This is a genomic window from Cuneatibacter sp. NSJ-177, assembly GCF_022867805.1.
Taxonomy (GTDB): domain Bacteria; phylum Bacillota; class Clostridia; order Lachnospirales; family Lachnospiraceae; genus Pseudolachnospira.
Genome location: NZ_JALIFO010000001.1, coordinates 173,014 through 874,991, shown reverse-complemented (window position 1 = coordinate 874,991; position 701,978 = coordinate 173,014). Strand labels below are relative to the sequence as shown.

Sequence of the window (701,978 nt, the reverse complement as noted above, 5' to 3'; positions counted from 1 at the left end):
TTTGAGGGTGTCTCCTTTGAACAATGATTTTTATTAACCGGCAAGTTAACAATCATTATTCTATGGGAGTCACTCTTTTTTTGCAAACCTGTCATTTGTTACTTAACAGGAATGCTCCTTATGTATCAAAACTGTTGAATTGGAATTTATCATAATGAATTAAGGATATTATAGGTTTAAGTAGTAGCAAGACTTTAATAAAGCAGAAAAGCCTCAATTGAATTTCTATACCAGATTAGTTACTGTGTATAACCTCCATATAAACGTCCTCTTCCATCATTTGTTCTTTAGATTTTTTATCCAGATATAGCAGATAACCACTCCGATTAAGGCTATCCCTCCCGTGGTTATATATGGTAATTCAATATTGCTTTCATACAGATACCCAGTTAATAAAGGAGCAATAACTTTGCTAAGATTTCCGGCGGTACTGGCAAATCCCATCAGTGTTCCTTTATGCTGATTGTCAGTTTTTGAAAGGGTTGCGTTTAATGTGGGTACTGTAATAGCAGAAGATACCGCAAATAAGCCAAAAACCACCAACACACTAACAAACCCAGTTGTCAATACCATGGCAAACGCTACTAAGGCTTTGCAAAACATACCTATCAGTATTAGTCGCTTCTCACCAATTTTTTTTGCTAAAGGACCAGTCAAAAAGCCTTGTACTACAATCAAAATACCTGCTAGAGCCATCCAAATAACACCAACTTGCTTAGTGGAAAATCCAAACTTATCTACGACATACAGCCCCGTAATTCCTTGCAAGCCTGTTTGACAGAAATTCACGACGAAAATAAGTATCAAAACCATTCCTGCTGAGCCAAAAATTATACTTTTCAGGTCTGAAAAATCAAAGGGTTTTCTTTTTTCCGTCTGTCCTGAACGCTCAATTGACTCTGGCAAAAGTGTTAGAATTAGCAGAAAGGCAATAAATGAAATGCCAGCCCCTGTAAAAAATGGGAGCGCAAGCGAATAGCCTGCAAGAATGCCTCCCAATAATGGTCCCATCATTACGCCAACGCTCATTGAAGCTCCAAGTTGACTCATATTCTTGCTTCTTTCTTCCTCCGAGCTGGAATCTCCAACATATGCCAAAGATGCAACGGACGTAGCAGATGACAATATACCCGATAAACTGCGAGCTATAAATAGTGTCCAAAAGGATGAAGCCAAACCGAACAGGAACAAACTGATGGAATATCCTATAATACCAATGCTGATAATCGGCTTTCTACCAATTCGGTCAGACAGTGCACCCCAAAAAGGTGCGCATACTGTTTGTGCCAGAGCATATACGGCAGTGAGCCATCCAAGCTCACGACCGCCAGCACCTAGATTTTCCATGTAAAATGGCATGACCGGAAGAATTAAGCTATATCCTAACGCAATCACCAAAGTAGCAAGCTTTAAAGCGAAAATAGGCTTTTTATTCATCAATCGTCACCGTCCCCTCCGAGCCGTCCACCGTTATCATTTGTCCATTCTTAATACTTCTCGTGGCTGTGTGTGTCGCCATGACAGCGGGGATACCATATTCACGGGCAACAATGCTTGAATGGCTAAGAGGGCCGCCAATGTCTGTTACAATCGCACTTGCGGAGGCAAACAACTGCGTCCATGCAGGAGTTGTGGTAACGGCGATCAGGATACTTCCCGGCTGGAATTTCTCAAAATCTGCCGGGCTGTTCAGTACACAGGCTGGAGCCGTAACAACGCCTGTGCTGGTTCCTATGCCCGTCAATACAATTTTCCCATCTTTCTGTATTTGAGTTGCATGTGATACGGCTTTTTTGTTTTTTTTCGGCAACTGGGAAGGCGACACATAACCTCGGAATGTATCATGCTCCGCTTGTCGAGCAGGGATTGCCTCACTCAGATTAGATAGGGGTATATTTTTATCAAGCTGTGTTATGAGCGTTTCCAATTCTGTTTTTGTGAGCCAGTAAATATCGTCCAGATGTGAAATAGCTCCGCCAGTTAAGAGACGTTCAGAAATTTCTTGTAACATGCGGCGAATCAGTGGGTGCCCCATCCCCATCAAATAAATAGCGTTTTCACGCATGGGGGCAGTATTTTGTGCCCAATGGAGCAGCTTCAAAAACAGCTTTTTACGGTGACCGCCTATCTGTTGCAAAATCTCGTTTTCGGCTTGTTTCCTGCGCTTTTCAAATGCGATTTGGCGCGAATACGGATTTTCCCCTTTTTCCTCCAAAAATGCTTTTATGGATTCAAAGGTTGGCGTAAGTATCTCCTGTGGTGTGGCATATGCAAAATCAAATTCATAAGCAGTACAGCCAAACTCTTTGAAATAGGCATTAATTCGGCTTTTCCACTCTATCCACACCTCCTGCGAAACTTCCGCAGGCAAAATGGAGGACTTGAAATCTTCTGCTATCTTTGTTGCAGGATTGCTTTTCAGATAGAAGCCTAAAGTGTTATTTTGCTTTGCCCATTCCGAAAGATCCCACAGGTTCTTTTCCGATTGCAGCGCAATCGTATCAAACCCAAGCAAGAGAACGGAAGTGTCTGTTATACCAGCACGGCGGGCCGCTCCCTGAAAAAATTTTGTAAATAATGTTTCGCTGATAGAAGCGGCTGGCAATGTAAGCTGAATCCTCGTGAAATAAATACACGCTCCATAAAACACAGTCTGAATCCCCTCCATTATTTGATGAGCATTCAGCATATGCATGGGCTTTTCTTCCCATTGTTTAATCACATCCTCAAATTCTTTTCGTGCTGTTTCCCAGCGTGCAACACTGTTCGTGAGCGCACGGCGTAAAGATCGGGGTGAAAGGGATTTGACAGCAATCAAAAAAGGCTTTGAATTAGCGGAAAGATAAACATATCCGTTAATTATCGTATATGCTCCGTTTTCTGGCAGTAACTTTTTCGCACTTTTACCAAACATATCTATCCATAAAAGCGCCGAAGCGCGGTTGACTATTTCAAGTCCAAGTGTGGCGAATAAGGGCGTAACAGGATTTGGCAAGTGTTCCGCCAGACTGCCTTTTGTATATATAACATCCTTTTCCGGTAACGTCCATTCTGGCGGCAGGACAGTAATGGGGCGGGCCTGAACAATATACAACTTATCTTTTTCCAGTGCCCACTCTACATCCATAGGCATTTCATAATACTTCTCAATTTTTTTCCCAAGCTGTGTCAATCGCATAACTTGATTGCGAGTAAGAGCATGTTTTTTCCTCAACTGTTCAGGAGTTGGGATTTCTTCTGTTCCATCTGAGGTGCGGACTGTCATAATCTCTTTGTTTGCTGCTTCATACGATACAATTCGTTCAGCATTTTTATCTACAACGATTGTATCAGGGGTGACTAAGCTAGAAACCACCGATTCGCCAAGTCCCCACGCGGCGTTAACAATCATTTCGCTACGTCTGCCATTGATAGGGTTTAGCGTAAACATAACGCCGGACGCATCGGAAAACACAAGCTTTTGTACTACAACAGCAAGTGCAACAATTTCCTGCTTTATACCATTCTTCACGCGGTAAGCAATAGCGCGAGCTGTCCATAGGGAAACCCAGCACCTCTTTACAGCGTCAAGAACTTCATTCTCACCTTGTATGTTAAGATAGGTTTCCTGCTGGCCTGCAAAAGAAGCGTCGGGCAAATCCTCGGCGGTTGCGGAGGAACGGACAGCCACTGCTATATTTCCCAATTCGGCATATGCGGTTTTAATTGCATCTGATACTTCCTGCGGCATTTCTCCATTATGGAAAAGCATCCCTATCTGCGTAGATACATTTTCAAGCTGGCTGGTATTGTTAGAGTCAATACCGTCCAGCAACTTATTAATATGAGGCTGAATATGGTTCTTTTCAACAAAAATCTTGTATGAAGTAGTCGTAACATGAAAGCCCTCCGGCACAGGGATACCCGCTGTCAAAAGTTTTGATAAAGACATACCTTTTCCACCGACCATTTCAAGGGTTGCCTGTTTATGCAACAAGGGTAGAGTATAATAAATCATAATAATTCACCTCCATCTTTCATAATTCCGTGTAGAAATATATCCATTGTTTCATCAAGCATTTTCTCCGGACTGGCTGATGGTCGGGATGTGTAAATGATTGATATAATGGAGTTAATTAACAAACGCGCCACTAAATCGGCATCCGTCTTACGGAAGACGCCTGATTCCACTCCATTTTCAATTACAGATTTTATAATATCCTGATATGTGTAACGCGCAGTTTTCAGCCGCTTTCGATAATCTTCTTCTAAATAGTCAGATTCTGTATTTAACCACATCAGCACCGTTCGATACTGCTTTGGTACTCCAAGATGATTCAGCATGATTTTTCTAAGACACTGTTCCGGCGAGGATTCATCGGCAATAATCCTATGAACCTTTTTAATTGTTTCTTCTATTTCTTTCTCAACTGCATATACAACAATCTCGTCTTTCGTTTTGAAAAAATCATACAGACTGGACTTTCCCATGTTTGCTAAAATCGCAATTTCCCTCATTGATGTTTTTTGGAATCCATTTTTCTCTATGAGCTGCAAAGCAACACTGATTATTTCTTCTCGGCGCTCTTCTTGTTGTTCTGGTGTAAGCATAATTCCTTTTGGCATATTATGATACCTCCTCATAGCGACCATCGGTCGTTTCTTGTTCGACCTTCATTATATAGCGACCGATGGTCGCTTGTCAAGTCTAATTTTCAACTGAAAAAATTGGTAAAATGACTTTGGCTACTAAAGCCAAGCTGATAGGTGATATCTAATAAAGCTTCGCCAGCTTTCAGCAGCTTTTTTGCTTCTGTCATTTTAATGTATTCTATATAACGATAGGGGGATATCCCTTTTTCCCTCGTAAACATACGTATAAAATGGTACTTGCTAAAACCTGTAAAGGAATTCAAATCGGCTAAAGAACTAATTGTTTATAATTACACCATCCTGTACGGTAATCACGCGGCCGCTGCTTTTTGCCGCTTCCGGTGAATGCGTTACCATAATGATCGTCTGGCCGATGGTCTGATTGATCTCACACAACAGATTCATAATCTCTGCTCCGGTCTCGCTGTCCAGGTTTCCCGTGGGTTCATCTGCGAAGAGGATCTCAGGATTGGCAATCAGGGCGCGGGCGATGGCCACACGCTGCTGCTGGCCACCGGACAGTTCACGGGGCGTATGCTTACGACGTTCTGACAGACCGACAATCTCCAAAATCGGATACAACTGCTTTTATAGACAGGTCACCTTGTCACAATCACATGCGCAGCGCTAAACCGCATAATCGTTCTTGTACTCATCGACTTTCCAATGGCAGTAAACTTTCTAAATTGATTGCCAATTCCAATCTTTTATTTTTTCCATGGGATCTCTTCAATCAATATCACTCCACTGTAATTCGACTGCAGCGTACCGTAACACGATCTGCTCCGCCCACCGTACAGGTAAACAGCGTCAGGTCATACTCGCTTTCCATCATAGGCAATACATCCGCAGGTCCAAGTATCTCAATTACGGCTACTTCATAAACTGTTTGAATGTCCTCCATGTCCGTGAAAACCACCAGGCTGCCAATGTTCAGTGTTTTGAGCGTTCCGAAATGCCGGGTATAATTGTGGCCCGCAATGACCAGATCATCGGATTTGGCAGAACCGGAATACCGGCAGGGTGCAATCCGCATCCTGGTGTAATCCCACTCGGACATGACCGGCAGCTCCAACCCCAGCTCCGGGATGGAGAGATACCCGATATATCCATAACCGTCGATCATCTTTATCGTCATTTCCGTATCGTAAGGATCGGGCAGAGAATCTGGTTCTGCAGATATATCCGGCTCCTGTTCCAAAACATCCTGCAGTTGGAAGAGTATTTTATCCGCTGCGTTCCCTGCGGTATTGTCCTCCCAGCGGTTATAGAGAAAAAGAGACAGCGCTGCACAAACCAGCACTGCCCCTAAGATCATCAATCCTGTCCCCAGCTTAGCCCTCATAACCCGTGCTCCTTTTTCGGAACCGCAATGCCCAGCCGAAAGAGAACAGAAGCAGACCCGCAATCACCAGCACCGGAATTGGCCAGTTGAGCTGTCCCGTCTGCGGCAGAGATGGATCTGGCTTGCCAGGCGTCACCGGCTTTGCCGGCTCCTTTTCCAACTCCACTTTGGGGCTTGCGTCCACGTTGTACACATAGCTTCCGTTCTCCATATATGGGAGGCTCACCAGAAATGACTCCGCTTTATTGTAACCCTCCGCAGCCTTATTTTGCACAATCAGATACAGGCCAGGCGAAACGTTCTGGAAAGATACCTTTCCGTCACTGCCGATATCCTGTGTAATTCCCGGTAGCTTTTGCTTTTCTGCATACTGTGTCAGTGTGTCCGGCAGCTCCGCCGAGGAAAGATCCGAAAGAGCCACGCCGCTCCCGGCGAAGTCGGAGTTCAGGACAAAATCATAGTTTCCGTCCTCCTCATGAACATCGCCCACCCGATAAAGGGTCAGCATTCCGCCGGACACGGCTTTGCCTTGGTATTTCATCGTGATCGAAATCGACCCTTCTTTGGTCAAGTCTGGTACATCGTGTGCAAAAGCAGTCACATTGAGTGTGCAAAGCAGGACAGCTACAATAAAAAGAGCCGTTACATATTTTTTGGGCTTCATAGGTCACTTCCTCCTCATTTCCTGTGCCGTCCTTTTACCAAAAGAACCACGAAAAGGATCAGCAAGATTGGTATGGCAATCATGGGTGCAATCAAGAACGGCTCGATTTGCAGCGCGTCTATGGTGACATTGGTTCCCGCGCTCTTCGCGTTTTCCACCCGGTGGCCCCTCACCAGAAGGCGGTGGGTATTGATGCCATAAGGAGTACAGGTCAGCAGCGTACAATAATCCATGCCATCTGTTATGGTCAGGTCATCCACTTCCTCCGGCAATACAATGCGAATCTGATCCACCTCGTAGGTCAAAAGGCGGTTGAGAATCTTGATCGTATAGGTATCGCCCTCCTGCAGCTGATCCAAGTTGGAAAACAGCTTGGCGCTGGGCAGGCCTCGGTGGGCGGACAGCACTGCGTGGGTTCCCTCTCCACCCACAGGGAAGGAAGTACCCCGTAGATGGCCGGCCGCTACATTCAGAATCTCCTCCGACGTCCCATGGTAGATAGGCAGCTCCACATTGATCCGTTCAATGGTAATGTACCCGATGACCCCATCCCCATTGATATTCAAAATATCTTCATATCCACTCAGTTTATCGTAACCGGTCAGAGGGTTGGCCAGCGACCGAAGCCCGGCATTATAGGCGTCTGCTGATGCAAACTCGTTATCATAGTCTTTTTCACTCATTGCTGCAATGGCTTCTTCATAATCCAGAATGGCCTTGGTCTGTACCCGGCTGTTCCACCAGTTGCTGACCGTTGGGTATAACAGCACGGAGAGGCCCACGAAGAATATCAGTATTAAAATAATCGTTGAAAAATGTTTCTTCATGAGACTCCCCCTGCGGTTATCATTTTGCCCCCTTGGGGCAGGAGGCCGAACCTCCCACCCGCGAGGAATCGTGCAAAAAATTATCGTTTACTTTATTCCATGATTAATCCTTTTCTGCGGACAATCTCTTCTTTGTCACCAGCAGGATTGCTGCGCCGATTACCAGGATGCCGCCAATCACATAGAAGATGGTGGTGCCGATACCGCCCGTGGATGGCAGCACAGTGCCGGTATTGTTCTCAATTTCAAGCTGCGCAATACCGGGAGCAACGATGTTTGCGCCAGTAGCGGTCCATGTACACTCCGTCTCACCCGTTTCTGGGGCTGTCCATGTAATAGTAACCGAAATCGGCTCCGCCAGCAGATTATAGCCATCGGGGGCTTTCATCTCAGTGATGGTATATGTGCCTGCAGCCAGACCGTCGAAGCGCAGGACGCCGTCTTCGCCGACCGTTCCGGTGGCATTTACTGCCTCAGTGATCGTCTTGATTGTGGTGGTCGTGCTCTTCGCATATTTTGTACTGGTACTCTCGTATTTATCGGCGTTGTAGCCGTCCGCATTTTCATCTGTCACAGGAACCTGGATGGTATAAGAACCATCCTTTAACTTCCAATACTCGCCGTTTGCATCCTCAGTGAACACATCGGTTTCCACCAGGACCTTATTCAGCTTCTCTCAGCGCCGATCAGGCGGTTACCATTGGGATCGACCTTGATCAGTTCGATGCCGGTTACATAAGTATAGGTCGTAGACGTGGGAGTCTCGCCTGTCGCATCGCCGGGCTTGGGCTTATCCGGGTTATCCGGCTCGCCGTCTTATGTAATAGGCCAGCGCTACACAAAACGCTGGCCTTATATCACTTTCTTGAGTAAAAAGGACGCCGATTTTTCAGCGTCCTCTGATATAGTATTCTATTGTTACATTCCCATTATCGGCTTGTTCGGCTCCTGTACGAGACTGACTGCCAAATCAAAAGCCGGAACAAGGATCAGATTGTATCTCGCCTTTATATAGTGCTTGTAAAAGGCTCTTTGCAGATCCGACAGAAATGGCGTGGAATCTATGAATTCACTAATTACTTCCATATCAATCCGGCGAACAATCCGTTTGACTGCCTCACTGCAGCTTTCATATTCCGCATTCATTAGGAAGTCACGGTAGTTAATTTTTCTGTCGTTCTGCTTTATAGCAGAGGTCGGATACAGATAAACTCTCGAATGCAGCGCATCCTCGTTTGACAGCACTTCATTCATGACCTTCTCATCCGCCTGCGGCAAAAGACAGCTTCCGCAATCGTAGATGGGTGCTATACTTGATTCTCCCGTTTTTTCATCAAACAGGAATCCCCAATTTCCGTTATGACGGTCAAAGTTTCCTAGTAAGGCATCTACAACAAATACATCCCAAAAGTGCCGTTCCAACACCTCCGGTGAAACGTACTGCTGCTTTCCAATCGTATCAAGTATATCTTCAAGCTCTGTTCCCGTACCATTTGAATCTGATTCCAGAATCGTATTCTTAATGGAACAGAAATCAAAAAATCTCTTTCCGTCTGCTGTAAAGTCCTTACAGGCGCAGACAATCTTCTCCTTGCCGCCAACCTTAAAGGTGCCAAGCATGGTTTCATGCGCCTTTACGCCGATCAGATTGAAGATACTGCTTGCGATATGCTCGCTGAAACAGCTATTGGTATAGGAAAGCCCGGTGGGCTTATTCTTGCCAGAGGGTGGGAATTTCAGCATATACAGTGTGCCGTCATATTCTACGGCAATCTTCTTTCCGTTTGCTCCGTTGTATGCTCTGCCGGGTACCACCCGACAGTTTGTAAAATTAATTTTTTCAGTCATCCGTCATCATTTCCTTAAAGATATTTTGCTCTCAGATAATCGGCATGTTCCTTTGTAATCACGCCGTCGTTAATCTCAGCAATATTGATACTGCCATAGAGTTCTCCCCACAGGCAGTCGAGCAGCGGAGATTTGTTTTTCAACCCGTCCTTGTATGCGTCCAGATCATGCTGCAGATATCCGGGCAGCCCGTATTCATAAGAGCGTTCCTTTTCCGCCTGATGGATTCCTTCGGAAGTCAGAAGCTCCATCGATACACCAAGCGCCTTTGCCAGCTTATACACCGTTTCTGCGGAGCATTTTTCAAGCTTTGTCTTACCGCTGCATATATCGTTGAGCGTAGCGTGAGGGATCCCCGCATCTACGGCTAATCGGTATTTTGTCATGTTTCGCTTTTTCAGCAAACTCTCGATCATCATTCCTGTCACATCCTCTCTGCTATTATTATATCGGTATGCCGAAATAATGTCAAGAGGACTACATGAAACTTAACCCAAAACCCGTATTTATCTCGCTCCCCTTGCTACGCTGTGGGTAAGGTTCATCAACGATAAACCATAAGAAATCAATAGAAATGCGACTCAGGTCAGAGCATTCTCGGCCTAGAGAGAACAAGAAAAGTCGGGTGCAGCTTTGCAAGTCTGTATCCGACTCCTTCTATCATGGCATACTCAAAGGGAATCTATTATAAAGTCCGTGACGAAATCAGTGCAAATATTCCTCCAGACAGACATCCAAATCATATATTTCTTTCGCCGCCTCTTTCCCTACATAACGATAATGCCACGGCTCATAAATGATTCCGGTAATATTGCTTTTGTCATTTGGGTAGCGCAGGATGAAGCCATTTCTCCAACTATTTTCCATTAACCATTTCTGTACGGCGGTCTTTTCCTGATCTTCGTCAAGAATCTGATTTTCAATATCCACAATGTCCACAGCAAGTCCCAGCTGATGTTCACTGGTACCGGGAACTGCAACAACTTTCCCGGCCTCGGTTCTGGCATTCTCTTCAGAATAGCCCTGGACAATCAATCTGTTGTGTTGGTTGTTAAACAACCTCTGTTGTGTTTCCTGAGAGCGGTAGTCGGAACAAATTACAGGCTGAAGGTCAGCCGCTCTGCAATCATCCATCATATCCTGCAAATCAGGGTAACAACGCTCATCCACGGAAAGTCCGTTTTGCAGCTGTGTTAAAGTTATCTCATAGCCTTCTGGCAGGGGATTCCAAGGATTAACTAAAAGCAAGTTCCAATCAGATGGAACATCCAGGCTATCACTGATTGACTGATTGAGCGTTGCCACAATTATTGCAAGAAGGCTGGCCACAAGAAGGACTGCTATACCAAAAACAGCCCGTGCGTTCCTTCTGTGCTTTCTTCGATGTCTTATACAGGGAACGGTATATCAGCTTTCATGATAATGGCAAAAACTGCCCCTGCTCCTATCATACCTGCTGTTTCCTTAATAGATCTGCGCAAAGCAATCACGCCAATCACCAGCATTAAAAGCTCAAGTTCCGAACTGATATCTACATAAAACATTTAGTAGCTTGATACCATTCCCGCAAAAAAGGCAAAAACATTGATGTCAGCCAAATTATGCAGATCCACCGCACGGTCAATCAGATGTAATAACGCCGGGAGGTTTGCCTGCCGGTAATCCAAATATTTTGAAAAGGCCCCCATAAAAACTTCTTCAATGTTTGCTCCTCCTTCTCAAAGAAAGTTCCGCACATTTCAAACCATCTTATTCTGCAGAGAGCGTCATGCAAATCAACGGCCATGTGTCCTCTTGCGGATGCGTCGATAATTCACGCACTTTGCAATAAATTGATTTATTTTGCATGATTTCATCTGTGGTAAGGCATAGTGTCTTTTTCTTCTCAACGAGCTCTTTCATATTTACGGTGCCAATCCAAGTATCTTTTTGAAACGGTAATGTCAGCATATGCGCTTCCGAAAAGTAATCTATCAGACGTACAAACTGACTTTTTGATTCTTCTTGCCACAGCGCAACGCATTCTTGATAATCTGCTATGCTGTCAATCTGGGATAGCCCCGGAATGATATACTGCTGCATATCATTTGCAATGATGGCTTGAATCTCCTCATAAGGGGTATCCATCGGCTTGTAGTTTTTATAACCGTCAATGACATAACCCCGTATATCACGGAGCGGGTGTAACCTGCCTTGATGCGGCAAAAAGCAAGCTTCCGTAAAAGATTTGAAAAAAGTAACATCTTGCAGTTGTTCATCTGAAAGGTCAGGCGTATCTACTACGATATTCAGCCAAAAGGAAAACCCGGTAGCTTTGCTGTTAAATTGGGAGCTTTGAATATTTACGGCGATTGTGCAGGCTTCCTTATGAATGGAAAAAGCCTGTGTTCCCCGAAGGCTGTGAAAACCTGCTTCTTTGAGCGCCGGTTTGATAACTTGTTGAATTACTTTATTTTTCTTTTCTCGTGAAGTCATATTCTTGTACCGCTCTTTCTGTCAGTTCTTTATTGCTATCTTTGCTGTTCCTGTACCTATGCGCCGTGATGATCGTATAGCTATAAGCGCTGACCGTAATGATACACCCGTCAACCGCTATATACCAGTTCTTTCCTTTTCTCGATATGGATGCTTCAACAGAAGATATCCTATTTCTGCACCACTCAACAACCCGTAAGCATCTGAATGGCAGAAGCGGCTTGCTCATAATCGGTACAGACTTGAGCTATTAAAACATCCAAGTTTTCCGGCCGCTCCCCCGCCCGGAACGCTTCCGGATAATCCTCCGATGATAGCTTTTCTAACAAGAGACGGTAGGTTCCATCGCTTAAAAACTTCTTTAAAAATCGCCTTACCATATCTTCACTGAATAGCCGGGCCAATACTTCTTCATAATCTCCGCCCAGCTTTACATAACATTCCTTCAGACTCATAAATACCTCCGTATCCTACTAATGTTTCTTTTTTACAAGTTCTGTGATCACCGCTTCCAGGTTCTTCATGTCAATCGGCTTCGCCACATGGGCGTCCATTCCGGCATCCATTGCTTCCTTGACATCCTCTGCAAACGCATTGGCCGTCATTGCAACTATCGGAATCACCTTTCCACGGGTATGGCTGCCGGCACGGATGGCTCTGGCCGCATCATAGCCATCCATGACAGGCATCTGGATATCGGTCAAAATCAAATCATACTGACCCGGTTCGGATTTCTCGAATGCTTCCACCAGTTCCTGGCCGTTGCTGACAAGATCACACGTTACGTTGTTCATATTCAGCAGTTCCAGCAATATCTCTGCGTTCAGCTCATTATCTTCAGCAGCAAGTATTGTTATGCCTGCCAGTATATGATCCGAATCCTCTGACCCCGGCAATTTTTGCTCCTTTGCCTGAACCGTTACAATGGCCTGCTTAAAACTGGTCAGGAAAAACGGTTTTGCCAGGAATCCATCAATGCCCGCCGCAAGAGCTTCTTCCTCAATCTCATCCCATTCGTATGCCGTAAGAAGGAGGATTGGAATATGTTCCGGCAGCATGGCCCTGATTTTTCTTGCCGTTTGGATACCGTCCATACCGGGCATTTTCCAATCCAGGAGCACAAGGTCAAACCGGATCCCCTCCTGATGAGCTTCTCCAATCTGCCGGATAGCATTATCCCCGCCGAGCGCATACCGGACAGACACCCCAGTGTCTTCCATGACACGAATTACATTTATGCAGATGCTTTCATCATCATCCACCACCATCACACGGGTAATCCCGTGGTTTTCCCAAAACTTTTCATCCACATTCTGTTCCTGAATGCGCAGCTCCAAATCAACAGTAAAAATACTTCCTTCGCCCTGCCTGCTCTTCACATCAATGGTTCCGCCCATCAGCTCCACCAGATTTTTTGTAATAGGCATCCCAAGTCCGGTTCCCTGGATTTGGTTTGTCACACTGTTGATTTCACGGGCAAAGGGTTCAAAAATAACATGTAAGAACTCTTCCGACATGCCAATGCCGTTATCCTGAACCTCAAACCGCAGCCGGACAAAATCTTTTGTTTTTTGAGGAAGCTGGGTGACGGTTAGTTGGATTCTGCCGCCGACTGGGGTATATTTGACCGCATTGGACAGGATATTGATCAGCACCTGGTTGATTCGCATCCTGTCGCCGATTAAATGCTCCATTGTTACATCTGCCAGAAAAAGCTCAAATTCCTGCTGCTTTGCTTTTGTCTGCGGCCGGATCATGGTCCCCAGCTCGTCTATGAGTTCTGCCAGATTGATCTCCGTGACATTCAACGTGGTTTTCCCACTCTCAATCTTGCTCATATCCAGCACATCATTGATCAGCCCCAGAAGGTACTGGCTGGACGCCGTAATCTTTCGCGTATATTCTTTTACCCGCTCCGGGTCGCCGGCATCGTGATTCAACAATACGGTAAGCCCCACGATTGCATTCATTGGCGTCCGGATATCGTGACTGATATTATTTAGGAACGTGCTCTTGGCCTTATTGGCAGCATTCGCCGCGTTCAATGCCGTTTCCAGCGCAAACTTGTTCTGCCGTTCCTTGGTTCTGTCTGACAGCACAACGATAAATTTGTCTGATTGACCTTCACCCACCCGATATACTGTTTCGTAAAACCACCGTTTTTCACCTGTATTCCGATGAGTCCGCTCACTTTCCATAATGATAGCCTGACCCGGTTTCATCAAAGCCAAATCCGAATAGGAAATGGTTTTTTCCTCAGTGTATGTGGCCTTTCCTAAAGATTCAAGACTCGCTGCCACCGCATCCGGAGAAATACCGAGCACACGGTTTACATTGGGCGTCACATACTCTACTACATAAGACTCGCTGTTTAACATCAAAAACACGTCGTCTATATATTCCGAAAGAATGCTGAATAACTGTTCACGGTATTGGATATCCTGTTCTTTCTTTTCAATGCGCTTTCGGCTCTGTCGTTCAAAAAGCAGGAATATAAGACCAATAAGAAACACGATAAAAACCGCAAAAATAAATATCTGGGATGACTGCAGGATGTAGTCGGTATATTCCATGATGACGCTGCTTGGGATCACGGAAATGATATACCAGCCATCCATGACTTTTATCGGAGAAAAAGTGACAATGTTCTCTGCTCCATTGAAGGAAAATTGGATGACACCAGAATGACCATTTGCCAAACTTTCCTTGAAAGTCCGAAGATTTTCCTCATCATTTTCTTCCGCGATCACATCAAAGAGATTAGAAAATGTTCGGTTACTGTTTTTATGGTATGGACGGATCAAAACATCCCCATCCTGATTGGTGATATAGGAAAAACCGCTTTCATTATAAAAGGATATGGAGAATTCCTTTGAAAGCGCAGAAACCCTCTCTCCCTTTTGCATTAACCCGTGGGCTCCGTCGGCAAACAAAAAACATTCATAAACTCCCATGGTATTTTGTCCATCGTAGAGATTCAGATAGTTTTCTCTGATGCCCTTACCGGAAAAGGTACGATAGAATTCCAGTTCCTCCATACTCAGCAAACGCCGCTCATCAAGACGGTTAGAGTAGAAAATTCCCTTATCCAGATCAACAACGGTATAATTGGATGTTTCGCCGCCCAGCAGGTTCAGATTATTTAATATTTTGCCGTCTTCATGCGATTCGATTTCCGACATCTTATTTGCTAAACTATGTACCCGATCCTGTTCAATTGTAATATACGTCTCAAATGCGTGGCCGCCCTGACTTGTAATCTCCAGAGTTTGTTCCGCATTCTGCATCCACAGGGAAGTCTTGACGCTTTTTATATAAGAATAACAGCCTAAAAGAATGCTGCTAAGAATGATTACGACCAGACAATTTACCCCGATTCGTTTTATTCTCATTTCGATCTCCTCCAGGAACTACTGTGCCAAAAGTTGATTCAATAAGGCAACAGCCTCATCTGAAGACATGCCATTTAACATCTGCTTTGTTATTTCAGACAGGGAATTGTCCAACGGCAGACTCAGCCTATAATCAGAACCAATCACAATCCGGCCGCTTTCTAAACACTCAGAAGCGGGAAGAATTGTTTGTTCAGTGGGCACTCTGTCATCTTTCAGCGGTGTATAGGAGTTTTGGCTATCGCAGTATTCCCAGATTGAATCCGGTTGGGTAATACATTCAACAAGCTCCATGACCTCCTCTATGTGTTCACTGCCGGCATTAACGCTGATGCAGGTGTTCGCCTCAATTACAAGCACACTGCCATCATCCAGTATGGGAAAAGGATGTACGCCATAGGAAAAGCCTGGCTCCATATCGGCTACTCTGGAAGTCGCCCAGTTCCCGGTAATCATAAATGGCCGGTCACCGCCAGCAAACAATCTAAGGTCATCAGAAGCCTGGTTTGTCGCTGAAACCTCCTCGCAGTCGATCCATTTACGGTCAATCATTTCCTCAACCATCTCAATTCCCGGACGCAGTGTATTTACCAGTTCTGCCGGGGCATGATTGAATGCTTCGATTGCCGCAGCGGAATCCTTCTGATAAACCGAGTATAGCGATTCACCGACAATCAGGTTTCTGAGGGAAGCATAGTTATTTGCAACAATAGGTGTGATCCCCTTACCCGCAAAATACTGACACACCTCCATGAACTCTGACCATTTTTCCGGAACTTTTTGCCCATGTTTCTCCAGCAAATCGTAATTGATATACAATCCATAAGCAGAGATACACGTCGGCAGGAAATAGGCTGATCCGTCTTCCCTGATAAACTGCTCTTTTATCATGTTCTGATACTTTTCAATCGTAGGCAGCCCAGATAAATCCGCCAGCTTTCCCTGTTCCGCCAATTCGATCTCCCGGTCATGATCCACCATAAATACATCGTCAAGTCCATTGGCCTGTACCCTTCTTTCAAAGGCATTCCAGTAGTCTATCCCTTTCACGCCTTCGTAGGTCACGATAACTTCAGGGTTCTGCTCCATATACCGGTTCAATATGCTTTCAATGGCTGTCAGATTATGTGCATCTGCTTTATATCCATAAACAGAAAGAAATATATGCTCCTGTTCCGCAAGCGGTTCGTTTTCAATGAGCATGATTTCATTGGAACGATGACTGCAGCCCGACATCAATGTTAATACAAAAAAAGTGGATAGTATAATTTTATACAGCTTCATGTGCTTGTCCTTTCTTTCAATCGTGCAAGGAAATCTCCACCTCGATAGCAGCATTACAGTCCCGATTCAGGTTAGCAGCACATTCTTCCGGTGTCGTATTGCCTGCCAATAACTTATGGATATGGGGCCAACACACACTGCGAACGGAATTATCCTGTCCTTGCCAGTTGGGACTGGAATTCATAAAGTCGATGACGTTATCGACATTTTCAGAAAACTGGCGCAGCATGACGATCTCATCGGCATATTTTTCAGCCACCCGCTTACTCTCGGGTATGTTTCCTGCCGAAATATCCATCAGTTCTTCGTCTTCGTAAATGTATTTCAAGAAATCCTTTGCCACCTGAATCTTCATTTCATCCCCATACACACAATGACTGCAAGAGAAAAAACGGCCAGCAATCTCCACCACATCTTACCATGTGTCATTTTGCCAAGCATCATCTTCATAAATCACCTCACATTTAACTCATCGCCGCCTAATCGAATAACCAAGTCCGTTTTTCTTACGCTGTTTTTTATTGCGGAGACAATTTGCTTCAGTGCCAGATCCCCAACCGGATGGCCGTATGTATCATTAACAGCCTTGAAATCATCCATATCCAGCATTGCTACTGCAGAAACATGACACATGTCACGTAGCTGCTCCTCATAGTAGCGCCGATTATAAGCCCCAGTCAGGATATCCTCATAAAGTCTACGGTTATGAGCTGTAATATACTTAATCACGTCCTCTTTTCCATGTCCGCCAAGCAATGTTTCCTCGGTAATCTTATCAATGAGCTCAAGTGAGTATGGACTACCGTCAACCTCCACATAAGTCGCCCGAACATGATAGATACACTTATCTATAAACTTTAATTTAGTCAGGCTTCCTTTGCTTGACATATCGGATAGAAAACGAAAATGCTGCTGCTCGTAGGACCGTTGGTGCAGCATATGTTCGGAGTCGCCCAGGCCATAGCGGTTTAGCTGTTCCGCAATATGGCTGGTTTCTTTTATTGTGTTCTCAACCTCAAATGTATCTTTGGACTTCAGCACCTGTTCAAGCGTGTTTCCAATGTCCCGCAAACATTCCAACAGCAAAGGATGGAACGCTCCGCATTGTCCGTCAAAAATCATTTTTATTGCTGTGTCATGGGAATACGCCGACTTGTAACACCGTTCACTGGTGAGTGCATCATAAACATCCGCCAAAGCGACCACCTGCGCTGAGAGCGGAATCGCATCCCCCTTCAGTCCATCCGGATAGCCGCTGCCATCATAGCGCTCATGGTGCCACCGGCAGATTTCATATGCTGTTTTCAGCAAAGGCTCGTTCCGGTCGATGGGCAGGTCCATAAGTATCTCTGCACCTGCCATAGAATGGCCCTTCATAATCTGGAATTCCTCTGCTGTAAGGCGGCCAGGCTTATTGAGAATCTCCTCGGGAATGGCGATCTTGCCGATATCGTGCAGTGCTGAAGCCATACTGACCAGAGAAATATCTTCATTTGTGATTTTATTGTTGCCGATTTTCAACCTGTACTGCCGCATCAGAAGGTCTGTAATGATATTGATATGTAAAACATGAAGGCCACTTTCTCCATTGCGGAATTCCACGATATGAGACAGAATGGAGAGCATCAGCCGATTATCCTTCTCTTTTTTACTAATCTGTTGGGTAATGATCTCCATTAACTGCCGCTGCTTTGCGAAAGATAAAATTACATTGGCTACACGACGGCGTACTATTATCGTGTTATATGGTCGGGCAATATAGTCCGTCGCTCCAAGATCATACGCACGTTCTATAAATTTGGGCGCAGTTTCACTGGAAATCATGATGACCGGAATTACATCAATCCAATGAAACTGGTTCATATGTTTCAATACATCCAGCCCATTCACATGCGGCATCTGAACATCCAATAGGATAAGAGAAAGTTCAGTTACGTGTTCACGCAATATTTCAACGGCCTGCGCTCCATCCTCTGCTTCCAAGATCTCATATTCGTTTCCAAGCATAGAGCCCAGCATCTCTCGATTCAATTCAGAATCGTCTACAATTAAAACCTTCAATTTGGGGCCGACTTTCAACATACCATCACTCCAGTGAATTTATTAATCTTATTATCTTTCTCAGTACCATTCTGCTAACCTTTGCAAATAGGTTATAGGAAAATTTTACGGCCTATTCGGCCGCACTATTCTTTTCTAATTTGACAATGGTTTGTTTTTTATTTTATCATTATGTCCTGTCATACACAAGAAGAAATACTTGTAATAACTCAACTACATACCCCTCTGTTTTAAGTTCCATTGCCACTCTTCGGAATTATGTAGTATAATATAAACAATATGTGTTTGAGCTTGAGAAAGGGCATTTATATTATGAAACGACAGGAAACTCGTTTTTCTTATGTATATGAAGATTTAAAAAAACGTATTGCTTCAGGGCAATTCCAGCCCGACAGCAAACTCCCCTCTTCCAGAAATCTATGTGAAGAATACAATGTGGGAATTGCGACCATTACGCGGGTATTAGATACCCTAAAGGCGGAAAAACTGATCGACATCCGGATCCGGCAGGCTCCCGTAGTTCTTCCCAACAGTCTGGCAGGCCCTGGAATATCTACGATGTTAGCGCAGCGGGATTCTATCTTACAGGTGTATGAAACATATGGACGGTTATTGCCCTATCTGCTTGTATTCGCTGCGCATAAATGTTCAATTGAGTCCATGCCCCACTATCGGCAGGCTCAAAGAGCGGTGCAGCAGGGTATCTGTTCTGAGAGTTGGAAGGCTCTGATTGCACTGACGAGGGATATTTTAGGCGCCACCCACAACCCTCTGTTATGTGATCTGCACACAGCCTTTGAACTTCAGGGGAATTTTGCGTACTTTTTAGAAAAATGTAGTTTTTCCCAGGATATCATGGGCCAGAGGCCGGCTTTTGATCCCCAATCCATCATTGATGTATTATCAGAACGCGATCCAGTTGAACAGTATCATCATTTAAAAGCACTTTACCAAGACATGTCCGCCATTATTAAGGGAATTTTCACCCAGATGTCAGACAGCGTTACCCAGGCGCCTGCCCAGGTGCCGGTTTCATTTGAATGGAATCCCCTCAGAGGGAAGGATTACTACTATACCCGCATTGTCCGCGATTTGACGCGAAAGATAGGAACAAGCGTCTATTCGTCCGGAACTTATTTACCTTATGAAGCTGAGCTGGCCAAGCAGTATGGCGTGTCTGCCTATACAGTCAGAAAGGCATTAACTTTGTTGGAACGCAGAGGCTACACAAAAACCTTAAACGGCAAAGGTACGATGGTTCTGACTCCCGACCAGCTTAACACCGAACAGGCGCTTCTGGATATTACTACGAAGCGGGACGCCCTAACATATCTCTATTCGCTGCAGCTCATGGTACTGCTGTCCTACCCAGTCGCAGCCTACACTGCACCTCATTTTAGCGAGGATGACCTGAAAGCATTGGCTGCCCAGAACAAGAAGCCAGGAATAGCGCTCGCAAATCTGTTTCAGATGATTTTTAAACGACTGACCTTAGTACCGTTGCAAACCATTTGGCAGGAAACCAGCCAAGTCACAGAATGGGGTTTCTATTTCGCATTTTACCCGCAGGGAGCCGATGCAATCGGACAGCTTAATAAAATCACCCGTAAAGCATATCACTGTCTGCGTTCAGGAAACAACGCTGAGTTTGCCGAGTGTCTAGCCGACTCTTACCGTCTGATTTTAACTTCTGTCCAGGCATATATGGTTGAGAAACACCATTTTACCGAGGCTTTATCTGTACAGGTCCCTGACAGAGATTCCTTAAAATAAGTGACAATCAGTTGGGATGTGGAAAATAAACACACACATTCCAACTATTTTTCTGACGGTGTTTGCCGTTCTGCCTGTCAGATTGTCGCTGAGCGGAATAAATCTTAATCATCTCGATGTTTGCTCAACCAATTCATAGCACATATCGTGAGTATCGAACTCCCAAGGGACAATATATCTTCATTAAACACAACGCCTTGATTATGCATGGGTTTACCATACGCTTCATTTTCCTGGTTGGTACCGGCGCCTAATAATAAATAGGCAATGGGCACCTGATAGCTAAAGGAAGCAAAGTCCTCGCTGCCCATACCTCCCTGAGGCAATATCCTGACTTGCTGAGGGGCAATGAATTGCTTAATGTAATCGCAAAACTCATAGATCATCTCATCGTTGTTTATCAGAGGCGGCGCACTGGATAATTCCGTTACAACTGCCCTTCCTCTGAAGGATTGGGCACACAGTTTTGAAATTTCTTGAATTCTTTCAAAAATTCTATCCCCTGTTTCTTTGTTTTTGTAACGGATTGTTCCCTCTAAAACGACTTTTTCAGGAATAATATTGGGAGTTTGTCCACCGGCAAATTTACCAATCGTTAATACACAAGGGTCTTGCGCCGCCACTTCTCTCGCTGCAATTTCCTGTAACGACAGGTAAATATGTGCCGCAATATTAATTGGGTCAACCCCATTTTCAGGCATCGCTCCGTGACAGCCCACGCCTCTTACTTCAATGCGAAACAAAGTGCAGCCAGCCATGAAATGGCCAAGACCACACAGCACCATATTGCTCGGCGTACCAGAGTTTACATGAAGCGCCATGGCTGCATCTACCTTTGGATTTTCCAAAACACCTCCCTGAATCACAGCCTTCGCCCCGGTAAAACCTTCTTCATCCTCCTGAAATAATAATTTTACTTTTCCTTGAAGCCGGTTTTGATACTTTTTAAGCAATTTTGCAGCACCTAACAGCATGGCGGTATGCATATCATGACCACAGCCATGCATAGCACCGTTTACACTTTTAAATTCTAAATCAGTTTCTTCCTTAATGGCTAAGCCGTCCATATCTGCTCTAAGCAGCATAGTTTTACCAGGGAGTTCGCCGCTGATTGTTGCCACAATTGAGCTATTGGCAATGTCCTGGGGTTTATATCCATACGCAATTAGCTTCTCTTTCACAAATGCTTTGGTATATTGCAGCTGTATCCCAACCTCAGCATTTTGATGTATTTCTCTTCTGATTTTTACCAACTCTGGCTGTAATAATTTTGCTTGCTGATAGATTTCATTCATAGCAATTCCTTTCCATTATATTATTCTCCCAGCTCTTCTCCATATTAATAGCCTTACATGCCTTTTATCTTCCTGACGGTGTTTGCCGTTCGGATTGTCAGTTTGCCGCTGATATTCGCACTTGCCGTCTCCCTCCACCAGTTTGTCTTTTGATAATCCTTTCGGCTGAAAGACCAGAATACCGCTTCCTTATAATCCTGAATCTTTTCCAACCCCTCCCTGGGTTCTCCGATCTCGTCCCGCACTTCAGCAAATGTAGCTGGAGGCATAATAAAAATCAGATTATCATAGATTTCCTTATTTTCATCACCCCACCAGTCAGGCGCGTGTTGCAAAATATCTTCGAGATCCTCTTTTGATATGACGAAAATCGGAATATCCAGACCAAACCACTTTTTTATCGTTGTTTCAATCCGGTCTGTAAGGCTCCCTATATTCTCTTCATCACTTGAAAAAATCACATTGCCGCTGTTCAGATAGGTCTTAACCGCTCCGAACTCAAGCTCCTCAAAAGCTTTCTTTAGTTCAGTCATCGGAACTTTATTTTTTCCACTTATATTGACACCGCGCAAAAGCGCAATATATCTCGTTGCATCCTCCATACAAATCTTCATTTCGCCTTATTCTGATATGCTTTCAAGGACAGAACAATCATGCTTGTGCCCTTATTCCTTAACTCATATTAACTGCTGAAGTTTTTCTTGTATGTTGTCCGTTCCCTTTATGCCTATCATGGGAATAGATATGTTTTCTCGCAAAAGCTGGCAAAATATTTTATCTATAAACAATCCCATACCATTGATTTCTGCATCATTGTCCGATGTTGTTTCGACACCACAATTTGGAGAACGATTTGCCCCAATAATACCGATAACTTCAAATCCATATTTCTTATATTCCATGATATGTTGCACTACATAATCAGCCAGTCTTGTTAGTTTCAAATTCGAGTCGTCATTTTGCATTGCTGAACGTATGCGTGTATTCTCTACCACTACCGGGCTATCAGCTCCATGAATATTTCCCCTATCAAGTCCTAAACAGCAAAACTCCGGACAGGGCATTTGGACAATACCAATATCTGCATTTAAGAAAAAATCAATAACATCTTTATTTGCTGCCGGATAAATCGCCGTTCCATCTGAAATGGAATTTTGATTTAAAAAGCAATGTGCAACAAAAACAACCTTTTTACTTCTTCCATCATTGAACATAGTATATACTCTCACAAATTCACAAATTTTAATTATTACCCCAAAAATCAGTGTATGATTGTTCCAATCACTTTTACCAATTTCCACTGTGGAACTGTAACGTCATCGCCCTAATTCTCATTCATTGAAATAATCTTGTCTTTCTTTCCTAGTCATTGGTGTTATCAATCGCTTTCAAATTTTTTGCCTTCTCCTGCGCTGTATTGCCTAATTTTTCATAGGCACAGATGCCATCTTTCCAATTTTTCAGGTTGCGAAGTCTTGCTCCGTGATCACCATGCTCTGGATCATCAAACAGGTCTCTGAGCTTTTGGCAGGGCATATCTGAGCATTCCCCACAATGTTCAAGCCCCTTTTCTATGCAGCATATCGCTTTATCGCACTTACCCCAAAACATAATCCCTCTATTGGCTTTGCAGCCCTTACACCCGATTTTATCTTTCCATTCACACACGCCGCAATATGTACCGCAAAAGGCTATCATTTTTTTATTTATCATCGAGACTCCCCTTTACTATTTATCTATTAGCATTTCCAAATCTCTGCACTCCTGTCAAACTGATTCGTCATTTCTTACTTTTCGATTGAAATAAACGGAGGAAAGGTATCGGAGCTGTCGTTACGCCGCATAGTTTTTGAGTCCACATCAAAACACTTGCCGTTGTATTCATAGTGTAGCTTATTAGCTTTAACATAAAAACGATGTTCCGATTGAAATGCAACGGGCTTAAAATTCCCTTCTTGTATCGGCTGATCCCGATACAAGACCTGATCTTCCGATAACTTCAGCACATCATTTTCAAGACGCACATCATAAATTCCACTTACGATAGCCTCTGCTGCCACATTTTTCTCTGAAGCTGAAATGAAACGAAAACAGCCAGTCAAACTATTCGTGCTTTTTCGCTCCGCCAGTTCAAATCGGAACAGGGATACGCCACTGAAATCTTTTCGCAATTTTTCCCGTTCTCCATCCTTTCCCATGAGCCATATCTTCTCATTAGATACAATAAACATATCCAACTGAAATCCGCTCTGAGAATATTTTAGATTAGAGAAAGATATTTGATCTGAGTAAGCGCCCTGTAACGCACCATTTTCAAGTTCGTAAACTAATTCCTTTGTAAACAGCGTTTTGCCATCCACATTCGCTTCAATGAAGTTGATGATTTTTTTCATTAGCACCCGACCATCCTTTCAATTTGAAATACACCTTTTCCATCAAGAACGCATAAAGGCAACTTAAAATTTTCAAGCCCCACAACTTCTGACTTTCTTTCCCGCTCAGCTATACAGCAGATTTTCTAAATCCTCACCAACCGCTATGAGATGCCCGTCCAGCTCTCTGTTGTGTTACTTACCGACAAACCTATATTTGTTAATTTACGCCAATTATTATTCGGCACTCTGTACTACGAATTTTACACTCCCTTTTGCGTTTTCTCCTATTACAGTTACTGTATATGTTCCGCTTTCTTCTACATCAAAATCATATTCTACCGAAAAGAAAATGCCTTCACTTTCAGCGATAGGTTCCTCGTCATCTTTCTGAATTTTATATGATAAATGACCATCCTCAACCACAATTTCTGCATGAATAATATCTCCGGCTTCAACAACCAAATCTTGAGTGTCGGTAGTATTAAATGCTGTATATTCCATAATTAGTTGAGTGTCGTTTCCTGTTCTGCTTCCATCAAAGTCTGATGAGCAAGCAGACAATGATATAATAAGTAACATAGCACTAAAAAAAGTTGTGATCTTTTTCATTATTGCATCTCCTAACTCCTGATCACCCTTCGTTCAACAATTTTTGCAATTTTTCCACAAACTGTCCGATATGCAAACCATCTACAAAAGAATGATGTGCCTGCACAGAAATTGGAATCAAAAGCTTTCCATCTTTCTCATAATATTTTCCCCAATCAAAAAGCGGTGTTGCATTATCTTTTTTACCCGAGTTAGTGTGGGAAATATGCGTATATGTTACCCACGGCATGGGAGAACATTGAAACACATCATTTCCTAAAGGTCCCGTAAAATACTCTTTCTGTTCATTTGCCACTTTTGTTGCCAGTTCACAATATTCTTTCAGATCATCTATCATAGGTACATTGACTACCTTGAACAATTCTGTTTCCTGATTAAGATATGTAAATGCAGTATCTATCTTTTCAAACAAAACAATCTGTCCGTCAACAAACCGATAACGAAACGCCTCTATTTCATTTGCACATTTGCAAACAGCATGTACCATTGCCAATGTAAAAGAAAGTCCTCGCTCCTTTACCATGCGCCTAAATCTTGTAATATCTGCTTCAAAGGTTACGCAAAATGCTGGTTCAACACTGTCTCTAAAAATCATACAGTGCATTGCCCTATCCCATGTTTTTTCATCAATTACTTTATATTTATTTGCCATAGATACATTTTCCTCCAACTTCTGATTTTATTTCACATTCAGCTGTTCAGCAGCCTTTCTAAATCCCCGATGGGAACATTCATTCTTTCCGATACTTCCTCCATCGTCATGCCGGTATCCAAAAAACGTCTGCCCACCATTTTCATATCCTCGCCAACCTCTATGAGATGCCCATCCAGATCTCTGTTGTGTTACTTACCGACAAACCTGAATTTTGTTATTTCTAAACCCGGTTATTCTTTTAGATTTTTCAGAGCTTCCGGGTTATTCAGGATAATTGTTCCAACAGTTTTACATTCTTCTATATCGGAGCAGTCACCACATGTTGCAACGCCCTTCTTCAGCGCACACTTACGAATACCACACAGACTGTCACAAAATACCGTTTTACTCCCCTCAACGCGGCAGCCCTGGCAGTTAATATGTTCAGGGAGAATAGGGGCATTATTTAACTCTGCCCATAATTTTGCAGTTTTTTCACGCAATGTTTGATCATTGTTGATTGTTGCAATGTATGCGTCACATTTTTCGCAGTTCAGTCCGCAATATGCAATCATATCTTTCATAGCCTCAGTCACCTCTATATCTTCAAATGGATTCTCGGATTAAATTCGTTTCGCTATCTCCAAAGCGATATAAAATTTGTCCAAATTATGATTGGCGTCATTAAATCTTTCCATCTCGTACTTATCTTCCGATAACACATCCCCCGTCACCAGAAAATCATATAAATCAAAACCGTAGAAATCACAAACAGACTGCACTCCTGCCAGTTCCATGTCTACCGCGATGCAGCCTTCCTCTTGCCTCTTAGCAACCTGCCCTGCTGTTTCACGCAAAAACGCATCTGTAGTCCATACCCGTCCTTTCACATATGGGAAGTGCAGCTCATCAAAAATAGCAGCGAGCTTTTCGTGATTTTTCATCTTGATGTAATCAGTTGGCGGTGCATAATGATAGGAAATTCCTTCGTCTCTGTAGGCTTCTGTCGGAATAACGAATCTCCCCTGCGTCTTTTCTTTATCGAGACTTCCCGCCGAGCCAAACATGATAAACTTCTCAGCACCAGTCAGCCAGTTTGACTCGATACAGTACTCAGAGGTTCCGGTAGAACCGATTGCAGATAAATAAAAAGCAATTTCCTTTCCTTCAGAGCTGAATTTATAAATCGGAACAGCCCCGTTCGGTGCATTGATTTCTGCGATCTTTGTGCAAATATATGTGGTGAGAACAGTCTCGTAAATCTCTTTGGAAAAAATGATAATGCAGATATCGAGTATCTTTTTTCTCTCCCCATAAAAATCCTTCAGCGTGAATATAGGCTCAGTTTTGTTGTCAAATGAATCCGTAATCATAATCTTAATCCTCTCCGATTCAATAGTGGCTACGTACCCGTCTTACATTTTCTTTTCATAACTTACAATTTTCTCTGTTCTATAAACTGGGATTTATCAGTCAAACTTTTCAATGTTTATCGTAGCAATCGCTGATTGATTAGGTTCTCCTGTTTTTAAGTCTTGTGGGGCAGGGACTAACATCATAAATCCGTCTTTTCCATATCGTTTTTCATAGCCCTGTGCATATTCTTCCTCAACGGAAATATGCTGTACCTGTCCGATAATCATGGAAGTAATACCTGCACCGCTTAAATCTTGTGTTCTTTTTAAAGTACACTCTATGTTTACAAATGCCTCCTGTATCATTGGTGCATGAATGGTCTTGGCATTTACAAGAGAAAAATTTCCTACTGAAAATTCATCAGCTTCATAGTCATTATGGTTAATTGTATCTATCAGCTTATCGTAATAACTTATTGGAAGAAAATTGATACAAAAGCATTTTTCTCTTTGGATATTTGCATAGGTATGGGTATGCTGATAGAGGTTTCCCATAACCGCAAAGAAAGCCGTTTTATCACCATGAAAGCAACTCCATGCGTGGAAGCAGACATTCGGCTTTCCGTTTTCTTTCCATGTGGTAATTGCAAATAAAACCGTAGGAATTGCCGCCGTTGTTTCTAAATGGGAAAACAGTTCAAATTCCTCTGGATATGAGGGCTTGAAATACTGCGGAAACACTTTCCCTATTTCTATTTTCATTAAGAACCTCCTCCGAAAATGATAATTTATCTTTGTATTTATTGTCTTCTACAAACAGGGATTTTCCAGCCCTACAAGCTGGAATTTATATTTCATACAGACTTAATCAAATGGTGTTCAAAAAAAGTTTCAAAAGTATTTGTAGCACCACCATGTTCCACGATTTTTCCATCTATAATTTTATCAATATCCACCCCTGTAATTTCCAAAACCTTATTTGTGGGTGTTATTCCGAGAAATTCTCCATTATGAGTGCCTTTCATAATAAATTCTGAAATAACATAATCATCCACTTCATATTGACGGATAATTTTCATAGTGTAATCAGGATACGTTTTTTTCAATGCTAATAGGTGTTCTTTCATTCCGTCTATTCCTATGAACATTTCTTTTTCTCCAATCCTTTGAACGCAGTCCTCCGATATATATTTAGAAATTTCATCAAGTAAATTATCCGAAATAATAACTTCATAGAAATATTTTGCAATATCCTTATTTTTCATGCGAAACCTCCGTAAATTCCAATTTGTTTATATGCCCGCTGCAAATTAACTATTCAGAAGTTTTGTTAAGTCCTCAATGGATACGTCCATTTTCGCAGATACTTCTTCCATAGTCATTCCAGAAGCAAGGAACCGCTTTACTACCATCTGCATATCCTCTCCAACCTCTATGAGATGTTCGTCCAGATCGTAGAACCGGATCACACGCTGTCCCCAACTATGCTCAATGACTTCTCCCAAATATTCGATGTCCGAGTATGCTTTCAGCTTATTCAGGAAACCGTCAAAATCCTGTTCCTCAAAAACAATCTCCGCATTGTTGGATTTCTTCAATACCTTTTCTTTGGGTATACTTACAAGCCAGTCAAAATCCTGCTGTAATGCCAGACCGCAGGTAAAAGCGATATTCTTTCCGTAATCCTGATAGACCTCTAGCCCGAACAGTTCCTCATAAAACTTTCTTGCGGCGCTGATATCCGCTACCGATATAACTGTACATACATACTTCATATAAATGCTCCTTTCAAGCCTCTTTCGCTGTTCTTTAGTTCTGATAAAGCCTTTTGTATAGCACACAACTAAATGAAATTATACTGCTTCCTTCTCTTTATAACCATACTGCCCAATCTCCATAGTCAAATGTACCGCTGCCGTGATGTAATTTACCATCTTCTCGTAACTGCCTGAACGCATTTCTCATTCTGCTTAAAATCTCCGGCTGAATATCCAAACTATGATGCGCAGGAAAAACCTTTTTGACTGGAAGCTCCGAAATCTTTTCAAGAGAAGCAAGGTATGCGTCCGGGTCTGTTGACGGATAATAGGCAAATAAAGTGTCCTTGTAAACCAAGTCTCCGGTAAACAGATAACCTCTGTCTGATTCCCAGAAACACATATGCCCCGGAGCATGGCCCGGAGTATGCAATACCTGTATATTCCGTCCACCTAATTCTATGTTCTCTCCATCCTCCAGTACCTTTGTTGGCGTCCCTTGGAAAAACTCATAAGTGCCTGTATCGTAACCGTCTGGTAAATCGCAGCGGTCTGCCACCATCTCTCTGATTGTTTCTATTGTCAGCGGAAACTCACCGTTCAGCCAGCTCAATTCTTCCGCATGGGCATAAAAGTCCGGAAAATACTTATGGCCGCCAATATGATCCCAATGAATATGGGTGGCAACGGCCGTAACAGGCTTATTTGTCAGCTTCATTACTTCATCAATAATATTGCAGATTCCCAGACCCGTATCAATCAATAAACTGCGACTGGAGCCATTTAACAGATAGCAATGCGTCTCCTCCCAATGCCGGTATTCGCTGATAATATATGTACCTTCATCAATCTGATCAATCGTGAACCACTTTTCCATTTGCAAGCATACCTCCATAATTAATATCTGATTCCCTTTGCAGAACATCACTTATTTTTCTGCAAAGGGGCGTTTATTACTTTCATTTATCTATATTCTCTATCCTTTTCAATACTTTATTAAATGATTGCAGTATTGAAGTCCTCACTTTTTCTTTCGCAACTTCAACTCAATATTGTTCTTTGCTGCCGCTTCCTGAAGCAGTCCTGCGGCAAAAGCGCTTTTCTCCTTGAGCGTCAGTGTATCCAAATCAGCTCTGTTCTCAATTTGCCTGAGTACCGCCTGCAGCTCTCGCAGGTCCAAAAGAGATACTGCTGTACAAAACAGTGTCTTTTTGCGCCCGTCATTAAAATCGGACAGGAGAATGTCCAGTATTTTTGTCTTTTCCACCTGCTCCGCATTATAAGCTTCTATTCCCAACTGCCGGGCCCTCTCCATATCAGATTTCCGGCCCTGGTGTGTCATAAAGGAATCAAAGTCATCCATATGCTCGTATTTTGGACAAGGGTATTCATCGCACTGAAAGCAGTATTCCACACCGTTATGCTCCATGCTGCATCTTGCAATTTTACAGGACTGATTTCCCTCGCCGCCCCCGCAGCCTGGGCAATATTTATTTAAAAACATGGGGCAAAGCCCGCAGTTCAAGCCACAAAGGGAAAACAATTGATTTTTTCGGTTAAAACCTTTCATGTTACCTCCTAACTAGCTTGTCCCCAGCCATTCCAGCTAATGTATGCTGTACATGATGCTTCTCCTAACAAGCTGACAAACTGGAATTTATAGAAACACTACTTTATCAACCTGCCTTAGTTTGTTTATAAAGTAAACCACCTTTGACAAGTAATAGCAAAAATGCTACTACTATTGCATATGGTTCTCTCGCCATCGCCAAAAACAAAACAGCAAAAACACTGAACCCAACGGACAATGAATTAACTACCTTTTTGCCCTTTTCAAATTTGAAATAGACCATTAGTATTTTTACAAATCCAACGATTGTTAAGCCGATAAACAATGCCCAATAGATTGTAATAATCAAAACATCATTATCTACATAATCAAAGAGATTTACTGCATAGATATATCCATTGACCGGTTTTGGATACAGCGGTAGAAAAATAAGCATCAAAGAAAATAAGTCAACAAACCCCAATAATAAATCGCATATAGTATTGAGATTGGATTTATTTTCTTTTTCTGCAATTGTAATCAACTGTTCTCCTGATAACAGATCATCAATAGACACTGCAAAAAATCTTGATATTTCTTTCAATGAATCTATGCTTGGATATCCTCTTCTTGATTCCCATTTTGAAATAGCAGTTCTGGAAACAAACAATGCCTCTGCCAGTTCTTCTTGTGTCAATCCCCGGCTCTTTCTTAATTCCTGAAGTTTTTCACTGAACCAGTCCAATTCCTGCAAAAATCAGACATACAACAATTGGCACAAGCCCCATCCAGTCGGTAATCGTATAAAGCGTCATATGAACACCTGTCAAACGATGAAACCAGCAGTTGAATGTTGCAAATCCAATATTGGTTCCATTCTGCCCAAGAGGCTGCACATCAACAATCTGAATCAAAGCTGTCCATATTACAAATGTTGCAAGGAGTATCACTCCAAATAATAAATTCTTTTTCCCGTTCTTTTTCATTATTCTACGTCCTTTCAAAAGTTAATCTGTCTTTTCGACAATTTAACGTTATCAAAAAACGTAAAATAACAACAGAATCTCTCTGTCACATGTATGATACGATTCGTATCATTCCTTCAAATACTTGTTTTCCTGATTCATCAGCCCTACAATTTCAAGTTTGTCAGTTCTCTTATCAATCTAACTCAGCCCGGCTGATCAAGCCTAAAGTTAGGGGTTTATCCTCACAGGCTTCCTTAAATCATACTTCCAAAATCCGCCACTCATAAAAATCGCAGCAGTCAAATATCTTGCACACATTAAAAGCGCGGCAATGAGACAAAATATGGAACCGATACCTTTAATATTCAACCGCTTTACCTCCGTAATTTTGATTTTTTATTCTGGCACAGAGAGCAAGTAATCTTTTAACTCTCCTACCGTTTCAAATATATAATCGGCATTGATGCTTTTCAATTCTTCTGCCTTTGCAGTTGTTCCCCACAAAGCAGACAAGCATATGACCCCGGCTTTTCGGCCTCTGACACATCTGAAACCGCATCCCCTATATACACACATTGTGCAGGAAGCAAATCATATTTCTTTAGTAGCAGCCTCAATGACTGCGCCTTAATATTTTCATTTTCGCTGCCCGTCAGGATTTCATCAAAATCATGTTCCATCCCAAACTCATTCAAAGTAATCCGGCAGCTTCTTTCGCCCTTTCCCGTTATCAATGCAAGGATAAATCCTTTTGCCCGCAGAGCGGCAATCAAATCCGGGATGCCTTCATAGGGTTCGGAGCATTCATAGTGCTTTCCGCTCTCCGGGGTCCAGTCTGGTGTCAGGCGTTCTGCCAGTTCCACGGCATGCGTTGCCGTATAAATCTGCACATTGGAAGCAATCATGACGTTATTTCCGATTTTTATCTGATTGCAGTCGATAAAAGAGCAGTTCATATTGATCGACACATTGCTGCCGGTAATAATATTACACCCATAATCACACAGGAATGGCCCCCCTACCGACACGTTTGTTCCAATCCCACCGAGCAGCTTATGTAAAATCCCTTTCTTCTCTTCTTTCTGGTTATAGGTCAGTTTGTTATAAATGTCAAGCTCCTGTTCGGTCTTCTCTTAATGGCTAATAGCCGCATAAAATCTGCAAACAAAGATGTGTCAACCGGCTCAAACATCAGCCATTTTCCATCGTGATAGGTTTTTGAGTCATCGTAGACCTTCTGGACGCTTTCCGAATACTCACTTCGGACGGCTTCAAATTTCATCCGCTCATCCTTTCCCAGTATTACCATAAAGCCAACACAGTTCTCCCTTGCGTATAGGGCGCAGAGTGTTTTTCCGCCTCTGCGGTATTTATATTCGTAGGTCCATGCCTTGCCGCCGCTGTTCCAAATGCAGTCCATATCGTACTTTTCATCAATCGCAGCGCATAGCTTTTGCCACACGTCATATAAAGACTGTCCGATTAAAGCGGTCATATCGTCCATATTTGGTATTTTATCAAGCATATCCAGTTCTCCTTCTTCTTTGTATCTCTTTTAATAATTCAGTAAACCCGCTCTTAGGGTTTTGCTTATATAATAATCCTTAAAAGTTTTATTCTATCATAGTTTTGCCTACAGCTCCACTCTTACTATACACGACTATATCCAAGATTTATCCTTTTTTTGTCCAAGTTTAATCCTATCGGAATTTCACGCAATTCTTTCTGGAGGTCGATCCCGGTATGGAAGCACTGCAATCAGTTTCAAATCCCCATTTTTTTCTGCAACTCTAAAACGATCTCTGCAAAATACTGATCCACGCCATCTGCAAAACCAGACAGGATTACAGGAAAGCCGTCCTTCACTGCTTTTTTTATTTCCTGATGCTGAGCTTTCTTTATGCTGCCAATCTCTTTATCAGGCATATCCCTATGCCCAGTAATACAACATGTCTTTCCTTTCATTGTATCTCCCGTTTGATAGTTATATTTTTTCATCTCACCTAATTATAATAAATTTGTTTTTCAGGTCAACGCAAACACCCCTTTTATCTTTGCGAATAAAGCATATGTGTGAGGTGTAATCTATTAGAGAATGATAGGTGAAGGCAATGTATGAAGATTTCGTCCCGGAACGGCTGGCAAAACTACGATTACAAAAGTGTGTATCTGCACGTGACATGTCATTGTCATTGGGACAGGCAAACAATTACATCAATAACATCGAAAACAAAAAGTCCCTTCCGGCCATGCAATCCTTCTTCTTCATTTGCGAATATTTGGGCGTAACGCCGCAGGAATTCTTCGATGAAGGAAATCCTTATCCGGAGGCTCTGTAGGAATTTATCGAAGAGGGAAAGAAACTGGATCCCAAGTCGACGGCTTATCTCCTCGGCATTATGAAGGAACTGAACAGCAAGAAGTAAAGCGGCCACGCCGGTTGGCTGTTTTATTTTTTATTATCCCTTATTCAATCCTAAATTTTTTCTCGAATTGTCCTTTATTTATCCTTTTATCACCTGCCAGCTCCATTTTATCATTTTTCATATAGAATCACGTTTTCGGCATTGCAATAATGTGTTTTCACTATCCTCTTTGTAAAGGATATAGTAAATGCCGTTCCTCATTTTCTTTTAATAAACAAACTTGAGGTTTTACCATCTACTATGTTATATTAAAATATGAGATGATACCATGGAAAGGAGACTTGTGTGTATGCTTAGTCCTATCGTTATTGGTGCGTAAGCAAGGCTATCGCAACCATTAAATTTGAATACGTGTTGCAGATGGTCTTTGCTGTTCCTGTACAACAATTATTTAGGAGCGCAAAAATGAGCTATAAGAAAGCAACACACGTTCTGCCACAAGATTTACTGCTAAAAGTTCAAGAGTATGTTGACGGGGAATTTCTTTATATTCCCAGAGCAGAAAATAACAAAAAGGGCTGGGGAGAAACAACCTCAACCCGTCAAGAACTACAAGAAAGAAACAGACATATTTATGCAGATTATCTTGCCGGGATAGATATGGAAACTTTAGCAAAAAAATATTATCTATCTTTGAAAAGTATTCAACGGATTATTGGGCAGTCAAGGAATAATGATTAGAGAAAGGCTGATATGGTTTATGGACCGTATCAGCCTTTCTCTTATATTCTTTTCATAAAAGAACATTAGGTTGGGTTTGAAATGATGGGATGATACAATTTATCTACCAAAGCAAAGGAGGTCTATTATGAAAAGGAATTGTGAAATTCCACCTCATTCTTTAATGAACTAAACAAAGATGGAGGTGTGATATGAAAAAAATTTTATGGGAGATACAATATCTTTCTTTGCCTCTAGTATCAAAGCACTGCAAAAAATGTGGCAAAAAGTCAAGATTTTCCTGCTTTGAAAAATTTCGCGTCAATGCCAGACGGAGATCTTTAGATATTTGGCTTATATATAATTGCTTAAATTGTGATACTTCATGGAACGCAAAAGTATATTCCCATATTTCTCCCCAATCATTGAATTTGCTACAATTAGAGGGCTTTCAAAATAATAGCCGTTCACTTGTAGAAAAGTATGCAATGGATATGGATTTTCTTTACAGAAACGGCGTTGATGAAGTCGATATCCCTCAATATTCAATTATTGGAGAAGTCTTTCTACCCAGCGAAGATGTGGAACTTGAAATAGAAAGCAAATTCCTATTTCCAGTAAAAGTGTCCGCAATAATAAGGGAAAAGTTGCATTTATCACAAGCTGAATATTTACGCTTAATTGATAACGGGAATTTAAAAAGTATTCCAGAACAAGACTTAAAAAAATGCAAATTAAAAAGAGGGGTCACACTTGTTTTTCGGTCATAAAGCAACTATCTATCAAGTATGACTGAAAAAACAGGTATTACCCCGCAGCGATACTTTAACGAATGGAATTTACGCTCATCGCTTCACCAGAAGCTTCCCGTCATGATGGAAAATAATGATATCGCCTATTTCAAGTTTGGAGAAAATCCGAGTTCCAACGATATAACTGTCTTTTTCAACGTCGGTTCCATGGACCCTGTCGGCACATAACCCAACAAAAATACTGCCTTAAATAAAATCAGCGTAATGGCCATAATAAGAAATGGCAACAGCCATATCCAGAATTTGATCCATTGCTTTCCTGTCCCGCATTGCTCTCATCTTGCTATTAATATATTCTATTTTAAAAATAACTATTGACTTTTTCTTTGCAAGCTACCGGGCGGATTCGGGACTTTCACCCGTTAGAAACGTGCGCCGCAAGGCGCACCAGGAAAAATAGCTGCCGCAGGATTTCTGCGGCAGCTATTTTTCCATTCCGTACGTTATTTTTCTTCCTGTACTTCAATCTTCCGGATCTCTTTTGTCCGGATTTCCTTGCAGATCGCGTCGATGAATTCCGAAAGATCTTTCTGGCCTTCGTCTCCCAGATAACGGCTTCGCACCGCCACCTTCCCTTCGGCTTCTTCCTTCTCGCCAACGACCAGCATATAGGGAATCTTTGCGAGTCTCGCCTCCCGGATCTTGTAGCCGATCTTCTCCGATTTTTCATCCACGGCGCAGAGAACGCCGTTTTTCTTTAACTCTTTCTCCACCGATTTGGCATAGTCCAGATATTTGTCAGAGATCGGAAGGATACGCACCTGTTCCGGGCACAGCCAGGTCGGGAACATCCCGGCATATTTCTCAATCAGCCAGGCCAAAGTTCTCTCATAGCAGCCGATGGAGGTTCTGTGGATAATATACGGACGGACCTTCTCCCCATTGGGATCGATATAATACATATCAAACTGTTCGGCAAGCAGGGCGTCCCACTGGATCGTAATCATGGTATCTTCCTTCCCATATACGTTTCGGGCGTTGATATCCACTTTCGGACCATAGAAGGCAGCTTCTCCGATGTCCTCCACAAAAGGAACCTCCAGCTCGGTAAGAATACTCCGGATATGCTCCTCGGTCTGATTCCAGACTTCCGCATCCCCGATATACTTTTCCCGGTTCTCCGGATCCCACTTGGACAGGTGATAGGTCACGTCGTCCTGGAGTCCCAGCGTAGTCAGGCACTGCTTCGCCAAGGCCAGGCAACCTTTAAACTCTTCCACCATCTGATCCGGCCGGACAATCAGATGTCCCTCCGAGATCGTAAACTGGCGCACGCGGGTCAGGCCGTGCATCTCGCCGGAATCTTCGTTCCGGAACAGGGTGGAAGTCTCGCTGTAGCGCAGAGGCAGATCGCGGTAGGATCTTTGTTTTGCTTTGTACACGTAATACTGGAACGGGCAGGTCATCGGGCGGAGGGCAAATACTTCCTTGGACGTTTCCTCATCCCCCAGTACAAACATGCCGTCCTTGTAGTGATCCCAATGGCCGGAAATCTTATAGAGATCGCTCTTTGCCATCAGCGGGGTCTTCGTGCGGATATAGCCCCAGTTGTTGTCTTCCTCGTCCTCGATCCATCTTTGGAGGGTCTGAATGATCTTCGCGCCCTTGGGCATCAAAAGCGGAAGGCCCTGGCCGATCACATCCACGGTGGTAAAAAGCTCCATCTCCCGGCCCAGCTTATTGTGGTCGCGCTTCTTGATATCCTCCAGATACACTAAATATTCGTTCAGCTCCTCTTTGGTGGCAAAGGCGCTGCCATAAATTCTCTGGAGCATGGCTTTATTGGAATCACCTCTCCAATAAGCGCCCGACGAGGAGGTCAGCTTAAACGCTTTGATCCCCTTTGTGTTCATCAGATGCGGGCCTGCGCAGAGATCCACAAAGTCCCCCTGGTCGTAAAAAGAGATCTCGGCATCCTCCGGAAGGTCACGGATCAGCTCTACCTTGTAGGGTTCCCCATTCTCCTCCATCATGCGGATTGCTTCCTCTCTCGGAAGCGTGAAGCGCTCCAGTTTGGCCCCCTTTTTGATGATTTTCTTCATCTCTTTCTCAATCGCATCCAAATCTTCCCTGGAAAAGGGCTCAGCTTCGAAATCATAATAATACCCATTGTCAATCGCTGGGCCGATGGCCAGCTTGGCATTGGGGTACAGCCTTTTGACTGCCTCCGCCAGGACATGGGAACAGGTGTGCCGCACGACCCGAAGGCCCTCCGGATCCTTTGCGGTCAGGATGTTCAATGCGCAGTCCTGATCAATGACAGTCCGCAGATCCACTACTTTGCCGTCGATCTCTCCGGCGCACGCTGCTCTTGCCAGTCCTTCGCTGATATCAAAGGCGATATCAATCACGGATTTGCTCTCTGCGTATTCCTTAACGCTTCCATCTTTTAGTGTGATTTTCATTTTCTTCCTCCTGAATCTATTACAAAGAGTATCTCTTTGCAGAACGCTCCGCGCAATGCCTGCCGCGAAGCGATGGCTTCTCCGCTTCTCCCTATGCCGATCTACTTTTGCCTGCAATCTTTTTTATTTTAGTACATTTTGTTCTTTCTTACAAGGGTTTTCTTTTCCTGTCCTCTGGTTCAGACTGGAATCTTTTATTGCGATCCCGGCAGGAGGCACTGTGACCTGCAAGAGGAATCAAACTGCTGTGCAGCGTTGTCGGAGGGGGAGGCTTGAGGCCTTTGGCCTCTCGCTTTGTGGCTGCCGCCACATATTTTCAGAACGATACGCCCGGCTCGCAGCTATAAAAAAATCAAGCTGCTGCAAGATTTTTCTACAGTTTGCCGACGATAGGCGAACCTTACCTTCGTAGAAATTCTTCTTGCAACAGCCTGATCCAGATCTCTTCCTAAACGCTATCCTGCGATGACTTTTCTTGGATGCCTGCTAAATAAAAGCGAAATCAATCCTGTTCTGTTCTCTTCCTCTTTGTATTGACAGGGAATCCAGCAGAAAAACGGTCTTCCTTCCCGTCTACTTCGATTCGTTTACCATATAAAACAACGTAATGTCTACTGAATACATCGACATGTTTTCTACAAAAATACGATAGCTCCCGTTTTCCGTCACATCAAACGTATGAGAGATCTGACCGCTTCCCGTCAGAAAGCGAACTTCCCCGCTCGGTGTAAGAATCCCGTAACGAATTTCCGCATTGGATGGGCTCGCAGATACGGATACTGTGATGGTATTTCCTTTCTCCACAAAAAAAGGAGAGGTTTGCATCCTTGTTTTAGCCGCCAAGGTAACTTCCATCATATTCGAAAAACTTGAAACAGCCTGTACGGGATCCCTTGACGGATCTGCTGTACCGCTGGACGCCAGGACTGTAACCGATCCTGCCAGAAGTAACACCAGGCTAAGTCTAAACGCCCAAATCCGACTCATATACCGCTTCATTTGTTTTCCCTCCTTGTTCTAGTCCGCACCCGGCAAATGATTCGCTGCGTGCTACATCATCTTGTTACGTCTCAGCAATAAACGCGTTTATCTGATCACAATGTACCACTTTCCCTGCACTTTTCAACAGCATATCTCTATTCAAAGGAAAAGAACGTCTAAATGAAGGGCTCTCAGTTTTTAACAACCAATCCATCTCCGATTCCTTTAGCCAACGCGAAATGCCTCAAAGCCAGGATAAACTCCGCTTTCTCCCAGCTCCTCCTCAATGCGGAGCAGTTGGTTGTACTTTGCAGTCCGTTCACTGCGGCTCGGCGCGCCGGTTTTGATCTGACCGGTATTCAGCGCCACCGCCAGATCTGCGATCGTAGTGTCCTCGGTCTCCCCGGACCGGTGGGATGTGACCGCCGTATAACCGGACCGGTGAGCCATCTGGATAGCCTCTAATGTCTCTGAGATGGAACCGATCTGATTCAGCTTGATCAAAATGGAGTTCCCACAGCCCTGGCGAATGCCCTTCTCTAAACGGGCCGTGTTGGTCACAAAGAGATCGTCTCCGACCAGCTGGATCCTTCCACCCAGTTCCTTCGTCATCTTTTGCCAGCCGTCCCAGTCTTCCTCGTCCAGCCCGTCTTCCAGGGAACGGATCGGATACTTCTCACAGAGATTCTGCCAATGGGCAATCAAGCCTTCCGAAGAGAACACAAGCCCGCTCTTCGGCAGGAGATATTCGCCGGTCTTTCCGCTCTTCCACTCGCTGGCAGCTGCATCCATTGCCAAGACAAAATCTCGTCCCGGCTCGTACCCTGCGCGCAAAATCGCCTCCAAAATCAACTGAATCGCCTCTTCATCACTGGCAAGGTTGGGTGCGAAACCGCCTTCATCGCCGACTGCCGTCGAAAGACCTCTGGATTTCAAAAGGGCCGCCAGGGAATGAAACACTTCCGCGCACCATCGGAGCCCCTCATGAAAATGTGCTGCTCCGGCCGGCATAATCATAAATTCCTGCACGTCCACATTATTCGCGGCATGCGCGCCGCCGTTTAAAATATTCATCATCGGAACGGGAAGCCGGTTCCCATTCACACCGCCCAGAAAGCGGTAAAGCGGCAAATGAAGCGAAGCCGCCGCCGCTCTGGCGGAAGCAATGGATACCGCCAGGATCGCATTGGCGCCCAGCCTTGATTTATCCTTTGTCCCATCCGCCGCCAACATCGCACGGTCAATCCCAAAAAGATCCGAGGCATCTCTGCCGGCGAGCGCGTCCCGGATCTCCGTGCGCACGTGCTCCACCGCCTTTTTAACCCCTTTCCCGCCGTATCTTTTTGGATCTCCGTCCCGAAGTTCTAATGCCTCAAACTGCCCCGTAGAAGCCCCGCTCGGAGCCGCACCTCTTCCAATCGTCCCATCCGCCAAAATCACATCCGCTTCCACCGTAGGATTCCCTCTGGAATCCAAGATCTCACGTGCCGTAATCGTTCGAATTATCTGATCCGTCATATCTCATACCGTCCTTTCAACCATTCCAGCCAAACTCCCTCTCCACGACCGCCATCATCCCTTCCCAAACCATCCTATCAGAACTCCCGTCAATACACAAGGGATCCCCAATAGAACATTTCTCATCTCATGTTACTATTACGGCCCCGTAAAATACGGTTCCGTGAACAGTAACACGCTGCGCGATGCACAGAAACAATAAAAAAGCATCGTTTCGCGCCCTTTGACTCGGGATTGCAGCTGTGAATGGTAACCACAGATTAATTCCCGCGCCAATCTTCCCCAGCTCCCACAGAAGCGTGCCCAAGAGGGGGGAGTGCAGAGGGGGGCCGTGCGAATTTACCAGGATTGCGGAGCAATCGTGGGGCCTGCCCGGCAGTGGCATCGAAGATTTGCCATAGGCAAATCCACGAATGATAACATTAAGACTCTGAGCTCGGCCCCCCTTTGCTGCCCTCAAGCAATTCCAGCACCTGCCGCACATTCTTCTTCCCAAAAGAAATCTGATCCCCATTGATCACCAGGCAGGGCACGCTCATCACTTGATATTTTTCCTTTAAATCCGGGAAATGATTCAGATCATATACTTCCGCCGAGACCAGCGGGTTTTCCGCCGCAATCCTTTGGGCAGCCGTCACAAGCTCCGGACACATCGTGCAGGACAAGGAAACCAAAATCTGCATGTGTACCGGCCTGCTGATCCGGTCAATCGCCTCCTTTGCCTCTGCCTCCAGAGCCTGTCCAGGCCCCGCCGCATTGTATAAGCCCAGCACAAAAGAAGTAAACTCATGGCCTCCCGGTACGCCGTGAAAGGCAATGCCGGTCTCGGTTCCGTCCGGCAACAGGACCCTGACAAGAGGACGGTTTGAGTCCTCAGCGCCGCTTTTCGACATTCGGATCGTCAGCCGGTCTGTCATAGACGCCAACGTTTCCATATAGAGCTTTAATTCTTCCGATACCGGGCGATCATCCAAGGAGAGCTCCAAAATCAGAGGCCGCGCCATTTTCCCGAATACGGCGTTCAGCTGCGTCTTCATATCCTCGCTGAAAAGCCCGCCGGGCTCTTCCTTCCGAACCTTCTGCCCAGCCGGAGCTTCCTTTTGGGGGATTCGTTTCGGGATAACCGGGATGATCCCGGTTTTTTTCTGCATGACGGCGGCATACCGCTCCAGCTCTGTGGCAGCCGTAGCCCCATCGCCGACCGCAGTGACCACCTGGCGCAGTTCCTTTACGCAGACATCTCCGGCGGCAAATAGTCCCGGAATGCTGGTGCGCTGGGAAGAATCCACCATCACATATCCCTGATCATTGCACACGGAAAACTCCCGAACCAGCCCTGTCTCAGGCTCATACCCGGCAAAGACAAATACGCCGAAGGTCTCTCCCTCCGGGGGCCGGTATTCCGTAACCTGGCCGGTCAGGTTGTTTCGGTAGCGCAAGGCCTGAAGAACAGAATCCCCGGCGACTTCCTCCACCACCGTATTGGGCAATACCGTAATTTTCTCATGCGACTTGGCGGCCTCCGCCGCGGTGGGCGCACAGGAAAAATCATCCTTCCGGATCAAAATCGTCACATGGCGGGCATATTTTGTCAAAAACACGCTTTCTTCCGCTGCCGCAAAGCCGCCGCCGATTACAAAAACATCTTTGCCGGTAAAGAACTCTCCGTCACAGGTTGCGCAATAGGCAACGCCGTGCCCTTGAAATTCTGCTTCACCCTGAAATCCGACTTTTCTGGGATGAGCGCCGGTGGCCAGAAGCACGCCGAAGCACCGAAGCTCTCCCCGACTGGTGTGTACGATTTTCACATCCCCGTCCAGTTCCAGCCGCGTTGCTTCCGCCAGCAGAAATTCCGCGCCAAAGCTCTCCGCCTGACGCCGCATCGTCTCGGTCAGCTCCACCCCGCTCACCTTTTTCACCCCTGGGTAATTGACTACCTCGGAGGTGATGGTAATTTGACCGCCAAACTGTTCTTTTTCCAACACCAATACCCGATAGCAGGCTCTTGCCAGATAGAGCGCGGCGGCGAGGCCCGCAGGGCCTCCGCCTACCACGACAACATCATAAAAATGTTCCATGTTCTGTTCTCTCATGGATTACAGCTGACCCACCAGGTCCAGGCTGGGTTTCAGAGTCTCCGCGCCGGGCTGCCATTTGGCCGGGCAGACCTCATCCCCGTGGGCAGCGACAAACTGGCTGGCCTGCACCCGGCGGAACAGCTCGTCCGCGTTCCGGCCTACATTACCTGCGGTCACCTCATAGGCCACGATCTTTCCTTCCGGATTGACGATAAAGCTGCCGCGCTCGGCCAGACCGTCCGCCTCGATATAGACTTCAAAATCTTTCGCCAGGGCGTGAGTCGGGTCCGCCAGCATCGGATACTGGATTTTTTGAATCCGCTCCGAAGCGTCGTGCCAGGCTTTGTGAACAAAATGAGTATCGCAGGAAACCGCATAGATTTCACAGCCGGCCGCTTTGAACTTGTCATACTGATTGGCCAGGTCCTCCAGCTCCGTCGGGCACACAAAGGTAAAATCCGCGGGATAGAAGAAGAAAACACTCCACTTTCCTAAAATATCTGCTTTGGTCACGGTATGAAAATCGTTGTTCTGAAACGCCTGTACGGAAAAATCTGCAATTTCTTTTTGAATCATAGACATAAATATATTTCTCCTTTACTTGAATTGGTATTATATGCAGTTTGTTTGCCAAATATTGGTTAGTCTTAGCTAACCTCATGGGCAGTATACCGGAAGGAAACAATCTTGTCAAGGAGGAAAACATTGGTTATGAAAATCGTAAAAGAAGGTTTATTTTTTCATAACATGAATTTCACAAATTACTTTCATACTAGCAGTCAGGGAATGAAAGGATACCATATATGAAAATTTTTAAAAAACTGCTGCTTTTGGTCATTTTCTTCACTGTAATTCTCGGAGGAGCTTTCTTTTATGCCTTTGAAATAGAACCATACCGGATTCGTATAAACGAATATCAGTTGAATGAAAAGCAGGCGGGAAGGAAGGAATTCAAGATTGTGCAAATATCAGATCTGCATATCAAAGAGGATTTTACCGCCCAAAATTTGGACAAAGTGGTGAAAAAAATCAATGAGCTCCATCCGGATATTGTCCTTTTCACCGGCGATTTATATGATCATTATGCCCAATATCATGACGACGAAAATATCATCGCAGAACTGAAAAAGATCGAGGCGAAGTACGATAAAATCGCAATTTGGGGGAATCGGGATTATGGAGGAGGGGCTGCCCGGCAGTACAAAAGCATCCTGGATCAGTCTGGGTTTACCCTGCTAAAAAACGAGCATCGCACCGTGACGCTGGATAATGGGAAGCAAATCGCGTTTACCGGCTTGGATGATTCCATGCTGGGAAAACCAAAGCTCCCTGATCCCAAGAAAATCGGCCATTCGGATTTTCAGATCCTATTGACACATGAGCCGGATGCGGCAGAAGAATATCTTCAAGAGAAACATGATATTGTTTTCAGCGGTCACAGCCACGGCGGACAGATTAACATTCCATTTTTACCTGCTATCAACCGGCGGGCAGTGGCAATGACTTCCCTGTCTACAAAATACAGCGGCGGTATGTACCCTTTGAATGGACACCAAAAACTATATGTAAACACCGGGATCGGAACCACCCATATCTCAGCCCGTTTTGGCGTCGTGCCTGAAATCGCCCTTTTTCGCATCTATCTGTGACCAAAAGACGAAGAACCCGCTGAATCCTCGCTGATATCTCCTCTGAGCAAAGCCGTCTCTGGAACGGGAAAGTCTCTTTTGTTTGCATCGCCTCGGTGATTCTCGCCATTGTCCAGTTTGTATTCAGCTATAAACTCTCGAAATTACCGGCAGGCGACAGTTCTCAGCCAAACTGATTCCGATTTGTGTCCGAAAAGAAGGGCAAGATATAGAAGCGGCACAAAAATAAACTCAAAAAGCAAAAAAATTCTTGACACCCCAAAAAGATAATGCTATGATATAGAAAAATTTCAAACATCCAAACCGTTGATGCGGAGATAAAGACAGGGATGCGCGCACAGAGAGTCCGGGATGCTGAGAGCCGGGCCGAAATGCAATCTGTCAAATGGACCGCTGAGGGCGTAGGGAAAGGCGCAAGCCGAGTATTCTGCGACGTAAGGCATACGTCAGTTGCCGGAGATATGTTGGTATCTCGCTAAGGGCACGGCCCAGGCCGTGAATCAAGGTGGCACCGCGGGAAATGGACCCGTCCTTGACAGAATGATTTTTTCTGTCGAGGGCGGGTTTTTTTGGTTCTCTCCCTGGCAGGGAAGGAGGACAGCATGAATGTAACGTTGGAACAGGTAAAAAAAATCGCTTCCACCGGAGATTACCGAAGAATCCCGGTCTGCCGGGAGCTCTACGCTGACCGCTTCACACCGATCGAGGTGATGCGTACCCTGCGGGCAGCCAGCCGCCACTGCTACCTTTTGGAGAGCGCGGAGCAAAACGAAAAATGGGGGAGATACTCCTTTTTAGGCTACTCTCCGCTTTTGGAACTGACCTGCACTGATGGCCGGCTCTGCATCCGGAAAGGCCGGGAGGAGGAAGAAAAAACAGAGGAAATTCGGACCACTTCCCATCCCAGAGAAGCCATCCGGGAGATCTTGGAAGAATACAAAAGCCCCCGTCTGGAAGGGCTTCCCCCCTTCACCGGCGGCCTGGTCGGATATTTTTCTTACGAATACATCCAGTACGCAGAGCCTGGGCTGAAGGCCGGAATGCCCGCAGCATCCGACTTCCGGGACGTGGATTTAATGCTTTTCGACAAGGTTCTGGTCTTTGACCACTACCGGCAAAAGCTGCTCCTCGTCGCAGGAGTCAGCACCGACGATCTGGAAAACTCCTACCGCCGGGCCGAGGAGGAACTTTCCGAGATGGAGCGGCTCCTAAACAGCGGGGCGAAAGCTGCTTTCCGGCCCCTCCAGATGAAGGAGGACTTAAAAACTTACTTTTCCGAGGAAGCTTACTGCTCCATGGTGGATCGGGCAAAACAGTATATCCGGGAAGGCGATATCTTCCAGGTGGTGCTCTCCAATCCGATGGAGGCGGCGGCCGAGGGAAGCCTGTTCGATACCTACCGCGTCCTGCGGACCGCCAACCCGTCGCCGTATATGTTCTACTTTTCCAGCGACGACATCGAAGTGGCGGGAGCTTCCCCGGAGACGCTGGTCAAACTCCAGGACGGCGTTCTTCACACCTTCCCGCTGGCCGGTACCCGCCCCCGCGGAGAGACACCGGAAGCGGACCGGGCTCTGGAAGCGGAACTGCTCCAGGATGAAAAGGAGCTGGCGGAACACAACATGCTGGTGGATCTGGGCCGGAATGATCTCGGAAAGATCAGCCGCCTCAGCAGTGTGGCAGTTGAAAAATACTGTTCGGTGGAACGGTTCTCCCACGTGATGCACTTAGGCTCCACGGTACGTGGAATCCTTGCGGACGGCAGAGACGGAACCGACGCGGTGGATGCCATTTTACCGGCCGGAACCCTCTCCGGCGCGCCAAAATTCCGGGCCTGCGAGATCATCGAGAAACTGGAAGGCCGGCGGCGCGGCATCTACGGCGGGGCCATCGGCTATCTGGATTTCACCGGAAATATGGACACCTGCATCTCCATCCGGCTGGCCTATAAGAAAAACGGGAAAGTCTGTGTCCAGTCCGGCGCAGGCATCGTGGCCGACAGCGTTCCGGAAAAAGAATTTCAGGAATGCCGCAACAAGGCCATGGCCGTGATAAAAGCCCTAAAGGAAGCGGAAGGAGGACGGATATGATTTTATTTCTCGACAATTACGACAGTTTTGTCTATAACCTGTACCAACTGATCGGAAACGAATACCCGGACATCGAAGTGGTCCGGAACGATGCGCTGACCCTGGAGGAGATCGAGGCAAAGAAACCGGCTGCGCTGGTGATCTCCCCCGGCCCCGGAAGACCCGATCAGGCAGGCATCTGCCTATCCGCGATCCGCCGTTTCGCGGGGCGCATTCCAATATTCGGCGTCTGCCTCGGCGAACAGTCGATCTGTGAAGCATTCGGCGCGCGGATCACCTACGCCAAATGCCTGATGCACGGGAAATCTTCCCTGGTCTACGCAGAACCGGACAGTGTTCTCTTCCGCGGCCTCCCCCAGCCGTTTCCAGCGGCCCGTTACCACTCGCTGGCCGTGGATCCGGGAACCATGCCGGAAAATCTCCGGGTTACGGCGCGGGCCGATGACGGCGAGATCATGGCCGTGGAAAACAAGGAATTAAACATTTATGGCGTGCAGTTCCACCCGGAGTCGGTTCTGACACCGGACGGAGCCGCCATCATTCGAAATTTTTTGAACAGAATTCAGGAGGGAAGCAATGATTAAGGAAGCAATCTTAAAATTGGCGAACAAAGAAAACCTGACCTATTCCGAGGCCGAGCAGGTCATGAATGAAATCATGGAGGGCAAGGCCAGCGACGTCCAGATGTCAGCCTATCTCACGGCTTTGTCTCTGAAAGGCGAAACCATCGACGAGATCACGGCCTCCGCGGCCGGGATGCGGGCTCACTGTATTAAACTGCTCCACGACATGGATGTGCTGGAAATCGTGGGAACCGGCGGGGACGGCGCCAATTCTTTTAATATCTCCACCACCTCCGCTGTAGTGATCGCCGCAGGCGGCGTGCCGGTGGCCAAACATGGAAACCGGGCTGCCTCCTCCAAGTGCGGGGCCGCCGATGTACTGGAAGCTCTGGGCGTCACGATCACCCTCCCTCCGGAAAAAAGCGCCCATCTCTTAAAACACAGCGGCATCTGTTTCCTGTTCGCCCAGAACTATCACATTGCCATGAAATACGTGGCGCCGATCCGCCGGGAACTGGGAATCCGCACCGTCTTTAATATCCTGGGGCCGCTTTCCAACCCGGCGGGGGCCAACATGGAACTGATGGGCGTCTATGAGGAAGCCCTGGTGGAACCTCTGGCCCAGGTCATGGCGAAACTTGGCGTGGTCCGCGGCATGGTGGTCTACGGGCAGGATAAGCTGGACGAAATCTCCATGAGCGCCCCGACCAAAGTCTGTGAGATTAAAGACGGATGGTTCCAGTCTTACACGATCACCCCGGAACAGTTCGGATACGCCCGCTGCGCGAAGGAGGAACTGACGGGCGGCACGCCGGAGGAAAATGCAGCCATCACCCGATCCATTCTAAACGGAACAGAACGGGGCCCGAAGCGCTGCGCGGTCTGCCTGAACGCAGGAGCGGCGCTCTATATTACCGGAAAAGCAGGGACCATAGAGGAAGGCGTCCGGATGGCAGAAGGCTTGATCGACTCCGGCGCCGCGAAAGAAAAACTGGATGAATTTATCAGGGAGAGCAAAAAAGAATGAATATCTTAGAAGAGATTGCGGCTAAATCCAGGGAGAGGGTTCAGGAAGAGAAAAAAAGAATTTCCCTGACCGAGCTCCGCCGGGAAGCCGAGAAAAAGCAAAGCGCCTCTCCCCTGTCCTTCCGTCTGACCGAGGTTTTAAAAAAACCAGGGCTGCACATGATCTGTGAGGTAAAAAAAGCGTCCCCTTCCAAAGGCGTGATCGACCCGGATTTCCCCTACCTTGAGATCGCGAAGGAATACGAGGCCGCCGGGGCCGCCGCCATCTCCTGCCTGACCGAACCGTACTGGTTCCAGGGGCGGGATGAATATCTGAGGGAAATTGCGGAAACGGTTTCCCTTCCGGTGCTGCGGAAAGATTTTACCGTGGATGAATTCATGATTTACCAGGCAAGGCTGCTGGGAGCCTCCGCCGTGCTTTTGATCTGTGCGATTCTGGATGACGGAGAGCTTCGGGCCTACCGGGAACTGGCCGGAGAATTGGGGCTTTCCGCCCTGGTGGAAGCCCACGATGAACGGGAAGTAGAGCGCGCCCTCAAAGCGGGCGCTCCCATCGTCGGCGTCAATAACCGGAACCTCAAAACCTTTAAAGTGGACCTTGCCACCAGCTTCCGGCTCAGGAGTCTGGTGCCGCCGGAAATTCCCTTTGTCTCCGAGAGTGGAATCCGGACTCCCGAAGAGACCGCCCGGCTGCGGGCGGCAGGCGTAAACGGAGTGCTGATCGGAGAAACGTTGATGAGGTCGCCGGACAAAAAAGCCGCTCTGTCCAGACTGCAAGGAGAAATCACGATTGATGACGAAAATTAAAATCTGCGGGCTGAAGCGCCCGGAAGACATTGATTTTGTAAATGAGGCCAGGCCGGATTACGTAGGTTTCATCCTAGAAGTGCCGTTCAGCCGGCGCAGCATCTCCCTCGCCGAAGCCAAAGCACTGAAAAAAAGGCTCCGGCCGGGGATCATACCGGTGGGCGTCTTCGTGGACGCGCCGCTACCCGTGATCGCGGAGGCGGTGGGGGAAGGAATCATCGAGATGGTTCAGCTTCACGGAAGGGAATCGGATCCGGATATCCTCCGGCTGCGCTCCCGCCTTTCCGTTCCGATCCTAAAGGCATACCGGATCACCGGGCCGGAGGATGTAACAAGGGCGGTTCAAAGTCCGGCGGATTACCTGCTCTTCGACCACGGAAACGGAGGGACCGGGACCGCCTTCGACTGGTCGCTGGTAAAAGATAAAACCAGCCGCCCTTTCTTCCTGGCCGGAGGCTTGCGGCCGGAAACCATCCCGGAGGCGATCCAAAAGATCCATCCCTGGGCCGTGGATCTTTCCAGCGGAGTGGAAACCGAAGGAAAAAAAGATAGACAAAAAATCTTGGCGGCAGTAGCCGCAGTGAGGAGTTGCAACATATGACAAATGGACGTTTTGGCATCCACGGAGGACAATATATGCCGGAAACCTTAATGAATGCCGTAATAGAATTAGAGGAAGCTTATCACCGGTATCAGAACGACCCGGATTTCAATCAGGAATTAAACACTCTCCTAGCGGAATATGCCGGCCGCCCGTCCCGCCTGTATTTTGCCAGACGGATGACCGAAGACCTGGGAGGAGCCAAAATTTATTTGAAGCGGGAAGACCTGAACCATACCGGAGCCCATAAGATCAACAACGTGCTGGGCCAAGTACTTTTGGCGAAGCGAATGGGAAAAACCCGTGTGATCGCGGAGACCGGCGCAGGCCAGCACGGGGTGGCCACCGCCACCGCCGCTGCGCTGATGGGGATGGAATGCGAAGTATTTATGGGGGAGGAGGACACCAAGCGCCAGGCCTTAAACGTCTACCGGATGCGCCTGCTGGGCGCCAAAGTCCATCCGGTCAGCTCCGGCACCGGAACCTTAAAAGACGCGGTCTCAGAGACCATGCGGGAGTGGACCAACCGGATCAGCGACACCCACTATGTGCTCGGTTCCTGCATGGGGCCTCACCCCTTCCCGACCATTGTCCGGGATTTCCAGGCGGTGATCGGCAAAGAGATCAAAGAACAACTTCTGGAAAAAGAAGGAAAACTGCCGGATGCGGTTCTGGCCTGCGTCGGAGGCGGCTCCAACGCCATCGGAGCCTTTTATGACTTTATCCCGGATTCTTCTGTCCGGCTGATCGGCTGTGAAGCCGCCGGGCGCGGCGTAGACACCTTTGAGACGGCGGCCACCATCGCCACCGGCCGCCTGGGAATCTTCCACGGTATGAAATCCTACTTCTGCCAGGATGAGTACGGGCAGATCGCCCCGGTGTATTCCATCTCAGCCGGTCTGGATTATCCGGGCATCGGCCCGGAACACGCCCATCTCCACGACACCGGCAGGGCCGAGTATGTGGCGGTCACCGATGACGAAGCCGTCGGCGCCTTTGAATATCTGGCAAGGATGGAAGGCATTATTCCGGCGATTGAGAGCGCCCACGCGGTCGCCTACGCCAAAACACTTGCTCCGGCGATGGGGAAGGATCAGATTATCGTGATCAATCTTTCCGGGCGCGGAGACAAGGACTGCGCGGCAATCGCCAGGTACAGAGGGGAGGATCTTCATGAATAAAATACAACAGGCATTTGCAAACGGAAAGGCATTTATCCCATTTCTCACCTGCGGCGACCCTTCGCTTGCAGTCACCGAAGAGCTGGTCTGCGCCATGGAACAGGCCGGGGCTGACCTGATTGAGCTCGGTATTCCTTTTTCCGATCCCACGGCCGAAGGGCCGGTGATCCAGGCGGCAAACCTCCGGGCTCTCTCCGGCGGCGTGACCACGGATCAGATTTTCGACATGGTGCGTCGCATCCGGACCCGCTCCCAGATCCCCATGGTCTTTATGACTTACGCCAATGTGGTATTCTCCTACGGCACAGAGCGCTTCCTTCAAACCGCGGCGGAGATCGGGATGGACGGCCTGATCCTTCCGGATGTCCCTTTTGAAGAAAGAACCGAGTTTGACGGAGTCTGCCGGAAATACGGGCTTTCCCTGATTTCCATGATCGCGCCGACCTCGAAAGAAAGGATCTCACAAATCGCGGCAAAGGCGGACGGCTTTGTCTACTGTGTCTCCTCCCTCGGCGTGACCGGGATGCGCTCCGAGATCACGACGGACATCGGCTCCATGGTGCGTTTGGTGAAGGAGACGAAAGATATCCCCTGCGCGGTCGGATTCGGAATCGCAACGCCGGAGCAGGCCAGGCGGATGGCGTCCTGTTCCGACGGGGCCATCGTGGGGAGCGCCATTGTCCGTCTCTGCGGCCAGTACGGGGACGGCTGTGTGCCCTATGTGGCGGAGTATGTAAAAGAAATGAAACAGGCGGTCCTAGACACCTGACCGCCTCCGGCTATCTTCCGTTTCACCGGCAGCGGCGGGTTTACAGAAGACGGCCTATGTGTTATCAACCGTGTGAAATGAAGACAAATGGGGATATCGCTGAATAACGTTTTCAGGACAGCCCCATTTGTTCGCTATTATTCCGGATTAAATCACCTTTATCAGCTCGTCGACCAATACTTTTACATCCAGCGGTTTTACCAGATAACCGGTCGTCCACGACCAAGACCTGGAACCCTTTTAAGAGATTCTGCCGCTTTCTCTCCCACTCCCGTTCTTCATCATCGGATACCAGCTGAAACGGAATTGTCACCGTAAACCGGCTGCCCTCGTGCTTCTTGCTTTCCACCTGAATCCTGCCGCCCATCAGCTGCACCAGGTTGTAGACAATGGACAGTCCGAGGCCGCTTCCCACATTGTTCCGCGCGTTCCCCGGCGCTTCCTGCTCAAAGGGCTGGAAAATCCGGTCCATAAACTCGTCCGACATGCCGATTCCCGTATCCCACACCGTAAACTGCAGATAGGCAAAACCATTGGTCCGTTTTTCTTCTTTGATGTCAATACAGATTTTCCCTCCGGAGGGGGTAAACTTCAAAGAATTGGACAGCAAATTCATCAGAATCTGTTTCATCCGCAGGGAGTCCCCAATGTAACAGCTCTCCATCGGTTCCTGATAACGCATCTCATAGAGGATCTCTTTCTCCAATGTCTGGGGATAAATAATCTGGTTGACTTCCTCCGCAAAATGATTCAGCTGAAACAGTTCATGGGCAATCTCCATCTTGTCCGTCTCAATCTCGGACATGTCCAGAATATCATTGATGAGAGACAGCAGATACTGGGAGGACATGTCGATCTTCTGGAAACAGTCTCTGACCACTTTGTTGTCTTCCATCTTTAATTGGCCGATTGTGCTCATGCCGATAATTGCGTTCATGGGAGTCCGGATGTCGTGGCTCATGCGGGAAAGGAAATCGGATTTTGCCTGATTGGCCGCTTTCGCCGAGGTCAGGGCATCCCGGAGAAGCTGTTCCTGCCTTGCCTGCTCCTGCCTCTGGGCGTCCAGAACTTTGACCAGATGGATTGCCAAAACCTCCTCGCTGAAAGGGTTTTCCACATAGATCAAATGCCAGGCAATCCAATGGTAGACCCCGTCCGCCCCTTGTTCCTGGAGTTCCATATAAATCTCCCGCTCTCCCTCGGCAAAGCGCCGCAGAATCTCTTCGCGGCAAAACGTCGCACGAAAATCTTCCTGATAAGAAAGATACACGTTGGGAAGACAAGCAGAGACCAGATCGGAATAGACCCCTTCGGCTGGAAAAGAAAAGACCTCTTGCTCATTGAAGAAACAGTTATACATATCTTTCGACAGGTTAATGCTCATGATCAACGGGTACGCCGTATAAATCGCTGTCCGCAGGGCCCGGTTTTCTAAAATTCGCTCCTGTTCCTGGGCCTTTTCCAGACGCATCTGCTCTGTGATATCCGTGAACACTGCCTGGATTACTTCCTGGCCGTTGCTGTCGGCAATTCGTCCCATCCCCACATTGATCCAGGCCTCCTGGCCGTTTTTCTTCGTGCAATGGCGGTGATAAGACGCCGGCGCTTCGTTCAATTTCAGCTGCTCGATCACATCGAGGATCCAGCCTTGATCCTGGGGTTCTACCATTTGCAGAGGACTTTCGACCTCCGTTCGGTATTCTGCCTCCGAGGTATAGCCGTAAGATTTCCAGGCTGTGGGATTCGCGGACAGGAGCCGGTGGGTGGAATCCGTTGAAAATTGGACGATCCCGCAGGGAACCGTACGGTAAAGCTGCTCCAAAAATCGGGCTTGATGCTCATACTCCTGATTTTTTTCAAGCAGCGCAGCTTTCAGCTTCTGAAATTCCGCACGGCCGGATTCAACGGGAAACAGCTCGTCGTCCTTGATCTCTGCAAAGGGCACGGAATTGTGGATATGTACGGTTTCCAGTTCATCCCCCTTTTCCCGGAAAATGAAAGTGACCCGCTGCTGGGTGTTCAGGTATGTTCCGGTCTCCGGCTTGCTCCGCAGGCGGCTGACCCCTTCGCACAGATAGCTGCCTCCGCCAAGGTCGATTGTATGATACTGCTCCTCGGACATATCGCAGGCGATCATGCCGTCTTTCCCCATCCGGAACTGGGCCGCCACCTGCTCTTTTCCTTCCGCCTTTTGCTTTTCCCCGCCGCCCAGCCATATGATATCATCCGCAAACGTAGAGATCATAAATTCCATATCCGAGTCGCAGAAATAAGTTTTCAATATTTTTTGCGCCAGTGATTCGATTTCTTCTCTTGTCTTTTTTCCCAAGACAACGCCTCCTTCGCTGCAAATTTCCTATAGCAGCGTGTATTGGTACAGCTTTGCATAAAGCCCATTGTGTTCTAGCAGCGCTTCGTGGGATCCTCTCTCCTCAATTCCCTTGTCTGTCAAAACCAGAATTTCATCCGCATTCTTAATCGTGGACAGGCGGTGGGCGACCACGAGGGTCGTACGCCCCTGGCTCAGTTCCTCCAACGACTCTTGAATCTGCATTTCCGTCATATTGTCCAGGGCGGAAGTGGCCTCGTCGAGAATCAGGATCGGCGGATTTTTTAAGAACGCTCTGGCAATGGAAAGCCGCTGTTTCTGACCTCCGGAAAGACGGACGCCCCGCTCGCCCACCTGGGTGTCGTATCCCTCTTCCAGAGTCAGGATATAATCATGAATCCGCGCCTTCTTGGCCGCATCAATGATCTGTTCCTCCGTGGCATCCAGGTCGCCATAAGCAATATTTTCCCGGATGGTCCCGTCAAAAATAAAGACATCTTGAGCAACCATGCCGATATTTTTCCTAAGAGAGAAACGGGAAATATTCCGGATATCCCGCCCGTCGATGGCGATGGATCCGGACTGAATCTCATAGAAACGCGGAATCAGATGACATACCGTGGTCTTTCCTCCGCCGGACGGCCCGACAAAAGCAACCATCTTTCCTGGTTCCAGATGGAACGAAAGGTCATGGATGACATCCTTGTGGTCCTCCGAAGCGTCCGAATTCTCATAGCGGAAGGTCACATGATCAAAATCGATCTCACCGTAAAGCGTATCCACCTCTTCTGCTTCCGGACTCTCCGCCTCCGGCTCCTGAGCCAAGATCTCTTCATACCGCTGGAAGCCGGTGATCCCGTTTTGAAGCTGCTCGAAAATATTGACCAGCTTTTGAATCGGTTTCAGGAACATGGAAATATACAGCAGGTAGGCGGCAAATTCTCCGGTGTTGATCCAGCCTTTAAAGAAAAACAGTCCCCCGGCAAAGAGCACCAGAAGATACAGAAAATCCATCATAAAACCCATGCCGGAAAAGAATACGCCCATGGACCGGTAGGCGCGGCCCCGCGCAACTTTGAACCGCTGGTTTGCTCTCACAAATTTGTTGGTCTCATGGGCATCCGCCGTGTAGGAACGGGACACGCGGATTCCGGCGATGGCCGTCTCGATGTTGGCGTTGATCTCCGCCATCTCGACTCTGGTCTCCCGGAAGGCATCCTTCATCATATGCCGCGTTTTCTGGGCAAAGAACACGATAAAAGGAAGGACCGCAAAAACAATCAAGGTCAAAGGCACGTTGATCGTACACAGCATCACAAACGCCCCGGCCAGCTGGATCACCGAGATGAACAGATCTTCCGGCCCGTGGTGCGCCAGCTCGGAAATATCCATCAGGTCATTGATCATCCGCGACATGATGGTTCCGGTCTTATTCTCATCAAAAAAGGCGAAGGGCAGCTTTTGCAGGTGGCGGAACATCTTCTCCCGCATATCTCCCTGGATCCGCACGCCGACAATATGCCCCCAATACTGGACAATGTAGGTCAGTACCGCTTTAAAGAGATAAATCCCCAGAAGAACAGCAGCCCAAACCAGGAGCAGACGCATGTTCTGGTTTGGGACGTAGTCGTTGATGATATCTTTGGCAATCAAAGGGTAAAACAAGTCGCAGACCGCCGCGAGAAAAGCGCATACCATATCAAAGGTAAACAGCTTCCAGTGCGGCCTGTAGTAGGCGGCAAATCGCTTCAACATTTGAACACTCTCCTATGATTCACTTTTTGCACGATGCCAAAGTCAAACAGTGCGGAGAAATCCGTGGCATCATGGGGCAAAACACCTTTTTGAATACAACATCTTTGAAATTCTGCAGGCGTCCCTCAGCGGTTCGCCAGCTCCGCCGTGATATCCTGCCAGGTCACCTGTTTTTCCGCCATCAGCACCATGGCATGGTAAAGGAAATCCGAAATCTCGTATTTGATTTCCTCCGGATTGGGATTTTTGGCCGCTATCACAATCTCTGTGGCCTCCTCGCCGATCTTTTTGCAAATCTTATCGATCCCCTTGTCGAAAAGATAATTGGTGTAGGATCCTTCCTTTGGATGGCGTTTCCGGTCCAGGATCACCTGATAGACATCTTCAAAAACTTTATAGGGATTAGCCTCCTCGTATTCATCGGTCAAAATCGGCTGATAAAAGCAGCTCGTATGGCCGGTGTGACAGGCTGCCCCGATCTGAGCCACCTTCGCTAAGATCGTATCCTGATCACAGTCCAGGGTCAGCGATTTTACATACTGATAATGGCCGGAGGTCGCGCCTTTTTCCCAGATTTCCTTCCGGCTGCGGCTCCAGTAAGTCATCCGGCCGGTGGAAACCGTGCGGTTATAGGCTTCTTCATTCATATAGGCCACCATCAGGACCTGATCCGTCCGGTAATCCTGCACTACAACCGGCACCAGACCGTCCGGTCCCAGCTTGAAATCCTGCCAGGAAAAGGCGGGAACCGGATCGTTCAGCGCTTCCGGGTCCTCCAGCACCTTGTCTTCTCCAAAGCGGGCCGCGGTCTCTGCTCTTAGCTTTTCCTGTTCCGGCAAAAGAATTACCTTCTTCGCCCCTGCATACAGAAATTTCTTGACATCTTCCAGCGTTTTGATATTCCCCCTGGCAAAAAAGGGAACCGGAATCTCCCTGGTCAGGTGGATCAGCTTGTCAATGTTGGCGTCGTGGGCCGCATCGTCCGCAGAGTCGTCGACAGCGACGATGGCCTGGGCGTCCCGGAAATCCTCCACCCGGATTTCCTCGGACAAAATCAACGTTTTCAGATTCATTACCGGTCTCCTTCCAGACGGGCCACTGCTTCCGCCAGATCAATCTTCTTTTCATACAATGCTTTGCCGAGGATCGCGCCGTGGATTCCGGCCTCCTGGATCGCATCTAAATCCGCCATCCCCGCGACGCCTCCGGAAGCGATGATATCCATGGTTGTCCCATCGGACAGCGCCTTTGTCATGGATACGTTGGGCCCCTGCATCATACCGTCCTTTAAGATATCCGTATAGACCACAGTGCGCACACCATATTCTTCCATCTTCTTGCACAGGTCCATCGCGGTGATCTCGCTGACGCTCTCCCAGCCCCTGGTGGCTACCCGGCCGTCTTTTGCGTCGATTCCCACCACAATATGCTCCGCCCCGAAGACCTTCACCGCCTCCCGGACGAACTCCGGCTCCTCGACCGCCTTGGTGCCGATGATTACCCGGAAAACGCCGAGTTTCCGCAATGCCTCAATATTATCCATACTGCGGACCCCGCCGCCAAGCTGGACCGGGATGTGCACCCGGCCGACGATCTCCCGGATCGCCGCTTCGTTGACCAGCCGGCCGGCCAGCGCTCCGTCCAGATCCACCAGGTGTAGGAAACGTGCCCCTTTGCTTTCCCAGAGCGCCGCCATCTCCGCCGGAGAATCCGAGTATACATTCACTTCGTCAAAAAGGCCCTGGCGCAGACGGACGCACTGGCCGTTTTTCATATCAATCGCAGGATACAGCCGCATGTTATAACATTCCTTTCGTTGACAATACATCCGTGATTCGGGGATCCAGTCCGGTCGCCTCATCCAGCGCCCGCGCAAAGGCCTTGAAGAACGCTTCGATGATATGGTGCGTGTTGGCCCCGTGAATCTGCTTCATGTGAAGGTTCATGCCGGACGCGTAGGAAACGGCATAAAAAAATTCCCGGACCATCTCGGTCTCAAATTCCCCGACCCGCTCCGCCGGAAGTTCGGCGTCAAAGACAAAATAAGGCCGTCCGCCGAGATCCAGCGCCGTCAGAACCAAAGTCTCGTCCATGGGAAGAAACATGGAGCCGTAGCGGCGGATTCCTTTTTTATCCCCCACCGCTTCCGCGATGGCCGTGCCCAGCACAATTCCCGTGTCCTCCACCGTATGGTGGGTGTCCACCCGCAGATCCCCCTTGATGTGAACCGTCAGGTCAAAAAATCCATGGCGGGCAAAACTGTCCAGCATATGGTCAAAAAAACCGATGCCGGTCTCCGAACGACACACTCCGGTTCCGTCCAGGTTCAGGGTCATCTGTATCTGTGTTTCCTTGGTATTGCGGCTAATCGCGGCTTTGCGCATGGCTCTCTTCCTTTCTTCATCCGCCGGGTCCGTCATTGGAGATAGGACTTTTTATCCTTCTCCGTAATCTGAGGACACTTTTCATACAAAAATTTTAAAAAAGCCTCCAGACTGCCGGTGCGGAATCCTTTCTTTTCCAGCAGAATTCCCTGCTGAATCGCTCCCTGCTTGCCCACCGCCACCACCATCAAGTCCTTGGTCTCCAGGGTGCCGGTGACATCTTTATAATCCACAGTGATCGTGTTCCGGTTGGTGTTCCGCTCAAAATGATCGTCGTAAAAGGTGGCGAACATGCGGGGAACCCCTTTATAATTCTTTTTTAGATTGTCATAACTCTTTTTGGCGCCGGAAAGATATCCCCGGTAAAAAACCAAAATGACCAGCGCCACGGCCAGCACCGCCAGGGCGGCGCCGAGAGCAGTCATCCGATAGAGAAACAGGCAGAGCCCCGCCAATACCAGATCCACCAGTGCAAAGATCCCGATGCCGATCCGGTATTTTTTACGGTAAACCTTGTAGGAAGCCTCCGCGTACTGTAGATTCAGTTCTTCGGTTAAAATAATCTCGTTTTTAAATAATTCCTGCATGACAGCCTATTTCCCTTCTTTTGTATCCTCAAACCTTACTTTAATCGAATTTGCATGGGCTGTCAACTGTTCTGCCTTGGCAAATTCCTGAATATCTTCAGAAATTGCCTGCAGCGCTTCTCTGGAATAGGAAATCAGGCTGGATTTCTTGATAAAATCGTCCACACCCAGCGGAGAGAAAAATTTAGCGGTGCCATTGGTCGGAAGCACATGATTCGGTCCGGCAAAATAATCCCCGAGGGGTTCGGAGCTGTATTCGCCGAGGAAAATCGCCCCGGCGTTCTCAATCCGGGTCATCACCGCAAAGGGATCTCTGGTCATGATTTCCAAATGCTCGGAGGCAATCTCATTGACTGCATCCACTGCATCGTCCCAGTTGTCCGCCAGAAGAATATAGCCGAACTGATCCAGTGATTTTTCAATGATCTCCCGGCGGCTCAGTGTTTTTAAAAATTTCTCCACTTCGGCGGAAACCTGCTCTGCCAGCTTTCTGGAAGTGGTCACGAGAATCGCAGACGCCATCTCGTCGTGCTCCGCCTGGGACAGGAGATCCGCCGCCGCATAGCGGGGATTGGCTGTTTCATCGGCCAGCACCAGGATCTCGCTGGGGCCGGCGATGGAATCCAGGCCCACATAGCCGAATACCGCCCGCTTCGCGAGAGCGACATAAATGTTTCCGGGGCCGGTAATCTTGCTGACCTTCGGGATCGAAGCCGTGCCGTAGGCCAAAGCGCCGATCGCCTGAGCGCCGCCCACTTTATAGATTTCGGTCACGCCTCCCTCGCGGGCCGCCGCCAGCACCTTCGGATTGACCTTCCCGTCTCTTCCCGGAGGCGTCACCATGGCAATCCGCTTCACGCCGGCCACCTTTGCCGGAATCAGGTTCATCAAGACCGAGGAAGGATAAGCGGCCTTTCCGCCCGGCACATAGACGCCCACGCTGGATAAAGGCGTAATCTTCTGACCTAAAAGCACGCCGTCCGCTTTTGTCTCAATCCAACTATTTCTCACCTGCCGCTGATGGTAATCGCGGATATTCTCCGCAGCGCGGCGCAGGATCCGCAGGAAGTTTTCATCCACCAAGCGATAGGCTTCCTCGATCTCCTCTTCGGAGACGCGAATGGTATCTTCCGTCAGCTTCACATGGTCAAACTGCTCCGTGTAAGAAAACAGAGCTTCGTCGCCCTTCTCCCGGACTGCCGTGAGGATCTCGTTCACCGCCTCCATATAAGAGCCATAGCTCGTTGTACTCCGCTTTAACAGATTCGTCAGAATTCCTTTTTTCGTCTCCTCATTTAATGAAACAATTCTCATGCCAGCACTCCTTTCAAAGACTGAATGATCTGGGTAATCCTCTCGTTCTCCATCTTCATACTGACTTGATTGACCACCACTTTCGCGGAGAGATCGCAGATCTCTTCCAGAACTTCCAGCCCGTTTTCTTTCAGGGTAGTTCCCGTCTCCACGATATCCACGATCACTTCGGACAGGCCGACGATCGGAGCCAGCTCCACGGAGCCGTTCAGTTTGATGATCTCCACGGTCTGGTGCTTCCGGTTGTAGAAATAATCCTTGGCGATCACCGGATATTTGGTGGCGACCCGGATCAGCTGGTGATGCTTTAAAAGCTCCGCTGCCCCGGCAGGCCCGGCCACGCACATCCGGCACTTGCCGATCCCCAGATCCAGGACTTCATAGAGCTTTCTGCCTTCTTCCAAAATCGTATCTCTGCCGACGATTCCGATATCCGCCGCCCCATATTCCACATAAGTCGGCACATCGGATGCTTTCGCCAGGAAAAATTTCAGCTTTAATTCCTCGTTGGTAAAAATCAGTTTTCTGGTGTCCGGCTCTTCCATCTCTTCGCAGGTGATACCGACTTCTTTCAGCAGATCCATGGCCTTTTTCGCCAGACGCCCTTTCGCCAGGGCAAAAGTAATATATTTCATCGATTTCCCCTCCGGATTTCCCCTGGAACCGGCACAGACGTGGTCTCCCCGGTTCTGGTCTGAATCACTGTAATCGCCTCCGACTTTCCGGTCAAAAGTAAAATGCTTCCGATCCGATGCTCCGCGGCATACTCCATATATTCTCCGGCCAAAGACCGTTTTTCCGTCAAGGACACCTTGCGGCCGTTCTTCCGGTACAGTCCGCCTAACGCAATGGCCAAAGAAAGCTCGGAGGGCTCATAGAGAATCATCGTCTCATCCCAGGGAAGCTCCTCTTGGATCTTCTGCCGCTGGATCGCGGACATCAGGGTATCGACGGAAATCCCAAAGCCCACGGAAGGGGCGTCCTTTCCAAACTGCACCATCAGATTGTCATAGCGGCCACCGGTCACGATATAGTCGCCTGTGCCGTAGGTATAGCCCTGAAAGATAATCCCGGTATAATACTGATAGTTTCCAAGCATCCCCAGGTCAAAGGTAATATAATCATTGACTTCATACGCGGTCAAAAGCTCATAAAGCTGCTCCAGGCGGTCCACAGCCGCCAGGGCGACGGGGTTTTTCGTCAATGTCCTTGCTTTTTCAAATACCTGATCCGCGGATCCAAAGAGCTGCGGCAGCGCCAGAAACGCGCGGGTCAGATCCTCCGGAAGACTTTCCGCTTTCAGCCGCTCCTCCACGCCGAAAAAGTTCTTATTTCCAATCAGATCCCGCAGGACCTCGATGACCTCTTCCTGCAAACCGGCCTCCTGGAGCAGTCCGTTAAAAAAATCCACCTGACCGATCTCAACCTGAAATTCCGAAAGCCCCGCGCTTTTCATGCAGTCCACCGCCAGTGCGATCACCTCGGCGTCGGCCGCCAGAGAATCATCCCCGATCAGCTCGATCCCGGCTTGGGTGGTCTCCTTTAATCTTCCCTGATAGCTGGAGTTATTGATAAAAGTATTTCCCTCATAGCAAAACCGGACCGGCAGGCTCTCCGCGCCATAATACTTGGCGGCGCAGCGGGCGATGGACGGGGTAAAATCCGGCCGCAGAACCAAAGTCTCCCCATTCCGGTCAATCATTTTATACATATCCCTGGAAGATACGCTGCCGCGCTCCGCGTTAAATATATCAAAATATTCAAAAGACGGCGTCTGGATCCCACGGTAGCCGTAACGGCTGAACGTATCCTTTATCCGCCTGCGCAGGGCATCCTTGCGGGCAAATTCATCGTTATAGTAATCTTTGACCCCTTCGGGGGTATGAAGCAGCTGGACCATTTGCTTTTCCTTCCTCGTTCACTTTACTGTGCTAATTCGGTAGCACGATGAATTATACAAAAAAACGCCGAAAATGTCAATCTCTTTCCAGCAAATCTTTTTGAAGCGGTTCCAGAAAATGGACCAGGCCGTTTTTTCCGGATATCCGATAGCTTTTGTCGATCTCCCCGTAGGTAAAGCTCTTCCTGCCGCCGTCCTCCGCCCGCTTCCAAAAGCGCTCGGCATCCGCCAAAGGTAGGTAGTAAATCTCATCCCTCTGGGTCAGATGCAGAATAAAAAAGGCGATTCCCTGCTGGCGCTCAAATTCCCGCATAAACAAAAGCTGATGCTCATGGATATTGGCCAGGGGAATCGTATCCTCCTGGCACTCCTTTGCGTCAAAGCAGACCGGCACCCCCTGGACCACCCCGATATAGTCCACGGTGCTCTTCTGATCAAAATAAGCGAGGGTAATATGGCGGCTTTCCTGATCAATCCGGATCGGTTTGATCGGGGTCGGAATCTTCTGGATCAGCGCCAGATGGCTTTCCCGGTATTTTTCGATCGTGAGATTGATCATCTCCTCCAAGGTGGAGCCGCGAAGCCCCCTGCTTCCCCAAGTTCCCATACGTTACTCTCCTCTTTTTCTGCGTCGGCTTTGAGCCGGGGCTCCCGCCGCCTAGGTGATCTCATCCCCGCCGGCCCATCCGGCGTCTTATTTAGGCTCCGCCAGTCCCAGCGCTCTCAGGCAGCGCAGAAAATCTTCCGGCAGCGGAGCGCAGAGCGTCTGGCGGGAAAGCTCCGGCAGTTCCGGCAATTCTTTCGGGAACGTAAGCTGGAAGGCATGCAGCATCTGACGCTTCGGCTCCACGGGCAGATTGCGGGACATGCCGCCATACTTCCGGTCCCCCAACACCGGGTGGCCGACGGAGGCCAGATGAGCCCGGATCTGATGGGTTTTTCCCGTGATCAGATGGACTTTCAGCAGGGTAGCCCCGTTCCCCTCGTCCAAAGGCTCGTAAGCAGTCACGATCCGGGCCGCCCCTTCCGGCATCGCCGCGCTTCCGGTCTCCCTTTGGCTTGCTTTTCTGATTCTCACCGTATTGGTCTTCTCATCCTTGATCAGATAACCTTCCACCCGCTCGGCCCGGATCCCCGTCCCCTGTACCAGAGCCAGATAATATTTTTCCAGCCGGCGGGAACGAAAAAGCTCTGACAAAGCCTGAAGGCCCGTCAGAGTCTTTCCCGCGGCCACAAGTCCGCTGGTATTCCGGTCCAGCCGGTTGCAGACGCCGGGACGGAAGCGCGTCAGTTCCTCTTCTGTGATCTGACCGCTTTGCAGCAGGTAGGAGATCAAATGCTCGCACAGGGAAATATCCTCCGGCGCCGCTTTCTGGGACAGCATGCCGGCCGGTTTGTTCACAAATAAAACCTGTGCGTCCTCATACACCAGATCCAGCTCAGTCTTGGTCCGTCTGACCGAATTCTCCCCCTGGAATTTCCGGATCGTCTCTTCGGCGAGGAACAGGCGGAGGCAGTCCCCCTCCGAAAGGCGCTCCGAACCGTCCGCCTTCTTTCCGTTCAGTGTAATATTTTTTTTGCGGAGCATTTTGTGGAGGAAGCCGCTCCCGGCCTCCCTCAGATATTTTCCGAGGAATTTGTCCAGACGCTGTCCGGCCTCTCTCCCGCTGATTTTGATTTCCTGCATCGTTCTCCTCTACATCGACGTGGAGATAACCGCTTCCTTCGCCAGGTCGATTCGCTTCTTCTCCGATTCGTCGCCCGCCATCTCCACCTTGTCAATGCGCTCCAAAAATTCATCCCAGTTGGAATACAGTTTCATCCTCATCGGGATCCCCCGGCGCTTTAACACGTCGTTGACCGGAATCTCCGCATCCTCCGACCGGAACCGCTTTCCACAGACGGAAGAAAAAGCTACTACGCCGTTTTTATAGACGACGGCAAACTCCACCGGCATCCTCCGTCCCTTTTCATCCACCAGAATCAAATCGGAAAGAAGCATATCCTGGTTTTCAAAATTTCCCAGCAGCTCGTATTTTTCCTTCGGCGCTGTGTGAAACTTGGCAAAGGCCGCAAAGGCCACGAAAAAATTGGCGGTGGGAATCACCATCAGCATAGCGGGAATCATCAGCCAGTTTTTCTTAGAGCCCCAAATCAGAACACCTAATATTAAGAGCAGCAGCACGATTGCGCCGCAGATTACAGCTTTTAACAGCTGGCTCTTCCGATGGGCGTCAATGTAGCCATAGCGGCCTCTTGCTTCGTTTTCCATCCTTATTCCTTTCCTTTTAGCCTAAGTATTTTAAAACCGCGGTCTGCTTTTTCATATCAGGAGTCAGATCCAGCGTGTTGGTCTCATACCGCACCACATCCGAGCGGAATTTCAGAAAATCCTCCAAAGTTCCGATCACCGGAAAACCATATTCCTCGGTGCGATAGTGCATGGGAATCACAACGGCAGGGTTCAGCTCCTCCAGCATTGCCTCAATCCCATCGGGCTCCATCGTGTAAAAGCCGCCCACCGGGACCATCACCACATCCAGGCGACCTAGGGTTTCTTTCTGCTTTTCATTGAGGGGGCAGCCGATATCTCCAAAGTGGGCGATCCGAAGCTCCCCGTTGTCAAATACGTGGATCATGTTCATACCGCGCTTTGCCCCGCCCTCATCGTCGTGGGGGCAGGCCACCATGGTAATCTGAAACGGGTTCTCTTTATCCGTCTCCTCGTAAGTGATCGCATCCACATAGCCATGGTCGTCATGATTATGACTGCAGATAATCCGGTTCGCCGTATCTCTCAGATCGGCCAGCCCCGGCACCTTCCCATCCTTATAAGGATCCACAACGATGGAAAATCCATCCTGCTCCAGTTTAAAACAAGAATGTCCTCTCCAGGTCAGCGTGACTGTTTTGCTCATCTCAATCCCTCCATGTTCTTTAGAATTTCACTGTAATCGGTGATGGAATCATCGGCCAGACGCCGTTTTTCCTCCTCCATATGGGCAGACCAGGAATCATAGATCGCACAGACCCACATGCCCGCGTTTTTCCCTGCCTGTATCCCGGCAGGCACGTCCTCGATCACCAGACACTGCTTCGGGTCGGCGTTCAAATCCTCTGCCACCTTTAAATAGATGTCCGGCGACGGCTTCCCGGCGGCCACCTCGCAGCCGGTCCGCACAGAGCTAAAATAATTCTCCAGCCGCTGTCCTTCGATCACGGCCTGCACCAGTTCTCTGGAATTACTCGTAGCGATTCCCATCGGGATTCCTCTTTGGGAAAGCTCGTCCAGAAACTCCCTTGCGTACGGTTTCATCGGCACCTGATAGCGGTATTTTTCATAAGCCATCCGGTTCCATTCCGCTTTTATTTCATCCAGGGATTCCGGAAGCTGGAACGTCTCTTTAAAATAGACCGCCGTCTCGGAAAAACTCATTCCTTCAATCTCTTTTTGCAGGTTATCCGGCAGCGAGACGCCGTAGCGGCCCAGGTATTCGATATCAATGTCTTTCCACATCCACATCGAGTCCACCAGGGTCCCGTCCAAATCAAACAGGACAGCCTGGATTTCTTTCATCGGTATGTTCATTGCCACCTCCATCCGGGGTGATATTTATTCTTCAAAGTATCTTTGCTGCGCTTGGCCCAGCCTAGGGGAAATCCATCTACCAAAACCAGAGTCCACCCATCTTCCCCCGAAGAGGGAACCCCTTCGCAGGCGACGGTCTCTCCCTTCAGATAGCGGATGACCCTCCCGTCCGATCCGGAAAAGTCCACCCGGTTGGAAAAGTCCTCCTTTTGAAGCGCCAGGGCCAGGGCCGGCGAAGGCGTAAACCTTCCGTTCTTCCGGCTTCCTAAAAACAGGCCGGTGCGCAGATAACGGATCCCGGCTCTTTTTTGGGCGCCTTCCGGAAGCAGATAAAGCGAATCCTTTTCCTCTGAGACCGGCTTGTCCTGCCATGCGCTCCCGAAGAGAGGAGCAAAGTCGGGGGCCGCCTCCGCAAAGGTCCTGCCGGACCTCTGTTTCCCGGTCCAATCCTGCGTTTCTTCCACAGCCTTTCCCCTGTTACCGCCTCCCTCTTTTTGAAGCAGCGCCAGAAAATGGCCTTCCCCGCGGGCGCGCTGGGGCCAGATCCGGCCGGTGCCGGGGAGGAACCCCTCCGAAAAACCGCGGTTTCCCGGCAATGGCAAGACGGTCAGTTCCGGAAACGTCCGGAGCAGCCACGCTACGTTATCTTCATCCTCTTCGCGGGAAAAAGTACAGGTGGAATAGAGAAGCATCCCGCCTGGTCTTAACATGGATACGGCGGAAGTCAGGATTTCTCTCTGTACCGGCTGGTAATAAGAGGGACCTTTCTGCACCCAGTCTTTCACCATCGCGGATTCCCGGCGGAACATCCCCTCTCCGGAGCAGGGAGCGTCCACTAAAATCTTATCGAAATAGGATGGAAAACTCTGCGCCAGTTTTTCCGGGGTCTCGGCCGTCACGTAGCTGTTTTCTATTCCGAACAGTTCCAGATTTTTCACCATGGCCTGCGCCCGCGAGGCGCTGATATCATTGGCGAACAGCACGCCCGTACCCGCAAGACGCGCGCCCAGATGGGTGGCTTTCCCCCCCGGCGCCCCGCAGAGATCCAAAACCCGGTCCCCCGGCTCCACCGGAAGCATCGCCCCCGGCGACATTGCGCTGGCCTCCTGCAAATAGTAGAGCCCCGCGAAATAATAGGGATGTTTCGCAGGCGTCACCTGGGCGGAGTCTTTCGTTTTTCCGCCGGAAAAATAGAAGCCTTCCGGCGCCCACGGCACCGATTCCTCCAAAAAAGGCATCCTCGCCTTTAACTCCTCCGGCGAGATCTTTCGTGTATTGGTTCTGAGAGCGGTGACCCGCGCTTTAGAGAAGGAATCCAGATACTCCGGATATTCCTCCCCCAGCAGCTCCTGCATCCGCACGAGATATTCTTTCGGCAATTCCATGTTACAGCTCCTGCACTCCCTGCCGGGCCGCCACCAGATCCAACTGGCGGTTGAACTCTTCCAGCTCCTCCAGCGTGCCGTTTTGATACAGGTCAAAAAATTCATTCTGTATATTCAGCATGGCGTCCCGGTTTTCAAATTTATAAAGGTTTTGTATATTATTCTTGATCTCGGATACGATCCGGGCCTTGTTGAAAAACAGATCCTGTGCCATCACGATATCTTCCCGGATCATCGACATTTCTTTATCCAGATTGATTACCGCCTGGGCGGCGGCCAGCAGCCGTTCGCCGATATGCTCCGGTACGTTCCCGCTGTATTTATACTTGAGGCTGTGCTCAATCGTCGCCCAAAAGTTCATCGCCATCGTCCGGATCTGAATCTCCACCGGAACCAGTTTGGGGCCGTGGATGGTTGTGACTTCATACCGGACCACCATGTGATAACTCTGATATCCGCTGGGCTTGCTGTGATGGACGTAATCGTTTTCCTCCATCACCTCCATATCCGGACGGTCCCGGATGATATTCACCACCTTATCAATGTCCTCGACAAACTGGCAGATCAGCCGGACCCCCGCGATGTCCGTGATCTTTTCCTCCACGTTCTCCAGGTCAATGCCTTTTCGCTTTGCTTTATCCAAAATGCTGGAGACCGTTTTCACCCGGCAGATGACCTGCTCGATCGGAGAATACCGCCCCGCCGCCTTGTTCTGTTTGATAATATAATTGAACTTGATTCTCAGCTCATCCACCGCCAGCTCGTAGGGGGATAAAATTTCTCTCCACTTTTGAATTTCCATACCAATCCGCTCCTTTATGCTTCCCAACCCTCAAAGACCCGCGCCTATCCGGGCAAACTGCGCCCTGCGGGTCCTCCGATCTCACGTAAGTTATGAAATCTTCTCCAGCATTCCGACCAGGAACTTCCAGATCCGCTCGGCGGAAGGAAGGCTCAGCCGTTCTTTGGTGGAATGGATATCCATCAGGTCCGGACCGAATGCAATGATATCCAGTTCCGGGATTTTTTCGCTGAAAATACCACATTCCAGCCCTGCGTGGATGCCCTCCAGAACCAATTCTTTTCCTGTCTGCTCCCGGTATACCTGAGCCGCCAGCTGCTGCAGCCGGGAATCCGCCTGAAACGGCCATCCCGGATATTCCCCGTGAAACGATGCGGTGGCCCCATATGCTTTTGCCATCCCGGCAATCTCTTTCTCTAAAGCTTCCCGGTCTGCGGTCTTCGCGCTGCGCGGCGCCATCACAAAATGAACGCCGTCCTCTTTGGTGGAGATCACGCCGAGGTTGGTGGACACCTCCACCATGTCCGGAATCTCCTCGTTGTACTGCAGCGGGCCGTCCGGAAGGGAGGTCACCAGCTTTAACAGGCGGTCGGAGTCCTCTCGTTTCATAACCGGAAACTCCGACTCCGGAAGCGGCTCCCACTCCAAAGTCAGATGAGGATCGGTCTTCGCCCATGCCGTCTGGAGCTGAATTTTTTTCGTCTCCAAATATCCATTTTCTTCAAAATCCGGCGCAACGGCCAGCACAGCCGCAGCAGAGGCCGGAATCGCGTTGTCCGCCGCTCCTCCCCGGATCTCGGACAGCTGAAAGCTCCCCGGCATCTCCTCCAATACCCCCGCCAGCAGACGGATGGCATTCCCGCGGCCCCGGTCGATCTCCGTGCCGGAATGCCCGCCGGTCAGACCGGTCAGCTCCACCCGAAATCCCGGACTCATTTTTTTCTCCCTGCTTGAGGGATAAAGCACTTCCGCCCGGCATCCTCCGGCGCAGCTGCCCACCACATGGCCTTCCTCCTCGGAATCCATATTCAGCATATAGCGGCCGGTGATATCCCCCATATCCAGCGCCGACGCGCCGATCATGCCGATCTCCTCGTCGGTGGTAAAAACACACTCCAAGCGGGGATGGGACAATTCCTCAGAATCCAGCACAGCCAAAGCCATGGCCACGGCGATTCCGTCGTCCCCTCCCAGACTGGTGCCTTCCGCATACAGATAGTCTCCGTCGGTTTTTAAATGCAGGGCGTCTTTTGCAAAGTCAAAATCCAGATCTGGTTCCTTCACCGCCACCATATCCAGATGTCCCTGCAAAATAACTCCCGGATCTTTTTCCCGTCCGGACGTGGCTTCCTTCCAGATCACAACATTATTGGCCGCATCCTGACGGACCGCAAAGCCTTTTTCTTTTGCAAAGCCGACGCAGTAATCACTGATTGCCTTCGTATTTCCGGAACCGTGGGGAATCCGGCACAGATCTTTAAAAAACTCTAAATACGTTTTGCCCATGTTTCTTCCTTTCTTGTTTCAATCCACGCCCCATCCTTATATGGAGCGCGGAGGATTCTCAATCTCTCTTAGCACACCTTTGGCGTTACGCTTGCTTTCCGCATCATTCCCCCTCCCGAACCATTGCTTTTTTGCTTCCGCGGGAAATGCGAGGGTCTATTTGTCCCCTCTCTCGGATATATTGTACTCGAAAACATTCTTTATTTATTCATAAAAGGGAATCTTATGAAACGTCTTTTTTCGATTTTGTTTCTTGGGCTGTTTTTTCTCGGCCTGCTGTGCTTTCCGGCTCTTTCGATCTCCGGCGCATCATCGGGGATTCTGCTTTGGTTTCAGAAAGTTCTGCCGGTCCTGCTCCCCTTTGTACTGGCGTCCCGCCTGATGGCGGAGAGCAGACTGATGAACCGTTTTTCTCCAAAAACCTGTGGAATTGTGATGGGTTTCTTGTGCGGTTATCCCATGGGCGCAATCTGGGCTGCCTCTTTGGTAAAAAGCGGACGGATTTCCGTCTCGGAAGGACAAAAGATGGTAATCTTCTGTAATCAGCCAAGCCCCATGTTTCTGACCGGCTACATAGGAATTCAATGTCTGGGAATCTCGCAGGGACTGCCTCTCCTGTTCTGTGCTCTCGCACCGTCCCTTTTGGCCGCGCTCCTGGCACTCTCCCGGTCGGACGCCGCAAATTACAGAAAAGAACCCATGATTCCGCTTTCCCTGGAAAGCTTTGAGCGGTGTTTTCTGGACAGTTGTGAGACATTGGTCAAAATTGGAGGCTATATCTTGCTGTTCTCCATTCTGGCCTCCTGGATTACCCTGCTTCCGCTGCCCGGCCTTCTGCGGGCAGTCCTGCTTGGAATCTGTGAAATGACGACCGGAACCGGCGTTCTCGGCGGGATGCAGCTTCCCGTCAAACTGGCGGCGCCGCTCTGCTTTGGTTTGGCCACCTTCGGCGGTCTTTCCTGCATCGGGCAGACCGGAGGATGTCTCAAAGGAAGCGGCATCAAGCTGGCGCCCTATGCAGCCGGACGCGCCGTCCTCGGCCTCCTCACCGGACTACTCTGCTATTGCTGTCTTCAATGGCTTTAAAATGGGAAACTTTACGGAAAAAAGGCCTGCTTCCCCGCCCAATCTCTCGTAGGGCGCAGAACGACAGGCTCTTCGGACACGTTCTTATGTAATCAGGCTTCCTCCTCTTCGTTGTTCAGGGCAATATCGATCTCCGGACCGGAGGATTTTGTCCCGCCCGCAGGAAGACTGGGCGCCAGCTCCTTGCGGTTGGATACCACCACATCATAACTGGCCTGCAGTTGGTTCATAAAAGACTGGAAACGGGACTGGCTGTTTTCCAGCGCATGGGACAGAATCGACTCCAGCTGCTCCAGCTGGCTGTCCGTGTACTGAACGGAACCGTCGCGGATGCTGTTTGCCTCAATCACCGCATCATCCAAAATTTTCTGTGCCTGTGCCTGTGCCTGCTGCACAATCTCTTCCGCCTGTGCGTAAGCCTGCTGCATGATCTCATGTTCGTTCACCAGCTCGGCGGTCTGACGGGAAGCTTCCGCGAGAATCGCATCTGCATGGGACTGGGCGTCGGCCAGAATCGCATCCTTGTTGGCGATAATTTTCTGATATTTCTTGATCTCTTCCGGAGTGCGCAGGCGAAGCTCCACCAGCATCTCGTCAATGACATCTTTTTCTACCACAATTCTTTTGCTATTGGAAAATGCCTGGGACTTACAGCTGTCCAGATACATTTCAATCTCACCGATCATTTGTTCAATTCTGCTCATTTTCGGTTATCCTCCATCAATTTTTCTTTTACCAACGGCAGGATCGCTGCCGGCACAAACATTTCAATATTTCCGTCAAAGTAAGCGACTTCTTTTACAATACTAGAGCTTAGATACGCGTAGCGCAAATCGGTAGTCAAAAAAATCGTATCAATCTCCGGACACATGGCCCGGTTGGTCTGCGCCATCTGAAGTTCATATTCAAAATCCGTCACTGCCCGCAAGCCCCGGACCAGCACGTGAGCGCCTTTCGCGCGGGCGAATTCCACCGATAGCCCCTCAAAGGAAGATACCTCGACATTACATAGATGGCTGGTCACGCTCTGTATCATTTTAACACGTTCTTCCGCGGAAAACAACGCCTTTTTGTTCTTGTTGTGCAAAACGGCCACGATCAATTTATCAAACATTTTGGAGGAACGCTCGATGATATCCAGGTGTCCCAGCGTGACCGGATCAAAACTTCCAGGATAAATTCCTATTTTTTCTCTCACATTATACATGGTACGATCCTTCTCGTCTTTTTAAGAAGACGTGCTTATTCGTTTTGTAATTTTTCTCCCGGACAACGGCAAAGCCGAGTTCTCCGGCAAAGGAAAAATCAGCATCTTCCGTTTCCTCCGCCACGATGAGCGTCCCCTCGTCCGCCAGGCAGGATTTGCCGAGAGCGGCCAGCACCTTCTGCTCCCAGCCTTTCCCATAGGGAGGATCCAAAAAGATTACATGAAACGCCTTTTTCTCCTTTTCAAGCCTGGTCAGAGCCGCCAGCACATCCGATTCCAGCAGGCGGGCCTGGTCGGAAAGCTGGGTAAACGCCAGGTTTTGACGGATACAGGCGGCCGCTCTCCGGTTATTTTCCACAAAAACAGCCTCTGCGGCGCCGCGGCTCAGCGCTTCGATGCCGATCCCGCCGCTGCCGGAAAACAAATCCAAAAAACGGCAGCCAGGGATGTCGGGCTGTAAAATATTAAACAGAGTTTCTTTAATCCGATCGGTCGTCGGCCTGGTATCGGTGCCGGGCACTGTCACCAGATTCAGCCGCCGGGCCGTACCTGCAATCACTCGCATAGAGCTTGCTCCTTATCATTCATTTTCGATCTGCTTGTTCCGAAACGGTGCAAATCGTTGTATTCTAATTAAACCCGTAAAAATGACGGGTGGTCTTGTAAGCGGCGATGGAAATTTTCCTTCCGGTGGAGCCGGGAAGGTTCATGGTCTGCCCCATAATGCCGCGGCGGATTTTCCGGTATAAGAGAAGGTCTTTCGACTTCAAGTATTCCCAAAGCTCCTCCTTCTTCGCCAGATTTTCCGGCGTGCCGGAACAGATCAAAAAGACGGAAGACACCGTCATCATAATTTCCAGATAACTCTTCATATAATTCCGCAGCTTTTTATCCGGCAGTTTTCTCAAAGGATAGGAATCAATGATCTCCTTTGTCACCCGGATCTGCTGGTCGATCCGCTTGATCATATTGGCCTCATTGACCGACTGGTCGGCGCGGCCGATAAAATAGCGGTAAAAGATCACATCCATATAGTACAAAGTTTTCACATAAGGAAGCGGTACATATACAAACAGATTGTCTACATAAAAGGTATGCTCCGGCAGTTTCAGCCCGCAGTCTTTCAAAACGCGGGTCCGGTAGATGACGGAGTGCATCAAGATATACTGTCCCTTATGGAGGAACCGCACCTTGTCCCAGGTAAAGATCTCATTTTGAGGGAACGCGCGGCGGTAACTCATCACCTTTTTCCGGCGGACGCCTACTTTATCGTAAATGTAATTGCTGATCAGCATATCCACGGATTTCCCGTCCATGACCAGATTTTCCAAGGTATCCAATATCTTTTGATACGCGTCCGGGTTCACGCTGTCATCGCTGTCCACAACTTTAAAATAAATCCCGGTTGCCTCCTCAAGGCCGGTATTCACAGCGCCGCCATGCCCCTTGTTCTCCTGATGGATCACGCGGACAACGGAAGGATATTTTTTAGCGTATTCCTCAGCGATTTCAGCAGTTCCATCGGTGGAACCGTCATTTACAATCAAAATCTCCACGAGGTCCCCACCTGGCAGAAGGCTGTCCACACATTTATTCAGATACGCTTCTGAATTATAACAAGGGATCGTAATCGTCAATAGTTTCATCTCGTCTGCTCTTGCATTCCTTTCCTATTACAGTGATCTTGAAACTTAAGCCAAGCTTCTTTCTTCAAATATTCAGGCTATAGCAAAGCCGCCTATTTAGTGTATCATAGGCCGGAAAAGCCGTCAATAAAATTGCCCGGACTTAAAAAAAATTTCAGAATCACAAGTGCAAAAAACAGCCTCTCCGTCCTCATGGGAGGGTGGAGAGGCTGTTTCTCTTCATTTTACGAATGCGCTGTGATTAGCGGCCGGATTTACCGGACATCTGTTTCTCCTGCGCCTCGATCATCTTCTTAACCATATAGCCGCCAACGCTGCCGTTCTGGTAAGAAGTCAGGTTTCCGTTGTAACCGTTGGTCAGCGGTACACCAAGCTCATCGGCTACTTCCATTTTAAAACGGTCCAGAGCTTCCTTTGCTTCGGGAACTTCCAGTCTTCCAGTAGAATTGTTAGACATAGTATACACCTCCATAATTCATCGTTTTGCCGCTGTCATTTCCGCGGCTGTGTTTGTAAGGTACATTCCTATTATGTTCTTTTCAAGAAGAAATACACTGGAAATTCTTTTCAATTTTCCGGTAAAACCTGGAAGCTCATTTTTCCTATTGCAGAATGGATTTTACGTTTCTTTTTATGCTTCGAGATCCACGCAGCGTCTCCCCTCGCAGTTGGCGCGGACAATTTTTGCAATTTTTTGATGCTCCGGGTGATCGCGGTACACGGCCAGATCTTTCTCTTCTTCCATCTCACAGTACAGGGCCAGATCACAGTTGCTGCTCCCCAAAGGAGGCATGCCCACCGAGACGTTTAAGAGTCCGGGAATCTTCCCCACCAGTGTCGGGAACGCCGCCGCCAGCGTCTCGCGGATTTCTGCTCTTTTTTCTTCCGGAATTTCCTCTTTAAAATTCCAGGACACAATATGACGAACCATGTTGCTTACCTCCCTAATGCTTTTTCCTCAGTTTATCACTCAAATAAGTTCCGGTCAAGCTGATCACCTGCTTTCTGAGCAAGAAAAGACAAAGTAAATTAGGAATCGCCAAAAGCTCATTGCAGATATCCGCAATCCGCCAGATGTCCGCAAGCTCTCCCAGGCAGCCGACCACCGTCATGCCAAAAAACAATGCCAGATAAATTCCTTTCCCTTTTTCCCCGCAGAGATAGGATACACACTCCAGTCCAAAAAAACTCCAGCCAATCAGTGTGGACAAGGCGAAAAAGAAAATGCTGACAGCCAATATGCTTTTTCCCCAGCCGCCGAACACCGTGGAGAAAGCCGAAAGGGTCATGGCCGCGCCGTCCGCCCCGCCGTTCCAGACACCGGAAACCAAGAGCACCAGGCCGGTCACGGTACACATGACGATGGTGTCCAAAAACACCTCCAAAATCCCCCACATGCCCTGCTCCACCGGATCTTTCACCGTAGACTGGGCATGGGCAATCACCGAGCTTCCCAGACCGGCTTCATTGGAGAACACGCCGCGGGCGATTCCCACCGTCATCGCCCGCCAGGAAAAGGCATCCGACAAAACCAGATGAAGCGCGTCTCCTAACTGATCATGAAAATGCCAGATGATCAAAAACGCCCCGCCCATGTAAAACAACGACATGATCGGAACCAATACGCCGGTGATCGCTCCGATCCGCTTTCCGCCGCCTTTGCAGCAAAACCAGATCAGAAGCGCGAGAAACGGCGCGGTCACCATCGGGGAAATGTTCCAGGTCCCCTCCAATGCCTGCGCGATCGAATTGGCCTGCGCCATATTACCCATGCCAAAGGATACCAGGATACAGAGAAATGCGTAAATCAGGCCCATCGGCCGACTGGAAAGCCCCCGTTCAATGGTCACCATCGTGCCTCCGAGAAAGCTTCCGTCCGGTTTCTTCTTCCGATAGACGTGTCCCAGCACTTTTTCAGCAAAAGCAGTCATCATGCCGAAAAAGGCAGAAATCCACATCCAAAACAAAGTTCCCGGTCCCCCCGCCGCCAGGGCTGTGGCGACACCTACGATATTCCCGGTTCCTATGGTCGCGGCCAGAGAGGTGCATAAAGCCTGCCAGGGACTCATCGCGCCGTCCTTGCCGTTTCCTTCCTTCTTTTTGAAACAAGTGCCTAAGGTTTTCCGCATCCAGAGGGGAAAATGAAAAAGCTGAAATCCACCGGTCACCCAGGTAAAATAAAGCCCGGCGGCCAAAATCAAAAGCAGCATAAAAAAACTCCCGCGTACAGGTTCTCTTTACCCTATGCACGCAGGAGTCCTCTTCATTCGTTCTTTCTGGTTTTTGTCCTTAACTTTGGACGATATGGCTTTCCACCCCGTCGGCGGCAGTAAAGCGCCCCTTCAGGTTTTCCGTGTAATAAAGCGTTCCGTCGCCCAAGATCCAGACAACGCCGGTCTCCGGATTTTGCTTCCAGGCTTCTATGGAAGATTCCAGCCCCATGACAAAATAGGCTGTGGACAGGGCGTCCGCCTGAAAACCGCTCTTCGATACGATCGTCACGGACTCCAGTCCGTTGTCCACCGGATACCCGGTCTCGCTGTCGATAATATGATGATACCGTTTCCCGTCCTTCTCGAAATACCGCTGATAGGTGCCGGAGGTCACCACCGCCTCATCTTCCGCAGTCAAGTATCCGGCAAGCTCCTCGCTGAAAGGTTTCTGGATCCCGACTTTCCAAGGGTTGCCATCCTGTTTTTTCCCGTGGGCATAGATATTTCCGCCCAGTTTCAGAAGCGCCGAGGAGATATTCTCTTTTTTCAGGATCTCCACGCACCGGTCCGTCAGATACCCTTTTCCCACAGCTCCCATATCGAGAGCCATGCCGGTGGCAATCTCCACCTGATTCTGATTCAGACGGATTTCTTTCCAGTCAATTTTCTTCATCAGATCCTTCAAGATCTCACCGTTGGGAACGTGGTAATCGCCGGTGGAAAAACCCCATGCCTGGATTACCGGATAGAGTGCGACGTTCAAGGCTCCGTCCGTCTCTTCCGCCACGGTCAGACAACGGGAAATCACATCCGACAGTTCCTCGCTGGCTTCAAACACCGTGCCGTCCGAAGCATTCAGACGGTAGAGTTCGCTGCCGGGGTCCGTCGCCGACAGCAAAAGGTTAACGCGATCCACTTCTTCCCGGAACAAATCCCCCACTTTGCTGTCAGCGGTGTCATAATATTGAAATGTCAGAATCGTATCCATCGCGTAGACCGTAGTCTCCTGATAATCCTTCCCCAGAGAACAGCCGGAGGCTGCCGTCACCAGCGTCAGGCACAGGAGCCAGACCACGAGGCCCCGCCGCTTCTTTTGTCTTTCCATATTGTCCCTTCTTGCAGGCGGTCCGCCGCCGGATCAGCCTAAATCCAATTTTAAATCGTTTTCCTTAATCCATCCGTTCTTTCGCAGCGGCAGGGCAAACAGCCAAGTTAAAACCGCCGGCAGCACGAATGAAATCAGCAGCAATCCAGCCCACTCCATGGCTCCCGGAACAATCGCTTGTTCTCCGAGGGCCAAAGCCTGGTCCGAAGGATTGGTCCAGCCGGTGATGATCCCGATCTGACTGACCAGCCCGCAGGTTCCCGTACCTGCCGACACCGGCGTTCCGTTCATCTTCAAACGAAACACACAGGTTGCCAGAGGCCCCGTCACCGCGGAGGCCAGCGTGGGCGGAATCCAGATCTTCCAATTTTTCAAGATATTCGGGATCTGAAGCATCGAAGTGCCAAGCCCTTGGGCAGCCAGTCCGCCCAGCCCGTTTTCCCGATAGCTCATCACGGCAAAGCCGACCATCTGAGCACAGCAGCCGGCCACCGCCGCGCCGCCTGCCAGACCCACCAGCCCAAAAGTCGCACAGATGGCCGCGGAACTGATCGGAAGGGTCAAAGCCATCCCCACCAGCACGGAGACAATGATCCCCATAAAGAACGGCTGTAATTCCGTGGCCCATACAATCGCGGATCCCACGGCGCTGGCGCCTTTCCCGATGGCAGGCGCGACCAACATCGCTGCGGCAACGCCAACCACGATGGTCACAAACGGTGTCACCAGAATATCGATCTTCGTCTCCTTCGACACCATCTTGCCGACCTCCGTGGCAATGATCGTAATGATCAATACCGCCAGCGGTCCGCCTGCCCCGCCGAGATCATTGGTGGCCTGTCCTACCGCCACCAGGGAAAACAGCACCAATGGCGGCGCCTGCAGCGCGTTCCCGATGGCTACAGCCATCGCCGCGCCGGTCACGGAAACGGCAAATCCGCCGATCGCAACCAGCTTTACCGCTAAGTAATCCAGTGCGCCGACGGAAGAAGCCGCTGCCAGATCAATCGTGGAATCCCCGATGTTCTGGCCGATGGTCTTGATGATGGTCCCAATCAGCAAAGAGGCAAATAGCCCAAAGGCCATTGCCCCTAATGCGTCAATGCCATATCGTTTTGCTGAAAATACAATGTTTTTCCGTCTCAGAAAGGCAGAAAACCCCTTCTGATTTTCCTGATTCTCCATAATTTTGCACCCGCTTCCTGTTTACTCTCACGAAGACAACGAACCAAAACCAAGCAGGCTTGGTCTTGGCAACTGCCCGTGGGGTCAAATGCCATAAAAGCATTTGGTCTTTCGAGCGAGCGCGACGGCTCACCCGAAATAATACAGTCCGTCAAAATAGTCCTGGGCAGATTCGGATTTGCCGTCCACCAGGATTTGACCGAACTCCCCTTGCGGAACCTGAAGCCAGCCGATTTCCCCGGTCTCGATGTCCTGCAGGCAGACCCACTGCTGGTTGTCCGTCCCTAGGACCACCAGCCGGCTGCCGGCTTTCACCGTCATGGTATAAGCCACCCCTGCCTTACTGCCGGACAGAGTGATGGCTTTTCGGGCTGTCACTTCATTTCCCATTGGGTAGAAATCCCTGGCGATTTCGACGAGAACGCCGTTTTCCAGGGTGAAGTCCTTCTCCAAATAAAAACTCTGAAAGACTTCGCTGCTTCCGATCGCCGTCACCAACCGTCCTTGCGGATGCACGCGGTAGGAGGATACCTCCCCGTTCAGCACCCCGGCTGGCTCCAGCTCGTCCTGCTGGTACACATATACATGAGAATAATCATCCGCATTGGAATTCCGGTCTTCCAGTAAAATCTGAAGAGAGCTTCCGTCAATACTCATCGCATAGATTTTTCCGGTCAGCTTATCTCCGCTGCCTTCAATTTCCGCATCCCCGATTTTCAGGTCAAAGCTCTTTCCATCCGGATCTGTGACCTGATAGTTTATCGTCTCCACGGTTCCATTTCCATCCAAATCGTATTCACAGGGTACGATGATCTCTTTGATTAAACCGGTATAAACCGGGTCCTTGGGCTCCGCCTCCGTCGTCTGCACAACTGCGGACGAGGAAGCGCTGGGATCTTCTTCCGTTCTGGCCTCCGTACTGGGGATCTCCATCGTGGCAGGTTCTTCCACCGCCTGCCCTTTGCTGCCGCAGCCGATCAGAAGTAACATTGCCATGACAAGAATATAACTCCATCCCATCTTTCGCATCCGAAATTCCAACCTTTCTGAATTCGATATCAACATCATAGCAATCGGAATAGGATATTCACGGAAGAAAATCTTAGTGATTTCTTAATTTTGCAGATTGATGCCGCGTTCTCTCGCTTTCCGCATCAAGAAAATGCAACATGCACAGCTAAGGGAATTATACAAGGAAAGAGGCGTTTCGTCAAGCGCTCCCGGATCAAGGAATGATCGCCCCGGACGTAGCCCAGCCAAACAATCCCGGCAAAAGAGCCACGATTACGGCGACGAGGACCAACAGGCCGCTGAGCGGGATCACCTTCTTTCCCAGCTGTCCGATGGTGCATCCGGCAATCGGGCTCATCACGAACAAACACAACCCGCAAAGCGGGGAGCAGAGACCGACCGCCTGGCAGATAATGATGGCGACGCAGCAGGTGTAAGGATCCATGCCATAGGATACCAGCACAGGATAAACCAAGGGCACAATAATCGACATTGCCCCGCCCGCGTCCATAAAAGCGCCCAGGATCAGCATGAACGCCAAAATCAGCAAAATCAAAACACTTCCGGAAATTCCGGAGGAAAGGAACGTTTCCGCCAGCTTCGCCGGAATTTCCAGCGCAGACATGGCCGCGGAAAACACGCTGGCAACCGCCAGAACAAAACAGAGCGGCGCCGCGTTGACGATACACTGCCGGAACATCGGCAGCACCTCCTGGGGCCGGATGGTTTTATAGATGAAAATACTGACGAAAATGGAATAGACCAGAGAAAGCACAGCCGCCTGCGCCGTGTCTGCAATCCCGGAGAAAATGCTCCCTAAAATTAAAATCGGAGTCAGCAGCGCCCAGATGCTTTCCTTCAGCAGGGAGCCGAACTTTCTCTGACGCAGTTCATTCACGGTCTGATTGATCACCGCCTGATTTCCGTTTCCATGTTTCAGGCAGTGAAGGTAGGCGTAAGCGATCAGGAGAATCCCGGCAGCCACGCCGGCAACGGCTGCAATCTTGTAAAGGGCGACCAGATCCATCCCTCCGGTCAACGCGGAGACGCCGGTCAGAGGGACGCTGGGCGGTATAACCATTCCCAGGCAGCCGGCGGAAACCAGAATGGAGGCGCTGAAAATCTTGTCATAGCCCATGGCTACCAATACCGGATAGCACATGCTTCCCACAGCAGCCGTCGTCGCCGGGCCGGAACCGGATATCGCCCCGTAAAACATACAGGTCACAATGGAAACAATCGGCATGAATCCTTTTTTCTTGCCAAAGAAATAGGAGAAGGTGTCGAAGATTTTCTCCGTCAGCTTGCCTCTCGCCATAAACTCTCCGGCCACCATGAACAAAACGATCGTCAGTCCGGTATTGTTGGCGACCGCGCCGGTGACCGTTTTTTCTGCAATAGCCAAAAATTCCAGAGGCGCCCCGCTTCCCATCAGCAAAGGAATCATAAATGCAGACAGGAGGATCGCGCCTGCGATCGGCAGGCCAGCAATCAGCATAAAACCAAAGAAAACAATCAGAAAAATCGGGATCATCTGTCACTCTCCCCCTTTCTTTCCAATCGTTTCCGGACAAACTCCAGCGCCCCCAAAAAATAGCCAAGCACCGGCGCCGCATAGATGACGGCCAGAGGAATCGCAGCCGCTGCATTCTGTTGGCCGCCGGCGACAGCGCGCACGGTCAGCCGGAAGCTATAATAGCACAAAGCAGCCATCAGAATAAACAGGATCAGCTGGCAGAGGATGTTAATCGCCTTCCGCAGCCCTTCCGGATATTTGGCCACAAGTATATCAACCTTTAAGAATGCGCCTTTTTTGACCGCAGGGGCCAGCCCAAGGAATACAGTCCATCCATAGGCATAAAAGGAAAGCTGCCTGGTGACTTCCACCAGGCCGGGGGCAAAAAACTGGAACAGGAAGGTTCCGAGCGTAAGCACGGAGGCAATGAGAATCATGATCATCATCAAATTGGTTTCCATTCCGTTCAGAAAATCTTTCTTCTGATTCATCTTAGGATCTCCTTTCTTCATCCGCGAGGCAAAGCCTGTCGAAACCGGCCGCAGCGCAGAACGGGGATTAGTATAGTGAGATAACAAGATGTTTGTCAAGTTTGATTTTTACAGAAAAGATATGATTAAAAGAAGTGTTTATAAAATTAACATCTCTTTCATTTCATTCATGGGGAATCGGATCAAATGTGATTGCCCTATCCTATTAGTTCATACTATTTTAAAATGTCTGTCTTGAGCTATTGGCATTTCAGCCTTTTTATTTTCCGCTCTAAAAGATAGAAAAAAAATATAGTTTATGGTATGATTTATAACAATAGGTAAAATCCGGCAAATGAAGAACCAAATATCAGAAGCGCCTGTCTAAGGAGGAAATCGAGATGGAGCGATATCGTTTTGCACAGTTCGACGTAGACTCAGTGGAATTGAAGTGTCTGCTCATCAGCCGCGGACTGAAAATCGACCAAGATGTTTATAAAAAATTGGGGAGGGATTACCGAATCTATCCCAATGCTTTAACCTGCAACTGTTTGAAACTTCCGGATGAAACCATTGTCATGGCGACCGATTTGGGGTTTCATTTAAGCACGCTGTCTTCTATGTTTTCCTGGGATAATCTGAAGCTGTTCAAATATATGAACGACATGACGACAGATTTCCGGATTTCTCTGGAAGGCGAAGATCCGATTCTTTTTTATCAGAAAGAACAAGTGTGTCCTGTGCATTTTTTGCCGGGAACCAAATTTTATCAGCAGAAAACGTCTTCCGGCATGCCTTTTTCCGGGAATGCAGTGCTCCAGGGCTGCGACTGGGTTGCCTTTCAATGCCTCTGGCCCTGTGAATATGCGATAGCTGGGAAATCTTGTCAGTATTGTTTTTCCGGAGGGCAATACGAAGCCCTGGCCCAAAAGAAGAAAAAAATGCCGTTTATCCCATCTCCCGAGGATGTGGCGGAAGTAGTGAAATATGCGATAGAAAACGACGGAGTAGACAGTATCCAGGTAACCGGCGGTTCTACCTTCCAGGCAAAGGCGGAAGAAGAACATATTACCCGCTATCTAACTGCCTTGGATAACCAAGTTGGGAGACAAAACATCAAAGGAGAAATTCTCCTCTATATTACGCCTCCGGATAAACAGGATGTAATCGACCGATATTTTGCATTGGGAGCCGACCGGATCGCATGCAGTCTAGAGGTCTGGGACGATCAGCGTGCTACCGTTATTACTCCTGGCAAACGGGAATTCACAACAAAGCAAAGGCATTTGGATGCCCTTACCTATATCGCAGAAAAATATGGACCAGGCAAAGCCTTTTCCAATTTTATTATTGGACTGGAACCTTTGGATACCCTCCGGGAAGGCGCGACTTACCTGGCTGAGAGAGGAATCATTCCAAGTGCGTCCATCTGGATGCCCTTTGGGAAACCGGTTATGGGTTCTATGAAAACGCCGGATGTGGATTACTATCGGGCAGTCAAAGAAATGTTTGCAGAACTTTACATCAAATATGATCTGAAACCGGCCGGAAAATGTGGTCTGAACGTATGTGTCGAACGGGATATCCGGCTTTGGGCGGAGGCCCGCTGAATATCATTGGAAAGAAACAAAAAACCGGCGCATCCGCGCCGGTTTTTTATGGAGCTGAGGGGAATCGAACCCCTGTCCGAAGGCCCTTCCACTTAGACTTCTCCCATCACAGCCACCGCTTTTTCATTCCCTCCAGAAAGCGCCCGGCAGCAGGCTCTTCCCTTTAGTAGCTTCATCAATACTTATTTCCCGGCAAAGCTTAGGGGAAACAGTGCCTCACAGTTCATGATGCCGGTGATTCCGGATGTGAGCAACCGAAGTCCGACAGCAGCACTTAGGCTGCGTACGCTAACTGATCGTCTGCGTTTATATTTAGGTTTTCCGTTTTGATACGCGGTCACGGTCCGCGGATGGCTATCTGAGCTTCTAAACCCCCGTCGAAACCAGTACAACCCCTGGTTTTTAACGAAAAGTTAGTAGTCTGCTATATTATATAGAAAAAAAACTATTTTGTCAAGTGCCCGTGATCCGGTTCCGCTTCCATCCCCGCCAGGACCTTGCAGATATGGGCCGCAAAATGCGACGCCCTCTCTTCGATTCCCGGAATCTCGCGGATACTGCCCGGCTCATTGGCTGTCTCCAGCACGGCAAACCGGGGAGGCAGGAGGAAGGCCTTGTTCATATTCAGGCCGCTGATCAGCTGGCTGGCCACGATATCCCCGCCGCTGTACCCGGATACCACAATCCCGAACATATACTTTTCATAAAAAGGTTTTTTTCGGAACAGCGAAGTCAGGCGGTTGATAAAAGCCGCGATATTTGCGCTGACCGCATCATTGTAATTGGGACAGAGCAAAAGAAGGCCGCTGCATTCCTGAATGGCCGGGTAAACCTCCTCCACCATGGATCCGCCGTAATAACAGCTGCCTTTCTCACTGAAGTGCATGCACATCTTATAAGGGCAGCCCGTGCAGTCAAAGATCTTTCCGTTCCTCAGCGAAATCTCCTTCACCTCAACTCCGGCAAGCCCCGGCTTTACCATCTCCCAAAAGGTCCAGGTATTGGACGTATGAAAATGGCTGGCGTGGAGCACCAAAAGGTTCGGCTTGTCATACCGGGGAGCCCGGTATGAACAGATATTCTCCGCCAGCTCCTTCACAGCCAAACGATAGGCCTCCGTCCAGTCCACCCCCCGGTTCCTGGCCTGAATCCGAAAATTCTGCAGGGATCCGGTGGCCTCCACCAAGGATTTACCAGGAAAAGCGCAGCCCGCTTGATTGGCTGCAAAGACCAGATCCCTGGCCGTGCTTTTTGTATAGATTTCATGCACGCCGTCCACGATCACTCCGCCCACCGCGCCTTCAAACAGCTGGGGGCATAGGCGAATTTTGGCAAGCATCCTGGTGTATTCGAGATTCATGCCCGCCTCATCCAAGGAGATCACAAACAAAAGGCGGGAACCGGTAATCTGTTCCAGCTCTTCCGCCCGAAACCGCCAGGTATAATTGCCGTCCGGCCGCAGCGCGCGCCGCAATATATCCCGCAGGCGGGGAGATACGGCTTCCGGCCGCTCCGCCGGACAGATAATTTCGATCCGGTTCATAGGCAGTTCATCTCCTTTAAATTCCGATAAGCCGTCATAAGCCGGTCAAACAACGGCTCCGGTAAAAACGGATTTTCCACCAGAATTCCCTTCTCAGTCAGCCGGTTCCTGGAACCGAAGAATACCCCGCCGAAAGAGGTGGAGCTGAATTGCGCCCGCCCCTCCACAGCCGCCAGAATCGAAAGCGCTCCGGATGAAAGCGCCGGGGCCAGATAAGGCTTATAGCCCAATTTCCGCACTTCCAAATTGGCGGATACCGCAAGAGACGTCAGCTCTTTTGAAAGGGTATCATCATAAGAGGAAAGACTGTTGGCGACGACCAGATCCTCTCCATGAGGACCAAAAATGGCGCCCTCCGTCAAATACGAGGAAAAACGGGGATCGCGCTCTGCAAAATAAGCGGCGCGCGCATTCATGACGCCGAGACCAAAGCCTTTGACCTGCTCCGCCGCCAGCCCTGCCGCGGCAGCCGTCCGGCACAGCGGATCCACCGGGTCGGAAACCACGGCAAACAGCCCGGAAAATCCGCTGTCCGCCGCCTCGCCTGCGATTTCCCGCATCAACCCAGCATTGGCCTGGTACTGGGCCATCCGCACGTCCCCTACATCCGCTCCCACCGGAGGCACGCCGAGGGAAGCGCAGAACAAAAAGACATCACAATCAAACAATTCCGTTCTTTGCAACACACGAACCGGAGGGAAACGGCGGCTGCCGTCCCCCTCCCGGACCTGATTCATCTCGATCTCCCAGCGGGCTGCCATCGGATCCCGGATATCATAGATGCCGATTTCAGACAGCGAATCCCCGCCCAACAATTTCAGCCCCATCAAAAGCGTTCCCCCCACATCTCCCAGGGCAAACAGATGGAGGCGTTTTTTCTTTTTTTCCATAAACCGGAAGTATTCCGGGCCGCCGATTTGAAAGAAATCTTCGCCGCAGCCGGGACGGAACAGATCGCTCAACCGTTTCATACTTTTTCCTCCCAGGTGATATTTCTCAGACGCACAAGCTGCCGGATATCGTTTTCCACATAACTGGACGCCGGTAGATTTCCGTCATAGTACACATGCTTTCCCTTATCCGGGCAGGTCGGGGAGAGAATGGCCTCGCTGAGACGGTTTAGCGTCAGGTTCCGGCCGAATTCCTGCTGATATTCTTCCTCCAGCACCCGCAGAATATCCCTGGCATTTTCCAGGCACACGAGGGACAGGCGGTATGCCGCTTCCCGGGAATCCCTCATCAAAAAGATGGGCGCCACATAGGGGAGGATCAGATTCACTGAAGGCAGAAGACCCGACGGATTGCTGCTGCTCCCCGCAACACTATCGCCGCCGATGAACGGATACATCGTCGACTCCACCAGCCAGGAATGCACATTGGGAATAAAATACACACTGTCTGCATTCAGTCCGTTGGCCTGCGCCAAGTCCCGGCCCCGCGCGGTCAAAATTCCGACCAAAATCCGGTCAATATGCAGATCCGCTTTTCGCAGCAAGGGCACCAGCTCCCGGAGACGGTATCCTTTATGGAGCAGATCGTCCACCAGAATGATATCGCGGCGGAAGGAACGGATCGTCTTAATCTGCGTCTGAAGCGACGAATAATTCGGATATTCCTGGATCGTAAAGCCATCCATGTTTTCATGGAAGACACGCTCGGTATAAAGAGCCTTTGTCACCGTATTCGGCGCCACGGAGTTGCGGAACATCTTACCGAAAGGGACGCACATTTTGTCCCCCAGCTGCGGAGGAATCGCCGGCACATTGGGGACCCCGTTGGCGTCGGTGATTTTATCAATCATCCGATGATACATAACACGGGAATCGAAAGACAGCACCAGATGGCCCGGCCGGAATTCCGTCAGGGCTTCCTGCATCCGGCGATGAGCGCGGAACACCACCTCCATCACGTTGGGATTCCGCTGGAACGGATCCTTTAACACGGTCTCAATATTATCGGTCAGAGTGGTCGGCGCATAGAGCGCGGCCGCCATAACCAGATCGTTTCCCATATGCTCCATCCGGCGGAAGCCCTGCCTTTTTAAAAGCTCCTCCGTCCGGCTATCCTTTCCTCCGGTTCCGTGGTAAATACAATACGTATATTCTTCGGACAAGGCGTACGCCAACGCTTCTGTCAAAATCCACTGACTCAAAAGGGACGTCCGCTTCTCCACCAGGGAATGAATTTCCGTAATCAGGACCAGTTTTCCGCTGGCAAATTCCCGGATTTTGGTGGCCAAAGCCAGATCTCCGAATTCATCCATGATTTCCCGAAGCAAGATCGGCCGCAGACGGCAGAATGCCAAGGGCTCATGGCCTCCTGCGTCATCCCAGAGAACCACCGCCATCTCGTTCGGGTGCCGTTTATCCGATCTTCGCCTCGGACGCCCTCCGTTTAACTTACGATCCAAGTCAATGGTCAGCCGGTGGATGACCTCGCAGCGCAAATCCTGGGAACGGATCACCGGTTTATCCTGGGGTTCTCTCAGGTACAAACTGTTCTCATAAATATAACTTTGGACCACCGGATCGATCAGCTGGGAGATATCCCGGTTCTGGTCAATGCTCTCCCGGATTCTGGTGGAACTGATATCTTCCAGATAAACCGGCAGGGACAGCTGCTGCACGCCCCCCAGAATCTCCGGATATTCGATCCGCTGCTGCTCGTCCCCCATATTCCTGCGGAACACAATGTGAGGAAACTGGTGAATCGAAAACTCACTTGGCGGTTTCTTATAGGCAGAAGCATTGGATACCACATCGCTTCCGACCACAATGGACAAATTCTTCCCCGGAAACAGCTCCCGAAGCAGTTTCAAATCCTCTTCATTGGCGATATTAATTGGAATGTCATCCGGGAATAAAAACACCCCGTTGTCGTCCGCCACTGACATTGCCGCAATCTTCCGGCAGACCAGTTTCGGCTGCGTCTTTTTCGACCAGGAGAATTCATCAATCGCAAGGTATACTTCATATCCCAGATCCCGGATTTCCTGCACGATTCCCTTATGGCTCAAAGAGAAAGGATCAAAGGTGCCTGGGAAAAAAGCCACCTTTTCATTCTCCGCCATATGAAAACTTCCATATCGAAACAGGTAGTCGGAAAGGAAACGGTAAATCTGATTGAGCGCAGCCGCATGAATTAAAAAGCTCAGAAGATTTTCCGGCTGGTCCTTTACAATATGTAGGGCCTTTTTGGCTAGGAAGCGGAACACCTGGCTTTTTTCATCCACACTCAAAAGCGGGGAGCCGAACAGATATTCTCCCAGGACATAAACCGCTTCCTGAGCAACCCGCTCATGGTAGTTGGCCATGCCCTTAAGCAGTAGCCCTAAGATCCGTCCCAGGCGGTTTTGATAGACTCGCTTCGTCTCATGGAACCGTTCCCGGTAAGCCGGGTAATTCTGAACCAGATGCCCCAAGGTATCCAATGCCGCGCAGGCCACCTGTTCATTGTTCTGAATCACCATCTGCTCCAGGGCCAAAATTTGTTCTTCCACCTCCTCCGGCTGGAGTCTTAAAATCAGCTCCGCCAGATACGCCGGAATATCCTTCGAAAACTGGCTGCCCCCGTTTTCCAGTCCCTGGAACAGCTCCACCGTGACTTCATTGCACTGGTCTCTGGAAATATAAGCAGACATTTCCACCAGCGCGCGGCCGGCGCTGTGCCTCACATCGTCGCAGTCGCTGACCATCAGCAGGTTTCCCAGATGGGTCGTGGAATGCAGCGGCTGATTGTTTCGGCCTTTCTGAATCAGATAGAGCAGAAACTCAATGTTGACTTCTTTGCAGATCCAAGGCGTCGCCGTCTTCAGGTTTTCCAAAAAGGTCTCAGAAATCACCCCTTTTCGGAACGAAAACTCCTCCAAGATGGTTAACTCCGCCCGCTCCAGGCCTAAAAGCTTACCAATCTGATACCGCAGATACTGGATACTGACCACGGAGCGCGCCGGCACACGCCGGAACAGACGCTCACAGCAGCCGCGGACCGAGGGGCGCACCTGCTCCCGGTTCAGGCAAAAATAAGCCAGCCGGAGTACCGCCACCTGAATCTCCGTACTCTTTCGCTCTGCAAAATGCTCCACGAAGGCAAACACAATTCGGAAATCTTCCTCTCCGCACAGAGAGAAAGGCAGCTTCTGAACGGCGTTGATCATCGTAAACGCCGTAAAATCGTCCCGTTCAAAATCGCGGTATGCCTCCAACACGATTTCCAAATAGGCCCGCCTCCGGCTCGGCTTAGCCGCGCGCAGCGCCACCTCCACCAAATCTTCCATCCGGTGCATCATCCAGCGCCGGTGCTGTTCGGTCAGCTTATGATCCGGCACCAGCACAATGTTGAAATATTTCCGGAACAGCTCCAGACTGGAGCTCTCCTGAAGGAAAGCGCGCCAGCCGTCCGGGATTTCTTTTCGGTACTCGGTATCATAGGCAATGATCAGCTGCCCCATCAGCCTTGCCGCCTGGGAGCGGATGTCCCCCTCCCGGTGCATCAAAAGCTCGTAGAGAAGCGAGATGATTAAAAGTTTTTGTTTTGGATTGGTGTAGGTATAATATTCCTGGAATATATTCAGATAAGAACGGATGTTCTTCCAATCTTTCTCGCTTCGGGCCACTTCCAGGATATTGGCAAAGGTCTTCTCCACATTCAACACGTGCATCAGGCGGATGTTGTGGGCGATCGCCTCCCATTTATAGGCCTGGACAATCTGCTCGCCGTACAAAAGGGCCGTATCCGTCTGGGGAAGCCGCTTTTCCGCCGTCCGGTCCAGATCCGTGCACACGCCAAGAGATCTCATATACTCTTCAAAATCGGCAAGCTTATCATAAACACGGCGGTAGCGCTCCCGTTTAGCTTCATCCACATTATCCAGCTTATTCAGGATAATGTCAAAAGAATCCGCCAGGGAATAAAATACGATTTGTTCTTTTCCGTTTTCGCGGATGCTCTTCACGCGGAAATCCGCATAAATCAAAACCAGCGATTCCACGGACAGATTTTCCAGCTCCAGGTCCCAGGTGGAGTGATTGGCGGCAATATGCCCGATCACCGGCATCTGATACATTTTGAAAAACAGATCCGTATAATAGTAGTGAAGATAGGGCACGCGGCTGTTTTCCTTCTCCTTACAGCCAAATTTCCCGATATCATGTCCGATGGCCGCCGCCGAAATCAAAGGCAGATCAATCTCAATGCCAAGCGCGGATAATTGCCTGGCCACGTGCATGGCTGTATAATGAACGCCTGCGATATGTCCCAATGTCTGGAACGGCGTCACCTCCGCTCCAATTCGCATGAATTCAAAGAGCCATGTCTTCCGGCAGACTTCCAAAAAGGTCCGGTGTTCGATGGGATTGTCCGTGGTTGCCAGCTCATTTTTTTCCACTTTATGAAAATGGAGAATCGGAGAAAAGCCGCGGGAAACCGGCTCATCCTCCAGAAAAATCCGTAAAACCTCCAGATAAAACCGGGCTGCCGGCATCTGGCTGGCTTTTAAAACTTCTGGAAAATTATCCGGATAAAGCAGGTGCTTTCCGTGAAGATAAAGCAGCGGAAGCCAGCCGCCCGGCGGCTCCGGAGCCAGAATCTCCATTCCCTCCCGGCATAACGCCAGGATCGAGGCGCAGGAATATTGCGGCATCTCCGCCAAATTTCGAATCTCCTGGCGGACATGCGACGACCGCAGCAATTTCAGCATCTCCGTGCGGCTCAGACCAAATAAATGCAAAAGCTCCTCTTCCGTTAGCTTCTGTTCCAGTGCTTCCTGGATTTTCCGAATCCAATTCCGGTTCATCCGACGTCCCCTTTCTTTTTGCCCCTTCCGGCGCAGCCAGCTATTGATCAGACAAATCCGCCAAATAGAAGCTGAATTCGGCAGATTGCCCGATGGGTATAGTATACCAGGAATCCTCCCATCTTTACAAGTGAAAAAAACAGCCCATAAAGTTTCGGAAACAAGGGCAAGCCCGCCTCATAGGATACAATATAAAAATTAAAAACCCTGGAGGTTTCATACAATGAGTGATTTAACAGCGACGAACTGTGGTGGCGGATGCAATTCTGGTTGTGGTCTTGGCGGGAGCAACGTAATCTTTTTGATCCTTCTGCTTTGCTGCTGCGGCGGCGGCTGGGGAAATTCTGGCGATGGCTGCGGTAACAACGGCGGCTGTGGCTGCGACAGCATCCTTTGGATCCTGCTGATTATGTGCTGCTGCGGCGGCGGATTCTAAGAATCGCTTGTATTTTAGCCGACAAATATTGAAAAGAGGAGGACGCCAATCGGCGTCCTCTTTTTTCCTTTGCGCGGAGGAATTATCTGTCGAATAAAAAACCACGGGATTCTTTATTTGGAATCCCGTGGCCGTAATCGTCTTTTGCGCTGCTTTGCAGCTATTTTTCACCTTCTATGCGGCTGATTTCCCTCCCGGAACCGGTTGCCGCCCGCCGGGGCAGGTTTTTGCTCGGCCTGTTTTTTCCGGCGCAGGCACTCTTCTTCCACTTCGTATACGGCATTGCCGTCAATCATCAATTTTGTTCTCATGATACTTCCCTCCTAACGTTTGATACGGGCTCCTCCTTCACGGCAAATAGGAAACGAAACACTGCCGGCCGGCTGTGTTTCGTTTCATCATAAAGTATACAGGCGGTTTTCCTAAAATCCGTCTTCCCTATCAGTATATGGGAATCTTCCCGGTAGGTCCTTGCATATATTGGAAACAAAAGCGTAAGAGGTGAAGGACAATGAGTGATAATGATAACAATAATAATTGGCAGAACGACCCATCCCTGAAAAATATCAGCGCCGACAAAATGCAGTATCTGATGAAAATGATGTCGGAAGCAAACGGCAAGGACAAGAATTCCATGATGCCGTTTTTGATGGGGCTTTCTTCCTCGTCCGAACAAAGTGGAATGGACTTCAGCGACAGCGAGACCGACATGATTCTTCAGGTGCTGTCCCAGAAAATGTCACCGGAGGAAAAGTCGAAAATTGATATGATCCGGAACATTTCCCGCATGATTGCCATGAAGAACAAACCTAAAAAGTGATCTCGTTTTTCCGGCGCAGAAGCTTTGCCCCGTGTACGATGGCAAAACTGCCTGCAATCGCTCCGAAAAGAATCGTGGCAATTCCCATGACAAGATTAAAAATACCTGCGGATTTCATGGACTGATAAACTTTTTCCATCAACAACCTCCTATTTATTCTATGGCTGAAAGCCACCTGTTTCCGGAAATGCCTGCGCAGACCGGCGCTTGCCGCAGCCATGCGCACATTTCCGGAGACGCTCTTCTTCGGGCATACTCGGACAAAAGTCCGGTGCGTCCGCTACTCTGCGGTTTTTACCCCTCCAAAAAGGAGCGGCATCATTTTCTTCGTATTCTCCTCCAAGGAATAGCTTCCGTCTGAAATACAATAATCGTAGATCAGAGCCCGCTCCGCCAGCACATAAAGCCGGGTGACTTCATAGTAAGGCAGATCCCGCGTAATCTGTCCGCGCCTCTGTCCCTCATCCACCAGCTGGTTCACGATCCGATAATAATACCGGTTCTGATCCACCAGATGCTTGTCTCCCTTTTTTACTACCTGAGAAGCATACATGGACGCCAAAAGATCCATCGGGATTTCTTTTTCCACCATCCGGTGAACCTGAATACACAAATATAAAAGTTTCTCATAGCTGTTCATCTCCGGATCCAGGGTCTGAATCAGCTCTTCATATTTTGCATCAAAAATGGAAGACAAAGCGCTCAGGAGTTCGTCTTTCCCGCTGTAATAATGATAAAAACTCCCCTTAGAAGTTCCGGACTCTGAGATAATTTCATCGATCGTCGTGTTCTCATAGCCTTTTTCATGAAACAGCTTCCAGGCAATTCGAGCAATCTTATTCTTGGTGCTCTCTTTCTTAACCATGCTGCAATACCCCTTTTTTCAACTATCTCTAATATAGCATCGAAAAGTTGGGAAGTAAAGTGGATTTTTTCTTACAGTCCACAGAACCGCACTTTTTGCAGGCCTGTAAAATGCTAACAGTTTTTATAAGTTTTTACAGGAATTTACTTGAAATTTCCGGCAAGTTATCGTAGAATAGAATTAATACTAGAACGCAGTCTATTCGTAAAGGAGGCGGGGGTTTGAAAAAGCCTTATGTTTTCAACATTCAAAAATATTCGATCCACGACGGCCCCGGTATCCGCACCACTTTCTTCTTTAAAGGATGCCCTCTATCCTGCCAGTGGTGCCACAATCCGGAAAGTCAGCGCCATGAGGTCGAGCTGATGTATTACCACGAACGCTGCGTGGACTGCGGCGCCTGCGTAAAAGCATGTCCCAACGGAGCGAATCTCCTGGTGGACGGACACGTCAGTATGAACCGGGTGCTCTGTAAAGCCTGCGGAAACTGTGTAGATGAATGTACTATGAACGCCAGAGAACTGGTGGGCAAATACTATACCGTGGATGAGCTGGTCAAAGAAGCCGAAAAAGACCAGATGTTTTACGAAGAATCCGGCGGCGGCATCACGCTCTCCGGCGGTGAAGTCATGGTTCAAAATATGGACTACATAGAGGAATTTTGCCGCAAGCTTCACCGCAAGGGTTACAGCATCGATATCGACACCTGCGGGTTCGCGCCTTATGAAAATTTCGCCCGGATCCTCCCTTACGTGGATACGTTTCTCTACGACATCAAACTGATGGATCCGGAAAAGCATAAGACCTATATCGGCGTGAACAACCGTCTGATTTTAGATAACCTGATCGCTCTGAATCAGGCGGGGGCCAAAATTAACATCCGTATTCCCCTGGTCCGGGGAGTCAATTCCTCCGAGGAATTCATCCGGCAGACCATTGACTTTTTGAGAGAAAACCAGATCCGGACCCTTGGATTCAATCTTCTCCCCTATCACAACACGGGGAAAAGCAAATATGAAAATTTAGACCGCTCTTACGCCGACGAACAGCTCAAAGTGCCGCCGCAGGAGCAGCTGGAACACTTTAAACAGATGTTTCTCGACAACGGATTTCAAAATATAAAAATAGGAGGTTAAGACAATGGAAGAACGTGGAATGAATGAACGTATTCGCAAACTGCGCAGACAGAGCTTGGACGCGGTAGCCCATCTGGATATGGAGCGCGCCCGCCTGATGACCGAGGCTTATAAGATGTATGAAGGTTCGGTTTCGGTTCCGGAGATGCGGGCTCTGGCGCTGAAGCATTATTTCAGCAACAAAACACTCTGCATCAATGAAGGCGAACTGATCGTCGGTGAGAAAGGCGACTCCCCGCAGGGATCCCCTTCCTTCCCGGAACTGTGCTGTCATACCTTACAGGATCTGCACGTGATGAACGACCGGGAGCTGATCAGCTTCAAAGTGTCGGAAGATGACTTAAAGTACCAGGAAGATGTGATCATCCCCTACTGGGAGAAACGCTCGATCCGGAATAAGATCCTGGAGAACATGACTCCGGAGTGGAAAGCCGCCTATGAGGCCGGTATCTTTACGGAATTCATGGAGCAGCGCGGACCGGGTCATACGGTCGGATCCATCAAGATATACCAGAAGGGTTACCTGGACTATCAGAATGACATCAAAGAAGCGCTGGCGAATCTGGACTTTTTCAACGATAAAGAAGCGCTGGATAAAAAGGCCGAGCTGAATGCCATGAGCATCTGCTGCGACGCCATCATGATCCTTGGGAAACGTTATGCCGCGTATGCCAGAGAGCTGGCGGAAAGGACCGACGATCCGCAGTGGAAGCAGGATCTGCTCCTGATCGCCCGCAACTGCGACGTCGTGCCCGCCCACAAACCGGAAACCTTCCATCAGGCTCTCCAGATGTACTGGTTCACCCACCTGGGCGTTACCAGCGAGCTGAATCCTTGGGATGCCTACAGCCCCGGACGTCTGGATCAGCACGTGTACCCCTTCTACAAAGCGGACGTGGATGCCGGGCAGCTGGATGACGCCAAGGCGCTGGAACTTCTGGAATGCCTGTGGGTAAAATTCAACAACCAGCCTGCGCCGCCGAAGGTGGGAATCACCTTAAAGGAAAGCAGCACCTATACGGACTTTGCCAACATCAACACCGGCGGCATCACCCCGGACGGCCAGGACGGCGTCAACGATGTCAGCTATCTGATCCTGGACTGCATGGATGAGATGCGGCTGCTTCAGCCCAGCTCCAACGTACAGATCAGCCGCAAGACGCCGCAGAAATTCCTGAAGCGCGCCTGTGAGATCTCCCGCAAGGGATGGGGCCAGCCGGCCTTCTACAACACCGACGCCATCGTACAGGAGCTGCTGAACGCCGGTAAGAGCCTGGAGGATGCGAGACGCGGCGGGACCAGCGGCTGTGTGGAAACCGGCGCTTTTGGAAATGAAGCTTATATCCTGACCGGATACTTTAACCTGCCGAAGATCTTTGAGCTTACGCTCTTCGACGGCAAGGATATGATGACCGGAAAGCAGCTTGGCCCGCACACCGGCGACGCTCGGAACTTCCAGTCCTACGAGGAGCTTTGGGAAGCGTATCAGAAGCAGGTGAAATATTTCCTCGACATCAAGCTGATGGGAAGCAATATCATCGAAAAGATTTATGCGGAATATATGCCCGCGCCGTTCCTGTCCATCATCACCAACGACTGTATTAAAAAGGGCAAGGATTACAACGCCGGCGGAGCCCGCTACAATACCAACTATCTGCAGGGCGTTGGCATCGGAACCATCACCGACTGCTTGGCCGCTGTCAAATACAATGTATTTGAGCAAAAGAAATTTACCATGGAAGAACTGCTCCACGCGCTGGAGACCAACTTTGCCGAAGATAGCCGTATCCTGAACCTGGTCCGCAACAAAACGCCGAAATACGGCAACGACGACGACTATGCGGACAGCATCATGAGAGACATCTTCGAGTTCTACCGCTCCAACGTAACCGGACGTCCCAACATGAAGGGCGGCACTTACCGCATCAACATGCTGCCGACCACCTGTCACGTATATTTCGGGGATGTGATGATTGCCAGCGCCAACGGCCGTCTGGCCCATAAGCCGGTTTCCGAAGGCATCTCCCCGGAAAAGGGCGCGGATGTAAAAGGCCCGACCGCTGTGGTCAAGTCCTGTTCGAAGATGGATCATCTGCAGACCGGCGGCACGCTGCTGAACCAGAAGTTTACGCCTGCTGTGGTTGCCGGTGAAGACGGCCTGAACCAGATGGCAAATCTGGTCCGCACCTACTTCAACATGGATGGTCATCACATTCAGTTCAACGTCATCGACCGCGAGACGCTGATTCAGGCGCAAAATCACCCGGAAGATTACAAAGATCTAATCGTCCGCGTGGCCGGTTACAGCGATCACTTCCGCAACCTGAGCAAAGCGCTGCAGGATGAAATCATCGAGAGGACCGAACAATCCTTTCACTAAACCAGACAGTGGAAGTCCTATCCCCTTTCAAGAAGAAGCCAGCCTAGAACATCCGGCTGGCTTCTTTCTTTTATTCTTTGATTCCTTATGCTTCGTATTCCGTTCTAGTCTGGCCAAAGCCTTCCTCCACACTGTTTCTATGCCGTTGAACCGCCATTGTCACGCAGAACAGGGCCGCAGCAAATCCGAGCTGAATCCCCAGCGCCTGCCAGACCGGCCCCAGCTCGCCGGCGGAAAAACCGGTCAGTGAGCAAATCTCTCCCACAGCGAAGGTGTACCAGTAGGTCGGCGTAAACCGGGCAACCCTTATCATGCCCTCCCCAAACAGTTCCAGAGGAACGAACACGCCTCCCAGGAAGCAAAGTCCCAGGGAAAGGAAATTGGCCGCTGCATTTTGAATATTCGGTGAATGGAGGAAGCAGCTGGCCAGCACGGCGATCCCGGCCGACGTGATGGTAAAGGTCAAACTGTTTGCCGCCAAGAGCAATATCTGGCGAAGGTCCGTCCCGGAAAGCGTATGCCCCCAAAGAATCAATCCAAACACCGTCAAAAGGAGCCAGGCCAGCACGCTGATAGCAATTCCATAAAGGATCGTCTGAGCCGACACTTTTTCCGGCGGCATCGGGCTGCACATATTCCGAAGGCGGATATAGGGACGGTGAAACACCATCAGTACGGTGGAAATTCCAAGCAGTACCAGGACAATCAAAATGTATCCCTGCATCTGGCAATAAAGCTGGTAGTACACCGGAACCGGAGGCGTCTCGTTTTCAGAAAAGAGCTCTGCCTTCGCCGTTACCGCCAGGCTTTCCGCTGTCTTTTGGATCAGCTGATCCTCCGGAAGCTCCGGCTCCGCAGTATGAATCATGCGGATCTGATTCCAATATTGATTGACCAGGCTGTCCAGATAATATCCCTTTGCCGAGTCCGGAAACGTGGTCTTCTGCAGCGGGACCGGATTTTCTCCGAACAGAGATGCGGTAAAACCTTCCGGTATCACGGCAATATAGTTGCTGGCCTGAAAGAAAACTGCATCCTGGAGCGCCTGCTCCTCATCCGGAAGAGGAAACTCCGTCCCATACCCTTCCAAATATTCGCGGAAACCGTTGATCAGAGGGCTTTCCCCATCTCGGTTAATCAGTGTGAATTCCGGTTTTTGAGCCGAAAAATCCGTGGAATAATTCTCCACTGAAAAGGTCGTCATTAAAACCACAAGCACAAGAAATATGATCAGGTAAACCAGAAACGACGCCTTCCGCCGCTTCATGATCCGGATACAGGAATTAAATACTTTCATAGCGCTGCCTCCTCAGGAAAAATGCCGTCCCGGCAAACAAGATTACGGTGATCAGTACCAGAACTCCCATATCGATCAAGTATGGAATGAGAGAATCGTAGCAGTAGAGAGCCCGGAAGGCGTCAGAAATCCGGGCCGCTGGATTGATCCAGGAAATTACCGGGACCTTCTGCGCGATTATATAGTTAATCCCGGATACCATCAGCCCTGCCAGGAAACAACAGGTCAACGTAGCTGCCACCACTACCGCCGTCTTCGCCGCTTCTTTCAGCCGGGCCGATACACCCACCAAAGAGCCAAAGGCAATGCCCGTCAGGCTTCCGATGAAACAAGTGAGTAAAACCAGTCCGAGACGGTCTCCGAAATTCACTCGGAGCACACAGAGAATATAGAAAATCGCCACCGCCATTCCCATCATGTGAACCGTCAGCCCCCCTAAAAGATCAACGAACACCATCCGGAATTTTTTCACCGGAGCCAGGGAACGGCGCGCTCCCAGAGGAGAAAGGTTGGCTTGAATCGAATAAATGCTTTCCAGGCCCTGGAATCCTCCGTAGAGACAGACCATTGCCAGCAGCGCGAAGTAATATCCCAGAGTGTCTGTGGGAGGGTTTTCGGTCAAGGACGCCTCTTTGGTCAAAACCTTTGTCGAAAGGAACTCGGAGAGAAGCTCCATATTTCCGGGGTTTTGTTCCAACAGTTGGTAGATTGCGGCCTCGGTCTGACAGTAACGGTCGAGTACCCCTTTTAAGATGGAGGCATTCCAACTGTTTTCCTTTGCCAAAAGCTTCGGTGAACCATTCTCCAGATAGATGACCGCCTCTGCTTTTTCTTCCCGAAGAAGTGATTTCCCCTCTTCCAAAGTGTCCACCATCTCCGCCAGGAGCAGCTGAGAATCGCCCTCTTCGGACAGGCTTCCGATCACCTGAGAAAAAATCTGGTTCTTCTGGTATTCGGAGTCCGCCACAATCCCCACCGGAATCTGGCTCCACTGCTCCGCGCTGTCCAGTTTCGAAAAGGCAAAATAGAACAAGGTGGCTAAAAGGATCGGAAAAATCCAGGTCCATATCAGCATTTCTTTGCTGCGCAGGCTGCTGAGCACCCGCTTCCTGTAAATTGATCCGAACATAGTCAATCCCTCAATTCTTTCCCGGTAATTTCCAAAAACACATCGTTCAGTGTCGGCGGTTCGGAGAAAACGCGTCCAACCGGAATTCTATTCTGGCGCAGCAAGTCTAAAACCGCCATCAGCGCGCTCCCTTCTCCCTCTCCTCTCGCCACAAGATGTTCTCCGTCAAAATTAACGTGGAGGATTCCCGGCAGCTTACGGATTTCTTCCAGCTGCTCCTCTGCCAGTTCCGGAACCTCCAAGGTCAGCTTCTCTCCGCTGCGGATCATGGCTTTCAGTTCTTCCTTGGTACCGGTGGCCAGTTCCCGCCCTTTATCCATAATCATGATTCTGGTGCAGAGCTGTTCTACTTCTTCCATGTAATGGGAAGTATAGATGACCGTAGCTCCCTGGCGGTTCAGCTCCCGGATCCCTTCCAGAATCCGGTTCCGGCTCTGGGGGTCCACTGCCACCGTCGGCTCATCCAGAAAAATCAGCTCCGGCCGGTGGGCGATGCCGCAGGCGATATTCAGCCTCCTCAGCAAGCCGCCGGACAGTTTTCGCGGCAAAAATTTCCGGTAATCCGTCAGCTCCACAAACTGGAGCGCTTCTTCCACCAGTTTCTTTCTCTCCGCCTTCTCGGATACATAAAGGCTGCAAAAATAGTCAATGTTTTCCTGAACCGTCAGCTCGTTAAATACTGCTACTTCCTGCGGCACCACTCCGATCCGTTTCTTCAAATCAAAGCTGCGCGGGCTCATTGGTTTTCCGAAAAGAGAAATATCCCCTTTATCATACGTCAAAAGAGAAAGCATACAATGGATCGCCGTTGTCTTCCCACTTCCGTTGGGCCCCAGCAGGCCGAATATTTCCCCGTCCTGAACCTCCAGAGAAAAGTGGTCCAGCGCGATCAGTTCCCCATACCTCTTCACCAGATTGTTCACCTGAATCATTGTTTTTCCCTCATTTCTTACTTGATACATTCATTTTACCAGCCGTCTTCCTCTGCCGCCAGTGGCGTCTGTCACGAATTCTCCATGACAAATGTCACAAAATCGGATTACCGGTAAAAAAGGCTTCCCTTCTCCCTTCTGGGTATGATAAACTATAACCTGAAGAGTAGGTTTGGAAAAGGAGGATCAGGCATGGAACGGTTGACGGATAAAGGAATTCTTTTGGTTTTTAGCCTGTTTCTGCTCCCGCATATCCCTGTCTCGGCGCATTTCATCGCCGGATTCCTATTTCTCATCGCAGCAGGTTCCCTGGAAGATATTCTTCCGGAAAATTTCGCCTCGGTCCTTTGCCTTGCGCTAAGCCTTTTGTTCTGCCTGGATCCGCTTTGGCTGTATTTTCTTCCAGTCATCATTTATTGCTGCCTGGGGCGGCGCCTTGTCCTGTTCCGTTTTTTATGGGTGCTTCCTTTCTGCTATGCCCTTCTTACGGGCATCTCCTTCTCCACTGTTTTCCTCATTCTGCTTTCCCTTTTTGCCATCCTGCTGGATCACAGGACAAAAAAATCCGAAGAACTCCGGATCCATTTTCATCAGATCCAGGACTTGACGAAGGAGAACGAATTACAATTAGAGAAAAAAAACAGAGAACTGCTGGAAAAGCAGGACTATGAAGTCCGGCTGGCAACTCTCAGCGAGAGGAACCGCATTGCCAGAGAAATCCACGATAATGTCGGCCATCTTCTGACCCGTGCGCTGCTCCAAGTGGGAGCGCTGGAGGTTGTATATAAAAAAGAACCGGAGCTGACCGGCCAGCTGTCCGCCGTGAAGGCGACCCTCTCCGACGCCATGGACAATATCCGCCAGAGCGTCCACGGGCTTCACGAGGAAGCCTTTGATCTGAAAACCCAGATTGAAACCTTGATCCGGGAGTTTCCTTTCTGTCCCGTGACCCTAGAATACAGCGCCGGTCAGATTCCCAAAGATATTCAGTATTGCCTGACCGCCATTGTAAAAGAGGCCCTGTCCAATACCGCGCGGCACAGCAAAGCGACGGCCGCCTCCATCCGCCTGCTGGAACATCCCGGCTTCTATCAGTTGATCATTCAGGACAACGGTTCCGGATCCACTTCCACCGGCACACAGGGAATCGGCCTGACCAATATGAAAGAACGCGTGGAATTGCTGCACGGAGTATTCCGGATGGAAGCACAACACGGCTTCCGTCTTTTTATCTCGATACCGAAAAATAGGAGGGATTATGAAAATAATCATCATTGACGACGACCCTTTTGTCTGCGCCTCCCTGAAAACCATCCTGCAGGCCGATCCGGAGATCTCTGTGACAGCCACCGGCACCAGCGGCGAAGAGGCGGTAAAACTGTACCGGGAGGATCCGCCGGACATCCTCCTGATGGACATTCAGATGAAAGGCATCACCGGGCTGGAGGCCGGAGAACAGATTTTAAGAGAAGATCCCCAGGCCAAACTGCTGTTTCTGACCACGTTTTCCGATGACGAATACATCCGGAAAGCCCTGCAGTTGGGCGCGAAGGGATATCTGATCAAACAGGATATCGAGGCGATCGCCCCGGCTCTCAAGGCCGTGGAATCCGGGCAAAATGTGTTCGGCACGGAAATCGTAACCAAACTCCCCTCCCTGATCGCCGGAAAGCCAGAGTTTCCGGAAGGAAACTGGGAACTCGGACCCAGAGAGCGGGAAATCATCGGCTTGGTGGCGGAAGGAAAAAACAACCGGGAAATTGCCGATGCGCTTTTTTTGAGCGAAGGTACGGTCCGGAATTACCTGAGCGCCCTCCTCGACAAACTGGAATTGAGAAATCGAACCGAGCTCGCCATCTTTTATTATCAGCATTTAAAATAGCCTGCTTCTCTTAAAAGTTCCCCCGCAGGCGCGAAAAAGACAGGGTATCCGGGAGCCTCGGCTCTCCGTCTATCCTGTCTTTTTCGATTCGTCTGCTCTGCTTCCGCCTGATCTTTGGTCACAAAACAGAATTATTTCTGCACAATATTTACAATTCTGCCCGGCACATAGATTTCTTTTACGATCGTCCCGGTCAGTTTGGCGGCCACCGCCTCTTTGCCGGCTGCAATCGCCTGCTCCTTGGAAGCGTCCGCCGGGATCATCACGACCGCTCTGGTCTTTCCATTGATCTGAACCGCGATCTCCACCTCATCTTCCTTCATCATCTCTTCATCACAGACCGGCCAGCCGTTCTTCTGATGGAAGACGCTGTCCGTATGGCCCAGCTGCTGCCAGAGCTCCTCAGCGATATGAGGCGCAAACGGCGACAGCATGATGACGGCGGTCTCCATGGTCTCCTTGTCGATGCCGCCTTCTTTTTTCGCCAGGTCGATCATCTTGTTGTTGTATTCCATGAAACCGCTGACCACCGTGTTCAGGCTGAAGTTCTCCAGACGGGTCGTGATATCGTAGACCATCTTATGACGAAGTCTCACCATCTCCTTGGTCGCCGCGGTATTCTTGTCCTTATTGTCCATTACCAGATTCCAGAACCGGGTGATAAAACGGTACACGCCGTCGATCCCTCTCTCGTCCCACTCGGAATCCAGATCCGGCGGTCCGACAAAGAGCTCGTAGAGCCGCAGGGAATCGCAACCATAATCCCGCACCAAATCGTCGGGGGAGACCACATTTCCCTTGGATTTACTCATCTTGATTCCGTTTTTGCCGGTGATCATGCCCTGATTAAAGAGCTTGTGGAAAGGCTCGTCAAAGCCCACCACGCCGATATCATACAGGAACTTGGTGTAGAACCGGGAGTACAGCAGATGAAGAACCGCATGCTCTACGCCGCCGATATACATATCCACCGGAAGCATCTCATCTGCGATTTTCCGGTCCACCAGAGCGTCCTTGTTCTTATTGTCTACATAGCGGAGGAAATACCAGGAAGAACCGGCCCACTGGGGCATGGTGTTGGTTTCCCTCTTGGCCGGAGCCCCGCACACCGGACAGGTGGTGTTCACCCAGTCCTCGATGGCCGCCAAAGGCGACTCTCCGGTACCGGTGGGCTGATAGGATTCCACATCCGGAAGGAGCAGAGGAAGCTGGTCTTCCGGAACCGGAACCGCGCCGCAATGCGGGCAGTGTACGATCGGAATCGGTTCGCCCCAATAGCGCTGGCGGCTGAACACCCAGTCACGCAGCTTATAATTCACAGTTTTCTTTCCGATGCCGCGCTCCTCCATAATCAGAGGGGCCTCTTTTTTCAGCTCCTCGGAATTTCTTCCATTCCACTCGCCGGAGTTGATCATGATGCCGGCCTCGGTGTAGGCCTCGGTCAGATCCGGGTTCTCTTTTCCGTCCTTGGCAATCACCTGGATGATCGGGATATCAAATTTCTTGGCAAACTCAAAGTCACGGTCGTCGTGAGCTGGTACGCACATGATGGCGCCGGTGCCGTAGTCGGCCAGAACATAATCGGACAGCCAGATCGGAACCTTCGCCCCGTTCAGAGGATTGATGGCATAGCTGCCGGTGAACACACCGGTTTTCTCCTTATCCTGGAGACGGTCCACAGAAGATTTATGGGACGCATCAAAAATATACTTTTTAACATCTTCCGCCTGTTCCGGCGTGGCCAAAGACTCCGCCAGCGCATGTTCCGGAGCCAGCACCATGAAGGTAGCGCCATACAGGGTATCCGGGCGTGTCGTGTACACACGGATCTTATCCTCGCGGCCGTCCACAGCGAAATCGATCTCTGCGCCGTAGGATTTTCCGATCCAGTCGGTCTGCATCTTCTTTACTTTTTCCGGCCAGTCCAGCTTGTCCAGATCATTTAACAGGCGATCCGCGTAGGCCGTAATTTTCAGCATCCACTGTTTCAGGTTCATCTTGGTCACCGGAGATCCACAGCGCTCGCAGACGCCGCCGACCACCTCTTCATTGGCCAGTCCGGTCTTGCAGGACGGACACCAGTTGATCGGCATTTCCTTCTCATAGGCCAGGCCGGCTTTGAACATCTTTACGAAAATCCATTGGGTCCACTTATAGAAATCAGGATCCGTCGTGTTGACTTCCCTGTCCCAATCGTAGAGCGCGGCGATCTCATTGATCTGGCGCTTGATGTTTTTGATGTTTTCCGCCGTGGATTTCGCCGGGTGAACACCCATCTTGATCGCATAGTTTTCCGCCGGCAGGCCGAAAGCGTCCCAGCCCATCGGATGGATGATATAATGGCCCTGGAGCAGCTTATAACGGCTCCAGACATCGCTGATCACATATCCTCTCCAGTGGCCTACATGAAGGCCGCTGCCGGAGGGATACGGAAACATGTCCAGGCAGTAATATTTCGGCTTTTTGCCGTCATTAACGTTGACCGGATGTTCTTCCCAGTTTTTTCTCCACTTTTTCTCTATTTCCCTATGATTATAAGGTACTGCCATTGCTTTTTCCTCCTGTTACGATTCGAATATATTAATTTGATCCCAGACCGTTTCGTCCACCAGGATCTCGGATTCCGTTTGCCATTGCTTCATCAGCCCGTCAAAGCTGTCGTCGGCTTTCTGCAGCCGGATTTCTTCTTTCCGCGCCTCTCTGCCCTCTGCATCGTCGTCGCTGACACAGTAGACCCCGTAAAGAGTGAAGCCTTCGGCGTCTTCATGGACCAGCACATCCCCGGTCTTCATGGCCAGCACCTTCGATGCAATCTCATCAGAGTCTTCGAACTGTCCCACTGAGATCGTATCATCGATCACCGTGGTTCCCAGTTCCTTCACCGCTTCGGCGGCATCCTCGCCGGATTGGATTTTGGAAAGAACGGCTTTTGCCTTTTCTTTTGCCTCCTCCATCGTCGGGAGATCATCTCCGCCGGTCGCCGCGCCTTTCGTGGACAGGGCGAAAATCTGATAGGAAACGGTGCGGGATTCTTCGTCGCTGACTTCACAGGTGAAGGTGTCCGTCACCTTTCCATAAATCTGATTGCTCAGCGTGTTATAGCGGAGGAAGTCCACCAGATGCTCTTTGGTCAAGCCAAACGAGGCAATCTTTTCCGGATCGATCGACTGCATCAGCTGATCTGCCTGGGTCTGGATGGCCGTCTCATCCGCCTCGCTGAGAGCTACGCCGTACTCTTCTGCATGGGCGCTGACTACTATCCCACTGATCAAGAAATCCTTGCAGCTTTCCTGGAGGTCTTCCGCATAGGTAATCTCTTTTCCCGGAACCGTCTGATACCATTCGCTTTGGTTCATCTCCTGGCCATTGTTATAGCTTGAAAAATAGTATTCGTAAGTACTCTTTGTCTGATCAACGTAATAGCTGGCGACACTGAACGGAATTTCTTTTCCATCGACCGTGATCACGGCCTTTCCTCCGTCCGCATTGAGTTCCGCCGCTGTGGTGGGCGCCGCCGTGGATGCGGCTTCCGTCCCGGCCGCATCCGTCTGCGCTGCTATCGTGGTACCGGCTGCCGTCTCTGTGCTCTCTGCCTGCGTCTGTGAGGAATCGCCGCAAGCTACAGTGCCGACAGCCATAAGCAGGACGAGCCCCAGGGCGCCTAATTTTTTCCCTAATGCTCTCATATTTTTCTCCTTTACATTACTGGACAACGTCGTTAGTATAGCACGATTTTTCGGCGCTATCAAGTCCATTCCCGGAAAAAAGTCCCGAAATTCGCGGGTTTTCGGCCCATTATTAGCATCCTTAACGAAACAACAAAGTCCTGGAACCTTTCGCCTGTTCCAGGACTTTATTGTTTCTTCTTTTTTTTGCTGTTTTCCGCTGTGTTTTATCCCTTTGCTACCAGCTCAATCGCTTTCTGCGGACAATTTGGCGCGCAAATCGTACAGCCCCAGCACTTCTCCATGTCGTGTGTGATCTTACCGTTTTCATCTTTGCAGAAAGCGGCAAAATTACAGATCTTCAGACATTCACCGCAGTTGTCGCATTTCTCCGGATGAAAAACAATATCATACTTCGACCGGGGATAAATGCCCTTGGTATCCATTGCCTTTCCCATCTGAATCGGATAGCAGGCATAGCTGTCACAGTTGCAGATGGCCACGTCTTCGCCGCTCTGCATCAGTCCCTTTTCGTTGCATTCCTTTAAAAGGGCCTTGGCTTCTTCCGCCGAGATCTTCGTTCCATGCCCGCGGTCCAAGGTGGAGTTCGGTCCACAGTAAAAATGCAGACATACATTCTGAGGGCGGTTGTGATAATACATCATTGTCTTACAGTTGCAAGGGTAGCGGCAGATTGCCTCCTGGTGCCGGTCGACAAAGGCATACGCCTCCTCCAAAGTGATGAAGTCGCTGTTGTGCAGCGGGCGCTCCTCCCCTCTTTTTTTGGCCTCGATGATCTCCCGATTCACCTCCATGTAAACCCCTAGATCCCAGTCATTCAGGCGTTTTTTCGTCTCCCGCGGAAGTTTTCCATAGGCGTAATATTCAAACATCGCATAGAATGGATAGCGGCTATAAAAATCTGAAATCTGATAGGATCTCTCCCCTTCCGGAGGCTGCTCTTTTCCGGCCAAAAAAGCCCCTACTCCTTCATTTTCTCCCAGCACTTTGTCGATAATGGAACGATGATAACATTCCCAAATGAAATCCGGCGCTCCAGCAGCCAGTTTCTTTTCCTCCACCATCGCTTCCAGCTCGGACTGGGGCCAGCTCTTCTTGCCCATGGCAAGGATCATCTCCCATTCCACTTCCTGCACCATCAAGGGTGCAACATCATAAAACTCTTCCGGGACACCAAAAATCTGCATTGCTTGAATCAAACGTTCCTGTTCCATAAGCCATCTCCTTCACTAGGGTAATTTTACAGGGATTTGCGTGAGGCCTTATCAAATGCCATAAATATATTTTCCCTATATTCTTATATACAGCATATTGCGTGCCAGTTGGAATGGGGCTGCCTGCAAGGGAATTCCAGCAAAATCTGCCCATCATCCGCAACTAAATTTTGCCATAAGCCATACTATTTTGCACCAGTTTAGCGATACAGGATCCTACTTCCATCCCTGTGCAAAGGATATCGAAAATAAAAGCGCAGAAGACGCCTGAATCCAACAGACAGTCTTTCTGCGCTTTTTATGATCCCGCAGCTGCTCAAGCCGCAGGTGGTCCATTCCTTTTTATCTTCCGCGGAGCAATCAATCAAGCGTGCGGATCATGCCGCTGTTATTCGGCATCCTTTGCCGCCGCACGGGCTGCAATCTCCTTCTCCTGGATCTCCGACGGAGCCTGCTCATAGCGGCTGAACTCGTAGGCATAGTTTCCGATACCGCCGGTCATCGAGCGAAGGTCCGTATTGTATCCGAACAGCTCGGACATCGGAACGTCGGCTTCGATAATCTGGTTTCCGCTGTGATCCGGATTCATGCCCAGCACGCGGCCGCGGCGCTTGTTCAGGTCACCCATGACGTCGCCGGTAAACTTATCCGGAACCTTCACCTTCAGGGATGCGATCGGCTCCAAAAGGACTGGCTTGGAGGCCGGATCCGCAAACGCGTTCTTTACCGCCAGAATGGTTGCCAGCTTAAAGGCCATCTCGGAAGAATCCACCGGATGGTAGGAGCCAAACACCAGCGTGGCTTTCAGGCCCACGATCGGATATCCGGCCAGCGGTCCCTTGGGAACCATCTCCTGGATTCCTTTTTCCACCGCGGGGAAATAGTTTCTCGGCACAACGCCGCCGACAATCTTCTCCTCAAACACGTAAGGCTTCTCCAGATCTCCGGACGGCTCGAATTCGATCGTAACATCACCGTACTGGCCATGTCCGCCGGACTGCTTCTTATGCTTGCCCTGAACCTTCACCTTGCCGCGGATGGTCTCGCGGAACGCCATCTTCGGTTTCACCAGCTCGATCTCCACTTTATAACGGTTGAAGAGCTTGCTGACTACAATATCCAGCTGCTGATCGCCGATGCCGTATAAGAGCAGCTGACGGTTTTCCTTGTCATTGACATGCTTTAAGGTGAGATCTTCCTCCATCAGTTTCGACAGAGCCCCGGCCACCTTATCTTCATCGCCTTTATTTTTCGCCACATAAGCCATGTAGGTAAAAGGCACGGAGATATCCGGGCGCTCATACTCGATGGGCGTCTCCTTGGTGGCAAGGGTATCGCCGGTCTCGGTGACGGCCAGCTTCGCGATCGCGCCGATGTCGCCGGAGTGCAGTTCCTTCACCTCGATGGCTTCCTTGCCGCGCAGCACATAGAGACGGGAAATCTTCTCGTCGGCATCCCGGCTGACATTGTACACGGTGCTGTCGGCTTTCAACATGCCGGAGCACACTTTAATTAAGGAATATTTTCCAATAAACGGATCCACGATGGTCTTAAAGACCTTGGCCGAGAAGGGCTTTTCTTCGTTATAATCCGCGGTAAAGCCATCGCCGGTCTTTGTATTCACGCCGCTGACAAAGTTCTCACTGGGTCCGGGGCAGTACATTTCCAGAATCTCCAGAAGCATCAGACAGCCGTTGCCGTTGATGCCGGTTCCGGCCAGGACAGGAACCATATCACCGCTGCGGACATGCTGATGCAGCGCCTGACGGATCTCATCGTATGTAAACTCTTCGCCGGAGAAATAACGGTCCATATATTCTTCATTGGTCTCCGCCACGGCTTCCATCAGGGCTTCCCGTACTTTTTCCAGGTTCTCCATGGAGTAATCCGGGATCTCGCACTCGGTGTACTGGCTCTTCTCCGTAAACCGGCGGCCCTTCATGTTCACGACGTTGACAAAGCCCACAAATTTTTCATTCTCACGAATCGGAAGGTGGAACGGAGCGATCCGGCTTCCGTAAAGTACCTGCAGATGGGCGACCACATTTTTATAGCTGGCGTTGTCATCGTCCATGTTGGTGACAAAGATGACGCGGGGCAGATTGTATTTATTGCAGAGCTCCCAGGCTTTCTGGGTGCCGACTTCCACGCCGGACTTGGCATTGACCACGATGACGGCGGCCCCGGCCACGCTCATCGCTTCCTCCACCTCTCCGACAAAATCAAAATATCCGGGAGTATCCAGGAAATTAAACTTGATTCCGTTGTATTCGATGGGAACTACGCTGGTGCTGATCGAAAACTGACGCTTGATTTCCTCTTTATCGAAATCGCTGATGGTGTTGCCATCGGAGATTTTACCCATGCGGTTGGTGACGCCGGTGATATAAGCCATTGCTTCTACCATCGTCGTCTTTCCACAGCCGCCGTGGCCAAGCACAGCTACATTACGGATTTGTTTCGTCTGATAAACATTCATATATAGCTCCTCCTTATTCGTATTCGATGGTTCGGAATACCCTTTTTGTATTTTACTAAAAATAGAAGGAAATTTCAATAAGATTTCAAAAATATTCTTGGCAAATTAAGAAAAAAAAGTGTTGACCCTCGCACATTAACGTGTTAAAATCATACTCGGTATACTAGACCGCGTTCTTGCCCGCAAGAAAAACGGTTTTACAGGTTTTGTCCGGTCCAGTATTCAGGCAGGTATAGATTGTGAGGTCATGAAATGATATATAACATAAAAAAAGGACTCCACGGGGAAATCACGGTCCCCGGTGACAAATCCATTTCCCACCGCGGCGTCATGCTGGGCGCAATTGCCAGCGGCACCACGGAGATCAATAACTTCCTTCGCGGGGCAGACTGCCTCTCCACGATTGCCTGTTTCAGCAAGATGGGCGTGGAGATCGAGGGAACCCATGACCGGATTCTGGTACACGGGAACGGCCTCCGCGGTTTAAAGACTCCGAGGCAGATTTTGGACTGCGGAAACAGCGGCACCACGACCCGGCTGATCTCCGGCATCCTCTCGGCTCAGAACTTTACTTCCACCATGGTAGGCGACTCTTCCCTGAAATCCCGTCCGATGCGCCGGATTATCAAGCCGCTCTCCCAGATGGGCGCAAACATTACGTCTGTTCTTGGAAACGACTGCGTCCCTCTCCGGATCTCCGGCTGTCAGCTGACAGGCATTCACTACGCCTCGCCGGTGGCCTCGGCCCAGGTAAAATCTTCGATTCTGCTGGCCGGCCTGTACGCCGACGGCGAAACCTCCGTGACAGAGCCCGCTCTTTCCAGAAACCATACGGAACTGATGCTCAGCGCTTTCGGCGCCAAAGTGTCTTCCTCCGGAACCACAGCTTCGGTCCAGGGCGTGAAAGAGCTGTACGGCCAGAAAATCGACGTCCCCGGCGACATCTCCTCCGCCGCCTATTTCCTGGCGGCCGCGCTGATTGTTCCGGGCTCCGAGGTGGTTCTGCGCAACGTAGGAATCAACCACACGCGGGACGGTATGCTGACGGTATGCAAGCAGATGGGCGCGAACCTGACCTATGAAAACTTAAAGATCAGCGGGGAACCCTGCGCCGATATCGTGGTGCGCCATTCCGAGCTGCAGGGTGTCACAATCGAAGGGGAAATCATTCCGAGGCTGATCGACGAACTGCCCATGATCGCGGTGCTGGCCTGCTTTGCCAAAGGCACCACGGTAATCCGCGACGCCGCTGAATTGAAAGTAAAAGAGTCCAACCGAATCCGCGTGATCGTCGATAACCTGTCCGCGATGGGCGCGGATATCGAGGAGACCGACGACGGAATGATCATCCGCGGCGGAAAACCGCTCCACGGGGCGGTCATCGACAGCCACAACGACCACCGGATCGCCATGAGCTTTTCCATCGCGGCGCTGAACTGTGAAGGGGAGACCACGATTACGAGAAAAGACTGTGTCAATATCTCCTACCCCCGGTTCTACATAGATTTGAAAAAACTGATTCGGGATTAAACGATAAATAAATTTCCTTTCGAAGAAAAAACCGGAAACCGCCCTCTGGTAGGCTTCCGGTTTTTTGTTGCGCGCCTGACTTCCTAAAAACATGTTACAGGAAGTCCTCTACCGCCCTTGCCGTTTCAGCTCCAAAAGTTCCGGATCGGTCAGTTTCCGGTATTCTCCCGGTTTCAGTTCCGGATCCAGGGTTAACGTTCCCATGGAAAGGCGTTTCAAAAAAAGAACGCGGCGGCCGACCGCCTGGAACATCCGTTTGACCTGATGAAATTTCCCTTCGGTAATGGTCAGCCATACTTTCGAGAGTTCCCTGCCGCTCTCCTCGATCACAAGACGGGCCGGAAGGGTTCGCTTCTCCTCGCCGATATCCAGTCCCTCGGCAAAAAGCCGGACATCCATCTGGGTCACCGGCCCGTCCACCTCGGCGTAGTAAGTCTTATCCACATGGCGCCCGGGCGCCAACAGGCGATTGGCCAGGATCCCATCGTTGGTGATCAAAAGGAGGCCCTCCGTGTCCTTGTCCAGGCGGCCAACCGGAAATAAATCCCTCCGCTGTCTCTCCTCAATCAATTCCACCACGGTCTTGTCCCTGGAATCCGTCACCGCAGAGACCACGCCGGCCGGCTTATTCAACATATAATATTCATATTCCGCATAGAAAACCGGGCGGCCCATGCACTGCACTTGATCTTCATCGACATCGATTTTCTGCTCCGCCCCTTTGGCCGGCTCTCCGTTCACCGTGACCTGCTTTTTTCGCACCAGCTGACGCACCTGGCTGCGGGTGCCGTACCCAGCGTCCGCCAAAAGCTTATCCAAACGAATCTGTCCCAAACGCTATTCCTCCTCTGAGTTCTCCGTCATCTCCCGGTATCGGGCAAATAGATAGGAAAGCCGTTCCTGATCTTCAGAAAATTCTTCCCCGTACAGATGATCCACCGCGAGATCCAGCCTGCGGTGGGCCAGCAAAAATTCCTCCGGCATTGTGTCCCTGGCATAAAGCCGGACGCCGTCGGCTTCTCTTCTTTGCTCCTGAATCAAAAGCAGCTCCTCCGCGGCTTTTTCCACAGCGGCGGCGGCCGGTCCTTCCAGCTCTGGGAAAGGGAAATTATTGTAGACAATCGACGCCGAATACCGGTAATCGCTTTTCAGCCTTCCCGCCACGCCGCGCACCCAGGCCATATGCAGGGCGGAATTCAGCACGCCGAATAAGACCGACGATGCCTCCGGCACAATCAAAACCGCATCGCTGGCAATGGCTGAGGCCGGCAGATATCCCATCGGAATGTAAGGCCTCCCCTGGGACGACACCCTGGGAACCAGAATATAGCGCCCTTCCTCCGGCTGCCGGATTTCGCCGAATAAGGACGGTGTTTCCGCAAGCTTTCTGGTGGCCCCCCGCTGGCTGACGCCGCGGAACCGGCGGACCGCTTCCACCCGTTTCCGGATTTCGGAAACTGCCTCATACTCTTCCGGCTCCACTCCTTTGAGCCAAAGGCAATACCGCTCCTGATTTTCGATATACTCGACGGAACCGTAAAAGCGGCGCACCCATTTTGCCGCCTCCGGGCAAGAGGTAAGCAGCTCCGACACCTCTTCCGGCTCCAAAAGCAAATGTCCCCCATCGTTGGCCATACTGCCGAAGGCCATGGCCGGCACCGGCGCCAGAGGCTTTCTTCTTTTTTTCAAAAACACATCCGGCGCAGGAGCCAGATAGGCGTTGATGTGGGCCGCCACCTGCCTTTTTGATCCGTCGTACAAATATTTTCTCGTCCGATTTCCTGCTGCGGAAAATCCCAATATAATACAGTGCACCTTCGCCTGGCCCTTGGCCTCATTGTTCCACACGAAGGTCTTCCAGGCAAAGTCGATTTCCATCTCGAATTGATAGGTCAGGATATTCCACAAAAGCCCCGCCTGTTCCCCCTGGCAGATACTGTTGGTGGAGACAAAGGCGGCCCGAACTTTTGTCCCAGCCATAAACCCGGCGGCTTTCCGATACCATGCAGTGACATAATCCATATTTCCGGCTGCTTTGGAACCGGAGAATACCTGCCGCATATCCTGTTTTTGTTCCCGGTTCATGAGACGGGCGCCGACAAAAGGCGGATTGCCGATGATATACAGGTTTTCTTTGTCTGGAACCACCGACTCCCAATCGATGGAGAGGGCGTTGCCCTGGACAATGACGGCCGACTGGACCAGAGGGATCCGGGCGTAATACATGCCGAAAAAATCAGCGGCTTCCAGATTCATCTGATGATCTGTCAGCCACAGGCCGACCCGCGCGATCTGAGCCTGGAACGGCTCGTATTCGATTCCATAAAACTGACTGACCTCAACCCTGCAATAATATCCGACGTCCAACACCCTCTGAGAGGTATCGTAGAGTTCCCGAATCACCGCCAGCTCCAGTTTTCGAATCTCCCGGTACGTGAGAATCAAAAAATTCCCGCAGCCGCAGGCCGGGTCGAAAAATTTCAGCCTGGTCAGCTTCTCATGGAATTCCTGCATCCGCTTCCGATGTCCCCGGCAGGCCTCCCATTCCTCCCAGAGCTCGTCCAAGAACAGTGGGCGGATCAGCTTTTCAATATTTTCCTCCGAGGTGTAATAGGTTCCCCACTCCCGCCGTTTTTCCTGGTTCATAATCTCCTGAAACATTGCGCCGAAAATCGCCGGAGAAATCCCTCTCCAGTTCACCGCGCGGCAGCTATCGAGAAGCACATAAAACTCCGCGTCAAATGGCAGGACCGGAAGCGCTCCGGCGAACAAATGCCCATCCACATAGGGGAATGCAAGCACTTCCTCCGGCAGAGCCTCCCTCTCCTTTCGCGGTGTATCCAAGGCCAGAAAAAGAGTTGCCAGGCGCTCCGAAAGATTGGCCCCGTCCGGCTCAGACGCTTCCACATAGACATAAAACTCCCCTTCGGGAAAAATCCCGGCATCGCTGGCAAACAGGCAAAACAGCAACCGCACCAGATAGATTTCCAGGTCGTGCTCCCGATATCCGTAAAACGAAAGCCGTTCCAGCAAAGCCGTCATCTTTCTCATCGCAGCCAGATTGATGTCCATTTTTTTCGCTTTCGTATGTTCCATCCTAATTTCCTTTCGGCCGCCCGCTTTTCGCCCGCGGCATCCCCTTTTATTGTAACGAATCCTAGAAAAAATGTAAAGCGCCGCCCGCCGCAAGGGTAAAAACAATTAAAACCGCCAGAAAAGCCAAATTCCATAGAGTAAAAACCAGCAGATATTTTTTCTTATCCGCCGCGGTAAAGGCTCCGTATATTTTATAGGAAATCAGGCTTGCCATGGACGCGATCAACGTCCCCAGGCCCCCCAGATTGGTTCCCGCCACCAATGCCGTCCCTCGCTCTGTAAAAGGGGCTAGCAGGGCCGCGGCCGGGACATTGCTGAGGACCTGGCTGGCAAGGATTCCCGAAAGGAGTTCCCGCCCTTCTATGAACCGGCTGAGAAAATCAGAAATTGCCGGGATCCTGGCCAGATTCCCAACGAAAAGAAAAAAGAATACAAACGTCAGCAGCAGGGAGTAGTCCACCCGGAGCAGCAGCTTCCGGTCAATCAACAATACCAGCGCCAAAACCCCCAAGAATGCCGCCCAGTCCGGGATCACCCGAAACACGGCAAAAAGGCTCACCAGAAAGCCTACGGCAAAGAGAGCCGCTCTTCCTTTGTGAACCGTAATCGCTCCGCCTTCTGTGATTTCCAGCCGTTCCTTCGGTACCAGGCGGGATACCAAAAGCAGCAGGATTAACGAGACCGCGGTAACCGGCAAAGTGACGCGAAAGAAATCCCCCGCCTGCATCTCATAGTAAGCATACAAAAACAGATTCTGCGGATTCCCCACCGGCGTCAGCATACTGCCGAGATTGGCTCCAATGGTCTGAAACACCACGGTCCAGATCAAAAGTTCCGTATGATTCGCCACCGAGAGCGTCAGCACGGCAAACGGAACAAAGGTCAGCAGCGCGACATCATTGGTCACCAGCATGGAGGAAAAAAAGCAAAGGAGCACCAACAGCCGGCAGAGGCTCCTGGTGTCGCCCGCAGTCTCCACCGCTTTCCGGGACAGCCACTCCAAGACTCCGGCCTCCCGGAATCCCGCCACCACCGCCATCAGGCAGAACAGCAAAATCAACACCGAACGGTTCCCATATCCCAGATAGGCTTCGTCCGGCGGAACAAACAACATCGAAAGAAGAGCTGCCCCGGCTGCAATCACCAGAACGCTCTCCCTTTTCAGCCAGCTTTTCATCCCTCTTCTTCCTTTTTATCAAAAAATATCAGCCCGAACCAGGTCACAGTACCGGCGCCGAAGGAAAACTCCATCCCACATTGCTCCGCCAGCAGAGGAACCACAATTCCAAAACTCTCAATGCAGGGCAGCATCCGTTCTGGATACCGGCAGGGAGCCGGGTAAGCGCAGATTGGACAGACGTCGCAGGATTCGGAGGACAGAGTCAAACACTCGCCATAAACCCTCTCGAATCCGGCGCGCACCTGACGAACCACGTCTTCATGGCCGCTGCGGGTAGCCAGCAGCGCTTCCATATTTTCCGTGTCGACCCCCTCCGCCACCGTAGAAAAGACAAAAGCACGGCGGTAGTAAAGCGCTTTCATCCGGCACGCTTCCCACTCTCCAACCGCAGGCGGACAGGACCAGCTCTTATGATAGCGGGGGCATTCCTTCCGGCAGATTTCCCGCACCCGGCCCGAAAACGGAACCTGGTCCGCCGGCAAAAATTCATACTGACAAAGAGGAAGGGCGCGAAGACCTTCCTCTAACTCATCCTGCCTGTTCATTCCGCGGCATTCTCCAAAATGAATGCTGCGATATCGTCAATCACCGCCTGCTCCACATGGCCCGGCACATCGTACTCGCTGACGTCGGTCTTCCCGTTTGTCTTCATAAACAGATGGTTCAAATCTTCATACGTCTGAAACTGTGCGTTCTCATGTCCGTCGAGCGCCTCCTTCCAGGCGGCAAAGTCCGTGTCAGGCTTCACCTGGAAATCAGCCGTCCCCTGCAAAAACAGCATCGGGATCTTTAATTCTTTGACAATCGATACCGTATCAATCTGATTCAAGCTGGCCCAATAACAAGTGGGGAGGCCGATCAGATTCGTCTGGTCCGTCAGATCGGAGACCGACTTCGCCTGCTCCACCATTTGCTTTAGCTGGGCTAAACTTGCCTGTTTTTGAAGCTCATTGACATCCGCCATCTGATCCAGCGCGTCCACGTTCTGATCATAGACGACATCCGCCAAATTGCGGGGGGTTCCCGCAAGAGAAATCAATCCGATTAACTGAGGATTATCCTGGGCAATTTTGGGAGCCAGCATTCCACCGAGACTGTGACCGATCAAATAGATCCGGCTTCCGTCCACCGAATCCAATCCGGCTGCCATCTGAATCGCTGTCGCCGCGTCGTCCAGCACCTCGTCGGAGATGGTTAACGCTCCGGGAGCCTGTCCTGGGAATTGATAGTAGCGTTTATTGTACCGGATCGAAGCAATTCCCTTCTCCGCCAGGCCGAAGGCCAGATCCTGGAACGGCTTGTTCCCTTTGATGGACTCGTTGTAGTCGCTCTGTCCGGAACCCTGCACCAGGATCACCACCGGAGGCTTCTCTACGCCGGCCGGCAGAGTCAGCACTCCGCTCAGCTGGTATTCGGTTCCATTGCTGGTAAACGGGATCTGGATCTCCTGTTCCTTCAGCGTCTCATTTTCCGTAAGCTCCGGAGGGATAGCAAAGAGATCCGTCCAGACGCTTTTTACTTTTCCCTCCTCGTCATAGCTAAATGACAGGCGGATGCCGCTATCCTCACACTGGAGAATACAGTGATAGATCTTGTCGCTCTCTTCCGCTTCCGTTTTATAATAATCCTGGAACTGACCGGCGGAAACCGTCATCTGTTCCCAGCCCGCGCGGAAATTCTCTTCGCTGAGGGTATCCTTCAGCTCATCATTGAATTCTGCCACTACACCGGCAAAATCGCCGGATACCACTTTCATGGCCAGTGTTTTGCTTTTTTCCTCCAAGGATTCCGCCTCAGCCGGAGCATCCGCGGACGCTGCGGGAGCAGTGGTGGCTTCCGCTTCTGTCTGAACCGCAGATCCTTCTGTCTGTGCCGCCGTGGTATCTGTACCGCGGTCCCCGCAGGCCGTCAAAAATACAGAGGCTGCAAGAACGACGGGCGCTATCTTCCATGCTTTCATCATCTCAATCCCTTCCACCGCTTTCACTGCGGTTCCTAATTCCTTTTAAACGTTCTTCCTATTTTTTCCTCCGGCCGGTTATTATGAATCACCACTTGAATCCGGGATGGAGGGTTCGTAGTGATCGGTGTGCATTTTGATTCGTTCTGTTTCTACACCGTCGACTTTTACGATTTTCCAGAGGGCTACGTCCAGCTCAGGGGAATTTCCCCCCTCGTAGGACTTCTCGTATAATTTCTCAACCTCAAAATCGATGGAACGATTCTCTGGCCGGGTTTCTTTACCGAAAATAATAAAAGATACCTTCGATCCATCCGCATTTCCCCAAATATAAATCGGTGTTTCCTGATTGTTGGTAAAGCAGAGATCCTTATATCCGTCTGCGATGGCGGCATCCTTTCCAGGGGTCAAATAGGATACCACCATGGAATGTGGATATCTCTCGTCAATCTGCAATTCTGCCCGAAGCAGCGCATTGTAAAGCGTCGAGGACGTCTGACAAATTCCGCCTCCAATCGCATCGACCACTTGGCCGTTTTCATACTGGCTTCCCGTTCGGTATCCGTTTTCCGCTGTTCTCGGTTTCATCAAATCACTGACGGATACGGACTCACCCGGTAAAACAATCACCCCGTTTATATTATTTGCGGAAACTTCTACATTGATATCCCGGTCTTTCCGCTTTCCCGTGTCATTGTAAGTACTGAAGGCTGAACCAATGTCCGTTTCAATCTGCTGCAAAAGCTCCGTCGAATATTTGGGCTGCGCCACCTCGATCACTGCGTCGACAGCAATGTTTCCATAAGACTCCTTTACCGCTTCCCGGATCACATCCTTGGTTGCTTCCTGATTCGTGGCAAGTCCTGTCTGACTTTCCGATACAACCAGCTTTCCGGTGAAATCAATATCCGCATTCACAGGTGCCACATCCTTCTGGGAAGCCATATCTTCCACAAAAGCAGCCAGCGTCTCCTCATTCAGTCCTTTGATCGGTTCCATCCGCAGCGTTCCCAGTTCCAAATCTTTCTGATCCCGGTACTGGCGGAGCGGACCGCCTAATTGTCCCAGCCGTACCGCCCGTTTTAACAGCTCGTCCAAATCCCAGCTAAACCCCAGATCATTGGGGGTGGTCTTAAATTCCTGATCCTGCCAGCGGACCGTCAGCTCAATGCTGCCGCAGTCATTTTTATAGTTTTCCAACATCTGCCTGGCTTCCGCCACGGTTTTTTCACCAATATACAATTCATCCACGTAGATTCCGCCGGCCAATACCTGCGACTCATCCAGCCCGGTCTCCGGGATCCCGTTCTTTACTCTTTCTTCCTGACGCGATTTCCACTGCTTCCATTCCTCGGTCGGTTCTCCGATTTCCTCAGAGGAACAGGACGCAAGAAAAAGCGCCGCTAAAAAGCAGAAAGAAAGCACGATCCACCTGTTTCGTTTCCTCATTCTAACCGCCCTTTCATTGAAAGGTTTTCTCTTTATGCTATCTGTTTGCTAAAAAATAATTATACCCTAAGGAATGAGCCGCCGCAAGCAGTATTTTGTTAAGGTTTTCTGAATCTTTTGACTGGATGTTGTGGATCAAAAAAAGGGAACGTCTAAATCTTGTTATCCTTAGACGTCCCCCTCTTTTCTTTTATTCCGGCAGCATCCAGAGCACCATGCCCGCCCCTCCGGCCGGACCGGGCCGTTTTTCAAAACCAAGTTTCTGGTAAAAGCCTTCTTTTCCGGAGGCGGCCATCAGATTAATCATCCGCGTCTCCTCCTTTGATGTGTTTTCCCGGTAATAGTCCAGAATCCGCTGCATTAAGCTGCGCCCGATTCCGAGCCCCTGATATTCCGGATCCACCATCACATCCACGATCAGCACCATATACCCCTGATCGCTGAGGGTTCTCGCTGTTCCCACCGGCCGGTCTCCGTCCCAGACGGAAAGCAGCAGATCCGAATGCTCAAAACCACGTTTTGCCTGTTCGGGATCAATGGCCGTCCACCCGAACGCCAGGCGCATGGCATTGTAGGCTTCCACCGGGACCGGCACCTGGGTTTTGTAAATCAGTTGATCCAATCTTGGTCTCCTTCCCGTTCCCTGTGACACTCTTCTTTCCTATATTAATATTAGAGGAAAGCTATTCTGCGGATTTTTTACACCTCTTTTGCCATGATCTCCAGCGCTTCTTCCGCCATGCGGATGCAGTAGCGGATATCTTCCTCGGTGTGGGCCGGGCAGACACACAGACGGCTGTTGTGCAGGATCCCCCTCTCCTTCATCAGTCCCATAAAGCGGCCGTGCTTCTTGAAATCGGCGTTGGCCAGCGCATCCTTGTGGTTGATGATCTTTTCCTTTTCGGTGAATACCGGGAACAATGCACCCGGAACGCCCTGGAGGATCATCGGCACACCGGCCTTTTTCGCAGCGTTGAGAAGGCCTTCCCTCAGCATGTCGGTATAGCGGCGGATAACGCGGAATGCCTCTCCATCATTGGCATAGAGCTGACGGATCGTCTCCAGGATCGCAGCGGCAGCCAGCGGGTGGCCGTTATAAGTTCCGACGCCCAGCACTCTGGTATCGGAGATCACATCCATGATCTCTTTCTTTCCAGTATACAGGGCCACCGGGAAGCCGCCGCCAACTGCTTTCGCAAAGGTGCTCATATCCGGCACCACGCCGTAATACTCGGCGGCGCCGCCGGGAGCCACGCGGAAACCGGTCAAAGTCTCGTCAAAAATCAGCACGACATGATATTTGGTGCAGAGTTCCCGGACACCTTCCATGTAGCCCGGCTCACCCACGCATCCGTTCATATTTAAAGCGGAAGGCTCCATCACTACGCAGGCAATTTCGTCCCCGTGTTTCCGGAACAGCTCCCCCATCCCTTCCAGATCATTGAATTCGATCAGGAAACAGTCGTCCAGGGCATGGGCCGCCCGGCCTTCCGTATAGCACATATCGCTGTAATAATCTTTCGGGTCCACCGCGTCGCTGGCAATCGGGTCCGACTCGTCTTTCGTCATGCCGCCCAGCACATAATCCAAACCGCCGTTATACTGGCCTTTGAACTTTACATACATATTTTTCCCGGTGTAGGCTCTCGCAACACGGACCGCATTGAAGACAGCGTCCGCGCCGGATACGGCAAAACGGACCAGCTCCGCCGCAGGCATAATCTCCTGAATCTTCTCCGCCGCCTCGATCTGAATCATACTATCACCGTTGGTGTAGAGAAGATCGACTTCTCGTTTCAGAGCCTCCTTATATTCCTGATTGCTGTGACCCAAAATCGCCGGTCCGGCGGAAAGGGAAAAGTCATAGTACAGATTTCCGTCATAGTCTGTGATATGGCAGCCTTCGGCGCTCTTTACAAAGATCGGAGCGCTGTGCTTTTCCTTTTTGAAATTGGACAGCACGCCGCCGGCAATGCACTTGTAAGCACGCTCAAAGATTTCGTTATTTTTGGTGTGGTCATACATAACAGTTTCCTCCTCTTATTTTCCTGCTGCGTTCAGCATCAGATTCATCATATCTTCCCCGATCTGATCTTTAATCATATCATAAACCGACTGGGTGGCATCCTTCAGGGAGGCCAGCGTCTCGTCGGAAAGGGTCACCACTTCCACGCCCTGTCCTTTCAGGAATTCCAGCTGTTCCGAATTCTGCTTGTCGGAAAGATCTCTTGTGTATTCCGTTGCAGCCTGGCCAGCTTCTTCTACGACCTTCTGAAGATCTTCCGGAAGCTCTCCGTAGATGTCGCCGCTCATCAGGCAGACGCAGGCATGGGGCAGATGGTTGGTCAGAATCACGTATTTTTGCTGCTCATAGAATTTGGAGGAGACCAGGACTTCAATGGGGTTCTCCTGGGCATCGATGGTCTTTTGCTGGAGGCCGATATAAACCTCGCCGAACGCCATGGGGGTCGGGTTCGCACCGTAGGCCTGCCAGATTGCGATGTGATTGGAATTCTTCATGGTACGGATTTTGATTCCACTCATATCTTCCAGTTTCTCCACCTTGATGTTGGAGCTCATCACTCGGAATCCGGAATCGGCTATACCGAGCAGTTTAAATCCGCCGTTTGTATAAATCTCATTGAGCTTCGTGACAAATTCTTCGTTGTCAAAGAGCGCGCGGAACTGGGTGATATCGGTGAATAGGTTTGGCAGGTCGAACATGGCAAGCTCCGGCATAAAATTCACCTGGGGCGCCGTGGTGCTGAGAACGACGGCCAGAGACCCGTCCGCACAGCTCTGGAGGGCTTCGTCGTCTCCTCCCAGCGTTCCGTTGGTATATACGGTTGCCGCGATTCTGCCGCCGCTGCGGGATTCCAGTTCTTCTTTCAGCTTCTGGGCATATTTCGAGATCGTCTCATCGTCACTGGCATCCACGGAGATGTTGAAATTGTACTCCGCGTCCGCCGAAGGGGCCTGACTGCCGCTTCCGGCGGATTCCGCCGCAGTAGTAGCGCTTCCTGCCGCCGCAGTGGTGGTTCCGGAAGAACCGCTTCCGCAGGCCGTAAGAGAAACCGCCATGGTCACCGCCATCATTGCTGCCATCATGTTTCTAAGCTTCTTCATATCTTATCCTCCTTTTTTGCCATTTTGGCTGAGTTATAATAAACAAGTGCTTAACGCAGGTACAAAGGTCACTACCATAAGCGCAACCAGGAAGAACAGCAGGAATGGAACGGCTTTCTTCGCGATTTCCAAAACCTCTACGCCTGTGACCGAACTGGCGATGAAAAGATTGGTGCCGATCGGAGGAGTGACAAATCCGATTGCCAGGTTCACCACAACAATGATGCCGAAATGTACGCCGTTGACGCCCAGCGCCGTCACGATCGGGGCCAGGATCGGGGCCACAATCACGATGGCAGGCGTGGTGTCCATCACCATTCCGAGGAACAGCAGGAAAATGTTGATGGCCAGCAGCACCGTAATCTTCGATCCAAAAGTATCTCCGATCCAAAGTCCCAGGCTCTGGGGAACCTGGAGCAGGGCCAAAACTCTGGCAAAGGCGGATGCGGTGGCCAGGATAAACAGCGCAGGCAGACAGTAGGAAACGCTTTCTTTTAAGACCGGCAGGATATCCCGGATGCTCATGGTGCGGTAGACGAAAAGGCTGACAACCAGAGCGTAAAATACGGAGATAACGGCTGCTTCCGTCGGGGTCGCCAGACCGCCGTAAATCGATCCAAGAATGATGACCGGGGTCAGCAGGGCCCAAAAGCTCTGCATGAAGACTTTTCCCAAACCTTTTGAACGAATCTTTTCTACGGTTTCACTGATCTTTTCCGTATCCTCCCCGTGTTTCCGGCAGTAATAATAAGTGTAGACCATCAGGCAGACGGCAATCAGGATACCGGGCAGGATGCCTCCGATAAACATGTCGCCGACCGACTCGCCCGCTACGGTCGCATATACGATCATCGGAATGCTGGGAGGAATGATAACGCCCAGCCCGCCGGCGACCGCGACCAATGCGGTACAGAATGTCTTATCGTAATTGAGAGCCACCAGAATCGGGATCGTCATACTTCCCACGGCGGCTACAGTTGCCGTGGCAGAACCGGACAGGGCGCCGAAGAACAGACACGTAATAATTACCGCGCAGGGCAGGCCTGCTCTTTTTTTGCCGATGAAGTAGGAAATAAAATCGAACAGCTTTTTGGAAATTTCACCTTTCGACATGATCGTGCCGGAAAGGATGAACATCGGAATCGCCAGATACGGAACGCTTTCCAGTCCGGAGATAATGGCCCGGAGCAGATAGACCGGATTGGCGGAGAAAGTAGAATCCGCAAGTCCCGGAATCACCGATACAATTCCCATGGAAGTGGCGATCGGGATCGAGATAGCGATCAGAACAATAAACAGAACAAGAATAAAAATTGACATCCCTTTTCCCTCCTATTTCTCGTCTTCTTCGGCGGTTCCATGCGTTCCCTTGACATTAAAATAAATGTTTTGGGCGCTGCGGATCACTGCCAGGCCGAATGCGATCAACGGTGCAATCTGGATCAGATACATGGGCAGATGAAGCGCGGCGCTGACCTGTCCGCTCTTCAACGCTTTTCCCAGCAGCTGCCAGGCCGGGATGCACAAAAAGCCATAGAATACAATGGAAATAACATCTTCCAGAATGTGAAAAATGCTTCTGACTTTAACAGGGAACAAGTTGATGATCATCTCCACTTTGATCGAAGAATTTTTGCGGATACAATAGCTGAGGCTGATCATACCCATCCAAATCAGCATATACACGCATATTTCTTCCGGCCAGGAGAGAGACGAATTGAATATGTATCTGGCGCAGACCTGCATCCCCATGAAAATCGCAATCAACACCATGATCACCATCGCGATCTTCTCTTCCAGCCCTTCATCCAATGCCTTCAGAAACGCTTTCCATCCCTTTTTCTTCACTTTTTAGGACCTCCTTTTCTCTGCTTTTTTTCTGTTTTCCGCCAAGTTACAAGGATTTCGGATATTGATGTGGGGTTTGATTATATTTTGTCAACCATCCGGTATCCATTTTGTTTTCTCTCAATTACCGGTTAACGGTAATTTACCACATGTATACATGTTTGTCAATAGAATTTTTTAATCTTGTTGTTCTCTTTTTGCGCGGCATAATTGGAAATTTTTTTCGCACATTTCATTTTACTATTTTTAGCAATTATAGAATTGCGCTTATAATTATTAAGTTTTTATCATTTTAATCACTATGAAGCTATATGTATCGCTAAAAACATTACTTTTAAAAAGATATATACATCTTATCTTTTCAAAGAAAAAAGCACCCTTTCGAGTGCTCCGTTCTTCCGCCCTTTTGCCGTCTAAAATTCAATATGCACATCCAAGATCTGCGTCACTTTTTCCAGATTCTGTTCCCGGATCCCCTGGATAATCTCCAAATGCTCCTCCATGCTCTTCTCCACGTTCTGGAATGCTTTCACCGACATATATTGGTACCGTTTCAGGTTCATACAGATGGCGTCCATTGCGGTCTTGACAAAGCGGTTATGGCTTTTCATGATAATCAGGTCATGAAGCATCCAATCCGCATCTGCATATTCATCAACTGTCACGTTCCCCCCATGCCTGACCCTCTCATAAAGGGCCCGGAAACAGGTTTCCAAATGGGCGGTCTCCTCCTCCGAAAAATGAAAAATCGCCGTCTTGACCGCCAAAATTTCCAAGGCTTTTCTCACCTCATATGCGTCGGCGATCTCCTCTGAAGATATTTCGGTTACAAAGGTTCCAACTCCGTCTTTTACCTCCACCAGTCCTTCGCTTTCCAGGCGTCGGATTGCCTCCCGGATTGGAGTCCGGCTCATCTGGAATACCGTGGTCAGATAATTCTCGCCGATCATCTCCCCTGGTTTCAGCCGGTTGCTCATGATTCCCTGTTTTAATTCCTCATAGGCAATCTCCATACGGCTCTTCTTTTTTATCTTAGCCGGGTCCGTTCCCTTCACCCGGCGCTTCTGTGCTTCCGCCATTCCATTTCCTCCCTACGATACTTGTCCTTCAAAAAGTTTGTTTTTTATCATATCATTCTTCCCGGACAGTGGCAAGACTATTGGCTAAATTTTTCACTATCTTTTGTATACAGGCGGTGAAACTTATTCGCCCCTTCCCCATCGCCTGCCGTGAAATACGCCATGCCCTGACCCGTCTATGAAAGTGGTTCTATTTACTTTTTTCCAACTCTATGCTATTATTTTATCGAAAACTTTTTATAAAAACCAAAAGATAAAGGCACTTTTCAGCGTTAGCTTATAAAATAAAACGGCCGAAAACGAAGAAAATACCAAAGAAGTTTTCAAACGGAATGATGTCCCTCTGATTCTTTTGAAAAACAACAAACAAAAAGGAGATCTTCATTATGCTTCAAGGAAAGCAACAGCCGCCATTGTCTGCTCGTGTATTTTTTCCTTCAGACCGCCAAAGAGAAATTTTTCAAACTGCCACGCGGCTGTTTTTAACCCAAGGATATAAAAAAACCACAGTCCGCAAAATAGCCCAGACCATGGACATTGCTCCCAGTATGGTTATCTATTATTTTGGGAATAAGCAGAATATCGCGCTTACGTTTTTGCAGACAAAGATGCAGCAGCTGATCGACGAGGTTCATCCTCTTGTCAACATTTCAGAAAATCCTGAAGTTTTCTGCTGCACAGCCGTCCGCCTGTTTCAAACCGTTATGGCGTCCCCCAATTTCTACCATTTTTATCATGAAATGATCGAAGAAAAATTATTTCATAAATTTTTCTTTACCGCCGACGGGGAAGTCAACTCCACTACCCTGATCATGAACAAATATAAAATTGATTTGTCTCCTCTGCAGGCGAATATTTATTCTCACTATATCATGCCCAGTATTGAAATGGCCCTTTGGATTGCAGTCGGGCAAGAAGCCCCCAGCGAAGAAATCCTGGATCTTTCTTTTCGCGCTTTCATGGGACTTCTCCGCATTCCGGCAGATGAAGTGGATATCTATTGCGAGACCGGCAAGACGCTTGTAAAACAGATTTTGGAAAAGCGGCCGGATTTCCTGGCTATCCCCTGAAAGAAACAGAAGCAAGAAAGAATTTTCTATAAACAGACATGTTGCTTACGTAGACATTACATGAATGAAAAACCGCGCTGTAAAACTGCTGCAGCGCGGCAAGAGAGAAGAAAACACATTCGGATCTATGCTCCATAACCAAGGATCAGCTTTGGAAGCCAAAGAGACAGTTCAGGAACAAAAGATACCAACAAAATAATAGGAATCCAAATGATAAGAATGATCGAGAAGGTGGACGGCATCATCTTTGTCACCGACACTTTCCCCAGGCGCGAGGCCATATAGAGCAGGGGCGCACAGGGAGGCGTGACGCATCCCATCCCAAAATTCACAGCCAGCATACAGGCAAACTGAATGGGGTCCACTCCCACACTTTGAACAATTTTCAGCATGATCGGCCCGCACAAGAGCATTGCTGAACAATCATCCATCAAGAGCCCCAAAAACACCATAAACAGGTCTACAAGTAAAATCACCACTACGCGGTTGCTGGTCAGCGTATTCAGCAGATGGATCAGCACGCCGGACAAATCCTCCACTAAATAAATCCTGCTCAGCATGGAAACAGTAAAAACCATCAAAGTACATACGCCCGCACTGATCCCCGTTTTTGCAAAAACATTTCCCACATCCCGGATTTTCAGTTTCCGGTAAACCCAGATCCCCACCGGCAGCGCATAGAGAACAGAGACCGCCGCCGCCTCGCTTGTCGTCATAATCCCGCTGTAAATTCCGCCCAAAACAATAATCGGGAAAAGAAGCGCCGGAAATGATTTTTTACTTACCCCTAAAGCCTTCTTTGCCGATAATTTGGGCGCAAGCTGAATGCTTGGGAGATTTCTGCATTGATAGCACATCCAGGCGCTGAACGCTACGATTAAAATAACCCCCGGTACCACCGTTGATAAAAAGCAGGCAAGAACGGACTGCCCGGTCAGCCAGGCATACAAGAGCATCGTCCCGCTGGGAGGAATGAAACAGCCAAGCATACTGCATGACGCCAGCAGGGAACTGGACAATTCCTCCGGATATCCGGCTTCTTTCATTCTCGGCAGCAAAATAGAGCCGATGACTGTTTCCGCTGCAAAAGCGCTTCCGGAAATAGCGCCGAAGATTGCGCAAGTTACCGTCATCACGATTCCCAGCCCGCCTTTAATCCGCCCAAAAATCATATTGACGAAATTGATCAGGTGTTCTCCGATACCGCCCCGTTCAATGACACCGCCTGCAATAATAAACATGGTAAAGGCCACAAAGGTAACGCCGTTCAGCATGGAATAACTATACGGGAATAAATAATCAATCGTATATCCGCCTGCCACAATCAGAAAAAGGGTTGTGCCAAAAAAAACCAACGCTACCGGCAAACCGATCATCAAAAGCACAAATAACATGATGAAAGAAACTATCACATACCAAGACAATGTCATTGTTCCGCCTCCTTCTCTTTCGTCCCTCTATCCCGCCGGTCCGTTACCAGATGATATATGTAGAAGCAATAGTGAAGGGTGGTATAAACCATCATCATAAACCCGCTGTAGCAAACGGCGGCATACCCAATCAGATAAGGCAGATGATGAACCTCCGTATACATAGGAATCTTCACGCCTCTCTGAATCATGCAGACAGAACAATAAAAGAAAGCGACATACAACAATAATTCTAGCGTATTCCGCACGAAAGTATTTGCCGCCAAAAGCCTTTTGTTTTGAAATAGAACATCAAAAACATCCGCATTCAAATGACTTTTTTCAAATGCCCCTACGCCGGCGCCCATGAAAAACAGCCAGATCATGCAAAAGTACAAGTACTCATTCAGACCGTTTAAATCCACTTTCAGAATATACCGCGCGATTACAGTCGTACACATCATGACAAACATCCCAAAACCGGCAAGTGCGACCAGCACCCGGTTTAATGTAATAAAATAGCGAAAAAAACGCAGCCGGGGATTTGTCATTATAAAATTTTTATCATCCATTCCAGCCTCCTGATTCAGCACTTCCCATCCTTTGTCCCTTTCCGCGCAACCCTACATAGGCAGCTGGTACGGCTCAAAGGCGGAAAGTACCTTTGAGCCGTACCTTCTTTTTATTTCAGTTGATATGCCTCAACGATTTCCTGATAGAAAGCATCCCCATAGTCATCCGCCAAGGTATCCCAATGACTGCGGCACAGCTCGGCCAATTCCTGCAGTTGTGCGTCTTCCGGCACCACTACCGTAACGCCGGCCGCTTTCAACTTTTTATAAGCTTCTTCCGTTGCATTTTGATATTCTTGTACGCTCTGCTCCAGCATACCTCCTCCGTATTTCTGGAAAGCCGCCTGCTGTTCATCGGTTAATTTATCCCAAAATACATTGCTGACCACTATGCTGTTGACCGAAGCAAACAACCCAATCTCATAATAAGCATCTATCACATCACTGAATTGCGTGCTGGCAGTTAGAGCCGTCGCTCCCACAAAGCCATCAATCACTCCTGTTTGAACAGAAGAATACACTTCCGACCAAGATACACTGGTAGGAATATAGCCTAAATCAGTCAAAAATGCTCGCAGCCGCATATCACTAGTCGCCCGAATCTGGAGCTTATCTCCCCCGCCAAGTCCGATCGGGTTGGAAGGTGTTTTTCCCTTTAGAGCAAGTCCGCACATACCGCTTAAATCAAATCCCAAAAAAGTAAGCTTTTCTTCTTCACAGAGCTGTACTGTCGTCCGATAGGCAAAACCTTCCTCCCGAAAAGCAGTCAAAGCATCCTCCGCAGATACGCACAGATAAGGAATAATCGTCACAGCTGCCAATGGATGAATCACCGGGCTCAGGCCACCGTAAATCATTTCAACGGTACCTTCCATGCACTCTGCATTTACGTCCGTAAAGTCTCCCAGAGAACCGTTCGCGTAAATTTCAAATTCAAAAGCATCCCCGCACGCCTCATTTACTTTTTCAGTAAACTGAAGGCAGCGCTGATAATCTAAAGATTCCGTGCTTTCCGTCATGGAAATCTTCACTGGTATTTTTCCTCCAGCCGCCGTCTCTTCCTGTTTTCCATCTGTTCCGGAAGGACCTGGCTTGTCCGCTCCCGCTCCTCCCCCGCAGCCAGACGCAGACAAAACAATAACAGCAACACCAAGAAATGCGGTCAGCTTCTTCCAATTTTTTTTCATACGCCTCTTCTCCTTTACTTTTTCCAGCTATAACCCAAAAGCCACATCATATGCTAAACGGGTTGCCTCTGCAATGGTTGCCGGACGATAGCAGTCGCCAATCCTGAAAAAATACTTCGCGTGTTCCCGAAGAGCTTCCGCTTCCTCCCTTTTGGGAACCATTCCCACCGCCAACAGGATCGTATCTGCCTGATAAACCTCCTCTCTTCCGTCCTTTCCCCTTACCCAGACGCCTTCCTCTGTGATTCGATCGCAGCTGCTATTAAGCACAGCTTTCGGGGCTCCCGGCTGTTCAAATTTGCGATTGACAGCGGTGTAATGCAGATAGGGCGCCCCGAAACACAGGGAATCCCGCATCTCGATTACAGTAACGTCATGCCCCAATTCCTGTAGATGGAGCGCCTCCTCCGCGCCGATCGGGCCTCCTCCAATAATGACCACCCGGTGTCCCAGCTTTGTCTGACGCATCCGGTCCACCGTCACAACCCGTGGATCCTGGATTCCCGGAATCGGAAGAATCATGGGCGAAGCGCCAATCGCGGCAATCACCACATCCGCCCCAATCTCATCAATAAGTTCAGGTGTAACCGAAGTATGGAAACGTACTTCGATCGGACGCTCCGCCACCCGCCGTTTCAATACGTCCAAATAAGTTCGGTAATCCTCCTTAAAAGACGGGCCGATAATTGTATTTAACCGTCCGCCCAAGTCCGCTTTCTCTTCGCAAAGGATGACTTGATGTCCCCGGTCACAGGCTGTAATTGCCGCCTGCATCCCTCCTGGGCCGCCGCCGGCCACCAGAACTTTTTTCCGCGGCCCCGCCGGATGAAGGTTCTTCTGCCATTCCCGGCCAACTTCCGGATTTACTGTACAGCGAAGAACATGCGCATGAAAAGGCGTATAATGCGCCGGATCATAAGCGCACGGGAGGCAGTAGTTACAGCGCAGACATGGCGTGATATCCTCTTCTCTTCCTTCGTATGCCTTCTCCACCCATTTCGGATCGGCAATGAATCCCCGGCCAACCGCAATCACATCCGCTTGCTCTTCTGCGATAATCTGCTCCATCTGCTGCAGATGATCCAGACGCCCCACAACCGCCACCGGCACATGAACCGCCCGCTTCACCGCCGCGGCCAGTTCTAAATTACACCCGCGCGGGGCAAATGCGCTGGGAAAAAGCGTCCCGCAGGTGGGATCCCAAAAAGTCGAAGAAGACACATGGATCAAGTCGACCTGATCCTCAAGCATCTTTGCCAGTTCAATCGCTTCATCCAAAGCGAATCCGCCCTCCATATGTTCATCCCCGCACATGCGGTATTCCAGTCCCAATTTTGGACAACGTTTCCGAACAGCTTCCACCACCATGCAGGCAAAACGGGCCCGATTTTCAAAAGATCCGCCGAACCGGTCCTTGCGGTGATTCAAAGCCGGAGACAAAAACTGATTAATTAACCAACCGTGAGTCCCATGGATTTGAACCATATCATGACCGGCATACTGCGCCATCTCGGCAGCCCGCGCAAAGCAATCTACGATTTCCTCGATCATGTCCTCGCTCATTTCCGTCGTTCGGATTCCATAAGGATTCATGATCTCACTGGGAGCGTAAATTTTACCGTTCCAGGTATGTTTTTCATCCGTCCAGCATCCAAAATGACAAATGGAAATTGACGATAAAGCGCCATAACGGTGAACGGATTCCGAGTCCTGGATCATGTCAAACAGCATCGCTGCATCGTCGAAATCCGGACCATCTCCGCCGCCTCCCCCCTCCTTTTTTACCGTAATCCCTTCGTGAACGACCAAACCTGCTCCGGATGCAGCCTTTCCCTCATAATAGATCTGATTCTGCATGGATTTTTCTGCGGCAGCAGGATTAGGAATCGCGGTAGGAGCCACTTCAATTCGATTTTTCATGATAAGGTGCCTGCCGATCCGAAGTGGACGGAACAGGTACGGATATTTATCGTGCATATGGCATACACTCCTCTCTGTCTGTTCTGAACCTAAGCGTCCCAAAGCTCCTGCAGTTGCTCTGCGCTTAGATCAAACATATATCGAACATGTTCGAATTCCATTTTTATATTAGCATTGCTTTTGTATGTTGTCAATATATTTCTCTTCATTGAATTGTTTTTCTTACTTCGCTCTCTCTACAGCCATGTTTAAATATATATATCTAATTAATTTCATTCAAAAAAACGGATAAGTACAAAAGAACTGTGTTTCAGTAACGTCATACCTGCTTTTTTCTGGCGTGAAAAAAGCGGTCAATCGCAATGACGAACCGCTTGATCCATACTTCTTATGTTGATTTTTAATGGCTATTCAAAAACAACACCCGCTCTCCTGATCGAGAAATGGGTGTTGTTTTATTTATAATCCTTTCAGGCAGGAAGCCTAAACTTATCTTACCTCTTCCGGCAGCGTCTCAATGACAACCGCCGTTCCATTCACAGAGACTCCTATCATATTTGCGGCAAAGGTCGCAATTTGATAGCTGACGCCAATAATTGCATTCGCACCTGTCTGGGCCGCCTGCCTTCTCATTTCCATCTGCGCCTCTAACTTTACCATTCGCATCTTTTCTTCAAACATCCCGGAGCGCTTCCCAAACGTGTCCGAAACAGAGGCAGCAAATTCACTGACAAAACCCGTACCGAGAACGGCTTCCCCTCCCACCAGTCCGCAATATTTGCGGATGCGGTACCCGTCCACCTGGAAGCCTGTGGTACAGATCATATTGGCTTCTGCTTCTTTGTGCTTTTGTTCTAACTCTTTTCGTTCTGCCTCTTCCTGCGCCAGGCGCTCCCGCTCTTCTTTATCTAGATAAGGACGAAAATAAGCGGAAAGCTCCGGATCAAGAGAGATATTCTTGATCGATTCAAAATATTCTACGACGGAAGGATCCGGATTCGTCCCCGCCTCGTTTGCAGACTGGAGAATCCCCAAGTTCATATTACAGATATGGCAGATTTTTATATCTTTTTTTCCAAGCTTTAGCCAGGTTGCCCCAACATATCGGTTGATCTCTTTCTGACAAATCGAACAGCGCTCCATGTTATCCTCCCCTTCTGCTCCTCGCAAAAATGCTCCTGCAAGCAGGGCATTTTTACTCGTCCCTCTTCCGCCTACGGCCGGAAGCCTTCTGCTCCTCGCAAAAATGCTCCTGCAAGCAGGGCATTTTTACTCGTCCCAGTTATGGTATACGTTTTGTACGTCGTCGTCTTCGTCCAGGAGGTCTAGGATCCGGCCCATCATTTTAATGTCGGTCTCGTCGGAGAGCTCTACCCAGGTCTGGGGCAGCATGGTGACTTCGGCTTCCACCATCGGGACGCCGGCCTGCTCCAGGGCCTCGCGCACAGCGCTGAAATCATCCGGGGCAGTCAGCACTTCGTAGCTGTCCTCCTCCTCCGAGAGATCCTCGGCGCCAGCGTCCAAAGCCGTCATCATCAGCTCGTCAAAGTCCATGCCGCACTCTTCCTTGTCGATGATGATCTGGCCTTTCTGATCAAACATAAAGGAGACACAGCCCTGGGTCCCCACGTTTCCGCCGCCTTTGGTGAAGGCATTGCGGACATTGGACGCGGTCCGGTTCTTGTTGTCCGTCAGCGCTTCTACGATAATGGCCGTGCCGTTGGGGCCGTATCCTTCGTATGTAACCGATACATAATTGACATTTCCCATATCCCCGGAAGCCTTTTTGATGCTGCGGTCAATGGTATCGTTCGGCATGTTGTTCGCCTTCGCCTTGGCGATTACATCGCGGAGCTTGCTGTTGTTGTCGGGGTCCGCGCCGCCCTCTTTTACGGCGACGGCGATTTCACGGCCGATCCGGGTAAATACTTTGCCCTTAGCCGCATCGTTCTTTTCCTTTTTATGCTTAATGTTTGCAAATTTCGAATGTCCAGACATGGATTCTCCTTCCGGCCCTTGGGCCCTGTTGTGTTTTTAGTTCCGCCGGACATGCAGTCAGACAGTCTTCCTCCCCGGAAGGGAGAAACACTGTCTGACTGCCGATGTTTCGGCAATAATTGAAGTTATTTTATCATGAAATACCGTACATTTCAAGCCCTGACTGTGGATTATGTATCCAGCTCCAGGCTGACCAGCAGGGCGTGATCCACTTTATCCAGGTAATCGGAATCCAGATGACAAACCTTTTCGCGCAGCCGCGTCTTATCCACTGTCCGCAGCTGTTCCAAAAGGACCACGGAATCCCGTACCATATTGCAGTTATAAGCATTTAGCTCTACGTGGGTTGGCAGCTTCGCCTTATTCATCTTTGAGGTAATGGCAGCACAGATCACCGTCGGGCTGTGCTTGTTTCCCGTGTCGTTCTGAATGATCAGAACCGGCCGGACGCCGCCCTGTTCGGAACCGACGACCGGACGCAGGTCCGCATAGAAAACATCTCCTCGTCGAATAATCACATTGTTCACACTCCATGTTCCAAATTCCCATCTCCTCACGGATGGATTAACTGTAGTATTTCCAATGTATCCCACGTTTATTCAATTTTTTTATTTCGCTCCGATTCGGCAAAGTTTCTGCTGTGAAACCGGGAGAATGCGACTTTACTTTAGATAAATCCGAGGAATCCGGCGCTCCAATCCGCAGACAAACTCATAGTTGAACCGCCCGCAAAGTTCCGACAGATCCTCAACGAAAATTTTCTCCCCGCCGTCGGAGCCGATCAAAGTGACCTCATCGCCCTCCGACGCTTCCGGAATCTCCGTCACATCCACCATGAATTGGTCCATACAGATCCGCCCAAGAATCGGTGCCTTCTTTCCGCGGATCAGCACAAACCCTTTGTCTGACAGCATACGCGGATACCCGTCGCCGTATCCGACCGGAACCGTGGCGACCCGCCGTTTTTCATCCAGGACTCGGATATGATTATAGCTGATTCCCTCCCCGGCTTCCACTTCTTTGACATAGACGACCTGACTTTTCAGCTCCAGCGCCGGCTCCAGCAGGACCTCCCGTCCCACTTCCCCGGAAGGATAAAGCCCATACATGGCAATGCCGACCCGGACCATATCCATGGCAGTCTCCGGCAAATCCAGGGACGCCGCGCTGTTGGCACAGTGATGGATCGGAATCGGGGACGCCCCCTCCTCCACCCGGCGGATAAAATCCTGGAACCCTTCGTACTGCCGCCTGGTATATTCTTTTTCCATCTCATCGGCCCTGGCAAAGTGGGTGAAAATCCCTTCCACCAGAGCACCATTCAGCGTCCGGATCCGGCGCACCGTCTCCACCGCATCCTCGGTCAGAGGGAATCCAATCCGGTGCATACCGGTATCCACCTTGATGTGAATCATGGCAGGTTTCCCTAAACGTCTCCCCAGTTCCGCCAACTCGACGGCATCCTTTTCTTTAAAAACAGTAAACCGGATTTCGTTTTGAATCAGTTCTTCATAATCTTCCGGCCACGCATATCCCAGGATTAAAACCGGCGCCTTCACGCCAGCCGCCCGCAGATCCAGCGCCTCCTTCACCGTAGCTACGGCGAAAAAATCCGCATAAGCATCTAAAAAAGACGCCACCGCCACCGCTCCGTGGCCGTAACCATCCGCCTTTACAACCGCGCAGACTTTCGTCTGCTCCGGCAGGCGTTTCCGAATTCGCTCCAGGTTTCCCTGTATTTTTTTCAAATCAACCCTGGCAGCCACCCGTTCACAATATCTCATCGTATCCTCCGTGCAATATCTCCAGCCATCACGGCTCTTTCTCCGAATTGTTCCGCCGCAGCGTCTCCGGCCAGGCTGTGCATCAGCACACCGTAGGCAGCCGCCTCAAACGGCTTCATTCCTCCGGCCAGCAGCCCTCCGATCACGCCGGACAGGACGTCCCCGCTGCCCCCGGTCGCCATGCCGGAATTTCCGCAGGTATTGACGTACAGCCGCTTTCTTCCGTCCGCCACCAACGTACGGGCATCTTTTAACACCAGCACCGCTCCGGTTTTCTCGGCAAAGGAACGGGCCGTCTCCGGCAGGTCCACGGTCATATGGGAAATCGGAACTCCGGTCAGACGGGACATCTCTCCCAGATGGGGCGTCAGAATCGTGTCCTCTCCCAATGCCTCAAACATCTCGCGATGTCCGGAAATGGTGTTCAGCGCATCCGCGTCCAAAACAACCGGCGACCTCCGGTATTGCAGCACATAGCGCAGGATGCTGGTCGTGCGGTCGTTTTGGCCGAGCCCTGGGCCGATCACAATAGCCCCAGCCCATTCGCACGCCTCTTTCAGCAGATCCAAAGGCAGCTCTCCTCCCCCATAGGTGGTAAGAATCGCCTCCGGCAGGGAGGTCTGCAAGACCACCCGGTTCTCCTCCGGTGTCATCACGCGAACCAGGCCTGCTCCGCTCCGGTAGGCCGCCGTTCCGCTTAAAACCGCCGCCCCGGCCATGTTTTTCGTCCCCGCGATAACCAGGACCTTGCCAAAAGTTCCCTTGTTAGAATAGGGCGGCCTTTCCGGCAGGGAGGCCAGATCGCCTTCGTCCATGGTGAACGCTTTCGGGGCTGCAAACGCGCGGCTCATCTTGGGAATCCCAATATCCCGGACCACGGTCTGGCCGCAGTAGTCTTTTCCCGGATATAGCGCCATGCCCAGCTTTTCACACTGGAAAGTGACCGTCAGATCAGCTTTCACCGCACAGCCCAGCACCGCCCCGGTATCGGCTGAGATTCCGCTGGGGATATCGACCGACACCACGGTGGCCCCGGACTGATTGATGGCCGCGATCGCCTCTTCATACGGTCCGGAAACCAGCCGGGAGAGGCCGGTTCCAAACAGAGCGTCCACCACGACAGGGATCCGGTTACTTTTAATATATTCCGCAGTCAGCGGCTCGTGCACCGACGGGATCTTCAAATTCTTACAAATTTTCGCCTGGATTCGCCATTCTTCTGTGGCTTTCAACTGATTGCCGACCACGGCAACGCGGACCCGGTGCCCTTCTTCCGCCAACAGCCTTGCCATGGCCAGGCCGTCCGCTCCGTTGTTGCCGGTTCCGCATACAATAAGAATCGAGGGTTGCCCTTCCAGGCACCCTCGCATCTCACTGACAGCTGCTGCTGCCGCATGCTCCATTAATACAGTTGACGGAATCCCGACGGTTTCGATGGAATAACGGTCCATTCCCTTCATTTCCAAACCATCTGTCAAAAAACGCATGATATCCTCCGAACTGACATCTTATTTCTTCTTCGAATTTAAACGATAGGAAAGCTGCATCAGACTCTCGGACAGATGCACATTTTCCACATAGGCATCGTCCGGCAGGTTCAGATCCACATGGGCGAAATTCCAGATTGCGCGGACGCCGTAGCTATAGAGATCCTGCGCCACCTGCACGGCATGTTCCTTGGGGATCGCGAGAGTTACAATGGCGATATCGTTTTCCTTCAGGAAATTTTCTAAAACTCCCATGGACATGATTTTGATATCACGCACCTTTTTTCCGACCAGCTCCGGGTTCGCGTCAAAGATGCCTTTGATCACAAAACCCTTTGTCTCAAAATTAGAATAACCGGCCAGAGCTTTTCCAAGGTTGCCCCCGCCGATGATAATCATATTGTGAATCTTGTCTAAACCCAGGATCTTGCCGATCTCTGTTTTCAGATACTCCACGTTATAGCCGTAGCCCTGCTGGCCGAAACCGCCGAAATTGTTCAAATCCTGACGGATCTGAGAGGCGGTCACTCCCATCCTCTTGCTGAGTTCGTCGGAAGAAATTCTCTCCACGTTCTCACCCTCAAGATCCGATAAATAGCGATAATATCTGGGCAGCCGCTTAATCACCGCGGCTGAAATTTGTTTTTGCTGCAAAAGGAGACACCTTCCTTTCTCTCTATGGGGTTAATTATAAATGTTGGGAAAACCATTGTCAATGCCGTTCTATAGCAAACCCGGCTGAAAGGCTCGGTGATACGCCTATTTCCGGCATTTTCTCACTGCATTTTCCAATCTTTTGAGCATCTGTCTGACATTTTCTTCCGGGCACGCCAAGACAATCCGAACAAAACCTTCCCCCGCTTTTCCAAAGACGTAGCCTTGGTTGAAAAACAGGTTTTCTTCCTCCATGGCTGCTTCCAGCTCTTTCCCGGAAAGTCCCAGCTCCCGGCAGTCCAGCCATGCCATATAAGTTCCATCCATCCGGTATGCCCGAATCTCCGGCAGCCGGTCTTCGAGGAACGCTTCCAATATTCTTCGGTTACGGTCCACCAGCTCCAACAGCTCGTCCAGCCAGCCCTCGCACTGATCATAGGCAGCCTGGCAGGCCACATAAGAGAGCGCGCCGCGCATATCCTCTTCACACTGATCCACCGTTAGGGCAAACCGCTTTCTGAGTTCCGGATTTGTGATCAGGATATTCGAAATCTGGAGTCCGGCCAGGTTAAAAGTTTTGCTGGGGGAGGTGCAGGTGATGGTCCGCGCCGCCGCTTCCTCCGAAAGGGTGGCGAAAACTGTGTGGGAATGGCCGGGCAGAATCAGATCCGAATGAATCTCGTCGGACACAATCGGAAACGAAAAAGCGCGGCAGGCATCATAGACCTGCTCCAAAACCTCACGCTCCCACACAACGCCTCCAGGGTTGTGCGGGTTGCAAAAAATCATCAGTTTGACGCGAGGATCCGCCGCTTTCCTTCTCAAATCCTCGAAATCAATTTCATAGTGATCTCCCAGATCTTTCAAAGGACATTCGATCACTTCCCTTTGATTCTGGCGGACCACCCGATAGAACGGCGGATAAACCGGCGTGAAAATCAAAACGCCGTCCCCTGGCTCTGTAAAGGTTCTGACACAGTGCCAGAGCGCGTTCACCACTCCCGGAGTCGTGACAATCGTGTCTGTTCCCACACTCCAGCCATGTCTTTTTTTCATCCAGCCCACCACGGACCGGCGGTATTCTTCGGTCTCGGCGGGATAGCCGAGATTGTAAGTATCTAAAAACTCCTTGATGGCATCCACCACCTCCGGAGGATTTTTCAAGTCCATATCCGCTACGGAAAAAGGAATGACGCCGTTCGGAAGCTCACTGCATTTTTCTTTCATCCTCTTCCATTTCAAGGAACCAACCTGAGCCCGGTTCACAGCAGTCGTAAAATCATAAGACATTTCGTCACCTCATCTCGTCTTTTTCACATACTTGTTTTTATTTTAACAGAAATGGCCGGAAAACGCAAATAAAATTTAACAATCTTAGCTGAATCCTTACGTTTCCCCGGCGAAAACCCTTGCAGGCCGAACGCCTTTATATTATACTGGTACAGGGATTTCCAACTCTTTCGGGAATCTTTTACAACGGAGGGACTAAAAAATGGTACTATCCTGCAACAATCTTTCCAAAGCATTTTTAGACGAACCGCTGTTCTCCGGCGGAAGCTTTCGGATTGAAGAAAAAGAAAAAGCGGCGATTGTCGGCATCAACGGAGCCGGAAAATCGACCTTATTAAAAATATTGATCGGGGAGCTGACCCCGGATACCGGGGAAGTGATTCTGGCCAAGGGAAAAACCATCGGCTACCTGGCCCAACACCAAGATTTATCCACAGACCGGACCATCTTTGAAGAAGTTCTGCAGGCCAAACAAGATGTCTTGGCGCTGGAACAGGAAATCCGCAGGCTGGAGACTGAGATGAAGGCCGCAACGGGTGAAGAGCTTTCCTCGATGATGGAGACCTATGCCCGACTGAATCATGAATTTGAACAAAAAGACGGCTACGCCTGCCAGAGTGAAATCACCGGGATCTTAAAGGGCCTGGGCTTTGCGGAAGATGAATTCCAGAAAAAATATGCCGCGCTTTCCGGCGGCCAGAAGACTCGTGTCGCCCTCGGCCGCCTGCTTTTGGAGAAGCCTGATCTTCTCCTCCTCGACGAGCCCACCAACCATCTGGACATTCACTCCGTCACCTGGCTGGAAAATTATCTGCGCGGATATGGGGGAAGTGTGATTTTGGTTGCCCACGACCGCTATTTTCTGGACCGCATCGTCACCAAGGTGATCGAGGTGGAAGGTGGTAAAGTCACCACGTTCAGCGGAAATTACAGTGCTTACGCAGAAAAGAAGAAAATGCTGAGGGATGCGGCGCTCCGCCAGTACCTGAATCAGCAGCAGGAAATCAAGCATCAGGAAGCTGTCATCGCGAAACTGCGCTCCTTTAACCGGGAAAAATCCATCAAGCGGGCGGAAAGCCGTGAGAAACTTTTGGCAAAGACGGAACGATTGGAAAAGCCGGCGGAACTGAAAGATTCCATGTTCTTCACCCTGGAACCCAATGAGATGAGCGGAAATGACGTGCTGACCGTGCGGAACTTGTCCAAAACCTACGGCAGCCATACGCTTTTTCATGAGGTGGATCTCGATATCAAGCGAGGCGAGCGAATCGCAGTGATCGGCGCCAACGGAACCGGAAAGACCACTTTATTAAAGATCATCAACGGCCTGGTAAAACCGGACACCGGCAGCTGTCTTCTCGGCTCCCGCGTTGCCATCGGCTATTATGATCAGGAACAGCAGCTTTTAACCGAGGAAAACACGCTATTTGAGGAGATCCAAAATGCCTACCCCAACCTGAACAATACGACGATCCGGAATACCCTGGCTGCCTTTTTGTTCACCGGGGACGATGTGTTCAAACGGGTTTCCGAACTCTCCGGCGGAGAGCGGGGCCGGATGGCTCTGGCAAAACTGATTCTCTCTCCCTGCAATTTCCTGATCCTCGACGAGCCGACCAACCACCTGGACATGACCTCCAAGGAGATTTTAGAGCAGGCACTCTCCCATTACATGGGAACGATCCTCTACGTCTCCCACGACCGGTACTTCGTCAATCAGACTGCTACCCGGATCCTGGAACTGACCGGGGAAACCTTCATCAACTATCTGGGCAATTATGATTATTATCTGGAAAAAAAGGAGGAGCTGACAGCCCTCTACACCGCTCCCACAGTGGCGGAGCCCGCTAAGGCGGCTACAGAAACCGCAGGCGCGGACTGGAAGGCCCAGAAAGAAGAACAGGCCAGGGAGCGGAAGCGCCGGAATGACATGAAAAAGATCGAAGAAAAAATCGATTCCCTGGAAAAACGGTCCGCTGAGATCGACGAACTCCTGACCCACGAAGATGTCTATACCAATGTGTCTGAATGTCTCAAGTTAAACCGGGAGCAGGAAGAACTGAAACAGACCATGGATCAACTGTTTGAAGAATGGGAAGCTTTGGAGAGCCAATGACGGCTCTCCTTTTTTCTGTCCTGAAATCGGTTCGTCGCGTGATTTGATGCGGCGGATTTCAGCAAGTTTCCAACCATTTTCCTGTTTCACTTGGCTGGATAAAATCTGATCTGACGGTTATCTGCCAATTTTGCTAGTCTGCATGGGAAGCATTTTTCCCTGTTTTGCCTGCCTGGATAAAATTGTTTTCCCGATTGACACCTTTTCTTTTTGGGGGTATAATTCCATTATTGTTCTATTTCGAACTATTATTAATAAGGAGGTTTCCAATGCCAAATCATTTTTGGGACAGCGTCTCCCTTTCCAAACGGCTGTATGCCAAATGGATGACCCCTCTTTCCAAGCAATATCAGCTCACCCGAATGGAGCTAGATATCCTGCTCTTTCTCGCCAACAATCCGGGTTACGACACGGCCGCCGACATAATCCATACCCGTCAGCTGACCAAGTCCCATGTATCTTCCTCCGTCGACCGGTTGGTCAGTCTGGGCTATCTGGAACGGACTTATCAGCCGGGAAACAGCAAGCTGATCCATCTGTCGATCCTGCCTGCGGCGGCTCCCTTGGTCGAGGCCGGAAGGTTTGCCCAGCAACAGTTTTACCAGGCCCTTTTCCGTGGATTTACTCCGGAGGAACGAAAAAGTTTGGAATATCTCTCAAAGAAGATTGGGGAGAACCTGCGCGACGCTTTGGAAGGCGCGCAATAAAAGAAGGAGGTTATTTTCGTGCTTTACAAACTGTTTATCTGCTTTGTCGCCGGCATCGGAGCCGGACTAGGAACCGGTTTTGCCGGTATGAGCGCCGCTGCCGTGATCAGTCCGATGCTGATTACCTTTCTGGGCGTTCCCGCCTATGAGGCTGTCGGCATCGCTCTTGCCAGCGACGTTCTAGCCAGCGCGGTCAGCGCCTATACCTACGGAAAAAACAAGAATCTGGACATCAAAAACGGCCTTGTGATGATGGCTTTTGTCCTCTGCTTTACCCTGGTCGGAAGCTGGGCCGCCAGTCTTCTCCCCAACAGCACCATGGGAGGCTTCTCCACTTTCATGACACTGCTCCTCGGCATCAAATTTATTGTCCGCCCGGTCATGACCACAAAGGAAAACATGGCAACGGTCAGCAGAAAAAAACGGATCCTTCAATCCATGATCTGCGGCGTCGTTATCGGCCTGATCTGCGGTTTTGTCGGAGCCGGAGGCGGAATGATGATGCTCTTGATCCTGACCAGCGTGCTGGGCTATGAGCTGAAAACCGCGGTTGGAACCAGTGTATTTATCATGACCTTCACCGCCTTAACCGGCGCGGTCAGCCACTTCACCATCGGCAGCGCTCCGGATCCCTGGTGCCTGGTCTTCTGCGTTCTCTCCACCCTGCTCTGGGCGCGGATCGCAGCCAAATTTGCCAATAAAGCCAGCGCCATCATATTAAACCGCGCCACCGGCGTGGTCCTGACAATCCTCGGCGCGGCGATTCTGGCGGTGAACTACCTGTAAGTTTCTTTTCGTACGCGAAATAAAAGAGGCTGCCGCAAAAATAGTTTTTTCATACCAGATATCGGCTTTTGTATCCCAAGCGGTATATCTGGTAGAAAATTTCTATTTTGCGACAGCCTCTTATGCTTTTTACTATATTTTAGATACTCCTCCTTCTCCCCCTCGTTTTTCTTCCAGCCCCCAGATCCGGCGGTCTTTGCGGAAAATCAGGCAAGTAAACATGCCGAGGAATCCGAGAAGCAAGAACAGCAAGGCCGCCCCGGAGCCTTTTCCCGTTCCGAACAGCGCCGTCAGAATCCTGCCGGGACGCTGATTTGCCATAAATGGTTCGAACACTTGGTCCACCAGAATCCCGCCGAGAAAGTAACCCACCGGGATCGTGAAAAATTGCAGCGTGTTCCGGGCCGCGTACACTCTCCCCTGCATGGATACCGGAATGTAACTGCGGAACAATACGTCCATGTTGGCGTTCATAACCGGGATATTGATCCATCCGAGGATCGCGCCCAGGCACCAGACCGGGACGCTCCTTCCAAAGGCCAGGATAAAATTCTCCGTGCTCATGGAAATCAGCAGCGTATTGCAGATCACCCGCACCCGGCTTTTGGGCGCCGGAAGGGCCGAAGCGATCAGGCTTCCGGTCAGCATGGCAAGGCCAGTCACCGTGTTGACGATACCCAGCGCCGTCTCCCCTCCTCCGTCCCGTGAGAGCAGCATGGCGGGGAAAGCCGCATTGTAAATCGAGGCAGTCAGGTTGATGGCCGCCAGAAACAAGATCAGATCCAGAACACCGCGGTGCTCCCGCAGGTAGCGCAGGCCGCCCTTGGCGGATGTCCAGATACTCTCCTCCGGCGCACCCCCTTTGGGAGCTTCCGGTATTTTCACCAAAAACAACAGGGATAAAAAGGCGGCGGCAAAGGTGAACAGGTCAAAATAAATTACTGCCTGGATGCTCGTAAAGGACAGCAGCGCCGTAGCTAAAACCGGCGTCAGGATGCTGACCAACGAGTTGGAGAAGGACCGGAGTCCGCTGACTTTCTGATAATGCTTCTTCGGCGTCAGCAAGCTGATGGTCACATCGGCAGCCGGCTGCTGAATGGTATTCATCAGCCCGTTCAAAGCATTCAGGCAGTACAAATGCCAGATTTCCAGCCTCCCGGCCGAAAGCAGAATCAAGATGGCCACGGTGCAGAGCGCCGCCACGCTGTCGCTGATTAGCATCATCCATTTTTTGTTCCACCGGTCGGTAAACGCACCGGCGAAAATGCTCATCACCACATAAGGCGCATAGGAGCAGACCGATAAAAGCGCGGTGGTCAGCGCCGATCCTTTCTCCTGGTAAGACCAGATCACCAGCGCAAAATTCGTCATGGAACTGCCCAGGGAAGAAAATGCCTGGGTCGCCCACAGGATCAAAAAGTTTTTCAGTTCTTGAATGGTTTTGTAAAAATGGTTCATTGAGACTTTGCTCCTTTTCTATGTTTGATCGACTCAAGCAAAAAAAGCAAAGTCCGCCGGGCGAATTCTTATCCCGTTTTCTCACTCCATGCAGATTCGCCCGAATCAGACCTTGCATGGAGCAGAAACAATGCAGAGCTTCATCTCAATATCCCTTCTATCAAATCTAACTTTTCCATCGGTTCTTACGCTGCGACCTCTGAAAAAACTTCCTTCGTTCCTTACTCTTCGACCTCTGGAAACCCTTCCATGAATTCTAACTCTTCAACTTCTGGAAACCCTTCTATCATTTCTCTTTCAGATATTCTTCCACCACATCCAACGTTTCCTGGATCTCCGCGTCTCCGTGGGCCATGGAGACAAACATGGCCTCAAACTGGGAGGGCGCTACGTAGATACCATGGTCGTACATGTGATTGGCGTAGTCCGAAAAAGCCTTGGTGTCGGAACGCTTCGCGGAAGCGTAGTCGATGACGGCATCCGGGGTGAAGAACACGCAGCCAAGGGACCCCACCGTATTGAGAACAGCCGGGATCTCATACTCTTTCAAAAGACGTCCGATTCCGCCAAACAGACGGGCCGCCCTCGCATTCAATTCCTGGTACCATTCCGGATGGTCCTTCAGCAAAGTCAGCTGGGTAAACCCTGCCGCCATGGCCACCGGGTTTCCGGACAGGGTCCCTGCCTGATAAACCGCTCCTACCGGTGAAACCACGCTCATAACATCCCGCCGTCCGCCGTAAGCACCCACCGGCATTCCGGCTCCGATGATCTTTCCAAAGGTGGTCAGATCCGGGCGGACACCGAAATATCCCTGGGCTCCATCCGCCTTTAGACGGAACCCGGTGATCACCTCGTCAAAGATCAAGAGACTTCCGTTTTCATCGCAGAGCGCTCTGAGCCCGGAAAGGAAGCCCTCCTCCGGCAGAACAACGCCCATATTAGCGCCGACCGGCTCCACGATCACAGCCGCGATCTGGCCGTCCCAGCGCTCGAACAGTTCTTTCACGCTTTCCAGGTTATTGTAATCTGCGGTCAGCGTGTCCCTGGTGCACCCGTCCGGAACTCCGCTGCTGTCGGGAACCCCCGCCGTCATGACGCCGGAGCCGGCCTTCACCAAGAGGCCGTCGCTGTGGCCGTGGTAACAGCCGTTGAATTTCACAATTTTGTCTCGGCCCGTAAAGCCTCTGGCGGCCCGAATCGCGCTCATCACGGCCTCAGTGCCGGAATTTACCATCCGCACCATCTCGATGGAAGGCACCATCTCACAGATCAGTTTTGCCATCCGCACTTCCATCTCCGTGGCGGCCCCATAGCTTAAGCCGCGGGAAGCCGCTTCCACTACGCTCTCCCGGATCGCCGGGTGATTGTGCCCCAGGATCATCGGGCCCCAGGAACAGACGTAATCAATGTATTCCTGCCCGTCCTCATCCGTCATCCTGGCGCCGTCCGCCGAACGGATGAACCGCGGAACGCTCCCGATGGACTGGAACGCGCGGACCGGGCTGTTCACGCCGCCGGGTATGTATTTTTGAGCCTCCTGAAACAGGCTCTCCGAACGCTTCGTACTCATCCGATTCTCCCTTCCTTCATGCACTGGGCCAGCTCTTTGGCAAAATAGGTCAGATAGATATCCGCCCCGGCCCGATAAGTGCTGACCGCAATCTCGCACATCATGGCGGTCTCATCAATAAAGCCCATCTGGGCCGCCGCCTTCACCATGCTGTACTCGCCGCTGACATTGTAGGCCGCAATCGGAACATGGACCTTATCTTTTAAATCGTGGATCACATCGCCGAAGGCCATGGCAGGCTTTACCATGATGATGTCCGCTCCCTCTTCGATGTCCGTGAGCGCTTCCTTGACGCCCTCGCGGCGGTTGTGGAAATCCATCTGATAAGATTTCCGGTCGCCGAAGGCAGGGGCCGAATCCGCCGCCTCCCGGAACGGACCGTAGAAGGCGGACGCATATTTCACGGCATAGGACATGATCGGTACGTTCTGATAACCGTTCTGATCCAAAAGGGCCCGGATCGCCGCGACGCGGCCGTCCATCATATCGGACGGGGCCACCATATCTGCTCCGGCCTGCACCTGAGACAGGGCGATCTTCGCCAGATAGCCGAGAGTCGTGTCATTGTCCACGTCCTGGCCGTGCAGAATTCCGCAGTGGCCGTGGGAAGTATATTCACACATACACACGTCGCCGATCAGGTACATTTCCGGGAAACGCTCCTTGATGGCCCGGAAGCCTTTCTGGACAATGCCGTCCTCGGCGTAAGCGCCGCTGCCCACCTCATCCTTGTGATCGGGGATCCCGAACAGCATCACCTTATCCACACCGGCGTTCAGCATGTCCTCCATCTTATATAGCAGACGGTCCACCGTATAGCGGTACTGGCCGGCCATGGAGGATATCTCTTCTTCTTTCCCCTCTCCCTCCATCACGAAGACCGGATAAATCAGAGACGACGGATCCATGCGCGTCTCTCTCACCATCTTCCGCAGGCTCTCGCCGTAGCGCAGCCTTCTGGGTCTTTTTATCATTTCCATCTTTGTATCCTTCTTTCTATTTGATTCCTGATTGCCTGCCAATCGTTTGTGGATCATATTTCAATCATTTTCGAATCGTTATCCTGCTATCCCTTCCCTGCCAGAGACCTACTCTTCGTTTTCTTCACTCATTTCTGTGCTCCGGCTTCGGTGTACCCGTCTGGTCAATTCCACAAGGCTCTCGATGGAAGCCTCCTCGGAGGTCACAGTCTTCATCCCCAGCGCCTCGGCCTGGGCTCTGGTTTTTTCTCCGATACAAAGCGCCTGCACCCCGGAAAAGTCCACGCCGGAAGCCACGGCGGCAAAGCCGCGCACCGTGGACGCGCTGGTAAAGATCACCAGCGTATCCGGATCCTTTTCCAGTTCTTCCTTGATATCGAGAATCACGGGTTTTTCGTAATGTGTCTCATAGACCGGCAGATCCTTCACGGTCAAATCCGACCTCTTTGACAATTCTTCTAAAATTTCCGGACTTCCCTTCGCCGCACGGGGAAGCAGAATCGCCGCATGTTCCTCGCAGGTTTCCGCCAGGAGACGGCCCAGCATTGCCCCGTCATATACCTTCGGCACCAGATCCGGAAACAGGCCGCGCGCCTTACATTCCCTGGCCGTGCCGCTGCCGATGGCAGCCAGCTTTTTCCCTGCTAATATCCGGATATCCTGCCCCTTATCCCTCATCCGATCAAAGAAAATCCGAACCCCCGCGGGGCTGGTAAAGGCCAGCCAGGTATACTCGTCAAGATGTTCCATGACCTCGTCCAAAGCCGGATTTTCTGCAATCGGGCTAGTCGAAATGGCCGGGATTTCCAAAACCTCTGCGCCCTCGTCTCTCAGCCTTCTGGAAAGCTCTGAAGCACTCTCCCTGGGCCGCGTGACAATCACACGGCAGCCGAACAGCGGCCGCTTCTCCGCCCAGGCAAAGGATTCGCTGTAGCGGCAGACTCCGCCGACCACGATGATCGCCGGAGTGCCGATGGATGCGCGTCCCGCTTCCTCCGGCAGGGAATTTAAGTCCGCCACCACCCGCCGCTGTCCGGAGGTGGTTCCCTTTTCCAGGATCGCAGCCGGAGTATCCCCCGGCATGCCCGCGGCAAGCAGCCCCTCGCAGATCTCACGAAGGGCAGACACTCCCATCAGGAATACCAGCGTTCCTTTCAGACGAACCAGCGCTTCAAAATCCAGGGAAAGCGGCTCGCCTTTTTTCTTATGTCCCGTGATGATATGCACCGATGAACACTCATTCCGGTGGGTCACTGGAATTCCATTGTAAGCCGGCACGGAAATCGCCGAGGTGACACCTGGCACCACCTCAAAAGGGATCTGATTTGCGGCAAGCAGCTCCAACTCCTCGCCGCCCCGGCCGAACAGGAACGGATCCCCCCCTTTCAGGCGGACCACCCGTTTCCCTTCTTTCGCCTTTTTCAGCAATATCTGATTGATCTCCTCCTGGGAGCGGATGTGATGGCTGGCGCGCTTTCCCACATTGATCCGTTCGGCAGACAGCGGCGCCAGGGCAAGAATCTCCGCCCCCACCAGCGCGTCGTAGACCAGAACCTCAGCGCTTTCTAAAACCGCCTTTCCCTTTAGGGTAAGCAGTCCCAAATCCGACGGTCCGGCGCCGACCAGCCAGACTTTTCCTTCTTTTCCCATCCGTTTCTCCTCCTGTACCATACCTTTTTCTGACCGATGATGATGCTGCAGAAATAGGTTTTTATATCTTCCCTTTTAACTGAATTGCCAGCGTCTCTCCCAGCTTCTCGCACTCCTCCGGCGCTCCGGTGATTTCTCCGGTCACAAAATCTGCCTTTTCCTCGCTGTAATAGAGGCCCTTTAGCCGCAGCGCACCGTCCTCGATCCTGGCGTGGGCCGCAATCGGAGAGCTGCACCCTCCGTCAAGCGTCCTCACGAAACTCCGCTCCGCCTGGGCCGCCCAGGCCGCTTCCGGATCAAAAAATCCGTCCAGATAGGAATAGTCTTCCCCGGCTCTTCCCTGAACCGCTAAAATCCCCTGCCCGGCAGCCGGAATCATTTCCTCCACGGAAAAATAACGGGAAATCCGCTCGGAAAGCCCCAGGCGCTTTAGCCCGGCAGCCGCCAGAATCAAAGCCCCGTATTCCCCCGCATCCAGCTTGCCAAGGCGGGTAATCACATTTCCTCTCACCGTGCGAAATGTCACTTCCGGATACAGCTTCTTTAACTGCACCATCCGCCGCCTGCTGGAGCAGCCCACGGGCAGAGTGCAGTCCCACTCCGTGCAGCCCTCCGGCAAAACCAGCACATCCCTCGGATCCTCCCTCCGGGAAAAGCCGAGAAGAGGCAGATTTTCCGGCACCTCCATGGGCATATCTTTTAAACTATGTACCGACAAGTCGCTGCGGCCATCCATGAGCGCCCGGTCCAATTCCTTGACGAAAAGTCCCTTTCCTCCGATCTGATCCAGCCTTCGGTCTAGAATCTTATCGCCGGTTGTCTTCATGGTCATGAGCTTCACCGGGCGCTCCGGCAGCTCTTTTCTTAGATATTCCACCACCAGCTCCGATTGGATCACCGCCAGACGGCTCTCCCTGCTTCCCACCCGTATTGGTTTCATCTGCTTTCTCAGCGCCGCCGCTGTCTCCTTTACTAGTCTATGATCGCTCCCATCCCCGGCCAGACCGAGCACCAGATCCTCCGTCTCCACAAGGGCAGGGAAAAAAAAGTCACAAAGCTCCTGGTTTGAAGCCACATTCACGGGGATCGATAAGGACTTTGCTTCCCGGCAAACCGCTTCGTTCACCTCAGCATCCCGGACCGCGGCCAAAACCAGAAAAAAACCGGCCAGGCCGCCGGGCTGATAGAGCCCCTTCTTCCAAGTGATCCGGCCGGAAACAGCCAGGTCCATCAGTTCCGGGGAAAGCTCCGGGGACCAGACCGTCACCACCGGACCAAATCCAAGGAGGCTTTTCACCCGGCGGGCCGCCACGTTTCCGCCCCCGACCACCAGAATGTGTTTTCCTTCCAGAGAAATAAAAATCGGAAACCGTTTTTTATTCATGATAAACCTTCTCCCACACCGAGAGACATTGGCGCAGCAGATCTCCGCCGCCCTCATCCCGCAGCGCAAATAAAAGCCTCCGGATCACTTTGGCGGCCGCCTCCTCGGTTCCCGCCTCCAACACCGAGCGCTCCTCGGTGGAAAGCGCCAATTTTTTCACGGTTTTTCCCATCCGCCAGACCAAATCCTCCGCCGAGGCCTGACCGACCTTCTGCACCTTTGGGATCACATCCCGGCATTCATACCAGTTGACAAACTCTTCCTGCTGCTCTTTCAGCAGACCCTCAGCCATCGCCAGCTGGTCCTGCAATTTTTTCGACTGGGGACAGACCGGGAAATGATCAATGTCATATAAGGTCACATGGGGCAGATCTTGAACCTCCGGTTCCACATCCCGCGGGACCGCCAGATCAATCAAGATCATATCGCCTTCCAGGGCAAGCGCCGCCATATCCTCATATTTGATTGTGGTGTTCGGGCTGCTGGTGGCACTGACCACCAGATCGCAGGCGGGAAGGAGCGCCATTCGCTCTCCGTAATTGATCCGCTTGCAGCCCTGTGGAATCTCCACGATTCCGCTGCGGTACTGGCGGACCGTCACGGTCACATCCGCGCCCTCTTCCACCAGAGCCAAGGCGGAGCGCTTTCCCATCTCGCCGTTTCCGATGACCATGCAGGTCTTCCCGGAAAAATCATAGCCTTTTTGCTTTAAAAATCCAATGGCGTGTTCGATGGCCGACGTGTTGGCCGTGGACATCTGCAAATTGGACTTTACTTTTTTTCCGACGGTCAAGGCCATCCGGAACAGCACTTCCAGAACTTGATCTGTGCTCTCCGCCTCCCTGGCCTGATTCCAGGCTTCCCGGACCTGGGTCAAAATCTGATCCTCCCCTAGGATCATGGATTTCAGTCCGCTGGTCAGACGAAACAGATGGGAAACCGCCTCCACCCCCGAACGGCTGACCAGATATCTGCGGTAACTTTCCCAGTCCAGTCCTTTGAGCTCGCAGAGCCATTGTTCCAGGGGAGCTCCCCAATCCTCCGGCCCGTCGATCCAAAGCTCTGTCCGGTTGCAGGTGGAGAGAACGACGCAGCCGTTCACGCCCTCCCGGCCCAACAGCTCCCTTAAAGCCTCGGCCTGTGCTTTCTTGGTAAATGAAAATTTCTCCCGTATTGGAATCGGAGCCAGCCCATGGTCGATTCCCGCCATTTGTATACTCATCTCTGGTTCACTCCCGCCCGGCTTTGATCCATCTGATAGAGAATCGCGTTGCAGATGGCGGCCGCCACATTGCTGCCGCCCTTCCGGCCGCGGGCCACGATGGCCGGCACCCCGGTTTCCAGAATCAGTTCTTTGGAGGCCACCACATTGACAAAGCCCACCGGCACGCCGATAATCAGCTCCGGCCGCAGGTTCTTTTCCTTTATCAGCTCATAGAGCCGGATCAGGGCCGTCGGCGCATTGCCGATGGCAAAAATCAAGGGCTTCCCCAAAGCAGCCGCCTTCTCCATGCTGGCCACGGCTCTCGTGGTATGGTTCTCCTTTGCCGCCTTCGCCACATCCTCATCGGACATAAAACAGTGGACTTCCCCGCCAAAAGAGGCCAGCACCTTTTTGTTGATCCCGGATTTTGCCATCTGGGTATCGCTTACAATATCCGCACCTTTCCGGATCGCTTCCATCGCACGCTCCACCGGATGATTCGAAAAGGTCAGCGTATCTGCGTAATCAAAATCCGCCGTCGTGTGAATCACCCGTTTCACCACCGGCTCTTCCAGGGGAGGAAACGTCCTCCCGTTCAATTCACTCGTTATGATTTCAAAGCTCCGGCGCTCGATCTCCATCGGAAGCACCTGTTCCAGCTCAATCTTCATCGTCCGTTCCTTCCTCCAAAATCCGATAAACCACGTCCATATCCAGATGGCGGCGCAGGGTATCCGCCAGGATATCGTACTGGGTTTCCTTGTACTCCTGATAATCCATCTGCGGCGCCGCATCAAAATCCAATCCCTTTTTCGCCGCCAGTCCCCGGACTACGGCGTGTGCAATCTCCTGCCGGTCAAAAAAGCCATGGACATAAGTGCCGTAGACGCCTTCTTCCTGGGCGCCGCCGTCCGTCTTGCGCTCCCCGGTCACCGCGTCAATCAGCTCGGTCATCGGATGCCGTTCTTCTGAAAAGGTGCTGACCCCCATGTGTATCTCATAGCCTTCCACCGAAAGGCCGGACAAGCCGGACAAAGGTCCCGGCATCTCGCCGGTCCTTCCGCTGACCCGCGTTCTGGTTTTCTCCCCGGCAAATACGGTATCCATCGGCAAGAGGCCGATGCCGCGGAGCTCGCCGCCTTCCTCAACCCCCAGCGGGTCGGACAGCGACCGGCCCAGCATCTGGAATCCTCCGCAGATACCAAATATCACCGTTCCTGCCTGATGCGCTTTCAAAATGGCTGCTTCCAGCCCGTTTTGGCGAAGCCAGAGCAGATCTCTCATGGTGTTCTTTGTGCCGGGCAGCAAAATCATATCCGGGTTTTTTAGTTCATCCACACTCTTTACATAGCGGACCGAGACGCCGGACAGGCTCTCCAAAATATTAAAATCCGTAAAGTTTGCAATTCTCGGAAGCCGGATCACCGCAATATCCACGGCCTCCACCGCCCCGTTTCCAACCAGGCGCTCCGACAAACTGTCCTCGTCTTCCACATCGATCTGCATATAAGGGATGACGCCGACCACCGGGATTCCCGTCCGCTCTTCCAGCATCCGGATGCCCGGATCCAGGATCGTCTTGTCTCCGCGGAATTTATTGATGATCAGTCCTTTGATCCTGGCCTGCTCGTCGGGCTCCAAAAGCGATACGGTTCCTACCAACTGGGCGAACACGCCGCCGCGATCGATATCCCCTGCCAAAAGCACCGGGGCTTTCGCCAGCTTCGCCATGCCCATATTGACCAGGTCGTCCGCCTTCAGGTTGATCTCCGCCGGGCTCCCGGCCCCTTCCAACACTATAATATCATATTCCGACGCCAATGTCTCATACGCTTTTTTAATATCCGGGATCAGCTTTTTCTTATAGGTAAAATAGTCGCGGGCGCTCATGTTGCCCAGGACCTCCCCGTTTACGATCACCTGGGACCCCATATCGTTGGTGGGTTTTAACAGAATCGGGTTCATGTACACATGGGGGCGGATTCCGGCCGCCTCCGCCTGCATCACCTGAGCCCGCCCCATCTCTAAACCCTCCTCGGTGATAAAAGAATTCAAAGCCATATTCTGGGATTTAAAAGGGGCCACCTTGTACCCGTCCTGATGGAAAATCCGGCAAAGCCCGGCTGCCAGCAAACTTTTTCCTGCATTGGACATGGTCCCCTGAATCATAATCGACTTAGACATGTGCGCTCGCTCCTTTCTTTTGCCGCCTCACGGCTCCATCCTCTCCCGGAACACCTGCAGCAGACGCAGGTTCTCCTCCCGGGAACGCACCGCAATGCGGTAATAGCCTGGACGCAGTCCCCGGTAATTGCTGCAATCCCGGATCAAAATGCCTTTCCTTTTACTAAACTCCACCAGATCCTCCGGTCCCTCAAAGAAGATAAAATTCGCTTTGGAACCATAGATCCGAAAGCCTAGAGCCGAAAGCCCCTGCTTTAAAAACCGCCGTTCCTCCCGGAGCAAAGCCTGAAACCGGCGCACATACCCGGTTTCCTTTAACGCTGCAATCCCTGCCATCTGAGCCGGAACCGACACATTCCAGGGCTGCATCACCTGCTTCATCTGCGCCAGAAAATCCGCATCGCTGCACAGGCCGTAACCGAGCCGAAGCCCTGCCATGGCATAAAGTTTAGTGAACGCTTTCAGGATAAAAAGTCCGGGATGATCCCCCAGCATCGCCTTGGCCGAAGCACGTTCTTCCTCGTCGACGAAGTCCAGAAAACACTCGTCCACAACGCAGAACGCACCGGCCGCCTCACACTGCGCCAGAAGCTTTCGCAAAAAGGAACCGGATGCCGTCTGTCCCGTGGGATTGTGGGGATTACAGAAAAAGACCAGGTCGATCCCCGGCTCGATTTGCGAGAGTGTCTCCTCCTGGGGGCGAAAGTCCTCCTCCCTGCGCAAAGGCAGGAAGGTGATCTCACAGCCCACAGTCCGCAACGCCTGCTCATACTCATAAAACCCCGGCGACCAAAGCAGGGCTTTCTTCGGCTTTTTTGCCAGCGCCAGGCCGAAAATCAAATCCGCCGCTCCATTGCCGCAGAGGACGGATTCCGCCGGGACCCCTTCGGAAAGGCTGATCGCCTCCCGAAGCTTTCGGCAGAAAGGATCCGGATAATGCTCCGAGGCGTCCACGCCGGCCTTTGCCGCCTGCCGCACCGCCTCCGGCATCCCAAGAAAATTTAGGTTGGCGGAAAAGTCCAGTTCCACCTCATTGCCGTAAATATCGCCTCCATGGACGTGCATGGCGTTCCTCCTAAAGTTCTAAAATAAATATAACAATCCTCTGACCGCTGCCACCGCTGCCATCGCCAGACAGGACGTAGCGATCATCAGCCGGTTCGCCCTGGGGATATCCGCGGTCAAGATCGTCCGGTCCGGATCCCCAATGGTCTTTTTCTTGTGCAGGACGCCAAAATAGTAGGCGTCCCCGGCCAGTTCCACCCCCAGGGCCCCGGCCATCACCGCTTCGGTCTGGGCTGAATTCGGGCTTGCGTGGTTCAAACGGTCCCGCTTGTAGATGCGCCATGCGTTTGAACCGTCAAGACCGGTCAAATAGCAGGCGGCCGTCATCAAGAACGCGGCAAGCCTTGCCGGAATATAATTCAACACGTCGTCCAGCCGCGCCGCCGCCCGGCCGAAAAACAGATATTTTTCATTCTGATAACCCACCATGGAATCCATCGTATTGACTGCTTTGTAAAAAAATCCGGCCAGTGCGCCGCCGCAGGCCATGAACAAAAGCGGCGCGATCACCCCGTCGGAGGTATTCTCCGCCACCGTCTCCACCGTGGCTTTTACCACGCCTTCCTCAGACAAGTTTTCCGTATCCCTCCCCACAATCATGGAAACCGCCTTCCGGCCCGCCGGCAGCCCCTTTCGTTTCAGGGCTTCGTAGACCTTCATGCTCTCATCCCTCAGCGAACGGGCCGCCAAAAGCTGATAACAAAACAGGGCTTCCACCGCGATACCGAGGACCGTGTGAACCCGGTAGGCGATCCAAAGCAGAAAAGCAGGCGGGATCAGCGTGTAGACAATCACACCCAAAACCAAAAAAATCCCCCCGGCCATCTCCCCTTGCTGGGTCTTCGGAAACGCTCTCCGCAAAATCCGTTCCCACCTGGTAATCAGCCACCCGATCCCCCGCACCGGATGCCACAAAAAATGGGGATCCCCGAAAAGCAGGTCCAGGAAAAAGCCCAAAAGCAGGGCGATGCCTGCCGTTTCCATTCTCGTCATTCCAAACTCCCGTCATTTCATCCTATTTTTATGATGCCGCGGATTCTTTGCACCTTGTGCCCCGGCATCATTTGATCTTTTGTGCCAGACCGCAGGCCACCCGGTAAACGTCCTTCGCCTGTCCGGCCAGCCGGCAGGACAGCCGGCCTGCCGTTTCCCGGAATTTCCGGTCGAAAGCGTCCATCGGAACCAGGCCGCAGCCGATCTCCTCGGTCACCACGACCAGCTCCTGATTCTCTTTGATCATCCGCTCCACCGCTGCTTCCGCATCCGCTCCTTCGACGAGCAGACGCCGGATCATGGCAGGAAAATGGGAAAGAATATCCACCTGCCGCCAATCCTCGGCCGCTCCGTTTTCCCCTTTCCAGATCACCGGGGAAGATTTTCCCGCCAGAGTCCGGGCAAAATCCAGTTTGCCCTGATAAGCGCCGCCGGTCACCAACTGCATCAAACCGCCTCCTTCCCGCCTCTCATCCGCGATTTGCTTTTCGCTTCCTTTCCACCAAACCGGGACGCCATGGACGGACTCCACCACCAGGTCCGCCTTCTCAGCCAGCCAGGCGCCAGCTCCTGCCATCACCTTTAAATAAGTCTCCGTCTCTCCCTCGTAGCGAAGGCCGTCCCCGAACACGTCGTTGGAGACCACGATCAGGGAATCCGCCTGCTCCGCCAAATGGGACAGTCCGGCAAGGACCGCCGCAAGCGGCTCCTTCCGGCGTCCCTCCGGCAAAAACATCTCGTTGGCCGTCAGGTTGGAGAGGCATTCCAGCAGGACGGTGGCGCGGTCTGGCAGCTTCCAGTCTTCGAGGCGGACATACCGTTCCTCGGTCTGAAATCCTTTTCCGCTCCGAAGCCTCCGGTGGCGTAAAATTCTATTTTTACTTTCCGCATCCCCTGCCGCCATGGTGGCCAGGTAAATCAGGGGGCCGCGGCAGAGCCGGACCGCCAGGTTTTCCGCAAACGCCGACTTTCCGCTGCCGCTTCCCCCGTAAATGATTCCAATCATTTCCTCGTTCCCTCCGGCGAACTGGAACCTCTCATCAAGAAAGAGGCTGATAAGCTTCGATCTCAATCTGATCAAAGGTGCTCATCTCGTCATAGACAGCAAGGGCCATATCCAGAATCGGGAACAGGGCCACCGCCCCGGTCCCCTCGCCGAGACACATATTGCAGGTCAGGAAAGCGCTGACCCCCAGGGCGTCCAAAATCATCTGGCCCGCCGGTTCATTGGACACATGGGAGGCAATCAAATATTCCTGTACGCCGGGACAGAGCCGGACCGCCGTCAGGGCCGCCACACCGGAGATGAATCCATCGATCACCACCGGGATCCTCTCCGCCGCACAGCCGAGGAAGACCCCGGTCAGCCCTGCAATATCGAAACCGCCCACCTTGGCCAAGACATCGATGGGATCCGACGGGTCCGGCCGGTGAAGGGCGATCCCATCCTTAATCACTTGAATCTTCTTCTCCAGGCCGGCGCTGGTCAGTCCTGCGCCCTTTCCTGTCACAGTTTCCGGCGCTGCGTCAAGAAACACCGATGCGATGGCGCTGCTGGTGGTCGTATTCCCGATCCCCATCTCCCCGGTGGCTAAAATCCGGTAGCCCTGCGCCTTCAATTCTTTTACCTTCCCAATACCAGCCTCGACGGCCGCCACGGCGGCTTCTCTTGTCATGGCCGGTTCCTTGGTAAAGTTTTTCGTGCCGTAAGCTGTCTTACAGCGCTCCACCCGCGTATCCTTTACCATCCCGGTATCCATCGGAAAAAGCTCCGCCCCCGCCGATTTTGCCATGATGGCAACGCTGGTCTTGCCGTCCAGGAAATTTTCTGCGACAATGGCCGTGACCTCCTGGCCGGTCTGTGTCACGCCTTCTTCCACGATGCCATTGTCTGCGCAGCAGATCACCACGCCTTTTTTATCCAGGCTGACCTGATGGGTGCCGCAGATCCCAGCGATCTGCACGATCCCGTCTTCCAGCTTCCCCAAACTCCGCAGGGGCTTTGCAATGCTGTCCCAGCGCATCCGGCACTGATCCTCGGACCGTTTGTCTCTCGGTCCGATTTTACTGATGGTCTCTTCGATAAGCATATTCGCTTCCTCTTTTCAAAAAGTGATAGACTGCCTCTGGGTTGGAGTAATAATAAAAATGAGGGAATCCGGCCGCCAAGTTTTCTCCCCCCTGCACGCACTCCCAGACAGCATGCCGCACCGGCTTTTCCGCTGTAAACGCATCCCCGCAGTCAGTGCTGTCGAAATAGTGGAATTCATGGCCTTTCAGCTTGGTCCCCGCCGGACCGAACACGGTCTCCCGCCGGGAAGTCAGCTCCACATACCCGAACCGGCTGAGATGTCCGGTGTGGTAGCCTTTTCCCGGAAGGAATCCTACCATCTCATGGGGAAACCTTCTCATATCCTCCAACTCATTCTGGAGATATAAAAAACCGCCGCACTCCGCCGCGCATGGCATTCCGCCCTCCAATGCCCTTCCGATCTGCTCCCGCATAGCCGTATTTTGCTCCAGCCGGGTAGCAAAAAGTTCCGGATAGCCACCGCCGAGGATCAAGCCGTCCAGTTTTTCCGGGAGCGCCGCATCTTTCAGGGGCGAAAATTCCACCAGCTCCGCTCCCATCTTCCGGAGAAGCTCTAAATTGTCTTCATAATAAAAGCAAAAGGCCGCATCCCTGGCAACGCCGATACGAACCGGTTCCTCCAGTCTCGGAAGCTCCGGCTCCGAGGCAGAAAGCTCCGGTGCCTGTTCCGCAAGGGAAATCAGGGCCTCAAAATCCAGACTCTTTTCCAGAATCTTGGCCAGCCCCGAAAGCTTTTCCTGAAGCCCCTCCACCTCATCCGGCGTCACCAGGCCCAGATGGCGGCTTTCAATGGCATAATCTTTCAGATTCGGCACGTATCCCAGAACCGGAACGCCGCACTCTGCCTCCACGACCGCCTTTAATTCTTCATAAATTTTAGGGGAAACCTGATTGAAAATCACGCCCCGGATTCCGGAATCCGGCCGAAAGGAGGTGAAGCCTTTCACCAGGGCCGCCAGGGACAAACTCATCCCTTTTCCGTTTACAATCAGCACCACCGGCGTGCCGGTCACACGGGCCAGCTCATAGGAGGATGCGCCGGGCGTTGTCCCGCCGACTCCGTCGTAATAGCCCATGACCCCTTCCAAGACGGCGATATCCGCGTCCCGGCTGTTCTCGGCCAGGAGATACCGGGTCAGCTTTTCCCCGGTAAAAAAAGTGTCCAGATTCCGGGAACGTGCCCCGATCACTCTCGTATGAAACATCGGGTCAATGTAATCCGGTCCGCATTTAAACGAAGAGACCGTATATCCCCGGTCCATAAGGGCCCGCAGGATTCCACAGGTCAATAACGTCTTTCCGCTCCCGCTGGAAGCGGCTCCAAAAAGGACTCTGGGAAGCTTCAATTTTAATCCCCCTTTCCGGTAAAAGAAAAAATCGTCACCGGGTTCGCCCCGGTCATCAAATGATAAGCCCCAAGTGACCTGGCTTTAGCCACAGCCACCTGCGCCACATCCAAATCGTCCACCGGATGATTTTTCAGCCAGGCCGTCATCTCTGCCGCAGTCTCCAAGGTCACGGCGTTTAAAACCACCCGCACGCCGGGGTTCTTTTCCAACAAAAGATCCAGGATCTCCGCCAGGTTTCCGGAGCTTCCTCCGATAAATGCGTGGGTCGGGGACGGCAATTCCCGCAGAGCTTCCGGTGCGGTTCCGGCCACCGGAACCAGATTCCAGACGCCAAGCCGCCTTTTGTTTTCTTCCAACAAAGCCAGCGCCTCTTCCTTTTTCTCCACCGCATAGACCATGCCCTCCGCCGCCTGGCGGGCCATCTCTGCGGCCACGGATCCGGTGCCGGCGCCCACATCATAGGCCACCGCCCGCTTCGTCAGGCGCAATTTGGATAGAGAGATCTCCCGGATTTCTTCCTTGGTCATCGGCGCGTTCCCCCGAAGGAATGCTTCATCCGGCAGGCCGTGGGTCACCACAAAGGCCTCCGCCTCCGGGTTTTCGATCAGCATCACCTGCAACCCCTTCCAGTCCCCCGCCGCGATCTCCGCCGGGCTTCCGGAGACAATCCGCTCTTCGGGATAGGAAAGCTCCTGCCCCACGGTCACCCGAACGTGGGAAAGGCCAAACTCCAGCAATGTCCGGCAGATGTCCGCGGCGCTGCACTCCGTTCCGCCCGCCAAAGTGAACACGCGGAAATGTTCCCGCACCGCCGCAGGCAGGTTCGCCGTCCGTCCGTGGAGGCTGAGAAGCTTCACATCCTCCCAGGGAATTCCAAGTTTCGCGCAGAAAGAAACCGGCGAGGAGATGCCGGGAATCAGGCGGATCTTCCAGTCAGGGAGCTGTTCCAACAGTTTTTTCGCCCCGCTGTAAAAGCCCACGTCGCCGGACATGCCGACCGCAAGCCGTTTCCACTCCGGGTGAGCCTTGGCGCAGGCCTTAATGGCATCCGCCCGGTAAGCCTTTTCCATGGGTTTTCCAAAATAAGAAAGCGATTCCAAAAGCCGTCCGGCTCCGAAAATCACATCCGCTTCCCGGAAAGCCGATTCCGCCTCCCCGGTCAGGGAACCCGGACCGCCCATGCCGGTGCCGGCAATCGTAAGAACCGGAGGGTGATCCTCCGCCGGAGCCGTTTCTTTTTCTTCCCGGCAGGCGTCCGCAGAAATCCCCAGCATCCTTTCTACTTCTTCCAGGGAATACCCGCTTTCCTTTTTCGGCCGCCGCACCAAAATGACCTTTGCCCCGGCCGCCTTGGCCGCCCGGAGCTTTTCCGGAAAACCGCCGGCTTTCCCGGATTCTTTTGTCACCATGTATGTTGCCTGAACCTGCTTCAGCAGGGCAATGTTCAGCTCCTCGCTAAAGGGGCCCTGCATGGCAATCAAATTTCTCCCCTCAAAACCCAGCCTCCGGCATTCTGCCACGGCCTCCTCGGTGGAGAGCACCCGCGCAAACAACCGTTCCCGGTAACCCGTCAGCGCCGTATATTTGGAAAGCTCTTTGCTTCCCGTGGTGACGAGCACATTTCCCTCGGTTTCTTCCAGAAACCGCACCGCCTCCTCCACAGAATCCACCGGAATGCAGTCCGGATCCGCGGCCTCCTCCGCCCGGAGCAGACGCAGATAAGGCAGGCCGCACGCCTCGCAGGCTGCCTGGATATTTTCCGAAACCACCGCCGCGTAAGGGTGGGTGGCATCCACCACCTGAGAAAATTCCTCCTGGCGCATCAAAGCTTCCATCTCCGCTTCGGTCAGACGGCCCGCCATTTTCCGGACAAACTCTCCTTCCGGCAAAAGGGTTTCCCCGTATTCCGTCGCCACACAGACACAGGCGGGAATTTTTTCCTGTTCCATCCGTTCCGAAAGCCGCCGTCCCTCGCTGGTTCCCGCGAACAGCAGTATTTTTTTCATAAGCGGTATCCTCTCGGCGTCACCATCCGGCCGCCGACCACCTTGGTCTGGGAATTTCCGATAAACACGGTCGTAAACATATCCACCGAGGTGGTTTTGAGCTGTTCCAGGGTAAGAACCGTCTGTTCCTCCCCGTCACGGCCGATATTCTTTACGATGCCGCAGACCGTACTTCCCGGCCGGCTGCGCAGAATCAGGCTGCAGGCGCGCTCCAAGTAGTCGTGTCTTTTTTTGCTGGACGGATTATAAAGACAGATCACAAAATCTGCCTCCGCCGCGGCCAACAGACGTTTTTCAATCTTTTCCCAGGGCGTCAGCAGATCGCTGAGGCTGATCACGGCAAAATCATGGATCAGCGGCGCTCCGAGCACCGAAGCGCCCCCGATGGCCGCGGTCACGCCGGAGATCAGCTCCACCGGAATCTCCGGATACTGCTCGCCGATCTCCAATATCAGGCCGCTCATCCCGTAAACCCCGGCGTCCCCGCTGCAAATCATCGCTACTGTTTTTCCTTTCGCCGCCTCGGCAAACGCCAGCTCGCAGCGGTCCACTTCCTTGGTCATCGGGGTTGTCAGAAATTCCTTATCGGAAAAATGCTCCCGGACCAAATCGACATAGACCGTGTAGCCCACGATGGTATCGCAGGTTTTCAGCGCCTCCGCTGCGCGGATTGTCATCTCTTCATACCGGCCGGGCCCGATCCCGACCACGATCACTTTACCCAAAATAAATCCTCCTGTTTTCTTCCGCCACCGCGACGGTCACGCCGTCCGACGCCTGCTTTCTCACCAAAAGCCGTCCATGCGATGCTTTTACTGCCGCCCGTTCACAGACGTTGTCTACGCCGGTGGTCTGCTTGACAAACGGGGAAGCGGTAAAGGCGCCTTCCACCGCCAACAGTTCCTCCGCCGTGAAATAGCGGACCGGCCAGCCCTGCTCTTTGCAGTAGGCGGCCAGGCCCTCCTCCTCTTTCTTGATATCAATCGTCGCCGCGCAGCGAACCGCTTCCGGGGCCAAATTCTGCTCCCGAAGGACTTGCTCTGCAAAAGCAGCGATGGCCGCCTTGCTTTTTCCTCTCCGGCAGCCGATCCCGATCACCAGGGAGCGGGATAAAAAGACCGGCCTCTTTGACCGCCGGACGCCCACCTCGATTTGAAGCCTTGCTGCTTCCCCTCCAGATAGTTCCTCCGGCACCGTCCCGTCCACAGGATAGGGGCAGGAAAAACCGATCTTCTCCCCAGCCAGAACCGCAGCCGAGATTTCCTTCGCATAAACCAGAGAAGGGAGAAGCAAACCGTTTGCCTTGGCCCAGACATCCACGGAGAATTTGCCCTGGACATCGGTGGCCGTCGTGATCACCGCCTGGCCTCCCAAGATCTCCGCCACTTCCCTGGCCAGCGCATTTCCGCCGCCTAGATGACCCGATAGGAGGGATATCGCAAACTCGCCCTTTTCATCGGCAACCACCACGGCGGGGTCCTTGGTCTTTGTCCGGACAAACGGCGCAATCAGGCGCACGGCAATCCCGCAGGCCCCGATGAAAATCAGGCCGGAGCAGTCCTGGAACCGCAGGCCGCACCACTCGGAAAGCCCCTTGTCCCAAACCGAACACTCCGGAAATTCCCCAGCCCACTTGGGCAGGCACCAGTTCTCCGCCTGATATCCCCGCTGATTCAGTTCCCCGGCCAGCCGTTCTGCCAGCCGCCCTCCGGAACACGTAAAGCTGATGACCGCGCATTTCATGGCTGCACCTCCGATCAGGGTTGGCTGGCCTTCCGGAACTCCGTGGTGAAGGCAGGATTATAAAGCTCCGACCTCTGGTAGCCGCTCTGCGCCACCACGTCGCCGATCACCATCAGGGCCGTCTTTGTGATTTGGTTTTCCTTGGCCGCCTCGGCCAAAGTGGCCACCGTACAGCGCACGGTCTTCTCATCCTCCCAGGTCGCCTTGTAGACGATGGCAGCCGGCGTCTCCGGCTCATAGCCACCGGCAATCAGCTCCTGGCTCAGCTCCTCCAAAAGGCCGGTGCTCAAAAAGACCACCATCGTCGCCCGGTGCGCGGCAAAAGAGGCAATGCTCTCCCGCTCCGGCACCGGCGTCCTTCCGGCCATCCTGGTGATGATCACGCTCTGGGAAATTCCAGGCAGCGTGTACTCCATCTCTAAAGCCGCCGCGGCGCCGCAAAAGGAGCTGACGCCAGGGCAGACTTCATAGGCAATCTTTTTTTGATCCAGCAGATCCATCTGCTCCCGGATCGCTCCATAAAGGCAGGGATCGCCGGTGTGAAGGCGGACCGTCTTCTTACCCTCGGCTTCCGCCTGCTCCATCACGGAAAACACCTCTTCCAAAGTCATCTTCGCGCTGTTATAGATCTCGCATCCGTCTTTCGTTTCCTTCAGCAATTCCTGGTTCACCAGAGAACCGGCGTAAATCACCACATCGGCCTCCCAAAGCAGTCTTTGGCCCCGCACCGTGATCAAGTCCGGCGCGCCGGAACCTGCTCCGACAAATGAAATCATGATTGTCCTCCTTCCGGTTCCTTCACAATAATCAGGGAGTAATACCCGGCGTCTTCCGGTATCTCATCCGCGCTGCGGTAAATTCTCTCCTCAGCCATCCCGCAGTTTTCAATCATAGAAACGGAAGACGGCAGCTGTTGTAACTGTTGCTTTACCTGGCCCATCTTTTTCCCGGCCTTCATCAAGACCCTTGTCCCCGGCAATTTCAGCGCTTCTTCCACCGGGTAGGAGGAAGGGATCACGTGGAGCAGATCCGCCTTCTCCACCAGTCCCATGTTCATCCGCGCCGCCACCGCGCAAAAGGAAGGAATTCCGCTGACAATCTCCGTCGGGAAACCGTCCGCCCCGACCAGACGGTGGATATAAAGATAGGTAGAATAGACCGTCGGATCTCCCAGCGTCAAAAATGCCACGTTCTTCCCCTGGTTTAACTCCTGCTCCACCATCTGAGCGCCCAGGCGGTGGCTTGCCTGAAGTTTTTCTTTGTCTTTCGTCATCGGCATGTCAACGGCAAGCACATCCTTTTTTTCCAGCTCCGGATACGCCTTTTTTACGATCTGATAAGCAACGCTTTCTTCCTTCTGCCTGGCCGGTACAGCGATTACCTCCGCCTCCCGGATCAAGCGCAGCGCCTTTATGGTCAGCAGTTCCGGATCCCCCGGCCCCACGCCGATTCCGTACAAGGTTCCTCTCATTCCTGTCCTCCTTTGCTTCTTTTCTTCTGATTTTTCAGTATGTCCCAAAGCCGGTCCGCGGAAGGCGAACGACCCAGCTCCCCGCGGCGGCTGGAAAATAAAATCGCTCCAATCTCCAGCCTGTCGTACGCCCGGTGCCTCAGGTAAAATTCGACTTTTTCCACAACAGTCTCCATCACTGTGTCCAACACTCCGGCCTCCGCCAGGATATCCAGCGCATCCTCGGTGGTGACGCTTGCCATCACTCGCTTTAGGAGGGACGTGTCCGCCCCTGCCAAAGCTCCGTGGGCCGCCAGAATCTCCAACCGGCTGTCCGCCTCGCGGGAATGGGTGTTCATGATCCCCCCGGCCACTTTAATAAACTTACCAATATGGCCGACGAATAAAATCCCCCTTACGCCCAGCTCCACCGCAATGTCCACGGTCCGTCCCACATAATTGCTGCACTTAACCGCTTCTTCCAGGTTCAGCTCGCCGCTCTCACGGATAAAATCCATACCGTAATTGCCCGGCGCGATCAGGAGATACTCCCGTCCTTCCGCGGCTCTCATCCGCATCTCCGCCTCGATGGTGGCAACCAGAGCTTCCTCGCTCATCGGCTCCACAATGCCGCTGGTGCCGAGAACCGAGATCCCTCCTTCAATGCCCAAACGGGGATTAAAGGTTTTCTCCGCCAGCCGCATCCCGTCCGGGATGGCGATCACCACCCGAAGGCCGTTTTCGTATTCCAAGTCCTCTCGAACCGATTCCACTGCCTCCCGAATCATCTGGCGCGGCACCCGGTTGATGGCTGCATTCCCCACCGGCTGGTCTAATCCCGGTTTGGTTACGCGTCCAACCCCCACTCCCCCATCGATTTCGATCTCATTCCCACCAATTTTCTCCACATATGCGTATATCAACACTCCGTCGGTGACGTCCGGGTCATCTCCGGCATATTTTTTCACCGCACAGATAGCCCGCCCATCCTCACAGGTGCTTTCCTCCACCGGGAGATTCAGCCGGATTCCTTTTGGGGTCAAAATTGAGACCGACGGCACCGGCCGTCCGGTAAGCAAAAGCTGCGCGGCTGCGCAGGCGGCTGCGGCTGCGCAGGTACCGGTGGTGTAGCCAAAAGCCATGCGTTTGTTGTTTTTAATAGCGACGTACTCTTCAATTCCTGTTTTCATTTGATCCTCTTTCTGTCCCGAAAGAATAGAGTTGTAGGAACGGACAGAAAAAGCCCTCTTTCTCCGCGCAGAAGAAAGGGGGCAACACTTCCTTTTCCGATTCCAGGGCCGCGTAGAATGGTCAAGCACAGGTTTCAGGCAGGTCTTCTGACTCAAAGCTCTCCCTCCGCCGCCTTCCCGGCAAACCGGTGGCCTATGACGGAAGCACTTTTTACAGCGACGGGCTCGTACAGGAATTTCACCTGTTTCCCTTTTCACAGCCAACTGTGGCTGCACCTGAATCCCACAAATTATCTCGCCTCGAATCGTGGCGAATCTCAGATTAGTTTATCATTTTCTAAAGGGGCTGTCAATAAAAGCTGTCCGCTGCGATAACATATATTCGGAATTACCGATGATCCCGTTAAAAATAGATTTTTCCAAAAAAATCCGTCATGAATCCTTCTCCCGGATTCATGACGGATTTCTAATTCCTATACTCGATATAATTTCCCCTGCCGCTCCGCATCCGTAAGCAGTTCTTTCAGACGGCGGTTGCAGGATCCGATCTCCGCTCCGGCATCCACTACCCGGCGGCACCTCTGAATCAGATTCACTGCCTTTTCATAGGCGTCGTCCCCGATTTCACAAAACGGCTTCTCCGCCACCACCTCCGAAGCCAGGAGCCTGGCCAGCTGATAATCAATATCATTGGTGTACAAAATCCCGGCTCCAAAGGGAATGTCTTCTTTCTGGAGCCTCCGATAAACCGGGATCCCTTTTCCGCAGGAAGAAATCACAAATACCTCCGGCTCTCCCTGAGGCCTTGGAAGCTCGATGCTCCCGAAACAAGGGTCAAAATAACCGTTGTCAATCCCGTACAGCTCCCGAATTGTTTCCTCCTGAAAGATTTCCTCCGGAACTCCGTACTGAAAAATCCGGTCTCCTTTGACACAGAGCACCTTGTCCGCCAGCTTCTCCGCCAAATCGATCTCATGGAGTGAGAGAATCACCGTAATCTGCTTCTCTTTGGCCATTTTCCTTAAGATAGACAAAAGTTCCAGCTTATAGCGGACGTCCAGAAAGGAAGTGGGCTCGTCCAACACGATGGTGTCCGGCTCCTGGCAGATCGCTCTGGCAAGCAGGATCCGCTGCCGCTGTCCATCGCTGATTGCGTTGAATTCCCGGCTTTCCAGCTCCTTTGCATGAACGGCCTCCATGGCTTCGTCCACCTTCACCTCGTCCTCCCTGGACAAAATTCCAAGCTTCCCCGTATAGGGATAACGGCCTGTCGCCACGACGTCCCGGCAGGTCATTAGCTCCGGCTTCATCTGCTCCGTCAGCACCACCGCCACCTGCGTGGACAGACTCCGGTAAGACAGCTCCGATAATTTCTGGTCATTGATGGATACATTTCCATCGATCATGGCCAAATGCCTGGTGATGGTCTTTAAGATCGTAGATTTCCCCGCCCCGTTCGGGCCGATCAGCGCCACAATCTCCCCCTTCTCGATGGACAGGGAGATATCCTCGATAAGGGGGCGTCCCCGATATCCGACCGCCAGGTGATCCAACTGAAAATAACTTCCCGCCATGGCTATCTGCCCCCCTTCTGCCTCAGCATCATGAAAATCACGATGGGCGCTCCAAAGATAGAGGTAACCGTACTGATGTTTAATTCCATGGGCGCAAAGGCCATCCTGGCAATCAGATCACATACCATGCAAAAGACCGCGCCTCCCAGAAAGGTCGCGGGAATCACCACCAGCGGCCTGGCCGTATTAAGGCTCCTCTTAATCAGGAAGGGCACCGCGATGCCCACAAAAGAAATCGGTCCGGCAAAGGCCGTGACGCAGGCCGACAGAATGCTGGAGAGCAGAATCAAAGCGATGCGGAACCGTTTAATGTTGACGCCCATGCTTTGGGCATATGCTTCTCCCAACTGGTACGCGCCAATGGGTTTTGACATGAGAATGGTGAGAAACAGCGTAATTCCCACGATCATCACCGATACCGATACATTGCTCCAGCTCATCCCGGAAAAACTGCCCAGGGACCAGCCATGAAGGTTCACGATGTCCGAATCCTCCGCAAAGGTGACAATAAAATCCGTCACGGCAGAGCAGATGTAGCCGATCATAATCCCGGCCACCAAGAGGGTCGCCATGTGCTTGATCCGCTTGGACACCAGAAGAATAAAACCAATGGAAATCAGCGAACCGATAAACGCGGCGAAAATCAAGGCATAGGAGGACACGGAGCTGCTTATTTTCAGGAAGTAAATCATCGTCAGCGCCACAACCATCTTTGCTCCGGAGGAGATTCCCAGAACAAAAGGACCTGCGATGGGATTTCCAAAAAAGGTCTGCAGGAGAAAACCGGACAGAGACAAAGCGCCTCCCAAAATAGCCGCCATGAAAATACGGGGCAGCCGGATCTTCCAAATGATATTGGACTCTACCCCTTCCTCAGCGCCGCCAAAGAGGATTTTCAAAATTTGCCCGACCGAAATCTGGACATTACCCGTATTGACGTTCCAGACAACAATGATACAAAAGGCGGCGGTCAGAATCGCAAAAACTGCTGCGTACCGGCTCCTCCTCCGGATCCTGTCTCTGGGAAGCTCCGGCCTTGCTTCTATGGAGTTTTCTTCTCTCATTCCTCTTCCCCTGTCACTGAATCTTATGAATAAAAGTCATCTGGCTTTCGTCACCGTCCGTCAGCATCAGATGGATGTCACGGATCAAATTTCCCACGGTGCCGGTGGCCTGATAGAGGGATTTTCCCGTGCTCCAGACATTTCCCTCCTTCACGGCCTTAAAATCGGAAAACAGCTCGCTTTTTGCCAGGAGTTCCTCTACGGTCGTGATGGGGGTGTCGATACTGGCATTGTAAATCAGGTAATCCGCGTTCACCGCCGTCGCATAAAACTCTTCCATGGTCAGAGGCACCGAAGCGCTTCCGCCCTCCACCTCCGCCAAATCGGCGAAGCTATAGCGGCCTCCCGCCAACTCAATCATCTTGGGAATATAATCGTCCGCCTTTCTCACCACCACAGATCCATCCGTGCTGACATAGAAATAAACGACTGTTTTCTCCGTGTTGGGAAAATCTTTCAGCTCCCCGATCACTTTGGCCTGTTCTGCAAAGAAAGCATTTGCTTCTTCTTCCTTATCCACGAGTACGCTGTAAAGCTTAATCCACTCCGTCCGCCCCAATGGATGGGTTTCATAGCTGGAACGATCGATGAAAACCGGAATGTCCAGCATCTCGATCATCTCCTGAACCTTGGGGGCATGGAGGATCATCGTAGATTCAATGGCAAGATTGCAGCCTTCGTCCACCAACATCTCATAATCGGGTTCACTGTACTTACCGGCAAACTGAATCCGTCCTTCCTCCATGGCCGTCACTGCATGGTCGATGTACCAGCCGGACGCCGCCGTTCCCGTCATCTTGATCGAATCCAGCGCATCCATGGCGTCAAAAAGGGCCATGGCGGAGGTAGCTGCCAGGTAGATATGATCCAAAGGCTGCTGCAATACAATGATGTCCTCATCCAGGGAATCCGGCACCGGCTGATTTTCCGGAACCACCAGATATCTGGCGCTGTTATGGACATCGATCAGTCCATAGCCGCCTTCATAATAATAGACGTTAAATTCCTTTGCATACAGCAGTTCCATGGACGATTCATAGGTAAGGCCGGCTATTTCCGGTGCGCCGCCGCTCTCGGCCGCCCCTGTTTTTTCAGCCGCCGTTGTCCCGGCCGCTGTTGTCGGTTCTTTCTGGGTTTCGGCTGTTGTCTCCGCCGCAGAAGCCGCCTGCGTCTCTTGAGCCGGCGTTTCTTCTGTTTCGTTTCCCGCTTTCTGGCCGCAGCCCCCCAAAAGGAGGACTGCAGCCAACAAAAGCGCTGTAATCTGGCTTAACTTTTTTCTCATGATCTGTTCTCCTGCTGCGCGGCTTCTTTCACAGCCGTCTCATAGAGCTGGTCGGTTTTTTCTTCACAGCCGAAAAGCACGCCGTAAACCTTAATCCACTCCAGTTTTCCAAGATCGGTCTTTTCATCGGCAGAGCGGTCAAGAATTACCGGAATCCCGAACATGGCCAGATTCCCGGTCTGCTCCTCGAAACGCTCGGTCTGCTCTTCTACCGTGAGTTTTTCTACTCCGGCCGCAGCTCCAGCTTCCCCGGCATTCTGCTTTGCAGCCGCCTCCGGACTCATTTTGCTGTCCTTTGAATCCGCTGTCCCTGCCGTTTCCTGTCCGTCCTCTGCTCCCGCCTCTTCCTCTCTTGGAAGCAGGCCGGCAGGAAGAATCGCCAGATTGACTTCTTTTTTGATCAAGGCCTTGTAATCCGGCTGATCGAAAAGCCCGCCAAAAATAACCTCTGCTTCTTGCTCTCCATCCTTTGCCGTCATTTTTTCTGCGATGGAATCAATCGTACAATCCTGCTGCTCGCAGCCAACTGCCACAAGATTGTCCAGGATACCCAAAGTTTCCATCGTTTTCAGAATGTCATCGGAAGCGGCATAGGTCTTATCCACCGGCATCCTTACGACGATCATATCCTGTTCCAGGCCAACCGGTATCTCCGTATTCTCCGGGACAAGAAGGTATTTTACGACATTTCCTTTGTAAAGCTCCGCGGCAATCTCGTTTTCATTGGGAACAAGCTCCTCGCCGTCCTCGGCAGCCGCCGCCCCGGCATCCGTCTTCGCCTTTTCCTTGGCGGCGTCTTTTGCGGTATCCGCCTGTTCGCCCGCTTTCCCCGCCAGTTTTGCCGGATCCCTTGCCGTATCCTTCGTCATATCGATCTCCAGAAGGACAATATCCTGGTCATAGTGGTAGATCTTGAAATACTCTGCGTAGTCCAGCTTTGTCTCAGACTGGTATTCCAGCCCGATGATGTTGGGAGCCGTTTCATCCAGCTTTTCATTGCTGTTTTCCCCTGCTGCCTGTCCGTTTTCCGCTGCCGCCAGATAAATGAAAATCGTATACTCGATCTCATGGCTTGCGGTCATCTTCGAGGTCATGCCAAGGATTCTGTTGTTTTTGTTCAAGGCGACCGGGATAACAACGGTGGACGTCCCGCCGCCCTTGCTGGTATAGTAGGTGTTGCCGTTGGCCTTCACATACTCGTAGGAATCGCTGCTGAATACGAGAGTGGCGTAGGCCTGGCCGTTCTTTACAGTGATCTTATTGCAGGAGATCCTTACTCTTCCCGTGCCGCCGGACCAGGAAAACTTATCCGGTTTATAGACGCCGTCCGCCAGGGTAGTCGCGCTGTCCACACGTCCGGTGGAGCCGCTGGTATCGGATTCATACTTTGACTCATTGTCCGCTTTCCCGTCATTGTCGGGAATCACGTCCGTCTGATTATTATCGTTCTCGTTATCCTTGCCGTCATCCGGATTCACCGGAGGAACCGGCTGCTCTCCTCCGCCCTCGACATCGCCGATTTTCTGCATAGTCTCGGACCGGAAGGTCAAAGTTCTGTCGTACCATCTGTCATTCTTGATCGAATGGGCCGCCACCGGAATTTCCTGATCCAGCACCGCCACCGGAATGGTATAGGTATATTTGCCGCCGGCATCCTTCACAAAAGGAGCGAAGGCGGATTTGTCTGCGTTGGCCGCATCCTTTGCGGTTCCCACATACAGGTAGTCGTAACCGGTCCCGCTCAGGGTAAGCACAGCGCTCATCGTTCCGTTCTTTACGGTCAGCACGCAGTTCACCACCCGGAACATGGCAGCGCTGGAATCCACCTCGATAGTATAGATTCCGTTTGCAATGACCGGCTCAACTGGTTCCATTCCCTCAGACCGGAAGGTCAGCGTTCTGTCGTACCATTTGTCATTTTTGATCGAGTGGGCCGCCACTGGAATTTCCTTGTCCAGGGACTCTACGGGAATCGTATAGGTGTATTTCCCCTCGGTATCCTTTACAAAAGGAGCCCAGGCGGATTTGTCCGCCTTCGCCGCAGCTTCCGCGGTTCCCACATACAGGTAGTCGTAACCGGTCCCGCTTAAAGTAAGCACCGCGCTCATCTTTCCATTCTTTACGGTCAGCACGCAGTTCACCACCCGGAACATCGAAGCGCTGGAATCCACGGTCACCTTATAACTTCCGTCCGCCGGAACAGTGGGATCCGTGGGATCCGGATCAGGCGCCGGCAGGTCTCCCGTTTTCTCCAGAATCCCGTTGATATAGAAACTGCCCGACTTTTCTGCCCAAGTATTGGTCTTTTCAATATGTACCACATAGCTGACTTCTTTTCCCAGATCCGAGGCCGGAATGGTAAAAGTAAAGCTTTTATAGGTATCACCGATATCGGTTCTGGGAACCGCATTTACTGCCTTGGCATTCTTCAAGGAATCCGCATCGCCGGCCTGGCCGATGTAAAGCTTGTCATAATCCTTCGCCTGAGTCACCATAGTTACCGTGGCCGTGCCGCCGTCGATCGTGACACTGCTCCCCCGCTCAAAGCTCAAGCTGATATAGCTGGAAACCGGATAGGCGGATCCGTACAATTCATAAGTGCCGCCCGCCGTTGTATTTGCCTTCCCTTCCAGGTTCGGCACATTAATGAACAGGTCTCTGGCATATTGGAACCATCCGCTGGTGTTTCCGGGCGTCACAGGAATATTCATTCCCTGCTTTTCCGCCGGGACGCGGAAGGTAAAGGTAGTCCTGTCGGCTTGGTCATCGTAAGAGCCGGTGCAGGTCGCCGTCTTATTGGCATCGGCCTGAAGGCCTTGATACAATTTGGTCCATTTGTTTCCTTTTACCTGTAGGGTAAGGATTACCGCATCTCCTTTTAACACTGCCTTGGAAGAAACGATTGTAAAATTATTGTAGGCAGCGCCGGTGCCGCCTGCGATCGCCTGGATACTGTCCGTTTCGGTCGGAAGATCCTTGACTTCATCCGGGATATAAATCCAAAGCTGCTGATTCGTATACCAATCCTTCGCATTGTCCTCCGGATATCCCAGGCAAACCGGAAGCACTTTTCCCTTATCGGAAATGGGCAGGCGGAAGGTAAAGGTCCAGCCGCCGGAGGCCAGTTGGGTCCCCGCGATCACCGGAGTCTTGGAGGCATCGTCCTTATAGCCCAAATAGAGTTTATCAAAGGATGTATTCGTCGTAGAAATCGTAATTTCCAGCTCGTCTCCTTCAGCCATCACAGTGGATTCGCCGATCTTAAACATTGCAAACTCGGCCCCATTGTCCTTTACAACTTTGACTGCGCTTCCCGTCACCACAGGGGCGGACGTCTCTCTGACTGTGGCCGCTGTGGAGGTGGCTGTAGTGCCGGCTCCGCCGGTGATCACACAGCGGTACTGCCCGGCCAAATCCGCCGCCATGACAAAGCGGTACTCGGAAGTCTTTGCACTGTCGCCGGTGCAGTCCGTCCATGCGGTTCCGTCGGCACTGTACTGCCACTGGTAGGATAGCGCGGTTCCCCCATCATCGGTTGCCACTACGGAGAGAACTACCTCCGCGCCCGCGTTTGTCACAATCTCCTTCTCCGGCTGGGTGGTGATGGTGATCTCCGCAGGCTTTGTAAAGTCGCTTAATGCAGGAATTTTAAGTGCCAGAGAACTGCTGGTGCTCCATGTTCCCTTGGAGGCGCTCCTTGGCACAAAATGCACCTCTCCGCCTGAAGCACTGAAAGGAACGGTAAAATGGAATTTCTGAAGATTCTTATCCGCATCCACTTCCCCTAAAACAATAGGCTCTTTGGGGTTATCGTCCTTTTTTCCGATATAGATGGCATCATAGGAGAAATTACCGCTGGACGCCGGGCTCACCCAGATCGTAACTTCAATCCCATCGCCCCTGATCACAGCCTTAGACGCTGCAATCTTGAACATGGTATATACTTGTCCTGGCTTTTTTGCATCATCGCTGCCATATATGGCTGTAATCCCATCATCGGCCAAAAAGCCTTCCTGCTCGCTGACCGTGCTTACCTTCACCGCATTGGTAACCGCCTCAGCCCCCATGCCGTCTCTCACCACACAGCGATACTGGCCGGACAAGTCCGCCGCCATAACAAAGCTGTACGCTGCCGAATTTGCGCTGCCGTCCGCACAGCCGGCCCAGCTGCTTCCGTCGGAGCTGTACTGCCACTGATATGTCAGCCCATCTCCCTCGGCTTCCACGGAAAGGCTCACGGTTTCCCCGGCTTTTTTGCTGACCGCCTCCGGCTGTTTGGTGATTACCAGAACCCTGGGAATACTCATCCACAGATAATTTTCCGACCAAGCCTCCGTATCCGAGCGCCCCACTGCAACAGGGATCCAGCTGTTCGCCGAAGAAAGCGGAACCCTGATGGTAAATTCGCAGGTACTTCCAGTATTATTTCCGGTAAAGTAGCCGGATTTATCCTCGTCGGACTGATATCCCAGATAGAGCCGGTCAAATGTCTTTTTGGCTCCGGTCTTAAAGGAGATTTCAATCACATCTCCGTTTACGGTGCAGACCGCATCGGTAATGGGGAACATTCCATACGAACCACCGTCATTTTTCACTACCGTCACGCCGCCAATCGCCGCCGTCGGTTTCACCGGCTGTTCGCCCTCTGCTGCCAGCAATACGGCCTCTTCGACGGCCTGAACCACATCAGAAGCCTGTTCCCCCGAAACAACCTCACCTGCGGGCGCTTTTCCCGTCTGCGCAGCAGCCGTGGTCTCGGTGTTTTCCGGCGCAGCCTGCGTCTCTGCTGCGCTGCTCTCCTCCGTATTTGCCGCCGTACTGCTTTCCTCCGGAACGGAAACATCGGAGTTTTCTTTTGTCTCAGCGTTCGCTTCCGAAGAGACGGCTGCGGAGTTCTCCGCCTCGCTCTCTTTTCTGGCCTCGGTGCTTTCGGCGGCGCTGCTCTCTTTCGCCGGTTCTTTCTTTTCTTCCGAAGCCGCGCTGCTTTCCTCCTTCACCGGTTCCTTCTTTTCTTCCGAAGCCGCGCTGCTTTCCTTCACCGGTTCCTTCTTCTCTTCCGGAGCCGCGCTGCTCTCCTTGGCCGGCTCTTTCTTTTCATCCAGAGTGTTGCCGTTCTCTTCCGTATGATCCGGCTCTGCCGCATATATCTTGACATTTGGCAGCGGAGAAACCAGCAACGAGAGAACCAGCAGCAAAGCAATCATTTTCATGCTTTTGTGTTTCATCTACCTAATCTCCTTTCTGCTAAAATACTCCTGGCGTCAGGAATTTCCTTGCTCCATCGCTTTCCGCATTCCATGGCTGCATTGTTCCATTTCCAGGCCGCCCGACTTGATCGGACGTCCTCACCCTCCTAATCCAGATCTCCATCCCTCCTGTCTTTGTACTCTTGGTACAATCCCGGCCCTGGGAGGCGGCCTTTTACCTGTCAGTAATCCATCGCTGTGAATTTTGTCCAAAGCGAGTATGGCTGTCAATGATCTCTACAGCTTTGCCGGTCAGCTTATTCTTCGGCGCCGCCTCATCCAGGGCTTTTCCGGCAAATAAAAAAGCCTGCCCTTTCCGAAGTGCAGACACCAAAAATAAACTCATCTCTGGATGAATCTCACGCTTTCTCCGGAAGCAATTCACCAACATTTTCAGCAGGTTTCCTGACTTACAGATCATCGTTCCCCCGCGCCTTCTCAATACCTTCCGGTACAATGGCTGTCTGCGGTTTCGCTCCCTGTTTACAGTGGCCGGACCGTCCGGGATTTGCACCCGGTTCCCTTTTACCCCTGTGTCTCATGGCACAGGGCACTGAAAATCCCTTATTTAATTTATTGATTATAACAGATTGTCTAATCTTTTGCAAGCAGACTTCGCGTTTCTCTGAAAAGTACCGTTCTAAAAATGGCGTCAGCTGCGCAGTCCCAACTTGTGAAAAAGCATCGCTGCCTATTTACAATCCGCTTATTCACCGGTATAATAAGGAAGATTATTATTCATAAGAAATGAAAAAAGAGAAAGAAAGGATGCTTCCGATGAGTGAATATACGTTAAGTGAAATACGCCCGACCAATAAAAGAGATGTGAGAAAGATGGACGCTCTGCTGGAGAAGGAGGGCATCCAGAGAGACAAAAACCTGGATTACAGCATCGGCCTGTTCGATGACGATTACAACCTGGTTGCCACCGGCTCCTGCTTTAAAAACACGCTGCGCTGCATGGCCGTGGACTCCAATCATCAGGGCGAAGGACTGCTGAACCAGGTGGTAACCCACCTGATGGATCATCAATACAGCCGCGGGAATGTGGAGTTGTTCCTCTATACCAAATGTGATTCGGCCAAATTTTTCAATGATTTAGGCTTTTATGAGATCGCCAGGGTGGATGGAAAAGTCGTCTTCATGGAAAACCGCCGCACCGGCTTTTCCGGATACCTGGAAGAGCTGAAAAAAACCGCGGTTCCCGGAGAAAAGATCGCGGTGGTGGTCATGAACGCCAACCCGTTTACGCTGGGCCACCAGTATCTCCTGGAAAAAGCCTCGGCAGAAAACGACGCGGTCCACGTATTTGTGGTCTCGGAGGACGTCTCCCTGGTTCCCTTTGACGTACGGTTTGAGCTGGTAAAGGCAGGCTCCTCCCATTTAAAAAATCTGATCTACCACCCCACCGGAAGCTATATCATCTCAAACGCCACGTTCCCTTCCTATTTCTTAAAGGATGAGGATCTGGTCATCCAGTCCCATGCCAAGCTGGATATCAATGTCTTTAAGAAAATCGCCGCAGCCCTCGGCGTGAACCGCCGCTATGTCGGTGAGGAGCCGTTCAGCCAGGTGACTGGAATATACAACCGGATTATGAAGGAAGAACTGGACGCCTGCGGAGTGGAATGCGTGATCGTTCCCCGGAAAACCGACGGAACCGAACCGATCAGCGCCTCAAAAGTACGCAAAGCGATTAAAGAGGGCCGTCTGGAAGAGATCCGCGATGTGGTTCCGGCCGCCACCTATGAGTTTTTCACTTCGGAGCGGGCGCTCCCGGTTATCGAGACTATCCGGAATGCCAAGGAAGTCATCCACTATTAAAAAGGTTTTGTGCCGCCTGGTTCTGAGTTCTCTCGGAGCCGGGTGGTTTTTATTTTTCTGCTTGACAGGGGAATGGATCGGTGCTACTATGATGATATCAAATTGATATCATCTTACAACAAAAGGGGGTTCTCTTATGAACACAAACAGCAAGGAAATACAGGAAAAAGAATTACATCCCATGAGCGGTTACCTGGCCCTTCTGATCGAACTGATTCTTGTTGCCGCCGACGTACTCTCCATTATCTTCGGCGTCCGCATGATCAACGACGGAAACTATGTGGCCGGTGGTCTTTTGATCGCAGCTTTCTGCCTGCTTCTTCTCATCGCCTGCATTTTCCTCGGCGGTCTGAAAGCGCTACAGCCCAATGAAGCCCTGGTGCTGTCCCTGTTCGGTAACTATCACGGAACCATCAAGAAATCGGGATTCTACTTCGTCAATCCTTTCTGTATCGGAGTAAACCCGGCGGCCAAAACCTCCCTGTCCCAGATTTCCCAGCCGTCGACCGGGCAGATCGCCGTCCGTTCCGGGGAAGCCACCAGCAAAAAGATTTCAACAAAGATCATGACTCTGAACAACAATAAGCAAAAAGTCAACGACAGCCTGGGCAATCCGGTGGAAGTCGGCGCAGTCGTGATCTGGAAGGTGGTTAATCCCACCAAGGCTGTGTTCAATGTGAACAATTACAAATCCTATCTCTCGATCCAGTGTGACTCCACCATCCGGAATACAGCCAGAAAATACCCTTACGATATCGCCGATGAGGAGAATCTGGGAGATGAAAAGACGCTTCGCGGGAGCAGCCAGGAAATCGCTGATCAGATGAAGATCGAATTACAGGATCGTGTGAAGGACGCCGGACTGGAAGTTATGGAGGTTCGGATCACTCATCTGGCCTACGCGCCGGAGATCGCCGCAGCCATGCTGCAGCGCCAGCAGGCCGTAGCTGTGATCGCGGCCCGTCAGAAGATCGTGGAAGGCGCGGTCGGCATGGTGGAGATGGCTCTTGATAAACTGAGCGAAAACAATGTGGTGGAATTGGATGATGAGCGAAAAGCCGCAATGGTCAGCAACTTGCTGGTAGTTCTCTGCGGAAACAAAGATGCGCAGCCCATCGTCAACAGCGGCTCGCTGTATTGATGCCCCCCTGATTGCGCAAGGATCCTGAAAGGAGGGCCGATATGGCGGATAAAGCTGACAAGGAAAAAACAAAAAAACAAGTTCCTCTCCGGCTCTCCGCCAAGCTGTACCAGGAGCTGGCCGCCTGGGCGGAGGACGACTTCCGCTCCATCAACGGACAGATTGAATACCTGCTGACAGAATGTGTGAAGAAAAGGAAGAAAAAACAGGACGAGGGATCGTGAGACTTTTCTCATGATGGATTCAAAAAAGAGCGCGAAGGTTCGCGCTCTTTTGCTTTACCATGAATGACTTCTGTTTCACCGTCTGCGTCATCCCCTGTCCGCTGCCGGCCAAGGACTTTATACCGACGGTTCCGGAGGATTGTACCACTGATTCCCGGAATGACCAGGGTATGGCCCGTAGATATCCCGAAGCAGATTTCCGTTCTTATCTATGTCAAGATAAAATGTAGAACCATCCACCGCACAAACTTCCATCGTCCCTAAATCCGTTTTCTGGATCTCCGCAATCTCAGGCCCGTCATAAATCAAATAGTTCTCGTAATACCAGCGGGCCACATCTTCTCTGCCCATTTCCTCCAAACCATCTGGCTTCTTTAAATCGTTCCGGCTGATCGGTGACCAATCTTCCCGCTCGGACCACACGATCCCCATACTGCCAATACTGTTTGTCGAAACAGGAACCGGTGCGCTTGCTTCCAGGGAACCGTGTCCATAATTCACCCAATAAAAGGCCATCGGCTCTTCATAATTCCAAACATTCGGCAAAGTTTCCTCCCGCTTCGATAAATCCACGCTCCGTATTCCCGTACCACTGTCCGTTTTTCTTATTTATCTACCATTTTCACACTACTTTCCCTTCCCGGCGATATCTTTTTTCTTTGCTTCTGTCAATAAAATATACTCTTAAATTTTTATGCACGTTCCCCATTTTATGTTATACTAGAGGCGTTACCGGATTCAAACCAGAAAAAGGGGGCTCTTTCATACTGGAAATCGAAATCAAGGCGGCTTAAAAAAAATCACAAAAGACACTGTCATCGGCGCGCTCCACGCAGCGGGATTCGAAGAGGGGAGGCTCAAACGGGAGTCGGACCTCTACTTCAATGGGAATATCCTCGAAGAATTAAGGATCCCCAAGGAAAACCTTCTGCAGGAATCCTACCTGGAAATACTGATGAATAAAAAACAGGGGAGCGATCCGGAATAAGAGTTCTCCTTGTTTCCATCTTCCGAAAGAGCTCTTCGCACAGGAAAACGAATGCGCTGTTCCTTCCATCGAACGCAGCCAGAAATCGTGAGCCTTTTCTGTCGCTACAAATCAGGATGCCGCTCCCATTTTCCGGCCTATACCTGCATATATCCTCATAAACTTATTGCAATCTGCCATTTTATGCAGTAAAGTAAAACTATAAAGAAGGAGTGATTCGAATGACGGCAGTAATGTCCAGAAGAGAAACAAATAAATTAAAATGCCGGGAGAGAATCTTGAATGCCTCTCGCCGGCTGTTCAGTGAAAATGGATATGACAATACAATGATCGACGAGATCGCCGATATGGCTGAGGTCTCAAAGGCCACAGTCTACAACTATTTTCCCAACAAAGAAAGTCTTCTGCTGGGAATTACCGAAGAGGAACTGGAAAACATCTGTCACCTGATCTCCCATGACTGGGAGGACGCAAAAAACAGCGGTGACAAAATATACCGTGTGCTGGAACAATTCATCCTGGACTCCCTCCCCAATATTGATCTGTCTCGCCGGATCAGTTACCTAAATTCCTGCGAAAAAAGCCCCCTCTATGCAGCTCGGATCACCATGACGGATATGATTCGGAATCTTGTCCTAAAAGCACAAGAGGAAGAGGTATTCCGAAAGGATCTCGATGCTGAAATCATTGTCGATGTCCTGATGGGCATCCTGCTGACCGCACAGTTCCAATGGCAGCGCATTGAAACCTATTCGCCGGAATTTCTCGCAAATAAACTGGACCAGCTGTTGAAAATCATGCTTGCTGGTATTTACACAGAGACCCCTTGAGAAGAGGATGGCTTACAGGCGTCTTTCTTGAACTGCTTTAACAAGTTCCGGCAATCGGAAACCACCGAAGGACTGAGCTTGCCGCCTCTTCCATAAAACTCTTTTTCCAGCTCGGAAGCCGCTTCCCACAGACATTTCGCGTCTTCTTTTTCTTTCGTCACAGCCAGACGGCGCAGATACGAAGGCCCGCTCTCGCCGGCTCCTCGCGGCATTCCGGCCTGTTTCCCCCATCGCTCAGCGAAGGTCAAAATTCCTGCGGGCGTATTCCGGTTTCTCCAATATTTCAGCAGAAAACAAAATTCCGACCACTTCCCGCGAATCCATCCCCAGGGCTTTTTCTTCGACTTTGTCCGGAGAGCAATGCTACCGGCAGCATCCTGGGAAAAACCGTTCAAACGTTTTCCTTTTAGCTGACGCATCAGCCAAAAAAAAGCAACGGCAAGAAGCACCACGGCAAGGATAAGAATCAGCGTTCCCCCGCCCCCGGCCGTTTCTTCCACGGTTTCCATTGCCGCTCCCGCCTCCGGTTCGGGCAAAATCATCCCGCCATTTGCCGCAGGGAAAAGGGATGCCAGCCAAAGAAGGAACGAATTCAGCCCATGTCCAAGCCAGACAAGAACTGCCCAGATCCCATCGGCAGCGCTCCTCACCAGGAAAACGATTCCCGAAGACACTGTTTTCAAATGACTTCCCATCCAGAATGCCAAAGCGGCCGCTCCGGCTAGAATCAATCCAAGCGCAGCGACTCCTTTCCCCTTCTTTCCCTCCAGCCTCTCCATTCCGGGCGTACGAATCCGGGACGAAATCAGCGCCAGTAAAAGGCCCGCCGCCGAGGCTCCGCCAAAAGCTAATAACCCTTCGATGCCGTTTAGACTGCCGGTCTTATTCAACACCATCAGGATTGCCAGGCATGCTACCAATCCGTCCAGATAAGATACCAGCTGATTTTGCCTGGGTTCCCCCATCGGCATTGACGCGCCGTGAACAAAGGACCCGGCCAAAAGGCCGCCCAGAAGAATCCTGACGCCAAAGGATTCCTGGCTCATCACCAATATATTCTGACCAAATATCACAAAACCAACTGTCAGAACCCCGTCGATCAAAAGCACCAGGTTCACCGGCGCCTTTTTTTGCACGAAAAGGAAATTGAGAAAAAATGCAGCGGCCAGGACGGCAAACCAGGGAAGCAGATACAAATGGATTTCGTCTGTCTGGCGCAGAGCATAGATAGCCAGCACGCTTCCCATCAAGGTGATGTCCGCCAAAAGCATCGCCAACTGTACTCCGATTTTTTGCTTGCGGTTCATCCTCTCTCCCTCCGCAGTTTTTTTTCTTCCCAGATCCGATAGTCCGTTCCCGGACGCTCTCCCTCTCTGGTTTTGACCAGAAGCCGGATATGGGTATCCTCCAACCGCTCCAAAGTGGAACGGCAAGAAAGCGCCCCCGGTGTCTCAGCCACGACGTACAGCTTTCCAAACCGATGATCCGCAGCAAAAACCGCCTCCTCCGGCAAAAAGCTCTGCTCCCCTTCATATTCCAAGGACGCCAGTTCCCTCAGAAGTTCCGGCACCATATTGTCCAGAGACTCCGGGAAAAGGACCTTCCCCTCGGCATTTCCGATTGCCGGGATCACCAGACTGCAAAACACTTGTTTTTCTGCAAGGGCAACCATGCAGGACGCCGCCAAACTGAGCATGTCTTCCATGACCTCTTCGTGAAATTCCTTTAAGACGGCCTTCTTCTCTCCGTTTTCCTCCACCATCTCCCGGCGGACAAAGGATTCCAGATCCAACAAAAAACAGGCGTTTCTCGGCTGAACCGTCTCGTACACATTGACCACAAGTTCCGACTGTCTGGCCAGAATTCTCCAGTTAATTCTCTTTCCTGCGTCTCCGGGCAGATAACCACGGCTGCTTTTTAAAAGAGTCACGTCCTCCTGGCTTCCCCAAGTCCCCTTCTGCAATTCCGAATATTCCTGTAAAAAGCCTGATGTCTCCACCGGGTCAACTTTTGGGTAAACCACAAAGAAAATTCCTGTAGTAAGCTGCTCCCTTCGGTTTTCCACGGAAAGGCCAAACCCGTCTCCGGAAGTCAATTCCACCTCCGCCAGGCGGTAGATCCCCCGTTTCTGTGCCTGCATCCGGCACCTCCAGCGAAGCGTCTGCCGGGGCATCAACCAGGTAAACTTTCTCTTAAATCCGCCTTCCAGGCTCACACATTTTCGCTTTGGCTCCGGCAGCGTAAGGTCCAGCCAAATGACGGGCAGCCATTTTTCATTGGCGGCGGCCAGCACAAATTCGATTTCCTCGCCGGGAAATCCGTTCAGGCTTTTCCCTTCGATGGAAATTTCCAGATGTTTTAGGGAGCCTTTACCCCAGGCCAGTGATACGGCGGCCAGCAAAAAGACCAGCAACAAAAATGCCGGCAGCCCTCCCATCTGATAATAACTGGTAATCACAACCAGGGCCAGCAGAAAGAGGAGGGCTCCGCGGCTGACAAAATTACTCCCGAATTCCTTCTGCTTTTCCATCAAACCACGCTTCCTTCGCCGGCGGCACCGGAGTGTCCCGGATGATCTCCTGTAAAATTTCTTCGGGCGTCCTCCCGCTGTAGCGCGCCTCGCCGGTCAGCACAACCCGGTGAGACAGCACCGGCAGCATCAATTTTTGGACGTCTTCCGGTGTTACATAGTCTCGGCCGTCCATTGCTGCGCAGGCTTTGCTTCCCTGAAACAAAGACCGGGAAGCCCGCGGACTCGCGCCGGTTTTTAACTGTCCGTGCTCCCTGGTTCGATGCACCAGTTCGACGATATAAGCTTTCACCTCTTCATTCAGATAGACCCCGCGGATTTCTTCCCGCAAATCCTGCAAAAGCTGCGGAGATGCCGCCGCGCTTACCTTTTGATAAGGCGTCTCATCCCCCAATTCCGAGAGCATCTGCACCTCTTCCTCCCGGCTCGGATACCCCATGGACAGTTTCATAAAAAACCGGTCCATCTGGGCTGCCGGAAGCGGGAAGGTACTCTCCTTCTCCACAGGATTCTGGGTAGCCATGACAAAGAACGGGTCAGGCTGGGGATAGGTTTCCCCATCGATGGTGATCTGGCGCTCTTCCATAGCTTCCAGCAGCGCCGACTGGGTCCGGGGAATGGCCCGGTTGATCTCGTCTGCCAAAAGCAGGTTGGTGTGAATCGGACCGACTTTCCGTTCAAAATCGCCGGTTTTCTGATTAAACACCGTCATACCCAAGACATCCGAGGGAAGCAGATCCGGCGTAAACTGAATCCGTTTGTATTCGCAGCCAAGGGCCAGCGCCAAAGTCCGGACCAGGGTGGTCTTTCCGCTCCCGGGAAGATCGTCTAAAAGTACGTGGCCGCCGGATAACACGGCCGTAACCACCAGATCCACGATTTCCTGTTTTCCCACAATAATTTTCCCAATCTCTTCGCGTAAAGACCGGGCGCATTCTGCTGTCTTCATCTGTTCTACTCCATTCTCTTACCAAACATCTCCTGCCGGAAATCCGGCTAAAAATCATATTAAGGTAGTATATCACACTTTATTGGAAAGAAAAAGAGCCGCACAAATGGAGTTTTTGTGAAATTTAAACGTCCAGTGTAATCCCTATGTTACCCCTTCCTCCGTTTACGGACAATCCTTTCTGAAAAGAAATCCGCCACTGATTCGTCTCACTGGGGATCACGTTATTCTCTTTTATCTGCAAGGGGCAGTCATGGCCCGGAATCACCAGATCCGATTGGGAGCGGATTTTGAAGATGGTATCCTTGCTGACAGCCGGGTCATAGGTCATGACCACCTCTCCGCTTCGCAGCTCTTCCCGGTTTTTAATGGCATCCCCGGTCACAGCAACCCGGCTTTGCCCGGAGCCGAAACAATAGGTTAGTCCCCCCGGCGTATGCCCTGGCGAAAGGACTGCCCGGATGCCGGGAACCGGTTCAGCCCCATCTTCCTCGATCAAGCGTACCCGGCACTCGCCCAAGGCCCGAATCACAGGCTTTTGAACATAGATATCCTCCTGTTCCCAGGCATACTCCCATTCCGTCCGGCTGCAGACATAAGCGGCCTGCGGGAACAAGTCAAAATTCGCACAATGGTCGAAATGAAGATGCGTGAAAAGGACAAAATCAATTTGCTCCGGCCGAATCCCTTTCCTTGACAGTGCGGACAAAAGCAAACCTCTGGCGCCGAACCCCGCCGTATCCACCAGGACCCTTGTCCCGCCGCATTCGATCAAAACAACGGTGCTGATTCCCAGTGAAATCCGGTCGGACGTTCCTGGAAAGCCCGTCAGCAAGATTTCATAAGATACTTCCATTTTTCCCTCCCGGTTCCATTCCGAAACGCTTATTCAAAGTCCAGTTCCAGTGCGCCATTCTCATCAAATGGGATCTCACGCGCCTCCCCTAAAATCTTTACCCCGGCACGCTCTGCCTCGTCCGCCATATTTTCTGAAATATAAAGAGTTTTCATGTTTTTTGTATTTTGAATCAAGGCCAGGCGGACATCTTTAAAATCCATGATATTACAGGTTTTCACCGCCGCCCGTGCCACCATCTCGTCGGTATTAAGAATCATCGGAATCTTTACCGTCAGAACCGTTGTGGAAGTCAGTGCGTTGGGATAGGTCTGATCCAGCTTGATTTTTTCATAACACCTCTGGGAAATAAAATCTGCCATTCCGACTCCGTTGGCATTGCCCTTGGTCTTCTCCGTCAGATCCAGGATTCCGATCTTCGTGATCTCCGTCTCATTATGAAAATATGGGTTGTTAAAACGGCCCGTCACATTGGAGTCCATACCGGTTCCGCTGATATCCTTCCCGATTTCTCGGATCAGCAAAGCATCCGCCTGCCGAAAAAACAGTTTCGGCAGCTGACTATTGGCAAACGCCAGCAGCTCCCTTTCCTTCTCAACGATTTCCTCCGGGTTCAGCGCAGCGATTTTCGTCAAGCGGCCATAGCCATTTTCAATCAAACCGATCCCAAACAGAATGGGTTTTCTCCTTAAAACTTCCTTGCCCACCTCCTGGATGATCCGCGGCATCTCCCGAAATCCGGTCTTATGGTAATTCTGAGCCCCCTTTTGTTTTCCGAGGCCAATGGCCATCATCTTTAAAAGCCCGCTCTCATAGGGACCTTTAAAAGAAGTGTGGGCTTTTATCCGATTCACCAGAACCACGCCGTCGGCCTGGTTTGCGTAATGGTCAAAATATACCGGCCTGCCGTCGGCGATCGTCCCGATCAAATCCACTTCCATAGAAGAAAGAATCGGCGCTCCCATGGATTCTTCCGTGATATTCAAGGTTCGCAGGTAGTTCAGCTGTCCCTCTGCGGTAGCCCCGCCATGACTGCCCATGGCAGGTACGAGGAAGGGTTTGGCCCCTTTTTGTTTCACCAAATCCACCACACAGCGCAGCACGATATCGATTCGGTCAATCGCCCGGCTCCCGGCCGTCACAGCGATTCTCTGCCCTTCCTGTATCCCCTGAAATCCGCTCAGCTGCTCCAGCTGGCCCCGGATACAGGCCGGCAGATCCTCGATCTCGGACCGATCGAATTCCTGCTCCGCCTTTAAGATTTTCGGCAGCGGAACCGGCCGCAATGTATCTTCAATAAACCCCATCGTATCCTCCTTTTAGGCCATCATCTGCGGCAGCAGCAGAACGATTCCCGGAAAAATTACAATCACCGCCAGAACCAGCAGCGCAAACAAGAGATAATACCAGAGATGCCGGCAAACCACATCGGAGAGTTTCCTCTTTTCCAGCCCTGCTGCTACAAACAGGTTGATGCCGACCGGCGGAGTCGCCATTCCGATTCCCAAATTGACGATCATCATCACTCCGAAAGCAATGGTATTGATCCCCAGAGTGTTGGCCGCCGGAAGCAAAATCGGCGTCAGGATCAAAATCGCAGGGATTGTTTCCATAAATGTACCTACCGCCAGAAGCAGCAGATTGACCAAAATCAGGAAAATCCACTTGTTGCCGCCGGCCAGATTCAAAATCCCATTGGCCACGGTGGCCGGAATGTTTTCCCTGGTCAGGACCCAGCCAAAAGCCGTCGCGGTGGCCACGATCAAAAGGATGCTGCCGGCCTGGACAATGGAATCGCGGAAAATCACCCCTAATTTTCTCCATTCCAATTCCTTATAGACGAAAATGCCGATGGCCAAGCCGTAATAGCAGGCTACGACAGCCGCCTCGGTCGCCGTAAAAATCCCTCCGTAGATTCCGCCTAAAATGATGACCGGCATAATCAACGCCCACACGGCATTTTTCAAGGCCACCAATACTTTTTTGATCTGGAACGGTTCTCCTTTCGGCAAATGCTTTCTTCCGTACAGAAAAGCATAGCAGGACATCGCTAACGTAAGCAAGATTCCCGGCAAAAAACCTGCCATAAATAGATCCCCGATATTGGCGCTGGCCGAAACGCCGTACATCACCATCGGGATACTGGGCGGGATCACGATGCCGAGAAAGCCGGCCGCTGAAATCGTAGCCAGTGCAAACTGCATGGAATATCCGGCCTCCAGCATGGCGGGCACGAGGATGGACCCCATCGCAGCCACAGTGGCCGGGGAGGATCCTGAGATCGCTCCGAAAAGAGCACAGGCGAAAAATGTGACGATGGCCAGTCCGCCCGGCAGCCAGCCCACAACAGAATTGGCCAGGTCAACCAGACGTTTGGAAACTCCTCCCTTGGCAAAAATGCTGCCTGCCAACATAAAAAAGGGAACCGCCATAATGGAAAAAGAGTTGACAGAGCCAAACATTTTCTGAGCTACGACATTTAAGGATATATCAGAAAAGAAATACAGCGGCAGGGCGGCCGTCAAGCCCAAAGTCAAAGAAATCGGCACGCCGATCAATAGCAGGACGACAAACAGAGAAAACATAAATACAATCATGACTCTTCCTCCTCTCCCCTGTTCCCCAGGAAAAATTTTCGGATAAACATTTCCACAGCCTGCAATGCAGCAAGCGCCATTCCCACCAGCATCCCGGCATAGGGGATATACATGGGAATCCTGAGACTAGGAGCCAGCTGGCCTTTTTGAATCATGGAGCCAAAAACCTGGGCCGTCAGATAGGTCAGCAGCAGATAGCCGAAAACCGTGACCAGCCCGCCCAAAGCATCCACCAGCTTTCCGGCCATTCCCGGCAGCCGGTCCACAAAAAAGTCGACACGGATATGCTCGTTTTTCACTACGCCGATCGCAACCGCGAAAAACACCGCATAAATCATCAGATACCGGCTTAGCTCCTCGCCGTAAGGGTTCGGAATTTTTAAAATAAACCGGCAGATGATCCCATACATGACGATCAGGCACATTCCTGCAAAAGCAGCCACCGCCACCACACTCTCCACGGAAATGACAATCCGGTCAAAACGATTCAATCCTTGTTCTATTCTTTTCTTTTTATCAGACAAAGTCCTTCGTTCCTCCTTTCCCTTCCTGTATTCCTCCGGACATCACGCAGCTTATGCTCCCGCCCGGCAGGCGCAGCCGGAATAATCGATCCGGCTCCCGTCGATCCGGGCACATTCTCCGGCATTTTTCCAGAGAGGAAGCCGTGTCCGCAGCGGCACGGCTTCCTCATCTCAAAGCATTTCACGCCGCAAGAAGCGTCCGTCCATGCCTGTGCTTCTTATTGCACGGCCCGAATTGCGTCGACGACTTCCTGGGGAATCAAGCTGGGAACGAATTGGCGGTAGACCTCATCCAGAAGCTTTTCATCTCTCCACACGCTCAAATCCACATCCGAAATTTCACCGCCTTCATCCTGAATAGCCTGATGATAGGTTTCTTCCAGTTCATTAAAGAGTCCGCGCTCATAGGCCTGCGCTTCCTTGCAGCATTCGTCTACAATCTTTTGCAGATCTTCCGGCAAAGATTGATAGAGCTCCAGGTTCATCAGCAGGATCGAAGGGATATAGATGCAGTTTACCATGGATACATGGTTGGCTTCACTGTGAAACTTGCTTGTATAGATTGTCACAATGGGGTTGGTGACCGCATCGATGGTTCCGTTTTGCAGGGAAGTAAACACTTCCGTCAGGGACATCGTAATCGGGTTGGCTCCCAAAGCGGTAAAATACGAATTGTAAATCGCATTTTCCATAATCCGGATGTTCATTCCTTTCAGATCCTCCGGCGTTTTCACCTCCCGCTTGCTGTTGGCAAGCTCCATAAAACCGCACTCCCACATATTTACAGCATAAATACCGGTGTCCTCTTTTACCTGATTCAAAAGCTGCTGTCCGATCTCTCCGTCCTCAACCGCGTAGACATGAGCCGTATCCCGGAACAGATAAGGGAGATCATAGACGAGAAGCGCATCGGTAAAATTGGCCAGGGGGGCCGTCGCCGTGCAGAGAAAATCCAGGGTTCCCATCTGGACCTGTTCAATCATCTCGGTCTCCCCGCCCAGCGATCCCGCCGGATAAACATCCAACTGAATCCTGCCGTTTGATTTTTCTTTCAGCAATTCTCCCAGTTTTGTCAATCCCATGCTGTATGGATGATCCGCCGCCAGCACAGACCCGGCCTTCCAGACATACTCCGCCTCCGTTTGATCTCCCGCTTCTGCCTGAGAGCTGGTCTGCGCGCCTCCTGACGCCGCCGTGTTCGTCTCCGAATTTCCGCTCCCACAAGCGGTAAGCCCGCAAATCAGGGCAAAACTTAAAATTCCTGCCATTACTTTCTTCACTTTATTTCCTCCTCGCATTTTTTAGAAAAGCCAAAGTGCTCCCTCATCCGCTCCACTCACTCGCTCCCGGTAAGCTTTCAGCATCCCTTTTACCTGTTTGTCCGGTCTTTCGAATTGTTTCCTCCTTTCCTCCAGCTCATACTCCGGAACACACAGTTCGATTTTGTGGCGGTTCAGATCAATCTCAATCATATCTCCGTCTCGGACCAGGGCAATCGGCCCGCCTTCCCATGCTTCCGGGGCCACATGGCCGACACAGGGACCGCGGGAAGCGCCGGAATACCGTCCATCCGTCACCATGGCCACCGAAGTATGCAGCCCCATTCCCACCAACATGGCGGCCGGAATCGACATCTCGCGCATCCCCGGTCCGCCTTTCGGGCCCTCATAGCGGATCACCAGCACGGAGCCTGGCTTTACCTTTTTGTTCAGCATATAGTCTCGAACCTCTTCCTCAGATTCAAAGACAACAGCCGGACCTTTGTGGTAAAACATCGCCGGGTCGACGCCGGTTTTTTTCACTACGGATCCCTGGGGCGCCAGATTCCCAAACAAGATAGAAAAACAGCCGTTTTCCTCATAGGGATGATCCAAATCCCGGATCACCTCCCTGTCTATCTTTTGGGGAACCTCCAAAAGCACCTCGCGAAGCGTTGACTGCTGATATCCCATCGGCATCCCCAAATCCAGGAACTCCCGGATCGTAGACAGAACGGCCCGAACCCCTCCGGCCCTGTGATAGTCCTGCATATGGTACGGGGATGACGGCTTAAATTTAGCGATGACCGGAACCTCCGACTGGAGCTTTTCAAAATCATCGAGACCAAGGGATACCCCCAATGTCCTTGCCACTGCAATCATGTGCAGCACCGCGTTGGTGGATCCGCCGGTGGCTGAAATATATCGTATCCCATTGGCGATCGACGTTTCATTAAAATACTGCTTAAAATTCTTCCCCCGCTTGGTCAGAGAGACGATCCGTTCCCCGACGTCGCGGCTCTGCCAAATTTTTTCAGCCGCGCAGAACAGCATGGTTGCGGATCCAAAAGGGGCCAGCCCCAATGCTTCCAGCATGGTGCCCATTGTATTGGCCGTTCCATACATGGAACAGGTTCCGCTGGAAAAACACATATGGGAAATCCAATCGTCCATGGTTCCATCTGTAATTTTTCCCGACGCCTTTTTTCCGATCGCCTCTTTCAGATCGCAGGTAACGAAGGTATTTCCATCCCCGTCCTGATAAGGAAGCATGGCTCCTGCCGTTAAAAACAGTGACGGCTTATCCAGTTCACAAGCTGCCATCAGCATACCCGGTACGATCTTATCACAGGAACAAAGAAAAACCAGTCCGTCAAAGCCGTGGGCCCGTGCCATCCCTTCAATGGCCGCGGCAATCAAATCTCTCTGCGGCAGGACACAGTGCATTCCCTCCCCCTGTGCCATTCCATCGCAGGGAGCTGGGACGCTGAATTCAGCCGGAGTCCCTCCGGCCGCCCACACGCCTTCTTTGACAGCCTTACTGATATCCGCAAATGGTTTATGTCCTGGGTTTACTTCATTGTAAGAATTTACAATCCCTATGACCGGCTTTTCGATATCACCCTTTCGATAGCCGACGGAAGCCATCAGCCCGGTATAATAGGCCTCGGTGACTTCGTTGCAATCCCCCCGCATTCCCATTTCTTCTCCTCCTCTTTTCCAGTTCTTTCCTTTAAAGAACAAAGCAAGATGCTTGTCTTTTTCGCTTATTTGTATTATAATTCTCTCCATATCATTTTTATATTTCATATTTTAGTGCACTTTCAGAACAATGTAAAACAGTTATTTATGGATTGACATACAAGTATTTATTTGTGCAAAACCAGAAAGAAGGTCACCATGAACACCAGTCAAAAGATGTTTCTCCTTGCCGTTGAAGAAATGAGCTTTACCAAAGCGGCCAAACGGGCTTATATCACTCAGCAGGCTCTCAGTGATCATATCCGCAAGCTGGAGCAGGAGTATCAGGCCTCCCTTTTTGAACGGAAGCCGCATCTGGCGCTGACCCCGGCCGGCTTGGCGCTCCACAAAAATCTCCTTGAAATCCAGCTTTTGGAAAACAACATACGAACAGAGATCCAAGATATTTCCGGGGGAATCCGCGGGGATCTGAAATTAGGAATCAATAGCTCCCGCGCCCAAAATATGCTGCCGGATATTTTCTCCGACTATCACCGGCAGTTTCCCCATGTCACCTGTTCCATCTACTCCGACGATACCGATGCCTTAAGCCGCCTCCTGGCCAAGGGGAACCTGGATTTATTCATCGGAGTCAATGCCACCACCAATCAGGAATTCCACGCCATCCCCATCACCAACGACCGGGTTTTTTTGATTATTTCGAAAGGGCTGATCCGAAAGCTGGGACTGGATCTGTCGGAAAAAGAAATTTATTACCGGAAAAATGGGGTTCCCGCCGGTGTGCTGGGAAAACTTCCCGTCGTACAAAATTATTCCATCAGCACCCTCAATCAGATGATTGAAACTTATGCAGATTTTCATGGCATCCGGCTCAATCCGATCCTGCGCGTCAGCAACTACAGCACCCAGCTTGGTCTTTGCAGCCTCCAGCAGGCCGCCGCTTTTTTCCCCTCGTTCATGATTCCAGATGTTCTACGGTACAATGCCGCATCCGCCCCGGAAGAATCCCTGTGCATTTTTTCACTGGAAGGGTTAACCGAAACGCTGCGGATCAACTGCATCTACCGGAAAAATGCTTATCTTCCCTTTTATATGACCCGTTTCATCGAACTTTTCCGGGAACATTCTTGCCGTTATCAGCAGCAGGTCTCCGACGCGCTTCCTGAGTTGTACAGTCAGGGGCTGATCTGACCTACCGCCGTCTTATTCGTTCGGAGTAAAAACGTAAATTTAAAACAACTGATATCATGTGAATAAATAACCAAACCAGAAATGTGTCATTCCTTAATCGCCGTTGGCTCCGTTTAGTTTCGCAAATTCAAAAAAGAGGCTCCTCTTATCAACAGCAGCTCTCAATTCGAGTCCTGCCTGTCAATAAAAGAAGCCTCTTTCCTTCGCGGAAATCGATCTTTTTCTCTTACGATTTTTTCTTAGACATCATCTTATAGACCTGCGCCAGCAGAATCCCAATCACCGCCAGCACCATGCTTGCGATAAAAGCGGGCTGGTAGCTTCCGGACTTCTGGTACATCAGATTCATGCTCATCGGGCCGAACAGGCCTGCTAAGGCAAAGCCAATAAACATGATTCCATAGTTCACACTGTTATGTTTCTGTCCGAAACGGTCGGCCGTAAATCCGGGATAGATCCCCATCAAAGAACCAAAACAAAAACCGACGAAGGAAATCCCTCCGTAAAACAGCGCCACATTTCCATTGCTGAGCAAAAGCATGGCCAGTCCGGCGACCGCAATCAAGAAGGCGATCTCCAAGGTACGAATTCTCCCGATCTTGTCGGAGAGCCAGCCGGATACCACACGGCCCGCCACATTGAATAGAGCCAGAACGGAAACCACGATCGCAGCCGCCTCTGCGGTCATTCCGACCATCTGCTGCGCCATGTTGGAGGCCTGGGAGATCAGCATCAAACCGGAGAAAGCGCCGCAGACCAAAATCGCCAGCATGACATAAAAGACCGGCGTGTGGAGCATGCCGCTCCAATTTTTTTCGTTGGAGGGGTTGCTCTTTGTGACTGCGGGAGGGGTCCAGCCTGCCGGAACAAAATTCGGAGGGCAGGGGGTGATAAAAAAGCTGCCCACACAGAGCACCAGGACAAAAATAGCCCCCAGGATTTTAAAGGCCGCCGTCACACCGAGACTTTGGATCATACTGTTGGCAATCGGGGGGACAATGACGGAGCTGAGCCCGTAAGTTGCCGTCATGATTCCACCGATCATTCCTCTGCGGTCCGGAAACCATTTCACCGCGTTGCTGACGGAGCAGCCGTAGATCATTCCCATCGCAAGGCCGCTGCACACGCCGAAACCGGCGATCAGCATCGGTGTGTTGACGGCGAAACCAGACAGCAGGAATCCGCCGCCAAACAGGAGACCACCCAGGAAAAGGACCCATTTCGGACCCAGTTTATCGTTGATAAAGCCGCCCGAAATCATGGTAATCGGGCCGACAGAATTTGCTACGGTAAATACGATCGCCAGACTCCCGGCAGTCAGAGCCAGACCAGTTCTCTGGTTTAGATACTCTGCCATCGGGGAGGAAAAAACGCTCCAGGTGTAGAGAGATCCGGCGCAGATATTCATCAAGCCGCTGATGATGACCATGAGCCAGCGCTTTTTGGTCAGCTCCTCGGCTGTTGCTTCCTTGTTCATTTTTGCATATCCTCTTCTTTCTTTTATAACATTTGTGCATGAAATGGCAAGTAAAAATACAGCCAACTACGATCCTCCCAAAGGTGTTTGGCTGTATTTCTACTCTTTCCATAAGTTTAGCAGGCTTCTTGCTTTGGTCGTTCCTAGGCGCCGCGTGGCCTGGGCGCCTTGAGTGCTGCTTCGCCTGGGCGCCTGGCTGTTCTTCTCCGCCGGGCTCTCATGGGGCGGCAAAGCCGCCCCATGCGTGTGGCTGTCGCCACATAGCGAAACAGCCGTGAGCTCCCCTGGGAGAGCAAGCTTTCCCTGACTGTTCTTCTCCGCCGGCCCTACCTAGGAAGGCAAGCTTTCCCTGGCTGTTCTTCTCCGCCGGGCTCTCATGGGGCGGCAAAGCCGCCCCATGCGTGTGGCTGTCGCCACATAGCGAAACAGCCGTAACCTCCCCCAGGTGAGCAAGCTCCCCTGGGGGAGGTTACAACTGTTTCGCTGCCCGGCTCGTAGCTATCCTCAGATGTGGTTTGCTACTTCGAAGGCATCCCAGATTGCGTACATGATATTTGCGACTTTCTTTGCATCGCCGAGCTGGTAGATTTCGGGTACTTCGAATTCCAGTTCCTGATACAGAGAATTGTTCTCGCGGTAGCCGACGGACAGGATCACGCCGTCGCAGGGGATCTTTTTCTCTTCGCCGTCTACGGTGGCGGACAGGTAACCGTCCTTGTAGCCGGTTACGCGGGCGCCGCAGACAACCTCGATTCCGTGGAAGGGAATTAGGCGCTCCAGCATCTCGCTATTGGCGTGGCAGAGCGGGCCGTTCAGGGCAAGGATCTTCGGCAGCGCCTCTACGATCGTAACCTTTTTGCCCTTCTGAGCCAGCCACAGAGCGGTCTCACAGCCAACCAGGCCGCCGCCGACCACGACCATGGTGTCGCCGGCTTCCTTGGCACCGGTCAGGACATCCGCTGCGGAATATACCTTCTCATCGTCGCCCAGAGGGAACATCTTCGGAGTCGAACCGGTCGCACATACAACAGCATCGTATCCGCCGGCCAATACCATCTCTTTGGTAACCTTTGTATTATAATGAACCGGAACCTCCAGCAGCTCCAGCTGGCGCTTAAACCATTTCGCCAGAGCAATGTCGTCCTCCTTAAAGTCCGGAGCACCGCCGGGGATCAGGTTGCCGCCCAGATGATCGGTGGCTTCGAACACTTCCGGCTTGTGGCCGCGAGTCGCCAGTACGCGAGCAGCCTCACATCCGGCCACGCCGCCGCCGATTACCATCACCTTTTTCGCCTTCAAAATCGGCGTATAGGCCATGAAACGCTCTCTCGCAGCCTGCGGGTTAACGGCACAGTTGATCATGGAATATTCCTGAATCCGGCCCATGCAGCCTTCCTGGCAGGAAATGCAGGGACGGATTTCATCCATGCGGCCGGAGCGCAGCTTATTGCAGTAATCCGGATCCGCCAGCAGCGGACGGCCCATGCTGATCATATCGCAGGTTCCGTTCTCAATGGCTTCCAGAGCCATGTCTGGATCGTCCATACGGCCGGCGCAGATAACCGGAACGTCCACGTTCTCTTTCATCAGCTTGCAGTAAGGACGGTACAGGCCTTTCTCCTGGTACATCGGCGGATGACTCCACCACCACGCGTCGTAGCTTCCCACGTCGGTGTCCAGAGCGTCGTAGCCATAGGCAACCAGAAGCTTGGCAGCCTCCACGCCTTCCTCCAGGTCACGGCCCTTCTCTTCGAACTCTTCGCCCGGCAGGCCGCCGACGCGCAGCTCCTTGATGAAGCTCTTCGGGCTGTAACGAAGCGTCACGACAAAGTCCTTGCCGCAGCGCTCTTTGATCTCTTCTACGATTTCTTTTGCGAAACGGAGGCGGTTTTCCAGACTTCCGCCGTACTCATCGGTTCTCTGATTGAACAGGGCAATTGCGAACTGGTCGATCAGATAGCCCTCATGTACCGCGTGGATCTGCACGCCGTCGAAGCCGGCGCGCTTCGCATTGTATGCACCTTCGCCGAATTTCTTTACGATGGAACGGATCTCTTCCGTGGTCAGAGCGCGGCAGGTTTTATCCAGCCAGCGGTGCTGAATCGGGGACGGAGCAACCGGCGGGAACTCTCCCAGGTTGGTGGGGATCGTCACACGGCCAAAGCCGCCGGACATCTGTAAAAACACTTTGGCATTGTAAGCATGGATTCTCTCGGTCATTTCGCGGGCGGTCCGGACAAAATGAACCGGATTGTGGGTGGAACAAGGACAGTTGGGCATGCCGTGCTCCTCGATCTCATTCTCCACAAACGTCACACCAGTGATGATCAGACCGGTGCCGCCTTTGGCGCGCTCCGTATAGTAATCAATTCCGCGCTGATTAAAACCACCGTCCGCATCCGCCAGACCCAGCGGGCCCATCGGTGCCATAGCAAAACGGTTTTTAATCGTCACGTTGCCGATTTTCACGGGCGTGAACAATTTTGCGTACTTCATATGCTGCCTCCTTCGCATAGATGAATTCTGATGATTTTACTATATCACCATCATACAAACATGTCAATATTTACATGATTCTTTTTCCCAAAATCCAAGAGAATTCTTATGCCTTTTCCGGCTATCCGCCGCAGATGAAAACAGATTGTCACGCAGCCAGCAACTTCTTTTAAAACTCCAGAGCCGGGTAAGTATAATGCTTTTCATAAACGGATCCGATCCGCAGCACCCCCAGATCATCTCCGCGGCGGCCCATGATCATCAGTCCCACCGGCAGTTTGTTCTTCGTCAGCCCCACCGGCAGGGAAAGCGCAGGAGCACCGGTCATATCCGCCAGACGGGTGTGGTAGGTGCACATGGGTTTTCCCGGTTCTATCTGCCCTCTTGTCACAATGTTCCAAGGCGGCGTCAGCCCCCGGTCAAACGCTTCGATCGGACAGGTGGGGGCAACCACCGCATCCACCTCCTGCAAAGCCTTCTCCCACTCTTCCATGATCACATCCCGTTCTCGCAAAGACTGAATGTACTGTACCGCTGTGAAAGCTCCACCCTGATCCAGCCGGGCCGCGACGCCTGCCTGATATTTTTCCTTCATGGCCGGATACCGGTCCCGGTGCAGGTAGGCCGCTTCACTGAACATGATGCAGGTGGACGCGTCGGTGACCAGATCAATAGCAGGAATGGTAATCTCACGGATTTCCGCTCCAAGTTCCTTCAGCCGGTCAATCGCCTCGCGCGTCACCCGCTCCACCTCATAGTCGGTCTTATCAAAAAAGAAATTGGCCGGGACGCCGATCACCTTTCCTTTCAGGTCTTCGGCGCCGGCAAGCCCCTCGTAGAAATGGGTTGGCTCCCCCGCAACGGCATACGGGCAAGGGTCCAGGGGATCGGTGCCCGTAATCGCGTCCATGGTGATCGCGGCATCCGCCACGCTGCGGCACAAAGGTCCCGGATGATCCAGATTAAAGCTGAGGGCAATGATCCCGTAGAGGCTGGCCAGACCCACGCTGGGCTTAAATCCAACGGTTCCGCACATCGCCGCCGGAATGCGAATCGATCCGCCGGTATCCGTTCCCATGGCCACGTAAGCCATTCCCGTGGCCGCAGCCACGCCGGAGCCGCCGGAAGAACCTCCCGGGATCTTCGCCGGATTCCAAGGATTTTTTGTGGGGCCAAAGCAGGTTTCTTCCGTGGTCGGACCAAAGGCAAATTCATGGGTATTGGTTTTTCCCATCAGGATTGCCCCGGCGTCTTTCAGGCGTTTCGTGATGGTGGCATCGTATTCGGGAACGAAATTTCTCAACACCTCGGAACTGCCGGTGGTCGGGATGCCCTCCGTATAATACAGATCCTTCAGGGCAATCGGAATTCCGTGAAGCTTCCCCCGATAACACCCGCTTTTAATCTCTTCCTCCGCCTTCCTGGCAGATATTCTGGCTTCCTCGGCCGCCAGATAGACATAGGCGTTTAATTCCGGATTCAATGCTTCAATGCGCTTCAGGCAGGCTTCCACCAGTTCTACCGGCGAAACCGCTCCTTTTTCCACCATGGATGAAATCTGCTCCATGGTCATCATGGTAAGATCCGACATGATTCATGACTCCTCTCTTCAATTTCTCGCTGCAATTCAATCAGCGGGCAACGAAGCACCATCGGAATCGTTCCCACCTTGCTTAACGATCAAACACATACCGATGCTTTCCTAAAGATAGGACACGGTCACAGCGCCGGATCATTTGCCGAAACTGCGGGCAAGCTTATCCCGGCCACTGTTACCGTAAAACATTTCCTACAGGATCTTCTTCCCCTCATTTGTACTAGGGAGGGGATACCGTGTCTCGGCATCCCCTCCCTAGCAAACGCTTCTTTTCTATTCCTCCGATTTCTTATCGATATCATAGATACGGATATCCACTCCCCGCTCGTTCCCATACCCCTCGGCCCGGAAATGCGCGCCGTGCAGGTAGTCTTTCAGGACTTCGCTGTCCGTCATAAAAGTCGGCAGGGCCTCGAAGGGACGCGGGGTGTGGTTTCGCTCGAAATAGCCGTTGTTATCCACGAAAAGATGGCAGGCCTTCCCTGTGTAATCCGTTCCCTCGAACAGATACCGGGCGCACATATGGCGGATTCCAGCCGCATTCGTCACCTGGATATCAGCTGCTCCCGGCAAAATCCGGCCGCTAAACAAATCAGAATCCACTGTCCCGCCGAAAGGGATGATCGTCACCTTCCCGTTCTCGCACACCATGGTAGAAATCTGGTTTCGGTCAATCGTAATCTTAAATTCCATAATCATCGTATCATTCATAATCTTTTCCTTTCTTTGCCAGGACCGCCGTCTCGCCACGTCCCGGATTTACCTCTTTGACTTGTTCCTATTATTCGTATGCGCGAACCACATCTGCCATCACCTTGTCCAGGTGCTTTTCCATGGCGCTCCGGGCGCGCTCTTGATCCCGTTTTAGGATTGCGGCGACGATATTTTCGTGCTCCTTTATCTGATAATTCTCATCCGGCCCCGCCGCCTTGGTGAACTTGACATACGCATCGTTCTGGGTCAGCACCAAGTTTAAAATCTGGTAGATCGTCTGATTGCCCGAATACTCCGCAATGGCCAGATGCAGGTGAAGATCCTCCCGGTTTCCCGTCCCCCCATGCTTCACCACATAAATATTTTCTAGCAGCAAGGTATCCAGCACTTTCATCTGCGCTTCGGTAATATTCCGGCAGGTATCCTGAATCGCAGAACACTCCAGAAGCTTCCTGACCTCCAGGATCTCCAAAAGGCGCTCCTTTGAGATCTCCTCGGTCAGCAAAATCAGATTCCTGGCGCTTTCCAGCTGGCTGTTCCGCCGTTGATAATCCGCTAAAAACTGCGCTCCCTTTGCCGTCAGGCGGCGGCCTTTATTGCTGACTTTTTCAATCAGCCCGGCGGACTCCAGGCCGGATAGGATGCGGCCCATACTCCCCTGAGGAATTTGGAGCTCTTGACTTAGGTAGATCGCCCCGGCTGGAATGCTCAGATCCCCGATTGTCTTTAGGACCTCCATCTCCCTGTCTTTTTCCATCATGTACTTATCTCCAATTATCAGTCACAAATTAGTATCACAATATCACACAAAGGCTAAAAATTCAAGAGGATGCCGCAATTTCAGCTGAACTCGCCCTTTCCCGCCCCCTAAGTCAACACATTTCACCGTGGTACCTATTGACAGTGTTTGGATGGGATGCTATGATTGATCTGTCACTAATCTTTACTGATCAGTCATACATATGAAATAATTAATGCAATTTTTATCCAGCCAAAACAGCGCAAGCACACGAACCACTCACCCCCGGCAAATTCCGCTGAGGAAGACAAGGAAAGGAGCCGCTATGCTGTATCTAAACGACAGTCAAATGCGAAAAGCCGTAAAATATGAGGAAATGCTGGACGCCATCGAAGAAGCCTTTCTTCAGCATCATTCCGGCCATTACTATATGCCGGACCGCTATACTGCGGAATCCGAAAACAGACGCATGCTCTATATGCCCTGCTTTGTCAAAGACGTCATCGGCACAAAGATGCTGGCTGAGTTTCCGGAGAATCCCTCCAAGGGGCTGCCTTATCTCAGCGGCCTGATGATTTTAAACGATAGGGACACAGGCGCCCCGCTGGCCATCATGGACGGCAGCACCCTGACCGCGCTGCGGACCGGGGCCGTCGGCGGCGTGGCGATCCGGCATCTATCCGATCCGGACAGCCATAGCGCCGGCCTGATCGGCTGCGGTGTCCAGGGGCTCCACCAATTGGCCTACGCGTCCCAGGTCCGCCCGATCCGTTCCTGTTACCTCTATGACGCCTACCGGAATGACTATGGAGATTTCATTGAAAAACTGCGCCGGATGACCGCCCCCAAAGAGCTTTTAATCAAAGTTTGCGCCAACAGCCGTGAGGTGGCAGAAAAAAGTGATATATTGATCACGGCTACCCAGTCTGCCACGCCGGTATTTCCGGAAGACCCATCCTTATTCCGCAAAAAATGCGTCGTTGCCATCGGTTCCTGGCTCCCGGACCACAAGGAGATCCCGGACGCAATCTGGCAGACGACCCAGTCCGTGCTGACCGATCTCCCCTTCGCCTGTGAAGAAAGCGGAGATTTATGCCAGCCGCTTCAAACCGGCCTGCTCCGCCGGGAAAATGTGCGCTATATGGGGGACTATCTCCATGAAAAAAAGTCCGGTCAGGCCCAGCCTCTCGGAGAAACCCGGTTTTACAAATCGGTGGGCATGGGAATTTTTGATGTGATGGCTGCACGGCTGATCTGGAAGAAGGCCTTAGAGAGGCGCTGCGGGCAAATTTTAGCCGAATAACGCTTCCATCCCCACATGGCCGACTCTTCCAGAATCGTATATTTTAAACCGATACCGACGAAAAAACCGGAGCAGAGCGCATTCCGCCCTGCTCCGGTTTTTCCCTTCTTTCCATTCCTTCTGCTCCGTTCCAAACCGTCCGATCGAAACCCGCGAAAGGAACATCAGCGCGTCATCATCTCCCACCCATCCGAAGGAAAACCGACTGCGCAGAAATCCTTCTCCTCAAAAGCGTTCCCATGGCAGAACATGACCATGTCCGATCCCGGCATCCAAGGTGCGGATTCCGTCTTCTCCGGGTCGTAACTGTCGATCAGGTTAATCATCTTTCCAATATAATCCCGGCCCAAAGGCTCGTACCAATGACTTCCATAAATGTCTATGAAATCATAATTTTGATCCGTGCGCACCAAGGCCGCCCGATACGCGCTGAGAGGCAGGCCGCCCAACATCAGCACCCGCTTCAAGATGGCGTCCCCGCTGAATAAGAACCGGGTCCGCCGGTCTAAAAGCGCCATGGACCCCTTGCTGTGTCCCTCAATCCGAAGGACTTCCACCTCACGTCCTCCCAGATCGATGACCTGCTCATCTTTCCAGAAGGAAAAATGGTAATCCCCTTCGTCAATGACATCCTGGCACCGGGCCAACTCCCCGCTCTGAGGGAAATAAACCGGCTCCTCCGAGTCCACCTCCCCTTCCAGCACATAGACCGTATCGAACTGGCTGTTTCCCCCGGAGTGATCCGGATGGACATGGGAATTCACCGCGATCAAAGGCTTTTGGCAAAGCGATTCGGCGTAGCCGCGCAGATCCACGTTTCCATACCCGGTATCCTGCAAAAGCGCCGTTTCCTCCCCCACAATCAGATAAGAAATCACATATCCCCAGCCCGGCAGCCGGCCGGGCCCAGGCAGATAGCCTGGACACTGGATCGCATAGGTATCCGGGGCGATCTCCCAATGTTTACACGATAATGCCATTGCTTCTTCCTCCCTTTATTTTCCCGTGCGCAAAAATTCTTTCCGGAAAGTAACCCGGTCGTTTTCCGGAATTTCCATCATCCCGATTCGCTCCCCCAGCTCCATGGTGAGAGGATTTTCCTTGGTATAAGGCGTCCATTCCGGCAGATCCGGGCCGCAGGGCTTTCCGGTGCGGGCGAATCCGGCCCAATAGGAATTGCAGGCATGGGCCAACTCATAGTCCTCCCCGGTCCAGGGCCTCCAGCCCCGCATAAAGGTCTGGAACACGTACCATAGATCCGCCGCGTGGAAGGCGCCCTTTTCATCACCGGGGAGCTTGCGGTCCAGACAGTAGAGATAGACCGGCCCGTTTTTCTGCTCTTCCAGAGTCTCGGCCCAAGCGAGAGCTGCCGCCTGTACTTCCTCCCGGAAGTTTTCCTGGATAAATTCGGAAAAATGCTCCGGTTCCGGGCAAAGGGCCAGATATTCCTTGGCTTTCTCCGCCCCGTACTCTTCCTCCATCTGCCTGGCAAACGCGTCGTAGCCCGGCGCCACTGCAATTCCCTCTTTTTCCGTGTATCCCATCAGGCAGGGAATCTTCCGATAATTCCCGGTGCGGGCCGCCTCATCCAAAGACAGCGGGAGCACATACCCGTCCTGCACCGGCGTCCGGGTCAGCCCATGGCCAGGCATGGATTTCATCCATCGCTCCAGCACCTCCTGCCAGGAAAGCGCTCTGGCCTCCTCGATGCTTGATACGCCAAGCAAAGATAAATCCGTCCGCGCCTCGGCCTCGGCTAAGGTCGGGAAACGCATATCCGCACAGGGCGTGATCCCGCCTCCGCTCTGCATGATCGCTTTCGCCGCCAGCCCCTCGGTGAGAGGCGACGAAAGCAATGCCTGCACACACATCGCGCCTGCCGACTGCCCGGCAATCGTAATGTTCTCCGGGTCTCCTCCGAAGGAGGCAATATTCCGTTTCACCCACTGCAGAGCAAAAATCTGGTCCAGCAGGCCATAGTTGCCGGATACGCCGTGCTCTGACTCTGCCGAAAGCTCCGGATGGACCATCCAGCCAAAAATATTCAGGCGATAATTGATCGTAACCAAGATCACGCCTTTTCTCGCAAAATGCTCCCCGTCAAAATGGGCGGAATGGCCGTAACCGGTCATGAAAGCCCCGCCGTGAACCCAAAAGATCACCGGCAGCTTTTCCTCTTTTTCCTGAGCGGGCGTCCAGACATTCAGATACAGGCAGTCCTCGCTCATCTCCTCCTCATACGGATAAAATTCCTTCTCAAAAAAAGAGCCTTTTCCCACACCCAGCTGAGGGCATTTGGCAGACGCCCGCGCACAGTCCCTGACTCCGTTCCAATCCGCCGCAGGCTGCGGCGCGCGCCAGCGCAGATCTCCGACCGGCGGCGCGGCATAGGGAATGCCATAAAAAGCCGTGATGCTGGGCCACCCGCAGGGGATTCCCCGCACCTTTCCATTTTCCACTGTTGTCTCTCTCATTCGGTTCCTCCCAAAGTCTAAATTTGTTGATTACCTCCGGCAAATGTTTCCCGGCACGATGAGGCAGGTCTTGCGATTGCTTCGCAATCCTGGTAAAATTGCAGATTTCTTTTTAGCATAGCATGACCTTCTCCTCCCGTCAAATTTCTCCAGGGAAAAGACAATCGCCGCCGCCCCTCACGGGAACGGCGGCGATGATTCCTTCTTACTATGTTCAGTATGAAATCCGATTACTGTGCAGCTTTTGCAGCCGCTACATAGGAATCCACAAAAGCGGGATCGATCGACTCTTTCATCATATCGATTACAACCTGAGTTGCAGCCGGATACAGCGCTTTAATCTCGTCGGAAACCGGAGTAACCTCAATGCTGAAATCCTTCTCGCAGATCTCTTTCATTCTGGCGTCGTCGGCTTCCGTACCGGATACCTGGTAATCCTGTACATAAGCAATGAACTGATTCAGGGCCTGTTTCTGTCCGTCGCTCAGGCCTTCATACTTGGCCTGGTTCATGACATAGGTGCTGACAAACGGAATGTGATTGGTTTCAACGATATATTTCTGTACCTCGTTCAGTTTCGCGCCAACGATAGAAGCCCAAGGATTCTCCTGTGCATCCATCATCCCCTGCTGCAGGGCAATGTACAGCTCGCCAAAAGCCAGAGGGGTCGGGTTGGTGCCCAGCTCTTTCCAGAAAGCCATGTGGTACTTGTTCTCCTGGGTCCGAATGTTCAGTCCCTGCAGATCAGCAGCCGTGGTGACCGGCTTGTTGGAGGAGAGAATTCGGAAATCCGGAGCAAAAATCGTCAGCAGATGCAGTCCCGCTTTGTTGTAGTAGGTCTCAAACTGATCCTGGAAATCCGCCAGAACCGTGTTGCAGCTTGCCACATCGGGGAACAGTCCGGCGATATCCAGAACCGCCAGCTCCGGAATCAGGCCGACCTGGCTGGTCGGAGCGCCGACAAAAATATCTACACTTCCCATCTGAGCGCCTTCGATCAGCTCAACGTCACCGCCAAGCTGGCCGCTGGGATAAAAATTGATGACAAAGTTGCCGTCGGTCCACTTCTTAATCTCTTCCAGCCCGGAGCTGATGGCGTCTCCCATCACCGTGCCATCCACCGTACCGGAGCAGCCCAGAGACAGTTCGATCGGCTCGCACTCGATCTTTTCTACCAAATCCAGATTTCCTCCTGCGCTTGCAGCCGTCGTAGCCGCTCCCGCTGTGGTGGAATCCGTTGCGGTCGTCGCATCCGCAGCCGTCGTGGCCTCTGCTGCCGCAGTGGTAGCCGGAGCCGCCGTCGTGGCCGCTGCGGTCGTGCTGGCATTTCCGCCTCCGCAGGCCGTCATGGACAAGGCCAGTGCCGCGCATAAGCCGGCCGAAACTAATTTTTTCATCTTCATATCATTTTTCCTCCTTTTATCGATATCCGGATGACCGGATATTTTCTAGTGATAGGCAGAACAACTTATACTAGGCACAGGCTGATTGCCGGGATAAATGTAATCAGCAGCAGTGCGACAATGAAACAACAGATAAATGGCAAGGCCTTCTTCCCCAACTGAACCACCGGCACATTGACCAAAGGCGCCGCCACAAACAAGTTCATGCCAAAAGGCGGGGTTACAAATCCAATTGCCAAGTTGGTCACCATCACGATTCCCAAATGTACCGCATCGATTCCAAAGGTCTTTGCCACCGGAAGCAGAATCGGAGCGATGATAACAACTGCGGCGCCTACGTCCATGAACATGCCCAGAATCAGCAGCAGTACGTTGATGACCAGGAACAGGCTGGTGGAACTGGTCATGGTGTTGGAGATCAGAGACTGAATCGCTTCCGGAGCCTTCAGCAAGATCAGAATCCGGCTGAAGCCCTGAGCCAGGGCGATCAAGAAGCAGATCGGGGCATAGGAAGCAATCGCGTCTTTAAAAAGCTTCGGGATATCTTTGATTTTGATCGTCTTATAGAAGAAAATGCAGACGATCAGCGCGTAAAACACGGATACGCAGGCAGCTTCCGTCGGAGTGACGAAACCGCCGTAAATTCCGCCTAAAATAATTACCGGCGTCAGGACCGCCCAAAATCCATCCTTGAAAACATTCAGGAAACCACGTTTTTTCAGTCCGTCATAGTTTTCTGCGATTCTCGCCTTGTCTTCGCCCTTGCGTTTGCAGTAAATCCAGCAGTAAAACATGATTGTTAAGGCAATCAGGCAGCCAGGAAGAATTCCTGCAATAAACATGTCTCCCACCGAAGTGTTGGTGAACAGTCCGTACATAATAAAAGGAATACTGGGCGGGATAATAACCCCCAGTCCGCCTGCGGTCGCAACAATCGCAGCGGAAAAGACCTTATCATATCCCAGGTTCACCAGAATCGGAATACACATTGCGCCGACGGCCGCCGCCGTAGCCGGGCCGGATCCGGAAATTGCGCCGTAGAACAGGCAGGTAACCACCACTGCGCAGGGAATTCCGGCGGTTTTCTTTCCGGCAAAGATAGCAAAAATATCAAACAGCTTTTTGGAGATTCCGCCGCGGGTCATCAGCGCCCCCGACAGCATAAACAAAGGGATCGCCAGAATCGGCGTGGTGTTCAGGCCTCCTACCATGGCTTGAATGATGTAATTCATCCCGCCGGGGAAGCTGCTGTCCATCAGTTGGGGAATCACCGTGGCGGTTCCCATCGCAACGCCCATCGGCAGCGCCAGGACCATGGCGACCAAAAAGACTCCAAATACAACACCTAACATGTCTTCTCTTCCTCCTTTTTCTCTTTATGGACAAAAAAGAAGCGATACAGATCCTGAATCTGACGGATCACTCCCAATGCCGAGCCCACAAACACCGAGCCGTACAAAAGCCACATCGGCATCTCCATCGCCGGGCTTACCATTCCGCCTTTTTTCGAATTCATCATGGCTAAATAGGCGTAATATGTAAGGTAAGAAAAGAATACTAAGGTGACTGCGCGTCCAGCCAAATCAACAATGGTGCGGACAGCCTTGGGAAAGAGCTCCATCAGGATATCCACCTTCAGCATTTTTCCTCTCCGGATACAGTATCCAATGGAGAAAAATCCCGAAAACACAAAACAGAACCGACAGAATTCTTCCGGCCAGGACATGGATGCACCGAAACAATACCGCATAACAATCTGCGCCATCATGGCCAGTGACATCAGAATGAGAAAGATCATCAGGATCGTCTCTTCCAAATCTTCATCCAGCCATTTCCAAAATTTTTTCACTTTTGGAAATCCTCCTCTCTACTAGTCCGGCGGCCTAGGCTCCGCCGGTTTTCCGGCAAGTGTTTCCCTGCCGCTCACGCAGAAAATAGTAACAAAAAAAAGTCCGCGCGTATACGGACTTTTTCTCGGAAATGTTACATATTTCCAGGATCTCCGAAGATTTGTTATCCTTCCGGAAATTTGTTCACGCCTCTCTACAGGCTGTCCCTGTACTGCCCCGGCGTCTGATTGGTGCACTTTTTGAATACTCGGATAAAGTTCTGGATCGAGTTAAAGCCGCAGCGGAACCCGATTTCCTTGATCGTTAGCTTCGTCGCATGGAGAAGCTGTCTGGCCTTCTCCACGCGGAATGAGGCCAGATACGAGGTGAACTTCTCATGGGTGACGGCGTTGAACAGTTCGCTCAGATAGGAGGCGCTGATTCCGATGTGATCTCCGATCTCATTGAGGGAGAGGCTGCTGTCCATATAGTGATCCGCGATATACTCCTTGGCCTGGTCGATATATTTGTACTGGTTCTTCCTGCTGTAATTAAATATCATCCGCAGAAGCCGCCGTTCCTCCCCCTCCACATAGCTTTGAATCTCCTTTGGCCCGGTCACAGCCGCCAAAGCGCTGTGCCGCTCACTTAAAACCTTCTGATCCTCCTCGCTTAAAGGGTAGGCGATACACCGCTCCAAAAGCTCATCCAAATATAATTCCACAGCCATCTTATAATTTTCCGGTTCTGGATTCTGCCCGCCGATCTCCGCTAAAATCCGGTCCGCAAGAGACTCCGCTTCCGGCAACTCCCCGTTTTCCGCCAAGCTCACAACATTTTTCACCCGCTCCCGGAAATATTCCCGGTCAATCACCTGGCTTTCCTCTATGTTCTCTTCTTCCGGAATCTCACTCGGCAGTGTTGCCTTCAAATATTGCTGATACTGAATTTTCTCCACGGCTTCCTGATAGGAATAGCGGATGTCCAAAATGTTCTGGTAAATGTTGCCGCGCTCGCAGAGCAGGCCAAAGGGCAGGACCTCCACATTGGTCTGAAGAATCTTCTGCGCCTCGGCAAATTTCCGCTTTACGGAGACAATCGGATGCTGCTCCTCAAAGCAGAAAATCAGGGCTACGGTCAGCTTCTCGGTACGCACATCATAGACCCGGCAGACATCGTCGGAAAGGCGGCTTGCCAGATTCCGGATCGCCAGCAGGTAGAGGTTGACTTCGGTATCGTCGATTTCCCGCTCTTTCGGCTCCTCAATCTGACAGACCAGGACAAAGCTGCGGCTGTAAAGCGAAAAAGGTGTCCCCACGCCCTCCAGGATTTCCACCACCCGCTTTTCCGAAAGATGCTTTCCCACCAGCAGATTTTTCAGCATGGCTTCCAGCACCTCCGGGGCGATAGACGACATCATCTGCTGCAGATGGCGGAATTTGCCATGGCATGGGAATACACGTCTTCCAGAAAATCCGCTTCATTCACCTGGGGCCGTCCTTTTTTCTCTTCCGGATGGCTGACCAGGTGCATCAGGCGGTTGATCGGCCGGTAGATGGTCCGGCTGATATACCAGGCAAATCCGATCCCCACCACAAGGGAAATTAAAAAGATCGGGAAATAGGAAAGCACGACCTGCTGGAACGAAATACTCAGGCCTGCGCTGTCGATCGGAAGCAGATAGTTCCAGCCATTGTAATTGGAAACATAGCGGTAATAGCCGGAAACCTGCGTCGCCATTTGATCGTCTGCATTCTCATAGGTTAAAAACAGGTCCGGATCCGACCAGGGGATGGATTCGTCCCCGTTCTGGACAAAGGCCCTGGTATAAGTATTGTCATAGACCAGGATCGCCGATTCTCCGTTCTCAAACAGCCGGTCGCTCAGGGCCTCTTTGTCCAGCTCATAGACCAGTGTGCCGATATGGCTTGCGATATCCAGATCCTGAATCAAAAACAGCCGGTCGGCATAATTCATCAGCTCGGTCCGAGTCCGGGTCTCATTGGTCTGCATCGAATGACTCGTCTCAAAATACTTGTCCAGGATATACCAATCCTCAAATTCATCCGCTGATTCAATGGAATAGATATTCTGATAGATTTTCTTGGAAATCGGAGAATAGAAGAACACTTTTTTAATCAGGCCGTTTCCGTCGGCACAGCTCTTCAGCTGGCGGATCAGCCGGTAATCCCGTTCCTGAACGACCATCAGCGGGTTGATCATATAATCGACAAAATCACTGCTCCACAAGACCTGCGTCATCTCCTGCGCCAGCACTTCCACGGTCAGATCCATGGATTCCGAAGCCTGGTGAAGCATATTCAGGCTGGCCGTCCCCAGCTGCTCCCGGTGGTGTTTCACCATCGTCCAATTCATCACAGCGTAAAACAAGACGATCATCCCAACCGAAAACAGCAGGACCCCGAAAAATGTCTTCGAAAAAATCGTATTCCTCCGAAAGATCGAAGTCCTTTTCGCCTTTCTCTCTGCCATCTCGCTCTCCTGCTTTCTCTTCCGGTGAAATTAATAAATCCCTTTCATCGTCTGGGTCCTCTGCTTCAACTCCTCTTCAATCTCCGCATAGGGTTCGATCCGGCTCAAAATCCGCCCCACCAGCTCATAGATATCTTCAATATACTGGTTCAGTTTCAGTTCCTCATCCCCGATCTGAAACACCACTGGACAAACCGCCCGCACCGCATTTAGGCTCAGGCTGGCTTTCTTAAACCGGTTCCAGGCGTATTTCTTTTCCGATTTCCCAACGCCGACCACCAGGGCGTCGTCGGTGACGATATAATAGGTTCCATCCGCGTACTTCTTATAAAAATAAGTAACGCCCTTGTAGACCAGCACGCCGAACAGGATAAACAAAATGACCATCGGCAGGCCCACAAACTGAGGAAAAGTCGCCTCAAATAAATACCGGTAGATAAAATAAAACACAAATACCACAATCAAACAGGCTACAATAGCCAGGTTCTTCATTTTCATCAAACGTTTTCCCGGCTTAAATTTTCGGTTCATATGGATATCTCCCTTCAAGATCTTCTTTTAGTTTACTTCATTCGCCTTTTTCTGTCAATCCGCTATCCATATTCTTCATACACTTTGACATATAAACGAAAAGAAGTTATAATTAAAAGTAATAAAAAACATCTGCCTTCCGTAAATCCATCTTCCACCGCAGATGTTTTTCAGAAGGAGAATGTATGCGAACATTGAAATATGCCATGCTGGGCCTGATCAAGCGGGGACCGATCAGTGGATACGACATCTCACGCGAGTTCAGCGACAATGCGCTGGCCAGTTTCTGGCATGCCCGCCACAGCCAGATTTACCCGGAACTAAAACGCCTTCTTGAAGAAGGCCTGATCACCTATGAAACCGTCATTCAGGGAGAGAAACTGGAAAAAAAGGTCTATTCCCTGACCCCTCTCGGTGAAGCGGATTTTAAGAGCTGGCTGCGGTCCGACGAGCCGCTGGACCCCACCCCCAAAGACGTGTTCCGGCTCCGGACCTACTATTCGGAATCCCTGACTTCTTCCGAGTACCTCCGCCTTCTGGACAGCCAGATCAGACAGCATACAGCCCGTCTGGAGGCGTTAAAAGAGACCGGCCGGCACTTTCCGGAAACGCCGCCTTTCGGGACCCCGGAGCACGGAGATTATCTGGTTTTACAGGGGGCTTTGATGCGGGAGGGCGCGTATCTGAATTGGCTTGCGCTCTGCCGTGACGCCTTTGCGGGAAAGGAGGATCCCACCCATGAATAACCGGGAATATGAATACGTCTCCGCCATTTCCAAAGCAGGCACCCTCTCCAAAGCAGCGGTAGAACTGGGAATCTCCCAGCCCGCCCTGACCCGTTTCCTGCAAAAGGAAGAAGCCGAGATCGGCACCAAGCTGTTCCAGAAGATCGGAAACCGCCTGGTTCTTACCTATGCCGGAGAATGTTATATGGAACATGCGGAACAGATTCTGTCCATTCAGAAAAAAATGATGACGACCATCCACGACATCGCCCAGATGGACATGGGACGCATCCGCATCGGCGTGCCCAGCATCCGCTGCCCTTATACGATTTTTTCCGTGATCCCGGAATACAAGAAAAAATTTCCATCTATTGATATTGCGCTCCATGAGAATGGAAGCAATCAGCTGGAAGAAGCTCTGAAAAACCTTTCCTTAGACGTGATCGCGGTGAATATCACGAAGCAAAAGGATGATTTTCTCTATAACAAGATCACCAATGAGGAATACGTGCTGGCGGTTCCCGCCGGCCATCCGCTCTGCCAGGAAGCCCGGCAGGATCCGGATCGGAAATACCCGGTCATCTCCCCGTCTCAGATGGAGGGCCTGGGATTTATCATGCTGGAACGGGGGCATCGTATCCGCCAATTTGCCGATACGCTTCTTGATTCCAACCATGTCCGCTGGGATCTTTCCATGAAAGCCAGAACCCTGGAGACAGCCCTTGCCTCGGTATCCTGCGGTCTTGGCTGCACCTTTTCCCCGGAAGTCCCGCTGCGCTACATACGGGGAGGGAAAAACATCCGATACCTCTCCTTAGAAGCGCCGGACACGCAGTACGAGTTTTGTCTTCTGACCAGAAAAGGAGCGTATCTTCCCCCTTATATGAAGGCGTTTATCCAGATTTTCTGCGATAATTATGAACAGATGACCGACATGAATCTTTATGAATAATCGGCTCCGATGACACTTAACGAAGCCGATCCGATAAACTTAGCAGAGTCGTATAGAAAGGAAACGGTCAATGAAGCACTACACCACAATCCCACACTCCCATGCGCCTTTGGATACGTCGGGAATCCGGAATCAAAAAAAAGCCATCCCCTTTCCCACTGGGGATGGCCGCACTCTGCCGATGGACCTCTACTACCCGGAATCCGTCGCCCACCCTCTCCCGCTGATCTTAAGTGTCAGCGGAGGCGGCTGGTATTTTACCGGTCTCAGCAGCCATCATCTCGGAAATTCTCTCTCTGCCGCCGTCTCGCGGGGCTATGCTTACGCCAGCATCGGCTGCACCAGCAGCGGAGAGGAGAAATTCCCACGCCAGATCTTTGAGGTAAAGGCTGCAATCCGCTTTCTGAGACAGAACGCGGAAGAACTCCGGCTTGATCCGGAGCGTTTTGGGCTCTGGAGCAATTCCTCCGGCGGACACCTTTCCCTTATGGCCGCCTTGACCTGGAAGCATCCATTTTTTGACGCTCCCCAGCCGGAATACCCGGATATCTCCAGCCGGATCCAAGCGGTAGCTGCCAACTATCCGCCGACCCGGCTGGGAATCTCCGGTCCCCAATTTCGGGAACTGGCCCTTTCGCCGGATTACGACACGGAGGGGCCCCACTGCATGGAGACCATTTTTCTCGGTAAGGATCCGTCCAAAGACCCGGAACTGGCCCGTTTTGCCTCCCCTTATTATTACATTACGCCGGAGGCCCCGCCCTTGTTTTTACAGCACGGCACAAAGGATACCGTCGTACCCGTCACCCAGAGCTATGAATTTGCAGATGCGTATCGCCGAATCGCCGGACCCGGCCGGATTCAAACCAACTTTCCGGAAGGATTTGTGCACAGTGATCCTCATTTGAAGTCGGAGGATAACTGCCGGCAGGTGCTGGATTTTTTTGATGCTCATCTGTAATTCCGATTTCAGTACAAGCGCCGGTCTGTGGATCCTCTCCACAGACCGGCGTCTGTTTTGTATGCCAAACTTACAGCATGCCAAACTCTCTCTGGAAGGACAGCACCAGGCCGTCCCGGATCCACTGGGTCATCGGGGCGTCGTTCACCCCGTCGAAGCCATGGCCGACGCGGGGCATCAGGTAAAGCTCCACCGGTACGGCGTCGTTCATCAGCTTATCCGCATACTCCAGACCAAAATCCCGAAGCGGATCATACTCTCCTAAGATCAATGCGGTAGGCGGCAGGTTGGAAAAATCCACCGCCATATTCGGCACGGCATAGTAGGAGGGAATCGTCCCGTCAAAGCCGCCCAGATATTTCTCAAAGGCAAAGGACAGATTATCTCCGCTGAGCACCGGCGCACCGTAGCGCATCTGCTCGGCCGAACGGCTGGGCCCAAGGCCCACCGCCGGCACATTCAGAGCGTTTAATGTGATCTTCGGACCGCCGTGATCCCGGATATAGAAGGCCAGGCCAGCGCAGAGATTTCCTCCGGCGCTGGTGCCGAACAGTCCCATCCGGTCCTTGTCGCCGCCGAGTTCTTCCGCGTTCTCATACATCCAGTTCCACACGGTCAGGCAGTCCATCAGCGCCGCCGGGAAAACGTTCTGCGGGGACAGGCGGTAGTTCAAGGCTACCACGATGGCCGGAATATTCATCGCCAGATGGGTGCAGCGGTTGCCGTCCATCAGGTAATCTCCGCCCATAAAGCCGCCGCCGTGAACATCCATAATCATCGGGGTGCCGGCCGGAGCGGCTTCCGGCTTAAAGATCCGGATTTCAATGTCCGGCGCGCCCTCTGGTCCCGGAATGGTCCGGTCAATCAGAGTCAGCCCTTCCGGTTTGTCATACCGGCGCAGGACTTCCTGCGCCTTTTTCATGTCCGCACTGGCCAAAATTTCATAATGTGGGTGCAGATTTAACTTCATTTTCTCTCCCCCAATTTTTATTTCGCCAGAGCGGCTTCCAGTTTATCCATCAGTTCGTCGCCGACCGATTCACGGATCATATCGTAAGCAGGCTTTGCCTCTTCTCTCATCTTCACCAGATCTGCTTCCGGCAGATCGATGATTTCCAGTCCGGCGTCCTTCATGGTCTGGATTGCAGCTTCATTGGCTTCCTTCGCTACGTTGAACTGATAGTCGTCAATCTCATTGGCACAGATGTCCTCGATCAGCGCCTGGTAATCCGCCGGCAGGCTGTTCCAGAAATCCAGATTCATGTACATACCGCCCCACATTACCACATGGTTGGTGTTAACGATGTATTTCTGCTGCTCATACAGCTTAGAGGAAACGATGGTGTCGTAGGTGTTCTCCTCGGCTTCCACCAGGCCCTGCTGCAGGGCAATGTAGAGCTCGGAGAAAGCGATCGGAGTCGGGCTGCAGCCCCATGCCTGCCAGTAAGCGATCGGAACCGGGTTCTCCAGTGTACGGATCTTCAGGCCTTTCAGGTCATCATAAGAGCGGATCTCTTTGTTGGAGCTGGTGACACGGAAGCCGACCGGTACAAAGGACAGAACCTTCATGCCAAGGGCTTCATAACGCTTCTCGGTCTCCTGGCGCATCTCGGTTCCGCGGCCAAAAAGCTCCATAGCAGCAGCCTCGTCGGCTACCATGTTGGGGGCGTCGAAGTAGGACAAAGACATATCCACCAAGCCGCCGGAGGTTCCGCTGTTCATCTGGATCGTACCGTCACGCAGCGCCTGATCGTTCTCCGGAACGGTTCCCAGCTCGCCGTTGGGATGCACTTCTACGGTGATGTTGCCGTTGCTGCGCTCTTCCACCAGCTCTTTAAATTTCAGTGCGGTCTGATGTCCGTTGGAGCTCTCCGGCGCATTGTGGGACCAGATGATCGTCACCTTGTCGGTGCTGGTGATCTCCACGTTTCCTGCGCCGGCTGCCTCAGAACCGGCTGCCGTGGTCGCACCTTCCGCCGCTGTGGTGCCGTCAGCCGCCGTGGTGGCAGCCGCAGTCGTCCCTGCCGCCGTGGTTCCGGCAGCCGCAGTCGTGGTATCCCCCGAACTTCCGCAGCTCACCATGGAAAAAGCCATGCCAAATGCCAAAAACATTGCAGCCATACGTTTTGTTTTCATACTTTCTTCTCCTTTTCTTATCTATGTTATCCGGCGGAATAATCCGCCGGAATCACGCGTTTACAGCAATACCAGCGAAATCGCCGGAATGAAGGTGATCAGCAGCAGGGCGATCAGGAAAAATCCAATGAACGGAAGCGCATGTTTCCCGACCGTCCATGAGGACTCTCCGACCAAAGGCGCCGCCACAAACAAGTTGATGCCAATGGGAGGGCTGACCAGGCCAACCGCCAGGTTCGTCACCAGGATTACGCCGAACTGGACGCCGTTGATCCCCATGCTCTCCGCGGTCTGAAGAAGAATCGGGCCCAGAATCGCGATGGCCGACGCCGTATCCATAAACATTCCCAGCAGCAGCAAGACCAGGTTCAGCACGATTAGGAAGGCGTACTTCGTTGAGAAGGTAGTGGTGATAAAATCGGAAATCAGTTCCGGAGCTTTTAAAAGTACCAGCACCCGGCCAAATGCGATGGCGAAAGCAATCAGAAGGCAGATCGGCGCATAACTCTTCACCGCATCCTTCATATATGTAATCACATCGCGCAGACGCATGGTCTTGTAGATCCAGACGCTGACGATAATCGCATAGAACACCGACACGCAGGCCGCCTCCGTAGGGGTCACGGCTCCGCTGTAAATGCCGCCCAGGATGATGACCGGGGTCAGCAGCGCCCAAAAGCCTTCTTTCAGGACATTGAACATTCCCTTGTCTTTCAGCGCTTTATGATTGGCCGCGATTCTCTCCTTGTCCTCCCCATTCCGCTTGCAGTAAATCCAGCAGTAGAACATCAGGCAGAAGGCAATCAGAAATCCAGGGACAATACCGGCGATAAAGAGCTCGCCGACCGATACGCCGGTGGTCACGCCGTACATGATGAACGGGATACTCGGCGGGATGATGACGCCCAGTCCTCCGGCGGTCGCAACGATAGCCGCCGCGAATTTCTTATCATACCCCAATTCAATCAAAACCGGGATGCACATGGCGCCGACAGCCGCCACGGTGGCTGGGCCGGAACCGGAGATCGCCCCATAAAACAGGCAGGTGATGACAACGGCACAGGGCATTCCGGCCGTTACCTTGCCGATGAACATGGCGAAAATGTCAAATAGCTTCTTGGAAATTCCGCCTTTTGCCATGATCGCGCCGGAAAGCATAAAGAGCGGGATCGCCAAAATCGGTGTGGAGTCCAGCCCGGACACAACGGCGCGGAGCAGGAACTTCATGTTTCCGGCAAAGGCCGGCAGAACCAAAGACGGCAGAATCGTCGGGATCATGATCGCCCCGGCAATCGGGATTCCCAGGAAAAGCAGTACAACAAATACGGCAAATACGGTTCCTAACATACTTCTGCGTCCTCCTTCTTCCCTTTCTGCATTAACTCTTTCGTGTACAGGATGACATCCTGAATCCCGCGGAGCACGCCCAGCCCCAGGCCGATCGGAATCGCCAGGTACACGTACTGCATGGGAAGCTGCATCGCGCTGCTCAGAGTCGTCGTCGTGCGAATCAGCTCAATGGAGCTGTAGGCCATGTATCCGTACATCGTGATCATCAGCACACGGCTCAGATACTCTACCACGATCTGCAGAGCCTTCGGCAAAAAGTTCACCACCAGGTCCACCCGGATTCCGACACGCCGCCGCAGGCAGTATCCTGCGCTGATCATACCGGAATAGACAAAGCAGTACCGGCAAAGCTCTTCCACCCACGAAAGCGGGGAACTGAACAGATAGCGCATGATGATCTGCAGCATCATGGTGACAGAAATTATTCCGAGCAGAACCAATAGGATCACTTCTTCCAGATTGTAATCCAGCCAGGAAATCACTTTCTTCATTGTTTTCTCCCTTCCTCATTATATAACTAGTTATTATCATTACATACTTTTATTATAATTATTAATCATTTTTTGTCAATCACTTTATGCTCATTTTTTATTTTCTTTTTTATCTTCATGATTCTTGGTTATTCATTGATAAAAGCAAGTGATAGACTTGCGAATTTTTTGCTGACAGAAGAGAGAAATAACAAATTCACCGAAGGATAGACTGCCATCGGGCACAAAAAACCGGAAGACGCTCCCCAAAGTCAGAGCGGTCTCCCGGTTTCTTTCCTGCCATCTTTGGTCCGGAAGGGAAACGGCCTTTCAACCGCTCCCGCCTCCGGAATCACTTACTTAAATTGTACAGCTCAATGCACTCGTTGATATCCGCCGCCATATCTGCTGTAGCCTGATCCGCCGTATATTCCGGCTCATTAACCACCTTTGCCATATAATCCATGACAATCTGATGGAAATCGCTGAACATTGGCAAAATCGCATTGTAAACATCCTCCCCAGTTGCCATCTGCGCCGCCATGGCATCCTTTGCCGTGGGGAACTTCTCTTCCACGAACTTCTGATATTCCGCTGTGTCCGCGCCCTGCTGATTGATGGGCAGATAACCGGTGGCCATCGCAAACGCAGCCGTATTTTCCGGCTCCATCATCGTTTTCATGAATTCCCAGCTTCCGCGGTCCTTGTTCTCGTCCCCATTGTTGGCGATAAATAAGACTCCGCCGCCGGTGCACTGGCCTTTATTTTCCACGCCCTTTGAGATGGTCGGGGCCACATGGAAACCAAAGTCCAGGTTCCACTGAGCCAGCTCGCCGATGGCGTTCAGACCGGAGCAGGTGGCCATCATAATCGCGGCGTCCCCGTTTACAAACATCTGGCGGGTGTCGGCCGCATCCAGATCATAGGGGGCCAACTGGTTCTTGGAAGAAAGATTCTTAATAAACTGAAAATACTTTGCCGTCGCCGTAGCGGCCGGTTCCTCGTCCAGCAGACATTTGGTCGGACATCCGTCTTTTCCATTGTTATTGTCTACATAGTCGATTCCTTCCGCCGTCAGAGGGAACGTGTAGTAGATCGAATTTTGGACCAGCACGAACGGATACTGGACTCCGGCGTCCGCCAATTTCTGGCAGGCTGCCTCGATCTCTTCATAACTGTTCAGGGAAGCCGGGTCCACTCCCGCTTTTTGAAGGACTTCATTATTATAGAAGAAACCAACGACCGTGTTCCCCAGGGGCAGGCACTGCCAGTTTCCTTCCGTATCCGTATAAGATGCCTTCAGATTGTTAAATATCCCTGACATATCATAGGAATCTTCCTCCGCATATTTGGCAATCGGCGTATAGTAATCCGGATTGTCAAAGAATAGAGCAGCGGATTCCGTGGAGACCATCACCATATCCGGCCGGGATCCTGCCGAGGATGCCTGGAATTTCGCCAGAGTCTCCGCGTAAGAGCCGGAATAGGTTACATTCACCTTGTATTCCGACTGGGAAGCGTTGAACTCGTCCGCCATTTTTTGAATAGCTTCCCCTCCGCTTCCGGTCCAAACGCTCCACATATTCAGTTCTGTGGTTCCGGAGGAGGGTTTTCCTGTTTCCGTCTGAGGGGCCGCCGTAGTCCCCGCAGGCGCATCCGTGGCATTGGCCGCTGCTGTGGTGGAGGCCGGGCTTCCTCCGCAGCCGGTCAAGACAAGGGCTGCCGTCAAAATTGCTGCCGCCTTGGTCCAGATCTTTTTTCTCATACTTTTTCCTCACTTTCTTATTTTATTTAGATGGGAACCGGTACGGCCCCCTCTTATCCTTTTACTGCGCCGGAGGTCATTCCTTTGATCAAATAATCCTGGCCAATAATAAATGCGGCGATCGGGATTATAATGCTGATCATGGCCCCGGCCAACACATGGCCGTACTCCACGTTTTCCGTTCCGACCAGCATAGCCATCCCAATCTGGATCGTCTGCATATCCGTATTCTGAGCGATCAGCATAGGCCAAAAGTACATATTATAGGCGGAAATAAACAGGAAAATCGCCAGAGAGGCAATGGTCGGTATCGTCAAAGGCATGGCAATTTTAAACAAAAACCGCATGTCTCCGCAGCCGTCCACCAGGGACGCTTCCTTTAATTCCTTTGGAATCTGCATATAACTCTGGCGCATCATAAAGATGGAAGTTCCCCCTAAAAGACTGGTCGCGCACAGCCCGATGTAGGTATTGATCAAATTCCAGTTCTGAATCGTCAGGTAATTGGCGATCACCGTGACCTCAGCCGGTATCATCATGGCGACCAGGATCAGTTGAAACAGCAACTTACTGCCCCGAAATTTAAAAAAGGAAAAGGCGTAGGCAGCAAAGCTTGAAAAAAGCACCTGAACCAGGATAATAATCGCGCACACGATGAACGAATTGCTTAAGAACCGGAAGATCGGAATATAGTCCAATATAAAGCGGTAATTATCCAGAGTCAGATTGTCTAAAATCGTTTGCAGGGCCGGCAAATTATTTAAATATTCGGATGGTACAAAGCTGAACACAAAGCCGATCAGCAACGGGGAAATAAAGAAAAGGCCCAGAAGGAATTTAAACAAGAAACCGGCTCTCTCCTTCCATTTCCGTTTGGGCGCCGCTGCCGTTACTATATGGGAATTCTTCTCGATTTTCATTGATAATGCACCATCCTTTTCTCACAGAGAAGCTGTATTCTGGTGACCACAAAAATGATTGCACACAGTACAAGGGAGTATACACAGGCTGTCTCAAACCGTCCGCGCAAAAAAGCGTTGGAATATATCGCGTAAACCAAGATGTTGGTGGAGTCGTTCGGCCCTTTTTGCGTCAGGAGCTTAATGATGGCAAATGCCTTAAAAGAATTTACAATGTTTAAAAATATCACAAAGAAAACTTGGGGGGACGCCAGGGGAAGGATGACATGGATAATTCGGCGGATGGATCCGGCCCCGTCCAGCCGGGCGCATTCCAGCAATTCATCCGGTACATTTCTGAATCCCACTAAAAGAAAAATAAAGCTGGTTCCAACCCCGGACCATATCGTGACGGCCGCGCATGCCGCCAAAGCGGTCGCTTCCGTTGACAGCCAGGCGATGTCCGTTCCGAGGATTTGATTGAGAATACCGTACTTTGACAATATGTAAGAAGCCAAAGCAGAAACCGGCACCGAAGCAACGGCAATGGGGAGGGAGTACATGGTCTGATAAATCCGGCTTCCTTTCTGAGGTTTAATGCAGAGCAGCGCCAGCACCATAGCCAGAGAAAAAGTCCCTACTCCTACCATCAAGGCAAATTTAACCGTAGATAGAATCGATTTGGAAAAACCGCTGGTGGTCATTACCCGTTCATAATTCCTCAGTCCGACAAAGGTCGCCGGGTTCCCCAGGGGGTCAGTAACAAAAAAAGACAAAAAAATGCTTCTCAAAAAAGGGTAAAAAGTAAAGGTGGTAAATAGCAGTACCATCGGCAGCAACAGCAGATAGGGCAGCGGTTTTCTTTTTCGAATTTGATTCATATGACACTTCCTTTCCACACATTTTTTGTTTTATTCAGGCGGTTCCGCTCCGCCGGCGGTTTTCTGTCTTTCCGCCTCATCCGTCCAGAATCGCCTGGATCCACACGGGATTGAAACGCTGCATTCTTCATTCGGTTCCTCCCTTTGTCTAAAAATTCATCTTTCTTTTCATCGCTTCTCTTATTACGGCTAGTATAGCACGTAGTGTTGGTTTTTGCAACAATATTATGACCGTTTTCTTGTTAATTATCGAATTATCCCTTATTTTTTTCCTCATATATCAATTTGGCAAGCACTTCAGCCCACATTAATGTTGGATTGTGCACACAAACGGTCATTTATTTTTTATTTAGTTGATTTTCCATTGACACCTCTGGCCCTATCGCACTATAATTCAGGAAACGCGCCTTTGTTTCCTATGTTTTTGTCTGCTGAGAGGAGGTCCCATGAAAACACAAGTCTATTTTGTCCGCCATTGTGAATCCGAAGGCAACGCCTGCCGCCGGAATCATGCACAGTTTGACGGAATCGTCACAAGAAAAGGGATATTGCAGTCGGAAGTTCTGGCCGACCGTTTTCAATCGATAGCCGTTACCGCTGTCTACAGCAGCGATTCCTACCGCGCCAGAATGACAGCTGCGCCGCTGGCCCGCAGGAAGGGACTTCCCGTCCAGCTCCGCATGCTCCTGCGGGAGTACACCATCGGCACCTGGGAAGGCTACAGCCTGGGAACGATTGCCTGCCGGTATCCGGACCTCTGGAAAATCTGGACGGCCACCCCTTGGACACATCAAATCCCCGGCGCGGACCCTTTCCCCACTGTCGCCGAAAGGGGCATAGAGATCCTGCGAAGAATGGCCCACGAAAACCAGGGAGGAGTCGTGGTTGCGGTCACCCATTCCTGTCTCCTGACCTGTATGCTGACCACCCTGCTCGGTCAGGATATCAGCTATTATGAAAGAATCAAAAGCGGCGACAACACCGCCGTCACCTTGGTGGAGGTGGAGGATTCCGGCACCTGGAACGTTGTTTTCATCAACGATAGTTCCCATCTTCCCCCCAACCTACGGAGAACTCAATACACCGGCAGGAGTGCAGACACAAATCTCGCCTTCTCTCTCGCAGATCCCCAAGCCGAATCCGGTAAGATAAAGGCCTGGCTGTCTCGTCTGAAGGAAGAAAACGCTCTTTCCGCCCAGAATCCGGCGTTTTTATCCTCAGCTGAAACCATCGAGCCATACCAGATCCTATTCGCCCGCCTTTTAAACCGCGTCTGCGGGATGCTGGTCCTGAAGGAAGACCCATACCGCCCAGACTGTGGGATCGTGGCCGCTCTCGCCTTGGAGGAGGAATTAAAACCCCAAGGGTATTTTTTGCAGGAGCTGGGGGAAGCGATTGACTTCTTCCGCCGCCGCGGGAAACGTTTTCTCCGCCTCCGTGAGCCGGCCTGCCCGTTTCAAAGGGAGCTATTGACACGTTTTTGTTTTGAGCCGGAGGATAACGGCTATTACCGCCTCGCCATCACGGTGCCTGGAACGGAAGGCCCGGTGTACTGACGGATTATGTCAGGAACAAATTCCGAGTAATATCCTCCTGCATTCGAATTTCTATTTTTGCGACCTTCACATTTCCCCTTATCCAAATTTGGTATTTTGCAATAATTATTGACATATTCCCACACCAGAATTATAATTACGATAATTCTATTGTCTCAGCTTCCAGGATTGCGAAAAAATATCAAGGAGGGCACCTACCTATGAAGGAGAAACTGCTCGTTTACTCGATGGACGCGCTAGTCCATGAAGATCTGGAATATCTGCGCACCAAGCCAAATTTTTCCCGTCTCATGGCAGATTGTGCGGAAGTGGAACATATCCGCACGGTCTACCCCAGTCTGACTTATCCGGCTCATGTGTCCATTGCCACCGGCTGCCGTCCCGGAAAACACGGCATTATCTCGAATACGTCCTTTCAAACTGTTAACGACGGAAAAGTAAACTGGCTGCTGTCCTCCGATCTGATTCAGGCCGAAGACATCTATGCCGCTGCCAAACGGGCGGGGTGCACCACCGCTTCTGTTTACTGGCCGGTCATGGGGAACAACCCCAATATTGACTATCTGATCAACGAATATTTTTTTCCGGATCCCGGCGAATCCATCCTGGACGGCTTTGCCCGTCAAGGAGCCAGTGAAGATGCTTTAAAGGCAGTGAAGGACAATCTGGACCGTTTTCCCGTCCATCATACCAAAGAAATTTTATCGAAAGATACCACCTTTGACGATTTCATCAATGGATGTGCCTGCTCGATGATCCGCCGCTATCAGCCGGATTTACTGCTGATCCATAACTGTTACATGGATACCACCCGGCACCGTTACGGGCTCTTCACCGAGCACAATTCGCTTTGCCTGGACTATCTGGATGAATGGCTGGGCGAACTGACGGCGGCCATGGAAGACGCCGGTATCTATGAGACGACCAACTTTGTGCTTCTCAGCGACCATGGCCAGTTGGATTTTGTAAGACGGATCAAACCAAATGTTCTACTTTGCCGCGGCGGATTTATCGACCGGAACGCCGACGGCACCGTCCGGTCCTGGCGCGCCTTTGCCCAGTCCAATGGAATGTCTTTCTCCGTCTATCTCAAAGACCCTAAGGACGCGGAACTTCACCGTCAGGTATTTGAATATCTGAATAAGCTGGCTGACGACGGCGTATGGGGATTTGAACAGATCCAAACCGCGGAGGAGGTAAAGGGACGATACGGTTTGTACGGCCCGTTCTCCTTCCTGGCGGAGACCGACGGATACAGCGCTTTTGCTGATTCCTGGGAGGAACCGGTTTTAAATCCGATTGATTTGACGGATTACCGGCTGGGAAAGGCTACCCACGGCTATCAACCGGAAAAAGGCCCGCAGCCCGTATTTTTAGGCAGGGGTCCCGCCTTCCGGGCCGGCGCCCGTCTGGAACGGGGTGAGATCATTGACGAAGCCCCTACCTTTGCTAAAATTCTGGGAGCTGAGTTGCCCGACGCGGAGGGGACCTGCATGTCCGAACTGTTGAGATAAAAGAAAAGACCGGCGCGCCCGCTCATAAGGGCTGCCGGTCTTTTGCCGTACTCCTATGCCGCCAAAGAAAACGCAGGACATACGGTATGCTTCTCCTCTCAAAATTCCTCCATCAGCCAGATTTCCGGACAGGCTTTCAGCCGGGAAAACATCTCCCCATGGCTGAGCCCTCTCTCTGCCTTCACCAGGCAAGTCATCCCGATCGCCCCTGCCTCCCCGGTATTCATGATCTCAAAATCCAGAATAACCATCTCATGCTGCCTGACATAGCACATAAATTTTGCCATACTTTCCACATCTTCCAGGACTAAATAAATCTGCATCCGTTTGCTGTGACGCATAAACCAATCCTGATACACCCCGATTGCCGTCATTGTAAAAAAACTGAATATACACAGGCTGATCCCGCCAAAATAAAATCCAATGCCAAGGGCCAGCCCAATGCAGGTCGACACCCAAAGCCCAGCCGCCGTTGTAATTCCCCGAATGCGATGCTGCCCCGTCAAAAGGATGGTTCCCGCTCCCAGAAAGCCGATCCCGCTGATCACCTGCGCCCCCATTCGGCCCGTATCCGTTGAATAGGGCAGGTTCTGGTTAATAAACTGGCTGGTCATCATCACCATGGCGGAAGCCATGCAGACCAGGATATAGGTGCGGACTCCGGCTCCGCGTCGCTTCCGCAAACGCTCAAATCCCAGCAGCGCTCCACAGGAAAGAGAAAGGGTCAGCCGAAACAGGACCGTCAATCCGTTCAGCTCCAGCATTTCCTCCCCCGCCAATATCAATCCTTCCATTTCCACTCTTCCTTCATCCAATTAATCACAGTTTACGCTGCACAAAACTGGTCCAAGCTCCTGGTTGGTAAAAGGAAAAAAGGTTTTGGGCAGCCGGCGGAACATAAGCTTATCCAGATTCACGGCTGCCGCGCCGGCTGTATCCGCTTCATAGATTCCGGCCGCCATCCCCTCATAGGAAGCCCGGTAGGATGTGCAGGCTTTGACCACGACCAGCTGGTATTCCCCCGGTTCGATTCCAAAATGGCGGTAGAGCTGGGGATCTCCTGGCGCAGCGATTGCCTGGCAGACCACCAGATCCACTGCTCCCACGGATAGCACTGCCGTGGTTCCCACGTTGCATAACATTCCTTTTCCGGCCGGGCCCTCCCGGTGGAAGCGTCCGTCATGAAGGGAACGGACCACAGCGGTGACCGTGGCGGAAAGCCCCCTTTTTCCGGAGACCGAGCCGCCGACTACGAATTCTTTCTCTGCTCCGACTCCTGCCCGAAACGCGTCCTCCACCAAAGCCGGATCATTCAAGTAAAAAGCAGTTTTCAAATTCCCGCCCTCCGCCAGGATCTCCCGCAAAACAACAGCGCTGTCTCCGCAGGCTCCGGCATTGGTGGAATCAGAAGAATCCACCAATATCACTGGCTTCCCGCTCTGATTTTTTTGTGCGATCCGGCAGATTTCGGACACAGACAGCAAAGAGGAACGGAAGCTGTGACGGATCTCCCACAACTGCTCCGCCAAACAACGCGCGCATTCTTCCGCCTCCTTCGGTTCTTCTCCAATCGTTAAAATCGCAGAGCCGCCGCAGGATACATCCAGCCAGGGCTGCATTTGAAAAATCGAATAGTCCGTGATCCTTCCCTGGTTCACCATCCAGTCTCCCTTTTCCATCAGCTCCGCAAAACTGCCGCGCAGCGTCGTATAGCTGCTGGCCGGAACGATCATCGGAAGTTCCGAGCGCACCATCGCCAGCTTTTTTCCCTGGATAGCCTGAATTCCCAGCCTGGCAGCGCGATACCCGGTTTCATAAAAATCCACATGGGGGTATGTGTGATAGCCGCAGATAAAGTCCGCGCTTTTCCACATCAGCTCCGTCACATTCGCGTGCAGGTCACAGGAAGCCGCGATTACCGCGCGCTCTCCCGCTTTCTCCCGAATGCGGGAAAGGATTTCCCCGCATCCATCTTCCCACTCCACGGTCTGAGTCGCTCCGTGAAGGGATAAGAACACCCCGTCCACCGGCATTTCCTTATCCAGCACCGCCAATGTCTTATCCAGGAAGACCTTCACAACCTCCTGATCCACAATCCCGCCGCTGTCCCCGTTCATCGAGACAGCAGGCACATAGGTTCCGCCTGCCTCCTCAACCGCCTGAAACATGCCGTTAACCGCGCAGGGCTCTCCTTTCAACGCCTCTTCCATCTGCTTTCCTTCATAGATCCCGCAGCGGAAAAAATCTTCCCACTTCTCCGTCACCGGGTTAAAAGAATTGGATTCCTGCCGGAACTCACCGATTATAATCTTCATTTCTAACACACAACCTTCCTCTAATTTTCACTTTTTCTCCGGAGATCGGATGCAATCGCGGATTCACACTTGCGCCCCGCGTTTTTTTCCATTATACTGAACTTACCGCACAAAAATATTATCCGGAGGCCTCTGTTCATGCTTGCGAAAGAACGCCAAAATCAAATACTGGAATATTTAAAACAAAATAAAATCATCAGTATCACCGAGATCGTCAAGCGTTTCGATGTTTCCCACGAAACCGCGCGCCGGGATCTGGAATATTTGAAAGACCAAAATCTGGTGAAACGAATCCACGGAGGCGCTGTCTTTGAAGAAAACTCCTCTGCCGATTCCATTGCCTACACAGACCAGGGCACACTGGGCTATGTAGAACGGGCCGCGATCGGCCAGGCCGCCGCCGAGCTGGTGAGCACCGGGGATTCCGTCCTTTTAGGAATGGGCTCAACTGTGCTGGAGGTTGCTAAAAATTTAAAGCAAAAATCGAATATCACCGTGATCACCAACGCCATTCCCATCATCATGGAGCTGATCCGGACTGAGGTGGATGTCCATATCCTGGGCGGCCGCCTTAATCATGATGAACTGAATATCACCGGTTACACCGTCCGCGACACGCTGAGCAAATACTATGTAGATAAAGCGTTCATCAGCGCAGGAGGGATTACCTTCCAGAACGGCATCTCCGACTACAGCAGCGATGATGCCGAATTCATCCGAATGATTACGGAACGGGCGAAAACCGTCATTTTGGTGGCCCAGAGCAATAAATTCGGAGTCAATGCCTTTGCCTCGGAGTGCAGCCTAAAGGATATTGATATTGTCGTCTCCGACAAGAATCTGTCTGAAGAGTACGTCCGTGGAATCCAGGAATTGGGGATTTCCCTGATCCTTGCTGACCTTCCGGAAAACCTGGACACTCCGTAAGGGCATCCGCCTTTCATCCGCCGCTCTGTGAAAGCAGCTTTTCAGGAATTCACATTTCGAAAAAGCTTCTCCAGATACTGGAAAAGTTCCAGATATCGGCCGCAAAGCTCTTGATAGAAAGCCTTGCGGCTGGTTCTTGGAACGTATTCCCGTTCAATTTCCACCTGACGTCCGCATTCCCGGAAATCCTCGTAATATCCAAGTCCCACCCAAGCGCAGAAAGCAGCCCCCACCGCCCCGGTATGCCGGTGGCTTTCCGGCACCTGGACCGGAATCCCCAGGATATCGGCAAGCATCTGCATCCAATGATTTCCGCCGGCCCCTCCGCCGGTGATCCGAAGAGTTGTGACCGGCTCTCCGGAGGCTTTTTCGCACTCCAACTTTCGCCACTGCATATTGCAGCAGATGCCCTCCATCATTGCATGGACGAAATCTGCCCGGCCATGGACTGCGGAGGCGTTGATAAATCCCGCCCTGGCAAACTCCGAGAACGGCGGCAGTTCTCCATTCAGCCAGGGAAGGGCAAAGAGCCCCTGAGAACCGGGGGGCACCTTCTGCAGCTCACTTTCCAGCAGAGGATAAATCTCCTTTCCCTTTTGTTCCCATTCCTGGGGATAAAAAAGTCCGATCGTCCAGTCCAAAGAAATTCCCACAGTCTGCATGGTGTTTAAAAGGATTTCCCGTCCGGGGAGCAGGGCGGAGCGTGCCATCACGTGTTCGGTTTTTCCCGGCGCCGACACCACTCCCAGCCACCCGGAAGTGCCAAAATAGGCGTGGCTTTCACCCGGTTCCGCACATCCGATTCCCATGGCAATCGCCGGGATATCTCCGCACCCGGCAAATACCGGTGTTCCGGCTTTCAGCCCGGTCTCCTCCGCCGCGGTGTTCGTAACCTGTCCAACCACCGATTCAACGGGCACAATCGGAGGAATTTTCTCTCTGTCCAATCCGGCAGCTTCCAGGATTTCTTGATAATGTTTCCTCATAGAAGGATCTTCCGAGTCGGCAAAATGGTTGGTTGCGTCCACCGCAAAATTTCCCGTCAGCTTCCACTTGATGAATGAATTCACCTCCAGGATCCGGTCTGCCTGCTCATAGAACTCCGTTTCATTCTCTTTCAGCCACATCAGCTTCGCCCAATAGGATTGGGCAGAAAATTCCCGGGTTTTCATTTTCCGATTCAAAATTTCCGCCTGTTTTCCTGCTCTGGCGTCCAGCCAGGTGATGCAGGGATACAGGATTTGTCCTTCGCGTCCGATCAGAATAATCCCTTTCCACTGGGAGCAGCAGACAATACCGGCAGCTGAAAGAACTGCATCGGTATTTTGAGCCAACACGGCTTTTGTCGCCTCACATACCGCCCGCCAATAATGCTCTGGCCTTTGTTCCGCCCATCCCGTCTTCCTTGTCTGCAATGGATATTGCCGCACGGATGTGCAAAGAACCCTTCCCTTCCGGTCGATGACCGCCGCTTTGACACCGCTTGTTCCGAAATCATACGAAATAACCACTTCCTGCTCCAAATCTCTCCCTCCTCTCTTACTTGAAGACGATCTATTTACTTCTTTCATTTGTTTATGGAATTATATCATAGTTTTTTTGATATCGCAACATGATTTTGACTGTTTTTGTTGTTTTATATGTGATTATACACATTTTCAAAATAGTTTTTTGAGGTTTTTCGCTGTTTTTCCTATACTCTATTTTATATTATTTTATTTTTCCTAATCGCTGGTTTTATTTTTTTGATGTGCTTATTCTCAATCAATGTGGATGCCAATATTTCTGTTTTTCTTTGCACTACGCACTTCTATTTGGTGGTTTTTTGTGTTGTTATCTTGTTTTTATTAATATTTTACCACATATTATTGACATAACTCCACATTAATTATATAATGCTTGCAACAAATCTCACACAGGAAGGAGTTTTTGTTATGAGCATCCCAAAACTTTTCAGCCCCGGCCCCGTCATGGTCCGCAGCAATGTCAGAAATGCCCTGCTTCACTACGATATCTGCCATCGGAGCAGTGAATTCGAGGAACTGTTTACCGATACGCAAAAGAAGATCAATTTTTTGATGGGCGCGGACCAGAACTATTTCAGCATGGTGATCTCCGGATCCGGCACATCGGCCAATGAGACCGTACTTTCCTCTTTGTTTCAGGAAAAAGATCAAGTTCTTTTAATCCGGAACGGAGTATTTGGCGAACGGCTTTTAGAAATTATCGACAAGTACCAAATACCGAAAGCGGAAGTTGCCTTCCCCTGGGGAACTTATCCGGACCTGGCGGTGATTGAAGAAGCCATCTCCACCCATCCGGAGGCCAGAGTGGTCGCAATGGTCTATCATGAAACCAGCACCGGAATGATCAATCCGGTTCCAGAAGTAGGAAAACTATGCCGGAAATACGGGCGGCTTTTCTTTGTGGATGCGGTATCCGCCGCCGGCGGCGAAACAATCGACATGGCGGAAAACCACATCGCCGTCGCCACCTCTGTGGGGGGGAAATGTCTGGGAGCATTTCCAGGTTCCGCCTATATCTGCGCTAGAAAAACCATCTTGGAAACTCTGACTCCCGATCAGTGTAAGAATGTGTACCTCAACCTTTACAAACACTACAAAGCTGCCAGGGATTCCTGTCAGACGCCCAACACTCCCAACGTCAACTTGATCTGGCCCTTAAATCAGGCGCTCACCAACCTGTTGGAAGAAGGTCTGGAAAACCGTATTGCCCGCTACCAGCGTTGCTCTGCGATTATTCGGGATGGCTTCCGGCAGATGGGACTGCGGATGTTGCTGGAAGACCATCAGTCCAATACGGTTACTTCCGTCTTCCTGCCGGATCACGTACCTGCTCCAGAATTTTTGAGAAAAATGGAGATGCGGGATTACATATTTTATCTGGGAAAAGGCCCTTATGCCAGTCAAAATATGATTCAAGTCGCCAATATGGGAGAAATCTATGAGCAGGACTGCTACAACATGTTGGACGTATTCTCCGCCTGCCTAAAAACGTTTTCAGCCGGTTGACGGAAAAGCCGTCTTCCCCTTCCTGACAAATAGCCAGACATAAAAGGCGGCGCGGATGCTTTTTCAGCATCCGCGCCGCCTTTTATGTCTTTCCCCTGCCCCAAATCTGGAAGCAGGATAAAACAAGCCCTTATTTTTTTTATTCAATCTCCTGGCCGGAGTTTGCTTCAATCGCCTTTACGACATCGCTGTAATCCACCCAGCGGTTGTAATCTCCCGTGTATACCTCTTTCCCCGCCGAATCCTTGACGATAATCGTATCCGGAAAGCAAGAAATAAATGCCTCCAATTCAAACGTCAGCTTTTGATTTGCAGCCCAATCCTTGAATTCAAAAAAAGTCATGTCTCCTCCTATCGGCTCTGCCAGCGGGCAGAGATATCTTTTCCCACGCGGATGATCTCCGCTTCTTTCTCTTCCAATTGATTTTCAAAGCGGGCAGTAGCGCCGGACATAGAAATCGTCGCCGCCAATTTTCCGTTTTTGTCTATGATCGGGGCGGCCAGGCCGCAAAGCCCTTCCTCCCGCTCTCCCATGCTGAGAGCATAGCCCATCTCACGCACGCCTTCAAAGATCTCCTCGTCAAATTCCAGGCCGTTCAAAACCTTTTTCCGGTCTTCCGGCTCCATATAGGACAGAATCACCTTTCCGGCCGCGCCGCGGAGCACATCGTGACGGCTTCCTACTTTCACCACCTGCCGCAGTTCTCTGGTCGAATCCACCGATTCGATACAAAGCTTGGAATTTCCATCCGGGACAAAGAGATGAATATCTTCATTCCATTTTTCATTCAAGGCAGTCATAAACGGATAAGAAATCTTTTTCAGCCCATCATAGGACTCGCTGGGAATCATATCCGCCAGCCAGCCGATCTTGCTTCCCAAATGATACTTTTTCGTCTGCGGATTCTTAACGATAAAATCATGTTCCTGCAGCGCGCATAAGATCCGGAGAACAGTACTGGAGGAAAGGCCGGTCCGTTCCGCAATCTCCAACAAGATCATTTCTTTTTTATGCAAAAAACATTCCAATATATTGAGCGCCCGTTCCACAGAACGGGTTGGTGAATTCTGTTTTTCCATTGGCTTCCCCCCTTATTCTTTAACGCTCCCTTATATTGACGGAATCCGACTTTTGACGTACAATAGCAAATAGGACTTCCCGGAGGTGAGCATTGAATCTACAACAACTTTACTATTTTCGGGCCATTGCCCAAAACGAGAATTATTCCCGTGCTGCAGAGCAGCTTTTGGTCTCCCAATCCAGCCTCAGCCACGCGATGGCAGAATTGGAACTGGATTTAAAAGTACCGTTGTTCTATAAAATCGGCCGAAATATCCGTCTGACGGAATACGGCCGTTGCTTTCTTGCTTATGTGGAACGTGCCATCAATGAGCTGGAAAATGGCCGAAGCGCACTGGAACTGATGGCCAACCCGGAACAAGGAACCATCCGCCTGACCTTTGTCAATTCGCTCAGCAACCACTTCATACCGGATCTGATTCAAAAATATTACCGGGATCCAGTCAACCGGTCGGTCCATTTCTCCCTTTCCGAACATCACACCTTTGACGGAATCCACCTTCTTCTCCAGAAAGAATGCGATATCGGATTTGGAACCAAGACCGATCATCCGGATCTGGACTACTATCCGGTCTACCAGGAGCGCCTGGTAGCCGCCGTCAGCAGCAGCCATCCTTGGGCCAGCCGGAGCCATATCTCCTTAAAAGAGCTTAACGGCCAGGATTTTATTGCCTACAATCCCAAGTGCGGCACCCGTCTTTCCATTGACCAGCTGTTTCAGAAAGGACACGTCCACCCGAAAATCGTATTGGACGCCCCGATCACCGACAGTATGGTCGCAAGCTTTACGGAAAGCAGCATGGCGGTCTCAATTCTTCCCCGTACCTATGGCATAGACAAATTCAATATCCATATGATGGAACTGGACGATATTGACTCCACCATCCGGACTGTCTACATGTATTGGTACCGGAAAACGCCTCTTCTCCCGGCCGCAGGTAAATTCCGGGATTTTGTCATGGAATCCATTCCGTCCTTGGTATGACGGTTCAGACCGGCAGAAATCGCCGGTATTTGATTGGAAAACGACCCCCGTAGAAATGATGCGGGGGTCATTTTCATTGATTACTTACTAAACTTTAAATGATTAGTTCATCTCTGCAACGATTGCATTGATGGTCTCGGTCATCTTTTCTACCGGAGCCTTCTCCACGCCGGCCCACAGTTCGATCTGACGAGCGCCCTGATGGATCACCATGCCCAGGCCGTTGATGATCTTGCAGCCCTGTGCCTCAGCATCCAGCAGGAACTGGGTCTTCAGCGGATTATAGGTTGCGTCGAAGCAGATCTGGTTGGGCTTGATGTTCTCTTTTTCGATAACGGTCTCGCCCTCATGGCCTCTCATGCCAAGGCCGGACAGGTTCATCAGAACGTCACAGGTCTGAGCAGCTTTCACAACTTCATCATGGTTCGCCTGACGGATCGCAACAGCAACCTCACGGCCGAATTTCTCGTTCAAATCTTTTGCCAGAACTTCACACTTCTCGGAACGAGAGCAGATGTACATCTTCTTTGCGCCCATATGTGCCATCGTGAAGCAAACAGACTTTCCGGTGCCGCCTGCGCCCCATACGAAGAAAGTGGTCTTCTCAAAATCTACGCCTTCCAGCTGCAGGGACTTGGTCGCGCCGTAGCCATCGGTGTTGTAGCCTTTCAGCTTGCCGTCCGCGCTGCGGACTACCGTGTTGATGGTACCCATCTTCTCAGCCAGAGAATCCATCTCATCCATGAACTGAACTGCAAATTCCTTGTTGGGCTTCGTCACGGCAAAACCGGCAAAGCTGTTGTCTTTCTTGATATTGGCAATGTTGTTGCCGATCAGATTGTTGTCGCACTCCAGCGGGAAGTAATGAGCGTCAAAGCCCATCGCCTCGTAAGCTTCATTCTGCATGCGAGGGGAGAAGGACTGTCCCAGAGGAGTACCCAGAAGAGCAATCAATTTCGTATTAGCCATCGTTAACCTCTTTCTACCATACCAATGGTGATGTATTTATTTTCTGCGGACAGCCTATTTTTCGCGGCTGCCCGTCAGATCATCGATTCCAGCGGCTCTTCTATCTTCGGACCGCTTTTTACTGTCCCTTCGGGAGTTCCAGGCGGAGATCCTTGGAGGCGCCGGCCTTCAGGATATAGCTGTCGGTGTCATGCTGCAGCATCTCTACGACTCTGCGGCTGATCGCCATACACTGATCCAGATCAATTCCCGTATTCACGCCCATCTGATCCAGCGCGTGAACCACGTCCTCGGTCGCAACATTGCCCGTGGCATTGGGAACAAAGTTGCAGCCGCCCACACCTGCGAAGGATGCGTCGAACTGGTAGAAGCCCGCCTGCATACCGGCAATGATGTTGGAGATTGCCAGGCCTCTGGTGTTGTGGAAATGCAGCCACCAATCCGTCTCCGGATAGCACTTCTTCATCTCCGTGCACATATCATAGACCTGAGTCGGATACGCCATACCGGAGGCGTCGGACAGGGAGATCTCTTTGATTCCTACGTTCATGTAGGCTTCTACGATCTCTTTGACATCTTCGATCGGCACGCCGTTGTAATCCCACGGGGAGCCAAACGCCATGGAGATGGATCCGGAAATACCGATGCCGTTGGCTTCCGCCTTCTCCACACACTCTTTAAATTTCGCAACGCTCTCCGCCGGCGTGCAGTTCAGGTTGGCCAGATTATGGCCTTTGCTGGCGGATACGTTCAGTTTTACTTTCTTACAGCCGCAGGCAATCGCACGGTCTACACCTCTGGCATTGGGGATCAGGGCGCGCAGTTCTACGTCCGCCGGTACGCCCTCGGCAATGATCGCTTTGAACACCTCGTCGGTGTTGGCCATCTGAGGGACCTTGACCGGATGAACAAAGGAACCGACCTCAATCACCTTGAAGCCGGCGGCAAACATCTTTTTCAGCAGCTCTACCTTGTTCTCTACAGAAAGAACAAAGGACTCTTTGACCGGCTTGCCGCTCTTGCTGAGCTTCGGCTGTCCGTTCTCGTCAACCGCATTCTTATATACGAAATTTCCGGCTTTGTCCCGCATCGGAACGCCGTTTTCATCGAAGGCAATTGCTTTCTCGTTCTGCAAGCCGTCTCTCATGCCGACTTCACAGATTCTTACATTTTTCACAAGATCTAATGCCATATGTTTCTGTCTCCATTTTTATATTATCCCCCCTGCCGGAGCCCCGAAGGACTCGGAAAGGGGGGATGATTTCACAAGATCAATCCGCCTGAGAACGAACAACCTCAGCGGCCTTGCCGCCCATCTCGTCAGCGAATTTCAGACGTCCGTTGCACACATCTACGGTATCCTTCTTCGTGTAGATATCATTGATGTTCCACACGCCAGGAGTCGGTACTGCGATGTTCTCCATCGGCACGTCGATCAGATAAGGCTCGTTGCACTCCAGGGCTTCCTTCAGAACCTCAGCAAACTCGTCCGCACTTGCGATCTTCTTCGCCTTGATCCCGTAGCCACGGGCAATCGCTGCCCAATCCGGGCTGTAGGACTCCCAAGACTGACGGAAGCTTCCCTCTGCGTCAGCCGGGCGGATCTTGAATTCCGTTCCCAGATGCTGCGGGCAGCTCTCCTTCTCATTGGTGTAATGCAGTCCTTCCAGGCCAGCGATGGTTCCGAATGCGCTGTTATTCATGACGATCCAGATCACCGGGATTCCCTGCTCTTTCGCCGTAGCGATTACGCAAGGGTTGGCAGCGCCGAATCCGCCGTCGCCGGTCAGCGTCAGTACCACGCGCTCCGGAGCAGCCAGCTTCGCGCCCAGGATTGCGCCTGCGCCGAATCCCATGGTCGCAAGTCCCGAAGGATGGTTGATCGCGCCCGGTACGGTAATGTCATACTGCTGAGCAACTCCGTTCTTGTTCCAGCCCACATCGGTGAAGATCAGGGCGTCTTCCGGTACCAGCGCCTTCACGTCTCTCAGGATTCGCTGAGGCGTCATCGGGAAACGGCCGTCGTCGCAGATCGCCTGATTCTCTTTCTTAAAGTTCGCCTTGAAGTCCGCAATCTCTTTGCGCAGCTCCGGATGGCTGATTCCTTCCGGCTTCAGCTCCTTCGCCGCTTCCAGAATCTGAGCCAGGGCATGCTTCAGATCTGCCACAGCACCGATCATTACCGGATAGTTCCGTCCGATCTCGGTGGGGTCGATGTCGATCTGCATGAACTTGGTGATGCTCTGGTTAAAGGTTACTCCCTTGTACCAGGAAGAGCTGTCGGCTTCTGCCATGCGGCTTCCCAGGATCAGGATCCGGTCTGCCTTTGTGGTCTTCTCATGGGTCAGCTCAAAGCCCCAGAATCCGGTCTGGCCCAGCATCAGCGGATGGTTGTCCGGAATACAGCTCTGGCCCATCAGGGTACGGGAAACCGGGATATCCAGGAATTCCACCAGGGCAGCCAGCTCATCGGATGCCTGCGCCAGCAGTACGCCGCCGCCTGCATGGATGACAGGATTCTTCGCCTCGATCAGCTCCTTGGCAATCGCTTTTGCGGTAGCCGGATCCAGAGCGGGCTTGATGGTCTCGTGAGAGTCCATGTATGTGCGCTCCCAGCAGTCGGTCTCGATTTCGCGGGAGAACATATCCATCGGCACGGAGATCAGAACCGGGCCCGGACGGCCGGACTCTGCCAGACGGAACGCCTTATCCATGATTTCCGGGAAGGCTTCCGGACGGTCCACTCTCCAAGCTCTCTTTACGAAAGGCTTGTAGATGTCGTACTGGGATCCGTCGCAGTGCATGTTGACTTCCTGGTGCGGATGCTTGCCGTAGTAGTAGCTCGGCACATCGCCGGCGATGACTACCATGGGAATGGAGTCAAAAGCGGCGTTGGCAACGCCGGTGGTGGCGTTGGTCAGGCCCGGCCCCAGGTGGCAGATCATCACGCCGGCCTTATGGGCAACACGGGCATAGCCGTCGGCTGCGGTGGCTGCGATCTGCTCGTGGCGGACGCTGATGTATCTCAGGTTCTTCGCGCGGCTGAAAGCATCCAGCATAGCGATGACCGTATGTCCGCAAAGACCGAAGACATAATCGACGCCTCTGCGCTCCAAATAATCAACGAGCTGGTCAGAAACTAACTTTTTCATGTGAACTCCTTTGGTTATTTTTTATTTATTGAAATTTGAAAAAACCTTTATGGTACCCTAGCAGGGAAGAAAATCCCCCCTGCTAGGTTTCAGAACTATTATTATTTCACAGCATCATTGGAGTTGTAAGCGGAGTACTGAACTTTCTCCAGCTCCGGATCGTAGAATTCGCCGAACAGCTCCTCATCGGTCTGCCAGTCGGGGGTGTCATACTCCCAAGATACCCAAGTCATGTTCATGTAGTGATGCAGATGTACGTTCTCGGACGTAGCGTTTCCGCCCCAAGTACCGCAGCCGATCGAAGAAGTCATCGGCATGCCGTTGTTCATGGAACCGGAGTTTGCCTTAGACTGAGGCTGACGAACCATGATACGGCCTACGCGGGCAACGGAAGCCAGTCTGTCGATGTGGCTCTCGTCGAAGGTGAAGATACCAACGGAGTGGCCCTTGCCGCCTACTTCGTGGATCGCCATGATCGCGTCGATCGCGTTCTGGAACTCGCCGCAGTATTTGTGAACAGCCAGTACGGTGGACAGTTTCTCACGGCACCAGATTCCCTCTTCGCCCTTGGTGAAAACACCGGTTCCGTGGGAAGCAATCAGGAAGCGGGTGGTCTCCGGTACGGAGAAGCCAGCGGCCTTTGCCATATCCAGAGCGGACAGAGCAACCGTGTCGGACAGTCTGTGAATGTCCTCATCCCACATAGCGTTTCTCATGGCCTTCTGCTCTTCTTCGGTCATCAGGTAACCGCCAACGGACTGCAGCTCTTTCAGAGCCTCGTCCCAAATGCTCTCATGGATCACAACGTTGCCGTCTGCGGAACAGCCGGAACCGAAATCGGAAGTCTTGGAACGCATGGTGTTGTCAGCTGCATGATGCAGATCCTTGATCGCAGTCTCGTCCCAGATCATGGTGGCATTGCCGGCGCCTACGCCGTATGCCGGAGTACCGGAAGTATAAGAACGGCGAACAACGCCCTGGCCGCCGGTAGCGATAACCAGATCACACTTGGACATCAGAGCTTCGGACATCTGACGGTTGATCTTAACGATGGTCTTGCCATCCTCACCCAGACCGCCGCCGAGGCACTGTACCAGATCCTTAGGAGCGCCTACGCGGGCCAGGCCCTCACGCATCAGCTCACAGGTCTTGTAGCTGGTTCCAGCCGTACGGGGATGGGGGGAGAAGATGATGGCGTTTCTCGCCTTGATCGCATAAATGGCATTGCCGGCCGGGGTCAGATCCGGATTGGTAGCCGGGATAACGCAGGCGATAATGCCAACGGGTTTTGCATAGATTTTGATCTTTCTCTCAGGCATCTCTTTTACGCAGCCAACGGATTTCTCTCTCAGGCAATCGCGCAGGATACCACGGATTTTAAATCTCTTATTCTCACGGCTGATCGGATCGCCGAAACGGCTCTCTTTGATGCCAAGTTCAACCAGCTCATGGAAGGTTTTGGAGTTTGCCACCTTCTGGGCTACGGAACGGATCGTTCTGTCAATGTCTTCCTGACTCCATTTCTCGAATTCCAGCTGAGCTTTGTCAGCTCTTGCGAAGCAGGCTTCGATGTCGTCGATCTGCTCCTGGGTCAGTCCTTTGGATTCATAGACTGCCTTCATGTCAACCATTCTGCTCATGTTTCTTCCTCCTTGAATATAAGCTCAAATCGCTTCTTCAGGATTTCACAGCGTGGAATCCTGATTCCGTTCATTGAAATTATACTACTTTACAATCCGTTCGTCAATATGTTTTTAAAAAAGTATGCACAAAGCGCGCACCCGCGCCGGAGTACGGCTGCGTCAGCAGCCATGTTCCTTGGCGCGGAGTGCGCCGCCTCAGCAGAGCAAATAAGTCTATTAGTCGATGCCGTGAGCAGCAAAGTAAGCCTTTGCGCTGTTCAGGCACTGTTTGTAATGCTCAAGCGCACCGTAAACTTCGACTCTCTTGTTATGAGGAAGCTCGATGGAGCAGACAGCCGAATCCGGAATTCTCTTCACGATGCCAGCGATATCGACGCAGCCTTCTCCGATGTACAGTCTAGCGTCTCTTCCGGTATGGATCAGAGCTTCATTGTCATCCATCGCCGGGCGGGGAGCCGGGCCGTCGCACAGGTGGATGAAGTTGAACCAATCGCGGGGGCAATCGTCCAGCTCAGCCATGGATACGCGGGAACGGTCAAAATGCAGAGTATCTACCAGCAGACCGATGTTGTCGGCTTTGGTGTAGTTGATAAACTCTTTCGCCGTCTTCAGATCCGGGCAGGCAGACCAGGTAACGAACTCAAAGTTGCAGGTGATGCCGTAAGGCTTGGTCATCTCGCAGAGTTTCGCCAGAGTCTCTTTCGCATACTCGGTCTTCTGAGTCCAGCAGCTGGTGATCAGATGATGGCAGTCGTGCTTCTGAGCAAACTCAAAGGCAGGTTTCCACTTGTCCATATCTACTTCGTCGGTCAGACGGAACAGCTCGATATCGCTGAGCTTCATGCCGGTTTCGGCCATTGCCACATCGAATTCCTTGTACATCTCAGGATTCAGGTCTACGGCATAGTTCGGCTCACCGGGGGTTCCCAGAAGAACCGGGCGGATGCTGACGAAATCAAAGCCTGCGGCGGCAGCCATGTAAACCATATCCTGCGGCGGAACCTTCAGGGCGCTCAGATGTGCGATGGAAAATTTTCTTTTCATTGTAAACTCCTCCTTGAATTTTGTTTTTCACAATGAGACTTTCACAGTGTGGAATCACCCACTGCATGGATTATTATACTATACTAACAACGATTTTCCAAGAGGAAATGCGAGGATAATTCATTCTTTTTTTTCATTGAACCTATTTATTCTTTTCAACGATAAAATTTCTGTTAAAATTGTCGCTCATTCAATTTCACCTCGTGGAATAGGATTTTAACACGAAACTGTATTGCATCTTTTTCGGACAACGATTATAATATAGAAAACGGAAAAGGAGGTGCTTAAGATGAAGATGATTATGGCAATTGTCCATAACGAAGATGCGCCTGAATTGGTGGAGGAATTAAACCGGCAGAAGTTTTTCGTCACAAAGATGGCATCCACCGGCGGATTTTTAAAGAAGGGAAATACAACGCTCTTAACCGGTGTCGAGGACCATTTGGTCGAGAAAGTCTGCGAGATCATCAAACAATTTTCCGGACGCCGCCGCCAGCTGGTCTTTGCCACTACGCCGTCAGCCGGAAGTCTCTGCTCCGGCGTCACTTCTTCCGTCCCGGTGGACATGGAAGTGGGCGGGGCCACGATCTTTGTGCTTTCCGTAGAAGAATTCCAAAAGTTTTAGTCCTTTTACAGGCCGCGGGGATGTCTGCCGCAGTCTAAAGGATCTGACAAAAATCTCATGTTTTAATAGCAGCAAAAAAGCCGTCCATAACGGGCGGCTTTTTTTGCTGCTATTTTTGTACGGCGCCCCTTTTTCGGGCCTCATACGGAGCGTCTATTTTTTCTTCTTCCAGGCTCTTCTCTTCTTTGCCTCAGCCAACTCCACTTCCAGTTTATCCAGGCTCTCCCGGTAAACCGGCTGCTCCGTCTCGGAGTCAATACAGATGATATTCTTGAATTCCGCTGTCTGGGGCGGGATCCCCTTCTTTTGCAGGGAACGCTCGACCCACCGTTTTACCATCATGTAAATCACGGCGAAGACCGGAACGCCGAACAGCATCCCCACGAAGCCAAAGAGGCCGCCGCCGACTAAGATCGCGCAGATTACCCAAAAACTGCCGAGACCTGTGGACTCGCCGAGAATTTTTGGCCCCAGGATATTTCCGTCGAACTGCTGCAAAATCAGGATGAAGATCAGGAAAATCAGGCATTTCACCGGATCAATCAGCAGGATCAAGAATGCGCTGGGAATCGCCCCGATAAAAGGACCGAAAAACGGGATGACATTGGTGACGCCCACAATCACGCTGACCAGTTCCTTGTAGGGCATGTTCAGCACGGTCAGGCAGATAAAACAGATCGCGCCGATGATCGCCGAGTCCAGAATCTTTCCGCTGATAAAACCGCTGAAAATCCGGTTTGCATCTTGGAGGTCACGCAGAACCGCGTTCACATTTTTCACAGAAAAAATACTGTAAAGAATTTTCTTTACCTGTGCCCCAAACTTTTCCTTGCTCATCAGGACATAGACGGCCACGATCAGGCCGATGATCATGTTCAGGATTTCCTTCAAGACACTGTAGATTCCGCTGGAAATACTGATCACAATATTGCTGATATCGCCGAGCGCCTCTCCGCTCAGCCATGTCGTCGCATAGTCGGAAATCGAATTAAACAGATTCAGCGCAATGGTCTCCGCCTCGGACCCGTTGGGGAAAGTGCTGGTGATCAGCTCCTGGCCGCGGGACAAGTAGGTGGAGAGGTTGCGGGCCAGCATTTCCACGCTGTCGTAGATTTTCGGAAGCACCATCCAAAGCAGCACCACGACGATCAAAATCACCAGCAGCAAGCTGGCTGCCACGCCCAACGCCCTCGCCATACTGCGGGCTTTTTTATCCTTCTCCGGGAACACTTTGTGTCCCCAGATCAAAAACCATCGTTTTTCAAAAAAGCCCAGCATCGGATTCATTAAATATGCAAAAATCAAGCCGTAGATCACCGGCTTTAATACGCCGATCAGCATGGCTAAAAATGCCTTCATCGACTGCAGCTGGGACAGAATCAGATAGAATATCACGCTGGCGGCAATCACCAAAAATGCAGTGATGCCCCAGTGGATATATTTTTTGTCAAGTCGGAATTTCATACTTCCATAGTCCTTCCTTTACTCCGCCGCCGTGGAGGCGCTTACGGTGCCGTTATCCTCACTTTTGGTGGTTTCCGAATCCGTCTCATCCGCATCCAGCTGGTCCATCGCTTTCTTCACGTCGTCTTTAAAGCTCTGCCAGGCATCTTCATGCTCCACATAATAAAGGGGGCAGGCTTTTCCAGTGACATCGTAATGCCGGATCACATCACTTTGCGGATCCAGATGATAGCGGTTGCACAGATAAGCAGTCAGCTTCACCACTGAGGCATAGGTTTTATCATTAAACTGCCCGGTCTCATCCGGATGGCAGCATTCAATCGAGAGAGTATCGTCGTTCCTGTTGTTGGAGGCATAGGCCACCTCATCCACCGGCACACAGGCAAGAACCTCCCCTTCCAGTCCCACGATAAAGTTGCTGCTGGCATAGGTATCGCCGTTGTCCTTTAAATTTTCAAAATAATTACGGTTATTTTCCGCTGTGGTTCCCGGATTCGCCACATAGTGAATCACGATTCCTTTCACGCCCCCCGGAAGCTTCTGGCCCGGACGGGAATAGGGATTTACGGTCAGATACTCTTCCTTCACATAATCGGGAAGACCATAGGGAGAATTCTGCTTTCCGCCGCCAAACAGGCGGATGACGCCCCTCACCCCGAAAAAAACTCCCACTCCCAGCAATACCACAACGAGAACAGCGATGGCCCGGTAAGTCCAGACTTTGATCAGTTTTTTTCTTCGTTTCTGCCTGCGAAGCTGTGCGGTGCGTGCTCTTGATCCGCCGCTTTGCTCCGCCCCTTTTTCTCTCTTCTCCGCCATTTTGCGTTTCCCCCTTCGTACTCCCACCTATCTTATCATAGATTCCTCAAAAAGAAGCTTAAAATTTTCTTACGAAACTCCTTAAGAAAAATAGAGTTTCCCTGATTAATCTCCGAACCGGCGGTTGTTCCCAATGACGTTATTTCACTCAGTGCGGAAGCGCAGCCGGAAAAATGACTGCGATCAGCACCACCAGGATGCCCAAAGCAATCCGGTAATATCCAAAAATCTTAAAGCTGTAGCGCTTGATGAAATCCATCAGGAAACGAATCACAAACAGGGAAACGACAAACGCGACGATCATGCCCACGAGAAGCGTAATCACCTCGGCTCCGGTATAGTTAAGGCCGTATTTCAAAAGCTTTACGCCGCTGGCACCGAACATCACCGGGATTGCCAGGAAAAAGCTGTATTCTGCCGATACGGTGCGGGACACGCCGAGCAGCATAGCTCCAAGAATCGTAGAGCCAGAGCGGGAGGTGCCGGGAACCAGAGCCAGGACCTGGATCATACCGATCGACAGGGCGGTGATCCAGCTCATGTCCCGAAAGCTCCGGATCTGGGGTTTTTGATGGCGGTTACGGTTTTCGATCAGGATAAAGGCAACGCCGTACAGAATCAGCGCTCCCGCCACAACCGGCCATTTATAAAAATGCTCGTCAAAGAAATCATTGAGCAGCAGTCCGATGATGCCGGCCGGGATACAGCCGATGATCACTTTGACCCAGATATCCCAGATATCCGATTTCTGCTGCGGAGAATGGCACCGGCAGAATGGATTCAGCCGTTTAAAAAACACGACGCAGACCGCCAAAATCGCACCGAGCTGTATCACGACACGGAACATTTCCAAAAACTCCGGCGTCACGTCAAGAGGCCAGAAGCTCTCGAACAGGATCAGATGGCCGGTGCTGCTGACCGGCAGCCATTCCGTAATTCCTTCCACGATACCATAAAAGATTACCTTGATCAATTCCAAAAAATCCATACCATTCCCCTTTAAATGTTTTCAATCTGCCAATCCACCGGCTCCACCCCGTGAGCCTCCAAAAACGCATTGGTCTGACTGAAAGGCCTGCTTCCAAAGAACCCCCGGTCAGCCGACAGAGGGCTCGGATGAGGCGCTTTCAGGATCAGATGCTTCGGGTTGTTCAGCATCCCGGCCTTCATCTGGGCCGGGCGTCCCCAAAGGATAAACACGATGGGACGGTCTTCCTCATTGACCGCCCGGATCGCTGCGTCGGTAAATTCCTCCCAGCCGATTCCCCTGTGGGAATTGGCGCGGTGCGCCTGAACGGTCAGCACCGTGTTTAGAAGCAGGACTCCCTGCTTTGCCCATTTTACCAGATATCCGTTGTTCGGGATATAGCAGCCCAGATCATCGTGCAGCTCCCGGTAAATATTGACGAGGGACGGAGGAATCTCCACTTCCGGTTTCACTGAAAAACACAGCCCATGGGCCTGCCCCACGTTGTGATAAGGATCCTGCCCCAAAATCACGACCTTTACCTTTGAGAGCGGCGTCAGCTCAAAGGCGTTGAAAATATCGTCCGGGGACGGGAATACCTCACGGGTATTATATTCCTGCTTGATGGTCTGATATAACTTCGCATAATATGGCTTTCTAAATTCAACTGACAACGGCTTCAGCCAATCATTCGTAATCGCACCCATTTTCTCGTGCCCCTTTCCGTCACTTACCGGCGGACCGGAATCCCCCGTCCCGCCAGATAATTCTTCAGTTCTTTGATTTCCAATTCCTTATAGTGAAACAGCGATGCCGCCAGCGCCGCATCCGCCTTTCCTACGGTCAGTGCGTCATAAAAATGCTCCATGGTTCCGGCGCCGCCGGAGGCGATCACCGGCACAGGCACGGCAGCCGCCACGGCAGCGGTCAGCTCATTGTCGTAGCCGGCTTTTGTCCCGTCGCAGTCCATGCTGGTCAAAAGGATCTCCCCCGCTCCTAACGATACCGCCTTCGCGGCCCATTCCACCGCGTCGAGCCCCACGTCAAGGCGGCCTCCGTTTTTATAGACGCTCCACCCTCCGTCCGGCCTTCTCTTCGCGTCAATCGCCACGACCACGCACTGGCTGCCGTATTTATCGGCCGCCTCCGAGATCAGCTCCGGGCGGTTGATCGCCGACGAATTGATCGAGATCTTATCCGCGCCTTCCCGCAGCAGGACTTTAAAGTCCTCCACCGTGCGGATTCCTCCGCCCACGGTAAAGGGAATAAACACGTTCTCCGCCACGCGCCGGACCATGTCCACCACGGTTTTTCTGGCGTCCGAGGACGCCGTGATGTCCAAAAACACCAATTCGTCGGCCCCGGCCGCGTCGTAGGCCGCCGCAATCTCCACCGGATCTCCGGCGTCCCTCAGGTTGACAAAATTAACGCCCTTCACCACGCGCCCTTCATGGACGTCGAGGCAGGGAATGATTCTTTTCGTAAACATGGCTTTCCTCACTGACCCAGCCCGGCAAAATTCTTTAAGATCGCCAGACCGGCCGCACTGCTTTTTTCAGGATGGAACTGACAGCCGAACACATTGCCCCGTTCCACGGATGCGTGGATGGAAACGCCGTATTCTGCAGTGGCCGCCACGATCTCCTCCTGTCTCGCCTTCAGGTAATAGGAGTGGACAAAATAAACGTAAGGATGCTCGGGAAGTCCGGCAAATAACTTGGCTCCCGGCTTCACATCAAGGGAATTCCAGCCCATATGGGGAATCTTCAAGCCCTCGCAGGGAGGAATCTTCAAAATTTCACCGGGCAGGATGGATAGCCCCTCCACTCCCACACTCTCCTCGCTGCGTTCAAACAATAACTGCATCCCCAGGCAGATCCCCAAAAGAGGTGTCCCCTGCGCCGCCGTCTGCCGCAAGATATCCGGAAGGCCGTAGCGGTGTAAATGCTCCATCGCGTCCCCAAATGCGCCGACGCCGGGCAAAATCACCTTGTCGGCGGAGAGGATCACGTCTTTCTCTCTTGTCACCGCCGTCTCTTCTCCAAGAGACAGCAGCGCTTTTTCCACACTTTTTAAATTTCCCGCATCATAATCAATGATCGCTATCATCGGTATCTCCTTCCGCCGTCCAGCCCCTGGCACAGGCAACCGCTCGTTTCCATCCTGCGAGCCGCTTCTTCCGGCACGGCTCCTCCATCTGGGGTTCAAACGTGCAATCCACCGCCCAGTTGGCCCGTATTTCATCCGTGTCCTTCCAGTAGCCGACCGTCAAACCCGCCAGATAGGCCGCGCCCAGCGCCGTGGTCTCGATACAGCGCGGCCGCACCACCGCCGTATCCAAGATATCCGCCTGAAACTGCATCAGAAAGCGGTTGGCGCTGGCTCCTCCGTCCACCTGCAGGCTCCGAAGCGAGATCCCGGCATCCTTTTCCATGGCGGCCAGAACGTCCCCGGTCTGATAGGCAATGGATTCCAGCGTGGCCCGCACCAGATGATTCCGGTTAAAGCCTCTCGTAATTCCCACCACCACGCCGCGGGCGTAAGGATCCCAGTACGGCGCGCCGAGACCGGTAAAGGCAGGCACCACGTAGGCTCCAGCCGTGTCCCCTACCGCTTCCGCAAACTCCTCCGACTGGGCGGATTCCCGGAAGAGCTGGAGTTCGTCCCTCAGCCACTGGACTGAAGCCCCGCCGACAAACACGCTGCCTTCCAATGCGTACTCGACTTCCTCGCCCGCACTGGCGGCAATGGTTGTGATCAATCCATTTTTAGACTGCACCGGCCTCCGGCCGGTGTTCATCAAAAGAAAGCATCCGGTCCCATAAGTATTTTTTCCTTCGCCCGGCGAAAAGCAGCACTGGCCGAACAAGGCCGCCTGCTGATCTCCCGCCACGCCGGCGATGGGAATTCTGCCGCCCAGCACCGTGGGGTCCGTCACGCCGAAATGGCTGCCGGAGGGCCGCACTTCGGGCAGCATGGACGCCGGAATATCAAACCACTCCAACAGCTCCCGGTCCCAGGCAAGCTTCCGGATATCATAGAGCATGGTCCGGGAGGCGTTGGTCCGGTCCGTCGCATGAACCGCTCCTCCGGTCAGCTTAAAAATCAGCCAGGAATCCACGGTTCCAAACAATAAGCGGCCTTCGTCCGCCTTCTTTCTGGCTCCCGGCACATGATCCAGGATCCACCTGATTTTGGAGGCGGAAAAATAGGCGTCGGGGATCAGTCCGGTGCGCTCCGGCACCAGCTTTGCCAGGGAGGTCTTCCGGAACTCATCGATGGCTTCCGCGGTCCGGCGGCACTGCCAGACAATCGCGTTGGACACCGGCTCCCCGGTCTCCCGGTCCCAGACGATCGTGGTCTCCCGCTGATTGGTGATGCCGATGGCCGCGATCGCCGAAGGCCCCACTCCCAATTTTCCCATGGCCTCGCTGGCCACGCCGACCTGAGAAGCCCAGATCTCCATGGGATCGTGCTCCACCCAGCCGGGCTTCGGATAGATTTGGCGGAATTCCCGCGCCGCCACGCTTTTCATATTTCCCTTTCGGTCAAAAAGGATACAGCGGGAGCTAGTCGTCCCCTGATCCAATGCCATGATGTATTGTTCCATCGTCTTTCAGCCCTCTCCGAAATATTTCTGATAGGTGGTATAAAAATTGCCGCCCACGTCCTGTGCGTCCCCGGAGATGCGGACCTTTTCCCAGAGCGCCTCGTTGAACGCGGCCGGGGATCTGGTCAGAAAGCTCTTCATCTCCGCCTCAAACACCTCCCGGCGCTTTTCCTGCTCCAGTTCTTCCTTGTGGGCTGCAGTCGCCTCCTTGTCATAGGAGGAAATGCACTTGACAATCCGCCATCCTCCCTCCGACTCCAAAAGTCCGCTGACCTCGCCGCTGCTCAGGGAAAATATGGCTTTCGCTTCCGCCTCCCCCAGTTCCCCCCGGCGCACGGACCGTTCCATCTGTGAAGCTTCATTCTTTTGCCCGGCCAATTTGGCAAAGTCTTTGCTTTCTTTGGCCTCTCCGGCAAGGGTTTCCGCTGCGGCCCTCTTTTCCGATTTTTCTTCCTCCGACAACCCTTCGGAGGACAAGAAAATCTGCTGAATCTGCATCACTCTGGCCTCATCCTCGCTGACTTCCACATCGGAAGTTTTTAAGACTGTCTCATAACAGCGGTTTGCCAGAATATATCGCCGGAAAGCATCTTCCGCCGCTTCTTTCGTGATGCCGGTTACCTTGCGGTCTTCCTCGCTGAGGCTGGAAAAATAATCTTCGGCGGCCTCCGTGATCTTCGTGAGCTCTTCTTCCGTCAAATCGAGATGCCGTTCTTCCGCCATCTGCGATGCGGCGAAGAGGCGCCCCATATAATCCTTCAGCCGCGCCAGCGCATAGGTCTCGAAATCTCCGCCCTCCAGCGCCACATTCCAGATGTCCGCTCCAAAAGACTCCTGATACAGGCTCTTTTGGCTTGTCACAAAAATCATTGCTTCCGAGAGAGGGCAGGTCTCCTCCCCCACGCACAATAGCTCGTCCGAACTCAGACCGGAAATCTGAAAGCCTCCCAGAGAAATCCCACTTTTGCTGCACCCGGAGGCTATAAGGCAACAAAGCAGAGCCGCAAGGAGAAAGCCGCCGATTCGTTTTACTGCCATGCCGCTTCCCCCTTCGTCTCTGCCAATGTTTTCAAAATTTCCAGTACGCCGTCCTCTTTCATCGGCTTCGTCACATAGGCGGCAACTTCTTTCACTTCATCTCTGGCGCTGCCTACCGCGTAACTGTACGCCGCCTGGCGCAGCATCGAAATATCATTCAGCTGGTCGCCGAACACCATGGTCTCCTCCGGGGAAATCCCAAGGCTTTCCTGGAGCAGCCGGATTGCGCTTCCTTTTTGGACTTCCGGGTCGGAGAAATCCACCCATTCCGGGCCGGATACGACTCCGTTCAGTTTTCCCTTCCAGGGTTCCACCAGATCAATACCCGGATGTCTCGTCCCCGGTTCATGGAAAATAGACAGCTTGACCGCCTCCGAGCAGACCGCGGACAAATCGGGGATTTCCTCGATCGTGAAGCGGTACTCCTCCCGGAGCCAGCGGAGAAATTCCTCATCGGCCCCCGCCCTGCAGTAGGTCGCCCGGCTTGTCGCAATCAAAAGCTCGCATTCCGGCAGCGTCTCGCACTGCCGCAGCAGAGGAAGAAGGTAGTCCTGCCGCATCGGGGTGGCAAACAAAAGGCGGGAAGCCGTACTCAGCACCGCCCCGTTGTTGCTGATAAAAAAGATTCTATTTTTGACAGGCGCAAACAGCCGGTGCAGGCTGTCTTCCTGCCGGCCGCTGGCCACCGCAAACTGGATCCCCAGCTGCCTCAGCTCTTCAATCACCGTAAAATAATCGGGATTGATCCGGCTGGTCCCATCCGGAACCAGCGTCCCGTCCACATCGCTCGCAACTAACCGAATCATACCATCCATTCCAAAAAGGCTTTTACATTGGCCTCCGCATCTCCGCCAAATACCGCGGAACCGGCCACCAGCACGTTTGCTCCTGCGGCCATCACCGAAGGCCCGTTGGCAAGTCCGACCCCGCCGTCCACCTCAATATCAGCCGAAAGGTTTTTCTCTGTCAGGAAACGGCGCAGCTCTTTGATCTTCTCTGTCACATAAGGGATATATTTCTGTCCCCCAAAACCAGGGTTCACCGACATCAGCAAAATCATATCTGTCTTTTCCGCTACCCACTCCACAGCGTTTAAAGGAGTCGCCGGATTCAAGGCCACACCGGCGCGGACGCCGAGATCGCGGATTTTCTGCAATGTCCGGTCCAGATGGCGGCACGCCTCTGCGTGAACCGTCAAAATATCCGCCCCGGCCTCAACGAAGTCTTCCAGATACCGATCCGGGTCCTCAATCATCAGATGCACGTCGAACACCAGCTTACTCTGCTTTCTGAGGCTTGCAATCACCGGCATTCCAAAGGAGATGCTGGGCACAAAAGCGCCGTCCATCACATCCAGGTGCAGATATTTCGCGCCGGCTCTCTCCACCTTTGCCGCCTCCTCCGCCAGGCGGGAGAAATCCGCCGCCAACAAAGAAGGGGATAGAATCTTTTCCATTTGGTATCTCCTTTTACCATTTTTTCCGATCCTTCAGATCCTGGTAGATCTGGAGGTAGTTTTCATACCGCTCGCGGCTGATTTTTCCATCTTCCACCGCACGCTTTACCCCGCAGTCCCGCTCCCCGACATGGACACAGTCCGGGAACCGGCAGTCCTCTGCGGGTGAGAGGAATTCCGGGAAAAACTGCTTTAACTCGCCGCATTCAATCCCTTCCACATTCATGGAGGTGAATCCGGGAGTATCCAGCAGGTAGGTGTTCTCTTCCAGGTAAAATAATTCCGTATGCCTGGTGGTATGACGGCCGCGCTGGATTTTCTCACTGACCGCGCCTGTCTCCATCCCGGCATCCGGGTTTAAAAAATTCATCAGCGACGATTTTCCGACCCCGGAAGGGCCCGCCAGGGCCGTCGTCTTGCCGCGCAAAAGCGTTCTCACAGCATCGACACCCTCCGCTTGTTTCACGCTGAGAAAATGAATGGAGTAGCCGGTATTCCGGTACACGGACCGATAGACCCGCGCGTCCTCCTCATCTCCGAGATCCGTCTTGTTAAAACAGAGCACCACCGGAATATCTTGCTGTTCCATCGCAATCAGGAAACGATCCAGCAAGTTAAAATTCGGCGCAGGCGCCTTTACGGCAAAAACCAGCATCGCCTGATCAATGTTGGCGACCGCCGGCCGGATCAGTTCATTTTTCCGCGGGAAGATGGAGACAATGCTCCCTTCCCCGGCGGTTTCATCCAACACATCGAATTCCACGTCGTCGCCGACCAGAGGCTTAATCTTTTTATTTCGGAAAATTCCTTTTGCCTTGCATTCATAGATCCGGCTGCGGCCGTCGTGGACGTAATAAAAGCCCGCAATGCCTTTGATAATCTTTCCCTGCATGGCTACGCCGCCGGTTCTCCGCCTGCGTTGGGATCCGGTTCCGGATTCGGTTCAGGCTCCGGCTGCTGGTCTCCGCCTCCGTTACCGCCGCCATTGTTTTCTTCCGTGGTGGTCGGCTGGGTCGGCTCCGGACCGTCGCTGACAATGACCACAATCGTTGTCCCCTTCTTCACGGAATCTCCCGGCGAGGTTTCCTGACCAATCACAGTGCCCTTGGGATTGTCATCGTCGTATTCGTAGCGCGGGTCAATCTGCAGTCCCAGATCATTGAGCGCCACTTTTGCTTCCTTCAGCGTACCCCAGCGCACATCCGGAACGGTAACCGACATGCTGCCTCTGCTGATCGTAATGTTGATCGTGGTGCCTTCCTCCACGGTGGAATTCGCATCGACGCTCTGGCTCATCACCAGGCCCTTCTCCACATCATCGCTGTACTCCTTTTCGATGGAGCCGAGGATCAGTTTTTTCTCCTCCAACGCAGCTCTGGCCGATTCTTCTGACATCTTGTACAGATTCGGAACTTCCACTGGGCGGGATGCCGGGCCTTTGCTGATAATCAGTGTAATCTCCGCTTCTTTATCCACGGAGCTGCCTGCGGCCGGGCTTGTGCCGATCACCATGTTCTCCGCGATGGTATCATGGTTTTGTTCCTGCACCGTATTGGCCACATTCGTAAATCCGGCGGAACGCAGGGCGCGTCTTGCCTCCTGCTCTGTCTTCCCTTCCAGATCTGTCGGAATCACCAGCTTATTGCTGCCGGTGCTGACTTTCACCGTGACAGTGGTGGAACGGTCCACAATCTCGCCTTCCTTATAATCCTGTTCCACGATCTGATCCTTTGCAAACTCTTCGGAAGAGACATATTCCGAAACCCGGATCGTCAGGTTCAAATTCTTTTCCTTGATCTCTTTCTCCGCTTCCTCCACGGTCTTTCCTACAAAACTGACCATGGTCACCTTGGTGGAATCAGAGCTTTCTGTCGTCGTATTATCCGAACCAAAGTCAAACACGCCGCAGGCCCGCAGGCCGATGGCGGCCACAATGATTACAATCAGAACGGCGACGCCGATCATAATATAGGTAACGATCTTTTCAAAATGGGAATCGCTCTCGTCATCCTCGTCGAACTCGTCGTCGTAGTCCTCATCGTCATAATCCTCGTCGTCATAGTCGCCGCCTTCGTCCTCGACGCCCATCTGGTACGCCTTCTCCGCACGCCGTTCTTCCTCCACATCCGCACGGCCCGCGCCCTTCTTAATCTGCTCGATATCGGAATCCCGGAATACCATAGTCGGGGAATCGTTGGTTAAAGGCGCCATCTTTACGAAATCGCCGTTGGGCATGGAGAGGCATTTTTTCAGATCCTCGATCAGCTCTGTCGCCGATGCGTAGCGGCGTTCCGGCTTTTTCTGCGTACATTTTAGTATGATTTTTTCCAGACTGACCGGAATCAGAGGTTCATATTCTCTCGGAGGAACCATCTCCCCCTGAATATGAAGAAGAGCTACGGCGACCGTCGAGTCCCCCTCAAAAGGCACCCGCCCGGTCAGCATCTCGTATAGAGTAATTCCCAGGGAATAGATATCACTCCGCTCGTCGCAATAGCCGCCTCTGGCCTGCTCCGGAGAAATGTAATGGACGCTCCCCATGGTGTTGGAGCTGATCGTCTGGGAGGAGGCGGCCCGTGCGATTCCGAAATCCGTCACTTTTACCTTGCCCTCCCGCGAGATCATGATATTCTGCGGTTTGATATCCCGATGAATGATGTGCTCCCGATGAGCGGCTTCCAGGCCTCTGGCCACCTGCATGGTCACCTCGATGGATTCCCGGATCTCCAGTTTCTTTTTCCGCTCAATGTATTTTTTCAGCGTGATGCCGTCGATCAGCTCCATCACAATATAATGGATGCCGTTTTCCTCTCCCACATCGTAAATGTTTACTATGTTCGGATGGGACAGACAGGCCGCCGACTGGGCCTCCATCCGGAACTTCGCCACAAAGCTCTGATCGCTGGCGAACTCCGGCTTCAGCACTTTGATTGCGACAAAACGGTTCAGCTTATGACACTTAGCTTTGTAGACATCCGACATGCCTCCAGAGCCAATCTTGCTGATGATTTCATATCGGTTGCCTAAAAACATACCTATTCTTAGCATATATTCACCTCATCTAGTTCCGGTTCCACCAAAATCACCGAAATATTATCCCTTCCGCCATTTCTTTTGCCTTCCTCCATTAATTCCTTCCCCAGTTCTTCTAATGGATCCGGCATGGAAAGGATTCTCTCTATCTCCTCGTCCTCCACCATGTTCGTCAATCCGTCCGAACAAAGCAGAATCCGCTCTCCGGGTTTTAAATCGATTTCAAAGAAATCGGCCGTCGCCGTGTCGTCGATTCCCACGGCCCTTGTGATGATATTTTTCTTTTCCCAATAGCTTTCGCTGCCGCGCGCCATCTTCCCGTCGGCAACCATCTCCTCAACCCAGGAATGATCTCTGGTGACCTGGCGCAGGTTAATCCCGTCTTCCAACAGATATAGACGGCTGTCGCCGATATTGGCGACAAACATGGTCGCCCCGTCAATGGTAGCGGCGACCAGGGTGGTCCCCATTTCCCAAAATTTCGGATTTCTGGAGGCTTCTTCTCTGAGGCCGTAGTTTGCCTCCTGAATCGCTTCATTCAGCGCAGAAACCGGGTTTTCTTTTTTGCTGCTTCGGATCGTCCGGACGATCTGTTCCACAACGTAGCGGGAAGCAAACTCCCCGCCGCGATGGCCGCCCATCCCGTCCGCAACCATGAATAAATTTTCCAAAGGGCCCACCGGCTCGCCGGAAGCAAACACATAGTCTTCATTTTCCCTCCGGACCAAACCGATATCGGTCCCGGCAAAAACATTCATCTCATTCAGCCTCCTTCCGCACCTCTCCCCGCTGAATTCTGCGGCGCAGCTGACCACAGGCGCTGTCGATGTCCGCGCCCAGTCTCCTTCTAATAGTAACATTTATTCCGCTTTTTTCAAGTTCTTTTTTGAAGCGGTCCACGTCGGGCGCCATGGTTTCCCGGTATTCTCTCTCTTTGATCGGGTTCACCGGGATCAGATTGACATGGCAATTTTTCCCTTTCAGCAGGCCGGTCAGCTCTCTGGCATGTTCCGGCCGGTCATTGACGCCCCGCACCAGGCTATACTCATAGCTCATCCGGCGTCCCGTCTGTTCAAAGTAGAAATCGCAGGCTTTTAGGGTTTCTGCAATCGTATACCGGTTGGCAATGGGCATCATCGTCCTTCGGAGGGCATCGTTTGGCGCATGAAGAGACAGCGCCAATGTAATCGCAAACTTCTCCCCGGCCAATTCCCGGATTTCCGGAACCAGACCGCAGGTGGAAACCGTGATATTCCGCTGGCTGATTCCTCCGCCGTTCTCGTCCGAAACCAGATGAAGGAAACGAATCAGGTTCTCCTTGTTGTCCAGGGGCTCTCCGCTTCCCATCACCACCACATGGGAGACCCGTTCCCCGGCGTCCCTTTCGATCGCGTCAATCTGTTCCAGCATCTCCCCCGCCGTGAGATTTCTCGCCAGCCCGTCCAGGGTGGAAGCACAAAACCGGCAGCCCATCCGGCAGCCGGCCTGGGAAGAAATACAGACACTGATTCCATGCCGGTATTTCATGTACACGCTCTCTATAATATTCCCGTCCGAAAGAAGAAATGCGTATTTTCTTGTCCCATCCAACTTTGAGATCTGCCGGTCCGCGATCTGAAAGGCAGAAAGCTCGCAGGTTTCGGCAAGCCGTCTTCGCAAATCTTCCGACAGGTTGGTCATCTGCTGAAACTCCGTCGCTTTTTTCTGGTGGATCCATGAATAAAGCTGTCCGGCGCGAAAGGGCTTTTCCCCCATCTCTCCGAATAACGTTTTTATTTCTGGAAGTTCCATGGACTTTAGATCAATTTTTTTCATTGGTCTTTCCTTTTACATTTTGAGATAAAGAAACCGTCGCAGGGATGTGTACCAGGCAAAAGCTGGATGTACCCAGCCTTCCTGCTCTCGTCCTCCGGCCCCTGGGGCAATACGTCCGTCAAAGGAACCGGTTCCAGAGGAAACGTTTCCAAAAGCCAACGGAAGTTATCGATATTTTCTTCCGCATCCACAGTACAGGTGCTGTAAACCAAAGTTCCACCGGGTTTCAGATACCGAACGGCCGCCGATAGAATTTCCCGCTGCAAAGCGGAAAGGCTATGTATGGATTCCGGCGTCACCCGGTATTTGATCTCCGGCTTATGGCCGATGGTCCCCAGGCCGGAGCATGGAAGGTCCGCCATCACCAAGTCAAAGGATGCCTCCCATTCCGGCCGGAATACCCTGGCGTCGGAAACCTGGACGCTCAGGTTCAATAAGCCGCAGCGGCGGAGGTTCTCCTCGATCATTGCCGTCTTTTTCTCAGTCAGATCGCAGGCTATCACCTCTCCGGTTCCCCGAAGTAAATCGGCCAAATGCAGGCTCTTTCCTCCCGGTGCGGCGCAGAGATCCAAGATTCGGCTTCCCGGCTTGGGGGCCGCCGCCTCACCGGCGAGAATGGAGCTGACATCCTGAACCTGAATCCAGCCTTTCTGAAAAGCGGTCAGTCCGTCGATTCTCTCAAACTCCGTCAGAAAGCAGCCGGGCAGCCCAAACGGAAGCGGTTCCAAGGCAGCCTTCTGTCCCGTTAAACTCTGTATGATCTCGTCTTTGGTCGCAAGGGAAAGATTCCAGCGGACAGACAGCTTTGCCGGCTGAAGAAACGCTTCCATCATCGCTTTGGTTTTTTCCGTCCCCCAAGTCTTCTGCCACCGCTCCATCAGCCATGCCGGAGTGGAGTACCGGAGCGCCAGATCTCCTTCCGGCAGAGACGGATCCCGCGCCACTGCCCGGAGCACGCCGTTGACAAAACCTTTTAAACCATGAAAATGATGTTTCTCCGCCAGCTTTACCGCTTCATTGCAGGCGGCGGAGGCGGGGACCTTTTCCATAAACAGAATCTGATACGCGCCCGTGCGGAGAATCGTCCGGATCCATGGCTTCATTTTATTGACCGGGGTTTTCGATACCCGGTTCAGTTTCGCATCCAGAAGCAGCAAATTTTCCACGGTTCCATGCACTAGACACTGGATAAAGTGCCGGTCCCTGCCCGGCATTTCCGGATGCCGGTTTAATGTCTCCCGCAGCACGACGTGGCTTTGGCCGCCCTGTTCCAGGACGGCAGACACGATCGAACACGCAATCTCTCTTGTATTTTCCATATCAGTCCCGGTTCCTGCTTCTTGCGATCAAAAGGAGACGGAGCAGCTGCAAAAGGCTGGCGGCTACGCTGGCCACGTAGGTCATGGCCGCGGCGGACAGCACCTTTTTCGTCTGAGCAGCCTCGTCTTGATAGAGAATCCCGGATTCCGTCAAAAGCCGCAACCCCCGGCTGGACGCATTGAACTCCACCGGCAGAGTCACAAGCTGAAACAAAACCACCGCACAAAAGAGAATAATACCGGCTTTGATAAAAATCATCCCGCTGTTTCTGCTGATTAACAGCCCAATCAAAACCAATGGCCAGCTCAAAGTCGCCCCCAGATTCGCCACCGGAACCAGCGCGCCTCGGATCTTTAACGGCGCATATCCCTGGGCGTCCTGAATGGCATGACCGCACTCATGGGCGGCCACGCCGACCGCCGCCACGCTGGAAGAGCCAAAGGTCGCGTCCGACAGGCGGAGCACCTTGCTCCTGGGATCGTAATGGTCGGTCAGATTTCCTGCCACCCGCTCTACGCTGACATCATAAATCCCCTGATATTGAAGAATTCGCCTGGCCGCCTCGGCGCCGGTCATCCCGGACGTGCTTCGGACGCCGGCATAGCGGGAATACGTCCGGTTCACCCTTGCGGATGCCGCCATGCTGATCAATGCCGCAATCACGACTAATATATAGGTCGGATCCCACCAATAAAACATTCTGTCCTCCTATTCCAGCCGCATGCCGGACTTGACCGGATATCCGCGCAGATAGGCATCCGCGCTCATCCGTTTTTTGCCTTCCGGCTGCAGCTCTCGAATCATCAAAATTCCATCCCCGGTCATCACGCCGATTCCGTCCTTTTGAACCTTCACCACCTGTCCGGGATCCCCGGTCTCTCCGGCGGGCTCCACCTGGGCGGACCAAATTTTCAACATCTTGCCCCCCAGAAAAGTATACGCGCTGGGCCATGGATTCAGTCCCCGGACCAAACGTTCCAATTCTTCGGCAGGTCTGGTCCAGTCCATCTTCCCCATGGACTTTTTCAGCATCCCGGCATAACAGGTCTCACCTTCCTGGGGAATCCGTTCTAACGTCCCTTCCTCCAGCCTGCGGAGCGTTTCCAACAGCAGCGGCGCTCCCGCCGCGCTTAGTTTATCGTGGAGGCTGCCGCCGGTTTCCTCGTCGGTGACCGGCACAACCGTTTTTAAAAGCATATCCCCTGTATCCAATCCCTCGTCCATAAACATGGTGGTGACGCCGGTTTCCTTTTGTCCATCCAAAATCACCTGCTGGATCGGGGCGGCGCCCCGGTACATGGGAAGCAGGGAGGCATGAACATTGATGCAGCCCTTTTCCGGCACCGCCAAAACTTCCTTCGTCAGAATCTGCCCGAAGGCCACCACCACCATCACCTCCGGGCGGTAGGCGATGAGCTCTTCGATAAAGGCGGGCTCCCGCACTTTTTTCGGCTGGAGCACCGGGATCTGATATTCCAGAGCCTTTTCCTTTACCGGCGTATACTGATATTCTTTCCCCCGGCCCTTTGGTTTATCCGGCTGAGTCACCACAGCTACAACCTCATGGCCGGCCTCGATCATCGCCGTCAGCACCGGAACGCTGAATTCCGGCGTTCCCATAAATATAACACGCATAAAAGCCTCCTTTATGGAAGAAAAAATCAAATCACTTCTTGTATCGTCCGAATGTCTGACGGCATTATACCGCATCAAAAGGATTTTATCTATATTTTTCATAGAAAGTTAATAAAATCCAACACGTTTCCGCCGAAGTCCGTCCTGCCAGACATTTTATGCAAACGCCCATGTTCCGAAAGATCCGGCTCCTAATCCATTTTCTCATTTTCCGGCTTGGTCTTTCTCCAAAAAAACGGTTCGAAGGATCGTTTCAGAGAGCGCACGGTTTTATTCGGAAATCCCGCTGGAACGCGTACGGTATCTTCCTCGGAAGTTCCGATGGTCACCAGTATTTTCGCCCCGGTCTCTTCCTGCAAATATTCCCTCATATGGGAAATAGACGCATTCTGGCTGTAGATCCGAAGGAAGACGGCGTCCGGAAATTCCTCCTGCCTGCTATAAGATAATTTCAGTTGATCCGCATAACCGGCCTGCTCCAGCAGTGCGGCGAGAGCATCCATCTTTTTCTTATCCGCAATCACCAGGAAATAGACGGCCGACGCATCTTCCGGCACCTCCATGCGCACATAGTTCCGGTACGGCGAAGTCCGCATGGTCTGATAGACCGTCTCCGCCTCCGGGCATGAAAAGTCCTGATAGTAGATGACCAGCATATCTTCCATCACTACATTGGTAAAATGGTGATATTCATGCCGGTTTAAAAAATCTCCCAGGTCTTTGGTCATGGCCGGTGAAATCACATAAGAATACAGAAACGTCTTGCTTCGGATGTCGTAGAGCACGGCCCCGTCCATGGCGATAACCGGGAGACTGAGACGGATTTCCCGGAGCGGAGGCATCAAGGTCGCAGGCGTTTGGGTTGTAGACACCGTTACTCTTGCCCCGTAATCCAGCATTTTATTCAGTTCCACTTTCCCGTAGGGAGTCAGCTGCCCGTCTTCCCCCAGAAGCGCCTGTTCTAATTGCAGCACAAACAGCGTTTCCTTTTGATACTTCCTCGGAATGTGCGCGGAATTTACCAGGAGACCCACGCCCAAACCTATCGCCGTATCCAAGGCGCGGTTCCAGACAAACAGATACGGATTGGAATCCGTCAGATGGGTGATGGTAACGCTCAGGAAAACCACGCAGGAATAATAGGCGGCTTCTGTCTTTCCGATCAAGACCGTGGTATAGATGATCGGGATAATCATGACGGAGGCGACGAAATAACCCATCAATTCCCCGTGAATCGGCCAGACTTTCAGTTCAAACAGCAAAATCACCATGCCGAACACGGCCCCAATCAGGGTGCCAAGAAGGCGGCGCGCTCCCATAACCTTACTATTTCCAATATCCGGCTGAATACACCAAAGACCGGCCAGCACCACGTAAAAAGGCGTGCTCTGCTCCCCGCGAAGCCAGCAAAACAAAAAACAAAGGAATACGCACACGGCGGATTTTACCATCCGCAGTCCGACCGGCGGAAGGTTATGCCAATTTTTCTTGATCTGTTTCATTCCGTCACTCTCATTTCTATTTCCCGATACAAGAAGCCCCGTATAATATCGCGAAAAAGTATCAAAAAGAATAAAGAAAACCGCTGCTTCACGCAAGTTTCCCCTTGTTTGGCAGCGGTTTTATGCTTATTCATACCGGATCGGGCAAAGCCCGTCCCCACAAAGCGATCGAAGTACGGTATGCCCGTTTAGGGGCTGAACCTCACTTCCCGTCAGGCTTGTCTTATACTAAGGCAACCGTCTCTCTGGCAATCATCAGTTCCTCGTTGGTCGGAACGATGGCTACCGTTACCTTGGAATCCGGAGTGGAGATCACCAGGTTCTTGCCTCTCTGCTTATTCGCCTCGGCATCCAGGGTGATTCCCAGATATCCCAGGTAGCCGACAATCTTCTCACGCTCGCCGACGCCGTTCTCGCCGATTCCGCCGGTGAAAGCGATCGCGTCCACGCCGTTCATCGCAGCTGCGTAAGAACCGATATATTTCGCCACACGATAGCAGAACGCGTCCACCGCGTTGGCAGCCAGCTCATTTCCGCTTGCTGCGGCGTCGTCCAGATCCCGGAAATCGCTGGACAGGCCCTTGGTCATGCCGTACACACCGGATTTTTTGTTCAGCATGGTCAGCATCTCAAAGATATCCTTGCCTTCTTTTCTCGCAATATACTCTAGGACAGCCGGATCCAGATCGCCGGAACGGGTGCCCATGATCAGGCCTTCCAGCGGGGTCAGGCCCATGCTGGTGTCCACGCACTCGCCGTTCTTTACGGCGCTGATGGAGGAACCGTTGCCCAGGTGGGCCACGATGACCTTGGAGTTATCCTTATCAAGGCCCAGGAACTTGACAGCCTCTTTGGAGACAAAGCTGTGGGAAGTGCCGTGGAAGCCGTATTTGCGGATATGGTACTTCTCATAATATTCATAAGGGATGCCGTACATATAGGCCTTGGCCGGCATCGTCTGATGGAATGCGGTGTCAAAGACGGCTACATTGGGCTTTCCGGGCATCAGCTCCATGCAGGCGCGGATTCCCATCAAGTTCGCCGGGTTGTGGAGCGGCCCCAGGTCGCAGCACTCGTCGATGATCTGAAGCGCTTCGTCGTCGATCTTTACGGAATGGGTCAGCTTGTGGCCGCCGTGCAGCACACGGTGTCCGATGGCATCCACCTCTTCCAGGCTCTTCAGTACGCCGGATTTCGGATTGACCAGGATGTCCAGAACCATCTGGATGGCCTGGGTATGAGCCGGCATCGCCGCCTCGACGGTCTCTTTCTCTCCGCCGGCAGGCTGGTAAACCAGACGTCCGTCAATTCCGATTCTTTCGCAGAGTCCCTTGGCAAGAACTGCTTCCGTCTCGGAGTCAATCAGCTGGTATTTCAGGGAAGAGCTTCCGCAGTTAATAACCAATACTTTCATTTTATACCCTCCTGAGGTTGTTCATACATATTCTGTTCTATTTTAGTACGAAGTTTTCATTCTGTAAAGCCCTTTTTGCCTCTTTTTCCAGCCGCTCCCGTTTTGAGAACACGCAGCCGCAGTAATCCTGGCGGTACATGTTGTATTTTTCCGAAAGCTCCACGGAACGCCGGTAGCCGTCCTTCTTTTTAAAGTCAGAGACTAGATATTTCACCCCGTACTCTTTTGCCAGCAGCATTCCGATCTCATTGAGCTTCGCTGCATTCTTCATCGGACTGACGGAAAGAGTGGTCGTGAAATAGTCAAATCCGCCTTCCGCCGCTTTTAGCGCCGTCTCCCTCAGCCGCTGCCGGTAACAGCGAAAGCAGCGCTCTCCGCCTTCCGGCTCCTGCTCCCATCCCTTCGCCATCTCGTAAAATTCCTCCGGCGCGTATCTTCCTTCCAGGAAAGACACCGGATATTTTGCCGGCATCTCGGCCAGCAGGCGTTTTTGTTCCTCCACCCGCTTTTGATACTCTGCTTCCGGCGCAATGCCCGGATTAAAATAAAAGACGGTCACCCGAAAATCTTCGGTCAGCCGTTCCAGCACGGAACTGCTGCAAGGCCCACAGCAGCTGTGGAGCAGCAATGCCGGGGCCTCGCCATGTTCCCGATGGAAACGGATGATTTGTTCCATTTCCTTCTGAAAATTCATAATTCCTTTTCCCATTTATCACAGAGATCTTCGACATCCTTCGTAAAGCGTTTGATCTCCTTGTTCGGACGCTCACGCCACTTGGAGATCAGCCCGGTCAGGCGGCGGCCCGCAGCAGCAAGATTTCCGAAAAAGCCTTCCGTCCGCATTCCGTCTCCGGAGGGTTTGCTTTCCTTGGGAATCAGGACGCCTTCCGTCTCCTTGACGCACTCGCCGGCTGCCAGATCGTAGATCGTGCCGCTGTAAGGCGCTACGGCACGGAAACCGTTTTCCTTCTCCAGGCACTCCGCAAAGCTCTTGCAGGACTCATCTTCCCCGTGGTTGACAAAGACAAGAGAAGGTTTTTTCTCAAAGCTGTTGATCCATTTCAACAGCCCTTCCTTGTCCGCATGTCCGCTGATGCCGGCCAGAGTGTCGATCTGGGCGCTGACCCCGATCTCCTCTCCGAACAGCTTTACCTGCTTGGTCCCTTCATAGATGGAGCGGCCCAAGGTGCCCACTGCCTGATATCCGACAAAGAGGATCGTAGATTCCTTCCGCCACAAGTTATGTTTCAGATGGTGGCGGATCCGGCCGGCTTCACACATGCCGCTGGCCGAGAGAATCACCTTCGGGCTCATATCAAAATTGATTGCTTTTGATTCATCGCTGGTCACCGAGATTTCCAGGCCAGGGAAGAACAGAGGGTTTTTCCCTGCGTCCAGGAGGGCCCGCATGTTGTCGTCAAAATAATTCCGGTCGCTCTGGACGAAAACGCTGGTCGCTTCATTGGCCAAAGGACTGTCGACATAGACTTTAAATCCATCGTGGCCGCGGACCAGGCCGTCTTCCTTGATCTGGCGGATAAAGTACAAGATCTCCTGGGTCCTGCCCACGGCAAAGGAAGGGATCACCACGTTGCCGCCCCGATCTAAGGTCCGCTGAATCACGTCCGCCAGCTGCCGGACATAATCCTGCTCTTCCTCATGCTTTTCGTGGTAGCGGTTCCCGTAGGTGGACTCGATCATCACGTAGTCCGCCTCCAGCGTCGGCTGGGGATCCCGCAGAATCGGCCGGTCATGATTTCCGATGTCGCCGCTGAATACCATCTTTTTCTCGACATCGCCTTCCCTCATCCACACTTCAATACTGCCGGAACCCAGCAGATGACCGACATCGGTAAAAGCAATATCCACGCCGTCCAATACCTGAATCCTTTCCCCGTAAGGCACCGGGCGCAGCTTACGGATCACGCCTTCGGCGTCCGCCATCGTATATAAAGGCTCATACCCGCTCTTTCCTGCGCGCTGCGCCTTCCGGTTCTGCCACTCCGCTTCAAATTCCTGGATGTGGGCGCTGTCGCGAAGCATGATATTGCAGAGATTGCAGGTGGCCTCGGTCGCATACACACTTCCTCGGAATCCATATTTATACAGCCAGGGCAGCTTGCCGGAATGATCGATATGGGCATGGGTCAAAAGAACGCATTCGATCTCCGAAGGCGGCACAGGAATATCCTCGTTGACAAAGACATTGACACCCTGCTCCATCCCGCAGTCCACAAGAAGTTTGTGCCCGTTCACCTCCAAATAAGTGCAGCTTCCGGTTACCTCGTGGGTTGCCCCAAGAAATGTGATTTTCATAAGCCTGCTTTCCTTTCTGTAGCATAATCATCCGGGGCTTTCAGGCCCTGATCCGCCTGTCTGAGAGCATCCCTCCCAGCGATCCCGGATGGATATAGCATACCACTGTTTTCTGAATATTTCCAGCAAAATCTTCCGTTTACATTTGCCTTTTCTTCCGTTATACTAAAGATGCACGAAAACACCCACAGAGAAAGGAAAAGAAATGCTGGGACTTCAAATCGCCGATATCAAAGATTTTACCAATAAATTGTTCCGTCAGGAGGTTTTCGACCAATTTCTTGTGCCGGAAGCCGCTTTTATCACCACATTTTCCATCGCCATTGACGGGAACTCCGTCTCGGAGGAAGGAAAGCCGGTCTGCTCGACCTGGGGACAGCTGCGCCCGCTGGCCTTTCAGATCGTGAAGGGGCAGACCCTGCCCAAAGGTTTTAAGATTGTCCTCCGGCTCAGCGAAGAGAATACGAATAAGACGCTTGCCTCTTGCGGGCTTTCCTATGCAGCCGAGGATGTGGCCGGGCTGTTTCTGAATATCCACTATGAAAACGGAGAGATCCGCTGCACCACCGGCGCGTCTTTGACGGTGTTCTCTCTGGACCGCTCCCTGGAAAAAGAATGGGACGGAGTCATCCGCCGATTCCTCCGCCACCATCAGATTCTCTTTGAAGAGACTTAAAATTCAAACCAAAACTCTACGCCGTCTTCCTTATTCTCCACTCCGCAGCGGCCTTTATGGGCGTTGACGATTGCCTTGACGATCGAAAGCCCAATGCCGCTGCCGCCGTATTTCCGCGTTCTCGCCTTATCCACCTTATAAAACTTTTCCCACAGATGCGGCAGGTCTTCCTCCGGAATCGGGTTTCCCGTATTAAATACAGAAATCCGGACTAAGCCGTTTTGGGATTCGGCTTTCACCTGAATTTTTCCGGGGTTCGATACATAGTGATAGGCGTTGCTCAGATAGTTTTGCAGCACCTCCTCCAACATAAACTCGTCGGCCCTCACCCAAAGCTCCTCCGGAGCGGAAAGCGTCACCTCGCAGTCATGGTCTTTTCCCAGGACCGAGGTGGCCTGCATCACGCCGCGGATCACTTCCACAAGGTTGAAATCCTCCAGGGTCAGCTTCATCCCGCCGGATTCAATCTCTCCCAGGTTCAGCAGACGTTTGACGATGTGATTCATCTTTTTCGCCTCGTCAATGATCACGTCACAGTAAAAGTCCCGGCTCTCCGGGTCGTCGTTCACGTCGTCCTTTAATCCTTCGGAATAGCCCTGAATCAGAGCAATCGGCGTTTTCAGCTCATGGGAGACATTTGAGATAAACTCCCGGCGGCGCTCGTCGATCCGGTCCTTTTCCTCAATGTCCTTTTCCAGCTGCCCATTCGCTTTTTTCAGCTCTTCGATGGTGTACTGCAGCTTTTCGGACATGTGGTTCATGCTGTCCCCCAAAATCCCGATCTCGTCCTTCTTTCCTCCCGGATATCGGACGCTGAAATCCAGCTCCGCCATCTGCTCCGACAGGGCCGCCAGCTTCAAAATCGGCTTGGTCAAATTCCGCGTGACAAAATACATTAGAATAGCTCCGGCGATCACGGCCAATGCACCGACGCCGGCCAGGAATTTATTAGACAGAGTAACGCTCTCCCGGATACTTTCCAGCGGCGTTGACAGAATGTAATCTGCGTCCTCGTACATGCCGATGCAGTCGATCTGGTTGCTCCCCAACTGGCTGTCATAGGCCTTATAAATCACATAATTATCGCCCCGCGTATAAATATCGGAGATGACCGGCCCGCCCTTTCCTCTGAGGTAGCTGTCCAGACGCAGGCTAAAGCCCTGCTGCTCCAGGCTGCTGGCATACTGCACCTGGCCGAGTCCGCTGAATCCCGATGTCTCCTGGATTACCAGGACCGCAATGTTGTTGATCCGGCTGAGCCGGTCCAACTGCTGTTTTTGGTCATCCGAATACCCGTTATCCACATACGTCTCCACGGCTTGGCGCATGGATTGAATCTGGTCCTGCTTTTCATTGATGACATAGGTTTCCAGATAGCGGTTATTAATAAAGCAGATTGCTGCGATCACGCCGGTGACCACAGCAACCAAAATCATCGTAAATTTAAAGCGAATGGAAAATTTCATTGATCTACCTCGAATTTATATCCCATTCCCCAGACCGTCTTGATATAATCGCCTTTCTCTTCCATCTTGCTGCGAAGCTTTTTCACATGGGTGTCAATGGTGCGGGCGTCGCCGAAATAATTGTAATTCCAGACATTATTTAATATGGTCTCTCTTGAGAGCGCGATGCCTTGATTTTCCACAAAATAAGTCAGAAGCTCGAACTCCTTAAAACTGAGATCCAGGTTTTTCCCATTGACGCTGACCGTGTGGGCGGCCTTATTGATCTGAATCCCGCCGACATCCAGCACATCGCCCTGATCGCCGACAGTCCGCCGCAGCAGCGCTTCCACCCGCGCCACCAGAATCTTCGGGCTGAAAGGCTTTGTGATATACTCGTCCACGCCAAGCTCAAAGCCCCGCAGTTCGTCCCGCTCCTCCGCCTTGGCCGTCAGCAAAATGACCGGGACTTTGGAATATTTGCGGATCGTCTCCAAAACCTCCCAGCCGTTCATCTTCGGCATCATGACGTCGAGAATCACCAAATCGATTTTTTTGTCCGCAAAAAAGACGTCGATGGCCTCCTCTCCGTCGCCGGCCTCCAATACCTGAAAATCCTTTTTGACGAGGAAATCCCTGACCAGCTTCCGCATCCGCTCCTCATCGTCCACCATCAATACTTTCCGTCGTTCCATATCCGTCACACCTCCAAAGGTTATTGATCCGTCTTCTCAAAGATCTGCCGGCCCCGGATCATTTTCCATATTCTGAAATCGTGATTTTCTCAATGATCAGATCGTTCAAAGGCTTGGCATTCTCATCGGTCGCCACGGACTCAGCCTGGTGCAGCACGTCCAGCCCTTCGTACACCTGGCCGAACACCGTGTGCTGCCGGAAAAGCCAGTATGCTCCGCCGTATTCTTCAAAATTCTTTTTTGCAGTCTCTGTCATCGAGCCAAAATCCAGATCTTTATCATATCGAAGCTGATAGGCCTCCTCCACCTGTTTCAAGGTGCCGTCATCGACCTTCTCCGAAGTGGTCGTCAGAAAGAACTGACTGCCATTCGTATTGCTCCCTCGGTTCGCCATACAAAGTGACCCTGCTAACGGAAATAAATCGTCGGAGAACTCGTCCTCAAAATCCGAGCCAAAATAGCTTTCCCCGCCGCTGCCGGTCCCGGTGGGATCTCCGCCCTGGATCATAAAATCAGCGATCACCCGATGGAACGTCAATCCGTCGTAATAGCCCTTTTCCGCCAGGCCGATGAAATTCTCCACCGCTTTCGGAGCCTGGTCCGGAAACAGGCGGATCTTGATGTCTCCCATATCCTGGATCGTGATAGTTGCAACCGGATCGCCCTCCTCTGGCCCGCTCATCTGATCAAAATTCCCGTTTTTCTTGCCGCAGCCGGCGGCCGCCAAAAGAAGCATCAGCCCGAAAAGCACTGCTACCGCTTTTTTCATTTTCAAATCCCCCTGTTATAATCTCTGTTTATTTTAGCAGGTATACCATAAAAATGCCAGAGATTTCACATAAAGTTCATACAGCCGGCAGCGTCTGTCCGGTCCGCTTCTTTTTGGCTGCCATTTGTTACAAAAACCCCGAAATTTGATCTTGTACTTTTTTTAATTTTATGATAGAATATTTCAGGTTGGCAGTCCGACGCGCCGGGAGCGATATCGAAGTGGTCATAACGAGCCGCACTCGAAATGCGGTTGTCCTTTTTGGGCACGTGGGTTCGAATCCCACTCGCTCCGTGAAAAAAAGTCATCAGCTTTTGCTGATGGCTTTTTTTATCTCAAAAATAACCCCGTCGGCAAGGTCAAACGATTTCCCGCACCCACTTTTTTCCCAACAGCCTCCAGACGCACCAGATGCACTTTAAAATATTGTCGGACATTAAGCAGAAATAAATCCAAAACGGCGGCAGATGCCAGACAAGGCCTGCCATCGCTCCCAGAGGGATGGAAAACACCCAAAGGAACAGGATATCCGCAGCCATCAGGAACTTGGTGTCCCCGCCGCCCCGCAGCACGCCTTTGGTCATTACAGTGTTCGGGCATCGGAATAAAACAATGATCCCGATGGCGGCCATCAAGGAATATGCGATCTCCTTCGTGTGGTCCGCCACCTCGTACATGTTGATGACCAGAGGGCTGGTGGCCAGGATCAAAAGGCAGGCAAAGACGCCCAGCACGGTGCTGATCCCAAGGAAGGTGACGCCCTGCTGGTACGCCTTTTCCTTCTGCCCTGCTCCCACCGTATTGCCGGTGATGCTGGCCGAAGCCGAGGCCACGGCAAAAACAAAGACTGTGCTGAGCTGTACCGTCACATTGGTCATTGCGCTGGCCGCTACAAACTCGGCGCTGATGTGTCCCATCACCACGGAGAGCGCATTGTTCCCCAATCCCAGCAGCATATCGCTGATCACCACCGGTCCGCTGTACCGGAGAAACGGAGAGAGCATCTCCCCGCAGGGCCGGAATAGTTCCCGGAGCCGGTAGCCGATCTGCCGGTCCGCCAGCACGGCATAGCCGAAAATGATCGCACACTCAAACACCCGTGCAATCAGCGTGCCGAGAGCAGCCCCGGCGATCTCCATCCGCGGCGCTCCCAGATTTCCAAAAATAAAGACCCAGTTAAAAAAGATATTGATAAAAAAGGAGCACACCGAACTGATCATGGGAATCCGGACGTTCCGCACGCTCCGGAGCACCTGGGTCATGGTCAGGGAAAGCCCCTGGACAAAAAAGGTGTAGCGCATGATGGAGAAATATTTTTCCCCGTATGCAATCACCGCTTCCTGAGAGGTGTAGATTCCCATAATCTGCCTGGGAAACAGACAGACCGCCGTGGTAAAGGCGCAGGCGGCCAAAAGGCACAGCCGCAGCATCAGCGTGACGACCTTTTTCAGGGCAGGCAGATCCTTTTTCCCCCAGCATTGGGCGGTTAGAACCGCTGCGCCGCAGCCAATCCCCATACAAAGGATCTGAAACAGGTTGATGAACTGATTGGCCAGGGACGACGCGGAGAGCTGCATCTCTCCAAACTTTCCCAGCATGATCGTATCCATCAGGTTGATCCCCATGGTGATCATGCTCTGGGCCGCCACCGGCAGGACCAGCCGCAGCACCTGCCGGTAGAAGGATTTTTCACGTACCCAAATCTGCATCATTCCCCACCTTTCAGACGGTGGCCTTAACGCCCAGCTCACAGAGCAGTGCGCGGAGACGTTCCACGTCCTCCTGGGCCGGCGGCTCGCAGATAAACGCAGCGTTTTCCCGCTCCAACTGTTCTTTCTTTCCTTCCCCCAGTTTATGGTAGGGAAGCAAATTGACCTCCTGACAGGTTGGAAGCTTCTCTTTGATAAAGGCCGCCATCTGCCTCATATTCTCCTCGGTATCATTGAATCCTGGGATCAGAGGGACCCTGACAATCACCGGAATGTTTTTCTCTCCGGAAAGCCGGGCCAGGTTTTCCAGAATTCTCTCATTTCCGGCTCCGGTGCCCTCTTTGTGCTTTTCGGAATCCATATGTTTGACGTCGTAGAGAGCCAGATCCGTATAGTCCAGGATTTGATCAAGCTCCTCCCAGCTTCCATAGCCGCAGGTCTCAATAGCGGTGTGAAGTCCGTTTTCTTTACAGAGTTTTAAAACCGCGGCCACAAAATCCGGCTGCGCCAAAATTTCTCCGCCGGTCATCGTCACTCCCCCGCCGGAGGTGTCGTAAAAAAGTTTATCCTGGATCACTTTTTCCAGCACATCCTGGGCGGTCATCGGCTCCCCGGTGATCTCCCTTGCCTCCGCCGGGCAGACGGAGACGCAGGCGCCGCAGCCATTGCAGCGAGTCCGGTCCGTGATCACCTTTCCCTCCTCCAAGCGGATCGCCTGCCTGGGGCAGCGGGGTACGCAGGCGCCGCAGCCCACGCAGGGCTCCAGGCGGTACATCAGCTGGGGCTTCACGCTCTGAGATTCCGGATTCTGGCACCAGCGGCACCGAAGCGGACACCCCTTCACAAAGACGTTGGTCCGGATCCCCGGACCGTCGTGGATCGAATAGTGCTGAATATCAAAAACAATCCCTTCTTTTTCCTCTGTTTTCATCATCTGCCTCCTCTTTCACACTGGCGGAAACTGCCAGCACCTCACTCATTCAACCACCCAAAGGGAGGGCTGCCATCCGCATTTCCTGCGGCGGACAGCTCTTTGCCGGTAAACGGCTTACTGTCCGCTGCAGGAAAGCCGCTTGTGGAAGCTCTCCCTTTTTCCGGCCGGGCTCTTTCCCGGCTCCTACAGATCGTGGCAGGTACGGTTGATCACTTCATTTTGAATTCCGTCGGTCAGACGGGTAAAATAAGCGCTGTATCCCGCTACCCGGACCACCAGCTCCGGATGTTCTTCCGGATGTTCCTTGGCGTCCAGCATTTCTTCTTTGTTTACCACATTGAACTGGACATGCTTGCCGCCGTGGGTCAGATAAGTCTTCACCACACTCGCCAGTTTTTCCAGATCCGACTCGGTCTTTAAAGCCGTCGGGTGGAATTTCATATTCATCAAAGTCCCCTGATACGCGTCCTGATTCACCTTCATGGCGCTTTGGAACACGGCCAGCGGGCCGGACAAATCCTGTCCGTGATCCGGCGACAGGGATGCGTCGGCCAGGATCTCTCCTCCCTTTCTCCCGTCCGCCGTGGCTCCGGTCACCGCGCCGCCGGGCTGGTGGGCGGAAATCGAAATCGCATTGGGCCTCAGGGTTCCGCCGTAAGCGCAGGGCAGGCTCAGGCAAACGCTTGCGTAGTAGGAATAGACGTCGGCCACAATAGAATCCACATAGTCGATGTTATTGCCATACTTCGGCGCATCCTGGAAGTCTTTGCGCATTTCCGGAAATCCTTCCCAGTCGGCGTCCAGAGCAGTGAGCAGCTGGGCCATGGTGTATTTTTTCTCCTCATAGACCAACTTTTTGATGGCGGCCAGGGCGTTTCCGGTGTTGACACCGCCAACTGCGCCGAGAACCGCTGCGTTTTCCATCTCAAAGGTTCGGTTGAACATATCCTTGCCGGTTTTGACGCCATCTTTCATCAGGGAGGATCGGAACACATCCGGGAACAGCTCCCGCTCGGCGATCAGCTCCACATTGATGCGCTCATTGGCCATGCCCATCAGATACGCCATCTGACGGTAGACAGCCGCCTTGAACTCCTCAAAGGACTCCATCTTGGTCACGTCGCCGGTCTCAATTCCCACCGTCTCCTTGGTAAAACGGCAGTAGCCGTTGTGCATGCAGATGTCCATGGCCTGGGGGATGATGAAGAAGACCGCCACCTGGGTCCTCGTCGTGGCCTGCACGTTTCCGTCCACGCAGCCGGTGGCGCAGTAATCTCTGGCCTGTTCCACCGAAAGCCCGCCGCCGGTGAAGAAATTCATGTAGCTGTTATCCCCGATAAAGGCAGGCAGTCCCAGCCCCGTCTTCACAACCTCCAACGCTTTCACCAGGAATTCCTTCGGAGAATTCTCGTGGACACGGACCGTCAGCGTATAGTGGGGCAGGTGGGTATCCTTGGCCGCCTCCAAAAGTAGGTAGCTCAGCTCATTGGTGGCGTCGCTGCCGTCGGGCTTCTGGCCGCCGATGGTCCAGTTGTACCACTTTGCCATACCGGCGTTTTTGGCCCGGTTGGCTTTGCCGGAAACCCGATTGATCTTCATGACCTTACAGCGCATGACCTCCAAAAGCTCCAGCACCTGATCATCGGTGATCCGTTTTTCTTCTTTATCCTTCTTATAATAAGGATACATAAACTGGTCGAACCGTCCGCCGGTGGCCGTTGGGGAAGGGCACATCATCAGGAAGGTAAACCAGTAGGACTGCATGGCCTCGCGGAAAGTCTCCGCCGGTTCATAGGGCACTTTCCGGCAGATCCGGGCCATCTCCAAAAGCTCAGCTTTCCGCTGCGGACGGCTTTCTCCAGCAGCCATTTCCTCGGCCAGGTCCGCATACCGGTTGGCAAAACGCACCCAGGCTTCGTAGACGATGATCACGCCTTCCCAGAAATACCGTTTTTCCAGGCTGTCCGCCGCATCGTAGCGCAGGTCAGAAAGACACTGCTTCGCCTCGGCAATGATGCCCTTGGCTCCGTCTCTCAAGACTCTGGCAAAGTCCACGGCAACCAGGGAAAAACCAGGCCCCAGGCCATAGCCAGACATAGCGAATCCGCCGCCCGATCCGCCGCTCTTATCCTTCCACGGAGGCAGGATACAGCCGGATTTCATGAACGGCCACAGGCGGTCGTTCTCGCCCAGGCTCTTTCCCATGGTCTCCACCAGGTTGTGGTTCAGGGAGTTGCCGGCGAAACGATCGTTTAGCCGGTACAGTTCCTCTTCATCCTCCGGGCTGATCGTATAGATTTCACTTTTCAAGGATTCCACTTCATCCTTGGTCCAGACGCCGTATTCATACTGCATTTCCAGTCCGAAGGGCTTGCTGGCTCCGGAACCGCAGAGTAGGTCGTCTTCCTCGATAAAAATGGTGATATTGTCCAGAATATGGGCGTGGAGTTTTGCCCGCCGCAGCAGCATCGGGTCCCCGCCGGTGGAATCCAAAGACTCGTTGGCCAGGCGGAACACCTCCACACAGAGCGGATATTTGTTGATTTTCAGACTGTCCTTCATGCGTTTGACACGTTCGTTCATTCTTCTTTTCTGCACCGGAACCCGATGCCGTTCCTCCTCTTAAAAATTTTATAAAGATCATTCCGATTTCGTCAGGACTGCCAAAAATTGCTGGATATGCCCTGATACCTTGTGAGCGCCTTCTCCGGCTGCTCGCTAAGGAAATTTTATATGTTTTCTCTCAATATATCAATAGGTTTTAGGTAATCTGAAAATTCCTGGGATCAATGCACAGGAACGCCCTGCCATGGTGTGCAATCCTGACAAAGTTTTTTCAAAATAGTTTCGGATTTTGGATTTTGACACTTCTGACCGGTCCATTCTCCCGCCGGTATGAGCTGCCGTGATATCAATACTTGCGCACCGATTGAAAATCCGTTAGAATAGAAGACAGTTTATCTACGAGTTACGATTGATAGAAAGCAGGACATCATGACCGATCTCACTTATCTGCGGGGGCAGCTCTCCCGCGATCTGATTCAAGAACAGTTTTATCAAACGGCCGCAGACAGTTCCGGCCTGTTTCCTCTTCCGCAAGTATCCGAAACCTGGAAGGCCAACCGGATCTATCTGGGGGAAGCTTCGGAGGCCGCAGAGCTGCTGAAAGCAAATCCTCCGGGCTGCCCGGTTGTCCTCCTGCTCTCCGGCTCCGGACCGATTTCAGATCCGGAATGCTCCTCTGTCAGCTATCTTTTATCCCGTCTGCCGCTGCGGGATCTTCAAACTCGCTGCCAGGAAATTTTCTCCCAATACCATTCCTGGACCATGCTCTGGGCTTCCCTCGCCTCCGGCGGAAGCAATCCGGTGGAGGTTCTGGAACGTTTCTCCGAGCATACCCACTCCCATCTGTTTCTCCTGAACGACCGCTACCAGGTCATCTGCGGCAGCAGGAAGATATATTTTCCCGACCCGGCTGCAGAGCTTTTCCTAAAAAAACATGCGGTTAACAGGGAGCAGCAAAAGGATCTGGGCCTTCCCCCTCTCTTCACGGAGGAGGCAAAAGAAGGCGTCCTCTCCGGGGTTTCCTATTCTCTGCGCCCCCTGCCCGTGCGTCCGGGAAAAGCGTCCCTCTGGCTTTGGTGTTCTGCGGCGGACTGCCTGGATCAGAGAGCGCTGACAGACCTGCTGATTCTGTCCCTGAGGCCGGCTGCGGACCTTTCCGGCCAGCCTTCCGCCTGCACCCGCTTCCTCTCTCAGATCATGGAACAGGATTTCATCGACAATACGAAAATGGAGCAACTAATCAAAGATCTGCCCCATCCTTTGGAAAACTTTTTATCCTGCCTGGTAATCCGGTTTTCAGAGAAAGCTTTCCTGCCCTACTCTTATCTTCAATTTCAGTTGGAAGAGATTTTCCCTCATACCAATATGGGGGTTTTCCGCGGGGACATTGTCCTGTTTTATTCCCAGCCGGTCCGGCCTGCGGAAAAACTCAATTTTTCTTATGAGAAGCTGAACGCGCTTCTCGCTGAGTTTTCTGCCTGCGCCGCAGTCAGCAACGCGACCCGGCACAAGACTTATCTAAGAACCGAATACCTGATGGCCTGTGACACGCTGCGTCTCGCAGCCGCCCTGAAACCGGAGCGGAATCCGTCCCGGATCTTTCATCAGGAAGAGTACGGTATTTTCGGGATTATCGACCTGTGCGCCAAGCAATTTATCCAGACTCACCGTCACGAAGATATCGTCTATCTGGTCCACCCGGCCATCATCCGCCTCTGCCGTTATGACCTTCAGCATCATTCCAACCTCCGGGAAGTGATGTTTTATTACCTGATCTCCGACCGGAGCCTGAACAAAACCGCCCAAAAGATGTACATGCACCGGAACACCGTACTGAACAAGGTCAACAAGATCCTGGAGATCATCGAAATTCCGCTGGACGACGGTTATCTGCAGCACCGGCTGATCCTCTCCTGTCTGATTCTACAGTATTATGAAAAGGTGATGGGACGAAACATCCGCCTGTGATCTGCACACGGAGCATACGAAAAAAAGCCGGACTCCCCCGCGGAGCCCGGCCTTTCATTTCCAGCTGGCTGTTCTATCCTAATAATTCTCACTGATCCCGTACTTCTTCATCTTCCGCCACAAACTGGACTTGCTGATTCCCAGCTTATCCGCCGCGCCCTGACGCCGTCCGTGGGCCTGGTTCAGCGCTTTGATGATCCGCTCCCGCTCCGTGTCGTCCGGGAGGAAGATCATCGGCTCACCGTCATTTTCCTCCTGCTCCCTCTGTTCTGCTTCTTTCGGCTTTTCGACTTCCATCAGATATGTATCCTCAATCAGCTTCCGGAGATATCCGCCCTCCACCTCGCTTTTATTGGCAATGATCACCAGTTGTTCGCAGAAATTGCGGAGCTGGCGGGCATTTCCTTTCCAGGGAAACCACAGCAGCACCCGTTTCGCCTCATCGGACAGCACCAGGTTCTTTTTGTAGCGTTCCCCAAACCGCTTGAGAAAACTCTCCGCCAAAATCAGCACGTCCTGCCCCCGTTCCCGCATAGGCGGAATCCGAAGCGTCAGCACATTCAGGCGGTAATACAAATCTTCCCGAAACTTTCCCTCTTCTACCCGTTTTAAGAGGTTTTTATTGGACGCTGCGATCACGCGGATATCTACCGGGCGGATCGTATCGTCGCCGATCCGGCTGACCGCCCGCTCCTCCAGCACCCGGAGCAGACGGGTCTGACCGTAGAGATCCATCTCCGAAATCTCGTCCAAAAACAGCGTGCCTCCATCCGCCACTTCAATCAGTCCCTTTTTCCCTTTTCGCGACGCGCCGGTAAACGCGCCGTCCACATAACCGAACAGTTCGCTTTCCAGCAGATTCAAAGGGATTGCGCCGCAGTTGATCGCCACAAAAGGCTTGTTTTTTCGCAGGCTCTCATTGTGGATGCCCTGGGCGAAATATTCCTTTCCGGTGCCGGTCTCTCCCATCAAAAGGATATTGGCATTGTACTTGGCGAAATGCAGGGCCCGCCGCTTCATTTCCCGGATCTCCTCCGATTCTCCGAGGATATCTTCCAGATGGTATTTCGCGGTATGCCCTTTGCTGTATAGTTCATCCTTGGCGTGGGCCTCCATCTTTTCCAGTTGGCCCAGCTCGCTGATATGGATCAGCAGGCTGTCGACATTCTTATCTTTCTTCACCTTTGTGATGTTGACCACACAATTTTTATTGTTCAAGGTAACAATCTGGCCATAGACATCGCTGCCGCCGCTTAATACCTGATCCAAGAGGTCGGAAGACATTTCAGGAAAGACTTCCGTCAAATACCGGCCGCGGATTTCCCCTGTGCTTTCCAGCAGAAGATTTTCCACCGCCTTATTGTATACCGTGATGGCTCCGTCGGCGGCCAGCATCAAAATCGCCTCAAAGGAATGGTCCATCATCAGTTTCAGCTCTCTGGTCCGGTTTTTTAGCTGCACCTGAAACTGCGCCATACGGACCGCCATCTCAAAGCCTTCTTTTAAGCTGGCGTAAGAAATAATATTCGGCTCGTAAAAACCGAGCATTCCGCTTTTTTTCACGGCAGGCACATACATTTCCCCGCAGACAATGACTTCGTACCCTTCGGCCTTCAGATTCCGGAAAAATTCTTCCAGATCATCATTTTGAGGGATGATGGTATTGTGAATGTCCCAGCCGAAAATATGGGTCAGCACCTCCCGGTCCTGGGGAATCGGATAGTGGGAGGCCAAGCCGATTTTTAAGGGCTGAGACGCCCGCTCTCCCAGCCGCCTCTTTAAAGCCAGCAAAATTTTCAGATTCTCCCAACTGGAATGATAAATCGGAAAAACCGGGATTTCCAGGCTCATCCGTTCTAACTTCCGGTAATCCCGGCCGTGGGCAATGATCGCGTCCATGTAGTTATTTTCCGCCCACCGGGTAATCACCGCAAAATCCTCCTCCCCATAACCGGTGGAGTTTACCGGGTAGAGGTCGACATCCAGCTCTTTTGCAATGGTTCTGGCGTATTTTTCATTGTTGGAATCCTGAAATACGTACATGCAGCGAATCATATACCGCTCTCCTCTTCGACGTTTTCTCCCATTTTACCCGAAACCGCCATTCAGGGCAACTAAATTCGAATGGTAATTCTCCTGCGGGAGTAAGTACAAGACCCTCTGCTATTTTTGGCTTCGTTCAAAAAACGCAAAAATATCGGAAAGCCCTGACACCCAGGCGTCGGAATGCGCGCCGCCTCCGATGGTCTGAAACGCAATCGGGATGCCCGCTTCTTTCATCTTCCGGCAAAGCCGCCGCATCCCGGAAAATCCACAGCCGTCCTCCGTGCCGGCCAGAAACAAAACCGGTGTTTCCTTCAACTTTTCCCAGGGAAAAAAGCGAAGATCCGGCATCGTCCCGGATGGCGCCAGCGCATGAAAAAGTTCTGGATATTTCGTGCCCAGATAAAAAGTTCCCATTCCTCCCATGGAATTCCCCATCAAAAAAATTTGCTCTGGATGAATCGGATACCGCTGCTTTAACAGCTCCAGCAAAAATAAAAGTCCCTTCTCTCCCCACGCCTTTCTCTCCTGCTCTTCCTCCGTAAAATGGAGCGGGTTCTCCGGGCAGGTTCCATCGATCTGCTCCTCGGCAAGACAGCTTGGCGGGGCCAGACAGCCATAGGTACTGTCAAAGGTTACGCCGTCCGGACAGAGTAAATACATCCCATGACGTTCCGCCATCTCCTGCAGGCGCCCCTTTGCCAGATCGCTCATGGAATTGGCTCCGCCCCTTCCTCCGTGCAGGCAGATCACAAGGGGCAAGGCGCCCCCTTCCTCTGCAGCCGTCGGAATATAGAACCGGTAGGGAAACCATTTTTTCAGGCCCTCCAGCCAATACGTAAAATAGAAATCCCCAAATTCTTTTCCTTTCCGCTGTAAACGGATTCTGGCAAGAAGGCGTTCCCACTCCGCTTCCGGCGTCACTTTCGCCGTCCGCTCCCATTCTTTCCCCTGTCCCGCCCCTTCCAGGGAGATCCACAGCAGATCCCCTTGCCTCGCAAAAGAAGCCCCGGGCAAAAATCCGGCCAGCTTCTCCAGCGGCCCATACAAAATTCCATCCCGAAGCAAGGTAAAACAAGCGTTTCCCTCGGATCTCATTTTCTCCACATGGGAAAGCATCCGGGTCCAATCGTTCCGGCTGATCCAGTGTTCCCCCTGATCCTCAAAGATTTCGTACTGAAGTTCACAGGCAAATTCATTTAAATAAGCGACGCAGGATCCCGGTACAAAAAACAAATGTTTGGGATTAAAATAAAACATCCCGCCTTCCAGCAGCATGAAATTCCCCCTTCCGCCATTTTTTAGGGGCCCTGGATTGCCAAGGCCCCTGAATCTTCCTTATTTGAAAGACAAATCTTTCGCTTGGAAATTGGTCTGGTTCCAAACCTGGAAACCAACCAGATCATTGTTATAAGCATAAAGATCCGCCGTCTGAACCATCATGTAGGCCGGAACATCTTCGGTCACGATCGCAACCAGCTGGTCGATCTGCTCCGCCCTGACTTTCTCATCCGGTTCCACAACCGCTTTTTTCACCAGCGTATTGAACTCGGCGTTCTGGAAACAGGAACGGTTGATGCCATCCTCTGCAAAGAAGGCGTTGCAGATATCGAGGATCTGGCAGCTCGGCGCGGTCAGCGTAACAAAGGAAATATCCCAGCCGCCCGCTTCATCGTCGATAGCGTTGTTATAAACTGCGCTCTCATAGGACGTAATTTCCGCCGTGATGCCAAGCTGGCTCAGATAAGCCTGGATGATCTCCGCCATCGTGTTCTGGAGAGGATCATCCGAAACAATGATGCTCAGAGGCTTTGCGGCATCGTATCCGGAAGCTGCCAGCAATTCTTTTGCTTTCTCTAAGTTCTGGGTATAGTAGTCATTCGCTGCCCATGCCTCGTTGTAGTCCAGCATCTTTTCGTTGCAGAAAGATTTGGCGATGGAGCCGAAGTTGGAGTATGCGCCGGTCAGAATTCCGTTCGCATCGATGGCATAAGCAATCGCCTGGCGGAGTTCCTTGCTGTTGCAGGCTGAATGCTCAGAACAGTTGAAATAGATACTGGAGGTACGGAAGGTGTCGTTCACCAGCACCGAGTAATCCGAGCTCTCGTTCAAGCGGTCATAATCGGCCATTCCCAGATCCAAAACCAGGTCTACGCCGCCGGTCTCCAACTCGATGGAACGCTGAGAAGACTCGGTGATCACCTTAAACACCACGTCCTTGATCTTTACGTCGCCGCCCCACCAATTTTCATTGGCGGTCAGTTTCACGCTGGATCCGGTCGTCCACTCGACAAATTTGTAAGGGCCGGTGCCGATGGGCTCGCTGGCCAGGCCGTCGCCGCTGGCATTGTAGGATTCTTCGTCTACCATATAAACCCCGCAGAAGCCGGAGAAGAAGAAGGCATCCGGGGAGGTAAGCGCTACCTCAACCGTGTGGTCGTCGATGATCTTGGTGTTCTCGAAATCAACAAATTCCACGTATTTCTTGGACATCACGGTTCCGTCCTTGCAGAGATTCATGGAAAAAAGCATATCGGAGGCGGTGAAATCATTTCCGTTGGAGAACTTCACTCCCTCTTTCAGGTGGAACACCCAATGGGTCGAATCCTTCTGTTCCCAGGACTCTGCCAGAATCGGGGTCACTTCGTAGTTGTAACCGTATTCATAAAGTCTCTCATAGATCTGCCCTTTGATCCGGACCGGGTTCGTGCCATTGTTGCCGAACGGGGTCAGATCGCCGGGATCGGAGCTGATCTCCACATACAGAGCGCGGTCACTGTTTTCCCCGCTCCCGCTTGCTTCGCTGCCTCCCGCGGCTGCCGTGCTGCCAGCCGCCGTGCCGCTGCCCCCTGCCGCTGCCGTCGTGGTGTTTCCGCCTCCGCCGCAGGCGGTCATGCTAAGCGCCATCACTCCGGCCAAAACCATTGCTATTGACTTTTTCATATTGTCTCCTCCTTGTGGATTTTACTATCATTCAGTTCCCTGACCTTTTGGCAGGAAACAAAGTGACCGGGATTGATCTCCTCCAAAGCCTGAGGCTTGCGGCAGGCTTCCGTCGCATGGATGCAGCGGGCGGCAAACCGGCAGCCGGGTTTCGGGTCGATCGGGGAGGTAATCTCCCCCTTCAGCAGAATTCTCTGTTTCTTGTTATGGACATCCGGGATCGGAATCGCGGATAAAAGTGCCTTTGTGTAAGGGTGGAGCGGATTTTCAAACAATTCCTCCGAAGGCGCTTTCTCCACCAGCTGGCCCAGATACATCACGCAGATTTCATCGGAAATGTGCTTGACGACCGAGAGGTCATGGGTAATAAAAATATAGGTTAAACCTCTCTCTTCCTGCAAATCCTGCATCAGGTTCAAAATCTGTGCCTGGATCGACACGTCGAGGGCGGAGACCGGCTCGTCACAGACAATAAAGCTGGGATTCAGCGCCAGAGCGCGGGCGATTCCGATTCTCTGCCTCCTTCCGCCGTCCAGCTCATGGGGGTAGGCGTTGGTCAGCCGCTCCGCCAGTCCCACCGTGTCCATCAGCTTTTTGACCTCTTCGTCCATCTGATCTTTGGACATGCCGCCCTTTAAGATCAGAGGCTCCTTGATGATTTCACTGACCGACATTCTGGGGTTTAAAGAAGAGAAGGGATCCTGGAAGATAATCTGCATTTCCTCCCGGAGTTCCCGCAGTTTTTGTTTGTTTACATGGGTGATGTCCTCTCCTTGAAAGAAAATCTTTCCGCCGGTGCTGTCCAGCAGATGAAGGATCGTGCGGCCCAAGGTAGATTTCCCGCAGCCGGATTCCCCGACCACGCCGAGGGTGGTTCCCTTTTCGATCTTGAAACTGACATCATCGACCGCATGGAGGGTGCCTCTCCCGGTCTTGAAATATTTTTTTAGGTTTTGTACTTCCAAAAACGCAGACATTACTTTTCTCCCCCTTCCTTCCGGCATCGAACCAGATGACCGTTCCCCAGGTCGTGAAGCGGAATCGCCTGACAGCGGCATCCCTCGTCGGCATACTTGCACCGGGGAGAGAACTTGCAGCCTTCCGGCAGATTGGTCGGATCCGGCACCATTCCGGTGATCGGATGCAGCCTCTTTTCATGGCTCTTTAAGCTGGGCAGGGAGCCGAACAATCCTTTGGTGTAGGGATGGGTGGCCCGGTCAAAAATGTCCTCCGCCAGTCCGATTTCCACGATCTCTCCCGCATAGATGACAGCTACCTTATCGCACATTTCGGCCACGATTCCCAAATCATGGGTGATCATCAGCACAGATGTATTCAGTTTTTCTTTCAGGTTGGCCATCATTTCCAAAACCTGCGCCTGAATCGTCACGTCCAGGGCAGTGGTCGGCTCATCGGCCAACAGCAGTTCCGGATTACAGGCCAGAGCCATCGCAATCACGACGCGCTGCTTCATCCCGCCGGAGAACTGATGCGGGTATTCTTTGCAGCGTTCTCCGGGAATGCCCACCAATTCCAGCATATCGACGGCTCTTTTTTCCGACTCCGCCTTGGACATCTTTTCATGGAGCAGGATCGCTTCCGCAATCTGATCTCCCACCGTAAAAATCGGGTTCAAAGCAGTCATCGGGTCCTGAAAGATCATGGAGATTCTCTTTCCCCGGACCTTCCGCATTTCTTTTTCCGGCAGGGAAAGCAGGTCCTGCCCCTCAAATGTGATGGAACCGTTCCGAACCTTTGCTGGAGGATCCGGGAGAATTCCCAAAATCGCCTTGGCAATCGTCGTCTTTCCGGCCCCGGTCTCTCCGACCAGTCCCAGCGTCTCACCCTTGTTAATGTCAAAGGATACTCCGTTCACCGCATGTACCACGGAGCCGTCGGTGGTAAATTCCACCACCAGGTCCCGAACGGAAACGAGATTATCCGTCTGTTTTGTCTCACTCATCGCCATTCCCCTCCTATCAGTTTTTCAATCTGGGATCCAGGGCATCCCGGAGGCCGTCGCCCAGCATATTCAGCGAAAGCACCGTGATCATGATCGTAATTCCGGGGAACATGACCAGATGAGGATAATCCCGGATATAGCTGCGCCCTGCGGATAGCATGGCTCCCCACTCGGAAAGCGGAGGCTGTGCGCCAAGACCGATAAAGCTCAAAGAAGCGGCGGTCAGAATCGCACCGGCCACGCCCATGGTCATCTGTACGATCATCGGGGAAAGTGCATTGGGCAGAATATGTTTGGCAATGATCCGCGGGTCTTTTGCATTGATCGCAACGGCGGCCTCCACATATTCCATTCCCCGGATGCTTAAGAACTGCGCCCTTGTCATTCGGGCGTAGATGGGAACCGTGCCGATCCCGATGGCGACAATCGCGTTGTTCATCCCGGCGCCCAGGGTTGCGGCGATGGCGATGGACATCAGCATGGCCGGTACGGACTGGAAGACATCCAGAAAACGCATCAGAATGTTATCCACCTTTCCTCCGTAATAACCGGCGATGGCTCCCAGGGTGATGCCGATCACCGAAGCCATCAGCACAGAGAGAAAGCCGATTTTCAGGGACTGGCGGGAACCGTAAACCAGACGGCTGAATATATCGCGCCCCAGATTATCCGTTCCCATCCAGTGATCCGAGGACGGGGAGGAAAACATGTGGGCCAGGTCCTGTTCCTCATATCCGTAAGGAGCAATCAGGGGAGCAAACAGCGCCATCAGCAAAATCAGACAGACAATGATCAGTCCGGCCATGGCCATTTTATTCTTTTTCAGCCGGGACAAGGTGCTGAGAAACCGGCTTTCTTTTTTCTTTTTCTTCTTTATTTCCGCACTCATGACTATGCCTCCTTTGCCACTTTCTTCTTTTTCTGATACTGCGACCGAATTCTGGGATCCGCAAACGCAAATACAATGTCCACCAACAGCATCACAAGGCCAAAGCAGATGGCAACCACCAGGACGCTTCCCTGCACCACCGGATAGTCCCGGTTTTTAATGGCCGATACCATGTAAGTGCCAAGCCCCGGAACGGAAAAGATACTTTCCGCCACGATGGCTCCGCCCAACTGAATGCCCAGCATATTTCCGACCTGGGTAATGATGGGGATCAGCGCATTCCTGAGAGCGTGCTTATATGTGACTAAAAATTCCGTCTGCCCCTTCGCCCTTGCCGTGGTGATATAATCCTGCCGGATCACTTCCAGCATACTGGAGCGGGTCTGACGGGCAATGCCCGCCGCGCCGCCGATGGCGATAGACACGCACGGCATGATATAGCATTTCCAGCTGTCCAGTCCGGTGGCCGGCAGCAATTTCAAGTGCAGGCTCAGCACGATTACCATCATCAGGGCAAACCAGAAGCTTGGCATCGATACTCCAAAGAGGGCAAGGAACATCGAGCCGTTATCCTTCCAGGTGTTCTGATTCACCGCGGCCATCACGCCGAGCGGCAGACCGATGATTACCGCAAGCACCACGCTGATCGCTGCGATCTTGAAGGTATTAGGGAACCGGGCGGCGATTTCGTCGGCAATACTGTTATTGTAGATATAGGAAGTTCCCAGATCACCGTCGACGAAGACCTGTTTCAGGTAGGTGCCGAAGCGTTCCAGGTAAGAACCGTTTAACCCCAGCTCTTCTCTTTTTTCCTGGATTTCCTGCTCGGTGGCGTCCGCCCCAAGGATGATCTGAGCCGGGTCGCCCGGTGTAAAATACATCAGGGTAAACACAAACCAAGTGACGCCTAGAATGACCGGAATCATCATCAGCAGCCGTTTAACGATGTAACGTGACATAGACTTGCTCCTCCTCACTGGATTTTCATTTTCTTAGAAGCCTGTACTTGATAAAGTAGCAAGTTAGGTGCCAAGTTTTCTCTTTTTTGATGGATCTTGTCGATAGGTATCAAAATTCAGTTGAAAGGCAAAGGGCATATCCAGACGCTCTCAGCGGCATCTGTCCATGAAAAACGGGGAATCCGGACCTTCTGGTTCTCCGTCACAAAGGCCGCCGCCGGATTTTGGGAACAAAAAAAGCTCCCGTTTCTGAAGTTATTTCAGAAAAAGAAGCATTTCGTTTCCGACAGCTGAAATTCATGCCGTCTTTCTTTTTTCTGTTGGTTTGGCCGCCGGATGGGTCAGCGCCCATCCAAATTCCAACCGCCATTTTGCAATCTTTCTTTCACAAAATTGCAATCTTTTTCAGCTCCTAACATCTTTCATTCACCCTTGTTATCCATTTTCCCTTGCGATAGCCTCGCCCTTTGCTCTGTATTCTTCTCCCTACTCAATAGTCTGGCCGGATCAAGCTATAAATAGTCCTCAAACCACTTTTTCGTCATATCCCATCCGGCCGCACCGCCTATGGCGCCTTGACCCAGCAGCTTTTTTGGCCTGCTGCCGTACACCATTCTATACCGGATCTTGAAGCAACTGCTCCGCCAGGCATTTCATCACGCGGTGACAGCGGAGAATGTCCTCACAGGCCACCGATTCGTCCGGCTTGTGGGCCAGCCCCAGATCTCCCGGACCGTAAGACATACAGTTTGAATTCCCCAGCATTCCGGCAATCACGGCCGTGTCGGTATATCCGGGAAAAACACCGGTCACCGGCTCTATTCCCACCGCCTTTCGGCAGGCTTTGCGAAGCGCGTGCAGCAAGGGCGAGTCCTCATTCCTCTCCACATAGGGCCGGTCTCCGGTCACTTGATAGCTGCCGGAAACTCCGGGCACCGCCGATTCCGCCGCCGCGATTCCCCGGCGTAAAATTTCCTCCGCCTGTTTGGAACCGGTGGGCGGCGACAGCCGCATGTCGATGGATACCCGGCAAAAATCCGGCACCACATAGGGCTGATGCCCGCCCTCAATCCTGCCGAAAGTAACTGTAGAGCCTCCCAGCTCCGAATGCACCGGCAGATGCTCCATCTCCCGGCCAATCATGTGAATTGCCTCCGCAATCCCCCGGATCGCATCGGCCCCTGTTTCCGGCCGGCTGGCGTGGGCGGTGACTCCCCGTACCGAAAGCTCTGACCAGAACCGGCCTTTATGCGCCATTTGAATTTCACCTCCGGTGGGTTCCAAATCCAGCACCCAGCTGTCCGAATCCACCCATCCGGCCTGAACCGCAGCTTCCACGCCGCGCATCTGATCCTCTTCATCCACAGTGGCGATCAGGCGCAGCGGACGGCTCAGCCGTTTTCTCAAAACCGCGATTTCCGCAAACGCTGCCATGGCGCAGGCAAGTCCGGCCTTCATGTCACAGGCCCCGCGGCCGTAAATCCTGCCGTCCGCAAGTTCCGCCGAAAGGGGCGGCATCCGCCACCCCTCCCCGATTGGAACCGTATCCATATGACAGATCCAGATCATCGCCGGCCCGGAGCTCTCGCCGGGAAGCTCCACCATTCGGTTCCGGCGGCCCGGCAATACCTCCGACGCCGCCGAAAGAATTCCAATCCGGGAAAACCATTGATCAAAAAATTCTCCCAGGGCTTCCTCATAAGTTCCGGGATCCGTGCTCTCGATTTGCACCAGCTCCCTGGTCAGGGATATCACATCGATCATTCACTGCTCCTATCTTCCAAAATAATCGTCCAGGCCGTCTGCAATTCCGATAGCGGCCTGGCGCTGAAACTCTTCCGTGCCCATCCGTTCGTCCTCGTCCGGATTGCTCATATACCCCATCTCAATGATGGTGTTTGGCACCTCGCACCAATTGGTGCCGGTCATCGTGTCGGTCTCCCAGACACCGGTATTTTTGCGCCCGGTCGCCTCACAGTGGCCGTTTAAAACCGCCTTGGTCAGCTTCAGGCACTTCTTATAGATGTCGCCGCAGTAAGGATTGTCAGCTGACTGGCAGATGCCAAGAGCCCCTTTGACGGAACTTTTTTCCGAGCTGTTGCAGTGAATCCGGACCATGGCGTCGGCTCCGGCCTCATTGGCGATCTGCGCGCGGTCCACATTGCTCAGCTTCACATCGTTGGTTTCCCTGGTCATGATAACACTGTAGCCGCGGGAAAGCAGCTCGTCCCGCAGAAGAAGGGCCACCTTCAAGTTGATCTTATATTCCTCGTTTCCTGTGGACACGCCTTCTGTGCCGCTGGCCACCTTTGCTTTCATCGTGGAGGAGCCGGGGCCGTTGGGCTCCTTATCCGTCATCTGCTTGCTCTGGTGTCCGGCATCGATTACCACCAGGATATCGCCGCCTTCGTGATAAATTCCGGTTCCGGACTGATTCTCGCTGACCTTCGGTTTTTCCGTGGTCAAATATTTTGCGGACACAAAACCTTCCTCGCCATTTAAGACAACGCGGCTCCATTCCTCGCTGGTGCCGGTCCGTTTCAGGGAAACGTTTTTGGACAACACCTCTTTTATTTCCGAGTCAAGGGAAGGGGCGGTCCGCAGGTTCACCCGGTCCGTCACATAGACGGTTTCATCCACATCCTGGAACACGACCGGCGCAGCCGTGGTCTCCGGAGGGGTAGTCTCTGCCGGTGTGGTCTCCGCCGCCGTGGTTTCCGTCTGTGCCGTCGTCTCTGCGGCTGTTGTCTCACCGGATGGCTCTGATGTGGTTACCGGCTGGGTTGCCGCACCTGCGCCGGAAATTGTGCCGCCGGCTTCCGTCTCCGTCTGCTTCGTACTGTCCGCCGTTTTTGTCCCAGCGCTGTCCGCGTTCCCGCATCCCACCGCCGCCAGCAAAAGGATGCCGGTCAGCAGAACTGCCAATTTCTTTTTCATACTCGTGTCCCCCAATTCCTCCCGTCCATTGCGATGAACGATTTCGTAACCGAATGAAATCTTTGTTTCCTATCCGTTGTACCATGCGCTCATTATAACAAAATTCCCAGAAAGATACCAGGACAGAACCCGGAATATTTTCTTAATTTCAGCTGACATTCCATGAATCGAAATACTGGCAGATGAGCCAATTCGCTTTCACGCGAGAAAAACACGCAAAACCTCTCCCATATCTTTTTACATACGTTTGGTATGAAAGTTGTTGACACCCGGCCCTGTGTGCTTTATAATAATTACATTCGCACAGAATGTATTGGGAGGATCCATGGGATGGCCAGGAACAAATATCCGGAAGTAACCGTTGACAAAATATTAGAAGTATCGGAACGCTTATTTCTTGAAAAAGGATATGACAATACCACAATTCAAAATATAGTCGATGAATTAGGGGGATTAACGAAAGGCGCTGTCTATCACCATTTTAAGTCAAAAGAAGAAATTATGGACGCTTTGAGTGCAAAGATGTTTTCGAATCATAATCCTTTTGAAGCGGTAAAAAAGCGTACTGATCTAAATGGGCTGCAAAAAATGAAAATGGCCATTCTGTTAAATCAATCGGATGAAAAACAAGTGGAATTATCAAAGCAAGCGATTCCGCTCTTAAAAAACCCCCATGTTCTGGCAAGAATGATGGAAGAGAACCGCCGTATTCTCTATCCGTATTGGCTGGAGCTGATTGAAGAAGGCCAGAGGGATGGTTCGATTCATACCGAATATGCAAAAGAATTATCGGAGTTTCTCATTGTTATCGATTTGTTGTTTATCCCCTCCATTTTTCCCGGCAGCTTCGAGGAAATCCAGCGCCGGTATCTGTTTGTCTCTGAAATATTAGAGAAAATGGGATTGCCCCTCTATGATGATGAGTTAGCCGCTATGATAAAGAGTTTGCCTTATTTTTCAAAAGAGGACGAAAAATAAATTGCCTGTTTTTTAGGCAATTTTATATTTGTCATATACATTCATTCGGTAGGTATGAAAAATAAAAGGAGGTATCATTGTGCCAAAACAACATGTATCCATTTCAGTAACAGAGCTAAAGAAAAGTTACAAGAACAAAGAAGTTTTGAAAAATGTCAGTTTTTCTGTCCCTGGCGGAACCATCTATGCCCTTCTCGGTACCAATGGCGCGGGAAAAACAACGATTGTCAAAATCCTATCCACCTTGCTAAAACCAGATGGAGGGAGTGCTTCCATTCACGGGTTTGATGTGGTGTCCCAAGAACGAGAGGTGCGAAAGCTCATTAGTTTGACTGGACAGTTTACGGCAGTCGATGATGTCTTGACCGGCAGAGAAAATTTACATCTGATCGGACAGTTAATCCGCCTGCCGGACGTCAAAAGAAAAACCGGCGAATGGTTATCGTTTTTTGATTTAGAGGATGCGGCCGACCGAAAAGTTTCAACTTATTCCGGCGGTATGCGGCGCAGGCTGGATATCGCCATGAGCCTTATGGTTCATCCCCAAGTGCTTTTTCTCGACGAACCCACAACAGGACTTGACCCACAGAATCGGATTGCGATGTGGGATTTCGTAAAGAATTTAGCAAAGAACGGGACTACCGTGTTTCTCACCACCCAATATTTAGAAGAGGCTGAATCTCTTGCCGACAACGTTGGCATCCTTCACAAAGGCGAGATACTGGCGGAGGGCACGCCTCAATATCTAAAAGAGATCCTGCCGAAACGAGGGGCCCGGCTCCATTTCCAAAACGAGGAAAATGCAGCCAAGGCTATGGAACTTTTATCTGAACACGGGATTCTTGTGGATGGCATGGAGCCCAACCTGCCCTCTCTGGAAGATGTTTTTTTAACTTTAATTGATGGAAATGAGGAGGACAATCGACATGTATGAGAGAAAAACAAATATCATTTTTGACTCATGGGTTATGTTCAAGCGCTGCCTATTCATTTCGCTGCGAAACCCAGAAGCGTTATTGGTAGCGACAATCGTACCGTTTTTATTAATGTTCTTGTTTGGAACTGTATTTGGGAATATAGCAAATGTCGGAGATATGAATTACATTGATTTTATTGTACCGGGTATTATCTTGCAAAGCCTTGGTCAGTCCTCACAATATTCGGCAATGAATATGACAACCGATATGACAAAAGGGATCCTAGACCGCTTTCGTACTCTGTCTATCTCAAAAACGGCTGTCCTGATCGGCCATACAGGCGCAGGAGTGGTAAGAAATTCGATTTCAACCCTTATCATTATCGGCACAGCCTTTCTTCTTGGCTTCCGGCCCCAGGGCAATTTTCGTGATTGGCTGCTTGTCATTGGGCTTCTTACTATAGTGAACATTGCAATCTCATTGCTTGCCGTCATGTGCGGGTTACTCTCAAAAACGGTAGAAGGGTCCAGCGGACTTATGCTTCCACTTTTTATTTTACCCTTTGTCAGTTCGGGATTTGTTCCGGTTGATTCTATGGATCGCGGGCTTAAATTGTTTGCGGAAATACAGCCCATGACGCCAATCATTGACAGTTTTAGGGCCTTGACCCTTGGCTTGCCTTTCGGTGACAGCCTTTGGACAGCACTCATTTGGTGCGTGGGGATCATCATAGCCGCATTTACTCTTTCAATCCAGATTTATCAGCGAAGAATATCATAACAGGTTATTTCTCATAAAAACAAAAAGCTGCTGCAGAGCCTCCTAAAAGCCCTGCTGCAGCCTTTTCCCTTTCCTTTTAATCCCTGCTTTTTATGATGGTTCCGCCGCCCAGCACAAGATCTCCGTCGTAAAAGACGATGGCCTGTCCCGGCGTCACGGCGCGCACCGGCTCGTCAAAAAGACATTCGGCCAGATCTTCTCCCAGCATCCGTACCGTGGCCCACGCACCCTTATGGCTGTATCGAATCTTTGCCCAAACCCGGCGTGGCTCTGAAAATCCAGGCTCCGCCATATAGGACAGTTCCCGGCAGAAGACCGTTCGGGAAAATACCTGGTCCCCGGTGCCGAGAACCACCTCATTGGTCTCCGACCGGATTTCCCTCACAAACATGGGGATACCAAATGCGATTCCAAGACCCTTTCTCTGCCCTACCGTATAATGAACGATCCCTTTGTGGCGTCCCAGCTTTTCCCCCTCCAGATTGACAAAATCTCCCTCCGGAGGAAGGCTTCCCCGCAGCCGGCCGATAAACGCAGCATAATCCTGATCAGGAATAAAGCAGATCTCCTGGCTGTCCGGCTTATGGGCCACCGGAAGGCCTGCCTGCTCCGCCATCTCCCGAACCCGGTCCTTGGAGTAGGCGCCCAGCGGCATCCTGGTCCTGGCCAGCTGATCCTGAGTCAAACGGTAGAGCGCATAAGTCTGGTCTTTGGCCGCGTTCACCGCCCGCTCCAGCGCATATCTTCCGTTGGGCAGCCGGAGGATTCTGGCATAGTGGCCCGTAGCGACCAGACCGGCGCCCAGCTCTTCCGCCTTTTCCAGCAGCGCTTCCCATTTGACCTTCCGGTTACAGACCACGCATGGATTCGGCGTCCGTCCGGACTCGTATTCTCTCATGAATGTTTCGATCACATTTTCCCGAAACTCTTTCCGGAAATCAACTGTATAATGGGGGATTCCCAGCACGTCCGCCACTCGTCCGGCGTCGGAAACGGCAGAAAGGCCACAGGTGCCCTCCTCGCCTGTGGCTTCTCCGTCCCAAGTCTCCATCGTCACACCGATGACGTCATAGCCCTGCTCTTTTAAAAGCCATGCCGCCACGGAGGAATCCACGCCCCCGGACATGCCGATTACAATCTTTTCACGCTCTGCCAAATCAATATTCCTCTTCTTCCTCGTGTTCGCTGATATCGTTGACCGGCTTTTCGAGTCCTGGAATTTCGATCTGATGCTTCTCAGCGTAATCCCAGAGCGCCGCATGGATCGCTTCTTCCGCCAGTAAAGAACAGTGCACCTTAACCGGCGGCAGGCCGTCCAATGCCTCCATCACGGCTTTGTTGGTCACTTGGAGCGCTTCAAAGATGGTCTTTCCCTTGACCAGTTCCGTGGCCATGCTGCTGGTCGCCACCGCGGCCCCGCAGCCAAAGGTTTTAAATTTCACATCCTGGATAATCTGATTTTCATCGACATCCAGATAGATTCTCATAATATCGCCGCATTTGGCATTGCCAACCGTTCCTACGCCGCTGGGATTTTCCAGCTCGCCCACATTCCGCGGGTTCTGGAAATGGTCCATCACCTTTTCACTGTACATTTTGCTTCCTCCGTTTTATTTCTTCCTCATAAAATCCTCATAGAGCGGCGACATTTCTCTCAGCCGTCCTACGATTCCCTTCAACTTTTCAATCACGAAATCAATTTCTTCCTTTGTATTTTCCTCGCCGAGTGTCAGACGAAGAGATCCGTGGGCAATCTCGTGGGGCAGCCCGATGGCCATCAGTACATGGGAAGGATCCAGGGATCCGGTGGTACATGCCGACCCGCTGGAAGCGCAGATTCCTTCCATGTCCAACATGATCAGCAGAGACTCGCCCTCCACAAACTGAAAACTAAAATTCACATTGCCGGGCAGGCGTTTTCTGCGGTCTCCGTTCAGCCGGGTGAACGGAATCTCCTGAAGAACCCGGTCGATCAGATAGTCCCTTAAAGCAGTCACATTCCGCTCCGTCTCTTCCCTCTGCGCCATGGCGGATTCCACCGCTTTGCCCAGACCAACAATGCCCGGAACATTCTCGGTGCCAGCCCGGCGCTTCCGCTCCTGGGCGCCGCCGTGAATAAAGGAACGGATTTTTACGCCCTTTCGGATATACAGAAAACCGATTCCCTTAGGGCCGCCCAGCTTATGGCCGCTGGCGCTCAGCATGTCGATATGGTATTCGTCGACGTTGATGGCAAGGTGCGCGAAAGCCTGCACGGCGTCTGTATGAAACAGGATCTTCTTTTCCTTTGCAATCTCTCCGATCTCCTTGACCGGCTGAACCGTCCCGATCTCATTGTTGGCAAACATAATGCTGATCAGAATGGTGTCCGGACGGATCGCTTTTCTCACTGCTTCCGGGGATACCAAGCCCTTTTCATCCACGTCCAGATAAGTCACGGCATACCCCTGTTTTTCCAGCCATTCGCAGGTATGGAGAATCGCATGGTGCTCGATTTTCGACGTGATGATGTGGCCGCCTTTGGCGCCGTATGCTTCCGCAGCCGCTTTTAACGCCCAGTTGTCGGACTCGCTTCCTCCGGCCGTAAAATAAATCTCCTCCGGCTTTGCGCCCAAAGCATTCGCCACGGTCTCCCGTGCACTGTCGATCGCCTTCTTGCTCTCCGTCCCAATTCCATAGATGGAAGAAGCATTTCCGTATTTTTCGGAGAAATAGGGAAGCATGGCTTCCAGGGCTTCCGGCCTCGTGGCGGTTGTCGCCGCATGATCCAAATAAATGACTGAGTTCATTGTTTTCTCATCCTTTCTGACGGCACCGGCTCTGGCAGCCTTGCCGTTTCTTTATTCTATGCCCAGACAATCTTTGCTTTGATTTTTCAGTGTCTCCAGGGAAATTCCGTCCACCGCGGATTCAATGCTGTCGCCAATGATCTTCCATACGCCTTTGGCCACGCATACGGTCTCATTCCCGCAGCTCTCTCCTTCGCCGATCCCCGGACATTCCACCGGGTAGAGGCTCCCCTCCAGGGCCCTCAGGATGTCCCCCACGGAGATCTCCGACGCCGGCCGCGCCAGCCGGTAGCCCCCGGTGGCTCCCCGCACGCTCTCCACCAGACCGGCCCGCTTCAACCGGCTGATCAGCTGCTCCAGATATCCGTCGGAAACGCCTTGCCGCTCTGCGATGCTGTGAATGGACACCGGGCCGTCTTCACTGTAAACGGCCAAATCTACAATTGCCCGCAGGCCATATCGTCCCTTCGTCGTAATTTTCATCGTTTCCTCCTGACGAATTTCTTTTTGGTAAATTCCAACTCTTTTAATTCCCACTAATTTACTATGTTTTATGGTTACAGGATAACACTTCTAATCTTCTCTGTCAAGCCATAAATTATAATAATTTTCTTTCCAGGCGGTATCTATGAAACGGCAGGCACATCCTATTATTACAGGCACTTTGATCCTGACGGCCACCGGGTTTTTATCCCGCATTTTGGGCTTTTTTTACCGTATCTATCTCTCCAACCTGATCGGCGCCGAGGGAATGGGCATTTACCAGCTGATCGCTCCGGTCACCGGCGTCTGCTTTGCCCTTTGCTGCGGGCCCATCCAGACCGCCATCTCCCGCTTTGTAGCCCAATCTCTCGCCACCGGTCATCTCAAAGACGGACGGAGCCAATTCTCCGCCGGTCTGTATTTGTCCGAGGCCATCGCGGTTTTACTGGCGGGACTGATTTATGTCAAAGCGGATTTCCTGGCAGCCGCACTTCTCGGAGAGCCCCGAACCGCTGATTTGCTTCGTCTGCTGGCGCTTTCCCTTCCTATCACCGCCGCCCACTCCGCAATCAACGGATATTATTACGGCAAAAAAAAGACCGAGGTTCCCTCCTTAAGCCAGCTGGCGGAACAGCTGGTGCGGGTCGGCGTCGTCTGCCTGATCGCAAATTATTATCTGGCTCAGGGGAAGGAGCTGACCGTCACCATCGCCGCCCTGGGTCTGATCGTCGGGGAAATGGCGTCCCTCCTGGTATCTTTTTTAGCAATCCGAGTGACGTTCTTCCATGAAGATCTGCTCTTTGAAGATCTTTCGGCCACCGCCTCCCTGCACAAATCGGGAGCGCTCCGAAACATTCTGCTGCTGGCAACACCTCTTGCCGCCAACCGGCTGATTCTCGGCGTACTTCAAAGCATCGAGGCCATTCAAATTCCAAACCGGCTGCAGATGAGCGGTCTAACTTCCGCCGACGCCCTCAGTGTATACGGGGTGCTGACCGGAATGTCTTTGCCCTTTATCCTATTTCCCTCGGCTTTGACCAACTCGGTATCGGTCATGCTGCTGCCTTCGGTGGCAGAAGCGCAGTCCGTCAGCGATACCGATAAAATCAGTCGTACCACAGAGCTTTCCATCGGTTACAGTGTTTATCTTGGAATCCTCTGCACCGGAATTTTCGTAGCCTGGGGCGGCGAGATGGGTTCTCTTTTGTTTCAAAACTCCGACGCCGGCACCTACATCACAATCCTTGGATGGCTCTGCCCCTTCCTCTATCTGGCCACCACGGCCGGCAGTATCTTAAATGGGATGGGAAAAACCGCAGCGACCTTTGTGCAGAACCTGGCCGGGCTTTCGATCCGCCTGGCGTTTGTGTTCCTTTTGATTCCCCGCTACGGAATTCTGGCCTATCTCTGGGGCATGCTGGCCTCCCAGCTTCTGGTGGCCGGTCTGCACACCTTCACCCTGTATCGGATGATCCCTTTTTCCTTCTCGGCATTTTACCGGGTCCTGCGCCCCATGGCCGCCATTGCGATTGCCGTCCGAATCACCAAACATATGCTGCCCCTAAGCGGATTGCCCGGATTGGTGGCAGGCTGTCTTTTAATCTGTGTCTTCTACCTGCTGTTTTTGCTGGCAACCAAGTGGGCGAAATAAAGGCGTCATGTGGTTCAAAACTATGGCAAGAACAAAAAAATAAGGACATTCCTATCAATGCCCTTATCTTCGTATGGAATGGTAGAAACGGAACGTTCCTAACCGGTGTCTCAAAATCTCACCACAACAAACTGAAACCTAGCTGTTCCAAGGCGTCCCATAAAGATCATAAGGCGTCGTCTGATACACATAGTAGTTCAGCCAATTTGTATAAAGCGTATTCGCATGGATCCGCCAGGTCAGCGACGGCCTGTTTTCGGGATTTCCTTCCGGATAATAGTTTTCCGGCACTTCCGGATTTAAACCGGCTGCCATATCCCGGCGGTATTCTTTATCCAGCGTCATCCGGTCATACTCCGGATGGCCCATGATGAAAATTTGATTCCCCGCCTTATTCTGGATCAGATAAGCGCCGGCCTCGTAGGATTTTGCCAGGATTACCAGATCTTTCTCTTTCTGAATCTCCTCCAGCGGCACCGTGGTATTTCTGGAATGGGGCACTTTGAAGAAATCATCGAAACCGCGGGTCAGAGGCATCTCTCTGGTCAAAATATGGTGTTTGTAGATACCGGAGAGCTTCTGCGTCAGCAGGACCTTGTCCAGCCCGTAATGGTAGTAAAGCCCGGCCTGGGCTCCCCAACAGACATGGATCGTCGAGGTCACATGGCTTTTGCTCCACTCCATAATGGAGCAGAGCTCTCCCCAATAATCCACCTGTTCAAAAGGAATCATCTCCACCGGAGCGCCGGTGATAATCATTCCGTCAAACTTCTTGTCCTTGACATCGTCAAAGACAACATAGAATTTATTGAGGTGAACCGACGACGTATTTTTGGACTGATGGCTGGACGTGTGCATCAGTGTGATGTCCACCTGCAGAGGCGTATTGGACAAGGCGCGGAACAGCTGCGTCTCCGTGTCCTGTTTGATCGGCATCAGGTTCAGGATTAAAATCTGAAGAGGACGGATATCCTGGGACATCGCGCGGGATTCGTCCATGACAAATATATTTTCCTGTTCCAGCTCCCCTCTGGCCGGCAGATCATTCTGTATTTTAATCGGCATGCAGTTCCTCCTTCGTCCTCAGCGCCACGATCTCCCCGGCTCTTTTATAAATGGACTTTGCCGGCACAACGCCGCGCACCATAGAAAGCGGGTAGACTCTGGCCCCCCGTCCAATCACTGATCCGGGATTCAGTACGGAATTACAGCCGATATCTGCCCAGTCGCCAAGCATTGCGCCCATCTTTCTGAGGCCGGTTGCGAATTCTTCGCCGTCGCCGTGGATCACAACATTGGCTTTGTCCGCCTTGATATTGGAAGTGATGGAACCAGCCCCCAGATGAGCGTGATAGCCTAAAATCGAATCCCCGACATAGTTATAGTGGGGTACCTGCACCTCGTCAAACAGGATCACATTTTTCAGTTCGGTGGAATTTCCAACCACAGCCCCAGCGCCAATCAGAGCGCTGCCGCGGACAAATGCGCAATGGCGGACCTGAGCGCCTTTCCCGACAATGACCGCATCCCCCAGATAAGCGGTAGGCGCTACCTCAGCATCCTTTGCCACCCACACATGCTCGGAAATCTCCGTATATTCTTCCTTGGGAAGCTGCGGACCGAGTTCCAGAATAAATGCTTTAATCTTGCCGAGCGCCTCGTGGGGGTATTCGGTCTTCTCCAACAACGGTTTTGCCAACGTGTGGCTCAAATCAAATAAATCCTTCGTCTTATCCATATGAAATCCTTCCTTCACCGAAAAACGGGCGGAGTTAGAAGGCTCCGCCCGCACCGGCTTTTGCTATCAGAACTTTTTTCATCTTACCGCATTTTTTTAAAGAATGCAAGTAAGAATAGAAGCATTCAGTCTCCGCCCCACACGGGACAAAAGAAACGAAAATTCAGTCGGACAAAGAAACGCTTTTCCCTTCTGCTTTCCCGTTGATCACATAATATGCGGCATTTTCTTCGGGTTTGATGTATAGCTGAACGGTGCGGATATTGGAAACTCGGTGTCCCTCCGCAGCATATGCCTGCTTCACCTTATCCATCACATCCTGCACGACGATTTCCGTGCCTCCGTACTGTACAAAAATCTCCTGCTCTGCCCCGGCTGTCTGTTTCTTTCCCCGATTCGGCGTCTTTTTATCCGGCCTCTTATCCTCAATCGCTTTGATGGTACCGTCTTTTGTCCCAATCGCTTTCGCCCTGGACGCCTTGGTTCCGATGGCTTTCGGCTCCGTCTTTTTCGTCTCAATCGCCTCCGGACGGGAAGCGTTTTCCGCCTCTTTCGCTATTTCCTTTTCTTTTGCCATTGCGAATCCTCCTTTTCCGAATCAGCTATCTTTTTTTATTATACTCCGTAACCATTTCCTTGACAAGAGGTTCAGCCTTACGGATCCCGTTTTATACCAGGAAACAGAGCGGGATGCCCCCTCTCCCGGCACTTTATCCTAATTTTATGATCGCGCGCTGCTTTTCATAACTTGCAAGCTTATCCATTTACACCGCCGCTTGCCGGGACTTTCACATTTAATGAGAAAAGGCGGGAAAACCGTCCCGCCACAATTCTCCGTCTAAGATTCACTTTTCGCAGCAGCCGGCGTCTTTTTCTTGTAGAAATCTTCCACCTCCTGGTAAGCCCCGAAAATTTGGGAGCTCCGGTTGGTCTGCAGCACCGCCGCCGTCCGCCTTTGGATGAAGTCCTCCAGCTTTTTCATGTATTCATCCCCGGTAATCGTCCCCTCGGCCACCAGGTTCAGCCCCTTTTCCCAACTGGCCGTCAGCTCCGGGTTCAGGAGAGAACGAATAGAACAATTCACCGTATCGAACACCACCTCGCCGAGAAGCGTCGGCGTGATGATCTGTGTTTTTTTTGCCAGAGACAGATATTTGATCGTCACTAATTTTTTTAATATCTCGGCCCGTGTCGCCGAGGTTCCAATCCCACTGCTTTTGATCTGTGCGCGCAGCTCCTCGTCCTCGATCAGCTGGCCCGCGTTTTCCATGGCCAAAATCATGGAACCCGACGTATACCGCTTGGGCGGGGAGGTTTCCCCTTCTTTTACGGACAGCTCCTCCACCGGGAAAACGGCTCCCTTTTTCAGCTCGGAAAGAATTCGGAGAAATTCCGGATCATTTTTGACATCGGTTTCTTCCTCCGCGCCCTCCTTGCCATCCTCGCTTTCTTTGTCTTCCTTTTTCTTTGCGCTGTAGACGCCGGTCACCTTCATGTAACCTTCATCGGTCAAAACCCGGAAGCCCGCAAAGAAATGCTCGTCCTTCCGCACAAGCTCCAGCTTATATTTCAGATAAACTGCAGGCGGGAAAAAAATGCTTAAAAAACGCCGCACCACCATCTCATAGACCTTAACGGCCGTCGGAGCCAGCTTGCCCAGCCCCCCGATTCCCTGTCCGGTCGGGATGATGGCATAGTGATCCGTGATCTGTTTATCGTTGGTGTAGCGGGATTTCCCGATCCCTTTATGAAGCCCTTGATCCAATATTTCCCCGGCAAATCCACGGACGCCGGGAATTGCTTTCAAGCCGGCAATATTTTTCCCGATTTCCTTGGCGATCGCCGTCGACAGCACCCTGGCATCCGTACGGGGATAGGTCACCAATTTTTTCTCATAAAGCTCCTGGACAATTTTCAAAGTCTCATCCGGGCTCAGTTTCAGGGCTTTGGAGCAAACATTTTGCAGTTCGGCCAGGTTAAACAGCAGCGGCGGATTTTTCTTTTCCGTCTTCTTTTCGATCTTTTGGAGCACCATGGTTATCGGCTCCGGCAAGGAAAGTTCCCCAATCAGCTGCTCCGCCCGCTCCCGCTCTTTAAACCCATTGTCTTTATAAAGGTAGGGCATCTGAAAATGCCTGCTGCCCTCCACTGCCTTCCACTCCGCGTCAAAGGAATGACCCTCGGCATCCAGCTTGGCCAGCACCCGGTAAAAGGGGGTTTTTACGAAATTGCGGATCTCGCGCTCCCGGCGCACCACCATCCCCAGAACGCAGGTCATCACCCGGCCCACGGAAAGCACGGTCCGGTCCTTTTTCATAAAGCTGGAGATCGTATTGCCGTATTTCACCGTCAGCAGCCGGGAGAAATTGATTCCCATCAGGTAATCTTCCTTGGCCCGCAGGTAGGCGGAGGAGGCCAGATTATCGTATTCCGAAAGGTCTTTGGCTTCCCGGATTCCGCGGAGGATCTCCTCCTCGGTCTGAGAATCAATCCAAACTCTTTTGCGCGCTTTTCCTTTGACCCCTGCCATCTGTTCCACCAGGCGGTAGATGTATTCCCCTTCCCGCCCCGAATCGGTACAGACATAGATCGTGTCGATGTCTTTTCGGTTCAGAAGTTTTTTAACAATCTGAAACTGCTTGTTGACCGAGCCGATCACCTCATACTTAAATTCCTCAGGCAAAAAAGGCAGAGTTTCCAGACTCCACCTTTTCAGCTTCGGGTCGTAGGCGTCGGGATAGCTCATGGTGATCAGGTGGCCGACACACCAGGTGACGACCGCCTCCTCACTCTCCAGATATCCGTCTCCGCGGACCATATTCAATTTCAGTGCCTTGGCAAACTCCTGCGCAACGCTGGGTTTTTCGGCAATGTATAACTTTTTTGTCATTTTTTCGTGATATATCCCTGTGCCTTTAAGAGTTCCGCAATCAGAACTGCTCCGCCGGCCGCTCCGCGCAGCGTATTGTGGGACAGGCCGACAAACTTGTAATCATAGACAATATCCTCGCGCAGACGTCCTGCAAATACGGCCATGCCGCCCTCAACATCCCGGTCCAGTCTCGGCTGCGGGCGGTCGCAATCTTCAAAATAGTGGATAAACTGCTTCGGCGCGCTGGGCAGGTTCAGCTCCTGGGGCAGCCCCTTAAAGTTGGCCCAGCGATCTAAAATCTCCTCAATAGCAGGCTTTTTCTCAAAGGACATGAAAACCGCCGCCGTGTGACCATTGCTGACCGGCACACGCAGACACTGGGAAGTGATGATCGGGGACTCTGCCTTCACGATCGCGCCGTTCTCAATTTTGCCCCAGAGACGCAGAGGCTCCTGCTCGCTCTTTGCCTCCTCGCCGCCGATATACGGAATCACATTATCCAGGATCTCCGGCCAATCCTCAAAGGTCTTTCCTGCGCCGGAAATTGCCTGGTAGGTCGTCGCTACCACGACCTTCGGAACAAATTCCATCAAAGCATGCAGCATCGGGGTATAGCTCTGGATCGAGCAGTTGGGTTTTACAACGATAAAACCTTTTTCCGTTCCCAGGCGCTTTTTCTGGTAAGGGATCACGTCCAAATGTCCAGGGTTGATTTCCGGCACCACCATCGGAACGTCCGGAGTCCAGCGATGGGCGCTGTTGTTGGAAACGACCGGAGTCTCCGTTTTGGCGTATGCTTCTTCGATGGCGCGGATCTCGTCTTTCGTCATGTCTACGGCGCTGAAGACCATATCCACCTCGGATGCGACGGCCTCCACCTCGTTGACATTTCTCACAACCATCTTTTTGACTTTCTCAGGCATCGGAAGATCCAGCTTCCAACGGCCGCCGATGGCCTCCTCGTAGGTCTTTCCCGCCGAACGGGGGCTGGCCGCCAGCGATACGATCTCAAACCAAGGATGGTCCGCCAGCAGCGTGATGAAACGCTGTCCTACCATCCCGGTTGCACCTAAAATGCCGACTCTCAGTTTCTCACTCATGGTATCCACCTCATATTATCCGGAAAATTTTTCTCTATGCTACCACATTCCGACAGAAAAAGCAAGTGAACCGCTGCGATTTCCGTCTCTTTCCTCGTACTTTCTTCGTATAAGAATCAAGCATTCCCATATATCTTTCCCTTCCCATGGCAAAGCGTTCTAGATCGAAAACGCAGGCCTCCTCTCATCACTCCAGACTTCACCGGATCTGCTTTCCTAATGCTGAACTTCATCCGACCTGCATATCAATGCAGAACTTGATTCCGCTGTTTTCCCTGTTTTCGTTCCCGGCGGCGGCTCGATCCGAAGAATACCGGCGCCCAATGCGCGGGCCTCTTCCTCCTGATGCGTGGCGACGATCAACAGACGTCCATTTCGATGGCGAAGCACAAAACTTATCACCTGCTCCTTCGTCTTTTCATCCAGACCGGTAAACGGCTCATCCATCAGCAGAACCTCTGCATGCGCCGCCATAGCCCGCGCCACCGCGATCCGGCGGCGCATCCCGCCGGAAAGCTCTCTCACCGGCTGACTCAGACTGTCTGCCGGAAGAATTTCCCGCAGCAGTTCTTCCGCTTCTCTTCTCTCGCAGACCAGCTGCAAATTCTTCACCGCTGAAATCCCCTCGCAGAGCCGATTCTCCTGGAAAACAACGCCGAACCGGGCGCCGGGTGGCAGAAGAATCCGCCCGCAATCCGGTTTTTCCAGCCCGCAGATCAAACGCAGCAGCGTTGTCTTTCCAACACCGGAAGGTCCCATCAGGCACCAGCAGCCATCCGAAAACTCAGCGGAAAACTCTTGCAAAACGGTTTTTCCGTCAAATGCTTTTGTCACACGCTCCACTTGTATCATCGACATTCTCCTGTGCTATAAGCCCTTTCCGCTCTTTCTTCGTTTTCCGCCATCCGGAACAGACCCGCCTTCCCGCAAGAGAATTCTGCCCAGCGCCAGCAAAAGCTTTTCGCAGAAATAGCTCAATGCCAAAACAACCGCCGTCCAGGCAAATAAATCCGCCGTTTCCAAATATATCTTCGCGTTGTAAAGCTGTTCTCCAATCGAAAACGCCGGCACTCCGATTACTTCCGCCGCCACGCCTGCTTTCCAGCTCATCCCCACCGCTAACCGGCAGGCATTCAGGAAAAACGGCGCCGCCGCCGGGCGGTACAGATACCAAAACCGTTTCATTCCCCGAATACGGAATATATCTGCCATTTCTAAAAGCTGCGGATCCACGCTTTTTAGTCCTGTCTGGGTATTTAAGGCGATTACCGGCAGGGCCACCACAAAGACGATCAGCACGGAAAGCCGGGAGGATCCCATCCAAATCAAAGCCAGAATCACAAACGAAGCCACCGGCACGGTTTTCATCAGTGAAATCACCGGTGACAGGAGTTCCCCCAAAAAAGAAAAACGATAGGAAAGGCCCCCGATCAGTATCCCAAAAGCCAGCGCAAGGCAAAAACCGCTGCCGATTTTTCCCAAGGAAACGCCGATCGTTTTCCAAAATGCAGCCGTGGGAACCAAACGGGAAAGTGCTTCCGCCACCTCCACCGGCCCGGAAAAAACCAGGGAATTATCCATGAAAAAGCTGACTGCCTGCCAGACAGCCAGCCAAAAAAACAGGATAAAAATTTTTTTCAGGCCTTTCCTCATCCGCTTTCCTTTCTATCCGATCCCATGCCGCCCCTGAGGGGAAAATCCCCCTCAGGATCCTAACCGCCTGCCATTTCCGAGACAAGTGGATACTTAGCGGAGGCCGGTCAGATACATTTCTGTGCTGGGCACCTCTCCGCCTACCGAAGCGGGGTTTTGCTCATAGAGCGCCTGGAGATAGCCTGCCAGCGCCTGAATCATATCTTTTCCATCCAAATAGGTAATCCCGCACTTCGGGATGGCTTTCTCCGCGATCGGAGCCTTTGCCACAATTCCCAGATCAGCAATCATCTGGGCCGCCTCCGCAGGATGTTCATTGGTGTAGGCAGCCGATTTCTCATGCTCTTCCATAAAACGGATCACTACGTCGGAGTGCTCCTCCAAAAATTCATTGCGCACAATCGTAACGCCCGTGACAAGAGAACTCGGCGTCTCGCTGTCCTTCTGCGCCGCCGTCCATTCCTCGCCCAAGTCCAGGACCACCTTCAAGTTTTCATTTTGCGAGCAGGCTACCGTCACAAAAGGCTGAGGCAGCAGGCCGATGGCGGATGTATCCTGGGCCAGTACGGAAACCACCTCGGTGGCTTCGGATTTATACTCCAGCGTGACATCCTCGGCGCTGAGCCCATTGGCTTTCAAGAGATACTGGAGCACATAATCCGGAGTCGTTCCTTTGCCGGTCAGGTAAACGGTCTTGCCCTTCAGATCCGAGACCGACTGAATCGAATCGCCGCTTGCCACCACATACAGGACGCTCAGGGTGTTCACATCAATCACGGAAATATTGGTGGTCTTATTGTAGAGAATTGCCGCCACATTGGCCGGAACCAGCGCGATGTCCAATTCTTTATTGGCGATCGCGGCAGTTAAGGCATCCGCTGCGTTCTCCATCTGAAAATACATATCCGGATTGTTCTGCATCATGGAAACCAGGCCCATGGAGGTCGGTCCCTTCAAAGAACCGATGCGCACCACCGCATCTTCCGGCGCAATGGTTTCCGCCGCTGTCGCCGCTTCCGTGGGTGCAGCGGTCGTAGCTGCCGCCGTGGTTTCCGCCGCCGTCGTAGGCGCTGCCGTTGCCGCCGCAGTCGTGGGCTCCGCCGTTGTGGCCGCTGTGGTTCCTTCCTTGCTCGTGCCACAGCCGGCCAAAAGGCCCGCAGCCATGGTCAACGCCAGGCAAAATGCCGTCACTTTTTTCATCTCGTATCCTCCTTCAATCACTTTGCCGGAATCAGACCTTGTCCAATCCGGCGCTGCTTCCTCCGTGAGTTTCCTGATTCTCTTTTGCGGACTGGGAACTGGAATAGATGGTTTTCGTCTGCACGCCGGGCAGCATCCCCAGCTTGCCGGATAAGGCGCTGATCACCGGTCCCGGCGCTTCCACCGCTACGCTGATGATCGAAATTCCCTTCTCCCGGTGAGGAATCCCCATTCTGCCCAGAATATACTCTCCATACTGATGCAGAACCTCATTGATCCTTGCCGCGGACGACAAATCCTCTACCATAATCCCGACCAGCGCGATCCTCTTTTCCATCTTTCTTCCCTCCCCCTGCCCTCTCACAAAAGAAAAAGCCGCTGTCCGGGGAAAACCCGGCGCTCCAAAAGGAGACAGCCAGGCCCATGTCCGAAACAACGGCCTCTGTCATTCTGCTTTTGTTCCCGCCTTTTCTCTCAGGACGAACCTTCGAGGGTCAGTACGCTCAATGTCCGGCCGCATTCCGCCAGCCAGTGACAAAAGTATAACAAACATTCCCCCGAATTGCAAGTCTTTAAGAAAATTTCCGTTCCAGGATCCCGATGATCTTGTACAGAAGAGCAGAACCAATGCAGAGAATTACGATGGATAGAATTACATAATCCATCTTGAACACCTGGGAACCGTAGATAATCAGATATCCCAGTCCTGCGCGGGCTGCCAGGAATTCACCGATGATTACGCCCACCAGGCAGAGCCCGATATTGACTTTCATGGTGCTGACTAAAAGCGGCACGGAGTTTGGAATCATTACTTTCGTCATCACATCCCGGCTGGTTCCGCCCAGGGATAAGATTAATTTTATCTTGTCTTCGTCCACTTCTTTGAATCCGGTCAACAGTGTGATAATGGATCCAAATACGGCAATGGAAATGGCAGCGACAATGATGGTCTTCATATTGTTGCCAAGCCAGACGATCAGCACCGGGGCCAGCGCCGACTTCGGCAAACTGTTCAGCATGACCAAATAGGGTTCTAAGATCTCGGCCGCCAGCGTACATTTCCATAAAACCATGGCGATCAGCAGGCTTAAAACCGTCACCAGCAAAAAACTGACCAAGGTTTCCGCCAGTGTAATACCAATGTGCAGAAAGATACTCCCATCCCCTGCCATGGTCACAAAGGTTGAAACGAGACGGCTGGGGCTGCTGAAAATAAAGTCATTCAGCCACCCCAGACGCACCGTTCCCTCCCAGAGTACGAGAAACAAAATCAAAATCATCCACCGGCCAGTCCGGATGTTTCTTTTGTGGCGGGCGGCATCGCTCAAAAACTGCTGCTGAGCAGCAGATAATTTATCCATGCTCCCGTACCTCCTTCCAAATCTGCTGAAAATACGAAGAAAATTCCGGCGCATTCCGGCGCTCCAGTGGAGATAGACGGCTTCCGTCTGCCTCCGCCGAGAACGAAATCGGCAGAATTTTCTTGATTCGGGCCGGCCGGTGCGACAGGATAATCACCCGGCTTCCTAAGCTGATGGCCTCCGACAGGTCATGGGTGACCAGCAGCGCCGTCTTTCCTTCTCTCCGGATAATAGATCCGATATCATCTCCGACCTCCAGCCTCGTCTGGTAATCCAGCGCCGAGAAGGGCTCATCCAGAAGCAAAAGTTCCGGCTCCATCGCCAGCGTCCGAATCAGGGCCGCCCTCTGCCGCATGCCGCCGGAAAGCGAGGACGGGTAAGAATCTGCAAAATCGGCCAGACCATAGGTGGCCAGCATTGTTCTCACCCGCTCCTCATTCTTTTCGTTCAGCTGATGCGCCATTTCCAGCCCCAGCACGGTATTGCGGTAGACCGTCCGCCATTCCAGCAAATGATCTTTCTGTAGCATATATCCAATTCGTGCGCCATTTATCAAAATCTCTCCCTGTTCCGGCTTGAGCAGACCGCAGATCAGGGAGAGCAGCGTCGATTTTCCACACCCGGAGGGGCCGACAATCGCGACAAATTCTCCGGGCTGTATGGAAAAGCTGATGTTTTGGAGCGTTTCCGTTTCGCCGCCCAAGCTATGGTAAGAATACCCAACCCGGCGCAGCTCTAATACGGGTTCCATACAATTCCTCCTTATCACGAGTATAATCCAGTGTATGCTGCGAAAAAAAAGAGGTCACGGAATCAGACAGGCAAGGCGATGTTTTCTTTTTCAAAAATATGGACGATTGGGGCCAGGATTTGTCAACCACTTTTTTCTTAAAAAGTGGTTGACAAATCCTGGGGAATCATGTAATATGATTGTCGTGACCAAAATCCGAAATAAGATTTTGGATAGGCTTCCTTGGCTCAGCTGGTAGAGCGACGCATTCGTAATGCGTAGGTCGCCGGTTCGAATCCGGCAGGAAGCTGATAGCCCGAAAATCGCGCGTATACGTTGGTTTTCGGGTTTTTTGTTGCATAAAATTAGCCCCCAGAAACGGGGGCATTTTAGGCGTTTGGTGTTTATTGAAAATTGTTTCAAGTTTTCCGTCCATGTAAATGATTGGCAGAAGGTCATTTTCTCTCACGCGCGGAGCCAGTTCCTTTGTCCGGTATGTAGCCGGTCGGGAAGCCACCAGGATTTCCGGTTTTATTTAACCGGGGGGCTGTTCTCCTGACTTTCATGCTTCCCTCACGCTTCATAGCACTTTCTGCTTTCAAAATTACGATATCGCAAGGGCAGGCCCGGCAGTATTGGCGCACGCCGGGCGGCCCCATTGGCAGTACAACCTTGACATTTCTTAACATATCAGTGCAGACAAAAATATCTGGGTAGCCCTGTCTACATGATTTTATGATCGAATCAGGCCTCTTTCTTTTCCATTTGAGAGGCAATAGCTCTTAACCCCCTTAAATGCCCTACATCGTACAAACACAGGATGCACCCGATCAAACTGACTTTCTCCCATTCAGCGTCTGTCACTCTCTTATAATCCTGCGAATCTGCTGCCCTGCGGAATAGCTCCGTTATCTCATAGAGCTGCTCTAAACGAGCCTTGCTTAATTTCCCGGCACTTTGCATAAGTTGTTGAAATAATTCAGCTTTCTTCATACGGTCGCCTTCCGCTTTCTTTCAATCGCCAGACGACACAGTTCATTTGCGTATGTAGCGGCCCATTCTGACAGCCCTAATCGCTTTGTCTCCTCAATCCAAGCTATTTGCAGTTCCCTGATCTCCATTACTGTCAGCTGTTCCATTTCTCGCATTGCTTCAAGTGCTACGGCGGTCAGCCCGCCGCTTACCTGATCCGGAGTTTCGACCTCCTGATTCCTGTTCTCAACCATGCTTTCCAACCTCCTTTATTCCATTTCTGCCAGGATCCCGCAGGCTGCACTTGCCAATTCTCCCACCCGAAAAATATAATCGTGGGCAATATCGCATTGCACCCGCGCCCGATCATGGAACTTTAAAATGGCCGCCTCGTCCGTGATATTGAAATAGTCCTCCACCAATGACAGGATGGGGATCCAGGCCCGCTCCTGCATGTTCTGAAGCTCTGCGATAATGTCCCGCAGTTTATTTACTTTATCCATGCGGTTCTCCTTTACAAGAGGGCAGCCGACATGGTATAATCAAACTGCCCTTTAAACTACAGGTTTGTGGGTATTTGCCCCTACCAGAGCGGCCACTTTGGTAAGGGCTCTTTTATTACACTACTGTAAACCGCCTGCTGCTGGCCTGCCGGGCATATTGGTTGTAAAGTGTCTCATGCTCAGCCTTGAAAGCCTTACTGTCAAACTTGTTCGAAATGATGGTTTTCCACCTGACCACAAAGGAGCCGGCCTTTACTTCCTCCTGCCCTTTGGCCTCCATGTCCTTCTTGATCTCTTCTTTCAGGGCTTCGGCCTGTTCTTCAAGAGCTGCCATCTGTTCCTCGATTGCTTTCAGCTTCTTCACTCTGTTTTCCAGTGCTCTTTCTCCCATCAGGATACCTCCTTTTTTGCAACCCTCCCAGTATCTTCCTGGCTATGACTGACCTACCCTTGAGCGTTTCACAGGTATATGGCTGGGAGTATCGGGCGCTTTCGGCCTGGGACGCTTTTACGTCTTTTCCCGGTTGCTCTTCCTTTGATGATTCTATTATAAACGATTATGTTTAAATTGTCAATAGCTTTGTTTAAATATTTCTATTTATTTTAAAAAGGTTTAGATTGACTTTTTAAACGTTATCATTTATAATTATATACAAAGAAGGAGGTGATTGCTTCATGGCAGTCTCAGAACAAATTAAAATTTTATGTGTAAAACTGGGGATAAGTGTTTCTGAATTGGCACGCCTAAATGGTGCAAGCCCGCAGGCATTTAGCCAAAAGATGAAAAGGGAAGGCTTCACACCTGGTGAATTAAAAAAAATTGCCGCTGCTGCAAATTGCCACTATGAAGGCGCTTTTATTCTGCCTAACGGTGAAAAAGTAATTGATTAATAGACAGCGCTCCAAAATTGGAAAACAAGTTCCGCTCAAAATTGAGCGAAAGTCCAAAAGCACCATGACAATATAATAGACTTACCAGGGGAGTCGTTGGGGCGATATGCCCGGCCGCCGGATTTTATAGAAGGGGGTTGGGGCTTATGGTTACATATACAGACCTATTCACTTTCGTGATTATGCTGTGTGCCATTATTACTCTTGTGAAACGCAAAAAGTAGCGCCCTCGTCCTGGTAAGATAAGGCGCTACTTTTAAGCCGAAGATTACCGGCGGCTAGGTGTACTCTAGCTAACGGCTCTCTCGTTAAGTCTATTATATCCCATCCTCCTGCCATCGTCAAGAAAAGCAGGAGGATTTTTTGCGCCTTCTATGTAGTATTCTGTTGTTATGGGTCGGATTTGCAAGACGATCCCGCCCTATTAAATTAGAGCATCCGGGAATGGATTTTCCGGCGGGCTGAATTTTCAGCCGTCCGATTCGTCATGAAGGACGAGACGCATTTTTTGCATTACTGTGAAAACACAGCGTTCCGGTTTGGCAAGCGGATGGATCCTTGTTTCAGGGAGTACCTCTAGGTACACCCCTTCTTTGGTTGACAAGGTCTTCCCAACTTATTGGGAAAAAGCAGTAGCAAAACATCCTCCTTTTGAGTTTTCGTCATTTATGTCGAAAACCTCACTTTGTACCTTACGCGCTCCCTCAATCTGAACCCATACTTTCAGGTACAGGTTGGAATAATCCTGCTTTCCCTAACGTCGCGTTCTGCTTACTTCGTCCGAAATACGGACAAAGCACATGGAGTCACGCTTCGTTACTCCATCCCCTGCCCCGATGATTTGCCGGATCAGGCTGAGCGCACTTTTGCTCTCACCCCTTTTCCATGTACGCCATTCGGCAGGAGGACACCGGCCCAATCCATCAATACCTGATCCGGGAATATTTTGTTTACAGATGGGGGCGGTCGGTGTGGGGAGTTTTCCCCCGTCCTGGCTGTACATGCCGGGGGGGATCGCTCCCCGCTTTATAATCGCCCTTGATTTACCCGGTTTCATCCTCAGACGATACTTTATACCTCTTCGGCTTTTAAATGGAAAATTACCCGTTTTTATCCCGTATGCAATCGGCGTTCAAGAGATTTCTTTTCAGTTGTTCCGCTTGTTTCGCTTTCTGTTCCTCTGTATAGCTCCTGCCTGGAATAATCTTCACCCAGCTTACCGGAATATGAGCGCAAATACTCCCGTCCCTGCTCTCTGCCACGATCTGACATTTCCTTGGATGATCATTCGCCAGCTTCCGGACTCTGCTTATCGTTCTTTTCTGAGACAGACTGACCGCAGCCCGTTCCTGATCCCGAATCCATTCGATTACATTTTCTGCGTAACCTTCATAATCCGGCAATGTCAGCTCGCCGGCGTCGCATCCGATAGCATCTGCAATCACCTCAACCACTTCCATGTCTGTATATTGATTCTTCAATATCCATGAAAACGCCTTTGCTGTCATTCCGGCCATATGGGCCACATCGGAGTTCTTTAGATGCTTTTCCTTTGCTATTTCGTTATATCTGCCTGTATTAAATCTCATGTATGTACCATCCTTTCTGTCAAGCTCTCGCGGTTCAAGCATTTTCCAGCGGGCAGGAGGACGCCGGTTCCCTCGTTCAAACCAGGAAATAAAGCGGTGCCCGATGCTATGAGTTTGTTTTAAATTTTGGATTCGTTGGTTTTGTAACCTTTAATTCGTTTGTTTTGTTTGGTATTCGTTTCGTTTTGTAAAAATGAAAAAGCCTTGTGTTTCCTCGTACTTCCCTCGTACTTTCTTAGGCTTGTACTATGTAAAAAGCGGCCATTTCTTACTTCGTAGCGTTACGCAACGTTCACTCTAAACGTTGCAACCGTTCGCTTCTCCGCTATTTTATAGGGGGAGGGGCTCACGCACGACCCGCGAGTAAAATGTAACACCACTCCCCGGTCTCCATAAAGCCTCTAATCCCCTTCGAATAGGGGGGCCTACACCCCCTTACGCGTGACCAGTCAGTAACAGAAATGAGCCCTCCTCGGTCCCAAGCCGGATTCCCGAACAGCTATGACCGGGGGAGGGTAAAAGAACCAACATTCTCCATCATGACTGGTCTATTTGTCCTCCTGCCTCTTGACACTGAATCCATTCCTTTTTTGGATGTCCGATATGTAAGAATGATCCACCTTTTTAGGGGCTCTGAAATCTCTAAATAGGTGTCAGCATTCATCCCATGCCATGATCTGTTCCACCGAGTCCCGAACAACCTTTATACTCTTTTCCAAAGATTCCAACCGGCTATATAAGGTTTACTTCCACCTGGCAATCTACGGAGGGTTCCGGCGAGGAGAAATGGCTGCTCTGACCTGGGAAGACATTAACTTTTCAGCAAAAACCGTCCACATAAATAAAACCGCCACCGTGACCAAGCAAGGGGTTATCATAAAGGAGCCTAAAACTGCTACATCCAATCGAACGGTTTCTATCCCAGATTCCGTTGTTAAATTGCTACGGCAGCATCGAAAAGAGCAAATCCAATACCGCCTATCCCTGGGCGACAAGTGGGAAGGAGACGGAAATTATCTATTTACACAATGGAATGGTAAAATGATGTGTCCGGACAGCCCTTACCAGAAATTCAAGAGTGTTATTACCATGCACAACGAAAAAATTATGAATGATGATAAATTGTCTCCAAAGCAGAAAACGACTCTCCTGCTCCCGGATATTCCGTTGCACGGGCTTCGCCACACCTCGGCCACCCTTCTTCTCAGCGAGAAAATGGACCCGGTCACGGTCGCAAGCCGTCTTGGACACGCAAAAGCCTCCACAACTCTGGACATTTATGCTCACGCGTTGGAAAAGAACGATAAGGCGGCAAGCGATACTTTGGATCACCTTCTGACCAGGAAACAAGCTCAATAATTTGGTGTTTATTTGGTGTTTAAAGGTAGAAATAAACACCAAGAAAAGGGCCGATTTAGGAAAAGGCAATACCGAAGGAACCACGTAAAAACGTGGGTTCCTAGCATATCAGAGCAAAGTAGAAAAAGCGTCAGGTGCTATTCGTAATGCGTAGGTCGCCGGTTCGAATCCGGCAGGAAGCTGATCGCCAGAAAACACGGAAATTCGTGGGTTCTGGCTTTTTTATTTTTCTCGCTTTGAGGGCCAATCTTAGTGCGTTTTGGAGCATTTGACTAACATTTGACTAACATAGTTGTCTGACAATTCGTTGTTAATTCAATAGTTACGTTTTCCGTCTACTCAAGAAAAAGAACGGAATGCAATCTTATTGGTTCTTAGCCGCATCTTGAGAATCGGGCGGCCGGCCTCGTCCGTGGTATTTTGTTGTCAACGTGCCGAATCTTCCGTTTTGAAAACGACCGCTAAAAATGACGGCCATTTAAAAGGTATACATGCAGCCGCATACCAAAATCAAAAGAAACAATCCCAATCTTTATCATACACTAATTACATAAACATCGGATACTAGAGGGTAACATATGAACAATAACAGCAGGGGCTTTATCTCTCGGCTGGGTGGGGTCATGCGCGTTGACAACGCCCTGGTGGAAGATGTCTTCGTTCAGAACAGGACCAACGGTTTCATTCTGATCTCCTATTCTGTTTCCGGATCCAATCAAATGACCTTTATCGAGGAGTTAAGGTTGAATATCAACAGAGATACGGTTGTACTGAATGCGGCCGGCATTCCCATGTGTTTCTGCGATATTCGAAAGGGAATGTGGGTCGACGCCGTCTTTTCTTCCGCAATGACCCGGAGTATTCCGCCTCAATCCAACGCACTTTTGATCCGTGCGCGGAGAGAAGTTCATCCCCCGATGAACGTCACCACCGGAAGGATCGCATTCGTTGACACGAGACAAAACACCCTTACAATCGGCAATCCCAACGACATCAACAGTCAGACCCGATTTATCTTAACCGATTCGACTGTAATCAGCGGCCGGAACGGGAATCCTGTGAGCCTTCGCTCTCTTCGTCCCGGACAGAGAGTTCGGGTGACCCACGCCAATTTCCAGACAGCCAGTATTCCCCCGCAGACAACCGCGTTTCATATCCAGGTTTTATAGCAAACGCCGGCGGACCCGCCGCGCCCTTCCTCCTGCCTGCGAGAATAAAAACGTACCGCTTGCCGCCAGACAAAACAATACTTTCCGTGACAAAAATATGCTGTGAAGGTTCCGGCTGCCAGACCTTCACAGCATATTTCTATTTCGTATCCCGTTTTTCTTTCCCCTGAGGCCCCCTCTCCGCTTTTTCCCTCCAGCCGTAACTTCATTGCGGTCCGTGTGTGTTTCGCTCAACGCTGGATGAAAAAATAATAGTCAACAGTTTCCTGCATGATTGACATACAGGGATTCCCCAGTTTACTTCTCACATCCATAATAATTTTTTTCAAGCAGGCGAAAAACTGATCCTTATCATCCGATTCCACAGGGTTTCGAACCGTAGAAATCACATGTGCCGTATTTTCCAAATTACAGCCTCTCGTCTTACCGCATACCATTGTCTTTACTTCAATCAGCGCCGTCACATAGATTTTGCTATTTTTATACTGCTGATTCGCCGCTTCCTCCCATAAATGTAACAGGTAATCGTCTGTGTAGTAATCTGTGTCTACCCCGAAAAATGTAATGGCATATCTCTCTGTCTTCATAAAATTCGTCATAGTCCTTTTTGATATCATATGCGGTGCTGATCGTAAGGTTTCCGGCTTATCCGCGGCTGCCTCGCCGCAATTTCCCCCTTCACGTTCCGATCCTTACAAGCCATGGAGCAAAATTTTCTGGGTCTACACGGAAGACTTCCTACTCTTCCGCTTCCTTTACCGCTTGCAAAAGCATGTCCACGATCTCATCCCCATAGTCCGCGCGGACCGTATCGTATACAGACTGGCACATATTTTTCATCTCATCCAGCACAGACCGGTCCAGGTCAATAAACTGTATGCCGGTTTCCGCCATCAGCTCTTTTCTTCCCTCCTGCCGCTCATCACAAACGGCCCTGGCATACTGAACGGCTTCGACTCCCAGTTCATCCATCAAATTCTGATCGTCTGCGCTCAGGGAATCATATATCGCTTTGTTCATCAGGAAGACCATGGAAGAAGGAAGATGATTGGTCATCACCATGTATTTTTGCTGTTCATAGACTTTGTTGGCATAGACAACCTCCACCCCATTTTCCTGGGCGTCTATGGTCCCTTGCTGCAAGCCAATGTAGACCTCCGACATGGCCATGGGAGTTGGGTTTGCGCCCAAGGCTTTCCAGATGGATACATGAAATGCGTTGTCCATCACACGGATTTTCAGCCCCTTTAGATCATCCACTGTCTGAATTTCCACATTGCTGGTCGTCTGGCGCATTCCCTGATCGTAAAATCCCAGAAGGTGCAGACCGTTTTCCTCATAGCATCCAGCGAAATAGGAATACACATTCTCATCATCCATCGTCTTCCGGAACACTTCCACATCAGAATACAGGAACGGAAGATCAATGGCCGTCACCTTGTCGATAAAATTCGACGTTGTGCTGACCGCGCTGTTATAAAAGGTAATATCACCGTTCTGACAGGACTCGCAGCATTCAATATCGCTTCCCATGGAACCGCTGAAATGCAGCTGCAGCGTCATTCGTCCCCCCGTCCGTTCCTCCAATTGTTCTGCAAAATGCTTGATCATCAGTCCCTGTACCGTATCTTCCGCACAATCGGCTGCATAGATAAAATGGTAGGATTCCTGAGCGGCCCCTCCTTCGGACCCTCCGCCCGTCTGCCCGCTGCCACTGCTTACGTCGGCCGTTCCGGGGGATACCGTTTCTCCGCAGGAAGCCAAGGTAACAAGCAAAATAAGCACTAATAAAAACGTTCTTCTCTTTTTCATATATTTCTCCTTTTCAAAGCAAACACAGGCTTAATTGAGGGAAAATCACAATCAGGATCAAGGCAATCAGGAATAAGACGAGAAAGGGGATCGCATGCTTTGCGATTTCCACCACGGACATCCCGGTCAAACCGCTGGCCACAAAGAGATTGATTCCCACCGGCGGAGTGACAAAGCCCACCGCTAGGTTCACCACCAAAATGATGCCGAAATGGACCAGGTCCACTCCGATTGCCTCCATAATCGGGACAAAGATCGGCGTCAAAATTAAAATTGCGGGAGCCGCATCCATCACCATCCCAACCAGGAGCAAGAACAGATTAATAATCAGGACGATCACCCATTTGCTGTGGAAGGTCTGTGTAATCCAGCCGCTGAAAATCTGAGGAACATTCATCAGCGCGATCACGCGCCCAAATGCAGTGGCCGCCGCTAAAACAAACAGAATCGGCCCGATGGAGCGAAGCGCTTCCATAAAAAGTTTCGGGATATCCCGAACCGGGATCGTCCGATAGAGAAATACGCCTACAAACAGTGCATAAAACACGGAGATGGTGGCTGCCTCTGTCGGAGAGGCGATCCCTCCATAAATACTCCCAAGAATGATCACCGGTGTCAAAAGGGCCCAAAAGCTTTCCCGAAACACCTTCCAAAACCCTTTTTTTCTCAGCCCTTCCACCGCCGCATAGATCCGATCTTTGTCCTCCCCATTTTTCCGGCAATAATATACGCAGTAAACCATCAGGCATCCGGCAATCACAAAGCCCGGCACAATTCCCGCCAGAAACAAATCGCTGACCGAGGTGCCCGCTGCGGAACAGTACAGGACAAAGGGGATGCTGGGCGGGATAATGCAGCCCAGCCCTCCGGCGACGGCAATGACAGAGACGGTGAATCCTTTTTCATAACCCAGATTCAGCATAACCGGTATCGTCATACTTCCGACCGCCGCCACCGTAGCCGGGGAAGAACCGGAGATCGCGCCGTAAAAAAGACAGGTGACAATTACGATACAGGGAACGCCCGCCGTCAATTTTCCGGCAAAATAGGTAAAGACATCAAACAGTTTTTTTGAGATTTCTCCTCTTGCCATGATGACGCCGGAGAGCATGAACATGGGAATGGCCAGCATCGGAAAACTGTTCACGCCACTGATCATAGACCGAAGAATCACAGCGCTTCCCGCTGAAAATCCAGAATCTAAAACCCCCGGCAGAGCGGCGGTTATGGCCATGGACATGGATATGGGAAGCGCCAGCAGCAACAGCGCAAAAAATACGAGAAACAATACAATGGGCGGCATATTCGTTACCTCCTATCTTTTTAGATCCTGGGATTTTTTGATCGCTGTTATTGTTCGGATCAATTCTTCCGCCGATCGCACCAGTCCGAAAACAAACCCGACCACCGTCGCCCCCTGTACCCAGGCCATACTGATATGGGTGGCCGAACTTTTCTGTCCGCTGTCAATCGCCGACCAGGTGTAATCCCAGGCCTTTGGTATCATGTAGGCAAAAAACGCCATAGAAATCAGCAGGACCAGAACCTTTATCACCGCCTGTAACTTTACAGGCAGAATTCCTACCAACTGTTCGATGCGAAGAGAAATTTGTTTTTCCGTACAGTAGCCGATACTTAAAAACGTGGTCCAGACAAAGAGGAACCGCGTAATTTCCTCGGTCCAGGACAGTGAATTGTTGAATACATACCGGCAAACCACCTGGATTCCCATGATCAGCACCATTGCCATCAATAAAACCATCATCAACTTTTCTTCCAAATTCCGATCCAGCCATTTTAAAATTTTCATCTGCGTTCCTCCTAATATTGAAGGCCCCCGTTGATGTCCAGCACTTCCCCCGTTGTCCAGGCGGATTCATCACTGGCCAAAAAAGCAATGGCATTGGCAATCTCGCAGACTTCTCCGATCCGCCCCAGGGGAATCCCGGCATTGAGACGGGCCCTGGTCTCAGGGGACTGAGACTCTGCCATTTTCCCCCGAAGCGGCCCCGGCGCAATGCTGTTCACTGTAATGTTCCAAGCGCCCAATTCCTCCGCCAAAGCCATCGTCAGCCCTACGACCCCTGCCTTCGAGGCCGCGTAATTGACGGCCACGCCGGGGCGGCCCTTTCTTCCGCCTAAGGACGAAATCAAAACGATTCTCCCGTATCGCTGTGTCTTCATCACAGGCACCATGGCTTTTACACAGTGAAAAGTTCCCGTCAAATTGATATCTAAGACATTCTGCCAATCTTCTTCCGCCATCTCTTCCACCGGGCTGTGTTTCAAAATCCCCGCCGTGGTCACCAGCACATCCACCCGGTCAAACTCTTCCTTTGCCAGTTCAGCCACCCGGCGGCAGTCCTCGATCCTCCGGACATCGCAGAGCACGGTCCGCATCCGGGAAAGCTCCGCCCCTTTATGTCTCAGCGCTGCGGCGCAGAAATCTAAAACTTCCCTGGAATAGTCGGCCAGCACCAGATTGGCCCCCTCCTCCAGGAAACGTTCCGCCGCCGCAAGCCCCATATCCCCGCCGCCGGTCAAAACCACTGTTTTTCCTTCAAAACGATTCATTCTTTTCATCTTCTCACCTCCTCAGGTCCCGGCAAAGTAGCTTTTTGCCGTCTCCAGACATCGCCTGGCATATTCGTAGGCGCCCAGTTCATCCAGCCTCTGTTTGTTCGGAATTTCCAGCGCGATCACTGCATCCTCTCTGATATGGCTTACCACGCTCCGGATCGGGGCAGCCCCTTCCCCGGCATACAGGCGTTCCTGGCGTCCGGTTCTTGCCAGCTCTTCTTTCGTGTCCGGCAGCTCCGGCCCAATATCGCACACATGGATGAAATCAAACCACTGCATTGGACATTCCTGCAAATCCGCAAGAGTCACCTGCGACCGGTGCCAATGAAGCGTATCCACCAGGATTCTGGCATTGTCCCGGTTTACCGCCGTCAAAAGCGCTCTTGCCTCCTTTAATCCGGCCACTTCCGCCCAAGTCACAAACTCCAGATTTACCGTGAGATGATAGGCGGCCGCCAAATCGCAGAGTCTTCCAAATTTTTCCGTATAAACACCGGTATCCGGCGTCCAGACGCTGCACACGACTCCTTTTATATTCAGCCGCGCGGCCGCCTCCAGATCCGCCTCGTAGGCTGAGATCTCCGTATTGTCCCGGATAGCAATCAGATCAATATCATGAATTGGAATCCCGGTCTCCTCCATCGCCTGTTTCGTCAGGGAAAACAAGTGTGGATCATGGCCCAGATCATAAAACATTTCACCGGCCACGCCCTGTGCAATTGCACGAATACTCACCATATCATATCCAAGCTGATAAGCATTATAAATCATTTCCGGCGGTCTCCATTGCGGCACCGTATGTTGTGCCAAAGAGTAGTATCTTTTCATCTTTTCTCCTTTCATTTCCGTTCCTTTTATGCGTATATTCTAACAGCATTCACTCCCAGAAACCACTGTGCTTTTCTCATCCTACTATGAGAAATCCTCATTCTTCGAACCGTATCTACCATACCGCTGCCGGAGTCACACAAGAGGTTGTTAGACTTTCCGGCTTTCCTGTGATATAATGTGCGCGAAGCAAATTTTTGGTTATCTTACATCTGATAAAATTGCCGGAAGGAGTCATCGATTGAACCTGCAGCAGCTCTACTATTTTGAGGCGATTGCCCGTCTGAAAAACTATACGAAAGCAGCCGAAGAACTTTCCACAACCCAATCCTGCTTAAGTCATTCAATCGCGGATCTGGAGAAAGAGCTCTCTCTTTCACTCTTTTCCCGCAAGGGAAGAAACATTGAGATCACGGAATTCGGCCTCTCTTTTTTAAAGCATACGAAAAAAATCCTGGGAGAGCTGGAACAGATGAAGCAGGAACAGCAGCAGTTTTTAGCTCCTTACGCGGACCTGTTAAGGATCTCTTTTACCGCAAATATGAGCCATGACTACATTCCAAACATCATCCGCTCCTTCCAAAAAGAAAAAGGCGGCACGGCAATCCGTTTCTTGTTTTCCGAGATGCTGGCTACGAAAAAAGCCATTGAAGATTTAAAGAAAGATGCGCTGGACATTGCCTTTGGAGCCAAAATCGAAAGTCCCGACATCAACTATTTTCATATCTTCGACGAGGAACTCTTTTTGATCGTCTCCAAGGAAAGCACATATGCCGGACAAACCTGTTTCCGCCTGGAGGACATAAAAAAAGAGACCCTTGTCACTTATAATTATAATTGCGGCACCCGCCATTTCATCGACAAGCTGCTGCGCAGCCATCAGGTAGCGCCCGCCGGATTCTTGGAAGTGGAAACGGAAAAGATGATTGCCAGCGCCGTATCCTCCGGGCTCGGAATCGCTTTGATCCCCAAAATTTCAGAGCTGCAGCAGTTTCACGTAGCTCTGCTCCCTCTGGAACGTCTCGTGGTCAAACGGCCCCTTTATATGATGTGGAAAGCCGAGGACTACCCCCGGCCTGCCGTAAAAAACTTCCTCTCATTTGTAAAGCGCTCTACCTGAAAGGGAATGTCCTTTTGTTTCATCGCATATCCGCCATTTTCTTAGCATAGCAAACAGGAAAAGGGAATTATTAGGAAAATCTTAATGATTTTTGAGTAAAAAGGTTAAAATAATGAAACCGATTTTTGATACGATAGAATCGTCCGGAGCCGCCGCAGGCTCCGCGCGCCGATGTCCTGAATTCAGAAAACCAAGGAGGCTCACCCAATGAGCGAAAAAATACTGATCGTTGACGATGAACCGGAAATCGCTGATCTGGTTGCCCTGTACTTGAAAAATGAAAACTTTACGGTTTATGTGTTTTATACTGCCCGTGAGGCTCTAGAATGTATTGAGAACGAGAAGCTGGATATGGCGATTCTTGATATCATGCTCCCGGAGGTCAACGGGTTTCAGCTTTGCCGGAAGATCCGGGAGAAATACACTTACCCGGTCATTATGCTGACCGCCAAAGGGGAGGAGATCGACAAGATCACCGGTCTGACCCTGGGCGCGGACGATTACATCACGAAACCCTTCCGGCCGTTGGAGCTGGTGGCGCGGGTAAAAGCCCAGCTCCGCCGGTACAAACGATACAACATCAGCGCCGAACCGGAAGAAGATGTCCTGACCGTATCCGGCTTGACCTTGAATATAAAAACCCATGAGTGCACCTTGGATGAAAAGCCGCTGGCCCTGACCCCCACCGAATTCTCTATCCTTCGGATACTCTGCCAGCAAAAAGGGAGCGTCGTCAGCGCGGAAGAGCTCTTTCATCAAATATGGGGAGACGAATATTTCAACAAAAACAACAACACGATTACCGTCCATATCCGGCATCTAAGAGAAAAGATGGAGGATTCTTTTGAGGATCCCAAGTACATCAAGACGGTCTGGGGGTGTGGGTATAAAATTGAAAACTAGTGTAAAGTCGGCCGTCCGCCTGACCTTTCTCTGTCTGTGCGGAATTGTCTTTTGCTATTTCATCTATATTTTTGTGGACAATGCCTGGAACGGTGTGTTTGTCGATTGGTTTACCCACACCTTTGTCGCCACCTATGATCAGACCGATCCCAACACGGGTAAATTAATGCTGGTCCAGGAAATACGCTGGTCCTATTTAAAGACTTTCCTGAAAGATATCTTTTTCGCCGGTACGATTTTTCTGATTCTCCTGGTGTATCTGATTAGCCGGCTTCACGCCCGCAAACAGGTCCGCCACACCATCTCACGAACCAGTTCCATGATCCATTCCTATATGGACCATGACATTGATTCCGCAGAAATCTTTCCCGCCGGCTATGCCGAGGTTGCCAATCAGATGGTACAGCTAAAAACAGAAATGCAGCGCCACGAGCAGGTGATGCGGGAAGAAAACAGCAGGAAAAATGATCTGATCACCTATCTTGCCCACGATTTGAAGACGCCGCTGACTTCCATCATCGGCTATCTGAGCCTTCTGGACGAGGCCCCGGATATGCCTCCGGAACAAAAGGCAAAGTACGTTCACATTACCTTGGACAAGGCCATCCGTCTGGAAAAGCTGATCAACGAATTTTTTGAGATCACCCGGTACAACCTACAGCAAATTCTTCTGGAAAAAGAAACCATCGACCTTTCCTACATGCTGATTCAGATGACCGACGAGTTCTATCCGATCCTAAACGCCCACGGCAACACGGCGGAACTTCATGTGGAAGAAAACCTGATGCTTTACGGCGATTCGGAAAAGTTAGCACGGGTGTTCAACAATATTTTGAAAAATGCGGTCGCCTACAGCTATCCGGGAACGCCGGTCGAGGTCTGGGCCAAGAGCATCGGCGAGCAGGCCGTAATCTCCTTCTGCAACAAAGGAAAAACCATTCCGCAGCAAAAACTGGACTCACTTTTTGAAAAGTTTTTCCGTCTGGACGACGCCCGAACCACAAATACCGGAGGTGCTGGCCTGGGACTTTCCATCGCCAAAGAAATCATCACGTTACACGGCGGTACGATCACAGCAGAGAGTGAAAATGAACTGACCGCCTTCCGGGTTTCGCTGCCGCTGCGCTGATCTGTGAAGTGTTTTCCGCCAGCCGCAGCGAAAAGAAAACAACAATCTTCCCTTAACCTTTTCTTAGGAAAATCAACACGGAGTATTAAAACAGTTCACACCCATGTCTCCTACAATAAAGAGGAAACAAGGGTGTGTTTTTGTTTCCTCAAAGACACCTGGGAAATAAAAAACGCTCTGCTATGAAATGAAAATCCCAAGGAGGAAAATCCCATGAATCTACAGACGAACGCTCCCCAGGCCCAAAAGGCACGCAGAAAAATCGCCGTTCTATTCGGCGGGCGTTCTTCCGAATATGATGTCTCTCTTCAATCCGCCCACGCAGTACTCAATCAAATTGACCCTGCCAAATATGAACCGGTCCCGGTGGGAATCACCAGGGAGGGCCGTTGGTTCCTCTTCACCGGTGAGCTGGACCGGCTGCTCTCCGATACCTGGCAGACGGAATCCTGCTGCCGACCCTGCTGTCTCTCGCCGGACCGCACGCTCCACGGCCTGATTGTATGGGAAGATGAAAAAATCCGCACGCTCTCCCTGGACGCGGCCTTTCCGGTTCTTCACGGAAAAAACGGGGAGGACGGCACGGTGCAGGGCGTTTTGGAGCTGGCCGGGATACCGATCATCGGCTGTGGCACTCTGGGCTCCGCACTCTGCATGGATAAGGATATGGCTCATCGGGCTGCTGCTGCCGCCGGAGTCCGCGTTCCCGCCTCTTTCCTCGTAAAAATGCCCCAAAAAAAAGAAGAATTACAAAGGGAAGCAGAAAAGCTTGGCTATCCGCTTTTCGTAAAGCCGGTCCGCTCCGGATCTTCCTTCGGCATCACCAAAGTATCTTCCCCGGACGGTCTGGAAACTGCTGTTCAAAACGCGCTGCTCCAAGACTCCCAGGCGCTTCTGGAAGAAGCGATTGCAGGCTTTGAAGTGGGCTGCGCCGTCATGGGCGACGCCGAACTGACCGTGGGAGAGATCGACGAAATCGAACTTTCCGAAGGCTTCTTCGACTACACTGAGAAATACACCCTACAAACTTCGCGGATTCATGTTCCCGCCCGGATCGCTCCTGTGAAAGCGGAAGAAATCAAAGAGACGGCAAAAAAATTATACCAGGCTCTCGGCTGCCGTATTTTTGCGAGAGTGGACCTGTTTTTAACGCCGGATGGGTCGCTGGTATTCAACGAAATCAATACGATTCCGGGCTTCACCGCCCACAGCCGTTTTCCGAAAATGATGGAGGCAGCCGGTCTGCCGTTCCATGAACTCGTTGAAAAACTACTGGAAATGGGGGGAGAACATGAGAACTGTTGAAATCGGGCCGGAGGCCCTTGGCCGCGGCAGCTTAATCTTAGTCACTCCGGAGCATCCGCTCACCTCAGAACCGAAACCGGAGGAACTGGTTTTGGCGGCAGCCGGGAATTCAGAGATTCAAATGAACCAGACCGCAGCCGCTCTTTTTGGCCACCTGCTCCGCCGGGTTCAGAGCGGAAACCGGATTCTGGCGGCAAGCGGTTACCGGACCTTCGAAGAGCAGAAAAGAATTTGGGAAGAAACCTTGGAAAAAGACGGATTGGAGTTCACAAAAAAATATGTGGCGAAGCCTGGTCACAGTGAACATCAGACCGGGCTTGCCGTGGACCTGGCGGAAAATCAGGGGGAAATCGACCCGGTCTGCCCCGCCTTTCCCCGCTCCGGCATCTGCCAGAAATTCCGGCGGCTTGCCCCGCTTTTCGGCTATATCGAGCGTTATCTCCCAGGGAAAGAGACAGTCACCGGGATCGGCGCCGAACCCTGGCACTTCCGCTACGTAGGATTCCCTCACTCCGTTCTGATCACTGAAAAAAACATGGTTTTGGAAGAATATATGGAATACCTGCGGGAAAAAACCAGGAACGGACATCCGCTGGTCTTCCCCAACGGACGCCAGCAGATTGAGATTTTCTATATCGAGCCGGAACAGGACGGCTACGCCCATGCAAAGTTGCCAGAAAACGCGCCGTACCTGGTCTCAGGCACTAACACCGGAGGGTTGGTTGTCAGCTTGTGGAGAAACAGCCATGACCAGTAGACAAAATTTTGCCGGTATCGATGGATTCCGCATGGCAGCGGCTTTTCTGGTCGTCGCCATCCACACGGCGCCCTTTGCACGGTGGAACATCACGGCGGATTTTCTTTTTTCCTATTGCCTTGCCAGGATCGCCGTACCTTTTTTTCTGATGACCACCGGTTATTTCATCCTGGCCCCCTATGCGAAAGAAGTTTTACGTGCTCCAGGCAAAGGGAATTTCAACCGGCTGCACCGATATCTGCGCCGGATCCTGCTTTTATACGGCGCGGCCATCCTGCTTTATCTTCCTGTGCGTCTATACGCCGGCAGTCTTCCCGCCGGCCCCTGGGCAATCCTAAAAGATCTGATCTTTGACGGAACGTTCTATCATCTTTGGTATTTACCCGCACTGATCACCGGCTGTCTTCTGGTCTGTTTTCTGGTAAAAAAACTGGGAATGCACAGAACCGGAATCTGCGTCTTTCTCCTCTACCTGACCGGACTTTTGGGAGACAGCTATTACGGGCTTTCCGAGATGGTTCCGCCGCTTCAAATGTTTTTCCGGGGCGTCTTCTTTATCAGCACATACACCAGAAACGGGGTTTTTTATGTGCCTATTTTTCTCTATTTAGGTATGAAACAGGCCGGACGCGCTCCCCGTGCCAAGGTAGGGCAAACCGTTCCCGCCCTCCTCACCTTCTTGATCTTGATGCTGGCCGAAGGTTTCTTAACCTACCGGTTTGATCTGCAACACCATAACAGCATGTATCTGTTCCTGATTCCCTGCTCCGTCTACCTTTTTGAACTTTTGCGGTCCGTTCCCGGCCATGCCCCGAAAAGTTTCCGCAACGCGTCCCTTTGGATTTATCTGATCCATCCGCTGGTCATCGTTGTCGTAAGGGGGATTGCAAAGGCAACCGGCACCACCGCTTTTTTCGTCACCAACAACTTCATCCACTTTTTGACTGTCAGCGCTGTCTCCGCTCTGACCGCCCTGCCGGTCCTCTGGATTCTCAATAGAAAGGACCTGATCCATGTATTCCAAAAACCGCGCCTGGATTGAGCTGAATTTAGACCATCTGAATGAAAACCTCGCGCAGCTGCAGGCCATCCTGCCCGGCGGCTGCAAATTGATGCCCGCAGTCAAGGCCAACGCCTACGGCCACGGCGCTGTTCCGATCTCCCTGGCCCTCCAGCGGCAAAAGATTTCCCACTTCTGCGTTGCCTCCGCCGAAGAAGGAATTCAGCTCCGGGAGGCCGGGATCCTGGGAGAAATCTTGATCCTCGGCTACACCTACCCGGAACAATTTTCCGATCTCTTCCGCTACCGTCTGACCCAGACCGTGGTGGATGCTGCCTATGCCAGGGAGCTGAGCCGTTTTGGGAAAGAGCTTTTGGTCCATGTTGGAATCGACACCGGAATGCACCGGCTGGGGGAACGTTCCGAGAACCTCGGCGCCATCCTTTCCCTCTGGGATCTGCCGAACCTTAAGATAACGGGCCTGTTTTCCCATCTGTGCGTATCCGATAGCGCCAAAAAGAAAGATATCCGCTTCACCCGGCTGCAAATTCAACGATTTCAAGAAGTGGCCGGGCAGATCCGCCGCCGTACAAAGAACGCCTTAGCCTGTCATCTGGCAGGCAGCTACGGCATTTTAAATTATCCGGACCTCTCCTTTGACCTGGCCCGGCCCGGCATCGCCCTCTATGGGGCGCTGAGCTGTCAGAAAGATCGTACGTTGGCCCCCTTTCATCCCAAACCGGTTCTCTCCCTCAAATCCCGGATCGAAAGCCTGAAACCGCTCCATCCAGGCGAGTCCGCCGGATATGGCCTTGCCTACACAGCGGAGGAAGAAATCACATTGGCCGCCGTTTCCATCGGATACGCAGATGGGATCCCCCGGAACCTTTCAGGAAAGGGCCTTGCCCTGATCCGCGGAAAAAAAGTTCCGGTGGCCGGGCGGATTTGTATGGATCAGCTTCTGTTGGATGTTTCCGAGGTCCCTGAGGCGGCTCCGGGGGATGAAGTGGTCCTGATCGGAAACTCCGGAGCAGAGACCCTCACCGCTGAACAGATGGCTCTGGAGGCCGGCACCATCTCCAATGAAATTCTGAGCCGCCTCGGTGAGCGGCTGCCCAGGATCATCACCGCAGGATCACCGCCTGCCCTCTGCCGAAACCAGACCAGTTTTCATATCCTTGCCGGTTCCTACCCGGTTCCCTCCCGTGAGCGTTGTCATAATTGTCCCAGAGCTTGAATAGAATATACAAAAAATCCCAGGGGAGGAAAGTTCATGGGTAAAAAAACAAAGATCATGGTATTTCGTCTGAAGGAAATCATTTATACGGTTATCTTCGTAGCACTCGGTATTCTCTTAATATTCCTTTTGGTACATATGTTTTCACCGAGCAAGGACGATTCACCGGCAAACAGCGGCACTTACACGCCCGGCGTTTACACCAGCGCTTTAACGGTCGGCAGCCAGACAGTCGACGTTGAGGTAACCGTAGACGCGGATCATATCAACGCGATCCGTCTCGTTAATCTCAACGAGAGCGTGACCACAATGTATCCGCTGATGCAGCCCGCCATCGAAGATCTGGCGGACCAGATCCTGGCAAACCAGAGTACGGATCACGTCGTATTTCCGGACAGCCAAAAATATACCTCTTCCGCTCTGTTACAAGCCATCAACAGCGCGCTGGATAAGGCGAAATGAAAACGCTCTACCGAAAAAAGACCGCCATTTCCGGCAATTTTCTTTGCCGGACGGCGGTCCTTTACCTTTGATTGTTGAAACATTTTCCTTGTTTTTCAGATTGGATCCAGCGAAATCTCTCCGACCCGTTTCCGCAGTTTCCAAACGGAATGAGGCGCCACGGAGAGCTCTTCTATTCCCATCCGGAGAAAGTCTTCCGTCAGTCCGGTATCGGCGGCGAGATCACCACAGATCCCAACCCAAATCCCTTGGTTTGCTGCACTCCTTGCCGTCATCTGAATCATGCGTAAAACCGCGGGCAGTCCGGCCGGAACCAGATCCTGAACCAGAGAATTCTGACGGTCGGCGGCCAAGGTATACTGGGTCAGGTCGTTGGTTCCGATGCTGAAAAAATCCACCATCTCCGCCAGCCGGTCGCCAAGAAGGACAGCCGACGGCGTCTCGATCATAATTCCCTGCTCCACTTCCCCCGTCAGCACATGTTCCGTATCCAGCTCCTTTTTCACCTGTGTGGTGAACGCCAGCACCTGTCCCAGCTCCTCCGGAGAAGTGATCATCGGGTACAGGATTGAAATCTTCCCATAGGCGGCGGCACGCAAAATGGCGCGCAGCTGAGTCCGGAAAATCTCCGGATGACACAGGGAAAAACGGATCCCCCGGCACCCCAGCGCAGGATTTTCCTCCGGTTCCATGGAAAAATAGTCTGGCTGCTTGTCCGCCCCGATGTCTACAGTCCGAATGATCACGCGCTTTCCAGCCATCCGTTCCGCCGCGCTCTTGTATACGGCAAACTGAGCTTCCTCGGACGGCCAATCAGACGCTTCTAAATAAAGAAATTCACTCCGGAACAGGCCGATGCCGTCCGCGTCCAAAACCACAGTCAGATCCAAATCGTCCAGTCCGCTGATATTGGCGCAGATCCGGACCTGCCGTCCGTCTTTGGTCTCGCTTTTCTTACCGAACCAAGCCGCCAATTCCTCTTCCTTCCGGCTGAGCTCGGCCTTACGAAGCGCCAGTTCCTCCAACACTTCCGGATCCGGGTCCAGATAGAGAAGGCCGCGTTCTCCATCCACGGCGGCGGAAAGGCCCTCCCAATTTTCATCCAGCTCCATCTCGACTCCCACCAGGGCAGGAAGATTTCGGCTCCTAGCCAAAATTGCCGTGTGGGAATGAACCGATCCTCCGGATGTGACCACCCCCAGAAGACTTCGTTTCTCCATCTGGATGGTCTCGCTGGGAGTCAAATCCTGAGCCAGCAGGATACAGGGGCCTTCCGGAAGGCATTGGCAGTCTTCCCCTTTTAAAATCCTCACCACACGGCCGGCCACATCCCGAATATCCGCCGCGCGGGCTTTCCAGTAAGAATCCTCCAGAGACTCCAGTTGTTCCGCCAGCTGTTCTCCGGCAAAATATGCTGCATATTCAGCGTTGACGCTTTCTTTTTGCAGAACTTCCTTGACCGCATCGGAAAAGCCAGGATCCTCCGCCATCATTCGATGGGCCTCGAAAACCAATGCGTCCGCCTCGCCCACTTCCCGCGCCGCCTTTTCTTCCAAAATAACAAGTTCCCGGACCGCAGTCCGGCAGGCTTCCTGAAACCTGCGCCACTCCTGCTCCGGATCCCTGCCTTTCGTGGCTTCAACCGGAAGGGACTTCTTCCAAAGATGTATTTTTCCCATGGCAATGCCGCCGCACACACTGTTTCCCCGGCAGATAATCATTGTATTTTCTCCTCTATGCCTTCTTTTTTCCGGTTCAAGACCGGACGGGCCGGCACGCCGGGCCGTATTTCCTTCTCATTATAAAATCTCCGCTGGAAAATGTAAAGTTCCGGAAATTATTTGGAATAAAACAGGCAAAATATGTTACACTGAAGTGGAATTTACCCGGAATGTAATTCCCTTGCGGAGGTTTGATATGGAATATTACGGAACATTAGGTCCTTCCTGCCAGGACCCCGAAACACTAAAGAAAATGCTGGCGGCCGGTATGACCGGATTACGTTTAAATCTGTCCCATGGCTCCCTTCCCGGCCAGGCTTCTCTTCTCGCCGCTTGGCATAAGGCGCAGGAAGAGGCCGGGGTACAGGGGGAACTGCTGATCGATCTGGAAGGGCCGGAGCTGCGGACCGGCGTGATCCCCCGGCCCTTCCCCTTAATCGAAGGTTCCAATGTTCTCCTGGGGCCGGGCGGAATTCCGGTTCCGGACTTCCTGCCGTCCCTGCTGAGCCCTGATCAAGAGCTGCTCTTGGACGATGGCAAGCTTCTTCTTAAAGTCACTCAGACTGGTGATTCCTCCGTCTCCTGCCTGGTTATACGAGGCGGCATCCTCCGCTCCCGCAAAAGCCTGGCGTTAAAAAATCCGGCCGCATGCGAAATCCATCTCCCGGCCCTTACGGAGAACGACAGAAAAAATCTGGCCGCAGCTTCCAAATTCGGAGTCACCGGCGTCATGCTCCCTTTTGTCCGCGGGCAGGCGGATCTTTTGGAACTGAAACGCGCCTTGGCCGATGCCGGCGCTTCCGGCGTCCGGATCTTTGCCAAACTGGAAAACCAGGAGGGCCTCCAACATCTCAAAGAACTTTTTTCTGATTCCGATATGATCGTGATTGCCCGCGGCGACCTCGGCAACTGCCTTCCGCTCTGGGAACTTCCCCGCGCCCAGAAGGAAACCTCCGCCTGCTGCCAAAAATCCGGCGTTCCCTTCCTAGTGGTCACCCAGATGCTGGATTCCATGCAGAACCGTCCCGTGCCCACCCGCGCCGAAGTGCTGGACATCTTCAACGCAGTCCTCGACGGAGCCTCGGCCCTGATGCTGACCGGGGAGACCGCTGTAGGCCGGTATCCGGCTGAGGCGATGGAATACCTGGTCCGCACGGCGGAGGAAGCGCTTCGATATCAAAGGGATTGAACCAGAACGCTCCCGCTTCTCCCTTTCTTCACCAGGACCTTTTTTTCGATCTGCTCCTGGAGGCTTTCCACATGGGAGATTACTCCAATCAGACGTTCTCCCTCCGTCAATTCCTGAAGAATCCGCAGGGCGGCCTCCAGAGCGTTCCGGTCCAAAGAGCCAAAGCCTTCATCGATGAACAAGGTTTCCAGACGGATCCCGCCCGACATCTCCTGAATAACGTCTGAGAGTCCCAGGGCCAGGGACAAGGAAGCCTGAAAGGACTCCCCGCCGGATAGCGTCTTTACATCCCGCTCCTTTCCGGTATAATAATCCCGCACCAAAAGATCCAGGCCGGACTGTGCGTTCCCTGCCTGAACCTCACTGCGCCGGAGGGCGAACCGACCCCCGGTCATCCGATCCAGCCTCCGGTTTGCCGCCTGCAGGATCCAGTCGAAGTATTCTGCCTGCAGATATCTCTCAAAAGTCAGTCTCTGTTTTCCCCTTAGCTGGCCGTTGGCTGTATCCGATAGTTCCCGGCGCAAAGCAAAGGCGGTTTTTGCATTCTCATATTTCTCCCAGGTCTCCCGGATGCTTCTGGCTGCCTGTCGGTTCACTTCCCGCCTGCTGTATAGGACCTTCTCCTTTTGCTCCCACTCATAAAATTGTCTCTTCAAATGCTCCGGCGGAACGACTTCCACCGAAGTAGATGATGCCGTCTGCTGGAAGGCCGTCTCGGCCTCCTGAAGCTCCCGCTCTTTTTCTTTCACTCGCTTTTGGGTTTCTTCCCTCCGGACGGAAACCGTTTTCCAGTCTGTCCCCGCCTGCTCTGCTTCCTGTTCGGCAAGACGCAAAGCGTGCTCCACAGAGGAAATTTTTCGGGACAAATCCAGAATCTGATCGTTTAGAACTACCGGATCCGCATAAGGCAGGCGTGCTTTCTTCTCCGCAAGTTCAGCCCGATTCCGTTCCAGGATTCCTTTTAATTCTTCCCTGCGTTTTTCCCGAAACCGCTGCGCCTCTTCTTCCTTCTCTCTTTGTTTTATCCATGTCTGTTCCGTCCCGGAAAGCTCTCCGGCCGCCTCTTTTTCCAACGCAATCCCCAGGCGCTCCGCATTTGTACGGTGAAGCTCTTCCCGGTACCGGTCCTGCTCTGCGAGATGCCCCAGTTCCTCCGCCTGCTTTCTCAACGCTTCTTCTCTTTGCCGGCCATTCTCCACTTCTTCTTCCGTAGGAGCCGACTCCCCTTTCCCGGCGGGAGCGGGATGTTCTTTTGATCCGCAGACCGGGCAGGGCTCGCCGTCATGCAGGCTTTCGGCCAGAATCCCGGCCTGATGGCTGAGAAAAAGGCGATAGCGCTTCTCCTGCCTGCGCCGTTCATCCTCCCAGGCGCGAAGAGCGCTTTTCAATTTCTGCTCGTCCAGCTTCCGTTTCCTGCCAGCTAGTTCCCACAAAGCCCGGTAACACACTTCGATCCTTGCTTTTCCCGCCTGCCATTCGAGAGCCAGTCTCTCAGCCTCCTGCTCTCTTTTTTGAAGCTCCGCCGCCTTTTCCTGAACTTCCCGGAAAAGGGGAAGAGATGCTTCCAACAGTTTTTTTTGCCCTTCCCAATCCACGGCTTTTTTCTGATTTTCTCTGGCCTTCCCAAGTCTTGCATCCGCCGTTTTTTTCCGCTCGCCCGCTTCTTTTTCCGCTGACTCAACCTTTGCCAGCGCTTCCCGGCTGCCATAAAGTGCTGCGCGCCTCTTCTCCATCTGGCCTCTGGCCGCTTCTCTTTTATCCAAAACCAAAAGCTGCTCCCGGCAGATTTCTTTCTGTTTCTTGCAGTTCTCCTCTGCCATTTTATCCGCCGCTTCCAGCTCATCCAGCCCTTTTAGGAGCTCCGGGACCTGGTGCAGATGCTTCTCTTCTTTCCGCTCGCAGATTTCCTGTTGCAGCGTACCTTCTCCCGGACACAAGATCCCGCTTTTGTACTGGAACAAGCTCTTCTCCAGCTCCTCACAACGTTTTTGAGCCTCAGACGCCTCCTGTTTCAGCCGTTCCTGAAAGCTCAGATACTTCCCGGTTCCAAACAATTTCCTTAAAATCTCGCTCCGCTCTTTACTGTCGGCGGTCAGCAGCTTTCGGAAGTCACCCTGGGCGATCATACCAATCTGGGTAAACTGTTCTCTGGAAAGCCCCAGCAGCTCTTCTATTTTCTCATCTACGGAACGGATCGCCGTAATTGCGGTTCCATCCGGGAGTGTCAGACTGGCTGACGCCGCTTTTTTTGTCTCCCCGGTCCCTCTGGCTTTCGGCCGCCAATACTCCGGGCTGCGCTCCACCGTATATTCTTCCTCCCGGCATAAAAAACAAAGGCGGACAAACGTCTCCCGATCCGCCGCCGCAAAATCGCTGCGAAGCATCCGGGGTTCCCGGTTCCCGCCGCTGGTCACCCCGTAAAGGGCGTAGACCAAGCCGTCAAAAATCGTACTTTTCCCCGCTCCGGTATCCCCAGCGATCAAAACCAACCCCTTCTCACCAAAAGAGGTCCAGTCCAAAGTGGCCTCTCCGGCATAAGGTCCAAAAGCACTCATTGTCAAACGCAGCGGCTTCATCGGCACTCCTCCTCCAACAAACGGCGGATCAACTCCCGTTTTTCTCCGTCGAGCGGCAGATTTTGCTGCCATTCATAGAATTCTGCAAACAATTCCTCCGGCGGTTTCCGGCTCTCCGCCGACGGCTGCTTTAAGATCCCGCCGCCCTTTGTCCGCCGGTTTTCAAAATCCAGACGCAGCAGATTGGGATAAACGCTCCGCATCCGCCCCACCGCATCCACCAATTCCTCATCGTCGGTCAGCACGGCCCGGATGTAATCCTCCGCCGGGGCCCCGTCCACCACTTCCGGGGACGTCAGCGCATCGATCGGCCCCCTGATCTCCCGCATCTCGTGGAGAGGCGTCAGGGGCAGGTGCGTAAGGTGAAGATTCCCCTTCTCCCGCAGTTCCACCACGGTCAGCCCCTTATTCTGCCGTACCTCAGAAAACGAGTACTTGAGCGGAGAGCCGCCATAACGAACCGCTTCCCGCCCGGCTGCCTGAGGCCCGTGGAGATGTCCCAACGCCACATAGTCAAACCGGTCGAACACCGTATAGGGAATGGATTCCTGGCCTCCCACGGAAATGGATTCGGAATCCGAACGCTCCGGCTCTCCGCTCCCGATCACCAGTTGATGGGCCACCAGGACATTTCTCTCGGAAGGATCGATCTCCTCACGGGAGAGAACCGTCCGCACCGCCTCCTCATAGGTCCGGATTTCCTTCTCCGGCGCATACGGGCGCACCGACGCCGGACGGAGAAAAGGCATCAGCCAGACATTGACCCGCCCCAGATCGTCCCAAAGCTCCACCCGCGGAAGCTTTCCCTGATACGTTCCCTCCAGATAAATTTTCTTATCCCGGAAAATCCGGCCGCCAAAGGCAATCCGCTCCGGGGAATCATGGTTCCCGGCAATGGCCAAAACCGGGAGGTTCCTCTCTGCCAGTCCGGTCAAAAAATCGTCGAACAGCTCCACCGCTTCGGCGGACGGCACGGCACGGTCATAGAGGTCTCCGGCTAAAATCACCGCGTCCACTTCCCTCTCGTCCGCCAAAGAAAGCACCTGTAAAAGCACATGGCGCTGTTCTTTCAGCATAGGCATATCATGCACGGATTTTCCAATATGCAAATCCGCCAAATGAAAAAACTTCATCCACGCTCCTTTCGTCTGTCTGCTGCATTTCCCAATCTGCGCTGGTTTTATATGGGCCCGCGTCCCTATCGCGTCCCTATCCAAACGACCTGCGGCGTCCCTCCTGAGACGCCGCAGATTTTTTGTTTGATAGGAAATTCTTTTTTATTGTTATGGTTTGCTTTGCTTTTTGACGGCGTCTAATCTTTCCTGGAGCGCCTCGTCGCCCTCCTCGATCCAGACGTCCTCTTCCTCCCCGTTGATTCCCAGGACCTCCCGGAGGGGCATATTGTCGTCGCTGTATTTCCAGCGGCTTACATAGCGGTAAATTTCCTCGAACTCGATCTCTCCGTCCAGATACCGCTGTTTAAAATTCGTTTCCTCACCCATCTTGATTCCTCCGGTTTTTACAAGCCGTTTACGATTCTCTCCGGCCTCTTCCTCTTTGCTATCCGCTCTATGTTCTCCCATACCATTTGATGGGCCCTCGTGAAGGTTCCGCCGGTGATGCCTCCGATATGCGGGGACAAAAGCACTCGACCCGGACAATCCTCCGGAAGGGAGGCAATCGGATTGTCCGCCGTGACAGGCTCCGGATACAGCGTATCCAATCCGGCCCCGGCGACGGCCCCGTTCATCAACGCGTCTCTCAGCGCCTCGTGATCCATCAGCTCCCCGCGGGATGTGTTGATCAGGTAGGCGCCTGGCCGCATCTTCTCCAGGAACCCGGCGTCCACCATTTTTTCCGTCTCCGGCGTCACCGGCACATGCAGGCTGACGATATCACATTCAGAAATCACACTCTCCCGGCTCGCCCACATCACTCTGCATTTCCTTTCCGTATCCGGATCAGCCCGGTGAGTGCTGTGATAAAGCACCCGGCAGCCAAAGGCAGAAAGGAGGCGCGCCGTGGCCTGCCCGGTGGCCCCAAAACCGATCAGGCCCACCCGGCAGTCCGACAACTCCCGGATACCTTCCACCATTGCCCTCTCCTTCACTGCAATCTGTTTTCCCTCCCGGACGGCCCGGTCGCCGGGGACTACGTTTCGAAGAAGGCCCAGCATCAGCAAAACCGCCTGCTCCGCCACCGCTCCCGCATTGACGCCCCGGCAGTTGCAGACAAAAATCCCTCTTTCCCTCGCCGCCTCCAGGTCAATGGCATGATAAGCCACGCCCTCCGAGTGGATCATCTTCAGCCGCGGCATCCGTTCAATCAGGCTGCGGCTGACCGGCGCGATGGCGTCCGCTAAAATAAAATCTGCATCCGCGCCTGCCCTGAGAAGTTCCACTTCCGTGGCGTCCCGCGGACAAACGATCATCTTTACCTTATCCGTGATCGGATTTTCCGGAAGGTACCTTCTAGCTCTTTTCTCATCTCCAATTACCAAAAGTTTCATCTTCATCACTCCCCCCTTTCCCGCCGCCGGATTGTTACCCGGCTGCATTCCTATTCCTGCAAAGATTCCACTTCATCCAGCCAGATCCTGCTGCACGCATCGCTTGGCATCCGCCAATCTCCCCGCGGCGACAGTCCCACGGCTCCGACCTTCGGACCGTCCGGCAGGCAGGAGCGCTTGAACTGCTGTGAGAAAAAACGACGGTAAAAATTCTTGATCCATTTCAGGATTACCGCATCCTCGTAGTCTCCGGCAAAAGCCGCTTTTGCCAGGCGATAGATTTTTTCCGGAGAAAATCCATAGCGAAGCACATAGTAAAGGAAGAAATCATGGAGTTCATAAGGTCCTACCAAGTCCTCAGTCTTCTGGGAAATCTGTCCCTCCTCCGGCGGCAACAGCTCCGGGCTGACCGGTGTGTCCAGCACATCCATCAGAGCATCCCTCAACGCCGGATCCCCGCAGGTTTCCGCCGAATAACGCACCAGATGGCGCACCAGGGTTTTCGGCACGCCTGCATTTACCCCGTACATGGACATGTGGTCTCCATTATAGGTGGCCCATCCCAGCGCCAATTCCGAAAGATCTCCGGTTCCCACGACCAGTCCGCCCAGCTGATTGGCCACGTCCATCAAAACCTGGGTCCGCTCTCTGGCCTGTGCATTTTCATATGTCACATCATGAACGCTTTCCTCCTGCCCAATATCCTGAAAATGGGACCGGACGCTGTCTCTGATCGGGATCTCCCGCAGCTCGGCTCCCACAGCCTTTGACATGACGCAGGCATTCTGGTAGGTGCGGTCCGTTGTCCCAAAACAGGGCATGGTAATCGCCAGAATCCCATCCCGCGGAAGATCCAGGCTGTCGAAGGCTCTGGCCGTCACCAAAAGCGCCAGGGTAGAGTCCAGACCGCCGGAGATACCGATCACTGCATGACGGCAGCGGGTGTGCTCCAGCCTCTTTTTCAAACCCATGGCCTGGATAGACAGAATCTCTTCAAAACGCTCCGCCTGCTCCTCCCCGCGGGCCGGGACAAACGGGGCCTTGGAAATCTTCGGCAAGGATGTCTCCTCCAGGTCCAGGGAAAAATCGATCCACTCATAGCCTTCCTGATCCATCGGTCCAAACGAAGTATTTCTGCGGCGCTCCCCCGCAAGTTTCTCTACATCCAAAGTTCCATATGTGATGCTATTCCGAAAACGTTTCGCCTCCGCCAGGAGAGTTCCGTTTTCTGCGATCATATTCTGTCCGCTGAAAACCAGATCCGTCGTAGATTCTCCCTGTCCGCTGGTTGCATAGACATAACCGCACATCAGGCGGGCTGACTGTCCTACCACCAGACTCCGGCGGTAAGCGCTCTTTCCCACCACCTCATTGCTGGCGGATCCGTTGATGATCACGGTTGCTCCGGCCAGAGCGTGATGGATGCTGGGCGGCTGCGGAGCCCACAAATCTTCACATACCTCAGCCCCTACCACCAGGGCCTTTAGGGTGTCGCACTGAAACAGGACGTCCGTTCCAAAAGGAACCAGATAGACATTTCCATCCAGGTCCGCAAATTCCACATCCACGCATTGTCTGTTTCCAGGCGTAAAGTGGCGGTGTTCGTAAAATTCCCCGTAATTCGGCAGATGGATTTTGGGAATTACGCCCAAAAGCTCCCCGCGGCTAAATGCTGCCATCACATTGTAGAGCTTCCCATTTTCCGGCCAGATCGTTCCCACAAAAACGAGGGCGTCCACGTCTCTGCTGGCATCCACCAGGATTCTCAGCTGCTCCCCGGTTTCCGTAAGCAGTTTGTCCTGCAAAAACAAATCGCCGCAAGTATAGCTGGGAAGAACCAGCTCCGGAAACACTTGAATCTTCGCTCCCTTCGCCGCCGCTTTTGTCATTTGCTCCACAATCTGCTCCCGGTTGAATACCGGATCAGCCACCCGGATTTCCGGAGTAACCGCAGCTACTTTGATAAAACCATTCTGCATGGATTTTTCCTTACCTTTCCAGTCAAAGTTTCGTACCGCAATCCCTTATGCGTCCTTCAAAAAAGCCGCATAGCCTTTCTTTGCCTCATAGATATCCGCCTTGCTGCCGATTTCCCAAGGAGCGTGCATGTTCAAAACAGCCACACCGCTGTCGATTACTTCCATCCCATAGTTTGCCGTGATGTACGCGATGGTTCCTCCGCCGCCCTGATCGACTTTTCCCAGCTCCGCCGTCTGAAAGGATACCTGATTGTCGTCCATGATCCGGCGGACCAACGCCATATACTCGGCGGAAGCATCATTGGAGCCGGATTTTCCGCGGGAACCAGTATATTTGTTAAACACAAGACCACGTCCCAGGTAGGCAGTATTCTTCTTTTCAAATACGGAAGAGTAATTGGGATCATAGGCCGCGCTGACATCGGAGGAAAGCATCCGGGAACGGGCCAGGGCGCGGCGAAGTCCCAGATCCGAATATTGGCCGGCCAGGCTCATGATCTCCGCCACGGTATTTTCAAAGAACCGGGACTGCATTCCAGTAGCGCCCACACTCCCGATCTCTTCCTTATCCACCAGCAGGCAGACCGCTGTCTTCTTGCACTCCGCCGTCTCCAACATGGCTGCCAGAGACGTATAGGCGCAGATCCGGTCGTCCTGTCCGTAGCCCATGATCATGCTGCGGTCCAGGCCGAAATCTCTGGCCGGCCCTGCCGGAACCACTTCAATCTCAGCCGACAGAAAATCTTCTTCCTCAATCCCATATTTCTCTTTGAGAATGGCAAGAATCGCTTTTTTGACCGGCTCCTTTTCCTTCTTCTCCGCCTCGTCTTCTTTCACCGGACGGCTTCCCACCAGCACATTCAAGTCTTCGCCTTCAATAACCACTCTGGCTTTTTTCTCCAGCTGATCGCCGGAAAGGTGAATCAGCAGGTCGCTGATGCCAACCACCGGATCCTGGGAATCTTCCCCAATCACTACGTCCACCACGGATCCGTCTTTTCTCGCCACAACCCCATGCAGAGCCATCGGGAGGGCGACCCACTGATATTTCTTCACACCGCCGTAGTAATGGGTATCGAATAGGGCCTGTTCCGTGTCCTCATACAGAGGATTTTGTTTTAAGTCCAGCCTGGGGGAATCGATATGGGCGCCCAGGATATTCATCCCGTTTTCCATGGGTTCGCTGCCGATCCGGAACAGCGCGAGGGTTTTACCCATACAGTCCGCATAAATCCGGGATCCGGCGGTAAGCTTTTCCCCGGAAGCGATCAGATCCTCCAGCTTTCGGTATCCGGCCGCCTCGGCCAGCTCCACGGCTTTCTTTACGCATTCCCGCTCCGTCTTGGCCTCAGAGATAAATTTCCGGTAATCCTCGCCAAGCTCCATCAGCTCTTTTTCTTCCGGCCCGCTGTATTTCAGCCACGCATTCTCTCTCTCCATATTCTATCCCTTTCTTTATTTTTTATTTCGCTCCTCCAAAGAAAAAGCCGCTGCAAAATCTCCAGACTTTGCAGCAGCCCATCCACTCCAGCTTTATACTCTGGACAGATATTCTCCGGTTCTCGTATCGATCTTAATCACATCGTCCTGGTTCACAAACAGCGGAACATAGACGGTGGCGCCGGTCTCCACTACCGCAGGCTTGGTGGCGCCGGTGGCCGTATCCCCCTTAAATCCAGGCTCGGTATCTGTCACCTTCAATTCCACAAACAGGGGCGGCTCAATGGAAAATACCGCTCCCTTGTGGGAACAGATCTTCACCATCTCATTTTCCTTCACGAACTTCAAAGCATCGCCGATCTGCTCCTGACCCAGAGCAATCTGCTCATAGGTGTTCACGTCCATGAAGTGGTACAGATCGCCATCGGAATACAGGTACTGCATATCCACGCGGTCGATCCGGGCTTCCTCGCATTTTTCTGTGGGGCGGAAGGTTTTTTCCACCACACCGCCGTTTACAATATTTTTCAGCTTCGTGCGGACAAAGGCGGCGCCTTTGCCGGGCTTTACATGCTGAAACTCAACGATCTGATAGATATTGCCCTCGTATTCGATGGTAATACCATTTCTGAAATCACCTGCTGAAACCATTGGTTAATTTCCTCCTTGGAATTTCAAATTCATAAATTCATTATGCTAAAAATCTATCCGTCTTATTGTATAATAAAACAGATGACTTTTCAACTATTTTTTTCCTGCCGCTGGTAGAAATGCAGAACAATCCGTTCCAACTTCCGCTTCATCACGATCTGGATCTCCTCTTTCGGATGGATGGGATGGACAAGGATCGTATAAAGTCCGGTCCGGTTCGCCCCGTAAATATCGGTAAATAATTGATCCCCGACAAAAAGGGTATTATTCCGGCTGGTGCCGATGCGCGTCATGGCGGCTTCATAACCGCGGACGGACGGCTTATGGGCATCGCATAAAAACTCCGACTTCACCGCCTCGGCAAACGGTTTCACCCGCGGCTCATGGTTATTGGAAATCAGACAGGTGCGAAATCCAAGGCCCCGGAGCTTTTCAAACAGGACGGCTGCCTCCGGCGTGGCCGGGGCTCCATGGGGCACCAACGTATTGTCAATGTCAAACAAAATACCGCGGTAGCCCTTTGCAGCCAACGCCGCATAGTCAATCTGGTAAGCCGATTCCTGCCGCTCTTTGGGATAAAATTTATAAAACATCAGTTTTTCTTCTTCGCGACTTTCTCGATCTCCCGCAAGAAAGTGTCCACGTCCTTAAATTCTTTATAGACAGAGGCAAAACGAACATACGCCACATCGTCCAACCGGCGCAAATGCTCCATGACAATCTCGCCCACCTCGCTGCTGGGGATCTCTTTTTCTTCCCTTCCCATGATCTCATTTTCGATCTCATCGATCATGGCGCTGACCGTATCCACGGAAATCGGGCGCTTATGGCAGGCACGCATGACGCCGTCTTCCAGCTTGGCACGATCATAGGGTTCCCTTCTGTCGCCTTTTTTAATGATCATCAGGGGGATCGTCTCCACTTTTTCATAAGTGGTAAAGCGTTTGCCGCAGACCTCGCACTGACGGCGCCGACGAATCGAGTTGTCGGCCGGCCGGGAATCGATGACTTTGGTATCCTCTGCGTTGCAAAACGGACACTTCATTGAGATGTCCTCCTTTTTAGGATTTGTCAATTTGCCTCCGGCAGCTCCTTTTACTGCTGCCGGCCAGCCCCATGATTGCTTCGCAATCCTGGTAACAGGCTTCTTTACCTTTTAGGCTTTTCCTTCCAAAAGGAAATACTGGTTTTCCTTCCTTGCGGCAAGTCTCTTGGTAAACCCTTCCGCAAATGCCAGATATTCCGGGGTGTCAGGATTCTTGGCCCCAATCGGGCATTTCTTGATGCAGCGGAAGCAGGCGATACATTTTTCACCGTCAATCTTCGCCGGATCCTCCGGATCAATGGCCCCTTCCGGACATTCCCGCACGCAGACGCCGCACTTGATGCAGGCATCGGTGGTCTGCGGCCGGAATTTTCCGCCCTGGCCGCCTTCCTTATAGGGATAATTCCCCGGAACTTGAATCCCGCTCCAAGTGTCCTGATTCAGCAAAGCCTTCACTTTCTCAGCGAAAGCCTGATCCTCCTCTATGTCCTGTTCATTCGGACGGCCGACCTGAATCTGTCCATATGTATGCTGTCCGATCAGGGCCGCGGCGGCAACCGGAACAAATCCCAAGGCTTCCGCCAAATCCTTTAACTCCAGCAGCGCGTCGTCATAATCCCGGTTCCCATAAGTTACCGTCACGATACAGGGCGTTTTATGACCGGTAAACTGTTGAAAACGCTTCACCACCCCGTGATAAAGACGTCCCCCATAAACCGGCGCTCCGAACACAATCAATTCATCCTTGGCGAAGGAAATCCGGTCCGGCATTTTTCCGTCAACCGTCACATCAATCTCCTCCGCATTTTCATCCAATGCCTTTGCAATCGCGGCCGCTCCGGACCGGGCGGTGCCAGTAGGAGAAAAATAGATAGCTCGTACAACACTTGGTTTCATAAAAACGCCTCCTTACGAAATAAATTCCGTTTCTGTATATAAAAGGAAATCTTCCACTCGTTCGCCTCTATTATACGCGTAATTCCCAGAAATTTCAAGAACCGGATATAGGAAGTCCGCAAACTTCCAGCCAAACCAGCAAGGCCGCCTGCAAAAGAAAAAGAACAGGAAACCCGATCTGGAATTTTTTCTGTTTTGTCTTGTGATGGAAGAATGTCATACCGGCCAGCCCTCCGAAGCTTCCGCCTAGCAGGGCAAACAAAAATAAGGTCCGCTCCGGAATCCGCCACCGGCGGTTTTTCGCCTTACGCTTGTCCAATCCCATCGCGGCAAAGGCGATCAGATTCATGGCAAGAAGCCAGATGGCAAGCAGCTGCTTCAGCATTGCTTCGCCTCCCAAATCACCAAAAGCGTCCCCTTTCTCACACTGACCCGGCCGGGAATCCCGATCAGTTCATTGCTGACGCCCAGCGGATTCTCCTTTACCATCCGGTAATTTTCCAGCGGATACTTGAGTCCCTCCTCCGTCACCCCCTCAGCTACGTCACCGAGACAGAACACGGAAAGGTAGCCGGTCCTGGCAGCGGGAAAACGGATCTCCCCGTTTTGAATCACCCAGATCCGGCAGCCAAAGCCGACTAGCTCCGCCTGGAGTCCCTGTCCGGCCATTTCTGCCATCATCTGAATATTGGCAATCGTATGGGAAACACGTCCTCCGGTTCCTCCGTAAATCTTAAATTCCCGGTAACCGCGCCGGACGCCCTCCTCCACTGCCGCCATCATATCCGTATTGTCCTTCTCCGACTTTAGCACCGTAACTTCCGGAATCCCCGGCCGGTACCCCAGAGAGTCAAAATCCCCAATGGCAAAATCTACCCGGATCCCACGGTCCCGAAGATGGCGGAACCCGCCGTCCCCGGCGATCACCAAATCCTCCGGTCCCGGAATGATTGTCCCGTCGCCAAAATCCCCGGCTCCGACAATATAACAAATCCCCATCACTGCTCCTCCTGACACAAGCCTTCCGGCGGTTATATCCATATCGTTGTTACCCATTATACAAAAAGGAAGGCCTCTGCACAAGAGGCCTTCCTCAAATTTGTCATTAGTTCGGCATCCGAATATCCCGCACGTCCCGGACCACGCTGTGGCGGATCGGCTTCCATTCGATCTTCTTCACCAAAGCCACCACCGAGATCGGCAGGTAGGTGTACATGAAGATCGGGAAGGTAAACAGGTACAGGATTTTTTTATAGCCCTTACAGTGAATATTCTTCCACTCGGTAATCACCGTCAGACCACCCATGGCAACCAGCATGAAGTAGGACTGCACCACATAGTACAGAACACGCTGGATCAGCGGCTGCATCTCCCGGAGCGTATAGACATCCGCGGTCAGCCCCATCAGGATCATTACAAGCCCCAACGGCAGCAAAACTGCGCTGACCAGCATACCGGGCGCCAAGGTCATCAACATATCATAGGCAGAAAAACTGCCGCGGGTCACTTTTCCGGTCAGGCGTTTTCCATAATGGAAAAACACTTGGTAAAAGCCCTTGGACCAGCGCAGCCGCTGATTCCAGGAATCTTTGAAGGTTACCGGCTGCTCGTCGTAGAGAACCGCTTTCCTGTTGTAGCCGATGATCTCGCCCTTCAAAATTGTATCCGTGGAAAATTCGATATCCTCAGTAAGCAGATGATGAATCCAGCCTCCGTTCTCCCGGAAAATCTCCGTATTCACCAGGAAACCGGTTCCGGAGACGAAGCAGCTGGTCCCCAGAGTCATGCGCGCCTGGTTCAAGTAACGAGCTTCCCGCAGGAACCAAAGGGCGTAACCTGCAGAAATCCAGTTGGAATCATAATTCTTGGAATTCCGGTAGCTGGTGATCACCCGGTAACCGGAATCAAACGTATTGTTCATGTGCGCAATGTAGTTCTCGTCCAGTACGTTGTCCGCGTCGAAAACAAAATAGCCGTCGCAGTGTTCCAACGTGTAGTCTCTGTCGATGTTGCGGAGCAGTTCATTCAGCGCATAGCCTTTGCCGACCAGTTCCTGGTTGAACCTCTCGTAGACCACAGCCCCCGCTTCCCGCGCCACCTGTGCCGTGTTGTCGGTGCAGTTGTCTGCCACGACATAGATGTCGACCAAATCCTGCGGATAATTTTGCTGGCGGATGCTGTGAATCAGCTGTCCGATCACCAGCTCCTCATTCCGTGCAGAAATCAGAACACCAAAATGGTGCTTCTTCTCCGCCATCCTCTCTTTGGGCTTTTTCAGCAGCGAAACCACTATGTACGCCATCTGATAAAAGTAAAACGCGAAAAAAGCCCAGCCCAGCAATTCAATTGCTTTTTCCAAAACGCTAACCATAACATATCCCCCTTTAATTCTAACTTATGATAGCAGTGGGAAATTAAGATTAGCCTCTCTATTTCCTTAAGAATTTATGAAGTAAATGTTACAATTATTTCAAAAATAATTTCAGGCAATCCCGACAACAATCGAGGCTGTTTTCCTTTATTTCACTTCCACTAATTTTACGGCATAACGATAGACGGCTCCGGCATCGTCCGAAGTAAATTCATTCTTCTCACAGTGGAACAGATAGGTGCCGTATACCCTCTGATCATCCGCAAAGGTCGTCAGAACCTGAAGGCCGCCGTCCGACTCCTCAAAACGTTCCACATGAACCCATCCATCCCCCATATCCGACAAAGGCACCTGGTAGATCCCCGTGGAAGCGTCATAGGCAAATCCGCTCTTTCCCGCAATCTCCGGGAGTTCCCCGCTGCCGCCAAAGCATGCGGAATAAATCTGACGGAGCGCAGCTTCCGGAATCTGTACGCTTCCCGCCTCCTCATAGCTGACTCCGGGGAGCAGATACCCATAATTGACGGTCGCCAAATAGAGCACGCCGCTGACAAAATCCAGGTTTTCCGGATCATAGCTGCTTCCTTCGTCCTCCATCAGTTTCCGGATGATGCTGTCAAAAGCCGGAGTCATCTGCTCCAAAAGATCCGACGGATCGTCCTGCTCTCTGGCACCGTCCCAGACGCCAGTATCCGTGTGGAACAAGCTCTCCTTCCCGTCCAGATCCACCAGGCGGACGGTGTGAGCCGCACTCTCCTCAAAGCTCCAGGAAATTATATTTTTCATGAAGTCAAACCGCTCATCGCTGCAAACATTTTCACTGCCGGAGGCCTGCTCTCCCCAAGGCAGGTACGGGCCTCCCACCGCAGGTTCGTAAGAGATCGGTTCCCTGGCCTCGGAGCCGCCGAAATATTGCAACCCCTGCCCATCATCGCTGCCGTTTTCCAGTGCAGGGTTCAGGTAATAGTAGGAATCCCCCAGCCTTGCCGCAAGGCACCAGCGGATCTCTTCCGACCCGCCTCCGTTCTTCAACAAAAACGCGTCCACCCCCAGCTCGTTCAGAGCAAACTGGCAGCCCTGCGTGTAGGACAGACTGGTCCCCTCTCCGCTTTCCAAGGCCATTAGCAGCGGAATTCCGTCCGGCTGTTCCGCCTGATTCCAGGCGGAGGCCGGGGCAAAGCGCGACGCGTAGTAACGGTATACCGCCATCGCTGTCTCCCATTCATTGGCGCTGTCCGGCAAAGTTTCCTTACACTTTTTCAAATCCTCCTGCAAGCGGGCCAGATAAGCATCCTGCGTTTCTTTTTCATACGCATAGGACAACACAAAAGTTCCGTTCTCCACGCGGATATCCTGAAGCAAGGCTCCATAAGGGCTGACCTGAATCCAGGCGGCCATAAAATCGTTCTTTGCCTGATCCGCAGATGCCGGTACGCTCTCCGCCTGTCCCTGAATGCCTTCTGTCAGCGCACGATATGCTTCCTCATCCTCTCCGAGAAACTCTTGGAATTTCTTGCCGCCCCCGTTTTGCCCGAAGAGACTGCTGGTTTCCGCTGCCGTACTCTCCCCTGCCGATCCCTCGGAAGCCTGTCCTCCGCTCTGACAGCCGGTCAGCGCCAGAATCAAAATCAGGCAGATCATCCCCCATAAATGCTTTTTCATACTCGCACCATCCTCTCTTTTTTACTTTTCCCCGCTGTTTTACCTTCGGCAATCATTCCTGCCGCCGGCCCCCCTTGCTTCCCCTGTAATCCCTTGGAATTCGAATCGATAACGTTTCTATTATAGTATAGGAAGTCCCTTTCGACAATGGAATAATGTCTTAAGATTTCGACATGTCATTTCTAAACTTTATGTAAAATGCCTATAATTTGAATTAAATATTATATAATGTCATTGACAAATTTCATCTTCGTGCTATAATTGCTTTCAGAACAAAACATAGAAAACAATACCTAGATGCCCAAAGAAAAGGGCAAGATAGGAAGAAAGGAGGAGGTGCCATGAAAAAAAGTGTTTACAGCCTGGTGCTGATGGACGATGTGGTAGACGCCATCGACGCCATGGCCTGCCGGCGCGGGACCAGCCGTTCCAATTTGATCAATCAGATTCTGGCCGAGCACGTTTCCCTGGCGACACCGGAAAAACGGATGAAGGACATCTTCGCCTCTCTGGAAGAGCTGATGGACGAGACCTTTCAAATTCAGTCCCAGCCCACCTACAGTATGCTGTCCATCCGCAGTCCGCTCCGCTATAAATATAAACCAACGATCCGTTACGGACTGGAGCTGTACCCGTCTCCCAAGGAGTCTCTGGGAAAGCTGAAAGTTTCTTTCCGGACCCAGAATGCTCAGCTGATCCAATCGCTGAATGCTTTTTTTCAGATTTGGGTTGCGTTGGAGACCCACTATCTGGACCGCTATTTTCCGAAAGGGATCCTCTGCGAGCTGTCGGAAGGCCGGTTTATCCGGGAACTGATGCGGCCGCCCGGAGGCGAAGAGCTCACCAGCGAAGACCTGGGAAACTCCATCGCTTCCTATATTCAAATGCTGGATGCGATGATAAAAACCTATTTTGCAGGCCTGGACGATCCGAATACTGCCGCCGTCCAGGTGGAAAACTTATACCGGCAGTATTTGCAGGATAAATTCATTGTGATCTAAGGAGGTGTGACTATGAATCCTGAAAAATTTACTCAAAAATCCCTGGAAGCCATCCAGGAAGCACAAAGCGTTGCCATTCGGAATCAGAACGGATCCATTGAGCAGGCCCACCTGATGTCGGCGCTGCTGACCCAGGAAGGCGGTCTGATTCCCCAGATCTTCACAAAAATGACCGTTGACCCGCGGGAACTGCTCTCCCGCACCGATCAGCTGATTGCCCGGTACCCGAAAGTATCCGGCGACGCCAGCCAATATCTCTCCCAGGCGCTGAACCGCGCTCTGGTGGAGGCGGAAACCCAGGCCAAGAAAATGCAGGACGAATACGTATCCGTGGAACATTTGGTCCTGGCTCTTTTGGAAATTTCGGATCCGGACATGAAAGAGATTTTCCGCACCTTTAACATCAGCAAAAAGGAATACATGAACGCGGTGAAATCCATCCGCGGGAATGCCAAGGTGACCAATCAGAATCCCGAAGACACTTACAATGTGCTGGATAAATACGGCCAGGATCTGACCGAACTTGCCAGAAACAGCAAATTAGACCCGGTCATCGGGCGGGACAGCGAGATCCGGAACGTAATCCGGATTCTCTCCCGAAAAACGAAAAACAACCCGGTGCTGATCGGCGAACCCGGCGTCGGCAAAACCGCCATCGCCGAAGGCCTGGCGCTCCGGATTGTAGCAGGCGACGTGCCGGACAATCTGAAAGAGCGGAAAATTTTCTCCCTGGACATGGGCGCTTTGGTGGCCGGAGCGAAGTACCGCGGCGAATTCGAAGAACGTCTGAAAGCAGTGCTGGAAGAAATCAAGAAGAGCGAAGGGGAAATCATCCTCTTCATCGACGAGCTCCACACCATCGTCGGCGCCGGTAAGACCGACGGCGCCATGGACGCCGGAAACCTGCTAAAGCCCATGCTGGCCAGAGGCGAGCTCCACTGCATCGGAGCCACGACGCTGAATGAGTACCGGCAATATATTGAAAAAGACGCGGCTTTGGAGCGGCGGTTCCAGCCAGTGATGGTGGATGAACCGACGGTGGAGGATACGATTTCGATTCTCCGCGGCTTAAAAGAGCGCTACGAGGTATTTCACGGCGTGAAGATCCATGATCAGGCCCTGATCGCCGCGGCTATCCTCTCCAACCGCTATATCTCCGACCGTTTCCTGCCGGATAAGGCCATCGACTTGGTAGATGAAGCCTGCGCGATGATCCGGACGGAGATGGATTCCATGCCTACGGAACTGGATGAGATTTCCCGGAAAATCATGCAGCATGAGATCGAGGAAGCCGCCCTGAAAAAGGAGACGGATAAGATTTCCCAGGAACATCTGCGTGAAGTTCAAAAAGAACTGGCCGAAATGAGGGAATCCTTCCATGGAATGAAGGCTAAATGGGAAAATGAAAAACAGGCCATCTCCAAAGTGCAGCGGCTCCGCGAGGAGATCGACGCCACCAATATCCAGATTGAACAGGCGGAGCGCAATTATGACCTAAATAAGGCCGCTGAACTGAAATACGGACGCCTGCCGTCCCTGCGCGCAGAACTTGCCGCCGAGGAGGAGAATGCGGAGAAGAACAAAAATACAGAGAATACGCTGCTCCGCGATAAGGTAACCGAAGAAGAAATTGCCCGGATCGTAGCCCGCTGGACCGGCATCCCGGTCTCCAAACTGATGGAGGGCGAGCGGGAAAAACTGCTGGGTCTGGAAGGGATCCTGCATCAGCGGGTGATCGGCCAGGACGAGGCCGTGGAGAAAGTCTCCGAGGCCATCCTCCGCTCCCGCGCAGGCATCCAAGACCCGAACCGCCCCATCGGCTCCTTCCTGTTCCTCGGTCCCACCGGCGTCGGCAAGACAGAGCTGGCCAAGGCGCTGGCACAAGCGTTGTTTGACGATGAAAAGAACATGATCCGGATCGATATGAGTGAATACATGGAGAAGTTCAGCGTCAGCCGCCTGATCGGAGCGCCGCCCGGATATGTGGGCTATGAGGAAGGCGGCCAGCTGACCGAGGCAGTGAGAAGAAAGCCTTATGCCGTCATCCTTCTGGACGAGGTGGAGAAGGCTCACCCGGATGTGTTCAATATCCTGCTTCAGGTGCTGGACGACGGACGGATCACCGATTCTCAGGGACGTACCGTGGACTTTAAAAACACGATCATCATCCTGACTTCGAACCTTGGCTCCAACTATCTGCTGGAAGGGATTCAACCCGACGGCACGATCCGCCAAGATTCCATGGATGCAGTCGACGCCTTGCTGAAACAGCACTTCCGCCCGGAATTTTTAAACCGGCTGGATGAGATTGTCTGCTACAAGCCGCTGCAAAAACATGAGATCTACCAGATTGTGAATCTGATGCTGGAAAATCTAAAAGAACGGTTGAAAGACAAGGAGCTGTCCATCCATGTGACCCAGGCTGCCAAGGATTATATCATCGATCAAAGCTACGATCCTTCTTACGGCGCCAGACCGTTGAAGCGGTTCTTGCAGAGGAAGGTGGAGACTCTGGTCGCCAAGAGAATCATCGCCGGGGATGTGACGCCCGGCCAGGTCCTGAATGTGGACTATACCGGAGGCGAGCTGAAAATCACCAATTAAGCCCTGCCTGACCGGTACAAAGAAACTAGTTACTAGGGAATGCCCCCGGATTTTCCGGGGGTATTTTTTAAAAGGAAATCTCCGGCTGGTATCCTGATTCAGGAGATCATTACAATTCTTTCCATTGAGTCCAGCCACATATTTCCCGCCTATTCCGGGCATACTTTTTTCCAAACCTTTGGAAAGGAGTATGCCTTTTGAAATCGTCAGAAACCGCCCGTCCGGCCTTGCCGGACCTTTCTTTTCCCGGCCAAAGGCCGGAGCTCTTTTCCACGCTGCGCCCGCTCTTTTTGTCATTGGAGGCTTTGCTCTATCTTATCATTGCCGGATTCAGCCTCCGCTATGTCTCCGACCGCTCCCTGGGTCATCTGCCGGAAGCCCTCTCTTTCCTGCGGTACGCCTCGATCCTTTTCTGCTTTTCCTATGCAATGACGGCCAGAGTTCCGGCCAAGTCCGCGTCAGGCTCTCCGGAGCAAAGCAGAAACTTCCCCCTCGCCCAGGCTCTTTTTTTTACGGTCTGCGCCGATTATTTTCTGGTATTCAGCAACCGTTATCTGCCCGGTATCCTGTTCTTTCTCCTTGTGCAAAACATGTACCGCCGTTTCCTCCGCGCCCCTTTCCCCTTCTGGTTTTGCTGCGGCTCGGCGGCCATGGGGATTTTGCTGCTGTTCTCCCGCTTATACCGTTTTCCTTTTGATTCCGTCAGCGCTTTCTCCGCCTTTTATGCAGGCTGTCTCCTCGCCAACCTGGCTTTTTCTCTAAAAAAAGGGCCAGGCTGGTTTTCCCTGAGCCTGACCCTACTGCTTTTTTGTGATTTTCACGTGGCTTTAGGCCATCTGTCCGATTACCTCGCCTCTCCCTTTCCCGGCTGGCTTGCCGGGTGGGTCGGCGCCACACCGTTCTTGATCTGGGGATTTTATCTGCCTGCCCAGGTGATCCTGGCTGCCCATGCGGATGCTCAGCTAAGGTAAGTTCCCTTGGGCTGAACGACTTTCGGACGGTAGCCCTCCTTCTCCAGCATCTCCACAAGCTCCTGCTTATGTTCCGGTCCTTCCGCCTCCAGCGTGATCCGAAGCTCCACCAGATCGTTCCGGTTGATGCTGAAGAACTGGTTGTGATCCAATCGGATGACATTGGCATTCTTCTTGGCAATCAGCGAAGCTACATTTACCAGCTGGCCCGGCTTATCCGGCAGCAGCACCGATACCGTAAAGATCCGCGAGCGGGCAAACAGGCCGTGCTGAACCACCGAGGACATGGTGATCACGTCCATATTCCCGCCGCTGATGATGGACACCACCTTCTTGTTCTGCACGCCCATATGACGCAGGGCAGCAATGGTCAAAAGGCCGGAGTTCTCCGCCACCATCTTATGGTTTTCCATCAGATCCAGGAAAGCCACAATCAGCTCTTCGTCCTTGATCGTGATGATGTCGTCGACATTCTCCTGGATGTACGGAAACAGCATGTCTCCCGGCGTTTTGACCGCCGTACCGTCGGCGATGGTCTTGGCCGAGGGCAGCGTCACAATATGTCCCGCTTCCAGGGAAGCCTTCATGCAGGCGGCTCCCTCCGGCTCCACGCCGATGATCTTGATTTTGGGATTCAGCATCTTGGCCAGAACCGAAACGCCGGTGCAAAGTCCGCCGCCGCCGATCGGCACCAGGATATAGTCCACCGTAGGAAGTTCCTTGATGATCTCCATGGCAATGGTTCCCTGACCGGTCGCCACATCCAGATCATTAAACGGATGGATCATCGTATACCCATTTTCCTCCGCCAGCGCGTAGGCGTGCTCGCAGGACTCATCGTACACGTCCCCGTAAAGCTCCACTTCGGCGCCGTAGCTGCGGGTGCGGTTCACCTTCATCAGCGGAGTCACGGTGGGCATGACAATCGTAGCCTTGGCTCCAAAAATCTGGGCCGCATAGGCCACGCCCTGGGCATGGTTGCCGGCCGAAGCCGTAATCAGCCCTTTTTCCCTGGCCTCCGGGCTCAGGGTGCTGATCTTATAGTACGCGCCGCGGACCTTGTAAGCGCCGGTGTACTGCATATTTTCCGGCTTTAAAAACACCCGGTTACCGGTCTGCTTCGAAAAATACTCACTGTAGACCAGCTTGGTCTCTGTGGTAACCTTTTTTACAACTTCCGATGCTTCTTCAAATTTCTCCAGTGTCAGCATTTCAATCTCCTATTCTTCTCCAAACAATGCCTCGACAAAGGCATTGGCGTCAAACTTCTGCAAGTCTTCGATCGTCTCTCCGATGCCGATATATTTGACCGGGATTCCCAGCTCCGACTGGATGGCCACGGCGATGCCGCCCTTGGCAGTGCCGTCCATCTTGGTCAGAATGATGCCGTTCACATCGGCGGCGGCCATGAATTCCCTGGCCTGGGCCAACGCGTTCTGGCCGGTGGTGCCGTCCAGCACCACCAGGGTCTCTTTATAGGCGTCGGAGAACTCCTTGTCCAATATCCGGTTAATTTTCTTCAGCTCTTCCATCAGATTTTTCTTATTGTGCAGCCGGCCTGCCGTATCGCAGATCAAAATGTCGGCTTTTCTCGCCTTGGCCGCCGCCACTGCATCGAACACCACCGCCGCCGGGTCGGAACCCTCTTTCTGGGCGATGATCTCCACACCGGCCCGGTGGGCCCACTCGGTCAACTGCTCGATGGCTCCCGCCCGGAACGTGTCCGCTGCGGCCAGGATCACCCGTTTACCGCTCTGCTTCATCTGGCTAGCCAATTTTCCAATGGAGGTCGTCTTTCCGACTCCGTTTACGCCTACCACCAGGACGACCGATTTTTGGTGTTCGAACTCATACGCGTTCTCCCCCACGTCCATCTGCTGCTTAATGGTGTCAATCAAAAGCTGCTTACAGGCGGCAGGCTCTTTAATTCGCTGCTCCTTGACCTGCTCCTTTAAACGCTCGATGATTGCGGCCGTCGTGCGGACACCCAGATCCCCCATAATCAAGATCTCTTCCAGCTCTTCATAAAAGTCATCGTCGATGGCGGAAAATCCGCTGAAAATCGACTCGAAGCCGGAGGCAATGCTGTGACGCGTTTTGGACAGGCCCTCTTTTAACCGGGCAAACAGCCCCTTCTTTTTCTGCTCACACATACGTCTCTGATTCTCCTAAATTTTCCTCTGCTATTTAATAATCAGGAAGCCAGGCTCGGATCCGTCAAATCCACGGACACCAAAGCGCTGACGCCTTTTTCCTGCATCGTAACCCCATACAGCCGGTCCGCCATCTCCATGGTGCCCCTGCGGTGGGTGATCACGATAAACTGGGTGTGCTCCTTCAATTTATTCAGATAATCTGCATACCGGGCCACATTGGGCTCGTCCAGAGCCGCCTCGATCTCATCCAGCAGGCAGAACGGCGAAGGTTTCAAATTCTGAATCGCAAAGAGCAGGGCAATGGCGGTGAGCGCCTTCTCTCCGCCCGACAGCTGCATCATGTTTTGCAGCTTTTTGCCCGGCGGCTGAGCGTTGATCACAATTCCCGCCTCCAGCACGTCTGCAGCCTCCAAAAGCTCCAGGGTTCCCTTTCCGCCGCCGAAGAGTTCTTCGAACACAATCTGAAACTCCTTCTGGATCAGGGTAAATTTTTCTTCAAACTGGGACCGCATGGACGTATCCAGCTCCGCGATAATCTTTTGCAGGCTGGCCTCCGCCTCCACCAAATCCCCGTGCTGAACCTTCAAAAATTCGTAGCGCTCTGAGACCTCTTTGTAATCCTCGATGGCATTGACATTCACCGGGCCCAGCTCGCGGATTTCCGTCTTTCTCTTGCTGATGTTCCGGCGAACTTCCATCAGAGGCCCCAGCTCTTCCGGCCTCTCTGCCTCTGCTTCCGAGGGAGTCATCTCGTATTCGGTCCACAGGTACTCAACCTGCTTTTCCAGGTGTTCTTCCAGGCGTTCTTTTTGGTTTTGCAGCCGGAAGGCCTCTTTATCCAGCGAGCTGATCCGGCCATTGATCTCCTCTCTGGCGTCGAAAAACTTTTTCTGTTCCGCGCTGTCCGCTTCCTTCGTCTTCGTCTGCTCTGTCAGAATTTCAGTCAACTGCCGCATGGACTCCTCGATCTCTCGGATCCGGTCTCTGGTCTGTAAAATCTCCTCTTCCTTGGCTTTCACGGTATCGCCGCCCTGGCTTCCGGAGATAAGGTCTGCCCTCTCCGCCTTTAACCGCTCGATCTCCCGGTTCACACGCAGGATATTTTCCAGCAGGAAGGAGTCTTTTTGGGAGAGATTGGAAAATTCCACTTTGGCCGCTTCCAGGATCTTTGCCGCCTCTTCTCTCTGGAGTTTTTCTTTTTCCAGCTTCTTTTCCAGGCGCTCAATCTCTTTTTCACAGGTTTTGCTTTGGGCTTCCAGGTTTTCGGCGGCCTGTATCATCTCCGCCTCTTCCCGCTCGATCTCAGCGATCCGCTCCTGCACCCTGCGGGAATCTTCTTCGCGGCTGTGACAGCCATTTTGAATGCCACTCAGCGCTTCCTTTTCCTGGTTTACCCCCAGATAGAGGGTATTCTCCTGGATTTTCTTTTTCTGAATCCCATCTTGAAGTTCCTCCAGCCGTTTTCTCGACTGTTTCAATGCCTGTTCGGTATGGGCCGCTTCGTCTTTTACCTCGTCGTATCGCTTTAGGATTTTTTGAATTTGCTGTTCCAGCTCTTCCATCTCCCGGCGTCTGCCCAAAAGATTGCTGGAATTTTTAAACGAACCGCCGGTCAGGGACCCGCCGGGACTCAAATATTCCCCGTCCAAGGTCACAATCGACAGGCTGTGCCGGAATTTCCGGGCAATCGCCAAAGCGTGGTCGATGGTATCCGCCACCAGCACCCGCCCCAGCAGATACGCGGCGATCCCTTCGTATGCCGGATCCACCTGGACCAGTTTGCTCGCGACTCCCAAAGCCCCCGGCTCTTTCAGCGCCTCCGGCCTTGGAAAACCGTCCCGTCCGCTGACGCTGGAAATCGGGAGAAAGGTCGCCCGGCCCAGCTTATTCTTCTTCAAATATTCGACTAATTGTTTCGCCGTCGACTCGGTGTCAGTGACGATATTCTGGATTCTGCCTCCTAAAGCCGTCTCCATCGCCACTTCATATTTCTTCTCCACATGGAGAAGGTCCGCGACCACGCCCACGATTCCGGGCATCTGGCTCTTTTTCTCCATCACGCGCCGGATACTGCTGCCGTAGCCCTCGTAGCGCTCCGTAATATTGACCAAGGAATCCAAACGGGATTTACCGGCGTGATAATTCTGCTGGCATTCATTCAATATCCCATTTTTTTCCCGTATCTCTTTTTCTTTTTCCGAGCAAAAAGCTTCCAGCTCCTGCTGCTCACATCGAAGCTCCGCCAGCTCCCCCCGAACGGTTTCAAGCTGCCCGTTGAGCTTCTCAATCTGCAGCTTTTTGGCCTCTTCCTCCGTCTTAGCTGTCAGGAGATATTGGTGCAATTCACTCCGCATCAGTCTGGCCTGCTCCAGCTGTGTGATGAATTTCTGGCGGTTTGCGCCGATCTCGGCTTTTTGATTAAGCCCGGCAATGATCTGCTGCTTCTTTGCCTCCATGTCGAACTCGACCGCGCGGATGGCATCCTCTGCATCCCTAACCTTGCTCTCCAGCCGTCCCAGCCGGTCGTCCGCCTGATCCAACTGCCGGTTCAGATCGCCCTTTTCCGAGACAAAACGATCTTTCTCACTGGTTCTGGTCCCGATTTCCTCGTCGATGGAGGCGACCCGTTCCTGCAAATGCTCTTCCTGCATCCGGGCTGTGCGGATCTGTTCCTCCAAAACCCGGATCCGCCCTTCCAGATTTTCCTTTTGCACTTTGCCCTCGCCCAGCTCCGTGCGCCGGGCTTCCATCTCTTTTTCCAGAGCTTCGTTTTTCTCGGTCAGATCCTCATAACGCTCACGCAGAGCCTCGGCCTCCTTCCGGCACTGTTCCAGGTCAGAGCCCACCACCGCCAAATTTTGCTCTGCTGTGGCAAGCTTTCCTTTCCATTCGGTGGATTCCATGAAAAAGGCGCCGATCTCATAAGCTTTCAGCTCTTCCTTAAGTTTTAAATACTGTCTTGCCTTTTCCGATTGCCGGGCCAGAGGGCCCACCTGTTTTTCCAGTTCGCTTAAAATATCGCTGACCCGGACCAGGTTCTGGCGCTCATCTTCCAGCTTCTTTTGGGCAATGGCTTTCCGCTTTTTATACTTGACGATCCCGGCGGCTTCATCAAAAAGCTCCCGCCGGTCCTCCGGCTTTCCGCTTAAGATCCGGTCGATCTGCCCCTGCCCGATGATAGAATACCCTTCCTTGCCAACGCCGGTGTCATAAAATAATTCATTCACATCCCGCAGACGGCAGTTATTTCCATTGATCAGGTATTCGCTCTCCCCGGAACGGTAAACCCTGCGGGCAATCGTCACCTCATCATAATCGATGGCCAGCATATGATCCGAATTCTCAATCGTCAAAGCCACATAAGCGTATCCCTGGGGCTTCCGGTTCTCCGTGCCGGAGAAAATGATGTCCTGCATATTGGAGCCCCGGAGCTGTTTGGCGCTCTGCTCACCGAGCACCCAGCGTACCGCGTCCGCCACATTGCTTTTCCCGCTGCCGTTGGGGCCGACGATGCCCATAATTCCAGGGGAAAATTCCAGGACAATTTTATTGGCAAAGGACTTGAATCCTTGTGCTTCGATCTTCTTTAAGTACATAAATCCACTCCTATTGTCCCAGTCTCAGAATCGCTTCATAGGCTGCCGCCTGCTCCGACAGTTTTTTATTCCGGCCGGTGCCGGTGCCGGCCTCTTCCCCGCCGATGCGGACGCAGGAAGTAAACACTTTGCTGTGGTCCGGCCCTTCCTCCTTCAGCAGTTCATAGGAGAGATCTCCCAAGTCCCGGCTCTGTACAAACTCCTGTAAGATAGTCTTGCTATCAAAAAAGAGTTTTTTGTGCTCGATGTCGTTTAAGATCAGGCGGACAACGAACTCTTTCGCATTAGCAAAACCACCATCTAAATAGATCGCTCCGATTACGGCTTCCAGTGCGTCCGAGAGCAGCGAGGCCTTCTCTCTCCCGCCGGTGCGGTCTTCTCCGCGCCCGATTAAAAGCTCCTGTCCCAGGGAAAGTTCTTCCGCACAGTCCGCCAAAGTCGGCTCGCAGACAATGCTGGCGCGCAGCTTGGTCAGTTCCCCTTCCGGGAAGTCCGGATATTTCTCAAAGAGAAACTGACTGGAAGAAAGTTCCAGAACGGCATCCCCTAAAAATTCCAGCCTTTCGTTGCATTCCAGACGGCTCATATGATGTTCATTGACATAGGAGCTGTGAATCAAAGCCTGCCGCAGCAGGGACTTGTCCTGAAACACATATCCCATTCTCTGTTCCAAATCTTCCATATGACACTTCCTTTCTGATTTTAAATCTCCGCTCTGCAAACCTTACCGGCAGGCGGGGCTTCCGATTAAATCCGCCGCGCCCAGCCGAGTATAGCGAATCAGCACCCCAAGGGTGCCGATTCACTTATATCCCCTGATTTCGCAGAGCCGCTTACGAGAACAGCCGCCTGCTTTCACAGGCGGCCGCCTTATCCGCTTGTTCTTTCCGGCATCAGCCGTTCACTTTCCGGATTTCTTCCAGTGCGTCGCCCACCGTCTTGATGTTCTCCGCCACTTCGTCCGGGATCTCAACGCCCAGCTCATCTTCCAACTGCATGATGATTTCCACGCGGTCCAGAGAATCGGCACCCAAATCATCTTCAAAGGACTTCTCCAGAGTAATCAGCTCCGGCTCGATCTTCAGTACGCTGGCAATGATCTCTTGAATTTTTTCGAATTCCATCTCGCCACCTCCTTACATTCTCTTTTTTTAAGCGGTCTTTTCCACTCCGCCTTTCCTTTTGGTCCGGCCAGATCGGTTGCCGCTGCCTATATAGGAAGCTTCGCATTTAAGCTCCGCCTGATGTCTTCCCTCTTATTTCCCTGCGGGTCTTCTCATAATATTGACTCAAATTTTTCTGTTATACGCTGTTCTTTAAAGGCAATGCACTGTAAGATAGAATTGCAGATTTCCTTTGCTTTGGAACTTCCGTGGGTCTTTACCACCAGGCCGTTCAGCCCCAAAAGCGGTGCTCCGCCGTATTCGCTGGCGTCCAGCTTTTTCAAGGTTTTCTTCAGCGCCGGTTTTACCAGCAGCGCTCCCAGCTTGGAACGGAAACTGCTCATCATGCTTTCTTTGATCATCCCAACCAAGGCCCCGGCTGTGCCCTCGTAAAGCTTCAGGATTACATTTCCGGTAAACGCTTCACAGACAATAACATCCGCATAGCCATTCGGGATCTCCCGCGCCTCAACGCTGCCGATAAAATTGATATCCTGGCATTCTTTTAAAAGCGGGTAAGTCTCCTTGACCAGCGCATTTCCCTTTTCTTCCTCCACCCCCACATTGACGATGGCCACACGGGGAGCTTTCAAGCCCATCACATGCTCCATATAGAGGGAACCCATCCGGGCAAACTGGATCAAATGACTGCTGCGGGCGTCCACATTGGCGCCGCTGTCAATCAAGAGGGAGACCCCTTTTGTGGTTGGAATCAAGGTTGCGATGGGCGTCCGGTCAATCCCGCGGATCCGGCCGACCACCAGCTGGCCGCCCACCAGGACTGCGCCGGTGCTGCCCGCAGAGACAAAAGCGTCCGCCTTCCCCTCCCGCACCAGCTTTTCCCCGACTACAATGGAGGAATCTTTTTTCCGGCGGATCGCATGGACCGGAGGTTCTCCGGTTTCAATCACTTCTGTGGCGTTTACCACGGTTAGACGTTCCTTGTCATAAGAATACGCCGCCAGTTCCTTTTTTACCACTTCTTCCTGCCCAACCAGAAAAACCTGGATCTTTTCGCTTTTATTTAATGCTTCCACCGCGCCTTTGACGATTTCTCCCGGCGCATTGTCACCGCCCATGGCATCCACGGCGACTCTTGTTCTTTCTTCCATCTGTCACTCCTAACCGGGACACGGTCCGTCTCCCAATTCTTCTATAAACTATACTAGATTCATGGACAGAAATCAATGGGTTTCTTCTAAGAATTCCCGCTTTTTCTTTTTCCTGCTTTCATTGACGGATAGGGATTCTCCTTTTATAATAGGATTGTCCCAGATCATTTGGAAACAGTTTCCATTCTTCAAAAAGGGTGGGACTTCTGGTATAAAAGAGAGGAGTAATCCATGAAACTCATTCCTTTTGGCGCCAGCGGACTGTCGGTCCCCGCCATTGCGGCCGGCTGTATGCGGATCAACGCAGTAACCAAAAAAGAAGCCGGCCGGCTGATTCACACCGCACTCGATGCCGGAGTCAATTTTTTCGACCATGCGGCGGTCTACGGAAAAGAAGCCGGCGAATGCGAGTCCATTTTCGGCAGCTTACTAACCCCTTCTCTGCGAGAGCAGATGATCTTGCAGACCAAGTGCGGCATCCACAAAAATACCGGCGTCTATGACTTTTCCAAGGAGCATATTCTAAAAAGCGCGGAGGACAGTTTACGGCGCCTTCACACCGACTATCTGGATGTGCTGCTTCTCCACCGCCCGGACGCTTTGATGGAGCCGGAAGAAATCGCCGAGGCCTTTGACCGTCTGCACCGGAGCGGCAAAGTACGCTTTTTCGGCGTATCCAATCAAAATACCATGCAGATGGCTCTCCTGGAAAAATACCTGCGCCAGCCCTTAATCACCAACCAGCTCCAGGTCAGCATTGCCCATCCGGCAATCATCGCCCAAGGCATGAATGTCAACACGATGAAGCCCTATGCGCCGGACCGGGACGGCGGCGTTCTAAATTACTGCCGTCTGAAAGATATCACGATTCAGGCCTGGTCCCCCTTCCAATACGGCTTCTTCGGCGGCGTCTTTTTCGACCGGGAGCGCTTCCCCAAGCTCAATGAAGCCATTGACCGGATCGCCGAAACACACCATACCTCCAACACGGCGGTAGCCACAGCCTGGATTCTCCGGCACCCGGCGCAGATGCAGGTGATCTCCGGTACGATGAAGCCGGAACGCTTTTTGGCTATGTGCCAGGCGACGGACTTTGTTTTAAGCCGGGAAGAATGGTATGAGCTCTATTATCTCGGCGCAGAAATTTACGAGGCGTCTCAGCCGCCCCGGCCATAGGCTGCGCAAAACAAAAAACTCCTGGAGAAAACACGGCATTTTTTGATCCGCCTTTCTCTCCGGGAGTTTTCTTTTATCTTTTCTCTTCCCGAATTTTTAATATCACTCTGGTGATAAAGCATTTTTTCTCGAAGTCAAAGCAAAACTGGGCTACGCCTCCGCACTGTTTCGCCGCATGCTCCACGCTTTTTAATCCATTTCCCCCTTCCTGCCGGGAGGACTGAAAAGCTCCGGCCGGTTGAAAACCACTCCGCTCCCGCCCGTCCGGAGCAGTCCATACCTTCTGGCAGCTGTTTTCCAGCAGCAGACCAACCTGATTTTTTACGAGGCCCATCTTGAGAGAAATATATTTAGATCCTTCCACTTTCCGGCAGGCTATGATAGCATTTTCGAGACAATTACCTAAAACCACGGTCATGTCCGCCAAATCCACCGGGCATTGGTCCAGCTTTACTCGGATCTCACAGTGGATTCCTTCTCCCCTTGCAATTCCCACATAATACTGCAGCAGCGCATTGACCGCCGCATCCTGGCAGAACACTTCCCGTTCCTCCCACTCGCTCTCGACTCCCCGCTCTCGGAGATACTGTTTGGCCTCCTCCACCCGTCCATCGGTCAAAAGCTGCTCCAGCAATCGTCTCTCATGACGAATATCGTGGCGGATCCGCTTCATCGACGCGATATCCTCTTTAATATTCTGATACTGGATCGCCTGAATTTGAATCTGACTCCGGTAGTCGCTCCTCTCTTTGATCCGCCTGACTTCCCGAAATAAAATCCAGTAAGCGGCGCCCAGACAAAAATTCACGACAATCAACGCCAACGCACAGAAATAATATTCTCTGCGGCTGAATTCTTCCTGAAAGAAGCCGGTCTGAACCGTGATCTGCACCAAATAAAAATAATAAACTCCCGTCAGAAGAACAATCAAAGAAAACCCGCTGTGCAGCTCTTTGGGCCCGATTGCTTTGAGATAGGGAAACACATACACCCGGACCAGATAATAAGCTCCGGGTGACAAAATAAGGGCAACCAAGAAATATAAAAGGACAATGCCCTTCCGGTAATAAACGCCGCCGCTGTGCAGCCAGACTCCCGGCAGCAAAACCCTGGAAAAATTGACAGATAAAAATGACAGAGAATAGAAATACAGGGCGAAACAGTAGACGAGAAGCTTCCTCAAGAGAGGCCCCCGGATTACTAAACTCTGAAACAGCAAACAAGACGCGGCAAAACAGACCATATAAGAAATGGCCACAATCGAGGTTTCCGAGGACTGGGATCCGATTTCTTGTCCGATCCAGGCTACCCCTGCGGCAGCGGCTCCAACCAAAGCAGAAAGAATACACCAAGCCACCCCTTTGGGGATACGATATTCTTCACGGGAATAGGGAAAGAAGCAGAGGAAAACCCCAGGCATCATCTGAAGCAGAAAACCCAAACAATCCCAAAGCCAAATTTTCATTTTCCTGCTCCTTTTTCCTCAATCTGATTAAAAACATAATCCTGATACCGGCGTACGATTTCTCCCCGCATCCCGCGGCTCAACAGGACTTTTCGTCCATCCTCCAGCAAGCAGAAACTGGTCTGCATATCTTTAATATAATCCATATTCACGACCAGTCCCCTGGAAATGGTCAAAAACCGTTCATCTAGCTCCGGAGTCAGCGCCGACAAGGGACTAGAGGCATAAAGCATTCCGTTCCGGGTAATCAGATCTGTCTTATTATGCCGGCTTTGAAGATAGCAGAGGATCGAAAGATCCACCCGCATCTCCTGTCTTCCGGATTTAAAATGCAGATACTTCCGCTTTTGTTTTTGCCTCAAGCGGCAAGCCACCTCCCGAAGCTGGCCAGCCTCAACCGGCTTCATCAGATAATGCACGGCTCTCAGTGAAAATGCTTCCACGGCAAATTCCCGGCTCATCGTGACAAACACAATCTCCGCGTCCGGATCGATCTTTTTGATTTCTTCAGCTGCCTCAATCCCAAGCATCCCCGGAAGATAGACATCAAAAAAATACAGATCAAAACGTTCCCCGTTTTCTGCCGCCTGAATCACAGCCTCCCCCTCTCCAAAGCAGGCCGTTATACTTTCTTCTCCCCATACTTCCCGTATTCCCGAAAGAATGATCTTCCGCTCCAGATCGTCATCTTCACAGACGGCTATCCGCATTCCCCTTATCCTCCTGTAAACAAAAATGCACAGCAGAAGAAGGTGTAGTGTACTACACCCTGTCCCGCTGCGCAGTATCTCCCGGCTCTTTACCGGAAACAATCGCATCTGTTCCCCTGATGAAATAGCTTTCGGCATCCCCCCGCCGGAAAATCTCTGCTCTTTTTTTCGGCTTAAGCCCTGTCACGCGGGCGGCTCCGGTTTTCTGCGCCCTCAGAAAAATCCATTCCGCCTTCCCCCTCAATATACCACAAAAAACAGGAAAGGGGATTCGCCTTTCAGCCCGTCTGGATACCGCTCAGCCGTTTTTCTTATTCCACTGCCGGTCGATTCCTCCAAAATTGTCCTGCCACGAAATATCGATCCCATCCGCTCCTGCGTTTACAGGAAGAATACTGTAGCCGGAATCGCTCAGATCGTCTGGATTCCAATGGTCCAGCAGGACATACCATTTTCCTCCCTGCGAAAAGGTACAGGCCGCCTGTCCGCCAAAGGTCTTCCTCCGGCCTTCTCCGCGGCAGGGATTGTCCGTCAGCCGCCACCTGCCCCAGATGGATTCCGCTTCTGCGCAGAGCATCGGATTGGGATCCCAGCCCGTGCATCCGGAAGTAAGCAAATAATAGCGGCCTCCCTCCTTGATCACGGCCGGAGCCTCCCGGTACTGGCCGCAGAGGATGCTCTTTTCCCTTCCGGTAAAGCCAGTATAAGAATGATCCAACTCGGAAATCAGCAGCGTGCTGTTCCCATCGGAGCTGGAAATCAGATAGGCCAAGCCTCCCTCATCGGCAAATACCGTCATGTCCCTGCTCTCCCGCATCCCGCCCGGACGGACGCTTCCCAGATAGCGAAACGGCCCCGTAGGTGAGTCGGAATCCGCCACCCCCAGCCGGGCGTAGGAGTAGTCCGCGCTGTCCAGATGAAACCACAGCACAAACCGTTCTGTTTTGGGATTCCACAGAACACTGGGGCGCTCTCCCACCCGGTCCGGCCCCAGCTCATGGCCGGGCTTTGATACCGCGGAAAGAATCCGGCCTTCGTTTTTCCATTCCAGCAAATTCCGGGAAGAATAGCAGGAAAATCCCAGAAAATCAACGCGGCCGTCTCTGGTCTTTGTCCCTTTATCCTCCCCGTACCAGTAGAAAATCCCCTTATGAAAAAGGATACAGCCTCCATGAGCCTGTATCCTTTTTCCATCCTGGTCCAGCCAGCAGGTTCCGTTCTTCACGAGCGGTAACCGTCCGGATTTAAGGACTGCCATCTCCAGGAGTCTTCGCACATTTCTTCAATCCCGCGCTGCGCAACCCACCCCAGCTCTTTCTTCGCCTTGGAAGGATCCGCATAACAGGTGGCAATATCGCCGGCCCGGCGGGGTTTGATCTCGTAGGGAACCGTTCTTCCGCAGGCCTTCTCATAAGCTTTTACTACCTGGAGCACGCTGTAGCCATTACCGGTTCCCAGGTTATAAATGCTGACCCCTTCCCGGTCTTTTAGCTTTTTAATAGCCTTCACATGTCCCAGCGCCAAGTCCACCACGTGGATATAGTCCCGCACACCGGTTCCGTCCGGAGTGTCATAGTCATTTCCGAATACGCCGAGGCAGGAAAGCTTCCCCACTGCGACCTGAGCAATGTAAGGCACCAGATTGTTCGGAATCCCCTTCGGGTCCTCGCCGATCTTCCCGCTCTTATGCGCACCGATCGGATTAAAGTAGCGGAGCAAAATCACATTCCACTCCGGATCTGCCCGGTGCAGGTCGGTAAGGATCTGCTCCAGCATTCCTTTGGTCTGGCCATAGGGATTGGTGATCTCGCCCTTGGGGCATTCCTCTGTGATCGGCACAAAGGCAGGATTGCCGTATACCGTTGCCGAAGAGCTGAAAACAATATCCTTGACACCGTGATTTCTCATGACGTCGCAGAGAATCAGCGTGCCGGTCAGATTGTTGTAATAATACTCCAACGGCTTTTCAACGGATTCACCGACTGCCTTGAGCCCTGCGAAATGTATAACCGCATCGATCTTTTCCGCATCAAAAATCCGGTTCAACGCCTCTCGGTCCAGCAGGTCGTTCTCGTAGAAAGTCAGCTTTTTCCCGGTAATCTCTTCGACCCGGTCAATCGCTTTTTTGCTGGAATTGCACAGATTATCGACGACAACCACTTCATAACCTTCGTTCAACAGTTCTACACAAGTGTGGCTTCCGATATAACCGGCGCCGCCCGTTACTAAAATCGCCATGGGTATCTCCTCCTTATTGCTTGCTGCACCGTGCGACAATGGCCTCCATCTCCTGCCATTTTTCTTCCATGTCGGCCACCAGCTTCAACTGAGTCCGGCAGCGGTCCAGATTGTGATTTTCACGGTGTATTTTAAAATATGAATCTCCCAGCAGATAATCGGTCAGGAACCGCATGCCGCATTCCAGAGTCATCAGTTTCGCCCCGGTCGCCAGCATGGAAATCTCCGCCTCCGTCAGGCTGCCGCCGCAGCCCGCAAGGAAACCGCGGACATAGACTTCAAACAGTTCCAGATCACAGGACACCTTAGAAAGATCCGTCTCATCTTCGGCCGCTGTGCTGGCCCCGAAGCGGATGGAATCTCCAAAATCATTGAGCACAAGACCCGGCATCACCGTGTCCAGATCAATGACGCAGATGCCTTTCCCGGTCGCATTATCGATCAGGATATTGTTCAGCTTTGTGTCATTGTGCGTTACCCGCAGGGGCAGCTCCCCTCTCGCCAGCTTGTCGCAGAGGATATGGGTTTCCGCTTCTCTCGCCTCGATAAACCGGATTTCCGGCTCCGCGGACTGGGCTCTGGAGAGAGGATCCAATTTGACGGCTTCCTGGAATTTTGCATACCGGTCCACGGTATTGTGGAAGTTCGGGATGGTCTCATGCAGGATCTGAGCCGGAAAATCTGAAAGCAGCCGCTGAAAGTTGCCGAAGGAAACAGCGCTTTGATAAAAATCATCCTGTTTTTCCACCCGGTCAAAGCTGGTCGTCCCCTCCACAAACAGATAAATTCTCCAATAAGATCCGTCCTGGCTCTTGTAATAGCTTTTTCCGTCTCTGGCTGGCACAATATTCAGCGTCTCCCGCTCCGGATCCCCGCCTTTTTCTATGATTTTTTTCCGCAGAAACGAAGTCACGTTAACAATGTTCTCCATCAGACCCACCGGGTTCGTGAAGATGCTGTCGTTCATCCGCTGTAAGATATAGCGGCGGGTTCCGCCGGACTGCCGCATCACAAGACGGTAGGTATCATTGATGTGTCCGCTTCCATAAGGATAAACGTCCTCCACCGTCCCGTCAAGTAAAAAATTCCCAATCACCTGCAATAACGTTTCTTTTTGATCTATCATCGTTGCTCCCACAGCTTTTCCGGGTACAGCCCTTTTTCTTTCAGCGCGCGGATGGCACGCACCACCGTTTCTTTATCCTCCCGGTAGGTTACCCCATACCAACGGTCGTAGGAGTGCAGAACCTCCACGGAAGCTTTCCCCTCCTTCAGCAGCGCCTCCACGGCAGAGGGAAGAAAATATTCACATTTCAGAGGATTTTTCTCCAGATTCTCCGAGAGAAACTTCGGAAATCCTTCCTCCAAAGCCGCAAAAATCCTGGGTGTGAACCCCCAAAGGTTCATGGACACGGTGCTTCCCGCCGGGATCGGAATCCAGGTCGCCCCGCCGTCTTCTGTGTAGGCCGCGCCATTTTCCTTCTTTTCAATCTGCGTTCTCTCATGGATTTCGACCAGGCGGCCGGAGGCATCTGTCACACAGACGCCCCTTGCCACATGCCCGTAATCGGTCAGCGTATTTTCCAGGACATAGCCGACCATCGCGAAACGGTCCTCCTCGGATGAATTCTCCAAAAATTGATAGATCGTCCGGAATGCGCCGGCTCCATAAAAGTCGTCTGCATTGATCAGAGCAAACGGTCCGTCCACCAATTCCTTGCAGCTCAGCACGGCCTGCCCGGTCCCCCAAGGCTTTTTCCGCCCTTCCGGAACGAAAAATCCTTCCGGCAAGTCCGTGAGGTCCTGATAGGCATATACCGCCTCCACCTGTTTGCCGATCCGGTTCCCGATTACTTCCATAAAATCAGCTTCGTTTTCCTTTTTGATGATAAACACAACTTTTTCAAAGCCGGCGCGAACCGCATCATAGATGGAATAATCAATGATCAGGTTTCCATGCTCATCCATCGGATCAATCTGTTTCAGACCACCATACCGGCTGCCCATTCCGGCCGCCATAATCACAAGCACTGGCTTTTTCATGTCCTTATCCTTTCACACCGCCGCCGGTAACTCCGGCGATAATCTTATCCGACAGGAAGATATAGAGCAGAAAGGTCGGCAGGAATACGATGACAACCCCGGCAAACAGTCCGCCGTAATTTCCAGTGGTCTGCATCGCCTGCACCAACTGCATCAAGCCTACGCCGACCGGCGTCAGATCCTCGCTGCTGGCGAAAATCAACGCCATAAAGAATTCATTCCACACGGCCAGGAAGTTAAAGATCGTAACCGTGATCAGAGCCGGCTGGACCAGAGGGAACATGATCTTCCAGAAGGTCTTCATCGGCGAGCAGCCGTCGATGGCGGCAGCCTCCTCATAGGCCTTGGAGAGTGTGGAGAAAAAGCCCAGCAGGTACGTGGTCGTGAACGGGACGTTGATACAGATATAAAGGAAAATCAACAGCCCCCGGCCGGAAATCTGGTACGTACTCGTCAGAGCAAAAATCGGCATGATGATCATGATCGCAGGAACGCTCATCGCCACCACAAAACCGGTCTTGATCAGCCGGTTGCAGATAAACTTGAACCGGGACAGGACATAGGCGGCCGGAGCGGAGATCGCGATGATCAGCACACAGGACACGATCGCATAAAGAAGGGAGTTCATAAAGAACTTGGATACATTGTAGGATCCCCAGGCCAGCGCATAGTTCTCGAAATGGAAACCAGACTGGAACTGTAACACAGCGCCCTGGCTGATCTCCTTAGAGGTAGAGAGGCTGGCAGCTAAAATCCATCCGACCATCACGACCGTAAAAACGATCCAGATCAGCAGGACGAGATAACCTGGAAGCAGCTTAATCTCTTTTTTCAGGTTGAACGGCTCACGGTATTTCTTTGCTTTTGCTTTTGCCATATCGCCACCCCCTTAATATTCGATGTCTTCATCTTTAATCAGCTTATTAAAGACGAAGTAGATGATCACCACGCAGAGACACAAGGTAACGCCCACCGCGGCGCCCTGTCCGGCATCCCGGTGTACCACGCCCTTGGTTCCGAATACGATATCGTACAGGTAAACCACCGGTGCAATGGTGGTTGCCTCGGTATCCACCGGTGAGAACATCTTTGACCACACAAAGAAAGTAATCGTATTTACGCTCCAAAACGTGATGTTGGTCTTAAACACGCTCTTTAAAAGAGGCATGGTGATGTGGGTAAACTGCTGTAATTTTCCGGCGCCGTCGATCGTGGCCGCCTCATAGATGTCCTTGGGAATCCGTTCGATTCCACTCAGGAAAATCAGCATGTAATATCCTACCGCGCCAAACATGAAGGCGATCAGCATCGACCAGAACTTCATATTACTTCCGAGCCAGTTCACCTTATCCAAGCCCAGACCGTCCAGCACCGTATTCAGGAGACCATACTTCTTGCTGAAAATGTAGTAGATCCACATCGTGGCCAGAGCGACCGCGCTGATGACGTTCGGCAGATAGATCGCCGCGCGGAAAAAGTTTTTGAACCGGATGCCGCTGGTTAGAATAACGGCAAAAAGAAGCGACAATGCCAAAACAACCGCGCCGCCCACCAGCCAGATCTTCAGCATGTTCAGCATCGAGGTCTGCCAGGAACTGCTGTTAAACATCGTAATGTAATTGTTAAATCCGTAAAAAGTCCATTCCGACGTGGAGGCGGTCACGCTCTCCACCTGGAAAAAGCTCATGATCAGGGTCCGCAGCACCGGATATAAGAACACGGCCACAAAGGTAAACACCGCCGGAGCCAGGAAACAGACGATCATAGTCTTGTTTTTCTTCATCCTCATCCCTCCTAAAGAAGAGTGCACATCCATAGCGGAGCCCTCTTTGCCCGATCCGAATCCCGTCAAAACTTCGTATCGGGCAAAGAGGCAGTGGCACCGCATACACGGTGCCACCACGTTACGGTCTACTTTGTTTTATTTTTCTTATTGGTAGAGAGCATCCATGGCTTCCAGGAACTCATCCGCCGTCTCATACTCGCCTTCGAACAGCTTCTGCAGGGTGGTCTTACGGCCAGCCTTTACATCGCTGTTTACATTCAGGCCCATGTTCCACTCATATACATCCGTCAGGGTAGAAAAGGCATTCTGGCAAGCTTTCAGCATTTCCGGATAGTTGGTATTGGTCGTATCGGCCGGAAGAACCTGGCAGTCGTCAGAGAATTTCTGATCCCACTCACCCTTTACCAGCATCATGATGAAATCGAAAGCTTCCTGTCCGTTCTCGGAGTAAGCCGGAATCGCAAAGGCCTGGCCGCCGATGTTGGCAACCGTGTTGGGATCCTTGCCGCCGTCTACGGACGGATAGTTGAACATCCCCCAGTCAAGGGTCGTGCCGGTATTGTTGGCGATTTCAGCCGGAAGCCAGGAAGCGTTGACGCACATCGCCACGTTCTCGGTCAGGCCCATCTCATTTTCGCTGGCCGGATAAGCGCCAGGGGCGTTCTCTTCCAGATAACCTTTTTCTACCAGAGTCAGCATATCCTCGGTGGCCTTCTTCGCTTCTGCGCTCTGCGCCCAGCCGCCGTTCTTGCTCAGCTCTTTTACGGCATCCTCGCCCATATAGCGGGCCAGATGATAGCCGTACAGATACTCTACATATGCGTCGTCCAGAGCAAGGGGCTCGATGCCGGCATCTTTCAGTTTCTGGCAGGCATCCAGGAACTCAGCCCAAGTCTGCGGTTCGCTGGTGATTCCTGCTTTTTCAAACAGAGCTTTGTTATAAAATACGCCGGAGGTGTAAGGCTGATATACGATACCCTTCAGAGATCCGGCCCAGCCGCGGATGGCGGCAGGCAGAGCGGCAACTACCGTCTCCTCATAGTTAGCTGCTTTTGCCATCTCTTCCAGATCCATGCAGAGGCTTGCATACTGCTCGCCGACGCGCTGGAAATCTTCATCAAAAAGGTCGATCTGGGTGTTGGCTTCCAGAGCTGTCTGAATGACCTTGTTAATGTCGCGGCCCTTCCACTCGATCTGGATCTTGTTTCCGGTCTTCGCTTCATAAGCAGCAGCCGCTTCCTGGATCACTTTGGCCTGGGGTTCGGTGGAACTCCACATGGACCAGTAAATCAAGGTCTTTCCGCCTTCGGAAGTGCCGACGGTCGTAGCCGCATCCGTGCCTGCTGCCGCAGCCGTGGTAGCTTCCGCCGTCGTCTTCTCGGCGTCCGTGGCCGCTGCCGTTGTCGTCGGGTCGGAACTGCTTCCGCAGCTTGCCATCATCGTGGCAACCATAACTGCGCTCAGAGCTACGCCCATCCATTTTTTCATTTTCATGATGTTTTCCTCCCATCTGAATTATGGGGATTTTTCCCCTTTGTTTGCGGCTTTCCTTCCCTACTGAAAGCCACTCCCATTGAGACTATTATAGTATGGTCCTCTCAAAAAATCTTTATCCAATTTCCTCTCGTTTTTGCACGATCAGGTTGAATTGTTTGCAGTTTTTTTTGGCACATTATTTTTTTGCTGTTTTTTGGTAATCCTATTCTGTTGTTCTTCGGCTATTTTTATTGGTCTATTCTCATTTTAATTTAATATCATCTTATAATATCTGATTTTTCCACTTCACGCAACCGCTTTCCGACTATAGCAAAACTACGTTTTTTCACTATCCGCCTCTTTTTTTGCACAATCTCTTTTTCTTCTTTTGTTTTTTGTCCGATTGATTTATAATATAAACACGATTAGCCATGAAACATTCCGATGCAGCGTTCAAAAGAGCCTTTGAGCTTAGCATAGTCGTTTGAAAGGCGGTGAAATTCTATGGAGTTTCAAAATGTCACCCTAAAAACCGATATCTCTGTGGACCGGATCTACTCGATCCACTATTTTGAATATACCAGCGACTTTTCTTTCCCCGGTGAATCCCATGACTTTTGGGAATTTCTCTATGTGGATAAAGGCGAGGTCGATGTGGTGGCCGGAGAACATCACCTGTCTCTCGGCCGCGGTGAAATCATTTTTCACAAACCCAACGAGTTTCACAGCGTTCGTGCAAACGGAAGAACCGCCCCGAATCTGGTTGTGATCTCGTTCGAATGCGTTTCTCCCTATATGGGCTTTTTCTGCAACAGGGTCTTCCCCATTGATGAAATTGAACATCACCTGATGTCTCAGATCATCAAAGAAGCTACCAGCTGCTTTGTCCCGCCGCTGAATGACCCTTATAAGAATACATTGGTGAGACGGGAAGGCGCTCCATTTGGAAGCGAACAGTTGATCAAGCTCCATCTGGAAAATATGCTGATCAATATGATTCGCCGATGCAGCGCCCAGAAGCCGAACCGCGCCCCTGTCAACAAGTCCATCAAGCAAAAAAGCGACGAAATTCTGTTTCAAAATATATTAAACTATCTGGAAGGCCATCTCTATATGCAGCTGACCATTGAAAAGATCTGCAAAGACAACCTGGTCGGCCGCTCCCAGCTCCAAAAACTCTTCCGGGAAAAGACAGGCTGCGGAATCATCGACTATTTTTCCCGTCTGAAAATCGAGGCGGCCAAACAGATGATCCGGGAAAACCATCTGAATTTCACACAGATCTCCGACAGCCTCGGTTTTTCATCCATTCACTATTTTTCCCGGCAATTTAAGAAGATCTCCGGTATGACCCCCTCGGAGTATTCTTCCTCAATCAAATATCTATCTCAGAAGGAATAGGAAGAAAAGGAGCCTGAACATGAAAAAGCAGCCCAATATTATATTTTATTTTTCCGATCAGCAACGTTTTGACACCGCCGGATGCTACGGCCAAAAACTTCCGGTCACCCCTCGCCTTGACGAGCTGGCTGAAGAAGGCGCGCTGTTTACCAATGCGTTTACCTGTCAGCCGGTCTGCGGTCCCGCCCGCGCCTGCCTCCAAACCGGACAATACGCCGCGCAGCTTGGATGCTATCGGAATGCCATCGCGCTGCCGCAGAATGTAAAAAATCTTGCCACCTGTTTAAAAGAAGCCGGTTACGAAACCGGTTACGTCGGAAAATGGCACCTGGCCTCCACTTTGGGAAACTCCCACGAAATGCTGGAGCCGGAAGCCGATTTTGAAGCCAGAGCAATCCCGGAAGACCGGCGGGGCGGCTATACCGACTACTGGGTTGCCGCCGACGTGCTGGAAGCCACATCCCATGGATACGGCGGCCGGCTGTTCGACGCCCAAAACCGGGAAGTTCTCTTCGACGGCTATCGGACCGACGCGGTGACGGATCATGCGCTGGACTTTTTGAGATCCCGAAGCGGAGAAAAGCCATTTTTCCTCTTTCTCTCCCATCTGGAGCCCCACCATCAAAATGATCACGACCGATTTGAAGGACCCGAAGGCTGCCGCCAGAAGTTTGCCGGTTTTGAAGCGCCGAAGGATCTGGAAAACGCCCCCGGCGACTGGAACGCCAACTGGAGGGAACAGTACCCGGACTACCTGGGCTGCTGCCGGAAAATCGACGAAAACCTGGGCAGACTGATTGATGCGCTGAAGGAAACCGGACACGATGAGGACACGGTGGTGATCTTCACCAGCGACCATGGTTCTCATTTCCGGACCCGCTGTATGGAATACAAGCGTTCCTGCCATGAAGACAGCATACACGTTCCGCTTGTCATCTGGAACGGCCCCTTTGAAAAAGGACGGCGCTATGAGGATCTGGTAAGCCTGATCGATCTGCCGCCGACGATCCTTTCGATTGCCGGGGCGGCCATCCCGGAGACCATGCAGGGACGGCCGCTGACAGACCTCTTGGCAGAAGGCGCCTCATGGCAACAGGAGGTGTTTCTTCAAATCAGCGAAAGTCAGGTCGGCCGGGCGATCCGCACGGACCGGTACAAGTATTCGGTGCGGGCTTACGATAAAAATCCCTGGCTGGATTCCGGCAGCGGCGTTTACCACGAAGAATATCTCTATGATCTGGAATCCGATCCCTATGAATGCAGTAATCTGGTGCGGGATCCCGCGTATGAGAAGGTCAAAAAAGAATTGAGGGAACGTCTGATCCTCCGGATGACGGCGGCCGGGGAAAACGCTCCGGAAATTCTACCCGCTCTTCCCCCTTCCACCGTGGATTTGGGGTTAAATGGAACGCTGGGAGACTTTTTTTCCAACGAGAGGAGCCGGGATCTGGCGGAAAAACATTTTGGAGAATGGAAAAAAGATCCGCGCTTTCCCCAATGGCGCCGGCTGACTTTAAATGAGCTCTTGGCTCAGAATCCAAAGGAAATGCAAAAAAACCGGATCCAGGCCTTTTTGCAGGACTGGATCCGGCGGAATCTGGGGGAGATTTAATAAATATTTGCCGCCTTTTGGACTAGGCTCTCCATCAATGCCTGCATCTTCCGGATGGGTAAACCGGCTTAAAAACTGGAATAGCCCGGCACCGAACCTTTCAAGTCCATCAGTCCGCGGTGCTTGTAAAACTGCCAGGCCGATATCCCAGTAAGACACATCCTGGGCCGAAGCCCAAAGATCGGAAAAGCCCCTTAACGCCGTAGAGCAAACCGGGTGGATCAACGTTCCATCTTCCCCATAGCTTGCGGCCAGCTCGGTAGGATCAATATAGCTTCCGTCCTGCTTAAAGCTTTCTGATCTTTTTTCTAGTTCCGCTGCCGTCTTGTCTTCACTTTACCGCATTGGCAGCCAAGGTTTTCTCTTTGCTGCGCAACAGCCTGCACGTTCCCATAAATCTTCAATTTGCTGCCCCGCTCTCCGTCTCATAGGGCCAATCTACGATTCCTCCGAAATCATAAATGTGCCGGTATCCCAGACTCGCCAGTTTGTCCGAGGCCTGTTTGCTGCGGACTCCGGTACGGCAGTGGATTAACAAAACGGCGTCGAGATCGGGCAGCGCTTCCGGTTGCCCCTCTTTGATCGACTCATTGGGGACCAGAATCGCTCCGGGGATATGCTTCTGTTCATACTCTTCTGCGGTCCGGACGTCTACGACGGTCACGCCGCCTTCCTCCATCATCTTCTTCGCTTCATCCGCGGTGATCTTGTGGCAGGGATCTTCCTTTGCATTTGCGTACCCTAAGGGGCAGACCCTGTGCATCCTTAGCGGAGCGTTTATTGTTTCATAGGGAATTCCAAAGGAATTTCCTATGAAACAATAAAACGGCGTCTCTGTCAAAGAGACGCCGCCATGTTCTTCCCGCCGAAAAATCCGCCGGATATGGGTTCGAATTCAAGATTAAAAGTTTAAAGGCTGAGCCCCCGTTTCCCTGATTTGTTTCCACAAAATCTCGGCGGCGTCCAGCTTCACGATTTCTGTTTTTCCGTCGCCGTCGGTTACGGCCGTGACCTGGGGCTCATTGGAATTATTCACCACCGCGTATTTCCCGGCGGCCGGATAGGCGTGTACTTCGCATTTCATGTTATCCGCGCTCCAAAGAGAATACCGGTCTTCTTTTGCCGCCGCATAAAAGAGGCTGCGCATCAAAAGACGTGTGTTCTCGCAGCTGTAGGGAAGGCCCGCAAGATAAACGCCGCGGCCTTTTCCGTAAGAATGAGCGGCCACATGCACTTCTCCGTTGGAATATTCTACGATCTCCGTGTCTTCCCCCAAAGCATAGACGTTTTTCATGCTCTCGCCAAAATCAAAACCAGAAGTCCGGTCTTCGGTCAGGAAATGACGGTCCAGCTGCTTGGTAAAATACTTATCCGTCGATAACGTAAAGCCCTGTTCTTTATCCACGCCGAACACATCGGCCAGCTGGAAGAAACGTCCGCCCTTCTGGTACGCCGTCGGCTCTCCGATTCCAACCAGCCCGCCTCCCTGGTAAACCCAGCGGCGGATTTCCGTCACCAATTTCTCGTCATTCCACTCTTCCCCTCCGGAAAAAGCGGTTCCTGCGTCGCCTGCATTGATGATCACGTCCACATCGGACGGAACGCCGTGTTCCCGCACATCGTCAAAACTCAGAAAGGCAACATCCACACTGGCGCCGCTCAAAGCCTCCAGGATTCCCAGATAGGAATAAATCTGCTTATACCAAAGCGCATGGGCTACCATATAAGTCTGCCAGGACCGCAATTTCCCCCAGGAATTCAGAATCGCCACTTTCAGTCCGCTGTAAGGGGTGATCCCGTGGATCGTATCATAAATATCCCGGAACTCATCTGCAATTTTTTCGATGCAGTCCACAAAAGAGGGGAATTGATAGGCCAAACTCAGATAGCCGCCGTATCCGATTCGGTCCACCGGCTTCCGGAGGATCGCACGCCTGGCGCAGATCCAGTTTTCCACCGCCTCCACGCAGGGATCGTTTCCTTCATAAAAGGTATCCGGGAAGAAATAAGGAAGGAACCGGCCTTCCGTATATTTGACGCCAGGAATATCCGCGATCAGCCGAAGCGTGGCGCCGCCTCCAACGCTGCCCACCACTGCGTCCAGGCCGATTTCCGAAAAATAAGGGCCGTAAGGTTCGGTGCCGATCCAGTTGTCGCCGAGGAACATCATCGCCTCCCGGCCGGCCGCATGGACCAGTTCCACCAGTTCTTTCGCCTTGCCCGCCACAAAACGCTGAATGAAATCCATATAGTCACGGTAAGCCTTGGTCGGCACACGGAACGTGGAATTGTAATAGCCGTTATCTACGATATCCTCCGGGCGCAGCGCATAGCCGTATTCCGTCTCAAAGTCCTCCAACGCTTTTACAGATACTGTAGCGCCGTAGCCAAACCAATCCACGAATTTTTCTTTGGCTTCCTGATTAAACACCAGGGTAAAATGGTAAAAGAACGTGGTAAAACGAACCACATCCGTAGAAGGGTTTTCCTTCAGCCACTGAACCAGATACTCCTTGGCAAACTCCCAGGAAGCCGGCTGGCGCACATCGAAAGGAATTTCATGGGGTTTATCCCCCCAATTATTCGTAATATGGTTATACATCTGAGTCGGATCCCAGATGGCATAGACCAGGAAAGAGACCGTATATTCATGGAAGGGGACCGCATGATCCACAATCACACGGCTGGCTTTTTGATCCAGACTCCACTGACCGGCAGGCACCACTTGGCCGGTCGTGCGGTCAATGACCTCCCACCACCGTTTCGCATCATGGTGATAATCCGGCACCACCTGCTGGAGATAGTAACCGTCCATAAAATCAATGGAAAGGGACTCCGACACGGCTGTGTTTCGTTTCGACATCAGATAAAGCTGCTGGCACTCATCCATGTGTTCTTCCGCAAACTCATTATGGCCCCTCGCGACAAAATAAGTGGTATAGATCTTCGCATCCAGGGATTTGACCTCGTCATCCAGCTTGGTCCCGTCGCTGTCGCGCAGTGCGTCGGCTCCCCACCGCTTTAGCATCTCTTTGGTCTGCTCCAGGAAATTGGATTCGCTGGGCAGGGTTAAACGGCCTTTCGTCTTTGACATGCCGCGTCCTCCTTACTTTTTATTTGCACATTTGGTTCTCTGGTGTATCCGATTGTTGTACCCATCAAAAAAGCCGAATTCTAATTTTATTTGTTTTTTCAGGGCTTCTTTGATGCAAGTATATAAAAAAAACAGGCGGAACGCAAGGGCACAATCCGCATTTTTTTTATACTATTGCTTCAAATTCTGCCTGCGCTCCATCCCGATCCGGGCCTCGCACGGATATGCCAAAACCTGCTGCTCGTTTTCACAGGTTTTGGTCCAATGTAAAAATGTTTTATGGCAGACGCCCAGACGTTCGGCCGCCTTGCGCGCCGACAGTTCCCCATAAGCCCAGAGCTGCAGTACTTCCTCGTATTCCGGAGGCTTTTCCTTGGGTCGCCTGCCAAACCGAACGCCTCTGGCCTTGGCGGCAGCGATCCCTTCGGCCTGCCGCTGCCGGATGAACTCCCGCTCGGTCTGAGCCACATAAGATAAAAGCTGTAAAACAATATCAGAAATCAGTGAACCGGTCAGATCCTTCCCCTTTCTAGTATCCAGCAAGGGCATATCCAGCACCACGATATCCGCCTGCCTCTCCTTTGTTATTTTTCTCCATTGATCCAAAATTTCTTCGTAATCTCTTCCGAGCCGGTCAATACTTTTCACGGCCAGAACGTCACCCTGCTTTAATTTTTTTAAAAGGCGCTGATAAACCGGACGATTAAAATCCTTCCCCGACTGTTTCTCCACCAAAATCTGTTCCCTGGGAATCCCATACTCCAAAAGTGCGATCACCTGCCGGTCTTCCCTCTGATCCCGCGTGGATACTCTTACATAGCCGTATATCTTGCCATTCATACAATCCCCCTATGTTCCTCGTCTCATTCGCATGTTTCCCCCTATTTTCTCATGTATTTCTTTTTATTACCATTTTCTTTTTGTATTTAAAAAGTCTGCACCTTTTGCAAGTTTTTTATCCTATATCAATAATTCAATCTTCCATTCCATGATTTTTACTAATATTTTAATTTTACTGATTATATCGTAATTTCTTCTAATTACCAAGAATCAACGAAACGATTGTTTTTTGCCGGAAAACCGGACTGCCGTAATCCCGGCACAGTGGAAAGTATCGCATGAATCCGGATCAAAAACCAGACAGAGCCGGCGGATTACCTTTTCCGCCGGCTCTGTCTGGTTTTTGATTCTAAGTTTTCTCTCCTGCCCTCCGGATCCTGCCCGATTCCGTTCTTCCTAAAAGCGGCCGTCAATCATTCCAATCCATTGCCTCTTTTGGCATGGCTGCTTCATAACACCCCAGTTTATGGAAATTGTACCATTCCATAATCTTCTCTTCGGGCGCGGCCTTTAACGCCAGCAATTCTTCTTTGGCAAATTCCAGGGAGGCCGTGCCGCTTTGCCGGCTCCCGGATGAAGATCCATGATGAGGCAGTCTCGTTTTATCGTTTCAATTCTCAAATACTAACTTTTCTATTTTACAGGCGCTTCCACAATCTTCCCCGCCGCCGCGCAGGCCGCAGCCGTCATCGGCGACGCCAGGAAGATTTCCACTTTGGAGGTTCCCATCCGGCCCAGGAAGTTCCGGTTGTTGGTGGCCACCACCCGTTCCCCGTCGGAGAGAATTCCGCCGGTCCGGCCGCAGCAAAGCCCGCACCCCGGATGGGTGATAACAGCGCCGGACTCCGCCAATGCGGCAAGCGTCCCATTCGCAAGCGCCTCCCGATAAATCTTCCGGCTGGCTGGGGTCACAATCAGCTTCACGAAAGGAGCCACCCGTTTTCCCTTCAGCACCGATGCGGCGGCCATCAGATCTTCCAGACGCCCATTGGTGCAGGATCCGATGAAAACCTGATCGACCGGCGTGCCTTCCCACTCCTTGACCGGGTGGATATTGTCCACCTGGGACGGGCAGGCCAGCACCGGCACAAGTTCTTCCGCCCGGTAAGAAATCCGGCGGACATAAACTGCATCCGGATCCCCGACAAGGCTCGTCTCCTTCTCCGTCAGCTCGATCCCACAGTATTCTGCGGTCTTTGCATCCGGCGTGAAGAGCGCGCACTTCGCCCCGCCCTCAATGGCCATGTTCGCCATGGTCATCCGGCTTGCCACGGACATACGTTCCACTGTGCTTCCGGCGAACTCCAGAGCCTGATAGGTGGCTCCGTCAGCCCGCAGGTCGCCGATCAGCCGAAGAATCACATCCTTGGAGGTCACATTCTCCGGCAGTTCTCCTTCGATCTCCACCCGGATCGTCTGAGGCACTTTGACCCAGAGCGTCCCGGTCCCTAAGATACTTGCCATCTCCGTATAGCCGATGCCCGTGGAAAATGCTCCGACGCAGCCGTAAGTGGTCGTGTGGCTGTCGGTGCCGAACACCACATTTCCCGGTTTCACATACCCAGCCTCGGTCATCAGCTGATGGCAGATGCCGTCGGAGCGGTGCACGTGGGTCATCCCGTATTTTTCAGCGAAGGCGTCGCCGATGCGAAAATGTCTGGTGTCGTCCACCTGGCTCGCCGGAACCAGATGATCGTAGATCAGCACCACCTTGTCCGGATCCCAGAGTTTAGAAAACCCCATTTCCTCAAATTTTTCCGCCACAAAGGGGATGAAAATATCATGGATCATCACCCGGTCCACATTCGCCGTCACGATCTCCCCGGCCGATACGTCCCGGCCGATATTTCTCCCCAGAATTTTTTCAATGATTGTTTTTCCCATAAGTCCCTCCTACTCCAGACCGTTCCGTTTCCGCATGGCCGCAACCAGTCCGCCGGCTTCCAGGATATCCAGGAGATTCTGCGGAAGAGACGCCACCGGGAACGATTTCCCATTTCCGGAAACCGATTTTCCCGGCTCCACCAAGATCCGGTCTCCCTCCTGCACCGCTTCCTGAATTCCATCGTTCTCGATCAGGAGAAGGCCGTTGTTGATGGCGTTCCGGAAGAATATCCGGGCAAAGGACTTTGCGATCACACAGCGGATTCCCAGCGCCTTGATGATCTCCGGCGCCTGTTCTCTGGATGAGCCGCAGCCAAAGTTTTTCCCTGCCACAATCACATCGCCGGGCTTTATCTGTCCGGCCAGCTCCGGGCGCAGCGGAGAAAACGCATAGGGTTTCATATCGTCAATGGTCTTTAACGCCAGGTACTCCGTGGGGATAATGATATCCGTGTCGATATCATTTCCCAGTACCCATGCCCTGGCTTCAAATGCTTCCGTCATTTTCTTCCTCCCATCTTACTACAGCCGGTCCGCCGTCGTGATCTCTCCGGCAATCGCCGAGGCCGTCACCGTGGCAGCTGACGCCAGATACACCTGACCATTGGGATGTCCGGCGCGGCCCTTAAAATTCCTGGTGCCTGTGCTGATCAGAACTTCCCCGTCCCCGATCACGCCCTGGCAGCTTCCCCAGCAGACGCTGCAGTTTGCATTCATCACAATCGCCCCGGCTTCCACAAAGACATCGATCAGGCCTTCCTTCATGGCGGCCAGATAGACCTCATTGCTGGCGGGCACCACCAGGAAGCGCACATGCGGGTGCACCTTTTTCCTCTTCAGGAGCTCTGCGCCAACCCGCAGGTCTTCCAAACGGCCGTTGTTGCAGGATCCGAGGAATGCCTCGTCGATCTTTACGCCCAGAGACTCCGCGGCCGGAACCACATTGTCCACGAAATGAGGCTTTGCCACGATTGGCTCAATGGTTGCAAGATCAATGGTATATTCTTTCGCAAACACTGCGTCCGGGTCGCTGGTAAAGACTGCCTTCGGCTCCCGGCCCCGCTCTTTCAGATAAGCCATAGCCACTTCGTCCACTTCCATCAGCGCGGTCTTGGCCCCCGCCTCCACGCAGAGATTGCAGATGGCGATCCGGTCGCCTATGGTCAGATTCTTTAAGCCGTCGCCGGCAAACTCCATGGCCTTATAATTGGCCCCGTTGGCGCCGATTTTTCCGATGATGGTCAGGATCAGGTCCCTGGCGTAGACGCCTTCTTTTAACTTTCCGGTCAAAGTAAAGCGCAGGGTTTCCGGCACAAGCAGCCAAGATTTTCCGGTCACCATCGCGTAGAGATAATCCGTGCACCCGACGCCGGTGCCAAAGGCTCCCAGCGCCCCATACGCGCAGGTGTGGCTGTCCGCGCCGAAAATCAGCTCGCCGGGACGGACATAGTGCTCCATCATGATCTGGTGACAGACGCCTTTGCCCTCCCAGAAATCAATCTCATGCTCTCTGGCAAAGTCCCGCATCTTCTTGTGGGAGGCCGCGGTCTTCACACTGTCCGCCGGGATATTGTGATCCACGATCCAGATCAGTTTTTTCACGTCGGCGATCCGCGGATTTTTCAGCTTTTGATTGTACATGTCAATGGTCAAATGGGTGGTGCCGTCGTTGCTCATCAGCCGGTCCAGCTCCACGGTATGAATATCGCCTGCCTTGACCTCCTTCACCCCAGCCGCAGCCGCGATGATTTTTTCCGCCATTGTCATTCCCATGTTTACGCCTCCTCTCGGTTCAGGGAGGCAATCAGGCCGCCCTCGTCCAGAATCTGCTGCATCTTCTCCGGCAGCTTGGTGCAGGAAAAAGTCTTTCCGTTTGCCGTCACCGTGCCGTCTTTCATGGACAGCGTCATCTCCTGGCCGTCCTCCACCGCGTCGTAGAGTTCCTTACATACGATGACCGGCAGTCCGATGTTGATGGAATTGCGGTAAAAAATACGGGCGAAAGACTTTGCCACCACAGCCGTGACGCCGAGGGCTTTCAGTACGCTTGGCGCCTGCTCCCTGGAAGAACCGCAGCCGAAATTCTCCCCGGCTACCACAAAGTCGCCGGGCCTTACCTTCTCCGGGAACTCCGGGTCCAGAGATTCAAAGGTGTGCCCCTTCATTTCCTCGATCGTCGGAAACAGCAGATACTGGGAGGCAATGATCTGGTCCGTGTCCACATCGTTATGAAACCGGAATATTTTTCCCATACTTCTTCTCCTTTTCATGGGTTTTGTCGATTCGTTAGCTAAAGGATACCATACCCCTTGCCAAAAGAATGTATCATATGTTACAATTAAACAAAAAATGAAAAAAAGAAAGGATTTTCAATGGCTGACCAAGATTTCTTAAGCCTGCCCGCAGGATTCTTAAGCTGGGCCGAATCCCTTCCCCTTTTCCGCACCTGCGCGCCCCAGGAATTGATCTACCAGGAAGGGCAGCCCGCCCGCCAGTTTTATTATTTGAAAGATGGAAAAGTCCGGATTTTCGTCACCTCCGGGGAGGGGGAAGAAAAAAACCTGACCGTATACCGGAAAAATGCGATTTTCGGGGAGGCCGCCTTTTTTGACGGCTCCCCGCGGATGACCTCGGCGCAGGCGCTGGAAGTCTCCCATATTGTACCGATCACAAAAAAAGCCGTGCTGACCTGCTTTAGAGAGCAGCCAGATTTGGCCCTTTCCATGATTTCGTCTCTGTCCCGGACGGTCCGGATGCTCTCCGATCAGATCAACCAGATTGCCTTTCTGCCGTCGGAAAAGAGAATTGCTCATTTTTTGCAGCAGGAAGCGGATGAGAATGGGCTTGTCTCCTATACCCACGAACAGATCGCTTCCTCGGTCGGAGCCAGCAGAGTCACAGTCAGCCGGACCTTGGCCCAGTGGAAAAAGACGGGATGGATCGAAACGGAATACGGAAAAATCCGGATTCTGCGGCCGGAAAGCTTATTCGGCATCCAATGACGCCGCCGGTCTTTGAGGACATGCCAGAGATATCCATTGCCCGGCAAAACAGGCGCCAAATTCACAAAAGAAAATCAAAGGGGAAAAGGCGGCGCAGCAATCGCCGCACCGCCTCCTGGAATCGTTAAAAAGGATCTGACCCCTTTTTGGACTCTATGTTCGATTAATAATTCTCCGCTTTCAGCTGGAAATAAGCCTGCGGATGCGCACATACCGGACAAACCTCCGGAGCTTTCTTTCCGATCACGATGTGGCCGCAGTTGCCGCACTGCCATACCATGTCCCCGTCGCGGGAGAATACCAGGCCGTTTTGTACGTTGGAGAGCAGTTTACGATAACGGTCCTCGTGCTCCTTCTCGATCTTAGCCACGCCTTCAAACAAATCCGCAATATGATCAAAGCCTTCTGCACGGGCTTCCTTCGCAAATTTATCATACATGTCGGTCCACTCGTAGTTCTCGCCTTCCGCAGCTGCTTCCAGATTCTTATCGGTGCTGTCGATGCCGCCGTTCAGCAGCTTAAACCACAGCTCTGCGTGCTCTTTCTCATTGGCTGCCGTCTCCTCAAAAATCTTGGAGATCTGAACGTAACCGTCCTTTTTCGCCTTCGAGGCAAAGAAAGTATATTTGTTTCTCGCCATCGACTCGCCAGCAAATGCCTCCCACAGGTTCTTCTCCGTCTTGCTTCCTTTTAAATCCGCCATTCTTTTTCTCCTTTTCTATGTATTGTTTTTCTGATAATCGGAATCATTACTATTATTATAGCAACATTCCAGGATTTGTCAAGCTCCATTTTCCCGCTGTCTAAAACTTTTTTGTCTCCCAATAAAAAAGAAGATTCCACCCGCCGGTATCGACCAGGCATATTTCACCAAGAGAAAAGGGCGCGGCCAAACCGACTCCTCCGGGGCAAAATTCCCTGTTCAGGCAAGGAACCCTCCCCTCGGATCAGCCGATTCAAGCTGCGCCCCGATCTTTACTTTTCTTGTTTCACCTCATCGATTGCCTTTCCGATATCGGACCGGCAGTACTTGTCAGTGAAATCCACCCACTTCGCCGCCTCATAGGCATTGGCGCGGGCCTTGTGCAAATCTTCTCCCAGCGCGGTCACACCCAGCACACGGCCGCCGTTTGTGACCAGCCTGCCGTTTTCGTTCTCTTTGGTGCCGGCATGGAATACATAGTAGCCGTCTTTGCCGTCAAAATTCTCCAAGCCCTGGATCTCATAGCCCTTGGCATAGTGCTCCGGATAGCCGCCGGATGCCAAAACCACACAGACACAGGCGTTGTCCGCAAATTTCAGATCTACCTGATCCAGCCTGCCGTCGATACAGGCCTCGAACACGTCCACAATATCGTTCTCCATCCGAGGCAACACTACCTGGGCCTCCGGATCGCCGAAGCGGGCGTTGTATTCCAATACCTTCGGGCCTTTCTCCGTCAGCATCAGGCCAAAGAAAATCACGCCGGTGAACGGACGGCCTTCCGCCGCCATCGCGTCCACGGTGGGCTGATAGATATATTTCTTGCAGAATTCATCCACTTCCGCCGTATAAAAGGGGCTCGGAGAGAAGGTTCCCATTCCGCCGGTGTTCAGGCCTTGATCGCCGTCCTTTGCCCGCTTGTGATCCTGGGCCGAAGTCATCGGACGGATCGTCTTGCCGTCGCAAAAGCTCAGGACCGAAACCTCCCGGCCGGTCATGAACTCTTCCACCACCAGGCGGTTTCCGGCGGACCCAAACTGCTTGTCCAGCATGATCGTCTTCACGCCTGCCATGGCCTCTTCCTTATTCATGCAGATCAGCACGCCTTTTCCAAGCGCCAGCCCGTCGGCTTTCAGCACGATCGGATATTCGGAGGTTTCCAGGTATTTCACAGCTTCCTCCGGCGAGTCAAAGGTCTCGTAGCCTGCGGTCGGAATCTGGTATTTCTTCATCAGATCCTTGGAAAATGCCTTGGATCCCTCTAGGATCGCTGCGTTTTTCCGGGGGCCGAACACCCGGAGCCCGCGGGCTTCAAACACATCCACAAGGCCGCCGACCAGCGGATTGTCCATGCCGACGACGGTCAGATCAATCTTCTTTTCCTCGGCAAAATCCGCCAGCTTTTCAAATTCCATGGCGCCTACCGGCACACACTCAGCAATCTGTCCGATGCCGCCGTTTCCCGGCGCGCAGTAAATTTTCTCCACCTTTTTGCTCTGGGAAATCTTCCAGACCAGGGCATGTTCCCGGCCGCCGCTTCCCACCACCAATACTTTCATCGTCTGTTCTTCTCCTTATTTCTCCGGATTCGCAAGCTTCTGGATCGTCGCAGGCAGAATGACCCACTCCGCCTCCTCCATCACGCGGCGCTGTAAGGTCTCCGGCGTATCGCCTTCTTTTACCTCGACCGCCTTCTGCATCAAAATCGGACCGGTATCCGTGCCTTCGTCCACAAAGTGAACCGTGGCGCCGGTGAGCTTCACGCCCCGCGCAAGAGCCGCCTCGTGCACTTTTAATCCGTAATATCCGGTGCCGCAAAACGCAGGGATCAGCGACGGGTGCACGTTGATGATCCGGTTAGGATAGCGCTTCACCATCTTCTCCGGGATCACCACCAAAAATCCTGCCAGCACGATCAGATCCAGGTGATATTCTTCCAAGGCGGCCAGCAGCGCGTCGTTAAAAGCTTCCCGGCTGGAAAAATCCTTGGGGGAAATCGCCTGCGCCGGGATCCCGTGTTTTCTCGCCCGTTCCAGCGCATAGGCGTTCGGATTATTGCTGATCACCACTTCCAGGGACGCATTTGTAATCTTTCCCGCCTCCAGGCTGTCCAGGATCGCCTGTAAATTGGTCCCGCCTCCGGAGACCAGGACGCCGAATTTTAGCATAATTCTACGCCTTTCTCCCCGGCGGCCAGCTCGCCGATCTCATAGACGGTCTCTCCCGCCGATTCCAGAGCCTTTTTCGCCGTCTCCACGTCCTCTTTCCGGACGCCGAGAACCATGCCGATTCCCATGTTAAACGTATTGTACATGATCTTTTCGCTGATGCCGCCGTTGTCCTGAAGCATCGGGAAAATCGGAGGCACCGGATAGCTGTCCTTCTTTACCACGGCGCGCACGCCTTCCGGAAGCATCCGCGGAATATTTTCATAGAAACCACCGCCGGTGATATGGCTGCATCCCTGGATCGTGACACCCGCATCCCTAACCGCCTTCAGCGCTTTCACATAAATCTTAGTCGGAGCCAGAAGCACATTTCCCAGGGTATCTCCGAGGGAATCATAATACCGGTTCAGGTTTTCCTCGTTCATCAAAAAGACCTTGCGCACCAGGGAAAAACCGTTGCTGTGAACGCCGGAGGACGCCAGGCCCAACAGCACGTCGCCGGGCTTTAAAGTCTCGCCGGTGATCAGATTTTTCTTGTCCACGATGCCCACGGCAAATCCGGCCAAATCGTACTCATCCACCGGATAAAAGCCGGGCATCTCTGCGGTCTCTCCTCCGACCAGGGCGGCTCCTGCCTGGCGGCAGCCTTCCGCTACGCCTTTAACAATCGTTGCAATTTTCTCCGGTTCATTTTTGCCGCAGGCAATATAATCCAGGAAAAACAGCGGTTCGCCGCCGGCGCATGCCACGTCGTTGACACACATGGCCACACAGTCGATCCCAATTGTATCGTGGCGGTCCATCAAAAAAGCCAGTTTCAGCTTGGTCCCGACGCCGTCAGTGCCAGAGAGCAGGATCGGCTCCTCCATGTCTTTAAATGCACTGGCATTGAAAGCGCCGGAAAATCCTCCCAGGCCCCCCATCACTTCCGGGCGCATGGTCTTTTTCACATGCTCCTTCATCAGCTCCACCGAACGGTATCCGGCCTCAATATCTACGCCGGCTCTCTTGTAATCCATCGCCATCTTTCCTTCCCCCTACATTTCCTCTAAATATTTTTTATAACCAACAGTTTCCAGTTTTTCAGCCTTTGTCTCCACCATGTCCTTCAGCCCTTTGCTGTAGGCCTCCACCTTCTCCGACAGCGCCGTATCGGAAACCGCCAGAACCTTCGCGGCCAAGAGCCCGGCATTCAAAGCGCCGTTGATGGCTACGGTGGCCACCGGGATGCCCGGCGGCATCTGGACGATGGAATACAGGGAATCCACCCCGCCCAAAGCCTTGGTCTGCACCGGCACGCCGATCACCGGCAGTACGGTCTGGGATGCCACCATTCCCGGCAGATGGGCGGCTCCGCCGGCTCCGGCAATGATGACGCGGATGCCGCGGCCTGCCGCGCTTTTCGCATATTCGGTCAGACGGTCCGGAGTCCGGTGCGCCGATACGATGGTCAGCTCATAGGGGACGCCCAGTTGATCCAGCATCTCCGCCGCCTTTGCCATAACGGGAAGATCCGAATCGCTTCCCATAATAATTCCTACCACTGGATTTTGCATTGCTCTACTCCTCTCCTGCGCAGCGAAACCACAGCGCGTCGTGGGCACCGCGGACTTCGGCAAGCGCTTCCTCTATGGTTTCTCCGGTCGCGGTGATGTGGCCCATCTTCCGGCCCACCTTGACCGTTTCTTTTCCGTAAATATGAATCTTCGCGTTGGGGAACCGGTACGCCCCGGCAAGGCCCTCCAAATTCGCCGGGCCCGTCTTATCCCCGATCAGGTTCTTCATCGCCACCGGCCGGATCAGGCCGGGATTGCCAAGAGGCATCCCCAAAATCGCCCGGACGTGCTGCTCATACTGGGAAGTATAGCAGCCTTCGATGGTATAATGCCCTGAATTGTGGGGGCGAGGCGCCAGTTCGTTGACCAGGATATGTCCTTCCCTGGTCACGAACAGCTCGATGCAGAGCATGCCGCAGGCTTTGAATGCCTGTAGGCAGGCTTTCGCCACCTCCATGGCCTCCTGTCTGCTGGCTTCGCTGATCTTCGCGGGCACCGTGGTTTCATCTAAGATGCTGTTCTTGTGGACATTTTCCGCCACCGGAAAGACGCTCATCTCGCCGTTCTCGCTGCCGCAAATCAGAATGGAAACCTCCTTTTCAAAATCGATGCACTCCTCCACCATCAAAGGAAGTTTTCCGGCCCCAAGAGCCTCGTAAGCGCGGGCTGCGTCGTCATGGTCCGCAATCACCGCGTTCCCCTTCCCATCGTACCCGCCGGTGCAGGTCTTTAAAATCATCGGATAGGTGAATTTGCTCTCCGCCCGGTAAATATCCTCCAAATTTTCAATCGGGAGGAATTCCGGAACCGGAATCCCGTGTTTCGCCAGCCACTGTTTCTGCACCAATTTATTTTGAATATGGAACAGTGTCTCCGAACTGGGATACACTTTATGCCCTTGCTCCTCCAAAAGCTGCAAGGCTTTTACGCTGATGTGCTCAAATTCATAGGTGACGACGTCCACGCCCTCAGCCAGCCGCAGAATCGCATCCACATCGTCGAAATCCGCCACAATATGTTCGTCGGCGATGCTGTGGGCCGGGCAGCGCTCGGTGGGATCCAGGATGGAAAACCAGGTGTCCAGACGTTTCCCGTCCAGAATCATCATCTTTCCCAGCTGTCCGCCGCCGATAATTCCTATTTTCTTCATGTGTTTTTAACCTCCGAGTCCGGATAGATATAGTAAAATGGTAATGACCAGCAGCGTTCCATTGGTAAAAACACCTGCCAGCCAGGAAATTTTCCCTTCGATTCTCACGACAAAGTGCCCGTAGAGCGTGACAGAAAGGCCAATCAAGGCCAATATAAACGAGAAAATTCCGACCAGTGCCGCCACTATGCCGGAAGTCCCGTTGCTTGCGATCGCACGCCACAGGCAAAAGCCAAGCGCCGCAAGACCGACGGCGAAGATGGTCAGCGCCGTCTGCATATAGGTCAGGGAGCGCAGCCGCTCCTTTAAGGTTTTCCTCTTTTTTCTGCGCCCTCTTCGTTTATTTCGCTCCGTATTTCTCATAATACTCGTCGATCGCCGCCTTTATTTTTTCGTCGATGATTATCTTTCCCTTATAGGGGCGGTTGTATAGATGCTCCACCACCTCAGCCATGGTCACAATCGCCACCGTTTCCATCTGATACTGTTCCCGGATCTCGGCAAGCGCGCTCTTTTCCCCCTTGCCCCGCTCCATGCGGTCCACAGATACCACCAGGCCCTGCACCTTCACGTCACCCTGCGCTTTTAATACCGGCATGGTCTCCGCGATGGAGGTTCCCGCCGTGGTCACATCCTCAATGATCACGATCCGGTCTCCGTCTCCGATCGGGCTCCCCAGAAGAATCCCCTTATCCCCGTGATCCTTCACTTCTTTCCGGTTCGAGCAATAGCGGATATCCGCGCCGGCAGATTCGCTCAGAGCAATCGTGGTTGCCACAGTCAAGGGAATCCCCTTATAGGCCGGGCCGAACAGTACGTCAAAATCCGTGCCGAATTTAGCCTCGATGGCTTTCGCGTAATACTGGCCCAGCTTCCTTAACTGCGCCCCGGTGCGGTAAAAGCCGGTGTTTACAAAAAACGGAGTCTGCCTGCCGCTTTTCGTGACGAAATCGCCGAATTTCAACACCTGGCAGTCTACCATAAATTCAATAAATTCCTGTTTATATTGTTCCATCTTTCCGCCTCCGTATAGATGGGCCTGTCCCGTCCCCGGCCCTTCTGATTCCTTTCCCAATCTCCTGTCCTCATCTTCTGCGCTGCGATTTTTCATTTTTGTTTCTTCCGATCTTTCCTTTAACGGCGTTTTTTCAGTATCACCACTCGACCCGCATGATTCATCGCCTCTCCGGTTTTCTTATTAAGCGTTCTTCCGATATCACCATTAAACCCGCATGATATCATCGCCTCTCCGGTTCCTTCCTCAAGCGTTCTTTCGGTGGCACCGCTAAATCTGCAGCCGCCAGGATGCGTCTCCTGACAAAAATCAGGGCAGAATGATACAATCTTTATAATTTTACCATACCTGACAGAGATTTTCAATCCGGGAATTTGCCAGGAAATCAAAGCTTTTCCTTGGCTTCCCACTGTTTCCTTGTCATGGCCCGCCGGCAGTTTCCGCTTTTTTCCGATTTAAAATGCTTTAAAATCATATCGGTAGGGAACCGGCATTTTTACCGAGTGAAGGTTTTCATACAACTCCTGCCACAGCTGTGCGATGGAGTCCTCCCCTTCCCGGATATCTTCCACGATCAGTCCCCCGTTTTCCTCCAACAATTCATAGGCTTTTTTCTCTTTTCCCAGCCGGTGGAGCGCAGAAATGTAATAAAATTTCAGTTTTCCCGTCTGCTGCCAAACCCTCCCCAAGGATTCATAAATGCCGCAGACTTCCTCATAGGCCTCACACAAAAACAAGATCTTTAGGCCTTCTTTCATGTAGCTTCCGTCATTTTTCTGCATTTCGATCCCGCGGGCAATCCACTGCGCCGCATCCTTTTTCCGCCCGCGGACAAGGCCGGTACAGGCCAAGCCGTGGCAGGCCCAGGCATTCGCCTCCAACTCGAAGGATTTTTTATAATAGCCCTCCGCTTTTTCGTAATCCTCCAGGGCAAAGCAAGCGGTCCCGGCCTGATAGAAGGCATACCAATTCTCACGATTCTGCTTTTTCAATGTCTCTGTCAAAAAGCCTATATTTTCTTCATCGATGAGAAATTCATCCGGGGCGTATTGGGGATCCGGCTTGTGAAGGGTCCCTTCTTGAAAAAAGCTCTGCCATTTCTTTATTGCTTCATCGGCCAGCACAAATTCCAAGTGCCCGGACCATTTTCCGCGCGGTGCCAGCGCGCCGTAGCCGCTCCCCGGCATCACAAGTTCCGCCTTTTTCTTCGCTGGGCCAGAGGTTCTTTTCAGCGTTTCCTCCATCGCTTCTTCCCAGTGATTTTCAACAAGGAAATTGGTCAGTTCTCCGGCTCTCTCCGAGTGGGAACCCCGGAAACGCTCTCCGGACATCGGAACCGGACCGTATTTTTCCATCCACTCCCATGCGGTATGAGGCGCCATCGGCAGGCAGCCATACTGGGTTTTCCCCAGTCCGGCCTGAATTTCCACATACCTTCCCGCCCGGTCCGTCAAAAACTCCTGCCAATGGTTGGAAGCCTGGCCATTTCCCCAGGAAAATAACTTTCTGCTCCTCAGCCTTTTGGTGGATACCTGCAAAAGCCCATAACCCTCGCGATCCAGATTGGCAATGAATTTTGGCATTTCCTCCGGAATATCAAAGAAATAGTCGACGGATCTCGGGATTTTTTTATAATCCGTAATGTCAATTCCGTTCACAACGGGAAGATCCACTTTAAAGACCGCTCCATCCGCAAAAGTAAAGGCTTGACCGGCGGGAACGACAATCTTTCCGCCTTCATATTCGGGCACCGCCATGTTGCTCCACCAGTACATGGGGATCACCTCGCTGCTTTCGTTGACAATCCTCATTCTGCAATTTAAAAACCGGTCGTCCTCCTCCAGCCAGAAATCCATCTGATACGGGACTTTGCGAACCCGTTCGTACTCATACATCCGAAGAACCGGCGTGTGATTCTCCAACTCCGTCACCGCCGTATACAAAGGGGAAACGGTATAGGGATTATGCCCGATGATCCCCACATTCCATTCCACACCCCCGCTGAACCAGGCATTTCGTATCGCCAGGTTTCCAAACTGGAGCACATCGTTTGTATAAAGAAGATTTTTTCCTGTGGTTTTGTCCCAAAGCTCCCACAATCTTCCGCCGTACTCCGGAAGAAAAACCGCTTTCAAAAAATCATTTTCCAGGATTGCTGTTTGGATCTCTTTTTCTTTCCGCTCTCTGGTATAGCCATTATACTGCCGGTAGGGATAGGCATTTTTTCTGCGCCCATATCCTTCATAAATCTCGTCCCCTTCCTCCAAACGAAATTCCAAATGATTTTGTAAAATATGCTCTCCCAGCAGATCCGGCACAGAGGACTGGGGGCCTAAATCCGCCGCCCATATTTTCATCCGATCCCATCTCAATTCCGGCTTCATCTCTTCCCTCCTATTTTGAAATAGCCTTCCTCCTGGAAAACCATACGAAAAAAATTTCCTATCATACAAGAAAGAAGGAGACCGCTATTATGGATCAGCCATCTCCTTTTATTTTTCATTTTCTTTATTTACCGGAGGCGGATATCGGAGATCTGCTCCATCCCATACCGCTCCATGTACTCCTCGATCCCCCGGACAATGTCCAGGGTTGCCGACGGATTGTGGAAATTCGCGGTTCCCACAGCCACGGCGCTGGCGCCTGCCAGCAAAAACTCAATGGCGTCCTCCGCGGTCAATATCCCGCCCATTCCGATCACCGGCACCTTAACGGCATGGGAGACCTGGTAGACCATCCGCACCGCCACTGGCTTGACCGCCGGGCCCGACAGACCTCCGGTCTGATTGGCCAGGGCAAAAGTTCTGCGGTGAATATCGATCTTCATGCCGGTCAGTGTGTTGATCAGAGAAACCACGTCGGCGCCCCCGGCCTCCGCCGCCCGCGCCGTCTCGGTGATATCCGTCACGTTGGGACTCAGCTTCATGATCACCGGCTGCCTTGCCTTTTTCTTTACCGCCTTCGTGATCTCCTCCACGGAGCAGGGGTTTTGGCCAAAGGCAATCCCGCCCTCCTTGACGTTGGGGCAGGAAATATTGATTTCCAGCATGTCCACCGGCTCATCCGAAAGGCGCTCCACCACTTCCAGATACTCTTCGGTGGTCTTGCCGCAGACGTTGACGATAATCTTCGTGTCAAATTGTTTCAAGAAAGGAATATCTCTCTTGCAGAACGTCTCAATGCCGGGATTTTGGAGGCCAATGGCGTTTAACATGCCTCCCGTCACTTCGGCGATCCGCGGCGTGGGATTTCCGGGCCACGGAACATTGGCAACGCCCTTGGTCACCACCGCGCCCAACCGGTTCAGATCCACAAATTCACTGTATTCCACGCCGGAGCCAAAGGTCCCGGACGCGGTCATAACCGGATTTTTCAACTGGACTCCGGCCAGATTTACGCCTAGATTCATAACTCCACCTCCCGGGCGTTGAACACAGGGCCTTCCTTGCAGACCCGTTTGTTCTTCACCTGACTGTGCTCGTCTACTCCCGCCGATTGGCAGACGCAGGCTAAGCACGCGCCGATTCCGCAGGCCATCTTCTCTTCCATGGAAATCCACGCCTCCATGCCGGTCTCCCCGGCATAAGCTTTCAGGGCCCGCAGCATCGGGGTCGGTCCGCAGGCGTAGAGCACGTCGGCTTTGACACTGTTTTCCCGGATCGCATCCAGCACGGTCCCCTTGGTCCCTTTGCTGCCGTCCTCGGTGGCAAGGAGCAGAGGACCCGCATTCCGAAGCTCCTCCTCCAGATACGTCTCGTCCCGGTAGCCCATCACAAGGACTTTTTCCCCCGGCAGAGTCCGCGCCAGCTCAAGCATCGGAGGGACGCCGATGCCGCCGCCCACGATCAGAGCTTTGCCCTCCTGAATCGGGAACCCATTTCCCAGGGGTCCCAACAGATCCACCGAATCACCGGCTGCCAGATGGGAAAATTCTTCCGTTCCCTTCCCGGCAATCCGGTACACCAACCGCAGTCTTTTGTTCTCTCGGTCGATCTCACACAGGCTGATGGGCCGCGGCAAAAGTCTGGTCCCATCCTTACAGTAAACGGAGACAAACTGGCCCGGAGCCGCCTCTTTTGCAATCTCCTTGGTCTGTAACCAAAGGCTCATAATACCGGCGCCGATCCTCTCTTGGGAGAGGACCACAGCCGTTTCTTTTTTCTTTCCCATCTCTTCTCCCCGGCGGTTACCGTATGGTTTTCAGATCTGCAATCATATCAAGCACGGCCTGACGTGACGCGTCTCCAAAGTGTTCCGCACCGAATTTCACATATTTTTCCTGCTTGTATGCAGCGATGATTCCCCGCGAGGAATTGACGATGGCGCCGAGGCCGTCCTCATTAAAATACGGGGCCAGGTCCGCCGCCTTGCCTCCCTGGGCTCCGTAGCCAGGCACCAAAATGCAGGCTTTGGGCATCACCTTCCGCAGGACCTTTCCCATCTCCGGGTAGGTCGCGCCGACCACGGCTCCCACATAGCTGTAGCCGTCGCCCAGAACTTCCTCGCCCCACTTGGCCACCTGCTCTCCCACCCACTCATAGAGAGGGCGGCCGTCGATCAGGCGGTCCTGGAACTCCCCGCTGGAAGGGTTGGAGGTTTTCACGAGGACAAAAATCCCCTTCTTCTCCTTCTTGCACACGTCCAAAAAGGGACGGATTCCATCGGATCCCAGATACGGGTTGACCGTGGCAAAATCCTCGTCGAAGACGGAAAGGCTCGCGCTCCCCACCTGGGCTTGTCCCAGATGAGCGATGGCATAGGCCTCGGAGGTGGAGCCGATATCGCCGCGCTTCACGTCGCCGATCACCACCAGCCCTTTTTGCTTACAATAGTCCACGGTTTTTTTATAAACCATCATGCCCGGCAGGCCGAACTGCTCATACATGGCAACCTGGGGCTTGACCGCCGGGATTAAATCATAGACGGCATCCACAATCCCCTTATTAAATTCCCAGACCGCTTCGGCGGCCCCTTCCAGGGTTTCGCCCAAATCGGAAAACGCCTTTTTTTGTAAATGTTCCGGAATGTATTTTAACATCGGATCCAGACCCACCACCACCGGCGCGTCCAGTTTTCTGATTTTCTCGTTTAAAACGTTGATCATTGCTCTTCCTCCGCAGCGTATACAATTTTCCCGTCCACGATGGTGTAAAGGACTTTTCCTTTGACCTTCCGCCCGTGGAACGGCGTATTCTTTGCCTTTGAGGCAAATTTATTTTTATCGATGACATACTCGGCGTTCGGATCCAGGATCGTGATGTCTGCGATCCGCCCCTCCGCCAGCATCCCGGTCTCAAGCCCCAGGATTTGAGCCGGATGAAAGCTCATCTTTTCCGCCATCTCCATCGGGGTCAGAATTCCCGGTTCCACCAGCTCGGTGATGGTTAAAGCCACAGCAGTCTCCGAACCGACGATTCCGTTGGGAGCCTGCGGAAATGGTCTTGCCTTTTCCTCAGCGCTGTGGGGCGCGTGGTCCGTGGAAATCGCATCCAACACTCCGTTCTTCAGAGCGGTCCGGAGGGCTTCCACATCTTTCTTTTCCCGCAGCGGCGGCGCCATCTTATAGTTGGTGTCCCCTTCCGGGATATCTTCGTAGGTCAAGGTAAAATGATGAGGGCAGACCTCGGCGGTCAATGCCACCCCTTGCTTTTTCGCCTCCCCGGCCATCCAGACACTGGCCGCCGTCGAACAGTGGCACAGGTGCAGGCGGGCGCCGGTCTCCTTTGCCAAAAGGATATCCCTGGCCGTGATCAGGTCCTCGGACGCATGACTGACGCCGCTGACCCGGCGGGCCTCCGCAGGGGTACCCTCCTGCATTACACTTTCTTTTAAAAGATCCATATCCTCACAGTGATCCATCACCACCGCTCCGATGGCCGCGGCCTGCTGCAGGCCTTTGCGGTAAACCGCCGCATCCATGACAGTCTTCCCGTCCTCGCTGAACGCCACGGCTCCGGCCGCCTTCATCGCTGCCATGTCGGTCACTTCTTTCCCCAAGAGCCCCTTGGTTACGGAGCCGATGGGTAAAATTTTCACCGGCGATTCTTTCTTCGCTTTTTCCAAAAGAAAAGAAACCATTTCCGGACTGTCGATCACCGGGTTGGTGTTCGCCATCGGGCAGACAGCGGTAAATCCACCTCTGGCAGCCGCCCTTGCCCCCGTCGCTATGGTCTCCTTGTATTCAAAGCCTGGCTCCCGAAAATGCACGTGAAGGTCAATCAGCCCCGGCATCACATAACAGCCCTTGGCATCAATGACCCGATCCGCCGGATCCGTACAGCCGGCGGCGATTTTCGTTACCCGGTCTTCTTCAATCAAAATATTGTAGATCCCGTCTCTCTTCGTGGACGGGTCCAAAACCCTTCCGTTATCAATCCGAATCCGCATTCGCATTCCTCCCATAATCTGTTTTATTTTAGCATATCCGAAGTGGGCTTTCAATAGCTGGTTGCGTGGAAAAATGAAATTCCTAACATGAAATTTCCGCCGCCGATTTTTCAACGATTCCGTTTTCTCTTTCCTTGCGAATCTTTCATATTTTGCTATAATTTACTTGGAAGCACTCCTCTCTCTATTTCCGTTATTTTGCTCTTTTACGGACGTGACAATACCCTCAAGCAGGTCTTTTCCTTGTCCAACTTGAGGGCATCCTATCCACTTGTGGCTCACTCGTTTTCCTGGCTGAAAAGGTTTTGAGGCCTTCCTTTCAACCAAAAATCACTATACACGCATCAGAACGGAGGAACCATGGATCATCGGCTAAAATATTTTCTGCTGGCGGCAGAAGAAATGAACATGCGCAAGGCGGCGGAGAAAGCGTTTATTTCCCCTCAGGGAATGAGCGCCGCCATAAAATCCCTGGAAAGGCAATACGACACCGTTTTGTTTATCAGATCCCCGAAACTGATCTTGACTCCCCAGGGGGAGGCCCTGAAAAACGCCGTACGGCAGATCAAGACCATCGAAGATAACGTTGCCGCCATTCTAAGCGAAAACAACCTCGATTTCTGCGAAAAAATCACACTGGGCATTCTGGAATCGCGGTATGAGATCGCAATTCCAGACATTGCCTCTGCCTTTCTAAAACAATATCCCCATGTGAAGCTGGACATGGTCAGCGGGTACAGCCGGGATTTGGAATACCAGACCGAAAAGCAGCAGATGGATTTATTTATTGGGCCTGACGGCCGGTATCCTCCTAATCTGACTTCCATTCCTCTGCTGGATGAAAAATTTGCTCTCCTGATCACCCAAAACATGCTCGAAAAATATTTCGATGGAATCACGAAAGCAGAAATTGATACCATGAAAAAAGGGATTGAACTCAAAGATTTCGCCCATGTGCCGCTGATTCAGTATCCGAATTACACAAAGTTCTATCACGCGATCGCCCGCTATGAGGAAGAAAATAGGTTCCACAGGTGGAGGACACCGTGTTTTCTGTTCCGAAATTACGGAAGAATACATGGACTGGCTCTGTGAGTCAGCAGAAATGCAGCGATAATTTCTGCTGACTCAAAATGAGAACACCGCATCGGCCCCTGATTTTTGGGACCAATGCGGTGTGTTTTTATTTTGCTGCGGATTCTTATTTCCGCATTCTCTTTTAACTCTCTCGTCCGCCCTTATAATGCACATGGAGCAGCTCATGGGTGCGGTTCTTCAAAAGATCCCCGTACAGATTCACCATCAGCGGGTTTTCATCGCTGCGCTTGATCTGGGCCGTCTTGTCATTCTTGTACAGGCCCTCGGCGCGCATCCGTTTTTCTCTCTTCCGGCTGAACGGCTGACCGGCACCGGAGACGCAGCCGCCGGGACAGGCCATGACTTCCACGAAGTCAAAATGCTCCTCGCCGCTCTCGATCTTCTCAATCAAGACTTCCGCGTTGCCAAGGCCGCTGACCACGCCGATGCGCAGCATCCGGCCATTGACGTCCACCTCGCAGATTTTCACGCCGTCCATGCCGCGGAAGCCCATGAACTCGATATCCTTCAGGGCTTTGGGGCTCTTATCCGCCACGACGCGGCGGACCGCCGCTTCCGTGACGCCGCCGGTGGCTCCGAAGATCTCGCCCGCTCCGGAATGGAGGCCGAAAGGCATGTCGCTGGACTCGCCTTCGATCCGGTCAAAGAGAATTCCGATCTCCTTGATCATATTGATCACTTCCAAGGTGGTCAGGACGTAATCCACATCCGGCACGCCGTTTCGCTTGAATTCTTCCCGCGACACTTCATATTTCTTGGCCGTGCAGGGCATGATCGCGACGGAAACCGTCTCCTTCTTTTCTTTTCTGTCGTGTTCTTTATAGTATGTCTTCAACACAGCGCCGAACATTTCCATCGGTGACTTGCAGGTGGAGACATACTTCATCAGTTCCGGATGCTTGGTCTCAGCATAGCGCACCCAGGCCGGGCAGCAGGATGTAAACAGCGGATATTTACTGTCGCCTTCTTCCAGCTTCTCCACCAGCTCGGCCGCTTCCTCCATGATGGTCAAATCCGCTCCCACCGAAGTGTCAAAGACCTGGTCAAAGCCAAGACGCCGCAGGGCCGCCACCGTTTTTCCAAGCATATTTTCACCAGGCTCAAAGCCAAACTCCTCGCCGATGGCCACGCGGACCGCCGGGGCAATCTGGGCAATCACCCGCTTATTCGGATCATATAATGCCTTCCACACCGCGGCCTGATCGCTCTTTACCGTGATGGCGCCGGTCGGACAGACCGCCGCGCACTGGCCGCAGTTCACACAGTCGGTATCCGCGATGTCACGGCAGAACGCCGTGGATATCTCCATCCGGGATCCCCTGTGGGCAAAATCGATGGCGCCCACATTCTGGATCTCGTTGCACATGCGCACGCAGTCGCCGCAGAGAATACATTTTCCCGAATCCCGCACAATGGACTTGGACGAATTGTCCACCACCTGGTGAGGGTTATTGTTGGGGAAGCGCACCTCGTTCAGGCCGAACCGGTGGGCCAGCATCTGAAGGCGGCAATGGCCGTTTTTCTCGCAAACCGTGCAGTCCCGGCAGTGGGCCGCCAGCAGCAGCTCCAGAATCATTTTGCGGTGCTTGTGCAGCTTCGGCGTGTTGGTCTTAATCACTGCCTTATGTTTCGGCGGTGTGGAGCAGGCCGCAATGATGCCTCCCCACTGATCCTCCACCACGCACATCCGGCAGGCGCCGTACACGGACAGGTCAGAATAATAGCAGAAGGTCGGCAGAATGATCCCGGCTTTCAGGATCACGGCCAGCATCGTTTTTTCATCCGTAAACTCGACGCGGTAACCGTCGATGATCATATATTTCTTTTCTTCCATCGTTTCCATCCTTTCCGGCTCAGCCTAATTTCACCGCACCAAACTTACAGCCGTCCATGCAGGCGCCGCACTTGATGCACTTATCCTGGTCGATGACATAAGGCTTCTTGATTTCGCCGCTGATGGCATTCACCGGGCACTGTCTCGCGCACTTGCTGCATCCCTTGCAGAGATCCGGATCGATCTGATAGGAAAGCAGAGCCTTACACTGGCCCGCTGGACATTTCTTATCCACCACATGGGCAATGTACTCGTCGCGGAAATATTTCAGCGTGCTGAGCACCGGGTTCGGCGCGGTCTTTCCCAGCCCACACAGAGCAGTTTGGGAAATCGTATCGGCCAGTTCTTCCAAAAGCTCCAGGTCTTCCATGGTGCCTCTGCCTTCGACGATCTTATTTAAGATCTCCAACATCCGCTTGGTGCCTTCCCGGCAGGGAATGCACTTGCCGCAGGACTCATTCTGGGTAAAATTCATGAAGAACCGGGCTACCTCGACCATGCAGCTCTTATCGTTCATGACCACCAGGCCGCCGCTTCCGATCATGGCTCCCACCTTGCTCAGGGAGTCAAAATCCAGGTGCATGTCCAGATGGTCTTCTTTATCGGTAAAGCACAGACAGCCGCCGGACGGACCGCCGATCTGAACCGCCTTGAACTCTCCTCCTTTGACGCCGCCGCCGATGTCAAAAATCACTTCGCGGAGCGTGGTCCCCATCGGTACCTCGATCAAACCGGTATTATTTACGTTTCCGGTCAGAGCGAACGCCTTGGTTCCATGGTTGTTCTCCGGCCCGATGGTCCGGTACCAATCCGCACCCTTGACGATAATGGTGGGGACATTGCAGTAGGTCTCCACGTTGTTCAGGACTGTCGGCTTATCAAACAGGCCCTTTTCCACGGTGCGGGGCGGTTTGACTCTGGGCATTCCGCGGTTTCCTTCGATGGAAGCCGTCAGCGCGCTGCCCTCGCCGCAGACAAAAGCGCCTGCGCCCTGGCTGATATGTAATTGAAAATCAAAACCGGAGCCGAGAATATTATTGCCAAGAATGCCGTACTTTTCGGCCTGACGAATCGCTTCTTGCAGACGGGATACCGCCAGAGGGTACTCGGCGCGGACATAAATATAGCCTTCGTGGGCGTTTGTGGCAACGGCGGCCACCATCATTCCTTCGATTACGCGGTGGGGATCGCCTTCCATCATACTGCGGTCCATAAACGCGCCGGGGTCGCCCTCGTCGCCGTTGCACACCACATATTTCACCGGCTCTTTCTGAGCCAGCACCTGCGCCCACTTCCGCCCGGTCGGAAATCCTCCGCCGCCGCGTCCGCGGAGACAGGACTTGCTGATCTCATCCACGATCTCTTCCGGCTTCATATCAAACAGCGCCTTGGTCAGGGCCATATAACCGCCGGTGGCAATGTATTCCTTGATGGATTCGGCGTTGATATGGCCGCAGTGCTCCAAAGCCAGCCGGGTCTGCTGCTTATAAAAAGGAATATCCTCCTGCTTCTCATAGGCGTTTCCTTCCATATCCCGGTACACCAGCCGGTCGATGACCTCATCCCCGATGATACTTTTTTCCAGGATTTCCTCGCAGTCCTCCACTTTCACATGAATATAGAGCCAGCCCATGGGTTCAATCCGAAGCAGGGGCCCCATCTCACAAAAACCGTGACAGCCGCTGCGCTTTAGCCCGATGGTCTCGTGGGGTTCTTCTTCCAGAATCAGGGAGCAGGGAATATTCCGCTCCGCCATCAGATCTTTTAACCGCGCATAAATTTCCAGGGAGCCGCCGGCCACGCAGCCGGTCCCACCGCAGATCAAAATCTGCTTTTTCTGGCTGGCCAAAGATTCCTGGTATGCCAGCCGCGCCAACTCCAGTTCCTGACGGGATTTAAACTTCATGAGCAGCTTCCTCCTTCAGTTCGGCCAAAAGCTTCCGCGCTTTCTCCGGAGTCATGGCCGGATGTACCTTATCGTTTACCGTACAGACCGGCGCCAGGCCGCAGGCTCCCAGGCAGGACACCGTCTCCAAAGTGAACATCATGTCCTCGGTGGTCGGCTTCTCCGCCGAAACTCCGAGCTGAGCGCGAAACTCCTCCAGAATCGGGATCGACTTGCGCACATGACACGCCGTACCGTCACAAACCTTAATCACATATTTTCCCTTCGGTTCCAGAGAAAAATTCTCATAAAAAGTGGCCACTCCATAGATCTTTGCCTCGCTCAGCTTTAGCTTTTTTGCGATGTAGCTGAGCATTTCCTCCGGCAGATAGCGATACTCCCGCTGAATCGCCTGCATAACGGCGATCACGGAAGCCGGATCATAGTTGTGGTCTTTTAAAATCGCATCCAGCTTCTTTTGTTCCTCTTTCTGCACCGAATATCCTCCTCCCAAATTCTATTCCCCTTAAGCTCCTGTCCTTTTGAACCTGCCAGGACAGGAAATCAGCAAAAACGGCAGAAAAAAAGTTCGTCTTTCATTTTCTGCAATGAAGCACAAACATCGATTCCCCTTATTACATGAGTATGTTTAGTTTACCACAGGTTTGTGAAAAGAGCAACGATATTTTTGTGCTATCAGAATATCAACCTCCGCCGGTTCATTCGCCTGCCATTGATTTTCATGAAATATAATTGACACACCTGGCGATTCATTTTAAAATAAGAAGAAATGGAACTTGCAGCGAAATGATTGGCAATGGTCTGGCAGATTACGAAGGAGGGCACTTTTGGAAGATCAGGTACGTGTGATAGACCGGGTTTTTGATATTTTAGAACAACTGGCGCAGGCAGATTCCCCGATGACTCTGGCTGAGCTCTGCAAGGCAACCGAGATGAGTAAATCTACGGTCCACCGTCTGCTCTCCTCCATGTGCGCCAGACAGTACGTAGAAAAACGTTCCGACAATACCTATGCCATCGGCTACAAACTGGTGGAGACGGTCAGCACCCACATCAACGGCTTGGAGCTCTTGACCGAATCCAAACCCTTTCTCAGCCAAATCTCCCATGAGCTGGAGCTTACGACTCACTTAGGCATTCTGGATCACCATGATGTCATTTACATCGAGAAGATGGATCTCTATCCCAATACCCGGCTTTACACCCAGGTCGGTTACCGTTCCCCCGCCTACTGCTCTTCCATCGGCAAATGCCTTCTGGCCTGCCTTTCCGGCGACGAACTGGAGGAAGCGCTTTACCGATGCGAATTCCAGAAATTCACCCCCAACACCATCACCGATCTGCGGGAGCTGAAACGGGTTCTCCGGGTCGTCCGCAAGCAGGGATGGGCCATGGACAATGAGGAGTATCAGTTGGGCCACCGCTGCGTCGGCGCACCGATCTTCGACTACCGCGGAACCGCCGTGGCTGCGGTCAGCGCCAGCGGCTCCATCGAGATGCTCTCCGACGACCGGCTGGACCTGGTGATCTCCCAGGTTCGGAAAGCGGCGCAGGATATTTCCAGACGGATGGGTTATGTCGAATAAATCACTCCCAAGAAAATGCGGCTCAAAAGACGCTCATTAAAAGGACGGCCAGCGCCTCGCTGACCGTCCTTTTTGAGATCCGGTTTACGCCAGAATATTCTTCAATACAATCGTCTTGGTTCTCGTCACCTCGTCAAACGTGGACATCACGCCTTCGGTGCCGATTCCCGAATATTTATAGCCGCCGAACGGCATCTCAAAGCTGCGGAAGAAGCTGGCGCCGTTGATCACCGTGCCGCCGCATTCGAGAGCATTGCAAACCCGAAGAGCCGTCTTCATATTCTCCGTGAACACGCAGCCGCAGAGGCCGAACTTGGAGCTGTTGGCAATCTCGATGGCCTCTTCTTCGGTCTCAAAGGTGATGATCGGAACCACCGGCCCAAAAATTTCCATATCCGTCGCCACATCCGCGCTCTTTGGCACGCCGGTGATAACCGTAGGCTCAATAAATGCGCCGTTCCGTTTGCCGCCGAGGATTACTTTACCGCCCTGTTTTACGGTCAAAGCGATCTGCTCCTCCACTGTCTTCGCTGCTTTCTCGCTGATCAGACAGCCGATCTGGGTGGCCTCATCCGAAGGCATGCCCTGCTTCAACTGTTTGATCCGGGCTACCGCTTTCTCAGTGAATTCCTCCGCCCGGCTCTGATGGATCAGAAAACGCTTGGAAGCGCAGCAGACCTGCCCGGTATTGTACATCCGGCCCCAGATCAACTCTTCCACCGCCAGATCCACATCCCCGTCTTCCAGGACGATGAACGCATCATTTCCGCCCAGCTCCAAGGCGATGTGGGCCAGATGATCCGCCGCCGTCTTCGCCGTCTCGATGCCGACTTCGGTGGAGCCGGTCAAGGTGATGGCGTGCACGTCCGGGTTGCCGCAAAGCCAGCCGCCCACCGTGGAGCCGCGGCCTGTGATGATCTCGATTGCGCCGTCGGTGACCCCGGCTTTCACCAGCATCGCCGTCAGCTTGCAGAGGGTCAGCGGATTGTCGGTCGAAGGCTTCACAATCGCAGCGTTTCCGGCAAGCAGGGTCGGAGCAATCTTCTGATCAAAGAGGTCACAGGGAAAGTTAAAGGGAATCACACAGGCGATCACGCCGATGGGCTCACGTTTCACGATCTGAACCGTATTGGCCTGGCCGGGCTCTAATCCGGCCGGGATGGTCTCTCCATAGAGGTGTTTCGCCCTCTCGCAGAACGCTTTGAAAGCAATCGGAATATTGCCGATCTCCGCGCGCGCTTCCACGATGGGTTTCCCAGTCTCTGCGCTCAAGGTCTGGGCCAGATCTTCCTTGCCGGCCTCCACCAGCTCTAAGAACCGGTACATAATATCCACTTTCTCGCTGACCGGGACCTTTGCCCAGATCTTTTGAGCCTTTTTCGCCTCTTCCACCGCCAAATCCACGTCCGCCTTGGCCGCAGCGGGGACGGTGTCGATCACCTGTCCGGTAGCCGGGTTTGTTACATCAATGGTTTTCTGATCCGAAGCTTCTACTGCTTTTCCGCCGATTATCATTTTCATGGTCATACACTCCTTTGCAAATTCGATCTGGTGTCCATAGGCCTTGCCGTTTGGCAGGGCCTATAGCAGTTACGTCAATGGCTTTTATTTCTCCAACCCGGTAAAGGACAGCATCAGTCCGCCGCAGGTGTTGTTGCCGTCGGCTTCAAAGCCATATTCGCCGAAGGTAAACTCCGCCAAAAACGGCACAGAGCCCGCCTCTTTTTTCAGCTGCTCCGCGACCTCGCCGATCCGGCCGTCGATCCCGGCTCTCCGGCCGCCGCAGTGAACCAGGAAGTAGGCCGCAGGCTCCTGCATCTGCGCTTTCACCTCGCGAAGCGTTTCTCCTGTGGAGTCGATCAGCTCATCCACGGTGGCTTCCATCCGGACCACTGCGGTTCCGGCCGCCAGATTATTTCCGATGGCCATGGAGCCGTCGTCGTTTCCGTTCATCGGGTGACGGATCGCCACCAGATCGCCCAGGCGGTCTTTCACACCCAGAGGGGACGTCACGCTGGCAGCCAAAAGGTTCGCTCCTTTCAGCTCAGCCGCCGGGATTCCTCTCCAGCCTGCATATTTCTCCAGAGCCGGTTCTCCGTCGATCTCAACCAGGGTCCGGTTTCCGTCGATCTTGGTGATAATGCCCATGTCCGTTGTCTCCCGGTAAGCTCCGGTGTATTTGTTTACCATCGGTTTCTTCGTGTAGAAGAAGGCCACCACCACGCCGTCGGCAAACACGCCGCGGTCCGTGTAAAGCTTCCACTCGCCGGAGATGGAGTTGTCCGCCGCGCTGCCGCCGAAGAAAGGAACCCGGCCGATCACTTTGGTGATGCCTTTCAGATAGAATTCCTCTTCCGCCGGGGATGCGGCCATGTAGAAGAAGTCCGGAGGCGTCGTCTTTCCCGCCTGCTCCATGGCTTTCTTCGCCACCGCGATTCCATCTTCCACCGCACAATGATTCTTTTCCATCGCCGCCACGCCGACTGCCATCTCCGGATCGGCCAATGTCATCATGCCGAGGAAATGGTCTCCGCCGCCGACATAACCGTCTTCTGTGATCACACCGGTATAGGAGGTATTTCCGATCACGGGCACGCCGGGCAGCTCTTCCGCAATTCCCGCCAGCATTGCATCCAAATCATAGGCACAGCTTCCATAGGCAAGCGCGACTTTCACGCCGGACAATCCTTCTTTTGCTTTCTTAGCCGCTTCCATACCTGCCGTCTTCGCACAAGAGTTTGTGCTTGTTCCCGTTTTTGCCTGTAACATGATATCTCCTCCTTAATTTTTGTTGCGAATTCATATCGTCTTCCTATATCTAATTATAGTTTCCCTATCGCAAATCACAACCGGCGCATCCCATAAAGCGGAATGGGCGTTCCGTTAGACGGAACGCCCATTCTTCATCAGCTTTTCTTCGGCGGTCTTCCCAGCCAGAATACAAAAATTGCAATCAAGGCCAAAAATCCAATTACAATGCTGCCGCAGCCGCCATTTCTCTTTTTCATCTGCATACCATCCTTTCCATAAATTCTGCCGGAATCTCATTTTCACTTTGTCCCGGCAACAGAAACCAGTTCCATCCTGCCGTCCGCCCCATGTTTCGCCCATGAAACACGCCTCGCCCGAACGCTAGCTCCGCACGATTCTGTCATAAACCCGCGCGGTCAAGCTGTAAATTCCAATATAAAACACGGCAAATACCAGGAATGACCCCAGCGTACATAAGACCAACAGCGTCTGATTCGCCAGTCCGATCGCAAGCAAAATCCGTTTGACCGCGGGAAATGCGAAAGCAATATGGATTCCGGCTGTCAAAAGAGGCAGGAAAAACACGGTTAAAATCTGACTGTGTATGGTCCGTTTTACCTCCCGGCGGCTGAGCCCCACCTTCTGCATGATCTCAAACCGTTCTTTATCCTCGTATCCTTCGGACACCTGTTTATAATAAATAATCAAAACCGTGGCCAAAAGGAACAGGGTGCCAAGGAAGATCCCCAGGAAAAACAGACCTCCGTATAAGCTGAGATAATTGATCCGGTTCTGTTCTCTGATATCCGTGTATCCGGAAAATCCCTGATCCTTCAAGGCTTTCGATACATTTTCTCCGGCCTGAAGCTTTTCTTCCGACGTCCCGTCTATATCAACTCCGTGGCAAATGCGGATCTCGGAAGTATATTCCGTGCCGGAAGCTTGTTGCTCCTCATAGAGGGAATCCATGGTTTCCCGGTCCGAAATCACCACGAAAAGGCTCTTGAAAATACCTCCGCCGTCCCCATCGCTTGGAAGCACCTCCTCCCGCTTTTCGCGAACCTGAAACTCTCTGGAAAGCAGCTTCAGCGTATCCGGGGCGTATCTGCCGTTTCCGGTGTACAAGATCACCTCATTCTCCCCCAGGGAAACCGTATCTCCAGTCAACTCTTTTAAGCTGTCCGGAGTGATAAAATACAAATTCCATACATCATCCAGGGTATCATCCTGATCCAAATCAAGACTCGCTTCATTCTCCTTGATTCTTGCCCCCATGCTCAGATAATCGTAATGAAACTCATTGGACTTACTCCGCCCCAGCTTCGCCAGTTCCCGGTCTATGGTGGCTTCTACCGCGTCCCAATCGTTATTATTTTTCTCATAGGCGTTGAGCATGATATCACGGGGGTAACGCCGCTCCACATTATCCTCGATGCCGATAAAAAGACTGACCGTCGAGGAGATCATCACCAGCACAGCTGTGGAAAGAATGCAGATATTGGCAAGGCCCACGGCGTTCTGTTTCATCCGGTACATCATGCCGGAGACGGAGATAAAATGCTGGGTTTTGTAATAATACGTTTTCTTCTTCCGCAGCCCTTTCAGCACGGCAATGCTCCCCGATGTAAAGAGACAATAGGTCCCGATCATAACCAGGATGACAGCCACAAAAAACAGCATAATCATTGTCATCGGATTTTCCGTGGTCACAGCGATCCAATAGCCGCCGCCCAGGCTTAAAAGCCCCAAGATGGTGACCAGAAACCTGGCCTTCGGCTCCCGCTCTCCGACCCGGCCGCCCCTCAGCAGCTCCACCGGCTTCGACAGATGAATCTGCCGCAGGTTGCTGAGCAGCGTACAGGTATAAATCACCGCAAACAGAATTGCCGTGTTTCTGACCGAAGGCAGCGAGACCGGAAAGCCGAAGGTCGCCTGAAGGCTTAAAATTCGCAGCATACCGAGAAACACCAGCTTGCTGAACAACAGGCCGCCCACAATTCCAAGGGTAATGGCCGCAGCAGCGATCATCAAAGTCTCATAGGTCAGCACTTTAAAAATATGCCGCTTTTCCATGCCCAGGATGTTGTAGAGGCCCAACTCCTTTTTTCTCCGCTTAATCAAAAAACTGTTGGTATAGAACAGGAAGATGAAGGCGAAAAATCCCACCACCACGGTTCCGGTTTGCAGGATCCAGTTCATCTGGGCCCCGCCCTTCATGTTCATGAAATCCTCGTTTTTTGACAGCGAACAAATGATATAGTACATCATCACCGAGGCAATGCCGGTCAGGAGATACGGCACGTAAGTCTGGGCGTTTTTCCGGATGTTGGATAGGGCCAGCTTGAAATAAAAGCCTCTACGCATCCCGCTCACCGCCTGTCGCCATCATAGTCAAGGCATCGGAAATTTTCTGATACATGGCCTCGGCAGTCTGACCGCCCCGGTAGATCTGATGGAACACCTCCCCGTCTTTGATGAACAGCACGCGTTTTGCATGGCTGGCCGCTTTGGTGCTGTGGGTGACCATCAAGATCGTCTGGCCTTCCTCATTGATCTGGCCGAAGAGGCGCAGCAGGCTGTCGGAGGCCCGCGAGTCCAGAGCGCCGGTGGGCTCGTCGGCCAGCACCAGCTGCGGCTCCGTGATCAGCGCCCGCGCCACTGCGGTCCGCTGTTTCTGCCCGCCGGAGACTTCATAAGGGTATTTCTCCAAAATCTCCTCGATCCCCAGCTTCTTTGCAATGGGCGCCAAGCGTTTTGCCATCTCCGGATAGGATTTGCCGGAGAGGACTAAGGGGAGAAAAATATTGTCCTTGATGGAGAAGGTATCCAGCAGATTAAAATCCTGGAAAACAAATCCCAGGTTATCGCGCCGGAACGCGGAGATCTCCGCCTCCTTCAAAGAGACAATGCTCCTTCCGTTTAAGAGCACTTCTCCGCTGGTCGGTTTGTCGAGGGAAGCAAGGATATTTAACAGGGTCGTCTTACCGGAACCGGATTCCCCCATGATCGCCACATATTCTCCCCGCTCCACGGAGAAAGAAACATTGGAAAGAGCCTGCACGCGAGTGCCGCCAAAACGAGTCGTGTAAACTTTCTTCAAATTATTGACTTCTAACATCGCCATGAAAATGACCTCCTTTTGTTCCTCTACAGTGTATCAAAAAGGGGAAATGGCTGCCATGGATTCGGCTTACATTTCCCCGGTGCAATCTTACAATCCGGTAAGGATCCTGTTATTTTGATAAAAGCCGCTAGTCCGGCCGTTTATTCTACTTCCAGTTCGGCGGATGCGAGGCCGATTTTCACCCGCGTCCCCTTCCCCGGCTCGGATTCAATCACAATGGTATGGGACAATTTTGTCAGAATCCTCCGGCTGAGATAAAGGCCGATTCCTGTGGATTTCTTATCCGTGCGGCCATTGTAGCCGGTAAAGCCTTTCTCGAAAATCCGGGGGAGATCTTCCGCCGCGATTCCAATGCCGGTATCCTCGATGACCAAAGTCTGTTCCGGCTCCAGATAGATGGAAATGGTTCCTTTCGGCGTGTATTTTAAGGCATTGGAAAGAACTTGTTCCACGACAAAAAGCAGCCATTTTTCATCGGTCAGCACCATGGTTTCGACGCCTGTGTATGCCAGAGCCACTTTTCTCCGGACAAACTGGGCCGCAAACTTCCGCACCGCCTGACGCACAATGGCATCTAACGGCTGCCATCTGACGACCAGATCGCTGCTCTCGCTGTCCAGGCGAAGATAAGACAGCACCATCTCCACATACTGCTCAATGGAAAACAGCTCGCTGGAAAGTTCGCCGTACTCTTTCCCGTCCTCCTCGGAAAGCAAGAGGCGCATCGCTGAGATCGGCGTTTTAATCTGGTGCGCCCACATCGTATAGTATTCCAGCATATCGCTTTTTGATTTATCCGCCTCGGAAATCAGACGAATTTTATCTTCGTGGTCGATGGACAGAAGCGCCTGGTAGTCTGCTTCCAACAGATCCCCAGGTTCCGGCAAGTCGGTAAGTCCCAGGGTAATCCGATGCCGCAGCTCCACGAGAAACTGATGCGTTTTCCAATAGTGAAGATAATCCACGCCAAAAATCAGCACTCCGGCCACCAGGCAGAGCAAAGAGGCGTAGAACACCGCCTCCACCGGCAGCTGGTAGAGCGACAGCACGACGCTGAAAATCAAGGCAAATAAAAGGAAGGCAAGAAAACCAACCCGGTGTCTTCTGACATAGCTGGCGATTGGAGCGCCGCTCTCCTTTCGTTTCCTGTTCATTCGATCAAATACCCCATTCCTTTTTTCGTCACGATGAAATCCGTCAGCCCGGCGGCTTCCAGCTTCCGGCGCAGCCGGGTAATATTGACCGTCAGCGTGTTCTCATCCACATAGCTGTCGGTCTCCCACAGCCTGGTCATCAGCTTGTCCCGGCTGACTGTCCGCCCCTTGTTTTCCAAGAGCATCTGCAAAATTTTAAAATCATTTCTGGTCAGGGCTATGGTCTCGCCCTGATAGGTCAGCGTCGCATCGTTCAGATTCAGAATCGCGCCTCTGTGTTCCAGAAGATTGGAAGGCGTGCCGAAATCGTATGCCCGCCGCAAAAGCGCCTGGACTTTCGCGGTCAAAACCTCCCGATCAAAAGGCTTCGCCAGGAAATCATCGCCGCCCATGTTGACGGCCATGACCAGATTCATATTGTCCGAGGCAGAGGAGAGAAACAAAATGGGAACCTGGGATATCTTCCGGATCTCCGTACACCAGTGATAGCCGTTAAAAAACGGGAGCATGATATCCAGAATCACCAGATGAGGGGCATAGGCGGCAAACTCGGAGAGCACATTTTGAAAATCCGCCGCCGTCCGGCACTCAAATCCCCAGGATGACAGCTGTTTTTGGATCGCGGAGGCAATGACTTCGTCGTCCTCCACCAAAAAAATCTTGTACATATCGGCCTCCTTTTTTCTGGCTTTCAGTGTAACATAGGAAGGAAGCGGTTTCAAGAGGACGAATATTTCTTTTGCCCTGCGCTTTCTTAGGGGAGCGTTTTTTCGATCGGTAATTCCGGAGGAATTTTCCACTGAAAAAACGGCGGTATGGAAGTTTCCACACCGCCGCGCCGCTTAGTTTTAGTCCAAACCGGCTTTTTTCAGATACTCTTTTGTTGTCTGAAGAACCCTTCTTTCGTGTTCAAAAATCCCCCATTCCCGCGCGTGTTTCGTGTTTGGCAGTTCCAGGGAAAGCACGGTGTCCTCCCGCATCCTTCGGATCATCCCCGCCGCGTCCACTCCATTTTCCGGGTCCGTCAGGTAAAACCGGTCTTCCCTGCCGTAATAAATCAGGTTTTCCAGATCCGTGCGGTCCGGGATTTCCACCGGTCCGCCGCAGACGTGGGCAAAATCAAACCATTCCTTGGGGCATTCTTCCAACTCTTTTAAGGACACCCGCGACCGGTGGGCATGGAGCGTATCGATCATCAGACCGGCATTGGGCCGGTTGACCAACTCCAGAACTTCTCTCGCCTGTTTTAAATTCCAGATTGTGGCCCAGGTTACGAATTCCAACCCGACCCGAAGCCCATACTGTGCCGCCAGATCGCAGACCTGGGCAAACTGTTCCAGATACCGCTCCCGGTCTTCGGTCCAGATACTGCTGATCACGGCTTTTGCCCCCAGATCAGCCGCCGCCTCAAAGGAGGCTTCAAAGGAGGGGACATCCGAGTGGTCGTGAATCTTCGCCAGCTCAATGTCATGGATTCCCACGCCGGTTTCCTCCATGGACTGCCTGGTCAGCCGGAGGAGCTCCGGATGCCTGGTAAAGTCATAATCGAACTCCGCTTCCACTCCCATCGGCAAAATCCGGATACTGACATAGTCGTAGCCAATGGCTTTGGCACAGTAGATCATCTCCGCCGGAGTCCAAGACAGACACCCCAGATGGGCCATTGAATATTTTCTCGCCATCGTTTTACTCTCCTTTCAACTCCACCAAACGTCCGGATTCCGCCGACTCATACGCCGCATAGAGCACCCGCATGGTCTGATAAGCCACTTCAAAATTACAAAACGGCTCCCGGTCTTCCGTAATCGCTTCCGCAAAATCCTGTATCTCTCCCAGATATCCCCGGATGACATCGTCAGCAATCCAGGACGGATTCCATCCCAGTTTGGAAGGACACATCTCGGACAAGGAGACGTCTTCCAACCCGGCTTCGTCGAGGAAATAGCTGTCCAGGATCCGGCCCGGAGAAATCTTGCAGAGATATGCGGCGTCATGGCAATAGATTTCTGCATAGCCTCTGGTACCCGCCATATATAAGTCCGAAGCCATCGCCACGGCTTTGGTCCCGTCCGCAAAAGTTACGGTCACATTGGCGAAGTCCTCCACATCGTCCGGCTTCGCCTTTAAATATATCCGCTCCTCCGGATTCAGGGAAGGAAGCACCTGTCCCATATCCGCCTGCACGCTTTTTACCGCAAATTTCTCTCCTCTTGCTTTGGCCTCCGTCATCTTCAAAACCAGCATGCTGGAAAGAGGATGGCAGCCCGCCCGGATCAAGGCGCCGCCGCCGATCTGGCTCCATTTTCCGGCTTCCTGGGAGATGGAGCCTTTTAGACTCTCCTCCCCTTTCATAAATAGAATCCGGCTTTTTTTGTGGGAAATCAGCTCCGCCGCTTTCTGAATGGCAGCGGCATAGACATAGTTTTCCGCATAACAGAACTTCTTTTCCGACCGTTTTAAAACGGAGCGGATCCTTTCCATCTCCCTTTGGACGTGACGGGCCATATCCCGTTTGGACACGTTCTTTCCGATGGGCTCCGGATCCCCCGGATTTCCGAAATATCCGTTCAGCGGCTTTTCACAGATCACATGTTTTCCCGCTTCCAGAGCTTTTACGATCATGCCGGTGTGGAGGAAGGGGGGCGTGCAGATGTCGATCACATCGATCTCCGGATCCCCCAGGACCGTTTCAAAATCCGCCTCCACCTTCTCATAGCCGTACCTCGCCTGAAAGGCGCTGGCCTTTGGAAGATCGATATCCACCACGGTTTTCAGCCGTACCTGGATCCCGCCGACCTTCCGGTACGCCTCACTGTGGAGCCGTCCGGCATAGCCGGTTCCGATCACCGCCACGCAGAGTTCCTTTTGTTTCATCACAGCCTCCCGATTTTTTAAATATACAGCCCACCGTTGATATCAAACACTTCCCCCGTGGCGTAGGAGGCTTCATCTGAGGCCAGAAACAAAATAGCGTAGGCAATCTGGTCCATATCCCCCAATTCGCCGAGAGGAATCCCCTCCTCCAGCTTTTCCTGCTGTTCCTTAGTCATGGAATAAAACATCTTTCCCTTCAGCGGGCCGGGCGCCACGGCGTTGACCGTGATGGACCAGGGCGCCAGTTCCTTCGCCAGCGCCTGGGTCAGGCCAACCACTCCGGCCTTGGAGGCGGAATAGTTGCAGCCGCAGCCGGGACGGCCGGTTCTCCCTCCAATCGATGCGATATTGACGATCCGCCCGTATCTCTGCGCCTTCATATAGGGAACCGCATTCTTGCAGGTATGGAAATAGCCGGTCAAATTTACGCGCAGCACCGCGTTCCAATCCTCATAGCTCATCTCCGTGATGGGATGGTGCCGGATAATGCCGGCGATGTTGACCAAGATATCGATCCGTCCCATGACCTCCTCTGCGGTCTGAAACGCTTTTTCTATCTGCTCCGGCGACGTCACATCCGCCGGATATAGATGAATCCGTCCGGCATACTCCGGCTCGCTCTCCTTAAACTCTCTTAACGCCGTTTCATTGAAATCAATCAGAAACAGGTCGGCCCCTTCCTCCAAAAAGATCCGGTTCGCCGCCTGGGCCATATCCGACGCCCCGCCGACGATCACCGCTTTTTTTCCGGGTAAACGTAATGCCATCAAAAACCCTCCTATCTATGTTCCTACTGAATCTCCTGCATGGTAGTGTTAAAAGCCGATGAGATTTCCTCGCCCAATTCATCCTGCATGCTCTTCCAGATCGGCTCGCCGGTCTCGCGCATGGCTTTCAGGACATCACCGCTTAGCTCGCAGACCTCGCAGCCGTTCTGGCTGATCAGCGTATTCAAAGCGGAATCGTTGATCTCATCATAATGAGCCATATTGTCTGCAGCGATCTCATCCAAAATATTGATGACCAGATTTTGATAATCCGCCGGCATGGAATCGAAAAACGCTTTGTTCATCATGAAGGTGGAGATAAACGGAACATGGTTTGTCGTCACCACATACTTTTGCACTTCGCCCAGATTGTTGTTCACGACTGTGTCGAGGGGATTTTCCTCCGCGTCCATCAGCCCCTGCTGGAGAGCGAGATACAGCTCGGAGAAAGCCAAAGGCGTGGCATTGCAGCCAAGATCGTTCCAGAATTTCATCTGATACTGGTCGTCCGTGGTCCGGATATTGATTCCTTTGAAATCCTCCATGGTTTCAATCTTTTTGCTGCTGGTCATGGTTCGGAATGCCGTGGGGGAAATCCCAATGCAGACCAGGCCATTGTCCTGAAACACCTGATCCAGCGCACCACGGAACGCAGTCCCCCTTAAGAGCAGTTCGTAACATTTGTCCGCGCTCTCAAAGTACATCGGCATGCTAAGGATTCCCACTTCCGGTATGTAGCTGACATAAGAACCTGTGGCCATCCAGCTCATCTGAATGGTTCCCTGCTGGGTGCTGGTGTAATTTTCGGCGTCGCTTCCCAGCTGGCCGTTGGGGTAGACCTGACAGGTGATTTTGCCGTTGGAGCGCGCTTCCACCTCCTTGGCAAAAGCGGCGCAGTTTTTGCCTCCCAGCTGGGTTTCCGACGTCCCGTGTCCCAGGATGATCTGGAAAGAGGGGGCGTCCGCCGCCTCAAAGGCCGCGCTGTCCACCGGGAGCGCTTCGGCACCGGATGAAGCCGCGCCGCCGGACGGAGCCGTAGTCTTTTCGGCTGCTGTGGTTTCCGCCTTGGTTGACCCGGCTTCCGCCGCCTCCGTGGTTACCGGGGCCGCCGCCGTGCTCCCCGATGCCGCTGTTGTCTCGGTGTTTCCGCCGCAGCCGGTCAGACCGGCCATCATCAAAACCGCCATTCCCCATGCCAAAAATCTTTTGCTCTTCATATTTTCCTCCTTATTATGAAAGCTTGTCCTCCGCCTTGTTCAGGCGATGTCATTCCTCTTAAAACCTACAAAAACATCAGACTCAATGCCGGAATATAAGTGATCAGCAACAGCGCCGCCAAAAATGTGATGATGAAAGGAATCACCCGTTTTCCCAAGGTCAGCACCGGCACGTCGATCAACCGGCTGGCCACGAACAGATTGACGCCGAAGGGCGGAGTGATAAATCCAACCGCCAGATCCACCACCATGATGACGCCAAGGTGAATCTCGTTGATCCCCAGGGCCTTTGCCACCGGCAGCAGCATCGGTCCCAGAATCATGATTGCCGGCGCGCAGTCCATGAACATCCCCAGTACCAAAAGGATCAAGACCAGCACCAGAAGGAACAGATACCGGTTGTTGAAATGGGCCGTGATAAACTGGGAAATCGTGTTCGGAAGCTGCAGCAGCGTCAAAACTCTCCCCAACACGGTGGCCAGCGTCAGCATCAGGCACAGCGGCGCATAAGAGCGGATCGACTCCGTCAAAATCGGCCACAAATCCCGGATCCGGATCGTCCGATAGATAAAAAAAGCAACGATCAGGGAGTAAAATACGGAAATGCAGGCCGCTTCCGTCGGCGTCACGGCGCCGGAGTAAATTCCTCCCAGGATAATGACCGGGGTCAGCAACGCCCAAAAACTTTCCAGAAACACCTTGCCGAATCCTCTGGCCCGGAGTCCCCCCACATATGCGTTGATGGCATTTTTATCTTCTCCGTGCCGCGTACAGTAAAAAATGGCGTATCCGCACAGGCACAAGGCAATCAGAATTCCCGGAAGAATACCGCCCAGGAACAGATTTCCAACGGAGGCCCCGGTGGCAATGCCGAAAAGAATGAAAGGAATACTCGGCGGGATAATCACTCCCAACCCTCCGGCGGTGCCGATGATCGCGCCGCAGAAAACCCGGTCGTATCCCATTTTCAGCAAAACCGGAATCCCCATGGTTCCCACCGCCGCGCAGGTGGCGGGTCCGGAACCAGAAATCGCTCCGTAAAACAGGCAGGTGATAATCACCGTGCAGGGAAGCCCAGCCCGCATTTTCCCGAACAGGTAGGCAAATACGTTAAACAGTTTCTCCGAGATTCCGCCCCTTGCCATCACAATACCGGAAAGCATGAAAAGGGGCACGGCAATGATCGGCGTGCTGTCGGCGCCACCGATGATTCCCCGCACAATGAAGGCCGTGTCCGCAGCAAAACTGCTGCTGATCCACCCCGGTATTAAGGTGGCCAAAAGCATGGTCAATGCAATCGGAACACTCATCACCAGGCCAACCAGAAAAACCAACAATAACGCAGTCAGCATATCGTCTTCCCCTTTCTAACTCCGCGGACCACCTGCTCCAGATAGCGGACCGCGCCGAGCGCAAATCCGATTCCCAGAACCAGGTATAATATCCAGACCGGCATCTTCATGGCAGGCGATAGCTGCCCGGACGCACGAAGCGCCGCCATGGAAAGGAATGTATGGTAAGCCATATACCCGTGCAGCAGCATCATCAAGATCCGGATCCCCATCTCCACCACCATTTTTCCTTTTTCCGGGAGCATCCCCATGACAATCTCCACTTTTAACGCATTATCCTTCTGCACGACATAGCCAAGGCTAAAACACGTCGTGGCCACCCACAGATACCGGCAGCACTCCTCCGGCCAGGGCATGGATGCCTTAAAAAGATACCGCATGATCACCTGTGCCATCATAATGCAGGCAATCAGTACCAAGAGCACCGCCATGCAGCATTCTTCCAGATTTCGGTCCAGCCACCGAATCACCTTCATCCTCTCTCCTCCTTTTCTCTCATTTCGATTGGATGTCCCCATAGTAGCATCCAAAAATGCGCGAAACAATAACACGAAAAGGCAACATATTTTACATTTTTGTTATCGTTTTCACCTCAGAAGCAAAAAAGAAAAAGGACCGCCCGAAGACAGTCCTCTTTCCATTTCAAGAAGGATGATAATACAATATATGCAAAATCACACGCGGATTATCCCAAAACAAATTCCGGCGATCAGGCAGACTCCGCTGATGGCCCAGACCCACAGGAAGGAGTGTTTGATATGGTCCTGGATCTCCACTTCGGCCAGCCCGCAGCCGAGAAATGTGGCGGGGACCACTGGGCTGATAAAGGTGGCGCAGTTGCGGCAGACCACCATGGCAATGCCCATCTCCATGGCGGACAGGCCATATTTGGCGCCGACGCCGATCATAATCGGCAGAACTCCATAGAAATAGGAATCCGTACAGAATACCAGCGCCAGAGGCACGGACAAAATTCCAATCACCACGGCCAGATGCGGCCCTAAAAATTCCGGCAGAATATTGACCAGTGCGGTGGCCATCGAATCCATCATTCCGCTCTCCTCCAGAATACCGAGAAGTACGCCTGCGGTTAACAAGGTGGAGGCCATCATGATGGCGGCCCCGGAGTGGGATTTAATAATCTTGCTCTGCACCTTTTCCCCCGGATAGTTCACAAGAAGAGCAATCGCCACGCCGATCATAAACACGTAATAGGAAGGAACATCAACAAAGGTCAGGATTAAGATCACAGCCAGTGTTAAAACAATATTAAACCAAAACAGCTTCGGACGGGCCAATTCATTGACTTTCTTTTCTTCTGCCATATGCTCCGCCGCCAGTGCGCCGTCTAACCCGGCTCCCCGTTTCAGCTCGATTCTGCCAAGAATAAACGCTACCGCAAACGCCAGCACAATACCGACGACCTGCATTGGGATCAGCTCTTTCCACAGCAGCGTCGCATCCACCTCAATGACGCTGGCCGTCCGCATGGTCGGTCCGCCCCAGGGCAGCAGGTTCATCACGCCCATGGCGGCCACACAGATGGTAAGCAAAGTCGTATTGCGGATATTCATCCGCTTATAAATCGGCAGCATCGCAGGAATCGTGATCAGAAACGTCGAAGCGCCCGAACCGTCCAGATGGCCGATCATTGCAATCAGCGCAGTCAGCATTGTAATTGCAATCACACTATTTCCCGCCTTCTTCACCAGAGCGTCGATGATCCGGTCAAACATGCCCGTATCACTCATGATTCCAAAAAATAAGATCGAGAAAATAAACAGACAGGCGGTGCTGGCCGTATCGGCGACGCCGCTTTTAATAAATCCGCCGATTTCCTCCACTGAAAAACCAGCTAAAAAAGCCGTCACCGTCGGCACCGCGATAAAAGCGATTGCGGGTACCGTCTTTGCCTTTAAAAGCAGAACGATAATCAGAGCCATCGTCAAAAAACCTAAGATTGCCAATGTCATGGTCTTTCCCTCCTGGTTTTCGGCAAGGCTCCTGTTAAACCGCGGCGCCTATGCCGTTTTTTCTGTCCATACCGGCAGGTAGATCACAAATTTTGTGCCTGTTCCCACCGTACTTTCCACACAAATATGGCCTCCATGGGCTTCCACCATCCGGTGAACCACCGCCAGTCCGAGGCCGGTTCCCTCTCCGGCTTTTTTGGTCGTAAAAAAGGGAACAAAAATCTGTTCCAGGACCTCCGGCTCCATTCCGCAGCCGTTATCCTGAATCGTCAAGCGATAAAATAACTGTTTTTCTTTTCCTTTAAAGAAAGGATCCTTTTTCTTTTCCGGCCGCAGAACCTCGCTTTCCACCACTAGCGCCGCGTCCTCCCGGCCCTGCATCGCGTAAAATGCGTTGGTGCAGAGATTCAAGATAATCTGCTGCAGCTGAGTCGGATTTCCCTGGATTCGGTACTCGGAACCGGCCAGGGAGCACTGAAGCTTCACTTTCCTTTTCTGTCCGGAGAGAGCCAGGTTCAACGCATTTTGAATCACCGGCGTCACAGCGATGTTCCGGAAGGTTTTCTCCGAATTTTTTCCGCTGAACCGGGAAATCTGATCGATGATTTCCTTTGCTTTCACCGCCGAATCATAGATTTCCTGAAGTTCTTCCCGGCGTTCTCCCTCTCCGTCCTCTTCGTCTGCCAAAAGCAGCGCAGAATAGCCCATGATGGGAGTGAGCAGGTTATTGAATTCATGGGCAATCCCACCGGTCATCGTGCCGATCAGCTCCAGCCTTTGTTTGTGGGCCAGAATCTCCTCCCGGCGGCGCAATTCTTCCAGCTGTTCATTGAGCTGGCGAAGGCGATCGTTTTCTCGCTGCATCCGGCTCCGGCTTCTCAGTGAAAGCATCAAGCTGAAAAAGAGCAGCAACAGCAAAGCTCCGAATCCGCCGATCACCAGCAGCATCTTCACCGCGCCCTCATGGATCGGAACGGCCAGTTCCTCGTAGTCGATGACCGCGCTGACGATCAGGAAATCATCTCCCGCCAAGGCAGGTGTGAAAGCGGAAATTTTCTTCACGCGGTGCGGCTCCTCCTCGGCCCACCAGTAAGAATGATAGACCTGCACGCCGGTCTCCCCGCTTTTTTGCCTGGCCACCAGTTCCTTTAGTTCGCTGAAATCATAGTCCGGATGTTCTGCCTGCCGGTCGGCAATCACATTCTGACCGATCTGTTCTTCTAAAGAGTGCATCAAGATGACGCCATCCGAGTCTTTTACCATCACATAGCCCTTTTCCCCCATCTTAATGTAGGCGGCTGTCTTCTGGTAAAGTTCCGACAGACTGAGATAAAACACCAGCCTTCCGCCGGACGGATTTTCTCTGGTCAGACGAAGATAATAGGCACGGCTGCCGTCGGCAACCACTTCCATCCGCGCAGATGTCCCTGTCTTGGTCAGCGTTTTTTGGTAGGTGACGTCCGTTTCCGGAAGGATAGCGTCCGCTTCCCCGTCCGCCAGGTACGCTGCGCCGGATAAAAGCGGCTGTTTTGCGGTTTGTTCCGCCCAAAGAATGGCTTCCGCCATCTCCTTGTCCCCACGGTCCGCCCTCTTTGCCGCTTCCTGAAACGCCTCCGTTCTTATCAGAGCTTCCATCTCCTGCTGGTATTCTCTGATCAAAACTTCCAGGCTGTTGGAAACATTCTCTGCGATCATACTCAGCTGTTTTTCCTGATTCTGAAGGAGATTTTCCTGATAGTTGGAGAGAACTCCGTATACCGACACCCCGAACAGGGCAGCTGTCAGCAGGACCGCTGCAAACAAAAGACGGATGTTCCGGGAAAAAGGTATCTTACTTTCGCTCCCCTTTTCTTCTCCGATTCGCTTCACCTTCTTACTGTTTGGCTTACTTGTTTTTCCTGATGCTTCCATCCTATCAGCTCCTCCTTAAATGACTCTAAACGCACCTTAAAATTTGTTAAGAATCGACGTTTTCTTTTCCCGTACGACAGCAGAATTTCCGCCGCTGCCTCTTTTCTGCCGGGCTCGTCCGCACAAAAAGCAATTGTCGGAACACCCATTTTACGATATAATCAGTGTATCAAATTCCCGGAAAGGAATCCACCTGATTATGGCGTGCGAAACGGTATTGATCGTAGATGATGACCCAGTGATCCAACGGCTTCTCGGCAAAGTGCTGACCAGCAATCAACTAAAATCCGAGGCAGTTTCCAGCGGAGAGGAAGCGCTTTTTGCCCTGCGCCGCAGGACCTATGATCTCATTCTTCTTGACATCACCATGGGAGGAATGGACGGGTTTCAGTTTTTGGAGAAGATCCGCCGGTCCCGCAATCTGACACCGGTCATTATCGTCAGCGGAAAAAATGAAGACTATGACACGCTCTACGGTCTGGAGCTGGGGGCGGACGACTACATCACAAAGCCCTTTAATCCAGTGGTGCTGGGCGCCAAGGTGAAAGCCATGATCCGCCGGAACGAAATTCTTCAAAGCCAGTCCGGAACCTTGATCGAGGCAGGTCCCTTCTCCTTTGACCGGACCACGCTCCGTGCAAAAAAAGAAGGACAGGAAATCCTCCTGTCCTCTAAAGAGACGCTGTTATTTTCTTTTTTTCTGGAGCACATCGGCCAAGTGTTCTCCAAAGAGCAGCTTTACCGGCAGATCTGGGGGGACTGGGGCGTGGATGAAAATACCGTCATGGTCCACATCAACCACCTGCGGGGAAAAATCGAAGAAAATCCCAAAGACCCCCGCCACATCCTGACTGTGCGGGGGCTGGGGTATAAATTTGTAGTATGACCCTCTTATTTTCTTCGAAAACGCCGCCGGATTTCCTGCTCGCCCTCCCAAAGAACCGCCAGCATGGCGTCCTTTTGCGGATAGGAATCAAGCATAAGGAAAAGCTCTGTCTCCGTTCCTTTTCCATGGGGCACCTGCCAGGCGCCTGCGTCGCTGCCCAGGGCCAGCTTTGCCTTCCGGTCAATCGCCTGCCGGATCCGTTCTTTGTGGATCGCTCCGATCTCTTCTAAAACGCCATCGTCGTACCGGCCGCAGCCGAGCATATTGAGACATGGCGACAGCGTCGGCACCCACACCGTATCGGACTCCGCCAATGCGCACACGCATTCCTCGTCCATAAAAGCACCGTGTTCCAGGGAATCCACACCTGCCTCGATGGCGTCCATTGCGTTTTTCGCGCCGTTGGTGTGGGCCATGACCGCAAAACCTTCCTCATGGGCCACCCAGATCATCTCCCGAATCGTCTCCCGGTCCAGCCCTTCCTCCGATAATACCCCGACCTGGGAAAAATCAATCAATCCGCTGACCATGATTTTTATAAAATCACTTTTCTTTTCCTTGGCGAGGCAGATGAGATTCCGATATTCCTCCATGGTCTCAAAACCGTAACCTACAATCCCTCCGTAATGTCCCTTCTTGTGGATGGCAAACAGAGGCGTCCGGTATTCGATTCCATACTCCGGCGCCAGGTCCCTGGCCCTCTCCGAGACATGGTAGGAATCGCCGCCTTCCCGAAGGAAGGTTATACCCCTGCTTTGGTACTCGGAAAAGCATCTGCGGATCACCTCTTCCTGCACGGCGTCCCGATGCCGGTCCACCGCCCTCCGGTAATTTTCTCCATCCATGATCACATGGATATGACAGTCCCCCAGCATGTTTGATCTCCCTCCCCGACTAAAAGCAGGGTCATCCGCCCCGCCTAATTCTCCTTTGGTCTTAATAGCGAATCTATTTGCGGATCATCTGATAAAATCTTATTTTCTCAAAGCAGCTACATCCGCCAGCAGTGCTTCGACCGCCTCTTCTTTGGTCGCCCAGCTCGTACAGAACCGCACGGCCGTGTGCTCCGAATCCACCGCTTCCCAGCGGGAAAAGCAATATTTCTCTGACAGGGCCTCCACCTCGGCATTGGACAGGATCGGGAACTGCTGATTGGTCCGGGATTCGCATAAAAAGGAATACCCCTGTTTTTGAAATCCATCCCGGATCCGCTCCGCCATCCGGACTGCATGCCGGGCGATCGCAAGATACCTCCCGCCGGTAAAGAGGGTATCAAACTGGAGTCCCAATAGGCGCCCCTTCGCCAGCATACCGCCCTGCTGCTTGATCTCATAGCGGAAATCCTTCTGAAGCCCCGGATCACTGATTACAACGGCTTCCCCAAACAAAGCCCCCACCTTGGTGCCTCCGATATAAAATACGTCGCAGAGCCGGGCCAGCTCCGGAAAGCCAATTTCATTTCCCTCTGCCGCCATGCCGTAGCCCAGCCGGGCTCCGTCCAAAAACAGCGAAAGCCCCCATTCCCGGCAGGCATCCCGTATCTCGGTCAGCTCCTTCAGGGAATACAGCGTTCCGGTCTCCGTCGGGTGGGACAGATAGACCATGCCCGGCTGCACCGTGTGCTCCCGGTCCGGATCCGCATAATGGGCGCGGCAGGTCTCCTGCACCTGATCCGCCGTCAGTTTTCCATCCCTGCCGGGCAGCGCCAGCACTTTATGGCCGGCCGCCTCGACGGCTCCGGTTTCATGGACATTGATGTGTCCGGTGGAGGCGGAAATCACACCCTGATACGGCCGCAGCGCCGCCCGGATCACCGTGACATTGGCCTGGGTGCCGCCGACCAGAAAATGGACATCCACGTCCTCCCTCTCACAGGCCGCCTGAATTTTCTTCCGTGCGCTTTCGCAGTAAAGATCCGTTCCATACCCCGGCGTCTGCTCTTCGTTGGTCTCCAAAAGGCGCTCTAAGATCGCTGGATGGGCTCCTTCCGTATAATCACATTCAAATCTCCACATCTTTTCTTCCTCTCTTCTCTCCTGGTATATTTCTTTCCCTATTTCTTCGCACGTATCTTTTCTATACTGCGTGCTCCCGAAATCCTAAAAACATTCGAAATCAGTGTTCACAGATTTTTCAAACTTTTTTCAAGAAATACCCACAAGATCCTGGTATGCTTGTCTCAGTTGGAAAACATTCCTTCCGTTTTCCTGCGATGTGGAAAGGATGGTCCTCACACGAGACTCCCCTTCGCTCTCTTGCCATCCTTTCCTTCGTCTTTGATAGGGCGCCCCCCAAGGCGCCCTATATTTTATTGTTCCATGGAATCTTCCAGCATCCCAATCCCCTTTTGCAGCAGCTCTTCGTCCAGGGCGCCTTCCGCGTAGGCCTCCAGGGTGCCGTCTGCCCGGACAAAAATAGTCATCGGAATCGAGTTGATATAGTAGGTGTAAGCCGCTTCCTGCCAGATATCATAGTAGACCGGGAAGCTGTATCCTTGCTCCTCAATAAACTTGGTCGCCTTCTCCACGGTTTCCCGGCTTCCATCCGTCAGGTTCACCATCAAAAAGCCAATGGAATCGCCTTTCTCCTCGTACAATTTCTGGAATTCCGGCATTTCGCTTTTACACGGGCCACACCAGCTGGCCCAAAAATTCACGACCATTGGCTTGCCCGCCGCCTTCAGAAGGTCGTAAAACGTGTACTCATTCCCATCTGCGTCGGCAAGCTTAAAATCCATGGCCATACTGTCGTTGTTATCCGCCTCCCCGGAGGATGTCCCCGCCGCACTTGTCTCATTGGCAGACGAGGCAGACTGCTGCGTTTGGGCAGTGCTCTCCTCCGTCTGAGCAGGCGGCTGGCTCTCCGAAGAGGCCGCCGGCCCGGAATCTGCGGTGGAATCACCGGTCTCAGAAGCGCCCGTTTCTCCGCCTCCCACCGTCACTAACTGATCCTGGGGACGATATTCCCCGGACAACTTTTGATAAAGAAAGAAACAGCCGCCGAGGAACACGGCAAAAGCGATAACCCCGATCACCCATTTTTTCAATAGAACCTCCTTAAAAGCTCAGCAGGGACAGCAGCCGGTCCATCCATCCCAGACACATAAAGATACCAACCAATACCAAAAGCGCCCCCGATATCTTCGTGATGATATCGTAATGCCGTTTAATCCAGCCGAAAGCCGTCTTCAAGCGGTCGATCAAAATCGCGCTGGCCACAAAAGGAATCCCCAGTCCCAGGGTATAGAGCACCAGCATAAGGACGCCTTTCCCGACGGATCCCTGCTGGGAAGCCAGCATCAACGCCGACCCCAGGAACGCGCCTACGCAGGGAGTCCAGCCAATCGAGAACACAATCCCAAATAAAAAGGAAGAAAGCAGGCTGTGGCCCTTTTGCTTCATTTCCATCTGGCGGCTCTGATTCAAAATACCAATCCGAAAAACGCCGAGAAAGTTCAATCCAAAAACCACCACCACCAGGCCGGTCACCAGATTCACCCAAGTTTTATACCGGATCAGGAAACTCCCGACCGTCCCGGCAAAGGCGCCAAGCGCCACAAAAATCACCCCAAAGCCGCAAACAAAAGCCAGCGAGTTCCGCAATGTCCGGAACAGCTTCCCCTCTTCGCCGCTCTCCCCGGCAAAATAAGAGATGTACACCGGCAGCAAAGGCAGCAGACAAGGGGAGATAAACGTGATAATTCCTTCTAAAAAAGAGATTAAATACTGCATGTTTTCCTTTCTTTTCCATTACTATCTTCCTAATTAATAGGACGAATTTTTAAATAGAGAGAAAAAACCGTTGTGACAACCGGTTTTCCGGCCTTTCACAGCGGTTTTTCCTTTCCGGTGGATTTAATCTACCGTGCAAAATTCCATTTTGTTCAGCAAATCCTCACAGCCTTCCCCGTAAATCTTCAGGTTCAGCTTCCGTTCAATCCCTAAGCCAATCACACCTAGCAGAGACTTCGCATCTACCATACGATTTCCGCACTGAATATCCATATGGTTTGGATACCGTTCCGCACAGCTGACAAACTCCTCTGCATCTGCCACACTGCGAAACATAATCTTTGCAGTCTGCATTTTCGCATTCCTCCTATGTAATGGAACCCCAATAGCTATGCTAATTAGGATAATCACTCGTCCCCGTTTTGTCAACCACCAATTCCCATATTTTCATATTTTTTAAGAATATCTTCGGTTTTTCGATCGTTATCTTTACGATCCCGGCGGCGTCCGGCAGGCTGCGCCGGGTACCGCCGGATAAACCATCAGAAAATATCCTTGATCAGAGGTTCAAATTCTCCCATTCCGTCACCGGCGCGGCACAGGCTCCGTTCTGGCAGAGATAGTAGACCTCTCCCTGTTCCGGCACCGGGTAGGATGCTGTAAAGGGCGCCGCCAGCGCCAATCGCCCGGCATTTTCCGCTGTTTTCAGCAGAGTAGTTAAACCGGCGGCAAAAGATTCTCGCCGGTAAGCTTCCAAAGGCTCCGGCAGTCCAAAGGAAGACGCGCAAACCAGTTCCCGCGAAGGGGCCAGCGCCAGCCCAAGGACCCAAAGAGCAAAACCATGTCCGGCCGGTGACTGAGAAACTGCCCCGGCCAGAAAACGAAGCTGCCGGCCGGCCGCCTCCTGATACTTGTTTTCCCCAGTATATTTCGCCAGCCGCACCCACACCGCTCCGGCCACGGAATTGCCGGAAGGGATCGCTCCGTCATAGGTTTCTTTTAGTCTTGCAATCAGTGTTTCCGCATCGGAAGCCGTTTTGTAATAACCTCCATTTTCCTGGTCTTCAAACCAGTCCTCCATCTGAACGGCGCGATACGTTGCCTGCAGCAGGTAAATCGGATCAAACGTCGCATCGTAGAGTTCCAGCAGAGCGAAAGCCAGCACAGCATAGTCGTCCAGCTGTCCCATATGAGCCGCTTCCCCATCCTTCCAGCGCAGTGACAGGCGGCCGTCCATTCCAATCATATTTGCTTCCACGAAATCCCAGCACCGCAGGGCGGCATCCAGGTAACGGTCCTCCCGTAAAACCCGCCCGGCTCTGGCCAGAGCCGCCATGGCCCAGCCATTCCAAGCGAGCAGAATCTTGTCGTCCCTGTGAAGGCTGGTTCTGCTCCGCCGGTAATCGTACAGCCGTTTCAGGCTGGGATCCTCCGCCGAAAAAGGCTCTTCCTTCGAGACTATCCGGTTCGGAATGTTTTTGCCCTCAAAGTTGCCGTCTTCCGTGATGTCATAGCGGCTGCAAAAACGTTCCCCTGCCTCCCGGCCGAGAACTTGGAGGATCTCCTCCCGCGTCCACAGGTAGTATTTGCCCTCTATCCCTTCACTGTCCGCATCCTGTCCCGAATAAAAACCGCCCCTGGGATCCTGCAGCTCACGCAGCATATAATTCAGCGTGCGCCTAGCCACCTCCGCATAAAAATCCCGGCCGGTAGCCTGGTAAGCATCCAGGTATGCCAAAGCAAGCAACGCATTGTCATAGAGCATTTTTTCAAAGTGGGGCGCAAGCCACTTTGGATCCGTGGAATATCGGGAAAAACCGCCTCCGATCTGGTCGCAGATTCCGCCCTCCGCCATGGCCGAAAGGGTGCGCTCCACCATCTGCCGGGCCTCTGGAGTGTGTTCTATAAAGGAATACTGGAGAAGAAACATCAGATTGTGAGGAACCGGAAATTTGGGCGCTGCCCCAAAACCGCCCCACGTTTCATCAAACTGACGAGTATAAGTCTGATACGCCTGCCGCAGCAGCTCCCGGTCCGGCTCGGATGAAGGGGCCGGCGGCACCTCGGCCACCACCGCGGCAATCTTATCTCCGGTCTCCAGCAAGGAATCCCGTTCCGTCTTCCAGAGCTCCGATGCCCGTTCCAGCAGTTGGATCAGCCCAGGCCGGCCAAACCGGTCATTCTTCGGAAAATACGTCCCGGCGAAAAATGGTTTTTGCTCCGGCGTCATCAGCACGGTCAGAGGCCAGCCGCCGGAGCCGGTCATCATCTGACAGGCCTCCATATAAACTGCGTCGACATCCGGCCGCTCTTCCCGGTCCACTTTGATGCAGACGAATTCCCGGTTTAAAAGCTCCGCCACCTCCGTGTCCTCAAAAGACTCATGGGCCATCACATGGCACCAATGACAGGTAGAGTAACCGATACTGAGAAAGACCGGCTTGTCCTCCCGCAGGGCCCGGTCAAAAGCTTCCTTTCCCCAAGGATACCAGTCCACCGGATTTTCCCTGTGCTGGATCAGATAGGGGGATTTTTCTTTTTCCAAATGATTCATACGCATCTCCTGACATTCTGCCTTTGCTTCTTTCTCATTAGGCTTCCCCAAGTGCGCGAAAGCTAGTCGTCAAAAAGCCCCGAACTCCACTTGTGCTTCCTGAACCGGGAGTTTTAATTCTGATAAAACAAAAAAATCCAAAACCACCTATTTACGTGGTATTTGGACTTTTTAAAAGCGCGAGACGGGATTCGAACCCGCGGCCCCCACCTTGGCAAGGTGGTGCTCCACCCCTGAGCCACTCGCGCATGATATTGTCTCACCGGACAGATGCTATAATACTATAAATCCAACGTTTTGTCAACTAGAATTTTTTATCTTTCAGGAACAATTTAATCCCCATATAAAACGGACCTATTTCCCTCTTTCCCGGCTGCGGCCTCTTTCACAAGGCCTGCTCTTACCCCTAGTTTTCACACCGCTCCTCTTCTCCTTGAATCGGAGCGGTGTCTGATTCTTTTTGCTCCTGGACTGCTATTACAGCAATGTCACGCCCGCCTTTTTGCACATCTCAATGGTCTTCGGATCCCAGAGCGAGGACTGAACTTCCCCGATATGGGCCTTCCCCAACAGCAGCATGCAGAGTCGGGACTGGCCGATTCCGCCGCCCATGGTAAGGGGAAGCTTTCCTTCCAGCAAAAGCTTGTGAAACGGCAATTCTCTCCGGTTATCGCAGTGGGCCAAGGTCAGCTGGCGGTCCAGTGTTTCCGGATTGACGCGGATCCCCATGGAGGAAATCTCCAGCACAATATCCAGCACCGGATGATAAAACAGCAGATCCCCGTTCAGATGCCAGTCATCGTAGTCAGGCGCCCGCCCGCCGTGGGGCTCCCCGGAAGCCAGCTTGTCGCCGATTCCAATCAAAAATACGGTGCCGTATTCCTTCCCAACCCGGTATTCTCTCTCATCCGGCGTACAATCCGGAAAACGATCCTCCAGCTCCTGGGTAGTCAGAAAAGTCACTTCCCGCTGCAGCACCGTGTCAATCTGGCGGAACCGCACCTTCAAAGAATCCAGCGTATGACAGATACAGGTCACGATGGCCTGCACCGTTTCCTTTAAATACTCTACATTTCTTTCTTCCTCGGTGATTACCTTTTCCCAATCCCACTGATCCACATAGAGAGAATGGATATTATCCAGCTCTTCGTCCTGGCGGATTGCATTCATATCTGTATACAAACCCTTTCCTGGGAAAAAGTCATAGCGGTAAAGCGCCATGCGCTTCCACTTGGCCAAAGAGTGCACCACCTGTGCCTCCACACTGGTAGCCGGGGCGCAGAAGCTGACCGGCCGTTCGATGCCGTTCAGGTCGTCATTCAGGCCGCTCTTGGCGTCCACAAACAGCGGCGCGGACACTCGTTTCAGTCGAACCGCCTGCTCCAGGGCTGCCGGAAAGTCGTGCTTGATAAGACCAATGGCGGACTGGGTCTCATAGAGGTTTAACTTCGACTGGTAATTCTCTGGAATGAACGATTTCATAAACTCCTCCTCTTAGAAATGAAACGATTTTGCGCAGCCTGCGCCATTTTGTTCCATAATGCAATAGTGTAGCACAGAATCTGCGGGAATACAACTTTTGTCCTCCAATTTTTACCGCTCCCCATCGCCTAAAATGATCTCTACCGCTCCGCCCTCCGTCGTCTCAGCCGCAGGATCCATAGTACCAGCAGCCAAATGCCGATTCCAAACGCAGCTCCCATGGAATCGATCCCTACATCCCTCCACTGCCCGGCGCGCCCCGGTACAAAGAGCTGGTGAAATTCATCGGAACAAGCGTACAAAAAGCAGATGGCGCCAGCCCCGGCCACAGACCACCGCAGCCTTCCGGCGACTTGACGCATCCAGCCAAAGCTGGTGATTCCCAATAAAAAGTAAACTGTGAAATGCCCCCATTTCCGCAGCGGCAGCAGATCCAATACCGGCGTCTCCTCCAGTACCCACCGGACCGGCTTTAATTTCATCAAACATTCCATCACGCCATTGCTGACCTGGCTGGATTGCTCTCCGGGTTGAGTGGAGAAACAAAAGATGACGGCCATGACGGCAAACATTGCCGCCAGCCAAATAAATTGACTTTTCCTCTTTTTTCGTGTCACGTGCAATTACCCCATTCTTACTGATCGAAATTTGTCCGATTCTTGTATTCTCACTTTTTTCTCAAGATTTTCAAGTATAATCATAACACCTTCCTCCAACTCCGACAATAGCTATTGTTTCCGCTTCCATACAGTCTCTTTTTGTCGCCGAACGTCTATTCCGTCCCAACACTTTGAAAATCCCCTACAATTGCCATAGTTACATTAGGAGGAAAGAAATGGAAAATATCAAGCGCCTTTTAAGGGAAGCGAAGATCTCGCAAAGTTACAAAGGTTACCAGTATTTACTCCATGCAATCCGGCTGGTGGCAGAGAATGAAACTCGCCTTTGCCGCATGAGAGAGGAAGTGTATCAGAAAATTGCCGAGATGTTCCATGACAATTACAGGAATGTGGAAAAAGACATCCGCACCATCCGAGACAAATTTTGGAACAGCCAAGGACAACTCTTTCTGGAAAAGATCACCGGAAGCAAAATTGACGACAAGCCCTACCCCAGGGAGCTAATCGAATATTTTGTGGACTATTTGAAGGATCAGGACCAGTCCACGGGCGAACCGCCAATGCCACAAAAATAAATTCCCGCCGCCCCAGTGCACAGCCATCCGGCTACAGGGATGAAAGGAGCGTTGGACTAAAAAAGAGAGAAAAAATGAGAGTCGAATGCAGACGAGCAAGTCTTTTTTTGTATCCGGCTTTTTTCGTGCGCACATCTGCAGCTCCCTCACACACCTTTCCCCCCTTGCCGGCCGGCTGACGAGGGAGAAAGAAAACCCCACAACATCTGAATGATTCCATCCAGACGGAGCCAATCAGAGGAGAATCGCCTTCCCGATTCCAGTGTCTTTTCAGAAAAGCATTGCATTCTTTAAAGCATTATAATATGATGAGACTATAAAAACATATCCCATTTTGTCCTGCTGCAGATTGATGATGTGAGGAGGCCGTCTATGGAAAAACAGGAAATTCAGAACCGATTCAAGTACAGAGAGTCCGGAAAAATCATGACCGGGATACTTGGTGCTCTGATCTACTCTCTCGGCATGAATTTTTTTATTGTGCCGACCGGACTGTACAGCGGCGGCGTTATGGGCATCGCACAGCTGATCCGGACCTTTCTCGTCTCCGGCCTGGGCTTCCACTTCGGAGCCCTGGATATCGCCGGTATCATTTATTACGCTCTGAACATTCCGTTGATCCTATTTGCTTTCAAGATTATGGAGCGGGAATTTGTGATCCGGACACTGATCACGATCACGACGGTTTCCGTTGCGCTTTCGCTGATTCGGGTACCCATGCAGCCGATCCTGGAAGAGGACATCGCCAACTGCCTGATCGGCGGTATCACCTGCGGATTCGGCATCGGCACTTATCTGCGGGCCGGCAGCTGCGGCGGTGGCTTAGAAATCGTCGGCGTGTACCTGATGCGTAAAATGAAAGATTTCAGCGTGGGAAAGATGAATATGCTGGTGAATCTGGTTATTTACGCAATCTGCCTGGTCATTTTTACTCCGGCGGTGGCGATTTACTCCATCATCTATTCCTTCTTCTCCTCCTTCACGATTGATAAAGTCCACTCTCAGAATATCCGGGTGGAGGCGATTATCATTTCCAAGACCAACAACAAACTGATTGAAGAAAACATCATGAAAAAACTCCACCGCGGCATCACCTACTGGAATGCCCAGGGAGGCTACACCGGAGAAGAGGTGGACGTGCTGTACACGGTGTTGACAAAGTATGAAATCGATACCTTGAAACGGATTGTGTATGAGGCGAATCCCAAGGCGTTTATGGTGATTAAGGAAGGGCTGTCGGTGGATGGAAATTTTGTGAAGCGGGTGTAGCACAGGCAAAGTGATCCATCTGTTGAATCCAGTTTATTCTATGATTTTAAGCAAGGAAGGAGCTGTCCATGAGAGAAAAGTCCATCCTTACCTGTATGGAAAACGAAGAAAAAATTCGTTTCCGTCAGGTAGAAAAAATTGATTACCGGGACGATAAAGGGCAATACGTTTATGACGAAGCGACCGATTGCATTATTGAGCTGAAATTGCCCCGGCGGATTGCCAGAATACCGGAAAAGGTGTATGATCTGGTTCATCTAAAGGTATTGGATATCAGTTTGGCCAAAGTCCAGCAGCTCTCGCCGAAAATCGCCCGTCTCTCCTCATTAGACCATATTAATATGTACAATACGCTGATTACCTCCCTGCCCAGGGAAATCGGCACGTTAAAAAAACTCCGAAATATCAATTTGGCAGAGTCGCCTTTAAAAGCATTGCCGGAAGAAATCTGCGAATTGGAAAGATTGGAAAAGCTCACCTTATGGGGGACAAAAATTCGGGAGCTGCCGGAACAGATCGGGAAATTAAAGGCTCTGAAATGCCTGGACCTCCAGGACTGCCGGTTAAAAACACTGCCCCAGAGCATTCTGGATTTAACGATTGATTTTAATCAGGATGAAAACGACCACTATGGAATCCGGATCATCCATCTATGCTTGGATGACAAAAAGATGGAGCAGGCCATCCGCGGCGGAAAACAAGGATTGGAACAATATTTTCACAGCGATGATTACCTCCGCTCCACCTATGACTATGAAGTCAAATTAATTCTTCTGGGGAATGGAGCCGTCGGAAAAACCTGTCTGTTAAATGCCCTGCTTGATAATTTCTTTGACGTTGAGCAGAGCAAAACCGAAGGAATTGACATTGTGGACTGGATGGCGGAAAAAGAGGGCCAAAAAATATGTTTCCACATTTGGGATTTTGGCGGGCAGGAAATCTACCACACGCTTTATCCCCTCTTTATGACCAAAAATGCCATGTACCTCATTGTTTTGAACGGCAGAAGCGACGAAAAACCGGACGACTGGCTGCAATTCATTGAGACCTTTGCCCCGGAAGGGAAAGTTATCCTTGTCGTCAACCGGATCGATGAGAACCCCAAGGCAGACATTGACCGGAAATACTATCTCAATAAGTATAAAAATATCGTTTCCATTATACGCTGCTCCTGCAAACTTTCCGACCATCCTGAAGGCAACATCGATCTTCTAAAAAGAGAAGTCATCCGCTCCGCCTTGGATGAAGCGTATCGGGTCAAGGAAACCCCGTCCTGGCAAAATGTATTGCAGGCCATTCAGAGAGCCAACAAAGATTATTTGACTTTTGATGAATTTTCCGAGGTGTGCGATTCCTGCGGCATCCTGGAACAGGAAGATATCTTAGAGACCCTGGACTGGCTGAATTCCTTAGGAGTCATTGTTTCCTACAAGGGGGCTCCCTATGTCGTGCTGAATCCGGAATGGATCACGGACTCGTTAAATTTCATCTTCCGGTCGGCGACGCAAAGCAGTTATGACCGAAATGATTTTTACCGGGAAATGTATCGGTTTAACAAAGCGTACAACATCAGCAAGTGCGAATTCTTGATCCAGCTGCTGTGCAAATTCAAATTATGCTACACACAAGATAATCGCATCTTTTTTCCTGGTCTCATCACAGAGTATGCGGACCTGAGGGCGGAGCAGGAACGGAATTGGTATAAAATAGCCTGGAGCTACTCCTTCTCTCCTATTTTGATTATGCAGCGGATCCTTGCGGTCTACAGCAAGTTCTTAGTCGATCCTTGTGTAAAGAAAAATTTGATTCATTTTCAGCTAAAAGGCGTTGATGTGGTTGTCTATTCCGTGGACCGGAATATCGTCGTGGGGATAGACAGCGGCCAGATCCCAGAAAGGCGGGACATTGTCAGCATTTTGGGACAGACCATGGATGACATCCACAAAGAACTGAATATTTCAGAAAGCACTTATACGAAAATGATGGTTTTTACCGATGGAAAAAAGGAGGTCTATTACAAAGTCAAAAATCTTGGGAATTTAAAAGAGATGGGGATCGATATCCTGGCAGTCCCTGAACTGATGCAGACCTATGATGTCAATCAGCTGCTCCTTGATTTTCCTGAAAATTTATCCCAGGGGGATAATCTGACGATGGTTTTGAACCGTGAATTGAAGCTTATCATTGACCGGTTGGAGGAGATAGAAAAAAAGGATGATGCGTATAGCGAACAGGTACGGGAATTGGTGCTGGCGCTGGAAGCTTCGATTGAACATCCGACTCCGACGAATAAAAAGAAAGCGCTGAAATTGCTCCAGGCGCTGCCGAAGGTTGTTTTTTCTTTGGTGGGGAAAAGCGCGGATATTGTTACGCTGCTGGGGTTATTGTAGGGAGGAAAGGCGGGGACTTGGGACGATACTTCGAAGAGATTGCGTGAACGCCTCTGCCAATCCGGTTCTTCTATGATTTTCTTGGCTGTATCTAAAACCCTCCATACTGAGTATTTTTTCATACATCAGTATGGAGGGTTTTCCTATCTATCAGCTGATCTCAAGTAAAATCTTTACGTCCGCTGCCGATTAACCGACAAAGCCTCCGTCCACCGAAAGCACCGCGCCAGTGATATAAGCTCCCATATCGCTGGCCAGGAACAAAAAAGCATTGGCAATGTCTTCCGGCTTGCCCAGGCGCTGCAGGGGAATTCCGGCGGCCATCTGGTTAATCAAACTCTGATCCAGAGCGGCTACCATATCGGTCTCGATGATACCGGGCGCCACTGCGTTCACACGGATGCCGTCTTTGCCCAGTTCACGGGCCAGGGATTTCGTCAAACCGTTGACGGCGAATTTACTGGTCGGATAGGCGCTTCCGCTGCGCTGAGCATACAGGCTTACCATAGAACTGGTATTCAAAATCACGCCCTGTTTTTTTGCCCTCATCAGAGGCGCCACCGCCTTGGACATATTGAAAACGGATGTCAGATTGATCGTCATCACATCATTGAACTGCTCGCTGTCGTAATTATAGATCGAGCAGTTGTCGCTGACGCCTGCATTGTTGATCAGAACGTCGATTTCTCCGAACTCCTGCGCAATGCCGTTTACCGTCTGCGTAATATCCTCTAAATTGGATAAATCCGGATGGTACCCTTTCACCGGAAATTCCGGGTTAATCTTCTTTAATTCCTCCAGCGCATGGTCAACGGTTTCCTGTCTGGATCCAAACAGAGCCACCTTCGCTCCCTGCTCCAAGAATGCCTTTACGGTCTCGAAGCCGATTCCTCTGGTTCCGCCGGTCACCACCACCACTTTTCCCACTAAGGAAGAAAATACATTTTTCATCTGCCAACACTCCTTTTCCTGCTTGTCTGCACGTTACAAAAATAACATACCTATGTTATAAAGATAACATAATCTGCCAGTTTTGTACAGCAATATTTTTTTCCTGGTCCATTATTCACATAAAACTTATTGAAATACAAAAACAGCGCCACGTTTTGCGCGGCACTGAGAAAACAAAAAAGCGCGAGACGGGATTCGAACCCGCGGCCCCCACCTTGGCAAGGTGGTGCTCCACCCCTGAGCCACTCGCGCATCGCCTGTTTTACAGGCACGTGTTTTATCATACACGATAAAACGCTTCTTGTCAACTGCTTTTTAGAATTTTTCCAATTTTATCCTTGTACATAGATAAGACCGGCCGCGGCAGATACACATCTATTTGATCAGACGGGAAATTTGGCGGAACACATCCGTACCAGCGCGCTCTGTCAGCTCAAATAGGCAGGCTTCCACCGTCGTCAGCCGGGCGCCTTCTTCTTCCATTCGGCGAAGCGCGATCTCCCGGTCAAAGGGATTTCGGGAGTCCAGGCAGTCAGCCACTACAACCGGCTGATAGCCTGCCTCCTTCAAATCCAGAACGGTCTGGAGCACGCAGATATGCGTCTCAATGCCAAACACCAAAACGTTTACCCTCTCTGGGTCAGACTTTAACTGTTCTCTCATACCGGTCTCACCGAGACAGCTAAAAGATATTTTCTCCAGATAGCTCTCGGTGCCGGCCGCAGCCAGAAGGCGTCTGTCCGTCATCCCCAGCCCTTTTGTGTACTGCTGGCTGACAACTACCGGCACTTCCAGCAGCCGAAGTCCTTTCAGCAAGATCTCTGTCCGTTCCATCAGATGCTCCGGCCGGCTCATCACCGGCAGCAGCCGTTCCTGAATGTCAACCATCCACGCTTGCGTGTTCCTTGGCTTTATCCTCATTCTGCATATTCCTCTTTCTCCTGCTCAGCAGACCGCCGATCCGTCCGGATTCCTTTGCGGACAGCACCCGCCAGCCGCCGGACAGGACTTTGTCGTAGACGCCGATCTCCGCTGCGATTTCCAGCTTTAATTCTTCTTCCGGCGTTAAATTTTCAAGGTCAATTGGTTTTTCTTTCTTTTTACCCATAATAGAGGCTCCTTCCTTTTTCCAGAGTATTGACGGAAGGCCCCTCCCTTATACAATATCAGAATTAATATTCCGGATCGCTGGGAATGATGATCGCAGCGAGGACGTAGGCCACAATTCCGGCGCCCGTACAACCAAAGATCACCCAGACCAGACGAAGGATCGTGGGATCCACATTAAAATACTCTCCCAGTCCCCCGCAAATACCTGCTATCATCATATTTTTTCTTGAGCGGTACAGCCTTTTCGTATCCATAACAACCTCCTTATTTCCTCATTGATCGATTCGGGCGTATCCGCCCGAATCCGTTCCCACTGCAGTCAATGCCGCCAACAGATATCTCCTGTTTCCTCACTCCAAGAAAGACACTTCCACTTTACCCACTCCACAGTGTACGTTCAGCTTCGCATTTGTTTCATTCGTATTATGATTCAATCCCTTATAATGACGATCTCCGATCGTAACTTCGCCGACATTGCAGGTGACATCCGGACGAAAATCCGCCTCGGTTCCCCAAAGGCCCAGTTCCACCTCGCCGACTCCGCAGGAAATATTCACTTGATCCGCTTTTGCCTCGTCGATGGAAACACGGCCTGCTCCGCAGGTAACCGACAATTGTCCGGCGTTTACAGATTCTGCTTCCAGCTCCCCGGCGCCCACGGATAAGGAAAGCTCGGATAATTCTATGTTTTCCGGAATCGTCAGCTCAATCTCCCCGGCGGAGTGGAACAGATCCCAAAACCCATTGTCCTCCTCACCCTGACCGATATGCCAGGTTCCATCCACAATTTCGTTTCGGAAATCGTTATACAGTCCCTCCCCATAAATCGAAAAAGTCTCTCCTCTTTTGATTTTCAGCTGACCTGCACCCATATCCACGACCACCCGCTCAATGGTTTCCCCCGGATACTCCGCTTCCACTACAGTGCCGGTGCCGTGAAAAATTCCCCAGCGACCTCTGTGCCACTCGCCGTTCGCCGCTGCAATTCCAAAAGCGATTCCTCCGCCGATGATACCGACGGCAAACAGGATGACGCCGGCGATGACAAGTCTTTTCACACCCTTTCTCATATCGTCTTTTCCCCTCCTTTGTTACGTCCCCGAAAGATCGTATGAATACCTCCGGCAATCCCGCGGACTATGGCTGGAACCGCCGTCCCGTAAAACCAGATGGAGAATCCCAGCATCAGAAGTCCCAGACCGGTCATAGCCAAGCCGGCAAAGCATCCGAGCACGCCCCGAAGCGGAGAATAGAAAAATCCGATAATCCCGGCGATAAACGCCACCACGCCGCCGAACAGCAGTGCTAAAGTCAGCACGCCGGCTGAGACGAGCAATCCCAGCAGAACGCCGCCGAGTCCAAGCAGCAGCCCCAAGAGCCCTCCGCCAAGACCAAGAATCACAGGCGCAGCCATCAAGCACAAGATCAGGATCAAAACCACGACCCAAGGAGACGTGTTCCGGCGTTCCTCACTGTGTGTCCGTCTCTCCCGCTCCGGTTCGTAGGGTTCGCTCCGCCGCTTTGCCCTCTCTTTCCGGAATGCTTGCTCAAAATCTCTTCCGGACCGTTTTGGCCGCTCGCCCACCGGATAGGCCGGTCCGTTATACCGCGGGTCGCCATACCCGTTTTCACTGAATTCCCCCTGATCCGTCCCGCTCAGACCGGCTTTGATCATCGCCGCCACCCTGGCCGGACTCCCCAGTTCATTCAGCACGGACGCTTCTTCCTCCGGTCCGGCGTCCTCCAGGTAATCCCGAAAATATTGGAGGGCTTCCTCCTTCTCTTCCTCGTCCACGTCCTGGAGCATATATTCCAGCTCCCTCAGGAAATCCTCCTTCATCATCTCGTTACCTCCGCAAATATTTTCGATATCTTGCTTGAATAAGATATCCATTCGCTGATATAGAGCCGCAGCTGGGCTTCTCCCTGCGGCGTCACCTTGTAGTACCTCCGATTCCGTCCTCCATACTCCATGTCGAACACCTCCAGTAAATCGTCTTTTTGCAGACGCCTCAACACCGGGTAGAGTGTAGACTCGGACACGTCCAATACTTTCCGGACATCCTGGGTAATCTTGTACCCGTAAGTTCCCTCCGGTTCGCGGGAAACCGCTGCCAGCACGATCGCGTCCAGCAGGGCTGCTCCTGTATTAAATACCATGCCATCATCTCCTGTAGAGCTACTATATTATACTTTTGTATAATATCTCGTTACATGCAATATTATATGTCGTATAATATTATTTGTCAAGCACTGATCTCTTAAGAAAATCAAAAGATTCTCCAAAGAGGTTACTGGTTTTTGGTTCCTGCCCACGACTTAGCAAGAACCCTCTGGTTCCACGGTCGCCTGCATGCAAAAAGGGGCTATCGCAAAATGGGGATTTTCTACAAGATATCCGGCTTAGCTGTGAAACAAAACGGACATCTGATAGAAAAACCAAATTTGCGACAACCCCCGATCGTTTTCAAAAAACAACCGTTATTTTATTTTTCCGATCGAGCTGAAACGCTCATAGGCGTCAGCCACCGCATTGATCACCGCGCTGCGGAATCCTTTGTCTTCCAATGTCTTGACCCCGATCATAGCAGGGCCTGCCGGCGAACAGACATCGTCTTTCAAGCCTTCCAGGTGCTTATCGCTGGAAAGCAGCAGCTGAACCGTGCCGAGAATTCCTTCCAGGGCATATCTTCTCGCCTGGGGCCGCAGCAGCCCGTTGTAAACGCCGCCGTCCGCCAGGGAATTGGCAAACATAGCGATGAAAGCCGGCGAAGTGGAGGTAAGAACCGTCCCGGCGACAAACTGGGACGGAGGCAGACTGTCGAAGCCGCCGGATTCCCGGAGAATATATTTGAATTCTTCCAGCTGCTCCTTCGTGTAGCTGTCGTCCTGCATGATCAGAGTAAACCCTTTTCCAATCAGGCAGGCCGTGTTCGGCAGGATCCGGATAATCGGGACCTGTTTTCCCTGAAGCCCCAATGCTTCCACATAGACAGCGCTATCGACTCCGGCCACGATCGTCACGATAATTTTCTTCTCTCCCGCATCCAGGCACTCTTGAAACGTGGATTTGATTTCTTCAAGAACCCCGCTTAAAAACTGAGGCTTGACGCAGAACACCAGATATTCCGCCGACTGTACCGTGGCCTTGTTCCCCTCGACAAAATGGCAGCCAAGCTGGTCTGCCAGGGCCTTTGCCTTCTCCTGAACAAAGTCCGTCACCACGACTTCCTTCGGATCGATCCCCCGGCAGGCCGCCGTTGCCAGCGCCGTTCCCATGGTGCCGCTGCCGATAAATGCAATCTTCTTCATATCTTTCCTCCTTTTCCTTGCCACTTCAGGCTCGTCTTCTGCAATCCAGAGTTCCGCCGGCGGTAACCGGATCTAATAACAGTCCTATCTTCATAAACCTGCGCCGGTTACATAAATTTTCACTATTTATATATTCATTGTAAACGTGGCGCCGGAACAAGTCAAATGATTTCCTCAAGTACGTAAAACCTGTATAGCAAAAGAAGCAGGACAAATGCTCTGTCCTGCTTCCTCTCGGAACTTTCATGATTCTACTCCGCCTGGGACTCTTCCGGCGCGCCGGTCTCTCCCTGCGTCTCATCCTGCGCTCCGTCTTCTTCCGGAGCCTGCGTCTCCTGCGTTCCCGCGCTGCCGGGCATCAAGGATATCGTAATGTTCTCCACCGAGACATCGGTCTTTCTCTTCACAATATCTTCCACCTGGGCTCTCTCGGCATCGCTGAGCTGAGTTTTTCCGATCACCACGTCCACCGATCCGTCCGTGATGCTGACCACCGAGTTCTCAAACCCTTTGGTCTTCAGCAATGTCTCCGCTGCGTTCTCCTTCTCGGCGATCGTAGTCATCGAAACCATGGTATCGATGGCATCCTGCTTCTGCTCGGAAGAAATATTCTCGTTGTTGACGATTTCCAGCAGAGCCTCTTTGTTCTTCGCGCGAGTCTGTTCCTTGTTCAGCGTCACTTCGGAGATAAATTCCACGACATTGCCTCCGCTGGTGAATACCGCTTCTCCCGGTTCCGACTGAGACCCTTCGGCTGCGTTTGTCTCTCCGCTCGCCGTGGTCTCATCGGAGGACGCCCCGACGGCCTGGTTTTCCTTCATGATGTCCTCCTCGGAAATATCCGTGAGGCCTGCCATGTTGGCCGACGCCGGCTCCTCCTTACTTATGTAATTCAGGTACCCGGCTACCGCTATCATGACGGCCAGCAGAGTGAGGACAATTTGGTTCTTTTTGAATACCCGTTTCACTGCATACGCTCCTTTCGCTCATGAACCCCTTTTTAATACTCTAATCTTATGTACCTCAAGCGGAAATAATGCTTGCACCGCTTCGGTGATTTCAGTTTTTACCGTTGCTTTTTCCGCTCCCTCCGCCAAGACCAGCACTCCTTCGACTTCCGGCACCCGTTCCTGCACCACATATGGACTGCCTGAGCCGCCGCTGCCGCCGGAAAGCAAGGTGTCGGAATTATAGGTGTGCTCATTCTGGCTCCGGACTCCGCCGTTGCTGTCCGTCTCCTCCACCTGTTTATCCGTGCGGGAGGTGTTCTCCTGCAGTACTTTTTCGCCTCCGTCTTTCAAGGTGATCATCACTTGTACATCACCGGCCCCATCCACTTGGGACAGGATGGTTTTAAGGCGCTGTTCCAGTTGTTCTTCATAAGAGCGGTTCGTTGTACTCTCCCCGGAAGGCGACGTTGCCGTCTCCGGTTTTTCCTCCTTGCCGGAGGGCCAGGATATCACCACCAGCAGGAGCCCGGCGGCCAGGAGAATGGCTAATTTTTCAATACGCCCCCATTCTTTGAAGGGCTTCCCCGGCTTTTTATTCTTCCAAATTTCCCTTAGATTCACATCGGATCCTCCTTTCCTTCCTATTGCCTGTCTCTTTCAGGCATCCAGGTACACTCCGGCAGTGTATCCTTTCTTTTGCCCGTCTTTCGGGCATCCAGACACACTCCGGCAGTTTTCCGCCCTATTCCCGCAGGCTCAGCGTGATCTTCTCCGGCTCTATACCGAGAATCCCCCCTAGTTCCTCGGTCAGTCCGGCCAGTTCCGGTTCCACCTCCTTTTTTCCCTCCCCAATCACAACCGGTTCCACCCGGATCCCTCCCTCCTCTTCCTGCCCTTCTTGCCGGAGCACTGCTGTCAAGGAATAGATCTCGCCAAAATTCTCCGCCTCAGGATCCAGGCACAGCTCCGCGGAAAAAGAAGCCAGGCGATACCCCTCTTGTTCCACCATTTCCTCCACCCTGCTTTCCAAGATAGCCTCGTATTCGCCGGATAAGCCCTGCTCTCTGGCCGCCTCCGCCTGGGCCATCACGTCTTCCATCTCATCGGAGGACTGGATCTGCGAAAAGGAATCCATCGCATCCAGGAGGCGCTGCTCCAGACCGCCTGCCGACAACAAGGGCGACAGAATCAAAAGCACCAGAATCAGCCCGGAGAAAAAGCGCAGATACTTTCGGTATCTCTTGTGCGGCAGGATTTGAAATAATAGCTCGCTGAAAATCAGGTAAACCGCCAGATTTTTTACCCATCCCAATAGTTCTGTCATCGCTACCCCGCATAATAATTGGCATTGGAGGCCGCGCACACGATCGCAACGGTCACCACAAAAAGAATCAACGTGTACAGCACCAGTTTTAACAACAGTTTCGTTCCGCTTGCCACCGCGCCGATGCAGGCTACAATCCGCTTATCCGCCGCCGGCTGAACGACGGCGGCCGCCCCTTGATACATAATTGCAACGATCCCCAGCTTTAGAATGGGAACCAGGCAGAGAAGGAGCAGGAAGATCAGCGCCGCGGTCCCGATCCCGTTTTTGATCAGAGCTCCGCTTCCCAGCAGAACCTGTCCCACCGCCTCCGCTCCGTTTCCGATCCAGGGAATCGCGGACACTGCCTTCCGCACCGCCGACGACTTCACCGAGTCCACCAACGGCAGCACCAGTCCCTGCACCAGATTCAACCCTAAAATCAGGCCCAGCAGCGATTTCATTCCCCACTCCACAACCACCTTCATCAAGTCGGTCAGTTTGGATAAAAAATCCTCCCGCGACAGAGAATTGACCAGAAGCAGAGTGACATAGATCTCAATGATGGGAATCAGGAACTTTAGAAACAGCCACTGTACCCCGCCGATCGCAAGAAGGGTCAGCTGATAAAAGCCAAGGGACGTTACGGTTCCGCCTGAGTAAGCGACCGCCATGAAAAAAACCGGAACCAAGAGGGACAAAAAGCCCAGAAGAACCTGCAAGACACGGGTGCAGATCGCAATGCTGGTGCCAAAGGCCGTAAAGAGCAAGGCCGCCAGCAGCAGATAACTGACATAAAACCCGGTCTCACCCACGGAGTTCTCCGAAAAAGCCTCGGCAAAATAAGTGAGAAGCGCTCCGAACAGCGCAATCAGGATCGCCTGGCGTACTGCATTTTTGTTGGCGGTAAGCTCGGAAAAAGCAGCCTGCTTTGCCAATGTCACCATCTGTGACAGCGCCCCGGAGAAATCCCCGCCGAGCACCGAATCCAGCATGTCTCGAAAACTACCGGATTCCGCTCCCATTTCCTGTTCCAGATATTCCTCGATCTGGGACAAATCATAGTCCTCCGCCTCGGTTCCCGCCCCGAAGACTGGTTCCGGTACCAAAAGCAGAGCCAACAGAACAAAAACACCAGCCATGAACCGTCTCATAGGCATCTCCTCAAGATAAGAACGTGTCCAGCACATCGAGAAGTGCCAGCAGAATCGGCATGCTGATCGCCAGCACAGTCAGCTTTCCGAAGATTTCGATCTGCGTCGCCACTGCCTGGTAACCGGCGTCCCGGCAAATATTTCCGGCGAATTCGGCTACATAAGTCACGCCGATAATTTTCAGCAGCGTTGCCACATAGATTTCGTTCATGGTTAGATAGTCCCGGATCCGCTCGATCAATTCTAAAATTCCGCTGACCTTGCCCAGGCAGTAAAAAAAGATTAAAAGTGTTCCGGCCAGGGAGAGCAGCAGGCTGTACTCCGGCTTTACCGCCTTCAAAGGAATGGCGGCCAGCACAATCAGGAGGCCCATCAAAGCCACTGTCACGATTTCCAAAGCGATCCCTCCTCATAGAGCGAACAGATCCCGTATCGTCTGAAACAGATCATAGATATAAGGAATCAGCCAATAAAGCACCAGGAGGAGCCCTGCCATGCTGGTGAGGAACGCATGCTCCTCGCGCCCGCTGTGCTTGAGCACCTGGCATAAAACCGAAACCAGGATGCCCACCGCGGCAATCTTAAAAATCAAATTGATATCCATATCTTCTCCCTTTTTCGATTTTCATTTCTGTGAAACTCAGCTTTACCAGAGAATCAGAGCCATCGCCACGCCTGCGCAGATCCCTAAACACCGAAAAATCCTTCGCTTCGCCGGCAATTCCTCGCGAAGATTGTCCATCCTCCTCTTCCACCGCTCCTCAAAATGTTCCAGGGTATTCAGCTGCATGGTCAAATCCAGGTAGCCAAGTTCTTTTCCCAGAGCAGAAAGCTCCTTCCGGTCTTCCCCGGCCAGTCCGCAGTTCTCCGGAAGCCCGTCCACTGCCTCGGCCCAGAGCTCCTGCATTCTTGACCCCGACATTCGTTCCAGCCGGACGGACAGATCCCGGAGAAATTCCTTCCAAGGAGAAGCCACGCGGTCCGCAACCTGGCAGAACGCCTGAGGAAAGGGAATGTAAGAACAGCGAAGCTCTCCCCGCAGCAGCTGAAGCATCTGCTCCACCTGTTCCATCGCAGCGATACGCTCCGACAGATCCTTTCCGGCAGCAAGACCGATCAGGGTGCTGGAGAGGAGAATCAGGATCAGCCCGATCACCTTCATCGATATCCCTCCCCCAGACGCCGTCCGCTTTCGTCCATGACCTTCCAGGCGACACGGCCCTCTGCTTCAGCGGAAAGAATTAAATAACGCTCAAAAATCCCCTCTCCGACCAGATGGCACAGGACCGGCTTTTTCTTTAAGTCTTCCAGTGAACTGCCGTGCACGGTGGCAAGGATGCCGCAGCCACAGTGAAGGCTGTATGAGAGAGCCTCCAAATCCTCCTGGCTTCCCACCTCGTCCACCGCAATGATCCGCGGCGACATGGTTCGCAGGAGCATCAAAATTCCCGCTGCTTTCGGACAGCCGTCCAGCACGTCGGTATGGCGTCCCAGATCATTCTGGGGCACTCCGCTGGAACAGGCGCCTAATTCCGACCGCTCGTCCACCACTCCCACAGTCTGAGGCGGATGCTCTCCTCCGTCCGATACCTGCCGAATAATGTCCCGCAGCAGGGTTGTCTTGCCCAGCCGCGGCGGAGAGACGATCAGCGTATGGCAGAACCTGTCCCGCTTCCAGAGAAACGGCAGCACTCCGTCTGCACACCCCGGCACCTGATGGGCCAGGCGGATATTCAAAAAAGATATGTACTTAAGCCCTCGGATGTCTCCGCCCTGGACCACTGCCTTTCCCGCCAATCCCACCCGGTGACCTCCGGGTATGGTGATAAACCCCTGACGGAGCTCCTCCTCGAAAGCATAAAGCGAATAGTGGCTGACAAACTCCAGAGTTTCCCGAATGTCCGCCGCCGTCACTGCATAAGCCTCCCGCCAGTTCCCGGAGATACGGCCCGAAGGCGTCAGATATTCTTCGCCCCGCCCCCGGCAAATGCACAAGGGCTGTCCGACCCGCAGCCGGATTTCTTCAAAAAACAAAAAATCCGCGGCGCTCCTCTCCAGGATGCTGCGGATTTTTCTGGAAAAAATACAGATCAATTCCTCTTTTTTCATAATCCCGCGCTCCCTTACCCTCAATATATGAGAGGGAGCACAAAATATTCCATTGTTACCATTCACGGCCCCGTAAAATGCACGGTGCCATGAACGGTAACACGCTACGCGATGCACAGAAACGATAAAAAACATCGTTTCGCGCCCTCTGACTCAGGATTTTCGTGCGAAATACGCACGAAAACACCTCGCGGAATTGTGGCTGTGAATGGTAACATTCCATTCACTTGCCGGCCTGTCCAAAGGATTCCCGGCAGGCAAAAGGAAGTTCAGACCGGAGAGACAACTCCCGGTCGCGAAACAGCGCGCTGACCGCCGTTTCATAAGCGGGAAGCCGTTCTGCTTTCCGGATCGCTTTTTGGTATTTTGCGCTGTCTTCAAACAGCGTCCCCAGATAAAACCAGAGTTCTTTCATCTTAAACAATACATTTCTATCGCCGGAAAGCTGCGCCCGGTATTCAGAAAGGATCCTGTCATGAAACTGCCGCAGCACCTGCTTATTTAGCCTTTCGTGTCCGGTCAATTCTTCCACCAGGCCGGGATTTGCCAGAAGGCCGCGGCCAAACATTATGGTCTGTATTTCCGGAAATGCCTCCCGGAAACGCTCCACATCCGGCGCCTGAAAAAGATCGCCATTGTAGCAGATCGGATTCCGGCTTTCCTCCGCCGACTCCCGAAACGCTTCCCAGTGCACTGGTTTTCGATAGAAATCTTTCTGTACCCGCGGATGCAGGATCAGCTCTTCCAGGGGAAAGCGGTTAAAAATCTTCAAAATCCGAGAAAATTCTCCTGGATCCTCCATGCCAAGCCTGGTTTTGATTGAGATTTTAAGGTCCGCCTTCGAAAAAATTTGATCCAAAAATTCCTCCAGCTTTTCTGGAGAGCCCAGGAAACCAGCGCCTTTTCCCTTGGAGACCACAGTGGCGGAGGGACAGCCAAGATTCAGGTTCACCTCCCGGTAGCCCTGTCCGAAAAGCTCCCCGGCCGCCCAGAGAAAATCTTCCGACTGGTTGGTCAGGATCTGCGGAACAAGCCGAACCGACTGATTATGCTCCGGAAGAATATCTTCCCATTCCCTTGTGTGGAATTTCCTTGTCTGATTCGGAGATAAAAAAGGGGTAAAATACTTATCAATATGCGGAAAAAAAGAATGATGGGCATTCCGGTATCGATAGCCGGTAATTCCCTCCATCGGAGCAAAATAGTATTTCATTCTCTCTTTCCCTCATGAAGCCCCAAGTCGGCTCGCGCCTTCGCCAACCGGATTCGGAATTCCTCGTAAAAGTCCTCCTCTTCTCCGTAAGGGGCCACATAAAACCGGTTCAAGAGTTCCAGATTCCACTGCCGGATCTTTTCATCCTCCCGGCACTGCTCTACTTTTTGCTCCATGTCTTTTAAAAAGCAATGCCAGTCTAAGACAAATGTTTCATAGTTTTTATAGTCCGGGATATCCAGCCATTTCTTTACTTTGACTTTTGCCCGGTCCTGTTTTTTACATTCATGCACCTGCAAAAAATAGCGGAAAGACCGGCCTTCATAATACCTGCCCAGAGGAAACAGGCGGCAAAAACCCGGCCGGAACGGATGGATCCCGCACCGTCCTGCTTCGGTCAAATACACGCACTGCTCCTGTTCCCCCGCCATTTTTAAATTCGGCTGGATCAGTCCGTCCACCACGTGAAGCTCCACGGCGTCCGCCAGCAGCTCCTCAAAACTTTTCTTTAAATGAGTCGAAAGCCGAAACAAGTCAAGAGGATCCAGCAAGATGGAATCTCCCATGCCATGGCAGCAAGCCGAACACCCCTCACAGTCCCGGCAGTCTGCCTTTACCAAATCATTCGGCCCGTACAGCCTTCCGTCCGATATTTCTTTCAGGCTTACCGCCCGTTTCATCTGATTCGTCCTCCTATCGCGGGCTTTGTGACTCAGCCCATATTTTCGTTTCTCATTGCCAACGCCTGATTCCGCGATCTTCTTTGGAATGAAAAAACAACCGGCTCTCACACGCGGTTGTTTTTCCAAGAACCCTGCCCACTATAGCACACGAAAAAAATCCTGTCAATTATTCCCGGCGCGGATTCTCGTGTTTTCCTTTGGGAATTCAATTTTACTTATTTTCCGCTTTTTCTTTCCCAAGCGTTATCCAAATAACTTCCCATCCGCCTCAAAACTGGCGCGGGCATCGGTGAAATCCAAAAGGATTTTTCCTTTGCGGATCAACTGATAATGCACCCGGCAAGCCAGGTTTTCCCGGATCATCCGCTTCATCGCCCCCTCCACCGGCGCATGGAGCGCTTGCGCCTTATCTTCCAGCAGCTCCGCCGTAAACAAGGTGTCTTTCTGACGAAGAATCAGTTTCTTTGCGTCGGCATAGATCACCTTTGCACCGAGATACGAACCCAGGCGATATTCCTTCCCTTTGATCCAAATCACGCCGATACATCCAAGGAAAGAAAATCTTCCGGCCGGTATCTTGGCGGCAGACGCCATAACCGAAACGTGTTTGTCATTATACTGGGTCCACAGATAGGCTTCCGGAAAAGAACAGCCCCGGTCCCCTTCGATATATCCGGTTCCATCCCGGAAAATATATTCCTTCCCGTTGAGCGACAGCCTTCCGTCCACCCGGTGAGTCAGACTATAGACCCGATGCTTGCACTGCATACCGGGGAGGAACTGAAACGGCCCCATAATATCGGATTTTAGAGGCGTCAGCGGCCCATAATTCAGCTTTCCCTCCAGCCAAACTCCTTTTTCCCGGACCTGCATTCTGCATCCGCGCTCAGAAAACTCCGCTCCGCCGAGTTCTGCATGGAAATGCCTTTTTCCTCCGGCAAACTCCGCCTCCGGAAAGCAAAGCCGAAAAGAATTCTCTTCCGTTATAATTTGGAGGGACGCCGATTTGCTCCCATCCTCTTCCTGATGATAAGATGGAATCATTGCAATGGAACGTTCCTCATTTTGATGTTTCAAATACCAGCCTTCAAAATATGGCTGATTCCCGTTATTCCCCAAAATACCAGACATAAAAACCCCTTTCCGGCAAAAATGTTTCCCTGATCCAGTATTTCCAATTTTCCCTGGAATATCCCGGATACAAACAAAATACATGGCCGGAAACCAGGCATTTATCCGTTCTCTGCGGCGGGCTCAGCCGTCCGGCAGCTTTTCTTCTTTTCCAACTCCTTTTTTCTTCCCTTTCTCTGACAATAGGGAGGAAATCTCCGATTCGCCTCATGATGGGCAATACACTCCGCACATTTCCCGTGCCTGATACAATCCTTTTTCCTACAGCTGCAAGCTTCCCCCGGAATTTCACTCATCGCACAGTCCCCCTTTTCTGGCATGAGCCCGCCGGTGGCGAACCGCCCAGTCTGCTTTTCCTCTCGCTCTATCCCTGTAATCCTCCTGCCTGGCGTTCCATGTTTTCAATTACAATATCATGGATGTCTCCGAGAGAAGCCCCGTATTCCAAAACCTTCCACGGCGTGTTGGTATGAAAATGAATCTTGATCAATTCTTCATCTCCCACCACCAACAGACAGTCTCCTTCGATGTTCCCGGTGATATATTCCTGGACTTGATCCTCTGAAAGTCCTTCCCCTTCGATCAACAGCTGCGTGTCAAACTTAAATTCCAGCATTCTTGCCTCCTTTTCTTGTCTGCACCCGTCAGACATCCCTTCTCTTACCCGGTTCTCCCTTTTTCCCAGCTCCGGCCATCCCCTCACCTAGCCAAGAGACTCTCAATCAGCCGGGATGCTTCCGCCCTCGTGAGATTTTCCAGATCACAACCTTCTTCCCGTTTCTTTTCCTTGATCAGCCGCGCCAGTAATTTTCGCTGTTTTTCCGTCGCGGGAAGGCTCTTTTTCGCCGTACAGCAAAGCTCTGCGGGCAAAAAGACCTGGGGCTCTTTTTCCTCGAAATAATGAGCCAAGGTCTGATACAATTTCGCTGTGGCCAGCGCATCGTGATAGGCGCGGTGGGCAGCCGAATTCTGAATCTGATAATGCTCGCAGAGAACCCCAAGGCTTCGGGAAGGCAGTTCCTTATGAACCACCCTTGCAATTTTCAGCGTATCAATTCCCGATTTTTCAAAAGAATACCCTAACGTATCCGCGTTTACTTTGATAAAACTATAATCGAACAGAATATTGTGGCCGATCAGCACGTCCTCCTCACAGAACGATAAAAATTCTGGAATCACCTGCTCCCGGCTTCTGGCCGAGGCCACCATATCGTTGTCAATTCCGGTCAATCCGGTAATGAAAGCTGGAATGGGACGCTGAGGTTTAATAAATTCCATAAACCGCTCTTGTACCCGTCCGTCCCGCACCTTCAGAGCCCCGATCTCAATCACTTCGTCTTCCGCCGGGCTGAGGCCGGTGGTCTCGATATCAAACGCTATATAGGATCGCAGCATTGCTCCGCAACCAGTTCCTTTCTCTTAATGGTATATTACAGTCCGGCAAAGAACAACTCGTAAAAATCATCCTCGCCCGCAAGCAGCGGCGAATTTTCCCCTCCGCCGTTGGTGCTTCTTCTTATCTCCGCATAAAACTCTTCGCCTGCCTCAACCAATTCCATCTCATAAATCGGAACGCCAAGTTCTCGGCAGGCCCGGCAAAATGCCTCCAGAGGATCGCGCTCGTTCCTTGTTTCCAGGAGGATCTTCCGGATTTTTTCATCCTTTCTGGCCCTTTTTTGCAGCTCCTCCAACCGCTCCGCAACACTCATGGTTTTTTATCATCCTTTCTTTTCGCAGATTGTTCCTGTTCCAGGACAGTTTTCATTCTCCGTATGAGGAAACCCTACACCCCAGTTTCCCTTGGGATCACGCCGGATCAGACGGCCGAAATCTTCGGCCGGCATGGGCCGCTCAAATACAAATCCCTGCACAACATCGCAGCCCCACTGCCTCAGAGAATCCACCTGTTCCGTGTCCTCCACGCCTTCCGCTACAACACGGATATTCAACAATTTCGCCATATGGATCACGTTTTCCACAATGATACGCGCCTTCTCATCTGCGGCCCCTCTTTCGAAGAAAAGGATGTCCAGCTTTAAAACCTGAATCGGCAAGTCTTTCAAAGTATTTAAAGATGAATACCCGGAACCAAAATCATCCAAAGAACAGATAAAACCTTCTTTTCCCAAATCCGCAATCCGCTCGCGGAGCAGTTCATTGTCCTCGATGGCAAGGCTCTCGGTAAATTCCAGTTCCAGCATTTCATCCGGAATCTGATACGCCTTCTTCACTCCGGCATAGTATTCGACAAAATCTTCCTGGAAAATGCCAAGCCTGGAAACATTGACCGCAATCCGGATCGTTCTTCCGCCTGCGGCAAGATATTCTTTCAGCCAGGCGCAGACCTGCCGGAACATATACCGGTCCAAAGGAATAATAAAACCATTCTTCTCAAACAGTGGGATGAAATCCCCTGGGCTGATGATCCCTTTTTCCGGATCCACCCAGCGAACCAACGCCTCGCCGCCGGTGATCCGATTGTTCTCCTGAATAGCCACCTTCGGCTGGATATATACCTGAAAATATCCGGCATCCAATGCCTGCTGCATCTGGGCCTCAATCTCGTTCTCATGGAATAGTTGTTTTCGGATTCCGTCGGAGTAGAAGGCATATTTGATATTTTTCTCCTGCTTGATGGATTTCTGTGCCATTCTCGCCCGGTTATACATTTCATTTACGGTTCGCTTTTCCTCCGGACTCTCCACACAGTAAAATCCCATGCTCCACACCAGACGAAATGCCTTGTGATCCACCAGCATGCTGCTTTCCAGCCGGTCCGTCAGTTCCTCGTACCAGCGAAGCAGGCCGGCCCTGTCCTCGTAATACCGGATTCCGACAAAATGATCGGAAGTTTCCCGGCAGAAAAGCTCCTTTTCCGCAGATAGTTCCCGGATCAGAACCGCCAGTTTTTTCAGCAGCTCATCCCCCTCCTCATACCCAAACGTTTCATTGAAGATCTTAAAGTTATCGATATCCCCATACCAAAATGCAAATTTACGGAATTCCGATTGATCCAGCGATGTTTTCACATCCAGGGAAAATTTCACAAAATTGTCGCTTCCCAGGAGCGGATCCCGATATGCCAAATCCTCCAACTGCTGTTTGTTTTTGATCTGCATCCGGCTCATACCGTAGACGAGAAACGCGAAAATGGCAAATGCCGAGACGATGAGAAGCACGGTTCCCAGGATCGAATAATAATCTCCGTTTACCTGGTTCTCCTGAACGATCCCCAGCAAATACCAGTCGTCCAATTCCAAGGGAAGGTAGTAGCCCCAAGTTTTATTTCCATTTTCCTCAAATTCAAAAAACCGTTCTCCGCTCTCCGACAGATCGGCCGCAATTTCGCCCAGTTCCTGATCCGAAAAACTGCCGATCTCCCGGATATTTGTCACTTCCGGAGAGTGTTCCGAGCGAATAATATACCTCCCGCTGCTGTTGATGATATTGGAATACCCGCCCCTGCTGAACATTGCGGTGTCCAGCACGCTCCGGATCCGGTCCGTATGGTCAGCCGCGGCAAGAACCCCAACCGTCTCCCCGCGAATGATGACCGGGACTCCGTAATAATTGATATATTTTTCGCTGTAAGGGTCGCTGACCGTATCGGACAGAGCGTTCATGCCTTCCATTGCTTTCTGATAAAAATGTTCTTCTGAAAAATCCAGGCCCTGATGGATGGTTCCGTCCATATCCACCATGTCACCACTGCCGCCGGCATCGATAAACCCCATCCGGAAAAACGAGTTTCTGTTATTGATCTCCCGAATCACCGGCAGAAGATGCTCCAGATCTGTAACTTCCATCTGACCAATGGTCAGCGCCACACCGTCCAGCGTCTCCATATTGCTCTGAATCAAACTTGTTATCGTCTTCGCCATACTGCCCGTGGCTTCCTCAAAATAGCTGATATTCTTTTTCTTGTTGTCCGCCATCATATAGATCGTAAAGCAAACCCCTGCGATTAAAAAGAACAGACAGATAACCGTGACAACGCGATAGTAAAACTTCAGCTTTTTCTTCTCCATTGTATGCTCCTAAAAAGTATTGGTAAAACAAACCTGCAGCTGGACCCGCGGCCTCCCTCCCCGACTCCAGCCTGTCTCTGATTGTATCACAAATAACCGGTATAGAAAAGATAATCTTAGTCAATTAGAATCCTTCATCTGCCCCTGCTCATTTGTGGTAGGGCTCGCCCTTCATAATTCGGTATCCTCTATAGATTTGTTCCATCAAAATCACCCGCATCAACTGATGGGGAAATGTCATGGCGGAGAAGCTGAGACGAAAATCCGCCCGCCTGAAGACTGCCTCGGATAATCCCAGGGAACCTCCGATCACAAACTGGATATGGCTCACTCCGGATATGCCAAGCTGCTCGATTTTTCGTGAAAAGTCTTCGGAAGTCAGCGCTTTTCCGTCAATCGCCAAAGCAATGACAAAGGCATCCGGACGCAGTTTTTGAAGCAGGCGCTCCCCCTCCACTGCTTTAATCCGATTTTTTTCCGTTTCGCTGCTGTGATCCGGAGTCTTCTCGTCGGCCACCTCCCGAATTTCCAACTGACAATAGCGGCCAAGACGCTTTCCGTACTCGTCTATGGCCGCTGCATAAAACCGTTCTTTTATTTTTCCCACACAGACAATATCGATCTTCATGAGATCCATTCTAACACATTTTTCAAAAATTTTATAGATTGGAAATAGAGATTTTAACCCCACTATATTGAGTTTCCCTTACGCGTGAAGTATAATATATCTACATTAAGTTTCACAAAGGAGTATTATATGCCGTACTGGGAAGTATTGGGACGGACTGCGGTTACCCAGGGTACACAGGAAACTGCGGACAGGATAACCCAATTCCTAACCTACTCTGGAGTAGACGCCACCATTTCCTTTGATGAGGAGCGCTCTGTCTATATCGTATCCGTTCCACAGGAGCAAGCAGATCTCGCTGAAAAATTAATAAAGAACTTTGAGGAAATAAAGCAGGCCCCGGAGAGAGAGGCCGAATCCGCGCCGCCGGAAAGTTTTCTGAGCCGGTCCCCGGTTTTTGTCCGGGCAGAAGAACGCTTCAAGAATACGACCAACTCTGCCTATACGTTTTTAACGGCAGGTTCCTTTGTTTTTTTATTGGCTTTAATCCGATGTATCATGGTATTTCTGAAATACCGGCAGGACTCGGCGGAGGCCTGCCTGCTGGATTTGGGAATGGGAACCGTCTTTATGAGCTTTGGAGTTTACACCCTGCATAAAGCCAATGAAATCCGTGATAAAATCAAAGAAGAAAATGTTTTCCTGACTGAAGCCATCGAATGGTTCGTCAGCACCTATTCCGCGATGCAGCTGGACGAAACGATTCAGGCGGCCGCCGATGAAAACACCTGGCTTCCCTTTGAGGAGCGCTATTTTCTCCGCAGAAGCCTGATTCACTGCTATATCCTGAGGGAGTATGACAAGATTGATCCTTCTTGCGCCGATTATCTGACCGATGAAATTTATGTCAGTATCTTTGAGAAGCCAAAGCTGGGCCAGAAAGAGGATCTGGGAAAAGAAGCGCCCGTTCCTCCCCGCTCCTTGCTTCGCAGCCGGAAAATGGCAAAGTCCTGACGCCGACAAAGATTCCGTTCCATGTGAAAACCAAAGCCGGACCCTCTCAATAGGAAGGTCCGGTTTTTTGCACCGTCAGGAAGACAGACGGCCTTTGATATCGACTATCACATACTCTGCGGCGCCTTCGGTTTTAATTGGATAGCCCCACCCTGCAATCCCGGTAGAAACAATCACCTGATACGCTCCGATTGCCTTCTGCCCTGCATTCATCTCATTGATCCCCAACAGCTCATTGACCACGCCCAGCGGCCAAATCTGCCCGCCGTGGGTGTGACCGGACAGCTGAAGGTCAATGCCCAGGGAGGCGTTTTGTTTCAGCTCCACGGGCTGGTGGTCGGCCAGGAGAAGGAAACGTTCGGAGTCCAGGCCCGCCGTCAGCTCCTCTCCGCTTTTTCGTGTTCTCACCGAGGCATCCTCGCGGCCGATCAGTATCAAGTCCTCTCCGATCGGAACAGCCTCATCCGCCAGAATATGGATTCCGCCTGCCTCAATTGCTTCGGCCAGCTGATCTTCCGTATAATTCGGCTGCTGCCGGTAGCGGGATCGGTCGTGATTTCCGTATACATAGTAAATGCCGTATTTGCTGCCGGTGGTACCGATGATCCGGAAGGCCTCCTGCATCTGTTCGAGCGTGGTATTCTCATCCACCAGATCTCCGCCCAGCACAACCAAATCCGGATCTGTCTTTGTGATTTTCCCGCAGACCTCCTGTAGCTTTTCCCCATTTATGCTGGTTCCAAAGTGCAAATCCGTAATCAGTGCGACCCGGTAATTCCCCACATTTTTTTGTGTCTCAACCGTATAGCCTGTCTCCACGATGTTGGTCATATGAAAATATCCATAGGCGATCAGCAACAGGGTCGCAAAAACAGGAATGAGGCCGCTGCGATAGATTGATTCCCCTTTCCCCTTTGCTTTGATGCGTTTCCGGGTCAGGCGATAAATCAGATCCAAAATAAGGGAAACACCGGCCAGATAGAGCACAACGATCGCGCCGATCCCCCACAAATTCAACGCCAGAACGGCCAGGCCCATGGCGCCGAGCGCCGCTATCCCTTTTGCCAGCCGTTCCGGCTTACATCCCCAAAACAGGAGCGAGCGCCGCAGGTAATGGTAGAGGTAGATTCCAAGAGGGACAATTACGCAGAAAGGAAACAAGATTTGAATGATTCGCCAGATATTCATCGGTACCTCCTAAACTTTCCGGCGCTGGTCGGAAAAGGATCCTTCCTCAAATTCCAATACAACAAAGAAAGCATATTTCAGCCAGCGATCCGCCGGTATTTTCCGCATGCTGCGCCGCAATAGCCCGATGTACAACTGAAACATCTGTCTCGGAACTCTGCTTTTTTGGTCATACAGCCGCTCCAGCAGCTCCTGAGCCTCTTCCGTAACCTCCGGACTCTTCCAGGCTGTATCTTCTCCGGCTCCGGGAAGCTTTACCTGATCCAGCTCGTTTGCCAAAAACCAAGCCGGATAGGGAAGAGACTGGCAGGAAAGCCTCCCCGTCCCCCTACTCAAAGGCAACGGGGATGACCTCTAAATTCCCCTTCGGTCCGATCTCGATCTGCGTTGCCCCTCTTTGCTGCGTCTGCTGTTCGATTCCGGGATAAGCCACATAATCGATGGATTTTCCGTATACCAGCCGGATTCCTTGATATTCCACCTGATAGTCATTCAGATGATCGTGGCCGCAGAACATGGCCATCGTGCTCCCCAGCCGCACCGCCCGGTCAAACAAACCGGAGTTGACCCTGGAACTGGCCACCGGCTCCCTCCAGTCTCCGGACAGATAACCGGCCCCTCCGGTCGTAAGCTCCTCCCAGGCCGTCTGATATTCTGGAACAGGAATATGAAAAAACAAGAGGGTCCGGGCATCTTCACCGTAGGTTTCCCGCAGCCGCTGAACCTGGTTTTCATACCAATCCACCTGGTCTTCCCGGATATAATCGTAGCCGGCGTTTTGTCCGTCCGCGTTCCAAATCTCATTGTGGGAATCCAGGACGATCAGTCCCACGGACAGGGACCCGTCTAAATTTTCCACTTGGAACACCTCATTGGAATATCCCGTGATTTTTTGGCTCCCTCCGCTCATCCGCAGCGTCCGGCACCGGGACAGCATCTCTGTGATCTCACTCTCCTCATACCGGTCCAGAAAGCTGTGGTCATGATTTCCAAACGCCCAGGTCCAGGGAATCCCGATTGCATCCATCATCTGAAACAGGACATCCAGCGCTCTCCGGTCATTGTCCGGATCTGAACTTCCGGTGCCGAAAACCAGATCTCCCGTCATCACAATAAAATCCGGTTTGGACCTTGCAACCAGATCGGTAACCGTAAGCACTGCCTTCCGGTCCTTCTCCCAATTCTCCTCCGAGCCGGTCAAGTGTACATCCGTGATTTGCAGAATCCGGAATGTGCTACCGCTCTTTTTGCGGATCAAAAAACTCCCGTCCGATTGACGTTTTAGGTTCAGGTTTTGATGGGAAACCGGCTCCAGCCCGGCAACCGCTTCGTAAACCTGCACATAGCCTTTTGAGCCAGGTGCGGACAGCGGCGCGGCATAAAGCGCTCCCTTTAAGGCCCTTCTGTCCTGTTTTTCATCCGGACAACACATACAAAAAACCGGATTTTGATCTGCCCAGGCAAAAAGGCCGATCCCGGCAATCAAGCACATGAGGATCCCCGCAAATAATTTGTGCAACCAATTTTGTTTCAAACTTTAGACCTCCTTTGATGGCAGTGTGCATCCCCCTCTCCGCTGCCATACTCCATTACCCTACCATCTGGAGCGAACTCTAAGTCAACCCGTCTGGTCTAAAGTTTTCCTGAATAATTTATAAAGCAAGAATAAAATCTAAGCCCCAAGTCCCATCACAAGGATCAAGGCCACGACAATCACGCCGCTGATCACAAAAGAACAGGACGTCACAAAACTGGCCAGCCCGACGTCTCCTCCCACCTGTTCCGTATAAACCGCGGCCATACTGGGAACCGGCGCAAACGCGCAGACCGTCAGAATCTGTCTGGCCGGAAGGTCAAAGGGAAGCACAAAATAAAAAAGCAGGGCCATCACCGTTCCGCAGGCATACCGCTTTGCCAGCACCGAAACCGCCGTCTTCCGGTACGCCTCGTCAAACCGGATCTCAAACATCATGCCGATCATAAACATGGAAAGAAAACCATTGGCCGCGCCTGTGGGCTGCGTTACGGTTGCCACCCACTCCGGGATCGGGACCTGGGACACAGCCAGCAAAATCATGACGAGGTAGGTGACCAAGGGCGTCGAATGAGCCAGTTTAGAGAGGATTCCTTTGATCCCCATCTTCTTGCCGTCCAGTTTCAGTACACCGGCGCCGAACACATAGGTGCCGCCGGTGCACATCATTGAATTTCCCACGTCAAAAAGCGACTGGAGCGCCACGCCGGTGCCCCCGATAAACTGCTGAGTGAAAGGCAGCATAAAATTGCCCAGATTAAAGCCGGAGGCGCAGAGCATATCCAACATCCGCTCTTTCTTTCCCTGCTTCCGGCTGAGACCCAGGGCAAGCAAAGCCATGACCCAGTTGGCAAAAAAGCCGGTGAAGGTCAGGCTCAGCAAGGCCAGATCCATCTGGAACCCATAAAAAGACTGGATGACCGCGCAGGGCAGTGTGATGTTCATGATAATTCTTACCACAACCCGATAATCCTCCGGGCCGAAAAAGCGCCCGCGTTTCAGAAAATATCCAAGCAAAAGCGGGAGCAAAAGAGAAAACAGACGGAAGGTAACATTAGCCATGGACACGTTCCTGCTTCCGTTTCATCCAAGGCAGACTGACTGCCGCCAGCGGAACGGACAATGCTGAGATGACGGCAAAAACCAGATACGCCGTCTGATAGCTGCTGGCCGAGGCGATATTGCCAACCATCACAGGTCCGATTGTCATACCGATGCCGTAAAGGGCCTGGAACAATCCCATAGCTGTGGATTGATTCTCCTGAGGCACATACCGGATCGCCAGAGCAGCCAGCACGGAAAACAGCAGCAGATTCCCAATACCGCAGATCACCTGAGCCACAAACAGCACCCAGATATTGGGCGCATAGGCCTCCATCACACAGGCTGCGGCCATGCAGGCAAATCCCAGCATCACCGATTTGGTGGTTCCGATTTTTTTCACTAAGATTCGTCCGACCCAACCGGCGGCAATGACTTGAATGACGGTAAACAGGGAGGTGTTGATCCCAATCTGGAGTTTTGTCGCTCCTAGGTTTTCCGCAATTGTTGAGGTAAAGGAAAATACGGTTCCGTGGAGCACCATCTGCATCAAAATTGCAAAAAAGGAAGGAAGCAGCACGGCCGGATTTTTAAATACACCGACAATATGGGAGATCTGCATGGGTTCCCGGCGGATCGGAATGGTTTTCAGGCCCACGGCAAAGGCAATCGCCACCAGGCCGGTTAGGAAACTCATAATCAAAGGCACCCGGTATCCCCAGAAATTAGCCGTGATCGTCCCCAGCACAAAGGCCAGCAGCTTGCCGCCGTTGTTAAACGCGGAGATATTGGCCATAGCCTGAACCCCCTCTTCCGCCTGGTAATAGGCCGAGTACAGCACCGTAAATGAAATCCACGTGGAGGCCGCAATACCGGCTAAAAACCGGCAGAACATAACGAACCACATGCTCTCGGCAAAAATCAGGCCAAAGGAGGACACGGTTGTAAACACCGTCCCCATCACGACAACCGCTTTATATTTTCCGGAAACGTCCGTAAAAATGCCAAGGGGAATCCGCACGATCATCTGGGTAAACCCATAGGTGCCGACCATGATTCCGATCGCCGTCACGGAGAACCCCAGCATATTGAGATACGGGGTAAAATACGGGACATGGCAGTATTCCGAAGCCCAGAAAAACACGATTACAATACTCAACAGTTGTCTTGATTTCTTCATTTTTTTTTTCTTCTCTCACAAATTTTTTAGCAATCAGCCGGTTATCCCGGTCAATCCTGTTTTATCGTAGCATGGCAAAACTCATTCGTCCAATGTTCTTTCCACATGAAACGCAGCTCTTTCTCCCATAATTATAACAACAGCAAAAGCAGCGGAATCGTGATCACACTGAGCAGCGTCGAAGAAAAAATCACTTTGACGGCCATCGGAGTATTGGAGTGGTACTGCTCGGCAAAAATCAGACATAAGGAAGGCGCAGGCATCGCAAACAAAAGCATTGTCACGCCGCAGACCACCTGGTTATCCCGCCAGGGCAAAAGTTTCAGGCCGGCAAAGACCAAGAGCGGCACCACCACCAGGCGCACCACAGATACGGAAAGCGCGTCTTTATCCTGAAAGAGAGAGACAAAGCTTCCCGCGGCCATATTTAAGCCGATCACAAACATGGATAGCGGCGTGGTCATCTGCCCAAGAGAACGGACCACGGCCGCGACCGGCTCCGGCATGGCGATCCGGCCCACAAAGAAAACCAGTCCCAGCAGGATCGCCACATTGATCGGCGTAAACAGCATCTTTTTCCACGGGATCTTTCTCTCATCTGCGGAACTCAGGCAAATCATCCGGACGCCGATGCTGAAATTCAAAATCGTGAAGGCCAGGTTCAAAATCGAGGCCAGAAACAAGCCATCGTTGCCCCATACGGCCTGGGCCACCGGGAATCCCATGAAACTGGCATTGGTAAACGTGGCGGCAAAAAGCCAGACTCCTTTTTTCTGCTTCGGCACCCGGAACAGCTTTGCCAGCAGATACGCCAGTCCGATCGACAGAAACAAAAAACCAAAGCCAAGACATAGAATCAGAATGGAATTCTCCAAAAGCGCCAGATCAAATTCCCGCAGCATGGAAGCAAATATACTGGCCGGAAGGGTTACGGAAATCAGAAGACTGGATAACTCCGAGGAAAGCTTCTCCGAGACCACACCGAATTTGCCTGCTGCAAATCCCACTCCGATCATGGCAAAGATTTCTACGATATTGACTACGACCACCGAATAGTCCATCTTTCTCCTCTCACAAAAGCAGCAGCATCAGCGGGATCGTCACGATACAAAGCAGGCTGGACAGGAAAATTTCTTTCCCCGCCATCTCGCTGTTTCCTCCGTAGGTCTCTGCCAAAATCAGCACCACCGACGGGGCCGGCATGGCCAGAATCACCAGCACAACGCCGGGAATTAGACTGCCTTCCCCAAAAGGAATCAGGCGCATCAAAAGCCAGGCCACAAATGGCATGCCGATGAGCCGCAGAAAAGTTGAAGTGAAAGCGTCCTTTCCCCGGAACAGATCGCTGGTCTTCCCTTTCGCCAAGCTCAGGCCGATCAAAAACATGGAAAGGGGAGTCGTCACGCCGCCAAAATAATTGACCACTGCCATCACTGGGGAAGGGATCGAAATCTGAGTCAGGAAAAAGAAAAGTCCCAATACAATGCTGATATTGATATTGCTGACCAGAATCTTCTTCCACTGGATCCCGCCCTTTTGCTGGGAATCCAGGCAAACCATCTTCACCCCCAGGCTAAAGACCAGGACGTTGAAGGACAGGTTCATGATACAGGCTAAAAATAAGCCTTCCTCACCAAACAGGGCCAGCACAATGGGAAAACCCATAAATCCAGTGTTGGAAAAAGTGGAGCCCAGCATCCAGATTCCCCGGTTCCCCTCCGCCACGCGGAAGGGTTTGACCAACAAGTAGGAAAGCAGGGCGCTAAGCAAGAAAAAGAAAAAGCCCAGTCCCAGGATAATCCCTGCGTCTTTTAACAAACTTGGCTCATAGCTTCGAATGAACGAGGCAAAGATCGTGGCTGGAAGGGTGATTTTCATCAGAAGGCTGGATAAATCCTTGGACGCCTCCTGGGAGATTACCCGGCACCGCCCTGCCACATAGCCCACCGCGATCAGTGCAAATAATATCAATAAGTTGGTCCAAACAACCCCATAGTCCATTCCCATTCTCCTCTCAAATTCCGGCCTGAAACAGTTACCGGCTCCCTCTCCTGCCGGTGCGGTTTCTACTCTGAATTGCCGCCGGATTTCCATCTTGCCGGTGCGGTTTCTATTTTTTGAATTGCCTCCGGCCAATCGCCCTATTGGATCTTTAGGCTGGCTTCCAGAAACTTTCTCGTCACCGACCGGCCGCTCATCAGCATCTCCTGGGGGGTTCCGGCGAACAGCAGATCTCCGCCGTCCATGCCGCCTCCCGGCCCCAGCTCCACAATATAGTCAGAGTCCTTCATCACATCCAGACTATGCTCGATCAAATACAGTGTATTTCCCTGATCTACCATCCGGTTAAACAAGATCATCAGCTTCCGCACATCATCCAGGTGCAGGCCGTCGGTCGGCTCATCCAGCACAAAGACCGCACTTTTCCGGTAAAGCTGACTGGCAAGTTTCACACGCTGAAGCTCTCCTCCGGATAGCGTGGTCATCGCCTGATTCAGATGCAGGTAACCGAGGCCGACTTGCTCCAGGGAAATGAGCTGCGGCAGAAAATCTTCGCCGGCAAAAAACTCGATGGCCTCCTCCACGGTCAAATCCATGACTTCCGCGATGTTTTTCCCCTGGTAACGATACCCCAGTATCTCCTTGGCATACCGGGTTCCATGGCAGACATCGCAGACCGTCTCGATGGAATCCATAAAGGACATGTCGGAGACAATCACGCCTTTGCCACCGCAGGCCGGGCAGGCGCCTTTGGAATTGAAGGAAAACAAGGTATTGCTGACGCCGTTTGCTTTGGCAAACAGCTTCCGGATCGAATCGGAGATATCCAGGTAGGTGGCCGGTGTGGAGCGCAGGTTAATCCCGATATTTTTCTGTCCGATGAAGATGACCTCTTCTCCGCAGTGGGAACAGAAATACTCCATCAAAGAACTCTTCCCGGAACCAGCGACCCCGGCGATTACGGTCAGCACGCCTTTCGGCAGATCCACCGTCAAATTCCGCAGGTTATGCAGGTCCGCCTGCTCCAGGTGATAGAATCCCTTGGGCCCACGTACCTGGGTTTTCAGTGCTCCGCAGTGATGCAGCATCCGCCCGGTGATGGTCCCGGAGGATTTCAATCCTTCGTAGTCCCCCTCGTACATAATCTGTCCGCCGTGACTTCCGGCCATGGGCCCCATATCCACGATGTGGTCCGCCATGGCGATAATCTCCCGGTGATGCTCCACAATCAGCACAGTATTTCCATGGTCCCGGAGGCGGCGCAGGGAAACCTTTAGCCGGTCGATATCCTGGGGATGCAGCCCGACGCTGGGCTCGTCCAGCACATAGACCATATCCGTCAAAGCCGAATTGATGTACTTGGCAATCTTGATCCGCTGGGCCTCACCGCCGGAAAGCGTTCCGGTTCCGCGGCTTAAGGAAAGATAACCAAGACCGATATTCTGCAGCGCGCCCAAACGCTTCAAGAGCTCCCGTCGGATGTCCTGGGCCAAAGGAGCGTCAATGTTCCGGATAAACTCGATGGCGTCCGGGATCGCCATATCGACCACTTCCGCTATATTTTTGCCGTGAATCTTACAGCTCCTCACCCGGTCATTCACTCGGGATCCGCCGCACTCCGGGCAGACAAAGGTGGACACCATGGTATCCAATACTTTCTGCTGGCGTTTTCCCTCCTTGGTTGTGATGATGCTTCGATACATTCTGGGATAAAGGCCTTCAAATTTGGCCGATTTTGGCCAGTTGGACGGAGGGTTTTTCAGCCGGATCTGAGGAGAATGAAGGAATAAATCCAATTCCTCTTTGCTGTAATCCTTAATCTTTTTGTTCAGATCAAACAGCCCGCTATAGGCGTAACGCTTCCAGCGCCAGGCCCCGGTGGTAAAGGTCGGGAAATGAATGACATCCTCATCGTTCAGGCACTTGTCAAAGTCCACCAGCTTATGAATGTCCAGATCCGTCACCATACCCAGGCCATCGCAACGCGGACACTTTCCGGCCGGATGATTAAAGGAAAAGCTGTCGGAATACCCGACAAAAGGCTCTCCGATCCGGGAAAACAGCAGCCTCAGCAGAGAATAAATGTCCGTATAAGTCCCGACGGTGGACCGGGTGTTGGCCGCCGGCTTTTTCTGGTCGATCACAATCGTCACCGGAAGATTTTCAATGCGCTCCACCTCCGGACGCCCATATTTCGGCAGATACTGCTGCACAAAGCTTGGAAAAGTCTCGTTCAATTCCCGGCGGGACTCGGCGGCGATCGTATCCAGACAGAGCGACGATTTTCCCGAACCGGAAACGCCGGTAAATACAGTGATTTGTTTTTTCGGGATTTTCAGAGACACATTTTTCAGATTGTTCTCGGAAGCTCCGAAAATCCGAATATATTCAGGCATGGCTTCTACCTCCTGCATCTATAATTCCGGAAAATAGCATACCACATTTCCATTCAATCCGCAATGAAACGCAGAATCAACCGAAAAAAAGCCAAAAAGAATTGCCATTTTGGGGACCTGAACTCCAGAGAAAGTGCTCCCCTGGAAGGCCCCTTGCCCATACCGGGCCAAAATGGCAATTCTTTGCTTAATTTCTAACTATCATCAATTTATTTTGCAGTCATTTTACCAGGGAACCGAAGGCATCAATCCGCCTGGGAGCGAACAACCTCAGCGGCCTTGCCGCCCATCTCGTCAGCGAATTTCAGACGTCCGTTGCACACATCTACGGTCTCCTTCTTCGTGTAGATATCGTTGATGTTCCACACGCCAGGAGTCGGTACTGCGATGTTCTCCATCGGCACGTCGATCAGATAAGGCTCGTTGCACTCCAGGGCTTCCTTCAGAACCTCGGCAAACTCGTCCGCACTTGCGATCTTCTTCGCCTTGATCCCGTAACCACGGGCAATCGCTGCCCAATCCGGGCTGTAGGACTCCCAAGACTGACGGAAGCTTCCCTCTGCGTCAGCCGGGCGGATCTTGAATTCCGTTCCCAGATGCTGCGGGCAGCTCTCCTTCTCATTGGTGTAATGCAGTCCTTCCAGGCCAGCGATGGTTCCGAATGCGCTGTTGTTCATGACGATCCAGATCACCGGGATTCCCTGCTCTTTCGCCGTAGCGATTACGCAAGGGTTGGCAGCGCCGAATCCGCCGTCGCCGGTCAGCGTCAGTACCACGCGCTCCGGAGCAGCCAGCTTCGCGCCCAGGATTGCGCCTGCGCCGAATCCCATGGTCGCAAGTCCCGAAGGATGGTTGATCGCGCCCGGTACGGTAATGTCATACTGCTGAGCAACTCCGTTCTTGTTCCAGCCCACATCGGTGAAGATCAGGGCGTCTTCCGGTACCAGCGCCTTCACGTCTCTCAGGATTCGCTGAGGCGTCATCGGGAAACGGCCGTCGTCGCAGATCGCCTGATTCTCTTTCTTAAAGTTCGCCTTGAAGTCCGCAATCTCTTTGCGCAGCTCCGGATGGCTGATTCCTTCCGGCTTCAGCTCCTTCGCCGCTTCCAGAATCTGAGCCAGGGCATGCTTCAGATCTGCCACAGCACCGATCATTACCGGATAGTTCCGTCCGATCTCGGTGGGGTCGATGTCGATCTGCATGAACTTGGTGATGCTCTGGTTAAAGGTTACTCCCTTGTACCAGGAAGAGCTGTCGGCTTCTGCCATGCGGCTTCCCAGGATCAGGATCCGGTCTGCCTTTGTGGTCTTCTCATGGGTCAGCTCAAAGCCCCAGAATCCGGTCTGGCCCAGCATCAGCGGATGGTTGTCCGGAATACAGCTCTGGCCCATCAGGGTACGGGAAACCGGGATATCCAGGAATTCCACCAGGGCAGCCAGCTCATCGGATGCCTGCGCCAGCAGTACGCCGCCGCCTGCATGGATGACAGGATTCTTCGCCTCGATCAGCTCCTTGGCAATCGCTTTTGCGGTAGCCGGATCCAGAGCGGGCTTGATGGTCTCGTGAGAGTCCATGTATGTGCGCTCCCAGCAGTCGGTCTCGATTTCGCGGGAGAACATATCCATCGGCACGGAGATCAGAACCGGGCCCGGACGGCCGGACTCTGCCAGACGGAACGCCTTATCCATGATTTCCGGGAAGGCTTCCGGACGGTCCACTCTCCAAGCTCTCTTTACGAAAGGCTTGTAGATGTCGTACTGGGATCCGTCGCAGTGCATGTTGACTTCCTGGTGCGGATGCTTGCCGTAGTAGTAGCTCGGCACATCGCCGGCGATGACTACCATGGGAATGGAGTCAAAAGCGGCGTTGGCAACGCCGGTGGTGGCGTTGGTCAGGCCCGGCCCCAGGTGGCAGATCATCACGCCGGCCTTATGGGCAACACGGGCATAGCCGTCGGCTGCGGTGGCTGCGATCTGCTCGTGGCGGACGCTGATGTATCTCAGGTTCTTCGCGCGGCTGAAAGCATCCAGCATAGCGATGACCGTATGTCCGCAAAGACCGAAGACATAATCGACGCCTCTGCGCTCCAAATAATCAACGAGCTGGTCAGAAACTAACTTTTTCATAGAGAAGTTTTCCTCCTTGCAAGATAAAGTTTACTTGTTTGATTTCGTATCTTATTTGTAACACATTTTTTCCGGCGAATCTAATGCTATCTTTTCAAAAAAATCAGCGATTCTGTCATAGGATGCGCATTCTTCAACTATTTTTGCTGTATTTTTCATAGATAGCGGCTTTTCGAACCATACCGCCTCTTTTCTGCGCGGTTCCATTCCCCAGGGCTTTCCTATCGGTTGATTATTTCGGCAAAAAGCTTTATACTAAAGAATAAATGGGAAACGGAGGTGCTGCTTTGAATTTACAGCAATTATACTATTTTAAAACCATCGCCGAGCTGGAGCACTATACAAAAGCTTCGGAGCAGCTGAATGTCTCCCAGTCCCGCCTGAGCCATGCGATCAACGACCTGGAAAAGGAATTGCAGGTGACGCTGTTTGTCCACAGAGGCCGCAATGTAAAGCTGACCCGCTGCGGCGCTTTTCTGTTGGAGCACGTAACCCAGTCGCTGGACAGTCTGGACCGGGGCTTAGAAAAGCTGGCGGATTTCGTAAATCCGGAAACGGGAAACATCGCCTTAAGCTACCTGGGATCTCTCTCCAAGTTTGTGACCTTTGTCATCTCCCGCTTTTTTGAGGAGACCGGCAAAGTGCAGCTTCATTTTCAGTTTGACCAGACCGTGACGCAGAATATTGAAGCCAGTCTGATGGAAGGGAATACGGATATTGCCTTTACGACTCCCTTTGACAACAAAGAGATCGAATCCGTGCTGATCGGAAGCCACAAAACCATGCTGATCGTCTCCCAGGATCATCCGCTGGCGGCGCAGGATTCCGTGGACCTGACGACTTTGGCCGGGGAAACTTTTGTCACCTACAGTCCCCAATGCCAAATCCGCAACCATGTCAATGAGATTTTCCGCACGGTGGGGATCTCCCCGAAGATCTCCTTCGAGGCCTTATATGATTCCATTGTCCTGGGCCTGGTCTCCGCCAATCTCGGCGTTGCCCTGGTGTCGGAAGCGGTGGACGTCACCAACTGCCACATCAAGGCTCTGACCATTGAAAATGAAATTCCAAACCGGGATATCCATATGGCCTGGGTCAAGGACCGCTATATGACTCCCGCGGTCAAAAGCTTCCGGGATTTTGTTGTGGAAAAAGGGATGCTGCTGGATGAATATAAGAAATGCTAGTCCTGGTTCCCATGACCGGGAATCAGAAAAAACTCAGACAAAGAAAAGCTGCTCTGAGATGGCTCAACCATCCGCGGAGCAGCTTCTTCTTATCTAATTAACTAATCACCTTCACCGGACACTTCTCTGCGCATTTCCCGCAGTTGGTGCACTTCTCCGGATCAATCGAGGCCAGGTTGTTGGTAACCGTGACCGCGCCGAATTCGCAGTTTTTCTGGCAGATGCCGCAGCCAATACAGCCGGCCGCGCAGACCGCCTTCACAGCCTTGCCTTTTTCCCGGTTGCTGCACTGCACCAGATGCTCCGCCTTGGCTGGAACCAGAACAATCAAGTTCTTCGGGCAGACTGCCGTACAAGCACCGCAGGCCACACATTTTTCCTTGTCAACGACCGCCACGCCGTTCACCACGTGGATCGCATCGTATTTACAGGCATTCACGCAGGAGCCAAAGCCCATGCAGCCAAAGTTACAAGCTTTATCCGTGCTGCCGGGAATCATCGAAGCCTTCTGACAGTCCTGAATCCCGAAATACTGGGACTTCATCTCGGTCTTATCACAGGTTCCCGCACAGCGGACAAACGCCACCTTCCGGTCTCCCACTTCCACCGAAACACCGAGGATTTCGCCGATCGCCTTGGCGTTCTCCGCACCGGCCGGTGCGCAGACGTTCGGAGCCGCGGTTCCGGCCACCATAGCCTCCGCACAGGCGTCGCATCCGGCAAAACCGCAGCCGCCGCAGTTACTTCCGGCCAGGTGCTCCCGTACCTGTTCCACCCGCTCATCCGTCTCCACAGCAAACTTTTTGCCGGCCACTCCCAGGAGCAGACCGATCAACAGGCCGACGCCGCCCACGACAGCGACTGCCAATAGAATCATACTCGCATCCATGTTCGTCTCCTCCTTCTTAAATCACGCCGGCAAATCCGCAGAAGGCGATGGCCATCAGACCGGCCGTAACCAGAACGATGGGCTGCCCGCGGAAGGAGCTGGTAATATCGTTGTTTTCAATTCTCTCCCGGATCCCTGCCATCAGGACAATGGCGATACAAAATCCGGCCGAAGTGCCGAGTCCGTTGACAATGGAAAATACCATCATCTTGCCGCCGGTGTAGTCGGCATACTTCTGCACGTTCAGCAGCGCCACGCCGAGCACGGCGCAGTTGGTCGTGATCAGGGGCAGATAGATGCCGAGGGCATTGTACAGAGATTTCATCATTTTCTTCAGGATCATTTCCACCAGCTGAACCAGGGCCGCGATGACCAAAATGAACACGATTGTATTCAGATAGGTCAGATGGGCCGGTTCCAGAATCAGCAGATAGATCGCGCTGCAGACCGCCGATGCGATCGTGATAACAAATATAACGGCTGCGCCCATGCCTGCCGCCGTCTCCACTCTGCGGGAAACGCCGAGGAACGGACAAAGTCCCAGGAACTGGCTGAGGATAACATTGTTGACCAGAGCCGCTCCTACGAGCAGTAAAATCAATTCACCAATCATCTTCTCTTATCCTCCTATTCCTCAGTCTTCTTGATCGAGGCTGCTTTCGCCGCCTTAGCTGCTTCTGCCTTTGCCGCCTTCTCGGCAGCCTTCTTCGCTTCCTGCTCCGCCTTCGCCTTCTCGATGATCTCTTTGTTGCTGACAAAAAGACTTCCGGCGCACTTGGCGCAGTTGCCGCCGCAGGCAATCGTATCGCACCCCTGCTCCGTATTGGTTGCGCTGGGCGCTTTAAATTTGTTCTGCAGCGCCGTCAGGACCGCCAGGACAAAGAATGCACCGGGCGCCATGATAAAGATGGCCGCCGGGGTATAACCAGGGATCTTGGTCAGCACTTCAACGCCGAACAGAGTGCCTGCGCCCAGGAACTCACGGACCAGGCCAATGATGGTGATGGCGCCGGTAAAGCCGAGGCCCATGCCAATGCCGTCAAAGAAGGAAATCACCGGACCGTTCTTGCTGGCAAATGCCTCTGCACGGCCAAAGATGATGCAGTTTACAACGATCAGGGGAATATAGATCCCAAGTGCCTCATAGACATCCGGCACAAATGCCTGCAAAAGCAAATCTACGACCGTTACAAAAGAAGCAATAATCACAATAAACGCGGGAATACGCACCTTATCCGGGATAATATTCCGCAGCAGTCCGATAAACAGATTGGACATCATCAGAACCGCCGTCGTCGAAAGGCCCATGCCGATCCCGTTGATGGCGGAAGTCGTTACCGCCAGGGTCGGGCACATGCCCAGCATCAGGACGAAGGTGGGATTTTCTTTGATGAGTCCGTTGGTTAACGCAGATAAATATTTTTTCATCTTATCCTCCCTCCTTACTTTCCTACGCCGATGCACTCATAGGCGAAATACAGGCCCGCATTGACAGCGCCGGTCACCGCCTTGGTGGTGATCGTCGCGGAGCTGATCGCGTTGATTTCATCGTCGCCGGCATCGCCGGTTTTTACATAGGTCAGTTCCTCGGACTTCTTTCCGGCGAACTGGCCTTTGAAGGTATCCTTCGCACAGTTGGCGCCCAGGCCGGCCGTCTCGCTGTTGGAGATAATCTCCAGGCCGGTGACGGTGCCGTCGGTGCCAATCCCCAGGGACATATTGATATCGCCGCCATAGCCGTTGGCTGTGGTGATGTCGAGGGCATAGGCGATTACATTGCCGGAAGCATCCTTGGCAGGTCTGGCATCGTTGATCTCAATGCCCTCAAAGCCTTTGTCCTTCAAAGCCTGGGAGCTCTGCTCCACGATGGCCTTCAGGTCCGCATCCTCCGGGATGGAGGCGGCTTCCTGGCAGACTTTTTTATAAGCCGTTTCCTTTTTCAGCTGATTCTGTTCCGCAATCCGATCCTTGGTGATCTCATTGACGATCCCCAAAAGGGCGCTCAGAACCACAGCGATGACAAACAGGATCATGGCATTTTTCAGAATCTTATCCGATTTCATTTATTTACCCTCCCTTCCAAAAGCCTTGGGAAGCGTAACTTTTTCAATCAGCGGCACCAAAATGTTGCCGATGATGATGGCAAAGGAAACGCCCTCCGCCATATTGCCGAAGGTACGGAAGATACCGGTCAGCAGGCCCAAAAGAACAGCAAAAAGGATACGCCCCTTCGGAGTGATCGGGCTGGTCACATAGTCGGTCGCCATAAAGAATGCGCCGAGCATCAGACCGCCGCCGCAGATCTCGCAGGCAAGGTAAGTCAGATCAAAGCCATGGCCGCCGAACAGCAGCATGAAGACGGCAAAGGTTCCGATGTAGATAACCGGAATATCCCAGGTGATCACCTTGCGGACGATCAGAAACAGGCCGCCGATCAAAATTAAGGCCGCCGAAGTCTCTCCGATCACACCGGGGGTGAATCCAAAGAACATGTCTGCCAGATTCGTGGTCTCACCGGCTTTTAACGCCGCCAGAGGCGTCGCTGAAGACACGCCGTCCACGGCAAAATTATTCATCAGACCGGCGAAGGCCAGGATCAGGAAACACCGGGCGCCCAGCGCCGGGTTCATGAAGTTCTGGCCGATTCCGCCGTAGAGCTGCTTCACAATGATAATTGCGAAGGCTCCGCCGATGATCGGAAGCCAGATCGGAACTGTGGGGGGCAGGTTAAGGCCCAGCAGCAAACCAGTCAAAACCGCACTGTAGTCCCGCACGGTCAAATCCTTTTTCATTGCTTTTTCCCATATGTATTCGGAAGCAACGCAGGTGGCCACGCTGACCAGAACAATCACTCCCGCATACCATCCAAAATGATAAATACCGAAGGCGGTGGCCGGAATCAGGGCCAGGATCACGTCCAGCATCAGATTGCTGGTGGTATCCTTGCTTACCGCATGGGGATTGGTCGATACATGAAATAACTGACTCACGCCTTCTCACCTCCTTCTTTCTTCACGTCGGCCTTTGCTTTCGCCTCGGCCTCCGCTTTCGCAGCCTGAGCGGCTGCCTGGGCTTTTCTTCTGGCGTCCTGTACGGCGCGGCGGCTCTGCTTGAAGGCCTGAGTCAGGCGCAGTTTCGCCGGGCACACATAGGTGCAGGCCCCGCACTCGAAGCACTCCATGCCGTTCAGTTTGGCAAAGGTGTCAATATCGCCGCGGGTCGAACATTCATACAGTTTCTGAGGCACCAGACGGCTGGGGCAGGCGGCGACGCAGCGGCCGCAGCGGATGCAGTGGGTGCTCTCATACTGGGAAACCGGATCTTTCTCCATGCAAAGAAGCGCAGAAGAAATCTTGGTCACCGGGACATCCAAACTGGTCTGAGCCTGGCCCATCATCGGTCCGCCCGAAATCACCTTTTCCGGCTGGCATTTGAAGCCATCCACATATTCAAGAAGTTCGCTGTAGAGTGTGCCCGTTTTGACAATCACATTTCTGGGTTTGTTGACCGCATCGCCGGTAACGGTTACAACACGGCGCATCAGTGGGGTAGATTCACAGACGGCGCGATAGATCGCAATCACAGTGTCACAGTTGTCCACAATACATCCGGCGTCAGCCGGCAGCATGGAAGAATTGATCTTGCGGCCGGTGCACGCATAGATCAGCTGGCGCTCAGAGCCCTGAGGGTACTTGGTCTGAAGGACCTGTACTTCAATCTTTGGTTCATCCTTTACCTTTTCTTGAAGTAACTTGATGGCGTCCGGCTTATTGTCCTCCACGGCGATCACGCCTTTTGCATTTGGGAATAAGCTGACAATCACGTTCAGTCCGCCGATCAGACGGTCCGGCTCCTCCAGCATCATCCGGTAATCGGACGTCAGGTAAGGTTCGCATTCCGCACAGTTGGCAATGATAAAGTCTATGGCATTGTCATCCTTGGGAGTGATCTTAACGTGGGTCGGGAATCCTGCGCCGCCCATGCCGACCACACCGGCATCCTTCACAGCGGCTCGAATCTCTTCCTTTGACATTTTGGTGTAGTCCCTTTTCTCTCCGACGCCGGGAGCTGGGGTATACTGCCCGTCGTTTTCGATCACAATGGATTCCACCATGGCGCTGCTGGGCGTGAGCCGGGGCTCAATCGCCTTCACCGTGCCGGATACTGAGCTGCAGATGTGAGCGGATATAAAGCCAGAAGCCTCTCCGATCCTCTGCCCCATCAAAACCTTGTCGCCGACTGCGACGACCGGACGTGACGGAGCGCCCAGATGCTGCTGTGCCATCGGGAACACAAGATCACCCTTTGGCATAACAGTCAAGGTCGGCAGATCCTTCGACAAATCTTTCCCGTCATAAGGATGAACGCCGCCTTTAAATGTTCCTGTTCCAGTACTCATCTTCTACTCCTTTCTTCCTGTCCCCCCTCCTCCAACCATATATGGGGACAGTATTTCATATATCTTAATTATAATAATACAGTTTTTTCGTTTTTACAAGTATTGTTTTAAAATTGTCAAACGTTGTCGATTACCCAGATTTTGGCTTATTCTCGTGGTTTTTTGTGCTTGATTTTAGATGGGTAATTATAAATGTCGCACAATTTAGAGGTGAGGTGGGGTGGCAAGGGGGAATTGGGTGAGGGTGGAAGAATTTGAGGGGTGATTTAGTTTATGTGGGAAGATAAAAGATAATCCTATAAGATGAGACAAAGTGAGCCCGTATAAGAAATTTTGCAGTTTTCTGGCTCACTTTACTATTTCTATTTTTTTCCATGCGGTTTTCAAAGGAACGATTTCTACCATTATCTGATCTTAAATCCAGAGATCCAAGGGCTGCTGTCTCTCATTGTACTTTTTTTATCATGCTTTCTTTTACTGAAAATATAAGGAATCTCGGCCCTTTTTGATGTAAAATTAAATCACCACAATCAAATCTTACTAAACAAAAATGGAAGAGATCCCCTATGCCTAATTTTACTGTAAATACTTACATTTTGAAACGGAAAATTTTTTCTTTTTCTAATAAGATTTCCAAACTTCTCCCTAAACCTGATCGTAACTTTGTCGCTGATATCATTTACGGCATGCTCGCTTCCGGAAGCTGCCTGCTGACTGATGTTGTCGATCAACTCCATGAACCTTCCAATAAAATCAATGTTGTTGACCCGCTGTCCAGATATCTCAAAAAGGGTACCCCTAACCAGATTGTGGCATCTTACCTTCGCGAAGTGAAGAAATGGGTACCGAAAGATCCTCATCCATATTGATGACAGCGATGTTGTAAAGCCGGACAGTTATAAATTCTAGACCCTCGGTTTCGTTCGGAACGGCTCCGAAAGCTCCCCTTCAAAGAGCGTTTACAAAATCGGTAAATTCATTCACCTTCCAGGCGATGGGGCGGGGCGCTGCCCTGTTTGGAAAGGCAACAGTTGCCATGGATCAGGGGGTATGATGACAATAAGATGTTCCTGAAGATGGATGATCTTGGTCAGTACTATGTCATCCATCTCAACTCCAACCGCAAACTCCTGCGTCACAACAAATGGACCACCGCCACCGAAATGTGTAACCGAAGAAAAGGCAAGATCAAAACAAATTTACCTTGTGCTGGTTTACGGCATTACGGATTTTCCAATGATGCTTACCACCAATTAAGAAACCATTTCCAAAGAAGATGTGGTCAAAGTGGCAAAGATCTACTTTGACCGCTGGAAAATCGAGGAGTATTTCCGTTCTAAAAAGCAGTCATTCCAGTTTGAAAGCTTTCAGGTGAGAGAACTCAAAACAATCGACGCCTTGAATTTTCATATCACCTTATGCCTGGCCTTCCTGGCTATGATTTCCATGAAACCGGAAACAAAAGCCTTAAAGGTTGCAATTATAGAATCAGCAGCTCCAATAAAAGAAAAAGTTTTCTTCTGCTATTACTGGCTGGCCAACGGCATCCGAGGTATATTTTCGTATGCAAAAGAAGGCGTCAGGCTATGGCTTCGGACAAAACGCCCGTCATACCGTCAACTTTGCCTTAAGCTGGTCGTTTAGATAATAGAAGAAATACGTCTCCCAAAGTCCGGTTCCGATGGGGCTTATTTAAGTGTCTCTAATCGTAGATACCATCCATCATAGATTTCAAAAATCAGACGGATTGGGACTTTGGGAAGATTTATTTATTTTGAAATTATATTTTACGGAAACTCAAGGAATTCCTTGCTGTCGTCAGAGCGTCAAGCCGAAGCCTATCTGTAGAATTTTCAATCTCTGCCAAATTGGTCTCGTGTATAAACTTTTTCTTTCACATCGTCCAAATCCGCCGCATGATATCTGTTCGCAATAATCACTTGTGACCTTCTCTTAAACTCCGCGAGATCATTCACGACCTCACTGCCGAAGAATTTTACACCATCTTTCAGCGTTGGTTCATATACAATCACAGTTACACCTTTCGCTTTTATCCTTTTCATCACGCCCTGAATCGAACTCTGCCGAAAATTGTCGGAATTGGACTTCATCGTCAATCGATACATGCCGATGACAACCGCTCTCTCCTTACTCTCATTCCATCTCTCACTGCTCTCGTAGAAGCCTGCCATCTTGAGTACCTGGTCAGCAATGAAGTCTTTCCTCGTCCTGTTGCTCTCCACGATAGCTTCAATTAAATTCTCCGGCACATCTGCGTAGTTAGCTAATAATTGCTTGGTATCCTTGGGCAGGCAGTATCCACCATAGCCAAACGAAGGATTGTTGTAGTGCGTTCCAATACGCGGGTCAAGACACACACCTTCTATGATTTTTCCTGTGTTCAGCCCTTTCAACTCAGCATAGGTATCCAGTTCGTTGAAGTAGGAAACGCGCAGGGCGAGGTATGTGTTAGCAAACAATTTGACCGCCTCCGCCTCAGTAAAGCCCATGAAGAGGGTATCGATGTTTTTTTTAATTGCCCCCTCCTGCAGCAGCTTCGCAAAGGTATGAGCGGCATCAGTCAGCTTTTCGTCGTTTTCGTCTGTACCCACAATAATTCTGCTCGGGAACAAATTATCGTAAAGTGCCTTGCTCTCCCGCAGAAATTCGGGACTAAAAAGGATATTCTGCGTATTATACTTTTTGCGAACCGACTTAGTGTAGCCTACGGGAACAGTGGACTTGACTGCCATAATCGCGTTTGGGTTTACTTTCAGCACAAGTTCGATTACCGCTTCAACCGCCGACGTATCAAAGAAATTCTTTTTGCCGTCGTAGTTGGTGGGTGCGGCAATTACAACGAAATCCGCGTTTTTGTAGGCTGATTCGCCGTCCAGAGTGGCAGTTAGGTCAAGCTCCTTTTCGGCGAGATACTTCTCTATGTAATCGTCCCATATGGGCGATTTTCTATTATTGATCATCTTCACCTTTTCGGGATCGATGTCCACCGCGGTGACAGTATGGTGCTGTGCCAATAACGTGGCGATGGACAAGCCCACATAGCCGGTTCCTGCTACGGCGATTTTCAGGCCTTTAAAATTTCTCATACATATTTCTTCCTCTCGGTAATCATTTGATTTTAACTCTCAACTGATAATCTCGCTATACAAATCCCTCGTATAGATCTTATCCTTGGTGTCATACAGCGCTGCGTCAGAACTGTTTGCGACAATTACGTCGCTTTTCTTCTTAAACTCATCTAGATCGTTTACTACCGCGGAGTTAAAGAACATGTTGCTGCCCTCCAACGTTAGCTGGTAGATGATGACCGGGATGTCCTTGGGCAGACAATAGCATACGTAAATCATTTTCCAATTAACACTTTCAATTTTGTATTGCCGATCAGCTTCCCAAAACCAAACAGGATAGCTATAGTAAAAAGCAGAATCGGGACCTTGGCGATGAAACCTCCAACTCCAATTAAGTCCAAGCCCTTCGTCACAGCTAGAATTACAAGCTGATTCAAACACAGATACACAATGGAATTCTTTCCTATGTTCTTTAACCATCTACCTATAACCGGCACAAATCTGTTCAAGAACTGCTCCAAATACCTTGACAGATTCCACCCAGCCACTGTTGCCCCCAAAGCATTAATCCAAAATGGAAGATACCAACCATAGTTTCCAGTTCTCATATTAATCTTTGGACTGACCATGATAAGAATTGTAAAAATCACTCCCATCATCAACGACGGCCAAATTTTAAGATTCAACACCTTCTTTGCTTTTGTTTTTCGAATCATCCTTGCAATGTGGAAGACGCCAATCCCAACAAATGCGGCATCAAGTGCCCATGGAAGCCTAAAGGGGAAGATTATCGTTGCCAACATTCCGATCACAGTTAAAACCACAACTGCTATATGCAGTTTCCAGCTACATTCCAGAATTCTGTTAAGCACGATATAGATAGCCTCAATAAAGAAGATAGCTGTTAAAAACCACATCGCACCAGGGATGGGTGAAATCCCAAAAGTTCCGCTCTCAATCGGAATCTTGTAAGTGTTCTCTGTCAAGATATGTAACAGTGTCTGAGCATTGCGGTACTCTGGTATATAAATCAGAAGAATCAGCCATTGGACAATCTCAAAAAAGAGATATGGCACGAGCAGACTATTTACCTTTTTCTTAATCTGTACTCCGACAGAAACACCTTCTCGGCTCCTATAAAACCATCCTGAAACAAAGAAAAACATAGGCATATGGAAGGCATGAATCCACTTATCAAAATGGTTCCCATACTTGATATGCCCCATGATCATTAAAATAATGCCAAAAGAACGGAATAAATCAATATATTCTACCCTTCTTTCCTTGCCTGCCAATGGATTGCCAGCCATGGTATCTCCCTTGTTATCACATTATTTGTGGATTTTTTGTTATTTTCCGCGCTATCTTTCACTTATTTAAATTGGTATTTAATATGCAGCATCTTCAATCCTTCGTTCACCAAGACAGGATTTTTGCGAATTTTTATCATGTATAGGCAAGCGAGAAATACATATACAACTACCCCGCAAAACACCTGTACCCCCATTGTAATCAAAACATTTTCACACACGTAGGATAAATTTTCCACCACCAAAAACATGATAGCTCCGATGATGCAAAAGCTGATGCCATTAATCAGGTAATTGTTGATGTCTATATCCTTTCGGCACCAGAAAAACTGAATGAAACAAACAACAAATTCCGCTGCTAGTGTGCCGATTATAGCCCCTACCCCATTCATGCGAGGTATGAGCAGAGTATTAAGAATCAGATTCACAACTGCCCCAGCAGTCAGAGAAACTACATATATCTTATCGCGGCCAGTAGGTATAATAAACTGTGTCCGCAAAGCACCGGCCCACGCTTTCACAATAATCACCGGACTCAAAATAAGAATAAAATAACCGCACCGTGTGAATGCGCTGCCATAAAACCATGGAGCGAATACATCAGCGACGCCAGCCAGTCCGAAGCCCATCGCTGCAGCCATAAACATTGCGAAAAGCATCACATTGTCCATCAGATAACGTATTTTTTCTGTCTTCCCTTCTGACGCATACAGGTTAGACATTTTCGGCATAATTACATTGTCAAGCGCAAGAATCAACGTTGTAGGAATGGTGACGATTCGTTCTGCATAAGTATAGAATGCGACTTCTTCATCTTCGCTGAACCATCCAAGCATTAGCTTATCCATAATGTTGTAAAGGCTGATTGCAATCACTGGCCAGAACAGAACAAGATTTGGCTTTATATGACGTTTCATACCAGCCCATGTAGGTTTCACAAAATCTATATGTCTTTTAATAAACGGCCAAATAACCAAGCCTGATAGAACATAACTGAAAGAAAGAATAAATGTATAAAGCCATAAGTCATCACGGCTTTTAACTAAGGTGAAAACAGAAACCGCAGTCAATATCCTTACACTCATACTTCGTATTGTTGTAAGTTTGAATTTTTCCATGCCAAAACAACACCAGTTCACATCTATCAACCCAGACATGACATAGAATGCCTGCATAATATAGATAAGCCGATTCTCTGATGCAAACTGAATGCAGTAGATCCCGTATGAAATGGTTACGATAACTGCCGTTAGAATTTGGAATGAATAAATCTCCCAAAAAGTCTTACTAGCTTTTGCCCTGTCATCTCGAACTCTTGCAATCGCACGGTTGCCATAGTTGTTTACGCCAAGCATAGTAAAAAGAAGAAAATAATGTGCTAATGCTTGAGATTTCGAATAAATACCTAAACTCTTTGCTCCAAGAACGCGTGTAACATATGGGGCTGTTATCAAAGGTAAAATCAAGGTTAGTATCTGATAGCACATGCTATACAGAAAATTTTTTTTCAATCCAGTCTCTTTTACCAATCTATCACCTTTCTTCTCTTTTAGACCAGGCCTAATCTCAACGCTTATTATCTCCCAAAGTTTCCTTTGCCTCCACAAAAGCGAAAAACAATATGATAAAAGCATTGACATAGCGATGAGCAGTAAAAAACGACCGGGCGAAAGAAAGGAGAAGACCGATTGCTACCAGCAGATAAAATGCTTGTGTTCTCCTATTCGGGTTGTTTATCACTTTTTTATAACAGGACTGGCAAAAATACCCATACATAAATGACTCAACTATGATGCCAATAATACCAAAGTCCATATACATATAATAAAAAGCTGTAACGAATGAGTTGACATATCCTCCGCGTCCGCCAAAGCCTCCGCCTACAAAGTAATAATCATTATTGGCGGATATTAAATTGGAGGCATTTGTCAAACCGGCTGGCCATGGAATATGTGTTAGTTTTCTGAAGATGAAGAACGGAGTTTTTACAAAACCATGAAGCAAGGTCCATCCATGTGTAAAAGTAGATGGGTCATGACTGTGAAGCCTTGTATCAAACAATGGGAAAGCAAGCGAAATATATCTATATATTTCATAGGCTAACGGTCTTTCGTCCCCCTTTCTTAAGATGGTCATGTATCCGACGATAATGATTCCGCCAACAGCGATTAAAACAAACAGAAATCGAGGTATTTTGTTGAAATAGTGCTTAAATCGACTCGACAGTGATTTATTCATTACGATATAGACCCCGAACAACAGCGCAACGTCAATCAAAAACGAACGAGCTCCTGAAACAAATATAAATGAGACTTGCAGTACCACTAATTCTATTAATAAAATATATTTTTTAATGCTTTTTTTGTAAGTAGTAACGATAGGAATCAATGCTACTGAAGCAAATACAGCCGCTTCTACAATAAAATTTTCTATTACGAACACCAGATTGCTACTTACAATCACACCGGCTTCTACATCATTGTAATTGTTTCTTATGACATCCATTGAACCTCCTCTCATCAAGAGAGAAATTGAAATGGATGCTAGATATGCTGTAAAGATCACAACCAGTGTATAAAAAGCAATTAAAAAGCCAAAATTTAAATCATAATCATTTGCCGTATTAATACCAGCAATTTTCCTAGATTTAAACTTGAACCTGTTTCGGATCATTGCCCCCAAACAAAAGAATACAACCCCAATAAACGCCAAGGAGTATGCGTAAGAAGATGTTTCCTTTAGATCATATAAACACAATCCAGACAGAAACATAGCAATAGCCCACACGCCGCTAAATAAAAAAACCGGATTATAAACATTTCTCTCATGTTTATATGAAAAAACACATATTATAATTAAAAGGAACAAATATATATAATGCATAAGGGGGATTCTCCTTTTTAATCATCCTTCTCGGCTTGTGAGCAATTATTAATATCTATTTATCTCATTGCTCGAACATAGATTTTTGATCGAGTATCGTTTTCAAAGCCATATTTACGCAATTAGAGATTGTCTCAAATGATGAGTTATCTTCAAGTGTATCATTCAAACAGACCAACTTATATCTTTTTGCTAATATCGATTTTTTAGCTTTTTCCGCATCTTTAACATTCCGAAGCTGAAAGCAATATCCATCATTGACTTTTCTTGGATAGAACTGATTTGTAGCATATTGCCAATATGTAAAAATCCAATGATTCACATCGATTACTTCGCGGAATCTATGGGAGGAAGCCAATGTACAAAGCTGCGCTTCTTCATTCCACACTGTTTGGTATGTACTTTTCAAATATGAGTATGGTAAATGATTTGGTTTAAATCCACAAAACTTAGGATACGACATTAAAAACATAGATCTGATAACAGACCGTCCATATTTTGTAGAAATCCAGTTGGATCGTTTCTGTCTTACCGTTTTCTTCAGGTCAAAATGACTATTTATCACAGCAGTGTCCACCACTGGAGCTAAATGCAATGCAATACAACCAGACACTTTCAATTGATTTGGGACGAGAATTGCTGTATCACAAGGCTTCCCATCTTTAAAAAAATCCTCTGGTTCGACAGGATTTGTTATGAACATATCGTCATTAAAATACACAAAGTGTTCGGCCAATTCCGGTATTCTATGAAAATTCATATCAATACAACGACTACTGAATGTTGGTAACCAATCAGCAGGAATATAATCTTTATGTTTTACAATATTTACTTTTGGATGATTCGTATTTAACCATTCAGGCACATGACCACAAGTAACAACATGTACTTTTCTTACCCAAGGAGCATATTTTTCAACCCCTCTAAAAAAATACTGAAGGTTATTCCACTCTCTATATCTATTTGGATTAACATCCGCCATTTCTCCAGGAATAAACTTATTTTTTTCAGCCTGCCATTCAACATCATTTGGATTCAAATATGTCAGGACAAAATCTATTTCTTCGTTCATACTATTTACCTCAGAATATAGAAATGATATGAATAGTGATTCCACAAATAATCTTTCTAAATCTGTTTAATCCCTTATATTCAATTCCCAGTTTACCAAATGCTCATATCCTTGCTCCTCAGCGCCTTCTGGGATTTTCATATAGTCGTCATAGAGATTTGAAAGGTAGGTCTCATAACCCACTGGAACCGGAAAAGTTCTCCCTTCAAAATATAGGAATACTGGCTTGTCCATTAGTTCTTTCTGGATTGTCTCTCGTTCCCCATAATGTGCTGCCATGATAGCACCGACGTATTTTGAATTATCGAAGTCATACTTACTTGCGTTTTTATTCATCCATTTGAAGAAAATTCTTGAATCCATGTGTTTAGTAATTAAATGCACAGCCTTTTTTATGAATTGATTGCCTTCTCCATAAAAACGTGTCTTTATACAAGAGTTTCCAAGTGCACATATCATCTTTGAGTATTTGTAATGGATCTTGCGCTGCATTGCATTATTCGGCAAGCCATCAATCGGTAGAATATCAATAAATACACCTATATCTTTCACGTTTATCAGTTTGTTCTTTAAAACCGTGTTTTTATCCCAAACTTTAGCATGTTTTGTTTTCCAATTCTGGTCACACGTTAATGCACCGATTTCATATCGCTCTGGATGCTTCTGTGCAAACAATGTTATAAATTTTTCATAGTCCTTTCGCGGCATCATTATATCAGCATCATCATCCCAAGGAATAAACCCTTGGTGACGAACTGCGCCTAAGCATGTCCCGCCAGAGAGAAAATATGTGATATCATTTTCTTTGCAGAATTCATCAATTACGCACATAATCTCAAAAACAATTTTCTGTATTTTCTTCACGGTAGCTCTATTGGTTTCCAGATCACCCATTTACTTCTTCCCCTGTCCATAATATGCGTTTGGACCATGTTTTCTCATATAATGCTTATCACAAACATATTGTGCCATTGAAGCCTGCGGATTTAACAGTAATGTTTTTATTGCCATTTCAGATATAGCTTCCATCACTACTGCGTGATAGACTGAAACTGCAGCATCCTTTCCCCAACTGAACGGACCGTGGTTTTTCACGATAATACCGGGAACTGCCAACGGGTCAATTCCACGTTCTTTGATGCACTCCACGATACTCTTGCCAGTGTTTGACTCGTATGCTTCTTCTACCTCTCCTTTTGACAATTCTCTCGTACATGGAATTGCCCCATAGAAATAATCTGCGTGAGTTGTTCCAAGGGCCGGAATGTCAAGTCCCGCCTGAGCAAATGCAACGGCGTTAATTGAATGCGTGTGTGTGATGCCTCCGATAGATGGAAATGCCCTATAAAGTTCAAGATGGGTCTTGGTGTCAGAAGAAGGATTCCAACTGCCTTCTATCGTCTCACCACTCTCCAAATCTACCACAACCATATCCTCTGGCTCCATACCATCGTAATCCACTCCGGATGGCTTAATTACTATAAGCCCTTTCTCGCGGTTAATCCCACTGACATTGCCCCATGTATAGATTACAACACCACGCCTGACCAATTCCAGATTTGCTCTACAGACCTGTTCCTTTAACTCTTTCAGCATCTATTCACCCTCTTTCGATTATTTCTTTTAAAATCTCAACTGTGTGAGAAAAGCCACGTTCAGCATTGAATAGTCCCTTCCAGCCTAGACTCAAAAGTTCCGTACTGTTGAGTGACGAATTGCTCATAGGATTAAATCCTTTTCTCTCTGCTTCCGTCGGAAATTCCATTTTCAGCTCTACACCTGCAGATCTCGCCAATATTTCTGCCACTCCACGAATATTGATAATTGAATCCGGGTTTGAGATGTTATAGGCATGTACATTCTCCCCCTTCAACAACACTTTCAGAATTGCAGATGCACTGTCCAAGCAATAACAGTAGCTCCGAATTTGGGAACCGTCGCTCTTCATAACGATGTCCTCGCCATGGGCAACTGAATACGCCCATGCGGAAGATACTCGATTATCAGATTCTACCGCAGTTGGACCGTAGATATGTCCTGGACGAATAATGACCGACTCAACTCCGTACTCATCCGCATAGGATGAGCAAAGTGTTTCAGCAGCACGTTTACCAACGGAATAAGAGCTGCGTGAATTCAAAAGATCGATATAGCCGTACTCATCTGTTTTAAACGGTTGATCACCTTCTTTCCTCCCGTAAACCTCTGAACTAGAGATATAGAGGACACGCTTTGTTCCCTTCTCCTTCGCATAATCCAGCAGATATTTCATACCGACAAAGTTGCCTAGCATAGTTTCCACAGGCTCTTTTACGATCTTGTTGGGAGAGGCGTTGCTGGCTCCGTGAATGATATAGTCACAAGAGAGGTTCCATGCGTTCTTTGTCGATAAAGCATCATAGGGAACAAAGATAAACCAATCTTCTTTGTAATATGGAGAGAAACGCTCTGCTATCTTCTTCTCATTTCTTCCGGCTGCCAGTATGGTGATTTTTTCTCTATGGGTTTCATTCCATCGAATCAAGACATCAACGACCGCGGAGCAGATCAGCCCTGTACAGCCTGTAATCAATACATTTTTGCTGGTGAGGGTTTCTAGCTCCGGCAGCGTATCTTTTGTCTCATCCAGATCCGATATCCAAAGGTTGCTATCGTATATGCTCATCGTCTTAGTCTTTCAGCCAATCAGATCTCTTTGCTACCAAAAGAGCTTTGAAAATATCAATGTCTTCCACCGTCGTTAATTTGATATTCTTCTCAGAGCCAGCAGAGAAATACACCTGTTCCCCCATCTCAATCTTAAGTGTACAGGAAGCAATAGAGTTCGTGATACCAGCTTCAAGTGCTCTTCTATGAAGGTCGCAGATATCCCCCATGCGGAAAGCTTGCGGCGTCTGTGTCCTCTTAAGACGATCCCTTGGATAAGAGCCAACAGACATTACTCCATCTTCCGTTTGCATCATAGCTTCTGCACAAGGAATTACTGTAATAGCATTACCGAACTCTCTCGCAACCCGAATATTGTCCGAAATGATCTCTGCGCTCACCATCGGACGGATTGCATCATGGATCAGGACAATATCCTCTGGTGCGTAGTGTTTTTCCAATTCATATACTCCGTTACGGATAGAATCCTGACCATTTTTTCCTCCCGGAACAACGTACTGGAGCTTCGTGATATTAAACTGCTTCGCATATGCCCAAAGCACCTGTTCCCAGCCCTCAATACATACAACCGCAATCGCATCAATTTCCGGATGCTTTTCAAACACTTCAAGCGTATACACAATAACAGGCCGTTCGTTTACTGTAAGAAACTGTTTCGGGATATCCTGATGCATGCGGTTGCCAGAACCACCAGCTATTAACAATCCTATATTTGCCATAAATACATCCTTTCTTGCTAATTACTAAACTCTTCCGAGTCTTTTAAGTAATAAACTGTTCCACTAAAGCCTATAGTGAGGATAAAGTTCCTTGTGAGCTTTCATCCAATCTGCAAGCTCCGAAACCATCTGCTCATAGTTTGGTATTTGATAATCAAACTCAAACCGTGTGCGCTTCAGCGACTTATCTGTAGCCATCTTGTCCACCGGAATAACCTCAATCTCACTTTTTCTCATATATTTGTTAAATAGTTTAAGAAGATTACACTTCGAAATCCAAGCGTCCGGCACGGCGTTGTACAGGCCGTGAGCCTTTTCTTTCATAGAGGTCTCCATCATCTTCGCAAGTTGAAGCGTGGTCTGCCCGGTCCAGATAGCTCCTGTATACCCCGATACACTTCCACTCTGCTGCATAAACCAATTCAGCAGGCCAATGCCTGATGCCTTCATGTCTGGGCCGACAATAGACTGCCGAAGAGTCAAATTTTTATCGTCATCAATCTCTCCCAGCGCCTTAGAGCGGTCATAGAAGGTGGCGCCGTCCCTCAGATCGTCCTCTGTATACTGCCCTCGTTTTCCAGAAAACACGCAGTCCGTGCTCATGTGTATCACCTGCGTCTTGGTGCCTTCTGTGATCTGGGCCAGATAATGCGGGAAATAGCCGTTTAAATAGGCAGCTTTGGCTTTATTATTCTCTGCGAATTGATTGAGAAGCCCAATACAGTTTATGATGCTATCGAATTGATTGACGCCAACAAGTTCTTTGATAAAACCGGCATCCATTGCATCACCGGCAACGGAGTCCACCAGAATCGATTTCGTCCTTGCGAAGCCTAGGACATCATGGCCTTGTTCCTTAAGATAAAGGCTGATCAAGTGGCCAGCCATGCCGTTACAGCCCAGAACTAATATCTTCATTTTTCAACCTGCTTTAGCTCATTTTGGATGTACTCAGTACCCATGATTTTTGTCACTGTCTCCTCAACGGTAAGCCGATGGGTATTGCTGCTCGTATATTCTTCATCAGCCTGGGATTTGACATTGCCGTTCACTAGGAATTTATCATAGTTTAAATCGCGGCTATCCGCGCTGATACGGAAATACTGTCCCAAGTCCTCAGACCGCAACATTTCTTCTCTAGTCACCAGAGTTTCAAACAACTTCTCACCGTGACGAGGTCCAATAACTCTCGTGCCGGTATCTCCGAAAACTTTCTGAACGGCCTGTGCCAGTACACCGATTGTACTTGCATCAGCCTTCTGAACAAATAAATCTCCTGGATTTGCATGCTGAAAAGCAAACATGACAAGCGCAACAGCCTCATCCAGATTCATAAGGAAACGGGTCATGTTAGGATCCGTGATTGTAATCTCTCTACCGCTTTTTATCTGCTGTACAAACAGAGGGATAACGGAACCACGGCTGCACATGACGTTTCCGTATCTTGTACAGGAAAGAATTGTTCTGTGTTCCGCCGCATAACGAGCTTTCGAATAGATGACTCTCTCTGCCATCGCCTTGCTGATTCCCATAGCATTGATAGGATAAGCCGCTTTATCCGTAGAAAGAAGAACAACGGACTTCACATGATTTGCAACTGCAGACTGCACCACATTGTTGGTGCCTTCCACATTTGTCTTATATGCCTCCATTGGAAAAAATTCACAAGATGGGACTTCCTTCAGCGCAGCAGCATGGAACACATAATCCACTCCTTGCATAGCATCAGTCAAGGAATCTCGATCCCGGACATTCCCAATATAAAACTTGACTTTGTCATAGGATTCCGGGTATACGGCCTGAATCTCATGCCGCATATCATCCTGCTTCTTTTCGTCCCTTGAAAAAATACGAATTTCACCAATATCTGTATTTAGGAAATGATGCAGTACAGTATTTCCAAAAGACCCGGTTCCTCCAGTAATCAAAAGTATGCCATTGTCAAACATCTGATTGTATTTCTCCTTCCAGTATCTCCGTGGAGCATCTGAATGCGCTTTGTATTGATGCTTCCATGTCAAAATATTTAAACTCTGCCAGCCTTCCAACATAGTAGAAGTGATCAATGGCATCTGATTTCTCTTTGTACTTTGTAATGATGCTATTACTTGCATCATTTAACACTGGATATGCCGGAACATTAAAATGCTCCAAATTCTTATTGTACTCCCCGGGGAATTCAGATACATTAGCTACAAAACCATCCTTTTTTTGTTCCAATAGCTCGACCATGTCCGTGGTACGAACCTTATCAAAGTTCATCGGGAATGTTGTTACTGCACTGGGTGCTTCCCGTTTCCCATTGTACACATCAAGCTCAAAGTGTAGCGCACGATACGGCAATTCTCCGAATTCATAAGAAAACAGTTCGTCAAGCGGTGCCGTGTAGACAACAATGCCATCATATGGCTTGTCTTCAACCCTGATTCGCTTATCTACAATACTGATTACACTGGCTGCTTTGGTGCTAAGCATGATATCAATATTGGGCGAATTAACAATCCTCATAAACAGATCCCTGTATCCTTTTAAGGGTATCAATTCATATTTCTTCTTACAGTTTTTATTGTTATAGGACACCCTAATAGGCAGTCTTCCAGGAATAGACGGATCCAAATCTTCTGGTTTCGATCCCCACATTTTGGCATTATACCCTACAAAAATCTTGTTATATAGTTCGTCAGCCAGTTTTCTGATCTCCAAGTCATTTGAGTTCCGCAGTGTCAGAATATGTACTTCACTTCCCTCTCCATAGAGAGAAATCAACTTTTCTTGAAGCATCTTGGATTTCTTTTCCCCATACAAAGCATCAAGAGAATAGAAATTAACAGGAATGGATACAAACTTTCCATCTATGTAAGCATGGACGTAATTCGTGACCGGAACCAACTCGCAAAAGCGCTTTAAGTAGTCTAACACCTGCTCATCGTTTAACATGAAAACATGCGGCCCGTATTTATGAATACAAATGCCGTTTTCATCCGAATAATCAGCCATCATGCCGCAGATCTCATCCTTCGCTTCAATAATCAGGACTTTTTTACCCTTATCAGCGAGTTCCCTTGCAACAACCGCGCCGGAGAAACCGCAACCCACGACGATGACATCATAGTGATTAAAATCCGTCTTACCTTTATCCAAGTACATAGCGTTTACCCTCTTCAAAATCCATTTGAACCCTCTTGCAGAATACAATTGGGGAATATTCATTGTCGTAGTTATAGGTTACCGTCTCGCGTTTTTTGATAAATTCCAGGTCAATTGATTCCAAGTTTTCCTTCTTAAATATGTGGATAAACCTCGGGTCGTAGAACGGCATATGCTCTATGGTGTAGTTGTTTGTCAACAGTTTTTTCTTGAAACATAGAGCCTCGACTGTTCTCAGCGTCATACCCGTATACCGGTCTCCAACCACTTCTAGAATGCAGTTGGTATGCAAATTTTCATCCATGATCGTAGCGTAACTTAACCACTCATTGTAATGAATCCCTTCCGGCACCTTCTTATCCTTATCTTTTGTATTCTGAACATAAATGTGAGCGTTGACGGAATGATCCAACATATACCGGCCCAGATCATTCAGCAGATCCACCCGGTCATTTGCATTGCCGGCAAAGAAAAGATCGGACTGTATTTCAGGCGCATCTTCCGGATTAATTTCAGAATAGATATCCGGCTGGAATAAGAATTTATAATCCCCAGCATCCTTCTCGCTGAATGAATAAATCAGATCCATATGCTGAAGGTGATTCTTTAACAGCTTCTCTCTCAGATACATAGCATTGTTAATCATCAATACGAGTGTTACATTGGAGTGGCGTTTTTTATATTCAGCAACGTATTTTACGTCGTATCTAGCAAGAGCTATATCCGTAAAAATGATGAAATAATGGTCACCTGGATGAATTGCCACCTTATTGAGTGAATACTTTTTTTTCCATATTCTTTTACACGGCAGAGGAATACAGTTATTGACAGTAAAGCTCGCATGCGCGTGACAAAGTGTATCTGAAACCGCATTATTAGACACAAAGGGTGCTTCCAGATAAACCGCATTTTCCATTTTTTTCAGGTCATTCCATCTGACAGCACCATAATCGCTGCCTTGACCCACAACAACAAATCTCTCCATTCTCATGCCCTTCCTATCTTTTTAATCCGGCTTTTTATAACCGGAACAATCAATGGGACAACCAGTCCCATGGAAGTATATAAAATCCCCCAGAAGTACGAACTTTCAACAATCGGATGCCTTGAAAGCATTGAGATTGGCAAGTTCTCACATTTGATCCAAATGAAAGAAACCAGACGAAAAGCAAGAAGGTGAAGGCAAAGGATAGGTATCGTATTTCTTCCTAAATAACGAAATATCCGAAGTCCAGGTTTCAAGCCTTTCAGCAAAGATGCAAGCTGAAATGTAAAACAAATCCCAGCCGTGCTTGCTACCAGAAAAAATAGTGGATTCACAATTTCATTCCGACTCATCCGCAAGGTTTGGCCATTCCACATGAGAAGCCCTATCATAATGAGCAAACTCGGAATAATAAGCCAGTGACGGGAAAGATTTCTCTTCTTCATCTTGTATCCGGCATACATAAACGGAACTAAGGAGCAAGCATTATCCGCATTCCCAGGAAGGCTAATCCCTTTATAGAAGAAGAAACACCCCATAGAAAATATCAAAGCCACCAGCACACGTTCAACAACACGCTGGCGTTTCAACGTGCCCTCAAAAAATGATGAAGTCCACAACACTATATACAGTAGACATCTGCCGATAAAGATTGCTGTCAGGAACCACATTGCGGATTCTAACGGTTCAGTCTTTAGAAAACCTATATGCTTTATGATGGCGACACCAAATTGCTTCAACGAATAATAATCAAGATCGTACAGTTTAATACACACAAATGTGTTATGAAGTAATACAAAAAATGTACCGTAGAACAGACTTGGTAACCACAACGTTTTCAAGCATTTAATGACAAATTTTACAATGGATCGGAACGACCTGTCATTGAACCTGAATACAAGCCCCGAAACAAAGAAGAACAGCGGAATATGAAATAAATTCACTAATTTACTAATTTCACCGCTAAAACCATGCCCGGCGACAACAAACAGTATTCCGAAACCTTTTACAATATCCCAGACATCATTCCGTTTCCCTGCGCTCATCTGTTCCACCCAATACAAACATTCTGTCCGATCTTTCTTTTTTCCAAGAAATCTTTAAATCTACCTATGACCTAGGCCCCCACACATACGGAGTTGTCAGGGACGTTTAAGATCAATCATTTCATTCTGCTTTCCAACTATTTTGACCTCGTTATATTTCATCATGAAGATACCGTCATCATAGACCTCCACACTCTTTTTGTTTGCCACACCGTTTAGATTGTTCCGGATCAGCTTCATGTGGTCGCATCCGGATTCATAGGCGTGTGGGTAACCTCCGCCAAATCGAGGGTTGACTTCAGAAACATAGTAGGAACCATTGATATCAAAGATATCTATGTCTATCTGTCCCCTATATCCCGCTTCCAGTACAAACTTTTCTATAAGGGTGAAAAGGACTGGATCTTTGAAGCTGACTGCCTTATCTGTCTCTCCTGCACGCATCTTAATCTTTTTCTTTGTAAAGATAGATACAACTTCGCCTGTTATCATATCGATGTAGACGTCCGCACCGATTTCCTGTCCATCGAGGAATTCCTGAATCATTAGATTATCCGAATGTGCAAACAGTAAGTCTACTGTTTCCATGTCTTCTACTTTGCTGATTGCGGTGGATGCACTTCCACATACCGGCTTGACAAAGACGGGAAAACTAATAACACCGTTGTTCACATCTTCTGCAAATCTAGCTTTGTCTGTATAGCTTTTCGCCGCGTTATACCCATGCGTAGTCAGCCACTCAAACATCTGCATCTTGTTCAGGCTCATCTCGCAGAGTTTATAAGAAGAGCCGATCACGGCAACTCCCAGCTTCTCAAAATCCTCCTTATGTTCCGCCAACAGGCTGAGTTCCGGGTCAATCAGGCTCAAAACTCCCGTGATTTTCTCCTTCTTGCAGATATCAAAAATCACATCTATATATCCGTCATCCGTCATCCGGGGAACAATATAATGCCTGTCAGCTTCATACAGCGCTGGAGCAAGATCGCTACAGTCAGTTGCAATTACATTTCCTTTCTCTTCTAATTCTCTACGGAAATACTGAACAATTTTGTTTCTTGTCCCGCAACTAAGTATCAAAATATTTACCATACTCTAAATCCACCTTTTCAAAATCGCCTAAAATCGCCCGCTCAAAACATTTTCTCCACAAAAACCCTGTTCATCAGCGGTTCACCCTTTATGAAATGAGCCAAATTGATAATTACATCATCAAGATGAGGTAGCGCACCTTCAACATATCCGGCGCGGTGAGGAGACAGCACGACCTGATCTAACTCTTCAAACTTGTTATGGGTGGAGGGCCAACTCTGCGATTCCCCGCGTTTTGGAGCGTTCCACCATACATCACTGGCAAAACCGGCAAGGCGGCCGTTTACCAATGCTTCATAGACAGAATCTTCATCTACTACAGAGGCTCTGGATATGTTAATCAGATAGGAATCCGGTCGCATCTGTGCAAGAAAGTTCTCATCGATCATTCCTTTTGTGAAATCCGTCAAAGGCAGCGCGTTGATGACGACAGTTGCTTTAGATACAGCCTCCATCATATTCTTACTGCTATAGCTTACCTCTCCTTCGGAATATGTCTTTGTATGTTCTGTGACAGCTAATATCTTTGCTCCAAAGGCAGAAAGCAGCTTTCCCGTGCGTCTTCCGATATTGCCGTAGCCAAGAATACAGACCGTCTGTTTCGAAATCATGCGGGAGGATAAATCAAGCGGCTTTTTATCTCTGTTCCAGTTACCATTGCGCATTTTTCTGTCGTGATAAGAAGCCTTTTTCAATAAATCCGCCAGCAGCGTCACACAAAGCTCTGCCACTACCGCAGCATTGGAGTGTGAATTACATACAGGCACGTTTGAGTCTTCCATTGCTGCAAAATCAAATGTATCCATCCCCGTCCACGGCACTTGAATTAACCTAAGATTTTTACCTCTTTCAAGAAGGCTCCTTGTGACAAACGGTCCAAGAAGGACATCCGCTTCTTCTATGACTGTCAATAGACCTGCTTCATCATAGGTCGGAGGAACAACCAGTTCAAAAGAATTGCCGACGAGTTCTTTCAATCCATCTTTTATATATATTTGATCAACAGGCAGAAGACTGCGAGTCATCAGAATTTTTGTCTTTTCCATGCCTCAAACCACCTTACGTATTCTTTTCTACAAAATCCTTTATCAACCCAACTGCTTTTTCAAGTGTCGCCATAGGAACCGCAAGAGAGAATCGTACATGGTCATCCCAATCATAGCCAAACGCCAGGCCTGGCGTAGTTGCAATGCCAGTTTCCTGCAATAATTTCACACAAAATGTATTTGAATCCATTCCAGTGGCGGATATATCCACGAAGTAGAAGAATCCTGCCTTCGGTTTGGTCCCCTTAAATATTTTTATGTCCTGCACAGCTTTATCGAAGTACGTCACTCTATCTTCCAGTGCCTTCACATAAGAAACCAAATGCTCTGGCACATGATCATAGATAGAGCAGGCACCCTTTTGGATAAATGTGCAGGTGTTCGTATTGACGTGCTGCTGGATTTTATTCATTTTCACAATAAGCGATTTCGGCCCTACAGCATATCCCAGCCGCCAGCCAGTCATCGCATGGGATTTGCTGTAGCCGTTTGTGAATACTAACCTGTCTTTTATTTCGGCATATTTTGCAAAACTCGTGAACACATTTCCACTGAAAGTCAGTTTTTCATACACTTCATCCGCAATAAGATATGTATCATTTTCTAGACAGAGCCTAATTATCATTTCCACTTCATCTTTGGAAAACACCATACCTGTAGGATTATGCGGGCTGTTCACCAGGATTGCTTTTGTGTTTTTATTAAAAGCAGCTTTCAATGTGTCCGTATTGAGTGTATAATCCTTATTCAGTGGAACACTCACAATTTCCGCAGTCGGCTCTGCCAGCTTAATCATGGAAGGATAGCTTACATAATAAGGAGTTATATTGATCACTTCATCAAAAGGCTCAAGAATTGCTGCCAGAGCGTCATAAACTGCAGGTTTAATCCCAGGAAGAACAATAACTTCGGATGCATCATAGCTGACACCATAGTCAGCAGTCGCCCTTTCCGCTATTTTCTTACGCAGTTCGGGAAGCCCCTGTGTTGCTGAGTAATGAGTATGCCCACCCTTCAAAGCGGCAATGGTCGCATCTATTACATAGTCCGGGGTAGTAAAATCCGGCTCCCCAAGTCCGAGGGAAATAATTTCTCTTCCTTGTGCTTTCATTTCGCCTACTGCCTGCGCAAATTTATATGTTAAGGATTCTCCTATTTCTTTTGAAAAGTGCATAACTTTACTCCCTTCTTAAAAGGATGTCGCATCAGGAACTTATTTTTACAACTGTTTTTGTTCCAACTGCTGTCTTCTGTGATCATCAAATCTTCCTGCCGTTATTTCGCTTCCAACCTGAACACCAGATCCGTGAAATACTCTTCCTATTGTCTTGAATATTATTTTGACATCCAGGGCGAAAGAGCACATCCTTATGTATTCAAGATCATATTCAAACTTATCTTCCCACGCTATCGCATTGCGGCCGTTTATCTGTGCCAAACCAGTAAGCCCTGGACGAATGTCATGTCTGTGATGCTCATGTTCTGTATAATATGGAAGGTAGTTCATCAAGAGAGGCCTGGGCCCCACTACTGACATATCTCCTTTTAGGATATTGATCAGTTCCGGGAGCTCATCCAGCGACGTGGAACGTAATTTCTTTCCAAAGCTTGTAAGTCTTACGTCGTCCGGCAGCAGATTTCCTTCCGAGTCTGTTTCGTCGGTCATGGATCGGAACTTATAAAGTTGAAAGGTTTTCTCATTCTTTCCCGGTCTATCTTGCTTAAATAAAACCGGCGAACCAAGCCTGATTCTTACCAGAAGAGCAGTAATCAACATCACGGGCGACAACACAACCATTGCTGCTAGAGCACAGCAAAAGTCAATTACTCGTTTCAAACAAGCAGTATATATACTTTTTCTAAGCTTTATCACATCACATACATTCGTACCCACTAGCAGCAACCTCACAATTTAATTAAAGCACCCTCTGACGATCTCGATCACCATATCCTGCTGCTCAATACTCATTTTGTTATCAGAAGGCAGGCACAACCCTCTGTGGAAAATATCCATTCCGATATCGAATGCTTTACCGTCACATTCCCTGGTGACAAATCCATTCATCCGATACATTGGTTGCATATGCATTGGCTTCCAGATCGGACGCCCCTCGGCGTTATATTTTTCAATCGTCTCCAAGATTTCTGTCGGGCAAGACTTGCCATGCTCTGCCACATACAACGCCTCCTGTTCTCCCCGAACCTGCTTGCACATTGCATCAGAGTCAATGAGCAGACAAGACAGCCAGAAGTTTGGCACAGAATTTTCGCTATCATATGGATTCATCGATATCGGCAAGCCCTTGAAACCTTCCTTGTATCGCTCATAAATTGCTTCCTTTTGACTTATATGTTCTTCCAGATGCGGGATCTGTCCGCGTACAATGCCGGCAATCACATTGCTCATTCTGTAGTTGTAGCCCAGTTCCTTGTGCTGATACCAGGGCGCGTTCTCACGGCTCTGGGTTGACCACTTTCTCACTTTATTTGCAACCTCAATATCGTCGGTAAGGAGCATGCCACCGCTCGAACCAGTTACGATTTTGTTGCCATTAAAGGAGATACATCCCACATTTCCAAAACGACCCGTCTGCTTCCCCTTATAGGTAGCTCCGAAACTTTCCGCCGCGTCTTCTACGATAAACGCGCTGTGCCTGTCAGCGATTGCTCTGATTTCATCAAGCTTTCCAGGAGTACCGTAGAGATGAGCTATCACGATTACTTTCACTTCGGGATAAAGCTCAAACGCTTTTTCCAGCGCAACCGGATCCATATTCCATGTCTCATACTCTGTATCAATGAAGACAGGCACGCCGCCCTCATACACAACAGGATTCACCGTCGCATCAAACGTCATATCCGAACAAAAAACCCTGTGTCCGGCCAGTGCTCCTTTACCGATCTCTGCGCCACCGTAAATCTGCTCCCCCGCTATCTTCATAGCAAGATGAAGCGCCGCAGTTCCTGCGGAAAGAGCCACGGCATATTTAATTCCTGTTTTTGCCTCGATCTCCTCCTCGCAGCAGTTGATGTTTTTTCCAACCGTACTGAGCCAATTCGTATCAAAAGCTTCAAGCATATATTGACGGCTTTCCGCCGTCTGCGTAGGGCTTGAAAGCCAGATTCTAACTTCACTTGGCTCAATACTATGATTTTCAGGAATGAACATATTCTTTATCTCCTCTGCTGTATCGCTAATTATTTCTTCCACATTCCTTTATTTCCAGCATTTCTACGCCAGCTTCCCTGCATTTTCATTTCCGGCATCCTGATACGTCGGCACCAAACTCCGTATCAAAGACCTTATTTCCTCCGAATTCCGATTACAAGCTTCCTTCAATCCCGCCAATCTCTGGAAGAACAGCTCTTCATCCTCAATCTCAATCGGCTTTCCGATCCGGATCATCTCATTCTCCGTCGCCTGCAGGCCTTCTTCTTCCATCAGCATCTCTTCATAAAGCTTTTCCCCAGGCCGCAGTCCTGTATAAACAACCGGGATATCCACATCCGGAACCAGTCCCGACAGCTTAATCAGATTTCTGGCCAAGTCATCGATTCTCACCGGTTCTCCCATATCCAGCACGAAGATCTCCCCGCCCTTGGCATACGCTCCGGCCTGCAGCACCAAAGACACCGCCTCCGGTATTGTCATAAAATACCGGATAATATCCTTATGGGTCACCGTCACCGGTCCGCCTTCTGCAATCTGTCTGCGGAACAGCGGGATCACACTCCCATTGCTTCCCAGCACATTTCCGAACCGAACCGCCACAAATTCTGTCTCCGAGGTCTTGTTCATCGTCTGAATGATCATCTCGCAGAGACGCTTGGAAGCGCCCATGATATTAGTCGGATTCACTGCCTTATCCGTAGAAATCAGCACAAACCGCTTCGCTCCATAACGGCTTGCCATCAGAGCGGTCTGGTAGGTCCCAAACACATTGTTCTTGATGGCCTCATTGGGGCTGTCCTCCATCAAGGGCACATGTTTATGCGCCGCCGCATGGTACACAATATCCGGGCGGTAATTCCGGAACAAATCATCCATTCGGCCGAGGTCCCGGACGGATCCGATCAAAACTTCCAGACCCAACTCCGGATGCCGCCTTTTTAATTCCTGCTGGATATCATAGGCATTGTTCTCATAGATATCAAAAATGATCAGTTTTTTCGGATGATGGGTTGCCAGCTGGCGGCATAATTCGCTCCCGATGGAGCCTCCGCCTCCGGTCACCAGCACCACTTGATCCTGCACATAATCCATAATTTCATCCAGCTTCACCTGCACCGGCTCGCGCCCCAGCAGTTCCTCCACCGACACGTCCCGAAGCTGCCGCACACTGACTTCTCCGTTTACCAGCTGATACATTCCCGGCAGGCTCTGGATCTCGCAGCTGGTCTCCTTGCAGATGTTCAGGATCTCCTTTTTCTGATGAGCCGTTGCCTGTGGAATCGCCAGGAGAATTTTCTGGATCTTGTACTTCTCTACCATGGCCGGAATATCCTTCCGGCTTCCCACAATCGGAATACCTTCCATAAAACGGCCGACCTTGTTGGGGTTGTCATCGATGGCACAGCAAACATTCATCTTCAAGTGTTCGCTGGAAATAATCTCCCTCGTCAGCATCCTGCCTGCCGATCCGGCGCCGACAATCATCGTATTTAATCCCTGTCCGCTGCCCGGAGTCCGCCTGGTTCTGACCAAACGAAAAAGGCGGTAAGAAAATCGGACGCCCGCCAACAGCGCGAACTCCAACATGCCGCCAACAACATAATAGGATACCGGCATCCGACGGAAAAACACACAGGTTCCCGCTACATGCAGGATCAGAGAACCCAGCGAAGCAAAAAACACCAGCTCCAGCTCATGAAAGCTGACATAACGCCAGATACTCCGATACAGCTTCAATGAAAGCAGCAACAGCAGCGTACAGGCCGTATGAATCGGTATGTATTGTATCCATGTATATAAGTATTCTTTCGGTATTGCGGTATAGTGTAAATCAAACCGCAGCCACAACGCTGTCCCGTAGGCCAGATTCATGGCGGTAACATCGTACAGCACCAACAGCAGCGCAATCTTCACCCAGTGCTGCAGTTTCCATTTCCCTTCTCTCTTTTGCTCGCCCAAAACTCTCCCCCTCTTTCGTTTTTCCGAGGGTATCTCCGGGCACATATGCCCTTTTGGTTATACCCCCCCCCAAGTTTTTTGACTATTATTTCATTTGCGGAGAGGATTCTATTTTTTATTTGAATTTCCATAATATTTTCCGTAGTATTTTCCATAATACTTTCCATAGTAACTGTTCTTTTTCATCGGTATCTTGTTCAATATGATCCCCAGAAGATGACAATTACTATTTTGCAGCTGACTGGTAATCGCCTGGACCAGCTTCCGGCTCGTCTGATTTGCTGCAACAACCAATACGATCCCGTCACATTCCTGGGCTGCTACCACACTGTCGATCACACTTCCCAGCGGCGGCGTGTCAACAATCACATAGTCGTAAATCTCACGGACACCTTTGATCAAGTGTTTAAAATATTTATTTCCCAGTAATTCCGAAGGATTCGGTGCCACCGGCCCCGCCAAAATCAAGTGCATTTGCGGGAAATTCGTCGTACAGACAATCTCTGCGAACGGGCATTGCCCTGAAAGGTAATGGGTCAGCCCTTTGGTGCCTTTTTCCATCTGAATCCGGCCTACCAGCACGGATTTTCTCAAGTCTGCATCGATCAGCAGCACTTTTTTTCCACTCTCAGCCAAGGCCGTCGCTAAATTCAACGAAACCGTAGACTTTCCTTCATCTGGCAGGCTGCTGGTAACGGCAATCACTTTATAGTCGGAACCGCACAACTGCAAATTAGTCCGCAGGGCTTTGTAGGATTCCTTCGCGCGGAAATCGCTCTCGGACAGAGACGATTGAATTTTTACACTGTTCATGATCTCTTTCCGCCTTTCTTCTTTATCTTTCTCTTCTTTCCTTTTTCCCCTTCCGAAAGCGGAATTGTCCCCAATATGCTGAGTTCCAGATATCGTTCCACATCTTCCGGAGTATGAATGCTGTCGTCCAGCAAGTACCGGAAAATTACAATAGCAGCTGCCAGCACAAATCCAACTAAACAGCCAATCACTAAGTTCTTCTTATAACTTGGCCCAGCCGTCCGGTCCGGATAGTTCGCCGCCTCTACCGTATTGACTTCCTCAATCCCCATGACTTCTTTGATGTGCTTGGCCGCTGAATCCCGGACTTGATCCGCCATCATCTGCGCTACCTGGGGGGAAGTGCTGGTCACTGTAATCACCAAGATCCTGGTGTCCGTCTGAGACGAGACCTTTATCATATTCACAGCTTCTTCATAGGTTTTATTCAACCCTAACGTCTCAATGGTCTCCTCAATCACCGGCCGGCTTGTCACGAGGACCGAGTAATCCTTCGTCAACTGTGTCCCGGTTTGAAGGTCGGAATAGGTCAACGCTTTATCATCCTGCCGGTTCATCACATAAACTTTTGTCGTAGACTCATAGGTTGGAGTGATCAGTCCCGCCGTTATTCCAATGGCGGCAGCCCCTCCCAAGACTGTCAGCAGCACCAACAGCCAGGCTTTGGACCAAAGCAGACGCAGCAGCTCCAGCAAGTCTATTGTTACTTCCTCTTCGTTCTCTCTCATCTTCGTTTCCTTTTTATCAGTTGATTTTCTATCACAGACCGGGGATTTTCCACACACAGCTGGTATGCGGTTTCCTCTCCGATTTTTTTTCGGATATAATCATAAGCCGGACTTAGCTGGGGCGGTCTCTTCCGAAGGTCATGGCTGTCGGTCGCCACAAAATCCACGAAGCCATCCTGAATCATTTCCCGCAGCATCTTTTTTACTGCTCTCCCCTGCTTTCCCAAAATTGCTCCGACATTTGACTGAATCAATACGCCCCCCTGTGCGAGACCTTCCAGCCGGTCCGGCTCCTCCTTCAGACAGTCATATCGTTCCCAGTGGGCTAAAATCACCTGGTATCCTGCCAGGCAAAGCGTTTGAAGCCCTTGACGCATATATTCATAAGGAGCGTCCGGATGGAACTCTACCAAAAGATAACGGCTCTTCGCCAGTGTCCGAATTTTCCCTTTCGCCAGCAATTCCGCCGTCTCATCGCGATAAAATATCTCGTTACCCGGATAGATTTGAAAGGTGCTGTCGATCCTTTTGGCAAGCCTCTGCACCTTTTGAAACACCCATTCTGTCTGCTCCGGCGATACAGCCCACCGCTCCGGCCGGTAATGCGGAGTGGCGATAATGGCCCGTATCCCATCCTCATAGGCCATTTCCAACATTTTTCGGGTCTCCCGGATATTCTCAGCGCCATCGTCCAGGCCAAACATAATGTGATTGTGGATATCAAGAAAAACAAGATCTTTTTTTCGTGATTGCATGGCCTACTCCGTCAAATCTGTTTTCGGCATATTTTTCTGATAATCCACAATATCAGAGAGCTCACAGTCAAGAATTTCGCATAATTGATTCAGTGTATGCGTGGACACGCTGCTGTTCTTCCGGAGCCGGTCCAACTGGCCGGAACTGATTCGATATTCTTTTATCAAACGATATTGAGAAATATTTCGTTTTTTCAAAGTCTCCCAAAGTCTGTCATATACTATCATTTCAACCCTTCTATAAGACCGGAGAATCAAAGTAGACGTTATTCCCCAGCCTGGAGCCGGTTTCTAACTCCTACCACTTGCAATATTAAATCAGTTATGTTATACTTTTCTGGATATTAAGGATTGCTTTTTTCAGAAATGTAGAGAGACAATTCCCTGAAATGAAATAGATTTCTTTGGAGAATAACGTCTACTTTTCTCCCCTCCCCTTTGCTTTTCTCAACATAAAAAAGAAGCCCCTTGTTTCCAAGGAGCTCCCCTCAAACTATCTTATTTTCTCAAACACCGATCTTACTTCCCAGCCACAACCTTGGTTCCGGCCTTTCCTTCCAATGCTTCCAGCGCCTGATCCAGAGAGGTGATTACCGCAGTCCGTCCTTCTTTTGATTTGACAAACTCCACCGCCGCCTGTACTTTCGGCAGCATGCTTCCCGGCGCAAATTCCTCATCGTCCATATATTTTTCTGCTTCAGCCACCGTCATTTCCGGCAGATCCTGCTGGTCCGGCTGGCGGAAGTGAATGGAGACTTTCTCCACTTCGGTCAGAATCATCAGCACGTCGGCTCCGATGGACTGGGCTACCAGGCCTGCCGCCAGATCCTTATCAATCACAGCAGCTACGCCTTCCAGGTTTCCGTCCGGCTGTTTCACTACCGGCACGCCGCCTCCTCCGCAGAGAATCACGATCGTGGAATCCCACAGACGTTTCAGGGTTTCAAACTCCACGATTTCTTTTGGCTTCGGGGAAGGGACGACCCGGCGGTATCCGCGTCCGGCGTCTTCTTTCATCACATAGCCGTTTTCCCGCTCCAGTTTCTCCGCCTCTTCTTTGGTGTAGAAAATGCCGATTGGTTTGGTCGGATTTTCAAATGCGTTGTCTTTTTCATCAACCACAACCTGGGTCACCAGGGAAACCACCGGGATATCGCCCCGCCCTTCCCGGTTCAGAGCCGCTTTCATGGCCTGCTGAATATGATAGCCGATATAGCCCTGGCTCATGGCGCCGCAGACGTCAAAGGGCATTCGAGGCGTTACGTTGTGTGCCGTCTCGGAAGCCAAAAGAATCCGGCCAACCTGGGGGCCGTTTCCGTGTACGATAGCAATCTCATAGCCTGCCGCACTGATTTTCGCCAGCTTTTCCGCTGTCTTTTTGACTACGCTCAGCTGATTTTCCGCCGTGGAAGGTTTTCCTTTTTCCTCCAAAGCATTGCCGCCCAGCGCGATTACAACCTTTTTATTCTCCATAAAAAATTCCTCCTGGAAATCTCGTCTCTTTCTAAGAGGATTCCCAGGAGGAAAACAACCTATTCGCTATTCCAGGTTCAGATGTTTGTTCAGCACCAAATGGCAGACAAAATATCCGCCTGCAATGATTGCCAAGGATAAGATTAGGCCATAAATCAACTGAATCGTGCCATATTCATCTGTAAATCGCATCAAAATCGCAGAAAACAACGACCCAATTACGCTTTCAACCACTTTATACCCTAAATAAATTAAGACAGCAGCCAAAATCCGCATTTTCGAAAACAGCTGTCCTGCGCAGATACAAGCATACAAGGTAAGAACTGATTGAAACGGCGACAAAATCAACAGGATAACCGTAAAAATGAAGGTAGACAGAGGAACCTTCCGCATCACGTCCCAGAAAAGTCCGGAAACCAAGCGGCGCAGCTCCTGCGGCAGCGCTGTCCCCAAAACCGTCAGACATAAAGCCATAACCAACGAGGTCAGCGCGATCCAAAATGCTCCGATCAAAACCTTGGACACCAAAAGTTCCCAGGGCTTAACCGGAAGTGTGTTGGTTAAATATCCTTCGTCGGAAAACATATTTTTATAGAACCGGCGGATAATCTGGACATAGGTAAAAAGCTGCACCCCGATCGCAACAATAATGAATCCCACATAGAGGAGTAGCCGCATCAGCCAGGTAAAACTTTCCACTGTTTTTGGCATCCCGATTTCGATCCCCGTCAGTTTAACCACAATCGTGTAACCCACCAAGATCACATAGCTGAGAATTAGATACAGCCATGTGGCCTTAAAGTCATATTTCCAAAGCTTTCCTAGCATCGAAACACCTCCCGGAACAAGGCGTCGATGGATTTCCCGGCTCTGCTGCGAATGGATTCCGCATCGCCCGCCTCCACGATCCTCCCATATTTCAAAAAAATCACATCATCCAATACCTGTTCAATATCCGCGATCAGATGAGTGGAAATCAGCACCGTCGCATCGGAATCAAAATTCGTAATAATGGTCCGGAGAATATAATCCCTGGCCGCCGGGTCCACACCGCCGATCGGCTCATCCAAAATATAAAGAGAGGCTCTCCGGCTCATCACCAAAATCAGTTGAACCTTCTCCTTGGTCCCCTTGGACATGGTTTTAAGACTCTGTGCCGGATCAATATTCAGATGTTCCAACATGACGGATGCGCGTTCCCGGTCAAAATCCTCGTAAAAGTCTTCAAAATAGGACAAAATCTCTTCCACTCTCATATGCAGCGGAATGTAGGTGTGCTCCGGCAGATAGGAAACCATTTTCTTTGTCTCCACACCCACAGGATAACCGCCGATCCACAATTCCCCCTCTGTCGGCGTCAGCAGCCCCGTTGCGATTTTTATCAGCGTAGTTTTCCCGCTTCCATTGGGCCCCAGCAGCCCTACGATCCGGCCTCTGGGAATTTGCAGGTTGATACCGCCGAGGGCCACCTTCTGCTCGTACCGCTTGGTCAGATTCCGGCATTCCAATATCGGTATCATCCGTCTTCCTCCTCTCTGATCCGCTTTACCATATCCAGCACTTCCTCCGGCGAATAGCCAAGGGGCTCTATTTTTTGCAAGAATTCCCCAATATACTGCTCTGCCAGCTGCCTCCGATACGAGTCCAGCAGACCGGAATTTCGGGTGACAAAACGCCCGCTGGTTCTCTGCGTATTGACTACCCCGGTTGTTTCCAGCTCGGCCAACGCCCGCTGCATCGTATTGGGATTTACAGCGGCCTCGGCGGCCAATTCCCTCACCGAAGGCAGCTTCTCCCCCGGCCCGTAAACGCCGGTCACGACCCGCAGCTCGATCTCTTCGATCAGTTGAAGATAGATCGGCCTGTCCGCAGTCAAATTCCATGCCATCCGCGCCACTTCCTCCCTTTTAATGTATTATTATTCTAATACAATTATATTATCGAGATCCTTCGGATTTGTCAAGGATTTCATGGCGAATGAAAATAAAATAACAATGGGCTTCTGCAAAAGGAATCCTTTCACAAAAGTCTGGTCTCCCACTTCTTTACTGAAACCGACTTTTGTATAAAAGAGTCCTTTTACAGCAGCCCTCAAACTATTGCTCTTCCCTTCTTACACCGATAACGAAATCAGTCCCCCCAGTAAGCCCATAAGCTTCCCTGTCTCGCAAAAATGCACTTTGCCTCCCTCCAAATCTTACACCACATGGACTGGATTTCCGGCCAAAAACGCCTGCACATTTTCAATGACAATCCGCAGCAGTTTCTGTCTTGCCTCCTCCGCCGCCCAGGCGATATGAGGGGTGATCAGGAGATTCGGCGCTCCCCAGAGTGGGTTATCCTTCCGCATCGGTTCCGCGGAGATCACATCACAGGCAGCTTTCGCCACTTTCCCGGAACAAAGGGCTTCTCTCAGATCCTTCTCCACAACCAGGGGGCCTCTCGATACATTGAGAATCCAGACCCCGTCCTTCATCTTTTCGATGCTGTCCCGGCAGATAATCCCGGACGTCGCCTCGGTCAGGGGACAGTGGAGGGAGATCACATCCGCCTGTTCCAAAAGTTCCTCCCATGACACAAAGCGAATCCCATCCCCATCCGAAGCCGGATGAGGCGTCGTTACCAGAACGTTCATGCCAAATGCCTGCGCCAGGGCCGCCACTTTTTTTCCAATCTTCCCATAGCCCAAAATTCCCAATGTCTTTCCTATTAACAAGGTCATGTCTGATTTCCAATAACAAAAATCTTTTGAGGCAATCCAGTCGCCCTGCCGGACGCTGCCGGCATGGAGCCCTACCTGGTGGCAAAGCTCCAGTAAAAGTGCCATGGTAAACTGGCTCACCGACTCGGTGCTGTAATCCGGGGCATTTGTCACCACAATTCCTTGGCGGCGGGCCGCGTTCAAGTCCACCACATTATACCCAGTGGCCGTGACCCCGATATAGCGGATGGAGGGGCAATCAGCAAGAATCGCCTCATCCAGAACCACCTTGTTGGTCAGGACAAGTTCCGCCTTGCCGATCCGTTCCCGGACCAGTTCCGGAGCCGTCCTGTCGTAGAAACGAAAAGTGCCGAGATTTTTCAGCTCCTCCCAATTCAGATCCCGCATGGTATAACCGTCCAGTACGACAATCTCCATCCCTTTCTCCCCCTCATACAAACAGCTTTCCTACCACTCCCCAAATCCCCTGTACCAGCAGAATAAAGATCAGAACCGGCAGGATCCAGGTAAAATAAAATCGCAGCCAAGCCGGCACCTTCACTCCGTCGCCGGTATTTGCTTCCGCCAGATAGTTTTTAAAGCCCCAGCCGAACCGGTTGACGCAGAACATCAGGTAAACCAGGGAGCCGCCGGGCAAAAGCAGATTGCTGACGATAAAATCCTCCAGATCCAACACGCCCGTTCCGGCCCCCAACGGCTGGAATCCGGCCCAGACATTAAAGCCCAGGACGCAAGGCATGGAAGCCAATGCAATCACGAACACATTGATCAGAGCCGCTTTCTTTCTGGACCAGTGCCACTGATCCATGCAGCAGCTCATAATATTCTCGAACACGGCGATGATCGTAGAGAACGCCGCAAATGTCATGAACAGGAAGAACAGCGCGCCCCAGAGACGGCCGCCCTCCATCTGATTGAATACGTTGGGCAGCGTGATGAAGATCAGAGACGGCCCGCTGTCTGGGCTGACCCCATAGGTAAAGCAGGCCGGAAAAATGATCAGGCCGGCCACGATCGCAACGAAAGTATCCAGAGCTGCGATATTGATGGATTCTCCCAGCAGGCTCTTTTTCTTCCCCAGATAACTGCCGAAAATCGCCATGGCACCGATACCAAGACTCAACGTGAAAAAGGATTGGTTCATGGCCGCGCTGATCGTGTTCCAGACACCGGCCTCCCTCAGACGGTCCAGATTCGGAAGCAGATAAAACTTCAGCCCTTCCGCACCGCCGGGCAGCAGAATGCTGTGGACGGCTAAGACCAAGATCAAAGCCAGCAGCGCCAGCATCATCCACTTTGTGATCCGCTCCACGCCCTTTTGCAGGCCCAGGGAACAAATGCCGAATCCCAGAAGTACGATCACAAGCATCCAGAACGCCATATTTCCGGGCTTACTAAGCATCTCTCCAAACGCAGTCTCTACTCCGCTCCCATCCAGCTTTTCAATTCCGCCGGCCACATAGCGGTAAAAATAATACAGCATCCATCCCGCTACGGTCGTATAAAACATCATCAGCACATAGTTGCCGAACATGGCAATATAGCCGTGAATATGCCATTTCTGCCCTGGCTTTTCCAGCACCTTATAGGCTTTCACCGCACTCTGACGGCTGGCCCGGCCAACGGAAAATTCCATAGTCAAAACCGGAACGCCGACGGCAATCAGGAAAAACAGGTAGAACAGCACAAAAAAACCGCCGCCGTGGTTGCCGACCACAAACGGGAAGCGCCAGACGTTTCCGATACCAATTGCACATCCGGCGGAAATCAGAATGAACCCCAGCCGTGACTTAAAATTCTCTCTTTCCATCGCAAGATCCCTCTCCTTTTGCAGTTCTCTCTGCATTTAAGGAAATTATAACCGACATGCTTGAAAAAGACAAGTAGATTTCCGCGCCTTAACTCCATGGTTCTGAACATAGGAAAAAGGAACAGGAACTAAAAAAAAACGCCACGCCTGTGGGACAGGCGCTGCGCGCGGCCTATTTCCATCATCACCGAAGGAAATAGGCCGCATAGGGGTCTTCTGCAAATCCCGGCAGGCTATAGAGAACCAGGACGTCCGTAAAGTTCTTTTCTTTTCGATATTGAGACAGCGGAAGATTGAGATACCGAAAGTCCACCAGATCTGTTTCCTCAAAATCTCCGGCCGCCAGGGTGGCAAAGCAATGGGCGAAGGAATCTTTGACGATCAGAAGGCGGCGGCCGTTTCCCCGGTCCGTCCGGATTTCTGTCAGGGCATGATTTCCGTCCAGGTAGACAGAGTAGGAATCTTTCTGAGAAAGCCACTGCTCGGAAAAAAGCTGATCGGAAATCTCTTTCCGGTCATAGGTCACGTGATAAACCGGATCTTCCAGACGGCGGTACGCTTTTAGCTCATCTTTCCGGCTGGCCCACAGAACTTTTGAATACAGGGTCCCAAGAAAGTCCTCTTTGAGCACGGAAGTCTGCCACACTTCCTGGTCCTGCTCCTTCAGGCCGATGGACCGCGCCCATTCCTGATAAACCGCAAAGGCTCCTTCCATGGTCCAGTGGTGGTCCGTCCGATAATAAATCTGCTGTTCCTTAGCCGCCGTCAAGATGTCTCCGGTATTGAGAAATACCGGGTCCTCCTCCGATAGCTGTGACAAGAAACCAAGCTGATCGTACTCCTGAGCAAAGGCGGGAAGTTTCTCTGTGAGTACAGCGGAAGCAGAAGGAACTAAGATTACCCTCACATGATCTTCTCCCAACACACTTTTCTGATCTTCCACAAAACTTTTCAAATACTCCAGGTTCTGTTCCAGGCGGCTCTCCTCGATGGAGGAAGGAGTATGGGCCTCCATCAGATATCCGTCCGCCGCCAGATAAACCCCGTTTACTTCTTTCTTTTGCAGCGCGCGCTCGATCCCTGTTTTTCCCTGAATCCAGAGGGATCGAAACGGGATCTGATCCGCCAGGTAGGATTCATAGTCCTCGCCGTAAGTTCCGGAAAAGAGGCTGGCAAGCGACAGTCTGGGCCGCTGCGCCAGCTTCCTGTTTTCGTCTGCGGAGAGTTCCTGATCTGGTTTGCAAAGGCTCGCCGCCGTAAGAACGGACAAGAGCAAAACAAATAGGATACTCAGCCATTTTTCTCTCACCGGGCTCTCTCCTTCCTTTTCCCGCCCGGAGAGCTTCGGCAAAGAATCTTCTTTCTTCTTATTTCCCATATCCAACCAGCCTCTTTCTAAAATCGGAAATACAAAAATGGATTATAAGTCGCATCCACCAGGTACGCCAGCGAAAGCAGAAAAATCACGATCAAAAACAAAACCGGCAGAATCGCCCGCTTTCCGGCCAGCCGCTCTCCCCATTGTTTGGGAACATGGGTACAGCCGATCCCCCAAATCAAAAACAGCAGCCACCATCCGGACAGAAGATACCAGGTCTCCGTATTCCAAATCAGTCCTCCTGCGCCAAACATGGCCCCCAGATAAGCCATTCCTTCCGTCAGGTCCGGAAAGCCAAAGAGCACCCATCCAATCAAAATCAAAAAGAAGGTGAGTAGACGCCGGACAGCAGACGGCAGTCTTCCGAATCCTTTTTGGAAAACAAATTTTTCCAAAAGAAGCAGTACGCCGAAATAAAGCCCCCAGAGAACAAAATTCCAGGCCGCCCCGTGCCAAAGCCCGGTGAGAAGCCATACCAGCAAAATGTTCCGGACCTGTTTTGCCTCCCCTTTCCGGCTCCCTCCAAGGGGAATGTATAAATACTCCCGAAACCAGGTGCCGAGAGAAATGTGCCAGCGCCGCCAAAACTCCGTAATGCTTCCGGACTCATAAGGATAGCGGAAATTTTCCGGAAAATGAAAGCCGAACATCCGTCCAAGCCCGATCGCCATATCCGAATATCCAGAAAAATCAAAATAGATTTGAAAGGCAAAGGCCAAAATCCCCATCCACGCCGTAACCACAGGCAATCCCGCCGCACCAAATCCTGCGATCTGCTCATACAAACTCCCCGCCGGATTGGCCAGAAGAACCTTTTTCCCCAGGCCGGTCACGAACCGCAGCGCACCCGCGCCAAAATCCTCATAATCAAAACGGCGTGCCGCAAGCTCCCCGGCAATCGTCTGATACCGCACAATCGGACCGGCGATCAACTGGGGGAACAGCGCCACATAGGTCCCAAAGTCCAACATGCTTTTCTGGCTCTCCGCCTGACCTCGATAAATATCAATCGTATAGGACATGGTCTGGAACGTGTAGAAAGAAATCCCGATGGGAAGCGGCAGGGAAAGGAGCGGAATCTTTTGCCCGGTTATGTGATTCCATACCTCGATTAAAAAGTCAGCGTATTTAAAAAATCCCAAAAGAAGCAGATTGACCACAACGGATGAAATCACCGCCAACCGAGCGGCCCGCGCGCGGCCTTCGTTTCGGTATTGCTCCACCAGGCGGCCATGAATATAGTCTACCGCCGTGGAAAAGAGCATCAACAGCACATAAACAGGCTCTCCCCAGGCATAAAAAATTAAGCTTGCCAGAAATAACACCGCATTTCTGGCAGGCTTAGGACAAATTCCATATACCAAGAGCACCAACGGAAGGAACCGAAGGAGAAACACCATACTGCTGAATACCATCGCCCCGCGCCTCCCGCACGCTATTTCAGGACAGACTCAATCGCTTCCGCCGCCGGTGTGTTGTCCTCCGTCAGCATCAGGAAAAACACATAATCTCCGTAGGTCACCACCTGGCTGGCCGATACAATCCCTTCATTCATTGGATACTGGAGACTTTCTTTCTGGAGATAAGTCTGGTAGCCTTTCAGGGATTCCGCCAGCTTCTCCGCCTCGCCGCTCTTTGCTTTAAAACCGGCAAAGGTATCCACATGGGCGCTGATCATCGGCACCTCGGCAAAATACGCGCCATCCACCAAAGTCATATCGACTCCCCAGGAATCTGCCAACATTTGTTCTTCCAATGCCATATTCGGAAGATAGTTCTCGCCGTATGCCTCTTTCACCGCCGCATAGACCTGTTTCAGCGTATCATCCGCGTACTCCGTGGCGGAGGCTGCCGTCTCCAGGGAACCGCCCGTCACCTCGGTCTCGCCGGACGAGTCGGCATCCACCGTCGTGGTTTCCGGCGCAGCTGTAGTTGCCGCCGCGGTGGTATCCGCCGCCGTACTCTCCTTGGACGCCGCTGTCTCCGGCGTACCGCTCCCGCACCCGATCAAAGCCGCAGCCATCACTCCGGCAAGCAGAACTCCAAATCTTCGTCTCATATCCATTTCCTCATGCTTTCAAATATTCTTTCAACGCTTCCATCCGCCGGAAAGCCACTCGGCGTCCCGCTGTATAAAGATCCTCCAGCTTTTCCGTATCTTTTTCTATCCGAGAGACCGAAACCGGCACCTCCGGGCGGATCACAAAACATTTCCCTTCCCGCTCCAGCCCGGAAATTTCTTCCTGGACCCGATTATAGTTTTCCTCCATTTGGCAAAGCGCATTCACCAAATTAGGGTATTTTTTATAATAGCGCTGATATACCGCCTCCATGGCCCGGCTCGGTTCCTTTCGGTAACCTTCTTGGCGGGTCAGAACCAGAACCAGTTTTTCGTAGCCTTCCTCCATGGCTTTTCGGAAAGGAACCGGATTGCAGATCCCTCCGTCCAGGCATTCGAAGCCGTCCACATTCACCATCGGCGCCAAAAGCGGCATACTGCTGCTGGCCCTCGCCGCCAGCAGGATATCCTGGCTCAAGCCTTTCTCGTGATAAAGGGCCTCGCCGGTATTGCAATCGGTGGAGACCGCCACAAAACGCTTGTCCGATTCCTCAAAAGTTTTCCACGCAAAGGGGATCAGTTCCTCCGAAAGCTCCCCGAATAAGAAATCAAAATTAAAAATACTGTGGGTCTTAACCAGGCTCTTCATCCCCAGATACCGGCTGTCGTTGACATAGTCAATATTGATCCGCGCAGTCCGAAACGGCTGACGGGAAATATAATTCAAGCCGCTCAACGCCCCCGCCGATACTCCGATTACGTAGGGAAAATCGAGCTCTGCTTCCATAAACACATCCAAGACTCCGGCCGTAAACAGACAGCGCAGAGATCCTCCTTCCAGCACCAAGGCTGCTTGTTCCATTTCATTCCTCCTTTTTTTCCACCACATCAAAAATCGAGTGGGACATCATAAAATAAAAGCCCTCCGCCGCATCTTCCGCGGAAAACATCTCGTCTCCCTCCAAAATCCAGGTTTTCAGGACGATCACCACACCGATCGCATAATACTTCGCCACAACTTCCTTCCGAAGAATGCGGACGTCCTTCCTGGTTTTTAAATGGGCTTGCTCCAGGCGTTTTTCCAGCATCTGATAAAGATGATGCTCCATAATGCTCTCAAAAGAGTTTTGTCCCGTCACCTGAAACGCCTTCCTGTAAAACGCCTTTTCATTCTCCATCAATACAAAAAGAAGCTTGAGCGCCTCCCTTTCCATCTGGTGCTCCAGCATTTCCTCTACCTTATTCAGAATATCGTCGCAGACAATCCACTCCAACAGCTCATATTTGTCCTGGAAATAATTATAGAAGGTAGGACGGATCACACCGGCCTTATCCGTAATCATTCGGATGGTGATCTTCTCGAAAGGATGAGAGACCATTAGTTCCTTCAAACCGCAGCCCAGGAGAGCCTTTGTCATCTCTTTCTTTTGTTCCATGGCACACCCTTTATGAGGAGGCGGCCGCCGGTTCACCCGGCTGCCCCCTCCAAAATTTCAGATGTTTTATCATACCATAAAAGGGATCATTCTTCCAGCATCTTAACGAAATTTTAATCTTCATTCTCATATTTGTAATTCTGATACCCCGGCATCTGTCTCGGATGCTCCTCCCAGAGTTTTTCAGCGCAAACCTTCCACTCGTTGGCGTACTCCCGGCATTTTCCGCACAAGTGCTCCACACTTTCCGGGGATTGTAAATCCGTGGAGTGAGCGACGGTCTTCGTTACCATCTCCTGCAAAAGCTCCGGATTTTCCAACATCGGACAAGGACGCAGATGGTTATCATTGAACGGCTGCCCATCCCGGTAAGCCATGAACAGAGGCTGCTTTAGAGCATCCAGCAGAGAGACATCGTGGATATTGGCGCTGCTGTAATGGATGAACACACAAGGTTCCATATCGCCGTTGGCATTGATGTGGCAGTAGTTTCGGCCTCCGGCGATGCAGCCGCCGACAAACTCGCCGTCGTTTTGGAAATCCATGGCAAAAATCGGCTTTCCGCCTTCGTTGCCGCGGATCTCACGGACCCGGTGATACATGTACTCTCTCTGTTCCCTTGTCGGCATCAGCTCCACTGCCGCTTCATTTCCTACCGGCATGTAATGAAAATACCAAGTGAACCGGCAGCCCTTTTCAATGATCAGATCCAGGAACTCATCGCTGGTGACCGTTTCCAGATTATAGCGGGTGTAGCAGATGGAGGTTCCGAAAATCTGTCCGTGCGCCTTCAAAAGATCCATCGCCGCCAGCACTTTCTCAAAAATCCCTTCGCCGCGGCGGGAGTCATTGGCATCCTCAAAGCCTTCCAAAGACAGGCTCAAGGACAGGTTGCCGACCCGTTTCATCTCCTGGCAGAACGCCTCATCCACCAAAGTGCCGTTCGTAAAGGCATGAAACGCGCAGTCATTGTGCTTTTCACAGAGGCGTATGATATCGGCTTTCCGCACCAGAGGCTCTCCTCCGGTATACATATAGAAATAGATGCCTAATTCCTTTCCCTGAGTAATGATCGAGTCCAAATCTTCAAAGCTCAAATTCAGCTTGTGCCCATATTCTGCGGCCCAGCACCCGGTACAGTGCAGATTGCAGGCGCTGGTGGGATCCAAAAGGATCAGCCATGGTATATTGCAGCGGTGCTCCCGGCGTTTTTGGCGAATCATTTTTGTTCCGTGAAACGCTGCCTCAAATCCCAGATCCAGCGCCGTCATCTTGATGACATGAGGATCCAGTTCCTCTAACAGACGATGGAAATACTTGGTCCATTTAGCGTCATGATCCTGGATTAAAGCGCGGGCCCCATCGTAGCTTTCCTTCTGATAAACATCTCCCATAAAGTTTTCAGAAAGATCCACCAATTTCAGCAGCGCCTTATCCCTGTTCTCCGGATCTTTATTCATATACTGCAACGTTTTGTCAATGGCAAATCCAAATGCCGCTCTTTCTGCTTTGTGTGATAGCTCTCCCATCGTTTTTCCTCCTATATTAAGTAATTTATGGAGGCTTCCAGCCCGGCTATTACCAATAAAACCCCGCCGATCAGGTAAGCCTTATTCTTTTGTTCCACGCCGAGACGATAGCCGATCCATGCGCCCAGCACACCGGTGACGATGGTTCCGACTGCCAGCGCCAATGCCTCTTTCCAGAGTGCCGTATCCATGACCGCCAAGCCGATACCGGCAAACAGTGCGTCAAGACTGGTCAAGACTGCCAAGAGGCAAAGCGCCTTCCAGTCCGTCGTACTCTCCCGCCGTTCATCAAAAGGCTCCCTCCTCCAAGCCTTCATCAGCATATAAAACCCAAGCAAAACAAAAATCACCACAGACAATACAGCGCCGATCTGCTGAATCCGGAATGTTTTCCGGGACACCCACGGCAGCAGGCGGATCAGGCTTCCGGCCAACAAGGCCAGCACCTGCCATAAAGTAAATAAAATGGCGACGCAGAAAATCTTCGGCTTCTCCCACCGGGCGATCACCGCACCTTTGCAGATCATTGCCGCACACACGTCCAGGGACAGCCCTAAGGACACCAGCAGGATTTCCCATTCATTCATACCCCTGCAGCACCTCCATTGATTTATTGTGATAATTATAGTAAAATATGGGAGATATTGTAATATTCAGAGATTTAAAATGTGTTGCATAAAATGCGACATTTTTTTACATCTGTATTAATCTTTTTTCGTTTGGACAAAAATACGTCTAATGCCCATTGACCAAACAGGAAAAGCAAGATTTCAGCTGCCCACTCATTCCATTAATCAATCGTGGATGGGAAAAAAATAACGCATGGCACCTGAGCGAAATTACGATCTTTCCGCTTAGATGCCATGCGCTTTTCTCTTTTTATCCATTCCTTGTAAAAAGAAATCCTTATTTTCTTACTTCACTTTTCCCGAAACGAATTTTATTCAGCTCTGGAACCGGCTCAAAAATGCCTGGGTCCGCTCGTTCTTCGGATTAGAGATCACATCCGCCGGACACCCTTCCTCCACGATCACACCGCCGTCCATAAAGATCACATGATCCGCCACATCCCGCGCAAAGGCCATCTCGTGGGTTACGATCACCATGGTCATATGTTCCGCAGCCAGGCTTTTGATCACTTTTAGAATCTCGCCGGTTAGCTCCGGGTCCAGGGCCGAGGTCGGCTCGTCAAAAAACAGAATCTGCGGTTTCATCGCCAGCGCGCGTGCGATGGAAACCCGCTGCTGCTGGCCGCCGGAAAGCTGGTGGGGGTAGGCGTCCGCCCGGTCATAAAGCCCCATTTTTTTCAGCAGTTCAAAGGCTTCGTTCCGAACTTCTTCCTTATTCCGTTTCTGCACATGCACCGGAGCATCCATAATATTTTTCAGCACCGAATAATGGGGAAACAGATTGAAGTTCTGAAACACCAGCCCAAAGTACTGCTGAATTTCCCGAAGCTCCTGGGGAGACGCATATCTCGCTTTTCCCTCTTCGTCGCGGACCGCGTATTGTCCCAGATAGATCAGATCTCCGCCGTCCATGGTTTCCAGCATCGTCGCACAGCGGAGCAAAGTGGATTTTCCTGAACCGGATGGCCCGATAATCGAAACCACCTGCCCCTGTTTTACAGAGAGGGAGATATCCTTCAGCACTTCCACCCCGTCAAATTGTTTTTTGCAGTGATTGATTTCCAATATCTTCATAAAAGCCTCCTAGTGGTAATAATCCAACTTCTTTTCCAGTTTGCCCATAAGAAAATCGACAAGCAAGTTGAAGATAAAATAGAATACGCCTGCCACGAACAGAGCGGTCATAGACTTGGATGCCGCTGCGATCTCCTTGGCCGCGGTAAACATCTCAGAATAGGCGATTGCAAAAGCCAGAGAAGTATCCTTGACCAACGTAATCACCTCATTGGTGATGGAAGGAAGGATCCGCTTGATCACCTGGGGAAGCACGATTTTGAAGAAGGTCTGGTTTTTATTATAGCCGAGCACTTTTGCCGCCTCATACTGCCCGACGGGCATGGACTGGATGCCGGACCGGTAGATCTCCGCAAAATAGGCCGCATAATTCAGGACAAAGCCAATGATCACCGCAAAGAACCGCCAACTTGTGCTGAGCTTCCAGCCGAACAGATAAAATGGGCCAAAGTAGACCACGAAAAGCTGCAGCATCAGAGGCGTCCCCCGCATCACCGCTATGTAAAGCCGGGTAAAATTCCGCAAAAGCGGATTTTTCGCCATGCGGCCAAATGCCACGATCATTCCGAGCGGCAGGGAAAACAGCAGGGTCCAGAAAAAGATCCCGCAGGTCTTGATCATCCCTTCTCCCAATTGTGACAGCATCATTGCCATTTCCTATCTCCTCCTTCAAACAAAATGTGCGCCTCGCGCACACTCGCGCCGGAGCGCGGCTGCGTCAACAGCCATTTTCCTCAGCGAGGCCTCCCAAGGGGCGGCCTCAAGGGAATCCACGCCGGACATCCCTGCCGGCACAAATAGGGCGCACCGAGGTGCGTCCTATCTCTGTGTCGTCTTTTCTATTTTTCAGCCAAATCAGTCTTTCAGCATATCGGCGACATCATATTTCTCCGCCAATTTCTGGATCGTGCCGTCCGCCTTCAGGGCGTCGAGATCCTTCTGCACGGTGTCGCGCAGCTCGGTATTTCCCTTCAGGAAACCGACCGCGTATTCTTCCTTGGCCAAAATCTCGTCCAGATAACGGAACTTGCCTTCGTCGGCCGCCATGTGATTCTTCGCCACACCAATGTCAACGGCGATCGCGTCGATGGCGCCGGCTTCCAGATCCATGAACGCAGTATTATAGTCCGCATACTGCTGCATGGAATCGAAGCTGTCCGCCAGCTCTTTTGCCTTTTCCGGATTTTGGAGCGCTTTCAGCGCCGAGGAATCCTTTTGCACGCCGACCACTTTTCCTGCCAGGTCTTTTTGCGCCTGGACCTCGGAGTCGGCCAGAACCACGATCACCTGGCTGTTGTCAATGTAAGGATCGCTCCAGGTGTAAGCATCTTCCAGCCCCGTCATGGTAAACCCGTTCCAGATACAATCGATCGTGCCGGAGGAAAGCTCCATATCCTTCGCATCCCAGCTGATCGGTGTCTTCACCAGCTCCCAGCCTTCCAAATCGCAGACCGCCTGAGCCAGCTCCAGATCAAAACCGGTATACTCGCCGGTGGCCGGATCCTTATAGCCGTACGGCGGAAATTCCGCATCGAATCCCACCGTAAAGGTTTTCTTGTCACCGGCGGCCGCCGTGGTCTCTGCGTCCGTGGAGGCAGCCGCCGTTTCCGCCGCTGTGGTCCCCGCCTCGGCAGCAGCTGTGGTTCCCGCCTCCGTCGCTCCTGCTGTCGTGGTGCTGTCGCCGCTGCCGCAGGCGGACAGCATGGAAGCCGCCATCAAAGCCGCCATACCCCAAGCCAAAACGTTCTTCTTCATAACAAAATCCTCCCTAAAACAATCCTCTTTTTCCGAAAAAGCCCTTCGGCAATTCCGTACGCTAGCAGTCTACCATATTAGCACGATAAAGTAAAGAGAAAAAAGGAAAAAATAAAAGGCAATCAAAACGCCTTCATACGCAGCCTTGATTGCCCCTTATCCCTATCCTTTCCCTGCAAAACGATCCGGATCCATCTGTCAGAACCTCACCAAGTGGGAGAGTTCCGACAGATGGCATCCTTCATGGAGACTGCAGGCCCGGATCAAGAAATTCAGCTTATCAATCCGTTCCCCGGATTTCGGACAGCCGTTTTTGATAAAATCCACCTGCAGCCCCACGGCCAAGTCCATCACCACATCGGAGATTACGCCGCCGGACCGGCCGGAGGGAACTGCGAAGAGTCCTTGTTTTCTCGCATAGCGGTACGCTTCCATGGCCTCGCTGATGGTTCCCACCTGATTCGGCTTTAAAATAAAACCATCCAGAGAATTCTCCCGGACCGCCCGTTCCAGCCGCTTCCGGTTGGTGACGATAAAATCGTCCCCGATCAAATTCGTCCTTTGGATCTTTTGATGGGCCAGCCGGTACCCGTCCCAATCATTTTCATCCAGCATATCCTCCACGAAAAGAAACGGAAATTTCTCCGTCAGGCCTTTCATGTAGTCGATCATCTCTTCACTGGAACGCTGTTTTCCGTTCAGATAGTAGGTCTGACTCGCGGCATCGTACATTTCGCTGGAGGCGCAGTCCAAGGCAAACGCCACCTTATCGTGATAGCCACAGCCGTCAATCGCCTTCTGCATGATGGAAAGAACGACTTCCGGATCCTCCGAAGGCGCGATCCAGCCGTAGGAGCCCCCGACTCCCGGCTCCGTGCCAAGATAATCCTCCAGAACGGTTCCCAGCTTTTTGAACACCTCCACTCCGATCTCCACCGCCTCCTCGATGGTTTCCGCCCGGTACGGCACCACGATAAATTCATTAAATGCCTGGGTCAGGTGGGGATAACGTCCGCCGTTGATCACATTAAACGAAGGCACCGGCACGGTCCGGATCTTTCCGCCTGCGATATATTCATAGAGGGGGACGCCCCTGGAGGCCGCAGCCGCCCGGTAACAGGCAATGGATACGCTGTAGATCGCATTTCCCCCCAGCCGTTCTTTATTCTCCGTGCCGTCCAGCTCAATCATCCGGCGATCAATCGCCTCCTGATCCATCACATCCATCCCGATCAGAGCCGGCCCAATCTGGTGAATTACATGGTCCACCGCCTTGTGAACGCTGAGCCCGCCGTATTCGTTCGGATCGTGATCCCGAAGCACAAACGCCTCGTACATTCCCACCGAGCTGCCGGTAGGCGCACACCCCCGGCCGACAACGCCCTCCGCAGTGGTAACGTCCACCTCCACCAAAGGACGGCATTTGCAGTCGATGATCTGCCGGGCCGTCACGGATTGTATTCTCGTATCTGCCATCGTTTCTTCCCCCATTCCCTCTATTTCTTCTCCGGAACATACATAATATTTAAATCGCACAGGTTGGTGCCGGTGTTCCCGGTCCGGACCACATCCCCGATTGCGGACAGCGCCTCATAGCTGGCATGGCCCCGCAGCGCCTGATAGGCATCCACGCCGGATTGTCTTGCCCGCCGGAAGCTTTCCGAGTCGGTCAGCCCGCCGGCCGCCGGGGAGGTTCCGTCCGTCCCCTCCGAATCCATGGACAGCATGGCCGCTCCCGGAACCTTCTCCGCCAGGAGGGCAAAGCTTAACATCATCTCCTGGGATGGCCCGCCGTGTCCGGTAATCGTGCTATTATCGGTGATTTTCGTCGTCACCTCGCCGGAACTTAAAATCACACAGGGCGGTTTGACCGGGTTGCCAAAGGTCTGGATCTCCCTGGCGATCGAGGCAAAGACGGTGCCTGCATCCCGGCTCTCCCCCTCTAAAAAGGAAGTCAAAATCATCGCAGGAATTCCCAGCTCCTCCGCCGCCTCCTTTGCATAAATACAGGAATCCGGCACGGTGTTTAAAAGGAAATAGGTGTTCTTAGGGAAAGCCTTGGGCGTCTCCTCCTCCGGTCCCGCCGACATCAGATAATCCACTACCCGGCGGGGAAGGCGGTCCTCCACATCATAATCCCGGATCACCCTCCGGCAGTCCTCCAGTGTGGTGAGATCCGGTCCGATGGGCGTGCTGTCATAGCGAGGGTAAGGGATCCCGATCTCCCCTGTGGCCGGGCGGCCCACGGCATCGCTGATGCCAAATCCGATCAGCTCTGCTCCCCGGTCTCCAATGCGTTTTGCAAGCATACCTCCGTTCATCTGGGAGATATGCCGCCTTACTGCATTGACCTCAAAAATCCCTGCGCCGGATTTCAGCATTACATCGGTGGTATCGATTTCATCCTGAAGCGTCAGTCCTTCCCGCGGACAGCTCATCAGCGCAGAGCTTCCCCCGCTCATCACACAGAGAAACAAGTCCTCCGGACCGGCCTGATCCACCAATTTTAAAATCTCGCGGCAGGCCCGAAGCCCCTCCTCGTTGGGCAAGGGGTGGCCTCCCACAATGACCTCGGTTTTCTGAAACCGGTCCGTCTCCTCCGCAATTTTCACAATCGCAATCCCGCGGGTCAGACGGTCTCCCAGAATCTCATCCAGGGCTCTCGCCATATGATTGCAGGCCTTTCCGGCTCCCAACAGGTAGATATTCCGTTTCTCCGATAAATCCCAGCTTTTTGTTCCAATTTGGAGGATCTCGCCGTTCAGCCTTGTAATGCTTTTGATTCTCTCATAAGAGTCCAACCTTCGAAGTGTCCGCTCCGCTATCTCCAACACGATTCTCCGGGACTCCTGCGCCCCATGGGAAAGAAGCTCCGGCTTATTTTTAATGACATTCCTTGGCTGATTCGTTTTACAGTTCGTTTTACCTTTCTCTTCCATCCTGCCCTCCTTGCCTATCACACCGGATGATCGCGGATCGCATCGATCTCATCCCAGAAATCCGATCCCAGGAAATATTTTTCCGGCGCGGGAATTTTCCCTCCGGCCGCGAGGATTTCCAGCCCTGCCTTTACTTTCTGCGGTGTGGCCGGCAGCTCATAGATACGGACGCCGGTGGCGTTGTAGATCGCATTGATCACCGCCACATGCCCGCTGGACTGGTAGGCCTCCGAGGCTCCGGAGGACCCCCAAGGACCGTGATCCCTCGGATTTTCCAGATGGATGACCCGGATCTCATCGGGGATATCTTTGATATAAGGAACTCCGGCCCCGGCGATATTCCGGTGCTTCACCACGTCATCGTAATTTTCGCTGAGGGCAAAGCCAATACAGTGGGAAATCCCTCCGTAAGCCTGGCCGTTCAGAGCGTCGATATTTCCGACCGTCCCGACATCATCCACGCAGGTATAGCGGAGCACGGTTGTCTTTCCGGTCGCCGTATCCACCGCCGCCTCAGCCAAAAACAGCGCGTAGCTGTAGGCGGGCGTCGGATTGCCGATCCCTTTATTGGCATCAATGTAACAGAGCTTTCGGGCCGATGTATTTTCATAGGTTCCCCGGTATCGGGTGGGAATCCCCTCCGCCTTCATCTCCTCATACGTACGCCAGGTTCCGTCGGGCTTTTTCATGGCATTCATCAAATGCTTTGCCGCGAGGATCGACGCATTTCCATTCATATAATGAGACCGGGAGCTGGCGGAAAGGCCGCTGTCCGGGCAGAGTTTTGTGTCGCTTTGCACCAGCCGGATCTGATCCGGGGTTACGCCCAAGGGTTTTAACGCTTCCAGCGTCACCATCAGGGAACCGATATCCCCGCCCTGTCCTAAATCCTGCCAGGTGTCGTACTTGGTGATGGTTCCATCTGGGTTCAGTTCCAGATCCACGCTGCACTCATCGGACGGCCCCTCAGTGACGTTGTAGCCGCCCCAGGCCAAACCGACGCCCCGGCGCACCTGCGGCGTATCGGCCGCTTTGGCCTCCTTCACCGCCTGCTCATAATAGGGCCGCATCGTATCCATGATCTGCTCCATCGGGTACTCATAGTAGGGATAGCTGTTGATATTAAGGTCGCCGGGCCTTGCAATGTTCCGGTATCGGAACTCAAAAGGATCGATCCCTGCTTTCTCCGCCAGCATATCCATAATGGCCTCCGACGCTGTATAAACCTGAGGCGACCCGAATCCCCGGTAGGCCGTCCCAAAGGCGTGGTTCGTGTTGGCCACCCTGGCAAGCCCCGCCACATGGGGAACCTGGTACGGAAACATCATAAAACGGGCCAGCCGGTCAATCACTGCATCTCCGACTTCGGAGAAAGCGCCGTGGTCCAGGCCGGAGTCAAATTCCAGCCCCGTGATCTTTCCGTTTTCATCACAGCCCAGACGGCAGTTGGTATAGGCAGGGCTGCGCTTTCCGCTGAAATGCTGATGTTCCTCATAGGCCATAGAAAGCGCCACCGGCAGGCCGGTCGCCATGACCGCCACCGCCGCCAAGGCAAAGGAACCGGCCGAGGTGGACCAGCCGAAGCTGGCTCCGCTGGGATTCATCACAACCCGGATCTGGTCTTTTTCCAGTCCGATGGCCTGATAAATCCGGCCCTTGGTGGATTCCACTCCCTGGGATTTGCAGTGGATCGTCATCCGCCCGTCTTCGTCCCAGTAGGCCTGCACCGTATCGCCCTCAATGGAAAGATGGGGCTCCCGGCTGGAATAAAAACTCCCCTCTGCTTGGTAGGCGGAAGCGTCGATGATCTCATCCACGTTCTCCGCTCCCTTTAAAACCGGCTGGCGGACAAAGAGATTGTCGCAGTCCTCATGGATCCGCATGGCACCCGGCATGACCGCATCCAGGTAATTCAGATATTCGGGAAGCTTTTCGATCTCTACTCTCACTTTTTTCGACGCCTCCCTGGCGTGATCCTTGGTATCCGCGACCACCATCGCCACCACGTCTCCGTAGCGGTAAATCTTGTCCTCGCACAGCAGCACATGGTTGGCCTTCGTCAAGGTGCTTCTCTTATTCCGGCGGCCCAGGGCCATTCGGTTCGTGCCCTTGACATCCTTGTAAGTAACCACCTTTACGACGCCCGGCATGGATTCCGCCTCGGAGACATCCAGCTTTAAAATCCGGGCGTGGTGGGCGACCCTCGGCTGCACCAAAACCGCATGGAGGGTATTCTCCGGCATTTTCATTTCCAGATCGTCGCCGTAATCCGCCAGGCCGCAGACTTTAGCCAAGGCGGTCGGCCGTTCCAGAGGTTTTCCGTAATATTCTTTATCCTGGGGAAGCGAATACCGGATCTGTTCCACCGTACACTCTCCCCGCATGACCTTTGCCGCCGCCATCACCGCGTCCACGATCTGCTTATATCCGGTGCAGCGGCAGACGTTTCTCGTCTTCTGGAACCAGTCCCGCACCTCTTCCCGGCTGGGATCCGGATTTTTCTTTAGCAGCGCATAGGCGGAGACGATGAAACCAGGGCTGCAAAATCCGCACTGAACCGCCCCGCAGGCGATCCAGGCCGCCTGCAGCGGATGGGGATGCTGCGGCGTGCCGATTCCCTCGATGGTGGTGACTTCACTGTATTCTTCCACCTGTGTTATTTTTTTCGTGCAGGACCGCACTACTTTCCCATTCAGGATCACCGAACAGGATCCGCAGACACCTGTTCCGCAGCCAACTTTGACCCCGGTCAGGCCAATGCGGCGCAGCATGTCGGACAGGCGGTCTTTTTCCGGATCGCAGATCAACATCCGGTTCACACCGTTGATGTTCAGTGTCATTTTCCGCAGCTTCATGTTCTTCCTCCCTCTCTACTCCCGGCGCACGCGCTTTTGCGATCCCACCGCCCTTAATTTGGCGATGATATCCTCTCCCGGCTTCGCGCTCTCAAATACCGCCGTGTACTCGTCTTCGATCCGGACCATGTCTTCCAGCTGATACAACACGTCATCCAAGATTTCCCGTGGAATCACCACAATGCCGTCTTCATCTCCAAACAGGATATCACCGGGACAGATGCGTACCCCATGAAGCAGAATCGGCTGGCCCGCCGTCATCACATCGCCGGCGTAATGGCTGATGTAGCTGCTGCTTCCCTTGCAGAATACGGGAAAATCCTCCATGGTCTGCAAAGAACCGATGTCCCTCATATTCCCGTCGGTAATCAATCCGGCGGCGCCGCAATGGCGGACATACCGGCAGACCACGTCGCCGCCGTAGATGTAATCCGGAAGCCCTTCCATCACCAAAACGCCGCCTGTCTCACACTGCTGCACCACCTCGTAAAAGGGCAACGGCTGTTCCCCCGGCCGGCCAGTCTTCCGGTAAGACAGCGGGTAGGCCGGGCCTACGATCTTATCGCCTGGGCGGAGCGCAGACAGGCCGTCCACCGAATAATTCTTCATTCCGAACCGCTTGGATAAGGTATCCGCCACGTCCGCAGTCCCGCACCGGCGGATTTGCTCCATTTTCTCTTTCCAACTTTTCTCCATCGCTGCTCCCTCATACATAGATTCCCCTGGGGTGAATTTTCTTGTCTTATTCCTGCTTTTACGGGAAGCACCCGCAGCCAAGGCGTCTCTGCCGGCGCTTCCCGCCAAAATTGCTTCGCTTTATTTTTTCTCCAACACGTTTTTATTGACCAGGCTGTAGCTTCCCTGGCCGCTCAAAGCAGCCATCAAAGATTCCGCCCCCATCTTCGCCAAGTTCGCCATCCCACATTTAGAACAGCCGGCGATGTGGGCCGTGCAGATACAGTTTTCCTGGGCAAACAAAGGGCTTTCTACCGCTGGTTCCGTCTCATAGACGTCCACGGCGGCAGCGGCGATTTCTCCCTGCTTTAGGGCGGCGGCCAGGTCGGCTTCCGCTGTGATCGGACCGCGCCCGATATTCAGGAAAAAGGCGGTATTCTTCATCAGACGGAATTCTTTCTCCGCAAACATGTGCTTTGTCTCCAGGGTCAGAGGCATATGAACCGTCACCACATCGGCCCAGGGCAGAGCTTCCGGCAAATGTTCAAATTTCTGGATTCCAATTTCCTCCATGGCTTCCGCCGGAACATAAGGGTCATAGGCTCCCACGTTCATATCAAGCCCCCGCAGTTTGCGCGCCACGGTTTTTCCAATGTTGCCGAGGCCGACGATCAAAACATTTTTACCCGCCAGTTCAATCATGGGAAAAGACTTCCGGTCTGCGGAGATCCATTTGCCCGCCTTGGTGTTTGCGTTTTCGCGGATCAAATCCCGGCCCAAAGCCAGAATCAGCGCAACTGTGTGCTCGGAGACCGCGACCACCGGCCCCATCGGCAGGTTCACAACCTGCACGCCGCACTCGGTCGCAGCCGCCACGTCGATATTATCCACACCGGCTCCGTTCTCTACGATCACTTTTAACGTCGGGCAGCTTTCGATAACCTTCCGGGTTATTTTCTCCACCCGGACGTAAATTCCGGCTATCTCGTGCTCATGGATCATAGAAATCAAAGCGTCCTCCGATATTCCTGGTTCCGGCGCGACGGTCACCTCACAGCCGTTTTCCTCCAAAGTCCGCTTGGCCGTCGGATCCAAAGTCGGATTGGTCAGCATTACCTTCATTCCCATTTTCATTACCTCTCTTCCTCTTCTTCCGGCCGCAGGCGGGCTTTCCGGATATCCACATCGTTCAGCAGTTCCGCCAGATTCTCTCCCCGCTGGAAAATCCCATCCACCTCGGATTCCACCTGTACCACGTATTCCACTTGATGGATCACTTCATCCAGCCGTTCTTTGGGGATGACCAAAATCCCATCGGAATCCCCGATTAAGATATCGCCGGGGCAGATCACAGTGCCGCAGACCTTCACCGGTACGTCCAAAGCCGTGATCTTCGTTCCGTGGCGCCAGAGATAATTGGAAGCGCCCTCGCAGCAGGTGCACATCGGCAGCCCGTCGATGCCTTCACTGTCTCGGATCTTCCCCTCGATGATCCAGGCTGCCAAGCCCGCGTGCTCTGCATATTTGGCAAACATATCCCCGGTCACGATCCGCCCGGAAGCTCCGGCAGTCACCAGCACATCCCCGGCTTCACACTGATCGATGGAGTCAAACCGGGAATAGGATTTCACCTCCCGCTCCGGCCGCTCCATAAAAGCGGTATGCGCCGCCCCGGCAAACTTTCGGCTCTGGCCGAACGCTTTCAGGGAGTCAATGGAATAGTGATCGATCCCCAGCTTCAAAAAAGCATCCACAATACAACCGGTTTCCACACGTTTCAGATACTCGATTTTTTCTTTCAGCGTCTTCATTTCTTCTCCTTTTCCCAACGGAATAAAACGGATGAACGGACACGGAAGTGTTCCGCCCTCTGGAAATTATTTCTCGTACTCAATGCCTACCTCGTCAAAATATTTGGCCGCTCCGGGGTGAACCGGGATGCACGCTCCGATATTCGCGTTCTCTTTGCAGAATTCCGGTGCGATCGCATGGATCGTTTTCAGCTCTTCGGTGTGCTCGCAGACATATTTCACATAATCGTAGACAAAATCTTCACTGAGATCGGTGCGGCCGCAGACTGCCATGTAACTGCCGTAAGTGCCGGTATCCTGATCCACGCCTTCATAGGTTCCGGACGGAATCGTGATCGCCGAATAGTAGGGGTATTTCTCATGTATCGCGGAGACCGCTTCCTCGGAAAGTCCAACCAGTTTGATTCCCTTGGTAACGGCCAGCTCGCTGATCGGAGCGCCCGGAAGGCCGTAGATCATGAATCCGGCATCCAGCGTTTCATCGGAAAGGCCGGTGGAAACGTCTCCGGCAGACAGTTCCTTGATGTTGACATCCTCCAGGGACATGCCGTAGGCTTCCAGTGCAATTTTGAAATCCGGATCCACATTGCCCATGGTGACGCCGACCGTCTTTCCCTTGATATCCTCAAAACTCTGGATATCGGAATCCTCCGGGACAATCAGATGGCAGGCCAGGGGATAGCCGCCCATGATAAAGTTAAAGGTTTCCGGTGTCACATCCGAATACACTTCCTGGCCGTGATAGCCCATGTACTCCGCATAGGTGGTCAGGATTCCCATGTTCCAGTCGCCGCCTGCCATCATGCGGACCGTCTCCGCCGAACCGTCGGAAATTTCCGCCGACATGTTGTAATTCTCGAACGCATTGGAGATCAGGCTGCCGATGCCGGTGAAAATGACATAATTGTTGGACGTAGTGGCGCTGGTCTCCATCCGGACCGTGATGTTTTCCGTGGTGGACGGCGTCAGCTTCCCTTCCGGCGCCGCTGCGGCAGCGGTGGTTCCGCCGTCTGCTGCCGCGGTGGTCCCGGCGGCAGGATCGGAACATCCGGAAAGCGCGGACAGAGACAGGATAGCTGCCATGGCGAGTGCGATCATTTTTTTCATTTTTTTTCCTCCATTCGTTTTCTTGATTTCGTGCCCATTCGCGTCTGCGGACGAACACAGGTATTCTACGAAGCTTTGCTCTCCTTCGGCCAAGCGAAGACCTTTTTCGTGAAAGCAAAGCCTAACATAGCCGTCTCAGGCTAACCCTGCATTACAAGTTTCCGAACTGAATCTTTCTTTTAATCACGCGTCCTGTACATCCGCCTTTTTCACCTTGTCCTTCGCCCCATGGATTAAGATCAAGGCAGCGGCCACGCCGATTCCGATCACATCCGTGATCAGGTTCGGATCGATCAAGAGCAATGCCGCCGCGCAGAGCACCACGGTCTCGATGCGGCTGATCTCCCAGCGGACCAGATAGCGTTCCATCGCGCCTGCCAGGCAGTACACACCGGCAAAGGCGGTGATCAGCGCCCGGACGATATTGAGAAAAGAGCCGTCCAGCATCAGAGCCGGGTTGTAGATGAACATAAACGGCAGAATAAAACCAGAAATCGCAAGCTTAAATGCTTTAATTCCACATTTTCCCGGATTGCACTTGGCAATGCCGGCCGCTGCGTAAGCCGCCAGAGCGACCGGCGGAGTCACGCTGGAAATACAGCCAAAGTAGAAAATGAACAGGTGGGCGGCCAGAAGAGAAACATTCATCTTCACAAGCGCCGGCGCAATCAGGATTGAGAGAACCAGATAGCAGCCATTGGTGGGCATTCCCATGCCCATAATCAGCGAGCAGACCATGGTCAGCGCCAGCAGTAAAAACAGCTTGCCTCCGGCCACATCGATCAGAATCGTGGAAAGCCGGACGCCGATGCCTGTTCCCATAACGACGCCGATGATCACGCCGACGATAGCGCAGGCCACGGCTACGGTGATGCAGCCGTTGACGGAATTGTTGACGATCTCCTTGAACTTTTCAAAGTTGATCCTAGTCTCCTTGCGGAAGCAGGAAAGAACAACAGCCAGCACGATGGAGTAGAAACCGGTTCTGGTGATCGTCCATTTCCAAACGCCCAGGGCAACAACTAAAAATACCAAAGGCAGGATCAGGTAGGCGCGTTTCAGCACGTTTTTTTTATCCGGCAGGGTATCCTTGGCCACGCCCTTGATCCCATGCTTTTTTGCGTAAAAGTGTACTTGGAGCAAGGCGGCCAGATAAAAGAGCACCGAAGGGATAAAGGCGGCCTTCACGATCGTAAAATAGGAAACTCCAATCATCTCCGCCATGATGAACGCTCCGGAACCCATGATCGGCGGCATGATCTGTCCCCCGGTGGAGGCGGTGGCTTCCACGGCCCCGGCAAATTCCGGATCAAAGCCCACTTTTTTCATCATCGGGATGGTAAAAGTGCCGGTGCCCACCACATTGGCAATGGCACTGCCGCTGATGGATCCGAAAAATCCGCTGGCAATCACTGAAACCTTGGCGGGCCCGCCGGTGAATTTTCCGAACGCCATGGAGGCCAGCTGGATCATAAAGTCTCCCACGCCGGTGGCCTCAAAGATGGCTCCGAGTATCACGAACAGGGCCACGTTCTGTGCCGACGCATAAAGGGCTGTGCCAAAGACGCCCTCACTGCCAAGAAAAATAACATTTGTAAAACTTTTCAGCGTCATGCCCGTGTGTTTTAAAAAACCAGGCATCCACGGTCCTACAAAGGAGAAAACGATGAAGCAGCACACCACGATGGCCAGGGAGGCTGCCACGCGGCGCTTTGTCGCCACCAGCAGCCCCAGGATACAGAGGATTCCAAAGATGATATCCGTCTGATAAATAATTCCTCTCCGGTAAGTCAGAGCGCTCCAAATCTGAAAAACATACAGAATACTGACAGCCCCCAGGATGAGCAAAATCACATTCCAGGCTTTTTTAACCGCGCCCTGCTTCGGAATCATAAAGTCCTTCATATAGAGCAGAACCACCATGAACAACAGATGGACCGCCTTCTGCCCGACCCCGGATACGACGCCGAAGTAGGCGGTATACAGGTGGAACACAATAAACGCGACGGAGATCAGGAAAATCAATTTGTCCCAAATTTTGCTGAAAGAAGAAAACTCGGTCCCTTCTTCCCTGACGCTCCACATACCGGCTAACTTTTCTTTCATAAGAGAAAACTCCTTCCCATCACCCTTTGTGATCCATCTTCTTGATTTCCCGGCGGTTTACGATCTCCGTCAGAAAACCCAGCTCGCTTGTGTCGAAAAAAGAATACTTCACCCGCGGGTCAAACTCGTTCGTCACCTCCCGGACCAGCTTCACTCCTTTCTCCAAAAATCCGCTCCGCGTCTTTTCGTAGTCCGCCGTGTCGAAACACAGATGATGCAGGCCGTCCCCACCGTTTTCCTTCAGGAATTCGCTCCATAGGTTCCCCTCCTCCGTCGGGGACAGCAGCTCGATCTGGGCGTCAATATCGGGAAAATAGAGATGTGCTACCCGTACCCCTGTGTTGAATTCCACGATCTCGTCCGACTCGGCCCCCATCAGTTTCCGGTACCGCTCTACCGTCTGTTCCAGGTCCTTTACAACGATCCCCACCTGTGTAAAAACGAATTCCCCCGGTCGATTGGTTGTCACGTAATTCATTTCCTACCTCCTCTTTTCGCTTCCCGTCTGTGTTATGTATTATATTTTTTATTTAGCATATCATGCTACATATTGGTTGTCAATATTTTTAAAGCAAGAAAAAAGCGAATAATTCTTATGAATTACACGCTTTTTTCTTGCTTATTTAAGAGACATTGTTTTTGTATTCGCCATTTTTATTTTTTTCAGTACAGAATGTATTGCTTTATACTTCCAAATAAAATCCCTGACTCAGGAACTCTTCCGTCTCTTCCAGCACTCCTTTCGCCTCCTCATAGTTCTCCACCGCCACAGCAGCTGCAAAATAGTTGATCAGGCAGAGGGGCGCCGCGTAAGAATTCTTAAAGGAGGAACCGCGCACGCTGCAAGGAAACACGATTTCTCCGGCAGAATCCAGATTCCGGGAATTCTGGCTGGTCACCCGGATGATCTTCACCTGCCTTTTTTTCAGCCAAGCGATCATATTGGCCGTGCTTTTGGAATACCGGGGGAACAGGAACGCGATGCAGACGTCCTTTGGCCCGGCGCTGATCAGCTCCTCCGGATACAACATTCCCACCGATTGAACCAGACGCACGTTTTTCCGGATCTGCCCCAGACGGGACGCCGTATAGTGGGCCAGGGCAAAGGATCCCCGCAGGCCGATGATATAAACATGTTCCGCCCCGATCATGCGGCCGACGGCATCCTGCAAATCCGCCATATCCAAATATTTCAAGGTCTCCTCTATATTTGTGATATCATTTTGAAAAGATTCCCGCAGCAGCTCGTCCTGGGGCATGCGGGACATGGATTCGTTCAGCCGTTCCGGCAGACGGATCTTGTTTTTCAGATTGGACTGGATATCCTTTTGCATCTCGGAATAGCCGTTGTACCCCAGACTTCTGGCAAAACGAATGATGGTGGTGGTGCTCACCTTGATCCGGGCCGCCAGATCTTCCAATGTGTCGAATGCGATCAGGTTTAAATTCTCCATCACAAAATTTGCCACCGTCTTCTGGGAATACGTAAAGTTATCGTATTCTTCGGAAATTCTGCTCAATATATTCTTCATCATCGATTCCTCCCAAATTGAACTCGCTGCGTTTTTTCTCAATCCTCATTTTCTTTTCTCCCAGCCGTCTCGGACGAAGCCCAATCATCCGCCCGATGATCAACACCCGGCCCCTCCTGGCGTTTCCCGTTCCAAATCTCCTCCCGCGCAATTTCCATCCGATGGGCATAGGCGTTTTCCAAACGGTAACCGGAGCCTTCCGGCCGGTATTCCACCCAGTATGTCATCCTTCCGACCATGGCATAGCCACTGAAGTTCCCATTTTCCATCCGTAAGCGCCGCCCGGTTCTCTCGCAGAAAAGGACCGCAGATTCTGCCTCCTCTTCGATCAGATGCTCCCGCCCCAGCTTTTTTCGAACCTCCGGAGAACAGATGAGAGCGCCCAGCCTCGCGGAGGGAATCGTTTTCTCCCCCCATTCCAGAAGGGCCATGCGTTTGAGCTTTCTCCGGTTTTCCCTGCGCTCATTGATATCTGGCGCAGGGCGGCTCTCGTTTCCCAGATCCCAGAGCACGTCCAAAATATGGACCACTGGTTTTCCTGCTTCCGCGAAGGTATCCCGGCAATTCACACAATAGGTCACATAGGGCTGGCTGGCCTGGGTGATCCGTTCCTTCACGGCCTTTTGCAGATAATCCGGATTGGCAAAGGACACATGGCCGCCCCATCCGCAGCATTTTGCATTCTCCCGCTCATAAAGGAGCGGCTGCAAAGAATAACCGGCTGCAACGGTCAAATCCCGGACCGCCTGCTGGAGCTTTGCTTCCCGCCGGCTGCTACAAGAGTCGAAAACAGAGACCGTCCGGCCGTCCCCGGACCGCTTCGGGCTGCAATTTTGTTCCAGCAGGAACGGATATAAATAGTCACAGGTAATATCCGGCAGGTACTCCCGAAATATCTTCCGGCAGGTCGGACAAGCCAATATCACCACCGGTTTTCCCAGATCCATCCACGTTTTTTTGATCGCCAAAAAGACCTCCTCCTGCTTTTCCTGTTCCCCGGCCCAGACCGCAGGCGCTCCGCAGCAGGAAAGCAGCAAAGCCGTTCCCGGCTCCCGTTCCCGAAGGAACCGGTAAGATTCCGTCACATACCGCGGATCGGAGGCCCCCAGCTGACAGCCTGGGAAAAACAGATACCGGCAGGGCTCTTCGGAACGAGGACGCAGAAGAAGGGAAGCCTCGCTGCTCTGTGAAAACGCCAGATCCCTCAGCCAAAAATCATGATACACCCAGGGCAGACTGCCGTTTTTCTGCATGGCCCTCCGGCTCTCCAACAAGAAATGCTCCAAATCGATTTCTTCCGGACAGACCTCGCGGCAAAAGCCGCATTGATTGCAGGTGCCGATCAGCCGCTTCGCCAAGGTTCCGTTTCCATCGAGGCTCGCCGGATGGATCGTGTAGCACACTTCATCCTGAATGACTTGGGGATATTTCCGGTAATAATTCATCAGGTCGCAATGCTTCTGACAGGCGTCGCAGCGGCAGCCCAGACAGCGCCCTGCCTCCCTGGCCGCCTCCCGATCGTCGTATGCGCCCTCCTCGGAAGCAGCCTCGACCGCCGGCGCGTCTTGCAGCAGCCGGGTATCCAGCGCCACCCTTGTCTCCGACGGCGGCCGTCTCCGGTCCATTCTCCCGGTTTTCAGATAGTGCTCCGCCAACTGGGAGGCGGCCAGTCCGTCCGCCAAAGCTTCCGCCAGGCTCCCCCCCATCAGGGAACCGCCTAAAAACACACCTTCCCGGCTTGTGGCCAAGGTCTCCCGCTCCACGTCCCCCAGCAGGCCGAAGGCCTCGCCTCCCGCCCCGGTCGCCAGATAGGTCACGTCGTATCCCGGCGGATTCGGCTCTGTAATCTCATGATTCAGGCAAAGATCATACGGCGCGTAGCAAAACTGCCGCCGGATCTCCTCTAAAAAAAGATCTGGATCAAGCCGTTCCCATAGTTCTCCCCCAATGCGGCTGCTTTTTTCAAAAACCGTAACGGGATACCCCTTTTCCGCCATCCGTAGCGCGAAGGCCAGACCGCTGATTCCCGCCCCGATCACCGCCACGTTCTGCTGTTTTTTGGGCAAGTGATAGCGGGCCGGTTCCGGCAGGCCGGAATACGCAAGACATGCCTGCTCCAGGCGTTTCATTTCCACCGCCCCGCCGAAATCCTTCCGCGCGCAAAAATTCCGGCAGTTCTCCTCGCAGATGGCGCAGGCAATCCGCGGGAACCCGACGGCATTCCGATAAATCTGATAGGCTGCCCGAAAACGTCCTTTGCTTATTCTCTCACAAAACGCACGCCCATCCAAATGAAACGGGCAGGCCGCCGTACAGAATGCCTCTTCCTGCTCCAGACAGTTCTCGATGTGCTCCAACATTTCCATATAAGTCACCGGTTTCTTCTGATTTGCTTCATTATACGTGAAAATAGAATAGAAATCAAGATTTATCCAGATTTTTTGTATTTTTTAATACATCCGTATTTTTTAATAACTTTTTCTAGACTTGAAGTTTGGAATTCTTTGCGAATGGATGAAAATTGGTGGATGCTTCCTCTATCTCCAAATGAAACTAGGCGGCAGAAGCTAAGTTTCCTTGCTTTCCGCCGCCTATCGGTTCCTCTATCTGAGATCTGTGAAACAAAGATTTTTTACAGCCCCAATTCCTCTCCCACCAAAATCACCTTGATCCGCCCCGGCGCCTTACTGTAGCGTGTGGTTAAGAATTGGCAGCAGATGGTGTCCGGCATCTTGCAGTTGGCGCAGGTGCCCGTCTTTTTGCAGGGGGTGTTGATGGGAAAACGCTGGGCGTTGCTGGTGGCCGCGATACTGCGGGCACGGGAAAGGGCGTCCGCCTCGGTTTTCACCACCTTGTTGATTCCCACCACCATCAGCACGTTCTCCGGCCCATAGGCGATAGCCGCCACCCGGTTGGCGTAGCCGTCGATATTCACGAGAATACCGTCCTCACTGACTGCGTTGCTGCTGGCGAGGAAATAATCGCAGAAAAAGGCCTCGCGCATCATTTTCGTTCTCTCCTCCGGGGTGTTCACCGAATCCCGGTCAAAGATCTTCATCGATTCCTTGGATTTCAGCGCGCCTACCAGTCCGATCTCCTGGATGGACATGGAACCGCCCCAGCTGATCGAACTGCCGTCCGGGATCAAAGAAAGCGCTTGTTTTAAGGCCTCTTCTTTGGTCTCCGCGTACCAGGCTTCCATGTTTCTCGACTTCAAGGCTTCGACGACTTTAGCCCCCAACAGACGGTTCCTTACTTTTCGACATTCTTGCATACCATTTGCCTCCTTTTTCTGATTTTGTTTTCGGATCCATTCCACAATGATATCATAACTTTCCGGCCGGTGCGGGAAGGTGCAATTCGTACAATCCTTGATTCGATTTCCGTTCTTCTCAAAATACGCAGGATTGCCGGGGCAATGCTCCCGCAGGTAAAAAGGACAGTAACAAAACAGGCAGTTCAACTCCTCGATCCCTTTGTGGCAGGGATAATACTGGCACTCCCGGTTGGCAAAAAAGCGGCTGGAATTTTCCATCTGCACCCCTCCTATATCCATCTGTGCCCCCTGAAACGGCGGCGCAAGGCTTTCCCCATCCCCTCCGCGCAGGATGACGGTTTATCGGTGACTTTTCCGCTGCATTTTATAAATACAGGCGGTCAAAACTTTCCTTCCGGTACCGATCGAGACGGTCCGCCAGCGGACGGTGCTCCGGAAGGGTAAACTCCGGATCACTCCGCAGGATCTCCTCCGCCGTGTCGGAGGCCGCCTGCAGAATCCGGCTGTCTGTAAAAATATCCCCTAAGGAGAACTCCAGATTGCCGCTCTGGCGCACGCCGAACACATCGCCGGGGCCGCGCAGCTTCAAATCCTCCGAAGCGATCCGAAAACCATCGTTGGAATCCTTTAAGATTTTCAGCCGGGCGTTGTTCTCCCCGTCCCCGGACCCGTCCACAAAAATACAGTAAGACTGATGGCTTCCCCGGCCGACGCGGCCGCGGAGCTGGTGAAGCTGGGCCAGCCCAAACCGCTCGGCATTTTCCACCATCATCACCGTTGCGTTCGGCACGTTCACCCCCACCTCGATCACAGTGGTGGACACTAAAATTTGGATTTCTTTTCGCAGAAACTGTTCCATCCGCTCGTTTTTTTCTTTCGGCCTCATCTTTCCATGAAGATACTCCACACGGATGGACGGCGGCAGGGCGGCCCGCAGCCTCTCCGTATAATCAATCACGTTCTCCGCGTCCAGTCCCTCGCTCTCTTCCACCATCGGACAAATCACATAGGCCTGACGTCCCTCCTCGATTTCTTTTTGCAGAAAACGGTACGCTTTCGGCCGGTAAGAGACGTCCACAACACAGTTTTTGATGGGAAGGCGGCTTTTCGGAAGCTCGTCCACCACTGAGATATCCAGATCTCCGTAGAGAATGATCGCCAGCGTCCTTGGAATCGGCGTCGCGCTCATCACCAGGATATGGGGCGTGCTCCCTTTCTGAGAGAAAGATTCCCGCTGGCGTACGCCGAACCGGTGCTGCTCATCGGTAATCACCAGGGCCAGATTATCGTAGATCACCTTTTCCTGGATCAGGGCGTGGGTTCCGATGATCAGATCCGCTTCGCGGGCCGCAATTTTCTCGTAAGCCTTCCGCTTTTCGGAGGCGGTCATGGAACCGGTCAGCAGCACCGGACGGCAGGGAATCCCATGGTTTTCATAAATCTCGGTAAAGCTCTCCATATGCTGCCTTGCCAAAACTTCCGTCGGAGCCATCAGCGCTCCCTGATAGCCGTTCTCAGCCGCATCCGTCAAGGCCAGCAGGGCAAGGATCGTCTTTCCGGATCCCACATCGCCCTGAATCAGCCGGTTCATCAAGTTTTTCCCTCTGAGATCTCCGCGGATCTCCCCAAACACCCTTTTCTGCGCACCGGTCAGCTCATAGGGAAGCTGCTTTAAAATGGTATCCGACCAGGACGTCTTCTCAAAAGAAAACGGATTCGGCTTCTCCTCTTTTTTTTCTTTCAGCCGGCGGATGGCTAAGATAAAAAGGAAAAACTCGTCAAACACCAGGCGTTCCCTGGCAAATAAAAGTTCCTCCCTATCCGGCGGAAAATGAATAGTACGAATGGCATAGTTCCACTCTGCCAGCCCGTACCGGCCGCGGACTTCGGAGGGCAGAAACTCTTTCTCCAAATCTGCCTCATCCAGTACCTGGGCCACCGCTTTTCCGATCACTTTTCCGGAAAGGCCGCTGACCGTGCCGTAGACCGGGCGCAGCGTATTCTGCATCTGCTCGTAGTCTTCCGGCTTATAAATCTGAGGCTGCTCCAGGGTCAGGCCAAACCGGTTTCGGACCAAACGTCCCCGCAGCACCCAATGTTCCCCTTTGTGCAGCGTATTTTTCAGATAAGGCTGGTGGAACCAGACCGCTTTCACCCTCCCGCTCCCGTCCCCAACGGTCACGGATAAAGTGGCAAGCCGGCCGAAACGGCTGGCCTGGGGCAGCGTCATCAAAGTTCCCCGGATCGTGACAATCTTTCCTTCCTCCGCTTCTCCGATCGGAGTCGCCGGCGCAAAAGCGTCATACCGGGCCGGATAATGGCGCAGCAAATCCCCCACCGTCTCGATTCCCAGATGACGGAAAGCCTCCGCCGTCTTCGGACCAATCCCCTTACACTTACTGACAGGATCCGACTCCCGCATGATCTCACCTCACAACACAGTATGTTATAGTAAAACCGGGAAATCTGTCGCCAGATTTCCCGGATACTTTTGCCTGACTCAAAAATGCAGCTGTGAATCATAACTGCCGGATTCCCTCCCCGCTTTTCGCGGCTTACTCCACCGACGCTACATAGTAGTAAATCGGCTGGCCGCCGTAATGGACCTCCACATCACAGTCCGGATAGGAGGATTCCACCTTCTCCTGCATCAGCGCCGCGCGTTCTTCGCTGATATCCGCACCGTAATAAATGCTGATCAGCTCCGTGTCGCCGTCCACCATCGAATCGAGCATCTCGCGGGCAACTTCGTCGATCTCACTTCCGACAGCCAAGAGGGCGGAATGATCCCCGATTCCCATGATATCGCCCTCGTGGATCTCTTTTCCGTCCAGCGTGGTATTTCTCACCGCATAGGTGACCTGTCCGGTTTTAACGTTTCCCATCTCTTCCGCCATTGTGGAGGCGTTCTCCTCATCGGAACGGGAAGGGGAATAGTTGATAATCGCCGTGATTCCCTGGGGGATTGTCTTGGACGGTACCACCAGCACCTTTTTATCTTCCACCAGATGAGACGCCTGCTCGGCGGCCAAAATGATGTTTTTATTGTTCGGGAAAATAAAGATCGTGTCCGCATTGACCTTGTCGATGGCTTTCAGCATGTCATCCGTGCTGGGATTCATGGTCTGGCCGCCCTCGATGATCTCGTCTACGTTGAGCTCGCGGAAAATCTCATTCAGGCCGTCTCCGATCGAAACGGCAATAAAGCCCACCGCTTTGCGCGGCTGTTCGGCCTTCTTTGCCTTCTCTTCCTGGGCAATCCGGGAAGCCTCACGGATCAGCTTTTCTTCATGTTCTTCCCGCATATTGTCAACCTTCATACGGGACAGGCTGCCGTAGGTGAGCCCCTTCTCAAAGGCCAGCCCCGGATGGTTCGTGTGCACATGAATCTTTACAATCTCATCATCGGAGACCAGTACGATGGAGTCGCCGATGGACTCCAGGTAGGACTTCAGATCATGTTCATCCGCCTCGCTGTACTCCTTCTCCAGGTTGATGATGAATTCGGTGCAATATCCAAAGGTGATCTCTCCCAGATCCTCGCTGGAAGCGATCTCCCTGGGCCGCTCTGCCGCCGGAGCCTCGTTTTCCGCTGGAATCTCAATCTCCTTGCCGAGATAGCCGTCCAGAGCGCCTTTTAAAACCTGCATCAGTCCCTGACCGCCGGAATCCACGACGCCCGCCTGCTTTAAGACAGGGAGCAGTTCCGGGGTGTAGGCCAGAACCTTATCCCCATATGCGATCAGTTCCCGCAGATACGCTTCCATCTCCATGTCGGTATCCGCCAGCTCCATGGCTTTCTCGGCGATTCCCTTTGCAACCGTGAGAATCGTTCCTTCCTTCGGCTTCATAACCGCCTTGTAGGCCGTCTCCGTCGCTCTCTGGGCCGCTCTGGCCACCGCCGCTTTATCCAGCTCGTCAACCGTGCCGAGTTCCTTGGAAAAGCCGCGGAAAAGCTGAGACAGGATCACGCCGGAGTTTCCTCTGGCTCCCCGCAGGGAACCGGATGAAATGGCTTTCGCCAGAGTTCCCATGGTCACATCCGAAAGTCTTTGTACTTCTTTGACCGCCGACAAGATCGTCAAGGTCATATTCGTCCCGGTATCTCCGTCCGGAACCGGAAAAACGTTTAAGTCATTGATCCATTCTTTATTGACTTCCAGATTTTTAGCACCTGCCAAAAACATGCTGCGAAGCAGCTTGGCATCGATTGTATTCATAGACACAACAGTTTCCTCCTCAAACGGGTCAGTCGATCACCCGTACTCCTTCTACATAGATATTCACCCGCTCCACCGGAACACCGGTGAATTCCTCCACCTTATACTTCACGGTTTCGATCAGGTTGTCTGATACGGCGGAGATGCTGACTCCATAAGAAACAATCACGTGAAAATCAATGCAGATGCGATTCTCGTCGATGGTGACATTGATTCCGTTGGAAAGGCTCTCTTTGCGAAGGAGCTTGACCAAGCCGTCTTTCATATTTATAGAAGCCATACCGACAATACCGAAACACTCTACTGCGATGGTTCCAGCATATTTGGCAATGACATCGGTATCAATGAGGATTTCGCCCATCGGATTATTAATCCTGCATTTCATAGATATCCCTCCTAAGTTTTACTGATCCTACGCCTGCATGAAATTCGATTCCTGCCATGCAGTATCTCCGCACACGGAGAGTAATTATATTATACCGTTTTTATTTTAAAAAGCAAACACAATTTTTACAAACACAAGTTTTTTCAAAATCTGCTTGCAATTTTCTCGATCTTCTGCTATTATATTACATGTTCTGGGTCTGATGGGTTTCGTCTGACCTATTGTGGATGGCAAGGAGGTGCAGTTATGGCAAAGTGTGCGATTTGTGGTAAAAGTGCTCATTTCGGAAATGCGGTGAGCCATTCCCATAGACGTTCAAACAAGATGTGGAAGGCGAATGTAAAATCGGTTAAGGTGAAAGTTGGCGAAGCCAACAAGAAAATGTACGTTTGTACGTCCTGCCTGAAATCCGGTTTAGTGGAAAGAGCATAATTGTTTTGAGGGTTGATTTGTTAAAAACAGCATGGTTTAGGCCATGTTGTTTTTTCTTTTTATATCTTTCTTTTTCCACTTGACAAATCTCTGGTTATCTTCTAAAATGAACATTGTTCATATTAAAAAGGAGAACGCGGATGAATACGAAAGTGACTTCCAGGGAGGCGATTCTTGCCGAATGCCGCAAGCTCGTCATGGAACAGGGGATCTCCGCCCTGAATATCCGTTCCGTGGCCCATGCCTGCGGGGTAGCCGTCGGATCCATTTACAATTATTTTCCCTCGAAAACCGACCTGATCGGCGCCGCCGTTGAGGATGTTTGGCGGGATATTTTTCACTTGTCCGGAAAAGACCTGGCTTTTCAGTCCTTTTCCGACTGTCTGCTCTGGCTGTTTCACCGGATTCGGGCAGGCTGCGACAAGTATCCCGGATTTTTCACCTTCCACTCCATGAGTTTTGCGGCCGGCGAAAAAGAAGCCGGACGTCAGCGGATGGAAAAATACTTTGGGCACATAAAAAAATGCCTTCGTGACGTTCTGGAGGCGGATCCCAAAGTGCGCCCGGACGCATTTGGCAAAGATTTTTCGCCGGATATTTTGGTCGAGTTTGTCTTTACCCTTTTTACCTCCATGATCCTCCAGAACCAGGATCAGTGCAAACCTTTGCTGGAAATGGTAAGCCGGTGTATCTATCAGGATGCCCATCCGGTTCCTTGATTTTCCCACCAAGCCGAGTGGGAAAATTTTATCCCTCAAAATGAACAACGTTCACATTATAAGAAAGAGAGGTTTTCATCCATGCAGGCAATTGCAGAAACACTATTCGATGCCGTCTATCTCGTCACCGTCATTACGCTGGGCGTTCTGATGATCACAAGGAGCCATGGCCGCAGGCAGTACCTCTTATTCGGCATCATGGCCGTCACCCTCGGCGCCGGAGACGCCTTTCATCTGGTGCCGCGGGCCGTCGCCCTGTGCACCACAGGTCTGGAAAACTACACGGCCGCCTTGGGAATCGGAAAGTTTATCACTTCCATCACCATGACGGTTTTCTACATCCTGCTTTATTATGTCTGGCGTCTCCGCTATCAAATCAAAGGCCGTACTGCCCTGACGGTTTCCGTATTCGTCCTGGCGATCCTGCGGGTCCTTCTGTGCCTGTTTCCGCAAAACGGCTGGACCAGTGCGGACGCTCCGCTGAGTTGGGGCATTTACCGCAATATCCCTTTTGCCCTTCTGGGCCTGCTGATCATCGTCCTTTTTTATCAGGAGGCAAAAAAGCATGGAGACAGAGCCTTCCGTTTTATGTGGCTGACCATTGTTCTCAGCTTCGCGTTCTATATTCCGGTGGTATTGTTCGCCGACACGATTCCGGCGATCGGAATGCTGATGATACCGAAAACCTGCGCCTACGTCTGGACCGTTGCCATTGGATTTTGCGACATGCGCGGGAAAAAGGAAGCCGACTAACCCGCAAGTAGATGTAGGATTGAAATCCAGAAAACGAAAAACGCGCCGGAAATGCTTCTTATCAAAAAGCATATCCGGCGCATCTGATCTACAGAATTAATTGCAGAACAAATTATATCCGACCAGGATCAAGGTTGCAATGATGCAGAGCACCGAAAAGCGCTCCGGCAGCAGCAGCATCAATGCCATACCAACCCCCGTACAGAACAAAATCAAACCGATGACCCGCTTCATGCCACTCCCCTTCCGGCCCGTCTTCTAATCTTTTTCCTTATATCCTATGGCTGAAAGGAGGTCTGTATACCAAAAAGTCGGAAAACAACACGTTCCCTCCGCATCACACACTGTGCCGGGCGTGGGTACTCTACCGGTCTTCGTGAAAAAACGATCTATTTTATTACTATTATTTTTCTTCCTTCACGACATCTTCCACCGCTTGTTCCATCTCCGGATCCAGGACCACCGAGCCGTCATTCTTCTTAAAACGGTCGATCAGGTCCGGGGCCATGTCGAGAATCTTGGTCACGGTATCCTGGTTCTTAATGTTGACCAGGCGGGTCATACCGTTTTGGATCACCAGCACGGCGCTGGGCGACATCTTGGCCGCCATGCCGCCACCGCCACTGTTCTTTTTCCGCTCTTCATTCAGAGCCGCTCCGGCGCCGACTCCGAAGGAGATATCCACCAACGGAAGAATGATCGTATCCTTGATCTGTACGGCGTCGCCGACCACCGTTTTTGCCGTTGCAAAACCATCCAAGCCTTTAAGCAGGGATTCCACCACCGTGCTGAAGTTGTTATCTGCCATCTTTCTTCCTCCTATTCAACAATCCTCGTACCGTCTTATTTCGATAGATTTTAAATCCTATTATAAGCAAAGTCAGAATTCTTATTCTTCCCCGCAAATAAAGCCTTCCTTCCAGAACCACTTCCTCAAACTCTCCGACCACGCGAATATGGTCGCCGTAAAAGGGATACAGCATATAGACCAGAGCCAGAACCGTTCCGGTTGCGGCCGGATCCTCCAAACCGATCCGGGCCTCGATCTCAAACCGGCCCGGAAGAATGTGGTGAATCACCGCAAATACCTGCTCCTTTAAAAATGCAAACATCTTCCGGTTATCCGGATCCTGAATGAAGTCAAGCCCATCTTCCAGCTTGTCCCTCCAGCCGGAACCGTCTGCCCCGGCGTCCTTTGGCTCCTTTTTCTTTTTCCGGCCAAAACGCTTTTGTTTCCGCTTCTTTTTTTCTGCTTTCTCTGTCTGAGGCTTGTCCTCTTTCCGGAATTCGGTTTCCCTGTCGGGCTGTGCGGCCTGCCCCGAAGAATCGGTTTCCTTTGCCTGTGTATCCGTCTCACCAGACAGATCCCCGTCCTGCGTCCGTCCGCCGGGGATCTGCGTCTCCTGCTCCCCGCTCCCCCGAATCACCGGGCCATCCGGGATGCGCTCCCCGATCGTTTTCTTTTCACCGGGGGGCTCTCCGATTTCCAGAGCTTTCTTTTCTTTTTTCCGCTCTTTTTCTCTGGTACGCCGCTCCTTCTCCGCCCGCTTCTTTTGCTTTTGTTCGTTCTTCCTGCGCGATTCTTCCGTCTCCGGCAGCCGGAACACCGGAATCCCTAAAATTTTCAGCCAGACCGACATCTCCCCATTCCGGTAGAGTCCTCTGACGCTGATAAAGCGTAGCAGCCAGGAAAACCGGCCCTTCACCTCTAAATCTTTGAGGCTGGTGCACTTTGCCTCCAGCTCATATCGGAATGGGGCAAAGATCAGGGCAAGCGCCGTCAGCAAAAGCAGTCCCAGAAGAATAAGAATCAGGATACCGACGATTTTTAAGAGGGTCAACAGCAAACTAAGCATCTTCACCCTCCTTTTTTCTCAATCTGGCTGCCAAATAGGATCTTATATCCGCCGTCCCGGTCGCCTGATACGCATCGTCCGTGATCCGCATCAAAACCGTCAAGGCTTCGTCATATCCCTTTGCCAGCCCGATTACCGTCAATTCCTGATTTCGATAGTACGGCTGCATTAAATAATGGGAAGCAAGGATGTCCAGCTGGTTTATGGGGTTTGTGGGCAGCATCAGAACATAGACATTCCACAGCAGCTTCCCCTGCTCAATGCCTTCCTGAATCCGTTTTTGATTCTTCTGCGCGCCTTCCCCAACATATAGCTGATCCATCCAACTTATCATTTATTCGCTCTTTTCTTTCTCCTTTTTCAAACACTCCAACGCAAGATCCAACGCCGTCTCCACTGCCTGACGCCGGATGGACTCCCGATTTCCGGAAAACAGGCATTTTTTCACAGTCACCTGGCCCTGGATAAAACAGCCCAGATACACGAGGCCCACCGGTTTCTCTTTCGTCCCTCCGTCCGGACCTGCAATCCCGGTGGAAGAAAGCCCCACCTCGGCTCCGGCCGAAGCAGCCGCTCCGCGGGCCATCTCCTCCGCTGTCTCCCGGCTGACCGCGCCGTGAACGCTTAACGTAGCGCCGCGCACGCCGAGCAGCCGTTCCTTCGCCTCATTGGAATAAGTGATCAGCCCTTGGTCCAAAACCGCGGAAGCGCCGGAGACGTTGACAATGGTTGCCGCAATCAGGCCGCCGGTGCAGGATTCCGCTGTTGTGATGTGGAGTTTCTGATCCTTTAAAAGCTCCACCAGACATTCTTCTCTACATTTCATCTAATTGACCATCCTTTAGCACATGCCGGTTTTTATAAATATAATCCACCAGAGAAAGTATCGTCAAAATCAGCGATCCCCATACGAGAATCTGCTCAATCACATACCACACCGGATTGTCAAAATGGAGGATCAAGGCGATGGTCATAAACATTTGGCAGACCGTCTTAAACTTTCCCCAGATGCTGGCCGCGATGACCACGCCGTTATCCGAGGCGATCAGGCGGAAACCGCTGATGACGAACTCACGGGAAATCAGGATTACCACCATCCAGGCCGGAAGCAGCCCCCGCTCCACCATGCAGATGGCCGCCGCGCCCACCAGAAGTTTGTCGGCAAGAGGGTCCATAAATTTGCCGAAATTTGTGATCAGATGATTCTTTCTCGCCAGATATCCGTCGAGAAAATCGGTAAAGCTTGCAAAACAGAAAAGGAACAGTGCGATATAATCTCCCACCCTTCCGATGTCCACCAGCAGGAACACCACCATAAACGGAATCAGAATGACGCGCAGCGTCGTCAGTTTATTCGGCAGATTCATCACACAGTTCCCCCATTAAATCATATTCCAAAGCAGAGGTCACCCTTGCCATGGCAAAATCACCGGTCAAAAGCTCCTGCCCTGTGCGGATAAAAATATAGCCGTCCACCCCAGGGGCGTCCCGGTAGGTTCTCCCCACATAGGCGTCCTCATCAGCCACTTTTCCTTCGATCATCACCAGAAGTTCTCTCCCGACCAGATCGGAAGACCGTTCCATGGAAATATCCTGCTGCAGCTCCATCAGCTCATCCCGTCTCGCCTTTTTCACCTCATCGGGAATCTGGTCCGGCATCCCGGCCGCCGGGGTGTCTTCCTCCTGAGAGTAAGCAAATACGCCGAGCCGGTCAAACTCCATCTGATCTACGAACTCCAAAAGACACTGATGGTCCTCCTCGGTCTCGCCGGGAAATCCGCTGATCAGCGTGGTTCGGAGCGCAATATCCGGGATTTCTCTCCGCAGCTTTTCAATCATCTCCACAAGATGCTCCCGCGTGGTCCGCCGTCCCATCCGTTTTAAAATCGAATCGCTGGCATGCTGGATCGGAATGTCCAGGTAAGAACAGACTTTTTCCTCGTCCCGGATCACCTCGATCAACTCGTCGGTGATTTCCTCCGGATAGCAGTATTGGATCCGGATCCAGGCCAGAGCCGGGATCTTCGCCAACCGGCGCAGCAGCTCCGGCAGCATTTTTTTCCCATACAGGTCCACGCCATAAAGGGTGGTCTCCTGGGCAACCAAAATCAGTTCCCGGACGCCCCCTGCGCAGAACTCTTCCGCTTCTTTTACCAGCTGTTCCATCGGAACGCTGCGGTAACGGCCGCGCACCTTTGGGATAATGCAGTAGGTGCAGTGTTTGTCGCACCCTTCCGCAATCTTTAAAAAGGCGTAGTGCCCGCCGGTCGTCACAATCCGGGAGGCCGTCCGCTCCGGCAGGGCGTCAGGATCCGCAAAGGTCTGACTCGGCGCCTTTTGTTCCAGCACCGACTCGACCACCTCTACAATATGATCATAAGCGGTCGTGCCGACGACCGCATCCACCTCCGGCATCTCAGAGAGAACCTCGTCCCGGTACCGCTCGGCCAGACAGCCGGTGACGATCAGAGCGCGGCAGACTCCGGTTTCCTTCTGCTTTGCCATTTCCAGGATCGTCTCGATACTTTCCTCCTTGGCGTCGCCGATGAAGCAGCAAGAATTGACGACGATCACTTCCGCCTCCTGCTCGTCGCCGGTCAGCTCATAGCCCTTTTTTGCCAGCAGCCCCAGCATGACTTCCGTGTCCACCAGGTTCTTGTCACAGCCAAGGGAGACAAACAGAATTTTCATTCTTCCGTTTCCGGAGCAAATTCTTCCAGCTCCAGATCCTCTCCTTCCAGATCTTCATCCCAGTCATCGGAAAACTCGTCGCCCTCGGCGGTAATCTGAATCGCCCCGGTCCGTAACTCTTCCACAGCGATGGAAAGGGCCTTCTTCTGCTCCCCGTTCACCATGGTGCGGTCCGCCGCCACCAGCTGTCTCGCCCGCTTCGCGGTTCCCAGCACAATCGAATAACGGCTCTGTACGATGGGATCTTCCCCTTCCGGGACATCTTTATTGACGGCCTCCATAAGCTCCAAATAAGACGGATGTAACATAATCAATCATTCTCCTTTTTTTCTAACAGCTTTTGAATATCCTTCTGCAGGGCCTGTGCAACCTCAAGGTTTTTTTCCTTATAGCCGCCAGCCAGTTCCGGATGATGGATGACCTGATGGAGCTGTTCCACGCAGGCGTCCAGGTTTTCATTGACTAAGATGCAATCGTATTGTTCGATATAGGCGGCTTCCTCCGCGGATCTTGCCATCCTTTTTCTGATTTTCTCCATGGTTTCGGTGCCCCGGCTTACCAGACGGCGGTACAATACTTCGGCCGAAGGCGGCACCAGAAAAATCATCAAGGCCTCCGGGCATTTTTTCTTAACCTGAAACGCACCCTGGATTTCAATATCAAGCAGGACGTGGCGTCCTTCTTCCCGTTGTTTTTTTACCGGGTCCGCCGGTGTCCCATAATGGCTTCCGGTATAGCCGGCGTATTCCAAAAGACGGCACTCATCGATCAGGCGCTGAAATTCTTCTTCGTTGAGAAACAGATATTCCCGGCCGTGAACCTCGCCTTCCCGCGGACTCCTCGTCGTGGCGGATACGGAAAAAAAGTATTCGTCATAGCGTCTCATCAGTTCTTTGATGACCGTTCCTTTCCCGACGCCGGAAAACCCGGAAATGATCACCAATGTTCCTTGTTCCTTCATTTGTCTTTCCCTTCGCAGCGGCTGGCAATGGTCTCCGGCAGCAGGGCCGACAGCACGAGAAGCCCGCTGTCCGTCACGATAACCCCCTTGGTTTTCCGCCCCTGGGTGGCGTCCACCGCAGTGCCCGCATCCTTGGCCGCCTGCACCAGCCGTTTGATCGGAGCGGAATCCGGGCTGACCACCGAGACGATTTTGTCCACATTCATCACATTGCCATAACCGATATTGATCAGCTTATTCAATATTCTGCACCTGCTCCCGAATCTTTTCGATCTCCGTCTTCAACTCAATCGCCACTGCGGAAACCTCCTGATTGTTGCATTTGGAGAGGATCGTGTTGGCTTCCCGGTTCATCTCCTGGGCCAGGAAATCCAGCTTCCGCCCCACGCTTTCCCCAGTCTTATCTTCCAGCGCCTTCCGCATGCTGACGATATGGCTCCTCAGCCTTACGGTCTCCTCGTCGACACAGGTCTTGTCGGCAAAGACGGCAGCCTCCGTCATCAGCCTATTTTCATCAATCGCCGTATTCTCCAACAGTTCTCTGATTTTCGTCTCCAGCCGAATCCGGTACTCTTCGGTGATCTCCGGCGAGCGCTGTTCTACAAAAGAGACCAGCTCCTCCATCCCGCTCAGCTTTCCTAAGAGATCCTGCCGCAGGGCCTCCCCTTCCCGGAGACGCTGCTCCACAAATTGGGTTCCGGCCGTCCGAAGCGCTTCTTCCAGCAGCTTCCAGAGCTGCTCCTCATCCTCCTCGGCCTGTTCCATCGTCAGAATTTCCGGAAACCGGGCTAAATCGGACACCTTCACATTATTTTCAATTAAAAATTCTTCGCTCATCTGCCGGAAATATTCCATGTATTCCTTGGCCAGATGATGGTTGTATTTCAGGTTCACCTGCTCTTCGGTGAAATCCTCATAGGAAATAAAAACATCCAGCTTTCCGCGGCCGGCGTAATCCTTTAACAGGGTGCGCACACGGGATTCCAGCGCGTAGAATTTCTTCGGCAGTTTGATGTTCATATCCAGGTACCGGTGGTTGACTGCCTTCATCTCCACCAGCATCTTGTGCTTCTCATCGGAGAGTTCTGCTCTCCCGAAGCCGGTCATGCTCTTTACCATGATTCCGAATCCTTTCCTGAGATCGCAAAGCCTGCGTCCTTTGCCCAAACCCAATCAGACTACGGAATCATTTGACTTTGCATACATAGTCAATTATAATCCATATGAACAATGAAGTCAAACATTTCCAACCGAAAGAGGGTAGAATATGGCACTGGATGGTATTACAATCGCAGGCATGGCATCGGAGATGCGCGGAAAGCTGATTGGCGGACGGATCACGAAAATCGCCCAGCCGGAAGCCGACGAACTGATGCTGACAATCAAAAATCAAAAGGAACAGCTCCGGCTCTTGCTCTCGGCGAGCGCCAGCCTGCCGCTGATCTACTTCACCGATAAAAACAAACCGAACCCCGCCACGGCCCCCGGCTTCTGCATGCTGCTGAGAAAGCACATCGGCGGCGGAAAAATCCTCTCCGTCACCCAGCCCGGCCTGGAACGAATCTTAAAGATCGAAGTGGAGCATCTGGACGAGCTGGGGGACGTCTGCCGGAAATATCTGATCATCGAGCTGATGGGAAAGCACAGCAACATCATTTTCACCGACAGCGGGGATAAGATCCTGGACAGCATCAAGCATATTTCCCTGAACATCAGCTCCGTACGGGAGGTTTTGCCGGGGCGGCCTTATTTTATCCCGGAAACCCAGCACAAGCTGGATCCCCTCTCCATCACCGAGGCAGAGTTCTACGAAAAAATCTGCGCCCTTCCCCAGCCGGCGGGCAAAGCGCTCTATACGGGTCTCACCGGCATCAGCCCGCTGATCGCCGAGGAGATCTGTTTCCGCGCCGGTTTGGACTCCGGACAGCCCATGCAGGCTTACGGGGAGCTGGAGAGGCTTCATCTCTACAAAACGTTCTGCCACCTGATTGAGGATGTGAAAGAGGAACGCTTCACCCCCAACATCCTCTACCGCGGGGACGAGCCCCTGGAATTTGCCGCGCTCTCGCTGAAACTGTATCCGGATGCCCAAGAAAAAGACTTTCCGTCCATGAGCCAGGTACTGGAAACCTACTATGCGGAAAAGAGCACGGTCACCCGGATCCGCCAGAAATCCTCGGAGCTCCGCCGGATCGTCCAGACAGCCCTGGAGCGGAATTACAAAAAATATGATTTACAGCAAAAGCAGCAAAAAGATACGGAAAAGAGAGAGAAATACCGGGTTTACGGGGAACTGATCCAGACCTACGGCTATGAGCTCTCCGGCGGAGAAAAGTCCCTGACCGCGCCTAACTATTACGACGATAACAAAGAACTCGCCATCCCGCTGGATCCCACCCTCTCTGCCCAGGAGAACGCCCAGAAATATTTCGAACGCTACAACAAGCTAAAGAGGACCTACGAAGCGCTGATCGACCTGTTAGCCGAGACCAAGGCGGAGATCGACCACTTGGAATCCATCCGCACGGCTCTTGCCATCGCCCTCCAGGAGGAGGATCTGGTGGAGATCAAGCGGGAACTCCAGGATTCCGGCTACATCAAAAAACATGCCGGGGACAAGAAAAAAGTGAAGATCACCAGCCGTCCTTTTCACTATCTTTCCTCCGACGGGTTCCACATCTATGTAGGAAAGAATAATTTCCAGAATGAGGAGCTGACCTTCCAGTTTGCAAACGGCGGAGACTGGTGGTTTCACGCCAAAGGAATTCCCGGCTCCCATGTGATCGTAAAGACCGAGGGAAAAGAGCTGCCGGACCGGGTCTATGAGGAAGCCGGCCAGCTGGCCGCGTATTATTCCAGCGCAAGGGACGCGGATAAAGTGGAGGTGGACTATATCCAGAAGAAACAGGTGAAAAAGCCTGCGGCCGGAAAGCCCGGCTTTGTGATCTACCACACCAACTATTCCCTGATGGCGGTCCCCACGTTAAAAGGGCTGACGCCGGTGGAATAGCCCGAAAGGGCAGGCCCTACAGTTTATATTCGATTTGCAGGGTCTGCCCCGTCACCACAACCCGCTCAATTACCTGGTCCACGACGGCTCTTTTTTCCATCGGAGTCATCACATGCCAGACTTCTTTCAGGCTGGAGATCCGGTCTAAGGTCTTTTTTCGTCGTTTCGACAGAGCCTTCCGGTTTTTCTCCAGCTCCAGTTTTTCCCGGATCGCCGCCGTCTCCTTTTTCTGCTCGGCCACGGTTTCCCGAAGCGCCTCGTCTTCCCCTTCACTGTACAGGGAATACAGGCGTTTTAATTTTTTCTCCGCCCGCAGGAGCTGCTGTTCCAGCAGTTCCAGTACGCCTCTTTCCGCCTCCGAGCCGGGATCCAGCGTTTTTTCTGCGCTGAATCGAAACAGATCCTCGGCCACAGCGTCTTCCACCTCGTCGGCCCAGACATATTCCTGCGTGCAGTCCGGATCCCGGATCAGATACGGTTTGCTCCCCTGACGGGAATAGCAGACCAGCTTATGGCCTTTCTTTCCCCATTTCTGGTAGCGCATCTTTGCCCCGCAGCGCCCGCAGTAGACCAGCCCGGTCAGCAAATTCACTTCGCTGTGAAGATTTTTTCCCGACCGCTCCTCCATGGCAAGCATGGTCTCCTCGTAGACTTCCCGGCTGATCAGCGGTTCATGCCGCCCCGGATATTCTTCCCCTTGGTACACGATAACTCCGATGTTGGTCTTACGCTTTAAGATCTGAATCACCAGCCGGTCATATTTAAGCCCCATCATATCCGCAATATTCTGCGGTGAATACCCTTCCAGATACAGCCGGTACATCTCCCGCACCCGGTCTGCGTCGGCGTTCGGGACCAGAATTCCCTGGGCTTCGTCGTAGTCGTACCCGAAAGGAATTTTGCCTCCGCCCATCCAGTAACCGGCCCGCACTCTCTCCCGCATCCCCATGCGGGTCCTCTCCCGGATGTTCTCCCGCTCCAACTGGGCAAAGGCCGACAGAATCCCCAGCATCAGCCGCCCCATCGGCGTCCCGGTATCCATGCTTTCATTTAATGAGACAAACGCCACTTGGTGGGGATTCAGCACATCCTCGATCAGATAGAGCGTATCTTTTTGACTTCGGGACAGGCGGTCTAACTTATAGACCACCACATGGCTGAGCCGTCCGCTTTCCGCATCCTCAATCATGCGCTGCATTTCCGGACGGTTTAGATTGCTGCCGGTGAACCCGCCGTCGATATAATATTCATAATTAGAAATCTGCTTGGAAATACAGTAGGCTGTCAGCGCTTCTTTCTGCGCGTCGATGGAATAGCCTTCCTCCCGCTGGGCGTCAGTAGATACCCGGATATAGATCGCGGCTTTCTTTCGCTGCTCCATCCTGCTCCGCCTCCTGATTTACCCGCATCATCACCCGCTGAAGCAGCCGGTCGATCTGGGGGTTCTCCGTCAGAGACACTTGACGCATCCGCTCTTCGGGAAGAGGTTCACCCTCCCGCGTTCTGGACGTTACAATCATAATCCGCCTCCTGTTCGTACCTGGAGTATGGACAAATTCGGGGGAAGATATACGGCGGGTTACCCTTTGATATGATACTCCTGCAAAAGAAAAATGGAGCTGCTGCAAGAGTTTTTCTTTTGCAGCAGCTCTGTCCCTTTACTTTCTGATCACATATCCGTCTTTTCTCGTCTTCGGCTCAGGCAGCTCCTGATCCGGATAGCCCAGCGCACAGGCTCCGACGCCTCGGAAGTTCTCCGGCAGGCCCCACTCGGCGAGGAGTGCTTTGCCCTCCGGGCTGTCGAACATCTCCAATTCCCGGTTGATCCAGCAGGACCCCAGCCCAGCGGCATAGGCAGCATTCATCAAGTTAGCCAGCACACAGCTGCAATCCTGAATAAAGTTCGGGTGCGTCCCGTCGGCCAAAACCAAAATAATCGTCGGCGCGCCGTAATACGGATCTGAATTGCTTCCCGCCACCTTCCGGTTCATCTCGGAGATCTTCTGTCTTAACGCAGGATCCTGGACCACCACCATCACCGGGTCCTGGCGTCCCATGGCCGTGGGCGCGTAGGTTCCCGCCTCCAGCACCGCGTTCAGCAGTTCTTCGGAGACCTGCTCCGGCTTATACTTCCGGATGCTCCGTCTCGCTTTCAATGCCTCCAAAACGTCTTTTTTCATGACAGCTTCGCCTCCTTACTTTTTTCTTTGCCCAACAGATAGGTGATAAACTGGGTTGCGGTCCGGCCTGACATCCCGCCGTGCTGCAGCTCCCAGATATTTGCCTCATGGAACAGCTCCTCCTCGCTGAGCGAAAGGTCGCTCCGGGCCGCCAGGGTCTTTACGATGTGCTGGAACTGTTTCTTATCCGGCATCCCGTAATAGATCGTCACGCCGAACCGGTAAGCCAGGGAAAGCTTCTCTTGCACCGTATCCGAACTGTGCAGCTCATCATCCGCCTCCCGCTTGTCGGTAAAGCGTTCCCGGATCAGGTGGCGCCGGTTGGAGGTGGCATAGATCAGGACATTTTCCGGCCGCCGCTCCAAGCCGCCTTCGATCACCGCCTTCAAATACTTATATTCAACCTCAAAATCTTCAAAGGACAGATCGTCCATATAGATGATAAACTTGTAATTCCGATTTTTAATCTGAGCGATCACCGAAGTCAGATCCTGGAACTGATGTTTGTAGATTTCAATCATTCTCAGCCCTTGATCATAATACTCGTTCAGAATCGCTTTGATGCTGGAAGATTTCCCCGTTCCGGCGTCGCCGAACAGCAGGCAATTGTTGGCCTTTTTGCCCGCAACAAAAGCTTCGGTGTTCTCGATCAGCCTTTTCTTCTGTAATTCGTAGCCTACCAGATCAGAAAGGCGCACATGTTCCGTCTTGGTGATCGGCAGGATATGTGCCTGACCGCCCTCCACATGCTCTACTTTAAACGCTTTGTGAAGACCATACTTGCCGACGCCAAATTCTTTGTAGAACTGGGTCACACAGTCCAGGAACTCATCCGGGCTCTTCGTGTTCGCCAGATGAATGCTGAGCTCTTCGATCCGGTCCCGGATCCTGGCGTTAAATACCTTGCTGATACCGGTGGCGCTGCGGTAATTTTTCAGCACCCCGAACTCCTGCGTGCCGAGCTCCCGGTCCAATTCCGCTAAATCATAGGCAAACAATGCCTGGAAAATCCGGAAATCATGGAGCGCCAGCGTATTGATGCTCCCTTCCACTTTTCCCCGGATCTCGCAGGTGGTGCTGAACGCGTTCTCATGGTTGGCCAGAATGTAGGCGAGGAAATTGTGCCAGACATTTCCCTCAAACCCATGGGTGTTGGCCATCTCCACCAGGCCGTTCAGCGTTGGATAAAGATTGTCCGTGCTGCCGCCGTCCATCAGCTCCCGCATCCCGTCAAAAATATCCTGATGCTCAAAATCCCGATATAAAATCATTTCCTTGGCAATTCTTGATTCCCCTAACAATTTCCTAAAATCCGGCATGACACCGTCTCCTCCTTTAATCCTTTCACTGCATTCTGCACGCCGGAATCCTTCAGGTTTCCTTCCACATCCACAAAGAAACGGTACTCCCAGCTCCGTCCCGGAATCGGACGGGATTCAATCTGCGTCAGGTTTAGGCCGTTGTAGGCAAAATGAGACAAAAGCCGGTACAGCGTGCCAGTCTCATGACGGCATTCCAGGCACAGGCAAAGCTTATCCGCGGTTTCCAGATAAATCTTCTGTTTGGTCACAATCACAAAGCGGGTTGTGTTGGTTTTATTGTGGTTGATGGACGGCGCCAACACTTTCAGGCCGTACAATTCTGCCGCCGTCTCGCTGGCCACGGCCGCCGCACCTTTCTCCCCCTTCTCCGCAACCATCTTGGCGCTGGCCGCCGTATTGCCTTCCGGCACCTGCTGCCATTCCGGGTGCTTCCCCAGATACTGGCTGCACTGCTGCAGCGCCTGGGGATGAGAATGAACCTGCCGGATATCCGATAGCTCTGCTTCCGGAAGCCCCAGCAGGCAGTGGGAGATCGAAAGGCTCATCTCCGCCACCACGCAGATGTCATAGTTCATCAGAAGATCAAAGACATCCGTCACCGCTCCGGCCGAAGAATTCTCAATGGGAAGCACGCCGTAGTCCGCCTTCCCTTCCTCCACGGCCTTCATGACCAGCGCATGGTTCGGGCAGGAAAATTTCTCTGCTTCCGGCCCGAAAAACTGCATCGTGGCTTCATAGCCATAAGCCCCTTCCACTCCGGCGTAGGCGACGCTCTTTCCTTCCACCGACAGTTCCCGCACCATAGAAAACCCGGTAGGTTCCTCTTTCCCGTTCTCCACAAGGAGCTGATATTGGCGTTTCCTGCTGATCGCCATCATATGGGAGAGAACCTCCTGCATCCCTTGGCTGTCAAATTCTCCCTGCAAAAGTGTTCCGATCCGCTCGATTTTTTGCTGCTCCCTAACCGGATCAAAGACCGCCTTCCCGGTTTCTATTTTAAATTCCGCCACATCCTGGCACAATTTCATCCGCCGCTCAAATAGCTGCGCAATCTTTTGATCGATCTCATCAATTTCATCTCGAATTTTCAGTAAATCCACGGCATTCCTCTCCTGTCACAAACATTGGTTTGTTTAGTATATCACAGGGAAAAAGCCGTGTCTATACCAGAATCTGGCACATTTTCATGGCCTTCAGGGCATTTTCATGGCTTTCCGGCGTGACCCCAGCGCAGCAGGAGGCATCCACCCGAATCGGAACCTCCGGCAGCGCGGCTTTTAATAACAGCGCATTGGAAATCACGCAGATATCCGTGCAGAGTCCGACCAGCTCAATCTCCTCGTACTGCCCTTTTCCGGCCAGATGCGCCAGGGAAATGCTGCCGAATGCCGGCTTTTCCAGTTTCACACAGCCTTCCGCCAGCGGCCGGAGTTCCGGAACCAGCCGCCATCCTTCGGTGCCGCGGATGCAGTGGGGAACCGGAAGGTTTTTCCCCTCCTGCGTCTCCATATAGTCCTCTCCATGGGTGTCCAGAGTAAAGATCACCTCCGCTCCCTCCCTTTTTGCCGCTTCGATTTTTTCTTTGACCTTGCCAACGATTCCGCAGGCTTCCGGCGTTCCCAGCGCTCCATTCACAAAATCCACCTGCATATCTACAACGACCAATAATTTTTTCATGGCTGCATCCTTTCCCCTATTCGGCCTTTCTTTGTTTTCCGGTATTTTCCTTGTATTTCAGCGTGCGCAAAGGGGACCGCACGGGCTTTTCGCTCCGGGTTCGGTCCCCCTAATCCTCTTACAGCATATCCCGCAAAACCGGATCCAAAATATCGATCATATGGTCCACATCCTGTTCCGTAATGATCAGCGGCGGTACAAAACGCAGGATATTGCTTCCCGCATTGATCAAAATCAAACCGCGTTTCTGGGATTCCACAATGATCTCCCCTACCGGAACGGAAAACTCCAGGCCATGAATCAGGCCGACTCCGCGGTGGGCCGTGATCTTCTCATACTTTTCAGCCAGCTCTGTCAATTTCTGGCCCAGGTAAGCTCCGACCTTCCGGACATTTTCCAGAATATTCATGGACTGGTAGAGGTCCAGGACCTTGCTGGCAGCGGCTCCTACCAGGGGATTCCCTCCGTAAGTGGTTCCGTGATCCCCCGGTTTCAGGGCGGAAGCCTTCTCATTGCAGAGGAACGCGCCGACCGGCACCCCACAGCCAAGGGCTTTGGCCACAGTCATCACATCCGGCAGAACGCCGTAGTGCTGGCAGGCGAACATGGTACCGGTCCGGCCCATGCCGCACTGGATTTCATCAAAAATCAGAATAATATCCTTCTCATCGCAGAGCGCGCGCAGTCCCTTTAAGAACTCCTCCGTGGCAGGGTAAATGCCGCCTTCGCCCTGGACCGGCTCCACAATAATGGCGCAGGTCTTCTCGCTGACCTGGGCCTTCACGCTTTCCAGGTCATTGAAATCCGCAAAACGGATCCCGGAGATCAAAGGTTTAAACGGATCCTGATAATGGGCGTTTCCGGTCACGGACAGGGCGCCCAGGCTGCGGCCATGGAACGAATGATTCATGGCGATGATCTCATGGCCGTTATACCCGTCCCGGTCATAGGCATAGCGCAAAGCCGTTTTCAGCGCGCCTTCCACTGCTTCCGTTCCGCTGTTGGCAAAGAACACCTTCGGCATACCGGATGCCTCTGACAGTTTCCTCGCTGCCTCCACGGTGGGTTCATTGTAAAAATAATTGGAGCTGTGGATCAGCCGGTCCACCTGGCTCTTGACGGCGTCATTGTATTCTTTATTATTGTAGCCAAGGGCAAACACCGCAATTCCCGCGCAGAAATCCAGATATTTGTTGCCTTCATTGTCGTATAAATATACACCGTCTCCGTGATCCAGCACCAGCGGATAGCGATTGTAGGTGTGGAGCAAATATTTTTCCCCTTGCTCCATAATTTCTTGTTTATTCATCTATTTCGTCTCCTCATCATTGATAATCACAGTGCCGATTCCTTGATTCGTAAAAAATTCCAGCAGCAGGCTGTGGGGCAGCCGTCCGTCCAAAATATGGACTCTGGCCACGCCGTCGCGCAATGCCGCGATACAGTTCTGGAGCTTCGGGATCATACCTCCGCTGGCCCCGCCGCTGGCGATAAATTCCTCCGCCTCGTGGACCTGCATGGAGTGTATAAAAGAGGTCTTATCGGAAAAATCCCGGTACACGCCCTCGGTGTCGGTCAAAAACGCCAGTTTGTTTGCATGCAGGGCCGAGGCCACGGCGCAGGCGGCATCATCGGCGTTGATATTGTAAGAATCATAATGATCATCGTATCCGATGGGGCAGATGATTGGAAGGAAATCCTTCTCCAAAAGATCCATGAGAATCTTCGGATTTACCTCAGTGATTTCTCCGACAAACCCGATGTCCTCGCCGCCGGAATAGCGCTTTTTCACTTTCAAAAGTCCTCCGTCCTTGCCGCTGATGCCCACTGCGTGGACGCCGAGGGACTCGACTTTCTGGACCAGGCCCTTATTGACGCGGTTCAACACCATCTCCGCAATCTCCATGGTCGCATCGTCGGTGACCCGCAGGCCGTTGACAAAACGGGGCTCCATGCCGGAGCGCTTCACCCACTTGCTGATATCCTTGCCGCCGCCGTGGACGATAACCGGCTTAAATCCGACCAGTTTCAGGAGAACGACGTCCTTGATCACATCCTCTTTTAAATGGTCGTCCAGCATAGCGCTGCCGCCGTACTTAACCACAACGATTTTGCGGTTAAATTTCTGGATATACGGAAGCGCTTCGACCAGCACCTCCGCCTTGTGCATAATGGATTGATCCATGCTTTCCTCCTTAACTGCGGTAATCCGCATTGATCGTCACATATTCGTGGGTCAAATCGCAGCCCCAGGCCGTCGCGCAGGCCTCCCCCGCCTTCAAATCAGCGATTGCCGTCACCGCAGGCTCCGACAGAATCTTTGTCGCAGTCTCCTCGCTGTAATCCGTGGCGGTTCCGTTTGCTACGATCTGCAGCTTTCCGGCAGCGCTCTCAAAATACAAGTCCACGGTTTCCGGGTCAAACGTCGCTCCGGAATACCCCATTGCGCAGAGAATCCGGCCCCAGTTGGCGTCGTGGCCGTAGATGGCCGCTTTGGTCAGATTCGAGGTGGCCACCGACTTGCTGAGAATCTTTGCCTGCTCTTTCGTCCCGGCGTGGATCACCTTGACTTCGAAAAGGGCGGTCGCGCCTTCCCCGTCGCCTGCTATCTTTTTGCAGAGTTCTTCCATCACAAAATGGAACGCCTCATAAAATGCCTGATATTCCTCCCCTTCCGCCGCAATCTCCGGGCAGCCGGAAGCGCCGTTTGCCAGCACCAAAACCGTATCGTTGGTGGAAGTATCCCCATCCACGGAAATCATATTAAAGGTATCTTCCACATCCGTGCTCAGCGCCTTTTGCAGCATTTCCTTCGTGATCGCCGCGTCGGTGGTCAGGAAGCAGAGCATGGTACACATGTCAGGATGAATCATGCCGGATCCCTTGCACATACCCGCAACGGTCACTGTTTTCCCCCCGATTACCGTCTGCACCGCCACTTCTTTCGGAACCGTATCGGTGGTCATGATGGCCTCTGCGGCCAGATGAGCAGCCTCGCGGCTGTCCGCCAATTTTCCTTTAAGAATTCCGATCCCCGGCAGCAGCTTGTCCATCGGAAGCTGCGGGCCGATCACGCCGGTAGAGGCTACCAGCACGCCTTCCGCCGCGATGTCAAACACCTTCGCCGTTTCTTCCGCGGTCTCGGCGCAGCGCTTCATGCCCTCTTCTCCGGTACAGGCGTTGGCAATGCCGCTGTTGACAATCACTGCCTGGCATTTCTTCTTGCTGTCCACCACTTTTTTATCCCATTTCACCGGGGCTGCTTTCACCAAATTTCTGGTAAACACTCCTGCTGCTTCACAGGGGATCTCGCTGTATATGACAGCCATATCCTTTTTTTCCTTCTTGATACCGGCCGGCACGCCGGCGGCATAAAATCCCTTTGGGGCGGTCACTCCGCCGTCGATTTGATTCATCCCACTTCTTCTCCTTTTATTTATGAAGCATTTTCCGTTCTTTGCTCTTTCCGCAAGACAGCTTTACGGGAACATCGGAAGCTGAGTCAGCCCCAGGTTCTCCGGCAGGCCGAACATCAGGTTCATGTTCTGGACCGCCTGGCCGGCGGCTCCCTTCACCACATTGTCCAGGGCTCCCATGGCGACGATGCGCTTGGTACGGCCGTCCAGCTGGAAGCCGATATCGACAAAATTGCTGCCTTCCACCCAACGGGTCTCGGCGCAGGCTCCGGGGCCCAGCAGACGGATAAAATATTCCTGCCCATAATATTTCTCATAGGCGGCCTGAATGTCCTCATTGGTCACATCCCCGGTCAGATTGGCGTAAGCAGTCACCAGAATTCCCCGGTTCATCGGAACCAGATGGGGCGTAAAGTTCAGAAGCACCGGTTTTCCGCAGGCATAGCTTAACTGCTCCTCAATCTCCGGCGTGTGGCGATGGATAGTCACCCCATAGGCCTTGATATTCTCATTGACTTCACAGTATAGATTCGCAACTTTAGCTCCGCGCCCGGCTCCGGACGTGCCGGACTTCGCGTCGATGATGATCGTGTTCGGGTCCGCCAGCCCCTCTTTGACCAGAGGATACAAGGTCAAAATGGAACAAGTGGTGTAGCACCCAGGATTCGCCAGGAGACGGGTGTTTTTGATCTGTTCCCGATTAATCTCACAGAGCCCGTAAACAGCTTCCGGCAGATACTGGGGGCTCTTGTGCTCCAATTTATACCATTTTTCATAAACCGCCACGTCCTTCAGACGAAAATCTGCGCTGAGGTCGATGATCTTGGTCTGAGACAGAATCTTATCGTTCATCATCGAGGCGCAAAACCCCTGAGGGGTCGCCGTGAAAATCACATCGGCCTCTGCGGCCAGCTCCTCCATGTTATCGTCCAGACATTTCTCGTCTACGATTCGGAACATGTTTCTATAAATAGAAGAAAACCGTTCTCCAATATAACTCCGGGAACCGCACCAGCAGACTTCCGTCTCCGGATGCTGCGTCAGCAGACGCACCAGCTCGGCTCCCGCATAACCCGTCGAACCGATAATTCCTGCTTTTATCATCTCATATCCTACCTTCCTTTTGCATATCCATAATAAATATGCGGTCATTATACATCTTTTTAAATTTTTATGCAAGTTTTTTTATAAAAATACTTGCAAAATTTTCCGGGCTGGTGTATACTTTCGGCAGACATCAAAGAGAAGCGAATTTCTGCATATTTATAAATAGCGGAAAATAGGAAAGGAAGGTCCCTCAACATGAAAGACAAAGTTATTTTAGCGTATTCCGGCGGTCTCGACACCACTGCCATCATTCCGTGGCTGAAAGAAAATTACGACTACGACGTCGTCTGCTGCTGCATCGACGTAGGCCAGGGCAATGAACTGGACGGCCTGGAGGAGCGCGCGAAGCTCTCCGGCGCTTCCAAGCTTTACATATTGGATGTAATCGATGAGTTCTGCGACGACTATGTGGTTCCCTGCGTCCAGGCCAATGCGGTTTATGAGAACAAATACCTGTTGGGTACCTCGATGGCCCGTCCGCTGATCGCCAAGAAGCTGGTAGAGATCGCCCGCAAAGAGGACGCGGTTGCCATCTGCCACGGCGCTACCGGAAAAGGCAACGACCAGGTTCGTTTCGAACTGGGCATCAAGGCCTTGGCCCCGGATCTGAAAATCATTGCTCCCTGGCGCTGCAATGAAACCTGGAATATGCAGTCCCGTGAGGACGAAATCGCCTACTGCGAAGCCCACGGTATTCACCTTCCTTTCTCCGCTGACAACAGCTACAGCCGCGACCGCAACCTGTGGCACATCAGCCATGAGGGCCTGGAACTGGAGGACCCGGCCAATGAGCCCAACTATGATCACCTGCTGGTGCTGGGCGTAACGCCGGAAAAAGCGCCGGAAGAAGGCGAGTACGTGACGATGACCTTTGAAAAGGGCGTACCCACCAGTCTGAACGGCCAGGAGATGAAGGTTTCCGAGATCATCACCAAGCTAAACGAACTGGGCGGCAAACACGGCATCGGCATTGTCGATATCGTGGAAAACCGTGTGGTGGGAATGAAATCCCGCGGCGTCTATGAGACCCCCGGCGGAACGATTCTGATGGAAGCTCATCAGCAGCTGGAAGAGCTGGTTTTGGACCGCGCCACCTACGAAGTGAAAAAGGATCTGGGCAACAAGTTTGCACAGGTGGTCTACGAGGGCAAGTGGTTCACTCCTCTGCGCGAGGCCCTGCAGGCTTTCATCGAAAAAACCCAGGAAGATGTGACCGGCGAGGTTAAATTCAAACTGTACAAAGGAAATATTATCAAGGCCGGCACCAAGGCTCCTTTCTCTTTGTACAGCGAAACCCTGGCTTCCTTCACCACCGGCGAGCTCTATGACCACCACGACGCCGAAGGCTTCATCAACCTGTTCGGCCTGCCGCTCAAGGTGCGCGCGATGAAGAAGGCGGAGCTGGAACAGAAATAATTCGTTTTTGATAAAATAACTTGCTTTCCATCATATTGATCCAACCAAAAGCCGCACAGCAATTTACCCTGTGCGGCTTTTGGTTATCTTTTTGGCCCCTCGCGAAGCCATCGAAATTGATTTGAGGTAACCTGGAATTTTTTCACCTGCTCTTGAAATAGTATAACACGATTTCATCCTTCGTTCAATCCAGTTCCCTTTTTCTTCACTTTTCTCCGCATGTCCTCACTTTTCTTCACTTTTTTTCTTTCTCCGCCGGAAAAGAATCGCTGTCAATATCATTCCGGCGGATGCTCCCGCTGTGGCTGGAAGAAGCATGGAATGAGCCTGCTCCGGCTGGTAGGAAGCCCTTACGGTGTAGCTGAGAAGAGATCCCGCCTCCCTTTCCACCTCCGCCTCATAGAGCGCCACGACAACATTTCCCAACACGTCGTCCAAAGGCACTTCCCCGGCATAATAGACCTGGTAGGAGGCGACATAGCGGGAGCCGGAAAGATTGATATCCCGCACTGGTATTCCGTCCCGGAGGTAGGCCGGTCCCGCCCAGTTCATGGTCTCAATCCGGTAAAGATTCGGGTCCAGCCCCAGCACATGCAGGACCTCCGTCTCATGTCCGGATAACCCCGGCTCCTCTCCTCCCAGCGTCACCACCTCATCTCCCAGCCGATACTCCAAAGCATCGACCGGTTCCGCGGTCAAAATGGTCTGAAAATCATCTTGCCACTGCCATTGTTCCTCGGTCCGGACAAGAGGAAGGGTTACTGTTCTTCTCTCCCCGGTATCCACGTCCTCGATCTCAAATTCGGCGCTTTCGGGGATCTCCGGCTTCGTGGTTCTCTCCGAATAGGTAACCCAGCCCTCGGCTTTTTGCGTACGCCCGGAAATCCTGGAATTTTCTGTCCTGGTCTCCGTCAAATGATAGGACATCCCATCTTTCCATATGGTTTCTTCCGGCGCCCACTCCTCCCCCGGCAAAAGCAAGTCCGAGGTCCGTATTTCCATCCTCTTCTCCGTCTCCTTGACGGGAGTCCCTTCCGACGTCTCAATCTCGGTACGGATCAACTGGTAACGTGTCCCTTCTACCTCCCGGAAGGTCGGAAATACATACCGATCCGCAGCCGATAAGCTTTGGCATTCCACCGTATCCACCCAAACCGGTTCATCTGCCTCTCCATAAATGGGGAGAGGAAGGGCAGCGAGTCCCGCCGCCAAACCCAATGTCAGGACTTTCCATTTACTTCCCCTCATGTTTCCTCCTTCTCTTGATCCTCCAGACAGTCCCCAAAAACATGCCGGCAAGGGCAGCCAAACCAATCCAGGGCGCAAGAGAAACCGAATCTCCGGTTTTCACATTTCGGGATTCCTTTCCATTTTCATAGTTTCCCGTAATGGTCCCGCGGGCCCGGTTTTTCATGACCACCTTCTGCCATTCCCCGGTTTCCTCTAAAGTAAAAGAAATGTCCTCCGCCAGCGAGTATCCGTCGGGCGCTTTTGATTCGTGAAGGACATAGTTCCCCGGTTCGAGGAATTCTAAAATAGCCGGTCTGTCGCCGCTGACCCACTCGTACAAAACCTGGCCATTCTCCTCCAGCAGCTGAAGGCTGGCTCCGGGCAGAAAGGACCCATCTGCTTCCTGAATCTTGCTGATTTCCAGTTTGGTGTAGTCATTGGGGAGTTCGACTTGCTGCAGCTCGCCGGTGTCCCTCACCGAAAAAGCCAGGTCTGCCGCTCTCAGGTATCCTGCCGGAGCAAATACCTCGACCAAAAGATAGGTTCCGGCGGGCAGACGGGTAAACTGCTCCGGAGACTCCCCGCTCTCCCACTCCCGGACCACTTCTCCCTGGGAATCCACAAGCTGCAAAACCGCGCCGGGCAGATATTTCCCGGTCAGCCGGTCCAGCTTACTGACCTCTACCTTTGTAAAGTCATTGCCAAGCTCCAATTTCTGCACGTCCCCGGTCTCTTCCACGGTAAAAGGTAGGTCGTCCGCCTTCACATAGCCGGCCGGGGCGGAGATTTCTCTGAGGATATACGTTCCTACCGGCAGACGGTCGAACCGCTTCGGGCCGTCTCCGCTCGTCCACTCATATAGAATATTTCCGGAATGGTCCAGGATCTGCATTTCCGCTCCCGTAAGATAATTTCCGGTCTCCTGGTCCAGCTTATCCACCTCAACCTTTGTCGAATCCTCCTGCAAATTGATTTCCTGCGCCTCCTCCGCCTCTTCCACACGGAAGTTCAAATCTTCCGCCCGGACATACCCCTGCCCTTTTGGAGCCTCGATCTCCCTCAGGATGTAATCTCCGGCCGGTATGCCATGGATTCGATGCGGCTCTTCCTCGGTGACCCATTCGTCGATCACCTTTCCCTGGGCATCTAAAACTTGAAGGCGCGCTCCGGAAACCGGCCCCTGGGTAATCAGATCGGTTTTTAATATATCCACCTTCAAAGCAGGATCGGACACCTGAACCGAGATGATCGGATCCCCGGCCTCATCCAGCTCAGCCTCGGAATGGGAAACGGCAAACTCCACTTCTGTATCGTTGATTCGGTAACCGGGCGGTGCTTTTATCTCAGTCACCGTATAGGTCCCAGATACATTCATCAGCGGCGTAGTGACCGTCCCGGTTTCATCGGTGACAAAGGTATCGATGAAACGGTCTCCTACCTTTTGTTTCACCAGGGCTCCATCCTGATCCCGGATTTGGAACGCCGCGCCGGCAAGGGGCACCACTTCCCCTGTATCCTGGTCAGTCTTAATGATTTTAATATAGGCTTGAAAAGGGGTGTCGTTGAGAATGATAGAAATGGGTTCCGACGGCCTGTGCTCCCGGACCTCCACCAGGAAATCCCGTACCGGGGCGTGTTCCGGCGGCACTTTGGTCTCCCTGACCAGATAGACGCCGTAGGGAAGCTCTTTTGTCACGGCAGTCCCCTCGGAGTTGGTTGCGGCAATGTCAAACGTCCGGGCCTTTTCCCATCCTTCCGCATCCGCTTCCCGCTTTAGCTTAAACGTAAACTCTGCCCCGGCCAAAGGGGAAACCTCCCCGGCTGTTCCGTCGCTGGATATTTTTAAAAGACGGACCCGGCTTTTTTTGACTGCTTCTTTTACCGTCAATTCCCGGAGTATCAGCGGTTTCGTCTGGTCTTCGCTGGACAACTCGACTTCATACTCAGCGCTGCTGTACTGATAGCCTTCCGGACTTTCTATTTCTTTCACAAAATAAGAACCCGGATAGAGGTCTGTAAATTCCGCGCCTCCGTGTTCAATCGTGCCCGTCTTTACCAGTTCCCCCGCTTGATAAAGAAGCCCCGCGCGGTCCGGACGGGGAATATCGGCTCTGGCGTACAATCCATAGACCGCGCCCTCCAAGGTCGCATCCCCCTGGGGCGTGCCGCCGGTCTCTTCGTCCACCTTTTTCAGACGGATGCTTCCTTTGACCGGCATGTTTTCCAGAGAGTAGGAAAAACTCTGGCCGTCGCGGGTCAGGACAAATTCCTGTGTCCATCCGCTGTTTACATAACCGTCCGGAGCCTTCTCCTCCCGGATCTGGAATTTCCCCTGATTCAAAGACGTATAAGCCAGATTTTCCGCGCGATAGACGCCGTTTCCCTGATCCAAAAGAGTTCCAGCCGGAACATAGGCGTGCCCATTCCACTCCTCGACAGAAAAGACGGCTCCTTTGATCTGATTTCCGGATTCTGCGTCCGTTTTAACCACTTGAACCGATGCGCGCCAGGGCGCGTTGGTCACGGTGTAGGCAAATGTCTGACCGTCCTTTGTCAAAGTCAGCTCCTGCTTCCAGCCACTGTTTACATGCCCGGCGGGCGCGGCCACCTCCACGATCCGGTATTTTCCTTGATTCGCCGGTCGGTAAAAAATTTCTCCTGTAGAGTAGATTCCGCCGCTTTGCTCCTCCAATCGGGAGTGAAAGACATATTTGCCGCCATCCCACTCTTCCAGATCAAACGCCGCGCCGGATAAAGGAGTGTTCTCCTCAGAACACTTTGTCACGGAAACACGGCCGGACCACTCCGCATTTGCCGCGGTGATATATGGGATTTGTTCCAGAGAACCGTATGTCAAGGAAACCGGGTAGACAGTGGAATTTAGAACCGTTCCCTTGGGAGCGGTCTTTTCCTTTAAATAGTAGGTCCCCTCCTTCCCGGAGAATACGGCGCTTCCTTTTCCGTCTGCTCCTGTGGTCACTTCGGCCACCCGGCTGCTGCATCCAGAGTCAGAGTACACCCCGTATACAGCGCCGGCATAAGATTTCCCGGACTGTACTCCCACTTTGTATACGCCTACGGCAAGCTCGCCCGGCACAGGCTGAAATGTCGAGAAATCATAGGTAAACATATCCTGATTTGCAGCATTTCCGGAGCTATAGGCGGCGATCTCCACCGTATAGCTCTGGTCCATTCCGGCTTCCAGAAAATCTTCCGCCATCTGATAAGTATTGTCCGCCCAGGTCTGATTCTCACTTCCCCATGAGATGTAAGTGCGTCGGACACAGTCCGCGCATTCCAGAGAGGTCAGACCTTTCACAGCCGCCCAGACCCAGATCTGCATCAAGAGATATTGGCCGCTATCCGCCGTCATATTTTCCAGGCCGGGGGCTCCCCATTCTTTATCCCCATAGATACAGTTCTCCAGATAAAGGGAAAACATCAGGCCCTGCCGGATTACCTCCCGCTGATCATCCGGTATTTTCTCTCCAAGATCCATCTTTTCATAAATCGAGCCGGAGGGACTGTGCTTTCCATAGTCCATGCAAAAAGCCAGCTCTCCGTCCAGGGTCATCAGGTAAAGCGGACCATGGACCGAATCGTAGATATCCATCTCAAATTGCTGAAACTGCCCGCTTCGCTTGGCGTGGAGAACGCAGCTGTCCGCAAAGGCATTTGCCGGTTCCGGGATGGTAAATAAGCCAAGGATCAGAAGGCAGGCCAAAAAGCATGCCATCCGCTTCTTCCATATATTCATAAACTCCTCCTTCTGCTTTAATATCCAAGCGCCGTCAAAACTTCGTTCATGTCACGGTAGCCCTCCGCATAGAAGGCCTCCAGTTCGTCTACCGTCAGATCCCGGAATACGGTTCCTGCAAAGAATTGATCCACACTCCATTCTTCCAGGGAGGGATCCCTGCTCATCATAAGGATGTTGTCCAGCGTCTCATTTTGGAAGAAAACGCCCACCGTATCCTCCAGTCCAGGATTCGTGTAGAGCCCCTGCTGAACGCCATTTTCATACCAGGAAACCGCCATTTCCTCCGGCAAGGAATCAGGTTCCTCTTTTGCGTAAACCAAGGTCCCAAACAGTAAAATTCCCGCCATACCTGCCAACACTGCTTTTCCGTAAATTCTCATTGTTTTTCCTTTCTGTTCGTTCCCCTTGCTTGATCAGTTTCCCAGAACCAAAACCCAATAGGAGCCCCGCTCCGTCACATATTTCGCACAGCCCATGGTCCGGTACCCCTTGGCCGTCAGATTTTCCAAATGCTCGGAACTGTTGACCCAGCCCTGAAATATTTTCTCTGCACCGGCCGACTTACTGGAACTGTAGGCCAGGTTTTCCCCGCCTTGATGCCCTTCGTGGCTGTAATTCCGGCTGATCTCCTCTGCACGGCGAAGAGCCAGCGCCTCCATCTGATCCGAGGATGCAAACGGGGGAAGCCCCTTGTTCTCCCTCAATTGGTTAACCAGAGTTCTCATCTCCGGGACGGATTCCGGCTGAAAAATTCTCACATTGGGAAGATCGCCGCCAGACCGGCTCCGGGATCCGGCGCTAACGCCGTATTTTTGGCATAGCCGTCTAAATTCTTCACTCCCGGCAAAGGAGCCGATCAATTCGGCCGGCGTCATCCGTCCAGATCTCACGGCCTCAATCCAATCTCTTTTTCCTTCCGGATCCGAATTTCGCCCTAGCAGCGCCCGGTAGAGCAGCTCCACATAATCGTCCAAATCCGTTTTCCGCCTCCGAAATTCTTCGCTCAGGAAAAATCCTTCGGCGGCCTCCGATCCGGTCCCTCCTTGTTCCAGCAAAAAAGAAGTCCAATTGTTCAAGCCTTCGGCTTCCCCGTCTCTTCGAAGCACCAATCGGTACATGCGCTGGACAAATGCCGTTACCTCTCTGTTTTGATCGCGGATTTCCGGCGACGTGTAAGAACCTGGGTCTACTCTGTATCGGGAACAAAGACTCCTGAATTCCTGAGAGTTTGTAAAACCGCTCAGCACCAAATGGCGGCTGCTCCCGGCTTCCATACAGTCCAGCCAAAATTCTTTTCCCCCGCGGTCCGGCTCACGGCCCAGCACGGCGCGGTACAAGTCATCCACGTATTGCCCATCCTCCTGGTCCATATCCTGATACTCTCTAGACAAAAAGAAACCGGCCGCCACATCCGCTCCCGCAGCTTCCCCGGACTCCAAACGGGCCTGCCAAAAAAACAAACCTCCGGCATCCGCTTCCCGTCCCAGACAAGTCCGGTACAGCCGGGACACAAACGCCGCCGTATCCTCCCCAGGCGGCTCTGCTTCCGGCCGCAAAAAGCATTGCGCCGCATTTCTGATTTCCGGCGGTCTTGGGATCAAAAAAGCCATTCCTTCGACTGGCGCGGCAAAGACCAAACAAAACGCTGCCAGGGCCAGTCCCCCGGCAATTTCAAACCATCGTTTCATCATAATACCTACCTTTCCTTTTTATCGGTTCTGTACTGACCCATAGATCGGGCGCTTACATGTAAACCACGAAGATTCGCCGGCGGAAGGCAAAAGGCCCCGCGCGGTGGTACATGGAATAACCATTTCTATTCCTGCGGGTATTTGACACTCCGGACGCCAAGCATTCGAATGATAAGAAATTCCGTTGGGATTGCCGCTCTCAACGATGAGGCGGGCATCACTATATGGACGGAGGGAATTTTGATTTCAAAGACATATTCCGAGATGATTGCAGATTAGACAGAGAGGGCTTTATCGGAAGTAAAAAATGTGATGGATTGTGCTCCAGATGAATATTGGAATAGAGAATTAGGAACGGCTTTTCTGCACGATAAAAAGAGGTAGAAGCCAAAAATGGAATATACTGAATGTAGCCAGAACCGACTAGAAAAACCTCAAGAAATAAGATAAGAAGCAATCGTCTTTTATTGAAACTAAAAGTGTTTTTGTGGAAATTATTATACCACCTACAATCGGTTTTGTCCACTGTTTTTTATAAGATTCATTTCAAAAAGCGCGAACCGCTCATTCATCGGTTCGCGCCCTCTCTCCCAGGGATGTTCCCTATGAAATTTTCTGCTTTGCTCCATCCAAGCCGGGGGCTGTCCCAGAAATGGTCCCTTTTGCAGAACATCAACATTTGTATCACTGCCAAACGGGATATCTTGCAAAAAAATTCAATTTCCAACAGCCTTTCATTTTTTGTGCCGGTCCAATAGAAGAAACACAAGCTGCAAAAAAGCCCAGGCCAAGAATGCTGAAAATCCTCCCGCTATGATCACGACATAGGGTTCTGCATTCGGTCCTGAATTTCTCCATATCTGGATCAGAAAAACGGCAATCACGATAATCGAAGTTAAGATTTTCTTCTTCATCCTCAATCCCTCCCTATTGCCATGCCGCCCGCAGAAACGCTGCAACCAGGCATCACTTCTTCATATGCTTCCCGGTCCGCCCATTTTTCACCATCAAGATTTCCGCCATGATCGAGACGGCGATCTCCTCCGGCGTCTCCCCACCGATATCCAGTCCAATCGGGCTGTAGACTGTCTCCAGTTCCTCCTCGGAAACGCCTTCGCCTTTCAGCCGGTCGTACACTCCCTGTACTTTTTTCCGGCTCCCGATCATTCCCACGTAAGCGCTGTTTTTTTTCAAAACCGCTTTTAAAGCCTCCGCATCATGGTGGTGCCCGAAGGTCACGATCACATAGAAGGCGCCATCCGGCAGATCCATACCGTCAAGATCCTTCTCAAAATCTTTCACCGGCACGAACACATCCGCAAGCTCCACTTTATCCCGAATCAGCTCCGGATCCCGGTTGTCCAGCAGCATGGTCCGGAAACCAATGGTCTTGGCCACGGGAAGCAGCGCGCCGCCTACATGCCCGGCGCCGCAGATCACCAAAAGCGGCTTGGCGGAAAAACTCTCGATCCAGACTGTCATATGTCCGCCGCAAGTCATTCCCGTCTCCGACGCCTCAGAGGTAAGATCATAGGTGCGCAGCGCATTCTTTCCGGTTTTCAAATAATCCGCCGCATCTTTTGCCGCCATCCGCTCTATGGCACCGCCGCCGACCGTGCCCTCGGTACTGCCGTCCTCATAGACCAGCATCTTCCCGCTGCTGCGGGGCGTCGAGCCGTCGGATTCCACAATCGTCACCACCGCATAACTCTTGCCGTTTTCCAGCGCCTCCATCTGCTTTTTCAGCAACATCTTTTCTTCCATTTTTACTCCTTCCTCAAGCCTTCCCCATCAGCCAGGCGCTTCCCTGGGGGACAATCTCTACATCGCCGTAGATCCCGGAAAGTTTTCCCCGGATCTCCTCTTCCGTGGCTCCCTGCATATGAATTTCCCCGCAAATCCTGCCGTCCCTCAACAACACCAGGCGGTCGCAGTAATTCATCGCAAAATTGGGATCGTGAAGCGTGATCAGTCCGGCCTTCTTTTCCTCATGGACCGTGTCCCGGATTTTCCCAAGAACCATATGGCGGTTGCAGAAGTCCAGGGCGCTGTCCGGCTCGTCCATCAGGAGCACCGGCGTGTCCTGCATCAATGTACGGGCCAAGATCACCAGCTGCTTTTGCCCCTGGCTTAAAATAGAGAATTCCTTATCCTTCCACTGAATTAGTCCCAGTTTTTCCAGAATCTGTACAGCCTGGGCCCTCTGTCCGGCCCCCGGAGACTCAAACAGATGCAGATAAGGATTGCACCCCATCAGCACCACCTCTAGCACCGTGATCCCATCGATCTCACTGCTGACCTGAGGGATAAAAGACATTTTCTTCGCCCTTTGATACTCATGGAGCCGCAGGCAATCTTCCTCCAGAATCCGGCACTCCCCGGAAATATGGGGGAGAAGCCCGCAGACCCCCCGCAGCAGCGTGGTTTTACCAGAACCATTTAAGCCAAGGAGAGCACAGAATTCTCCCTCCGCCAGCTCCAAATCCACTCCGTGCACCGTCTCTTTTTTTCCATGGGAGACCGAGAAATTTTTTAACTTTAACAGAGGTTTCACTGCCCGCCTCCTTTCTGCCGGCACATCAGGTAAAATAAAAACGGCACCGCCAAAAATGTGGTTAGAATACTGATTGGGATCTCGACGCTGCCCAGACTCCTCGCCAGGCAGTCCGCCGGAAGCAGAATCGCACCGCCGATCAATCCGGATAAAATCGTCAGAACCGCGCCGCCTTTTTTGATCATCAGCTTGGCAATATGGGGCACCACCAGGCCGATAAATGCGATCAGTCCTGTCACGCTGACCACGGAAGCCACCAGCAGGGTCGAAAGCAGCAGAACCGCCAGCCGCACCGGCCGGATCCGCACGCCCAGCATCCGGCACTCGTCCTCGCTCAACGCCATGAGCCCGATTTGCCTCCGCATTAAAAACAGTCCGATTAAGGAAATCAAAAATAAGGGAGCGACCACCAAAAGCTTCGAGCGGGTCACCTGGGCCAGGCTTCCCATGGTCCAAAATTCCATGGCCGCCAGCTCGTTCTGCGGATCGGCAAAAAATTTCAGGATCATGATAAATGCCTTTGACACCGAGGACATCACGATCCCCGCCAATACATAGGTGGAGGTCCGGCTCAGCCCGGTCAGCCTTACCAAAAGCATGACCAGAAGCACCACCACAATACCGCCTGCAAAAGCACCCACAGCCAAAGCCGCGGCTGATCCGCCCAAAAACAGAATCGCTGCGGCCGCCCCCAGATTGGCGCCTGCCGTCACACCGATGATATCCGGGGACGCCAGGGGATTTTTAAAGATGATCTGATAAATACTTCCGGCCACCCCCATCGCAATCCCGGCCATCAAGGCCAGGATTGTCCGGGGCAGGCGTAACGTATAGAATACGTTGTAGGCCATGGTGTCTTCCATTCCGCCGCGGAAAATACCCCAGATCTCAGAAAGAGAAATGGGGTATTGGCCTACGCAGATTGACACCAGAAACAGTACCGCAATCAATATCCCGGTTCCTGCAATCGCTATGTTCGGTGACAATCCCTTCCGCTGTTTCATCTTTTACTTTCCAATCAATTTTTCCGCGTCTATGGTAACTCCGTAAAACGTCTGATAAAACTCCGCCGCATCTCCTCGCATGGTTTCCATGGAATACAGATCCTCATGCAGAACCGCCATCATCCACAGATTGCCGAGAATTCCGGAAGGAACCGGAGAATCCCATTCTTCCAGCTCGGTTGGCATGTGATAAACCGCCTCATTTTTCACAGCCGTCACGCCGGCCAACTGCTCATCCTTTAAGATATCCTCCGCCATGTATTTCGCCGCACAGGGAATCACGATCACATCAGGATTCATCGCCAGGATTTGTTCGTAGGAGACCTCAACCCAATAATCGCCTTCCACATCCTTCGCCGCATTCACGCCTCCAGCAGTGTCGATCAGCGTCGCCTGGTACATGGCGGCCGGCGCAGTCGTCAGATAATCGGAGTTTCCGGCCATATAGACCACCGGCTTCTGGTCATCGGTTAAATTCGCAGTCAAACCTTTGATTTCATCCAGCTTCTGATTGTAATAGTTCTCCAAGGCAACGGCGTTTTCCTCTTTGCCGCAGGCCTTCGCAATCAGATGGAGCATCTCCACCAATTCCTCATGGCTCTCCGGGTTCACCTCGATCACCTGGATGCCAAGGCCCGTCAGTGTGTCCGCATTGCTCCAAAGCTTTTTCGGAAGCAGGATCAAATCAGGATTCAGAGCCGCCGCTGCCTCCAGATTGAATTCTTTCAAGGAGCCCACGGAGTTCAGCTCCATCAGCTCCGGCGCCGCCAGGGAGTACATCGGACGCTTGTCGGCGTTGTCCTCAACGCCGACCAGGTGGTCCGTCAGCCCCAGGGCAATCATCGCGTAAGAAGTGATATAATAGCAACTCACCACCGATTCCGCCGGCTTTTCCAGAGTAACCTGCCGTCCGCCCTGGTCGGTAAAAGAAATTGCTCCCTGTGCAGCCGTCGTGGCCGCCGCCGTTGTTTCAGGCGCTGCCGTGGTCTCAGCTGCTGTGGTCTCTGCCTTTGTGGCCGGTGCGGCCGTTGTCGCCGCTGCTGTCGTCGAACCTGTCCCGCTTCCGCAAGCAGTCAGCGAAAGCACCATGGCAATAGACAGCAAAACACTCATCCATCTTTTCATATTTATCCCCTTTTTCAGAATATGGCTGTTCAGCCTGCCAATATGAGTCGTTTATTATTCTATCATCAATATAATACATTGTCAAGAATACCAGACGTCTTCTGCTTTCTGATTCAAAAGACAAGAAAATCATCGCACAATCCTTAAAAATGAATTTCTTTTCCCCCTCCCTGTTTCCAGGCCACACTTACCAGTCCATATAGGAGCAGCGCCCCCAGCACCATTCCCAGCAGATACACCGCAATCCCTGCCGGCATCCCCCATGCCTGCTCCAAAGAGGAAATCACCGGCTGCGTGGACGGATAGTAGGGGGAAATATAAAACATATTGATTTCGCCCTTACCATGAAGCAGGATATTGAAGACTGTGGCAAGAATTACGGAGATTCCCCAGACCGGCAGGGCGCAGAGAAATTGGCGCGGAGACCGCTCTGGCACAGCAGTCCGGTGGAATCCGGCAAGACATCCAAGAAACACAAGAAAAATATGCCAGAGAAAGCCGTGCCAAGTCCAAAAGAGATACGGATGAAGCAGATCATTCGGTACGGCTAACGCCGCCAGCCCGCCCAACAAGTTAAAGCTCATCAAAAAGGTTAAGAAAGCTTCCCTCGCCGGTCCTCTCCTCAAAAAAGGGATCACCGGGCAAAAATAAAGCGGCAGGCTGCAAAGCTGAAAAGGAAAATACCACCAGGCATAGCCCTGGTGGTATACGACTTCATATAGAAAACACTGCTTTAAGATTTCAGCGGCGGCCAAAAGAAAGCCGATCCCGCCGGTCAGGCGCAAAAATGCCGTTTCCGAAAGACGGCGCAGCCGCCAGGCCGCAGTCACGGCCAGACAGACGCCAATCCCGGCTGCCAACAGATGAAACGCTCCATACACTTCCGGCTGCTCCATCGGAGCCGCCAGCCATTCCCATCCTGTCCCCATCTCCGCCTCCTGACTGTCACATTGCAGAGAGAATCTATGATGCAGAAAAAGTTACGATTTCTTGCGCATGGCGTCGCGCTTGCGCTGGGTCGGATCCAAAATCCGCTTCCGGATGCGCAGGCTCTTCGGCGTCACCTCCAACAGCTCGTCGGTGTCGATGAATTCCATGCACTGCTCCAGGCTCATGATTCGAGGCGGCGACAGTTTTAAAGCATCGTCGGAGCCCGACGCACGGGTATTGGTCAGCTGTTTCTTCTTGCAGACATTGACCTCGATGTCATCGGTCTTGGCGTTCTGCCCAACCACCATGCCCGCGTATACCCGGTCGCCGGGATTGACAAACAAAATCCCGCGGCCCTGGGCGTTGAACAAGCCGTAAGTGATGGCCTCTCCGGTCTCGAAAGCAACCAGGGAACCCTGGGTCCGGTACTGAATGTCGCCCTTGTAAGTGTCATAGCCGTCGAACAGCTGGTTCAAAATTCCGTTCCCCTTCGTGTCGGTCAAAAACTCATCCCGGTAGCCGATCAGACCGCGGGAAGGAATAGAAAACTCCAGCCGTGTCGTGCCGGTGCCGGACGGGGACATATTGATCAATTCGCCCTTACGGCCGCTCAGTTTCTCGATGACCGTGCCGGAAAACTCATCGGGAACATCGATATAGACCCGTTCCATGGGCTCCAGCTTGTGTCCGTTTTCATCTTCCTTGTATAATACCTCGGCTTTGCTGACCGCAAACTCATAGCCTTCCCGGCGCATATTCTCGATCAGAACAGACAAATGCAGCTCCCCGCGGCCGGAAATCTTAAAGCAGTCCGGACTGTCGGTCTCCTCGACCCGCAGGCTGACGTCGGTGTTCAATTCCCGGAACAAACGCTCCCGCAGATGGCGGGAAGTCACATACTTGCCCTCCTGCCCGGCAAAAGGGCTGTCGTTTACCATCACGTTCATCGCCAAGGTCGGTTCGGAAATCTTTTGAAACGGAATCGGCTGCGGGTTGTCCGGGGAACAGAGCGTATCGCCGATATGGATATCCGAGATGCCGGAGATCGCTACAATCGCGCCGATATTTGCTTCCTCCACCGCTACCTTTTCCAGGCCTTCAAACTCGTAAAGCTTGCTGACCTTTACTTTTTTGAACTTCTCCTTGTCGTGGGCGTTGACCAAAACGACTTCCTGATTCACCCGCAGCTTCCCGTTGTCCACTTTGCCGACGCCGATACGGCCCACATACTCGTTGTAATCAATCGTACTGATCAGAACCTGCGTATCCGCATCCGGATCTCCCTCCGGAGCCGGGATCGCTTCCATGATCGTCTCAAAAAGAGGGATCATGCTGACTTTCTCATCGTCCAGATCCCGGACCGCCCAGCCTGCCTTGGCGGAGGCGTAGACAAAGGGGCAGTCCAGCTGCCGGTCGCTGGCATCCAGCTCCATCAAAAGCTCCAGCACCTCATCCACCACCTCGTCGGGGCGTGCTTCCGGCCGGTCGACTTTATTGATACAGACGATCACATCTAAATCCAGCTCCAAAGCCTTTTTCAGCACAAACTTGGTCTGCGGCATAGGGCCTTCAAACGCGTCCACCACCAGCACAACGCCGTTCACCATCTTCAGTACGCGTTCCACCTCGCCGCCGAAGTCCGCATGGCCGGGCGTATCGATGATATTAATTTTCGTATCCTTATAATAAACTGCGGTATTTTTGGACAGGATCGTGATACCGCGCTCACGCTCGATATCGTTGGAGTCCATGACGCGCTCCACAACTTCCTGATTGGCACGGAACACGCCGCTTTGCTTCAACAGCCCATCCACCAGCGTGGTCTTGCCGTGGTCAACATGGGCGATGATGGCAATATTCCGAATGTCTTCTCTCTTCATCTTCATTTTCTATTGTTCTCCTTCAATCATATGCACATCCATCTGGGGATATGGGATGTGAATGCCGGCTTCGTCAAACGCCAGCTTAACCTGTTCCGTGGCCTCCCACTTCGCCGGTAGGTAATCCCCCGACGAAGACCAAATCCAGCCCGAAAGCTGTACCGCGCTGTCCCCCAACTGATCGACAAAGACGTTTACCGCAGAATCCGGGAGCCTGGTGGAAACCTGCTCCAGCACCTTTGTCATAACCTCTTTGGCCTTTTTCAAATCATCGTCATAGGATATGCCCACCGATACTTCCACCCGTCGTTTGCCCTGGGTGCTGTAATTGGTCAGGCTTGTATTGGCCAATGTTCCATTCGGGATCACCACGGTCTTCTCATCCGGGGTGACAAGGGTCGTGTAGCAGATACTGATGCTTTTGACCGTCCCGCAATTTTTCTTGGCGTCCTCTTCGATATAATCTCCGATTTTAAACGGCTTGGTGAGCAGAATCAAAACGCCGCCGGCGAAATTGCTGAGGCTGCCCTGGAAAGCCAATCCAATGGAAAGTCCTGCGGATCCAATGATCGCCACCAGGGACGCGGCTTCATAGCCGGCAAAATTGAGCATCGTAGAGATCAGCACCATATACAGGACTACCTGAGAAACATGGTAGGCCATAACCTGGATTGTTTTTTCCAGGCGGCTGCGCTCCATGGCTCTTTTTATCACACGAAGCAGCATATGGATGATGCGTTTTCCCACGAAGTAAATCAGAATCAGTCCCAGGATCTTCCATCCCAGGGAAATCAATTTCGGGGTGATGGTATCCAGCCAACTGACGATCTTGCTGACTTCTCCCGTTGCTTCCGGCATTTGGAACCTCTCTTTCTTCCGTCGGGCACGAACCTGATTCAAAACTTTTTGATTATAGCATCTTTTCCACTGTATGGCAACCCCCGGCGCTGTGGATATTCGCGGTTTTCTTCTGTTTTTCCCGATCTGTTTTTTCTCCGCACATCTCTGTTGGATTTTTTCCCGATTCATGTTATACTAAACATGTTTTGCATGAAAGGATTAGGAGAGAATATCATGAAAGAACTGTGGAAATTATTCCTGACGTTCGCCCGCATCGGCGGCTTGACCTTTGGCGGCGGTTATGCGATGCTTCCGATGCTTCAAAAAGAGGTCGTGGAAAAATACGGCTGGGCCACGGAGGAAGAGCTGATGGATTACTACGCCATCGGACAGTGCACCCCTGGAATCATCGCGATCAACACCGCCACCTTCATCGGCTATAAAAGGAAAAAATTAGCCGGCGCCATTTTCGCCACCTATGGGGTTGTCTTCCCTTCTCTGATCATCATCACCATTATCGCTGCCTTTATCAGTAACTTTTCCGATCTGGCCATTGTACAAAATGCCTTTTCCGGGATTCAGGTCTGCGTCTGCGTCCTGATTTTGAATGCCGTACTGCGCTTGATGAAAAAATCAGTCATCGATCTCCCGACCGCTCTGATTTTTGCCGCTGTAGCGCTTCTTTCCGTGTTCTCCGGGCTCTCCCCGATTTTCTTTGTTCTCGGAGCCGGGGCTGTGGGAGTCATTTTGAAAAGCCTGGGAGGAAAAAGCAAATGATGATCTATCTTCAATTATTTTATGAGTTTTTCAAAATCGGTCTTTTTGCCATCGGCGGCGGCCTGGCGACGCTTCCCTTTTTACAGGATTTTGCCGACCGCACCGGTCTGATCACCCGCGGCGACATCGCCAATATGATCGCCATCTCAGAGTCGACGCCGGGTCCGATCGGGATCAATTCCGCCACCTATTTTGGCTACCAGCTGGGAGGTGTCTTTGGAGGCATCACAGCGGTCGTCGGATTGGTTACGCCTTCCATCATCATTATTGTGCTGATCAGCAAAATCTTATCAAAATTCAAGGGTAACCGGTATGTGGATTCCGTTTTTTACGGCCTTCGCCCTGCCTCCACCGGTTTGATCGCTGCCGCAGGTTTTGGAGTTGCGGAAATCGCCCTGATCGGAATCGATGCGTTTCGGGCCAGCGGCCTTTGGATGGATCTGTTCCGCTTGAAGCATCTGATTCTGGCTGTCTTTTTGTTTGTCCTGATCAAAAAAACCAACCGTCATCCGGTGGTTTACATTGCCCTTTCCGCTGTTGTCGGAATCGTCTTTCATTTTGCCGGTGTTTAAATCCGGGCTTATCGAAAAAAATCAAAAGAGAAAGGATTATTTTTCATGCCTATTGGAATCCTAATTAACTGTGGAGGAGTTTTTCTCGGCGGCGTTCTTGGCGCGCTGCTGGGAGACAAAATACCGGAACGTGTCCGGAAAAATCTGCCTATTTTCTTTGGAACAGGTTCCTTTATTATGGGAGTCGTCAGCATCAATAAAATCGATGCGATGCCGCCGGTCATTTTAGCCGTTATTTTGGGGACTGCCTTTGGCCAGCTGATATATCTGGATGAAAAGATTACCCATTTTGCTTCCCTCCTGCGAAAACCTGCCGAAAAACTATTCACCCTAAAGGACAATACGATGACTGAGGATGAATTTCTCTCGGAATTTGTCACCATGATTGTTCTTTTCTGCGCCAGCGGAACGGGAATATTCGGCTCGATACAATCCGGCATGACCGGGGATCACTCGATTTTGATCTCAAAGGCTGTGCTGGATACGTTTACCGCCATCATCTTTGCCACAAGGCTGGGACTGCCGATTGCGGCGATTGCCATCCCACAGGCTGTCATCATGCTGATTCTATTTTTCAGCGCCCAGTTTATCTATCCGCTGACCACGCCGGAGATGCTCGCAGATTTTTCCGCCTGCGGCGGCGCGCTGGTTTTAATCACCGGATTTAAAATATTTAAACTGCTGGACGTATCCCTGGCAAATATCCTGCCGGCGATGATTCTTGTGATGCCGCTGTCCTGGCTTTGGAGTTACTTTCCGCTGTGATGGAACGCAGCAAAGATGGGCGCTGAATCCCCTGCCGGCATAGGCAGCCGCCTGAGGGGAGAAAGGACATCGATGGAAATGGAGACCCAATCCACAAAGAAAAGAATGGGGCTGGTTCCCCGCCTCATTTTCGCGATTCTGACCGGAATTCTAATTGGAAGCTTTCTGCCGGAATGGTTCTGCCGCTTGGCCGTCACCGCTTCCGGACTGTTCGGAACTTTCTTAAAGTTTGTGATCCCTCTGATGATCCTGGCCTTTGTCACCATGGGAATCGCGGACCTCAGCCAGGGGGCCGGAAAACTTTTAGGACTGACCGCCGGGATCTCCTATGCGTCAACGCTGATCGCAGGCTCCGCCTCTTTTTTGGCTGCGGATATTCTATTCCCCTATTTGATCCATGGATCCGCGATCAAACAGGTTCAACCATCCTCCGGCGCTTCCCTGGAATCTTATCTCAGCCTCTCGGTGGAACCGGTTCTCGATACCTTAGCCGCCGTGCTTCTCGCTTTTATCCTTGGGCTCAGTCTTTCCTCCCTGCGCGGAAAAGGGGGCGGGAACACCCTTTATGGGGTGATGGACGATTTTTCCCATGTCATCAGCCAGGTGCTCCACTCCGTCATTGTGCCATTGCTTCCGCTCTATATCTGCGGCACTTTTGTGGAAATGACCTTTTCCGGAAAAACCTTCGCTGTTCTCGGCGTTCTCTGGAAAGTGTTTCTGGTCGTACTGGCCCTGCATCTCATCTATCTCATCCTGCTCTTTTCCGCCGCCGGATCCATCGGGCGGAAAAATCCGTTCACTTTGCTGAAAAATCAGATCCCCGGTTACATGACGGCGCTGGGAACCCAATCCTCCGCCGCCACGATTCCGGTCAACCTGGAATGTGCCGAAAAGGACGGAATCTCGGAAGAAATCCGAAATTTTGTGGTTCCTCTCTGCGCCAATATCCACATGGCCGGTTCCATGATCACCATCACAAGCTGCGCGGTAGCCGTCACATTCCTGAATGAAATCCCTCTTTCCTACAGCGCTGTCATCGGTTTTATCGCAACGCTGGGAATCGCAATGGTGGCTTCCCCCGGCGCTCCGGGAGGATCGATCATGACGGCCCTTCCGTTCCTGCCGATGGTAGGCCTGGGATCCGAGAGCCTATCAGCTTTGATGATCGCGCTCTATATCACCCAGGACTCTTTCGGAACGGCCTGCAACGTATCCGGAGACAATGCCATCGGCGTGATCGTCGATAGGATTTACCGAAGATGGATCAAACCGTCCGGCTGCCGGACGGAGGAATAGGCCGGCCGGTCTTCTGCAAAATCTCCTCTACCCCCGGCAGAGCCGGAATCGCGCCTTTTTTCTCTGTAGTCAGACCTCCCGCCGCATTGGCGAAAGCCACCAGTTCCTCCATCTTTTCCGGCGGCAAATCACCGATTTCTTCCGCCCTCATTCCCCGCAGCAGCCAGTGCATGGCTCCTAAGAACGCATCGCCTGCCCCGGTGGTATCCATGGTCGTAACCGGCCATGCCGGGACCAAACCGGATCCGGCATGGTTGCGGTAGAAAGCGCCTTTCTCTCCCAGGGATACCAAGACCAATGACGCCCCCTGCTCCAGCAGCCGCTCAGAGCCAAGCTGCCGGTCGCTGGTTCCGGTCACTAATATCAGCTCTTCCTCCGAAACCTTCACCAAGTCTGCCAGGGAAATCCCCTTTTGAATCTGCGCCTTCGCATCTTCCCGGCTTTCCCAGAGAAACGGCCGGTAGTTTGGGTCAAAACTGATCAGCTTCCCCTGTTCCTTTGCATAAGACGCGGTCTTCAAGGTCGCGGAACGGGCCGGTTCGCCGGTCAGGGATACGGAGCCAAAGTGAAAAATCCGGCATAAGTCGATCCATTCCCGCTTCACGTCCTCAAAAGTCAGCAGCAGATCCGCCCCCGGTTTCCGGTAGAAGGTGAAGGTCCGCTCCCCTGCCTGACTTAGCTGCACGAAAGCCAGAGTGGTCGGGATTTTGCTGTCTGTCACAAGGCCTTCCACATCCACTCCATTTTCCAGGAGCGTCCGGCGCAGCAAATCTCCGAAAGCATCCCTTCCCACCTTGCCGATCACGGCGGTCTTGCCTCCCAGTTTGGCGTTCATGGCCAGCACATTGGCCGGAGCGCCTCCCGGATTACAGGAAAACAGGGCCGCCCCCTGATCGTTTTTTCCTTCCGGTGTAAAATCAATCAGCACTTCTCCCAGCGCCACAACATCCCACATATGGATCCCTCCTCCTGGATCAAAGGGGCGGCCGTCCCTTTATCCTACGGCTGACGGCTTCTCCGATACGCCAGCAGCAAGTCCACCATCCGGCCGTAACTTTTGGTGCCGTCTTCCTGGCTGTTGGCTTTCAGATATGTATTGTTCATCTGGGTGGCCGCCTCCGCCACCGGTCCCTCAAACTGCTGCCAAAACCAGTTATTGTAAGCCAAATCTTTCTCTGCTTTCTCGCTGAGCCCAGACCGGATCTCCCGGTACGCCTCGGCGTCCGCACCGGCCAGCGCATTCCCGGCATATACAAATGCCGTCAGATTTCCGCTGTACCGAAACTCTGGGACGTCGGAAAAGATACACGCCAGATAGGAAATAAAATTGGCCTCGTCCTCCCGCATAAAGCCTTTTAAGTGGGAAAGCTCATGGCAGAGCGTGTGCGGAAGATTGTAGCCTGGAATATCCCGGTTGTAATTGGCTTCCAGCGTAAACGGGGAATAGATTCCGGTTACCTGCTGGTAGGACAAAATATCGGAGACGCAGATGGGCTTCGGATAATAGCCGCTCAAAAACGGGTAGCTCTCTCCCAGCCGGCGCATTGCCTCCACCGCTTCCCCGCGCAGGCCGCCGTCAACCTGGCAAAGTCCTTCCTCATTTCGATGGATCCCTTCGGCATCCTGATTCACAGCCTCCGCCAGTTCCCGGCAGAGAGCTTTCAGCTCCTCCGCCGTGGATTTTTCCACGGGCAGGCCCGCCAATTCCCCAAAGGTCTTTCTCTGATAATTGATTCCCCCGCCCAGCGTGAAGACAAGGAGCAAGATCCCGCCTGTCAAAAGAAACTTTTTCAGCGCGGAAAGCATAACCTCACCGGCGTCTCTTTTTCCCTTTGCCAACCGGACGATCCCCCGCGCCAGCCAATACAAAACCAGCAGGATTCCGCCGTAGAGCAAAAATTCAACAGCGGAAAACGGCAGCGGTGAAAGCAGCCTTCCGATTGTATTCACCCAGACCGGATAAATTGCGGAGGCATACCACTCGGCAAAACCTCCGAAAGACCGGGCCGCCAAGTTGAAAAGCAAAGCGGCCGCGAGGAGGATCCCGATGGCCAGCCACTGTTTTTTCCGCTTCATCTCTTATTGCTCCGAAAAGCACTCTTTCGCCAGTTCCCGGAAGGCGGGCAGAGAATTCTGAATGGTCTCGTAAGAGACGCAGTAAGCCAGACGCACATAGCCGGGGCAGGCAAAGGAACTGCCCGGCACCATCAAAATGTGATGCCTCTTCGCCATCTCACAGAATTTCGTCTCGTCCTCAAAGGGAGATTTGACAAATAAGTAAAATGCGCCCTGGGGTTTGGTGCAGCTGAATCCGCATTCGGTCAAGCCAAGATAGAGGGCGTTCCGGTTCCGGTCATAATATTCCACATCCACGGACTCGTCGACGCAGCGCGCAATCACCAACTGCATCAGGGACGGCGCGTTGACGGCCCCGCTGACACGGGTGGCGATGGCGGCCGCCTGAATCACATTATCCGCATCTTCCAGTTCGTCCGGGATGACCAGGTAGCCGATGCGCTCCCCCGGCAGGGACAGGGATTTGCTGAAAGAATACCCAACAATCGTATTGGCATAGTATTTGGTCACGTAGGGCACCACAGCCCCGTCATAAGCCAGCTCCCGGTATGGTTCGTCGGAGATCAAAAAGATCACGGTGCCGTATTCTTTTTCTTTTTTCTCCAGAATCGCAGCCAGCCTTTTTATGGTGTTTTCCGAATAAATCACGCCGGTCGGGTTATGGGGGGTATTGATAATCACGGCTTTCGTTCTGGGCGTGATCTTCTCCTCCAGCTCAGCCAGATTCGGCTGGAACGTGGCGGTGTCCGGGGAAACCACCACCAGCTTCCCGTCGTAATTTCCCACATAAGCGCCGTACTCCACAAAGTAGGGCGCAAAAGTGATCACCTCATCCCCAGGATTCAGCAGCGTTTTCAGCGCCACGTTGAGGCCGCTGGCCGCGCCGACGGTCATCAGGATATTTTTTTCCTGAAACCGGGTGCCAAACCGGCGGTTCAGGGAATCCGCAATCGCTTTCCGGACTTGGGGAAAGCCTGCATTGTTCATATAACCGTGTACGAAGACCGAATCTTCCTCGTTCAGAATGTCAAAAATCGCCTGTTTCACCGCCTTGGGCGCAGGTACATTGGGATTTCCCAAGCTAAAATCAAAGACCTGATCCTCGCCGTAAATGGCTTTCAGTTTTGCCCCTTCCTCAAACATTGCACGGATTGCGGAATTATTGGCGACAAGCGGCTTCATTTTTTCAGAAATCATGGTTTTTCCTCCTAATCACTTGCTTTTCTTCGGTTGTTCTGGAAGAAATCTTGGTTTTCAGTATACCATATTCTCTGAAAAACATCTATCCTTTCCGGTAAGAAAATCTGCCGAATTCCACTTGCCGGAAACCATTTTGCCGACGTGGGAAGATCAATGCAGCCCCTGTCCATTGGGCCACACCCATCCCAAAATCCCCTGTGCGCCCCGATATTCCTCATAGTCGCAGCGGGACAGATTTCCTTTGCAATAGATTGAGGCAAATTCTTCCACCGTTGAAATCGTTGCGCAGCCGCCGCCGACATTGTGGGCGATCTTTCCGTCTCCGATATAAATTCCAATGTGGCCGTAAGCAAGGCCGGAGCTGTTCGTCGAGCCGCTCCCGACAACTGCGGCTCCCACCGGGATACAACTGAGATCCGATGAACCGGAGCCTTTCCATTTTGCCCAGTAATCAATCGCATTGCCGCCGGGATAGCCGAGTCCCGCGGCCTGGTACACGCCGGAAACCCATGCTGCGCATTTGCCGTGGCTCGCCGCCACGGTTCCCTTGTTATTTCTGGCGATATCCGCAACTTTACTCTGCTGTTCCTCTGTATCCGGGATCAGATTTCCCCTGGCGATCCCATACTCTTCACAAAGCCTTCCATATTCCGCTGAACCAATAAAACCGTTCAGAACACCGGCGCGGCTTTTACCTGCCTGCAGCAGGTTCACCCAGGTGTTCAGCCCGCCTTGATCAGGCTCCCGGCCCAGGCATGTTCGATAGCAAATCGTAACAAAATCCGTATCGGAAAGATTTTTGTCTAAAAATTCCCGGCTGAAAAAGAATCCCTGAATCAGCTCTCCGCCGCCGATTTTATGGGCGAGAAGTCTCTCCGTCCAGAAACGGAGGCCGTCCCGGTCAAAAGAGCGGCCCAGCGCCACCGTGTACATCCGGCTGACAAAGGCAGTGACGTTCCCATTCTGATCTTCAATTTTGTCCGAGCGGTATTCCCCCCGCAGGATCTGATACGTATTACAGATTTCTTGAAATTCCCTGGAATTGGCAAAACCGGCAAAAACGCCGTTCCTGCTGACTCCGCAGGAAAGCAGGCGCGTCCAGGCAGCTTTTCCCCCAGCGTCGGAAGCGCGGTTCAGCATGGTCTGATACAGCATTTCAACGAAGTCCCCGTCCCCCATGCTCTTTCGCTGATACTCGTCGCTGAAAACGAATCCGGCGGCCACATCCGCTCCGGTGCTCTGGCCGCCAAGGAGCAGCTCCGTCCAGCTCCGAAGCCCACTAACATCCGGGCTGCGCCCTAAAACTTTCTCATACAGGCGGATGACATAGGCCTGGACCATCGCCTCCGGAGAATCGCTTCCCTGGAACAAGAGGATGTCCTGCACCGCTTCTGTTTCCGGCGATACCGGGTCCATTTCAAAAATTTCGGTCTCCGCCGGAACGGCAGGGCTTGTCTCCTCTTCTTCCGGCCCGGCAGTTTCGGATCCCATGTTTGATGTTTCCGGTTTTGAACCGGCTTCTTCGGATTCCGTACCGTCGGCTTCCGGTTCCGGACTTTCCAGCTTGGCCTCCGGCACTGTGGACCGTTCCGGATCTTGGGAAGATTCCAGCGCTTTTAGCTGTTCCGAGTCCAAACCGGCTCCTTTGATCTCCACACGTTCCGACTCTATTTCTGGCCATTCGTTCCCCGCCGCCGACACAGTGACAGGGCTGGACATAGACAACACCAGCGTCAGACAAAAAAGCCAAATCCATATTTTACTCGTTTTCCTCATGACTTCTCCTTCTATATGGTTAAAATATTCAAGCCAAAGCCCTGGTTCATTTCCAAGATAAGCCTTGACCCAATCCGCTAGGATTTCCCTTCCTACGTCTTGCCAATAAAAATATGCTTTGCTCTGTTTGGGCAAAAATAGCTGCTCTGCTTTGTGACGCAGCCGTTTTTCATTATACCTCATTTTATTTCAACTGCAACGTTTAATTTTGCCAAAATTAGACTTCCATATACCTTTTTACGAACATCGGCCTTCTTTCCTTATGTCACCTCCGGAACCTCTGTCTTTTTTTCCGCATAATCTATCATAATATCACCCGCCTACAAGGAATTAATATATGAATAACCGACGTTTCCCTCAAAACTCCTTCCGCGGCCAAAATTTTCCTTCCAGGCAGCAGCCGGCGAGACAACGGCAGCTTCCGGCTCAGGAAAACCGCGCCGCAGCCTGCACGGAGTCAGGCGACATGCTGACCACAGATACCGGCGCTCCCATCTACGACACTGCCAATTCCGAGACAATCGGTCCGGATGGCCCGACCCTGCTTCAGGACGTAAACTTGATTGAAAAATTATCCCATTTTAACCGGGAGCGCATTCCTGAACGGGCCGTCCACGCCAAAGGCGCCGGCGCATTCGGATATCTTCAGCCCTATCAATCCATGGCTGCCTACACCAAGGCTGCTTTTCTGCGGGATCCCAGCTGTAAGACCAAAGTCCTTGTGCGCTTTTCCACGGTCATCGGTTCCCGCGGTTCTGCCGATACCGTCCGTGACCCCAGAGGTTTTGCCGTAAAATTTTATACGGAAGAAGGAAACTATGATGTCGCTGGCCTGAATCTGCCGGTCTTTTTTATCCGCGACGCCATCAAATTCCCGGACTTTATCCACTCGCAGAAGCCGTCCCCGATCACCAATCTCCCTGATCCGGAACGAATTTGGGACTTCTTCTCCCTCTCCCCAGAAAGCCTGCATCAGATCACCTGGCTTTACAGCGACCGCGGCATCGTCAAAGATTTCCGAAAGATGGACGGATTCGGCGTCCATACATTTATCTGGAAAAATGCCCAAGGGAAACGCTGTTATGTCAAATACCATTTTCTGGGCCAGGAAGATCGAGAAGTGATTGACCGCCAGGAAGGCGCGCGCCTGGCTGGGCTGGATCCGGACATTGCCGTAAGGAATCTTAGTCAGTCCATCGCCGCCGGAAAGCCGCTGAAATTTGAATTCTGCGTTCAGATCATGGATCCTCAGGAAGCAGAAGACCTCCCCTTTGATCCCCTGGACGCCACAAAGCTCTGGCCGGAAGATCAATTTCCTCTGAAAAAGGTGGGAATGCTGGTCTTGGACCGAAACCCGGAAAACTATTTCGCTGAAATCGAGCAAGCTGCCTTTAATCCGGGAAATCTGGTCCCCGGCATCGAATTTTCAGCCGACAAACTGCTTTTAGGCCGCTCTTTTGCCTACGCAGACGCTCAGCGCTACCGAATCGGCACAAATTTCCTCCAGCTTCCGGTCAATCGCCCGGTGGTCTCGGTCAACAATAATCAGCAGGACGGCAGTATGGCTTTTCGCTACTCCACCAGCAACATCAATTACAAGCCCAACAGTCTCGCCGGCAATATGCCGCGGGAAGCCGCGCCTCCCAGAGCGCCGGGCATTTTCTATTCCGGAAACATAACCCGGTCGCCGATTCCGAAAACGGATGACTTTGCTCAGCCGCGAGCACGTTATGAAACATTGACAGAAGATGAAAAAAATCGGATGGCCGACGCCATCGGCTACGAACTTGCCCAATGCAACAAAGGGATTCAAAGCCGCCAGATGGCCCTGTTCGACCAGGTTTCCCCGGACATGGCCAATCGAATCCGCCATCAGATTATGTTGTTTGAGACGGAACAAAGGCAGTGACAGGTCCGGTGGATGTCTGGAAAATTCTATGGGAGAAGGGGAGCTCTTGCCAGAGAATGCAAAATGATTTATACTGATAAAAGCGAAAAAAATACGGAGGAATATCCCATGAGAATTGCAGTCCCCTACGAAAACGGCATGGTGGTTCCTGCTTTTGAGCAGGCCACCATGTTCAAGCTTTACGATACCGAAAACGATCAGGTCGTGAAAGAACTGACCATGGCGGCCGGAGGCTCCGGCGCCGAAATCCTGACTGACTTTCTTGCGGCCGCCAATGTAAAGATGCTGCTGTGCGGCGCGGTGGCGGGAAAAACCATCGCTCTCCTCGACGAAAAGGGAATTATGTTCCAGTGGGGCGTTTTAGGGAAAGCCGACGAGAAAGTGCAGGAATTCTTGCAGGACCAGCTGGCGGCCAAACGTTTTCCCAGCTGCGGCAGCCAGGGCGGCTGCTGTGGAGACGGAGATTCCGAATGCAGCTGCGGCGACGGATGCAGCGGATGCGATGAAGTGTACTAATCAGTCAAAAACGGATCTCGCGGAAAGGCAGAACACAAAAATCACCAAGCTGCTCTCCCATTACCGAGAACATTTCGGAGCCGGTGATCCCGGCGTCTTTGCTGCGCCGGGACGAACGGAAATCGGCGGCAATCACACCGATCATCAAAACGGAATGGTCTTGGCCGCGGCCATCGACCGGGAAACTCTGGCCGCTGCCGCGGTTCGGGAAGACGGACAGGTCGCCATCTTTTCCGAAGGCTACGGTGAAATCACTTTTCCGGTGTCCGGCCTTGACGTACACCCGGAAGAAACCGGCACCACCGCCGCATTGATCCGCGGCACAGCCCGGTCCCTCCGGGATCGAGGGATCCCGGTAGGAGGATTCTCTGCTTACTTGACCAGCGAGGTGCCCGCTGGAAGCGGGCTTTCCTCCTCCGCTTCGTTTGAAGTGGCCATCGGAGCCGTCATCAATGGGCTTTTCGGCGGCGGACGGCTTCCCTACTCGGAACTTGCCAAAGCTGCCCAGGAGGCGGAAAACCGGTTCTTCGGCAAACCCAGCGGCCTGATGGATCAGATGGCCTGCGCGGCCGGCGGCCTGATTCAAATCGATTTTAAAAACCCAAACCAACCTTTGGTTCGGGAGATCCCAGCCGAATGGAACAAAGCCGGCTGGAATCTATGCGTAGTCAATACTTATGGGTCTCATGCGGACCTGACTGCCGATTATGCTGAAATCCCCATGGACATGAAGGCGGTTGCCTCCTGCTATGGAAAAACAGTTCTTCGGGAGGTTCCGGAAGAACTGTTTTATTCCGATCTTCCTGCTCTTCGAAAACGCCTGGGCGACCGCCCGGTCCTTCGGGCCCTGCACTTCTTTGAGGAGGAGCGCAGGGTTCTTTTGGAGGCAGATGCGTTGATTCGGGAAGATTTTGAAGAATTTCTCGATCTCGTCCGGGAATCCGGACTTTCTTCCTTCCAGTTTTTGCAGAACGTGACCGTCCGGAGAGATCCGCAGAATCAAAGTCTCGCCGTGGCTCTCGCGGAAAGCAGCCGCGTACTTGGCAAAAAAGGCGCCTGCCGGGTCCATGGCGGCGGCTTTGCCGGAACCATCCAGGCGTTTGTTCCGGATGAGCGGCTGGATTTGTATCAAAAAGAAATGAATCGGATTTTTGGGGAGGATGCCTGTCAGATCTTACAGGTTCTGCCCTGTGGAGAGAGGCGGATTCTTTGAAACAGAATCCGCCCCTCTCCACAGGAATATAAAATTTAGCATACCACATGTTTTCTATGGTCTCGTGCCCGGATGTTTCCAGGAAGAATTCGAAAAATCGCTTAGGTATCTGCCTGCTTTCCTTTTAACTTTGGCCAAACCGTCAGCATCATCGTTGTAAAAGTAGCCGTCCCGCCGATCACGTCGGAGATTGGCTCCGCCAGAAAGATCCCCGTAGTCCCCAATCCCAATCTCGGCAAAATCAAGATCAAAGGAATCACGAGAATCACCTTCCGGAACAAGGAAAAGAACGAGGCCTGTTTCGCCATGCCAAGAGAGAGGAATGTATTCTGTCCGGTGGTCTGCAGCGCCATGAAAAGCTGCATGGAGAAGAACAGGCGAACCGCGCTTTCTCCGGTCTCGATCAAATCCGGATCCCCGTTAAAAATATGTAGAATCGGGCCAGGAATCGCCAGGAGAACCAGCCAGACCACCAGCGTGTACAGGACTGCAAACTTTCCTAAAAACCGAATGCTCTCACGGGTCCTGTCATATAGCTTTGCTCCATAATTGTAGGCAATCACCGGCTGGGCTCCGTTGGTCACGCCGTGAAGCGCCATCAAAATCACTTCCCGGATCGAGGTAATCACAGTCATAACCGCCACATAAATATCTCCGCCGTACATTTGCAGCGAAGAATTATACATGATCTGAACGGCGCTGTTGGTCATAGACATGATAAAGGGAGATAAGCCCAAACCTAAAATTGATTTGACAATCCAGCCAGACAGGCGAAGGCAGCGCCGTTCCAGACGGATTGTCACCTTCTTTCCAGTCAGGAAATGCAGCACCCACACGGCTGAGATGAATTGGGACAAAATCGTGGCCAGGGCAGCACCCTTTACCCCCATTCCGAAGCCAAAAATCAAAATCGGGTCCAAAATAATATTGGTCACCGCGCCGATCATCACGGTCAGCATCCCGGTGGCGGCAAAGCCCTGGCCGTTGATAAAAGGATTCAGCCCCGTTGCCAGCATGGAAAACACGGTCCCAAACAAGTAGATCGTCAGGTAATCGTCGGCAAAAGGGAAGGTATCATCGCTAGCGCCGAACAGGTAGAGCACCGGCCGTTTGAAAGCCAACGCCAGCACGGTCAGCAGGGCCGCCAAGATCAGCAGCATCGTGCAGGCATTTCCCATGATGGACCTGGCCCGCTCCTCATTTCCCTTGCCCCTTTCCATGGAAAAAAGCGGCGCGCCGCCCATGCCGCACATGTTCGTAAACGCTGTGATCACGGTAATAATCGGAAAGGCCACCCCGACGCCGGTCAGCGCCAATTTTCCCACGCCTTCCATATGACCGATATAAATCCGGTCCACGATGCTGTACAATACGTTGATGATCTGCGCGACCATCAGAGGAACCGCCAGCCGTACAATGGTTCTCGGAACGCTTCCCTGAGAAAAATCCCCTTTTTGCTGAGACATCCAAACCACTTCCTTTTCTCACATGATAAAAGAAGTGTAGCACGAAAAAAAGGAAATGCCAAGTGCGGCGGAGGAATCCTTCCGGGGCGCTTGGCATTTTTTCTGAAACCTTTGAGCTTTTTCTTACAGCAGTCCCCGCTCTTCACAGAACGCCATAATGTCTCTCACATACTCTTCCCGGAACCGGTTGGGCAGGTCCACGTGGTCCACGCCCTGATAGATGATCAGCTTGGAATTCTCAACCGCGCGCAGGGACCGCACCATCAAATCCGGACTGCTGATGTTGTCCTCGGATCCGCCCAGCATCAGCATCGGCACATGAATTGTCTTTAAAATTTCAATTAATTCCTCCTCGGTCTTGCACTTGGGGAACGGCTTTCTCGGATTCAGGATGGCTGCCGCTTCCGGCATCTCCTTCCAAAATTGAATCATCTGCTCTTTGGCAGCCCTAGCGGCTTCCCCGATCACCGGATCCTTTTCCACCGAGGTAAAATATTTCGCGCAGTAGGTTCCCTGTTTCTCCGCATAGGGTTCCCAGGTCTCCCGGCTCTTTGCCGCGTTGATCGTCTCCATCCGGGCTCCGCCTGTAGCCTGGCCGTCCTTCTTGTGAGGTCCGCAGCCGCTGGCAAAGAAGCCGCGGAGACGGTCCGCATGGTTCATGCACAGATGCCAGCCAATCCCGGCGCCGTGAGAATGGCCGGTATAGAAAAACCGATCCATTCCCATGGCATCGGCAAAGTCGCAGACATCCTGGGCCCAGACATCGTACCAGTCATCCCCTAGATCTTCTGTTACCAGTGTCGAGGGCGCATACCCCCGGATCCGGATGATATATCCGTGAAACCCTTGCTCTTCCGCCAGTGTCTTCACATAACTGAGATGACTGTTGATAAACTGCTGGGCCTGGATCACATAGCGATCCCCCTCCCCATACTCTTCATAATACAATTCTACATTTTTTAATTTCAGTATCGGCATGTATGTATTCCTCCTCTTTGTTTTCCTGCGGACGCAATTCCTCCATCCGTCCGCTCTCTTTCTTTTTCCGGCTGCTTCGCTTACCGAGGAAGCCGGTTCTAATCCCCATCCCGCACGCCTTCAATGGGTGTGTCAGGATATTTCCACGGCTTCATCGGAATCCGTTTTCTCATATGAGACATTTTTTCCATATTAGCCTCAACCGAAAGGCTGAGACGCCGCCCGTGAAACCGGCAATAAAACGTGTGGTAATCCATCCAATCCGTAGCCCTTACCTGAAACACGAAACAGAAATCGGAAGCCCAGCCTCCGCTGACCAAATACAAAGGTTTCTCGATTCCAAAAATCTGATTCAGCCGGTCATTTTCTTTCGGCATCGGCGGGAAACTCGGATTCTCCGCCCACTCTCCATTCAGGCCGCAGGCCACTGCATAATGACGGTCCCCATCCTCCAGATCAATCTGCGGCGCTCCGTCGCGGAGGGAGACGGAAAGCGAGGTCAGATTCCATGGATTTTCTGCCAGGCGGTATGTCCTCCCGTAATAATCGTCCAGAAACGAAGGACAGGATAAAAGCTCCGGCGCGCAGGACCAATCCTCCAGGTAGCCGCTCAGCTGTTTTGCCTGCTGCTTGGTCCGAGCCGTCTCCTCCACAGGGCCGTTCTGGATTTTCGGAAACAGTGTATTCCAGAAAATCGTCGGAATCAGACCGCTGTCCTCCTCAATGGCATTGCAGACAACCGCCAGCTGCTTTTCAGGGAAAATAAAACCGAACTGGCTCCTTCCCCCGTCCAGGCGGAATCCTTCTCTGGAATTTCTCCAGACCTGATACCCATACCCGGCCATCTGATCCGTGTGCATAAAAGAGATCGAGGGGCAGCGTCCGGACATAACCTGTCGAGCTCCCGCCGCCTGCATCAACGCACGGTCCAGGAGTTGTACGCCGTTCCAGGATCCTTCCTGGAGGTAAAAGAGGGCCAGCTTGGCAAATCCTTCCGCCGTACACACGGTTCGGGACCCCTCCAGCTCTCCTTTTTCAGTCTTTTCCACCGTGCAGTAAATTTCCAGCGGATCCAGAAAACGCGGTTTTAAATAGTCAATGTAATTGTGACCCGAAACTTTCTGAACAATCATGCCCAGGATATGGGGAACCCCATTGTTGTAAAGAAAATAGGTGCCGGGCTCATAATCCAACGGCTGCTCTAAAAAAGCCCGGACACTGTTTTTGCCGCTGATCACGGGGCGGAAGGTATCCTTCCCGTGACCGGTGGTCATGGTCATCAAATGCCACACCGTCAATGCCTGAATCCGGTCCGTCACCACCTCCGGCAGATCTTCCGGAAACAGCTCCGTCAGACGGGTGTCCAAGGAAACCAACCCTTCCTGCACAGCAAACAACACTGCCAGGCCGGTCAGCGCTTTTGCCGCCGAGTAGATCCGCCGGGGCGTATCCGGCCGGTAAGGTTTCCGGTTGGCTCCGATCAGTTGATACCCATCCCGAAAGATATACAGACTTTGGATATCCACCGACCGACGCTCCAGCTCTTTTAAAAATTTCAGCACCGCCTGGCTCGGAACTCCCATGGAATCCGGCGAAGCCGCGCGGAACGCACCGTTTTGATAAGGCACATCATTCAAAATCATTTCACTCCTTTAATCACTTCGGGCGGACATCGGTCAATCTTGACGGTTCGCCCTTTTTATCCTTTCATCATAGAAAATCCGCCGAAGGCAGCCACCAGAACCAATACCACACTAAAGATACCGGCCAGGACCGTCTGCTGCTTCAAAAGCTTTTTCCGGATGGCTTCATCGCTGCACCCGGTCAGCGCAGCGGCTCCCCCCTGGGAAAAGGGGCTGATGCTGCTGGCGGTCAGCCCCATCTGGGTCGCGCAGTAGATTGCTGCGGTGGACGCGCCGGAAGCTGCCGACAGTACTGAAAGCAGCGGAAGCATCATCGGCACGATCACTGCGCCGGACACGAAAAAGCTCAGCACGCACATGATCAGCACGATTCCCGGAATGATCAGATTCGCCGGGATTGTATTCTGCAAAAGCTCCGACATATAGTCCACGATTCCCATGGATTTGGCCAGCGCCATGTACATTCCCGTAAAGGACAGCATCAGCAGTGTATCCCAGGGAACTCTCTGCTTCAGCACGTCTTCATAGGGTGCCGTCTTCCAGAGGATATTGAGGATAATGCCAATGGTCGCCAGGAACTGAAAACTGCAGTTGGCGCTGATCCATCCGGTCACCGGGTTGGGACAAATGAGCTGCACAGCCGCCGGGACCACGATCATGGCGATAATTCCCAGGACAATGGCCAGCGTCTTTTTCTGTTTCTCGTCAAAGGGTTCTGGCTTCGCAACCTGGATCGCTTTTTGGCTGACCTTGTAGCCACGCAGCACAAAAAACATGACCAGATACAAAATCGTGTAGAAAACCGCCCGGAATACAAAGAAATCCACCACATACCCGGATGAAACCGAGGCGTCGAAGTAAATTTCCAGTTGTCCGACATTGGTGGCGTAGCCGGAGGTCCAGGGCATGCTTCCGCCCACCATGGAAGCGGTCCAGACAGCCACAGGCACCAGTAAGGGAGAGATTCCCGCCTGGATCGCCAAACTGAAACAGATCGCCGACATAAAAAACGGAGCTGCTCCGCCTGCGCCAAGGCCAGCCACCACCGCCGTGACCAGGAAGAACAAAAGCCCCAGCAGCCAGCCGGCATTCCGGCAAGTGTAAATCAAGTGTTCCGCCACCTTCTTCAGCGTTCCGTTTCCGCCTGCAAAGCCAAACAAAAAAGTAGCGATCAGGAAGTTGAAAAACAGGGCGACGGGAAACAGGGAGACCACGCCGCCGGCGCTTAGGCCCCCGGCCGTTGTTCCCAATAAAAAGGCAAATCCCAGGGCCACAAGGCCGATATTGATTTTCAGCTTGGTGCCAAGGATCAATGCCAATAAAATAAATCCAAAAAACAATAGGGTATTGACCATGTCAAGACTCCTTCCGTTCCAGCATGCGGTAAAGCGTTGCCCGGCTGACGCCCAGCAGCTCCGCCGCCCGCTTTTTGTTATTCCCTGCTAAGGCCAGCGCCTCCTCAAGGGTATAGGGATTCTTTTCGTCCTTTTTCGGATTCGCCGGACAAAGTCCCTGATTCTCCTCGACGTAGGCTTCCACCACGTCCGCGTCGATCTTCGCCGTATCACTGATCACGGTTACCCGGCGCACCATGTTTTGAAGCTCCCGGATATTTCCGGGCCAGGAGTACCGCAGCATCGCGGTTTTAGCCGCTTCGGTGAAATAGTAGTTCCGGCTGTTGCGCAGCGACGCGTCGGAGAGGAATTCTTCAGCCAAAAGGACAATGTCTTCTTTCCGCTGACGGAGCGGCGGAATACGGAGCCCCAGTACATTGATCCGGAAATACAGGTCGCCGCGGAATGTCCCATCCCGGACCATGGCGATCAAATTTCGGTTTGTGGCTGCGATCACTCGGATATCCACAGGAATCGGATTTTCTCCGCCGATCCGCCGGATGCTGTGTTCCTGCAGCACCCGGAGCAGCTTCCCCTGCAGCGAGAGGGAAATCTCCCCAATCTCATCAAGAAAGATGGTGCCCGTGTGGGCATACTCGAAGAGACCTCTTTTTCCCTCCCGGTCCGCGCCGGTGAAAGCGCCTTTTACATAGCCGAACAGCTCGCTTTCCAGGATGCTCTCCGGAAGGGAGGCGCAGTTGATCGCGACAAACGGTCCGTCCTTCCGGTTGCTGGCCCGATGGATACCCTGGGCGAAAAGCTCTTTACCGACTCCGGTTTCTCCGAGGATCAGCACGGTTTCCTCCACCTTGGAATACTTCAGCGCCAGTTTTAAAACCTGTGTCATACCGGAACTCCGGCCATGGATCTGATCCAGCGAATACTCCGCCTGATTGGCCTTGCTGGTCAGCTTCCTGCGGATGCTGGCTTCTGCGCCCAGAACCATGTTAACGTCCTGGAACGTCACGTTCACCCCCTGCAGCTCTTCGTCCCGAAACATCGGCTCCGCATGATACAGGAATACTTTTTCCTCAATCTTGGCAATCTGGTTCAGATAGGCCCTGCGGTTCGCAATTGAGTCGATCACCCGCGTAAACTGAGGGCACACATCCTCCATGGAGAAGGAGACGGCAGTCAACTGGCTGACACCGAGATATTCGGCTGCCAACCGGTTCATCATCACAATATTGCCAAAGCTGTCCACGGTAATGGAAGCGTATACCGAAGACTCCGCCATCGGGGCCACGCCCTCCGATACCGCGTCCTCCTTTTCCAAATAGGCCTTTGCCATCTGAACCGCCTTGGCAATCTCCTCATCCCTCGGTTTTACCAGCACCGTGCGGATACCGCATTTTTTCGCCAGCGGCACCTGGTAATACCCGCCGACCAGGACATCCACGTCCTTTAAGTTTTTAAAAATCTCTGGCAGCTGCTCCGGCATCACCGTGGGAATGTCCACCAGATCCACAGAAAGCAGGCGGCGGATGCGAAATACATCTTTTAATACCTTCCGAAATCCGACGATTGCGATCCGTTTTCCAATCTCCGCGGCCTGGAGCAGCCCTTCCAGCACGTCATCCGCCAGAAGATCCACCATAATCACCGGCACATCCACGTTCTGCCGGATAATCTTTGCGAAGAGGCCAAAGGCGATCAGCACTTTAGCCCCCTGCTCTACCTGGCTTTTCGCCACCTCCGGCAGTTCCTCCAAGCCAGAAAAAATCACACGGCAGCCTGCCTTCATCTGCCGAACCACATTTTGTGCCTTTTCCGCTCCCAGCAGGTCCGATGCAATAATGGTAATCTCTTTCTGTTCCATACTTCCTCCCCAATGGTCTGATCCGTTCAGAACTGCGCTTCTTTTCGCCGCTCCTCATTTCGTCACAAAGATCATACCAAAATTCATCGGCATTTATTCGAGAAAGACTCGCTTTTATGCAGTCTTTTTCTCTTTTGCTTCCAATTTACCTAAATACCAGGCCGCCACTACCGTCGCCAAAACAACCGGAACCATGAATGCGGCAAAACCCATGCGGTATCCGAACGTAGAAACCATAAAACCGCCGGCTGCGGATGCAATCGCGGAACCAATATCCATTCCCAGATAGTTGGTGGAGTTTCCTGCCGCTTTCCGGTCCTCCGGGACTGTCCGCATAGAAATCGCCATCAAAACCGGGCTGATTCCGTTTTGTCCGAATCCAATCAAAATACCGGCCACACAGAACATAGCCAAATTCTGCGCCAGCGCCAGGGACAGCAAACCAAGTGCAAAGGAAATACCGGCGGGGATCAGAGTAATCTTAGCCCCTTTCTTATCTAAAAGACTTCCCAGGAACGGTCTGGCCACCCATCCGGTAAAGGAAGCAAAGGTGGCGAACAAGCCGATATTGGCAAGGCCCAGCTCCTCCAGGGCGAAAGCTGCCATAAAAACTGTGATCCCGCTCCGAGTACCCTGATAGGCAACATTGATCAGCATCGGCATCACTGCTTCCTTGGCAAACAAGTTGTTCAGTTTGATTCCGCTGAACATGGAGCCGCCTTTTCGCTCCGGCGTCTTCGTCGGGGCCGTCAGGCAGACCAACGCCAGGCCGACCGCAGCCACACCCGTAAAGATCAGGAACATGGTGTGATATCCAAAACGGCTCGCCAGCTCAAAGGCGATCGGCTGAGATATGGCCGAAGCGATCATTTGGGAAACCATAAAGAATCCCAGGGCCGTGCCGTAATCCTCACGGGACACATATTCGCTCAAGGTAACAGCGGTTACGGTGGAAATGAAGGTCCAGGCAATTCCGTGAATAATCTTTGCCGGTACGGCCCAGGCCGTGTTGGTCATGCTTTGGGCGTACATAAAGATCGCCACGGTAAACAAGGCTACGGCAGCCAGGTAGATTTTCTTCTTGTTTCCGCGGTCAACAATGGGGGCGGAGAACGGCCGGATGATAAAAGCCGCCCAGCCCATGACGCTGGAAATCAGACCAATGACTGTCATGTCCAGACCAACCACCTTCCACCCGGCGCTGGTTGTTGCCTGCGTCATGGAATGTGCCACACAGATAATCGTGTAGGCAATGAACAGCATGATGAAATTTCTGTTTGCGATTTCAAAGAACTTGCTCTTTTTGGGTGCCGCTTTCGTTGTCGCTTCACTCATGTTTTTCTTTCCTCCTATTATGTATTGCGATTTGGAATTCCAATGATATAATGTAGCAAATTCTGTGCCAAAAAACAAAAAATCCGTTTTCCCGCGAATAAACGCGAAAAAACGGATTGCTTGTCCCATTAATCATGTATCATTGTCTGTTTCAAGACTGTCGCGAGACACCTGAGACAGCGCCATCTTCCTCTGCATTTGCGGAATCCCCGTCTCTGTCAGCCTTTCAAAAACTTCCGGGCGAGGCAGCAGACAAAGCCGACGATACATAATGGCAGGATTGTGCCATAGGAGGACGAGATAGTGGAAAGAAAACTCTGCACTCCATTGAGTAAGCTCCCCCCATCCGGTAGCAGCGAGCCAAGACCAGCACATAGGCTCAGCGCGCCGAAGCAGAGGAACGCAAAGCCACCGCGCCCGGTGTCATAATAGCGAACCCGCTCGCCGTCCGCCATTTTCCGGCGAGACAAAGTCCAGAAGACGGACAAAATCCCGAACCCAACCAGTACACAGGCCGCTCCCAGATAAACCGCCAGTCCTACGTTTCGCTCCTCCATCAGATTTTTGATGCTGCCCAATTCCCGGTAGCCGGAAAAGAATTCCGCGGCCAGATTGGCCGTCACAAAAATGATAAACAGAGCGGAGCAATAGCGCAGAACTGAGGCAACGATTCTGCCGGCCCGGCTCATCCTGCGGCCGCTCTCACGAACTACAACCTTTCTTGTCTTTTTTACGCTTTTTGACCTACTGGCAGTTTTCCGTGCTGCCGGCGCGGTTTGCCCCCGCCTTACTGAACGGGGGGACGGCTCGTAATCATCGTCCGGATCATCCTCCCACTCCAGCTTTTGTTTGCATTTACTGACAAATCTTTGGAAAGGATTTTGCTTTTCCTCATAATCATCGTCCCAATCCGCTTCTGAACGCCGGGTCCGCCTCCCTTCTAAGTAGGAATCGTACTGGATCCCTTCGCTGTCTTCCCATCCATAGGGCTCTTCCGCTCCGCTCTCGGCATCATATTCTTTTCCCCAACTGGATATGGGTTCCGGATCCTGATCCGATTCCCAGTCTGGTTTCCACTCCCAATTTGGATCAAAATAAGGTTCCGGCTGCTCCTCTCGCTTTTGTCTTGTCTCTCGTTCCATGGCATCCATTCCAATTGCCTCCTATTCATATCCCAAACAAATGCACTACGGCCGGCTGCGCAAGGGCAAGGCCCCTGCCGTCCTGAATCAACGTAATGCCATTCCGGCGATTCCTATATTTCTCAATACGAAGGCCATTGTAGCATGAGCCGTCCTTAAATTTCAACGGGGTTCATAAATCGTAAGAAAATCGTCAAAAAAAATTTTGTCTCCGTGTATAAACAAAAAAACATGGGTGATACTATAATCAGACCAAAGAAAAAGATAAATACTTATCCTCCCCTTTTAGCGTGCGGGGAACCATGAGAAGCGCAGTATTCCGTGGTTCTCCGCATTTTTTTCTAAAATGAAATTTCTGTTTGTCCCTGTTGACCACAATACTTAACAAATGGAAAGATAACCTTCATAAATTTTAATAATACGTCCGATAAATATTGCCGACAAAACGGTTCCGATTCCAATTCCATAAAAATCGGCATGATTTATGAGACAAACAATTGCACTGAGCGCTACAAGAGAGAGATCAAATATATTTTTCACAGTAGAAAAGGGCAGATCAAAAACTTCAGAAATTGTATTGACAATTCCATCGGTCGGAGTTAGAACGAAGTCTGTCTTTACACATAAAAAAACCCCCATTGCAGTAACAAACATGGTAACAATAAAAAAAGCACTGCGATAAAAAAGGGAAATATGAAGTTCAGGTATCCAAAAATCATACACATCTGTTAGGAAACCAAATGCAAAGGACAGAGGGATTTCCAGTATATAAGTTAGCGTTATCTTTCTGGACAACATACACTGTACCAGCACAAAAACCAGATAGCAGATGATGGAAGCCGTACCTAAAGAAATCTGATAAATTTCAGAAATAGCATACATCAGAGAGCTGAAAGCTGCCACTCCTATGGAATAGCGAATATTCAATACTACCGCTATGGCGATCAAGTTTAGCCCTAGTACATAATAAAGAATTCTTTTTGACACACCAGTCACTCTCCCTGTACATGGTTTAAATTCTTCAATCCAAGATCAATTAACGCCTGAAATTGCTTTTTTTCTTCCGAATTCATTCCGTTTAAAAGTGCATTCCCCGTATTCGTACCGTTTTCAAGCATATTATTATAGATCGACTGAGCTTTTTCAGTAAGAAATATCTGCTTGTACCTTTGATTGTTTCTGGAAATAGATACGACCAGAAGCCCTTTTTCTGCCATCCGCTGTACAAGGCCTTGGGCTGTCTGATGAGTAATATGAAAAAAGCTCTTTAAATCAACGATAGATTTTCCTGGATTTTCGGCAAAATAAAGAAGCGTATCTGCCTGGGCCGTTGTTAATCCCAATTCCCGAATGTCAGCGTCACGATTTTTTGTAATAAGATTTGCCAACTCCCGAATTTTCCGGATAAGTAAATATTCTATATCCATTCTTAAATCTCCTTCTTCCCTCAAATATACAGCATGCTGTATATTGTACTCTCATAAGGAGGAATTGTCAATATTTTTGAAGACTATTTTTATCCAAAAGAGGCTGCCGCAATACAAAGCGTTCCATCGGAGTTAGAGATTGCTGAATACCAGCAAACCATCACCCGTTGAAAAGTCTCCTTTTGCAGCAGCCCTATTCTCGAACCACCCGTTATTTCCGTCTACAATTCCACAATAACTGCCCAGTGACCTGCCTTGGGCAAGAACTGATCCAGCAGCTTTTTCGTCTGAAATTTGATATCTCTTACTGTCTTATCTCCTCTGGTGTTTCTTTACCGCATACTTAACCTACTCCATTGCTTCCATGAACGCCTAAAAACAGCGGTTCTGGTCTGTCCTCTACAGACTGGAGCCGCTGCTTTTTCGACGCCTTTTTCTTCATAATGAAATTTTGCTCCGCAGTGTTCAAAGTACGGCATTTACCTCTCCCCTTTTTCATATAACCTGGTTCTCAAAATTTCGATGTAATTATCAAATTCCAGATACGGTTCCTTTTCCCACATGAAGCCGTTTCTCAACAGATCGGACTGATAAAAAAACGGAGCCCTTCAGCTCCGCCCTTTCATTTCCAGCCTATTAAAATCTGTACTCAAGAAATAAATTCTTTGAACAAAACGACGAACAGCAGGCTGGACAGAAATACCGCGATCCAGGTGCAGCCGCCAAGCGCAATGGGCTTCATCCCCTTACTAAACAGATCTTTAAATTTGATCTTAAATCCAACGCCCCCCAAGGCTACCGACACAAAAAATTTATTTCCATGTTTGAAGAAAGCAGCCGCACCCGGAATTTTGTCAAAGATTCCCAACGTATTGATCAAGGCCATGATCAAGAACGCAAGAATAAACCAAGGGAATACGCTCAAAATTGTGCCGCCGATACTGGTCTTCTCTCCCACTTCCGCATTTGCCGCCTTGCGGATCGCCGATACAGTAAAAATGACAGCTAAAAGCAAAATCAAGGTAGTCCGCACCAATTTAACCGTAATTCCCAAGCTGAATTCTCCCACCTCCGGGTGGCGGGCCATATATGTGGCCTGGGACGCCACCACGCTTGACGTGTCGTTGATCGCAGCGCCGGCCAGATACCCAAATTGCTGGGCGTTTAATCCCACCCACTCAGCCAGATAAGGGTAGAGCAGGGCAGCCAGCACATCAAACAGAAAAATCGCCGTCATCGCGTAGGCGATCTCCTCCTCCTTTGCCTTGATAATCGAAGAAAGCGTCGCAATGGCGGAACCACCGCAGATACTGGTCCCTCCGCCGACCAAGGTACAAATATTTGAATTCAGCCGCATTAGTTTCCGGCCGACCAGGAATGCCACGCCAAAAGAGATCCCAATATTAAAAAGCAACATCGGAAGAGCCTTTGTAGCAGACAGGATTGCCATATAGTTCAGCGTCGCTCCGACCAGGACAATGCCCAGATTCAGATACTTCTTTGCCGCAAACGTAGTTCCACCTTTAAATTCCTCATCCAGACTGGGGAGAACGTTCACAAGCAGCATCCCGATAAAAAGGCCGATCATCGGTCCTCCAATGATACTTTGGAGTCCCCCCAGCCAAGTCGAGACAATCCCAATCCCCAAACACAGCGTGATTGCTCCGTACTTACGCAAAGAAAATCTTTTCTTTTTTCTGAAATCCAGAAACCAAGCATATCCGTAGGCAACCACGATACAAGCCAGGATCACCATCCATTTTTCATAATTCATCCCTATTTCCCTCCTCGATCTGTCACAATACTGCTGTCACTGACAAAAATAGCATAGCACCGAATTCGGTATAAATAAAGATGTATTTTCCAAAGTTTTTGATAGGTAAATCCCTATATGTAAAAAAGACAAATAAAAAGAGACGCAATGCTGCTGAATTTTCTCCCAGCTGCCATGGCGCCTCTGATTTTCGTTCACCAATCCATTTTATTTTTTAACGGGAAACGTTTTGTTCTGTTTCCGGCCGGTTCTCACAAACGCATTCATCCGCAAAACAGTTCGCCTCCACCATCTGCAGAATCCGTCCCAGATTTTCCCAGTCCTCCGGGGAGATCCCTGCCGATATTTTGGCGGCAAATTCATCATGAATACCGTCCAATACGGCAAGGAACGCCTGGCCTTCCTCGGTCAGATAGAGCTGATACTGCCGGCGGTTTTCCGGCGCAGTTCTTCGGTAAATATGACCAATCTCCTCCAGACGCCGGGCATCCCGTGCCACGCTGGTTTTATCCAGAGAAAAATAGCAGGCGATTTCTTCTTGGCTCACCCCCGGCTGGCGGCGTATATGAAGCACAATCAGGTGCATCACCCCTACATAGCCGTAAGGGGCAAGCGCGCGCTTCATCTGCTTGACCCGCTGCCGGTTGATACGCAGCAAGCTGGACAAAATCGGATCCGCCATCTCACTCACCTCCTATCGCAGTCGTAAGAGGGGGCTGTCCCTCCTCACATCCCGCCGCCGTCCGCTGAACCATCCGCATCACCCGGCGCATAATCGGAATCGCTAAAACCAAGGAAAGAACATCCGCCACTGCCTGAACGGAAGCCACGCCGGTCGCGCCCCCAATCCAGGCCAAAGGCATGACAATAGGCAGGAAACAACTGCCTTGACGGGAGGTGGAAAGCAGCAGCGCGCCCTTCACATCCCCCAAACCGGCGCAGAACATGTTGACCACCGCCACCCAGCCATGAACCGGAAGCGCCAGACACTGGAGCCGGATACAGAGCGCCCCAATGCTTTGCACGGCCGGATCCGTCTCTGAAAACAAGTGGATGACAGGGTGGGCAAAGACCCCCAGGATTACCCCCATAATAGCTGCCCCGACCAATGCCATCCTGGAAGAGAATCGGTAACTTTCCAAGACCCGGTCGTACCGCTTGGCTCCCCAGTTGAACCCAGCCACCGGCTGGAACCCTGCGCCAAACCCCAGGATAATACCAAAAGGAAACATCATAATCTTATTGGAAATCCCAATCCCCGCCAGCACTGAATCGGAAATATTGCCTGCGATATTGTTCAGCACAATACCGGACACCACCGCCAGGCCAGACCGGAACATGGAAGAAGACCCCACGCTGATGATCTGGTACAGGTTTTCCCGATTCGCCTGAAAACGGGAAAGAGAAATCCGCAGAATACTCCGGTGAGTCAGATAAGGGAAAAACAGGATCGAAAAGCTGACCAACTTGGAAATCGCCGTCGCCATGGAAGCGCCCGCCACGCCCAGGTTCAGCCCAAAAATAAAAATTGGATCCAAAATGCAGTTTAAGATTCCGCCGAATCCCATGCCAATCATGGACAAGACGGCGCTTCCCTCTGCCCGCAGACACTGATTCATGACAAAACTGGCTGCCATAAAAGGCGCCACCAAAACCACATAGGTAGCGTACTGGATGGAATACTGCTCGCATGTATCCGTCGCCCCCAACAGCCGCACCATCGGCTGCATACAAGTCAGCCCCAAAACCATTACCACTGCGCCAAACATGATTGCCAAGAAAAAAGCAGTGGACAGAACCCGGCTGGCCTGCTTCTCTTTCCTGGCCCCCAGCAGACGGGCAATAAAGCTGTTGGCGCCCACCGCCAGCATGGATCCTGCCATCATGATGATTTGATCCAGAGAAGCATTGACACTGACCGCAGCCGTGGCATTGGTGCCCAGGGAACTGACAAAATAAGTATCCGCCAAGTTATAAATCGAAGTAATCAAAAAAGACACGATGGTTGGAACCGCCATCTTTGGAATAATCTTAGAGATAGGCTCTGTCATCATCATGCTTTTTCTTTTTTCCTGTTGGTTTTGGTCTGTGTCCGACATCGGAATGCGCCTCCTCAGTAAAAACTCCAATAGTATCAGATAAAACAGTTGCATATACAACAATCTCATCTGATACTATTGTATCCCTTTTCCCGGATTTGTCAAGCCTATTGACAGACGTCAAAATTCGCTGCATAAAAAGCTGCCAGCAACACTAAGGCTGCTGGCCGGGAAAACTTTATATTTTTTCACTGTCCTCTTGACGGGTAGCGGTTCAAAAGATATTTTCACCGCCCTTTAGAACACTTTTTGGAATTATTTTTCCATTCTTTATTGTGTTTATCCCCTATGTTCTGGGCTGATTCCGCAAACTTCCGCCAAAGTATCCGTACTGATTTTAAGAGCCTTCCGGCGCATCCGGACTCGCCTCCCAATCGCTTTTCTGAGATTCGCATCTTTCGTCATTTTCCTTGGCCTGTCCTTTCCCTCCCCTGATGAGCAGTACCCTACATTTTCTTTCCAGGCCGGTTCACATTCCGTCGGAAATAAGGTATAATGTCATCAGACATGATACCGGCCCGAAGCGGAGCGATCGCATGTCGGAGACATGATACCGGCCTGGAATGAAACGAATACTCAAAGGAGTTCACTTATGGAAGCCTACACTGGATTTGCCGAAGTCTACGATCTGTTTATGAACAATGTCCCCTACCAGGAATGGGCGGACTACCTGTCTTCCCTTTTCCAGAAATATGGCGTACCTTGCGGACTGATGCTGGAGCTGGGCTGCGGAACCGGCACAATGACAGAACGGATGGCAGAAAAAGGCTACGAGATGATCGGGGTCGATAACTCAGAGGATATGCTTTCCGAAGCGCTGGAAAAGAAAATGGAATCCGGGCATGACATCTTATACCTTTGCCAGGATATGCGGGAGTTTGAATTGTACGGTACGGTTGCCGCCGTATACAGTGTCTGTGATTCGCTTAATTATCTGACCGAATACGAAGATCTGGTCCGTGTCTTTGGTCTCGTGAACAATTACCTGGATCCTGAAGGAATTTTTATTTTTGATTTCAATACCCCTTCCGAATATCGTAATCCACTTCGCCAGGCGCCAATCGTAGAAACGCAGGATGGAGATACGATGATCTGGGAAAATTTTTTCGATGAGGAGACCAAACTAAACGAACACCGGCTTACTTTTTTTCTCCAGGAAGAAGAGGAACGTTATACTAAAATTGAGGAAATCCACCGCCAAAAAGCTTGGGAGCCCCGGCAGATTAAAAAGGCCCTCGACGAAGCCGGGCTGACATTCCTAGCCGCCTATGAGGCGTTTACTGAAAAAGAGCCGTTGGAAGACTCCGCCCGCGTTTATTTTATTGCCCGTGAGAAAGGAAAACATACCGAAAGATAGTTTGCTTCACCACCTGTTTGCAAACAATTTTCTTTCATCCGGCCAAGTAGTTCACAACCCTTTGGGAATCGTGTATAATAAGAATTTGGGAACAGGTGAAAAATCCCATATTCCAACTCTGTCTGCCGGAGAATCGGTTTTAGATTTTCTGTGCTTTACGCCTCTGCGGGAATTTCGGATGGCGTGACGATGCTTCGGGCAGACTGTTTCAATAAGGAGAAAAAAATGAACGACTATATGATTCGAGCCATAGCGGCAGACGGCCAGATCCGCGCCTTTGCCGCCACCACAAAAGATCTGGTGGAGGAAGCCAGAAAACGACACGACACAAGCCCTGTCATCACGGCAGCGTTGGGACGCCTTTTGACTGCCGGCGTGATGATGGGCAACATGATGAAGGGGGAAAAGGATACCATCACCCTGAAAGTGGAGGGCAATGGCCCGGTCAAAGCCCTGACTGTCATAGCCGATACCAAGGGAAATGTAAAAGGGTTTGCCCATGTTCCCCAGGTAATCCTCCATGCCAATGAGAAAGGAAAACTGGACGTGGCGGGCGCCATCGGAATCGGCGTGCTCACCGTCATCAAAGATCTGGGGCTGAAAGAACCCTACGTGGGAACCTCCATGCTGACCACCAGTGAAATTGCAGAAGATCTGACCTATTATTTCGCCACTTCCGAACAAGTCCCCTCCTCGGTCGCCCTTGGCGTGCTGATGGAAAAAAACAACACGGTCAAGCAGGCCGGAGGATTTATCCTGCAACTGATGCCGGGAGTGGACGATGAGACAATCACCAAGCTGGAACAGAAAATCAGTTCCCTCACTTCCATTACCTCCATGCTTGACCAAGGCATGACACCGGAACAAATTTTAGAATACGTCATCGGGGATTTTGGTCTGGAAATCCTTAACCGGACGCCGGTTCGCTTTCACTGCAACTGCAGCAAAGAGAAGGTTCGCGGCGCCATTGTCAGTCTAGGACGTGAGGATTTGAAGGAACTGGCGTCGGAGGGGGAAGCCGTGGAGGCCCACTGCGATTTCTGCAACACCAGCTATTGGTTTCAGCCGGAAGAATTAGAAGAGATCCTGGCTCAGAACGAGAAAAAAAAGGAGAATTAACATGATCCGCTACGACCATTTTAACTTTAATGTGCTGGATCTGGACCGGAGCCTGAAATTCTATGAAGAAGCCTTGAATCTCCGCCCGGTTCGCGAGAAAAAAGCCGAAGACGGCTCCTTTATTCTTTCCTATCTAGGGGATGGGGAAACCGGATTTTTGCTGGAACTGACCTGGCTAAAAGATCGGAAAGAACCTTACAATCTGGGTGAGGAAGAATTCCATCTAGCCATGAAGACAGACGAATATGAGACATGGCATAAGAAGCATCAAGAAATGGGATGTATTGCCTTTGAAAATCCAGAGATGGGAATTTATTTTATCACGGATCCGGATGGCTACTGGATTGAAATTGTACCGGTGCGCGACTAAATAGGAATAAGAGTCCCAGGAAGAGCGCCGTTTCTACCCTCGCTGCAAATTTTAAAAACACCCCGGTTCCCATGCCGGGGTTGTTTTGTATGGCCACCGCTCCCTTTACCATCAAACGGGCAGCAAAACGCTTTCGAATTTTCTCAAGTTAATTGCCTTCCGACCTGAAGAATACGGAACATACGGAGCGCGGCGTCCCGATACAGCTCTTCCGCCCGCTCCAAGGCTTCATTTAAAGGCATCGGACCGTCGACGGCCGTCATCATAGAAGTAACGCCATAGCCGTAAAGTTTATCCGCCCCGGCGCCTAGGCCGCCGGACAGCACCAAAACCGGAATTCCCTTCTTTTGACAGCGCAGGCCCACGCCGCTGATTACTTTTCCAAAAGCGGACTGCCAGTCGGTTCTCCCCTCTCCGGTGACGACCACGGACACTCCCTCTAACCGCTCGTCAAAATGGATCAAATCCAGCACGGTTTCAATTCCGGACTTCAACTCAGCTCGAAGGAACAGGAAAAGCGCCGCCCCTAACCCGCCGGCCGCCCCGGTTCCAGGAATCTGATTGACATCTACGCCAAAAGTTCGCTCCAAAACTCTTCGGTAATTTTCCATCCCGGCCTCCAGACGGTTTAGCATATCCGGCGTACCTCCCTTTTGTTTCCCAAAAGTCCGTGTGGCTCCGTCCGGTCCGGTCAAAGGATTTGTCACATCACACATTACGGTGAATTTTGCCTGAAAAATAAGAGGATGGAGGCCGGACCGATCGATCGCGCTTACCCGCTCCAGATCGGCGCCGCATCCTTCCAGCTCATTGCCCAACTGATCCAGGAAACGAACTCCCAGGGCGCGCAGACAGCCCATGCCGCCGTCATTGGTCGCGCTGCCTCCGATCGCAACGACGATTTCCTGGCAGCCGTCTTCCAAAGCGGCAAGTATCAGCTCGCCGGTCCCATACGTGGATGCTTGTATGGGATTTCTCTCCTCCTCTTTCAGCAGGGGAAGTCCGGAAGCCGCCGCCATTTCCAGTACAGCCTTGTTCTCTCCGATCCGTCCGAAATAGGCAGATACCGGATTCCCCAACGGGCCCCTTACCTCGCGCCAGACCCGCTCCCCCTTTAGCGCTGCGATCACCGCATCCGTTGTGCCTTCGCCACCGTCGGCCACCTCCACGCTTTCCCACCGGCATTCCGGAAAAACCTTCCCAGCGGCTTCCCCCAGCAGTTCTGCCGTCCGAGCCGATGAAATGGTTCCCTTAAAAGAATCCGATGCAAATAAAAATTTCATATCTCTCCCCTATTTTTTAGCCACAAACACCGTAGAGACGGCGGTGGCCAGAATCCGCGCTTCATTTTCCCCCTGCCAAAGTTCTGCCGACACATGAGCCACGGTCCGGCCTAAGCCGGACAGCCGGACACGAACATGAACCGGCACCGAAAGTCTCACCGGCCGAATATAGGAAATCTGTAGGTTGACCGTCGGGGAATCCCCGATTCCGGCAAATCCCCGCACTGCCGTGCACATAGCATTATCCATGACCGCTGCGATGATTCCGCCGTGCATACTGCCCGCAGGATTTTTCATCCAGGGTTCGCTGAGATAATCCAGAACAATGATTTTGGAAGCAAAATCCAGCCGGGCGAACCGAGGGTTGAGCCGGGCCACCAATCCTTCGGGGGCCAGTTCAATGGCGTCCTGGATAGCTTCCTTTAAATTGGATTCCAATTCTTCTGCATTTTTTGCGTAAGGATACATGATTTCCCTTCCTGTGCAGCTTTTTTTGAATGCTTTCGCTGCTCCGCTGAGTTCCGTATTTTTTATTGCGCGCCTGCGCCGTTTCATAAAAAGGCGAAATTCTTTCACTCTTTCTTATTTTTTATGATAACCCAATGAAGAAAGAAATGCAAGTCATAGAGCCTTTCTCCCTCATTCCAGGATCCTCTCAGGCGTTCCGCTCCTATCCGAATCACGAATACGATTCAATAATAATTTGAAAGCGAACTATTCGATAAACAACTGCCGTACATCCTTTCTTGATTTTCTATGCTTTTCCCTAAAATCAGAAAACCATGTTAAAAAAACATAGGCTTACCATGTGTTCAGATTTGTGATAAGATAAAAGAAATCATCAACAGGCTGAAAAAAGACAAGAATATGGTATCACATCCATATTGTGAAATTAAGGTATAGGACAGCTATATGAATCTCCGTGATTCTCTAAATGCCATTAATGCACATCGATCTATCTGAATTGATATTACAAGAAGGGAGCAAATAGGATGGAATTACTTGAATTGATGAAACATCGTCACAGTATCCGCAAATATACGGATGAAAGAATCCGTACGGACAATCTGGAAAAAATTCTTCAGGCAGGCATGTTGTCGGCTACCGGAAGAAACAAACGGCCCTGGGAGTTTATTGTAGTCCGTGAGAAATCTATGCTGACGCAGTTGGCAAACTCCAAAACAGCCGGGGCACAAATGCTGTCAAAAGCAGATACCGCTATCGTGGTAATTGCAGACCCGGAAAAGACAGATACATGGATCGAGGATTGCTCCATTGCGATGGCCAATATGCACCTGATGGCGCACAGCCTTGGCATTGGAAGCTGCTGGGTGCAGGGACGGCTTCGTGAAGCAAAGGATGGAAGCTCTGCGGAAGATTATCTGCGTTCGCTTCTCCACTATCCCGAAAAATATAAATTGCTGGCGACACTTTCTTTAGGAATGCCGAACGAGCAAAAAACGCCTGCGGATTTGGAAACACTTCCGGCAGAAAAGATCCATTGGGAACAGTATTAGAGTTAGATCCGTCATGCTGATTATTTGTTTCCACTCGATCAAATATTTTTGCCAAAGCGGAACACAGCTACGTTCAGGCTTCCCAGCCGTTTTTTATGGACCGGCGGAGGAACGAACAGTCATCGATTATACCGTCGTCCGCCGCCAAGATCCCGTCAAAAGTCTGTGTGTATTTTCTCATTCCAAGATAGGGACACTCCCTTGCCGTCCTTTTTTGCCCCTGCGGCGGACTTATTTCCCATCTCGATAGGAACAACAGTAATCCGCCACTTCTTTAATTATCAGTTTATACTTTGAATTGGCAGGCACGACAAAGGAGTCGCCCTCTCCATAGGTGGTATAGCCCTCTTCTCCAGGCAAACAGATATCCATGGATCCGGCCAACACCTCCATCAGCTCTTCGGCCTCGGTGCCAAATTCATACTCTCCCGGCAAGAAAATTCCAAGTGTCTTCCTCTCTCCGTTCTCTGTATAAAGGGTACGGCTAGTAACCTTTCCGTCAAAATAGATGTTTGCCTTTTTGATGATGGTTGCATTTTTAAATTCCATAGAAATCTCCTCCCAAGTTTATTTTGGTTTAAGTATAAGGCAAGATCTTTTATATATCAATATTTTTTCAAAGGTATCCGTCCCTCTTTCGTTTCTATCCTAATTTTCTATCCTGTTTTTATGATTTGCCGTTATCCGCCATATAACTTTTCATATGGTTAGAAATATTTTCTCATCCGCTTTCCCCATCCCGCCTCGCACTAGGCCATATCAACCGCCCTAGCCGATTCTGTCTTTTCAAAATAAAGCTTATTTCTATTGCCTCATAAATTTCCTCTTGCATTTTCTAATTAAATATGCTATATTTCCTTTTGCTTGTATTAGCAAGCGACTCTGGAGAGTCTCCCTTGGGGGAGCGCCGAAGGTGTACGGCAGGATCATCCTGTTAATCTCTCAGGCAAAAGGACAGGGCATATAACAAAACAACAGATTGGTTTTTCCGTCTGTTGAATGCGATGTTCTACTCTTTGGAGGGCTGAAAGTGAAAACGTTCAGCTCTTATTTTTATATTGCAAAAATATAAAACAAAGGAGAAGAAAAACCATGATGGACACAATCTTGAAACTCGTAAACAATGCCAATGATTTTCTTTGGAGCTTTCTGCTCATCCTGATTCTCTGCGGAACCGGCATCTACTACACGATCCGGCTGAAATTCGTCCAAGTCCGTAAATTCAAAGAAGGCTTCCGCCATGTTTTTGGAAGCATCCGGCTGAAAGGAGAAAAAAAAGGGAAAGGGGAAATGACCCCGTTCCAGTCGATCGCCACTGCAATCGCCGCCCAGGTCGGCACCGGAAATCTAGCCGGCGCAGCCACGGCCCTGCTGGGTGGAGGCCCCGGCGCCATTTTCTGGATGTGGCTGTCCGCTTTCTTCGGCATGGCCACCATCTATGCGGAGGCAACACTGGCTCAAAATTATAAGACAACCGACGCTGACGGCCAGGTAACCGGCGGACCGGTTTATTACATAAAAGCGGCCTTTCACGGGAAATTCGGAAAAGTGCTGGCCGCATTGTTTGCTGTATTCATTGTCTTGGCCCTTGGATTCATGGGCAATATGGTTCAGAGCAATTCCATCGGAGCCGCCTTTCAGGAAGTCTTTCAGGCTCGGAATCTCCCGGTTCCTTCCGTTGCGATCGGCCTGCTATTAGCCGCTGTGGCTGCCTTCATCTTTATCGGCGGGACTTCCAGACTGGCTGCAGTCGTGGAAAAAATTGTGCCGGTCATGGCGTTGGTCTATATCATCGGCAGCCTGATCTTGATCTTTATGAATATCACGGCAGTTCCCCACGCAATCCGTATGATCTTCGTCGGAGCTTTCCAGCCGAAAGCAGTGCTGGGCGCAGGAGCCGGTATCGCGGTCAAGGAAGCAATCCGCTTCGGCGTGGCCCGCGGCCTTTTCTCCAATGAAGCCGGCATGGGCTCCACCCCTCACGCACACGCAAGAGCTGCCGCCAAGACCCCCCACGAGCAGGGAATAGCAGCGATGATCAGTGTCTTCATCGACACGTTTATTATCCTGAATCTGACCGTCTTCTCTGTTCTGACCACCGGAGTCCTGGACAGCGGAAAAGACGGCGTCGCCCTGACCCAGGCGGCCTTCACCACTTCCTTCGGAAGTTTCGGCGATATCTTTGTTGCAATCTGCCTGTTGTTTTTTGCCTTTTCCACGATTCTCAGCTGGCACTTTTTCGGTGAAATTAACTTCCGTTATCTGTTTGGAGCCAAGGCCGCCAAGATCTATTCCCTGCTGGTCGTTGTCTTCATCGTCGTCGGCTCCTGCCTGAAAGTGGAACTGGTCTGGTCCCTATCCGACTTTTTCAACGGACTGATGGTCATTCCAAACGCCCTGGCGCTGTTAGCGTTAAGCCCAGTGGTCGTGGGAATCTGTAAAAAGTACGGCGGAAAATCCCGTTAAACACATCGGAAACCAACTGGCTATCCGCGCAATATGGAAAGAATAAATAACCGTATCCAAGTAACAAAAACCAAATAACCGGTTACGAGAATGCGTTAAAATGGTAAAACAAAAACGTGACGGCGAATCACCACTGCCGTCACGTTTCTAAGAGAAACGGCCATTTTTAAGCATTCTCTTTTTCATTCTCCCTCCAATTTGCCAACCACTCTTTCTTTCAATATCACGAGCTTTCCTCCTATCTTTTCCAACCTCGCTCTTCCTACACATGAAGAAAACAATGATTATGGCTGTTCTGGCAGCTGCTCTCGGCTGTCTTCTTCCGTCGGTTTGATCAGCGACAAATCCACCCTTTTTTCGGCAAATTGGCACACTAAAACATCAAATTCATGGACAATTCAATCCAAACTTATCAAATAAACCCATTGATAACATTTCCCTTCAAATTTAGGCTATTTCTTTTTTGTATCTAATTACTGATATCCCATTTCTTCTACGATTTTCACTATTTCATCACGATCTTGTTCTAGACATCTTCCGTAAACTACAGTGTTATCTCTAAATGCCACCATATTATATATACCTCTTATGTTCATTTCAAAAATTTTACCACCTTGCTTTAGCTCTCTTTCATACTTCGCTCTCTCTTTTGATTCAAGATTCTGATTAAAATCATAGGATATCCTATTGTAGACACCATCTGTTGTTTCGCTATCACTATATTCGTAAAACTCAATCTTACTATCCCCCTTTTCTCCTGAAGCTACATACATTAACTTATCTTCGTCAAAAAACCAATAAGATGTTGGCATATCTACAGTATTAAATCCTCTTTGCTCTAATAATTCCCTAGCTTCTAAATGATCCATTAGTTTCTCTGTTAATACATATGATTGCTGCAACCTTTCTCCTGTAATTACCGGCCATATAGCTCTTGCTGCAAATGCCAAAAACAAAAGAACTATGATAGCTTTTAAAACAAGGCCCCTACCCTTACGTTTTTTTGAAAAATCTACATTAACTTTTTCATCATCAGATAAATCTTCCACGCTAAATTCTTCTTGAATCATACTTTCATCTTCTACGTACTCATCAGTTCTAATGCCGTTAGCATCGTTGATTCTCTTTTTAAGAATATATATTTCGTAGTTGTAAAGGTGTTTTTCGTATTGAAATTTTCTAGTTTTGCTTTCTTTATCTGTGAATAGAAAATAATCTCGATAAAATGTTGTTCCACCTGCTTTATATCTACCAGTTCTTATCCTTTTGGTTATCTCTTTGCAACTTACTATATCTGTATACTTGTAGTATTTTTTATTAAAAGGGCCCGTTTGAAAACGAAAACCTTCACGATCTATTTTTACATCGAGATATTTGTATCTAACAAACAGAATAGCTATCGCAAAGATACATGCTATTATCCCCATATATCTTAATATCAGCGGTTCTTGGATAATAGGCAATCTCCCTACAAAAAATTCAAGTATAAATATAATAAATAAAATAACTGTAGCACCTACAATATATGATATACCATAATTCTTACCCGTTATTTCATAGTAATCAAGTTCACCTTCTTCATTGTAGATTTTATTTCTACCATCAACTTGATTTTTAAAAAACTCAATAGCTTGATAGTCATTTGTATAAAAAGGGATTTTTATAGCCTTTCCAGTATCTAGTTTAAATGTGCAATAATATTCTCCACGGCTTGAGCTAATCCACACTCCTCGTATACTTGAAAAACTATAAGTGTTACCTCTACCTAACCTTGTTTGATAATATATTTCATTGTTACCGACTAATACCTTAAATGCAAATGCTCTATATATGGCTATGAGCATTACTACCATTGCTAAAAAGTCTATAAAACCAGCGAATATAAATGCTAAATTGTTAGATTTATATAACCATAGGGTCAATGCTGTTAACGGCACTACAATAACGAAAGACAAAAATATACCTATTTTCCCATTGCCAAGTTTATATATCCATTCTTTATTTTTATATTCATTCATAATTATATTCCTCTCCCCATTTTGACTTACCTACTATGATGTTTCACTCATATCTTTTTGTCTCTTAAATTCAAATCTTGTACTTCAAAATAGAAACTACCGCAACAATCATACAAATTCATATTAGGAACTCATAATTTTACAGGTGTTTATATACCTCATAGGGTTTTAATAAAATTCTATGAAAGCCTTGAAAATAAAGGATTTATCGCAATGTGTCCGCCTTATCCCTTTATATGATTTCACACAAGTTTACTCTTTCCCTGACTGATTATAAGGGCAAATTCAAGGGAAAGAAAATCTGATAACAAGAATAAACATAAATGTGGCAATCGGAGAACTGTGACATATGTACGAATATATTATAACGGAGGATTTTTTAATGGACAAGTATATTTATGATGAACACAACGGCCTTTGGTATGAACTGCAAGGAGATTATTATATACCTTGCCTTACTTTACCAGCCAAAAAAGAAAACAAGCCTATCGGCTTATGGGGACAGCGACATAAACGCTATTTACAGGAATATAAAAGAGCGGTTTACACCACGCTGCTCACAAGCGGCAAGTTGAATCCTTATCTTGCCGATGTCGATAAACAGGCGGAGGGACGCTTTGAAAGACTTGTGGAACAGATGAAGCAGTCACAGGGCATAACAGAACAGTTAAAGTCGGAAAACGCCTTAGAATGGGTACGGAGAATGAATAACATACGGGCGTACGCAAAGGAAACTGTAGAAAAGAAAATTATCTTTGCATAAGTAATCGAGTAGGAGAAATTTCTCTTTACAGAGAAATTTCGACCTCTCACAGAGACCGTTTCAAGTTTTATTTAAACTGAAAAAACTGATATAAGATATATCATTAGTTACATTGGGCAGAGCCGATTTTTAAGGTTCTGCCCTTGCTTTGGGATACTCCCCCGTTTCTGACTTTTCGGAGCCCTAACTCAGGTGTTCCGCCAATATTTTAATTCCCATGCCGATTAGAATCAGTCCTCCAGTCAGCTCCGCCCGGCTCTTGTAACGGGCTCCAAAAGCATTTCCGATCTTGATTCCAAGAGCCGACAGACAAAAAGTCACGCAGCCGATAAAAAGCACAGCAGGCAAGATCTCCACCTGCAAAAAAGCAAAGGTCATGCCTACAGCCAGAGCATCGATGCTGGTCGCAACCGCCAGAGGCAGCATGTCTTTGGCGCAGAAGGAAGGATCTCCTTTCTCCCCCTCTTCTCTGGACTCCCGGATCATATTGATCCCAATCACTCCCAGCAAAATAAAAGCAATCCAGTGGTCTAAATTCTGAATCTGCGTCTCAAATTGAACTCCCAATATGTACCCCAGAAACGGCATGACGGCCTGAAATCCGCCAAAGTAAAGACCAGCCAGCACCGGGCATTTCCAACCAACCGCCGGTACGGACAGTCCTTTGCAGACAGACACCGCAAAGGCATCCATCGACAGCCCTACCGCAATCAAAAACAACGTCATGATACTCATAAAAATCTCCCCTGTTTAGGGTATATGCAGAAGGGAAAAAGAAAAAGACCAATCCGCGCAAATTGCGGAGAAGTCTTCTTTCTATGCTCTTTCGCCGCTGGAATCACCGGCAAAAATCTCAAATTTAACCCGGTCTAAGCTCAGAGACCTTTTCCTTTTAGTTCTTGTTCATCCGGTTTTCTTCTTTACCGCGGATACTGCCCCTTTCGGAACGCATCCACCATCGTGCCGGTCAGACTGAACAACCCCTTCGGCTCCGGCACCTTTTCCCTGGAAAACCAGCACGCCTCGGCCAGTTCACTCTCATCCAACGTGATCTCCGGGCTGCCGTCCAAGTCCGCATAAAAACCCATTAAAAGAGAGTCGGAAAAGGACCAGGGCTGGCTGGTATAATACCGCAGATTTTTCACCTTCAGACCGACTTCCTCCATGACTTCCCGGCGCACGGTGTCTTCAACTGTTTCCCCGATCTCCGTGAATCCGGCAATCAGCGCATAGTTCCCATGGGGCCGTCCGGCATAGCGGGACATCAAAAGACGGTCGCCGTCGGTCACCGCCACAATCACCGCCGGGGAAATCTTCGGATATACAACGCTTCCGCAGGAATCGCAGCAGAACGCACGCTCTTCTTCGCTGGGCCGCATGGGCTTTCCGCACTTCCCGCAGAACTTATGATCGCTAATCCAGCGGTACAGCTGGCTCGCCGTGATACCGGCATAACCCAGCCACTCCGGCTTCCCGTACCGAAACCGATCCACAGGAGCCATCTGGTATCCGGAAAGTTCCGGCATTTTTTCCAAAGGCAGCAGATAATAGGCAGTCTCGTCAATCGCAAACAGATAGATTAAAAATCCACGGCGTTCCGGGCTGCCTTCACAGATCTCTCCCACTGTAGGAAAGGAAATCAGGTCTCCCTCCCGGAGTAAAACCTGATTTCCCTCAAAATACAATACTGCATCGGTATTTACCGGTTCCCGCCGGCTGGCAAACGCGTTGTCATACCGGCGGGGCGCTATTTCCTGAATCATACATTAATCTCCGCTGTCACTCCCAGCAAATCCTCATTTTCCTTTAAAACAGGGCGGATTACCTCCGCCAAGAATTCCTCCGTCTGTTCCTTGGCGCGGCCCGTATAACGGGACGGATCCATGGAAGCCTTTAAATCCTCCAGGCTCAGATTAAACGCCGGATCGGCTGCAATCAGCTCCAGCAGATTATTTTCGCCTCCATTCACCTTTACATTCTTCCCGGCCTCCATAGACAGGGTACGGATACGCTCATGGAGCTCCTGACGGTCTCCTCCGGCCTTCACCGCATCCATCATAATATTCTCAGTGGCCATAAAAGGCAATTCGGACATCAGCCTCTTTTCAATGACCTTCGGATACACGACCAGCCCGTCCACCACGTTCAGATACAAATCCAAAATTCCATCAATGGCTAAGAACGATTCCGGTACGCTCAGACGTTTGTTGGCCGAGTCATCCAGCGTCCGCTCGAACCACTGGGTAGAAGACACCAGCATCGGATTCATCAGCGCAGACATCACATAGTTGGACAGGGACGCGATCCGCTCGCTGCGCATCGGATTCCTTTTATAAGCCATGGCCGAGGAGCCGATCTGGCTCTTCTCAAAAGGCTCTTCAATTTCTTTTAGATGCTGGAGCAGGCGGATATCATTGGAAAATTTATGGGCGCTCTGGGCAATGCCCGCCAGCACTGACAGCACCCGGCTGTCGTTTTTCCGGGAATACGTCTGTCCGGATACCGGATAGCAGCCAGAAAATCCCATCTTCTCCGCAATCTTCTGATCCAGAGCCCGGCACTTGGCATGATCTCCCTCAAAAAGCTCCAAAAAACTGGCCTGGGTGCCGGTGGTTCCCTTGGAGCCGAGCAGGCGCAGGGAATCCTGGACAAAGCACAGATCGTCATAATCCAGCTTCAAATCCATCAGCCAGAGGGTGGCGCGCTTTCCGACCGTGGTCGGCTGTGCCGGCTGGAAGTGGGTGAAACCAAGGGTCGGCATCGCCTTGTATTCCTCGGCAAAGTCCGCCAGCTTCTGCATCACATTGACCAGCTTTTTCTTCACCAGGGCAAGCGCGTCGGCCATCAGAATCATATCCGTGTTGTCGCCGACATAGCAGGACGTGGCGCCCAGATGGATAATGCCCTTGGCTTTCGGACACTGTACTCCGTAGGCGTATACATGGGACATGACGTCGTGGCGGACTTCCTTCTCCCGCGCTTTCGCCACTTCATAATTGATCTCGTCCTTGTGGGCCTTCAGCTCCTCGATCTGCTCCTCGCTGATCGGCAGGCCCAGCTCTTTTTCCGTCTCGGCCAGGGCGATCCAAAGGCGTCTCCAGGTGCGGAACTTCTTGTCCGGGGAGAAAATATACTGCATCTCCTTGCTGGCATAACGCTCCGACAAGGGGCTTTGATATCTGTCCGTCATCCCTTTACTCCAATCCGATTCTCTTAAATACTTCGTGATATGCGCCTTCTACATTGCCAAGGTCTCTGCGGAAACGATCCTTGTCCAGCTTCTCGTGGGTCTTGCTGTCCCAGAACCGGCAGGTATCCGGGGAAATCTCATCCGCGAGGATGATCTCACCGTGGAAACGCCCGAACTCCACCTTAAAATCAATCAAGTCAATTCCGCACTCGGCAAAATACCCTTTCATCACCTCATTGATTTTGAAAGCCAGCTCGGTGATGCGGTCAATCTCTTCCTTGGTGGCAAGGCCCAAAGCCAGGGCATAATAGTCATTGATAAAGGGATCGCCCAGCTCATCGTTTTTGTAGCTGAATTCCAGGGTCGGGCTGAGCAGTTTCCGGCCTTCTTCAATTCCCAGCTTTTTGGAAAAACTGCCGGCGGCCACATTCCGGACGATCACCTCAAGAGGAACGATTTCCACTTTTTTCACAGCGGTCTCCCGTTCGCTCAGCTCTTCCACATAGTGGGTCGGAACGCCGGCTTTCTCCAGGATCTGGAACATATGATTACTCATCCGGTTGTTGATCACGCCTTTTCCGACAATGCTGCCTTTTTTCAGTCCGTTAAAAGCGGTGGCATCATCCTTGTAGTCCACGATTAAAACGTCTTCTGCATCCGTTGTAAAAACTTTTTTTGCCTTTCCTTCATAAAGCTGCTCACATTTGTTCATTTTTATTCTCCTTGGTCCTTTCGGTTTGTTTCCATAAAACCATTTTATTCTTACGCGATTATAATATAGGAAGCGCATAAAATCAAGTAAATTGCACATATTAACGGCAGAAACGCAGATTTTCTTCTGCGGGGAATCCAGGAAAAGGAGAATGCAAAATGAAAGACGAAAAAAAGATTTTTCTATTTCTCGCCTGCTGCCTTCTGGTCGTAGCACTGACCGGCTGCAGCAGAGACGATAAGACCACCACGAACACCGGGACGTCCGCAGCCGTAACCACCGAGGCGGCTACCAGCTCTTCCGTGGAGACTTCTTCCGCTACCGACCAGACGAATGGAAGCGTAGCGACCCCTACCACGGTTCCAGGCGGCAGCGAGAGCAGCAGCGGTGAACTGGGCAGCTTAGCTGACGATGTGAAGGATGGCTTGGAGGATGCTGGAACGGATTTAGGCCTGAGCGCCTCCCCGGAGAACAGTTCCACCAACAAAGCGCAGTAAAGGAAGAAAAAAGATGCCGCCGTCCAAATCGAAAAACGAACGGACGACGGCATTTTTCTTATTTCATAGGAAATTCCTTTTGAATTTCCTATGAAACAAAAAACGCTCCGCTATGGATCGCCATGCGGCGGAAAGGTAGATGGCAGCGTTGCTGCCCCGCCGCAGGCGGAGCATTTCGCTCTGCGAAATGCTTTGTTCCAACTTCCAATTTCTCAGCCAATTCCCCCATAAAAAATCCCCAAAACATATACCGCCAAGGTGATCCCGACGAATACATACTTCGTCAGCGGCTCGAACCACCGTCCCAGAGGCTTTTTTCTGCCAAGCTCCACCTGTGCTCTCGCATACCCCTTCGGGCAGACCCAGTAGAACATAATCGCGGCCAACAGCGCGCCCAGAGGAATGATATAGATCGAAACTACATCCATCCAGACATTCACCGCATCGGCGCTTTCGATAAAAAGTCCGACCAGGGCAGCCACCGCAGCCACACAGAGCACGGCCTTCCGGCGGGACAGATGGAATTCCTTTTGCAGCGCTTCGATCGGAGTCTCAAACAGGTTCATCAAAGAGGTAATCGCTGCAAAGAGCACGGCCAGGAAAAAAATTACCGAGAACAAACTCCCCAGCGGCATTTTTTGGAACACCACCGGCAGGGTAATGAACATCAGAGGCGGCCCTGCCGCCACGTCCAGGCCAAAAGCGAATACAGCCGGAATCACCACGACGCCGGCCAAAAGCGCCGCGCAGGTATCAAAGATCGCCACATTGCGTGCACAGCCAACCACATCTACATCCTTTTTTAAATAACTGCCGTAGACGATAGTCCCGGATCCAGCCAGCGACAGGGAGAAAAAAGCCTGGCCCAAGGCAAATACCCAAGTTCGTACGTCGGCCAGCGCGCTCCAGTCTGGCACGAACAAATAACGGTAGCCATTCCCAGCACCATCCAAGGTAAAAACCCTTACCATCAAAATCAAAAACAGTACAAAAAATGCCGGCATCATCCATTTATTCATCTTCTCGATCCCGCGGGATACGCCGAAGGCCATAATCAAAAAGGTGATCGCCAGCCCCAGCATATGCCAGCCTACGCTCCCGAACCGGGTCGCCAAATTCCCAAAATAGCCTCCCATGTCCGTCACGGAAAGAAGGCTTCCGGTAACGGAGCTGAATAAGTACTTTAAAAACCATCCCACCACCACAGAATAGCCGATAGCTATGCCCAGGGAGCCGATAACCGGAATCATCCCGATCCATTTCCCCCCACGCTTTCCACGCATCCGCATTGCCGCTTCAAAAGCCCCGGACGGGCCAGTTTTCACCGAACGGCCGAAAGCCATCTCCCCCAACACACCGGAAAAGCCCAGCAGCGCGACAAAAATAAAATATGGGATCAGAAACGCTGCTCCTCCAAAAGCGCCAGTACGATACGGAAACATCCAAATATTTCCCATCCCCACCGCAGATCCGATGCAGGCCACAATAAAACCAAATCGGGTCCGAAACTCATCCCTTCGGCTCTCCTCTGTCTTCTTCATTCTCTTCTCCTTTCAGCCCAACCGTCTATATCAATCCATAATGGCGCAGCCCTCTGGCAACCCCATCTTCCCAAAGGGGCGACGTCACATATTCCGCCGCCTGTTTAGCTTCCTCCATCCCGTCACCCATGGCCACCGAATGGGCCGCGTACTCCAGCATATCCAGATCATTGGTGCTGTCGCCGAACGCATAGGTGTCCTCTCTTGCAATCGAAAGGGCCCCGCAGATCTCCTCGATTCCGGAGGCTTTGCTGTACCCCTTTGGGACAATTTCCAAAAGTCCCCGCCGCCGGTAAATAATCCGGAATCGGGGGGACAGAGCTTTTTCTAGTTCTTTTATTTTCCCCTCCACATGGTCCACGCAGAATTTACTGATCTCCAGCCGGTCTTCATTTCCCCGAACCGGCAGCAACCGGTCTCCCATCTCCCTCTTCAGACGTGCTGGGAACGGGTCTCCATCCGGGAAAGATTCCTCGTCCAAATAGCTCTCATACCGTCCTTCCAGCACATAGGCCACATCCATCTTTCGCAGCAGATCACAAACCTGCTGAGCCGCCCTAATCGGGATCCGATGGTAATACATTACCTCCCCGCGGTATTCTCCATAGGTTCCGCACCCAGCTAAGATTCCGTCAAAACCCAAAGGCATCAGCTCCCGATCCGGGATAAAGGACCGAGTCCGGCCACTGCAGATAAAAAACAGATGGCCGTTTTCCTTTAGCCTTTTCAGCGCTTTTTTCACACTCTGCGGGATTCGCTGCTCCCGGTCCCACAAAGTTCCGTCTATATCAAAAAAGATTGCTTTCGGCATCGTCCGTTCCTCTCCCCCCCTTATCCGGCTGATCTGTGAATAGCTTCTCCTTCCGCTCGATCATCTCGCTGATCTTCTCCATATATAGATTTACGTCCTTTACATTGTCGGAGCGCTCGATCCGGCCATCTGGATAAATCCGCTTGGAAACCGGTCCCGCCCCAAGGGCCACAATGTTCTGCTTTTCCTCCATGATCAGGATGTTATAAATCCCAGCCTTTTCCGCCGCGGCAAAACCGACGTTTTCCAAATTCCCGGCCATATTCTTCTGCCGGTAGAGATAATAAGGATAAAGGCCCATCCGCTTGGCTCCGGCCGCAGCAGCAGCCATCATCGCCTCCGACTCCTCCTGTGTGCCGCCGGCCACCACCGTGCCCTCTGCCTCCATTTTCAGCCGGGAAGCCCGCTTGACGGCAAGCGAATGGACAGTCAAACTATCCGGGCGCAGCGCTTCAATCCGGCGCACCGTATATTCCACATCCTCCGGCGTCTCCTCAGGAAGCCCCAGGATGATATCCATGTTGATGTTGTCGAACCCAATTTCCCGCGCCAGGAAAAACGCCTCCTCGATCGCCTCCACGGTATGGCGCCGGCCGATCCGCCGGAGCGTCTCCTGCCGCATAGTCTGAGGATTGATGGAAATCCGGGTCACCGGATAGCTTTTCAGCACTTCCAGTTTCCGCCTGGTGATACTGTCCGGACGTCCGCCTTCCACGGTGAACTCCTGCAAATCGCAAAAATCAAAGCTTTCACAGATTTTTTTCAATAACCGGTCCAGCAGCTCCGGGGGCAGGGAGGTCGGCGTCCCCCCTCCAATATAGATGGTATTCAGTTTTTTCTTTCGGAACCGCTCCGCTGTCCAATCGATCTCCCGGAATAAGGCGTCCAGATATTCCCCCATCCGGGGTTCCCACTTCGTCATCGGATAGGAGGTAAAGGAACAATACAGGCAGGTGGTCGGGCAAAATGGAATTCCGATGTAAAGGCTGTAGCCCTCCTCATAATCAATATTCTTTAAAATCTCCTTCTCTCGAAACGCAATCTCCACGGCCAGGGAGGATTTCTCCTCGCCGGCCAGGTACTCGTCCCGCAAAAAGGCACGGATTTCCTCCGCCGTCAAACCTTCCTCCAGTTTTCCCATGGCAATCTTGGTAGGCCGAATCCCGGTCAAAGTCCCCCATGGCAATGTTTTCCCGGTGCGCGCGGAAAGTTCCCGGTAAAGCCGCCGCTTGAGACGGTTTTTCCTCTCCGTCTTTTCTCCGTCTCCCGCATCCGGGATCAAAATCATAAGCTCCGGTTTTTCCACCGGGTTCTTTACCAGCTCCTCCCCCGGATAAAACGCCATCAAAAGCCCCCGGATATCATATTCAAACTCATCGTTATCCACATAAAACCCAATCATTCCTCTTTTCCTCCCTGAAGTAAACGTCTTATCAAGCGGGACTCTCTATTTCTGTCATGCAGTAAAACAGAAATTTTTCCTGCATGACAGAAATAGAGAGATGAATCTGGAAAGCCAGAAAAAGGAGGCGTCTCCACACCTCCTTCTCTCACCGCTTTTCTTTGTGCGTCCCGCTCCCGATCCGCCGCAGATTTTACATGGCTACCGCCGGATTATACTTTTTCTCATGTCCGATGGTCGTCACGTCCATATGTCCCGGATATACGTCCACATCGTCCGGAAGCACCAGCAGCTTTTCTTTCAAAGATTTCAGAATCGCCGAATAGCTTCCGGTGTCCAGATCCGTCCTGCCGTAAGACTCACAAAACAGCGTGTCGCCGCTGATCAGCACTTTTTCGTCCTCGAAATAGTAACAGCAGCTTCCAGCCGTATGCCCCGGCGTATGCAGAACCTGAATCCGGAATCCGGCCAGCGTCATCTCCTGATGATCCGAAAGCAGCACATCCGGCTTCACGGAAATCGACTCCGCCCAGGCCTGGGACCGGTTCATCCAAGGATCCTCCATCAGCTTCGCTTCCTCACTGTAAGCATAGACCGGCACATCCACGGATTTTCTTAAATCCGGAATCGCATAGATGTGGTCAAAATGCCCGTGGGTCAGTAAAATCCCCTTCAGATGATAATCCCTCATCCGGCACTGCTCCAGGATATAGTCCGCATTGTCCGCCGGATCCACCAAAAGCGTCTCCCGCGTCTCCTTATTGACAATAAAATACACATTGGTGCCGATGGTCCCCAGCACCCGATACTGAATTTCCATTTTGTCGCTCATCCGATTGCCCTCTGTATATCCACAACCCCTTCGATCTGACGTAACCGTGCCATCATATGGTTGATCTCCTGCACGCCGGCCGTCTCAAAACTGATATTAAAGGTCGCGGTTCCCTGCTTATTCGTCCGGGAATTCAACGATGTTATGGTGATCTCTTCCTCCGCCATCACGCGGGATATATCTGCCAAGAGACCAATCCGGTCCTTGGCATAAAGAGCCAGCTCCGCCATGTAGCGCTCCCCAGCGGCGCCCTCCGGCACCTGCCACTCGGCGTCGATCAGACGGGTTCTCTCCACCTCCGGCAGGTTCAAGATATTCACACAGTCGGTCCGGTGGATCGAGACGCCCCGGCCTCTGGTCACAAAGCCCACGATCTCGTCGCCGGGAATCGGGTTGCAGCACTTGGAGAAATGAACCGCCAGATCGTTCAGCCCTTCCACCACAATGCCGCTGCGGGTCCGTTTCACAACCGGCTTTTTATTATCGGCCACCGCCTGCATGACTTCCTCGTCGGTGATCTGTAAACGCTCCACCTTCCGCTTCTCATCGAGAAGCTTATTGATGACCTGGCCTTCTTTTAAGCCGCCGTGTCCCACGGCCGCCACCACGGAGTCCCAGTCGCGGAAGCCGTACTTGCGCATGACTTTCTCCACGTAATCCGTCTGCAGCAGTTCGGTGTAGACCAGCCCGCGGCTCTTACAATATTTCTCTAGCATATCTTTGCCCCGGAGCAGGTTGTCTTCCTTATTCTGCTCCCGGAACCATTGATTGATCTTATTTCTGGCCTGGGTGCTCTTGACCAGTTTCAGCCAGTCCCGGCTCGGCCCCTTGGAATTTTGGGAGGTGATGATCTCGATCCGGTCGCCGTTTTGAATCACATAGTCGATGGTGACCAGCTTGCCGTTTGCCCGCGCGCCTACCATCCGGTTTCCGACCGCGCTGTGAATGCTGTAGGCGAAGTCGATGGGAGTTGAGCCCTTGGGCAGTGTCTTTACGTCACCCCCCGGCGTGAAGCAGTATACATTTTCCGTAAACAGGCTCAGGCCGCTCTTGATCGTGCTCAAAAACTCGTCGTTGTCCGACATTTCCTTCTGCCATTCCAGGATCTGCCGCAGCCAGCTGAGCTTTTCTTCCTCGCTGGACAGACCGCTCTGGCCGCCCTCTTTGTATTTCCAATGGGCCGCGATTCCGTATTCCGCGATCCGGTGCATCTCATAGGTCCGGATCTGAATCTCAAAAGGAGTTCCAGATTTGCCGATCAGGGTCGTGTGCAGAGACTGGTACATATTCGGCTTCGGCATGGCGATATAGTCCTTGAACCGCCCCGGCACCGGCGTATACATCTCATGGATGATTCCCAGGACAGCGTAACAGTCCTGGACCGTCTCCACCAGCACGCGGACCGCAAATAGATCGTAGATCTCATCCAGGGTTTTCTGCTGCACCAGCATTTTTTTGTAAATGCTGAAATGATGTTTCACCCGTCCGTACACATCGGCCTTGATTCCCGCGTTGGCCAGGTGTTCCTTGACTTCCTCGACGATGCTCTTAATATAATCTTCGCGGGTTTCCTTTCGCTTGTCGATATCCTCGACCAGCTTCTTGTATTTCTCCGGTTCCAGATAGCTGAGAGCCAGATTATCCAGTTCGATTTTCAGCTTGGAAATTCCCAGGCGGCTGGCAAGAGGCGCGTAGATATCCAGGGTCTCACGGGATTTTTCTTTTTGCTTCTCCGGCTTCATGTATTGAAGCGTCCGCATATTATGGGTCCGGTCCGCCAGCTTGATGATGATTACGCGGATATCCTTCGCCATCGCGAGAAACATTTTCCGCAGGTTCTCCGCCTGCATCTCCACCTTGTCCCCATCCCAGGACAGCCGGGTCAGCTTGGTGACGCCGTCCACCAAAAGCGCCACGTCCTCACCAAACTGCTCTTTGATCTCATCCAAGGTGATTGAGGTGTCCTCCACCACATCGTGAAGCATCCCGGCAATGATGGTCTCTTTGTCCATCTCCAGCTCCGCCAGGATGATCGCCACGCAGAGCGGATGGACGATATAAGGCTCGCCGGATTTTCGCTTCTGCTCCTTGTGAGCCTCCTTTGCCACTTGGTACGCCTTTTCAATCTGAGAAATGTCATCCGAAGGATGGTATTCCCGTATCGTCGCAATCAGCCGCTGGTATAGCTGTTCCGGGCTCAACTGCTCCTTCAACGGCTCCGTCAGCTTATTGCAATCCGTCACCTTTGGGCTATGCAGTTTTTCTTCCGTTCTTTTTTCTTCTGCCATAAGCTTCCGCACTCTTCCTTCTTTTTCCTGTCACGATGCCTTTGATTAAAATCGAATCAGTCCGCGGCTGATCGCCACATACTCCTCCGGAAGGCTTTTCTCCATCGCCAGGGCGTCCTCGATGTCATAGTCGATGAATTCCCCATGCTGATAGGCAATGATGCGCTCGCTCTTTCCTTCCTTCAGCAGATGGGCCGCTTTGGCTCCCATAATGGAAGCATAGACCCGGTCTTTGCAGGACGGCATCCCGCCCCGCTGCATGTGTCCCAAAATCGTAGCCCTGGTCTCGATCCCGGTGGCCGCCTCAATCCGTGCCGCCATACTGACCGAATGGCCGATCCCTTCCGCATTAATAATAATATGATGCCTTTTTCCTTTTTTTCTATGCTCAATAATTTTATCGATGATTCTCTGTTCGTCGTGATCGTAGTATTCCGGCAGCAGAATTTCTTCCGCGCCGCTGGCGATCCCGCACCATAGGGCAATGTAACCGGCGTGCCGCCCCATGACCTCCACGATGCTGACCCGCTCGTGGGAAGTCGAAGTATCGCGGATTTTGTCGATCGCATCGATCGCCGTGTTGATCGCCGTATCGAATCCGATCGTGTAATCCGTGCAGGCGATATCCAGATCAATGGTCCCTGGAATGCCGATGGTATTGATCCCCAGCCTTGCCAGGCTCCGGGCCCCCCGGAAAGATCCGTCGCCGCCGATCACCACAAGGCCGTCGATCTCATGTTTCCGGCAGATCTCGGCTGCCTGTCTCTGTACGCTCTCTTCCATAAATGCCTTGCAGCGGGCCGTATAGAGAATCGTGCCTCCACGATTGATAATGTCTGCCACACTGAATGAATCCATCTCCTTGATCTCTTCATCCAGCAGGCCGGCAAAGCCCCGCATAATCCCCTTAACCCGGATTCCTTCGGTGATTGAGGTGCGCACCACGGCCCGAACCGCCGCATTCATTCCAGGGGCGTCGCCCCCGCTGGTCAGCACTCCAATCGTTTTGATTTTCTTTGCCATCGCCGTCCCGCCTTTCCATCCATTCGATCGTTCTGCGATCCCTTTTACGGATCATTTCTCCCGTTCTTCAACCAAATATTGGAGAAATGCCCAGATGGATATTATTTTACCGGATTTTCATTACTTCTTCAAGGCTTTTTTCCACCAGCTTCACATTTTCCCGCCCAAAGAAGGTTTCGATGCGGTAAAGTTCATCTTCGGTGTAGGGCTCCGCCAAGGTAGGACGGGCCCGTTTTACCGAACGGGTTGACTCTAAAAATACGGTAACGCCCTTGCCTCCGACCAGGTTTAGCAGGCGTCCCCGTCCCTGCCGGAATGCTTCCTCATCCGGGAATTTCACCCAGAGCTCGCTGGGCCACGGGTCAAAAGGAATCACCCGCTCGCAGACCAGCTTTCCCTTTACCTCGTCGCTCATGGAGACCCGGCCGCGGATAAAGACACGCGCCTCCGGGATCAGCCGCTCCCGGTTATTCTCATAGTCCTTCGGGAAAATAATCACTTCCAAAGAACCGGTCAAATCTTCCAGGCTGATAAACGCCATGGTTTGATTGTTCCGGGTCGTCTTTAAGGTTTTCCCTGTGATCAGGCCGCCGATCACCTTGATCTGACCGTCGTCGACCTGCGCCTTTCCGGTCTCCGGATCGATCACAAAATCTGCCGCCGAGGCCGTAATATTCTTTTTCCAACGCTCCGCCACATCCTCCAGCGGGTGTCCGCTGATATACACCCCAAGTACCTCCTTCTCAAAGGCCAAAACTTCCTGCTTGGTAAACTCCGGAACATCCGGCATCTGCACCTCGAACTCCTGCCGGTCCTCCTCACCCATCAAATCGAACAGAGAAATCTGACCGCTAACGCTATCCTTTTTCTCCCGGCTTTTTTGATCCATCAGATCCGCATAGATCATCATTTTCTGCCGCCGGTTTCCGGGCAGGCAGTCCAGCGCGCCGGACTTGATAAAGTTTTCAATGGTTCTCTTGTTCAACTCCTTATTGGTCAGCCGGTCGATAAAATCTTTCAGGGTAGTAAACGGACCGGCCAGCTCCCGCTCCGCCACGATAGCCTCAATCACGCTGCGTCCCAAGCTTTTGATCGCGGAAAGCCCATAGCGGATATTCTTGTCCGTGACGGAAAATTCCCACTCGCCTTCGTTGATATCCGGAGGCAAAATCTTTATGCCCATCTGGCGGCAGGTCTCAATGTATTCCGACACCTTGGTTACGTTATCGATGACCGAAGTCATCAGGGCCGCCATAAACTCCACCGGATAATAATATTTCAGGTAGGCGGTCTGGTAGGACACCACCGCGTAGGCGGCGGCGTGGGACTTATTGAAAGCATATTTTGCAAAGTCGGTCATTTCGTCAAATATCTGATTGGCAACGTCCGCCTCGATCCCGCGGGAGACGCAGCCCGGAACGCCCTCGTCCGGATTCCCGTAGACAAAGTTCTGGCGCTCCTTTTTCATGACCTCTTCTTTCTTCTTGCTCATGGCCCGGCGCACCAGGTCACTGCGGCCGAGCGTGTATCCGCCCAGATCCCGCACGATCTGCATCACCTGCTCCTGATAGACGATGCAGCCGTAAGTAGGCTTTAATATGTGCTCCAACTCCGGGCAGTGATACCGGATTGCCCGCGGATTGGATTTTCCTTTGATGTACAGCGGAATGAAATCCATTGGGCCCGGACGGTACAGGGAAATCCCAGCAATCATGTCCTCCAGATTCTCCGGTTTCAGCTCCTTCATAAAGCTTTTCATGCCGCCGCTTTCCAGCTGGAACACGCCCTCGTTCTTGCCGGTGCAGATGGCGGAGAACACTTTCTTATCATCATAGTCGATCCGGTCCACATCCAGATGGAAGCCCCGGCTCTTCTCCAGAAGGCGCACCGCGTTCTGAATCACCGTCAGAGTCCGCAGTCCCAGAAAGTCCATCTTGAGAAGCCCCAGCTCTTCCAGCGTCGTCATCGTAAACTGAGTCGTCAGCTGTCCGTCGGACGCCCTGGAGAGCGGCACATACTCCACGACCGGAAGCTGGCTGATCACCACGCCCGCCGCGTGCATCGACGTGTGTCTGGGCAGTCCTTCTAGACGGAGGGACATGTCGATCAGCTTGTGGACCCGCTCGTCCTCCTGGTAGATTTTCCGCAGGTCCGAACTTTTTTTCATCGCCAGTTCGATGGTAATATTCAGCTCCTGCGGCACCATCTTCGCCACCTGGTCGCAGAGCGCATAAGGGAGGTCCATGACCCGCCCCACATCCCGGATTACGCCGCGGGCCGCCATCGTACCAAAAGTCACGATCTGGACCACGCGGTCCTTCCCGTATTTTTCAATGACATAGTCAATCACTTCCTGCCGGCGTTCAAAGCAGAAGTCCACGTCAATATCCGGCATGCTGACCCGCTCCGGATTCAAGAACCGCTCAAACAGCAGATTGTAGCGGATCGGATCTATATTCGTGATGCCGAGACAATAAGAAACCACGCTCCCAGCCGCCGACCCACGTCCCGGCCCGACGGCAATGCCGTGCTCCCTGGCAAAGTGGATGAAATCCCAGACAATCAGGAAATAATCCACATAGCCCATCTTCCGGATGACTCCCAGCTCATAATCCAGCCGTTCCTTCAGCTCTCCGGTGTCGTTGGGATACCGCTCCATCAGGCCGTCCAGGCAGAGCTTGTTCAGATACTCCCAGGAATCATATCCTTCCGGAACTTCGAATTTCGGCAGCTTAGTCACGCCGAATTCAATCTCCACATTACACCGCTCCGCGATTTTATGAGTGTTGTCAATGGCCTGGGCCGCGTAAGGAAACAAAGCACGCATCTCTTCCTCGGACTTGCAGTAATACTGGCCGCCCTCATAGCGCATCCGGTTCTCGTCGCTGACCTTTTTCCCGGTCTGAATGCAGAGCAGGATGTCGTGGGGCTCCGCGTCCTCGGCGTAAATATAGTGGATATCATTGGTGGCGACCAGAGGAATCGAAAGCTCCTCGCTCATCCGAAGCAAACCGGCATTTACGGTCTGCTGAGACGGAATCCCATGGTCTTGCAGCTCCAGGAAATAATTCCCCTTGCCAAAAACCGTCTCATATCGCTTGGCCGCCGCCACAGCTTCCTCGTAAAATCCCCGTTCCAGATTTCTCGCCACCTCGCCGGCCAGACAGGCGCTGAGCGCAATGATTCCTTCATGGTACTGTTCCAGAATCTCCATATCTACCCGCGGCCGGTAGTAATAGCCGTCGATAAATCCCATGGACACCAGCTTCATCAGGTTGTTATAGCCGGTGTTGTTCTCCGCCAAAAGCACCAGGTGGTAATATTTTTGCTCATTGTCTCCGACCTCCCGGTCCAGCCTGGACCCCGGAGCTACGTAGACTTCACAGCCTAGAATCGGCTTGATGCCGGCCGCCTTGGCTGCTCTATAAAAGTCAATCACGCCGTACATGACCCCATGGTCAGTGATCGCCATGCTGTCCATGCCGAGCTCCTTGGCACGGCCGACCAGCTCCTTGATTTTACAGGAACCGTCCAGCAGACTGTATTCCGTATGTACGTGCAGGTGAGTAAAAGCCATACTATTTCCTCCTGTTGCCTCCCTCTTTCCGGCGAACGGTCTCCGCCAGGGAACAAATCTTATCTGTCAAACAGACGATCGCCGCCTCCCTGCTTTTCGGCAGGCTCCGGATCGTCAGCGGCCACATATGGTTTTGGATAATGTCTTCCTCCAATGGGCTCAGTTGATAATGCCGCCTTGCATTTTGAAGGGCCACCCCCGGATGGCGAAAGCCATGGAGCCGGGGACGGCCGCTCTTTTTCTCATGCCAATCATATAGGTAGAGATCGTGCAGAATTGCGCCCCGCACCAGGCGCTCCCAGTCTACGGAAAGATGCAGGCGGGCGGCCAGAAAGTAACTGGCATAGGCCACCCGGATGCAGTGGTCGTAGGTCGTGGTTGCGCCATGCTGGCGGTAAGCGCGCATTTCCTGGACCGGGGCAGAGTGTCGGAGTTCCCGGACACAGGAAACAAAGTGCCGCATTTCCTGATCTGAAAGTTTCATGTGGGCCCTCCCAGGGGTAATTTAATAATATTTTTTTATTCTTCTATCCTTAATTTTTGCATCTATCTTATATTTTTCTTCTCTTCACGCGGGAGCCCGTGGGACCCTGGTAACGAGGGGGACCCAGCTCAGAGTTGCGATGCCCAATTTTGTAGATTTGCCTCCGGCAAATCTTTTATGCCACTGCCCGGCGGGCCCCACGATTGCTTCGCAATCCTGGTAAATTCGCAGGGCCCCCCTCGCGCTCCCCCTCTCTTGGGCACGCTCCAGCAAGCACACTGCCCTCTCCCGCCTTTAGCGTCTCGACGGGTGGCATGGACGCAGTGCCCGTCAGCACGCTCCACGGGCACACTGCCCTGTTCTGCCTTTGACACGCTCTGCGGGCGCATGAATAAAATACCTTCTAGCGCGGAGCGAAAGCGTGCCCAAGGAGGGGGGAGTGTGAGGGGGGGAACTGCGGACATCGCAACTCTGAGCTGGTCCCCCCCTCACCTCTGGAAAAGTTCCTCCACCTTCCGCTTCACCGCATCTCCCACCTCCCTGGTGGTCGCGGTTCCGCCAAGTTCAGGGGAGAGGCAGGCTCCTTCTACGAGGACGTCCTCGATGGCTTCCAGAAGTAATTTTCCATATTGTTCGTAGCCGAAGAAATCCAGCATCTGACTGGCCGACCAGATGGTGGCCATGGGATTGGCTTTACCGGTTCCGGCGATATCAGGGGCGGAACCGTGAATGGGCTCAAACATGGAGGGGAAGGTTCGTTCCGGGTTCAGGTTGGCTCCTGCGGCCAGGCCCATGCCTCCGGCGATGGCGGCTCCCAGATCGGTCAGAATATCGCCGAAAAGATTGGAAGTCACAACCACCTGGAAACGGCCGGGATCCCGGACAAAATGGCAGGCGGCGGCATCCACCAGATACTCATGGGTTTCCACCTCCGGGTACTCTTCGCTGATTTCATGGAAAATCTGATCCCAGAAAACCATGGAATAATTCAGTGCATTTCCTTTGCTGACGCTGGTCACGGAACGGCCTTCTTTTTTTGCCAGCTCAAAGGCATACCGCATGATCCGCTCGCATCCCTTCCTGGTGAACACGCCGGTCTGGCGCACGGTCTCTTCCGGTGTTCCCTTGTGGAGCCATGATCCCTCTCCCGCATACTCGCCCTCGCTGTTTTCCCGGATCACGACCATGTCGATGTCCTCTCGTTTTATACCGGCCAGCGGGCAGGGCGCGCCCTTTAGCAGTTTCACCGGGCGGACGTTCACATACTCGTCAAAGCCCTTCCGGATGACTAAAAGAAGATCGCGGAGCGAAATGTGATCCGGAACGCCGGGATATCCGACCGCGCCGAGAAAAATCGCGTCGTAGTGACGCAGCAGCTCCAGACCATTTTCCGGCATCATCCGGCCTTCTTTCAGATAATATTCACACCCCCACGGGAAGTAAGTGAATTCCAGTGAAAATCCGCCGTCCAACTTCGCGACGGTCTTTAGTATCTTGACGCCCTCCGCCAATACATCCGGCCCAATCCCGTCTCCGGCAATCACTGCAATTTTATAATCTTTCATGTTCGATCCTCCTCGTGGTTCTCGATTGAAAACGTTTATTATGCGGACCGCGCTGGACGCATTCCCCGCAGGCGGTTTCGCATCTCCGCACAGTGCCATTTTATTACGTTTTAGCAATAAAAGCAATGGGTTTTCACAAGGAGTTGGGCCGAATCGTTTTCTGTTTTCTTTTCCTTTCAGTCATGCTATACTAAACCTACTTAGTCCCCCGAAAACAAGCCATAGGCAAAAAACAGGTCCCGCTCAAATTTTCATTTAGGAACGAAGGCCTTCCCATCAAAAGCAAACGGAGGAATTCAATGAAGTCTTTTCTATTTGCCGCACCGAAGACAGACAGCAAGGGCCAAAAAAAGAGCCGCCACAAATGGATCTGGCTGCTTGCCGTCCTTTTTCTCCTGGCCGGATGTCAAAGCTCAACCGGTCAGGAAAAGGAAGCCGCCCGCTCCGACGGCACGCCGCAAACTGCATCTAAGAACGGATCCGATCCCGATGAGAGCGGCAAAGCGGCATCCACCGAAACCAATCCAGCCGCAGCCGAATCTCCGGCGCAGAACGGGCCGTCGTCAGGAACTTCGTCCGGGGGTACTTCCGGTACGGAAAGCCTTCCCGCTATCCTGCATACCGTACAGGAACCGGAGGCCGCCTCCCTCCTAAACCCCAAAGGAGAAACCTTAAAAGAGCGAATCCTTCCGCCGGCCGGTTATACTCGAATCCCGGTGGAAGAAGGCTCTTTCGGAGAATTTGTGCGCAATTATCCCCTGCTTCCGGACGGTTCTCCGGTTCTTCTCTACGACGGCGGCGAAAAGTCCAACCAAAGCGCAAAAATTGCGGTCTTTGATATGTCCGTCATTTCCTCGGCTGATCTCCAGCAGTGCGCCGATTCCGTTATGCGGATTTACGCCGAATACTTTCGAAGCGCCGGTCAGCCGGAGCGGATCCAATTTCATTTTGTGGACGGCTTTCTCTTCGATTACCCGACTTACCGGGACGGCGGCCGCATCAAAATGAAAAACGACGAGGCCAGCTGGAAACACACCGCCGGGTACGATGATTCCGACGAGGCCTTCGAAAACTACCTGTATTTGCTGTTTGCCTATTCCAGCACGCTTTCCATGGAAGACGAATCCTCTCCCGTCGAAGCGGACGACATCCAAATCGGAGATCTCTTCATCAAAGGTGGCAGCCCCGGCCACGTCATGATGATAGCCGACGTATGCGAGAATGCGGACGGCAGCAAGGCCTTTCTCCTGGCCCAAGGCTACATGCCCGCCCAGCAGTTCCACCTTGTAAAAAATCCCGCTTTCGAGGAGGATCCCTGGTATTACACAGATGAAATCACCTACCCCTTTCAAACCCCCGAATATACATTTCCGGAAGGGTCCCTGAAACGCCCTGGTTATTTAGAAAACTAACGCCCATCCCCCTTCCCGTTCATTTTTACATTTGACAGTACGGTAAAATCCTGCTATACTATTTCAGGAAACTTCAAAGAGGCTGCCACGGATTGCCAAGTTTGAAAAAGCAGAAGCATTCCGCCGCAGCTTCTTTTTGTTGCCTTTTCCCTTATAAAATCCGCTCATTGTAAGTGAATTCCCACCTTTTTATGAAGCGACGAAGGAGCGAAATAAAACATATCTGCGGAACACAGCGAAGCAGATATGTTTGTCCAAACGCAGCGCAGCGGAGTTCGGAATTCCCGTCCATTTTTATGAAGCGACGAAGGAGCGAAATAAAAATAGATTCAGCAACATTCAAATATAAAGGAGTCATATGGAAACAACAAAATTTGAAGATTTAGAACTTACCTCTGAAATCCTAAGGGCCGTCAAGTACATGGGATTTGAGGAAACCACCCCCATCCAGGCCAAAGCCATCCCCGCCATGAGAAGCGGCATTGACATCATCGGCCAGGCCCAGACCGGCACCGGAAAAACCGCCGCCTTCGGCATTCCTCTGTTGGAAAAAATCGATATAAAAAACAAACGGCCTCAGGCCATCGTCCTCTGCCCCACCAGAGAACTTGCCATTCAGGTCGCAGAAGAAATCCGAAATCTGGCCCGCTACCTGCATGGAATCAAAATCCTTCCGATCTACGGCGGCCAGGAAATCTCCACGCAGATCCGCTCCTTAAAAAGCGGAACCCAGATCATCATCGGAACTCCGGGTCGGGTGATGGACCACATGCGCAGAAAAACCCTTAAAATGGACGATATCCATACAGTTGTGCTGGATGAAGCCGATGAGATGCTGAACATGGGCTTCCGCGAAGATATCGAGACCATCCTCACCGACGTCCCTGAAGAACGCCAGACCGTACTGTTCTCCGCCACCATGCCCCAGGCGATTCTGGACATCACAAAAAAATTCCAGAAGAATTCTCAATTGGTCAAGGTAACGAAAAAAGAACTGACGGTTCCCAATATCGAACAGTTCTACTATGAAGTCCCCCCTAAAAAGAAGGAGGAGGTCCTCTCCCGCCTGCTGGATATCTATACGCCCAAGCTGTCCGTCGTGTTTTGCAACACCAAGAAACAGGTGGACCTCCTGGTAAACGGCCTGCTGGGCCGCGGTTATTTTGCAGCCGGCCTCCACGGCGATTTAAAGCAGGATCAAAGAGACCGGGTGATGCAGGGCTTCCGCTCCGGAAAGACGGATATTCTGGTGGCGACCGATGTGGCCGCCCGCGGAATTGACGTGGAGGAGGTGGAGGCAGTCTTCAACTACGACCTTCCCCAGGACGAAGAGTATTATGTACACCGGATCGGCCGGACCGGACGGGCCGGACGAATCGGCCGTTCCTTCTCTTTTGTCTCCGGAAAAGAAGTTTATAAGCTGAAAGAAATCCAAAAGTATTGCAAGACAAAAATATACGCCCAGAAAATCCCTTCTCTGGACGACGTAGCCAATACCAAGATGGACAACATTTTAAATCAGGTCGATCAGATCATCGAGAGCGAAGATTTGACCAGCCTGCTGCAGACCGTTGAAAATAAGATCAATGACTCTGATTATACTGCTCTGGACATGGCCGCAGCTCTGCTGAAGCTTTTAGGTGGCCAGAGAGAGACCGAGGCGGAAACCTTTGACTTCGGGGATACCGGCGCGACGGAAGCAGGAATGATCCGGCTTTTTATCAACATCGGGAAAAAAGACCGGGCGCGGCCCGGAGATATTGTCGGCGCGCTCGCCGGGGAAAGTGGAATTCCCGGAAAGGTGGTCGGAGCCATCAATATGTATGACAAATACACCTTTGTGGAGGTTCCGAGGGAATACGCCCAGGATGTGCTGAACGCGATGAACCACACGAAAATCAAAGGAAAATCCGTGGCAGTGGAACCTGCAAATCAGAAATAACAAGGCCTGAATCAATCGAGGCGGCTTGGTCTGTAACAAAAAAGATCCTCATCCGGTGCCGTTTTGGACCGGATGAGGATCTTTTTTTCGCTTTCTCCAATTACTCTTTCAGCATCGCGTCGGTCACCGGGTGCATCCAGAGAATCTGCAGGGTCTTGTTTCCATCATTGACATGGCGGTGGTATTCCCCCTCCCGGTAATAAAGGATGTCCCCTTCCACAAAAGAACCGGCCAGATCGCCTTTCTCGTCAAAGGAACTGCCGCTCCCGGAGATCACATAGCAGACCTCCTCGGCGCCTTCATGGTTGTGGAGAGAACTCCCCTCCCCCGGCTCAAACAAGGTAATTCCCATAGATATATGCTCCGCATCCGTGAGATCCGCGTCCACGCAGCGGTAGACTTTCCTCATCTGTCCCAGAAACTGACCGTACCAACGTGGCTCTCCATCCCGGAACGGCTTAATATGCTCCATTGATCCGTCCTCCCTATCCGATAATCCATCATATTTCTTCCATTTTATCATAAAATTCCCCCTAGTAAAGAGTGAATCAACATTTTCAGGGAAATAGGTAAGATGGGATCTCAGACTATTCCGGGACACAGCTAAAGAAAATCTGGCCCTGCGGTTGTCTTACTGAACCGAATTTAACGTGTTCTTAAATGCTGTTGCCATCTCTTCGCCGACTGCGGTATAAATCTGCTCCCAAACCGGTTCCGCCAGCTTCTTCATTTCCTCCCTGACGCTGGCATCCAGTTCGATCACCTGCATTCCGTACTCGCTCTTGCAGGTCTCCAGCTGCTCGTTCTCCGAAGCCTCTCTTCCGTCGAACGTGCTCTTGGCAATCTCCGCCAAGACGGATTTCAGGAGCTGCTGATACTCCGCGGGCATTGAATCATAAAACGCTTTGTTCATGATAAAGCAAGACGGGAACAAAACATGATCCGTGCGGATCACATAATCCTGCACCTCTGCAATCTTGTTGGAAAGGATATTGTCAATGGGGTTCTCCTGTGCATCCATCAACCCCTGCTGCAAGGCAATGTAAGTTTCACCCCAGGCCAGAGGGGTCGGGTTGCAGCCGACGGCCGACCAGAACGCCATGTGATACTGATTGTCCATGGTGCGGAGATTCAGTCCTTTAAAATCCTCCACGCTGTGGATTTCCCGGTTGGAGGTCATGGTGCGGTAAGTGTACGGGAAAATATTCAAAAGTTCCACGTTCGCCTTGTTGTAGGCGGCGTCCAGAGCTGTCCTCAGCTCGGTGCCGGACTCCAGCGCCTTCCAGGCAATATCCAGGCTGTCAAAAACCATCGGCTGGTCCAAAATCGCAATTTCCGGCACAAAACCAACGTGAGGGGCGTTTGTCTGCCAGCAGATCTGAATGTTGCCCTGCTGGGTGCTCTCAAACAGTTCCCGGTCTGTCCCCAGCTGCCCGTTCGGATAAACCTGTACAGTGATCTTTCCCTGGGAGCGCTCTTCCACCAGCTCCTTGAACTCTTTGCAGTCCAGATCGCCTCTCTGTCCCTCCGCCGTGGCATGAGCCAGCACAATCGTAAATGTTGGGGCGTCCGCCTGGCTGAAAATCTCCGCCGAAGCGCCTGCCGCTGTGGTTGCCGCCGCAGCTGTTGTCTCCGTGTTCGCTCCGGCAGCCGTCGTAGCAGCCGGGGCCGCCGTGGTACCCGCCGCTGCCGTCGTAGAATCTCCGCCGTCTCCGCAGCTGGCCATGGAAAGTGCCAGCACGACCGCCAGAACCATGGATCCCAATTTCTTTGCCCTCATATTTTTTTCCTCCTTCATTCTTATGCGAAGCGCCTTACGCGTTCTTCCGCTCTGCTAATACTGCAATCCTCCGTTGATATCCAGCACCTCCCCGGTAGTCCAGCCGGATTCGTCGCTGGCAAGAAAAGCAATCGCCGCCGCAATTTCATCCACTTCCCCCAGACGGGGAATCCGGGTTCCGCTCTGGAGGCGCTCGATGTTTTCTTTGGTCATGGAGCTGAACATCTTCCCTTTCAGCGGTCCCGGAGCCACGGAATTCACCGTGATATTCCAGGGTCCCAGCTCATAGCCTAAAAGCATTGTCATCCCGACAACCCCAGCTTTGGAAGCCGCGTAGTTGACGCCGACCCCCGGACGCCCGGTGCGCCCCCCAAGGGAGGAAACCAGGACAATCCTACCGTAGCCTTGCTCCTTCATCCCAGGAACCACTGCCTTAACCGAGTGAAACATCCCGGTCAGATTGATATCTATGACGTCTTTCCAGTCCTGCTCCGGCATCTCATCAATCGGATGGTGCCGGATGATCCCCGCCGTGGCCACCAGGCCGTCGATGCGTCCAAACGCCGCTCTCCCAAAATCCGCTGCTTTCCGGCAGGCATCCATATCCCGGACATCTGCGCCCTTGGCCACGACCCGGTCTCCATAGCCCAATTCTTTTAATTCCTCCAGAAACGGAATCATGCACTCATCGTTGTAATCGGTTAAAACCAGTTTGGCACCCTCGGACAGCAGGCGCTTCGCCGTCACGCCGGCCATATCACCGGCCCCTCCGGTAATCATGATAACTTTATCCGTAAAACGATCCATTTTTCTATCCTTCTTTCCAAAAACATTTGGTTCATCCTCCCCGGCGGGAGAAATTTAGAGCAGTGCCAAACTCAGTGCAGGAACAAAAGTAATCACCAGCAGGGCCACGACAAACCAACCGATAAAAGGAATCACCTTTTTCCCCAGCTTCATTACCGGCTCGTCAATCAGTTTGCTGGCCACAAACAGATTAACCCCAAAAGGCGGTGTGATAAACCCAATCGCCAGGTTCACCACCATCACGATTCCAAGATGAATTTCGTCGATTCCCATGGCCTTTGAAACCGGAAGGAGCATCGGCGCCAGAATCATAATCGCCGGAGCACAGTCCATAAACATTCCCATGATCAGCAGGATGATATCCAGCAGGATCAAAAATGCGATCTTCGAGCTAACCGTCGAAGTGATGAAGTTGGACAGCTGCATCGGAACCTGCAGCAGGGTCAGCACCCGTCCCAGAACCGTAGCCAATGCCAGCATCAGACAGAGCGGCGCATAGGATTTAATCGCTTCCTGCATCAGTCCCCACAGATCCTTAAGGCGAATGGTCCGGTAGATAAAAAGCGCCACAATAATCGAGTAAAATACGGAGATGCAGGCGGCTTCCGTCGGAGTGACCACGCCGCTGTAGATCCCGCCCAGGATGATGACCGGAGTCAGCAAAGCCCAGAAACTATCCAGAAGCACGCGGCCAAAGCCCTTCCTTCTGAGATCATCCACCATCTCATTGATTTTATCCTTGTCCTCTCCATGCTTGGTGCAGTAAAAGACGGCGTAGCCCATCAGGCAGAAAGCAATGATGAATCCGGGGATAATTCCAGCGATAAACAAATTTCCAATGGAAGCGCCGGTTGCCAGCCCGTAGATAATAAAAGGAATGCTGGGAGGGATAATCACGCCCAGTCCGCCGGCTGTGCCGCAGAGAGCGCCGCAGAAAGTTTTGTCGTATCCCATTTTCAGCAGAACCGGAATCGCCATGGTGCCGACAGCCGCGCAGGTAGCCGGACCGGAGCCGGAAATCGCCCCGTAAAACAGGCAGGTGATAATCACGGTACAGGGAAGGCCCGCCTTTAATTTCCCAAAAAGGAAGGCAAATACATTGAACAACTTCTCGGAGATTCCTCCCCGCGCCATAATCACGCCGGAAAGCATAAAAAGCGGCACGGCCAGAATCGGGGTGCTGTCCGCCCCTCCGATGATACTCCGGAGCACAAACTGGATATTTGCGGCAAAGTGCGGATCAATCAGCCCCGGCATAATCGTGGAGAGCAGCATGGCCAAAGCGATCGGCACACTGATCAGCAGTCCGACAATCAATACAACTAATACAGAAACCGTCATACCGAATCCCCCTCTTTCTTTTGTCTCAGATCTTCCGCCGTCTGTTCCACCGCACGGATTGTGGCCAGAACAAAACCAACCATCAAAGCCAGATACAAAATCCAAAGCGGCATCTGCATCGCTGTTGATTTCTGCCCGGATTCAACGACCCCTTTCAAGACTCCGACTGATTCCACGGCCAGGAACCCATAGGACAAAATTCCGATGCAGTCGATCAAGAGATTCACGATCTTTTTTCCGATGCCGGGAAGCAGGTCCAACAATACTTCCACCCGGAGAGCGCACTTTTTCTTCGTGCAGTAGCCGATGCTCAGGCAGGTTGTGACGATCCAGCAGTACCGGCAGGCTTCCTCCGGCCAGGACATGGACGAAGAAAATACATAACGCATAATGACCTGGAGCATCATTATGACAGAGATCCCAATCAGAAGCAGCACCATCAGAAAATCTTCCAGATTGTCATCCAGCCACTTGATACACTTCATTCTTTTCCCTCCTCTGTTTTTCTCTTATTGTGTCTTCATTATAACGGAGGGCCTTTTTATAAACAAATATTATTATTTCTGCAAATCAATTAAAAAAATAGATGGATTTTGGTTGCGGCTGTCGCTTTTGGAAGAGAAAAGGGAGATTTTTACGTTAAAGTTAAAAAGATAACAGAAGAGAAAATGGAATCGATAAAAAATTAAAATCATTTTTTACCAATCCCATCAAAACATTGTATGAGTATAGGAAAACGATTAAAGAAACACATGGGAAATCACATAGTCCCGGAACCGTTCCGCCACCGGGGAGAGAAACGCCTTCTTTTTCCAGATCATGTACATATTTCTCTTGACGTCGGCCCCGTCAATCTCCAACGCCTTCACGTTATAGTAGGGGGCGCTGTACATCTGGGGCACTATGGAAACGCCCAGATTCCCCGCCACAATGCTGGTAATCATCACGCCGTCCACCACTTCACAGGCAATATTCGGAGTAATTTTCCCCTGTTCAAACAGCTCGTCTATGTATTTCCGGGAACCGCTGCCCGTCTCAAAGGCCACAAATTTTTCTGCCGCAATCTCCCGCAGGGAAATTCGGTTCCGCAGGGAAAACGGATGAAAGTGAGACACAATCGCCACCAGCTTGTCTTTATAAATCTTTCGGAATTCCAGGGCAGTGTCCTCCTGGTACGGCCCAAAGGCCAGGTCGCACCGGCCGTCCCGAAACGCTTCCTTGGCGTCCCCGCCGGAGTTCCGGCGAAATTCAAATTTAATCCCGCTGTTTTCCGGCTCCTCAATAAAGCCACTGACCAATTGAGACACAAAGTCGGTGTTCACCGCTCCCATATAAGCCAGTGTCACTTTTCCGCTGTCCGGCCGAAGCATTTCCTCCACCTGGCTCTTTCCCAATTCAATCTCATTGAGCGCGGCCGTGATATGCTCCAGAAAAACTTTTCCATATTTTGTCAGCCGGACATTTCGCCCTTCTTTCTCGAAAAGCGGCGCCTGAATTTCCTTTTCAATCTCCGAAATCGAATAGCTCAGGCAAGGCTGCGAGATCATCAATTCCTCCGCAGCCCTGGTAAAATGCTCTTTTTCCGCGACCACCTTAAAATAATACAGTTGTTGTAAGTTCATATTTCCTTCCATCGAACGTTTCCCAGTTTTACAAAGAAGTATAAATACTTTTTGGGTTCCGGTCAATCCCTTTTCCCCGCCTTCCTCTACAAAGAATTACCCGTTCCTGGAAATTTCATGTTATAATGTCGTTGAGCAGAATATACAAAAAACAGAATGCCACGCTGGAATCAAAGATTTTCTCCAAAGTGCAACCATCTTACTCCAGCGTCATCAAAAGAGGGCACACATGATACGTCTAACAAAACCAATCAAACGAACCGAAGCCGATGGGGATAAGATTCAGGAAATCGTCAGCCTCGCCCAGATCGGAAATTCGGAAAATTGGAAGTTTTCCCTGCACCGGCACAAAGATTTCTGCGAACTGATCTTTATTGTCAGCGGCAGAGGGGAATACACGGTAAACGAAAAAGAGTATCAGGTCCAATCAGGGGATCTCGTTCTCGTCAATCAGGGCGCCGGCCATATGCAGACCAGCAGCCCCGACGCCCCCTTGATTGCGTGGAATCTTTCCCTGCGGGTCTCCGCGCGGGGAGATCTACCAGAAAATCATCTGATTTTAGACCAGGCTCCGGCCGTAGTGTTCACCGGGCAGCATCGGGATACCATAAAACAGTGCTGCGAAGAGATCTTCCGGGAAATGTCCGAAAAGCAGGAGGGATATTGCCGGATGGCCCTGATCTGGGCGGAGCGCTATCTCCTTCTGGCCGAACGCCTGCTTCCCCAGACGCTCCTGCCTGAGAACCCCGAAGGCGGACTGGCATGGAGGGTAAAGGCTTATCTGGATGAAAATTTCAATCAAATCGTCACGTTGGACACGCTGGAAGAAATCTTTCACGTCAATAAATACCATATTGCCCATGAGCTGAAACGGGTTTATCAGATTTCTCCCATCCGCTACGCCATTGACCGCAGGCTAGGGGAGGCGCAAAATCTGCTCTGCTGTACCAAACAACCAGTCACCGAAATCGCAAAAGAGGTCGGCTACGATAATGTCCACTATTTTAACCGTCTCTTTCAAAAACGATTTGGGATGACTCCGACGGAGTTTCGCCGCCAATATATCAACATGGAATAGCCGCGCCAGCAAGATAATTCAAAAGCACCGCAAGATAGTGCCATTTTTTTCAAGGATCCTCAGGGTTTTCCAGTAAAGACCGCAAGATTGTCCAGAGCTTCCGCAAGGATGCCGAAAGAATTTTCCGCCTCCCTTTGCTATAATCAATACAATCAATATCAACCGTGCCTGCTGGGAAAAGGAACCGGCGCGGAAGAAACGAATCAGGAGGATCCCGAAAATGAAACCAGTCACCATCGGAACAGTCGGAAGCGGTTACGCCGCAGCCCTTCACGGAAACGGCTATCAGAAAATCAGCCGGATTCCTGTTCGGCTCAAAACAGTATGCGATATCGTGGAGGAGAAAGCAAAAGAAGTCCAGGAGGCTTATCACTATGAAGGCATCTGCACGGATTTTGAGACGCTTTTGGCGGATCCGGAGATCGATGTGATCGATATTGTCACGCCGCCTTTTTTGCACATGGAGATGATTGAAAAGGCATTGAAAGCCGGAAAGCATGTAATCAGTGAAAAGCCGCTGACCGGCTATTTTGGGAAGCCCGGCGACCCGGCCCCCATCGGTGATCATGTACCGAAACGTGTGATGTATCAGCACGTCCTCGGCGAGATGGACCGGCTGCGAACCGTGGTGGAAAAAAGCGACGCCAAATTCTTCTATGCAGAGAACTTCGTCTATGCGACGCCGGTTCAGCGGGCAGTGGAAATTCTCCGGCGGAAAAAAAGCAAAATTCTTTTTCTGAAAGGCGAAACCAGCCTCAAAGGCTCCAGTTCCCCAGTGGCCGGCCAGTGGAACAAGACCGGCGGCGGCACCCTGATCCGCTGCGGCACTCATCCCTTAACCGGCATCCTTTATCTAAAACAGGTGGAAGCCCAGGCCAGAGGAGAAATCATCACGGTAAAAAGCGTGACTGCTGACGCAGGCAACGCAACCGGCTGTCTGACGGAGCAGGAACACCGGCACATCAAAGCGTATCCGCAAGATGTGGAGGACTTCGCCAATGTCACACTGACCTTCTCCGACGGCACCAAAGCCGTGATCCTCTCCACCGACACTGTTCTGGGAGGAACCAAAGACTATATTGAGGTCTACTGTAACGATGCAGTGATGAACTGCAACATTACGCCGACCGATTTGATGAATACCTATCTGCCGGACGAGGAAGACCTTGAGGACTGGGAGCTTTCGGAGATGCTTCCCTCAAAACTCGGCTGGAACAAAGCGTTTGTCTCCCAGGAGATGATCCGCGGTTACACCGGGGAACTCCAGGACTTCGTCGAAGCCATCGCCTGTGGCCGGAAGGCAGTGTCCGGTTTTTCCCTAGCTTATGAGAGCATGAAGGTTCTCTACGCCGCTTATGTGTCCGCGGAGGAGGGAAGACGGTTCGATCTGTAAATGCACTGCGGGATTGTCCGCGGTTTGATTGACAATCCCGCCGGAATTTTATATGATAATGAAGATTACGAAAAGAGGAGGCGGCAGATAGATGGAAATCATCAAACCCTTTTCCGACGGTCTTCCCACATGGCTGGGAAACAGTATGGGATTAAAAAGAAAATCCTATAAGTGCATCAACCACCAGATGCTGATCCAATCCAACAGTTTTTATGTAGGAATCACCGTCTTCAATCCCGGCGAAGGCTGCATCGTCCACAACCACCTGGGCGCTGAGGAGGTGGCCTATATCATCTCCGGCGGCGGCAAGGTTTACGATGCCAGCGACCGTCTGATCGCTGATCTGGAAACCGGCGACGTAATCTTCTATCACTCCGGGGAATACCACCGGAACTTTAACGACAGAGAGGAGCCGCTGGTCATGCTGTTTGCACTTGCCCCCCACGGGGAACTGCCGAACGGCTGAAAAACCAGTTGCCTTATTTTAAAATTGAACCTAAAAAATTGTAAAATCCAGCGCTTTCACCCTTGACGAATTCCTCGGTTTCTCCTATGATATCAGAAGAGAAATAATTTTGTGCTTTCCGAAATCCAAAGCATTTCTGAAAGCACTTTTTCATTCCGGAAGAACCCCTGTGAATTCTTCCAGAATAGAACGCTCCGCAAAAGACCGCACGCAAATGCAGGTGAAGCTTGCCGCAAAACCGGCATATGCCGCGCAGAATCTCGCGAAGCGAGATTCTTATGATTGAGAGGACAGACAGATGAAGCAAATTGGATTTGACAACGAAAAGTACCTGAAAACCCAGTCCAAGCTGATCCGTGAACGAATCGAGAAATTCGGCGGCAAGCTGTACCTGGAGTTCGGCGGGAAGCTGTTTGACGACTACCACGCATCGCGGGTCCTGCCCGGATTTGAGCCGGACAGCAAAATCCGGATGCTGCTTCAGCTGAAGGAACAAGCTGAAATTGTAATCGTAATCAACGCGGGAGATATTGAAAAAAATAAAATCCGCGGAGATCTGGGCATCACCTACGATTTGGACGTGCTCCGGCTGATCGACGCTTTCCGCGGCAACGGTCTCTATGTGGGCAGCGTTGTCCTAACCTGCTACGCAGGCCAGGCGGCGGCCGACGTGTTCCAAACCAAGCTGGAAACCTTGGGAATCCGCGTGTACCGCCATTATCCGATTGAAGGCTACCCCTCCGATATTCCAAAAATCGTCAGCGATGAGGGCTACGGGAAAAATGATTATATCGAGACCAGCCGTTCTCTCGTCGTCATCACGGCCCCCGGTCCCGGCAGCGGCAAAATGGCGACCTGCCTGTCCCAGCTCTACCACGAACACAAGCGGGGAATCAAAGCCGGCTATGCCAAATTTGAGACCTTTCCGATCTGGAATCTGCCGTTAAAGCATCCGGTCAACCTCGCCTACGAGGCGGCGACCGCAGATCTCAACGACGTCAATATGCTGGACCCCTTCCATCTGGAAGCTTACCGCGAGACCGCGGTCAACTATAACCGGGACGTGGAAATCTTCCCTGTCCTGAACGCTATGTTTACCCGGATCTACGGGTATTCGCCCTATAAATCACCGACCGATATGGGCGTCAATGTGGCCGGAAGCTGTATCTTCGACGACACCGTGGTTCAAAGAGCGGCCAAAGATGAAATCATCCGGCGGTACTATGAGGCCCTCTGTGAGAGAAGGATGGGCACCGGCACCGATGAGACCGTCTACAAGATCGAACTTTTAAAGCAGCAGGCAGGCGTCACGGAAGCGGACCGTCCGGTCATTGCCGCGGCTCTGGCCAAGGAAGATCTGACCGGGGCTCCTGCCATGGCCCTGGAGCTGCCGGACGGAGAAATCGTCACCGGCAAGACCTCCTCTCTGCTGGGACCGGCTTCCGCCATGCTCTTAAACGCTCTGAAAAAGTTGGGAAATATCAACGACGAAGCACTGCTGATGTCGCCGGAGGTCATCGAACCGATTCAAGATTTGAAAATTCATCATCTGGGGAACCACAACCCGCGCCTGCACACCGATGAGGTGCTGATCGCCCTCTCCATCTGCGCCGCCTCAGATCCCCAGGCAAAAAAAGCGATTGAACAGCTCCAGAACCTCCGGGACTGCGAGGCTCACTCCACGGTAATTCTGTCCCAGGTGGACAAGAACACCTTCCGGAAACTGGGCATCCGCCTAACCTGCGAGCCCAAGCATCAGACGAAAAAGCTGTATCACAAATAGTCCGCAGATCCAGAAATTAAAAGCACCTGCCGTCAGACCGGATGTTCCCGGTGCGGCAGGTGTTTTTCTGTGTTCCAGCCCTCTTTTTATACAGGGTGATAAAAAGCTTCCGCTGCGCTCCGCAAGGATCAAAGCGGTGGGGTCGCGCTCCCGCCTGAACTTACGGGGACTGTAAAACAGCGCCGACAGCCACGCTTCCGCCGCGCACAATCTCCGCGCGTCCGGGAAAATTCTTTTTTAAAAGGCAGATCAAGCCATCGTTGCCTTCCTCTGTCTGAAGGCTTTCCAGCAAAACCGTTTGAAAATCATAATCCAAAATTTTCACCGGGTAAACCTGGGCGATCCGAAAAAGGTCCCGGATCTCGTTCTCCGAACAGGAATGGATTTTCACAAACATCAGCTCCTTCCGGTGCACCGGCTCCTCGGTCAGATCCAGCACTTTGATCACCTCAACCGCCCGGTTCAGCTGTTTTTTCACCTGTTCAAAAGTCCGGTCGTCGCTGGTCAGGCTGATGGTCATCCGGGAAATGGTCTCATCCTCCGTCGGGCCGACGGTCAAACTGTTTAAATTATAGGCTTTTCCGGCGAACAGCCCAGAGATCCGAGCCAAGACCCCCACTTCATTTTCCACAAAAAGGCAGACCCATCTCTTCTTCATCTCTCTCCCTCCTCTGAGCCTAAAATCATTTGATCCAGACATTTCCCCGGCGGCACAATCGGCAGGACATTTTCTTCCCTTTGAATCACAAATTCCAGAACCGTGGGAACCATTTTTTCCTCTCTTGCCCTCCGGAGCGCCGGCTCCACCTCCTCCATGCGGGTCACCCGGATCGCTTTTGCCCCATAGCTTTCCGCCAGCCGGATAAAATCCGGGAGGTATGGAGGACACTTTTTCCCTGGGGCATCGCAGACCGGCGGACAGCTTTTCCGGCGGCGCATACAGGTCCCGGAATAATGCCGGTCATAAAACATTTCCTGCCACTGGCGCACATTGCCCAGATATCCGTTGTTAAAAATGCACACAATAACCGGCAGCTCATACAACACGGCGGTGGCAAGCTCCTGGATATTCATCTGAACCCCGCCGTCCCCGCAGACCGCGATCACATCCTTCTTTGGATTTCCAAGCTTTGCTCCGATCGCTGCCGGAAGGCCGTACCCCATGGTCCCCAGCCCGCCGGAAGTAAGCATCTGCTTCTCCTCCCCCAGATCCAAAAACTGAGCGGCCCACATCTGGTTTTGTCCCACATCTGTGGTGATCACCGCCCGGTCAAAAACCTGATTGATTTTCTCCAGGATTGCCTGGGGGTTGATCTCCGGATTCTTCACGGACACCGGGTATTCCTCCCGGAGCTGCCGGAGGCGTCCCGCCCACTCTTCTACCGGCAGCGGCTCCGCCTGATCAAGCAAAGCTTCGATTGCGTTCTTCGCGTCTGCAACGATTGGGACGTCCACCGCGATATTCCGGGAGATGGAGGCCGGATCCACATCGATATGGACAATGGACGCATTCGGGGCAAACGTCCCTGCCCTCCCGGTGATCCGGTCGTTGAACCGCGTGCCGATGGAGAACAGAACATCGCAGTTGCTGACCGCCTGATTGGCCGCATAGCTTCCGTGAATGCCGAGGTTTCCGATATAGAGGGGATGTCCGGTGGGAATCGTTCCTTTTCCCATGATGGTGGTGACAACGGGAACCCCGGTCTTTTCCGAAAGCCTCGTCATCTCCCTTCCGGCGTGGGCGATTAAGACCCCGCCCCCCACCAGAAAAAGAGGCCGTTTGGCTCCTCTCAAAAGCTCCAGAGCCTTTTTCACCTGCCCAGGGTGAACGGCAAGATTCGGTTTGTAGCCGCGGATCCGGACCTGATCCGGATACCCGTCATCCCCCCGCGCCTGCTGGATATCCTTGGGCAGATCGACCACCACCACGCCCGGCCGGCCGGTCCGCGCAAGGGTGAACGCCTTTTTGATAATCGGTCCCAGATCCTCCCTTTTCCGGACCGTCACCGCATATTTGCAGATGCTTCTGGTGATTCCCACAATATCCACCTCCTGAAAGGCATCGTTTCCGATCAGGGAAGTCGGTACCTGCCCTGTAAAACACACCAGAGGGACGCTGTCATAATTTGCCGTTGCAATGCCCGTCACCAGGTTGGTGGCTCCGGGGCCGCTGGTCACCAGGCAGACGCCAACCTTGCCGGTGGACCGCGCATAGCCGTCCGCTGCGTGGATCAGTCCCTGTTCGTGCCGGGGCAAAACCACATTCAGTCCCTGGACACCGTATAAGGCATGAAATAAATCAATCGCCTGACCGCCCGGATAGGCGAATAAGGTATCCACTCCCTCCGCCAACAACGCTTTTACCAATAATTCCGATCCTAACATCTCCATCTTCCCCTCTCTTGAATGCGTGTGCTTGCTTGCATATCATTGATTTTTTTCCGGTACAGCCAAAAAGCCGTACCGGAACACTTAATCCTGCAAAATCCCGTGAAGAAAAACCTTGGCGCTCTCCCGGATATACTCCTCCTGCCCGACGCCGGTCAGCCGCTCTCCAAACGAAGCCTTCAAAAACGTATATCCGAAGGTAGCGGAAAAAAAGGTCATTGCCAGCGGCTCCCAGTCACGGTGAGGGAGCTTTCCTTTCTCCTCCATCTGATTTAGGTAGTCCGTCAGAGAGCGGAGAAATGCCTGGGGCACCTTCATAATCATGGACACCGTCTCCTCATAAAGCTGCGGAGCTCGGAGTCCGATGGACAGATTGACAAAATCCGGCGTGATCCTCCGCATATATTCCCGCATGAACATCGGAAGATCCGCTTCCAGATCCCATTCCACTTTTTGGAAGATATCCGGCGTAACATTGCCGCGCCACTTTTCCTGCTCCATCCCGTGGAGCACGATATCCTTTTTATTCTGAAATTTCCGGAACAGCGTGCATTCATTGACTCCAGCCAGCCGGGCGATATCCTTTGTAGTTGTGGCGACATATCCTTTGTCCCGGACCATGGCCATCGTGGCGTCAATGATTTTCTGGCTGGTCTCGTCCATGTCTCTCCTCCGTTTGCAAGTGATTACTTGCATCCATTTTACCGAACACGGTAGGTTCTGTCAAGTTCTTTCTTCCCCGCCCGATGGGTTTCCCCGTCAGGTAATCCGGTAATTCTTCCACTTCCCGCTCCGATACCGGAACACCACCAGCAGGCAGGCGATGATCCACGCCGGAGGCATGCTGACATAGATGCAGCGGAAGCTGACGGCGGTCCCGGCCAGCAGATAGGACAGGGCCAGGCGGACACCCAGATTGACAAAACCGGAGGCCGCCGGGATCTTCACGTCCCCGGCCCCCTGCAAAAAGCCGCAGGTAATATTCGAGATGGTGCTGACCCAGATAAACAGCATCAGAAGATCCAGATGTTCCTTGCCACGCCGCATGGACTCTCCGGCAATATTGAACATGCCCAAAAGATTTTGGTCCAGCAAAATGACGAGGGCCGCAATCATTACACTGATCAGAACTCCCATCCGGACCGTGGCGCGGTATCCGTTTTTCACCCGCTCCAACTTTTTCGCCCCAATATTCTGGCCGATAAAGCTGGCAATCGCCACGTTAAAGCTGTTGGCCGGAATATGGGCAATCTGCTCGATCCGCTGCATGGCCGCGTACCCTTCGATACTTGCCGACCCGAAGGAATTGACCAGACGCTGGAGGACGATAAAGCCCAGAGCGCTGATCATCGACTGGAAAATAATCGGCACGCTGAGCCGGCTAATCAAAAGGGCCCTCGGCTTCCAGGCATAGAGATACTTCCGGCTTGGAACCAGATCGGGGTACAGTTTATACAGATAAATCAGGCTGGCGATCGCAGAACCTGCCTGGGCGATCACAGTGGCAACCGCAGCCCCCGCCACTCCCCAGTGGAATACAATGACAAAGAGGCAGTCCAGCGCTACATTTAAGATCGAGGAAATCAGCAGAAAAATCAAAGCCCCTTTGGAATCCCCGTGAGCCCGCAGAATCCCGTATGTCACATTGTATAGAAGCTGAAAGATGATTCCGCTGCTGTAAATCAGATAATAAGTCAGGCTGTCCCCGCGCATTTCTTCCGGAGTCTGAAGAAACCCGAAGATCAGCGGCTTTGCGATCAAAAAGCAGGCCAAGGTGATGGCCAGGCTCAGCCCGATCGCCACCAGAAAGACCGAGGCGATCACTTCGCGGATCTCCTTCTCCTTCTTTGCCCCAAAATACTGGGACACTGCAATGCTGGTCCCGGAGCCGAGCCCGGTGCAAAATGTCACCAAAAGCCAGGTCATGGAGCTGGTCAGCCCAATCGCCCCCAAAGCAGTGGCGCTGACAAAGTTGCCCACGATCACACTGTCGACAAAGTTATAAAGGACTTGCAGCAGACTGGCACCCATCATTGGAAGGGAGAAGACCAGAACCGTCTTCCATTCCTGCCCGACCGTCATATCTTTTTTCATCCGAATCTCCCCTTAACACATCTTTCTCGCTACGAAAGGCTTCCGCCTCCATCGTAACTCATACCGGAAAGGTTTGTGATATGGAAGGCTTTCCCGACTGCGCTCAAACATGCTTCCCGCAGTGTCTCGGAAAGAGTGGGATGAGGATAAATCACATCCGTCACCTCTTCCACCTTCATACGGCGGGTTACGGCCAGCGCCGCCTCGCCGATCAGCGTGGAGGCTTCCTGTCCCACCATATGAATTCCCAGGATTTCCTGATTTTCCTGGTTAATCACTACTTTGACAAAACCGTAGGATCCGTCGATAAACGCTTTTCCATTGGCGCTGAACGGAAAACGGCCGACTGCGACCGGATAACCGGCCAAAACAGCCTCCTTTTCACTGTACCCCATCACCGCCACTTCTGGCAGAGAAAAGATACAGTGGGGAATTTCATGCCTGGTCAGCTTCAGTTTCTTCGGCTTTCCCGTCATCAACTGCTCCGCCAGCAGTTCCCCCTGGCGGGAGGCCGCATGGGCCAGCATGTGATCCCCGATGACATCGCCGATCGCATAAATCCCCTTGGCGGCAGTCTCCAGGTTTTCATTCACGATCAAAAATCCATCCTTGATTCCGGCGCCGGTGCGCTGCAAATCAAGCCCTTCCGTATTTCCCTGCCTGCCGGCGGCCAAAAGAACCATCTCCGCCAAAGCTTCCTCCAGGTGGCCGTTCTCATCGCGGATCAGCACACGGCAGCGCTTTGCGCTCCCGGACACCTTCTCGATCCGGGACGAAAGATAAATCTTGACCCCCTGTTTTTCCAATTCCCTCCGGAGGTAATTGACAACCTCCTCGTCCATACCCGGCAGAAGGGTGTTTTCCCTCTCCACCAACGTGACATTGACGCCAAAGGTATTGTAGATGGCCGCGATTTCTACTCCGACCGCGCCGCCCCCGACAATGATAATCCGTCCGGGCAGCCTCTCCATATTCAAAATTTCTTCCGCCGCCATTACCGTCGGGTTCCCCTCCACCGGAAACGGCGCCGCCTTCGAGCGGGATCCGGTGGCAACGATAAAAGCGTCCGCCTCAAGGATCCGCTGCTCCGTCTCCCCAGATATCCTCACATGTCCGGAGTCCAAAAAAGAAGCGTTCCCCCGCACCAGCTCCACATTCCCCGATTTGAGGAGGTAATGAACGCTGTCCGCCAGCACATGCACCAGCATCTCCTTCCTCCGAAGGATCGCCGGGACATCATAGGAAACTCTCCCGACATGAACGCCGAAGGTAGCGGCGTTCTGCGCCCATTCCACCATCTGGCGGCTCCGGTACAGGGTCTTGGTCGGGATACATCCTTTTTGCAGACAGGTGCCGCCAATGCCGCCCTTTTCGATCAGGGTTACCTTTGCACCGTATCTGGCGGCGCTTAAGGCTGCGATATAGCCGCCCGGCCCTGCGCCGATAATTCCGATTCTCATTTTCTCCGCATCAAGCTTCGATTCACCCATCAGCAAATCTCTCCCTCACTACAGGGGCTGCCTCATGCTTCCCCCTATTATAACACAGGAAGGGGCAGTTGCAGAAGACCTTTTTGCAACAACCCCCTCCCAGGCTCATTCCGATCTCTCCCAAAGATCATTTCAAACGGAACGGATCCGCTGCATCCGCTCTTATTTCAGCGCTTCCAGCTTTTTGATGTACTCTTCCGGGAACTGGAATTCTTTTGCTCCGGCCAACATATGTCCGATATAAGCCTCGCTCGGCTTGGAATCGCCGGTCGGATGCTTGATCGAATGGGAAACTGTCGCATAAGGCTTGCCGTTGCTTCCCATCACAGCACGGTATTCTCTCGTATAGCGGCCTTCCGCAATATTCACCAGCTGATCCAGATTCAACAGATCCTCTTCCGCCACTTTCCAGACCGTGCCATAAAGCAGCTCGCCCGGAGCCTTGGTCAGACAGCAGCCGCCGCCGAAGGGATTTCCCTTATCGTCCTCATAGGACACAAAGCGTACTTTGTGATCTTCGCAGGTCGCCGTGGTGATAAATTCGGCGTCCGGCATAAATTTCTTCACCAGTGCGGAGTCCAGCCATTCACAGTAAATAAACAGATAATTTAAACGTGCCATCGTATTCTCCTCCTATCTCTCAGCCGCGGATTTTCCAGGTCTTCCCGGATTCGGGTTCGGGCGGTCCATTCTAGGGCCATCCGGCGCATCCGTGTAGGTTTCCAGGTACTTTTTCATGTATTCATAGCCGAATTCCTGCTCATTCAGACCAGCCACGCAGTTATCCCAGTAAAAGTACGGAGCCTTCATCGGCTGTCCGGGATCGCTGAGGGTGTAGGTCCAGCAGTTGTAGTAGGTTCCATCCTCGCCGCGCACCGTAAGTGCCGGGCAGCAGAAATCGTCGAACTGCTCTCCATAATACTTGGCAGGCACTTCACAAATGATTCCTTCGCAGACTTCGCCCCAGGAGTCCACATCGTTGTCCAGATGGCACCAGCCGCGGTCGCCGCGTTTGCTGGCATCCATCCATTTCACGCTGTAATTGGTTGCGTAGCCCTTCTGAATGATCTTCGCTTCAGGCCAATACCGGTGCAGCTCGTCGGAATTCATCCACGTACACCATCCAAAGTAGTAGGTTGTTTCTTGCATCTGCGTTTCCTCCTTTTTTAATACAAAGTCAAAGTTACTAATCTTCTTTGTGATTTATCACTCTGAATTTTTGTTACTTTTATGATATCGCTTTGTTGTTAGTTTTTTATAACGGACTTTTGTCCGTTTTGTGAAATTACAACTGGGTGCACCCAGCGCCCTTTTTTCACTCGGTTCAGACAGAGAAGTCCTTTCACCACCTGATCCATCGCCATGCCCAGCCAAACTCCGGTCAGTCCCATCGAGAGCGGGAAAGCCAGGACCGGCGCCACCGGTATGCGGATCAGCCACATTCCAATCAGGCTGACGTATGTGGGATACCGGACATCTCCGGCCCCGCGCAGAACGCCCGACGACACCAGGTAAGCGCAGAGGAACGGTTCCGACACGGCTACGATCCGCAGCATCTTTGCCGCCAGGCGCGCCGTCTCCTCGCTGTCGGTAAACAGCCCGGAGAGCAGTCCGGCTCCGGCAAAGATAGCCGCCGCGGTCAGGCAGGAAAATAAAAATCCAACCGCCACCGCCACCTTCCCATAGGAAAGCGCGCTTTCCTCCTCCTCCGCCCCCACCGACTGGCCGACCAACGCCGTCGCCGCATAGGAAATCCCGTGGGCAGGAAGGTAACAAAGGGATTCGGCGGTCACGCTGATCTGGTTGGCCGCAAGGGAAACGGTCCCCAATCCGGCCACCACCCGCGTCATTACCAGCTGGCCGCTGCTCATGGCCAGCCGTTCCAGCGCCAGAGGAAGTCCCAGATGGACTGCCTCCCGCACCACGGTTTTATTGGGCCGGAATGATTCGTTCCCATGGACCGCATAACCGTCTTTCTGGAAAAACAGGCCGCCGGCCAGGATCAGGCAGGACGCTGCCAGGGAAATTCCCGTGGCAAGCGAAGCTCCTGTCACTCCCAGCCCCGCGCCGGGAATCACGATGGTTCTTCCCAGGAACACGGCAGACCGGGTTTCAAATATGAAAAAGAAATTCAGGATCACATTCATCAAGTTGGCGCCTACATTGACCCAGAGCGGGAATTTGGTATTCCCCATGCACCGGTGGATGGCAGAAAAAACTGCCGTCCCCACCACAAAAATCTGGGAAAGCATATAGACTCTCAAGTAGCCGCAGGCATCCGGCAGGATTTCCTCCGCGCCCCCGAGGAGGGATGGAATCACGGAAGAAAGCGAGGTTCCCACCACGGTAAAGACACCGCCCACAGCCAGCACACCCGTCACAGCCTGACGAATCACCAGCCGGGTCCTTTCCTTGTCTTTGGCGCCTACCCCATAGGCCGCCTGAACCGAGTATCCGGTGGATACCCCCATCACCAGGCCGTTGATGACCCAGGTGACCGGAATATTGATCGCAACCGCCGCCGTCGCCTGATATCCCAGACTTCCCACCATAGCCGTGTCCACGTAATTCACCGCAGTCAGCAAAAGCTGCTCTAAGATCGCCGGCCAGGCCAGGAGACACAAGGTGATAAAATAAGAATCCTTTTTCTCGGCCTTCTTCATTATTGATACAGCACACAGGCCACGCAGTGGCCGTCCCCCTGATCCACCAGGGGAACATTGCGTTCCCGGCATTCTTTTTTCGCATGGGGACAGCGGACGGAGAACCGGCAGCCGGGCTTCGGGTTGATGGGACTCGACACCTCGCCCTTGATCACCTTTTTCAGCTTATCCTCTTCCTTTAAGCTCGGAAGCGGGATCGCATCCAAAAGCGCCTGTGTATAGGGATGTTTCGGATTCCGGAACAGTTCTTTCGACGTTGCTTTTTCCACGCACTGTCCCAGATACATCACGGCAATATCGTCGCTGATATGTTTCACCACGCTGAGATCGTGAGTGATGAACATATAGGTCAGTTTTCTCTCTTCCTGCAAATCCATCATCAGGTTCAAAATCTGTGCCTGAATCGAGACGTCCAGAGCGGATACCGGCTCGTCGCACACGATAAACTCCGGATCCGTGGCCAGCGCTCTGGCCACGCCGATTCTCTGGCGGCGTCCTCCGTCCAGCTCGTGGGGATAGGTGTTGACAAACCGCTCGGCCAGGCCGACCGTTTTCATCAGCTCGTTCACCTTGTTGTTGATTTCGTTTTTATCCGTCAGCGTCCGGCAGACCTTGATCGGTTCGGCAATAATTTCACTGACGGTCATCCGGGGATTCAGGGAGGCGTAGGGATCCTGAAAGATGATCTGCATCCTCTTTCGCATCTCTTTCATCTGATGCTTGTTAAATTTCAGCAGGTCCTCTCCGCCGTAAATCACCTCGCCGGAAGTCGCCTCGGTCAGCCGGAGAATCGTGCGCCCCAGAGTGGATTTCCCGCAGCCGGATTCGCCGACCACCCCCAGGGTACGCCCCTGTTTGATCAGGAAGCTGACGTCGTCCACTGCATGGAGAGCGCCTTTCGGCGTGCGGAAATATTTTTTCAGATTCTTCACCTGAATCAACGGTACACTTCCAGTCGGGCTCATGCTTCTGCCTCCTTTCCCGCACCAAAACGGTTGCAGCGGATCATATGGGTGCCAACCACGTATTCTTCCGGTTCTTCTTCCCGGCACCGATCCATGCAGTATTTACACCGGTCCGCAAACGCACAGCCGGGAATCTTTTTCGTGGGGTCCGGCATCATACCTGGGATCGGGCTGAGGCGGTTTGTCTCCTTGGTCAGATCCGGGATCGAGCCGAACAGGCCCACCGTATACGGATGATGATTCTCCCCCTCAAAGATATCTTTGATCGCTCCGATCTCGATGATCCGTCCGGCGTACATGATTGCCACCCGGTCGCAGGTCTGGGCCACGACGCCCAGATCATGGGTGATCAATATCATCGCCGTGTTCAGTTTTTCCTTCAATTCTTTCATCATTTCCAGAACCTGCGCCTGAATCGTCACATCTAACGCCGTGGTCGGCTCGTCGGCCAGGAGAAGGCGCGGTTCACAGGCAAGGCCGATGGCGATCACCACACGCTGTTTCATCCCGCCGGAGAACTGGTGCGGAAAGTCACTCTTCCGGTCCTTGCTGATGCCGACCAGCTTCAGGATCTCATCCACCCGCTTATCAATATGGGCCCGGTTGGTATCCTTGCTGTGAAGCTCCAAAACCTCGGCGATCTGATCGCCGATCCGGATCACCGGGTTCAGGCTGGTCATTGGATCCTGAAAGATCATGGAGATGTCCGCGCCGCGGATCCGGCGCATCTCCGGCTCGGATGCCTTGGTCAGCTCTTTGCCGTCCAGCTTGATGCTGCCCTTGGTAATCTCTCCCACCTTGGAGGGCAAAAGTTTCAAAATACTGAGGGCGGTGGTGGTTTTCCCCGCTCCGGTCTCGCCGACCAGCCCTAGGGTCTCGCCTTTATTCATGCTCAAGGACAAGCCGTTCACCGCATAAACCTCCGCCTCGTCGGTCCGATATCTCACATGGAGGTCTTCGATCTCCAACAATTTCTCACTCATTTTATTCCCCCCTTAGTTCTTCAACTTCGGATCCAGCGCGTCCCGAAGGCCATCGCCGATCAGGTTCATGGCGATAACCGAAACCAGAATCGCAATACCGGGAATCGTACACAGGTAAGGATAGTACCGCATCTGGCTCTTATTCTCGGAAAGGATCGTGCCCCACTCCGGCTGTGGAGTCGGTACGCCCAACCCGATAAAGCTCAGGGAGGAAATGGCCAAGATCGTCATCGCCATGGTAATCGTTGCCTGGACAATGATCGGCCCCATTACGTTGGGAAGCACATGGCGGTAAATGATCCGGCCGTCGCCGGTGCCGCAGGCTCTGGCCGCCTCTATGTATTCCTCCTGTTTCAGGGAAAGCACGGAGGAGCGGACAATCCGGACAAATTTCGGCACCGTGGAAGCACTCATGGCGATCAGCAGGTTGAATGCTCCCTGTCCCAGCGCGGCCACGATACAGATTGCCATCAAAATCTGGGGAATCGCCAGCAGCACGTCCATCAACCGCATCACAATATTATCCAGCTTTCCTCCGACATAGCCGCAGACCGCGCCAATCAGCGCTCCGAAAATCAGGGAGATGATGATGGATCCGACGCCGAGGGCCAGGGAATACCGGGCGCCCCAGATGATGCGGGCAAACATGTCGCGGCCGTACTCATCGGTTCCAAACCAGTGCGCACCGCTCATCGGAGCCAGACGCTCCATCAGATTCTGTTCCACCACCTTCTCGTAAGGAACAATCAAGGGAGCACAGATTGCGACCAGAATCAATACCACCAGCAAAATCAATCCGGCCACAGCCAGTTTGTTCTTTTTATAGCGGAACCAGATGGCTTTGATCTGGCTTCTCTTTTTTACCGTATCGGTTGAAGCGGTTTTTGCTGCCATCTTTATTCCTCCTCTCCTTTGATCTTCTTCGGCGTGACATACTGAGAGCGAAGACGGGGGTCAATGTAGGCATAAAGGACATCCACCAACAGGTTCACCACACCGATACAGGTCGCTACGAACAGGATGGATCCCATGACCAAAGGGACGTCCCGGCTCTTCACCGCATTGACCAGCAGATAGCCGACGCCGTAGATTCCAAAGACGGTTTCCGTGACCAGAGCGCCGCCCATCAGCAGGCCGAAGTTCAGGCCGACCAGAGTGACGACCGGCAGCAGTGCATTCCGCAGCGCGTGTTTCATGACGACCCGCTTCTCCGTGGCTCCCTTGGCGCGGGCGGTCCTAATATAATCGGAACGGATCACTTCCAGCATGGTGGAGCGTGTGGTGCGGACCAGGGAGGCCATCATGCTGGCCATGCAGGTCACCGCCGGCAGCACCCAGTGTTTCCAGGTTCCCATCCCGTCGGTCGGGAAGGTGGCGGGAAACCATTTGAGGTCCAGGGCGAACTTCTGCAATAGCATCAGGCCCAGCCAGAACAGCGGCATGGAGGTTAGAATCAGCATCGCCGCCGTGCTGAGATTATCCCAGATGCTGTACTGCTTCACCGCCGATATGATACCGATGGGGAGCCCCAAAAGCAACATCAAGCCCACCGAGAGCACCGCCATCATCAGCGTCTTTGGAATCGTCCGGGCCAGCTCTGCGCTGACCGGCGTATTGTAATTCCAGGACTGGCCCAGGTCGCCGGTGAGGACTCCTTTGATATAATTGAAGTATCTGGTTAGGAATGGATCATTCAGTCCCAATTCTTCCCGTTTGGCTTCATATGCCTGGGCGTCCGCGCCGTTTCCGAGGATATTCATAACCGGGTCGCCCGGCGTGAAGGACAGAATGGCAAAAACGATGAAGGAAATTCCGAACACAATCGGAATCAGAATCAGAAGTCTTTTGACAATGTATTTTAGCATTCTTCCACCTATCTTTCTTCAATCGAATCGGTTTTGTAAGCTGGTTTCAGTGAAAAGCACACCGTCCAAATTCCAGGGGAGTCATCCGGACGGTGTGCCTTCTAAGCTTACAAACTACCTGGCCTTATTCTTCCCAAGTCCATTCACTGATGTTCCAGGCAAATACAGGGCTGGCTTCCACGTTCTTCAGATTCTTGTTCGCTGCAATGATCGCCGCATAGTTGCACAGAGGAATCATGAAAACTTCATCGTGGAAAATCTGCTGCGCCTTGGAATAGATCTCAGATCTCTTTGTCAGATCGGTCTCTCCGCGGCCCTGATCCAGCAGCGAATCCAGTTCCGGAATGCTGATGTTTACGTAATTTCTCTTCTGATTGGTGTAGTACAGAGGGTACAAAGCCTGATCCGCATCGGGAACATAAATGCAGAGATTCATCACGCCCAGGGAGAAATCATGGGCCGCAACGTCGGACCAGTAGGTATCTACTTCCGTCACAGTGACCTGGATGCCGATCTTTGCCAGCTGAGCCTGGATCACCGTACTCGGTTTTTTGTATGTATTAGAACTGGTGGTCTTCATCTCGATGGAGAAACCATCCGGATATCCGGCTTCCGCCAGCAGGGCTTTCGCCTTCTCCAGATCCATCTCATAATCCGCCGGGGGCGCGGCATATCCGACAGCCGACTCCGGAATCGGGGAATGAAGCACTTGGCCGACGCCGTCGGTGGTGGCGATGGCGATCTCTTCCTTGTTCAGAGCATAGGCGATTGCCTGGCGCACCTTCGGGTTCTGCAGGTGCTCGTCGGCTTCGTTTAACATCAGCCAAATCAGATAAGGGGTATCGGCGTTCTCATACCAAACCAGATCTTCATTGTTCTCAATGGCCATCTTGTCGCTCGAAGGGGCGTGGGACAGAGCGTCAATCTCGCCGGCTTCCAGCGCCACCAAAGCGGCGTTGGCATCACTCATAATCTTTACGGTAACTTTGTCGAAAGCAGGTTTGCCTTCAAAATACTTCTCATTGGCGGCCATCGTGTAGCTCTCGCCGCTGACCTTCTCCACAAACTGGAAGGGGCCGGTGCCGTTGGGCTCGATGTCACCGTACACATCGCGGCTCTGGGCGTTGCCGCTGCTGTCCCACTTGTCTCCCATTTTCTCCAGGACGTAGGACTTGTCGAGAATCCCCATCAGAGTAAAGGAAAGGGATTCCAGAGCAGCCGCGTAGACATCGGTGTAGTGCATGATAACCGTGGTGTCTCCTTTGGCTTCCGCATGATCAAAGAAGACCAGATAATCCTTGGTGTAGGTCTCGTTCTTGTGCCATTCGTTCATGGTCCAAACGACATCCTCAGCCGTCAGTTTATCTCCGTTGTGGAAATAGACGTCATCTCTCAGCTCAAAGGTGTAGGTCAGCTTATCATCCGACACGGTCCAGCTTTTCGCCAGCTCCGGCTCCAGTTCGCCGGTAGTATAGTTCTTTTTCAGCAGACGGTTGTAAAACTGGTTGTTCATGATAATGGTTCCCTGATCGTTCTCGCCGCCGGGCCAGATACTGGTGATGCCTCTGGTGATGCCGACGACCAGATCCGTCTTCCCGCTTGCTGTCTGGCCTCCTGAGGTTTCTCCCGAAGTTGCTCCTCCCCCGCCGCCGGTGGCAGCCGCCGTTGCATTCGTTTCACCGCCTCCGCAGCCGGCCATCGAAAGCACCATCACCGCAGCGAGCAGCATGCTCATGAGTTTCCTGCATTTCTTCATAATGTGTCCCCTTTCTGAAGATTATTTTGAGTGTTCCTCCCCTGTTTGATAAAAATAGCAAGTGAATCCCAAGTAATTTGACAAGAACGCAGTCTAAACTGTCTTCCAGCTTTGTTTTCCTTTTCCTTATATCTGAAATTCTAGTACATTGTTTTCATAAATTTATTGCGGAGTTTTGACAGAGTTGTGAATTTTGTCTATTCCTGTTTTTATCTATTTTTATCCGAATAATCTAAGGAATCTCAACAATTATAGACATGAAAAAGAAGGCAAGCGATACTTGCCGTTGAAAAGAAATTTTTATAGGGGGAATTCGTGGAAAGAGCCGCCTTATTCTGGGCGGTTTTCTCCGAATTCCCACCTTTTAAGGTTCACAACTCCTTCTCGGTCCCCTCATGCAGAACGCAGGCCACATGATGTCCGGGCGCCACTTCCTTTAAGGGAATGGCTTCGCCGGCGCAGCGGCCGGAAGCATAGGGACATCGCGCCGCAAAACGGCAGCCCGGCTTGGGATCGATCGGGCTTGTCACCTCTCCCTCGATGATGGTCCGATCTTTATTTCGGTTTTTCAGGCTGGCCACCGGGATCGCATCCAACAGTGCTTTGGTGTAGGGATGCAGCGGATGCTCAAAAAGTTCATCCGACGGCGCCCGCTCCACGCACTGTCCCAGATACATCACCGCGATTTCATTGCTGATATGCTTCACCACGCTGAGATCATGGGTGATAAACATATAAGTGTATCCATGCTCCTCCTGCAAATCCATCAGAAGATTTAAAATCTGGGCTTGAATCGAAACATCCAGGGCGGATACCGGCTCGTCACAGACAATAAATTCCGGATTCAGAGCCAGCGCGCGGGCCACTCCGATTCTCTGGCGGCGGCCCCCGTCCAACTCGTGGGGGTAGGCGTTGATCATCCGTTTTGCCAGGCCCACCGTAGCCATTAATTTTTCCACTCTTTCGTTGACTTCGGACCGGGGAATCTTCGGCTCATTGACGAGGATCGGATCCGCGATGATTTCACTGACGCTCATCCTCGGATTAAGGGACGCATAGGGATCCTGAAAAATCATCTGCATCTTTTTCCGCATCTGCTGCCGCTCCGGCTCCTTCGGGTCCAAGATATTTTTTCCGTGAAACAGCACCTCGCCGGAGGTGGCCGGGATCAAATTCAGGATGGTCCGGCCCAACGTGGATTTGCCGCAGCCGGATTCCCCGACGACCCCCAAAGTGCTTCCTTTTGCGATGGTCAGATCCACATCGTCGACGGCGTGGAGGTTGCCGCGGGCGGTCTGGAAGTATTTTTTCAAGCTCTTGGCCTCGATTAGAATTTCTCTCATTTGCCTGCCTCCTCTCCGCCTTTCGCATCCTGATACAGATGGCATTTGATCATATGGCTTCCCTGCCGTACTTCATTCGGTTTCTGCTGCTTACAGATATCTTTGGCCTTCGGACAGCGGGGCCAGAAAGGGCATCCGGGCGGAAGATCCGCCGGATTCGGCATCATTCCGTTGATCGGGGACAGGCGGCGGGTCTTTTTGCTCATATCCGGGATGGAGCCAAACAGTCCGACCGTGTAGGGATGATGTTCCGTCCCTTCAAAGATCTCTTCCACAGCTCCGCTCTCCACGATCTCCCCCGCATACATAATCGCAACGCTGTCGCAGTTCTCGGCCACCACGCCCAGATCATGGGTAATCAAAATCATGGCCGTGTTCAATTTGTTCTTCAGCTCCCGCATCATATTCAGCACCTGAGCCTGGATCGTCACGTCGAGAGCCGTGGTCGGCTCGTCGGCGAGGAGCAGCTTCGGCTCACAGGCCAGGGCAATCGCGATCACAACCCGCTGCTTCATGCCGCCGGAGAGCTGATGGGGATAATCTTCCTTCCTCTCCAGACTGATTCCCACCAGTTTCAAAAGGGTGTCCACCCGCTCGATGACTTCCTTTTTCCCCAGATCCTTGCGGTGGATTTTCAGCACTTCCTCGATCTGCTTTCCGATCTTGATGGTGCTGTTCAGGCTGGTCATTGGATCCTGGAAGATCATGGATATCTTATCTCCGCGAATCTTCCGCATTTCTTTCTCGGACACTTTTGTAAGATCCATCCCGTCCAATAAAATGCTTCCCTTATCGATGGAGCCGAATTTAAACGGCAACAGCCGCAGAATGCTGAGCGCCGTCGTTGTCTTTCCGGCGCCGGTCTCGCCGACCAGCCCCAAAGTCTCTCCTTTTTTCACGGAAAGGTTCAGGCCGTTGACCGCATAGACCGTCTCATCAGCGGTATGATAGGACACATGCAAATCCTGTATTGTTAAAAACTCTTCCATGTTCGGCATTCTCCTTTCCTAATTCTTCAGCTTCGGATCCAGAGCGTCCCGCAGGCCGTCGCCGATCAGATTCATTGCAATAACCGAAAGCAGGATGGCAATACCGGGAATCGTACAGAGATACGGATACAGCCGCATATTCGTCTTGTTCTCGGAAAGAATGGTTCCCCACTCCGGCGTCGGAGCCGGAATACCAAGCCCGATAAAACTCAGTGAGGAAATCGTCAGGACTGCCTGGGCCATCGAAAGGCTGGCCTGCACAATCAAGGGCCCCAGGGAATTGGGCCAGATCTGTTTCATGATCAGTCTCCGGTCGCGGGAACCGTAGGAACGGGCCGCCTCCACATACTCTTCTTCCCGGATTCCCATAATGATGGAGCGGACCACACGGGAGAACGTCGGGATCTGGGAGATACTCATGGCAATCAAAAGCTTGGTGGTACCGGCGCCCAGAGCCGCCACGATCGTGATAGCCATCAAAGTTCCGGGGATCGCCATGATCACATCGATGATCCGCATGATCACGGAATCAATTTTTCCGCCGTAAAAACCGGCGATGGAACCGATCACGGAGCCGATGGTCAGGGAAATCAGAATGGCTCCGATCCCGATGCTGAGGGAATACCGGGCCCCCCAGACCACGCGGGCAAACATATCCCGCCCGTAGGCGTCGGTGCCGAACCAGTGCTCTGCTCCGGGTTTGATAAACCTCTGGGTCAGATCCTGCTTGATCACCTGCTCATAGTCCGCAATAAAAGGCGCGCAGACCGCAAGGATCAACAAAATGCAGAGCAGAATCAAGCCTGCCACAGCCATTTTATTTCTTCGGAAGCGAAGCCACACAGAATAGATCTGGCTGCGTTTTTTATACTTATTTTTCGACGCCTTCTCCTTCATGCCGCCTTTGCCTCCCTTCTCTTTTTCATTTTCACATATTGAGATTTCAAACGGGGGTTGATGTACACATACAGGACGTCCACGGCCAGATTCACCAGGCCGATGGTGGTCGCGATGAAGATGATGCAGCCCATGGCCATCGGCGCGTCCTTGGTGCGGACCGATGTGATCAGCAGATTCCCAACGCCGGATACGCTGAACACCTGCTCTGTGATGACGGCTCCGCCCATCAAAACATTAAAGTTAATGCCGACCAAAGTCACCACCGGCATCAGCGCATTCCTCAGAGCGTGATAGGCGATGACCCGGAATTCCGTAGCCCCTTTGGCGCGGGCGGTGCGTATGCAGTCGGACCGGATCACTTCCAGCATGTTGGAGCGGGTAGTCCGAACCAGGGAAGCGGTCAGGTTGGCGGCGCACATAAAGACCGGGAGGACCCAATGTTTCCAGGTCACGACACCTGTGGCCGGCATCGATGCCGGCAGCCATCCCAGCTCCAGAGAAAACTTCAGCATCATCATCAGAGCCAGCCAGAACGTGGGGATGGAAGTCAATAGCAGGGCGATAAACAGCATCAGATTATCCAGGATGCTGTACTGTTTGACCGCCGAGATAATGCCCATGGGAATGCCCAAAATCAGCATGACCAGCACCGACATGGCAGCCAGCTTCAGTGTATTCGGCACACGGGTCGAAAGCTCCTGGGTCACGGCCGTGCCGTAACGCCAGCTGGTGCCGAAATCGCCGTGGAGAATGTCGCCCAGGTAGCGGACATAGCGGACCAGAAACGGGTCATCCAGCCTCCACTCGGCCCGCACCGCCTCCAGAGACTCCTCCGTGGCATTGAAGCCCAGCAAAAGTTTCGCCGGATCACCGGGCGTATAGTTTAGAATAGCAAAGACGATCAGCGTGATTCCCAGAATGATTGGAATCATGATCAAAAGTCGTTTCCCGATATATTTCAGCATAGCAATCCTCCTAGCGCGGGTGAAAAAAGGCCGCAGAGAAGTCCCTAAGATGTCCTTAACCGTATACCGGTTCCTCTCTGCGGCCGCGGAATCCGGAATGCCAGCGCACACCGGGAATCCCGCCTATTCGTTCTTATCCCCCACCGGGCGCAGTCCGTTCAAACAGAGCACCTGTATGATGGAATTCCCCAGAGGGTATGTACTACCAAGACCATTCGTAAATTTTCCAATCCACATAAGGACTGGCTTTTACGTTCTTCAGTGCCGCACTGCCGGCGCCGGTCACGACAAAGGAGTAAACCGGGACAACCAGGCATTCTTTTTCCAGAATAATCTGTACGATCTGAGAGTAAAGCTCCTCGCGCTTTGTGGAATCGGTCTCTCCGCGTGCCTGGTCCAGCAGCTGATCCAGCTCCGGGATGCTGTGATTCGTATAATTCAGATACGCCCCGGTGTAATAATGCTGCATCAGAGGAATGTCGGCATCCGGCGTAGTCGCGGTATAGTTTCCGATCGCAATGTCATAATCATAATCCGACATGACCGAAGCCCAGTACGCGCCGGTCTCCAGCACTTCCAGCGTTGCATTGATTCCGATCTCCTGAAGCTGTCCGATCAAAGTCTCCGCCAGCTTGTAATAGGTGGGAGTCGTGATGGTGCGGACCTGTACGTCAAAACCATTGGGGTACCCGGCTTCCGCCAGCAGGGCTTTCGCCTTCTCCAGATCTCTCGTATAGTAATCCGGCGCCTGGCTGTATCCGGCAAAACTATCGGGAATCGGAGAATTGATCACCTTGCCCAGTCCATCGGTGGCTGCGATCACCACATCGTCCTTGTTGACCGCATAGGCGACCGCCTGGCGCAGGCGAACGTCCGAGAAATATTTGCTGCCCGGAACATCAGTCCCGATTCCGGTGTTAAACATCACCCAGGCCTGACCGGGAGAATCCGTCTCATACCAGGCCAAATTGCTGTCGCCCTCGACCGTGCTTTTATAGCTGGTGGCAATGTTGGTCAGGAAATCCAATTCGCCGGTCTCCAGCGCGATTACAGCCGAATCCGTATCGTCGCGGATGCTGAAAACCACGTTCTTGATCGCGGGAGCGCCGCCGAAATAGTCTTCATTGGATTCCAGCGTGATGCTGACGCCTGCTTCCTTGGAAACAAACTTATAAGGTCCGGTGCCGATCGGATGATTTTCGAACTCATCCTGTCCGACCGCTTCGAATGCCTTCTTCGGCAGAATGCCGAGAATCATATCGGACAGGCAGGACATGGTCGGGCCGTACACATCCGTATAGTGGATAGCGATCGTGTGATCATCGATGATTTCCGTTTTGTCATAGTAGGCGAGGAAAGATTTCGCCTGGGTTCCGCCGGGATATTCCGCCAGCTTGCCGGCATGGTAATCCAGAGAGAACGCCACGTCCTCCGCGGTCATCTTCTCGCCGTTGTGGAACACCACATCGTCACGAAGTTTAAAGGTATAGGTCAGATTGTCCGCCGACACCTCCCACTCAGTGGCCAGCTCCGGCGAAAACGTTCCGTCGCTGTTGATTGCAATCAGATTGTTGTAGAGCTGTGTCTGAAGAATGTTCGGTATCTGTCCGTTGGAACGCCCGGCCGTCAGATACTTCGGCTCCTGCGGAATTCCGAATACCAAGCTGTCTTTGGCCTCTCCGCCGGAACTCGCAGGTGCCGCCGCCTCTGTGCTTCCTGCTCCCGCCGTTCCGGCCGGAGCGGTTGTCTCGCCCGCCGTCGTGGCGCCGCCTCCTCCGCATCCAGTCAAGGAGAAAGCCATCAGCGCCGCCAGCAGCATGCTAACCAGTCTTCTTCTTTTTTTCATATCGTGTCCCCTTTCTTAATATGTTGTGGGCACAATCGCCCGAATAACCATAGGAAACAGTTCCGCTTTCCGATACGGTTCCCGCCGCCTCATATTGCAGAACGACATTCTTCGTCAATCAGTGTATATCAGTGACAGACCCTGTATCTCTTTCGCGGATCACATTCTATTGCCTAAGACGTCCTTTCTTGCGGTAACAATGAAAGAACCCTTTTTTTTCAGGGGAAAGTCCTTTTATATTTTTCTGAAATTATAAAATATTATTTTCATAAATTTATTGCGGAGTTTTGACCAAGTTGTTAAATTTGTCTTCTTACCATTTTCTATATTTTAGTCTAATAATTTATTTGTAAATCCTGTTTTATCCTGTAAAATCGTATCCTCCGACTTTTATTCCAAATCTTAGAATAACCCGATTACTTTCATAGACGACACAAAACCGCCACAATCTTTTGGCGGGATCATTCCCGAACCTTCGGGAACCAGCCAAAAAACCACAGCGGTTTTGTTTCGAATCTGTTTTCGAAATCGTTTCCTTAAAGCAGCGCCGTCCAGCCCGATATCTCCGGGAGCTGTTCCAGCGTTCTGACCAAATCCGCGATAGAAACCAGCTCTTCCTTTGTTTTCGGCTCCGCGGCATGGGCGGCGCAGGCGAAATATTTTTCCTCCATCTCTCCCCAGGACGGTTCCTCCTGCAAAGCACCGTTTTCCGTGTAAAGCTTCCGATAGACAGCGCCATCCTCCATCCGCACCATCACCTCGGTATTCATCCCGTCCTGCTTTTCCCAGGAAGGATTGACCTCATAGGTAAAACGCGACGCCAGTTCCAGCACCCTAGGGTCCTTCAGGCGGCTTTCCTCAAAATCCGCCAGGGTAACCGTCCCGTTGAGGAGGGCCAGAGCCCCGGTATAAGGAATGCTGAATTTCGCCACAATCGATGATTCCGGGCGGCGGCGGATGTTTAGCGGCTCCATCAGCATCCGGTTTCGGACCGAGGTCACCACATGGATGTTCTCAATCCGGTTCCAGTCCATATCATGGACCGCCGCCATTTCCTTTAAGATCCGGATCGCCGGGTGGGTTCCCGCGCAGCTGGGCCACAGTTTAAAATAAAGTTCCCCCGCCTCAAAACGGCTCCCCAAGCCGGAAAGGGCGTTCTCCTCGTCCCCCGGCTTTCCGGCGTAAGCGTGATAAAAGCCAAGTTTTCCCTGCAAAGGATCTGCAAAGCCTCTCACTCCATTTTCCGCCATTCTGGCCGACAGCAAGGCGTTTTTTGCGGCAAAGGCTTCCCGGATTGAACGGACCGCAGTTTCAGAATTGTTCATCAGCTCTGCACTGCAGGTCGTCTGGCACAGATTCAGGGAGAACGCATCCACCATCTGTTCCCGGCCAAGCCCCATCAACTTTCCTGCGGCCGCCGTGGCACCAAAAGAAGTATAGACCGGCGGCATATAAAAGCCCCTCGCCTCCAAGTCCTCATGGACCCCCAAGGCAATCCGGCAGGCCGTCTCGCTGCCCGCCACCAAGGCCGTAAGGAGCTGCTTTCCCGATACGTTTCCCAGTACCTCCGCCGCGGCCAATGCCGCCGGAAATGTGGACGCATTGGAGTGGACCACCGCGTGCATCTGGGTGTCGCCGAAATCCAGGGAATGAGCCATGGAGGCATTGGCAAACGCCGCCCAGACGGCCGGAAGCCGGAGGCCCCAGCCAATCACGGATGCTTCCCCTGTGCCTCCGGCCGCGCACTCGGCGGCAACCTTTACCATCTCCCGGCAGCCGTCCCCCAGGCCCGACGCGCCGTAGGTGATTCCCAGGGCGTCTAAAACGGACTTTTTCTGCGTCTCAATCACGGAGGAGGGAATCTCCTCATAGCGCAGATTTACCACAAAGTCCGCTAATTTTTCTGTCATATTCACTTGCCTGATTTCCTCCTCTTATAAAACAGACATGTCTGCTTACGCAGACATTACCAGGAATGAAAGTTGTTTGGTCAGATCAGGACTACTTCATCCCCGCAGACTTGATAGGTTGTATCCAATTTTTCCATTTTCGTAATTTTCTCCATGTACGCCTGAATTTCCCCGAATTTCTCATCCCCGGCTTTTACTGCGTAAGGGGCGCCGTCCTCCGGCAGATAGGCGGGCAGGTAGGAAACCTGGGTGATCGTTCCCTTATCCACGGTCCACTTGGCGATCATGGTATAGTAGCAATCCATGGGAAAACTTCTCTTCGTCGTGCGGAAGCCGTCAGAGATCGCCGTCATCTCCGTATGGTTCTTGGATGTGGCCATATCCTGGTGAAGCGTCGCCTGGTCCCGGAGCATATCCGTCACTTCCTCCATGGCGAAATTTCCCAGGCTGTAAAAGATTGCTTTTCCCTTATAGATCTCTACCGGTTTTAAAATATGGGCGTGATGGCCTAAAATCAAATCAGCGCCGTGGTCGATGGCAAAGTGAGCGTAATAGCGCTGGTACTCGGCGATCTCCGCCTCCTTAAAATGGATTCCCCAGTGCATGGAGACGATCACCACGTCCGCCTCTTTTTTCGCCTTCTCGATATCCTGGATCATGTGAGCAAGATCATCCGGATGAGGGAAGGTATAGGTCCGGCACGGAGTTCCCGGCTGGTCGTGCTCCACCGGTACATAGGCGGTGATTCCCCTGGCCGGATTGCAGCCGGGACGCTGTTCCTGGCTCCAAAAGCCCTGGGGCAGGATGGAACAGTATCCAAGAACGGCTACCTTCGTCCCATGGACATCCGCCACCGGATATGTCCTGGCTTCCTCCTCATTTTTCCCGGCCCCTGTCACCAGGAGTCCCGCCTCCTTTAGATGATCCAGGGTCTCACAGAACGCCTCCCGCCCATAGTCCAGCGCATGGTTGGATCCAAAGGAAACCACATCAAAACCCGCGTCCTTCATCACTCTGGCCACCTCCGGCCGGGAGGAGCAGGGCATCCGGGTGCAGGAAGACGGCGTTCCCTGAAGGCTCAGCACCGATTCCAGCTGGCCAAAGGTCAGATCCGCCTGGGAAAACAGGGAGGACACATGCCGGAAGGAACTGGCTAAGTCCTCCCGGTAAGGGGCACAGTCCCCGACTCCATACATGGTCAATGGCCGTTTTTCCGTCATCTCTCTTTTTCCGCTCCTTTCTTTTTCCCGTACAGCCAGATCTCCGGCGCCTTGGTGCGGTCTTTGTATTTATTTCTAGGCATCACAGTATTGTAAGAGAGCCTTACCAAAAGCTCATCGCCGATAAATTCGCACGCAAAGCGGTAATCGCAGAGAAGAGATTTGCTGCGCAGATAAAAGGTAAACGTATTCTGATCGCTCCAGCCGCCACTGTACATGGTCTGATGAGTATTGTATCCAAAGATCAAATCCAGGTCCGCCACATGATCCGGGTCCGCTTTGGTCAGGATATAGCCCTGTCCATTTTCCGGCCACTTTCCCCGCAGGCCGCAGACCACCGTCTTTTCCTCCTTCTCGCTGACAGAATGGATTTGCACCGAATCTGTCCCAAAGGTAAAGCAGAGGCTTTTTTGTCCCACCGCGTTTTGGGAAAACTGATAGGTGACTCCGCTTACTGTTTCCGCCAGAGAGGAGGAATCCGTCACCCCAAGGGGGGCAAGGTTAAAATGTTCCAACAAATAGCGGGCTTTTGCCACAGCGGCGGGATCCTCGGCCACCGGATGGTTGAAGCTCTCCCCGATGATCGTGTTGTAGAAGATATCCACCAGCTCGTCATAATTGTTGCATGCGCAGTGGATGCCCACCGCCATATCCTCTTCTGGGAGAATCATGCCGACCTGGCCCTGGCCGCCGCGGAAGGAGAAGCCGCCGCCTTTATTTCTCCACATGTGAAGGGCGTATCCTTCCCATTTTCCCACCTGGCCGGTCAGTCCGGTGGGATCATAGTGAAAGCTGGGGCCATGGTGCTCTCCCGCCGCCACCGCCAGGTCCTCCCGCAGAATCTGTTCTCCGTCCCACCTGCCTTTTTGCAGGTAGAACTGGGAAAGCTTCGTCAGGGCGTCCATGGGGAATTGAATGGAGGAGGAAAAAAACAGTCCTTCCGGCTCCGTGTAATTGTTGGTGTAGGCGATTCCCAGCTTGTCAAAAAGCTTTTCCTTTAAATACTTTCCCGTGTCTTTTCCGGTGTGGCGGGCAATCAGCTCATTCATCACGTACTGGGCGCCCATATCGTAACAAAAATAGGTGCCGGGCTCATAGGCAGGCCGGGTTTCCAAAAAGGTCTTGATCCAGCAGTCGCTCTTTCCCCACATTTTAAACAGGGTATCGCAGTCGTGGCCGCTGGTCATGGTGAGAAGGTGGTAAATGGTCAGCCGCCTCCAGCGTTCGTCCAAGTCCTCCGGAATCCACTCGTTCGGCAATAACGGGATGACCAGATCGTGGAGCCCGAAACAGCCGTCCTGGATGGCAAAGAGAATCGCCGTTGCCACCACGCCTTTGGCGGCGGAAAAAATCCGGTGAAAGCTGTCGAAACCAAAGGGCGCCGCCGCCGTACTGATGCAGAGATGTCCGCCTCGGACCACCTGCAAGCTGTGAAGCTCCAAGTCGCGGGCCCGGATCTGCTCAAAGAAATGGACAATCGCGGCGGAAGGGATTCCCTGCTCTTCCGGCGTGCTGACGGGAAACGGATTGGATAAATATTCGGTCATGGTATTTCCTCCTTTCGGATCATTCATCAATTTTGCGGATCGGGAACTCCTCCAGGATCGCTTTTTTAATCATGGAATCCGCATAATACCAGTCATGGATTCCGTCCGGCGCAAAGAATCGATTCTCTAATCCCAGGCTGGTCAGATATTCAGCAAATTCCTGGCAGAGCTCCAAACCGTAATCCTGGCGGCCGCAGGAATGAAAAATCATCGGACGCGGGCCCTCCGACTCCGCCAGCCTCTTGGCCAGCTCCATCAGATCGTTCTCCCCGCCCCGCACCTGCTCCATCGGACCGAAAGCAGCCTCGATCAGGTCATTGGACGCCATGATCCCCCTAGCTTTCGCCAGTTGATCCATCTTCACCTGATCCTTTGCCCCGGACATGGACCAGACGGCCGCAAATTTTTCCGGGCAGCGGAGCGCAATCTTCATCGCACAGTGGGCTCCCATGGAAAATCCGGCCACAAAATTGTCCTCCCTGGCAGGCGACGACGGAAACAATGCCTGCACCAGGCGGGGCAGTTCTTCCGTCACATAGGTAAAATACTGGCGGCCGCATTTCATATCACAGCAAAAGCTCTCCTCCAAATCCATGGACACTGTCATGACGCGTTTTTCATTTCCGTACATCTCGACGCGGGTATTTCTGGTCCAGAGGGTGTTGTCGCCTCCGCCGCCGTGGCAAAGGTAAACCGTGGGATATTTTTTTCCGTGGTAAATCATATCCAGCGTCTTGTCCGCCGGAGTCTTGTGATCCGAAGGCTCCGGAATCGTCACGGTAATCGCCGTGGACATTTTCAGCACGCGGGAACGAAAATGATACTGCAAAATACTCATATAGATTCTCCTTCTAAAATAGATGATAACTTGAAAGAAAAAAGAAAGAGGAGGAAATCCGACGGGTCAAGCCCGAAGGATTTCCTCCGGAAAGACAGAAACGAGGATCAACCGAAAATCGATTTTAAACCGTAAACCAACTGAATGCGCCGATGGCAGACAGAACAAAGGTAATGACCAGGATCACCCACGGCATCACCATCTGAACCCGGATCGTCTTATCTCTCAGTTCATCCGGGCAGCCGTTTAACGCCATGGCGCCGCCGGTAGAAAACGGGCTCAAAGAAGGGCCGGTTCCGCCGAACATCTGGCTGAGAAATACATTTTCCACCGGGCAGCCCAGCGCGACAAAGACCGGGTAAAGAGGCTGCAGCATCGGAGAGACCGCGCGCCCGTCGCAAAAATAAGTGAGCACCCCGTTGATGGCAAGCAAGGCGGCGGGCAGCAGCCACAGCGGCAGGCTGGCAGACTGCAGCGGCGTCGCAAAGGTCGTCACCACGTTCATCGCATCCGCGTATTTCATCAGGAACATCATGCCGCAGACCGTTAAGATCACGCCCCAGGGCACCTGATGCTTCAGAACTTCATTGAAATTGGCCACCTGGAGGATTGCCAGAATCGCGGCTCCGATGCCGGCCAGAAGCTGCATGGAAAGGTTCGCCTTCATCCAGGCCGTAACCGGATTCGGGACAATCAGCTCCACGAACTGAGGAACGACCAGGAGAAGAATCACGGCAAAAATCACCCAGATCGAAATTTTCTGTTTTGCTGTGAAAGGCTCCGGCTTCTCCACCTGGATCGATCCCCGCTTGATTTTGTGGGCGCCGAAGAAAAAATACGCAATCACAAATATCGCTGTATAGACCAACGCGAACCAGATCATCAAAAGAAACACGGAATGCTCGATCTGAGGCAGATAAGCGTCGCCCAGAAGCGCCTGATAGGTGCCGATCCGGGTCTGCCAGGTCGTCATCCAGGGCATCGCATCGCCGATCATGGTTCCAGACCAGACGGCAAGGGAAGCCAAAATCGGATGGTAGCCTGCCTGCAAAGCCAGGGAGAACACCAGCGCAGACACGATGATCGGCGTGGACATTGCCCCCGGCCCCATGGCGGATACCACGATCGTGGTGGCAAAACCGACAAAGGGCAGCAAAGCGGTGTGGTTCCGGAACTGATAAACGATCCGCTGGGCCACGCCCTTCATCGCGCCGCTCGCATTGGCAAAGCCATAAAACAATGTGGTGATAAACAGATTGAAGAACAGCGTGAGCGGGAAGTTGGCAGTCACGGCGGCGGTCGCCGACTCTCCCTTCACAAGCATTGCAATACACAAGGCTGCAATGATACCCAAAAGGCCAAAGTTGACGTTTCGCTTGATTCCAATAAACACGATCGCGGCAACAATGACGAAAAATGTGATTGTTAAAGCCATAATCTTCCTCCTATGATGTATCTCCCCATCCGGGCATCCTGCGGTCTGCTTTTGCCGCAGTTTTTGCTTTTTGCGGATATCCAAAAATGGTTCCGCATGGCAAAGAAATTCCGTCAGCTTCCAGAATTTCTTTTGGCTGTGCTTTCCTTCCTGCCGGCCGGACTAAATGAATGCACATTCCAGGGAAAAGTTTCGAAAATATCGATTTCCGAAGCTTTTGTTGGTAATCTGATTGTAAATTATTTTTGCAGAAGGGAACATAAGAAGTTGGAAGGGAAACCGACCTTTGTGTCTCCTGCACAAGATCCGGCAGATTTTTGTGCAAGGGCAATCGATTTGCCGATACGGATCGCTGTGGCCGGTATTTTGGCATGAAAAAAGAACCCGGATCGCCGGATCCTTTTTTATGCTGTACTTTAAGCCAGAATTCAGGCCCATCCTTCCGGCCAACCGCTCAGGTGTTCTCCCCGTTCGCGTTCTGGTTCCGGAAAATGAAATCCGACTCCAAAAGATCCCGGTGCAGGTACCTCTCGCTGTAGCGCATCAGGCAGCAGGAAATCAAAAACTGATGCTGGATCGTCGGGTTGTTCAGATCGCAGGAAGTAATGGCGGATATCTTTTTCATCTTATTCAAAACGGTATTCCGGTGCATGAACACCCAGTCCGCCGTCCTCCCCGCGCTTTGATTGTTTACCAGGTAGATATGGAGAAGCTTCAGCAGATCCGTCTGGTGCTTGGCGTCATAGTGGGACAGTTTTACAATGGCAGGATGGATCAGGTAGGCAAAATTATAATGTTCATACTCTTGAACAAAATTTTTCAAGGCCAGATCTATGATTAGATAGTGAATGTATTCCCCTCTGGTAAAGATCCGTTCTTCCGGCTGGAAGCGGACCGTCATCCCGATCCGCAGAAGCTTCCGCACCAGGCTGTACTGTGTCTTAAAATGGCCGAACCGGTGAAACGGCTCCCCCACGCCCGCCGAAGCATTGAATTTTTCCAAAATTTCATCCAGCCTCCGGCGCGTTTCCTCCTCCAAGCCTACCGGCGTCTCTTCATAGGATAAAAGAAGCACGATCTCATCCCGAAAAACCGCCAGATTGGCGTCCGGAAACGCATTCCGCAGCGCGCTGAACAATTGCAGATGGAGCTTATCATTTAAACTGCTGGACTCAAAACAGACCACCACGCAGCGGATCTGATTTTTCACTGGATGAGGCAGCATCTTGAACTCATTGATAAAGTCCTTCTCCTCGGTGAGCCTGCCACTCATGATATTTTCCAGCAGCCGCTCAAAGGCGCGCTGGTAGTCCAAAGGCACCACCACGGATTCTCCCAGGCGCACATAAATGCTCCGGCCTAAAAGCAAGGCAAGGGTGGGAAGGTCCGCCGTTTCCTCCTCCTTCCCCTCGATGATGACGCAGCCTCCCGGATAACTGTGGATGGAGATCCATGTACAATAGTATCTCTTTCCGCTGTCGTCCCCATAGATCTCGCATTGATCATAGACGCCGTCTGGCGCTTTGGCTCCCACGGTTTCCAGGGGATCCTGCTCCAGAATCTGACGGTATTTCATCCGGAAATTTTCATCTGCATTTTCATATCCATAGATAAAATGATACTCCCGGTCTACAAAATAAATCTTTCTCTCAAATTTTTCCTGGGCCGTCTGCAAAATCCCCTCTAATGAGAACCGGTCCAGGCGTACATTGAACAGATGATTCCGCCAATTCTGGTACTGCATCATCATGGCGTTCAAACGGTTGTAAATGGAGATAAAGTCTCCCCGGACCGCCAGGCCGATGAAATCCCTTTTTTCCCCCTGCAACAGGGAAACCGCCCCTTCGCCCTCGCAGATGACGGCGATCGCTCCCGGAAAGATCATCAAAGTTTCCAGGCGCTCCGCCTGCGATGCGTCCGTCAAAAGATAAAGATTGCCGGAGTGCAGGGAAGTCTGCCGGTCAAAAAACGTGATCGTATTGATATTTTGAGGATATTTTTTAAATGAAGTCCGGGCCAGAATATCCGGGCCCAAAATATGGAACAAATATCGGACTTTTGAGGTTATCAGCGTTGTCACGGAATGTCTCCTCCTGCTTTCCCAAGACCTGCGGCCACTGCTTCGGCTATCCGGTCTTAAAACACAAATTGTACCAGCAGCATATAACAGACGGTTCCGCCTGCAATCGAAAGCAGCATCTGCCGCTTCCAAAGGTGAAGTCCGACCACCAATGCGATGGAAAACAGCTCCGGGATCCCGTGGCTTCCGGAAACCAGGCTGACATTTTTCAAACTGTATATCACCAGCAGTCCGAAAACCGCGGACGGCAGATACTTTCCCAGGTACTGAATATATTTCGGCGTAGGTTTTCCGGCCGGAAACAAAAGAAAAGGAAGGAACCGGGTCAAAACCGTGCCAAGAACCACCATGACAACCGTAATAATCTGTTCCGTCAATGTCATCGTCATGCCACAGCTTCCTCCTTTTCCAGTTGTTTTTTCAGCGGCGTCAGCACGCAGAGGATGGCTGCCATGGCAGGTATAATAAAGTTCTCCGGCCCGAACGCCACTAGACAGAGAAGGGAGAGCCCCAAGCCCAGCAGCGACGCAGTATGATTTTTCTCTTTCAGCCACTGTTCCATAAAAATCACGACAAACATGGCGGTCATGACAAATTCCAGCCCCTCGGTGTTAAAATGTATCAAGGAACCAAAAAGTCCGCCCAGAGTAGCCCCGGAAAACCAGTAAAAATGGTTCAGCAGAGTGACAAAAAAGAAAAACCATTTCCGGTCCACATCTTCCGGAATCCGGGCGGTATAGTTGATGGAGAAGGTTTCATCGCACATACCGAAGATCAGGTACGGCTTGAACCCGCCGGTATTCCGGTAACGGTCCAGCATAGAAACCCCGTAGAACAGATGCCGCGCGTTGACCATCAAAGTCATGGCCAAAGCCTGAAGCGGATTAAACACGCCGAGCAGCATATTCACCGCCACAAACTCCACGGAACCGGCAAAAATGGTCAGGCTCATCAGCATCGGATACCAAAAGCTGAAACCGGACACATTCATATAAATCCCGTAGGTCAGTCCAAGAAACCAAAATCCCGCAAATATGGGGATGGTATAAGGGAACGCCGCCCGCAGTGCCTTACGCCTTACACCCTCACTCTTTTTCATCTCAATCGTTCCTCCTCCCACGGTCCGGGCCTGCGCCGGGACCTGGTAAAAAATCGTACTTTTTGATTTTACCATTGGAAACGGTTTCAATCAATGGCCTATTCCTTAAAATTCCTCCCGTATGGTCCGGATGCAGCTCGTCGTTTCTAAAATTTTTATTTTTTCTTTGAACTTTCTTTTCAAACATTCTAAAATCCTTAAGAGCGCGTACACATTATCGTCACGATCTCCGGATATACTAATATCATCACAAACAAAGTTGTGATTCATAGTTTTTCCGATAAGGTTCTTGCCTCATCCACAAGGCCTTATCACCCTCTCCTTTCTCACAAAAGAACCTGCCTTGCGGCAGGTTCTTTTGATTTAGAAACGATTAAATTTTGATCAGAACATTCTGTTTCATCTCTTCGATGCTATTTTCTTCCGATTACTGGGCGCTGTTGGCGCTGAATTTCTGCTTGACAGAATCCACTTTATTCTGCTCAGCCTGCTCCGTGGGATACCAGCCCTTCTCCGCCATCTTGTCGTAAACCTGATCCTGCATGCACAGAGCATCATTCAGAGCATCGCTGAAGGTCTGATGAACGTTAGCCGTGGGGGACTCGATGGTTCCGTGCAGGAACAGATCGCAGACGCCTTTCTCCAAAAGGAGAATATCTTCCATTAAATTTTTGTCATTCATTTTCTGATCTCCTTTCATGATTACAGCAAATTATAAAACTGCTGAAAAATCTGCTGATGCTTCTGAGCCATCTGCTCCACGCACTGTTTCAACTCCTGGTCATGGATCTGACTTGCCGTCTCCTTGCACTTGGTCTGAAAATACTGCTCATGGCCCAGCGCGTCTTCCACATACAATAATTCTTTGGTTGTCATGGATGTCTCCTCCTTATGATTGAATTCCAGTTTTATTTTGCTGTAATTCTCCTCATAATATACTTGGAAAAAAATTTTAAAGACAAAACAAGCCCAGAAAGCTCCTTTTCTCCTATAAATTCTCCCCCGACAACTTCCGGCATCGAACCCAATGCCCCTCTGCCGCCTCTCTCAGCAAAACATCCTCCCTTTCGCACTCCGGCGAGGAAAACGAGCAGCGGCCGGCAAAACGGCAGCCAGGTTTCGGATCAATGGGACTGACCACTTCCCCCTGGAGCACCGGCCTTCTCTTTGGACCTTTCGTCGTAGGCCGCGGGATCGCATCCAAAAGAGCTCTCGTATAGGGGTGAGACGGATGGGAAAAGATCTCCTCAGTCTCCCCCTGTTCCACACACTGCCCCAGATACATCACAACAATCTCATGACTGATATGCCGGACCACGCTGAGATCATGGGTGATAAACAAATAGGTAAATCCCTCTTTCTCCTGCAATTCCATCAGCAGATTCAAAATCTGCGCCTGAATCGACACATCCAGGGAAGACACCGGCTCGTCACAGACGATCAAATCCGGGTGCAAAGCCAGAGCGCGGGCAATCCCCACCCGCTGCCTTCTCCCCCCGTCCAGTTCATGGGGATAAGCGCCGAAAAGCCGCTCTGACAGACCCACCTTCTCCATCAGCTCCAATACCTGACGCTCCAGGTCAGAGGATCCTGTGCGCCCTTGCTGGACGAGAATCGGGTCGGCTATGATCTCCCCGACGCTCATTCTGGGATTTAAAGAGCCATAGGGATCCTGAAAGATCATCTGGATCTTTCTCTGCAAATCCGGCTGCCGCTGTCTCTCTTTTCCAAGAACCGGTACTCCGTCTAAGCGGATTTCCCCGGATACGGCTGGGGTCAGCCCTAGAATCGTCCGCCCCAACGTGGATTTTCCACACCCGGACTCCCCGACAACTCCCAGCGTCCGCCCTCTGGGTATGGAAAAACTGATATCGTCCACCGCGTGCAAAAATCCTCGGTTTACCGGAAAATACGTCTTTAAATTCTGTACTTCCAACAAAGGCTGTTCCACCGCTATTCCCTCCACTCCGCTTTGTCAGCAAACAGGTGGCATTTGATCCGATGCCCTCCCCTCTGCCTTTCTTTTGGCTTATCCTCAAGGCAACGCTTGCTGCAGTGCGGACACCGCGGCGCAAATACACAGCCGGGAAGAAGCTTTGATGGGTCCGGCGTCTGTCCGGCCACCGGGGACAGGCGGCTGATTTTGTGATCCGGACTGGGAATCGCCCCCAGCAGCCCTTCCGTGTAAGGATGACGGACCGGGCCGTCAAAAATCTCCTCCGCCGTTCCCGTCTCCAAAACCTCCCCCGCATAGAGAACCGCCACGCGCTCACAATTTTCCGCCACCACGCCAAGATCATGGGTGATCAGCATCATAGCCATGCCAAACTCCTCTTTTAAGTGTCTCATTAATTGCAGGACCTGCGCCTGAATCGTCACATCCAGAGCCGTCGTCGGCTCATCGGCCAGGAGAAGCTCCGGGCTGCAGGCCAGCGCCATGGCGATCATCACTCTCTGTTTCATCCCGCCGGAAAGCTGATGAGGATAATCATCCCACCGCTCCCGCCCGATCCCCACCGTCTCCAAAAGCCGGGCGGTCCTCTCCTCAATCTCCCTTTTCCCCAGCTCCTTCCGGTGAATGCGGAGCACCTCCGCCACCTGGTTCCCGATCCGGAAGGACGTGTTCAGGCTGGTCATGGGATCTTGAAAAATCATCGCGATCCGGTCTCCCCGGATCTTCCGGATTTCCCTCTTGGACGCCGCCAATAAATCCCGGTTTTGAAAGAGAATTCTCCCCTGGTCCACCGAGGCGGCAGGTTTCGGCAGCAGATTCAAAATGCTGAGGGCCGTCGTCGTCTTCCCCGCGCCGGTCTCCCCGACGAGTCCCAGGGTTTCCCCTTTTTCGACCGAGAGGTTCACGCCGTTTACCGCATAGACAGTTCCCTCCATGGTGCGATAGGAAATATGTAAATTTTCAATCCGAAGCAAATCTTCCATTCTTCCCCCTCAAAGTCCGAAAAGCGCCTGATTTTTCAATGTGGACGCGCCAAACAGCTGGCTTTCCTGCTTGGTCGTGTATGCGTCAGCGGACAGGTCCGCTTAGTTTGGGATCCAGCGCGTCCCGCAATCCGTCGCCGATTAGATTCAGGGCAATCACGGAAAGCAGGATTGCGAATCCGGGAATCGTACACAGATAACCGTACATCCGCATATAGGATTTATTCTCCGCCAGAATGGTTCCCCATTCCGGAGAAGGGGCCGGGATCCCCAGGCCGATAAAACTCAGGGAAGATATCGTAAGGACAGCTTGGGCCATGGAAAGGCTGGCCTGGACGATCAGCGGCCCCAGAGCATTGGGCCAGATCTGCCTGGTGATCAGGCGCGCTGTTTTGCTCCCGTAGGTTTTCGCCGCCTCCACGTAATCCTCCGACGCAATCGTCCAGACGACGGAGCGGACCACCCTGGCAAAGGTTGGAATCTGGGAGATGCTCATCGCGATCATCAAATTTCCCACTCCTGTCCCCAAGGCCGCCGCGATCGTGATCGCCAGCAAGGTGCCGGGTATCGCCATAATCATATCAATCAGCCGCATGATCATCGAGTCGGTCCGGCCTCCGTAAAAACCCGCTGCCGAACCGATCACGGCCCCGGCCAGCATTGCCGCGAGCACCGAGCCGATGCCAAGACTTAAGGAGTAGCGGGAGCCCCAGATGACGCGAGCAAACAAGTCCCTCCCATAAGCATCCGTCCCAAAGGGATAGGCGGCGCAGGGCGCAATCAGGCGGTTCGCCGAGTCCTGATGGATCACCCTCTCATAATCGGCGATCGCCGGTGCAAACACAGCCGCGCCGATCAAAAACAGCAGGAGAACCAAACCGGCCACCGCCAGCCGGTTCCGGCAAAACCGGCGCCAAACCGCCTGCCACCGGCCTCTTTTTCGAAAAGGCCTTCCTCTTTTCATGCCCCGGCCTCCTTCCTCTTCTTTTTCTCATACCGAGAGCGAAGCCGCGGCGTGACCAGAACGTAGAAGTAATCCACCGCCAAGTTCACCAGGCCAATCATCACTGCGATAAACAAAATACACCCCATGGCCATCGGCACATCTTTGGTCCGTACCGAGCTGATCAGAAGGCTTCCGACGCCGGATACCCCGAACACCTGCTCGGTGATCACCGTCCCTCCCATCAGCAGGTTAAAATTGATCCCCACCAGAGTCACCACCGGCATCATCACATTCCGCAGCGCATGGTAGGCAATCACACGGAATTCTGTGGCCCCCTTGGCTCTGGCGGTGCGCACAAAATCGGAGCGGATTACCTCCAGCATGTGAGACCTTGCCGTCCGGACCAGGGATGCCGTCAGGTTTGCCGCGCACATAAATACCGGCAGCACCCAGTGCTTCCAGGTCACCGCTCCGTACACCGGCATGGACGCCGGGAGCCACCGAAGTTCCAGAGAAAATTTGATCATCATCATCAAGGCCAGCCAAAAGGTGGGAAGCGAGGTTAATAGCAGGGCGGCAAAAAGCATCAGATGGTCCAAAAGACTGTACTGCTTCACCGCAGAGATCAACCCCATGGGGATTCCGATCAGGATCATAATCAAAACAGAAATCGCCGCCAGCCGCAGCGTATTGGGAATCCGCACAGCCAGCTCTTTCGCCACCGGCACGCCGTACCGCCAGCTGATCCCCAGATCTCCCTGAATGACCCCGCCCAGATAGCGGACATACCGCACAAAAAACGGATCGTCCAGCTTCCATTCCCGGCGCAGTGCTTCCACCGATTCCTCGGTGGCGTTAAACCCCAGCAAAAGGCGCGCCGGATCCCCAGGCGTATAATTCAGAACGGCAAAAATGACAAAGGTAATTCCTAAAATTACAGGAATCAGCGCAAGCAGCCGTTTCCCCCCATAACGGAGCATCGTCTTTCCTCCTCTCTCCCGACACCATAAAACGCAGCAGATCCTCCCAACCCCGATGGACCGGCCGGCCTTTTCCGGACGTCACCAGGTCCATTGATAGACTTTCCAGTCTGAATAGGGCGCCGCCTCCACATGCTTGAGGCGGGAATCCCCCGCGCCGGTCACGGCAAACGAACAGACCGGCACCACCAGACAGTTTTCCTTAAGGATCAGTTCCATGGCTCTGCGATACAGTTTCACCCGTTTTTCTTCCTCCAGCTCGCCCCTGGCCTCGGTCAACACCTGATCCAGCTCCATAATACTGTGGTTACTATAATTCAGATAAGCTCCCGTGGCATAATGCTGCATCAGAGGAATATCCGCATCCGGCGTGGTGGCCGTATAATTGCCGATGGCAATATCATAATCATAATCCGACATCAGGGAAGCCCAGTAGGCTCCGGCCTCCAGCACTTCCAGGCTGGCGTCGATTCCGATTTCCCGAAGCTGCCCGGTCAGCACTTCCGCCAGTTTATAATAGGTCGAGGTCGTGATCGTGCGCACTTTGACGGAAAAGCCGTCGGGGTATCCCGCCTCCGCCAACAGGCTGCGCGCCTGATCCGCATCTTTTGGATAGTAATCCGGCATCGGAGAATAACCGGCAAAGCCCTCTGGAATCAGCGAAGTCACCGGCTTTCCGCTACCGTCCGTAGCCATCTGGGTCAATTCCTCCTGATCCACGGCAAAAGCGACCGCCTGGCGCACCCGCAGATCCGAAAAGAAACGGCTCCCCCCGCGGTCCGTACCCAGTCCGGTGTTAAAAACAATCCAGGCTTGTCCCGGCGAATCCGCGCAATACCAGGTCAGCCAGGGGCTCCCCTCCACAATCTCCCGGTAACTGACCGAAGGCCCCGCCAGAAAATCCAGTTCCCCGCTCTCCAAAGCAATGACCGCCGCGTCCATATCGGAACAAACGCTGAAGATCAGATGGGGGATTGCCGGAACGCCGTCAAAATATACTTCGTTTGCCAAAAGTTCCATACTGGTTCCCGGCTTGGATTCGACAAAACGGTACGGTCCGGTCCCGATCGGGGAAGCCTCAAACAGATCCTGACCCATCTCCAAAAAGGCTTTTTTCGGCAGAATCCCAACAATCACATCCGCCAGGCAAGGCAGGGTCGGTCCATAAACGTCCGTATAATGAACCGCCACCGTATAGTCATCCAGGATTTCGGCGCTGTCATAATAGGTCAAAAAGGACTTTGCCTGGGTTCCTCCCGGATAATCCGCCAGTTTACCGGCATGATAATCCAAAGAAAACGCCACATCTTCCGCGGTCATCGGCTCTCCATTGTGAAAGCGCACGTCCTTGCGAAGATAAAACGTATAGGTAAGGCCGTCTTCGGATACACTCCAAGACTCTGCCAGCTCCGGCCGGCAATTTCCCTCCTCATCCAGGGATATTAAATTGTTGTACATCTGAGTCTGTAAAATATTGGGAATTTGCCCGTTGGACCGGCCGGCAGTCAAATATTTGGGTTCCTGGGATATCCCAAAAACCAAATAATCTTTGCCGGCCTCGCCGGACACACGAAGATCCCCTGCCCCAGAGCCGCAGCCAGCGCCGAACAGGGATAGAACCAGAATTATAAGAATGGACAAAAACTTACTCGATCGTACCAATAACCTCTTCAATATCAACACGCTCTCCGGCAGCAAACCGCTGTTTTAGAATTCCATCCGCGGGAGATACGACGTCCGCCGTAATTTTTCTGGTTTCTACCGTTACGACTTTTTCGCCCTTTGACACAACTTCTCCCTCATGTTTCAGCCAAGCGACAAGGATCGCTCCCTCCACCATGACGCCGCCCAGATGGTTAATCTTGATTTCTGTCCTCATTTTTTTCCTCCATAAACATAAATATAGCATATTTTCATTCTATTTAGAAGAGATTTTTTAAGAAAATAAAACAATCCATGTTTCTTCCGTTTTCATTTTACAGGAATCTTTTCATTGAATTATGACGAAGTTGTGTCCAACTTGTTACAGTTAACAAATCGCAACATTTTCTTTCTTTTTTATGCCAAGTCACTTTTATTTTAATTTATTTTTGTGCTTTTCATTAAATAAATCATTATTTTTTTAGCAATTATCCTGGACATTCCTCTGGGAAGATGCTACAATTTTCACAGAAGCGATCATGTCAAGCTAAATTTGAGAGGTGATGGGGTATGAATACTTTGCTGATGATTGACAGCGATGAAGAATACCGCAAGAAAATCCGCAAAGTTGCGGAAGCCCAAGGATACTGCTTCCTGGAAGCGGAATGCGGGACAGACGGAATCAAAATCTGTATTGAAAAACCGGTGGATATCATGGTGATCGATATCATGCTTCCCGATATCGACGGCTTTTCCGTCTGCCGGACTCTGTGCAGTTTAAAAAACATCCCGATTCTCATCCTGACCGACTGCCGGGATGAAGAGAAAAAAATGTTTGCCTATGACCAGCTGGGCGTCAGCGATTACGTGTTCAAGCCCTGCTCTCCCAGGGAAGTCATCGCCCGCCTGAAAGTCATTCAGCGCTACCGCCCCAGGCATCAGTCCCCTACCGGCACCACATTCTTCAAATTCGACGGACTAGAAATCAATATGATGGAGCGGACCGTCAAGGTGGACGGAAGCTTCGTGGAGTTTACCCCTAAAGAATACGATTTGCTTTTCTGCCTGGTGAAAAACATCAATAAGCCAATGTCGCGGGAGCATCTGCTCTCCGAGGTCTGGAGCTATGATTTCTACGGCACGGACCGCACGGTCGATACCCATATCAAACGCCTGCGCGAGAAACTGGGCCCATACCACCGCTTTATCATCACGCTGCACCGGGTGGGCTACAAGTTCTCCGTGACATCAGAAAAATGAAATACTACCAAAATCCCTGCACAGACCCTTGTTACAATCTGGCTCTAGAAGAATATCTCTTGAATGAAGAGACAACGGACGATTTTTTTCTCCTCTGGCAGAATCGTCCTTCGGTAATTCTGGGGCTAAATCAAAACGCCCTGGAAGAAATCCGCGAAGACGAGGTCTCTCTTAGGGGTATTTCCGTTGTCCGCCGGACCACCGGCGGAGGCGCGGTCTACCACGACCTGGGGAACCTAAATTTTTCATTTTTCACGGATTTTTCTCCGGAACAACCGGCAGCCATGAGGCAGTTCCTGGAGCCGGTGACCGCCTATCTTTGTTCCCTCGGCCTCCCGGCGGCGGTGGACGGGCGCAACGATATCGTCGTATCCGGCCGCAAAGTATCCGGCAGCGCCCAGCGCATCAACGGGGGACGGATCCTGCACCACGGCACGCTCCTGTTTGACTCCGATCTGTCGGCGCTCTCCCGCGTCTTAAAGCCCCGTGATGACAAATTTCAATCCAAAAGCACCAAGTCGGTCCGAAGCCGCGTCGCGAACATCCGGAAGCTGCTTTCCGTCCCTGTCACGCTAAATGAATTTCGCGACGGGCTGGTACAATGGCTGACTAGAGACCGCCCGGTCTCTTTGTGGACCCCCTCTTCTTCCGCAGTCCGGAAAATCCGTCTTCTGGCCCAGGAAAAATATGCTTCGAAATCCTGGAACTACGGCAGCGCTCCGGCTTGCACCTTCCGAAATCAAAAAAGGTTCCCAGGAGGAAGCCTGGAAATCTTATTCGAAATCACGGAAAACCGGATCGAGCATGCGGGGATCTACGGTGACTTTCTCGCCACCGAAGATTCCTCCCCCCTTCTGCAAGCCCTTGGTGGGATCCCCTATCAAAAAGAAGAGGTGCAAAGCGCGCTTTCGCCTCTCCCTTTGCACCGGTATCTGGGAGGGATTTCACTGGAAGAGTTTTTGTCCGTCTGTTTCCCTTCCGAGCCACCCGTTGAGGAAACAAACTTTGAATCCAAACCCATGGCAGCTATGATCCACTCTCCGTATGCAGGGTCCGCCCAATAGCAGTGAACTGCATGGCGGTACTTGACGTTCTCCGTTACCGGTTCGATGTTCCGGGCCGTGTTGGAGGAATAGGCCGGCGCTCCGCCGTAGTTGCCGTCGGTGCGCATCAGGCCGTCCCGGTGATAATCGCTGACCTCCACCTTCGGCCGGTTCACGGGAATCTGGTTATAGTTTACTCCCAGACGGTAACGCTGCGCGTCTCCGTAAACAAACAATCTGCCCTGAAGGAACTTGTCCGGGGAAAATCCGATGCCTGGCACCACATGGGCAGGGGTAAAAGCAGCCTGTTCCGCCTCGGCGTCGGTCAGATTCTTGATCCCCTGCTGTGTCTTGAAATGGAATTTGCACCACACCCGCTCATTTTTCTCGTTGTAGAAGGAAAAGGTGTGTTCTCCATAAAAGTGCATGTGCCGGAAGGAAGAAGGAATTCCTCGATCCGACATGACCACTGTGGTCTGATGGAAGGTTTCCGGCAGGAGCGTCCAGAAATCCCAGTTATTCTGTGCGGAACGCATGCCCGTACGGGGATTTTCCAGAAACCTGCCGCTCTGTCAACCAAAAAAATTGGTCAGCTGATCCCGCACCATGGCAACACAGCCGTACACGGCCGCCATATCTCCAAGTCCGGACACCGAAATCCGGAGGTTTTTTCGAAAATGCGGCGGCACCATTTCTTCCACCAGGGAACGGATCCTAGAAAGCATCTCCTCATTTACCAGAAAGCTCAACAGTCCGCCGATGCAGACCTGGCGCGGATTGTAGGCATTGATCACGTTGACGATCCCGATCGCCAGATACTCCACCATCTCCCGCACCGCCGATATCACCTGAGAATCCCCCTGCCGCAGCCTCTCCACCAGATTCTGGAACAGGGCAAAGGTAGGAGTCCGATCCGGATAAAACTGTTCAAACAGCGCGCGGATCGAAGCATACGCCTCCAAGCATCCCCGGTTTCCGCAGATACATTTCTTTCCGTTATAATTGATGGTCGCATGGCCAAAGCGGGTGGACCGAGTGATCTTTCCCGTGATGCCGTCGTAAAGTCCGACGCCGATTCCCCAGTTGGCCGAGAGAAACGCCATATAATCCGATCCGCCGCACGTCCCGAACCGGGCTTCGCCGAGCGCCGATGCTTTTGCAATCTGGGAAACCAAGAACGGGATATCCGGATTCATCTTCTCCATCTCCAACCGGAACGGATAATGATTCCAGGCCATCTGGTTCGCCACGTATTCGATGATGCCCTCCTCCTGGTTATAGGAGCCGACGATCGCGAAACCGACGCCTGCAACGCCCAGCCTCCGGTCTGCATAGGCTTTCCGGAACTGCATCAGATAATGGGACACCTGCCCGACAAATTTTTGGGGATCTGAGTCAATCGCAGGCAAGTCATGCCGCTCCAACAGGCTTCCGGCCAGGTCGGTCACTGCGATCTTGCTGGAAATCTTGTCCGCCTCGATTCCCACCAAAACACCGGCCGCCCCGTTCACCGAGAGCAGCATCGGAGGACGCCCGCGGCGGATCTCGGTCACGCCTAATTCTTGGACCAGCCCCTTATCCAGCAGCCAATCCACACAGCTGGAGGCCGTCACCTTGCTGAAACCGCACAGCTTCGCCAACTCCGCCCGTGAGGTGGGCTGACTCTTTAACAGTTGTTTCCATATGATCTGAATGCTTTCCCGTATGGCGTTATCCATGGCTGCTCCTTTTTCGCTTCTTCCCCATGATTATACGGCCAACCCGCGTTCCCGTCAAGCAAACAGGGCGCGGACCTGGGCTTGCCGCCAAAGAGAAAGATCGAAGCAGAAAAGGAGAAGCAGCCTCTTTACGGCAAAGCCCAGGCCAGCAATCCAGGGAACAAACCAAACAAATAGGCTACCAGAATCAAAATCCCGATCAGCGGCAAAAGCCTCTTTCCCAGCGAAGCGATGGATTCCCCGGAGACGGAATTCATGACGAACAGGCAGAGTCCATAAGGCGGGGTGGTCAGGCCAATGGCCTGGGTCATGATAACCGCCACCACGAAGGAATACGGCTCCATATCTAAAGCAATCAGAATCGGGTAGACAATCGGAATCAAAATCCGCATCGCCGCGCCGCTGTCCATAAAGGTTCCCAAAACCAGCATCAAGAGGAGCAGCAGCCCGACCAGCAGGGCATGCCCGACGCCCATCTCCACCAGGCCGTTGGCCATCCGGGTGGGAAGCTCCATGGCTTTCAGCGCGCCGGAGAAGGAATTGGCAATCGCGAGAAGGATGGCCAGCGGCGCCGCGCTGGGCAGGCATTTCCGGATCACTGAGACCACGTCGTGAAAGGTCAGGGATTTGTAAATCCATATGCTGACGATCATCGCATAGACCAGGGAAAGAGCCGCCGCCTGGGCCGTATCCGCGATCCCGGCGAAAATACTTCCCAGAATGATTACCGGGCAGAGCAGCGCCCAGATGCTTTCTTTCAGGACCGCCCCAAAGCTGCGGGAACGAAGTTTTGCGTTGTGGGCGTTGATCGCCGCCTGATCCCCATTTCCATGGCGAAGGCAATGCAGATAGGCGTAGGCAATCAGGATCAGACCGGCCACCACGCCGACCAAAGCCGCCATCTTATAGAGCACCACCACGTCCAGCTCACCGGTCAGACCGGCCGCCGTGGTCAGCGGAGCGCTGGGAGGAATCACCATTCCCAGACATCCAGCCGCCACCAGGATTGAAGCGCTGAAACGCTTATCATAGCCCAGCTGTACCAGAATCGGATAACACATGGCTCCCACAGCCGCGGTCGTCGCCGGGCCGGAGCCGGAAATCGCCCCGTAGAACATGCAGGTGATGATGGAGACAATCGGCATAAAGCCGCGCTTCTTTCCCAGATAGTAGGCAAACGTATCAAACAGCTTTTCCGTCAGCTTCCCCTTGGACATCACTTCTCCGGCCAGGATAAACAGAAGGATCGTCACGCCGACCGAGCTGATGGAGCCGTCCAGGTTCCACTGGGCCACATTCATCAAAGCATAGCCGCAGGTATCGCCAAAGATCAACGGAAGTGAAAAAGTGGTAATCACAATACTGGCAAACAACGGCATCCCTAAAACAAGCATGGTGCCGAAAAACAGGACAAAAAATAATGCGATCATATCTTTCCCTCCTTATTCCGGCTGTTTCCCGGCCAAAGCCTGGAACGCCAACTGCAGATAACGGATGACCGCCAGCCCAAAGCCGGCCACCGGAGCCGCATAGACAATGGTAAGCGGCACCGCAATTTTATCGTTCAATTCTCCGGATGCCAGGACTTTGCCGAATGCCTGTATGCCAAGAACCAAAAGCGCCGTGCAGCAGAGAAAGCACACCACATCCATCACGATATTCAATACTTTCTGCGCTTTTTGGGGATAATGGGCCGTGATCACATCGAGCTTCATAAACAGGTGGGTTTTGGCCGAGTAGCCAAAGGCCAGCATGGTGACCCAGGCGTAGGCGTACTGGGCCAACAGGTTAATTCCCGCCACGCTGTCCTTGGCGATGAACTTCATCACCCAGCCGGCCAGGGTCAGCACGGTCATCACAAAGATAAATACCAGCATGACGTTTTCTTCCAAGTTCTTCCATAGATTTTTCATGTTGCAGCTCCTTTCCTCCTTCTCAAAACGGTCCCGCCGTTTCTCTATCTCTATCCTGCTCTGTCAGGCGCTGGTACTGCTCCGCCGGACGTTATCTCATGATCCCCAGGCGCTGGTACTGCTCCGCCGGGGCGTCGTTCGCTTCCATCAGCTTTATCAGGTAACCAAGCATCTGCCGCTCCGCCGCCTCATCCTTTATCGGATTCTGCTGGCCAGGGTCTTTGGCAAGATCAAACAGGAAGGTCTCATTGGTCCTCGGCCGGCTTCCCGTTCCAGTGCCGGGCACCTGAAGCACCGGACAGCCCTTGGTGAAGGAAAAACCGTCCGTCAGCTTTGCCTTTTTAAGCTCCTCGACGGAGAAACGGGTCCGGATGTGCATGGGGACCAGAGTATAGTTATAATTATACTGCTCTCCGCCGTCCACCCAGCCTCTCATGTACACATAGTGCCCGTCGGTGCAGTTTACATGGCCTCCGTGAATGCCAAAGAGAAGGGCGTCGCGGACCGGCTGGTCTTCAGCGATCACAGCGGTAAGATCCTTCCCCTGCATATCCTTCGTCGGTTCCAGTCCAAAATAGTTCAGCAAAGTCGGGACCAGATCGATATTTTGAACCAGGCTTTCTCTCCGCTCCCCGGTCTTTTTGGATCTCGGATCCCAGATGAACATCGGGATATGCGCCACCTCATTGTAGAAAGGGGAAACGCATTTGGCCCACCAGCCATGCTCTCCCAGCAGGAAACCGTGGTCGGTGTTGATGATGACCATCGTGTCGTCCCAAAGGTTCAGTTCGTCCATTTTGTCCAGAAAACGGCCGAGATACTCGTCACACATGGAAAGCAGGGAAGCGTATTCATATTTGACATGCTCCACCTCCTCCGGCGTCTGCTCCACATTGGTATAGGGAGGCCAGTCAAAATGCTTTCCCTGATATCCATGGGGGTAATAGTCCTTATACTTCTGCGGCGAATGGAACGGCTCATGGGGGTCAAAGGTTTCGATCTGGAGGAACCAGTTGTCCTGGCCGGCATTCCGCTCCATGAAAGAAAGCCCTTTGTGGAACGTCTTTACCATGGGGAAATCTTCCTCGCTGTGAATTTGCGCCCGGTTGATCCAGTCTTCTCTCGTATACTTGGAGAGATTTCTTCCGCCCATCTTTCCGGGCATCTCCACGGAAGGAGGAATCACCGGATCTTTGAGCTGCCCCAGGTATGCGTCGCCTTCCTGGCCGCGGATAAACTCAAAGGAGTTGTAGCGTTCGTGGAAGGTGGCCCCTCCGTCCTCCCAGTAATGGGCATGGTCGGTAATCAGATGGGTATAGATTCCGGCTTCTTTCAGCATTTCCGGCATGGAATCATCGAAGGGCTCCACCGGTCCCCAGCAGCGGTGGAGGAAATTGTACCGTCCGGTGTGGAGTTCCCGTCTGGCCGGCATACAGGGCATGGAACCGACAAAACAGTTGTCAAAGGTCACCATCCGTTCCGCCAGTCGCTTAAAATTCGGAGCGTGGGTCCAGTCGCAGCCGTAATTTGGAAGAAGTCTTCGATTCAGGGAATCGAACATCACCATAATCGCTTTCATATCAAGGTTCCTTTCTATATTAGTTAATTCTATTTACTAAATTAGATTAACTAAATGATAATCGATCCCGCCTTTTCTGTCAAGCAAAAATACGATGCCCGTTCCAATTCCTGTGAATCTTTCTCATAAGGCAATCGTAACCATCTTTTTTAGTTAAATCACTTAATAAAATATCTCCTATTTAGATCGTTTCGATTCTACCCATTTCTGCTCTCCGCCAAATAAAAACAGACGCAGAACATTTTATTTCTGCATCCGATTTCAACCCGTTTCCTACCGAATGCAGAACAAATTCCGCGCCTGCTCTCACATAGCAGATGATCAATCTTAAAACTCCGTTTCACCGGAGGAGTTTTCCCTCCTCTTTTTCACCAAAAATTCCCTGGCAAAAGTCATGAGCGGCGGTTCCCTGTCCTGGTCTTCCCCGACCGTGCAGGGGCTGTCCAGATACAGCACCGCGCGCCTGTCTGCAGAATAGGGAGGCCACTTTGGCAGCCCTTCTCCATTGGGATCCCCGTCCGAGATAAAACGGCACCAATATTCCTGCATTGTCTCCGCCACGAGATCATCTTCCTTTGTCATCCCCGGCAGCTGCCGGTAGGTGCCCAGGAGATAATGGGTCTCAAAGCCATGGAGCGTCAGTCCCTTTTCCGGGTCTTTTCTGCAAAAATCAAAGACATAGACGGGACTGCGGCCTGCATCCGCGCTCTGCTCGGCAAAAACCTTGGCCCCCGCCAGCCGCAGGTGAGTTTCCCTCATACTTCGGACCATATCCTCCTTGAACTTCGCCCCGCACATCGCCTCGTATTCCCCGCATGCGCCGCCGAATACCGCAAGGTTCTTCTGATGAAAGGATTCAGCCGTCAATCCTAACACAAAGCCGCCCCCTTCGTCATGGGTATTGCCCACCAGATACGGGATGTCCCGGTTTTTTCCCTGCTCCATGGCATACCGGTAGTGCAGGGGCAGCAGATAGCCGTCCTGATTCACCCCCATGGTGGTGCCATAGTGATATTTGCGGCGGAAATGGCAGTCCTCAAAAGATATCAGCTCTTCATAAGAAAGATGCCTCATCTCTTCCACTGAGGTACATCCCACCTTTTCCATGTATTCGACGCCGCGCCTTTCCATCTGCTCCAAAGTTTCCAGCTTGAAATCCTCCGGATATTCCGCGCTGGCAAAGCCTACGCTGCTCTCGATGACCGCCCGCTGAAATAGTCCTTCCGCCAGAGGGGAGCAGCATAAAACCTGGGTGCTCCCAGCCCCCGCCGAACAGCCTCCGACGGTCACCCGGTCCGGATCTCCGCCAAAAGCCGCAATATTCTCCTGTCCCCAGCGCAGGGCGGCAATCTGGTCAAAATGGGCATAGTTTCCGGAGACGCCGTGGCTGCTCTCCTCGGACAGTTCCGGGTGGGCAAAATACCCCATCAGGCCGAGGCGGTAATTGAACGTTACATAGACGATCCCCCGTCTGCAAAAAGGTTCGGGGCTGGCACTCTTTCCGCCGCCGGAACCGCAGCAGAAGGCTCCGCCGTGAATCCAGACAAAGACCGGATAACGGCCGTTTACGTCCGGCGTCCAGACATTCAGGTACAGGCAGTCCTCGCTGTCATCCCCAAAGACGCCCCGCTCCGCCGGGTCGCCGCCGGGAATCGACTGGCTGGGCGCTTGCAGGGCCGGAGCTCCCAGGCGGTTTGCAGCGCGGATTCCCCCCCATGGCTCCGGCGGCTGAGGCTCCTGCCAGCGAAGCTTCCCCACCGGAGGTTTGGCATAGGGGATGCCGAGAAAAGCGGCGTAATCCTCCTCTTCTTTGCCCTGCACGTTTCCATATTTGGTGCTCACGATCAAATTCAATTCTACTCTCCATTCCGCCGCCTTGACCCGGCGGCACAAATTGTCGTAAAAATACTGTTTTCTTTTCCTCTAATCTTCCTCCTGCCCTCCCTCCCCGGCGGAGGGAATTTTCATCGACCTTCGCCAGTTTTCCGCGATCATCCCCGCAATATCGGAAAGAAAAGCATTCTTTTTTCTCTTCTTGGGGTAGAGCAGCACGATCTCCCGCTCCAGCTTCGGGCTTTTCAGGGGGAAGACGTGCACCTTTTTCTCTGTTCCCTCCACTAACATCCGGGAAGCCGTGCCGTTGCACATGCCGAAGGCTTTATTTTTCAGCACCATGCTGTTGACCACGTCCTGGGAGGGCCCCTCGCCGAAGACCTTGAAGGTGCGGTGGTGGTCCATAAAATATTTGCGGATTTTCTTCGACACCCCGCTCTCCATGGGGTGCATCACGATGGGGACATGAGAGAGATCCAGGATATCTACGCCTTCGCTGAATTTCTCCACATATTTTTCGTATTCGTCGGCAAAGTAGAGGCGCATCACCTCCTCGGTGATGATGATGCAGTCCTCGTCCCTGCTCAGCGGAATTGCCTCCAACTCCTCCAAGCCATTCTCTTCCATACCGGTGTATCCGGCCACGGCCAAATCCAGCTCACAGCGCTGGACCCGTTCCAGAATATCCACGTTATAGCCGGTGGTGATGTGGAAGGACACATTCGGATACTTCTTCCCAATTTCGATGATCGGGAGATTCTGCATGACTAGGGACACCAGCGGTTCAAAGATCCCCAAGGAAATCCGGATGTCCGCGTCATTTTCCAGGCTGGTCATATCGCGGGCCAGATCCTGATAAATCCGCTCGATCTCCTCGGCGGCCAGCAATACTCTCTCCCCCGCAGGCGTCAGCTTCAATTTCGGCTTCCGGTTCAGCAGCATGACGCCGTAGTGCTTTTCCAGCTTTTGAATGTAAGCGCTCAGGCTCTGCTGAGAAATGTGCAGGCTGGCGGCTGCTTTCGAGATATTCAGCTGACGGGCGATTTCCACAAAATATTCCAGAGAGGGATGGTCCATGAAATGACTCCTTTTTCGGTCAGGAAGTGATTCCTGCCATGTTTTCCTCATTTTATCACAAACCTTCGCCCGCTTCAATGCAGCGGACCTGGCTCCGGCTCAAAGTCAGGATAGCTCTTTCTTTACGGCTCCAAATGATTCTTCGGCATCCCATGACAGGGGCACCAGGATCCAAAGCTGTACAGGGAAACTTTTTTCAGGGACTGCAATGCCGTCTCCATGTCCTCGGTAAACGCTTCTTCCGGCCCGGCGATGGCTCCGCTTTCTGTGGAACAGCAGTCCCCGGCGAAAAGGCAGTCCCGATAGAGAATACACACGTGGCCCGCCGTATGGCCCGGCGTGGGAATCACCTGGTATTCCCCCAGGTCTTCGGGATAAATCAGGACCTCCGGCGCCAGAAAGCCCTGAAACATCTCCGCCTTCTTCGGGAGACGTTTCCTCTCTCCAGTCAGGTATTTCTTCTCCTCCTCCGAGACATAGACCTTGCAGGCCACCATGTCCTGCAGCATGCGGGCGTTTCCGATGTGATCCATATCCGTATGGGTCAGAAAAATCCGGCGAAGCTCCTCCGGCCGGTAGCCCAGCACCCGGATCTCGTTTAAAATCTCTTCCCCCCGTCCGGGAAGGCTGGTATCGATCAGGGTCAGTCCTTCCTCATCCTTCACCAGGTAACAGTGAAAGCCCGGCATGTGGTCCTTGGCCCGCGAGGCTTCCAAAAGCCAAATATTTTCCGCAATTCTCATATTTTCTCCTCCGACACTTTTTAAAGGGGCGTCCGCCAATCTTCCGGCAGACGCCCCCTTTGCATGATTCGCCATGCCTTTCTTGTTTCACAAAAAATTCTTTTACATTTTATTCAAAGTAAGCCTTTGAGAAATCCACGTTGGGCCGAAACACCATGCCCTTCAAGTTGGACGCCACCAGGTTCAGGTCAAACATATCGGCGATTCCCTTGGCAATGTAATTGGATGCGATCGTCTCTTGCAGATCCACATAGATCTTTGCTCTGGCCGATTCCTCCGTCTCGGCGACCGCCGCGTTGATCAGAGAATCAATGGTATTGGAGAGATCCGTACCGGCATAGCGGAACATTCCGTTGCCGCCGCCCTCCGGGCTGTTGACCTTGCTGAGGAATGCGGTCATGGCGGACGACGGCTCGTTCAGCTGGCCCATATTGGTCAGGAACACGTCGAAATCATCGCCTTTGGACTCCAGTCTCCAGGTGTTGAAAGCAGCCGACTCCATAAACTCCACCTCGATGGTGATTCCGGCTTTTTCCATCATGGAAGGAAGAGCCTCTGCCATGGCGCGGCGGTATGCGTTGGAATCGCAGACCAGCCGGATGGTAATGCCGTCGGGGAATCCTGCCTCGGCCAGCAGGGCTTTGGCGCCTTCCGGATCATAGTGATACGCGCTGTCGCCTTCCAGAGTGGCGCTGTACCACATATTGGACGGAAGAATGCTGGTGGAAGGGGAACCTGCCACGTCGAAAGAGATCAGACAAAGGGTCTCGCTGTCCACTGCGTTCATGATGGCCTGGCGGACTTTTGCATCCTGCATTTTCTCGCTGCTGAGATTGATGCCGAAATAGTAGATCGCCTGGGACACATCTGCTTTCCAGATGCTGATATTTTCGGTCTCTCCGTTCACCACCCGGTTGACATCCTCGGTGGCCGCGCTCTTATTCACATCCACGGCTCCGTTTTCCAGCTCCACCATCCGGACCGAAGACTCGGTGATGATGCGGAATTCCAAGTTCTTGATGTAGGGGGCTCCTCCCCAGTAGGTTTCATTGGCCGTGAAGCCGACGCTGACGCCTGCCTGCCAGTCCGTGGCCACAAAGGGGCCGGTGCCGGTGATACCTTCGCCGCGGGCCGCTTCCGCCTCATAGACGGCAGGATCCACGATAAAAATGTTAGACATGGTGTAGGGCAGGGTTCCGAACTCAATCAGAGTGGGGATGTGGACCGTAAACTCATCCACCTTTTTCACATTGGCCACGTCCACATTGGCCAGATAACCCTTGGCGGAAGCGCTCTCCGCCGAAGCGGTCTGCATGGTGTAGATCACGGCGTCGGCGTTGAAGGGATTTCCGTTGCTGAAGGTGACATCCTGGCGCAGATGGAAGGTGCAGCCCATCTTGTCGTCATCGTACTCCCAGCTCTCCGCAAGCCAGGGAATCAGTTCTCCGCTCTCGTCATAGGTGGTCAGAGCCTCCAGGGACTGGCAGGATAAAACCAGCTGCGGCCCCATGGGGCCGGACCAGGGATTCATGGTTCCAGGATCCGAGTTCATGGCAAAAACCAAGGTGTCTTTGCTGGAGGTAACCGCTCCCGCCGGAGCTCCCGCAGGCGTTTCCTCTCCGGCTGAGGCAGTGGCGGCTGCGGGCGCTGCGGTGGTTCCAGCGGCGCTCGTGCTCTCCCCGCCGCCGGAGCAGGCGGTCAGAGCCATCGACAAAGCTAACAGCGATGCCATCCAAATCTTTCCTTTTTTCATGCAATTTCTCCTTTTCCTTTTTTATTTATCAATTTGATTGATATCCTTTGCGCGGTGGCAGGCCACAAAATGCCCCGGCCTTTCCTCTTTCAGCTTCGGAGGCCCGGCGAAACACTCCTCCGTCGCATAGAGACAACGCTTTGCAAAACGGCAGCAGGGTTTCGGGTTGATGGGGGAGACGATCTCGCCTTTCAGCAAAATCCTTTGTTTTTTCTGCCCCACCTTGGGAACCGGCACCGCAGACAAGAGCGCCTGGGTATAGGGATGAAGGGGATGGGCGAACAAATCCTCCGTATCGCTCCATTCCACGGTCTGGCCTAAATACATGACCATAATCTGATGGGACAGATATTTGACCACCGACAGGTCATGGGAGATAAAAAGGTACGTCAGCCCCCGCTCTTTTTGCAGATCCTGGAGCAGGTTGATGATCTGTGCCTGGATCGAGACGTCGAGGGCTGAAACAGGCTCATCGCAGACCACAAAGTCCGGATTCATAGCAATGGCGCGGGCCACGCCGATCCGCTGCCTTCTCCCGCCGTCCAGCTCATGGGGATAGGAGTCCCCCAGCCGCTCCGCCAGTCCCACCGTAGTCATCAGTTCCGTGATCCGCTTTTCCCTTTCCTCTCCCCGGATTCCCCCGTTTTCCAGGGGTTCGGAAATGATCTGCCGCACCGACATCCGCGGGTTCAGGGAAGCGAAGGGATCCTGGAAAATAATCTGCATTTCATTGCGCAGCTCCCGGAGCCTCTTCTTATCCACATGGGTGATGTCTTTGCCTTTATAAATAATTTTTCCGTCCGTGCTTTCCAGCAGGTGAAGCACCACGCGGCCCAGGGTGGATTTGCCGCAGCCGGACTCCCCGACCACGCCCAGGGTGGTCCCTTTCTCAATGGTGAAATAGATGTCGTCCACGGCGTGAAGCTGGCCGGCCGCTGTCTGGAAATATTTTTTCAGCCCGACGGCCTCCAATAAGATTTCTTTTGCCAACTCACTCACCTTCCTTTCCGGAATCTTGCCCGTCGGCCGCAGGGGGATCCTTCGGAGGATTTTTTGCAAACAGGTGACACCGAACCAGATGTCCAGGAGCAATCTCCGATAAATCCGGCTCCCGCTCTTCGCACACCGCCATCTTCTTTTTGCATCTCGGACAGAATTTGCAGCCGTCCGGCAGATTGGCGGGGTCCGGCATCAATCCGTCGATGGGCACCAGGCGGTCTTCCGTCATATCCAGCGTGGGGATCGCGCCGAAAAGGCCCACGGTGTAAGGGTGGCTGGTGTGATTAAAGATCTGCTCTGTGGCGCCGGACTCTACAATCCGGCCCGCATAGATGACCGCGACCCGGTCGCACATATCCGCGATCACGCCCAGATCATGGGTGATTAAAAGCATCGAAGTGCCCAGCTCCTCCCGGATCCGGGTGATCATATCCAGCACCTGGGCCTGAATCGTCACGTCCAGGGCGGTGGTCGGCTCGTCTGCCAGCAGCAGTTCCGGCCGGCAGACCAGAGCCATGGCGATGACAATCCGCTGTTTCATCCCTCCCGAAAACTGGTGGGGATAATCATGGTAACGTTCCGCCGGGATTCCCACCATCTCCAAAGTCTCGCAGGCCTTCCGGTAAGCGTCCTTTTTGGACAGCTTTTCATGGAGCAGAATCCCCTCCATGATCTGCTCTCCCACGGTGTCAATCGGGTTTAAAGCCGTCATGGGATCCTGGAAGATCATGGAGATCTTATTTCCCCGGATTTTTCTCAGCTCGTGGTGGGGCAGTTTTAGGATATCGTTTCCTTCATAGAGGATGCGGCCGCCTGCGATCTTGGCCGGAGGCTCCTGAAGCAGCCGGAGAATCCCCAAGGCAATCGTGGTTTTTCCGGCTCCGGTCTCCCCCACCAGGCCCAGCGTCTCCCCTTTCTGGATTTTCAGGGAAACTCCGTTGACCGCCCGCACGGTCCGGTTGTGCATACAATATTGAATGGTTAAATCCTGGATTTCCAACAATGTCTCTTTTTCCATGTGCATCCTCCCTTAATCCCTCAGTTTCGGATCCAGCGCATCCCGCACACCGTCGCCCACAATATTCAGGGAAAACAAGGTCAGCAGCATGGCGATTCCCGGCGCAATGACCATCCAGGGATAGTCGCGCAGATAAGACCGGCCGGCGGAAAGCATGGCGCCCCATTCCGGCGCGGGAGGCTGAACGCCCAGGCCCAGGAAGGAAAGTCCGGCCACCGACACGATCGCGCCGGAGATCGAAAGCGTGGTCTGCACGATCAGCGGAGCCAGGATATTCGGGATAATGTGCTTGAAAATGATTTTGGCTGTAGAGGAATTGGAAGCCGTGGCCGCCTCGACGAATTCCTGGTTTCTAAGGGCCAGCACCGGCCCTCTGGCTACGCGTGCTTTCATGGGAATCCCGGAGATAATCACCGCCAGCATCGTGTTCATCATCCCGGTCCCCAAGGTAGCGGCAATGGCGATGGCGAGGAGGATGGGCGGCATGGCCATGAACACATCCAGCACCCGCATGACAACGTTGTCAAATTTTCCTCCGAAGTAGGCGGAGGTTGCACCGATAATAGCTCCGATCACCGTGGTCACCACAGCGGAAATCAAACCGATTTCCAGGGACATCCGCCCTCCGTAGAGGATACGGCTGAATATATCCCTCCCATAATTGTCCGTGCCGCACAAGTGCTCGGCACTGGGAGCCAGATACCGGTTGACCACTTCTCCTTCGTCCCAGCCGTAGGGCGCGATGAAATTCGCAAAGATCACCGCCAGCACGATCAGCACGAACAGGATCAGACAGACGACCGTCAGGCGGTTCTTACACAAGCGGCGGATAAAATCTTTCACTCCTGTCATGCTGCCTCCTCCTTTGCTTTTTTCTTCTTCGTTTTGGCAAACTGGGAACGGATTCTGGGATCCACCACCGCGTAGGCGATATCCACCAACAGATTTACGGTACAAAACCCAAATGCCAGCAGCAGCAAGGATCCCCGCACCATCGGATAATCCCGGTAGTTAATGGAATCCATCATCAGCTTACCGACGCCGGGCAGGGAAAAAATCTGTTCCACAATCATGGATCCGCCCAGCAGAATTCCAAACTGCTGGCCCACCACGGTGATGATGGGGATCATCGCGTTTTTCAGCTGATGGTGCATGACGATTTTGCGCTCGCTCTGCCCCTTTGCCCTGGCCGTCCGTATGTAATCCTGGCGCATGACCTCCAGCATGGAGGACCGCGTCATCCGCATCTGCCCGGCGCAGGCGGAAAAGGCGATGGTGATAATCGGAAGCACATAATACTCCCAGCCGCTGTTGCCGGAGGCCGGCAGAATCTTTAGCCTCTGGGCAAACACAAATACCAACAGCAGGCCGGTGAAAAAGTTCGGCATGGATACGCCGATCATCCCGATCATCGTGGCCAGATTATCCCAGATGGAATACTGCTTCACCGCCGAGATAATTCCGGTCCCGATGCCCAGCACCGCGGTAAAAAACGCGCCCAGCACCGCCACCAGCACCGTGGTCGGAAACCTTTCTAAGATGGATTCGGTCACGCTTTTTCCCGTCTTCCAGCTGATGCCGAAATCCCCTTTGGTCACGATATCCTTCACGTAACGGAACCACTGCAAAAGCAGAGGCTGATTTAATCCCAGCTCCTCCCTTGTCTCCTCCAAAATGGATTCCTCGGCGTAATCTCCGGCAATGATCACAGCCGGATCACCGGGAGCCAGAGACAAAATCACAAACACCAGGAGGGATACGCCCAGCAGCACCGGAATCATCGTCAGCACTCGCTTTAGTATAAATTTTGTCATCCTGCATTCTCCTTTCCCCTTGCGTTATCTCGCGCCTGCAAATTCCTTTAGCATTTGCCGGATCTGCTCCCGAACCGCGGTCTCATACTCGCCTTCCCCGGAATCGTCCTTGACGTAAGCCGTCCACTGGCCCGCATGGGTAATGACCATGGTATCCCGGTAGGGGGACTCTTCCTTGATCCTCCGGCCGATGGCGTGGAAGATCTCGCCGTTGGTGGCCGCCACTGCCAGGCTCCCCAGCATCATAAGGCCAACCCGAAATTCCACCGGTTCCTCATTGAAAGGCTTCGTCACCGCCTTTGCCGACACCGAAAAGGACCTCTTATCCGCCCAGAGCACAGCGTGCTCCGTCCATTCCGCCACACTCTCCCAGGTCTTCTTGACGTCCCTCGCCAGCCGGTTTCCCATGAATTCCAAAATCACCGGGCCAGCGGCCCCCAGTTCCCTGGTCTCGATGCCGCCGTCGGGCCGGACAATATTAACCCGCGACATCATCAAAGGATTCATATCTCCGGCGCAGCCGCTGGTAAACAGCACCACCGCCCGGTCCTCCAACCCCTGCTCCAGAATCCGGCAGGCCCGCCCCGGCAGATCCCCGGAGATCTCCGTCCCCAAGCCCTCCGGATTATTGTGAATCATCATGCAGGCATGAACCGCATAATTATAGAGCACTGCCAAAGGTTCCCCGTTTAGCCGGTCAAAGCGGATCACATAGAGATCCCGGTCCGCCGGTCCCTCGTTTCGGAATCCGTAGGTACCGGCTTTGGGCCCCAGCTCCTTTTCGTTTCGGTTGACGTTTAGAAAACAGTCGCTTCTTGCCACGCCCATCCGCACCGGTTCCAGGTTCCCGGCGGCCTGACGGATAGCTCCGGGAATCAGCTCCCGCAGAAACTTCCGGTATTTCCGGATTTTTTCCGTGAATTCCCCGCCGAAAATCCGCTCGAAATCCACGTTGTCGGCATAGAGTCCGCTGTGGTTGTGGGTGGCCGTGTAGACGACCTGCTGTTCCGGCACTCCGGCGCAGTCCGCGATCAGCTGAGTCACTTCCGCGGATTCGGGCACTCCCGGCAAATCCATAACGGCAAATACCAGGCGCGTTCTCTCATTTTGCACGATCAGCACGCGAAAGTAAATATCCTCCCGCACTTTTCCGCTGAACACCGAGGGTTTTCCCGGCGTCATATGGTTCATAAAATGCGGAATCGGAAACAAGTCCGCCGGCGGAGTGATGCAGACCCGCGCTGCTCCGGCGTACAGCCGGTTCTCTTCTTTCATTCCGTCACCTCCTCCGGAAAGCGCTCATGGACTGCCTCCAATATCACTTTCGCACTGTCCTCCGCCAGAAGGAACCGGTTTTGGACCGCCCTTACGGTGGAGAGAATTACCTTTTCCAGATACGCGTCTTTATTTTTGTAAAGCTTCTGAATCGTCTCATCCGGCAGCCTGCTGGCTCCGCCCTCCTCCCGGTATCGATAGAGAGGAGCGTCCACATAGGGGGTGCGGATCCCGCCCTTCGTATTTCCCACCTCATCCCGGACGAAGACCGTTTCCGGATAAGCGCCCTCAAACTCCAGCAGAGGGGAATGGGGCGGTTCGATCCCATCCATCATCCAAGAAATCAGCGCTTCATTGGCGGCCCGGAGAATGTAGCGCACCGGAAATTCATACTCGTAATGAACATCCTCCCTCCAGGGGGTCTGGGATTTCTCCACATCCTCCCGGCAGACACAGCGCTTCTTATCATATCCGGCGCGGACTCCGCAGCCGGCAATCTCATACCGGTGCAGCTTTTTCCCCGGTTCGTCGGCGTCGGGCCTCCTCTGCATATAGGCCCAGTCCGGGTGGAAGCCTCCTCCCACCATATCTCCGGTGGTCAACACGTGGATAAAGGGAACTTCGGAATAATAGAGGCACCGGGGATCCGTTTCCTGCAATTTGGGAGTCACCTGATTGATCATGCCGGGAGCGCCGGTCATATAAATCAGAAAGCCGTCATAAACCGGTTTTTCCTCTTCCAGGCAATGAAGCGGGTGGATGGCCCGGACATAGCAGGAAAGATCACCGCCGGTGGCCGCCGTCGCCATGATCTTTTTTACCGGATAGCCTGCCATCGGATTTTCCGGCGAATCTGATTTCAGCAGGGCGCCCAGCTGGCTGAGCATATCCCAGATCAGGCCGTTTTCGCTGTCCTTGCTGGTGTGACCGTAAGACTTGGCCGGTTCGCCCCTCTCTTCGGGAGGAAGAGGGTTGGGATACCCCAATTCGCCGTAGCGCTCCGGATCAAAACGCTTCATCGCCTCCAGCGCCACATCCCGGATCGCCACGCCGATCCAGGCCATGCCGCGCTCCAGATAATATTCATAGCAGTGCCCCCAGCCGGGGATGGAGCGGTCATATTTTGAAGCATAATTCATTGGCTCCACGACCACAATTCCATTGAATGTTTCCGGATTTGCCGGACGGCGGATCAATAGGCGGGTGCAGTAAGGACTGTCCGGCGTGCGAATCGTCGGATACTCCTGACCGATGGGCCACTCGTATACATTGGCGTTCCCTTTGATGATAAATTCCCTCTCTTCAAAGCCATAGGCGGATAAGTCGATGGGTTCCGCCAGATGATCCGCTGCGCTGAACGGATAGGAATCCTTGCTCCTGGGCAATTCCCTGCACTGTTTTGGGGGATAGACCCGCGTTTTCTTGATATCTGACATGATCTGTTTCCTTTCTGTCCCTAATATTCCATTTTTTTATCGGTGCAAGCCGGGCGTTTTGGGAATAGGGCCGCCGGACGGGAGGCCCGAACGGCGCTTTGCTCCGCAGTTATTCTTTGTAAATCCATGTTTTCTGCCGGAAAGCCTTCTGGTCAAAGGCAAAAAGCAGCGTAGAAAGGATGACCGGAATGCACAGCACCAGGTAAAGTTTCTGGTAGCCCATCCATCCAGCCAGAATTCCGGCCACGGTGGAGCCGATCCCGGTACCCACGTCCATCCCTACGTTGATGGTGCTGCTGACCGCCCCCCTTTTATCTTTGGGGGCCCGTTTAAAGGATAAAGCCATCAGGGTGGAGAGATTTCCGCTGTATCCAAAACCCATCAGGGCAGCCGAGAGATACAGCATCGGCGCGTTTTTCAGGTTGGCCAGGACCAGCAGGCAGCCGCAGAAAAAGAATCCGGCCGGTATCAGGATATATTCCGGCCCTTTCCGATCCACGATTTTTCCACTATTTAACCGCACGATCAGAATTGCCACCGAATAGACGGTGAAAAAGGTGCTGGGATTGCTGATGCCGGTTTCCGTGGCATAGAGGATCAGAAAGGTAGTGATGGAGGTGTAAACCATGCCGCTTAAAAACAAAACCACGGCGGGGACCACCGCTTCCTTCTGTACCATGCTGCCGGCAGTGAATTTCCGCGTGCCGCTCCCCTCCGGCACCGGCTGGTCCGCCACCAGAATCAGACAGACCACCGCGCAGGCCATGATCACTCCGGCCCCGAGAAACATCACCCGGTAGCCGTAATTTTCATTCAGAAACGTTCCCAGATTCGGGGCCAGCGCCATGGCCAGCACATTGGCCAATCCGTACACGCTGGAAGCCTCGCCGATTTTCCCCTCCGGAGCAGTGTTGGCGGCCATGGTCATACCGATGGTGGTGGCAAAGCCCCAGCCGACGCCATGTACCAGACGGAAAGCCAGAAGCATCCCGTTGGTACTAGACAGGCTGTATCCGATCATGCTGATCAAGATCGTGACCAGGGAAAACAGGTACAGACTCTTTTTCTTCTTCCGGTCGATCAACGTTCCGCAGATGGGTCTGACGATGATCGATGTGATGCTGAATGCTCCCGCGATCAAACCCGCTACGGCCGCCGTCCCCTGTAAGGTCATGGCGTACTTGGCGATCGTGGTGGAGAGCATGTGCATTCCGATAAACACAAAGGCATTGACTGACAACAGAAGGATAAAATCCTTGTTCCAGATTGTCTCCTTTTTCATTTCTTCCTCCCACAAATAGTCGGCGGCGGGCATTTCGCTTTTATTCCGTACGCTTCTTGTGCCTGCTGCCTTTATTTTTTTATGGTTTCAGTATATAGCCTTTGCAAATTTATCTCCAACACTAATATTTTGTACGTTCAACAGTTTTAAACTGTCTGTTTCCGGCTAGATGGGAGGGAGCGGAAGTATAGATTGTTACTTTCGATAAATATCAGGAATTGTTTTATATTTCAGATCATATTTTAGAGTTCTTTTTTAGAAAGTGAGATATAGAGCAGAATAGAAGTTTAAACCATAGTATTGTTACCAATATCGGAATTTTACGGCATAATAAAGAATATACAGTTTTACACAGCAGCGTGATAATTTTGTGCAGCGGTGCAGTAGGGTAAGGGTGGGGAAATGGCAGGGTCTGATCCCGCTGCATCATAATTTCCTTTTTTCTTAAGAAGCGCGGCGCCGGCCGCTCCCGCTTCAATCAGTCCGCCGATTCCCATAAAGTCCCGCCAGCTCCCGCAGCCGTTCCTCCGCGTAATCAAAAAATTCCAAAAAGGCTTCGCAGTAATAATTCAGCCCAACCGCCCCTCGATCGTCCCGGTCTCTCCGGCATCCGCCACGGCACAGATACCCGTAGCGGCAGCTCCTGCATGTTTCTTCCGGCTGAGCGGACTCCATCACAAACCGGGATGCCCCTTCGCTTTGCAGCAGATTCGGAAGCGGGTCCTCCGCCAGATTTCCCATCCGGTACGCATCCATCACATAGAAATCACAGGGGTATGCGCTTCCGTCCGCCTCCACGACCAACTGCGGCACACACCGGCCCATCAGGCCGCAGCTCTCCGGCTCCACGCCCATCATGATACCCAACAGATTGTCAAAATACCGGATATAAATGGAATCTCCTTTTTTCATATCCTGGTACCAACTGTCAAACAGCGTTTTCAGGAACTCACCATACTGTTTCGGAGTCAGCGAATATTCCGAGGTTCCCCGCTCCCACTCATAGGGATCCAGGCAAGGGATAAACTGAAGGTAGGTCCAGCCGTTTTTCTTGTACTGCTGGTACATCTTAAACACCCGCCTGGCTGACTGGCGCGTGACGACGGTCAGGATATTGAACTCCACCTGATACTTCTTTAGAATCTGCGCCGCCCGGTATACCCGGCTGTAGGTTCCTTTTCCTTCCGCGTCCGGCCGCAGCTCATCGTGGATCTCCTTGGTTCCGTCCACGGAAAGACCGATGAGAAAACGATGATCGTGAAGAAACTGCGCCCACTCCTCGTCCAGCTTCAGTCCATTGGTCTGGATAGAGTTGGTGACGGCGATCTTCTTTGTATTGTATTTTTTTTGAAACTCCACCAGAGCGCGGAAAAAATCCAGCCCAATCAGGGTCGGCTCTCCTCCCTGAAAGACAAACGCGCAGCTCTCTTCCGCCGCCTCCAACACTTTTTGCACAATCTTTTCCAGCGTCGAAAGGCTCATCATCCCGTAGGACTTCACCTCCCGAAGTTCGCTGACATCATGGTAAAAGCAGTACCGGCAACGCATATTGCAGTTGCCGGACGCCGGTTTGATCATTACATTGATATGCCGAAACCTCATTATTCCTCCTAAAACGACAGAATGAAACCGATTTGTAAATCCACTTAACTATACCGGATTTCCTTTTAAAAAGCAAGCCTTTCACCGAATCACTTCACATATAAACGCTGCTCTTCCTGTCTACCGGCAAGTCAGCTGCTCTTCCCAGCCTTCCTTGCCCTTCTCGCTTTCAGCATCGGAATACAAACAGAAAAAACCGCCAGCAGCAAAAAGATCAGGCAAATCGGCCGCTGCACAAAAATCAGCGGGCTGCCGTCGGACAGGATCAGGGACTGCCGCAGCGACATCTCCGTCAGCTGAGCCAGCACCATCGCAATCAGCAGCAGCGCCATGGGAAAACCAAATTTTCCCAGGATAAATCCCAGCACTCCGAAAAACACAGCGATCCCCACCGAGGCAAAGGAATTGTTGCTGGCATAAGCGCCGACCAGGCAGAGTACCAGGATAATCGGAAGCAGAATCGACGAAGGGACCTGCGTAATCTTCGAAAACCAACGGATCGCAAAGCGCCCCTGCACCAGCATAATCAGGTTGACCAGGAAAAATCCGATAATCACAGTATAAACCAGAACACCGTGCTCTGTAAAGAGCTTCGGCCCTGTGCTGAGTCCGTGTATGGTCAGAGCCCCCAGCAAGATCGCCGTCACAGTATCGCCCGGGATCCCCAGCGTGAACATGGGAATCAGGGTCGCCCCGGTCGTCGCATTCTTGGCGGTTTCCGCCGCGATGATTCCGTCCATACTGCCGTTTCCAAATTCCTCCGGGTGCTTGGACTTTGCCTTTTCGTTGTTATAGGCCAGGAAAGACGCGATAGCTCCTCCGGTTCCGGGGATTGCACCGACGATGATTCCCGTGACGCTGGATCGGAGAATATTGGGCAGATGGGGGCGCAGCTTCTTAAGCGGGAATTTCTGTTTACAATCCACCGACACATCCCCGAACTCCGCAGCCACGGATTTGATCCGGATTTCAATTTGATTGAACACTTCAGCGATGGCGAACACACCAATCATCGCCGGAACCATCCCCACCCCGGAATACAGGAAACTTTGCCCGAAGATAAACCGGGCCTGTCCCTCGTAAGGATCGATTCCCACACAGGCGAACAGCAGACCCAGACCGGCCATCATCATTCCCTTGGCCAGAGATTTTCCACTGACCGACGCGATGATGGTCAGGCCGAACATGGCTAGGGCAAAATATTCCGGCGGCCCAAAATTCACTGCCAGCTTGGCGATCAAAGGCGCGATCAGAAGCAGTGCCAGGCCGCTCAGCAATCCGCCGATGGTGGAAGTCAAGAGGGAGCCCATCAAAGCTTCGTAAGCCTTCCCTTTTTTGGTCATGGCATATCCGTCGGCCACAGTGGCAACGGAAGCCGGCGTACCAGGCGTCCGGATCAGAATCGCGGTGATCGAACCGCCGTAGACGCCGCCGCAGTAAGCGCCGACCAGAATTAAGATTCCTGCCGTCGGCGACATACCGAAGGTAAACGGCAGCATCAAGGCGACAGCCAGCGTAGCGCTGAGTCCCGGAAGCGCTCCTACCACGATCCCCACGGCAACCCCCGCAAACATACACAAAAACATCTCCAGGGAAACCATATTTCCCAGAGCAGCTACAATATTGTCAAGCATGCCTGTTTCCTCCTAGAAAAAGAACAGCCCTTGGGGAAGCCGCAGATTCAGCGCCAGTTTAAACAGCGCGTACACCGACAAGGTAAGAATCAAGGATAGCACCAAGATTTGCACTGCGCTCCGGTTTCCAGCCAGGAGCATAATGAAGGCGGAGAGCAGTACGGTGGAAATCACAAATCCGATCTCCGGCATCAGCAGCAGCCAGACGGCGAGAGCCGCCACAGCAGCCAGAACACGGAGCGTTCCTTTTTTATTGAAATAGTTTTTCTCCTCTTCTCCCTTATCCCGCTCCCGGAAGGTTTTGATCAGATCCGCTATCCCGCAAATAAAAATCAAAATGGTCACCAGGTAGGGGAGGAATCTGGTGTTGACCAGACCCTCCTCATAGATTTTCACCTGGCTGGGGATGGAGAAAAACACCGCCGCATCGATCGCCATGATGACGGCCGTCGGAATCATTTTTTTCTTGTAGCCCAGCATGAAAGCTTCTCCTTTCCCAACGGTTTATTTCAATCCCGCATCCTGAATGATCTTCGCAAACATCTCGGAATCGCTCTTTAGTTTTGCCTCCATCTCGCTGCCCGTGCGGTAGTCCGCTCCGATGTGGCCGGTCTCTAGGAATTTTGTCACCGCATCTGACTGGGCTGCCTTTCCAAACTTTTCTTCCAGGGTCTTCATCACGTCGTCCGGCGTATCCTTGGGAGCCATCAGGAAGAAATCCAAAGACATCTCAATCTCGTATCCCTTTTCCTTCAAAGTCGGGATATCCGGGTACAGGGGAGACCGTTCCGGGCTGGACACGGCCAGAATACGGATTTCCCCGGAATCCACGTAGGAATACATCTCGCTGACCACCGTGGAGATCACGTCCACATTACCGCCCAAAAGGCCGGTCACCAGCTTAGCTCCGCCTTCAAAGCCCACCAGTTTATAGTCAAGCTTCGCTTGCTCAAAAAACTGAACCTGAAACAGGTGATGGAGCGTACCGACTCCCGTGTGGCCCGCCGTCACTGTCCCGGTGGCTGCCGCCAGGTCCTCCACAGTCTGATACGGGGAGTCGGCTTTTACCGCCAGACAAGTCGGTTCGCTGGCGATCCCGGCCACTGCCCGAAAGCTGTCCAGGCCGTACCGGAGATCCTCCATCATATGAGGCTGGAGCACCATGGGTCCGGATGCGTTAAAGATCAGATTATAGCCGTCAGCATCCGCTTCCGCCGCCTGAGCGGTCCCCACAGTTCCGCTGGCCCCGGTAACGTTGGTCACTACCACCGGCTGCCCCAGCTCCTCCTTGGCCGCATCCCCCAGCACCCGCGCCAGAAGATCCGTTCCGCCGCCACTGCCAAACGGCACAATCATGTTGATGTTTTCCGAGGGAAACGCTCCCTTGGAGGAACATCCTGTTAGTCCCAGCGCCAGCACACAGGCGGCCGCTGCCGCCAACATCCGTTTTCTCATCTTCATACTTTTTCTCCTCCTTTTGTTGTCTGCTGCTTACTTTCTTGTCTTATTTCCGGCTGCCATTCTTGATCCATCGTCTGATTTCCGTCTCCGGAGCCACATCTTTTCGCCGGTACTGTTCCAACCCCAGGCGGCTGTACTGTTCGCCGGGCGCATCGTTCTCCTCCATCAGCCGTACCATTTCCCGGATCAGGCGTTCTTCCGTATCCGGATCTTCGATGGGACACTTCTGACAAGGATCTTTCTCCAAATCAAACAGCTCGGTCCGGTAATGTACCATGGGTTTTTGATTCTCCGGCGTCCGGGACAGCACAATCTCTCCAGAAATCTTCATCACCGGCGCTCCCTTGGTAAAAGGAAGAGGTTCCGACATCGTGGCGGTTTTCAGTTCCTCCAACGAGAACGGCCCCCGGATGTGGGTGGGCATCAGCGTATAATTATAAAGGTTTTGGCCCGCGTAGGGGTTGCCGTCGAACTCTTCGTTGGGGGCCCGCATGTACACATAGCGGCCGTCGGTGATATTGACCTGCCCGCCAAAGATACCGAAAAGCCCCGCTTCCCTGACCGGGCGGTCCGAAGCAATGGTGTCACGCAGCGGGAAACCCTGCATGTCCTCAGGAATCGGGAGCCCAAAGAAATCCAGGATCGTCGGCGCCATGTCGATGGTCTGCACCAATGCCTCCCGCTCTTCCCCCTTGCACCCGCAGCGGGGATCCCAGATGAAAAGCGGCGTGTGGGCCACTTCGTCATAAAAAGGCGCTGTACATTTGCCCCACCAATCATGCTCTGAAAGCAGGTAGCCATGATCCGTGTTGACGATCAGCATGGTATCTTTCCACATGTCAAACTCGTCCATCAGATTCAAAATTTCCCCCAGATAGTGGTCGCACATGGTCAAGAGCGCCGCATATTCATAGCGGACATGCTCCACCTCTTCTTCACTCTCAGTTACCGGCATATAAGGCGGCCAGTCAAAATGCCTGCCATGATAATCATGGGGGTATAGGCTCTTATAATGCTGCTGCGTGAAATAGGGCTCGTGGGGGTCGAAGGTCTCGATCTGCAAAAACCACTTGTCCTCGGTCAGATTCCGGCGGATAAACTCCTTGCCGCTCTCGAAGGTACGGTACTGGGGCATATCAGTCTCCGATTTCAGATATCCCCGGTTCACCCAGTCGTTTCTCCAGAGGGCTCCCGGTTTCCGGCTGACACACTCCGGGATTTCCGGATCCCTCACCTGGCCCTTCCAGGCATCCCCCTCCTGGCCGCGGATGATCTCCCAGCTGTTATAGCGGGTGTGATACGTGGCCCCGCCGTCCTCCCAGTAATGGTAGTGGTCGCTGATCAGGTGGGTATAAACGCCGTTCTTTTTTAGGAGCTCCGGCATGGAGTCATCAAAAGGTTCCAGGGGTCCCCAGCTGCGATGCAAAAAATTCAGACGGCCCGTGTGCAGCTCCCGGCGTGCCGGCATGCAGGGAAGACTTCCCGCGTAGCTCTGCTGAAAAGTTACGGTTCGTTCCGCCAGCCGGTCAAAGTTCGGGGTTTTCACCCAATCGCAGCCATACGGAGACAGCATCCGGCGGTTCAATGTGTCGAACATGACCATGATTGCTCTCATATCATTCCTCCTCTTTTCGTAAAACATTTTTACTAATGAGGGAAAAGGAAATCTGCATGTTAAATTTCAATGCAGATTCACCAGACCCTGCGGTTTTGATAAATTATTTTTACTAATTGTAATATACCATATATTTCTGATTTGTCAAGCATTTTCTGATCCGCCTGCGGTATATTCTCTGAAACATTTCTTCTGCCCTGCCTCATCCGTCCGCTTCCCATGATTCTGTCAAACCAAGCAGATGGTTCCGCACGCTGGAAATACAGCCGAAAGCGGCTCCCCACTGATCCAAGGCGGAAATAAAAATCCGGTTATCGCTTCGCAGATGCTCCAAGGTGAGCCGGTTCACCGCCGTATTGAGAGGCTCTTCCTTTCCTTTCAGCAGCATCCCCAGATAGTTGCCGATGCAGACCCGTTCCGGATTAAAACAATTTACAATATTGGCGATGCCTACGGCCAGATAGGTTACCAATTCTTCCAGCTCTTTTTCCAGCCGCTCCTCTCCTTGCTCCTTCCGCCTGAGCAGATTTTCCACCTGTTTCAGGCCGATGTCTTCCCCAGGATACAGGGCGCGGGCCAAAGAACCTACGGAGGCATACATTTCCAGACAGCCCTTATTTCCGCACAGGCAGAGCCGCCCGTTGACATCAATGATAATATGCCCGAACCGCCCGGTAAAACCTTTATCCCCCACATGAATCCCCTGGCTGGAATACATGGAAAGCGTCAATCCCATGGCGCCGTGGACATAAGCCATATCCGCCTCCAGAGCCGCAGCGCCGAAATCAATCTCTCCCTTGGCCCCGGCGCGCCCGGCATTCTGGAAAAAGACCGGCACGTCCGGGATTGCATCCTGGAAAGCAGCTTGGATGGCAAACCCATCCCAATCGTGCATCGTCGAAATATACTCCACCACGCCGGTGTTGTGATTATAGTTGCCGGGAAGGGCGATGCCCACGCCGATCACGCCCCGCTTCCAGTGGCGGTAATCGCTTTGATACGTTCGGACCATCTCCGCAACCTTTTCCACCAGATTTTTGGGATTCCAGCCCAGAGTTTCCTCAATTATTTGATGCAGAATTTTTCCGCTCAGATCCGTCACCAAAATCTTGCAGCCCAGAATATTGATCTCAATTCCGATCAAAACTCCCAGCGCCGGATTTAAGTCCAGCAAAATCGGCGGGCGGCCGACGCTGCTCTCCTCCTGCTCGATCTCGCAGACAATATCCTGTTCCAGAAGTGTCTTGACACTGTTGGTCACCGTCATCTTATTCAACCCGGTCTCCTGGGAAATCCGAATCCGGGAAATCGGGTGTTCCCGCAGAATTTTAAAATAGACATTCTCCACATTCAGGGTTTTCATCCAATCGAAGGTCCCCTTCTCATTCCAGCGCCCCTTTGCCATGATTGCCTCCCTTAATCAAATATTTTTACTATAAGGTTCCACGCTGTATTGCTTGGAATACTCGCGGGCGAACCTCCGTCTGCTTGGATCTTACCACAAATTGCGTAGAAAATCCAGCGCAATTTAGACCTCCGCCTGTTTGAACGCCTGGTCGATGATATCGTAATGTTCGTCTATGGCCTCGGCGCACCTGGGAAAATCTTTGTCTTTCAGCGCAGCCAGGATCTTGCCGTGCGCAGCATGAAACTTTTCTTTTGTCTCCCTCTCGGCGCGGCGAAGAATGATATCGATCCATTCCCGGTAAACATCGCAGACAGCATTCATCAGCTCGATCCAAAACCGGTTGTCTGAAACCTGCGTCAGCAGATCATGGAACCGGTGATCTTTTTCGATCTCTTCCTCGACCGTCTCTGTCTTCTCCGAAAGAACACGCTCCACCTCTGACAAGTCAAAATCCCCTCGCCTGATTATGGACAGGCAGACCGATTGGTCCATGGTGCGGCGGAAGTCACAGATCTCCGCCTCCGTTACCAGTTTGACCAGGATCAGCAGGCGGATCATCTCGGAAAAACTTTTGGAGATATTGCCGGTAAAATAATTTCCGGAGCCCCGAACGCTTTCAATAATCCCCATATGTTCCAGGCTTCTCAGCGCCTCTCTTGTGGAATTCCGGCTGATTTGCAGTTCTTCCGCAATCACACGCTCCGCAGGCAGCCGCCCGCCGGCCTGAATAGAGTCATTTTGTATTTCCCGGCACAGATAGTCGATTGCTTTTTGAAATTCACGGCTGCCGTGTTCCATATGTCCCTCCTTTAAATAAACGATGCAAAGATGGAGGCCCCGATCACCGTCAGCAGGCCGGATACCGCAATGGAAAGGCTGCTCATGGCGCCTTCCACCTCTCCCATCTCCATGGCCTTTGCCGTGCCGATGGCATGGGAAGCGGAACCGATGGCAATCCCCTTTGCAATGGGTTCTTTAATCCGAAACAAGCGGCAGACCGCCGGAGCAAAAACATTGCCCAGTACACCACTGATGATGATCACCGCAACCGTTAAGGTCACGAATCCGCCCAGCTCCTCCGACACGCCCATGCCAACGATCCGAAAATGCAAAGCCAGAAACATCAAAATCAGGCCATAGATACTGGCTGGAATCGGAAGGGGAATGAATTCGTGGAGGAATTCCCCCAAAAAAGATATGGTAAAAATAATACTGCATTGTTTGATCAATCTCATAACGCGCCTCTTTTGTCATTGGTACTACCAATTATAACAGATCCGAGTTTTCCCATCAACTGCCAAAACAAAAAACTCCTGCCCTTTTTGCATGAAAGCATCGAGCAGGAGCCGGATTCACAATAACAAAAACGTGCGCGATCACCGCCTATCAGCAGCAGGCAAGATCGCCACTGCATATTCTCAGATCACAGAAAACTCGTTTTCCTTTTCCAGATACCGGCTGAAAAGGAAAATCCCGCAGATCCAGCCGGCAGCCCATTCCCTCTCCGTCTCGATATCCCAGCCGCCGGAGATCCCCCGGTGCAGGATCTGGAGCACTACTTCGCCGTCCGGATCCTCCAGCCGGAAATTCTGGCTGTTCTTCATCAAAAGCAGATACCTCTCCCCGCCGCCTTCGATCCGGACCCGGTCGACTCTGGGAATCCGATTTGCCGGCCACTCCTGACTTTCGGGCTCCCCCTCCTCCGCGCAGAGGGGTGTTCCTTCCCAGAGAATCTGCCCTTCCTCATCCCGAAACCAGTATTTCCGCTCTTCCTCAAAATCCGGTTTTGCGGATTCCAGGATCCCGGCGGAAAACTGCGTCATTTCCCCGCAAAGTTGTATTTTTACCTCCGGCCCCCAAAAGTTTCCGTTCAAAGTGGCCAATGGCTGATCCTGCTCCGCGTCAGAAAGAATTCTGGATTTCATAAAATATCGTTTCATTTAATTCCTCCTCCCAGTAAGGAATACGCCAACACGCCGAGCGCTCCGGCTCCGGCCATAACGTAAATCGGATTCGGCTTCCACTTCCGCAGGACAAAGAAGCCGGCGGCAAAGATGACAACAGCGATCCAATCCGTGTCCGCCAAGCCGGCGAAAGAAAAGTTCCCGTCCCAAAAAGCCAAAATCAGTATGGAAAGCCCGGCCGAGGCAATCATCGCCACCACGGCAGGCCGCAGGCCGTTCAGAACGCCTTGGACCATGGACAGTTTCCGGTAGCGGTAATAGACCCAGGCCAGCAGCATCACGATCACGCAGGAAGGGAACACGCAGCCCAGAGTGGCTACGATGGCTCCCGGCAACCCGGCTACCTGGGTGCCTACAAAAGTGGCGGAGTTGATGGCGATGGGTCCCGGCGTCATCTCCGCAATGGTGATAATATCTGCAAACTGGGTCATGGTCAGCCAGGAATGCAGTTCCGTAACCTGATGCTGAATCAGCGGCATCGCCGCATATCCGCCGCCGATACTAAACAAACCGATCTGGAAAAAGCTCCAAAACAAACTGAGATAAATCATGCCTTTTCCTCCCCCTTCTTCCGGTTCAGCTTCCACCAGGTCATACCGGCCCCGATCAGGCCGCAGATCAAAATAATCAGGATGATATTGACTTGGAACACCCTCACGGCTACAAACACCGCCGCCAGCATCACGCCAGCCACCCATTTTCCATTTTTCAGCACATTGCCTCCCAGGGTGATCACCACATCACAGATCACGGCCGCCACGCCTGCCTGCATTCCCATCATCACCATGTTCACCACGGCATTGTCCCGGAACGCCGCATAAAAGAAAGAAATAATAGAAATAATGATCAACGGCGGCAAGATGGTGCCGCAGACCGTGACCAGGGCTCCGGTAATTCCGGCGACCCGGTACCCTACCAGAATTGACGCATTTACGGCAATTGCCCCCGGAGAAGACTGGGCAATCGCCGTCAGGTCCATCATTTCGTCTTCCTCAATCCAGTGAAGCTGGTCTACAAATTTTTTCCGCATCAGCGGAATGATCACGAAGCCCCCGCCAAAAGTAAAGGCGCTGAGCTGAAACGTCGAAAGAAATAACTTCCCATACTTTTTCTTGGTTTCCACGTCCCGTTCCCCTTTCGGTTCCTACTCTCTTTTTATGAATCCTCCAGAAATAGAATCTGGTATTTTCCGGCCCGATTCCTTTTTCTGTTTTAGTATACCACTTGCAATTTCATATGAAAAATAATATAATTTTATTGTGACCATATTATTTTTCTTATGATAGGGAGGAACGATGACGCTTCGCCACATTCGAATTTTTTTGGCAGTCTGTGAAAACGATCAAAATATGACCCGTGCTGCGGAGAAACTGTTTCTGGCCCAGCCTGCGGTCAGCCTTGCGGTCCGGGAATTGGAGGAGTATTACGGTGTTCCCTTGTTTGAGCGGGTTTCCCGCCGCCTCGTCCTGACCGAAGCAGGCAAGCGCTTCCGGGAATATGCGGTCCATATCGACGGGCTATTTTCCGATCTGGAAGATGACCTGAAAAACTGGGACAGCGCCGGAGTCCTCCGAATCGGCGCCAGCATCACAATCGGCTCCCAATTTCTTCCATGCTATGCCAGAGCCTTTGCCCATACCCACCCTGGGATCGACCTCCAGGCCCGGATCTCTCCGTCTGATGAGCTGGAACAGATGCTGGTGAAAGGGGAACTGGACCTGGTTCTGATGGAAGGCTTGACACACAGCCCCAATCTGATCAGTGAAGAATATATGGAGGACTCCCTGGTGGCAATCTGCTCGCCCCACGGCCCTTTTTGTTCTGGAGAGCGAATCTCTCAGGAAGTCTTTCAAAAGCAGCGTCTCCTCCTGCGGGAGCCGGGGAGCGGCACCAGGGAAGTGCTGGAGCGCGAGGCCGGGAAAGCCGGTTTTTCCCTTCGCCCGGCCTGGGAAGCCATGAGCACCACAGCCCTGATCAATGCGGTTATTCAAGGGCTTGGTATCTCTGTTCTGCCTCAAAGAATGGTAAATCAGGTGCTGGAACGCGGGCTTGCCGTCCCTTTTTTCATCGAAGGCATGGATTTCCGGAGGAAATACCGGATGATCGTTCATAAAAACAAGTACCAAGCTCCGGCGTTAAAGAGTTTTATGGAGCTCTGCCGGAACTATGAATGGGATTACCCGCTGCCGAAATACAGCGGGCTGGTATAGTGAGCTCATGTGACTGGCCATCCAGAAACACCGACTCCTACAACACCTCCAAATAACAGATCTTTCCCTCCTCCGGTTCGTCTTTGTCTTTCTGGTTGCAGAGGTACAGATACTCTCTGGCCGCGCCGTCTTTTCTAAACTGCTTCAGGACCTCGATGAACGCCCGCCTGGCATCCGAGTAGAACCCGGCTGAATATAGGCGCACACCCTTCTCAAAGGTACGCTTCGTAACCATCTTCTGATGACGGATTTCCTCCTCATCCCCGTCGAAGACATCGTAAATCCGCTCCGCCCGGTTCAGGGCCTCCACCCGCAGAAAGCCCAAAAAGCGGCTGTGATAATTGTCCTCAAAGCCGGGCACCGCCTGGGCTGCGGCGCCGGTAACCAAAATCCCGGAAAAATACTTGGGGCCGATTCTTTGCAGATACTCTGCGATGACAGTCTGTTCGGAGATTGTAATATTGTCCATGCGCCGGTCCTGTCCGACCACTCCTACCATGACCGGTCCATAGGTAATCCCGATGGTGATATCCACTTTCTTCCCGGCGCCCAGCGTATCCGCTTTGGAAGCGGCAAGGATCTTCTGACGGACCGTAACCGCCGCCGTCAAAGCCTCCTTTACCGACTCCGTGTAGAACGCCTGCAGGCCCGCTTTCTCAAAACGTTCGATCACACCGCCGTTTTCCATCACCGGCGGGATGCACTCTGACAGAACATGATTGATAAAAGCAAACAGCCGGCCGGCCGGAAGCCTTCTGCTGAGCTCGCCAAACCCATCGATCTGCATGGCGGCCACAGCGATTTCCGTATTTACCTGGTCCCCCAGCCGGACGTCCACGACGCTGGAGCGGCGCAGCAGATGGAACAGTTTTGAGGGGACAAAACGGTCGTATCCCTGATTCAGATCTTCCACCTCTCGGATATGCCCCTCGATGTTCCGGGACATCCGGTTGAAAATACGGGAAATTTCACCGATTTCATCCCGGCTTCTCACATCAACGGTGACGCCGAGTTCTCCTTCCGCCAGACGCTCCACTCCGTGCTTCAGTTTCCGCACCGGGCGGATCACCGACCACTGGACGATCAAAAGCAGAACCAAAAGGCTGCATCCGGTCCCGATTGCCACCTTTTTTACAATACTCATCTGCTGGACCTCGATCTCTTTTAAAATCTCATCCATGGATTCATCGGCTCCCAGCACCGCAATAGCCTTTCCGCTCTCGTCCAGAATCGGCACATAGGCGCTTGCCAGATGGCCCATCTCCTCCGAAGTCGTCACATCCAGATTCTTCGTCTCTTTTCCGGTTTCAAAGGTATTTCTCAGATTTTTCTGGTAATCGTACTGGTAATCTAAGACCTCTTCTCCCAGAACCCCCAAGGTATTTGGATCATCTTCCGGCGTCGCCGCATCGAATAGGTATATGGCGGAATCCGGTCCTGTCGAGTACATGAGATAAAGGTATTCCACCTGGGACGCCGTCTTGATCTCATTCAGCATGTCCTGGAGTTCCCGGTACCGCTCGTCTTCCTGCCCGGTCTCCCCATACCGGCGGATCTCCTCCGGCGTGAGATCGAGAACCCCTTCCGCGACCTGGATCAGGCGCAGGAGATTGTCCGCATACCGGTTCATAAACGAAGTCTCCGTGAAATTGCTGATCAAAGCCGATAGGGCTGCCACGAGCCCACAGCCAAAGATCAGAAAAAACGCCGCGAACTTAACCCGCAGGCCAATTTTCATGAATCCGCCACCTCCTTACCGTCTCCGGACAACCAGCCTGCCGGGCCCGTTCTCCTTCTCCGTCTGCCATTGCCCACCACTCCGAAGATCAGCGCAAGAATTAACACCAGAACCGCGACCAGCATCAGACCTTCCTTTAACCCGATCACCAGCACATAGCCAAAGAGGAAGGAACCTCCGATCTCCGCCAGATTTTCCACCAGATTGGAAATCCCCATGGATTTTTCATAGCCGTATTCTTTCACCTCCGGCAAGTTCGTAAAATAAGCCGCCTGGATCGACATGCCGAAGCTGTCCGAGATTCCGAGAGTGACCAGTGCGATCATTAAAACCGGCACGCTGGGGGAAAGCCCCACCATCAAGAAAGTCCCGGCATAAATCACAGAGGCTAAAATCATCGAAGGCTTCCGGCCCAAACGCCTGGACAGCAGGTTGGTCAGAATGCTTCCAAAGAGCATGATGCAAAGGCTGTTGAGCAGATAGGAATATCCAATGTGGCTTTCCGCCATACCCAGGCTTTCCCCGATTACCGGATACAGGTAATTCAGATAATATCCACCCGCCACAATCGGAAGCAAAATGCCGATAAAGTAGAAAAATACCCGCGGCGAGAAAAAGAATTTCCAGAAAGAAATCCGGGAAGCTTCCTCCTTTTCTTTCTGTGCGGAGAACACGTTGCTGAAATACGCATGTACAAAAACCAACACGATAACACTGAGAACCGCTGCGGTAAAGAAAACCTGCCGGTAACTCAGCCAGTTCAGCAGAAAGCCGCCGAACACAACACCGGCGTTGACTCCATTCTGGCAGGCAATATTGTAGCCGGTAAAGCCTCTCTGCCGGACATCCTCCGTATTCCTCTCCGCGATCATCACATTGATGATCAAAAGTATGATCCCCCAGCCGCAGCCCTGAACCGCGCTTCCCAAGGTCAGCAGCCAAAGGTTCGGCAAAAACCGAAGCCCAAGCCCCACGGTAAACAGGATCCCGCCGAAGATGCCGGCTTTTCTATGTCCCATCTTTCGGATAAAAAAGCCACCCCAGACGGAAAAAAGAGCTCCGGTCAACACCTCGGCCGAGATCGGAATCGCCGCCAAAATCGAGGTGGGAATGTTTGAAACCACCGATGTCCCCGCCAGCTGTGTCGCATAGATCGCCATGAATCCGGTGGGAATGTTGATGATAAAAAAGACGATAAAAACAATCAGTCGAAGCATATCCACAGAAACCGGAGCGTGCGGATCTTTTTCCTTCCGGATCCGGTATTCCCTCCGGCCTTCCACAAATACAAGCAGCTCAAAGCCGATCATCAATAGCACCACCGCCAGAGCAATTACACTCAGGTAAAGTTCTCGGATTAGCTGGGCATTCTCCTCTTTCAGCGTGTTCATATCTTTTCCGACTTCGACCAGGCCGACACTTTTGCCATCGCCGTCCACAATCGGCGTCAGGTCAAAGACAAAGAAGCCGTCGCTGGTGCTCGTCGTATAGTAATCGCTTTCCCCGCTTTCTAAAATCTCTTTCTCCGCATAGCTGTCCCACTCGTTCATGTAGGCGGAACCGCTGGTCTCCTCCAGCATGAAGCGGGTCACCACCACATCCTCGTCCAAGGTATAGAGGACACAGTACATGTCGGATAGAGATCCATCGCTGCCGGTAAAACTCTCCTGCACGATGCTTCGGATCGTCTCATAGGCTTCCGATCCGTAATCTTCCGGTCCTTGAAGAGCGAAAAGCGCATCGACCGGAATGGACTTAGCCGTCATCTCCGCAATGGCGTTGGCCCTTTTCAAAACTTCGCCGGAAAGCCGCTCTTCAATATTTTTCACAACGATTAAGGCAAACACCAGCGTCAAAACTGCAGTCCCTCCCACCACGAGAAGGCTGATTTTTGCAACATTGGATCCTTTTCGAATCAAATACCGGATCCCCCAAACCGCAGCAGCCACGGCAAAGAGAACCGCGTAGGCCGCGGAAATCCAAAAAAGGATTCCCCTTGCCATAAGTCCCGGTGCAAAAGAGAAGTCACATTCTGCCTGATACTCTTCTCCCTCCATCCAGCCGATGCTTTCCGTATTGCAGGTGATAAGTCCGTGGTCCGCCTCCACCTGATAGTAGATGTTGGTTTCCTTGGCTTTCTCCAAAGATACCGTGAACGCCTCTCCGACTGCCTCATCCGCGAACAGGCAGGGCAGGAGCCGTCCCTCTTCCAGGCGGCAGACCTCCCGGTTCCAGATATCCGTGACAAACATCGTTCCGTCCGGTCCATAGCTGAAAGACCAAGGAATCCGTTTTTCCGTCTCCTCGCTCCGGTCATAGAGGGTCTTTACGGTTCCTTCCCGGTCTATGTTCACGATCTGACCGGTCTGGAGAATGACCGTCAAGTCTCCGTCCGGCCCGAACAGACATTTTCGAAACATCTGATCCGCATCTTTATACGGAAAAAAGGCCGACTGATCCGGTGAAGTCACATCCACCGCCGTCAACCCATCCTCCGAGGTTTCCATCACATAGAGAACGCCGTTTTGATCCTGTAGGTTTAGAAGGTTTCCGGAAAAAACCTGATCCTCATATTCTTTCTCATACAGTACCTGGATAGATTTTCCATCCGGTGAAACCTTTTTTACCGCCTCTTTGGCGGTCCATTCCCCGTCTTCACAGATCTTATCCAGCAGATAAACGGAACCGTCCCCGCCGGCCGCCATATTTTTGATAATATAAAAACCTTTCTCATCATCTTTCTGGCTGCTGGCTAGGGAATAGCGAACCGTTCCGTCCGCCTCGATTCCGGTCAGACGCATCCCGGAGTCATCGGCCACTGTTTTTCTGCCGCTCTCATCCTGTACGGCCAAAACCACATCGCCCACCGTCACCGGCTGGAACGGATTCACGCCCCACCAGTCCCGGTTCATCAAAATAGCAACTCCGCAGAGAATCAGCAGAACCACCGCCGCCACTGCTTTTTTCTTCATTTTCCTTCCTCCCTGCCTTGACCGGCTGTTTCGCACTCGTAGTTATGGGACAGTTGATAGACCGCCAGATTCTGTTTGTGTCTCCGCAATCCTTCCCGCCCCATATCCTCGGTATAATTGATGAGACGGATGTTGTCCCCATATCGAAGAAGTGCCTGCTCCCGCATCCACTCCGCTAATCCCCGGATTCCATGGACCTGTTTCAATGCCTGGTATATTAAACTGTCCCCGACCCGTGCGACAGCGGTATATCCCACCGGCCTGTCTCCCACGGAAACCAGGAATCCATAAATTCCCAACCTTTCATGATTGGCAAGCGTTCGGAGCAGCACTTTTTTCTGACACCCTTCCGTACACTCTCCACAGGAATGACGGTCACAGAAAACCTTCTCCAGGACTTCCACATAGAGACCGGCGTCTTCCTGCCGGAATTCCGTAAGCATTGGATTGGACTTCCGGAGCAAATAGCGGATATTGTACCGTACCTTCGGATTTTCCAGGGCTTTGCAAAAATCTTCCTTTCGGTACAGATAATCGCTGTTTTCCCTTCCATAATAAAATTCCCACTGCAACCCCATCCGCTTGAGATAGGGAAGCATCCAGTCCTTGATCTCACAGCAGGAAAAAGAAAGTCCATTCTCCTGAAACATCCGCTCCAACTCCAAAAACAATGCGGAAAGTTCTTCAAAATGTTCCTCGTCGTAGGGTCCCAAAGGCGGCATGACCTGCCACTGGTCGCTGGGCCCCTCCTCCAAAAGCAGGCAGAGATAGGAGCCGTTTTCCCTGCAATATACCCTCGTCCAGTCATCCCATAAAATTAAGGAAGAAAAGCAGGTATAGGAGGATAAATTTCCCGGAATATCCTCCAGATGGCGCTCCAAGAGTTCCCGGTCCTCCAGGGTAAACTTGCGGAATCCATATCTTTGCCAGGGGAATCGGAAGGAGGCAGTCATCGAAGCCGTCATAACAGGCACCATCCTTTTGTGCCGGTCCCCTCCAGTTGCTGTTTTAAGAAATTAGGAAGGGCAAAGGCGGCCCGATGAATGTCCGGGTTATAGTAGCCGGTCGATATCTTCCTCTCTTGCCAGGCCTCAAAGTCCGCATCTTTTACCGGATGCAGCCCCTTGGAAGCAAAACCGAACAGCCACAGGCCGGAGGCATAAGTCGGCATGTGAAAATGATATACTTCAGCCAGAGGAAACACCTCCTGCAGCCGCTGATGAGCCCGCAGCATCGAGCGGCGGTCTCCGGGATAATAGGGGCTTTCGTGCTGATTCACCAGAATTCCGTTTTCCTTCAACGCATCGCTGCAATTTTGATAAAATTCTTTTCCAAAAAGGCCCTCTCCCGGTCCGACCGGATCGGTGGAGTCGATCAGAATCAAATCATAGGTTTTCTTTTTCTCTTTGATAAATACGGTTCCATCCTGGTAGTGGCAGCTTACTCTGGGATCGCCCAGTCCTCCGGAGATTTCCGGGAAATATTTCCGGCAGGCTTTTACTACCCGCTCATCGATCTCCACCAGGTCGATCGTCTGAATTTCCGGATACCGCAAGAGTTCCCGGACTGCTCCGCCGTCTCCTCCGCCGATCACCAATACCTGTCCCGCATTCGGATGCACCGCCATCGGCACATGAACCAACATTTCGTGATAGATGAATTCGTCTTTCTCCGTGATCATCAAATACCCGTCGATGACCAGGATTTTCCCGAAA

General features: G+C 51.8%; 641 protein-coding genes, 4 tRNA genes, 1 other RNA gene, 6 pseudogenes and 3 riboswitches (1 of these 655 running past the window's edge). Of the genes and pseudogenes, 105 read left to right on the top strand and 547 right to left on the bottom strand.

Going from position 1 to position 701,978, the window contains the following annotated elements; all coding sequences use genetic code 11:
* Positions 1 to 276: 276 nt before the first annotated feature.
* The 20 genes and pseudogenes from MUB23_RS03965 to MUB23_RS03870 form a co-directional block, all read right to left on the bottom strand.
* Positions 277 to 1,437, bottom strand: a complete 1,161-nt coding sequence (locus MUB23_RS03965) for an MFS transporter (protein WP_244799033.1) — start codon at positions 1,435 to 1,437, stop codon at positions 277 to 279.
* Positions 1,430 to 3,997, bottom strand: a complete 2,568-nt coding sequence (locus MUB23_RS03960) for a PEP/pyruvate-binding domain-containing protein (protein WP_244799001.1) — start codon at positions 3,995 to 3,997, stop codon at positions 1,430 to 1,432. Before MUB23_RS03960 ends, MUB23_RS03965 begins: the two co-directional genes overlap by 8 nt.
* The gene (locus MUB23_RS03955; RefSeq protein ID WP_016295742.1) at positions 3,994 to 4,605 is read right to left on the bottom strand and encodes a TetR/AcrR family transcriptional regulator; all 612 of its coding nucleotides are present in this window, start codon (positions 4,603 to 4,605) and stop codon (positions 3,994 to 3,996) included. Before MUB23_RS03955 ends, MUB23_RS03960 begins: the two co-directional genes overlap by 4 nt.
* 89 nt (positions 4,606 to 4,694) lie before the next feature.
* Entirely contained in the window at positions 4,695 to 4,895 is a 201-nt protein-coding gene (locus MUB23_RS03950) for a helix-turn-helix transcriptional regulator (RefSeq protein ID WP_280515616.1), read from the bottom strand.
* A gap of 13 nt (positions 4,896 to 4,908) precedes the next feature.
* A pseudogene (locus tag MUB23_RS03945) lies at positions 4,909 to 5,220 on the bottom strand (ABC transporter ATP-binding protein); the annotation flags it as partial.
* A 151-nt stretch (positions 5,221 to 5,371) separates the two neighbouring features.
* Positions 5,372 to 5,977 carry a sortase gene (locus MUB23_RS03940; RefSeq protein WP_244798998.1) on the bottom strand — a complete coding sequence of 202 codons (606 nt, stop codon included), beginning with the start codon at positions 5,975 to 5,977 and terminating at the stop codon, positions 5,372 to 5,374.
* Positions 5,967 to 6,641 (bottom strand): pilin N-terminal domain-containing protein, encoded by a 675-nt coding sequence (locus MUB23_RS03935; RefSeq protein ID WP_244798996.1) that lies wholly within the window; start codon positions 6,639 to 6,641, stop codon positions 5,967 to 5,969. The genes MUB23_RS03940 and MUB23_RS03935 overlap by 11 nt, the downstream gene beginning before the upstream one ends.
* Positions 6,642 to 6,655: 14 nt before the next feature.
* A complete protein-coding gene (locus MUB23_RS03930; protein ID WP_244798994.1) occupies positions 6,656 to 7,468 on the bottom strand; it encodes a class C sortase in 813 nt (270 codons plus the stop codon).
* Between the two features lie 103 nt (positions 7,469 to 7,571).
* Positions 7,572 to 8,123, bottom strand: a complete 552-nt coding sequence (locus tag MUB23_RS03925) for a prealbumin-like fold domain-containing protein (RefSeq protein ID WP_244798993.1) — start codon at positions 8,121 to 8,123, stop codon at positions 7,572 to 7,574.
* A gap of 263 nt (positions 8,124 to 8,386) precedes the next feature.
* Positions 8,387 to 9,316, bottom strand: a complete 930-nt coding sequence (locus tag MUB23_RS03920) for a HipA domain-containing protein (protein WP_244798992.1) — start codon at positions 9,314 to 9,316, stop codon at positions 8,387 to 8,389.
* A 14-nt stretch (positions 9,317 to 9,330) separates the two neighbouring features.
* Positions 9,331 to 9,735 carry a helix-turn-helix transcriptional regulator gene (locus MUB23_RS03915; protein ID WP_244798989.1) on the bottom strand — a complete coding sequence of 135 codons (405 nt, stop codon included), beginning with the start codon at positions 9,733 to 9,735 and terminating at the stop codon, positions 9,331 to 9,333.
* A gap of 286 nt (positions 9,736 to 10,021) precedes the next feature.
* Positions 10,022 to 10,645 (bottom strand): M15 family metallopeptidase, encoded by a 624-nt coding sequence (locus MUB23_RS03910; RefSeq protein WP_244798987.1) that lies wholly within the window; start codon positions 10,643 to 10,645, stop codon positions 10,022 to 10,024.
* Positions 10,646 to 10,704: 59 nt separating this feature from the next.
* Positions 10,705 to 10,860 (bottom strand): hypothetical protein, encoded by a 156-nt coding sequence (locus MUB23_RS03905; protein ID WP_244798986.1) that lies wholly within the window; start codon positions 10,858 to 10,860, stop codon positions 10,705 to 10,707.
* A gap of 205 nt (positions 10,861 to 11,065) precedes the next feature.
* Positions 11,066 to 11,791, bottom strand: coding sequence for a DUF4304 domain-containing protein (locus MUB23_RS03900; protein ID WP_244798984.1), 726 nt, complete (start codon positions 11,789 to 11,791; stop codon positions 11,066 to 11,068).
* Positions 11,766 to 12,020, bottom strand: coding sequence for a DUF3781 domain-containing protein (locus MUB23_RS20085; protein WP_330641772.1), 255 nt, complete (start codon positions 12,018 to 12,020; stop codon positions 11,766 to 11,768). Before MUB23_RS20085 ends, MUB23_RS03900 begins: the two co-directional genes overlap by 26 nt.
* A complete protein-coding gene (locus tag MUB23_RS03890; protein WP_244798983.1) occupies positions 11,977 to 12,246 on the bottom strand; it encodes an Hpt domain-containing protein in 270 nt (89 codons plus the stop codon). Before MUB23_RS03890 ends, MUB23_RS20085 begins: the two co-directional genes overlap by 44 nt.
* Before the next feature lie 18 nt (positions 12,247 to 12,264).
* Positions 12,265 to 15,183, bottom strand: a complete 2,919-nt coding sequence (locus tag MUB23_RS03885) for a response regulator (protein ID WP_244798982.1) — start codon at positions 15,181 to 15,183, stop codon at positions 12,265 to 12,267.
* An 18-nt stretch (positions 15,184 to 15,201) separates the two neighbouring features.
* Positions 15,202 to 16,467: an ABC transporter substrate-binding protein gene (locus tag MUB23_RS03880; protein ID WP_244798980.1), complete on the bottom strand. Its 1,266-nt coding sequence runs from the start codon at positions 16,465 to 16,467 to the stop codon at positions 15,202 to 15,204.
* 16 nt (positions 16,468 to 16,483) lie between these two features.
* Positions 16,484 to 16,822: a hypothetical protein gene (locus MUB23_RS03875; RefSeq protein WP_244798978.1), complete on the bottom strand. Its 339-nt coding sequence runs from the start codon at positions 16,820 to 16,822 to the stop codon at positions 16,484 to 16,486.
* 98 nt (positions 16,823 to 16,920) lie between these two features.
* On the bottom strand, positions 16,921 to 18,549 hold the full coding sequence (locus MUB23_RS03870; RefSeq protein ID WP_244798977.1) for an HD domain-containing phosphohydrolase: 1,629 nt from the start codon (positions 18,547 to 18,549) through the stop codon (positions 16,921 to 16,923).
* Between the two features lie 291 nt (positions 18,550 to 18,840).
* Here MUB23_RS03870 and MUB23_RS03865 point away from each other — a divergent pair, with 291 nt between their 5' ends.
* Positions 18,841 to 20,301, top strand: a complete 1,461-nt coding sequence (locus MUB23_RS03865) for a GntR family transcriptional regulator (protein ID WP_244798975.1) — start codon at positions 18,841 to 18,843, stop codon at positions 20,299 to 20,301.
* A gap of 104 nt (positions 20,302 to 20,405) precedes the next feature.
* Here the strand turns inward: MUB23_RS03865 and MUB23_RS03860 are convergent, their stop codons facing one another.
* The 20 genes and pseudogenes from MUB23_RS03860 to MUB23_RS03765 form a co-directional block, all read right to left on the bottom strand.
* A complete protein-coding gene (locus MUB23_RS03860) occupies positions 20,406 to 21,596 on the bottom strand; it encodes a M20 metallopeptidase family protein (RefSeq protein WP_244798974.1) in 1,191 nt (396 codons plus the stop codon).
* A 53-nt stretch (positions 21,597 to 21,649) separates the two neighbouring features.
* Positions 21,650 to 22,198: a DUF1697 domain-containing protein gene (locus MUB23_RS03855; protein ID WP_244798973.1), complete on the bottom strand. Its 549-nt coding sequence runs from the start codon at positions 22,196 to 22,198 to the stop codon at positions 21,650 to 21,652.
* 75 nt (positions 22,199 to 22,273) lie between these two features.
* The gene (locus tag MUB23_RS03850) at positions 22,274 to 22,810 is read right to left on the bottom strand and encodes a CD3072 family TudS-related putative desulfidase (protein ID WP_244799032.1); all 537 of its coding nucleotides are present in this window, start codon (positions 22,808 to 22,810) and stop codon (positions 22,274 to 22,276) included.
* A gap of 148 nt (positions 22,811 to 22,958) precedes the next feature.
* Entirely contained in the window at positions 22,959 to 23,309 is a 351-nt protein-coding gene (locus MUB23_RS03845; RefSeq protein ID WP_244798972.1) for a DUF3795 domain-containing protein, read from the bottom strand.
* Between the two features lie 74 nt (positions 23,310 to 23,383).
* Positions 23,384 to 23,989 carry a hypothetical protein gene (locus MUB23_RS03840; protein WP_244798971.1) on the bottom strand — a complete coding sequence of 202 codons (606 nt, stop codon included), beginning with the start codon at positions 23,987 to 23,989 and terminating at the stop codon, positions 23,384 to 23,386.
* Positions 23,990 to 24,205: 216 nt separating this feature from the next.
* Positions 24,206 to 24,580: a hypothetical protein gene (locus tag MUB23_RS03835; protein ID WP_244798970.1), complete on the bottom strand. Its 375-nt coding sequence runs from the start codon at positions 24,578 to 24,580 to the stop codon at positions 24,206 to 24,208.
* Positions 24,581 to 24,602: 22 nt separating this feature from the next.
* The gene (locus MUB23_RS03830) at positions 24,603 to 25,232 is read right to left on the bottom strand and encodes a CatA-like O-acetyltransferase (RefSeq protein ID WP_244798969.1); all 630 of its coding nucleotides are present in this window, start codon (positions 25,230 to 25,232) and stop codon (positions 24,603 to 24,605) included.
* Between the two features lie 38 nt (positions 25,233 to 25,270).
* A pseudogene (locus tag MUB23_RS19960) lies at positions 25,271 to 25,414 on the bottom strand (glyoxalase); the annotation flags it as partial.
* Between the two features lie 51 nt (positions 25,415 to 25,465).
* Positions 25,466 to 25,798: a DUF3795 domain-containing protein gene (locus MUB23_RS03820; RefSeq protein ID WP_244798967.1), complete on the bottom strand. Its 333-nt coding sequence runs from the start codon at positions 25,796 to 25,798 to the stop codon at positions 25,466 to 25,468.
* 39 nt (positions 25,799 to 25,837) lie between these two features.
* On the bottom strand, positions 25,838 to 26,587 hold the full coding sequence (locus MUB23_RS03815; RefSeq protein ID WP_244798966.1) for a nucleoside phosphorylase: 750 nt from the start codon (positions 26,585 to 26,587) through the stop codon (positions 25,838 to 25,840).
* A 96-nt stretch (positions 26,588 to 26,683) separates the two neighbouring features.
* The gene (locus tag MUB23_RS03810) at positions 26,684 to 27,331 is read right to left on the bottom strand and encodes a flavin reductase family protein (RefSeq protein ID WP_244798965.1); all 648 of its coding nucleotides are present in this window, start codon (positions 27,329 to 27,331) and stop codon (positions 26,684 to 26,686) included.
* Between the two features lie 92 nt (positions 27,332 to 27,423).
* Positions 27,424 to 27,834 (bottom strand): ester cyclase, encoded by a 411-nt coding sequence (locus MUB23_RS03805; protein ID WP_244798964.1) that lies wholly within the window; start codon positions 27,832 to 27,834, stop codon positions 27,424 to 27,426.
* A 45-nt stretch (positions 27,835 to 27,879) separates the two neighbouring features.
* Entirely contained in the window at positions 27,880 to 28,344 is a 465-nt protein-coding gene (locus MUB23_RS03800; RefSeq protein ID WP_023043206.1) for a VOC family protein, read from the bottom strand.
* Between the two features lie 97 nt (positions 28,345 to 28,441).
* Positions 28,442 to 29,203, bottom strand: coding sequence for an MBL fold metallo-hydrolase (locus tag MUB23_RS03795; RefSeq protein ID WP_244798963.1), 762 nt, complete (start codon positions 29,201 to 29,203; stop codon positions 28,442 to 28,444).
* Positions 29,204 to 29,347: 144 nt separating this feature from the next.
* Entirely contained in the window at positions 29,348 to 29,896 is a 549-nt protein-coding gene (locus MUB23_RS19955; protein ID WP_244798961.1) for a DUF3795 domain-containing protein, read from the bottom strand.
* A gap of 106 nt (positions 29,897 to 30,002) precedes the next feature.
* A complete protein-coding gene (locus tag MUB23_RS03785; protein WP_244798960.1) occupies positions 30,003 to 30,572 on the bottom strand; it encodes a helix-turn-helix domain-containing protein in 570 nt (189 codons plus the stop codon).
* Between the two features lie 31 nt (positions 30,573 to 30,603).
* On the bottom strand, positions 30,604 to 30,861 hold the full coding sequence (locus MUB23_RS03780; protein ID WP_244798958.1) for a hypothetical protein: 258 nt from the start codon (positions 30,859 to 30,861) through the stop codon (positions 30,604 to 30,606).
* A gap of 452 nt (positions 30,862 to 31,313) precedes the next feature.
* Entirely contained in the window at positions 31,314 to 31,871 is a 558-nt protein-coding gene (locus MUB23_RS03775; RefSeq protein ID WP_330641770.1) for an HAD hydrolase-like protein, read from the bottom strand.
* A 65-nt stretch (positions 31,872 to 31,936) separates the two neighbouring features.
* Positions 31,937 to 32,368 (bottom strand): DUF3788 domain-containing protein, encoded by a 432-nt coding sequence (locus MUB23_RS03770; RefSeq protein WP_244798952.1) that lies wholly within the window; start codon positions 32,366 to 32,368, stop codon positions 31,937 to 31,939.
* Between the two features lie 239 nt (positions 32,369 to 32,607).
* Positions 32,608 to 32,808, bottom strand: a complete 201-nt coding sequence (locus tag MUB23_RS03765) for a DUF1273 domain-containing protein (protein ID WP_244798950.1) — start codon at positions 32,806 to 32,808, stop codon at positions 32,608 to 32,610.
* 146 nt (positions 32,809 to 32,954) lie between these two features.
* On the opposite strand from MUB23_RS03765, the pseudogene MUB23_RS03760 reads away from it, so the two are divergent.
* The 3 genes and pseudogenes from MUB23_RS03760 (at position 32,955) to MUB23_RS03750 (ending at position 34,699) form a co-directional block, all read left to right on the top strand.
* A pseudogene (locus MUB23_RS03760) lies at positions 32,955 to 33,269 on the top strand (helix-turn-helix domain-containing protein).
* Positions 33,270 to 33,674: 405 nt separating this feature from the next.
* Entirely contained in the window at positions 33,675 to 33,950 is a 276-nt protein-coding gene (locus MUB23_RS03755; RefSeq protein ID WP_244798946.1) for a CD3324 family protein, read from the top strand.
* Between the two features lie 191 nt (positions 33,951 to 34,141).
* A complete protein-coding gene (locus MUB23_RS03750) occupies positions 34,142 to 34,699 on the top strand; it encodes a DUF1062 domain-containing protein (RefSeq protein WP_244798944.1) in 558 nt (185 codons plus the stop codon).
* 485 nt (positions 34,700 to 35,184) lie between these two features.
* On the opposite strand, the gene thrS is transcribed toward MUB23_RS03750, so the two are convergent.
* The 5 genes from thrS to ahpC form a co-directional block, all read right to left on the bottom strand.
* Positions 35,185 to 37,146: a threonine--tRNA ligase gene (gene thrS, locus MUB23_RS03745; RefSeq protein ID WP_244798942.1), complete on the bottom strand. Its 1,962-nt coding sequence runs from the start codon at positions 37,144 to 37,146 to the stop codon at positions 35,185 to 35,187.
* A gap of 573 nt (positions 37,147 to 37,719) precedes the next feature.
* A complete protein-coding gene (locus tag MUB23_RS03740) occupies positions 37,720 to 38,145 on the bottom strand; it encodes a hypothetical protein (RefSeq protein WP_244798941.1) in 426 nt (141 codons plus the stop codon).
* A gap of 207 nt (positions 38,146 to 38,352) precedes the next feature.
* Entirely contained in the window at positions 38,353 to 39,645 is a 1,293-nt protein-coding gene (gene eno / locus MUB23_RS03735) for a phosphopyruvate hydratase (protein WP_244798940.1), read from the bottom strand.
* Between the two features lie 422 nt (positions 39,646 to 40,067).
* Entirely contained in the window at positions 40,068 to 41,723 is a 1,656-nt protein-coding gene (locus MUB23_RS03730) for an FAD-dependent oxidoreductase (protein ID WP_244798939.1), read from the bottom strand.
* 18 nt (positions 41,724 to 41,741) lie between these two features.
* A complete protein-coding gene (ahpC, locus tag MUB23_RS03725; protein ID WP_244798938.1) occupies positions 41,742 to 42,305 on the bottom strand; it encodes an alkyl hydroperoxide reductase subunit C in 564 nt (187 codons plus the stop codon).
* A gap of 221 nt (positions 42,306 to 42,526) precedes the next feature.
* Between ahpC and MUB23_RS03720 the strand changes: the two genes are divergently transcribed.
* From MUB23_RS03720 to trpA, 8 genes are all read left to right on the top strand, one after another.
* A complete protein-coding gene (locus MUB23_RS03720; protein WP_244798937.1) occupies positions 42,527 to 43,372 on the top strand; it encodes a metallophosphoesterase in 846 nt (281 codons plus the stop codon).
* Positions 43,373 to 43,974: 602 nt separating this feature from the next.
* Positions 43,975 to 45,462 carry an anthranilate synthase component I gene (trpE, locus tag MUB23_RS03715; protein ID WP_244798932.1) on the top strand — a complete coding sequence of 496 codons (1,488 nt, stop codon included), beginning with the start codon at positions 43,975 to 43,977 and terminating at the stop codon, positions 45,460 to 45,462.
* Positions 45,459 to 46,046, top strand: coding sequence for an anthranilate synthase component II (locus MUB23_RS03710; protein WP_244798931.1), 588 nt, complete (start codon positions 45,459 to 45,461; stop codon positions 46,044 to 46,046). The genes trpE and MUB23_RS03710 overlap by 4 nt, the downstream gene beginning before the upstream one ends.
* Entirely contained in the window at positions 46,039 to 47,052 is a 1,014-nt protein-coding gene (gene trpD, locus MUB23_RS03705) for an anthranilate phosphoribosyltransferase (protein ID WP_244798930.1), read from the top strand. The genes MUB23_RS03710 and trpD overlap by 8 nt, the downstream gene beginning before the upstream one ends.
* Positions 47,049 to 47,858 (top strand): indole-3-glycerol phosphate synthase TrpC, encoded by an 810-nt coding sequence (trpC, locus tag MUB23_RS03700; protein ID WP_244798929.1) that lies wholly within the window; start codon positions 47,049 to 47,051, stop codon positions 47,856 to 47,858. Before trpD ends, trpC begins: the two co-directional genes overlap by 4 nt.
* Positions 47,845 to 48,459: a phosphoribosylanthranilate isomerase gene (locus MUB23_RS03695; protein WP_244798928.1), complete on the top strand. Its 615-nt coding sequence runs from the start codon at positions 47,845 to 47,847 to the stop codon at positions 48,457 to 48,459. Before trpC ends, MUB23_RS03695 begins: the two co-directional genes overlap by 14 nt.
* Positions 48,456 to 49,640, top strand: coding sequence for a tryptophan synthase subunit beta (gene trpB, locus MUB23_RS03690; RefSeq protein ID WP_244798927.1), 1,185 nt, complete (start codon positions 48,456 to 48,458; stop codon positions 49,638 to 49,640). The genes MUB23_RS03695 and trpB overlap by 4 nt, the downstream gene beginning before the upstream one ends.
* Positions 49,633 to 50,409, top strand: coding sequence for a tryptophan synthase subunit alpha (gene trpA, locus MUB23_RS03685; RefSeq protein ID WP_244798926.1), 777 nt, complete (start codon positions 49,633 to 49,635; stop codon positions 50,407 to 50,409). Before trpB ends, trpA begins: the two co-directional genes overlap by 8 nt.
* Before the next feature lie 112 nt (positions 50,410 to 50,521).
* Here the strand turns inward: trpA and MUB23_RS03680 are convergent, their stop codons facing one another.
* From MUB23_RS03680 to pepD, 17 genes are all read right to left on the bottom strand, one after another.
* Entirely contained in the window at positions 50,522 to 52,738 is a 2,217-nt protein-coding gene (locus MUB23_RS03680; RefSeq protein ID WP_244798919.1) for a PAS domain-containing sensor histidine kinase, read from the bottom strand.
* Positions 52,739 to 52,765: 27 nt separating this feature from the next.
* Positions 52,766 to 54,493 (bottom strand): ABC transporter ATP-binding protein, encoded by a 1,728-nt coding sequence (locus tag MUB23_RS03675; RefSeq protein ID WP_244798917.1) that lies wholly within the window; start codon positions 54,491 to 54,493, stop codon positions 52,766 to 52,768.
* A 125-nt stretch (positions 54,494 to 54,618) separates the two neighbouring features.
* Complete coding sequence (gene hisIE, locus MUB23_RS03670; RefSeq protein ID WP_244798916.1) at positions 54,619 to 55,566, bottom strand: bifunctional phosphoribosyl-AMP cyclohydrolase/phosphoribosyl-ATP diphosphatase HisIE; 948 nt, start codon at positions 55,564 to 55,566, stop codon at positions 54,619 to 54,621.
* Complete coding sequence (gene hisA / locus MUB23_RS03665; RefSeq protein ID WP_244798915.1) at positions 55,566 to 56,291, bottom strand: 1-(5-phosphoribosyl)-5-[(5-phosphoribosylamino)methylideneamino]imidazole-4-carboxamide isomerase; 726 nt, start codon at positions 56,289 to 56,291, stop codon at positions 55,566 to 55,568. Before hisA ends, hisIE begins: the two co-directional genes overlap by 1 nt.
* Before the next feature lies 1 nt (position 56,292).
* Positions 56,293 to 56,877 (bottom strand): imidazoleglycerol-phosphate dehydratase HisB, encoded by a 585-nt coding sequence (gene hisB / locus MUB23_RS03660; RefSeq protein WP_244798913.1) that lies wholly within the window; start codon positions 56,875 to 56,877, stop codon positions 56,293 to 56,295.
* Between the two features lie 32 nt (positions 56,878 to 56,909).
* Entirely contained in the window at positions 56,910 to 57,464 is a 555-nt protein-coding gene (locus tag MUB23_RS03655; protein ID WP_244798911.1) for a YcxB family protein, read from the bottom strand.
* 6 nt (positions 57,465 to 57,470) lie between these two features.
* Positions 57,471 to 58,778 (bottom strand): histidinol dehydrogenase, encoded by a 1,308-nt coding sequence (hisD, locus tag MUB23_RS03650; RefSeq protein WP_244798909.1) that lies wholly within the window; start codon positions 58,776 to 58,778, stop codon positions 57,471 to 57,473.
* Positions 58,775 to 59,413 carry an ATP phosphoribosyltransferase gene (hisG, locus tag MUB23_RS03645; RefSeq protein ID WP_244798907.1) on the bottom strand — a complete coding sequence of 213 codons (639 nt, stop codon included), beginning with the start codon at positions 59,411 to 59,413 and terminating at the stop codon, positions 58,775 to 58,777. Before hisG ends, hisD begins: the two co-directional genes overlap by 4 nt.
* Positions 59,410 to 60,678 (bottom strand): ATP phosphoribosyltransferase regulatory subunit, encoded by a 1,269-nt coding sequence (gene hisZ, locus MUB23_RS03640; RefSeq protein WP_244798905.1) that lies wholly within the window; start codon positions 60,676 to 60,678, stop codon positions 59,410 to 59,412. The genes hisG and hisZ overlap by 4 nt, the downstream gene beginning before the upstream one ends.
* A 76-nt stretch (positions 60,679 to 60,754) precedes the next feature.
* Complete coding sequence (locus tag MUB23_RS03635) at positions 60,755 to 61,285, bottom strand: Holliday junction resolvase RecU (protein WP_244798903.1); 531 nt, start codon at positions 61,283 to 61,285, stop codon at positions 60,755 to 60,757.
* 87 nt (positions 61,286 to 61,372) lie between these two features.
* Positions 61,373 to 62,365 (bottom strand): RluA family pseudouridine synthase, encoded by a 993-nt coding sequence (locus MUB23_RS03630; protein WP_244798901.1) that lies wholly within the window; start codon positions 62,363 to 62,365, stop codon positions 61,373 to 61,375.
* Positions 62,366 to 62,374: 9 nt separating this feature from the next.
* Positions 62,375 to 62,950, bottom strand: coding sequence for a hypothetical protein (locus MUB23_RS03625; RefSeq protein ID WP_244798900.1), 576 nt, complete (start codon positions 62,948 to 62,950; stop codon positions 62,375 to 62,377).
* Positions 62,951 to 62,966: 16 nt separating this feature from the next.
* Complete coding sequence (locus MUB23_RS03620) at positions 62,967 to 63,596, bottom strand: MBL fold metallo-hydrolase (protein WP_244798899.1); 630 nt, start codon at positions 63,594 to 63,596, stop codon at positions 62,967 to 62,969.
* Positions 63,593 to 64,261, bottom strand: a complete 669-nt coding sequence (locus tag MUB23_RS03615; protein ID WP_442874104.1) for an HAD family hydrolase — start codon at positions 64,259 to 64,261, stop codon at positions 63,593 to 63,595. Before MUB23_RS03615 ends, MUB23_RS03620 begins: the two co-directional genes overlap by 4 nt.
* Positions 64,262 to 64,263: 2 nt before the next feature.
* Positions 64,264 to 65,652, bottom strand: coding sequence for an RsmB/NOP family class I SAM-dependent RNA methyltransferase (locus MUB23_RS03610; RefSeq protein WP_244798893.1), 1,389 nt, complete (start codon positions 65,650 to 65,652; stop codon positions 64,264 to 64,266).
* Position 65,653: 1 nt separating this feature from the next.
* Entirely contained in the window at positions 65,654 to 66,454 is an 801-nt protein-coding gene (locus MUB23_RS03605; protein ID WP_244798891.1) for a GTP pyrophosphokinase, read from the bottom strand.
* A 90-nt stretch (positions 66,455 to 66,544) separates the two neighbouring features.
* Positions 66,545 to 67,960: a beta-Ala-His dipeptidase gene (gene pepD, locus MUB23_RS03600; protein WP_244798889.1), complete on the bottom strand. Its 1,416-nt coding sequence runs from the start codon at positions 67,958 to 67,960 to the stop codon at positions 66,545 to 66,547.
* A gap of 225 nt (positions 67,961 to 68,185) precedes the next feature.
* On the opposite strand from pepD, the gene MUB23_RS03595 reads away from it, so the two are divergent.
* Complete coding sequence (locus MUB23_RS03595) at positions 68,186 to 69,046, top strand: hypothetical protein (RefSeq protein WP_244798888.1); 861 nt, start codon at positions 68,186 to 68,188, stop codon at positions 69,044 to 69,046.
* A gap of 92 nt (positions 69,047 to 69,138) precedes the next feature.
* Here the strand turns inward: MUB23_RS03595 and MUB23_RS03590 are convergent, their stop codons facing one another.
* From MUB23_RS03590 to MUB23_RS03535, 12 genes are all read right to left on the bottom strand, one after another.
* A complete protein-coding gene (locus tag MUB23_RS03590) occupies positions 69,139 to 69,750 on the bottom strand; it encodes a vacuolar family H+-ATPase subunit H (protein ID WP_244798887.1) in 612 nt (203 codons plus the stop codon).
* Positions 69,747 to 70,253: a pantetheine-phosphate adenylyltransferase gene (gene coaD / locus MUB23_RS03585; RefSeq protein ID WP_244798886.1), complete on the bottom strand. Its 507-nt coding sequence runs from the start codon at positions 70,251 to 70,253 to the stop codon at positions 69,747 to 69,749. The genes MUB23_RS03590 and coaD overlap by 4 nt, the downstream gene beginning before the upstream one ends.
* Entirely contained in the window at positions 70,246 to 70,818 is a 573-nt protein-coding gene (gene rsmD / locus MUB23_RS03580; RefSeq protein ID WP_244798885.1) for a 16S rRNA (guanine(966)-N(2))-methyltransferase RsmD, read from the bottom strand. Before rsmD ends, coaD begins: the two co-directional genes overlap by 8 nt.
* A gap of 64 nt (positions 70,819 to 70,882) precedes the next feature.
* Entirely contained in the window at positions 70,883 to 71,899 is a 1,017-nt protein-coding gene (locus MUB23_RS03575; RefSeq protein ID WP_244798884.1) for a glycosyltransferase family 2 protein, read from the bottom strand.
* A gap of 241 nt (positions 71,900 to 72,140) precedes the next feature.
* Positions 72,141 to 72,356 carry an alpha/beta-type small acid-soluble spore protein gene (locus tag MUB23_RS03570; protein WP_244798883.1) on the bottom strand — a complete coding sequence of 72 codons (216 nt, stop codon included), beginning with the start codon at positions 72,354 to 72,356 and terminating at the stop codon, positions 72,141 to 72,143.
* 174 nt (positions 72,357 to 72,530) lie between these two features.
* On the bottom strand, positions 72,531 to 72,830 hold the full coding sequence (locus MUB23_RS03565) for a Dabb family protein (RefSeq protein ID WP_244798882.1): 300 nt from the start codon (positions 72,828 to 72,830) through the stop codon (positions 72,531 to 72,533).
* Positions 72,831 to 72,843: 13 nt separating this feature from the next.
* Complete coding sequence (locus MUB23_RS03560) at positions 72,844 to 74,109, bottom strand: alanine/glycine:cation symporter family protein (RefSeq protein WP_244798881.1); 1,266 nt, start codon at positions 74,107 to 74,109, stop codon at positions 72,844 to 72,846.
* A gap of 79 nt (positions 74,110 to 74,188) precedes the next feature.
* On the bottom strand, positions 74,189 to 75,217 hold the full coding sequence (locus MUB23_RS03555) for an FAD:protein FMN transferase (RefSeq protein ID WP_244798880.1): 1,029 nt from the start codon (positions 75,215 to 75,217) through the stop codon (positions 74,189 to 74,191).
* Between the two features lie 33 nt (positions 75,218 to 75,250).
* Positions 75,251 to 76,402, bottom strand: a complete 1,152-nt coding sequence (locus MUB23_RS03550) for a PTS transporter subunit IIC (protein ID WP_244798879.1) — start codon at positions 76,400 to 76,402, stop codon at positions 75,251 to 75,253.
* Positions 76,403 to 76,531: 129 nt separating this feature from the next.
* A complete protein-coding gene (locus MUB23_RS03545; RefSeq protein WP_244798878.1) occupies positions 76,532 to 77,398 on the bottom strand; it encodes a hypothetical protein in 867 nt (288 codons plus the stop codon).
* Between the two features lie 229 nt (positions 77,399 to 77,627).
* Entirely contained in the window at positions 77,628 to 78,947 is a 1,320-nt protein-coding gene (locus MUB23_RS03540; protein WP_244798877.1) for a TRAP transporter large permease, read from the bottom strand.
* Complete coding sequence (locus tag MUB23_RS03535; RefSeq protein WP_244798876.1) at positions 78,944 to 79,420, bottom strand: TRAP transporter small permease; 477 nt, start codon at positions 79,418 to 79,420, stop codon at positions 78,944 to 78,946. The genes MUB23_RS03540 and MUB23_RS03535 overlap by 4 nt, the downstream gene beginning before the upstream one ends.
* Before the next feature lie 380 nt (positions 79,421 to 79,800).
* Between MUB23_RS03535 and MUB23_RS03530 the strand changes: the two genes are divergently transcribed.
* Positions 79,801 to 81,009, top strand: coding sequence for a radical SAM protein (locus MUB23_RS03530; RefSeq protein WP_244798874.1), 1,209 nt, complete (start codon positions 79,801 to 79,803; stop codon positions 81,007 to 81,009).
* Positions 81,010 to 81,055: 46 nt separating this feature from the next.
* On the opposite strand, the gene ssrA is transcribed toward MUB23_RS03530, so the two are convergent.
* The 4 genes from ssrA to MUB23_RS03510 form a co-directional block, all read right to left on the bottom strand.
* Positions 81,056 to 81,405, bottom strand: a transfer-messenger RNA (tmRNA) gene (ssrA, locus tag MUB23_RS03525).
* A 49-nt stretch (positions 81,406 to 81,454) separates the two neighbouring features.
* A complete protein-coding gene (locus MUB23_RS03520) occupies positions 81,455 to 82,552 on the bottom strand; it encodes a flavodoxin family protein (RefSeq protein ID WP_244798872.1) in 1,098 nt (365 codons plus the stop codon).
* On the bottom strand, positions 82,549 to 83,523 hold the full coding sequence (locus tag MUB23_RS03515; RefSeq protein ID WP_244798865.1) for a lactate dehydrogenase: 975 nt from the start codon (positions 83,521 to 83,523) through the stop codon (positions 82,549 to 82,551). Before MUB23_RS03515 ends, MUB23_RS03520 begins: the two co-directional genes overlap by 4 nt.
* Positions 83,520 to 88,346, bottom strand: a complete 4,827-nt coding sequence (locus tag MUB23_RS03510) for a hypothetical protein (RefSeq protein WP_244798863.1) — start codon at positions 88,344 to 88,346, stop codon at positions 83,520 to 83,522. Before MUB23_RS03510 ends, MUB23_RS03515 begins: the two co-directional genes overlap by 4 nt.
* 223 nt (positions 88,347 to 88,569) lie before the next feature.
* Here MUB23_RS03510 and MUB23_RS03505 point away from each other — a divergent pair, with 223 nt between their 5' ends.
* Complete coding sequence (locus MUB23_RS03505) at positions 88,570 to 88,782, top strand: chorion class high-cysteine HCB protein 13 (RefSeq protein ID WP_244798862.1); 213 nt, start codon at positions 88,570 to 88,572, stop codon at positions 88,780 to 88,782.
* Between the two features lie 167 nt (positions 88,783 to 88,949).
* On the opposite strand, the gene MUB23_RS03500 is transcribed toward MUB23_RS03505, so the two are convergent.
* Complete coding sequence (locus MUB23_RS03500) at positions 88,950 to 89,093, bottom strand: hypothetical protein (protein ID WP_244798860.1); 144 nt, start codon at positions 89,091 to 89,093, stop codon at positions 88,950 to 88,952.
* Positions 89,094 to 89,293: 200 nt separating this feature from the next.
* Here MUB23_RS03500 and MUB23_RS03495 point away from each other — a divergent pair, with 200 nt between their 5' ends.
* A complete protein-coding gene (locus MUB23_RS03495) occupies positions 89,294 to 89,602 on the top strand; it encodes a hypothetical protein (RefSeq protein ID WP_244798858.1) in 309 nt (102 codons plus the stop codon).
* Here MUB23_RS03495 and MUB23_RS03490 read toward each other — a convergent pair.
* Both MUB23_RS03490 and MUB23_RS03485 read right to left on the bottom strand, forming a co-directional pair.
* Positions 89,592 to 89,741 carry a hypothetical protein gene (locus MUB23_RS03490; RefSeq protein WP_244798857.1) on the bottom strand — a complete coding sequence of 50 codons (150 nt, stop codon included), beginning with the start codon at positions 89,739 to 89,741 and terminating at the stop codon, positions 89,592 to 89,594. The genes MUB23_RS03495 and MUB23_RS03490 overlap by 11 nt on opposite strands.
* Before the next feature lie 141 nt (positions 89,742 to 89,882).
* Positions 89,883 to 90,467: a TetR/AcrR family transcriptional regulator gene (locus tag MUB23_RS03485; RefSeq protein WP_244798850.1), complete on the bottom strand. Its 585-nt coding sequence runs from the start codon at positions 90,465 to 90,467 to the stop codon at positions 89,883 to 89,885.
* A 221-nt stretch (positions 90,468 to 90,688) separates the two neighbouring features.
* On the opposite strand from MUB23_RS03485, the gene MUB23_RS03480 reads away from it, so the two are divergent.
* The gene (locus MUB23_RS03480; protein ID WP_244798848.1) at positions 90,689 to 91,603 is read left to right on the top strand and encodes a trans-4-hydroxy-L-proline dehydratase activase; all 915 of its coding nucleotides are present in this window, start codon (positions 90,689 to 90,691) and stop codon (positions 91,601 to 91,603) included.
* Positions 91,604 to 91,607: 4 nt separating this feature from the next.
* Positions 91,608 to 93,983 (top strand): trans-4-hydroxy-L-proline dehydratase, encoded by a 2,376-nt coding sequence (gene hypD / locus MUB23_RS03475; protein WP_244798846.1) that lies wholly within the window; start codon positions 91,608 to 91,610, stop codon positions 93,981 to 93,983.
* Positions 93,984 to 94,068: 85 nt separating this feature from the next.
* Here the strand turns inward: hypD and MUB23_RS03470 are convergent, their stop codons facing one another.
* The 3 genes from MUB23_RS03470 to MUB23_RS03460 are packed head-to-tail and all read right to left on the bottom strand — an operon-like array spanning position 94,069 to position 97,341.
* Positions 94,069 to 95,280 carry an ABC transporter permease gene (locus MUB23_RS03470; protein ID WP_244798844.1) on the bottom strand — a complete coding sequence of 404 codons (1,212 nt, stop codon included), beginning with the start codon at positions 95,278 to 95,280 and terminating at the stop codon, positions 94,069 to 94,071.
* A complete protein-coding gene (locus tag MUB23_RS03465) occupies positions 95,267 to 96,409 on the bottom strand; it encodes an ABC transporter permease (protein WP_244798842.1) in 1,143 nt (380 codons plus the stop codon). The genes MUB23_RS03470 and MUB23_RS03465 overlap by 14 nt, the downstream gene beginning before the upstream one ends.
* 2 nt (positions 96,410 to 96,411) lie before the next feature.
* Positions 96,412 to 97,341: an ABC transporter ATP-binding protein gene (locus MUB23_RS03460; RefSeq protein WP_244798841.1), complete on the bottom strand. Its 930-nt coding sequence runs from the start codon at positions 97,339 to 97,341 to the stop codon at positions 96,412 to 96,414.
* A 192-nt stretch (positions 97,342 to 97,533) separates the two neighbouring features.
* On the opposite strand from MUB23_RS03460, the gene MUB23_RS03455 reads away from it, so the two are divergent.
* Complete coding sequence (locus MUB23_RS03455; protein WP_244798838.1) at positions 97,534 to 98,619, top strand: sensor histidine kinase; 1,086 nt, start codon at positions 97,534 to 97,536, stop codon at positions 98,617 to 98,619.
* Complete coding sequence (locus tag MUB23_RS03450) at positions 98,600 to 99,223, top strand: response regulator transcription factor (protein ID WP_244798836.1); 624 nt, start codon at positions 98,600 to 98,602, stop codon at positions 99,221 to 99,223. The genes MUB23_RS03455 and MUB23_RS03450 overlap by 20 nt, the downstream gene beginning before the upstream one ends.
* A gap of 131 nt (positions 99,224 to 99,354) precedes the next feature.
* Here the strand turns inward: MUB23_RS03450 and leuS are convergent, their stop codons facing one another.
* The 4 genes from leuS to MUB23_RS03430 form a co-directional block, all read right to left on the bottom strand.
* Positions 99,355 to 101,772 (bottom strand): leucine--tRNA ligase, encoded by a 2,418-nt coding sequence (gene leuS / locus MUB23_RS03445; RefSeq protein WP_244798834.1) that lies wholly within the window; start codon positions 101,770 to 101,772, stop codon positions 99,355 to 99,357.
* 15 nt (positions 101,773 to 101,787) lie between these two features.
* The gene (locus MUB23_RS03440; protein WP_244798833.1) at positions 101,788 to 102,909 is read right to left on the bottom strand and encodes a hypothetical protein; all 1,122 of its coding nucleotides are present in this window, start codon (positions 102,907 to 102,909) and stop codon (positions 101,788 to 101,790) included.
* 206 nt (positions 102,910 to 103,115) lie between these two features.
* The gene (locus MUB23_RS03435; RefSeq protein ID WP_244798832.1) at positions 103,116 to 104,123 is read right to left on the bottom strand and encodes an ATP-binding protein; all 1,008 of its coding nucleotides are present in this window, start codon (positions 104,121 to 104,123) and stop codon (positions 103,116 to 103,118) included.
* Positions 104,124 to 104,511: 388 nt separating this feature from the next.
* Complete coding sequence (locus MUB23_RS03430) at positions 104,512 to 106,602, bottom strand: elongation factor G (protein WP_244798831.1); 2,091 nt, start codon at positions 106,600 to 106,602, stop codon at positions 104,512 to 104,514.
* Between the two features lie 252 nt (positions 106,603 to 106,854).
* Between MUB23_RS03430 and aroA the strand changes: the two genes are divergently transcribed.
* Entirely contained in the window at positions 106,855 to 108,132 is a 1,278-nt protein-coding gene (gene aroA / locus MUB23_RS03425) for a 3-phosphoshikimate 1-carboxyvinyltransferase (RefSeq protein ID WP_244798830.1), read from the top strand.
* 108 nt (positions 108,133 to 108,240) lie between these two features.
* Here the strand turns inward: aroA and MUB23_RS03420 are convergent, their stop codons facing one another.
* From MUB23_RS03420 to MUB23_RS03365, 12 genes are all read right to left on the bottom strand, one after another.
* A complete protein-coding gene (locus MUB23_RS03420) occupies positions 108,241 to 108,966 on the bottom strand; it encodes a pseudouridine synthase (RefSeq protein ID WP_244798829.1) in 726 nt (241 codons plus the stop codon).
* 3 nt (positions 108,967 to 108,969) lie between these two features.
* Positions 108,970 to 111,228: a class I SAM-dependent DNA methyltransferase gene (locus MUB23_RS03415; protein WP_244798827.1), complete on the bottom strand. Its 2,259-nt coding sequence runs from the start codon at positions 111,226 to 111,228 to the stop codon at positions 108,970 to 108,972.
* Positions 111,229 to 111,289: 61 nt separating this feature from the next.
* The gene (locus MUB23_RS03410) at positions 111,290 to 112,405 is read right to left on the bottom strand and encodes an SLC13 family permease (protein ID WP_244798825.1); all 1,116 of its coding nucleotides are present in this window, start codon (positions 112,403 to 112,405) and stop codon (positions 111,290 to 111,292) included.
* Positions 112,402 to 112,953, bottom strand: a complete 552-nt coding sequence (locus MUB23_RS03405; protein WP_244798824.1) for a DUF2284 domain-containing protein — start codon at positions 112,951 to 112,953, stop codon at positions 112,402 to 112,404. The genes MUB23_RS03410 and MUB23_RS03405 overlap by 4 nt, the downstream gene beginning before the upstream one ends.
* Positions 112,950 to 114,371, bottom strand: coding sequence for an alpha/beta hydrolase (locus MUB23_RS03400; protein ID WP_244798822.1), 1,422 nt, complete (start codon positions 114,369 to 114,371; stop codon positions 112,950 to 112,952). Before MUB23_RS03400 ends, MUB23_RS03405 begins: the two co-directional genes overlap by 4 nt.
* A 78-nt stretch (positions 114,372 to 114,449) precedes the next feature.
* Positions 114,450 to 115,817, bottom strand: coding sequence for a VanW family protein (locus tag MUB23_RS03395; protein WP_244798820.1), 1,368 nt, complete (start codon positions 115,815 to 115,817; stop codon positions 114,450 to 114,452).
* A gap of 190 nt (positions 115,818 to 116,007) precedes the next feature.
* Positions 116,008 to 116,439: a GNAT family N-acetyltransferase gene (locus MUB23_RS03390; protein WP_244798818.1), complete on the bottom strand. Its 432-nt coding sequence runs from the start codon at positions 116,437 to 116,439 to the stop codon at positions 116,008 to 116,010.
* Between the two features lie 77 nt (positions 116,440 to 116,516).
* Positions 116,517 to 117,842, bottom strand: coding sequence for an aspartate aminotransferase family protein (locus tag MUB23_RS03385; protein ID WP_244798816.1), 1,326 nt, complete (start codon positions 117,840 to 117,842; stop codon positions 116,517 to 116,519).
* Positions 117,843 to 117,857: 15 nt separating this feature from the next.
* Positions 117,858 to 118,943 carry a TRAP transporter substrate-binding protein gene (locus MUB23_RS03380; RefSeq protein WP_244798814.1) on the bottom strand — a complete coding sequence of 362 codons (1,086 nt, stop codon included), beginning with the start codon at positions 118,941 to 118,943 and terminating at the stop codon, positions 117,858 to 117,860.
* A 33-nt stretch (positions 118,944 to 118,976) separates the two neighbouring features.
* Positions 118,977 to 120,263, bottom strand: coding sequence for a TRAP transporter large permease (locus MUB23_RS03375; protein ID WP_244798812.1), 1,287 nt, complete (start codon positions 120,261 to 120,263; stop codon positions 118,977 to 118,979).
* A 12-nt stretch (positions 120,264 to 120,275) separates the two neighbouring features.
* The gene (locus MUB23_RS03370) at positions 120,276 to 120,791 is read right to left on the bottom strand and encodes a TRAP transporter small permease (protein ID WP_244798811.1); all 516 of its coding nucleotides are present in this window, start codon (positions 120,789 to 120,791) and stop codon (positions 120,276 to 120,278) included.
* A 413-nt stretch (positions 120,792 to 121,204) separates the two neighbouring features.
* Complete coding sequence (locus MUB23_RS03365) at positions 121,205 to 121,870, bottom strand: GntR family transcriptional regulator (RefSeq protein WP_244798809.1); 666 nt, start codon at positions 121,868 to 121,870, stop codon at positions 121,205 to 121,207.
* A 386-nt stretch (positions 121,871 to 122,256) separates the two neighbouring features.
* On the opposite strand from MUB23_RS03365, the gene MUB23_RS03360 reads away from it, so the two are divergent.
* Positions 122,257 to 122,940: a TetR/AcrR family transcriptional regulator gene (locus MUB23_RS03360; protein WP_280515608.1), complete on the top strand. Its 684-nt coding sequence runs from the start codon at positions 122,257 to 122,259 to the stop codon at positions 122,938 to 122,940.
* A 125-nt stretch (positions 122,941 to 123,065) separates the two neighbouring features.
* On the opposite strand, the gene MUB23_RS03355 is transcribed toward MUB23_RS03360, so the two are convergent.
* The 11 genes from MUB23_RS03355 to MUB23_RS03305 all read right to left on the bottom strand — a co-directional run bounded on the left by MUB23_RS03355 (position 123,066) and on the right by MUB23_RS03305 (position 135,241).
* Entirely contained in the window at positions 123,066 to 124,370 is a 1,305-nt protein-coding gene (locus tag MUB23_RS03355; protein WP_244798799.1) for a TRAP transporter large permease, read from the bottom strand.
* A complete protein-coding gene (locus MUB23_RS03350; RefSeq protein ID WP_244798798.1) occupies positions 124,367 to 124,921 on the bottom strand; it encodes a TRAP transporter small permease in 555 nt (184 codons plus the stop codon). Before MUB23_RS03350 ends, MUB23_RS03355 begins: the two co-directional genes overlap by 4 nt.
* Positions 124,922 to 125,031: 110 nt before the next feature.
* Positions 125,032 to 126,108, bottom strand: a complete 1,077-nt coding sequence (locus MUB23_RS03345; RefSeq protein WP_244798797.1) for a TRAP transporter substrate-binding protein — start codon at positions 126,106 to 126,108, stop codon at positions 125,032 to 125,034.
* 27 nt (positions 126,109 to 126,135) lie between these two features.
* Positions 126,136 to 128,085 (bottom strand): oxidoreductase, encoded by a 1,950-nt coding sequence (locus MUB23_RS03340; RefSeq protein ID WP_280515607.1) that lies wholly within the window; start codon positions 128,083 to 128,085, stop codon positions 126,136 to 126,138.
* 432 nt (positions 128,086 to 128,517) lie between these two features.
* Positions 128,518 to 129,198, bottom strand: a complete 681-nt coding sequence (locus MUB23_RS03335) for a YbjQ family protein (protein ID WP_244798795.1) — start codon at positions 129,196 to 129,198, stop codon at positions 128,518 to 128,520.
* Positions 129,199 to 129,297: 99 nt separating this feature from the next.
* Complete coding sequence (locus MUB23_RS03330) at positions 129,298 to 130,026, bottom strand: YebC/PmpR family DNA-binding transcriptional regulator (protein WP_244798794.1); 729 nt, start codon at positions 130,024 to 130,026, stop codon at positions 129,298 to 129,300.
* Positions 130,027 to 130,196: 170 nt separating this feature from the next.
* Positions 130,197 to 130,544 (bottom strand): type II toxin-antitoxin system PemK/MazF family toxin, encoded by a 348-nt coding sequence (locus MUB23_RS03325; protein ID WP_244798793.1) that lies wholly within the window; start codon positions 130,542 to 130,544, stop codon positions 130,197 to 130,199.
* Positions 130,545 to 130,688: 144 nt separating this feature from the next.
* Positions 130,689 to 131,810: an alanine racemase gene (gene alr, locus MUB23_RS03320; protein ID WP_244798792.1), complete on the bottom strand. Its 1,122-nt coding sequence runs from the start codon at positions 131,808 to 131,810 to the stop codon at positions 130,689 to 130,691.
* Positions 131,807 to 133,297 carry an NAD(P)H-hydrate dehydratase gene (locus tag MUB23_RS03315; RefSeq protein ID WP_244798790.1) on the bottom strand — a complete coding sequence of 497 codons (1,491 nt, stop codon included), beginning with the start codon at positions 133,295 to 133,297 and terminating at the stop codon, positions 131,807 to 131,809. The genes alr and MUB23_RS03315 overlap by 4 nt, the downstream gene beginning before the upstream one ends.
* A gap of 21 nt (positions 133,298 to 133,318) precedes the next feature.
* Entirely contained in the window at positions 133,319 to 133,951 is a 633-nt protein-coding gene (locus MUB23_RS03310) for a redox-sensing transcriptional repressor Rex (protein ID WP_244798789.1), read from the bottom strand.
* Between the two features lie 105 nt (positions 133,952 to 134,056).
* Positions 134,057 to 135,241 (bottom strand): MalY/PatB family protein, encoded by a 1,185-nt coding sequence (locus MUB23_RS03305; protein WP_244798787.1) that lies wholly within the window; start codon positions 135,239 to 135,241, stop codon positions 134,057 to 134,059.
* Positions 135,242 to 135,443: 202 nt separating this feature from the next.
* On the opposite strand from MUB23_RS03305, the gene MUB23_RS03300 reads away from it, so the two are divergent.
* The 3 genes from MUB23_RS03300 (at position 135,444) to MUB23_RS03290 (ending at position 138,850) form a co-directional block, all read left to right on the top strand.
* On the top strand, positions 135,444 to 137,357 hold the full coding sequence (locus MUB23_RS03300; RefSeq protein WP_244798785.1) for an ABC-F family ATP-binding cassette domain-containing protein: 1,914 nt from the start codon (positions 135,444 to 135,446) through the stop codon (positions 137,355 to 137,357).
* A gap of 269 nt (positions 137,358 to 137,626) precedes the next feature.
* Entirely contained in the window at positions 137,627 to 138,064 is a 438-nt protein-coding gene (locus MUB23_RS03295) for a MarR family winged helix-turn-helix transcriptional regulator (protein ID WP_244798783.1), read from the top strand.
* Positions 138,065 to 138,082: 18 nt separating this feature from the next.
* A complete protein-coding gene (locus MUB23_RS03290; protein ID WP_244798782.1) occupies positions 138,083 to 138,850 on the top strand; it encodes a sulfite exporter TauE/SafE family protein in 768 nt (255 codons plus the stop codon).
* A 132-nt stretch (positions 138,851 to 138,982) separates the two neighbouring features.
* On the opposite strand, the gene MUB23_RS03285 is transcribed toward MUB23_RS03290, so the two are convergent.
* From MUB23_RS03285 to MUB23_RS03165, 24 genes are all read right to left on the bottom strand, one after another.
* Positions 138,983 to 140,308 carry an MFS transporter gene (locus MUB23_RS03285; protein ID WP_244798780.1) on the bottom strand — a complete coding sequence of 442 codons (1,326 nt, stop codon included), beginning with the start codon at positions 140,306 to 140,308 and terminating at the stop codon, positions 138,983 to 138,985.
* Between the two features lie 286 nt (positions 140,309 to 140,594).
* Positions 140,595 to 141,881 (bottom strand): glutamate-1-semialdehyde 2,1-aminomutase, encoded by a 1,287-nt coding sequence (hemL, locus tag MUB23_RS03280; protein WP_244798779.1) that lies wholly within the window; start codon positions 141,879 to 141,881, stop codon positions 140,595 to 140,597.
* The gene (gene hemB / locus MUB23_RS03275) at positions 141,878 to 142,861 is read right to left on the bottom strand and encodes a porphobilinogen synthase (protein WP_244798778.1); all 984 of its coding nucleotides are present in this window, start codon (positions 142,859 to 142,861) and stop codon (positions 141,878 to 141,880) included. Before hemB ends, hemL begins: the two co-directional genes overlap by 4 nt.
* 108 nt (positions 142,862 to 142,969) lie before the next feature.
* A complete protein-coding gene (cobA, locus tag MUB23_RS03270; RefSeq protein ID WP_244798777.1) occupies positions 142,970 to 144,511 on the bottom strand; it encodes a uroporphyrinogen-III C-methyltransferase in 1,542 nt (513 codons plus the stop codon).
* A 61-nt stretch (positions 144,512 to 144,572) separates the two neighbouring features.
* Entirely contained in the window at positions 144,573 to 145,895 is a 1,323-nt protein-coding gene (gene hemC / locus MUB23_RS03265) for a hydroxymethylbilane synthase (protein ID WP_330641767.1), read from the bottom strand.
* Positions 145,888 to 147,117, bottom strand: a complete 1,230-nt coding sequence (gene hemA / locus MUB23_RS03255) for a glutamyl-tRNA reductase (protein ID WP_244798776.1) — start codon at positions 147,115 to 147,117, stop codon at positions 145,888 to 145,890. Before hemA ends, hemC begins: the two co-directional genes overlap by 8 nt.
* Positions 147,114 to 147,770, bottom strand: a complete 657-nt coding sequence (locus tag MUB23_RS03250; protein WP_244798775.1) for a precorrin-8X methylmutase — start codon at positions 147,768 to 147,770, stop codon at positions 147,114 to 147,116. The genes hemA and MUB23_RS03250 overlap by 4 nt, the downstream gene beginning before the upstream one ends.
* Entirely contained in the window at positions 147,760 to 149,283 is a 1,524-nt protein-coding gene (locus MUB23_RS03245) for a cobyric acid synthase (protein WP_244798774.1), read from the bottom strand. The genes MUB23_RS03250 and MUB23_RS03245 overlap by 11 nt, the downstream gene beginning before the upstream one ends.
* A 27-nt stretch (positions 149,284 to 149,310) precedes the next feature.
* Complete coding sequence (locus tag MUB23_RS03240; protein WP_244798773.1) at positions 149,311 to 150,348, bottom strand: pyridoxal phosphate-dependent aminotransferase; 1,038 nt, start codon at positions 150,346 to 150,348, stop codon at positions 149,311 to 149,313.
* Between the two features lie 18 nt (positions 150,349 to 150,366).
* Positions 150,367 to 151,332: an adenosylcobinamide-phosphate synthase CbiB gene (gene cbiB / locus MUB23_RS03235; protein WP_244799030.1), complete on the bottom strand. Its 966-nt coding sequence runs from the start codon at positions 151,330 to 151,332 to the stop codon at positions 150,367 to 150,369.
* A 76-nt stretch (positions 151,333 to 151,408) separates the two neighbouring features.
* The gene (locus MUB23_RS03230; protein ID WP_244798772.1) at positions 151,409 to 152,347 is read right to left on the bottom strand and encodes a bifunctional adenosylcobinamide kinase/adenosylcobinamide-phosphate guanylyltransferase; all 939 of its coding nucleotides are present in this window, start codon (positions 152,345 to 152,347) and stop codon (positions 151,409 to 151,411) included.
* A 34-nt stretch (positions 152,348 to 152,381) separates the two neighbouring features.
* Positions 152,382 to 153,431 (bottom strand): nicotinate-nucleotide--dimethylbenzimidazole phosphoribosyltransferase, encoded by a 1,050-nt coding sequence (gene cobT, locus MUB23_RS03225; RefSeq protein ID WP_244798771.1) that lies wholly within the window; start codon positions 153,429 to 153,431, stop codon positions 152,382 to 152,384.
* Positions 153,406 to 154,779, bottom strand: a complete 1,374-nt coding sequence (locus MUB23_RS03220) for a cobyrinate a,c-diamide synthase (protein ID WP_244798769.1) — start codon at positions 154,777 to 154,779, stop codon at positions 153,406 to 153,408. Before MUB23_RS03220 ends, cobT begins: the two co-directional genes overlap by 26 nt.
* A 2-nt stretch (positions 154,780 to 154,781) precedes the next feature.
* Positions 154,782 to 156,788 (bottom strand): precorrin-6A reductase, encoded by a 2,007-nt coding sequence (gene cobK / locus MUB23_RS03215; RefSeq protein ID WP_244798767.1) that lies wholly within the window; start codon positions 156,786 to 156,788, stop codon positions 154,782 to 154,784.
* The gene (gene cobJ / locus MUB23_RS03210) at positions 156,785 to 157,513 is read right to left on the bottom strand and encodes a precorrin-3B C(17)-methyltransferase (RefSeq protein ID WP_244798765.1); all 729 of its coding nucleotides are present in this window, start codon (positions 157,511 to 157,513) and stop codon (positions 156,785 to 156,787) included. Before cobJ ends, cobK begins: the two co-directional genes overlap by 4 nt.
* Entirely contained in the window at positions 157,506 to 158,531 is a 1,026-nt protein-coding gene (locus tag MUB23_RS03205) for a cobalt-precorrin 5A hydrolase (protein WP_244798764.1), read from the bottom strand. The genes cobJ and MUB23_RS03205 overlap by 8 nt, the downstream gene beginning before the upstream one ends.
* 14 nt (positions 158,532 to 158,545) lie before the next feature.
* Positions 158,546 to 159,307, bottom strand: coding sequence for a precorrin-4 C(11)-methyltransferase (gene cobM, locus MUB23_RS03200; protein WP_244798762.1), 762 nt, complete (start codon positions 159,305 to 159,307; stop codon positions 158,546 to 158,548).
* Entirely contained in the window at positions 159,304 to 160,002 is a 699-nt protein-coding gene (gene cobI, locus MUB23_RS03195; RefSeq protein WP_244798760.1) for a precorrin-2 C(20)-methyltransferase, read from the bottom strand. Before cobI ends, cobM begins: the two co-directional genes overlap by 4 nt.
* Complete coding sequence (cbiD, locus tag MUB23_RS03190) at positions 159,999 to 161,171, bottom strand: cobalt-precorrin-5B (C(1))-methyltransferase CbiD (RefSeq protein WP_244798759.1); 1,173 nt, start codon at positions 161,169 to 161,171, stop codon at positions 159,999 to 160,001. Before cbiD ends, cobI begins: the two co-directional genes overlap by 4 nt.
* Before the next feature lie 120 nt (positions 161,172 to 161,291).
* A riboswitch (cobalamin riboswitch) is annotated at positions 161,292 to 161,466 on the bottom strand.
* Positions 161,467 to 161,644: 178 nt separating this feature from the next.
* Positions 161,645 to 162,745 carry an ABC transporter ATP-binding protein gene (locus MUB23_RS03185; protein ID WP_244798757.1) on the bottom strand — a complete coding sequence of 367 codons (1,101 nt, stop codon included), beginning with the start codon at positions 162,743 to 162,745 and terminating at the stop codon, positions 161,645 to 161,647.
* A 2-nt stretch (positions 162,746 to 162,747) separates the two neighbouring features.
* The gene (locus MUB23_RS03180) at positions 162,748 to 163,809 is read right to left on the bottom strand and encodes a FecCD family ABC transporter permease (RefSeq protein ID WP_244798755.1); all 1,062 of its coding nucleotides are present in this window, start codon (positions 163,807 to 163,809) and stop codon (positions 162,748 to 162,750) included.
* Between the two features lie 13 nt (positions 163,810 to 163,822).
* Positions 163,823 to 165,091, bottom strand: a complete 1,269-nt coding sequence (locus MUB23_RS03175) for an ABC transporter substrate-binding protein (protein WP_244798753.1) — start codon at positions 165,089 to 165,091, stop codon at positions 163,823 to 163,825.
* A complete protein-coding gene (locus MUB23_RS03170) occupies positions 165,088 to 170,316 on the bottom strand; it encodes a hypothetical protein (protein WP_244798751.1) in 5,229 nt (1,742 codons plus the stop codon). The genes MUB23_RS03175 and MUB23_RS03170 overlap by 4 nt, the downstream gene beginning before the upstream one ends.
* A gap of 196 nt (positions 170,317 to 170,512) precedes the next feature.
* Positions 170,513 to 170,758: a hypothetical protein gene (locus MUB23_RS03165; RefSeq protein ID WP_244798750.1), complete on the bottom strand. Its 246-nt coding sequence runs from the start codon at positions 170,756 to 170,758 to the stop codon at positions 170,513 to 170,515.
* Positions 170,716 to 170,910: riboswitch (cobalamin riboswitch) on the bottom strand. Its footprint overlaps the gene before it by 43 nt.
* Before the next feature lie 204 nt (positions 170,911 to 171,114).
* On the opposite strand from MUB23_RS03165, the gene citC reads away from it, so the two are divergent.
* From citC to MUB23_RS03150, 3 genes are all read left to right on the top strand, one after another.
* Positions 171,115 to 172,161 carry a [citrate (pro-3S)-lyase] ligase gene (citC, locus tag MUB23_RS03160; protein WP_244798749.1) on the top strand — a complete coding sequence of 349 codons (1,047 nt, stop codon included), beginning with the start codon at positions 171,115 to 171,117 and terminating at the stop codon, positions 172,159 to 172,161.
* Between the two features lie 136 nt (positions 172,162 to 172,297).
* The gene (locus MUB23_RS03155) at positions 172,298 to 173,302 is read left to right on the top strand and encodes an SPFH domain-containing protein (RefSeq protein WP_244798748.1); all 1,005 of its coding nucleotides are present in this window, start codon (positions 172,298 to 172,300) and stop codon (positions 173,300 to 173,302) included.
* 41 nt (positions 173,303 to 173,343) lie between these two features.
* A complete protein-coding gene (locus tag MUB23_RS03150; RefSeq protein ID WP_244798747.1) occupies positions 173,344 to 173,526 on the top strand; it encodes an Arc family DNA-binding protein in 183 nt (60 codons plus the stop codon).
* 117 nt (positions 173,527 to 173,643) lie between these two features.
* On the opposite strand, the gene MUB23_RS03145 is transcribed toward MUB23_RS03150, so the two are convergent.
* Positions 173,644 to 174,099 (bottom strand): hypothetical protein, encoded by a 456-nt coding sequence (locus MUB23_RS03145; protein WP_244798746.1) that lies wholly within the window; start codon positions 174,097 to 174,099, stop codon positions 173,644 to 173,646.
* A 636-nt stretch (positions 174,100 to 174,735) separates the two neighbouring features.
* Between MUB23_RS03145 and MUB23_RS03140 the strand changes: the two genes are divergently transcribed.
* Positions 174,736 to 175,344 (top strand): TetR/AcrR family transcriptional regulator, encoded by a 609-nt coding sequence (locus tag MUB23_RS03140; RefSeq protein ID WP_244798745.1) that lies wholly within the window; start codon positions 174,736 to 174,738, stop codon positions 175,342 to 175,344.
* Here the strand turns inward: MUB23_RS03140 and MUB23_RS03135 are convergent.
* From MUB23_RS03135 to ilvD, 9 genes are all read right to left on the bottom strand, one after another.
* Positions 175,326 to 176,651 (bottom strand): hypothetical protein, encoded by a 1,326-nt coding sequence (locus MUB23_RS03135; protein WP_244798744.1) that lies wholly within the window; start codon positions 176,649 to 176,651, stop codon positions 175,326 to 175,328. The genes MUB23_RS03140 and MUB23_RS03135 overlap by 19 nt on opposite strands.
* Complete coding sequence (locus tag MUB23_RS03130) at positions 176,648 to 177,874, bottom strand: DUF58 domain-containing protein (protein ID WP_244798743.1); 1,227 nt, start codon at positions 177,872 to 177,874, stop codon at positions 176,648 to 176,650. The genes MUB23_RS03135 and MUB23_RS03130 overlap by 4 nt, the downstream gene beginning before the upstream one ends.
* Complete coding sequence (locus MUB23_RS03125; RefSeq protein WP_244798741.1) at positions 177,846 to 178,823, bottom strand: AAA family ATPase; 978 nt, start codon at positions 178,821 to 178,823, stop codon at positions 177,846 to 177,848. Before MUB23_RS03125 ends, MUB23_RS03130 begins: the two co-directional genes overlap by 29 nt.
* A 124-nt stretch (positions 178,824 to 178,947) precedes the next feature.
* Entirely contained in the window at positions 178,948 to 179,679 is a 732-nt protein-coding gene (locus MUB23_RS03120) for an MBL fold metallo-hydrolase (protein ID WP_244798739.1), read from the bottom strand.
* 29 nt (positions 179,680 to 179,708) lie between these two features.
* Positions 179,709 to 180,986: a lactate racemase domain-containing protein gene (locus tag MUB23_RS03115; protein ID WP_244798737.1), complete on the bottom strand. Its 1,278-nt coding sequence runs from the start codon at positions 180,984 to 180,986 to the stop codon at positions 179,709 to 179,711.
* A gap of 12 nt (positions 180,987 to 180,998) precedes the next feature.
* Positions 180,999 to 182,276 carry a TRAP transporter large permease gene (locus tag MUB23_RS03110; protein ID WP_244798732.1) on the bottom strand — a complete coding sequence of 426 codons (1,278 nt, stop codon included), beginning with the start codon at positions 182,274 to 182,276 and terminating at the stop codon, positions 180,999 to 181,001.
* Entirely contained in the window at positions 182,273 to 182,800 is a 528-nt protein-coding gene (locus MUB23_RS03105) for a TRAP transporter small permease (protein WP_244798731.1), read from the bottom strand. The genes MUB23_RS03110 and MUB23_RS03105 overlap by 4 nt, the downstream gene beginning before the upstream one ends.
* 218 nt (positions 182,801 to 183,018) lie before the next feature.
* Positions 183,019 to 184,080 carry a TRAP transporter substrate-binding protein gene (locus tag MUB23_RS03100; protein ID WP_244798730.1) on the bottom strand — a complete coding sequence of 354 codons (1,062 nt, stop codon included), beginning with the start codon at positions 184,078 to 184,080 and terminating at the stop codon, positions 183,019 to 183,021.
* 21 nt (positions 184,081 to 184,101) lie between these two features.
* The gene (gene ilvD, locus MUB23_RS03095) at positions 184,102 to 185,760 is read right to left on the bottom strand and encodes a dihydroxy-acid dehydratase (protein ID WP_244798729.1); all 1,659 of its coding nucleotides are present in this window, start codon (positions 185,758 to 185,760) and stop codon (positions 184,102 to 184,104) included.
* Between the two features lie 198 nt (positions 185,761 to 185,958).
* Here ilvD and MUB23_RS03090 point away from each other — a divergent pair, with 198 nt between their 5' ends.
* A complete protein-coding gene (locus MUB23_RS03090) occupies positions 185,959 to 186,951 on the top strand; it encodes a LysR family transcriptional regulator (RefSeq protein WP_244798728.1) in 993 nt (330 codons plus the stop codon).
* A 226-nt stretch (positions 186,952 to 187,177) separates the two neighbouring features.
* Here MUB23_RS03090 and MUB23_RS03085 read toward each other — a convergent pair whose 3' ends face one another.
* The 5 genes from MUB23_RS03085 to MUB23_RS03065 form a co-directional block, all read right to left on the bottom strand.
* The gene (locus tag MUB23_RS03085) at positions 187,178 to 188,428 is read right to left on the bottom strand and encodes an L-lactate MFS transporter (protein WP_244798724.1); all 1,251 of its coding nucleotides are present in this window, start codon (positions 188,426 to 188,428) and stop codon (positions 187,178 to 187,180) included.
* Between the two features lie 504 nt (positions 188,429 to 188,932).
* Positions 188,933 to 190,924, bottom strand: a complete 1,992-nt coding sequence (locus MUB23_RS03080; protein WP_244798723.1) for an oxidoreductase — start codon at positions 190,922 to 190,924, stop codon at positions 188,933 to 188,935.
* A gap of 169 nt (positions 190,925 to 191,093) precedes the next feature.
* On the bottom strand, positions 191,094 to 192,515 hold the full coding sequence (locus MUB23_RS03075) for an amidase (protein ID WP_244798722.1): 1,422 nt from the start codon (positions 192,513 to 192,515) through the stop codon (positions 191,094 to 191,096).
* A gap of 279 nt (positions 192,516 to 192,794) precedes the next feature.
* Positions 192,795 to 193,232 carry a DUF3237 family protein gene (locus tag MUB23_RS03070; RefSeq protein WP_244798721.1) on the bottom strand — a complete coding sequence of 146 codons (438 nt, stop codon included), beginning with the start codon at positions 193,230 to 193,232 and terminating at the stop codon, positions 192,795 to 192,797.
* 70 nt (positions 193,233 to 193,302) lie between these two features.
* Positions 193,303 to 193,995, bottom strand: coding sequence for a FadR/GntR family transcriptional regulator (locus MUB23_RS03065; protein WP_244798720.1), 693 nt, complete (start codon positions 193,993 to 193,995; stop codon positions 193,303 to 193,305).
* Between the two features lie 304 nt (positions 193,996 to 194,299).
* On the opposite strand from MUB23_RS03065, the gene MUB23_RS03060 reads away from it, so the two are divergent.
* Positions 194,300 to 195,277 carry an ornithine cyclodeaminase family protein gene (locus MUB23_RS03060; protein WP_244798718.1) on the top strand — a complete coding sequence of 326 codons (978 nt, stop codon included), beginning with the start codon at positions 194,300 to 194,302 and terminating at the stop codon, positions 195,275 to 195,277.
* Positions 195,278 to 195,441: 164 nt separating this feature from the next.
* On the opposite strand, the gene MUB23_RS03055 is transcribed toward MUB23_RS03060, so the two are convergent.
* From MUB23_RS03055 to MUB23_RS03020, 8 genes are all read right to left on the bottom strand, one after another.
* Positions 195,442 to 196,257, bottom strand: coding sequence for an MBL fold metallo-hydrolase (locus MUB23_RS03055; RefSeq protein ID WP_244798716.1), 816 nt, complete (start codon positions 196,255 to 196,257; stop codon positions 195,442 to 195,444).
* Positions 196,258 to 196,272: 15 nt separating this feature from the next.
* A complete protein-coding gene (locus MUB23_RS03050; protein WP_244798714.1) occupies positions 196,273 to 197,751 on the bottom strand; it encodes a carboxylesterase/lipase family protein in 1,479 nt (492 codons plus the stop codon).
* Between the two features lie 230 nt (positions 197,752 to 197,981).
* Positions 197,982 to 199,154, bottom strand: a complete 1,173-nt coding sequence (locus MUB23_RS03045; RefSeq protein ID WP_244798713.1) for a TRAP transporter substrate-binding protein — start codon at positions 199,152 to 199,154, stop codon at positions 197,982 to 197,984.
* 65 nt (positions 199,155 to 199,219) lie between these two features.
* Positions 199,220 to 200,506, bottom strand: a complete 1,287-nt coding sequence (locus tag MUB23_RS03040) for a TRAP transporter large permease (RefSeq protein ID WP_244798712.1) — start codon at positions 200,504 to 200,506, stop codon at positions 199,220 to 199,222.
* Positions 200,500 to 201,003, bottom strand: a complete 504-nt coding sequence (locus MUB23_RS03035) for a TRAP transporter small permease (protein WP_244798711.1) — start codon at positions 201,001 to 201,003, stop codon at positions 200,500 to 200,502. Before MUB23_RS03035 ends, MUB23_RS03040 begins: the two co-directional genes overlap by 7 nt.
* Before the next feature lie 194 nt (positions 201,004 to 201,197).
* Positions 201,198 to 202,367: a helix-turn-helix transcriptional regulator gene (locus MUB23_RS03030; RefSeq protein WP_244798710.1), complete on the bottom strand. Its 1,170-nt coding sequence runs from the start codon at positions 202,365 to 202,367 to the stop codon at positions 201,198 to 201,200.
* 32 nt (positions 202,368 to 202,399) lie between these two features.
* Complete coding sequence (locus MUB23_RS03025) at positions 202,400 to 203,476, bottom strand: HAMP domain-containing protein (protein ID WP_244798709.1); 1,077 nt, start codon at positions 203,474 to 203,476, stop codon at positions 202,400 to 202,402.
* Positions 203,477 to 203,506: 30 nt separating this feature from the next.
* Positions 203,507 to 204,007 carry a hypothetical protein gene (locus tag MUB23_RS03020; RefSeq protein WP_244798708.1) on the bottom strand — a complete coding sequence of 167 codons (501 nt, stop codon included), beginning with the start codon at positions 204,005 to 204,007 and terminating at the stop codon, positions 203,507 to 203,509.
* Between the two features lie 185 nt (positions 204,008 to 204,192).
* Between MUB23_RS03020 and MUB23_RS03015 the strand changes: the two genes are divergently transcribed.
* The 3 genes from MUB23_RS03015 to MUB23_RS03005 all read left to right on the top strand — a co-directional run bounded on the left by MUB23_RS03015 (position 204,193) and on the right by MUB23_RS03005 (position 206,645).
* Positions 204,193 to 204,753, top strand: a complete 561-nt coding sequence (locus MUB23_RS03015) for a PadR family transcriptional regulator (RefSeq protein WP_244798707.1) — start codon at positions 204,193 to 204,195, stop codon at positions 204,751 to 204,753.
* Positions 204,746 to 205,684 carry a LysR family transcriptional regulator gene (locus tag MUB23_RS03010; RefSeq protein WP_244798706.1) on the top strand — a complete coding sequence of 313 codons (939 nt, stop codon included), beginning with the start codon at positions 204,746 to 204,748 and terminating at the stop codon, positions 205,682 to 205,684. Before MUB23_RS03015 ends, MUB23_RS03010 begins: the two co-directional genes overlap by 8 nt.
* A 70-nt stretch (positions 205,685 to 205,754) precedes the next feature.
* Positions 205,755 to 206,645 carry an alpha/beta hydrolase gene (locus tag MUB23_RS03005; RefSeq protein WP_244798705.1) on the top strand — a complete coding sequence of 297 codons (891 nt, stop codon included), beginning with the start codon at positions 205,755 to 205,757 and terminating at the stop codon, positions 206,643 to 206,645.
* A 70-nt stretch (positions 206,646 to 206,715) separates the two neighbouring features.
* On the opposite strand, the gene MUB23_RS03000 is transcribed toward MUB23_RS03005, so the two are convergent.
* The 7 genes from MUB23_RS03000 to MUB23_RS02970 form a co-directional block, all read right to left on the bottom strand.
* Positions 206,716 to 207,615, bottom strand: coding sequence for an alpha/beta hydrolase (locus MUB23_RS03000; protein ID WP_244798704.1), 900 nt, complete (start codon positions 207,613 to 207,615; stop codon positions 206,716 to 206,718).
* 17 nt (positions 207,616 to 207,632) lie between these two features.
* The gene (locus MUB23_RS02995; RefSeq protein ID WP_244798703.1) at positions 207,633 to 208,781 is read right to left on the bottom strand and encodes a TRAP transporter substrate-binding protein; all 1,149 of its coding nucleotides are present in this window, start codon (positions 208,779 to 208,781) and stop codon (positions 207,633 to 207,635) included.
* 60 nt (positions 208,782 to 208,841) lie between these two features.
* The gene (locus MUB23_RS02990) at positions 208,842 to 210,128 is read right to left on the bottom strand and encodes a TRAP transporter large permease (RefSeq protein ID WP_244798702.1); all 1,287 of its coding nucleotides are present in this window, start codon (positions 210,126 to 210,128) and stop codon (positions 208,842 to 208,844) included.
* Complete coding sequence (locus tag MUB23_RS02985; RefSeq protein ID WP_244798701.1) at positions 210,122 to 210,622, bottom strand: TRAP transporter small permease; 501 nt, start codon at positions 210,620 to 210,622, stop codon at positions 210,122 to 210,124. The genes MUB23_RS02990 and MUB23_RS02985 overlap by 7 nt, the downstream gene beginning before the upstream one ends.
* A 331-nt stretch (positions 210,623 to 210,953) precedes the next feature.
* Complete coding sequence (locus tag MUB23_RS02980) at positions 210,954 to 212,366, bottom strand: extracellular solute-binding protein (RefSeq protein WP_244798700.1); 1,413 nt, start codon at positions 212,364 to 212,366, stop codon at positions 210,954 to 210,956.
* Between the two features lie 53 nt (positions 212,367 to 212,419).
* Positions 212,420 to 213,286 carry a carbohydrate ABC transporter permease gene (locus MUB23_RS02975; RefSeq protein ID WP_244798699.1) on the bottom strand — a complete coding sequence of 289 codons (867 nt, stop codon included), beginning with the start codon at positions 213,284 to 213,286 and terminating at the stop codon, positions 212,420 to 212,422.
* Positions 213,283 to 214,146 carry a carbohydrate ABC transporter permease gene (locus MUB23_RS02970; RefSeq protein ID WP_244798698.1) on the bottom strand — a complete coding sequence of 288 codons (864 nt, stop codon included), beginning with the start codon at positions 214,144 to 214,146 and terminating at the stop codon, positions 213,283 to 213,285. Before MUB23_RS02970 ends, MUB23_RS02975 begins: the two co-directional genes overlap by 4 nt.
* A 446-nt stretch (positions 214,147 to 214,592) precedes the next feature.
* Between MUB23_RS02970 and MUB23_RS02965 the strand changes: the two genes are divergently transcribed.
* Together MUB23_RS02965 and MUB23_RS02960 are read left to right on the top strand one after the other, a co-directional pair.
* Positions 214,593 to 215,702 (top strand): histidine phosphatase family protein, encoded by a 1,110-nt coding sequence (locus MUB23_RS02965; RefSeq protein WP_244798697.1) that lies wholly within the window; start codon positions 214,593 to 214,595, stop codon positions 215,700 to 215,702.
* A gap of 200 nt (positions 215,703 to 215,902) precedes the next feature.
* On the top strand, positions 215,903 to 217,216 hold the full coding sequence (locus tag MUB23_RS02960; RefSeq protein ID WP_244798696.1) for an alkaline phosphatase family protein: 1,314 nt from the start codon (positions 215,903 to 215,905) through the stop codon (positions 217,214 to 217,216).
* 98 nt (positions 217,217 to 217,314) lie between these two features.
* Here MUB23_RS02960 and MUB23_RS02955 read toward each other — a convergent pair whose 3' ends face one another.
* Together MUB23_RS02955 and MUB23_RS02950 are read right to left on the bottom strand one after the other, a co-directional pair.
* A complete protein-coding gene (locus tag MUB23_RS02955) occupies positions 217,315 to 218,010 on the bottom strand; it encodes an MgtC/SapB family protein (RefSeq protein ID WP_244798695.1) in 696 nt (231 codons plus the stop codon).
* Between the two features lie 21 nt (positions 218,011 to 218,031).
* Positions 218,032 to 219,531 (bottom strand): M81 family metallopeptidase, encoded by a 1,500-nt coding sequence (locus MUB23_RS02950; protein WP_244799029.1) that lies wholly within the window; start codon positions 219,529 to 219,531, stop codon positions 218,032 to 218,034.
* A gap of 138 nt (positions 219,532 to 219,669) precedes the next feature.
* On the opposite strand from MUB23_RS02950, the gene MUB23_RS02945 reads away from it, so the two are divergent.
* Positions 219,670 to 220,458 carry a DeoR/GlpR family DNA-binding transcription regulator gene (locus tag MUB23_RS02945; protein ID WP_244798694.1) on the top strand — a complete coding sequence of 263 codons (789 nt, stop codon included), beginning with the start codon at positions 219,670 to 219,672 and terminating at the stop codon, positions 220,456 to 220,458.
* Between the two features lie 41 nt (positions 220,459 to 220,499).
* Here the strand turns inward: MUB23_RS02945 and MUB23_RS02940 are convergent, their stop codons facing one another.
* The gene (locus MUB23_RS02940) at positions 220,500 to 221,981 is read right to left on the bottom strand and encodes a xylulokinase (RefSeq protein ID WP_244798693.1); all 1,482 of its coding nucleotides are present in this window, start codon (positions 221,979 to 221,981) and stop codon (positions 220,500 to 220,502) included.
* A gap of 411 nt (positions 221,982 to 222,392) precedes the next feature.
* On the opposite strand from MUB23_RS02940, the gene MUB23_RS02935 reads away from it, so the two are divergent.
* On the top strand, positions 222,393 to 223,490 hold the full coding sequence (locus MUB23_RS02935) for a pyridoxal-phosphate-dependent aminotransferase family protein (protein WP_244798692.1): 1,098 nt from the start codon (positions 222,393 to 222,395) through the stop codon (positions 223,488 to 223,490).
* A 139-nt stretch (positions 223,491 to 223,629) separates the two neighbouring features.
* Here the strand turns inward: MUB23_RS02935 and MUB23_RS02930 are convergent, their stop codons facing one another.
* On the bottom strand, positions 223,630 to 223,833 hold the full coding sequence (locus MUB23_RS02930) for a hypothetical protein (protein ID WP_244798691.1): 204 nt from the start codon (positions 223,831 to 223,833) through the stop codon (positions 223,630 to 223,632).
* Between the two features lie 8 nt (positions 223,834 to 223,841).
* On the bottom strand, positions 223,842 to 224,570 hold the full coding sequence (locus MUB23_RS02925; protein ID WP_244798690.1) for an IclR family transcriptional regulator: 729 nt from the start codon (positions 224,568 to 224,570) through the stop codon (positions 223,842 to 223,844).
* Positions 224,571 to 224,662: 92 nt separating this feature from the next.
* On the opposite strand from MUB23_RS02925, the gene MUB23_RS02920 reads away from it, so the two are divergent.
* On the top strand, positions 224,663 to 225,556 hold the full coding sequence (locus tag MUB23_RS02920) for a LysR family transcriptional regulator (protein WP_244798689.1): 894 nt from the start codon (positions 224,663 to 224,665) through the stop codon (positions 225,554 to 225,556).
* Positions 225,557 to 225,658: 102 nt separating this feature from the next.
* Here MUB23_RS02920 and aroE read toward each other — a convergent pair whose 3' ends face one another.
* From aroE to MUB23_RS02895, 5 genes are all read right to left on the bottom strand, one after another.
* Positions 225,659 to 226,525: a shikimate dehydrogenase gene (gene aroE, locus MUB23_RS02915; RefSeq protein WP_244798688.1), complete on the bottom strand. Its 867-nt coding sequence runs from the start codon at positions 226,523 to 226,525 to the stop codon at positions 225,659 to 225,661.
* A gap of 118 nt (positions 226,526 to 226,643) precedes the next feature.
* Positions 226,644 to 227,717, bottom strand: a complete 1,074-nt coding sequence (locus tag MUB23_RS02910; protein ID WP_244798687.1) for a hydroxymethylglutaryl-CoA lyase — start codon at positions 227,715 to 227,717, stop codon at positions 226,644 to 226,646.
* A gap of 79 nt (positions 227,718 to 227,796) precedes the next feature.
* Entirely contained in the window at positions 227,797 to 229,677 is a 1,881-nt protein-coding gene (locus tag MUB23_RS02905) for a thiamine pyrophosphate-binding protein (RefSeq protein ID WP_244798686.1), read from the bottom strand.
* 101 nt (positions 229,678 to 229,778) lie between these two features.
* The gene (locus tag MUB23_RS02900) at positions 229,779 to 231,317 is read right to left on the bottom strand and encodes an aldehyde dehydrogenase family protein (RefSeq protein ID WP_244798685.1); all 1,539 of its coding nucleotides are present in this window, start codon (positions 231,315 to 231,317) and stop codon (positions 229,779 to 229,781) included.
* Between the two features lie 219 nt (positions 231,318 to 231,536).
* Positions 231,537 to 232,364 (bottom strand): sugar phosphate isomerase/epimerase family protein, encoded by an 828-nt coding sequence (locus tag MUB23_RS02895; protein ID WP_244798684.1) that lies wholly within the window; start codon positions 232,362 to 232,364, stop codon positions 231,537 to 231,539.
* A 289-nt stretch (positions 232,365 to 232,653) separates the two neighbouring features.
* On the opposite strand from MUB23_RS02895, the gene MUB23_RS02890 reads away from it, so the two are divergent.
* A complete protein-coding gene (locus MUB23_RS02890) occupies positions 232,654 to 232,989 on the top strand; it encodes a cyclic-di-AMP receptor (RefSeq protein WP_244798683.1) in 336 nt (111 codons plus the stop codon).
* Between the two features lie 153 nt (positions 232,990 to 233,142).
* On the opposite strand, the gene MUB23_RS02885 is transcribed toward MUB23_RS02890, so the two are convergent.
* From MUB23_RS02885 to MUB23_RS02785, 21 genes are all read right to left on the bottom strand, one after another.
* Positions 233,143 to 234,453, bottom strand: coding sequence for an AI-2E family transporter (locus tag MUB23_RS02885; RefSeq protein ID WP_244798682.1), 1,311 nt, complete (start codon positions 234,451 to 234,453; stop codon positions 233,143 to 233,145).
* A gap of 18 nt (positions 234,454 to 234,471) precedes the next feature.
* Positions 234,472 to 235,272 (bottom strand): peptidoglycan recognition protein family protein, encoded by an 801-nt coding sequence (locus MUB23_RS02880; protein ID WP_244798681.1) that lies wholly within the window; start codon positions 235,270 to 235,272, stop codon positions 234,472 to 234,474.
* Between the two features lie 148 nt (positions 235,273 to 235,420).
* Positions 235,421 to 236,260 (bottom strand): undecaprenyl-diphosphate phosphatase, encoded by an 840-nt coding sequence (locus tag MUB23_RS02875; protein WP_244798680.1) that lies wholly within the window; start codon positions 236,258 to 236,260, stop codon positions 235,421 to 235,423.
* An 11-nt stretch (positions 236,261 to 236,271) separates the two neighbouring features.
* Entirely contained in the window at positions 236,272 to 236,946 is a 675-nt protein-coding gene (locus tag MUB23_RS02870) for a uracil-DNA glycosylase (RefSeq protein ID WP_244798679.1), read from the bottom strand.
* Positions 236,947 to 236,969: 23 nt separating this feature from the next.
* Entirely contained in the window at positions 236,970 to 237,728 is a 759-nt protein-coding gene (gene hisF, locus MUB23_RS02865; RefSeq protein WP_244798678.1) for an imidazole glycerol phosphate synthase subunit HisF, read from the bottom strand.
* 8 nt (positions 237,729 to 237,736) lie between these two features.
* Positions 237,737 to 238,348 (bottom strand): imidazole glycerol phosphate synthase subunit HisH, encoded by a 612-nt coding sequence (gene hisH / locus MUB23_RS02860; protein WP_244798677.1) that lies wholly within the window; start codon positions 238,346 to 238,348, stop codon positions 237,737 to 237,739.
* Entirely contained in the window at positions 238,332 to 239,849 is a 1,518-nt protein-coding gene (glpK, locus tag MUB23_RS02855; protein ID WP_244798676.1) for a glycerol kinase GlpK, read from the bottom strand. Before glpK ends, hisH begins: the two co-directional genes overlap by 17 nt.
* Before the next feature lie 6 nt (positions 239,850 to 239,855).
* On the bottom strand, positions 239,856 to 240,887 hold the full coding sequence (locus MUB23_RS02850) for a peptidylprolyl isomerase (protein ID WP_244798675.1): 1,032 nt from the start codon (positions 240,885 to 240,887) through the stop codon (positions 239,856 to 239,858).
* Positions 240,878 to 241,693, bottom strand: coding sequence for a Cof-type HAD-IIB family hydrolase (locus MUB23_RS02845; RefSeq protein WP_244798674.1), 816 nt, complete (start codon positions 241,691 to 241,693; stop codon positions 240,878 to 240,880). The genes MUB23_RS02850 and MUB23_RS02845 overlap by 10 nt, the downstream gene beginning before the upstream one ends.
* Positions 241,690 to 242,343 (bottom strand): ribulose-phosphate 3-epimerase, encoded by a 654-nt coding sequence (gene rpe, locus MUB23_RS02840; RefSeq protein ID WP_244798673.1) that lies wholly within the window; start codon positions 242,341 to 242,343, stop codon positions 241,690 to 241,692. The genes MUB23_RS02845 and rpe overlap by 4 nt, the downstream gene beginning before the upstream one ends.
* A 13-nt stretch (positions 242,344 to 242,356) precedes the next feature.
* Positions 242,357 to 243,235 (bottom strand): ribosome small subunit-dependent GTPase A, encoded by an 879-nt coding sequence (rsgA, locus tag MUB23_RS02835; RefSeq protein WP_244798672.1) that lies wholly within the window; start codon positions 243,233 to 243,235, stop codon positions 242,357 to 242,359.
* Between the two features lie 2 nt (positions 243,236 to 243,237).
* Complete coding sequence (gene pknB, locus MUB23_RS02830; protein ID WP_244798671.1) at positions 243,238 to 245,391, bottom strand: Stk1 family PASTA domain-containing Ser/Thr kinase; 2,154 nt, start codon at positions 245,389 to 245,391, stop codon at positions 243,238 to 243,240.
* Positions 245,385 to 246,134: a Stp1/IreP family PP2C-type Ser/Thr phosphatase gene (locus MUB23_RS02825; RefSeq protein ID WP_244798670.1), complete on the bottom strand. Its 750-nt coding sequence runs from the start codon at positions 246,132 to 246,134 to the stop codon at positions 245,385 to 245,387. The genes pknB and MUB23_RS02825 overlap by 7 nt, the downstream gene beginning before the upstream one ends.
* Position 246,135: 1 nt before the next feature.
* Positions 246,136 to 247,191 carry a 23S rRNA (adenine(2503)-C(2))-methyltransferase RlmN gene (rlmN, locus tag MUB23_RS02820; protein ID WP_244798669.1) on the bottom strand — a complete coding sequence of 352 codons (1,056 nt, stop codon included), beginning with the start codon at positions 247,189 to 247,191 and terminating at the stop codon, positions 246,136 to 246,138.
* Positions 247,188 to 248,510, bottom strand: coding sequence for a 16S rRNA (cytosine(967)-C(5))-methyltransferase RsmB (gene rsmB / locus MUB23_RS02815; protein ID WP_244798668.1), 1,323 nt, complete (start codon positions 248,508 to 248,510; stop codon positions 247,188 to 247,190). Before rsmB ends, rlmN begins: the two co-directional genes overlap by 4 nt.
* A 1-nt stretch (position 248,511) precedes the next feature.
* Positions 248,512 to 249,210, bottom strand: a complete 699-nt coding sequence (locus MUB23_RS02810; protein WP_244798667.1) for a zinc metallopeptidase — start codon at positions 249,208 to 249,210, stop codon at positions 248,512 to 248,514.
* A gap of 9 nt (positions 249,211 to 249,219) precedes the next feature.
* Entirely contained in the window at positions 249,220 to 250,146 is a 927-nt protein-coding gene (fmt, locus tag MUB23_RS02805) for a methionyl-tRNA formyltransferase (RefSeq protein ID WP_244798666.1), read from the bottom strand.
* A 191-nt stretch (positions 250,147 to 250,337) separates the two neighbouring features.
* Entirely contained in the window at positions 250,338 to 251,648 is a 1,311-nt protein-coding gene (locus tag MUB23_RS02800) for an FUSC family protein (protein WP_244798665.1), read from the bottom strand.
* Between the two features lie 223 nt (positions 251,649 to 251,871).
* Positions 251,872 to 253,062, bottom strand: coding sequence for an acetate/propionate family kinase (locus MUB23_RS02795; RefSeq protein WP_244798664.1), 1,191 nt, complete (start codon positions 253,060 to 253,062; stop codon positions 251,872 to 251,874).
* A gap of 37 nt (positions 253,063 to 253,099) precedes the next feature.
* Positions 253,100 to 253,756 (bottom strand): epoxyqueuosine reductase QueH, encoded by a 657-nt coding sequence (locus tag MUB23_RS02790; RefSeq protein WP_244798663.1) that lies wholly within the window; start codon positions 253,754 to 253,756, stop codon positions 253,100 to 253,102.
* Positions 253,753 to 255,378 (bottom strand): MBL fold metallo-hydrolase RNA specificity domain-containing protein, encoded by a 1,626-nt coding sequence (locus MUB23_RS02785; protein WP_244798662.1) that lies wholly within the window; start codon positions 255,376 to 255,378, stop codon positions 253,753 to 253,755. Before MUB23_RS02785 ends, MUB23_RS02790 begins: the two co-directional genes overlap by 4 nt.
* A gap of 205 nt (positions 255,379 to 255,583) precedes the next feature.
* Here MUB23_RS02785 and MUB23_RS02780 point away from each other — a divergent pair, with 205 nt between their 5' ends.
* Positions 255,584 to 256,054 (top strand): DUF5721 family protein, encoded by a 471-nt coding sequence (locus MUB23_RS02780; protein ID WP_244798661.1) that lies wholly within the window; start codon positions 255,584 to 255,586, stop codon positions 256,052 to 256,054.
* Here the strand turns inward: MUB23_RS02780 and MUB23_RS02775 are convergent.
* From MUB23_RS02775 to MUB23_RS02765, 3 genes are read right to left on the bottom strand one after another with little or no spacing between them, the layout of a single operon-like run.
* Positions 256,051 to 257,520 carry a sensor histidine kinase gene (locus MUB23_RS02775; protein WP_244798660.1) on the bottom strand — a complete coding sequence of 490 codons (1,470 nt, stop codon included), beginning with the start codon at positions 257,518 to 257,520 and terminating at the stop codon, positions 256,051 to 256,053. The two genes, MUB23_RS02780 and MUB23_RS02775, sit on opposite strands and share 4 nt — an antisense overlap.
* Complete coding sequence (locus MUB23_RS02770) at positions 257,517 to 258,194, bottom strand: response regulator transcription factor (RefSeq protein ID WP_244798659.1); 678 nt, start codon at positions 258,192 to 258,194, stop codon at positions 257,517 to 257,519. The genes MUB23_RS02775 and MUB23_RS02770 overlap by 4 nt, the downstream gene beginning before the upstream one ends.
* A 58-nt stretch (positions 258,195 to 258,252) precedes the next feature.
* Entirely contained in the window at positions 258,253 to 258,963 is a 711-nt protein-coding gene (locus tag MUB23_RS02765) for a peptidylprolyl isomerase (protein WP_280515605.1), read from the bottom strand.
* 207 nt (positions 258,964 to 259,170) lie between these two features.
* Between MUB23_RS02765 and MUB23_RS02760 the strand changes: the two genes are divergently transcribed.
* Positions 259,171 to 259,257 (top strand) — tRNA-Ser (locus tag MUB23_RS02760).
* A gap of 65 nt (positions 259,258 to 259,322) precedes the next feature.
* On the opposite strand, the gene MUB23_RS02755 is transcribed toward MUB23_RS02760, so the two are convergent.
* The 3 genes from MUB23_RS02755 to MUB23_RS02745 all read right to left on the bottom strand — a co-directional run bounded on the left by MUB23_RS02755 (position 259,323) and on the right by MUB23_RS02745 (position 264,189).
* Positions 259,323 to 260,672, bottom strand: coding sequence for an MATE family efflux transporter (locus MUB23_RS02755; protein WP_244798658.1), 1,350 nt, complete (start codon positions 260,670 to 260,672; stop codon positions 259,323 to 259,325).
* 13 nt (positions 260,673 to 260,685) lie between these two features.
* Positions 260,686 to 261,603: a glycyl-radical enzyme activating protein gene (locus MUB23_RS02750; RefSeq protein WP_244798657.1), complete on the bottom strand. Its 918-nt coding sequence runs from the start codon at positions 261,601 to 261,603 to the stop codon at positions 260,686 to 260,688.
* Between the two features lie 186 nt (positions 261,604 to 261,789).
* Positions 261,790 to 264,189, bottom strand: coding sequence for a glycyl radical protein (locus MUB23_RS02745; RefSeq protein ID WP_244798656.1), 2,400 nt, complete (start codon positions 264,187 to 264,189; stop codon positions 261,790 to 261,792).
* Positions 264,190 to 264,600: 411 nt separating this feature from the next.
* Between MUB23_RS02745 and MUB23_RS02740 the strand changes: the two genes are divergently transcribed.
* Positions 264,601 to 266,139: a PucR family transcriptional regulator gene (locus MUB23_RS02740; RefSeq protein ID WP_244798655.1), complete on the top strand. Its 1,539-nt coding sequence runs from the start codon at positions 264,601 to 264,603 to the stop codon at positions 266,137 to 266,139.
* A 78-nt stretch (positions 266,140 to 266,217) separates the two neighbouring features.
* Here MUB23_RS02740 and MUB23_RS02735 read toward each other — a convergent pair whose 3' ends face one another.
* From MUB23_RS02735 to MUB23_RS02695, 9 genes are all read right to left on the bottom strand, one after another.
* On the bottom strand, positions 266,218 to 268,194 hold the full coding sequence (locus MUB23_RS02735) for a sigma 54-interacting transcriptional regulator (RefSeq protein ID WP_244798654.1): 1,977 nt from the start codon (positions 268,192 to 268,194) through the stop codon (positions 266,218 to 266,220).
* A gap of 108 nt (positions 268,195 to 268,302) precedes the next feature.
* Positions 268,303 to 269,460, bottom strand: a complete 1,158-nt coding sequence (locus MUB23_RS02730) for an alpha/beta hydrolase-fold protein (protein WP_244798653.1) — start codon at positions 269,458 to 269,460, stop codon at positions 268,303 to 268,305.
* Between the two features lie 60 nt (positions 269,461 to 269,520).
* The gene (locus tag MUB23_RS02725) at positions 269,521 to 271,125 is read right to left on the bottom strand and encodes an ABC transporter substrate-binding protein (RefSeq protein WP_244798652.1); all 1,605 of its coding nucleotides are present in this window, start codon (positions 271,123 to 271,125) and stop codon (positions 269,521 to 269,523) included.
* Positions 271,122 to 272,102, bottom strand: coding sequence for an ABC transporter ATP-binding protein (locus tag MUB23_RS02720; protein WP_244798651.1), 981 nt, complete (start codon positions 272,100 to 272,102; stop codon positions 271,122 to 271,124). Before MUB23_RS02720 ends, MUB23_RS02725 begins: the two co-directional genes overlap by 4 nt.
* Positions 272,102 to 273,088 carry an ABC transporter ATP-binding protein gene (locus tag MUB23_RS02715; protein ID WP_244798650.1) on the bottom strand — a complete coding sequence of 329 codons (987 nt, stop codon included), beginning with the start codon at positions 273,086 to 273,088 and terminating at the stop codon, positions 272,102 to 272,104. Before MUB23_RS02715 ends, MUB23_RS02720 begins: the two co-directional genes overlap by 1 nt.
* Positions 273,089 to 273,104: 16 nt before the next feature.
* Positions 273,105 to 273,977, bottom strand: coding sequence for an ABC transporter permease (locus MUB23_RS02710; RefSeq protein WP_244798649.1), 873 nt, complete (start codon positions 273,975 to 273,977; stop codon positions 273,105 to 273,107).
* Between the two features lie 2 nt (positions 273,978 to 273,979).
* Positions 273,980 to 274,936: an ABC transporter permease gene (locus MUB23_RS02705; RefSeq protein ID WP_244798648.1), complete on the bottom strand. Its 957-nt coding sequence runs from the start codon at positions 274,934 to 274,936 to the stop codon at positions 273,980 to 273,982.
* A gap of 615 nt (positions 274,937 to 275,551) precedes the next feature.
* Positions 275,552 to 276,700 carry a M20 family metallopeptidase gene (locus MUB23_RS02700; protein WP_244798647.1) on the bottom strand — a complete coding sequence of 383 codons (1,149 nt, stop codon included), beginning with the start codon at positions 276,698 to 276,700 and terminating at the stop codon, positions 275,552 to 275,554.
* 9 nt (positions 276,701 to 276,709) lie between these two features.
* Positions 276,710 to 277,873: an N-acetylmuramoyl-L-alanine amidase gene (locus tag MUB23_RS02695; protein WP_244798646.1), complete on the bottom strand. Its 1,164-nt coding sequence runs from the start codon at positions 277,871 to 277,873 to the stop codon at positions 276,710 to 276,712.
* Positions 277,874 to 278,203: 330 nt separating this feature from the next.
* Between MUB23_RS02695 and MUB23_RS02690 the strand changes: the two genes are divergently transcribed.
* The 3 genes from MUB23_RS02690 (at position 278,204) to MUB23_RS02680 (ending at position 280,548) form a co-directional block, all read left to right on the top strand.
* A complete protein-coding gene (locus MUB23_RS02690) occupies positions 278,204 to 278,851 on the top strand; it encodes a TetR/AcrR family transcriptional regulator (RefSeq protein WP_244798645.1) in 648 nt (215 codons plus the stop codon).
* A gap of 79 nt (positions 278,852 to 278,930) precedes the next feature.
* On the top strand, positions 278,931 to 279,785 hold the full coding sequence (locus MUB23_RS02685) for an ABC transporter ATP-binding protein (RefSeq protein WP_244798644.1): 855 nt from the start codon (positions 278,931 to 278,933) through the stop codon (positions 279,783 to 279,785).
* Positions 279,778 to 280,548, top strand: a complete 771-nt coding sequence (locus MUB23_RS02680) for an ABC transporter permease (RefSeq protein ID WP_244798643.1) — start codon at positions 279,778 to 279,780, stop codon at positions 280,546 to 280,548. The genes MUB23_RS02685 and MUB23_RS02680 overlap by 8 nt, the downstream gene beginning before the upstream one ends.
* A 76-nt stretch (positions 280,549 to 280,624) precedes the next feature.
* Here the strand turns inward: MUB23_RS02680 and mnmA are convergent, their stop codons facing one another.
* The 4 genes from mnmA to MUB23_RS02660 are packed head-to-tail and all read right to left on the bottom strand — an operon-like array spanning position 280,625 to position 283,820.
* Positions 280,625 to 281,704 (bottom strand): tRNA 2-thiouridine(34) synthase MnmA, encoded by a 1,080-nt coding sequence (mnmA, locus tag MUB23_RS02675; protein ID WP_280515603.1) that lies wholly within the window; start codon positions 281,702 to 281,704, stop codon positions 280,625 to 280,627.
* A gap of 1 nt (position 281,705) precedes the next feature.
* Entirely contained in the window at positions 281,706 to 282,143 is a 438-nt protein-coding gene (gene nifU / locus MUB23_RS02670) for a Fe-S cluster assembly scaffold protein NifU (RefSeq protein WP_244798642.1), read from the bottom strand.
* 15 nt (positions 282,144 to 282,158) lie between these two features.
* On the bottom strand, positions 282,159 to 283,337 hold the full coding sequence (gene nifS, locus MUB23_RS02665; protein WP_244798641.1) for a cysteine desulfurase NifS: 1,179 nt from the start codon (positions 283,335 to 283,337) through the stop codon (positions 282,159 to 282,161).
* A 51-nt stretch (positions 283,338 to 283,388) separates the two neighbouring features.
* Entirely contained in the window at positions 283,389 to 283,820 is a 432-nt protein-coding gene (locus MUB23_RS02660; RefSeq protein ID WP_244798640.1) for an RrF2 family transcriptional regulator, read from the bottom strand.
* A gap of 145 nt (positions 283,821 to 283,965) precedes the next feature.
* Here MUB23_RS02660 and MUB23_RS02655 point away from each other — a divergent pair, with 145 nt between their 5' ends.
* Positions 283,966 to 285,471 carry a putative polysaccharide biosynthesis protein gene (locus MUB23_RS02655; RefSeq protein WP_244798639.1) on the top strand — a complete coding sequence of 502 codons (1,506 nt, stop codon included), beginning with the start codon at positions 283,966 to 283,968 and terminating at the stop codon, positions 285,469 to 285,471.
* 138 nt (positions 285,472 to 285,609) lie between these two features.
* On the opposite strand, the gene metA is transcribed toward MUB23_RS02655, so the two are convergent.
* From metA to MUB23_RS02600, 11 genes are all read right to left on the bottom strand, one after another.
* Complete coding sequence (gene metA / locus MUB23_RS02650) at positions 285,610 to 286,536, bottom strand: homoserine O-acetyltransferase MetA (RefSeq protein WP_244798638.1); 927 nt, start codon at positions 286,534 to 286,536, stop codon at positions 285,610 to 285,612.
* On the bottom strand, positions 286,526 to 287,209 hold the full coding sequence (locus MUB23_RS02645; RefSeq protein ID WP_244798637.1) for a UDP-N-acetylglucosamine pyrophosphorylase: 684 nt from the start codon (positions 287,207 to 287,209) through the stop codon (positions 286,526 to 286,528). The genes metA and MUB23_RS02645 overlap by 11 nt, the downstream gene beginning before the upstream one ends.
* A gap of 163 nt (positions 287,210 to 287,372) precedes the next feature.
* Positions 287,373 to 287,786: a DUF6465 family protein gene (locus tag MUB23_RS02640; RefSeq protein WP_244798636.1), complete on the bottom strand. Its 414-nt coding sequence runs from the start codon at positions 287,784 to 287,786 to the stop codon at positions 287,373 to 287,375.
* A gap of 261 nt (positions 287,787 to 288,047) precedes the next feature.
* The gene (locus tag MUB23_RS02635) at positions 288,048 to 290,099 is read right to left on the bottom strand and encodes a DNA topoisomerase (protein WP_244798635.1); all 2,052 of its coding nucleotides are present in this window, start codon (positions 290,097 to 290,099) and stop codon (positions 288,048 to 288,050) included.
* A complete protein-coding gene (gene asd / locus MUB23_RS02630; RefSeq protein WP_244798634.1) occupies positions 290,096 to 291,181 on the bottom strand; it encodes an aspartate-semialdehyde dehydrogenase in 1,086 nt (361 codons plus the stop codon). The genes MUB23_RS02635 and asd overlap by 4 nt, the downstream gene beginning before the upstream one ends.
* A 216-nt stretch (positions 291,182 to 291,397) precedes the next feature.
* Entirely contained in the window at positions 291,398 to 292,033 is a 636-nt protein-coding gene (locus MUB23_RS02625) for an ATP-binding cassette domain-containing protein (RefSeq protein ID WP_244798633.1), read from the bottom strand.
* Positions 292,034 to 292,048: 15 nt separating this feature from the next.
* Entirely contained in the window at positions 292,049 to 292,834 is a 786-nt protein-coding gene (locus tag MUB23_RS02620) for an ABC transporter permease (RefSeq protein ID WP_244798632.1), read from the bottom strand.
* 93 nt (positions 292,835 to 292,927) lie between these two features.
* Positions 292,928 to 294,034 (bottom strand): ABC transporter substrate-binding protein, encoded by a 1,107-nt coding sequence (locus MUB23_RS02615; RefSeq protein WP_244798631.1) that lies wholly within the window; start codon positions 294,032 to 294,034, stop codon positions 292,928 to 292,930.
* Between the two features lie 31 nt (positions 294,035 to 294,065).
* Entirely contained in the window at positions 294,066 to 294,371 is a 306-nt protein-coding gene (locus MUB23_RS02610; RefSeq protein WP_244798630.1) for a TM1266 family iron-only hydrogenase system putative regulator, read from the bottom strand.
* 235 nt (positions 294,372 to 294,606) lie between these two features.
* Positions 294,607 to 295,395 carry an ABC transporter permease gene (locus tag MUB23_RS02605; protein ID WP_244798629.1) on the bottom strand — a complete coding sequence of 263 codons (789 nt, stop codon included), beginning with the start codon at positions 295,393 to 295,395 and terminating at the stop codon, positions 294,607 to 294,609.
* Complete coding sequence (locus tag MUB23_RS02600; protein ID WP_244798628.1) at positions 295,388 to 296,146, bottom strand: ABC transporter ATP-binding protein; 759 nt, start codon at positions 296,144 to 296,146, stop codon at positions 295,388 to 295,390. Before MUB23_RS02600 ends, MUB23_RS02605 begins: the two co-directional genes overlap by 8 nt.
* Positions 296,147 to 296,362: 216 nt before the next feature.
* Between MUB23_RS02600 and MUB23_RS02595 the strand changes: the two genes are divergently transcribed.
* Positions 296,363 to 296,435 (top strand) — tRNA-Thr (locus MUB23_RS02595).
* Between the two features lie 434 nt (positions 296,436 to 296,869).
* Here the strand turns inward: MUB23_RS02595 and MUB23_RS02590 are convergent.
* The 4 genes from MUB23_RS02590 to MUB23_RS02575 form a co-directional block, all read right to left on the bottom strand.
* A complete protein-coding gene (locus tag MUB23_RS02590) occupies positions 296,870 to 297,118 on the bottom strand; it encodes a hypothetical protein (protein ID WP_244798627.1) in 249 nt (82 codons plus the stop codon).
* Positions 297,115 to 297,351, bottom strand: a complete 237-nt coding sequence (locus MUB23_RS02585) for a hypothetical protein (RefSeq protein WP_244798626.1) — start codon at positions 297,349 to 297,351, stop codon at positions 297,115 to 297,117. The genes MUB23_RS02590 and MUB23_RS02585 overlap by 4 nt, the downstream gene beginning before the upstream one ends.
* A 15-nt stretch (positions 297,352 to 297,366) precedes the next feature.
* Complete coding sequence (locus MUB23_RS02580; RefSeq protein ID WP_244798625.1) at positions 297,367 to 297,600, bottom strand: hypothetical protein; 234 nt, start codon at positions 297,598 to 297,600, stop codon at positions 297,367 to 297,369.
* Between the two features lie 115 nt (positions 297,601 to 297,715).
* On the bottom strand, positions 297,716 to 297,991 hold the full coding sequence (locus tag MUB23_RS02575; protein ID WP_244798624.1) for a hypothetical protein: 276 nt from the start codon (positions 297,989 to 297,991) through the stop codon (positions 297,716 to 297,718).
* 284 nt (positions 297,992 to 298,275) lie between these two features.
* Between MUB23_RS02575 and MUB23_RS02570 the strand changes: the two genes are divergently transcribed.
* Complete coding sequence (locus MUB23_RS02570; RefSeq protein WP_244798623.1) at positions 298,276 to 298,491, top strand: helix-turn-helix transcriptional regulator; 216 nt, start codon at positions 298,276 to 298,278, stop codon at positions 298,489 to 298,491.
* Between the two features lie 1,100 nt (positions 298,492 to 299,591).
* On the opposite strand, the gene MUB23_RS02565 is transcribed toward MUB23_RS02570, so the two are convergent.
* A complete protein-coding gene (locus MUB23_RS02565) occupies positions 299,592 to 300,080 on the bottom strand; it encodes a helix-turn-helix domain-containing protein (protein WP_244798622.1) in 489 nt (162 codons plus the stop codon).
* 672 nt (positions 300,081 to 300,752) lie between these two features.
* On the opposite strand from MUB23_RS02565, the gene MUB23_RS02560 reads away from it, so the two are divergent.
* Both MUB23_RS02560 and MUB23_RS02555 read left to right on the top strand, forming a co-directional pair.
* Entirely contained in the window at positions 300,753 to 301,439 is a 687-nt protein-coding gene (locus MUB23_RS02560) for a site-specific integrase (RefSeq protein WP_280515602.1), read from the top strand.
* Between the two features lie 578 nt (positions 301,440 to 302,017).
* Complete coding sequence (locus tag MUB23_RS02555; protein WP_244798620.1) at positions 302,018 to 302,608, top strand: hypothetical protein; 591 nt, start codon at positions 302,018 to 302,020, stop codon at positions 302,606 to 302,608.
* A gap of 230 nt (positions 302,609 to 302,838) precedes the next feature.
* Here MUB23_RS02555 and MUB23_RS02550 read toward each other — a convergent pair whose 3' ends face one another.
* The 6 genes from MUB23_RS02550 to MUB23_RS02525 form a co-directional block, all read right to left on the bottom strand.
* The gene (locus tag MUB23_RS02550) at positions 302,839 to 303,195 is read right to left on the bottom strand and encodes a hypothetical protein (RefSeq protein WP_244798619.1); all 357 of its coding nucleotides are present in this window, start codon (positions 303,193 to 303,195) and stop codon (positions 302,839 to 302,841) included.
* A 151-nt stretch (positions 303,196 to 303,346) separates the two neighbouring features.
* On the bottom strand, positions 303,347 to 304,420 hold the full coding sequence (locus tag MUB23_RS02545; RefSeq protein ID WP_244798618.1) for a TRAP transporter substrate-binding protein: 1,074 nt from the start codon (positions 304,418 to 304,420) through the stop codon (positions 303,347 to 303,349).
* A gap of 13 nt (positions 304,421 to 304,433) precedes the next feature.
* A complete protein-coding gene (locus MUB23_RS02540; RefSeq protein WP_244798617.1) occupies positions 304,434 to 305,723 on the bottom strand; it encodes a TRAP transporter large permease in 1,290 nt (429 codons plus the stop codon).
* Between the two features lie 12 nt (positions 305,724 to 305,735).
* Positions 305,736 to 306,230, bottom strand: a complete 495-nt coding sequence (locus MUB23_RS02535) for a TRAP transporter small permease (protein WP_244798616.1) — start codon at positions 306,228 to 306,230, stop codon at positions 305,736 to 305,738.
* An 11-nt stretch (positions 306,231 to 306,241) separates the two neighbouring features.
* Positions 306,242 to 307,003, bottom strand: a complete 762-nt coding sequence (locus MUB23_RS02530) for an SDR family NAD(P)-dependent oxidoreductase (RefSeq protein ID WP_244798615.1) — start codon at positions 307,001 to 307,003, stop codon at positions 306,242 to 306,244.
* A gap of 12 nt (positions 307,004 to 307,015) precedes the next feature.
* Positions 307,016 to 307,828, bottom strand: coding sequence for a sugar phosphate isomerase/epimerase family protein (locus MUB23_RS02525; protein WP_244798614.1), 813 nt, complete (start codon positions 307,826 to 307,828; stop codon positions 307,016 to 307,018).
* Between the two features lie 241 nt (positions 307,829 to 308,069).
* Here MUB23_RS02525 and MUB23_RS02520 point away from each other — a divergent pair, with 241 nt between their 5' ends.
* From MUB23_RS02520 to MUB23_RS02485, 8 genes are all read left to right on the top strand, one after another.
* Positions 308,070 to 308,948: a LysR family transcriptional regulator gene (locus MUB23_RS02520; protein ID WP_244798613.1), complete on the top strand. Its 879-nt coding sequence runs from the start codon at positions 308,070 to 308,072 to the stop codon at positions 308,946 to 308,948.
* Positions 308,949 to 309,155: 207 nt separating this feature from the next.
* A complete protein-coding gene (gene vanR / locus MUB23_RS02515; protein WP_244798612.1) occupies positions 309,156 to 309,851 on the top strand; it encodes a VanR-ABDEGLN family response regulator transcription factor in 696 nt (231 codons plus the stop codon).
* Positions 309,841 to 310,980: a sensor histidine kinase gene (locus MUB23_RS02510; RefSeq protein ID WP_244798611.1), complete on the top strand. Its 1,140-nt coding sequence runs from the start codon at positions 309,841 to 309,843 to the stop codon at positions 310,978 to 310,980. Before vanR ends, MUB23_RS02510 begins: the two co-directional genes overlap by 11 nt.
* 213 nt (positions 310,981 to 311,193) lie before the next feature.
* Positions 311,194 to 312,285, top strand: a complete 1,092-nt coding sequence (gene vanG / locus MUB23_RS02505; RefSeq protein WP_244798610.1) for a D-alanine--D-serine ligase VanG — start codon at positions 311,194 to 311,196, stop codon at positions 312,283 to 312,285.
* Complete coding sequence (locus MUB23_RS02500) at positions 312,272 to 313,042, top strand: D-alanyl-D-alanine carboxypeptidase family protein (protein WP_244798609.1); 771 nt, start codon at positions 312,272 to 312,274, stop codon at positions 313,040 to 313,042. Before vanG ends, MUB23_RS02500 begins: the two co-directional genes overlap by 14 nt.
* On the top strand, positions 313,032 to 314,084 hold the full coding sequence (locus MUB23_RS02495) for an acyltransferase family protein (RefSeq protein ID WP_244798608.1): 1,053 nt from the start codon (positions 313,032 to 313,034) through the stop codon (positions 314,082 to 314,084). The genes MUB23_RS02500 and MUB23_RS02495 overlap by 11 nt, the downstream gene beginning before the upstream one ends.
* Positions 314,056 to 315,279: a serine racemase VanT catalytic subunit gene (vanT, locus tag MUB23_RS02490; protein WP_244798607.1), complete on the top strand. Its 1,224-nt coding sequence runs from the start codon at positions 314,056 to 314,058 to the stop codon at positions 315,277 to 315,279. The genes MUB23_RS02495 and vanT overlap by 29 nt, the downstream gene beginning before the upstream one ends.
* 36 nt (positions 315,280 to 315,315) lie before the next feature.
* Positions 315,316 to 315,741 (top strand): hypothetical protein, encoded by a 426-nt coding sequence (locus MUB23_RS02485; RefSeq protein ID WP_244798606.1) that lies wholly within the window; start codon positions 315,316 to 315,318, stop codon positions 315,739 to 315,741.
* Positions 315,742 to 315,836: 95 nt separating this feature from the next.
* On the opposite strand, the gene ptsP is transcribed toward MUB23_RS02485, so the two are convergent.
* A complete protein-coding gene (gene ptsP / locus MUB23_RS02480; RefSeq protein ID WP_244798605.1) occupies positions 315,837 to 317,462 on the bottom strand; it encodes a phosphoenolpyruvate--protein phosphotransferase in 1,626 nt (541 codons plus the stop codon).
* Positions 317,463 to 317,658: 196 nt separating this feature from the next.
* Here ptsP and MUB23_RS02475 point away from each other — a divergent pair, with 196 nt between their 5' ends.
* A complete protein-coding gene (locus MUB23_RS02475; protein ID WP_244798604.1) occupies positions 317,659 to 318,651 on the top strand; it encodes a pyruvate kinase in 993 nt (330 codons plus the stop codon).
* On the opposite strand, the gene MUB23_RS02470 is transcribed toward MUB23_RS02475, so the two are convergent.
* The 14 genes from MUB23_RS02470 to MUB23_RS02405 all read right to left on the bottom strand — a co-directional run bounded on the left by MUB23_RS02470 (position 318,639) and on the right by MUB23_RS02405 (position 333,781).
* Complete coding sequence (locus tag MUB23_RS02470) at positions 318,639 to 321,227, bottom strand: AAA family ATPase (RefSeq protein WP_244798603.1); 2,589 nt, start codon at positions 321,225 to 321,227, stop codon at positions 318,639 to 318,641. The genes MUB23_RS02475 and MUB23_RS02470 overlap by 13 nt on opposite strands.
* Positions 321,224 to 322,360 (bottom strand): exonuclease SbcCD subunit D, encoded by a 1,137-nt coding sequence (locus tag MUB23_RS02465; protein WP_244798602.1) that lies wholly within the window; start codon positions 322,358 to 322,360, stop codon positions 321,224 to 321,226. The genes MUB23_RS02470 and MUB23_RS02465 overlap by 4 nt, the downstream gene beginning before the upstream one ends.
* Before the next feature lie 150 nt (positions 322,361 to 322,510).
* Positions 322,511 to 322,729: a hypothetical protein gene (locus tag MUB23_RS02460; RefSeq protein ID WP_244798601.1), complete on the bottom strand. Its 219-nt coding sequence runs from the start codon at positions 322,727 to 322,729 to the stop codon at positions 322,511 to 322,513.
* Positions 322,730 to 322,746: 17 nt separating this feature from the next.
* Positions 322,747 to 323,742, bottom strand: coding sequence for a 2-hydroxyacid dehydrogenase (locus MUB23_RS02455; protein WP_244798600.1), 996 nt, complete (start codon positions 323,740 to 323,742; stop codon positions 322,747 to 322,749).
* Between the two features lie 44 nt (positions 323,743 to 323,786).
* The gene (locus MUB23_RS02450; protein WP_244798599.1) at positions 323,787 to 325,715 is read right to left on the bottom strand and encodes an NAD(+) synthase; all 1,929 of its coding nucleotides are present in this window, start codon (positions 325,713 to 325,715) and stop codon (positions 323,787 to 323,789) included.
* A 45-nt stretch (positions 325,716 to 325,760) separates the two neighbouring features.
* The gene (locus MUB23_RS02445) at positions 325,761 to 327,155 is read right to left on the bottom strand and encodes an aminopeptidase (protein WP_244798598.1); all 1,395 of its coding nucleotides are present in this window, start codon (positions 327,153 to 327,155) and stop codon (positions 325,761 to 325,763) included.
* Positions 327,156 to 327,248: 93 nt separating this feature from the next.
* The gene (gene efp / locus MUB23_RS02440) at positions 327,249 to 327,806 is read right to left on the bottom strand and encodes an elongation factor P (RefSeq protein WP_244798597.1); all 558 of its coding nucleotides are present in this window, start codon (positions 327,804 to 327,806) and stop codon (positions 327,249 to 327,251) included.
* An 89-nt stretch (positions 327,807 to 327,895) separates the two neighbouring features.
* The gene (locus MUB23_RS02435) at positions 327,896 to 328,399 is read right to left on the bottom strand and encodes a YqeG family HAD IIIA-type phosphatase (RefSeq protein WP_244798596.1); all 504 of its coding nucleotides are present in this window, start codon (positions 328,397 to 328,399) and stop codon (positions 327,896 to 327,898) included.
* Positions 328,399 to 328,851 (bottom strand): transcriptional regulator NrdR, encoded by a 453-nt coding sequence (nrdR, locus tag MUB23_RS02430; protein ID WP_244798595.1) that lies wholly within the window; start codon positions 328,849 to 328,851, stop codon positions 328,399 to 328,401. Before nrdR ends, MUB23_RS02435 begins: the two co-directional genes overlap by 1 nt.
* 111 nt (positions 328,852 to 328,962) lie before the next feature.
* Positions 328,963 to 329,748 (bottom strand): 4Fe-4S binding protein, encoded by a 786-nt coding sequence (locus MUB23_RS02425; RefSeq protein WP_244798594.1) that lies wholly within the window; start codon positions 329,746 to 329,748, stop codon positions 328,963 to 328,965.
* A 94-nt stretch (positions 329,749 to 329,842) separates the two neighbouring features.
* The gene (locus MUB23_RS02420; RefSeq protein ID WP_244798593.1) at positions 329,843 to 330,133 is read right to left on the bottom strand and encodes a DUF1294 domain-containing protein; all 291 of its coding nucleotides are present in this window, start codon (positions 330,131 to 330,133) and stop codon (positions 329,843 to 329,845) included.
* A complete protein-coding gene (locus MUB23_RS02415; protein ID WP_244798592.1) occupies positions 330,127 to 330,747 on the bottom strand; it encodes a thiamine diphosphokinase in 621 nt (206 codons plus the stop codon). The genes MUB23_RS02420 and MUB23_RS02415 overlap by 7 nt, the downstream gene beginning before the upstream one ends.
* Before the next feature lie 106 nt (positions 330,748 to 330,853).
* Positions 330,854 to 332,119, bottom strand: coding sequence for a glycosyltransferase family 2 protein (locus MUB23_RS02410; protein ID WP_244798591.1), 1,266 nt, complete (start codon positions 332,117 to 332,119; stop codon positions 330,854 to 330,856).
* Between the two features lie 147 nt (positions 332,120 to 332,266).
* On the bottom strand, positions 332,267 to 333,781 hold the full coding sequence (locus MUB23_RS02405) for a hypothetical protein (protein ID WP_244798590.1): 1,515 nt from the start codon (positions 333,779 to 333,781) through the stop codon (positions 332,267 to 332,269).
* A gap of 341 nt (positions 333,782 to 334,122) precedes the next feature.
* Between MUB23_RS02405 and MUB23_RS02400 the strand changes: the two genes are divergently transcribed.
* The 3 genes from MUB23_RS02400 (at position 334,123) to MUB23_RS02390 (ending at position 338,357) form a co-directional block, all read left to right on the top strand.
* Positions 334,123 to 334,782, top strand: coding sequence for a CopG family transcriptional regulator (locus MUB23_RS02400; RefSeq protein ID WP_244798589.1), 660 nt, complete (start codon positions 334,123 to 334,125; stop codon positions 334,780 to 334,782).
* 12 nt (positions 334,783 to 334,794) lie between these two features.
* A complete protein-coding gene (clpB, locus tag MUB23_RS02395) occupies positions 334,795 to 337,386 on the top strand; it encodes an ATP-dependent chaperone ClpB (RefSeq protein ID WP_244798588.1) in 2,592 nt (863 codons plus the stop codon).
* A gap of 197 nt (positions 337,387 to 337,583) precedes the next feature.
* Positions 337,584 to 338,357 carry a hypothetical protein gene (locus MUB23_RS02390; protein ID WP_244798587.1) on the top strand — a complete coding sequence of 258 codons (774 nt, stop codon included), beginning with the start codon at positions 337,584 to 337,586 and terminating at the stop codon, positions 338,355 to 338,357.
* Here the strand turns inward: MUB23_RS02390 and ilvA are convergent.
* The 6 genes from ilvA to plsX form a co-directional block, all read right to left on the bottom strand.
* On the bottom strand, positions 338,345 to 339,574 hold the full coding sequence (gene ilvA / locus MUB23_RS02385) for a threonine ammonia-lyase (RefSeq protein ID WP_244799026.1): 1,230 nt from the start codon (positions 339,572 to 339,574) through the stop codon (positions 338,345 to 338,347). The genes MUB23_RS02390 and ilvA overlap by 13 nt on opposite strands.
* Positions 339,575 to 339,577: 3 nt before the next feature.
* Positions 339,578 to 340,510, bottom strand: coding sequence for a signal recognition particle-docking protein FtsY (ftsY, locus tag MUB23_RS02380; RefSeq protein ID WP_244798586.1), 933 nt, complete (start codon positions 340,508 to 340,510; stop codon positions 339,578 to 339,580).
* A gap of 41 nt (positions 340,511 to 340,551) precedes the next feature.
* Complete coding sequence (gene smc / locus MUB23_RS02375; RefSeq protein WP_244798585.1) at positions 340,552 to 344,109, bottom strand: chromosome segregation protein SMC; 3,558 nt, start codon at positions 344,107 to 344,109, stop codon at positions 340,552 to 340,554.
* Between the two features lie 10 nt (positions 344,110 to 344,119).
* A complete protein-coding gene (rnc, locus tag MUB23_RS02370; RefSeq protein WP_244798584.1) occupies positions 344,120 to 344,791 on the bottom strand; it encodes a ribonuclease III in 672 nt (223 codons plus the stop codon).
* 211 nt (positions 344,792 to 345,002) lie between these two features.
* Positions 345,003 to 345,233 (bottom strand): acyl carrier protein, encoded by a 231-nt coding sequence (gene acpP, locus MUB23_RS02365; RefSeq protein WP_244798583.1) that lies wholly within the window; start codon positions 345,231 to 345,233, stop codon positions 345,003 to 345,005.
* A 152-nt stretch (positions 345,234 to 345,385) separates the two neighbouring features.
* A complete protein-coding gene (plsX, locus tag MUB23_RS02360) occupies positions 345,386 to 346,384 on the bottom strand; it encodes a phosphate acyltransferase PlsX (RefSeq protein WP_244798582.1) in 999 nt (332 codons plus the stop codon).
* Between the two features lie 231 nt (positions 346,385 to 346,615).
* Here plsX and MUB23_RS02355 point away from each other — a divergent pair, with 231 nt between their 5' ends.
* A complete protein-coding gene (locus MUB23_RS02355; RefSeq protein ID WP_244798581.1) occupies positions 346,616 to 347,560 on the top strand; it encodes an aldo/keto reductase in 945 nt (314 codons plus the stop codon).
* 73 nt (positions 347,561 to 347,633) lie between these two features.
* On the opposite strand, the gene MUB23_RS02350 is transcribed toward MUB23_RS02355, so the two are convergent.
* From MUB23_RS02350 to MUB23_RS02310, 9 genes are all read right to left on the bottom strand, one after another.
* Positions 347,634 to 349,025: a GHKL domain-containing protein gene (locus tag MUB23_RS02350; protein WP_244798580.1), complete on the bottom strand. Its 1,392-nt coding sequence runs from the start codon at positions 349,023 to 349,025 to the stop codon at positions 347,634 to 347,636.
* The gene (locus tag MUB23_RS02345; protein WP_244798579.1) at positions 349,022 to 349,735 is read right to left on the bottom strand and encodes a LytR/AlgR family response regulator transcription factor; all 714 of its coding nucleotides are present in this window, start codon (positions 349,733 to 349,735) and stop codon (positions 349,022 to 349,024) included. Before MUB23_RS02345 ends, MUB23_RS02350 begins: the two co-directional genes overlap by 4 nt.
* 298 nt (positions 349,736 to 350,033) lie before the next feature.
* Positions 350,034 to 350,960, bottom strand: a complete 927-nt coding sequence (locus tag MUB23_RS02340) for a glycoside hydrolase family 43 protein (protein ID WP_244798578.1) — start codon at positions 350,958 to 350,960, stop codon at positions 350,034 to 350,036.
* The gene (gene galE / locus MUB23_RS02335) at positions 350,957 to 351,973 is read right to left on the bottom strand and encodes a UDP-glucose 4-epimerase GalE (RefSeq protein WP_244798577.1); all 1,017 of its coding nucleotides are present in this window, start codon (positions 351,971 to 351,973) and stop codon (positions 350,957 to 350,959) included. Before galE ends, MUB23_RS02340 begins: the two co-directional genes overlap by 4 nt.
* A gap of 13 nt (positions 351,974 to 351,986) precedes the next feature.
* Positions 351,987 to 353,099 carry a phosphotransferase enzyme family protein gene (locus MUB23_RS02330; RefSeq protein WP_244798576.1) on the bottom strand — a complete coding sequence of 371 codons (1,113 nt, stop codon included), beginning with the start codon at positions 353,097 to 353,099 and terminating at the stop codon, positions 351,987 to 351,989.
* A complete protein-coding gene (locus MUB23_RS02325) occupies positions 353,096 to 354,016 on the bottom strand; it encodes a nucleotidyltransferase family protein (RefSeq protein WP_244798575.1) in 921 nt (306 codons plus the stop codon). The genes MUB23_RS02330 and MUB23_RS02325 overlap by 4 nt, the downstream gene beginning before the upstream one ends.
* Before the next feature lie 4 nt (positions 354,017 to 354,020).
* Positions 354,021 to 354,893 carry a carbohydrate ABC transporter permease gene (locus tag MUB23_RS02320; RefSeq protein ID WP_244798574.1) on the bottom strand — a complete coding sequence of 291 codons (873 nt, stop codon included), beginning with the start codon at positions 354,891 to 354,893 and terminating at the stop codon, positions 354,021 to 354,023.
* A 12-nt stretch (positions 354,894 to 354,905) separates the two neighbouring features.
* Positions 354,906 to 355,799, bottom strand: a complete 894-nt coding sequence (locus tag MUB23_RS02315; protein ID WP_244798573.1) for a carbohydrate ABC transporter permease — start codon at positions 355,797 to 355,799, stop codon at positions 354,906 to 354,908.
* A 147-nt stretch (positions 355,800 to 355,946) separates the two neighbouring features.
* Positions 355,947 to 357,296, bottom strand: coding sequence for an ABC transporter substrate-binding protein (locus MUB23_RS02310; RefSeq protein ID WP_244798572.1), 1,350 nt, complete (start codon positions 357,294 to 357,296; stop codon positions 355,947 to 355,949).
* A gap of 486 nt (positions 357,297 to 357,782) precedes the next feature.
* Here MUB23_RS02310 and MUB23_RS02305 point away from each other — a divergent pair, with 486 nt between their 5' ends.
* Both MUB23_RS02305 and MUB23_RS02300 read left to right on the top strand, forming a co-directional pair.
* Complete coding sequence (locus tag MUB23_RS02305; protein ID WP_244798571.1) at positions 357,783 to 358,679, top strand: AraC family transcriptional regulator; 897 nt, start codon at positions 357,783 to 357,785, stop codon at positions 358,677 to 358,679.
* Between the two features lie 19 nt (positions 358,680 to 358,698).
* Positions 358,699 to 360,291: a sulfatase-like hydrolase/transferase gene (locus MUB23_RS02300; RefSeq protein ID WP_330641761.1), complete on the top strand. Its 1,593-nt coding sequence runs from the start codon at positions 358,699 to 358,701 to the stop codon at positions 360,289 to 360,291.
* A gap of 400 nt (positions 360,292 to 360,691) precedes the next feature.
* Here the strand turns inward: MUB23_RS02300 and MUB23_RS02295 are convergent, their stop codons facing one another.
* From MUB23_RS02295 to MUB23_RS02260, 7 genes are all read right to left on the bottom strand, one after another.
* Positions 360,692 to 361,132 carry a rhodanese-like domain-containing protein gene (locus tag MUB23_RS02295; RefSeq protein WP_244798570.1) on the bottom strand — a complete coding sequence of 147 codons (441 nt, stop codon included), beginning with the start codon at positions 361,130 to 361,132 and terminating at the stop codon, positions 360,692 to 360,694.
* Positions 361,133 to 361,192: 60 nt separating this feature from the next.
* Positions 361,193 to 363,385, bottom strand: coding sequence for a 1,3-beta-galactosyl-N-acetylhexosamine phosphorylase (gnpA, locus tag MUB23_RS02290; protein WP_244798569.1), 2,193 nt, complete (start codon positions 363,383 to 363,385; stop codon positions 361,193 to 361,195).
* A gap of 171 nt (positions 363,386 to 363,556) precedes the next feature.
* Entirely contained in the window at positions 363,557 to 364,225 is a 669-nt protein-coding gene (locus MUB23_RS02285; RefSeq protein ID WP_244798568.1) for a recombinase family protein, read from the bottom strand.
* 633 nt (positions 364,226 to 364,858) lie between these two features.
* Positions 364,859 to 366,109: a 3-isopropylmalate dehydratase large subunit gene (locus MUB23_RS02275; RefSeq protein WP_244798567.1), complete on the bottom strand. Its 1,251-nt coding sequence runs from the start codon at positions 366,107 to 366,109 to the stop codon at positions 364,859 to 364,861.
* A gap of 9 nt (positions 366,110 to 366,118) precedes the next feature.
* Entirely contained in the window at positions 366,119 to 366,613 is a 495-nt protein-coding gene (locus MUB23_RS02270; RefSeq protein ID WP_244798566.1) for a LeuD/DmdB family oxidoreductase small subunit, read from the bottom strand.
* A gap of 18 nt (positions 366,614 to 366,631) precedes the next feature.
* Positions 366,632 to 367,882, bottom strand: a complete 1,251-nt coding sequence (locus MUB23_RS02265) for a 3-isopropylmalate dehydratase large subunit (protein WP_244798565.1) — start codon at positions 367,880 to 367,882, stop codon at positions 366,632 to 366,634.
* A 2-nt stretch (positions 367,883 to 367,884) separates the two neighbouring features.
* Complete coding sequence (locus MUB23_RS02260; RefSeq protein ID WP_244798564.1) at positions 367,885 to 368,361, bottom strand: LeuD/DmdB family oxidoreductase small subunit; 477 nt, start codon at positions 368,359 to 368,361, stop codon at positions 367,885 to 367,887.
* 120 nt (positions 368,362 to 368,481) lie between these two features.
* On the opposite strand from MUB23_RS02260, the gene MUB23_RS02255 reads away from it, so the two are divergent.
* The gene (locus MUB23_RS02255) at positions 368,482 to 369,111 is read left to right on the top strand and encodes a Crp/Fnr family transcriptional regulator (protein WP_244798563.1); all 630 of its coding nucleotides are present in this window, start codon (positions 368,482 to 368,484) and stop codon (positions 369,109 to 369,111) included.
* 163 nt (positions 369,112 to 369,274) lie between these two features.
* Here MUB23_RS02255 and rbr read toward each other — a convergent pair whose 3' ends face one another.
* The 13 genes from rbr to MUB23_RS02190 form a co-directional block, all read right to left on the bottom strand.
* A complete protein-coding gene (gene rbr, locus MUB23_RS02250) occupies positions 369,275 to 369,814 on the bottom strand; it encodes a rubrerythrin (protein WP_244798562.1) in 540 nt (179 codons plus the stop codon).
* Between the two features lie 272 nt (positions 369,815 to 370,086).
* Positions 370,087 to 371,373, bottom strand: coding sequence for a phosphoribosylamine--glycine ligase (gene purD / locus MUB23_RS02245; RefSeq protein WP_244798561.1), 1,287 nt, complete (start codon positions 371,371 to 371,373; stop codon positions 370,087 to 370,089).
* A gap of 15 nt (positions 371,374 to 371,388) precedes the next feature.
* On the bottom strand, positions 371,389 to 371,982 hold the full coding sequence (purN, locus tag MUB23_RS02240) for a phosphoribosylglycinamide formyltransferase (protein ID WP_244798560.1): 594 nt from the start codon (positions 371,980 to 371,982) through the stop codon (positions 371,389 to 371,391).
* Positions 371,976 to 373,001: a phosphoribosylformylglycinamidine cyclo-ligase gene (purM, locus tag MUB23_RS02235; protein WP_280515597.1), complete on the bottom strand. Its 1,026-nt coding sequence runs from the start codon at positions 372,999 to 373,001 to the stop codon at positions 371,976 to 371,978. Before purM ends, purN begins: the two co-directional genes overlap by 7 nt.
* A gap of 18 nt (positions 373,002 to 373,019) precedes the next feature.
* Positions 373,020 to 373,538: a 5-(carboxyamino)imidazole ribonucleotide mutase gene (gene purE, locus MUB23_RS02230; protein WP_244798558.1), complete on the bottom strand. Its 519-nt coding sequence runs from the start codon at positions 373,536 to 373,538 to the stop codon at positions 373,020 to 373,022.
* 4 nt (positions 373,539 to 373,542) lie between these two features.
* Complete coding sequence (locus MUB23_RS02225) at positions 373,543 to 374,688, bottom strand: 5-(carboxyamino)imidazole ribonucleotide synthase (protein WP_244798557.1); 1,146 nt, start codon at positions 374,686 to 374,688, stop codon at positions 373,543 to 373,545.
* Positions 374,689 to 374,694: 6 nt separating this feature from the next.
* On the bottom strand, positions 374,695 to 375,051 hold the full coding sequence (locus MUB23_RS02220) for a hypothetical protein (RefSeq protein WP_244798556.1): 357 nt from the start codon (positions 375,049 to 375,051) through the stop codon (positions 374,695 to 374,697).
* A complete protein-coding gene (pyrE, locus tag MUB23_RS02215; protein ID WP_244798555.1) occupies positions 375,029 to 375,703 on the bottom strand; it encodes an orotate phosphoribosyltransferase in 675 nt (224 codons plus the stop codon). Before pyrE ends, MUB23_RS02220 begins: the two co-directional genes overlap by 23 nt.
* 455 nt (positions 375,704 to 376,158) lie before the next feature.
* Positions 376,159 to 378,087, bottom strand: a complete 1,929-nt coding sequence (locus MUB23_RS02210; RefSeq protein ID WP_244798554.1) for a DUF5107 domain-containing protein — start codon at positions 378,085 to 378,087, stop codon at positions 376,159 to 376,161.
* A gap of 128 nt (positions 378,088 to 378,215) precedes the next feature.
* Positions 378,216 to 379,112 carry a dihydroorotate dehydrogenase gene (locus MUB23_RS02205; protein WP_244798553.1) on the bottom strand — a complete coding sequence of 299 codons (897 nt, stop codon included), beginning with the start codon at positions 379,110 to 379,112 and terminating at the stop codon, positions 378,216 to 378,218.
* A complete protein-coding gene (locus MUB23_RS02200) occupies positions 379,109 to 379,873 on the bottom strand; it encodes a dihydroorotate dehydrogenase electron transfer subunit (protein WP_244798552.1) in 765 nt (254 codons plus the stop codon). Before MUB23_RS02200 ends, MUB23_RS02205 begins: the two co-directional genes overlap by 4 nt.
* Before the next feature lie 16 nt (positions 379,874 to 379,889).
* Complete coding sequence (pyrF, locus tag MUB23_RS02195; RefSeq protein ID WP_244798551.1) at positions 379,890 to 380,807, bottom strand: orotidine-5'-phosphate decarboxylase; 918 nt, start codon at positions 380,805 to 380,807, stop codon at positions 379,890 to 379,892.
* Positions 380,804 to 382,090 (bottom strand): dihydroorotase, encoded by a 1,287-nt coding sequence (locus MUB23_RS02190; protein ID WP_244798550.1) that lies wholly within the window; start codon positions 382,088 to 382,090, stop codon positions 380,804 to 380,806. The genes pyrF and MUB23_RS02190 overlap by 4 nt, the downstream gene beginning before the upstream one ends.
* A gap of 360 nt (positions 382,091 to 382,450) precedes the next feature.
* Here MUB23_RS02190 and MUB23_RS02185 point away from each other — a divergent pair, with 360 nt between their 5' ends.
* Positions 382,451 to 383,185, top strand: a complete 735-nt coding sequence (locus MUB23_RS02185) for a LysR family transcriptional regulator (protein WP_244798549.1) — start codon at positions 382,451 to 382,453, stop codon at positions 383,183 to 383,185.
* 124 nt (positions 383,186 to 383,309) lie between these two features.
* On the opposite strand, the gene MUB23_RS02180 is transcribed toward MUB23_RS02185, so the two are convergent.
* Genes MUB23_RS02180 through MUB23_RS02170 form a run of 3 tightly spaced genes read right to left on the bottom strand, consistent with a single transcriptional unit; the run spans position 383,310 to position 387,403 of the window.
* Positions 383,310 to 385,022 carry a [FeFe] hydrogenase, group A gene (locus MUB23_RS02180; RefSeq protein WP_244798548.1) on the bottom strand — a complete coding sequence of 571 codons (1,713 nt, stop codon included), beginning with the start codon at positions 385,020 to 385,022 and terminating at the stop codon, positions 383,310 to 383,312.
* Positions 385,023 to 385,041: 19 nt separating this feature from the next.
* The gene (locus MUB23_RS02175; protein WP_244798547.1) at positions 385,042 to 386,928 is read right to left on the bottom strand and encodes an NADH-quinone oxidoreductase subunit NuoF; all 1,887 of its coding nucleotides are present in this window, start codon (positions 386,926 to 386,928) and stop codon (positions 385,042 to 385,044) included.
* Positions 386,918 to 387,403 (bottom strand): NADH-quinone oxidoreductase subunit NuoE family protein, encoded by a 486-nt coding sequence (locus MUB23_RS02170; protein ID WP_244798546.1) that lies wholly within the window; start codon positions 387,401 to 387,403, stop codon positions 386,918 to 386,920. The genes MUB23_RS02175 and MUB23_RS02170 overlap by 11 nt, the downstream gene beginning before the upstream one ends.
* Before the next feature lie 352 nt (positions 387,404 to 387,755).
* Between MUB23_RS02170 and MUB23_RS02165 the strand changes: the two genes are divergently transcribed.
* Positions 387,756 to 388,514 (top strand): IclR family transcriptional regulator, encoded by a 759-nt coding sequence (locus MUB23_RS02165; RefSeq protein WP_244798545.1) that lies wholly within the window; start codon positions 387,756 to 387,758, stop codon positions 388,512 to 388,514.
* Positions 388,515 to 388,598: 84 nt separating this feature from the next.
* Here MUB23_RS02165 and MUB23_RS02160 read toward each other — a convergent pair whose 3' ends face one another.
* The 14 genes from MUB23_RS02160 to MUB23_RS02095 form a co-directional block, all read right to left on the bottom strand.
* Positions 388,599 to 390,035, bottom strand: a complete 1,437-nt coding sequence (locus MUB23_RS02160; protein ID WP_244798544.1) for an aldehyde dehydrogenase family protein — start codon at positions 390,033 to 390,035, stop codon at positions 388,599 to 388,601.
* An 84-nt stretch (positions 390,036 to 390,119) separates the two neighbouring features.
* Positions 390,120 to 391,283 carry an FIST signal transduction protein gene (locus MUB23_RS02155; protein ID WP_244798543.1) on the bottom strand — a complete coding sequence of 388 codons (1,164 nt, stop codon included), beginning with the start codon at positions 391,281 to 391,283 and terminating at the stop codon, positions 390,120 to 390,122.
* Between the two features lie 363 nt (positions 391,284 to 391,646).
* On the bottom strand, positions 391,647 to 393,629 hold the full coding sequence (locus MUB23_RS02150) for an ABC transporter permease (protein ID WP_244798542.1): 1,983 nt from the start codon (positions 393,627 to 393,629) through the stop codon (positions 391,647 to 391,649).
* Positions 393,622 to 394,389 carry an ABC transporter ATP-binding protein gene (locus tag MUB23_RS02145; protein WP_244798541.1) on the bottom strand — a complete coding sequence of 256 codons (768 nt, stop codon included), beginning with the start codon at positions 394,387 to 394,389 and terminating at the stop codon, positions 393,622 to 393,624. The genes MUB23_RS02150 and MUB23_RS02145 overlap by 8 nt, the downstream gene beginning before the upstream one ends.
* A 140-nt stretch (positions 394,390 to 394,529) precedes the next feature.
* On the bottom strand, positions 394,530 to 395,543 hold the full coding sequence (locus MUB23_RS02140) for a sensor histidine kinase (RefSeq protein WP_244798540.1): 1,014 nt from the start codon (positions 395,541 to 395,543) through the stop codon (positions 394,530 to 394,532).
* On the bottom strand, positions 395,540 to 396,211 hold the full coding sequence (locus MUB23_RS02135) for a response regulator transcription factor (RefSeq protein WP_244798539.1): 672 nt from the start codon (positions 396,209 to 396,211) through the stop codon (positions 395,540 to 395,542). The genes MUB23_RS02140 and MUB23_RS02135 overlap by 4 nt, the downstream gene beginning before the upstream one ends.
* 180 nt (positions 396,212 to 396,391) lie before the next feature.
* Complete coding sequence (locus MUB23_RS02130) at positions 396,392 to 397,225, bottom strand: sugar phosphate isomerase/epimerase family protein (RefSeq protein ID WP_244798538.1); 834 nt, start codon at positions 397,223 to 397,225, stop codon at positions 396,392 to 396,394.
* A gap of 4 nt (positions 397,226 to 397,229) precedes the next feature.
* Complete coding sequence (locus tag MUB23_RS02125) at positions 397,230 to 398,417, bottom strand: Gfo/Idh/MocA family protein (RefSeq protein WP_244798537.1); 1,188 nt, start codon at positions 398,415 to 398,417, stop codon at positions 397,230 to 397,232.
* Between the two features lie 17 nt (positions 398,418 to 398,434).
* Positions 398,435 to 399,184 (bottom strand): SDR family NAD(P)-dependent oxidoreductase, encoded by a 750-nt coding sequence (locus MUB23_RS02120; protein WP_244798536.1) that lies wholly within the window; start codon positions 399,182 to 399,184, stop codon positions 398,435 to 398,437.
* A gap of 23 nt (positions 399,185 to 399,207) precedes the next feature.
* Positions 399,208 to 400,401 (bottom strand): TRAP transporter substrate-binding protein, encoded by a 1,194-nt coding sequence (locus tag MUB23_RS02115; protein WP_244798535.1) that lies wholly within the window; start codon positions 400,399 to 400,401, stop codon positions 399,208 to 399,210.
* 65 nt (positions 400,402 to 400,466) lie between these two features.
* The gene (locus MUB23_RS02110; RefSeq protein WP_244798534.1) at positions 400,467 to 401,753 is read right to left on the bottom strand and encodes a TRAP transporter large permease; all 1,287 of its coding nucleotides are present in this window, start codon (positions 401,751 to 401,753) and stop codon (positions 400,467 to 400,469) included.
* Entirely contained in the window at positions 401,747 to 402,229 is a 483-nt protein-coding gene (locus MUB23_RS02105) for a TRAP transporter small permease (RefSeq protein ID WP_244798533.1), read from the bottom strand. Before MUB23_RS02105 ends, MUB23_RS02110 begins: the two co-directional genes overlap by 7 nt.
* A gap of 198 nt (positions 402,230 to 402,427) precedes the next feature.
* Entirely contained in the window at positions 402,428 to 403,726 is a 1,299-nt protein-coding gene (locus MUB23_RS02100) for a CitMHS family transporter (protein WP_244798532.1), read from the bottom strand.
* A gap of 48 nt (positions 403,727 to 403,774) precedes the next feature.
* Positions 403,775 to 405,637 (bottom strand): sensor histidine kinase, encoded by a 1,863-nt coding sequence (locus MUB23_RS02095; RefSeq protein WP_244798531.1) that lies wholly within the window; start codon positions 405,635 to 405,637, stop codon positions 403,775 to 403,777.
* 199 nt (positions 405,638 to 405,836) lie between these two features.
* On the opposite strand from MUB23_RS02095, the gene MUB23_RS02090 reads away from it, so the two are divergent.
* Positions 405,837 to 406,523: a response regulator transcription factor gene (locus MUB23_RS02090; protein WP_244798530.1), complete on the top strand. Its 687-nt coding sequence runs from the start codon at positions 405,837 to 405,839 to the stop codon at positions 406,521 to 406,523.
* Between the two features lie 5 nt (positions 406,524 to 406,528).
* On the opposite strand, the gene MUB23_RS02085 is transcribed toward MUB23_RS02090, so the two are convergent.
* The 9 genes from MUB23_RS02085 to MUB23_RS02045 all read right to left on the bottom strand — a co-directional run bounded on the left by MUB23_RS02085 (position 406,529) and on the right by MUB23_RS02045 (position 414,907).
* Entirely contained in the window at positions 406,529 to 407,398 is an 870-nt protein-coding gene (locus MUB23_RS02085) for an amidohydrolase family protein (RefSeq protein WP_244798529.1), read from the bottom strand.
* Between the two features lie 99 nt (positions 407,399 to 407,497).
* Entirely contained in the window at positions 407,498 to 408,538 is a 1,041-nt protein-coding gene (locus MUB23_RS02080; RefSeq protein WP_244798528.1) for a threonine aldolase family protein, read from the bottom strand.
* Between the two features lie 293 nt (positions 408,539 to 408,831).
* The gene (locus MUB23_RS02075) at positions 408,832 to 409,569 is read right to left on the bottom strand and encodes a TlpA family protein disulfide reductase (protein ID WP_244798527.1); all 738 of its coding nucleotides are present in this window, start codon (positions 409,567 to 409,569) and stop codon (positions 408,832 to 408,834) included.
* A gap of 10 nt (positions 409,570 to 409,579) precedes the next feature.
* Positions 409,580 to 410,254, bottom strand: a complete 675-nt coding sequence (locus MUB23_RS02070) for a cytochrome c biogenesis CcdA family protein (RefSeq protein ID WP_244798526.1) — start codon at positions 410,252 to 410,254, stop codon at positions 409,580 to 409,582.
* 123 nt (positions 410,255 to 410,377) lie between these two features.
* On the bottom strand, positions 410,378 to 410,608 hold the full coding sequence (locus MUB23_RS02065; RefSeq protein ID WP_244798525.1) for an HPr family phosphocarrier protein: 231 nt from the start codon (positions 410,606 to 410,608) through the stop codon (positions 410,378 to 410,380).
* A 205-nt stretch (positions 410,609 to 410,813) separates the two neighbouring features.
* Complete coding sequence (locus MUB23_RS02060) at positions 410,814 to 412,808, bottom strand: thioredoxin domain-containing protein (protein WP_330641760.1); 1,995 nt, start codon at positions 412,806 to 412,808, stop codon at positions 410,814 to 410,816.
* 176 nt (positions 412,809 to 412,984) lie between these two features.
* Positions 412,985 to 413,056 (bottom strand) — tRNA-Gly (locus MUB23_RS02055).
* A 229-nt stretch (positions 413,057 to 413,285) separates the two neighbouring features.
* Positions 413,286 to 414,290, bottom strand: a complete 1,005-nt coding sequence (gene asnA / locus MUB23_RS02050) for an aspartate--ammonia ligase (protein ID WP_244798523.1) — start codon at positions 414,288 to 414,290, stop codon at positions 413,286 to 413,288.
* Positions 414,291 to 414,430: 140 nt separating this feature from the next.
* Positions 414,431 to 414,907: a VanZ family protein gene (locus tag MUB23_RS02045; RefSeq protein ID WP_244798522.1), complete on the bottom strand. Its 477-nt coding sequence runs from the start codon at positions 414,905 to 414,907 to the stop codon at positions 414,431 to 414,433.
* 218 nt (positions 414,908 to 415,125) lie between these two features.
* On the opposite strand from MUB23_RS02045, the gene MUB23_RS02040 reads away from it, so the two are divergent.
* The 3 genes from MUB23_RS02040 (at position 415,126) to MUB23_RS02030 (ending at position 419,144) form a co-directional block, all read left to right on the top strand.
* The gene (locus MUB23_RS02040; RefSeq protein ID WP_244798521.1) at positions 415,126 to 415,485 is read left to right on the top strand and encodes a sporulation initiation factor Spo0A C-terminal domain-containing protein; all 360 of its coding nucleotides are present in this window, start codon (positions 415,126 to 415,128) and stop codon (positions 415,483 to 415,485) included.
* Positions 415,486 to 415,857: 372 nt separating this feature from the next.
* The gene (locus tag MUB23_RS02035) at positions 415,858 to 416,754 is read left to right on the top strand and encodes a YitT family protein (RefSeq protein ID WP_244798520.1); all 897 of its coding nucleotides are present in this window, start codon (positions 415,858 to 415,860) and stop codon (positions 416,752 to 416,754) included.
* A gap of 68 nt (positions 416,755 to 416,822) precedes the next feature.
* Positions 416,823 to 419,144, top strand: coding sequence for a COR domain-containing protein (locus tag MUB23_RS02030; RefSeq protein WP_244798519.1), 2,322 nt, complete (start codon positions 416,823 to 416,825; stop codon positions 419,142 to 419,144).
* Positions 419,145 to 419,333: 189 nt separating this feature from the next.
* Here MUB23_RS02030 and MUB23_RS02025 read toward each other — a convergent pair whose 3' ends face one another.
* The 25 genes from MUB23_RS02025 to rlmH form a co-directional block, all read right to left on the bottom strand.
* Complete coding sequence (locus tag MUB23_RS02025; protein ID WP_244798518.1) at positions 419,334 to 420,095, bottom strand: SDR family NAD(P)-dependent oxidoreductase; 762 nt, start codon at positions 420,093 to 420,095, stop codon at positions 419,334 to 419,336.
* 180 nt (positions 420,096 to 420,275) lie between these two features.
* A tRNA-Gly gene (locus tag MUB23_RS02020) sits at positions 420,276 to 420,347 on the bottom strand.
* Between the two features lie 123 nt (positions 420,348 to 420,470).
* Entirely contained in the window at positions 420,471 to 420,983 is a 513-nt protein-coding gene (locus MUB23_RS02015; protein ID WP_244798517.1) for an isochorismatase family protein, read from the bottom strand.
* The gene (locus tag MUB23_RS02010; protein ID WP_244798516.1) at positions 420,976 to 421,203 is read right to left on the bottom strand and encodes a small, acid-soluble spore protein, alpha/beta type; all 228 of its coding nucleotides are present in this window, start codon (positions 421,201 to 421,203) and stop codon (positions 420,976 to 420,978) included. The genes MUB23_RS02015 and MUB23_RS02010 overlap by 8 nt, the downstream gene beginning before the upstream one ends.
* A 64-nt stretch (positions 421,204 to 421,267) precedes the next feature.
* Complete coding sequence (locus MUB23_RS02005) at positions 421,268 to 421,459, bottom strand: PspC domain-containing protein (RefSeq protein ID WP_244798515.1); 192 nt, start codon at positions 421,457 to 421,459, stop codon at positions 421,268 to 421,270.
* Positions 421,460 to 421,555: 96 nt separating this feature from the next.
* Positions 421,556 to 422,275, bottom strand: a complete 720-nt coding sequence (locus tag MUB23_RS02000; RefSeq protein WP_244798514.1) for a DUF4097 family beta strand repeat-containing protein — start codon at positions 422,273 to 422,275, stop codon at positions 421,556 to 421,558.
* The gene (locus MUB23_RS01995) at positions 422,272 to 423,048 is read right to left on the bottom strand and encodes a DUF1700 domain-containing protein (RefSeq protein ID WP_244798513.1); all 777 of its coding nucleotides are present in this window, start codon (positions 423,046 to 423,048) and stop codon (positions 422,272 to 422,274) included. The genes MUB23_RS02000 and MUB23_RS01995 overlap by 4 nt, the downstream gene beginning before the upstream one ends.
* Positions 423,045 to 423,365 (bottom strand): PadR family transcriptional regulator, encoded by a 321-nt coding sequence (locus tag MUB23_RS01990; RefSeq protein WP_244798512.1) that lies wholly within the window; start codon positions 423,363 to 423,365, stop codon positions 423,045 to 423,047. The genes MUB23_RS01995 and MUB23_RS01990 overlap by 4 nt, the downstream gene beginning before the upstream one ends.
* Positions 423,366 to 423,686: 321 nt before the next feature.
* The gene (gene proC / locus MUB23_RS01985; protein ID WP_244798511.1) at positions 423,687 to 424,517 is read right to left on the bottom strand and encodes a pyrroline-5-carboxylate reductase; all 831 of its coding nucleotides are present in this window, start codon (positions 424,515 to 424,517) and stop codon (positions 423,687 to 423,689) included.
* 251 nt (positions 424,518 to 424,768) lie between these two features.
* Positions 424,769 to 425,485 carry a SpoIIIAH-like family protein gene (locus MUB23_RS01980; RefSeq protein WP_244798510.1) on the bottom strand — a complete coding sequence of 239 codons (717 nt, stop codon included), beginning with the start codon at positions 425,483 to 425,485 and terminating at the stop codon, positions 424,769 to 424,771.
* Between the two features lie 18 nt (positions 425,486 to 425,503).
* Positions 425,504 to 426,088 (bottom strand): stage III sporulation protein AG, encoded by a 585-nt coding sequence (locus MUB23_RS01975; protein ID WP_244798509.1) that lies wholly within the window; start codon positions 426,086 to 426,088, stop codon positions 425,504 to 425,506.
* A 121-nt stretch (positions 426,089 to 426,209) separates the two neighbouring features.
* A complete protein-coding gene (locus MUB23_RS01970) occupies positions 426,210 to 426,791 on the bottom strand; it encodes a stage III sporulation protein AF (RefSeq protein WP_244798508.1) in 582 nt (193 codons plus the stop codon).
* 2 nt (positions 426,792 to 426,793) lie between these two features.
* Positions 426,794 to 427,924 (bottom strand): stage III sporulation protein AE, encoded by a 1,131-nt coding sequence (locus MUB23_RS01965; RefSeq protein ID WP_244798507.1) that lies wholly within the window; start codon positions 427,922 to 427,924, stop codon positions 426,794 to 426,796.
* A gap of 10 nt (positions 427,925 to 427,934) precedes the next feature.
* A complete protein-coding gene (locus MUB23_RS01960) occupies positions 427,935 to 428,321 on the bottom strand; it encodes a SpoIIIAC/SpoIIIAD family protein (protein ID WP_244798506.1) in 387 nt (128 codons plus the stop codon).
* A gap of 12 nt (positions 428,322 to 428,333) precedes the next feature.
* Complete coding sequence (gene spoIIIAC, locus MUB23_RS01955) at positions 428,334 to 428,528, bottom strand: stage III sporulation protein AC (RefSeq protein ID WP_244798505.1); 195 nt, start codon at positions 428,526 to 428,528, stop codon at positions 428,334 to 428,336.
* Between the two features lie 42 nt (positions 428,529 to 428,570).
* Positions 428,571 to 429,086: a stage III sporulation protein AB gene (locus tag MUB23_RS01950; protein ID WP_244798504.1), complete on the bottom strand. Its 516-nt coding sequence runs from the start codon at positions 429,084 to 429,086 to the stop codon at positions 428,571 to 428,573.
* Positions 429,083 to 430,033, bottom strand: a complete 951-nt coding sequence (gene spoIIIAA, locus MUB23_RS01945) for a stage III sporulation protein AA (RefSeq protein WP_244798503.1) — start codon at positions 430,031 to 430,033, stop codon at positions 429,083 to 429,085. The genes MUB23_RS01950 and spoIIIAA overlap by 4 nt, the downstream gene beginning before the upstream one ends.
* Positions 430,034 to 430,256: 223 nt before the next feature.
* A complete protein-coding gene (locus MUB23_RS01940) occupies positions 430,257 to 431,246 on the bottom strand; it encodes a tRNA dihydrouridine synthase (protein ID WP_244798502.1) in 990 nt (329 codons plus the stop codon).
* On the bottom strand, positions 431,243 to 431,926 hold the full coding sequence (locus tag MUB23_RS01935; RefSeq protein ID WP_244798501.1) for a YkgJ family cysteine cluster protein: 684 nt from the start codon (positions 431,924 to 431,926) through the stop codon (positions 431,243 to 431,245). The genes MUB23_RS01940 and MUB23_RS01935 overlap by 4 nt, the downstream gene beginning before the upstream one ends.
* Positions 431,927 to 432,172: 246 nt before the next feature.
* The gene (locus MUB23_RS01930; protein ID WP_244798500.1) at positions 432,173 to 433,060 is read right to left on the bottom strand and encodes a hypothetical protein; all 888 of its coding nucleotides are present in this window, start codon (positions 433,058 to 433,060) and stop codon (positions 432,173 to 432,175) included.
* A gap of 364 nt (positions 433,061 to 433,424) precedes the next feature.
* Positions 433,425 to 433,676: a kinase to dihydroxyacetone kinase gene (locus MUB23_RS01925; RefSeq protein ID WP_244798499.1), complete on the bottom strand. Its 252-nt coding sequence runs from the start codon at positions 433,674 to 433,676 to the stop codon at positions 433,425 to 433,427.
* 83 nt (positions 433,677 to 433,759) lie between these two features.
* Complete coding sequence (locus MUB23_RS01920) at positions 433,760 to 434,455, bottom strand: 3'-5' exonuclease (protein ID WP_244798498.1); 696 nt, start codon at positions 434,453 to 434,455, stop codon at positions 433,760 to 433,762.
* A 35-nt stretch (positions 434,456 to 434,490) separates the two neighbouring features.
* The gene (locus MUB23_RS01915; protein WP_244798497.1) at positions 434,491 to 434,769 is read right to left on the bottom strand and encodes a hypothetical protein; all 279 of its coding nucleotides are present in this window, start codon (positions 434,767 to 434,769) and stop codon (positions 434,491 to 434,493) included.
* Positions 434,770 to 434,778: 9 nt separating this feature from the next.
* A complete protein-coding gene (locus MUB23_RS01910) occupies positions 434,779 to 437,088 on the bottom strand; it encodes a bifunctional diguanylate cyclase/phosphodiesterase (protein WP_244798496.1) in 2,310 nt (769 codons plus the stop codon).
* A gap of 148 nt (positions 437,089 to 437,236) precedes the next feature.
* Entirely contained in the window at positions 437,237 to 437,716 is a 480-nt protein-coding gene (gene rlmH / locus MUB23_RS01905) for a 23S rRNA (pseudouridine(1915)-N(3))-methyltransferase RlmH (protein ID WP_244798495.1), read from the bottom strand.
* Between the two features lie 129 nt (positions 437,717 to 437,845).
* On the opposite strand from rlmH, the gene MUB23_RS01900 reads away from it, so the two are divergent.
* Entirely contained in the window at positions 437,846 to 438,670 is an 825-nt protein-coding gene (locus MUB23_RS01900) for a hypothetical protein (RefSeq protein WP_244798494.1), read from the top strand.
* Between the two features lie 75 nt (positions 438,671 to 438,745).
* On the opposite strand, the gene MUB23_RS01895 is transcribed toward MUB23_RS01900, so the two are convergent.
* The 9 genes from MUB23_RS01895 to MUB23_RS01855 all read right to left on the bottom strand — a co-directional run bounded on the left by MUB23_RS01895 (position 438,746) and on the right by MUB23_RS01855 (position 450,136).
* Positions 438,746 to 439,858, bottom strand: a complete 1,113-nt coding sequence (locus tag MUB23_RS01895; RefSeq protein WP_244798493.1) for a metallophosphoesterase — start codon at positions 439,856 to 439,858, stop codon at positions 438,746 to 438,748.
* A 9-nt stretch (positions 439,859 to 439,867) separates the two neighbouring features.
* On the bottom strand, positions 439,868 to 440,200 hold the full coding sequence (locus tag MUB23_RS01890; protein ID WP_244798492.1) for a hypothetical protein: 333 nt from the start codon (positions 440,198 to 440,200) through the stop codon (positions 439,868 to 439,870).
* Positions 440,187 to 441,392, bottom strand: a complete 1,206-nt coding sequence (locus tag MUB23_RS01885) for a metallophosphoesterase family protein (RefSeq protein WP_244798491.1) — start codon at positions 441,390 to 441,392, stop codon at positions 440,187 to 440,189. Before MUB23_RS01885 ends, MUB23_RS01890 begins: the two co-directional genes overlap by 14 nt.
* Positions 441,393 to 441,530: 138 nt before the next feature.
* Positions 441,531 to 442,454 carry an AEC family transporter gene (locus tag MUB23_RS01880; RefSeq protein ID WP_244798490.1) on the bottom strand — a complete coding sequence of 308 codons (924 nt, stop codon included), beginning with the start codon at positions 442,452 to 442,454 and terminating at the stop codon, positions 441,531 to 441,533.
* The gene (locus MUB23_RS01875) at positions 442,447 to 443,613 is read right to left on the bottom strand and encodes an MFS transporter (protein WP_244798489.1); all 1,167 of its coding nucleotides are present in this window, start codon (positions 443,611 to 443,613) and stop codon (positions 442,447 to 442,449) included. Before MUB23_RS01875 ends, MUB23_RS01880 begins: the two co-directional genes overlap by 8 nt.
* A 131-nt stretch (positions 443,614 to 443,744) precedes the next feature.
* Positions 443,745 to 444,674, bottom strand: a complete 930-nt coding sequence (locus MUB23_RS01870; RefSeq protein ID WP_244798488.1) for an AEC family transporter — start codon at positions 444,672 to 444,674, stop codon at positions 443,745 to 443,747.
* Positions 444,675 to 444,684: 10 nt separating this feature from the next.
* On the bottom strand, positions 444,685 to 445,614 hold the full coding sequence (locus MUB23_RS01865; RefSeq protein WP_244798487.1) for an AEC family transporter: 930 nt from the start codon (positions 445,612 to 445,614) through the stop codon (positions 444,685 to 444,687).
* A gap of 140 nt (positions 445,615 to 445,754) precedes the next feature.
* Positions 445,755 to 448,010 (bottom strand): ATP-binding cassette domain-containing protein, encoded by a 2,256-nt coding sequence (locus MUB23_RS01860; protein ID WP_244798486.1) that lies wholly within the window; start codon positions 448,008 to 448,010, stop codon positions 445,755 to 445,757.
* 245 nt (positions 448,011 to 448,255) lie between these two features.
* Positions 448,256 to 450,136, bottom strand: a complete 1,881-nt coding sequence (locus tag MUB23_RS01855; protein ID WP_244798485.1) for a thiamine pyrophosphate-binding protein — start codon at positions 450,134 to 450,136, stop codon at positions 448,256 to 448,258.
* Positions 450,137 to 450,423: 287 nt separating this feature from the next.
* Between MUB23_RS01855 and MUB23_RS01850 the strand changes: the two genes are divergently transcribed.
* A complete protein-coding gene (locus MUB23_RS01850) occupies positions 450,424 to 451,323 on the top strand; it encodes a LysR family transcriptional regulator (protein WP_244798484.1) in 900 nt (299 codons plus the stop codon).
* Between the two features lie 97 nt (positions 451,324 to 451,420).
* Here the strand turns inward: MUB23_RS01850 and MUB23_RS01845 are convergent, their stop codons facing one another.
* The 6 genes from MUB23_RS01845 to rsxC are packed head-to-tail and all read right to left on the bottom strand — an operon-like array spanning position 451,421 to position 456,611.
* Positions 451,421 to 452,212 carry an RnfABCDGE type electron transport complex subunit B gene (locus tag MUB23_RS01845; RefSeq protein ID WP_244798483.1) on the bottom strand — a complete coding sequence of 264 codons (792 nt, stop codon included), beginning with the start codon at positions 452,210 to 452,212 and terminating at the stop codon, positions 451,421 to 451,423.
* Between the two features lie 16 nt (positions 452,213 to 452,228).
* Positions 452,229 to 452,822, bottom strand: coding sequence for an electron transport complex protein RnfA (locus MUB23_RS01840; RefSeq protein WP_244799025.1), 594 nt, complete (start codon positions 452,820 to 452,822; stop codon positions 452,229 to 452,231).
* 17 nt (positions 452,823 to 452,839) lie between these two features.
* Positions 452,840 to 453,640 (bottom strand): electron transport complex subunit RsxE, encoded by an 801-nt coding sequence (rsxE, locus tag MUB23_RS01835; RefSeq protein WP_244798482.1) that lies wholly within the window; start codon positions 453,638 to 453,640, stop codon positions 452,840 to 452,842.
* A 14-nt stretch (positions 453,641 to 453,654) separates the two neighbouring features.
* Positions 453,655 to 454,275, bottom strand: coding sequence for an RnfABCDGE type electron transport complex subunit G (locus tag MUB23_RS01830; RefSeq protein ID WP_244798481.1), 621 nt, complete (start codon positions 454,273 to 454,275; stop codon positions 453,655 to 453,657).
* Positions 454,276 to 455,202: an RnfABCDGE type electron transport complex subunit D gene (locus MUB23_RS01825; RefSeq protein WP_244798480.1), complete on the bottom strand. Its 927-nt coding sequence runs from the start codon at positions 455,200 to 455,202 to the stop codon at positions 454,276 to 454,278.
* The gene (gene rsxC, locus MUB23_RS01820; protein ID WP_244798479.1) at positions 455,199 to 456,611 is read right to left on the bottom strand and encodes an electron transport complex subunit RsxC; all 1,413 of its coding nucleotides are present in this window, start codon (positions 456,609 to 456,611) and stop codon (positions 455,199 to 455,201) included. Before rsxC ends, MUB23_RS01825 begins: the two co-directional genes overlap by 4 nt.
* Positions 456,612 to 457,177: 566 nt before the next feature.
* Here rsxC and MUB23_RS01815 point away from each other — a divergent pair.
* Together MUB23_RS01815 and MUB23_RS01810 are read left to right on the top strand one after the other, a co-directional pair.
* Positions 457,178 to 457,480, top strand: a complete 303-nt coding sequence (locus MUB23_RS01815) for a hypothetical protein (RefSeq protein ID WP_244798478.1) — start codon at positions 457,178 to 457,180, stop codon at positions 457,478 to 457,480.
* Positions 457,481 to 457,898: 418 nt separating this feature from the next.
* Positions 457,899 to 458,255, top strand: a complete 357-nt coding sequence (locus tag MUB23_RS01810; protein WP_244798477.1) for a transposase — start codon at positions 457,899 to 457,901, stop codon at positions 458,253 to 458,255.
* Between the two features lie 209 nt (positions 458,256 to 458,464).
* On the opposite strand, the gene MUB23_RS01805 is transcribed toward MUB23_RS01810, so the two are convergent.
* The 57 genes and pseudogenes from MUB23_RS01805 to MUB23_RS01525 form a co-directional block, all read right to left on the bottom strand.
* Positions 458,465 to 459,718 carry a nucleotide sugar dehydrogenase gene (locus tag MUB23_RS01805; RefSeq protein WP_280515591.1) on the bottom strand — a complete coding sequence of 418 codons (1,254 nt, stop codon included), beginning with the start codon at positions 459,716 to 459,718 and terminating at the stop codon, positions 458,465 to 458,467.
* Positions 459,719 to 459,757: 39 nt separating this feature from the next.
* The gene (locus tag MUB23_RS01800) at positions 459,758 to 459,979 is read right to left on the bottom strand and encodes a hypothetical protein (RefSeq protein WP_244798476.1); all 222 of its coding nucleotides are present in this window, start codon (positions 459,977 to 459,979) and stop codon (positions 459,758 to 459,760) included.
* Positions 459,976 to 461,010, bottom strand: a complete 1,035-nt coding sequence (locus MUB23_RS01795; protein ID WP_244798475.1) for an acyltransferase family protein — start codon at positions 461,008 to 461,010, stop codon at positions 459,976 to 459,978. Before MUB23_RS01795 ends, MUB23_RS01800 begins: the two co-directional genes overlap by 4 nt.
* A 62-nt stretch (positions 461,011 to 461,072) precedes the next feature.
* Positions 461,073 to 462,539 (bottom strand): flippase, encoded by a 1,467-nt coding sequence (locus tag MUB23_RS01790; protein ID WP_244798474.1) that lies wholly within the window; start codon positions 462,537 to 462,539, stop codon positions 461,073 to 461,075.
* 37 nt (positions 462,540 to 462,576) lie between these two features.
* Positions 462,577 to 463,893 (bottom strand): O-antigen polymerase, encoded by a 1,317-nt coding sequence (locus MUB23_RS01785; protein ID WP_244798473.1) that lies wholly within the window; start codon positions 463,891 to 463,893, stop codon positions 462,577 to 462,579.
* A 64-nt stretch (positions 463,894 to 463,957) separates the two neighbouring features.
* Complete coding sequence (locus MUB23_RS01780; protein WP_244798472.1) at positions 463,958 to 464,965, bottom strand: hypothetical protein; 1,008 nt, start codon at positions 464,963 to 464,965, stop codon at positions 463,958 to 463,960.
* 66 nt (positions 464,966 to 465,031) lie between these two features.
* On the bottom strand, positions 465,032 to 465,859 hold the full coding sequence (locus MUB23_RS01775) for a LicD family protein (RefSeq protein WP_244798471.1): 828 nt from the start codon (positions 465,857 to 465,859) through the stop codon (positions 465,032 to 465,034).
* A complete protein-coding gene (locus MUB23_RS01770; RefSeq protein ID WP_280515590.1) occupies positions 465,860 to 466,561 on the bottom strand; it encodes an L-ribulose-5-phosphate 4-epimerase in 702 nt (233 codons plus the stop codon).
* Between the two features lie 4 nt (positions 466,562 to 466,565).
* Entirely contained in the window at positions 466,566 to 467,630 is a 1,065-nt protein-coding gene (locus MUB23_RS01765) for an NAD-dependent epimerase/dehydratase family protein (protein WP_244798470.1), read from the bottom strand.
* Positions 467,631 to 467,634: 4 nt separating this feature from the next.
* Complete coding sequence (locus MUB23_RS01760; protein WP_244798469.1) at positions 467,635 to 468,351, bottom strand: IspD/TarI family cytidylyltransferase; 717 nt, start codon at positions 468,349 to 468,351, stop codon at positions 467,635 to 467,637.
* Positions 468,352 to 468,414: 63 nt separating this feature from the next.
* Positions 468,415 to 469,269 carry an SDR family oxidoreductase gene (locus MUB23_RS01755; protein WP_244798468.1) on the bottom strand — a complete coding sequence of 285 codons (855 nt, stop codon included), beginning with the start codon at positions 469,267 to 469,269 and terminating at the stop codon, positions 468,415 to 468,417.
* Positions 469,266 to 470,300 carry a polysaccharide biosynthesis protein gene (locus MUB23_RS01750; RefSeq protein ID WP_244798467.1) on the bottom strand — a complete coding sequence of 345 codons (1,035 nt, stop codon included), beginning with the start codon at positions 470,298 to 470,300 and terminating at the stop codon, positions 469,266 to 469,268. Before MUB23_RS01750 ends, MUB23_RS01755 begins: the two co-directional genes overlap by 4 nt.
* Positions 470,293 to 471,498, bottom strand: coding sequence for a UDP-galactopyranose mutase (gene glf, locus MUB23_RS01745; RefSeq protein ID WP_244798466.1), 1,206 nt, complete (start codon positions 471,496 to 471,498; stop codon positions 470,293 to 470,295). The genes MUB23_RS01750 and glf overlap by 8 nt, the downstream gene beginning before the upstream one ends.
* Positions 471,485 to 472,483 carry a hypothetical protein gene (locus MUB23_RS01740; protein ID WP_244798465.1) on the bottom strand — a complete coding sequence of 333 codons (999 nt, stop codon included), beginning with the start codon at positions 472,481 to 472,483 and terminating at the stop codon, positions 471,485 to 471,487. Before MUB23_RS01740 ends, glf begins: the two co-directional genes overlap by 14 nt.
* Positions 472,484 to 472,485: 2 nt before the next feature.
* Positions 472,486 to 473,529 carry an acyltransferase family protein gene (locus MUB23_RS01735; protein WP_244798464.1) on the bottom strand — a complete coding sequence of 348 codons (1,044 nt, stop codon included), beginning with the start codon at positions 473,527 to 473,529 and terminating at the stop codon, positions 472,486 to 472,488.
* Positions 473,530 to 473,625: 96 nt separating this feature from the next.
* Entirely contained in the window at positions 473,626 to 474,621 is a 996-nt protein-coding gene (locus tag MUB23_RS01730) for an ATP-grasp domain-containing protein (protein ID WP_244798463.1), read from the bottom strand.
* A gap of 41 nt (positions 474,622 to 474,662) precedes the next feature.
* Positions 474,663 to 475,667 (bottom strand): 2-hydroxyacid dehydrogenase, encoded by a 1,005-nt coding sequence (locus MUB23_RS01725; protein ID WP_244798462.1) that lies wholly within the window; start codon positions 475,665 to 475,667, stop codon positions 474,663 to 474,665.
* Between the two features lie 13 nt (positions 475,668 to 475,680).
* Complete coding sequence (locus MUB23_RS01720) at positions 475,681 to 476,841, bottom strand: pyridoxal phosphate-dependent aminotransferase (RefSeq protein ID WP_244798461.1); 1,161 nt, start codon at positions 476,839 to 476,841, stop codon at positions 475,681 to 475,683.
* A 45-nt stretch (positions 476,842 to 476,886) separates the two neighbouring features.
* A complete protein-coding gene (locus tag MUB23_RS01715) occupies positions 476,887 to 477,561 on the bottom strand; it encodes a sugar transferase (RefSeq protein ID WP_330641759.1) in 675 nt (224 codons plus the stop codon).
* A gap of 18 nt (positions 477,562 to 477,579) precedes the next feature.
* Positions 477,580 to 478,836, bottom strand: a complete 1,257-nt coding sequence (locus MUB23_RS01710) for a DegT/DnrJ/EryC1/StrS family aminotransferase (protein ID WP_244798460.1) — start codon at positions 478,834 to 478,836, stop codon at positions 477,580 to 477,582.
* A 63-nt stretch (positions 478,837 to 478,899) separates the two neighbouring features.
* Positions 478,900 to 480,798: a polysaccharide biosynthesis protein gene (locus MUB23_RS01705; protein ID WP_244798459.1), complete on the bottom strand. Its 1,899-nt coding sequence runs from the start codon at positions 480,796 to 480,798 to the stop codon at positions 478,900 to 478,902.
* A gap of 108 nt (positions 480,799 to 480,906) precedes the next feature.
* The gene (locus tag MUB23_RS01700; RefSeq protein ID WP_244798458.1) at positions 480,907 to 481,611 is read right to left on the bottom strand and encodes a CpsD/CapB family tyrosine-protein kinase; all 705 of its coding nucleotides are present in this window, start codon (positions 481,609 to 481,611) and stop codon (positions 480,907 to 480,909) included.
* On the bottom strand, positions 481,608 to 482,339 hold the full coding sequence (locus MUB23_RS01695) for a YveK family protein (protein ID WP_244798457.1): 732 nt from the start codon (positions 482,337 to 482,339) through the stop codon (positions 481,608 to 481,610). Before MUB23_RS01695 ends, MUB23_RS01700 begins: the two co-directional genes overlap by 4 nt.
* The gene (locus MUB23_RS01690) at positions 482,336 to 483,094 is read right to left on the bottom strand and encodes a CpsB/CapC family capsule biosynthesis tyrosine phosphatase (protein WP_244798456.1); all 759 of its coding nucleotides are present in this window, start codon (positions 483,092 to 483,094) and stop codon (positions 482,336 to 482,338) included. Before MUB23_RS01690 ends, MUB23_RS01695 begins: the two co-directional genes overlap by 4 nt.
* 3 nt (positions 483,095 to 483,097) lie before the next feature.
* A complete protein-coding gene (locus tag MUB23_RS01685) occupies positions 483,098 to 483,322 on the bottom strand; it encodes a helix-turn-helix domain-containing protein (protein ID WP_244798455.1) in 225 nt (74 codons plus the stop codon).
* A 291-nt stretch (positions 483,323 to 483,613) separates the two neighbouring features.
* Positions 483,614 to 484,567 (bottom strand): carbamate kinase, encoded by a 954-nt coding sequence (arcC, locus tag MUB23_RS01680; protein ID WP_244798454.1) that lies wholly within the window; start codon positions 484,565 to 484,567, stop codon positions 483,614 to 483,616.
* 66 nt (positions 484,568 to 484,633) lie between these two features.
* The gene (locus MUB23_RS01675; protein WP_244798453.1) at positions 484,634 to 485,395 is read right to left on the bottom strand and encodes a hypothetical protein; all 762 of its coding nucleotides are present in this window, start codon (positions 485,393 to 485,395) and stop codon (positions 484,634 to 484,636) included.
* Entirely contained in the window at positions 485,389 to 486,087 is a 699-nt protein-coding gene (locus MUB23_RS01670; protein ID WP_244798452.1) for an ABC transporter ATP-binding protein, read from the bottom strand. The genes MUB23_RS01675 and MUB23_RS01670 overlap by 7 nt, the downstream gene beginning before the upstream one ends.
* Positions 486,084 to 486,455 carry a GntR family transcriptional regulator gene (locus tag MUB23_RS01665; protein ID WP_244798451.1) on the bottom strand — a complete coding sequence of 124 codons (372 nt, stop codon included), beginning with the start codon at positions 486,453 to 486,455 and terminating at the stop codon, positions 486,084 to 486,086. The genes MUB23_RS01670 and MUB23_RS01665 overlap by 4 nt, the downstream gene beginning before the upstream one ends.
* A gap of 309 nt (positions 486,456 to 486,764) precedes the next feature.
* Positions 486,765 to 487,706, bottom strand: coding sequence for a D-2-hydroxyacid dehydrogenase (locus MUB23_RS01660; protein WP_244798450.1), 942 nt, complete (start codon positions 487,704 to 487,706; stop codon positions 486,765 to 486,767).
* Between the two features lie 13 nt (positions 487,707 to 487,719).
* Positions 487,720 to 489,099 (bottom strand): sodium-dependent transporter, encoded by a 1,380-nt coding sequence (locus MUB23_RS01655; protein WP_244798449.1) that lies wholly within the window; start codon positions 489,097 to 489,099, stop codon positions 487,720 to 487,722.
* A gap of 184 nt (positions 489,100 to 489,283) precedes the next feature.
* Complete coding sequence (locus MUB23_RS01650; RefSeq protein ID WP_244798448.1) at positions 489,284 to 490,477, bottom strand: DHHW family protein; 1,194 nt, start codon at positions 490,475 to 490,477, stop codon at positions 489,284 to 489,286.
* Positions 490,478 to 490,494: 17 nt separating this feature from the next.
* Positions 490,495 to 491,892, bottom strand: coding sequence for an MBOAT family O-acyltransferase (locus MUB23_RS01645; protein ID WP_244798447.1), 1,398 nt, complete (start codon positions 491,890 to 491,892; stop codon positions 490,495 to 490,497).
* Positions 491,893 to 491,912: 20 nt separating this feature from the next.
* A complete protein-coding gene (locus MUB23_RS01640; RefSeq protein WP_244798446.1) occupies positions 491,913 to 492,536 on the bottom strand; it encodes a DUF4358 domain-containing protein in 624 nt (207 codons plus the stop codon).
* A 10-nt stretch (positions 492,537 to 492,546) separates the two neighbouring features.
* The gene (locus MUB23_RS01635; protein WP_244798445.1) at positions 492,547 to 493,398 is read right to left on the bottom strand and encodes a patatin-like phospholipase family protein; all 852 of its coding nucleotides are present in this window, start codon (positions 493,396 to 493,398) and stop codon (positions 492,547 to 492,549) included.
* Position 493,399: 1 nt separating this feature from the next.
* The gene (locus MUB23_RS01630) at positions 493,400 to 493,972 is read right to left on the bottom strand and encodes a TetR/AcrR family transcriptional regulator C-terminal domain-containing protein (protein ID WP_244798444.1); all 573 of its coding nucleotides are present in this window, start codon (positions 493,970 to 493,972) and stop codon (positions 493,400 to 493,402) included.
* A gap of 113 nt (positions 493,973 to 494,085) precedes the next feature.
* Positions 494,086 to 495,501 (bottom strand): radical SAM protein, encoded by a 1,416-nt coding sequence (locus MUB23_RS01625; RefSeq protein ID WP_244798443.1) that lies wholly within the window; start codon positions 495,499 to 495,501, stop codon positions 494,086 to 494,088.
* Between the two features lie 11 nt (positions 495,502 to 495,512).
* Positions 495,513 to 496,088, bottom strand: coding sequence for a manganese efflux pump MntP (locus MUB23_RS01620; RefSeq protein WP_244798442.1), 576 nt, complete (start codon positions 496,086 to 496,088; stop codon positions 495,513 to 495,515).
* Between the two features lie 357 nt (positions 496,089 to 496,445).
* A complete protein-coding gene (locus MUB23_RS01615) occupies positions 496,446 to 497,204 on the bottom strand; it encodes an amino acid ABC transporter ATP-binding protein (RefSeq protein ID WP_244798441.1) in 759 nt (252 codons plus the stop codon).
* A 9-nt stretch (positions 497,205 to 497,213) separates the two neighbouring features.
* Positions 497,214 to 497,858: an amino acid ABC transporter permease gene (locus MUB23_RS01610; protein ID WP_244798440.1), complete on the bottom strand. Its 645-nt coding sequence runs from the start codon at positions 497,856 to 497,858 to the stop codon at positions 497,214 to 497,216.
* Between the two features lie 201 nt (positions 497,859 to 498,059).
* Entirely contained in the window at positions 498,060 to 498,959 is a 900-nt protein-coding gene (locus MUB23_RS01605) for an amino acid ABC transporter substrate-binding protein (protein WP_244798439.1), read from the bottom strand.
* Positions 498,960 to 499,157: 198 nt separating this feature from the next.
* Complete coding sequence (gene eno / locus MUB23_RS01600; protein ID WP_244798438.1) at positions 499,158 to 500,435, bottom strand: phosphopyruvate hydratase; 1,278 nt, start codon at positions 500,433 to 500,435, stop codon at positions 499,158 to 499,160.
* A gap of 20 nt (positions 500,436 to 500,455) precedes the next feature.
* Positions 500,456 to 501,898: a glycerate kinase type-2 family protein gene (locus tag MUB23_RS01595; protein WP_244798437.1), complete on the bottom strand. Its 1,443-nt coding sequence runs from the start codon at positions 501,896 to 501,898 to the stop codon at positions 500,456 to 500,458.
* Positions 501,899 to 501,915: 17 nt separating this feature from the next.
* Positions 501,916 to 504,753 carry a molybdopterin-dependent oxidoreductase gene (locus tag MUB23_RS01590; protein WP_244798436.1) on the bottom strand — a complete coding sequence of 946 codons (2,838 nt, stop codon included), beginning with the start codon at positions 504,751 to 504,753 and terminating at the stop codon, positions 501,916 to 501,918.
* Between the two features lie 15 nt (positions 504,754 to 504,768).
* Positions 504,769 to 505,449 carry an RraA family protein gene (locus MUB23_RS01585; RefSeq protein ID WP_244798435.1) on the bottom strand — a complete coding sequence of 227 codons (681 nt, stop codon included), beginning with the start codon at positions 505,447 to 505,449 and terminating at the stop codon, positions 504,769 to 504,771.
* 120 nt (positions 505,450 to 505,569) lie between these two features.
* Positions 505,570 to 506,562, bottom strand: a complete 993-nt coding sequence (locus MUB23_RS01580; protein WP_244798434.1) for a hydroxyacid dehydrogenase — start codon at positions 506,560 to 506,562, stop codon at positions 505,570 to 505,572.
* Entirely contained in the window at positions 506,562 to 507,239 is a 678-nt protein-coding gene (locus tag MUB23_RS01575) for an RraA family protein (protein ID WP_244798433.1), read from the bottom strand. Before MUB23_RS01575 ends, MUB23_RS01580 begins: the two co-directional genes overlap by 1 nt.
* A gap of 66 nt (positions 507,240 to 507,305) precedes the next feature.
* Positions 507,306 to 508,346, bottom strand: coding sequence for a TAXI family TRAP transporter solute-binding subunit (locus MUB23_RS01570; protein ID WP_244798432.1), 1,041 nt, complete (start codon positions 508,344 to 508,346; stop codon positions 507,306 to 507,308).
* 183 nt (positions 508,347 to 508,529) lie between these two features.
* Complete coding sequence (locus tag MUB23_RS01565) at positions 508,530 to 510,452, bottom strand: TRAP transporter permease (RefSeq protein ID WP_244798431.1); 1,923 nt, start codon at positions 510,450 to 510,452, stop codon at positions 508,530 to 508,532.
* Positions 510,453 to 510,471: 19 nt separating this feature from the next.
* Complete coding sequence (locus MUB23_RS01560) at positions 510,472 to 510,930, bottom strand: VOC family protein (RefSeq protein ID WP_244798430.1); 459 nt, start codon at positions 510,928 to 510,930, stop codon at positions 510,472 to 510,474.
* A gap of 205 nt (positions 510,931 to 511,135) precedes the next feature.
* Positions 511,136 to 511,987 (bottom strand): MurR/RpiR family transcriptional regulator, encoded by an 852-nt coding sequence (locus MUB23_RS01555; RefSeq protein ID WP_244798429.1) that lies wholly within the window; start codon positions 511,985 to 511,987, stop codon positions 511,136 to 511,138.
* Positions 511,988 to 512,022: 35 nt separating this feature from the next.
* Entirely contained in the window at positions 512,023 to 514,359 is a 2,337-nt protein-coding gene (locus MUB23_RS19745) for a pyridine nucleotide-disulfide oxidoreductase/dicluster-binding protein (protein WP_330641758.1), read from the bottom strand.
* Positions 514,360 to 514,616: 257 nt separating this feature from the next.
* Positions 514,617 to 515,258, bottom strand: a complete 642-nt coding sequence (locus MUB23_RS01545) for a lactate utilization protein (protein WP_244799017.1) — start codon at positions 515,256 to 515,258, stop codon at positions 514,617 to 514,619.
* A 24-nt stretch (positions 515,259 to 515,282) separates the two neighbouring features.
* Positions 515,283 to 515,519 (bottom strand): annotated as a pseudogene (locus MUB23_RS19950) (cysteine-rich small domain-containing protein); the annotation flags it as partial.
* 106 nt (positions 515,520 to 515,625) lie between these two features.
* On the bottom strand, positions 515,626 to 517,683 hold the full coding sequence (gene recG, locus MUB23_RS01535; RefSeq protein ID WP_244798428.1) for an ATP-dependent DNA helicase RecG: 2,058 nt from the start codon (positions 517,681 to 517,683) through the stop codon (positions 515,626 to 515,628).
* Between the two features lie 133 nt (positions 517,684 to 517,816).
* Positions 517,817 to 519,487 (bottom strand): DAK2 domain-containing protein, encoded by a 1,671-nt coding sequence (locus tag MUB23_RS01530; protein WP_244798427.1) that lies wholly within the window; start codon positions 519,485 to 519,487, stop codon positions 517,817 to 517,819.
* Positions 519,488 to 519,509: 22 nt separating this feature from the next.
* A complete protein-coding gene (locus MUB23_RS01525) occupies positions 519,510 to 519,866 on the bottom strand; it encodes an Asp23/Gls24 family envelope stress response protein (protein ID WP_244798426.1) in 357 nt (118 codons plus the stop codon).
* Positions 519,867 to 520,112: 246 nt separating this feature from the next.
* Here MUB23_RS01525 and rpmB point away from each other — a divergent pair, with 246 nt between their 5' ends.
* From rpmB to MUB23_RS01510, 3 genes are all read left to right on the top strand, one after another.
* Entirely contained in the window at positions 520,113 to 520,298 is a 186-nt protein-coding gene (gene rpmB, locus MUB23_RS01520) for a 50S ribosomal protein L28 (RefSeq protein ID WP_191553607.1), read from the top strand.
* A 140-nt stretch (positions 520,299 to 520,438) separates the two neighbouring features.
* Positions 520,439 to 521,017, top strand: a complete 579-nt coding sequence (locus MUB23_RS01515; RefSeq protein WP_244798425.1) for a TetR/AcrR family transcriptional regulator — start codon at positions 520,439 to 520,441, stop codon at positions 521,015 to 521,017.
* A gap of 81 nt (positions 521,018 to 521,098) precedes the next feature.
* Complete coding sequence (locus tag MUB23_RS01510; RefSeq protein ID WP_244798424.1) at positions 521,099 to 521,770, top strand: hypothetical protein; 672 nt, start codon at positions 521,099 to 521,101, stop codon at positions 521,768 to 521,770.
* Positions 521,771 to 521,866: 96 nt separating this feature from the next.
* On the opposite strand, the gene MUB23_RS01505 is transcribed toward MUB23_RS01510, so the two are convergent.
* The 11 genes from MUB23_RS01505 to MUB23_RS01455 form a co-directional block, all read right to left on the bottom strand.
* A complete protein-coding gene (locus MUB23_RS01505; RefSeq protein ID WP_244798423.1) occupies positions 521,867 to 522,004 on the bottom strand; it encodes a hypothetical protein in 138 nt (45 codons plus the stop codon).
* A 169-nt stretch (positions 522,005 to 522,173) separates the two neighbouring features.
* Positions 522,174 to 522,578 carry a GerW family sporulation protein gene (locus MUB23_RS01500; protein ID WP_244798422.1) on the bottom strand — a complete coding sequence of 135 codons (405 nt, stop codon included), beginning with the start codon at positions 522,576 to 522,578 and terminating at the stop codon, positions 522,174 to 522,176.
* Positions 522,568 to 523,626: a DUF2953 domain-containing protein gene (locus MUB23_RS01495; protein ID WP_244798421.1), complete on the bottom strand. Its 1,059-nt coding sequence runs from the start codon at positions 523,624 to 523,626 to the stop codon at positions 522,568 to 522,570. The genes MUB23_RS01500 and MUB23_RS01495 overlap by 11 nt, the downstream gene beginning before the upstream one ends.
* The gene (locus MUB23_RS01490; protein WP_244798420.1) at positions 523,619 to 523,960 is read right to left on the bottom strand and encodes a hypothetical protein; all 342 of its coding nucleotides are present in this window, start codon (positions 523,958 to 523,960) and stop codon (positions 523,619 to 523,621) included. Before MUB23_RS01490 ends, MUB23_RS01495 begins: the two co-directional genes overlap by 8 nt.
* Positions 523,961 to 524,452 carry a CinA family protein gene (locus MUB23_RS01485; protein ID WP_244798419.1) on the bottom strand — a complete coding sequence of 164 codons (492 nt, stop codon included), beginning with the start codon at positions 524,450 to 524,452 and terminating at the stop codon, positions 523,961 to 523,963.
* Entirely contained in the window at positions 524,442 to 524,993 is a 552-nt protein-coding gene (gene pgsA / locus MUB23_RS01480) for a CDP-diacylglycerol--glycerol-3-phosphate 3-phosphatidyltransferase (RefSeq protein WP_244798418.1), read from the bottom strand. The genes MUB23_RS01485 and pgsA overlap by 11 nt, the downstream gene beginning before the upstream one ends.
* On the bottom strand, positions 524,977 to 526,317 hold the full coding sequence (gene rimO / locus MUB23_RS01475) for a 30S ribosomal protein S12 methylthiotransferase RimO (protein ID WP_244798417.1): 1,341 nt from the start codon (positions 526,315 to 526,317) through the stop codon (positions 524,977 to 524,979). The genes pgsA and rimO overlap by 17 nt, the downstream gene beginning before the upstream one ends.
* Positions 526,314 to 526,625 carry a DNA-directed RNA polymerase subunit omega gene (gene rpoZ / locus MUB23_RS01470; RefSeq protein WP_244798416.1) on the bottom strand — a complete coding sequence of 104 codons (312 nt, stop codon included), beginning with the start codon at positions 526,623 to 526,625 and terminating at the stop codon, positions 526,314 to 526,316. Before rpoZ ends, rimO begins: the two co-directional genes overlap by 4 nt.
* Before the next feature lie 2 nt (positions 526,626 to 526,627).
* Entirely contained in the window at positions 526,628 to 527,278 is a 651-nt protein-coding gene (gmk, locus tag MUB23_RS01465; protein ID WP_244798415.1) for a guanylate kinase, read from the bottom strand.
* On the bottom strand, positions 527,275 to 527,520 hold the full coding sequence (locus MUB23_RS01460) for a DUF370 domain-containing protein (RefSeq protein WP_244798414.1): 246 nt from the start codon (positions 527,518 to 527,520) through the stop codon (positions 527,275 to 527,277). Before MUB23_RS01460 ends, gmk begins: the two co-directional genes overlap by 4 nt.
* Positions 527,513 to 528,397, bottom strand: coding sequence for a YicC/YloC family endoribonuclease (locus MUB23_RS01455; RefSeq protein WP_244798413.1), 885 nt, complete (start codon positions 528,395 to 528,397; stop codon positions 527,513 to 527,515). The genes MUB23_RS01460 and MUB23_RS01455 overlap by 8 nt, the downstream gene beginning before the upstream one ends.
* A gap of 148 nt (positions 528,398 to 528,545) precedes the next feature.
* Between MUB23_RS01455 and MUB23_RS01450 the strand changes: the two genes are divergently transcribed.
* The gene (locus tag MUB23_RS01450) at positions 528,546 to 530,288 is read left to right on the top strand and encodes an Rqc2 family fibronectin-binding protein (protein ID WP_244798412.1); all 1,743 of its coding nucleotides are present in this window, start codon (positions 528,546 to 528,548) and stop codon (positions 530,286 to 530,288) included.
* 16 nt (positions 530,289 to 530,304) lie between these two features.
* On the opposite strand, the gene MUB23_RS01445 is transcribed toward MUB23_RS01450, so the two are convergent.
* The 10 genes from MUB23_RS01445 to argC form a co-directional block, all read right to left on the bottom strand.
* A complete protein-coding gene (locus tag MUB23_RS01445; RefSeq protein WP_244798411.1) occupies positions 530,305 to 531,669 on the bottom strand; it encodes a recombinase family protein in 1,365 nt (454 codons plus the stop codon).
* Complete coding sequence (locus tag MUB23_RS01440; protein ID WP_244798410.1) at positions 531,623 to 531,808, bottom strand: hypothetical protein; 186 nt, start codon at positions 531,806 to 531,808, stop codon at positions 531,623 to 531,625. The genes MUB23_RS01445 and MUB23_RS01440 overlap by 47 nt, the downstream gene beginning before the upstream one ends.
* 138 nt (positions 531,809 to 531,946) lie before the next feature.
* Complete coding sequence (locus MUB23_RS01435; RefSeq protein WP_244798409.1) at positions 531,947 to 532,468, bottom strand: nitroreductase family protein; 522 nt, start codon at positions 532,466 to 532,468, stop codon at positions 531,947 to 531,949.
* Entirely contained in the window at positions 532,465 to 533,787 is a 1,323-nt protein-coding gene (locus MUB23_RS01430; protein ID WP_330641756.1) for an ATP-binding protein, read from the bottom strand. Before MUB23_RS01430 ends, MUB23_RS01435 begins: the two co-directional genes overlap by 4 nt.
* Positions 533,763 to 534,890 (bottom strand): prephenate dehydratase, encoded by a 1,128-nt coding sequence (pheA, locus tag MUB23_RS01425; protein WP_244798408.1) that lies wholly within the window; start codon positions 534,888 to 534,890, stop codon positions 533,763 to 533,765. The genes MUB23_RS01430 and pheA overlap by 25 nt, the downstream gene beginning before the upstream one ends.
* A 61-nt stretch (positions 534,891 to 534,951) precedes the next feature.
* Complete coding sequence (locus tag MUB23_RS01420; RefSeq protein WP_244798407.1) at positions 534,952 to 535,467, bottom strand: cysteine hydrolase family protein; 516 nt, start codon at positions 535,465 to 535,467, stop codon at positions 534,952 to 534,954.
* Positions 535,468 to 535,585: 118 nt separating this feature from the next.
* Complete coding sequence (locus tag MUB23_RS01415; RefSeq protein ID WP_244798406.1) at positions 535,586 to 536,776, bottom strand: aspartate aminotransferase family protein; 1,191 nt, start codon at positions 536,774 to 536,776, stop codon at positions 535,586 to 535,588.
* Positions 536,777 to 537,652, bottom strand: coding sequence for an acetylglutamate kinase (gene argB / locus MUB23_RS01410; protein ID WP_244798405.1), 876 nt, complete (start codon positions 537,650 to 537,652; stop codon positions 536,777 to 536,779).
* A 10-nt stretch (positions 537,653 to 537,662) separates the two neighbouring features.
* A complete protein-coding gene (argJ, locus tag MUB23_RS01405; RefSeq protein ID WP_244798404.1) occupies positions 537,663 to 538,883 on the bottom strand; it encodes a bifunctional glutamate N-acetyltransferase/amino-acid acetyltransferase ArgJ in 1,221 nt (406 codons plus the stop codon).
* A 63-nt stretch (positions 538,884 to 538,946) separates the two neighbouring features.
* Positions 538,947 to 539,987, bottom strand: a complete 1,041-nt coding sequence (gene argC, locus MUB23_RS01400) for an N-acetyl-gamma-glutamyl-phosphate reductase (protein ID WP_244798403.1) — start codon at positions 539,985 to 539,987, stop codon at positions 538,947 to 538,949.
* A gap of 198 nt (positions 539,988 to 540,185) precedes the next feature.
* On the opposite strand from argC, the gene MUB23_RS01395 reads away from it, so the two are divergent.
* Entirely contained in the window at positions 540,186 to 541,406 is a 1,221-nt protein-coding gene (locus MUB23_RS01395; protein ID WP_244798402.1) for an argininosuccinate synthase, read from the top strand.
* Positions 541,407 to 541,631: 225 nt separating this feature from the next.
* On the opposite strand, the gene MUB23_RS01390 is transcribed toward MUB23_RS01395, so the two are convergent.
* The 12 genes from MUB23_RS01390 to MUB23_RS01335 all read right to left on the bottom strand — a co-directional run bounded on the left by MUB23_RS01390 (position 541,632) and on the right by MUB23_RS01335 (position 556,438).
* The gene (locus tag MUB23_RS01390; RefSeq protein WP_244798401.1) at positions 541,632 to 542,654 is read right to left on the bottom strand and encodes a hypothetical protein; all 1,023 of its coding nucleotides are present in this window, start codon (positions 542,652 to 542,654) and stop codon (positions 541,632 to 541,634) included.
* On the bottom strand, positions 542,641 to 546,393 hold the full coding sequence (locus MUB23_RS01385) for an MSCRAMM family protein (RefSeq protein ID WP_244798400.1): 3,753 nt from the start codon (positions 546,391 to 546,393) through the stop codon (positions 542,641 to 542,643). Before MUB23_RS01385 ends, MUB23_RS01390 begins: the two co-directional genes overlap by 14 nt.
* A 17-nt stretch (positions 546,394 to 546,410) precedes the next feature.
* Positions 546,411 to 546,776: a hypothetical protein gene (locus MUB23_RS01380; protein WP_244798399.1), complete on the bottom strand. Its 366-nt coding sequence runs from the start codon at positions 546,774 to 546,776 to the stop codon at positions 546,411 to 546,413.
* Positions 546,777 to 546,809: 33 nt separating this feature from the next.
* Positions 546,810 to 548,087, bottom strand: coding sequence for a DUF4214 domain-containing protein (locus MUB23_RS01375; protein ID WP_244798398.1), 1,278 nt, complete (start codon positions 548,085 to 548,087; stop codon positions 546,810 to 546,812).
* A gap of 734 nt (positions 548,088 to 548,821) precedes the next feature.
* The gene (locus MUB23_RS01370; protein WP_244798397.1) at positions 548,822 to 549,001 is read right to left on the bottom strand and encodes a hypothetical protein; all 180 of its coding nucleotides are present in this window, start codon (positions 548,999 to 549,001) and stop codon (positions 548,822 to 548,824) included.
* A 52-nt stretch (positions 549,002 to 549,053) separates the two neighbouring features.
* Entirely contained in the window at positions 549,054 to 549,851 is a 798-nt protein-coding gene (locus tag MUB23_RS01365) for an XdhC family protein (RefSeq protein WP_244798396.1), read from the bottom strand.
* Positions 549,852 to 549,864: 13 nt separating this feature from the next.
* The gene (locus MUB23_RS01360; RefSeq protein ID WP_244798395.1) at positions 549,865 to 550,641 is read right to left on the bottom strand and encodes an ABC transporter ATP-binding protein; all 777 of its coding nucleotides are present in this window, start codon (positions 550,639 to 550,641) and stop codon (positions 549,865 to 549,867) included.
* A complete protein-coding gene (locus MUB23_RS01355; protein ID WP_244798394.1) occupies positions 550,638 to 551,645 on the bottom strand; it encodes a FecCD family ABC transporter permease in 1,008 nt (335 codons plus the stop codon). The genes MUB23_RS01360 and MUB23_RS01355 overlap by 4 nt, the downstream gene beginning before the upstream one ends.
* A 3-nt stretch (positions 551,646 to 551,648) precedes the next feature.
* Positions 551,649 to 552,770: an ABC transporter substrate-binding protein gene (locus MUB23_RS01350; protein ID WP_244798393.1), complete on the bottom strand. Its 1,122-nt coding sequence runs from the start codon at positions 552,768 to 552,770 to the stop codon at positions 551,649 to 551,651.
* A 143-nt stretch (positions 552,771 to 552,913) separates the two neighbouring features.
* Positions 552,914 to 553,699 (bottom strand): TMEM164 family acyltransferase, encoded by a 786-nt coding sequence (locus tag MUB23_RS01345; protein ID WP_244798392.1) that lies wholly within the window; start codon positions 553,697 to 553,699, stop codon positions 552,914 to 552,916.
* A gap of 51 nt (positions 553,700 to 553,750) precedes the next feature.
* Positions 553,751 to 555,586, bottom strand: a complete 1,836-nt coding sequence (gene typA, locus MUB23_RS01340) for a translational GTPase TypA (RefSeq protein WP_244798391.1) — start codon at positions 555,584 to 555,586, stop codon at positions 553,751 to 553,753.
* A gap of 3 nt (positions 555,587 to 555,589) precedes the next feature.
* Entirely contained in the window at positions 555,590 to 556,438 is an 849-nt protein-coding gene (locus MUB23_RS01335) for a mechanosensitive ion channel family protein (RefSeq protein WP_244798390.1), read from the bottom strand.
* A 216-nt stretch (positions 556,439 to 556,654) separates the two neighbouring features.
* On the opposite strand from MUB23_RS01335, the gene MUB23_RS01330 reads away from it, so the two are divergent.
* From MUB23_RS01330 to MUB23_RS01315, 4 genes are all read left to right on the top strand, one after another.
* Positions 556,655 to 557,197 carry a chromate transporter gene (locus tag MUB23_RS01330; RefSeq protein WP_244798389.1) on the top strand — a complete coding sequence of 181 codons (543 nt, stop codon included), beginning with the start codon at positions 556,655 to 556,657 and terminating at the stop codon, positions 557,195 to 557,197.
* A complete protein-coding gene (locus MUB23_RS01325) occupies positions 557,194 to 557,769 on the top strand; it encodes a chromate transporter (protein WP_330641755.1) in 576 nt (191 codons plus the stop codon). Before MUB23_RS01330 ends, MUB23_RS01325 begins: the two co-directional genes overlap by 4 nt.
* A 45-nt stretch (positions 557,770 to 557,814) precedes the next feature.
* On the top strand, positions 557,815 to 558,534 hold the full coding sequence (locus MUB23_RS01320; RefSeq protein ID WP_244798388.1) for a DUF554 domain-containing protein: 720 nt from the start codon (positions 557,815 to 557,817) through the stop codon (positions 558,532 to 558,534).
* A gap of 72 nt (positions 558,535 to 558,606) precedes the next feature.
* A complete protein-coding gene (locus tag MUB23_RS01315; RefSeq protein WP_244798387.1) occupies positions 558,607 to 559,830 on the top strand; it encodes a dicarboxylate/amino acid:cation symporter in 1,224 nt (407 codons plus the stop codon).
* On the opposite strand, the gene MUB23_RS01310 is transcribed toward MUB23_RS01315, so the two are convergent.
* From MUB23_RS01310 to MUB23_RS01295, 4 genes are all read right to left on the bottom strand, one after another.
* Entirely contained in the window at positions 559,799 to 560,785 is a 987-nt protein-coding gene (locus MUB23_RS01310; protein ID WP_244798386.1) for a carbohydrate kinase family protein, read from the bottom strand. The two genes, MUB23_RS01315 and MUB23_RS01310, sit on opposite strands and share 32 nt — an antisense overlap.
* A gap of 44 nt (positions 560,786 to 560,829) precedes the next feature.
* Entirely contained in the window at positions 560,830 to 561,906 is a 1,077-nt protein-coding gene (locus MUB23_RS01305; RefSeq protein ID WP_244798385.1) for a DUF3810 domain-containing protein, read from the bottom strand.
* 3 nt (positions 561,907 to 561,909) lie between these two features.
* Positions 561,910 to 563,103, bottom strand: coding sequence for a pyridoxal phosphate-dependent aminotransferase (locus tag MUB23_RS01300; RefSeq protein ID WP_244798384.1), 1,194 nt, complete (start codon positions 563,101 to 563,103; stop codon positions 561,910 to 561,912).
* A 153-nt stretch (positions 563,104 to 563,256) separates the two neighbouring features.
* On the bottom strand, positions 563,257 to 564,882 hold the full coding sequence (locus MUB23_RS01295) for a DUF4214 domain-containing protein (protein ID WP_244798383.1): 1,626 nt from the start codon (positions 564,880 to 564,882) through the stop codon (positions 563,257 to 563,259).
* Between the two features lie 337 nt (positions 564,883 to 565,219).
* On the opposite strand from MUB23_RS01295, the gene MUB23_RS01290 reads away from it, so the two are divergent.
* From MUB23_RS01290 to MUB23_RS01280, 3 genes are all read left to right on the top strand, one after another.
* The gene (locus tag MUB23_RS01290) at positions 565,220 to 566,791 is read left to right on the top strand and encodes a catalase (protein ID WP_244798382.1); all 1,572 of its coding nucleotides are present in this window, start codon (positions 565,220 to 565,222) and stop codon (positions 566,789 to 566,791) included.
* A gap of 108 nt (positions 566,792 to 566,899) precedes the next feature.
* On the top strand, positions 566,900 to 567,307 hold the full coding sequence (locus MUB23_RS01285) for a NifB/NifX family molybdenum-iron cluster-binding protein (protein WP_244798381.1): 408 nt from the start codon (positions 566,900 to 566,902) through the stop codon (positions 567,305 to 567,307).
* Positions 567,243 to 568,520, top strand: a complete 1,278-nt coding sequence (locus MUB23_RS01280) for a galactokinase (protein WP_244798380.1) — start codon at positions 567,243 to 567,245, stop codon at positions 568,518 to 568,520. The genes MUB23_RS01285 and MUB23_RS01280 overlap by 65 nt, the downstream gene beginning before the upstream one ends.
* Before the next feature lie 101 nt (positions 568,521 to 568,621).
* Here MUB23_RS01280 and MUB23_RS01275 read toward each other — a convergent pair whose 3' ends face one another.
* The 12 genes from MUB23_RS01275 to MUB23_RS01220 all read right to left on the bottom strand — a co-directional run bounded on the left by MUB23_RS01275 (position 568,622) and on the right by MUB23_RS01220 (position 583,597).
* Entirely contained in the window at positions 568,622 to 569,986 is a 1,365-nt protein-coding gene (locus MUB23_RS01275) for an MATE family efflux transporter (protein WP_244798379.1), read from the bottom strand.
* A gap of 123 nt (positions 569,987 to 570,109) precedes the next feature.
* A complete protein-coding gene (locus MUB23_RS01270; protein ID WP_244798378.1) occupies positions 570,110 to 570,964 on the bottom strand; it encodes an alpha/beta fold hydrolase in 855 nt (284 codons plus the stop codon).
* A gap of 98 nt (positions 570,965 to 571,062) precedes the next feature.
* Positions 571,063 to 572,607: a serine hydrolase domain-containing protein gene (locus tag MUB23_RS01265; RefSeq protein WP_244798377.1), complete on the bottom strand. Its 1,545-nt coding sequence runs from the start codon at positions 572,605 to 572,607 to the stop codon at positions 571,063 to 571,065.
* 56 nt (positions 572,608 to 572,663) lie between these two features.
* The gene (locus MUB23_RS01260; protein WP_244798376.1) at positions 572,664 to 573,962 is read right to left on the bottom strand and encodes an SLC13 family permease; all 1,299 of its coding nucleotides are present in this window, start codon (positions 573,960 to 573,962) and stop codon (positions 572,664 to 572,666) included.
* Position 573,963: 1 nt separating this feature from the next.
* Positions 573,964 to 575,820: a sigma 54-interacting transcriptional regulator gene (locus MUB23_RS01255; RefSeq protein WP_244798375.1), complete on the bottom strand. Its 1,857-nt coding sequence runs from the start codon at positions 575,818 to 575,820 to the stop codon at positions 573,964 to 573,966.
* Positions 575,821 to 575,934: 114 nt separating this feature from the next.
* Entirely contained in the window at positions 575,935 to 577,155 is a 1,221-nt protein-coding gene (locus MUB23_RS01250) for an MFS transporter (protein WP_244798374.1), read from the bottom strand.
* Positions 577,156 to 577,373: 218 nt separating this feature from the next.
* On the bottom strand, positions 577,374 to 578,306 hold the full coding sequence (locus tag MUB23_RS01245) for a hypothetical protein (RefSeq protein WP_244798373.1): 933 nt from the start codon (positions 578,304 to 578,306) through the stop codon (positions 577,374 to 577,376).
* A gap of 372 nt (positions 578,307 to 578,678) precedes the next feature.
* A complete protein-coding gene (locus MUB23_RS01240; protein WP_244798372.1) occupies positions 578,679 to 579,284 on the bottom strand; it encodes a YczE/YyaS/YitT family protein in 606 nt (201 codons plus the stop codon).
* Positions 579,285 to 579,289: 5 nt separating this feature from the next.
* A complete protein-coding gene (locus tag MUB23_RS01235; RefSeq protein WP_244798371.1) occupies positions 579,290 to 579,724 on the bottom strand; it encodes a MarR family winged helix-turn-helix transcriptional regulator in 435 nt (144 codons plus the stop codon).
* A gap of 649 nt (positions 579,725 to 580,373) precedes the next feature.
* Positions 580,374 to 581,498: a YeiH family protein gene (locus MUB23_RS01230; protein ID WP_244798370.1), complete on the bottom strand. Its 1,125-nt coding sequence runs from the start codon at positions 581,496 to 581,498 to the stop codon at positions 580,374 to 580,376.
* A gap of 214 nt (positions 581,499 to 581,712) precedes the next feature.
* Complete coding sequence (locus MUB23_RS01225; RefSeq protein ID WP_244798369.1) at positions 581,713 to 582,180, bottom strand: MarR family winged helix-turn-helix transcriptional regulator; 468 nt, start codon at positions 582,178 to 582,180, stop codon at positions 581,713 to 581,715.
* 1 nt (position 582,181) lies between these two features.
* Positions 582,182 to 583,597, bottom strand: a complete 1,416-nt coding sequence (locus tag MUB23_RS01220; RefSeq protein WP_244798368.1) for an MATE family efflux transporter — start codon at positions 583,595 to 583,597, stop codon at positions 582,182 to 582,184.
* A gap of 592 nt (positions 583,598 to 584,189) precedes the next feature.
* Here MUB23_RS01220 and MUB23_RS01215 point away from each other — a divergent pair.
* From MUB23_RS01215 to MUB23_RS01205, 3 genes are all read left to right on the top strand, one after another.
* Positions 584,190 to 584,954 (top strand): class I SAM-dependent DNA methyltransferase, encoded by a 765-nt coding sequence (locus MUB23_RS01215; RefSeq protein WP_244798367.1) that lies wholly within the window; start codon positions 584,190 to 584,192, stop codon positions 584,952 to 584,954.
* 225 nt (positions 584,955 to 585,179) lie between these two features.
* Positions 585,180 to 586,073: an Hsp33 family molecular chaperone HslO gene (gene hslO, locus MUB23_RS01210; protein WP_244798366.1), complete on the top strand. Its 894-nt coding sequence runs from the start codon at positions 585,180 to 585,182 to the stop codon at positions 586,071 to 586,073.
* Between the two features lies 1 nt (position 586,074).
* Complete coding sequence (locus MUB23_RS01205; protein WP_244798365.1) at positions 586,075 to 586,443, top strand: VOC family protein; 369 nt, start codon at positions 586,075 to 586,077, stop codon at positions 586,441 to 586,443.
* 143 nt (positions 586,444 to 586,586) lie between these two features.
* On the opposite strand, the gene MUB23_RS01200 is transcribed toward MUB23_RS01205, so the two are convergent.
* Both MUB23_RS01200 and MUB23_RS01195 read right to left on the bottom strand, forming a co-directional pair.
* Entirely contained in the window at positions 586,587 to 587,726 is a 1,140-nt protein-coding gene (locus tag MUB23_RS01200) for a glycerate kinase family protein (RefSeq protein WP_244798364.1), read from the bottom strand.
* 9 nt (positions 587,727 to 587,735) lie between these two features.
* A complete protein-coding gene (locus MUB23_RS01195) occupies positions 587,736 to 588,194 on the bottom strand; it encodes a PaaI family thioesterase (protein ID WP_244798363.1) in 459 nt (152 codons plus the stop codon).
* 524 nt (positions 588,195 to 588,718) lie between these two features.
* Here MUB23_RS01195 and MUB23_RS01190 point away from each other — a divergent pair.
* A complete protein-coding gene (locus tag MUB23_RS01190; RefSeq protein ID WP_244798362.1) occupies positions 588,719 to 589,243 on the top strand; it encodes a nitroreductase family protein in 525 nt (174 codons plus the stop codon).
* A 231-nt stretch (positions 589,244 to 589,474) separates the two neighbouring features.
* On the opposite strand, the gene ppnP is transcribed toward MUB23_RS01190, so the two are convergent.
* Positions 589,475 to 589,792, bottom strand: a complete 318-nt coding sequence (ppnP, locus tag MUB23_RS01185; RefSeq protein WP_244798361.1) for a pyrimidine/purine nucleoside phosphorylase — start codon at positions 589,790 to 589,792, stop codon at positions 589,475 to 589,477.
* A gap of 323 nt (positions 589,793 to 590,115) precedes the next feature.
* Positions 590,116 to 590,211, top strand: a riboswitch (glycine riboswitch).
* Between the two features lie 127 nt (positions 590,212 to 590,338).
* On the opposite strand from ppnP, the gene MUB23_RS01180 reads away from it, so the two are divergent.
* Entirely contained in the window at positions 590,339 to 591,709 is a 1,371-nt protein-coding gene (locus tag MUB23_RS01180) for an alanine/glycine:cation symporter family protein (RefSeq protein WP_244799013.1), read from the top strand.
* A gap of 473 nt (positions 591,710 to 592,182) precedes the next feature.
* Here MUB23_RS01180 and MUB23_RS01175 read toward each other — a convergent pair whose 3' ends face one another.
* Positions 592,183 to 593,727, bottom strand: coding sequence for a hypothetical protein (locus MUB23_RS01175; protein WP_244798360.1), 1,545 nt, complete (start codon positions 593,725 to 593,727; stop codon positions 592,183 to 592,185).
* 382 nt (positions 593,728 to 594,109) lie between these two features.
* On the opposite strand from MUB23_RS01175, the gene MUB23_RS01170 reads away from it, so the two are divergent.
* The gene (locus MUB23_RS01170; RefSeq protein ID WP_244798359.1) at positions 594,110 to 594,490 is read left to right on the top strand and encodes a TnpV protein; all 381 of its coding nucleotides are present in this window, start codon (positions 594,110 to 594,112) and stop codon (positions 594,488 to 594,490) included.
* 183 nt (positions 594,491 to 594,673) lie between these two features.
* Here the strand turns inward: MUB23_RS01170 and MUB23_RS01165 are convergent, their stop codons facing one another.
* From MUB23_RS01165 to purC, 4 genes are all read right to left on the bottom strand, one after another.
* Positions 594,674 to 595,225 (bottom strand): manganese efflux pump MntP, encoded by a 552-nt coding sequence (locus tag MUB23_RS01165; protein ID WP_244798358.1) that lies wholly within the window; start codon positions 595,223 to 595,225, stop codon positions 594,674 to 594,676.
* Between the two features lie 185 nt (positions 595,226 to 595,410).
* Positions 595,411 to 596,253 (bottom strand): NAD(+) diphosphatase, encoded by an 843-nt coding sequence (gene nudC / locus MUB23_RS01160; RefSeq protein WP_244798357.1) that lies wholly within the window; start codon positions 596,251 to 596,253, stop codon positions 595,411 to 595,413.
* Positions 596,250 to 597,680: an adenylosuccinate lyase gene (gene purB / locus MUB23_RS01155; RefSeq protein ID WP_244798356.1), complete on the bottom strand. Its 1,431-nt coding sequence runs from the start codon at positions 597,678 to 597,680 to the stop codon at positions 596,250 to 596,252. Before purB ends, nudC begins: the two co-directional genes overlap by 4 nt.
* Positions 597,681 to 597,684: 4 nt before the next feature.
* The gene (purC, locus tag MUB23_RS01150; protein WP_244798355.1) at positions 597,685 to 598,392 is read right to left on the bottom strand and encodes a phosphoribosylaminoimidazolesuccinocarboxamide synthase; all 708 of its coding nucleotides are present in this window, start codon (positions 598,390 to 598,392) and stop codon (positions 597,685 to 597,687) included.
* Positions 598,393 to 598,550: 158 nt separating this feature from the next.
* Between purC and MUB23_RS01145 the strand changes: the two genes are divergently transcribed.
* Positions 598,551 to 598,889: a hypothetical protein gene (locus tag MUB23_RS01145; protein WP_244798354.1), complete on the top strand. Its 339-nt coding sequence runs from the start codon at positions 598,551 to 598,553 to the stop codon at positions 598,887 to 598,889.
* A gap of 212 nt (positions 598,890 to 599,101) precedes the next feature.
* Here the strand turns inward: MUB23_RS01145 and MUB23_RS01140 are convergent, their stop codons facing one another.
* The 9 genes from MUB23_RS01140 to MUB23_RS01100 form a co-directional block, all read right to left on the bottom strand.
* Positions 599,102 to 600,430 carry a sodium-dependent transporter gene (locus MUB23_RS01140; RefSeq protein WP_244798353.1) on the bottom strand — a complete coding sequence of 443 codons (1,329 nt, stop codon included), beginning with the start codon at positions 600,428 to 600,430 and terminating at the stop codon, positions 599,102 to 599,104.
* A 25-nt stretch (positions 600,431 to 600,455) separates the two neighbouring features.
* Positions 600,456 to 601,241 (bottom strand): HAD family hydrolase, encoded by a 786-nt coding sequence (locus tag MUB23_RS01135; RefSeq protein ID WP_244798352.1) that lies wholly within the window; start codon positions 601,239 to 601,241, stop codon positions 600,456 to 600,458.
* Positions 601,219 to 602,643, bottom strand: coding sequence for a coproporphyrinogen dehydrogenase HemZ (gene hemZ / locus MUB23_RS01130; RefSeq protein WP_244798351.1), 1,425 nt, complete (start codon positions 602,641 to 602,643; stop codon positions 601,219 to 601,221). Before hemZ ends, MUB23_RS01135 begins: the two co-directional genes overlap by 23 nt.
* 193 nt (positions 602,644 to 602,836) lie before the next feature.
* Positions 602,837 to 603,475 (bottom strand): MBL fold metallo-hydrolase, encoded by a 639-nt coding sequence (locus tag MUB23_RS01125; protein WP_244798350.1) that lies wholly within the window; start codon positions 603,473 to 603,475, stop codon positions 602,837 to 602,839.
* Positions 603,472 to 605,763 carry a RelA/SpoT family protein gene (locus MUB23_RS01120; protein WP_244798349.1) on the bottom strand — a complete coding sequence of 764 codons (2,292 nt, stop codon included), beginning with the start codon at positions 605,761 to 605,763 and terminating at the stop codon, positions 603,472 to 603,474. Before MUB23_RS01120 ends, MUB23_RS01125 begins: the two co-directional genes overlap by 4 nt.
* 45 nt (positions 605,764 to 605,808) lie before the next feature.
* Positions 605,809 to 606,786: a 6-phosphofructokinase gene (gene pfkA / locus MUB23_RS01115; RefSeq protein ID WP_244798348.1), complete on the bottom strand. Its 978-nt coding sequence runs from the start codon at positions 606,784 to 606,786 to the stop codon at positions 605,809 to 605,811.
* A gap of 106 nt (positions 606,787 to 606,892) precedes the next feature.
* Entirely contained in the window at positions 606,893 to 610,363 is a 3,471-nt protein-coding gene (locus tag MUB23_RS01110) for a DNA polymerase III subunit alpha (RefSeq protein WP_244798347.1), read from the bottom strand.
* Position 610,364: 1 nt separating this feature from the next.
* Positions 610,365 to 610,847 carry an HD domain-containing protein gene (locus MUB23_RS01105; RefSeq protein WP_244798346.1) on the bottom strand — a complete coding sequence of 161 codons (483 nt, stop codon included), beginning with the start codon at positions 610,845 to 610,847 and terminating at the stop codon, positions 610,365 to 610,367.
* Between the two features lie 488 nt (positions 610,848 to 611,335).
* On the bottom strand, positions 611,336 to 612,412 hold the full coding sequence (locus MUB23_RS01100) for a tartrate dehydrogenase (protein ID WP_244798345.1): 1,077 nt from the start codon (positions 612,410 to 612,412) through the stop codon (positions 611,336 to 611,338).
* A 299-nt stretch (positions 612,413 to 612,711) separates the two neighbouring features.
* Between MUB23_RS01100 and MUB23_RS01095 the strand changes: the two genes are divergently transcribed.
* Both MUB23_RS01095 and MUB23_RS01090 read left to right on the top strand, forming a co-directional pair.
* Entirely contained in the window at positions 612,712 to 613,824 is a 1,113-nt protein-coding gene (locus tag MUB23_RS01095; protein ID WP_244798344.1) for a DUF4846 domain-containing protein, read from the top strand.
* 358 nt (positions 613,825 to 614,182) lie between these two features.
* The gene (locus tag MUB23_RS01090; RefSeq protein ID WP_244798343.1) at positions 614,183 to 615,766 is read left to right on the top strand and encodes a DEAD/DEAH box helicase; all 1,584 of its coding nucleotides are present in this window, start codon (positions 614,183 to 614,185) and stop codon (positions 615,764 to 615,766) included.
* Between the two features lie 100 nt (positions 615,767 to 615,866).
* Here the strand turns inward: MUB23_RS01090 and MUB23_RS01085 are convergent, their stop codons facing one another.
* The 6 genes from MUB23_RS01085 to MUB23_RS01060 form a co-directional block, all read right to left on the bottom strand.
* The gene (locus MUB23_RS01085; RefSeq protein WP_244798342.1) at positions 615,867 to 616,238 is read right to left on the bottom strand and encodes a cupin domain-containing protein; all 372 of its coding nucleotides are present in this window, start codon (positions 616,236 to 616,238) and stop codon (positions 615,867 to 615,869) included.
* A gap of 159 nt (positions 616,239 to 616,397) precedes the next feature.
* A complete protein-coding gene (locus MUB23_RS01080) occupies positions 616,398 to 617,546 on the bottom strand; it encodes a TRAP transporter substrate-binding protein (protein WP_244798341.1) in 1,149 nt (382 codons plus the stop codon).
* A gap of 54 nt (positions 617,547 to 617,600) precedes the next feature.
* Positions 617,601 to 618,353, bottom strand: a complete 753-nt coding sequence (locus MUB23_RS01075) for an SDR family NAD(P)-dependent oxidoreductase (protein WP_244798340.1) — start codon at positions 618,351 to 618,353, stop codon at positions 617,601 to 617,603.
* A 54-nt stretch (positions 618,354 to 618,407) separates the two neighbouring features.
* On the bottom strand, positions 618,408 to 619,694 hold the full coding sequence (locus tag MUB23_RS01070; RefSeq protein ID WP_244798339.1) for a TRAP transporter large permease: 1,287 nt from the start codon (positions 619,692 to 619,694) through the stop codon (positions 618,408 to 618,410).
* Positions 619,691 to 620,179 (bottom strand): TRAP transporter small permease, encoded by a 489-nt coding sequence (locus tag MUB23_RS01065; RefSeq protein ID WP_244798338.1) that lies wholly within the window; start codon positions 620,177 to 620,179, stop codon positions 619,691 to 619,693. Before MUB23_RS01065 ends, MUB23_RS01070 begins: the two co-directional genes overlap by 4 nt.
* A gap of 255 nt (positions 620,180 to 620,434) precedes the next feature.
* Positions 620,435 to 621,316, bottom strand: coding sequence for a LysR family transcriptional regulator (locus tag MUB23_RS01060; protein ID WP_244798337.1), 882 nt, complete (start codon positions 621,314 to 621,316; stop codon positions 620,435 to 620,437).
* Between the two features lie 229 nt (positions 621,317 to 621,545).
* Between MUB23_RS01060 and MUB23_RS01055 the strand changes: the two genes are divergently transcribed.
* From MUB23_RS01055 to MUB23_RS01040, 4 genes are all read left to right on the top strand, one after another.
* Entirely contained in the window at positions 621,546 to 622,394 is an 849-nt protein-coding gene (locus MUB23_RS01055; protein WP_244798336.1) for an AraC family transcriptional regulator, read from the top strand.
* A 220-nt stretch (positions 622,395 to 622,614) separates the two neighbouring features.
* The gene (locus MUB23_RS01050) at positions 622,615 to 623,787 is read left to right on the top strand and encodes a Gfo/Idh/MocA family protein (protein ID WP_244798335.1); all 1,173 of its coding nucleotides are present in this window, start codon (positions 622,615 to 622,617) and stop codon (positions 623,785 to 623,787) included.
* Positions 623,788 to 623,878: 91 nt separating this feature from the next.
* Positions 623,879 to 624,253, top strand: a complete 375-nt coding sequence (locus MUB23_RS01045; RefSeq protein WP_244798334.1) for a cupin domain-containing protein — start codon at positions 623,879 to 623,881, stop codon at positions 624,251 to 624,253.
* A 298-nt stretch (positions 624,254 to 624,551) separates the two neighbouring features.
* Positions 624,552 to 626,036 carry a DUF1846 domain-containing protein gene (locus MUB23_RS01040; RefSeq protein ID WP_244798333.1) on the top strand — a complete coding sequence of 495 codons (1,485 nt, stop codon included), beginning with the start codon at positions 624,552 to 624,554 and terminating at the stop codon, positions 626,034 to 626,036.
* Between the two features lie 160 nt (positions 626,037 to 626,196).
* On the opposite strand, the gene ilvN is transcribed toward MUB23_RS01040, so the two are convergent.
* The 34 genes from ilvN to MUB23_RS00870 form a co-directional block, all read right to left on the bottom strand.
* Entirely contained in the window at positions 626,197 to 626,694 is a 498-nt protein-coding gene (ilvN, locus tag MUB23_RS01035; protein WP_244798332.1) for an acetolactate synthase small subunit, read from the bottom strand.
* The gene (ilvB, locus tag MUB23_RS01030) at positions 626,691 to 628,427 is read right to left on the bottom strand and encodes a biosynthetic-type acetolactate synthase large subunit (protein WP_244798331.1); all 1,737 of its coding nucleotides are present in this window, start codon (positions 628,425 to 628,427) and stop codon (positions 626,691 to 626,693) included. The genes ilvN and ilvB overlap by 4 nt, the downstream gene beginning before the upstream one ends.
* 81 nt (positions 628,428 to 628,508) lie before the next feature.
* Complete coding sequence (locus tag MUB23_RS01025) at positions 628,509 to 629,087, bottom strand: TetR/AcrR family transcriptional regulator (protein WP_244798330.1); 579 nt, start codon at positions 629,085 to 629,087, stop codon at positions 628,509 to 628,511.
* Between the two features lie 96 nt (positions 629,088 to 629,183).
* A complete protein-coding gene (locus tag MUB23_RS01020) occupies positions 629,184 to 630,518 on the bottom strand; it encodes an MATE family efflux transporter (RefSeq protein WP_244798329.1) in 1,335 nt (444 codons plus the stop codon).
* 29 nt (positions 630,519 to 630,547) lie between these two features.
* Positions 630,548 to 632,008 carry a dihydrolipoyl dehydrogenase gene (lpdA, locus tag MUB23_RS01015; protein ID WP_244798328.1) on the bottom strand — a complete coding sequence of 487 codons (1,461 nt, stop codon included), beginning with the start codon at positions 632,006 to 632,008 and terminating at the stop codon, positions 630,548 to 630,550.
* Positions 632,009 to 632,170: 162 nt separating this feature from the next.
* Positions 632,171 to 632,629: a gamma-glutamylcyclotransferase gene (locus tag MUB23_RS01010; protein WP_244798327.1), complete on the bottom strand. Its 459-nt coding sequence runs from the start codon at positions 632,627 to 632,629 to the stop codon at positions 632,171 to 632,173.
* A 12-nt stretch (positions 632,630 to 632,641) separates the two neighbouring features.
* Positions 632,642 to 633,157, bottom strand: a complete 516-nt coding sequence (locus MUB23_RS01005; RefSeq protein ID WP_244798326.1) for a hypothetical protein — start codon at positions 633,155 to 633,157, stop codon at positions 632,642 to 632,644.
* Between the two features lie 98 nt (positions 633,158 to 633,255).
* The gene (locus MUB23_RS01000; protein WP_244798325.1) at positions 633,256 to 634,671 is read right to left on the bottom strand and encodes an MATE family efflux transporter; all 1,416 of its coding nucleotides are present in this window, start codon (positions 634,669 to 634,671) and stop codon (positions 633,256 to 633,258) included.
* On the bottom strand, positions 634,671 to 635,636 hold the full coding sequence (locus MUB23_RS00995; protein ID WP_244798324.1) for an ABC transporter ATP-binding protein: 966 nt from the start codon (positions 635,634 to 635,636) through the stop codon (positions 634,671 to 634,673). Before MUB23_RS00995 ends, MUB23_RS01000 begins: the two co-directional genes overlap by 1 nt.
* On the bottom strand, positions 635,633 to 636,619 hold the full coding sequence (locus tag MUB23_RS00990; protein ID WP_244798323.1) for an ABC transporter ATP-binding protein: 987 nt from the start codon (positions 636,617 to 636,619) through the stop codon (positions 635,633 to 635,635). Before MUB23_RS00990 ends, MUB23_RS00995 begins: the two co-directional genes overlap by 4 nt.
* A gap of 12 nt (positions 636,620 to 636,631) precedes the next feature.
* Positions 636,632 to 637,513 carry an ABC transporter permease gene (locus tag MUB23_RS00985; protein WP_244798322.1) on the bottom strand — a complete coding sequence of 294 codons (882 nt, stop codon included), beginning with the start codon at positions 637,511 to 637,513 and terminating at the stop codon, positions 636,632 to 636,634.
* Between the two features lie 2 nt (positions 637,514 to 637,515).
* Positions 637,516 to 638,484 carry an ABC transporter permease gene (locus MUB23_RS00980; protein WP_244798321.1) on the bottom strand — a complete coding sequence of 323 codons (969 nt, stop codon included), beginning with the start codon at positions 638,482 to 638,484 and terminating at the stop codon, positions 637,516 to 637,518.
* 124 nt (positions 638,485 to 638,608) lie between these two features.
* Complete coding sequence (locus MUB23_RS00975; RefSeq protein WP_244798320.1) at positions 638,609 to 640,240, bottom strand: ABC transporter substrate-binding protein; 1,632 nt, start codon at positions 640,238 to 640,240, stop codon at positions 638,609 to 638,611.
* Between the two features lie 371 nt (positions 640,241 to 640,611).
* Positions 640,612 to 641,583: an ABC transporter ATP-binding protein gene (locus MUB23_RS00970; protein ID WP_244798319.1), complete on the bottom strand. Its 972-nt coding sequence runs from the start codon at positions 641,581 to 641,583 to the stop codon at positions 640,612 to 640,614.
* Positions 641,580 to 642,581, bottom strand: a complete 1,002-nt coding sequence (locus tag MUB23_RS00965) for an ABC transporter ATP-binding protein (protein ID WP_280515589.1) — start codon at positions 642,579 to 642,581, stop codon at positions 641,580 to 641,582. Before MUB23_RS00965 ends, MUB23_RS00970 begins: the two co-directional genes overlap by 4 nt.
* Before the next feature lie 9 nt (positions 642,582 to 642,590).
* A complete protein-coding gene (locus MUB23_RS00960; RefSeq protein ID WP_244798317.1) occupies positions 642,591 to 643,469 on the bottom strand; it encodes an ABC transporter permease in 879 nt (292 codons plus the stop codon).
* A complete protein-coding gene (locus MUB23_RS00955; protein WP_244798316.1) occupies positions 643,466 to 644,437 on the bottom strand; it encodes an ABC transporter permease in 972 nt (323 codons plus the stop codon). Before MUB23_RS00955 ends, MUB23_RS00960 begins: the two co-directional genes overlap by 4 nt.
* A 202-nt stretch (positions 644,438 to 644,639) precedes the next feature.
* Positions 644,640 to 646,283 carry an ABC transporter substrate-binding protein gene (locus tag MUB23_RS00950; RefSeq protein ID WP_244798315.1) on the bottom strand — a complete coding sequence of 548 codons (1,644 nt, stop codon included), beginning with the start codon at positions 646,281 to 646,283 and terminating at the stop codon, positions 644,640 to 644,642.
* A 536-nt stretch (positions 646,284 to 646,819) separates the two neighbouring features.
* A complete protein-coding gene (locus tag MUB23_RS00945) occupies positions 646,820 to 648,193 on the bottom strand; it encodes an MmgE/PrpD family protein (RefSeq protein WP_244799011.1) in 1,374 nt (457 codons plus the stop codon).
* Between the two features lie 80 nt (positions 648,194 to 648,273).
* Positions 648,274 to 649,413, bottom strand: coding sequence for a CapA family protein (locus MUB23_RS00940; protein ID WP_244798314.1), 1,140 nt, complete (start codon positions 649,411 to 649,413; stop codon positions 648,274 to 648,276).
* Positions 649,410 to 650,960: a serine hydrolase domain-containing protein gene (locus MUB23_RS00935; RefSeq protein WP_244798313.1), complete on the bottom strand. Its 1,551-nt coding sequence runs from the start codon at positions 650,958 to 650,960 to the stop codon at positions 649,410 to 649,412. Before MUB23_RS00935 ends, MUB23_RS00940 begins: the two co-directional genes overlap by 4 nt.
* Before the next feature lie 19 nt (positions 650,961 to 650,979).
* Complete coding sequence (locus MUB23_RS00930; RefSeq protein WP_244798312.1) at positions 650,980 to 651,798, bottom strand: alpha/beta hydrolase; 819 nt, start codon at positions 651,796 to 651,798, stop codon at positions 650,980 to 650,982.
* Positions 651,799 to 651,922: 124 nt separating this feature from the next.
* Positions 651,923 to 653,233, bottom strand: a complete 1,311-nt coding sequence (locus MUB23_RS00925) for an SLC13 family permease (protein WP_244798311.1) — start codon at positions 653,231 to 653,233, stop codon at positions 651,923 to 651,925.
* A 454-nt stretch (positions 653,234 to 653,687) separates the two neighbouring features.
* Positions 653,688 to 655,313 carry a PucR family transcriptional regulator gene (locus tag MUB23_RS00920; protein ID WP_244798310.1) on the bottom strand — a complete coding sequence of 542 codons (1,626 nt, stop codon included), beginning with the start codon at positions 655,311 to 655,313 and terminating at the stop codon, positions 653,688 to 653,690.
* 56 nt (positions 655,314 to 655,369) lie between these two features.
* Positions 655,370 to 655,696: a branched-chain amino acid transporter permease gene (locus MUB23_RS00915; protein WP_280515631.1), complete on the bottom strand. Its 327-nt coding sequence runs from the start codon at positions 655,694 to 655,696 to the stop codon at positions 655,370 to 655,372.
* Between the two features lie 2 nt (positions 655,697 to 655,698).
* Entirely contained in the window at positions 655,699 to 656,412 is a 714-nt protein-coding gene (azlC, locus tag MUB23_RS00910) for an azaleucine resistance protein AzlC (RefSeq protein WP_244798308.1), read from the bottom strand.
* A 427-nt stretch (positions 656,413 to 656,839) separates the two neighbouring features.
* Entirely contained in the window at positions 656,840 to 657,094 is a 255-nt protein-coding gene (locus tag MUB23_RS00905; RefSeq protein ID WP_244798307.1) for a spore coat protein, read from the bottom strand.
* 20 nt (positions 657,095 to 657,114) lie between these two features.
* Positions 657,115 to 657,288, bottom strand: a complete 174-nt coding sequence (locus MUB23_RS00900; RefSeq protein WP_244798306.1) for a hypothetical protein — start codon at positions 657,286 to 657,288, stop codon at positions 657,115 to 657,117.
* A 112-nt stretch (positions 657,289 to 657,400) separates the two neighbouring features.
* Positions 657,401 to 658,363, bottom strand: coding sequence for an ABC transporter ATP-binding protein (locus tag MUB23_RS00895; RefSeq protein WP_244798305.1), 963 nt, complete (start codon positions 658,361 to 658,363; stop codon positions 657,401 to 657,403).
* 2 nt (positions 658,364 to 658,365) lie between these two features.
* Positions 658,366 to 659,349, bottom strand: a complete 984-nt coding sequence (locus tag MUB23_RS00890; protein ID WP_244798304.1) for an ABC transporter ATP-binding protein — start codon at positions 659,347 to 659,349, stop codon at positions 658,366 to 658,368.
* 85 nt (positions 659,350 to 659,434) lie between these two features.
* The gene (locus tag MUB23_RS00885) at positions 659,435 to 660,313 is read right to left on the bottom strand and encodes an ABC transporter permease (protein WP_244798303.1); all 879 of its coding nucleotides are present in this window, start codon (positions 660,311 to 660,313) and stop codon (positions 659,435 to 659,437) included.
* The gene (locus MUB23_RS00880; protein ID WP_244798302.1) at positions 660,310 to 661,275 is read right to left on the bottom strand and encodes an ABC transporter permease; all 966 of its coding nucleotides are present in this window, start codon (positions 661,273 to 661,275) and stop codon (positions 660,310 to 660,312) included. Before MUB23_RS00880 ends, MUB23_RS00885 begins: the two co-directional genes overlap by 4 nt.
* An 81-nt stretch (positions 661,276 to 661,356) precedes the next feature.
* Positions 661,357 to 662,937, bottom strand: a complete 1,581-nt coding sequence (locus MUB23_RS00875; RefSeq protein ID WP_244798301.1) for an ABC transporter substrate-binding protein — start codon at positions 662,935 to 662,937, stop codon at positions 661,357 to 661,359.
* On the bottom strand, positions 662,921 to 663,154 hold the full coding sequence (locus tag MUB23_RS00870; protein WP_244798300.1) for a biotin/lipoyl-containing protein: 234 nt from the start codon (positions 663,152 to 663,154) through the stop codon (positions 662,921 to 662,923). Before MUB23_RS00870 ends, MUB23_RS00875 begins: the two co-directional genes overlap by 17 nt.
* A gap of 332 nt (positions 663,155 to 663,486) precedes the next feature.
* Between MUB23_RS00870 and MUB23_RS00865 the strand changes: the two genes are divergently transcribed.
* Positions 663,487 to 664,176 carry a response regulator transcription factor gene (locus tag MUB23_RS00865; protein ID WP_244798299.1) on the top strand — a complete coding sequence of 230 codons (690 nt, stop codon included), beginning with the start codon at positions 663,487 to 663,489 and terminating at the stop codon, positions 664,174 to 664,176.
* Positions 664,173 to 665,240 (top strand): lipoate--protein ligase, encoded by a 1,068-nt coding sequence (locus MUB23_RS00860; RefSeq protein WP_280515588.1) that lies wholly within the window; start codon positions 664,173 to 664,175, stop codon positions 665,238 to 665,240. The genes MUB23_RS00865 and MUB23_RS00860 overlap by 4 nt, the downstream gene beginning before the upstream one ends.
* Here MUB23_RS00860 and MUB23_RS00855 read toward each other — a convergent pair.
* The 27 genes and pseudogenes from MUB23_RS00855 to MUB23_RS00725 form a co-directional block, all read right to left on the bottom strand.
* A pseudogene (locus MUB23_RS00855) lies at positions 665,186 to 665,770 on the bottom strand (catalase); the annotation flags it as partial. The gene MUB23_RS00860 and the pseudogene MUB23_RS00855 overlap by 55 nt on opposite strands.
* A 21-nt stretch (positions 665,771 to 665,791) precedes the next feature.
* Positions 665,792 to 666,937: an ROK family protein gene (locus MUB23_RS00850; protein WP_244798297.1), complete on the bottom strand. Its 1,146-nt coding sequence runs from the start codon at positions 666,935 to 666,937 to the stop codon at positions 665,792 to 665,794.
* Positions 666,938 to 667,065: 128 nt separating this feature from the next.
* Positions 667,066 to 668,367, bottom strand: a complete 1,302-nt coding sequence (locus MUB23_RS00845; RefSeq protein WP_244798296.1) for a TRAP transporter large permease — start codon at positions 668,365 to 668,367, stop codon at positions 667,066 to 667,068.
* A 12-nt stretch (positions 668,368 to 668,379) separates the two neighbouring features.
* A complete protein-coding gene (locus MUB23_RS00840; protein ID WP_244798295.1) occupies positions 668,380 to 668,850 on the bottom strand; it encodes a TRAP transporter small permease in 471 nt (156 codons plus the stop codon).
* A gap of 91 nt (positions 668,851 to 668,941) precedes the next feature.
* Positions 668,942 to 670,429: a sulfatase-like hydrolase/transferase gene (locus MUB23_RS00835; RefSeq protein WP_244798294.1), complete on the bottom strand. Its 1,488-nt coding sequence runs from the start codon at positions 670,427 to 670,429 to the stop codon at positions 668,942 to 668,944.
* Positions 670,430 to 670,756: 327 nt separating this feature from the next.
* A complete protein-coding gene (locus MUB23_RS00830; protein ID WP_244798293.1) occupies positions 670,757 to 672,283 on the bottom strand; it encodes a carboxylesterase/lipase family protein in 1,527 nt (508 codons plus the stop codon).
* A 69-nt stretch (positions 672,284 to 672,352) separates the two neighbouring features.
* A complete protein-coding gene (locus MUB23_RS00825) occupies positions 672,353 to 673,339 on the bottom strand; it encodes a LysR family transcriptional regulator (protein ID WP_244798292.1) in 987 nt (328 codons plus the stop codon).
* Positions 673,340 to 673,461: 122 nt separating this feature from the next.
* The gene (locus tag MUB23_RS00820; protein ID WP_244798291.1) at positions 673,462 to 674,082 is read right to left on the bottom strand and encodes an MBL fold metallo-hydrolase; all 621 of its coding nucleotides are present in this window, start codon (positions 674,080 to 674,082) and stop codon (positions 673,462 to 673,464) included.
* A gap of 109 nt (positions 674,083 to 674,191) precedes the next feature.
* Positions 674,192 to 675,835 carry an ABC transporter substrate-binding protein gene (locus MUB23_RS00815; protein ID WP_244798290.1) on the bottom strand — a complete coding sequence of 548 codons (1,644 nt, stop codon included), beginning with the start codon at positions 675,833 to 675,835 and terminating at the stop codon, positions 674,192 to 674,194.
* Between the two features lie 21 nt (positions 675,836 to 675,856).
* A complete protein-coding gene (locus tag MUB23_RS00810) occupies positions 675,857 to 676,825 on the bottom strand; it encodes an ABC transporter ATP-binding protein (RefSeq protein ID WP_244798289.1) in 969 nt (322 codons plus the stop codon).
* A gap of 1 nt (position 676,826) precedes the next feature.
* Positions 676,827 to 677,858 carry an ABC transporter ATP-binding protein gene (locus tag MUB23_RS00805; protein WP_244798288.1) on the bottom strand — a complete coding sequence of 344 codons (1,032 nt, stop codon included), beginning with the start codon at positions 677,856 to 677,858 and terminating at the stop codon, positions 676,827 to 676,829.
* Positions 677,859 to 677,864: 6 nt separating this feature from the next.
* On the bottom strand, positions 677,865 to 678,704 hold the full coding sequence (locus MUB23_RS00800; protein ID WP_244798287.1) for an ABC transporter permease: 840 nt from the start codon (positions 678,702 to 678,704) through the stop codon (positions 677,865 to 677,867).
* On the bottom strand, positions 678,701 to 679,666 hold the full coding sequence (locus MUB23_RS00795) for an ABC transporter permease (protein WP_244798286.1): 966 nt from the start codon (positions 679,664 to 679,666) through the stop codon (positions 678,701 to 678,703). The genes MUB23_RS00800 and MUB23_RS00795 overlap by 4 nt, the downstream gene beginning before the upstream one ends.
* A 24-nt stretch (positions 679,667 to 679,690) precedes the next feature.
* Entirely contained in the window at positions 679,691 to 680,941 is a 1,251-nt protein-coding gene (locus MUB23_RS00790) for a neutral/alkaline non-lysosomal ceramidase N-terminal domain-containing protein (protein ID WP_244798285.1), read from the bottom strand.
* Positions 680,938 to 682,377 carry an alpha/beta hydrolase domain-containing protein gene (locus tag MUB23_RS00785; RefSeq protein WP_244798284.1) on the bottom strand — a complete coding sequence of 480 codons (1,440 nt, stop codon included), beginning with the start codon at positions 682,375 to 682,377 and terminating at the stop codon, positions 680,938 to 680,940. Before MUB23_RS00785 ends, MUB23_RS00790 begins: the two co-directional genes overlap by 4 nt.
* Positions 682,378 to 682,486: 109 nt before the next feature.
* A complete protein-coding gene (locus MUB23_RS00780) occupies positions 682,487 to 683,659 on the bottom strand; it encodes an MFS transporter (RefSeq protein WP_244798283.1) in 1,173 nt (390 codons plus the stop codon).
* A 474-nt stretch (positions 683,660 to 684,133) separates the two neighbouring features.
* A complete protein-coding gene (locus tag MUB23_RS00775) occupies positions 684,134 to 685,261 on the bottom strand; it encodes an anaerobic sulfatase maturase (protein ID WP_244798282.1) in 1,128 nt (375 codons plus the stop codon).
* 131 nt (positions 685,262 to 685,392) lie between these two features.
* The gene (locus tag MUB23_RS00770; RefSeq protein WP_244798281.1) at positions 685,393 to 686,895 is read right to left on the bottom strand and encodes a tripartite tricarboxylate transporter permease; all 1,503 of its coding nucleotides are present in this window, start codon (positions 686,893 to 686,895) and stop codon (positions 685,393 to 685,395) included.
* Positions 686,896 to 686,907: 12 nt separating this feature from the next.
* On the bottom strand, positions 686,908 to 687,375 hold the full coding sequence (locus MUB23_RS00765) for a tripartite tricarboxylate transporter TctB family protein (RefSeq protein WP_244798280.1): 468 nt from the start codon (positions 687,373 to 687,375) through the stop codon (positions 686,908 to 686,910).
* A gap of 24 nt (positions 687,376 to 687,399) precedes the next feature.
* The gene (locus MUB23_RS00760; protein WP_244798279.1) at positions 687,400 to 688,356 is read right to left on the bottom strand and encodes a Bug family tripartite tricarboxylate transporter substrate binding protein; all 957 of its coding nucleotides are present in this window, start codon (positions 688,354 to 688,356) and stop codon (positions 687,400 to 687,402) included.
* A 43-nt stretch (positions 688,357 to 688,399) separates the two neighbouring features.
* Complete coding sequence (locus MUB23_RS00755; protein ID WP_244798278.1) at positions 688,400 to 689,971, bottom strand: sulfatase; 1,572 nt, start codon at positions 689,969 to 689,971, stop codon at positions 688,400 to 688,402.
* Between the two features lie 202 nt (positions 689,972 to 690,173).
* Positions 690,174 to 691,376: an ROK family protein gene (locus MUB23_RS00750; protein WP_244798277.1), complete on the bottom strand. Its 1,203-nt coding sequence runs from the start codon at positions 691,374 to 691,376 to the stop codon at positions 690,174 to 690,176.
* Positions 691,377 to 691,499: 123 nt separating this feature from the next.
* A complete protein-coding gene (locus MUB23_RS00745) occupies positions 691,500 to 692,177 on the bottom strand; it encodes a FadR/GntR family transcriptional regulator (protein ID WP_244798276.1) in 678 nt (225 codons plus the stop codon).
* An 11-nt stretch (positions 692,178 to 692,188) separates the two neighbouring features.
* Positions 692,189 to 692,587 (bottom strand): annotated as a pseudogene (locus tag MUB23_RS00740) (LrgB family protein); the annotation flags it as partial.
* Between the two features lie 210 nt (positions 692,588 to 692,797).
* A complete protein-coding gene (locus MUB23_RS00735; protein WP_244798274.1) occupies positions 692,798 to 693,319 on the bottom strand; it encodes a hypothetical protein in 522 nt (173 codons plus the stop codon).
* On the bottom strand, positions 693,316 to 693,894 hold the full coding sequence (locus tag MUB23_RS00730) for a chromate transporter (RefSeq protein WP_244798273.1): 579 nt from the start codon (positions 693,892 to 693,894) through the stop codon (positions 693,316 to 693,318). The genes MUB23_RS00735 and MUB23_RS00730 overlap by 4 nt, the downstream gene beginning before the upstream one ends.
* Positions 693,891 to 694,466, bottom strand: a complete 576-nt coding sequence (locus MUB23_RS00725) for a chromate transporter (RefSeq protein WP_244798272.1) — start codon at positions 694,464 to 694,466, stop codon at positions 693,891 to 693,893. Before MUB23_RS00725 ends, MUB23_RS00730 begins: the two co-directional genes overlap by 4 nt.
* Positions 694,467 to 694,638: 172 nt before the next feature.
* Between MUB23_RS00725 and MUB23_RS00720 the strand changes: the two genes are divergently transcribed.
* Entirely contained in the window at positions 694,639 to 695,553 is a 915-nt protein-coding gene (locus MUB23_RS00720; protein WP_244798271.1) for a LysR family transcriptional regulator, read from the top strand.
* A 37-nt stretch (positions 695,554 to 695,590) separates the two neighbouring features.
* Here the strand turns inward: MUB23_RS00720 and MUB23_RS00715 are convergent, their stop codons facing one another.
* The 4 genes in view from MUB23_RS00715 to speE are tightly spaced (each overlapping or abutting the next) and all read right to left on the bottom strand, a layout consistent with a single transcriptional unit that may run on beyond the window.
* On the bottom strand, positions 695,591 to 697,291 hold the full coding sequence (locus MUB23_RS00715) for a HAMP domain-containing protein (protein WP_244798270.1): 1,701 nt from the start codon (positions 697,289 to 697,291) through the stop codon (positions 695,591 to 695,593).
* A complete protein-coding gene (locus tag MUB23_RS00710; protein ID WP_244798269.1) occupies positions 697,288 to 700,263 on the bottom strand; it encodes an MFS transporter in 2,976 nt (991 codons plus the stop codon). The genes MUB23_RS00715 and MUB23_RS00710 overlap by 4 nt, the downstream gene beginning before the upstream one ends.
* Entirely contained in the window at positions 700,260 to 701,228 is a 969-nt protein-coding gene (locus MUB23_RS00705; protein ID WP_244798268.1) for a phosphatidylglycerol lysyltransferase domain-containing protein, read from the bottom strand. Before MUB23_RS00705 ends, MUB23_RS00710 begins: the two co-directional genes overlap by 4 nt.
* Positions 701,225 to 701,978, bottom strand: partial view of a polyamine aminopropyltransferase gene (speE, locus tag MUB23_RS00700; protein WP_244798267.1) — the 3' portion only. 119 nt of this gene lie beyond the right edge of the window; only the last 754 of its 873 coding nucleotides appear in the window; the start codon falls outside the window, past its right edge — the gene reads right to left on this strand; the stop codon is at positions 701,225 to 701,227. Before speE ends, MUB23_RS00705 begins: the two co-directional genes overlap by 4 nt.

Excerpts from the sequence above, each read along its gene's own strand:
- MUB23_RS03965 (WP_244799033.1), bottom strand. The coding sequence starts at position 1,437 with ATGAATAAAAAGCCTATTTTCGCTTTAAAGCTTGCTACTTTGGTGATT.
- MUB23_RS03960 (WP_244799001.1), bottom strand. The coding sequence starts at position 3,997 with ATGATTTATTATACTCTACCCTTGTTGCATAAACAGGCAACCCTTGAA.
- MUB23_RS03955 (WP_016295742.1), bottom strand. The coding sequence starts at position 4,605 with ATGCCAAAAGGAATTATGCTTACACCAGAACAACAAGAAGAGCGCCGA.
- MUB23_RS03940 (WP_244798998.1), bottom strand. The coding sequence starts at position 5,977 with ATGAGGGCTAAGCTGGGGACAGGATTGATGATCTTAGGGGCAGTGCTG.
- MUB23_RS03935 (WP_244798996.1), bottom strand. The coding sequence starts at position 6,641 with ATGAAGCCCAAAAAATATGTAACGGCTCTTTTTATTGTAGCTGTCCTG.
- MUB23_RS03930 (WP_244798994.1), bottom strand. The coding sequence starts at position 7,468 with ATGAAGAAACATTTTTCAACGATTATTTTAATACTGATATTCTTCGTG.
- MUB23_RS03920 (WP_244798992.1), bottom strand. The coding sequence starts at position 9,316 with ATGACTGAAAAAATTAATTTTACAAACTGTCGGGTGGTACCCGGCAGA.
- MUB23_RS03915 (WP_244798989.1), bottom strand. The coding sequence starts at position 9,735 with ATGATGATCGAGAGTTTGCTGAAAAAGCGAAACATGACAAAATACCGA.
- MUB23_RS03905 (WP_244798986.1), bottom strand. The coding sequence starts at position 10,860 with ATGTTTTATGTAGATATCAGTTCGGAACTTGAGCTTTTAATGCTGGTG.
- MUB23_RS03900 (WP_244798984.1), bottom strand. The coding sequence starts at position 11,791 with ATGACTTCACGAGAAAAGAAAAATAAAGTAATTCAACAAGTTATCAAA.
- MUB23_RS20085 (WP_330641772.1), bottom strand. The coding sequence starts at position 12,020 with ATGAGCAAGCCGCTTCTGCCATTCAGATGCTTACGGGTTGTTGAGTGG.
- MUB23_RS03890 (WP_244798983.1), bottom strand. The coding sequence starts at position 12,246 with ATGAGTCTGAAGGAATGTTATGTAAAGCTGGGCGGAGATTATGAAGAA.
- MUB23_RS03885 (WP_244798982.1), bottom strand. The coding sequence starts at position 15,183 with ATGAGAATAAAACGAATCGGGGTAAATTGTCTGGTCGTAATCATTCTT.
- MUB23_RS03880 (WP_244798980.1), bottom strand. The coding sequence starts at position 16,467 with ATGAAGCTGTATAAAATTATACTATCCACTTTTTTTGTATTAACATTG.
- MUB23_RS03875 (WP_244798978.1), bottom strand. The coding sequence starts at position 16,822 with ATGAAGATTCAGGTGGCAAAGGATTTCTTGAAATACATTTACGAAGAC.
- MUB23_RS03870 (WP_244798977.1), bottom strand. The coding sequence starts at position 18,549 with ATGTTGAAAGTCGGCCCCAAATTGAAGGTTTTAATTGTAGACGATTCT.
- MUB23_RS03865 (WP_244798975.1), top strand. The coding sequence starts at position 18,841 with ATGAAACGACAGGAAACTCGTTTTTCTTATGTATATGAAGATTTAAAA.
- MUB23_RS03860 (WP_244798974.1), bottom strand. The coding sequence starts at position 21,596 with ATGAATGAAATCTATCAGCAAGCAAAATTATTACAGCCAGAGTTGGTA.
- MUB23_RS03855 (WP_244798973.1), bottom strand. The coding sequence starts at position 22,198 with ATGGAGGATGCAACGAGATATATTGCGCTTTTGCGCGGTGTCAATATA.
- MUB23_RS03850 (WP_244799032.1), bottom strand. The coding sequence starts at position 22,810 with ATGTTCAATGATGGAAGAAGTAAAAAGGTTGTTTTTGTTGCACATTGC.
- MUB23_RS03845 (WP_244798972.1), bottom strand. The coding sequence starts at position 23,309 with ATGATAAATAAAAAAATGATAGCCTTTTGCGGTACATATTGCGGCGTG.
- MUB23_RS03840 (WP_244798971.1), bottom strand. The coding sequence starts at position 23,989 with ATGAAAAAAATCATCAACTTCATTGAAGCGAATGTGGATGGCAAAACG.
- MUB23_RS03835 (WP_244798970.1), bottom strand. The coding sequence starts at position 24,580 with ATGAAAAAGATCACAACTTTTTTTAGTGCTATGTTACTTATTATATCA.
- MUB23_RS03830 (WP_244798969.1), bottom strand. The coding sequence starts at position 25,232 with ATGGCAAATAAATATAAAGTAATTGATGAAAAAACATGGGATAGGGCA.
- MUB23_RS03820 (WP_244798967.1), bottom strand. The coding sequence starts at position 25,798 with ATGAAAGATATGATTGCATATTGCGGACTGAACTGCGAAAAATGTGAC.
- MUB23_RS03815 (WP_244798966.1), bottom strand. The coding sequence starts at position 26,587 with ATGATTACGGATTCATTTGACAACAAAACTGAGCCTATATTCACGCTG.
- MUB23_RS03810 (WP_244798965.1), bottom strand. The coding sequence starts at position 27,331 with ATGAAAATAGAAATAGGGAAAGTGTTTCCGCAGTATTTCAAGCCCTCA.
- MUB23_RS03805 (WP_244798964.1), bottom strand. The coding sequence starts at position 27,834 with ATGAAAAATAAGGATATTGCAAAATATTTCTATGAAGTTATTATTTCG.
- MUB23_RS03800 (WP_023043206.1), bottom strand. The coding sequence starts at position 28,344 with ATGAAGTATGTATGTACAGTTATATCGGTAGCGGATATCAGCGCCGCA.
- MUB23_RS03795 (WP_244798963.1), bottom strand. The coding sequence starts at position 29,203 with ATGGAAAAGTGGTTCACGATTGATCAGATTGATGAAGGTACATATATT.
- MUB23_RS19955 (WP_244798961.1), bottom strand. The coding sequence starts at position 29,896 with ATGAAAGGTTTTAACCGAAAAAATCAATTGTTTTCCCTTTGTGGCTTG.
- MUB23_RS03780 (WP_244798958.1), bottom strand. The coding sequence starts at position 30,861 with ATGAAAAAGAACGGGAAAAAGAATTTATTATTTGGAGTGATACTCCTT.
- MUB23_RS03770 (WP_244798952.1), bottom strand. The coding sequence starts at position 32,368 with ATGCTTGATAAAATACCAAATATGGACGATATGACCGCTTTAATCGGA.
- MUB23_RS03765 (WP_244798950.1), bottom strand. The coding sequence starts at position 32,808 with ATGAAAGGAAAGACATGTTGTATTACTGGGCATAGGGATATGCCTGAT.
- MUB23_RS03755 (WP_244798946.1), top strand. The coding sequence starts at position 33,675 with ATGAGCTATAAGAAAGCAACACACGTTCTGCCACAAGATTTACTGCTA.
- MUB23_RS03750 (WP_244798944.1), top strand. The coding sequence starts at position 34,142 with ATGAAAAAAATTTTATGGGAGATACAATATCTTTCTTTGCCTCTAGTA.
- thrS (WP_244798942.1), bottom strand. The coding sequence starts at position 37,146 with ATGAAAATCACACTAAAAGATGGAAGCGTTAAGGAATACGCAGAGAGC.
- MUB23_RS03740 (WP_244798941.1), bottom strand. The coding sequence starts at position 38,145 with ATGAAGCGGTATATGAGTCGGATTTGGGCGTTTAGACTTAGCCTGGTG.
- eno (WP_244798940.1), bottom strand. The coding sequence starts at position 39,645 with ATGACGGATCAGATAATTCGAACGATTACGGCACGTGAGATCTTGGAT.
- MUB23_RS03730 (WP_244798939.1), bottom strand. The coding sequence starts at position 41,723 with ATGGAACATTTTTATGATGTTGTCGTGGTAGGCGGAGGCCCTGCGGGC.
- ahpC (WP_244798938.1), bottom strand. The coding sequence starts at position 42,305 with ATGTCTATGATTCAAAAAGAAATTGCAGATTTTTCCGTACAGGCGTTT.
- MUB23_RS03720 (WP_244798937.1), top strand. The coding sequence starts at position 42,527 with ATGAAAATTTTTAAAAAACTGCTGCTTTTGGTCATTTTCTTCACTGTA.
- trpE (WP_244798932.1), top strand. The coding sequence starts at position 43,975 with ATGAATGTAACGTTGGAACAGGTAAAAAAAATCGCTTCCACCGGAGAT.
- MUB23_RS03710 (WP_244798931.1), top strand. The coding sequence starts at position 45,459 with ATGATTTTATTTCTCGACAATTACGACAGTTTTGTCTATAACCTGTAC.
- trpD (WP_244798930.1), top strand. The coding sequence starts at position 46,039 with ATGATTAAGGAAGCAATCTTAAAATTGGCGAACAAAGAAAACCTGACC.
- trpC (WP_244798929.1), top strand. The coding sequence starts at position 47,049 with ATGAATATCTTAGAAGAGATTGCGGCTAAATCCAGGGAGAGGGTTCAG.
- MUB23_RS03695 (WP_244798928.1), top strand. The coding sequence starts at position 47,845 with ATGACGAAAATTAAAATCTGCGGGCTGAAGCGCCCGGAAGACATTGAT.
- trpB (WP_244798927.1), top strand. The coding sequence starts at position 48,456 with ATGACAAATGGACGTTTTGGCATCCACGGAGGACAATATATGCCGGAA.
- trpA (WP_244798926.1), top strand. The coding sequence starts at position 49,633 with ATGAATAAAATACAACAGGCATTTGCAAACGGAAAGGCATTTATCCCA.
- MUB23_RS03675 (WP_244798917.1), bottom strand. The coding sequence starts at position 54,493 with ATGTTGAAGCGATTTGCCGCCTACTACAGGCCGCACTGGAAGCTGTTT.
- hisIE (WP_244798916.1), bottom strand. The coding sequence starts at position 55,566 with ATGAATCTGAAAACGTTGATTTTGTCCGAGGAAATCCGGGTGGAGGAT.
- hisA (WP_244798915.1), bottom strand. The coding sequence starts at position 56,291 with ATGCGGCTGTATCCTGCGATTGATATGAAAAACGGCCAGTGCGTCCGT.
- hisB (WP_244798913.1), bottom strand. The coding sequence starts at position 56,877 with ATGCGCAAAGCCGCGATTAGCCGCAATACCAAGGAAACACAGATACAG.
- MUB23_RS03655 (WP_244798911.1), bottom strand. The coding sequence starts at position 57,464 with ATGCAGGAATTATTTAAAAACGAGATTATTTTAACCGAAGAACTGAAT.
- hisD (WP_244798909.1), bottom strand. The coding sequence starts at position 58,778 with ATGAGAATTGTTTCATTAAATGAGGAGACGAAAAAAGGAATTCTGACG.
- hisG (WP_244798907.1), bottom strand. The coding sequence starts at position 59,413 with ATGAAATATATTACTTTTGCCCTGGCGAAAGGGCGTCTGGCGAAAAAG.
- hisZ (WP_244798905.1), bottom strand. The coding sequence starts at position 60,678 with ATGGTCCAGCTGCTTCATACCCCCGAAGGGGTCAAAGATTACTATAAC.
- MUB23_RS03635 (WP_244798903.1), bottom strand. The coding sequence starts at position 61,285 with ATGGGAACTTGGGGAAGCAGGGGGCTTCGCGGCTCCACCTTGGAGGAG.
- MUB23_RS03630 (WP_244798901.1), bottom strand. The coding sequence starts at position 62,365 with ATGCAGGAAATCAAAATCAGCGGGAGAGAGGCCGGACAGCGTCTGGAC.
- MUB23_RS03625 (WP_244798900.1), bottom strand. The coding sequence starts at position 62,950 with ATGGAAAACGAAGCAAGAGGCCGCTATGGCTACATTGACGCCCATCGG.
- MUB23_RS03620 (WP_244798899.1), bottom strand. The coding sequence starts at position 63,596 with ATGAGCAAAACAGTCACGCTGACCTGGAGAGGACATTCTTGTTTTAAA.
- MUB23_RS03610 (WP_244798893.1), bottom strand. The coding sequence starts at position 65,652 with ATGGAATTGCCGAAAGAATATCTCGTGCGGATGCAGGAGCTGCTGGGG.
- MUB23_RS03605 (WP_244798891.1), bottom strand. The coding sequence starts at position 66,454 with ATGGAAATTCAAAAGTGGAGAGAAATTTTATCCCCCTACGAGCTGGCG.
- pepD (WP_244798889.1), bottom strand. The coding sequence starts at position 67,960 with ATGGGCAAAACGTATTTAGAGTTTTTTAAAGATCTGTGCCGGATTCCC.
- MUB23_RS03595 (WP_244798888.1), top strand. The coding sequence starts at position 68,186 with ATGAAACGTCTTTTTTCGATTTTGTTTCTTGGGCTGTTTTTTCTCGGC.
- MUB23_RS03590 (WP_244798887.1), bottom strand. The coding sequence starts at position 69,750 with ATGAGCAGAATTGAACAAATGATCGGTGAGATTGAAATGTATCTGGAC.
- coaD (WP_244798886.1), bottom strand. The coding sequence starts at position 70,253 with ATGTATAATGTGAGAGAAAAAATAGGAATTTATCCTGGAAGTTTTGAT.
- rsmD (WP_244798885.1), bottom strand. The coding sequence starts at position 70,818 with ATGCGAGTGATTGCAGGTACGGCCCGGCGGCTGAATCTGGTGACAGTG.
- MUB23_RS03575 (WP_244798884.1), bottom strand. The coding sequence starts at position 71,899 with ATGAAACTATTGACGATTACGATCCCTTGTTATAATTCAGAAGCGTAT.
- MUB23_RS03570 (WP_244798883.1), bottom strand. The coding sequence starts at position 72,356 with ATGTCTAACAATTCTACTGGAAGACTGGAAGTTCCCGAAGCAAAGGAA.
- MUB23_RS03565 (WP_244798882.1), bottom strand. The coding sequence starts at position 72,830 with ATGGTTCGTCATATTGTGTCCTGGAATTTTAAAGAGGAAATTCCGGAA.
- MUB23_RS03560 (WP_244798881.1), bottom strand. The coding sequence starts at position 74,109 with ATGCTGCTTTTGATTTTGGCCGCCGGGCTTTATTTTACCTGGGTGACC.
- MUB23_RS03555 (WP_244798880.1), bottom strand. The coding sequence starts at position 75,217 with ATGGAAAGACAAAAGAAGCGGCGGGGCCTCGTGGTCTGGCTCCTGTGC.
- MUB23_RS03550 (WP_244798879.1), bottom strand. The coding sequence starts at position 76,402 with ATGGAGAATCAGGAAAATCAGAAGGGGTTTTCTGCCTTTCTGAGACGG.
- MUB23_RS03545 (WP_244798878.1), bottom strand. The coding sequence starts at position 77,398 with ATGGCAATGTTACTTCTGATCGGCTGCGGCAGCAAAGGGCAGGCGGTG.
- MUB23_RS03540 (WP_244798877.1), bottom strand. The coding sequence starts at position 78,947 with ATGATCCCGATTTTTCTGATTGTTTTCTTTGGTTTTATGCTGATTGCT.
- MUB23_RS03535 (WP_244798876.1), bottom strand. The coding sequence starts at position 79,420 with ATGAATCAGAAGAAAGATTTTCTGAACGGAATGGAAACCAATTTGATG.
- MUB23_RS03530 (WP_244798874.1), top strand. The coding sequence starts at position 79,801 with ATGGAGCGATATCGTTTTGCACAGTTCGACGTAGACTCAGTGGAATTG.
- MUB23_RS03520 (WP_244798872.1), bottom strand. The coding sequence starts at position 82,552 with ATGAACCGGATCGAAATTATCTGTCCGGCGGAGCGGCCGGAAGCCGTA.
- MUB23_RS03515 (WP_244798865.1), bottom strand. The coding sequence starts at position 83,523 with ATGAAACGGTTGAGCGATCTGTTCCGTCCCGGCTGCGGCGAAGATTTC.
- MUB23_RS03510 (WP_244798863.1), bottom strand. The coding sequence starts at position 88,346 with ATGAACCGGAATTGGATTCGGAAAATCCAGGAAGCACTGGAACAGAAG.
- MUB23_RS03505 (WP_244798862.1), top strand. The coding sequence starts at position 88,570 with ATGAGTGATTTAACAGCGACGAACTGTGGTGGCGGATGCAATTCTGGT.
- MUB23_RS03500 (WP_244798860.1), bottom strand. The coding sequence starts at position 89,093 with ATGAGAACAAAATTGATGATTGACGGCAATGCCGTATACGAAGTGGAA.
- MUB23_RS03495 (WP_244798858.1), top strand. The coding sequence starts at position 89,294 with ATGAGTGATAATGATAACAATAATAATTGGCAGAACGACCCATCCCTG.
- MUB23_RS03490 (WP_244798857.1), bottom strand. The coding sequence starts at position 89,741 with ATGGAAAAAGTTTATCAGTCCATGAAATCCGCAGGTATTTTTAATCTT.
- MUB23_RS03485 (WP_244798850.1), bottom strand. The coding sequence starts at position 90,467 with ATGGTTAAGAAAGAGAGCACCAAGAATAAGATTGCTCGAATTGCCTGG.
- hypD (WP_244798846.1), top strand. The coding sequence starts at position 91,608 with ATGGAAGAACGTGGAATGAATGAACGTATTCGCAAACTGCGCAGACAG.
- MUB23_RS03470 (WP_244798844.1), bottom strand. The coding sequence starts at position 95,280 with ATGAAAGTATTTAATTCCTGTATCCGGATCATGAAGCGGCGGAAGGCG.
- MUB23_RS03465 (WP_244798842.1), bottom strand. The coding sequence starts at position 96,409 with ATGTTCGGATCAATTTACAGGAAGCGGGTGCTCAGCAGCCTGCGCAGC.
- MUB23_RS03460 (WP_244798841.1), bottom strand. The coding sequence starts at position 97,341 with ATGATTCAGGTGAACAATCTGGTGAAGAGGTATGGGGAACTGATCGCG.
- MUB23_RS03455 (WP_244798838.1), top strand. The coding sequence starts at position 97,534 with ATGGAACGGTTGACGGATAAAGGAATTCTTTTGGTTTTTAGCCTGTTT.
- MUB23_RS03450 (WP_244798836.1), top strand. The coding sequence starts at position 98,600 with ATGAAAATAATCATCATTGACGACGACCCTTTTGTCTGCGCCTCCCTG.
- leuS (WP_244798834.1), bottom strand. The coding sequence starts at position 101,772 with ATGGCAGTACCTTATAATCATAGGGAAATAGAGAAAAAGTGGAGAAAA.
- MUB23_RS03440 (WP_244798833.1), bottom strand. The coding sequence starts at position 102,909 with ATGAGAGCATTAGGGAAAAAATTAGGCGCCCTGGGGCTCGTCCTGCTT.
- MUB23_RS03435 (WP_244798832.1), bottom strand. The coding sequence starts at position 104,123 with ATGGAACAGGAACGTTTGATTCAAGCAATGCAGATTTTTGGTGTCCCG.
- MUB23_RS03430 (WP_244798831.1), bottom strand. The coding sequence starts at position 106,602 with ATGAATGTTTATCAGACGAAACAAATCCGTAATGTAGCTGTGCTTGGC.
- aroA (WP_244798830.1), top strand. The coding sequence starts at position 106,855 with ATGATATATAACATAAAAAAAGGACTCCACGGGGAAATCACGGTCCCC.
- MUB23_RS03415 (WP_244798827.1), bottom strand. The coding sequence starts at position 111,228 with ATGGAACATACGAAAGCGAAAAAAATGGACATCAATCTGGCTGCGATG.
- MUB23_RS03410 (WP_244798825.1), bottom strand. The coding sequence starts at position 112,405 with ATGAAAAGCTGGCTGAAAAGGGAGAGCGTTCTGGTGATTGCAGCCGGG.
- MUB23_RS03405 (WP_244798824.1), bottom strand. The coding sequence starts at position 112,953 with ATGAACAGGCAGGATGAGTTAGAGGAAGGTCTTCGCGCCCTTCCTCTT.
- MUB23_RS03400 (WP_244798822.1), bottom strand. The coding sequence starts at position 114,371 with ATGATGAAAGCATGGAAGATAGCGCCCGTCGTTCTTGCAGCCTCTGTA.
- MUB23_RS03395 (WP_244798820.1), bottom strand. The coding sequence starts at position 115,817 with ATGAGGAAACGAAACAGGTGGATCGTGCTTTCTTTCTGCTTTTTAGCG.
- MUB23_RS03385 (WP_244798816.1), bottom strand. The coding sequence starts at position 117,842 with ATGTATGACCACACCAAAAATAACGAAATCTTTGAGCGTGCTTACAAG.
- MUB23_RS03380 (WP_244798814.1), bottom strand. The coding sequence starts at position 118,943 with ATGAAGAAGCTTAGAAACATGATGGCAGCAATGATGGCGGTGACCATG.
- MUB23_RS03375 (WP_244798812.1), bottom strand. The coding sequence starts at position 120,263 with ATGTCAATTTTTATTCTTGTTCTGTTTATTGTTCTGATCGCTATCTCG.
- MUB23_RS03365 (WP_244798809.1), bottom strand. The coding sequence starts at position 121,870 with ATGGCGGAAGCACAGAAGCGCCGGGTGAAGGGAACGGACCCGGCTAAG.
- MUB23_RS03360 (WP_280515608.1), top strand. The coding sequence starts at position 122,257 with ATGCTTCAAGGAAAGCAACAGCCGCCATTGTCTGCTCGTGTATTTTTT.
- MUB23_RS03355 (WP_244798799.1), bottom strand. The coding sequence starts at position 124,370 with ATGACATTGTCTTGGTATGTGATAGTTTCTTTCATCATGTTATTTGTG.
- MUB23_RS03350 (WP_244798798.1), bottom strand. The coding sequence starts at position 124,921 with ATGGATGATAAAAATTTTATAATGACAAATCCCCGGCTGCGTTTTTTT.
- MUB23_RS03345 (WP_244798797.1), bottom strand. The coding sequence starts at position 126,108 with ATGAAAAAAAATTGGAAGAAGCTGACCGCATTTCTTGGTGTTGCTGTT.
- MUB23_RS03340 (WP_280515607.1), bottom strand. The coding sequence starts at position 128,085 with ATGCACGATAAATATCCGTACCTGTTCCGTCCACTTCGGATCGGCAGG.
- MUB23_RS03330 (WP_244798794.1), bottom strand. The coding sequence starts at position 130,026 with ATGTCTGGACATTCGAAATTTGCAAACATTAAGCATAAAAAGGAAAAG.
- alr (WP_244798792.1), bottom strand. The coding sequence starts at position 131,810 with ATGAGATATTGTGAACGGGTGGCTGCCAGGGTTGATTTGAAAAAAATA.
- MUB23_RS03315 (WP_244798790.1), bottom strand. The coding sequence starts at position 133,297 with ATGCGTTTTTTGACAGATGGTTTGGAAATGAAGGGAATGGACCGTTAT.
- MUB23_RS03305 (WP_244798787.1), bottom strand. The coding sequence starts at position 135,241 with ATGTCTTATGATTTTACGACTGCTGTGAACCGGGCTCAGGTTGGTTCC.
- MUB23_RS03300 (WP_244798785.1), top strand. The coding sequence starts at position 135,444 with ATGGTACTATCCTGCAACAATCTTTCCAAAGCATTTTTAGACGAACCG.
- MUB23_RS03295 (WP_244798783.1), top strand. The coding sequence starts at position 137,627 with ATGCCAAATCATTTTTGGGACAGCGTCTCCCTTTCCAAACGGCTGTAT.
- MUB23_RS03285 (WP_244798780.1), bottom strand. The coding sequence starts at position 140,308 with ATGAACCATTTTTACAAAACCATTCAAGAACTGAAAAACTTTTTGATC.
- hemL (WP_244798779.1), bottom strand. The coding sequence starts at position 141,881 with ATGAGTACGAAGCGTTCGGAGAGCCTGTTTCAGGAGGCTCAAAAATAC.
- hemB (WP_244798778.1), bottom strand. The coding sequence starts at position 142,861 with ATGGAAATGATAAAAAGACCCAGAAGGCTGCGCTACGGCGAGAGCCTG.
- cobA (WP_244798777.1), bottom strand. The coding sequence starts at position 144,511 with ATGGGAAAAGAAGGAAAAGTCTGGCTGGTCGGCGCCGGACCGTCGGAT.
- hemC (WP_330641767.1), bottom strand. The coding sequence starts at position 145,895 with ATGAATAAAAAACGGTTTCCGATTTTTATTTCTCTGGAAGGAAAACAC.
- hemA (WP_244798776.1), bottom strand. The coding sequence starts at position 147,117 with ATGAGTATACAAATGGCGGGAATCGACCATGGGCTGGCTCCGATTCCA.
- MUB23_RS03250 (WP_244798775.1), bottom strand. The coding sequence starts at position 147,770 with ATGAAGATTGAGCTGGAACAGGTGCTTCCGATGGAGATCGAGCGCCGG.
- MUB23_RS03245 (WP_244798774.1), bottom strand. The coding sequence starts at position 149,283 with ATGTCTAAGTCGATTATGATTCAGGGGACCATGTCCAATGCAGGAAAA.
- MUB23_RS03240 (WP_244798773.1), bottom strand. The coding sequence starts at position 150,348 with ATGCACGTCCATGGAGGCGATATTTACGGCAATGAGGTGGAACTGGAC.
- cbiB (WP_244799030.1), bottom strand. The coding sequence starts at position 151,332 with ATGGAAACGGCAGGCATCGCCCTGCTTTTGGGCTTTTTCCTGGACCTG.
- MUB23_RS03230 (WP_244798772.1), bottom strand. The coding sequence starts at position 152,347 with ATGATTGGAATCATTTACGGGGGAAGCGGCAGCGGAAAGTCGGCGTTT.
- cobT (WP_244798771.1), bottom strand. The coding sequence starts at position 153,431 with ATGCTTATCGAAGAGACCATCAGTAAAATCGGACCGAGAGACAAACGG.
- cobK (WP_244798767.1), bottom strand. The coding sequence starts at position 156,788 with ATGAAAAAAATACTGCTGTTCGCGGGAACCAGCGAGGGACGGCGGCTT.
- MUB23_RS03205 (WP_244798764.1), bottom strand. The coding sequence starts at position 158,531 with ATGAAATGCGCGGTCATCAGCTTTACGTGTTCCGGAGGGCGGCTGGCA.
- cobM (WP_244798762.1), bottom strand. The coding sequence starts at position 159,307 with ATGATTTCATTTGTCGGAGCAGGTTCCGGCGCGCCGGACTTGATCACG.
- cobI (WP_244798760.1), bottom strand. The coding sequence starts at position 160,002 with ATGAGAGGAACCTTGTACGGAATCGGCGTGGGGCCGGGGGATCCGGAA.
- cbiD (WP_244798759.1), bottom strand. The coding sequence starts at position 161,171 with ATGAAAACAGGAATTGAAGAGTACGTCGCTATTAAAAACAACAAACGC.
- MUB23_RS03185 (WP_244798757.1), bottom strand. The coding sequence starts at position 162,745 with ATGGCGGGAAGTTATTTTCAGTTGGATCACCTGGCGGTCGGATATCGG.
- MUB23_RS03180 (WP_244798755.1), bottom strand. The coding sequence starts at position 163,809 with ATGAGAGAAGAAAACTCCATAGAAGCAAGGCCGGAGCTTCCCAGAGAC.
- MUB23_RS03175 (WP_244798753.1), bottom strand. The coding sequence starts at position 165,091 with ATGAGAAAAAAGTTAAGCCAGATTACAGCGCTTTTGTTGGCTGCAGTC.
- MUB23_RS03170 (WP_244798751.1), bottom strand. The coding sequence starts at position 170,316 with ATGAAACACAAAAGCATGAAAATGATTGCTTTGCTGCTGGTTCTCTCG.
- MUB23_RS03165 (WP_244798750.1), bottom strand. The coding sequence starts at position 170,758 with ATGATCTGTAAGTCAGGAAACCTGCTGAAAATGTTGGTGAATTGCTTC.
- citC (WP_244798749.1), top strand. The coding sequence starts at position 171,115 with ATGAGTGAATATACGTTAAGTGAAATACGCCCGACCAATAAAAGAGAT.
- MUB23_RS03155 (WP_244798748.1), top strand. The coding sequence starts at position 172,298 with ATGAACACAAACAGCAAGGAAATACAGGAAAAAGAATTACATCCCATG.
- MUB23_RS03150 (WP_244798747.1), top strand. The coding sequence starts at position 173,344 with ATGGCGGATAAAGCTGACAAGGAAAAAACAAAAAAACAAGTTCCTCTC.
- MUB23_RS03140 (WP_244798745.1), top strand. The coding sequence starts at position 174,736 with ATGACGGCAGTAATGTCCAGAAGAGAAACAAATAAATTAAAATGCCGG.
- MUB23_RS03135 (WP_244798744.1), bottom strand. The coding sequence starts at position 176,651 with ATGAACCGCAAGCAAAAAATCGGAGTACAGTTGGCGATGCTTTTGGCG.
- MUB23_RS03130 (WP_244798743.1), bottom strand. The coding sequence starts at position 177,874 with ATGGAAAAGCAGAAGGAATTCGGGAGTAATTTTGTCAGCCGCGGAGCC.
- MUB23_RS03125 (WP_244798741.1), bottom strand. The coding sequence starts at position 178,823 with ATGAAGACAGCAGAATGCGCCCGGTCTTTACGCGAAGAGATTGGGAAA.
- MUB23_RS03120 (WP_244798739.1), bottom strand. The coding sequence starts at position 179,679 with ATGGAAGTATCTTATGAAATCTTGCTGACGGGCTTTCCAGGAACGTCC.
- MUB23_RS03115 (WP_244798737.1), bottom strand. The coding sequence starts at position 180,986 with ATGGGGTTTATTGAAGATACATTGCGGCCGGTTCCGCTGCCGAAAATC.
- MUB23_RS03110 (WP_244798732.1), bottom strand. The coding sequence starts at position 182,276 with ATGATTGTATTTATGTTTTCTCTGTTTGTCGTCCTGCTATTGATCGGC.
- ilvD (WP_244798729.1), bottom strand. The coding sequence starts at position 185,760 with ATGGGAATGCGGGGGGATTGCAACGAAGTCACCGAGGCCTATTATACC.
- MUB23_RS03090 (WP_244798728.1), top strand. The coding sequence starts at position 185,959 with ATGAACACCAGTCAAAAGATGTTTCTCCTTGCCGTTGAAGAAATGAGC.
- MUB23_RS03085 (WP_244798724.1), bottom strand. The coding sequence starts at position 188,428 with ATGAACAAGGAAGCAACAGCCGAGGAGCTGACCAAAAAGCGCTGGCTC.
- MUB23_RS03080 (WP_244798723.1), bottom strand. The coding sequence starts at position 190,924 with ATGAAGTACGCAAAATTGTTCACGCCCGTGAAAATCGGCAACGTGACG.
- MUB23_RS03075 (WP_244798722.1), bottom strand. The coding sequence starts at position 192,515 with ATGTCGGATCTTACCATGATGACCATGGAGCAGATTTCATCCATGGTG.
- MUB23_RS03070 (WP_244798721.1), bottom strand. The coding sequence starts at position 193,232 with ATGAATGATACGATGATTATGGAATTTAAGATTACGATTGACCGAAAC.
- MUB23_RS03065 (WP_244798720.1), bottom strand. The coding sequence starts at position 193,995 with ATGATGGAAAAAGACAGGGAGATGGAGGTCCTAAAGACAATCGGGGAT.
- MUB23_RS03060 (WP_244798718.1), top strand. The coding sequence starts at position 194,300 with ATGCTGTATCTAAACGACAGTCAAATGCGAAAAGCCGTAAAATATGAG.
- MUB23_RS03055 (WP_244798716.1), bottom strand. The coding sequence starts at position 196,257 with ATGGCATTATCGTGTAAACATTGGGAGATCGCCCCGGATACCTATGCG.
- MUB23_RS03050 (WP_244798714.1), bottom strand. The coding sequence starts at position 197,751 with ATGAGAGAGACAACAGTGGAAAATGGAAAGGTGCGGGGAATCCCCTGC.
- MUB23_RS03045 (WP_244798713.1), bottom strand. The coding sequence starts at position 199,154 with ATGAAGATGAAAAAATTAGTTTCGGCCGGCTTATGCGCGGCACTGGCC.
- MUB23_RS03040 (WP_244798712.1), bottom strand. The coding sequence starts at position 200,506 with ATGTTAGGTGTTGTATTTGGAGTCTTTTTGGTCGCCATGGTCCTGGCG.
- MUB23_RS03030 (WP_244798710.1), bottom strand. The coding sequence starts at position 202,367 with ATGCTGAAAAATCTGCTGGTGGGAAAGCATCTTTCGGAAAAGCGGGTG.
- MUB23_RS03025 (WP_244798709.1), bottom strand. The coding sequence starts at position 203,476 with ATGGCAGAGAGAAAGGCGAAAAGGACTTCGATCTTTCGGAGGAATACG.
- MUB23_RS03020 (WP_244798708.1), bottom strand. The coding sequence starts at position 204,007 with ATGAACCGAAAATTTAAGCCGGGAAAACGTTTGATGAAAATGAAGAAC.
- MUB23_RS03015 (WP_244798707.1), top strand. The coding sequence starts at position 204,193 with ATGCGAACATTGAAATATGCCATGCTGGGCCTGATCAAGCGGGGACCG.
- MUB23_RS03010 (WP_244798706.1), top strand. The coding sequence starts at position 204,746 with ATGAATAACCGGGAATATGAATACGTCTCCGCCATTTCCAAAGCAGGC.
- MUB23_RS03005 (WP_244798705.1), top strand. The coding sequence starts at position 205,755 with ATGAAGCACTACACCACAATCCCACACTCCCATGCGCCTTTGGATACG.
- MUB23_RS03000 (WP_244798704.1), bottom strand. The coding sequence starts at position 207,615 with ATGAAGTTAAATCTGCACCCACATTATGAAATTTTGGCCAGTGCGGAC.
- MUB23_RS02995 (WP_244798703.1), bottom strand. The coding sequence starts at position 208,781 with ATGAAAACAAAACGTATGGCTGCAATGTTTTTGGCATTTGGCATGGCT.
- MUB23_RS02990 (WP_244798702.1), bottom strand. The coding sequence starts at position 210,128 with ATGTTAGGAACCGTATTTGCCGTATTTGTTGTACTGCTTTTCCTGGGA.
- MUB23_RS02985 (WP_244798701.1), bottom strand. The coding sequence starts at position 210,622 with ATGAAGAAAGTGATTTCCTGGCTGGATTACAATCTGGAAGAAGTGATC.
- MUB23_RS02980 (WP_244798700.1), bottom strand. The coding sequence starts at position 212,366 with ATGAGAAAAAAGATCTGGACCAAGGCGGCAGCAATTTTGACGGCAGCC.
- MUB23_RS02975 (WP_244798699.1), bottom strand. The coding sequence starts at position 213,286 with ATGAAAATCGAGAAGAATTCCCATATAGTAACGGCAGCGGCGCCCAAA.
- MUB23_RS02970 (WP_244798698.1), bottom strand. The coding sequence starts at position 214,146 with ATGAATCAAATTCGAAAAAGAAAACCGCTGCCCTATCTGCTGTTGCTG.
- MUB23_RS02965 (WP_244798697.1), top strand. The coding sequence starts at position 214,593 with ATGAAAACACAAGTCTATTTTGTCCGCCATTGTGAATCCGAAGGCAAC.
- MUB23_RS02960 (WP_244798696.1), top strand. The coding sequence starts at position 215,903 with ATGAAGGAGAAACTGCTCGTTTACTCGATGGACGCGCTAGTCCATGAA.
- MUB23_RS02955 (WP_244798695.1), bottom strand. The coding sequence starts at position 218,010 with ATGGAAGGATTGATATTGGCGGGGGAGGAAATGCTGGAGCTGAACGGA.
- MUB23_RS02950 (WP_244799029.1), bottom strand. The coding sequence starts at position 219,531 with ATGAAGATTATAATCGGTGAGTTCCGGCAGGAATCCAATTCTTTTAAC.
- MUB23_RS02945 (WP_244798694.1), top strand. The coding sequence starts at position 219,670 with ATGCTTGCGAAAGAACGCCAAAATCAAATACTGGAATATTTAAAACAA.
- MUB23_RS02935 (WP_244798692.1), top strand. The coding sequence starts at position 222,393 with ATGAGCATCCCAAAACTTTTCAGCCCCGGCCCCGTCATGGTCCGCAGC.
- MUB23_RS02930 (WP_244798691.1), bottom strand. The coding sequence starts at position 223,833 with ATGACTTTTTTTGAATTCAAGGATTGGGCTGCAAATCAAAAGCTGACG.
- MUB23_RS02925 (WP_244798690.1), bottom strand. The coding sequence starts at position 224,570 with ATGGAAAAACAGAATTCACCAACCCGTTCTGTGGAACGGGCGCTCAAT.
- aroE (WP_244798688.1), bottom strand. The coding sequence starts at position 226,525 with ATGGCTAATACGAAATTGATTGCTCTTCTGGGTACTCCTCTGGGACAG.
- MUB23_RS02910 (WP_244798687.1), bottom strand. The coding sequence starts at position 227,717 with ATGGCATTAGATCTTGTGAAAAATGTAAGAATCTGTGAAGTCGGCATG.
- MUB23_RS02905 (WP_244798686.1), bottom strand. The coding sequence starts at position 229,677 with ATGAAAAAGTTAGTTTCTGACCAGCTCGTTGATTATTTGGAGCGCAGA.
- MUB23_RS02900 (WP_244798685.1), bottom strand. The coding sequence starts at position 231,317 with ATGAGCAGAATGGTTGACATGAAGGCAGTCTATGAATCCAAAGGACTG.
- MUB23_RS02895 (WP_244798684.1), bottom strand. The coding sequence starts at position 232,364 with ATGAAAAGAAAATTTTCCATCGCACATCTGAGCGCCCTGAAGGTTCCG.
- MUB23_RS02890 (WP_244798683.1), top strand. The coding sequence starts at position 232,654 with ATGAAGATGATTATGGCAATTGTCCATAACGAAGATGCGCCTGAATTG.
- MUB23_RS02885 (WP_244798682.1), bottom strand. The coding sequence starts at position 234,453 with ATGAAATTCCGACTTGACAAAAAATATATCCACTGGGGCATCACTGCA.
- MUB23_RS02880 (WP_244798681.1), bottom strand. The coding sequence starts at position 235,272 with ATGGCGGAGAAGAGAGAAAAAGGGGCGGAGCAAAGCGGCGGATCAAGA.
- MUB23_RS02875 (WP_244798680.1), bottom strand. The coding sequence starts at position 236,260 with ATGGATTTTTTGGAATTGATCAAGGTAATCTTTTATGGTATCGTGGAA.
- MUB23_RS02870 (WP_244798679.1), bottom strand. The coding sequence starts at position 236,946 with ATGGGTGCGATTACGAATGATTGGCTGAAGCCGTTGTCAGTTGAATTT.
- hisF (WP_244798678.1), bottom strand. The coding sequence starts at position 237,728 with ATGTTTACGAAAAGAATCATTCCCTGCCTCGACGTCCATGAAGGGCGC.
- hisH (WP_244798677.1), bottom strand. The coding sequence starts at position 238,348 with ATGATAGCGATCATTGATTATGATGCGGGAAATTTAAAAAGTGTGGAA.
- glpK (WP_244798676.1), bottom strand. The coding sequence starts at position 239,849 with ATGGAACAATACATCATGGCATTGGATCAGGGGACGACTAGCTCCCGC.
- MUB23_RS02850 (WP_244798675.1), bottom strand. The coding sequence starts at position 240,887 with ATGGCAGTAAAACGAATCGGCGGCTTTCTCCTTGCGGCTCTGCTTTGT.
- MUB23_RS02845 (WP_244798674.1), bottom strand. The coding sequence starts at position 241,693 with ATGATTCGGTTAGTTGCGAGCGATGTGGACGGGACGCTGGTTCCGGAT.
- rpe (WP_244798673.1), bottom strand. The coding sequence starts at position 242,343 with ATGGAAAAGATTCTATCCCCTTCTTTGTTGGCGGCGGATTTCTCCCGC.
- rsgA (WP_244798672.1), bottom strand. The coding sequence starts at position 243,235 with ATGCAGGGAAAGATTATCAAAGGCATTGCGGGCTTTTATTACGTCCAC.
- pknB (WP_244798671.1), bottom strand. The coding sequence starts at position 245,391 with ATGCTAAGAATAGGTATGTTTTTAGGCAACCGATATGAAATCATCAGC.
- MUB23_RS02825 (WP_244798670.1), bottom strand. The coding sequence starts at position 246,134 with ATGAATGTTTTTGCCGGGACCGATATCGGTTTGGTCCGGAGGGAAAAT.
- rlmN (WP_244798669.1), bottom strand. The coding sequence starts at position 247,191 with ATGAAAAAAATTGATCTAAAGTCCATGGAACTTCCAGAAATAAAAACG.
- rsmB (WP_244798668.1), bottom strand. The coding sequence starts at position 248,510 with ATGGAAAATACAAGAGAGATTGCGTGTTCGATCGTGTCTGCCGTCCTG.
- MUB23_RS02810 (WP_244798667.1), bottom strand. The coding sequence starts at position 249,210 with ATGTTTTATTGGTGGGATCCGACCTATATATTAGTCGTGATTGCGGCA.
- fmt (WP_244798666.1), bottom strand. The coding sequence starts at position 250,146 with ATGCGTGTTATATTTATGGGAACGCCGGAATTCAGCGTTCCGGTGCTG.
- MUB23_RS02800 (WP_244798665.1), bottom strand. The coding sequence starts at position 251,648 with ATGAAACAGATCAAGAAAAATTGGCATAACCTTCCGCCGGTCGGACTG.
- MUB23_RS02795 (WP_244798664.1), bottom strand. The coding sequence starts at position 253,062 with ATGAAAGTATTGGTTATTAACTGCGGAAGCTCTTCCCTGAAATACCAG.
- MUB23_RS02790 (WP_244798663.1), bottom strand. The coding sequence starts at position 253,756 with ATGAATTTTCAGAAGGAAATGGAACAAATCATCCGTTTCCATCGGGAA.
- MUB23_RS02785 (WP_244798662.1), bottom strand. The coding sequence starts at position 255,378 with ATGAAAATCACATTTCTTGGGGCAACCCACGAGGTAACCGGAAGCTGC.
- MUB23_RS02780 (WP_244798661.1), top strand. The coding sequence starts at position 255,584 with ATGCTGGGACTTCAAATCGCCGATATCAAAGATTTTACCAATAAATTG.
- MUB23_RS02775 (WP_244798660.1), bottom strand. The coding sequence starts at position 257,520 with ATGAAATTTTCCATTCGCTTTAAATTTACGATGATTTTGGTTGCTGTG.
- MUB23_RS02770 (WP_244798659.1), bottom strand. The coding sequence starts at position 258,194 with ATGGAACGACGGAAAGTATTGATGGTGGACGATGAGGAGCGGATGCGG.
- MUB23_RS02765 (WP_280515605.1), bottom strand. The coding sequence starts at position 258,963 with ATGAAAAAAGCGGTAGCAGTGCTTTTCGGGCTGATGCTTCTTTTGGCG.
- MUB23_RS02755 (WP_244798658.1), bottom strand. The coding sequence starts at position 260,672 with ATGCAGATTTGGGTACGTGAAAAATCCTTCTACCGGCAGGTGCTGCGG.
- MUB23_RS02750 (WP_244798657.1), bottom strand. The coding sequence starts at position 261,603 with ATGAAAACAGAGGAAAAAGAAGGGATTGTTTTTGATATTCAGCACTAT.
- MUB23_RS02745 (WP_244798656.1), bottom strand. The coding sequence starts at position 264,189 with ATGAACGAACGTGTCAAACGCATGAAGGACAGTCTGAAAATCAACAAA.
- MUB23_RS02740 (WP_244798655.1), top strand. The coding sequence starts at position 264,601 with ATGACCGATCTCACTTATCTGCGGGGGCAGCTCTCCCGCGATCTGATT.
- MUB23_RS02735 (WP_244798654.1), bottom strand. The coding sequence starts at position 268,194 with ATGATTCGCTGCATGTACGTATTTCAGGATTCCAACAATGAAAAATAC.
- MUB23_RS02730 (WP_244798653.1), bottom strand. The coding sequence starts at position 269,460 with ATGCTGCTGGAAGGCGGGATGTTTTATTTTAATCCCAAACATTTGTTT.
- MUB23_RS02725 (WP_244798652.1), bottom strand. The coding sequence starts at position 271,125 with ATGAAAAAGTCAATAGCAATGGTTTTGGCCGGAGTGATGGCGCTTAGC.
- MUB23_RS02720 (WP_244798651.1), bottom strand. The coding sequence starts at position 272,102 with ATGTCTGCGTTTTTGGAAGTACAAAACCTAAAAAAATATTTCAAGACC.
- MUB23_RS02715 (WP_244798650.1), bottom strand. The coding sequence starts at position 273,088 with ATGAGTGAGACAAAACAGACGGATAATCTCGTTTCCGTTCGGGACCTG.
- MUB23_RS02710 (WP_244798649.1), bottom strand. The coding sequence starts at position 273,977 with ATGAGTGCGGAAATAAAGAAGAAAAAGAAAAAAGAAAGCCGGTTTCTC.
- MUB23_RS02705 (WP_244798648.1), bottom strand. The coding sequence starts at position 274,936 with ATGTCACGTTACATCGTTAAACGGCTGCTGATGATGATTCCGGTCATT.
- MUB23_RS02700 (WP_244798647.1), bottom strand. The coding sequence starts at position 276,700 with ATGATCGATGTGATATCCCTGACCAGGGAGCTGGTGCAAATCGAGAGC.
- MUB23_RS02695 (WP_244798646.1), bottom strand. The coding sequence starts at position 277,873 with ATGAAAAAGAAATTGGCAGTTCTGCTGACCGGCATCCTTTTGCTGGCG.
- MUB23_RS02690 (WP_244798645.1), top strand. The coding sequence starts at position 278,204 with ATGGCCAGGAACAAATATCCGGAAGTAACCGTTGACAAAATATTAGAA.
- MUB23_RS02680 (WP_244798643.1), top strand. The coding sequence starts at position 279,778 with ATGTATGAGAGAAAAACAAATATCATTTTTGACTCATGGGTTATGTTC.
- nifU (WP_244798642.1), bottom strand. The coding sequence starts at position 282,143 with ATGTACAGTGAAAAGGTGATGGACCATTTCCAGAACCCGCGGAATGTG.
- nifS (WP_244798641.1), bottom strand. The coding sequence starts at position 283,337 with ATGAACTCAGTCATTTATTTGGATCATGCGGCGACAACCGCCACGAGG.
- MUB23_RS02660 (WP_244798640.1), bottom strand. The coding sequence starts at position 283,820 with ATGAAAATTACGACGAAGGGACGATATGGCCTGCGGGCAATTGTAGAT.
- MUB23_RS02655 (WP_244798639.1), top strand. The coding sequence starts at position 283,966 with ATGAAACGGCAGGCACATCCTATTATTACAGGCACTTTGATCCTGACG.
- metA (WP_244798638.1), bottom strand. The coding sequence starts at position 286,536 with ATGCCGATTAAAATACAGAATGATCTGCCGGCCAGAGGGGAGCTGGAA.
- MUB23_RS02645 (WP_244798637.1), bottom strand. The coding sequence starts at position 287,209 with ATGGATAAGACGAAGGATTTATTTGATTTGAGCCACACGTTGGCAAAA.
- MUB23_RS02640 (WP_244798636.1), bottom strand. The coding sequence starts at position 287,786 with ATGGCAAAAGAAAAGGAAATAGCGAAAGAGGCGGAAAACGCTTCCCGT.
- MUB23_RS02635 (WP_244798635.1), bottom strand. The coding sequence starts at position 290,099 with ATGACAAAAAAGTTATACATTGCCGAAAAACCCAGCGTTGCGCAGGAG.
- asd (WP_244798634.1), bottom strand. The coding sequence starts at position 291,181 with ATGAGTGAGAAACTGAGAGTCGGCATTTTAGGTGCAACCGGGATGGTA.
- MUB23_RS02625 (WP_244798633.1), bottom strand. The coding sequence starts at position 292,033 with ATGATACAAGTGGAGCGTGTGACAAAAGCATTTGACGGAAAAACCGTT.
- MUB23_RS02620 (WP_244798632.1), bottom strand. The coding sequence starts at position 292,834 with ATGAGGAAAGGCCTGAAAAAAATTTTTATCCTGTTTTTTTGGCTGGCT.
- MUB23_RS02615 (WP_244798631.1), bottom strand. The coding sequence starts at position 294,034 with ATGAAAAAAGTGACGGCATTTTGCCTGGCGTTGACCATGGCTGCGGGC.
- MUB23_RS02610 (WP_244798630.1), bottom strand. The coding sequence starts at position 294,371 with ATGGAAAAGAGGATCGCGCTGGTCGGGATTATGGTAGAGGATTTGTCG.
- MUB23_RS02605 (WP_244798629.1), bottom strand. The coding sequence starts at position 295,395 with ATGGATAAATTATCTGCTGCTCAGCAGCAGTTTTTGAGCGATGCCGCC.
- MUB23_RS02600 (WP_244798628.1), bottom strand. The coding sequence starts at position 296,146 with ATGGAACCCGTATTAGAGCTGCGCCGGGTTGGGTATTCTTACCATAGC.
- MUB23_RS02590 (WP_244798627.1), bottom strand. The coding sequence starts at position 297,118 with ATGAAGAAAGCTGAATTATTTCAACAACTTATGCAAAGTGCCGGGAAA.
- MUB23_RS02585 (WP_244798626.1), bottom strand. The coding sequence starts at position 297,351 with ATGGTTGAGAACAGGAATCAGGAGGTCGAAACTCCGGATCAGGTAAGC.
- MUB23_RS02580 (WP_244798625.1), bottom strand. The coding sequence starts at position 297,600 with ATGGATAAAGTAAATAAACTGCGGGACATTATCGCAGAGCTTCAGAAC.
- MUB23_RS02575 (WP_244798624.1), bottom strand. The coding sequence starts at position 297,991 with ATGGGAGAAAGAGCACTGGAAAACAGAGTGAAGAAGCTGAAAGCAATC.
- MUB23_RS02570 (WP_244798623.1), top strand. The coding sequence starts at position 298,276 with ATGGCAGTCTCAGAACAAATTAAAATTTTATGTGTAAAACTGGGGATA.
- MUB23_RS02565 (WP_244798622.1), bottom strand. The coding sequence starts at position 300,080 with ATGAGATTTAATACAGGCAGATATAACGAAATAGCAAAGGAAAAGCAT.
- MUB23_RS02560 (WP_280515602.1), top strand. The coding sequence starts at position 300,753 with ATGATCTGTTCCACCGAGTCCCGAACAACCTTTATACTCTTTTCCAAA.
- MUB23_RS02555 (WP_244798620.1), top strand. The coding sequence starts at position 302,018 with ATGAACAATAACAGCAGGGGCTTTATCTCTCGGCTGGGTGGGGTCATG.
- MUB23_RS02550 (WP_244798619.1), bottom strand. The coding sequence starts at position 303,195 with ATGAAGACAGAGAGATATGCCATTACATTTTTCGGGGTAGACACAGAT.
- MUB23_RS02545 (WP_244798618.1), bottom strand. The coding sequence starts at position 304,420 with ATGAAAAAGAGAAGAACGTTTTTATTAGTGCTTATTTTGCTTGTTACC.
- MUB23_RS02540 (WP_244798617.1), bottom strand. The coding sequence starts at position 305,723 with ATGCCGCCCATTGTATTGTTTCTCGTATTTTTTGCGCTGTTGCTGCTG.
- MUB23_RS02535 (WP_244798616.1), bottom strand. The coding sequence starts at position 306,230 with ATGAAAATTTTAAAATGGCTGGATCGGAATTTGGAAGAAAAGTTGATG.
- MUB23_RS02530 (WP_244798615.1), bottom strand. The coding sequence starts at position 307,003 with ATGAAAAGAATGAATCGTTTTGAAGGAAAAACAGTGGTTTTGACCGGC.
- MUB23_RS02525 (WP_244798614.1), bottom strand. The coding sequence starts at position 307,828 with ATGAAAAGATACTACTCTTTGGCACAACATACGGTGCCGCAATGGAGA.
- vanR (WP_244798612.1), top strand. The coding sequence starts at position 309,156 with ATGAGCGAAAAAATACTGATCGTTGACGATGAACCGGAAATCGCTGAT.
- vanG (WP_244798610.1), top strand. The coding sequence starts at position 311,194 with ATGAATCTACAGACGAACGCTCCCCAGGCCCAAAAGGCACGCAGAAAA.
- MUB23_RS02500 (WP_244798609.1), top strand. The coding sequence starts at position 312,272 with ATGAGAACTGTTGAAATCGGGCCGGAGGCCCTTGGCCGCGGCAGCTTA.
- MUB23_RS02495 (WP_244798608.1), top strand. The coding sequence starts at position 313,032 with ATGACCAGTAGACAAAATTTTGCCGGTATCGATGGATTCCGCATGGCA.
- vanT (WP_244798607.1), top strand. The coding sequence starts at position 314,056 with ATGTATTCCAAAAACCGCGCCTGGATTGAGCTGAATTTAGACCATCTG.
- MUB23_RS02485 (WP_244798606.1), top strand. The coding sequence starts at position 315,316 with ATGGGTAAAAAAACAAAGATCATGGTATTTCGTCTGAAGGAAATCATT.
- ptsP (WP_244798605.1), bottom strand. The coding sequence starts at position 317,462 with ATGATTATCTGCCGGGGAAACAGTGTGTGCGGCGGCATTGCCATGGGA.
- MUB23_RS02475 (WP_244798604.1), top strand. The coding sequence starts at position 317,659 with ATGGAATATTACGGAACATTAGGTCCTTCCTGCCAGGACCCCGAAACA.
- MUB23_RS02470 (WP_244798603.1), bottom strand. The coding sequence starts at position 321,227 with ATGAAGCCGCTGCGTTTGACAATGAGTGCTTTTGGACCTTATGCCGGA.
- MUB23_RS02465 (WP_244798602.1), bottom strand. The coding sequence starts at position 322,360 with ATGAAGTTTTTTCATTTGGCGGATTTGCATATTGGAAAATCCGTGCAT.
- MUB23_RS02460 (WP_244798601.1), bottom strand. The coding sequence starts at position 322,729 with ATGGGTGAGGAAACGAATTTTAAACAGCGGTATCTGGACGGAGAGATC.
- MUB23_RS02455 (WP_244798600.1), bottom strand. The coding sequence starts at position 323,742 with ATGAAGATGAAACTTTTGGTAATTGGAGATGAGAAAAGAGCTAGAAGG.
- MUB23_RS02450 (WP_244798599.1), bottom strand. The coding sequence starts at position 325,715 with ATGCAGAATGGTTTTATCAAAGTAGCTGCGGTTACTCCGGAAATCCGG.
- MUB23_RS02445 (WP_244798598.1), bottom strand. The coding sequence starts at position 327,155 with ATGGAGAGAGAGAATGCGTGGCTGAAATACAGCGGGCCGGAAGAAAAA.
- efp (WP_244798597.1), bottom strand. The coding sequence starts at position 327,806 with ATGGTTTCAGCAGGTGATTTCAGAAATGGTATTACCATCGAATACGAG.
- MUB23_RS02435 (WP_244798596.1), bottom strand. The coding sequence starts at position 328,399 with ATGTTTTATAAATTTTATCCCAAAGAGCGGCAGGAATCGGCTTACCAG.
- nrdR (WP_244798595.1), bottom strand. The coding sequence starts at position 328,851 with ATGAAGTGTCCGTTTTGCAACGCAGAGGATACCAAAGTCATCGATTCC.
- MUB23_RS02425 (WP_244798594.1), bottom strand. The coding sequence starts at position 329,748 with ATGAAACCAAGTGTTGTACGAGCTATCTATTTTTCTCCTACTGGCACC.
- MUB23_RS02420 (WP_244798593.1), bottom strand. The coding sequence starts at position 330,133 with ATGCTGAAGCAGCTGCTTGCCATCTGGCTTCTTGCCATGAATCTGATC.
- MUB23_RS02415 (WP_244798592.1), bottom strand. The coding sequence starts at position 330,747 with ATGGGGATTTGTTATATTGTCGGAGCCGGGGATTTTGGCGACGGGACA.
- MUB23_RS02410 (WP_244798591.1), bottom strand. The coding sequence starts at position 332,119 with ATGGTTAGCGTTTTGGAAAAAGCAATTGAATTGCTGGGCTGGGCTTTT.
- MUB23_RS02405 (WP_244798590.1), bottom strand. The coding sequence starts at position 333,781 with ATGAAAAAGCATTTATGGGGGATGATCTGCCTGATTTTGATTCTGGCG.
- MUB23_RS02400 (WP_244798589.1), top strand. The coding sequence starts at position 334,123 with ATGAAAAAAAGTGTTTACAGCCTGGTGCTGATGGACGATGTGGTAGAC.
- clpB (WP_244798588.1), top strand. The coding sequence starts at position 334,795 with ATGAATCCTGAAAAATTTACTCAAAAATCCCTGGAAGCCATCCAGGAA.
- ftsY (WP_244798586.1), bottom strand. The coding sequence starts at position 340,510 with ATGTGTGAGCAGAAAAAGAAGGGGCTGTTTGCCCGGTTAAAAGAGGGC.
- smc (WP_244798585.1), bottom strand. The coding sequence starts at position 344,109 with ATGTACTTAAAGAAGATCGAAGCACAAGGATTCAAGTCCTTTGCCAAT.
- rnc (WP_244798584.1), bottom strand. The coding sequence starts at position 344,791 with ATGGAAGATTTGGAACAGAGAATGGGATATGTGTTTCAGGACAAGTCC.
- acpP (WP_244798583.1), bottom strand. The coding sequence starts at position 345,233 with ATGGAATTCGAAAAAATTCAAGAGATCATTGCCAGCGTACTGAAGATC.
- plsX (WP_244798582.1), bottom strand. The coding sequence starts at position 346,384 with ATGGAAGAAAGAACAAGAGTCGCCGTGGATGCCATGGGCGGTGACAAT.
- MUB23_RS02355 (WP_244798581.1), top strand. The coding sequence starts at position 346,616 with ATGAAACTCATTCCTTTTGGCGCCAGCGGACTGTCGGTCCCCGCCATT.
- MUB23_RS02350 (WP_244798580.1), bottom strand. The coding sequence starts at position 349,025 with ATGAAAATTTGGCTTTGGGATTGTTTGGGTTTTCTGCTTCAGATGATG.
- MUB23_RS02345 (WP_244798579.1), bottom strand. The coding sequence starts at position 349,735 with ATGCGGATAGCCGTCTGTGAAGATGACGATCTGGAGCGGAAGATCATT.
- galE (WP_244798577.1), bottom strand. The coding sequence starts at position 351,973 with ATGGCGATTTTAGTAACGGGCGGCGCCGGTTATATCGGAAGCCACACT.
- MUB23_RS02330 (WP_244798576.1), bottom strand. The coding sequence starts at position 353,099 with ATGATAGATCAAAAAGAAACGTTATTGCAGGTGATTGGGAATTTTTTA.
- MUB23_RS02325 (WP_244798575.1), bottom strand. The coding sequence starts at position 354,016 with ATGAAAAAGCCAGTGCTTGTGATTATGGCGGCCGGAATGGGCAGCCGG.
- MUB23_RS02320 (WP_244798574.1), bottom strand. The coding sequence starts at position 354,893 with ATGGCAAAAGCAAAAGCAAAGAAATACCGTGAGCCGTTCAACCTGAAA.
- MUB23_RS02315 (WP_244798573.1), bottom strand. The coding sequence starts at position 355,799 with ATGAAGAAAAACAAGACTATGATCGTCTGTTTCCTGGCTCCGGCGGTG.
- MUB23_RS02310 (WP_244798572.1), bottom strand. The coding sequence starts at position 357,296 with ATGAAAATGAAAAAATGGATGGGCGTAGCTCTGAGCGCAGTTATGGTT.
- MUB23_RS02305 (WP_244798571.1), top strand. The coding sequence starts at position 357,783 with ATGGAGTTTCAAAATGTCACCCTAAAAACCGATATCTCTGTGGACCGG.
- MUB23_RS02300 (WP_330641761.1), top strand. The coding sequence starts at position 358,699 with ATGAAAAAGCAGCCCAATATTATATTTTATTTTTCCGATCAGCAACGT.
- gnpA (WP_244798569.1), bottom strand. The coding sequence starts at position 363,385 with ATGTCAAAGACGAAAGGCCGTTTAACCCTGCCCAGCGAATCCAATTTC.
- MUB23_RS02285 (WP_244798568.1), bottom strand. The coding sequence starts at position 364,225 with ATGAATGGCAAGATATACGGCTATGTAAGAGTATCCACGCGGGATCAG.
- MUB23_RS02275 (WP_244798567.1), bottom strand. The coding sequence starts at position 366,109 with ATGGGAAAAACAATCATTGAAAAAATTCTGGGGAGAAATATCGGCCGG.
- MUB23_RS02270 (WP_244798566.1), bottom strand. The coding sequence starts at position 366,613 with ATGACGGAAGCATTTGAAGCCAGGGCATGGGTACTGGGAAATGATATC.
- MUB23_RS02265 (WP_244798565.1), bottom strand. The coding sequence starts at position 367,882 with ATGGGAATGACAATGGCGGAAAAAATCATCGCGGCTGCGGCTGGGGTG.
- MUB23_RS02260 (WP_244798564.1), bottom strand. The coding sequence starts at position 368,361 with ATGGGAAAAATATTCCGGTTTCATAACGATGTGGACACGGACCAGATC.
- MUB23_RS02255 (WP_244798563.1), top strand. The coding sequence starts at position 368,482 with ATGGCTGACCAAGATTTCTTAAGCCTGCCCGCAGGATTCTTAAGCTGG.
- rbr (WP_244798562.1), bottom strand. The coding sequence starts at position 369,814 with ATGGCGGATTTAAAAGGAAGCAAGACGGAGAAGAACCTGTGGGAGGCA.
- purD (WP_244798561.1), bottom strand. The coding sequence starts at position 371,373 with ATGAAAGTATTGGTGGTGGGAAGCGGCGGCCGGGAACATGCCCTGGTC.
- purN (WP_244798560.1), bottom strand. The coding sequence starts at position 371,982 with ATGCTAAAATTCGGCGTCCTGGTCTCCGGAGGCGGGACCAATTTACAG.
- purM (WP_280515597.1), bottom strand. The coding sequence starts at position 373,001 with ATGGATTACAAGAGAGCCGGCGTAGATATTGAGGCCGGATACCGTTCG.
- purE (WP_244798558.1), bottom strand. The coding sequence starts at position 373,538 with ATGCAAAATCCAGTGGTAGGAATTATTATGGGAAGCGATTCGGATCTT.
- MUB23_RS02225 (WP_244798557.1), bottom strand. The coding sequence starts at position 374,688 with ATGAAGAAAATAGGAATTATCGGCGGCGGACAGCTGGGAAAGATGATG.
- MUB23_RS02220 (WP_244798556.1), bottom strand. The coding sequence starts at position 375,051 with ATGAGAAATACGGAGCGAAATAAACGAAGAGGGCGCAGAAAAAAGAGG.
- pyrE (WP_244798555.1), bottom strand. The coding sequence starts at position 375,703 with ATGGAACAATATAAACAGGAATTTATTGAATTTATGGTAGACTGCCAG.
- MUB23_RS02210 (WP_244798554.1), bottom strand. The coding sequence starts at position 378,087 with ATGAAGCCGGAATTGAGATGGGATCGGATGAAAATATGGGCGGCGGAT.
- MUB23_RS02205 (WP_244798553.1), bottom strand. The coding sequence starts at position 379,112 with ATGAATCTAGGCGTAAATCTGGCCGGAGTCCAGTTGAAAAATCCGGTT.
- MUB23_RS02200 (WP_244798552.1), bottom strand. The coding sequence starts at position 379,873 with ATGGGAAAGAAAAAAGAAACGGCTGTGGTCCTCTCCCAAGAGAGGATC.
- pyrF (WP_244798551.1), bottom strand. The coding sequence starts at position 380,807 with ATGATCAACGTTTTAAACGAGAAAATCAGAAAACTGGACGCGCCGGTG.
- MUB23_RS02190 (WP_244798550.1), bottom strand. The coding sequence starts at position 382,090 with ATGCGGATTCGGATTGATAACGGAAGGGTTTTGGACCCGTCCACGAAG.
- MUB23_RS02185 (WP_244798549.1), top strand. The coding sequence starts at position 382,451 with ATGGATCATCGGCTAAAATATTTTCTGCTGGCGGCAGAAGAAATGAAC.
- MUB23_RS02180 (WP_244798548.1), bottom strand. The coding sequence starts at position 385,022 with ATGGAAGAAAAGAAATATATGATCATCGACGGTTACCGCGTCGAGTTT.
- MUB23_RS02175 (WP_244798547.1), bottom strand. The coding sequence starts at position 386,928 with ATGAAGTTTAAATCCCGTCAGGAACTGGAGTTGGCGCGGCTGGCATAC.
- MUB23_RS02160 (WP_244798544.1), bottom strand. The coding sequence starts at position 390,035 with ATGAAAATGATAATCGGCGGAAAAGCAGTAGAAGCTTCGGATCAGAAA.
- MUB23_RS02155 (WP_244798543.1), bottom strand. The coding sequence starts at position 391,283 with ATGTTACAGGCAAAAACGGGAACAAGCACAAACTCTTGTGCGAAGACG.
- MUB23_RS02150 (WP_244798542.1), bottom strand. The coding sequence starts at position 393,629 with ATGCGTAGAGGCTTTTATTTCAAGCTGGCCCTATCCAACATCCGGAAA.
- MUB23_RS02145 (WP_244798541.1), bottom strand. The coding sequence starts at position 394,389 with ATGGCGATGTTAGAAGTCAATAATTTGAAGAAAGTTTACACGACTCGT.
- MUB23_RS02140 (WP_244798540.1), bottom strand. The coding sequence starts at position 395,543 with ATGAACAGGAAACGAAAGGAGAGCGGCGCTCCAATCGCCAGCTATGTC.
- MUB23_RS02135 (WP_244798539.1), bottom strand. The coding sequence starts at position 396,211 with ATGTACAAGATTTTTTTGGTGGAGGACGACGAAGTCATTGCCTCCGCG.
- MUB23_RS02130 (WP_244798538.1), bottom strand. The coding sequence starts at position 397,225 with ATGGCGAGAAAATATTCAATGGCCCATCTGGGGTGTCTGTCTTGGACT.
- MUB23_RS02125 (WP_244798537.1), bottom strand. The coding sequence starts at position 398,417 with ATGAAACAAAAGGAACTCTGCGTGGCGGTGATCGGAACCGGCTATGCC.
- MUB23_RS02120 (WP_244798536.1), bottom strand. The coding sequence starts at position 399,184 with ATGGCATTACGTTTACCCGGAAAAAAAGCGGTGATCGTCGGCGGGGCG.
- MUB23_RS02115 (WP_244798535.1), bottom strand. The coding sequence starts at position 400,401 with ATGAAGAGCAAAAGATTTTTGGCATGGGGAATGGCGGTTTTGATGATG.
- MUB23_RS02110 (WP_244798534.1), bottom strand. The coding sequence starts at position 401,753 with ATGCTGACTGCGTTATTGTTGGTTTTTCTGGTTGGCCTGGTGATGAGT.
- MUB23_RS02105 (WP_244798533.1), bottom strand. The coding sequence starts at position 402,229 with ATGAAGGTGATTCGGTGGCTGGACCGAAATCTGGAAGAATGCTGCATG.
- MUB23_RS02100 (WP_244798532.1), bottom strand. The coding sequence starts at position 403,726 with ATGACATTGGCAATCTTAGGTTTTTTGACGATGGCTCTGATTATCGTT.
- MUB23_RS02095 (WP_244798531.1), bottom strand. The coding sequence starts at position 405,637 with ATGGAAGCATCAGGAAAAACAAGTAAGCCAAACAGTAAGAAGGTGAAG.
- MUB23_RS02090 (WP_244798530.1), top strand. The coding sequence starts at position 405,837 with ATGGCGTGCGAAACGGTATTGATCGTAGATGATGACCCAGTGATCCAA.
- MUB23_RS02085 (WP_244798529.1), bottom strand. The coding sequence starts at position 407,398 with ATGCTGGGGGACTGTCATATCCATGTGATCATGGATGGAGAAAATTAC.
- MUB23_RS02080 (WP_244798528.1), bottom strand. The coding sequence starts at position 408,538 with ATGTGGAGATTTGAATGTGATTATACGGAAGGAGCCCATCCAGCGATC.
- MUB23_RS02070 (WP_244798526.1), bottom strand. The coding sequence starts at position 410,254 with ATGCAGTATTTAATCTCTTTTTTAGAAGGAATTATCACGTTTATCTCC.
- MUB23_RS02065 (WP_244798525.1), bottom strand. The coding sequence starts at position 410,608 with ATGCAGACTGCAAAGATTATGTTTCGCAGTGTGGCAGATGCAGAGGAG.
- MUB23_RS02060 (WP_330641760.1), bottom strand. The coding sequence starts at position 412,808 with ATGAATCATTTGGAAAAAGAAAAATCCCCCTATCTGATCCAGCACAGG.
- asnA (WP_244798523.1), bottom strand. The coding sequence starts at position 414,290 with ATGAAATCGTTCATTCCAGAGAATTACCAGTCGAAGTTAAACCTCTAT.
- MUB23_RS02040 (WP_244798521.1), top strand. The coding sequence starts at position 415,126 with ATGGAAAATATCAAGCGCCTTTTAAGGGAAGCGAAGATCTCGCAAAGT.
- MUB23_RS02035 (WP_244798520.1), top strand. The coding sequence starts at position 415,858 with ATGGAAAAACAGGAAATTCAGAACCGATTCAAGTACAGAGAGTCCGGA.
- MUB23_RS02030 (WP_244798519.1), top strand. The coding sequence starts at position 416,823 with ATGAGAGAAAAGTCCATCCTTACCTGTATGGAAAACGAAGAAAAAATT.
- MUB23_RS02025 (WP_244798518.1), bottom strand. The coding sequence starts at position 420,095 with ATGAAAAATGTATTTTCTTCCTTAGTGGGAAAAGTGGTGGTGGTGACC.
- MUB23_RS02015 (WP_244798517.1), bottom strand. The coding sequence starts at position 420,983 with ATGGTTGACATTCAGGAACGGCTGCTGCCGGTGATGAGCCGGCCGGAG.
- MUB23_RS02010 (WP_244798516.1), bottom strand. The coding sequence starts at position 421,203 with ATGGGTAAAAAGAAAGAAAAACCAATTGACCTTGAAAATTTAACGCCG.
- MUB23_RS02005 (WP_244798515.1), bottom strand. The coding sequence starts at position 421,459 with ATGGATACGAAAAGGCTGTACCGCTCAAGAAAAAATATGATGATAGCA.
- MUB23_RS02000 (WP_244798514.1), bottom strand. The coding sequence starts at position 422,275 with ATGAGAAAGGGTGTGAAAAGACTTGTCATCGCCGGCGTCATCCTGTTT.
- MUB23_RS01995 (WP_244798513.1), bottom strand. The coding sequence starts at position 423,048 with ATGATGAAGGAGGATTTCCTGAGGGAGCTGGAATATATGCTCCAGGAC.
- MUB23_RS01990 (WP_244798512.1), bottom strand. The coding sequence starts at position 423,365 with ATGGTATTTAATACAGGAGCAGCCCTGCTGGACGCGATCGTGCTGGCA.
- proC (WP_244798511.1), bottom strand. The coding sequence starts at position 424,517 with ATGAAGAAGATTGCATTTATCGGCAGCGGCACCATGGGAACGGCGCTG.
- MUB23_RS01970 (WP_244798508.1), bottom strand. The coding sequence starts at position 426,791 with ATGACAGAACTATTGGGATGGGTAAAAAATCTGGCGGTTTACCTGATT.
- MUB23_RS01965 (WP_244798507.1), bottom strand. The coding sequence starts at position 427,924 with ATGAGACGGTTCATGGCTGGTGTTTTTGTTCTGTTGGCTCTGCTTTTG.
- spoIIIAC (WP_244798505.1), bottom strand. The coding sequence starts at position 428,528 with ATGGATATCAATTTGATTTTTAAGATTGCCGCGGTGGGCATCCTGGTT.
- MUB23_RS01950 (WP_244798504.1), bottom strand. The coding sequence starts at position 429,086 with ATGAAGGTGATCGGGCTGATCCTGATTCTCCTCTCCAGCACCCTGATC.
- spoIIIAA (WP_244798503.1), bottom strand. The coding sequence starts at position 430,033 with ATGAAAAAAGAGGAATTGATCTGTATTTTTTCCAGAAAAATCCGCAGC.
- MUB23_RS01940 (WP_244798502.1), bottom strand. The coding sequence starts at position 431,246 with ATGAAATACTATTTTGCTCCGATGGAGGGAATTACCGGCTATCGATAC.
- MUB23_RS01935 (WP_244798501.1), bottom strand. The coding sequence starts at position 431,926 with ATGAAACGGGCGGTAAGCCTGAAAGAAATATCGGACGGAAGGCTGTAC.
- MUB23_RS01930 (WP_244798500.1), bottom strand. The coding sequence starts at position 433,060 with ATGTCTGGTATTTTGGGGAATAACGGGAATCAGCCATATTTTGAAGGC.
- MUB23_RS01925 (WP_244798499.1), bottom strand. The coding sequence starts at position 433,676 with ATGCTGGAATTTAAGTTTGACACGCAGCTGTTGATCGAAGGGGAAGGA.
- MUB23_RS01920 (WP_244798498.1), bottom strand. The coding sequence starts at position 434,455 with ATGCTGCGATCCTATATAGCGTTTGATATCGAGACCACCGGCCTCAGC.
- MUB23_RS01915 (WP_244798497.1), bottom strand. The coding sequence starts at position 434,769 with ATGAGTGTTGCGGAGCGGTTGGAGGAGCTGCAAAAAAGGGCCAGAAAG.
- MUB23_RS01910 (WP_244798496.1), bottom strand. The coding sequence starts at position 437,088 with ATGGAGAAGAAAAAGCTGAAGTTTTACTATCGCGTTGTCACGGTTATC.
- rlmH (WP_244798495.1), bottom strand. The coding sequence starts at position 437,716 with ATGAAGATCGATATTGTCTGTGTGGGAAAAATAAAAGAACGGTTTTAT.
- MUB23_RS01900 (WP_244798494.1), top strand. The coding sequence starts at position 437,846 with ATGCCGTACTGGGAAGTATTGGGACGGACTGCGGTTACCCAGGGTACA.
- MUB23_RS01895 (WP_244798493.1), bottom strand. The coding sequence starts at position 439,858 with ATGAATATCTGGCGAATCATTCAAATCTTGTTTCCTTTCTGCGTAATT.
- MUB23_RS01880 (WP_244798490.1), bottom strand. The coding sequence starts at position 442,454 with ATGGCTAATGTTACCTTCCGTCTGTTTTCTCTTTTGCTCCCGCTTTTG.
- MUB23_RS01875 (WP_244798489.1), bottom strand. The coding sequence starts at position 443,613 with ATGAAGAAATCAAGACAACTGTTGAGTATTGTAATCGTGTTTTTCTGG.
- MUB23_RS01870 (WP_244798488.1), bottom strand. The coding sequence starts at position 444,674 with ATGGACTATTCGGTGGTCGTAGTCAATATCGTAGAAATCTTTGCCATG.
- MUB23_RS01865 (WP_244798487.1), bottom strand. The coding sequence starts at position 445,614 with ATGGACTATGGGGTTGTTTGGACCAACTTATTGATATTATTTGCACTG.
- MUB23_RS01860 (WP_244798486.1), bottom strand. The coding sequence starts at position 448,010 with ATGCCTGAATATATTCGGATTTTCGGAGCTTCCGAGAACAATCTGAAA.
- MUB23_RS01855 (WP_244798485.1), bottom strand. The coding sequence starts at position 450,136 with ATGAAAAAGTTAGTTTCTGACCAGCTCGTTGATTATTTGGAGCGCAGA.
- MUB23_RS01845 (WP_244798483.1), bottom strand. The coding sequence starts at position 452,212 with ATGGATGCGAGTATGATTCTATTGGCAGTCGCTGTCGTGGGCGGCGTC.
- rsxE (WP_244798482.1), bottom strand. The coding sequence starts at position 453,640 with ATGAAAAAATATTTATCTGCGTTAACCAACGGACTCATCAAAGAAAAT.
- MUB23_RS01830 (WP_244798481.1), bottom strand. The coding sequence starts at position 454,275 with ATGAAATCGGATAAGATTCTGAAAAATGCCATGATCCTGTTTGTCATC.
- rsxC (WP_244798479.1), bottom strand. The coding sequence starts at position 456,611 with ATGAGTACTGGAACAGGAACATTTAAAGGCGGCGTTCATCCTTATGAC.
- MUB23_RS01815 (WP_244798478.1), top strand. The coding sequence starts at position 457,178 with ATGCCTAATTTTACTGTAAATACTTACATTTTGAAACGGAAAATTTTT.
- MUB23_RS01805 (WP_280515591.1), bottom strand. The coding sequence starts at position 459,718 with ATGAGAAATTTTAAAGGCCTGAAAATCGCCGTAGCAGGAACCGGCTAT.
- MUB23_RS01800 (WP_244798476.1), bottom strand. The coding sequence starts at position 459,979 with ATGATTTACGTATGCTATTGTCTGCCCAAGGACATCCCGGTCATCATC.
- MUB23_RS01795 (WP_244798475.1), bottom strand. The coding sequence starts at position 461,010 with ATGGCTGGCAATCCATTGGCAGGCAAGGAAAGAAGGGTAGAATATATT.
- MUB23_RS01785 (WP_244798473.1), bottom strand. The coding sequence starts at position 463,893 with ATGCATTATATATATTTGTTCCTTTTAATTATAATATGTGTTTTTTCA.
- MUB23_RS01780 (WP_244798472.1), bottom strand. The coding sequence starts at position 464,965 with ATGAACGAAGAAATAGATTTTGTCCTGACATATTTGAATCCAAATGAT.
- MUB23_RS01775 (WP_244798471.1), bottom strand. The coding sequence starts at position 465,859 with ATGGGTGATCTGGAAACCAATAGAGCTACCGTGAAGAAAATACAGAAA.
- MUB23_RS01770 (WP_280515590.1), bottom strand. The coding sequence starts at position 466,561 with ATGCTGAAAGAGTTAAAGGAACAGGTCTGTAGAGCAAATCTGGAATTG.
- MUB23_RS01765 (WP_244798470.1), bottom strand. The coding sequence starts at position 467,630 with ATGAGCATATACGATAGCAACCTTTGGATATCGGATCTGGATGAGACA.
- MUB23_RS01760 (WP_244798469.1), bottom strand. The coding sequence starts at position 468,351 with ATGGCAAATATAGGATTGTTAATAGCTGGTGGTTCTGGCAACCGCATG.
- MUB23_RS01755 (WP_244798468.1), bottom strand. The coding sequence starts at position 469,269 with ATGAAGATATTAGTTCTGGGCTGTAACGGCATGGCTGGCCACTTGATC.
- MUB23_RS01750 (WP_244798467.1), bottom strand. The coding sequence starts at position 470,300 with ATGTTTGACAATGGCATACTTTTGATTACTGGAGGAACCGGGTCTTTT.
- glf (WP_244798466.1), bottom strand. The coding sequence starts at position 471,498 with ATGTACTTGGATAAAGGTAAGACGGATTTTAATCACTATGATGTCATC.
- MUB23_RS01740 (WP_244798465.1), bottom strand. The coding sequence starts at position 472,483 with ATGGAGAGATTTGTTGTTGTGGGTCAAGGCAGCGATTATGGTGCTGTC.
- MUB23_RS01735 (WP_244798464.1), bottom strand. The coding sequence starts at position 473,529 with ATGAGCGCAGGGAAACGGAATGATGTCTGGGATATTGTAAAAGGTTTC.
- MUB23_RS01730 (WP_244798463.1), bottom strand. The coding sequence starts at position 474,621 with ATGGTAAATATTTTGATACTTAGTTGCGGGACAAGAAACAAAATTGTT.
- MUB23_RS01725 (WP_244798462.1), bottom strand. The coding sequence starts at position 475,667 with ATGGAAAAGACAAAAATTCTGATGACTCGCAGTCTTCTGCCTGTTGAT.
- MUB23_RS01720 (WP_244798461.1), bottom strand. The coding sequence starts at position 476,841 with ATGCACTTTTCAAAAGAAATAGGAGAATCCTTAACATATAAATTTGCG.
- MUB23_RS01710 (WP_244798460.1), bottom strand. The coding sequence starts at position 478,836 with ATGTTCATTCCTGAAAATCATAGTATTGAGCCAAGTGAAGTTAGAATC.
- MUB23_RS01700 (WP_244798458.1), bottom strand. The coding sequence starts at position 481,611 with ATGAACAGTGTAAAAATTCAATCGTCTCTGTCCGAGAGCGATTTCCGC.
- MUB23_RS01695 (WP_244798457.1), bottom strand. The coding sequence starts at position 482,339 with ATGAGAGAGAACGAAGAGGAAGTAACAATAGACTTGCTGGAGCTGCTG.
- MUB23_RS01690 (WP_244798456.1), bottom strand. The coding sequence starts at position 483,094 with ATGCAATCACGAAAAAAAGATCTTGTTTTTCTTGATATCCACAATCAC.
- MUB23_RS01685 (WP_244798455.1), bottom strand. The coding sequence starts at position 483,322 with ATGATAGTATATGACAGACTTTGGGAGACTTTGAAAAAACGAAATATT.
- arcC (WP_244798454.1), bottom strand. The coding sequence starts at position 484,567 with ATGGAGAATAAAAAGGTTGTAATCGCGCTGGGCGGCAATGCTTTGGAG.
- MUB23_RS01675 (WP_244798453.1), bottom strand. The coding sequence starts at position 485,395 with ATGCTAGGAAAGCTTTGGAAATATGACTTTAAGGCCACATGGCTGTAT.
- MUB23_RS01670 (WP_244798452.1), bottom strand. The coding sequence starts at position 486,087 with ATGATACCGATATTGGAATGCCGGAATCTGACCAAGCGGTACGAGCAG.
- MUB23_RS01665 (WP_244798451.1), bottom strand. The coding sequence starts at position 486,455 with ATGGCATGGAATTTGACTGCGGACAGGCCGATCTATCTTCAACTGATC.
- MUB23_RS01660 (WP_244798450.1), bottom strand. The coding sequence starts at position 487,706 with ATGGAGATTGTCGTACTGGACGGTTATACCATGCGGGATCTGAATTGG.
- MUB23_RS01655 (WP_244798449.1), bottom strand. The coding sequence starts at position 489,099 with ATGGAAAGAGAGAATTTTAAGTCACGGCTGGGGTTCATTCTGATTTCC.
- MUB23_RS01650 (WP_244798448.1), bottom strand. The coding sequence starts at position 490,477 with ATGGGAAATAAGAAGAAAGAAGATTCTTTGCCGAAGCTCTCCGGGCGG.
- MUB23_RS01645 (WP_244798447.1), bottom strand. The coding sequence starts at position 491,892 with ATGGTATTCAGCAGTATGGTGTTTCTCCTTCGGTTCCTTCCGTTGGTG.
- MUB23_RS01640 (WP_244798446.1), bottom strand. The coding sequence starts at position 492,536 with ATGAGACGAAGATTTGGAGTTCTGCTTGCCGGAGTGATGGCTGCGGCT.
- MUB23_RS01635 (WP_244798445.1), bottom strand. The coding sequence starts at position 493,398 with ATGGAACAAGCAGCCTTGGTGCTGGAAGGAGGATCTCTGCGCTGTCTG.
- MUB23_RS01630 (WP_244798444.1), bottom strand. The coding sequence starts at position 493,972 with ATGGAACAAAAGAAAGAGATGACAAAGGCTCTCCTGGGCTGCGGTTTG.
- MUB23_RS01625 (WP_244798443.1), bottom strand. The coding sequence starts at position 495,501 with ATGGGAGAGCTATCACACAAAGCAGAAAGAGCGGCATTTGGATTTGCC.
- MUB23_RS01620 (WP_244798442.1), bottom strand. The coding sequence starts at position 496,088 with ATGAATGAATGGGAAATCCTGCTGGTGTCCTTAGGGCTGTCCCTGGAC.
- MUB23_RS01615 (WP_244798441.1), bottom strand. The coding sequence starts at position 497,204 with ATGAAGATATTGGAAATCAATCACTGCAAAAAACAATTTGACGGGGTG.
- MUB23_RS01610 (WP_244798440.1), bottom strand. The coding sequence starts at position 497,858 with ATGGCAATGATGCTGTCACAATTGGGAGAAGGGATGATCAAGACCTGC.
- MUB23_RS01605 (WP_244798439.1), bottom strand. The coding sequence starts at position 498,959 with ATGAAGAAGAACGTTTTGGCTTGGGGTATGGCGGCTTTGATGGCGGCT.
- eno (WP_244798438.1), bottom strand. The coding sequence starts at position 500,435 with ATGGCAGATACGAGAATACAATCCGTGACGGCCCGGCAGATCATCGAC.
- MUB23_RS01595 (WP_244798437.1), bottom strand. The coding sequence starts at position 501,898 with ATGGAAGAGAAAGGTAAAACGAACTGTAAAACGAATCAGCCAAGGAAT.
- MUB23_RS01590 (WP_244798436.1), bottom strand. The coding sequence starts at position 504,753 with ATGAAGCTGCGGAAAATGACACTGAACATCAACGGTGTGAACCGGATG.
- MUB23_RS01585 (WP_244798435.1), bottom strand. The coding sequence starts at position 505,449 with ATGGAGAAAAGTTGGAAAGAGAAAATGGAGCAAATCCGCCGGTGCGGG.
- MUB23_RS01580 (WP_244798434.1), bottom strand. The coding sequence starts at position 506,562 with ATGAAAATGGGAATGAAGGTAATGCTGACCAATCCGACTTTGGATCCG.
- MUB23_RS01575 (WP_244798433.1), bottom strand. The coding sequence starts at position 507,239 with ATGAAGACGCTGAAAGAAAAAATCGAGTATCTGAAACGTGTGGAAACC.
- MUB23_RS01570 (WP_244798432.1), bottom strand. The coding sequence starts at position 508,346 with ATGAAAAAAATGATCGCACTCGCCATGGCAGCTATCCTGTCTCTGTCC.
- MUB23_RS01565 (WP_244798431.1), bottom strand. The coding sequence starts at position 510,452 with ATGAAAGAAAAGTTAGCCGGTATGTGGAGCGTCAGGGAAGAAGGGACC.
- MUB23_RS01560 (WP_244798430.1), bottom strand. The coding sequence starts at position 510,930 with ATGAATTACGTGACAACCAATCGACCGGGGGAATTCGTTTTTACACAG.
- MUB23_RS01555 (WP_244798429.1), bottom strand. The coding sequence starts at position 511,987 with ATGATGAAGAATATATTGAGCAGAATTTCCGAAGAATACGATAACTTT.
- MUB23_RS01545 (WP_244799017.1), bottom strand. The coding sequence starts at position 515,258 with ATGCAAGAATGTCGAAAAGTAAGGAACCGTCTGTTGGGGGCTAAAGTC.
- recG (WP_244798428.1), bottom strand. The coding sequence starts at position 517,683 with ATGCGGGAGTCGGATCCTGTCAGTAAGTGTAAGGGGATTGGTCCGAAG.
- MUB23_RS01525 (WP_244798426.1), bottom strand. The coding sequence starts at position 519,866 with ATGAAATGCAGGATTAATAATCCGATGGGCGAAATCCTCATTGATACC.
- rpmB (WP_191553607.1), top strand. The coding sequence starts at position 520,113 with ATGGCAAAGTGTGCGATTTGTGGTAAAAGTGCTCATTTCGGAAATGCG.
- MUB23_RS01515 (WP_244798425.1), top strand. The coding sequence starts at position 520,439 with ATGAATACGAAAGTGACTTCCAGGGAGGCGATTCTTGCCGAATGCCGC.
- MUB23_RS01510 (WP_244798424.1), top strand. The coding sequence starts at position 521,099 with ATGCAGGCAATTGCAGAAACACTATTCGATGCCGTCTATCTCGTCACC.
- MUB23_RS01505 (WP_244798423.1), bottom strand. The coding sequence starts at position 522,004 with ATGAAGCGGGTCATCGGTTTGATTTTGTTCTGTACGGGGGTTGGTATG.
- MUB23_RS01500 (WP_244798422.1), bottom strand. The coding sequence starts at position 522,578 with ATGGCAGATAACAACTTCAGCACGGTGGTGGAATCCCTGCTTAAAGGC.
- MUB23_RS01495 (WP_244798421.1), bottom strand. The coding sequence starts at position 523,626 with ATGCTTAGTTTGCTGTTGACCCTCTTAAAAATCGTCGGTATCCTGATT.
- MUB23_RS01490 (WP_244798420.1), bottom strand. The coding sequence starts at position 523,960 with ATGATAAGTTGGATGGATCAGCTATATGTTGGGGAAGGCGCGCAGAAG.
- MUB23_RS01485 (WP_244798419.1), bottom strand. The coding sequence starts at position 524,452 with ATGAAATGTAGAGAAGAATGTCTGGTGGAGCTTTTAAAGGATCAGAAA.
- pgsA (WP_244798418.1), bottom strand. The coding sequence starts at position 524,993 with ATGAATCTGCCGAATAAACTGACGACGCTGCGCGTCATTCTGATTCCG.
- rimO (WP_244798417.1), bottom strand. The coding sequence starts at position 526,317 with ATGAAAATTCTGTTTGTCTCCCTTGGCTGTGACAAGAACCTGGTGGAC.
- rpoZ (WP_244798416.1), bottom strand. The coding sequence starts at position 526,625 with ATGTTACATCCGTCTTATTTGGAGCTTATGGAGGCCGTCAATAAAGAT.
- gmk (WP_244798415.1), bottom strand. The coding sequence starts at position 527,278 with ATGAAGGAACAAGGAACATTGGTGATCATTTCCGGGTTTTCCGGCGTC.
- MUB23_RS01455 (WP_244798413.1), bottom strand. The coding sequence starts at position 528,397 with ATGGTAAAGAGCATGACCGGCTTCGGGAGAGCAGAACTCTCCGATGAG.
- MUB23_RS01450 (WP_244798412.1), top strand. The coding sequence starts at position 528,546 with ATGGCACTGGATGGTATTACAATCGCAGGCATGGCATCGGAGATGCGC.
- MUB23_RS01445 (WP_244798411.1), bottom strand. The coding sequence starts at position 531,669 with ATGGAGCAGCGAAAGAAAGCCGCGATCTATATCCGGGTATCTACTGAC.
- MUB23_RS01440 (WP_244798410.1), bottom strand. The coding sequence starts at position 531,808 with ATGATTGTAACGTCCAGAACGCGGGAGGGTGAACCTCTTCCCGAAGAG.
- MUB23_RS01435 (WP_244798409.1), bottom strand. The coding sequence starts at position 532,468 with ATGAAAAAAGACGTTTTGGAGGCATTGAAAGCGAGACGGAGCATCCGG.
- MUB23_RS01430 (WP_330641756.1), bottom strand. The coding sequence starts at position 533,787 with ATGCCGGATTTTAGGAAATTGTTAGGGGAATCAAGAATTGCCAAGGAA.
- MUB23_RS01420 (WP_244798407.1), bottom strand. The coding sequence starts at position 535,467 with ATGAAAAAATTATTGGTCGTTGTAGATATGCAGGTGGATTTTGTGAAT.
- MUB23_RS01415 (WP_244798406.1), bottom strand. The coding sequence starts at position 536,776 with ATGAATAAACAAGAAATTATGGAGCAAGGGGAAAAATATTTGCTCCAC.
- argB (WP_244798405.1), bottom strand. The coding sequence starts at position 537,652 with ATGGATCAATCCATTATGCACAAGGCGGAGGTGCTGGTCGAAGCGCTT.
- argJ (WP_244798404.1), bottom strand. The coding sequence starts at position 538,883 with ATGAATCAAATCGACGGCGGAGTGACCGCCCCAAAGGGATTTTATGCC.
- argC (WP_244798403.1), bottom strand. The coding sequence starts at position 539,987 with ATGATAAAAGCAGGAATTATCGGTTCGACGGGTTATGCGGGAGCCGAG.
- MUB23_RS01395 (WP_244798402.1), top strand. The coding sequence starts at position 540,186 with ATGAAAGACAAAGTTATTTTAGCGTATTCCGGCGGTCTCGACACCACT.
- MUB23_RS01390 (WP_244798401.1), bottom strand. The coding sequence starts at position 542,654 with ATGAGGGGAAGTAAATGGAAAGTCCTGACATTGGGTTTGGCGGCGGGA.
- MUB23_RS01385 (WP_244798400.1), bottom strand. The coding sequence starts at position 546,393 with ATGAATATATGGAAGAAGCGGATGGCATGCTTTTTGGCCTGCCTTCTG.
- MUB23_RS01380 (WP_244798399.1), bottom strand. The coding sequence starts at position 546,776 with ATGAGAATTTACGGAAAAGCAGTGTTGGCAGGTATGGCGGGAATTTTA.
- MUB23_RS01375 (WP_244798398.1), bottom strand. The coding sequence starts at position 548,087 with ATGATGAAACGATGGTTTGAAATTGCCGGGGGACTGGCCCTGGCAGCG.
- MUB23_RS01370 (WP_244798397.1), bottom strand. The coding sequence starts at position 549,001 with ATGAAGAAGAAAATCTTAACTTCGATTATCGTGATTGCCGTTTTTCTG.
- MUB23_RS01365 (WP_244798396.1), bottom strand. The coding sequence starts at position 549,851 with ATGGAAGAAAAGATGTTGCTGAAAAAGCAGATGGAGGCGCTGGAAAAC.
- MUB23_RS01355 (WP_244798394.1), bottom strand. The coding sequence starts at position 551,645 with ATGAAACAGCGGAAGGGATTGTCACCGAACATAGCGATTGCAGGAACC.
- MUB23_RS01350 (WP_244798393.1), bottom strand. The coding sequence starts at position 552,770 with ATGAAAAGATGGATGAGTGTTTTGCTGTCTATTGCCATGGTGCTTTCG.
- MUB23_RS01345 (WP_244798392.1), bottom strand. The coding sequence starts at position 553,699 with ATGGGGACAGGATGGGAATGGCTGGCGGCTCCGATGGAGCAGCCGGAA.
- typA (WP_244798391.1), bottom strand. The coding sequence starts at position 555,586 with ATGAAGATGAAGAGAGAAGACATTCGGAATATTGCCATCATCGCCCAT.
- MUB23_RS01335 (WP_244798390.1), bottom strand. The coding sequence starts at position 556,438 with ATGCCGGAAGCAACGGGAGAAGTCAGCAAGATCGTCAGTTGGCTGGAT.
- MUB23_RS01330 (WP_244798389.1), top strand. The coding sequence starts at position 556,655 with ATGAAAGAACTGTGGAAATTATTCCTGACGTTCGCCCGCATCGGCGGC.
- MUB23_RS01325 (WP_330641755.1), top strand. The coding sequence starts at position 557,194 with ATGATGATCTATCTTCAATTATTTTATGAGTTTTTCAAAATCGGTCTT.
- MUB23_RS01320 (WP_244798388.1), top strand. The coding sequence starts at position 557,815 with ATGCCTATTGGAATCCTAATTAACTGTGGAGGAGTTTTTCTCGGCGGC.
- MUB23_RS01315 (WP_244798387.1), top strand. The coding sequence starts at position 558,607 with ATGGAAATGGAGACCCAATCCACAAAGAAAAGAATGGGGCTGGTTCCC.
- MUB23_RS01310 (WP_244798386.1), bottom strand. The coding sequence starts at position 560,785 with ATGTGGGATGTTGTGGCGCTGGGAGAAGTGCTGATTGATTTTACACCG.
- MUB23_RS01305 (WP_244798385.1), bottom strand. The coding sequence starts at position 561,906 with ATGAAGCGGAAAAAACAGTGGCTGGCCATCGGGATCCTCCTCGCGGCC.
- MUB23_RS01300 (WP_244798384.1), bottom strand. The coding sequence starts at position 563,103 with ATGATTTCTGAAAAAATGAAGCCGCTTGTCGCCAATAATTCCGCAATC.
- MUB23_RS01295 (WP_244798383.1), bottom strand. The coding sequence starts at position 564,882 with ATGAGGAAAACGAGTAAAATATGGATTTGGCTTTTTTGTCTGACGCTG.
- MUB23_RS01290 (WP_244798382.1), top strand. The coding sequence starts at position 565,220 with ATGAATAACCGACGTTTCCCTCAAAACTCCTTCCGCGGCCAAAATTTT.
- MUB23_RS01285 (WP_244798381.1), top strand. The coding sequence starts at position 566,900 with ATGAGAATTGCAGTCCCCTACGAAAACGGCATGGTGGTTCCTGCTTTT.
- MUB23_RS01275 (WP_244798379.1), bottom strand. The coding sequence starts at position 569,986 with ATGTCTCAGCAAAAAGGGGATTTTTCTCAGGGAAGCGTTCCGAGAACC.
- MUB23_RS01270 (WP_244798378.1), bottom strand. The coding sequence starts at position 570,964 with ATGCCGATACTGAAATTAAAAAATGTAGAATTGTATTATGAAGAGTAT.
- MUB23_RS01265 (WP_244798377.1), bottom strand. The coding sequence starts at position 572,607 with ATGATTTTGAATGATGTGCCTTATCAAAACGGTGCGTTCCGCGCGGCT.
- MUB23_RS01260 (WP_244798376.1), bottom strand. The coding sequence starts at position 573,962 with ATGGTCAATACCCTATTGTTTTTTGGATTTATTTTATTGGCATTGATC.
- MUB23_RS01255 (WP_244798375.1), bottom strand. The coding sequence starts at position 575,820 with ATGGAACAGAAAGAGATTACCATTATTGCATCGGACCTGCTGGGAGCG.
- MUB23_RS01250 (WP_244798374.1), bottom strand. The coding sequence starts at position 577,155 with ATGAGTGAAGCGACAACGAAAGCGGCACCCAAAAAGAGCAAGTTCTTT.
- MUB23_RS01245 (WP_244798373.1), bottom strand. The coding sequence starts at position 578,306 with ATGGATGCCATGGAACGAGAGACAAGACAAAAGCGAGAGGAGCAGCCG.
- MUB23_RS01235 (WP_244798371.1), bottom strand. The coding sequence starts at position 579,724 with ATGGATATAGAATATTTACTTATCCGGAAAATTCGGGAGTTGGCAAAT.
- MUB23_RS01230 (WP_244798370.1), bottom strand. The coding sequence starts at position 581,498 with ATGAATTATGAAAAATGGATGGTGATCCTGGCTTGTATCGTGGTTGCC.
- MUB23_RS01225 (WP_244798369.1), bottom strand. The coding sequence starts at position 582,180 with ATGGCGGATCCGATTTTGTCCAGCTTGCTGCGTATCAACCGGCAGCGG.
- MUB23_RS01220 (WP_244798368.1), bottom strand. The coding sequence starts at position 583,597 with ATGTCGGACACAGACCAAAACCAACAGGAAAAAAGAAAAAGCATGATG.
- MUB23_RS01215 (WP_244798367.1), top strand. The coding sequence starts at position 584,190 with ATGGAAGCCTACACTGGATTTGCCGAAGTCTACGATCTGTTTATGAAC.
- hslO (WP_244798366.1), top strand. The coding sequence starts at position 585,180 with ATGAACGACTATATGATTCGAGCCATAGCGGCAGACGGCCAGATCCGC.
- MUB23_RS01205 (WP_244798365.1), top strand. The coding sequence starts at position 586,075 with ATGATCCGCTACGACCATTTTAACTTTAATGTGCTGGATCTGGACCGG.
- MUB23_RS01200 (WP_244798364.1), bottom strand. The coding sequence starts at position 587,726 with ATGAAATTTTTATTTGCATCGGATTCTTTTAAGGGAACCATTTCATCG.
- MUB23_RS01195 (WP_244798363.1), bottom strand. The coding sequence starts at position 588,194 with ATGTATCCTTACGCAAAAAATGCAGAAGAATTGGAATCCAATTTAAAG.
- MUB23_RS01190 (WP_244798362.1), top strand. The coding sequence starts at position 588,719 with ATGGAATTACTTGAATTGATGAAACATCGTCACAGTATCCGCAAATAT.
- ppnP (WP_244798361.1), bottom strand. The coding sequence starts at position 589,792 with ATGGAATTTAAAAATGCAACCATCATCAAAAAGGCAAACATCTATTTT.
- MUB23_RS01180 (WP_244799013.1), top strand. The coding sequence starts at position 590,339 with ATGGACACAATCTTGAAACTCGTAAACAATGCCAATGATTTTCTTTGG.
- MUB23_RS01175 (WP_244798360.1), bottom strand. The coding sequence starts at position 593,727 with ATGAATGAATATAAAAATAAAGAATGGATATATAAACTTGGCAATGGG.
- MUB23_RS01170 (WP_244798359.1), top strand. The coding sequence starts at position 594,110 with ATGGACAAGTATATTTATGATGAACACAACGGCCTTTGGTATGAACTG.
- MUB23_RS01165 (WP_244798358.1), bottom strand. The coding sequence starts at position 595,225 with ATGAGTATCATGACGTTGTTTTTGATTGCGGTAGGGCTGTCGATGGAT.
- nudC (WP_244798357.1), bottom strand. The coding sequence starts at position 596,253 with ATGATTCAGGAAATAGCGCCCCGCCGGTATGACAACGCGTTTGCCAGC.
- purB (WP_244798356.1), bottom strand. The coding sequence starts at position 597,680 with ATGACGGACAGATATCAAAGCCCCTTGTCGGAGCGTTATGCCAGCAAG.
- purC (WP_244798355.1), bottom strand. The coding sequence starts at position 598,392 with ATGAACAAATGTGAGCAGCTTTATGAAGGAAAGGCAAAAAAAGTTTTT.
- MUB23_RS01145 (WP_244798354.1), top strand. The coding sequence starts at position 598,551 with ATGAAAGACGAAAAAAAGATTTTTCTATTTCTCGCCTGCTGCCTTCTG.
- MUB23_RS01140 (WP_244798353.1), bottom strand. The coding sequence starts at position 600,430 with ATGAAGAAGACAGAGGAGAGCCGAAGGGATGAGTTTCGGACCCGATTT.
- MUB23_RS01135 (WP_244798352.1), bottom strand. The coding sequence starts at position 601,241 with ATGCCGAAAGCAATCTTTTTTGATATAGACGGAACTTTGTGGGACCGG.
- hemZ (WP_244798351.1), bottom strand. The coding sequence starts at position 602,643 with ATGATTGGGTTTTATGTGGATAACGATGAGTTTGAATATGATATCCGG.
- MUB23_RS01125 (WP_244798350.1), bottom strand. The coding sequence starts at position 603,475 with ATGAGCGACAAAATGGAAATTCAGTATCGGGTGCTGGGGACCATCGGC.
- MUB23_RS01120 (WP_244798349.1), bottom strand. The coding sequence starts at position 605,763 with ATGGCAGAAGAAAAAAGAACGGAAGAAAAACTGCATAGCCCAAAGGTG.
- pfkA (WP_244798348.1), bottom strand. The coding sequence starts at position 606,786 with ATGGCAAAGAAAATCAAAACGATTGGAGTGCTGACCAGCGGGGGCGAC.
- MUB23_RS01110 (WP_244798347.1), bottom strand. The coding sequence starts at position 610,363 with ATGGCTTTTACTCACCTGCACGTACATACGGAATACAGTCTGCTGGAC.
- MUB23_RS01105 (WP_244798346.1), bottom strand. The coding sequence starts at position 610,847 with ATGAAACTTTCAGATCAGGAAATGCGGCACTTTGTTTCCTGTGTCCGG.
- MUB23_RS01100 (WP_244798345.1), bottom strand. The coding sequence starts at position 612,412 with ATGAAAGATTATAAAATTGCAGTGATTGCCGGAGACGGGATTGGGCCG.
- MUB23_RS01095 (WP_244798344.1), top strand. The coding sequence starts at position 612,712 with ATGAAGTCTTTTCTATTTGCCGCACCGAAGACAGACAGCAAGGGCCAA.
- MUB23_RS01090 (WP_244798343.1), top strand. The coding sequence starts at position 614,183 with ATGGAAACAACAAAATTTGAAGATTTAGAACTTACCTCTGAAATCCTA.
- MUB23_RS01085 (WP_244798342.1), bottom strand. The coding sequence starts at position 616,238 with ATGGAGCATATTAAGCCGTTCCGGGATGGAGAGCCACGTTGGTACGGT.
- MUB23_RS01080 (WP_244798341.1), bottom strand. The coding sequence starts at position 617,546 with ATGAGGGCAAAGAAATTGGGATCCATGGTTCTGGCGGTCGTGCTGGCA.
- MUB23_RS01075 (WP_244798340.1), bottom strand. The coding sequence starts at position 618,353 with ATGGATCGTTTTACGGATAAAGTTATCATGATTACCGGAGGGGCCGGT.
- MUB23_RS01070 (WP_244798339.1), bottom strand. The coding sequence starts at position 619,694 with ATGACGGTTTCTGTATTAGTTGTATTGATTGTCGGACTGCTGATCAGT.
- MUB23_RS01065 (WP_244798338.1), bottom strand. The coding sequence starts at position 620,179 with ATGAAGTGTATCAAGTGGCTGGATGACAATCTGGAAGATTTTCTGATG.
- MUB23_RS01060 (WP_244798337.1), bottom strand. The coding sequence starts at position 621,316 with ATGAACTTACAACAACTGTATTATTTTAAGGTGGTCGCGGAAAAAGAG.
- MUB23_RS01055 (WP_244798336.1), top strand. The coding sequence starts at position 621,546 with ATGATACGTCTAACAAAACCAATCAAACGAACCGAAGCCGATGGGGAT.
- MUB23_RS01050 (WP_244798335.1), top strand. The coding sequence starts at position 622,615 with ATGAAACCAGTCACCATCGGAACAGTCGGAAGCGGTTACGCCGCAGCC.
- MUB23_RS01045 (WP_244798334.1), top strand. The coding sequence starts at position 623,879 with ATGGAAATCATCAAACCCTTTTCCGACGGTCTTCCCACATGGCTGGGA.
- MUB23_RS01040 (WP_244798333.1), top strand. The coding sequence starts at position 624,552 with ATGAAGCAAATTGGATTTGACAACGAAAAGTACCTGAAAACCCAGTCC.
- ilvN (WP_244798332.1), bottom strand. The coding sequence starts at position 626,694 with ATGAAGAAGAGATGGGTCTGCCTTTTTGTGGAAAATGAAGTGGGGGTC.
- ilvB (WP_244798331.1), bottom strand. The coding sequence starts at position 628,427 with ATGGAGATGTTAGGATCGGAATTATTGGTAAAAGCGTTGTTGGCGGAG.
- MUB23_RS01025 (WP_244798330.1), bottom strand. The coding sequence starts at position 629,087 with ATGGACGAGACCAGCCAGAAAATCATTGACGCCACGATGGCCATGGTC.
- MUB23_RS01020 (WP_244798329.1), bottom strand. The coding sequence starts at position 630,518 with ATGAAAAAAGATATGACGGTCGGGCAGGAATGGAAGACGGTTCTGGTC.
- lpdA (WP_244798328.1), bottom strand. The coding sequence starts at position 632,008 with ATGGGTGAATCGAAGCTTGATGCGGAGAAAATGAGAATCGGAATTATC.
- MUB23_RS01010 (WP_244798327.1), bottom strand. The coding sequence starts at position 632,629 with ATGGCACGTTTAAATTATCTGTTTATTTACTGTGAATGGCTGGACTCC.
- MUB23_RS01005 (WP_244798326.1), bottom strand. The coding sequence starts at position 633,157 with ATGCAAGAAACAACCTACTACTTTGGATGGTGTACGTGGATGAATTCC.
- MUB23_RS01000 (WP_244798325.1), bottom strand. The coding sequence starts at position 634,671 with ATGAAGAAGGCCGAGAAAAAGGATTCTTATTTTATCACCTTGTGTCTC.
- MUB23_RS00995 (WP_244798324.1), bottom strand. The coding sequence starts at position 635,636 with ATGAGCCCGACTGGAAGTGTACCGTTGATTCAGGTGAAGAATCTGAAA.
- MUB23_RS00990 (WP_244798323.1), bottom strand. The coding sequence starts at position 636,619 with ATGAGTGAGAAATTGTTGGAGATCGAAGACCTCCATGTGAGATATCGG.
- MUB23_RS00985 (WP_244798322.1), bottom strand. The coding sequence starts at position 637,513 with ATGGCAGCAAAAACCGCTTCAACCGATACGGTAAAAAAGAGAAGCCAG.
- MUB23_RS00980 (WP_244798321.1), bottom strand. The coding sequence starts at position 638,484 with ATGCTAAAATACATTGTCAAAAGACTTCTGATTCTGATTCCGATTGTG.
- MUB23_RS00975 (WP_244798320.1), bottom strand. The coding sequence starts at position 640,240 with ATGAAGAAATGCAGGAAACTCATGAGCATGCTGCTCGCTGCGGTGATG.
- MUB23_RS00970 (WP_244798319.1), bottom strand. The coding sequence starts at position 641,583 with ATGAGAGAAATTCTAATCGAGGCCAAGAGCTTGAAAAAATACTTCCAG.
- MUB23_RS00965 (WP_280515589.1), bottom strand. The coding sequence starts at position 642,581 with ATGCCGAACATGGAAGAGTTTTTAACAATACAGGATTTGCATGTGTCC.
- MUB23_RS00960 (WP_244798317.1), bottom strand. The coding sequence starts at position 643,469 with ATGAAGGAGAAGGCGTCGAAAAATAAGTATAAAAAACGCAGCCAGATC.
- MUB23_RS00955 (WP_244798316.1), bottom strand. The coding sequence starts at position 644,437 with ATGCTGAAATATATCGGGAAACGACTTTTGATCATGATTCCAATCATT.
- MUB23_RS00950 (WP_244798315.1), bottom strand. The coding sequence starts at position 646,283 with ATGAAAAAAAGAAGAAGACTGGTTAGCATGCTGCTGGCGGCGCTGATG.
- MUB23_RS00945 (WP_244799011.1), bottom strand. The coding sequence starts at position 648,193 with ATGACAGAAAAATTAGCGGACTTTGTGGTAAATCTGCGCTATGAGGAG.
- MUB23_RS00940 (WP_244798314.1), bottom strand. The coding sequence starts at position 649,413 with ATGACGGAAAAACGGCCATTGACCATGTATGGAGTCGGGGACTGTGCC.
- MUB23_RS00935 (WP_244798313.1), bottom strand. The coding sequence starts at position 650,960 with ATGACCGAATATTTATCCAATCCGTTTCCCGTCAGCACGCCGGAAGAG.
- MUB23_RS00930 (WP_244798312.1), bottom strand. The coding sequence starts at position 651,798 with ATGAGTATTTTGCAGTATCATTTTCGTTCCCGCGTGCTGAAAATGTCC.
- MUB23_RS00925 (WP_244798311.1), bottom strand. The coding sequence starts at position 653,233 with ATGGCTTTAACAATCACATTTTTCGTCATTGTTGCCGCGATCGTGTTT.
- MUB23_RS00915 (WP_280515631.1), bottom strand. The coding sequence starts at position 655,696 with ATGACATTGACGGAACAGATTATTACGGTTGTCATGGTGGTTCTTGGC.
- azlC (WP_244798308.1), bottom strand. The coding sequence starts at position 656,412 with ATGAAAAAGAGTGAGGGTGTAAGGCGTAAGGCACTGCGGGCGGCGTTC.
- MUB23_RS00905 (WP_244798307.1), bottom strand. The coding sequence starts at position 657,094 with ATGAATGACAAAAATTTAATGGAAGATATTCTCCTTTTGGAGAAAGGC.
- MUB23_RS00900 (WP_244798306.1), bottom strand. The coding sequence starts at position 657,288 with ATGACAACCAAAGAATTATTGTATGTGGAAGACGCGCTGGGCCATGAG.
- MUB23_RS00890 (WP_244798304.1), bottom strand. The coding sequence starts at position 659,349 with ATGGAAGATTTGCTTCGGATTGAAAATTTACATATTTCCTATCGCACC.
- MUB23_RS00885 (WP_244798303.1), bottom strand. The coding sequence starts at position 660,313 with ATGAAAAGAGGAAGGCCTTTTCGAAAAAGAGGCCGGTGGCAGGCGGTT.
- MUB23_RS00880 (WP_244798302.1), bottom strand. The coding sequence starts at position 661,275 with ATGCTCCGTTATGGGGGGAAACGGCTGCTTGCGCTGATTCCTGTAATT.
- MUB23_RS00870 (WP_244798300.1), bottom strand. The coding sequence starts at position 663,154 with ATGAGGACAGAAATCAAGATTAACCATCTGGGCGGCGTCATGGTGGAG.
- MUB23_RS00865 (WP_244798299.1), top strand. The coding sequence starts at position 663,487 with ATGAATACTTTGCTGATGATTGACAGCGATGAAGAATACCGCAAGAAA.
- MUB23_RS00860 (WP_280515588.1), top strand. The coding sequence starts at position 664,173 with ATGAAATACTACCAAAATCCCTGCACAGACCCTTGTTACAATCTGGCT.
- MUB23_RS00850 (WP_244798297.1), bottom strand. The coding sequence starts at position 666,937 with ATGGATAACGCCATACGGGAAAGCATTCAGATCATATGGAAACAACTG.
- MUB23_RS00845 (WP_244798296.1), bottom strand. The coding sequence starts at position 668,367 with ATGATCGCATTATTTTTTGTCCTGTTTTTCGGCACCATGCTTGTTTTA.
- MUB23_RS00840 (WP_244798295.1), bottom strand. The coding sequence starts at position 668,850 with ATGAAAAATCTATGGAAGAACTTGGAAGAAAACGTCATGCTGGTATTT.
- MUB23_RS00835 (WP_244798294.1), bottom strand. The coding sequence starts at position 670,429 with ATGAAAGCGATTATGGTGATGTTCGATTCCCTGAATCGAAGACTTCTT.
- MUB23_RS00825 (WP_244798292.1), bottom strand. The coding sequence starts at position 673,339 with ATGGACCATCCCTCTCTGGAATATTTTGTGGAAATCGCCCGTCAGCTG.
- MUB23_RS00820 (WP_244798291.1), bottom strand. The coding sequence starts at position 674,082 with ATGAGAATTGCGGAAAATATTTGGCTTTTGGAAGCCTCGCGGGCCAAG.
- MUB23_RS00815 (WP_244798290.1), bottom strand. The coding sequence starts at position 675,835 with ATGAAAAAAGGAAAGATTTGGATGGCATCGCTGTTAGCTTTGTCGATG.
- MUB23_RS00805 (WP_244798288.1), bottom strand. The coding sequence starts at position 677,858 with ATGCACATGGAAAAAGAGACATTGTTGGAAATCCAGGATTTAACCATT.
- MUB23_RS00800 (WP_244798287.1), bottom strand. The coding sequence starts at position 678,704 with ATGACAGGAGTGAAAGATTTTATCCGCCGCTTGTGTAAGAACCGCCTG.
- MUB23_RS00795 (WP_244798286.1), bottom strand. The coding sequence starts at position 679,666 with ATGACAAAATTTATACTAAAGCGAGTGCTGACGATGATTCCGGTGCTG.
- MUB23_RS00790 (WP_244798285.1), bottom strand. The coding sequence starts at position 680,941 with ATGAAAGAAGAGAACCGGCTGTACGCCGGAGCAGCGCGGGTCTGCATC.
- MUB23_RS00785 (WP_244798284.1), bottom strand. The coding sequence starts at position 682,377 with ATGTCAGATATCAAGAAAACGCGGGTCTATCCCCCAAAACAGTGCAGG.
- MUB23_RS00780 (WP_244798283.1), bottom strand. The coding sequence starts at position 683,659 with ATGAAAAAGGAGACAATCTGGAACAAGGATTTTATCCTTCTGTTGTCA.
- MUB23_RS00775 (WP_244798282.1), bottom strand. The coding sequence starts at position 685,261 with ATGAGGTTTCGGCATATCAATGTAATGATCAAACCGGCGTCCGGCAAC.
- MUB23_RS00770 (WP_244798281.1), bottom strand. The coding sequence starts at position 686,895 with ATGCTTGACAATATTGTAGCTGCTCTGGGAAATATGGTTTCCCTGGAG.
- MUB23_RS00765 (WP_244798280.1), bottom strand. The coding sequence starts at position 687,375 with ATGCTGGGCTACAAGAAAAAAATGATTCCGACGGCCGTCATCATGGCG.
- MUB23_RS00760 (WP_244798279.1), bottom strand. The coding sequence starts at position 688,356 with ATGAAGATGAGAAAACGGATGTTGGCGGCAGCGGCCGCCTGTGTGCTG.
- MUB23_RS00755 (WP_244798278.1), bottom strand. The coding sequence starts at position 689,971 with ATGAGAGCAATCATGGTCATGTTCGACACATTGAACCGCCGGATGCTG.
- MUB23_RS00750 (WP_244798277.1), bottom strand. The coding sequence starts at position 691,376 with ATGGCAAAGGGGCGCTGGAATGAGAAGGGGACCTTCGATTGGATGAAA.
- MUB23_RS00745 (WP_244798276.1), bottom strand. The coding sequence starts at position 692,177 with ATGGAACACGGCAGCCGTGAATTTCAAAAAGCAATCGACTATCTGTGC.
- MUB23_RS00735 (WP_244798274.1), bottom strand. The coding sequence starts at position 693,319 with ATGAAACGATATTTTATGAAATCCAGAATTCTTTCTGACGCGGAGCAG.
- MUB23_RS00730 (WP_244798273.1), bottom strand. The coding sequence starts at position 693,894 with ATGATTTATCTCAGTTTGTTTTGGAGCTTTTTCCAGATCGGTTTGTTT.
- MUB23_RS00720 (WP_244798271.1), top strand. The coding sequence starts at position 694,639 with ATGACGCTTCGCCACATTCGAATTTTTTTGGCAGTCTGTGAAAACGAT.
- MUB23_RS00715 (WP_244798270.1), bottom strand. The coding sequence starts at position 697,291 with ATGAAAATTGGCCTGCGGGTTAAGTTCGCGGCGTTTTTTCTGATCTTT.
- MUB23_RS00710 (WP_244798269.1), bottom strand. The coding sequence starts at position 700,263 with ATGAAGAAAAAAGCAGTGGCGGCGGTGGTTCTGCTGATTCTCTGCGGA.
- MUB23_RS00705 (WP_244798268.1), bottom strand. The coding sequence starts at position 701,228 with ATGACGGCTTCGATGACTGCCTCCTTCCGATTCCCCTGGCAAAGATAT.